Annotated in this window: 739 protein-coding genes, 20 tRNA genes, 1 other RNA gene, 25 pseudogenes and 2 riboswitches (2 of these 787 running past the window's edge); of the genes and pseudogenes, 428 read left to right on the top strand and 357 right to left on the bottom strand. The window is 69.5% G+C overall.

The window, feature by feature from the left end:
* Positions 1–1,087: the 3' portion of an MFS transporter gene (locus ABCR94_RS05310; protein WP_347118466.1), read on the top strand. It extends 209 nt beyond the left edge of the window; the window shows 1,087 of its 1,296 coding nt (coding positions 210–1,296); its start codon lies off the left edge, out of view; the stop codon is at positions 1,085–1,087.
* Positions 1,088–1,097: 10 nt separating this feature from the next.
* Here the strand turns inward: ABCR94_RS05310 and ABCR94_RS05305 are convergent, their stop codons facing one another.
* Complete coding sequence (locus ABCR94_RS05305) at positions 1,098–2,762, bottom strand: ATP-binding SpoIIE family protein phosphatase (protein WP_347117839.1); 1,665 nt, start codon at positions 2,760–2,762, stop codon at positions 1,098–1,100.
* A 165-nt stretch (positions 2,763–2,927) separates the two neighbouring features.
* Complete coding sequence (locus ABCR94_RS05300) at positions 2,928–4,325, bottom strand: NAD(P)/FAD-dependent oxidoreductase (RefSeq protein WP_347118464.1); 1,398 nt, start codon at positions 4,323–4,325, stop codon at positions 2,928–2,930.
* A 306-nt stretch (positions 4,326–4,631) separates the two neighbouring features.
* Here ABCR94_RS05300 and ABCR94_RS05295 point away from each other — a divergent pair, with 306 nt between their 5' ends.
* The gene (locus tag ABCR94_RS05295) at positions 4,632–5,414 is read left to right on the top strand and encodes a TetR/AcrR family transcriptional regulator (protein ID WP_347117838.1); all 783 of its coding nucleotides are present in this window, start codon (positions 4,632–4,634) and stop codon (positions 5,412–5,414) included.
* 363 nt (positions 5,415–5,777) lie between these two features.
* Positions 5,778–7,802 (top strand): sigma-70 family RNA polymerase sigma factor, encoded by a 2,025-nt coding sequence (locus ABCR94_RS05290; protein ID WP_347117837.1) that lies wholly within the window; start codon positions 5,778–5,780, stop codon positions 7,800–7,802.
* 182 nt (positions 7,803–7,984) lie between these two features.
* Here the strand turns inward: ABCR94_RS05290 and ABCR94_RS05285 are convergent, their stop codons facing one another.
* Entirely contained in the window at positions 7,985–8,284 is a 300-nt protein-coding gene (locus tag ABCR94_RS05285; protein ID WP_347117836.1) for a hypothetical protein, read from the bottom strand.
* Positions 8,285–8,497: 213 nt separating this feature from the next.
* Here ABCR94_RS05285 and ABCR94_RS05280 point away from each other — a divergent pair, with 213 nt between their 5' ends.
* The 4 genes and pseudogenes from ABCR94_RS05280 to ABCR94_RS05265 form a co-directional block, all read left to right on the top strand.
* Positions 8,498–9,349 (top strand): helix-turn-helix domain-containing protein, encoded by an 852-nt coding sequence (locus ABCR94_RS05280; protein ID WP_347117835.1) that lies wholly within the window; start codon positions 8,498–8,500, stop codon positions 9,347–9,349.
* Positions 9,350–9,360: 11 nt separating this feature from the next.
* A complete protein-coding gene (locus ABCR94_RS05275) occupies positions 9,361–9,549 on the top strand; it encodes a DUF397 domain-containing protein (RefSeq protein ID WP_347117834.1) in 189 nt (62 codons plus the stop codon).
* Entirely contained in the window at positions 9,542–9,781 is a 240-nt protein-coding gene (locus ABCR94_RS05270) for a DUF397 domain-containing protein (protein ID WP_347117833.1), read from the top strand. Before ABCR94_RS05275 ends, ABCR94_RS05270 begins: the two co-directional genes overlap by 8 nt.
* A 183-nt stretch (positions 9,782–9,964) precedes the next feature.
* Positions 9,965–10,105: pseudogene (locus tag ABCR94_RS05265) on the top strand (IS701 family transposase); the annotation flags it as partial.
* Between the two features lie 248 nt (positions 10,106–10,353).
* On the opposite strand, the gene ABCR94_RS05260 reads toward ABCR94_RS05265, so the two are convergent.
* The 5 genes and pseudogenes from ABCR94_RS05260 to ABCR94_RS05235 form a co-directional block, all read right to left on the bottom strand.
* Entirely contained in the window at positions 10,354–10,821 is a 468-nt protein-coding gene (locus ABCR94_RS05260; protein WP_347117832.1) for a hypothetical protein, read from the bottom strand.
* Positions 10,822–11,176: 355 nt separating this feature from the next.
* Positions 11,177–15,461, bottom strand: a pseudogene (locus ABCR94_RS05250) (putative T7SS-secreted protein); the annotation flags it as partial.
* Positions 15,462–15,481: 20 nt separating this feature from the next.
* Positions 15,482–16,105: a hypothetical protein gene (locus tag ABCR94_RS05245; protein ID WP_347117830.1), complete on the bottom strand. Its 624-nt coding sequence runs from the start codon at positions 16,103–16,105 to the stop codon at positions 15,482–15,484.
* Positions 16,102–16,608 (bottom strand): SseB family protein, encoded by a 507-nt coding sequence (locus tag ABCR94_RS05240; RefSeq protein ID WP_347118462.1) that lies wholly within the window; start codon positions 16,606–16,608, stop codon positions 16,102–16,104. The genes ABCR94_RS05245 and ABCR94_RS05240 overlap by 4 nt, the downstream gene beginning before the upstream one ends.
* A 42-nt stretch (positions 16,609–16,650) precedes the next feature.
* A complete protein-coding gene (locus ABCR94_RS05235; protein WP_347117829.1) occupies positions 16,651–18,810 on the bottom strand; it encodes an asparagine synthase-related protein in 2,160 nt (719 codons plus the stop codon).
* 710 nt (positions 18,811–19,520) lie between these two features.
* Between ABCR94_RS05235 and ABCR94_RS05230 the strand changes: the two genes are divergently transcribed.
* From ABCR94_RS05230 to ABCR94_RS05215, 4 genes are all read left to right on the top strand, one after another.
* Positions 19,521–20,951, top strand: a complete 1,431-nt coding sequence (locus ABCR94_RS05230) for an NsdA family TPR-like regulatory protein (protein ID WP_347117828.1) — start codon at positions 19,521–19,523, stop codon at positions 20,949–20,951.
* Positions 20,952–21,143: 192 nt separating this feature from the next.
* Positions 21,144–22,376 carry an L-2-hydroxyglutarate dehydrogenase gene (gene lhgD / locus ABCR94_RS05225; protein WP_347117827.1) on the top strand — a complete coding sequence of 411 codons (1,233 nt, stop codon included), beginning with the start codon at positions 21,144–21,146 and terminating at the stop codon, positions 22,374–22,376.
* An 83-nt stretch (positions 22,377–22,459) separates the two neighbouring features.
* Positions 22,460–23,248, top strand: coding sequence for a tRNA (guanosine(46)-N7)-methyltransferase TrmB (gene trmB / locus ABCR94_RS05220; RefSeq protein ID WP_347117825.1), 789 nt, complete (start codon positions 22,460–22,462; stop codon positions 23,246–23,248).
* A 79-nt stretch (positions 23,249–23,327) separates the two neighbouring features.
* Positions 23,328–24,770 carry a PrsW family intramembrane metalloprotease gene (locus ABCR94_RS05215; protein ID WP_521976459.1) on the top strand — a complete coding sequence of 481 codons (1,443 nt, stop codon included), beginning with the start codon at positions 23,328–23,330 and terminating at the stop codon, positions 24,768–24,770.
* 66 nt (positions 24,771–24,836) lie between these two features.
* Here the strand turns inward: ABCR94_RS05215 and ABCR94_RS05210 are convergent, their stop codons facing one another.
* The 3 genes from ABCR94_RS05210 to ABCR94_RS05200 all read right to left on the bottom strand — a co-directional run bounded on the left by ABCR94_RS05210 (position 24,837) and on the right by ABCR94_RS05200 (position 27,803).
* Positions 24,837–25,907 carry a M23 family metallopeptidase gene (locus ABCR94_RS05210; protein ID WP_521976201.1) on the bottom strand — a complete coding sequence of 357 codons (1,071 nt, stop codon included), beginning with the start codon at positions 25,905–25,907 and terminating at the stop codon, positions 24,837–24,839.
* 11 nt (positions 25,908–25,918) lie between these two features.
* Positions 25,919–26,054, bottom strand: a riboswitch (cyclic di-AMP (ydaO/yuaA leader).
* A 250-nt stretch (positions 26,055–26,304) separates the two neighbouring features.
* Positions 26,305–27,483, bottom strand: coding sequence for a PP2C family protein-serine/threonine phosphatase (locus ABCR94_RS05205; protein WP_347118460.1), 1,179 nt, complete (start codon positions 27,481–27,483; stop codon positions 26,305–26,307).
* A gap of 246 nt (positions 27,484–27,729) precedes the next feature.
* Positions 27,730–27,803: transfer RNA gene (locus tag ABCR94_RS05200), tRNA-Met, on the bottom strand.
* 174 nt (positions 27,804–27,977) lie between these two features.
* Here ABCR94_RS05200 and ABCR94_RS05195 point away from each other — a divergent pair.
* The 4 genes from ABCR94_RS05195 (at position 27,978) to ABCR94_RS05180 (ending at position 29,964) form a co-directional block, all read left to right on the top strand.
* On the top strand, positions 27,978–28,541 hold the full coding sequence (locus tag ABCR94_RS05195; protein ID WP_347117823.1) for a DM13 domain-containing protein: 564 nt from the start codon (positions 27,978–27,980) through the stop codon (positions 28,539–28,541).
* 549 nt (positions 28,542–29,090) lie between these two features.
* On the top strand, positions 29,091–29,447 hold the full coding sequence (locus ABCR94_RS05190; RefSeq protein ID WP_347117822.1) for a PRC-barrel domain-containing protein: 357 nt from the start codon (positions 29,091–29,093) through the stop codon (positions 29,445–29,447).
* Between the two features lie 29 nt (positions 29,448–29,476).
* Complete coding sequence (locus tag ABCR94_RS05185; protein WP_347117821.1) at positions 29,477–29,644, top strand: hypothetical protein; 168 nt, start codon at positions 29,477–29,479, stop codon at positions 29,642–29,644.
* A 131-nt stretch (positions 29,645–29,775) separates the two neighbouring features.
* A complete protein-coding gene (locus ABCR94_RS05180) occupies positions 29,776–29,964 on the top strand; it encodes a DUF6381 family protein (RefSeq protein WP_347117819.1) in 189 nt (62 codons plus the stop codon).
* 122 nt (positions 29,965–30,086) lie between these two features.
* Here ABCR94_RS05180 and ABCR94_RS05175 read toward each other — a convergent pair whose 3' ends face one another.
* From ABCR94_RS05175 to ABCR94_RS05160, 4 genes are all read right to left on the bottom strand, one after another.
* Complete coding sequence (locus ABCR94_RS05175; protein WP_347117818.1) at positions 30,087–30,596, bottom strand: hypothetical protein; 510 nt, start codon at positions 30,594–30,596, stop codon at positions 30,087–30,089.
* Between the two features lie 51 nt (positions 30,597–30,647).
* On the bottom strand, positions 30,648–31,199 hold the full coding sequence (locus ABCR94_RS05170) for a hypothetical protein (protein WP_347117816.1): 552 nt from the start codon (positions 31,197–31,199) through the stop codon (positions 30,648–30,650).
* Between the two features lie 208 nt (positions 31,200–31,407).
* Positions 31,408–31,575, bottom strand: a complete 168-nt coding sequence (locus ABCR94_RS05165) for a hypothetical protein (protein ID WP_347117815.1) — start codon at positions 31,573–31,575, stop codon at positions 31,408–31,410.
* A gap of 117 nt (positions 31,576–31,692) precedes the next feature.
* Entirely contained in the window at positions 31,693–31,848 is a 156-nt protein-coding gene (locus ABCR94_RS05160) for a DUF6131 family protein (RefSeq protein ID WP_347118459.1), read from the bottom strand.
* 128 nt (positions 31,849–31,976) lie between these two features.
* Between ABCR94_RS05160 and ABCR94_RS05155 the strand changes: the two genes are divergently transcribed.
* The 4 genes from ABCR94_RS05155 (at position 31,977) to ABCR94_RS05140 (ending at position 33,866) form a co-directional block, all read left to right on the top strand.
* Positions 31,977–32,402, top strand: a complete 426-nt coding sequence (locus ABCR94_RS05155; protein WP_347117814.1) for a hypothetical protein — start codon at positions 31,977–31,979, stop codon at positions 32,400–32,402.
* A 42-nt stretch (positions 32,403–32,444) separates the two neighbouring features.
* Positions 32,445–32,618, top strand: a complete 174-nt coding sequence (locus tag ABCR94_RS05150) for a CsbD family protein (RefSeq protein ID WP_347117812.1) — start codon at positions 32,445–32,447, stop codon at positions 32,616–32,618.
* A 51-nt stretch (positions 32,619–32,669) separates the two neighbouring features.
* Entirely contained in the window at positions 32,670–33,026 is a 357-nt protein-coding gene (locus tag ABCR94_RS05145; protein ID WP_347117811.1) for a DUF1206 domain-containing protein, read from the top strand.
* A 351-nt stretch (positions 33,027–33,377) separates the two neighbouring features.
* Entirely contained in the window at positions 33,378–33,866 is a 489-nt protein-coding gene (locus ABCR94_RS05140) for an ImmA/IrrE family metallo-endopeptidase (RefSeq protein ID WP_347117809.1), read from the top strand.
* 231 nt (positions 33,867–34,097) lie between these two features.
* Here the strand turns inward: ABCR94_RS05140 and ABCR94_RS05135 are convergent, their stop codons facing one another.
* The gene (locus tag ABCR94_RS05135) at positions 34,098–35,063 is read right to left on the bottom strand and encodes a hypothetical protein (RefSeq protein ID WP_347117807.1); all 966 of its coding nucleotides are present in this window, start codon (positions 35,061–35,063) and stop codon (positions 34,098–34,100) included.
* 1,025 nt (positions 35,064–36,088) lie between these two features.
* Here ABCR94_RS05135 and ABCR94_RS05130 point away from each other — a divergent pair.
* Positions 36,089–36,652 (top strand): HD domain-containing protein, encoded by a 564-nt coding sequence (locus ABCR94_RS05130; protein WP_347117805.1) that lies wholly within the window; start codon positions 36,089–36,091, stop codon positions 36,650–36,652.
* On the opposite strand, the gene ABCR94_RS05125 is transcribed toward ABCR94_RS05130, so the two are convergent.
* Together ABCR94_RS05125 and ABCR94_RS05120 are read right to left on the bottom strand one after the other, a co-directional pair.
* Positions 36,640–37,107, bottom strand: coding sequence for an NUDIX hydrolase (locus ABCR94_RS05125; protein WP_347117804.1), 468 nt, complete (start codon positions 37,105–37,107; stop codon positions 36,640–36,642). The genes ABCR94_RS05130 and ABCR94_RS05125 overlap by 13 nt on opposite strands.
* Positions 37,094–37,867, bottom strand: coding sequence for a helix-turn-helix domain-containing protein (locus ABCR94_RS05120; protein ID WP_347117803.1), 774 nt, complete (start codon positions 37,865–37,867; stop codon positions 37,094–37,096). The genes ABCR94_RS05125 and ABCR94_RS05120 overlap by 14 nt, the downstream gene beginning before the upstream one ends.
* Before the next feature lie 96 nt (positions 37,868–37,963).
* On the opposite strand from ABCR94_RS05120, the gene ABCR94_RS05115 reads away from it, so the two are divergent.
* From ABCR94_RS05115 to ABCR94_RS05100, 4 genes are all read left to right on the top strand, one after another.
* A complete protein-coding gene (locus ABCR94_RS05115; RefSeq protein WP_347117802.1) occupies positions 37,964–38,656 on the top strand; it encodes an HAD family hydrolase in 693 nt (230 codons plus the stop codon).
* A 107-nt stretch (positions 38,657–38,763) separates the two neighbouring features.
* Positions 38,764–39,666, top strand: a complete 903-nt coding sequence (locus ABCR94_RS05110; RefSeq protein WP_347117801.1) for a radical SAM protein — start codon at positions 38,764–38,766, stop codon at positions 39,664–39,666.
* A 61-nt stretch (positions 39,667–39,727) separates the two neighbouring features.
* Entirely contained in the window at positions 39,728–40,300 is a 573-nt protein-coding gene (locus ABCR94_RS05105; protein WP_347117800.1) for a hypothetical protein, read from the top strand.
* Entirely contained in the window at positions 40,218–40,826 is a 609-nt protein-coding gene (locus tag ABCR94_RS05100) for a class I SAM-dependent methyltransferase (protein ID WP_347117798.1), read from the top strand. The genes ABCR94_RS05105 and ABCR94_RS05100 overlap by 83 nt, the downstream gene beginning before the upstream one ends.
* A 33-nt stretch (positions 40,827–40,859) precedes the next feature.
* On the opposite strand, the gene ltrA (ABCR94_RS05095) is transcribed toward ABCR94_RS05100, so the two are convergent.
* Positions 40,860–42,125: a group II intron reverse transcriptase/maturase gene (ltrA, locus tag ABCR94_RS05095; protein WP_347117696.1), complete on the bottom strand. Its 1,266-nt coding sequence runs from the start codon at positions 42,123–42,125 to the stop codon at positions 40,860–40,862.
* A gap of 704 nt (positions 42,126–42,829) precedes the next feature.
* On the opposite strand from ltrA (ABCR94_RS05095), the gene ABCR94_RS05090 reads away from it, so the two are divergent.
* Complete coding sequence (locus tag ABCR94_RS05090) at positions 42,830–43,417, top strand: class IV adenylate cyclase (protein ID WP_347117797.1); 588 nt, start codon at positions 42,830–42,832, stop codon at positions 43,415–43,417.
* 537 nt (positions 43,418–43,954) lie between these two features.
* Here ABCR94_RS05090 and ABCR94_RS05085 read toward each other — a convergent pair.
* Positions 43,955–45,202, bottom strand: a pseudogene (locus ABCR94_RS05085) (mobilization protein); the annotation flags it as partial.
* A 351-nt stretch (positions 45,203–45,553) separates the two neighbouring features.
* Between ABCR94_RS05085 and ABCR94_RS05080 the strand changes: the two are divergent.
* Positions 45,554–47,167 carry a site-specific integrase gene (locus tag ABCR94_RS05080; protein ID WP_347117796.1) on the top strand — a complete coding sequence of 538 codons (1,614 nt, stop codon included), beginning with the start codon at positions 45,554–45,556 and terminating at the stop codon, positions 47,165–47,167.
* 34 nt (positions 47,168–47,201) lie between these two features.
* Here the strand turns inward: ABCR94_RS05080 and ABCR94_RS05075 are convergent.
* The 6 genes from ABCR94_RS05075 to ABCR94_RS05050 all read right to left on the bottom strand — a co-directional run bounded on the left by ABCR94_RS05075 (position 47,202) and on the right by ABCR94_RS05050 (position 52,183).
* A tRNA-Lys gene (locus ABCR94_RS05075) sits at positions 47,202–47,274 on the bottom strand.
* A 257-nt stretch (positions 47,275–47,531) separates the two neighbouring features.
* Positions 47,532–49,883, bottom strand: a complete 2,352-nt coding sequence (locus ABCR94_RS05070) for a DEAD/DEAH box helicase (protein ID WP_347117795.1) — start codon at positions 49,881–49,883, stop codon at positions 47,532–47,534.
* A gap of 213 nt (positions 49,884–50,096) precedes the next feature.
* Positions 50,097–50,681: a hypothetical protein gene (locus ABCR94_RS05065; protein ID WP_347117794.1), complete on the bottom strand. Its 585-nt coding sequence runs from the start codon at positions 50,679–50,681 to the stop codon at positions 50,097–50,099.
* A 237-nt stretch (positions 50,682–50,918) separates the two neighbouring features.
* Positions 50,919–51,281 carry a fluoride efflux transporter FluC gene (locus tag ABCR94_RS05060; RefSeq protein WP_347117793.1) on the bottom strand — a complete coding sequence of 121 codons (363 nt, stop codon included), beginning with the start codon at positions 51,279–51,281 and terminating at the stop codon, positions 50,919–50,921.
* A 31-nt stretch (positions 51,282–51,312) separates the two neighbouring features.
* A complete protein-coding gene (locus tag ABCR94_RS05055) occupies positions 51,313–51,768 on the bottom strand; it encodes a fluoride efflux transporter FluC (RefSeq protein WP_347117792.1) in 456 nt (151 codons plus the stop codon).
* A 64-nt stretch (positions 51,769–51,832) separates the two neighbouring features.
* Positions 51,833–52,183, bottom strand: a complete 351-nt coding sequence (locus ABCR94_RS05050) for a metallopeptidase family protein (RefSeq protein WP_347117791.1) — start codon at positions 52,181–52,183, stop codon at positions 51,833–51,835.
* A gap of 75 nt (positions 52,184–52,258) precedes the next feature.
* On the opposite strand from ABCR94_RS05050, the gene ABCR94_RS05045 reads away from it, so the two are divergent.
* The 4 genes from ABCR94_RS05045 to ABCR94_RS05030 all read left to right on the top strand — a co-directional run bounded on the left by ABCR94_RS05045 (position 52,259) and on the right by ABCR94_RS05030 (position 54,241).
* The gene (locus tag ABCR94_RS05045) at positions 52,259–53,755 is read left to right on the top strand and encodes a metallophosphoesterase family protein (protein WP_347117790.1); all 1,497 of its coding nucleotides are present in this window, start codon (positions 52,259–52,261) and stop codon (positions 53,753–53,755) included.
* A 206-nt stretch (positions 53,756–53,961) separates the two neighbouring features.
* Positions 53,962–54,034, top strand: a tRNA-Glu gene (locus ABCR94_RS05040).
* 38 nt (positions 54,035–54,072) lie between these two features.
* Positions 54,073–54,147 (top strand) — tRNA-Asp (locus ABCR94_RS05035).
* A 20-nt stretch (positions 54,148–54,167) separates the two neighbouring features.
* A tRNA-Phe gene (locus ABCR94_RS05030) sits at positions 54,168–54,241 on the top strand.
* 43 nt (positions 54,242–54,284) lie between these two features.
* On the opposite strand, the gene ABCR94_RS05025 is transcribed toward ABCR94_RS05030, so the two are convergent.
* From ABCR94_RS05025 to ABCR94_RS05015, 3 genes are all read right to left on the bottom strand, one after another.
* Positions 54,285–55,118 carry a cytochrome c biogenesis CcdA family protein gene (locus ABCR94_RS05025; protein WP_347117788.1) on the bottom strand — a complete coding sequence of 278 codons (834 nt, stop codon included), beginning with the start codon at positions 55,116–55,118 and terminating at the stop codon, positions 54,285–54,287.
* The gene (locus ABCR94_RS05020; RefSeq protein WP_347117787.1) at positions 55,115–55,918 is read right to left on the bottom strand and encodes a DsbA family protein; all 804 of its coding nucleotides are present in this window, start codon (positions 55,916–55,918) and stop codon (positions 55,115–55,117) included. Before ABCR94_RS05020 ends, ABCR94_RS05025 begins: the two co-directional genes overlap by 4 nt.
* 266 nt (positions 55,919–56,184) lie before the next feature.
* Complete coding sequence (locus ABCR94_RS05015; protein ID WP_347117785.1) at positions 56,185–56,679, bottom strand: hypothetical protein; 495 nt, start codon at positions 56,677–56,679, stop codon at positions 56,185–56,187.
* Positions 56,680–56,850: 171 nt separating this feature from the next.
* Here ABCR94_RS05015 and hrpA point away from each other — a divergent pair, with 171 nt between their 5' ends.
* The 3 genes from hrpA to ABCR94_RS05000 all read left to right on the top strand — a co-directional run bounded on the left by hrpA (position 56,851) and on the right by ABCR94_RS05000 (position 61,237).
* Positions 56,851–60,771, top strand: coding sequence for an ATP-dependent RNA helicase HrpA (hrpA, locus tag ABCR94_RS05010; protein WP_347117783.1), 3,921 nt, complete (start codon positions 56,851–56,853; stop codon positions 60,769–60,771).
* A gap of 93 nt (positions 60,772–60,864) precedes the next feature.
* Positions 60,865–60,939 (top strand) — tRNA-Asp (locus ABCR94_RS05005).
* A gap of 124 nt (positions 60,940–61,063) precedes the next feature.
* Complete coding sequence (locus ABCR94_RS05000) at positions 61,064–61,237, top strand: DUF6274 family protein (RefSeq protein ID WP_347117782.1); 174 nt, start codon at positions 61,064–61,066, stop codon at positions 61,235–61,237.
* A 491-nt stretch (positions 61,238–61,728) separates the two neighbouring features.
* Here ABCR94_RS05000 and bldC read toward each other — a convergent pair whose 3' ends face one another.
* On the bottom strand, positions 61,729–61,935 hold the full coding sequence (gene bldC / locus ABCR94_RS04995) for a developmental transcriptional regulator BldC (RefSeq protein ID WP_003949541.1): 207 nt from the start codon (positions 61,933–61,935) through the stop codon (positions 61,729–61,731).
* Between the two features lie 479 nt (positions 61,936–62,414).
* Entirely contained in the window at positions 62,415–63,326 is a 912-nt protein-coding gene (locus tag ABCR94_RS04990) for a DUF8083 family protein (protein ID WP_347117780.1), read from the bottom strand.
* A 234-nt stretch (positions 63,327–63,560) separates the two neighbouring features.
* Between ABCR94_RS04990 and ABCR94_RS04985 the strand changes: the two genes are divergently transcribed.
* Both ABCR94_RS04985 and ABCR94_RS04980 read left to right on the top strand, forming a co-directional pair.
* Positions 63,561–64,643, top strand: coding sequence for a Leu/Phe/Val dehydrogenase (locus ABCR94_RS04985; RefSeq protein WP_347117778.1), 1,083 nt, complete (start codon positions 63,561–63,563; stop codon positions 64,641–64,643).
* Positions 64,644–64,922: 279 nt separating this feature from the next.
* Positions 64,923–65,174 carry a DUF3073 family protein gene (locus tag ABCR94_RS04980; RefSeq protein WP_283519331.1) on the top strand — a complete coding sequence of 84 codons (252 nt, stop codon included), beginning with the start codon at positions 64,923–64,925 and terminating at the stop codon, positions 65,172–65,174.
* A gap of 182 nt (positions 65,175–65,356) precedes the next feature.
* On the opposite strand, the gene purM is transcribed toward ABCR94_RS04980, so the two are convergent.
* From purM to purS, 7 genes are all read right to left on the bottom strand, one after another.
* Positions 65,357–66,457 (bottom strand): phosphoribosylformylglycinamidine cyclo-ligase, encoded by a 1,101-nt coding sequence (gene purM / locus ABCR94_RS04975; RefSeq protein ID WP_347117777.1) that lies wholly within the window; start codon positions 66,455–66,457, stop codon positions 65,357–65,359.
* A 34-nt stretch (positions 66,458–66,491) separates the two neighbouring features.
* A complete protein-coding gene (gene purF / locus ABCR94_RS04970; RefSeq protein ID WP_347117775.1) occupies positions 66,492–68,018 on the bottom strand; it encodes an amidophosphoribosyltransferase in 1,527 nt (508 codons plus the stop codon).
* A 276-nt stretch (positions 68,019–68,294) separates the two neighbouring features.
* Complete coding sequence (locus tag ABCR94_RS04965) at positions 68,295–69,113, bottom strand: META domain-containing protein (RefSeq protein WP_347117774.1); 819 nt, start codon at positions 69,111–69,113, stop codon at positions 68,295–68,297.
* Between the two features lie 93 nt (positions 69,114–69,206).
* A complete protein-coding gene (locus ABCR94_RS04960; RefSeq protein WP_347117772.1) occupies positions 69,207–70,010 on the bottom strand; it encodes a maleylpyruvate isomerase family mycothiol-dependent enzyme in 804 nt (267 codons plus the stop codon).
* Between the two features lie 185 nt (positions 70,011–70,195).
* On the bottom strand, positions 70,196–72,445 hold the full coding sequence (gene purL, locus ABCR94_RS04955) for a phosphoribosylformylglycinamidine synthase subunit PurL (RefSeq protein ID WP_347117770.1): 2,250 nt from the start codon (positions 72,443–72,445) through the stop codon (positions 70,196–70,198).
* Positions 72,442–73,122, bottom strand: a complete 681-nt coding sequence (gene purQ / locus ABCR94_RS04950; RefSeq protein ID WP_347117769.1) for a phosphoribosylformylglycinamidine synthase subunit PurQ — start codon at positions 73,120–73,122, stop codon at positions 72,442–72,444. Before purQ ends, purL begins: the two co-directional genes overlap by 4 nt.
* Positions 73,119–73,370 carry a phosphoribosylformylglycinamidine synthase subunit PurS gene (gene purS, locus ABCR94_RS04945; RefSeq protein ID WP_347117768.1) on the bottom strand — a complete coding sequence of 84 codons (252 nt, stop codon included), beginning with the start codon at positions 73,368–73,370 and terminating at the stop codon, positions 73,119–73,121. The genes purQ and purS overlap by 4 nt, the downstream gene beginning before the upstream one ends.
* A 314-nt stretch (positions 73,371–73,684) precedes the next feature.
* Between purS and ABCR94_RS04940 the strand changes: the two genes are divergently transcribed.
* The 8 genes from ABCR94_RS04940 (at position 73,685) to ABCR94_RS04905 (ending at position 78,527) form a co-directional block, all read left to right on the top strand.
* Positions 73,685–74,005 (top strand): histone-like nucleoid-structuring protein Lsr2, encoded by a 321-nt coding sequence (locus ABCR94_RS04940; protein ID WP_347117766.1) that lies wholly within the window; start codon positions 73,685–73,687, stop codon positions 74,003–74,005.
* Positions 74,006–74,227: 222 nt separating this feature from the next.
* A tRNA-Gly gene (locus tag ABCR94_RS04935) sits at positions 74,228–74,299 on the top strand.
* A gap of 79 nt (positions 74,300–74,378) precedes the next feature.
* A tRNA-Gly gene (locus ABCR94_RS04930) sits at positions 74,379–74,451 on the top strand.
* 167 nt (positions 74,452–74,618) lie between these two features.
* Positions 74,619–75,587 (top strand): ABC transporter ATP-binding protein, encoded by a 969-nt coding sequence (locus ABCR94_RS04925; RefSeq protein WP_347117765.1) that lies wholly within the window; start codon positions 74,619–74,621, stop codon positions 75,585–75,587.
* Positions 75,584–76,405: an ABC transporter permease gene (locus tag ABCR94_RS04920; protein WP_347117764.1), complete on the top strand. Its 822-nt coding sequence runs from the start codon at positions 75,584–75,586 to the stop codon at positions 76,403–76,405. The genes ABCR94_RS04925 and ABCR94_RS04920 overlap by 4 nt, the downstream gene beginning before the upstream one ends.
* A 34-nt stretch (positions 76,406–76,439) precedes the next feature.
* Entirely contained in the window at positions 76,440–77,780 is a 1,341-nt protein-coding gene (locus tag ABCR94_RS04915) for a sensor histidine kinase (protein ID WP_347117763.1), read from the top strand.
* A complete protein-coding gene (locus tag ABCR94_RS04910; RefSeq protein ID WP_347117762.1) occupies positions 77,777–78,430 on the top strand; it encodes a response regulator in 654 nt (217 codons plus the stop codon). Before ABCR94_RS04915 ends, ABCR94_RS04910 begins: the two co-directional genes overlap by 4 nt.
* A 24-nt stretch (positions 78,431–78,454) precedes the next feature.
* Positions 78,455–78,527, top strand: a tRNA-Gly gene (locus ABCR94_RS04905).
* 74 nt (positions 78,528–78,601) lie between these two features.
* On the opposite strand, the gene ABCR94_RS04900 is transcribed toward ABCR94_RS04905, so the two are convergent.
* The 6 genes from ABCR94_RS04900 to ffs all read right to left on the bottom strand — a co-directional run bounded on the left by ABCR94_RS04900 (position 78,602) and on the right by ffs (position 87,250).
* Positions 78,602–79,501, bottom strand: a complete 900-nt coding sequence (locus ABCR94_RS04900; protein WP_347117760.1) for a phosphoribosylaminoimidazolesuccinocarboxamide synthase — start codon at positions 79,499–79,501, stop codon at positions 78,602–78,604.
* Between the two features lie 168 nt (positions 79,502–79,669).
* Positions 79,670–81,187 carry a N,N-dimethylformamidase beta subunit family domain-containing protein gene (locus ABCR94_RS04895; RefSeq protein WP_347117759.1) on the bottom strand — a complete coding sequence of 506 codons (1,518 nt, stop codon included), beginning with the start codon at positions 81,185–81,187 and terminating at the stop codon, positions 79,670–79,672.
* Positions 81,188–81,459: 272 nt separating this feature from the next.
* Complete coding sequence (locus ABCR94_RS04890; protein WP_521976186.1) at positions 81,460–83,232, bottom strand: M48 family metalloprotease; 1,773 nt, start codon at positions 83,230–83,232, stop codon at positions 81,460–81,462.
* Between the two features lie 387 nt (positions 83,233–83,619).
* Positions 83,620–84,873: a phosphoribosylamine--glycine ligase gene (gene purD, locus ABCR94_RS04885; RefSeq protein ID WP_347117757.1), complete on the bottom strand. Its 1,254-nt coding sequence runs from the start codon at positions 84,871–84,873 to the stop codon at positions 83,620–83,622.
* 63 nt (positions 84,874–84,936) lie between these two features.
* Positions 84,937–87,108 carry a DNA polymerase III subunit gamma and tau gene (locus tag ABCR94_RS04880; protein WP_347117756.1) on the bottom strand — a complete coding sequence of 724 codons (2,172 nt, stop codon included), beginning with the start codon at positions 87,106–87,108 and terminating at the stop codon, positions 84,937–84,939.
* A 43-nt stretch (positions 87,109–87,151) separates the two neighbouring features.
* An RNA gene (ffs, locus tag ABCR94_RS04875) (signal recognition particle sRNA small type) lies at positions 87,152–87,250 on the bottom strand.
* 98 nt (positions 87,251–87,348) lie between these two features.
* Here ffs and ABCR94_RS04870 point away from each other — a divergent pair.
* The 3 genes and pseudogenes from ABCR94_RS04870 to ABCR94_RS04860 all read left to right on the top strand — a co-directional run.
* Positions 87,349–87,433 (top strand) — tRNA-Ser (locus tag ABCR94_RS04870).
* Between the two features lie 219 nt (positions 87,434–87,652).
* Entirely contained in the window at positions 87,653–89,089 is a 1,437-nt protein-coding gene (locus tag ABCR94_RS04865) for an ATP-binding protein (protein ID WP_347117755.1), read from the top strand.
* 208 nt (positions 89,090–89,297) lie between these two features.
* Positions 89,298–90,071: pseudogene (locus ABCR94_RS04860) on the top strand (CPBP family intramembrane glutamic endopeptidase); the annotation flags it as partial.
* Between the two features lie 226 nt (positions 90,072–90,297).
* Here ABCR94_RS04860 and ABCR94_RS04855 read toward each other — a convergent pair.
* The 6 genes and pseudogenes from ABCR94_RS04855 to ABCR94_RS04830 form a co-directional block, all read right to left on the bottom strand.
* Positions 90,298–90,396: pseudogene (locus tag ABCR94_RS04855) on the bottom strand (small ribosomal subunit Rsm22 family protein); the annotation flags it as partial.
* Positions 90,389–90,964, bottom strand: a complete 576-nt coding sequence (locus ABCR94_RS04850; protein ID WP_347117754.1) for a hypothetical protein — start codon at positions 90,962–90,964, stop codon at positions 90,389–90,391. The gene ABCR94_RS04850 and the pseudogene ABCR94_RS04855, both read right to left, overlap by 8 nt.
* A complete protein-coding gene (locus tag ABCR94_RS04845; RefSeq protein ID WP_347117752.1) occupies positions 90,961–92,349 on the bottom strand; it encodes a hypothetical protein in 1,389 nt (462 codons plus the stop codon). The genes ABCR94_RS04850 and ABCR94_RS04845 overlap by 4 nt, the downstream gene beginning before the upstream one ends.
* Positions 92,346–93,152: an ABC transporter ATP-binding protein gene (locus ABCR94_RS04840; protein ID WP_521976182.1), complete on the bottom strand. Its 807-nt coding sequence runs from the start codon at positions 93,150–93,152 to the stop codon at positions 92,346–92,348. Before ABCR94_RS04840 ends, ABCR94_RS04845 begins: the two co-directional genes overlap by 4 nt.
* A 69-nt stretch (positions 93,153–93,221) precedes the next feature.
* Complete coding sequence (locus tag ABCR94_RS04835; RefSeq protein WP_347117748.1) at positions 93,222–94,046, bottom strand: zf-HC2 domain-containing protein; 825 nt, start codon at positions 94,044–94,046, stop codon at positions 93,222–93,224.
* Entirely contained in the window at positions 94,043–94,606 is a 564-nt protein-coding gene (locus tag ABCR94_RS04830) for an RNA polymerase sigma factor (RefSeq protein ID WP_521976179.1), read from the bottom strand. The genes ABCR94_RS04835 and ABCR94_RS04830 overlap by 4 nt, the downstream gene beginning before the upstream one ends.
* Positions 94,607–94,784: 178 nt before the next feature.
* On the opposite strand from ABCR94_RS04830, the gene ABCR94_RS04825 reads away from it, so the two are divergent.
* A complete protein-coding gene (locus ABCR94_RS04825; RefSeq protein WP_347117747.1) occupies positions 94,785–96,206 on the top strand; it encodes an ATP-binding protein in 1,422 nt (473 codons plus the stop codon).
* Between the two features lie 305 nt (positions 96,207–96,511).
* Positions 96,512–96,775 (top strand): annotated as a pseudogene (locus ABCR94_RS04820) (class I SAM-dependent methyltransferase); the annotation flags it as partial.
* A 163-nt stretch (positions 96,776–96,938) separates the two neighbouring features.
* Here ABCR94_RS04820 and ABCR94_RS04815 read toward each other — a convergent pair.
* Positions 96,939–97,364 carry a MarR family winged helix-turn-helix transcriptional regulator gene (locus tag ABCR94_RS04815; RefSeq protein WP_347118457.1) on the bottom strand — a complete coding sequence of 142 codons (426 nt, stop codon included), beginning with the start codon at positions 97,362–97,364 and terminating at the stop codon, positions 96,939–96,941.
* A gap of 125 nt (positions 97,365–97,489) precedes the next feature.
* Between ABCR94_RS04815 and ABCR94_RS04810 the strand changes: the two genes are divergently transcribed.
* Together ABCR94_RS04810 and ABCR94_RS04805 are read left to right on the top strand one after the other, a co-directional pair.
* Complete coding sequence (locus ABCR94_RS04810) at positions 97,490–98,377, top strand: MBL fold metallo-hydrolase (protein ID WP_347117745.1); 888 nt, start codon at positions 97,490–97,492, stop codon at positions 98,375–98,377.
* Positions 98,374–99,726, top strand: a complete 1,353-nt coding sequence (locus ABCR94_RS04805; protein ID WP_347117744.1) for an MFS transporter — start codon at positions 98,374–98,376, stop codon at positions 99,724–99,726. The genes ABCR94_RS04810 and ABCR94_RS04805 overlap by 4 nt, the downstream gene beginning before the upstream one ends.
* On the opposite strand, the gene ABCR94_RS04800 is transcribed toward ABCR94_RS04805, so the two are convergent.
* The gene (locus tag ABCR94_RS04800) at positions 99,720–101,087 is read right to left on the bottom strand and encodes an MFS transporter (protein WP_521976456.1); all 1,368 of its coding nucleotides are present in this window, start codon (positions 101,085–101,087) and stop codon (positions 99,720–99,722) included. The genes ABCR94_RS04805 and ABCR94_RS04800 overlap by 7 nt on opposite strands.
* Before the next feature lie 290 nt (positions 101,088–101,377).
* On the opposite strand from ABCR94_RS04800, the gene ABCR94_RS04795 reads away from it, so the two are divergent.
* Positions 101,378–102,376 (top strand): LysR family transcriptional regulator, encoded by a 999-nt coding sequence (locus ABCR94_RS04795; protein ID WP_347117742.1) that lies wholly within the window; start codon positions 101,378–101,380, stop codon positions 102,374–102,376.
* Positions 102,373–103,191, top strand: coding sequence for an isocitrate lyase/PEP mutase family protein (locus ABCR94_RS04790; protein ID WP_347117741.1), 819 nt, complete (start codon positions 102,373–102,375; stop codon positions 103,189–103,191). The genes ABCR94_RS04795 and ABCR94_RS04790 overlap by 4 nt, the downstream gene beginning before the upstream one ends.
* Positions 103,192–103,610: 419 nt before the next feature.
* Here the strand turns inward: ABCR94_RS04790 and ABCR94_RS04785 are convergent, their stop codons facing one another.
* A complete protein-coding gene (locus ABCR94_RS04785; RefSeq protein ID WP_347117739.1) occupies positions 103,611–103,949 on the bottom strand; it encodes a hypothetical protein in 339 nt (112 codons plus the stop codon).
* Between the two features lie 23 nt (positions 103,950–103,972).
* Positions 103,973–104,365, bottom strand: coding sequence for an STAS domain-containing protein (locus ABCR94_RS04780; protein ID WP_347117738.1), 393 nt, complete (start codon positions 104,363–104,365; stop codon positions 103,973–103,975).
* 473 nt (positions 104,366–104,838) lie between these two features.
* Between ABCR94_RS04780 and ABCR94_RS04775 the strand changes: the two genes are divergently transcribed.
* On the top strand, positions 104,839–107,124 hold the full coding sequence (locus tag ABCR94_RS04775) for an ATP-binding cassette domain-containing protein (RefSeq protein WP_347117737.1): 2,286 nt from the start codon (positions 104,839–104,841) through the stop codon (positions 107,122–107,124).
* A gap of 22 nt (positions 107,125–107,146) precedes the next feature.
* On the opposite strand, the gene ABCR94_RS04770 is transcribed toward ABCR94_RS04775, so the two are convergent.
* Positions 107,147–107,689 carry an MmpS family transport accessory protein gene (locus tag ABCR94_RS04770; protein ID WP_347117736.1) on the bottom strand — a complete coding sequence of 181 codons (543 nt, stop codon included), beginning with the start codon at positions 107,687–107,689 and terminating at the stop codon, positions 107,147–107,149.
* 209 nt (positions 107,690–107,898) lie between these two features.
* Here ABCR94_RS04770 and ABCR94_RS04765 point away from each other — a divergent pair, with 209 nt between their 5' ends.
* The gene (locus ABCR94_RS04765; protein WP_347117735.1) at positions 107,899–108,486 is read left to right on the top strand and encodes an HhH-GPD-type base excision DNA repair protein; all 588 of its coding nucleotides are present in this window, start codon (positions 107,899–107,901) and stop codon (positions 108,484–108,486) included.
* A 108-nt stretch (positions 108,487–108,594) separates the two neighbouring features.
* Here the strand turns inward: ABCR94_RS04765 and ABCR94_RS04760 are convergent, their stop codons facing one another.
* Positions 108,595–110,214 carry a helicase HerA-like domain-containing protein gene (locus ABCR94_RS04760; protein WP_347117734.1) on the bottom strand — a complete coding sequence of 540 codons (1,620 nt, stop codon included), beginning with the start codon at positions 110,212–110,214 and terminating at the stop codon, positions 108,595–108,597.
* Positions 110,215–110,302: 88 nt separating this feature from the next.
* Between ABCR94_RS04760 and ABCR94_RS04755 the strand changes: the two genes are divergently transcribed.
* Together ABCR94_RS04755 and ABCR94_RS04750 are read left to right on the top strand one after the other, a co-directional pair.
* On the top strand, positions 110,303–110,605 hold the full coding sequence (locus ABCR94_RS04755; RefSeq protein ID WP_214921385.1) for a type II toxin-antitoxin system VapB family antitoxin: 303 nt from the start codon (positions 110,303–110,305) through the stop codon (positions 110,603–110,605).
* 203 nt (positions 110,606–110,808) lie between these two features.
* Positions 110,809–111,450, top strand: coding sequence for a LytR C-terminal domain-containing protein (locus ABCR94_RS04750; protein WP_347117732.1), 642 nt, complete (start codon positions 110,809–110,811; stop codon positions 111,448–111,450).
* Positions 111,451–111,518: 68 nt separating this feature from the next.
* On the opposite strand, the gene upp (ABCR94_RS04745) is transcribed toward ABCR94_RS04750, so the two are convergent.
* Complete coding sequence (gene upp, locus ABCR94_RS04745; protein WP_347117731.1) at positions 111,519–112,154, bottom strand: uracil phosphoribosyltransferase; 636 nt, start codon at positions 112,152–112,154, stop codon at positions 111,519–111,521.
* Between the two features lie 105 nt (positions 112,155–112,259).
* Here upp (ABCR94_RS04745) and ABCR94_RS04740 point away from each other — a divergent pair, with 105 nt between their 5' ends.
* From ABCR94_RS04740 to ABCR94_RS04700, 9 genes are all read left to right on the top strand, one after another.
* A complete protein-coding gene (locus tag ABCR94_RS04740) occupies positions 112,260–112,457 on the top strand; it encodes a hypothetical protein (RefSeq protein ID WP_347117730.1) in 198 nt (65 codons plus the stop codon).
* A gap of 381 nt (positions 112,458–112,838) precedes the next feature.
* Entirely contained in the window at positions 112,839–113,387 is a 549-nt protein-coding gene (locus tag ABCR94_RS04735) for a tRNA adenosine deaminase-associated protein (RefSeq protein ID WP_347117729.1), read from the top strand.
* A gap of 80 nt (positions 113,388–113,467) precedes the next feature.
* Positions 113,468–113,896: a tRNA adenosine(34) deaminase TadA gene (gene tadA / locus ABCR94_RS04730; protein ID WP_347117728.1), complete on the top strand. Its 429-nt coding sequence runs from the start codon at positions 113,468–113,470 to the stop codon at positions 113,894–113,896.
* 102 nt (positions 113,897–113,998) lie between these two features.
* Positions 113,999–114,085: transfer RNA gene (locus ABCR94_RS04725), tRNA-Ser, on the top strand.
* A 412-nt stretch (positions 114,086–114,497) separates the two neighbouring features.
* Positions 114,498–114,746: a hypothetical protein gene (locus tag ABCR94_RS04720; protein WP_347118508.1), complete on the top strand. Its 249-nt coding sequence runs from the start codon at positions 114,498–114,500 to the stop codon at positions 114,744–114,746.
* 98 nt (positions 114,747–114,844) lie between these two features.
* Complete coding sequence (locus ABCR94_RS04715; RefSeq protein ID WP_347117726.1) at positions 114,845–115,138, top strand: Dabb family protein; 294 nt, start codon at positions 114,845–114,847, stop codon at positions 115,136–115,138.
* A gap of 181 nt (positions 115,139–115,319) precedes the next feature.
* The gene (locus ABCR94_RS04710) at positions 115,320–116,237 is read left to right on the top strand and encodes an RNA polymerase sigma factor SigF (protein ID WP_347117725.1); all 918 of its coding nucleotides are present in this window, start codon (positions 115,320–115,322) and stop codon (positions 116,235–116,237) included.
* 211 nt (positions 116,238–116,448) lie between these two features.
* Positions 116,449–117,306, top strand: a complete 858-nt coding sequence (locus ABCR94_RS04705; protein ID WP_347117724.1) for an RNA polymerase sigma factor SigF — start codon at positions 116,449–116,451, stop codon at positions 117,304–117,306.
* Between the two features lie 90 nt (positions 117,307–117,396).
* On the top strand, positions 117,397–118,281 hold the full coding sequence (locus tag ABCR94_RS04700) for a hypothetical protein (RefSeq protein ID WP_347117723.1): 885 nt from the start codon (positions 117,397–117,399) through the stop codon (positions 118,279–118,281).
* 159 nt (positions 118,282–118,440) lie between these two features.
* Here the strand turns inward: ABCR94_RS04700 and ABCR94_RS04695 are convergent, their stop codons facing one another.
* On the bottom strand, positions 118,441–118,656 hold the full coding sequence (locus ABCR94_RS04695; RefSeq protein WP_347117721.1) for a hypothetical protein: 216 nt from the start codon (positions 118,654–118,656) through the stop codon (positions 118,441–118,443).
* 210 nt (positions 118,657–118,866) lie between these two features.
* Between ABCR94_RS04695 and ABCR94_RS04690 the strand changes: the two genes are divergently transcribed.
* From ABCR94_RS04690 to ABCR94_RS04675, 4 genes are all read left to right on the top strand, one after another.
* Positions 118,867–119,409, top strand: a complete 543-nt coding sequence (locus ABCR94_RS04690) for a MarR family winged helix-turn-helix transcriptional regulator (RefSeq protein WP_347117720.1) — start codon at positions 118,867–118,869, stop codon at positions 119,407–119,409.
* A 92-nt stretch (positions 119,410–119,501) separates the two neighbouring features.
* A complete protein-coding gene (locus ABCR94_RS04685) occupies positions 119,502–121,949 on the top strand; it encodes an MFS transporter (RefSeq protein ID WP_521976454.1) in 2,448 nt (815 codons plus the stop codon).
* 162 nt (positions 121,950–122,111) lie between these two features.
* A complete protein-coding gene (locus ABCR94_RS04680) occupies positions 122,112–122,930 on the top strand; it encodes a YceI family protein (protein WP_347117718.1) in 819 nt (272 codons plus the stop codon).
* Positions 122,931–122,967: 37 nt separating this feature from the next.
* Positions 122,968–123,435, top strand: a complete 468-nt coding sequence (locus ABCR94_RS04675; protein WP_347117717.1) for a PPOX class F420-dependent oxidoreductase — start codon at positions 122,968–122,970, stop codon at positions 123,433–123,435.
* A gap of 128 nt (positions 123,436–123,563) precedes the next feature.
* Here ABCR94_RS04675 and ABCR94_RS39020 read toward each other — a convergent pair.
* From ABCR94_RS39020 to ABCR94_RS04635, 8 genes and pseudogenes are all read right to left on the bottom strand, one after another.
* Positions 123,564–123,752 (bottom strand): annotated as a pseudogene (locus ABCR94_RS39020) (hypothetical protein); the annotation flags it as partial.
* Entirely contained in the window at positions 123,680–125,752 is a 2,073-nt protein-coding gene (locus ABCR94_RS04665; RefSeq protein WP_521976167.1) for an ArnT family glycosyltransferase, read from the bottom strand. The pseudogene ABCR94_RS39020 and the gene ABCR94_RS04665, both read right to left, overlap by 73 nt.
* Positions 125,749–127,056 carry a bifunctional glycosyltransferase family 2/GtrA family protein gene (locus ABCR94_RS04660; protein WP_347117715.1) on the bottom strand — a complete coding sequence of 436 codons (1,308 nt, stop codon included), beginning with the start codon at positions 127,054–127,056 and terminating at the stop codon, positions 125,749–125,751. Before ABCR94_RS04660 ends, ABCR94_RS04665 begins: the two co-directional genes overlap by 4 nt.
* 387 nt (positions 127,057–127,443) lie before the next feature.
* Positions 127,444–128,958 carry a sensor histidine kinase gene (locus ABCR94_RS04655; RefSeq protein WP_347117714.1) on the bottom strand — a complete coding sequence of 505 codons (1,515 nt, stop codon included), beginning with the start codon at positions 128,956–128,958 and terminating at the stop codon, positions 127,444–127,446.
* Positions 128,959–128,990: 32 nt separating this feature from the next.
* Complete coding sequence (locus tag ABCR94_RS04650; protein ID WP_347117713.1) at positions 128,991–129,713, bottom strand: response regulator transcription factor; 723 nt, start codon at positions 129,711–129,713, stop codon at positions 128,991–128,993.
* A 159-nt stretch (positions 129,714–129,872) separates the two neighbouring features.
* The gene (locus ABCR94_RS04645) at positions 129,873–130,787 is read right to left on the bottom strand and encodes an amidohydrolase family protein (RefSeq protein WP_521976164.1); all 915 of its coding nucleotides are present in this window, start codon (positions 130,785–130,787) and stop codon (positions 129,873–129,875) included.
* Between the two features lie 97 nt (positions 130,788–130,884).
* Positions 130,885–131,769, bottom strand: a complete 885-nt coding sequence (locus ABCR94_RS04640) for a DUF2797 domain-containing protein (protein ID WP_347117712.1) — start codon at positions 131,767–131,769, stop codon at positions 130,885–130,887.
* Between the two features lie 38 nt (positions 131,770–131,807).
* Positions 131,808–132,809 carry a helix-turn-helix transcriptional regulator gene (locus tag ABCR94_RS04635; protein WP_347117711.1) on the bottom strand — a complete coding sequence of 334 codons (1,002 nt, stop codon included), beginning with the start codon at positions 132,807–132,809 and terminating at the stop codon, positions 131,808–131,810.
* Between the two features lie 56 nt (positions 132,810–132,865).
* Between ABCR94_RS04635 and ABCR94_RS04630 the strand changes: the two genes are divergently transcribed.
* Complete coding sequence (locus ABCR94_RS04630) at positions 132,866–133,333, top strand: hypothetical protein (RefSeq protein WP_347117710.1); 468 nt, start codon at positions 132,866–132,868, stop codon at positions 133,331–133,333.
* A 2-nt stretch (positions 133,334–133,335) separates the two neighbouring features.
* On the top strand, positions 133,336–133,935 hold the full coding sequence (locus ABCR94_RS04625) for an NIPSNAP family protein (protein WP_521976452.1): 600 nt from the start codon (positions 133,336–133,338) through the stop codon (positions 133,933–133,935).
* Here the strand turns inward: ABCR94_RS04625 and ABCR94_RS04620 are convergent.
* The gene (locus ABCR94_RS04620) at positions 133,932–134,348 is read right to left on the bottom strand and encodes a DUF3291 domain-containing protein (protein ID WP_347117708.1); all 417 of its coding nucleotides are present in this window, start codon (positions 134,346–134,348) and stop codon (positions 133,932–133,934) included. The two genes, ABCR94_RS04625 and ABCR94_RS04620, sit on opposite strands and share 4 nt — an antisense overlap.
* Positions 134,349–134,436: 88 nt before the next feature.
* On the opposite strand from ABCR94_RS04620, the gene ABCR94_RS04615 reads away from it, so the two are divergent.
* The 3 genes from ABCR94_RS04615 (at position 134,437) to ABCR94_RS04605 (ending at position 137,109) form a co-directional block, all read left to right on the top strand.
* Positions 134,437–135,069: a MerR family transcriptional regulator gene (locus ABCR94_RS04615; RefSeq protein ID WP_347118455.1), complete on the top strand. Its 633-nt coding sequence runs from the start codon at positions 134,437–134,439 to the stop codon at positions 135,067–135,069.
* 138 nt (positions 135,070–135,207) lie between these two features.
* The gene (locus ABCR94_RS04610; RefSeq protein WP_347117707.1) at positions 135,208–135,855 is read left to right on the top strand and encodes a hypothetical protein; all 648 of its coding nucleotides are present in this window, start codon (positions 135,208–135,210) and stop codon (positions 135,853–135,855) included.
* A gap of 396 nt (positions 135,856–136,251) precedes the next feature.
* Positions 136,252–137,109, top strand: coding sequence for a hypothetical protein (locus ABCR94_RS04605; protein ID WP_347117706.1), 858 nt, complete (start codon positions 136,252–136,254; stop codon positions 137,107–137,109).
* Between the two features lie 166 nt (positions 137,110–137,275).
* On the opposite strand, the gene ABCR94_RS04600 is transcribed toward ABCR94_RS04605, so the two are convergent.
* From ABCR94_RS04600 to ABCR94_RS04590, 3 genes are all read right to left on the bottom strand, one after another.
* The gene (locus ABCR94_RS04600; protein WP_347117705.1) at positions 137,276–137,932 is read right to left on the bottom strand and encodes a class I SAM-dependent DNA methyltransferase; all 657 of its coding nucleotides are present in this window, start codon (positions 137,930–137,932) and stop codon (positions 137,276–137,278) included.
* Between the two features lie 72 nt (positions 137,933–138,004).
* Positions 138,005–138,505, bottom strand: a complete 501-nt coding sequence (locus tag ABCR94_RS04595; protein ID WP_347117704.1) for a hypothetical protein — start codon at positions 138,503–138,505, stop codon at positions 138,005–138,007.
* 407 nt (positions 138,506–138,912) lie between these two features.
* Positions 138,913–139,119, bottom strand: coding sequence for a hypothetical protein (locus ABCR94_RS04590; protein ID WP_347117703.1), 207 nt, complete (start codon positions 139,117–139,119; stop codon positions 138,913–138,915).
* 173 nt (positions 139,120–139,292) lie between these two features.
* Between ABCR94_RS04590 and ABCR94_RS04585 the strand changes: the two genes are divergently transcribed.
* From ABCR94_RS04585 to ABCR94_RS04575, 3 genes are all read left to right on the top strand, one after another.
* Positions 139,293–140,051 carry a DUF6879 family protein gene (locus ABCR94_RS04585; protein ID WP_347117701.1) on the top strand — a complete coding sequence of 253 codons (759 nt, stop codon included), beginning with the start codon at positions 139,293–139,295 and terminating at the stop codon, positions 140,049–140,051.
* 15 nt (positions 140,052–140,066) lie between these two features.
* Positions 140,067–140,918 (top strand): helix-turn-helix domain-containing protein, encoded by an 852-nt coding sequence (locus ABCR94_RS04580; protein ID WP_347117700.1) that lies wholly within the window; start codon positions 140,067–140,069, stop codon positions 140,916–140,918.
* Positions 140,919–141,204: 286 nt separating this feature from the next.
* Complete coding sequence (locus ABCR94_RS04575; protein WP_347117698.1) at positions 141,205–141,543, top strand: hypothetical protein; 339 nt, start codon at positions 141,205–141,207, stop codon at positions 141,541–141,543.
* Here the strand turns inward: ABCR94_RS04575 and ABCR94_RS04570 are convergent.
* A pseudogene (locus ABCR94_RS04570) lies at positions 141,523–142,239 on the bottom strand (ISAs1 family transposase); the annotation flags it as partial. The gene ABCR94_RS04575 and the pseudogene ABCR94_RS04570 sit on opposite strands and share 21 nt — an antisense overlap.
* 519 nt (positions 142,240–142,758) lie before the next feature.
* Here ABCR94_RS04570 and ltrA (ABCR94_RS04565) point away from each other — a divergent pair.
* Positions 142,759–144,024 (top strand): group II intron reverse transcriptase/maturase, encoded by a 1,266-nt coding sequence (gene ltrA / locus ABCR94_RS04565; protein WP_347117696.1) that lies wholly within the window; start codon positions 142,759–142,761, stop codon positions 144,022–144,024.
* A 33-nt stretch (positions 144,025–144,057) separates the two neighbouring features.
* On the opposite strand, the gene ABCR94_RS04560 is transcribed toward ltrA (ABCR94_RS04565), so the two are convergent.
* Together ABCR94_RS04560 and ABCR94_RS04555 are read right to left on the bottom strand one after the other, a co-directional pair.
* Positions 144,058–144,639, bottom strand: a complete 582-nt coding sequence (locus ABCR94_RS04560; protein WP_347117695.1) for a transposase family protein — start codon at positions 144,637–144,639, stop codon at positions 144,058–144,060.
* Positions 144,640–145,356: 717 nt separating this feature from the next.
* Complete coding sequence (locus ABCR94_RS04555) at positions 145,357–146,622, bottom strand: bifunctional DNA primase/polymerase (protein ID WP_347118454.1); 1,266 nt, start codon at positions 146,620–146,622, stop codon at positions 145,357–145,359.
* A gap of 113 nt (positions 146,623–146,735) precedes the next feature.
* Here ABCR94_RS04555 and ABCR94_RS04550 point away from each other — a divergent pair, with 113 nt between their 5' ends.
* Together ABCR94_RS04550 and ABCR94_RS04545 are read left to right on the top strand one after the other, a co-directional pair.
* On the top strand, positions 146,736–147,278 hold the full coding sequence (locus tag ABCR94_RS04550; RefSeq protein WP_347117694.1) for a helix-turn-helix domain-containing protein: 543 nt from the start codon (positions 146,736–146,738) through the stop codon (positions 147,276–147,278).
* Positions 147,278–148,447, top strand: coding sequence for a tyrosine-type recombinase/integrase (locus ABCR94_RS04545; protein WP_347117692.1), 1,170 nt, complete (start codon positions 147,278–147,280; stop codon positions 148,445–148,447). The genes ABCR94_RS04550 and ABCR94_RS04545 overlap by 1 nt, the downstream gene beginning before the upstream one ends.
* Positions 148,448–148,557: 110 nt before the next feature.
* Here ABCR94_RS04545 and ABCR94_RS04540 read toward each other — a convergent pair.
* Positions 148,558–148,630: transfer RNA gene (locus ABCR94_RS04540), tRNA-Arg, on the bottom strand.
* 240 nt (positions 148,631–148,870) lie between these two features.
* Positions 148,871–148,961, bottom strand: a tRNA-Ser gene (locus ABCR94_RS04535).
* A gap of 210 nt (positions 148,962–149,171) precedes the next feature.
* On the opposite strand from ABCR94_RS04535, the gene ABCR94_RS04530 reads away from it, so the two are divergent.
* Together ABCR94_RS04530 and ABCR94_RS04525 are read left to right on the top strand one after the other, a co-directional pair.
* Entirely contained in the window at positions 149,172–149,642 is a 471-nt protein-coding gene (locus tag ABCR94_RS04530) for an SSI family serine proteinase inhibitor (RefSeq protein WP_347117690.1), read from the top strand.
* 261 nt (positions 149,643–149,903) lie between these two features.
* Positions 149,904–154,055 (top strand): PAS domain-containing protein, encoded by a 4,152-nt coding sequence (locus tag ABCR94_RS04525; RefSeq protein WP_347117688.1) that lies wholly within the window; start codon positions 149,904–149,906, stop codon positions 154,053–154,055.
* Positions 154,056–154,148: 93 nt separating this feature from the next.
* On the opposite strand, the gene ABCR94_RS04520 is transcribed toward ABCR94_RS04525, so the two are convergent.
* The 9 genes from ABCR94_RS04520 to ABCR94_RS04480 form a co-directional block, all read right to left on the bottom strand.
* Positions 154,149–155,801 carry a long-chain fatty acid--CoA ligase gene (locus ABCR94_RS04520; RefSeq protein WP_347117686.1) on the bottom strand — a complete coding sequence of 551 codons (1,653 nt, stop codon included), beginning with the start codon at positions 155,799–155,801 and terminating at the stop codon, positions 154,149–154,151.
* Between the two features lie 224 nt (positions 155,802–156,025).
* The gene (locus ABCR94_RS04515) at positions 156,026–156,568 is read right to left on the bottom strand and encodes a SigE family RNA polymerase sigma factor (protein WP_347117684.1); all 543 of its coding nucleotides are present in this window, start codon (positions 156,566–156,568) and stop codon (positions 156,026–156,028) included.
* 175 nt (positions 156,569–156,743) lie between these two features.
* A complete protein-coding gene (locus tag ABCR94_RS04510; RefSeq protein WP_347117682.1) occupies positions 156,744–157,673 on the bottom strand; it encodes a DUF1906 domain-containing protein in 930 nt (309 codons plus the stop codon).
* 52 nt (positions 157,674–157,725) lie between these two features.
* Positions 157,726–158,892, bottom strand: a complete 1,167-nt coding sequence (locus ABCR94_RS04505; protein WP_347117680.1) for a lipid-transfer protein — start codon at positions 158,890–158,892, stop codon at positions 157,726–157,728.
* Positions 158,889–159,368, bottom strand: coding sequence for a MaoC family dehydratase (locus tag ABCR94_RS04500; protein WP_347117678.1), 480 nt, complete (start codon positions 159,366–159,368; stop codon positions 158,889–158,891). Before ABCR94_RS04500 ends, ABCR94_RS04505 begins: the two co-directional genes overlap by 4 nt.
* Positions 159,365–160,564 (bottom strand): acyl-CoA dehydrogenase family protein, encoded by a 1,200-nt coding sequence (locus ABCR94_RS04495; protein WP_347117676.1) that lies wholly within the window; start codon positions 160,562–160,564, stop codon positions 159,365–159,367. The genes ABCR94_RS04500 and ABCR94_RS04495 overlap by 4 nt, the downstream gene beginning before the upstream one ends.
* Position 160,565: 1 nt before the next feature.
* The gene (locus tag ABCR94_RS04490; RefSeq protein ID WP_347118453.1) at positions 160,566–161,483 is read right to left on the bottom strand and encodes a bifunctional MaoC family dehydratase N-terminal/OB-fold nucleic acid binding domain-containing protein; all 918 of its coding nucleotides are present in this window, start codon (positions 161,481–161,483) and stop codon (positions 160,566–160,568) included.
* A 37-nt stretch (positions 161,484–161,520) separates the two neighbouring features.
* On the bottom strand, positions 161,521–162,756 hold the full coding sequence (locus ABCR94_RS04485) for an acyl-CoA dehydrogenase family protein (RefSeq protein ID WP_347117674.1): 1,236 nt from the start codon (positions 162,754–162,756) through the stop codon (positions 161,521–161,523).
* A gap of 234 nt (positions 162,757–162,990) precedes the next feature.
* Positions 162,991–163,302 carry a hypothetical protein gene (locus tag ABCR94_RS04480; protein WP_347117672.1) on the bottom strand — a complete coding sequence of 104 codons (312 nt, stop codon included), beginning with the start codon at positions 163,300–163,302 and terminating at the stop codon, positions 162,991–162,993.
* A 340-nt stretch (positions 163,303–163,642) separates the two neighbouring features.
* Here ABCR94_RS04480 and ABCR94_RS04475 point away from each other — a divergent pair, with 340 nt between their 5' ends.
* On the top strand, positions 163,643–164,635 hold the full coding sequence (locus ABCR94_RS04475; protein ID WP_347117670.1) for a bifunctional DNA primase/polymerase: 993 nt from the start codon (positions 163,643–163,645) through the stop codon (positions 164,633–164,635).
* A 69-nt stretch (positions 164,636–164,704) separates the two neighbouring features.
* Here the strand turns inward: ABCR94_RS04475 and ABCR94_RS04470 are convergent.
* Together ABCR94_RS04470 and ABCR94_RS04465 are read right to left on the bottom strand one after the other, a co-directional pair.
* Positions 164,705–164,791, bottom strand: a tRNA-Ser gene (locus tag ABCR94_RS04470).
* A 43-nt stretch (positions 164,792–164,834) separates the two neighbouring features.
* Entirely contained in the window at positions 164,835–166,304 is a 1,470-nt protein-coding gene (locus ABCR94_RS04465) for a S1C family serine protease (RefSeq protein WP_347117668.1), read from the bottom strand.
* A gap of 306 nt (positions 166,305–166,610) precedes the next feature.
* Here ABCR94_RS04465 and ABCR94_RS04460 point away from each other — a divergent pair, with 306 nt between their 5' ends.
* The 3 genes from ABCR94_RS04460 (at position 166,611) to ABCR94_RS04450 (ending at position 169,268) form a co-directional block, all read left to right on the top strand.
* Positions 166,611–167,417, top strand: coding sequence for a glycerophosphodiester phosphodiesterase (locus ABCR94_RS04460; RefSeq protein WP_347117667.1), 807 nt, complete (start codon positions 166,611–166,613; stop codon positions 167,415–167,417).
* A 52-nt stretch (positions 167,418–167,469) separates the two neighbouring features.
* Positions 167,470–168,069: an ATP-binding protein gene (locus ABCR94_RS04455; protein ID WP_347117665.1), complete on the top strand. Its 600-nt coding sequence runs from the start codon at positions 167,470–167,472 to the stop codon at positions 168,067–168,069.
* Positions 168,070–168,305: 236 nt separating this feature from the next.
* On the top strand, positions 168,306–169,268 hold the full coding sequence (locus ABCR94_RS04450; protein WP_347117664.1) for a DUF5926 family protein: 963 nt from the start codon (positions 168,306–168,308) through the stop codon (positions 169,266–169,268).
* Between the two features lie 320 nt (positions 169,269–169,588).
* Here the strand turns inward: ABCR94_RS04450 and ABCR94_RS04445 are convergent, their stop codons facing one another.
* Together ABCR94_RS04445 and ABCR94_RS04440 are read right to left on the bottom strand one after the other, a co-directional pair.
* Positions 169,589–170,218, bottom strand: coding sequence for a hypothetical protein (locus ABCR94_RS04445; protein ID WP_347117662.1), 630 nt, complete (start codon positions 170,216–170,218; stop codon positions 169,589–169,591).
* Positions 170,219–170,472: 254 nt separating this feature from the next.
* Positions 170,473–171,165 (bottom strand): bifunctional DNA primase/polymerase, encoded by a 693-nt coding sequence (locus ABCR94_RS04440; RefSeq protein WP_347117661.1) that lies wholly within the window; start codon positions 171,163–171,165, stop codon positions 170,473–170,475.
* Between the two features lie 538 nt (positions 171,166–171,703).
* On the opposite strand from ABCR94_RS04440, the gene ABCR94_RS04435 reads away from it, so the two are divergent.
* Complete coding sequence (locus ABCR94_RS04435) at positions 171,704–173,107, top strand: PP2C family protein-serine/threonine phosphatase (RefSeq protein ID WP_521976150.1); 1,404 nt, start codon at positions 171,704–171,706, stop codon at positions 173,105–173,107.
* A 111-nt stretch (positions 173,108–173,218) separates the two neighbouring features.
* Complete coding sequence (locus tag ABCR94_RS04430; RefSeq protein WP_347117658.1) at positions 173,219–174,679, top strand: aminopeptidase P family protein; 1,461 nt, start codon at positions 173,219–173,221, stop codon at positions 174,677–174,679.
* A 69-nt stretch (positions 174,680–174,748) separates the two neighbouring features.
* Here ABCR94_RS04430 and ABCR94_RS04425 read toward each other — a convergent pair whose 3' ends face one another.
* Positions 174,749–175,207 (bottom strand): ATP-binding protein, encoded by a 459-nt coding sequence (locus ABCR94_RS04425; protein WP_347117657.1) that lies wholly within the window; start codon positions 175,205–175,207, stop codon positions 174,749–174,751.
* A 180-nt stretch (positions 175,208–175,387) separates the two neighbouring features.
* Here ABCR94_RS04425 and ABCR94_RS04420 point away from each other — a divergent pair, with 180 nt between their 5' ends.
* The 11 genes from ABCR94_RS04420 to ABCR94_RS04370 all read left to right on the top strand — a co-directional run bounded on the left by ABCR94_RS04420 (position 175,388) and on the right by ABCR94_RS04370 (position 187,618).
* Positions 175,388–176,185, top strand: coding sequence for a hypothetical protein (locus ABCR94_RS04420; protein WP_347117655.1), 798 nt, complete (start codon positions 175,388–175,390; stop codon positions 176,183–176,185).
* Between the two features lie 95 nt (positions 176,186–176,280).
* Positions 176,281–177,066: a YcnI family copper-binding membrane protein gene (locus ABCR94_RS04415; RefSeq protein WP_347117653.1), complete on the top strand. Its 786-nt coding sequence runs from the start codon at positions 176,281–176,283 to the stop codon at positions 177,064–177,066.
* 29 nt (positions 177,067–177,095) lie between these two features.
* Positions 177,096–177,752, top strand: coding sequence for an SCO family protein (locus ABCR94_RS04410; protein ID WP_347117651.1), 657 nt, complete (start codon positions 177,096–177,098; stop codon positions 177,750–177,752).
* Positions 177,749–178,216: a copper chaperone PCu(A)C gene (locus ABCR94_RS04405; RefSeq protein WP_347117649.1), complete on the top strand. Its 468-nt coding sequence runs from the start codon at positions 177,749–177,751 to the stop codon at positions 178,214–178,216. Before ABCR94_RS04410 ends, ABCR94_RS04405 begins: the two co-directional genes overlap by 4 nt.
* Before the next feature lie 12 nt (positions 178,217–178,228).
* Complete coding sequence (locus tag ABCR94_RS04400) at positions 178,229–180,139, top strand: copper resistance CopC/CopD family protein (RefSeq protein ID WP_347117648.1); 1,911 nt, start codon at positions 178,229–178,231, stop codon at positions 180,137–180,139.
* Positions 180,140–180,177: 38 nt separating this feature from the next.
* The gene (efeB, locus tag ABCR94_RS04395; protein ID WP_347117646.1) at positions 180,178–181,473 is read left to right on the top strand and encodes an iron uptake transporter deferrochelatase/peroxidase subunit; all 1,296 of its coding nucleotides are present in this window, start codon (positions 180,178–180,180) and stop codon (positions 181,471–181,473) included.
* A gap of 93 nt (positions 181,474–181,566) precedes the next feature.
* On the top strand, positions 181,567–182,502 hold the full coding sequence (gene pheA, locus ABCR94_RS04390; RefSeq protein ID WP_347117645.1) for a prephenate dehydratase: 936 nt from the start codon (positions 181,567–181,569) through the stop codon (positions 182,500–182,502).
* 639 nt (positions 182,503–183,141) lie between these two features.
* Positions 183,142–184,431, top strand: a complete 1,290-nt coding sequence (gene serS, locus ABCR94_RS04385) for a serine--tRNA ligase (protein ID WP_347117644.1) — start codon at positions 183,142–183,144, stop codon at positions 184,429–184,431.
* Complete coding sequence (locus tag ABCR94_RS04380) at positions 184,428–185,276, top strand: HAD family hydrolase (RefSeq protein ID WP_347117643.1); 849 nt, start codon at positions 184,428–184,430, stop codon at positions 185,274–185,276. The genes serS and ABCR94_RS04380 overlap by 4 nt, the downstream gene beginning before the upstream one ends.
* 361 nt (positions 185,277–185,637) lie before the next feature.
* Complete coding sequence (locus tag ABCR94_RS04375) at positions 185,638–186,312, top strand: FadR/GntR family transcriptional regulator (protein WP_347117642.1); 675 nt, start codon at positions 185,638–185,640, stop codon at positions 186,310–186,312.
* A gap of 43 nt (positions 186,313–186,355) precedes the next feature.
* Positions 186,356–187,618 (top strand): CynX/NimT family MFS transporter, encoded by a 1,263-nt coding sequence (locus ABCR94_RS04370; protein WP_347117641.1) that lies wholly within the window; start codon positions 186,356–186,358, stop codon positions 187,616–187,618.
* 24 nt (positions 187,619–187,642) lie between these two features.
* Here the strand turns inward: ABCR94_RS04370 and ABCR94_RS04365 are convergent.
* From ABCR94_RS04365 to ABCR94_RS04345, 5 genes and pseudogenes are all read right to left on the bottom strand, one after another.
* Positions 187,643–188,358, bottom strand: a pseudogene (locus tag ABCR94_RS04365) (hypothetical protein).
* 271 nt (positions 188,359–188,629) lie between these two features.
* The gene (locus ABCR94_RS04360; RefSeq protein WP_347117640.1) at positions 188,630–189,349 is read right to left on the bottom strand and encodes an ABC transporter permease; all 720 of its coding nucleotides are present in this window, start codon (positions 189,347–189,349) and stop codon (positions 188,630–188,632) included.
* A gap of 15 nt (positions 189,350–189,364) precedes the next feature.
* A complete protein-coding gene (locus tag ABCR94_RS04355; protein WP_347117639.1) occupies positions 189,365–190,276 on the bottom strand; it encodes an ABC transporter ATP-binding protein in 912 nt (303 codons plus the stop codon).
* Positions 190,273–191,193, bottom strand: coding sequence for an ABC transporter permease (locus tag ABCR94_RS04350; RefSeq protein ID WP_347117638.1), 921 nt, complete (start codon positions 191,191–191,193; stop codon positions 190,273–190,275). The genes ABCR94_RS04355 and ABCR94_RS04350 overlap by 4 nt, the downstream gene beginning before the upstream one ends.
* Positions 191,183–192,274 carry an ABC transporter ATP-binding protein gene (locus tag ABCR94_RS04345; protein WP_521976448.1) on the bottom strand — a complete coding sequence of 364 codons (1,092 nt, stop codon included), beginning with the start codon at positions 192,272–192,274 and terminating at the stop codon, positions 191,183–191,185. Before ABCR94_RS04345 ends, ABCR94_RS04350 begins: the two co-directional genes overlap by 11 nt.
* 276 nt (positions 192,275–192,550) lie before the next feature.
* On the opposite strand from ABCR94_RS04345, the gene ABCR94_RS04340 reads away from it, so the two are divergent.
* The 5 genes from ABCR94_RS04340 (at position 192,551) to ABCR94_RS04320 (ending at position 197,789) form a co-directional block, all read left to right on the top strand.
* Positions 192,551–193,408, top strand: coding sequence for a M24 family metallopeptidase (locus ABCR94_RS04340; protein ID WP_347117636.1), 858 nt, complete (start codon positions 192,551–192,553; stop codon positions 193,406–193,408).
* Between the two features lie 5 nt (positions 193,409–193,413).
* Complete coding sequence (locus ABCR94_RS04335; protein WP_347118452.1) at positions 193,414–195,201, top strand: SDR family oxidoreductase; 1,788 nt, start codon at positions 193,414–193,416, stop codon at positions 195,199–195,201.
* Entirely contained in the window at positions 195,198–196,139 is a 942-nt protein-coding gene (locus ABCR94_RS04330) for a metal-dependent hydrolase (RefSeq protein WP_521976142.1), read from the top strand. The genes ABCR94_RS04335 and ABCR94_RS04330 overlap by 4 nt, the downstream gene beginning before the upstream one ends.
* A gap of 42 nt (positions 196,140–196,181) precedes the next feature.
* On the top strand, positions 196,182–197,123 hold the full coding sequence (locus tag ABCR94_RS04325; protein WP_347117635.1) for a MerR family transcriptional regulator: 942 nt from the start codon (positions 196,182–196,184) through the stop codon (positions 197,121–197,123).
* Between the two features lie 123 nt (positions 197,124–197,246).
* Positions 197,247–197,789 carry an RNA 2'-phosphotransferase gene (locus tag ABCR94_RS04320; RefSeq protein WP_347117634.1) on the top strand — a complete coding sequence of 181 codons (543 nt, stop codon included), beginning with the start codon at positions 197,247–197,249 and terminating at the stop codon, positions 197,787–197,789.
* A 106-nt stretch (positions 197,790–197,895) separates the two neighbouring features.
* On the opposite strand, the gene ABCR94_RS04315 is transcribed toward ABCR94_RS04320, so the two are convergent.
* Complete coding sequence (locus ABCR94_RS04315; protein WP_347117633.1) at positions 197,896–198,642, bottom strand: maleylpyruvate isomerase N-terminal domain-containing protein; 747 nt, start codon at positions 198,640–198,642, stop codon at positions 197,896–197,898.
* A gap of 34 nt (positions 198,643–198,676) precedes the next feature.
* Between ABCR94_RS04315 and ABCR94_RS04310 the strand changes: the two genes are divergently transcribed.
* Positions 198,677–199,135 carry a hypothetical protein gene (locus tag ABCR94_RS04310; RefSeq protein ID WP_521976446.1) on the top strand — a complete coding sequence of 153 codons (459 nt, stop codon included), beginning with the start codon at positions 198,677–198,679 and terminating at the stop codon, positions 199,133–199,135.
* A gap of 21 nt (positions 199,136–199,156) precedes the next feature.
* Here ABCR94_RS04310 and ABCR94_RS04305 read toward each other — a convergent pair whose 3' ends face one another.
* Positions 199,157–200,056, bottom strand: a complete 900-nt coding sequence (locus ABCR94_RS04305) for an LLM class flavin-dependent oxidoreductase (protein WP_347117631.1) — start codon at positions 200,054–200,056, stop codon at positions 199,157–199,159.
* A gap of 448 nt (positions 200,057–200,504) precedes the next feature.
* On the opposite strand from ABCR94_RS04305, the gene ABCR94_RS04300 reads away from it, so the two are divergent.
* Entirely contained in the window at positions 200,505–201,374 is an 870-nt protein-coding gene (locus tag ABCR94_RS04300; protein WP_347117630.1) for a Cof-type HAD-IIB family hydrolase, read from the top strand.
* Between the two features lie 131 nt (positions 201,375–201,505).
* Here the strand turns inward: ABCR94_RS04300 and ABCR94_RS04295 are convergent, their stop codons facing one another.
* The 6 genes from ABCR94_RS04295 to hisC all read right to left on the bottom strand — a co-directional run bounded on the left by ABCR94_RS04295 (position 201,506) and on the right by hisC (position 212,036).
* A complete protein-coding gene (locus ABCR94_RS04295) occupies positions 201,506–202,561 on the bottom strand; it encodes a M23 family metallopeptidase (protein WP_347117629.1) in 1,056 nt (351 codons plus the stop codon).
* A 143-nt stretch (positions 202,562–202,704) separates the two neighbouring features.
* Positions 202,705–204,531: a GAF domain-containing sensor histidine kinase gene (locus tag ABCR94_RS04290; RefSeq protein WP_347117628.1), complete on the bottom strand. Its 1,827-nt coding sequence runs from the start codon at positions 204,529–204,531 to the stop codon at positions 202,705–202,707.
* Between the two features lie 53 nt (positions 204,532–204,584).
* Complete coding sequence (gene cydD, locus ABCR94_RS04285) at positions 204,585–208,151, bottom strand: thiol reductant ABC exporter subunit CydD (RefSeq protein WP_347117627.1); 3,567 nt, start codon at positions 208,149–208,151, stop codon at positions 204,585–204,587.
* A gap of 15 nt (positions 208,152–208,166) precedes the next feature.
* Positions 208,167–209,171 carry a cytochrome d ubiquinol oxidase subunit II gene (gene cydB, locus ABCR94_RS04280; protein ID WP_347117626.1) on the bottom strand — a complete coding sequence of 335 codons (1,005 nt, stop codon included), beginning with the start codon at positions 209,169–209,171 and terminating at the stop codon, positions 208,167–208,169.
* Between the two features lie 11 nt (positions 209,172–209,182).
* A complete protein-coding gene (locus ABCR94_RS04275) occupies positions 209,183–210,691 on the bottom strand; it encodes a cytochrome ubiquinol oxidase subunit I (protein ID WP_347117625.1) in 1,509 nt (502 codons plus the stop codon).
* Positions 210,692–210,953: 262 nt separating this feature from the next.
* A complete protein-coding gene (gene hisC, locus ABCR94_RS04270; RefSeq protein ID WP_347117623.1) occupies positions 210,954–212,036 on the bottom strand; it encodes a histidinol-phosphate transaminase in 1,083 nt (360 codons plus the stop codon).
* A gap of 368 nt (positions 212,037–212,404) precedes the next feature.
* On the opposite strand from hisC, the gene ABCR94_RS04265 reads away from it, so the two are divergent.
* The 3 genes from ABCR94_RS04265 to ABCR94_RS04255 all read left to right on the top strand — a co-directional run bounded on the left by ABCR94_RS04265 (position 212,405) and on the right by ABCR94_RS04255 (position 215,863).
* Positions 212,405–213,517 carry a LacI family DNA-binding transcriptional regulator gene (locus tag ABCR94_RS04265; protein WP_347117622.1) on the top strand — a complete coding sequence of 371 codons (1,113 nt, stop codon included), beginning with the start codon at positions 212,405–212,407 and terminating at the stop codon, positions 213,515–213,517.
* A gap of 272 nt (positions 213,518–213,789) precedes the next feature.
* A complete protein-coding gene (locus ABCR94_RS04260) occupies positions 213,790–214,860 on the top strand; it encodes a metallophosphoesterase (protein WP_347117621.1) in 1,071 nt (356 codons plus the stop codon).
* A gap of 193 nt (positions 214,861–215,053) precedes the next feature.
* Positions 215,054–215,863, top strand: a complete 810-nt coding sequence (locus tag ABCR94_RS04255) for a hypothetical protein (RefSeq protein ID WP_347117620.1) — start codon at positions 215,054–215,056, stop codon at positions 215,861–215,863.
* Between the two features lie 57 nt (positions 215,864–215,920).
* Here ABCR94_RS04255 and thiC read toward each other — a convergent pair whose 3' ends face one another.
* The gene (gene thiC / locus ABCR94_RS04250; protein WP_347117619.1) at positions 215,921–217,687 is read right to left on the bottom strand and encodes a phosphomethylpyrimidine synthase ThiC; all 1,767 of its coding nucleotides are present in this window, start codon (positions 217,685–217,687) and stop codon (positions 215,921–215,923) included.
* 222 nt (positions 217,688–217,909) lie between these two features.
* Here thiC and ABCR94_RS04245 point away from each other — a divergent pair, with 222 nt between their 5' ends.
* The gene (locus tag ABCR94_RS04245) at positions 217,910–219,286 is read left to right on the top strand and encodes a YibE/F family protein (RefSeq protein ID WP_347117617.1); all 1,377 of its coding nucleotides are present in this window, start codon (positions 217,910–217,912) and stop codon (positions 219,284–219,286) included.
* Between the two features lie 70 nt (positions 219,287–219,356).
* On the opposite strand, the gene ABCR94_RS04240 is transcribed toward ABCR94_RS04245, so the two are convergent.
* The 4 genes from ABCR94_RS04240 to ABCR94_RS04225 form a co-directional block, all read right to left on the bottom strand.
* Positions 219,357–219,791, bottom strand: coding sequence for an SsgA family sporulation/cell division regulator (locus tag ABCR94_RS04240; RefSeq protein ID WP_347117615.1), 435 nt, complete (start codon positions 219,789–219,791; stop codon positions 219,357–219,359).
* Between the two features lie 100 nt (positions 219,792–219,891).
* Positions 219,892–220,662: an IclR family transcriptional regulator gene (locus ABCR94_RS04235; protein ID WP_347117613.1), complete on the bottom strand. Its 771-nt coding sequence runs from the start codon at positions 220,660–220,662 to the stop codon at positions 219,892–219,894.
* A 258-nt stretch (positions 220,663–220,920) separates the two neighbouring features.
* Complete coding sequence (locus ABCR94_RS04230; protein ID WP_347118448.1) at positions 220,921–221,160, bottom strand: DUF5326 family protein; 240 nt, start codon at positions 221,158–221,160, stop codon at positions 220,921–220,923.
* Positions 221,161–221,314: 154 nt separating this feature from the next.
* A complete protein-coding gene (locus tag ABCR94_RS04225) occupies positions 221,315–221,632 on the bottom strand; it encodes a cupin domain-containing protein (RefSeq protein ID WP_347117611.1) in 318 nt (105 codons plus the stop codon).
* Between the two features lie 68 nt (positions 221,633–221,700).
* On the opposite strand from ABCR94_RS04225, the gene ABCR94_RS04220 reads away from it, so the two are divergent.
* The 4 genes from ABCR94_RS04220 to ABCR94_RS04205 all read left to right on the top strand — a co-directional run bounded on the left by ABCR94_RS04220 (position 221,701) and on the right by ABCR94_RS04205 (position 224,941).
* The gene (locus tag ABCR94_RS04220) at positions 221,701–222,078 is read left to right on the top strand and encodes a phage holin family protein (protein WP_347117609.1); all 378 of its coding nucleotides are present in this window, start codon (positions 221,701–221,703) and stop codon (positions 222,076–222,078) included.
* A 5-nt stretch (positions 222,079–222,083) separates the two neighbouring features.
* A complete protein-coding gene (locus ABCR94_RS04215; protein ID WP_347117607.1) occupies positions 222,084–223,232 on the top strand; it encodes a cystathionine gamma-lyase in 1,149 nt (382 codons plus the stop codon).
* A gap of 252 nt (positions 223,233–223,484) precedes the next feature.
* On the top strand, positions 223,485–224,381 hold the full coding sequence (locus ABCR94_RS04210; protein ID WP_347118447.1) for a LysR family transcriptional regulator: 897 nt from the start codon (positions 223,485–223,487) through the stop codon (positions 224,379–224,381).
* Between the two features lie 80 nt (positions 224,382–224,461).
* Positions 224,462–224,941, top strand: a complete 480-nt coding sequence (locus ABCR94_RS04205; protein WP_347117605.1) for an NUDIX domain-containing protein — start codon at positions 224,462–224,464, stop codon at positions 224,939–224,941.
* 28 nt (positions 224,942–224,969) lie between these two features.
* Here ABCR94_RS04205 and ABCR94_RS04200 read toward each other — a convergent pair whose 3' ends face one another.
* Positions 224,970–226,742: a globin domain-containing protein gene (locus ABCR94_RS04200; RefSeq protein WP_347117603.1), complete on the bottom strand. Its 1,773-nt coding sequence runs from the start codon at positions 226,740–226,742 to the stop codon at positions 224,970–224,972.
* Positions 226,743–227,444: 702 nt separating this feature from the next.
* Between ABCR94_RS04200 and ABCR94_RS04195 the strand changes: the two genes are divergently transcribed.
* On the top strand, positions 227,445–228,002 hold the full coding sequence (locus ABCR94_RS04195; protein ID WP_347117601.1) for a DUF2269 domain-containing protein: 558 nt from the start codon (positions 227,445–227,447) through the stop codon (positions 228,000–228,002).
* Between the two features lie 99 nt (positions 228,003–228,101).
* Here the strand turns inward: ABCR94_RS04195 and ABCR94_RS04190 are convergent, their stop codons facing one another.
* The gene (locus tag ABCR94_RS04190; RefSeq protein WP_347118446.1) at positions 228,102–228,500 is read right to left on the bottom strand and encodes a GlcG/HbpS family heme-binding protein; all 399 of its coding nucleotides are present in this window, start codon (positions 228,498–228,500) and stop codon (positions 228,102–228,104) included.
* A gap of 78 nt (positions 228,501–228,578) precedes the next feature.
* Entirely contained in the window at positions 228,579–229,796 is a 1,218-nt protein-coding gene (locus ABCR94_RS04185; RefSeq protein WP_347117600.1) for an MFS transporter, read from the bottom strand.
* Between the two features lie 136 nt (positions 229,797–229,932).
* Between ABCR94_RS04185 and ABCR94_RS04180 the strand changes: the two genes are divergently transcribed.
* Together ABCR94_RS04180 and ABCR94_RS04175 are read left to right on the top strand one after the other, a co-directional pair.
* Positions 229,933–230,391 carry a MarR family winged helix-turn-helix transcriptional regulator gene (locus ABCR94_RS04180; protein ID WP_347117599.1) on the top strand — a complete coding sequence of 153 codons (459 nt, stop codon included), beginning with the start codon at positions 229,933–229,935 and terminating at the stop codon, positions 230,389–230,391.
* A gap of 13 nt (positions 230,392–230,404) precedes the next feature.
* Positions 230,405–230,887, top strand: a complete 483-nt coding sequence (locus ABCR94_RS04175; protein WP_347117598.1) for a GNAT family N-acetyltransferase — start codon at positions 230,405–230,407, stop codon at positions 230,885–230,887.
* Positions 230,888–230,937: 50 nt separating this feature from the next.
* On the opposite strand, the gene dnaB is transcribed toward ABCR94_RS04175, so the two are convergent.
* Positions 230,938–232,395, bottom strand: a complete 1,458-nt coding sequence (dnaB, locus tag ABCR94_RS04170) for a replicative DNA helicase (protein ID WP_347118445.1) — start codon at positions 232,393–232,395, stop codon at positions 230,938–230,940.
* 476 nt (positions 232,396–232,871) lie between these two features.
* Between dnaB and ABCR94_RS04165 the strand changes: the two genes are divergently transcribed.
* Positions 232,872–234,209: an MATE family efflux transporter gene (locus ABCR94_RS04165; RefSeq protein WP_347117597.1), complete on the top strand. Its 1,338-nt coding sequence runs from the start codon at positions 232,872–232,874 to the stop codon at positions 234,207–234,209.
* Between the two features lie 166 nt (positions 234,210–234,375).
* On the opposite strand, the gene rplI is transcribed toward ABCR94_RS04165, so the two are convergent.
* The 4 genes from rplI to rpsF form a co-directional block, all read right to left on the bottom strand.
* A complete protein-coding gene (rplI, locus tag ABCR94_RS04160; protein WP_283521972.1) occupies positions 234,376–234,822 on the bottom strand; it encodes a 50S ribosomal protein L9 in 447 nt (148 codons plus the stop codon).
* A gap of 18 nt (positions 234,823–234,840) precedes the next feature.
* Positions 234,841–235,077, bottom strand: a complete 237-nt coding sequence (gene rpsR, locus ABCR94_RS04155) for a 30S ribosomal protein S18 (RefSeq protein WP_003956534.1) — start codon at positions 235,075–235,077, stop codon at positions 234,841–234,843.
* A gap of 43 nt (positions 235,078–235,120) precedes the next feature.
* On the bottom strand, positions 235,121–235,753 hold the full coding sequence (locus tag ABCR94_RS04150) for a single-stranded DNA-binding protein (RefSeq protein ID WP_347117596.1): 633 nt from the start codon (positions 235,751–235,753) through the stop codon (positions 235,121–235,123).
* A gap of 75 nt (positions 235,754–235,828) precedes the next feature.
* Positions 235,829–236,119, bottom strand: a complete 291-nt coding sequence (gene rpsF / locus ABCR94_RS04145) for a 30S ribosomal protein S6 (RefSeq protein WP_347117594.1) — start codon at positions 236,117–236,119, stop codon at positions 235,829–235,831.
* Between the two features lie 267 nt (positions 236,120–236,386).
* On the opposite strand from rpsF, the gene ABCR94_RS04140 reads away from it, so the two are divergent.
* The 3 genes from ABCR94_RS04140 to ABCR94_RS04130 all read left to right on the top strand — a co-directional run bounded on the left by ABCR94_RS04140 (position 236,387) and on the right by ABCR94_RS04130 (position 239,055).
* Positions 236,387–236,701 (top strand): hypothetical protein, encoded by a 315-nt coding sequence (locus ABCR94_RS04140; RefSeq protein ID WP_347117592.1) that lies wholly within the window; start codon positions 236,387–236,389, stop codon positions 236,699–236,701.
* Between the two features lie 107 nt (positions 236,702–236,808).
* Complete coding sequence (locus ABCR94_RS04135; protein ID WP_347117590.1) at positions 236,809–237,927, top strand: lipid II:glycine glycyltransferase FemX; 1,119 nt, start codon at positions 236,809–236,811, stop codon at positions 237,925–237,927.
* 96 nt (positions 237,928–238,023) lie between these two features.
* Positions 238,024–239,055, top strand: coding sequence for an alanine racemase (locus tag ABCR94_RS04130; RefSeq protein WP_283521967.1), 1,032 nt, complete (start codon positions 238,024–238,026; stop codon positions 239,053–239,055).
* A gap of 58 nt (positions 239,056–239,113) precedes the next feature.
* Here the strand turns inward: ABCR94_RS04130 and ABCR94_RS04125 are convergent, their stop codons facing one another.
* Positions 239,114–240,622, bottom strand: coding sequence for a glycosyltransferase family 87 protein (locus ABCR94_RS04125; RefSeq protein WP_347117589.1), 1,509 nt, complete (start codon positions 240,620–240,622; stop codon positions 239,114–239,116).
* A 104-nt stretch (positions 240,623–240,726) separates the two neighbouring features.
* Positions 240,727–243,420 (bottom strand): transglycosylase domain-containing protein, encoded by a 2,694-nt coding sequence (locus tag ABCR94_RS04120; RefSeq protein WP_347117588.1) that lies wholly within the window; start codon positions 243,418–243,420, stop codon positions 240,727–240,729.
* Between the two features lie 363 nt (positions 243,421–243,783).
* Between ABCR94_RS04120 and ABCR94_RS04115 the strand changes: the two genes are divergently transcribed.
* The 3 genes from ABCR94_RS04115 to ABCR94_RS04105 all read left to right on the top strand — a co-directional run bounded on the left by ABCR94_RS04115 (position 243,784) and on the right by ABCR94_RS04105 (position 246,968).
* Complete coding sequence (locus ABCR94_RS04115; RefSeq protein WP_347117587.1) at positions 243,784–244,464, top strand: PadR family transcriptional regulator; 681 nt, start codon at positions 243,784–243,786, stop codon at positions 244,462–244,464.
* 50 nt (positions 244,465–244,514) lie between these two features.
* A complete protein-coding gene (locus tag ABCR94_RS04110; protein ID WP_347117585.1) occupies positions 244,515–245,597 on the top strand; it encodes an inositol-3-phosphate synthase in 1,083 nt (360 codons plus the stop codon).
* Positions 245,598–245,690: 93 nt separating this feature from the next.
* Positions 245,691–246,968, top strand: a complete 1,278-nt coding sequence (locus ABCR94_RS04105; RefSeq protein WP_347117584.1) for an MFS transporter — start codon at positions 245,691–245,693, stop codon at positions 246,966–246,968.
* A gap of 104 nt (positions 246,969–247,072) precedes the next feature.
* Here the strand turns inward: ABCR94_RS04105 and ABCR94_RS04100 are convergent, their stop codons facing one another.
* Entirely contained in the window at positions 247,073–248,515 is a 1,443-nt protein-coding gene (locus ABCR94_RS04100) for a CCA tRNA nucleotidyltransferase (protein WP_347117583.1), read from the bottom strand.
* A gap of 182 nt (positions 248,516–248,697) precedes the next feature.
* Between ABCR94_RS04100 and ABCR94_RS04095 the strand changes: the two genes are divergently transcribed.
* The 7 genes from ABCR94_RS04095 to trxA all read left to right on the top strand — a co-directional run bounded on the left by ABCR94_RS04095 (position 248,698) and on the right by trxA (position 258,342).
* Positions 248,698–250,989 (top strand): DUF6049 family protein, encoded by a 2,292-nt coding sequence (locus ABCR94_RS04095; protein WP_347117582.1) that lies wholly within the window; start codon positions 248,698–248,700, stop codon positions 250,987–250,989.
* Positions 250,990–251,128: 139 nt separating this feature from the next.
* Complete coding sequence (gene murJ / locus ABCR94_RS04090; protein ID WP_347117581.1) at positions 251,129–253,306, top strand: murein biosynthesis integral membrane protein MurJ; 2,178 nt, start codon at positions 251,129–251,131, stop codon at positions 253,304–253,306.
* A 119-nt stretch (positions 253,307–253,425) separates the two neighbouring features.
* Positions 253,426–255,132 carry a protein kinase family protein gene (locus tag ABCR94_RS04085; RefSeq protein ID WP_347117580.1) on the top strand — a complete coding sequence of 569 codons (1,707 nt, stop codon included), beginning with the start codon at positions 253,426–253,428 and terminating at the stop codon, positions 255,130–255,132.
* Positions 255,133–255,161: 29 nt separating this feature from the next.
* Positions 255,162–255,866 carry an RNA polymerase sigma factor SigM gene (sigM, locus tag ABCR94_RS04080; RefSeq protein WP_347117579.1) on the top strand — a complete coding sequence of 235 codons (705 nt, stop codon included), beginning with the start codon at positions 255,162–255,164 and terminating at the stop codon, positions 255,864–255,866.
* Positions 255,863–256,828, top strand: coding sequence for an RsmA family anti-sigma factor (locus ABCR94_RS04075; RefSeq protein WP_347117578.1), 966 nt, complete (start codon positions 255,863–255,865; stop codon positions 256,826–256,828). Before sigM ends, ABCR94_RS04075 begins: the two co-directional genes overlap by 4 nt.
* 128 nt (positions 256,829–256,956) lie before the next feature.
* On the top strand, positions 256,957–257,931 hold the full coding sequence (trxB, locus tag ABCR94_RS04070; RefSeq protein ID WP_347117577.1) for a thioredoxin-disulfide reductase: 975 nt from the start codon (positions 256,957–256,959) through the stop codon (positions 257,929–257,931).
* A 63-nt stretch (positions 257,932–257,994) separates the two neighbouring features.
* Entirely contained in the window at positions 257,995–258,342 is a 348-nt protein-coding gene (gene trxA / locus ABCR94_RS04065) for a thioredoxin (RefSeq protein ID WP_347117575.1), read from the top strand.
* Positions 258,343–258,413: 71 nt separating this feature from the next.
* On the opposite strand, the pseudogene ABCR94_RS04060 reads toward trxA, so the two are convergent.
* The 12 genes and pseudogenes from ABCR94_RS04060 to rpmH all read right to left on the bottom strand — a co-directional run.
* Positions 258,414–258,752: pseudogene (locus ABCR94_RS04060) on the bottom strand (GNAT family N-acetyltransferase); the annotation flags it as partial.
* A 30-nt stretch (positions 258,753–258,782) separates the two neighbouring features.
* On the bottom strand, positions 258,783–259,649 hold the full coding sequence (locus ABCR94_RS04055) for an IS3 family transposase (RefSeq protein ID WP_347118397.1): 867 nt from the start codon (positions 259,647–259,649) through the stop codon (positions 258,783–258,785).
* A gap of 50 nt (positions 259,650–259,699) precedes the next feature.
* The gene (locus ABCR94_RS04050) at positions 259,700–260,029 is read right to left on the bottom strand and encodes a transposase (RefSeq protein WP_347116874.1); all 330 of its coding nucleotides are present in this window, start codon (positions 260,027–260,029) and stop codon (positions 259,700–259,702) included.
* Between the two features lie 52 nt (positions 260,030–260,081).
* A pseudogene (locus ABCR94_RS04045) lies at positions 260,082–260,363 on the bottom strand (GNAT family N-acetyltransferase); the annotation flags it as partial.
* 303 nt (positions 260,364–260,666) lie between these two features.
* Positions 260,667–261,767, bottom strand: a complete 1,101-nt coding sequence (locus tag ABCR94_RS04040) for a ParB/RepB/Spo0J family partition protein (protein WP_347117574.1) — start codon at positions 261,765–261,767, stop codon at positions 260,667–260,669.
* Positions 261,764–262,840 (bottom strand): ParA family protein, encoded by a 1,077-nt coding sequence (locus tag ABCR94_RS04035; protein ID WP_347117573.1) that lies wholly within the window; start codon positions 262,838–262,840, stop codon positions 261,764–261,766. The genes ABCR94_RS04040 and ABCR94_RS04035 overlap by 4 nt, the downstream gene beginning before the upstream one ends.
* A gap of 254 nt (positions 262,841–263,094) precedes the next feature.
* Positions 263,095–263,811, bottom strand: a complete 717-nt coding sequence (gene rsmG / locus ABCR94_RS04030; protein ID WP_347117571.1) for a 16S rRNA (guanine(527)-N(7))-methyltransferase RsmG — start codon at positions 263,809–263,811, stop codon at positions 263,095–263,097.
* 121 nt (positions 263,812–263,932) lie between these two features.
* Positions 263,933–264,445, bottom strand: coding sequence for a Jag family protein (locus ABCR94_RS04025; RefSeq protein ID WP_347117570.1), 513 nt, complete (start codon positions 264,443–264,445; stop codon positions 263,933–263,935).
* A 15-nt stretch (positions 264,446–264,460) separates the two neighbouring features.
* Complete coding sequence (gene yidC / locus ABCR94_RS04020; RefSeq protein ID WP_347117569.1) at positions 264,461–265,720, bottom strand: membrane protein insertase YidC; 1,260 nt, start codon at positions 265,718–265,720, stop codon at positions 264,461–264,463.
* 3 nt (positions 265,721–265,723) lie between these two features.
* On the bottom strand, positions 265,724–266,095 hold the full coding sequence (gene yidD / locus ABCR94_RS04015; RefSeq protein WP_347117567.1) for a membrane protein insertion efficiency factor YidD: 372 nt from the start codon (positions 266,093–266,095) through the stop codon (positions 265,724–265,726).
* Complete coding sequence (gene rnpA / locus ABCR94_RS04010; protein WP_347117566.1) at positions 266,092–266,466, bottom strand: ribonuclease P protein component; 375 nt, start codon at positions 266,464–266,466, stop codon at positions 266,092–266,094. The genes yidD and rnpA overlap by 4 nt, the downstream gene beginning before the upstream one ends.
* Before the next feature lie 21 nt (positions 266,467–266,487).
* Positions 266,488–266,625, bottom strand: a complete 138-nt coding sequence (gene rpmH / locus ABCR94_RS04005) for a 50S ribosomal protein L34 (protein ID WP_078606731.1) — start codon at positions 266,623–266,625, stop codon at positions 266,488–266,490.
* A gap of 359 nt (positions 266,626–266,984) precedes the next feature.
* On the opposite strand from rpmH, the gene dnaA reads away from it, so the two are divergent.
* From dnaA to ABCR94_RS03960, 9 genes are all read left to right on the top strand, one after another.
* Complete coding sequence (dnaA, locus tag ABCR94_RS04000; protein ID WP_347117565.1) at positions 266,985–268,748, top strand: chromosomal replication initiator protein DnaA; 1,764 nt, start codon at positions 266,985–266,987, stop codon at positions 268,746–268,748.
* 935 nt (positions 268,749–269,683) lie between these two features.
* Entirely contained in the window at positions 269,684–270,814 is a 1,131-nt protein-coding gene (dnaN, locus tag ABCR94_RS03995) for a DNA polymerase III subunit beta (RefSeq protein WP_347117564.1), read from the top strand.
* Positions 270,815–270,937: 123 nt separating this feature from the next.
* Positions 270,938–271,813, top strand: coding sequence for a phosphogluconate dehydrogenase (NAD(+)-dependent, decarboxylating) (gene gnd, locus ABCR94_RS03990; protein WP_347117563.1), 876 nt, complete (start codon positions 270,938–270,940; stop codon positions 271,811–271,813).
* A 30-nt stretch (positions 271,814–271,843) separates the two neighbouring features.
* Entirely contained in the window at positions 271,844–272,974 is a 1,131-nt protein-coding gene (recF, locus tag ABCR94_RS03985; protein WP_347117562.1) for a DNA replication/repair protein RecF, read from the top strand.
* A gap of 167 nt (positions 272,975–273,141) precedes the next feature.
* A complete protein-coding gene (locus ABCR94_RS03980; protein WP_347117561.1) occupies positions 273,142–273,678 on the top strand; it encodes a DciA family protein in 537 nt (178 codons plus the stop codon).
* Between the two features lie 269 nt (positions 273,679–273,947).
* On the top strand, positions 273,948–276,017 hold the full coding sequence (gene gyrB / locus ABCR94_RS03975) for a DNA topoisomerase (ATP-hydrolyzing) subunit B (RefSeq protein ID WP_347117560.1): 2,070 nt from the start codon (positions 273,948–273,950) through the stop codon (positions 276,015–276,017).
* Positions 276,018–276,066: 49 nt separating this feature from the next.
* Complete coding sequence (gene gyrA / locus ABCR94_RS03970; RefSeq protein ID WP_347117559.1) at positions 276,067–278,694, top strand: DNA gyrase subunit A; 2,628 nt, start codon at positions 276,067–276,069, stop codon at positions 278,692–278,694.
* A gap of 93 nt (positions 278,695–278,787) precedes the next feature.
* Complete coding sequence (locus ABCR94_RS03965) at positions 278,788–279,414, top strand: DUF3566 domain-containing protein (protein WP_347117558.1); 627 nt, start codon at positions 278,788–278,790, stop codon at positions 279,412–279,414.
* Between the two features lie 62 nt (positions 279,415–279,476).
* Positions 279,477–279,550: transfer RNA gene (locus ABCR94_RS03960), tRNA-Ile, on the top strand.
* 198 nt (positions 279,551–279,748) lie between these two features.
* Here ABCR94_RS03960 and ABCR94_RS03955 read toward each other — a convergent pair.
* From ABCR94_RS03955 to ABCR94_RS03940, 4 genes are all read right to left on the bottom strand, one after another.
* The gene (locus tag ABCR94_RS03955) at positions 279,749–280,552 is read right to left on the bottom strand and encodes a protein-L-isoaspartate O-methyltransferase family protein (RefSeq protein ID WP_347117557.1); all 804 of its coding nucleotides are present in this window, start codon (positions 280,550–280,552) and stop codon (positions 279,749–279,751) included.
* Between the two features lie 344 nt (positions 280,553–280,896).
* Positions 280,897–281,625 (bottom strand): helix-turn-helix domain-containing protein, encoded by a 729-nt coding sequence (locus tag ABCR94_RS03950; RefSeq protein ID WP_347117555.1) that lies wholly within the window; start codon positions 281,623–281,625, stop codon positions 280,897–280,899.
* Between the two features lie 969 nt (positions 281,626–282,594).
* Entirely contained in the window at positions 282,595–282,921 is a 327-nt protein-coding gene (locus tag ABCR94_RS03945; protein WP_347117554.1) for a DUF6344 domain-containing protein, read from the bottom strand.
* Between the two features lie 133 nt (positions 282,922–283,054).
* Complete coding sequence (locus ABCR94_RS03940; protein ID WP_347117553.1) at positions 283,055–283,393, bottom strand: DUF6344 domain-containing protein; 339 nt, start codon at positions 283,391–283,393, stop codon at positions 283,055–283,057.
* Positions 283,394–283,707: 314 nt separating this feature from the next.
* Here ABCR94_RS03940 and ABCR94_RS03935 point away from each other — a divergent pair, with 314 nt between their 5' ends.
* The 3 genes from ABCR94_RS03935 (at position 283,708) to ABCR94_RS03925 (ending at position 285,641) form a co-directional block, all read left to right on the top strand.
* Positions 283,708–283,842 (top strand): DLW-39 family protein, encoded by a 135-nt coding sequence (locus ABCR94_RS03935; RefSeq protein WP_003958712.1) that lies wholly within the window; start codon positions 283,708–283,710, stop codon positions 283,840–283,842.
* A gap of 189 nt (positions 283,843–284,031) precedes the next feature.
* A complete protein-coding gene (locus tag ABCR94_RS03930) occupies positions 284,032–284,244 on the top strand; it encodes a hypothetical protein (RefSeq protein ID WP_347117552.1) in 213 nt (70 codons plus the stop codon).
* Positions 284,241–285,641: a hypothetical protein gene (locus ABCR94_RS03925; RefSeq protein WP_347117551.1), complete on the top strand. Its 1,401-nt coding sequence runs from the start codon at positions 284,241–284,243 to the stop codon at positions 285,639–285,641. Before ABCR94_RS03930 ends, ABCR94_RS03925 begins: the two co-directional genes overlap by 4 nt.
* Before the next feature lie 88 nt (positions 285,642–285,729).
* Here the strand turns inward: ABCR94_RS03925 and ABCR94_RS03920 are convergent, their stop codons facing one another.
* Both ABCR94_RS03920 and ABCR94_RS03915 read right to left on the bottom strand, forming a co-directional pair.
* Positions 285,730–287,094: a protein kinase domain-containing protein gene (locus tag ABCR94_RS03920; protein WP_347117549.1), complete on the bottom strand. Its 1,365-nt coding sequence runs from the start codon at positions 287,092–287,094 to the stop codon at positions 285,730–285,732.
* 85 nt (positions 287,095–287,179) lie between these two features.
* Positions 287,180–287,728, bottom strand: a complete 549-nt coding sequence (locus ABCR94_RS03915) for a helix-turn-helix domain-containing protein (RefSeq protein ID WP_347117548.1) — start codon at positions 287,726–287,728, stop codon at positions 287,180–287,182.
* Positions 287,729–287,890: 162 nt separating this feature from the next.
* Between ABCR94_RS03915 and ABCR94_RS03910 the strand changes: the two genes are divergently transcribed.
* The 12 genes and pseudogenes from ABCR94_RS03910 (at position 287,891) to ABCR94_RS03855 (ending at position 298,836) form a co-directional block, all read left to right on the top strand.
* A tRNA-Ala gene (locus tag ABCR94_RS03910) sits at positions 287,891–287,963 on the top strand.
* Positions 287,964–288,122: 159 nt separating this feature from the next.
* Positions 288,123–288,504: pseudogene (locus ABCR94_RS03905) on the top strand (antitermination regulator); the annotation flags it as partial.
* On the top strand, positions 288,493–288,648 hold the full coding sequence (locus ABCR94_RS03900) for a hypothetical protein (RefSeq protein WP_347118506.1): 156 nt from the start codon (positions 288,493–288,495) through the stop codon (positions 288,646–288,648). The pseudogene ABCR94_RS03905 and the gene ABCR94_RS03900, both read left to right, overlap by 12 nt.
* A 224-nt stretch (positions 288,649–288,872) precedes the next feature.
* Positions 288,873–289,082: an MbtH family protein gene (locus ABCR94_RS03895; protein WP_347117547.1), complete on the top strand. Its 210-nt coding sequence runs from the start codon at positions 288,873–288,875 to the stop codon at positions 289,080–289,082.
* 453 nt (positions 289,083–289,535) lie between these two features.
* Positions 289,536–292,370 carry a helix-turn-helix transcriptional regulator gene (locus ABCR94_RS03890; protein WP_347117546.1) on the top strand — a complete coding sequence of 945 codons (2,835 nt, stop codon included), beginning with the start codon at positions 289,536–289,538 and terminating at the stop codon, positions 292,368–292,370.
* A gap of 287 nt (positions 292,371–292,657) precedes the next feature.
* A complete protein-coding gene (locus tag ABCR94_RS03885) occupies positions 292,658–293,401 on the top strand; it encodes a 2OG-Fe dioxygenase family protein (RefSeq protein ID WP_347117545.1) in 744 nt (247 codons plus the stop codon).
* Positions 293,398–294,573 (top strand): M20/M25/M40 family metallo-hydrolase, encoded by a 1,176-nt coding sequence (locus ABCR94_RS03880; RefSeq protein WP_347117544.1) that lies wholly within the window; start codon positions 293,398–293,400, stop codon positions 294,571–294,573. Before ABCR94_RS03885 ends, ABCR94_RS03880 begins: the two co-directional genes overlap by 4 nt.
* A complete protein-coding gene (lysX, locus tag ABCR94_RS03875; protein WP_347117543.1) occupies positions 294,500–295,381 on the top strand; it encodes a lysine biosynthesis protein LysX in 882 nt (293 codons plus the stop codon). The genes ABCR94_RS03880 and lysX overlap by 74 nt, the downstream gene beginning before the upstream one ends.
* A complete protein-coding gene (locus ABCR94_RS03870; RefSeq protein WP_347117542.1) occupies positions 295,378–295,710 on the top strand; it encodes a hypothetical protein in 333 nt (110 codons plus the stop codon). The genes lysX and ABCR94_RS03870 overlap by 4 nt, the downstream gene beginning before the upstream one ends.
* Positions 295,707–297,014, top strand: coding sequence for a DegT/DnrJ/EryC1/StrS family aminotransferase (locus tag ABCR94_RS03865; RefSeq protein ID WP_347117541.1), 1,308 nt, complete (start codon positions 295,707–295,709; stop codon positions 297,012–297,014). The genes ABCR94_RS03870 and ABCR94_RS03865 overlap by 4 nt, the downstream gene beginning before the upstream one ends.
* The gene (locus ABCR94_RS03860; protein WP_347117540.1) at positions 297,011–297,850 is read left to right on the top strand and encodes a transketolase; all 840 of its coding nucleotides are present in this window, start codon (positions 297,011–297,013) and stop codon (positions 297,848–297,850) included. The genes ABCR94_RS03865 and ABCR94_RS03860 overlap by 4 nt, the downstream gene beginning before the upstream one ends.
* On the top strand, positions 297,847–298,836 hold the full coding sequence (locus ABCR94_RS03855) for a transketolase family protein (protein ID WP_347117539.1): 990 nt from the start codon (positions 297,847–297,849) through the stop codon (positions 298,834–298,836). The genes ABCR94_RS03860 and ABCR94_RS03855 overlap by 4 nt, the downstream gene beginning before the upstream one ends.
* 5 nt (positions 298,837–298,841) lie before the next feature.
* Here the strand turns inward: ABCR94_RS03855 and ABCR94_RS03850 are convergent, their stop codons facing one another.
* Positions 298,842–299,654, bottom strand: a complete 813-nt coding sequence (locus ABCR94_RS03850) for a GNAT family N-acetyltransferase (protein ID WP_347117538.1) — start codon at positions 299,652–299,654, stop codon at positions 298,842–298,844.
* Positions 299,655–299,684: 30 nt separating this feature from the next.
* Here ABCR94_RS03850 and ABCR94_RS03845 point away from each other — a divergent pair, with 30 nt between their 5' ends.
* From ABCR94_RS03845 to ABCR94_RS03800, 10 genes are read left to right on the top strand one after another with little or no spacing between them, the layout of a single operon-like run.
* A complete protein-coding gene (locus tag ABCR94_RS03845; RefSeq protein WP_347117537.1) occupies positions 299,685–300,272 on the top strand; it encodes a beta-sandwich domain-containing protein in 588 nt (195 codons plus the stop codon).
* Complete coding sequence (locus tag ABCR94_RS03840) at positions 300,262–301,317, top strand: BtrH N-terminal domain-containing protein (RefSeq protein WP_347117536.1); 1,056 nt, start codon at positions 300,262–300,264, stop codon at positions 301,315–301,317. Before ABCR94_RS03845 ends, ABCR94_RS03840 begins: the two co-directional genes overlap by 11 nt.
* A gap of 15 nt (positions 301,318–301,332) precedes the next feature.
* Positions 301,333–301,515 (top strand): lysine biosynthesis protein LysW, encoded by a 183-nt coding sequence (gene lysW, locus ABCR94_RS03835; protein ID WP_347117535.1) that lies wholly within the window; start codon positions 301,333–301,335, stop codon positions 301,513–301,515.
* Positions 301,512–302,534 (top strand): N-acetyl-gamma-glutamyl-phosphate reductase, encoded by a 1,023-nt coding sequence (gene argC, locus ABCR94_RS03830; protein WP_347117534.1) that lies wholly within the window; start codon positions 301,512–301,514, stop codon positions 302,532–302,534. Before lysW ends, argC begins: the two co-directional genes overlap by 4 nt.
* A gap of 8 nt (positions 302,535–302,542) precedes the next feature.
* Positions 302,543–303,385 (top strand): [LysW]-aminoadipate kinase, encoded by an 843-nt coding sequence (locus ABCR94_RS03825; RefSeq protein WP_347117533.1) that lies wholly within the window; start codon positions 302,543–302,545, stop codon positions 303,383–303,385.
* Entirely contained in the window at positions 303,385–306,684 is a 3,300-nt protein-coding gene (locus tag ABCR94_RS03820) for a non-ribosomal peptide synthetase (protein ID WP_347117532.1), read from the top strand. Before ABCR94_RS03825 ends, ABCR94_RS03820 begins: the two co-directional genes overlap by 1 nt.
* Positions 306,681–307,841, top strand: a complete 1,161-nt coding sequence (locus ABCR94_RS03815) for an acyl-CoA dehydrogenase family protein (RefSeq protein WP_347117531.1) — start codon at positions 306,681–306,683, stop codon at positions 307,839–307,841. The genes ABCR94_RS03820 and ABCR94_RS03815 overlap by 4 nt, the downstream gene beginning before the upstream one ends.
* Positions 307,838–308,932 carry an acyl-CoA dehydrogenase family protein gene (locus tag ABCR94_RS03810; RefSeq protein WP_347117530.1) on the top strand — a complete coding sequence of 365 codons (1,095 nt, stop codon included), beginning with the start codon at positions 307,838–307,840 and terminating at the stop codon, positions 308,930–308,932. The genes ABCR94_RS03815 and ABCR94_RS03810 overlap by 4 nt, the downstream gene beginning before the upstream one ends.
* The gene (locus ABCR94_RS03805) at positions 308,929–310,281 is read left to right on the top strand and encodes a M20/M25/M40 family metallo-hydrolase (RefSeq protein WP_347117529.1); all 1,353 of its coding nucleotides are present in this window, start codon (positions 308,929–308,931) and stop codon (positions 310,279–310,281) included. The genes ABCR94_RS03810 and ABCR94_RS03805 overlap by 4 nt, the downstream gene beginning before the upstream one ends.
* A 34-nt stretch (positions 310,282–310,315) precedes the next feature.
* Positions 310,316–311,935: a condensation domain-containing protein gene (locus ABCR94_RS03800; protein ID WP_347117528.1), complete on the top strand. Its 1,620-nt coding sequence runs from the start codon at positions 310,316–310,318 to the stop codon at positions 311,933–311,935.
* A gap of 51 nt (positions 311,936–311,986) precedes the next feature.
* Here ABCR94_RS03800 and ABCR94_RS03795 read toward each other — a convergent pair whose 3' ends face one another.
* From ABCR94_RS03795 to gntD, 3 genes are read right to left on the bottom strand one after another with little or no spacing between them, the layout of a single operon-like run.
* Positions 311,987–313,237 carry an MFS transporter gene (locus tag ABCR94_RS03795; RefSeq protein WP_347117527.1) on the bottom strand — a complete coding sequence of 417 codons (1,251 nt, stop codon included), beginning with the start codon at positions 313,235–313,237 and terminating at the stop codon, positions 311,987–311,989.
* On the bottom strand, positions 313,234–313,686 hold the full coding sequence (locus tag ABCR94_RS03790; RefSeq protein ID WP_347117526.1) for a VOC family protein: 453 nt from the start codon (positions 313,684–313,686) through the stop codon (positions 313,234–313,236). Before ABCR94_RS03790 ends, ABCR94_RS03795 begins: the two co-directional genes overlap by 4 nt.
* Before the next feature lie 29 nt (positions 313,687–313,715).
* Entirely contained in the window at positions 313,716–314,807 is a 1,092-nt protein-coding gene (gntD, locus tag ABCR94_RS03785) for a guanitoxin biosynthesis L-enduracididine beta-hydroxylase GntD (RefSeq protein WP_347117525.1), read from the bottom strand.
* A 172-nt stretch (positions 314,808–314,979) separates the two neighbouring features.
* Here gntD and ABCR94_RS03780 point away from each other — a divergent pair, with 172 nt between their 5' ends.
* Entirely contained in the window at positions 314,980–316,551 is a 1,572-nt protein-coding gene (locus ABCR94_RS03780; RefSeq protein WP_347117524.1) for a non-ribosomal peptide synthetase, read from the top strand.
* Between the two features lie 21 nt (positions 316,552–316,572).
* On the opposite strand, the gene ABCR94_RS03775 is transcribed toward ABCR94_RS03780, so the two are convergent.
* Both ABCR94_RS03775 and ABCR94_RS03770 read right to left on the bottom strand, forming a co-directional pair.
* A complete protein-coding gene (locus ABCR94_RS03775) occupies positions 316,573–317,304 on the bottom strand; it encodes a sulfotransferase-like domain-containing protein (protein ID WP_347117523.1) in 732 nt (243 codons plus the stop codon).
* 9 nt (positions 317,305–317,313) lie between these two features.
* Positions 317,314–319,617, bottom strand: coding sequence for a M20/M25/M40 family metallo-hydrolase (locus ABCR94_RS03770; RefSeq protein ID WP_347117522.1), 2,304 nt, complete (start codon positions 319,615–319,617; stop codon positions 317,314–317,316).
* 138 nt (positions 319,618–319,755) lie between these two features.
* On the opposite strand from ABCR94_RS03770, the gene ABCR94_RS03765 reads away from it, so the two are divergent.
* The 4 genes from ABCR94_RS03765 (at position 319,756) to ABCR94_RS03750 (ending at position 334,965) form a co-directional block, all read left to right on the top strand.
* Positions 319,756–326,955 (top strand): non-ribosomal peptide synthetase, encoded by a 7,200-nt coding sequence (locus ABCR94_RS03765; protein WP_347117521.1) that lies wholly within the window; start codon positions 319,756–319,758, stop codon positions 326,953–326,955.
* Positions 326,956–326,994: 39 nt separating this feature from the next.
* Positions 326,995–332,328 (top strand): non-ribosomal peptide synthetase, encoded by a 5,334-nt coding sequence (locus ABCR94_RS03760; protein WP_347117520.1) that lies wholly within the window; start codon positions 326,995–326,997, stop codon positions 332,326–332,328.
* A 277-nt stretch (positions 332,329–332,605) separates the two neighbouring features.
* Positions 332,606–333,718, top strand: coding sequence for a SagB family peptide dehydrogenase (locus tag ABCR94_RS03755; protein ID WP_347117519.1), 1,113 nt, complete (start codon positions 332,606–332,608; stop codon positions 333,716–333,718).
* Between the two features lie 11 nt (positions 333,719–333,729).
* Entirely contained in the window at positions 333,730–334,965 is a 1,236-nt protein-coding gene (locus tag ABCR94_RS03750; protein ID WP_347117518.1) for an MFS transporter, read from the top strand.
* Between the two features lie 7 nt (positions 334,966–334,972).
* On the opposite strand, the gene ABCR94_RS03745 is transcribed toward ABCR94_RS03750, so the two are convergent.
* Positions 334,973–335,359, bottom strand: coding sequence for an ACT domain-containing protein (locus tag ABCR94_RS03745; protein WP_347117517.1), 387 nt, complete (start codon positions 335,357–335,359; stop codon positions 334,973–334,975).
* Between the two features lie 101 nt (positions 335,360–335,460).
* On the opposite strand from ABCR94_RS03745, the gene ABCR94_RS03740 reads away from it, so the two are divergent.
* From ABCR94_RS03740 to ABCR94_RS03730, 3 genes are all read left to right on the top strand, one after another.
* On the top strand, positions 335,461–336,522 hold the full coding sequence (locus ABCR94_RS03740; protein ID WP_347117516.1) for an alanine racemase: 1,062 nt from the start codon (positions 335,461–335,463) through the stop codon (positions 336,520–336,522).
* A gap of 61 nt (positions 336,523–336,583) precedes the next feature.
* Complete coding sequence (locus ABCR94_RS03735; protein WP_347117515.1) at positions 336,584–337,867, top strand: trans-sulfuration enzyme family protein; 1,284 nt, start codon at positions 336,584–336,586, stop codon at positions 337,865–337,867.
* 24 nt (positions 337,868–337,891) lie between these two features.
* Complete coding sequence (locus ABCR94_RS03730; protein ID WP_347117514.1) at positions 337,892–339,010, top strand: OsmC family peroxiredoxin; 1,119 nt, start codon at positions 337,892–337,894, stop codon at positions 339,008–339,010.
* Positions 339,011–339,041: 31 nt separating this feature from the next.
* Here ABCR94_RS03730 and ABCR94_RS03725 read toward each other — a convergent pair whose 3' ends face one another.
* The 3 genes from ABCR94_RS03725 to ABCR94_RS03715 form a co-directional block, all read right to left on the bottom strand.
* Positions 339,042–339,713 carry a response regulator transcription factor gene (locus tag ABCR94_RS03725; protein WP_347117512.1) on the bottom strand — a complete coding sequence of 224 codons (672 nt, stop codon included), beginning with the start codon at positions 339,711–339,713 and terminating at the stop codon, positions 339,042–339,044.
* A gap of 59 nt (positions 339,714–339,772) precedes the next feature.
* The gene (locus ABCR94_RS03720; RefSeq protein ID WP_347117511.1) at positions 339,773–341,524 is read right to left on the bottom strand and encodes a sensor histidine kinase; all 1,752 of its coding nucleotides are present in this window, start codon (positions 341,522–341,524) and stop codon (positions 339,773–339,775) included.
* A 155-nt stretch (positions 341,525–341,679) separates the two neighbouring features.
* The gene (locus tag ABCR94_RS03715; RefSeq protein WP_347117510.1) at positions 341,680–342,384 is read right to left on the bottom strand and encodes a DUF5324 family protein; all 705 of its coding nucleotides are present in this window, start codon (positions 342,382–342,384) and stop codon (positions 341,680–341,682) included.
* 272 nt (positions 342,385–342,656) lie between these two features.
* On the opposite strand from ABCR94_RS03715, the gene ABCR94_RS03710 reads away from it, so the two are divergent.
* Positions 342,657–343,184 carry a peptidylprolyl isomerase gene (locus ABCR94_RS03710; RefSeq protein WP_347118443.1) on the top strand — a complete coding sequence of 176 codons (528 nt, stop codon included), beginning with the start codon at positions 342,657–342,659 and terminating at the stop codon, positions 343,182–343,184.
* Positions 343,185–343,333: 149 nt separating this feature from the next.
* Positions 343,334–344,230 carry a rhomboid family intramembrane serine protease gene (locus ABCR94_RS03705; RefSeq protein WP_347117509.1) on the top strand — a complete coding sequence of 299 codons (897 nt, stop codon included), beginning with the start codon at positions 343,334–343,336 and terminating at the stop codon, positions 344,228–344,230.
* Positions 344,231–344,506: 276 nt separating this feature from the next.
* Here the strand turns inward: ABCR94_RS03705 and crgA are convergent, their stop codons facing one another.
* Positions 344,507–344,764, bottom strand: a complete 258-nt coding sequence (gene crgA / locus ABCR94_RS03700; RefSeq protein ID WP_347117508.1) for a cell division protein CrgA — start codon at positions 344,762–344,764, stop codon at positions 344,507–344,509.
* A gap of 140 nt (positions 344,765–344,904) precedes the next feature.
* On the opposite strand from crgA, the gene ABCR94_RS03695 reads away from it, so the two are divergent.
* From ABCR94_RS03695 to ABCR94_RS03670, 6 genes are read left to right on the top strand one after another with little or no spacing between them, the layout of a single operon-like run.
* A complete protein-coding gene (locus tag ABCR94_RS03695) occupies positions 344,905–345,684 on the top strand; it encodes a DUF881 domain-containing protein (protein ID WP_347117507.1) in 780 nt (259 codons plus the stop codon).
* Between the two features lie 41 nt (positions 345,685–345,725).
* Complete coding sequence (locus tag ABCR94_RS03690; protein ID WP_347117506.1) at positions 345,726–346,430, top strand: class E sortase; 705 nt, start codon at positions 345,726–345,728, stop codon at positions 346,428–346,430.
* 59 nt (positions 346,431–346,489) lie between these two features.
* Positions 346,490–346,660: a hypothetical protein gene (locus ABCR94_RS03685; protein WP_347117505.1), complete on the top strand. Its 171-nt coding sequence runs from the start codon at positions 346,490–346,492 to the stop codon at positions 346,658–346,660.
* Positions 346,657–347,334, top strand: coding sequence for an aminodeoxychorismate/anthranilate synthase component II (locus tag ABCR94_RS03680; protein ID WP_347117504.1), 678 nt, complete (start codon positions 346,657–346,659; stop codon positions 347,332–347,334). The genes ABCR94_RS03685 and ABCR94_RS03680 overlap by 4 nt, the downstream gene beginning before the upstream one ends.
* On the top strand, positions 347,331–348,677 hold the full coding sequence (locus ABCR94_RS03675) for a class E sortase (RefSeq protein ID WP_347117503.1): 1,347 nt from the start codon (positions 347,331–347,333) through the stop codon (positions 348,675–348,677). Before ABCR94_RS03680 ends, ABCR94_RS03675 begins: the two co-directional genes overlap by 4 nt.
* A 46-nt stretch (positions 348,678–348,723) precedes the next feature.
* Entirely contained in the window at positions 348,724–349,464 is a 741-nt protein-coding gene (locus tag ABCR94_RS03670) for a class E sortase (protein ID WP_347117502.1), read from the top strand.
* A 114-nt stretch (positions 349,465–349,578) separates the two neighbouring features.
* Here the strand turns inward: ABCR94_RS03670 and pknB are convergent, their stop codons facing one another.
* The 6 genes from pknB to ABCR94_RS03640 all read right to left on the bottom strand — a co-directional run bounded on the left by pknB (position 349,579) and on the right by ABCR94_RS03640 (position 357,708).
* Entirely contained in the window at positions 349,579–351,597 is a 2,019-nt protein-coding gene (gene pknB / locus ABCR94_RS03665; RefSeq protein WP_347117501.1) for a Stk1 family PASTA domain-containing Ser/Thr kinase, read from the bottom strand.
* A 168-nt stretch (positions 351,598–351,765) separates the two neighbouring features.
* On the bottom strand, positions 351,766–353,229 hold the full coding sequence (locus ABCR94_RS03660) for a peptidoglycan D,D-transpeptidase FtsI family protein (protein WP_347117500.1): 1,464 nt from the start codon (positions 353,227–353,229) through the stop codon (positions 351,766–351,768).
* Positions 353,226–354,638: an FtsW/RodA/SpoVE family cell cycle protein gene (locus tag ABCR94_RS03655; RefSeq protein WP_347117499.1), complete on the bottom strand. Its 1,413-nt coding sequence runs from the start codon at positions 354,636–354,638 to the stop codon at positions 353,226–353,228. The genes ABCR94_RS03660 and ABCR94_RS03655 overlap by 4 nt, the downstream gene beginning before the upstream one ends.
* Positions 354,639–354,660: 22 nt before the next feature.
* Entirely contained in the window at positions 354,661–356,175 is a 1,515-nt protein-coding gene (locus ABCR94_RS03650; RefSeq protein ID WP_347118442.1) for a PP2C family protein-serine/threonine phosphatase, read from the bottom strand.
* A 128-nt stretch (positions 356,176–356,303) separates the two neighbouring features.
* On the bottom strand, positions 356,304–356,813 hold the full coding sequence (locus ABCR94_RS03645) for an FHA domain-containing protein FhaB/FipA (RefSeq protein WP_347117498.1): 510 nt from the start codon (positions 356,811–356,813) through the stop codon (positions 356,304–356,306).
* 10 nt (positions 356,814–356,823) lie between these two features.
* Positions 356,824–357,708 carry an FHA domain-containing protein gene (locus tag ABCR94_RS03640; protein ID WP_347117497.1) on the bottom strand — a complete coding sequence of 295 codons (885 nt, stop codon included), beginning with the start codon at positions 357,706–357,708 and terminating at the stop codon, positions 356,824–356,826.
* Between the two features lie 303 nt (positions 357,709–358,011).
* On the opposite strand from ABCR94_RS03640, the gene ABCR94_RS03635 reads away from it, so the two are divergent.
* Positions 358,012–358,094, top strand: a tRNA-Leu gene (locus ABCR94_RS03635).
* Between the two features lie 184 nt (positions 358,095–358,278).
* Here ABCR94_RS03635 and ABCR94_RS03630 read toward each other — a convergent pair.
* Together ABCR94_RS03630 and ABCR94_RS03625 are read right to left on the bottom strand one after the other, a co-directional pair.
* Positions 358,279–360,048, bottom strand: a complete 1,770-nt coding sequence (locus ABCR94_RS03630) for a hypothetical protein (protein WP_347117457.1) — start codon at positions 360,046–360,048, stop codon at positions 358,279–358,281.
* Positions 360,048–360,962, bottom strand: a complete 915-nt coding sequence (locus ABCR94_RS03625) for a hypothetical protein (RefSeq protein WP_347117455.1) — start codon at positions 360,960–360,962, stop codon at positions 360,048–360,050. Before ABCR94_RS03625 ends, ABCR94_RS03630 begins: the two co-directional genes overlap by 1 nt.
* Positions 360,963–361,073: 111 nt before the next feature.
* On the opposite strand from ABCR94_RS03625, the gene ABCR94_RS03620 reads away from it, so the two are divergent.
* Complete coding sequence (locus ABCR94_RS03620) at positions 361,074–361,385, top strand: helix-turn-helix domain-containing protein (protein WP_347117496.1); 312 nt, start codon at positions 361,074–361,076, stop codon at positions 361,383–361,385.
* A gap of 189 nt (positions 361,386–361,574) precedes the next feature.
* Here the strand turns inward: ABCR94_RS03620 and ABCR94_RS03615 are convergent, their stop codons facing one another.
* Together ABCR94_RS03615 and ABCR94_RS03610 are read right to left on the bottom strand one after the other, a co-directional pair.
* Positions 361,575–362,120, bottom strand: coding sequence for a hypothetical protein (locus ABCR94_RS03615; protein WP_347117495.1), 546 nt, complete (start codon positions 362,118–362,120; stop codon positions 361,575–361,577).
* 301 nt (positions 362,121–362,421) lie between these two features.
* Positions 362,422–363,918: an AAA family ATPase gene (locus tag ABCR94_RS03610; protein ID WP_347117494.1), complete on the bottom strand. Its 1,497-nt coding sequence runs from the start codon at positions 363,916–363,918 to the stop codon at positions 362,422–362,424.
* Positions 363,919–366,069: 2,151 nt separating this feature from the next.
* On the opposite strand from ABCR94_RS03610, the pseudogene ABCR94_RS03605 reads away from it, so the two are divergent.
* Both ABCR94_RS03605 and ABCR94_RS03600 read left to right on the top strand, forming a co-directional pair.
* Positions 366,070–366,179 (top strand): annotated as a pseudogene (locus ABCR94_RS03605) (CorA family divalent cation transporter); the annotation flags it as partial.
* 276 nt (positions 366,180–366,455) lie between these two features.
* Positions 366,456–368,300 (top strand): hypothetical protein, encoded by a 1,845-nt coding sequence (locus ABCR94_RS03600; protein ID WP_347117493.1) that lies wholly within the window; start codon positions 366,456–366,458, stop codon positions 368,298–368,300.
* A 107-nt stretch (positions 368,301–368,407) separates the two neighbouring features.
* On the opposite strand, the gene ABCR94_RS03595 is transcribed toward ABCR94_RS03600, so the two are convergent.
* Genes ABCR94_RS03595 through ABCR94_RS03565 form a run of 7 tightly spaced genes read right to left on the bottom strand, consistent with a single transcriptional unit; the run spans position 368,408 to position 375,966 of the window.
* Positions 368,408–368,830 carry a DUF4913 domain-containing protein gene (locus ABCR94_RS03595; RefSeq protein ID WP_347117492.1) on the bottom strand — a complete coding sequence of 141 codons (423 nt, stop codon included), beginning with the start codon at positions 368,828–368,830 and terminating at the stop codon, positions 368,408–368,410.
* Positions 368,827–370,572, bottom strand: a complete 1,746-nt coding sequence (locus tag ABCR94_RS03590) for a type IV secretory system conjugative DNA transfer family protein (protein ID WP_347117491.1) — start codon at positions 370,570–370,572, stop codon at positions 368,827–368,829. Before ABCR94_RS03590 ends, ABCR94_RS03595 begins: the two co-directional genes overlap by 4 nt.
* Complete coding sequence (locus ABCR94_RS03585) at positions 370,569–372,032, bottom strand: putative type IV secretion/conjugal transfer ATPase (protein ID WP_347117489.1); 1,464 nt, start codon at positions 372,030–372,032, stop codon at positions 370,569–370,571. The genes ABCR94_RS03590 and ABCR94_RS03585 overlap by 4 nt, the downstream gene beginning before the upstream one ends.
* A gap of 38 nt (positions 372,033–372,070) precedes the next feature.
* On the bottom strand, positions 372,071–373,570 hold the full coding sequence (locus tag ABCR94_RS03580; RefSeq protein WP_347117487.1) for an SCO6880 family protein: 1,500 nt from the start codon (positions 373,568–373,570) through the stop codon (positions 372,071–372,073).
* Positions 373,557–374,870: a TrbL/VirB6 family protein gene (locus tag ABCR94_RS03575; RefSeq protein WP_347117485.1), complete on the bottom strand. Its 1,314-nt coding sequence runs from the start codon at positions 374,868–374,870 to the stop codon at positions 373,557–373,559. The genes ABCR94_RS03580 and ABCR94_RS03575 overlap by 14 nt, the downstream gene beginning before the upstream one ends.
* Positions 374,871–374,876: 6 nt before the next feature.
* Entirely contained in the window at positions 374,877–375,674 is a 798-nt protein-coding gene (locus ABCR94_RS03570; RefSeq protein WP_347117484.1) for a DUF8175 domain-containg protein, read from the bottom strand.
* A 49-nt stretch (positions 375,675–375,723) separates the two neighbouring features.
* The gene (locus ABCR94_RS03565; RefSeq protein WP_347117483.1) at positions 375,724–375,966 is read right to left on the bottom strand and encodes a hypothetical protein; all 243 of its coding nucleotides are present in this window, start codon (positions 375,964–375,966) and stop codon (positions 375,724–375,726) included.
* Between the two features lie 320 nt (positions 375,967–376,286).
* Between ABCR94_RS03565 and ABCR94_RS03560 the strand changes: the two genes are divergently transcribed.
* The 16 genes from ABCR94_RS03560 (at position 376,287) to ABCR94_RS03485 (ending at position 391,473) form a co-directional block, all read left to right on the top strand.
* Positions 376,287–377,312, top strand: coding sequence for a peptidoglycan DD-metalloendopeptidase family protein (locus ABCR94_RS03560; RefSeq protein WP_347117482.1), 1,026 nt, complete (start codon positions 376,287–376,289; stop codon positions 377,310–377,312).
* A 1-nt stretch (position 377,313) separates the two neighbouring features.
* A complete protein-coding gene (locus tag ABCR94_RS03555; protein WP_347117481.1) occupies positions 377,314–377,946 on the top strand; it encodes a hypothetical protein in 633 nt (210 codons plus the stop codon).
* Positions 377,947–377,981: 35 nt separating this feature from the next.
* Positions 377,982–378,743 carry a hypothetical protein gene (locus tag ABCR94_RS03550; RefSeq protein WP_347117480.1) on the top strand — a complete coding sequence of 254 codons (762 nt, stop codon included), beginning with the start codon at positions 377,982–377,984 and terminating at the stop codon, positions 378,741–378,743.
* Between the two features lie 258 nt (positions 378,744–379,001).
* Complete coding sequence (locus ABCR94_RS03545; RefSeq protein ID WP_347117479.1) at positions 379,002–379,550, top strand: hypothetical protein; 549 nt, start codon at positions 379,002–379,004, stop codon at positions 379,548–379,550.
* Positions 379,544–380,464 (top strand): ATP/GTP-binding protein, encoded by a 921-nt coding sequence (locus ABCR94_RS03540; protein ID WP_347117478.1) that lies wholly within the window; start codon positions 379,544–379,546, stop codon positions 380,462–380,464. The genes ABCR94_RS03545 and ABCR94_RS03540 overlap by 7 nt, the downstream gene beginning before the upstream one ends.
* Before the next feature lie 39 nt (positions 380,465–380,503).
* Positions 380,504–381,211, top strand: coding sequence for an SAF domain-containing protein (locus ABCR94_RS03535; protein WP_347117477.1), 708 nt, complete (start codon positions 380,504–380,506; stop codon positions 381,209–381,211).
* A complete protein-coding gene (locus tag ABCR94_RS03530; protein ID WP_347117476.1) occupies positions 381,211–382,023 on the top strand; it encodes a hypothetical protein in 813 nt (270 codons plus the stop codon). The genes ABCR94_RS03535 and ABCR94_RS03530 overlap by 1 nt, the downstream gene beginning before the upstream one ends.
* On the top strand, positions 382,013–383,518 hold the full coding sequence (locus tag ABCR94_RS03525) for a TadA family conjugal transfer-associated ATPase (protein WP_347117475.1): 1,506 nt from the start codon (positions 382,013–382,015) through the stop codon (positions 383,516–383,518). The genes ABCR94_RS03530 and ABCR94_RS03525 overlap by 11 nt, the downstream gene beginning before the upstream one ends.
* Positions 383,515–384,417, top strand: a complete 903-nt coding sequence (locus tag ABCR94_RS03520; protein ID WP_347117474.1) for a type II secretion system F family protein — start codon at positions 383,515–383,517, stop codon at positions 384,415–384,417. Before ABCR94_RS03525 ends, ABCR94_RS03520 begins: the two co-directional genes overlap by 4 nt.
* Positions 384,414–385,304 carry a type II secretion system F family protein gene (locus ABCR94_RS03515; protein ID WP_347117473.1) on the top strand — a complete coding sequence of 297 codons (891 nt, stop codon included), beginning with the start codon at positions 384,414–384,416 and terminating at the stop codon, positions 385,302–385,304. Before ABCR94_RS03520 ends, ABCR94_RS03515 begins: the two co-directional genes overlap by 4 nt.
* A gap of 45 nt (positions 385,305–385,349) precedes the next feature.
* The gene (locus ABCR94_RS03510) at positions 385,350–385,565 is read left to right on the top strand and encodes a hypothetical protein (RefSeq protein ID WP_347117472.1); all 216 of its coding nucleotides are present in this window, start codon (positions 385,350–385,352) and stop codon (positions 385,563–385,565) included.
* Positions 385,562–386,032 (top strand): TadE family protein, encoded by a 471-nt coding sequence (locus tag ABCR94_RS03505; RefSeq protein WP_347117471.1) that lies wholly within the window; start codon positions 385,562–385,564, stop codon positions 386,030–386,032. Before ABCR94_RS03510 ends, ABCR94_RS03505 begins: the two co-directional genes overlap by 4 nt.
* The gene (locus tag ABCR94_RS03500; protein ID WP_347117470.1) at positions 386,029–386,487 is read left to right on the top strand and encodes a TadE/TadG family type IV pilus assembly protein; all 459 of its coding nucleotides are present in this window, start codon (positions 386,029–386,031) and stop codon (positions 386,485–386,487) included. The genes ABCR94_RS03505 and ABCR94_RS03500 overlap by 4 nt, the downstream gene beginning before the upstream one ends.
* Complete coding sequence (locus tag ABCR94_RS03495) at positions 386,487–386,942, top strand: TadE/TadG family type IV pilus assembly protein (protein WP_347117469.1); 456 nt, start codon at positions 386,487–386,489, stop codon at positions 386,940–386,942. The genes ABCR94_RS03500 and ABCR94_RS03495 overlap by 1 nt, the downstream gene beginning before the upstream one ends.
* Positions 386,942–390,139, top strand: coding sequence for an AfsR/SARP family transcriptional regulator (locus ABCR94_RS03490; RefSeq protein WP_347117467.1), 3,198 nt, complete (start codon positions 386,942–386,944; stop codon positions 390,137–390,139). Before ABCR94_RS03495 ends, ABCR94_RS03490 begins: the two co-directional genes overlap by 1 nt.
* A 35-nt stretch (positions 390,140–390,174) precedes the next feature.
* Positions 390,175–391,473, top strand: coding sequence for a BamB-related PQQ repeat family beta-propellar protein (locus ABCR94_RS03485; protein ID WP_347117465.1), 1,299 nt, complete (start codon positions 390,175–390,177; stop codon positions 391,471–391,473).
* A gap of 17 nt (positions 391,474–391,490) precedes the next feature.
* On the opposite strand, the gene ABCR94_RS03480 is transcribed toward ABCR94_RS03485, so the two are convergent.
* Positions 391,491–393,875, bottom strand: coding sequence for a hypothetical protein (locus tag ABCR94_RS03480; protein WP_347117464.1), 2,385 nt, complete (start codon positions 393,873–393,875; stop codon positions 391,491–391,493).
* A 296-nt stretch (positions 393,876–394,171) separates the two neighbouring features.
* On the opposite strand from ABCR94_RS03480, the gene ABCR94_RS03475 reads away from it, so the two are divergent.
* Positions 394,172–394,654: an NUDIX hydrolase gene (locus tag ABCR94_RS03475; RefSeq protein ID WP_347117462.1), complete on the top strand. Its 483-nt coding sequence runs from the start codon at positions 394,172–394,174 to the stop codon at positions 394,652–394,654.
* Between the two features lie 121 nt (positions 394,655–394,775).
* Entirely contained in the window at positions 394,776–396,932 is a 2,157-nt protein-coding gene (locus ABCR94_RS03470; RefSeq protein ID WP_347117460.1) for a WD40 repeat domain-containing protein, read from the top strand.
* Positions 396,933–397,646: 714 nt separating this feature from the next.
* Here the strand turns inward: ABCR94_RS03470 and ABCR94_RS03465 are convergent.
* The 7 genes from ABCR94_RS03465 to ABCR94_RS03435 form a co-directional block, all read right to left on the bottom strand.
* A complete protein-coding gene (locus tag ABCR94_RS03465) occupies positions 397,647–398,549 on the bottom strand; it encodes a hypothetical protein (protein WP_347117459.1) in 903 nt (300 codons plus the stop codon).
* Between the two features lie 746 nt (positions 398,550–399,295).
* Positions 399,296–400,123: a TIGR04255 family protein gene (locus tag ABCR94_RS03460; protein WP_347117458.1), complete on the bottom strand. Its 828-nt coding sequence runs from the start codon at positions 400,121–400,123 to the stop codon at positions 399,296–399,298.
* Positions 400,124–400,481: 358 nt separating this feature from the next.
* Positions 400,482–402,251, bottom strand: coding sequence for a hypothetical protein (locus ABCR94_RS03455; RefSeq protein ID WP_347117457.1), 1,770 nt, complete (start codon positions 402,249–402,251; stop codon positions 400,482–400,484).
* Positions 402,251–403,165, bottom strand: a complete 915-nt coding sequence (locus ABCR94_RS03450) for a hypothetical protein (protein ID WP_347117455.1) — start codon at positions 403,163–403,165, stop codon at positions 402,251–402,253. The genes ABCR94_RS03455 and ABCR94_RS03450 overlap by 1 nt, the downstream gene beginning before the upstream one ends.
* Positions 403,166–403,406: 241 nt before the next feature.
* Positions 403,407–404,644 (bottom strand): IS3 family transposase gene (locus ABCR94_RS03445; protein ID WP_347117015.1). Its coding sequence is split into 2 segments (ribosomal slippage): positions 403,407–404,371 and positions 404,371–404,644, totalling 1,239 coding nucleotides; the frame shifts between segments, so codons are not numbered across the junction.
* Positions 404,645–405,099: 455 nt separating this feature from the next.
* A complete protein-coding gene (locus ABCR94_RS03440; RefSeq protein WP_347117454.1) occupies positions 405,100–405,645 on the bottom strand; it encodes a hypothetical protein in 546 nt (181 codons plus the stop codon).
* 301 nt (positions 405,646–405,946) lie between these two features.
* Positions 405,947–407,443: an AAA family ATPase gene (locus ABCR94_RS03435; RefSeq protein WP_347117453.1), complete on the bottom strand. Its 1,497-nt coding sequence runs from the start codon at positions 407,441–407,443 to the stop codon at positions 405,947–405,949.
* Between the two features lie 1,920 nt (positions 407,444–409,363).
* On the opposite strand from ABCR94_RS03435, the gene ABCR94_RS03430 reads away from it, so the two are divergent.
* The gene (locus tag ABCR94_RS03430; protein ID WP_347117452.1) at positions 409,364–410,152 is read left to right on the top strand and encodes an IS5 family transposase; all 789 of its coding nucleotides are present in this window, start codon (positions 409,364–409,366) and stop codon (positions 410,150–410,152) included.
* Positions 410,153–410,248: 96 nt separating this feature from the next.
* Here the strand turns inward: ABCR94_RS03430 and ABCR94_RS03425 are convergent, their stop codons facing one another.
* Both ABCR94_RS03425 and ABCR94_RS03420 read right to left on the bottom strand, forming a co-directional pair.
* On the bottom strand, positions 410,249–410,806 hold the full coding sequence (locus ABCR94_RS03425) for a hypothetical protein (RefSeq protein ID WP_347117451.1): 558 nt from the start codon (positions 410,804–410,806) through the stop codon (positions 410,249–410,251).
* Positions 410,807–410,828: 22 nt separating this feature from the next.
* Positions 410,829–411,881 (bottom strand): peptidoglycan DD-metalloendopeptidase family protein, encoded by a 1,053-nt coding sequence (locus ABCR94_RS03420; protein ID WP_347117450.1) that lies wholly within the window; start codon positions 411,879–411,881, stop codon positions 410,829–410,831.
* 366 nt (positions 411,882–412,247) lie between these two features.
* Here ABCR94_RS03420 and ABCR94_RS03415 point away from each other — a divergent pair, with 366 nt between their 5' ends.
* From ABCR94_RS03415 to ABCR94_RS03380, 8 genes are read left to right on the top strand one after another with little or no spacing between them, the layout of a single operon-like run.
* Positions 412,248–413,030, top strand: a complete 783-nt coding sequence (locus tag ABCR94_RS03415; protein ID WP_347117449.1) for a hypothetical protein — start codon at positions 412,248–412,250, stop codon at positions 413,028–413,030.
* 15 nt (positions 413,031–413,045) lie between these two features.
* The gene (locus tag ABCR94_RS03410; protein ID WP_347117448.1) at positions 413,046–413,405 is read left to right on the top strand and encodes a hypothetical protein; all 360 of its coding nucleotides are present in this window, start codon (positions 413,046–413,048) and stop codon (positions 413,403–413,405) included.
* The gene (locus ABCR94_RS03405) at positions 413,402–414,184 is read left to right on the top strand and encodes a hypothetical protein (protein WP_347117447.1); all 783 of its coding nucleotides are present in this window, start codon (positions 413,402–413,404) and stop codon (positions 414,182–414,184) included. Before ABCR94_RS03410 ends, ABCR94_RS03405 begins: the two co-directional genes overlap by 4 nt.
* Positions 414,174–416,063: a hypothetical protein gene (locus ABCR94_RS03400; protein WP_347117446.1), complete on the top strand. Its 1,890-nt coding sequence runs from the start codon at positions 414,174–414,176 to the stop codon at positions 416,061–416,063. The genes ABCR94_RS03405 and ABCR94_RS03400 overlap by 11 nt, the downstream gene beginning before the upstream one ends.
* 3 nt (positions 416,064–416,066) lie before the next feature.
* Positions 416,067–417,590: an SCO6880 family protein gene (locus ABCR94_RS03395; RefSeq protein ID WP_347117445.1), complete on the top strand. Its 1,524-nt coding sequence runs from the start codon at positions 416,067–416,069 to the stop codon at positions 417,588–417,590.
* A complete protein-coding gene (locus ABCR94_RS03390) occupies positions 417,590–419,143 on the top strand; it encodes a putative type IV secretion/conjugal transfer ATPase (protein ID WP_347117444.1) in 1,554 nt (517 codons plus the stop codon). The genes ABCR94_RS03395 and ABCR94_RS03390 overlap by 1 nt, the downstream gene beginning before the upstream one ends.
* The gene (locus ABCR94_RS03385; protein WP_347117443.1) at positions 419,143–420,861 is read left to right on the top strand and encodes a type IV secretory system conjugative DNA transfer family protein; all 1,719 of its coding nucleotides are present in this window, start codon (positions 419,143–419,145) and stop codon (positions 420,859–420,861) included. Before ABCR94_RS03390 ends, ABCR94_RS03385 begins: the two co-directional genes overlap by 1 nt.
* Positions 420,854–421,363: a hypothetical protein gene (locus tag ABCR94_RS03380; protein ID WP_347117441.1), complete on the top strand. Its 510-nt coding sequence runs from the start codon at positions 420,854–420,856 to the stop codon at positions 421,361–421,363. The genes ABCR94_RS03385 and ABCR94_RS03380 overlap by 8 nt, the downstream gene beginning before the upstream one ends.
* 206 nt (positions 421,364–421,569) lie before the next feature.
* On the opposite strand, the gene ABCR94_RS03375 is transcribed toward ABCR94_RS03380, so the two are convergent.
* The 6 genes from ABCR94_RS03375 to ABCR94_RS03350 all read right to left on the bottom strand — a co-directional run bounded on the left by ABCR94_RS03375 (position 421,570) and on the right by ABCR94_RS03350 (position 429,421).
* Positions 421,570–424,071 carry a hypothetical protein gene (locus tag ABCR94_RS03375; protein WP_347117440.1) on the bottom strand — a complete coding sequence of 834 codons (2,502 nt, stop codon included), beginning with the start codon at positions 424,069–424,071 and terminating at the stop codon, positions 421,570–421,572.
* A 77-nt stretch (positions 424,072–424,148) separates the two neighbouring features.
* Positions 424,149–424,715 (bottom strand): hypothetical protein, encoded by a 567-nt coding sequence (locus ABCR94_RS03370; protein WP_347117439.1) that lies wholly within the window; start codon positions 424,713–424,715, stop codon positions 424,149–424,151.
* 49 nt (positions 424,716–424,764) lie between these two features.
* The gene (locus ABCR94_RS03365; protein WP_347117438.1) at positions 424,765–425,697 is read right to left on the bottom strand and encodes a CehA/McbA family metallohydrolase; all 933 of its coding nucleotides are present in this window, start codon (positions 425,695–425,697) and stop codon (positions 424,765–424,767) included.
* 301 nt (positions 425,698–425,998) lie between these two features.
* Entirely contained in the window at positions 425,999–427,234 is a 1,236-nt protein-coding gene (locus ABCR94_RS03360; RefSeq protein ID WP_347117436.1) for a hypothetical protein, read from the bottom strand.
* Complete coding sequence (locus ABCR94_RS03355) at positions 427,227–427,718, bottom strand: DUF4365 domain-containing protein (RefSeq protein ID WP_347117435.1); 492 nt, start codon at positions 427,716–427,718, stop codon at positions 427,227–427,229. The genes ABCR94_RS03360 and ABCR94_RS03355 overlap by 8 nt, the downstream gene beginning before the upstream one ends.
* 323 nt (positions 427,719–428,041) lie before the next feature.
* Positions 428,042–429,421: an IS1380 family transposase gene (locus ABCR94_RS03350; RefSeq protein WP_347117434.1), complete on the bottom strand. Its 1,380-nt coding sequence runs from the start codon at positions 429,419–429,421 to the stop codon at positions 428,042–428,044.
* A gap of 773 nt (positions 429,422–430,194) precedes the next feature.
* Between ABCR94_RS03350 and ABCR94_RS03345 the strand changes: the two genes are divergently transcribed.
* From ABCR94_RS03345 to ABCR94_RS03335, 3 genes are all read left to right on the top strand, one after another.
* The gene (locus ABCR94_RS03345) at positions 430,195–431,634 is read left to right on the top strand and encodes a DUF2252 domain-containing protein (RefSeq protein ID WP_347117433.1); all 1,440 of its coding nucleotides are present in this window, start codon (positions 430,195–430,197) and stop codon (positions 431,632–431,634) included.
* Between the two features lie 48 nt (positions 431,635–431,682).
* Positions 431,683–432,678: a J domain-containing protein gene (locus ABCR94_RS03340; protein ID WP_347117432.1), complete on the top strand. Its 996-nt coding sequence runs from the start codon at positions 431,683–431,685 to the stop codon at positions 432,676–432,678.
* A gap of 86 nt (positions 432,679–432,764) precedes the next feature.
* A complete protein-coding gene (locus ABCR94_RS03335) occupies positions 432,765–433,109 on the top strand; it encodes a rhodanese-like domain-containing protein (protein WP_347117431.1) in 345 nt (114 codons plus the stop codon).
* Positions 433,110–433,202: 93 nt separating this feature from the next.
* Here the strand turns inward: ABCR94_RS03335 and ABCR94_RS03330 are convergent, their stop codons facing one another.
* Complete coding sequence (locus tag ABCR94_RS03330) at positions 433,203–434,336, bottom strand: acyl-CoA dehydrogenase family protein (RefSeq protein ID WP_347118441.1); 1,134 nt, start codon at positions 434,334–434,336, stop codon at positions 433,203–433,205.
* A gap of 207 nt (positions 434,337–434,543) precedes the next feature.
* On the opposite strand from ABCR94_RS03330, the gene ABCR94_RS03325 reads away from it, so the two are divergent.
* A complete protein-coding gene (locus ABCR94_RS03325) occupies positions 434,544–435,770 on the top strand; it encodes an SGNH/GDSL hydrolase family protein (RefSeq protein ID WP_347117430.1) in 1,227 nt (408 codons plus the stop codon).
* Between the two features lie 29 nt (positions 435,771–435,799).
* Here the strand turns inward: ABCR94_RS03325 and ABCR94_RS03320 are convergent, their stop codons facing one another.
* Genes ABCR94_RS03320 through paaA form a run of 5 tightly spaced genes read right to left on the bottom strand, consistent with a single transcriptional unit; the run spans position 435,800 to position 439,531 of the window.
* Positions 435,800–436,918, bottom strand: coding sequence for a 2Fe-2S iron-sulfur cluster-binding protein (locus ABCR94_RS03320; protein ID WP_347117429.1), 1,119 nt, complete (start codon positions 436,916–436,918; stop codon positions 435,800–435,802).
* Positions 436,919–437,416, bottom strand: a complete 498-nt coding sequence (gene paaD, locus ABCR94_RS03315) for a 1,2-phenylacetyl-CoA epoxidase subunit PaaD (protein ID WP_347117428.1) — start codon at positions 437,414–437,416, stop codon at positions 436,919–436,921.
* Entirely contained in the window at positions 437,410–438,129 is a 720-nt protein-coding gene (gene paaC, locus ABCR94_RS03310; protein WP_347117427.1) for a 1,2-phenylacetyl-CoA epoxidase subunit PaaC, read from the bottom strand. Before paaC ends, paaD begins: the two co-directional genes overlap by 7 nt.
* The gene (paaB, locus tag ABCR94_RS03305; protein WP_347117426.1) at positions 438,126–438,413 is read right to left on the bottom strand and encodes a 1,2-phenylacetyl-CoA epoxidase subunit PaaB; all 288 of its coding nucleotides are present in this window, start codon (positions 438,411–438,413) and stop codon (positions 438,126–438,128) included. Before paaB ends, paaC begins: the two co-directional genes overlap by 4 nt.
* Positions 438,410–439,531 (bottom strand): 1,2-phenylacetyl-CoA epoxidase subunit PaaA, encoded by a 1,122-nt coding sequence (paaA, locus tag ABCR94_RS03300; RefSeq protein WP_347117425.1) that lies wholly within the window; start codon positions 439,529–439,531, stop codon positions 438,410–438,412. The genes paaB and paaA overlap by 4 nt, the downstream gene beginning before the upstream one ends.
* Positions 439,532–439,653: 122 nt before the next feature.
* Between paaA and ABCR94_RS03295 the strand changes: the two genes are divergently transcribed.
* The 3 genes from ABCR94_RS03295 to ABCR94_RS03285 are packed head-to-tail and all read left to right on the top strand — an operon-like array spanning position 439,654 to position 442,291.
* Positions 439,654–440,388 (top strand): DUF5819 family protein, encoded by a 735-nt coding sequence (locus tag ABCR94_RS03295; protein WP_347117424.1) that lies wholly within the window; start codon positions 439,654–439,656, stop codon positions 440,386–440,388.
* Positions 440,385–441,566 (top strand): HTTM domain-containing protein, encoded by a 1,182-nt coding sequence (locus ABCR94_RS03290; protein WP_347117423.1) that lies wholly within the window; start codon positions 440,385–440,387, stop codon positions 441,564–441,566. Before ABCR94_RS03295 ends, ABCR94_RS03290 begins: the two co-directional genes overlap by 4 nt.
* A gap of 8 nt (positions 441,567–441,574) precedes the next feature.
* Complete coding sequence (locus ABCR94_RS03285) at positions 441,575–442,291, top strand: TrmH family RNA methyltransferase (protein WP_347118440.1); 717 nt, start codon at positions 441,575–441,577, stop codon at positions 442,289–442,291.
* 240 nt (positions 442,292–442,531) lie between these two features.
* On the opposite strand, the gene paaN is transcribed toward ABCR94_RS03285, so the two are convergent.
* Positions 442,532–444,223 (bottom strand): phenylacetic acid degradation protein PaaN, encoded by a 1,692-nt coding sequence (paaN, locus tag ABCR94_RS03280; protein ID WP_347117422.1) that lies wholly within the window; start codon positions 444,221–444,223, stop codon positions 442,532–442,534.
* A gap of 124 nt (positions 444,224–444,347) precedes the next feature.
* Between paaN and ABCR94_RS03275 the strand changes: the two genes are divergently transcribed.
* Positions 444,348–445,880, top strand: a complete 1,533-nt coding sequence (locus tag ABCR94_RS03275; RefSeq protein WP_347117421.1) for a 3-hydroxyacyl-CoA dehydrogenase — start codon at positions 444,348–444,350, stop codon at positions 445,878–445,880.
* Complete coding sequence (locus ABCR94_RS03270; RefSeq protein WP_347117420.1) at positions 445,877–446,512, top strand: TetR/AcrR family transcriptional regulator; 636 nt, start codon at positions 445,877–445,879, stop codon at positions 446,510–446,512. Before ABCR94_RS03275 ends, ABCR94_RS03270 begins: the two co-directional genes overlap by 4 nt.
* A 27-nt stretch (positions 446,513–446,539) precedes the next feature.
* Here the strand turns inward: ABCR94_RS03270 and ABCR94_RS03265 are convergent, their stop codons facing one another.
* Positions 446,540–447,040 (bottom strand): Lrp/AsnC family transcriptional regulator, encoded by a 501-nt coding sequence (locus tag ABCR94_RS03265; RefSeq protein WP_347117419.1) that lies wholly within the window; start codon positions 447,038–447,040, stop codon positions 446,540–446,542.
* 189 nt (positions 447,041–447,229) lie between these two features.
* Here ABCR94_RS03265 and pdhA (ABCR94_RS03260) point away from each other — a divergent pair, with 189 nt between their 5' ends.
* The 7 genes from pdhA (ABCR94_RS03260) to ABCR94_RS03230 all read left to right on the top strand — a co-directional run bounded on the left by pdhA (ABCR94_RS03260) (position 447,230) and on the right by ABCR94_RS03230 (position 455,534).
* Complete coding sequence (gene pdhA, locus ABCR94_RS03260) at positions 447,230–448,363, top strand: pyruvate dehydrogenase (acetyl-transferring) E1 component subunit alpha (protein WP_347118439.1); 1,134 nt, start codon at positions 447,230–447,232, stop codon at positions 448,361–448,363.
* On the top strand, positions 448,360–449,379 hold the full coding sequence (locus ABCR94_RS03255; protein WP_347117418.1) for an alpha-ketoacid dehydrogenase subunit beta: 1,020 nt from the start codon (positions 448,360–448,362) through the stop codon (positions 449,377–449,379). The genes pdhA (ABCR94_RS03260) and ABCR94_RS03255 overlap by 4 nt, the downstream gene beginning before the upstream one ends.
* Positions 449,379–450,806, top strand: coding sequence for a dihydrolipoamide acetyltransferase family protein (locus ABCR94_RS03250; RefSeq protein ID WP_347117417.1), 1,428 nt, complete (start codon positions 449,379–449,381; stop codon positions 450,804–450,806). The genes ABCR94_RS03255 and ABCR94_RS03250 overlap by 1 nt, the downstream gene beginning before the upstream one ends.
* A gap of 173 nt (positions 450,807–450,979) precedes the next feature.
* Entirely contained in the window at positions 450,980–451,921 is a 942-nt protein-coding gene (locus tag ABCR94_RS03245) for an NTP transferase domain-containing protein (protein WP_347117416.1), read from the top strand.
* A complete protein-coding gene (locus tag ABCR94_RS03240) occupies positions 451,918–453,363 on the top strand; it encodes a molybdopterin molybdotransferase MoeA (protein WP_347117415.1) in 1,446 nt (481 codons plus the stop codon). Before ABCR94_RS03245 ends, ABCR94_RS03240 begins: the two co-directional genes overlap by 4 nt.
* Before the next feature lie 20 nt (positions 453,364–453,383).
* Positions 453,384–454,451, top strand: a complete 1,068-nt coding sequence (locus tag ABCR94_RS03235) for a potassium channel family protein (protein ID WP_347118438.1) — start codon at positions 453,384–453,386, stop codon at positions 454,449–454,451.
* Between the two features lie 99 nt (positions 454,452–454,550).
* Entirely contained in the window at positions 454,551–455,534 is a 984-nt protein-coding gene (locus ABCR94_RS03230) for an NAD(P)H-quinone oxidoreductase (protein ID WP_347117414.1), read from the top strand.
* Between the two features lie 111 nt (positions 455,535–455,645).
* Here ABCR94_RS03230 and ABCR94_RS03225 read toward each other — a convergent pair whose 3' ends face one another.
* The 5 genes from ABCR94_RS03225 to ABCR94_RS03205 all read right to left on the bottom strand — a co-directional run bounded on the left by ABCR94_RS03225 (position 455,646) and on the right by ABCR94_RS03205 (position 461,145).
* Positions 455,646–456,185 (bottom strand): bacterial proteasome activator family protein, encoded by a 540-nt coding sequence (locus tag ABCR94_RS03225; protein ID WP_347117413.1) that lies wholly within the window; start codon positions 456,183–456,185, stop codon positions 455,646–455,648.
* Positions 456,186–456,290: 105 nt separating this feature from the next.
* Entirely contained in the window at positions 456,291–459,119 is a 2,829-nt protein-coding gene (locus ABCR94_RS03220) for an FtsX-like permease family protein (RefSeq protein WP_347117412.1), read from the bottom strand.
* Positions 459,116–459,883, bottom strand: a complete 768-nt coding sequence (locus ABCR94_RS03215; RefSeq protein ID WP_347117411.1) for an ABC transporter ATP-binding protein — start codon at positions 459,881–459,883, stop codon at positions 459,116–459,118. The genes ABCR94_RS03220 and ABCR94_RS03215 overlap by 4 nt, the downstream gene beginning before the upstream one ends.
* A gap of 119 nt (positions 459,884–460,002) precedes the next feature.
* Positions 460,003–460,659 carry a PadR family transcriptional regulator gene (locus tag ABCR94_RS03210; RefSeq protein WP_347117410.1) on the bottom strand — a complete coding sequence of 219 codons (657 nt, stop codon included), beginning with the start codon at positions 460,657–460,659 and terminating at the stop codon, positions 460,003–460,005.
* A gap of 84 nt (positions 460,660–460,743) precedes the next feature.
* Positions 460,744–461,145, bottom strand: coding sequence for a hypothetical protein (locus tag ABCR94_RS03205; RefSeq protein WP_347117409.1), 402 nt, complete (start codon positions 461,143–461,145; stop codon positions 460,744–460,746).
* Between the two features lies 1 nt (position 461,146).
* Between ABCR94_RS03205 and ABCR94_RS03200 the strand changes: the two genes are divergently transcribed.
* Complete coding sequence (locus tag ABCR94_RS03200; RefSeq protein WP_347117408.1) at positions 461,147–461,509, top strand: hypothetical protein; 363 nt, start codon at positions 461,147–461,149, stop codon at positions 461,507–461,509.
* Positions 461,510–461,671: 162 nt separating this feature from the next.
* Here the strand turns inward: ABCR94_RS03200 and ABCR94_RS03195 are convergent, their stop codons facing one another.
* On the bottom strand, positions 461,672–463,429 hold the full coding sequence (locus tag ABCR94_RS03195) for a protein kinase domain-containing protein (RefSeq protein ID WP_347117407.1): 1,758 nt from the start codon (positions 463,427–463,429) through the stop codon (positions 461,672–461,674).
* Positions 463,430–463,766: 337 nt separating this feature from the next.
* Between ABCR94_RS03195 and ABCR94_RS03190 the strand changes: the two genes are divergently transcribed.
* Positions 463,767–465,398 (top strand): protein kinase domain-containing protein, encoded by a 1,632-nt coding sequence (locus ABCR94_RS03190; RefSeq protein ID WP_347117406.1) that lies wholly within the window; start codon positions 463,767–463,769, stop codon positions 465,396–465,398.
* Positions 465,399–465,412: 14 nt separating this feature from the next.
* On the opposite strand, the gene ABCR94_RS03185 is transcribed toward ABCR94_RS03190, so the two are convergent.
* From ABCR94_RS03185 to ABCR94_RS03175, 3 genes are all read right to left on the bottom strand, one after another.
* Complete coding sequence (locus ABCR94_RS03185; protein ID WP_521976441.1) at positions 465,413–466,588, bottom strand: phosphotransferase; 1,176 nt, start codon at positions 466,586–466,588, stop codon at positions 465,413–465,415.
* 45 nt (positions 466,589–466,633) lie between these two features.
* The gene (locus ABCR94_RS03180) at positions 466,634–467,065 is read right to left on the bottom strand and encodes a pyridoxamine 5'-phosphate oxidase family protein (RefSeq protein WP_347117405.1); all 432 of its coding nucleotides are present in this window, start codon (positions 467,063–467,065) and stop codon (positions 466,634–466,636) included.
* A 140-nt stretch (positions 467,066–467,205) separates the two neighbouring features.
* Positions 467,206–467,877, bottom strand: a complete 672-nt coding sequence (locus ABCR94_RS03175) for a response regulator (RefSeq protein ID WP_347117404.1) — start codon at positions 467,875–467,877, stop codon at positions 467,206–467,208.
* A 324-nt stretch (positions 467,878–468,201) separates the two neighbouring features.
* On the opposite strand from ABCR94_RS03175, the gene pdhA (ABCR94_RS03170) reads away from it, so the two are divergent.
* The 4 genes from pdhA (ABCR94_RS03170) to ABCR94_RS03155 all read left to right on the top strand — a co-directional run bounded on the left by pdhA (ABCR94_RS03170) (position 468,202) and on the right by ABCR94_RS03155 (position 472,999).
* On the top strand, positions 468,202–469,395 hold the full coding sequence (gene pdhA / locus ABCR94_RS03170; RefSeq protein ID WP_347117403.1) for a pyruvate dehydrogenase (acetyl-transferring) E1 component subunit alpha: 1,194 nt from the start codon (positions 468,202–468,204) through the stop codon (positions 469,393–469,395).
* Between the two features lie 2 nt (positions 469,396–469,397).
* On the top strand, positions 469,398–470,378 hold the full coding sequence (locus tag ABCR94_RS03165; RefSeq protein ID WP_347117402.1) for an alpha-ketoacid dehydrogenase subunit beta: 981 nt from the start codon (positions 469,398–469,400) through the stop codon (positions 470,376–470,378).
* A 14-nt stretch (positions 470,379–470,392) separates the two neighbouring features.
* On the top strand, positions 470,393–471,814 hold the full coding sequence (locus ABCR94_RS03160) for a dihydrolipoamide acetyltransferase family protein (RefSeq protein ID WP_347117401.1): 1,422 nt from the start codon (positions 470,393–470,395) through the stop codon (positions 471,812–471,814).
* A 399-nt stretch (positions 471,815–472,213) separates the two neighbouring features.
* Entirely contained in the window at positions 472,214–472,999 is a 786-nt protein-coding gene (locus ABCR94_RS03155) for an IS5 family transposase (protein ID WP_347117076.1), read from the top strand.
* Here ABCR94_RS03155 and ABCR94_RS03150 read toward each other — a convergent pair.
* A complete protein-coding gene (locus tag ABCR94_RS03150; protein ID WP_347117077.1) occupies positions 472,962–473,480 on the bottom strand; it encodes a zinc ribbon domain-containing protein in 519 nt (172 codons plus the stop codon). The genes ABCR94_RS03155 and ABCR94_RS03150 overlap by 38 nt on opposite strands.
* A gap of 178 nt (positions 473,481–473,658) precedes the next feature.
* Between ABCR94_RS03150 and ABCR94_RS03145 the strand changes: the two genes are divergently transcribed.
* Complete coding sequence (locus tag ABCR94_RS03145; protein ID WP_347117400.1) at positions 473,659–474,420, top strand: metallophosphoesterase family protein; 762 nt, start codon at positions 473,659–473,661, stop codon at positions 474,418–474,420.
* A 99-nt stretch (positions 474,421–474,519) separates the two neighbouring features.
* Here the strand turns inward: ABCR94_RS03145 and ABCR94_RS03140 are convergent, their stop codons facing one another.
* Positions 474,520–474,963, bottom strand: a complete 444-nt coding sequence (locus ABCR94_RS03140) for an ATP-binding protein (protein WP_347117399.1) — start codon at positions 474,961–474,963, stop codon at positions 474,520–474,522.
* A 248-nt stretch (positions 474,964–475,211) separates the two neighbouring features.
* Here ABCR94_RS03140 and ABCR94_RS03135 point away from each other — a divergent pair, with 248 nt between their 5' ends.
* From ABCR94_RS03135 to ABCR94_RS03120, 4 genes are read left to right on the top strand one after another with little or no spacing between them, the layout of a single operon-like run.
* Complete coding sequence (locus tag ABCR94_RS03135) at positions 475,212–476,093, top strand: helix-turn-helix domain-containing protein (RefSeq protein ID WP_347117398.1); 882 nt, start codon at positions 475,212–475,214, stop codon at positions 476,091–476,093.
* Between the two features lie 3 nt (positions 476,094–476,096).
* Complete coding sequence (locus ABCR94_RS03130) at positions 476,097–476,294, top strand: DUF397 domain-containing protein (RefSeq protein WP_347117397.1); 198 nt, start codon at positions 476,097–476,099, stop codon at positions 476,292–476,294.
* 4 nt (positions 476,295–476,298) lie between these two features.
* Entirely contained in the window at positions 476,299–476,502 is a 204-nt protein-coding gene (locus ABCR94_RS03125) for a DUF397 domain-containing protein (RefSeq protein WP_347117396.1), read from the top strand.
* 4 nt (positions 476,503–476,506) lie between these two features.
* Positions 476,507–476,692: a DUF397 domain-containing protein gene (locus ABCR94_RS03120; RefSeq protein ID WP_347117395.1), complete on the top strand. Its 186-nt coding sequence runs from the start codon at positions 476,507–476,509 to the stop codon at positions 476,690–476,692.
* Between the two features lie 46 nt (positions 476,693–476,738).
* Here ABCR94_RS03120 and ABCR94_RS03115 read toward each other — a convergent pair whose 3' ends face one another.
* A complete protein-coding gene (locus ABCR94_RS03115) occupies positions 476,739–477,530 on the bottom strand; it encodes a VOC family protein (protein ID WP_347117394.1) in 792 nt (263 codons plus the stop codon).
* A 209-nt stretch (positions 477,531–477,739) separates the two neighbouring features.
* Between ABCR94_RS03115 and ABCR94_RS03110 the strand changes: the two genes are divergently transcribed.
* Positions 477,740–478,441 (top strand): GntR family transcriptional regulator, encoded by a 702-nt coding sequence (locus tag ABCR94_RS03110; RefSeq protein ID WP_347117393.1) that lies wholly within the window; start codon positions 477,740–477,742, stop codon positions 478,439–478,441.
* Positions 478,438–479,736, top strand: a complete 1,299-nt coding sequence (locus ABCR94_RS03105) for an MFS transporter (protein WP_347117392.1) — start codon at positions 478,438–478,440, stop codon at positions 479,734–479,736. The genes ABCR94_RS03110 and ABCR94_RS03105 overlap by 4 nt, the downstream gene beginning before the upstream one ends.
* Positions 479,737–479,759: 23 nt before the next feature.
* Here the strand turns inward: ABCR94_RS03105 and ABCR94_RS03100 are convergent, their stop codons facing one another.
* Positions 479,760–480,584 (bottom strand): maleylpyruvate isomerase family mycothiol-dependent enzyme, encoded by an 825-nt coding sequence (locus tag ABCR94_RS03100; RefSeq protein WP_347117391.1) that lies wholly within the window; start codon positions 480,582–480,584, stop codon positions 479,760–479,762.
* 199 nt (positions 480,585–480,783) lie between these two features.
* On the opposite strand from ABCR94_RS03100, the gene ABCR94_RS03095 reads away from it, so the two are divergent.
* Positions 480,784–481,560 carry a carbon-nitrogen family hydrolase gene (locus ABCR94_RS03095; protein WP_347117390.1) on the top strand — a complete coding sequence of 259 codons (777 nt, stop codon included), beginning with the start codon at positions 480,784–480,786 and terminating at the stop codon, positions 481,558–481,560.
* Positions 481,561–481,566: 6 nt separating this feature from the next.
* Here the strand turns inward: ABCR94_RS03095 and ABCR94_RS03090 are convergent, their stop codons facing one another.
* The 5 genes from ABCR94_RS03090 to ABCR94_RS03070 all read right to left on the bottom strand — a co-directional run bounded on the left by ABCR94_RS03090 (position 481,567) and on the right by ABCR94_RS03070 (position 487,977).
* Positions 481,567–482,052: an LURP-one-related/scramblase family protein gene (locus ABCR94_RS03090; protein ID WP_347117389.1), complete on the bottom strand. Its 486-nt coding sequence runs from the start codon at positions 482,050–482,052 to the stop codon at positions 481,567–481,569.
* Positions 482,053–482,216: 164 nt separating this feature from the next.
* Complete coding sequence (locus ABCR94_RS03085; protein WP_347117388.1) at positions 482,217–483,581, bottom strand: AfsR/SARP family transcriptional regulator; 1,365 nt, start codon at positions 483,579–483,581, stop codon at positions 482,217–482,219.
* A 280-nt stretch (positions 483,582–483,861) separates the two neighbouring features.
* The gene (locus tag ABCR94_RS03080; protein WP_347117387.1) at positions 483,862–485,154 is read right to left on the bottom strand and encodes a M18 family aminopeptidase; all 1,293 of its coding nucleotides are present in this window, start codon (positions 485,152–485,154) and stop codon (positions 483,862–483,864) included.
* A gap of 133 nt (positions 485,155–485,287) precedes the next feature.
* Complete coding sequence (locus ABCR94_RS03075) at positions 485,288–486,004, bottom strand: hypothetical protein (RefSeq protein ID WP_347117386.1); 717 nt, start codon at positions 486,002–486,004, stop codon at positions 485,288–485,290.
* Positions 486,005–486,150: 146 nt separating this feature from the next.
* The gene (locus ABCR94_RS03070) at positions 486,151–487,977 is read right to left on the bottom strand and encodes an acyl-CoA dehydrogenase (protein WP_347117385.1); all 1,827 of its coding nucleotides are present in this window, start codon (positions 487,975–487,977) and stop codon (positions 486,151–486,153) included.
* A 132-nt stretch (positions 487,978–488,109) separates the two neighbouring features.
* Here ABCR94_RS03070 and ABCR94_RS03065 point away from each other — a divergent pair, with 132 nt between their 5' ends.
* The 3 genes from ABCR94_RS03065 (at position 488,110) to ABCR94_RS03055 (ending at position 490,883) form a co-directional block, all read left to right on the top strand.
* Positions 488,110–488,571 (top strand): SseB family protein, encoded by a 462-nt coding sequence (locus ABCR94_RS03065; protein WP_347117384.1) that lies wholly within the window; start codon positions 488,110–488,112, stop codon positions 488,569–488,571.
* A gap of 139 nt (positions 488,572–488,710) precedes the next feature.
* Entirely contained in the window at positions 488,711–489,670 is a 960-nt protein-coding gene (locus ABCR94_RS03060) for a pirin family protein (protein ID WP_347117383.1), read from the top strand.
* 115 nt (positions 489,671–489,785) lie between these two features.
* Positions 489,786–490,883 carry an AI-2E family transporter gene (locus ABCR94_RS03055; RefSeq protein ID WP_347117382.1) on the top strand — a complete coding sequence of 366 codons (1,098 nt, stop codon included), beginning with the start codon at positions 489,786–489,788 and terminating at the stop codon, positions 490,881–490,883.
* On the opposite strand, the pseudogene ABCR94_RS03050 reads toward ABCR94_RS03055, so the two are convergent.
* Positions 490,817–492,963 (bottom strand): annotated as a pseudogene (locus tag ABCR94_RS03050) (ATP-binding SpoIIE family protein phosphatase). The gene ABCR94_RS03055 and the pseudogene ABCR94_RS03050 overlap by 67 nt on opposite strands.
* Before the next feature lie 164 nt (positions 492,964–493,127).
* Between ABCR94_RS03050 and aspS the strand changes: the two are divergent.
* Positions 493,128–494,894, top strand: a complete 1,767-nt coding sequence (aspS, locus tag ABCR94_RS03045) for an aspartate--tRNA ligase (protein WP_347117381.1) — start codon at positions 493,128–493,130, stop codon at positions 494,892–494,894.
* A 264-nt stretch (positions 494,895–495,158) separates the two neighbouring features.
* Complete coding sequence (locus ABCR94_RS03040; protein ID WP_347117380.1) at positions 495,159–495,614, top strand: Uma2 family endonuclease; 456 nt, start codon at positions 495,159–495,161, stop codon at positions 495,612–495,614.
* Between the two features lie 78 nt (positions 495,615–495,692).
* On the opposite strand, the gene metG is transcribed toward ABCR94_RS03040, so the two are convergent.
* The 3 genes from metG to ABCR94_RS03025 form a co-directional block, all read right to left on the bottom strand.
* Positions 495,693–497,321: a methionine--tRNA ligase gene (gene metG / locus ABCR94_RS03035; RefSeq protein ID WP_347117379.1), complete on the bottom strand. Its 1,629-nt coding sequence runs from the start codon at positions 497,319–497,321 to the stop codon at positions 495,693–495,695.
* Positions 497,322–497,438: 117 nt separating this feature from the next.
* Positions 497,439–499,334: a VWA domain-containing protein gene (locus ABCR94_RS03030; RefSeq protein WP_347117378.1), complete on the bottom strand. Its 1,896-nt coding sequence runs from the start codon at positions 499,332–499,334 to the stop codon at positions 497,439–497,441.
* Between the two features lie 113 nt (positions 499,335–499,447).
* Complete coding sequence (locus tag ABCR94_RS03025) at positions 499,448–499,747, bottom strand: hypothetical protein (protein ID WP_347117377.1); 300 nt, start codon at positions 499,745–499,747, stop codon at positions 499,448–499,450.
* A gap of 188 nt (positions 499,748–499,935) precedes the next feature.
* Between ABCR94_RS03025 and ABCR94_RS03020 the strand changes: the two genes are divergently transcribed.
* Positions 499,936–501,999 (top strand): PhoX family protein, encoded by a 2,064-nt coding sequence (locus tag ABCR94_RS03020; protein WP_347117376.1) that lies wholly within the window; start codon positions 499,936–499,938, stop codon positions 501,997–501,999.
* 65 nt (positions 502,000–502,064) lie between these two features.
* Positions 502,065–502,442 carry an Hsp15 family ribosome-associated heat shock protein gene (gene hslR, locus ABCR94_RS03015; protein WP_347117375.1) on the top strand — a complete coding sequence of 126 codons (378 nt, stop codon included), beginning with the start codon at positions 502,065–502,067 and terminating at the stop codon, positions 502,440–502,442.
* 53 nt (positions 502,443–502,495) lie between these two features.
* Here the strand turns inward: hslR and ABCR94_RS03010 are convergent, their stop codons facing one another.
* From ABCR94_RS03010 to ABCR94_RS02995, 4 genes are all read right to left on the bottom strand, one after another.
* Positions 502,496–504,469 carry an FUSC family protein gene (locus ABCR94_RS03010; protein WP_347117374.1) on the bottom strand — a complete coding sequence of 658 codons (1,974 nt, stop codon included), beginning with the start codon at positions 504,467–504,469 and terminating at the stop codon, positions 502,496–502,498.
* Between the two features lie 128 nt (positions 504,470–504,597).
* Complete coding sequence (locus tag ABCR94_RS03005; RefSeq protein ID WP_521976053.1) at positions 504,598–505,620, bottom strand: endonuclease/exonuclease/phosphatase family protein; 1,023 nt, start codon at positions 505,618–505,620, stop codon at positions 504,598–504,600.
* A gap of 177 nt (positions 505,621–505,797) precedes the next feature.
* Positions 505,798–505,932, bottom strand: coding sequence for a hypothetical protein (locus tag ABCR94_RS03000; RefSeq protein WP_347117373.1), 135 nt, complete (start codon positions 505,930–505,932; stop codon positions 505,798–505,800).
* A 9-nt stretch (positions 505,933–505,941) separates the two neighbouring features.
* Positions 505,942–506,814, bottom strand: coding sequence for a hypothetical protein (locus ABCR94_RS02995; protein ID WP_347117372.1), 873 nt, complete (start codon positions 506,812–506,814; stop codon positions 505,942–505,944).
* Positions 506,815–506,986: 172 nt separating this feature from the next.
* Between ABCR94_RS02995 and ABCR94_RS02990 the strand changes: the two genes are divergently transcribed.
* Positions 506,987–507,382: a hypothetical protein gene (locus ABCR94_RS02990; protein WP_347117371.1), complete on the top strand. Its 396-nt coding sequence runs from the start codon at positions 506,987–506,989 to the stop codon at positions 507,380–507,382.
* A 117-nt stretch (positions 507,383–507,499) separates the two neighbouring features.
* Here ABCR94_RS02990 and ABCR94_RS02985 read toward each other — a convergent pair whose 3' ends face one another.
* The 4 genes from ABCR94_RS02985 to ABCR94_RS02970 form a co-directional block, all read right to left on the bottom strand.
* Positions 507,500–507,940 carry a hypothetical protein gene (locus ABCR94_RS02985; RefSeq protein WP_347117370.1) on the bottom strand — a complete coding sequence of 147 codons (441 nt, stop codon included), beginning with the start codon at positions 507,938–507,940 and terminating at the stop codon, positions 507,500–507,502.
* On the bottom strand, positions 507,925–508,173 hold the full coding sequence (locus tag ABCR94_RS02980) for a hypothetical protein (RefSeq protein ID WP_347117369.1): 249 nt from the start codon (positions 508,171–508,173) through the stop codon (positions 507,925–507,927). The genes ABCR94_RS02985 and ABCR94_RS02980 overlap by 16 nt, the downstream gene beginning before the upstream one ends.
* A 65-nt stretch (positions 508,174–508,238) precedes the next feature.
* Positions 508,239–509,156, bottom strand: coding sequence for an SDR family oxidoreductase (locus ABCR94_RS02975; protein ID WP_347117368.1), 918 nt, complete (start codon positions 509,154–509,156; stop codon positions 508,239–508,241).
* Positions 509,157–509,255: 99 nt separating this feature from the next.
* The gene (locus ABCR94_RS02970; protein ID WP_347117367.1) at positions 509,256–509,771 is read right to left on the bottom strand and encodes a hypothetical protein; all 516 of its coding nucleotides are present in this window, start codon (positions 509,769–509,771) and stop codon (positions 509,256–509,258) included.
* Between the two features lie 90 nt (positions 509,772–509,861).
* Between ABCR94_RS02970 and ABCR94_RS02965 the strand changes: the two genes are divergently transcribed.
* A complete protein-coding gene (locus tag ABCR94_RS02965; RefSeq protein WP_347117366.1) occupies positions 509,862–510,455 on the top strand; it encodes a MepB family protein in 594 nt (197 codons plus the stop codon).
* A 48-nt stretch (positions 510,456–510,503) separates the two neighbouring features.
* The gene (locus ABCR94_RS02960; protein ID WP_347117365.1) at positions 510,504–510,899 is read left to right on the top strand and encodes a nitroreductase/quinone reductase family protein; all 396 of its coding nucleotides are present in this window, start codon (positions 510,504–510,506) and stop codon (positions 510,897–510,899) included.
* 14 nt (positions 510,900–510,913) lie between these two features.
* Here the strand turns inward: ABCR94_RS02960 and ABCR94_RS02955 are convergent, their stop codons facing one another.
* Positions 510,914–511,378 (bottom strand): hypothetical protein, encoded by a 465-nt coding sequence (locus ABCR94_RS02955; protein WP_347117364.1) that lies wholly within the window; start codon positions 511,376–511,378, stop codon positions 510,914–510,916.
* 111 nt (positions 511,379–511,489) lie between these two features.
* Complete coding sequence (locus ABCR94_RS02950) at positions 511,490–512,743, bottom strand: helix-turn-helix domain-containing protein (RefSeq protein ID WP_347117363.1); 1,254 nt, start codon at positions 512,741–512,743, stop codon at positions 511,490–511,492.
* A gap of 234 nt (positions 512,744–512,977) precedes the next feature.
* Here ABCR94_RS02950 and ABCR94_RS02945 point away from each other — a divergent pair, with 234 nt between their 5' ends.
* On the top strand, positions 512,978–513,991 hold the full coding sequence (locus tag ABCR94_RS02945) for a hypothetical protein (protein ID WP_347117362.1): 1,014 nt from the start codon (positions 512,978–512,980) through the stop codon (positions 513,989–513,991).
* A gap of 93 nt (positions 513,992–514,084) precedes the next feature.
* On the opposite strand, the gene ABCR94_RS02940 is transcribed toward ABCR94_RS02945, so the two are convergent.
* Positions 514,085–514,840 carry a 3'-5' exonuclease gene (locus tag ABCR94_RS02940; protein WP_347117361.1) on the bottom strand — a complete coding sequence of 252 codons (756 nt, stop codon included), beginning with the start codon at positions 514,838–514,840 and terminating at the stop codon, positions 514,085–514,087.
* Between the two features lie 681 nt (positions 514,841–515,521).
* Between ABCR94_RS02940 and ABCR94_RS02935 the strand changes: the two genes are divergently transcribed.
* Complete coding sequence (locus tag ABCR94_RS02935; RefSeq protein ID WP_521976047.1) at positions 515,522–518,866, top strand: galactose oxidase-like domain-containing protein; 3,345 nt, start codon at positions 515,522–515,524, stop codon at positions 518,864–518,866.
* Positions 518,867–518,917: 51 nt separating this feature from the next.
* Here ABCR94_RS02935 and ABCR94_RS02930 read toward each other — a convergent pair.
* The 5 genes and pseudogenes from ABCR94_RS02930 to ABCR94_RS02910 all read right to left on the bottom strand — a co-directional run.
* A pseudogene (locus tag ABCR94_RS02930) lies at positions 518,918–519,628 on the bottom strand (transposase); the annotation flags it as partial.
* A gap of 31 nt (positions 519,629–519,659) precedes the next feature.
* Positions 519,660–520,679 carry a thymidylate synthase gene (locus tag ABCR94_RS02925; protein ID WP_347117359.1) on the bottom strand — a complete coding sequence of 340 codons (1,020 nt, stop codon included), beginning with the start codon at positions 520,677–520,679 and terminating at the stop codon, positions 519,660–519,662.
* A gap of 298 nt (positions 520,680–520,977) precedes the next feature.
* Entirely contained in the window at positions 520,978–521,844 is an 867-nt protein-coding gene (locus ABCR94_RS02920; RefSeq protein ID WP_347118397.1) for an IS3 family transposase, read from the bottom strand.
* A gap of 50 nt (positions 521,845–521,894) precedes the next feature.
* Entirely contained in the window at positions 521,895–522,224 is a 330-nt protein-coding gene (locus ABCR94_RS02915; RefSeq protein ID WP_347116874.1) for a transposase, read from the bottom strand.
* A 276-nt stretch (positions 522,225–522,500) separates the two neighbouring features.
* Positions 522,501–522,965 carry an ATP-binding protein gene (locus ABCR94_RS02910; RefSeq protein WP_347117358.1) on the bottom strand — a complete coding sequence of 155 codons (465 nt, stop codon included), beginning with the start codon at positions 522,963–522,965 and terminating at the stop codon, positions 522,501–522,503.
* Positions 522,966–523,303: 338 nt separating this feature from the next.
* Here ABCR94_RS02910 and ABCR94_RS02905 point away from each other — a divergent pair, with 338 nt between their 5' ends.
* Positions 523,304–524,626, top strand: coding sequence for an NsdA family TPR-like regulatory protein (locus ABCR94_RS02905; protein ID WP_347117357.1), 1,323 nt, complete (start codon positions 523,304–523,306; stop codon positions 524,624–524,626).
* A gap of 7 nt (positions 524,627–524,633) precedes the next feature.
* On the opposite strand, the gene ABCR94_RS02900 is transcribed toward ABCR94_RS02905, so the two are convergent.
* A complete protein-coding gene (locus tag ABCR94_RS02900; protein ID WP_347117356.1) occupies positions 524,634–525,650 on the bottom strand; it encodes an NAD-dependent epimerase/dehydratase family protein in 1,017 nt (338 codons plus the stop codon).
* 377 nt (positions 525,651–526,027) lie between these two features.
* Between ABCR94_RS02900 and ABCR94_RS02895 the strand changes: the two genes are divergently transcribed.
* The gene (locus ABCR94_RS02895; protein ID WP_347117355.1) at positions 526,028–527,017 is read left to right on the top strand and encodes a GNAT family N-acetyltransferase; all 990 of its coding nucleotides are present in this window, start codon (positions 526,028–526,030) and stop codon (positions 527,015–527,017) included.
* Here ABCR94_RS02895 and ABCR94_RS02890 read toward each other — a convergent pair.
* On the bottom strand, positions 526,953–527,963 hold the full coding sequence (locus ABCR94_RS02890; RefSeq protein WP_347117354.1) for a TauD/TfdA family dioxygenase: 1,011 nt from the start codon (positions 527,961–527,963) through the stop codon (positions 526,953–526,955). The two genes, ABCR94_RS02895 and ABCR94_RS02890, sit on opposite strands and share 65 nt — an antisense overlap.
* Before the next feature lie 39 nt (positions 527,964–528,002).
* The gene (locus ABCR94_RS02885) at positions 528,003–529,046 is read right to left on the bottom strand and encodes a 3-methyl-L-tyrosine peroxygenase-related protein (protein ID WP_347117353.1); all 1,044 of its coding nucleotides are present in this window, start codon (positions 529,044–529,046) and stop codon (positions 528,003–528,005) included.
* Positions 529,047–529,410: 364 nt separating this feature from the next.
* Between ABCR94_RS02885 and ABCR94_RS02880 the strand changes: the two genes are divergently transcribed.
* Positions 529,411–530,532: a DNA alkylation repair protein gene (locus ABCR94_RS02880; RefSeq protein WP_347117352.1), complete on the top strand. Its 1,122-nt coding sequence runs from the start codon at positions 529,411–529,413 to the stop codon at positions 530,530–530,532.
* 13 nt (positions 530,533–530,545) lie between these two features.
* On the opposite strand, the gene ABCR94_RS02875 is transcribed toward ABCR94_RS02880, so the two are convergent.
* From ABCR94_RS02875 to ABCR94_RS02840, 8 genes are all read right to left on the bottom strand, one after another.
* Positions 530,546–531,754, bottom strand: coding sequence for a putative hexosyltransferase (locus ABCR94_RS02875; protein ID WP_347117351.1), 1,209 nt, complete (start codon positions 531,752–531,754; stop codon positions 530,546–530,548).
* A 239-nt stretch (positions 531,755–531,993) separates the two neighbouring features.
* On the bottom strand, positions 531,994–533,238 hold the full coding sequence (locus ABCR94_RS02870) for a cation:proton antiporter (protein WP_347117350.1): 1,245 nt from the start codon (positions 533,236–533,238) through the stop codon (positions 531,994–531,996).
* A gap of 2 nt (positions 533,239–533,240) precedes the next feature.
* Positions 533,241–533,711: a cation:proton antiporter regulatory subunit gene (locus ABCR94_RS02865; protein WP_347117349.1), complete on the bottom strand. Its 471-nt coding sequence runs from the start codon at positions 533,709–533,711 to the stop codon at positions 533,241–533,243.
* Positions 533,712–533,921: 210 nt separating this feature from the next.
* Entirely contained in the window at positions 533,922–534,377 is a 456-nt protein-coding gene (locus ABCR94_RS02860) for a tellurite resistance TerB family protein (RefSeq protein WP_347117348.1), read from the bottom strand.
* A gap of 125 nt (positions 534,378–534,502) precedes the next feature.
* Positions 534,503–534,673, bottom strand: a complete 171-nt coding sequence (locus ABCR94_RS02855) for a hypothetical protein (RefSeq protein WP_347117347.1) — start codon at positions 534,671–534,673, stop codon at positions 534,503–534,505.
* Positions 534,674–534,807: 134 nt separating this feature from the next.
* Complete coding sequence (locus ABCR94_RS02850) at positions 534,808–535,206, bottom strand: hypothetical protein (protein ID WP_347117346.1); 399 nt, start codon at positions 535,204–535,206, stop codon at positions 534,808–534,810.
* Positions 535,207–535,378: 172 nt separating this feature from the next.
* Complete coding sequence (locus ABCR94_RS02845) at positions 535,379–536,110, bottom strand: class I SAM-dependent methyltransferase (RefSeq protein WP_347117345.1); 732 nt, start codon at positions 536,108–536,110, stop codon at positions 535,379–535,381.
* Between the two features lie 228 nt (positions 536,111–536,338).
* Entirely contained in the window at positions 536,339–537,199 is an 861-nt protein-coding gene (locus tag ABCR94_RS02840; RefSeq protein ID WP_347117344.1) for a TauD/TfdA dioxygenase family protein, read from the bottom strand.
* A gap of 216 nt (positions 537,200–537,415) precedes the next feature.
* Here ABCR94_RS02840 and ABCR94_RS02835 point away from each other — a divergent pair, with 216 nt between their 5' ends.
* Positions 537,416–537,640: a GMC oxidoreductase gene (locus ABCR94_RS02835; RefSeq protein ID WP_347117343.1), complete on the top strand. Its 225-nt coding sequence runs from the start codon at positions 537,416–537,418 to the stop codon at positions 537,638–537,640.
* 202 nt (positions 537,641–537,842) lie between these two features.
* Here ABCR94_RS02835 and ABCR94_RS02830 read toward each other — a convergent pair whose 3' ends face one another.
* On the bottom strand, positions 537,843–538,691 hold the full coding sequence (locus tag ABCR94_RS02830; protein WP_347117342.1) for a GNAT family N-acetyltransferase: 849 nt from the start codon (positions 538,689–538,691) through the stop codon (positions 537,843–537,845).
* Positions 538,692–538,854: 163 nt separating this feature from the next.
* On the opposite strand from ABCR94_RS02830, the gene ABCR94_RS02825 reads away from it, so the two are divergent.
* Positions 538,855–539,403: a hypothetical protein gene (locus tag ABCR94_RS02825; RefSeq protein WP_347117341.1), complete on the top strand. Its 549-nt coding sequence runs from the start codon at positions 538,855–538,857 to the stop codon at positions 539,401–539,403.
* Between the two features lie 67 nt (positions 539,404–539,470).
* Here ABCR94_RS02825 and ABCR94_RS02820 read toward each other — a convergent pair whose 3' ends face one another.
* Positions 539,471–539,737, bottom strand: a complete 267-nt coding sequence (locus ABCR94_RS02820) for a chloride channel protein (protein ID WP_347118434.1) — start codon at positions 539,735–539,737, stop codon at positions 539,471–539,473.
* A gap of 439 nt (positions 539,738–540,176) precedes the next feature.
* Here ABCR94_RS02820 and ABCR94_RS02815 point away from each other — a divergent pair, with 439 nt between their 5' ends.
* The 9 genes and pseudogenes from ABCR94_RS02815 to ABCR94_RS02770 all read left to right on the top strand — a co-directional run bounded on the left by ABCR94_RS02815 (position 540,177) and on the right by ABCR94_RS02770 (position 550,148).
* A complete protein-coding gene (locus tag ABCR94_RS02815) occupies positions 540,177–543,323 on the top strand; it encodes a PAS domain S-box protein (protein ID WP_347117340.1) in 3,147 nt (1,048 codons plus the stop codon).
* Between the two features lie 78 nt (positions 543,324–543,401).
* A pseudogene (locus ABCR94_RS02810) lies at positions 543,402–543,737 on the top strand (site-specific integrase); the annotation flags it as partial.
* An 815-nt stretch (positions 543,738–544,552) separates the two neighbouring features.
* Positions 544,553–545,152 carry a hypothetical protein gene (locus tag ABCR94_RS02805; protein ID WP_347117339.1) on the top strand — a complete coding sequence of 200 codons (600 nt, stop codon included), beginning with the start codon at positions 544,553–544,555 and terminating at the stop codon, positions 545,150–545,152.
* Positions 545,153–545,775: 623 nt separating this feature from the next.
* Entirely contained in the window at positions 545,776–546,030 is a 255-nt protein-coding gene (locus ABCR94_RS02800; RefSeq protein ID WP_347117338.1) for a hypothetical protein, read from the top strand.
* Complete coding sequence (locus ABCR94_RS02795; RefSeq protein WP_347117337.1) at positions 546,027–547,148, top strand: MFS transporter; 1,122 nt, start codon at positions 546,027–546,029, stop codon at positions 547,146–547,148. The genes ABCR94_RS02800 and ABCR94_RS02795 overlap by 4 nt, the downstream gene beginning before the upstream one ends.
* 37 nt (positions 547,149–547,185) lie before the next feature.
* Positions 547,186–547,608: a LysR family transcriptional regulator gene (locus ABCR94_RS02785; protein ID WP_521976037.1), complete on the top strand. Its 423-nt coding sequence runs from the start codon at positions 547,186–547,188 to the stop codon at positions 547,606–547,608.
* 756 nt (positions 547,609–548,364) lie between these two features.
* Positions 548,365–548,952 carry a TetR/AcrR family transcriptional regulator gene (locus tag ABCR94_RS02780; protein WP_347117336.1) on the top strand — a complete coding sequence of 196 codons (588 nt, stop codon included), beginning with the start codon at positions 548,365–548,367 and terminating at the stop codon, positions 548,950–548,952.
* On the top strand, positions 548,949–549,329 hold the full coding sequence (locus ABCR94_RS02775) for a hypothetical protein (protein WP_347117335.1): 381 nt from the start codon (positions 548,949–548,951) through the stop codon (positions 549,327–549,329). The genes ABCR94_RS02780 and ABCR94_RS02775 overlap by 4 nt, the downstream gene beginning before the upstream one ends.
* Before the next feature lie 111 nt (positions 549,330–549,440).
* Positions 549,441–550,148 carry a helix-turn-helix domain-containing protein gene (locus ABCR94_RS02770; protein WP_347117334.1) on the top strand — a complete coding sequence of 236 codons (708 nt, stop codon included), beginning with the start codon at positions 549,441–549,443 and terminating at the stop codon, positions 550,146–550,148.
* 125 nt (positions 550,149–550,273) lie between these two features.
* On the opposite strand, the gene ABCR94_RS02765 is transcribed toward ABCR94_RS02770, so the two are convergent.
* Complete coding sequence (locus tag ABCR94_RS02765) at positions 550,274–550,957, bottom strand: TetR family transcriptional regulator (RefSeq protein WP_347117333.1); 684 nt, start codon at positions 550,955–550,957, stop codon at positions 550,274–550,276.
* A gap of 119 nt (positions 550,958–551,076) precedes the next feature.
* Here ABCR94_RS02765 and ABCR94_RS02760 point away from each other — a divergent pair, with 119 nt between their 5' ends.
* Entirely contained in the window at positions 551,077–551,781 is a 705-nt protein-coding gene (locus tag ABCR94_RS02760) for a DUF4386 domain-containing protein (protein WP_347117332.1), read from the top strand.
* On the opposite strand, the gene ABCR94_RS02755 is transcribed toward ABCR94_RS02760, so the two are convergent.
* Positions 551,722–551,943 (bottom strand): DUF6083 domain-containing protein, encoded by a 222-nt coding sequence (locus ABCR94_RS02755; RefSeq protein ID WP_347117331.1) that lies wholly within the window; start codon positions 551,941–551,943, stop codon positions 551,722–551,724. The genes ABCR94_RS02760 and ABCR94_RS02755 overlap by 60 nt on opposite strands.
* A 101-nt stretch (positions 551,944–552,044) precedes the next feature.
* Between ABCR94_RS02755 and ABCR94_RS02750 the strand changes: the two genes are divergently transcribed.
* The 4 genes from ABCR94_RS02750 (at position 552,045) to ABCR94_RS02735 (ending at position 555,102) form a co-directional block, all read left to right on the top strand.
* Positions 552,045–552,320, top strand: coding sequence for a hypothetical protein (locus tag ABCR94_RS02750; protein ID WP_347117330.1), 276 nt, complete (start codon positions 552,045–552,047; stop codon positions 552,318–552,320).
* Between the two features lie 77 nt (positions 552,321–552,397).
* Positions 552,398–552,949 (top strand): hypothetical protein, encoded by a 552-nt coding sequence (locus tag ABCR94_RS02745; protein WP_347117329.1) that lies wholly within the window; start codon positions 552,398–552,400, stop codon positions 552,947–552,949.
* 1,176 nt (positions 552,950–554,125) lie between these two features.
* Positions 554,126–554,575, top strand: a complete 450-nt coding sequence (locus ABCR94_RS02740; protein ID WP_347117328.1) for a helix-turn-helix domain-containing protein — start codon at positions 554,126–554,128, stop codon at positions 554,573–554,575.
* A gap of 41 nt (positions 554,576–554,616) precedes the next feature.
* Positions 554,617–555,102, top strand: coding sequence for a PIN domain-containing protein (locus tag ABCR94_RS02735; RefSeq protein WP_347117327.1), 486 nt, complete (start codon positions 554,617–554,619; stop codon positions 555,100–555,102).
* 28 nt (positions 555,103–555,130) lie between these two features.
* Here ABCR94_RS02735 and ABCR94_RS02730 read toward each other — a convergent pair whose 3' ends face one another.
* Positions 555,131–555,997: an IS3 family transposase gene (locus ABCR94_RS02730; RefSeq protein WP_347118397.1), complete on the bottom strand. Its 867-nt coding sequence runs from the start codon at positions 555,995–555,997 to the stop codon at positions 555,131–555,133.
* A 50-nt stretch (positions 555,998–556,047) separates the two neighbouring features.
* Positions 556,048–556,377, bottom strand: coding sequence for a transposase (locus ABCR94_RS02725; RefSeq protein ID WP_347116874.1), 330 nt, complete (start codon positions 556,375–556,377; stop codon positions 556,048–556,050).
* Positions 556,378–557,091: 714 nt separating this feature from the next.
* On the opposite strand from ABCR94_RS02725, the gene istA (ABCR94_RS02720) reads away from it, so the two are divergent.
* From istA (ABCR94_RS02720) to ABCR94_RS02705, 4 genes and pseudogenes are all read left to right on the top strand, one after another.
* Complete coding sequence (gene istA, locus ABCR94_RS02720) at positions 557,092–558,567, top strand: IS21 family transposase (RefSeq protein ID WP_521976416.1); 1,476 nt, start codon at positions 557,092–557,094, stop codon at positions 558,565–558,567.
* Between the two features lie 502 nt (positions 558,568–559,069).
* Positions 559,070–559,525, top strand: a complete 456-nt coding sequence (locus ABCR94_RS02715; RefSeq protein WP_347117326.1) for a hypothetical protein — start codon at positions 559,070–559,072, stop codon at positions 559,523–559,525.
* A 76-nt stretch (positions 559,526–559,601) separates the two neighbouring features.
* Positions 559,602–560,435, top strand: a complete 834-nt coding sequence (locus tag ABCR94_RS02710; protein WP_347117325.1) for a transposase family protein — start codon at positions 559,602–559,604, stop codon at positions 560,433–560,435.
* Positions 560,436–560,536: 101 nt separating this feature from the next.
* Positions 560,537–561,034 (top strand): annotated as a pseudogene (locus tag ABCR94_RS02705) (ATP-binding protein); the annotation flags it as partial.
* Positions 561,035–561,416: 382 nt separating this feature from the next.
* On the opposite strand, the gene ABCR94_RS02700 reads toward ABCR94_RS02705, so the two are convergent.
* Entirely contained in the window at positions 561,417–561,749 is a 333-nt protein-coding gene (locus tag ABCR94_RS02700) for a hypothetical protein (protein ID WP_347117323.1), read from the bottom strand.
* Between the two features lie 35 nt (positions 561,750–561,784).
* Between ABCR94_RS02700 and ABCR94_RS02695 the strand changes: the two genes are divergently transcribed.
* Positions 561,785–561,970, top strand: coding sequence for a hypothetical protein (locus ABCR94_RS02695; protein WP_347117322.1), 186 nt, complete (start codon positions 561,785–561,787; stop codon positions 561,968–561,970).
* A gap of 93 nt (positions 561,971–562,063) precedes the next feature.
* On the opposite strand, the gene ABCR94_RS02690 is transcribed toward ABCR94_RS02695, so the two are convergent.
* Positions 562,064–562,201 (bottom strand): hypothetical protein, encoded by a 138-nt coding sequence (locus ABCR94_RS02690; RefSeq protein WP_347117321.1) that lies wholly within the window; start codon positions 562,199–562,201, stop codon positions 562,064–562,066.
* A 242-nt stretch (positions 562,202–562,443) separates the two neighbouring features.
* Here ABCR94_RS02690 and ABCR94_RS02685 point away from each other — a divergent pair, with 242 nt between their 5' ends.
* From ABCR94_RS02685 to ABCR94_RS02660, 7 genes and pseudogenes are all read left to right on the top strand, one after another.
* On the top strand, positions 562,444–562,749 hold the full coding sequence (locus ABCR94_RS02685; protein ID WP_347117320.1) for a hypothetical protein: 306 nt from the start codon (positions 562,444–562,446) through the stop codon (positions 562,747–562,749).
* A gap of 163 nt (positions 562,750–562,912) precedes the next feature.
* Complete coding sequence (locus tag ABCR94_RS02680; protein ID WP_347117319.1) at positions 562,913–563,548, top strand: DUF5819 family protein; 636 nt, start codon at positions 562,913–562,915, stop codon at positions 563,546–563,548.
* Entirely contained in the window at positions 563,545–564,624 is a 1,080-nt protein-coding gene (locus ABCR94_RS02675; protein WP_347117318.1) for an HTTM domain-containing protein, read from the top strand. The genes ABCR94_RS02680 and ABCR94_RS02675 overlap by 4 nt, the downstream gene beginning before the upstream one ends.
* Before the next feature lie 41 nt (positions 564,625–564,665).
* Positions 564,666–566,168 carry a serine hydrolase domain-containing protein gene (locus ABCR94_RS02670; RefSeq protein WP_347117317.1) on the top strand — a complete coding sequence of 501 codons (1,503 nt, stop codon included), beginning with the start codon at positions 564,666–564,668 and terminating at the stop codon, positions 566,166–566,168.
* 76 nt (positions 566,169–566,244) lie between these two features.
* Positions 566,245–566,646, top strand: a complete 402-nt coding sequence (locus ABCR94_RS02665) for a thiol-disulfide oxidoreductase DCC family protein (RefSeq protein ID WP_347117316.1) — start codon at positions 566,245–566,247, stop codon at positions 566,644–566,646.
* Positions 566,647–567,193: 547 nt separating this feature from the next.
* The gene (locus ABCR94_RS39015) at positions 567,194–567,559 is read left to right on the top strand and encodes a transposase family protein (protein WP_521976439.1); all 366 of its coding nucleotides are present in this window, start codon (positions 567,194–567,196) and stop codon (positions 567,557–567,559) included.
* Between the two features lie 7 nt (positions 567,560–567,566).
* Positions 567,567–567,773, top strand: a pseudogene (locus ABCR94_RS02660) (helix-turn-helix domain-containing protein); the annotation flags it as partial.
* 63 nt (positions 567,774–567,836) lie between these two features.
* Here ABCR94_RS02660 and ABCR94_RS02655 read toward each other — a convergent pair.
* A tRNA-Gly gene (locus ABCR94_RS02655) sits at positions 567,837–567,910 on the bottom strand.
* Positions 567,911–568,365: 455 nt separating this feature from the next.
* On the opposite strand from ABCR94_RS02655, the gene dcd reads away from it, so the two are divergent.
* Complete coding sequence (gene dcd / locus ABCR94_RS02650) at positions 568,366–568,941, top strand: dCTP deaminase (RefSeq protein ID WP_347117315.1); 576 nt, start codon at positions 568,366–568,368, stop codon at positions 568,939–568,941.
* An 8-nt stretch (positions 568,942–568,949) separates the two neighbouring features.
* Positions 568,950–569,453 (top strand): phosphoribosyltransferase, encoded by a 504-nt coding sequence (locus tag ABCR94_RS02645; protein ID WP_347117314.1) that lies wholly within the window; start codon positions 568,950–568,952, stop codon positions 569,451–569,453.
* Positions 569,454–569,535: 82 nt separating this feature from the next.
* Here ABCR94_RS02645 and ABCR94_RS02640 read toward each other — a convergent pair whose 3' ends face one another.
* The 4 genes from ABCR94_RS02640 to ABCR94_RS02625 all read right to left on the bottom strand — a co-directional run bounded on the left by ABCR94_RS02640 (position 569,536) and on the right by ABCR94_RS02625 (position 574,893).
* Complete coding sequence (locus tag ABCR94_RS02640) at positions 569,536–570,447, bottom strand: Yip1 family protein (protein WP_347117313.1); 912 nt, start codon at positions 570,445–570,447, stop codon at positions 569,536–569,538.
* A 146-nt stretch (positions 570,448–570,593) separates the two neighbouring features.
* On the bottom strand, positions 570,594–571,682 hold the full coding sequence (locus ABCR94_RS02635) for an FG-GAP repeat domain-containing protein (RefSeq protein WP_521976437.1): 1,089 nt from the start codon (positions 571,680–571,682) through the stop codon (positions 570,594–570,596).
* 220 nt (positions 571,683–571,902) lie between these two features.
* Entirely contained in the window at positions 571,903–574,194 is a 2,292-nt protein-coding gene (locus ABCR94_RS02630) for a heterodisulfide reductase-related iron-sulfur binding cluster (protein WP_347117311.1), read from the bottom strand.
* A 141-nt stretch (positions 574,195–574,335) separates the two neighbouring features.
* Positions 574,336–574,893 carry a sugar transferase gene (locus tag ABCR94_RS02625; RefSeq protein WP_347117310.1) on the bottom strand — a complete coding sequence of 186 codons (558 nt, stop codon included), beginning with the start codon at positions 574,891–574,893 and terminating at the stop codon, positions 574,336–574,338.
* A gap of 203 nt (positions 574,894–575,096) precedes the next feature.
* On the opposite strand from ABCR94_RS02625, the gene dnaK reads away from it, so the two are divergent.
* The 4 genes from dnaK (at position 575,097) to ABCR94_RS02605 (ending at position 579,350) form a co-directional block, all read left to right on the top strand.
* Positions 575,097–576,974 carry a molecular chaperone DnaK gene (gene dnaK / locus ABCR94_RS02620; protein WP_347117309.1) on the top strand — a complete coding sequence of 626 codons (1,878 nt, stop codon included), beginning with the start codon at positions 575,097–575,099 and terminating at the stop codon, positions 576,972–576,974.
* Complete coding sequence (gene grpE / locus ABCR94_RS02615) at positions 576,971–577,642, top strand: nucleotide exchange factor GrpE (RefSeq protein ID WP_347117308.1); 672 nt, start codon at positions 576,971–576,973, stop codon at positions 577,640–577,642. Before dnaK ends, grpE begins: the two co-directional genes overlap by 4 nt.
* Before the next feature lie 75 nt (positions 577,643–577,717).
* Positions 577,718–578,899 (top strand): molecular chaperone DnaJ, encoded by a 1,182-nt coding sequence (gene dnaJ, locus ABCR94_RS02610; RefSeq protein ID WP_347117307.1) that lies wholly within the window; start codon positions 577,718–577,720, stop codon positions 578,897–578,899.
* 1 nt (position 578,900) lies between these two features.
* Positions 578,901–579,350: a heat shock protein transcriptional repressor HspR gene (locus ABCR94_RS02605; RefSeq protein ID WP_347117306.1), complete on the top strand. Its 450-nt coding sequence runs from the start codon at positions 578,901–578,903 to the stop codon at positions 579,348–579,350.
* A gap of 207 nt (positions 579,351–579,557) precedes the next feature.
* Here the strand turns inward: ABCR94_RS02605 and ABCR94_RS02600 are convergent, their stop codons facing one another.
* Positions 579,558–580,601 (bottom strand): helix-turn-helix transcriptional regulator, encoded by a 1,044-nt coding sequence (locus tag ABCR94_RS02600; RefSeq protein ID WP_347117305.1) that lies wholly within the window; start codon positions 580,599–580,601, stop codon positions 579,558–579,560.
* A gap of 363 nt (positions 580,602–580,964) precedes the next feature.
* Here ABCR94_RS02600 and ABCR94_RS02595 point away from each other — a divergent pair, with 363 nt between their 5' ends.
* Positions 580,965–581,330 (top strand): (2Fe-2S)-binding protein, encoded by a 366-nt coding sequence (locus ABCR94_RS02595; RefSeq protein WP_347117304.1) that lies wholly within the window; start codon positions 580,965–580,967, stop codon positions 581,328–581,330.
* A 118-nt stretch (positions 581,331–581,448) separates the two neighbouring features.
* On the opposite strand, the gene ABCR94_RS02590 is transcribed toward ABCR94_RS02595, so the two are convergent.
* A complete protein-coding gene (locus tag ABCR94_RS02590) occupies positions 581,449–581,865 on the bottom strand; it encodes a pyridoxamine 5'-phosphate oxidase family protein (protein WP_347117303.1) in 417 nt (138 codons plus the stop codon).
* Between the two features lie 172 nt (positions 581,866–582,037).
* On the opposite strand from ABCR94_RS02590, the gene clpB reads away from it, so the two are divergent.
* Together clpB and ABCR94_RS02580 are read left to right on the top strand one after the other, a co-directional pair.
* Positions 582,038–584,623, top strand: coding sequence for an ATP-dependent chaperone ClpB (gene clpB / locus ABCR94_RS02585; protein ID WP_347117302.1), 2,586 nt, complete (start codon positions 582,038–582,040; stop codon positions 584,621–584,623).
* A gap of 123 nt (positions 584,624–584,746) precedes the next feature.
* Complete coding sequence (locus ABCR94_RS02580; protein ID WP_347117301.1) at positions 584,747–585,286, top strand: type III secretion system chaperone family protein; 540 nt, start codon at positions 584,747–584,749, stop codon at positions 585,284–585,286.
* Between the two features lie 30 nt (positions 585,287–585,316).
* Here ABCR94_RS02580 and ABCR94_RS02575 read toward each other — a convergent pair whose 3' ends face one another.
* Positions 585,317–586,498: a putative hexosyltransferase gene (locus tag ABCR94_RS02575; RefSeq protein ID WP_347117300.1), complete on the bottom strand. Its 1,182-nt coding sequence runs from the start codon at positions 586,496–586,498 to the stop codon at positions 585,317–585,319.
* Between the two features lie 326 nt (positions 586,499–586,824).
* Positions 586,825–588,024, bottom strand: coding sequence for a pyridoxal phosphate-dependent aminotransferase (locus tag ABCR94_RS02570; protein WP_521976024.1), 1,200 nt, complete (start codon positions 588,022–588,024; stop codon positions 586,825–586,827).
* A gap of 127 nt (positions 588,025–588,151) precedes the next feature.
* Between ABCR94_RS02570 and ABCR94_RS02565 the strand changes: the two genes are divergently transcribed.
* The 16 genes from ABCR94_RS02565 to ABCR94_RS02490 all read left to right on the top strand — a co-directional run bounded on the left by ABCR94_RS02565 (position 588,152) and on the right by ABCR94_RS02490 (position 604,567).
* On the top strand, positions 588,152–588,409 hold the full coding sequence (locus tag ABCR94_RS02565) for a hypothetical protein (RefSeq protein ID WP_347117298.1): 258 nt from the start codon (positions 588,152–588,154) through the stop codon (positions 588,407–588,409).
* A gap of 288 nt (positions 588,410–588,697) precedes the next feature.
* On the top strand, positions 588,698–589,216 hold the full coding sequence (locus ABCR94_RS02560) for a DUF2617 family protein (protein WP_347117297.1): 519 nt from the start codon (positions 588,698–588,700) through the stop codon (positions 589,214–589,216).
* Positions 589,217–589,312: 96 nt separating this feature from the next.
* Positions 589,313–590,950 carry a polyamine aminopropyltransferase gene (locus ABCR94_RS02555; RefSeq protein ID WP_521976435.1) on the top strand — a complete coding sequence of 546 codons (1,638 nt, stop codon included), beginning with the start codon at positions 589,313–589,315 and terminating at the stop codon, positions 590,948–590,950.
* Between the two features lie 130 nt (positions 590,951–591,080).
* Positions 591,081–591,989 carry an SRPBCC family protein gene (locus ABCR94_RS02550; protein ID WP_347117296.1) on the top strand — a complete coding sequence of 303 codons (909 nt, stop codon included), beginning with the start codon at positions 591,081–591,083 and terminating at the stop codon, positions 591,987–591,989.
* A 130-nt stretch (positions 591,990–592,119) separates the two neighbouring features.
* A complete protein-coding gene (locus tag ABCR94_RS02545; RefSeq protein WP_347117295.1) occupies positions 592,120–592,944 on the top strand; it encodes an aldose epimerase family protein in 825 nt (274 codons plus the stop codon).
* An 83-nt stretch (positions 592,945–593,027) separates the two neighbouring features.
* Complete coding sequence (gene pyrE / locus ABCR94_RS02540) at positions 593,028–593,567, top strand: orotate phosphoribosyltransferase (RefSeq protein ID WP_347117294.1); 540 nt, start codon at positions 593,028–593,030, stop codon at positions 593,565–593,567.
* A 176-nt stretch (positions 593,568–593,743) separates the two neighbouring features.
* Positions 593,744–594,775: a class II fructose-bisphosphate aldolase gene (gene fbaA, locus ABCR94_RS02535; RefSeq protein WP_347117293.1), complete on the top strand. Its 1,032-nt coding sequence runs from the start codon at positions 593,744–593,746 to the stop codon at positions 594,773–594,775.
* A gap of 106 nt (positions 594,776–594,881) precedes the next feature.
* Positions 594,882–596,387 carry an MFS transporter gene (locus ABCR94_RS02530; protein WP_347117292.1) on the top strand — a complete coding sequence of 502 codons (1,506 nt, stop codon included), beginning with the start codon at positions 594,882–594,884 and terminating at the stop codon, positions 596,385–596,387.
* An 11-nt stretch (positions 596,388–596,398) separates the two neighbouring features.
* Positions 596,399–596,812 carry a DUF3151 domain-containing protein gene (locus ABCR94_RS02525; RefSeq protein ID WP_347117291.1) on the top strand — a complete coding sequence of 138 codons (414 nt, stop codon included), beginning with the start codon at positions 596,399–596,401 and terminating at the stop codon, positions 596,810–596,812.
* A 196-nt stretch (positions 596,813–597,008) separates the two neighbouring features.
* The gene (locus tag ABCR94_RS02520) at positions 597,009–597,851 is read left to right on the top strand and encodes a tryptophan 2,3-dioxygenase family protein (protein WP_347117290.1); all 843 of its coding nucleotides are present in this window, start codon (positions 597,009–597,011) and stop codon (positions 597,849–597,851) included.
* Positions 597,844–599,091: a kynureninase gene (gene kynU, locus ABCR94_RS02515; RefSeq protein ID WP_347117289.1), complete on the top strand. Its 1,248-nt coding sequence runs from the start codon at positions 597,844–597,846 to the stop codon at positions 599,089–599,091. Before ABCR94_RS02520 ends, kynU begins: the two co-directional genes overlap by 8 nt.
* Positions 599,092–599,181: 90 nt before the next feature.
* Positions 599,182–600,054 carry an alpha/beta hydrolase gene (locus ABCR94_RS02510; RefSeq protein WP_347117288.1) on the top strand — a complete coding sequence of 291 codons (873 nt, stop codon included), beginning with the start codon at positions 599,182–599,184 and terminating at the stop codon, positions 600,052–600,054.
* Between the two features lie 96 nt (positions 600,055–600,150).
* On the top strand, positions 600,151–600,972 hold the full coding sequence (locus ABCR94_RS02505) for an NAD(P)H-binding protein (RefSeq protein WP_347117287.1): 822 nt from the start codon (positions 600,151–600,153) through the stop codon (positions 600,970–600,972).
* Between the two features lie 175 nt (positions 600,973–601,147).
* Complete coding sequence (locus ABCR94_RS02500; RefSeq protein ID WP_347118431.1) at positions 601,148–602,473, top strand: sensor histidine kinase; 1,326 nt, start codon at positions 601,148–601,150, stop codon at positions 602,471–602,473.
* The gene (locus ABCR94_RS02495) at positions 602,470–603,129 is read left to right on the top strand and encodes a response regulator (RefSeq protein ID WP_347117286.1); all 660 of its coding nucleotides are present in this window, start codon (positions 602,470–602,472) and stop codon (positions 603,127–603,129) included. Before ABCR94_RS02500 ends, ABCR94_RS02495 begins: the two co-directional genes overlap by 4 nt.
* A 229-nt stretch (positions 603,130–603,358) precedes the next feature.
* Positions 603,359–604,567 (top strand): cytochrome P450, encoded by a 1,209-nt coding sequence (locus tag ABCR94_RS02490; RefSeq protein ID WP_347117285.1) that lies wholly within the window; start codon positions 603,359–603,361, stop codon positions 604,565–604,567.
* Between the two features lie 108 nt (positions 604,568–604,675).
* On the opposite strand, the pseudogene ABCR94_RS02485 reads toward ABCR94_RS02490, so the two are convergent.
* From ABCR94_RS02485 to ABCR94_RS02475, 3 genes and pseudogenes are all read right to left on the bottom strand, one after another.
* Positions 604,676–606,005 (bottom strand): annotated as a pseudogene (locus ABCR94_RS02485) (efflux permease Rv1217c-related protein).
* Positions 606,002–606,899 (bottom strand): annotated as a pseudogene (locus ABCR94_RS02480) (ABC transporter ATP-binding protein). Before ABCR94_RS02480 ends, ABCR94_RS02485 begins: the two co-directional pseudogenes overlap by 4 nt.
* Positions 606,900–607,080: 181 nt before the next feature.
* Positions 607,081–607,911 carry a diacylglycerol kinase family protein gene (locus ABCR94_RS02475; RefSeq protein WP_347117284.1) on the bottom strand — a complete coding sequence of 277 codons (831 nt, stop codon included), beginning with the start codon at positions 607,909–607,911 and terminating at the stop codon, positions 607,081–607,083.
* Between the two features lie 165 nt (positions 607,912–608,076).
* Here ABCR94_RS02475 and ABCR94_RS02470 point away from each other — a divergent pair, with 165 nt between their 5' ends.
* The 3 genes from ABCR94_RS02470 to ABCR94_RS02460 all read left to right on the top strand — a co-directional run bounded on the left by ABCR94_RS02470 (position 608,077) and on the right by ABCR94_RS02460 (position 611,469).
* The gene (locus ABCR94_RS02470) at positions 608,077–609,360 is read left to right on the top strand and encodes an adenylosuccinate synthase (RefSeq protein ID WP_347117283.1); all 1,284 of its coding nucleotides are present in this window, start codon (positions 608,077–608,079) and stop codon (positions 609,358–609,360) included.
* 106 nt (positions 609,361–609,466) lie between these two features.
* Positions 609,467–610,735 carry an AAA family ATPase gene (locus ABCR94_RS02465; protein ID WP_347117282.1) on the top strand — a complete coding sequence of 423 codons (1,269 nt, stop codon included), beginning with the start codon at positions 609,467–609,469 and terminating at the stop codon, positions 610,733–610,735.
* Complete coding sequence (locus tag ABCR94_RS02460; RefSeq protein ID WP_347117281.1) at positions 610,735–611,469, top strand: RloB family protein; 735 nt, start codon at positions 610,735–610,737, stop codon at positions 611,467–611,469. The genes ABCR94_RS02465 and ABCR94_RS02460 overlap by 1 nt, the downstream gene beginning before the upstream one ends.
* A 94-nt stretch (positions 611,470–611,563) precedes the next feature.
* Here the strand turns inward: ABCR94_RS02460 and ABCR94_RS02455 are convergent, their stop codons facing one another.
* Positions 611,564–611,749: a hypothetical protein gene (locus tag ABCR94_RS02455; protein WP_347117280.1), complete on the bottom strand. Its 186-nt coding sequence runs from the start codon at positions 611,747–611,749 to the stop codon at positions 611,564–611,566.
* Between ABCR94_RS02455 and ABCR94_RS02450 the strand changes: the two genes are divergently transcribed.
* Positions 611,672–612,259 carry a M48 family metallopeptidase gene (locus ABCR94_RS02450; RefSeq protein ID WP_347118430.1) on the top strand — a complete coding sequence of 196 codons (588 nt, stop codon included), beginning with the start codon at positions 611,672–611,674 and terminating at the stop codon, positions 612,257–612,259. The two genes, ABCR94_RS02455 and ABCR94_RS02450, sit on opposite strands and share 78 nt — an antisense overlap.
* 117 nt (positions 612,260–612,376) lie before the next feature.
* On the opposite strand, the gene ABCR94_RS02445 is transcribed toward ABCR94_RS02450, so the two are convergent.
* The 3 genes from ABCR94_RS02445 to ABCR94_RS02435 all read right to left on the bottom strand — a co-directional run bounded on the left by ABCR94_RS02445 (position 612,377) and on the right by ABCR94_RS02435 (position 615,360).
* Positions 612,377–614,134, bottom strand: coding sequence for a serine/threonine-protein kinase (locus ABCR94_RS02445; RefSeq protein ID WP_347117279.1), 1,758 nt, complete (start codon positions 614,132–614,134; stop codon positions 612,377–612,379).
* A gap of 66 nt (positions 614,135–614,200) precedes the next feature.
* Positions 614,201–614,701, bottom strand: a complete 501-nt coding sequence (locus ABCR94_RS02440; RefSeq protein WP_347118429.1) for a MarR family winged helix-turn-helix transcriptional regulator — start codon at positions 614,699–614,701, stop codon at positions 614,201–614,203.
* 59 nt (positions 614,702–614,760) lie between these two features.
* Complete coding sequence (locus tag ABCR94_RS02435) at positions 614,761–615,360, bottom strand: DJ-1/PfpI family protein (protein WP_347117278.1); 600 nt, start codon at positions 615,358–615,360, stop codon at positions 614,761–614,763.
* Positions 615,361–615,526: 166 nt separating this feature from the next.
* On the opposite strand from ABCR94_RS02435, the gene ABCR94_RS02430 reads away from it, so the two are divergent.
* The 5 genes from ABCR94_RS02430 (at position 615,527) to ABCR94_RS02410 (ending at position 618,776) form a co-directional block, all read left to right on the top strand.
* The gene (locus ABCR94_RS02430; RefSeq protein ID WP_347117277.1) at positions 615,527–616,882 is read left to right on the top strand and encodes an aspartate aminotransferase family protein; all 1,356 of its coding nucleotides are present in this window, start codon (positions 615,527–615,529) and stop codon (positions 616,880–616,882) included.
* Positions 616,883–617,406: 524 nt separating this feature from the next.
* Positions 617,407–617,769, top strand: a complete 363-nt coding sequence (locus ABCR94_RS02425) for a hypothetical protein (protein WP_347117276.1) — start codon at positions 617,407–617,409, stop codon at positions 617,767–617,769.
* Positions 617,766–617,990: a hypothetical protein gene (locus ABCR94_RS02420; protein ID WP_347117275.1), complete on the top strand. Its 225-nt coding sequence runs from the start codon at positions 617,766–617,768 to the stop codon at positions 617,988–617,990. Before ABCR94_RS02425 ends, ABCR94_RS02420 begins: the two co-directional genes overlap by 4 nt.
* A gap of 118 nt (positions 617,991–618,108) precedes the next feature.
* Positions 618,109–618,372 (top strand): hypothetical protein, encoded by a 264-nt coding sequence (locus ABCR94_RS02415; protein ID WP_347117274.1) that lies wholly within the window; start codon positions 618,109–618,111, stop codon positions 618,370–618,372.
* Positions 618,369–618,776 carry a PIN domain-containing protein gene (locus ABCR94_RS02410; protein ID WP_347117273.1) on the top strand — a complete coding sequence of 136 codons (408 nt, stop codon included), beginning with the start codon at positions 618,369–618,371 and terminating at the stop codon, positions 618,774–618,776. Before ABCR94_RS02415 ends, ABCR94_RS02410 begins: the two co-directional genes overlap by 4 nt.
* A gap of 3 nt (positions 618,777–618,779) precedes the next feature.
* Here ABCR94_RS02410 and ABCR94_RS02405 read toward each other — a convergent pair whose 3' ends face one another.
* Positions 618,780–622,526, bottom strand: coding sequence for an nSTAND1 domain-containing NTPase (locus tag ABCR94_RS02405; protein WP_347117272.1), 3,747 nt, complete (start codon positions 622,524–622,526; stop codon positions 618,780–618,782).
* A gap of 182 nt (positions 622,527–622,708) precedes the next feature.
* Here ABCR94_RS02405 and ABCR94_RS02400 point away from each other — a divergent pair, with 182 nt between their 5' ends.
* The 4 genes from ABCR94_RS02400 to ABCR94_RS02385 all read left to right on the top strand — a co-directional run bounded on the left by ABCR94_RS02400 (position 622,709) and on the right by ABCR94_RS02385 (position 628,375).
* A complete protein-coding gene (locus ABCR94_RS02400) occupies positions 622,709–624,139 on the top strand; it encodes a glycosyltransferase family 39 protein (RefSeq protein WP_347117271.1) in 1,431 nt (476 codons plus the stop codon).
* Positions 624,140–624,382: 243 nt separating this feature from the next.
* Positions 624,383–625,123 carry a GntR family transcriptional regulator gene (locus ABCR94_RS02395; RefSeq protein WP_347117270.1) on the top strand — a complete coding sequence of 247 codons (741 nt, stop codon included), beginning with the start codon at positions 624,383–624,385 and terminating at the stop codon, positions 625,121–625,123.
* Complete coding sequence (locus ABCR94_RS02390; protein ID WP_347117269.1) at positions 625,120–627,645, top strand: glycosyltransferase; 2,526 nt, start codon at positions 625,120–625,122, stop codon at positions 627,643–627,645. Before ABCR94_RS02395 ends, ABCR94_RS02390 begins: the two co-directional genes overlap by 4 nt.
* Before the next feature lie 79 nt (positions 627,646–627,724).
* Complete coding sequence (locus ABCR94_RS02385) at positions 627,725–628,375, top strand: putative DNA-mimic protein (RefSeq protein ID WP_347118427.1); 651 nt, start codon at positions 627,725–627,727, stop codon at positions 628,373–628,375.
* Positions 628,376–628,476: 101 nt separating this feature from the next.
* On the opposite strand, the gene ABCR94_RS02380 is transcribed toward ABCR94_RS02385, so the two are convergent.
* Positions 628,477–629,241 (bottom strand): SLATT domain-containing protein, encoded by a 765-nt coding sequence (locus tag ABCR94_RS02380; protein WP_347117268.1) that lies wholly within the window; start codon positions 629,239–629,241, stop codon positions 628,477–628,479.
* Positions 629,242–629,625: 384 nt separating this feature from the next.
* Here ABCR94_RS02380 and ABCR94_RS02375 point away from each other — a divergent pair, with 384 nt between their 5' ends.
* The 3 genes from ABCR94_RS02375 to ABCR94_RS02365 all read left to right on the top strand — a co-directional run bounded on the left by ABCR94_RS02375 (position 629,626) and on the right by ABCR94_RS02365 (position 631,301).
* A complete protein-coding gene (locus ABCR94_RS02375) occupies positions 629,626–629,961 on the top strand; it encodes a YbaB/EbfC family nucleoid-associated protein (RefSeq protein WP_347118426.1) in 336 nt (111 codons plus the stop codon).
* A 79-nt stretch (positions 629,962–630,040) separates the two neighbouring features.
* Positions 630,041–630,640: a recombination mediator RecR gene (gene recR / locus ABCR94_RS02370; protein ID WP_347117267.1), complete on the top strand. Its 600-nt coding sequence runs from the start codon at positions 630,041–630,043 to the stop codon at positions 630,638–630,640.
* Positions 630,633–631,301, top strand: coding sequence for a DUF5063 domain-containing protein (locus ABCR94_RS02365; RefSeq protein ID WP_347117266.1), 669 nt, complete (start codon positions 630,633–630,635; stop codon positions 631,299–631,301). Before recR ends, ABCR94_RS02365 begins: the two co-directional genes overlap by 8 nt.
* A gap of 9 nt (positions 631,302–631,310) precedes the next feature.
* Here the strand turns inward: ABCR94_RS02365 and ABCR94_RS02360 are convergent, their stop codons facing one another.
* A complete protein-coding gene (locus ABCR94_RS02360) occupies positions 631,311–631,742 on the bottom strand; it encodes an ATP-binding protein (RefSeq protein WP_347117265.1) in 432 nt (143 codons plus the stop codon).
* Between the two features lie 84 nt (positions 631,743–631,826).
* On the opposite strand from ABCR94_RS02360, the gene ABCR94_RS02355 reads away from it, so the two are divergent.
* The 7 genes from ABCR94_RS02355 to ABCR94_RS02325 all read left to right on the top strand — a co-directional run bounded on the left by ABCR94_RS02355 (position 631,827) and on the right by ABCR94_RS02325 (position 638,986).
* Positions 631,827–632,630, top strand: coding sequence for a helix-turn-helix domain-containing protein (locus ABCR94_RS02355; protein WP_347117264.1), 804 nt, complete (start codon positions 631,827–631,829; stop codon positions 632,628–632,630).
* Positions 632,627–632,875 carry a DUF397 domain-containing protein gene (locus ABCR94_RS02350; protein WP_347117263.1) on the top strand — a complete coding sequence of 83 codons (249 nt, stop codon included), beginning with the start codon at positions 632,627–632,629 and terminating at the stop codon, positions 632,873–632,875. Before ABCR94_RS02355 ends, ABCR94_RS02350 begins: the two co-directional genes overlap by 4 nt.
* A 259-nt stretch (positions 632,876–633,134) precedes the next feature.
* Positions 633,135–634,208, top strand: coding sequence for a hypothetical protein (locus ABCR94_RS02345; RefSeq protein ID WP_347117262.1), 1,074 nt, complete (start codon positions 633,135–633,137; stop codon positions 634,206–634,208).
* Between the two features lie 177 nt (positions 634,209–634,385).
* Positions 634,386–635,657 carry an aspartate kinase gene (locus ABCR94_RS02340; protein ID WP_347117261.1) on the top strand — a complete coding sequence of 424 codons (1,272 nt, stop codon included), beginning with the start codon at positions 634,386–634,388 and terminating at the stop codon, positions 635,655–635,657.
* Positions 635,654–636,712, top strand: coding sequence for an aspartate-semialdehyde dehydrogenase (locus ABCR94_RS02335; RefSeq protein ID WP_347117260.1), 1,059 nt, complete (start codon positions 635,654–635,656; stop codon positions 636,710–636,712). Before ABCR94_RS02340 ends, ABCR94_RS02335 begins: the two co-directional genes overlap by 4 nt.
* 268 nt (positions 636,713–636,980) lie before the next feature.
* Positions 636,981–637,640: a SigE family RNA polymerase sigma factor gene (locus ABCR94_RS02330; RefSeq protein ID WP_521976010.1), complete on the top strand. Its 660-nt coding sequence runs from the start codon at positions 636,981–636,983 to the stop codon at positions 637,638–637,640.
* Positions 637,637–638,986 (top strand): hypothetical protein, encoded by a 1,350-nt coding sequence (locus ABCR94_RS02325; protein ID WP_347117258.1) that lies wholly within the window; start codon positions 637,637–637,639, stop codon positions 638,984–638,986. The genes ABCR94_RS02330 and ABCR94_RS02325 overlap by 4 nt, the downstream gene beginning before the upstream one ends.
* A gap of 96 nt (positions 638,987–639,082) precedes the next feature.
* Here the strand turns inward: ABCR94_RS02325 and ABCR94_RS02320 are convergent, their stop codons facing one another.
* Both ABCR94_RS02320 and ABCR94_RS02315 read right to left on the bottom strand, forming a co-directional pair.
* Positions 639,083–639,928 carry an SURF1 family protein gene (locus tag ABCR94_RS02320; RefSeq protein ID WP_347117257.1) on the bottom strand — a complete coding sequence of 282 codons (846 nt, stop codon included), beginning with the start codon at positions 639,926–639,928 and terminating at the stop codon, positions 639,083–639,085.
* A 124-nt stretch (positions 639,929–640,052) separates the two neighbouring features.
* Complete coding sequence (locus tag ABCR94_RS02315) at positions 640,053–641,879, bottom strand: S9 family peptidase (RefSeq protein ID WP_347117256.1); 1,827 nt, start codon at positions 641,877–641,879, stop codon at positions 640,053–640,055.
* Between the two features lie 426 nt (positions 641,880–642,305).
* Between ABCR94_RS02315 and ABCR94_RS02310 the strand changes: the two genes are divergently transcribed.
* The 3 genes from ABCR94_RS02310 to ABCR94_RS02300 are packed head-to-tail and all read left to right on the top strand — an operon-like array spanning position 642,306 to position 643,260.
* Positions 642,306–642,584 (top strand): type II toxin-antitoxin system Phd/YefM family antitoxin, encoded by a 279-nt coding sequence (locus ABCR94_RS02310; protein WP_347117255.1) that lies wholly within the window; start codon positions 642,306–642,308, stop codon positions 642,582–642,584.
* Entirely contained in the window at positions 642,581–642,985 is a 405-nt protein-coding gene (locus ABCR94_RS02305) for a type II toxin-antitoxin system VapC family toxin (RefSeq protein ID WP_347117254.1), read from the top strand. Before ABCR94_RS02310 ends, ABCR94_RS02305 begins: the two co-directional genes overlap by 4 nt.
* Positions 642,982–643,260 (top strand): hypothetical protein, encoded by a 279-nt coding sequence (locus ABCR94_RS02300; RefSeq protein ID WP_347117253.1) that lies wholly within the window; start codon positions 642,982–642,984, stop codon positions 643,258–643,260. The genes ABCR94_RS02305 and ABCR94_RS02300 overlap by 4 nt, the downstream gene beginning before the upstream one ends.
* Positions 643,261–643,287: 27 nt before the next feature.
* Here ABCR94_RS02300 and ABCR94_RS02295 read toward each other — a convergent pair whose 3' ends face one another.
* Positions 643,288–643,461 carry a hypothetical protein gene (locus ABCR94_RS02295; protein ID WP_347117252.1) on the bottom strand — a complete coding sequence of 58 codons (174 nt, stop codon included), beginning with the start codon at positions 643,459–643,461 and terminating at the stop codon, positions 643,288–643,290.
* 110 nt (positions 643,462–643,571) lie between these two features.
* On the opposite strand from ABCR94_RS02295, the pseudogene ABCR94_RS02290 reads away from it, so the two are divergent.
* Positions 643,572–643,874 (top strand): annotated as a pseudogene (locus ABCR94_RS02290) (tyrosine-type recombinase/integrase); the annotation flags it as partial.
* A gap of 403 nt (positions 643,875–644,277) precedes the next feature.
* A complete protein-coding gene (locus ABCR94_RS02285) occupies positions 644,278–644,742 on the top strand; it encodes a hypothetical protein (protein WP_347117251.1) in 465 nt (154 codons plus the stop codon).
* A 106-nt stretch (positions 644,743–644,848) separates the two neighbouring features.
* On the opposite strand, the gene ABCR94_RS02280 is transcribed toward ABCR94_RS02285, so the two are convergent.
* From ABCR94_RS02280 to ABCR94_RS02265, 4 genes are all read right to left on the bottom strand, one after another.
* Complete coding sequence (locus tag ABCR94_RS02280) at positions 644,849–645,700, bottom strand: SCO2400 family protein (RefSeq protein WP_521976005.1); 852 nt, start codon at positions 645,698–645,700, stop codon at positions 644,849–644,851.
* 290 nt (positions 645,701–645,990) lie between these two features.
* Positions 645,991–646,344, bottom strand: coding sequence for a hypothetical protein (locus ABCR94_RS02275; RefSeq protein ID WP_347117249.1), 354 nt, complete (start codon positions 646,342–646,344; stop codon positions 645,991–645,993).
* A gap of 609 nt (positions 646,345–646,953) precedes the next feature.
* A tRNA-Pro gene (locus ABCR94_RS02270) sits at positions 646,954–647,027 on the bottom strand.
* A gap of 108 nt (positions 647,028–647,135) precedes the next feature.
* Positions 647,136–648,083, bottom strand: coding sequence for a metallophosphoesterase (locus ABCR94_RS02265; RefSeq protein WP_347117248.1), 948 nt, complete (start codon positions 648,081–648,083; stop codon positions 647,136–647,138).
* Between the two features lie 78 nt (positions 648,084–648,161).
* Between ABCR94_RS02265 and ABCR94_RS02260 the strand changes: the two genes are divergently transcribed.
* Entirely contained in the window at positions 648,162–648,623 is a 462-nt protein-coding gene (locus ABCR94_RS02260; protein ID WP_347117247.1) for a GatB/YqeY domain-containing protein, read from the top strand.
* 112 nt (positions 648,624–648,735) lie between these two features.
* Here the strand turns inward: ABCR94_RS02260 and ABCR94_RS02255 are convergent, their stop codons facing one another.
* Positions 648,736–651,012 (bottom strand): transglycosylase domain-containing protein, encoded by a 2,277-nt coding sequence (locus tag ABCR94_RS02255; protein ID WP_347117246.1) that lies wholly within the window; start codon positions 651,010–651,012, stop codon positions 648,736–648,738.
* A gap of 395 nt (positions 651,013–651,407) precedes the next feature.
* On the opposite strand from ABCR94_RS02255, the gene ABCR94_RS02250 reads away from it, so the two are divergent.
* Entirely contained in the window at positions 651,408–651,749 is a 342-nt protein-coding gene (locus ABCR94_RS02250) for a WhiB family transcriptional regulator (RefSeq protein WP_283516416.1), read from the top strand.
* Positions 651,750–651,831: 82 nt separating this feature from the next.
* Here ABCR94_RS02250 and bagB read toward each other — a convergent pair whose 3' ends face one another.
* Both bagB and bagA read right to left on the bottom strand, forming a co-directional pair.
* On the bottom strand, positions 651,832–653,289 hold the full coding sequence (bagB, locus tag ABCR94_RS02245) for an ATPase BagB (protein WP_347117245.1): 1,458 nt from the start codon (positions 653,287–653,289) through the stop codon (positions 651,832–651,834).
* Positions 653,286–654,362, bottom strand: a complete 1,077-nt coding sequence (gene bagA, locus ABCR94_RS02240; protein WP_347117244.1) for an ATPase BagA — start codon at positions 654,360–654,362, stop codon at positions 653,286–653,288. The genes bagB and bagA overlap by 4 nt, the downstream gene beginning before the upstream one ends.
* Before the next feature lie 71 nt (positions 654,363–654,433).
* On the opposite strand from bagA, the gene sp36 reads away from it, so the two are divergent.
* The 4 genes from sp36 to ABCR94_RS02220 all read left to right on the top strand — a co-directional run bounded on the left by sp36 (position 654,434) and on the right by ABCR94_RS02220 (position 656,878).
* Positions 654,434–654,595 (top strand): Sp36 family protein, encoded by a 162-nt coding sequence (sp36, locus tag ABCR94_RS02235; RefSeq protein WP_283516419.1) that lies wholly within the window; start codon positions 654,434–654,436, stop codon positions 654,593–654,595.
* Positions 654,592–655,074: a RidA family protein gene (locus ABCR94_RS02230; RefSeq protein ID WP_347117243.1), complete on the top strand. Its 483-nt coding sequence runs from the start codon at positions 654,592–654,594 to the stop codon at positions 655,072–655,074. Before sp36 ends, ABCR94_RS02230 begins: the two co-directional genes overlap by 4 nt.
* A gap of 110 nt (positions 655,075–655,184) precedes the next feature.
* The gene (locus ABCR94_RS02225) at positions 655,185–656,051 is read left to right on the top strand and encodes an NUDIX hydrolase (protein WP_347117242.1); all 867 of its coding nucleotides are present in this window, start codon (positions 655,185–655,187) and stop codon (positions 656,049–656,051) included.
* Positions 656,048–656,878, top strand: a complete 831-nt coding sequence (locus ABCR94_RS02220; RefSeq protein WP_347117241.1) for an MBL fold metallo-hydrolase — start codon at positions 656,048–656,050, stop codon at positions 656,876–656,878. The genes ABCR94_RS02225 and ABCR94_RS02220 overlap by 4 nt, the downstream gene beginning before the upstream one ends.
* A gap of 107 nt (positions 656,879–656,985) precedes the next feature.
* Here ABCR94_RS02220 and ABCR94_RS02215 read toward each other — a convergent pair whose 3' ends face one another.
* Positions 656,986–657,660 (bottom strand): Crp/Fnr family transcriptional regulator, encoded by a 675-nt coding sequence (locus ABCR94_RS02215; protein WP_031090867.1) that lies wholly within the window; start codon positions 657,658–657,660, stop codon positions 656,986–656,988.
* 182 nt (positions 657,661–657,842) lie between these two features.
* On the opposite strand from ABCR94_RS02215, the gene nth reads away from it, so the two are divergent.
* From nth to ABCR94_RS02195, 4 genes are all read left to right on the top strand, one after another.
* Positions 657,843–658,757, top strand: a complete 915-nt coding sequence (gene nth, locus ABCR94_RS02210) for an endonuclease III (RefSeq protein WP_347117240.1) — start codon at positions 657,843–657,845, stop codon at positions 658,755–658,757.
* 211 nt (positions 658,758–658,968) lie between these two features.
* Complete coding sequence (locus ABCR94_RS02205) at positions 658,969–659,691, top strand: NUDIX hydrolase (RefSeq protein ID WP_521976433.1); 723 nt, start codon at positions 658,969–658,971, stop codon at positions 659,689–659,691.
* Positions 659,692–659,704: 13 nt separating this feature from the next.
* Positions 659,705–660,910 carry a MarP family serine protease gene (locus ABCR94_RS02200; RefSeq protein WP_347117238.1) on the top strand — a complete coding sequence of 402 codons (1,206 nt, stop codon included), beginning with the start codon at positions 659,705–659,707 and terminating at the stop codon, positions 660,908–660,910.
* A 96-nt stretch (positions 660,911–661,006) separates the two neighbouring features.
* On the top strand, positions 661,007–662,356 hold the full coding sequence (locus tag ABCR94_RS02195; RefSeq protein ID WP_347117237.1) for a 6-phospho-beta-glucosidase: 1,350 nt from the start codon (positions 661,007–661,009) through the stop codon (positions 662,354–662,356).
* Between the two features lie 50 nt (positions 662,357–662,406).
* Here ABCR94_RS02195 and ABCR94_RS02190 read toward each other — a convergent pair whose 3' ends face one another.
* From ABCR94_RS02190 to ABCR94_RS02165, 6 genes are all read right to left on the bottom strand, one after another.
* Complete coding sequence (locus ABCR94_RS02190) at positions 662,407–662,592, bottom strand: hypothetical protein (RefSeq protein WP_347117236.1); 186 nt, start codon at positions 662,590–662,592, stop codon at positions 662,407–662,409.
* A 161-nt stretch (positions 662,593–662,753) separates the two neighbouring features.
* Positions 662,754–663,692: an alpha/beta fold hydrolase gene (locus ABCR94_RS02185; RefSeq protein WP_347117235.1), complete on the bottom strand. Its 939-nt coding sequence runs from the start codon at positions 663,690–663,692 to the stop codon at positions 662,754–662,756.
* Positions 663,689–664,147: a phage holin family protein gene (locus tag ABCR94_RS02180; protein WP_347117234.1), complete on the bottom strand. Its 459-nt coding sequence runs from the start codon at positions 664,145–664,147 to the stop codon at positions 663,689–663,691. Before ABCR94_RS02180 ends, ABCR94_RS02185 begins: the two co-directional genes overlap by 4 nt.
* A gap of 119 nt (positions 664,148–664,266) precedes the next feature.
* On the bottom strand, positions 664,267–665,664 hold the full coding sequence (gene nhaA, locus ABCR94_RS02175; protein ID WP_347117233.1) for a Na+/H+ antiporter NhaA: 1,398 nt from the start codon (positions 665,662–665,664) through the stop codon (positions 664,267–664,269).
* A gap of 215 nt (positions 665,665–665,879) precedes the next feature.
* Positions 665,880–667,835: an acetate--CoA ligase gene (acs, locus tag ABCR94_RS02170; protein WP_347117232.1), complete on the bottom strand. Its 1,956-nt coding sequence runs from the start codon at positions 667,833–667,835 to the stop codon at positions 665,880–665,882.
* 219 nt (positions 667,836–668,054) lie between these two features.
* Positions 668,055–670,628 carry a bifunctional SulP family inorganic anion transporter/carbonic anhydrase gene (locus ABCR94_RS02165; protein ID WP_347117231.1) on the bottom strand — a complete coding sequence of 858 codons (2,574 nt, stop codon included), beginning with the start codon at positions 670,626–670,628 and terminating at the stop codon, positions 668,055–668,057.
* A gap of 299 nt (positions 670,629–670,927) precedes the next feature.
* Between ABCR94_RS02165 and ABCR94_RS02160 the strand changes: the two genes are divergently transcribed.
* A complete protein-coding gene (locus tag ABCR94_RS02160; protein ID WP_347117230.1) occupies positions 670,928–672,250 on the top strand; it encodes a polysaccharide deacetylase family protein in 1,323 nt (440 codons plus the stop codon).
* Between the two features lie 100 nt (positions 672,251–672,350).
* On the opposite strand, the gene ABCR94_RS02155 is transcribed toward ABCR94_RS02160, so the two are convergent.
* Positions 672,351–673,346, bottom strand: a complete 996-nt coding sequence (locus ABCR94_RS02155; RefSeq protein WP_347117229.1) for an ATP-binding protein — start codon at positions 673,344–673,346, stop codon at positions 672,351–672,353.
* A gap of 102 nt (positions 673,347–673,448) precedes the next feature.
* Between ABCR94_RS02155 and ABCR94_RS02150 the strand changes: the two genes are divergently transcribed.
* Positions 673,449–674,273, top strand: coding sequence for a Fic family protein (locus ABCR94_RS02150; RefSeq protein WP_347117228.1), 825 nt, complete (start codon positions 673,449–673,451; stop codon positions 674,271–674,273).
* 409 nt (positions 674,274–674,682) lie between these two features.
* Here ABCR94_RS02150 and ABCR94_RS02145 read toward each other — a convergent pair whose 3' ends face one another.
* Positions 674,683–675,558 carry an HAD family hydrolase gene (locus ABCR94_RS02145; RefSeq protein ID WP_347117227.1) on the bottom strand — a complete coding sequence of 292 codons (876 nt, stop codon included), beginning with the start codon at positions 675,556–675,558 and terminating at the stop codon, positions 674,683–674,685.
* A gap of 430 nt (positions 675,559–675,988) precedes the next feature.
* Between ABCR94_RS02145 and ssd the strand changes: the two are divergent.
* The 5 genes and pseudogenes from ssd to ABCR94_RS02120 all read left to right on the top strand — a co-directional run.
* Positions 675,989–676,663 (top strand): annotated as a pseudogene (gene ssd, locus ABCR94_RS02140) (septum site-determining protein Ssd); the annotation flags it as partial.
* A 103-nt stretch (positions 676,664–676,766) separates the two neighbouring features.
* Positions 676,767–678,227, top strand: a complete 1,461-nt coding sequence (locus ABCR94_RS02135) for a site-specific integrase (protein WP_347117226.1) — start codon at positions 676,767–676,769, stop codon at positions 678,225–678,227.
* Positions 678,227–679,981: a hypothetical protein gene (locus ABCR94_RS02130; protein ID WP_347117225.1), complete on the top strand. Its 1,755-nt coding sequence runs from the start codon at positions 678,227–678,229 to the stop codon at positions 679,979–679,981. Before ABCR94_RS02135 ends, ABCR94_RS02130 begins: the two co-directional genes overlap by 1 nt.
* Positions 679,978–682,218, top strand: a complete 2,241-nt coding sequence (locus ABCR94_RS02125; protein ID WP_347117224.1) for a site-specific integrase — start codon at positions 679,978–679,980, stop codon at positions 682,216–682,218. The genes ABCR94_RS02130 and ABCR94_RS02125 overlap by 4 nt, the downstream gene beginning before the upstream one ends.
* Positions 682,199–682,696, top strand: a complete 498-nt coding sequence (locus ABCR94_RS02120) for a hypothetical protein (RefSeq protein WP_347117223.1) — start codon at positions 682,199–682,201, stop codon at positions 682,694–682,696. The genes ABCR94_RS02125 and ABCR94_RS02120 overlap by 20 nt, the downstream gene beginning before the upstream one ends.
* A gap of 117 nt (positions 682,697–682,813) precedes the next feature.
* Here ABCR94_RS02120 and ABCR94_RS02115 read toward each other — a convergent pair whose 3' ends face one another.
* From ABCR94_RS02115 to ABCR94_RS02105, 3 genes are all read right to left on the bottom strand, one after another.
* Positions 682,814–683,032 (bottom strand): hypothetical protein, encoded by a 219-nt coding sequence (locus tag ABCR94_RS02115; protein ID WP_347117222.1) that lies wholly within the window; start codon positions 683,030–683,032, stop codon positions 682,814–682,816.
* A gap of 73 nt (positions 683,033–683,105) precedes the next feature.
* Positions 683,106–683,321 (bottom strand): hypothetical protein, encoded by a 216-nt coding sequence (locus ABCR94_RS02110; RefSeq protein ID WP_347117221.1) that lies wholly within the window; start codon positions 683,319–683,321, stop codon positions 683,106–683,108.
* Entirely contained in the window at positions 683,318–683,545 is a 228-nt protein-coding gene (locus ABCR94_RS02105) for a hypothetical protein (RefSeq protein ID WP_347117220.1), read from the bottom strand. The genes ABCR94_RS02110 and ABCR94_RS02105 overlap by 4 nt, the downstream gene beginning before the upstream one ends.
* Before the next feature lie 345 nt (positions 683,546–683,890).
* On the opposite strand from ABCR94_RS02105, the gene ABCR94_RS02100 reads away from it, so the two are divergent.
* The 4 genes from ABCR94_RS02100 to ABCR94_RS02085 all read left to right on the top strand — a co-directional run bounded on the left by ABCR94_RS02100 (position 683,891) and on the right by ABCR94_RS02085 (position 686,587).
* On the top strand, positions 683,891–684,610 hold the full coding sequence (locus tag ABCR94_RS02100) for a hypothetical protein (RefSeq protein ID WP_347117219.1): 720 nt from the start codon (positions 683,891–683,893) through the stop codon (positions 684,608–684,610).
* A gap of 76 nt (positions 684,611–684,686) precedes the next feature.
* Positions 684,687–685,082 (top strand): hypothetical protein, encoded by a 396-nt coding sequence (locus ABCR94_RS02095; protein ID WP_347117218.1) that lies wholly within the window; start codon positions 684,687–684,689, stop codon positions 685,080–685,082.
* A 115-nt stretch (positions 685,083–685,197) separates the two neighbouring features.
* On the top strand, positions 685,198–686,313 hold the full coding sequence (locus tag ABCR94_RS02090) for an urease accessory protein UreH domain-containing protein (protein WP_283520434.1): 1,116 nt from the start codon (positions 685,198–685,200) through the stop codon (positions 686,311–686,313).
* A 10-nt stretch (positions 686,314–686,323) separates the two neighbouring features.
* Positions 686,324–686,587, top strand: coding sequence for a heavy-metal-associated domain-containing protein (locus ABCR94_RS02085; protein WP_347117217.1), 264 nt, complete (start codon positions 686,324–686,326; stop codon positions 686,585–686,587).
* Positions 686,588–686,659: 72 nt separating this feature from the next.
* Here the strand turns inward: ABCR94_RS02085 and ABCR94_RS02080 are convergent, their stop codons facing one another.
* Both ABCR94_RS02080 and ABCR94_RS02075 read right to left on the bottom strand, forming a co-directional pair.
* Positions 686,660–688,960: a heavy metal translocating P-type ATPase gene (locus ABCR94_RS02080; RefSeq protein WP_347117216.1), complete on the bottom strand. Its 2,301-nt coding sequence runs from the start codon at positions 688,958–688,960 to the stop codon at positions 686,660–686,662.
* A gap of 29 nt (positions 688,961–688,989) precedes the next feature.
* The gene (locus tag ABCR94_RS02075) at positions 688,990–689,709 is read right to left on the bottom strand and encodes a tRNA-dependent cyclodipeptide synthase (RefSeq protein WP_347117215.1); all 720 of its coding nucleotides are present in this window, start codon (positions 689,707–689,709) and stop codon (positions 688,990–688,992) included.
* Between the two features lie 80 nt (positions 689,710–689,789).
* On the opposite strand from ABCR94_RS02075, the gene ABCR94_RS02070 reads away from it, so the two are divergent.
* Positions 689,790–690,209, top strand: a complete 420-nt coding sequence (locus tag ABCR94_RS02070) for a heavy metal-responsive transcriptional regulator (protein ID WP_283520430.1) — start codon at positions 689,790–689,792, stop codon at positions 690,207–690,209.
* A 326-nt stretch (positions 690,210–690,535) separates the two neighbouring features.
* On the opposite strand, the gene ABCR94_RS02065 is transcribed toward ABCR94_RS02070, so the two are convergent.
* From ABCR94_RS02065 to ABCR94_RS02035, 7 genes are all read right to left on the bottom strand, one after another.
* Positions 690,536–690,733 (bottom strand): hypothetical protein, encoded by a 198-nt coding sequence (locus ABCR94_RS02065; RefSeq protein WP_283520429.1) that lies wholly within the window; start codon positions 690,731–690,733, stop codon positions 690,536–690,538.
* A gap of 232 nt (positions 690,734–690,965) precedes the next feature.
* Positions 690,966–693,035, bottom strand: a complete 2,070-nt coding sequence (gene fxlM, locus ABCR94_RS02060; RefSeq protein WP_347117214.1) for a methyltransferase, FxLD system — start codon at positions 693,033–693,035, stop codon at positions 690,966–690,968.
* Between the two features lie 30 nt (positions 693,036–693,065).
* On the bottom strand, positions 693,066–694,328 hold the full coding sequence (locus tag ABCR94_RS02055; protein WP_347117213.1) for a lanthionine synthetase C family protein: 1,263 nt from the start codon (positions 694,326–694,328) through the stop codon (positions 693,066–693,068).
* Positions 694,325–697,405 (bottom strand): lantibiotic dehydratase, encoded by a 3,081-nt coding sequence (locus ABCR94_RS02050; protein ID WP_347117212.1) that lies wholly within the window; start codon positions 697,403–697,405, stop codon positions 694,325–694,327. The genes ABCR94_RS02055 and ABCR94_RS02050 overlap by 4 nt, the downstream gene beginning before the upstream one ends.
* A 99-nt stretch (positions 697,406–697,504) precedes the next feature.
* Entirely contained in the window at positions 697,505–697,654 is a 150-nt protein-coding gene (fxlA, locus tag ABCR94_RS02045) for an FxLD family lanthipeptide (RefSeq protein WP_347117211.1), read from the bottom strand.
* Between the two features lie 206 nt (positions 697,655–697,860).
* Positions 697,861–698,202 carry a hypothetical protein gene (locus ABCR94_RS02040; RefSeq protein WP_347117210.1) on the bottom strand — a complete coding sequence of 114 codons (342 nt, stop codon included), beginning with the start codon at positions 698,200–698,202 and terminating at the stop codon, positions 697,861–697,863.
* On the bottom strand, positions 698,195–698,695 hold the full coding sequence (locus tag ABCR94_RS02035) for an ATP-binding protein (protein WP_347117209.1): 501 nt from the start codon (positions 698,693–698,695) through the stop codon (positions 698,195–698,197). Before ABCR94_RS02035 ends, ABCR94_RS02040 begins: the two co-directional genes overlap by 8 nt.
* A 265-nt stretch (positions 698,696–698,960) precedes the next feature.
* On the opposite strand from ABCR94_RS02035, the gene ABCR94_RS02030 reads away from it, so the two are divergent.
* From ABCR94_RS02030 to ABCR94_RS02005, 6 genes and pseudogenes are all read left to right on the top strand, one after another.
* Positions 698,961–699,833, top strand: a complete 873-nt coding sequence (locus ABCR94_RS02030) for a helix-turn-helix domain-containing protein (protein WP_347117208.1) — start codon at positions 698,961–698,963, stop codon at positions 699,831–699,833.
* Positions 699,834–700,064 (top strand): DUF397 domain-containing protein, encoded by a 231-nt coding sequence (locus tag ABCR94_RS02025; protein ID WP_347117207.1) that lies wholly within the window; start codon positions 699,834–699,836, stop codon positions 700,062–700,064.
* 162 nt (positions 700,065–700,226) lie between these two features.
* Positions 700,227–700,655, top strand: coding sequence for a hypothetical protein (locus ABCR94_RS02020; RefSeq protein ID WP_347117206.1), 429 nt, complete (start codon positions 700,227–700,229; stop codon positions 700,653–700,655).
* A gap of 188 nt (positions 700,656–700,843) precedes the next feature.
* Positions 700,844–701,290 (top strand): annotated as a pseudogene (locus ABCR94_RS02015) (CpaE-like family protein); the annotation flags it as partial.
* Positions 701,287–702,141, top strand: a pseudogene (locus tag ABCR94_RS02010) (TadA family conjugal transfer-associated ATPase); the annotation flags it as partial. The pseudogenes ABCR94_RS02015 and ABCR94_RS02010, both read left to right, overlap by 4 nt.
* Positions 702,142–702,293: 152 nt before the next feature.
* Complete coding sequence (locus tag ABCR94_RS02005; RefSeq protein WP_347117205.1) at positions 702,294–703,430, top strand: TniQ family protein; 1,137 nt, start codon at positions 702,294–702,296, stop codon at positions 703,428–703,430.
* Between the two features lie 814 nt (positions 703,431–704,244).
* On the opposite strand, the gene ABCR94_RS02000 is transcribed toward ABCR94_RS02005, so the two are convergent.
* Entirely contained in the window at positions 704,245–704,619 is a 375-nt protein-coding gene (locus ABCR94_RS02000) for a hypothetical protein (RefSeq protein ID WP_347117204.1), read from the bottom strand.
* Positions 704,620–704,797: 178 nt separating this feature from the next.
* On the opposite strand from ABCR94_RS02000, the gene ABCR94_RS01995 reads away from it, so the two are divergent.
* The 3 genes from ABCR94_RS01995 (at position 704,798) to ABCR94_RS01985 (ending at position 706,773) form a co-directional block, all read left to right on the top strand.
* Entirely contained in the window at positions 704,798–705,994 is a 1,197-nt protein-coding gene (locus ABCR94_RS01995; RefSeq protein WP_347117203.1) for a hypothetical protein, read from the top strand.
* A 72-nt stretch (positions 705,995–706,066) separates the two neighbouring features.
* Entirely contained in the window at positions 706,067–706,237 is a 171-nt protein-coding gene (locus ABCR94_RS01990; RefSeq protein ID WP_347117202.1) for a hypothetical protein, read from the top strand.
* Between the two features lie 38 nt (positions 706,238–706,275).
* Positions 706,276–706,773 carry a hypothetical protein gene (locus ABCR94_RS01985; RefSeq protein ID WP_347117201.1) on the top strand — a complete coding sequence of 166 codons (498 nt, stop codon included), beginning with the start codon at positions 706,276–706,278 and terminating at the stop codon, positions 706,771–706,773.
* Positions 706,774–706,779: 6 nt separating this feature from the next.
* Here the strand turns inward: ABCR94_RS01985 and istB are convergent, their stop codons facing one another.
* Genes istB through istA (ABCR94_RS01970) form a run of 3 tightly spaced genes read right to left on the bottom strand, consistent with a single transcriptional unit; the run spans position 706,780 to position 709,422 of the window.
* The gene (gene istB, locus ABCR94_RS01980) at positions 706,780–707,544 is read right to left on the bottom strand and encodes an IS21-like element helper ATPase IstB (protein ID WP_347117200.1); all 765 of its coding nucleotides are present in this window, start codon (positions 707,542–707,544) and stop codon (positions 706,780–706,782) included.
* A 7-nt stretch (positions 707,545–707,551) separates the two neighbouring features.
* Positions 707,552–707,803, bottom strand: coding sequence for a hypothetical protein (locus ABCR94_RS01975; protein WP_347117199.1), 252 nt, complete (start codon positions 707,801–707,803; stop codon positions 707,552–707,554).
* Positions 707,804–707,805: 2 nt separating this feature from the next.
* Positions 707,806–709,422, bottom strand: coding sequence for an IS21 family transposase (gene istA, locus ABCR94_RS01970; RefSeq protein ID WP_347117198.1), 1,617 nt, complete (start codon positions 709,420–709,422; stop codon positions 707,806–707,808).
* Between the two features lie 202 nt (positions 709,423–709,624).
* On the opposite strand from istA (ABCR94_RS01970), the gene ABCR94_RS01965 reads away from it, so the two are divergent.
* Both ABCR94_RS01965 and ABCR94_RS01960 read left to right on the top strand, forming a co-directional pair.
* Positions 709,625–710,770 (top strand): TnsB C-terminal domain-containing protein, encoded by a 1,146-nt coding sequence (locus tag ABCR94_RS01965; RefSeq protein WP_347117197.1) that lies wholly within the window; start codon positions 709,625–709,627, stop codon positions 710,768–710,770.
* 2 nt (positions 710,771–710,772) lie between these two features.
* Entirely contained in the window at positions 710,773–711,972 is a 1,200-nt protein-coding gene (locus ABCR94_RS01960; protein WP_347117196.1) for a TniB family NTP-binding protein, read from the top strand.
* Positions 711,973–712,124: 152 nt separating this feature from the next.
* On the opposite strand, the gene ABCR94_RS01955 is transcribed toward ABCR94_RS01960, so the two are convergent.
* The 3 genes from ABCR94_RS01955 to ABCR94_RS01945 form a co-directional block, all read right to left on the bottom strand.
* Positions 712,125–713,549: an IS1182 family transposase gene (locus ABCR94_RS01955; protein WP_521976431.1), complete on the bottom strand. Its 1,425-nt coding sequence runs from the start codon at positions 713,547–713,549 to the stop codon at positions 712,125–712,127.
* Positions 713,550–713,694: 145 nt separating this feature from the next.
* The gene (locus ABCR94_RS01950) at positions 713,695–714,273 is read right to left on the bottom strand and encodes a GNAT family N-acetyltransferase (RefSeq protein ID WP_347117195.1); all 579 of its coding nucleotides are present in this window, start codon (positions 714,271–714,273) and stop codon (positions 713,695–713,697) included.
* A gap of 1,081 nt (positions 714,274–715,354) precedes the next feature.
* Positions 715,355–715,843, bottom strand: a complete 489-nt coding sequence (locus ABCR94_RS01945; RefSeq protein WP_347117194.1) for a MarR family winged helix-turn-helix transcriptional regulator — start codon at positions 715,841–715,843, stop codon at positions 715,355–715,357.
* A 105-nt stretch (positions 715,844–715,948) separates the two neighbouring features.
* Here ABCR94_RS01945 and ABCR94_RS01940 point away from each other — a divergent pair, with 105 nt between their 5' ends.
* The 5 genes from ABCR94_RS01940 (at position 715,949) to ABCR94_RS01920 (ending at position 721,192) form a co-directional block, all read left to right on the top strand.
* Complete coding sequence (locus tag ABCR94_RS01940) at positions 715,949–716,605, top strand: nitroreductase family protein (RefSeq protein WP_347117193.1); 657 nt, start codon at positions 715,949–715,951, stop codon at positions 716,603–716,605.
* A gap of 190 nt (positions 716,606–716,795) precedes the next feature.
* Complete coding sequence (locus tag ABCR94_RS01935) at positions 716,796–717,479, top strand: phosphoribosylanthranilate isomerase (RefSeq protein ID WP_347117192.1); 684 nt, start codon at positions 716,796–716,798, stop codon at positions 717,477–717,479.
* Between the two features lie 89 nt (positions 717,480–717,568).
* Positions 717,569–718,234 (top strand): uracil phosphoribosyltransferase, encoded by a 666-nt coding sequence (gene upp / locus ABCR94_RS01930; protein WP_347117191.1) that lies wholly within the window; start codon positions 717,569–717,571, stop codon positions 718,232–718,234.
* Positions 718,231–719,142: an EamA family transporter gene (locus ABCR94_RS01925; protein ID WP_347117190.1), complete on the top strand. Its 912-nt coding sequence runs from the start codon at positions 718,231–718,233 to the stop codon at positions 719,140–719,142. The genes upp (ABCR94_RS01930) and ABCR94_RS01925 overlap by 4 nt, the downstream gene beginning before the upstream one ends.
* A 37-nt stretch (positions 719,143–719,179) precedes the next feature.
* Positions 719,180–721,192, top strand: coding sequence for an amino acid adenylation domain-containing protein (locus tag ABCR94_RS01920; protein WP_347117189.1), 2,013 nt, complete (start codon positions 719,180–719,182; stop codon positions 721,190–721,192).
* A 28-nt stretch (positions 721,193–721,220) separates the two neighbouring features.
* On the opposite strand, the gene ABCR94_RS01915 is transcribed toward ABCR94_RS01920, so the two are convergent.
* The 8 genes from ABCR94_RS01915 to ABCR94_RS01880 form a co-directional block, all read right to left on the bottom strand.
* Complete coding sequence (locus ABCR94_RS01915) at positions 721,221–722,087, bottom strand: IS3 family transposase (RefSeq protein WP_347118397.1); 867 nt, start codon at positions 722,085–722,087, stop codon at positions 721,221–721,223.
* Positions 722,088–722,137: 50 nt separating this feature from the next.
* Positions 722,138–722,467: a transposase gene (locus ABCR94_RS01910; protein WP_347116874.1), complete on the bottom strand. Its 330-nt coding sequence runs from the start codon at positions 722,465–722,467 to the stop codon at positions 722,138–722,140.
* A 218-nt stretch (positions 722,468–722,685) separates the two neighbouring features.
* On the bottom strand, positions 722,686–723,765 hold the full coding sequence (locus tag ABCR94_RS01905) for a protein phosphatase 2C domain-containing protein (protein WP_347117188.1): 1,080 nt from the start codon (positions 723,763–723,765) through the stop codon (positions 722,686–722,688).
* 97 nt (positions 723,766–723,862) lie between these two features.
* Positions 723,863–724,737 (bottom strand): IS5 family transposase gene (locus ABCR94_RS01900; protein ID WP_347117187.1). Its coding sequence is split into 2 segments (ribosomal slippage): positions 723,863–724,399 and positions 724,402–724,737, totalling 873 coding nucleotides; the frame shifts between segments, so codons are not numbered across the junction.
* 43 nt (positions 724,738–724,780) lie between these two features.
* Positions 724,781–725,689, bottom strand: coding sequence for a hypothetical protein (locus tag ABCR94_RS01895; protein ID WP_347117186.1), 909 nt, complete (start codon positions 725,687–725,689; stop codon positions 724,781–724,783).
* A complete protein-coding gene (locus ABCR94_RS01890) occupies positions 725,686–726,735 on the bottom strand; it encodes a TniB family NTP-binding protein (RefSeq protein ID WP_347117185.1) in 1,050 nt (349 codons plus the stop codon). The genes ABCR94_RS01895 and ABCR94_RS01890 overlap by 4 nt, the downstream gene beginning before the upstream one ends.
* Positions 726,729–728,819 carry a TnsB C-terminal domain-containing protein gene (locus ABCR94_RS01885; RefSeq protein ID WP_347117184.1) on the bottom strand — a complete coding sequence of 697 codons (2,091 nt, stop codon included), beginning with the start codon at positions 728,817–728,819 and terminating at the stop codon, positions 726,729–726,731. Before ABCR94_RS01885 ends, ABCR94_RS01890 begins: the two co-directional genes overlap by 7 nt.
* Positions 728,785–729,576, bottom strand: a complete 792-nt coding sequence (locus ABCR94_RS01880; RefSeq protein WP_347117183.1) for a TnsA-like heteromeric transposase endonuclease subunit — start codon at positions 729,574–729,576, stop codon at positions 728,785–728,787. The genes ABCR94_RS01885 and ABCR94_RS01880 overlap by 35 nt, the downstream gene beginning before the upstream one ends.
* A gap of 258 nt (positions 729,577–729,834) precedes the next feature.
* Between ABCR94_RS01880 and ABCR94_RS01875 the strand changes: the two genes are divergently transcribed.
* The 3 genes from ABCR94_RS01875 (at position 729,835) to ABCR94_RS01865 (ending at position 731,397) form a co-directional block, all read left to right on the top strand.
* Positions 729,835–730,245 (top strand): helix-turn-helix domain-containing protein, encoded by a 411-nt coding sequence (locus ABCR94_RS01875; protein WP_347117182.1) that lies wholly within the window; start codon positions 729,835–729,837, stop codon positions 730,243–730,245.
* 33 nt (positions 730,246–730,278) lie between these two features.
* Entirely contained in the window at positions 730,279–730,872 is a 594-nt protein-coding gene (locus tag ABCR94_RS01870; RefSeq protein WP_347117181.1) for a prolipoprotein diacylglyceryl transferase, read from the top strand.
* A 177-nt stretch (positions 730,873–731,049) separates the two neighbouring features.
* Positions 731,050–731,397 (top strand): DUF2516 family protein, encoded by a 348-nt coding sequence (locus ABCR94_RS01865; protein ID WP_347117180.1) that lies wholly within the window; start codon positions 731,050–731,052, stop codon positions 731,395–731,397.
* 98 nt (positions 731,398–731,495) lie between these two features.
* Here ABCR94_RS01865 and ABCR94_RS01860 read toward each other — a convergent pair whose 3' ends face one another.
* The 3 genes from ABCR94_RS01860 to ABCR94_RS01850 all read right to left on the bottom strand — a co-directional run bounded on the left by ABCR94_RS01860 (position 731,496) and on the right by ABCR94_RS01850 (position 735,367).
* Positions 731,496–732,851 (bottom strand): PP2C family protein-serine/threonine phosphatase, encoded by a 1,356-nt coding sequence (locus ABCR94_RS01860; RefSeq protein WP_347117179.1) that lies wholly within the window; start codon positions 732,849–732,851, stop codon positions 731,496–731,498.
* 440 nt (positions 732,852–733,291) lie between these two features.
* On the bottom strand, positions 733,292–734,341 hold the full coding sequence (locus ABCR94_RS01855) for a C40 family peptidase (RefSeq protein WP_347117178.1): 1,050 nt from the start codon (positions 734,339–734,341) through the stop codon (positions 733,292–733,294).
* Positions 734,342–734,560: 219 nt separating this feature from the next.
* Positions 734,561–735,367: a class I SAM-dependent methyltransferase gene (locus ABCR94_RS01850; protein WP_347117177.1), complete on the bottom strand. Its 807-nt coding sequence runs from the start codon at positions 735,365–735,367 to the stop codon at positions 734,561–734,563.
* Between the two features lie 172 nt (positions 735,368–735,539).
* On the opposite strand from ABCR94_RS01850, the gene mshA reads away from it, so the two are divergent.
* The 3 genes from mshA (at position 735,540) to ABCR94_RS01835 (ending at position 739,589) form a co-directional block, all read left to right on the top strand.
* Positions 735,540–736,883, top strand: a complete 1,344-nt coding sequence (gene mshA / locus ABCR94_RS01845; protein WP_347117176.1) for a D-inositol-3-phosphate glycosyltransferase — start codon at positions 735,540–735,542, stop codon at positions 736,881–736,883.
* Positions 736,884–736,926: 43 nt separating this feature from the next.
* Positions 736,927–737,427, top strand: a complete 501-nt coding sequence (locus ABCR94_RS01840; RefSeq protein WP_347117175.1) for a type III secretion system chaperone family protein — start codon at positions 736,927–736,929, stop codon at positions 737,425–737,427.
* Between the two features lie 452 nt (positions 737,428–737,879).
* Positions 737,880–739,589, top strand: a complete 1,710-nt coding sequence (locus tag ABCR94_RS01835) for a glycosyl hydrolase family 28-related protein (RefSeq protein ID WP_347117174.1) — start codon at positions 737,880–737,882, stop codon at positions 739,587–739,589.
* On the opposite strand, the gene ABCR94_RS01830 is transcribed toward ABCR94_RS01835, so the two are convergent.
* On the bottom strand, positions 739,579–740,862 hold the full coding sequence (locus ABCR94_RS01830; protein ID WP_347117173.1) for an MDR family MFS transporter: 1,284 nt from the start codon (positions 740,860–740,862) through the stop codon (positions 739,579–739,581). The genes ABCR94_RS01835 and ABCR94_RS01830 overlap by 11 nt on opposite strands.
* Before the next feature lie 122 nt (positions 740,863–740,984).
* Here ABCR94_RS01830 and ABCR94_RS01825 point away from each other — a divergent pair, with 122 nt between their 5' ends.
* On the top strand, positions 740,985–741,746 hold the full coding sequence (locus ABCR94_RS01825; protein WP_347117172.1) for a phosphoglyceromutase: 762 nt from the start codon (positions 740,985–740,987) through the stop codon (positions 741,744–741,746).
* Between the two features lie 865 nt (positions 741,747–742,611).
* On the opposite strand, the gene ABCR94_RS01820 is transcribed toward ABCR94_RS01825, so the two are convergent.
* Entirely contained in the window at positions 742,612–742,767 is a 156-nt protein-coding gene (locus tag ABCR94_RS01820) for a hypothetical protein (protein WP_347117171.1), read from the bottom strand.
* Positions 742,768–742,888: 121 nt separating this feature from the next.
* Positions 742,889–743,590, bottom strand: a complete 702-nt coding sequence (gene phoU / locus ABCR94_RS01815; protein ID WP_347117170.1) for a phosphate signaling complex protein PhoU — start codon at positions 743,588–743,590, stop codon at positions 742,889–742,891.
* A 260-nt stretch (positions 743,591–743,850) separates the two neighbouring features.
* On the opposite strand from phoU, the gene phoR reads away from it, so the two are divergent.
* On the top strand, positions 743,851–745,113 hold the full coding sequence (phoR, locus tag ABCR94_RS01810; protein WP_347117169.1) for a two-component system sensor histidine kinase PhoR: 1,263 nt from the start codon (positions 743,851–743,853) through the stop codon (positions 745,111–745,113).
* A gap of 5 nt (positions 745,114–745,118) precedes the next feature.
* Entirely contained in the window at positions 745,119–745,790 is a 672-nt protein-coding gene (phoP, locus tag ABCR94_RS01805) for a two-component system response regulator PhoP (protein ID WP_521976429.1), read from the top strand.
* Positions 745,791–745,917: 127 nt separating this feature from the next.
* Here the strand turns inward: phoP and ABCR94_RS01800 are convergent, their stop codons facing one another.
* Positions 745,918–746,616: a copper chaperone PCu(A)C domain-containing protein gene (locus ABCR94_RS01800; RefSeq protein ID WP_347117167.1), complete on the bottom strand. Its 699-nt coding sequence runs from the start codon at positions 746,614–746,616 to the stop codon at positions 745,918–745,920.
* A gap of 756 nt (positions 746,617–747,372) precedes the next feature.
* Here ABCR94_RS01800 and ABCR94_RS01795 point away from each other — a divergent pair.
* The 7 genes from ABCR94_RS01795 (at position 747,373) to ABCR94_RS01765 (ending at position 754,594) form a co-directional block, all read left to right on the top strand.
* Positions 747,373–747,855 carry a CarD family transcriptional regulator gene (locus ABCR94_RS01795; RefSeq protein WP_283522107.1) on the top strand — a complete coding sequence of 161 codons (483 nt, stop codon included), beginning with the start codon at positions 747,373–747,375 and terminating at the stop codon, positions 747,853–747,855.
* A gap of 316 nt (positions 747,856–748,171) precedes the next feature.
* Positions 748,172–748,969 (top strand): 2-C-methyl-D-erythritol 4-phosphate cytidylyltransferase, encoded by a 798-nt coding sequence (gene ispD, locus ABCR94_RS01790; protein ID WP_347117166.1) that lies wholly within the window; start codon positions 748,172–748,174, stop codon positions 748,967–748,969.
* Positions 748,959–749,504 (top strand): 2-C-methyl-D-erythritol 2,4-cyclodiphosphate synthase, encoded by a 546-nt coding sequence (gene ispF, locus ABCR94_RS01785; protein ID WP_347117165.1) that lies wholly within the window; start codon positions 748,959–748,961, stop codon positions 749,502–749,504. The genes ispD and ispF overlap by 11 nt, the downstream gene beginning before the upstream one ends.
* A gap of 163 nt (positions 749,505–749,667) precedes the next feature.
* Positions 749,668–750,072, top strand: coding sequence for a PPOX class F420-dependent oxidoreductase (locus tag ABCR94_RS01780; protein WP_347117164.1), 405 nt, complete (start codon positions 749,668–749,670; stop codon positions 750,070–750,072).
* 92 nt (positions 750,073–750,164) lie between these two features.
* Entirely contained in the window at positions 750,165–751,568 is a 1,404-nt protein-coding gene (cysS, locus tag ABCR94_RS01775) for a cysteine--tRNA ligase (RefSeq protein WP_347117163.1), read from the top strand.
* A gap of 117 nt (positions 751,569–751,685) precedes the next feature.
* Positions 751,686–752,645 (top strand): 23S rRNA (guanosine(2251)-2'-O)-methyltransferase RlmB, encoded by a 960-nt coding sequence (rlmB, locus tag ABCR94_RS01770; protein ID WP_347117162.1) that lies wholly within the window; start codon positions 751,686–751,688, stop codon positions 752,643–752,645.
* A 296-nt stretch (positions 752,646–752,941) separates the two neighbouring features.
* On the top strand, positions 752,942–754,594 hold the full coding sequence (locus tag ABCR94_RS01765) for a DoxX family membrane protein (RefSeq protein WP_347117161.1): 1,653 nt from the start codon (positions 752,942–752,944) through the stop codon (positions 754,592–754,594).
* A 121-nt stretch (positions 754,595–754,715) separates the two neighbouring features.
* On the opposite strand, the gene ABCR94_RS01760 is transcribed toward ABCR94_RS01765, so the two are convergent.
* The 4 genes from ABCR94_RS01760 to ABCR94_RS01745 all read right to left on the bottom strand — a co-directional run bounded on the left by ABCR94_RS01760 (position 754,716) and on the right by ABCR94_RS01745 (position 759,039).
* Positions 754,716–755,432 (bottom strand): nucleotidyltransferase family protein, encoded by a 717-nt coding sequence (locus ABCR94_RS01760; RefSeq protein WP_347117160.1) that lies wholly within the window; start codon positions 755,430–755,432, stop codon positions 754,716–754,718.
* 81 nt (positions 755,433–755,513) lie between these two features.
* Entirely contained in the window at positions 755,514–755,930 is a 417-nt protein-coding gene (locus ABCR94_RS01755) for a hypothetical protein (protein ID WP_347117159.1), read from the bottom strand.
* Positions 755,931–756,167: 237 nt separating this feature from the next.
* Positions 756,168–757,304: an ABC transporter ATP-binding protein gene (locus tag ABCR94_RS01750; protein ID WP_347117158.1), complete on the bottom strand. Its 1,137-nt coding sequence runs from the start codon at positions 757,302–757,304 to the stop codon at positions 756,168–756,170.
* A gap of 334 nt (positions 757,305–757,638) precedes the next feature.
* On the bottom strand, positions 757,639–759,039 hold the full coding sequence (locus tag ABCR94_RS01745; RefSeq protein ID WP_347117157.1) for an RNA-guided endonuclease InsQ/TnpB family protein: 1,401 nt from the start codon (positions 759,037–759,039) through the stop codon (positions 757,639–757,641).
* 168 nt (positions 759,040–759,207) lie between these two features.
* Here ABCR94_RS01745 and ABCR94_RS01740 point away from each other — a divergent pair.
* Together ABCR94_RS01740 and ABCR94_RS01735 are read left to right on the top strand one after the other, a co-directional pair.
* Positions 759,208–759,285: transfer RNA gene (locus ABCR94_RS01740), tRNA-Thr, on the top strand.
* Between the two features lie 100 nt (positions 759,286–759,385).
* Positions 759,386–760,363 (top strand): zinc-binding dehydrogenase, encoded by a 978-nt coding sequence (locus ABCR94_RS01735; protein WP_347117156.1) that lies wholly within the window; start codon positions 759,386–759,388, stop codon positions 760,361–760,363.
* Positions 760,364–760,412: 49 nt separating this feature from the next.
* Here the strand turns inward: ABCR94_RS01735 and ABCR94_RS01730 are convergent, their stop codons facing one another.
* Positions 760,413–761,804 carry an NAD(P)/FAD-dependent oxidoreductase gene (locus tag ABCR94_RS01730; RefSeq protein WP_347117155.1) on the bottom strand — a complete coding sequence of 464 codons (1,392 nt, stop codon included), beginning with the start codon at positions 761,802–761,804 and terminating at the stop codon, positions 760,413–760,415.
* Between the two features lie 505 nt (positions 761,805–762,309).
* Between ABCR94_RS01730 and ABCR94_RS01725 the strand changes: the two genes are divergently transcribed.
* Complete coding sequence (locus ABCR94_RS01725; protein ID WP_521976427.1) at positions 762,310–763,035, top strand: pentapeptide repeat-containing protein; 726 nt, start codon at positions 762,310–762,312, stop codon at positions 763,033–763,035.
* 11 nt (positions 763,036–763,046) lie between these two features.
* On the opposite strand, the gene ABCR94_RS01720 is transcribed toward ABCR94_RS01725, so the two are convergent.
* The gene (locus tag ABCR94_RS01720; RefSeq protein ID WP_347117153.1) at positions 763,047–763,550 is read right to left on the bottom strand and encodes a hypothetical protein; all 504 of its coding nucleotides are present in this window, start codon (positions 763,548–763,550) and stop codon (positions 763,047–763,049) included.
* Positions 763,551–763,730: 180 nt separating this feature from the next.
* On the opposite strand from ABCR94_RS01720, the gene ABCR94_RS01715 reads away from it, so the two are divergent.
* Positions 763,731–763,916, top strand: a complete 186-nt coding sequence (locus tag ABCR94_RS01715) for a PDDEXK family nuclease (RefSeq protein WP_347117152.1) — start codon at positions 763,731–763,733, stop codon at positions 763,914–763,916.
* Between the two features lie 47 nt (positions 763,917–763,963).
* On the opposite strand, the gene ABCR94_RS01710 is transcribed toward ABCR94_RS01715, so the two are convergent.
* On the bottom strand, positions 763,964–764,605 hold the full coding sequence (locus ABCR94_RS01710) for a response regulator (RefSeq protein WP_347117151.1): 642 nt from the start codon (positions 764,603–764,605) through the stop codon (positions 763,964–763,966).
* Positions 764,602–765,741 carry a sensor histidine kinase gene (locus ABCR94_RS01705; RefSeq protein WP_347118424.1) on the bottom strand — a complete coding sequence of 380 codons (1,140 nt, stop codon included), beginning with the start codon at positions 765,739–765,741 and terminating at the stop codon, positions 764,602–764,604. Before ABCR94_RS01705 ends, ABCR94_RS01710 begins: the two co-directional genes overlap by 4 nt.
* A 284-nt stretch (positions 765,742–766,025) precedes the next feature.
* Between ABCR94_RS01705 and ABCR94_RS01700 the strand changes: the two genes are divergently transcribed.
* Complete coding sequence (locus ABCR94_RS01700) at positions 766,026–766,583, top strand: GlcG/HbpS family heme-binding protein (RefSeq protein WP_347117150.1); 558 nt, start codon at positions 766,026–766,028, stop codon at positions 766,581–766,583.
* Positions 766,584–766,643: 60 nt separating this feature from the next.
* Entirely contained in the window at positions 766,644–768,032 is a 1,389-nt protein-coding gene (locus ABCR94_RS01695) for a M1 family metallopeptidase (protein ID WP_347117149.1), read from the top strand.
* Positions 768,033–768,056: 24 nt separating this feature from the next.
* Here the strand turns inward: ABCR94_RS01695 and ABCR94_RS01690 are convergent, their stop codons facing one another.
* Positions 768,057–769,634: a M4 family metallopeptidase gene (locus ABCR94_RS01690; RefSeq protein WP_347117148.1), complete on the bottom strand. Its 1,578-nt coding sequence runs from the start codon at positions 769,632–769,634 to the stop codon at positions 768,057–768,059.
* Positions 769,635–769,887: 253 nt separating this feature from the next.
* On the bottom strand, positions 769,888–770,463 hold the full coding sequence (locus ABCR94_RS01685; RefSeq protein WP_347117147.1) for a TerD family protein: 576 nt from the start codon (positions 770,461–770,463) through the stop codon (positions 769,888–769,890).
* A gap of 271 nt (positions 770,464–770,734) precedes the next feature.
* Here ABCR94_RS01685 and arfB point away from each other — a divergent pair, with 271 nt between their 5' ends.
* The gene (gene arfB / locus ABCR94_RS01680; RefSeq protein ID WP_347117146.1) at positions 770,735–771,163 is read left to right on the top strand and encodes an alternative ribosome rescue aminoacyl-tRNA hydrolase ArfB; all 429 of its coding nucleotides are present in this window, start codon (positions 770,735–770,737) and stop codon (positions 771,161–771,163) included.
* A 24-nt stretch (positions 771,164–771,187) separates the two neighbouring features.
* Here the strand turns inward: arfB and ABCR94_RS01675 are convergent, their stop codons facing one another.
* Positions 771,188–771,763 (bottom strand): flavin reductase family protein, encoded by a 576-nt coding sequence (locus ABCR94_RS01675; protein ID WP_347117145.1) that lies wholly within the window; start codon positions 771,761–771,763, stop codon positions 771,188–771,190.
* 311 nt (positions 771,764–772,074) lie between these two features.
* Between ABCR94_RS01675 and cdgB the strand changes: the two genes are divergently transcribed.
* Positions 772,075–773,733 carry a diguanylate cyclase CdgB gene (cdgB, locus tag ABCR94_RS01670; protein WP_347117144.1) on the top strand — a complete coding sequence of 553 codons (1,659 nt, stop codon included), beginning with the start codon at positions 772,075–772,077 and terminating at the stop codon, positions 773,731–773,733.
* Between the two features lie 122 nt (positions 773,734–773,855).
* Positions 773,856–774,818 (top strand): carbohydrate-binding protein, encoded by a 963-nt coding sequence (locus tag ABCR94_RS01665; protein ID WP_347117143.1) that lies wholly within the window; start codon positions 773,856–773,858, stop codon positions 774,816–774,818.
* Between the two features lie 24 nt (positions 774,819–774,842).
* Here ABCR94_RS01665 and ABCR94_RS01660 read toward each other — a convergent pair whose 3' ends face one another.
* The 5 genes from ABCR94_RS01660 to ABCR94_RS01640 all read right to left on the bottom strand — a co-directional run bounded on the left by ABCR94_RS01660 (position 774,843) and on the right by ABCR94_RS01640 (position 780,058).
* Positions 774,843–775,694 carry a class II fructose-bisphosphate aldolase gene (locus tag ABCR94_RS01660; protein WP_347117142.1) on the bottom strand — a complete coding sequence of 284 codons (852 nt, stop codon included), beginning with the start codon at positions 775,692–775,694 and terminating at the stop codon, positions 774,843–774,845.
* Positions 775,695–775,728: 34 nt separating this feature from the next.
* Positions 775,729–776,655: a 1-phosphofructokinase family hexose kinase gene (locus tag ABCR94_RS01655; RefSeq protein ID WP_347117141.1), complete on the bottom strand. Its 927-nt coding sequence runs from the start codon at positions 776,653–776,655 to the stop codon at positions 775,729–775,731.
* 232 nt (positions 776,656–776,887) lie between these two features.
* Positions 776,888–778,042 (bottom strand): N-acetylglucosamine-6-phosphate deacetylase, encoded by a 1,155-nt coding sequence (gene nagA / locus ABCR94_RS01650; protein WP_347117140.1) that lies wholly within the window; start codon positions 778,040–778,042, stop codon positions 776,888–776,890.
* The gene (locus tag ABCR94_RS01645; RefSeq protein ID WP_347117139.1) at positions 778,042–778,992 is read right to left on the bottom strand and encodes an ROK family protein; all 951 of its coding nucleotides are present in this window, start codon (positions 778,990–778,992) and stop codon (positions 778,042–778,044) included. The genes nagA and ABCR94_RS01645 overlap by 1 nt, the downstream gene beginning before the upstream one ends.
* Before the next feature lie 154 nt (positions 778,993–779,146).
* Positions 779,147–780,058, bottom strand: a complete 912-nt coding sequence (locus tag ABCR94_RS01640) for an SIS domain-containing protein (RefSeq protein WP_347117138.1) — start codon at positions 780,056–780,058, stop codon at positions 779,147–779,149.
* A gap of 319 nt (positions 780,059–780,377) precedes the next feature.
* Between ABCR94_RS01640 and ABCR94_RS01635 the strand changes: the two genes are divergently transcribed.
* The 3 genes from ABCR94_RS01635 (at position 780,378) to otsB (ending at position 782,845) form a co-directional block, all read left to right on the top strand.
* The gene (locus tag ABCR94_RS01635; protein ID WP_347117137.1) at positions 780,378–781,595 is read left to right on the top strand and encodes an extracellular solute-binding protein; all 1,218 of its coding nucleotides are present in this window, start codon (positions 780,378–780,380) and stop codon (positions 781,593–781,595) included.
* A 73-nt stretch (positions 781,596–781,668) separates the two neighbouring features.
* Positions 781,669–781,929, top strand: coding sequence for a DUF3263 domain-containing protein (locus ABCR94_RS01630; protein WP_347117136.1), 261 nt, complete (start codon positions 781,669–781,671; stop codon positions 781,927–781,929).
* Between the two features lie 61 nt (positions 781,930–781,990).
* Complete coding sequence (gene otsB / locus ABCR94_RS01625) at positions 781,991–782,845, top strand: trehalose-phosphatase (RefSeq protein ID WP_347117135.1); 855 nt, start codon at positions 781,991–781,993, stop codon at positions 782,843–782,845.
* Positions 782,846–783,146: 301 nt separating this feature from the next.
* On the opposite strand, the gene ABCR94_RS01620 is transcribed toward otsB, so the two are convergent.
* Positions 783,147–784,568, bottom strand: a complete 1,422-nt coding sequence (locus ABCR94_RS01620; protein WP_347117134.1) for an alpha,alpha-trehalose-phosphate synthase (UDP-forming) — start codon at positions 784,566–784,568, stop codon at positions 783,147–783,149.
* Positions 784,569–784,632: 64 nt separating this feature from the next.
* The gene (locus tag ABCR94_RS01615; RefSeq protein WP_347117133.1) at positions 784,633–785,577 is read right to left on the bottom strand and encodes a glucosyl-3-phosphoglycerate synthase; all 945 of its coding nucleotides are present in this window, start codon (positions 785,575–785,577) and stop codon (positions 784,633–784,635) included.
* Between the two features lie 220 nt (positions 785,578–785,797).
* Positions 785,798–785,925, top strand: a riboswitch (SAM riboswitch).
* A gap of 17 nt (positions 785,926–785,942) precedes the next feature.
* Here ABCR94_RS01615 and thrC point away from each other — a divergent pair.
* From thrC to groL, 4 genes are all read left to right on the top strand, one after another.
* A complete protein-coding gene (thrC, locus tag ABCR94_RS01610) occupies positions 785,943–787,238 on the top strand; it encodes a threonine synthase (protein ID WP_347117132.1) in 1,296 nt (431 codons plus the stop codon).
* Positions 787,235–787,510 carry a MoaD/ThiS family protein gene (locus ABCR94_RS01605; protein ID WP_347117131.1) on the top strand — a complete coding sequence of 92 codons (276 nt, stop codon included), beginning with the start codon at positions 787,235–787,237 and terminating at the stop codon, positions 787,508–787,510. Before thrC ends, ABCR94_RS01605 begins: the two co-directional genes overlap by 4 nt.
* 440 nt (positions 787,511–787,950) lie before the next feature.
* On the top strand, positions 787,951–788,154 hold the full coding sequence (locus tag ABCR94_RS01600) for a cold-shock protein (RefSeq protein WP_005315736.1): 204 nt from the start codon (positions 787,951–787,953) through the stop codon (positions 788,152–788,154).
* 283 nt (positions 788,155–788,437) lie between these two features.
* Complete coding sequence (gene groL, locus ABCR94_RS01595) at positions 788,438–790,060, top strand: chaperonin GroEL (RefSeq protein WP_347117130.1); 1,623 nt, start codon at positions 788,438–788,440, stop codon at positions 790,058–790,060.
* A 126-nt stretch (positions 790,061–790,186) separates the two neighbouring features.
* Here the strand turns inward: groL and ABCR94_RS01590 are convergent, their stop codons facing one another.
* Entirely contained in the window at positions 790,187–790,360 is a 174-nt protein-coding gene (locus ABCR94_RS01590; protein WP_521975963.1) for a hypothetical protein, read from the bottom strand.
* Positions 790,361–790,717: 357 nt separating this feature from the next.
* On the opposite strand from ABCR94_RS01590, the gene ABCR94_RS01585 reads away from it, so the two are divergent.
* Positions 790,718–792,265: an alpha/beta hydrolase gene (locus ABCR94_RS01585; protein WP_347117129.1), complete on the top strand. Its 1,548-nt coding sequence runs from the start codon at positions 790,718–790,720 to the stop codon at positions 792,263–792,265.
* Positions 792,266–792,273: 8 nt separating this feature from the next.
* Here ABCR94_RS01585 and ABCR94_RS01580 read toward each other — a convergent pair whose 3' ends face one another.
* From ABCR94_RS01580 to ABCR94_RS01565, 4 genes are all read right to left on the bottom strand, one after another.
* Positions 792,274–792,948, bottom strand: a complete 675-nt coding sequence (locus ABCR94_RS01580) for a Uma2 family endonuclease (RefSeq protein ID WP_347117128.1) — start codon at positions 792,946–792,948, stop codon at positions 792,274–792,276.
* A 56-nt stretch (positions 792,949–793,004) separates the two neighbouring features.
* Positions 793,005–793,853: a hypothetical protein gene (locus tag ABCR94_RS01575; protein ID WP_347117127.1), complete on the bottom strand. Its 849-nt coding sequence runs from the start codon at positions 793,851–793,853 to the stop codon at positions 793,005–793,007.
* Positions 793,854–794,072: 219 nt separating this feature from the next.
* Positions 794,073–794,336 carry a DUF397 domain-containing protein gene (locus tag ABCR94_RS01570; protein WP_347117126.1) on the bottom strand — a complete coding sequence of 88 codons (264 nt, stop codon included), beginning with the start codon at positions 794,334–794,336 and terminating at the stop codon, positions 794,073–794,075.
* Positions 794,320–795,159, bottom strand: coding sequence for a helix-turn-helix domain-containing protein (locus tag ABCR94_RS01565; protein ID WP_347117125.1), 840 nt, complete (start codon positions 795,157–795,159; stop codon positions 794,320–794,322). Before ABCR94_RS01565 ends, ABCR94_RS01570 begins: the two co-directional genes overlap by 17 nt.
* Before the next feature lie 89 nt (positions 795,160–795,248).
* Between ABCR94_RS01565 and ABCR94_RS01560 the strand changes: the two genes are divergently transcribed.
* The 4 genes from ABCR94_RS01560 (at position 795,249) to ABCR94_RS01545 (ending at position 796,470) form a co-directional block, all read left to right on the top strand.
* Positions 795,249–795,464, top strand: coding sequence for a hypothetical protein (locus ABCR94_RS01560; RefSeq protein WP_347117124.1), 216 nt, complete (start codon positions 795,249–795,251; stop codon positions 795,462–795,464).
* A complete protein-coding gene (locus ABCR94_RS01555) occupies positions 795,461–795,682 on the top strand; it encodes a hypothetical protein (protein ID WP_347118505.1) in 222 nt (73 codons plus the stop codon). Before ABCR94_RS01560 ends, ABCR94_RS01555 begins: the two co-directional genes overlap by 4 nt.
* Positions 795,683–795,841: 159 nt before the next feature.
* Positions 795,842–796,294 (top strand): amidase, encoded by a 453-nt coding sequence (locus ABCR94_RS01550; protein WP_347117123.1) that lies wholly within the window; start codon positions 795,842–795,844, stop codon positions 796,292–796,294.
* Positions 796,285–796,470, top strand: coding sequence for a type II toxin-antitoxin system VapB family antitoxin (locus tag ABCR94_RS01545; RefSeq protein ID WP_347117122.1), 186 nt, complete (start codon positions 796,285–796,287; stop codon positions 796,468–796,470). Before ABCR94_RS01550 ends, ABCR94_RS01545 begins: the two co-directional genes overlap by 10 nt.
* Positions 796,471–796,573: 103 nt before the next feature.
* Here ABCR94_RS01545 and murQ read toward each other — a convergent pair whose 3' ends face one another.
* Complete coding sequence (gene murQ / locus ABCR94_RS01540) at positions 796,574–797,557, bottom strand: N-acetylmuramic acid 6-phosphate etherase (RefSeq protein WP_347117121.1); 984 nt, start codon at positions 797,555–797,557, stop codon at positions 796,574–796,576.
* Positions 797,558–797,597: 40 nt separating this feature from the next.
* Positions 797,598–798,548, bottom strand: coding sequence for a MurR/RpiR family transcriptional regulator (locus ABCR94_RS01535; protein ID WP_521975958.1), 951 nt, complete (start codon positions 798,546–798,548; stop codon positions 797,598–797,600).
* Between the two features lie 143 nt (positions 798,549–798,691).
* Between ABCR94_RS01535 and ABCR94_RS01530 the strand changes: the two genes are divergently transcribed.
* Entirely contained in the window at positions 798,692–799,051 is a 360-nt protein-coding gene (locus ABCR94_RS01530; protein ID WP_347117120.1) for a DUF8819 family protein, read from the top strand.
* A complete protein-coding gene (locus tag ABCR94_RS01525) occupies positions 799,048–799,314 on the top strand; it encodes a DUF4031 domain-containing protein (protein ID WP_347117119.1) in 267 nt (88 codons plus the stop codon). Before ABCR94_RS01530 ends, ABCR94_RS01525 begins: the two co-directional genes overlap by 4 nt.
* Before the next feature lie 78 nt (positions 799,315–799,392).
* On the opposite strand, the gene ABCR94_RS01520 is transcribed toward ABCR94_RS01525, so the two are convergent.
* The 4 genes from ABCR94_RS01520 to ABCR94_RS01505 form a co-directional block, all read right to left on the bottom strand.
* Positions 799,393–800,643: a Cmx/CmrA family chloramphenicol efflux MFS transporter gene (locus tag ABCR94_RS01520; protein WP_347118422.1), complete on the bottom strand. Its 1,251-nt coding sequence runs from the start codon at positions 800,641–800,643 to the stop codon at positions 799,393–799,395.
* A gap of 142 nt (positions 800,644–800,785) precedes the next feature.
* Complete coding sequence (locus ABCR94_RS01515; protein WP_521975955.1) at positions 800,786–801,442, bottom strand: HD domain-containing protein; 657 nt, start codon at positions 801,440–801,442, stop codon at positions 800,786–800,788.
* Between the two features lie 48 nt (positions 801,443–801,490).
* Positions 801,491–802,303 (bottom strand): amidohydrolase family protein, encoded by an 813-nt coding sequence (locus ABCR94_RS01510; protein WP_347117118.1) that lies wholly within the window; start codon positions 802,301–802,303, stop codon positions 801,491–801,493.
* Between the two features lie 239 nt (positions 802,304–802,542).
* On the bottom strand, positions 802,543–804,801 hold the full coding sequence (locus tag ABCR94_RS01505) for a heavy metal translocating P-type ATPase (RefSeq protein WP_347117117.1): 2,259 nt from the start codon (positions 804,799–804,801) through the stop codon (positions 802,543–802,545).
* A gap of 251 nt (positions 804,802–805,052) precedes the next feature.
* On the opposite strand from ABCR94_RS01505, the gene ABCR94_RS01500 reads away from it, so the two are divergent.
* Entirely contained in the window at positions 805,053–805,229 is a 177-nt protein-coding gene (locus tag ABCR94_RS01500; protein ID WP_347117116.1) for a hypothetical protein, read from the top strand.
* A gap of 126 nt (positions 805,230–805,355) precedes the next feature.
* On the top strand, positions 805,356–806,051 hold the full coding sequence (locus ABCR94_RS01495; protein ID WP_347117115.1) for a copper homeostasis protein CutC: 696 nt from the start codon (positions 805,356–805,358) through the stop codon (positions 806,049–806,051).
* A 255-nt stretch (positions 806,052–806,306) separates the two neighbouring features.
* On the opposite strand, the gene ABCR94_RS01490 is transcribed toward ABCR94_RS01495, so the two are convergent.
* On the bottom strand, positions 806,307–808,391 hold the full coding sequence (locus ABCR94_RS01490) for a HelD family protein (RefSeq protein WP_347117114.1): 2,085 nt from the start codon (positions 808,389–808,391) through the stop codon (positions 806,307–806,309).
* 310 nt (positions 808,392–808,701) lie between these two features.
* On the opposite strand from ABCR94_RS01490, the gene ABCR94_RS01485 reads away from it, so the two are divergent.
* Both ABCR94_RS01485 and ABCR94_RS01480 read left to right on the top strand, forming a co-directional pair.
* Entirely contained in the window at positions 808,702–808,911 is a 210-nt protein-coding gene (locus ABCR94_RS01485; protein WP_347117113.1) for a hypothetical protein, read from the top strand.
* Between the two features lie 123 nt (positions 808,912–809,034).
* Positions 809,035–810,243 (top strand): glycosyltransferase 87 family protein, encoded by a 1,209-nt coding sequence (locus tag ABCR94_RS01480; RefSeq protein ID WP_347118420.1) that lies wholly within the window; start codon positions 809,035–809,037, stop codon positions 810,241–810,243.
* A gap of 39 nt (positions 810,244–810,282) precedes the next feature.
* Here the strand turns inward: ABCR94_RS01480 and ABCR94_RS01475 are convergent, their stop codons facing one another.
* Entirely contained in the window at positions 810,283–811,935 is a 1,653-nt protein-coding gene (locus ABCR94_RS01475; RefSeq protein ID WP_347117112.1) for a DNA repair helicase XPB, read from the bottom strand.
* 148 nt (positions 811,936–812,083) lie between these two features.
* On the opposite strand from ABCR94_RS01475, the gene ABCR94_RS01470 reads away from it, so the two are divergent.
* Positions 812,084–812,725 (top strand): VanZ family protein, encoded by a 642-nt coding sequence (locus ABCR94_RS01470; RefSeq protein WP_347117111.1) that lies wholly within the window; start codon positions 812,084–812,086, stop codon positions 812,723–812,725.
* A 245-nt stretch (positions 812,726–812,970) separates the two neighbouring features.
* Here ABCR94_RS01470 and ABCR94_RS01465 read toward each other — a convergent pair whose 3' ends face one another.
* Positions 812,971–815,649: a helicase-associated domain-containing protein gene (locus tag ABCR94_RS01465; RefSeq protein WP_347117110.1), complete on the bottom strand. Its 2,679-nt coding sequence runs from the start codon at positions 815,647–815,649 to the stop codon at positions 812,971–812,973.
* Between the two features lie 203 nt (positions 815,650–815,852).
* On the opposite strand from ABCR94_RS01465, the gene ABCR94_RS01460 reads away from it, so the two are divergent.
* Complete coding sequence (locus ABCR94_RS01460) at positions 815,853–816,875, top strand: hypothetical protein (RefSeq protein ID WP_347117109.1); 1,023 nt, start codon at positions 815,853–815,855, stop codon at positions 816,873–816,875.
* A 185-nt stretch (positions 816,876–817,060) separates the two neighbouring features.
* Here the strand turns inward: ABCR94_RS01460 and ABCR94_RS01455 are convergent, their stop codons facing one another.
* Positions 817,061–817,309 (bottom strand): hypothetical protein, encoded by a 249-nt coding sequence (locus ABCR94_RS01455; RefSeq protein WP_347117108.1) that lies wholly within the window; start codon positions 817,307–817,309, stop codon positions 817,061–817,063.
* A gap of 174 nt (positions 817,310–817,483) precedes the next feature.
* Between ABCR94_RS01455 and ABCR94_RS01450 the strand changes: the two genes are divergently transcribed.
* The 3 genes and pseudogenes from ABCR94_RS01450 to ABCR94_RS01440 all read left to right on the top strand — a co-directional run.
* A complete protein-coding gene (locus ABCR94_RS01450; RefSeq protein ID WP_347117107.1) occupies positions 817,484–817,867 on the top strand; it encodes a cold-shock protein in 384 nt (127 codons plus the stop codon).
* A 422-nt stretch (positions 817,868–818,289) separates the two neighbouring features.
* On the top strand, positions 818,290–818,496 hold the full coding sequence (locus tag ABCR94_RS01445) for a hypothetical protein (RefSeq protein WP_347117106.1): 207 nt from the start codon (positions 818,290–818,292) through the stop codon (positions 818,494–818,496).
* A gap of 52 nt (positions 818,497–818,548) precedes the next feature.
* Positions 818,549–818,701, top strand: a pseudogene (locus ABCR94_RS01440) (transposase); the annotation flags it as partial.
* Between the two features lie 50 nt (positions 818,702–818,751).
* On the opposite strand, the gene ABCR94_RS01435 reads toward ABCR94_RS01440, so the two are convergent.
* Positions 818,752–820,290, bottom strand: a complete 1,539-nt coding sequence (locus ABCR94_RS01435; protein WP_521975949.1) for an ISL3 family transposase — start codon at positions 820,288–820,290, stop codon at positions 818,752–818,754.
* A gap of 181 nt (positions 820,291–820,471) precedes the next feature.
* Between ABCR94_RS01435 and ABCR94_RS01430 the strand changes: the two genes are divergently transcribed.
* The gene (locus ABCR94_RS01430) at positions 820,472–820,864 is read left to right on the top strand and encodes a hypothetical protein (protein WP_347117105.1); all 393 of its coding nucleotides are present in this window, start codon (positions 820,472–820,474) and stop codon (positions 820,862–820,864) included.
* Between the two features lie 137 nt (positions 820,865–821,001).
* On the opposite strand, the gene ABCR94_RS01425 is transcribed toward ABCR94_RS01430, so the two are convergent.
* Both ABCR94_RS01425 and ABCR94_RS01420 read right to left on the bottom strand, forming a co-directional pair.
* On the bottom strand, positions 821,002–821,448 hold the full coding sequence (locus ABCR94_RS01425) for an ATP-binding protein (protein WP_347117104.1): 447 nt from the start codon (positions 821,446–821,448) through the stop codon (positions 821,002–821,004).
* Positions 821,449–821,589: 141 nt separating this feature from the next.
* Positions 821,590–822,321: a GntR family transcriptional regulator gene (locus tag ABCR94_RS01420; protein WP_347117103.1), complete on the bottom strand. Its 732-nt coding sequence runs from the start codon at positions 822,319–822,321 to the stop codon at positions 821,590–821,592.
* 139 nt (positions 822,322–822,460) lie between these two features.
* On the opposite strand from ABCR94_RS01420, the gene ABCR94_RS01415 reads away from it, so the two are divergent.
* Positions 822,461–823,000 (top strand): GNAT family N-acetyltransferase, encoded by a 540-nt coding sequence (locus ABCR94_RS01415; RefSeq protein WP_347117102.1) that lies wholly within the window; start codon positions 822,461–822,463, stop codon positions 822,998–823,000.
* 16 nt (positions 823,001–823,016) lie between these two features.
* Here the strand turns inward: ABCR94_RS01415 and ABCR94_RS01410 are convergent, their stop codons facing one another.
* The 4 genes from ABCR94_RS01410 to ABCR94_RS01395 form a co-directional block, all read right to left on the bottom strand.
* Positions 823,017–823,862, bottom strand: a complete 846-nt coding sequence (locus tag ABCR94_RS01410) for a 1,4-dihydroxy-6-naphtoate synthase (RefSeq protein WP_347117101.1) — start codon at positions 823,860–823,862, stop codon at positions 823,017–823,019.
* Positions 823,855–824,523, bottom strand: coding sequence for a futalosine hydrolase (locus tag ABCR94_RS01405; protein ID WP_347117100.1), 669 nt, complete (start codon positions 824,521–824,523; stop codon positions 823,855–823,857). Before ABCR94_RS01405 ends, ABCR94_RS01410 begins: the two co-directional genes overlap by 8 nt.
* Before the next feature lie 16 nt (positions 824,524–824,539).
* Positions 824,540–825,043 (bottom strand): DUF2771 domain-containing protein, encoded by a 504-nt coding sequence (locus ABCR94_RS01400; RefSeq protein ID WP_347117099.1) that lies wholly within the window; start codon positions 825,041–825,043, stop codon positions 824,540–824,542.
* Between the two features lie 102 nt (positions 825,044–825,145).
* Positions 825,146–826,528 (bottom strand): MFS transporter, encoded by a 1,383-nt coding sequence (locus ABCR94_RS01395; RefSeq protein WP_347117098.1) that lies wholly within the window; start codon positions 826,526–826,528, stop codon positions 825,146–825,148.
* A gap of 516 nt (positions 826,529–827,044) precedes the next feature.
* Between ABCR94_RS01395 and ABCR94_RS01390 the strand changes: the two genes are divergently transcribed.
* Both ABCR94_RS01390 and ABCR94_RS01385 read left to right on the top strand, forming a co-directional pair.
* A complete protein-coding gene (locus ABCR94_RS01390) occupies positions 827,045–827,968 on the top strand; it encodes a DUF3027 domain-containing protein (protein ID WP_347117097.1) in 924 nt (307 codons plus the stop codon).
* Positions 827,969–828,224: 256 nt separating this feature from the next.
* On the top strand, positions 828,225–830,542 hold the 5' portion of the coding sequence (locus ABCR94_RS01385; RefSeq protein WP_347117096.1) for a sacsin N-terminal ATP-binding-like domain-containing protein. It continues 862 nt past the right edge of the window; only the first 2,318 of its 3,180 coding nucleotides appear in the window; its start codon is at positions 828,225–828,227; its stop codon lies off the right edge, out of view.

The raw sequence follows: 830,542 nt of genomic DNA, 5'->3' as shown, positions 1-830,542 counted from the left end.
CGTCCTGCTGACCGGCGCGGTCACCGCCTCGGTCGGCGCCCTGTCGATGGGGCTGGCCGGCAATGTGCAGATGACCGTGTTCTCGGCGGCCCTGCTCGGTGCGGGTACGGCGGTCATGCAGCCGGCCCTCGCGACCATGATCGTGTGGTCGTCCACCGCCGCCACCCGTACGCGTGCCTTCGCCACCCAGTTCTTTCTGCAGAACCTCGGCCTCGGGGTCGGCGGGCTCATCGGCGGTCAGCTCGTCGACAAGAGCCGGCCCGACAGCTTCCTGCTGCTCTTCGGCATCGAAGCGGTGATGTTCCTGGTCTTGGCGGGCATTGTGGCGGGCGTCAGGCTGCCGCGTGTGGCCGGCGTCCCCGGCGCCGTGCCGACGAACGACGCGGCCGGCCAGGGCGGCTTCCGGGTGCTGATGCGGCACAAGGCCATGGTGCGGGTGTGCGTGCTCGGGTTCGTACTGTTCTTCGCCTGCTACGGGCAGTTCGAGTCGGGGCTCGCGGCGTACGGGACCGAGGCGGCCGGGATCGATCCCTCGACCCTCGGGCTCGCGCTCGCCGCCAACACCGCGGTCATCGTGGTCGCGCAGTTCGTGGTGCTGCGGCTCGTCGAGCACCGTCGGCGTTCGCGGGTCATCGCGCTGGTCGGGCTGATCTGGGCCTTCGCCTGGATCGTCGCGGGATACGCGGGGCTCGGGCACGGCAGCCAGACGATGGCGACGGCCGCGTTCATCTCGACGTACGCGCTCTTCGGACTCGGTGAGGCCATGCTGTCGCCGACCGTCGCGCCGCTGGTCGTGGACCTGGCACCGGAGTCGATGGTCGGGCAGTACAACTCGGCCTTCGCACTGGTCAAGCAGCTCGCGCTGGCCCTCGGTCCGGCGGTGGGCGGGCCCATGGGTGCCTCGCTGCACGCGCCGTACATCGTGACCTTCATCGTCTTCTCGCTCGGCATCAGCGTGCTGGCGCTCCGGCTCGGCAAGCGGCTCACCCCGGCGCAGGACCGGCCGGTGTCGGTCAAGTCGCTCGTGGTGGCCTCCTCCGTACCGGAGCTACAGCAGACGGAACGGCAGGCCGAGCCGGTCCGCTGAGCCGGGCGGCTCAGGCCGCCGGGGCCGGCAGGGCGAATTCGCACCAGACCGCCTTGCCGCCTCCCGGCGTACGGCGGCTGCCCCAGGACGATGCGATCGTCGCGACGATCGAGATGCCGCGGCCCGCTTCGTCCGCCGGGTCGGCCCGGCGGCGGCGCGGCAGGTGGTCGTCGCCGTCCGTCACCTCGATGATCAGGCGGCGGTCCGTGCGACGCAGCCTCAGGCGCATGGGCGGGGTGCCGTGCTGGAGGGAGTTCGCCACGAGCTCGCTGGCCGCCAGGACGCCCAGGTCGCACAGCTCGACCGGGAAGCGCCAGGACGCCAGGACCCCCGAGGCGAAGGCCCTGGCGCGCGGCGCCGCTTCGATGCCGCCGAGCAGCTCAAGCGCCGCGTTGTGGAAGAGCTCCGCGTTGTGGCCGGTGCGGGCGGGGTGCTGGACGACGAGCACCGCCACGTCGTCGTCGTGCTCGGCGGTGACGCCCAGGGCGCGGATCAGCCGGTCGCAGACGACCTGCGGGGTGCCGGTCGCGCCGGCCACTGCCGTCTCCAGGCGGTCCACGCCCTCGTCGATGTCCTCGCCTCGGCGCTCCACCAGCCCGTCCGTGTAGAGGACGGCCGTGGAGCCCGGCGGCAGGCCGATCGTGCCCGAGGTGTGCATCCAGCCGCCGGTGCCGAGCGGGGGGCCCGTGTGGTCCTCGGCGCGGCGGACCGTGCCGTCCTCGTCGCGGACGAGGATCGGGAGGTGGCCCGCCGACGCGTAGACGAGACGGCCCTCGTTGGGGTCGTGGACGGCGTACGCGCAGGTGGCGATCTGGCTGGCGTCGATCTCGGCGGCGAGGCCGTCGAGCAGCTGGAGCACCTCGTGCGGCGGGAGATCAAGACGGGCGTACGCCCTGACCGCCGTGCGGAGCTGGCCCATGACGGCGGCGGCGCGCACGCCGCGGCCCATCACGTCACCGATGACCAGGGCCGTACGGCCGGCGCCGAGGGTGATCACGTCGTACCAATCGCCGCCGACCGCCGCTTCCGTGCCGCCCGGCTGGTACGTGGCGGCGATGCGCAGGTCGTCAGGCTGCTCCAGCTCCTGCGGGAGCAGCGAACGCTGGAGGGTGACGGCCGTCTCGCGCAGCAGGCGCTCGCTGGCGCGCAGCCGCTCGGCGGCCTCCGCGTGGTCGGTGACGTCGGTGGCGAAGACAAGCACGCCGCCCTCGCCCCCGCCACGCCCCGGGGTCTCAACGGGCGTGCAGGTGACGGTGTACGAACCGCCCTTGGCGATCTTGCGGGACTTGACTGTGCGCGGTGTGCCGCCGCGCAGAACCTGGTCCATGAGAGGGAGCAGTCCGAGCTCCTCCAGCTCGGGCAGGGCGACGGCCGCCGGGGCGCCGGGCTCGCGCGGGCCGAAGGCGGTGGCGTAGGCGTCGTTGACGTACGCGACGCGGTGCTCGGGCCCGTACACGAGGGCGACGAGCGCGGGGAGTCTGCCGAGGATCTCGCGGACGGAGAGCTCGTCCAGGGCAGGCACGGCGTCCAGGGAGTCGCCTCCCGGCGGGTCGGAATCGTGCCCTGCCCGCTGGGCGTACTCACCGCGGGCTGCCGGCACGGAGCCGCGGTCGGTCCGCGCTGCTGCGCGGCGCTGCGTTCCGGGGAGACGGGCGCTCCAGCGCGTGAAGTTCACTGACGTTCAGGCCTCATGGTGTTGTCCGGCCGGCATGGTCGGGGTTTGCTGCCCTGCCGGGTGTCACTTCGGGGGCGCCGCCGGGCGGCTACAGCGGGTCACTCTGTGCAGATGTGAGCCCACCTATGGTCACACGTCCATTGTGACCGACCGCACTGACAGTCGTCAGGGCGTCTTGGGAGGATGCCCACCGGCCGCCAGTTCGAACTCGGCGCGCGGGTGTTCCAGCGACCCGAGTGAGACGATCTCGCGTTTGAAGAGCCCGGAGAGCGTCCATTCGGCGAGTACGCGTGCCTTGCGGTTGAAGGTCGGCACCCGGCTGAGGTGGTAGGCGCGGTGCATCAGCCAGGCCGGATAGCCCTTGAGTTTCCGGCCGTAGACGTGCGCGACGCCCTTGTGGAGGCCGAGCGAGGCGACGGATCCGACGTAGGAGTGCTCGTAGTTCTTGAGCGGTTGGCCGCGCAGCGAGGCCACGATGTTCTCGGCGAGGACCTTGGCCTGGCGCACGGCGTGCTGGGCGTTGGGCGCGCACTCCTTGCCGTGCTCGTCCGCGGTGAGATCGGGTACGGCGGCGGCGTCACCGGCCGCCCAGGCGTGCTCGGCGCCGTCGACCTTGAGCGCGGCGGTGCAGGCGAGGCGGCCGCGTTCGTTCAGCGGGAGATCGCTGGCGGCGAGGATCGGGTGCGGTTTGACGCCGGCGGTCCATACGAGCGTCCGGTTGGGGAAGCGGGAGCCGTCGTCGAGGACGGCGACGCGGTCCGCGCAGGAGTCGAGGCGGGTCTCCAGGCGTACGTCGATATTGCGTCGGCGCAGCTCACGGATCGCGTACTGGCCCATCTCCGCACCCACTTCGGGGAGGATCCGGCCGGACGCCTCGACGAGGATCCACTTCATGTCCTCGGCCTTGATGTTGTGGTAGTAGCGGGCGGCATACCTGGCCATGTCCTCCAGCTCGCCGAGCGCTTCGACGCCCGCGTAGCCGCCGCCGACGAAGACGAAGGTGAGCGCCGCGTCGCGCAGTGCCGGGTCGCGAGTGGCGGACGCGATGTCCATCTGCTCGATGACGTGGTTGCGCAGGCCGATGGCCTCCTCGACGGACTTGAAGCCGATGCCGAATTCGGCGAGGCCGGGGACCGGGAGGGTGCGGGAGACCGAGCCGGGGGCGAGGACCAGCTCGTCGTACGGCATCTCGATCGGCCCCGTGCCCTCCTCCTCGGTGGCGAGGGTGGCGACGGTCGCGACGCGCTTGGCGTGGTCGATCGACCTGGCCTCACCGATGACGATCTTGCAGCGGTCGAGCACGCGGCGCAGCGGTACGACGACGTGACGCGGCGAGATGGAGCCGGCCGCGGCCTCGGGGAGGAAAGGTTGATACGTCATATAGGGGTCGGGCGTCACCACGACGATCTCGGCCTCGTCGCTCTTCAGCTTCCGCTGGAGACGCAGTGCGGTGTACATCCCGACATAGCCGCCGCCGACCACGAGAATCCGGGTACGGGGCGTGGATCCGGGGGGCGACCCCGGTGAGTTATGAGCTTTCACCACCCCATGACGCAACGCCATCAGGACTTTGTCCACAGGCCCAGCAAATTGTGTGACCGGAGGTCATGGCGGGTGCGGGGTGCGGAATTTCTCGACTGTTTCGGAAGGTTCGCAGGTCAGGGCATGGGGATGGCGGGTGGGCAGAGGCCGAATCAGGAAGGTTTCGGTCCATACTCCGATCGGGCGGGCGCTCCGTGCGGAACTACCCCCTTCTGAATCCACTCCCGCTCAACTATGTTCGTATCTCGTCGGAGCGACCAGATTTGCGCTCCTGACAGTCAGGGCGGGGAGTCTCCGGGGGGAGACATCATTACCGGGGGAACGCTGATGCGCATTCAGGACTCTCATTGGCAGACTGCTGTCGCCACAGACAGCAACGGGCGGGTGGCAACGGGTGGATCCCGTGCCGCGCCGCTGCGCGTTGACGCACAGCGCAATCTTGAACATGTTTTGAGGGCGGCTCGCGAGGTCTTCGGCGAGCTGGGTTACGGGGCGCCGATGGAGGACGTCGCGCGACGGGCCAGGGTCGGGGTCGGGACCGTCTACCGGCGGTTCCCGAGCAAGGACGTGCTGGTGCGCCGCATAGCCGACGAGGAGACCTCCCGGCTGACCGACCAGGCGCGTACGGCCCTGGGCCAGGAGGAAGAGCCCTGGTCGGCCCTTTCGCGCTTCCTGCGTACATCGGTGGCTTCCGGCGCGGGGCGACTGCTTCCGCCGCAGGTGCTGCGGGTAGGCGTGGACGTCGACGAGTCGACGGTGGTCCAGGGCGGAGCGCGGGTGCCGCAACAGCGGCAGGCCGGGCTCCCGGCGGGGCCGGAGCTGCGGCTGGTCGAGCAGCGGACGGAGCATCGGGCGTCCGGTTTCGGTCTTGGGGGCCTGGCCGACGGCGACGGTGACGACTCGGGCGCGGCGACGCTGCTCGCGGTCGTGGGGCAGTTGGTGGACCGGGCGCGTGCGGCCGGTGAGCTGCGTGGCGATGTGACGGTGGCCGATGTGCTGCTGGTGATAGCCACGGCTGCGCCTTCCCTGCCGGACGCGGCGCAGCAGGCGGCGGCCTCCGCACGGCTGCTCGATATCCTGCTGGAGGGGCTGCGGTCCAGGCCCGTGTGACGCGGGCGTCGGGTTCTTTTGCCTGCTTCTTGCACGTGTAAGGGGGGTGATGTGGCTGGTTCGGCGAGGCTTGTATGTGGCTGGCTCGGCGGGGCCTGGCGGATGTCGTCACGCGGATGTCATCACATGGCCGTCATCACGCGGATGTCATCACATGGCCGTCATCACGCGGCTGTCATCACATGGCGAAATAGGGGGCTCGTGAGGGTGGTTGAGCCTTCCCCGATGGGGTGAAGGCTAGTGCTCGCATCCGGTAAAACACCCCGGACGAGTGGTTGCCGGGCATGAGTGGCGGTCCGTGGTGCACCCTGTGGGACTCTTGGCCGGTGTTGCGGTCTGAGGGTGCTTACGGGGGCTTCCGCTATGGGTGTTGAGGGGCGGGACGAATCGCTCGAAAGTCCTGGCGGTGCCGGGCAGGCCGGCGGCGCCGGTCCGGCGGCCGGTGGTCTGCCCGCGCGGCAGGTGCCGAACCAGGCCGGGCCGGGCCGCACGGGCGGTGACGCCGAGGGCGGGACCGTGCTCCCCGGGCCGTGGCCGCCTGCGGACGCCGAGGACGCGGGTGTCCCGTTGCAGCGCGAGGGCGGCAGCGGCAGCGGGCCGCTGACGGAATCGCTCCAGTCACCGCAGTCTCCTTCGGCCGAAGCTGTGACGGCCCCCGACGCGGCGCTGATCCAGCGGATGCGGGCCGGTGACGACAGCGCGTACGAAGCGCTCTACCGGCGGCACTCGGAAGCCGTGCGCCGGTATGCGCGTACGTGCTGCCGGGACGGGCACACCGCGGACGACCTGACGGCCGAGGTCTTCGCGCGCACCCTGCAGGCGGTGCGCGGAGGTGCGGGTCCCGAGCAGGCCGTGCGGGCCTATCTGCTGACGACCGTGCGACGCGTTGCCGCGGCCTGGACGAAGACGGCCAAGCGCGAGCAACTGGTCGAGGACTTCGCCCTGTTCGCCGCGGAGTCCGCCCGGTCCTCGGACGTGTCGAACGAGGACACGCTGGATCTGGGCGCCGACGTACGGGCCATGCACGAGGCCGAGCAGACGCTGGCCATGCAGGCTTTTCGCAGTCTGCCCGAGCGCTGGCAGGCCGTCCTGTGGCACACCACGGTCGAGGAGGAGTCGCCGAGCGAGGTCGCGCCGCTGTTCGGGCTGACGCCCAACGCCACGGCGGTGCTGGCCAGCCGGGCCCGCGAGGGTCTCAAGCAGGCGTATTTGCAGGCCCATGTGAGCTCCGCCCTGACAGCGGGTGGTGACTGCGCGCACTACGCAGACCGCCTCGGCGCGTACGCCCGCGGCGGTCTGCGGATGCGGGCCGAGCGGGGGCTGCGCAAGCATCTGGAGGATTGCGCGAAGTGCCGGGTGGCCGCCGGTGAGTTGAGTGACGTCAATGCCGGGATTCCCGCCCTGCTTCCGGTCGCCGTCATCGGCTGGATCGCCGGTGGGTTCACGCTCAAGGCCGCCGGCCTTGTGGCGGGTGGCGCGGCAGGTGCGGCGAGCGCGGCGGGCGCGGGTGCGGCTGCCGCCGCGAGTGGCGGGAGTACGTCCGGCGGGGCAGCGGGGGCCGCCGCCGGTGAGGCGATGGGTGCGCCCGCGAAGGCGGCGATCGCTGCGGCGGTGGCTGTCGCGGTGGCCGCGGGGGTGGTGTTCGCCCTCGCCGGGGACAAGCCGAAGCCCGCGCCGAAGCCGCCGGTTGCCAAGCCGCCGGTCGCGCAGCCCGTCGTACCGCAGGAACCGAGCCCCGAGCCGAAGCCGCCGGCGCGTCCGGCGCCGCGGGTGGTGCCGCCGCCGGAGCCGTCCCCCACGCCGAAGCCGGCGCCTGCGAAGGCGAAGCCGAAGCCCACGCCCAGGCCGGCCGCGCCGAAGCCGCCGGAGCCAGAGCCGGAGCCGCCGGTCAAGACCACTCCTCCGCCGAAGCCGAAACCGACCCCCCCACCGCCTCCTCCGCCGCCCGCGCCCATCGTCTATCAGGTGAACAGGCTGGACTACGGGGTGTTCGGCGACCACACCAAGCCCGAGGTGCGGATCGGCGAGAGCAGCTGGCTGTGGCAGCGCTACGGCATGTCGATCGGCGGCAAGCAGTACGGGCACGGGGTGACGGTGCACGGATCGTCCTCGGTGACCATCGACCTCAATCGCAGCTGCACGACGTACGACGCGTTGGCGGGCGTCGACGACATGACGATGGGGTTCGGGGCGGTGCGGTTCTCCGTATACGGGGACGGGGCGCTGCTGTGGAAGTCGCAGGTTGTGCGGGGGAACGACTCGGCGGTACCTGTCCATGCGGATGTGTCGGGCCGGACGACGATTCGGCTCGTGGTCGAGCCGCATGATCCGTTCAGCTCGGTGGTGCTTTCTGACTGGGCGCAGTCGCGGATCAGCTGCGGCGACTAGTGGGGCGAGGGGTGGGCCCTGCGGGGCTGTCCCCACCCCGCCCCTTCCCGAAGTCCTCAAGCGCCGGACGGGCTGATGTGCAGATGCAGCGGGCACGCGGGTCGCCCTCTCGTCGCAGCGCGCGAACGGCTGCCCGGTACGTCCTGCTGCGGTACGGCCGGGGCGGAGGACCGCCCCTCGCCTCATGTCTGCTCGCATTCGACCCAGAGCAGCTTCCCACCGCTGCCAGGCAGCCCATCACCCAGCAGACACGCGCCCCAACTGTCGGCGCAGAGCCGCACGATCTGCAGCCCCCGCCCGGACTCGGCCAGGCAGCCGGGCATGGTCAGCGTGGGAAGGCTGCCGTTGAACGGCGAGGGGATGCCGGCCCCCACACCGTGCGTGCGGAGCACGGCGCGGAGGGTGGAACGGGCGATGCCGGGGGCGCGGGGATCGTGCGGGAGTCGCAGGGTGTACGTCCAGGGCGGCGATACGGTGGCCATGGAAGTCTCCGATCACGGGGCAGAGTTGGGCGAGATGGTACGTGTCGGTACGTGCGATGCCCGGTGACCAGATCGCTCCGTCGAGCGGGGTGCTTCCAGGCGGTGGCCAGGACGCCAAATTGCCGCAGTGGGATATAACATTCACCCAATTCGGAAGCATCTATATGCCATCCACTCGTGTGGGTGACCCATCCGCACCGAGGAGCGAAACCCATGCCCGTGAGGAGCAACCCGACGGGCCGTCAGCAGCGGCTCGGCAGTGAGTTGCGGAAGATGCGCGAGCGCACCGGCCTTACCGCCACCGAGGCCGGCAAGCTGCTCGGCATCAAGCAGGCCCAGGTCAGCAACATGGAGACCGGCCGTCTCGGCGTAAGTTCGGATCGAATCCGCACCCTCGCCTGCCACTACGACTGCGCCGACCGCGATCTCGTCAATGCGCTCATGGCCATGACCGGCAACCGCAGGCGCGGCTGGTGGGAGGAGTCCCGCGGCATCCTGCCCAGTTCACTGCTGGACCTGGCCGAACTTGAGTACCACTCCACGCAGTTGCGCGGTGCCATCACGGCGCACATCCCCGGCCTGCTCCAAACCAGCACCCACGCGCGGGAGATCTTCCAGCAGGCCGTCCCGCCGATGCCTCCGCCGGAAGTCGAGCACCGTGTCTCGTTCCGCATCAAGCGTCAGGCGATCCTCTACGGAGACGCACCGCGCCCGTACCAGGCACTCATCCACGAGGCCGCACTACGTATCGAAGTCGGCGGCCCCACCGCACTCCGCGATCAATTGCAGCACCTGCTCGACATGAGCGAGCAGGACCACATCGCCATCCAGATCGTGCCCTTCACCGCAGGCGCGATCCCCGGGTCGGGTCAGTCCATCTACTACGCGCATGGCCCGGTTCCACAGATGGACACAGTGCACCTGGACCAGTCCCACGGCTTGGCGTTCCTCGACGCCGAAGCGCAACTTGCCAAGTACCGGCTCCTCTTCGACAGAATCGAATCCGTCGCGCACTCTCCGGCGGACAGCCGGGACATCATCCACAGCATCAGCCGGCACCTGTGAAGGGAACCCACATGCGTACGCATGACTGGCAGAAGTCCTCGTACTGCGCCCAAGGCGACTCCTGCGTACACGTGGCCGCATCAGGTGGCACGGTCAAACTGACCGAAAGCAGCGACGCCACCGGCGCGATACTCCACACCACCCCCGACACCTGGACCGCATTCCTCGGCAGGGTCAAGAAGCGCGCGCCCCATGCCTGACATCCCCACCGACCTCGACTGGATCCGGGCCGCCCCTGAGGGCGAGGACGGCCCCGGCCCCTGGATCGAGGTCGCCTTCGGCCCGGAGGACCTGGTCTACCTCCGCGAGACCAGCGACCTCGGCAACGTCGTCACGACAACCCAACAGAAGTGGGACGCGTTCGTACTCGGCGTCCAGGCAGGCGAGTTCGACCACTTCGCCGAACTCGACACCCATAACCCCGCCACCTGACGGCCGGGATCCTTGGGGCCTCCGTGGTCCGAGACTTCGGAGAGATGGAAGTTTCGGTCCGCAGCCCGAGGTAACTGCCGCTGCCCCGCCTGGCCACCACCACACCTACCCGCTGGGAGTCTTGCGCGCAGGGACGGACACTTCATGTCCGAGATAGGAATCCTTTGGCGTCTGTTCCCGTACAACGAGGCCGGTCTCGACAACTACCAAGTCCGCCAATACCCGGCCGGGTACCGGCACATCGCCCTCGCTATGGCGGCTGCCGCCCACCTGGCCGCCGTCCGGGCAGCCGCTCATGAAAAGGGGGACACAGCCGCGACCTGATCCCACTGAGCGTGACCGAGATCCGCCGCCTGCTGAACAGATTCGCCCACACCGTCCGGCACGAGGCCGAGCACGTCCTGCACTGGCCACGCCGGCGACGCCGCCATCAACACCGCGCCCGCCTCAGCCACTACCGCCGCCGAGGCCACCGACCCCCATAACTGCGGCTGCAGTACTAACTACTCTTCGTCATCTGAGATGCCGCCACCCGCGACAGCGCAGTAATGAAGAATCTCTACTGACCAGTCCTACCAGGCCGCAAAAGGCGTGATTCCTGACAAATTTGGATGCGCCAACTCGAGGGCAACCTTAAAGTCGTGCGCCAGCCCAGACAGGAGAAGAGTGACTTCTTCCATTGTGGCCGTCTCGCTATCGGGGGTCGGGGTCCAGGCGGTTCCAGAAGAACAGTGAATCGCGATCAGATCACCCAAGGGGAGAAAGGAGACTCGCCGTTCAACTCCCTGCCCGTAGAAATCTATTTCAGCATCTCCACCTCCGCGCAGGGAATCTATAACGTCGGGCAGTTGCTCAATTACCGTGGATAGATCGTAGGAGACGTCAACCGGCCAGCAGTCCTGCCCGAACCCGCCAACTGCGAATTGGCAATCAGAAGTTGATAGCAACTCGCAAAGGTCCATAACCAGTGAATCGTAATCACTGGAAGGGTCAATATCTGGCGTCGACTTGATTCGCTCCAGAGGGGGTGTGATATTCATGTGAAATTGCACTTTTTGCTCACTTTGCTACAGGGAACACGCTTTTGTAGCTACCGTCCGGTTTTGGGATCATCCTCACATGGGTGGGTTCAATGATCCCTCCATCTGGTTTGATTACCTGCCCCAGACCCTCGGGTATGGGGATGTCTCGAACCCCACCTTCCGGATCATAGTGCACTCTTAGGAATTCCAAAGCCTTGGAGTTATCCAACCACTGCCCCTGGTCATTCCCAGTGCTGCGTGCACGATCAGTCAGTTGCTGTGTCTTCTTGACGCCTTCTCCGTGTTCACTGAAGGTGTGCCCGAATGTTGGGCGGCTCTTCTCGTTCCAATTGAGTTCCTCAGCCGACTTCTTACAGGGGGCGAGGCCGAGGGGGTCCGTCCAGGAGTGAGGGTTTGATACATAGGTGACGGGATTGAGGGCGGGCGCCAAACCAAGAGGGTCGAGAGTTACGTAGCGGGCGGTTTCGGGGTCGTAGTGGCGATGAAAGTTATAGTGGAGGCCCGTCTCCAGATCGAAATACTGGCCGGGGAAACGTAGCGGAGTGTACGTCGTGCTCGTCGCCGACCAACTGGTGGCGCCCCAGAGCGTGCTGTGGCTTCTCCAGGCGAGGTTGCCGGCCTCGTCGATGAGTTCGGTCGGGGTACCCACCAAGTCGGTGATGATCGAAAAGAAGCGTTCGTCGACCGTCTCTTGCTGTGTGCCCAGCGCGAGAAGGCGTTCGGTCTGTGCCAGGGGGTACAGACCGTCGTGGTCCCAGGTGAGGGCAACCGGGTTGGGCAGGGCTCCGGATCGGGTCGTTTGTTCGCAGAGTGTCGTGCCGTCCCAGGTGAAGTCGGTCTGCTCCAGGACAGTTTCGCCATCGTCGGCGAAGCGTTGCTTGGCGATGCGGCGGCCGAGTGGGTCGTACCGGTAGCGCCAGGTCGTGCCGTCGGGCGTGACGACTGAGGTGAGGCGGTCTTCGGCGTTCCATGTGTAGCGCCAAGTGTCGGGTTTGCGGGAGAGGCGGGTTTTCTGGCGGAGGATCGTGCGGCCTTGGGCGTCGTGCTCATAGCGGACGTTGCCCGCCCGGATGATGTTCGTGCCTGTGTAGGCGCGCGTGCCCGTGGCTTCCTGGCCGGGGTGTGTGGTCGGCCAGGAGGCCTCGGTCTGGTTGCCCGCTTCGTCGTAGGCGTACCGCTCGGTCCAGTTCGTGGCGTGGACGGCTGTGACCCGTCCGGCTGCATCCAGATCGAAGCTGCGGGAGCCGCTGCGCTGGTCGTCGATGGCGGTGAGGTTGCCGTCGGCACGGTAGGTGTAGGTGCGGCGTTGCAGGGAGGCACCGTTGCCGGTTATCTGCTGGTTGGTGAGGCGGCCTACGGAGTCAAATGTGTGGGCGAAGGTGACCGGTTCACCCACTCTGCGGGTGAGTTCCTGGCCGACTGCGTCCCGCTCAAAGGTGAGCGTGCGGCCCGATGTGGTCAGTTCCGTACGGTTGCCTGCCGCGTCGTACGACCAGGCGCTGACCGCCCCCGTCGGGGTGGTCCTGCCGACGCGGCGGTCGAGGGCGTCGTAGGCGAAGGAGATCGTGCGCCCGTTTACAGTCTCGGATCTGAGGCGGCCGGTGCGGTCGCGCAGTCTCGTCAGCGTCGCGTCCGGGCCGGTTGCCTGGGCGAGCTGATCGAATATGTCGTACTCAAGTGTGGTGATCGCACTCTCGGCGTCCTTGCGGACGATCTGGCCGAGCACGTTGCGTTCGAACCGGATGATCTGCCCGAGCCCGTTCCTCCGGGCGGTCAACCGGCCTGCGGCGTCATACTCATAGGTGAGTGTGCGGTCGTCGAAGTCCGTTTCAGAGGCCGGGCGACCAGTCGCGTCGTAGCTGTAGTTCCAGGTCAGGCCCTGTGGGTTGGTGACCTGTGTCAGTTGCAGATTGGTGTTGTGGGTGAACTCGTACCGCACGCCGTCCGGTCCAATGCGCGCGACGAGCAGGTCGAAGTCGGTGTATTCGAAGCGGGTGGCCGCGCCCATGACATCGGTGTGCGACACAGTTGCCCTCGCCGTCGTAGGTCCAGGTCTCCTGACTGCCGTCCGGCTCCGTGCGGCGGGCGAGCTTGCCTTCTACCGTCCATTCCAGGCAAGTCGTGGCCCTCAGTGGATTGGTGATCGTGGTCACGCGGCCGAAGGCGTCCCGCACGTAGCAGGTACGGGCCCCCAGCGGATCGGTGACTTCGAGAGGCAGGCCCGCCTTGTCGCAGCGGACGCCGGTGCTGTGGCCCAGCGCGTCCGTGACGGAGGTGACGTGACCCGCCTCGTCGTACGCGAACCTGGTCGTCGCGCTCGACGGGTCGGTGACCGAAACGCGGTTGCCTCGATCGTCGTAGACCTGGCGCACGACCGTGCCGTTTGGGCTGGTCACTCGGACCGGGAGCCCCTGATCGTCGTATACGGAGGCCGCCTGCCTCCCATCCGGCCGGGTCACGGACATGGGGAGGCCCGAGGCGTTGTACGTCGTCCTGCCGGTTTGGCCGAGCGGGTCCGTCACCGACAGCAGCCGGTTGTAGGAGTCCCGCTCAAAGCGGGTGACGGCACCGGCCGGGTCGATCTCCGCGACCACCTGGACTGCTTCGTTGACCAGGAAGCGGGTCGTGTGGCCGAGTGAGTCGGTGATGGCAGTTGCCCGCAGGCTGCTCTCCGGGTCGGTGTCATAGGTGAGCCGGGAGTTGAGGTGGCCGTTGCTCCCGGACTGGGAGGTGCAGCGGTGGTGCTCGTCGTAGACGTAGTCGAAGTGGCTGCCGTTGGTGTCGGTCCATGAGGTGATGCGGCCCAGCTCGTCGTAGCCGAAGCGCAGGGGGATGCCGGAGGAGTTGGTGACCTCCGTCAGGTGCCCCTCGGTGTAGCCGTAGCGGAGGATCTCCTGGTCGGTGCCGTCCGCCGCTGCTCCCGCCAGGTGCAGGGCGGTTATTCGGTCCTGGTCGGTGGTGAGCTTCAGGTGGTAGCCGCTGTGGTGCACGATGCCGGTCGGGGCGCCGGCCGCGTCGTGCTCGTAGGCGATCCAGCGGCCGTTGCGGTCGTCGATCTGCTTCAGCAGCGCCTGATCGTCTCCGTGGTCCGCAAAGTGCCACACCTGCCCCGACGCGGGATTCGTGACCGTATAGCCACTCAACTCCCGGTCGAGTGGCCAGCGTTGGCCGTGTGTGGGCATGGCCGGAACGCCTGGTGCGGGGTGGGGGTAGGCCAGCAGGCTGCCGTCCTCACGCGCGAAGATCACGCCTTGGGAGTCGATCTCCAGCCGCTGATCCGCCGTGCTTGCCCAGGCCGGACCGAACCAGCGGCCCGCACGGTACGAGGACTCGAAGATGCGCTCAAAGGACAGCGGCAGCGAGCCCGGCAGGACGACGTCCGTCTGAGGCAGCAGCATCCGCCCTGTGGCGACGTCGATCGGGTCGACTTCGCATCTCTTTGCGCTGCACTCGATGGCCGGCTCATTGGGGTGGGTTCCCGGACCGTGTCGCCCCGGGGCGGGCGGCTTGTCGGGCAGCTTGGACACAAGCCCGCGCCCGAACCCGAGCCCCTTCGGCCCGGCGATCTCCGGAATGAGCCGGCCGCCAAATTCGCTGGGGTCTGCCTTGAGCGTCTCCCATGTGTTCTTCAGCGTCCGGTCCGGGTGCGCCGCGCTGGATGCCAGGCCGTTCAGCGTCAGGTTCAGGTTCTTCTGGTACTCCGCCGGGTGCGTGAGGTTGTACACCTCCATCGGGCTGACCGCACGGACGAAGTTCAGGAGGCCCGCCGTGCCCTTGATCACGCCGGCCCCCGCGTGGGCGCTCTCGATGTTCAGGGCCATGCCCGCGTCGGCCGCATTGGCCAGGGCACGGGACGTGGCCGGGGGCTCCGCCGGGGCGTGCGCCAGGGCTGCGGCCACTGCCTTCTTCGCGGCCTCGCCGGCGTCGTCGCGCTGGCGGCGGGCTGCCTTCAGGAACTCCTGAGCGTTCTCTTGCTCGGCCACGCCAGGGTCCTTGAACGGCTCCGGCTTCGGGCCTGGCTCCGTGGCAGCCTTGATCGCCGCGTTGTACGTGTCGACCCGCTTGTTGTACGCCGCCACAGCACTCGCCGAAGCTTCCTTGCCGCTGTTGTAGCGGATCATCGCCTCGCGCGCCTGCCCCTGCGCCCACAGGACAGCGTCCGCGTACCTCTCCAGCGCTGCGGCCGCCTCGCCGCACGCGTCCGCAGCGTGCAGCCAGTCCTTGGGGTGCATCGCGAACTTCGCGCGAAATGCCTCGGCCGCCTCGCCCCTCCAACGGGACGAATCCAGCTGCTTCATCCCGTCGCCGACCCGGTCGAACGCCCCCTTGAAGTCCGTCAGATGCTTCGTACTCCCACGGATCTTGGCCGCGTCGCCGTGGATCAGCTCTTTGGGGTCCTCGCTCTGGCCGAGCTGCTTCTCGGGGATGTCCACACCGAGGGAGGAGGCCTGCTTGTCACCCCAGGCCTCGAACGCATCCCCAACTCGGCTGGCCCCGACACGATCCAGCCCTGCCCCGACCTTCTCGGTGCCCCAGTCGACACCCTCGCCGACCTTGTGCTTGCCCCACTCGACACCTTCTTCGAGCTTGCCGAGCCCCTTGTCGGCCAGGTCCCCGAGGTCTCCCAGGCCCACCACTAGTTCTGCCCCCAGTACGGCTACTTGGCTTGGTCGACGGCTGCCTGCGAAGGATTGAGCTCCTCGCGCAACTCCTTGTCCGCGGCTGCGTGTTCATCGGCGGTTATCTGCCCCAAGCTCTCCTTGAGATCGAGTCCCGCGTCCTGCACATCGTATTTGGTGTCCTGCCGACTCTGCTGAACCTCCGCATCGGCCTTCACCATTGCCTCCACGCTGAAGTCCGCGCCGTCCCACCGCGACTGCCCGCGGATTTCGTCCCAGCTCTTGCCGGCGACCTCATCCTCACTCAGGTGTGGATTGCCATTGATCGTATTCGCCGCGATCTTGAACGTGCCGGAGATGTACTGCTCGTGCTCGTGATAGATGCCGGCCGCCAGCCCGACCTTCAGGGCGAATACGTTGCCCTGATTGACGATCGCGCGTACGCCCCACTCCCAGCGCTCGCAGAACGTCTTGAACTCCGCCGTCAGCCCGTCATGCCCCAACTCCATGCCCGTCAGCGCCAGATCCGAGAAGCCCCGGCCGGTGCTCGCCTCGCCGACCATGCCGATTTCCTTCAGCTCGGCCAGCGACTTTGTGATGCCCTCCGAAATCAGCGCCAGGGCGCTCTTCGACGCTTCCAGTACTGGTTCTGCCCCGCTCATGCCCCGCCCCCGTCATGCCTGTGCACGTCCGCTTCCAACTCCACTGCCACGGCATCGGGCACGACCCCGGTCACCGGCGGAAAGAGCATCCCGTCGACACTGCCCGCGTCCAGCGCCACCCCGGCCGGCACGCCCAGCATCGGCACCATCGCGTCCAACAGTCGTGCGCCGAGCACCCGTTGGTACTCCCACTCCCGACCGGCCCCGCCCTGTGCCCGCGCAAACTCCGCCAGCGTCTCCTCGTTCGAGAACGCGAGAATCCAGCGCACGCCACTCTGATCCGCCGACCAGAGGCTCCCGCGCTCGTCGAGCGGCACCAGCACCGCCGTACGCCGGAACTCCCCCAGAATCACGGCGAACCGCCGCCGAGCAGCAACGATCTCATCCTCCGGAGAGGTGACTGGTACGGCCTCGGCAGCGGCCGGAACCATCGTTGAATCCGCCAGATCAGCCAGCCTCGACCGGCGTTGTGGCTGCAGCGCGTCGACCCCGTTTATGGTCATGTACGAAATCCTCACACGCCCACATTTTCAGCAGCAGGCGCCCTACAGGCTCCGCCGCGGCGGGACTCCGCCCGCCACCGCCCGTTGGCGGGGGGCCGCCGTGCCCGTCCAGCACGTGCCGCGTCGTGATACCAGGCGGCGCAGCCACAGTTCCGTGGAGACCAGGTCGGCCAGGCCGTCGAGGGGGACCTGCTCACCCTCCGCCGCCGCCCGCAGTGCCTTGCGTACGACGCGTGCTTCGACGATTCCCGCGTCGGCCAGCAGCGGCGCGTCGAACAGCGCAATCAAGTCACCCAGCGCCGCCCGCAGTCCGGCCCGGTCGGCCGCGGCCGACGAGGCGTGCGAGGTGGCGCCCCAGCCCGCGGGCAGGTCCTGGATGCCCACGCCGGACAGGACGGTGCGCAGGATCGCGGCGCGCGCGCCCGGCTGGACGCGGAGGGCTTCGGGGAGGGTGCGGGCGGCCCGTACGACCTGATTGTCGAGGAAGGGCGCGTGCAGCCGCTGGCTGCGGACCTCCGCGGCCTGTTCGAAGACCCGGTGGTCGGCGGCGGCGCGGGTCAGGGCGCCACGCGCGCGTGCCTCTCCGGGGCGCTGTACGGACGAGGGGCGCGCGGCGGAACCCTGGAGGCGAACCGATACTTCAGCAAGCGCCTCGCCCGTCAGCCAGCGCGCGGCCGGGCCGGGACGGCTCCAGGCGAGCGCGGCGAGCGACGCGTCGAGAGCCCCCGCGCCGTTGCCCGCGCCCCATGCGCCCGGCTCGTCGAAGCGGCGTTCCATCAGGCGGGTGGCCGCCTCCTCGATGCCCGTGCGGTACGGCGTACGGGCGAGGCGGCGGGCGGCGCGGTAGACGGTCAGCGGGAGGAACAGCGAGTGCGCGGAGGGCCCTTCGACCTTCGCGAGCGCCGCGACCGGGCGCAGCAGGTCGCGGCGGCGGCGGTCCATGAGGAGGTCGGCGAGCCGGGCCGGGTGTGCGTCGAGGACCTGACGGGCGCCGTGCCCGGTGAAGTGGTCGGCGCTGCCCGCGGCGAGGCGGCGGCGGTGCCGCTCGGCGGTGACCAGGGACGGGCCGGGCTCGTCGGTGAGGGGCCCACTGTCCAGGTCGGCGTACGGGAGGGCCTCTTCGCCCCCGGCGACGACGACGTGGTGCAGCCGGGGGTTGGCGGCGATGGCTCCGGCCCGTTCCAGTTCGGCCTCGCTGCCGTGCGCGTCGGAGACCAGGTCGTTGAACGTGACGGCGAGCAGGCGCTCCCCCGCGCCCGTGCCGTGCCCCAGGACTGTGCCGGGCATGCCGGGCAGGCCCGCGGCGAGGAGGGCGAGGGTGGCCGACGCGCTGCCGCCGGAGAGGTCGGCGCCGATGCCGGGGACGGGCGCGCCCCGGGCCGCCCGCCGTTCCGCGGGTCCCATGCCGGGCACCGGGCCCGGGTCGGGCGACATGGTCTCCGGGGCGTGCCGGGGTGCGGTGAGCCTGGCCCGTACCGCTTCGACCAGCGCGTCGCGCACGAGGTCCACCGCACGCTCCGGGTCGAGTTGGGGCGCGGCCACGGCCAGCGACGCCACCTGCTCGTATCCGGTGATCTCGCGGGAGCCCTCGCGCAGGACGAGGGCGTGGCCGGGCGGGATGCGCCGCACCCCCGCGTACGGCGTGCCGTCGCGCAGGGCCTCGGGCACGTCCGGGCAGGCGAGCAGCGCCGCCAGGTGGCCGATGTCGAGCTGAGCCTCAATGAGGTCGGCGAGCGGAAGCGCGGCGGTGGCGTACGCGGTGCCATTGGCCCAGGGCGTATGGAAGACGGGGCGGGCGCCTGCCAGGTCACCGACGACCGTGATCCGTCTGCCGACCTGGACGACGACCGTATAACTGCCGGACCACGCGGTGAGGTGCCGCAGTGCGCCGCCGCGCGCCGCGAAGAGGCCGACGCGCAGCTCTTCGTCGGATGCTCCACAACAGCCAAGGACGGCAAGGCGGGTGAAAGTGTCGACGGTGACGGTGCGGACCTCGTCGGGGCGCCAGTCGCCGACCGCCCACAGGGGGTCGGGATCGCCCCACAGGAGCTGGGAGCCGACGGGGTGCACGGTGCGTGCCTCGTCGTCAGGGCCGCCGGCCGGCCCCACCACGCCTGCTGTCCCGACGGCGCCGACCGATCCGACCGCCCCGACCGTTCCGAAGCTCGCGGCGATACTGCTCCACCCCACCAACCACCGCATCGCCGCCTCCACAGGCTGTGGACAAACCAAATCGCACGCATCGAAGTCGCTTTGGGACCATGCTGCCACGACAACGGCGTACTGGAGGGGCTACGGGATGCGCGCGGGCAAGTCAAGGGGGCCTCTGCGCGCGGCGTTTGAGCGAAACGCCACAAACGTCCGTGTGTCGACCGGGGTTGGGTTCAGATGACGGGTCGACAGCAGGACGGACCGTGCGGGCCGCGAAACGGCCCCGGATTCGGCCTGGAACCGGCCTGGAACGGCAATTGACGACAGTCGTGATTCAGCCATTCTCAGGGCGTGTGAGGGCCATGAGTGAACGTACAGTCCGGGAGGCGCTGTTCGCCTCCCGGACCGGTCCGCCGCCCGCGGGGATGTAGGCGGCGGAGTCCCCCAGCCCACTGGATCCAGTGCAGCGGGCCGACCCACGCGACTTCCATGGAAGCGCTCCCGTACCGGCAGGACGAGAGCGCAGGCTGGGCGCACTGCCACACACACGGAGCACGGGGCGCGCCGTGGGAGCTTCCGCCCGAACAACAATCTCGCCATCCGGAACGCCGCCCCTTAACGGTCGGGATGCGGAGAACTACGCTGGGTGCAACTGATGTCCTGCGCAGGACGCATATTCCGGCTGGGCTGGCCGCGTGGTTGTGCGGGCGGGAAAGCCGGGAATGTCCCGCCGGACGGCCGTCTGTGTCGAGGGGTGGCGCATGTCCAGGGAGCAACGCGGGCCGAACGAAAAGCTCGGCACGGTTCTCGCCCTCGCGGGAATCAGCAACGCAGGCCTGGCGAGGCGGGTCAACGATCTCGGGTCTCAGCGTGGCCTGACACTTCGGTACGACAAGACTTCGGTGGCCCGGTGGGTCTCCAAGGGCATGGTGCCGCAGGGCGCCGCGCCCCATCTGATCGCCGCCGCGATCGGCGCCAAGCTCGGGCGTCCCGTACCGCTGCACGAAATCGGTCTCGCGGACGCGGATCCGGCGCCCGAGGTCGGGCTCGCCTTCCCCCGTGACGTGTCGGCGGCGGTGCGTTCGGCGACCGAGCTGTACCGGCTGGATCTGGCGGGCAGGCGGGCGGGCAGCGGCGGAATCTGGCAGTCTCTGGCCGGCTCCTTCGCGGTCAGTGCGTACGCCACACCCGCGTCCCGCTGGCTGATAACCCCGGCCGACTCGTCGGTCGCGCGGGACTCCACCGCCGCCGAGAGCGCGTCGGACGCGACGCCGCTGCGGGTCGGGCACAGCGATGTGGTGAAGCTGCGAGAGGCAGCCGAGGACGCGCGGCGCTGGGACTCCAAGTACGGCGGTGGGGACTGGCGTTCCTCGATGGTGCCGGAGTGTTTAAGGGTTGACGCGGCGCCGCTGCTGCTCGGTTCGTACAGCGACGAGGTGGGCCGCTCGCTCTTCGGGGCGACGTCCGAACTGACCAGGCTGGCCGGGTGGATGGCCTTCGACACTGGTCAACAGGAGGCCGCCCAGCGCTACTACATCCAGGCGCTGCGGCTCGCGCGGGCGGCGGCGGATGTGCCGCTGGGCGGGTACATCCTGGCGTCGATGTCGCTCCAGGCGACGTACCGGGGCTTCGCCGACGAGGGCGTGGACCTGGCGCAGGCGGCCGTCGAGCGCAACCGGGGGCTCGCCACCGCCCGCACCATGAGTTTCTTCCGGCTGGTGGAGGCGCGCGCACACGCGAAGGCGAGCGACGCGCAGGCGGCCGGCGCCGCGCTGAAGTCGGCGGAGGGCTGGCTGGAGCGCTCGCGGGACGGCGATCCCGATCCGACGTGGCTCGGCTTCTACTCGTACGACCGGTTCGCGGCCGATGCCGCCGAGTGCTACCGCGATCTGAAGGCGCCGCGCCAGGTCCGCCGCTTCACGGAGCAGGCACTGTCACGGCCGACGGAGGAGTTCGTGCGCTCGCACGGGCTGCGTCTTGTGGTGTCGGCCGTCGCCGAGCTGGAGTCGGGAAACCTGGACGCGGCCTGCGCGGCGGGGACCCGGGCGGTGGAGGTCGCGGGGCGGATCTCGTCGGCGCGGACCACGGAGTACGTACGGGATCTGCTGCACCGGCTGGAGCCGTACGGCGACGAGCCGCGGGTCGTGGAGCTGCGCGAGCGGGCACGGCCGCTGCTGGTGGCGCCGGCGTAGGACGTCGGGTCTTGGTCCTTGGGCCTTGGGCTGTGGTCCTCGGGCCGTCGCGCTTCGCCGCAGGAAGTGGGCGGGGCGGGGCGGCCCGGCCCTGGTCCGAGGGCATTGTCAGTGGGCCGGTGCATCATCGGTAGTCCGGGGCGCGCTCCCTGCGCTCCTCGGGGTACACGGCCGGGGTGGGAGGTGAGACCAATGACGTATGAGGGACACGACAGATACGGCCGCTACGACTGCGATGTGCTGGTCGTCGGCGGCGGCATCGTCGGGCTCTCTTCCGCGTACGCGATCACGCGCGCCGCGCCGGGCACGCGCGTGGTGCTGCTGGAGAAGGAGCGAGGCCCTGCTCTGCACCAGACCGGGCGCAACAGTGGGGTCATCCACAGTGGCATCTATTACCGGCCGGGCTCGCTCAAGGCGAGATACGCGGTGCGGGGCGCGGCGGAGATGGTCAAGTTCTGCGCGGAGCACGGCATCGCGCACGAGATCACCGGCAAGCTGATCGTCGCCACCGGTCGCGCGGAGCTGCCGAGGCTGCACGCGCTGGCGCAGCGCGGCCGGGAGAACGGGATCCCGGTGCGCGAGCTCGGCCCCGCCCAGATCGCGGAGTACGAGCCCGAGGTGCGGGGCCTGGCCGCGATCCGGGTGGGCTCGACCGGGGTGTGCGACTTCGGGGCGGTCGCGGCGCAGCTCGCGGAGAGTGTGGGCGCCTCGGGCGCGGAGATCCGTTACGGCGCGGAGGTCACCGCCGTCGACCGGCGCCCCTGGGGCGTCGCGGTGCGCACGACGGACGGCGCGGTGCTGCGGGCGCGGGTCCTGGTGAACTGCGCGGGGCTGCACTGCGACCGGGTGGCGCGGCTCGCGGGCGACGATCCGGGGATGCGGATCGTGCCGTTCCGGGGGGAGTACTACGAGCTGGCCCGGCCCGAGCTGGTCCGTGGCCTGGTGTATCCGGTGCCGGATCCGGCGTTCCCGTTCCTCGGGGTGCATCTGACGCGGGGCATCGGAGGAGGCGTCCACGTCGGGCCGAACGCGGTGCCCGCGCTGGCCCGCGAGGGGTACGCCTGGTCGACGATCCGGCCCCGGGAGCTGGCGGGCACGCTCGGCTGGCCCGGATCCTGGCGGATAGCCCGGCGGCACTGGCGATACGGCGCGGGCGAGCTGCACCGCTCCTTGTCGAAGCGGGCCTTCACCGACGCGGTGCGCAGGCTGCTGCCGGCCGCGACCGAGGCGGACCTCCGGGTGGCCCCGGCGGGGGTGCGGGCGCAGGCGGTGCTGCGGGACGGGACGCTGGTCGACGATTTCCTGATCCGGCAGGCGCCGAGGACGATCCATGTCCTGAACGCGCCTTCACCGGCGGCGACGGCAGCGCTGCCGATCGGGCGGCAGGTGGCGCGGAGGGCGCTGGAGGTTTTGGGGGTGGGGTAGGGGGCCAGCCCGCCGCAGGCGCCCCCGCACCGCCACCCGCACCCCGCATCCCCCGCTCCCACCCCCCGTAGAATCAACGCATTGTGTCTGAGTCTCCCGATACGCGCCCCGCCGCGCCCGCCGCCCCCCTCCACCGCCCCAAGGGCGAGCCCCGCTTCCCCGGTGGCCCCGCGCCCGATCCCGCCGGGTCGCATCACGAGCGGCGGATTCGTAGTTTCCAGCCGCGGCGCAGCCGGGTCACCGCCGGGCAGGTCGATGCGCTGGAGCGGCTGTGGGCCCAGTGGGGGCTGGACATCGACGGGCTGCGCGTCCTGGACCTGGACAAGCTCTTCGGGGGCGGCGGGCTGCCTGTCGTCCTGGAGATCGGGTTCGGGATGGGCGAGGCCACCGCGCAGATGGCCACCGACGACCCCGCCACCGGCATCCTCGCCGTCGACGTGCACACCCCGGGCCAGGGCAACCTGCTCGCACTCGCCGAGCGCGCCGGACTGACCAACCTCCGGGTGGCGAACGGCGACGCGATCATCCTGCTCCGCGAGATGCTCCCGCCCGCCTCCCTCGCCGGGCTGCGCGTCTACTTCCCCGACCCCTGGCCGAAGAAGCGCCACCACAAACGGCGCCTCATCCAGCCGGAGTTCCTGGACCTGGCGGCCACCCGCCTCATGCCCGGCGCGGTGCTCCACTGTGCGACCGACTGGGAGCCGTACGCCGAGCAGATACTCGAAGTGCTCACCGCGCACCCCGAGTTCGAGAACACCCGGCCGGACGGCAATTACGCGCCACGGCCCGCCTTTCGGCCACTTACCCGGTTCGAGGGCCAAGGTCTCGACAAGGGCCACGCCGTGCACGACCTGCTGTTCCGCCGCCGGTAGGCCCCGCCGGTAGGCCCCGCCGGGGCGCAGGGCGGCATCGCCAGTTGTCAGTGCCCCTCGTTAGGGTCGTCGGGTGTACGTGTCGCCTCCGCACCTCCGGCAGGATCCGGCGGTCCCGGACTGTGAGCAGCAGCCGCAGTTCGCCGCCGTACCGGCGCGTGCGCACTGGCGCTACCGGCCCCGCCGCTCCTTCTGGCACAAGAAGGCGGTGAGCGCGGGCGCGGTGATCACGCTGCTCGCCCTCTGCGCACTGGTGATCCTGGCGATCGTCCGCGACCAGACGGGCACCCAGGGCTTCCTGGTCGGCCTCGGTCTGGCCGTGCTGCCGGTGCCGTTGCTGATCACGGCGTTCCGCTGGCTGGACCGAGTGGAGCCGGGCCCCTGGCGGAACCTGTTCTTCGCCTTCGCCTGGGGCGCGTTCGCCGCAGCTCTCGTCGCGATCATCGCGAACAGTTTCGCGACCCGCTGGATAGCCACCGCCACCGCGGATCCGGCCGGCGCCGACACCCTCGGCGCCACCGTGATCGCCCCGGTCGTGGAGGAGAGCGCGAAGGCGGCAGCAGTCCTGCTGATCTTCCTCTTCCGCAGCCGCGACTTCAACGGGATCGTCGACGGGGTGGTCGTCGCGGGCTTCACCGCGACCGGCTTCGCCTTCACCGAGAACATCCTCTACCTGGGCAACGCCTTCGGTGAGGACCAGGAGATGGGCGCCTCCGGCTTCGCGTCGGTGACGGCGGCGACCTTCTTCGTACGCATCGTCATGTCGCCGTTCGCGCACCCGTTGTTCACCGTGCTCACGGGCATAGGCTTCGGCCTCGCCGCGCTCGCGCCGCCGCACCGGGGGCGGGTCCGGCGTATCGCGCTGCCCCTGCTCGGCCTGGCTTTCGCGATGGGCATGCACGCCCTGTGGAACGGTTCGGGGGCCTTCGGCGAGTACGGCTTCTACGCGGTGTACGCCGTTTTCATGGTCCCCGCCTTCGGTCTGCTGACCTGGCTGGCGGTCTGGACGCGCCAGCGCGAGTTGCGCACCGTCTCCGCCGCGCTGCCCGCCTACGCGGACGCGGGCTGGCTGGGCGCCCACGAACCGCTCGCGCTGTCCTCCATGCGCGCCCGCTCGCTGGCGCGCGATGCCGCGGCCCGGGTGCACGGCGGCCGGGCGGCGGCTCGTACGGTCGCGGAGTACGAGGCCTTCGCGACCTCCCTGGCCTTTCTGCGCCACCGGGCCCGCCGCGGCACTGTGGGCCCGGACTTCGTGGCGCGCGAGCAGGAGCTGCTGCACCATCTGTGGCAGCGCAAGGGAGTGGCCGGGCCCGCGCTGGAGTACGCGGCGCGGGCGACGGGCCGGGTGTGGACGCCGCCGCCCCGGGCACCGTTCCACCCCGCGCCACCACATACCGCCGCGCCGCCGTACCGGCCCACACCGCCGTACCACCACCCCATACCGCCGCAGCGTCCCGCGCCGAAGCCGGGCTACGCCCCCCACCAGGACTACCCGACGTACAACCCGTACCGGCAGCTGTAGGCGCCATCAGGCCAGGTCAAGGGGTGGCCGGGTCAGGCCGACGCGGCCGTGAGCCGGCCCGGGGTCTCAGACGCTGAGGCCCTTGCCGCGCAGCCAGGACGCCGGGTCGACGCCGTCGCCGCCGGGTGTGTGCACTTCGAGGTGCAGGTGCGGGCCCGTCACATTGCCGGTGGCACCGACGTTGCCGATGGTCTCGCCCGTGCCGACATTGCCTGAGGTGACGCTCATCGAGGAGAGGTGGCAGTACCAGATCTCCGTACCGTCATCGAGTTCGAGGACGATGCGGTAGCCGTACGAACCCGACCAGCCCGCCGACTTGATGGTCCCGCCGTGCACGGCCTTCACCGGCGTGCCCGTCGGGGCGGCGAAGTCGAGACCGGTGTGCTGACCGGAGGACCACATCGCGCCGGACTGGCCGTAGGTGGAGGTGAGCGTGTACGAGGAGGTGGGCAGGGAGTAGCTGGCGGCCAGGTTGGCGAGCCGCTTCGCCTCGGCCTTGGCCTCGGCCGCTTCCTCCGCCTTGCGCTTCTTCTCGGCGGCGTCGGCCTTCGCCTCGTCCTGCTGGCCCTTCGCCTCGGCCGCGGCCTGCTCGGCGGCGGCCGACTCTGCGGTCTGCTTGGCCTCGGCGTCCGCGGCGGCCTGCTGCTGGTCGGCCTGCTGGAGGATGCGGGCGCGGAGCACCTCGCTGGCGTCGGTGGTGCCCTGCTGCGCGTCGGCGGTGCTGACACCGGCCGTGGTGAGCGGGGTGGCTGCGACGATCGCTTCGCCCGTGGTGACGCCGGAGTCGTCGTCCGAGTCGTCGCCGAGCAGGGCGCCCATGCCGGGAAGGGACTTGGCGTCGGGGAGCGAGTCGGTTATCGCGTCGGGAAGGGAGATCGAGACGGCCGGCTTGTCCTGCGCGGTGGCGATGCCGCCCGCGCCGACCGCGGCGATGACACCGACACCCAGAACCGTCGAGCTTCGGGCGATGCCGCCGCGCTGCTTGGCCACGCGGTGCTTGCCACGTACGGGACGAATGGAGTCCTCAGTGGGATTCCACTCTTCCCAGTTCCCCTCCCCGCGGATGAGGTCAGCGGGGTCGTTCTGCACCCCGTAGGGGGGCAGGGGGGCTACTGGGGCAGGGGTGTTGGACGCCACGGAGGCGTGCTCCTTTCCTTCCTTCTCGCCTACCGGGTTAGCTGACGGGTTCGGAGCAGGAAGGTCTCCTACGGGCCAGGTTCGGCCCGATTCACCCCAAGGAACATGGTTCCCCGGTTCCCTTGCGGAATTCGGCGCGTGCGCACGGTGCCGCCTCTTGCGACGACTGGGACAACCGCGCTGCGTTATCGAACGTTAATAGAGACACGGTCCGGTTCCAAGCCGTTCCAGATGATCGTTAACGACTTCGCCACAGACTTAGCGGGACACAATCGGTCACAGTGGGTCGAGTTGATCGCCACTCAGGAAACATCGTTTTCTTGACGGTTCATCAACTGTTATGCGCAGTGGTGCATTATGACTACAGAGCGTGGCAACACGTCCGAACGTGACTGTTTCAGCGCCCGCCGGGATCGGAACGCGACCCGGACCCACCCGCCGCACCACCGGACCCACTCGCCGCACCGCCCGCCGCCTCGGGCCTCTGCTGCCCGGCCCGCCTGACGATCTCCACGGTCCTGCGCCGGTCCTGCTGCCCCTCGGAGGGCCGCCCGACCGCCAGCAGCGCCATGTCGTCCGTGGACCGGCCGCCGGTGTGCAGCCGTACGTCGTCGATGATCGCGCCCAGCAGTTCCTCGGGCCCCGGAAAGATCCTGCCCCGCAGCCGCGTCTGCGGGTCATAGAAGACGCCCGCCGCGTTGCGGGCCTCGGACAGCCCGTCGGTGTAGAGGAGGAGCGTCGCCCCCGCCGGGTAGGCGAACTCCCGCGCCCGGTCCGGCCACACCCCCAGCTCGGCCATCCCCAGCGGCAGCGCGGCCTCGGCCGGCTCGATGACGTCCAGCGCCCCGTCGGCGTACAGCAGCAGCGGCTCGGGATGGCCGCGGTTGACCAGCCGTACGACGCCACCGTCCCGCGAGATCTCGGCGAGCACGGCGGTGGTGAAGCCCTCGAAGGCGTCGAGGCCGTCCCGCCGCGTCCCTTCCCGCGCCAGCGCCCGCTCCAGCCGCTGCGCGACGCCTTCCAGCGAGGTCTCCTGCTCGGCGGCCTCCCGAAAGGCCCCGATGACCACGGCGACGGCCTCCACGGCGTCCAGCCCCTTGCCCCTGACGTCCCCCACCACCAGGCGCACGCCGTACGGAGTGTCCTGCACGGCGAAGAGGTCGCCGCCGATGAACGCGTCCGCCTGCGCCGCCTCGTAGCGCGCCGCGACGTGCAGTCCGGCGATCCGGTCGGCGGGCGTCGGCAGTACGGCGCGCTGGGCCGCCTCGGCGATCTCCCGCGCGGAGGCGAGCCTGCGGTCGCCGCGCCGTACGACGCGGTTGATGACCACCGCGAGGGCGGCCACGGTGACCACGGTGACCAGCTCGGTGATGGCCTCGACCTCGGTCGCGGTTCCGGTGCGCTGGTGCAGCCCGGCGACGGCGAGTGTCGAGGCGACGCCGGTCACCACCGTGTTGCTGAGGGAGAAGAGCGGCGCGGCGATCAGCGGGGCTGCGGCGAAGAGGGGCGACGCGGTGAAGTTCGACGGGGTCAGGACATCGAAGAAGAATCCGCCGACGATCAGCAGCGCGGGCATCGCCCGGACGAACCGCCGGGTCGTACGGGCAGCACCGCCACCCGCTCCACCTTGCTTCCCCACCTGTGGTCTCCTGCCAGTCCGCACCCGGTTGCGGACGGTACCGCGCCCCACCCAGGCTGGCCGGAGCCGCGCCGGACGGCTATCCGGGGTCGGCCAACTGGGGGACAAACGGGCAGTGCGGGCACCGGAAGGCACGACAAAGGCCCGGACTCGATGAGTCCGGGCCTTCATCCACTACTTCAGTAGCGGGGGCAGGATTTGAACCTACGACCTCTGGGTTATGAGCCCAGCGAGCTACCGAGCTGCTCCACCCCGCGTCGGTAGACCTGACTCTACGCCATCGGTGGAGCACCGCTCCACCACTTTCCCGGGGGCCACCGGGCCGCGGGACCCGCCGTAAGGAATCCGTCATCAGGCAGCCGAGGTCAAACAGCGCCCGGCTCCCGTTGACTGGGAATCAACGACGCTACGGACACTCACGGGAGAACGACATGGGACGCGTACGGCAATGGCTGAGCAGACCTTTGGTCCTGGGCGCCCTGGTGGTGGCCGCACTGGTGGCCGGGGCGGGGCTGTACTGGTTCGAGCCCTGGAAGCTGGTGCAGGACGAGACCGTACGAGAAGGGATCCCCACCGCCGCGGCCGTGGACGAGTCGGCCGAGGACTCGTCCGGCACCCCGGCACCCGAGGCACCGAAGGCGCCGGTCACGCTGGCCACCGGTGAATTCATCAGCCACGAGCACCGGACCTCGGGCACGGTACGGATCCTGCGACTGCCCGACGGCTCGCGCACCCTGCGCCTGACGGGGCTGGACACCAGCAACGGCCCGGATCTGCGGGTCTGGATCACCGATGCGCCGGTGAAGGAGGGCACGGCGGGCTGGGGCGTGTTCGACGACGGGAAGTACGAGAACCTCGGCAGGCTCAAGGGCAACAAGGGCGACCAGAACTACGCCCTGCCCGCCGGTCTCGACCTGAGCCGGTACAGCAGCGTGAGCATCTGGTGCGACCGCTTCAACGTCTCCTTCGGAGCGGCGGCGCTCACTCGCGGCTGAACGAAGGCTCCCTGGAACGACGGAACCCCCGTCGACACAGGTCAACGAGGGTTCCGACCCCGAAGGATTCGGTAGGCCGTGTGGGACTCGAACCCACAACCAACGGATTAAAAGTCCCGGCAGGATCCTGCCGGGACTTCCGTCAGCTTCCGCGCTGGTCCAGAAATGCCTGGTCAGAGAAGTGTCGCTTGCTGTCCGGTCCAGGACTGTGCGCGTCGTGTCAGCACGTCCGCTCACGCATCGCTCACGCATCCAGGTCCCCGTTGAAGACGGCCAGGTCAACACGCTTTCCAAATGTTCGTCAGGGGGTTCAGGTACGGACGTGGGCGTCCTGACCTGCGGGGGAGTGGCTGGGGCGACGACCTTTGCACGGCCTCGGACGCGGGTGAACGCAACCAGAACTGCAACCAGTGTGGTGCGGTTACGGACTCACAGAACCGGTGTGACTGGCGAGGCTTTGTCGGGTGTGCCGAGCTGGTGTCCTCGGTCAGGCGGGGGCAGGCTGAGGAGTACACGGGCCGGACTGTGATCGTGCGAAGGGGCATGAGGATGATTCAGGCAGCGGATGTCCGGGAGTGGCGTAGTTACGACGTGGTCGACTTGGGCGGGCACAGGGTCGGTGCGCTGGAAGCCATCTACGTGGACACCAGCACGGACGAGCCGGCCATGGCCACCGTGCTGGTGGGGCTGCCCACCCGTCGCAGGCTGGTCTTCGTCCCGCTGGACGGCGCGATCGTGGGGCCGGGCTACGTCAAGGTCGACTACGCCAAGGAGTTGGTGAAGGAGTCGCCTTCGATCGGTACGGACGACGTTCTGCCCGCCGAGGATGAAGAAGCCGTCTTCCAGCACTATGGCCTCACCTACCGGCCAGGCGCGGGCGGCGAGCGGCAGCTCGCCCGCCGCTGAGCGCCCGCACCCCAGGAGGTATCCGCGTCGTGATGGTCTTCCTGATCCTGGTCATCGTGGCGATGGTGCTGGGCATCATCGGCGCCGCCGTCGAAGGGCTGCTCTACCTGCTGGTCATCGGCATTCTGGTCTTCGTGGTGGCCCTGGTGTACCTGGGCATGCACGGGCGGCGTTCCGGACGCCGCCACATCCGCTGAGAAGGCCGGGTGACCTTCTGCACCTGGCCTGTGCTGCGGGGATAGCGGTGGGTGACCGTTCGGGATGCGCGGGAGTGGGGGTGCTGTTTCGCTGGTGGCATCCGCTCTCCCCTCAGTCCGCAGGAGTGATCATGAGCGTTGCAGGCGAGTCCGGCAGCCGTGCCCAGCAGATGCGTGACCAGGCGGCGAAGCTTGAGCAGGCCGCGGAGCGTGCCACCGACCCGGCGGAGCGACAGCGGCTGAAGGAGAAGGCCCGCCGGATCGAGGAGCAGAGCAAGAAGGAGAGCGAGCGGGGCCTCGGGGACGTCGCCCCCATGTGACGGCCCTGCGACATCTACCGGCCGGTGGCTGCCCGCACGATCTTCTCTGCGTGAGGGAGACACCGGTCGGTGTCTTGCGTCCAGCGCCCGCAGCGGACGGTACTCGTCGCGGTCCGGGCGCGTCAGGTGCTGAGCAGGCGGTCGAAGAAGGACCGGTATTGGCGTAGGGCGAGGCGCAGGTCCTCGGTGGCGACCTCCTCGCCGCGGTGCCATTGGCTTTCGAGTCCCTGCTTGTGGTCGGCGAATGTGGTGGCGAGAAGCTGCATCACCTCGGTGACGAGCCCGTCTGCCGCCAGCACCGACTGCTTCGGGTCGTCAACGAATCCCTGCTGGATCTGCTGCCACCGGGTACGGAGACCTTCTGCCGCCTGGGCCCCGAGGAGCGGGGCGGTATCGGGCTCCTGCGCCGACTCATCCTGTTCGCCGGGCACAGCGTCCGGCTCTCCTCCGGCGTCGTCCGTGATCCTGGTCCTGGGTGCAGCCCCCTCGTCTTCGGGATCTGCTGTCAGGTCGTCGTCCGGGGGCTGCTCAGATGCTTCTGTCTGGGGCCGCGCGATGTCCTCGGTGGACAGCGTCTCTCCGGCGGGCTCGGCGTACTCGTCGTCGCGCCCGTATGGTCCTTCTCTCTGCATGTCCCTTCACCTCCATGCGGTGGCGAACGGCCGCTTGCGGCTGCTGGGCACTCAGCGGCGTTCTTCATCCGGCGAAGCAGTGTCGTCTTTCAGCAGTTCCTCGAAAAGCGCCCGGTAGTGGACCATCGCGCTCCGTAGTTCTTCCGTCGTGGTGTCCCTGCCGCCGGCACGCCCGTTGATCTCATGGGCGATTCGGTAGTGGTCCAGCGTCAGGGAGTGTTCGACCGAGAGGTCCCGCTTCTGCTGCTCGTAGTTCTCCGTCGGGTAGCCGCGCTCGCTCATGAGCGTGGTCACGAGCCGGTCCGCCTCACCCACAGCCTGGTCGGGACTGTCGACGAAGTGCTCCTGCACGCTGGCCCAGTCCCGGGCATAACGGTCCCGGACGGTGGAGGGCAGCGGCCTGATCTCCAGCGCCTCATGCCGCTCCTCCCTCTCCTTGAGGTCGCGCTCGGCCGCTCCACGGCTCTGACCCGCGTCGACCGTGCGGTCGTATTCGGGCCCGAACTGGTCCCGAAGGTGCCGGCGCCGGGTCATGGTCCGCATGGTCAGCGCGACGGCGGCCAGGACCACCACGGCGGCCACGATGATGACGATGGTCCACATCGCATCCTCCACTCGTTGACAGCTCACACAGGCAGCCAGAACCGGGGCGCGCGAGCGTCACCGCCGCGGGTGCCGTCCCTTGGTGTGTCACATTCCAGAATTTCACACATCGTACGAAATGCCCCATTGGGAAGGTATCGGTGATCCACCGCGTGCCGGACAACGACCGGGGCCGGGGACGGCGGCGGAGACGGTGGTGGCGGGCGGGTCAGTGGGCCGGGCGTCGGCGGCGTAGTACCGACCTCACGGCGAGGTAGAGGACGTCGGCGATGAGGAGCAGTACGCCGACGGAGACCAGGTACAGCATGCCTTCGACGGTCGCGCCGAGGATGATCAGTGCGATCGCGGCGATCAGCAGGGGGTAGAAGAGGGCCATGGTGTGATGCCTTGGTTCGCGGGTGTGCGTGCCGGAGGCGCGGCAGGCTGGTCGTACGCGTCCTCGGCGTCGGGGATCGTGCGGCAACGGGGTGATTCCCGCGGGGGTCAGGGGCGGCTACCAGTAGTGCCGTCGTCCGCCGACCTTGTGTCCGACGGATCCCAGGATCCACAGGATGATGCCGATGACGACCAGGATGATCCCGATGGTCCAGAGGATGGCGATGCTGGCCACGTAGCCCACGACCAGCAGGATGATTCCGAGGACGATCATGATGTCCGCCGATCTCACGGAGGGATGCAAGGCCCCTGCTCCCAGGATAGATCCGCCCTCTGACTGTGGCTTCCCGGGCAGGACGGTCCTACCGTGGAGAGACAGCGAGCAGACCTTTGGAGCGCGCCATGTTCGTCATCCTCGGACTCCTCCTCCTGATCACTGCGCTGGTCGTCGGGGTGGCCGGCGTTGTTACCAACGACGGCGGGGCCCACGAGCTGACCGGCGGATTCTCCGTTTTCGGCTACGAGGTCACCGGCTCCACCGGCACCCTCTTCCTCTACGGAATCGTCGTCGGGGCCGTGGCCCTGCTCGGGCTGAGCCTTCTCCTGGCTGGTGCCCGTCGTACCTCTCGTCGTGGCCACGACACCGGCCCCGTCCCCGAAGTCAACAATTCGCGCCGAGGGACAGCCGCCGTCGGCAACGACCGCGCCGACGTCGTAGACCAGCGTGGCATCGCCCGCCCACAGTCGACGGGTGGGCGAGAGTCCAACCCGGACGAAGAGCACCGACGGGGGCTGAACCCGTTCAAGCGCCGATCGGAGCCCCGGTAGGCCGCCACATACCGGCGCACGACTTACGAAGGGTGGCCAGCGATGAGTATGGCCAAGAAAATCGCGCACAAGGCCGAAGCGGTCAAGGGCGGTGCCAAGAAGACCGTCGGCCGCGTGACCGGTAGCTGGCACCTGCGGACCGAAGGCCGTGGTGACCAGGTCAAGGGCAACGCCAAGCAGGCCGGGGCGAAGATCAAGGACGCCTTCAAGCACTGACCACTGCGCCCGCCCTGCCGGCCTCACGGCAGGGCCCCGGAGGTGCGAGGTATGGCCATCAAGAAGGGTGCCGCCCAGGCCAAGTCCCAGGGGCGGCGTGTGTCCAACAGTCGCGCCATGGAGGTCCTGTCCAGGGTCGGACTCTCTGCGCGGGGTGTGATCTACGTACTGGTGGGGCTGCTGGCCGTGCAGATGGGTTTCGGCGGCGACAGTGGCAAGGAGGCCGACCGGTCCGGTGCGGTGAGGACCATCGGCGAGCAGCCGTTCGGCCGGGTGCTGCTGTGGGCGCTGGTAGTGGGGCTGGCGGCGATGGCGCTGTGGCGGCTGTCCGAGGCCGCATTCGGACAGGCGGTGACAAAAGGACCCGCCGCCTGGGCTCTCTGGGGTTGGCCGTCTTCTACACCGTGATCTGTATCGGCGTGGTGCAGACCGCGCTGGTCGGCGGCTCCGCCGGGACGCCCGCGCCGGCGACGAGACGTCGAAGGAGTACACCGCGAGGGTGCTGAACTGGCCCCTCGGGCGGGTCCTCGTCGGCCTGTTCGGGGCCGTCCTGGTCATCGTGGGCGTGGTGATCGTGGTGCGCAGCCTGATGCGGAAGTTCGAGGAGAATCTCCGGACGGGCGAGATGAGCCCGACGACGCGGCGGGTCGTCGCGGGGCTGGGCATCGTCGGCGGCGTGGCGTGCGGCGTGGTCGCGGCGGTGGCCGGGCGCGGCCGCGCGGCGGTTCCGCGCAGAACGTGGCGGTCGGAGCAGCTGAGATGCTCTGGACGCAGGCGCTCATGCGGGAGGTCGCACTGGAGGAGCGAGCTGGCCTCGGCTTGGGTGCAACTGACCCCTTCGCCCCGTACGCACTTGCCGAGGAACACGGCATCGCTGTCTACACCCTCAGCGATCTGCTCGGCTTCGGGATCGGCACCGAAGCCTTCAGTCACTTCACGTCGAGCAGCTCGTCGGCTTGGTCGGCCGCACTGGTGCCCCTGGGCACAGCACGGGTCATAGTCGAGAACGAGTCGCATGCCATGGTCCGCCGCCGGTCGAACACGGCTCATGAACTTGGCCATCACCTGCTTGAGCACCCCTTCGACGACGTGATCTTCGGCGAGGATCACAAGAGGCAGTTCAACGAGCAGCAGGAAAAGCAGGCGGCCTTCGGGAGGCGAGCTGCTGATCCCGCTTGCCGCAGCGGAGCGCATGGCGTTCGACGGCTGGGACAACACGCGTGTCGCGGCGGCGTACGAGGTGAGTGAGCAGTTTGCACAGATGCAAATGAAGGGGCAGCGAGTGCGAGCGCAGCGAGCCGCGCATAAGCACGGATTCCAGGCGCCAGCCGGGCGCTCACGGCCCTGACATCTGCTCGGTTCGATCCTGAGATCACCGGGCGGCGATGTTGCGCGTCTCAGAGCAACCTCACTCCGACCTGCTGCACGGCTTCCACGCCAGAGATAAACCTCAGACGACGAGTGCGCCGACTCTTCCCGTCAGGACATCTCAGCGTCGAGGTCCAGCGCCTCCTGTTCCACGGCGAGATAGGTATCTGCTGTTGCGGCCTCAAGGAATCCATCCTCGGCCGGCACTGTGAGCTGTGGCGTGATCTGGATAAATTCCTCCCAAGGGCTCGCCTCGCCCTCATCGAATCCACGTCTCGCGGCTTGGCGGAAGTCGTCTTGCCTGCGCTCTCGGAACGCGCGCACACGTTCGTCTCGCCTTGCTACGTGTCTGTCGTACTGCCGCTCGCTCACGTCGCTGGGCGCCATCATGATGATGGAGTCCGTGTGCACGTCAGGCAGCCGTCGCGCCGATTGCTCAGGATGGCTCACGGGCGAGGGCCCCTGGATCTCGGCGACCATGGTCCTGTCCATAGCTGTCAGTGCTCGGCAGGCGCCGAAGAGGCGTCGGGACATGCCGATCAGCAGATCCGTGCCCGGCAGTCGCCCAGTCAGCATGTCGACACCACCCCGCTGGTTGATGTCGGAGCCAGTTGCTTCGCGGTCGAGTCGGCGTCTCAGGTCGGATGTCGCATCGTCGCTCTCCAGGAGGTGAACGAGTCCACCAGCTCGTTGCTGTGGGAGTTCGTGGTTCCGCCCACCCACAGCGGTGAGCTTCAAACTGCCCGGGGCGAGAGATACCAGAGCGAGGTACATCAGCATGCGTGCCCGCGCGAGCTCCACGAGCGCGTCGTCGTCGTGCTCCGGCGGGCTGGCGGTCTCCGAGGCGGAGGGGCTGCTCTCGATGTCGATCATCATGAAGAGTCGCCGCTGCAGGCTCGTGCCACAGAGCACCTTCTGGTGGGCCTCGGGCACGAGACAGCCCACGTCCAACTGCCTTGCCCCTTTCCGGCGGCTGCTCGTGCCAAGGATGCGGCCTCCCTTCGCTTCCACCAGCCAGAGGTCGGACGTCGAGGTGTGGGTGCCGAAAAGGTCGGGCAGGCTTTGCGCTGCTTCCAACCTGGCAGCGCGCCTGGAGGTATCGCGCTTTCCGCGTGGGTGGTAGGGCCGAGGCCCATGAGCCCCCTGCAGGCCCACTCCGCCATCGTCATTCCGACGTGATAGCCGAAGGCCGAGCGGGTTGAGCTCTCAGTTCGGTGCGTGTAAACGACGCTCGGTACCACCCCGTGGCCCACGGGGTGCTGGTGGTGTGTCGTCGCCACATTGCGAACTAGGTATGCCGAAAGTGGGGATTGCCGAGCACTAATCTCGCGACGGGCCAGCCGGGGCACGGCAGCGATCCACGGCGCGATGTCACGGCCCACTGTGGTGGCGGCATCCAGGACGTCGCGCCACGTGGTCGGCACAAGATAGTCGCCGTTGGGCGGCATCTTCACCGGAGTTGGCCATACTTGGCCTGCCTGGGACAGGGCTGCGGCCTTGGGGCGCGGCGCTGGCTCCAGGGGTGAGCTCCGTCGTACGAACACTGGTACGTCGAAGGCGTCCGGCGCCGACAGAGTGATGTCGGCGACCTCTTGTGGCGGCAGCATCCCGCTACTCTGCCAGAAGAGGCAGGAATCGAGTTGGCGGAAGAGCACGTTCTTCAAGGCCCATTGCGCGAGGAACTCACCGGTGAACTCGTCCAGGGCTCGAATGGACCGCGACACCCTTCTCTGCGCCCAGTCCTGCCACGGCCCAAGCCGGTCTCGTGCCTGACCTATCCGGTTGACTTGCTCATGTTCAGCGCCGGACAGGCCCCTGGTCACCGAGTTGGTCGCTGGGACTGGACCCCGCTGCCGGAGAAGATCGCGATGTTCAACGCTGAAGAGCGCTGACCGTCGTACATCAGTCGTAGAGACGGTCGTCGATGCCCCGGACGCACTGCTCGTTCTACCTGGGAGCGAGCGGGTGTCGGGCACTGGAGCCCCTGACCGAGGCTGCCCGCCTGTTGCTCCGCACCGTCGAGCGTGTCGTGATGGCGTGAGATGTGGGCCTGCTGTGTGTGCTTCGGAATGCGCTGCCCTATATCCGGGAAGGTCCAAGCCATGAACGAAGCACTGACAATTTGGGCGCGTCAGGTGGCAGCTGCGGAGTTGCGTGTACCGCTTCCTCGCCGATGGGCGCACTCGCAAGGGGTCGCGCGGCGCGCGGCCGAATTGGCGACGGTCCTGGGCGGTGACGCGGACCTGCTGGCGTCTGCCGCTGTGCTGCACGATGTGAGCTACGCCCCGCGGCTGGCTGTGACCGGCTTCCATCCGCTGGATGGCGCCCGGTTTCTCCGTGACGTCCATGCTGCGGATGAGCGGTTGGTGCGGTTGGTGGCGAACCACTCGTTGGCGTTGCTGGAGGCTGAGGAGCGCGGGCTGCGGGGCGTGCTGGAGGCTGAGTTTCCGTTGCTCGACGACCGTCGGCTCGTGGATGCATTGGTGTACTGCGACATGACGACGACGCCCGATGGGGAACGCACTTCTGCAGGGGCCCGGCTGGCGGAGATCATGGATCGCTATGGATTGGGCAGTGTGGTGGGGCAGTTCATCCGGAGGGCATCGCCGGAGATTCTTGCTGCTGTCGGGCGGGTGGAAGCGGCGCTGGCGGCTCAGCCCAGGTAGGGGTACGTACCCGCGAGGTAGTCGCCGATCTGCTGGCGCATGCTGCGGTGGATGTCGTACTGGTCGAGGTCGGCGGGCAGGACGAAGCGAACGCCGTCTGCCTCGTCGTTGATGGTGGGCTCGCCTCCGACGGGGCGGCCGATGTACGTGTTCTCGTACTGCTGGCGGATCTCGCCGTCGGTGTAGGCGACGATGTGGTTCGGGTTGGTGTAGACGCCCAGGAAATCGGTGATCTCGGCGATGATGCCGGTCTCTTCCAGGCATTCGCGTACCGCGCACTGTGCGGCGGTCTCGCCGATGTCCTGAGCGCCACCCGGTAGGGCCCACTGGCCCGTGTCGCGCCGGCGCTGGAGCAGGATGGCGCCCTTGTCGTCGACTACGAGCAGGTTGTTGGCCGGGACGAGGGTATTCGCCTTGGGCGCCTTGGGATCGTTGTAGTACTCAGTCCTGCCCACGTGAAGAGGTCCCCTCCTGGTCCGGCGTCCAGGACCGTGCGGTGGCCCAGACTGCTTCGAAGCTCTGAGCGTAGTTGTCGAACCACCCCGTGGCGTCGACTCTTTTGAGATGCAGCAGAGGATTGGCGCTGGCCGGCTGACCCCAGACATGCGGGTTGACCAGCAGCTGGTCGTCGTAGCGGAACAGGGAGGTGTAGAGCGTGGTGTCATGCAGTCGGATCTGGCAGCCCGGCTCGGACAGCAGGGGGCGGTAGTAGGTCAGGGAGGCGCGGATCTTGGCGGCGAGAGTGTCGCCGATGCCTTCCTCGCGGCCACGGATGGCTGCGGCCTGACCGTTCGATTTGCCGAAGCACAAGCGGACTTGGATGCCCTCGGCCGCGCGCTCGGCGAGCATCTTGGCGACGTGCGGGTTGGACTGGGCGAAGAACGTGCCAGAGAAAACAAGCACGCTGATCTGCTCCTGGGCTCCTTTCAACAGAGAGAGCCACGTGTCCCGAGGAACGCTGGCGCGGTTTTGATGGGTGCCGACGAGCTCGACGTCCAAACCGGCGGTGGTTTGGCCCGCGTTCAGCAGCAGAGCGGGCCAGAGGAACGTCTCCTCCACCCTTAAGTGTTGGGCGGCACGGAATCGGTGGCGTGGGTGTGGGACGCGTCCGCCGAGCCAGCGACCGACGGTCTTCGGGTCTACCTCGCAGGCTTCGGCGAGCGACTCTGGGGATACGCCTCGTTGTGCGAGTACGGAGTGCAGTCGCTCGTTCACAGCGCCATACAAGCCGAGACGGCCAGGGGCGGGCAAGGACGCTGCGGGACGTTCCCGGACAGCTGACACCTCGGCTGGGTTATTTACGCTGTCGGTATGGAGCTCATCGTCCTGTGGGACATCGACCACACGCTCATCGACAACTCAGGCGTGAGCAAGGAGATCTACGCTGCTGCGTTCGTGGCGCTGGCTGGGGCCGACCCGACGGAGTCGGCGCGGACGGAGGGCCGCACGGATCGTCTGATCATGCGCGACATGTTCCAGCGGAATGGGCTGCCCGAACCGGACTGGGCAGCAGTCGAGGCTGCCCTTGCCCACGCTGGAGCGCAACGTGCCCACGATCTCAGCAGGCGCGGAACGGCCCTGCCGGGTGCACGTGATGCCCTCAAGGCCGTCTCGGTGCAGGAGAGTTGGGTCTCATCGGTTCTGACCGGCAATATCGCGGCTAATGCGCACGTGAAGGTGTCGGCCTTCGACCTTGCCCCCTTGCTTGATCTGGCTGTCGGCGCTTACGGGGCCGATGCCCTCCAGCGTCCCAGCCTCGTAGCCGTTGCCCGGGAGCGCGCCCAGCGGCTTCGGGGCGTACGGGAAGACGTCCCTGTCGTGCTCGTAGGAGACACGCCGAGAGATGTTGAGGCTGCCCTCGTCACAGGCTCCGGGATCATCGCAGTCGCGTCTGGCGTCCACAGTCCCGAGGAACTGGCGGCTGCCGGCGCAGCTGTGGTGCTACCGGATCTGACGGACACCGCCCGTGTTCTCCGGGCCCTGGAGAGCTTCGCGGCACACTGAAAACGTCCCAGGACGTCCTCGGATCGTCCGGATACGCGGTGATGCGGTCCGGTGTCATTCCGTCAGCATCAGGTCTCCCACCAGGCAACTGCCCCAAGGAGACGCACATGATCGGGGAAGTCACCGGGATTCGCAGGATCCGGATGCTGTACCTACAGCTGCTCTACCGCTGCAACTTCGAGTGCCTGCACTGCTTTCACGGCAAGAGGCTCCAGCACGCCGACGCCTTCACCGCGGACGAGGCAATCAACCTCCTCACGCTCATGCGCGATCAGTACGACACCGAGGCTGTCACCTTGCTGGGCGGCGAGCCGTTCGTCTACAGAGACCTCACCCAGGTCGTCCGGTATGCCAAGCAGGAACTGGGCATGCAGGTGGAGATCTGCACCAACGGCTATCGGATCGTGCGCCGGCTGACCGAGATCGCCCCTCACCTGGACCTGCTGCGGGTCTCGCTGGAGGGCGTCGGCTCGACCAACGACCACATCCGCAAGCACGGGAGCTACCAGAGTGCGCTGAGCGCGCTCGATACCGCCCGCGGGCTCGGTGTCCGCACCGGTGCGACCATGACGGTCACCTCGCGCAACATCGACGAGGTGCTGCCGCTTGCCCGAACCCTGCAGTACTACGGGGCAGAGCAGTTGAAACTCCACCACCTCCGGCCGGTTGGCAACGCAGCCGCTCATCCCGAGTTGCTGGTCACCGACCCCACGGCCTACATCCGCCTTCGAAGCGAGCTCGCAGCAGCCGAGCTGGCCATCGAGGTGATCGTCGACGAGGACTTGTCCGAGCACGGTGCCCCAGAGGTCTGCGCTCCTGAGGGAGGCCCCAAGGCCATCGAACGGATCGAAGCCGACCCGCGTGGCGCACTGACCATGTCCTGCAAGGCCGTCGGCAAGGACTCACACGCCTTCTGGTACGACAAGCTCGCCGACCACATCGACCACCGGCCGTCCGCCACCGACGAACTCACCCTCGCGGTTCCGGACGTGGTGTACGGACGTGTCTGACCAAGCGCCGTTCGAGTGCCTCGAAGGGCTCCGAGGAACTGGCAAATCGACCCTCGCACCCATGCTTGCGGTCGCCCGTGGCGCCGTACTGGTCCCGACCGTGCCCCTCACCCACCAAGCACTGCGGCGGGAGGTAGACCAGCTGGGAAATGTAGAAGCCCGCATGTGCTTCTACCTCTCTGCCCTGTTCACCGCAGCTGTTCAGATCCAGCGGTATCTGTCCGCCGGCACTCCGGTCGTCGTCGAAAGCTACTTCGCCCGTTGCCTGGCCAACCACCTTGCCTTCGGGGCCGATCTCTCCGTGGCGCTGCCGACTGACCTGCCGCAGCCCGTCACCTACTACCTCGTCTGCGCGGAGGGTGAGCGTCAGCGCCGCCTCGCCAGGCGCGAGAAGCCCGTTTCCCGTTGGGATGCCCTCGCAGAGATCACAGCAGATCAGATCACCGACGCCTACACCTCGTTCCCGATGCACCACGTGGACACCACCGGACTCACCCCCGGCGAGGTGCTCCAGGCCGTCCTGACCGCCAACCTGCAAGGAGAGCAAGCCAGTGCAGACACCGAGCATGTGGCGGCACACCCTTACCTTCTTCCCGCAGTTCCTCGCCATGCTGGAGGAGCGTGCCGGGCCTGACTCCACTGTGGCGGTCATCGGTGCGAGCGACGGAAGACTCGTCTTGCCACTGGCTGCGGCCGGCTACCGCGTCATCGCCATCGAACGCGACCCGCTCGCCCTTCACGGCGGCGAGATCCAACTTCCGGGTGACAAGACCGGTCACGCGATGGGGCTAATCGACCGGCTGAGGCACGAAGGGCTCTACGACCGTGTGCAGGTCGTAGAGGAGGACTTCCTCGCAGCGGAGCCTGCGACCGACCGCTGCGACGCAGTCTGGACAAGTTGCTCGTGGCATTACAGTGCCAACCATCACCGGCCGTTGGGCGAGTTCGTCGACCGCATGCAGCGTCTGGTCCGGCCTGGCGGTCTGTTCGGCGCGGAGTTCATGATGCCCATCGAGCAGCGCCACCAGATGCTTGAGCACTACACGTCCCCGGAGAAGCTCCGGCGCTTCTTCATCGGTGACTGGGACGTTCTGGTCACTCTGCGGAGTCGAGTAGCCGGGGGGAGTTTCACCCCCCGGCTCTCGCAGAACCGTGCGTAAAGATCTCTCTTTACACGGCTCTTGCCGTTCTGATCACCAGGCTGAGGACGCTGCGGTGGTCACCTTCCAGTGCGCGAACATACGGGGGTATCGCTGGGCGATGTCCCGCATCTTCGAAAGGGCCTTGCGCAGCGCCGCGAGCCGCTTGTACTTCTTGCGGATCCATCGCACCAGGTAGGCGTTGATGCGCTGTAGGAGGGGGGTCAGGGCCGATTGGTAGAAGCGGCCGTAGTAGTTGACCCAACCCGCCACGATCGGGTTGATCCGTCGGGCGAGTTCCACGAAGGAGAGATCGGACCGTCGGTGAAGACGCCAGCTGCGCACTTCCCCGCTGATCCGTTTCAAGGCGTCCTTGCTGATTGCAGGCTCGAAGGACAGGAAACGCCTGCCCCACTTGTCCTGCGACTTGCGCGCGCGGAACGTGTACCCGAGGAAGGTGAACTCCATGTGCTCATAGGAGCCCTGGCGTTGCCCGTCCCGGCAGTAGACGATCCTGGTCTTGTCGGGGTGCAGTTGCAGCCCGACCTTCTCCATCCTGTCCGTGAGCGCGGCCAGCACTTCGCGGGCCTGACGCTCAGTGACGCAGTGCACGACGGCGTCGTCTGCATACCGTTCGAACGTGACGGTGGGATGCTCCCGGGCCAGCCACATGTCGAACGCGTAGTGCATGAACAGGTTCGCGAGCACGGGCGAGACCGCTGATCCCTGTGGGGTTCCACGGTCCCGCTGTTGCAAGGTCCCGTCGGGCAGTTGAAGCGGCGCTTGGAGCCATCGCTTCACATATAAAATCACCCAGACGGCATCGGTGTGCGCTTCCACTGCCTTGACGATGAGGTCCCATCGGACGCTGTCGAAGAACTTCTGGATGTCAAGCTCGATCACCCAGTCCTTCTTCCAGCAGCGTCGTCGGCAGGACTCCACCGCATCCAGCGCCGAGCGCCCCGGCCGGTAGCCGTAGGAATCCTCATGAAAGACGGGCTCGGCCCGGTCCATGAGGTGCCTGGCGGCTACGGTCTGGGCAACTCTGTCGGCCACCGTGGGCACGCCCAAGATCCTTGAGCCGCCGCGGGGCGACGACTTGGGGATCTCCACCGCACGTACCGGCGGCGGGAAATACGTCCCGGACGACATACGATTCCAGATCTTGTACAGATTGTTCTTCAGATCCTTGTCGAAGTCCTCAAGGGACTGCCCATCCACACCGGGCGCACCCTTGTTCGCCTTAACTCCCTTGTATGCCTCCCAGACTTCCCGCTTCGAGATCTCAAACGGCTTGCCTGTTGACTTCAACGTGTCCATATAGTTCCTCCCGGAGAGCGTCCGGTTGTCTAGATACACAACGTCACGAATAGCCCGACCCCTTCGCTCCACCTCTATTACAGAGGCTTCATCACTACTACGAGCCGGTCCGCCGGCGCGCCTCGTATCGGTACTCGATCCCTCGCGGTTTCAGCCGCTTGGGACACTCCCTCTCGCCACCCCTACCAGGGCAGACAGTGCCGAGGAGCGCCTTCTCCTGTTCCGTACGGAAGCGGCAGATCAGGCTCACGTCGTCTTCATGCCGGACACCGCCTGGCCAATAAGCGGGCACCCGCCAGGCTCATCCCGGAACCCGTTGTACGTCCCGGTTCTGATGTCGTCTAAGAATCTTTCGACACTTCAGCAACGATTCACTTGCGTTCGTCTTCCTGATCCCCACCTGACGCCTCTTACGACGCCTTTTCCTCAATCGCTCACCACGACAGTCATTAGCTAGCGCAGCATGAGGCGGTTTGAAGCCTCCCCCGCAGGGCGGCTCCGAAGGGCCAAACACCTTCATCTCCCGTACAGCACTACTTCAAGGCAGCTTTCCTACAACCAGCTCCTCTACGTATTCAGGACACACCCAACGAATTCACCGAGCAGGCGCACGTCGGACAGTTGCAGGACCACACCCACCGCATGGGTCTCCTCCTCGCTGCCCGTGCATTCACCCCCTCCTAGAGCCACGGGAAGAAGGACACATGAAGCACGAGTACGAGGCAAAGTTCCTCGCCATCGACGTCGTCGGCCTCCAGGCCAAGCTGACTGCTCTCGGAGCCGTCCAGGCGTTCCCACGCACCCTCCTCACGCGGAAGATCTTCGAGAACGACGCCCTTGAAGGTGGTGCCTGGATTCGCCTGAGGGATGAGGCCACTCGCTCCACGCTCACGCTGAAGCAGGTCACCGACCCCACGACGATCGACGGCACCACCGAAATCGAGACGGAGGTATCGGACCTGCACGCCATGGCTGAGATTCTCCGCAGCGTCGGCTTGCGCGAAGTCCGCTACCAGGAGAACTACCGCGAGGAATGGCGCCTGGGTGAGGTCGCCTTCGACTTCGACACCTGGCCGGACCTCCCCACGTTCGTCGAGATCGAAGGTCCCGACGAGGCATCGGTCCGACAGGCGGCAGACCTGCTCGACCTCGACTACTCGAAGGCCCGGTTCGGCAGCGTCGACGAGATCTACAAGAGCGAATCCGGCCGCGACATCCTGGCCGAACCCACTCTCCTCTTCTCCGATGCCGGCAAGCCGGCGTCAGCCAGGGCAGCCGCCCCGAGCGAGTGATCGCGAGGGTTGAGTTGTGTTTATGGACGTGGCCACGACGCCTCAGGTCATACCTGGCATCGCTGAATTCGCCCGCGGTGGATTGCCCGCAGCAGCGGATACCGACGACGGCAACACGTGGATTGACGGCTACTGCTGGCTCTACTGTGGCCGTAGGTGGACCCGCGTTCTGTGGATCGGCCCCGTGAGCATGGCCGGGGCCCAGGCAGCGATGTACGCGTGTGGCCCGTGCATCCGGGCCCTACAAGATCAGGTCTGGCAGTCCATACTCCTTCGCGATGAACCGACTCGTCTGGCCCCGCCGAGCACGCTGACGACGGCCGAGCAGCCTGGCGGACGCCGCGTTGGGAAGCATCGTGCGCGGGGTGGCCTGTTGCGTCGTAGGTGAGGCCGATGACCGAACACAGTGAGCCTGTGACGCCTCTTCACAGTGAAAGCTCCGCGCGCATAGGAGCACTCCGGCTGGGCCGGTCACCACGCCTGGTGACCGGCCCAGCAGCCGTTGTTGCTCAGGCGCCTTCGCCTCGACGGTGGCTTCTAACGACGATGACGGCGTTGTCGGTCTGCTGGTGCGGCAGGGGCCTTCGAAGCGGGCTCTGGCTTTGTGGCTTGCAGCTCGGCGGCCTGTGTTGTGGTGCGGCGGCGGGCTGCTTCGGCTCGGCGGTTGGGGGCGGGGTCGCGGCTGGTGTGCTGGATGCGGGTGATCAGGACGCGGGCGGGCCTGTGGGCGGTGCCGAGCTCGCGGCGGGCGGCGGCTTCCTTGAGGAGTTGGTGGGGTTGGTGGCCGCCGGCTTCGGCGTCGGCGAGGACGGTGGCGAGGGCGGGCCATCCGGGGTCGGCGAGGATCCGCTCGGCATGTTCGGGAACGGCGGCGCGTACGTCGTTGGCCAGGGTGTGACGGGTTTCGTCCTTGGGGCGGCGGGCTTCGAGTTCGGTGAGTGTCTGGGTGAGCGCGTCGTCGGCTGCGGACTGGAGATACTCGACGGCTTGGCGGGCGGCGTCGGTCTGGTGAGCATGGCCCTTGGCCTCATGCCAGCGCCCGGCGAGGATGGCGGCCCAGACGAGTGCGGCGGTCAGGGCGGCGAGGGCGCTGCCGTCGGGGCCGGTGGCGGTGTTGGCGATGTCGCGGGCTGCGGTCCGCAAGGCGTGGGCGGCACGGTCGTCGGCCCGGATTTGAGAGCGCTGGGCGCGGGCGAATTCCCTGCTGGCCGCTTGCAGTTGGGCGCGGAGGCCGGCGGGGGCTTTCTGGGCGGTGGCTTCGATCAGTTCGCCCGGGGCGGTGATGTGAGCCTGTGTCCGTGCGTCCCGGCTGCTGTCGCTGCCTGTGCTTGTGATCTCTGTGTGGAGGGCGTCGAGGACTTCGGTGGCCTGATGCCAGGGGGTGGTGGGTCGGCTGCGACGGGCGGTCGGGTGTTCCTCGGGCCCACTGGTCTCCAGGCGGGCTGTCAGCTTGGGCAGGGACAGATGGGGGGCGATCTTCCCGCCGGGGTGGAAGATCTGCTCGTCGTCCTTGTTGAGGTCGCCGGGGCGGCCGACGGCGTAGCCGAGGAGGTCTCCGGACGGCCCGCGCTTGGGCTTGACGAGGATGCCGTCTGCTTCGAGGTAGGCGAGGAGTTCTTCCGCGCTGCTCGCGTGAGGGACGGCGGCGCGGATTCGGTCCTGGAGCCACCCGCGGCTGGTCTGCTCCCAGCCGAGGCGCTCGGCCTTGTGCATCTCGGCCTGGGTGGGCCGGCGGGCGGCGGTGCGGTCGCCCTTCTTCAGTTGCCGCAGGCCGTAGTCCTTCTGAGTACACGTGGGACGCCATGCGCTGGTTCAACGGCCAGGTGGTGGACTTCGGGACTGAAGACACGATGCTGCGCAACTTCCAGGCCCATGCCAGCCACCAGCGCGCCGTCCTCGCCGCCATCGAGGGCGAGAAACGCGAACGTTGGAAGGCCGAGACAGCCACTAATCCCGCCGAACGCGAAGAAGCCCAGCGCGCCCAGGGCCACTACGCGAGCTGGCCGCAGAGGCCAAGTACCGGCTCCGCAGCGCCCGCGCCTTCATCCGCGAAGACGGCGGCACACCACCCCACCTCCCGCTCGAACTCGTCGACGTCGACCCACCCGACACCAATCCCCAGGAGGAGAAGGACTTTTGAAGGGCTCCACCCACCGCCGCTGCTATTGCCGCGATCCCACTACGGGCAAGCCGCTCGGCAAGAAGTGCCCCAAGCTCACCAGCCGCAAGCACGGCTCCTACTCCATACGCCAGGAACTCCCGCCACGCGAAGACGGAACACGCCGCTCCTTCAACCGGGCAGGCTACGAGACGCTGAAGGCCGCACAGACCGACCTGGACCACGTGCGAGTCCTTGTCTCCATCGCCGACGCCGACGATGATCACGACCTGGCCCGCATCGCGGGATTGCTCGAACAGGTCGCGGACGAGAAGGCTCCTCTGCCCGACATCGAGGACACCCGCAGGCGCTTCAGGGCTGGCTTGGACCTGATCGGCCGGCGGACTGTGAGCGAATGGCTTGATCAGTGGCTTTCCTCGAAGAAGTCACGGAAGACGACGCTCAACGGGTACGCCTCGCACATCCGCGTCCATCTGAAGCCGCGCATCGGCCACGTCCGCCTCGACCGTCTCAATGTCGGCCACCTGGTGGAGATGTACGACGGCATAGCCGATGCCAACGAGGTAATCCAGGCGGAGAACCTCGAACGGCGCAAGCAGATCGCCAGGTGCAAGCCCAGCAAGCCCGGCCGCCCCGTCGCAGCCGAACGGGCACTGCTCGGCGTCGAGCGGGCAAAGCTCGCCGAGATGAAGCCGTTCCGGAAGATCACCGGCCCCGCCACGCAGCAGAGCATCCGGCGCACCCTGCGCGCGGCTCTGAGCTCGGCAATCGCCCAGCAGTACATCACCTTCAACCCGGCCTCCCACGTCGAGCTGGAGTCCGGCAAGCGCCCGAAGCCGCTCCTCTGGACCGCACAGCGCGTGGAGCGCTGGCGTGCCACGGATGAGCTGCCCTCAGCCGTGATGGTCTGGACGCCCGCGCAGTTCGGGACGTTTCTGGACGCAGCCGAATCCGATCGGCTCTACGTGCTCTTTCACCTCGTGGGCACCCGCGGCCTCCGACGGGGCGAGGCCGTTGGCCAGAACTGGACCGACGTCGACCTGGACGGCGGCCTCATCACACCGGCCAAAGAGATCGTGGTCGACGGCTGGGATCCGTACGGATCCGCCCCCAAGACGGACGGCAGCGCCAGCACGATCGCCCTGGACAGCGTCAACGTCGCGCTTCTGCGAGAGCACCACGAGACCATGCTGAAAGCCCGGGAAAAATGGGGCGACGCTTGGAACGAGACCGGCAAGGTCTTCACCCGCGAAGACGGCTCCTGGCTGCACCCCGAGATGGTCTCCGAGACGTTCCGACGCATCCTCGCCACCACTGATCTGCCGCCGATCACCCTGCGCGATCTGCGCCACGTCACGGCCACTCTCACCCACGGCGCGGGCGGCGACCTGCACACGATCAAGGAGACGCTGCGCCACTCCACGATCACGCTGACCTCGGACACGTACACGAGCCTGCTGCCTGAAGTCGACAAAGCTGCCGCAGAAGCCGCCGCTGCTCTGGTGCCACGTGCTCGCAAAACCCCGTCTATAGCGCCTCCTGTCGGGCCGTCCGCTCACGCATCGCTCACGCACGAGGGCGAGAAAGACAAAGCGCCTCGACCGGCCGAAGCCGATCGAGGCGCTAAGTAGCAGGTCAGAGGCCGAAACCCCTCCCTGTGACACGTAGGCCGTGTGGGACTCGAACCCACAACCAACGGATTAAAAGTCCGCTGCTCTGCCAATTGAGCTAACGGCCCTCGGCAAGGCACCCCTGAGCATAGTCGCACCGAGCCCGGCAGCCGATCGGGTATCGGTTGTCGGGCCCGTCGTGGCTCGCGCCGGGCCCGGAACCGAGCCGTGGGCTTCCGGTGGGTTCGCGGTAAGTAGCTGGTCCGGAGCGGGAGTTGGCCGGTGCTCGGGCAAAGAAAAGCGGGCCCGTTCGTGAAGAACGGGCCCGCTTTCAGTGGTTCAGCAACCTAGTGGACCGGCGGCCTGCGCCGCCGGGTCCGCTTGATCAGCTGCGCTTCCAGCGCGGCTTCTCGTCGCGGCGGCCGAAGGAGCCGGTGCCGGTGCCGGTGCTGCCGCGGTGGTCGTCGCGGCGGCTGGCCGGGCGGTCCGAGCTGCCGGCGCGGAAACCGCCGCCGGTGGCCGGACGGGCCGCGCGGTCGTCGCGGTTGAACGGGCGGTCGGAGCCGCCGCCGGAGCGGAAGCCGCCACCGGTGGCCGGACGGGCGCTGCGGTCGCCGCCGCGGTCGTCACGGTTGAACGCCGGACGGCTGCTGCTGCTGCCGCTGCCGCTGCCGCCACGGTCGTCACGACGCTCGCCACCGCGGTCGTCACGGTTGAACGCGGGGCGGCTGCTGCTGCCACCGCGGTCATCGCGGTTGAACGCCGGACGGCTGCTGCCGCTGCCGCTGCCACCGCGGTCGTCGCGGTTGAACGCGGGGCGGCTGCTGCTGCCGCCACGGTCGTCACGGCCCTTGTAGCCGCCACGGTCGCCACCGCGATCGTTGCTGCCCTTGTAGCCGCCACGGTCGTTGCTGCCCTTGTACCCACCGCGGTCGCTGCTGCCACCACGACGCTCGAAGTTGCCGCGGTCGTCGCGACGCTCCGCAGCCTGCCTCTCCGCCACAGCGGCGGCTGCCGCTGCCACGGCGGCGTTCTCGGCCTCGGCGGCCGCCGCCATCTCCGCGATGGCCTCGTCCGGGTCCTCGCCACGCTCACGCGCGGCGCGGGCGACCAGGCGGTCGGCCTCCTCGCGGAGCTCGGTCGCGCGGCGCGTGGTGCGCTCCAGCTCGCGGCCCATTTCCTTGACCTCGCGCTCCGCCTGGTTGGCGGCGTTGTTCGCGGAGTCGGCCTGGACCTCGGTGAGCGAGCGGGCGCCGGTGATCTCGGCGACCTCCGGCTCGAAGACACCGGCGCCGGCGACGATGTGGCGCGAGGCCTCGACGCCCGCGTCCTCCATCATGCGGAAGATCTGGCGGCGCTGGTGCGGCAGGGACAGCGATACGACGACGCCGGACTTGCCGGCGCGGGCGGTACGGCCCGAGCGGTGCAGGTAGTCCTTGTGGTCGCCGGCCGGGTCCACGTTCAGGACCAGGTCGATGCCGTCGACGTGGATGCCGCGAGCGGCGACGTCGGTGGCGACGAGGGCGTTGACGTAACCCTTCTTGAAGTCCTCAAGAACCCGGGTACGGGCGCCCTGCGTCATGCCGCCGTGCAGTGCGTCGGACTTGACACCCGACTCGCGCAGCTGCTCGGCGATGCGGTCCGCGCCCAGCTGGGTGCGGACGAAGATGATCGTGCGGCCCTTGCGGGCGGCGATCGCGGCCGTGACCGGCGCCTTGTCCTTCGGCTTCACGACGAGGACGTGGTGCGTCATGGTCGTGACGTTGCCCTGCGCGCTGTCGACCTCGTGCGTGACGGGGTTCGTCAGGTAGCGCTTGACGAGCGTGCTGATCTCGTTCTCCATGGTGGCGGAGAAGAGCATCCGCTGGCCGCCGCCGGGGATCTGGTCGAGCAGCTCGGTGACCTCGGGCAGGAAGCCCAGGTCGGACATCTGGTCGGCCTCGTCGAGAACGGCGATCCGCACGTCCGCGAGCGAGCAGGCGCCGCGGTTGATGAGGTCGCGCAGACGGCCCGGGGTGGCGACGAGGACGTCGACGCCACGCTCCAGGGCGTACATCTGGTTGCTCATGGACGTACCGCCGCAGACGACCTTCATCTTGAGGCCGAGCACGTCGCCGTACGGCTGGAGCGCGTCCGCGACCTGCATCGCGAGCTCACGCGTCGGGGTGAGGATGATGCCGCGCGGCTTCTTCTTGTCGGTGTGACCACCGGACAGCGTGGCCAGCAGCGGCAGACCGAAGGAGAGGGTCTTGCCGGAGCCCGTACGGCCACGGCCCAGGATGTCCTTGCCGGCCAGGGCGTCCGGGATGGTCGCGGCCTGGATCGGGAAGGGCGCGGTGACGCCGTTCTGAGCGAGCTTGCGGACGATTCCGTCAGGCAGACCCAGGCTGCCGAACGTGACGGTCGGCTCGGCGTCCGCGTCGTCGGCAGTTGCGTCGTCGGCGACTGCGTCGTCCGTGGCCTCGACCTCGACGGCCTCGGTCTTGGCGGCGGCGTCGGTGGCGTCGGGGATGTCGGTGGCCTCGGCGGCCTCAACGACGACCTCGGCGGCCTCCGCGATCTCGACAACCTCGATGATCTCGGCGGCTGCGTCCACGTCCACGACGGCGGTGTCCACCGTCGTGGTGTCTGCGGTGGTGATGTCTGCGGTGGTGTCTACAGCCTCGATGATCGCGGCGGTCTGGTCGACCGACTCGTTCTCGGGCATGGCGGTGCGGTCAGTGCTGGAAATGGACATACGAAATGCGAAACCTTCCGGAGTCTCGGCACGCGCCCAAACTCCGTGAATCGCAATTCGACCGCCTCAATGCGGTCAAGCACGGCAAGGGAGAGTACGCGCCACGGGGCGCTCTTGCTCTCGTCTTTTGCGAGAACTCAGTGGCGCCGGGCAATGGGATCAAACGATCTATAACCATACGCACCCTCCCCCGCTTATGGCAAACCGGCACTCCTACATCGGCCCCACCTGCGGTGATGCCGTCGGCTCACGTGAACTCACGCGCTGTTCACCCATCCCCGCGGCCCGCATGTCGGCCGTCGGTGAAGTGGAAGGTCCGGGCGAGGTCGTAGGCGGCTCGGGGGTCGGCTCGGGCGGCGGCTCCGACACCGGAGGCTCCGGCGTCACGGGCGGCTTGGGCGGCGTGGGCCCGCCGCCCGTGGGCGTCGGTGTGCCGGGGCGCGACGGCTTGGGCCGGGTGGCGCCGATCCCGGTGCCCGGGTCGGGCGGGTCCGCGGTGGGCCCGGCCGATGCGCCGGGCTCGGCGTCCGCGCCCTCGTCACGCGGGTCGTCCTTGCCACCCTTGCCGTCCTTGGCGCCCTTGCCGGCCTTGCCGGCGGTCCCGTGCTCGCCCGTGTGCCCCTGCCCCGTCCCGGGGCGCCCCGAGTCGGCGCCCACCTCGGCGACCGTCCCCTGCCGCGCCGCGGGACGCGTCGGCGAGGGCTTGCCCTCCTCGTCGCCCACACTCATACAGCCTGCGGACGCCGCCACCGCGAGCGCGGCGGCGGCCAATCGGACAGGGATGTTCAACTGGCGCACTGGGCGGCACCTCCGGGGCACGGCGAACGGGGTTCACCTGTCCAACTCCGATTCACCCGCAAGGGACACGCGCGGGGCACATCGGTTACGACGCGGATCGCCCCTCGCGGCGCCCGGCGACCACGGCCGGGCGAAGGCGGCCCGGCTACCGACGGCCCGGCGACCACGACGGCCGGTTACGGCCAGGCGACGAGGACGCCCGGCACCACGGCCCCCCGCAGACCACGGCAGCTCCGGCTACCGCAGCAGCCCCCGCGCCAGCTCCAGGCCCAGAAAGACCGCACCGAGCCCTACCAGCAGGGACCCCGCCACGTTCGCCGCCGCGAGGAACGTCCGGCCCCGCTCGGCCAGCCGCAGCGTCTCGTACGAGAAGGTCGAGTACGTCGACAGCGCCCCGCACAGACCGGTCCCGAGCAGCGCGTACGTCGCCGAGGACACCAGCGCCCCGGTCAGCAGCCCGAGCACCAGGCTCGCCGTCGCGTTGACCACGAACGTCCCCCACGGGAACACCGAGCCGTGCCGCGCCTGCACCGCACGGTCCGTCAGATACCGCAGCGGCGCCCCGACCGCCGCCCCGACCGCCACCAGCACCCAGGTCATCCGGCCACCTCCGCCACCACGGCCCCCGCGCTCACCGCGCCGCCACCCGCGCCACACCCGCCCGCGTCACCGCGGCCGCCGCCCACACCGCGCCCAGCGCGGCCACGAACGTCCCGGCGGCGTACGCCATCGCCGTGACCGCCTCGCCCTCTTCCAGCAGCTGCGCCAAGTCCACGGCGTACGTCGAGAAGGTCGTGAAGCCGCCCAGCACTCCGACCCCGAGGAACGGCCGGACCAGCGCGTGTCCCCGGCCCTGCTCGCTCACCAGCACCATCAGCACGCCGATCAGCGCGCTGCCCAGCACATTGACGCCGAACGTCGTCCACACGCTCCCGGGCCACAGCAGCGCCGCGCCGTACCTGGCCAGCGCCCCGAGCGCGCCGCCCACCGAGATCGCCGCGAGGACGAGCCACTTGCCACGCCCGGTGGTCTCGGCGCGGTCGGCGGGCACGCGGAGATCGACGTCCGGGTCGATCGCGTCACTCATCGCGACTCATCGCGGGCACCCGCCACCGCGCCCGCCCACCGCACCCGCCGCCGCGCTCACCGGCTCATCCGTAACCCAGCGCGTGCAGCCGCGCGTCGTCGATCCCGAAGTGGTGCGCCACCTCGTGCACCACTGTGATTTCCGTCTCGGCGACAATCTCCTCGCGCGACGTGCACATCCGCAGCGTCGGCCCCCGGTAGATGCTGATCCGGTCGGGCAGCACCCCGGCGTACCACTCGCCGCGATCGGTCAGTGGCGTGCCCTCGTACAGCCCGAGCAGCTCGGGCTCGTCCGCCGGCGGCTCGTCCTCCACGAAGATCGCGACGTTGTCCATCAGCCGCATCAGCTCGGGCGGGATCCGGTCGAGGGCCTCGGCGACCAGTTCTTCGAACTCCTCACGCGTCATCTCCAGCACCCGGCCATTGTCACCGAATTCCGCGCGAGTGTCCGGGCGGGCATAGGGACCCTTCCGCAGGGGAATACGGGAGCAATGGCCCGAGACCCGTTCCGTGCCACGTATCTCCGCGTACGACGCCACTACCGCTCCCACCGCGTCTCCCCGACCAGCGCCCTCGTGCACGCCCCGCACCCCTACGCGCGGGCGCTCGGTCTGACGGCGGTGGTGCTGCTCGGCGCCTGGCTCGGGCTGCTGATCGTCGGGAGCGTCCGTACGCCGGTCGGCCCGATGGACACGAACATGACGCTGCGCCCGTCCCTCTCCGGCGGCACCAAAATCAACGTCTCCCCGCTCGGGGCCCTGGAGCTCAACACCCACATCGCCCCGATCCGCCTCGACGTGGACGTCGACCAGCTCGACCCCGTCCGCTCACAGGCCCTCGTCGAGCATCCCGAACGCCTCTCGGGCCTCCAGGGCGAGGTCACCGGCGACGTCTCCGCGGGCGCCACCGAGCTGGCCGTGCGCTCCTGCGTCGCCGTCGTCTCGGGGGCCACCGCGCTGGGTCTTGCCGTCTACCGCCGCCCGCGCAAGGCCCTCGCCGCGGGCGGTCTCGCGCTGGCCCTGCTCACGGCATCGGGCGTCAGCGCGTACGTGACCTGGAATCCCAAGTCGGTCCTGGAGCCGAAGTTCTCCGGACTGCTCTCCTCCGCGCCCTCCGTCGTCGGCAACGCGCGCAGCATCGTCGCCGAATTCGACGTCTACCAGAAGGAACTGGCGCGGCTCGTCACCAATGTGACCAAGCTCTACGACGCGACCTCGACCCTCCCGACGTACCAGCCGGACCCCGCCACGATGCGCGTGCTGCACGTCTCCGACATCCATCTCAACCCCGCGTCGTGGCACATCATCGGCTCGCTGGTGGAGCAGTACGACATCGACGTGATCATCGATTCCGGCGACACCATGGACCACGGCACCGGCGCCGAGAACAGCTTCCTGGACCCGATCTCCGACCTCGGCGCCCCGTACATCTGGGTCCGCGGCAACCACGACTCGGCGGTCACCCAGAAGTACCTGCGCGGCCTCAAGGGCGTACGCGTCCTCGACGAGGGCAGCGCGGTCACGGTCGACGGGCTGCGGGTGGCGGGCATGGGCGATCCGCAGTTCACCCCGGACCGCTCGGTGGAGGCCGAGGGCGACCCGGCGGAACGCATGGCGGGCATGCGGCTCGCCTCCGCCCTGCGCGACCAGGAGCGAGCCGGCACCCCCGTCGACATCGCGGTCGCGCACAACCCGGTGGCGGCCCGCGAGACCGACGGCGAGGTCCCTCTCGTACTGGCGGGGCACACGCACAACCGGAAGACCGAGGTCATGAAGTACGGCACCCGGCTCAGGATCGAGGGCTCGTCGGGCGGTGGCGGGCTGCGCGCCCTGCAGAACGACAAGCCGGAGAAGGTCCGTACATCGGTGCTCTATCTGGACCGTACGACCAAGCGTCTGCAGGCCTGGGACGAGATCACCCTGGGCGGCCTGGGCCTGACGACGGCGGAGGTCAGCCGCCACCTCCCGAAGGAGAACCGGCCGGGTTGACCCCTTCGCCTATTCGGTTTGGCTGACACCGAAACGCCGTAGTAGAGTCTCCGACGTGCCCAAGGGCGCGGGTCAGGGCTTGACCATTCTGAGACCCCAGCGGTCGACGGAGAAGCGGAACCTCTTGAGGGGAAGCGGAGTCACATGCTTCTGAAGTCCCTTTTCCTGGGGGTGAAAGACACAGAAGCAGCAACACTAGCTGTCTTGCCCTCATCGTCTAGTGGCCCAGGACGCCGCCCTTTCAAGGCGGTAGCACGGGTTCGAATCCCGTTGGGGGCACGCACCACCCTGTGCGACACTGAGTCGCACAACAGCTTGGTCCTGTGGAGCAGCTTGGAGTGCTCGCCACCCTGTCAAGGTGGAGGCCGCGGGTTCAAATCCCGTCAGGACCGCTGCAACCGTAAGGCTGCGTGGCTGGGTAGCTCAGTTGGTACGAGCGATCGCCTGAAAAGCGATAGGTCGCCGGTTCGATCCCGGCCCCAGCCACTACACATCGAAAGGCCCCGTCCGGTGGACGGGGCCTTTCGCGTTACCCCTCTGCCGCCGCCCTGCGCCGCCAGGCGCGCAGGGCGAGCACCAGGCCGACCAGGGCCACCACACCGGCCAGCAGCGCCGCGTCCGGCACCGCCTCGCCGAGGCCGTTCGCCCACTCCTCGACCGCGAACGAGTCGTCCACGTCGAGCAGTCCCGGCAGGGCCGTCGTCCCGTCGAAGGCGAGGAAGAGCGTGCCGAGGACGATGAAGAAGAGCCCGGAGAGCAGCGAGGTGGTGTGCAGCTCGAAGCGGCCCAGGGTGAGCGTGCGCCCGCGCAGCCACTGCCGCTTGCCCAGGTCGAAGCGCTCCCAGAGGAGTGCGAGCAGGAACAGCGGTACGGCCATGCCCAGCGCGTAGACGGCCAGCAGCAGTCCGCCGTAGACCGGGCTGCCGCTGACCGCCGCCACGGTGAGGACGCTGCCGAGGATGGGGCCCGCACAGAAACCGGCCAGACCGTAGACGGCCCCCAGCGCGTACACGGACACCGCGGTGGTCGGGCGGATCCGGCCGGACAGCGCGGCGATACGGCGTGACGCGAAGCCCATGCCGAGGATCTGCGCGACACCGAGCACGATGATCAACCAGCCGCCGAACAGGACGAGTTGGTCACGGTGGCCGTAGAAGAGCCGGCCGGCGTACGAACCGGCCGCGCCCAGCGGCACCAGGGTGGTGGCGAGGCCGGCGTAGAAGATGCCCGTCCTGGCCATCAGGCGTGACGTGGAGTCGATCGAGTACGCGAAGAAGGCGGGCAGGAGCAGGGCGCTGCACGGGCTGAGCAGGGCGAGCAGACCGCCGAGGAAGGCGGCCAAATACCCGATGTCCGGGCTCACTTGTCGCCCTTCGCGTTCTTCCCCGAGGCGGCGCTCTTGGCCGTCTTGGCCGCCGCATCGATGGCCTGGGTGAAGACCTCGGCGGGCTGGGCGCCCGCGATCGGCCTGCCGTTGACGAGGAAGGACGGCGTGGAGGTGGCGCCCAGCCGGTACGCCTCGTCCTGGTCCGCCTTCACGGCCGACTTGGCGGCCTCGCTCCCGACGTCCTCGGTGAATCGGCCGAGATCCTTCACCCCGGCCTCCTCGGCGAGTGCCTTGACGCGGTCCTCGCCGAAGCCCTTCTCCTTCGCGCCGTCCGCGTACGCGGCGGCGTGGAACTGCCAGAAGCGGTCCTGCTGCCCGGCGGCCCAGGCACCGCGGGCCGCCGCGTCCGACTCCTTGCCGAAGATGGGGAAGTTGCGCCACTCGATGCGCAGGGTGCCGTCGTCGACGTACTTCTTGACCAGGTCGGGCTCGGTGTCGCGGGCGAACTTCCCGCAGTAGCCGCACTTGAAGTCGGCGTACTCGATGAGCACAACGGGTGCATCGGCCCGGCCCTGCGCGAGCGTGTCCTTGGCATCGCGCCGGGCGAGCTTGGCCAGCTCGGGATAGACACCGGCCTGCGGGTCGGCGGACACCTCGGCGGCCGGGGAGTCGTCGGCGGCGGCGGCCGAGGAGGCGGCATCGGGCTTGGTGGCGGTGTACGAGGCCACGCCGAGCAGGATCGCGGCGGCGGCGACGGCAGCACCGATGGCGAGGCCGCGGCGGGAGGCCTTCCGGGGGGTGGACTTGGGGGTGCGCGTGGGCTTGGGGGTGCTCATGGGTGTTTCGGTGCTCCTGAACGGGATACGGCGCCCTGGGCGCCGGAGGCATGGGAAGTGGCGGGGCACGCGCGCTGCGGCCGGGCAGACGGGCAGACGGCAGGGGTGCGCGGACGGTCTGCGCGCAGGGCCTGTGCGGGACCTGCCGGGCGCCGGGCAGCACCGGCTGTACGTCGACCAGTGCGTCGGAGTCGGCGTCGGCCTGTGCATCGGCGTCGGCTCGGTGACCCGGCTCGGTGATGCGGCAGCCCGGAGGCGGGCGGGGCCTAGACCCGCAGGACGGAGAGGTCTATCGGGGAGGGCGGGTCGAGCGGCGGCGGCCCGGGGTCGGGGGTGAAGGCCGGCAGCACGTCGTTGATGCCCCAGGAGCCCGAGGCGGCGCGGGCGTCGTGCAGGGCGTGCAGCAGCTCGTACGAGGAGGAGCCGCGCGCCGGGGTGCCGGAGCCGGTCCCGCTGTCCTCCCCGGGACTCTTGCCGCAGCCGGGCACCTCCCGGTCGCCGACGGCGGCCAGGGCGGCGGACACGGCAGCGGGCGCGGCGGCGGACACGGCGGCGGCCGGGAGGTGCCCGGGCACGAAGGCGGCCCCCGCGTCAGCCACCGCCGCTTCGGCCGTCGCAACCCCCGCGGCTGCCCGCCCAACGGGCCCCGGCGCGGACCCCGCCGCCATCGCCCCCGAGCACATCAGCAGCGCGAACAGCGCCCCCAGCAGGACACTCACCGTTGCCGCGCCGCGTCGCCGCGGAGTGCCGGCACGGGACATGGGCTCGGCCTCTCCTCGGTGGGCGCGCGGGGTGCGCGGGGTACGTACGCGTCCCGAAAGACTAGATGCTGCGCGGGCAGCCCTACCGCCCGGGTCGAAACCGCCGCGAAACGGCCACCCCGAAAAATGGGTTCGCCACTCGCGAGCGGCGGGTGAGATCCTGGGTCAGGTATGTCTACTTCCTTTGCCGACCTTCAGCCCGTGCTCGGGGGGCTGCCGCTCCGCGACGCCCACCGGCTCGGCCGCCGTCTCGACGGCGCCCGTCGCATCCGTAACCCCGAGGCCCAGCAGGCCGCACTGGACGAAATCGCGGCCGAGGCCGGGAAGTCCGCGGCCCGGCTGGCGCAGCGTGCTGCCCGCATGCCCAAGATCACGTATCCCGAAGAGCTGCCGGTCAGCCAGCGCAAGGAGGACATCGCGGCGGCGATCAGGGACCACCAGGTCGTGATCGTCGCGGGCGAGACCGGCTCCGGCAAGACCACCCAGATCCCCAAGATCTGTATGGAGCTGGGGCGTGGGGTGAGGGGCATGATCGGCCACACCCAGCCCCGCCGGATCGCCGCCCGTACCGTCGCCGAGCGCATCGCGGACGAGCTCGATACGCCGCTGGGCGAGGCGGTCGGCTGGAAGGTGCGGTTCACCGACCAGGTCAACCGGGACGCGACCTTCGTCAAGCTGATGACGGACGGCATCCTGCTCGCCGAGATCCAGACGGACCGCGAGCTGCTCGCGTACGACACGATCATCATCGACGAGGCCCACGAGCGGTCCCTGAACATCGACTTCCTGCTCGGCTATCTGGCCAGGCTGCTGCCCAAGCGCCCGGACCTCAAGGTCGTCATCACCTCGGCGACGATCGACCCGCACCGCTTCTCCCGGCATTTCAGCGACGCCCCGATCGTCGAGGTCAGCGGTCGTACGTACCCGGTCGAGGTCCGCTACCGGCCGCTCCTCGAAGACGACAGCGACGATGTCGACCGCGACCAGATCAGCGCCATCGCGGACGCCGTCGACGAGCTCCAGCACGAGGGCCCCGGCGACGTCCTGGTCTTCCTGTCCGGCGAGCGCGAGATCCGCGACACCGCGGACGCGCTCAACAAGCGGAACCTGCGCCACACCGAGGTCCTCCCGCTGTACGCGCGTCTCTCGCACGCCGAGCAGCACCGCGTCTTCCAGCGCCACACGGGCCGCCGGATCGTCCTCGCCACCAATGTGGCCGAGACCTCGCTGACCGTTCCCGGCATCAAGTACGTGATCGACCCCGGCACCGCCCGTATCTCGCGCTACAGCCATCGCACGAAGGTGCAGCGGCTGCCGATCGAGCGCGTCAGCCAGGCCAGCGCCAACCAGCGCAAGGGCCGCTGCGGCCGTACGTCCGACGGCATCTGCATCCGGCTCTACTCGGAGGACGACTTCGTCACCCGTCCGGAGTTCACGGACCCCGAGATCCTGCGTACAAACCTGGCCTCCGTCATCCTCCAGATGACCGCGGCCGGCCTGGGTGAGATCGAGAAGTTCCCCTTCATCGACCCGCCGGACCACCGCAACATCCGCGACGGCATCCAGCTCCTCCAGGAGCTCGGCGCGCTGGACCCCGCGCAGAAGGACCCCAAGAAGCGGCTGACCGGGCTCGGGCGCAAGCTCGCCCAGCTGCCGGTCGACCCGCGGCTGGCCCGGATGGTCATCGAGGCCGACAAGAATGGTTGCGTACGCGAAGTCATGGTGATCGCGGCTGCGCTCTCCATTCAGGACCCGCGTGAGCGCCCGGCCGAGAAGCAGACCCAGGCCGACCAGCAGCACGCCCGCTTCAAGGACGAGACGAGCGACTTCCTCGCCTTCCTCAACATGTGGCGGTACGTCCGCGAGCAGCAAAAGGAGCGCGGCTCGTCGAGCTTCCGCCGGATGTGCAAGCAGGAGTACCTCAACTTCCTGCGCATTCGTGAATGGCAGGACATCTACGCGCAACTGCGCACGGTCGCCAAGCAGATGGACATCCACGTCAACGAAGAGGACGCGCCCGAACAGGCCGTCCACACCTCGCTGCTGGCCGGTCTGCTGTCGCACATCGGGCTGAAGGACACCGAGAAGAACGAGTACGTGGGCGCCCGCAACGCCAAGTTCGCGATCTTCCCGGGCTCGTCGCTGTTCAAGAAGCAGCCGCGCTTCATCATGTCCGCCGAGCTGGTCGAGACCTCGCGCCTGTGGGCGCGGGTCAACGCGAGGATCGAGCCAGAGTGGATCGAGCCGATCGCCGGGCATCTGCTCAAGCACACGTACAGCGAGCCGCACTGGGAGAAGGACCAGGCGGCCGTCATGGCGTTCGAGAAGGTCACGCTGTACGGCGTGCCGATCGTTGCCCAGCGCAAGGTCAACTACGGGCGGATCGACGCGGAGACGAGCCGTGATCTATTCATCCGCAACGCGCTCGTCGAGGGCGACTGGCGCACCACGCACCAGTTCTTCCACGACAACCGCAAGCTCCTGACCGAGGTCGAGGAGCTTGAGCACCGCGCGCGGCGCCGCGACATCCTGGTGGACGACGAGACCCTCTTCGACTTCTACGACCAGCGCATCCCCGAACACATCGTGTCCGGTGCGCACTTCGACTCGTGGTGGAAGGACAAGCGCCGTGAGGAGCCGGAGGCGCTCGACTTCGAGCGCTCGATGCTCATCAACGAGAAGGCCGGGGACGTCTCCAAGGACGACTACCCGGACTCCTGGCGCCAGGGGAAGCTCAAGTTCCGGGTGACCTATCAGTTCGAGCCCGGCGCGGACGCGGACGGCGTCACCGTCCACATCCCGCTCCAGGTCCTCAACCAGGTCACGTCCGACGGCTTCGACTGGCAGATCCCGGGCCTGCGCGAGGAAGTGGTCACCGAGCTGATCCGCTCCCTGCCCAAGCCGATCCGCCGCCACTACGTGCCCGCGCCGAACTACGCCGGGGCCTTCCTGGACCGGGCTGTACCCCTCCAGGAGCCGTTGCCGCTGACGCTGGCGCGCGAGCTCAAGCGAATGGTCGGAGTGCCGGTCGCCGCCGAGGACTTCGATCTGGACCGGGTTCCGGACCACTTGAAGATCACGTTCCGGATCATCGACGAGCGGCGCAAGAAGCTCGCCGAGGACAAGGACCTCGAAGCGCTCAGGCTCGCGCTCAGGCCCAAGGCCCGCAAGGCGCTCTCCCAGGCCGCCGCGGCGACACCGGGACCGACGGGCGAGTCCATCGAACGTACGGGCCTCACCGACTGGACCATCGGCTCGCTGAGCCGGGTCTTCGAGACCAAGCGGGCCGGGCAGCCCGTCAAGGCGTATCCGGCCCTCGTCGACCAGGGCGAGAGTGTCGCCGTACGCCTCTTCGACACCGAGGCCGAGCAGCAGCAGGCGATGTGGCGGGGCACCCGCAGGCTGATCCTGCTCAACATCCCGGTGAACCCGGCCAAGTTCGCCTCGGACAAGCTCTCCAACCAGCACAAGCTGGCGCTGTCCCGCAATCCGCACGGCTCGATCCAGGCGCTCTTCGAGGACTGTGCGACGGCCGCAGCCGACAAGCTGATCGCGGACCACGGCGGGCCTGCCTGGGACGAGGAGTCCTTCCGGAAGCTGTACGACAAGGTGCGCGCCGACCTCGTCGACGCGACCGTGCGGACGGTGAACCAGGTGCAGCAGATCCTGGCCGCCTGGCAGGCCTGTGAGCGCCGTCTGAAGACCTCGACGAGTCTGGTCCTGGTCAACAACCTCACGGACGTACGCGATCAGTTGGCGACCCTCGTGCCGCCCGGCTTCGTCACGAGGACCGGGCTGCGCAGGCTGCCCGACCTGATGCGCTATCTGGTCGCGGTGGACCGCCGGCTCCAGCAGATACCGACGGCCGTGCAGCGCGACACGACGCGCATGGAGAAGGTCCACGAGATGCAGGACGAGTACGCCTGGCTGCTGGAACAGATGCCGCAGGGCAGGCCCGTTCCGCGGGAGGTGCTGGACGTCCGCTGGATGATCGAGGAACTGCGCGTGAGCTACTTCGCGCACGCCCTGGGCACCGCCCAGACCATCTCCGACAAGCGGATCATGAAGGCGATCGACGCGCTGGCGCCGTAACGGGGCCTTCACCGGGAGCGAGTTCGACCGCACCCTCTGACCTGCTGTACAGTCTGTCTTCGCAGCGCCACGCAGTACGGCAACGCGAATCAAGGTCCTGTGGAGCAGCTTGGAGTGCTCGCCACCCTGTCAAGGTGGAGGCCGCGGGTTCAAATCCCGTCAGGACCGCAGTAAGCAGTGAGGGAAGGCCCGGATCCGCAAGGATTCGGGCCTTCTTGCGTCTTGACTGCGCCGGCCGCGACCCGGTACGTAGAACAACAGGGCCTCAGGGGGCTCGCGCCGGAGGTGACGCATGGCCGCATCCGAAGTCAGGGTCAGACACGAGACGCGCGCGCTGTTGCGTGCCCACCTGGCGGCCGCGTTGGGCTTCCGGCACCTCACCAGACACTGCCCGGTCTACCACCGGCTCCTGCGGCTCGCCATGGAGCCCGAACCGGCCCGGGACGAAAGTCCCTCGTCCCGGTGACCAATGACGCTGCACGGCGTCACTCGGCAGTGGCAGGCTCGGAGTTGGCAAGACTTTTGCCGTGTGACGGGAGTCACCGAAAGAGTTTCGGGAAGAGGTCAACTTACTCCCCTCCTACAACAGGTCAATTTAATATGTGCAATTGCACCGCCCTGCGAAGACCGTCCCGGGGTCGCGTGCGGGAGGGTGCCGGGCCGCTGCGAGCGGGCCGCAGAGCACCCGCGGAACGTCCGCGAGCCGGCCGACGACCTGGCCCGGGCCAGGTCACAGCGGTCGTCGGCGGCGCGCTCAAGGCATAAAACTCAGGGCATAAAAAGATCGCGCTGGACCCGGCGGAGTCCAGCGCGATCAACGGCACACCCGTACTGAACTTGCGTGGATGTGGAGTCCGTTGGGGCGGACTCCAGCCGTGTGGTGCTCACATGGGCTTTCCGGGTTGGGGGGCCCGGAAGATGCCCGTTAATGCGGGGTTGTGCGGGTCATGCGGTTGTTCAGGCCTCGCTGCGCTGCTGCGGAATACCCGCAAGCAGTGCGCGGACCTCTGCCTCGCGGTAACGCCGGTGTCCACCAAGCGTGCGGATGGACGTGAGCTTGCCGGCCTTTGCCCAGCGCGTGACCGTCTTAGGGTCCACGCGGAACATCGTGGCGACCTCAGCCGGGGTCAGCAGCGGCTCGGCGTCAGGGGTGCGAGCGGTCATGAGCGGCCTCCTCGGGAGAACCGAACCATCACGGTTCTTTCCTCTAAATTCTGCACCTTGACCCGCGTTGCCCGAAATGGCGGACGCGGGCCGAGTCGGTTATAGGACGAACGGCTTGTCCTCGGCACTACAACTACACCATCCGTCCAGCCACGTCGGCCAAACCGATGGAATTGCCCTCCCAGGTGTTCATCAGCGACGAAGCCGATGGACCATGCCATAGCGGACAGTTACGTCACGGTGACGATCAGTCACAGAGCGATCAGGAGCCATCAGACCCCCCATAGCGCGCAATGCCGAGATTTCCGCCCTTACTCGGACGGAAGGAGCCCCTACCGGACTCCTTGTCCTATTTTGGCATGAGGATGGGGGATGGGCGCAAGAGCCCGCTAAGTGCCGTCCGTCACGCTTGAGTCAAAGGCCCGGATCAGGACCTACGTCCCGGCCCTTCGGCACCCCGGCACATTCCCAGGAGCCCCTCAGCTCGCGAACTGACGCTCCCGCACCGTCCGCCACCGCTCCATCAGCCGCGCGTACGCCTCGCTGGCCCCGGCTCCGTCACCCGCCCGCAGCGCCGCGATCCCCTCGGCCACGTCGGCCGCCGACACGTCCTCGGCGAAGTGCTCGTCCGGAAGCGTGTGGACCAGGCCGCCGTAGTCGAGCTCGACCAGCGACCGGGGGTGGAACTCCTCCAGCCAGCGCCCTACATCCACCAGGCGGTCCACCAGGCCCCCGATGAGCAGCATCTCGACGCCCTCGTCACCCTCGTCGTCGCCATCGCCCGCACCGCCGTCGCCCCGGCCGTCGCCGAGCAGCTCCCGCAGCGCCTTCAGGGCCCGCGCCACCCGCCGCCGCGCCTGCACCATCGGCGTCCGGTAGCTCAGCGCGGGCGCCACCCCGTCGCCCGCCTTCGTGTACGTACGCTCCTCGCCCGCGAACAGCGCGAACCAGCTCACCGGCACGTGCCACACCGCGCTCCTGATCCACGGCCGCGCGTCCGGATTGCGCTCGAGCCACCGCCCGAAGTCAGCGGCCGCCTGGCGGCGTACGACGGGCGGCAGCGCCGCGTCCAGCAGGGGCTCGGGAAACAGCTCGGGAAGCTCCTGGACGGCCAGCCAGCCCCGCAGACGGGTCCGCCACGGGCAGACGCACACCACCCCGTCCAGCTCGGCCACGAACGCGTCGCCGCTCTCGTGCACCGGCACCGCGACCGGCGGTGTCGGCAGCAGGTCGGCCAGGGAGCGCCTCAGCTCGTCCTGGGCGGTGGGAAGGTGCTCCCGCCGCGCGTAGCCCGCCCAGTGGCCCCGCTCGGGCTCCGGGAAGGCCGCCAGCGGTTCGTACACCCGCAGATACGAGACGTACGGGACGATCACCGATGACGCCTGGGCCACGCCTGCTCCTCACTCGGACGGGTCGGACGGAACGTACGGAACGGGTCGACGGAACGGGTCGGACGGTTCGAACGGAATGGATCGGACCGAGTGGAATCGTCCCACGTGCGCCCTGCCGGAGGGTGATCCTGAGCACTGCGGTCACCCGGCGGCCCGCCAGGTTCTACGCTCTTGCCCATCAGCCCTCCCCACCCGCAGGAGGGCACCGCCGCTTCGTACTTGGGAGTCACCACCGTGACCGACGCATCCGACGGCGTCCTGCACACCCTGTTCCGATCGGAACAGGGCGGCCACGAGCAGGTCGTGCTGTGCCAGGACCGCGCCAGCGGCCTCAAGGCCGTCATCGCCATCCACTCCACCGCCCTGGGCCCGGCCCTCGGCGGCACCCGCTTCTACCCGTACGCGAGCGAGGAGGAGGCCGTCGCCGACGCCCTGAACCTGTCGCGCGGGATGTCGTACAAGAACGCCATGGCCGGCCTCGACCACGGCGGCGGCAAGGCCGTGATCATCGGCGACCCGGACACGATCAAGAGCGAAGAGCTGCTGCTGGCCTACGGCCGCTGCGTGGCCTCGCTCGGTGGCCGGTATGTGACGGCCTGCGATGTCGGCACGTACGTCGCGGACATGGACGTCGTGGCGCGCGAGTGCCAGTGGACGACCGGCCGGTCCCCCGAGAACGGCGGCGCGGGCGACTCGTCGGTGCTGACCGCCTTCGGCGTCTTCCAGGGCATGCGGGCGAGCGCCCAGCACCTGTGGGGCGACCCGACGCTGCGCGGCCGCAAGGTCGGCGTCGCCGGCGTCGGCAAGGTCGGCCACCACCTCGTCGAGCACCTCCTGGAGGACGGCGCGGAGGTCGTGATCACCGATGTGCGGGAAGCGTCCGTGCGCCGCGTCACCGACCGGCACCCGCAGGTGACGGCGGTCGCCGACACCGCGGCGCTGATCAGGGTCAAGGGCCTCGACATCTACGCGCCGTGCGCCCTCGGCGGCGCGCTCAACGACGAGAGCGTGCCCGTGCTCACCGCCACGGTCGTGTGCGGCGCGGCCAACAACCAGCTGGAACATCCCGGCGTCGAGAAGGACCTCGCGGACCGCGGGATCCTCTACGCACCGGATTACGTGGTGAACGCAGGCGGCGTGATCCAGGTCGCCGACGAGCTGCACGGGTTCGACTTCGACCGGTGCAGGGCGAAGGCCGCGAAGATCTACGACACCACACTGGCGATATTCGCACGTGCGAAGAGTGACGGCATCCCTCCGGCCGCGGCGGCCGACAGGATCGCCGAACAGCGGATGTCCGAGGCACGCGGACGCTGACCCTCGGTGGGCGCCGGCCCGGCACCGGCGAGAGATGGCTCACGCCACTCGGCGGGTCGGCCCTCCAGAAGAGGTTAAAATCGCGGTTGACCAGCGAGTACAGGGCATCTCGCGGGTTCTGCACCGGGGCATGTCATGCGGACGGCGTACCGTATGGCCGCGGAAGCAGGTACCGTTGAAGTCCTGCGGACCGGCCTCTCCGAGGAGAGACCGTTCCCAACCATGAACGGGTGTCAAGACTCTGGGGCCATCGAGCCCCGTCACCGAGGGGGTCGAGCCATGGGGCGCGGCCGGGCAAAGGCCAAGCAGACCAAGGTCGCCCGCCAGCTGAAGTACAGCAGCGGCGGGACAGATCTGTCGCGTCTGGCCAATGAGCTGGGCGCTTCGACTTCGCAACAGCCGCCGAATGGCGAGCCGTTCGAGGACGACGACGAAGAAGACGACCCGTACGCACAGTACGCGTCGCAGTACAACGACGACGGGGACGAGGACGACCAGTCCGGCCCCTCGGCGCAACGTCGCGGCGCTTGACGTCGTACGGCCATCACCTGACCCGGTCCGGGGCGCGAGCCCGGGACCGGGTTCTGTGCTCCCCGCGGGGACTGTGCTCCCGGCGAGGACTGTGCTGCCCACGAGGACTGTGGTTCACGGTGCCTTCAGCAGCTTGTCGGGTGCTTCCCGACAAGCTGCTTTCAGGTGTCCTCGGCTGGTCCTCAGCGTGAATAGGTGCCGGTCAGCGTGGCGCCCTCGCGGTGCTCGCCCCGCTCGGTGATCTCTCCTGCGATCCAGGCGGCCACACCGCGGTCGGCGAGGACCGACAGAGTCACGTCCACCGACTCCTCCGGGACGACGGCCATCATGCCGACGCCCATGTTGAGGGTCTTCTCCAGCTCCAGCTGCTCGACGTTGCCCGCCTTGCCGACCAGGTCGAAGACCGCGCCGGGGGTCCAGGTCGAGCGGTCCACCGTGGCGTGCAGGTGGTCGGGGACCACCCGGGCCAGGTTGTTCGCCAGGCCGCCGCCCGTGATGTGGCTGAAAGCGTGCACTTGGGTGGTGCGCGTGACGGCCAGGCAGTCCAGCGAGTAGATCTTGGTGGGCTCCAGCAGCTCCTCGCCGAGCGTCCGGCCGAACTCCTCGACCTCGCGGTCCAGCGACCAGCCGGCGCGGTCGAAGACCACATGCCGCACCAGTGAGTACCCGTTCGAGTGAAGACCGGAGGACGCCATGGCGATCACCGCGTCCCCCTTACGGATACGGTCCGCGCCAAGCAGCTGGTCGTACTCCACCACGCCCGTGCCGGCTCCCGCGACATCGAAGTCGTCCTCGCCGAGCAGACCCGGGTGCTCGGCTGTCTCCCCGCCGACCAGGGCGCAGCCCGCGAGGACACAGCCCGCGGCGATGCCCTTGACAATGGCCGCGACACGCTCGGGATGCACCTTGCCGACACAGATGTAGTCGGTCATGAAGAGCGGCTCGGCGCCACAGACGACGAGGTCGTCCACGACCATGCCCACGAGGTCGTGGCCGATCGTGTCGTACACGCCCATCTTGCGGGCGAGATCGACCTTCGTGCCGACGCCGTCGGTGGCGGAGGCGAGCAGCGGACGCTCGTAGCGCTTGAGCGCCGAGGCGTCGAAGAGACCGGCGAAACCGCCGAGGCCACCGAGGACCTCGGGCCGCTTCGTCTTCTTCACCCACTCCTTCATCAGCTCTACGGCGCGGTCGCCGGCTTCGATGTCGACGCCCGCGGAGGCATAGCTGGCACTGGCACCGGTGCCCGCGTGCGGAGCATGCTCAGAAGATTCAGGAGGCATGGCGCTGGGAACTTTCGTGTCGTGAAACGGGGCGTTACGGGCGGCGGAGCGCGTCGGCTGCGGCCGTGTTGGCCGGGCCGGCTGCCAGCTCGCTCTCCAGGAGCTGCTTACCGAGCAGCTCCGGGTCGGGAAGGTCCATCGGGTACTCACCGTCGAAGCAGGCACAGCAGAGGTTCGACTTCGGGATGGTGGTCGACTCGATCATGCCTTCGAGGGAGATGTACGACAGCGAGTCCGCCCCCATGGATCTGGCGATCTCGTCCACGGACATGCCGTTGGCGATCAGCTCCGCACGCGTGGCGAAGTCGATGCCGAAGAAGCAGGGCCACTTCACCGGCGGCGACGAGATCCGAATGTGGATCTCGGCGGCGCCCGCCTCGCGGAGCATCTTGACCAGAGCGCGCTGGGTGTTGCCGCGGACGATCGAGTCGTCGACGACCACCAGGCGCTTGCCCCGGATGACTTCCTTGAGCGGGTTGAGCTTGAGGCGGATACCCAGCTGTCGGATCGTCTGGGACGGCTGGATGAAGGTCCGGCCGACATAGGCGTTCTTGACCAGTCCGGCGCCGAACGGGATTCCGCTGGCCTCGGCGTAGCCAATGGCGGCCGGCGTGCCGGATTCCGGTGTCGCTATCACCAGGTCGGCTTCCGCCGGGGCTTCCTTGGCGAGCTTGCGGCCCATCTCCACCCGGGAGAGATAGACGTTCCGGCCGGCGATGTCGGTGTCGGGACGAGCCAGATAGACGTACTCGAAGACACACCCCTTGGGCTTCGCTTCCGCGAATCGGGAGGTGCGCAGTCCGTTCTCGTCGATGGCCAGCATCTCGCCGGGCTCGACCTCACGGACGTAGGCGGCGCCGCAGATGTCCAGGGCGGCGGACTCGGAGGCCACCACCCAGCCGCGCTCCAGACGGCCCAGGACGAGCGGGCGGATGCCCTGCGGGTCCCTGGCCGCGTACAGCGTGCCCTCGTCCATGAAGACGAGGGAGAAGGCGCCCATCACCTGAGGGAGAACCTTTGCGGCGGCTTCCTCGATGGTGAGCGGCTTGCCGTCGTCGTCCGTCTGACCGGCCAGCAGAGCGGTGATCAGATCGGTGTCGTTGGTCGCGGCGACCTGAGTCGCGCGGCCGTTCACCTTGGGCAGGGCGGCGACCATCTCGGCGAGCTCCGCCGTGTTGACCAGGTTGCCGTTGTGACCCAGCGCGATCGATCCGTGCGCGGTGGCACGGAAGGTCGGCTGAGCGTTCTCCCACACCGAGGCTCCGGTGGTGGAGTAGCGGGCATGGCCCACCGCGATATGACCCAGGAGGGAGCTGAGAGATGTTTCGTCGAAGACTTGCGAGACCAGTCCCATGTCCTTGAAGACGAGGATCTGAGACCCGTTGCTCACTGCGATGCCCGCGGACTCCTGTCCACGGTGCTGCAGGGCATACAGTCCGAAATAGGCGAGCTTGGCGACCTCTTCGCCCGGAGCCCAGACACCGAAGACGCCGCAAGCGTCCTGGGGGCCTTTCTCTCCGGGGAGCAGGTCGTGGTTGAGTCGTCCATCACCACGAGGCACGGCACCGAGTGTAGGCGAGATCGACCACTGGTCCGAATTGGGGACGCGGACGGGCGCCCACCTGGGGTGGAGCGGACGGTCCCGACCAATGTCCGGATCAGGGGTACGAGGGGGTATGTGACGGATACACCCGTTTTGGGAAGGCGCCTCGGAATCGGGGCGGAGTGGTGGTGCGGGTGGGGGCTCCGCGCGGGGCGGCGACGGGCCGCGGCACTCAGTGCCACCGGGTGATTCCGGAGGGTCCGCGAGGCGGGCCTCGGCCGGCCCCCGGCGGGTCTACTTCTGCTTGGCGGCCCTGGCCTCCAAGCCGTCGCCGCCCGCGGCGGTGAGGGACAGCTTGGATCCCTTGATCTCGTAGTCCGCCTTGCCGTCAAGGATCTTGAGCAGGTCCCGCTCGGTCCGCATGGCCTCCGGTGTGCACATCTTCTTGGTCGTCGCCACCTTGGAGAAGGTGATGGTGGACCCGGCGACGGCCGCCTTGCCGCTGAGGTGGTTGCAGCTGGTGCTGCCGCCCACCGAACCGTCCTTGGCGAAGATCAGCTCCGCCTTGCCCGCCGTGTCGGAGGGCAGCGAGGTGACGCTCTCGCCCTGGACGAGTGATTCCACGTCCCACTTGGTTCCGGTGAGCTTGGCGTTGGGCTCCGGGGGCTCGGCCGACATCGCGATGCTGTCGCCCTTCGCCGTCGTCAGCGTCAGGCGGTCGTCGGTGACCTTGCCCTTGAGCTTCCCGGCGAAGGCGGCCTGCAGGCTTCCCTCGAACTTCTGGATGTCCTTCTCGCAGGCCATCTCCGTGGACTGGACCGTCCCCACCGTGACCGTGTCGCCCTTGACGGTGGCTTCGGCTCCGAAGGAGTTGCAGCCGCTGTTGCCGTAGGCGCGGCCCTTGTCGTCGATCGTGACCCGGGTGCCCTTGGGCGCGGGGATCTTCTTGCCGTCCACGGTCACGCTCTCGACGGCCCAGTCGATCCCGGTGACGGCCAGGTCGGGCTTTACGGTGCCTTCGCCTCCGGCGTTCGATCCGGTGTCGGTGCCGCAGGCGGCCGCGGTCAGGGCGAGGAGGGCGAGGGCGGTGACGGGGAGGCGCGTGCGTGTCATATCCATGGCGATGGGACGGGGGGAGTGGTGCATCCGGTTCCACTTGGGGGTCGGGGGTCCGCTTCGCGGGGGCGCCTGCGGCGGGCTTGTCCCCTACCCAAGAATCGGCAGCAGCTGCGAAAGGTCCGCCCGCTCTCCGCTCGCGCTGACCTTCGCCTCGGCCCGTGCCTCCGCCCAGCCCAGCCGGCCCGTCGCCAGCCGGATCCACGTCAGCGGATCCGTCTCGACCACGTTCGGCGGGGTGCCCCGCGTGTGCCGGGGGCCCTGCACGCACTGCACCACCGCGTACGGCGGGATACGGACCTCCACCGAGCCGCCCGGTGCCTTCACCGCGAGCGCGTCGGCGAGCAGCCGGGTGCAGGCCGCCAGGGCCTGGCGGTCGAACGGGACGGTCAGGCCCGTGGCCCGGTTCAGGTCGTCGGTGTGGACGGTCAGCTCCACGGTGCGGCTGACCAGGAAGTCGTCGAGGCGCATCGCGCCGGGGCGGGCCGCGACGAGCCGGTCGTCCGGCGTCGCCACCAGCAGCTCGGCCACGCGCACCGCCGTACGGTCGAACAGCGTGAACAGCGCATCGGGGTCCGGGGCCGAAGCGGCGATTCCCCTGGTGTCCTCGGAGATGTCCCCGGCGTGCCTGACCGTCGCGAACGGCCATTCGAGGAGGGTGAGTTCCTGCTTGAGGGGTGCGGGCCCCTCCAGGTTGCTGCTGATCGCCCCCACGACCATCGTGAGATGCGCCACCAGCTCGTGGACCGTCCAGTCCCCGAGGCGCGTCGGCAGCGCGAGCTGCTCGGGCGTCAGCGTGCGCAGCGCCTCCCGCACATGGTCGATCTGCGCGAGGACGGCGGCGCGGGTCTTCGCGGGGTCGTAGCGGCGGGTGCGCTTCTGGGCCGGAGGCATGGAACCGACATTAACTGCTGGGTCCGACACCGACGCCGGTCCAGGAGAACGGGATGCCGTAGGGAATCCCCCGCAAGGTCCCGCACAAGGTCCCGCGCAAGGGAGAGACAGCTGTGCCCCCGCCCGAACGGTCCGGGCGGGGGCACCAACCATGCTCGTACTGTCAGGCTGTCGGCTGTCGACTGTCAGGCGAACAGGCCCGGGATCGTCTCTTCGTGCGCCGTACGGAGCTCGCTCAGCGGGATGCTGAACTGGCCCTGCACCTCGACCTCGTCGCCGTCCACCACACCGATGCGGGTGACCGGCAGGCCACGCGCCCCGCACATGTCGTTGAACCGGAGCTCCTCGCTGCGCGGCACGGACACGATCGCCCGGCCCGCCGACTCCGAGAACAGGAAGACGAACGGGTCCAGCCCGTCCGGCACGACCAGCCGCGCGCCCTTCCCGCCCCGCAGGCAGGACTCGGTGACGGCCTGGATCAGGCCGCCGTCGCTCAGGTCGTGCGCCGCGTCGACCATGCCGTCGCGCGAGCCCGAGATCAGGATCTCGCCGAGCAGCTTCTCGCGGTCCAGGTCGACCTTGGGCGGCATGCCGCCGAGGTGGTTGTGCACGACCTGGGACCAAGCGGAGCCGCCCAGTTCCTCGTGGGTGTCGCCGAGCAGGTAGAGGAGCTGGCCCTCTTCCGCGAAGGCGACCGGGGTACGCCGCGTCACGTCGTCGATCACGCCGAGCACCGCGACAACGGGCGTCGGGTGGATGGCCGTGTCGCCGGTCTGGTTGTAGAGCGAGACATTGCCGCCGGTCACCGGGGTGCCCAACTGCAGGCAGCCGTCGGCCAGTCCGCGACACGCCTCCGCGAACTGCCACATGACGTCCGGGTCCTCGGGGGAGCCGAAGTTCAGGCAGTCGGAGATCGCGAGCGGCTTGGCGCCGGACGCGGCGACATTGCGGTACGACTCGGCCAGCGCCAACTGCGCGCCGGTGTACGGGTCGAGCTTCGCGAACCGGCCGTTGCCGTCAGTTGCGATGGCGACACCGAGGTTGGTGTCCTCGTCGACCCGGACCATGCCGGCGTCCTCGGGCTGGGCCAGCACCGTGTTGCCCTGCACGAAGCGGTCGTACTGGTCGGTGATCCAGGACTTCGAGGCCTGGTTCGGCGAGCCGACCAGCCTGAGGACCTGCTCGCGCAGTTCGGCCGAACTCGCCGGCCGCGCCAGCTTGTTGGCGTCATCCGCCTGCAGTGCGTCCTGCCAGGACGGGCGGGCGTACGGCCGGTTGTACGTCGGGCCCTCGTGCGCCACGGACCTCGGCGGTACGTCGACGATCTGCTCGCCGTGCCAGAAGATCTCCAGCTGGGTGCCCTCGGTCACCTCACCGATGACGGTGGCGATGACGTCCCACTTCTCGCAGATCTCCATGAAGCGCTCGACCTTGCCGGGCTCCACGATCGCGCACATGCGCTCCTGCGACTCGCTCATGAGGATTTCCTCGGGCGAGAGCGAGGAGTCGCGCAGCGGAACGGTGTCCAGCTCCACGCGCATACCGCCGGACCCCGCCGAAGCCAGCTCCGACGTCGCGCAGGACAGACCCGCGCCGCCCAGGTCCTGGATGCCGTCCACCAGGTCCTCGCGGAAGATCTCCAGGGTGCACTCGATGAGGAGCTTCTCCTGGAAGGGGTCGCCGACCTGCACGGCGGGACGCTTGGTGGGCTTCGCATCGTCGAAGGTCTCGGACGCGAGGACCGAGACACCGCCGATGCCGTCGCCGCCGGTCCTGGCGCCGTAAAGGATCACCTTGTTGCCGGGGCCGCTGGCCTTGGCGAGGTGGATGTCCTCGTGCCTCATGACGCCGATGCAGCCGGCGTTGACCAGCGGGTTGCCCTGGTAGCACTCGTCGAAGACAACCTCGCCGCCGATGTTCGGCAGGCCCAGGCAGTTGCCGTAGCCGCCGATGCCGGAGACGACACCGGGCAGCACCCGCCGGGTGTCGGGGTGGTCGGCCGCGCCGAAGCGCAGCGGGTCGACGACGGCGACCGGGCGGGCGCCCATCGCCAGGATGTCGCGGACGATGCCGCCGACGCCCGTGGCCGCGCCCTGGTAGGGCTCGATGTACGAGGGGTGGTTGTGCGACTCGACCTTGAAGGTGACGGCGTAACCCTGGCCGATGTCCACCACGCCGGCGTTCTCGCCGATGCCGACGAGCATCGCGTCGTTCGGCGGGATCTTCTCGCTGAACTGCTTGAGGTGGACCTTGCTGCTCTTGTACGAGCAGTGCTCGGACCACATCACGGAGTACATGGCGAGCTCGGCGCCGGTGGGGCGGCGCTCAAGGATCTCGTGAATGCGCGCGTATTCGTCCTGTTTCAGGCCGAGTTCGGCCCAGGGCTGTTCGGCATCCGGGGTGTCGGTCGCGTGCTTGACCGTGTCGAGGCTCATGCGTTGACCAGCTTCTTGAGGATCGAGGTGAAGAATCCGAGGCCGTCGGTGCGCCCGGTCCCGACCAGCGGGTCCACGGCGTGCTCCGGGTGCGGCATCAGGCCGACGACATTGCCCGCGGCATTGGAGATGCCGGCGATGTCGCGCAGCGAACCGTTCGGGTTTCCGTCGAGGTAGCGGAAGGCGACCCGGCCCTCGGCCTCCAGCTCGTCGAGCGTGTGCTCGTCGGCGACGTACTGGCCGTCGATGTTCTTGAGGGGTACGGAGATTTCCTGACCGGCGGCGTAATCGGCGGTCCAGGCGGTCTTCGCGTTCTCCACCCGCAGCTTCTGGTCGCGGCAGATGAAGTGCAGGTGATTGTTGCGGAGCATCGCGCCGGGCAGCAGGTGCGACTCGGTCAGCACCTGGAAACCGTTGCAGATTCCGAGGACCGGCATACCGGCCTTCGCCTGCTCGATGACGGTCTCCATCACCGGCGAGAAGCGCGAAATCGCCCCGGCCCGCAGGTAGTCGCCATAGGAGAAGCCTCCCGCGAGCACCACCGCGTCGACCTGCTTGAGGTCCTTGTCGCGGTGCCACAGTGAGACCGGCTCGGCGCCCGCGATCCGGACGGCGCGCAGGCTGTCCCGGTCGTCGAGCGTCCCTGGAAAGGTGACGACTCCGATGCGAGCGGTCACTTCGGCTCCTCCACCTTCACGGTGAAGTCCTCGATGACGGTGTTGGCGAGGAAAGTTTCGGCCATCTCATTGATGCGGGCGAGGGCGGCGGCATCGACCGGCCCCTCGACCTCCAGCTCGAAGCGCTTTCCCTGACGTACGTCCGCGATTCCCTCGAAGCCAAGCCGGGGCAGTGCACGCTGCACCGCCTGGCCCTGCGGGTCGAGAATCTCGGGCTTGAGCATGACGTCGACTACGACGCGTGCCACGGGCACTCCCGGTGGTGGTGTGGTGCGTAAGGCGGTTCAGTCAGCGTACCCGCCCGGAGATTCTACGCGGGTAGATATAGGTTGACTCCGATCACGTTCCGGTATCGGCGGCGACAACCCGAGGGAAAATCGAGGAAAAAATGGGCGCCTCCGATTGCGCACGGACACGCGGATGAAATTAACTGGGCTTCACAATGCAATGCTTGTCGATGTACAAAGGAATAGCGACAAAATCAGCATTGCCCCAAATCCGCCGGATGACCGGTGTCGCCGCACGTCAGACGCGGTGTTGCCGCAGGAAAGGACCGATATCCGTGGCTCAGCGCGTCGTGGTCACGCTCTCCGACGACATCGACGGAGGGGAAGCAGCGGAAACGGTCACGTTCGGCCTGGACGGGAAGTCGTACGAGATCGACCTGAATCCCACCAATGCAAAGAAACTGCGCACCTCCCTGGAGCCGTTCCTGGAGGCGGGCCGAAAGCAGTCGAGGTCCGGCAAGGTCTACCGGCACACCGATGTCGCCCCCGACCCGGCGGCCGTCCGTGCCTGGGCCCGCTCGCACCAGATGGACGTGCCGGCCCGCGGCCGCATCCCGAAGAAGGTCTACGAGGCCTTCACCGCGGCATCGGTCTGAGGCTTGCGGTCGGCCGCGGTCCCCGGACCGGGGACCGCGGCCGACGTGCGACGGGGGCGCCATCGGGACCTCGGCCGACGCCCGGCGGAGGTACCGCCGGGGGGTGACCGTGGCCCGTCCGAGATCTGACCGAACTACCGACTTGCATTGCACCCCTGCTCGTCGGCTAGAGTTCGGAGCACGCCGAAGGGCAAGGCCGAAAAGCCGGGCCCCAAGCAGCATGCGGGTGTAGTTCAGTAGTAGAACATCCCCCTTCCAGGGGGAAGGCGCAGTGTGCAATTCCTGTCACCCGCTCTGCATCGCTCACCGACCACTCCGGTGGATCCGGTAGGATGATGCTTGCACCGCCCGCACGTCCGGGGCTGGTTGCATTGCGGACGTAGCTCAGTTGGTAGAGCGCAACCTTGCCAAGGTTGAGGTCGCCAGTTCGAACCTGGTCGTCCGCTCAGCGAAGTAGAGCAGTACGAAGAAGGCCCCGGTCCACGCGACCGGGGCCTTCTTCGTGTGCGCGCTCCGACTGCGCGCCCCGACTGTGCCCCCCGATGACATTTGTCATGAGCTCCGGTGACAGCGCGCACTGCCGCCGGCCGTCTCCCGGCGGAAGTCTGGAGACATGACCACCCATGAATATGTGATCGAGGCCGAGGAGCTCGGGCGGACCTACGCCGGCGGATTCGAGGCCGTCCGTTCCCTCTCCTTCTCCGTGGCGCGCGGCGAGCTCTTCGCGCTGCTCGGCACCAACGGCGCGGGCAAGACCTCCACCCTGGAACTGATCGAGGGCCTGTCCCGGCCCAGCTCGGGCCGGGTGCGGGTGCTCGGCCACGACCCGTACACCGAGCGCGCCGAGGTCCGGCCCCGGATCGGCGTGATGCTCCAGGAGGGCGGCTTCCCGTCCGAGCTGACCGTGCGTGAAACGGGGCGTATGTGGGCGGGGTGCACCAGCGGGGCGCGGCCGGTGGACGAGGCGCTGGAGCTGGTGGGGCTCGAAGGGCGTGCGGGCGTACGGGTGAAGCAGCTGTCCGGGGGTGAACGGCGGCGGCTCGACCTGGCGATGGCCCTGATCGGCCGACCCGAGGTGCTCTTCCTGGACGAGCCGACGACCGGCCTGGACGCCGAAGGGCGGCGCGACACCTGGGGGTTGGTGCGCGAGCTGCGGGACGCGGGCACGACCGTACTGCTGACCACGCACTATCTGGAGGAGGCCGAGCAGCTCGCCGACCGGCTGGCGATCATGCACCAGGGGCGGATCGCCGCCGAGGGGCGGGTCGAGGAGGTGGTGGCCGCGTATCCCGCGCAGATCTCCTTCGAGCTGCCGGACGCCTACCACCTGGGGGATCTGCCGCCGCTGCGGGCGCTGGGCGTCTCGGGACACGAAGTGAAGGGCCGCACGGTGCGGCTGCACACGGCGACGCTCCAGCAGACCGCCACCGGGCTGCTGACCTGGGCGTCGGACGCCGGGGTTGAACTGCGCGGGCTCGATGTGCGGTCCGCTTCGCTGGAGGAGGCCTTCCTGCACATCGCACGGGAGGCGAAGGCTGGTACGCCGCAGACGGCGCAGCGGGCAGAGGTGGGGGCACGATGAGCACGGTGACCACAGTGGATCCGGCGGGCGCGAAGGCCGGATCGGGCCAGGTACGTACGACCGCGGTGGGGCGGGTGGCCGCGCTGACCCGGGCCGAACTGACCCTGCTCGTACGGCACAAGGCGGTTCTCTTCACCGCGCTGGTGCTGCCCATCGGACTGACCGTTGCGATGCGCCCGGCCTTCGACGACATGGACCTGGACAAGGCCGGACTGACGATCGGCTCGGCGGTGATGCCGATGGCCGTGGCGTTCGTGCTGCTCTTCGGGGTGTACTCGGCGCTGGTCTCGGTCTTTGTGGTGCGGCGCGAGGAGCTGGTGCTCAAGCGGCTGCGCACCGGGGAGCCGGGGGATGCGGAGATTCTGACCGGGACGGCGGTCGCCACGATCGCGGCCGGGATCGTGCAGTGCGTGGTGCTGGTCGTCGCGGGGGCGACCGTCCTCGGCATGGAGATGCCGGAGAACCCCCTCCTCGTGGTGACCGGGATCCTGCTCGGCATGGTGCTCTCGGGCACGCTGGCGGCGGCGACCACGATCGTCACGAGGTCCGCGGAGGGTTCGCAGCTCACGATCATGCCGATGATGCTGGTGTCGATGGCCGGCTCCGGGGTGGTCGTACCGCTGGAGATGCTGCCCGACAAGCTGGCCTCGGTCTGTGAGCTGCTGCCGCTGTCGCCGGTGGTAGAGCTGGTGCGCGGCGGCTGGACCGGACAGCTGGGGGCGTACGAGGCGCTGGGCGCCGTCGTTACGGCGGTGGCCTGGACCGTACTGTCAGGATTCGCCGTACAGAGGTGGTTCCGGTGGGAGCCGCGGCGATAGCGGCGGGGGAATCCGAAGGAGTGTGGGAGCGGGCATGAGGCGCATCTGGCGCAAGCGGAGCCAGGCCGAGCAGCTGGACCTGTACATGCGCTCGACGCTGTACGTGCTGCCGTGGTCGTTCATGGCCGGCTTCCTCGTCCCCGTTGTGGTGTCCCCGGACCATGAACCCGGCGCCGCCGCCCTCGGGCAGAGCCTGTTGGTGCTCGGGGTGGCCCAGTGCGCGGTGGCGATGGACACGATGCGCCGCGCGCTCGCGCACTATCTGGACGCGGCGCCCGTTCCTCGCCTTTCGGCGGGCGTCGCCCTGGCATTGGGTGCCTGCGTGCTGGGGCTGTCGGTGGCCCTCCAGGCGTCCGGCGGCATCGGTGACGGGGCGGCCCTGGCCCAGCTGCTGCCGTTCGCCCTGGTGCCCACCGCGATGTCCGTGTACATGCTGTCGACGATGCGGCGGCTCCTGTTGTGGACCGTGCTGGTCGCGGCGGCCCTGGCCGGGGCGATTCTCGCGATCGGGGAGGACGCCGGACTGGCCGTGGGCTGCGCGGTGGCCGTCCTGATCACGGCGCTCTTCTCGATGTTCGCCGCGCGGTCCACGGCCTGGTTCCTGTCACTGGTCTGGGAGCTCGACCGGGCCCGCGGCGCCCAGGCGCGGCTGGCGGTCGCGGAGGAACGGCTGCGGTTCGGGCGGGACATGCACGACGTCATGGGGCGGAATCTGGCCGTGATCGCGCTCAAGAGCGAGCTCGCCGTGCAGCTGGCGCGGCGCGGCAAGCCGGCGGCGGTGGACCAGATGGCCGAGGTGCAGCGGATCGCCCAGGAGGCGCAGCGTGAGATCAGGGATGTGGTGCGCGGCTACCGCGAGGCCGACCTGCGGGCCGAACTGGAAGGTGCGCGCGGGGTGTTGAGTGCGGCGGGCATCGACTGCCGGGTGAGCGGCGACGAAGGTACGCAGCACCTGCCGGCTCCCGTGCAGTCGGCGCTCGGGTGGGTCGTGCGGGAGGCGACGACGAATGTGCTGCGGCACGGGGACGCCAATATCTGTGTGATCTCGCTGGCGGCGACGGGCGAAGTGGCCACGTTGGTCGTGGAGAACGACGGGGTGACGCAGGGGACAGAGGGCCCGGGAGGTGGCGGCGCCTCCGGGCGCTCCAGCAGTGCGGGTGGTTCCGGTGGCGCGGGTCTCGCGGGGCTCGGTGAACGGCTGGCGGCGCTGGACGGCACGCTGGAGGTGGGCATACGGGACGACGGCCGCTTCCGGCTGACCGCGGAGGTGCCGCTGGGCGGGGAGGTGCGGGATGGCGGGTCCGGGGATGTACGGGCTGCCGGGGAGACGCCGCCGGAATCGCGGGTGCCGCTGAGCCGAGAGGTGCCGAGATGACCGCTCCCCCTGAAACACCGGTTCCGCCCGTACCGGCTGTTCCGCCCGTCCGGGTCCTGCTCGCCGACGACGAGCATCTGATCCGGGGTGCGCTCGCCGCGCTGCTCGCGCTGGAGGACGATCTGGTCGTCGTCGCGCAGGCGGCCACCGGGCCCGAGGCGCTGGCCATGGCGCGGGCGTACCGGCCCGATGTCGCCGTGCTCGATCTGCAGATGCCGGGCGCCGACGGTGTGAGTGTCGCCACAGCGCTCCGGGCCGAGCTGCCCGACTGCCGCTGCATGATCGTGACCAGCCACGGCCGGCCGGGGCATCTGAAGCGGGCGCTCGCGGCGGGGGTGCGGGCGTTCGTACCCAAGACGGTCAGCGCGCAGCGGCTGGCCGAGCTGATTCGTACCGTCCAGGAGGGAAACCGCTATGTGGACCCGGAGTTGGCGGCCGACGCGATCTCCGCGGGGGATTCGCCGCTGACCGCGCGCGAGGCGGAGGTCCTGGAACTGGCGGCGAATGGCGCGCCCGTCGCGGAGATCGCGGAGCGGGCGGCGCTCTCGCCGGGGACCGTACGCAACTATCTGTCGTCGGCCGCGTCGAAGATCGGGGCCGAGAACCGGCACGCGGCGGTGCGCATCGCGCGTGAGCGAGGTTGGGTATAGTGAACTCCGCACCTTCGGGTGCACGCGGACGTAGCTCAGTTGGTAGAGCGCAACCTTGCCAAGGTTGAGGTCGCCAGTTCGAACCTGGTCGTCCGCTCGGTGAAGCAGAGCAGTACGAAGAAGGCCCCGGTCCACGCGACCGGGGCCTTCTTCGTGCGCTCGGGCCCCCGATCAGCTCCAGGAGATGCCGGTGAGCAGCTCGTACGCCTCCAGGTACTTCGACCGGGTCGCGTCGACGATCTCCTGCGGGAGCGCGGGCGGCGGCAGCTCGGCCTTGCGGTCCCAGCCGGAGGCGTCCGAGGTCAGCCAGTCGCGGACGTACTGCTTGTCGTACGACGGCTGGGCGTGGCCGGGCTCCCAGGTGGCGGCGGGCCAGAACCGGGAGGAGTCCGGCGTCAGCACCTCGTCGGCAATGATCAACTGCTCGCCGTCGAACCCGAACTCGAACTTCGTGTCGGCGAGGATGATGCCGCGGTCGCGGGCGACGTCACGGGCCCTGCCGTAGACGGCGAGGGTCGTCTGGCGCAGCTGGGCGGCGGTCTCGGCGCCGGTCTGGCGGGCGACTTCCTCGTAGCTCACGTTCTCGTCGTGGTCGCCGACGGCCGCCTTGGTGGCGGGCGTGAAGATCGGGGCGGGCAGCTCCGAGCCGTCGACCAGGCCCTCGGGCAGCGCGAGCCCGCAGACCGTGCGGGTCTGCCGGTACTCGACGAGGCCGGAGCCCGAGAGGTAGCCGCGGGCCACGCACTCGACCGGCACCATCTTCAGCGACTTGCAGATGAGGGTGCGCCCCGCCCAGTCCGCCGGGGCGCCGGGCGGCAGCTCCGCGGAGACGACGTGGTTGGGGACGATGTCGGCGAGCTGGTCGAACCACCAGAGCGAGAGCTTGGTCAGCACCCGCCCCTTGTCGGGGATCTCCGTGGGCAGCACCCAGTCGTACGCGGAGATGCGGTCGCTGGCGACCATCACGAGGTCGCCCGCCTCGTTCTGGTAGAGGTCACGCACCTTGCCCGTGTGGAGGTGGGTCAGGCCCGGGAGCTGGAGCGGCTCGGGCTTTTCTACGAATCCGGACACGGTTCCTCCGCGTAGGTTGATCCAGGAGCGTTGCTGATTCTCCCGCATGCGGGCCGGGGGCGTCCGGGCGGGTCTCGGCCACGTCGCTCCGGCCTTGTCGCTTCAGTCGCTTCCCCATCGCTTCCGGGTCGCTTCCGGGTCGCTTACCGGTCGCTTCCCGGTCGCTTCTCAGTCCCGCTTGCAGATGTGGTCGAGCAGGTTGGCCGTTGCCCGCTGCACGCGGGAATCGACGTGTCCCGGGCGGTCCAGGGCCGGGGACCAGGCGAAGGTGCCCGAGGCGAAGACCAGGGCGCCGCTGGGGGCCCGGTAGAGGGACGTCTCCTGGTGGCGGCGGGTGCCCGCGCCGTCGCGGTACGGCGAGTGGGAGAGCAGGATGCGGCCCTGGTGCTCGGGGAGGGCGGTGCGCGGGAAGTACCGGTCGGCCTCGCCCGCGACCAGTCCTTCGATCTCGTCGTTCTCCACGGCGCCGGTCGCCTCCCACAGCCAGTGGCCCGCGTTCCGCACGACCAGGGGGCGCGGCTCGGGGACCCTCCCCGCGTACTGGATGCCCAGCAGCTGCTGCTCGGGGCGGTCCGCCTCGCGCCACAGGGCGGACTTACCGGGACCGTGCCGCTTGTGGCAGGTGAGCAGGCGGTCGGCGGTGCCGGACGGCGACGGGCTCAGCTCCACCTGCCAGTACATGGTGTTGGCCGAGAGGAAGACGAGGGAGGTGCCGCCGGCGCGGGCCAGCTCGGCGGTGCGGCGCATCGGGACCGACCAGTACTCGTCGTGCCCCGGGAAGACCAGGCCCCGGTAGCGCGTCGGGTCGATGCGGCCGGCGTGCAGGTCGCTGGCGTCGGCGTAGGCGAGGTCGTAGCCGTAACGCTCGGCCCAGCGGATGAAGTCGTACGCGTGGCCGACGTGCAGGGGCAGGCCCGCACCCGCGTAGGGGCGGTCGAAGGAGACCGTGACCGCCGCGTCCTCCTCGCCGAGGAGCCGGCCCATGCTGTCCCACGCGTGGTAGAGGCTGGCGCCCGTACGGCCGTCCTCCGGGTAGAGGTTGTACGCCTGCCAGGTGATGTCGGGCAGGAGCAGGAGCAGATCGGCGGGGTGGTCGTCGCGGACGGTGAAGGGGACGTGGGAGCGGTAGCCGTCGGCGGTGGTGAGCACGGCGACGTACGCGCCGACGTTCCAGTACGACGGGATCTGGAGCCGCCAGGAGAGCCACCAGTGGTGGCAGGACACCGTGCGGTCGGCGGTGAGCGGGGGCGGCTGGACGATGCCGGACAGGCGGGGGCTGGTGGTGATCTTGGCCGCGCCGTCGCCGCTGTAGTGGCCGATGCGGTAGATGTCGACGGAGAACTGCTGGGGCGGGTCCACCGTGATGTGGAAGTCGATCGCCTCCCCGGGCGCGGCCGCGCCGGGGGACACGAAGCCCTTGATCTGCTGGCGTACGTCGTCGGCGGTGCGGGGGGAGCCGGTGGTGGCGCCGCGGGGGCGCGGGACCCTGGCCCCGGTGGCCGAGTCGATGTGGTCGACGTGGTCGCCGTACTCCGGCTGCTCGGCGTACCAGGGGATCACCTGCCCGCTGTCGCCGAAGTAGTGCTCACCGCCGCGCAGCCAGGGCAGCGGGCCCTGTCCGAACGGGTCCGAAACGGCATGCGCGAGGGCGCCCGATTCCCAGCGCCGGCTGTACTCCGCCCCCATGCCGCTCCCCTCCCTCGATCCCCCTGGACAACAGTGGTGCGCCACCTGTCAGCTACTTGCCCCAGCACATCACATAACGCACGCACTCCGTCACCCTTCGTCGCGAATTGACGTGAACGGAACGATGGAGTCCGGGGGTTGGGGGTCCGTGCTAGGCAGGGGCGGTCGGCCGGGCAACCGGGGGGCGGACCCGCCCGCCCCGACCCGGGGACGGACCGTCGCCCCTCGGACCGCTGCCCCTCGGACCGCCCGCCCCTCGGACCAGCCGCCCCTCAGACCAGCCGGACCGGCTTCTCCGGCCGGACGCCGACCGACGCCAGCCACTCGCGCAGCGGCTCCGCGTCACCGTCCTCGACCAGGCTCAGCACCCGGCCCGCCAGGTCCGCCCGACGCTCACCGTCGACGAGAAGCGTCGGCCCGTCGAGCCAGTCCAGGCCGGGTGCCGCACCGGCCGTATCGACGGCGGCGCAGCAGACCATCGCCGTGACGTGGTCGGCGAGCAGCTCCCGCCCTGTACGCGGCGGCTGGAGCGGGAAGAGCGGGAGGGGGCCCATGTCCCAGAGGTCTTCGTCGGTGAAGCCGCTCGGCGCGACGGGCGGCGCCGCCGCCTCCTCACGGGCCACTTCGGCGCTGATACACGCGGCGAGCGCCTCACCGGCCTCCGAGCCACCGCCGCCGCCCTCAACGGCCTTCGCGTCGCTGCCCTCGTCACCCTCGTCGCCCTCGGCGGCTGCGGCGGCTTCCGCGGCGCCGTACTCACCGCTGTCATGGCCGCCGTCCGCGCCGCGGTCCAGCGTCAGGTGTGCGATGACCCGCGCCAGCGTCGGGCCCACCGGATCCGCCGGGTCCGCCGGGCGCCGTACGCCCATGTCGTCCAGGACCCGGTGCAGCCGTGCCGCGTCCGCACGCCACTTCCGGTCGACGACCTCCTCCGGATACTGCTGCCAGTCCACCGGCGACCAGTCGGGGCCAGGCTCCGCGGGCCCGCCGTGGAAGAGCCGGGCGGCGAGGAGCGAGGTGGCCTCGTCCACCGCGCCGGGCTCCTCCAGCAGGTCGCACGCGGGGCGCTCGCCGAGCCGGGAGGCGAAGCCCTCGGCGAGGCGGTCGCGCCGGGAGAGCTCGGTGAGGGCGGAGACCACGCCCGCGTCGAGGCGGGACGGCCAGCGGCCCATGCGCCAGGCGGGCAGCGCGACCCGGGTCAGCAGCCGGTCCCAGCCCGCGTAGGCGAGGCCGACCTGCTCCTGCGCGACGATCCGCAGCCCGTAGTCCACGGTCAGCGCCCGCTCGGACGCGGCGGCCGCGACGCCCCGCTCCATCTCCGCGGCGTGCACCCGGCAGGCGCGCAGCAGCAGCCGGGACACCCAGCCGACGAAAGCGAGCGGGATCTTGCGTATCGCGCTCTGTCCGGGCCTGGCGGAGACCGCGACCGCGGCGTCGAGCCCGCGCACGAAGCGACGGGCGGCGGCTATGTCGGGGTGGGCGGAGGGGCCCGTACCCGCGACGACCGGCGCGAGCACCGCCCGCAGCTCGGCCACCCGCATCCACCACAGGAAGGGCGAGCCGATGACCAGCACCGGGGCGGCCGTCGTCCTGCGCCGGCCGCGGGTCGGCAGGGACGGGGACGCCGAAGCCGGATGCGTACGGTCCTCCAGCCAGCTGTCGCAGTCGGGCGTGAGCGCCACGGCCGACGGCGCCGGTACGTCGAGGCGGTCCGCCAGGTCCCGCACCAGGCGGTAGAGATCGGGGGCGGACGACTCGGCGATCTCCACGGTCGGGCTGACAGCTGGTCGTGCCCGCACGATCACGGCCGCGACGGCGGCCGCGACCAGCAGCACCAGCACCGCACCGACAGTCACCGCCCAGCGCGCCGCGTCCCAACTACCGCCGCCGATACGGTCCGTGGCGCCTCCCACGAGCAGCACGACGGCGACGGCCGCGGGCAGCAGGGCGACCGCCAGCGCCGTGCTGCGGATACGCAGCACGGACAGCGCTCTGGAACGCGCGGACCGCACGCCCTTCTCCACATTCAAACCGGTACCGGACACAGCCGGACGTCACCCCCTTCGCCCTGCGACGGCTTGCTCACTCCCCCACTGTGGCACCGACCACTGACATCGCAATGCCGGTGGGCCATGTGCCGGAACGCTTTCGCCGCACCCTAGTTGGGGGTTCGACATGCGTCAGCCGGATGGCCCAGCGGTCACTCGATGGAATGGCTTTGGCTAAGGGTGCTGACGTGAGGGGGCCGGGAGCGGGGTTGCGAAAAGGGCCCGGCCGTGTCAGGGCCCGGCCGATCGGAGGTCCGGGCCCCTGGCACTGCCGGGGGCCCCCGGCAGTGCCAGGGGCCGGCAAGTGCGGGGCCCCCGTCGCTGCGGGCCCCCCGGCAGTGCCAGGGGGCCCGCAGCGACGCTCAGGCCTCACCCAGGCCTCACTCAGGCCTCGGAGGCCGCCTTCTGCGCGATGTCCGTACGGTGCTGCGACCCGTCGAGCCGGATCCTGGCCACCGCCGCGTACGCGCGCTCGCGGGCCTGCGTCAGGTCCGCTCCCGTCGCCGTCACGGAAAGCACCCGGCCGCCCGCGCTCAGGACGGCGTCGCCGTCCTGCCTGGTCCCGGCGTGCAGGACGTACGCATCGGGCGCGTCCTCGGCCGCCACCGCGTCGAGGCCCTCGATCGGGTCCCCGGTGCGGGGCGTGCCGGGGTAGTTGTGCGAGGCGATGACAACGGTCACGGCCGCGTCGTCGCGCCAGTTCAGCGGGGGTTCGGTGTCGAGCGTGCCATTGGCGGAGCCCAGCAGGATCCGGGCGAGCGGGGTCTTCAGGCGGGCCAGGACCACCTGGGTCTCCGGGTCGCCGAACCGGGCGTTGAACTCGATGACCCGCACCCCGCGCGAGGTGATCGCGAGGCCCGCGTACAGCAGCCCCGAGAAGGGCGTGCCGCGGCGGCGCAGCTCGTCGACGGTGGGCTGCAGGACGCTCTGCATGACTTCGTCGACCAGCTTGGGGTCGGCCCACGGGAGCGGGGAGTACGCGCCCATGCCGCCGGTGTTCGGGCCCTCGTCGCCGTCCCGGGCGCGTTTGAAGTCCTGGGCGGGCGTCAGCGGGAGGACGGTCACGCCGTCGGTGATCGCGAACAGCGACACCTCGGGGCCGTCGAGGAACTCCTCGATGATCACGTTTGCGCAGGCCAGCGCGTGTGCGCGAGCTTCTTCGAGGTCGTCGGTGACGACCACGCCCTTGCCTGCGGCGAGGCCGTCGTCCTTGACGACGTAGGGAGCGCCGAAGGCATCGAGCGCGGCGTCGACCTCTTCGGGGGTGGTGCAGACGTAACTGCGGGCGGTGGGGACGTTCGCCGCGGCCATCACATCCTTGGCGAAGGCCTTGGAACCTTCCAGGCGGGCGGCCTCCCCGGACGGGCCGAAGCAGGGGATCCCGGCCGCGCGCACGGCATCGGCGACCCCGGCGACCAGCGGTGCCTCCGGGCCGACGACGACGAGGCCGGCGCCCACTTCGGTGGCGAGCCGGGCCACGGCAGCACCGTCGAGGGCGTCGACCGGGCGCAGCTCGGCCACCTCGGCGATTCCTGCGTTGCCGGGGGCGCAGTACAGCGCGGTGACGTCGGGATCGAGGGACAAAGAGCGGCACAGGGCGTGTTCGCGGGCGCCGCCGCCGATGACGAGGACCTTCACGGGGTGCAGCCTAGCCCGCGCGCCGGGGTCCCCCCGCCGGGCAGCTCGCCCGGCGGTCCGGCCCTACTCGTTGTTGTTGAACTCCTCGACGACCGTCGCGCCCAGCTCCCGCACGATCAGGTCATGACCGGACAGCGCCGAGTCGACGAGGTCCGCGTCGTCCTCCTGCGGTACGTCGTCCTCGATCGCGACCCGCGGCGGCGGGGGTGCGTCCGAGCCGTAGGAGGAATCGGACGCGGGCCCCTGCGGTGCCTGCTGCCCCTGCGACTGGGGCGGCTGCTGCTGCCTGCCCTGCGACGGAGGTGCGGCGGACTGGCCCTGGGGGGCGGACGGGGCGGGGCCGGCGGCCTGGACGGGCGGCTGGGCGGGGGCCGGGGGCCGTCCGGCGAAGCCGCCTCCGGCGCCACCGGGTGACGGCTGGGCGCCGCCGCCGGTCGGGTCGACGAGCGCCTCGACCTTCCACTTCACGTTGAAGGACTCGGCGAGCGCCTCCTTCAGGACGTCCTCGCTGCCGCTGCTCGCGAAGTTGTCCCTGGCCCCGGCGTTGATGAAGCCGATCTGCAGGGTCGTCCCGTCGAAGCCGGTGACCTGGGCGTTCTGACTGAGCAGGATCCAGGTGAAGCGGCGCTTGTTCTTCACGGCCTCCAGGACGCCCGGCCACATGCTCTGTACGTTCAAAATGCCCTGGCCGCCCGCTGTGGGTGCGGCGGCGGGGACGGGCGCGCCCGCCGGGGCCGTCGCTGCGGGGGCGGCCTGCGCGGGCGCGGCGGGAGCGGGCGTTGTCGGCCCCTGCCCCGGCGCCGAGGCCTTCGGCCAGCCACCGGGCCGACGCGCGGGCTCCGCGGCGGGGGCGTGAGCAGGGGCGGCCGGAGGGGCGGCGGCGGGGGCGGACATCGCCGGAGCGACGGCCGCGGTCATCACGGGGGCGGGGGCTGCGGCGACGGGCGCCGGGGCCATCGGAGCGGGCATCGCAGCAACAGCCGGGGGTGCGTCCGCCCGTACCGCCGCATGTGCCTGCGCCTCCGGCCCCGGGACGTACCCCACGGCGGGGCCGGGGGCCGCGGCCATGAACGCGCCGCCGTTGCGCTCCAGCCTGTCCAGCCGTGCCTGCAACGAACGCTCGTCGTCGAAGGCGGCGGGCAGCAGCACCCGGGCGCAGATCAGCTCCAGCTGGAGCCGCGGCGACGTCGCGCCGCGCATCTCGGTGAGCCCCGTGTTGACCAGGTCCGCCGCGCGGCTCAGCTCGGCCGCGCCGAACACCGAGGCCTGCGCCTGCATGCGCTCCACGACATCCGAAGGCGCGTCGATCAGGCCCTTCTCCCGCGCGTCCGGCACGGCGGCCAGGATCACCAGGTCCCGCAGCCGCTCCAGCAGGTCGGCGACGAACCGGCGCGGATCGTTGCCGCCCTCGATGACCTGGTCCACGATCTCGAACGCGGCGGCTCCGTCGCCCGCCGCGAAGGCGTCCACGACGGAGTCGAGCAGTGAGCTTTCCGTATACCCGAGGAGAGAGGTCGCCATGGCGTATGTCACACCGTCCTCGGCCGCTCCGGCGAGCAACTGGTCCATGACGGACATCGAGTCACGCACGGACCCGGCCCCGGACCGCACGACCAGCGGAAGCACCCCGTCCTCGACGGGAATGGCCTCCTTGCCGCACACCTCGCCGAGATAGTCGCGCAGCGTCCCCGGCGGCACCAGCCGGAACGGGTAGTGGTGGGTCCTCGACCTGATGGTCCCGATGACCTTCTCGGGCTCGGTCGTCGCGAAGATGAACTTCAAATGCTCCGGCGGCTCCTCGACCACCTTCAGCAGGGCGTTGAAGCCCGCCGGGGTGACCATGTGCGCCTCATCGATGATGTAGATCTTGTACCGACTGCCGGCGGGCCCGAAGAACGCCTTTTCCCGCAGGTCACGGGCGTCGTCCACACCACCGTGCGAGGCGGCGTCGATCTCGATGACATCGATGGATCCGGGCCCGGTACGGGCGAGATCCAGGCAGGACTGGCACGTGCCGCAGGGCGTGGGCGTGGGCCCCTGCACACAGTTCAGACAGCGGGCCAGGATGCGCGCACTGGTCGTCTTTCCACAGCCGCGCGGCCCGCTGAACAGGTACGCGTGATTGACCCGGTTGTTACGCAGGGCCTGCTGGAGCGGGGCAGTGACATGCTCCTGCCCAATGACCTCGGCGAACGACTCGGGACGGTAGCGGCGGTACAGCGCAAGGGACGACACGTATACGAGGTTATCGGGACCCACTGACACTTGTTCCCGCGCAAACGAAAACGCCCCCCACGCACCCGCCAGAGCCCACTTACCCTTGCTGCCTTCCGGCCCTGGGGGAGTTCGGTGAGATAGCGCCACGTGAGGGGCTGGTCCCCACCCTAGCGGATGGCCCCCCCCGGAAAACGAGCCGGGCCCCGGCCCCGGGAACGTGTTCGCGAGCACCCCTCAGCGTCTTGTATTGTTTGCGGCGGAGGATTCGCATAGTGGCCTAGTGCGCACGCTTGGAAAGCGTGTTGGGGGCAACCCCTCACGAGTTCGAATCTCGTATCCTCCGCACCCGCCCGCCAGGGCAGATGTAGGGCCCGACCGCACTGCGGTCGGGCCCTACGTTGTTCCTCGGCTCACTTTTCGTCGCGTACAACAGCGGCATCACATCTGACGCACCGAGCCCGGCAGCTTCGCAGCCCTCAATCCCGAGACATCGGCCATCCCTTCAGGTGAAATGTAACCAGAAGCGGGCGAAATGTAACTGCCCGCCGGTTACATTTGCTTCATGGCCACAGAACTGGACGCCCTGATCGCAGAGTTGCGAGCAGCGGGCGGTGACTGCACCAATGTCGAGGTGAAGTCTGCGGCAGGCGGGTTGCCGCAGTCGCTGACCTCGACCCTCAGCGCGCTGGCGAACCTCCCCGGTGGCGGCACCATCATCCTGGGTCTGGATGAGCGCTCCGGATTCCGTCCTGTCCCGCTGTCGAATCCGCAGGACCTGAAACAGGGACTGGCACTCAAGGCTCGCGCCTTCACCCCACCCGTCCAACTCGACATCAGTGATGGAACCGTCGACGGCCATCCCGTCGTGGTCGCCATCGTCCACGAATGCGCCCCCTCCGCAAAGCCCTGCAAGGTCACCGCCTCCGGAGCCGCCTACCTACGCGGGTACGACGGAGACTTCGAACTCTCCGCGCTGGAGGAACAGGCGTTCCTCGCCACTCGACAACCACCGCGCTTCGACCGGGAACCAGTCGACGAGGCGACCTTCACAGACCTCGACGAGGAACTGCTCTCCGAGTTCCTCCGCTCGGTCCGCGAACGAGACCCCCGCGGCCTGGGCCGCTTCACCGACGACGCCGAACTGCTACGGCGCGTCGGTGTCACAACAGCCGAGGGCGTCCCAACAGTCGCGGGAGTCCTCGCTCTCGGCGTGCATCCACAACAATGGTTCCCACGATTCGTCATCCAGGTGTCCGCCGAACCACTTCCCGGCGACGCCCCCGGCACCCGTGCCCGTAATCAGGCCACGGTCACCGGCCCGATTCCCCGCATGCTCGACGAAGCACTCGCCTGGGCCCGTCGTACCTTCGACACCACCATCGTGTCCGCCCCCGACGGAACAGTGCACGACCGCCTCGATTACCCATTCCTCGCGTTCAGGGAACTGATCGCCAACGCCCTCGTACACCGGGACCTCGACAACTGGTCCGCCGGCCTGGCGATCGAGGTACGGCTGCGCCGCGACCGGCTCGTGATTTCCAACCCCGGCGGCCTGTACGGAATCACCGTCGAACGCCTCGGCCATGACGCGGTGACCTCAGCGCGCAACGCCCGACTCGTCGCACTGTGTCAGCACGTACGCACCCCGGAAACCGGAGCACGCGTCATCGAAGCACTGGCATCCGGCATCCCCACCGTCCGGACAGCGCTGGCGGAATCCGGCCTGCCGCCGGCGCACTACGTGGACGCGGGCATCCGCTTCACGGTCGTCCTGCACCGAACCACATCGACGCCTCCGAGCATCGGCCTGAACGAGTCCGAGCAACGCGTCTACGACGCATTGGTCCAAGGCCCCCAACAGGTGACCGACCTCCAGAAGCTTCTTGGTCTGTCCCCTGCCAACATCCGCAAGATCCTCCGCGCACTGCGCGGACACGGACTGATCGAGCAACTTGGGGGAAGAGGCCGCTCAACCAGCTACCGACGTCCCCCTGAATAGACCACCACGAAGACGGAGGCCCTCGCTCCAAGCCGCACCGCAGTTGCAGTTCCCGTTGCATTCGCCTCCGCCCGACAGCGTTCAGAGCGCGCCCAGCCATCTCCGACAACCCTGGAAGTGGATCCCCTGGCTCGTCGTCACCGACAGCGCGGCCCGGCGCCTGGTCTGAGTACAGCCTGCTGTACCCCGTCTCGGGGTGCCCACGGCAATGATCCGTGGCCCCGGGGCTGGTGTGCTGGACGCATCACACCAGCCCCATCCGAGAGGACATGCGGTGACCGTCCAGACCACCTCAGGCATCCGAGGCGCCTTCCAACGCGCCCCGCTGACCTGGTTCTTCTTCCTCGCGTACGCACTGAGCTGGCTGGCCTGGACGCCGTACATCCTGTCGGAGAACGGGCTGGGCGTCTGGCACCACGACTTCGGCTCCGGCGGCTCGGGCCAGATCCTGGGCGTCCTGCCGGGCGCGTACCTCGGCCCGATCTGCTCGGCCCTGCTGATCACCTCCCTGACCGAGGGCCGTCAGGGACTGCGGAACTGGCGGGCCCGCATGACCAAGTTCCGGGTCGGCTGGCAGTGGTATCTGCTGGTGATGGTCTCGGTCCCCGCCGCGCTGACCCTCGCCTCCGTCGCGCTGACGGACACCGAACCCGTACTCCCCGGCGCCATGGTGCTCGCCATGTACCTGCCCGGCCTGCTGATCCAGATGATCACGACCGGCCTTGCGGAGGAGCCCGGCTGGCGCGAGTTTGCCATGCCCCGGATACAGAACCGCTACGGCCCGCTGGTCGCGACCCTCGTCGTCGGCCTCCTGTGGGGCGCGTGGCACCTGCCGCTGTTCCTGACCGACTGGGGCGGCGGGCGGGGCCTTGACCCGATGGGCGTGGTGGAGTTCATGGTCACCGCACTCGCCTTCAGCGCCGTCATGACGTGGGTGTTCAACCGCTCGGGCGAGAGCATGCCGCTGGTCATGCTGCTGCACACCAGCGTCAACAACTTCTTCTCCATGGCCTGGGCCGACATGTTCCCGAAGCTGACGGACAAGCAGGGCTCCCAGGCGTTCCTGGTGGCCGCCGTCACGGCGGCGCTCATCGTGCTGGCCGCCACCCGGGGCCGTCTGGGCTTCGCGGCCGAGCCGTCCGTACAGGCCACGGAGCCAGCCGCGGACCCGGTACCGGTACCGGTACCGGTACCGGTCTCGGGCGGTGTCACTCCCCCTCCGGCGGCCAGCTCTCCCCCCACCCCGTATCCCTCGCGGCCCGGTACAGGTGACCGTGGCGCTTCGTGACCGTCTCGCAGCTAACGCCTCGGGCCCCCGACGGCGTAGACCGCGGTGCCGGTGACGGCCAGGACGAGGGCCGTCCAGGTGCCGGCCGCCGTGCCGGGCGGCAGCAGCATCCAGGTCAGCACCTGCGTCGCCACGTCCGTCGAAGGCGGGACGACGAAGGAGGACGACAGCCACGCGAACGGCAGGATCCACGCGTACTGCCTTCCGCACCAGGCCGCCCCGATGGCGACGAGTCCCATCAGCCCCGCGGTGTTGCGCACGACGAAGGCAGGGGAGGCCGGCTGCCCGCTCATCGTGTGCACCGCCAGCAGCACCGCGCCGATGAGCACGCCGCAGAGCAGCACGTGCGCCGCCCGGCGGGGCATCCAGCGGATCGCGGCCGTCCGGTCCAACGCGAGGTCCTGCCCGCCGAGTCCGACCGAGACCGCCGTCGCCCCCGCGGCGAGGACGAGCGTGGACAGCCGCGGATCTCCCGGCCCCCCACCGCCGATCCGGGCGAGTGCCCACACCGCCACCGCGGTGATCACCACCGCGGCGAGCGAGGCGGGCGCCTGCCGCGAGCGCGCGTACAGCGTCAGCCATCTCACCGGGACGCACCGCCGGTCAGCGCGGCGAGCGGGTCACCCGAGCAGGAGACCGCGGCGGCGTGCATGGCCCTGATCCGCTGCCGCTGCTCCGACTGCGGCAGCGCGACGAGCTTCTTCCACACCGGGCGGGCCACGTCGGCCTGGTAACTCGCGCCGTACATGGTCCCGTCGATCGGTCGGAGGTCCTCCCCGAGGGCCCAGGCGGCCCCGATGCTCTGCGTGGCGGTGTCCTCCAGCGTGCCGCTCTCGATGCTGCTGCGGGGGTAGCACCCCGGGGCCAGGCCCTGGGCGACCAGGGCCCGGGCCAGCTGCTTGCCCTTGGCGGCGTCGATCATCGGGTCGTCGAAGTCGATGAGCACCGAGTCGCGCGACCGTTCCGGCCTGGCGCCGATCGCCCTCAGGACGGTGGTCTCGTGGATGGTGACGGGCGCCCGGTCGCCCAGGGCGCCGCGCAGCAGGCGCAGCGCCTCCCTGCCGGGACCCGCCAGGTCGTCGAGCCGCGCCCGCCGGGCCGTCGTCACGCACACCGGGCCGTCGCACACCTGCGCCGCCGCGGCCCGGTCGACGACGTACGTGTCGCGGGGGTTGGCCGGGAGCACGAGCAGGGCGATGGCCCCGCCCGCCAGAAGGGGGGTGAGGGCGAGCAGCCGGGCGCGCGGGCCGGCGGCGGCCAGCAGCGCGAGGCCCGTCGCGGCCATGCCGAGCAGCCAGATCGTCTGCCCGAGGTGTACGGGCACGGAGAGCGTGAGGAGCGTTTCGCGTACATCCGCCACCGCCGGCGACAGCAGCGCGAGACGGTTCGGCGCGGCCGAGGCCGGCACCGCGTCGTCCGTGGTCTGCCGCAGCAGGAAGCTGGTGAGCACGAGGGCGCCCACGGCCAGCGCGGGCGGGGTGAGGGCGGAGGGCAGGGCCCGCGCGACCCCCATGCCCAGTACGGCCACCGCGGCCAGCGCGAGCGCCGCCACCAGCGAGATGGGCAGCCAGCCGAGGTGGGTGTACGAGGCGTCGCCGGCGAGCACCCGCACCGCGCCCAGGAGGACGAGGAGCGCGAAGGCCGAGACCAGCGTGAATGCCATGACGCCCGCCAGGGCGGCGGCGCGGTGCCGTGCGGGTCGCGGGGTGCTGGTCAGCAGTTCGGACATCTTCGAGCGGGGGTCGCGCAGCCCCTGGAGCGCCCCGAGCCCCACAGCGAGCGGCCACAGGAAGGTCAGCAGGTAGCGGGTCCACAGGGCCATGGAGGTCCACTGGGCCGTCCACAGCGCGGTGCCCTTCCACCACGGTCCGGAAACGAGAAACAGGAACGCGAGCGCGGTCGCCAGGACGACGACGCCGGCCCACGGGGCGACGGACCGCCTCAGTTCGATGCGCAGGATACGGAGGTTCACCAGGCGCCCTTCGTCGGTACGGGGTCCAGGAGCAGCGCCGAGTAGCCGCGCTCCAGCGGGCTGTCGCCCACGTGTTCCGGGCCGCCCGCCGCGGCCAGTTCGCCCGGGGCGCCCTGGAAGATCAGCCGCCCCTCGGCGAGGAGCACCACGTCGGTGCAGGCGGCGGCCACGTCCTCCACCAGATGGGTCGAGACGACCACGCAGGCGTCCGTCCCCAGCTCCTGGAGCAGTTTGCGAAAGCGCAGTCGCTGCGCCGGATCCAGGCCGACCGTCGGCTCGTCCAGCAGCAGGATCGACGGGTCGTTGACGATGGCCTGGGCGATGCCGGCCCGCCGCACCATCCCGCCCGACAGGGCCTTCATCCGCTCGTCGGCGCGGTCGGCCAGGCCGACCCGCTCCACGGCGCGCTGCACCGCCGCGGGGATGTCCGCCCTGGGCACCTCCTTCAGCCATGCCATGTACTCAACGAACTCGCGCACGGTGAAGCGCTTGTAGTAGCCGAACTCCTGCGGCAGGTAGCCGATCCGGCGGCGCAGCGCACGGTGCTCGCCCAGCCCGCCCATGGACTCCCCGCGCAGCTCCAGCTCGCCTCCGGTGGGGCGCAGCACGGTGGCCAGCGCCCGGATGAGGGTGGTCTTGCCGGCCCCGTTGGGACCGAGAAGACCGTGAACGCCGGGGCCCAACGACAGGTCGAGCCCGTCGACGGCCATCCGGTTCCTGCCGACCCTGACCTTCAGCCCGGCCGCCCGGATCTCCCAGGCGTAGGCCGTGGGGGCGATGTCGGCCCTGCTCACTGCGGGCATCATGCGCTTCCTCTTCGCTCGGGGTTCGCTCGGGGGTTCTCTCGGTGGTTCTCTCGGTGAGGGGAGAGGTCAACGGTGGGCTCCCAGCACGGTGTACGCGCCCCTGCGGGCGATCACGACGCCGATGCCGAGCGCGAGGATCAGCCCCCACACCGGCAGGCTGTCCGTCTGCAGAGCGAAGGCCGTACGGCTGGTGGCCAGGGTCGGCGCCGCCACCACCGCGGCCCACGCGGCCACCAGTGCGACGGCGGCGCGGGTCACGCCGATCACTCCGCCGAGCGCCAGGGTCATCGAGGTGAAAGCCAGGCAGGGCAGCAGCCACTGCGCCGCTGCTACTCCTGTCACCCCCGTCGCCCATCCCCCCGCCAGCAGCGTGGGGATCACCACGGCGAGCACTGAGACGGTGCGCCGCAGCACCAGTTGCAGCCCCGCCCTCGGCGTGGAAGCCGTCAGCTCGTACGCCGGGTCCAGGCCGCGCGACCACGAGGCCGCCACGCCGCACACGGGCAGGACGGGGGCGAGCAGCAGCACCAGCGACACCTGACCGGGGCCGGGTTCCACCAGGTCAAGCAGCAGTGCGAGCAGCGTCACGGCCAGGACCATGGCCAGCCACGGCGTCATGGCGGGCGTCGTCCACGCCGACAGCCGTGCCCGGAGCCGGCGCCGCGGCGCCTGGACGGCCGCGGCCAGTTGGTGTTCGAGCTCGGACCAGACGGCGTCGGTCAACGCCGCCACGGCGGGCGCCTCTGCCATGACGGCAGCCGACAGCCGGTCACGGCAGACCCGGCACCCCTCCAGATGGGACTCCAGGGCCCATACCTCGTCCGCGACGAGGTCCGTGTCGCCGCGCGCGTACCCGTCGATGAGCCGTGCCGACGCGTGTTCCATGTTCATGCCAGCGCCTCCCGCATCGTGATCCGGGCCCGGCGGGCGCGGGTCTTGATCGTTCCCTCGGGCAGTCCGAGCAGAACGGCGGTCTCCCGGACGGACAGTCCGTCGAGCACCATGGCCTGCAGTACCTCTCTGAGCTCCGGCGCGAGGTGCCGCAGTGCGTCCCCGACGTCACCGCCGACGGTCGCCGCCAGCGCCTCCTCCTCGGCGGCGGGCGCCATGGGGTGCGGAGCGGCGGCGGGCGGCGGCTCCGCGTAGTGGGCCCTGCGCCGGAACGCGTCGACGAGGCGGCGGGCCGCGATCGTCCACAGCCAGCCGACGGCCGTTCCTCCGGTCCGGCTCCCGACGAAGGAGCCCGCCGCCCGCCACACCGCCAGGTACGTCTCCTGCATGACCTCGGCGACGATCTGCTGGTCGGCGCAGCGGCGGCGCAGCCGCACCGCCAGCCACGGCGACGTGCGCCGGTACAACTCCTCGAAGGCGGCCCGGTCGCCCCGGGCCACCCGTCGTAGGAGACGCTCCTCGTCCAGCTCCTGCGGCGCTGCCGCCCCGACTCGTTTCACACCTGCTAGACGTCCGGCCGGGGCGACGGGTTTTCCCCAGGGAGTGATCCGGGTCACGTTCGGAGCGGAGTTGCGGCCGGGCGCCCTTCAGCGCCATGTGCGGGAGCAGCCGGTCCTCGCCGATAGTATCGCTAGGGATAGTATCTCCATCGATACTATCCTTAGCTGGAGGCTTGCCATGCGCCGTTTCATCGGGCGGGACCGCGAACTGAGCGTGCTCGGCAAAGCCTTCCAAGCAGTTCACGATGCCGTCGGGGCAGCGAAACCCGGTCAGTGCATCCTCATGCGCGGACGGAGGCGGGTCGGCAAGTCCAGCCTCGTCGAGGAGTTCCTGCGGCGCGCCGAGACGCCGTATCTCTTCTTCACCGCGGCAGGCGGCACGGCGGAGGACGAGCTGACGGAGCTGCTCGACGCCGTCGCCAGATCCACCCTCCCGGAGCGGGAGCTGTTCTCGGAGGAGACCCCGGAGCAGTGGAATGCCGCGTTCAGGCTGCTTGCGGAGATCCTGCCCGACGACAGCCCGAGCGTGGTCGTCATCGACGAGGTTCCCTATCTCATGGACCGCATCGACGCATTCGAGGGCATGCTCCAGCGGGCATGGGACCGCCTGCTCAGCCGCAAACCCGTACTCCTCCTCTTGGTCGGATCCGATCTGTCGATGATGGAGGCGCTGAACAGCTACGACCGCCCCTTCCATCAGCGAGGCCGGGAAATGGTCGTGGGACCGCTGAACCCGGCCGACATCGGCGAGTTGCTCGACCTGTCGCCGGCGGCCTCCTTCGACGCGGCCCTGATCACGGGCGGTCTCCCGCTGATCTGTGCGGAGTGGCGGCCCGGAGCGGATGTCTGGGAGTTCCTCCACGACTCACTGGACAACCCGATCTCGGCGCTGCTGGTCTCCGCCGAGCGCTCACTGGCCGCGGAGTTTCCGCCGCAGGCGATGAGCAGGGAAGTCCTGCGGGCCATCGGAAGCGGGGAGCGAACCTTCACCAACATTGCGCGCGCCGCCGGCGGCATCGCCCACACCACTCTCACCCGAGCCACAGATGTCCTGACCGAGAAACGGGTGGTGGCAGCCGAACTTCCCCTCTCCCTGCGGCCGTCGAAGGAACGCCGCTACCGAGTGGCCGACCCCTACCTGCGGTTCTGGCTCGCGTTTCTGGATCCGCACATGGCGGAGATCGAGCGGATGCGGGGAGACCTCACGCTGAGCCGGATCAAGGAACAGTGGACGAGCTGGCGGGGCCGCGCGATCGAGCCCCTGGTCCGAGAATCCCTCGCCCGTCTCCTGCCGGACGGGCTCCTGCCCGCCGCCCCGGCGATCGGCGGTTACTGGACCCGCAGCAACGGCGTCGAAATCGACCTGGTGGGCGCCGACCGGCAACCGGTGGCCAAGCAGTTGCTCTTCCTCGGCTCGGTCAAATGGCTGGAGAACTCCACATTCAACAACCACGACCTGGCCGCGCTGCAGAAGCACCGGGCAGCGATCACCGACGAGCCGCTACCTCTCGTGGCGGTCTCCCGCAACGGGACCAGTTGTTCTGGGCTCGAGGCGGCGTACGACCCCGAGGAACTGCTCAGCGCCTGGCGCAGGGCATGAGGAGAGGCCGGGCTCCGTGGTTACGGCCTGGCCGCCGATCTGGCCGAGCCCCAGCGTCAGTTGAAGCAGGCTCTGGAAGAGAACCCCGGCGGCAGCGCCCAGGGCAGCGCGCGCCTCCCGCTGGAATCGCCGGGGTTCGGAGTACACCCCGTCCCTGCTCAAGCCTCTCAACCCGAACGCGGAGATGGCCCGGGGCATCGCGGACCGGATCGCCCGGGCCGTGCGGTCCGCCGCCGAGATCGACGGCAGGTACGCGCGGACACTGGAAAAGCTCAAGGCAGCCAAGGGACTTGATGTCACTGCGGCATCTGGACCCCGGCCACTATTACGGGATCGACATCTCGCCGGACATCCTGGTGTCCGCCAAGGAGACTGTGACCAGGTACGCGCTCCAGGACAGGCTCCCGCATCTGACGATCACCCAGAATCTCACCCTCGACTTCCTGCCCGACGGGTACTTCGACGTGGTGCACGCGCACAGCGTGTTCTCGCACTCGCCCATCGAGATGATCGACGAGTGCCTGGCCCATGTGGGGCGAGCGCTGGCTCCCGGCGGCCACTTCGACTTCAACCCTGGGGACGGCCGCCGGGCAGCCCGCCGGGCTGCTGAAGGCCGGCCGGGCCCTGGTGCTGAATACGGTCGGACACCTCCGCCGAGCGGGAGGGGAGCGAGTTCGGCGACCCGCTCCAGCGGATCCGGGCTGCGTGCATGCCCCCGGGCGCCGGTGCTGATCAGCGGGGGACCACGGCCCGCTTCAGCAGGTCGTGCAGGGTGGACTGCTCCTGGTGGGTCAGGCCGGCCAGGGGGGAGTCCTGCACCAGGAGGCCGATGAGGCGCTTCCGCAGCGCGACGCCCTCCGGGGTGAGAACCAGTTGCTTGGCGCGGCGGTCCGTGGGGTGCGGGCGGCGCTCGATCAAGCTGAGCTTTTCGAGCTTGTCGACGACGAAGGTGGCGTTGGAGGGCTCGCAGCTCATGCGCTCGGCGAGGTCCCGCATCGTCATCGGACCCGTCATCTCGCGCAGTGCGGTCGCCTGGGGGGCCGTGAGTTCCAGCTTCGTGGCGCGCTCGCGCACATGGTCCCCGATCTGCCGGGCCAGCCCGTTCACCAGCCCGCAGAGCTCCCGCTCAGCGATGGCCGCGGGCATGGCCTCGGTCATCGCCTCGGGGGTGGCCTGCGGGGTGGCCTGCGGCACGGGCTTGGTCATGGGCCCAGCCTAGCAAATCCATCAAGCACGGATATTACGAGCTTGAATCATTCAAGCTTGATGCATATGCTCCGGCCATGAGCCACGACGAACGACTCCGACGGCCCGCCGGCCTCCGCTCGCTGCACCTGGGCGAGACCAAAGTGACGTACATACCCGACGGGGCGGTGCAGCTCGTGCCGCGCCGCTGGCTTCCCGGCACCACCGACGAGGTGTGGGCCGCGCACCCCGAGTACCTCGACGCCACCGGCCACCTGGTGGCGAGCATCGGCGGGCTGCTGGTGGAGCGGGACGGCCGGGCGCTGCTGATCGACGCCGGATTCGGCCCCCAGTCCCTCCCCGCCGAGCCCGGCAACCCGCACGGCGCCATCCACGGCGGCGCCCTGTTGGACAACCTGGCGGCGGCAGGCCGCAGGCCCGAGGAGATCGAGGCCGTGGCCATCACCCATCTGCACCTCGACCACCTCGGATGGGCCTGGCACCCCGCGCCGGGCAGCGACCGGCCCGTCTTCACCGGCGCCGAGTACCTGGTGGCCGAGGCCGAGTGGTCGCAGCGCCACCTCACCGAGGCGCACGGCACCAGCAAGGAGATGCTCACCGCGCTCGCCCCGCAGGTACGCACCTTCGCCGACGGCGACGAGATCTTCCCCGGCGTACGGGCGCTGCCCACTCCGGGTCATACGGCAGGCCACACCGCGTACGTCATCAGCTCCGGCGGCCGGCGCCTGATCGCCTTCGGCGACGCCTTGCACTCGCCGATCCAGGTCGCCCACCCCGAGTGGTCCGCGGCCTCCGACCATGACGCGGAGCAGTCGGCCGGCTTCCGCCGCGACCTCGTCGCCGAGCTGGCCAGGCCCGACACCCTGGGATACGGCGTCCACTTCGCCGACGTGGTGTTCGGGGAAGTGGCGGTGCACCGCGCCGGGGAAGGGCACGGGCACTTCTGGCGACCCGTCTCCGCGTGAGCGGGGCGAAGGGCGGCGTGAACCGGGCGAAGGGCAACGCGGCTCGGGCGAAGGGCGGCGTGAACCGGGGCAACGGCGCGGTGAACCGTGGCAACGGCGCGGTGAACCGTGGCAACGGCGCGGGAGTGGCCGCCACCGGGCACTGGCCCGGCATCGTCGCCGTCGCCCTCACGGCGACCGTCGCCGTGATGCCCGGCTTCACCGTGGGCGCCCTCGCACCCTCGATCCAGGCCGAGCTCGGCATCTCGCGCAGCAGCATCGGGCTCGCGATGAGCGCGTTCTACGCCGCCACCGCACTCGGCTCGCCCTTCACCAAGCGCCTTGCCGCCAGGCTGCCCGTCCCCGTGGCGCTCGCCTTCGCCTCGCTCGTGGCGTCGGCCGTGCTGCTGACGGCATCCCGGGTGACCGGATTCGCGGCGCTGACCGCGGTGTTGGTGCTGGGCGGGCTGAGCAACGGCCTGGTCCAGCCCGCCGCCGGCCGGCTGATCGCGGCGCGCGCCCCCGCGCACCGGCGTTCCCTGGCCGCCGGCCTGGTCGGCGCGGCGCTGGGGGCGGCCACTCTCGTCCCGGGCCTGCTCGTCGCCCTCGTCGTCGAGCCCTACGGGTGGCGTACGGCGATGCTGATCGCCGGGGTCGTCGCCCTGGTCCCCGCCGCCCTCGCCCCACTGGCCCGCATCCCCGGCGGGCCGCCGCCGAAGCGGGCGTCGGACGAGAGCCACGACCCGCGCACCGTCCGGCGGGTGCTGGCGCTCTGGGCGTTCGCGGCGGCGCTGTCCGCGGCCGGGAACAACGCGGTGGCGTCGTACTTCGTACAGCTCGGCGCCGACTCCGGTCTGGCCGTCACCGTCGCCGGCAACATGCTGACGATGAGCGCGCTCGTCGCCATCGCGGTACGGATCGGCGCGGGGGCCCTGACGGACCGGGCACCCCACCGCAACCCCGCGGTGATCGCGACGATGATGCTCACCGGGGGCGTCGGGCTCGCCCTGATCTCCGTCGGCTCCCCGGTGACCTTCGTCATCGGCGCGGTACTGGCCTTCTCCGCCGGATGGGGCTGGACGGGACTCCTCCTCGCCGCCACGCTGCGGCTGGTCCCCGGCCGGGCCGAGAACGCGGGGCACACCGTCCAGGTCGGCATCTACGCGGGCGCCACCGTCGCCCCCTTCGCCTTCGGCGCGCTCTCCAGCACCTTCGGCTTCGCGAGCGCCGCGATCGTCGCCGCGGTGGCGGCGGTCGGCGGGGCCGCGGCGACCGTCGCCGGGGCGGTGGTGCTGCGGCGGGGCGGCGGCGGCGATCGCGGCGTACGGTCCGGGGCCGCTGCGGACCTCTCCCCCGCACCGGCTCAGTGAGTCGCGGGGGCCTTGACGGGTTCCATCGCGACGGCACCGGCAGCCACGGCCAGCGTCCCGCCCCTCCCCGCCTTCCTCCCCGCCCGCAGCCCGAACGCGCCGACGAAGGCCGCGAGCAGCGCCGCGACGAACGGCACGAGGAGGGCGGCATGGTAGCCGTCGAGCATCGCGGCGGGTGAACTCGACGCGGTGGCCGCGACGTTGACCGCGGTGACGGCCGAGAGGCCGAGCGCGGCGCCGAACTGGAAGGACGTATAGAGGAGCCCGCCCGCCAGGCCCTGCTCCTTCTCCGCGATGCCCTCGGTGGCGACGATGGTGAGCGGGCCGTACGCCAGCGCGAAGGCGAGGCCGAGGATGATCAGGCTCGGGAACATCGCCAGGTACGTCCAGTCCGCGCCGACCGGCAGGAACAGCCCGTACGAGAGCACGGCCAGCAGCAGCCCGCCGAAGATCACCCGGGCGTTGCCGAACCGGGCGACCAGCCTGGGGGTGAGGGTCGGTGAGAGGACCGCGTCGATGCCGATGACGAGCATCGCGAAGCTGGTCTGGATCGTCGACCAGCCGCGTAGTTCCTGGAGGTAGAGGACGACCAGGAACTGGAAGCCGAAGAAACCGGCGGCGAAGAGCAGCCCGGCGATGTTCGCGCGGACCAGCGGACCGTTGCGGAGGATTCCGAGGCGTACGAGTGGGGAGCTCGCCCGGCGTTCGATCGCCACGAAGGCGGCGAGTGACACCAGTCCCGCGGCGAGCGTGCCCGCGGTCCAGCCGATGCCGGTGTGGCTGGCGCGCTCCACGCCGAGCACAAGCAGCACGATGGCGGCGGTGATGGTGACGCCGCCGGCCACGTCGAAGCTCTCGCCCGTCCGGTCCGGACGCGGCGACCTGGGCACAAAGGCGAGCGCGGCCAACAGGATGACGAAGGACAGCACGACCGGGGCGAAGAACACCCAGCGCCAGCCGACGGAGGCGAGCAGACCGCCGATGACCAGCCCGATCGAGAAGCCGCCCGCGGCGGTGCCGGAGTAGATCAGCAGGGCCCTGTTGCGCGCCTCGCCCTCCGCGAAGCTCGTGGTGATGATGGACAGGCCCGCGGGGGTCATGAAGGCGGCGGCGACCCCGGTGACGAACCGCGCGACGATCAGCATCCAGCCCTCGGACGCGAAGCCGCCGAGGCCGGAGAAGAGCAGGAAGACGGTCAGCCACAGGACGAACATCTGGCGGCGCCCGAAGAGGTCGGCGGCCCGGCCGCCCAGCAGCATGAATCCGCCGTACCCCAGGACGTACGCGCTCATGACCCACTGGAGCTCGCCGGTGGACATGCCGAGATCGGCCCGGATGGACGGCAGGGCGACGTTGAGCATCGCGATGTCGATGCCTTCGAGGAAGATCGCGCCGCACAGGACGAACAGCACACCCCAGTGATCCTTGCGCGGGGTTCCGCGCACACTCGGACCACTCGGACCACTCGGACCACTTGGCGCACTCGGCGCACTCGGCGCACTCGGCACACTCGTACTCATGGGACTTCCTCGGCGGTGAGAGGATGTTGTCGGCTCAACCACCCTCGATCGGCGCCGGTGGGGGAACAACTGCGAAGACCGCAACGTTCGTTCAGTCAGGCTTACCGATCCGCGTTGACCTGGGAGTTTTTATGGAGCACGACGAGCTGGAGTGCTTCCTGATCCTGGCCGATGAGCTGCACTTCGGCCGCACCGCCGACCGGATGCGGCTGTCCCGGGCCCGGGTGAGCCAGCTCGTCCAGCGCACCGAGCGCCGCATCGGCGCCCCGCTGTTCGTCCGTACGAGCCGCCGCGTCGCGCTCACCGACCTCGGCCGGCAGCTTCGCAACGACCTCGAACCGCACCACCGTGCCATCACGGCGGCAATCGTGCGGGCCACCGCGACCGCCCGGAGCATCGGCGGGGTGCTGTTCGTCGGCTTCGCAGGACCGCCGGCCGGGGAGGTCGTGATGAGGGCGGCGGAGGCAATGCGCGTGGACCACCCCGGGCTGAGCGTGGAGATCTGCGAGGTGCCGCTCTCCGATCCGTACGGGAAGCTGCGCGACGGCGGTTACGACGTACAGCTCACGGAGCTCCCGGTGCGCGAGGCGGACCTGGGCAAGGGGCCCACCCTGCTCGCCGAGGAGCGCGTGCTGGTGATCGCCTCCGGGCATCCGCTGGCCGCGCGGGACTCGGTGTCGCTGGAGGACCTGGCCGACGTACCGCTGCTGACCATCGACGGTGACGTCCCGGAGTACTGGCGGGAACACCACGCGCCGGCGCGCACGCCCAGCGGCAGGCCGATCGCCCGGGGCCCCGGCATCACCAATATGCAGGAGGCGCTCATGCTCGTCGCGGGCGGCAAGGGCGCAATGTTGTCGGCCGCGCACACCGCGACGTACTTCGCCAGGCCCGGTGTCACCTACGTCCCGTTCGAGGACGCCGGTCCTGTCGGGTACGGCCTGGTGTGGCGCGCGAAGGACAACACCGACGCGGTCAGGGCCTTCGCCCGCAGCGCGCTCGTGGTGTCGAGGGGCGTGGCGTCGAAGGATGCGACGCCCGCAGCCCCCCGCAGGACAACTGGCCCAGTCGAGCGGCATGGAATTGGACCAGAACGGTCGGCCAAAGCTCTTCTACCGTCAAAGGCATGACGAATCGGACAACGACCGAAAGCGCCCACCGATCAGCCAGGGCGGCCACGCTTCGAGCACTGCACGTCCCCGGCACACCCGCCGTGCTGCCCAACGCCTGGGACGCTGCCTCGGCCCGTACCGTGGCCGCCGCCGGATTCCCAGCCGTCGCCACCGGCAGCGCGGCCATGGCCCCGGCGCTTGGCTACGAGGACCACGAGGCGACGCCGCCCGGCGAGATGTTCGCCGCGCTGACCCGCATCGTGCGGGCCGTGGACGTGCCGGTCACCGCCGACCTGGAGCGCGGCTACGGCCTGCCACCCGCCGAACTGGCCGCGCGGCTGGCGGAGAGCGGGGCGGTGGGCTGCAATCTGGAGGACTCCGACCCGCGTACGGGCAAGCTGATCGACGTGCGTGAACAGGCCGATTTCCTCGCCGCGTTCCGGCAGGCCGCGCCCGAAGTGGTGATCAACGCGCGCGTGGACACCTTCCTGTACGGATCCGGCGAGGGAGCGGCGGCCGACGAGTCGCGGCTGGCGGAGGCCGTGGCGCGGGGCCGGGCCTATGTCGCGGCGGGCGCCGACTGCGTGTACCCCATCTCCATCTCCGGCCTGTCCGACCGGACGGTGCGCTCACTGGTGGAGGGCATCGGCGCGCCCGTCAATGTGGCGTACGGGCCCGGGAGTCCGCTGACCTTCGAGGAGCTGGCGGCGGCGGGCGTGGCCCGGGTGACCTTCGGCCCCGGCCTCTTCATCGCGGTGCAGCAGCATCTGGCCGGGCTCGTCGAGGCGATCCGGGACGGACGGGATCCGTACGCGGGCATCGCGCTGGGGTGAACAAGGAGGTGCGTACCGGGGCGCGTTCCGGAATGAGCGCCGGAATGAGCGCCGGAGTGTGTGCCGGGTGAGCGCCGAGGGGGTGCGCGAATCTTCCCCAACACATGGCCGAAGCTTGACTATTCGTATCCGAAAGGTCGCTCTAGGGTGATATTGCCCGAGACCCCGGCAGCGCATCGGCTCCGCCGTGCGCCCACGTGACCAACGAACCGGGGTGGGGACATGCACGAGCGACTGCGCAGGACGGTGCCTGTGGTCGGCTCGGACTGCGGGCCCCGGACGGAGATCGGCACAGGGACGAAACCGTTGCCCATGGCAGGTACACCGCATGGCGCAGGGGGCGCCTCCGCCTGTCACGAGCCTCTTTCGTCCTTCACCGAGGGGCGGCCCCCTGCCGACGGGGCCGCCCCGCACACCACTCACACTGACCGTTCCAGGGCCGGGCCGAGCGCACCGGTCTGATCGATGCCCCCTGCTCCGCGGACCCGCGCGGCAGGGCAGCGGTCTTCCCCGGAGCGGGAGCACCTCCCCCGTGGTTCCCATGCGGCCCCGGGGAAGGCCGCGACCAACGGGTGGTGGGCGTCGACGACGTACGAGACCACCGGGGGCAGCAGCCGGGCGACGGTGCCGGACCCGGGGACCAGGGCCACCGCTTCGCCGTCCAGGCAGAGCAGGCCGACCAGTTCGACGTACGGCACACCTCGGCGGGCCACCGCGAGCCGCCCCGCGATGGCCCGCGCCAGAACGTCCCGGCACACCCGATCAGTCAGTCGGAGCGCGATCAGGCCGACAGACCGTGATCGTCGCGACGGCCGACCTCGATCGGCGTGATCGGCTGGCCCTCCATGATGTCGATGACGGTGAACGCCTGGTCCAGGCCCGTCATGCGCAGTACGCGCCACACCCTGGGGACGGGACGCACAATCCGAATACTGCCTCTCCTTCTGACCACTTGGGCCCGGATCCGCAGGAGCAGCCGCAGGCCACCTGCGTCCAGGAAGGTCGCGGGACGCAGATCGACCACTACGTCGGGGCGGGGGCGGTCACAGATCGCCTCCGCCCATTCGCACAGCACGACGGTTGCCCAGATGTCCAGCTCACCATGGAGCTCGATTACCAGGACCCCTCCTATGGTGCGGTCCCGCAGAAAAAAGGTGATCTCGTCGACACTCACGGCCAACCCCCGGCATTCTGCTCAGGCTTGAGGCGTCACCGGCCGCTACGCGGAACCGCTGACGGAGCTTGCGCGAAGCGCCGCCGGGGTCTGGGGCGGCACACAGCGATATGTCGTCATCGTGCCCCACTAAGGCCACCTTGTATCCCTCCCCGGCAGTGCGATCGCAGGGCCAAGGATGCGCCTGAATGCGCGAGCGCACTCACCCCTTGCATGTGCCGCGTCACATCACGGGGACGAAGGGGGGGACCGAATCGGTAGGAACAGTGAAATATGGCCGAAAACCCCGAGCCCGGCCGGGGGCACGGCCGTGGGGAGAGCCTGAGCGAATAGACGGGAGAGGGGGCGCACGTACGCCCGCACCCACACCCATACCTTCACTCTCGGTGACTGTCAGACCCGGGCGGCAGAATGAAGGACCGGGCGCCACCGGCACGGCGCCGAGTTGTTCGAGGTATTCAAGGAGATCCGGAATGTCCACCGATCCGTCCAACCCCGAGCCGACCGCAGCGGACCTTCACAGCGTGATCCAGGTTCGCGGCGCCCGGGTGAACAACCTGACGAACGTATCGGTGGATCTCCCCAAGCGCCGGCTCACGGTCTTCACCGGCGTCTCGGGTTCCGGCAAGTCCTCGCTCGTCTTCGGGACCATCGCCGCGGAGTCGCAGCGCCTGATCAATGAGACGTACACGGCGTTCATCCAGTCGTTCATGCCGAGCATGGGCCGCCCGGACGTCGACTCGCTGCACAATCTGAGCGCGGCCATCGTCGTCGACCAGGAGCGGATGGGCGCCAACTCCCGTTCCACGGTGGGCACGGCGACCGACGCGTACACGATGCTGCGGATCATTTTCAGCCGCCTCGGCATACCGCACATCGGCACATCGACCGCCTTCAGCTTCAACAGCGCGGAGGGCATGTGCCCGGAGTGCGAGGGCATCGGCCAGGTCTCGAAGATCGACATCGATCAGCTGGTGGACCGTGAACTGTCCCTGAAGGAAGGGGCGATCACCGTCCCCGGGTTCGCGGTGGACTCCTGGTACTGGCAGGTCATGGCGGCATCCGGGCTCTACGATCCGGACACCCGGCTCGCGGGCTTCACCGCCGCCGAGTGGGAGGACTTCCTGTACAAGCCCGCCACCAAAATCAAGGTGGGCAGCAACAACCTCACGTACGAGGGCCTGGTCACCAAGGTCCAGCGGGTCTACCTCTCCAAGGACCGGGACTCGATGCAGGGCCACATCAAGGCCTTCGTCGACCGCGCCGTCGTCTTCACCGACTGCTCCGTCTGCGGCGGCACGCGACTGAGCGCCGCCGCCCTGTCCTCGGTGATCGACGGGGTGAACATCGCGCAGTGCTCGGCCATGCAGATCAGCGACCTGGCCGCTTTTGTCCGGTCCATGGAAGACCCGTCCGTCGCGCCGCTGCTCGCCACCCTGCGCGACACCCTCGACTCGCTGGTCGAGATCGGCCTCGGCTATCTGAGCCTGGACCGCACCTCGTCGACACTCTCCGGCGGTGAGGCCCAGCGGGTGAAGATGGTCAGGCACCTCGGCTCCAGCCTGACCGACGTGACGTACGTCTTCGACGAGCCCACCATCGGGCTGCACCCGCACGACATCCAGCGGATGAACGACCTGCTGCTGCGCCTGCGCGACAAGGGCAACACGGTCCTTGTGGTCGAGCACAAGCCCGAGGTGATCTCCATCGCGGACCATGTGGTGGACCTGGGTCCGGGCGCGGGCTCCGGCGGCGGGCAGATCTGTTACAGCGGAGATGTCCCCGGACTGCGCACCTCCGGGACGCTGACCGGGCGACACCTGGAGCACCGCGCACGGCTGCGCGAGACGGTGCGCGAGCCGCGCGGCAAGCTGTCCATCACGGGCGCCGGCCTGCACAACCTCAAGGATGTCTCGGTCGACATCCCCACGGGCGTACTGACCGTGGTCACCGGGGTCGCCGGATCCGGAAAGAGCTCACTGATCCACGGCTATCTGACCGGCCGGGACGGGGTGGTGGTCGCCGACCAGTCCCCGATCCGGGGCTCGCGCCGGTCCAATCCGGCGACGTACACCGGGCTGCTCGGCCCGATCCGTACCGCCTTCGCCAAGGAGAACGGGGTCAAGGCGGCGCTGTTCAGCGCGAATTCGGAGGGCGCCTGCCCGAACTGCAACGGTCTTGGCCTCGTCTACACCGACCTGGCGATGATGGCCGGGGTGGCGTCGGTCTGCGAGCAGTGCGAGGGCAAGCGGTTCACCCCCGAGGTGCTCACGTACACGCTGCGCGGCAAGAACATCAGCGAGGTTCTCGGCATGGCGGTGGCGGAGGCCCGCGACTTCTTCCCGTCCGGCCAGGCGCGCGCGATCCTCGACCGGCTCGCCGACGTCGGCCTGGGCTATCTGCGCCTCGGCCAGCCGCTGAACACGCTGTCGGGCGGCGAGCGCCAGCGGGTCAAGCTCGCCATCCACATGGCGGAGAAGTCGGCGACGTACGTCCTGGACGAGCCCACGACCGGCCTGCACATGGCAGACGTGGACCAACTCCTCGCGCTGCTCGACCGGTTGGTCGACGACGGCAATACGGTCATCGTCATCGAGCACCACCAGGCGGTCATGGCCCACGCCGACTGGCTCATCGACCTGGGCCCCGGCGCGGGCCACGACGGCGGCAAGGTCGTCTTCACCGGCACCCCGGCCGAGCTGGTCGCGACCGGCCGGACACTGACGGCGGAGCACCTGCGGGCGTACGTGGGCGGGTAGCGGGGGGGGCGGGGGCGGGGGCTCAGAAGTCGTCGCAGCCTGCGATCGCAAGGGGACCACTGGCGGTAGCGGTCGTGGGCTCCTTGTCATCCACAGTGACGGTGCAGGTGACTGTGCCGCCGTCGGCCCCGGTAACGACGGTGAGATGACCACCCTTCAGAAAGCCGGTGGTGTCCACTTCCTTGCGCCAGGGCAGCCGGGCATTGGACACGGAACTGCTCGACAGATTGCCGTCACGCCAGGTGGAGTACGTGATGCTGACGTCCTTGGCGTTGCCGGTCACCGCGTATTTCACCTTCACGACGCGCTCGGACTCGTCGTCGACCGCGTTGATGAACACGGCCATGACCGCGGCGCAGCCTCCGATGAGGAGGATCGCGATGCCGAGGACGATCCAGGGCCAGACGCGGCGCTTCTTCGGGGGCGGCGGGTAGCCGTAGCCGGGCGGCGGGTAACCGGGAGGTGGATAGCCTCCGGCGCCTCCGGCCGGGGGCCGGGGGCCCCACTGCGGCCCGCCGGGTGTGCCACCGGGCGGCTCGGGTGGTGGCGGGGCCGTGTCCGACATGGGCCGGTGTCCTTCCAGAGGCACCCGCCCGCCCTGCGGGGCGAGCGGTTCGCGCCCCTCGATCATTGGGCCACCCACCCCCGAACGCCCTGAGGAGATACGCCGCCCGGGTGAGGGCGGCCCCGCCCGCCCGGGAGTTACCGGCCGACGAACCCGCGTCGCCGGTTCTGCGCTGGCCGGTCACGGCGGTCGTGCGCGATCATGGAGGCATGAGCACCGTCATGCGAATCTCCCAGCAGCCGGAGGCCGACGAACTGCTCGGCCGCAGCCCGCTCGCCGACCTGGTCGGCATGCTCCTGGACCAGCAGGTCCCGATGGAATGGGCGTTCGCGGGCCCGTACACGATCACCCAGCGGGTGGGCGGCGACGACCTGGACGCGCACCAGATCGCCGCGTACGACCCCGAGGCCTTCGCGTCGCTCCTGTCGGCCAAGCCCGCCGTGCACCGTTACCCGGCTGCCATGGCCAAGCGCGTTCAGCAGCTGTGCCAGTACCTGGTCGAGCACTACGACGGCGACGCGAGCGCGGTGTGGCGCGATGTCGCCACCGGCAAGGAGCTGCTGGCGCGGCTGAACGCGCTGCCCGGCTTCGGCAAGCAGAAGTCCCAGATCTTCCTGGCGCTCCTCGGCAAGCAGCTCGGGGTGAAGCCGAAGGGCTGGCGCGAGGCGGCAGGGGCGTACGGCGACGCGGGCGCATACCGCTCGGCGGCGGACATCACGGGTCCGGAGTCACTGGCCAAGGTCCGCGCGTTCAAGCAGGCCGCGAAGCAGGCTGCCAAGCAGAAGGCCGCGGAATAGCCCGGAGGCGTCGCAGCCCCATGGCGGTGCGACGGAAGGGGTGGGGGCCGCCATAAAGCCCCGCCCCATTCACCCCATCCACCCCATCCACCCAACCCCGGCTCCCCCTCACCGCCTCCGCCGTGCCGTGCCGAAGATCGACCGGGAGATCTCGCGTCCCAGCTGCGTCCCGATCGACCGCGCCAGCGACTTGAAGACGCCGCTGCCCACCACCTGCTCGGCGAGCGACGCGTCCCCGTCCCCGTCCCCCTTCGACGCCCGCGCGGGACGCAAGGCCTCGCTCGAAGCGGCGGCCTGGTCCTTCGCCTGCTCCGCCTCCAGCGCCACCCGCACCGCCTCCGCGTCCGCGGTCTGCTGCTGCGCCGTGAGCTTCTCGTACGCCGATTCGCGGTCCACCGGCTCCGCGTAACGCCCGTAGAGCAGCGACGCCTTCACGGCCAGTTCCAGCGCCGCCGCGTCGACCGGGCCCATCAGCGATTCGGGCGCGCGCAGCCGGGTCGCGGCGACCGGGGTCGGGGCGCCCTTCTCGCTGAGGACGGTGATCACCGCTTCGCCGGTGCCGAGCGCTGTCAGCAGCTCCTCCAGGTCGTACTCCGAATGGGGGAAAGTTCGTACGGTCGCCTTGAGCGCCTTCGCGTCGTCGGGCGTGAAGGCCCGCAGCGCGTGCTGCACCCGGTTGCCGAGCTGCGCGAGCACGTCCCCCGGCACGTCCTTCGGCGTCTGCGTGACGAAGAAGATTCCGATGCCCTTCGAGCGGATCAGCCTCACCGTCTGCGTGATCGACTCCAGGAACGCCTTAGAGGCGTCGTTGAAGAGCAGATGTGCCTCGTCGAAGAAGAAGACCAGCTTGGGCCGGTCGAGGTCGCCGACCTCCGGCAGATCGTTGAAGAGGTCCGCGAGCAGCCACATCAGGAACGTCGAGAAGAGCTGCGGCTTGCCCTGCACGGCGGGCAGCTCCAGTACGGAGACCAGCCCCCGCCCGTCCGGCGCCGACCGCAGGAACTCGCTCGTGTCGAACTCCGGCTCCCCGAAGAAGTCGCTCGCGCCCTGCTGCTCGAACGCGGTCAGCGCCCGCAGGATCACCCCGGCCGTCACCGACGACAGCCCGCCGATGCCCTTGAGCTCGGCCTTTCCGGTGTCCGACACCAGAAAGGCGACCACGGCCCGCAGGTCCTTGAGGTCCACCAGCTCCAGGCCTTTGGAGTCGGCGTAATGGAAGATCAGCCCGAGCGACTGCTCCTGCGTCTGGTTGAGCCGGAGCACCTTCGAAAGCAGCACCGGGCCGAAGCTGGTGACCGTGGCCCGCAGCGGAATGCCGGGGCCGATGCCGCCCAGCGCGTAGAACTCGCAGGGGAAGCCCGTCGCCTCCCAGGTCTGCCCGACCTGGCCGGCCCGCTCGCGTACCTTCTCGCCGTCCTCGCCGGGCGCGGAAATGCCCGACACATCGCCCTTTACATCGGCCAGGAAAACCGGCACACCCTGCGCCGACAGCTGCTCGGCGATCAGCTGGAGCGTCTTGGTCTTGCCGGTGCCGGTGGCGCCCGCGACGAGCCCGTGCCGGTTGAGCATGGACAGCGGGATCCGGATCTGTGTATCCGGCAGGCACTCGCCGTCCCAGAGGAGGGCGCCCAGTTCGAGGGCCGGTCCGGTGAAGGCATAACCCGCGGCAATGGCCGCCACATCGTCAGCCGAACCGCCGGAGTCACCGGAGGGGGTACTTCCGCTCATGATTTGCTCCCGTTCTGGCGCTGAATACGACCTTTGCACCCCTGCCTCATGGCTGCGCCCGGAGGTGCTTGCCCGGTAGGCTTTCCGTGTGATCTTCAAGCGCATCGGAAACGGCCGTCCTTACCCCGACCACGGCCGGGAAAGCACCCGCCAGTGGGCGGACGTCGCGCCGCGCCCGGTCCGCCTCGACCAGCTCGTCACCACCAAGGGCCAGCTGGATCTCGAAACGCTGCTCGCGGAGGACTCGACCTTCTACGGCGACCTTTTCGCGCACGTCGTGAAGTGGCAGGGCGACCTCTACCTGGAGGACGGACTGCACCGCGCGGTCCGCGCCGCGCTCCAGCAGCGCCAGGTGCTGCACGCGCGCGTCCTCGAACTCGACGGCATCTGACCGCGCCGCCCGGCGCACACCGAGCGGCCGGGGCCACCCGCCCCGCACCCCGTTCGGTGCTCCGTCAGCGCTCCCTCAGCGCTCTGTTCCGTGCTCCATTCGGTGCGTCCGGTCAACACCCAATTGAGCCTTTTGGGTTGGAGTGCCGGTCAGTCGTTGATCATTTAGTAGGAATCACCTCATGAGCGCACTACGCTGCGCCCATGAGCATGCTGACTCCCCCCGGCATGGGCGGAAAGTACCGCATTACGGGCGACAAGTTCCCGCGTATGCGCCGCCCTCGTCACCGCAGCAGGATCGTTCTCGTAGTGGTGGCCGCGGTCCTGGCCCTCGGCCTCATCGGCTGGGGGACGCTGCAGCTCATCGACGTCTTCACGGGCGGTGAGAAGAAACCCACGGCGTCCGGCCGCAAGAAGGACGACTGCAAACCCTCCGCGCCACGGGCCTCCCCGTCGGCAGCCTCGGTCAAGGCCCTGCCCACGCCGGGCAAGATCAAGGTCAACGTCTACAACGCGACACCGCGCGGCGGCCTCGCCAAGGAGACGGCCGACGAGCTGAAGAAGCGCGGCTTCGCCATCGGCAAGGTCGGGAACGCCCCGTCGGAGTACGACAAGAAGGTCAAGGGCACCGGAATACTGCTGGGCGCCCCCAAGGACGTGGCCGGCGTGCTGCCCGTACTCGGGACGCAGCTGAAGAAGGCTGAGCAGAAGGCCGACGCCCGTACGGGTACCGAGGTCGACATGATCCTCGGCTCGGCCTTCAAGAAGCTGGACACGAAGAAGGACGCGGACGCGGCCTTGGCCGCACTGGCCAAGCCCGCCCCCGCGCCCTCCGCGAAGTGCTGAAGTACTGCTCAAGTACTGCTCAAGTACTGCTGAACCACCGCTGACGTACTGCTGAAGTACGGGACCGGTTATTCGGCCGAGCCGTACATCCGGTCGCCCGCGTCACCGAGGCCCGGGACGATGTAGCCGTGCTCGTTGAGCCGCTCGTCGACCGAGGCTGTGACCACGGTGACCGGCGCACCGGCCAGCTCGCGCTCCATGACCTCCACGCCCTCGGGCGCGGCCAGCAGCACGACCGCCGTCACATCGTCGGCGCCGCGCTTGATCAGCTCGCGAATCGCCGCGACGAGGGTGCCGCCGGTGGCCAGCATCGGGTCCAGTACGTACACCTGGCGCCCGGAGAGGTCTTCCGGCATCCGCGTGGCGTAGGTGGACGCCTCCAGCGTCTCCTCGTTGCGGACCATGCCGAGGAAGCCCACCTCGGCGGTCGGCAGCAGCCGGACCATCCCGTCCAGCATGCCGAGACCGGCCCGCAGGATCGGTACGACCAGGGGGCGCGGGTAGGACAGCTTCACCCCCGTCGTCCTCGACACCGGGGTCTGGATGTCGACCTGCTCGGTGCGCACGTCCCGGGTGGCCTCGTACGCGAGCAGGGTGACCAGCTCGTCGGCGAGGCGCCGGAAGGTCGCAGAGTCGGTGCGCTGGTCGCGCAACGTGGTGAGTTTGTGCGCCACCAGCGGGTGGTCGACGACATTGATCCGCATGCCCACAACAGTAGCCGGGTGCGGGAGCCCGTTGCGCTGGCATCAACCCCCTGTCCAGAGGGAAGGTGGGGTGCAGGAGAAACCCAGCGTGGGGTGGTGTGGCCGATGCGGGACGGGGAAGAGCCCGAGCAGACTCGGGACGAGCAGCCGGAGCCGGAGAGCGAGGCCGCCCGACGGCGCCGACGCGCCCACTTCCTGCGCGAACTGCACGAGGCCAAGGAGCTGCGCGACCGGGTGAAGCCGCGCACGGCCCGCGCCGCGCGGATGCGGCAGCAGATGCGGATGCGCACCTTCCGCTGGTAGCGGCCGGCAGCGGCGCGCCCGGAGGCCCCAGCAGGCTCGGCGGGCCTCCGGGGCGGGTCCCTACACGGCTCTGCCAGGGCTCCTGCCAGGACACTCGTACTCGGAGTACAAGGGGATTCGGAGCGCTCCGTAGGGGGCTCCTGCTCGGACTCCGAGCAGAATCGGAGCTGACTCCGAGCAGAATCGGAGCGGAATCGGAGCTGACTCCTTCAGGACTGGTACACGACGCAAGAGCGGAAGACCTCTCGCTCAGCCTTCGTTTCTGCCACGATTCCGAGTGGGCGGGACCCAGAGCTGCAAAACGGTTTCTCCCGCCCAGCGACACCCTCCGGCCGGGAGGACTTCCAACCGGCACTTCTCGAGACCAGTGGGAGAGTCACGGTGTACTTCGCCGCACTGCTCGCGCGCACCGAAGACGGGTGGAAAGCGAGCGACACGGAGCTCGACGATGTGGAAACCCTGTCAGACCTGACCGATCTGGCCCGCGAGGCCACGGTCGACGACGACACGGTGATCGTCTTCATCGAGCAGGAAGACGCATGGTTCGGCCTCGTCCGCGTGGACGGCGAGGAGGACCCGCGTATCTATGTCTCAGACGCGGCCGCGGCCGCCCGTTCCTCGTACGGGGAGATCCTGCTCACCGACGAGTTGCTCGGCCGCGATCCCGAGGATCCGGACGTCCTGGAAGAGCTCGTCGACCTCGACGGGACCGAGGACGGCGAGCCGGACCAGGAAACGGAAGTGGAGGACGACGGGGAGGAGAGCACGCCGGGCGACAGTGCTGTCGTGCCTGCGGGCCCGCTCGGCGACGCGGGGGTCCTGGCGGACCTCGGCCTGTCCGAGAAGGATCTGATGGCGCTCGACACGGACGCGCTCGCCGAGATCGCTGACGTCCTGGGCGCCGCCGACGTACTGGAGACCGTCCAGTAGTGGCCGCGGCTCATCCAGTACCTGATCATCCACTGCCCGATCCAGTACCCGACCCGGTACGTGATCCCTGGCAGGCGCCGATGCGTCTTGCCCTGGACGAGGCAGCACGGGCAGCGGAGGCCGGCGATGTGCCGGTCGGCGCCGTCCTGCTGGCTCCCGACGGCTCGCTGCTCGCGGCGGGCCACAACGAGCGCGAGGCGACGGGCGATCCGACGGCGCACGCCGAGGTCCTGGCCATCCGCAGGGCGGCCGGGAAGCTCGGCGGGTGGCGTCTGACCGGCTGCACACTGGTCGTCACGCTGGAGCCGTGCACGATGTGCGCGGGGGCGCTCGTCCAGTCCCGGGTGGACCGGGTGGTCTACGGCGCGCTCGACGAGAAGGCGGGCGCGGCCGGGTCGCTCTGGGACGTCGTACGGGACCGGCGGCTCAATCACCGGCCCGAGGTCGTCGGCGGCGTACTCGAAGCGGAGTGCTCGGCCCAGCTGACCGCGTTCTTCCGGGACCGCTGAAGGGCGGGCCGGAAGCGGGCGCGGGACGGGCCTGACACGGCCGCGCGGTCACCTGCCGGAACGGATTTTTAGCACGGCCCACCGTGGGCTAAGCTCAGTCTCGGTAGCGTGTCCGAGCGGCCTAAGGAGCACGCCTCGAAAGCGTGTGAGGGGGCAACTTCTCCGTGGGTTCAAATCCCACCGCTACCGCTCTGACCAGACAGAACGAAGGGCCCGACTCTCGCGAGTCGGGCCCTTCGTTCTGTCTGGTCTCAGTTCTGGTCTCACTTGCCCTGATCGGGTGCTTCTCCGGGGAGATCAAAGGAACAGCACGGCGACGAACAGCCGAAGGCCCCGGCCGGGGGGTGGTCGGGGCCTTCGCGTGGGACGGGGGAAGCGGTATCGGGGGGACAAGCCGCTTCCCCCGGTGAGAACAAGACCTGCAAGTCCGGCCGCATCCGGGGGAAGCCCGCGGCCGGACCCCGCAGTGAGGTCCTGGTCCTCGCCCTGCGGATTCCTGCCAGTTCCGCCGGGCTCGGGTCCATCCTGCGCCTTCCGCATGGGGCGACAGGCGGGCAAAGGGCCCGGATCGGCGGGCCATAGGTCCTTAAAGGCTGAGTGAGTGATCGCCGCGACCTCTGGGCAGGCTGATTCTGCCGATACACTCTCCCGACTGCACAGGGGACCGGCAGGGGAGGCCGCACGCATGGTGCAAACCAAGAAGATCGCGCTGTACGTGATAGTGGTCTTCGTGCTGTACACGATCATCACGTCGCCCGGCAGGGCTGCTGATCTTGTCCAGGTAGGGTTCGAAGGCATTGCCAGTGCCGCTCAGGGCGTCGGCGAGTTCATGTCCGAACTGGTCCAGTGACCAAACTGATCCGGTGACCGACCTGTTCCACCGACCGGTCCGATCCACTGATCGACCGGTGACCGATCCGGGCGCCCTCCATCTCCAAGGAGTGCTTCTTGATCCGCCATCTGGTCCTCTTCAAGCTCAATGACGGTGTGCGGCGGGAAGAGCCGCGTGTCGCCGCCGGCGTGAAGGCCTTCCAGGAGCTCGACGGGGTCGTTCCCGAGCTGGAGTTCTGGGAGTGCGCCTGGAACATCACCGACCGGCCCATCGCGTACGACTTCGCCATCAACTCGGCGGTACAGGACCGCGATGCGCTGAAGCGCTATGTCGAGCACCCGGCCCATCAGGCGGCCGCCGGACAGTGGCGCGAATTCGCCACGTGGGTGATCGCCGACTACGAGTTCTGAGACCCCTCCGCACCCCACCCCACACCGTGCCGGTGTGGGGTTTATGCGTTGATAAGCCCCAACTTGCCCTCAACACGGCGATATACGGTGCTTGCACACAGTGCACATGTCTTGTGATGCTATGACCGCTTTTGACGGATGAGTTGACCGTGGTTGACCCGAGGAAAGGGGTGGCGCGACCGTGCCTGCCAGTACAGCGCCTCAGGCTCCGCCCCAGCAGATCCAGCACAGCCAGCACGCCCAGCACGGCCAGCAGAGCCGTCCGGGCCCCCAGCTCCCGCCCCTCCCCCCGGAGACCGCCCCCGACCCCGCCCCTGATGCCGCACCGGCCAGGAGTCGTGGTGCCGACACCCGGGCGCTGACCCAGGTGCTGTTCGGCGAGCTCAAGGTGTTGGATCCCGGGACGCCCGAGCACAGCCGGGTGCGCGGGGCGCTCATCGAGGCGAACCTGCCGCTCGTGCGGTACGCCGCCGCCCGCTTCCGCAGCCGCAACGAGCCGATGGAGGACGTCGTACAGGTCGGCACGATCGGTCTGATCAACGCCATCGACCGGTTCGACCCCGACCGCGGGGTGCAGTTCCCGACCTTCGCGATGCCGACCGTCGTCGGCGAGATCAAGCGGTACTTCCGCGACAACGTCAGGACCGTCCACGTACCCCGCCGGCTGCACGAGCTGTGGGTCCAGGTCAGCGGGGCCACCGAGGACCTCACCACGGCCCACGGGCGGTCCCCCACGACCTCCGAGATCGCCGAGCGGCTGCGCATCTCCGAGGACGAAGTGCTGGCCTGTATCGAGGCGGGCCGGTCGTACCACGCGACCTCGCTGGAGGCGGCCCAGGAGGGCGACGGGCTGCCGGGCCTGCTCGACCGGCTCGGATACGAGGACCCGGCATTGGCCGGCGTCGAGCACCGGGACCTCGTGCGGCATCTGCTCGTACAACTGCCCGAACGCGAGCAGCGGATTCTACTGCTGCGCTACTACAGCAATCTGACGCAATCTCAAATCAGTGCGGAATTGGGCGTGTCCCAGATGCACGTGTCAAGACTGCTGGCCAGAAGCTTCGCGCGACTCCGATCCGCAAATCGAATCGAAGCGTAGCCGGAACGGGTACTCCCGCAGGATGGCCGAAAAGCCGCACACCCCCTCTTTCCTGCGCAGATTTGTCGACTTGGCGCTACAGCGTGTTGCCGACATGTGACATTCTGCTGGAACCGCGTTTGCCGCAGCTCCGCCACCGGTATTCAGGTGGAGGCTGCTTCCTCCGAACGGGAGCGCCCGCCGCTACCGTCCGCGACCTCAAGGGGGTGGCATGTCCGCAGAACAGGGCAGCTCAAAGGTGCTCATCAAGGCAGTGCCCGCCGTGCTCGACCACGTGGCCAAGCCGGCAATCGTGTCGACGCCGGAAGTCATCGACACACGCACTCTGTCCCGCTCTCTCTTCCTGCGGCTTGCCGCTCTCGACAAGGACAGCCCGGAGCATACGTACGTTCGAGACACTCTTATTGAGCTCAATCTCCCCCTGGTTCGTTACGCATCGGCCCGTTTCCGCAGCCGGAACGAGCCGATGGAGGACATCGTCCAGGTCGGAACGATCGGGTTGATCAAGGCGATCGACCGGTTCGACTGCGAACGCGGGGTGGAATTCCCCACGTTCGCGATGCCGACGGTGGTCGGTGAGATCAAGCGCTTCTTCCGCGACACCAGTTGGTCGGTGCGGGTTCCGCGCAGACTGCAGGAGTTGCGGCTCGCGCTGACCCGGGCCAGTGACGAGCTCGCGCAGAAGCTCGACCGCTCGCCGACCGTGCCCGAACTCGCCGTGGTGCTGGGGGTGTCGGAGGAGGACGTCGTGGACGGCCTCGCCGTCGGCAACGCCTACACCGCCAGTTCGCTGGACACGCCCTCCATCGAGGAGGACGGCGGCGAGGGGTCGCTGGCCGACCGGCTGGGGTACGAGGACAGGGCGCTCGAAGGCGTCGAGTACCGCGAGTCCCTCAAGCCGCTACTGGCCAAGCTGCAGCCGCGCGAGCGCCAGATCATCATGCTCCGGTTCTTCGCGAACATGACCCAGTCGCAGATCGGCGAAGAGGTCGGCATCTCCCAGATGCACGTCTCGCGCCTGCTGACCCGCACGCTCGCGCAGCTCAGGGAAGGGCTCATCGCGGACTGAGCCAACGACTCACCCCTGGGACCCGAGTGACTCATGGTCAGTCCTGCTGACGGGGTTTCCAATTGACGGAGCGTCAGACAAACTGGCGCGATGCGACGTCATGGTCTGATAGACGGCCGCCGAGGTGCCGCGCTGGGCGCCTCGGTGGCTGTGCTGTGTCTGGGCGGGGTTCTGGCCGCGTGCGGTGGCGAGAGCGGCGACGACGGCTATGCGGCGGTCGGCGCCGCGGGCTCCTCGCCGGATCGGGCACCGGGCCGGGCCGTACCGCCCGACGGCGAGGTCGAGCTGGTGCCTCTGGTGCCTCTCGACGACCGGGCTCGGGACGACGGCGGAGGCGAGCACCCCGCGAAGGGCGGCGGGTCACCGGCCGACGGTACGGGCGAGAGTACGGGCGAGGGCGCGTCCGGCGCCGCGATTGGCGACGGCAGCGGCTCGGGCGGGAAAGCGCCGGACCGGGGCGCGGCCGGCGGCGCGGGGACACCCGCCGCACCGGGCGGCAGTGGATCGACCCCCGGTCGTACGGGCGGCGGCACCGGCGGTGGTAGTGGCGGTGGCACACCCGGCGGCCCGACTGCCCCTGGATCACCGGGGGCGGGATCGCCCGGCACGGACCCCGGATCGCCGCCCACCACCACGCCCCCACCCCCGCCTCCGCCGCCCGCGCCCGCGCCCGCCGCGCTCAAGGTGGGCGAGCCCGTGCGCGCGGCGGCCGGGAAGCGGTGGTGCGAGAAGGTGACCGTACGGTTCCGCAATACCGGCGGCTCACCGGTCAGGTCGGGCAGCGTCACCTTCGCGACGCACATCATCGGCGCGCTGGGGGTCGACTGGGGCACCCGGTATTCGACGCAGCCGCTGCCAGGGCCGATCGCCGGGGGCGCGGCCGTGAACAAGACGTACACCGTGTGCGTGGACGCCTGGCGGGTGCCGTTGGGCATGCACGTGGAGACCCAGGACGTCACCGCCGACTGGAAGTGACACCCGGGCCGGGGGCACCGGGCCGAGGGTGGCGGCGGAGGTCACCCCGCCGGGAGTGACGGCGGGAATGGCGCCGGAAGCGCCCCGGCCCGGCAACCCCGCAGGGCCGCCGGGCCGGAGGGACTCCCGCAGCAGCAGCCGGGGCGACCGGAGAAACGATCAGCCGAGCGCGAGCCAGGCGACCGCGGCAAGGATGACGATGACGGCGACGACGCCGACGATCAGTCCGGTCTTCGGGCCGCCCGAAGAGACCGCCGCGGCCGGCTGCTGCCGCTGCGGTTCGCCCTCGTCGACGAAGGCGCGGAACATCTGAGTGCTGCCCGCCGGGTCGCTGTGACCCTCGGGACCCTGGGGGGCTTGGGGGTTGTGTGCCATGGGGCAGGACCCTAGCGAAGAAGGGGCTCCCGGCACACCCCGGCCCCCCAACCCTCGCGATCTGCGGCTTTACCGGCAGTACGGACGCCCTTGACCCGCCCCGCATGGAGGCTTTTGGGTTCCTTTACTCCTTGCGGCCCGAATTAGTTTGCCTGTAGCAACCAACCTCTTCTATGGTTGCCCTAAGCAACAAGATGATCGGAGGTGCCCATGGCCGCGCAGAGTCAGTACGCGGAACTGGCCCGGCAGCTCAGCGCCATCGGCGCCGTAAAGCGCGATCTCGCCAAGATCCTCCCCGCTCACTGCCCGGCAGGATCGGCCGCGGTGCTCACCCTCCTCGACCGTCACGGCGAGATGCGGATGAGCAGGCTGGCCGAACTGCTCGCGGTCGACATGTCGGTAACCAGCCGGCACGTAGCCCATGTGGCGGAGCGCGGCTGGATCGACCGGGCCCCCGACCCCGGCGACAGGCGTTCGCGCATCCTGCGGCTGAACCCGGCGGGCCGGGCGCTCCTGGAGGAGCTCTCCGAGCGCTACGCCGCGACGCTCGCCGGGGCCCTGGACGACTGGTCCGACGACGAGGTCGGACAGCTCAACACCATGCTGGCCCGCCTGCGCGACAGCTTCGGCGACTGCCGGGCAAGGGCCCCGCACCACTTCGAGCAGGACGGTGGCTCCGAGGCCCGGACGCCCGCGGTACCCGTAAGACCCGTAAGACCTGCATCACCCGTAACACCCGCAACACCCGCGTAAAGCAAAGGAATTCAATGGCTACGACCACACCAGTCGGTGTGCGGGGCGGCCACGCCAAGCAGGGGTCACACCACTCCTCCGACGGCGCGCCGATGACACACCGGCAGATCATGGAAGCCCTCACCGGCCTGCTGCTCGGCATGTTCGTCGCGATGCTCTCGTCGACCATCGTGTCGAACGCCCTTCCCGAGATCATCAAGGATCTCGACGGCACCCAGAGCGCGTACACCTGGGTCGTCACCGCCGCACTTCTCTCCATGACCGTGACCACCCCGCTGTGGGGCAAACTGGCCGATCTCTTCAGCAAGAAGCTGCTGGTCCAGATAGCACTGGTCATCTTCGTGATCGGATCGGCGCTCGCCGGTCTGTCGCAGAACACCGGCACCCTGATCGCCTTCCGGGTGCTCCAGGGCATCGGCACCGGCGGTCTCGTCGCGCTCACCCAGATCGTGATCGCCGCGATGGTCTCGCCCCGCGAGCGCGGCAGGTACGCCGGTTACATCGGCGCCACCTTCGCCGTCGCCACCGTCGGCGGTCCGCTGCTCGGCGGTGTCATCACCGACACCGAGTGGCTCGGCTGGCGCTGGTGCTTCTACGTCGGTGTGCCGTTCGCGGCCATCGCCCTGGTCCTCCTCCAGAAGACCCTCAAGCTTCCGGTCGTCCGCCGCAAGGTGAAGATCGACTGGCTCGGCGCATTCTTCCTGGCCGCCTCCGTCTCCCTGCTGATGATCTGGGTGACCCTCGCGGGCGACAAGTACGAGTGGAACTCCTGGCAGACGTACGCGATGCTCGGCGGCACGCTCGTGCTCGGCCTGCTCTTCCTCCTGGTCGAGACGAAGGTCAAGGAGCCGCTGATCCCGCTGCGCTTCTTCCGTAACCGCACGATCGCGCTCACGTCCTTCGCGAGCCTCTTCGTCGGTGTCGCGATGTTCGGCTCGACCGTCTTCCTGAGCCAGTACTTCCAGCTGGCCAGGGACAAGTCGCCGACGATGTCAGGCGTCATGACGATCCCGATGATCGCCGGCCTCTTCATCTCCTCGACGGTCTCTGGCCAGATCATCACCAAGACGGGCCGCTGGAAGGGCTTCCTCGTCGGCGGCGGTGTGGGTCTTGTCGCGGGCCTCGGCCTGCTCAGCACCATCAGGTACGACACGGAGTACTGGCAGGTCGCCATCTACATGGCGGTGCTCGGCCTCGGTCTCGGCATGATGATGCAGAACCTGGTGCTCGCATCGCAGAACCAGGTGGAGCCGCACGAGCTCGGCGCGGCCAGCTCGCTGGTCACCTTCACCCGCTCCCTCGGTGGCGCGGTCGGCGTCTCCGCGCTCGGCGCGGTGCTGTCCAACCGCATCGCCCACTACGTCGAGGACGGTCTCACCGCCCTGCACATCAAGCCCAGCGCCGGTGGCGGCAACACCATCCCGGACATGGACGCCCTGCCGGCACCGGTCAGGACCGTCGTGGAGAGCGCGTACGGGCACGGGGTCGCCGACCTCTTCCTGTACGCGACGCCGATCGCGCTGATCGGTCTGATCCTGGTCATGTTCGTCAAGGAGGTCGCCCTGAAGTCGTCCGACGGACCGGCCGCACCCGCCGAGCCGGGCAACGGCCCGGCCGGTGCCGGTGAGACACCCGGTGAGATGCTCGGCGAGGAGGCCGCAGGCGTGGCCGGGTTCCAACTCCGCGACCCGGAGCAGGATTCCGCCGCACGGCTCGTGACCACACCGCTCGTGACCGCACAGCTCGCGGTCACACAGCTCGCGGTCACGCCGCCGACCGGCAAGACGCTGCACGGCACGGTCCGTACCGCCGAGGGAACAGCCGTGTCGCACGCCGCGGTCACGCTGATCTCGCTGGCCGGACGGCAGTTGGGCCGCACCGTGGCCCAGGACGGCAGGTACGCGCTGGACGCCCCGGCGGCCGGTTCGTACGTACTGATCGCCTCCGCCGACGGCTTCCAGCCGCAGGCATCCACGGTGGTCGTCGGCGACGAGCCCGTCGCGTACGACATCCTGCTGTCCGGTACGAGCGGACTGCTCGGCACCGTGCGCGCCACGGACGGCGGGCTGCCCGTCGAGGGCGCCATGGTCGTGGTGACCGATGTCCGCGGCGATGTGCTGGCCACCGGGAAGTCGGGCGGCCAGGGCGAGTTCACCTTCGGTGAGCTGATCCCCGGTTCGGTGACCGTCGCGGTGAACGCGGCCGGTTTCCGGCCGATGGCACTGCCGGTGGACATCGGCGGCCAGGGCGTCACCCGGATCGAGGTCGCGCTGAAGTCCGGCGCGCTGGTCCAGGGCACGGTACGCGGCGGCGCCGGCCGGCGTCCGCTGGCCGACGCCCGCGTGACGCTGATGGACGCGGCCGGGAACGTGGTCGCCACCTCGACCACCGGGGACGACGGGGCGTACGCCTTCGCCGACCTCGACTCGGGCGAGTACACGGTCGTCGCGACCGGCTACCCGCCGGTGGCGGGCGCGCTGACGGTCGCGGGCCGCGGAGTCGACGGCCACGACATCGAGCTCGCCCACCCCGGCGAGTAGCCCTCACAGGCACCCACAGGCCCCCCTCGGCGGGCCGCGCTCCGAGCGGAGGCGCGGCCCCGGCCGAGCGGGTGGAAATGGGCCCCGGAAGCGGCGGCGGGCAGGGGACGGCCCGCCGCCCCGTCCGGGGCCCGCATCATTTCGGCAAGGAGAGAAAACGGGATGGGACTTCGCGCACAGGTACGGACCCGCGACGGCTGGGCCCTACAGCACGCGGTGGTGACCGTGACCGACATGACGGGCACCCAGGTGCTGAGGGCGGACGCGGACGAGGAGGGGGCGGTAAGGACCGATGTCCCCCTGCCCTCCGGTCCTTACACGGTGGTCGTGACGGCCGCCGGCTACGCCCCCACCGCATCGACTGCGCTCGTCACGGCGAGCGGCCGGGCGGACGCGGGCACCTTCGTACTGGCCCGCCAGGGCGGCGTCGAGCTGCCGCCACCAGGCCCCTGGACCATCGACCCGGCGCACTCCTCGGTGGCCGCGGTCGCCCAGCACCTGGGCATCTCCAGCGTGCACGGCCGGTTCACCGGATTCGGCGGGCGCATCGAGATCGCCGAGGACCTGGGCAGGTCGCGGGTCGACGCGGTCATCGGCGCGGCAAGCATCGACACGGGCAACGGCATGCGGGACGGGCACCTGAAGTCGCCCGACTTCCTGGACGTTGAGCAGTTCCCGGAGATCACCTACAGCGGTACGGGCATCGCCCCCGCCGGACCCGACCGGTGGACCGTGCACGGCGAGCTGACCCTGCACGGGATCGCGCGCCCTGTCGATCTTGACCTCAGCTACCTGGGGACGGGCCCGGACCCGTGGGGCGGCGTACGGGCGGCCTTCCGCGCGACGGCCGAACTGCGCCGCGAGGACTTCGCCATCAACTACAACCAGGTGGTCCAGGCGGGCATCTCGGCGATCGGCGCGACGCTGCGGGTCGAACTGGATATCCAGGCGGTGCAGGGGAAGCAGCTGCCCGAGTCTTAGACCGGTCGGTTAGACCGGTCGGTCTTAAGGTCGCCCCATGACACCGAACATCGCGACCAATACAGCAGTGGAACTCGACCGGTTGCTGGAGTTCGTACGACCCAGGCACCGGGCGATCCTGCTCACCACCCGCGCGGACGGCACCCCGCAGGGCTCGCCGCTGACGTGCGGGGTGGACGACGCGGGGCGGGTGGTCGCCTCGACCTACCCCGAGCGCGCCAAGACCCGTAACGCCAAAAGGAACCCGCGGGCGAGCGTGATCGTCCTGTCGGACGACTGGAACGGGCCCTGGGTGCAGATCGACGGGTCAGCGGAGGTCATCGACGCACCGGACTCGGTGGAGCCTCTCGTCGAGTACTTCAGGAACATCTCGGGGGAGCACCCGGACTGGGACGAGTACCGGGCCGCCATGCTGAAGCAGGGCAAGTCGATCATCCGGATCACCCCGGAGCGCTGGGGGCCGATCGCCACGGGCGGCTTCCCGGCCCGTCTCGCGGCGGAGTAGGGGGCGGTGCGACGCGGGGGCGGTGGGTGCGGGGTGCGGGGTGCGGGGGCGGGCACCGTTCCCACACCCCGCACCCCGCACCCACGATCAGCGTTCGCGCTTCGCCTCGACTCCGGCGATCAGCGGGTCGAGCGCGAAGGCGAAGTCAGCTCGGCGGCGAGCCTGCGCATGGAGAACTTCGCGAGCCCCTCCGCATCCAGCAGCCGTACCGGACACAACGCGGGACTGGTATCGCGTGGCCGCGTCAGGTCGCGGACGTCAGGTCGTAGAGGGTCGTGCCGTCGACGGTGACCTTGGTGAAGTTGGCCTCGATCCAGGTCGTGATGGCACTGGAGGAGCCGCCACCGGGACCGCCCCCCTGCTCGCCACCGCGACCGCCTCCGCCGCCCTCGCCGCCCGCGAGGAAGTAGTGGATCTTGCCCTGCTGTACGTACGCCTTGAACTGCTCCAGGGTCGGGGACGGGTCGCTGCCGTTGAAGCCGCCGATCGCCATGACGGGCTGCTGGGTGGCGAGTTGGTAGCTCGCGGCGTTCTGCGCACCGATGGCCGCGGCGGTCCAGGTGTAGTCACCGGCGTTCTCCGTGAGCCTGGCCTCGACCTCGGCGCTGACGCTCTGGCCGTTGAGGAGGCCACCCATACCGCCGCCGCCACCGCCACGGGCCGCGCCTTCGGCTGCGGCGCCGGGGGCGTTGGGCATGACACCGGCGGGGGGCTGACCCCCGCCCTGCTGGCCGCCGCCCTGCTGACCGGCGGCTGCCGGGGGCATCCGCATGCCGCCGCGCGTGCCACCGCCCTCGCCGGCGCCTCCCCCGGGCCCGCCGCCGCCGAATCCGCCCCGCGCCGAGGCCGGGCCCGCCGTGACGATGGAGCCGGTGTGCGCGGTGCCGACGGTGGAGAGGGCGAAGGCCGTCGGTCCGGCCAGCGCCGCCGCGAGCCCGAGGCCTGCCGCCGCGAGGGCGACCCTGCGGTTCGCACGCCCCGCGAACAGCAGGCCAAGTGCCGCCGCAAGACCGGCGATCAGAATCACCCAGCGCAGCCACGGCAGCCAGTCGGCGGTGCGCGCCAACAGGACGTACGCCCAGACCGCCGTCGCGGCGACCGTCCCGGCCAGCGCTCCGGCGGCGACCAGTGAACGCCGCTCCTCCCAAAGGACGGTGGCGCCCATGCCGACCAGGGCGGCGATGTACGGAGCCAGCGCGACCGTGTAGTACTCGTGGAAGATCCCGGCCATGAAACTGAAGACGGCCATCGTCATCAGCAGCGCGCCGCCCCAGGCGACGAACGCCGCGCGGGCGGTGTCCGTGCGCTTGGCCCGCCAGGTGATGACGAGCCCGGCGACGAGCAGGATCAGTGCGGCGGGCAGCAGCCAGGAGATCTGGCTACCGATGTTCGTACTGAACATCCGGTCGATCCCGCTCTCGCCACCCATGCCACCGCCGCCACCACGACCGCCGCCGCCACCGATGCTTCCTGCCTCCTCGCCGTTGATCCGGCCGAGGCCGTTGTAGCCGAAGGTCAGCTCCAGGAAGCTGTTGGTCTGCGAGCCGCCGACGTAGGGGCGCGAGGCCGCGGGCATCAGCTCGACGATCGCGACCCACCAGCCGCCCGACACGACCAACGCGACTGTGGAGAGGGCCAGTTGGCCGATGCGTCGACGTACGGTCGTGGGCGCGCACACCGCGTACAGCACCGCGAGCGGCGGCAGGATCAGGAAGGCCTGGAGCGTCTTCGTCAGGAACGCGAAACCGATCGCCACCCCGGCCCACACCAGCCACTTCGTCCGGGCGTCCTCCAGCGCGCGCAGCACGCAGTAGACCGCCACGGTCATCAGCAGGGCGAGCAGCGCGTCCGGGTTGTTGAACCGGAACATCAGCGCCGCAACGGGCGTGAGCGCCAGGACCGCGCCCGCGATGAGCCCGGCCGCGGGGGAGAAGCGGCGGCGTACGGCGGCGTACAGCACACCGACCGTCGCGACGCCCATCAGGACCTCGGGGACGAGGATCTGCCACGAGCCGAGCCCGAAGAGCCGTACGGACAGGGCCATCGGCCACAGTGCGGCGGGCGGCTTGTCGACGGTGATGGAACTCGCGGCGTCGGAGGAGCCGAAGAAGAACGCCTTCCAGCTCTCGCTGCCCGCTTGAACGGCGGCGGAGTAGAAGGAGTTGGCGTAACCGGAGGAGCCGAGGTTCCAGAGGTAGAACACGGCGGTGGCGAGCAGCAGCCCGAGCAGCGCGGGACGGACCCAGCGCGGGTCGTCCGGCCGGGGCCGGAGCATGGGCATTTGTCGGAGTCGGGAACTGAGGGCGGTCGCGGTCATCGTGCGTTCCTTGAGTAGTCGATGTCTCGGGCGTCTTGGGTGTCTTGGGTGTCTTGGGCAGCGCGCCGGTCGGGGAAGACCCAGGCGCGGAAGAGCAGAAAACGCAGCACTGTCGCGGCGAGATTGGCGGCGATCAGCACGGCCAGTTCGGTGCCGTGGGAGGGCGCGCCGGCTGCCGCGCCGAGGGCGGCGAGCGAACCGCTGGTGAGGGCGAGGCCGATACCGAAGACGACAAGGCCCTGCGCCTGGTGGCGAACGGCGCGGTCTCGTCCGCGTACGCCGAAGGTGAGCCTCCGGTTGGCCGCCGTATTGGCGACCGCCGACACCAGCAGGGCAAGAGCGTTGGCGACCTGGGAGCCGACGCCCATCCGGAAGAGCGAGTACAGCGCCAGATAGGCCAGGGTGCTGAGCGCGCCCACGACGCAGAAGCCGACGAGCTGGCGCGCCAGTCCGCCGGGGACGCCGCCGATCGTACGGTCGCGCGGGTCGTCACCGAAGGGGCGTGCGAGCCGGTCGAGGGGGAGCGCACCGAGGGCCAGCGCGCGCCCCACACGCCAGACGCCCTTGAGGTCGTCGACGGCCGTCCGCACGAGGTGCACCGTGCTGTTCGGGTCGTCGATCCAGTCGACGGGAACCTCATGGATGCGCAGGCCGGCGCGTTCGGCGAGCACCAGCATCTCGGTGTCGAAGAACCACCCGCTGTCCTCGACCATCGGCAGCAGCCGCTCGGCGACGTCCGCCCGTATCGCCTTGAATCCGCACTGTGCGTCGCTGAAGCGGGCGGACAGCGAGGACCGCAGGATGAGGTTGTACGTACGCGAGATGAACTCCCGCTTCGGCCCGCGCACCACCCGCGACCCTCCGGCGAGCCGGGAGCCGATCGCCAGGTCGGAGTGGCCCGAGATGAGCGGGGCGACGAGTGGCAGCAGCGCCTTGAGGTCGGTGGACAGGTCGACGTCCATGTACGCGAGCACGGGCGCGTCGGACCACTCCCAGACGGCGCGCAGCGCACGCCCGCGCCCCTTCTGCTCCAGCCGTACGGCGGTCACTTCGGGCATCAGCGCGTCGAGATAGGCGGCGACTTCGGGCGTGCGGTCAGTGCTCGCGTTGTCGGCGACGGTGATCCGGAAGGCGTAGGGAAAGGTGCGGGCGAGGTGGTCGTGCAGCCGGAGCACGCACGCTTCGAGGTCCTTCTCCTCGTTGTGGACGGGGATCACGACATCAAGCACGGGGGCGCCGCCGGCCGTACCGACGGGAAGATGTTCCCTGGCCGGAAGGGCGCCCGCGGAAGTATCGGTTCGCATGACACCGACCCTGGTCAACGGGCCTGTCAGGAGGGTGTGGTGAGGCTGTGGGGTGGCTGTGAGTAGGGGGTTACATCCCGGGAGCGGGTGGCCCCGAGAGCGGGCGGTGCGCGCGGGTGCGGGCCGGAGCGGGCGGGGTGCGGGTGCGTGGGCCGCTGCGCGGGGCTTGTCCCGTACCCGCCCCTTCCCGAACTGGGGGCGAGCCCCCAGCCCCCGGACGCCCTACGGGCGTGTCCTCAAACGCCGGGCGGGCTGAAAGAAATCTTTCAGCCCGCCCGGCGTTTGAGGACCGGGGTCTGGGGCGGAGCCCCAGTTATGGGAAGGGGCGGGTAGGGGAAAGCGCCGCAGGCAGCCCACACCCGCACCCCGCCGCACGCTCCCGCACCCTCAGCCCCGCACCCCCACCACACCCCCCGCCACCGGCATCCGCACCCCGAACACCGTCCGCCCCGCAACACTCTCCACACTCACCGCACCCCCGTGCGCCCCCACCACCGCCTGCACAATCGCCAGCCCCAGCCCCGTGGACCCGGCGGACCCGGCAGCCCCCCCGGACCGGGACCGCGACACATCCCCCCGCGCGAACCGCTCAAAAACACGCGGCAGCAACTCCGCAGAGATGCCGGGCCCGTCGTCCCGCACTTCCACTACAACGCACGCCCCACTACCCGCCACCCCCGCGCCGCCAGGCACCACCCGCACGCAAGCCGTAACAGTCGTCCCCTCCGGCGTATGCGTCCGCGCATTGCCCAGCAGATTGACCAGCACCTGCCGCAGCCGGGCCTCGTCCCCCCGTACCACCGCCGGATCGTCCGGCAGCTCCAGCCGCCAGACATGCCCCGGCCCGGCCGCCCGCGCATCGCTCACCGCGTCCACGACCAGCGGCGACAGATCAGTGCTCTCGTCCGAGAGCGGGCGTCCGGCGTCCAGCCGCGCCAGCAGCAACAGGTCCTCCACGAGCCCCGTCATCCGCGCCGCCTCCGACTCGATCCGCCCCAGCGCGTGCCGCGTATCGGGGCCGGTCTCCTCATGCCCCCGCCGCGTCAGCTCGGCGTATCCCCGGATCGAGGCCAGCGGCGTACGCAGCTCATGGCTCGCGTCCGCGACGAACTGCCGCACCCGCGTCTCGCTCTCCTGCCGCGCCGCCAGCGCCGAACCGACGTGCCCGAGCATCCGGTTGAGCGCGGCCCCGACCTGCCCGACCTCGGTCCGCGGATCCGCCTGCCCGACCGGCACCCGCTCGTGCAGCGCCACCTCGCCGCTGTGCAACGGCAGTTCCAGCACCCGCGTCGCCGTCGCGGCCACCCGCCGCAACGGCCGCAGCGCGACACCGACGATCGCCGTCCCCGCCAGCCCCGCCGCGACGAGCCCGGCGGCCGTGACACACACCTCGACGAGAATCAGCGTGCTGACCGTGTCCTGGACACCGTCGAGCGGGAAGCCGAGCACGACCGTCCCATCGGCCGTCGACTCGACCCGGTAGTCACCGAGCCCGGGAATGCCGACCGTATGAGGCTCACCGTCGCGCGTGACCGCGCCCAGCGCCCGCAGCTGCGCCGCACCCAAGCCCCCCAGATGCGCCTCCGGCCGCGACCCTTCCGCCTCGACACTCTTGGCCCCCGTACCGATCCGCCCGTCCGCACCCACCAGACCACCGATCGTGCCGAGCGGCTGCCCCGGCATCGCGACGAACTTCAGCGTGGGGTCCGCGATCCCCCCGGGCCCCCGCTGCGTGCGCTGCACCGCCGACGTCAGCTGATCGTCCAACTGCCGCTCCAGATAGGAGTGCAGCGCGATCGTCGTGACCGTCCCGATGACTGCCGCGACCACCGCGATCAGCGCGACAGCAGACAGCACGAGCCGGGTGCGCAGGGACACGGCGCGCAAGGGCAAAGGACGCATGGACCCCGCACGCAAGGATCTGGCCACCCCGCTCACACACCCGGTTTGATCAGATACCCCGCGCCGCGCCGGGTATGGATCATCGGCTCGCGGCCCACGTCGATCTTCCTGCGCAGATAGGAGATGTACAGCTCGACGACGTTGGCCTGGCCCCCGAAGTCGTAGTTCCACACCCGGTCGAGGATCTGCGCCTTGCTCAGCACCCGGCGCGGATTGCGCATCAGGAAGCGCAGCAACTCGAACTCGGTCGCGGTGAGATGGATTCCGTCACCACCCCGCGTGACCTCGTGGCTGTCCTCGTCGAGGGCCAAGTCACCCACTGTCAGGACGGATTCACTCCGTACCGCCGCAGCCGCGGCACCCGACCGCCGGATCAGCCCGCGCAGCCGCGCCACGACCTCCTCCAGGCTGAACGGCTTGGTGACGTAGTCGTCGCCGCCCGCCGTGAGCCCGGCGATCCGGTCCTCCACGGAGTCTCTGGCGGTCAGGAACAGCACCGGCACATCAGGCAGTTCGCAGCGCAGCCGGCCGAGGACGGCAAGCCCGTCCATGTCAGGGAGCATCACATCGAGTACGACCGCGTCGGGCCGGAAGTCACGCGCCGAGCGCACCGCCCCCGCCCCGTCGCCGGCGCTGCGGACCTCCCACCCCTCGTAACGCAGGGCCATCGACAGCAGCTCGGCGAGGGACGCCTCGTCGTCCACGACGAGCACCCGCACGGGGCTGCCGCCGGGCATGAGCATTTCGGTACGCATGGGGCCAGCCTGGGCCGGGCCTGTGAGAGCGCCCTTTCCCCTACCTGTGAATCCCCTGAGAAACACACCGACCGCGCCACACACCACAGCCCGCCACACACCACAGGCCACCACCTACGTCACACCACAGCGCACCCCAGCCCACCCCACCACGTCCCATCACAGCCCGAACAGCCGCTCCGCATTCCGGTAACAGACCGCCCGAAGCCAGTCGTCCCCCAGCCCAAGCCGCTCAAGCGCATCAAGCTGATGCCCATATCCATACGGAATGTTGGGAAAGTCGGTCCCGAGCAGAATCCGGTCCCCCAGCGAGGCCAGCCGCCCCCGCTCGCCCACAGGGAAGGGCGTGAAGCGTTCGGAGAAGTCTGTGAAGGCCATGGTCGTGTCGAGTGAGACCTCGCCGTACCGCTCGGCGAGATCAAGGAAATCGGTGTACTCGGGCATCCCCATGTGAGCCACCACGAGCCGCAGCCGCGGATGCCGTGCCAGCAGCCGGCCGATCGGCTCGGGCCCGGTGTGCTTGCCGGGCGCGGGCCCGGACCCGCAGTGCATCACCACCGGAATCCCGGCCTCCGCCAGCAGCCCCCAGACGGGATCGAGAAGCGCGTCGTTCGCGTCGTACGCCCCGACCTGAAGGTGCGACTTGAAGACCCGCGCCCCACCCTCGACGGCCTCCCGTACGTACGCCTCCGCTCCCTCCTCCGGAAAGAGCGTCGCCGTATGCAGGCATTCGGGGGTCCTGGCCGCGAAATCGGCGGCCCACTCATTGAGCCAGGCCGCCATCCCGGCCTTGTGCGGATAGAGCATGGAGGTGAAGTGCCGCACCCCGAACTCCCTGAGAAGTGCGACGCGTTCGTCCTCGTCATGGCGATAGGTGATGGGCCACGCCATGCCCGTCAGCGGACCGGCGGCGTCAAAATAGGCCCACACCTTCTTGAGGACCCGGTCGGGCATGAAGTGCGTGTGTACGTCGATGATCCCCGGCAGCCCGAGCCGCTCCCAGAACCGCACGACGGCGGGCCCGGCCAGCTCTGAGGAGGTCGGTTCTTCCGCTGCGACAGGGTGCATGCTCATAACACTCACCCTCGTTCCCGCACACCGCTCTGTCCACCCTCACGCCCCACAGACCACACCACCCGACACATGTGTCGAGCCACGCCCCTTCCCCCCATCAAAAGAGCCCCTCCTGCACACCACCATCACCACTCGCGGCCTCAACCTCCCGCACCGGCACGGTCGTGCCCCCGTCTCCCTTCGTCAGCGCCCACCCGGACATGAGCCGCGTATCCAGCACAAGCACTCCGCTCTCCGCACCCGCACCCGTCGCCGCCTCCACCAGATGCAGATCGGGCCCGGCCGCCGCCACCAGCCGCCCCGCTACGACCCCGCCCGCGGCCAGCTCGCTCACCACCCGCGTCAGCGGCGCCAGCCCTGCCAGCCCGAACGCACCGGCGTGGTCCACCGCCTCGAACGCCACCCGCTCCAGCGACTCCGGCCACCCCTCCAGCGCCACGGCCCGCCGATGCAACTCCCGGATCTCCGCGACCCGTTCCGGCCACCCGGGCAAGTCGTGCCGCACGGCCCGCTTCTTCGCGTACGGAATCCGGTCGGGCACCCCGAGCGCCGCCCGCAACAGCTCCTCGGTCCGCCGCGCCGCCATCAGTGGCCCCCGCCCCAGCCAGCTGAACGCCACGGCCCCCTGCTCCAGCAGCCGTACGGACCCACGCTCCTCGGCGGTGATCCCTACCTTGGCCATCCCGGCCCCGAACCACGCCAGGTACACCCGATACGTCCGCGGATCGTCGGGCACCCCGTCGGCCGCCACCGAGAACGCCCGGTCCAGCCGCGCACACTCCGCACACCGGGCCTGCGACGCCCGCCCCGCCACCACGGCCCCGAGCGGACACGCGTTCCCCCGGGCCCCCACGCAGTACCGCTCACCCACGACCCGAAAGCCGATCTCTTTCCCGTACGCCAACGGACTCACCCGCCCGCGGTCCCACCGCAGCACAGGATTCCCGTCGGGCCACCCGAGCCCAGCACTCCGCCACTCCACAGCCACGCTCCCTCTCAGCACCCCGAGACGGTCGGACGCTACCGTGCGAGGTCTCCGGGCAGGTCCTGAGCCCCGTACCGGTCGGCGAGTTCGCGGACGGTCGCCGCGAGGCGGGCCCGCAGCTCGGGTGGTTCGAGGACCTCCAGGTCGGCGCCCAGTTTCAGGAACTCGCCGTGGGCGTGGTCGAGCGACTCGATGGGCACGGCCGCCCGGGTCCAGCCGTCCGCCTCCACCACCCCACCGTCCGCGACCGCCCGGCCGACCGCGTGGCCCAGCTGCTCGCGGACCCGGGCGACACCGCGCGGCGACAGCCGCACGACCGCCTCTGCGGTGTGCAGCCGAGCGTGGAAGTCGGTGAGCCGGTCGCGCCAGTGGGCGGCCAGGTCGAAGCTCTCCGGTGGCTCGAACTGCTCGTCCAGGGGCTGTAGCTCGAGGATCTGGTCGATCCGGTACGTACGCGCGGTGCCGCCGTCCTCGGCGGCGACCAAGTACCAGCGGCCGGCCTTGAGCACCAGTCCGTACGGCTCCAGCCGCCGCTCGACCTCGCTGGGCGCCTTCCACCGCCGGTAGCGGACCCACACCGCGTGCCGGCCCCAGACCGCGGCGGCGACGGCCGCCAAGTGCGGCGTCTCGTCCGCGTTCCCGTACCAGTCGGGTGCGTCGAGGTGGAAGCGCTCCTGGATCCGCCCGGCCTGCTCCCGCAGCTCCGCCGGGAGGGCGGCCCGCAGCTTGAGCTGGGCGGCGGCCAGCACCTCGCCGAGGCCCAACTCGGCCGCCGGGCCGGGCAGCCCGGCCAGGAAGGCGGCCTGCGCCTCATCGGCCGTGAGCCCCGTCAGCCGAGTGCGGTACCCGCCGAGCAGCCGGTAGCCGCCGCCGTGCCCGGCGTCCCCGTACAGCGGGATACCGGCAGCGGCGAGCGCCTCGACGTCCCGGTAGACCGTCCGGACCGAGACCTCCAGCTCATCAGCGAGCTGACAGGCCGTCATCCGCCCCCGGTTCTGAAGGAGCAGGAGCAGCGAGATCAGTCGGCCGGCGCGCATGGCTGCCAGTATCCACTGACAGGAGATGACAGTGGATCGGCTCTACCCTCCGGGGCATGAACGACTTCGACTTCCTCCATGGCTCCTGGGACGTGGCCAACCGCAGGCTGACCGAGCTTCTGGTCGGCGGTGACAGCTGGGAGGAGTTCCCCGGCCACGCCGTCGTCCGCCCATTGTTCGGCGGGAGCGGCAACATCGACGAGATCACCTTCCCGACCCTGGGGCACCAGGGCGTGACCCTCCGGCTTTTCGACCAGGTGCGCAGGGACTGGTCCATCCACTGGGCCGACAGCCGCACCGGCCGGCTCGACCCGCCCGTCGTGGGCACTTTCGCCGGCGGCCGGGGCGACTTCTACGGCGAGGACACCTATCGGGGTCGCCCGGTCCGGGTCCACTTCGTCTGGCGGCGGCTGACGGCCGACTCGGCCCGCTGGGAGCAGGAGTTCTCGGTGGACGGCGGGCAGAGCTGGGAGCTCAACTGGGTCATGGAGTTCAGCCGGGCCCAGTCGGAGGACGCCTCGTGACCATCGTCGAGCTCCGGCAGTACACCCTCCACCCGGGCGCCCGCGGCACCCTGACCGAGCTCTTCGAGCGGGAGTTCGTGACCGGTCAGGAGGCCGTGGGCATCACCGTCGGCGGCCGGTTCCAGGACCTGGACGACCCGGACCGCTTCGTCTGGCTTCGCAGCTTCCCGGACATGGCGGAGCGGGCGCGAGCGCTGCACGCCTTCTACTACGGCCCCGTCTGGCAGGCGCACCGCGCGGCGGCCAACGCAACCATGCTGGACTCGGACGACGTTCTCCTGCTGCGCGGTCCGGGCTTCACCACCCCGGACGGCGCCGGGCCGGTCGTCGCGACCATCTGCCATCCCCTGGACGCCGCCGCCTTCGCCGACCACTTCGAGCAGCATCTGCGCCCGGAGCTGACCGCCGCCGGGACACCGCCGCTGGCGGTTCACCGCACCGAGCACGCGGAGAACACCTTCCCCGCTCTACCCGTGCGGGCCGGCGAGGACGTCCTGGTGTGGTTCACGGTAGGGGAGACAGCACCTCTGCCGGACCTCTCGGCATACCTGAAGTCCGCCCCGGAGCAGCTGCGTCTCGCGTCGGTGCCGCGACGCTCCTAGTTCCCGGCCCCGGCGGCGTCGGTCCGCGCCTGGTCCGCCAGTCGGCGCTTGGCCTCGTCCCAGCCGATCGGCAGCTCCTCGACCGGGACTTCCCAGAAGGTGAAGGTCGAGCGGCGCATGGTCGGGCGCAGCCCGTTCATGATGCTGCGGTGCGGCTCGGCCTTCGCGTAGCCGTAGAGCGCGTCCCGGCTCTCCCACGCCGACAGCGTGTAGAAGGAGCGCTTGACCGGCCGGGCGATGAGAGAAGCCCCGAACGCTCCCGGCGCGGAGCGCACCTGCCGCCACGCGGCGAGCGACTTCAAGAAGAAGCGCGGTACGTCCTTGAGGGAGCGCACCTCGAAGTGGGAGGCCATGACGACCGCACGGGTGTGTGGCGGCGCGGGGTTCGGCTTGACCCAGGGCAGTGTCGGCATCGCACTTCTCACCTTCGTAGGTTGGGCAGTGGCAGTACCTATACTAGAGAGTGCCACTCTCTAATTGCTAGACGAGAGCGAGACCCAGGTGCGGATATCCGAGTTGAGCCGCCGCAGCGGAGTGCCGATCACGACCATCAAGCACTACCTGCGCGAGGGCCTGCTGCCCCCCGGCCGGCCGACATCCGCGACCCAGGCCGAGTACGGGGAGCCACACCTGCGCCGCCTCCGGCTGGTCCGCGCCCTCATCGGCGTTCGGGGCCTGTCGGTCGGCACCACCAAGGAACTGCTGAACGCGGTGTCGGAGAACGAGACCGACACCCACCAACTGCTCGGCCTGGTCCTGGGCGCGAGGCCGGCCACCGAGCCCGGGACCGAGTCGGCCACCGAGCCCGTTGCCGCCCGCCCCGGCGACACCGACGCACTCCTGACGGAGATGGGCTGGTCGGTCTCGGAGCACGCCCCCGCCAGGGACGTCATCACCAAGACCCTGGAGACCCTGCGCTCACTCGGCCTGGACTACGACTGGCGGTCCCTGATCCCCTACGCCGCTCTCGCCGAGCAAACCGCGACCCTCGACCTGGACCAGCTCACCGACACCGCAGACCCCCTCGAACGCGCCGAACGGGCCGTACTGCTCACCGTATTGCTGGAGCCCGCACTGCTGGCCCTGCGCCGCCTGGCCCAGGAGGACAAGTCGGCCAAGCGGTACGGCGTCTGACACCCCCGGAGGCCACACCGATGGGACGACTGTCGTGGTCCCCCACCGGGGGGGCCTCGGCCAGACCTGAGCCCAGCCCCGAGCCCAGACCTGAGCACTGCTGTACTTCGCTGCGACCGGGCCTTGGTCTCCGAGTGCATGGCTAAGGTGACCGCACGGTTCGCCGACAGACCGCATGCGCCCCAGGTACGCGCCCTGGGGCGCTTGGGCGACCTCGATGTCTTCTGGAACACCCTCGGCGCCCCGCTCCGGAGCCATATCGAAGGCCTGATCAGCGGGATGGCCCAAGTACCACGACTCACGCTAACTGCGGAAGAGACCCGACTGCTCTCACTCGTCGGAGTCGATGAAGTACGCCAGAGCCTGCCGGTCCTGGAGAGTGCCTTCGCGCAACTCACTCCCCTGTTGCGGGCCACCGTGATCAGCCAAAGGCCCAGCCGGTACTTCGCCCAATTCCTGCCAGCGCTGCTGCAGCGCGAGTCCGCCTTCAACTACCGCATGGCCGAGTCGCTAACCCGTCTCGCCATTCTTCCCAGTGCCACCCACCTCGACGAGCAACACCTATCGGCCCTACTGATTGCGTGGGCTGAAAACCACGAGTGCCGGTACGCAGCGGAGATGCCGACGAACGCTGTAACGCTCTTTCAGAACACACAGCACCTGCGACCGGGCGACCTGCGCATCTGGCGTGACTTTGTCACGCAGGTGCGAACTTTCGTACCGAAAGAGGAGTCGTTCGATGGCTACTACCACCTCAACGAACTGGCCACCGCTATCGGTATGTGAGCACTGCTACCGTCGACTTGGGTCCGACTTTGGGTCCCGGCCGCAGACATGCAGCAGCCACAACAGCGTTTCACCCGGGCTGCTGCATGCCCGCGCTTTCAGCGCACCGCGGCATGCAACCTCATGAGACGACACATCTAGTCCGCACGGCGGCGACAGGGCCAACCGCCGTTGCAGCGCGGGATGACCAGACACCGGTCGGCGGGCTCCGTCGGCCCGGCGGAGGAGTCGGAACTCGCGGCACGTCCGCCGTCGTATCGGCGACAACGGCCAGGCCCTTGGCGACATTACGTCGCTGGCGGCGTTCCGATCCCCTCGGCGCCGATTTGGCTCCGAGCATAAGCCTGACCGGCGGGACTGGCGTTTCATGACCGGGTGGTACGAGAATACGCGACTATGTCCGATACTTTCTGGGTTGCGCTCGGTTCCATAAGCACCGCCGCCGGGTTCGGAGTGGTCGCCTGGCAGTCGGCCCTCACGCGCAAGGCCGTCAAGGTCTCGCAGGACGCGCTGGAAGTGGCGCGGAACGCCATCATCGTTAACGAGGCCGTGGCGATCGACGCCGCCCGCGCGCGCTTGGACGCGCAAGCTCCAGCGGTGAGCGTGCGTCTCACAGACGTCCAATGGCCCCCGTACGCCTGGTCACACGTCGGGATGCCTGTAAATCCGTGGCCTGCGGGCTACGAGTGGCACTTCCCGGAGAAGCAGGATGAGCGAATCGTTCTGCAAGCCCGTGTCATGGTTCAGAACCACGGAGACCGCCACGTCAACGTCGAGTACGGGGGCGACCTGGTCCGTGAGGTGGAGCACCGCCCTCGTCCTGCCTCAGGACACGCCCTGTGGCCCCACCAGGGCAACGGCGTGAGCCCCAACCTCTTCCTGTACAAGGATTTCACGATCAAGGAGCTCTCGGAGAACTACGAGGCGAGCCAGGAGGGCCGCCCGCTGCCGCACCGGGTGACAGGCACCATCACCGTGCACGACAGTCGGGACAGCGGCGTCACCGACACGTGGGAGCTTGAGCTGACTGGCTGCCCGGTCCGGCCGCGCCAGAGCCGCACGGGCGTCTGGCTCATTGACACCGACATCGACACCGGCTCCGAAGCTCTGGAGTTTGCCTCCCATCCGGCGTTCGAGCGCACCTACTGGATCTCGCGTCAGCGCGGGCAGCGCCTACCCGATCCCACGTACAGCACCAGAGGCACGAGCGGCAACCGTAGTCTGCCTCCCTCGTCGCCCCCTCAACTGCCGTAAGCAGGTTGGGCGCCTCGTCAGCTAAGCCGGCGAGGCGCCCGCATCGTCGCGGGCTGCGGTCCTCCAGCTACGGCGTACCCTGCGAGCCAGCAACGAGACGGGGCTTCCGGAGTCGCGCGAGCTACCCTGCAGGTAGTCGGGTCTCTTCAAACAGGTTGAGGCACGGTCACGGAGCGACTGCGCGAACGAGGAGCGTCCCGATGTGCCCAGGGTGAGGGGCATCGAGGACCTGCGCGTCGGCTGTCGTGAACCCGGCCCGGGTAAGTAGGCGCTCCCACACGGCCGGACGGTAGCTGTAGCGGTAGGCGAACATCGCCTTGCCCGCGAAGCCTCCCTTGTACATGCCCTGCGGCCCGTACGCGCCAGGGATGGCTGGAGGTTGCGAAAAGACGAAGACGCCACCGGGCTTGAGCCGCTGGCGCACGAGCGGGAAGAGACGGCTCGGGTCGGCGAACCAGGCGGCTCCGAAGATCGAGTAGATCGCGTCGTACGCGTCCTCGTGCTCACTCAGGTATTCCAGGATCTCGGAGCACACGAACTCCGCGCCGGTGCTGGCCCACTTCGTGGTGGTCTTCTTGACCATGATGGGAGACAGGTCAACGCCGCGAGCGGCGATGCCGCTCGGGGCGAGGTAGGCGAGGGCGCGGCCGGTGCCGCAGCCGATCTCCAGGACGGAGCGCGGGTTGCCGAGTAGTTCTGGGCCCGGTCCGTGACCGGCGTACTGAGTCCAGCAGAAGCTCGGCTCCGCGTCGTCCTTGAAGGCGGAAGCGGCGAAGGTGTCCCACAGCTCCGTCTCGGCGCCGATGTCGTGTTGTGCGGGCAAGGCAATTCCTCTTCGCAAGGGCTGGCCCCTGTCCTCCGGGGGGACTGAGGACAGGGGCCAGCGTAGGACCGTTCAGTGGCTGTCGGGGACCTTGTTGTCGCACGGCGAGCAGTCTGTGCCGTCGATCGCCCACAGCTCTTCGTCGATGTCAAAGCCGATGGACTCCAGGAAGTCTGCCGTGCGCAGGCACAGGCCATCGCGGCGGCGTTCGATGAACGGGGCGTGGTGCTTGTAGCGACCCTCGTTGTACACGTCGCAGAGGGCCCACCACACGGGCGTGTCGAGGATGAGCTGGTGAACTCCGATGTCGACGAGCTTGCCGACTCCGAGGTGGACCTGTGGGTGCTCCATGCAGCCGATGGTGTACATGACGGCGTTGCCGAGGATCCGCTCGGCCATGTCACGGACCATCGTGTGGTCCCGCAGCAGTAGGGCGACCTCGCGCTTCCACAGGGTCATGCCGCTATCCAGCACGTTGATCGTCAGGTGCTTGATGTGGGGCTGGACGGCGTTGAGGAGTTCTTTCGGGTCCCGCATGCGGGTGCTGGCGGGTCGGTCGAGCGTGACGGTCATGGACTACTCCTTCGGAGACAGGTCGTGCCGTACCGATTTGAGCCCGTCCCGCCTGTCAGCCTGAATCGGCTGAAAGCGCGGTGCGGGCGCCTTGCGGATCCCGTTCCAGCGAGGGCTACTTGGAGCTTGGCTGAAGCGGGTGTCTTGGGTGGAGTCCTGGCGGTTGTAGCCGTGGCAGAGACAGGTGCAGCGGTGCACGAGCAGGAGTCCGGCGCCCCAGGGCAGAGGAACGTCCTCCGCCTGGCCACACTCCGCGTGCAGGTACTCGTAATCGAGGCGGAGAGCGACAGCGCACTCCGGAGACAACGAGGCGGTCTCGGTGGTGGGATCGCTCATCGCACTGCCCTCAAGACCCGGTGGTGAGGGCACGCACAGGGAGGGAATTCCTGCCCGAGACTTGTCGCCGATCATTTCTCGCCGCCTTGTCGGAGCGCCTCTGCCAGCCGCTTGGCGACGTCGGCACGTACGCGCCCTAGCTCCACGAGCCCAAGAGTGGGCGAGCCGGCATCCACTGCGAGCGACGGCAGCACTATGCCTGCCTGAGAAAGGGCCGACCTCAGACACTCGGTGGCCACGAAAGGATCGACGTCCTGCGCCTGGTGTGCTCTAGCCATGAACGCGACGGTAAGGAGGGGGAGTTATGAGACGCCATGGAAGTTGCGCGAAGTTGCTCTCCCTCTCGACGAAGTTGCGTAAAGTTGCCAATTTAGGCCGTCAGAACCAGAAGCGCAGGGCGTTGGCCTCATGGAAGCTTGAGAGATCAGTCCCCTGACGGAAGGACGTGATCATGACCCGACGGCTGCGTTGCAACGGCACGGGCAGCGGCGTCAACGGATGCCCGTCCATTCATGAAGACCTCGACACCGGTGAGGTCATCGTGCACGGCCCTGCCCTCACAGACCCTGACGACATCGCCCAGCTCCGGCACCTGAACGAGGGCGAGGTACCCATCGTGGTGCCGCGCGAGCTGCTGGTCGACTTCGGCCCGAAGGAGGTCGTCCGAGTGCCGAACATCATCGGGCTGGACGAGTTCGACCGACTCTTCACGCAGTTCGAGCACACGGCGTGGCGCCTTGAGACCCGCCGTAGGTACGCGTCTGACGAGCTCACGGACACTTACGCCCAGTTCATCCAGGGCGAGCCGGTCAACTGGTGGGGAGTTGACGCGGAATGGTGTGCAGAGCGCCGTGAGCAGATTGCGCTCGGCAAACGGTTCGAGCGTGTCCGCATGGTCGACAACCCGCCGACAGCTGGCCAGCTCTATCTACTCGACAACGCGCGTCGCAACAGCGCCGTCGGCGAGAAGATCCTCAGTCTGTGGCGAAAGGAAGCCGACGGCCTTGGCCTGCGTACAGAAGATTTCTGGATCTTCGACTCGCGGCTGGTCGCTCTGCTCAACTTCGACGACGCCGACAACTTGGTCAGCGTCGAGCTGATCACGGAGCCTGCAGCAGTACTGCGGTACGCCATGGTGCGCGACGCGGTGCTGCATCATGCCATCCCGTACGAGGAGTTCGCGGCCCGGTTGACCGCGAAGGAGGACTGAGACAGGTGCGTACCGGTGAGCACGGACTACCAACAGGCGCGGCAAGCACTCGGGGTACGGCTGCGCGAACTCCGGCTCTCCGCCCCTGGGGGCCGGCTCACCGGTACGGAGCTCGCCGAGCAGTACGGGTGGAACAAGTCCAAGGTCAGTAGGCTGGAGAACGGCAGGCAGACTCCCACACCCGATGACCTGCGCAAGTGGGCGGAGGCAACCGGCCAGACCGAGGCCTACGACGAGCTAATGGCGCGCCTCCGCGGCTTCGAGTCCCACATTCGGTCATGGCGGCGACAGCTGGCCTCGGGACACAAAGCGGTCCAGGACACCCACTTGAGCGCTCATGCCGACGCCTCCGTGTTCCGTGGCTGGGAGTCCTCCATGATCTTCGGAATTCTCCAGACGCCGGACTACGCCCGATCGATCTTCACGAGATACGCAGAGCTCCAGCGCTCGCCGCGCGACACCGAGGAAGCAGTACAGTCCCGCATGAAGCGGCAAGAGGCGCTGTACGACTCCTCGAAGCGTTTCCATCTCATCATGTGGGAGGCCGCCCTTCATGCCTTGATCTGTCCGCCGTCGGTACTTGCGGCCCAGCTCGACCGCCTCGCAGGAGCCGTCGGCCTGGTCACCGTAGAGCTAGGGATCATCCCGATGTCCGCCTCGCTCAAGATCCCCCCGGCCACAGCCTTCTGGATCTACGACGACCGCCAGGTGATCGTCGAGAACTGGCACGCGGAGTTGTGGATCGACGACGAAGCCAGCGTGGACACCTATCTGCGGACCTGGAAGACGCTCCGGGAGTCCGCCGTGTATGGCGTCGACGCCCATAACCTCATCAATGCAGCGAGACGGACGTTGAACTCACGCTGAGTCCATCACGTCCGAGAGATAGCAAGTGCGTTCCAGAATCCAGGGACGCGCTCAGCTCACTTAGCAAGCGACCGGAAGAACGCCGTTGCTGACATCTGCCGTGCAGGCGGTGCAGGCGCCTGCTGCTGAATGTAGGCCGCCTCGGCCGCCGTTTGCGGTCTGGCCCACGAGGAGGCGGTGACCGGCTCCTGGGGCCCGCTCGGCGCTTCGGGTCCCTCCGGGCCACCAGGACCGCCTTTTTCATGGGGATCCACCAGCCGTCGGTGCACCGACGCACGTTACTCAGGTGTGTGAAGTCTTTGCCCTTGTACTCGACTTCGACTTCCAGCACCTCATTGACGTGCTCCGGACCAACGATGAATCCGTAAGTCCTGTGCGGCCAGTGGTGGACTGTCCACTCGTACTCTGCGTCCTCCGGCCTGAAGGTGAGCTTGCGAAAGGATCTCCCGTTGCGGGCACGCTTCTCCTCCACCTTTGTCAACCGTGCTTCGAAGGAGGGCGGTACAACTTCTCCACAAACCTTGTGGAAGACCTCGGGACTGATGCCCAGCTCCTCGTAGACGATCTCTTCGATGGTCGCCTCTCGGCCAGGGCTGATGCGTTCTCAGATTTCGAGATCGAGTAGTTGGAGTGCGTGGTCGGGTCGTGACCGGTAGTGGTCGGTCGCGGCGGCGATGTTCGCTCCTCCCTTCTGCCGGATGAGGCCGATGGCGAGGTTGCGGAAGGTGGCCATGGCGCGTGGTGCGGTGCCGGTACGGACGCGGGAGGCGTCCTCGGTAAACGTCACGTCCCTGACGTGGTGCAGGGCCTCGACCTGCCAGTGTCCGCGGACGAGCTCGGCGAGCCTGTCCGGGTCGGCCTGCTCGGGAGCGAGGCTGGTGACGGCGTAGACCGTTGTGATCGTGGTCTTGCCGGTGGTGCGGCTGGTGCGGCGGCGTTTGACCTCGATTCCCTGGACAGCGTGAGGGAAGAACAGTCCGGGCTTCACGGTGCAGACCTTCAGCCGGCGGATCTCGCGGCGTCCGTGCCCGTTCTCGCGGACGCGGTGCTGGAGCGGGATGTCGCGCCAGGGCAGCCGGCGCATCTGGCGCCGGAGGTTCTTCTGGTTGCCCTTCACGATCAGGATGTAGTGGCCGCCTCGCTCTCGGATCTGCTCCGCGTGGCCGGTCTGGGTGTGCATCGCATCGGCGGTGACGATGTAACGGCGCAGGTCGAGCCGTTCCAGCAGCGGGGCGAACGCGGGGATTTCGTTGCGTGTGTCCTGAATACGTAGAGGAGCTGGTTGTAGGAAAGCTGCCTTGAAGTAGTGCTGTACGGGAGATGAAGGTGTTTGGCCCTTCGGAGCCGCCCTGCGGGGGAGGCTTCAAACCGCCTCATGCTGCGCTAGCTAATGACTGTCGTGGTGAGCGATTGAGGAAAAGGCGTCGTAAGAGGCGTCAGGTGGGGATCAGGAAGACGAACGCAAGTGAATCGTTGCTGAAGTGTCGAAAGATTCTTAGACGACATCAGAACCGGGACGTACAACGGGTTCCGGGATGAGCCTGGCGGGTGCCCGCTTATTGGCCAGGCGGTGTCCGGCATGAAGACGACGTGAGCCTGATCTGCCGCTTCCGTACGGAACAGGAGAAGGCGCTCCTCGGCACTGTCTGCCCTGGTAGGGGTGGCGAGAGGGAGTGTCCCAAGCGGCTGAAACCGCGAGGGATCGAGTACCGATACGAGGCGCGCCGGCGGACCGGCTCGTAGTAGTGATGAAGCCTCTGTAATAGAGGTGGAGCGAAGGGGTCGGGCTATTCGTGACGTTGTGTATCTAGACAACCGGACGCTCTCCGGGAGGAACTATATGGACACGTTGAAGTCAACAGGCAAGCCGTTTGAGATCTCGAAGCGGGAAGTCTGGGAGGCATACAAGGGAGTTAAGGCGAACAAGGGTGCGCCCGGTGTGGATGGGCAGTCCCTTGAGGACTTCGACAAGGATCTGAAGAACAATCTGTACAAGATCTGGAATCGTATGTCGTCCGGGACGTATTTCCCGCCGCCGGTACGTGCGGTGGAGATCCCCAAGTCGTCGCCCCGCGGCGGCTCAAGGATCTTGGGCGTGCCCACGGTGGCCGACAGAGTTGCCCAGACCGTAGCCGCCAGGCACCTCATGGACCGGGCCGAGCCCGTCTTTCATGAGGATTCCTACGGCTACCGGCCGGGGCGCTCGGCGCTGGATGCGGTGGAGTCCTGCCGACGACGCTGCTGGAAGAAGGACTGGGTGATCGAGCTTGACATCCAGAAGTTCTTCGACAGCGTCCGATGGGACCTCATCGTCAAGGCAGTGGAAGCGCACACCGATGCCGTCTGGGTGATTTTATATGTGAAGCGATGGCTCCAAGCGCCGCTTCAACTGCCCGACGGGACCTTGCAACAGCGGGACCGTGGAACCCCACAGGGATCAGCGGTCTCGCCCGTGCTCGCGAACCTGTTCATGCACTACGCGTTCGACATGTGGCTGGCCCGGGAGCATCCCACCGTCACGTTCGAACGGTATGCAGACGACGCCGTCGTGCACTGCGTCACTGAGCGTCAGGCCCGCGAAGTGCTGGCCGCGCTCACGGACAGGATGGAGAAGGTCGGGCTGCAACTGCACCCCGACAAGACCAGGATCGTCTACTGCCGGGACGGGCAACGCCAGGGCTCCTATGAGCACATGGAGTTCACCTTCCTCGGGTACACGTTCCGCGCGCGCAAGTCGCAGGACAAGTGGGGCAGGCGTTTCCTGTCCTTCGAGCCTGCAATCAGCAAGGACGCCTTGAAACGGATCAGCGGGGAAGTGCGCAGCTGGCGTCTTCACCGACGGTCCGATCTCTCCTTCGTGGAACTCGCCCGACGGATCAACCCGATCGTGGCGGGTTGGGTCAACTACTACGGCCGCTTCTACCAATCGGCCCTGACCCCCCTCCTACAGCGCATCAACGCCTACCTGGTGCGATGGATCCGCAAGAAGTACAAGCGGCTCGCGGCGCTGCGCAAGGCCCTTTCGAAGATGCGGGACATCGCCCAGCGATACCCCCGTATGTTCGCGCACTGGAAGGTGACCACCGCAGCGTCCTCAGCCTGGTGATCAGAACGGCAAGAGCCGTGTAAAGAGAGATCTTTACGCACGGTTCTGCGAGAGCCGGGGGGTGAAACTCCCCCCGGCTACTCGACTCTTGGCGGCGATCTGTCGCTGGGCGATGGCCGCCTGGCCCTCGTGCAGGACGGCGGCGAGCAGATGAACGGCCGACTGGGTCCCGTCGCGACTGCCCCGCACTGCCTTGCCGTCGACCGCCAGCCCGGCCAGCTCCGGGCCGGCGTTCTCGACGGGGTCGCGTGAGAAGCGTTCCAGCCAGGCACCGACGGCATCATCGAGCGCGTCGCCGTCGATCCGGGCCAGCAGACGGCCAAGCGTCGTGGCGCGCGGGAGACGGGTCAGTCCGAGCCGTGCCCGGACCTCGCAAGGACTGTCGATGGCGAACCGTGCGGTGCCGGCCAGCGTGGTGGCGCCACCCAGGACCGCCAGCAGACACAACCCGAGCAGTGCGCCCAGCTGGTAGCGGCGGCCGCGAACACGCCGGGGATCGGGCAGCCGGTCCAAGACGTCGGCCAGCGAGGAGAGTTCAGGACCGTCAGGCAGTGGGCAGGGCAGGCCGGCGTCCTTGCGGTGGCGATGCAGGACACCGATCAGGGAGGATGGCACGCGAACGCGACCCCTGTTCATGATCAAAGGCTTCAAGGACCTTGATCATCGGGGGTCGCGTTTCTCGTTCCCCAACCGGGCCAACCACCCGAACCGCCACGTACACAGGCGATCAGCTCATCTCGCCAGCTGAGAACGCATCAGCCCTGGCCTCTCGGCCAGCAGAGTTCATGATTCCCAACCTCCAGTAGATGGCTCCGCCCTTGCGCGTCAGGACGCAGGAAGCAGCAGTCGCTGCAGGCCCTTGAGAGCGAGCATGGACGCCGACCGTCCCCAGGATCTCGGGGATGTCGGCAGGCAGACGCAAGCAACGCCCGCGAGACTGTGCACGGCAGCGCCAGCGAAGAGCGTGCTGAGCCGGCAACCCTCTCAGGCGAGCGAGGCCAGGGCGGGGAGCGGGAGCGTCTCGGGGTCGTGGGCCTGGTGCGGCTGATCCGGGCAGAGGTGGTGGATCCCGGGTGTAGGGGGTGGTGGGACGTCCCCTACAAGCCGTCCCTGGTGGTGCGTCAGACGCCCTCCGGCGCCCGGCTGTAGAGGTCGTCGAGTCAACATCCGCAGGGAGGCCACCTGGGCCCCTGCAGGCGGGTCCTGGAAGTCGCCGCGTCATCCAGGTGGGCGGGCCTGGGTCTCCTCGGCGCGGGGACGGGTTCTGCGGGGCGCTGGTGGGCTTGCGGCTCCTTGCTGATGAGCACGGAGTGCTCCTATGCGGTGGTCGGGCTAGGCGGCCACGACTGGGAGTTCGGGCTGGTTGCGCTTCATCGGGACGCCGTGGGTTTGGGCGTACTCGACCCGGGCCAGGCGCCGGGCTAGACGCTCGCGCTCAAGGCGGTCAAACTCCTGCTGTTTGCGTCCGGCGGTGCCGTGCTTCTCGGCGACGTTTTCCAGAAGCTCTCGCCAGTTGTCCGCTCGTCGGTACGTGTAGCCCTCCCGTACAACCAAGCCGAACTCGACCAGGCGAAGGAGGTTCCGGCGGGCGCTGCGCGAGGAGGTGTTCAGCTCGTGTTCGGGCCGACTCCTGGTCTTCGAGGTGGTGAGCTGCTCCAGGTAACGCCAGGACGAGCCCAGGGCCTGCCACCGGCTGGCGTCGTGAGAGGGGTCAACCCGGCCAGGCGTCAAGGTGGCCAACTTTTGACCCCCACCAAACACAGAGTCTGCTGTGGGGCTGGTGGGGGTCAGAAGGTGGCCACCTCTGGCCTTCCCGTCCAATCCTCTGATGACCTGTGGGGGGATCCGAAGGTGGAAGGAGTTGGCTAGGGTGCCGGAGGTCTTCTTGACTCCTACCAAGGAAAGGAGCGTGTCCCTCGCGATCAGCCTGCTCAGGGAGTTGGTGATCGTGCCACAGCTCACCGAGGCAAGGATGGCCAGTTCCCCACGGGAGACGGTGACCTGCTTGTTCCTTCGGACCACAGCCAGGTTCTGGACGCAGGTGATGACCTTCCTTGGAGAGGAGGGCAGGGTGGCCACGTACTCCTGGGTGATCTCGATGTGCTCCACCGGGGAGAACCCGAGCGGCTCAACATGCTGCATCCGGTACCGCTGGATGTCGTCCAGCAGCCACCCCAGCGGATCTGACTTGCTCCGGACCTTGCTGGCCAGCGGGTAGGCCAAGACCAGACTGGTGATTTCCATGTCCTCCATGCCGACCGACAGCGACCACCGGTACACCCGGAACAATGCCTCGTTCCTCTGCCCGTAAGGAGCGTGCAGCGCTGCCAGCACCCGCTTCGGGAGGCACAGGTCCGACGGTTCGCTCTCCGGCGCCTCACCGGCCATCTCCTGCAGCCATTCCGGAGCGGGGGCGATCACGTCCGGGACGCTCATGTACCGGCGCCCGGAGGGGTGCGCTGACGGAGCGGCGACTACGTACCCGCCCTCCGCACGAATGTCGAGTCCTCTGTCTTGAAGGAGCGCGACCGCAGGCGTCGGTCGGCCCGGTAGAACCAGTGCCGCCCGCCACCGTCGCGACCGGTGACTTGAGACCAGGTAGAGGGGAAGCCGTGAAACTCGCCAAACTCACCACGTGAGACATCCTCTTAATAAGGAGGGCGCCACCGCCACCGCCAGCGCCAGCGCCAGCGCCAAAGGGAGAACACCGCATGCCCTGGACCAAGGACCCTGACACCTGGGCGCACCTCGGAGCCGTGGTCCGTGCTGAACGCGAGCGCCACGGGCTGCTGCAGGAGGAACTCGCTGACAGGGCCGGTGTCTCTGTCGGCAGCGTGCGCGGTGCCGAGAAGGGCCGCGTACCCAGGGGGCTGCGCTGGCCGCAGAGCCTGACACAGATCGAGAAGGCTCTGGGATGGGGTGTGGGCAGCATGCAGGCGGTCCTCTCGGGCAAGGAACCGAGCCGGCTCGAACTCGGCACCAACGAGCCCGAGCCGGAGCCCGCGCAGGCCCCAGCCACCACTGGGCAGGTCAAGTTCCGCACCGTCGGCTGGTTCCGTGAGCACGGCCGCGAGCTGATGGAAGAAGCCCTGCCCCCGGTGAACCAGTTCGGCCACCTGTGCGCCCTCCTGGATGCACCGCAGCAAGCCGTGGACGCCTACGACAGGGCCGTCCGCGAGCTGGTTGACGCCGTCAGCGATGCCCAAGGGTGGCAAAGCTGGGCGCCGTTCGGAGAACAACAGGAAGAAGGCTGATGCCAGATCCCATCAAGGGAATAACGCTCGACGACGGAACGGTCCGCTACCGCTTCGTCATCGACGTCGGCAAGGACCCGCAGACGGGCAAGCGCAAGCAGCTCACCGTCACCAAGGACACCAAGAAGGAGGCAGAGGCCGAGTACACCCGGATCAGGCATCAGCGTTCCCAGGGAACGTATGTCGCGCCCTCGAAGATGGCCGTCGAGGCGCTCGTCGACGCCTGGCTGGTGGAGGCGACCAAGGACGTCGAGGCCGCCACGAAGCGTTCCTACGAAGACGCCATGCGCTACGTCCGCACCCGCCTGGGGAAGAAGCCCGTGCAGGAGCTGACCGAGGACGAAGTCGACGCCTTGATCACCTGGATGCTCACCAAGGCCCGTCGCATCGGCGGCAAACCCGGCACCGGCCTGAGCGTGCGCACCTGCGAGCTGACTCTGGGCCGCCTGCGTGCCGTTCTCGAACTCGGCATCCGGCGCCAGGTCCTCACGAGGAACGTCGCCCAGTACGTGAAGATCCCGCGCGCCGCCCGCAAAGAGGCTCGGAAGAAAAAGAAAGAGAGGAAGCCCTGGCACGAGGATGAGGTCAGGACCTTCCTCACGCACTGCGCCAACACCCCGCTGCACGCGGTGATGCTTCTGTCCCTGGTCGGCCTGCGCCCTGCCGAGGTCGTCGGCCTGCGCTGGATGGACATCGATCTGGAGCACGGCACTGTCGGTGTCGAGATCACGCGCACGCTGGTTGCAGGCAAGGTAATCGAAAAGGACACCAAATCGGTGGCGGGAGACCGCTGGCTCCCGCTGCCCCTGGTCGTCCTGCAGGCGTTGAAGGCCTTCCATACCCGCCAGCTGCGCGAGCGCCTCAAGGCGGGCGACGGGTACGAGGCGTCCGGCCGCGTCGTGGTCGACGATCCCGGCAAGGACTGGAGGACGGACAAGCTGCGGCGCGAGGCGTACAAGCTCATGGCCTCGGCCAGCGTCCGCAAGACCCGGCTCTACGACGCGCGCCACGCCTGCCTGTCGTGGATGGCGAACAACGGCGTGCCGGACACGGTCGTCTCGGCGTGGGCCGGTCACAGCGACCTGTCCTTCACCAAGCGGACGTACGTCCACCCGGACCTTCAGTCTCTGAAGGCGGGCTCGGAGAAGCTGATGGAACTGCTCGGCTGAGCTGTAATCAAACAGTCACGGACAGCGACGCGTGAGATTCTGTGAGACGTCAACAGAAAGGCCCCGACCTCCACTTGGGAGAATCAGGGCCCTGACCTGGCGTTTCTCTGTGCACTCGGCAGGATTCGAACCTGCAACCTTCTGATCCGTAGTCAGATGCTCTATCCGTTAAGCTACGAGTGCTTGGCGTCCGGGGCGTTTCCTGCCCCGTCGGCGTTGCGAGAACAACATTACATGACCTGCGCCGCCATACGAAATCCATTAGCCGGACCCCGTCTGAGCTGCGGAAACAGCCTTCTGCGCGGCCCCCGAGCGAGCCCCTGAAGAGCACCCGAACGGCCCTGTGCGGTGCCTGCGTGGTGAGGGACGGCCGTGGACGGCCGAAGCCCCGGTCCTGGGGACCGGGGCTTCGGTGATCACACGCGGAGGCGGAGGGATTTGAACCCTCGATGGGTTTTAAAACCCAAACCGCATTAGCAGTGCGGCGCCATAGACCGGACTAGGCGACGCCTCCAGCACACGCTCTCGCCTGCGCGAGTGGGTGCGTGCAGATGATGTCACAGCCTTGCGGGCTGTCACCAATCGCTTCCCACGGTACTAGGCGCCCCGGCCGCAGAGCAAAACCGTTCCTGTGGCGCAACGCCAAGGGCTGTGGAGCGTTAGTAGGGAGCAGGGAGTCCCGTCCCTTCGTGTCCCCACGCACCCCCACGCCCCAGGAGCCCGCATGCTGCGCCGCCTCGTTCTCACCGCCGCCGCGTCCCTCGCCGCGCTGTCCGTCACCGCGCCCGGCGCCATCGCCGCCGGCGGTCCCCTCCCCGTGCCGCTGCTGCACTCCGGGGAGGACCGGCTCACCGTGACCACCTCCGAGACCGGGGACCCCGCCGCGGACGCGACGTACACGCTGGAGTGCGGGCCCACCGGGGGCAGCCATCCGCGGGCGCAGGCCGCCTGTGACCGGCTCGGGGAGCTGGCCGGGCAGGGCGAGGACCCCTTCGCGCCCGTGCCCGAGGGGCAGATGTGCACGCAGCAGTACGGCGGGGCCGCCACCGCCCGGGTCACCGGGAGCTGGCAGGGGCGGCCCGTCGATGCCGTCTTCGGCCGCGGCGACGGCTGCGAGATCTCCCGCTGGAACACGATGACCCCGGTGCTGCCGACGCTTCCCGTCGCACCGGTGCTGCCGTACGCGCGTTCCTAAAACGGACACAAGAGCGGTCCGGGGAGCCCTTCCGGCAGCGGTTTCGGCCCCGGCTGCGGGGGACTCGTACCAGGTCACGGCGGGTGTGACAGGCCCAGTTGTGCGCCCGCGCGCACACAACCTCGGTGAGAGCTCCCCCTCATCCGCCGTCGCGCGGCCATCGCCTGCCTTTAGACTCCCTCCAGTGACAGCACGCGGCCCCAGGGGCAAGATGGGAACGGCTGTCGGCAAGGTGCGGTACGTCAGGGAGGAACAGTCGTCGTGAGCAGCAGGCCATCCCGAGGCGCTGCTCGCCTCGCGGCGATACTCGACGCGCTTCCGGACGGGCTGTTGCTCGTCAATTGCAACGGCACCGTCGTGAACGCCAACACCATCGCCCTAGAGACGTTCGAGTCGCCGGGCACCGGCCTTGTCGGGCGCGGGCTGCTCGATCTGCTGCCGGGGTTCGACTCGAAGCTGATCCCGGGGTCGATGCGGCGGGCGGACGGCGCCGACGAGCAAGGGCGTACGAAGCCGACCAGGATGATGGCGCGGCGCACCGACGGGACAGAGCTCCCGGTCGAGGTGACCAGCGCGAATCTGGCGGACGGCCGCGACGCCTTGCGGGACGCGCAGCACGACCGGCAGAGCTTCACCGGCGACGAGCTCCTGATGCTCGTCGTGCGGGACCTGTCGGGCGCCATGGACACCGAGGCGGAGCTGGCCCGTTCGCAGCGCCAGACCGAGATGATCCTGCGGGCCGCCTCCGAAGGTGTGGTCGGTACGGACACGGACGGCAGGGTCGTCCTGGTCAATCCGGCCGCCGCGCAGATCCTCGGGTACCGGGCGAGCGACCTGGGCGGCAAGGAGCTGCACCCGCTCGCCGTGCACTCGCGCGCGGACGGCACCCCCTTCACGTACGAGGAGTCACCGCTCGCCGACACCCTCAAGTCCGGTCGTAAGCACCGGGTGCGCGGGCAGGTGCTGTGGGCGAAGAACGGCAAGGCGGTTCCCGTCGACCTGACGACCGCCCCGGTGCGTGACGGCGACCAGCTCGTCGGCGCGGTGATGACCTTCACGGACCGCCGCCCGTACGACGAACTGGTCGAGGAGCACGCCGAAGCGCTTGCACGGGAAACCCGGCTCCACGACGAACTGGTCGAAAAGCACACCGAAGCGCTCACGCGGGAAACCCGGCTCCGTGACGAACTGGTCGAAAAGCACGCCGAGGTGCTCGACCGGGAGACCTCGCGGTACGAGGAGATGGCCGGCCGGCAGGCCCAGCTGACCGCCGTCCTGGGCGACTCGCTGCGCGGGCCCCTTGAGGAGCTGCGCGGCGAGCTGGGGACGCTCGCCGCCGACCCGGCGGGCCAGCTGTGGCCCGAGGCGAATCAGATCCTGCACCATCTGACCGCCGGATACGCGCGGATGACCACCCTCGTCGACAACGTGCTGGGCTTCCAGCGGCTCATGGCGGGCACGGTCCAGTTGGACAAGCAGAAGGTCCTGCTCGACGCGGTCGTGGCGGCCGGTGTGGACGGTGCGATCGAGCTGATCGGGCCGGGCCGCGCGCAGTTCGCGGTGCATGCGCCGCCGATAGAGGCCGAGGTGGACGCGGTACGGCTGGCGACAGCTCTCGCGCATCTGGTCGCCGACGTGGCCGGGATCGACTCGACGGGCAAGGCGCCCGCAGCGCCGGCCGGTGGCGGGTACCTGGACTCGACAATCGTGGTCGCGGCGGCGCAGCGCGGTGACGTCGTACGCATCGAGGTGCGCGGGCCGTACGCCGGGGGAGACCCGGTGCACGAGCCCATCGTGCGGGGCATCGTGCAGGCGCACGGTGGGGTGCTGCAGACGCATGAGGTGCCGGGGATGGGCGGGAGTGCGTACGTACTCGAAGTCCCCCTCGGCAACGGTGCGGGGACGGTCGCTGTCGCGGTGCCGCAGCCGACGCGCCGGGACGACACGCCCACCTCGGCGCAGCTGCCCGGTCAGCAGACGGGCACGGACGGGGCCGGGCGGCGCGCCCGGCGGGCCTCCACCAACGCGTTCCTGGGCAACGAGCAGCACGAGAAGAACGAGAGCGGGGAGAACGGGGAGAACAGTCAGAACGGGCGGCCGGGCGAGAACCTCGCTGTCGGTGCCGACGGGGAGCCGGTCCCGCCGACCGGTCGGCGCAGGGCGCGCCGTGGTACGCCGGACGAGTCCGGTGGCGGTCAGCAGGAGCGTATTCCGGCCCAGAACTCGGGCGAGACCTCCGGGCCCGGCTCCGGAGGCACGGGCCGCAGGCGTGGTCGGCCCAGCCATGTCGAGGAGCCGACGGGCGGCGGCAGTGGCGGCAGCGGTGGCGGAGTCGGCAGTGATGTGGAGCTGCGCGCCATCGCCCCCGCCGGCCGGATCCCGGCGCCCGCCGAGGGCTCGGTCGTGACGGCCGCCGAGGGGGCGCACGGCACCGGGCGCGCGGCGCTCGGCGAGACGGTGCCGCCCCAGGGCGTGCCCACCGATGTCCCGATCCCGACAGGGCGCCGCGCACGGCGTGGTGGGGAGGGGGCGTACGAGGGCCCCCGCGCGCTCCCCGCCCTGCCCGCCGCGCCCCCCGCCGGGAGCAACGCCCAGCAGCAACAGCAGGCGGCCGGACGGCGTGCCCGGCGGGCGCTCGCCCCGGCGCAGGAGCGGTCCGAAGGGCACCCCCAGGGCCAGACACAGAATCAGACACAGGGCCAGGCACTGGGCCAGGGCGGTGCGCGGACCGCGTTCGCGCTGCCGCCGGCCGAGGCCGACCGGGTGCCGCCGACGGCCGGTGCGGCGGACGCCTCGCTGCCGGGTCGCCATGACGCCGTACGGTCCGATCCCAGCGCCGACCACACCCCGCCGCAGCCGCATCCGGTGACCAACCCGACGGGGCGGCGCAGGGGGCGGCAGGACGGGCCGCAGCAGCCCGCACGATCCGCCCAACTCCCCGGCGAATCCGTGCCACAGGACGCACAGAACCCGCAGAGCGCACAGAACGCACAGGCCGCCTACGGCACACCCGCCGCACCCGCCGCCCACGACACCGGCGCCGCTGTAGCCGCGCCCCAGAGCTGGGCCGCAGCCGGCGGGACGGCTCCCGTCGGGGCCACCACCACGGCGATCGGGTCGACGCAGACCTGGCCCGCTTCGGTGAGCGGGGGCGGCCGCGAGGACAACGAGGACAGTGACGAGGAGCGCGGCAACGGCAGGAACCCCACCCCCTTCGCCCCCGGCCCCGCCCCCGGGCACCAGCAGCCGCGCGCCGCACAGCCGTTGCCCCCGGCCCAGCCGCTGCCCGCCGAGGCTCCCGCACCCGCGCCGATGCCGGCCGACTCGACGCAGGGGCGTGCGTTCAGCGTGCGCACCCTCGGGCAGGGCATGCCCTTCGCGCAGCAGATCGCCCAGCAGCAGAACCAGACGCTCGGCTCCGGCCGCCGCCGCAAGCTCTCCGAGCGGCAGCAGGCGGAGCCGTCCCCGGCGTCCCCGTCCGCCGAGACCCCCGCACCGGACGAGCCGACCGCCCCCCGCCCGCATCCCCAGGGCCCGCCCCAGCAGCGGATGTCGGCGCAGGCCGAGGGGCGGGCGTACGCGATAGGAGCACCCGACGAGGGCTCCGAGGGCCCCGAGCCCCTGGACGGGCCCAACGGCGCCGTGGAGGTGGCCAACCGGCCCCAGCCGCAGCCCGTCGACGACGAGCTGCCCCCGGAGCCGCTCGACAACCCGCGCCGCCTGCTGGTCTGGCCGGCCCCCGATGTCTCCACCCAGCAGGCGCTCAGCGACCGCGGCTACCGCCCGGTGATCGTGCACTCCCGCGAGGAGGTCGACGCGCAGATCGCCGCCTTCCCCGCGGCGCTCTTCGTCGACCCGCTGACCGGGCCGATCACCCGCACCGCGCTCCAGTCCCTGCGCCAGGCGGCCGTCGCCGCCGAGGTCCCTGTGCTGGTCACGGCCGGTCTTGGGCAGGCGACGCGCGAAGCGGCGTACGGCGCCGATCCCGCCGTACTCCTGAAGGCGCTCGCGCCGCGCGACAGCGAGCAGCACCCGTCACGCGTACTGCTCATCGAGGAGAACGAGGAGATCGCGCTCGCCCTGACGGCAACGCTGGAGCGGCGCGGTATGCAGGTCGCACGCGCGGCGACGGACACCGAGGCGGTCACGCTGGCGACGCAGATGCGGCCGAACCTGGTGGTGATGGACCTGATGCAGGTACGCCGCAGGCGCGCCGGGATCGTGGACTGGCTGCGTGCGAACGGGCAGTTGAACCGCACCCCGCTGGTCGTCTACACCTCGGCCGGCCTCAGCGAGAACGAGCTCCCCCGGCTCGCCTCCGGCGAGACGGTGCTCTTCCTCGCGGAGCGCTCCACCAGCAGCGACGTACAGGGCCGCATCGTGGACCTGTTGGCGAAGATCGGCACCAACTGATCCGTACGTACGCGAACATCGCGCAAGACGGTAGAAGGGCCCCGCACCAGGCGAATTCGCCTGGTGCGGGGCCCTTCTACCGTCCGGACACCCCTAGAGCTGCGTGACGTCCAGTTCGCCCGCCGCGTACTGCTTGCGGATCACCTTCTTGTCGAACTTGCCCACGCTGGTCTTCGGGACCGCCGGGATGATCGCCCAGCGCTCCGGCAGCTGCCACTTCGCGATCCGGCCGCCCAGGAACGACTTCAGCTCCTCGTAGCCGGCCGTCGCCCCGTCCTTCAGCACCACGGTCGCCAGGGGCCGCTCGCCCCACTTGTCGTCCGGCACGGCGACGACCGCCGCCTCCGCGACGTCGGGGTGGGCCATCAGCGCGTTCTCCAGCTCGACGCTGGAGATCCACTCGCCGCCGGACTTGATGACGTCCTTGGCGCGGTCGGTGAGGGTGAGGAAGCCGTCGGCGCTGATCACGCCGACGTCGCCGGTCTTGAGCCAGCCGTCCTCGCTGAACTTGTCGGCGGGCTTGAAGTCCTCGCCGCCCGCACCGCCGTAGTACGCGCCCGCGATCCAGGCACCGCGTACCTCCAGCTCACCGGCGGACTCGCCGTCCCAGGCAAGGGCCTCGCCGGCCGGGCCCTTCAGCCGCGCCTCGACGCCGGCCGGGAAGCGGCCCTGGGTGATGCGGTACGGCCATTCCTCGTCGGCGGTGAGACCGGCGGGCGGGTTGGCCATGGTGCCGAGTGGTGAGGTCTCCGTCATGCCCCAGGCCTGGCAGAGCCGCACACCGAGCTTGTCGTACGCCTCCATGAGCGCCGGCGGGCAGGCCGAGCCGCCGATGGTCACGGTCGCCATCGAGGTGAGGTCGCGCGGGTTGGCGGTGACTTCGGCGAGCAGACCCTGCCAGATCGTGGGGACGGCCGCCGCGTGCGTCGGCTTCTCGCGCTCGATCATCTCGGCCAGCGGGGCGGGCTGCAGGAAGCGGTCCGGCATGAGCATGTTGACGCCGGTCATGAAGGTGGCGTGCGGCAGGCCCCAGGCGTTGACGTGGAACTGGGGCACGACCACGAGGGTGGTGTCCTTGTCCGTCAGGCCCATCGACTCGGCCATGTTGACCTGCATCGAGTGCAGGTAGATGGACCGGTGCGAGTAGACGACGCCCTTGGGGTCGCCGGTGGTGCCCGAGGTGTAGCAGAGGGCGGCGGCGGTGCGCTCGTCCAGCTCCGGCCAGTCGTACGTGGTGGGGCGGTCCGCGATCAGCGCCTCGTACTCGTGCACCCGCACGCTCGGCCCGACACCGTCGAGCAGCGAACGGTCACCGGGGCCCGACACGATCACATGCTCGATGGTCGGCAGGTGCGGGAGGATCGGCGCGAGCAGCGGCAGCAGGGAGCCGTTGGCGATGACGACGCGGTCGGCCGCGTGGTTCACGATCCAGATCAACTGCTCGACGGGCAGCCGAAGATTGAGAGTGTGGAGCACGGCGCCCATGGAGGGGACCGCGAGATACGCCTCCACGTGCTCTGCGTTGTTCCACATGAGTGTCGCGACGCGCTGGTCGCCGACGACTCCGAGTTCGTCGCGCAGAGCGTTCGCGAGGCGGCCCGCCCGCTCGCCGACCTCGGCGAAGCTGCGGCGGTGCGGCTCGCTCTCACCGGTCCATGTGGTGACCTGTGAGCCACCATGGATCGTCATTCCATGATTCAGAATGCGGGTCACGGTCAGTGGTACGTCCTGCATGGTGCTCAGCACGGCGTCCTCCCGGTGGGCAGCGGGTCTGGGGGCCACCTCAGAAGGAGGGGCCGCGGCAGTAAGGTTGCGCTGATTCTGCGCACGTACCACGCGGTATGTCACTACTTCGAGAGTAATTCGGGAGTAATTCGCGAGCAGTTCCGGAGTCGGCGCGAGCAGTTCGGGAGCAGGTTCGAGAGCACGAGTCCGCTGCGGGTCCGGGGAATCCGGCGATTCCCGGGAAATCAGCGGACCGTCGCCAACTCCGGGTCCTCGCGGAGCTTGCCGAGGGCGCGGGACACCGCGCTCTTGACCGTGCCGACGGACACCCCGAGCACCTCGGCCGTCTGGACCTCGCTCAGATCCTCGTAGTAGCGCAGGACGACCATCGCGCGCTGTCGTTCCGGCAGCTTCAGGACCGCGCGCCACATCGCGTCGTGCAGCACCTGCTGCTCGGCGGGGTCGGTGGCCGGGACGGCCTCGGGCTCGGGCAGTTCCTCGCAGGCGAACTCGTCGACCTTGCGCTTGCGCCACTGCGAGGTGCGGGTGTTGAGCAGGGCGCGGCGGACATACCCGTCGAGGGCCCGGTGGTCCTCGATGCGGTCCCAGGCGACGTAGGTCTTGGTGAGCGCGGTCTGCAGCAAGTCCTCCGCGTCGCACGGGTTCGCGGTGAGCGAGCGCGCGGTACGCAGCAGTACGGGCCCCCGGGCTCGTACGTACGTGGAGAACGAGGGGTAGGGCGTCGGCGTCGCTGCCTTGGATGCGCTGGTGCAGACAAGCGTGGTCATAGGTCCAAGCTAGGAGCGGGCACTACCGTTGCGGATCGGCCCCAGGTCCCGAAGGTGGGTCCGCCTCAGGTTGTAGAACGGGTGCCTGCCCCACCTCCTGAAGGTGGAGGGAGTACGCCTTTCCGTAAGGGTCGGATCTCGGGGGTGCGTGGAACAGGCGGGGCTGCTTCGCAGGTCAGCGGCGGATGCGGGCGACAGGGGCGTCGACTTTGTTGCGGTCGATGCTGATGCGGCGGCCGCCGTGCTTCTCCGTCGCGTTGCCGGCGTACTGGTGGATCCGGCGGTGCGGGTGCCAGGCGCGCGGAGACAGTGACCGCTCGCCGTACAGGGACGGCGCGGTGTGCCAGCGGGCGAACCACATCACCGTGGGCAGGTCCTTGACCCCCGCCCTGCGGGCGCCCTCCACGTGGCGCACTCCGGAATCGGCGCTGCTGTAGAAGCCGGGGACGTACCCGTAGTGGCGCACTGTGCGGTTCCAGCCGCGCACGAAGTCGAGGGTGGTGCGGGCGCAGCGGCTGTTGCGCAGGTCGTACGCCTCCATGTCGAGGTAGAGGGCGCTGCCCCGGTCCATGCCGTACGCCTTGGCGCGACGGACGGCGTGCGCGCCCTCCCGCTTGCCCTGGCGCCAGGGGGCGCGGCCCATCCTGACGGCCTTCTTGTTCCTGGCCAGCACGCAGGGCGACTGCGATCCGACGAAGACGGGCAGCACCCGCCAGCCCATCTCGTCCACGGCCGACACCCAGCGCCTGCTGAGGTTCGGCTGCTTGCGGCAGGCGCGACCGCGGCCCGCGTAGTAGACACCGACGGCCTGGTAGCGGGAGGAACGCCAGGCCCGCATGGTCGCGAGGGAGGGAGCGGTGCAGGTGTCGAAGGCCCAGCCACGGAAGTACAGGGGGCGGGGCACGGGGGCGGGAGCGAGGGGCGCGGGGGCGGGCATGGGGGGCGCGGGGGCCGGAGCGGGCGCCTGTGCGGGCGCGGGTACGGGTACATGCGCCCGTGCCGGTGTCTGCGTCGGTGTCTGCGCCGCTGCGGTCGGCACGCCGATCGTGACGGCCAGCACGAGCGCGTATCCGAGGAGGCGCGATGCCCACAGTCGTAGGTTCATAGGGAGAGTCAAGGTGCCTCCCCCGGTGCCGAGGGCCTCTCACACCCCGCCCTCAGCCATCCGCACCCAAGATCAACCCGGACGTGGGAACCCCGGTGCCCGCCGTGACCAGAGTCGTGGCCGCATCGGGCACCTGGTTCACCGAGGTGCCGCGCAGTTGACGGACCGCCTCCGCGATGCCGTTCATGCCGTGCAGATACGCCTCGCCGAGCTGACCGCCGTGCGTGTTCAGCGGCAGACCGTCCGCGGCGACGAAGTCCGCGGCCTCGCCCGGGCCGCAGAATCCGAACTCCTCCAGCTGCATCAGCACGAACGGCGTGAAGTGGTCGTAGAGGATGCCCACATCGATGTCGGAGGGGCCGAGGCCCGACGTCCGCCAGAGCTGACGGGCGACCACATCCATCTCCGGCAGCCCGGTGAGGCCATCGCGGTAGAAGCTGGTCATCGCCTCCTGGCGGCGGCCCGCGCCCTGCGCCGCCGCCGTGATCACGGCCGGCCGCTGCGCGAGGTCCCTGGCGCGCTCAACGCTCGTCACCACGACCGCCTGCCCGCCGTCGGTCTCCTGACAGCAGTCGAGCAGCCGCAGCGGCTCGACGATCCAGCGTGACGCGGCATGATCGGCGAGCGTGATGGGCTTCCCGTAGAAGTACGCCGCCGGGTTCCGGGCGGCGTGCCTGCGGTCGGTGACGGCGACATGGCCGAACGCCTCGGGCGTCAGGTTGTACGTATGGAGATAGCGCTGGGCGGCCATGGCGACCCAGGAGGCGGGGGTGAGCAGCCCGAACGGCAGCGACCAGCCGAGCGCGGCGCCCTCGGCCGATGGCTCGCGGTGCTGCACCCCGGAGCCGAACCGACGCCCGGAGCGCTCGTTGAACGCCCGGTAGCAGACGACGACTTCGGCGACTCCGCTCGCCACCGCGAGGGCCGCCTGCTGAACGGTGGCACAGGCCGCGCCGCCGCCGTAGTGGACGCGGGAGAAGAAGGACAGCTCGCCGATGCCGGCCGCCTGGGCGACGGTGATCTCGGGGTTGGTGTCCATGGTGAACGTCACCATGCCGTCGACATCGGCCGGGGTGAGCCCGGCGTCGTCGAGGGCCGCCTGCACGGCTTCGACGGCCAGCTTCAGCTCGCTGCGCCCGGAGTCCTTGGAGAACTCGGTCGCCCCGATGCCGACGATCGCCGCCTTCCCGCCCAGGGTGTCGGCTCCGCGTACGCTCATCGGTCCCCTCCCGGGACGGCCGACCGGACAGCCGACCGGACAGCCGACATCGTGGCCTGCACGGTGGCCGACACGGTGGCGAGCAGGGATTCGGCGGGCAGGGCGACGCGCACGGTTCCGGTGACATGGTCGCCGACCCCGTTGGCGCCGACGACCCGCACCTCGGCGGTGCCGTCCTCGTCGATCGACACCACGGTGCCCGTGAGCACCATGGTGTCGCCGGGGTAGTTGGGGGCACCGAGGCGGATCTTCACGGCGCGCAGCCGGGCCTCGGGGCCGAAGTGGCCGGTGATGTAACGGCCGACCAGGCCATTGGTCGTCAGGATGTTCATGAAAATGTCGGGGGAGCCCTTCTCCCGCGCGGCCTCGGCGTCGTGGTGCACGTCCTGGTAGTCCCGGGAGGCGACGGCGCCCGCGACGATCAGCGTGCGGGTGATCGGGATCTCCAGCGGTGGCAGCTCATGCCCGACTCTCATACCGGCTTCTCCTCCTGGCCCAGTTGGTCCGGCTCAGCTTCCGTAGCCGTGTCCCGCTCGGCTTCCGTTGCCGTGTCCCGCTCGGATCTCATTGCCGTATCCGCCAGCAACCGCCCCAGCTCCGCGAGGACTTCACTTCCGCAGCCCAGGTACGCGTCAAGCTGCCGGCCCCACAGGAAGTGCCGATGGACGGGATGCTCAAGGTCCGCACCGGTCCCGCCGTGCAGATGCTGCCCGGCGTGCACCACCCGCTGCCCCGCCTCCGACGCCCACCAGCCGGCGGTCAGCGCCTGTGCGGCGAACGGCAGGCCCGCGTCGTGGCGCCAGGCGGCCTCGTACGCCGTGACGCGTATCGCCTCGGTGTCCATATACGCGTCGGCGGCCCGCAGCAGCACGCCCTGGTTGGTGGCGAGCGGGCGGCCGAACTGCTCGCGCGTGGAGGTGTGCGCGACAGCCCGCGCGAGGGACCCCGCGCACACTCCGGCCTGCAGCCCCGCGAAGGCGGTCCGACTCGCCGCCAGCACCTGCTCGTACGCCTCGGGCCCCGGCCCGCCCAGCCGTTCGCCCGGCGTCCCGGTGAGCGTGAGCCGGCCCGCGGACCAGGGTGCGGTGGTCTCCACCGGTTCGACGCCCACGGTCGCGTCGGCCGTCGGTACGAGCCAGAGCCCCCGGTCCGCATCGGGGACCAGCACCCACGTGGCGTCACGCAGCCACGGCACGACGGGCACCGTACCGGTCAGCCTCGCGCCGGGCGCCGAGCCAGTCGGCCCCGAGCCGTTCGGCTTCGCGCCGGGCGTCGCCGTACCGTTCGGCGTCCCGGATACGTCGGCCCGTATCGCCCCCCGCGCGGGGAACGCCCCGGCCACCACCACCGTGCCCGCACCGATCGCGGGCAGCAGCCGGGCCCGCTGTTCCGGCGTGCCGTGCGCAGCCACCGCGAGCAGCCCGTACACGCAGGTCGCCGCGAACGGGACCTGCGCAGTGGTCCGCCCCTGCTCCTCAAGCAGCAGCACCAGGCCGAGCAGCCCCGTCTCCTCGACCGCCGCGGGCAGCCCGGCCGCGCAGAGTTCCTTCCACAGCCCGGCGTCCGTGCCGGTCCCGGCCGCGGTCAGCCTCTCGTGCGTCGACAGATCCCCGAATATGCGCGCCGCGAGCTCGCGCGCCGCCGCCTGCTCCTCGGTGGGTGTGAAGTCCATGTCAGCCCGCGCCCCCTCTGAAGACCGGCAGCTCCAATTCCGCGTCTACGCGCATGAATTCGAGCTGTACGGGCATGCCGATGCGCACCTTGTCGTAGGGCACGCCGACCACATTGCTGACCATGCGCACGCCCTCGGCGAGTTCGATCAGCCCGACCGCGTAGGGCGGGTCGAAGGCCGGGAACGCCGGGCGGTGCATGACGACGTACGAGAAGACCGTGCCGGTGCCGCTCGCCTCGACGGTGTCCCATTCGGCCGCGCCGCACGCGTTGCACCCCGGGAGCCAGGGGAATCGCAGTGTCCCGCAGCTCTCGCAGCGTTGGATCAGCAGTCGGTGCTCGGCGACCCCGGCCCAGAACCCGGCGTTGTCGCGGTTGACGACGGGCCGGGGCCGAGCCGCCTTCGTGGACTCCGCGGACTGCCGTTTCCGGTCCGCCTGCGCGTACTTGAGGATGCGGAAGCGGTGCGTACCGGCGAGCGCCCCGTCGGCCCTGACGTCCATCCGGGTCGTGACGAAGTGCCCGGTGCCCAGCTTGGTCGTCTTGCGCCCGGACACCGACTCGATCACCGCGTCGAACGTGACGCGGTCCCCGGGCCGCAGGTCCCGCAGGTACTCCTGCTCGCAGTCGGTCGCGACGACCGAGGTGCACCCCGCGCCGTCAAGCAGCTCGAACAGTTCGTCGTACGCGCCGGACCTGCCCGTGTGCCCCGAGAGGCCGCCCATCGTCCAGGCCTGCAGCATCGTCGGCGGCGCCACCGCACCCGGCCCCCTGTACGCCGGGCTGTTGTCGCCCATCGCCTCGCACCAGTGCCTGATCATGGGCTCGTTGACGGCGTCCTTGCCGACTCCGGAGGTCGCGGCGGGCTGCCCCTCGTACGCCTTCAGCCGCGCGTGGAACCTCTGGAGCTCATCAAGCATCTGGAGCTCATCCGGCATCCGGAGCTCATCGGGATCGTCACTCATGGCCCGCCCCCTCCACGGCCTTCGCCCGTTCCCGCTTCGGTCTGCGCATGCCGAGCCGCATGGTCGCCACGATCTCCCGCTGCACCTCGCTGACCCCGCCCCCGAAGGTGTTGATCTGCGCCGCCCGGTTCATCCGCTCCAACTCCCCGTCCCCGAAGGCTCCCTGCGAACCGGACCGCACCAACCCGGCCTCACCCGTGACCTCTTGGCACATGCGGTACACCGCGACCGCCGATTCGGTACTCATGAATTTCACGCCGCTCGCATCACCCGGCGCGAGCGCGTCCGCCCCCACGTCGCCGACCAGCCGCCAGTTGAGCAGCCGCACCGCCGCGAGCCGGGCGTACGCCTCCGCCAGCCGCGCCTGCACCCAGGGCCGGTCCGCGGGCCGCTCGCCGGTGTCCGGGTCGGGGGTGGCGGCGTACGCCAGCGCCTGGTCGTAACAGTCCTCGGCCTGCATCCCGATCGCCGCGAGCGCCACCCGCTCGTGGTTGAGCTGGTTGGTGATCAGGCCCCAGCCGGCGTTCTCCTCGCCGACCAGATTCGTGACGGGCACCCGGATCCCGTCGTAGTACGTGGCGGTCGTGGTCAGCCCGCCCACCGTCTCGATCGGCGTCCATGAGAAGCCCGGCGCGTCCGTCGGCACCAGGATGATCGAGATGCCCTTGTGCTTGGGGGCGGCCGGGTCCGTACGGCAGGCGAGCCAGATCCAGTCGGCGTTCTGGGCGTTGCTGGTGAAGATCTTCTGCCCATCGATCAGCCACTCACCGCCCTCGGCACCCTCACTGTCCTCACCGTCTGGGTCTCCGCCCTCGCGGCACGCGCGCGTGCGGAGTGAGGCGAGGTCCGTACCGGCGGACGGTTCGGTGTACCCGATCGCGAAGACGATCTCGCCCCGCAGGATGCGCGGCAGGAAGAAGTCCTTCTGCGCGGCCGTCCCGTACTTCATCAAGGTGGGTCCGACGGTGTTGAGCGTGACCATCGAGACGGGTGCGCCCGCCCGGTACGCCTCGTCGAAGAAGACGAACTGCTCATCGGCCCCGCGCCCCTGCCCGCCGTATTCGACGGGCCAGCCGAGCCCAAGCATCCCGTCGGCGCCGATCCGCCGGACCAGGGCGCGTTGCTCGGCCGGATCCTCGACGCGTCGCCCTTCCGGCATGACCTCACGGAAGTACGAACGGAGTTCTGCGCGCAGCTGCCGCTGGCGCGCGGTGGGAGCTAGATGCACGGCGGCGGCCTCCGACGGCGTTACGGATCAGGGTTTCTGACTGTCCGTCAGTTCCGCGTGCGCTGTCAAGGTCGAGGACCTTGCCCATCGCGCTGCCGCGCCCGCCCGCCGCTTCCTCCCCCTGCTCGCCCGCCACACCTCTCCCACAACGGGAACTGCCTGCGTGACGGCGCCCAAGCACCGTCACGCAGGCAGTCATTCACCCCGCGATACAAGCCCCGACAGGGCCGCGATTCACCAGAGGTTGGCGAAGTTCACCGCGACGTTCTCGTTCGACTGGTCGATCGCAGTGAAACCGGAGCCGTTCACAGCCGCGGTGTTGTTCTGATTGGAGGCGCCGGAACCGGTCGCCACCTGCTGCGTGGTGGTCGAATTTCCGTTGTTGTCGCGACCGACACCGCTTCCGCTGACCGTGGCCACGCTCGCGTTGGATCCGTTGTTCGCGAAAGCGCCGTTGTCGGCAACCGCGACACCCGAGAAGAGGGCGGCCGCGAGGGGCAGCGCGGCGAGAACGGCGAAGGTGCGAGCGGTACGGGTGGTTGCCATGTCAATTCCTCCAGGAACTGGGTAAGTACGGCTTCTTTCCGAGGCGGCTGGCCGACCGCCACGGCGTTGGTCACGACGTCGCGAGATCAGACTTGCCTATCGAATCCCCGGCGAACCAGCCCGGACGGCCCAATTCCCCCGCAAGCGTGAGGACATGTCGATAAACCCCCGTCACGCCCCCAAACCCCCAGCTCACGCCGGTCAGCACCGCCGGAACCCGGTCCCCGCAAGGGAAGAAGCGTTCCGTCACATTTTCGACCAATCCACCCCCTCCCTCCCTCCTCCCTCCCCCCTCCCTCTCCCCCTTCCCTTCTTCGAACGCTTGTACGACCATGAACGCATGGCCACTACCGACCGGCGCGCCGCCACCCTGGCCCTCGCCCACGCTCTTTCCGCCGCCGAGCGCGGGCTCCCCGTCATCCCCCTGTCCCGGACCAAGCTCCCCGCCCTGCGCTCCCCCCACCGCGACTCCGCCGAGCCGATCATGTGCCGCGGCGAGTGCGGGCAGCCCGGACACGGCGTCCACGACGCCAGCACCGACCCCGCCACCGTCCGCGCCCTGTTCGCCGCCGCGCCCTGGTCCACCGGCTACGGCATCGCCTGCGGCCGGGCCCCGCACCACCTCGTGGGCATCGACCTGGACACCAAGCCGGACCCGGAGACCACCGCCACGGGCACCCCCGCCCCAGGCGCACGGGCACTCCCCGGCACCACCTCGGCCACCACCACCTCGGCCACCACCCTCACCACCACCCCCCTCACCACCACTTCCGACAGCACCGCAGCGCTCCGCCACCTCGCCCTACAGCACCTCTTCACGATTCCGGAGACCGTCGTGGTCCTCACCCCCAGCGGCGGCCGCCACCTCTGGCTGACCGCGCCGCCCGACGTCGTCGTCCCCAACTCCGCGAGCCGCCTGGCCCCGGGCATCGACATCCGCGGCGCCGGCGGCTACCTGGTGGGCCCCGGCTCCCTCACCACACGCGGCATCTACCGCACGGCACCGGGCACGGCGCACCTCGCCCCGGCCCCCTGCCCCGGCGCACTCCTGCGCCTGATCGCGCCCCCCGCACGCCCTCACCACCCCACGGACCGACCCGGCCCCCACGCCGACCCGCCCGGACGCGGCCACGGCCTGGTCCAGTTCGTCCTCGCGGCACACGAGGGCCAGCGCAACACCCGCCTCTTCTGGGCCGCGTGCCGCGCGTACGAGAACGGTCTCGGCCCCGCCCTCACGGACGCCCTCACCGAAGCGGCCGTCCACACAGGCCTGACCGAACGCGAGGCCCGAGCCACCATCGCCTCCGCGGCGCGCCTCTCCACGACGTACTGAAGCACCAACAGAAGGGGCGCCCCCGTCACCGGAGGCGCCCCTTCTGCACTGCACGTTCGTCGAACTACGCGGTGGGTGTGGGATTTGAACCCACGGTGACATCGCTGCCACGACGGTTTTCAAGACCGTTCCCTTAGGCCGCTCGGGCAACCCACCCCGCGCCACCGGCTGTGCCGTGACGCGGGGACAGCCTAGCCGGTCAGCTGTCGTCGCCCTTGCGCTGGCCCAGGGTGACATCGACCGTGGAGGACTTGCCGTCGCGCTCGTAAGTGAGCGTGACCTTGTCGCCCGGCTTGTGCGTCCAGATCTCGCTGATCAGGGTCGGACCGCTGTCGATGACGCGGTCGTCGAGCTTGACGATGACGTCGCCCGGCTTGAGGCCCGCCTTGCCGGCCGGGCTGTTCGGCGGGATCGCCGCGGTGTTGCCCGCGCCGCTGTCCGCGACCTTGGCGCCGCCCGTGCTCTTCTCGTCCATGGCGACCGTGGCGCCGATCACCGGGTAGACCGGCTCACGGGTCTTGATCAGCTGCTCGGCGACGGTCCGCGCCTGGTTGACGGGGATCGCGAAGCCCAGGCCGATGGAGCCCGCCTGGGACTGGCCGAAGCCGCCGCTGCCGCCGCCGGACTGGATGGCCGAGTTGATGCCGATGACCGCGCCGCGTGAATCCAGCAGCGGGCCGCCGGAGTTGCCCGGGTTGATCGAGGCGTCGGTCTGCAGGGCGCTCATGTACGAGGCTTTGCTGCCCTGACCGTCGCCCGAGGCGACAGGGCGGTCCTTCGCGCTGACGATGCCGGTGGTGACCGTGTTCGACAGGCCGAAGGGGGCGCCGATCGCGATCGTCGAGTCGCCGACCGCGACCTTGTCCGAGTCGCCCAGCGGCAGCGGGGCCAGGCCGGACGGGGCGTTCTTCAGCTTCAGTACGGCTACGTCGTAACCCTGCGCCCGGCCGACCACCTCGGCCTGGTACTTCTTGCCGTTGGAGAAGGTGACGGACAGTGCGCCGCTGTCGGCCGCGGAAGCCACCACATGGTTGTTGGTGACGATGTGGCCTTCCTTGTCGTAGACGAATCCGGTGCCCGTGCCGCCCTCGCCGTCGCCGCCCTGCGCCTGGATGGTGACGACGCTCGGCAGCGCCTTGCCCGCCACCGCCGCGACCGTGCCCGGCTCGCGCTTGAAGTCCTTGAGGTCACCGGCCGCGGAGACGGTGGTCGAGTCGTTGGGGTTGTCGTTGCGCTCCGCGGCCCAGTAGCCGATGCCGCCGCCGACGCCGCCCGCGATCAGCGCGGCGGCCAGCACACCCGCCACCAGACCGCCGGTGCGCTTCTTCGGGGCCGGGGGCACCGCTGCCATGGGCGCGCCCCACGCGGGGCCGCCGCCGTGGTCGCCGCCGCCTCCTCCGTACGAGGGGTACGCGGGCGGCGGCGGGGGCCAGCCGGCGCCCCCGGCCTGGGTCTGCGGCGCCCCGGCGGGCACCGGGCCGGGCTGTGGGGCGTGCGCGGGCTGCTCCGGCGCGGCGGCCGGCGGCGGCCACTGCTCGGCGGCCGGGACGGGCCCGGCCCCAGGTCCGGGCTGCTGTGCCGCAGTCGCGGAGTCGGGCTCGGGAGCGGCCGGTGCGGGAGGTGCAGACGGGGCGGCCGGAACCGCAGTGCCCTCGTTCTCGGTGCTCACAGCTCTCTTCTCCTCGGTCCCACATCAGGCTCGGTCTGAATGTCCCTGTGTCCTGTGTGAAGTCTTTGTCTGAGTCTCGTCGGCGTTCAACTGTGCAAGTGTCCGCTGTCAGCTTTTCCCACCGGGCGTCAGCGCGCCGTAAGCACTACCTGTGCATCCACCGATCATCCTTTATATCGGTCAAAACCGGCGCGCTCCCAAGCGTTCGGCAAGGCATCCGGACGGCGTCCCGCAAGGGACCCGGCCGACCTTCCTGCCGGGTCCCTCGGGTGCGCTCCTACCCCGCCTCGGTGACACCATGACGCGGTGACCCAAGCACGGCAGCACACCACTCAAGTCGTCGCTCACCGGGGTGCCTCCGAGGACGCCCCCGAGCACACCCTGGCCGCGTACATGAAGGCGATCGAGGACGGTGCGGACGCCCTCGAATGCGATGTACGGCTCACCGCGGACGGACACCTCGTCTGCGTGCACGACCGCCGGGTGAACCGCACATCGAACGGCCGCGGCGCCGTCTCCGCCCTCGAACTGGCCGATCTCGCCACCCTCGACTTCGGCTCCTGGAAGGACCGCGAGGAGTCCCCGGACTGGGATCCCGGCCGGGGTGAGCTGACTTCCGTACTCACCCTGGAGCGCCTGCTCGAACTGGTCTCGGACGCCGATCGCCCCATCGAGCTGGCCATCGAGACCAAGCACCCCACCCGCTGGGCCGGTCAGGTCGAGGAGCGACTGCTCCTCCTGCTGAAGCAGTTCGGCCTCGACGCACCCGACGCGGACGAGCCCTCACCCGTACGCATCATGAGCTTCTCGGCCCGCTCACTGCATCGCGTGGCCGCCGGCGCGCCCACCATCCCCACCGTCTATCTGATGCAGTTCGTCTCACCGCGGCTGCGCGACGGACGGCTTCCGGCCGGTGCGCGCATCGCGGGTCCCGGTATGCGCATTGTCCGCAATCACCCCGGTTACATCGCGCGGCTGCACCGCGCGGGACACCGGGTGCACGTCTGGACGGTGAACGAGCCGGAGGACGTCGAGCTCTGTGTCCGCCTCGGTGTGGACGCAATCATCACGAACCGCCCGAAGCAGGTCTTGTCGCAACTCGGTCGACTCTAATGACGACTACAGGGAGTACACCGGCGCATTCGTTCCGTATTCGATCGCACGAGTGCGTCACTGCTCCACGCTTGGCCGGTTTCCGGTCCAGGCCATTGGGGCATTCACTCCGTGGCGTGGGGCGAAGGAGGTCTCGGGGGTGGCGTTTGTGGTGGCACAGGAAGTGCCCACGTCGTCAAGCATGGCCGTACCCCACGGCCCTGCGGGCGTGGGTGATGCGAGACGTCGTATGCGTGACGAATTGCACGGAAATGGAATGACCGATTCGGTCATCGACGATGCGGTACTGATCCTTTCCGAACTGCTCAGCAATGCCTGCCGTCATGGCAGACCGCTGGGACAGGCGGAGGTGGGGGACGGCGACATCCGCGCCGCGTGGCGCGTCGACCCGACAGGCGGGCTGACCGTCGAAGTGACGGACGGCGGTGGTCCGACCCGACCAGTTCCGGCCACTCCGTCTGTCACCGCGCGCGGCGGTCGCGGGCTCAACATCATCAGTGCGCTGGCCCGGGACTGGGGGGTACAGGACAACGCGGTCGGAGAGGTCACCGTGTGGGCCGTGGTCCGAGAGGGCAATCGGCGCGAGGATTTCGCTACGCGCGTCGCCGTCCCCGATCTGACCTTCACCGATGTGCTCGACGACGTCGACTGAGTCGACCCGGTCAAGTGGGGCGACCGGGTCGACCGACCGGCATAGCCGGACGCCCGGTCCGGACGAGCGAAGGCACGGACGAGCGAAGGCCCGTACGAGCGACGAGTACGCGAGCCTCTGGCGACCGGCCCCGGGCCCCGCGCGGGGTGCCGTGCCCCGCGACGGGCCGTTCCCGCCCGGTGCAGCGGCTAGGCTCGCGCCCGACACAGCACTGCCGTGAACGGGAGAAGCCACGCATGGCCAAGAAGCGCCTCCAGACCAAGGCCAAGCCTCAGGTGACCAGCGGGGAGGTGCCGGTGGTCGGGGCCCGCGAGCCCTGCCCGTGCGGTTCCGGCCGTCGCTACAAGGCCTGCCACGGCCGCACCGCCTCGCACGCCGTCACCGAGCTGGTGCAGCGCCCCTTCGAGGGCCTGGCCGGCGAGGGGGACTGGGTCGCGCTGCGCGAGCTGGTGCCCGCCGCCACTGTTCCGCTGACGCTCAAGGACGGGCTGCCCGACGGCGTCCCCTCCGTGACGCTGGCCACCGTGCTGCCGATGGCGTGGCCCGCGCTGCGCCGCGACGACGGCTCCGTGCTGCTCGGGCTCCAGAACGACACCCCGTCCGGCGACCTCAGCCGCGATCTCGCGGACACGCTCCGGCGTGCGCTGACCGCCGAGCCCGGCAACCCGGTGGTGGCCGAGCGCGCCCCGGCGGACGGGCCGCGCCTGCAGGACCTGCTCGACCCCGACGCGGCCTTCGAGCCGGTCGTGCACTCCGGCTTCGAGTTCTGGGTGCCGGACGCGGAGAACGCGGCGCCCGAGGTCGGTGCCTCGCTGGAGCGCGCCAACGCCGCGGCGATCCCGACGGTCCGGCTGACCGGCGTCGACGCCGCCTACTGGTGCGAGGCCCCGGGCAAGAACCACCTGCGCTGGGTCATGCCGTACGCCGAGGATCAGCTCCTCGACGCGCTCTCGCGGTTGCACGCCGCCGGTACGTCCTCGCTCGGCGAAGGCACCCGGCTCGTCGGATCCTTCCGCGCGCACGGGATGGTCGTCCCGGTCTGGGACCTGCCGAGCGAAATGACGGCGCAGGACATCGAGAAGCCCGCCGCCGAGCTCGCGGAGCGGCTCACCGCGGCGCTCGCCTCGGACGCCCCGCTGACCGCCGAGGAGCGCCGGGCGCGCGGCGGGCTCACCAACCGCCAGGTCACACTCAGCTGAACCGGCCGGCCGACCCGCGGCCCGTCGACCCACCCCCGCGGCCCGTCGACCCGCAGTCCGGCCACCCGCGGGCCTGCCGTGACGGCCGGTCCGCGGGGACGTTTCCTGGCGGTTGATTGGTGATACCCGTCACAACTCCCTGCGGCGGCAGGTGAATCCCTGTCCGAATTACAGGGATCGAATTTGCTAACCGCAGATCTCTTGTTACGGTTCTAGGAGCCCGGTCGCTGGTGCATCCCCCGTCGCCAGCGGCCGGGCGTTCGACGTTCCGGAGCCGGCGCCGGTGTTTTCCCCGCCCGGCCCCCCATGACCTCCGGGTTTCAACTGCTTTCCGCCCTCGCCGAGTTGCTCCCCGAACGCAGCAGCAGTGGCCTGCCTCCCCCAGCGGCGAACTCCGAGACCGCCGTGTATTGCGCGGCCTTTCCGCCGATCGGTTCACTCGGCGTTTCACACACACCGGGTTCGTCCTCAGCGCCCACCGCGCAATACATCTGCACGGTCCGGCCGGCAGGCCCCATCAGAGTGAGTACGGCGCGCAGTTCCTCACCCGTCGCATTGCGGTAGTACGCGCGCGCCCAGACGTTCGCGCCCTCGGTCAGCACGCACGTCTGCGCCTCGATCCCCTCGGGCGAGCTCAGTTCTGGGCCGCACTGCGCGGCGGTACGGGGCGCGAGACCGGGCACGGTGCCGGGTGCGCCGGGCGCGTCACCGGCCGCCCCTGCCCCGGCCAACAACCCCCCGGCGTCGCGTGCGCCCTCCGGCACGGCCTCGGCCTCGGGCGACGGCTTCGGGTTCGGCTTCGGCTTCGGCTTCGGCGAGGAGGCGGTGCGGGGAGCGCCCTTGGCGTCGTCGGGTGCGGGTCCGGGCTCGGGCTCCGCGGATGCGCCGGCCAGCGGGAGCAGGACGGTGAGCACCACCACGGCCGCGAGCCCGATCGTGCGGAGGTGCATGGGGGTCCCACCTGTCAACTGCCCGGGAATTCCTGACGGTGGCCCGAAGATATCGACGTATGGCAGGCACTCGGGCAGCCGCGCGCCCAATTCCCCGGAACTCGGCCCCCGCTCACACCCGTACGAGTGAGTCGCCCGGCGCGTCGCCGCCAATCCCGCTGGGCCGTACGGCCCTGACGGCCCGTACGGGCGAGCGATCCCGACGGACGGACAGCCCATCCGTCCGGCAGTCCGTGAGTCAGCCCATCCGTCCGTCAGTACGCGAGCCTGCTGCCGCCGTCCGGCGCGCCGTTGCTCGCCACCACCAGCGCGTCCACGACCGCCTCGACGTCCGGCAGCCAGGGCGCGGCGGAACCGGTCAGTGGTGCCCGCTCCCAGCGCACCTGCCCCGTGCCCGTCTCCGACGGCGGCAGTACCAGGTACCCGCCCTCGCCGTGGAAGCGCAGCGAGCTGGGCACCCAGTCCTTGGCGTACAGCAGCTCGCCGAGCCGCTCCAGGGAGTACGGCGCCACCAGCAACGACCAGCGCGTCGGGGTCGCCACGACCGGGCCCAGGCGCATGCCCATTGCGTCCAGGGCCGTCAGCGCGCGGGCGCCGGCGATCGCGGAGAGGCTGAGCGCGCAGGGGGCGCTGCCGCCGGTGGCCAGCATGATCGGGGCCGTCGGGCGGTTGGTCCACCACCAGCGGATCATGCGTTCGTCGGTGGAGGCCGCCAGGATGCCGGGGTCGAAGGGGTGTGCGCCGGGTACGACGCACTCGGGGTCGGGGCAGGCACAGCCCTGGTCCTGGCCGCTGCGGCTGTCGCGACCCGTGGCCGCCTTCAGCCCCACACCGGGAAGTACGGGCCACTGCCACTTGGTGGCGCAGGTCAGGGCCGCGCCGAGCAGGGCGGGCTCCTCGCTTCGCCGGAACCAGAGCCTGCGTCGCCTTCCGGGGATCTCGCGCATGAGCGCTCGTCCTTTCCGTTGAACGCCGAGGTCCACATCACATCGTGTGTGCGTTACTTCACTGCGCGTACTCTTCGGTTACGAATTGGCGCATCGTCGCAGTTACAGCCTGCGGCACGGGTCACTCGTCGGAGCCGAGCGTGAAACGTAGCGGAGGGTGGCGCACGCATGGCGCTTACTGGTCCGGTGGAACGTCCCCCGCTACTCGGGGACGGCGCGCGGCCCACGGCGGTTAGGACGCCTGTGCCCGCCGCCAGGTTCCGGGACAGAGCCAACTGCCCCCGGCCATCAACGAGTAGTTACCCAACGCGGTCGATATGACGCGCTCCTGAACGCCCTCAGTCGACCGCAAATTGTTGCTGAGGGTGGCATTTTTAAGCCAAGTTGTCGATCCCACAGACACCAAGAGTCCCAGGAGCGCGATGCTGGACATCCCCTTACTTGTACGTGTACATGTGGATGCATTGATAGCGGCGCAGAACGACTGGGGGTTTGCGATGCTATTGAGCGAAAAGCACCACACGGAAAGCTCGCGGTCATGAGCGCCCCGCACGTGCCGAAAGTGGCTGGAATCGATCCCGTGGTTCCCGCCCCCGCGCACACTGTCGCGCCTCAGTCGTCCAACGCTGCCCCCTCAGCCCCACCCGCGGCCGCCGTGGCAGTGATCCAGGACCGGCTCGCGACCTGGGTTTCGGACCTGACCACCCTGCATGAACTCACCGAACGTCTGGTCCGCACCCACACCCTCGACGCCGCCCTGCACGAGCTGCTGGACGCCGGCGCAGCCCTGGTGGGGGCCCGTCGCGGTCTGGTCGTGCTCGAACCGGCCGACGGTCTCGGCCCCGTGGCCACCGTCGGCCTGGGCCTGGCCCACGCCGACCTCGGCCACATCGAGACCGTGCCGCGCAGTTCCACGTCGTACGGCCGGATCCTCGACGGCCTGGAGACGCTCGCCGAGAACGGCCGCCCGAGCGAGATCGCGCACCCCGACCTCCTCGGCGAGGAGGGCCTGGACCCGCGCCACCGCGAGGTCGCGGCCCGCCTGGGCTACGCCGCCAGCTACGCGCTGCCGCTGGCCGCCGAGGCGACGGGCCGCGTCGGCGCGGCCGTCTGGTTCTACGACGAGCCGGCCGAGCCCGGCGAGCGTGCCCGCCATCTCGCCGGTCTCTACGCCCGGTACGCCGCCGAGCACCTGGCCAGGCTGCTTGAGCTGGAGCGCTCCCGCACCCGTGTCGCGACCATCACCGAGGGCCTGCTGCCCAGCAGGCTGCCGCGGGTCGCCGGGGTGCGGCTAGCCGTCCGGCACCACACCGGGCCGCGCGGCGGCAGCGACTGGTACGACGCGCTGCCGCTGCCCGAGGGCGCCCTCGGGCTCGCCGTCGGGTCGGTCTCCGGGTCGGGCCCGAGCGCGCTGGCAGCGATGGGCAGGCTGCGGGCCTCCCTGCGGGCGTACGCCGTGATGGAGGGCGAGGACCCCGTCGCCGTACTGTCCGATCTGGAGCTGCTGCTGCGGCTGACCGAACCGGCCAGGTCGGCAACCGCCCTCTTCGCGTACTGCGAACCGGCCCTGCGCAAGATCGTGCTGGCCGGGGCCGGGCACAGCCCGCCGCTGCTCGTCGGCGAGCGGCGCACCGAGTACGTGGAGACCTCGCTCTCCGCGCCGCTGGGGATGCTGGCCTGCTGGGAGGCGCCGAGCGTGGAGTTCACGCCGGACCCCGGCGAAACGGTGCTGCTCTACACGGACGGGCTGCTGCGGCGCACCGGCGACCCCATGGACCGGGCCTTCGCCCGGCTGCACGCGGCCGCGGCGAGCGTGCCCAAGACGGTGCGGGACGACCCGGGGGCGATCGCGGACCACGTCCTTGCCGCACTGCTTCCGGAAGGGTGGGACACCAGCGATCCGGCGGAGGACATCGTGCTGCTCGCGGCGCACTTCGACTGATTCCTCACAGTTGTCCACAGGGCCATTGGGCCGTCTTCTCATCGCACATACGATGGAAGGCGGCCCAATGGCGTCCCAAGGTGTCGTATCAAGTCGCATATAGGAGAAATTGTGTCTGAGGAGCTCAATGCGGAGACCCCGGAAGAAGCAGCAGAGCCGATCAAGCAGCGGAAGAACGGCCTGTACCCAGGCGTTTCCGACGAGCTCGCGGACAGCATGAAGTCCGGCTGGGCCGACACCGAGCTGCACGGCCTGGAGCCGATCGCCCAGGCCGGGCACACCGCCCGCCGCCGCGAAGCGCTCTCCGACCGCTTCCCGGGCCGGCGTCTGGTGATCCCCGCGGGCAATCTGAAGACCCGCTCCAACGACACCGAGTACGCCTTCCGCGCCTCCACCGAATACGCGTACCTGACCGGTGACCAGACGCAGGACGGCGTCCTCGTCCTGGAGCCGGCCGACGACGGTCACCTCGCGACGATCTATCTGCTGCCGCGCTCCGACCGGGGGAACGGCGAGTTCTGGCTGGACGGCCAGGGCGAGCTGTGGGTCGGCCGCCGCCACTCCCTCACCGAGGCCGAGCAGCTGCTCGGGATCCCGGCGAAGGACGTCCGTGAGCTGCCCGCCGCCCTGACCCGGGCCACCGGCCCGGTGCTCAACGTGCGCGGTCACGACGCGGGCATCGAGGCCGCGCTGAGCGACAAGACCACCGCCGAGGGCGACGAGGAGCTGCGCACGTACCTCTCCGAGGCGCGCGCGGTGAAGGACGATTTCGAGATCGGCGAGCTCCAGAAGGCCGTAGACGCGACCGTGCACGGCTTCGAGGACGTCGTGAAGGTCCTCGACAAGGCCGAGGCGACCAGCGAGCGTTACATCGAGGGGACGTTCTTCCTGCGCGCCCGCGTCGAGGGCAACGACATCGGTTACGGCTCGATCTGCGCCGCGGGCCCGCACGCCACCACCCTGCACTGGGTGCGCAACGACGGCGATGTGCGCTCCGGCGACCTGCTGCTGCTCGACGCCGGCGTGGAGACCCACACCCTCTACACCGCCGACGTCACGCGCACCCTGCCGATCAACGGCCGCTTCACCGACCTCCAGCGCAAGATCTACGACGCGGTGTACGAGTCCCAGGAAGCCGGCATCGCGGCCGTGCGGCCCGGCGCCAAGTACCGCGACTTCCACGACGCCTCGCAGCACGTCCTCGCCGAGAAGCTCGTCGAGTGGGGCCTCGTGGAGGGCCCGGTCGAGCGCGTCCTGGAGCTCGGTCTGCAGCGCCGCTGGACCCTGCACGGCACCGGTCACATGCTCGGCATGGACGTCCACGACTGCGCCGCCGCCCGCCGTGAGGCGTACGCCGACGGGACGCTGGAGCCCGGCATGTGCCTGACCGTCGAGCCCGGTCTGTACTTCCAGGCCGACGACCTGACCGTGCCCGAGGAGTACCGCGGCATCGGTGTGCGGATCGAGGACGACATCGTCGTCACCGAGGACGGCAACCGGAACCTGTCGGCCGGCCTGCCGCGCCGCTCCGAGGACATCGAGGCATGGATGGCCGCGACCAAGCAGGCCTGACGCACTCGCGCGTACACCCGCGGCCGTCAAGCCGCGTCGCCACGAGGGCGTGCTGCTCGGGGTTCTCTTTCAGGAGACCTTGAGCAGTGCGCCCTCGCGCCATTTCAGGATCTTGTCGAAACTGACCACGGCGCCACGGCCCGGCCTGTTCCGGTAGTGGACATGGTCGGCGAGCTGCTCGATCAGACCGAGCCCCCGGCCGTCCTCCGCCGTGCTGTGGACCGATCTCAGGGCGCCTCGACGCCCTCGCACGACGGGAAAACCCGGCCCGGAGTCGGTGACCTCGATACGGCAGGTCTCGCCGTCCAGATAAGCGGTCACGCGGTACTCCGCGGAGGAGGACACCCCGGCTCGTTCGTCCCCGCCGTGCTCGACCGCGTTCGCGCAGGCCTCGCTCAGCGCGACCGACAGGTCGAAGGAGATGTCCGGATCCACCCCCGCGGTCTCCATGGTGCCGAGCAGAAGGCGGCGTGCCAGCGGAACGCTCGCAGCTTCACGCCGCAAGTGGAGAGACCACCAGATGCTCATGCTCCAGCCTCCTGGCTGCGGCTCGACATACGAATACCTATTGCCGTTAGCACCGCCGAATAAGCACGGAGTTGATGTGATTGCACTCATTCGGCCGAAGCGCGCGCCGCTCACGCCGGTGTATGAGCTCGCGGACCTGCCGTAGGAACGGTGTGGGCGCAGTGCGATGATGACCGGGCCATGTCTACGTCCGTCGCACGCGCCGGAGCCGGTCTGCGGCTATTGCGGGCCGCGGTGTTCACCGCGGTCTGCGTCGCGCTGTCCGCGACAGGACACGTCGTGGCCTCCTGCGCGACCGTCCCCTGGTGGACGATGGCGCTCGGCTGCGCCGCCGTCTTCGCCACGGTCGCACCGTTCGCCGGGCGCGCACGTTCGATGCCCGTCATCGCCACCGCGCTGACCTGCGGACAGCTGGCCCTGCATGTCCTGTTCGGGATCGGCCAGCACCACCCGGCCGTCCAGTCCGCGGCCACCGACACCTCGCTGACCACCCTGGCCGCGAAGCTGGCGTGCGGCGCCGGAGCCCTGCCGCTCAGCACCATCGAGGCCAGGCGCATCGTCACCGAGGCGGGCATCGGCCCCTCCACGGTGTACGACGCCCAGCACCACGCGGCACACACGGTGCAGACCTCGGGGGCCGAATCGGCCGCCGGACTGCTTCCCACCCTCCCCATGCTGCTCGGCCACCTCCTGGCCGCGGTCGCGACCGGCTGGCTGATGCGGCGCGGCGAAGTGGCCCTGTCCCGGCTGGTCCGGCTGTCGGCGCACGGAGTCGCGGAGGGCGCGCTCGTGCGGTCCCTGCGCGCCGCTCTCGCGCTCGTACGGTCAATGCGCGCCGGTCTTCCGCGGGCGCACACGCAGAGCCCGCGCGCGCTGCGCACACCACTGCGCACGCCCCCGCGCCCGACCGCGGACGCACTCCAGCACACGGTGATCAGGCGCGGGCCGCCCCGCGAGGCGCTCTCTCTCGCAGCCTGACGCGGCCCGCTCCCCAGGGAGCGGTGTCGCGGTGCCGTCGCGCATCCGCGCGCCGGAGCAGCATTCACCCCTGCATCCCCGGAGTGTTCCCAGCCATGAACGTCACGCGTATCTCCGCCGTCGGCGCCGTCGCCGCTTCCACCGTCCTGCTCCTCGCCGGACCGGCCTTCGCGCACGTCGGTGTGCAGCCCGTCGGGCCCGCCGAGAAGGGCGGCTACGCCACCGTCAACGTCAAGGTGCCCAACGAGCGGGACGACGCATCGACCACCAAGCTCGAAGTCTCCTTCCCCACCGACCATCCGCTGTCCTCCGTGATGCCGCAGCCCGTACCCGGCTGGACGGTCAAGGTCGAGAAGAGCAAGCTCGACAAGCCGCTCAAGGTGCACGGCAAGGAGATCACCGAGGCCGTCTCGAAGGTCACCTGGACCGGCGGGAAGATCGGCCCCGGCGAGTTCCAGCAGTTCCCGCTGTCGCTGGGCCAACTGCCCGAGGACACCGACCAGTTGGTCCTCAAGGCCATCCAGACGTACGACAACAAGGAAGTCGTCCGCTGGATCGAGGAGCCCAAGGAGGGCGAGGAGGAGCCGCAGTCCCCGGCGCCCGTCCTCAAGCTGACCGAGCCCTCCGGTGAGGACCACCACGGCGCCGGTGCCAAGGGCGCCGACGACGAGAAGGACGGCGAGAAGGACGCCAAGACGGACGCCAAGACCGACGCCGCGTCGCACAACGAGAAGAGCGACAAGGACCACAAGGGCGACAAGACCGAGAACGCGGCCGACAGCAGCGACACGACGGCCCGCACCCTCGGCGTCATCGGCATCATCGTGGGTGTGGCGGGTGTGGCCTTCGGTGTTCTCGCCGGCCGCCGCCGCGCCTCCTGAACCCCTCCGAAGCACCGGGACTTTTCTCCATGCTCAAGAAAAACGCGCTGGCCGTGGCGCTCGTCGCCACGGCCGCGCTCACCCTGTCCGCGTGCGGCAGCGACAAGGCCGACAGCTCCAAGCCCGTCACCGATGTCTCCGCCGACATGAACACCAAGGCCGCGACGGTTCTCGACAAGCCGTTCAAGAAGCCGAACCTCGTCCTCACGGACACCCACGGCAAGAAGTACGACCTGCGTGAGCAGACCAAGGGCAAGCCGACGCTCATCTACTTCGGCTACACCAAGTGCCCCGACGTGTGCCCGCTGACGATGAGCAACATCGCCATCGCGTACAAGAAGCTGCCCCAGGCCGACCGCGACAAGCTCCAGGTCGTCTTTGTCACCACCGACCCCGAACGGGACACCCCCGAGGCGCTCGGCAAGTGGCTCAAGGGCGCGGGCGACCCCACGTTCACCGGGCTCAGCGGCGACTTCCCGACCATCCAGGCCGGAGCCCGCCAGCTCGGCATCGGCATCGACGCGCCCAAGAAGGACAAGGACGGCACGGTCGTGTCCATGCACGGCGCGCAGGTCATCGCGTTCTCGCCGAAGACCGACGCCGGTTATGTGCTGTACGGCGAGGACACCACGGCCGACGACTACACCAAGGATCTTCCCAAGCTGCTCAAGGGGGAGAGCCCGTGAACCGCCGCACCACCCTCGCGACCGCCGTGGCCCTGACCGTCGGGCTGGCCTTGGCGGGCTGCTCCGGCGACAGTGAAGGCGCCGGTGACGGCAAACCGGAACTGAAGGTCAGCGGGGCGTTCATGCCCGAGCCCGTCATGGACGACATGGCCGCGGGCTTCCTCACCATCAAGAACAACAGCTCAACCGCGGACAAGCTCACCTCTCTCACCAGCGACATCGCGGGCGAGGTGCAGATCCACGAGACCAAGGACCAGAAGATGCAGGAGGTGAAATCCTTCGGCATCCCCGCGAACGGCGAACTGAATCTTGAGCGCGGCGGGAACCACATCATGTTCCTCAAGCTCAAGAAGAAGCCCGCGCGGGGCGAGAAGGTCGCCGTGGAGCTGCACTTCGAGAAGGCCGCCACCCTGACGGTCGACTTCCCCGTGGAGGAGACCACCCACAACCCGAAGAAGCAGTGAGGGACTGACACCATGCCGGCCACCGCCCCCCGCTTCGCAGCCTCTGTCATACGGCTGCTGCTCGTCACGACGGCGCTCCTCGCCACCCTGCTCGCAGGAGCCGCCCCCGCGTCGGCGCACGCCGCGCTCACCGGGAGCGACCCGAAGGACGGGGCGGTGGTCGCCACCGCGCCCAAGGACGTCAGCCTCACCTTCTCCGAACAGATCGCCCTGGGCGACGACTCCATCCGCGTCCTGGAACCCAGCGGCAAACGCGCCGACACCGGCGATGTCCGCAACCTGACCGCCGGAGGCGTCGTCAGATACGGCGTCGACCTGCACGCCGGGCTGCCTGACGGCACGTACACCGTCGCCTGGCAGGCCGTCTCCGCCGACAGCCACCCCATCTCCGGCGCCTTCACCTTCTCCATCGGCGCCCCCTCCAAGACCACCGTCGAGGTGCCCGAACAAGCCGCGGGCGGCGGTCTGGTGGGCGCGCTCTACGGCATCGCGCGCTACACGGCGTACGCCGGCTTCATCCTGCTCGTCGGTGGCGCCGCCTTCGTGCTCGCCTGCTGGCAGCGCGGTGCGGCCGAGCGTCCACTGCAACGCCTCGTCGTCACGGGGTGGCTCACGCTCACCGCATCCACCCTGGTGATGCTGCTGCTGCGCACCCCGTACACCGGCTCGGGCAAGCTCGCCGACGCCTTCGACCTCAGCGGCCTCAAGGCCGTACTGGAAACCAAGACCGGCGCGTCACTCGTCTCGCGGCTGCTGCTGCTCGGCGCGGCGGCGCTGTTCGTCGCCGTCCTCTTCGGGGCGTACGCGAAGTGCGAGGACCCCAAGGAGAAGAAGGACCTCACCTTCGGGCTCGCCCTCGGCGGCGGCGTCATGGCCGCCGGGATCGCGGCGACCTGGGCGCTGGCCGAACACGCGTCGACGGGCCTTCAGCCGGGTATCGCGATGCCCGTCGACGTACTGCATCTGCTGGCCGTGGCGACCTGGCTGGGCGGCCTCGCCGCGCTGCTCGTCGCCCTCTACCGGACGTCGGGCATCGAGCGCACAGCCGTCAGCAACTTCTCCCGGGTCGCCTTCGTGAGTGTCGTCGTGCTCGCCGCGACCGGCATCTACCAGTCCTGGCGGCAGGTCGGCTCCTGGTCGGCGCTGACCGGTACGTCGTACGGGCAACTGCTTCTCGTCAAGGTCGGCCTGGTCGTCGTCCTGGTCGGTATCGCGTGGATCTCGCGGCGCTGGACGGCGCGGCTGGCCGAGGACGCGGTGGCGGACGCGAAGGCCGAGAACGCGGACCAGACCGAGGTGGGTGAGGAGGAGGACGCCGAGGAGGAGGAACGGGTGACCGTCCCCGAGAATCCCGCGCGCTCCGCGCAGCTCTCCCGGCAGAAGACCGCGGTGGCCACCGCCCGGGTGAAGCGGGTGCGTGACGCCGATCCCGTGCGGACGAGGCTGCGGCGGTCCGTACTGGCTGAGGCCGGGGTCGCCGTGGTGCTGCTGGCCGTCACGACCATACTGACGAGCACCGAGCCCGGCCGTACGCAGGAGAAGGAGGTCGGCAACGCCGAGACCTCCCCCACCGCCCCCGCCGAGCCGATCAAGGTCCGTATCCCCTTCGACACCGGCGGCGAGGACGGCAAGGGCACCGCGCGCGTCGAGCTCGACCCGGCCAGGTCGGGCGCCAACACCCTGCACGTATGGCTGGAGCGGCCCAACGGGCGGCCCCTGGATGCCCCCGAGGTGACGGTCGCGTTCACCGAGAAGAAGAAGGCGATCGGACCGCTGCCTGCCGCCCCCGACCGCGTCGCCACCGGACACTGGAGTGCGACCGGCGTGCAGATCCCGATGCCCGGGACGTGGCAGCTCGAAGTGATGGTCCGCACCTCGGACATCGATCAGGTGACCGTGAAGAAGAACGTGAAGATCGGCTGACAGGCGTGGGAATCACAGACGTGGAAAGCACCAGCGACGTGGGTAACACTGACGTGGAAAGCACCGGCGCGGGAAGCAAGAGCGCGGGAAGCAACGGCCTTTCCCGGCGGCGGCTGCTCGCCGCCACCGGCGCGGCGGGCGCCGCCGGGCTCGCGCTGGGCGGGACCGGCGGTTACGCCGTCGCATCCGACTCCGGGGCGGACACCGCCACGGCCCTGACTGCGGTCGGCTCCACGGCGTTGGCCTTCCACGGCGCCCACCAGGCCGGAATCACCACCCCCCTCCAGGCCCGCGGCCATCTCGTCGCCTTCGACCTGGCGCCGGGCGCCGGGCGCAAGGAGGCCGCGGCGCTGCTGCGGCGCTGGTCGGCGGCGGCGCGCGCACTGATGGCGGGCGAGCCTTCCGGGGACGGCGACCCTTCCGGAGATGGTGACACGGGCGTCGCGCTGGACGCCGGGCCGTCCTCGCTGACCGTCACCTTCGGCTTCGGCCACAGCTTCTTCGGCCGTACGGGCCTGGGCGGCCGGCGGCCGGCCGCGCTCGACCCGCTGCCCGACTTCTCCTCCGACCACCTGGACGCCCGGCGCAGCAACGGTGATCTGTGGGTGCAGATCGGCGCCGACGACTCGCTGGTCGCCTTCCACGCGCTGCGCGCGATCCAGCGGGAGGCGGGCGACGCGGCGAAGGTGCGGTGGCAGATGAACGGCTTCAACCGTTCGCCGGGTGCGACCGCGCGGCCGATGACCGCCCGCAATCTGATGGGCCAGATCGACGGCACGCGCAACCCCAAGCCGTCCGAGGACGACTTCGACCGGCGCATCTTCGTGCCGGCCGACGGCGATCCGCAGTGGATGGCGGGCGGCTCGTACGCCGTCGTACGCCGTATCCGCATGCTCCTCGACGACTGGGAGAAGCTGGCGCGCGCCGAGCAGGAGAAGGTCATCGGGCGCAGGAAGGCCGACGGGGCGCCGCTCACGGGCGGCGACGAGCGGACGGAACTGGCGCTGGACAAGACCGGGGCCGACGGCAAGCTCGTCGTCCCTCCGGACGCGCACGCCCGGATCGCCGCCCCCGAACAGAACGGCGGCGCGGCGATGCTGCGCAGGCCGTTCTCGTACCACGACGGGATCTCCGGCGACGGGACCCCGGACGCCGGGCTGCTCTTCGTCTGCTGGCAGGCGGACCCGCTGCGGGGCTTCGTCCCGGTGCAGCGCAAGCTCGACCGCGGGGACGCGCTGTCGCCGTTCGTCAGGCACGAGACGAGCGGGCTGTTCGCTGTGCCGGGGGGTGCGCCGGACGGGGAGTACGTGGGGCAGCGACTGCTGGAGGGCTGAGGGGCCGCCGCTGGGGCGGGTGGGGCGGCTAAGGTTGGTGGGGCGGGTGAGGATCCCGTACGTCGTTCCCGTACGGCCCATTAAGGTGACCGTATGTCGGCAACGCGCTATGCCTATCTCGGCCCCGAGGGCACCTTCACCGAGGTCGCCCTCCGCACCCTCCCGGAAGCCGCCACCCGGGAGCTCGTCCCGATGGTGTCCGTGCCGGCCGCGCTGGACGCGGTGCGCAGCGGGGCCGCCGCCGCCGCGCTCGTACCGATCGAGAACTCCGTCGAGGGCGGCATCACCGCGACCCTCGACGAGCTGACCTCCGGCGAACCGCTGATGATCTACCGCGAGGTGCTGCTCTCCATCAGCTTCGCGCTGCTGGTACGACCCGGCACGAAGATCACCGACATCAAGACGGTCACCGCACACCCGGCGGCTCAGCCGCAGGTCCGCAACTGGATGGCGGCGAACCTGCCCGACGTGACGTGGGAGTCCTCCGCGTCCAATGCGGACGGCGCGCGGCTGGTGCAGGAGGGGCGCTACGACGCGGCCTTCGCGGGTGAGTTCGCTGCGGCGACGTACGGCCTGGTGCCGCTGGTCACCGAGATCCACGACGCGGTGAACGCGCAGACGCGCTTCGTCCTGGTGGGGCGGCCCGCGCGGCCCGCGGCGCCGACGGGGGCCGACAAGACCTCGGTGGTGATCTGGCTGGGCGACGACCACCCGGGCGCACTGCTCGAACTGCTCCAGGAGTTCGCGGTGCGCGGGGTCAACCTGATGCTGATCCAGTCGCGGCCGACGGGTGCGGGGATCGGCAACTACTGCTTCGCCGTGGACGCCGAGGGCCACATCTCGGACCGGCGGGTGGGCGAGGCCCTGATGGGGCTCAAGCGGATCAGCCCGAACGTGCGGTTCATCGGGTCCTACCCGCGAGCCGAGGTACGGCCCGAGGACGTGTCGCCGCTGCGGGCGGGGACGTCGGACACGGAGTTCGTGGCGGCGTCGGACTGGCTGGCGCGCTGCCAGGACGGCCGGGCCTGACCGCACGGGGCGCGGCCCTCCGGTCGCTTCCGCTGTGGATACCCGGGCTGCTTATCCGGTCACAGAAAGTTATCCACAGGGCTGGGTCTCGACCTGGGGACAAGTCGACAACGCAACCCGACATCATCGACAAATCTGCCTAGAGCGCCCTCTTCCGTCCACAGGGCGGTAGGTCGTGCTCTGTCACCTCAATTCCAGTGATCAACTCTTTAGGGATAGGCATTCCCACCCGAATGAGTGTGTGAGGTGGGTTTGCGCGGGGAACCCTTCGCCCCTCATGAGGCTTTCGGAACGATCACTTCCGGCATCCACAGAACTTCCACACAGCCTGTGGATAACTTTTCGGACCTGCACATTCCTGTGGACAACCCGGTGGCCAACTCCCGCTCCCCACAAGGGAGAAGCGTCAACCCACTGACGCCGATTGCCCTGTTTCGGGGAATAGCGCCTGTTTTATTGACGCGCGACCGACGTGCGACCGACCCGCGGCCGACGCGCACTCCCGCGGCGATTCCCCGCGACCCCGCCGCTCTCCCCGCATTGCCCGTCTGAATTCTCAATCTTGGGCAATTTGGACATAATGCCACGCAATGCAATATCAAGTCGATCGTGGGAAGCGGGCGCGGGTAGCCTGGTGGAGTGATTGACCTTCGCCTGCTCCGTGAGGACCCCGACCGTGTTCGCGCCTCCCAGCGCGCCCGTGGAGAGGACGTCGCACTCGTCGACGCCCTCCTCTCCGCCGATGAGCGGCGCAGGTCGTCCGGCAGCCGCTTCGACGAACTCCGCTCCGAGCAGAAGCAGCTCGGCAAGCTGATCCCCAAGGCCTCCGGCGACGAGAAGGCGGAGCTGCTGAAGAAGACCGGCCTGCTCTCCGCCGCCGTCAAGGCAGCCGACGCCGATCAGGACGAGGCCGCGGCCGAGGCCAAGAAGCTGCTGCTCCAGCTCGGCAACATCGTGCACCCCGACGTCCCGGTGGGCGGCGAAGAGGACTTCGTCGTACGCGAGACCATCGGCACCCCGCGCGACTTCGCCGCCGAGGGCTTCGAGCCCAAAGACCATCTGGAGCTCGGCGAATCGCTCGGCGCCATCGATGTCGAGCGCGGCGCCAAGGTGTCGGGCTCGCGCTTCTACTACCTGACGGGCATCGGCGCGCTCCTGGAGCTCGCCCTCGTCAACGCCGCGATCGCGCAGGCGACCGAGGCCGGCTTCATCCCCATGCTCACCCCCGCGCTGGTCCGCCCGCGCGCCATGGAGGGCACCGGCTTCCTCGGCCAGGCCGCCGAGAACGTGTACCACCTGGAGAAGGACGACTACTACCTGGTCGGCACCTCCGAGGTCCCCCTCGCGGCGTACCACATGGACGAGATCATCGACGCGGACAAGCTGCCGCTGCGCTACGCGGGCTTCTCACCCTGCTTCCGCCGCGAGGCAGGTACGTACGGGAAGGACACCCGGGGGATTTTCCGGGTGCACCAGTTCGACAAGGTCGAGATGTTCACCTATATCGACCCGGCGGACGCCGAGGCGGAGCTGGAGCGCCTGCTCGGCTGGGAGAAGCAGTGGCTGTCGTCGCTGGAGCTGCCGTTCCAGGTGATCGACGTGGCCTCCGGCGACCTGGGCTCCTCGGCCTCGCGCAAGTACGACTGCGAGGCGTGGATCCCGGCGCAGGGCAAGTACCGCGAACTGACATCCGCGTCGAACTGCCTGGAGTTCCAGTCCCGTCGGCTGTCCATCCGGATGCGCGACAACCGCGACGGCAAGAAGGTGCTCCAGCCGCTCGCCACGCTCAACGGCACGCTGTGCGCCGTACCGCGCACGATCGTCGCGATCCTGGAGAACCACCAGCTCGCCGACGGTTCGGTGCGGGTGCCTGAAATGCTGCGTCCGTACCTCGGGGGACGAGAGATTTTGGAGCCCATCTCCAAGTGAGCACCGCCCCGCCCCCTTTGCCGTACAAGTTGCCGTACCAGTTGCCGTACAAGCTCGTCGCGACCGACCTCGACGGGACGCTGCTGCGCTCCGACGACACGGTCTCGGCGCGCACGCGCGATGCGCTCGCCGCCGTCACGGCGGCGGGCGCGGCCCACATCATCGTCACAGGACGCGCGGTCCCGTGGACCCGGCATATCCTCGACGACCTCGGTTACGACGGCCTCGCGGTCTGCGGCCAGGGTGCGCAGGTCTACCACGCCGGTGAGCACCGGCTGCTGACCTCGGTGACGCTGGACCGGCAGCTGGCCGGCCTCGCGCTCGCCAAGATCGAGGCGGAGATCGGCCCGCTCGCGCTGGCCGCGAGCCGCGACGGTCTGGACGGCGCGGTCCTGATCGGCCCCGGCTACCAGGTGCAGGAAGGGCCGCTTCCGTATCTGCCGTACACGGACCCGGCGGACCTGTGGTCGGCGCCGCTGAACAAGGTCTACATCCAGCACCCCGGCCTGTCCGACGACGCGTTGGCGAAGGTCGCGCGCGAGACGGTCGGCAGCCTGGTGGACGTCGTGATGGCGGGCGCGGGCGTGGTGGAGATCCTGCCGCTGGGCCTGACCAAGGCGACGGGGCTTTCGCTGGCGGCGCGGCGGCTCGGCCTCAAGGCCGCGGACACGATCGCGTTCGGCGACATGCCCAACGACATCCCGATGTTCGGCTGGGCGGCGCACGGCGTGGCCATGGCCAACGCGCACGAGGAGCTGAAGGCCGTGGCGCACGAGGTCACGGCGTCGAACGAGGACGACGGCATCGCGGTCGTCCTGGAGCAGCTGCTCGCCGCGCGGCACTGAGCCGAGGAACCCAGCCTCGCTCCCCGGGATTCCCTGGGGAGGGGGCGGCCCGCGCGATGCGCTCGAAGCGGCCGCCCCCTGGGCGGCAGGTGACGGCCGCCCGGCTGGAGCGCGGCGGACCCGGACCTGAAATCCCGGTCGACGCCGTGCTCCGCCCCGGTCTGGGGCAGATCTCTCCATCTGTCGACTGTCGACTGTCCATCCGTCGATCCGTCGATCCGTCGATCCGTCGATCTGTCGATCTGTCGGTTACGTCACCTACTGTGCCCCTTCACCGCACCTGTGCGCCACTGGATTTCCACAGTTGTAGGATGACCGGGCAATCGGTCAATCGGGCGAACAGTTGGCGGGGAACTTACACATGGCGCTGCGTGCGGCAGGACGGCAGTCCCTGGTGGACACCGTGGTGGATCAGCTGCGTGCCCAGCTGATGGAGGGCGCGTGGGCCGTCGGCGACCGGCTGCCCACCGAGCACGAGCTCGCCGCCCAGCTCGGCGTCGGCCGCAATACGGTGCGCGAGGCCGTACGCGTGCTGGTGCACGCGGGGCTGCTTGAGTCGCAGCAGGGCAACGGCACGTTCGTACGCTCCACCGCCGACCCGGCCGCGGCACTGCGCTCCATGCGGCACGCCGGAGCCCTGGACGTACTCGAACTGCGGGTCGCCCTGGAGGCCGAGGCGGCCAGGCTGGCCGCCGCCCGCCGCGACGACGCCGACCTGGAGCGGCTGCGGGCCGCGCTGGACGGGCTGCGGGCGCAGGGGGACCGGGCCGCGGACGCCGACATGGTCCTGCATCTCGCGATCATCGAAGCCACCCATAACGCCGCGTTCACCGAGGTCTACCGCTTCTTCTCCGCCCAGGTGCACGAGTCGCTGGCCGCCTCGCTGGGTGACCACGAGATGCCGCCGATCGACCTGGACGCGCACGCGGCGCTGGTCGACGCCATCGAGAGCGGCGACCCGGCGGCGGCGGAAGGCGCGGCGCGGGCCGTCCTTCAGGTGCCGATCGATGTGGTCCGGGCCCTGCTCGACCGCTGACCCCGTCGCCCTCATTTCCCTTCTCCTCTGTTAGGTGCTCGCTGTGTCACGCTCGGATTCCGATCAACTCCTCCTCGACGCGGAGGCCGACGTACGGCCCTCGCCTCAAGGGGTCGCCGCCCGGCGGGCGTTGCTGGCCCATCCCGCGGTGCTGCTGATCGGGATCGTGCTGGCCTCGCTCAATATGCGGGCGGCGCTCGCGAGTGTGTCGCCGCTGGTGAGCGAGATCGGCGAGGCGTTCGGGCTGTCGTCCACGGGAAGCAGCCTGGTGACCTCGGTGCCGGTGCTCTTCCTCGGGGTGGGTGCGATGGTCGCGCCCTGGCTGGGCCGACGCTTCGGCACCGAACGGGTGCTGTTCGCCGCGCTGTTGCTGCTGGCCGTGGGAATCGTGGTGCGGGTGCTGCCCTCGCTGCCCGGCCTGTACGGCGGGAGCCTGCTGATCGGCACCGCGATAGCCCTGCTCAACGTCCTGATGCCGGGCCTGATCAAGCGCGACTTCCCCGACAGGGCCGCCGCCATGACCTCCATCTACACCGGCGCGATGATCGCGGGCGCGACGGTGGCGGCTGCCGCGTCGGTGCCGCTGGAGCGGGCGTTCGGCGACAGCTGGGAGGCGTCGATGGCGTTCTGGTCGCTGCTCGCCGTGGTGGCCGCGGTGGCGTGGCTGCCGCAAGTGCTGATCGCCCGGGGACGTACCGGCCATGAGGTACGGGCCGCCCCGGCCCCCGGCCGCGCCAAGAGCGTCTGGCGCTCGCCGCTGGCCTGGCAGGTCACGTTCTTCATGGGGCTGCAGTCGCTCTGGTCGTACGTCCTCATCGCCTGGATGCCGACGATCTTCACCGACCACGGCATGAGCCGCTCAAGCGCCGGTGTGGTCTTCGCCTTCAACAACCTCATCCAGATCGCGGGCGCCTTCGGTGTGCCGCTGCTGGCCGGCCGGATGCGCAGCCAGCGCCCGCTGATCGTCCTGGTGACCTCGCTCGTAGCGACCGGCTATGTCGGCCTGATGCTCGCCCCGGTGTCCGGCGCCTGGCTCTGGTCGGCGGTGCTCGGCATTGGCCAAGGGGGCGCCGTGGGCCTCGCGCTGACACTGATCGTGCTGCGCTCCGGCGACGCGGTGACGGCGGCGAGGCTGTCCGGGATGGCGCAGACCGTGGGCTATCTGCTTGCCGCGGTGGGCCCGTTGGCCGCGGGTGCGGTGTACGAGGCGACCGGCAGCTGGACGCTGCCGATCGCCCTGATGCTGGGTGTGTGCGCGGCGGCCCTGGTGGTGGGCCTGTTCGCGGCCCGCGACCGCAAGGTGTGATGCCGGGCGCGGGCCGCGAGTGGATCAGCGGCGCTTACGACGCTGACTGCGCTCCAGCGCGTTCAGCCGGCGGTCGACGACGTCGAACCTGCGGTCCATGCGGTGCTCCAGGCGCCGCATGTCCTCGGAGAGGTCGCAGAGCCGGTTGCTGATGGCGCCGACGATCCGGTTGGTCGCGTCGAGCCGTCGGTCCAGCCGGTCGAGCCGGAGGGAGATCCCCTTGATGACGGGCCCCAGCTCCTGAAGCGCGCGGCCCACCGTGTCGAGGTGCGACTCGACCTTGGTGACCCGGCGGTCCAGCGAGGCGTAACCCGCGCGCCAGCCGTTCTCCTCGGCGTCGAGGAGGTACGTACGGACGCGGCGGGCGATGTCGCTGTCGCGAAGAAGCATCGCGGTATTGAGGACTGCCCGGCGGGTGAAGAGGGTGAGGTTCGTGGCCGCCTGTGGATAACTTGTCCCCAGGCCCTCGCTCCAGAGGGACAAGATGTCCCTCTGGAAGACACGCAGGTCATCGCCTCGCAGGACTTGCAACCCGTTCTCGTTGAGTTCGGCCCGATGGCGTTGTCCACCTTCCGGACGACCTCTGTGGAGACCTCGAAGTACCGGGCGACGTCCTCTGTGCAGACGTAAATTCCGTCCGGGAGCATGACAAGCGCCTTGACCTTGTCGAGCGCTTCGACCCGCCCCATCGCTTCGTCGCGCATCGTGCGCGATCCGAGCAGGGTGACTTCCGATGGCATGGGCATGCCTTCCGTTCGCGAAACCGATCATGGTCGGCCCTGTCCCCGGGCTTCAGGAGCGGAGGTCGGCTCACGGTGCTACTCACCCAATGACCGGCCCGGCTTTCGATCCGGTACCGGCAATCCCCAATTTCACGAACGCTACGACGTCACAGATTCCAGTTGCCTCCACGCACCCTGAACAACGAACCGATAAACGTACAGTTACGCGTGAACCCCCATCCACCGGACGGGGGTTCACGACTGTACGGACGTACGGGCCAAGCCGGGTCTACTCCTCGCCCGCCAGCTTGAGCGTGCGCAGCTTCTGCCCCGCGTACCAGGTCGCGACGACCGTGACCACGGCCAGCAGGGTGACGGCGGTCGGCAGGCCGACGTCCGAGGTGATCATGCCGTCCGCGCCGATCCGCTCCGCCAGGGACAGCGACCACTGCTGGACGCTGAGGGTGCGCGCGCCGGGCACCAGGCTGCCGAAGAGCGTCTCCCACACCAGCGCGTAGACGAGTCCGATCACCACCGCGTGCCGGGTGACCGTGCCAAGGAGCAGGAAGAGCGCGCTGTACGCGATCGAGGCGACCAGGGCCGCGACCGTGTAGGCGATCGCGATCTGCCCGCCGTTGCCGTTCAGGATCAGGCCGGCGATGAAAGTGGGGATCGCGGAAAACGCCATCGTCACGGCGATCGCGACGATCAGCTTGGTGAAGATGATCGTGGACCGCTTCACCGGCTTGGCGAGCAGATAGACGATCGAGCCGTCGTCGATCTCCGGGCCGATCGCGCCGGTGCCCGCGATCACGCCGATCAGCGGGATCATCGTGGCGATCGCGAAACCGCCCAGCACATCGGCGGCGACCTGGTCGTCCGCACCGGTGAGCAGCCGTACCGCCACCGCGATGAGGATGAGCAGGGCCGGGAGTACGAAGAGGATGGCCGCTCGGCGGCGGCCGAGGAGGGCCCGGTAGGTGAGCCGGGCGACTGTGGGTTCGTACATCGCTGCAAGCTCCTTTCAGGCCGCTACGAGGTAGGAGAAGACCGATTCGAGGGACTCGTCCGAGGGCGAGACCGTCAGCAACCGGATGCCGTGCGCACGCGCGACCTGCGGCAGTTGCTCCGTGAACCGGATGAAGTCGACGGCCTCGATGCGCAGTGCGCGCTCCGTGAAGTCCAATTCGATGCCCGTGGTCGACGGGTCGGCGATCAGTGCGGCGGCGAGTGCGCGGTCGTCGCTGGAACGTACGAGATAGCGGTGCGGGCGGTCCGTCATCAGTCGGCGGATCTTGCGGAAGTCGCCAGACGCGGCATGCCGTCCGGCCACGATCACCTCGATGTGCGAGGCGAGTTGCTCGACCTCCTCCAGGATGTGCGAGGAGAAGAGGACCGTGCGGCCCTCCGCGCCCATCCGCCGCAGCAGCTCCATCAGTTGCATGCGCTGACGCGGGTCCATGCCGTTGAACGGCTCGTCGAGGAGGAATACGGACGGGTCGTGGACCAGGGCGGACGCCATCTTCACGCGCTGGCGCATGCCCTTGCTGTACGTCGAGATCTTGCGGTCCTGCGCGTACTCCATCTCGACCGTCGCGAGCGCCTTGTACGCCGCTCCCGCTTCGAGACCGTGCAACTCGGCGTTGGCGACGACGAATTCCTTGCCCGTGAGGAAGTCGTACATCGCTTCCCTCTCGGGCACGATGCCAATCTCCTTGTACACCGACTCATTGCGCCAGATCGGCTTCCCGTCGAGGGTGACAGTGCCGGTGGAGGGCGCGAGGAAGCCGGCCATCATATTGATCAGCGTGGACTTGCCGGCGCCGTTGGGGCCGAGCAGCCCGGTCACGCCGGGGCCCACCTTCATCGTGATGTCGTTGACCGCCACCACATTGCCGAACCAGCGCGAGGTGTTGGTGATGTCGATGGTGCTCACAGCCCGACCTTCCGGTAGCGGCGCATCAGGACGGCGTACGAGCCGAGGATGAGCCCGATGACGACGAGGACGTAGACCGCTCCGACGCCAGCCGACGGGCCGTCCCCGCCCGGGAAGGACGTGGCCGCGCCGAGGAACGCCGTCTGTACGCCGTCGATGAGGGTGATGGGCGAGAACAGGCCGAGCCATTCGACCGCACTGGCGCCCGCGGTCGAGCCCTGGTTCCAGGCGATGGCCTGGACGGTGGACACCGCTCCGTAGGAGATCGTCAGTACGGCGATGACGGCGGCGACGCCGAAACCGCGGCGCGGGGTCAGCGCGGCCATCACCAGGCCGAGGCCGCCGAAGAGCAGCGAGAGCAGCGCCACGGAGACGAGCCCCTGCGCGAAGCCCTTCGTCTGGTCCGCGAAGTCGAACTTGGCGAGGAGGGCGCCCGCGTAGAGGATCACCAGCGGCAGCGCGGTCAGGATGAACAGGGCCGAGGCCATCGCCGCGTACTTGGCGAGGACGTAGTCGACACGCTCGATGGGCCGCGAGAAGTACAGCGGGACCGTCTTGAAGCGCAGGTCCCTGGAGACCGACTGCGGGGCCTGGGACGCGAGATAGAGACCGATGACGGCCTGCATGACGATCGCGTACCGGGTGTACGTCAGCAGCAGGTCCGTGCTCGGCGTGGCGACGGCGACCGCGACGATGATCGCCGCGACCAGGCACATCACGCCGAGCAGGATCATCGGCAGGACCTTGGACTTGGCGCTGCGGCCCAGTCCGTATGCGCCGCGCAGGGACTGCGAGAAGAGCGAGCGGCGCGCGTAGGCACGGCCCAGGCGCGGTCCGTCGTACGACCGGTAGCCGATGTTGTGGATACGGGTCGGGTCGGCGCTCGGAGTGAGCGGTGTGGCGGCCTCAGATGCCATCGCGGCCGTCTCCCTTCGGGTCGGCGGCGGCTGTGGCACCGGCGGAGGCGGCAGTGGCTGTCGTGGCAGTGCCAGTGCCAGTGGCAGTGGCAGTGGGTGCCGCTTCAGTGGCTGTCGTGGCGGCCAGTGGTGCGGCCGTCTGCTGCTGGTGGTCCGCGCGGAAGACCTCGGCGATGTGGTGGCGGCGCTGTTCCATCCGTACGAGCCCGAGGCCGAGGTCGGCCACGGCGTCCCGCACCAGGTCGTACGTCTCCTCGCCGATGGCCTCGACGAGCAGGATGTGGCCCGCACCGGGCAGACCGTCCTCCACGCCCGCGTGGAGGGTCGCTCCGGCGGCGGTGAGCTTCTCGCGCAGGGCGCGGGTGCCGTCGGGGTGCGCCTCGGTGTCCGTCACCTCGACGGCGAGGGTGGCCATGGTCTGGGTGAAGTCGCTGGTGGAGCTGGAGCGCAACAGCTTGCCGCCGTCGATGACGACGACATGGTCGCAGGTGCGCTCCAGCTCACCGAGGAGGTGCGAGGTGACCAGCACCGAGATGCCGAAGTCGGTGTAAATGCGGCGGATGAGGCCAAGCATCTCGTCGCGGCCCACCGGGTCGAGACCGTTGGTCGGCTCGTCGAGGAGGACCAGTTTCGGGTCGTGGACGAGTGCCTGGGCCAGCTTCACCCGCTGTTTCATGCCGGTCGAATAGCCGCCGATGGGCCGGTAGCGCTCCTCGTACAGACCGACGTGGCGCAGGGTGTCGGCGGTGCGCTCGCGGGCCGCGGTGGGCGGCAGGCCCGACATGCGCGCCATGTGTACGACGAACTCGGTCGCCGAGACGTCCGGCGGCAGGGCGTCGTGCTCGGGCATGTAGCCGACGCGCTCACGGATGGCGCCACCGCCGGTGGCGACGTCGATGCCGAGCACCGCGGCCCGGCCTTCGGTGGCGGGGGACAGTCCCAGCAGGATTTTGATCAGGGTGGACTTGCCGGCCCCGTTGGCGCCCACCAGCCCGGTTACACCGGGTCCGATGTCCAAGGAGAGCTCTTCAAGTGCGGTCACCCTGGGGAACCGCTTGCTCAGGCTTTCGGTCGCGATCACAGTCACGTTTTCGAAGGTAGTGGCGCGCACCACATCACGCGTCAGACCTGGCGGCTGGTTCCGTGTCCGACTCCAGGCGTACGGACCCGTAGGGGGGCGGTACCCAAGGTGGGCGGCGGGGGTGGGGGCTGGCGGGCGGGACAGGGCTGGCGGAGTTTTCCACAAGCCCGCGGTTCTCCACAGGTTTCACGCAGCCCTTGACGCAGCCGCCGAGCATTGTCACATTCATCAGTGTCAAGTTACGGACGCGTACCGCAACAGGGACGGACAGGTGGCATGACCTCAGCAGTGCGGAGCGAGCAGCGGGAGCGGACCGCGGAGCTGCACGGGTTCAGGGAGGTGCAGCGCCTCGCCTACGAATGCGCCGAAGCCGTCGCGGCCCAGCTCAAGCCGGGGATCACCGAGCGCGAGGCCGCCCGGATGCAGCGGGACTGGCTGCACGGGCGGGGTGTGCGCGACTGGTTCCATCTGCCGTTCGCCTGGTTCGGCGACCGCACGGCCTTCACGAACTTCAAGGTGCCGCTGCAGTTCTTCCCGACGAACCGGCGGCTTGAGCCGGGGATGCCCTTCATCCTCGACATGGCCCCGGTCTACAAGGGCTGCACGGCGGACATCGGGTACTCGGGGTGCCTGGGCCTCAACCCCGTGCACGACAAGCTCCTCTCCGATCTTGAGGCGCACCGCGAGCTGCTGCTGCGCGAGGTGCGCGAGCGGCGGCCACTGCGCGAGATCTACGAGGACGTCGAGCGGCTCATGGTCCGCCAGGGGTACGCCAACCGGCATCGCGCGTATCCCTTCGGCGTCATCGCCCACAAGATCGACCGGGTCAAGGAGCGCCGCTGGTCCCCGCATGTCTTCGGGTTCGGTACGCAGGCGTTGAAGGGCCTCGCCGGTGACGCGCTGCACGGCCACCGCGAGGGCTGGTCGCCGCTGTGGAGCCCGTACAAATTCTCCGACCACCCGCCGCAGCCGGGCCTGTGGGCGGTCGAACCGCATCTCGGATTCAGGGGTACGGGCGCGAAGTTCGAGGAGATCCTGGTGGTCACCGACTCCCGGGATCCGGAGCAGAGCGCTTTCTGGCTGGACGACGATCTGCCGCATGTGCGGCGCTGGGCGGAGGAGAAGACCTCGTGAACGGCATGGACAGGCCTGCGAACAGGGGCCTCGATGGGGCGCGCGAGCGCTGGGTGCGCACCGGTGGGGTCGAGCTGTGCGTCGCCGAGCTGGGCGACGCCACGCAGCCGACGGTGGTGCTGGTGCACGGCTACCCGGACAGCAAGGAGGTGTGGACGGAGGTCGCGTCCCGCCTCGCCGAGCGGTGGCACGTCGTGCTGTACGACGTACGCGGGCACGGCAGGTCGACGGCGCCGACGCCGCTGCGCGGGGGCTTCACCCTGGAGAAGCTGACGGACGACTTCCTGGCGGTCGCGGACGCGGTGAGTCCCGACCGGCCGGTGCATCTGGTCGGGCACGACTGGGGGTCCGTGCAGTCCTGGGAGTTCACCACCGTCAAGCGCACCGAGGGGCGGATAGCCTCCTTCACCTCGATGTCCGGCCCTTCCCTGGACCACTTCGGGCACTGGATCAAGAAGCGCATGGCACGGCCGACGCCGCGCAGGGCCGCCCAGTTGCTCTCGCAGGGCGCCAAGTCCTGGTACGTGTACCTGCTGCACACGCCCGTGCTGCCGGAGTTGGCCTGGCGCGGGCCGCTCGGCAAGCAGTGGCCGAAGATCCTCCAGCGGCTGGAGAAGGTGCCCGCGGGCGACTACCCCACCGCGTCGCTGCCGCAGGACGCGGCGCACGGCGCCTGGCTGTACCGGGACAACATCCGGGCCAGGCTGCGCAGGCCGCGCCCCGACGCGTACGCCCATGCACCCGTCCAGCTGATCACGCCGACCGGTGACATCTTCCTGTCGGAGCGGCTCTACGACGACCTGGAGCTGTGGGCACCCGACCTGGTGCGACGCAGCCTGCCCGGCAAGCACTGGGTACCGCGTACCCGCCCGGATCAACTGGCCTCCTGGATAAGCGAGTTCGTCTCCGCCAACGTGGACAGTGCGGCCGGAGTGCCCGCTACCGGCGTGGTGGCGCGCGGCCGGTACGCCGACCGGTTCGGCGGGCAGCTCGTGCTGGTGACGGGCGCGGCCAGCGGCATAGGGCGGGCCACCGCCTTCGCGTTCGCCGAGGCGGGCGCGCGAATAGTCGCGGTCGACCGGGATGCCGAGGGGGCCGCCAGGACGGCGGAGATGTCGCGGCTGATCGGTGCGCCGCAGGCCTGGGGCGAGACGGTGGACGTCAGTGACGAGCAGGCCATGGAGAAGCTCGCCGAGAAGGTCGCCACGGAGTACGGCGTCGTCGACGTCCTGGTGAACAACGCCGGGATAGGCCTGTCCGGCTCGTTCCTGGAGACCAGCGCCGAGGACTGGAAGAAGGTCCTCGATGTGAATCTGTGGGGCGTCATCCACGGCTGTCGGCTCTTCGGGAAGCAGATGGCCGAGCGCGGCCAGGGCGGGCACATCGTCAACACCGCTTCCGCGGCGGCGTACCAGCCATCGAAGGCGCTGCCCGCGTACAGCACGTCGAAGGCGGCGGTGCTGATGCTGAGCGAGTGTCTGCGGGCGGAGCTGGCGGGTCAGGACATCGGGGTCAGCGCGATATGCCCCGGCTTCGTGAACACCAACATCACCTCGACCTCCCGGTTCGCCGGCGTCTCGGCGGACGAGGAGAAGCGCAAGCAGAAGCGGGCGTCACGGCTGTACGGGCTGCGCAACTACCCGCCGGAGAAGGTCGTGGACGCGGTGCTCAAGGCCGTCGTGCGCAATCAGGCGGTCGTCCCTGTGACGCCGGAGGCGCGCGGCGCGCACCTCATGTCGCGCTTCGCGCCGAGGGCCCTGCGCGCGATCGCCCGGATGGAGCCGCCGCTGTGAGCACCGAAGAGCACGAGCACAAGGCGGACGGGGCGGACGGGGGGCGTTACGCGATCGCACCGCGCCGGGTCTCGTTCGACTGGCGCGAGACCCCGCTGCACTGGATTCCGGACGAGCCGACCGCCACCCACGTCATCAATGTGCTGCACCTGTTGCTGCCGGCGGGCGAGCGATGGTTCGTCAAGGTGTTCAAGGAGGCTCTGCCGCTGGTGAGCGACCCCGAACTGCTGCGGGACGTCAAGGGGTTCATGGGGCAGGAGGCGACACACAGCGTGCAGCACTCATATGTGCTGAACCACCTGGCCGAGCAGAATCTGGACACCGAGCCGTACACCAGGCACGTGGACTTCATCTTCGAGAAACTCCTCGGTGAGGCGCCGCCGTTCGGCGCGCCGATCCCCACCCAGGAATGGCTGCGCTTCCGGCTGTCGCTGGTCGCCGCCATCGAGCAGTTCACGGCGGTGCTCGGGGACTGGGTGCTGCGGGCGGAGGGCCTCGACCTCGCCGACCCGGATGCGGTGATGCTCGACCTGCTGCGCTGGCACGGCGCGGAGGAGGTCGAGCACCGCGCGGTGGCCTTCGACATGTACCAGCACTGCTCAGGGTCCGGGTTGCCCCGGTACGTCCGCCGCGTCGAAGGCATGGTGGTCGTCGCACCGGTGCTGCTGTGGCTGTGGGCCTGGGGCGCCTCGTACCTGATGCGCCACGACCCGCAGCTCGCGGGACGGCAGCGTTACTCGCTGCGCGAGCACAACAGGGCGGTCACCAAGGGGCTGCTGCCCACTTGGCGTGAGCTGGGCGCCGCGATACCGCGGTACTTCCGGCGGTCGTACCATCCCTCGCAGGAAGGTTCGCTGCGCAAGGCCGTCGAGTACCTCGCGACCTCGCCCGCGGCGCGCACCGCGGCGGGCGCGGTGGGCCGAGCGGCAACGTCGTAGACGCCGAGCGGCTTGTCGTAGACCCGGACGGTAGGAGTACGCGTGTCAGGGCAGTCAGCAGCCGAGTACCGCATCGAGGACCTGGCGCACCACAGCGGTGCCACGGTCCGAACGATCCGCGCCTATCAGGACCGCGGACTGCTGCCCAAACCGGAGCGGCGGGGCCGGTCCAATGTCTACGGGGACACGCATCTGGCCCGGCTCCAACGCATCGCCGACCTCCTCGAACGCGGCTACACCCTGGCCAGCATCAAGGAGCTGCTGGAAGCCTGGGACGCGGGCCGGGGGCTGGGCGGGGTGCTTGGGCTCGTCGCCGAGGTCAACGGTCCGTGGACGGACGAGAAGGCGGACCGGATCTCGCGCGTCGAGCTGGACGAGCGGTTCGGCGGCCAGCCCGACGACAAGGCGGTGGGCGAAGCGGTCGAGCTGGGGGTGCTGGAGCGTATCCCCGGACGCGAGGACGAATTCCTTGTGCCGTCACCGCAGGAGCTGTCCGTGGCAGCCGAGTTGCATGCGGCGGGCGTTCCACTGCAGGCAATCTCCGGGCATCTGCGGGAACTTCGCGGCCAGGTGGAGCACATCGCCACGCGTTTCCTGGAGTTCACGACCGAGCACGTCTTCGCACGCTACCTCGGCCATACGCCGCCCACGGACGCGGACGCGGAGGAAGCGGCGGCGCTGGTGCGGCGGCTCCGGCCGCTCGCGCAGCAGACCGTCGACGCCGAACTGGCCCGCGCGATGCAGACATTCGCCACTCGGCATCTCCAGCAGCACCTCGGTGCGACCACCGCACCCGCCATCGAGTCCGAGCCCCCTTCCGTGACGTTGCCGCCGGACACAATGAGCGCCGTCCTCAAGCTGGTTGGCTCCGGCAACGCCGCCGCCTTCATAGCCGCGGCCACCGAACGAGAGGTACAGGCAAGGACATTGGATGCACTTGCCACAAGTACCTTGAATAGTGGGCAAGTTGCCCAAACACCCTGAAATACCATGGGAGTTGTCCACAGAATCGCCAAATCCCTTGTGGAAAACCCGACTTGGCTGTGGATCAAACCTCTGCGGCGAATTTCAGTGGCGTGATGCTCGCCTCCCCGGCACTCTGACGAGATGGATGACCGACGCACCATAAAGGTGTCGAAATATCTCTCGAAGCACCTGCGGCACCAACCCGACCGAATCGGGATCTCACCCGACGCAAACGGCTGGGTGGAAATCGACACCCTGATCCTGGCGGCGGCAGAACATGGCTTCCGGTTCACCCGCGATGAGCTGGATCATGTCGTCGCCTCCAACGACAAGCAGCGCTTCGCGATCGAGGGCGCCCTCATTCGCGCCAGCCAGGGCCACACCATCGAGGTCGACCTCGGGCTCCCGGAGGCCGAGCCGCCGGCGTACCTCTACCACGGCACTGTCACCGCCAGTCTCGAAGCGATCCGCGCCGAGGGGCTGCGCGCGATGGCCCGGCACGACGTCCACCTCTCGCCCGACCGGGAAACGGCGACCCGGGTGGGTGCCCGGCGCGGACGCCCCGTTGTCATCAGCGTGGACGCCGGTTCCATGCATCGCGCCGGGCACGCCTTCCGGGTCAGCGCCAACGGGGTGTGGCTCACCGGGTCCGTACCGCCGGAGTATCTGCGCTTCCCCCAATGATCCTGATCGGACCTGGTGTCCGGTCGGCTGTTTCACGTGAAACAGCCGCGGGCTCAGTGCTGGATGCGGCCGTCTCCGTCCCGCGTCAGCCAGTTCACAAGCCGGTTCAGCCCAGGGTCAGCCAGTGCAGCCCCTGCCCTTCTGCGACCATGCGCTCTGCCATGGTCATCGGGAGCCGCCCGGTCGCCTTGCGCAGGAACGTCGTACGGTCCCAGCCGACTCCGGCCGTGGGCCCCGTGTATCCCCCACCAACGCCACGGCCTGCCTCGTACGGACGTCCGCCCAGCAGCAGTCGCGCCACCACCTCCGCCGCCTCCTCGGTCGGCCACGGCTCATGACCGAGCCCCGCAGCGACATCGAAGCCGTGCACACACACCTCGACGACCCGGGTGACGAGGAATTCGCCCAGCAGCATCAGGTCGCCGTGCCGGGTCCGGATCCGCCGCTCCGGCGTCTCCTTGGCACAGGTAGCGGCGACAGATCGCCAGACCGAGTCGAAGTGTTCGGCGAGGGACCGGCCGTCGGCATACGAGACGGCCGCCTCCTGGGCCGAATCGACCCCCGTGCCGTTGGCCGCCGGCGAGAAGCGCTCGTCCGGTGCGTAGTACCCGGCGGCGGTCACCAGCAACTCCGGGGCACTCGCCTCCACCTCCGGTTCCAGCTTTGGTTCTGCTTCCACCAGCATGCTGTCGACCCGGCCCACAGCAGTCGTCAGATGCGCGAACACCTCGCGCACGGTCCAGGGCGCACACGGGCTCGGACGGTCCCACTCCCCTTCAGGAAGCCCATCGACTTTCTCGTACAAACGTTGTGATTCCGCCCTGAGGGCTACCAGTACTGCTTCCCCGTCCATGGAACAAGCCTATGGATCGGGCATGATCATCGACATCGAGCACCCGCATTTTTCCAGCACCGAAGCCGTGGTCACCGCACTCCGCGCGGTCGCCGGCGACCATGCACGCGAGATGACGGTCACGGACGACATCGGTGCCGACCAGGTCTCGCGTCGCACCGCGGCCGGTGTCTTCAGCGTGGTCGACCCCGATGGTTCGCTGCCGCACGAGGCGTTCGTCGAACTGGGCGGCTCGCCGACCGTCACCGTCCGCGTCTTCCCGGAGGACGACTCGACGATCACGGTCGACGGCGTGGAGTTCGCGGATGTCCCGCGCGACGCTGCGCCCGCCTTCCTGCGTTCCGTGTACGGCGGGCTCGCGCACCTGAAGGGGAAGTTCCTCCCTCCGGGCTGGTGGCTGATCGTGTCGCTGCCCGGCGACGAGACGTACAAGGAACTCGTCGTGGGCGGCACGCTCAGCCCCTGGCTCAGCCGGATGGCCAAGACGCCGTAAGCGGGCTGCGGGGGAGACGGGTCAGGAAGTGAGCTGGGCAATCGCCTCGGTGGCGATCTTCTCGAAGACCTTCTCGTCCGCCGCGAAGTCCGAATCGGGGATCGGGGCGTGGAGCACGATCTCGGTGAAGCCGAGCGCGAAATGCTTGCCCGCGAAGTCGACGAAGGCGTCGAGGGACTCCAGCGGACCGCGCCGCTCCGGAGTGAAGCCCGTGAGCAGGACCTTGTCGATCTCGTTCACATCGCGGTCGATCTCGGCGCAGGCGGCGCCAAGCTTGGCGATCTGACCGCTGAGGGCTTCCAGCGACTGCGCGGGCGTACCTGACTCGAAAAGCTTCGGGTCGCCGGTCGTCACCCAGGCCTGACCGTGGCGGGCGGCGAGCTTCAGCCCGCGCGGCCCGGTGGCGGCGACGGCGAAGGGGAGCCGGGGCCGCTGCACACAGCCGGGGATGTTGCGGGCCTCGACGGCGGAGTAGTGGGTGCCCTCGTGGGTGACCGCGGGCTCACTGAGCAGCCGGTCAAGAAGCGGCACGAACTCACCGAAGCGATCGGCCCGCTCACGCGGGGTCCAGGGCTCCTGGCCGAGCGCGGTCGCGTCGAAGCCGTTGCCACCGGCGCCGATGCCGAGCGTGACCCGCCCGCCGGACACGTCGTCCAGCGTGATCAGGTCCTTGGCGAGAGTCACCGGGTGCCGGAAGTTCGGCGAGGTGACGAGGGTGCCGAGGCGCATCCGCGAGGTGGCGGCGGCCGCTGCGGTGAGGGTCGGCACGGCGCCGAACCACGGGCCCTCACGGAAGGTCCGCCAGGACAGGTGGTCGTAGGTGTACGCGGTGTGGAAACCGAGCTGCTCGGCTCGCTGCCATGCGTCACGGCCGCCGTCCGACCAGCGGTAAATGGGAAGGATCACGGTGCTCAAGCGCATGCTCCGACCCTACGTGGCCCGAGCACCGCACGGCGGCCCAGGGGGGCGACCCCGACCGGGAAGCCGACAGGAGCCGGGAAGCCGACCCTGCACGGCATACGAGGCGGGCGTGAGCCGAAGTCGGCCTGCCACCGACGGCGGCTTGAGCCCAGGAATGCCGGCGCGGCGCCCAAGGCCGACGCGGCTCACCGGAGGCAACACGAGCGACGGACAGCACGGACAGCACGGACAGCCGAACGGACGAGACGAACGGGGACGGACCGCCGGGACAGACGGGACGCACAGCCGGCACGGACAGCCGGACGACCGGGCGGCCCTTGGGACCTCCGCCGTCGGCTCGCAGGGGCGCCAGCTCCCGCACATCTCAGAGGTGTGGCCCCACTCTCAGATGTGCACCCCTTCGCACGTCCGTGCAGTTACCTGCGTGTTCATACGCGAAGATGCACCTGTGACCTCAGCTACCGACCCCCGCCCCGCCCGCCCGGCCCCCGCCACCGTCCGGCCGCGGCTGATCGCCACCGACCTCGACGGCACTCTGCTGCGCGACGACAAGTCCGTCTCGGACCGTACGATCGCCGCGCTCGCCGCCGCCGAGGAGGCCGGCATCGAGGTCTTCTTCGTCACCGGCCGCCCGGCCCGCTGGATGGATGTCGTCAGCGACCACGTCCACGGCCACGGCCTGGCGATCTGCGCCAATGGCGCCGCCGTAGTCGACCTGCGTGCCGACGGCAAGCTGATCGAGGTCCGGCCACTGCCCCGCGGCACCGCGCTCACTGTCGTGGAGGCCCTGCGCGCCGCCGCCCCCGACACCTCCTTCGCGGTCGAGCTGACCACCGGCATCCACTACGAGCCGACGTACCCGCCCTTCCATCTCGATCCGGGCGCGACCGTCGCCACCGCCGAGAAGCTGCTCCAAGAGCCGACTCCGGGCGCGGGGGATCCGGTCATCAAGCTGCTCGCCCACCACACCGAGCTGTTCCCCGACGCCTTCCTCACCCTGGCCCGCGCGACCGCCGGTGGAAGTGCGTCGATCACCCGGTCCAGCCCGACCGCCCTGCTGGAGATCAGCGGCCCCGGCGTCTCCAAGGCGAGCACCCTCGCGCAGTGCTGTGCGGAGCGTGGCATCTCGCCCGCGGAGGTTGTGGCCTTCGGCGACATGCCCAACGACGTGGAGATGCTGACCTGGGCGGGCACGTCGTACGCGATGGGCAACGCCCATCCGGACGTGGTGGCCGCGGCGTCCGGACGTACCGTCGCGAACAACGAGGACGGCGTCGCGGTCGTCATCGAGCGGATCCTGGCCGGCGGCGGCCTGTAGTCCCGGACGAGCCGCGCAATCACGGCCGACCGAGGCCGACCGTACGGTCCCGGACCCGTCCCTCCCAAACACGGACCCGGCAACGGCACGAGCAGCCTGGGGCCGGAGGCAAAGGGCAAGGGCGGGACGCGTCAGAGCTTCACCCCGTGCTCGCGCAGCCAGCGGGCCGGGTCGACGCCCGACCCCAGGTACGGGGTGAGCCGCACCTCGAAGTGCAGGTGCGGCCCGGACGAGTTGCCGGTGGTGCCGGCCTGCCCGAGCCACTGTCCCGTCCGCACCTTCTCCCCCTGGTCGACGCTGACCCCGGCGAGGTGCGCGTACTGCGAGTAGTAACCGCCCGGGTGCCCGACCACCACCTCGATGCCGAAGCCCCCGCCGCAGGAGACCGAGACGACACGTCCGGCGCCGACGGAGCGCACCGGTGTGCCGATGTCCACGGCGAAGTCCTGCCCGGTGTGCCGATTGCTCCAGCGCGCGCCCGAGCCGCCGAACCCGGCGGACAGCTCATACGTCTCGACCGGCGTCACCCACGCGCGCGTGGCGGACAGCGCCCGCTGCTCCAGCCGTACGGCGCCCGCGCAGCGCCCCGCGGCGACACTGCGGTCCGCGGCGCTCTGCAGCTTCCATCTGGCGTCTTCGAGTTTCGTCTGGATGCCCCGCTTGATTCCCGCCAGGCGTGCGGTGCGGCCGGCCAGCTCCCGCCACACGGCGGACGCCGCCTTCTCGTCCGTGGCGAGTTTGCGCTCCGCCCGCTCGGCGCGCTCCAGCATGCGCGTGACGGCCAGGTCGGCCTGCCAGGCGAGCCGCTGACCGTCCATCAATTCCTCGGGATCATCGGCAAGCAGCAACTGCGCGGTGTACTCGATGCCTCCACCGCCGACGCGGTACTGGGCGCGGGCGACCCGGCCGAGATTCGCGTGCAGCGCCTTGATGCCGCGGCGTTCCAAGGCGAGCAGCAGTTCCAGCCGGACAGCCCTGGCCCGTTGCGTCTGCGCCGCGCGCCTACCCTGCTCGTACGTCTGGGTGGCCCGCGCCGCCTCCTCGTACAGACGCGCCACCTCAGCCCCGATGGCGGGCCCGTCGGAAGGGGCGATCCGCTCGCCGGCTCGTGCCGGTGCGGATGCGACGAGGCACAGGAGCACACACAGCACCGGGACGAGGGGCCGATGACGGAGTCCGAGGCGCATCCACGGATCGTGGCCCTGTCACAGCACGAATGCGCGCATAGCGGTCGCGCCACCGGGTGTCGTCCCGCCATCCGGCCTACAGCGGGCGTCCGTGCCGGGCAGCCGCGCACCCCGGCACGGCCACGCACCCGGGCGCGCCCCTCCTACAGCGGTGCTTCCCAGACCACCGTGGTCCCCGCGCCGTCCTCGCCGATCCCCGACCCGCACCTGCTCGACCCACCCAGCGACTCCGCCCGTCGTTTGAGGTTGCGCAGTCCACTGCGCCGGCCGCCCTCCGGGATGCCCACCCCGTCGTCCGCGACCGAAAGACGCACCCCGGCCGTCCCGTCCGGCATCGTCACCGTCGCGTCGACGACGACTTCGATCCGGGCCGCCCCCGCGTGCCGGAAGGCATTGGACAGCGCCTCACGCAGGGCCGCGATCAGGTTCTTGCCGGTGAGTTCGCCGACCAGCGCGTCGATCGCGCCGACGAAGCGGTGCGCGGGTTTGAAGCCCAGCGGCACAGCGGCCATGTTGATCTCCCGCAGCACACGCGTACGCAGCCCCGAAGGGGCTTCGGCGGGGCCCTGTTGGAGCGCGAAGATGGCTGTACGGATCTCCTGGATCGTCACGTCCAGCTCATCCACGGCCCTGCCCACGCCAGTCTGCACCTCGGGCACCGGCGAGGTGCGCTGGGCGCTCTCCAGCATCATCCCGGTGGCGAACAGCCTTTGGATGACCAGGTCGTGCAGGTCGCGGGCGATCCGGTCGCGGTCCTCGTACACCGCGAGCCGCTCCCGGTCCCGCTGCGCCTCCGCCATCATCAGCGCGAGTGCCGCCTGCGAGGCGAACTGGGTGGCCAGCGTCCGCTCCGCCTCCGTGAACTGCTTACCGCCACGCGCGCGAGGCGTGACAAGCGCGCCGAGCACCCGCCCCCCGCTGTGCAGCGGCAGCATCATGCACGGGCCGTATCTGGTCGCCAACTTGCTGACCATGCGTGGATCGTTCGCCGCGTCGTTGACGAACACCGCCTCGCCGCCGAGGAGTTTGGCGGTGACCGGGCTCTCCGGCGGGATGATCAACCCCATCGACTGGGACGGATCGTCGGCGGAGACCGCGACGATCTCCAGGCCGCCCTCGGCTGCGGGCAGCAGCACTATTCCGGCTGCCGACGCGGCCAGCCGACGGGCCTGTTCCGCGACGACCGTCAGTGCGTCGTCAGCGTCGCCGCCCGACAACAGGGCGGTGGTTACGGCGACCGAGCCGTCGATCCAGCGCTCGCGCTGGCGCGCCGCCTCGTACAGCCGGGCATTGCCGATGGCGATCCCGGCCTCGGTGGCGAGCACCCGGACCATGTGCAGGTCGTAGTCGTTGAACTCGGCCCCGCCGGCCTTCTCGGCCAGGTAGAGATTGCCGAAGATCTCGCCCTGTACGCGAATGGGCACACCCAGGAAGGTCCGCATCGGGGGATGGTGGGCGGGAAATCCGGCGAAGCGCGGGTCGGCCGTCAGATCGGCGAGCCGCACCGGCTCGGGGTGCCGGATCAGTGCGCCGAGCAGCCCCTTGTGGCCGTGCGGCAGCCGGCCGATGCGGGCAGCCGACTCCCCGGTGACTCCGTAGGTGACGAAGTCGGAGAGGCCGTCACCCTCCTCGTCGACGACGCCGATCGCCGCGTATCGCGCGCCGGCGAGCTCCGCCGCCGTCTCGCAGATCCGGTCGAGGGTGGAGTGCAGCTCCAGGCCTGTGCCGACGGATCGCATGGCCTCAAGGAGCTGCGGCACACGGGCGGTGAGCTCGATGGAGAGGCCTTGCAGGCTGCGGGTCGCCCGCGTCGCGTCTTCGAGCGTGTCCTCGGTGTCCTTGGCGTCCCAGGTGTCCTCTGTGCCGTCGGTATCCCAGCCGTCCCTGACATCGCTCGGGTCCCTGAAATCGCTCGGATCGCTCGGATCGCTCTGGTCGCTCGGGGCGCGCGGCACGTACGGCACTGACATGCCCTTGAGACTAGTTAGTCCTATTTCAAGAGGAAAGTCGGGTGTCGAGTGATTCAGCCGCCCGTACGTACGGTTGCGCCTTCTGCGCGTACGGCTCGACCTCCTGCGCGCGGTCCGGCCTGCCAGGTGGCGGCCGGTCCGGCTTCCCGCTCGCGGGCCAGCATCCGCCGCAGCGGCCCCTCGGCCTCCGCCAGCGCCGCGTAGCCGCCCCGCTGCACGACCCGCCCCTCGTCCAGCACGATCACCTCGTCCACCGCGGCGAGGCCCTGCAACCGGTGGGTGATGAGCAGCGTCGTACGCCCCTCGGTCGCCCTCAGCAGGTCGGCCGTCAACGCGTCCGCCGTCGCCAGGTCCAGATGCTCGGCCGGCTCGTCGAGCACTAGGACGGGGAAGTCCGCGAGGAGGGCGCGGGCCAGTGCAAGGCGCTGGCGCTGGCCGCCGGACAGCCGGGCGCCGTGTTCCCCGACGAGCGTGTCAAGCCCGTCGGGCAGGGCGTCGACCCAGGTCAGCAGCCGAGCGGCGCTCAACGCCTGCCGCAGCTCATCCTCGGTGGCGTCCGTGCGGGCCAGCCTGAGGTTCTCCCGTACGGAGCTGTCGAAGAGGTGCGCGTCCTGCGCGCACAGTCCGACGAGCCGCCGTACGTCGTCCCCGGCCAGCTCCGCGGTGTCCGTACCGCCGAGCGTGTAGGTCCCCGCCCCCGCGTCCAGGAACCGCAGCAGCACCTGCGCCAGTGTCGTCTTCCCGGATCCGGAGAGGCCGACCACCGCGATCCGGCTGCCCGCCTCCAGCGTCAGGTCGAAGTCCGCCAGCGCGTCCCGCTGCTGCCCCGCGTACCGGGCGCTCAAGCCCCGCACCTCCAACGGGAACGGCGAAAGGGGCCGGCGAGCGGGGACTGCGGGCTCATGCACCGGCACCGGCGCGTCCAGCACCTCGTACACCCGCTCCGCGCTGCGCTTGACGCGCTGCCGGTACTGCACGGCGAGCGGCAGCCCGGTGACCGCCTCGAACGCGGCCAGCGGGATCAGTACCACCACCGCCAGAGACACCCCCGACAGCCGCCCGTCGTGCACGGCCTGCACCCCGACGAACGCGGCGCACACCACCGTGAGCCCGCACACCAGCGCCGAGAGCCCACCGCCGAGCGCGGTGGCGGCAGCGGCCCGCGAGGCGATCCGTGTGAGCACCGCATCGGCCTCTTTCACCTCACCGGTACGGCGCTTCATTGCCCCCGCGACGGTCAACTCGGCCGTGCCGCCGAGCAGATCGGCAATGCGGGTGGCCAGCGTCCCCCGCGCGGGAGCCAGTTGCCGCTCGGCCCGCCGGGCACACGCCCCGCTCACCAGCGGCACTCCGACCCCGGCGACGATCAGCCCGACAGCCAGCACGGCACCCGCCTCGGGCAGCAGCCACGCGGTGAACCCGACGGCTCCCGCGCCCACCGTCAGGGCCGCCCCGGCCGGCAGCAGCCAGCGCAGCCAGTAGTCCTGCAGCGCGTCCACATCGGCGACGAGCCGGGACAGCAGATCGCCGCGCCTGGTCCCGCGCAGCCCGGCCGGGGCGATCCGCTCCAGCCTGCCGTAGACCGCCGCCCTCAGCTCGGCGAGCATGCGCAGCACCGCGTCGTGGGACACGAGCCGCTCGGCGTAGCGGAACACGGCCCGCCCGATACCGAAGGCCCGGGTCGCCGTGACCGCCACCATCAGATAGAGCACGGGCGGCTGTTCGGACGCCCGCGAGATCAACCAGCCGGAGACGGCCATGAGCCCCACGGCCGACCCCAGCGCGAGGCTCCCCAGCAGGAGCGCCAGGGCCAGCCGGCCACGCAGGGCGCCTGCGGCCGCCCGGACCCGGGCCAGCACGCCTACGCCGGCTACGCCCTCCACAGGCTCGCTGACGGGCGCCACGGCCTCCTCGGCCGCCCCACGCGCCGTACCGTCCACCGGCTGCCACGGGCGCCCCTGAAGGGGCACAGCGGCGCCTCCGTCCGGGATCGGGCGGGACAGTTCGACCACCCGGTCCGCCACCGCGAGCAGCGCCGGACGGTGGACCACCAGCACCACCGTTCGCCCTGCCGCCAGTCGCCGGACGGCGTCGACGATGCCCGCCTCCGTCTCGCCGTCGAGGTTCGCCGTCGGCTCGTCGAGCAGCAGCAGGGGCCGGTCGGCCAGGAACGCCCTTGCCAGGGCCAGCCGTTGCCGCTGCCCCGCCGAGATCCCCGCGCCGTCCTCACCGAGGCGTGTTTCCACACCCTGGGGGAGGGCGGCCACGAAGTCGTATGCCCCCGCGTCCCGCAGAGCGGCGATCACGGCCGCCTCGTCCGCGCCCGGCCGCGCGAGCCGTACGTTCTCGGCGATCGTCCCTGCGAAGAGATGCGGGCGCTGCGGCACCCAGGCGATCCGCTCCCGCCATCGCTCCATCGATACGTCGGCCAGGTCCGTGTCCCCGACGAGGACCCGTCCCTCGTCCGCCGGCGCGAAGCCCAGCAGCACATTGAGCAGCGTGGTCTTGCCGACCCCGCTCGGCCCGACGACCGCGACCGTCTCGCCCTCCCCGACGACCAGCGAGGCCGAGTCGAGCGAGGCCTCGCTTCGTCCCGGGTGCCGGACCGTCACACCTTCCACCCGCAGCGCACCGGCGGGGGCGTCTCCCGTGCCGTCCGCCCGTGGCTCCGTCTCCAGCACTTCGAAGATCTCTTCCGCGGCGGACAGCCCCTCGGCCGCCGCGTGGTACTGCGCCCCGACCTGCCGCAACGGCAGATACGCCTCGGGTGCGAGCACCAGAATGACCAGGCCCGTGTACAGGTCCAGGTCCCCGTGAACGAGCCGCATACCGATACCGACCGCCACCAGCGCCACCGAGAGAGTGGCCAGCAGTTCCAGCGCGAACGACGACAGGAACGCGATCCGCAGCGTCCGCAGTGTGGCCTGCCGGTACTCGTCGGTGATCGAGCGGATCGACTCGGCCTGCGCCTTCGCCCGTCCGAAGACCTTGAGTGTCGGCAGCCCGGTGACCACGTCCAGGAAGTGCCCGGACAACCGGGACAGCAGCCGCCACTGACGGTCCATCCGCGCCTGGGTCGCCCACCCGATGAGGATCATGAAGATCGGGATCAGCGGCAGGGTCACCACGATGACCGCGGCCGAGACCCAGTCCTCGGTGACGATCCGCGCGAGCACCGCCATCGGCACGACCACCGCGAGCCCGAGCTGCGGCAGATACCGCGAAAAGTAGTCGTCCAGCGCATCGACGCCCCGCGTCGCGAGGGCGACCAGCGAACCGACCCGCTGCCCGGTCAGCCACCCCGGTCCCAGACCGACGGCCCGCTCCAGCAGCCGTCCTCGCAGCTCGGACTTGACCGCCGCGCTCGCCCGGTGCGCGGCAAGCTCGGTCAGCCAGGCCACCAGCCCCCGCCCCAGCGCGACCGCCGCCAGCAGAAGCAGTGGCGTACGCAACTCGGTACCGTCAAGACCCCGCTGGAAGGAGCCCACCACCACTTCGGCGATGAGCATCGCCTGGGCGACGACCAGGCCCGCCCCGGCCAGCCCGAGAACCACCACCGCTCCCAGGAAGAAGCGGGTGGCTCGGGCGTACCGGAGCAGACGCGGGTCGATCGGTTTCACGTGAAACATCCCCCACTAGTGGGGGGCATCGGCGATGTGCTGGGTGCCGATGCGCTTACGGAACACCCAGTACGTCCACCCCTGGTAGAGCAGCACCACCGGCGTGGCGATGCCTGCGCACCAGGTCATGATCGTCAGGGTGTAGGGCGTGGACGAGGCGTTGGTGACGGTGAGGTTCCACGCGTCGTTCAGCGAGGACGGCATGACGTTCGGGAAGAGCGTCAGGAAGAGCATCGTCACCGCGGCGACGATGGTCACGCCGGACAGGCCGAACGCCCATCCCTCGCGTCCGGCGGCGGTGAACCCGATGGCCGCGACCAGTGAAAGCACCGCCACGATCATCGCGACGAGGCTCGCGCCGTCGCCGTTGTCCTTCTGCGTCCAGATCAGGAAGACGAGGGCCAGTACCGCGGTGACAACCCCGAGCTTGAGCGCCAGCCCGCGCGCCCGCTGCCGGATGTCGCCGAGCGTCTTGAGCCCGGCGAACACGGCGCCGTGGAAGGTGAAGAGGCTCAGTGTGACGAGCCCGCCCAGGAGGGAGTACGGGTTGAGCAGATCCCAGAGGTTGCCGACGTACTCCATGTCCGCGTCGATCTTCACGCCGCGCACGATGTTGCCGAAGGCGACACCCCACAGGAAGGCCGGCAGCAGCGAGGTCCAGAAGATCGCGTGCTCCCAGTTGGTCTGCCAGCGGTCCTCGGTGCGCTTCGCCCGGTACTCGAAGGCGACGCCGCGGACGATGAGGCAGAACAGGATCAGCAGCAGGGGCAGATAGAAGCCCGAGAAGAGCGTGGCGTACCACTCGGGGAAGGCGGCGAAGGTCGCACCGCCCGCGCTCAGCAGCCACACCTCGTTGCCGTCCCAGACGGGCCCGATGGTGTTGATGAGGACCCGTCGCTCCTTGCGGTCGCGGGCGAGCAGCTTCGTCAGGACACCGATGCCGAAGTCGAATCCTTCCAGGAAGAAGTAGCCGATCCATAGAACGGCGATGAGTACGAACCAGACGTCGTGGAGTTCCATACCTCAGCTCCTCAGTACGAGAAGGCCATAGGCCGGTCGGCGTTTTTGTCATCGCCGCCGATCTTGGTGGGCGGGTTGAGGTCGTCCTCCGTGAGTTCCGGCGGTCCGGCCTTGATGTACTTCAGGAGCAGCCTGACCTCAATCACGGCGAGCACCGCGTAGAGCAAGGTGAAGACGATCATCGAGGTGAGGACCTCGCCCTGCGAGACGCCGGGGGAAACCGCGTCACGGGTGCGCAGGACGCCGTAGACGACCCAGGGCTGCCGCCCCATCTCGGTGAAGATCCAGCCCCAGGAGTTGGCGATCAGCGGGAAGCCCATGGTCCACAGCGCCACGAGCCAGTACCACTTGGTGAACTTCGCGCCGAGTGCCTTGTTCCGGAAGAGCACCAGATTCGGTGGCTCGTCCTCACCGGTCCGCAGTGCCGGTGGCAGCAGGAACTTCTTGCGTGTCAGCCACAGCCCGAGCAGTCCCAGGCCGAAGGACGCCATCCCGAAGCCGATCATCCAGCGGAAGCCCCAGTAGGCGACGGGGATGTTGGGCCGGTAGTCGCCGGGGCCGAACTTCTCCTGCTCGGACTTGTTGACGTCGTTGATGCCCGGCACGTACGAGCTGAAGTCGTCGTGGGCGAGGAAGGACAGTATTCCGGGGATCTGGATGGCAACGGTGTTGTGGCCGGCCTCGACGTCCCCGTACGCGAAGATCGAGAAGGGCGCCGGTGCCGCGCCGTCCCACAGTGCCTCGGCCGCAGCCATCTTCATCGGCTGCTGCTTGAACATGACCTTGCCGAGGAGGTCGCCGCTGACGGCGGTGAGCAGGCCGGCGATCACGACGGTGATCAGGCCGAGCCGCAGCGAGGTCCGCATCACCGGGATGTGCCTCTTGCGGGCCAGGTGGAAGGCGGAGATGCCGACCATGAACGCGCCGCCGACCAGGAAGGCCGCCGTCATGGTGTGGAAGAACTGAGTGAGCGCGGTGTTCTGGGTGAGCACCGCCCAGAAGTCGGTGAGTTCGGCCCGGCCCCGTTCCTCGTTGATCCGGTAGCCGATCGGGTGCTGCATCCAGGAGTTGGCCGCCAGGATGAAGTAGGCGGACAGGACCGTGCCGATCGAGACCATCCAGATGCAGGCGAGGTGGATCCTCTTCGGCAGCTTGTCCCAGCCGAAGATCCACAGCCCGATGAAAGTGGACTCGAAGAAGAACGCGATCAGGGCCTCGAAGGCGAGCGGGGCGCCGAAGACGTCCCCCACGAAGCGCGAGTAGTCGGACCAGTTCATGCCGAACTGGAACTCCTGCACGATGCCGGTGACGACACCCATCGCGATATTGATCAGGAAGAGCTTGCCCCAGAACTTGGTGGCCCTGAGGTACTTCTCGTTCTCCGTGCGGACCCAGGCGGTCTGCAGGCCGGCGGTGAGCGCGGCGAGCGAGATCGTCAGGGGCACGAAAAGGAAGTGGTAGACGGTGGTAATGCCGAACTGCCATCGCGCCAAGGTCTCCGGCGCCAGAGCTAGGTCCACGTCGTCTTCTCCTTCACATCGCCGTGGGTCGCATCGCCGTGGGTTACATCGGCAGTTTGATCCTTCAATCCCATCGATCATGGGAGGAACAAGACACGCTTGTGAACGTGTTCACATTCACTAGCTATTATTGCGCACGACTGTTCGGAACGTCCTCCCGGGGGTGCGATCGGGAGGTACGACTCTGCCCCCGAGCGCCGGTGCGGCGGGCGGGGGCACAGAAAAGCGCAGGCAGGGGCGGTCAGAGGGCCACTCCACGGTCCTACAGCTCCTTGCGGAACGCCTTCGCGGCATGCAGGAAGATGTCATTGGCCTCGGGCTCACCGATGGTGACCCGCAGGCCCTCGCCCGCGAAGGGCCGCACCACGACGCCGGCCTTCTCGCAGGCCGCCGCGAAGTCGGTCGTACGCTCCCCCAGCCGCAGCCAGACGAAGTTCGCCTGCGTCTCGGGCACGGTCCAGCCCTGCTCGACCAGGCCGTCGTACACCCGCGCCCGCTCCCCAACCAGCGAGCCGACCCGGCCGAGGAGCTCGTCCTCCGCCCGCAGCGAGGCGACCGCCGCGTCCTGCGCCAGCTGGCTGACGCCGAAGGGCACCGCGGTCTTGCGCAGCGCGGCGGCCACCGGCTCGTGCGCCACGGCGAACCCGACCCGCAGACCGGCCAGGCCGTACGCCTTGGAGAAGGTACGCAGCACCGCCACGTTCGGCCGGTCGCGGTAGAGCTCGATGCCGTCCGGCACATCGGCGTCCCGGACGAACTCCCGGTACGCCTCGTCCAGCACCACCAGCACATCGGAGGGCACCCGGTCCAAGAAGCGCTCAAGCTCGGCTCTGCGCACCGCCGTGCCGGTCGGATTGTTCGGGTTGCAGACGAAGATCAGCCGGGTCCTGTCGGTGATCGCGTCGGCCATCGCGTCCAGATCGTGCACATCACCGGCCGTGAGCGGCACCTGCACCGCAGTGGCACCGCTGATCCGCGTGATGATCGGATAGGCCTCGAAGGAGCGCCAGGCGTAGATCACCTCGTCGCCGGGCCCCGAAGTCGCCTGGAGCAGCGACTGCGCGACACCGACCGACCCGGTACCGGTGGCCAGATGCGTCAGCGGCACATCGAACCGGTCGGCGAGCTCGTTCATCAGACCGGTGCAGGCCATGTCCGGGTATCGGTTGAAATGACCGGCAGCCGCGACCGTGCTCGCCAGCACGCTCGGCAGCGGCGGATACGGGTTCTCGTTGGAGGACAGCTTGTACGCCACCGGCTCCCCGGCCGCCGCCGCACTCCGCCCCGGCTTGTAGGTGGGAATGCCGTCCAGCGCCGTGCGCAGCTTGGGGCTCTTCTCGCTCACTCTGGGTCCTCCTCGACCGTACTACCGCCAATGCTGCTCACCTTATGAGGATTGGCGGCCGCTGCGAATGGGCTGCGGGGAGAAGAACGAGGAAGGGCCGAAGGGGCGGGGGGCGCTCGCCACCATGGCGCACGCCGGTGGCCCACGCCGTGGCGCGCATCCCTCGTGAAGGTGAGTTGAGACCTCTTCGAGACCTGGGACACTTGGCGGGCCCACGCCGGTCCACGGGCGTCACCGACCCTTCAGACCTCATAAGTCCCATGGTTTCCAAGGTCATTGACAGATCATCACCATGCAGAAACGTGCCTGCCAAAGAGCGCATATGCGTCCGCCCTAACCACCCGCCCGAGCCCTACTATCGGCTCGCCATGACAGCAGCAGGGAAGCATCAGGTGAGCCGGACGGAACCACCCCGGCGGAGCACCCGGCCAGGACGCGCGGGCATCAGAGACGTCGCCGCAGCCGCAGGCGTCTCGATCACGACCGTCTCCGACGCGCTCAATGGCAAGGGCCGGCTCCCGGACGCCACCCGCAGCCATGTCCGCGAGGTCGCCGAACGGCTGGGCTATCGCCCATCCGCGGCGGCCCGAACCCTCCGTACCGGCAAGTCGGGCCTCATCGGCCTGACAGTGACCACGTACGGGGATGAACCTTTCACCTTCACGGAGTTCGCGTACTTCGCCGAAATGGTCAGAGCCGCGACCTCGGCCGCGCTCGCCCGCGGCTACGCACTTGTCATCCTGCCCGCCACCTCCCGTCACGACGTCTGGTCGAACGTCGCACTCGACGGGACCGTCGTCATCGACCCGTCCGACCAGGACGCGGTCGTCACCGAGCTCGTACGCCAAGGCGTTCCCGTCGTCTCCGACGGCCGCCCCGCCGGCAGCCTGCCCGTGACCGCCTGGGTCGACAACGACCATGAAGCCGCCGTACTCGGACTGCTCGACCACCTCGCCGACGCCGGTGCCCGCCGTATCGGGCTGCTCACCGGGAACACCACGGACACCTACACCCGCCTCTCCACCGCCGCTTACCTGTGCTGGTGCGAGCGGGTCGGCCAGGACCCGGTCTACGAGTCCTACCCGGCCCACGACCCCTGTGCGGGCGCTGTCGCCGCCGACCGGCTGCTGGCCCGCCCGGACAGGCCGGATGCCGTCTACGGGCTCTTCGACCCCAACGGCACCGATCTGCTCGCCGCCGCCCGCCGCTACGGACTGCGCGTCCCCGAGGACCTGCTGCTGGTCTGCTGCAGCGAGTCCACCGTGTACGCCGCCACCGAACCGCCCATCACCACGCTCTCGCTGAAACCACGCAGGATCGGCACCGCGGTCGTCCAGCTCCTCATCGACGCGATCGAAGGCCTCAATACCGACCGTCCCGTCGAGCAGGTCATACCCACGGAACTCATCGTCCGTACGTCCTCACAGCGAAGGCCGCATCGCACAACAGTGAGCGCGCCTCGCTCGCCGGCCGGGGACTGAGACCGGGGGACGGGTACGGACCCGTTCCGAGGAACGGGTCCGAGGGCCGAGTCGTCCGGGAGCCGCGTCCGAAGACTGACGGGGACTGACGGGGACTGACCTCCCCAATTCGGACGAAACCACCGGTGAACCGCAGGTGCAGCCGGATTCACCACCCCTGGTGCGTCACACAGCACGAGCGTCATTCCTATGATGGGCGCACGACACTGCGGACCACCCGAAACCAGGTGGGGTCGAGAGGTGTAGGCGGCGCGACGGTGGTGGAGGGGTCGATGACTCAGGGGGCCGGTCAGGGACCCGCGGTGCGGACGGCTACATTGCGGGACTTCCGCGTACCGCCGTACGCACAGGCCCCCATTCCCGGGCAGGCAAGCGCCTACGGGATCGACGACGAGCCGGAGGGGTACACACCCACCCAGCGCGACCTCCCGGTGATCAGCCGCGGTGGTCCCGGAGACACGGTTCAGGTGCCGGTGCAGGCCGCGCCCGAGCCCCGTCCCGCGGACGGCGAAGGCCTCGGCCCGCTCTTCGTCGTGGGCGACGTGCACGGTTATCTGGACCAGCTGATCGGCGCGCTGGCCGAGCAGGGCCTCATCGACACGGAGGGCCAGTGGGCGGCAGGCAACGCCCGCCTCTGGTTCCTCGGCGACTTCACCGACCGCGGCCCCGACGGCATCGGCGTCATCGACCTGGTGATGCGGCTCTCCGCGCAGGCCGCGGCGGCCGGCGGCTACTGCAAGGCCCTCATGGGCAACCACGAGCTGCTGCTCATCGGCGCCAGGCGGTTCGGCGACACCCCCGTCAGCTCGGGGGCGGGCACCGCCACCTTCCAGGCCGCCTGGCTCCTCAACGGCGGCCAGAAGTCCGACATGGACCGCCTCCAGGACGTACATCTGCAGTGGATGTCCCGCCTCGACGCGGTCGCGTTGGAGGACGCGCATCTTCTGACGCACTCCGACACCACGGCTTACCTCGATTACGGCGGCACCATCGAGGACGTGAACGACACGATTCACGCCATCCTCACCCGCAACGACGCCGACGAGTGCTGGGATGTCTTCCGCAAGCTGACGAAGCGCTTCGCGTTCCGCGACGAGGGCGGTTCACAGGCGGTGCGCGATCTGCTGGACGCATACGGCGGAGAGCGCATCGTCCATGGTCACAGCCCCATCCCGTATCTGCTGGGCCAGGTCGGCAATGAAAGCTCAGAGGACGGCGACGGCGGTTCGGGCCCCATGGTGGACGGCCCCCATGTGTACGCCGACGGGCTCGCCATCGCCATGGACGGGGGCGTCACCATGGCCGGAAAGCTGCTCGTGGTTCAACTTCCCTTGCAGGATTGACGCATGACGGACGCCTACCGGGGAAGGCGAAGCACGATACAGACTGGGTTCACCACCGGGCCAATTTCTGGAAACCCCCTGTCACCCCGTGCCGTAGGCGCTCTACCATCGGCTTATCCGTAGCAGGCTCTCCTCCGTTTCCGCCCAATCGCCCGTTCGAAGCGGGCAAACCGGCCCTACGGAGCATCGGGGGATGCACATGAACAGCGCTCCGCACCTGCTGGCCGAGGACCGCCCGGAGTATGAGCGTGTCCTGGATGAAGCACTGCGCAACGCGCACAACCACCCGGACCTCGCCGCCGTCGGACAGCGACTCAACACCGAACAGCTGCGCACCATGGCTCTCAACGCCAGCGCGATCATCAGCGCCGCCGCGGCTGCCGAGTACGACCACTACGTGAAAGCCCGTGAGGAATTCCGCACGCCCCGCAGTGCGGACCACGGCAGCAGCTCTGTCCTCGCCATGCGCGAGCCCGAGGCAACCGGCGCGGGCGCCGTCGCCGTCGTCGCCGTCCTGACACCGGTACTGGCCGGCACGGCCGCCGCGATCTTCCTGCTCGTCGGGTATCTGCTCAAGATGCTCACCCCCGAGCCCGCCTTCGCCGAGACGCTGTTGACGGCGGGCTGGCTCTTCGGGGCGATCACCGCGGCGGGCATTCTCGTCGCCGCCGTCGGGCTGCTGCTGACAGCCCTGCGCAACGGCTCGTCCGCGTTCACCGACGGCCCGGGAGGTGAGCTGACCGAAGAGGTCGGCCAGGCGAAGGAGGCCTGGCGGCACGCCCTGCGGGAACGCGGTGTCGTGCCGTTCCTCCGGGACGCCCTGGTCGACCCGGAGGCCGGGCAGAGCACCCCGACGCCGCAGCGGGCCGCAGGCCGAATCCCCAACCTCGGTTACTCACGGCCGGACTTCAGCAGTCCGGGCCCGGACGGCGGCACCGCGCCAGGACCGCGCCCGAGCTTCTCCAGCCCCGACTACGGCGGCCCGGACCACAAACCGGAGTAAGTGGTCCAGGCCGAAACCGTCTTGAGAACCGAGCCGACGATCGTCAACCGGCGATCGTCAGTCGGCAATCGGGAGATACACCCGGTTGCCGGCCGCCGCGAACTCCGCCGACTTCGCCGCCATGCCCGCCTCGACCTCCTCCTGCGTACCCCCGTGGTCGCGCCGGATGTCGTGGCTGATCTTCATCGAACAGAACTTCGGACCGCACATCGAGCAGAAGTGCGCCGTCTTCGCGCCCTCCGCGGGGAGCGTCTCGTCGTGAAACTCCCGTGCCGTGTCCGGGTCCAGGGCCAGGTTGAACTGGTCCTCCCAGCGGAACTCGAACCGCGCGTCCGACAGTGCGTCGTCCCAGTCCTGCGCGCCCGGGTGCCCCTTGGCGAGGTCCGCGGCATGGGCGGCGATCTTGTACGTGATGACGCCGGTCTTCACGTCGTCCCGGTTGGGCAGGCCCAGGTGCTCCTTGGGCGTGACGTAGCAGAGCATCGCCGTCCCCCACCAGGCGATCATCGCCGCGCCGATGCCGGAGGTGATGTGGTCGTACGCCGGGGCCACATCCGTGGTGAGCGGGCCGAGCGTGTAGAAGGGCGCCTCCTCGCAGATCTCCTGCTGGAGGTCGATGTTCTCCTTGATCTTGTGCATCGGGACGTGGCCGGGTCCCTCGATCATGGTCTGTACGTTGTGCCGCTTGGCGATCGTGTTGAGCTCACCGAGGGTCGTCAGCTCGGCGAACTGCGCCTCGTCGTTGGCGTCCGCGATCGAGCCGGGCCGCAGACCGTCGCCGAGCGAGTACGTCACGTCGTACGCCGCGAGGATGTCGCAGAGCTCCTCGAAGTTCTCGTAGAGGAACGACTCCTTGTGGTGCGCGAGACACCAGGCAGCCATGATCGAGCCGCCGCGCGAGACGATGCCGGTCTTGCGGCGGGCGGTCATCGGCACGTACCGCAGGCGCACGCCTGCATGGACCGTCATGTAGTCGACGCCCTGCTCGGCCTGCTCGATGATGGTGTCCTTGTAGACCTCCCAGGTCAGCTCCTCGGCCTTGCCGTCCACCTTTTCCAACGCCTGGTAGAGCGGGACAGTGCCGATCGGGACGGGGGAGTTGCGCAGCACCCATTCGCGGGTGGCGTGGATGTTGCGGCCGGTCGAGAGGTCCATGACCGTATCCGCGCCCCACTTGGTGGCCCAGGTCATCTTGTCGACCTCCTCCTCGATGGAGGAGGTGACCGCGGAGTTCCCAATGTTGGCGTTGACCTTCACCAGGAACCGCTTGCCGATGATCATCGGCTCGATCTCGGGGTGATTCACGTTCATCGGCATGACGGCCCGGCCCGCGGCGATCTCCTCCCGCACGACCTCGGGTGAAACGTTCTCCCGGATGCCGATGTACTCCATCTCCGGGGTGACGTCGCCACGACGGGCGTACGCGAGCTGCGTCACCGCCTGCCCGTCACGGCCCCTGCGGGGCAGCCGCGGCCTGCCGGGGAACACCGCGTCGAGGTTGCGCAGTCCACCGCGCGGCGAGGTGTGCTTGATCCCGTCGTCCTCCGGACGGAGCGGGCGGCCCGTGTACTCCTCGGTGTCACCACGACCGATGATCCAGTTCTCCCGCAGCGGTGCGAGCCCGCGGCGGACGTCCGTCTCGACGGTGGGGTCGGTGTACGGGCCGGACGTGTCGTACAGCGTCACGTCCTTCCCGTTGGTGAGGTGCACCTGGCGGACCGGCACCCGGAGGTCGGGGCGCGAGCCCTCGACGTATCCCTTGTGCCAGCCCGGCTTGCGCTCCGCCTGATCGGCGGCAGGCGTGCGTGCATCCTGAACGGTCATGAGACCTACTCCCTACGCCGGCATTACCCGGTAACAGGTTCGGCGGTCGACGCAGCGGCTTCCGTATCCGGCGTACTGGCATGAGCCAGACATTCCGCACGAAGGTCAGCGCCCTCTCAGCCCGGTGCTCCGAGCTCCCGCGTGTGCAAAGGTGCCCCCACGCTAGCGTCCTCTCTGGCGCGCTGAACAGAGGGCCCCCGCCGTTCTTGCGATGATCGGTCGGTGACGCACCCACAGCCGACTCCAGAACAGCACGGCCACACCCACAGCCATGGGCCCGCCGCACCGGTCTCCAAACACCTGCGCAAGGTGATCGCGGCGGTGCTGATCCCCTTCGCGGCGGCGGTCGTCGTCGGCCTCGTCATGCTCTGGCCCGGCGGTGCGCCGGCCCATGAGCGCACGGGCGTCGGCTTCGACCGGCAGACGGTGCAGGGCAAGGTGACCGCCGTACAGCGCGTCGACTGCAAGGACGTGAACGCCGCCCAGGTCCCGCCGACCGGCGACACCTCCACGCCCGAGGGCCGCGAGGCGCAGCAGGCCGAGACGGGCAGCTGCAAGAAGGCGACCGTCGAGGTCGGCTCCGGCAAGGACAAGGGCAGGACCTTCACGGAGATCGTCCAGCCGGACGCGCCGCGGCAGTTGAAGGACGGCCAGGGTGTGGTGGTGGCGTACGCGCCCGACGCGCCCCGCGACCTCCAGTACTCGGTGACCGATGTGAACCGCAAGTTCCCGATGGCCCTGCTGGCCGGGATCTTCGCGCTCGCGGTGATCGTGGTCGGCCGGATGAAGGGCCTGATGGCGCTGATCGCGCTCGCGGTGTCCTTCGCGATCCTGACCCTGTTCATCCTGCCGGCGATCCTGCAGGGCTCGAATCCGCTGGTCGTCGCGGTCGTCGGGGCGAGCGCCATCATGCTGATCGCGCTCTACGCCTGCCATGGGCTGACGGCCCGTACGTCCGTCGCCGTGATCGGCACGCTCATCTCGCTGTTGCTGATCGGGCTGCTCGGCTCGCTCTTCATCGGCTGGGCGTTCCTGAGCGGCAACACGGACGACAACACCGGTCTGATCCACGGCCTCTACCCGGACATCGACATGAGCGGTCTGCTGCTCGCCGGCGTCATCATCGGCTCGCTCGGTGTGCTCGACGATGTGACGGTCACCCAGACGTCGGCCGTCTGGGAACTCCACCAGGCGGACCCGAAGATGGGCCCCCGCGCCCTCTACCGGGCGGGTATCCGCATCGGCCGCGACCACATCGCGTCCGTCGTCAATACGCTGGTGCTGGCCTACGCGGGCGCGGCGCTGCCCCTGTTGCTGCTCTTCTCGATCGCCCAGAGCAGTGTCGGCACGGTCGCGAACAGCGAGCTGGTGGCGGCGGAGATCGTACGGACCCTGGTCGGCTCGATCGGTCTGGTCGCGTCGGTGCCGGTGACCACCGCGCTCGCGGCGCTGGTCGTGTCCGCCGACAGGACGGGCACCACCGGCGCCTCCGGACCCGCCGCCCCTTCCGGACCGGCCGGCTCCCCGCAGACCCCCGCCGAGTCCCCCGCGCGCGGCTCCAGCAGCAGGGGCGGCAGGGGAAGGCGCCGCAAGCCCTGACCGCACGGCGCACGACCTCAGGGCGCCGCCCGGCCGACTCGTCCGGCCGGCCGGGCGCCCGGTCCGGCACTCAGCCCGCGGTCTCCTCGGCGAGGATCCGGCCGAGCGCCGCCTCCAGGTTCCCCTCGAAGTCCCCGAGGGTGCGCTCCTGCCCCAGCGGTACGAGCTTGTCCGTACGGTCGAGGAAGGCCACCAGCGGCGCCGCGCTCGCCCGGAACAGCGCGCGGTCGTCGCCGACCCGGAGCCGGAGGTGGACGTCCAGGAGGTCCCCGAGGTCGGTCGGCTCGATGTGCACGTCACCTTCGCCGCAGCCCTGGCTGAGACCGTCCAGGAGCAATTCGCGGCCGAAGGTCCAGCTGACGGGGGCGTCGCCGGGGAGGTGGAATGTCATTCGGATCGCGTAGGGATCCCTGGCCGCGTACTGGAGCTCCACCGGGATCCGGAAGGAGAGCTCTTCGGAGACAAGGAAGCTCATCATGACCTCTGCCTGAACCGACTCGCGCATCACTCACCCCGCACTTTGTGTAACTGGCCAGGAATGGTCTCTCCTGGCCCTATTGACGCAATCGTGCTGGAAGCGCAAGCAGATCACAAGGAGTGATTTTTCAGATACTGATAGAGAATGCGAGGGAGTTGAGCAACACCCCTACCGCACTGCGTAGTTGCTCGATCGCGGGGAGCAACTGATCTTCTTGACTTGAGGGTACGGAAATGGCCAAAGCGGCAGCAGTGTCACCCACTGTGATCGGAATAGCCGCGCAGAGCGTGCCGAGCACGTACTCCTGACGCTCCACCACGGGCCGCATCCGCTCCATCGCCGCCAGCCGCTCCAGCAGGGTGTCCCGGCCGTTCACGGTGTACGGGGTGAGCGGTTGGACGGGGTGGCGGTCCAAGTGGTCCCGGCGGGAGGGCTCGTCGAGCTGGCTGAGCAGGCACTGGCCCAGTGCGTGGGCATGTCCGGTCTCGCGGAAGTCGGCCCACTCCTCGACGGCGGGGACCGCGGCGCTCTGGGCAACCGCGACCAGGTCGATCTCACCGCCGCGATAGACCGTGAAGTAGACGGGGACGCCGATCGTGTCCCGCCAGTGCTCCAGCGACTGCGTGATCATGCTGCGGCGGCGGTGCTGCATGCTGCCGCGCGCCAGTCGCCCGGCTGCCTCACCGAGTACGAACACACCGCTCTCGCGCCGCAGATACCCCTCGTGGACCAGCGTGCGCAGCAGGTGGTAGGCGGTGGGGAGGGGGAGGCCGGCCTCCCGGGCGAGCTGTTTGGCGGGGGCCCCGTCCCGATGCGCGCCCACGGCTTCGAGGAGCCGAAGGGCTCGTTGCACCGAGCCGATCAGGGTTGGAACGGCGGCGGTTTGAGCCGTGGCCACAGGCACCCCCAGGCGTGCTGACGGGCAACGCGCCCGCCCTGCGGGGGCCGCCCCCGCGAGCCCGCCGCGAACCTGGTGCCGACTGGAGTGGTACGTACCGCTGATCAGCGGGGTTGCCGGGCCATGAGTCCCAGGAGGCAGCAGAGATTCGCCACTGTAACGGCCGGATCCGGGCGCACACGCGGTTTCCTGGGCCCGGGTCCCTCAAGTGGACTAACGGTCGCGCGGAGCACTGACGGGCCGCCCATCGCCGTCCGGCTACCAGCCACTGTCCGAGGACGACGATGACGATGACGATGACGAAGACGAAGACCCCTTGAACTTCCGTACGACGTAGATCAGACCGCCGACCAGGGCGACGAAGACCAGAAGCTTGAAGAGCAGCGTGACCAGCACACCGACCGCGCTCAGAATCGCACCGCCGAACACGAACAGTGCGAGGACCGGCAGCGCGACCCACTTCACCCACCACGGCATTCCCACGAAAATCTCCCGCACAGCCATCGTCCTGCCTCTTCCCACTCAGCGTTCGGAGCCAATTGCTCCGAGCGGAACTTCCTGATCCCGATGCTAGGCGCGCACCGGGGGCGAACGGGGGGCTCCGAGCCCTTGAAGACCCCTGACCGTCCCCCTAGGGAACCGGGGCTCCGGGTCAGCTCTCGGGCGGAGAGAAGACCACCATGACCCGCAGGTCCTCGGTGATGTGATGGAACTTGTGCGGCACGGAAGCCGGTACGTACACGACGCTCCCCCGCCCCACCAGCGTCGTCTCCATCCCGACCGTGATGGACGCCCGGCCGCTCACGACGAAGTACACCTCGTCCTGTCCGTGGGGCTGCTGCGGGTCGCTGTCGCCCGCGTCCAGTGCGTACAGGCCGACCGACATGTTCCTCTCCCGCAGGAACTGCAGATACGCGCCGTCATTGGCCGCGCGCTCCGCTTCAAGCTCATCAAGTCGGAATGCCTTCATCGTCCGTCCGTCCCTCGGCCGCCGTGCGCCGGTGTCCAGCGCCGATCATGTCTGCCACGATCAGACACATGATGAATTTCCTAGTCAAGACGATCGCCAACGCGGGTGCCCTGGCCGTGGCCATCTGGCTGCTCGCGGACATCACGCTGACCGGCGACAGCACGGGCAAGAAGGCCCTCACCCTGATCATCGTGGCGCTGCTCTTCGGCCTGGTGAACTTCCTCGTCAAGCCGGTCGTGAAGCTGCTGACGCTCCCCCTGTTCATCCTCACCCTCGGCCTGATCACGCTGGTGATCAACGCCTTGATGCTGCTGCTGACCTCCTGGCTGGCCGACAAGTTCGACCTCGCCTTCCACGTGGAGGGCTTCTGGACCGCCGTGCTCGGCGGCCTGATCATCAGCGTCGTCTCCTGGGCACTGAACGTCGTCATGCCCGACAAGGACTGACGCACATGGGCATAGGAGACGGCACCCGGGCGGTACGGGCCGGGCTGCCCACACCGGTCGCGTACGAACCGACTCTCCCGGGACCGGTCTTCGCCGCGCACTTCCACCTGCCCGGCGAACCGACAGGCCCGTACACCTACGGCCGCGACTCCAACCCCACCTGGACGCATCTGGAGCGCGCCATCGGCGAGCTGGAGGCGCCGGGCGAGGAGGGCGTGGAGACCGTTGTCTTCGCCTCCGGCATGGCCGCGGTCTCGGCCGTCCTCCTGTCGCACGCGCGCTCCGGCGACACGGTGGTGCTGCCCGACGACGGCTACCAGGCGCTGGCGCTGGTGCGCGAGCAGCTGGCGGCGTACGACGTAAAAGTGCGCACCGCGCCGACGGCGGGCGATGCCCAGCTCGGCGAGCTCGAAGGGGCGCGGCTGCTGTGGATCGAGACGCCGTCGAACCCCGGGCTCGACGTGTGCGACATCCGCAGGCTCGCGGACGCTGCGCACGCCGCGGGCGCACTGGTCGCCGTCGACAACACCCTCGCCACCCCCCTCGGCCAGCGGCCCCTGGAGCTCGGCGCGGACTTCTCCGTGGCCAGCGGCACCAAGGGGCTCACCGGCCACGGCGATGTGCTGCTCGGCTATGTGACCTGCCGCGATCCGGAGCTGGCGGCTCGGGTACGGCGCTGGCGCAAGGTCGTCGGGGCGATCCCCGGGCCGATGGAGGCCTGGCTGGCGCACCGTTCGCTGGCCACCCTCCAGCTGCGCGCCGACCGGCAGGGCGCGACCGCGCTGACGCTGGCCGAGGCGCTGCGCGGGCACCGCGCGGTGAGTGACCTGCGCCATCCCGGGCTGCCCGGGGACCCGTCGCACGCCGTCGCCTCGCGCCAGATGCGGCGCTTCGGCTGCGTGGTCTCCTTCACGCTGCCGGACCGGGGGTACGCGGAGCGTTTCCTGGACGCGCTGCGGCTGGCCGACGACGCCACGAGCTTCGGGAGTGTGCGCTCCACCGCGGAGCGGCGCGGACGGTGGGGCGGCGACGCGGTGCCGGAGGGCTTCATCCGCTTCTCCGTCGGTGCCGAGGACCCCGAGGACCTGGTGGCCGACGTACTGCGCTCGCTCGACGAGGCGGCGCCCGGGGGGCACGACGCAGGGGCGCGCTGATCGCGTCCCGCGCCCCCCTTGCGCATCGCACCCCTTGCGCATCGCACCCCTTGCGCACCGCGCCCGCTACGGACAACGGACGGTCCGAGCCTCCCCCTCTTGGCTCGGACCGTCCCGGTTCTATGCGCGAAGAACCGCGCGCACAAGGCTAGTTGACTCTGCGTCAGTGTCCAATCACGGTAGCGACAGAGACCTATCGACATATTTATAGTTGTGGTCGGGCGGGGAGCCTGTTGGATGGAAGGGCACACCATGGATCTGGCCCTGCTGCGCACATTCGTCACAGTGCACCGGGCGGGTTCCTTCACCCGTGCCGCCGCGCTCCTCGGACTGTCCCAGCCCGCCGTGACGAGCCAGATACGCACCCTGGAGCGGCAGCTGGGCCGCCCGCTGTTCCTGCGCCAGGCCCGCGGTGTCACCCCCACGACCATCGGCGACGAGCTGGCGCACCGCGCGGCGCCGCATCTGGACGCCCTCGTCGAGATCGCCGAGGCCGGACAGCACGAGGAGTCGGGGGTACGGACCCTGCACCTCGCCGGGCCGCCGGAATTCACCTCCCTGCGCGTGCTTCCCACGCTCTCGCCGCTGATCGCGCGGGGCCTGGTGCTGCGTATCGCCTTCGGGAACGCCCAGGAGACCCTGGAGGGGCTGGCCGCCGGGCACCACGATCTGGCGATCTCCACGGACCGGCCGCGCGGTGGACTGCTCACCGCGACCCCGCTGTGCGACGAGGAGCATGTCCTGGTCGCCGCTCCACGCTGGGCCGGCCGGCTCGCACCGGGGCTGGTGCGTCACAAGGGGCCCAAGGTGCTGGAGCAGATACCGGTGGTGGAGGTGCACGAGTCGATGCCGTTCGTCACCCGCTACTGGAGCACCGTCTTCGACGCCCTGCCGACCGCCGCCGCCACCGTCGTCGCACCCGACCTGCGGGCCGTGCTGCACGCCACGGCCGCCGGCGCGGGACTGTCCGTGCTGCCGCGCTATCTGTGCGAGGAGGCGCTGGAACGCGGCGAGGTGGTGGCTCTCCTCGACCCCCCGATGCCGCCGCTGCGTACCTATTTCCTGGCCGCGCGCACCGGCACGCTCACGCTGCCCCACATCGCGCGGGCGCACGAATGGCTGTTGCGGGCCGCCACCGACTGGTGCTGAGACACCGGAGCCACCCGGCAGGAAGCGGACAGGAAGGGGACGGGAGTTTCAGAACGGACCGCACGGGCCAATTAACTGCCATGACCGAACGGCCAGTGGTCAAGCGCACCGCACGCGCCATCCTGCTCGACGCCGACGACCTCATCCTCATCAAACGAACCAAGCCCGGTGTCGACCCGTACTGGCTCACGCCGGGCGGCGGAGTCGAACCGGAGGACGCCACCGTCGTCGACGCCCTGCACCGGGAGGTCGACGAGGAACTCGGCGCGAAGATCACCGACGTGGTCCCCTGCTTCGTCGACACCGTCGAGCACATCGCGGACGGCGGCGTGACCGGCGTGAAGGTGCAGCACTTCTTCGTCTGCCGACTGGAGTCGATGGACCCCTCGCGGCGGCACGGGCCGGAGATCGACGACCCGTGCGGGGAGTACGAGACGGTACGGGTGCCCTTCAGCCGGGTCGGCATCGCCGCGGTGCACCTCGTACCGCTGTCTCTGCGGCACTACCTGGACGGCAATATCGAAGGCGTACGGGCGATGCACGCCCCCGACCTGGGGTAAGCCTGGCGTTCGGTGTTTCCTGCCCGGCTCAGTCGCCCGCCGCGACCAGCTCTTCCACCGAGTCGTGGCGAATACGGTCGAAGGGGATGCCCAGGCCGCGCAGCGCGTCGACACCGCTGCGGATCATGCCGGGCGGACCCGAGAGGTATGCGTCGTAGGACGTCCACGGGCCGTACTCGCGCACCGCGTCGGGGAACTGCGCCCGGTCGTCGACCACGGGGCGGACCGAGAGCCAGGAGTGCGACTGCTGGAGACGCAGCATCGTGTCGATGTCGTACAGATCGTGACCGGTGCGCGCGCCGTAGAACACATCGACGGGGCGCCGCTCGCCGTGCTCGGCGACATCCTCGACGAGCGCCTTGATCGGCGCGATGCCGGTGCCTCCACCCAGGCAGAGCATGCCGTTGTCGGTGGAGTGGTCGACCACCATCGAGCCGGCCGGGGCGCTGAGGCGCAGGACGTCACCCGGACGGGCGTGGTGGACCAGGGCGTTGGAGACCCAGCCGGCCGGAACCGCCTTGATGTGGAAGGAGAGCAGTCCGTCGGAGCGAGGCGCTGCGGCGAAGGAGTAGTGCCGCCAGATCCGCGGCCACCAGGGCGTTTCCAGGCTCGTGTACTGACCGGCGAGGAAGGGGTACGGCTGGTCGGGGCGGAGGGTGATCACGGCTATGTCGGGGGTACGCAGATCGTGCGAGACGACCTCGGCCTGCCACCAGGGCGGCGCCTGGAGCTCGTTCTCCGCAGCGGCGTCGATCATGATCTGGGAGATCGCGGTGTACGTCCGGATCCAGGCGGCTTCGGTCTCGATGTCCCAGGTCTCCTTCGCGTAGCGGCTCAACGCACCGAGAAGGGCCTCGCCGACGGCCGGGTAATGGGCGGCCTGCGTGCCGTACTTGCGGTGGCCGCGGCCGAGGTTGCGGAGGTACTCCGTGAGCACCGCGCTGTTGTCGATGTGCTCGGCGGCGGTGAGCAACGCCTTGAGCAGGCGGTCGCGCTGGGTGTCCATGGCGGCGGGGAAGAGCTCGCGCAGGTCGGGGTGGCGGACGAAGAGCAGAGCGTAGAAGTACGACGTGACCTTGTCCGCGACCGGCCCGATCTCCGCCATGGTCCGGCGGATGCGGGCCGCGTCGGGGGACTCGGGGGTGCTGGGCGCCGCGGGGGTGGGGTCCTGGGGAGTGGCCGCCGCCGTGGCCGGCTCGGGGGCCGGCTCGATGGGGTCCGGAGTGGTGGGGGCCGGGGGCTGCTCCTGGACGGGCTGCGGGGCCGCTGCCGGCTGCTCCTGGGCGGGCTCCGGGGCCAGGGGGAGGACTGCGGCCAAGGGCGGGAAAGGCCTCGGGTGTGGTTCCGGGACCGGGGCTGCTGCCGGGGCGGGGACCGCGGGCGGGAGGGGGACACCGGACGACTCCGACTCCGAGGCCGGGGCCGGGCCGGAAGCCTGGACCTGGGCCGGGTAGCCCTCCCGGGGATGCGCCGCCGGGGCCTCCGTGTCGGCGCTCGGCGCCTGCTGGGGCCGCGCCGCTTCGGCCGGCAGCGGGGCGGGGTCCGGGGCGGGGTCCGGGACGGGCCGCGCTCGCGAAGCTCCGGAGCCCACGGGACGTATCGGCGTCACAGGGCGGCTGGGACCGGGTATCCGGTCCCGGTTCTGCCCCCGGGCCTGCCCCCGGTCCCCGTGGTCGCCGGCGTCGGAGTCCGGGCCGGGCTGCGGGGTATCCGCGGTCGGCTGCCTGCGCGGCGCGAACCAGCCGCCCCCGCTCTCACCGGAAGTGCCGTTGTCGGCCGACGTGGTGGTCGGAGCGTCCATAACTGTGCCTCGCCTCGAACATTTTTCGGTCGGTCTCTGCACTTCCGGGACCGGAACGTGCTCGAAATTCCCCGTTCAGTTCTGCTCTGCGTCAGGCCTGGTGACTGCCCACACTAACCACGCCACTGCCCCCAATTAGGGTGCAGCAGACAAAAGTGTGACATTGTCCGCAGTTCCCGTCGTCGCAGCCTGACAGGTACTCCTTCCACATCGGACAAAGACCGGAAAGTCCGGGCACTCGCACCTGTTTTCTGGTTAGGCTGCATTGCTCTGTGTCCCGCACCGGAGCCGCACCGAGGGGCGAACCGGAGTTGACCATACCGGCGGTAGCCCCGGACACAAGCCCCGCCTTCGCCGCCCTTCGGCGAATTCCGCGCCCGTTGTGCGCCCGTTCTGCTCCTATTCCAGAATTGCCGTCGGCACTGCACCGCTTCGCACGTCTTCCGGATATCGACATCCACATAGGCAGGAGTGGCAAGGCCCAAGGGGCGGTGATCTGCAATGACTGCCGCCGAAATCGGCACCGCGGCGAAGATCTCCGTGTCCGACATCGAATCCCCGCAATCGGCCCGGCCACTCCTCAGCAGCCCGAATCTTTCACAAAGCCGGTCTGTGATCTTCACGTGTACGCCGAGGCTAGTACGTGGGGTTACTCCCCCCGTCAGACGCCGTACCGACCTCTCGCCGGGCACCGTGTTTCACGTGAAACAACTCCCACGCCCGGCACGCCGGGCCATCCTCGTAGCCCACGTCACCGCCTCCGTCGGCTGGCTGGGACTCACTGCCGGACTGCTCGCGCTCGGGATCACCGCCTACACGACCGAGTCCGCAGCGACCACACGGGCCGCCTACAGCGCCATGAAGGTCTTCGGTGACTGGCTGCTGGCGCCCGTGGCGCTGCTGTCTCTGGTCACCGGACTGGTGCTGTCGCTCGGCACCGCATGGGGCCTGGCCAAGCACCGCTGGGTCTGGACGAAGTTCTGGCTCACCCTTGTCACCGCAGCCGCGACGATCTTCGCGTTGCGCCCGGGCATCGACGCGGCCGCACTGCAGGGCATCCCGGACAGCAGCCTGGTGGCCGCGCCGACGGTCGCATCCACCGCCTACTTCTTCATGACCGCGATCTCCGTGCTCAAGCCATGGGGTCTCACGCGCCGCGGCCGCCGCCAACGGGCCGCCACCACCGCCTCGCGCACCGCTCTCACGACAACCGCCACCCGCCGAGCGCCGGCTGAACGGCCGGTACGTCAGTCGACTTGACCTCCGAGCGAACGCGCACGCACGTACGCCCCCAAGTGCCCTGATGCTGTGGGCGCTTGGGGGCGTACGTGAACGCGTACTGCTGCTGTGCTGAAGGTGCTACCGGTTGAGGGACTCGGCGGCGGCGGACGCGAAGCCGTGGTCCTGGTCCGGCGCCCCGCCACCGACACCGATGGCGCCGATGAGGCGGCCGTCGCGGTGCAGCGGGACCCCACCGGCGATGAACAGGAGCGGACGGTCAAGCGCGGTCGGCAGGGTGTGGAAGAGCCCGCCGGGCTGAACGGCGTCGACCAGGTCGGCGGTCGGAGCGTTGAGCTGGAGCGCGGTGTACGCCTTGCGGGTGCTGGTCTCGCCGGCGATCAGGACGGCCCGGTCGTCGCGCCGGAAGGCCAGCAGGTGGCCAGCGGCGTCGAGGACGGTGACGGCGGCGGTGACCCCGGCCGCTTCGGCGGCGCTACGAGCGGCCTCGATGAGGGCTTCGGCGTCCTGGGTGGTCAGCGGGGCGACAGCGGTGGCACGGTGGTGCTCATGGGGCTACTCCTTGGTTCTGTGGGGCTTTCGGGGAGGGGAGGGGTTTCAGCGCTGGGCAGCGGTGGCTGTGGCTGTGGCCGACTCGGGCACGGAGCCCGCCACCACCAGGCCGCGAGCGGCCGTACGGCGCTCCAGGCCGCTGGACAGGAAGGCCAGCGCCAGGGCGGAGGCGGCAAGTGCGGCGCCGACCCAGTTCGGGGCGGTGTAGCCGAGGCCGGCCGCGATGACGAGGCCGCCGAGCCAGGCGGAGAGCGCGTTGCCGAGGTTGAAGGCGCCGATGTTGACGGCGGAGGCCAGGGTGGGGGCACCCGCGGCCTGGTCCAGGACCCGCTTTTGGAGCGGCGGTACGGTCGCGAAGCCCAGCCCGCCGATCAGCACGATGGTGACGGCCGCGGTGATCTGATTGTGCGCGGTGAGCGTGAACAGGGCCAGGACCACCGCGAGGGAGCCCAGCGACACGTACAGCAGGGGCATCAGATGGCGGTCGGCGAACTTGCCGCCGATCAGGTTGCCGCCGACCATGCCGAGGCCGAAGAGGACCAGCAGCCAGGTGACCGAGCTTGCGGAGTAGCCGGCGACCTCGGTCATCATCGGGGTGATGTAGGTGATGGCCGCGAAGACTCCGCCGAAGCCGAGGACGGTCATCGCCATGGCGAGCAGTACCTGGACATTCTTGAAGGCGGCGAGCTCGTGGCGCAGCCGTACGCCCTCGGGCTTGGCCATCTCCGGTACGAGCTTGGCGACACCCACCAGGCCGAGGACGCCGAGCGCGGCGACGGCGTAGAAGGTGACGCGCCAGCCGAAGTTCTGGCCGATGAACGTGCCGAGCGGTACGCCGACGACGTTGGCGACGGTCAAACCGGTGAACATCATGGCGATCGCACCGGCCTTCTTCTCCGGGGCGACCAGCTCGGCCGCGACGATCGAGCCGATGCCGAAGAACGCGCCGTGCGCGAGGGAAGTGACCACGCGGCCTGTGAGCATCATGCCGAAGGAGGGGGCGAGAGCGGAGATCAGATTGCCCGCGATGAAGAGGCCCATCAGGATCATCAGCATCCGTTTGCGGGAGATCCGCGTCCCGAGGATGGACATCAACGGGGCGCCCAGCACAACACCGAGGGCGTATCCGCTGACCAGGTAGCCGGCCGTGGGGATCGAGACGCCGTAGTCGGCGGAGACCTCCGGAAGCAGCCCCATGATCACGAATTCAGTGGTGCCGATGCCGAACGCCCCAATGGCGAGGGCGAGGAGCGCGAGTGGCATGGGTAAACCTTCCCAAGAGATTGTGTGAGCGCCTTACAAGCGTCGACAATAATTGCATGCGCGGGTTAATGCAAGCGCGGGCTATTGCGGGCGTCGTCTATCCTGAGGACAAGCCGCTCCCGACGAGGAGAGATCCATGACCGCGACAGACCCCGCACTGACAGCCCTCTCGCAGAGCTGGTGCGCCCTCTCCCTGCTCCACGGAAAGATCGAGGCCCACATCGAAAGGGCCCTCGAAACCCAGCACGGCCTGAGCATGCGCGAGTACTCACTTCTCGACGTCCTCAGCCGTCAGCACAGCGGCCTCGGCGGCCACCTCCAGATGAAGCAGGTCGCCGACGCCGTGGTACTGAGCCAGAGCGCCACCACCCGCCTGGTGACCCGCCTGGAGGACCGCGGTCTGCTGACCCGCTACCTGTGCGACACCGATCGGCGCGGCATCTACACGGATGTCACCGACGCCGGCCTCGCGCTGCTCGCCGAGGCCCGTCCCACCAACGACGCCGCGCTGCGCGAGGCCCTCGACGAAGCAGCCAGAAACCCCGAGCTGGCTCCCCTGGTCAGGACCGTCGAGGAGCTGCGGGTCCCCGCGTAATAATCTTCCGCCCATGAGTGATCTTGAGATACATGCCGCGGCGCCCGAGGACATTCCGGCGATTGTCGCCATGCTCGCCGACGACGCGCTGGGCGCCCGGCGCGAGTCCCCGGACGACCTGACCCCGTACACCGCCGCCTTCGAGCGCCTCGCCGCGGACCCGAACCAGCACGTCGTGGTGGCCGTCCGCGTGGGCACCGCGGGCAAGGGCACCACGGGCACCGAGAAGGTCGTCGGCACACTTCAGCTGACGATCGTCCCCGGTCTTTCGCGGCGGGGCTCCACGCGCTCGATCATCGAGGGCGTACGGATCCACGCCGACGAGCGCGGCAGCGGCCTCGGTACCCGGCTCATCGAGTGGGCGATCGACGAATCACGCCGCCAGAACTGCCAGTTGGTCCAACTGACCACGGACGCCACCCGCACCGACGCGCACCGCTTCTATGAGCGGCTCGGCTTCGAGCCCTCCCACATCGGCTTCAAGATGAGCATCTGACACCGCCCCGCGGCCGATTCGAAGGGTCGAGTCGGCCGCCACGGGATGGATCAGGCCTGGGCCATGTCCACGAAGCGTGAGTAGTGGCCCTGGAAGGCCACGGTGATCGTCGCCGTCGGACCATTTCGGTGCTTGGCCACGATCAGGTCCGCCTCGCCCGCGCGCGGTGACTCCTTCTCGTACGCATCCTCGCGGTGCAGCAGGATCACCATGTCCGCGTCCTGCTCGATCGATCCCGATTCACGGAGGTCGGACACCATCGGCTTCTTGTCCGTGCGTTGCTCCGGGCCACGGTTCAGCTGCGAGAGCGCGACCACCGGGACTTCCAGCTCCTTCGCCAGCAGCTTGAGGTTTCGGGACATGTCCGAGACCTCCTGCTGGCGGTTCTCCGCACGCTTCGAACCACCGGACTGCATCAGCTGCAGATAGTCGATGACCACCAGCTTCAGATCCTGACGCTGCTTCAACCGTCGGCACTTCGCCCGGATCTCCATCATCGATAGGTTGGGCGAGTCGTCGATGAACAGCGGCGCCGCCGACACGTCCGGCATACGTCGCGCCAGCCGCGTCCAGTCCTCGTCCGTCATCGTCCCTGAGCGCATGTGGTGCAGCGCCACCCGTGCCTCCGCCGACAGCAGACGCATCGCGATCTCATTGCGTCCCATTTCGAGGGAGAAGATCACGCTGGGCAGACCGGCCTTGATCGAGCAGGCCCGCGCGAAGTCCAGCGCCAGCGTCGACTTACCCATGGCGGGACGGGCAGCGATGACGATCATCTGGCCGGGGTGCAGGCCGTTGGTCAGCGAGTCGAAGTCCGTGAAACCGGTGGGCACACCGGTCATCTCGCCGGTGCGCGAACCGATTGCCTCGATCTCGTCGAGCGCGCCCTCCATGATGTCGCCGAGCGGCAGATAGTCCTCGCTGGTGCGCTGCTCGGTGACCGCGTAGATCTCGGCCTGTGCGGCGTTGACGATCTCGTCGACGTCGCCGTCGGCCGCGTATCCCATCTGCGTGATCTTTGTGCCCGCCTCGACCAGCCGGCGCAGCACCGCCCGCTCATGGACGATCTCGGCGTAGTACTCCGCGTTGGCCGCGGTCGGCACGGTCTGCACCAGGGTGTGCAGATACGATGCGCCGCCGACCTTCGTGATCTCACCGCGCCTGGTCAGCTCGGCGGCCACCGTGATGGGGTCGGCCGGCTCACCCTTGGCGTAGAGATCGAGAATCGCCGTATAGACGGTCTCGTGGGCCGGCCGGTAGAAGTCGTTGCCCTTGATGACCTCCACCACGTCGGCGATGGCGTCCTTGGACAGCAGCATGCCGCCGAGAACCGACTGCTCCGCGTCGAGGTCCTGCGGGGGAACCCGCTCGAATCCCGGAGAGCCGCCCTCCCAGCCGCCGCCCTCCCGTCCCCCGTCGTTCTGCTCGTCGCGGCCCTTGCCCTCGCCGCGGCGTCGGCGGGAGGGCAGACGGTCACCAGGACCGCTGTCGGCCCAGGGGTCGTCCAATGGCTCGGGAGTGCTCACCGGGCCACCTCCTCCCGTCCGCTCCGCGGACCTCGCTGTGCCACTCTTTCTTACGGCACGGCTCTGACAAATGAGACGCCCGACTCCGGTTCCGGCGCGTCAAGTTCAACGAGGTTCCAGGGCCGGAACGGAAGGCGGGCGCCGGACCACGGTAGGCCCGCAGGCACCGTCAGCCAATCTGGTTATCCACAGGCCATGTGGACGAAGGACCAGTTGCTGTGGAGAACCCTCCAGAACCTGTGCACGGACCGGGGGACAGCACTGTGGACAAACTCATAGCGCCCTCATGAGCACCACCCTGACCTGCACTTTCTTCGTCCACCGGCTGTGGGGAAGAAAAACTTTGCCCCTTGGCCCAAGATCGGAACAAACGGCGTACAGCCGAACCCCCACAGGGGCCTCAAGTAAGGGTCCCTAGGTCATTGCATCACTTACCTGTGGAAGATTAGATTGAGCCCATGACCCAGGCACCCTCGGCACCCAAGACCGGCCGCCGCCAACATGACCGCGAAATCCTCGCGCTCGCCCTGCCCGCCTTCGGTGCGCTGGTCGCGGAGCCGCTCTTCCTGATGGTCGACAGCGCGGTTGTCGGGCACCTCGGCACACCGCAGCTCGCCGGTCTCGCCATCGCGGCCGCCCTGTTGACCACCGCCGTGAGCGTCTTCGTCTTCCTCGCCTACGCCACCACCGCGGCGGTCGCGCGCCGGGTGGGTGCGGGTGACCTCGCATCCGCGATCCGTCAGGGGATGGACGGCATCTGGCTCGCCCTGATTCTCGGCGCGGGCGTCATCGCGATCGTCCTGCCCGGCGCCCCCTGGCTCGTCGGCATCTTCGGCGCCTCCGACACGGCTGCTCCGTACGCGATCACGTATTTGCGCATCTCCAGCCTCGGCATCCCGGCGATGCTCGTGGTCCTCGCCGCCACCGGGGTGCTGCGCGGCCTCCAGGACACCCGGACACCCCTCTACGTCGCCATCGGCGGCTTCACCGCCAACGCGGGCCTCAATGTGGGACTGGTGTACGGCGCTGGGCTGGGCATCGCAGGCTCCGCCTGGGGCACCGTGATCGCCCAGATCGGGATGGCCGCCGTCTATCTCGTAGTGGTGGTCCGCGGTGCGCGACGGCACGGAGCGTCCCTGCGCCCCGACCTGGCCGGTATCAGGGCCTCTGCCCAGGCCGGCGCTCCCCTGCTGGTCCGTACGCTCTCGCTGCGCGCAGTCCTGATGATCGCCACCGCTGTGGCCGCCCGCCTCGGGGACGCCGAGGTCGCGGCCAACCAGATCATCCTGTCCTTGTGGAGCCTGCTGGCCTTCGCTCTTGATGCCATCGCCATCGCCGGCCAAGCGATCATCGGGCGCTATCTCGGCGCCAATGACGCCAAGGGCGCGCGGGAAGCGTGCCGGCGGATGGTCGAGTGGGGGGTGGCCGCCGGGGTGCTGTTCGGCGTGCTCGTCATGGTTTCGCGGCCGCTCTTCATCCAGATGTTCACGACCGATCAAGTCGTACAGGACGCGCTGCTGCCCGCACTGTTGGTGGTCGCCGTCATTCAGCCCGTCTCTGGGATCGTCTTTGTGCTGGACGGTGTACTGATGGGCGCGGGGGACGGCCCCTATCTGGCCTGGGCCATGCTGGCGACACTGGCGGTATTCACGCCGGTCGCACTGCTCGTGCCCAAGTTCGGCGGCGGGCTGACGGCGCTGTGGTGGGCGATGGCGCTGATGATGGTCGTCCGGCTGGTGACCCTCTGGCTGCGCGCCCGCTCGGGCCGCTGGATCGTCACGGGCGCCACGCGCTGAGCGATGTTTCACGTGAAACATCGCGAAACTAGGCGGAACCAGGCGGAACAACCCACAACGACGTACACAGGCACAACGGCGGACGACAGACGAAGAAGGGCCGTACCCATGGGGTACGGCCCTTCTCAGCGCTCAATGCTCTGCGAAATGCGGTGCAGTGCAGTGCTTAGGCAGCAACGACCTCGACACCGAGCTTCGCGGCGACCTCAGCGTGCAGACGCACGGAGACCTGGTGCGAACCAAGGGTCTTGATCGGGGCGCCAAGCTCAACGCGGCGCTTGTCGACCTCGGGGCCACCGGCAGCCTTGATCGCCGTAGCGACGTCGGCCGGAGTGACGGAACCGAAGAGGCGGCCGGCGTCGCCGGAGCGAACAGCCAGGCTGACCTTCACGCCTTCGAGCTTGGCCTTGATCTCGTTGGCCTGCTCGATGGTCGCGATCTCGTGGATCTTGCGGGCGCGGCGGATCTGCGCCACGTCCTTCTCGCCACCCTTGGTCCAGCGGATTGCGAAACCGCGCGGGACCAGGTAGTTGCGAGCGTAACCGTCCTTGACGTCAACGACGTCGCCAGCGGTACCGAGGCCAGTGACCTCGTGGGTGAGGATGATCTTCATTTTTCGGTCACCCTTCCCTTATCGCGCGGTGGACGTGTAGGGCAGCAGCGCCATCTCACGGCTGTTCTTGACAGCCGTGGCGACGTCACGCTGGTGCTGAGTGCAGTTGCCGGTCACGCGGCGGGCACGGATCTTGCCACGGTCGGAAATGAACTTCCGCAGCATGTTCGTGTCCTTGTAGTCCACGTACACGGTCTTGTCCTTGCAGAATGCGCAGACCTTCTTCTTAGGCTTGCGCACAGGCGGCTTCGCCATTGTGTCTCTCCTGTGTGATCAAGAAGTGGGGTACGGACCCGCCTTAGAAGGGGGGCTCGTCCGAGTAGCCGCCGCTGCCGCCGCTGCCGGCTGAACCGCCGGAGCTTCCGCCCCAGCTGCCGCCGCCCTGCTGCTGACCGCCGCCGGCCGGTGCGTTGGTGGCCCAGGGGTCCTCGGCGGCAGATGCGCCGCCGCCCTGCTGCTGCTGCGGGCTGCCGCCGCCGGAGTTTCCACCCCAGCTGCCGCCGCCCTGCTGCTGACCGCCGCCACCACCGGCACCACCGGCGCCGTATCCACCCTGGCCACCTCGGCCCGTGGTCTTGGTGACCTTGGCCGTGGCGGTCTTGAGGCTGGGGCCGACTTCCTCGACGTCCAGTTCATAGACCGTGCGCTTGACGCCCTCACGGTCCTCGTAGGACCGCTGCTTCAGCCGGCCCTGCACGACTACGCGCATGCCTCGCTGAAGCGACTCCGCGACGTTCTCCGCCGCCTGACGCCAGACCGAGCAGGTGAGGAACAGGCCATCGCCGTCCTTCCACTCATTGGTCTGCTTGTCGAAGATGCGGGGTGTGGACGCGACACGGAACTTCGCGACCGCCGCACCGGACGGGGTGAAGCGCAGCTCGGGGTCGTCGACGAGATTGCCGACGACCGTGATGACGGTCTCGCCTGCCATGGGGGAACCTCTCGGCGGGGATTGCTGCTGGCTGCTTGTTGCTACTCGGACCCGATTACCGCTGAGCTACTGAGCTCAGTGGGTTTCGGGGCGGAGGACCTTGGTCCGGAGGACCGACTCGCTCAGGTTCATCTGTCGGTCGAGCTCCTTGACGACCGCAGGCTCGGCCTGCAGGTCGATGACCGAGTAGATGCCCTCGGGCTTCTTGTTGATCTCGTAGGAGAGGCGACGACGGCCCCAGGTGTCGACCTTCTCGACCTTTCCGTTGCCCTCACGGACAACGGAGAGGAAGTTCTCGATCAACGGGGAGACAGCGCGCTCCTCGAGATCGGGGTCGAGGATGACCATCATTTCGTAATGACGCATGTGGAACCCACCTCCTTTGGACTCAGCGGCCACGGTCGATCCGTGGCAGGAGGGTCGTGATGCGTACGCAACGGTATCGGCCGCCACTGACAGTCGACCTCTACGAGAGAGGCGCCTGTTTCCTGGCATGGACAGACAACCGGTGCAGACCGTACAGAGTACCTGCTCACCACCCTCAGGTTGAAATCCGGCCGAGAGGGGCCACAATTTGTACACATCGGGTGTGTGCGGCGTTACCGTTCGCCGCCTTCCGACAGGAGGTGCTCCATGGCACAGACAATGCGACGAAACTCCTCCATCTCTCTCTTCGCCACGGACGGCAAGCCCCATCCGCTCCAGGACACCCTGGTCGTGGTGACGGTGGTGCTGGGCCTGATCGCTTTCGTCTCCGCGATGTTCCACGACCTGCATCTGCTCAGCTCCTGGGCAGGACTTTTGGGGATCCTCACGGGTGCGTACGGCCAGTTCATCTCGGCGACGACACGTGAGCGCTTCTTGTTGATCCTTGGTCTGGGGGCGTCCGCGATCGGGTTCTTCCTGGGTATGGCGCACGGCGGTCTGTTCGGCGGAGTGCTGGGCTAGGGGGTGTCGACGGCACCCCCCGGGCCCGCTGCGCCCCGGGCCAGACGGGGCGCTCCTTCGGCGCAGTAGGCTTCGGCGCGAGACACGCCTGCCGAGGAGCGCCCCGCATGAGCCTGACCCTGAGGACCATCAGCCGAGAGCAGCATCTGGCGTACATCCAGAGCCTGCCTGCGGCGAGTCACTGCCAGGTTCCGGCATGGGCCGACGTGAAGACCGAATGGCGTTCCGAAAGCCTCGGCTGGTTCGACAAGGACGACCAGCAGGTCGGCGCCGGACTGGTGCTGTACCGGCAGCTGCCCAAGATCAAGCGGTACCTCGCTTATCTGCCCGAGGGCCCGGTGATCAACTGGTACGCCCCGAACCTGAACGACTGGCTGCGGCCGATGCTGGCGCACCTCAAGCAGCAGGGTGCGTTCTCGGTGAAGATGGGTCCGCCCGTCGTCATCCGCCGCTGGAACGCGATCGCGATCAAGTCGGGAATCCAGGACCCGGACGTCAAGCGGCTCCGTGACGTGGAGGCCTCGCACATCGAGCCGCGCGCCTTCGAAGTCTCGGACCGGCTGCGGAAGATGGGCTGGCAGCAGGCGGAGGACGGTGGCGCCGGCTTCGGCGACGTACAGCCGCGCTATGTCTTCCAGGTGCCGCTCGCCAACCGCTCGCTGGACGATGTCCTCAAGGGCTTCAACCAGCTGTGGCGGCGCAATATCAAGAAGGCCGAGAAGGCCGGTGTCGAGGTCGTCCAGGCCGGCTACGACGACCTCGCCGAGTGGCAGCGGCTGTACGAGATCACCGCTGAGCGCGATCATTTCCGGCCGCGCCCGCTCTCGTACTTCCAGCGCATGTGGACGGTCCTGAACACCGAGGACCCCAACCGGATGCGGCTGTACTTCGCCCGTCACGAGGGCGAGAACGTGGCGGCCGCGACGATGCTGATCGTCGGCGGCCATGTCTGGTACTCCTACGGCGCGTCCGCGAACCACAAGCGTGAAGTCCGCCCCTCGAACGCGATGCAGTGGCGGATGCTGCGCGACGCGTACGCGATGGGCGCGACGGTCTATGACCTGCGGGGCATTTCCGACTCCCTCGACGAGACCGACCACCTCTTCGGCCTGATCCAGTTCAAGGTGGGCACCGGCGGCGAGGCCGTCGAGTACGTCGGCGAGTGGGACTTCCCGCTCAACAAGGTGCTGCACAAGGCACTCGACATGTATATGTCCCGTCGCTGACCTCTGAATTCCTCACCCACATCTGAACCCACATCTGAACCCATATCTGATTCACATCTGATTCACCGCACACCCGAGAAAGGTTCCGGACCGGCCATGGCGCTCACTCTGTACGTCGACACCGCGCGCTGGCGGGCGCACCAGAAGTCTGTGCTCGATCAGTTCCCGGGGATCGTGCCGGTCTGCAAGGGCAATGGCTACGGCTTCGGCCACGAGCGGCTCGCGGACGAGGCGACGCGCTTCGGCTCGGACATCCTCGCCGTCGGCACCACGTACGAAGCGGCCCGCGTCAAAGACTGGTTCGGTGGTGATCTGCTCGTCCTGACGCCGTTCCGGCGTGGCGAGGAGCCGGTCCCACTGCCCGACCGGGTCATCCGCTCCGTGTCCTCGGTCGACGGAGTGCACGCGCTGGTCGGCGCCCGGGTCGTCATCGAGTGCATGAGCTCGATGAAGCGTCACGGCGTCCGCGAGGAGGAGCTCGGACAGCTCCACGCGGCCATCGAGGACGTACGCCTTGAAGGCTTCGCACTGCACCTCCCCCTGGACCGGCTCGACGGCTCGGACGCCGTCGAGGAGGTCATCACCTGGATGGACCGGCTGCGGGCGGCCCGGCTGCCGCTACACACGATGTTCGTCAGCCATCTGAAGGCGAACGAACTGTCGCGGCTGCAGCAGCAGTTCCCGCAGACCCGCTTCCGCGCGCGCATCGGTACGCGGCTGTGGCTGGGCGACCACGAGGCGACGGAGTACCGGGGTTCGGTACTCGATGTGACCCGGGTGTCCAAGGGCGACCGTTTCGGCTACCGCCAGCAGAAGGCGGCGTCGGACGGCTGGTTGGTCGTGGTGGCCGGCGGTACGTCGCACGGTGTGGGCCTGGAGGCGCCCAAGGCGCTGCACGGGGTGATGCCGCGTGCGAAGGGTGTGGCGCGGGCCGGTCTGGCCACGGTCAACCGCAATCTCGCACCGTTCGTGTGGGCGGGCAAGCAGCGCTGGTTCGCCGAGCCGCCGCACATGCAGGTGTCGATCCTGTTCGTGCCCGCGGATGCCCAGGAGCCGACGGTCGGCGAGGAACTGGTGGCCCATCTGCGCCATACGACCACGCAGTTCGACCGGATCGTCGACCGCTAGACGCCGGCACTCGAACCGCAAGCAGAAGCCCCCCGGGTCGGCGACCCGGGGGGCTTTCTCATGTCCGGGCCGTCCCGCCGGCCCGGGGCGCGCCCGGCGCAGTGGTGCCCCACTCGACCTGCGCCCCCTCGTAGCGCTGCACGCCGTGCCGCGGCGGATGAGCCGCGGGCCCCAGGGCAAAGACGTCCTCCGCACGGTCGAGGACCCCGCCCGACGGGTCGTCCGAGCCGTCACGCCGTACGGGGTCGCGCTCCGGCATGAGGATGTCGCGTACGACGACGGCGCACAGGTAGAGCGTCCCCAGCAGATGCATGGCGATGGCGAGTTGGTATCCCTCGGGCGGGAGCCCCTGGTGCTTGTCGTCGCTCGACGTGTACGCGAGGTACAGCCAGATCCCGAAGAAGTACATGACCTCGCAGGCCTGCCAGATCAGGAAGTCCCGCCAGCGCGGCCTGGCCAGGGCGGCGAGCGGGATCAGCCACAGCACGTACTGCGGTGAGTAGACCTTGTTGGTCAGGATGAAGGCGGCGACGACCAGGAAGGCGAGCTGGGCGAAGCGCGGCCGGCGGGGAGCGGTCAGGGTCAGCAGCCCGATGCCCGCGCACAGCAGGATCATCAGGAGCGTGGCGTACGTGTTGACGGCTTCGACGTCGAGGGACCTGCCGGTGCGCTGGGTGATGATCAGCCAGAAGGAACCGAAGTCGACGGACCGTTCCTGGCTGAAGGTGTAGAACTTTTTCCACCCGTCGGGCGCGAACGCCATGATGGGCAGATTCACCAGGAGCCAGGCCCCCGCGGCGCCGAGGAGGGCCTCTCCGTACTCCCGGCGTCTGCCCGACCGCCAGCACAGCACGAGCAGCGGCCCCAGCAGCAGCACGGGATAGAGCTTGGCGGCCGTCGCGAGCCCGATGAGGACGCCGAACGCCACGGTGCGCCCCCGGGACCACATGAGCATCGCCGCGGCTGTGAGAGCGACGGCCAACAGGTCCCAGTTGATGGTGGCGGTGAGGGCGAGTGCGGGCGCCAGGGCGACGAGCAGGGCGTCCCAGGGGCGGCGGCGGTGGGTACGGGCGACGCAGACGGCGACGACGACGGCGCAGATCATCAGCATGCCCGCGTTGATCATCCAGTAGGCCTGCTCACGGTCCTGCACGGAGCCGTCGAAGGGGAGCGTCAGCCAGGCCGCGACCTGCATGAACAGGCCGGTCAGCACGGGGTATTCGAGAAACTCCATGTCGCCGGTCGGCAGCCGGTCGAAGTACGGCACAAGACCGTCGGCGAAGCCCCGTCCGTTGTACAGGTGCGGGATGTCGGAGTAACACGCGTGCGTGTACTGGGAACTGATGCCGCGGAACCAGGCCCACTCGTAGCACGGCATCTTCTGCACCATGCCGAGTGCGAACATCCCGATCGCGACCAGGGCGACGACCCGGACGGGCGTGAGCCGGTCGGTGCCCAGTCTGGCCCACCGGCCGGCGGGCCCCCCGATGACCTCACTGCCGGCTGCGGCAACTTCGTCCTGCTGCGTGGGCCGTACTACGGGCCTGTCCTCGTGCACGCTCGTCATGGGGTCATCCTGCCGTACGGGGCGGTACACGCGGCGAGGGCCGCCGCACTGGGTGCGACGGCCCTCGGGAGGGGGTTGGCGACATGAGCCGCCTGCTGGTGGCGTCAGCCGCCGCCGCCGAAGAGGCCACCGTTGCCGCCATCGCCGTTGGTGGTGCCGGTGTTTCCGTTGGTGGTGCCGCCGTCGGGATCCCCTGGGCCGGGAGTCCCGGTGGCCCCGCCGTCCGCGCCGCCGTTGTCGGTGCCTCCGGCGTCCTCGCCTCCGCCGTCGGCGCCGCCGTTGTCGCACTCGACGTCGAGCGGCTCACAGGACGGGGTCTCCGAGGGCGACTCGGACGGAGTCTCGGAAGGCGTCTCGGAAGGCGTCTCCGAGGGCGTCTCCGAGGGCGTGTCGCTGGGCGTGGGAGTCGGTGTCGGACTCGGTGCGCCGTTCGCGTCGGCCTTCACACCGATCAGCCCGCCCTCGGGGAACGGGGTCTTGGGCTGCCCCTTGAGCGCCTCACGCATGTAGTTCGTCCAGACCTCGGTCGGGATGTCACCGCCGTGGATGGACGTGACGCCGCCGGTGCCGTTCATGGAGAGCAGCTTGCGGGACTCGGGGTCCGTACGGAACAGGGTGACCGAGGTCGACAACTGCGGGGTGTAGCCGACGAACCAGGCCGACTTGTTCTTGTCGGTGGTACCGGTCTTGCCCGCGGCCGGGCGGCCCAGCGCCAGGGCCTTCTTGGCCGTGCCGTTCTTGACCACGTTCTCCAGGACGTTGGTGACGTTGTCGGCGACGTCCTTCTCCAACGCGTCCTGCCCCTTGGGCGCGTCAAAGCCTTCCAACGGCTTGCCCTTCTTCAGGACCTTGAGGACCGAGTAGGGCTCACGATGCTCACCGGAGGCGGCGAAGGTCGCGTACGAGCTGGCCATGCGAATCGCGCTCGGGGTGGAAGTACCCAGCGAGAAGGACGCGTTGCGCTGGTCCATGCTCTCCTCAAGGATTCCGGTGTCCTCCGCCACGTCCTGCACCTTCTTCAGGCCGACATCGACGCCGAGCTGCACGAAGGGCGAGTTGATGGAGTCCTGCATGGCTTCCTTGAGCGTGACGAAGCCGTAGGCCCTGTTGCTCTCGTTCTTCTGCCGGAACGGGCCGTTCTTGCCCGGCATCGGATTGCCGTTGCGGTCCTTGATAACGATCATGTCGTTGCCGTTGTACTTGCTCATCGGCGAGAGACCCACGCCGTCAGCGGTGTTCTGAGTGCCGTATGTCATCGCCGCGGCGAGGACGTACGGCTTCCAGGTCGAGCCGACGGGCACACCGGAAGTGTCGGCGTTGTTGGTGAAGTGCTTCTTGTCCCAGCCCTCACCGCCGTAGAGCGCGACGATCTTGCCGGTCTTCACATCGATCGAGGACGAGCCGAACTGGACAAATTTGTCCGTCTCGGGGCGCTTCCCGGGATTGAGGAACTCCTGGCGGGTCTTGCTGACCGCCTGTTCCATCGCCTTGACCTTCGCCTTATTGAAAGTCGTATACACGCGGTAGCCACCGCGCTCAAAGTCCTCGGGCTTGATGTCGGTCTGCTTGAGCACGTACTTCTTGGCGGTCTCGACGAGATAGCCCTTTTGACCACTGAGGCCGGACGCCGCCTGCGAGGCCCGGAGCTTGGGGAACGTCTGGTACTGATCCCGGTCCTGCTGGGTCATGCGACCCACCTCGACCTCCCGGTCGAGGATCCACTTCCAGCGCACCTGGGCGCGCTTGGTGTTCAGCTCGGACGTGGCGTTGTCGCCGATGCCGCCGTCCGGGTTGTAGAGGTTCGGGCCCTTGAGCAGCGATGCGAGGAAGGCACCCTCGTCCGGCTTGAGCTTTTCGCTGTCCTTGCCGAAGTACGCCTGCGCCGCTGCCTGGATCCCATAGGCGTCGCGACCAAAGTACGCAGTGTTCAGGTAGCCGGCGAGAATGACCGGCTTCTTCTTCGTGGCGCCGACCTTTATCGAGATGAAGAGCTCGGTGAACTTCCGCTTCAGCGTCTGGTCCTGGTCCAGGTATGTGTTCTTCACGTACTGCTGGGTGATGGTCGAGCCGCCCTGGGTGTCGCCGCCCTTGGCCATGTTGACGACGGCTCGGGCGATACCCATCGGGTCGACACCCTTGTCGGTGTCGAAGGAGGCATTCTCAGCCGCGATCACCGCGTCCTGAGTGGACGTCGGGATCCTGCCGATGTCGACGATCTGACGGTTGCGCTCACCGCCGGTCGCGGCGAGCTGCGTGTCGTCGTCCCAGTAGAAGACGTTGTTCTCCACCACGGCCATATTCTGCGCTTTGGGCGTGTCCACCCAGGCGAAAGCGGCTCCGGCCCCGATCATCAGGATCCCCATGAAGCCGAAGCAGACGCCGGTGACCTGCTTCCAGGACGGCACGAAGCGCCGCCACCCGTACTTCTCCGAGCGCGGATAGTCGATCAGCCTCTTCTTGGGGCGCGCACCTCCACGGCCCCGGCCGGAGCCCTCGGCCCCGCCTCCACCGCGCCGGCCAGCACCACCGTGACCGCCGGAGCCCGAACCTGTGGGTCCTCCCGGCTCGGGGCCACGACGGCGCGCGCCACCGGCCGAACCGCGCTGCGCGGCCCGGCGGGCATCGGCCCTGCCGCTGTACGACGGCTCCTCTTCGTACGAACCGGAGGGTGACTCGGTACTTGTGGTGTCCCGCGGGGAAGCCGCACGGCGCCCTGAGGGCTGCTGGGCGGCTCGCCTGGCCGCGGCACGACCGCCACCACCTTGCGGCTGCGACGGTTTGCGACGGTGCTCGCTCATCGAACGACTACTCCTCGGGCAGGCGAGAGCGCCTGGAAGCGGCAGTTGAGTTCCGGTCCCCCCGAAGTACGGACCAGCCCATCCCCCGGCTCATCCGTACGGCTATTGCCTCCAGGATGATGACGCCCCCTCGCGTCACACGGTTCCCGGTGGTTTGCATGCCGCACAGACTACGCACCGCCAAAACCCTCCCAGTGCCGATGTTCACCCCAAAACAGGCAAGTTGGGTCCTACAAATTGCCGATGTGACGCCGTTCACCATGGCTCCCCTTGCCGCGGACGGACTCCCGTTCTATCGTCTGGATGTATCGAGTCGATACATCAGCTCGGCATAAGGGCCGTCGGAGACCGGGGAGGCGAAGGATGAGCAGACGCTCAGGCATCCTCGAATTCGCCGTGCTCGGGCTGCTGCGGGAGTCCCCGATGCACGGCTACGAGCTGCGTAAACGCCTCAACACGTCGCTGGGGGTCTTCCGGGCCTTCAGTTACGGCACCCTCTATCCCTGCCTCAAGACGCTCGTCACCAGCGGATGGTTGATCGAGGAGCCGGGCAGCGCCCCGGAGGACGCGCTCGCCGCGACACTGGCGGGACGCCGCGCGAAGATCGTCTACCGGCTGACGGCGGAAGGTAAGGAGCGCTTCGAGGAGCTGCTCTCACATACCGGCCCCGACTCCTGGGAGGACGAGCATTTCGCGGCTCGTTTCGCCTTCTTCGGACAGACGGAGCGCGAGGTGCGGATGCGGGTGCTTGAGGGCCGAAGGAGCCGGCTGGAGGAGCGTCTCGACAAGATGAGCGCCTCCCTGGCCCGCACCCGCGAGCGCCTGGACGACTACACGCTTGAGCTGCAGCGACACGGTATGGAGTCCGTGGAGCGCGAAGTGCGCTGGCTGAACGAGCTCATCGAGAGCGAGCGGGCGGGGCGGGATCAGCGATCCACCCCCGACGGCTCGACTCAGCAGGACACCACATCGGAAGAGACGGGCGGCCTGCCCCGGCACCGGGACTCCTCCCGGCCGGATCCGTCCGACGACACCACCAAGTGAGTCCCGGCATTTCCGCAGGGACTCGTCATACACACAGGGAGCAACCGCCAATGGGTTCGGTTCGCGTAGCCATCGTCGGCGTGGGCAACTGCGCCGCCTCGCTGGTGCAGGGCGTCGAGTACTACAAGGATGCCGACCCGGCGGGCAAGGTCCCGGGTCTCATGCACGTCAATTTCGGCGAGTACCACGTCAGTGACGTCGAGTTCGTCGCTGCTTTTGATGTCGACGCGAAGAAGGTCGGCCTCGACCTCGCGGACGCCATCGGCGCCAGCGAGAACAACACCATCAAGATCTGCGACGTGCCGAACACGGGCGTCACCGTTCAGCGCGGTCACACCCTCGACGGCCTGGGCAAGTACTACCGCGAGACCATTGAGGAAGCTGCCGACGCCCCCGTCGACATCGTCAAGATCCTCAAGGACAAGCAGGTCGACGTCCTCGTCTGCTACTTGCCCGTCGGTTCCGAGGCCGCCGCGAAGTTCTACGCGCAGTGCGCCATCGACGCCAAGGTCGCCTTCGTCAACGCCCTTCCGGTCTTCATCGCCGGCACCAAGGAGTGGGCGGACAAGTTCACCGCGGCGGGCGTCCCGATCATCGGCGACGACATCAAGTCGCAGGTCGGCGCGACCATCACGCACCGCGTGATGGCGAAGCTCTTCGAGGACCGGGGCGTTGTCCTGGACCGCACGATGCAGCTGAACGTCGGCGGCAACATGGACTTCAAGAACATGCTTGAGCGTGAGCGCCTGGAGTCCAAGAAGATCTCGAAGACGCAGGCCGTCACCTCGCAGATCCCCGACCGCGACCTGGGTGCGGACAACGTCCACATCGGTCCTTCGGACTATGTGGCCTGGCTGGACGACCGCAAGTGGGCGTACGTCCGCCTTGAGGGCCGCGCCTTCGGCGATGTCCCGCTGAACCTTGAGTACAAGCTTGAGGTCTGGGACTCCCCGAACTCCGCAGGTGTCATCATCGACGCCGTGCGCGCCGCGAAGATCGCCAAGGACCGCGGCATCGGCGGCCCGATCCTCTCCGCGTCCTCGTACTTCATGAAGTCCCCGCCGGTTCAGTACTTCGACGACGAGGCCCACCGCAACGTCGAGAAGTTCATCGCGGGCGAGGTCGAGCGCTAAGGCTCCGCCACTGTCACACGAGGAGGGTCCCCGGGCATTCGCGCCCGGGGACCCTCCTCGTATGCCGGGCCCTGGTGTGTGACCCTTGCTCGCATGCCCGCCGTAGGTGACCTGCGCGTACTTCTGCGCCTGACCAACTTCCGCCGTCTGTTGACGGTGCGCCTCCTCTCCCAGTCGGCGGACGGCGTCTACCAGGTCGCGCTCGCCACGTACGTCGTCTTCTCCCCGGAGAAGCAGACCTCGCCCGCGGCGATCGCCTCGGCAATGGCCGTCCTGCTGCTGCCCTACTCGCTGGTCGGCCCCTTCGCAGGCGTCCTGCTCGACCGCTGGCGGCGCCGGCAGGTCTTCCTTTACGGCAACCTCCTGCGGGCCGCCCTCGCCTGCGCCACGGCGCTGCTGATCCTCATGTCCGTGCCCGACTGGCTCTTCTATGTCTCGGCGCTGTCCGTCACGGCCGTGAACCGCTTTGTGCTGTCCGGGCTCTCGGCAGCCCTGCCGCGCGTCGTGGACTCCGACCGGCTCGTCGTGGCCAACGCCCTCTCGCCGACCGCGGGCACACTGGCCGCGACCGCGGGCGGCGGGCTCGCCCTCGCGCTGCGCCTGGTGGGACCGGACTCCGACGCGGCGGCGGTACTCCTGGGGGCGGCACTGTACCTCTGCGCGGCGCTCGCCTCGCTGCGCATGAGCCCTGAACTGCTCGGCCCGGATCCCGAGTCGGTGCAGCCCCGGCTCGGCGCCGCACTGTCGTCCACGGCGCGTGGTCTGACCGACGGACTGCGCCATCTGGCGGAGCGACGGGCTGCGGCCCGCTCGCTGGCCGCCATGACGGTGATGCGCTTCTGCTACGGGGCGCTGACCGTGATGGTGCTGATGCTGTGCCGGTACGCCTGGTCGGACCGAACGGCCGGCGGATCGGACGGCCTGGCGCTGCTCGGGCTGGCCCTCGGGGTGTCGGGGGCGGGATTCTTCGCGGCGGCCGTCCTGACGCCGTGGGCGGTGGGGCGTCTCGGACCATACGGATGGATGGCGGCCTGCGCGGGCGCGGCCGCCGTACTCGAACCGGCTCTCGGTCTGTCCTTCGCCCCCGTGCCGGTGCTGATCGCCGCCTTCGTGCTCGGGTTCACCACGCAGGGCGCGAAGATCGCCACGGACACGGTGGTGCAGTCCTCGGTCGACGACGCCTACCGCGGGCGGATCTTCTCGCTCTACGACGTGCTGTTCAACGTGGCGTTCGTGGGCGCTGCCGCGGTCGCCGCACTGATACTGCCCGCCGACGGCCGCTCGGTCGCCCTGGTGCTCATGGTCGCCGCCCTCTACGCGGCCGTCGCGATCGCCATGGGCCGCTGGAACCGCGGGTCGGCTGACAAGTGACGCGGCTGGGGGCGGTGTTTCACGTGAAACACCGCCCCCAGCCGAACGGGCCGAATGCGTCGAACGCACCCCGCCCGCCGTCATGTTTCACGTGAAACATGACCTCAGCTCTGCGTCGCCCACCACTCCTTGAGCGCCACAACCGCAGCCTCGCGCTCCATCGGGCCATTCTCAAGTCGCAGCTCCAGCAAGGCCTTGTACGCCTTGCCGATCTCCGGGCCGGGACCGATACCTAGCACCTCCATGATCTGGTTGCCGTCCAGATCCGGGCGGATGGAGTCCAGCTCCTCCTGCCCCTGAAGCTGCGCGATGCGCTCCTCCAGCCCGTCATAAGCCCGCGAGAGGGCGCTCGCCTTGCGCTTGTTGCGCGTGGTGCAGTCCGAGCGGGTCAGCTTGTGCAGTCGCTCCAGCAGCGGGCCTGCGTCGCGCACATATCGGCGCACTGCCGAGTCGGTCCACTCCCCAGTCCCGTAACCGTGGAAGCGCAGGTGCAGTTCCACCAGCGTCGAGACGTCCCTGACGAGGTCGTTGGAGTACTTGAGCTCGGTCATGCGCTTCTTGGTCATCTTCGCGCCCACCACCTCGTGGTGGTGGAAGGAGACTCCGCCGTCCTGCTCGAAGCGCCGCGTCCTCGGCTTTCCGATGTCGTGCAGCAGCGCCGCAAGCCGCAGCACCAGATCAGGCCCGTTCTCTTCCAGATCGATGGCCTGTTCCAGCACGGTCAGCGAGTGCTCATAGACGTCCTTGTGCCGGTGATGCTCGTCACTCTCCAAACGCAGAGCGGGCAGCTCCGGCAGCACGCGCTCGGCGAGCCCGGTGTCGACCAGCAGCCTCAGGCCCTTGCGCGGGTTGGCGGAGAGAACGAGTTTGTTGAATTCTTCGCGCACCCGCTCGGCCGAGACGATATCGATGCGCGCAGCCATCGAGGTCATCGCGGCGATCACCTCGGGAGCGACCTCGAAGTCCAGCTGCGCCGCGAAGCGCGCCGCGCGCATCATGCGCAGCGGGTCGTCGGAGAACGACTCCTCGGGCGTGCCAGGGGTGCGCAGGAGGTGTGCCGCGAGGTCGTCGAGACCGCCGTGCGGGTCGATGAACTCTTTCTCCGGAAGCGCGACGGCCATCGCGTTCACCGTGAAATCGCGGCGGACGAGGTCCTCCTCGATGGAGTCGCCGTAGGACACCTCGGGCTTGCGTGAGGTCCTGTCGTACGCCTCCGACCGGTATGTCGTGACTTCGATCTGGTAGCCCGCCTTCTGGCACCCCACCGTGCCGAAGGCAATCCCGACCTCCCACAACGAGTCCGCCCACGGCCGGACGATCTTCAGTACCTCCTCGGGGCAGGCATCGGTCGTAAAGTCGAGGTCGTTGCCGAGCCGGCCAAGGAGCGCGTCCCTGACCGAGCCACCCACCAGGGCAAGGCTGAAGCCCGCCTCTTGGAAACGGCGGGCAAGGTCGTCGGCGACAGGGGAGACCCGCAGCAGTTCACTGACCGCACGGTGCTGCACCTGACTCAGGGCACTGGGGCTGTCTTCGTTGGCATTCGGCACAACAGAAAAGGGTACGTGCCCCGACCGCCCGAAGCGCCACCGTTTCTTTCCGCCCGAAACTCTCTTCCGATCATGTGGAGCAGTCCGCAGCACTTCGCCACAGCACACCTCGTTACCATGCGTGGACGCAGGAACCTACAACCACCAACGGCAGCACACAATGACGAGGAACGGGCGGGCGCGTGGCCGAGGCGGCAGACTTTCAGGGGATGACTCCCTCACCTGCCCACCGGTGGTTGCGGCGCACAGCAGCGCTGCTCGCCGGCGCCCCTCTGGTGGCCGGTCTGCTGTATCTACCGGCCACAACACCCGCGCATGCCGCCGAAACCGCCGGCGGATCCCGCACGGTGGATGTGTCTCTCGACACACTGACTCCCAGCGCGCCGGCGAAGGGTGACACCGTCACCGTCTCCGGCACGATCACCAACAGGGGCAGAGAGACCGTCACCGGCGCCCATGTCGGACTGCGCATGGGTTCGCAGCTGGCCGGCAGGACCGCGATCGACTCCGCCGCCACGCGCACGGGATACACCGACGGCATCGACCCCGATGAGATCGGCGGAAAGTTCACAAAGAAGTTCGCGAGGCTTCCTGCGGGAATCAGCGAGGATTTCAGCATCTCGGTCCCGGTGGGCAAGCTCGGCCTCGACGACGCGGGCGTCTACCAGCTGGGCGTGTCCCTGTCGGGAAGAACCGCGAGTGCGCCGTTCGAGCAGGTGCTGGGCATCGAGCGGACCTTCTTGCCCTGGCAGCCGACGGCGACGGCGAAGAAGACCCAGCTCACCTATCTGTGGCCACTGATCTCCTCCACGCATCTCACCGCCGAGACGGGTTCGGACGAGCAGCAGACTCCGGTCTTCGAGAACGACGATCTCGGTGCCGAGCTAGCACCGGGCGGACGCCTTCAGCAGCTCGTCTCGCTCGGCAATGAGCTCCCGGTGACCTGGGTCATCGACCCTGACCTGCTCGCCACCGTCAACGCTATGACCGAGAGCTACGAGGTGAAGTCCGAGGACGGCGAAACGACCGTCGCGGGGAAGAACCAGGCAGTCGCCAACCGGTGGTTGAGCGATCTCCAGAAGGCGGTGCAGGGCCGGAAGGTCGTCGCACTGCCGTTCGCCGACCCCGATCTGGCGTCCCTGGCACACCGCGGCAAGGACGTCCCGGGCTCTCTCAGCCATCTGCAGCCCGCGACCGAGGTCGCGGCGAAGACCGTGAAATCGATCCTGCACACGGAGCCCTCCACGGACTTCTCCTGGCCTGTCGACGGCGCCCTGGACCCCTCGATCGTCGACGTGGCCACCTCGGCCGGTGCGCACAACGTGATCGCCCGCAGCGACAGCCTTCGGGAAACGGGCGGACTGCCGTACACGCCCACCGCTGCCCGGCCGATCGGCGGCGGAACGACGGCGGTGGTCGCCGATGCCCGGCTCTCCACCGCGTTCCAGGGCGACATGTCGAAGGCGGGGAACTCCACCCTCGCCATCCAGAAGTTCCTCGCCCAGAGCCTCGCCGTGACCCTCCAGGACGAGGACAAGCAACGCAGCATCGTCGTCGCCCCGCAGCGGACGCCGTCCGCGAGCCAGGCCCAGTCGATGGCGGGGGCCCTGCGCGCTCTCGACGAGCAGCGCTGGGCACAGCCGCTGGACCTGGTGGCGGCGGCGAAGGCCAGGCCCGACACCAATGCCACGACCGGTGTCCCCGGCTCGTCCTCGTACCCTCAGTCACTGCGCAAGCAGGAACTGCCGGTCAAGGCGTTCCAGGACATCAAGGACACACAGGGCAAGCTCGACAACTTCCAGGTGATCCTCACCGCACCGGACCGCGTGATCACCCCCTTCGGCAACGCGATCAACCGTGCGATGTCGGTGTCCTGGCGCGGCAAGGAGCAGCAGGCCCAGGAGTACCGGGACGGGGTGCAGAGCTATCTGGTGAGCCTCACCGACGAGGTGCGGCTCATCCAGAAGTCCGACGCGACCCTCTCGGGCCGCAGCGCCACCATCCCGGTGACGGTCCAGAACAAGCTGTTGCAGGGCACCGAGAACCTGACCCTTCGTCTGACGACCACCAAGCCGACCCGTCTCAAGCTGGACGGCGAGATGACCGTCGCCAAAAGGCCGGTGAAGATCGCGGGCGGCCACAGTCAGTCGGTGAAGTTCACGGCCACCGTGTACGCCAACGGTCCGGTCCCGGTGGTCGCACAGCTCTACACGGAGGACGGCACGCCGTACGGTCCTGGCATGGAGTTCACGGTCGACGTGAACGAGTTCACCCCGCCCGTGATGCTCGTGCTCGCCGGTGGCGTACTGCTCCTGGTCCTCGCCGGGGCCAGGATGTACACCCAGCGCAAGCGCGCGGCGGCCCGCCAGGCCGCTGCCGGGGCCGAAGAACCCGGGCAGGCGAGTGACCCGACACCGGACACCGGACCGGAAAGCAGCGACCCGTCGGACACGGGTGAGAAAGTGGACCGTTGAGCGACGCCGTGGCCGGTAGGCCAGGGACGATGAGCCGGGGTCGGAATGCTGCGTCATTCCGGGGGACAGCCACCCGATTCCCGGACGAACACCCAGCAGGACCCAGCTCGCCGGAAAAGGAAGCTCGAGGGGAGCACCAGTGAACGCGCCGTACGACGGTGACCGTGGACAGGGCACGGGCGGCACTGCGCCTTCCTGGGGGGTGCCGCCGGAGCCCTCGGAAGCAGGCCCTGTGCCGCCGCCGCAGGAGCCCGAGCCCGCCCCGGACCCGTATGTCCAGGATGCCCTCAACAATGATCCCTACCGGCATCAGGACCTCTCGGCCCAGGACCCGGTGACGGAGGCGCTCTACGACCGCGCCTCGCACCCCCCGCCGCCTCCTGGCACCTACCAGGAGCCACAGCCGCTCTACCAGCAGCCTTCCTCGCCGCAGTACGCGCCGGACCCCCGGGTGTGGGCGCAGACGCCCGCGCCGGAGCCGGACGGCCCGTCCCGTCATCTCCCGTACGGGGACGACGCTTCCACCACTCAGTTCGTGGGCGTGGACGACCTGGTCACGCAGGCGAGCGACCGGGTGCCTGAGCAGGACGCGTTCGCCCATCTGTACCGCGACCAGCAGGCACCGGGGCAGCCCACGGAGCCCGCCGCCCCCGAACCCGCTCCGGCGCCGCCGCCCAAGAAGCCCGCGGGCCGGGCGTCGAGCGTGCTGAAATCGAGCGCCCTGATGGCCGCGGGCACGCTCGTGTCCCGCCTCACGGGCTTCGTTCGCAGCCTGGTGATCACCGCGGCGCTGGGTGCGGCCCTGCTCGGTGACACCTTCACCGTGGCGTACACCCTGCCGACGATGATCTACATCCTGACCGTCGGCGGTGGCCTCAACTCGGTCTTCGTTCCGCAGCTGGTGCGCGCGATGAAGAACGACGACGACGACGGCGAGGCCTTCGCGAACCGCCTGCTGACGCTCGTCATGGTCGCCCTCGGCATCATCGTGGCGGCCGCGATCTTCGCGGCTCCGCTGCTGATCCGGCTGATGTCCGTGCCGATCGCCGACGACGAAGCGGCCAATACCGTCGCGGTCACCTTCGCCCGCTACTGCCTGCCCACCATCTTCTTCATGGGTGTGCATGTAGTCATGGGGCAGATCCTCAACGCCCGTGGCAAGTTCGGCGCGATGATGTGGACTCCGGTCCTCAACAACATCGTCATGATCGCCACATTCGGCCTGTTCATCTGGGTCTACGGCACTTCCGCAGAATCCCGCATGGGCGTCGAGACCATCCCGGTCGAGGGCGTAAAGCTGCTGGGCATCGGCACCCTGCTGGGCCTCACCGTCCAGGCCCTGGCGATGATCCCGTACCTGCGCGAGACCGGTTTCCGGTTCCGTCCGCGCTTCGACTGGAAGGGCCACGGTCTCGGCAAGACCGTCAAGCTCGCCAAGTGGACGGTCCTGTTCGTTCTCGCCAACCAGGCCGGCGTCCTCGTCGTCACCCAGCTCGCCACCGCGGCGGGCAAGGCATCGGACAGGGACGGCGCGGGCATCCTCGCCTACTCCAACGCCCAGCTGATCTGGGGCATGCCGCAGGCCATCATCACGGTCTCCGTCATGGCCGCCCTGCTGCCCCGCATCTCCCGCGCCGCGGCCGACAACGATCCGGGCGCCGTCCGTGACGACATCTCGCAGGGCCTGCGCAATTCAGCCGTCGCGATCGTCCCGGTCGCGTTCACGTTCCTCGCGCTCGGCGTCCCCCTGTGCACCCTGCTGTTCGCCTCCACCGGCCACGAGGGCGCCCAGGCGATGGGCTTCATCCTGATGGCCTTCGCCCTCGGCCTCATCCCGTACTCCGTGCAGTACGTCGTCCTGCGCGGTTTCTACGCGTACGAGGACACCCGGACGCCCTTCTACAACACGGTCATCGTCGCCGCCGTCAACGCCGCCGCCTCCGCTCTGTGCTACCTCCTGCTGCCGGCCCAGTGGGCCGTGGTCGGCATGGCGGCCTCGTACGGGCTGGCCTACGCCATCGGCGTCGGCGTGGCCTGGCGGCGCCTGCGCAACCGGCTGGGCGGCGACCTCGACGGCACTCACATCCTGCGTACGTACGCCCGGCTCGCCGGGGCATCCGTACCGGCCGCGGTCATCGGTGGCGCGGCGGCCTTCGGCATCATGCACGTCATGGGCAGCGACGCACTCGGATCGCTGGTCGCCCTGCTCGTCGGTGGGATCCTGCTCCTCGGCATCTTCTTCGTCGCCGCGAAGCGGATGCGGATCGAGGAGCTCAACGCCATGGTCGGCATGGTGCGCGGCCGCCTCGGGCGATAATGCGGCCACGGCCCGCACAACCATCGTCCGCCGCCGCGTGTCGTGCATAGCGCCGGACTGTGGGCACAATTGGCATGGCTGTTCAACAGCGCGCAACGGATGGGGAGGCAGGAACGACGGTGGCGGAACGTAGCACGGCTGCCGTCGACGTGGCCGACAACAGCGGTGATGGGCCGCTGACCGCCAAGGCGGACAAGGCCACGGCCGACGGGGTGGCGCAAGCCCAGGACACAGCGGACGAGACCATGCGCGACGCGGACGACGAGCGAAAGAGTGCCGAGCCCTCTGTCGCCACACCCGAGCTGCACAGTGGCCACAAGCTCGCCAGACGCTACCGGCTCGAAGAGTGCGTCACCCGTCTGGACGGTTTCAGCAGCTGGCGCGCGGTCGACGAAAAACTCCGCCGTGCCGTCGGTGTCCACCTGCTGCCCGCGGACCATCCTCGGTCGAGGTCGGTGCTTGCCGCGGCCCGTTCTTCGGCGCTGCTCGGCGATCCTCGCTTCGTCCAGGTCCTGGACGCGGTGGAGGAGAACGACCTCGTATACGTGGTCCACGAGTGGCTTCCCGACGCCACCGAACTGACCGCGCTGCTCGCCGCCGGTCCGCTGGAGGCGCACGAGTCCTATCAGTTCGTCAGCCAGATCTCCCAGGCCATGGCGGCCGCCCACCGCGAAGGCCTCGCCCATCTGAGACTCACCCCGGGCGCCGTCCTGCGGACCTCCTCGGGCCAGTACCGGATCCGTGGGCTCGCCGTGAACGCCGCTCTGCGCGGCATCACGTCCGAGCGCCCGCAGCGCACCGACACCGAGGCGATCGGCGCACTCCTGTACGCCGCCCTCACACAGCGCTGGCCGTACGAAAGCGACGCATACGGCCTCTCCGGCCTGCCCAAGGGCGTCGGCCTCATCGCCCCCGACCAGGTTCGGGCAGGCATCCACCGGGGCCTGTCGGAGCTCGCCATGCGGGCTCTGGCCAACGACGGCGCGACGGCTTCGCGTCAGGAGCCGCCCTGCACCACCCCCGACGAGCTGGCCAAGGCAGTCGCGGCGATGCCCCGCATCCGCCCGCCTGAGCCGACCTTCACGGCGCCGCCCGAGTACCAGCGCACGACGTACCAGCAGGGCACCTACGGCAGGCCCGGGGCACACCCCGGCGCGCCCACCGCCCAGCCCGCCGCACCCGCCCCACCGTTGCAGAGCCGTACCGGCAAGGTGCTCAAATGGGGCGTGGCCGCACTGCTCATCGCCGCGCTCGGGCTCGGCAGCTGGCAGCTCGCCGACAAGTTCCTGGACCGCAGCAACGACTCCGGGGACACCGGCAACACTCAGACGGACAGCGGCGAAGGCCCCCAGAAGCCGGATGCTGAGCCGCTCAAAATCTCTGACGCCGTGGTGTTCGCGCCGAACGGCTCCGGCATAGAGGCAGATGTGCCGAGTGCCATCGACGGCAAGGCCGACACCGCCTGGATCACCCCGCAGTACAGGGGCTATGCCAACTTCGGCAACCTTCCGACCCGCAAGGACGGCAGCGGGATAATCGTTGACCTCGGCAGCGTGCAGGACGTGGCCGGTCTCGACATCGACATGTACCGCAGCGGCCAGACCGTCGAGGTGCTCGCGGCCGACGAGGACGCGTCGGGCCCGAGTGACCTTTCCGACTTCTCGCAGCGGCTCACCGAGCTGGAGCCGGCCCAGAGCAAGCTGGAGACCACGCTCGACAAGCCGGTACGGACCCGATACGTCCTGATCCACGTCACAGCACTGCCGACCGATGGCTCGCCCGGCACCTTCCGTGGTGGAATCTCGGAGATCAGGGTCACTGGCTGACCGGAACACCAAGGGGAGGGGGCTCACTGTTGGACGCTGCCACGCTCAGAGACACGAACGACCAGGATCTCCTGGCCCACCACGTCAAGGGCGACCCGGATGCCTTTGGTGAGCTTGTACGGCGCCACCGTGACCGGCTCTGGGCGGTGGCCCTGCGCACCCTGGGTGACCGCGAGGAGGCCGCTGACGCGGTCCAGGACGCCCTGGTGTCCGCCTATCGGGCCGCCCACACCTTCCGGGGCCAGTCGGCCGTCACCACCTGGCTGCACCGCATCACCGTCAACGCCTGTCTCGACCGGGCCCGCAAAGCAGCATCCCGCAGGACATCACCCGTCGACGACCCCGAGCGCCTGGACCAGCTCCTTGAGCCCCACGAGTCGGCCGAGGCGCCCGCCGAGCGCCAGGACCTGCACAGAGAGCTGATCGCGGCGCTGCGCACACTGCCCGCCGAACAACGGGCAGCTCTGGTATTGGTGGACATGCAGGGCTACCCCGTGGCGGAAGCCGCCCGGGTCCTCGACATACCCACCGGGACTGTGAAGAGCCGCTGCGCACGCGGCCGGGCCCGACTGCTTCCACTCCTCACCCATCTGCGTGCGGACAACGGGGATAGCAGTGGCCTCGGCGTGGGAAGGAACCGGACGCCGGGGACATCCGTCCCACCGGCGACGGGACCGAGAGACGCTGGACCAAATGATTCTGCTGCCGTGAAGGGCGGAGGTGGGCGCGCATGACATCGACGGCCGGCACGACTCAGCACCCGGATGTCTCAGAGATCTCCGACCTGTCCGAAGGTCTTCTCTCCCCGGACCGCACGACGGACGTGAACCGGCACCTGCACGAGTGCGGGCTCTGTGCCGACGTGCGTGACTCCCTGGAGGAGATCCGCGGGCTGCTGGGCACGCTGCCCGGCCCGCAGCGGATGCCTGCCGACGTCGCCAGCCGTATCGACGCCGCACTGGCTGCTGAGGCGCTCCTCGACTCCACAGCTCCCGCCTCCATGGCTGTCGAGGCCACGGCGCCGGAGGGGACCGCGTTTGTTTCACGTGAAACAGGCGTCGAACCAGACGGAGCAGTGCCCTACCCCGCGGACACGTCTTCCGCCGACTTGTCGTCCCCCTTGGGGCGTCCTGCCGGGCACCCGCGTGCGACCACCGGTCCGGGGCGAACCCGGCAGGCAAAGCGCCGGCGTCGCAACACCGTCATCGGCGCCGTCTTCGGGACCGCCGCACTCGGCGTGGGAGTGCTCTTCCTCCAGTCGATCCAGTCGCCCAGCGACAAGGGATCCTCCGCTACGGACAACGGGGTGAGCGCAGGCAAGAAGTCGGGCTCGGAGTTCTCCGAGTCCACGCTCAGGGACCAGGTGCGGACCCTGGTGGCGAAGCAGCCCAGGGCCCACGGCAAGACGGCCGAGAACGACCAGCCGTCCATGAATACCGAGTCCAGCCCCAACACCCCGATGCTGGGGACCGATGTGGCTGTGCCACGGTGTGTCCAGGACGCCACCGGCCGGACCAACCCGCCCCTCGCCGCCGAGGAGGGCACGTACAAGGGCACAAAATCCTTCCTCGTCGTGCTGCCGCATGCCGCCGACGGCACCAAGGTCCAGGCTTATGTCGTCGATGCCTCGTGCGCCGGGAAGACACCCACGGCCAAGGGCAAGGTTCTGCTGACAGACTCCTACCCCCGCTACTGACACCCCGCCCGGACGGGCACGGACACTGAGGGAATGCATGCCCCGTAGGATCCGTTGGGTGGAAAGAGAGTCCGGGAACGGACCTCCACGTAGGCAGTAGGCAGTCCGCAGAGACGAGGAAGTAATCCGTGAGCGACGTCCGTAACGTGATCATCATCGGCTCCGGGCCCGCCGGCTACACCGCCGCGCTCTATACCGCGCGTGCCGCGTTGAAGCCGCTGGTCTTCGAAGGCGCCGTGACCGCAGGCGGTGCTCTGATGAACACCACCGACGTGGAGAACTTCCCCGGTTTCCGCGACGGCATCATGGGCCCCGACCTGATGGACAACATGCGCGCCCAGGCCGAACGATTCGGCGCCGAGCTCATCCCGGACGACATCGTCTCCGTGGACCTCTCGGGTGACATCAAGACCGCCACGGACACGGCCGGCGTCGTCCACCGCGCCAAGTCGATCATCGTCACGACAGGCTCGCAGCACCGCAAGCTCGGCCTCCCGAAGGAAGACGCCCTCTCCGGACGTGGCGTCTCTTGGTGTGCCACCTGTGACGGGTTCTTCTTCAAGGACCAGGACATCGCCGTGGTCGGCGGCGGTGATACCGCGATGGAAGAGGCAACGTTCCTCTCCCGCTTCGCCAAGTCCGTCACCATCGTCCACCGCCGGGACACCCTGCGTGCCTCCAAGGCCATGCAGGACCGCGCCTTCGCCGACCCGAAGATCAAGTTCGCCTGGGACAGTGAGGTCGCCGAGCTCCAGGGCGACCAGAAGCTCGCGAGCCTGACCCTGCGAAACACCAAGACCGGCGAGCTCTACCCGCTCCCCGTGACCGGACTGTTCATCGCCGTGGGCCACGACCCGCGTACCGAGCTCTTCAAGGGCCAGCTGGAGCTGGACGACGAGGGTTACGTGAACGTCGACGCACCGTCGACGCGTACGAACCTCACCGGCGTCTTCGCCGCCGGCGACGTCGTCGACCACACCTACCGGCAGGCCATCACGGCCGCGGGCACCGGTTGCTCGGCCGCCCTCGACGCCGAGCGCTTCCTTGCGGCCCTCGCCGACACCGAGCACGTGGCCGAGCCCGAGAAGACCGCCGCCGCCTGACTTCCCCCTCCCGCCCCACCCCACACCCCACCCCACCCCCATTGAGAAGTTAAGGAGGCCGCCGTGGCCGGCGCCTTGAAGAACGTGACCGACGCCTCCTTCGAAGAGGACGTCCTGAAGAGCGACAAGCCCGTACTGGTGGACTTCTGGGCTGCCTGGTGCGGTCCGTGCCGCCAGATCGCCCCGTCGCTCGTGGCGATCGCGGAGGAGCACGGCGACCAGATCGAGGTCGTCAAGCTGAACATCGACGAAAACCCGGCGACCGCCGCCAAGTACGGTGTGATGTCCATCCCGACGCTGAACGTCTACCAGAACGGCGAGGTCGCCAAGACCATCGTCGGTGCCAAGCCGAAGGCCGCGATCGTCCGTGACCTCGCGGACTTCATTGGCGAAGAAGTCACCAAGGCCTGACCGCCGACTTCTGTTTCACGTGAAACATGTGTGGCCCATCCCCGGCGGGGATGGGCCACACATGTTTCGCCTCACAGCGGCCTCAGCACCGGCTCCTTCTGAACCGCTCCCAGGAGCCTGTCCAGAGCTAGCTCGACGTCTTCCTTCCAGGAGAGCGTCGTCCGCAACTCCAGTCTCAGCCGGGGGTACACGGGATGCGGACGCACCGTCTTGAAGCCGACCGCCAGCAGATGGTCCGCAGGAAGCACACAGGCAGGCTCTGTCCAACGGGCATTGCCGAATGCCTCAATGGCTTTGAACCCCCGTTGCAACAGGTCCTTGGCCATCGTCTGCACAATCACACGGCCCAACCCCTGCCCCTGATAGCTGGGCAGGATCCAGGCCGTCATCAGCTGCACCGCATCCGGGGTGAGGTTCCCCCGGTGTGCGGGAGGTGCTGATCAGCTGGTCAGGATGGGTTGACGTGGTTTCAGGTTCGCTTGTTCGGTCGTCGCCTGGTTGGCGTAGTGCTTCTCCTCGAACTCGATGGGACTGAGGTAGCCGAGGCGTTTCTGGATGCGTCGGCTGTTGTAGAAGCCGTCGATGTACTCGAACAGCGCGAGGTTGGCCTCGGCCCGGGTGACGAAGACGCGTCCGCGCACGCACTCGGTCTTGATCAGCATCCACAGATTCTCCGCGAGGGCGTTGTCGTAGCTGTCGCCCACGGACCCCATCGACCCCTCAATACCCGCACGTACCAGCCGTGTTGTGAGCTTGATGGACGTGTATTGACAGCCGTGGTCGGCGTGATGGATCAAGGTGCCGGGCACGGGCTCGCGGCTGGCCAGGGCGTACTCGAGGCAGGACAGGACCAGGTCGGCGTCCGCGCGGGCGGAGGTCTCCCAGGCCACCACCCGGCGGGAGAAGGCGTCGCGGATCGCGGAGAGCCACAGCGGTCCCTCACCCGTGGGGATCATGGTGAGGTCGGTGACCCACAGCCGGTTCGGCACGGGAGCGGTGAAGTCCCGCTGCACCAGGTCCGGGGCGAGCGTGGCCGTCGGGTCGCGGCGGGTGAAGCCCTTGCCCGTGCGGCGTGGGCTGAGGCCCGCCAGATCGGCCTCGCGCATCAATCGCTCGACCCGCTTGCGGCCGATGGCCACGCCCTCGCGCTTGAGCACGGCATGCACGCGGGGCGAGCCGTAGATCCCGCCGGAGTCGGCATGGATCTCCTCGATCTTGGTCGTCAACTCCGCGTCACGGCGGCGGCGTTCACACGGCTCCTTCTCCTGCCGGCGCCAGCGGTAGTAGGTGGACGAGGGGACGTGCAGTTCCCGGAGTACGGGCTCGACACCGAGGTCACTGCGTTCGCTGAGGAACGTCAGTACCTGCGCCGGGTCGTGTCGAGTTCCTGGGCGAAAAAAGCCGAGGCCGTGCGCAGGATCTCGTTCGCCCGGCGCAGTTCCTTCACCTCCCGCCGCAGCTGGCCCAGCTCGTCCTTCTCCTCGGTGGTCAGCCGGTCGTCGCGCTCGCCGCGGTCGGCCTCGGCCTGGCGGATCCAGCCGCGCAGTGCCTCCGGGTGGACCCCCAGCTCAATGGCCAGGCGCTTGATCTGGGGCTTCGGCTCGGCGGTGCGATACATCCGCACCGCACGCTCACGCAACTCCAGCGGATATTTCCTCGGAGCGGCCATGGTCAGAGTTCCTCTCATGAGAACCATCTGACCCGCTGTCATCGCCCTCCGCATCTCGGGGGAACCTCAGGGAGACGGGGCTGGTGGGGAATGCCGTGGAACGCGGCACATACGCCGGAGGCGCGTACAGCACAAAGCCCACTGCGACATCGTCGACGTAAACGACCCGACCGCAGGAACCCCACTCCAGCAGGACAGCCGAGATCCAGGCTTCCTTCTCCAGCTCGGGCGTGCCGGCCTTTACCGCTGCTTCTCCACCGACTGGATCAAGTTCCCAGAAGACACAGGAACGACAGCGCTGGGGGAGATCCGGAAGATTGTCCAGCGTGAGCGGTACGAGCCGACGCCCCATGAAGGGTGTTCCTCACTTCCCTCGCCCGCCGTATCACGGGCGGCCGTCAACACACCTCGTTCCCTCAGCAGGCTGCCAACGAACCCGCCGACCGCCCCGAGACTCAGCCCTGCTGCAACCAGTTGGCTGCGGCTCACCGATCGCATGGCCCCGCCCTCCCTCTGAAGTCAATCAAGGTGGATGCGCCATACCAGAACGCATCGTATCCACCCAGCGATCGCACGCATACCGTGAGAGAGCAAAGGGCGGGCTGTGTCCTGGAATACCGGACACAGCCCGCCCCTGTGAGAGTTCGCCAGGGGCTCAGCCCTCACTGTCCTCCGGGTCTTCCTCAGAAAGCCGCTTCTCCAGGACACGCCCCTCGCCAGGAGCAAGCGTCCCCAGAATCCGCTCCAGATCCTCCATCGAGGCGAACTCGACGACGATCTTGCCCTTCTTCTGGCCCAAATCCACCTTCACCCGCGTCTCGAAGCGATCCGAGAGCCGCGATGCGAGACCGGAGAGAGCCGGGGACAACCGGGCACCCGCACGCGGGCCCTTCGCCCTGGGAGAGCTCTCGGGACGAGAGCTCATGAGGGTCACAATCTCCTCGATGGCACGCACCGAAAGACCTTCCGCGACAATGCGGTGCGCCAGGCGGTCCTGCTCCTCGGAGTCCTCCACCGCCAGCAGCGCCCGCGCGTGTCCGGCGGACAGCACCCCGGCGGCAACCCGGCGCTGCACCGACGGCGAGAGCCTGAGCAGCCGCAGCGTGTTCGAGACCTGCGGGCGCGAGCGCCCGATCCGGTCCGCCAGCTGGTCGTGCGTGCAGTTGAAGTCCTTGAGCAACTGGTCGTAGGCCGCGGCCTCTTCCAGCGGATTCAGCTGCGCCCGGTGCAGGTTCTCCAGGAGCGCGTCGAGAAGGAGCTTCTCGTCGTCAGTGGCCCGGACGATCGCCGGAATCCTCTCCAGACCCGCTTCACGGCACGCCCGCCACCGACGCTCGCCCATGATGAGCTCATAGCGCTCGGGACCGACCTGCCGTACAACCACCGGCTGGAGCAGGCCCACCTCCTTGATGGAGGTCACCAGCTCCGCGAGAGCATCGTCGTCGAACACCTCACGCGGCTGGCGGGAGTTGGGCTTGATGGAGTCCAGCAGCAGCTCGGCGAAATAGACACCCGCGACCTGCTCGGGCTCCACCGGCTCCGGCTCGGACGCCCGCGCATGTTCCGTTTCACGTGAAACGGTGCTCGCGGGAAGCGAGGTGACCTTCGCGGCCGCCACCCCTCGTTCCGCGGTCAGCACCGGCACAGCCCCCGGAGAAACCGAGGCCGACCCGACGGGCGGACCCGGCTTCTCCTGCGAAGCGGCAGGGATCAGCGCACCAAGCCCACGCCCCAATCCTCTACGTCGCTCACTCACTGGATCCCCTCCGACATGCTCTGCTGACTGTTCTGGCTGCCCAATTGGGCGTGCTGCGGGTCGTAGTGCACTCCGACACCGCGCAGTGCGATCTCACGGGCCGCTTCGAGATACGACAGCGATCCGCTGGAGCCCGGGTCGTAGGTGAGCACAGTCTGCCCGTAGCTCGGGGCCTCCGAGATCCGCACGGAGCGCGGGATGCTCGTCCTGAGTACCTCTTTGGCGAAGTGGGTACGGACTTCGTCGGCCACCTGGGAGGCGAGCCGGGTCCTGCCGTCGTACATGGTCAGCAGAATCGTCGACACATGGAGATCGGGGTTGAGATGCCCCCGTACCAGGTCGACGTTGCGCAAAAGCTGCCCCAGGCCCTCAAGCGCGTAGTACTCGCACTGGATCGGGATGAGCACCTCGGCGCCGGCGACCATGGCATTGACCGTCAGCAGGCCAAGCGAGGGCGGGCAGTCGATGAGGATGTAGTCCAACGGCTGCTCGTATGCCTGGATCGCCCGCTGAAGCCGGCTCTCCCGTGCCACCAGCGAAACCAGCTCGATCTCCGCACCGGCGAGATCGATGGTGGCTGGTGCACAGAAGAGACCCTCGACGTCCGCTACCGGCAGGACCACTTCGGAAAGCGGCCTGCCCTCCACCAGGACGTCATAGATCGAGGGGACTTCGGCGTGGTGGTCGATCCCCAGCGCCGTGGAAGCGTTGCCCTGCGGATCAAGGTCGATGACCAGGACCCGTGCGCCGTGCAGCGCGAGCGAAGCAGCGAGGTTGACCGTGGTCGTGGTCTTACCGACGCCGCCCTTCTGGTTGGCGACCACCATGATGCGGGTCTGCTCCGGGCGGGGCAGGCCCTCACCGGCACGGCCGAGAGCTTCCACCGCCAATTGGGCAGCGTGACCAATGGGGGTGTTGTCCATCAGGGGCGGCGTTTCACGTGAAACATCCTCCCCTGTCGACTCGGTACGGGGACCGGGGACCGGATCGGTCATCGGTCCCGCGATGTTGGCGTCGGACCGCAACGATTCACTCTCCTCGACTTCAAGCTCGCAATGAACAGAGCCTGCCATGCTTTCGGGGTCGTGAACCAGCGAGGCCCGTTCTTCTGTGGAGGGACCCACGTTTGTGGACAACCCCACAACCCTCCCGGGCTTACGTTCGCGCGGCGCGGCAGCCGCGCGACCGCGGCTGATGATTCCATGCAGCAGAGAGCGACGTTTCACGTGAAACACGATGCACCGGTGAAGCCGCTACGCCCCTACCGACACTCCGAAATGCATACGTATGGCAGCTTGTATGGAGCATTGTTGATAGATAGGACAGATCAACGACGCCGACGGGTCCGGCTGGTCCGCGCGGCCTTGGCGCGCTTCGTGGCGAACCGAACCCCACCGGGGCTCTCACCAACCTCCACCCTCACTACTGTGGCCAGCGGATCCACCACACCCTCACCGACGTGCAGCACCTCAGTCTTCACCACACCGAGCTTGCTCAGGGCAGCGCGGGTGTTCTTGAGCTCTTCCTCAGCGGTGTCGCCCTTGAGCGCCAGCATTTCGCCGTAGGGCCGCAGCAGCGGAACTCCCCAGCCAGCCAGCCGGTCCAGCGGCGCCACCGCGCGTGCCGTCACCACGTGGACGGGTGGCAGCGTCCCGAGAACCTCCTCGGCCCGCCCCCGCACCACCGTCACATGGTCCAGCCCCAGCAACTCGACGACTTCCTGGAGGAAGTTCGTACGCCGCAGCAGGGGCTCAAGCAAGGTGATCTTCAAGTCCGGGCGCACCAGCGCCAGCGGAATGCCGGGCAGTCCGGCACCCGAGCCCACATCGCAGACCGTGACCCCCTCAGGGACGACCTCGGAGAGCACCGCACAGTTCAGCAGGTGCCGCTCCCAAAGGCGCGGCACCTCACGCGGGCCGATGAGCCCTCGTGTGACCCCCACATCCGCGAGAAGCTCCGCGTACCGGACGGCAGCCGGATAGAACTCGCCGAATACCGCCCGTGCCTCTTCAGGCGCCTGGGGAAGCTCTGCTTCCTCCGTCACGGGGACCGTCCTTCCGTACCGCGCTACCGAACTGATGGCCGACCGGCTGATGGGCCGGCTACCAGGCTGACAAAGATCGGCCCCGCCTGCGAACAGACGGGGCCGAAGGGTGATGGACCGGTCAGGCCGGGAGAACGACGACGAAGCGCTCCGGCTCCTCGCCCTCGGACTCGCTGCGCAGACCCGCGGCCGCGATCGCGTCGTGCACGACCTTGCGCTCGAAGGGCGTCATCGGGTCCAGCTTCACCGGCTCACCGGTGGCCTTGACCTCGTCCGCGGTCTTGGCACCCAGCGCCGCGAGCTCCTCGCGCTTCTTGGCCCGGAACCCACCGATGTCCAGCATCAGCCGACTACGGTCCCCGGTCTCGCGATGTACGGCGAGGCGGGTCAGCTCCTGAAGCGCCTCCAGCACCTCACCGTCGCGGCCCACGAGCTTCTGGAGATCACGGCTGTGCGCGTCGCTGACGATCGACACTGCGGCCCGATCGGCCTCGACGTCCATGTCGATGTCACCGTCAAGGTCAGCGATGTCGAGCAGGCCCTCAAGATAGTCGGCGGCGATCTCGCCTTCCTGCTCTAGGCGGGTCAGGGTGGCGTCACCCTTGGTGGCCGCGGAGATGGTGCCTTCCGTCACGGGATGGACTCCTTATTACTTCTTGGACGGGTGCTTGGGGCGCTGCTGGCCCTTGCGCTGCCCGGACTTGGCTTGGCGTGCGGAGGCGGGAGGGGTCTTGCCGGCCTGCTGGGGCTTGGCGTCCTCCGGCTCGTCCTTCTTGAGCGGGGTCTTCGCCAGCGAGGGCTTGGCCAACGAGGGCTTCGCCGCGGCTTCAGCGGTGGCTGCCTGGCGCTGTGCCTTGGTCAGACGCTTGGGCTGCTGCCGCTTCGGAGCATCTTCCGCTTCCTCCGCCTCAAGCACCGGGTCGCCCTTGACCACATTGCCGTCAGGCTGAAGGGTCAGCCGTGACTGGCCCAGTTCCTTGACGAACTTGCGCTCGGCCTCGTTGCGCTCGCGGCCCTTGGCCTCGATCACCTTGATGACGTTGCGCTGACGGCGGGTGGTTACCTTGCCGTGCTTGGCGATCGACTTCTGCATGCGGTCCAGCAGGAGGCCCTGCGCCTTGCTGCCCGGGGTCGGGTTCCCGTGGATCACGAACATCTGCTGGCCCATGGTCCACACGTTGGTGGTCAGCCAGTAGACGAGGACACCGACGGGGAAGTTGATGCCCATGACGGCGAACATCAGCGGGAAGACGTACATCAGCATCTTCTGCTGCTGCATGAACGGCGTCTTCACCGTGAGGTCGACGTTCTTCGTCATCAGCTGGCGCTGCGTGTAGAACTGCGACGCCGACATCATGACGATCATGATCGCGGTGACGATGCGGACATCGAGCAGGGTGGCGTTGAACTCCGCCACCTTCGCAGTGCTGTCCATGAACTTCGAGGCCAGCGGGGCGCCGAAGATGTGCGCCTCACGCGCACTCGCCAGCAACGAGTCGTTGATGACGCCGATGTTCTTGCCCGAGGCGATGCTTGAGAGCACGTGATAAAGGGCGAAGAAGAACGGCGACTGCGCCAGGATGGGAAGGCACGACGAGAGCGGGTTGGTGCCCGTCTCCTTGTACAGCTTCATCATCTCTTCGGACTGACGCTGCTTGTCGTTCTTGTAGCGCTCCTGGATCTTCTTCATCTCGGGCTGCAGCGCCTGCATGCCGCGCGTCGACTTGATCTGCTTGACGAACAGCGGGATCAGACAGATCCGGATGAGGACCACGAGGGACACGATGGACAGACCCCAGGCCCAGCCCGTGTCAGGTCCGAAGATCGCCCCGTACATCGTGTGGAACTGGACGATGACCCACGAAACAGGTGTGGTGATAAAGCTGAACAGACTGGCGATCGTGTCCACTAATCAGGCTCCTTGAGCATTGGGCGAGGTCTCTGCGGCCGGGCTCGGGGTTTCGGGGGCCGGCCCCCGAGAAGGCACTCCAGCGGCGGAGTACTGCCCGCCCTTGCTGTCACGGTTGCCGCTCCACGCATTGCGCAGCGCTTCATGCCAACGCGGACGTTTGCGCGGCGGGACATGGTCCACACCGCCGGGCGACCACGGATTGCACCGCAGGATGCGCCAGGCGGTCAGGGCCGTGCCCTTCACCGCGCCATGTCGGTCGATGGCCGCGAATCCGTAGTGGGAACACGACGGGTAATAGCGGCACACAGGCCCGAGCAACGGACTGATCGTCCACTGGTACAGCTTGATCAAAGCCAGCAGTGGGTACTTCATCGCGCGCCCCCTCCCAGCAACCGCTGAAGGGCGGCATCCAGGTCTCGGGCCAGCTGTGCATGGTCGGCATCACCTGCTCCGGGCAATGCCCGTACAACCACCAGGCTACCGGGGGGCAGCTCGGACAGTCGTTCGCGGACGAGGTGGCGAAGCCTCCGCTTCACCACGTTGCGCACGACGGCGTTGCCCACAGCTTTGCTCACGACGAAACCCGCACGCGTCTGGGGAACGCTCTCCCCAGGCGCGTGCGGGTCCGTTGAACCGCTATTGCGAAGATGGACGACGAGGAGCGGGCGACCGGCCCGGCGACCTCGGCGTATCGCGGTTGCGAAGTCCTCGCGCCGCCTCAGCCGATTCTCGGTAGGCAGCACGTCATGACCTGTTTACGAGAATCAGGCGGACAGGCGGGTGCGGCCCTTGCCACGGCGCGTCGCCAGAATGGCGCGGCCGGCGCGGGTACGCATGCGCAGACGGAAGCCGTGGGTCTTGGCACGACGACGGTTGTTCGGCTGGAAGGTGCGCTTGCTCACTCGGGGGCTCCAGAAATGATCGTGTTTACGGCGGGACATCGCCTGGCTGTCACCGTGCGCCCACGAGGAACTCGCAACGCCCGTATGCACCGCTTCACGACCACAGATCGTGATCTTTGCCCATCGGAGGCAGGCGGCAGCAGCCATCGACAACTCGACCTGGTCACGGTACGCGCGGCTACGCCATCCGGTCAAACCGGCCCCTCGCCAGGGTCCACTATGCACAGCCTGTGGACAACAACTTGAACCGCGCGACGCGCCCCGACTACCGTGGCTGAACTTGGATTCCTTTACTGGCAGTCCTTCCCATCCCGTCCCAAGAACCACACCTTCGTGGGACCTGTGAGAGAGCGTGCCCTGTGGCTGATGTACCTGCCGATCTTGCCGCAGTGTGGCCACGAGTGCTGGAGCATCTCCTCGGGGAGGGGCAGCAGGGCATCGAACCCAAGGACAAGCAGTGGATCGAGCGTTGCCAGCCGCTCGCCCTGGTGGCCGATACCGCCCTGCTCGCCGTCCCCAACGAATGGGGCAAGCGTGTCCTCGAAGGACGGCTCGCTCCCCTGATCAGCGAGACGCTGAGCCGCGAGTGCGGCCGTCCGATCCGGATCGCGATCACCGTCGACGACTCGGCGGGGGACCCTTCCCCCTCCCTGGCCCCGCCCATGCAGCAGCAGTCCCGCTACCAGGGCCCGCCGCACGACGAGCAGCAGTCCCAGCACGAGCAGTACGACAACTACGGGCACCGGCCGCCCGACGACGACCTGCCGACCGCCAGGCCCGCGTACCCCGACTACCGCCAGCCCCGGCACGAGCAGCCGGGCGCCTGGCCCCGCCCGCAGGAGGACCACGGCTGGCAGCAGCCCAGGCTCGGCGGCTTCCAGGAACGCGACCCGTACGCCTCGCGCCCCCCGCAGCACGACTACCGGCCGCAGCCGCCCGAGCGCCAGCAGTACGAGCAGCCGCACTACGACCAGGCGCCGCGTCACGAGCGCCGGGACCATCAGGACCAGTCGATCCAGCACCGCGGAGTCGGCGGTATCCCCGGGCCCCTGGCCGCGCAGCCGTCGTCGGCGCCGGGCCCCGGCGAGCCGCAAGCCCGCCTCAACCCGAAGTACCTCTTCGACACCTTCGTCATCGGCTCGTCCAACCGCTTCGCGCACGCCGCCGCGGTGGCCGTCGCCGAGGCGCCGGCCAAGGCGTACAACCCTCTCTTCATCTACGGAGAGTCGGGACTGGGCAAGACGCACCTGCTGCACGCCATCGGGCACTACGCCCGCAGCCTCTATCCGGGCACCCGGGTGCGTTATGTGAGCTCCGAGGAGTTCACCAACGAGTTCATCAACTCGATCCGCGACGGCAAGGGCGACGCGTTCCGCAAGCGCTATCGCGACGTGGACATCCTGCTCGTCGACGACATCCAGTTCCTCGCGAGCAAGGAGTCGACGCAGGAGGAGTTCTTCCACACCTTCAATACGCTGCACAACGCCAACAAGCAGATCGTGCTGTCCTCGGACCGGCCGCCCAAGCAGCTGGTCACGCTGGAGGACCGGCTGCGCAACCGCTTCGAGTGGGGCCTGACCACCGACGTACAGCCGCCCGAGCTGGAGACGCGCATCGCGATCCTCCGCAAGAAGGCGGTGCAGGAGCAGCTCAACGCTCCTCCGGAGGTCCTGGAGTTCATCGCGTCCCGCATCTCGCGCAACATCCGTGAGCTGGAGGGCGCGCTGATCCGGGTGACGGCCTTCGCGTCGCTCAACCGGCAGCCCGTGGACCTCGGGCTCACCGAGATCGTGCTGAAGGATCTGATCCCGGGCGGCGAGGACGCCTCGCCCGAGATCACCGCGAGCGCCATCATGGCGGCGACCGCGGACTACTTCGGGCTGACGGTGGAGGACCTCTGCGGCTCCTCGCGCAGCCGCGTGCTGGTGACGGCCCGGCAGATCGCGATGTATCTGTGCCGTGAGCTGACGGACCTCTCACTGCCCAAGATCGGCGCGCAGTTCGGCGGTCGTGACCATACGACCGTGATGCACGCCGACCGCAAGATCCGCGCTCTGATGGCCGAGCGGCGCTCCATCTACAACCAGGTCACCGAGCTCACGAACCGCATCAAGAACGCCTGACACGCCGAAGCGGATACCTGAAATAGCGTCGGATGGGCGCCCCGGGACGAACTCCCGGGGCGCCCATCGGCGTTGTACGGACCGTCTGGGGCCCTTCTGAAGGCGTTCTGGGGCCCTTGTGAGCGCGTTCCGGGGTGCTCGGGCGGCATCCCGCGGCCTCGCGAAGGGGGCCCGTCGACGTCCCGGACGGCCTCGCTGTTCGAATACGGTCCCCAGGGACCCACTTCTCCACAGATCAGGGCAGGATGTTCCGTCCACACCCTGGGGACTGCGAAGTTGTCCAGAATGAGTCCACAGGCCCGATAGCTGAGACTTCATCACCCCAGGTCAACTGCCTGTGGATTTGTGGTCAACCTTCCTCCACAGCCTGTGGATAGTTTTTCTGTCCACAGGCGAAGATCATCGTTGTCCACCGGCGGCCCACAGGCGGAGCCGCGTTTTGCACAGCTTCTCCACAGCCCTGTCCACTGTTCGGCAACGAAACGCCCACCGTCACCGGGTCGAGTGAAAGCCGTCACACCAAGGGGGTCGGTTGGGCTGTGGGGAACCGGGGTAAAGCTGGGGACGACGCTGGGGAGAACTACCCCCAGCCTGTGCATGGACTGTGCAGAACTTTCGGGCGTCCACAGAAAGCCCAAGTTGTCCACCGTCGCCGCCCACAGGGCCGGTGGACAAAAAAGTGGGTCTGACCTGCGAAAACGGGGTTATCCACGGTTTCCACAGGCCCTACTACTACTCCCACCTAGAGTTAGCTGAGAAATAGCTTGGAAGAAGGGCCTGTGCACAACTCGGGCCCTGAGCCTCCAGCGGCTCTCGTCGCGACTTGACCCCATGCCGCACCGACTGTCGGTGCGGTAGGTCAGACTGGTCCCCGGCAACACAGCCAGACAACGACGGCCAGCAGGGCGAGCCAGCAACAGCAGGAGGCGGTTCCGGTGAAGATCCGGGTGGAGCGCGATGTACTTGCGGAGGCAGTGGCCTGGACGGCTCGCAGCCTCCCGGCCCGTCCGCCGGTGCCCGTCCTCGCGGGCCTTCTGCTGAAGGCCGAGGAGGGCGTTCTGAGCCTCTCTGGCTTCGACTACGAGGTCTCGGCACGGGTCTCGGTGGACGCGGACGTGGAGGAGGACGGCATCGTTCTCGTCTCCGGCCGACTGCTCGCCGACATCTGCCGTGCCCTTCCCAACCGGCCGGTGGAGATTTCCACAGACGGTGTACGGGCGACGGTGGTCTGTGGATCCTCGCGATTCACGCTGCACACCCTCCCCGTCGAGGAGTACCCGGCACTGCCCCAGATGCCGACCGCCACCGGCACTGTGCCCGGTGAGGTCTTCGCATCCGCCGCGGCCCAGGTGGCCATCGCGGCCGGCCGTGACGACACGCTGCCGGTGCTCACCGGTGTGCGCATCGAGATCGAGGGCGACAGGGTCACCCTGGCCTCCACCGACCGCTACCGCTTCGCGGTCCGCGAGTTCATGTGGAAGCCGGAGGACCCGGAGGCCTCCGCCGTCGCGCTGGTGCCCGCCAAGACGCTGCTCGACACCGCCAAGTCGCTGACCAGCGGTGACACGGTCACCATCGCGCTCTCCGGCTCGGGTGCCGGTGAGGGCCTGATCGGCTTCGAGGGCGCGGGACGGCGTACGACCACGCGACTGCTCGAAGGCGACCTGCCGAAGTACCGGACGCTCTTCCCGACCGAGTTCAACTCGATCGCGATCATCGAGACGCCCGCGTTCGTCGAGGCCGTCAAGCGTGTGGCCCTGGTCGCCGAGCGGAACACTCCGGTGCGGCTCAGCTTCGAGCAGGGTGTGCTGATCCTGGAAGCGGGATCGAGCGACGACGCACAGGCTGTGGAGCGCGTCGACGCCAATCTCGACGGCGACGACATCTCGATCGCCTTCAACCCGACATTCCTGCTGGACGGCCTGAGCGCGATCGACTCGCCGGTCGCCCAGCTCTCCTTCACGACGTCCACCAAGCCCGCGCTGCTCAGCGGCAAGCCGGCCATGGATGCCGAGGCGGACGAGGCGTACAAGTACCTGATCATGCCGGTGCGGCTCTCGGGCTGATCGCACGGTTCGGGCTCGGCGCCGCGACGGCTCCGGGTCCGCCTACGCCCGGCGGTCCCTGTCAGGGGCCGGGCGTAGGCTCGGACCCGGGTACGAATCGGCACAACGCTTAAGGAAAATCTGATGGAGCTCGGTCTCGTCGGTCTCGGCAAGATGGGCGGCAACATGCGTGAGCGCATCCGCCGCGCAGGCCACACGGTCATCGGCTACGACCGGAACCCGGACGTTGCCGATGTCCACAGCCTCGAAGAGCTTGTGGGCAGGCTCAAGGGCCCGCGGGTGGTGTGGGTGATGGTTCCGGCCGGCGCCGCGACCCAGTCCACGATCGACGAGCTGTCCGAGCTGCTCTCCCCGGGCGATGTCGTCGTCGACGGCGGCAACTCGCGCTGGACGGACGACGAGAAGCACGGTGTGGAGCTCGGCCTCAAGGACATCGGGTTCGTCGACTGCGGCGTCTCCGGCGGTGTCTGGGGCCTGGAGAATGGCTACGCGCTGATGTACGGCGGCGCTGCCGAGGATGTCGCGAAGGTGCAGCCCGTCCTCGACGCGCTCAAGCCCGAGGGCAAGTTCGGTTCGGTGCACGCCGGCAAGGTCGGCGCCGGGCACTTCGCCAAGATGGTTCACAACGGCATCGAGTACGCCATGATGCAGGCCTACGCCGAGGGCTGGGAGCTGCTGGAAGCGGTCGACTCGGTCACCGACGTGCGCGAGGTCTTCCGTTCCTGGCAGGAGGGCACGGTCATCCGTTCCTGGCTGCTGGACCTGGCGGTCAACGCGCTGGACGGCGACGAGCACCTGGACAAGCTCCGTGGCTTCGCCGCCGACTCCGGTGAGGGCCGCTGGACGGTCGAGGCCGCGATCGACAACGCGGTGCCGCTGCCCGCGATCACCGCTTCGCTCTTCGCGCGCTTCGCGTCGCGCCAGGGCGACTCCCCGCAGATGAAGATGATCGCCGCCCTGCGCAACCAGTTCGGCGGGCACGCGGTCGAGTCCAAGTAGTTCAGAGCTGGGGAAGGTCGGCGTACACCCATGCATGTCACGCATCTGTCGCTGGCCGACTTTCGCTCGTACGCCCGGGTCGAGGTGCCTCTCGATCCGGGCGTCACCGCTTTTGTGGGTGCGAACGGCCAGGGCAAGACAAATCTCGTCGAGGCGGTCGGCTATCTGGCGACGCTCGGCAGCCATCGGGTCGCATCCGATACCCCGCTGGTGCGGATGGGCGCGGAGCGCGCCGTCATCCGGGCCGCAGTCACGCAGGGCGAGCGGCAGCAGCTGGTGGAGCTTGAGCTGAACCCGGGCCGGGCGAACCGGGCCAGGATCAACAGGTCCTCGCAGGTCAAGCCCCGTGATGTGTTGGGGATCGTACGTACGGTGCTGTTCGCGCCGGAAGATTTGGCGCTGGTCAAGGGGGATCCCGGCGAGCGTCGGCGCTTCCTCGACGAGCTGATCACGGCACGCTCGCCGCGCATGGCGGGGGTTCGGTCGGACTACGAGCGGGTGCTGAAGCAACGCAACACGCTCCTGAAGTCGGCCGCGATGGCCCGCAGGCACGGCGGCCGTTCGATGGATCTGTCGACGCTCGATGTGTGGGACCAGCATCTGGGTCAGGTCGGCGCGGAGCTGCTGGCGCAGCGGCTTGACCTGATCGCGACGCTGCAGCCGATGGCGGACAAGGCGTACGAGCAGGTGGCGCCCGGGGGCGGTCCGGTGGGGCTTGATTACCGGAGTTCGCTGGGCGAGGGCGTGGTGGCGGGGCAGTCGCGCGAGGAGCTGTTCGAGCAGGTGCTCGCGGCGCTCGTGGGCGCCAGGAAGCAGGAGATTGAGCGTGGTGTGACGCTGGTCGGCCCGCACCGGGACGACCTGGTGCTCAAGCTGGGGCAGCTGCCGGCCAAGGGTTACGCGAGCCATGGTGAGTCCTGGTCGATCGCGCTGGCGTTGCGGCTGGCTTCGTACGACCTTCTGCGGGCCGAGGGGAATGAGCCGGTGCTGGTGCTCGACGATGTCTTCGCGGAGCTGGACGTACGGCGGCGGGAGCGGCTGGCCGAGTTGGTGGCGCCGGGTGAGCAGGTGCTGGTGACGGCGGCGGTGGACGACGATGTGCCGGGCGTGCTGGCGGGCAAGCGGTATGTGGTGTCCGACGGCGAGGTGGCGCCCGCATGAGCCCCATGAGCCCCTTGAGCGGGTCCGGTGGGCCGGACGAGCTGCCCCAGGCCCCTCAGAGGTCTCAAGGGCCTCAGCGATCTCAAGGATCCCGGCGACCTCAGGGATCGCAAGGGACGCCGGGGTCACCGGTGACCTCGGGGGAGAAATCGCCGAAGACATCCCAAATGCCTGATTCCTCCGCATTGCCGAAGGGCCCCGAACCCTCGGGCGTCGACCTCGCGCGGGTCGCGTTGCGCGCAGCCAAGGAGCAGGCACGCGCGCGTGGCGCGGCCGTGCAGCAGAAGAAGCAGGCGAAGCGCGGCGGTCTGCGCTCGGGCGCGCGGGCCGACGGGCGTGATCCGCTGGCGCTGGGCGCGGCGATCAACCGGCTCATCACGGAGCGCGGCTGGGAGGCGCCCGCCGCCGTCGGCGGGGTGATGGGGCGGTGGCCGCAGATCGTCGGGGACGACGTGGCGAAGCACTGTGTGCCGACGCGGTACGACGACGGGGACGCCGAGCGGGTGCTGACGGTGCAGTGCGATTCGACGGCCTGGGCGACCCAGTTGCGGTTGCTGGCACCGCAGTTGGTGGCGCGGCTCAATGCGGACCTCGGGCAGGGCGCGGTGAAGTTGATCAAGGTGATGGGGCCGGCCGGTCCGCCGCGCCGTTTCGGTCCGCTGCGCGCGCCCGGCAGCAAGGGGCCCGGGGACACGTACGGCTGAGAAGTGGGTGTACGTGTGAGGTGTCCCTCACGGTAGTGGGAGGTTGACAGCCCGAAGCGCTGGATGCCCGCGTGAGCCGCTTGGAGCCCCTTCCCGAATATGGGGAGTCGGACGGAGGCGGTTCAGGACGGCACATGGGGACTCAGGCACCGGCAAACCCCCATGAGTGTCTGCGGTACCGGTAGACTGGTAGACAATCCCGCCCGCGTGCGGGACACGTCGACTACACAGAACGATGCAGCCGGTCCCGCGCGTGGCGGAGTCGGCTTGTGCTGTGCCAGAAAGGGCGCTTCGTGGCCGATTCCGGCAACCCCAACGAGACCATTCCGTCCACTGCCGGCGGGGGCGGCGAGGCAGCCGTCTCGGCCGCCTATGACGCCAGCGCGATCACCGTCCTTGAGGGCCTGGACGCGGTCCGCAAGCGGCCCGGTATGTACATCGGCACGACCGGTGAGCGCGGGCTCCATCACCTCGTCCAGGAGGTCGTCGACAACTCGGTCGACGAGGCCCTGGCCGGGCACGCCGACCTGATCGACGTCACGGTCCTGCCTGACGGCGGCGTGCGCGTCATCGACAACGGCCGCGGCATCCCCGTGGACATCGTGCCCTCCGAGGGCAAGCCGGCCATCGAAGTCGTGATGACCGTCCTGCACGCGGGCGGCAAGTTCGGCGGTGGCGGCTACGCCGTCTCCGGCGGGCTGCACGGCGTCGGCGTGTCCGTCGTCAACGCACTGTCGACCAAGGTCGCGGTCGAGGTCAGCCGCGACGGCTACCGCTGGACGCAGGACTACAAGCTGGGCGTGCCGACGGCGCCCCTGGTGCGCAACGAGGCCACGGACCGGTCGGGTACGACCGTCACCTTCTGGGCCGACGCGGACATCTTTGAGACGACCGAGTACTCCTTCGAGACGCTGTCACGGCGCTTCCAGGAGATGGCCTTCCTCAACAAGGGCCTGACGATCAAGCTCACGGACGAGCGTGAGTCGGCCAAGGCCGTTGTCGGCGCCGACACGGCCGAGGCGGTCCCGGCCGAGGAGCAGGTGCTCACCGTCTCGTACCACTACCCCGGCGGCATCGTCGACTTCGTGAAGTACCTCAACTCCCGCAAGGGTGATGTCATTCACCCGACGGTGATCGACATCGAGGCCGAGGACAAGGAGCGCACGCTCTCGGCCGAGATCGCGATGCAGTGGAACTCGCAGTACAGCGAGGGTGTGTACTCCTTCGCGAACACCATCCACACGCATGAGGGTGGTGCGCACGAGGAGGGCTTCAGGGCCGCGCTGACGGGGCTGGTGAACCGCTACGCGCGCGAGAAGAAGCACCTGCGCGAGAAGGACGACAACCTCGCGGGTGAGGACATTCGCGAGGGTCTGACGGCCATCATCTCGGTGAAGCTGGGCGAGCCGCAGTTCGAGGGCCAGACGAAGACCAAGCTGGGCAACACGGAGGCGAAGACCTTCGTGCAGAAGGTCGTGCACGAGCAGCTCACGGACTGGTTCGACCGCCACCCGAACGAGGCCGCGGACATCATCCGCAAGTCGATCCAGGCCGCCACGGCGCGCGTCGCGGCCCGCAAGGCGCGGGACCTGACGCGTCGTAAGGGGCTGCTGGAGTCGGCTTCCCTGCCGGGCAAGCTGAGCGACTGCCAGTCGAACGACCCGACGATGTGCGAGATCTTCATCGTCGAGGGCGACTCGGCCGGTGGCAGCGCGAAGTCCGGTCGTAACCCGATGTACCAGGCGATCCTGCCGATTCGCGGCAAGATCCTCAACGTCGAGAAGGCGCGGCTCGACAAGATCCTGCAGAACACCGAGGTGCAGGCGCTGATCTCGGCGTTCGGCACGGGTGTGCACGAGGACTTCGACATCGAGAAGCTCCGCTATCACAAGATCATCCTGATGGCGGACGCCGATGTCGACGGCCAGCACATCAACACGCTGCTGCTGACGTTCCTCTTCCGCTTCATGCGACCGCTGGTCGAGGCGGGGCACGTGTACCTCTCGCGCCCTCCGCTGTTCAAGATCAAGTGGGGTCGGGACGACTTCGAGTACGCGTACTCGGACCGTGAGCGCGACGCGCTGGTCGAGCTGGGCAAGCAGAACGGCAAGCGGATCAAGGACGACTCCATCCAGCGCTTCAAGGGCCTGGGTGAGATGAACGCCGAGGAGCTGCGCATCACCACGATGGACGTCGACTACCGGGTGCTCGGCCAGGTCACGCTGGACGACGCGGCGCAGGCCGACGATCTGTTCTCGGTGCTGATGGGTGAGGACGTCGAGGCGCGGCGCTCGTTCATCCAGCGCAACGCCAAGGACGTCCGCTTTCTCGACATCTGAGTCGGCCGTGCAAGCCACCAGCCGCAGCTCGAAAGGACTTTGACCAGCAATGGCCGACGAGAACACCCCTGTGACCCCTGTGACGCCCGAAGAGCCGCCCGTTGCCGTTGGCATGCGGGTGGAGCCCGTGGGGCTTGAGACGGAGATGCAGCGCTCGTACCTCGACTACGCGATGTCCGTCATCGTGTCGCGTGCGCTGCCGGATGTACGGGACGGTCTCAAGCCCGTACACCGCCGTGTGCTGTACGCGATGTACGACGGCGGGTACCGCCCCGAGAAGGGCTTCTACAAGTGCGCCCGTGTCGTCGGTGACGTCATGGGTACGTACCACCCGCACGGCGACTCCTCGATCTACGACGCCCTGGTGCGCCTCGCGCAGCACTGGTCGATGCGCATGCCGCTGGTGGACTCCAACGGCAACTTCGGTTCCCCGGGCAATGACCCGGCCGCCGCCATGCGGTACACCGAGTGCAAGATGATGCCGCTGTCCATGGAGATGGTCCGCGACATCGACGAGGACACCGTCGATCTCCAGGACAACTACGACGGCCGTAACCAGGAGCCGACGGTCCTGCCGGCGCGCTTCCCGAACCTGCTGGTCAACGGCTCGGCGGGCATCGCGGTCGGCATGGCCACCAACATCCCGCCGCACAACCTGCGGGAGGTGGCGGCCGGCGCGCAGTGGTACCTGGAGCACCCGGAGGCCTCGCACGAGGAGCTGCTTGACGCGCTTCTTGAGCGCATCAAGGGCCCCGACTTCCCGACCGGTGCGCTGGTCGTGGGCCGCAAGGGCATCGAGGAGGCGTACCGGACGGGCCGCGGGTCGATCACGATGCGCGCCGTTGTCGCGGTCGAGGAGATCCAGAACCGCCAGTGCCTGGTGGTCACGGAGCTGCCGTACCAGACGAATCCGGACAATCTCGCGCAGAAGATCGCCGACCTGGTGAAGGATGCCAAGGTCGGCGGCATCGCTGACGTCCGTGACGAGACGTCATCGCGCACGGGCCAGCGCCTGGTCGTCGTGCTCAAGCGCGACGCCGTCGCCAAGGTCGTGCTGAACAACCTCTACAAGCACACCGACCTTCAGACGAACTTCGGCGCGAACATGCTGGCGCTCGTCGACGGTGTGCCGCGCACGCTGTCGATCGACGCGTTCATCCGGCACTGGGTGACGCACCAGATCGAGGTCATCGTCCGGCGGACGAAGTTCCGGCTGCGCAAGGCGGAGGAGCGGGCGCACATTCTGCGCGGTCTGCTCAAGGCGCTGGACGCGATCGACGACGTCATCGCGCTGATCCGGCGCAGCCAGACGGTCGATGTGGCGCGCGAGGGCCTGATGGGCCTGCTGTCGATCGACGAGATCCAGGCGAACGCGATCCTGGAGATGCAGCTGCGCCGACTGGCCGCCCTGGAGCGCCAGAAGATCGTCGCGGAGCACGACGAGCTGCAGTCGAAGATCAACGAGTACAACGCGATCCTCGCGTCGCCGGAGCGGCAGCGGCAGATCATCAGCGAGGAGCTCGCGGCGATCGTCGACAAGTTCGGCGACGACCGGCGCTCGAAGCTGGTGCCCTTCGACGGTGACATGTCCATCGAGGACCTGATCGCCGAGGAGGACATCGTCGTCACCATTTCGCGTGGCGGCTATGTGAAGCGTACGAAGACGGACGACTACCGCTCGCAGAAGCGCGGCGGCAAGGGCGTGCGCGGTACGAAGCTCAAGGAAGACGACATCGTCGACCACTTCTTCGTATCGACGACGCACCACTGGCTGCTGTTCTTCACGAACAAGGGCCGGGTCTACCGGGCGAAGGCCTACGAGCTGCCGGACGCGGGCCGCGACGCGCGCGGTCAGCACGTGGCGAACCTGCTGGCCTTCCAGCCGGACGAGCAGATCGCGCAGATCCTGGCGATCAGGGACTACTCCGCGACGCCGTATCTGATCCTGGCCACCAAGGGTGGTCTGGTGAAGAAGACGCCGCTGCGGGACTACGACTCGCCTCGTGCGGGCGGTGTCATCGCGATCAATCTGCGGGAGACCGCGGACGGCAGCGACGACGAGTTGATCGGTGCGGAACTGGTCTCCTCCGAGGACGATCTGCTGCTGGTCAGCAGGAAGGCGCAGTCGATCCGCTTCACCGCGACCGACGACGCGCTGCGGCCGATGGGGCGTGCGACTTCGGGCGTCAAGGGCATGAGTTTCCGTGAGGGCGACGAACTGCTCTCGATGAATGTCGTGCGAGCAGGTACTTTCGTCTTCACTGCCACCGACGGTGGGTACGCGAAGCGGACTCCCGTCGATGAGTACCGGGTCCAGGGTCGCGGTGGTCTGGGTATCAAGGCCGCCAAGATCGTGGAGGACCGGGGCTCGCTGGTCGGCGCGCTGGTGGTCGAGGAGACGGATGAAATCCTCGCCATCACCCTGGGCGGTGGCGTGATTCGTACGCGAGTCAACGAAGTCAGGGAGACGGGCCGTGACACCATGGGCGTCCAACTGATCAACCTGGGCAAGCGTGATGCCGTCGTCGGTATCGCGCGCAACGCCGAAGCCGGTCGCGAGGCCGAGGAGGTCGACGGTCCCGATGGGGCGGTCGACGATGCGGTCGAGGGCGATGCGGTCGAGTCTGCCGATGCCGTCGAGGGCGCCCAGCCCTCGGCCGGGGAGCACGAGGAGTAAGACGTGAGTGGACCCACGGGCGCCGGAGCGGCCGCTTCCGGAGCTGGAGCACCTGGTGCCCGTGGCTCTGCCGCGGACTCCCAAGGGGGGACTGTGACGGACACCAGAGGGCCTCAGCCCCAGCAGTACGACGCGTACGCGAACGGGCCGTTGCCCAGTGAGCGTGAGCAGTCGGGGCAGGGGCAGTCGCAGCCCTACCACCCGCCCCAGGCGTACGCCACGCCACAGGGCGCCGAGAAGCCCGGCGGTACGCAGGCCGGGCAGCAGCGCGCAGGGCAGGCCGGCCCGTCCGGTCAGCAGGCGGCCGCAGCGGTACGTCTGCCGCGCACGGGCGCGCGTACGACGCCGCGCACCCGCAAGGCACGGCTGCGGGTGGCCAAGGCCGACCCGTGGTCGGTGATGAAGGTCAGCTTCCTGCTGTCCATTGCGCTGGGCATCTGCACGGTGGTCGCGGCGGCGGTGCTGTGGATGGTGATGGACGCGATGGGCGTCTTTTCCACGGTGGGCGGGACGATCAGCGAGGCCACGGGCTCGAACGAGAGCAATGGCTTCGACCTGCAGTCCTTCCTGTCGCTTCCGCGCGTTCTGATCTTCACATCGGTCATCGCGATGATCGACGTAGTGCTGGCGACCGCGCTCGCGACGCTCGGTGCCTTCATCTACAACCTGTCGGCCGGCTTCGTCGGCGGCGTCGAGCTGACGCTTGCGGAAGACGAGTAGGAACCGGTCGGAATCCGATTTTGGACCTGCCCCTGAGGTGCGCTAATCTTCAGGGGCAGCGCGGGGCTATAGCTCAGTTGGTTAGAGCGCATCCCTGATAAGGATGAGGCCACAGGTTCAAATCCTGTTAGCCCCACCGCGAAGACCGTAAGGTCAGAGGCCCGGTAGATCCAAGGATCTGCCGGGCCTTCTACATGTCTTGATCTTGAGAGTCCGGTACTAGTCCGTAACTTGCTCGGAACTCCCCCTGTGGCCAGGTTCACTCAGGGTCGCTCGGGCGGACGCACGCGCGGCCGTCGGCCTGGACGTCGAGCGGCCCCCGACTGGCATCGCCCTAGGCGGAGACGATGACCCGTCCCGGGTGCGCCAGCCGCACCTCCTGACCGCGGGGTGTCACCGTCAGGCCGAACACATCGGACTCCGGGCTGCCCAAGGCGGCGTACTCCTGGTACGCCTTCTCGACGTCGGACCATAGATCGCGCTCGCCGTACTGCCGCGCCTGCTCATCTGGCTCGCAGTACGCGCCCGATCCGGCGCCGTCCATGAGCCACACCTCGGCTTTGGCGCCCAGCTCGCGGTGCACCATCGAGACGCCCGGCATTCGGGCGCCGGCGTAGATGGCGAACCCGAGGGTAAGCAGCCGGCGGGGGTCGAGTGTGGTGTCGATCGCCCTCGCCTTGCCCTTCACCGGTGGTCCGTCCGGGGTGCGGTGGGATCGCATCGGCATGTACGACGCACCGCCCCGGATCGGCCCGGAAGCGCTGCCGTCGTCCTGGACCGTGAGTTGGACCAGGGCGCCGCTCCAGAAGTCGCGGGCCAGCGGGGCGACGATGATGCCGCCCCGGCGGACCTGCTTGACGAGGTTGTGCGGGATGTTCCGCAGGGCGCACGTTGCGATGAGGTGGTCGAATGGTGCCGCTTCCGGCCAGCCTCTCTCACCGTCTCCGTGCCGCAGCTGCGGCATGTAGCCGGTCGCATGCAGGTTCGCGGCCGCCAACTCGGCGAGCGCCTGGTCGAGCTCGATGCTGTAGACGTTCTCCTCGCCGAGCCGCTCGGACAGCAATGCTGCGACGTACCCGGAGGCGGTGCCGATCTCCAGGACCCGGGCGCCTCGCTCGACCTCCAGGAGACCGAGCATCTTGGGTGGGCGGTACCCCGAGCCACCCGCCGCGGCCCCGGCATCCCGCGACGGGTGACCGCCATGTCTCGGTCGTCTGGGGCGGCACGAGGGCGTAGATCCGGGTGAAGGGGTCGGCGATGACAGGGCCGTCGAGTTCCGCAGCAAGATACGCGGCGACAGCCGACCAGTCGTCACTGCCGGCAGCGGCGTTCACGACCTCGGTGGGCATCCGGACGACATCGAACCGGCGACCGAGCGGCAGTATCGCGATGCAGCCCATGTCGCGGTTCGCCCACTGCGCATGCGCGGTTGGTGCCGCACGGCCGCAGTTGCTGCCCGAAGCAACAGCACCCCCCACAACGTCAGGTCTTCCGGACTGCAGCGGAACCCTGGCTCGATCTGGTGAGCGCGCGCGAGTGCGACACGCTCGGCGTCCGCCAGCCGGCCTTGCTTGGTGAGCACCCACGACAAGGTCGATGCGGCCAGGGTTTCGAGATCCGGATCGTCGCACCGTCGGATCGCGAGTCCATAGCGGTAAACGCGGCATCCTCTTTGCCCAGCGCCGCGAGGGTGGTGGCCGCAACCTGATAGGCGACGGCGAGCACGGAGTTCGCTGCTGCCGCTTCGCTGCCGGTGTAGGCGTGAGCTGCCGTCCGCGCGTCGCGGATGAGTTGTGGAAGCAGGACTCCGATCTCGCCCATGCGGCCGTCGCGGCGAATGCTCTCGGTTGAAAGCAGCGAGGCCCGAAGCTCGACGATGCTTGGCGGGTCGTCAAGGTCCGTGTCGCCGCCCAAGGGATCAGCCACCGGCGACACGGCCTGCCGCAGCGCGAGCACGGAGGGCCGGCCGTCCTCCGATGCGTTGACCTCGAAGGTGGTTGGCTGTCCGACGATGTAGCTCGGCTCGGTGTCGAGAGCCCGAGCTATCGCGTTGATGCTGGCCAGGCGTGCTGTCTTTCGTCTGCCCTGTTCAAGCTTGCGGATCACGTCGACCGACAGGCCTGCGGCCGACGCCAGGCTCTCCTGAGTCATGTTCCGTCGCAGCCGCAGTTCTGCGATGCGGTCGCCAAGGCTCGCTTCGGATGCGTTCACCGCTACCCCCGCCAGAGAGTTGTACGTCCACGGTACTGCGGCGGGAATAGAGCGGGCCCTGAACGCACGAAAGGCCCCCCGCCCTCCCCGAAGGGAGAACAGGGGCATACGACTTGCTGGGCCAGGGGGCAGGCTCGTAAGTGACGGTCGTGCCCGTGAGCGTGGTCTTCTCCGGGACGTCCAAGGTGAGTCCCCACCGCATCCTGGCACCGGTCCACTCAGAGGCGTACTGGCAACGGACCCCAGGGCTCGGGAGGTAGGCCGTAGGGTCCTTGTCGGACTTGCTGCGATTGGAGTTGGCGGTCACTGCCACAAGCGAGTTGGGGCTTCCAGGTCGTTGGCGTACGCCTCGCGTCGGCGGGATCGTGGGCCGCGCAGAGTGCGCGGCGGCGCCGGCCTGACGCGCCACGCACCTCCCCTCATGTCTACGCAACCGGGGGCGCGCGTCGTCGCCCGTCCGCGCCCGCAAGGGGGCGAGAGCAGAGCATGGGGCAAGGGTGGGATGCCGCACAGGCTTGCGGAAAAGCCCTCCGTGACTGCTGGTGCGCTGATTGAAGCGGCGAAGGGGGAGCTCCTTGAGGGCAGCTTGAGTACCGTCCGCAGTCGCATGACGTTCGACTACCGATGGGCAGACGCATCCGCTGAGTACGCCGAGATGGATGTTGAGTGGGACGACGCCGATGATGACGGCCACGTATGACATCAGTGGCTGACACCAAATAGCGGCGAACTTCGGCGGTTCCACCTGTACCCGTGACTCGCTCAGCCAGCGTGATCCGCTGGTCAATCTGAAGTAGCGAGCCAGCGTGATCGTCCTGATAAGGGTGAGGACACAGGTTCAAATCCTGTTAGCCCCACCGCGAAGACCGCAAGGCGTTGGTGCGGCCCGTTGGTGCGGCCCGTTTGTCGGGCAGGTCTGTGCGGGATGGCTGTACGGCCTGTCTGTGCGGCTCGTTGATGTGGTCCGTCTCACCTTGTGGGAGTTGTTGCCGATGCGGTCTGTCCGAGGTCCGGCTGCGTTACGTCGCCCAGCCCACGCGGCAGGTGCCGGGAGCTCGGGGAGGCGCCGTGGGCCTCGGCGCGGATGCGCTGTTTCATGGTGGGCGGGACCGACTGTGCGTGCGCCGGGGACCAGGGGACGGCCGCTGAGGCGGCCTCGGCCGCGGGGTGGCTGCTGGTCGGGGCGCTCGCTGTGGCGGGCTGCTGGGCGGCGGTGGCCGCCGTACTCAGCCCCAGGGCGGCGAGGAGGGCGAAGAGGGCGGTGATGAGTGCGGTCCACATCGTCCTGGCCTTCATTGCGGTGCTCCTTGCGTTGCTGCGTGGGCCGTCTGTCGGTCCGTATTTATGTGTGTCTGCTGGGTGTGCTGGGTGTGCTGGCTGTGCCGTGCGTCGTGCCGGTGCGGCTCGTCGCGTACGCGTGCTGCTCCCGCTACGCGGCGAGGAGTGCGTCGGTCTCGGTGAGGTCCGGCTGGGGCGTTCCGTCGAGGTCCAGCGAGCGGTTGCGGGAGGACGGGGAGGCGCCGTGGGCCTCGGCGCGGATGCGCTGCTTCATGGTGGGCGGCATCGAGCGCTCCATGGGGTGGGCCCGGCGGGCCGCCGGCACCGTTGCGGGTGCGGTGCGCCCTGCGGTGTGCGAGGCGGGCTCCTGTGCCGTCTGTGTGGTGGCTCCGGCGGCGGTGGCGGCGGTGCTCAGTCCGAGGGTGGCGAGGAGGGCGAAGAGTCCGGCGATGAAGGCGGTCCACATCCTGCTGACCTTGATGACGGCCATGGTTTTCTCACTTTCAGGTGGTGCGGTTTGCTTACCTTTCAGATGATGTGCGCGCAACGTGGGGATCAGGGCGAGCGACGCACGCGTTGTGCAGTTCTTCTGATGAACACCACTCGGTTGGGGGAATGGGGCCGGCGGCGAGGTCCTCGCGCATAGGAGGGGATAGGGGGGGACAGAGGGGGGACACGGGGGTGGGCCTGATTGCTCTGTGTCGGGCGCGAGTTGGGTCGGAGCTAGGTCACCGGTCGATATCGGTCGGTGTGTATAGTCGGGCGCCAGAAGTCCCCTACGCCAAGGAAAGACGAGGTCGCGCGGTGAAGAAGCTTCTCCTGGTCGCACTGGCCGCCATCGGCGGGCTCCTCGTGTACCGCCAGATCCAGGCGGATCGCGCCGAGCAGGATCTGTGGACGGAGGCGACTGACTCCGTGCCCGCAGGTTCGGGTGTGTGAGAGCCAGCAGCCAACATTCTGAACACTTGCCCCGGTCGCAGAGCGGCCGGGGTTTTGTGCTGTCCGGGGGGTCCTGGTGGGTGATGTGAGTCGTTGCGGGACCGTGACGCCCCAGTCTTGAATTCGCCTACGCAAATCACTAGCTTGCGAGAGCAAAGTAGGGGGAGTTGGTCGAGGGGGCGGGCGCTGGTGCGACCCGTACGGCCGTTTGGCAGGGACGCCGGGGGCGAAGCGGACAAGAAGGGTGATGCGGCGGCCCCCGGAGACAGCGGTGAGGCCGCCGGGGCAGGATGGACCGGTATCGCGACCGCCGCGGCAGTGGGCGGCGCGGTTGTCCTGGTCGCGGGGCTCGTGCTGGTGCGGCGCAGGGCGGCCAAGGCGACAACGAGGGGTGGCGCGTGAAGAGGCAGCGCAGCAGGCGGAGAACGGCGCCGGCCGTGGTGGTGGCGCTGTGCGCGGTGGCGGCGCTGCCGGCCCAGGCGTGGGCGGCTGGCGCGCCCAGTCCGTACGCCTTCGAGCCGTCCGCGAAGCCGGTCAAGGGCTCGGAGGTCAATACCGACGCCGAGCAGCTGACGGCCGGGGAGACGTACAAGGACTCCATCAAGCCCGGCGGCAAGCTCTTCTACCGGGTGGTCCTCGACGCGAAGTCCAACGCGTATGTGTCGGCGACCGCGGTGCCCAAACTCGGTACGAAGGTCGCGTACGCCGACGAGCTCAAGGTGACGCTCCAGGACCGCGACAGCAGCTCGTGCAGTTACGACAGCGCGCAGTTCAACGCGGAGTTCGCGCGGCCCATCGGCACGTACGCGTCCCGGACCATGGAGAAGGGCAGCACGTCCTGCCAGAGCGCGGACACGTACTACGTGCTCATCGAGCGGACCAGCGCGGCCACTTCCTCCAGCGAGCCGTGGGACCTGGAGATCCGGCATGTGACCGAGCCCGCGCTGCGGGGCGGCGGGCCGACGGCGGCGCCCGAGAACTGGCCCAGCGCGTCCCCGGTGCCGCCGGCCGGTGGCCCGCGCGACCGCGAGGGCGGCACGAGCTTCTTCAACGCCCCCGGTCTTGAGGAGGGCGAGTGGCGCGACAAGATCAAGCCGGGTGAGACCCGTTTCTACAAGGTGCCCGTCGACTGGGGTCAGCAGCTCTTCGCCAGCGCCGATCTGAGCAGCTCCACGGGCGAGGGCTACGTTCCCAGTGCGCTCGCGGTGTCGCTCTACAACCCGGCGCGGGGGCTCGTCGACAGCGACAACAACCTGGCGTACGACGGAAAGCCGAAGTCGGCCGAGCTGGATCCGCTGCCGCCCGTGGCGTACGAGAACCGGTACGACTCGAAGGAAACCGTGAACGCGATGCGGTTCGCGGGCTGGTACTACCTGCGGGTCAGCCTCAACCCCGCCGTGGAGAAGCCGTTCGGGGCGAAGGCGCTGGGGCTGACGCTGCGGCTGAACGTCAAGGGCGAGGCCAAGCAGGCGCCCGCCTACGCCGGTTCGGCCGGGGAGTTCCAGGTCACCGGTGACGACCGGGACCAGGCGGCGAGCGGGCAGTCCACGCCGGGGGCGCGGAAGAGCGACACGATGCGGCTCGTCGGGGTGGCCGGGATCGGCGCGGGCACTGTGTTGGTGCTCGGGCTCGGCGGGTGGGTGCTGGTGGCCCGGCGCCGCGCGGCGGCCGGTCCGGCGAGCCCTGGTCCGGGCCCCGGTCCCGGTCCCGGTAGTGGGGGCAGTGGTCCCGGCAGTGGTCCGGGCACCGGTCCCGGCGATGGGACGCCGCCGCAGTACGGGCCGTCGGCTGGCTGGTAGGCGGTTGCCGGCAGCCCTTGGGGCCGTGTGGCCGCTTGTGTGGCCCAAGGGCTGCCTTGTGCGTGGCCTTTGGGCGGGCCGTGACGGCTCAGCTCCGGGTCAGCGCCCAGATGCCCACCGCGAAGCAGATCACCGCGAGCAGCAGCACCGGGACCGCCACCTTCGGGGGCGGTCCCGGCCGCTTGTGCGGGGCCGCCCAGGTGGGCGCTTGCGCGGGGGCGTACGCCGCCTGGTTGTACGCGGGGGCGTACGCGCCTGCCTGCGGGGCGAGCGGCCCCGGAGCCGTGTAGGGGTGAGTGAGTGGCTGCCCGTACTGCACCCCGGACGTGGGGGCCTGCGCCTGATGCTGCGCGGCGTCGAAGCGGGGAGCGGACGCGGGCGCGGGGGCCGGCACGGAGGTGGGCGTGGGCGTCGGGGTGGGGGGAGTGGACGGCTGCTGCGGCGGCGGGGCGAGGTGGAAGCTGCCTGTCTGTGACATCGGCGGCGCCTGCGGAGCGGGGGCCTGCGTGCCGTTCTGTACGTGGCTCTGGGGGCTCTGGGTCTGTACGTGGCCCGGGGGGCCCGGGGCCGGTGTCTCGGGGCCCGAGGTGCCGAAGCCTTCCGGCAGCGGCCCGATCTGGTCGAAGACCTCCACCGGCTCGTCACCGGGACCTGGCTCGGGCAGCATCTCGACGGCCGCGGTCAACGCCTTGCGCGCGCCCGTCGCCGTACGGAACCTGGCCTGCGGATCGGGCTGCAGCATCCCGGCGATGACCTGCCACAGTGGCTCCTCGATGCCCTGCGGGGCGCCCGGGGTGCCGTGCGTGGCGAAGTACTCCACCAGGGCCTGGGAGTCGGGCTTCTGCCCCTGGAGCAGATAGAGCGCGACCAGACCGACCGCGAAGAGGTCGGCCGGGAAGTCAGGCTCGGCGCCCATCATCTGCTCGGGCGCGAAGTAACCGGGCGTCCCCACCACGTAGTTGGTCTCGGTGAGGCGCGGCTCGCCCTTGCGCATGGAGATGCCGAAGTCGGAAAGACGCAGATGCGGCCGGCCGGTGCCGGTGGCCTCAAGGAGGATGTTGGCCGGCTTGATGTCGCGGTGCACCACACCTTCCGCGTGGACCGCGGCAAGACCGGAGAGGAGCTGGTCCAGCAGGGTGCAGACGAAGCGGGCGGGGAGCGGGCCGTAGTCGCCGATCACATGGGCCAGTGAGCCGCCGCTCACCAGTTCCATGGTGAACAGCACCTTGTCGTCGTCCGCGGCCCAGCTGGCCGGGGCGAGGACATGCGGATGGTCGATCCTCAGCGCCTGCTCGCGCACGAAACGCAGCAACGTATGTGCGTCGCTCTGCTGCAGGACCTTGGCCGCCACATAGCGGCGTCGCCTGTGGTCCCAGGACCGCCAGACGGCGCCCACTCCACCGCGTCCGATCGGGTCGATCAACTCGTACCGACCAGCGAAGATCTCACCCATTGTGCTGCGCCCGCTCCCCGGTCCGCTGCCTACGTCTTCGGTCGGTTTCCGGCAGACCCTCTCGGACCCTGCCGGACCGCCCCTGTCAGCTCTGATGCGCCTCGTAGTGGGCCACCGCGTCGGCGGTTCGCCCGGCGCCGTACACCCGGAGGCACTCTGCCAGCTCCGGGTGGGTCGGTGCGAGAGTGTCCGCCGCGTCGATGATGTCGCCCGCGGCGGCCACCGAGCGCAGCAGCGACTGAATCTCGCGCACCACCCGGCGTACGGTCGGCGCGCCCGAACTGGCGCTGGTCGAGCCGGTGTTGCTGAGCACCGAACCACCCTGGGACTTCTTGATCTCTTCCATCCGGTCGGTGGCCTCCCCCGCGCTCACACTGCCGTCGGCGACCTGCCCCGCCAGATCCTGGAGGGCCTGGACACGCTGTACGACGGCCGGATTGCCGATCTTGGCGCGCTGGCCGCTCATCAGCTGGGACAGCATGGGTGCGGACAGGCCGAGCACCGCGGCGAGCCTGGCCTGGTTCAGCCCCAGATCGTCGATCAGCCGACGGAAGAGCGCCCCCAGCGGCTCCCCGTACCAATTGCGCTGAAGCTCTCTGGCTCTTGCCGTCGCCTCTTGTTGCGCTGCGTCCATTGCGTCTCCCCTTCGCTGCTGCGAACCTCGCCGAGTATCCTACGGAGGGTGGTCGCGGACCGGGAGTCCCAATCCTTTTTGCAGGATCAGGGGGGACAACCGGTACTCTGTTCTGCGGCGGTGGTCACGGTGCGCCTTTGACCGGTCATGTCCACCTTTCGAGGGGCCTTAGCTCAGTTGGTAGAGCGCTGCCTTTGCAAGGCAGATGTCAGGAGTTCGAATCTCCTAGGCTCCACAAGGAAAGATGCCCCCGGCCTGCGGAAGCAGGGTGCGGAACGCCTGCTCGCAGGAGAGTCCGGGGCGGCGGGTGAGGCTGGGCGTGCGGGTGGCCGGGCCGACGCGGTCCGGCGTCGGCCTCACCTGCTTGTTGATTGCCGCTGTCTGCGACAGAACCGCTTGTTTCCGGATCCGTCATGTGAACAGTGACGTTGGACCGGCGGGGCGCCCCCGCAGCACCGTCAACGGCGCCCTGCTGCTGGAGGCCTGTCCCACGGCCCGGCTCGCCAGCCTGCTCCAGCATGCCCAACGCCTGCGCCGCACAGGTGGTTTCGAGGAGAACCTGGTGACGGGCGAGATCATCTGGAACGGTCAGCTCTTCGCCCTGTGCGGACGGTCGGCCACCGAGGAGCCCCTGTCCGTACCGGATCTCGGCGAGCACGCGCACCCGGACGACGCCGTGGTCATCGGCCGTTTCCTGCAGGCCGTTTCTCCACCATCGCCGCGCGACCTCCACGGCTTTCAGGCTGAATGTGCGTCCCGACGGAGTGACCCGTCACTCCCTCATGCAGCTGCTCGCCACGGCGAAGGCCCCCGCCCCCGATCTGGAACGCCGACTGGACCGGCTGCTCACCCACAGCAGTTCGGACACCGGCGACGACCCCTGCTTGATAGGCATTCAGGTCACATGCCGAATCTGGTGACGACTCCCGCGACGAGCCGGTGAGTGTCACCCTAATCAGATCTTGACAATACCTCGCGGTCGACTGACGATTGAAACCGCCGTCACCTCTGTCACTGGACTGCGGCTGCCCCACCTCTTGGTGCTACGCAGAGTGACAATTCTGGTCGGCGTCGCTGCGGTGTATTGGGGGCGTCGGCATCATGTCGTACGGAATGCGCCGGATCGCAATAACGGGGAGCAGTCATGGAAGAAGCCAACGATGAGATCAGCTACGTCGTGGTGGTCAATCATGAAGAGCAGTATTCGATCTCCACAGTCGGCCGTGAACTTCCGGACGGCTGGCGCGAGGTCGGTGTGACGGGCACCAAGAAGGAGTGCCTCGCCCACATAGAAGAAGTGTGGACGGACATGCGCCCCTTGAGTCTCCGCCGGTCGATGGCCCCTTCGCGGTAGCCGTCCCGGCGCTGCAGCCCACTCCGCCGGTCCGGTGCGCCGTAGCGACGTGAGCACGTCTGCTCCGTATTGATTCGCAGGTCAAGTCTGGTCCCCGGTGTTCGGCTCCGCCGACGCCGGGGCCGGTCGCGGTCGCGTACGGAGTCGTCGGTTCCATCGGACCCGGTCCGGCACCAGTCGCTGTCGCGGGCGCCCAGGTGGGTGCGGATCGCGGGCGCCCGGTGCGGTCCCTGGGTGACTTCCGTGGGACCGGTCCGGGTTCACCCTGTGCCCCGCTGTGTCCTCGCCGCGCCTTCCGGTGCGGCTGATATGCGGTCACGTCGGGGGATTTCAGGTGGATTGAACAATCTGTCCGCAGCGGTGGACGGGCGCATCTCCGCTGTTGCGCAGGCCGGTCGAATTGACCGACTCGCAGTACTTCGTGGCACCTCTTGAGTGCTTCTGAACCATTACATGCGGGCAGTAAAAGAGAGCGGCCAAAAAATATCGGGGGGACCGGTTTTGTCCGGCATAGTGATTGATCAGTGGTTCACCGGGCGGCAGCGAGAATTGACTGCACTCGCAAATGCGAGTCGCACTCCTCGTACTCGTCCACGACTTATCAAGGTGCCGGGCGAGGCAGGCATTGGAAAGACCAGGCTGCTGACCGAATTTCTGACCCTTGCGGCCGAGAATTCCGACGCGACCGTCCTCGGCAGCACCGCCGCGGAGGATCAGCACGGTCCTTTCGACATGCTGACGTCGATGCTCGGGACCGCACTCCCCGGGCACGCGCAGTGGTCCCTCGCCCCGCTGGTGGAAGCCGCCGGGCCGGGCGGGCCGGTGCTGGTGGTCGACGACCTGCACCTGGCGACGCACGGGATCAACGTCGCCCTTGAGCAGCTGCTCAGACATCCGACGCGGACCGACCTTCTGGTGGTCGTGGCATACCGGTCCCGGGGCATCGCGAACCGGCTGCTCGCCGCGCTGGGCACGGCACAGTCCCAGTGGGACATCGAGGACCTTCCGCTGGGACCGCTCGACGGCGCGGCGGCCGAGGGGCTCTACCCGGAGCACCTGTGCGGCCGTCACCGTATGACGGTGTACGAGCAGAGCGGCGGCAATCCGCGCTATCTCGATCTGCTCATGGCGCTGTGCCAGGGCGCGAACTGCAGCGGCGAATCCCTGCTGCGGGCCGGTGCGGAACTTCCGCACGAGGTGACCGCGCCGATCCTCATGGACCTGGACAAGCTGTCCGCCACCGCGCAGGTCGTCTGTCAGGCGGCAGCGGTGATCGGTGACTCTTTCGACCTGGAACTCACCACCCTGGTCGCGGGATTCGACCGGGCGACCGTGCTGGTGGCCATCGACGAGCTGCTGACCTTCGACCTGGTGCAGGCGGAGAGCGTGCCGGGGTGCTTCCGCTTCCGCCACCCGGTTCTCCGCGGCGTCGCCTACCGTTCGGCGCCCGACGGGTGGCGGCTGGGCGCCCATGCGCGGGCCGTCGAGGCGCTGCGCAGGGGCAATCAGCCGGCCGTCCGCATCGCCGAGCACGTCGAGCGGGTGGGCGGCGACGGGCCGGACAGCGTCGCGGTGCTGATCGCCGCGGGCCGGGCGACCGCTCTGTGCTCCCCCGACACCGCGGCCTCGTGGTACCGCACCGCGCTGCGCCTGCTCGGTGACGGCCCCGAGCACCGCGAGCAGCGACTGCAACTGCTGACCGCGCTGGCCCGGGGCGCCGTCCTGACGGGGCGGCTCGACGACGGCCGGGACGCGCTGGATGCCCGGGATGCGCTGATCGGGGGAGGCACGGACGACGCCGCCGACGCCGCCGACGCCGCCGACGCACTGGAGTGCCGGGCCCAACTCGCGGTGTACGCAGGCCGGTACACCGAGGCGCGCGCCATGCTGAACCGGGCCGTCGTGCGCCGGGGCCCCGGCAGGGACTCCACTCAATTGCGGCTGGCGCTGGCGGCCACCAGCGTGTGGGACACCGGCTGGGAGTGGTCTGAGGACGCGCTGCTGAGCGCTGCCGGCAGTGGGGACAACATGCTCCAGGTCCTCGCGCTCGGTATCCACGCCACCGTGGCGCTGTCCAAGGGCGCGTCCGACGTGGCCCTGCGCAGTGTCTGCGAGGCCGCGCAGCTCGTCGACCGGCAGCCGGACGATCAACTGGCCCGCCGCATAGACGCGCTGTGCTACCTCGGCTGGGCGCAGATCCATGCCGAGCAGTTCACGCAGGCGGACCGGCACTTCACCCGTGGCCTCGCCCTCAGCAGGGCGAACGGGCAGTGGCAGCCGATAGTGCCGCTGCTGGTCGGCCTGGGCACGGCGCAGCTGCGCCGGGGCCACATCGAGAGCGCTCAGGTGCATGCGGACCAGGCGGTCCGGCTCGCGCGGACCCCCGGCTGCGAAGACCTGCTGGCGATGGCACTCACTCTCCGTGCGCAGGTCGGGCTCGCCGCCGGAGCCACCCTGAGCGCGCTCGCGGACAGCCGGGCCGCGAGTGACGCGGTGACCCCCGACAGCCCGAGGTGGAGGCAGGCCCGGCTGGCGCTGGCCGCGGCGCTGCTGGCGAGCGGTGAGCCCGACGAGTGCCTGGTCACGGTCCTCGACATCGGCGGCTGCGACTCGCTCCTCGACCTGCCCATCTGGGACCACCCGAGGGCCTACGACCTGCTGAGCCGGGCCGAACTGGCCGGGGGACGCATGGACGAGGCGCGCGCCCGCGCCGAGCAGGTACGGGCCTCCGCCGAGGCGCTGGGCCTCCCCGGACGCCTCGGCCTGGCCGCCGCGGCGCGCGCCAGAGTGGCCGCGGATCCGGCGGACGCCCTGGTCGGCGCGCTGGAGGCGGTGGCCGCCGGGGTGGCGACGGATCAGCCGCTGGAGGCGGGCGCCGGGCATCTCCTGGCGGCCCGCGCCCTGTTGGACCTCGGCGAGCCCGCCCGCGCGGGGAAGCACCTGGACGCGGGGGAGGCGGCGGCGGTCGGCAGCGGGGCGGGTGACCTGCTGCCCGCGGTGCGAGCTCTGCGGGCCGAGGTGAACGCCTGTCAGCAGTCGGCGGAGCCGGCGCCGCCGGGTGAGCAGCACATGCTGAGCCAGCGCGAGTTCGAGATCGCCAATCTGGTCAGTCAGGGCCGGACGAACCGCCAGATCGCCCGTCAGCTGGAGGTCAGCCACAAAACGGTGGAGACCCACCTGGGCCGCATCTTCAGCAAGCTCAATGTGTCCTCGCGGGCCGAGATCGCCAACATGGTGGGTCGCGCCTCCGTGATCGCCAGGCCCCGCCGGACGGCCGCCGTCCGCTGAGCCGTTCCGCCGCCCGGACGCCGACGCACCTCGTCGGCGCCCGGGTGCGTCATGTCTGGACACAGGGCCGCCCCGGCGTCCGTCCGCCGGTGCGCCGGGCCGTGTGCGAACGCCGCCGCCGCGCTCGCCGTCGCGTGACAGTCAGGGTAATGACCGACAGGTTCGGGGGCTGCCGCGGTGACAGTGTGGTTGGCAAGGCTGGTGACCGTCACGACCCAGATCTGGTGACCGTCACGACCCAGATGGGGCCCGACATCACAACGGATTTCGAACCAACGGAGGGATGTATGGGGGCCTTCGGTGTGGCCGCGAGCGACTTCACGGGAAACCCGGTGGAAGAGCTTGCCACGGCGACCGCGCGGCGCGGTTTCACAGTGCTGGAGGGAGCCGGCCTTCGCTCGCTGATGTCGGAAGACGAACTCGACGCGTTCGGCCGGTTCTGGAACGACCTTCCGCTCGATGAGGCACTCATCGGTGGCGGGACGTACCGGTACCGCAGGTACGGGCGGCTCCGGGTCGAAATCGGCGGTGACGCACCCGCATTCGAGGTACTCCCGCACACGACCTTCAGGCAGGACGGGATCCCGCTGTGGAAGGGCGCGGACCGTAAGTTCGCGCCGATCGAGGAGGCGGCACTGCTGCACCCCGCGATGGCGGCGCTGGTCGGCTTCGACGCCGAACTGGCCACCAGCATCTCGGGGTTGCGCAGCTGGGAGATCGGGATCCATCAGATCCGCATGGTCGCCCGGCGCGACGAGGACGGCCTGGCCACACCGGAGGGCAGGCACCGGGACGGCCACTGCTACATCGGCATGCATCTGATCCGCCGCAGGGACTGCGTGGGCGGCGAGTCCGCCGTCTATCCCGACAAGGGCGAGACGGTGCGTCTGACGCTGACCGACCCGCTGGATTCGGTGTTCGTGGACGACCGGATGGTCACCCACGAGGTGTCGCCGACGCAGCCGGTGGGCGAGACTGGTATACGGGACATGCTCCTGGTCGACATCAATCCCCTCGGCAGCGGCGCATGACCTGGCCGGCCGCGGGCGACGAGACCGAGCTGCTGCGGTCGATGGTGGAGATCCCGTCCTTCTCGGGCGAGGAGGGCGAGCTGGCCGCGCTGCTGGCCGAGCGCATGGCTGCCGCCGGCTTCGACACCCATGTGGACGCCGTCGGGAACGTACACGGCGCGGTCGGTGATCCGGACGGGCCCGAAGTGGTCATGCTGGGGCACATGGACACCGTGCCCGGCACGCTCCCCGTGGAGCTGACCGGCGATGTGCTGACCGGGCGCGGCACGGTGGACGCCAAGGGGCCGCTGGCCACCATGATGTGCGCCGCCGCCAGGCTCGCGGACACCATCGCGGGGCGCCTGGTGGTGATCGGCGCGGTGGGCGAGGAAGCCGCCTCCCACGGTGCCAGGCACCTCTTGCACCTGCCGGCCCCCGATGCGTTGGTCATCGGTGAGCCGAGCGGGGTGCATGCCATCGGTATCGGCTACAAGGGGGTGTTCCGCTTCCGGGTGGAGTTCACCCAGCCGCCGGCCCACACCAGTTCGGCCCAGGCGACCGCGGCCGAGGTCGCGTTCGTGTTCTGGAACGAGCTGGTCGCCCAACTGGCCGCGGAGTCCGCCGAGGGCTCGCCGCTGTTCGACCGGGCGCTGCCGACAATCATCGGCATGAACGCCGACCTCGAACGCGCCACGGTCGAAGTCTCCTGCCGTGTCCCCCTCCGGTTCGACACCAGGGCGTTCCTGGACCGGATCAGCGAGGGCGCGGGACGCCGGGTCACGGTGATCGAGGAGGTGCCGGCCGTCCGGTCCACCCGCACCGACCCTGTCGTACGGGCCCTCAGTGGGGCCGTCGCGGCCCGCGGGGCTCGCGCTGTACCCAAACTCAAGCTCGGCACCTCCGACTGGAACGTGGTCGGGCGGCACTGGCAGGTGCCCACCGCGGCCTACGGGCCGGGCAACTCCCGGCTCTGTCACAGTGCCGACGAACACATCGAGATACCCGAATACCTGGCCGCCATCGATGTGCTGAGCGATGCGTTGCCACGGCTCGTCGATTCGCTGCGCTCGATTCCGGCACCCGGAGGCGCCGCGCAAACGGAAAATGGAGCGTCTGACCGTGACCGCAGAACACAACAAGCTGGCCGTACTCACCTCGAGGGTGCGTCTGGAGGAGCGACTGCTCCTCGCTGAGCTGCGCAGGCGCGACATCGAGTTCGACCAGGTCGACGTCCGGAAGTTCACTGTTCAGCTGAACAACCAGGAGCGTCTGCGCCTGCCGTACGCGGGAGCGCTCAGCCGGGAGATCTCCCACACCAGGAACTACTACGCGTGCCGGCTGCTGGAGCACGCGGGCGTGCCGGTCGTGAACAGCTCCGGTGTCATCGGGGTGTGCGGCGACAAGCTGCTCACCACGCTGGCCCTGCGGGACGGCGGCCTGCCCACGATCCGGGCGCTCGTCGGACTGACTCCGGAGCCCGTACTGGACGAGCTGGACGACTTCGGCTACCCCGCGGTGGTCAAGCCGCTCACGGGGTCCTGGGGCCGGCTGGCCGCGCGGATGCACGACCATGAGCAGGCGGAGGCGCTGCTGGAGCACCGGGCCGCGCTGTCCGGACCGCAGCACCAGATCACCTTCGTTCAGGAGTACGTGGACAAGCCGGACCGTGACATCAAGGCCTATGTGTTCGGCGGCGAGGTGATCGGTGCGATCTACAAGGTGCAGCACGAGCACTGGCGCACCAACACGGCCATGGGCGGCCGGGCCGAGCGCTGCCCCCTCAACGACGACCTGGTCAAGCTGCTCCAGGACACGGCGCAGGCGATCGGCGAAGGCGTCCTTGGCATCGACGTCATCGAGGACCGGGACGGGCGGATGTTCGTCAACGAGGTCAATCACACGCCCGAATTCCACGGCGCCATCGAGGTCCTCGGAGTGGACCTGGTCGGCGCGTACGTCGACTACGTGCTGGGCCAGTTGAAGCTCTGGGGAGACCGGTGACCGGGAGCGTCGCGCTGGAGCTGGCGGAACCACTGCCCTGCCGCGGGCAGCTCCTCGATCTGCCTCCCGGCTCGTACGACTGGCTGCGCCTCGACCTGAGCGCGGCGCCGCCCACGGAGGTCGTGGACACGGCGTGGCTGTACTACGAGCACGGCGTCGACGCCGAGCGCTTCGTCGTGCCGGCCGCCGAGCACCGGGCGTGGCTGCCCGTGCCACGCCGGGACGTGCTGGTGGGCGTACGGCTGCCCGACCGTCCAGAGATCGTCCTGAGCGCGATGACCATGGTCGTCCCGCCGCCGGCGGCTGAAGAAGCAGGGGTGGGAACGTGAACGACGCCGTCAAGCTGGCGATGTTCGGCGGCAGCCGTACCGTCGGCAAGGAGGACGTGACCAAGGCGCGGGTCGGCTGGCCGGTGGTGACCGAGCAGGAGCACGACGCGCTGCGCGGCGTACTCGAACGCGGTCTTTTCACCTCCAACGACGCGGGCCGGGGCGAGGTCAGCGCGCTGCAGCAGGAGTGGGCCCAGTACGTGGGCACCCGGCACTGCGCCGCGGTGTCCAACGGCACCGCCGCGCTGGAGCTCTCGCTGGCGGCGCTGGACATCGAGCCGGGATCGGAGGTCCTGGTGCCCGCACTGACCTTCATCGGCAGCGCGGTGCCGGTCGTCCAGCGCCGGCTGGTGCCGGTGTTCGTCGACATCGATCCGGTCACCTTCACCATGGATCCGGTCGCGGCCGAGAAGGCCGTCACCGGGCGGACCAGGGCGATCCTCGCCGTGCACCTGCACGGACTGCCCTGCGACATGCGGGCGTTGCGGGCGCTGGCGGACAAGCACGACCTGTACGTGATCGAGGACGCGGCCCAGTCCCAGGGCGCCGAATACCTGGGACGCCGTACCGGATCGCTCGGTGACATCAACGCGGTCAGCCTCAACGCGGTGAAGAACCTGCCGACCTGCGGCGAGGGCGGTCTTGTGACCACCGACAACGAGGACCTGTACGAACGCGTGGTGCTGCGCCGCCAGTTCGGTGAGGACCTGCGGGCCGGCCGCGAGCGCGACTACATCTCCCGGGTCCTCGCGGGCAACGAGAAGATGAGCGCGGTCCAGGCCGCCTTCACCCGCTGCCAACTGAGCCGTCTGGACAGCTACTCGGCCACCCGCGACCAGCTGGTACGCCGCTTCCTCGGCCGCCTCGGCAGCCTGCCGGGGGTGATCGTGCCGACCTGCCCCGACGACCGTACGCATGCCTGGCACATCCTGCGGCTGCGCTTCGATCCGGCCGCCGCCGGGTTCCCCGAGCTGCCTGCCGGTCAGTTCCGGTCGATACTGCACCGGGCGCTGCGCGCCGAGGGCGTGCCGCTCCAGCCCTACCAGATCGTGCCGCTGCCCGGTCAGCAGGCGCTCCAGCACCTGGAAGTGCCGATTGCCGACTTCGGGGTCAGCCTGGCGGTGATCGAGGATTCGCTCACTCTCCAGCGCTGGCATCTCAACCCGAACAGCGGGCCGGTGCTGGATCTCTGCGCGACGGCCTTCGAGAAGGTGTGGAGCCGGCTCGACGAGCTGGCGCCGGTGGGCGCGTCGATGAACTACCGCGCCCCGTGGCACCAGGTGATGAGCGGAGCGGCACGATGACCGCCCAGCCGGAAGCAGCCGGCGTCACCTTCGCCGACCGGGCCCACCGGGTCAGGGAACGCATCCTCCAGATGGGTGCGACCGAGCACGGTGCGCACATCGGCGGGAGCCTGTCCTGCACGGACGTACTGCTGCACCTCTACACGGAGGTGATGCGGCTGCGGCCGGCCGAGCCCGAGTGGGACGGCCGCGACCGGTTCGTACTCAGCAAGGGACACGCCGCACCCGCCCTCTACGCCGTCCTGGCGGAAGTCGGCGTCATCGAGCCGGCGGAGCTGGAGACCTACACCCAGGAGGGCAGCAGGCTCGCGGGACACCCGCTGCGCCGGCTGCCGGGGGTGGAGTTCCCCACCGGTTCGCTGGGGCACGGGCTCTCCCTGGGCGCCGGTGTCGCGTTGGCGATGCGCCGCCTCGGGCGCGACAGCCGGGCGTTCGTCCTGATGGGCGACGGCGAACTCCAGGAGGGCTCGGTCTGGGAGGCGGCGATGCTGGCCTCCCACCAGCGCCTCGACAACCTGGTCGCGGTGGTGGACCGCAACGGCCTCCAGATCACCGGCGACACCGAGGACTGTGTCTCGCTGGAGCCGCTGGCCGACCGCTGGCGCAGCTTCGGCTGGAACGCCGTGGAGGTGGACGGGCACGACCACGCCGCGCTGCGAGCGGTCTTCGACGCACTGCCCGACGCCTCGGGCCGTCCGACGGTGGTGATCGCCAGAACCGTCAAGGGGCGTGGTGTCGCCCTGTTCGAAGGCAAGAAGAAGAGCCACTCCGTCCAGCTCACGCCGAGGCTCTACCAGCGTGCCAAGGCGGGCCTGAGAGCAGGTAGGAAGTCATGAGCGAACTGATCACCGATCTCCCGGCGGCGAAGCAGGACTGGGCGGAGCGCTATGCGCTGCCCACCCGCGACGTCTACCGCAGCACGCTGGTCGACCTGGCGCGGCTGGATCCCCGGATCTTCTGCGTCGACTCGGACATGGGCGGCCTGGAGGACCGGTTCCAGGCAGTCCTCCCGGAGCAGTACGTCAACGTCGGTATCGCCGAGGCGAACCTGATGGGTGTCTCCGCCGGTCTGGCCCACTCGGGCCTGCTGCCGTACGCCAACACCATTTCGAGCTTCGCCGCGAGCAGGGCCTGCGAGCAGGTGAAGATCGACGTGGCCGGCAACAATCTGCCGGTCCGCATCGTGGTGACGCACGCGGGTGTCTCGGCGGGGCACTACGGGCCGACGCACCATGCCCTTGAGGACATTGCGATCATCAGGACGCTGCCCCACATGACGATCGTGGTGCCGTGCGACGCCGCGGAGACCGAGGCCGCCGTCCGCGCGACCGCCGACCTGCCCGGTCCGCTGTTCCTGCGACTGGGCCGGGCCAGGACGCCGCTGGTCAATACCGAGCCGTACGAGTTCCGGCTGGGCGAGGCCCGCCTGTTGCGCGAGGGCCATGACGTGACCGTCGTGGCCACCGGGCCCTACCCGGTGGTGATGGCCCTCGAGGCCGCGGAACTCCTGGAACGGCAGGGGATTTCCGCGCGGGTGCTGAACATGCACACGGTCAAGCCGCTCGATGTGGCGGCGCTCGGCCGGGCGGCCCGCGAGACCTGCGGGCTGGTCACCGTCGAGGACCATGTACGGGTGGGAGGCCTCGGGGCCGCCGTCTGCGAGGCGGTCGCGGAGGACCATCCCTGCCCGGTCCGCCGTATCGGGGTGCCGGACGGGTATCTCGACTTCGTCGCCGACGAGCGTGCCCTGCTGGAGCACGCGGGAGTCAGCCCGCAGCGGATCGCCGCGGCGGCTCTCGATGTGGTCGGGTCGCCGGTGTGATCCGGTCAGACCCGCTGTGCGGGCTGCTTGCGTACCGCGGGGCTCCGCCACCACGCCAGCAGCTCCGGGTGGGACAGCCTGGGCGCGCGGAAGGCCGCGATGTCGCCCGCCGGCCGGTCGAAGAGCAGCTCCTCTTGGCCCGCTTGGTCCGCTTCCCGGGCCAAGGTGGCCCGTACCCGGGCGAGTTCGGCCGGGCCGGCGCCCGCCCAGAAGTCGGCGCCCAGTGGTGTCCCCGGGGCCGCGCCCGCTTCGTCCTGCGGGCCGGGCCGCGGCCCGGTGAGGCGGGGGCGGCAGACGGTCCCTGCGGGCACCGCCAGCCAGTCCAGCAGCAGGCCGGGTCCCGCGGGAGGGACGTCGTGCGCCCGGGGCGCGGGATCGTCGTGGAGGTCCCGCTGCATCCGCACCTCCGAGAGCGGTTTGTCGCCGGCGGGGAAGTGCCGCACGAGGCGGTACCCGACCTGGGCGTAGAACGCGGGGTTGCCCCGCTCCACCACCGCGTCGAGCACCACCCGGGCCGCTCCGGCGGCCGACGCGTCGTGCTCCAGCCGGCGCAGCAGGGCGCGGGCCGCCCCCGAGCGCCGGGCGGCCGGCGAGACGGCCAGCCGCCGGACCTCCCAGCTGTCCGGCGAGCTGCGGACGGCCCGGACGGTGCCCACGGTCCGGCCCGCCAGCGTGGCCACCCAGAGCAGTTGCCCGGCGGCGAGGTCGTGCAGCAGCTCGGCGGAATCCGCCAGCGCGCCGTCCGCGGTCGGCAGGCCGGGCAGCAGATCGCCCGATGAATAAGCGGCCCGGATGATTTCGGAGATCTCATCGGCCACTTGCCGGGAAACAGAACTTATGAGGCTCACTTGCATCCACAGATAATAAGCACTGTCATTGATATTTCTGAAGCCTGCAACAATCTCGGCATCGCGAAATCAGGGGCCGGCGAGGAATACGGATTCAATGTCTGGCGCAATACCTTTCCGGCCGAGGACCTGCCCGCTCCGGGATCTTCGGTGACCGTGTCCGGCGTCGATTTCGAGTTCCCGCCCCGCGAAACGGGCAACGGTGACAACATCCGCTGCCGTGGTCAGCTGATCGCGCTCCCCGGGGGCCGCTACGAGTGGCTCTATGTGCTCGGCGCGGCCGAGCGGCGCACCGAGGACGAGGTGGAGCTGCGCTACGCCGACGGCACGGTGCGCGCCGAGTGGCTGCGGATGTCGGACTTCTGGCCGGAGACCGACGCGTGGTTCGGTGAGCCGGAGGCGTTCCGGGCGACCGGGCTGCGCTACCCCCGGCACACCCAGAGCGGGCACCGGCCGGTCATCTGGCAGCAGCGTGTCCCGGTGACCGTGCCGGGGGAGGTGACCGGACTGCGGCTGCCCGACAACCCGGCCATGCATGTGTTCGCGGTCACCGCGGTCACGAACCCGGGGGTGCGCGATGCGCGTTGAGCTGGGAGACGTCGGGTACTGGCGGCACGAGCTCGTGCACTGTCTGCACACCACCGCCGGGGTGATGCTGGCCCAGCGGGGCCTGGAGCCGATATCGGTTCTCGGCGCGGGCTGGGGCTTCCACTACCCGGGCGACCTGCGGCGGGAGGAGTACTACCTGCCGGGGTACGCCGACTCGCTGTTCAGCGGGCTCGCGCCCCATCACGACATCCACTCGCGGTGGCACCGGCCGGCCGACGCGGAGGAGGGCTGGCGGCAGGTGCGGGCCGAGCTGGTGGCGGGGAACACCGTCGCCGTGGCCGCGGACAACTTCCATCTGCCCTTCAGGCCCGCGTACCGCGACGTGCACACCAATCACCTCATGGTGGTCCACGGGTTCGACGACGAGGCGGCGGAGGTGCTGGTGGCGGACCCGGTGCCACCGGCCTTCCAGGGCGCCATCGCGCTGGAGGCGTTCACCGCCGCGCGGGACTCGGGCAACCCGGTCAAGCACGACCGGGACCTGTTCTTCACCGCGAACCCCATCGGCAACCGGTGGCTGGAACTGGACACGAGTGCGCCGCAGCCCGCGTTCGACCCGGCTTTCGTCCGGCACGTGCTCGCCGCGAACGTGGGCGGTCTCACCGACCCCGCCGATCCGGCCACCTCTGGCCTGGCCGGGCTGAGCGCCTTCCTGACCGGTGCCTGGGACCGTATCGGGGCCGAGCCCGAGGTGGTGGACGAGGTCTTCATCGTCGTCGGGCCCGTACTGGCGTCGACCGGCCTGCACGCCGCGTTCCTGGACCTGGCCGGCCGGCGCTTCGGCGATGTCCGGCTGCGGGAACTGGGCCGGCGGGTGGACGCGGTCGCGCACCACTGGTCGGCGCTGCGGATCGCGGTGGCCACCGCGCGCGCCGGGCGCTCGGCCGCCGTACCCGCGCTGCGGGGACGCACGGCCCGGCTGATCGCGGAGTACGAAGGGGTGCTGGAGGCCATGGCCGCCCATCTGTCGGGGGTTTCCCCTACTGTCCGCGTGCCCGCGTTTTCGCGAACCTCTAGGTGCTGAACGAATGACCTTCTCGTGAGAGGCAGAAAAATGAACGTGGCCTGTCCGGAATGCGTCGGAAACGTAGAGTTCGCAGAAAAGCCCGAGCTCAACGAAATCATCGAATGTGGTGAATGCGCCGGCGAGCTCGAAGTGATTTCTCTCGACCCTCTGGTCATCGCCGTGGCGCCGGAGGTCGAGGAGGACTGGGGCGAGTGACCAGTGTGGGGATTGTGGGCGGCGCCGGTTATATCGGCGGTGAGCTGCTCAGGATCATCTCCGGACATCCGGAGCTTGAAATCAGTGCGGTCACCTCCTCCCGGCTGGCGGGCCGACGGGTGGACGGAAACCACCCGAACCTGCGGGGCCGGGTGGATCTCGCCTACCTCTCCCCCGACCGGCTGCCCGAATGCGATGTGCTGTTCCTGACCAGTTCGACGGTCGGTGACCTGCAACAGCGCAGTGCCCTGGTGAGCCGAGCCAAGATCGTCTACGACCTTTCTCCGGACCTGCGCCTCGCGGACCCCGCCCGGTATCGCGAGCACTACGGCGAGCATCCCGCGCCGGAGCTGCTCGGCGAAGCGGCCGTCGGGCTGCCGGAATTGCACCGCGAGGCGTTGCGTACCGCCGACAGCGTCAGCGTGCCCGGATGCATGGCCACGGCCTCCATCCTGGCGCTGCGGCCCTTGGCGGACGCGGGGATGCTGGAGTCGACGGTCACGGTGGACGGGCGGGTCGGTTCCAGCGGCTCGGGCGCGTCCGCGGGAGAGCTGAACCTGCATGCCGAACGCAGCGGCGTACTGCGGGTGTTCGCCCCGCTGAACCACCGCCATCAGGCGGAGATCTCCCAGGCGACCGGGCTGGACGTGCGGATGACGGCCACCGGCGTCGACGCCGTGCGCGGTGTGCAGGTGCTCTGCCGGGCCACGGCCGCCCGTGGCATCACCGAGGCGGAGGTACGTGGTGTCTACCGCGCGAGCTATGCGAAGGAACCGTTCGTCCGGGTCGTCACCCAGAAGCGGGGCAACTACCGGCTGCCGGAGCCAAAGATCCTTCTTGGCTCCAACTACTGCGACGTGGGGTTCGCCCTGGATCCGGCCAGTGGACAGCTGCTGCTCATCGGCGCGCTCGACAACTTGGTCAAGGGCGGTTCCGGGAACGCCGTGCAGAGCTTGAACATCCGGATGGGCTGGGACGAGTCGCTGGGGCTGGAGTTCGCGGGCCTGCATCCGGCGTGAGGATTGGGATGACTGACGAGATCACGGTGGTCAAGTGCGGCGGGGGACTCTCGCTGGATCACGAGGCCATCTGCCGCGACCTCGCGGCGCTGCCGGCCGGGCAGGCGGTCCTGGTGCACGGAGGTGCGGCGGACCTCGATCTGCTGGCCGGCCGGCTCGGCGTACCTCAGCGAAGGCTGACCACGCCGAGCGGCTCGTCGAGCAGGTACACCGACCCGGCCACCCTTGAGGTGCTGCTGATGGCGCTGGTCGGGAAGGTCAAACCGTCGCTGGTTGCCGCGCTGTCCCGGCACGGCGCCCGCCCGGTGGGACTGACCGGCATGGACGCCCAGCTGATCACGGCCAGGCGCACCGCCGCGCACAAGGCGGTGCTGGGCGGCCGCAAGGTCGTGATCCGTGACGACCACAGTGGGCGTATCCGCCGGGTCGACCCCGCCCTCCTGTTCACCCTGCTGGAAACGGGCTGCTTGCCCGTCGTGTCGCCGCCCGCCGTCGGCGAGGACGGCGAGGCGGTCAACGTCGACGCCGACCGGGCCGCCGCGGCGATAGCGGGCGCACTGGCGCAGAGCGGGCCGGTGCGCCTTGTCCTGCTGACCGCCGCGCCCGGCGTGCTGCGTGATCCGGCCGACGAGACGTCACTGATGCGGGAGATCGTGGTGTCCGACGGGCCGGTCGACAACGCGGAGATCGCCGGCGGGATGACCGCGAAGCTGCAAGCCGCCTGTGAAGCCCTGGACGCCGGGGTGGGCCGTGTGGTGATCGCCGACGGACGTGTCGCCCACCCGGTGCGCGACGCGCTCGCCGGCGCCGGGACCACGGTCAAGAGAGCCGCAATCGTCGGGAGCCTGTGATGTCCGAACCATCGAAGACCGGCGGGAAGAGTCTGGCCGACACCAGGAAGAGCCTGCTGGCGCTGCGGCAACGCCAACGTGCGGGCGTACGCGGCACGGGCGAGCGGGTGGTCCCGGTGGGCCGCGACCGGGCGCTGCCGCTCTCCTACACCCAGCAACGACTCTGGTTCCTCGACCAGTTGGCGCCGGGGGCGTCGGTCTACAACGCGCCGATCATCCTCTCGCTGCGCGCCGACCTCGACGGGCAGGCCCTGGGCAGGGCCCTGAGCGCGCTGATGGACCGGCACGAGATCCTGCGCACCCGCTACCCGCTGCGCGACGGTGTCCCCTACCAGGACGTGGCGCCGCCCGGCCAGGCGGCGCCGTTCCCTGTGACGGACCTGACCGGGGCGGGCGAGCAGAAGGTCCGCGACTTCGTCTTCGGGCTGGCGCAGGAACCGTTCGACCTGGAGAACGGCCCGGTCCTGCGCGGGCACCTGGTCACCGTCGCGGACCGTGAGCACATACTCGTCCTGGCCCTCCACCACATCGCCAGCGACGGATGGTCGATGCCCGTCGTCGTCGGTGAGCTCTTCGAGTACTACCGGGCAGAGGTCGCCGGGGAACCGGCCGCGCTGGCGGAACTCTCCGTGCAGTACGCGGACTACGCGGTCTGGCAGCGCGGCCGGATGACCGGCGCCGTGCTCGACGAGCACCTCGCGTACTGGCAGCGGCAGCTCGCGGACCTGCCCACCCTCGACCTGCCGGCGGACCGGGCACGCCCGGCCGTCTCCTCGCAGTCCGGCGCCGCCACCGACTGCCTGCTGCCGCTGGACCTGCGCACGGACCTCAACCGGCTCGCCAGGGCCGAGCGGGTCACCCTGCTCACGGTGGTCCTGTCCGCGTTCGTGGCCATGCTCGACCGCTACACGGGCCAGGACGACATCGTCGTCGGGTCGGTGTTCTCCGGCCGCGAGCGGCCCGAGATCGAGTCGCTGATCGGGTTCTTCGCCAACACGGTGGTACTGCGCTGCTCCACGGCGGGCGACCCGACGTTCCGGGAGCTGCTGGCGCGGACCAACGAGACGGTGCTCGGCGCCCACTTCCATCAGGAACTGCCCTTCGGCAGGCTGGTCGACGAGCTGAGCCCGCAGCGCGACCCGAGCCGCAACCCGCTGTTCCAGACGTCCTTCACCCTCCAGCACGCGGGTGTCGAGTCGGCGCACATCGCGGGCGTCGACGTCGAGGCGTACCCGGTGGAGGGGGACACCGCCCGGTTCGACCTCGCTGTCCAGCTCACCGAGATCCCGGAGGGACTGCGGCTGTGGGCCGAGTACTCCACCGATCTGTTCGACGCCGACCGCATCGAGCGGATGTTCGGGCACTACGCGCGGATCCTTGAGGCCGTGGTGGCCGATCCCGGTCTGCGTCTGAGCCGACTGCCGATGCTCACCGAGTCCGAGTCCGAGTCCCAGCGCGAGTCCCAGCGCGAGCTGCCGGCCGAGGCGGACGGGGCGGGCGGCCCGTCGCCGGACGGGTGTCTGCACGAATTGTTCGAGGCGGTGGTGGACGGGTCGCCGGACGCGGTGGCGACCTCATTCCTCGGCGAACGGCTCACCTACCGGCAACTGGACGACCGGGCCAACAGGCTGGCGTGGGCGCTGCGGGACGCCGGTGTCGGTCCGGAGAGCGTCGTCGCCGTACTGCTCGAACGCGGCCCCGAGCTGCCCACCGCCTTCCTCGGCATCCAGAAGGCGGGCGGGGCCTATCTGCCGCTCGACCCGGACACCCCGGCGGAGCGCTGGGAGACGGCGCTGACCGAGGCACGCTGCGGAGTCGTGGTGACCACCTGCGAGCGGGCCGGTGCGCTGCCCGCGTCGGTCACCGCGGTGTGCGTGGACGACCCCGCGCTCGGCGCGCGGTCCACGGAGCGGCCCCGGTCCGGCGTCGGACCGGCCAACCTCGCCTACGTGATCTTCACTTCGGGGTCGACCGGCAGGCCCAAGGGCGTGCAGGTGGAACATCGCAGCATCGTCAACTTCACCCGGGCGAGCGTGGAGATGTTCCGGCTCGGCGCGGGCGACAGGGTGCTGCAGTTCGCGAACCCCGCGTACGACGTCAGCCTCTTCGACTTCTTCAGCGCCCTGTGCTCCGGCGCGCAGCTGGTGCACGCGCCCACCCGGACCCTGCTGGACCCCGAGAGCCTCGGGGAGCTGATGCGTGACGAGCAGGTCACCGTCACCGACCTGCCGCCGGCGGTGCTCGGACTGCTGGACGCCGGTACGTTCCCCTCGCTGCGCGCCCTGTTCGTGGGCCTTGAGGCGTTCCCCGGCGAGCTGGTCAACGCCTGGAACATCCCGGGGCGCGACTTCCACAACGGGTACGGGCCGACCGAGGCGACCGTCGCCTGCGTCGACTACCTGTGCCCCGACGGGACGTACGCGGCCATGCCGCCGATCGGCACCCCGATGGCCAACTACCAGGCCCACGTGCTGGACCGGTACGGCAACCCGGTACCGGTCGGGGTGCCCGGCGAGCTGTTCATCGGCGGGGTCGGAGTGGCACGCGGATACGCGTACCAGCCCGCGCTGACCGCCGAGCGCTTTGTGCCGGACCCCTTCGGCGCGCCCGGGGCGCGCCTGTACCGCACCGGGGACCTGGTGCGCCGGCAGGCCGACGGAAACCTGTACTTCCTCGGCAGGGTCGACAACCAGATCAAGATCCGCGGCCTGCGCGTGGAGCCGGGCGAGATCGAGCACGCGGTGGAGGCGCACCCCGCCGTCGCCGAGGCCGTGGTCGTCGCGCGCGGCTCCGGGGCCGCGGCGAGCCTGGTGTGCTACCTGGCCGCCGCCCCAGGACACGACGTGGACCACGAGGACCTGCGGCGCTCCCTGATCGACCGGCTGCCGGCCCATCTGGTGCCCGGCGTGTTCGTGGTGCTGCCCGAACTGCCGCGGGCGAGCAGCGGGAAGCTGGACCGCAAGCGGCTTCCGGAGCCGGGCGGGGCCGCGGTGCGGGTGGCCGTCGCGCCCTCGACCGAGGCGGAACTGCTGCTCGCCGGGATCTGGCGCGAGCTGCTCGGCGAGAGCCTGGAGATCGACATCCACGACAGCTTCTTCGCCGTCGGCGGCAATTCGCTCAAGGTGACCCAGCTGGCGTCCCGCATCCGCGGTGCGTTCGGGGTGGAGGTGGAGCTGCGGGATCTGTTCGTGCACTCCACCATCGCGGAGCTGGCCCGGCTGATCGAGGCGAGCGAGCTGGACGACGCGTCCGAGGACGAGCTGGCGACCCTGCTGGCGGAGCTGGAGGAGACCTCGTGACGAGCAGCGCGTCGGCCGCCCCGGCACCGGACACCTTCCGTCAGGACATCCGTCGCTTCTTCACGAGCGACGAGGTGCGCCGGACGCTCAAGACCGTCGCCGCCCACCGGCCCGACGAGGAGCCCGCCCGGCTGGACCTCTACCGTCTGCTCGGCGAGCGCGGCTGGCTGGCCCCGAACTGGCCCGTCGAGTACGGCGGCCTCGGTCTCGGGGCGGCGGAAGCCGCGCTGGTCACCGAGGAGATGACCCTGGCCGGGGTGCCCGACGACGTACACGTCCTGAGTATCGACATCGTCGGCATGTTCCTCTTGCAGGCGGGCACCGAGGAGCAGAAGCGCAAGCATCTGCCGGCGCTGGCCCGTGGCGAACGGACGGCCAGTGTGCTCTTCACCGAGCCGGAGGCCGGATCGGACCTGTCGGCGCTGCGCACCAGGGCGGAGCCCGACCAGGGCGGCTGGCGGCTGTACGGCACCAAGGTCTTCAACATGAAGTCCCAGTTCGCCGATGTCGCGCTGTGCGCCGCCCGCACCACCGACGGAGCCGTCGGGATGCACGGCATCACGCTGTTCCTGCTGCCGCTGCGCTCACCCGGGGTGCACATCGAACCGGTGCCGAGCATGCAGAACGACCGGTTCAACGTGGTGGTGATCGACGGTGTCCGGCTGACCGAGGAGGACGTCGTCGGCACGGTGGACGACGGCTGGTGGATGCTGAACGACCTGCTCCAACTGGAGCGCACCGGCATCGACTTCCACGGCAAGGCCCGTCGGCTGCTCGATCTGATCATCCAACGGGCCGCGGCCACCGGCAGGCTGGACGATCCGGTGTACGCCGTCGAACTGGTCGAGCTCGACGCGAGGCTGCGGGCCGGCCACGCGATGGCCTGGCAGATGGTGCGCAACCTCGCCGACGGCAGGCCCGACGCGGTGGCCTCGGCGATGTCCAAGTGGTACGTGAGCGAGCAGTTCCGGCCCATCCTGCGGGCCGGCATGGAGGTCGAGGGAATGGACGGCGTGCTGTCCGGCTGGGACCCCGAGGCGCCGGCCGACGGCCTGCTGGAGGCGAACCACCGGCTGAGCCCGGCGCACCGGCTGGCGTCCGGAACCTCCGAGATCATGCTGTACCTCATCGCGACCAGTGGGTTGGGCCTGTTGTGAACCTTGCCGAACTGTTCCACGAGGAACTGAACCCCGTACTGCGCCGTCTCGGGGCCCGGGGCAAGGGCGCGGGTCAGGACGCGCCGGAGGAGGAGGACGTCGAGGTACGGCACAGCGTGTGGGCCACGCTCGCCGAACTGGGCGGCCTGGAGGCCGCGTTGCCGCCCCGCCTCGGTGGGCCGGCCGACGCGATGGCGCGCCTGGTGGAGGCGGCGGAGCTGATGGGCCCCGCGCTCTACCAGAGCCCGTTCGTGGACACCATGATCGCGGCCGACGTGCTGGCGTCCGACGGCCGGCACGACGGGCTGCTGGCCGAGATCGCGGCGGGTGGGCGTACCGTCGCCCTCGCCGCGCGGGAGCAGGGCACGGGCGAGCCTTCCACTCCCCCACCGCTGGCAGTCGACGCGGACCGGGGCGTCGTCAGTGGCACCCGCCGCTTCGTGGCCTTCGCGGCGGGCGTGGACTACCTGCTCGTGACCGGTGAGGCCGGCCATGCGCTGGTGCCGGTTCACCAGCCCGGCGTGGCGCTCCACCGGCACGACGACATCGGCCGCGGCGATCTCTACCGGGTCACGCTCGACGCGGCACGCACCGCCGTGGACGGGGTGCTGGCGCCGGGTCCTGACTACCTGTCCGCACTCGCCCGCGGGCGCCTCCAGCAGGCGGCGTACCTGGCAGGGCTCTCCCGCGGGGCCCTGGAGCTCACGGTCGAGCGGCTGAAGAAGCGCACGGCGTTCGGCCGGCCGCTGGCCACCCAGCAGGCACCGGCGTACCGGCTGGCGGCGCTGGCCGCCGAGGGCACGGCCGTACTGAGCCTGGTGCGCGCCGTGGCCAAGGACGCGGACGCGGGGGCGGACATCCGTCTCGCCGCGGCACAGGCGCTGTTCCTCGCCGCGGACCTGGCCCGTGAGGTCAGTGCCGAGGCGGTGCATCTGCACGGCGCCGCCGGACTCACCGAGGAGTACGACGTGTCCGTGTTCTACCGGCGTGCCGCGGTGGACGCGATGCGCCTGGGCAGCCCCACCCAGCTGCGCCTGGAAGCTGCCCGGCTCCTCGCCGCCGCATACCACTCGACCACGGAGCCGTCATGAGCACCTCGTCCGCCGCCGATCCGGTGGCCCTGCTGCAGGACCTGATCCGGATCAACACCGTCAACCCGCCCGGCAACGAGATCGCCTGCGTCCAGTACGTGGTCGACCGGCTGTCGCACCGGGACGATCTGGACATCAAGATTCTTGGGCCGACCCCGGACCGGGCCAGCCTGATCGTCCGGTTCCCCGGCCGGGGGATCGCCCCGCCGCTGCTGCTGCACGGCCACTCCGACGTCGTGCCGGTGACCGGCCAGGAGTGGCTGCACCCGCCCTTCGACGGCAAGTTGGTCGACGGCGAGATCTGGGGCCGGGGCTCGACCGACATGAAGGGCGGCCTCGCGATGATGCTGACGTCGCTGGCCCGCCTGCACGAAGCCGGTGAGCGCCCGCCCGGCGATGTTGTGCTGGCCATGGTCGCCGACGAGGAGCACGGCAGTCTGGCCGGCGCCCGGTGGCTGGTCAGGGAGCACCCCGAGCTGTTCGCGGGGATCCGCTACGCGATCGGCGAGGAGGGCGGCGCCGGCATCGAGCTGGGCGGCCGCCGGTTCCACCCGATCGTCGTCGCGGAGAAGCGGGCCTGCTGGTACCGGGTGACGCTGCGCGGTCCCGGCGGGCATGCCTCCCGGCTTGCACCGCCCGGCACCCCCATGGAGCAGCTCGGCCGTCTCCTGACCGCGCTGAGCGGCGTACGCCTGCCGAGGCACCAGGGGCCCGCCGCGTACCGCATGCTGACCGAGCTGTCGGCCGAACTGCCCCCGCCGCTGCGGGACGCGGTGCTCGCGGTACGGGACGACACCGACGACCGGCATCCGGCAGGACTTCCGATGGCGCAGGCGCTCCAGATCGACTCGCTGCTGCGCAACACCGTGAACCCGACGGTCGTGCGGACCAGCGACAAGATCAATGTGGTGCCCGCCGAGATCACCGTGGACCTGGACGGCCGGATCCTGCCGGGCGACCACACCAGGGAGGAGTTTCTCTCCGAACTGCACGCGCTGATCGGTCCCGAGCTGTCCGCCGAGTTGTCGATGGAACTGCTCGTGGAGGGGCTCCAGGTCGCCCAGGAGCGCATCGAGGAGCCGGAGTTCGGTGGCTTCTACGAAACGTTGGCCGGGATCACCCGCAAGGCGGACCCGGGCGCCGTACCGCTGCCCATGATGTCGCCCGCATCGACCGACGCAGGCTTCTTCGCCCAACTGGGCATCCGCTGCTACGGCTGGCTGCCGATGAAAGTGCCCGCGGGCAGCGAGTACCGCACGCTGCTGCACTCGGCGAACGAGCGCATCCCGGTGGAGGCACTGGAGTTCGGCACGGACTGCCTGACAGCGCTGCTGCGCGAGTACCGGTAGCCACGAGGCATTCATTCACCACGCAGGAGCCATGATGACCGAAGACCTTTTTGTGCTGCCCGCGTCGTTCGGACAGCAACGACTGTGGCTGCTGGAACAGATCCAGCCCGACCTCCCGCTGTACAACGAAGCGGTCGGCCTGCGCCTGCACGGCCCCCTCGAACCGGCCGCGCTCGCGGCCGCGATGACCGGGGTACTGAGTCGGCACGAGGTGCTGCGCACGGTGCTGGAGCTGGAGGGCGCCGAGGTCGTACAGGTGGTGCGGGCGGCCGGGCCGACGGAGCTGCCGGTCTTCGACGTGGCGGGCGGCCACGACGCGGCGATGGCCGAGGCGCGCGCGCTCGCCGGGATCCCGTTCGATCTGGGGCGCGGACCGCTGATCCGCTGCCGGCTGATGCGGGTGGCGCCCGAGGAGCACCTGTTCGCCATCGTGGTGCACCACGCGGTCGCCGACGGCTGGTCCCTGGGCGTCATGCTGCGCGAGCTGACCGCTCTCTACTCCGCCGCCGTACGGGGCGAGTCGCTGGATGTGCTGCCCGAACTGGAAGTGCAGTACGCCGACTTCGCGGCCTGGCAGAGGCAGCGCTGGGAGGAGGGCGAACTCGCCGGGCAACTGGAGCACTGGCGCGAAGAGCTGGCGGGCGCCGTCCCGCTGAGGTTCCCCGTCGACCACACGCCGGCCGGGGCGAGCGGCACGGGCACGGTGCACGCACCGCTGAAACTGCCGGCCGCGATGATCCGGCAGCTGCGCGCCGTCGCTCCGGACAGGGACGTCACGCCCTTCATGGTCGTACTCGCCGCGTATGCGGCGGTCCTCTCCCGCTGGACACGCCAGCAGGATGTGGTGGTGGGCCTGCCCTTCGCCGGCCGCTCGCAGGCGGAGCTGGAGCCGCTCATCGGCTTCTTCGTCAACACCCTGCCGGTACGGCTCGACCTGTCCGGTGACCCCGGGTTCCTCGACCTGCTCAGCCAGGTCCGCAGACGCTGCGTGGGCGCCTATGGGCACGCCGAGGTCCCGTTCGAACTGCTGGTGGAGACCCTCAAGCCGGCCCGCCGCGCGGGCCGGACGCCCCTCGCGCAGACGATGCTGGCCGTCAACAACACCTGGCTGCCGGGCTCCGTCGAGGCCGCCGGACTGCGCATCGAGCCGGTGCCGCTGCTCCAGGAGCGTGCACACTTCGAGGTCACGGTGGACCTGGACGGAGCGGACGACGCGCTGAGCGGGTCCGTGGTCCTGCAGTCGGACCTCTTCGGCCAGGAGACCGCGGACCTGCTGGCCAGGTCGATCGTCTCGGTGCTGCGGACCGCGTCCGCGAACCCAGGTGCGCCGGTCTCGGCCCTGTCCTGCCCACTGGCCGACCAGCGCGCGGCCGCGACGGACATCGAGGAGCCTGCGGGCGCCGCCGCCCCGGTCGTGGACCGGGAGCCCTCGGACGGCAGGCCGAGCACGCCGACCGAGGTGATGCTGAGCAGGCTGTGGTCCGAGGTCCTCGAACTGGACACGGTCGGCGTCGACGACGAGTTCTACGCCGCCGGCGGGAACTCGCTGCGGGCGGTGCGGGTGGTCATGCGGGCCAGGGAACTCGGCGTGGAACTGCCGGTGGAGCGGGTGCTCGGGGAGCACACCATCCGGGAACTCGCCACCTCCGTCTGAGGTGGCGAGTCCGCCCCGTCCCGGGTGGCGGGGCGGGGGCGGGGGCGGGCGTCAGAGCTTGCGCAGATTCCAGATGGTCCGGTTGGCGACCGGGAGCACCGAGGCCAGGAGGACGAAGGGGGCGATCCAGAGCGTGGTGCGTCCGCCGAGGGCGTCGACCATGACGCCCGCGACCACGGCGCCGATCGGGATCGTTCCGAAGTTCATCAGCCGGTAGGTGGCGTTCATCCGCGCGTGCAACTCTGGCGGTGTGACCTTCTGCCGTACGGTCACGGCGATCACGCTGCCGGCGGCGGAACCGCCGAACCCGAAGAAGAAGCCGGCGGCCGCGGACCAGAAGACGGCCGTGTCCGAACCGGTGAACACGGGAAGCAGGAAGTACGCGTTGGTGGAGAAGGCCAGCGCGATCAGCAGGCTGGGGCCGTACCCGATCCGGTTGAACAGGGCGGGCGCCCCGACGGCGCCGATGATGGCGCCGACCCCGCCGATCACCGTCACGATCCCGAAGGCGAACGTGCCCATGCCGAGGTCGCGGATGAAGTGGATCAGGAAGGCCACATTGATCAGTGAGCCGCCGGCGTTGTAGATCGCGGCGTGCAGGGCGATCGCCCGGACCGGCGGATTGCCGAACACCGATCGCAGCCCGTCGACCAGCTCACGGCGCAGGTCGCGCTTGACCGTCGGAGGTTCCACGACCTCCTCGCGATGGCGCACCCGGATCAGCGTCACGGCGGAGATCAGGTACGTCAGCGAGTCGAGGAACAGTGCGCTGGCCGCTCCGAAGGCGCCGGCCAGCCAGCCACCGGCCGCCGGACCCATCGTCGCGCTCACCGCCTGGTCGGTGGTGAGCTTGCTGTTGGCCGAGCCGAGCTGGTCGGGTGCGACGAGACGTGGCAGGTACGACTTGGCCGCGATGTCGTACACCACGCTCAGCGCCCCGATCAGGACGGCGACGAGGTAGACGTGGGCGAGTGACAGCCGGTCGAGCACGGCGGCCAGCGGAACCGTGACCACCAGCACGCACCGGGCGAGGTCCGTGGTGATCATCACGGGCCGCCGGGGGCGGCGTTCCTGCCAGACCCCGACGAACAGCGGCAGCGCGAAGAACGGCAGGGTGTACAGCGCTTCCAACAGCCCGATCTGGGTGCCCGACGCGTGGAGGGTGCCGACCATCACCAGCGGCAGGGCGAAGAGGGTCATCTCCGAGCCCAGCTGGGAGGCGAGATCCCCGCTCCAGAACAGCCGGAAGTCCCGGTGCCGGAACAGGCTGCGGCTGCTCTTCTCGGCCGAGGTGGTCGTCATGACCGCCCGTCTGCCTCGGCCGCTCTCTTCTCGGCTTCCTTCTCCGCGTTGTAGTGGCGTTCGGCCTCCGCCTGCTCCTCGGCGTTGCCCTCGACGCAGAACTCGTTGCCCGCCGGGTCGGCCAGCACGGCCCAGCCGCGGAAGTTCGGCTTGCGGCGGTCGTCGACGAGGGTCGCGCCGACGGCCAGCAGCCGCTCGACCTCCTCGTCCCGGGGGCGTTGCGGGTCCAGGTCGAAATGGACCCGGTTCTTGAGCGACTTCTTCTCCGGTACCCGCACGAAGAGCAGGGCCGGCTGCCCATCGGGCGCCACCAGGCACACCTCGTCGTCACCCGGCCCGTCCTCCGGATCCACCGGCTGTCCGAGCACCTTGCTCCAGAACTCGGCCAGCTCGTAGGGCTCGTGCGGCTCCGCGCAGTCGAGGGTGATGTGTCGGATACGGGCGCTCATAGGGCTCTCCATGGTCGAGCGGGCGGTGTTCAGATCAGCGCGCGGCCGTGTCCACCGAATCGGCGGCCCGCGGAACTGCGCAGATCCGCGGTCACGTTGATACGTCGCAGCCAGCGGTCGGTGCCGTCATAGCGTGGCTTGAAGGGCCGACGCCCGTGCACCGCCCGCTTATTGTCGATGATCAGAAGTTCGCCACTGCTCAGTGCCACGTCCTTCATCCGCGTCTCGAAGGCGCTGATGACCGCGTCCAGGGCCTCCTCGGCCGGTGCGTCGTCCAGCTCACGCAGCATGAACGCCGGGTCGATGCGGACGTACGGCATCTCCGGGGCGCCACTGAAGATCGAGATCCGCTCCGGCTCCTGGTTCATCCGCCGGATCCGCTGGAAGGCAGCCGCCTGGCTGCTGTTCGCGTCGATCCCCGTGGTCTCGGAGTTGAACTGGGCGGTGTGCGACTCGTCGGGCAGGATGACGAACCGTTCCTCGAAGAGGACCTTCTCGTGCTCGTCGTCGATCTCCAGGCCCTCGGCCGGCGCGAACATGGTCGGCACCGCGTCAGGGTTGCGCAGACAGAGCAGCATGATCCAGTCGGCCCGGTTGGGATGGAACGCGTCCTCGTTGTGCCATTCCAGCAGCGTGGTGGAGCTGGAGCCCAGCTGCTCCTCCTCGTGCCCCTCGATGGGGAACACGTCCAGGACCAGCTTGCCCCGCTGCTGGGAGAGGTACGAGAACGGGTCGCCCAGCAGTGAGCCGACGAGCAGGAGGATCGCGGTCGCCGTCGTCACCTCCGGGCCGCCGGGCTCCTGCGTGTAGTTGCCCGGCGTGGTGCCGATGCCGTCCTCGTCCACGGGCAGACCGGACAGCACCAGGCCGCCCTGGGGGCGCCCGGTCAGGCGGAACTCGTTGAGCACCACCCGTACCCGCTCCGGCATGCGGTGCGCGTACACGGAAATCTCGGCCAACAGCTGTTCCAGCTCTGCCGGTTGTGCCACTGCGTACTCGGCGACGAAGACCTCGGCGAGCGCCCGGATCTCCGCGCTCTCGGGCTCGGTGAGCCGCAGATAGGGGATGCCGTCGTGCCGGATCAACGCGGCCTCGGAACTGTGTGTCTGGGTCCCGCCCACGATTTCCTCCTGGCCGCGGAGCATGCTGTTTATCGGGAAAATGCGTCGGTTCAGAGAATGTGCGATGCGACGGGACGGACACAGTCAGGAGGAATCCCTACGGCTTGTTGCCGCGTCGCCCTGGCAGGATCGACCGCGTCCAGCGCCGTTAGATCGCACGGGAGACCACCAAGTGGACGACGACATCCAGGCCGGCATCCAGCAGGAGTGGAACGCGACCGCTGAGGAGTATCCGGATGTCGCGGGGCTGTGCGTGCACCAGTGCTTCGAGCGCTGGGTGGACCTGCGGCCGTCGCCGGCGGCGGCCCGCTTCGAGGGCGGGGAACTCAGCTATTCCCAGCTGAACCGGCGCGCCAACCAACTGGCCCGCCATCTGCGCCGGCTCGGCGTCGGACCGGAATCGGTGGTCGGCGTCCTGCTGGACCGGGGTCTGGACCTTCCGGTGGCCCTCCTGGGCATCCTCAAGGCCGGAGCGGCCTACTTGCCGCTCGACGTCCAGCACCCGGCGAGCCGGGTGGCGTACCTGGCCGGGGACGCGGGCTGCGAGGTGGTCGTGACGACCGGTGCGTCGGCCGCCGGCCTGCCGGACGACGTCCTGCCGGTCTGCCTGGACGACTCCGCCGTCGCCGCGGCCCTGGCCGCCCTGCCCGACGACAACCCCGAGTATCCGGTGTCCCCGGAGAACCTGGCCTATCTGCTGTACACGTCCGGTTCCACCGGGCCGCCCAAGGGCACCCTGATCCAGCACGGCTCCGTCGTCAACATGGCGGAGTACTGCAGGCAGGCGTACCGGCTCGAACCGCCGGACCGGATCCTGCAGTTCGCCAACCCGAGCTTCGACGTGAGCGTCTTCGACTTCTTCGCCGCGCTGTGCAACGGCATCACCCTGGTCCAGGGTTCCAGGCTGACGCTGCTCGACCCCCGGGCGCTCGCCGGGCTGATCCGTGAGGAACGGGTCACCGTGATGGACATACCGCCCGCCGTGGCGCGTCTGCTGGACCCGTCGGATCTGCCGGACCTGCGGATGGCGAACATCGGCGGCGAGGCGCTGCCGGGTGAGCTCGCCGACCGTTTCCAGGCGCCGCACCGGCAGGTGCACAACACGTACGGGCCGACCGAGGTGACCGTCACCTCGACGGACTACCGCTGCCCGCCCGGTCTGCGCGACAGCAGGCCGCCGATCGGCAAGCCCATCGGCAACCTGCGGGCCTACGTCGTGGACCCGGCCGGTGACCCGGTGCCCGTGGGTGTCACGGGCGAACTGCTGATGGGTGGGGTCGGGGTCGGCCGGGGCTATCACCGTCGCGCGGCGCTCACCGCGGAGAAGTTCGTACCGGACCCGTTCGGTCCGCCCGGCGCCCGGCTGTACCGGACCGGCGACCTGGTCCGCCGGCGCCCGGACGGCAACCTTGAGTTCCTCGACCGCATCGACACCCAGCTGAAGGTCAACGGCCACCGCGTCGAGCCCGGCGAGGTTGAGGCCGCGCTGTGCGAGCATCCCGGCATCGGCGCCGCGCTGGTCGACCTGACCGGCGTGGACGAGGACCGTACGCTGGTCGCCTTCCTGGTCCCGACGGACAGTGCGAAGGCGCCGTCGGTCCAGGAAGTGCGGACGCATCTGCGCGGAACGCTGCCGTCGTACATGATCCCCGCGCGGATCGTCCCGCTGGACGCCATGCCGCTGACCCCCAACGGCAAGGTCGACCGGGCCCGGCTGCGGTCCCTGGCCTCCGACGGAGGCTGAGGGTCCGCGCCACGGCCTTGCTCAGGCCACGACCAGGCACTCCTTCAGCAGTGCCTGGTAGAAGGGCTCGTGCCGGGCGCTGAACTCGGCCAGCATCGTGTTGTTGTGGACGGTGGCGGCGTACTCGGTGGTCTTCGTGGTGAAGCCCGAGCTGTCGCTCACCTCGGTGTGCCAGCGGTCGGTGCGCTGCCACTCGGTGCGCTTGCCCGGCTGCCAGTTCAGCGCCTCCGGCCGTGGCGGCAGGCCCACTTCGGCGCAGTAGGCGGCCAGTGTCTCCGCCGGACGCCGCACGACGTCGTCCGAGTTCAGGACCACCGGTCGCTCGCCGTTCTCGCACACCGCCCGGTAGAGCTCGTGCAGCTGCTCCAGGCCGATGTCCTTCGCGGTCATGTTCTCCTGGAGGGCGTAGAACGAAGCCGCGATCTCGTCCGGGCGCCGGATCAGGAAGGTGTGCCGGGCCTCGCGCAGGAAACGCCGGTCCTCCAGCACCCAGGGGTAGCGGTGGTCGGTGGTGTCCTTGAAGAAGACCTGCTGCCGCGCGGACAGTTCACGCATGGCCTCGATGAGCTCCTGGTCGGAGCGCACGGCCCCGCCATCGACGGTGGTCTCACCGAAGTCGGCGAGATTGCCGAAGGGCTCGTGGAGCGTGGTCAGGTCGCCGCGTTCCACCATCGACCGGAAGAAGGCCGTCGACCGGGCCCTGGGCGCGCTCCACAGCGCGATGACACGGGGGTTGGTCTGATCGTCGTTCATAGCGGCTCCTTAGACATTTACCGTTCGAATGCCGATGCCCTGGCCGAACCCGGAGGCGGCCCAGGCGATCGTGTCCGGGCGTGGCGACTGCAGTGCCGCGGCCGGGACTTGGGCCGTATAGGCCAGCAGGCGCAGGGGCAGGGGGGCGTCCCCGCGCAGCCGCAGGACGACCTCGAAGCCGTCCGCGGGAGCGACGAGGTGGCATCCCCACTTCCATGGTGTCGACGTCGGCCTGTTGTGGCCGCCCGGCAGCTTCTTGCCATCCACCGTGACGTCGACCAGCTTGGTCCGTCGGTCGTCCGCGTAGAACGACAGCGCGGTGGCCGCGGTCGTGGCGCTCAGCCTCAGCCGCACCTCGCGGATGTCACCGGAGCGCCGTTCCCCCACCACCTTCGCCTGTGGCGTCGGCACGGCGGCGGCGGGCGCCGGGCCCTGCCGGTAGCCACCGGGCTGGATGAGCGCGGGTACCCGCTTCTCCACGGCCGCCCGCGCCCGCGGCACATGGGCCGTGACCCAGCGCTCGCCCGAATCGACGTCGCTATACCAGGTGTTGGTACCGGTGTCCGCGTCATGGACGTAGAACAGGCTCGCGTGCGCGGGGTGCTTCGCGTCGACGCCGTCCGTCGCCGCGCCCCCGCCGAGCAGGGCGCCTCCCAGCAGCGCGCCGACGGCCAGGAACGCCGGCACCAGCCGGCGGCGGGGCAGCGGCAGCAGGCCGGGCAGCGCGGGCAGGAGCAGCAGCGCGACCAACACGAGAGTCGCACCGCTGAGCGCGAGACCGACCGTCGGGAACAGCACCGCCGTCAGGGGCAGGAGCAGTACGACGGACGGGACCGCGGCGGCGCCGACGCTCACCGGCAGAAAAGGCGAATCGGCAGTGAGCCGGGTGGCGACGGCCAGCCCCAGCACGCCGAAGAGAGTGGGCCAGGCGAACAGGTAGGACGCCCCGGGCAGCAGGAACGCGGTCAGCACGGTCAGAGCGGTGAACCAGCACAGGACCCCGGCCCCGATGGTGAACGCGTCCCGGCCGCGCCGCATCCACAGCAGCCAGCACAGGCACACCACAGCGGTGAGTACGACCAGACCGGCGGTCGCCGGGCCGGGCCGGTAGGGATCGCCGAACAGGAACGCGTCGTAGTGCGGCCGCAGCAGCACCAGCACCTGCCAGCCGATGAACCCCAGCGCGCCGGAACCGAGCAGCGCCAGCGGGAGTGTCCCGGCGACCAGCGCGGCGCCGCGCAGCCGGACGAGGCCGCGCCTGCGGGCGAACCACAGCAGCGCCGCTGTACCCGCGGCGCCGATGACGGCAAGCACCGCGTCGAGCCACTGCGGGTAGCTCACCAGCAGGCCGAACACCGTGAAGTAGGTGCTTTCGCCCGCTCCCGCCAGGGTGATGTCCTGGCCGCCCAGGTCCCTGGTCGCCGCGAGCACGGTGGAGCCCATGTCCTGCAGGGTGTCGAGGCGCTGGTTGGCCAGGTTGTCCAGCTCCATGTCGTAGCGGGCGGACCCGCCGACCACCGCGAAGTTCATGCCGGTGAAGCCGGCCTTCCGGAAGACCGTGAAGTCGGTGTCGTTCGGCAGGAGCCGGTAGATCTCGTCGGAGGTCGAGGTGGCGAACGGAGCACGGTCGGACAGCGAGCGCAGGAAGGCCGAGTTGGCGGCGCCGGACTCGAACATCACCAGCCGCCCTTTGGTGCCCCTGGCCTCCAGATTGAGGATCACCGTGTTCTTCGGGTCGCCGGCCAGGGCGGAGTCGGTGAAGCCCTTGGCGCCCAGCGACCCCGGTTCCTCGCCGTCGGTGATCAGCAGTTCCACGGTGTTGCGCAGAGCGGGGCCCGAGGTGAGCGCCCTGGCGACCTCCAGGATGGTCGCCACGCCCATCCCGTCGTCGGTCGCGCCGGGCCCGGTGAAGACCGAGTCGTAGTGGGCGACGATCAGGACCCGGTCCGGGCCACCGGTGCCGGGGACGGACGCGTGGATGTTGCTGACCGGCCCGGCCACCGCGGCGTGATCCGGGTAGCTGTCGGCCGCGGTCACGTTCTGGACCGTGGGCCGCAGCCCCAGCGCGCGCAGTTGCCCGACCAGGTAGGCACGGACCTCGGCGTTGGCCTTGGAGCCCGTCGGGCGCGGGCGCCCGGCGATCCGGTCGATGTGCGGATCGGCGCGCCCTGCGGAGAACTGGCCGGCCGGAGCGTCGGGGCCGGCCGGCTCGGGGCTGCGCAACGGCAGCAGAGCCAGCGCCCCGAGTACGACGAGCGCCAGCATCAGCAACACGGTGGCGAGCCTGGCGTGCGGCATGCGCTTGGTCGGCAAAGTCCCTCCCAGGTGTCGCGATCATCCTCGTTGGCGCGGGGGGGCTGGGGTCTGTCGGTCATTTGCCCGACTGCCATGCGTTGCCGGGCCGTCCGCACTCTGTAGCAGCGGACTGTCTGCATGGCTGGAGGGAGCTGTATGCGCCAGGATCTTCGGCAGAGGCTTGCCCGGCTGACCCCCGAGCAGCGGGAACGCCTGCTGCGGGACATGCGCACGGAGCGGGTGAAGCGCCGGGCCGAGGACGTGATCCCCCCGGTGGACCGGGACCGTCCGCTGCCCCTGTCGTTCGCCCAGGCGCGGATGTGGTTCCTCGACCAGCTGGCCCCCGGGCTGCCCCTGTACAACACGCCGCTCGCGATGCGCCTGCGCGGCCCGCTCGACCGCCGGGCCCTCGTCGAGGCGCTGAGCACGGTGGCGGCACGCCACGAGGTGCTGCGCACCCGGTATGTGGGGACCGAGGACGGCCCGTGTCAGGTGATCGATCCCCCGGGGCCTGTGGCCCTCCGGACCCTGGACCTCGGTGAATGCGACGAGGCCGAGCGCGGACCGCGGGCCCTCCAGGTGGCCGCCACGGCGGGAGCCGAGCCGTTCGACCTCGCCCGTGGGCCGCTGGTGCGCGGGACGCTGGCCAGGTTCACCGACGACGATCACGTGTTCGTGCTGTCGATGCACCACATCGTGCTCGACTCGTGGTCGGTTCCGCTGCTGATGAGCGAGCTCTCGGAGTACTACCTGGCCATCAGGGCCGGTCGTGCGCCGACGCCGGCCCCTCTCGCGGTGCAGTGCGCCGACTACGCGATCTGGCAGCGTGAGCGGCTCTCCGCGGGCCGGGCGGACTCCGACATCGCCTACTGGCGGGACCGGCTGGCGGACCTCAGGGTCCTGGACTTCCCCACCGACAGGACGCGGCCGATGGACCGCACCTGGCTCGGCGAGAACATCACCGCCGAGTACCCGGCCGAGCTGCAGCGCGGTCTCACCGAGCTGGCCGCCCGCGCGGGGGTGCGGCTGCTGCCCGTCATGCTGGCGGGCTTCTCCGCGTTGCTGTCGCGCTACACGGGCCGCCACGACATCGCGCTGGGCTCGGTGTTCACGGGGCGCAGCCGGCCCGAGATCGAGCCGTTGATCGGGTACTTCGCCAACACGGTGGTCCTGCGCACCGATACCTCCGGCGACCCGACCTTCCTCGAACTGCTCGCCAGGGCCGACGAGACGGTACTCGGCGCCCATTCCCACCAGGACCTTCCCTTCGACCAGCTCGTCGAGAACCTCGACATCGAGCGGGACCCGGCCAGCAACCCGCTGTTCCAGTTCGCCCTGTACCAGGCCGACGCGGACCGCAGCGGATCGTCGCTCGGTGACGTACGGGTCGACGAACTCCCTGTCGATCTGGGGGCGTCCCGCTTCGACGTGGGGCTGGGCTTCTCGGAGCTGCCCACCGGCGGACTCCACCTGAACATGGAGTTCTCCAGCGAGCTGTTCGACCGGCCTCGGATGGCCCGGCTGCTTGACCACTACGAGCGGGTCCTCACCTCGGCGGTGGCCCGCCCGGACAGCCCGCTCAGCACCCTCGATGTCATGGCGCCCGCGGAGCGGGAGCAGGTGATGCTGGGATGGAACGACACCGCGCGGGAGCACCCGGCGCGTACCGTCTGCGACGCCTTCCAGGAGACCGTCGCCGAGGCGGGTGACGCGCCCGCGCTCGGGTTCGGCGACCTCGAACTGTCCTTCAGGGAACTCAACGCCCGGGTGAACCGCCTGGCCCACCTGCTGATCTCCCGTGGCGCCGGGCCCGAGCGCCGGGTGGCGCTCGCCCTCGGGCGCACCGACCACCTGGTGGTGAGCATCCTGGCGGTGCTCAAATCGGGCGCCGCGTACATGCCGGTGGATCTGGACTACCCGGCCGAGCGCATCGCGTACATGCTCGGCGACACGGACCCGGTGCTGCTGATCACCACGGCCGCCGACGAGCCGCGCATTCCGGACGCGGGCCGCGGCGGGCTGATCGTGCTCGACTCGCCGGAGACGACGGCCGATCTGCGGAGCCGTCCGACGTCCGATCCCACCGACGCCGACCGGATCACCGCTCTGGATCCGGCCCATCCCGCGTACGTCCTCTACACGTCCGGTTCCAGCGGGCGGCCCAAGGGCGTGATCGTCGAGCACCGTTCCCTGGTCAACCTGCTGGACGACCGGCGGCGCGAGGTGTGCGACCCGGCGAGGGAGAAGCTCGGGCGGCGGCTGCGTACCGCCCATGTGCTCGCGCTGTCCTTCGACGGTTCGTGGGACGGCATGTTCTGGCTGCTCACCGGCCACTCGGTGTACCTGGTGGACGACGAGACCAGGCGCGACCCGGCGGCGACGGCCCGGCTGATGAACGAGCGCCGGCTGGACGCGATGACGTGCACCCCCTCCTTCGCCGAACAGCTGATAGGCGGCGGGGTGCTGGACGACGAACGGCACCGCCCTTCGGTGCTCACTTTCGGCGGCGAGCAGATCAGCGACTGGATGTGGCAGCGCCTGCGGACGACCCCCGGGCTGCGCGCCTTCAATGTCTACGGGCCGACCGAGGCCACCGTGCTGGCCACGGCCGCCGACTTCGCCGACTCGCGCCACCCGGTCATCGGCGGGCCGGTGGACAACGTACGGACCTATGTACTCGACGCCGGGCTGCGGCCCGTGCCCGTCGGGGTGCCCGGTGAGCTGTTCCTGGCCGGCGCGGGGGTCGCCCGCGGGTATCTGAACCAGCCGGGGCTGACGGCCGACCGCTTCCTGCCGGACCCGGCGGGGGAGCCCGGGGCGCGGATGTACCGCACCGGCGACCGTGCGCGGTGGAACGCCGACGGGCACCTGGAGTTCCTCGGCCGCGAGGACCACCAGGTCAAGATCCGCGGTTTCCGTATCGAGCTCGGGGAGATCGAGACCGCCCTGACCGCGTGCGAGGGAGTGGCCCAGGCGGTCCTGACGACGTACACCGCGAGTGGATCCGGGGACGAACGCCTGGTCGCCTACGTCGTCGCGGAGCCGGGCGCCACCCTGCAACAGGCCGCTCTGCGCGCCGACTTGGCCGACAGGGTGCCCGAGCACATGATGCCGGCGGCGCTCGTCGAGCTGCCCGCACTGCCGCTCACGGTCAACGACAAGCTGGACCACAAGGCCCTGCCCGCACCGGACTTCGCCCGTGTCGCCGGCTCCCGGCGCCCCCGCAACGAGCGGGAGCGCATGCTCGGCGAGCTGTTCGCGGACCTTCTCGGGCTGGACGAGGTCGGCCTGGACGACAACTTCTTCCACCGCGGCGGACACTCCCTGCTGGCCACCCGGCTGATCAGCAAGGTCCGTTCGGTATTCGGCGTGGAGCTGCCCGTGCGCAGCCTGTTCGAGGCGCCGACGGTGGCCACCCTGCTCGCGCGGATCGACGGCGCGTCCGGCGCCAGGGCGTCCGTGCGGCCGATGCTGCGCCCCGACCGGATCCCGCTCTCCTACGGGCAGCGCCGGCTCTGGGTGCTCAATCAGCTCGACCCGGCCGGGGCGGCGTACAACATGCCGATGGCGCTGCGGCTGTCCGGAGACCTGGACCGCGCCGCGCTGCAAGCGGCCCTGGCGGACGTCGTCACCAGGCACGAGGCGCTGCGCACCGTACTCCCCGAGGCCGACGGCGACCCGTACCAGCGGATCCTGGACCTGCCCGCGGCCACGCCGGTCCTGTCGACCCGGGCGGTGGACGAGGCCGAACTCCCCGCGCTGCTCGCCGAGGTGGCCGGGCAGGGATTCGACCTGACAGTGGACCTGCCGCTGCGGCCGTACCTCTACCGGCTCGGGGCGGACGAGCACGTCCTGGTCCTGGTGATCCATCACATCGCGGGCGACGCCTGGTCGGCCGTGCCGCTGGCGCGGGACATCTCCGCGGCCTATGTGGCGCGGAGCGACGGCAGGGCTCCGGACTGGGCGCCGTTGGGTGTTCAGTACGCGGACTACGCGCTGTGGCAGCGTGAACTCGTCGGCGCCGAGGCCGACCCGGACAGTGTGGCCTCCGAGCAGCTCGACCACTGGTCCCGGACGCTCGCCGGGCTGCCGGCGGAACTGAACCTTCCCACCGACCGCCCCCGGCCGGCCGCCGCGGGCTACGAGGGGGAGCTGGCCGATCTGCGGATCGACGCCGGCCTGCACGCCAGGCTCCTGGAGCTGGCCCGCTCTCACGACGCGACCCTCTTCATGGTGCTGCAGGCCGCGTTGGCCGCGGTATTGAGCCGGCTCGGCGCGGGCGACGACATCCCCATCGGCACACCGGTCGCGGGCCGGACCGACGAGACGCTGGACGACCTGGTCGGCTTCTTCCTCAACACCCTGGTGCTGCGGACCGACACGTCGGGCAACCCGGCGTTCGGCGATCTGCTGGCCCGGGTGCGGGAGACGGACCTCGCGGCGTACGCCCACCAGGACGTGCCGTTCGAGCAGCTCGTCGACCGCCTCAAGCCGGCGCGCTCACTGGCCCGTCACCCGCTGTTCCAGGTCAGCCTGATGCTGCACAACAACGAGGAGGCCCGGTTCGAGCTGCCGGGGCTGCGGGTCGACCCCGAACCGGTCGCCGCGCGCACGACCAAGTTCGATCTGACCCTGTCGGTGTCGGAGGACCGGGACGCCTCGGGCAGGCCCGGCGGCATCAGCGGTGTACTGGACTACGCGACCGAGCTGTTCGACCGGGAGACCGTCGAAGCGATGGCCGGCCGGCTGATCAGGTTCCTGGACGCGGTGGCCACCGACCCCGGTCTGCCGATCGGCTCGGTCGAGCTGCTCGACACCGAGGAGCGCCGTACTCAACTGGTCGCCTGGAATGCCACGGAGGCACCGGTCCCGCAGGACCGCTGGCTGACCGACCTGTTCGAGGAGCAGGCGGCGCGTACACCGCATGCGACAGCGGTGACGTCCGGCGCGACCACCCTGACGTACGCCGAGCTGAACACCAGGGCCGACCGGCTCGCCCGGCGGCTCTCGGCGTCGGACCTGGGCCCGGAGCCGATGGTCGCCCTGCTCCTGCCGCGCGGCGTCGACCTGCTGGTCGGCCTGCTGGCGGTGCTGAAATCGGGGGCCGCCTACATTCCGCTCGACGCCGGATATCCCCAGGACCGTATCGAGTACATGCTGGCCGACGCCGCCCCGGCGCTGGTCCTCACCACGACCGCGTACGCGGATCTCCTGCCGCAGGGCACCCCGGCCCTGCGTCTCGACGCGGCGGACGACATCGACGGGCCGGGCGGCGACCCTACGGACGGTGGAGTGCCCGTCGGCCGGAGTCCGGACCGGGCCGCCTACGTCATCTACACATCCGGGTCGACGGGCCGCCCCAAGGGGGTCGTGATCTCCCACGGCGCCCTGCTCAACCTGCTGCTCGCCATGCGGGACGCCACCGGGATCGGTCCTTCGGACGTCCTGGTGGCGGTGACGACCATCGCGTTCGACATCGCCGCCGTGGAGATGTACCTGCCGCTGCTCGTCGGCGGAAGCATCGTCATCGCCGACCGTGAGGTCGCGCGGGATCCCGCGGAGCTGCCGAAGCTCCTCGCCGACAGCGGCGCCACGGTCATGCAGGCCACGCCGTCGCTCTACCGGGCCGTCGTGTCGGCGGACCCCGGAGCGCTGCGGGACCTGTCGCTGCTGGTCGGCGGGGAGGCGCTGCCGGCGGATCTCGCCCACCGCCTCACGGATCTGGCCACGCGGGTGGTCAACTGCTACGGCCCGACCGAGACGACGGTGTGGTCGTCGCTCAAGACCCTGACCGGCGACGCGGGGACGCCGTCGATCGGCACCCCGCTCGCCAACACCCGGGTGTACGTCCTCGACGACGCGCTGCGACCAGTGCCGGTCGGGGTCCCCGGCCGGCTCCACATCGCCGGTGACGGTGTGGCCCGCGGGTATCTGCACCAGCCGGCTCTCACCGCCGAGCGTTTCGTCGCGGACCCGTTCGGTCCCGCCGGCGCGCGGATGTACGACACGGGCGACCGGGCCCGGTGGACCGCGGAGGGAGAGCTTCACTTCCTCGGCCGCGCCGATCAGCAGGTGAAACTCCGTGGCTTCCGTATCGAACCCGGCGAGATCGAGGCGGTGTTGACGCGGCACGCGGCGGTGGCCGAGGCCGTGGTGGTCCTCCGGGAGGACCGGCCGGGAGACGAACGGCTGGTGGGGTACGTGGTCGCCGCGCCCGGCGCCGAGGTCGACGTGGACCGGCTGCGTGCCCACGCACATCTGGCGCTGCCGGACTACATGGTTCCTTCGGGTCTCGTCGTCCTGCCGGAGCTTCCCCTGACGCCCAACCGCAAACTCGACCGCAAGGCGCTGCCCGCACCGGAGTTCACCTCGGTCGGCCGCGCGCCGCGCACCGCCGCGGAACGGGCCCTGTGCGTGCTGTTCGCCGAGGTGCTCGGGCTCGCCGAGGTGGGGATCGACGACGACTTCTTCGCCCTGGGCGGTCACTCCCTGCTGGCGGCGCGGCTCGCCGGCCGGGCACGCCGCGAGCTTGGCGTGGACCTCACGATGCGCGCCCTGTTCGAGGCGCCGACGGTCGCCGGTCTGACGGACCGTGCGCGCGACGGCGACCGGCCTGCGGAGTTCCCCGTCCTGCTCCGGCTGCGGGCGGGCGGCGGCGGAACACCGCTCTTCTGTGTGCACCCGGCGGCCGGCATCAGCTGGGGATACGTGGGCCTGCTGCGTCACCTGGACCCGGACCGCGCCGTCTACGGACTCCAGTCCAGGGGCCTCTCCGAGCACGACCGTACGCCGACGAGCGTGGCGGCCACGGCGGCCGAGTACGTCGAGGAGATCCGCAAGGTGCAGCCGGAGGGCCCGTACCACCTTCTCGGCTGGTCGTTCGGCGGGGTCGTCGCGCACACCATGGCGACCCTGCTCCAGGCGGACGGGCACAAGGTCGCCACCCTGACCATGCTCGACAGCTATCCCTTCACCGGCGAGGACGGGCCGCTGGAGTACGACGATCCGGAGCTGCCGGCGGCGGTGGCGATTTCCCTCGGATACGAGCTCGGGGACGAGTCGCCCGACGGCCTGCTCGCGGACTTCGGCGACGAAGGCGTCCGGGCCGTGACGAAGGTCTTCGCCGACAACGTGAACCTTCAACGCGGCTTCGCACCCGGCGTGTTCGACGGCGATGTGCTGTTCTTCGCGGCCACGGGCGGGCGGTTCCCCGGAGCGCCGGAGGCCACGGCGTGGCAGCCGTTCGTCACCGGACGCGTCGAGACCCACGAGATCGCCGAGACCCATGGGGCGCTGACCCGGCCGGCCGCGATGGCGGAGATCGGCCCGGTGCTGGCCGAGCGGCTGAAGCCATGACGATCACCATCTTCACCCATAGACGGAGCGGGGCTGCACGTGTTCATTGATCTTCCTTCGGTAGTGCGCGGGCACGCCGCGCGACGGGGCTCGGAGCAGGCGCTCACCTTCGCCGCCACCACGCTGGGGACACCGCGGACCGACCTGACGTTCGGGCAGGTCGACACACGGTCGAATGCCGTCGCGAGCGTGCTCCGGCAGCGGTTGCGGGCCGGCGACCGGGTGCTGATCGTCACTCCGACCGCGCCCGAGTTCGCGTCGGCCTTCCTGGGCTGCCTCGCCGCGGGGGTCATCGCGGTGCCGCTGCCCGTGCCGGTCGACGAGTCGTCCGTGCAGCGGGTGTTGAACGTGGCCAAGGACTGCGGGGCCGCCGCCGTCCTGTCGATGTCCGTGGTCCGTCAGTTTCTCCAGGACACCCCGTTCATGCGTCAGCTCGACGAGTCGATGCCCTCGCTCCCCTGGATCGACGTGGATCTCGTCGACGACGCGGAGGCCTCGGGGTGGTCGCCGCACAGTGTGGCGCCCGAGGACGTGGCCTTCCTCCAGTACACGTCGGGTTCCACGAAGGCCCCGCGCGGCGTGATCGTGTCCCACGGCAGCCTCATGCACAACGAAGCCGCCATCCAGAAGTGCTTCGGCGTCGCCCCGGGGTCGACCAGTGTCAGCTGGCTGCCCCTGCACCACGACATGGGCCTGATCGGAGGCCTCCTGCAGCCGCTGTACACGGGCTCGCGCGCGGTCATCCTCGACCCGTTGTCGTTCATGCGGCGGCCCGCGTCGTGGCTGGAGGCGATCTCCGAGGAGAAGGCCGACATCAGCGGCGGGCCGAACTTCGCCTACGACCTGTGCGTGCGAAAGGTGACCGAGGAGGAGAAGGCGGGGCTCGACCTGAGTTCATGGCGGCTGGCCTTCAACGGCGCGGCCCCCGTCGCGCCGCGCAGCCTGCGCTCGTTCACCGCGACGTTCGGCGCCGTGGGATTCCGCTCGTCGACCCACACGCCCTGCTACGGCCTGGCCGAGGTCACGCTGCTGGTGGCGAGCGCGGAGGCGGCCGAGGACTGCGAGAGCCGCACGTTCTCCGTCGAATCGCTGGAGCAGGGCAGGGCCGTCGCGACCGACACCCCGGAGGAGGGCCGTGAGCTGGTCTCCTACGAGCTGCTCGACCACGCCTCCGTCCGTGTGGTCGACCCCGCGGACCTGCGGCTCGTCCCGGACGGGCACATCGGCGAGATCTGGGTGGACAGCGCCAGCAACGGATCGGGCTACTGGGGCGACCCGGCCGACAGCCGCTCCGCGTTCGGCGCGACGGTGGCCGGTGAGGAGCCGACCGAAGAGCAGCCGGGCGGATACGTACGGACCGGGGACCTCGGGTTCGTCCACCGGGGCCGCCTGCATGTCACCGGGCGGATGAAGGACCTGGTCATCCACCGCGGCCGGAACCTCCACCCGGAGGACCTGGAGGCCGACGTGGCCGCGAGCAACGCTTCGCTCAGGCCCGGCTGCGGGGCGATCTTCAGCGTGGACGACGGCGACCAGGAGGCGATGGTCGTCTGTCAGGAGGTACGCCAGGACACCCCGCAGGAGCGGTACCCGGAGCTGGTCCGGGGGATCAGGGAGGTGCTGTCCCGCCAGTACGGAGTCGCCGCCCGGACAATCGCCCTGCTGCCGCCGGGCGCGATCGCCAAGACGTCGAGCGGCAAGGTCCAGCGCTTCACGGCCAGGACGAGGTTCCGGGCGGGCACGCTGCCCGTGCTGTGGTCCGAGACCTCCGGGGCCTCGGACAGCGGGCAGGACACGGCCGTGCGGCTGGCCGACGTGATGAGCTTGCGCACCTTCGACGAGGCGGACGCCGCGAGCCGCGGCGAGCTCCTCGCCCGGGGGATCGGCGCGTACCTCCAGCGGCTGCTCGGCAGCGACGCACCGCTGGACGCCGCCGCCGCGCCGACGTCGCTGGGTGTGGACTCGCTCATGGCCGTGCAGCTCCAGCACGAGGTCGAGAACCTCCTGGGCGTGCGGCTCAGGCAGAGTCTGGTCCTGCGGGCCGGATCGATCGCGGAGCTGGCCGATGCGGCGCTGGAGCAGACCGGGCGTCCGGCCGGCCCGCTGCTCGACCCCGGCGTGGCGGGCAACGGGCTGACCCATACGCAGCGCGCGCTGTGGTTCCTCCAGCGCACTTCGCCCGAGAGCTACGCCTACAACGTCACCCGCGCCTTCAGCCTCACCGGTGACGTCGACGTGGACCGGCTGACCGCCGCGCTCAACACGGTCGTCGCCCGCCACCCGAACCTGCGGCTCGCCCTGCGGACCGTCGACGGCCTGCCCGAGGCGTACACCGAACCGGACTGGGAGCTGCGGCCACAGAGCGTCGACGCCCGGTCGTGGACGGACGGCCAGGTGCAGGACTGGATCGCGGACCTGGCCACCCGGCCCTTCGTCCTCGACGAGGACAGGCTGGTCCGCGCGGCGGTCGTCCGCCGGGGGGACTGCCACGTCCTCGTCCTGTCCCTGCACCACATCGTGTGCGACCTGATCTCGCTGGCCCTCGTACTCGCGCAGCTCAAGGCGGCGTACGAGCCGGGCCAGGACCCGCAGGAGCGCGCGGAGAGCGGTCCCTCGCCGGCCGACCTGGAGCGCGCGGTCCTCGCAGACCGGGGTGAGGAGCTGACCGCCTTCTGGAAGGAGCAGCTCGCGGGTGAACTTCCCGTCCTGGCGCTGCCGTCGAGCACCAGGCGCAGGGGTCACGAGGGCGCCACCGTCACCTTCGAGGGTTCCGAGGAACTGCTGTCCGCGCTCACCGAGTTCGCCCGGGGGCGGGGGCTGACCCTGCACAATGTGCTGCTGGCCGCCTTCCAGGTGCTGCTGCACCGGGTGAGCGGGCAGTCCGACCTGGTGGTCGGTGTCCCGGTGGCGGGCCGTACGCGGCAGGAACTCGCCTCCCACGTGGGGTACCTGGTCAATGTGCTGCCGATTCGCTCGGCGTTCGGTTCCGGTGTCGGCTTCGGCGAGTTCGCGTCCACCGCGCACCGGCGGATGCTGGACGCCCTGGACCACCAGGAACTCCCGTTCCCCCTCATGACGCAGCGGATCAACCCCGACCGGACCGCCGGGGCGCCGCCGATCTTCCAGGCCATGTTCAGCCACTACTCCAGCGTGCTGCCCGGCGGCCGGTCGGTGGCCGGAGCGGTACTCGGCGATCCGTCCGCGGCGCTGGACCTGGACGGTGTCACCCTGCGCGGCTACGCCGTCGCGGACCCCACCACGCAGTCCGACATCGCCCTGAACGTGGCGGAGTTCCACGACTCCCTGCACTTCGGCCTGCAGTACGACACCGCCCTGGTGCCGGGCGCGCAGGCACAGCAGTTCATGGTGGCCTACGAGGCGCTGCTGAACGCCGTGGCGACGGACCCGTCCACCGAGGTCAGCAAGCTTTCCCTGGTGGACGCGGCCGGCCTGAAGGACCTGATCGAGCTCGGTACCGGGCCGCGGGTGACCCGCGAAGAGCACTACCTGGTGACCTTCGAGAGGCAGGCCGCGCGCACCCCGGACGCGCCCGCCGTCGATGACGGCACCGAGCGGCTGACCTACGCCGAGCTGAACGGGCGGGCGAATCACGTCGCGGAGCGCCTGCGCGAGGCCGGCATCGGTTCCGAGACGAACGTCGTGGTGTGCGCCAACCGCACGGCGGGCTTCCTGGCGGCGCTGCTCGGTATCCACAAGGCCGGCGCCTGCTATGTGCCGGTCAATCCGACGGAGGCGCCCCGGCGCGTCGCCGACATGATGGCCACGCTCGGCGCCCGGGGAGTCGTCGCGGACCGTCAGGGCCTCGACCTCATGGACCGGGCGCTCGCCGAACGCGACGACATCGCCCGCCCCGCCGTGTTCGACGTCGACGAGCTGTGCGACGGCCATGTCGAGGAGAACGTGCCGTGCCCCGTCCCGATGATCGGCAGCGCGTACATCATTCACACCTCGGGTTCCACGGGGGTTCCGAAAGCTGCGATCGTGACGATGGGGGGAATGACGAACCATCTCTGGCAGATGATCGAGCATTTCCGTATCGAAGCGGACGACTGCATCGGCCAGACGGCGCCCGCGACCTTCGACATCTCCGTGTGGCAATTCCTTTCGCCGCTCATGGTCGGGGCCCGGCTGAAGATCGTGGATGACGCGCGTGTCGTATCACCGGCGAAGCTCAAGCATTCCGTGGTGGAAAGCCGAATGAGCCTCATGGAGGTGGTGCCGGTAGTGGTTGAGGCGCTGCTGGAGGCAGGTATCGGGAATGAGCCGCACGCGCTTCGCGCCATGATTTCCGGTGGCGAGGCATTGAGCTGGGAAACCGCGGAACAGTGGCTCACCGAATGCCCTGATGTCGAGCTCTACAATGCCTACGGCCCGACCGAGTGCGCCGACGACGTGAGCATTTACCGGGTGACCCGTGACTCGGACCGCTCCCGGCCGGTGTCGATCGGCAAGCCGCTGGCCAACATGACCGTTTACGTCCTCGACGAAGAGCTGCAACTCGTGCCCAGGGGCATGGTCGGTTCGCTTTGGGTCGGCGGCATGGGTGTCGGGCGGGGCTACCTCGGAAACCCCGGGCGTACGGCCGAGGCCTTCATCCCCGATCCGTTCGGCGCACCGGGGGCGCGGCTGTATCGCACCGGGGATCTCGCGCGCTTCACCGCCGAGGGCGACCTCGAATACATGGGGCGGGTCGACCGGCAGATCAAGATGCGCGGTCTGCGCATCGAACCGGGCGAGGTGGAAGCCGTGTTGCGCCAGGTCACAGACGTGAGCGACGCGGTGGCCAAGGTGCACAGGACCCGGCAGGGCACCTCCTTGGTGGCCTATCTGGTGCTGGAGAAGCAGGGCGAACCGGGCCAGCTCGTGACGGGCGAGTACGAACACATCCGGCTGGCGCTCACCGACCGGCTGCCCAGGCATATGATCCCGACGGTCTTCGTCCGGGTCGCGGATCTGCCGCGGCTCAGCAACGGCAAGATCAACTACGCGGCTCTCGACCATCGGCCCGTGGAGTCCTCTCACGAGATGAGCGCCGAGCTCCTGGGGGATCCGGTGGTCGTCGCGGTCAGATCGATCTGGGGCGAGCTCCTCGAACACGAGGGGCCGGCGTGGCAGGACAATTTCTTCCTGCTCGGCGGTCATTCGCTCCTGGCGCTGAGAATGATCGACAGGGTCGGCCAGAAATTGCACGTCGAGCTGGACGTGGAAGCTCTTTTCGCGAATCCGACCCTCAATGAGTTTGTGGCAGCAGTACGCCACGCGAAGCCGCGCGTACATGCGGTGACCCCGATCTCGAAGATATCCAGAACCCCGATTGCGGGCCGGCGTGTGCGTAGTCCGGAACCAAAATAAGCAATCGAATCGACGGTCTCTTTCTATTCGAGAACCGATTGATTCCCATGTTCCGCTGTGCTTGGATGAATGAGCAAGTTCGGTTCGTGCCCAAAAAGCATCTTCATGGGAGCGCATATGCAGAACGCCGAAACGCAGAGCACCGCTTTCGAGGTCCTCGTCGAGGACGAGTACGAGACGCCGCAGCACTGTCTGATTCCCAACTGCGTCTGAGCACAGCACCTCCCGCCGCCCGATGCCCCGCATCGGGCGGCGGTCCATACGCCAAGGGGGACAGATGCGGCTACGCATCTCGCGATCGGTCGTCTTCACCTGCAGGAACGGGCAGCTCGTCTGCGACGACCCGGTCAATCACCGTCAGTTCGCCCTGCGCCCGCTGGTGTGGGACCTGCTGCCGCGCTACTCCGCCTGGTCGGAGCCCCGCGAGGAGGACACCGACCTGGTCAAGCAGCTCCTGGAGGCGGGCCTCCTGATCGAGGAGGGCTCGCCGGAGCATCACCGTGAGGACGCGCCCGGCCCGTGGCGGACCTGGGGCACTGCGGCGAGGTACTTCCACCTGGCGTCCCGCACGCACGACGGCGAGCGCTTCGTCTCCGCGGCCGAGGACACCGTGCGGCTGCGGCAGAAGGGGGAGTCGGAGCCGCAACCCGAGCCGTTCAAGCGCTACGGCACGCGACCGGTCCCGCTGCCCGAACCCGCTCCGCTGCCGATGGACCTGGCGCAGGCACTGCGGCGCCGCCGTACGACCAGGCGGTTCGCCCCGGGGCAGCCGGTGAGCCTCAGCCGGCTCAGCACCATGCTGCACTGGGCCGCGGGCGTTCAGTACCGGGTCGACCTGCCGCAGTTCGGTGTCTCGCTCCTCAAGGCCAGTCCGTCCGGCGGCTCACGGCACCCCGTCGAGATCTATCCGGTCGTCCGCGATGTGACGGGAGTGCCGTCGGGGGTCTACCACTACGACCCGGACGCGCACGCCCTAGAACCGCTCCCGGTGGACGCCCCCACCGACGAGGAAGTCCTCCACTGGTGCGGCGACCAGAGCTTCGTGGCCCGCGCCCCCGTCCTGTTCGTGTACTCGGCCGTGCTGGAGCGCTCGGCCTGGAAGTACCCGATGAGCAGGACGTACCGCATGCTGTTCGCCGATCTCGGACATGTGAGTCAGACGGCCTATCTGACGGGCACGGCCCTGGGGCTCGGGGTGTTCTTCACCGCCGCGATCCGCGACGAGACCGTGGAGAAGGTCCTCAGCCTGGACTGGAACGCGGAGATACCCCTGGGCGTGACCGGCTTCGGCACCCCGGCCCCCGACGAGGCCGAGCGGCAGGCAGGGATGCTCGACGGATCGAAGCCGGCGTTCTCCTATCCGCGCGACGAGTGGGACGGGCTGGGATGAGCCCGCGGCGGGTGACCGGCAAGCTGGACGTCCTGCGGGAGCGCGACTTCCGCTGGTTCTTTCTGGGCAGCCTGGCCTCGCTCGTCGGCGACTACATGGCCCCGGTCGCGCTCGCGTTCGCGGTGCTCGCCATCGGCGGCCCCGAGGACCTCGGCCTGGTGCTCGCGGCCCGGGTCGTTCCGCTGCTGGCCCTCATGCTGATCGGCGGTGTGATCGCCGACCGGCTGCCGCGCAGGACGGTGATGCTCTGGGCCGACGCCGTACGCGCGGCGGGCCAGGGCGTGCTGGCCGCTCTGCTGCTGACCGGCTCGGCGCACATCTGGCAGCTGGTCGCGCTGCAAGTGGTGCACGGGACCGCTTCGGCGCTCTTCATGCCCGCCATCACCGGCCTGGTCCCGCAGACGGTGCCCGCGGAGCGGTTGCAGGAGGCCAACTCGCTGTTCAGCCTGGCCCGCGCCGCCGGGAATGTGGCCGGCCCCGTGCTCGCGGGACTACTGGTGGCGTTCGCGGGTGCGGGCTGGGCCATCGCGGCCGACGCGGCGACCTTCGCCATCAGCGGCGTGTGCCTGTGCTTCCTGCCCAAGGCCATCGTCTCCGCCCGGCTGTCGGCGCGCACGATGCTGAGTGATCTGCGCGAGGGCTGGCGGGAGTTCACCGCTCGTCGTTGGGTGTGGACGACAGTGGCCCTGGCGTCCCTGGCCAATATGTTCCAGGCCGCGTACCTGGTGCTGGGCCCCGCCCTGGTGAACGACCGCCTCGGCGGCCCGGTCGCCTGGGGGCTGATCGTGGGGAGCTTCGGCGCCGGGGCCTGCTCCGGCGGCCTGGCGACCCTCTGGCTGAAGATCCGGCTGCCCCTCAGATCGGGGGCCCTGGCGGTCTCGCTGTTCTCCGCCCCGATCCTGGCGCTGGCCCTCGAACTCCCGGCCCCCGCCGTGGCGTTCGCGGCCTTCATCGGCGGCTTCGGCCTGACCTTTTTCAACACCCTGTGGGAGACCACCCTGCAGAGCCGCATCCCCAACGACCGGCTCTCCCGCGTCAGCGCCTACGAGTGGCTGGGGTCCATGGCCTGCCAGCCCCTCGGCATGCTGCTCATCCCCCTGGTCGCGGCGAGCACCGGCCCGCGACCGGTTCTCTGGGTGTGCGGAGTCGCCCTGCTCGTCATGTTTCCCTGCCTCCTGCTCATCCGCGACGTACGGGAGATGCCCTCCGCCGCGGCGCCCAAGATGCAGGCCGCACATGGAAATTGAGGGAGCGTCAGACGGACTCGGCCACCTCGTGTCCGGCCGCACGCAACGCGGCATGGGCATCGGCCACCCGTGCGCGGGGGACCAGCACCAGGTCGCTGTGGAAGGTCGACGAGACGAAGACCGGGACCCCCGCGGTCGCGAGGGGGCCGACGACGGCCGCCAGCATGCCGGGCAGGTCCAGGCCGTGGGCCACGTCCCCGTACAGCCCGGCCCACAGCTCCGTGCCGGACTCCACCCGCGAGGAGTCGGGCACCTCACGGATCACGGTCAGTCCCTCCGGGGCGCGGACCAGCGCCAGCCAGGAGTCGTCCGTCGGGAACAGCCCGTCGGGCAGATGCTCGACGGTGTAATCGGCGGCAAGTACCCGCAGGCGCTGGGTCGGAGGCGTCGTCATCCCGCCACTTTAGGCGCAGCCGCGCGGACGACGACCTCCCCCTCGACCTGCCCCCTCTCTCTTCCCCGTCCACCGGCCACGCATCGGAGGGAACCCGCCGAATGACACAGCAGAAGGCGCCCGGCGCGCCTGTCCAGGTGCTGATCGACCTGGCCCGCGCCGACCGCAACATAGAACGGCTGCACGTCCGGGCCGCCGCGCACGGCGTCCGGGTGCGCGCCCATGTGAAGGGGCACCGCACCACCGAGATCGCCCTGCGGCAGGTGCGGGCCGGCGCCGTCGGCATCGCGGTCACCCAGCTCGCACAGGCCCGCGGCTATGTCGCGGCCGGCATCGACGACGTGGTGATCGCGCACCCCTGGACCGAGCCCTGGCGGTGGCAGGAGTGCGCGGAACTGGCCCGGCACTGCCGCCTGTCGGTGCACGTCGACAGCGTGGCCACCGTGGAGGGCCTGGCCGGGGCGGCAGCGCGGGCCGGGACCAGCGTCGGCGTCAGGCTCCAACTCGGCACCGGTCTGGACGCCACCGCGACGCCCGACGCGCAACTCCTCGCGACGGCACGGGCCGTCGCCTCCCGGCCGGGCCTGCGGTTCGACGGCGTCACCGCCTACCAGGCGCTGCTCACCGCCGGGGCGGCGCGAGACCCGGCCACCACCGGCCGGCTCACCGCCGAGTACGTGCTGCGGATCGCCACCCTGCTGCGGGACGCGGGCCTGCCCTGCCCGGCGGTCGCGGTCGGCGGCACCCCCACCGCCGACGGGGCGCTCGCGGTGCCCGGCGTCACCGAGATCTGCGCGGGCGCCTACGCCCTGCAGGACGCGGGAATGGCGTCGATCGGCTTCTGCGACCCGAGTGATGTGGCGGTCACCGTCACCGCCGGGGACCCGGCGGAGGGCGACCGGGTGCTGGACGCCCACCCCTATCCCTGGCAGTCCCCCTCCGATCACCGGCGGCTGGCCACCACGGCGGGCCCCGGGGCCCGGCTGGCGCCGCCGCACATCTGCGCGCTCACCCCCCAGATCGACACGGTGACGGTGTACGAACACGACGAGGAACGGCTCATCGGCTCGTGGCAGGTGCTCAATGCCCAGGACACGCCCGCCGCGCCACCCGCGACACCGGACCGGGCGGGGCCGCACGACCGCCCGCCGGCCGGCTCCTGAGCGGCGCACGCCCACGGGGAACAGGCCCCTTCCCACGCACACCCGAGAGGCAGGACCACACATGACGAGATCAAATGGAGAAGCGCCGGGAGCGGGCCACGACCGCCCCTGGATGAACTCCCTCCGCCGGGGCCGGGTCCCCGGCCCGCGCCTGCCCCAGCAACGCGTCATGGACGAGGCGGGTCCTGGTACCCGGAGTGTGCACGCCGGGACCTACGAGGACCCGGTCACCGGGGCCGTCGGCACCCCGATCTTCCAGACCACTACGTTTGCCTTCACCGAGGACACCTACGAGGCGTTCGACCAGGGCCACATCAGGGACGTACCGATCTACGGCCGGTACGGCAGCCCGAACCAGTGGGCCGTACAGGAGAAGCTCGCATCCCTGGAGAGCGCCGAGAGCGCCCTGCTGTTCTCCTCGGGCATGGCCGCGATCACCACGACGTTGCTCGCCCTCACCAACCACGGCGGCCACATCGTCTCCTCGCGCGACGTCTACGGCGGTACGTTCAATCTGCTGCGCGAGGACATGCACCAGCTGGGCCGGGAAGTCACCTTCACCGACCCCGTCGACATCGACGCCATCCGCGCGGCTGTCCAGGAGAACACCCAGGTCCTCTTCTTCGAAACCCTGACCAACCCGCTGCTCAAGGCAGCCCCGTTGGTGGAGCTTGGCCGGCTCGCACGGGAGAAGGACCTGCTGCTGGTCGTGGACGGCACGTTCCTGCCACCGGTCTGTCTGCGCGCCCTGGAGCAGGGAGCGCACATCGTCATCCACAGCGCCACCAAGTACCTCAACGGACACAGCGATGTGACGGCGGGCATCGCGGCGGGCCAGCGCAAGTACATCGACCGGATCTGGGCCCAGATGCTCAAGTTCGGCGGCTCACTGGACGCCATGATGTGCTTCCTGCTGGAGCGCGGCCTGAAGACGCTGGCGCTCCGGATGCGTCAGCACAGCGAGAGCTCCGTCACCGTCGCCGAGTTCCTCGCCGGGCACCCCTCGGTGCGCAAGGTCCACCACCCCTCCCGCCCGGACTACCCGTACACCTGGCTGCACGACATGAACCCCGACGGCTTCGGCGGGATGGTGTCCTTCGAACTGGCCGGCGGCGACGAGGCGGCGCTCAAACTCCTGGACCGGCTGCGCATCCCGCTGGTCGCCACCAGCCTCGGCGGCGTGGAGTCCCTGATCAGCCTGCCGTTCAACACCTCCCACAGCTTCCTGACCGAGCGTCAGCGCGGCGAGGTGGGGATCGCGCCCGGCCTCGTGCGGTTCTCCGTGGGCATCGAGGACACGGACGACCTCATCGCCGACCTCGACCAGGCTCTCAGCGGACTCTGAGTCCTACCGAAAGGAACAAACCCCATGCGCAACGGGCTGAACATCACCGGGGTCTCGGAGATGGTGCACGAGATCCGCGAGAACCCCGCGGAGGCCATGGCCCGGTTCGGTGTGGAGACACCCGCGGGTGCGTCCTCCCCGGGGACCGTCGCCTCCCGCACCCTCACGGCCCGCAACGGCACCGTCCGGATGGCCCGCGACTTCCGGCTGTCCCACCGGCTCGCCCTCACCCCCCGGGACCCGGCCGCGCCGCATCCCACGGTGTACGAGGCGGCGCTCGCCTCGCTCGGCGCCTGCGTCCTGGTGACCACGGTCAACGGCTACACTGCCCGCGGCGTCACGCTGGGCGGTATCAGCGTCACCGCCAGGGCCGAGCTGGCGGTCGACGACACGGGGGAGCCGGTCGCCGGGCGCCCCCTGGAGAACATCAGGTGGCGCTGTGACGTCGACGCGGACGCGGACGCCGACATGGCCCGTTCGATCAACCGCCTGGTCACCGCCTTCAGCCCCAATCACCGGGTGGTCCTGGACGAGTCGGTGTGGGACGAGGCCGCCGTCACGCACTCCGACGGGAGTACGGCGCCGGTGGCCGTTCCGCCGCCCGCATCCTCCTCCGGATCCCACGCCGCGTGCCCCGTCGAAGCGACCGTCACCTGGGAGTACGGTTCCGAGGCCGGATTTCGTACCACCGTCCGCGCACACGGCGCGGACCACACGTCGGGCCCGTGGCGGGTCGACCAGGCCAAGCAGATGCTGGGCATCGACCGGGCCCCGAACTCCCAGGAGCTCCTGCTCGCGGCCGTCGGCGCGGAACTGACCGCCCTGCTGGGCGACGAACACGGCCCGGTGCCGCTGCGCGTCATGGGGTGCCTCGACACCCGCGGGATGCTCAATGTCACCCGGGAGGCCCCGAGCCGGTTCCATGGCCTGTCCCTCGAAGCCGCCGCTCCGGGCCCGATGCCGGACGCCGCCGCGCTGTCCTCGGCGCTGTCCACGGCGCTGTCCCGCTCGGTACTGGTGGCCACCCTCGCCACTCCACGCGCGGTGGACGTCGAGCTGTGGCTCCGCGGCACGCGCGTGCTCTCCGTGAACAGCACCACAGCCGAAGCCGAAGCGGTCCGCGACGAGCTCACCGCGCGCTGACGCACCCTCCTGCCCCGCCCGCCCCCTCACGCTATTCGCGCAGGAACTCCTCGGCGTCGCGGGCCAACAGCGCCGCCTGCACCCTGTTCTCGCACTCCAGCTTCGCCAGGATGCGGCTGACGTACGTCTTCACCGTGGCCTCGCTCATCCGCAGCCGCCTGCCCGCGTCCGCGTTGGACAGGCCCTCGCCGAGCAGTGCGAGAACCTCCCGCTCCCGTCCGCTCAGCGCCGCGACCCGCTGCCGCGCCCGGTCGGCGCGGGCCGGAGCCCGCCCCGATGCCAGCTGCTCCACCACATGCCGGGTCGCGGCGGGCGAGAGGTACGCGTCCCCGGCCGCGGCGGCCCGTACCGCCCGGATCAGCTCGGCGGGCGCCGAGTCCTTGAGCAGGAAACCGGCGCCCCCGTGCTCCAGCGCCCGCAGTACGTTCTGCCGCTCGCCGAATGTCGTCAGTACGATCACCCGCGTCGCGGGCACGACCCTGCGCAGCTCGGCCAGGGCCGTGAGGCCGTCCATCACCGGCATCTGGATGTCGAGCAGGACCACGTCCACGGCGTGCGAGCGCGCCAGTTCGACGGCCTCGCGGCCGTTCGCGGCCTCCGCGACGACCTCGATGGACCGGTCCGACGTGAGGATCATCCGGATGCCTGCCCGGATGAGGGGTTCATCGTCGGCGATCACGACCCTGATGTGCGGATCCGTCACCCGTACTCCCGACTTGCCGCTCGTTTTGCCGCTCGCCTTGTTCGTCTTCTTGTCGCTTCTTATCGCTCGACGTCGTAGGACTTTTTCTCGATCAGCTTGCCGTCCTTGAAGCAGAACCGGAAAACCGGCTCGGCGGCGGGATGGTCCGCCGTCGCCGAGGACATCAGGACCAGACAGTCGGCGCCCTCCGGCTCGGGGGGTCCCTTTCCCCCGAATCCGGTCGCCAGAACGGAATCGCCCTTGGGCAGGCTGTCACGGACCGACTTCTCGGACGCGCCGATCTTCACCGCCCGGTACTCGCCGGGGTCGATCATGACCTTGTCCAGCGAGCCCACGAGGAAGAACACCGCGAAGCCGCCCGCCACCGCGAGCAGCACCAGGCTCGCCACGGCGATCCCGCAGCCCATCGCGATTCCGGTGGCCTTGTTGCCGTGCCCGCCCACCATGTCCAGCTCACGCTGCGAAACGGTCCAGTCGACCCCCGGACCGATCGCTCGCGGATCCGACCCCGACCCCGGCGCCTGCTGCCGGAAGTCGTCCTCGGCGTCCACGAAGAGCAACGCGTCCACGCCCCCGGAAGTGCCCTCGGCGGCCTGGGGGAGGCCGTCCGGCCCGTACGGGAGGACGCCGGCCACCCGGAAACCCCCGCCGTCCGTGCGCCCGGCATGGACCATTCCGCCGACCAGCCGCGCGCGCTCACGCAGCCCGGTCAGCCCCTGCCCACCGCTCACGGCCCCGCCCCGGGCGGTCGCCGGAGCGGGGCCGTTCGCGATCTCGACCACCAGGGAGTCCGGTTCGTACCGCAGTTCCACGGTGATCGGGGCGCCTGGCGCGTGCTTGTACGCGTTCGTCAGAGCCTCCTGGACGATGCGGTACGCCGCATGGTCCGCGGCGGCGGCCAGGGGACGCTGCTCGCCGGTGCGCCGCAGCTCTACGCCGTTGCCGGCGGCCCGCGCCGCCGTCACCAGGCCCTCGACACCGGCCGCGCCGCGCGCCGCCGGGTGCCGGTCGTCGGCGGGGTGCGAGGCGGTGTCCGGGGCCTCGACGCCGTCCTTGAGGATGCCGACGACCTGGCGCAGCTCGTGCATCGCGGCCACCGAGGCGTTGCGCAGCACGCCGACGCCCTCACGCTGGCGGTCCGTCAGCGCGGGGTCCACCTCCAGCGCGCCGGTGTGCACGGAGATCAGCGCCAGTTGGTGGCCCAGGCTGTCGTGCATGTCCTGGGCGATGCGCTGGCGCTCGCGCAGCCGCGCCTGACCGGCCACCATGGTCCGCTCGCGCAGCAGTTGGGCGTTGCGCTGCTGGAGGGCGTGCAGCAGGGTGCGGCGCTGCGTCAGATAGCGGCTGGCGAGGCCGGGCACGACCGTGGTCGCCAGGAAGTAGAGCGTGTTGAACAGGCCGAGCGTCAGCGGCGAGAAGGCCGGCCACTCCGAGGCGGCGCTGATGGCGATGAACAGGACGTACGCAGCGGTGAACGCGGCCAGGGCGCGGCCCGCCCCCGCGATCCTGCGCCCCGCGGACCAGCCGGCGACGATCAGCAGCGCCGCGAACCCGGCCACCACGCCGCTCATCGCGCCCGCCACCACGAGCACGCTGACGGGCAGCCTGCGCCGGAGCAGCGACAGGGCGGCGACGGCGAGCGCGGTACCGAGCTGCGCCTGCCCGGTGCTGCCGATCAGCTCCTGGATGCCGGCCGCCAGCAGGGCCAGGACAAGCGCGAGTACGGCCTCACCGGCGATCCGGCGCACGGGCCACGGTTCGGGGCCCACCAGCCACTGCCGTCCCGTACGAAACTTCGATGACACGTTCACGGCCCGAACTCTAAGCAGCCCGCTGCGGCGCCCGCGCCCCTCTTTCGTCGCACGGCTTCGCTACGAAAGAGGACAGCGCACGACGAGGCGGGTGCCGCCGGACCCGAATGGTGTCCGGCGGCACCCGCCTCGCCGTGCTGCCTACTGACCTGTTATCAGGTGTTCTTGTCGCGCTTCGCCGAATCGGCCTCGGCTTCGGCCTGCTTGGCCTGGACCTCGGGATCGAGTGCCTGACTGCTGCCGTCGACCGAGGTCAGCGGCGCACGGTCGGGAACCTCGGTGGCAGCGGGGGGCTCGACCAGCCAGTCGGGGTTGGCCTGCTTGTCCCACCACTTCCAGGCGGCGAAAGCACCGCCCGCCAGCACGCCGATCACGGCGAGGCCCTTGGCCAGACGGCCGGCCCTTGCCCGCCGCTCGTGCTTCTTGACGAGCTTCCTGATCTCGTTCTGCGAGACCTGTCCGCGCAGGGCGGCCAGAGCTGCCGCGCTGCGTGCGGCGGCCTCCTCGCGAAGGGGCTGGGCGCTGGCCACCGCGTGTTCCACACGCGGGACCGTGTAGTCCACGGCCTGCCGGGCGGCGTGCCGGGTGCGAGCGGCGGCCCGGTGCGCGGCCTTGTCGACCTTCGGGGGCACATGGGTGCGGGCCTGCTCCACCCGCGGTGCCACATGTGCTCCGTATTGGACCTTGGCCTGCTGGGCTGCTTGCGACACCTTGGGCGCGAGTCGTACTCGGGTCTCGTGCGCAAAATGCGTGGCCTGGTCCTTGGCCGTACCGGCGTAGGGCGCCACCACTTCCGCGGCGTGCAGCACGCTCTCCTTCGCCGATTCGGATGCGGCGCGCACGCTGTCGATGCGGGTCACTGGATCCTCCTCCTTGGTGGCGGTTCGGTTGTTCGCCTTTCCACCCATTTCGAGATCATGCCTGTCAGCGGCCTCCGAGGCACGTGAGAACAGGCATCCGGGTCATGAAAGGGGTCATGCGAGGTGACTTCGGGCATTGCGGTGCAAGGGGAGCTTGCGAACGACAATGCCACGGTTCGTCGCCGAGCGCCCCGGTTCCGCCGCTACTCGTCGCAAACCGGTCCGTGCGAGGATCGGACATATCAATGCAGATGTTTGAGGAAGGCAGCACCGTGGCCGAGCAGCTTTACGCCACCCTGAAGACCAACCAGGGCGACATCCAGGTACGGCTCCTGCCGAACCACGCACCCAAGACGGTCAAGAATTTCGTGGAGCTCGCCAAGGGTGAGCGCGAGTGGACGAACCCGACCTCGGGCAAGAAGGTCATGGACCGGCTGTACGACGGCACCGTCTTCCACCGGGTGATCAGCGGCTTCATGATCCAGGGCGGCGACCCGCTGGGCAACGGCACGGGTGGCCCCGGCTACGAGTTCCAGGACGAGTTCCACCCCGACCTCGCCTTCGACAAGCCGTACCTGCTGGCGATGGCCAACGCGGGTCCAGGCACCAACGGCTCGCAGTTCTTCATCACGGTGTCGCCGACCGTCTGGCTGACCCGCAAGCACACCATTTTCGGTGAGATCACTGACCCGGCCAGCCAGAAGGTCGTGGACGGCATCATCGCCACGCCGACCAACCCGCGCACCGACCGTCCGGTCTCCGACATCGTCATCGAGACGGTCGTCGTCGAGACCCGCTGAGGCCGCACGGCTTTACGGGAACCATCCCGCCCCGCCCGTCCGTACTGGATAGGCGGGGCGTGGTGCATTGAGCTGCACCGCGGGCTGTACCGCCACTGGCACCGAGCCGATCGGCACCGAGCCGACAGGCACCAGTTTCAAGGGGACCGATGGACCAGCCGCCAGGAAACCCGGACCAGAGCGCCGCCACCGGCGGCCCGCCGACCTGCTACCGGCACCCGGGGCGTGAGACGGGCATCCGGTGCACCCGCTGTGAGCGCCCGATCTGCCCGGAGTGCATGGTCGACGCCTCGGTCGGTTTCCAGTGCCCGGAATGTGTCCGCGATGGCTCCGGCACGGGACACTCCCCGACCGCGAACCAGCCGCGCACGCTGGCGGGCGGCACGACCGCGGCTGACCCGCGCCTGGTCACCAAGGTGCTGCTGGCCATCAACGTGGCCCTCTTTGTCGCGGTGATGGCGACCGAGAGCCGGCTTGTCGGCGATCTCGACCTCATCGGTCTGGCCTTCAATCCACAGGTCAACGAGGTGGTGGGAGTCGCGGACGGCCAGTGGTACCGGCTGGTCACCGCGATGTTCCTGCACCAGGAGATCTGGCACATCGGGTTCAACATGCTGGGCCTGTGGTGGCTTGGCCCCCCGTTGGAGGCGGCGCTGGGCCGCACCCGCTTTCTGGCGCTGTATCTGCTCTCGGGCCTGGCCGGCAGCGCGCTCACCTATCTTGTCGCCGCGCCGAATCAGCCCTCTCTCGGCGCGTCCGGTGCGATTTTCGGGCTGCTGGGCGCCACGGCCGTGCTGATGCGGCGAATGAACTACGACATGAAGCCGGTCCTGGTGCTCCTCGCGCTGAACCTGCTCTTCACCTTCACCTGGAGCGGGATCGCCTGGGAGGCGCACATCGGCGGCCTGGTCGCCGGGGTCGCCCTCGCGATCGGCCTGGTGCACGCGCCGCGCAAGCATCGGACCCTGGTGCAGTGGGGCACCTGCGCCCTGGTGCTGGTCGTCGTTCTCGGCGTGGTGCTGGCCCGCACCGCCGCGCTCTCCTGAACGATTTCCACACCGGTTGTCGCCCAGTTGTCCACAGCGAATGGCGGATCTTGTGCATCCTGTGGGGAACAGCTGTGCCCCTTGTCGCTGAGCTGGGTTTTCCCAGTAAGGACAAGGGGCGGGCCATGTCACCCAGGGGGCCTAGCCAGTCATACCGGCGTCAACACCCTGGAAGTTATCCACAGATCTTCCGACCTTTTCCACCTGTGTGGACAACGCTGTGGATAACCTCTGGTCAAGGCTTGCGGAACCGGCCCGGGACGGACCTGGAACGCGCTACTTCCACTGCGTGGAGACACCGAAGCCGGCGGCGATGAAGCCGAAGCCGACCACGATGTTCCAGTTGCCGAAGGGCTTGATCGGGAGATCGCCCTCGGTCACGTAGAAGACCACGATCCAGGCGAGCCCGATCAGGAAGAACGCCAACATGATCGGCGCGACCCAGCTGCGGTTCGTCAGCTTGATGCTCGTTGCCTGCTTCGAGGCGGAAGGCGTCGTGAATTCTGCCTTCTTGCGGATACGTGACTTCGGCACGAGGGACTCTCCTGTCGATGCGCTGCGTTACCGCGCAGGGAACTGTGGCTGGTGCCTGGGGCGGGAGCTGCGGGAACACTGCCTCCCCCGGGCGTCCGTTAGCGTAGTGCTTCCGCGGCGTAGAAGGAGATAAGGGTACGTTGAGCAATTCTGCCGACTCCCCCACCGAGCCGGCCAGGCGTCCCGTCGGACGCCCCGCCCTGCGGCCGGTCAGGGTTCTGACCGCTGCCGTTTTCGCTCTCGCCGGTCTCATCTTCGTCACCAGTTTCAACACGGCCAAGGGCACCAACATCCGCACGGACGACTCGCTGCTGAAGCTGTCCGACCTCATCCAGCAGCGCAGTCACAACAACGCGGCGCTTGAGGAGTCCACCGCGGCCGTCCGCGGGGACGTCGACGCCCTCGCGCAGCGCGACGACGGCAGTACGAAGGCCGAGGACGCCAAGCTCAAGGCGCTGGAGCAGTCGGCGGGCACCAAGAAGCTCTCGGGCGAGGCCCTCACCGTCACACTCGACGACGCCCCGCCGAACGCCACCGCCAACCCGGGCTACCCCGAGCCGCAACCCAATGACCTGGTCATTCACCAGCAGGACCTGCAGGCCGTCGTCAACGCGCTCTGGCAGGGCGGCGCCGAGGGGATCAAGGTCATGGACCAGCGGCTGATCTCCACCAGCGCCGTGCGCTGCGTCGGAAACACCCTGATCCTCCAGGGCCGCGTCTACTCGCCGCCGTACAAGGTCACGGCCGTCGGCGACCCGGACCGGCTCCAGCGCGCGCTCACGGCCTCCACGGCGATCCAGAATTACCAGCTGTACGTGAAGGCGTACGGCCTGGGGTGGAAAGTTGACGAACACGAGGCGATGACTCTGCCCGGCTACTCGGGCACAGTGGATCTCCACTATGCGAGTCCCGTCGGGTGACCGACGGGTAGTGCTTCGACGGGTAGCGCTTGGGGGAGCCGGTGTCGGTGCGACTGGTCGTCAGGACCTTCAGTGAACTGTCCATCACCATCGGCACGGTGATCGTGCTCTTTGTGGTGTATCTGGTGTTCTGGACCGGTGTGCAGGCCACCGACGCGAGCGACGGGCAGATAGACCAGCTCCAGGACCAGTGGGCGCAGGGCGCCGTCCCGGACCGCTCGTCGCCCGTGCAGGGCTCGCCGCCCGTTCCCGCGGCGTACCGGCCGGGCAAACCCTTCGCGGTGATGTATGTGCCGCGGCTCGGCAAGAGCTGGGACTGGCCGGTCCTTGAGGGCACGAAGGTGAAGACCCTGAAGAAGGGGCTCGGGCACTACGCGGGGACCGCGCAGCTCGGGCAGAAGGGGAACTTCTCCGTCGCCGGTCACCGCCGCACGTACGGCGACCCCTTCAAGGACTTCCCGAAACTGCGGCCCGGCGACGCGGTGGTGCTGACCGACGGGGCGACCTGGTTCACGTACCGCATCGACAACAAGCCCTACCTGACCGTGCCGAGCGACACCGGCGTGATCGACCCGGTGCCGCGCCCGCTGGCACGGAACGCGATCGATTTCGACGGTCCTGGGCGCTATCTGACGCTGACGACGTGCGACCCGGAATGGGGCAGCAGCCACCGGCTGATCGCCTGGGCGCACCTGGACGCCACCCGGCCCGTCGCGGAGGGCAAGCCGCCCGCTTTGCGCCGCTGACCCACGAGCCCCGGCCGCCGCCCTTTATCCTGGGTCCCGGACCGAACGGAAGGGACAGCATGTACGGCTGGATCTGGCGGCGTCTGCCGGGCAACGTATGGGTGCGGGCGTTCATCGCCTTCGTACTGATCCTCGCGGTCGTCTATGCGCTGTTCCAGTACGTCTTCCCGTGGGCGGAGCCGCTGCTCCCGTTCAACGATGTGACGGTCGACGGAGGGGCGGGCCCGTGAGCGCGCGCATCCTCGTCGTCGACAACTACGACAGCTTCGTCTTCAACCTGGTCCAGTACCTCTACCAGCTCGGCGCCGAGTGCGAGGTGCTGCGCAACGACCAGGTGGAGCTGAGCCACGCCCAGGACGGCTTCGACGGCGTACTGCTCTCGCCGGGACCCGGGGCGCCCGAACAGGCCGGTGTGTGCGTCGACATGGTGCGCCACTGCGCCGCGACGGGCGTGCCGGTCTTCGGCGTCTGTCTGGGCATGCAGTCGATGGCGGTGGCGTACGGCGGTGTGGTGGGCCGGGCGCCCGAGCTGCTGCACGGCAAGACGTCAGCGGTGACGCACGAGGGCGTGGGCGTGTTCGCCGGGCTGCCCTCGCCGTTCACCGCGACGCGCTATCACTCGCTGGCGGCGGAGCCCGGGTCGCTGCCCGCCGAGTTGGAGGTCACCGCGCGGACGGCCGACGGGATCATCATGGGCGTCCGGCACAGAGATCTGCCGGTGGAGGGTGTGCAGTTCCACCCCGAGTCGGTGCTGACCGAACACGGGCATCTGATGCTGGCCAACTGGCTTGCGCAGTGCGGTGATCCGGGCGCGGTGGAGCGATCGGCCGGGCTCGCGCCGGGATGGGGCCTCCGCTGCTCGAACGAAGCTGAGAGCTCGGGGAAGGGCAAGGCCGTGGCGTGACGGAGCTCCGCCCCGGACACGACGCAGGCCAGGAGGGCCCGTACGAGCAGGTCGCGTACGGGGACGGGGCGGCGGCCGAGTTCGAGGCGGCGGTGGACCGGCTCGCGGATCCGCTGAACGACCCGCTGCCGGGCGGTGAGGGCTCGCCGTGGTTCCAGGCCCCGACCGGGCCGACGGCGCCGCAGCAGGGCCCTCAGGCCCCCTCCTGGCACCCCCAGCCCGAACCGCAGCAGCCACTGCAGTACCAGCAGCCTCAGCAGCCCTATCAACCGCAGCAGCCGTACCAGCAGCCGCAGGAGTGGTACGACCCCGAGGGCTACCGGCGCGACTGGTACGGGCAGGAGCAGCCGGCGCCGATGCCCGAGCGGATACCCGCGTCCGCACCGATGCCGCCTCTCGCCCACGAGGCCGTTCGCGATGCCCGCACGGCCCGCGCGACCCACGCGGGCCACGACGACGCGACGGTCGGGATGCCGGCCGTCGACACCCGGCGGACGGCCGAACAGGACCCGCCGCCGCCCACCGGTGGCCGCGCGGAGCGCCGCAGGGCGGCCAAGGGGCGGGGACGCAAGCCCGCCGAGGCCGGTCCGGGCGGCGCCCGGGGACGTACGGACGGCAACGGTTCGGCGCCGCTCTCCCGGCTGGAGGCCAGGCGCGCGGTCCGGGCAGGCAAGGACGGCCCCGCCGTGGTCGCCAGCCGCTTCTTCGGCGAACTGTTCATCACCGTCGGCGTCCTGATGCTGCTGTTCGTCACCTACCAGCTGTGGTGGACGAACGTCCTGGCCCAGCAGCAGGCCAACGGCACGGCCAGCAGCCTGGAGAACGACTGGGCGAATGGCCGCAAGCCGGGCGCCTTCGAGCCCGGCAAGGGCTTCGCCATCATGCACATCCCCAAGCTGGACGTGAAGGTCCCGGTCGCCGAGGGCATCAGCAAGCCCGACGTGCTCGACCGCGGCATGGTCGGCCACTACGCGGAGGGCAAGCTCAAGACGGCGATGCCGTCCGACAAGCAGGGCAACTTCGCGGTGGCGGGCCACCGCAACACCCACGGTGAGCCGTTCCGGTACATCAACAGGCTGGAGCCGGGCGACGCGATCGTCGTCGAGACGCAGGACACGTACTACACGTACGAAATGGCGAGCATCCTGCCGCAGACCGCACCGCGGAACGTCGCGGTGCTCAGTCCGGTGCCGCCGGGTTCGGGGTTCACCGGGCCCGGCCGGTACGTCACTTTGACGACCTGTACCCCGGAATTCACGAGTACGTACCGAATGATCGTGTGGGGCAAGATGGTCGACGAACGACCGCGCAGCAAGGGCCGGCCCGACGCACTCGTCGGCTGAGACCGCGCCGGTCGCAGGGGAAGTATCCAGGACGGGGTCGAGCGCGGTGGCAGCCAAGACGGAGCAGGACGAGCGGACCGGCGCACCCGCGCCCGCGTCGGCGCCCGCGGTGGGGTGGGGGGCGCGCGGACGTATCGCGGGCGCCGTCAGCGTCTTCGGGGAATTGCTGATCACCGCGGGCGTGGTGCTCGGCCTGTTCGTCGTGTACTCGCTGTGGTGGACGAACGTGCTCGCCGACGCCGAGGCGGGCCGGCAGGGCAACGAGGTGCGTGACCGCTGGGCCGGTGGCCCCGGCGCCCTCGACACCAAGGACGGCATCGGCTTCCTGCACGTACCCGCCATGAAGGGCGGCGAGATCCTGGTCAGGAAGGGCACCGACTCCAAGGGCCTCAACCGGGGTGTCGCCGGGTACTACACCGACCCGGTCAAGTCCGCGCTGCCGGCCGACAAGCAGGGCAACTTCTCGCTGGCGGCGCACCGCGACGGACACGGAGCGAAGTTCCACAACATCGACAAGCTCAAGGACGGCGACGCGGTCGTCTTCGAGACGAAGAACACCTGGTACGTCTACAAGGTCTACAAGAAGCTGCCGCAGACCTCGAAGTACAACGTGGACGTGCTCGACCCGGTCCCCGAGGAGTCGGGGAAGAAGAAGCCGGGGCGCTACATCACCCTGACGACGTGCACGCCGGTCTACACCTCGCAGTACCGGTACATCGTGTGGGGCGAGCTGGAGCGTACGGAGAAGGTCGACGCCGACCGCACTCCGCCCCCGGAACTGGCCTGATCCGCCCGGCGGGACGCGGGCCGGCCGGGCAGCGCAAAGGGGCCGTGGACTTCGGAAGAAGTCCACGGCCCCTTTTGCTACAGCTTTTGCTCGTGTACAGCGGTGCGGTACGGGCTAGTCGTCGTCCCCGTTGCGGCCGAAGCCGCCACCGATGAAGCCGCCGCCGTTCTGCCCGCCGTTCTGGCCGCCGTTGTCCTGGCCGCCGCTTCCGGCGGTGGTGAGGGCGATGGCCGTGCCCTTGGCCACCTGGGTGCCGGCCGGGGGCTGGGTGAGGGCGACGAGCGCGTTGTCCTCCTGCGGGCCCGTGATCGCCCCGACGGTCAGGCCGGCGTCCTCGATCGCCTTGCGGGCGTCCTTGAGCTGCTGGCCGGCCACGGCGGGCACCGCGACCTGCTCCGGCGCGGCGGGAGCCTTGGCGACGATCAGGGTGATCGTGCCGCCCTTGTCCGTCTGGCTGTCGCCCACGGGGTCCTGCTTGATGACCGAGTCCGCCGTGGCGTCCGACTCCTCGTCCACCCGGGCCACGACGAAGCCGAGGTCCGTGAGCTGCTTCTTGGCCGCTTCGAAGCCCTGGCCGGTGACGTCGGGGACGTCGGCCTTGGAGGTCTTCGCGATGGAGATGGTGACCGCGGAGCCGTTCTCGGCCTTGGAGCCGCCCTTCGGGTCCTGGTCGACGACCGTGCCGACCTCTTCCTCGGACTCGACCGCCTTGGTGTCCACCGTGAAGCCCTTGTTCTCCAGGATCTCCGTCGCGCTGTCCTCGGACTTCTCCTCGACGTCCGGGACCTCGATCTTCGGAGCGCCCGTGGAGACGACGACCGAGACGGCGGTGTTCGGCGCGACCACCTTATTGGCTTCCGGGCTCTGGCTGCAGATCCTGCCCTTGGGCTGGTCCTCGCACTCTTCGCGCTTGGAGACCTCGACCGTGACATCGGCGTTGGCCGCGATTCCCTTGGCGTCGTCGAGTGTCTCGCCGATAAGCGTCGGTACGGTGGAGTCCTGGGTGCTGCCCGAGTTTTCGCCGAAGAACGCCTTGCCGATCAGGATCGCGCCGACGAGCACCAGGATGCCCGCCACGATCAGCAGGATCGTCGAGGTATTGCTCTTCTTCGGCTGCTGCCTGCGGCGGTCCGGGCGCTCGTCGTAGCCGTAGCCGCCGTCGTCCGGGTTGATCGGCGGCAGCATCGACGTGGCGCCCGCACCGGAGTCGGTGGGACGCATCGCCGAGGTCGGCTGGTCGTTCGGGTAGCCGCCGTATCCGGCCGCGCCGACCGAGGCAGTGGCCGCGACCGGCTGGCCGTCGAGACACGCCTCGATGTCGGCACGCATCTCGTCGGCCGACTGATAGCGGTAGTCGGGGTCCTTGACCAGCGCCTTCAACACGATCGCGTCCATTTCGGGCGTGATCTCGGGGTCGAAGTTGCTCGGGGTCTGCGGCTCCTCCCGTACGTGCTGGTAGGCGACCGCGACCGGTGAGTCTCCGATGAAGGGCGGGCGGACCGTCAGCAGCTCGTAGAGCAGGCAGCCGGTCGAGTACAGGTCGGAGCGTGCGTCGACCTGCTCGCCCTTGGCCTGCTCGGGCGAGAGGTACTGGGCGGTGCCGATGACGGCGGACGTCTGGGTCATGGTCATACCGGAGTCGCCCATGGCGCGGGCGATGCCGAAGTCCATGACCTTGACCTGGCCGGTGCGCGTCAGCATGACGTTGGCCGGTTTGATGTCTCGGTGCACGATCTGGGCGCGGTGCGAGTACTCAAGTGCCTGGAGGATGCCCACGGTCATTTCCAGGGTGCGCTCGGGCAGCAGTTTGCGCCCGGAGTGCAGCAGCTCGCGCAGGGTCGACCCGTCGACGTACTCCATCACGATGTACGGGATGGAGACGTTGTCGACGTAGTCCTCGCCGGTGTCGTAGACCGCGACGATCGCCGGGTGGTTGAGCGAGGCGGCCGACTGGGCTTCACGGCGGAACCGGGCCTGGAAGGACGGGTCGCGGGCGAGGTCCACCCGCAGCGTCTTCACGGCAACGGTGCGGCCGAGCCTGGTGTCGTGTGCGAGGTGAACCTCGGCCATGCCACCACGGCCGAGCACCGAGCCCAGCTCGTACCGGCCGCCGAGGCGACGCGGCTCTTCCATAGCTAATCCAGCCCTCTCCGTCTGTCCCGACCACACCGGTGTGTGATCCGGCGGTGTGCTGCTCGCGGATACGGTACCGGCCACGCCGCACCTGATCGGCCCGCGACGGTCAGCTGATACCCGACCGGTACTCCCACATGGGCATACGGGGCGTCAGCGTGACCGGCGTCACTTCTTGTCGTCGATGACGGCCTGCATCACGCGCTTGGCGATGGGGGCGGCGAGACCGCCACCTGAGATGTCCTCACGGTTGGCGTCGTCGTCCTCGACGACCACGGCCACGGCCACGGGCGATTCGCCGTTGCCGGTCTTCGCGTACGAGATGAACCAGGCGTACGGCTTCTCGCTGTTGTCGACGCCGTGCTGGGCGGTACCGGTCTTGCCGCCGACTGTGGCCCCGTCGATCTGGGCACTGGAGCCGGTGCCGTCCTTGACGACGGTCTCCATCATCTCCTGGAGCTTCTGCGCGTTGTCCCCGGAGAGCGGCTGGCTCATCTCCGTGGGGTTGGTCTTCTCCAGGACGTTCAGGCTCGGGTCCTTGAGCTGGTCGATCATGTACGGCTTCATCAGCTTGCCGTCATTGGCGATCGCGGAGGTCACCATGGCCATCTGGAGCGGCGTGGTCGCGGTGTTGAACTGGCCGATGGAGGACAGGGCGGTCTGTGCGCCGTCCATCTTCTTGGAGAAGACGCTGGCGCTGGTGCGCACCGGGACGAACTGCTCCTTGTTGAAGCCGAACTTCTCGACGGTCTCCAGCATCTTCTCGTTGCCGAGGTCGGCGCCGACCTTGCCGAAGACGGTGTTGCAGGACACCCGCAGCGCGTTGCGCAGGGTCGCGTCCTTGCAGGGGATGTTGCCCTCGTTGGGGAGGTTCTTGGTGGACAGCGGCAGCCGCCAGGGCAGCGGTGAGTCGGTCTTGGCGTCGATGTCGTCGACGAGGCCGTGCTCCAGGGCCGCGGCGGCGGTGACCACCTTGAAGGTGGAGCCGGGCGGGTAGGTCTCGCGCAGCGCCCGGTTCGCCATGGGCTTGTCCGGGTCCTTCTCGTACTTCTGCCAGTTCGCGGTGTCCTGGTCGGTGCTTCCGGCGACGAGCGAGGGGTCGTACGAGGGGGTGCTGGCCAGGGCGAGGATCGCGCCGCTGCGCGGATCGATGGCCGCGACAGCGCCCTTGCGGTTGCCCAGGCCCTCGAAGGCGGCCTTCTGGGCGGCGCCCTTGAGCGTCGTGACGACGTTGCCGCCCTGCTTCTTGTCCCCGGTGAACATCGACAGCGTGCGGTCGATGAAGAGGCGGTCGTCGGTGCCGGTGAGGATGCTGTCCTCGATCGACTCGATCTGGTTGGAGCCCATGGCCTGCGAGGTGAAGCCGGTGACGGGGGCCCACATGGGGCCGTCCTTGTAGGTCCGCTGGAACTTGAAGTCCCCGCGCGGGGACTCCTTGGACCCGGTGATCGCCTTGCCGTCGACGATGATGTCGCCGCGCTTGTGGGCGTAACGGTCGATCAGGACCCGGCGGTTGTCCGAGGCCTTGGAGAGCTCGTCGGCCTTGACGTACTGGACCCAGTTGACGCGGACGAGCAGAGCGAGGACGAGCAGGCCGCAGAAGATCGCGACCCGGCGCAGGGGCTTGTTCACGGGCGGACCACCTGGGTCATCTCGGCGTCGGAGGACGGGGCGGGAGCGGGGGCGGGCCTGCGCGCGGTGTCGCTGATGCGCAGCAGGATGGCGACGAGTGCCCAGTTGGCGATGACGGAGGAGCCGCCCTGTGCGAGGAACGGCATGGTCATACCGGTCAGCGGGATGAGGCCGGTGACGCCGCCGGCGACGACGAAGATCTGCAGGGCGAAGGCGCCGGAGAGCCCGATGGCGAGAAGCTTGCCGAAGGGGTCACGGGCGGCGAGCGCGGTGCGTACACCGCGCTCGATGAGCAGCCCGTACAGCAGGATGATCGCCATCAGCCCGGCCAGGCCCAGCTCCTCGCCGACGGTGGCGAGGATGTAGTCGCTCTTGGGGGCGATGCCGCCGATGAGGCGGGAGTAGCCCTGGCCGAGACCGGCGCCGAAGAGGCCGCCGGAGCCGAAGGAGTACATGGCCTGGGCGGTCTCGGTGACCAGGCCGCATTCCCCGTTGACGCAGACGGTCTGCAGCGGGTTGAGCCAGTTGTCGACACGGGTCTGTACGTGGCTCGCGAACGAGGCGACGCCGACCGCGCCGGCGGCGCTGAGCGTGAGGCCGAAGACGACCCAGCTGGTGCGCTCGGTGGCGACGTACAGCATGATCACGAAGAGGCCGAAGAAGAGCAGCGAGGTGCCCAGGTCGGTCTCGAAGATCAGGATCATCAGGCTGATGGCCCAGATGGCGAGGATCGGACCGAGGTCACGGCCGCGGGGCAGGTACATGCCCATGAAGCGGCGGCTGGCCAGGGCGAGCGCGTCGCGTTTCACCATCAGATAGCCGGCGAAGAAGATCGCGATAATGATCTTCGCGAACTCGCCGGGCTGCAGCGAGCCGACGCCGGGGATGGTGATCCAGATCTTCGCGCCGTTCACGCCGGGGAAGAACATCGGCAGGATCAGCAGCACCAGGGCCACGACCATCGAGATGTACGTGTACCGCTGAAGGACGCGGTGGTCCTTCAGGAACAGCAGCACGCCCAGGAACAGGGCGACACCGACCGTCGACCAGATCATCTGCTTGGGTGCCATCGCACCGCCGAGCGCCGCTGTGGTGATCCCCGGCTCCTGGTCGAGACGCCAGATCAGCACCAGGCCCAGGCCGTTGAGCAAAGTGGCCAGGGGCAGCATCAACGGGTCGGCGTACGGGGCGAATTTACGCACCGTCAGGTGCGCGACGCCCGCGAGCAGGCCGAGGCCAAGCCCGTAGCCGAGCATGCCGGTCGGCAGTGTGCCGTCCTTGGCGAGGCCGACATTGGCGTACGCGAAGACCGGGATGATGACGGCGAAGACGAGCATGGCGAGCTCGGTGTTGCGTCGGCTCGGCGCTTCGATCGCGCCGATGGTGGTCGTGTTGGTGACAACGCTCATGGTGGTAAGGCCCCCTACGGCTTTACGGCTTACCGCACTGCGAGACCAGCTTCTGCTCGTCCTCGGAGAGGCTGGGGCCCGGAGTGGGCGTTGCTGTCGCCGTCGGAATCTTCGTGGACTTGTTGGCCTGTGTGGTGGGAGTGGAGCCGGTGGCGCCACCCGCTTCGCCCTCACCGACGGGCGGCTTGCTCGCCCGCTCGGCTTCGCGGCGCTCCTCGTCCTTCTTGCACGCGGACGCCTGGGCGCCCAGTTCCGTCACCTTTTCGCGTGCGTCGGGGAGGCTGCCCTCGGTGATGGTCGCCTCGACCTGCTTGCGCTGGTAGGGCGGGAGGTACTTGAGTTCGATCTCGGGGTGGTCCTTCTCGACCTTCGAGAGCGAGACCCAGGCCAGGTCCTGGCTGATGCCCCGGTAGAGAGCGACGTGCTCCTTGTTGGCGCCGACGTAGTACTGGGTCTGGGTCCAGCGGTAGCCGCCGTACAGACCGCCGCCGACCACGGCGAGCGCGAGCACGATGTAGAACGATCTCTTGAACCACTTGCGGCCGGTGCGCGGCTTGACGAAGTCCTCGTCGCTGTACGCGCCGAAGCTGCCGTCGGGGGCCGCGCCGTAGCTGTCCCCATCGCCGCTGCCGGGCGGGCCGAAGCCGCCCGGTGCGGGCTGGTGCGGCACGGGCCGCCCGAGGCCCGCCGCGCGGCCCGCGGGGGTCTGCATGGCGGCCGCGTCGTCGGCGGCGTTCAGCGCGAGCTGGTTCTCGGCGACCGCGCCGACGATGACCGGGGTGTCGTTGAGCTGACCGGCCAGGGTGTCGTTGCCGTCGACGTCGAGGACGTCCGCGACGATGCAGGTGATGTTGTCGGGGCCGCCGCCGCGCAGGGCGAACTGGATGAGCGCCTGAATGGTCTCCTGCGGGCCCTGGTAGTCGGAGAGGGTCTCCTCCATCGTCTGGTGGGAGACGACGCCCGACAGCCCGTCGGAGCAGATCAGATAGCGGTCGCCGGCCCGGACCTCACGGATGGAGAGATCGGGCTCGACATGGTCACCGCTGCCCAGCGCCCGCATCAGCAAGGAGCGCTGCGGGTGGGTGGTGGCCTCTTCCTCGGTGATGCGGCCCTCGTCGACAAGACGCTGCACCCAGGTGTGGTCCTGGGTGATCTGCGTCAGTACGCCGTCCCGCAACAGGTAGGCGCGCGAGTCGCCGACGTGTACGAGGCCGAGGCGCTGACCCGTCCACAGCAGGGCGGTGAGCGTGGTGCCCATGCCCTCCAGCTGGGGGTCCTCCTCGACCATGACGCGCAACTGGTCGTTGGCGCGCTGCACGGCGGTGCCGAGCGAGGTCAGGATGTCCGACCCGGGTACGTCGTCGTCGAGCTGCACCAGGGTGGAAATCACCTCGGAGCTCGCGACCTCGCCGGCGGCCTGGCCGCCCATCCCGTCGGCAATCGCGAGAAGGCGCGGACCGGCGTAGCCGGAATCCTCGTTGCCCTCCCGGATCATGCCCTTGTGCGATCCGGCGGCGAAGCGCAGCGACAGACTCATGCGCACCTCGCCCGTCGGCTCCGGGTACATCCGCACGGTGCCCACCCTCCGGTCGGAAGCCTGCGGGGGTCCGTTGACGGGACCGCCGCGACTCGCTCGCTCCGCTCGCGCTCAATCATGACGTAGCACTACTTCCGCAGCTCGATGACGGTCTTGCCGATGCGGATCGGCGAGCCCAGCGGAATCGGTGTCGGGGTGGTGAGTCGGGTCCGGTCCAGATACGTGCCGTTGGTGGACCCGAGATCCTCGACGATCCACTGGCCGTCACGGTCCGGGTAGATCCTGGCATGCCGACTCGACGCGTAGTCGTCGTCCAGCACGATCGTCGAATCGTGTGCCCGCCCCAGGGTGATGGTCTGCCCCTGGAGCGCCACCGTTGTTCCGGTGAGGGTGCCTTCGGAGACCACCAGTTTGGTGGGTGCGCCACGACGTTGGCGCTGCTGCGGCGGTGTGGCCGCAGCCTGTTGGCGTCCGGTCTGCGGCGGCCGTTGGTCGGCGTTCGCGGAGCGGCGTGAGCCGCGCTGCGTAACGCGCGTACCGAACAGGTCGCTGCGGATGACCTGGACGGCCACAATCACAAACAGCCACAGAACAGCCAGGAAACCTAGCCGCATGACCGTCAGGGTCAGCTCTGACATTGCCCCCGCTTCACCCTTCGGCTTGCCGATAAACGATGGTCGTACTGCCCACGACGATCCGCGAGCCGTCGCGGAGCGTAGCGCGGGTGGTGTGCTGTCCGTCTACCACGATGCCGTTGGTGGAACCGAGATCCTGGATCGTGGAGGGCGTTCCGGTCCGGATCTCACAGTGCCGGCGCGATACGCCGGGGTCGTCGATCCGCACGTCGGCGTCGGTGCTGCGGCCCATCACCAGGGTCGGACGGGAGATCTGGTGGCGTGTGCCATTGATCTCGATCCAGCGGCGCGTCTGGGCACCCGGCATCGGGCCGGGTCCCGGTGCGCCGGGGCCCTGTCCTGCCGGGCGTGCGGCCGCCGGTCCTGGCCTGGCGGCGTGGGAAGGCGGTGGGGCCGCGGGCATCGGGGGCGCGCCCGGCGCCGCCGACGGCGGGTAGCCGTAGCCGCCGCCCCTGGGCGCGGCGGGTGCCGCGCCGACCGGTGGGCCGACGGCCGGGCTCTGCTGGCCGGGGGCCTGCGACGTACTGGCTGCGAGGGTGCGGCTGCGTACACGGTAGAGACCCGTGTCGAGGTCTTCTGCCTTCTCCAGATGGACCTTGATGGGGCCCATGAAGGTGTAGCGCTGCTGCTTCGCGTAGTCGCGGACCAGGCCGGACAGCTCGTCGCCCAGCTGTCCGGAGTACGGGCTGAGGCGCTCGTAGTCCGGGGTGGACAGCTCGACGATGAAGTCGTTGGGGACGACAGTCCGCTCGCGGTTCCAGATCGTGGCGTTGTTGTCGCACTCGCGCTGGAGGGCACCGGCGATCTCCACGGGCTGGACCTCGGACTTGAACACCTTGGCGAAGGTGCCGTTGACCAGGCCTTCGAGCCGCTGCTCAAAACGCTTCAGGACTCCCATGGGGCACCTCCTCCGTCGTTGTCGTCCTGGTACTGCTTACTGATCGTATCCACGCGTAGGGAAATCGGCTGGTTCCCCTTGTCTGGCCAGTGGATGAGTGTCACCTATCACAGGGATCGTAGAGGTGGCCTCCTGACAGTGTCCCGCACCCGGCACCGTGAAGGAGGTGCAGACCGGTAGCGGCGTTCCCAGGTCGGGTCCCCCAAAACAACGGGCGTGAATCACCCCGCGCCAGCGTGGTAATCTTCTGCTTGTCGTCAGGGGCTCGCACAAACCAGTGAGAGACTCGAACGGCGTCACTTTGCGCGAGTGGCGGAACGGCAGACGCGCTGGCTTCAGGTGCCAGTGTCCTTCGGGACGTGGGGGTTCAAATCCCCCCTCGCGCACACAGGGGCACCGACGGAAGGTGCTTCACAGCAACGACGAAACAGCCCGCATCAGGTGATGATGCGGGCTGTTTTGGTATGTCGGGTTGGGTTGGGCCGGTTTCGGGGCTGGGGGCGCACGACTGCCAGCGGCCGGAGCCACTGGCAGTGGGGCTTCTCGCTTTTTTTGGGGTTTGGGGCTGTGTCAGGCCCCGGTGAGGTGGCCCTTGGGGGCCCACGTGCCTAGGGGCTGGGTTTTGCGGCGGCGGGTGGGGCGTCGGCGGGGACGTTCGCCGTTGAGGGCGACGGCGTCTGCCCAGCCGGCGAGTTTGCGCCGGTTGACGTGGGCGAGCTGGAAGGCGAGCAGGATGGTCTGGGCGGCGATGCCGCGGATGCGGCGGGTGCCGGCTGACTCGATGTGCTCGTGGAGGGGGTCTTTCCCGAAGCCGTTGATGCCCTCGACGCTGTTGCGGAGCCGGAAGTAGACGCGCTGCCAGTCCTTAGTGCCGTACTGCAGGGGCTGCCACTGGGAGGCGCCGGACTGGGGCGGGATGGTCATGCTGCGCTGTTCGCAGACGGGCGGCGGTTTTGTGGGGCTGGGGGCGGGGTCGACGAGAGGGAGGTGGATTCCGGCGCCCATGGTGCGGGGCTTGAGGGGGCACTGGACGCGGCGGGCTTCGGCGGGGCACATCATCCGGCGGTGGCCTTCGGGGTCGGCGGCTTCCTTGGGCATGAGGAGGTGGGCGGTGCGGGCGTGGATGCGTTCGATCCAGGTGGTCTTGTCGATGCGTTTGGCGAGAAGGTCGATGGTGGCGTTGACCAGAGGTGCGGGCATGGAGGGGCAGTACCAGGATCCCTCGACGAGTTGGGCTCCGCCGATGCCGTCTTGCACGCCGAGCTGGTCTTTGGCGTAGTCGTAGACGGGCAGGTAGCCCATGGCGCGGATGGGCAGCTGGAAGACTTCGGAGCGTTGGTCGTTGTAGAGGCGGTCGCCGGCGAGGTAGCCGCGTGGGTAACGGGGGTCGACGCGCTGGAGGGCTTCGACGGCGACTTGGCCGGGGCGGCGGCTGGGTTTTTCGACGGAGAAGGCGCAGATCAGGGCTGGGATGGCGGCGGGGTCGGCGGAGCCGTCTGGGAGTGGGGCTCCGTCGTGTTGGGGGTCACGGGCGACGATCAATGTGGCGTCGAAGCCGTACAGCTTTTTCTTGACCCTCTTGCTCTTGGTCTTGCCCACGGGCTTGCCGCCGTTTTTGGCCTTGGGCGGAGGCGGGGCGAGCTCTCGGAGGGCCAGGGGATCCTCGTGCCCGGCGGTGCGGACGTACCAGCCGCCGTCGGGGTCGGTGGAGGTGACGTCGCTGTCGGGGGCGAGGCCTTTCGCGTAGGTGCCGATGACGGTGGCGTCGACCACGCAGGAGCCGTCCCACGTTCCTTCGAGCAAGGGGTGGGCATGGCGCAGCGACATGCTGAGGATCTTGTTGGAGACCCGCAGCAGCAGGGTCCGTTTGCGGTCGAGGAGGTCCTTGTCGGCCCGGGCTTGCAGTTCGGCTGCGTAGGCGATGTCGATGCGGTGATTCTTGGGCAGCGGAGAGGGATCGATGGCGTCGATGACATTGTGGAAGAGACGCCGCACGACTGCGTAGAAGGCCTCGTAGCCCCGGTCGTTGTCGGGGTAGTGGGGGATGCCGAAGCGGTGGCGCATGGTGTCGCTGATGCCGAAGGCCAGCAGGTCGGCGGCGGTGCACAGGGTGACGGTCCCGGAGTGCATGGCGGAGCACAGGCACATGCCCAGCAGCAGGCCCTCGACGTTGAGGTGGCGGCGTCGCCCGGTGTGCTGTTTGACCAGGGGTGCGATCTCGCTGACCAGGTTCTCGGCGTCGAGGTCAGCCAGTACCTCCAGCACGTCGTTGTCGTCGACGACAATGCGGCGGGCGCGGAGCTTGGAGATGCTCGCGTGGCGTTCGAGCCGGCTGGTCATCACAGCCCCCTCAGGGAGGCTGCGGCCTGCTCGGCGGGCAGGTTGCGGACGTAGGGCATGACACGGTCGATGGAGCGCAGGGTGGTCAGCCCGGCCGCCGCCATCAAGGTCGGCAGGTGCATGTGGGCCTCGACCGCGTCTACGAGCCAGGTGGCACGGGCGCGGCCCATCACCAGCGGTGGGGCGCTGGGCGAGGTCTTGGTGCGTGCGATGAAATTCGTGATGGTGTTCGAGTTGCGGGAGAAGCTGCTGGGCCGGAACAGATAGCGGACCTTGTCCCCGGACGTGGACGCCCAGGAGACAGCCTCGGCAAGTACAGGGGCCCAGGTAGTGCGGCACAGCACCACTCGCGGGCGTCGGCCGCGTACCGCGACGGCTACCGCGCCGTTGGGTGCTTCGCGTACGTCGTGGGCGCGCAGCGGGATGATCTCGGGTGAGTCCAGGGCGCAGCCGAGTCCGAGGGCGAGCAACGTCAGACATCCGTAACGGAGTTCGGCGGTTGGCTGGGCGCGGGCACCGGAGTACAGATGGGCCTGTTCGGCGGGGGTGTAGGGGCGGGAGGGGTCGGATCCGGAGTAGGCGGCAGGTGCTCCGGTGACGACGTCGGGCCCGAGAAGGGCGCGGCGCAGGTGGTGGAGTCGGCCGCGGCAGTTGCCGCGCGAGGCTTCGGACAGGTGCTGGCAGCCGGTGGCGAGGTAGAGCTCGATCGCGTCGGCAGCGAGCACGTGCTCGGCGCGGGACGGCCGTCCGCACGCGTCGGCATAGGCGGCGGCGTGGGCCAGCGCTGCGATCCAGTCCCGCGCGGTCTTCGGTGTTGAGGGTTTGGCCTTGGCCACCGCGCGGCGGCAGTCCGGGCCGATCCGATCCCACACGGGACCTGGGAGTTTGGGCCGGTACTGCTCGATTGCATCCATTGCGAGTCTCCACCACGAAAGGACCCCGGGAGGGGTGCCATTCCAATTACAGTGGGTGGAGATGGTGGGCGCTGTCATGTCAGGAGGTCCGGATGGGCGACACTCGTCGCTGTGTCACAAGGAGACAAGCGGCATCGCAGACCCATTGGGTACCGGCTCAAGGGCACATGGCCGCGCGCTGTGCTCGATGACCACCACGGGGCGCAGGTCGCCCAGGAAGTTGCCGCGCGGCTGCGCAAGGCGATCGACGCGCGTGGCTGGTCGATCGCGGAGGTCTCCCGCCGGAGCGATGTCGCGCGGCTGACCATCATGAAGGTGCTGGCTGGCGAGGTGTGGTGCGACCTGTTGACGATCGCGAACCTGGAGAAGGCGCTCGATGTGGACCTCTGGCCCGGACGTGGGCCGGGGAATCCGGCGCAGTGAATTCGCATGGGCATTCGGCTTCCTGGGAACAGGCAGGCAGGATTGGCCGAATGCCCGACACGGCTGGGTGGACCCCGGTATTGTCGAGAACGGCCTGAGGGCCAGACCGTCGCCGCAGATCCAGGGGCTAACTGGATCGTTTTGTGCGGCGGCGGTCATGAATGCGCAAAGGGCTTTACGGAGTCGGTGTCAGATGAAACTCCAGTTCATGAGCGGCCGGTAGTAGGTGTGGCTGTCGCCTTCGACCGTGATGCGTTCCAGCACCCCGCGGGCAGTCAGGCTTCGCAGGTTCGCGCGTAGGGCCTTGCGGCTGGCCTTCGCGTTGTCCGCGATCCCCAGGAGGGCGGCGATGTCCCTGGTGCCCCAGGCCCGGTCAGGGTCGGCCCCCAGGACGCTGAGGATCTCCTTCATGCGGGGCCCCCTGACGATGACAGCCTTGGCGGGCGTCGGCGGAACCGGCGGCTCGGGCGTCGGGGTCTGGGTGTGATCATCTTCGTCGGGTGCGAGCCACTGGGGGGCGGAACTGTCCGGGGTTTCCAGCAGCTGGAGTGACTCGGCGCGTTCGCGTACAGATCGCAGACTCGCCAGAACCGATTGGGCCTCGTCGCGCGTGATCGCGACCGACTCCCGTTTTTCCTGCATCTGTCGCAGGGAGGCTTCGAGGCCGCTGATGGTCTCGTCGTATTCCTTCAGCAGGGCGTCGCACCGTTCGGATACGAGTTCCATCTCGTCCACGGGGCCACTCGAGAGGCTGCGAGTCGATGACTGATAAGTCATGCGGATGACGTTAGAGGGCTGGGGAGTTATCTGTCAGCCTCTTGGGAGCCCCTTCCCAAGGGGGCATTTTCGTGCCCGCTTTAATCCCATTCGATGCGATGCCAATTTTCGAGCAGCGGATATGTGTATGAATTTCGACAACTGCCAGCCCAGGCAGTGGCGTGGGCTGGGCGTCTCCCTTGAGTTGGCCTGACGGCGTCTGCGGCGGACATTGTCCCGTTGTAGCTGGTCTGACTGGCCCAAGGCAGACAGGCCAGGGTCAAGACCTCCCCGTGTGCCAGGGGGCGGCCAGATAGTCGAGTCGCTCACGCGTAATCGCTTCTGTGCCGTCGTGGATGGCCCGGATGGCGCCGCTGCGCATCAGATAAGCCAGCCGGTGGCCGCCACCGTCGGTGAGTTCATGCAGGTGCTCGGACAGGTGCGCCAGCGTGCCCGGGGCGTGCTGGCGCAGTCGAAGCATCTTTTCCACGCCGGAAACGAGGGTTCGCCACGCTTCGTCGTACGCCATGAAGCCGAGCGGGATGGGCATCAGCCGCCGGTACGGATTGCGGGTGATCTCAGAGGCAGCTCCCGCGATGACGTCGATGCCAGCGAACACGAACGTGGCGGGCGAGTGGTCGCACAGGTAGTCCAGCGCGTCGGACGCCGTCACCGCAGAGCCGGCCGGGGTGTGCAGATGATGTACCTCATCCACTAGGACCAGGCCCACGGTGGCCCCGAGTAGGGCCCCGCCCACCTGCCTGATGAGCTCGGCGGTATTCGCCCGTGCCGGTACCGGCGTGTCGAGAGCACGGGCCAGGTCCCCCAGAAGCATGCGAGGCGTCGTCGCGGGTGGCAGCCGGACCGTGATCACCCCGCCCCCCGTCGAAGGAGTTGGCCTCCGGCTCATATAGCGGTGCGCGAGCTCGGTCAAGACCGTGGTCTTTCCCGATCCTGGGGCGCCATGGAGGATCAAGCCGTAGCGGGCGTCGACTGCATGCTCGTTGAGCACGATCAGTTCCTCGGCCCGCTGGACCGCCGCCTGAACGCCCGTTGTGTAAATCGGCAGTTGCGCGTGATAGGCCACACGCACAGGATCTGGATCATCTATGGACGGCACACGCACCCGCTGGCGCCCAGACAGATTCGGCGCGGCGGCCGACAGCCGTAGGGCTGCCCTCTTCAGCTCCCCTGCCTGCAGAACAGAGCCGGTCGTCCTGGCCATGACCTTGTTCGTCGCACCATCAGAGTCGAGGAACGGCGTCGCGGTACCAACTTCCTTGCCCCCAACTGATCTTGTTGAACTCGCCCGGGTGGCCGTGGTGGCCAACGGGACAGGGATCCACCCCAGCTCGGGCGACCGCACCCAGACTTGACGCGAGTCGTACGGTTCCCAGCGCACCTCGAACGGTCCCTGGTTGCCCGATGGCGTTGCGGAACGTCTCAGCGCATTCAGCATCGTGCTGTCGTACCACCGGTTCATCAATCGCAGTCCATGGCGGCCAACGACCCGCTTCGTCGCCGGCAGCAAGGCAATGAACTCCTCGGGGGGCAGAGGGACGGCGATCCATCCAGCCTGGGCGGTCAGCTTCGTGAACCGGGCTGCTGGTGTTCGGCCGTGAGGTGTGTACGGCTGTCTCCAAGGGAAGAGATCAACTTCGGGCCATACGCGTACGGCCCAGTCGTCCACAGCCTGCTGCACTCGTTCTAACGGCCAGTCCGTACATGATGAGAAAACGCCGACAGCATCGAGGTGCTGAGTCAGGAACGAGGCCATCTGCCTCACCATGTGTTCGACATCGCTGCGTTCAGGCTTGTGCGGGTCGCCCCGATTCCCTAGCTGGACGCGGATACCGAGTCGCAGGGATGCGTCACGAAGGCCCCTCAGTCCGGGTACCGCAGCACGGTCGATCACGATCGTCGCCGGTCTGATGACGGGCCCATGGGGCTCTGATGGGGGGCTGGCGGAAACCGAGAGGGCCGAGGTGGCCCAGAACGGGCGCAGGTCCGGCGGTACACACATACGGGCCAGCAATGCCGCCCCGTCCAGGGGTACCGAACCGTCACGCAAAACAGCGGTGAGCAGGGACCTGGCGTCCACATCCACCGCGAGAACCGCGACCAGCTCGCGCCGACTGGCGCCCGATCTCGCGGATGCCGCTAGGCGGACCATGTCCACCACAACCCGCCGGCCGGGCCAGATGTCCACACTGGGTGGGGATCCCGAGCCTGATACTCCCGGGAGAAGCCCGGAATCACGTGCCTCGGAATACATGCGGTAGAAAGCCGACCGGGAAGGCATCACCAACTCGCCGCGAGAATCGGCCATACGAAGGCGCGAGGTCACCTCGCGCCGAACCCGCTCGACACTGACCTGCCTGTCACCCGTACCAGACTCCACGACAGTCTGCAACGCCTGCAGAACGCTTGGATCCCACCGTCCTCCCACTCTCCCGCGGCGGCCCGAGCGACCGTCCGCCAGCCCCGCCAGGCCCTCAGCCTGGTACCGCTGACGCTTACGCCGCACGGTACGAACAGAAGTGACCCGCACCCCCGCGCGGGAAAGCTCCTCTGCCTTCGCAGCCTCCCGTTCGCTCAAGCTGCGCTGCGCCGGGTCGTAAGCGGGTTTGGGCCGTGCTCCAGGAGATGCGTCCGGAGGCAGCCCATGCAGCACCTCCATGACATGCCGATACCACCAGCGAGCCTGCTCATCGACAGGACCCGCCTGCCGAAAACATGCTTCCCCGGCCGCGGTCCTTTCCCGATCCAGCACCGCGAAGCCGGAACTCCGGACCAGATGGGCGACATCTATCGGTTGTGCGGCGCCGAAGGCGTCAACCAGAGTCAGACAGCGCCCATCCAGCACAGTGATCGTGTAAACATGCCCGCCGAACCGCACCCGGTCACCGATCCCGAGCCGATCAGGCCACACCGCTCCCACTCGCGTCCACCAACCTCCAGAGCAACGGACCTCGCAACAAGCCCGAGACGCGGAGACCAACTGCTGGCCCGGGCGGACCCACTTTGCAAAGTAGGAACCATAAGTAGAGCCATCGTAAAAGAACTTGAGCAACCGATCGACTGCAATGGGAAGGCACAGAAGGATCGGAGGAGGCAGCTCTACCGCTGATGCGGCTGCGCGCTACGGCGTGGAGGGCGCCCTGCTGAGAGGAGATCTCTGGTAATCAACCCGCAGCGGCATATCGGTTCGGGTGCGGTTGGACCTTTCGTTACTGGTCGCCCAGCGTGATCTCGATGGACCGAGCCTGCACCATGATCCTCTGTAGAAAGGGTTGAAGTCCGCAGTCAGCCGGGAAGCACGGCATGGCCCCGTCTCAGTCCCAGTTGAGGGTGATAGGACCGTCCGGTAGCCAACCGCCCCAGTATCCCTCCACGACCGCAGCGAGCTCCGAGGGAGCCGTACGGACCTCGAGCAGGTCTGATGGAGCCCACCACCGCGTATCCCGGAACCGATCTTTGGCAGCAGTCGGAATCTGTGGGCTGATGGGGTGGCGGGCGATCACCAAGACCAACCGCCGCTCAATGCGGCAGGCTGTACTGGACGGAGCCGAGGCCCAGACATGGCCCATAAGCGGCGCAACGCACCCAGGTCCGACGTCATGACACCAACTGCGCACGGCTTGCGAGGCCGCTGCCTCGTAGGTGTCCCGGAGTCGCACGTCTCGCTCGATGGGCATCCATAGGCCGTACTCCGATTTTCGCAGGAGCGCGGCTCGACTGCAGCGGTCGAGTAGAAGGACCAGCACGGTCCGGCGCAGCCGTGGCGGGGGAAGAAACATTGCTTCAGCATGCCGGGATGTTATTGGAATGGCATCCTGGGTGGTGCATTCGGATGCCCGCGTGGCGCCGCAGCCCATTCAGCGGGCCGAAGCTGCGACGTTGGTGGCATGAGAACGCGGCGCCCGTCCAGCACGACCAGATCAAGAAGATCTCGACGTGGGCGGCGATTCTCTTCGCTCCGACACTCGTAGGAACTATCTACGGCATGAAATTTGAGCACACATGCCCGAGTTGGGTTGACGCCTCGGATGCCCCTTCGCGATCGGCTTGATGCGGATGATCTCCTAACCCTGCCTCCGACGAGCCCCTGACCTGGTCTTTTGGGCGCCTCCGAATGCTGGGGAGAATCCGGGGAGAAACGAACGGCAGCCCACGCCTTGCGCCTAGCACAACGAGCCTGTCTGGCTTCCTGTTCGGCGCTGCCCGCGCGACGTCGCCGCCCCCGCTGTTGCGCCTTACCGTGGGACGATCTCTACGTCGGATGCACTGTTCGGCGGATGATCGGGGGATGTCGTGTTCGGTCCGGGTGAGTTGGACGGGCAGGAGTACGAGCGCACCACAAACGAGATCACCGGTGCGGCAGGCGACCTGTGGGTCGAGGCAGTCCGCGTCGCCCTGACGGTGGCCGAGATCGTCGCGGTGGAGGTCTCCCGGCACCGGCAGCAGAAGTGGCAGCGCGAGCAGCAGGAGGCGGCCCGCACGATCTGGGATGACCGACAGCGGGCCAAGCCCGTACTGCGGGCCGCCTGGGACGAAGACTTCTGGAAGGACCCGGCGCCCGAGGACATCGGTCGGGCCTGGCAGGCCGCCACCGAGTGGGCGCCCTCCGACCCCGCCGCGGCCGCGACCCTCGACCACCTGCGTCAGCAACTCGCGGATCGTTACGGATTGAGCCCGGCCGAAGTGCAGCTAGACGTTCCCGAACTCTCCAAAGCGCTCGTCCTCGGCTCCCCCGAACTGCGTGCGGAAGCCGCCGAGGCCCGCGCGGAGGCCGAACGCTGGGGCGAGAGCTCGACCCTGTACGTCATCCGGGACCCAGCCGACCCTGAGCAGATCCTGCACCAGGGCGAGCTGCGTACGGCGCCCGGCGAGGGCATCGAGGCAGCCGCCGCGCGAGAACTGCGGCAGTGGTGCGCCGACGACGGGCGGAAGCTCGACGGCGGCATCGCGATCGAAACCGCCGCCAACGACGGGAGCCCCGCCGGGGGCGATTCGACGGCGCAGGTCACCGGGGCACGAGCAGAGACGGTGATCGAAGCGGAGACGCAGCGACAGCGGCATCTCGTCTCGGGTGCGGAAGCGGGCAGCCTCGACGAAGTCCATCACGCGGTGCTCGCCGAGATGGGACGTACGGAGGAAGCCGGCTCGCTGCTCGCGGAAGGGAGCGGGGAGCGTTCGAGCCTGCGCGAGACGTGGAAGCGGCTGAACGTCCAGGCTCAGGCCGTCGAGGCTGAGATGCGCGGTGAGGATCCCCGGCACGTTTACCAGGGCGCTGACCTGCGCTCCAAGCTGGACACCGAGTCGTGGTGGCGTACGGCCAATGCCTCCGAAGTCGCGGGCGTGTGGGGGCAGGTCGACCGTTGGCCGGAGAGCCCGGCCAAGGAGAAGACAGCCACGGTCCTGAAGGACGAGCTGTTCGCCCGACACGGCCTCGACCTGGAGAGCGACACACCTGCGGACACAGTGGCCGAACTGCTCGGTGGTACCGATGCCACCGCTCCGGCGGCGACGTACTCCGAGCAGGCGGCCAAAGCACGTCAGGAGGCCAGGAACCGGTACGGGCAGGCCTTCGACGCCGCGACCGGCGCCGCCCGACTCACCCGGCAGGCCGACGAAATGGTCGGTCGACCTGACATGGACCTCACGCAGGTCGAACGGTGGCGCAACGAGGCCCTCGTCCTGGAAGGCCGGGCCGATTTGCACCAGACTCTCGCTGCCGCAGCCGACCGTGACGCGGAGCGGCTGACGGACAAGGCCGATGAGCAGGCCGAGGAACTGGACATCCGGCCCGTGCCTGAGGGCCTGCGGGAGGCCTACGCCGAACGCTGGGGTCACGACCCCGCCCCGCCCACCGCCGCGCGCCTCACCGAACTCGCGACTGGCTCGTCAGCCGGCACGGGCGCCGAGATTTCATCAGCCGCATCGCCCCCGGCCATGACCAGCTCTACGCCTCGGAAGGCAGGTCCGGCACCCGCCACCGTGGATGCCGAGGGCGCCGCAGCGGTCGCAGTGGCCGGGCGGTCGGTTCACCTGCCGAAGGCTGTGGCGCGCAGACGGAGCCGAGTGAAGACGGGCGAGATCCCCCGCCCCGTGCCTGCAGCGGCTCATGGTCGGACCGCGGGCCCCGGCATCGGTTGATCCGTACGCCGAAGAGGTGTGTGCGTGGGACAGCGCCCAGGCTGCCGCTTCCCGGCCAGGGTGCGCTCGGTCGGAAGACGTTGGTCCACTCCATTCGGAGTTTCCGGCTACCGGGCCCCGTCGTCCTCGCGCGCGGCGAAAGCGGTACCGGTCCACAACGCCGGGTCCGAAGGCTCCAACGACAGTGGGGGATGGGGGTAGGCGGTGTGACCGTCGGTGGGGGAGCAGGCGGAGAAGGGGCCGGTGTCGGCGTCGAGGAGGGCGTTGAGGTGCGGGTCGCAGTGGTAGAGCCACCAGGTCGACATGCCGAGGTTCTCGTCGAGGCGTAGGTGTTCCCAGGCTCGCCATACCGCGTCCAGACGGGAGATCGCCTCGGCGTGCTTCCACCAAGCGGGGCACCAGGTCAGCGTCGTGCCGTTGATGCGGCGGCGGATCAGCTGGGCGAGGTGGGCGGTGACGAACTCGTCGAGGGAGGCGAAGACCGGCTCCTCGCCGTCAGCCTCGCCGGTGTCGTCCCAGAGTTCGGTCACGGGCGGGCTCCGGGGTCGTGGTCCTTGAGCGAGGCGCGTACGGCCTCCGCGTGCGGGCCCTCCCACCAGGGGATGGTCGCGACCAGGACCGGCGGGGTGCCGGAGGCCAGGACCAGGGCGCGGCCGGGCGGCATCGCGCCGAGGTCGGCGACGTCCAAGACGCGTTCGCGGCGCGGGGAGTGGTTGGTGGAGCGGTTGGAGAACAGTCCCATGCCGGACTGCGCCGGCTGGTAGGAGACCGCGACGGTCTCGGCCTCGAATTCCCCGGCGAGCTGAGAGAGGTCGCCGAGGAAGCGGGTGTCGGACACGCCGCCGCCGTACATCCGGATGTTCGCCGCCGACCAGAGCTTTTCCATGCCCTTCTCGCCCCAGACTTCGATGCCTTGGGCCCAGGACTGCAGGATCGTCATGAGGATGATGCCGCGCGAACCGTAGTGGGAGTACAGGTCGGGCAGGTCGGCCCAGCGGCAGACATTCGCCGCCTCGTCCAGGACGCCGAGCAGCGGCACGGTCAGCCGGCCGCCGGGCTGTACGGTCGCGGCCTCCTCGGCGGCCTCGACGACGGCGACGGTCAGCGCGGTCACCAGCGGGCCCGCGGAGTCCTTGCCCTCGCGGGAGAGGGAGTACAGGGTGCCGTTGTTGTCGGCAACGAAGTCCGTGGGGACGAACTCGCGGCGCTTGACCGTGGATCTGCCCGGGGTGATCCACGGGTGTACGGCCGGGTTTACCAGGCAGGACGCCATCTGCATCGCGGTGCCGTAGATACCGCCGCGCTGCTTCTCCGGTGCCGTGACGACCCCTTCGACGGAGTCGGCGGGCAGTGCGTGGCCGTGTGTACGGAGGATGCGGACCGGAGTGTCGTCCTTCGGCTTGGTCAGCCACAGGTAGACCTGGGTGATGGGGGCCTTGGACTCGGCGGCTGCCAGGAGCAGGTTCGCAAGGAGGTCCTGTCCCGCCGGTTCGAAGAACGCATCGGTACTGGCGCCGTGCTCGCGTGAGCCCATCGCGAAGTGAGCAGCCATCTTCCTGGCGCGCGAGACGTCGGTGACGTAACTCAAGGGGTTCCACCACCACGACGGCGGCTCCCCGGCCCGCCCTTGCGGGTCGAAGACCCACACCTCGCCCTTGGCGGCGCGCGGGGCACGCGTGGCATCCACGATGTCGCGCTTGTTGGAGGTGACGAGCACCGAGCCGGGGGCGTCGAGGATCGCGGGGATCGCTCGCCGGGTGGTCTTGCCGGTGCGTGGTCCCCAGATGTCGATGTGCATGTCCTCGAAGGAGCCGTAGAGGGGGCGTCCGCCGTTCACGGTCCGTCCGATGAAAACGCCGGGCATCTGGGCCTTCGCTCCCAGCCGGGCGGCGGTGGCGGCCGCGCCCTTGGCGCTGAGCTTGTCGAGGTCCTTGCCCCGGCCCAGATGACGGGCGCTGCGGTCGACCTTGGGGCGGTCGCCGCGCCGCAGGAGAGCGCGTACGACGAGCACGGCGGTCAGAAGGATCACCAGCCCCTCCCCCGCCGCGATGAGAGTCGCCGCCGTGCCCGGCCACCGCGATGTACCACCGGGCAAGCCGATGACGTACGTGAACGGGTTGGCGGGCGGAGCGGGCCTACCGCCGATCGCGGCTCCCGCCAAGGCGGCGATCCAGCAGCCCACGACGGCGGTGATGACGGTGAGCACCAGACCGAGGAAGAGGAAGGGGCCAGCCTCCGAGCCGGGCCCCCGTTTGCCTTCGGTGGCGGTCATCTGGCGGCCCACTTGCGGTTGGTGTCGTTGACGGCCAGCTCGGCCTGGGTCAGTTCCACCTGCAGCGGTATGCCGGGCCGCCCACCGACCTTGATGAGGAACTTCCCCCGGCCCGGCGGCGGCGCCTCGCGGCCGGCGCCCGCGTCCCAGGCGGGCGGCGTCGACCATCCGCTGATCATTTCCTGTTCGACGCTCGACATGGCGACGACCTGGTTCAGCTGCGGCATCTCCGCACCGGGCAGCCCGCCGCAGATCACCATGCCCGCGCGTTCGACGAAGCCCTTGGCCTTCATCCGGTCCTCCTCGGCGGACAGCGCGAGCAGGTCGGACATCGTATGTGTGATCATCGCCATGCCGACGCCGCGCTGCCGGTTGAGGCGGGTGAGCGCGTCGACCCGGTCGACCAGGCCGCGCCCGGCCCGCAGCACCCGCCACAGTTCGTCGAGGATGACGAAGTAGTGGCGCTGAGGTTCGAGACCGGCGTCGGCGAGGGCCTGCGAGGCGGCCACGGCGCTGAATCCGTACGTCCAGCAGGACAGCAGGGCTGCGGCCTGCAGCAGGACTTCGGAGTCGTCGATGGAGGAGACGTCGAAGCACACGGGCCGGTCAGTGTGCATGGGCACCGAGGTGGGGTGGGCGAACATGTCGCCCAGGCGTCCTTGTCCGAGCAGTCCGGTGAGGGAGGACTCCAGCGACTCGGTGATGTCGCGGTAGCGCCCGAGACTCCCACGGTCCAGGGCGACGGACCGTACGAGTTCCGGTGCCTCGTGCACGACCCGCAGGAGGTCGGCCATGACCGGGGTGCCGTCGTGCCGGTCGTCGAGGACCGTCAGCGCGGCGGCGATGATCGTCTCCTCACGGTCGGTGGGCGGTTCGCCGCGCGAGATCGTCAGCAGCGCGGACACGGCGTTCAGCCGGCGCCCGTGCGCGTCGGCGATGAGCGCGCGCCGGGCCTCTCCAGTCAGCCGGGCTGCCGCGTCCGCGGCAATCGAAGTGTCGAGAGGGTTGAGATAGCCACGGCCCCGGCCCAGTGTGATGACCTGCCCACCGAGGGCTTCGACCAGGTCGGCGTAGTCGGGCTTCAGGTCCCCGAAGACCATGGGGTAGGTGCCGTATCCGGCCAGGCCCAGCGCCATCCGCCGGACCACCGTCGACTTCCCCAAGCCCGGCTTCCCGAGCACGAACGCGGACGGATTCAGCAGCAGGTTGGCGCGCTGGAACCAGGAGATGGGATCACAGCACACAGCCGCGCCGGAGATCAGGTCGCGGCCCAGCGGCACTCCAATCATGGGCGTGCCGGAGCCGGCCGCGAACGGCCACATCCCGCAGACCTGCACGGTGGTGCCCCGCCACTCCGGGGCGGCCTCGACGTACGCCGCGCTCCCCCCACCCCGGCCCGGCCAGCCCCGCCAGCCCGGGCGCGGCGGCCGGGGCTCGGCGGGGGTCATCTGCTTGGCCAACGTCTTCTCCCTTTGCGACTTACAACGTGCGACTTCGGCTACATGGCGTCGCGTACGGCCTGAGGTACGCGCAAGTGGTGCGGCAGCACGATGCCGATGGGCAAGGCGGCAGCGAACGCGGAGGCCTGCGAGCCGTGCACCCGGCGCAGCGCGACCCGGGCGGGCGCGGACAGGTTGTCGACGGCGGCCGCCGCGCGCTCCAGGTCGTCGCGGTCCAGGACGGTCGCGGTGACGAGCATCCCGAAGCGCACGACGCCGGCTCCGGTCGCCTCCTCCCGGGCCGCCTGCTCGGCGGCGCGGACGCCGACGGAATCGCGGGCGTTCTCGACCTTCGCCTGCTGGGCCTTGAACAGGGCGTCCTTGTGGTCGCGCTCGACGACCCGGGCCGCAGTGGCCGGGTCGTGCGGGCGGTAGAGGAGGGTGACGCGCTTGCGGCTGATGTCGGGGTGCGGCAGCAGCAGCGAGGACAGCACGGAGGAGAAGACCTCGCCGCGCGGGGCCTCGCTCATCGACCAGGTGACGGAGAACGCGCCGTCGTGCCGGTAGTGGTCCCAGGCCTCCTCGGCGCCGATGGGGCCCACGTCGCTCCAGGTGATGCCAGTGCCTCCGTTGCCCCGGGCCTCCTCGACCAGGACGGCGACCGAGGGGTCGTACGCCACCCGGACCGCGTCGGCGAGGTCGGCGGCGCTCATCGGACGGGCGGGCCCCGCTCCGGTCATCGACAGGTTGGAGGCGAGACCGGGCAGGCGCAGGCCGATGAGCTCAGCCATCGCGGCCACGTCGCGTCGCTTCTGCCCGGGGCGCGCCGCGCCGGAGTAGGTGAGCGCGATGCGGGTGGACAGCGTCGCGGAGCCGGCCGGATAGGTGCGCATGACCTCGCGCAAGACCGCCTGCGCGAGGGCGGGGGCGGCCGGGTCGATGTTGCCCGAGATCTCGCGCTCCAGTCGGGTACCGAGGTCGGGGGCGGCCTCGATGGTCACCGAGCAGGCCACCAGGCCGGGTTCGTACGCGAGGGAGGCCAGCCACTGCCCCCAGTGCGCCACCCAGGTGTCGACCTGGTCCTCGTCGACGAGGGAGGCCCCATCGGCGTCGCACTGCAGCACAGCGGTGTGGTGATTGACCGAGGGGATGCTCAGCAGGGCGAAGGGGTTGCCGTGGGCGTCAGCGGCCTCGGTGAGCGTGGAAGCCGCCGCCAGTCCGGGCAGCTGGCAGGTGCCGTACGCGGTACGGCCCAGGGGGCCCGAGCGGTAGACGTTCTTCCCGGACGCCTTCCCGCGCGAGAACGCGAACCGTGCGGTGGAGCGCTGGAGGCCGTTGCGGCCGTGCCGGTCGCGCAGCAACAGGGGTGCCAGGGCCATGACGATGGCCAGTCCGACGCCCACTGCGAGCCAGATCGAGATGAGCATGGACAGGACTACCAGGACCATCCCGCCGAGCAGCACCATGGTGCCTGCCATGCCGAGGCCGTGGATGCCGGGGGAGGTGGGCTTGCGCCAGTTCCCGTACGTACGCGGCCCGCTGATCTCACTTGCTGCCACTGGGGCCCCCGTTCGATGTGTCGTTCACGGCGTTCTGCGCCACGCTCTTCGCGCCTTTGACCGCGGCGGCGGTGGCCACCACGGCAACGCCCACAGGACCGGTGGCAGCTGCCGCTCCGGTGGCCGCGCCACCTGCTGCGGCGGCTCCGCCGGTCGTACCGGCACCGGAAACGGCTGCCCCCTTGGCGGCGGCTCCTCCGCTTGTGGACACCGCCGATGACGTGTGCGCGGTTGCCGTTGTGGAAGTGGAGTTCGCCGTCGACGGGCCCCCACTGCCGGAAGGAGTGGGCCGTGCCCCCGAAGGGGGCTTTCCGCCGCCCGAAGGTGCGGGCGCAGCAGACGAATTGCGCATCTGTGCGACCTGCTTGGCCCCGGACGCGGCGGCCCGCCCCATCCCGGCGGCAGCTGCGCCCCCGGAGCCCCCGGAACCGACGGCCTGTACCAGGGGTGTGGTGAAGCGCATCAGTGCGGGGAGCGCGACGAGGGCCAGCATCATCAGCATGATCCCGCAGATCGACACGAGCATGGTGCTGCCGTCGGCCTCGCCCTCGCCGACTATGGCGGTCATCCGGATCGCGGTCGCGTACACGATCGCCGCGGCAGGCTTGTAGACGATGAAAGCGATCAGCCAGCCCAGCGACTTCCGGAACCACGCCTGTCCGGCGGCGGTCGAGGACGCGGCGGCGCTCAGCGGCAGCGTTCCGACCAGAAGAATCAGCATGGCGGTCCGCACCATCATGAGTCCGACCTGGGCGATACAGGCGAAGGTGGCGATCAAGGCCAGGATCAAAGCGATCACGGGACCGTTGAAACCGACCATCGAGGCCAGTCCCAGCCAACCGATGACCGCGTCACCGAACTCCTGCCCGCTGTACGCCTCCTCGATGATCCATTTGGAGAAGGAGTCCGATGCCTGGATGAGGAGATTGAATCCGCTCACGCTGGCTGCCGTGACCACGGTCAGGGTCACCAGCCCCTTGGCCGCTTCGACGGCGGCATCGCCACGCCGGGTGAAAGCCATCTTGCCTGCCGCGACGAGCAGGCACAGGACAGCGATCCACGTAGTGATCCACCCGGTGTGCAGCCAGATCCATGCGACCGGATCTCCCTTGACACCGGTCCCGTTGCCTTCGAGGTTGGGCGAGGGAACCTCCACCCACCACGTCATCACGGTCCCGACGAGCTTCCCGAGCCCTTCGGTCAACCAGTTGACAATTCCGATGAACGCACTCGCGCCCGCATCGGAGGCTTTGTCGGCGATGCAGTCGTCGAGGTTCATGGGGTTCCAGCAGCTACCCATGTGCGATCACCCGCTCGGGAACAGCACGTAGCCGTCAGTGCTGTCCTTGGACGAAGCCACTTCGGTCTGCCCGCCGTTCATAGCCATCTTCTGCTTCCAGTCCCCTTCGTGCCAGCGCGCTGTCAGCAGCATCGACATCACCTTGCCGCCGGGGGTCTGGAACACGAAGTCGACCACCGCGCTGTCCGTCGAGTAGGAGACCAGCTTGTAGCCGGCCAACTGAGGCAGGCCGAACTCCGGGGGAAAGTCGGCACTCGATCCACTGCGATTCGCGGCGACCGTCTGCTCGTACACCGCCTGCGCGTCGTCCGGGTACACCTGTTGGGTGATGACGTCACGCCAGTCGGGACCATTGGCCGAGCGGATGGAGACGTTGGCGAGGGCCAGCACGGCTCCGCGCGGTGTGTGTGCGAAACAACGGGCCACCTGGCCCTTCGTGACCGCTGGGCCGGACCTCTGCGAGGAGGGAAGGTTGAGCGGACCGAATTCCTTCCAGCTCAGACCGGTCGCCCGCAGGTCGAGGACGCTCGCCTCCTCCGTGTCGGAGTCCTTGAGCGTCGGGCACGAGGAGGCCTTGGACGGAGGCGGATCCGAGGAGGGGGCGGAACGGGATGCGTTCGGTGCGGAGGACGCCGAGGAAGAGGTCTTCTTGCCCTCCTCGCCCGACCCGCCGGTCAGGACGACGGCACCGCCGAGTACCGCGATCAGGCCGATGCCTACGGCAGAGGCGATGAAACCCGGCTTGGTGAACGGGCTCTGCTCCTTGTCCGACGGCGCAGTGCTTCCCTGTTCCGGGCCGGTCATCGTTCTCCCTCTGGTCCCTGACGTCACTTCTCGGTAAGGCCCTGCAGCCTCAGACCACCAAGGCGGTGACCAAGGCCGAGGCGGTGCCGACGAGAATGCACGCGCCGAGGACGTACGCGAGGCCCGTTGCGTGCTCGCCGCCCTGCCCGCGCTGGTGGGAGATGGCCATCTTGCCGGCCACAACGAAGATCCCCATGACGCAGAGGCCCAGAACGATCCAGGCCACCCACTGGAGGATCTTCGTGAGCTTTCCGAAGCCGGGGGGCTTGACTCCCTGTCCGGGATCCACCACCTCTGCCAGGTACACAGGAGCGGTACCCGCTGCGTCTCCCGCCGCGATCAAGACGTCATGCAACATCCGAGTCCCCGAGGTCCGGCCTCGGCGAACGATGCTGCAGAGGCACATGTGACAGAGCACGCCGCTCCGGCTTGGGCGATCATAAAGGCGGATCGCTCGGGTGTCCGCCGAATAACTGTTCTTAGATCAAGTGAACTGCATACTAGTCACGTTGACCCCGCGGATCTTGCGCGGAAACCCTGCGGCCGATCGGCGAGCCTCGCCACCGTGCTGCTCATGATCATATCGGTGGACGTACGGGGGCTGCGGTACGCATGGGGGCGTCGGCCAAGGTGGGCATCGGGTGCGCGACGGCATTGATCGTGGGCCTGATCGGATCGTTCTTCCTGCTGCCCGTCATCATCTTCGGCGGAGCCGGCAAGGATGAAGCCCCGGTGCTGGTGGGAGAACTCAACAGCGACCAGGTGCCGGCCATCTATCTGCCCTGGGTGCTCAAAGCGGGGGCGATGTGCGACGAGATACCTCCGGCCCTGATCGCCGCCCAGATCGAGCAGGAGTCGGGCTGGGGCCCCGACCGAGTGAGCCCGGTGGGTGCGCAGGGCCTCTCGCAATTCATGCCCGGAACTTGGCCGTCCTGGGGACGTGACGACGACGGCAACGGCAGGGTCAACCCCTTCGACCCCGGGGACGCGATCATGGCGCAGGGCCGTTACGACTGCTTCTACGCCAAGCAGATGGCCGGTCACCTCAAGGCGGGACGGGTCGAAGGTCCTCTGATCGACCTCGTCCTGGCCTCGTACAACGCGGGCGGGGGAGCTGTGCTCGACGCCGGCGGTGTTCCGAACTTCACCGAGACCCTCAATTACATCACCTCCATCAACGCGCTGACCGCCAAGTACACCAAGGCCCTGGCAGGGGGTGGGGCCGTCCCCGCCGGCAAGCGCCTGGCCTCGCCCCTGCGGGTGACAGCCCTGATCACCTCGCCCTACGGTGGCAAACGGCCGAGCAGTGCCTACGGTTATCACACCGGGATCGACTTCGGCACCGCGGTCGGCACGCCCGTGTACTCCGCGGACGCCGGTACGGTGACCTTCGCCGGCTGGAATTCCGCGTACGGCAACAGGATCGTCGTCCGCCACCGGCAACGGGACGGCAAAAGCGTCGAAACGACGTACAACCATCTCTTCTCCCTTGGCGTGGCCAAGGGCACCACGGTGGGCGTGGGGCAGGGGATCGGAGCCACCGGCAACACCGGAAACTCCACCGGCCCGCACCTGCACTTCGAGGTGAAGCACGGCGGCGAGTTCACGGACCCCGGCCCCTGGATCGGACTGAACTGACATGCCCCGAACCCGCGTTACCGCCCTCGCCCTAGCCCTAGCCCTAGCCCTGACGCTCGCAGGGTGCACCCGGGCCGAGGACGGTGCGGCTCCCACGCCGTCGGCGACCCGTTCGACGCCCCCGGTGAAGGCGCCCGCCGCCTCCTCGCGGCCGCTCGACGGGGACGCCCACGTCCCGTCGCCGCGAGGCATCGACGAACGGAACGCGACCGCCGTCGCCCTGGCCTGGGCCGAGCTGTCCTATGGGTACGACACGGTGTACGACGCCCATCCGCACGCCGCGACCCTGCGCGCCGCCCGGTACCTGACGCGGGAGAAGGCAGCCCTGGAGAAGTCCTACTCGCCCGCCGCCGGGCCCGGCGCCCAGTGGAACACCTGGGCGGGCCACCGCGCTTGGACCGAGGCGAATGCCACACTCATCGACGCCGACGAGGAAGCGCGGACCGATGAGTCCACGCGCGCGCTCCGCGTCGTCTCGGTCGACGGTAAGGCGCACGGCCGAGACGGCTGGAAGGGGCCGGGGCCACGCCTGCACGCCTACCTCACTCTCACGAATCCGGGGAAGAGCGCCCCTTGGCGCGTCCATGAGATCAGCATCATCGAAGCGGCCTCCACGCCGACGAGGCGACCCTGACACCCCGTCCTCCGACCGACCACGAAGGAGATCTCATGCCCAAGGTGGACCCGCAGCAGATCCCCGGCTGGCCCCTGGTCGACGTCCTGCTCGCCCCTGACGGATCCGTCACCGTCGACGGATCCCCGGTACACGTGCCCGCTGGGGAGAGCGCCCGCACCGCGGCTCTCGCTCGCGCCGCCGGGACCGCAGCCCGTATCGGCCGTCCCGTCCGCACGCGTCTGACGGACACCGACGGCGCCCAGTGGCTTCTCGCCCTCCGCCCCGACGGCACCGAGACCGTCCTCACCGCACCGGAACAAGCTCCCAAGTCCGGTAAGGACAAGCGGAAGCGGCCGGCGGCCAAAGCAGCGGTTCCTGCGGAGGAACCGGCCGTCGCTGAACCCGCGGCTTCCGGGCCGACCCGGACGAAGAGCCAGCTCACGCAGGCCGTCGCCGCCCAGGACTGGCCCGCCGCCCTCGCGCTGTGCGCCGAACTCGTCCGTGAGGCACCGCCGGCGGAGGGCGACCAGAGCCGTGAGATCCAGGCCCGGGTCACCGGACTCACCGGCGACCACGAGTCGGCGTACGCGCACTTCCGCGCCTTGACCGACTTGCGCTTCGCCGCCCACGGCCCGTCGCACCCGGACACCGTGACAGCGGCCGAAGCCGCCCAGGCGCAATGGGCTCGACTTCGCCCGGACGACGCCGTACGCCTCAGCTCCGAGGTCTTGGCATTGCGGGAGCGCGTACCGGGGCCGGACGGCCGAGGGCTGATCGGCGCCCGGCGTCACTTGTTGAGGCTCCAGGTCAGCTGATAGACGTCTTGGCTGACGGACTGTCGGCGTGCCGTGCGAACGGATCGCTTCGCCAATGCACATGAACTGGTGCGAAAGACGGGTCCCTGTCGAGCGTTGTTCGGAAACTTCAACCACACAGGTAAATTATCGATCTACGCTGATGCCGTCCGATCAACTGGCATTCAGATCCGGGGGGTTTCTGTGCACCAGCAGCATGCCGCGAGCGTAGCGAACGGCCGCTGTGGGCGATCGAGCCCGGCTCGGCGGGCCGTCATCGTGGCGACGGCCGGGCTGTTCCTGTGCGTGGCGACCGCGTGTTCCTCCTCCAGCGACGCCGCCGACGTCGAGCCCTCCGCGAAGACTTCCGCCAAGACGTCCGCTTCGCCCTCCGTCTCCGCGGAAGACCAGGAGAAGAAGGCGGTGATCACCGCCTACTTGGGCTACGTCGAAACGGACGCCGAAGCGCAGCGCAGCGGCAAGGTCGACCAGCCCCGGGTACAGAAGTACGCGCGCGACAAGGCTGCTACCGAAGTCACCACGATGGTCTACTTCAACGAGAAGAACGGCGTTCTCATGAAGGGCAAGCCCAGGAGCGACAAGCTTCAGGTCACCGCCCTGGGCATGAAAGCCGATCCGCGGACCGCGACCTTGTCCGTGTGCGACGACGCGAGCGACTTCCTTCCGGTCTTCAAGAAGAACGGCAAGTCCGCCCTGCCTAAGGGGTCGGACGAGCCCGCCCGCCGGCCCCGATCGGTGAAAGCCGTCGAGGTGGACGGCACTTGGCTCATCTCGGAGTTCATGACGGACCGGAGCCGTACATGCTGAGATGGCGGATCATCCTGGTCGGTGCGCTCGCTGCTACGAGCCTCGGAAGCGGCGCACACATCGCCGTGGCGGACGGAGATTGCCCGGAAGGGCAGAGGTACTGCCAGATCGAGGACGAGATACCCGGCGTTCCTGACAAGGACACGGGAACAGGCACGGGCTCCGGGGGATCGGGCGATTCCGGAGGGGCAGGCGGAGAGCCGTCGAAGTGCTTCGACGACAAGACCGAAGTTCCTTGCCGTAGCGAATCCTTCGGCTGGTACATGGGCGACGGCTGCTACGCCAAGGCGTTGGACCCGCAGCCTCCGGCTGATGACCCGGCGTTCGACGGGCGCCCCAAGGGCGGAGCCATCTACACACGGATCTGCCTCAACGGCGAGAACGTCACTTCGCAGGGCTGGATCTGGCTGCAGCAGCCGCCGAACGAAGAGCAAATCTCTCCGGCCCAGCTCGCCCAGCAGGTGCTGGCGAAGGTCGTGCTCGACGGACCGGCCATCGGGATCGCACCCAAGCCCGGAAACACCGGGGTCGTCGGAATGCCCGTGTGGATGTGGACCACCGTGACTCCGGAGACCTGGGGCCCGAACAGCGCCTCCGCGTCAGCGGGAGGGCTCACCGTGACGGGGACAGCCCAGGCCAAGAAGATCGACTGGAACATGGGCGACGGGACCACGGTCACGTGCACGACTGCCGGGACGCCGTACACGGCCTTGTACGGCAAGAAGAAGTCGCCGGACTGCGGGCACACCTACACGACGTCGAGTGCAGATCAAGCGAACGAGAATTTCAAGATCACCGCTACCACTACGTGGAACTTCCACTGGGAGGGCGGGGGCGAACAAGGTGACATCGAGGTCACCCGTACATCGGACACCACCGCCCGTATCGGTGAGGTCCAAGTCGTGGGCGACTGACGGCTCGAGCCGTCGCACCTTGGGGAAGGGAACATCGAAGTGAGCACCACCAGGACCGCACCGGCCGTTGCCCAGGCATCGCCGTCGGGCCTTACTCCGGCCACGCCGCCACGCTCGTTGGCGACCCGGCGTCGCAGGCCTGCTCTGATCGGACTGTCCGTCGCGCTGATCGCGGCAGGCGGTCTCGCGGGCGCCTTCACCGTCCTGAGCAGCGGCGAGCGTACGTCCGTGCTCGTGCTGTCCAAAACCGTGCCTTACGGCACGGAGATCACCGAGCAGGACCTGACTGTCGCCTCGGTCGGTCTCGACCCGCTGCTCAAGCCGGTCGCGGCCGCGGACAAGGGAAAGGTCGTCGGCAAGCGGGCTGCCACCGATCTGTTGGCGGGCTCCCTGGTGACCGGCGACTCCGTCACCGACAAGCCGCTGATCGGCGAGAACCAGCAACTGGTCGGCCTGCGCCTCAAGCCCGGCCAACTCCCTGACACTCCGCTCTCCCCCGGCCGCAGTGTCCTCGTCGTCTCCACTCCCGATGCTGCCGCGGCCACGGATGCGACCGCGAAGGGGAAGACACGGGAAGAGATGCCGAAGACTCTGCCCGCCGTGGTCGTACAGGTCGGGAAGCCGGACACCAGCGGCAACCTGACTCTGGACGTCTCCGTGGCCTCGACGGACGGCCCGGTCCTGGCCGCGCGCGCGTCCACGGGCGACATCGCGATAGTCATCGAGCCGAAGAAGGCCTCCAACTGATGGCAGTCGTCGCAATCGCCGGGTGCCCCGGGGCGCCCGGCGTCACCACTACAGCACTCGCCCTGCTGCTGACCTGGCCGTTGGAACAGGGACGGCGGGTGATCCTCGCCGAGTGCGATCCCGACGGCGGATCCGTGCTGGCCGGAGCGCTGGCCGGACGTACTCCAGGGCCGTACGGGCTGCGCAATATCGCGGTCGCCGACCGCCAGGGGCAGCTCGGGGAGGCGTTCTGGCGGCAGTTGATCGACCTGTCCGACGAGGGAACCGACCGGCTGCTGCTGCCCGGGCTCACCGACCCGGCCCAGGCGTCCAGCCTCGCCTACACCTGGGACAAGCTCGCGGCGATGTTTGCCGGCATCGAGCGGAGCAGTATCTCGCACGATGTCCTGGTCGACCTCGGCCGCAGTGGTGCGTTCGGCCCCTCGGCTGTCATCGCCCGGAAGGCCGACTCGGTCCTGATGGTGGTACGCCCCACCCTGCGCGGCATGCACGCCGCGCTGCCCCGAGTGCAGGCGCTGCGCGCAGATCTGCAGGAGTCGGGCACCGGGGCCGACGCGCTCGCTGTCGTCATGATCGACTCCGGTCCCTACACCGCGCACGAGGTGTCCAAGCAGCTCGGCGTCCCGGTGGTGATGACCCTGCCGCACGCGCCGCGGGCCGCCGCCGTGCTGTCCGACGGACGCGACGGCGGACGCCGGTTCGCACGGTCGGACCTGCTGCGGGCCGCTCGCGGCGGGGCCGCCGAGATACGGCAGTTGGTCGCCGGGCGGCGTGCCCGGCTGATGCCCGGGGAGTCCAGCTATGCACGGTAGACCTCTCCACCCGGACCCCTCGGCCCGGGCGACGCAGCACGCGAGCGCGCCGGTCGAGACTCTGCCCTGGCGGGCGGAGCCGGTACGGCCGCTGCCTCGGCAGCAGGACATACCCATGCCGCCGCCCCGCGAGGACATCGACTACGCGGTCGCCACCCGCCTGAAGAAGTCGGTCGCCGACAAGCTGACCGAGGAGATCAAGCGCTCTCCCGGCATGAATGTCGCCGCCCAGCAGCAGCGCGGGCGGGCACTCATCAACGAGACGGTCGCGATCTGGTCGGACGCCTCGGCGGTCGAGCTGGGGATCTCCACCAGCCCGGCCGAAGACCGCAGGCTCGCCGAGGCGGTGTACGACCTGCTGTTCCGCGCGGGCCGACTGCAGAAGTACCTCGACGACCCGAGGATCGAGAACATCCTGGTCAACGGGCACGACGAGGTGTGGATCGACTACGGCGACGCCCGGCGTGTGTCCGTGCCTCCGGTGGCCGAGTCGGACGAGGACCTGCGCGAGCTGCTGCGCGACCTCGCCCGCCGCAACGGGCAGAGCGAGCGGACGCTGTCCACATCGAGCCCGTTCCTGGCGCTGCGCCTGGAGGACGGCTCACGATTGCAGGCCATCACCGAGGTCACCCCGCGCACGTACGTCACCGTACGACGCCACCGTGTCCGTGACATCGACCTGACGGGGCTGGTCGAGCTCGGCTCCATCGACACCGCTCTCTCCGCGTTCCTCGGCGCGCTCATCCGAGCCAAGAAAAACGTGATGATCGTCGGCACTCAGGGCGTGGGCAAGACCAGCCTGCTCCGGGCCATGGCCCGCGAGATCCCGCCGGACGAGCGTATCGGCACCATGGAGACCGAGTTCGAGCTCTTCCTGCACGAGAACGGGCACCACCGGCAGATCGTCCCCATGGAGTCCCGGGAAGGAAACGGCGAACGGGTCGACGGACACAGTGTCGGCGAGATCACCGTCGGCGACCTGATCTATCCCGCCCTGCGCATGACCCTGTCCCGGATGGTCGTCGGCGAGGTCCGCGGCCCCGAAGTCGTCCCCATGCTGCGTGTGATGACCAACGGCGAGGGTGGCTCCCTGTGCACCCTGCACGCCCGCGAGCCACACATGGTCTTCGACCGGATCGCGGAGCTGTACATGGAGTACGGCGGCAATATGACCGAGTCGCTCGCCTACAAGCAGGCCGCCAACGGCATCAACTTCATCGTCTTCGTGAAGATGATCGACGAGACCGCGATCGGCGGTCTCCGCCACCGCTTCGTCTCCCACGTCCAGGAAGTCACCGGCACCGGTGAGAACGGGCGGCCCGCCACGAACACGGTTTTCGGCCCCCGGCCGGAGAACGGCGAGCCGCGGGCGGTGCCGCTGATGCACCCCTCCTGCCTGCCCGACCTGATGCGCGTCGGCTTCCCCGGCCACCTCCTCGACCTGCCGCTCGGATCGTGGCAGACGCCGCTGGACCTGAAGGTGGCGGCGGTATGACACAGCTCCTCATCGGTCTGTTCGCGGGGCTCGCCCTGACCGGCGGTCTGGTGGCCCTGGCCGCCGGCGTCATCGGCACCGACGCCCCCAGGACACCCGGCCCGCTCTCCCGCTGGCGCAACGCGATGGGCAGCACCCAGGTGGAGGTGAAGCTGCGCGCCCGCGCCCGGGCCAGGGCTGCGGTGGCCGCCGCGCTCGGCCTGGTGCTGTGGATCGTCACCGGATGGTTCGTCCTGTGCCTGCTCCTGGTGGCCGTCGTGGTAGGCCTGCCCTGGCTGCTCTCCGACGCCAAGGCGACCAGTGCACGCATCGAGCAACTGGATGCGCTCGCGGAGTGGACCCGTCGGCTCTCCGACGTCCTGCTGCTCGGCACCGGCCTGGAGCAGGCCATCATCACCAGTCGCAAGACCGCCCCCGCCGTACTGAAGGACGAGATCGGCGAACTCTCCGCCCGGATGTTGTCGGGCTGGCGTCCCGAGGACGCCCTGCGCGCCTTCGCCGACACGCTCGGCGACGCGACCGCCGACAAGGTCGCCGCCGCCCTCATCCTGCGCAGCGCCGACCGTGGCCCCGGCCTGGCCTCCGCGCTCACCGACCTCGCCGACTCCGTACGCGAAGAGGTCCGCCAGCGCAGGCAGATCGAGGCCGACCGGGCCAAACCCCGTACGACAGTGCGGTGGATGACGTTCATGACGCTCGGTGTGGTGGGCGTGGGCGCCTTCAGCAGCGATTACGTCGCACCGTACGGCAGCTTCCTCGGCCAACTGGTCCTGTCACTTCTGCTGCTTGGCTTCGGCGGAACGCTGGCCTGGATGCGCTCCCTTGCCTCCTACCAGCCCACCCCGCGCTTCCTCGAAGCCGACCGCCGCAGCCGGGTCCCCCTGCCGGAGGCACGATGAACATCTCCCCCCTCGCCGTCGCCAGTGGGGCCGCCGTCGGCGCCGGACTGGCCCTGTTCGTACGGGCCATGGTCCGCCCGCAGCCCGACCTCGCCGGGACCCTGCAACGGCTGCACCAGGCCGGTCCGCTGCCCGAGGACCGCGAGACACTGACGCAGGACGAACGGTGGGGCGCCTGGTTGCAGCAGAACCTGCTGCGGGTGCCGGGTGTACGCGTCCCGCACACCGATCTCGCTCTGGTCGGCCAGAGCCCGTCGAAGTTCCTGCTCACCAAGACCACCCTGGCGCTGACCGGGCTGCTGCTGCCCGCGTTCTTCTTCACGATCTGGGCGTTCCTGGGCCTCGCCCCACCGGTCTACGTTCCCGGAATCGTGTGTCTGGGACTGGCCGCGCTGCTGTGGTTCACCCCGGACCTGGCCCTGCGCGACACCGCCCGGCGAGCCCGGGACGAGTTCCGGCACGCGATCGCTGCCTACCTTGACCTGGTCGCCCTGGAACGGGCCGGCGACGCAGGGCCCAGCGAGGCGCTGGAGAGGGCGGCTGCGATCGGCCGGGGCTGGGCGTTCCGACGCCTGCAGGACGCCCTGCTGCAGGCCCGCGTCGACAAGGTGGCCCCCTGGGACACCCTCAAGACGCTCGCCGGGGAACTCCAGTTGCCCGTCCTCGACGACGTCGCCGACATCATGCGCCTGTCCGCTCACGACGGAGCCGCCGTCTACACCACCCTTCGGGCCCGCGCGAAGTCCCTTCGCACCGAGCTGATGAGCAAGGACGCCGAAGAGGCCAACGTCGCCAGCGAGCAGATGACCGCGCCCGGCGCACTGCTCGCCGTCCTGATGATGCTGCTCATCGGGTTCCCCGCCGTCATCCGCATCCTGACCGGCTGAGCGCCGGCCATCGCTTCGACACATCGAGAAACGGAAGAAGACCGCATGAAGAACAGACTCCGCGAGATCACCCCGCTCATGGTGGTGCTCGACGTCCTGGCTGCACGGCTGAAGGAGGCGCGCAAGCAGCCCGACCGGGGCGACGTCAGCATCTCCACCGTCATCATCTGGGTCGCCGTCATCGGGGTCGCGGTCGGTATCGCCACCATCATCGGCGTCACCCTGTACAACAAGTACTCCGCCAAGCTCACCGGGCTGTGAACCCGGAGCCCACCGACTCCGGGAGTGCCGTCCCGCAGCCGGGGCGGCACTCGCGGGCGTGGCCCGGCCGGGGGCTCTTCAAGGGGCGGTCGGACGACCGGGGCGACGCCTCCATCGAGATGGCCATCATCCTGCCGGTCGTCATCCTGCTCACCATGATGATCGTGCAGGCGTGTGTGGCGTACTACGCCAAGCAGATCGCGCTCACCGCGGCCCGCGAGGGCGTCCAGGCCGCCACCGCCTACCAGTCCACCGACGCGGCAGGGGCCGCCCGCGCCCGCGCCGTGCTGACCCGGGTCGCCGGTGACTCCCTGCTCGGTCCTGGTGTCTCGACAGCTGGCAGCACCGGGGAGCGCGCCACGGTCACTGTCACCGGCCGGGCGCCGTCCGTGCTGCCCGGACTCGACGGGATCACGGTCACCCAGAGCGCGTCGGCGCCTCGCGAGCGCTGGACGGTGAAGCAATGACCAGACTCGGCCCCGGGTTGCGCTGCGTACGGCGCATGCGTCGCGACGACAGGGGAAGTACCGCGATCGAGGCAGCCATCATCACCCCGCCGCTGATCCTCTTCCTGCTCCTGGCCCTCGCCGCCGGGCGCATCGTCATGGCCGGTCACGTCGTCGACGCCGCCACCGAGGATGCCGCACGCCAGGCATCGATCTCCCGCGTGCCCGGCGACGCCCGGGAGAGCGCTCTCTCCGCCGCCCGGACCACCCTCACCGGCCAAGGTCTCCACTGCGCGTCCACGAGCATCGCCCTGGACACCGCCGGCCTGGGCGCCGAGGTCGGAGAAGCAGGCACGGTGACAGCGACCGTGACCTGCCAGGTGAACCTCGCCGACCTCGCGCTGCCCGGGGTCCCCGGCACGCACACCATGACCTCGACCTTCACCAGTGCCGTGAACCGTTACGTGGAGCGCTGATGACGCCGATGAATCGCTGCCACCACATCCGTACGCGACTGGGCCGGGACACCGGCAGCGTCTCCATCTACGTCGCCATCGTCATCGTCGGCATGCTCGTCATGATCGGCATCACGGTCGACGGGGGCGGCAAGATGCGCGCCACCGAACGCGCCGACGCCCTCGCCCAGGAAGCCGCCCGCACCGGTGGCCAGGAGATCGACGCCGGGCAGGCCATCCCCGGCGAAAACATCGTCGCCGACCCCCGTGCCGCACGGGCCGCGGCCCTCGATTACCTCGCCGCCGCAGGTGCCCGCGGCACGGTCGCCGTCTCCGACGACGGCAAGAAGCTCAGCGTCACCATCACCGACGCCTACCGCACCCGTTTCCTGACCGTGCTGGGCGTCACCGAGATGCCCGTGACCGGGCACGCCTCCGCCGCCCTCGTACACGGCGTCGCCGCCCCGGAGGACTGATGACCGCTCGCCGCACCTCTCTCCTGACCGACCTGCTGCGTTCCCTGCTCAGCCTTGCCGGTCTGCTCGTCCTGTTGGCCGGGCTCCCCTTTGTCCTGTACGTCGTCGGCGGTGAGCTCCTCCCCGTCGGCCTCGACGGCCTCTCCTCTCCCGGCGACCTGCTCACCCGTCAGGACACCGGTGGCCTCGCGCTGCTGGTCCTGACCGGAATCGGCTGGGCGGGGTGGGCGAGCTTCGCCCTCGCCGTCCTGCTCGAAGTCCCCGCGCAGTTGCGCGGGCGCGCCGCGCCCCGCCTGCGAGGGCTACGCGTCAGCCAGCAGATGGCGGGAGCCCTGGTCGGCGGCCTGCTCGTCCTGCTGCCCACCGCCGGCGCAGCAGTGGCCGCACCGCCGGCCCAGGACGCTCCAACCCCGACGACGGCGAGCGCGTCGGCCACCCCGGGCAGTTCCGACGGACAGCGGAGCGCGGACGGCGCCACGGCGAAGGAGGAGGCGGAACGGAAGGCGTCCCACCCCACGTACACCGTGCGTGACACCCGCCCGGCCGACAGCCTGTGGAACATCGCGCAGGAACGGCTCGGCGACGGCGAGCGCTGGACGGAGATCGCCACTCTCAACGAGGGCCGCACCATGGCCGACGGCCGTACGTTCCACGCCGCCGATCCCATCCAGCCGGGATGGACCCTCCACCTCCCGGGTCCGGCGGGCTCTTCCGGGCAGAAATCCGGCGGGAGCGTCACAGTGCACAGCGGGGACACGTTGTCGCAGATCGCCGAGGAGGAACTGGGCGACGCCGAGCGCTACTCCGACCTCATCGAGGCGAACGCCGACCGTGCCATGGACAGGGCGGGACATAAGCTCACCGACCCTGACCTGATCTTCCCCGGCTGGAAGGTCAACCTGCCGGCCCAGCGCTCCACGCCGCCGGCCGACACCGGGACCGACGTACCGGCCGAATCAGCGCCGACCCAACCGACTTCGCCCGAGGGCGAGGCAGCGGGCGAGCAGGGCGGCGGGGCGGCAGCCCGTCCCAAGCCCTCGAAGCCGAGCAGCACGCCGAGCCCTTCGGTCTCCACACCTCCCTCCGTGACGCCGGCTGAGCCATCAGCAGCCGCACCCGCCGCGACACCGCCGTCGCGGGAAGCGAAGCCCAGTGCGACCCCGTCCGCTCCGCGCCGCGAATCCGCGGCTCCCTCTTCTCCCCCGGTCTCCGCGAGCCCCGCCCCGAAGCAGAGCACCCAGCCTTCGGTGCCGGCCTCCCAGACTCCCGCTGTCGCGGAATCTTCCTCCGTGGACATGGTCGCCCTCGCGACCTGGGGCGGCCTGCTCGCCGCCGGGCTGCTCTCCGCACTCACCGTCAAGCGCCTGCTCCAGCAGCGCAACCGCCGCGGCGGCGAGCGCATCGCCCTGCCCCGGCCGATGCCCGTACCCTCCGGTTCGCCGGCAGACGAGCAGCAGGACCCCCTGCTCCTGCACCTCGCCGAGGTCGAACGCCGGATACGCGCCACTGAAGCCCCCGAGGGCGTCGATCTCGTCGACCGTGCCCTGCGCACCCTCGCCCACCACGCGGCGGGCGCGGGCCGGAGCCTGCCGGACCTGACCGCCGTACGCCTGACGCCGACCACTCTCGAACTGTGGCTGAACACCCCTTCGCCGCCCCTTCCGCCCTTCACCGCCGCCGACCCGGACCGCTGGACCCTGACGGCAGACGGCACCGGCCTACTCACCGCTGAAGCCTGCCGTGAGGTCTGCGCCCCCTACCCGTCACTTGTGACCCTCGGCCGCGACGAGGACGGCGCTCTGGTCCTCGCCGACCTGGAAGCCCTCGGCGTCCTGCTCCTCCCGGCCGACCCGGCAACCTCCCGGCCCGTTCTGCGCGCCCTCGCGATCGAACTGGCCACCGCCTCCTGGAGCGACGACCTCGGCGTGCTGGTGAGCGGACTCGGCTCCGGGCTCGTCGCCATCGAGGAGGGGTTTGGCCGGATCACCGAGACCGACGATCCGGCGGCCACCGTCAGCGAAGTGAGCGCCTGGGCCCGAACGGTGCGCACCGCGCTGGCCGACACCGGCGCCGACTCGGTCCGTACGGCCCGTACCTGCCCCACCGGCGTGGAGGCATGGACCCCCCGCATCGCCCTGTGCGCGGGGCCCCTGCCGACCGACCTGGTCGAGGCCGCCCGGGATCTTCTCGACGCGCCGGCCTGCGCCGCGCTGATCACGGGCGCCGACGAGGGCACGCTGCCCGGAGCGACCGCCCTGCCCGGCCCCGCCGGGGGCACGGTGCGACTTGCGGGTCGTGAAGTGCACCTGCTGCCTCAGCACATAACCGACGCCGACTACGAGGCGCTGCTCAAGCTCTTCGGCATCACCGCGACCCCTGCGTCCGCGCCGCTCCCGGTACCGGAACAGGCCCGGGAACCCGCGGTACTGTCGCCGGCCTCGGCCCCACTCCCGGACCGGTTGGCCAGCGTGGAGGTCCCCGAGCCGTACAGCGTCAGCATCGGCCTCCTGGGAGCCCCCACGATCACCGGAGTACGGCAGGAGATCGCCCCCGCCGCTGCCGGCCGGCTGACTGAGATCGCCGCCTGGATCGCGCTCCACCCCGGGGCCGACACCACAGCGCTCGCCGAAGAGGTCTGGCCCGGCGGGGTATCGGCGGCCTTCCGGACCGCCCAACTGTCCGCCCTCCGCCGCTGGCTGGGCACCGACTTGCAGCGCGGTGACATCTACCAGTTCGACGAGAGCACCGGCACGGACTGGCACCGCTTCCAGTCGCTCGCCCGGCGAGGACGGCTCAAGGGCGCCGACGGCGCCGAGGACCTGGCCGCCGCCCTGCACCTCGTACGGGGCCGCCCCTTCGACGCGATTCCGCCGCGCCGTTACACCTGGGCCGAGTACTTGCGCCAGGACATGATCACTACCGTCGTGGACACCGCCGCCCTGCTCGCCGAACTCCTCCTCGCGGCCGGGGAATACGTGTCCGCGCGGGAGGCTGCCGACAAGGGCCTGCTCGCCGAGCCGGCCGCCGAGCGCCTCCACCGCCTCGCGATCCGGGCGGCGAACCTCGCAGGCGACGACAAAGCCGTGGAGTGGTACACCACCCTCATCGACGAACTGACCGACCGGCTGGGCACCGAGATGCAGCCGGAGACGGCCGAACTCCTGGGCGAGGTCGCCCTGCGCCCCGCCCGGCGGTAGTCCGTCGGCGCCACCCGATCCACGGAAGGGACCTCATGCGCCACAAGCACAGCGCCGTCTTCGCCGCCGCATGCCTGCTGCTGACCGCCGGGTGCAGTACACCGGAGGACGACAAGGCACTGGCCCCCCAGTCGTCGGCGACGTCCTCACCGACACCTAAGCGGGTCAGCTACGACCCACCGCACACCTTCAGCCGCACGAACGCCATCAGCCTGCCGAAGGATGCCAACACCGCCACCTCCACGCTGAGCGGCGGCGACACGAGTACGGTCGCCCTGCACAAGACGCTCGCCTACGTCGCCGGCCCGGTGAGCCTGACCGCCATCGACACCTCCACCGGCGAGACGCTGAGGACAATCCGCCCCGCCCATCCCGTACTCGGTGCGGACCGCGAGTTTCAGTTCGAGAACAACGTCCCGGCCCAGCCCGTCATCAGTGGCGGCGACGCGCCCCTCGTCGCGCAGGCCTTCCTCACACAGGTCCCCGCCTCCGGCACGACCCCGGCCCGCCGCCTGGTGGAAGTCGTCACGATGAACGCGGACACCGCCAAGCCCTCGGACGCCATCGAGCTCGAACTCCCGAAGTGGGCCCAGGAAGAAGTCATGGAACCCGAGGCGGCCGTCGTCGACAGCGAGGGCGCCCTGGTCGTCGTGACCGTCCGGACTGTCAAGTACGAGGACCATGCCGTCAGCTTCGCGATCGACCTGGCCCGCTCCACCGTCGTCTGGAAGAAGGGGGTCCTGGCGACGGGCCTGTCCGGCCGGAGCGTGGTGGCCATCGACCGACCCGCGAACTCCGAGGAGCAAAAGGTGCTGGCCCTGGATCTCGCCGACGGCGCCACTCGGTGGACCGCCGATCGGGCCAGTTACGAGACGCATGCGACGGCTGCGGGCCCGCACCTCATCTACGCTTCCGGGCGCGACTACAAGGACGGCGAACGCTTCGCCCACCTCCTCGACGCCCGCACCGGCAAGAAGAGGACGACATTCAAGGGTGCGTACGCCGGGGCGAGTTGCGCCTACGACGCCAAGTCGGTCGTCGTCTGCTCCAGCGCCCTCTTGGAGAAGAGCGCGACCGGCTTCGACGCCGAGACCGGCAAGCTCCTCTGGCGGCTCCCCGACGAGGACGCCAACCGCGTTGCCCCGGAGGTAACCGCTCTCTGGCACGGCCTGCTGTATGGCACCACCGACGCCGGCCCGGTCCTCCTGGACGCCCGTACCGGCCAGGACGTCGAGGGATCCCCCGCCATCGCACCTCTCGTGGTCAACGGCTACACCGGAATCGCGGAGGACGCCGAACTGGGCGGCCTGGCCGCCTACCGCGCTGCGAGCTGATCCCTGCACCGGTGCGGCTACTCACGTCCTTCCGAACCGCTCTGCCGCTGTGCCCCGGCGCCCGGCCCGGCCCCCGGCCGCCCCACGGAAGGGTGCTGCGGCGTCGCGTCCGGCGTCTGGGCGGCCTTCGGCCCTGCCGTCCCGGCGCCCGCAGAGCCACGCGGCCCGGCGGCAGGAGCCCCCGGCCGTCGCCCCTGACCGAGCACGGCGAGGCGGACCGCGTCCGTGCCCTCGGCGTCAATCCGCGTCGGCCCATTCCCCTGCGAACGGTTCTGCTGACGCGGAAGCAGCACGGACAAGGCTTCGGCCACGTGCTTGCTCGTCGTGGGTGAACCATCCGGAGCGATGATTCCGATGGAGCGCAGAACCTGGTTGGCCGCCGTCACTTCCTTGATGGACGAGGCCAGCTTCTCCTGCTCTTCAGCCGACAGGCTGGCAAGCCGTAGATCGTGAACGCCGTGTGCCTTGAAGCCTTCGCCGCCCAGCAGGTTGTTGAGAGCCGCGGTAACGGCAGTGCCGCGATCCGGGGGGGCGACACCGTAAGCAGCGGAGATTTCGCCCGAAGCCACAGCGCCGCCGAATTCCTGGCCGCGCTGACCCGCGAGGCCGTATCCCGCACTCTCATACGTGCGACGCACTTGGTCGTCCGCGGGGTGGACCAGGCCGTTGAGGGCGTGTGTGATCGCCTCGTACCTTCTTGCCGCGACCTCCCAGTCGGTCGTCTCCACAAGCGTCCAGCGGTGGATCTGGTCTGCGTAGTACTCGCTTGTACGCCAGGACTCCTCACTCCACCCCTGATCGAACGAATGGGCAACGTCGGTCAGCTCGCCGCTTTCCACGAGATTACTGATCCGATCGACTCCCACCGTGATGTTCCCGGGGTAGTAGACAGCAATCGGTTCTGCCTCTGTGTCCCCGGGTTCGGGCAGGTCCGGGCCGAATTCCACGCGACGAACGGTCATGAGTGGGGGAGGGGAAACTTCTCCCGACCTGTCGAAAAGCTTTACGGGGCGGCCGGAAGCGAAGAACTTCTTACTGCCGTCCGCTTCCTCGGCGACTCGACTCTCACCGAACGACCATTTCGCCCAGTAAAGCTGCCAGCGCGTCCCCTTGTCGCCGACGTGTTCCTGCCCCTGAAAGTAGACCGTCGGGACTCCCAGGCAGATGGCGCTCTCGAGCGCCCCGCTCTCCATCCCCACCTGGACGACATCAGAATCAGTGTTGATATAGTGCAGAAAGAGCGCCTGTTCGCCGTGAGTGAGCGCCGTCCCGCCATTTTTTTCAGCAGCCCAGAAACGAATCAGAGTCTCGGTGTCGACGTCATCGAGAACCCCTTCCTGCTGAAAGGCGGAGAGAAGCTCCGGTCGGCCTTTGAAGAGGTCGTCCCCGACAAGGAAAATCTTACGGTCCGGCTCCGTGGCGCGCAGCAACTCGATCGTCTGCTTGAGGATCTCAGGCTTCGTGTCCATGAAGGCGGCCTGGTCGCGATTGTCTCGTACCCACAGCAACGCGACCTTCGGCAGGGACGAGGAAGCGACTTCAGGACCGTCGCCCGACAGAACCTGGCTCACCACAGCGCGTGCGCGCGCTTCACGGAGCATGCCGAACTCGCCCGTTCCGCGCGTGCTGGCGACTATGGACTCCCTGGCGTCGAGGGGAGCCTCACGGATGACGGGGAGCGCATGGATGTGCGCCCGCCTGAATTTTGATTGCGTGTAGTTTACATCGTATGGCTGGTCATCATAGGAGAGTCGGATCCTGTGCGGCTCGACACTGTATTCGTCGATAAAGCGGCGACGTGTAGCCAGAGCTTCTCGAAGTGAATCGACATAAATATCCGAAAGGTCAAGGAGAAAATCGCTTTCGCTTTCCGCGATGGCGCTTCTCCCGCGCTGGGCGCGCCACGCCGCGACAGCATTCCCTTGTTCTTGGGAGACTCCATCAGGAAGTGACCCTCGGTACATTATCCTCCGGTGATTCACCTCCAACATGAGGCGCTTGAGTCGACCTTCCGGTTCATAGGCCACTTCGAGAGTGGTTTCCGGGTCGAGAATCAGAGCAGCGGAATGGATGTACAACTCTCCGCGCTGCCACTCGTACATGCGGAGATTCTTGCGATCCAGTTGTCCGCCAACATACGATGGTTCGTAGGCAACCTCACGGAACACCCCCTCCTGGAGCTGCCGGATAGCCCCTTGGGGATCTGAGAGAACCTGCTCCCTGACGCGACGGGAGAGCTCTCCGAAGTTCCGCTCCAAGCTGTCCCATTCGGCAACTTTCTCCGGAGGAGCGAAAAGTGTCGAAGGGATACCGTGCCCAGTGGCTCCGATCTCGGAGACCGGCAGGTCCTCATAGCGGACTTCGGCGGCGCGGAAAACGCCGGAGGGCGGCTCGTTCGCCATGGCGTCACACTCCTTACTCGGCAGCGGAGTCGGATGCGTCGAGGGCGGGCCACCCTTCGCGAAGAGTGCAGGCAGCAGCGCCCGGAGCGGAGGACTCTTCGCCTCGCCCAGACGTCATGGTTGCTCGCGCCACGATAATCCACTCGTCATTTCGCTTAAGCCGACCGTAGTTCATCAGGCCGACCAGGTAACGCCCTTGATACCAAAAGTACTTGGCGAATCGTACACCTGTCCGATGTATCGTTGCGGCAGGTCAGGAGAAAGGAGTCCAGGTGTCGAGAACGTCAGGAACCATCGTGTCGGCGATAGTTGAACAGGACGGCTGTCTGCTGATGGTTCGCGAACGTCTGCCGGGAGAGCAAGAACAGTGGGTGCTCCCCGGTGGCGTGGCCGAGCCCGGCGAGCTCGCGCACCAGGCCCTCGTCCGGGAGGTCCAAGAGGAGACCGGACTGACCCTGGCCGGGCCGACGAGTCTGGCCTGCGTCTCCCAGCACGTTGTCACCGGCGACCCCGACTGGGACGGCACTTGGACCGTCTTCACCTTCCACGCGGAGGAGCCGACAGGGACGCTGGGCCCCCTGGATCCCGACGAGCTGGTCCTGGAAGCCGCCTGGGTCCCGGTCGGCGAAGCATTGGCCCGCTTGGCCGCGCACCCGTCCCGTCGGCGCGGGGAGCCGCTTATATCCTGCCTGAACGGCACGTCACCGCCTGGCACTCTCTGGCTCTGGCCTGGCGGACCGGAAGATCCTCCGGTCGTGGTCCCCGTAGTCCCCCGCTGACGGAAGGAAGACCGAGAGCATGTCGCCTTTCCCGCCTGTCTCGTCTCACGCATCAGCCCACAGCATTCGGTACGAGATCGTCGGGCAGCAGCCGACGGAGGGGTACCCGGAGCGCTTTGCCATGGACCTGTCGGCTGATGGGCGCGCCCAACTTAGCTATGAACACGGCCCGATACGGCAGTCCTGGTCCGCGCGGACCGAAGGCATCGTGTGGACCCGCCTGTTGAAAGCCCTTGAGAGCATGCCGTCCAGCGGCGCCTCCGAAGACCTGTCTCCCCGTGGGCCCGCGCGCCGCCGCCTCCGGATCCTCGGCGCCGCTCCGCTGCCGAGGACGGTGACCTGGGACGAGGGACCCGATTCCGCCAGGGCCGGCGCGATCCTGGACTCCCTGATCGCGCAGATCAGCGGTCTGTCGTCGAATCTCGTCGCCGACACTCTTCCCCCGCTGACTCACCGGAGCATCGCGGAAGTGGCCGACGGTCTGCCTGGTCAGGAGGCAGCCGCTGTCTTCGGGACGGTCGGCGGCCAGCGGGCGTTCGCACTCGCCCAAATCGGCGGCGGCTTCGGTGTGTTCTCGGTCGATCCCCTGAAGTTGCTCGGGGAGACGGCCGAGACGGGGCAACCGATCCGGGCACTGGCCCTGGGGTCGGAAGGCGGGCGCGACCTCCTGGTGACCGGCGGCGACGACAGCGCTGTCTGGGTCTGGGATCTGACCGGCGACGACGGGCTGCTCCACGCGAGAGGAGGCCATGGCGGCGCGGTCAGGGCCGTCACCGCGCGGGTCGACCTGGACGACGACGGGCTGCTCTACTCGGGCGGCGTGGACGGCAACATCTGGGGCTGGGGCAGCCGAGACGGAAGAGAGGTCGGCGCGCTGACCGGCCACGACCGGACAGTCAACGCGCTGGCCACTGCCCGCGTCAGCGGCCTCGGCCTGCTCGTCTCCGGCGGAGACGACGGGACGGTGCGCGTCTGGAACACCGACACGGGCGAGTCGCTGCGCACGCTCACTCCGGGGACCGAATGGGTCAACGCCGTGGCGGTCACCGGCACGAAGGGTCTGATCGCGGCAGCCGGCTCCGACCATGTCGTCAGAGTGTGGGACATCGCGACCGGCGCCCCGACACAGGCGCTGCGCGGCCACAGCGCGGCAGTGACGGGACTGGCCTTTCTCGACCTGGAGGGCCGGACGGTGCTGGCCTCTTGCTCCTACGACGGCACGATCAGGACCTGGGACGTCGAAGCCGGGCGCGCCCTGGACAAGTGGCCCGCCCAGGACGCCTGGCCGGCCGCGCTGGCAGCCGCCGCCTCAGAGGGCCGAGCGGTCCTCGTGTCCGGCGGCGCGACCGGGACCGTGCGCGTCTGGGATGCGCGGGGAACGGCGCTGCGCGCTCTGGCCACAGACGGCGGCCCCGTCCAGGCGCTCGCGCTGGCCGAGCTCGACGGGAGCACGGCAGCGGCCGTGGGATGCCTCGACGGCTCCCTCAGGCTCTGGGACGTCGCGACCGATTCCGTACGCTACGCGCTCGACCCGGATGACGGCCCCATCACCTCGGTCGCCTTCGGCCCGGCCGCCGGCACGGTCGTCTGCGGGACCGCTCGGGGCTCAGTCCGCGTCCACTCCAGCGTGGACGGGGCGCTCCAGCTGGTGCCGACACCCCACACCGACAGGATCCTCTCCCTCGCGCTCCTCCCCGCGGCCGGTGGCGTCGTGGCGTCTGCCGGAGCCGACCGGACGGTACGCACCTGGGAGGCGGCCACCGGCAGTCCGCTCCTGCGGCTGCGCGGCCATGAGGCGGCGGTGACGCGACTGGCGACGGGACAGGTCGGTACCGTCACGGCTCTTGCCTCGGCAGACGAGGACGCGAAGATCCTGGTGTGGGACGCGGTCTCCGGCCAACGCCTCCTGGACCTCCGCGCCGCCCGTCCGGTAAGCGCTCTCGTCTTCGGCATGGTCGACGGTGTCGGTGTCCTGGCCGCCGCGGAGTCGCACGGTCCCATCCGGGTGTGGGACGTGGTCTCCGGAGACGAACTGGCAACGCTCGATACCGTCGACACCGTTGTTGTGACGCTCACCGTCTGCGCGCTCGACGGCACCACCGCATTGCTGGTCGGCACTTGGGACGGGACGGTTCGCGCCTGGCAGCTCCCGGACGGTGCCGAGATGGGCGAGGTCTCCGTAGCGCAGACGCCGCTCGCGCTCTCCTTCTCCCCGCCCGGAACCCTGCATGTCGCGGGAAGCAATGGCCTGACGACCATTGAGCACTTTCCGTCCTGAAGTTGCGGGTCACGGGGCTGGTGTGAGTCGGTAGCGGGGTGCTCGTGCGGATCGGGACCGCGATCGCCCAATGCCGAGAAGTGAGGGCTCGGCGGCCGCCGGGGCAGGGAAGCTCGCGGTGAACCGCGGCGTAATGGACTCCGAATTCGAGGACGCGGTCCGGGAAGAGGACACCGACGTGTGCGTCAAAGTGCGCCGTCCTGGCATATCAGTGAGGTTGCCGCGGACGCCGCGGTGGCCGAGCTGTGCAGGGAGTACAAGAACACTAGAGTGTGGAAGGCGCACAAGAGTTCGAGGAAGGTCCTTCAGGAGATCAACATCCCCATAGACATCGACCGCAACAAACTGCCCGCCATCGCAAGATTTGCCGACAACATTCGACAGCGAACCGGGGACCGATTGGATAGGCCGGGTCAGGTCAGGGGGCACTCGGACGAAGAGTTCAAGGCCGTAAGGGAAGCTACACGCTTCACCACAAGGCTCTCTCTGTCAGGCGGGGAGAGCCTCACTCGCGTTCAGACCCGCTGATCAGGCACCTCGCGTCATCGGTATAGATCCTTCCCGCCCTGGCCTTGCGGTTTCCCACAGTCACGGTCAGACGACTGGGCATGACGCGCGAAGTAGTGCCAATGCATCGCCTCCCGCCCTCAGCGACGGCCGGTAGCAGGCGCTCCGCCACCTGGAGCGTGCGGAGGGACCGGCTGTCCGCTGCGGTCATCGCGGCAGCGGTGGTGACAGGTGCTCGACGTCGATCTCTTCGCTGCGCAGCACCCGCTCGTAGGTGACTTCCCTGATAGTGGCGACTTCCGAGTCGAAAGCGTGACCCGCCACTGCAGTTTGCACACCAGGAGGCTCGGTCGACTTCGGTTTGCACACCGCTGCCAGAGCCCCGGCAAAGCCGTCCCATAGCCACAGTCGCTCAAGACGTTCCCCAGATGCGCCCAGCGAGATGATCCGGTCGGCGAGCTCCGTAGGTGACCGATGGAGACCGTCGTCGCCGTAGAGCCACTGATAGACAGCAGCGGGCGGCGTCAGGTCCTCCGTGTCATCGAAGACGGGCAGAAGGCCCGGCTTAACCAGGACAAGCAGTTTGAGATGGTACGGAGCACCGTCGTCCCAACTGGGGGCGCACTCGAGCCTGAGTGACTCCACCATTTCGTCAAGGACACGCCCGAGGGAGCTGCTGCCCTTGCCTGCTTTCTTCAGCACGGCGTCCTTGAGCGGAGCAAGCCAGGGCGCGACGTCGTCAGGGAAGGCAAAGCGCGAGAAGCGTCGGCCTACTCGCATCCCGAAGGTTCTGACTTCGCTCGCAGTGGCGGCGCCGCGCTGCGGTACCAGCAGAGCTACGTGGCTTTTTGCGACTGTCGCGACATGTTCCAAGTCGGCGAACGCGTCTGATCCCACTTCGGGCACGGCCACGTACCGAGGCATCGCTCCCTTGGTTGCAAGGCCTGCCAGGGAAGACGAAAGCCGTACGAGCGGGGCGACCTGCACCGTGGTCATTTTCGGCTGCACCACGTCGCAGGTCTGACTGACAACGACCACACCGTCTGGCGTCTCAAGCCATTGAACGTCGCCAGCAGGGCCCAGCAGAGGAATACGCCCGGTCTTGAGCACGTCTGCTTGCTGACATCCGGAGAGGTCGGTGGGAGCGAGCTCGGGCGCCGAAGGCGACAGGTTCGGGCGAGGGCTCGTCCCATCCGCAGCCACGGATGGTTCGGTCATCTTCAGCAGCCCCCGTTACTCGTTGCTGATTCCCAGCAGGCCTGCAGGCGTATAGCCGGAACCAGAAAGCGGAGAGCCCGGCCGACGGTACTCGTCCAAGAATCGCTCAACTGGCGTCACACCGTCACCCTCTGGAGCGAACAGCCACAATCGGCGTCGCTCGGGACTCGCGGTGGGTGCGGAGTCCACCAGGCGCAGGAGCTCGCTCAGCAATTCCGTGTTTTTGGCATTCATTCGTTTGCCCGCGGCCCACATGTGGACAGCACGACGGCTGACTCCGAGGAGTCGCCCGAGCTGATCCCATGTCAACCCGGACTCGACATGGAGTCGGCTGACGGCGGCCGCAGTCGAAATGTCCCGTGATGGGGAAGGGGCAGCGACGAGGTCAGCCCTGCCTGGGGTGGTACGTAGAGCCTGGCGAAGCTGGGGTGTGGCTGTTCGCCCTTCCAGCGGGGAGGCTGCTACGCCGGAAGTTGCGGCGGTCCCAGAAGTCACGCTTCCGACCAGGCCGGCAGCAGCCACACGGCCGGCGACCCACACCCGAACTCGCGACTGCCCGCCACAGGCCAGCCCCTGATCGTGCTGTACCGCTGGCGGGCTAGTGGCTTCATAGGCCCCGGGCAGAGTGAGAAGCGTTGTCATACTTCACCGCCGAAGTGGGACAAGAACTCCTTGGTAACGGCCCAGCGGAAGAACGTATGGGCACGTTCTGCGCAGACGTTAGCGGCCGCCGACACGCTGTCCTCCCGGGCGGGGAGCGCTGCACGCGGGTCGGGGTACTCCTCGTATGAATCAAGATCCAGAACCCAGCTGGGCTCAGGGACGGCTGGCAGGCTGGCGTCGAAGGTGGAGCTCTCAGGAAGGCGGCCGAACTGCGCCAGCAATTTGGCACCGTCGCCTACTTCCAGGAGCGCCTGAGACAACGTGTATGCCAGGCGCACACCATTGGCGAGAGGTGCGCCAACAAGACCGAGAAGTTCGGAATGGACGAGTTTCGGCAACTGCTCGAGAGTTTCCTCGCCTACCAACCGGTTGGAATAGCGCACCGCGACTCGGTTGTACGACGGGACACGAGTGATCGTCTGGAGAAGACCGGCCAAACGGGCCAGCTCCCCGCAGAACGCTCGGCGACCCGGGTAGCTGGCAGTCTCGAGGGTCAGCGCCCCATTGGTCAGAGCGACAACGCTCTGTTGGTTGGCGGAGCGCAGCCGCCACACCTTGCCCACGTCGGTCGGCTTGACAGGTTGGCCCGGGGCGAAAAACAGAGCCTGCTCCAGGCCCTGCTCGACATAGGGGTATTCCTCGGCGAGCGCCTTGATGAACGACTGGGCAGCGCCATCGTCTGATGCCAGCACTGACAGCGTTCCGAAACGCAGCTGACCGATCACCCTCGCCAGGGGGGCCTCGGTCAGAGGCACGTCGACCAGCTCGTGCTCGAATAGTGCTCCTCGCTCAGCCGTATCCACGCTTCACACTCTACTTCTCATTAGCTCTGGCGTCATGAGGCTGGAGCCCAGCGGCGAGTGGCGGTCGTTTTGCGGCCCGGACCTGGCGACTGGGAAATGATCTTCAGGTTCGCGGGAAACGCACTACTGCTGGCGTGTCATCGCCCCTGGCCAGCGCATTTCGTCGGTTGCCCACACAGGGGCACCGACGGAAGGTGCTCCGCAGCAACGACGAAACAGCCCGCATCAGGTGATGATGCGGGCTGTTTTGGTATGTCGGGTTGGGTTGGGCCGGTTTCGGGGCTGGGGGCGCACGACTGCCAGCGGCCGGAGCCGCTGGCGGTGTGACTTCTCGCTTTTTTTGGGGTTTGGGGCTGTGTCAGGCCCCGGTGAGGTGGCCCTTGGGGGCCCACGTGCCTAGGGGCTGGGTTTTGCGGCGGCGGGTGGGGCGTCGGCGGGGACGTTCGCCGTTGAGGGCGACGGCGTCTGCCCAGCCGGCGAGTTTGCGCCGGTTGACGTGGGCGAGCTGGAAGGCGAGCAGGATGGTCTGGGCGGCGATGCCGCGGATGCGGCGGGTGCCGGCTGACTCGATGTGCTCGTGGAGGGGGTCTTTCCCGAAGCCGTTGATGCCCTCGACGCTGTTGCGGAGCCGGAAGTAGACGCGCTGCCAGTCCTTAGTGCCGTACTGCAGGGGCTGCCACTGGGAGGCGCCGGACTGGGGCGGGATGGTCATGCTGCGCTGTTCGCAGACGGGCGGCGGTTTTGTGGGGCTGGGGGCGGGGTCGACGAGAGGGAGGTGGATTCCGGCGCCCATGGTGCGGGGCTTGAGGGGGCACTGGACGCGGCGGGCTTCGGCGGGGCACATCATCCGGCGGTGGCCTTCGGGGTCGGCGGCTTCCTTGGGCATGAGGAGGTGGGCGGTGCGGGCGTGGATGCGTTCGATCCAGGTGGTCTTGTCGATGCGTTTGGCGAGAAGGTCGATGGTGGCGTTGACCAGAGGTGCGGGCATGGAGGGGCAGTACCAGGATCCCTCGACGAGTTGGGCTCCGCCGATGCCGTCTTGCACGCCGAGCTGGTCTTTGGCGTAGTCGTAGACGGGCAGGTAGCCCATGGCGCGGATGGGCAGCTGGAAGACTTCGGAGCGTTGGTCGTTGTAGAGGCGGTCGCCGGCGAGGTAGCCGCGTGGGTAACGGGGGTCGACGCGCTGGAGGGCTTCGACGGCGACTTGGCCGGGGCGGCGGCTGGGTTTTTCGACGGAGAAGGCGCAGATCAGGGCTGGGATGGCGGCGGGGTCGGCGGAGCCGTCTGGGAGTGGGGCTCCGTCGTGTTGGGGGTCACGGGCGACGATCAATGTGGCGTCGAAGCCGTACAGCTTTTTCTTGACCCTCTTGCTCTTGGTCTTGCCCACGGGCTTGCCGCCGTTTTTGGCCTTGGGCGGAGGCGGGGCGAGCTCTCGGAGGGCCAGGGGATCCTCGTGCCCGGCGGTGCGGACGTACCAGCCGCCGTCGGGGTCGGTGGAGGTGACGTCGCTGTCGGGGGCGAGGCCTTTCGCGTAGGTGCCGATGACGGTGGCGTCGACCACGCAGGAGCCGTCCCACGTTCCTTCGAGCAAGGGGTGGGCATGGCGCAGCGACATGCTGAGGATCTTGTTGGAGACCCGCAGCAGCAGGGTCCGTTTGCGGTCGAGGAGGTCCTTGTCGGCCCGGGCTTGCAGTTCGGCTGCGTAGGCGATGTCGATGCGGTGATTCTTGGGCAGCGGAGAGGGATCGATGGCGTCGATGACATTGTGGAAGAGACGCCGCACGACTGCGTAGAAGGCCTCGTAGCCCCGGTCGTTGTCGGGGTAGTGGGGGATGCCGAAGCGGTGGCGCATGGTGTCGCTGATGCCGAAGGCCAGCAGGTCGGCGGCGGTGCACAGGGTGACGGTCCCGGAGTGCATGGCGGAGCACAGGCACATGCCCAGCAGCAGGCCCTCGACGTTGAGGTGGCGGCGTCGCCCGGTGTGCTGTTTGACCAGGGGTGCGATCTCGCTGACCAGGTTCTCGGCGTCGAGGTCAGCCAGTACCTCCAGCACGTCGTTGTCGTCGACGACAATGCGGCGGGCGCGGAGCTTGGAGATGCTCGCGTGGCGTTCGAGCCGGCTGGTCATCACAGCCCCCTCAGGGAGGCTGCGGCCTGCTCGGCGGGCAGGTTGCGGACGTAGGGCATGACACGGTCGATGGAGCGCAGGGTGGTCAGCCCGGCCGCCGCCATCAAGGTCGGCAGGTGCATGTGGGCCTCGACCGCGTCTACGAGCCAGGTGGCACGGGCGCGGCCCATCACCAGCGGTGGGGCGCTGGGCGAGGTCTTGGTGCGTGCGATGAAATTCGTGATGGTGTTCGAGTTGCGGGAGAAGCTGCTGGGCCGGAACAGATAGCGGACCTTGTCCCCGGACGTGGACGCCCAGGAGACAGCCTCGGCAAGTACAGGGGCCCAGGTAGTGCGGCACAGCACCACTCGCGGGCGTCGGCCGCGTACCGCGACGGCTACCGCGCCGTTGGGTGCTTCGCGTACGTCGTGGGCGCGCAGCGGGATGATCTCGGGTGAGTCCAGGGCGCAGCCGAGTCCGAGGGCGAGCAACGTCAGACATCCGTAACGGAGTTCGGCGGTTGGCTGGGCGCGGGCACCGGAGTACAGATGGGCCTGTTCGGCGGGGGTGTAGGGGCGGGAGGGGTCGGATCCGGAGTAGGCGGCAGGTGCTCCGGTGACGACGTCGGGCCCGAGAAGGGCGCGGCGCAGGTGGTGGAGTCGGCCGCGGCAGTTGCCGCGCGAGGCTTCGGACAGGTGCTGGCAGCCGGTGGCGAGGTAGAGCTCGATCGCGTCGGCAGCGAGCACGTGCTCGGCGCGGGACGGCCGTCCGCACGCGTCGGCATAGGCGGCGGCGTGGGCCAGCGCTGCGATCCAGTCCCGCGCGGTCTTCGGTGTTGAGGGTTTGGCCTTGGCCACCGCGCGGCGGCAGTCCGGGCCGATCCGATCCCACACGGGACCTGGGAGTTTGGGCCGGTACTGCTCGATTGCATCCATTGCGAGTCTCCACCACGAAAGGACCCCGGGAGGGGTGCCATTCCAATTACAGTGGGTGGAGATGGTGGGCGCTGTCATGTCAGGAGGTCCGGATGGGCGACACTCGTCGCTGTGTCACAAGGAGACAAGCGGCATCGCAGACCCATTGGGTACCGGCTCAAGGGCACATGGCCGCGCGCTGTGCTCGATGACCACCACGGGGCGCAGGTCGCCCTGAACCGTTCCGGATTCGGTAGAGACTCTAGATTGTGGCTGTGACCTGCAGATTTGTCTGATGTTGGTAGTGGACGGCTTCGTATTCGGCTGGCGGGACGTGGCCTATCTCACCGTGGAGTCGGCGGTGGTTGTACCAGTCGACCCATTCGGCGGTGGCCAACTCGACGTCGCTGAGGGCCTTCCAGGGCCGCTGGGGCTTGATGAGTTCGGTTTTGTACAGCCCGATGGTCGATTCCATCAGCGCGTTGTCGAGGGCGTCGCCGACGGTGCCGATGGAGGCCGCGATCTGTTCGGACGCCAGGTGAGCGGCGAGACGGAAGCTGGTGTACTGCGAACCGGCGTCAGAGTGATGGATCAACTCCCGTGCAATGACTGGGGTGTTCGCGCGGTCGCGCTGCCACAGGCCCATTTCGAGTGCGGACAGCACGAGCGGTGTCTGCTTGTTCGTCGCGGCGGACCAGCCGATGATCCGGCGGGAGAAGGTGTCGACGACGAAGGCGACGTAGACGGTGCCGGACCAGGTGGCCACGTAGGTGAAGTCTGCGACCCAGACCCGGTTCGGGGCGCTGGCCACAAACTGCCGGCCCAGCCGGTCCGGGGCCCGCTCTGCTTCCTTGTCCGCCTTGGTGGTGACGATCTTCTTCCCGCGCACCGCTCCCGTGATGCCTTCGGCCTTCATCAGGCGCTCGACGGTGCACCGGGCCACCTGATGACCTTGCCGTTTCAGTTCGGCCCAGATCTTGCGGGCTCCGTAGACGCTGTAGTTGTCCCGGAAGATCTCCACGATCAGGAGTGCCAGTTCCGCGTCCCGCATGGCACGGGCCGACGGTGGGCGCTTCTTGTGGGCGTAGTAGGTGGACGGGTGGATGCTGCAGTCGTGCTCGGTGAGCGTCCTGCAGATCGGCTCGACTCCGCCGAAGCGGTCCCGGTGCTCGTCGATGAACGCTACGAGCGTGTGTGTGGCCGGTCGAGCTCGGCCGCGAAGAAACTTGCCGCAGCCTTGAGGATCTCGTTCGCCCGCTTCAGCTCGGCGACCTCCCTCTTCAGGGCCTTGAGCTGGGCGGATTCCTCGGTTGTGGTCCCGGTCCGGGCACCGGCGTCGACTTCTGCCTGCCGCACCCAGTTCCGCAAGGACTCCGGCCCGATGTCGAGCTTCGCTCCGATCGAGCGGATCGCCGCGGACTCGGTCTTGTACTGATCACGAGTCTCCAGGACCAGACGCACGGCCCGCTCCTTGAGCTCCTTCGGATATTGCTTCGCCATAACGCACTCGATCCTTCCAAAAGATCGAGCCTCGATCAAACCCGGAACGGTTCACCCAGGAAGTTGCCGCGCGGCTGCGCAAGGCGATCGACGCGCGTGGCTGGTCGATCGCGGAGGTCTCCCGCCGGAGCGATGTCGCGCGGCTGACCATCATGAAGGTGCTGGCTGGCGAGGTGTGGTGCGACCTGTTGACGATCGCGAACCTGGAGAAGGCGCTCGATGTGGACCTCTGGCCCGGACGTGGGCCGGGGAATCCGGCGCAGTGAATTCGCATGGGCATTCGGCTTCCTGGGAACAGGCAGGCAGGATTGGCCGAATGCCCGACACGGCTGGGTGGACCCCGGTATTGTCGAGAACGGCCTGAGGGCCAGACCGTCGCCGCAGATCCAGGGGCTAACTGGATCGTTTTGTGCGGCGGCGGTCATGAATGCGCAAAGAGCTTTACGGAGTCGGTGTCAGATGAAACTCCAGTTCATGAGCGGCCGGTAGTAGGTGTGGCTGTCGCCTTCGACCGTGATGCGTTCCAGCACCCCGCGGGCAGTCAGGCTTCGCAGGTTCGCGCGTAGGGCCTTGCGGCTGGCCTTCGCGTTGTCCGCGATCCCCAGGAGGGCGGCGACGTCCCTGGTGCCCCAGGCCCGGTCAGGGTCGGCCCCCAGGACGCTGAGGATCTCCTTCATGCGGGGCCCCCTGACGATGACAGCCTTGGCGGACGTCGGCGGAACCGGCGGCTCGGGCGTCGGGGTCTGGGTGTGATCATCTTCGTCGGGTGCGAGCCACTGGGGGGCGGAACTGTCCGGGGTTTCCAGCAGCTGGAGTGACTCGGCGCGTTCGCGTACAGATCGCAGACTCGCCAGAACCGATTGGGCCTCGTCGCGCGTGATCGCGACCGACTCCCGTTTTTCCTGCATCTGTCGCAGGGAGGCTTCGAGGCCGCTGATGGTCTCGTCGTATTCCTTCAGCAGGGCGTCGCACCGTTCGGATACGAGTTCCATCTCGTCCACGGGGCCACTCGAGAGGCTGCGAGTCGATGACTGATAAGTCATGCGGATGACGTTAGAGGGCTGGGGAGTTATCTGTCAGCCTCTTGGGAGCCCCTTCCCAAGGGGGCATTTTCGTGCCCGCTTTAATCCCATTCGATGCGATGCCAATTTTCGAGCAGCGGATATGTGTATGAATTTCGACAACTGCCAGCCCAGGCAGTGGCGTGGGCTGGGCGTCTCCCTTGAGTTGGCCTGACGGCGTCTGCGGCGGACATTGTCCCGTTGTAGCTGGTCTGACTGGCCCAAGGCAGACAGGCCAGGGTCAAGACCTCCCCGTGTGCCAGGGGGCGGCCAGATAGTCGAGTCGCTCACGCGTAATCGCTTCTGTGCCGTCGTGGATGGCCCGGATGGCGCCGCTGCGCATCAGATAAGCCAGCCGGTGGCCGCCACCGTCGGTGAGTTCATGCAGGTGCTCGGACAGGTGCGCCAGCGTGCCCGGGGCGTGCTGGCGCAGTCGAAGCATCTTTTCCACGCCGGAAACGAGGGTTCGCCACGCTTCGTCGTACGCCATGAAGCCGAGCGGGATGGGCATCAGCCGCCGGTACGGATTGCGGGTGATCTCAGAGGCAGCTCCCGCGATGACGTCGATGCCAGCGAACACGAACGTGGCGGGCGAGTGGTCGCACAGGTAGTCCAGCGCGTCGGACGCCGTCACCGCAGAGCCGGCCGGGGTGTGCAGATGATGTACCTCATCCACTAGGACCAGGCCCACGGTGGCCCCGAGTAGGGCCCCGCCCACCTGCCTGATGAGCTCGGCGGTATTCGCCCGTGCCGGTACCGGCGTGTCGAGAGCACGGGCCAGGTCCCCCAGAAGCATGCGAGGCGTCGTCGCGGGTGGCAGCCGGACCGTGATCACCCCGCCCCCCGTCGAAGGAGTTGGCCTCCGGCTCATATAGCGGTGCGCGAGCTCGGTCAAGACCGTGGTCTTTCCCGATCCTGGGGCGCCATGGAGGATCAAGCCGTAGCGGGCGTCGACTGCATGCTCGTTGAGCACGATCAGTTCCTCGGCCCGCTGGACCGCCGCCTGAACGCCCGTTGTGTAAATCGGCAGTTGCGCGTGATAGGCCACACGCACAGGATCTGGATCATCTATGGACGGCACACGCACCCGCTGGCGCCCAGACAGATTCGGCGCGGCGGCCGACAGCCGTAGGGCTGCCCTCTTCAGCTCCCCTGCCTGCAGAACAGAGCCGGTCGTCCTGGCCATGACCTTGTTCGTCGCACCATCAGAGTCGAGGAACGGCGTCGCGGTACCAACTTCCTTGCCCCCAACTGATCTTGTTGAACTCGCCCGGGTGGCCGTGGTGGCCAACGGGACAGGGATCCACCCCAGCTCGGGCGACCGCACCCAGACTTGACGCGAGTCGTACGGTTCCCAGCGCACCTCGAACGGTCCCTGGTTGCCCGATGGCGTTGCGGAACGTCTCAGCGCATTCAGCATCGTGCTGTCGTACCACCGGTTCATCAATCGCAGTCCATGGCGGCCAACGACCCGCTTCGTCGCCGGCAGCAAGGCAATGAACTCCTCGGGGGGCAGAGGGACGGCGATCCATCCAGCCTGGGCGGTCAGCTTCGTGAACCGGGCTGCTGGTGTTCGGCCGTGAGGTGTGTACGGCTGTCTCCAAGGGAAGAGATCAACTTCGGGCCATACGCGTACGGCCCAGTTGTCCACAGCTTGCTGGACTCGTTCCAACGGCCAGTCCGCACGTGATGAGAAAACGCCGACAGCATCGAGGTGCTGAGTGAGCAACGAGGCCATCCGCCTCACCATGTGTTCGGCATGGCTGCGCTCAGGTTTGTGCGGGTCGACCCGATTTCTTTGCTGGACTCGGATACCGAGTCGCAGGGATGCGTCACGAAGGCCTCCCAGCCCGGGTGACGCCGCACGGTCGACCATGATGGTCGCCGGTCTGATGATGGGCCCAGGGGGCTCTGATGAGGGGCTGGCGGGAAGCGAGCGGGCCGAGGTGGCCCAGAAGGGGCGCAGGTCCGGCGGTACACACATACGGGCCAGCAATGCCGCCCCGTCCAGGGGTACCGAACCGTCACGCAAAACAGCGGTGAGCAGGGACCCCGTGTCCACATCCACCGCGAAAACTGCGACCAGCTCGCGCCGACTGGCGCCCGATCTCGCGGATGCCTCCAGGCAGACCACGTCCACCACAACCCGTCGGCCTGGCCAGGTGTCCACACTGGGTGGGGATCCTGAGCCCGATACTCCGGGGAGGAGTCCGGAATCACGCGCCTCGGCGTACATGCGGTGGAAGGCTGATCGGGAAGGCATCACCAACTCGCTGTGAGAATCGGCCATATGAAGGCGCGATGCCACCTCGCGGCGAATCCTCTCGACACTGGCCTGCCTGTCGCCCGCACCAGACTCCACTACAGTCTGCAACGCCTGCAGAACGCGTGGATCCCACCGCCCTCCCACTCTCCCGCGGCGGCCCGAGCGACCGTCCGTCAGCCCCTCCAGGCCCTCAGCCTGGTATCGCTGACGCTTACGCCGCACAGTACGAGCAGAAGCGCCCCGCAACCCCGCGCGGGAAAGCTCCTCAGCCTTCGCCGTCTCCCGTTCGCTCAGGGTGTGGTGCGCCGGGTCGTAAGCGGGTTTGGGCTTCGCTCCAGGAGATGCGTCCGGAGGCAGCCCATGCAGCACCTCCATGACATGCCGATACCACCAGCGAGCCTGCTCATCGGCAGGACCCAGGTGCCGAAAACGTGCTTCCCCGGCCGCGGTCCTTCCCCGGTCCAGCACCACGAAGCCAGAACTCCGCACCAGATCGGCGACATCCATCTGTTGGGCAGCGCCGAAGGCGTCAACCAGAGCCAGAGAGCGTCCGTCCAGCACAGTGATCGTGCATACAAGCCCGCCGAACCGCACCCGGTCGCCGATCCCCAGCCGATCAGGCCACACTGCTCCCATCTGCCTCCACCCACCTCCAGAGAATCGGACCTCGCAGCAAGCCCTGGGTGCGGAGAGAGCAGCTACGCACCCAGGCAGACCCACTTTGCAAAGTAGGAACCATAAGTGGAGCCATCGTAAGAGAACTTGAGCAACCGAGCGGATGCAGCGGGAAGGATCGCTGGCGGCAGTCCTACCGCCGACGCGGCTGCGCTACGGCGAAGAGGGCGCCCTGCTGGAAAGAGTTCTCCAACAACCGCCCCCAGTGGCGCACAGATTCGGGCGCGGTCGGACCCTTTGTTGCTGGCTGGTGATCCTGATCTCGATGGAGTGAGCCTGCACTGGGATCCTCTGTAGGCAGACGGTTGAAGTCGGTAGTGCAGCAGGGAAGCACGGCATGGCGTCTTCTCATTCCCAGTCGAGGGTGATAGGGCCGTCCGGCAGCCAACCGTCCCAGTATCCCTCCACAATCGCGGCGAGCTCCGAGGGAGCCGTACGGACCTTGAACAGGTCTGAGTGCCTGTGAACAAACTGATCCACAAGTGAGCGTGGCGCGGACGTCTTCACCCATAACTGCCCCTATAGACAGGGCCTCTTGATAGCCCGTGAGGTGACGAAACACTCCGAGCGCAAGAGGCCCTGCCATGTCATTGAACTCCGCGTGCGAGCCCGCTGTCACGTCGTCCCCGTCATCAGCCTGCACGTGCATTGCCTGCCGATGGGGGCACGGGAGTGATCATCCGGCGCGTCCTCGCCGGTACACCTGCGACACGACGGATGAGGAATGGCAGGTCATCGCGTCGGCGATGCCCTGGCCGGCCTGGCTGGACGGCAACGGCGGGCGGCCGGAGGAGTACTGCCGTCGCCCAGGTCGTCGACGCGATCTTCTACGTCGCCGACAACGGCTGCAAGTGGCGCAACCTTCCCGGGGACTTCCCTCCCTGGCGGACCGTGCACGCGATCTTCACCCGCTGGTTCCAGGACGGTGACGTCGACGCTGTCCACAACGACCTGCGTGACCTGGTGCGACAGGCGGAAGGGCGGGAGGCGGACCCGACGGCGGCGATCATCGATTCCCAGTCCGTGCGGGCCGCGGAAACCGTTGGCGCCGACAGTCGCGGATACGACGCGGGGAAGAAGGTGGCAGGCCGGAAGCGCCACGTGATCACAGACTGTCTCGGGCTGCTCCTGGTCGTCATGGTCACCACCGCGAGTGTGCAGGACCGCGACGGCGCCAAGCCCGCCCTGTCCCACCTGCGGGAACTCTTCGAGTCGATCACCCTGGTCTGGGCCGACGGCGGGTACGCGGGCAAACTCGTCACCTGGGCCAAGGAGAAGCTCTGGCTCACTCTGGAGATCGTCAAGCGCAGTGACCTGCCCGGCTTCGTGATTCTGCCCCGCAGGTGGGTCGTGGAGCGAACTCTGTCGTGGATCTCCCAACGGCGGCGCTGCGTACGCGACTACGAACGTCTGCCCCAGCACCACGAAGCCATGGTCAAGTGGTCGATGATCATGCTGATGGCCCGCCGGGCCGCCCGAATGGATCACGCCCGGCAGGCAAAATGATCAGTTTGTTCACAGGCACTCAGGGCAGTTCACCAGAAGGTGTCCGAGCTCGTGAGGAGTCTGGCCCGTAAGCGGCCTCGACGAACTGGTGTGACGTCAGGACCTTGCGGGTGCGGCGAGTGAGTCGAGTCGGGCCCGTGTGCGTCGCGCAACCAGCGCCTGCGGGCCGTGGATATCGGTGACTGTGGCCAGGAGTTCGGCGCCGAGTCGGCGGGAGTCTGGCGTGGGGACCGCGCGCCACAGGCTGTAGACCCGCCGGGTGGCCTGGCCGGTGTCAGGGTGATCAGACCCCTGGACGGCGGCGCGCAGCCGTGCGGTGTGCAGGTACCAGCCCAGGGCAGTGCTCTCGTCGCCGGCGAGATGGGCCAGGTGGGCACGGACCTCGCGGATGTGGACGGTGTGCAGGTGGGCCTCGCCGTACTCGGCGGTGATCTCTTCGTCGAGCTGGTGGGCCAGCGCGCCAGCTTTGCCCGCGTCTCCCGCGGCGGACGCGTCGGCGATGGCGGCCAAGCGCTCGCGTACGGCCTCGGGCACCGGCGCGGGGGAGTCGGCCGCCGGGGCGGGGGAGGAGCCGGCCCAGAACAGGGGGGTGACGGTGCCCCAGGGGCGGTAGGTCGGGTCGTCGTCCACGGTTACCTCGATCGGTGTGCGCATGCGGTGGGGCCGCAGGGCGGGGTCAGATCCTCACGCCCTGCCGGCGCAGGTAGGGGATGGGGCTGATGTCGGAACCGTAGGCGGGGCTGTTGCGGATTTCGAAGTGCAGGTGCGGACCGGTGGAGTTGCCGGTGTTGCCCGACAGTCCGATGCGGGTGGGTCCTTGGAGGTTCTGTCCGGCTCTGACGGCCACCGAGGACAGGTGGGCGTACTGGCTGTACTTGCCGTCCTTGTGGCGGATGACGACCTGGTTGCCGTACGCGCCGCCCGGCCCGGCGGTGACGACGGTGCCCGGGCCCACGGCGCGTACGGAGGTGCCGACGGGCACGACGAAGTCGATGCCCGTGTGATAGCCGCTGGACCAAGAGCTGCCCGGCTGGCGGTAGGGGGTGCTGGCCGGCCCGCCGACCGGGGCGGCCCAGTCGCCGGAGGCGGCATCGTCGGCCGGGGCGGCCAGGCTGGCGGAGGTCGCCATGATGATCTTTACGTAGTTGTACGTCTGCCCTTGGGCGAATCTGGCCGGCGGCACGCCGCGGTACTCGTCCACGCGTCCCCAGCCCGCGTTGTATCCGGCCAGGGCCAGTTCGACCGGGCTGCCCCGGTAGCCGGGGTGCTTCTTCGCGGTCTTGAGCAGCTTGCACATCATGCTGCCCTGCGAGGGGATGGCGTCTTCGGGATCCCAGACGTCTTTGTTGCCGTCCTTGTTGCCGTCGATCCCCTCGGTGGCCCAGGTGCCGGGGATGAACTGGCTGATGCCGCTGGCGATCGGGTTGCCGTTGGCGTCCTTGGACTGCGCGGTGGGGTTGAAGCCGGATTCCTGCTTGATCTGTGCGGCCAGGATCGAGGGCGGCAGACCCTGGTCGCAGGCGGCCGCCGCATCCATGATCAACTGGGCGTACTGGGCGGGTACTCCGCCCTTGCCGATCCGCAGCGAGCCCGCGACGGGCACAGGTATGTTTCCCGGCTCGTCCTCATCCTCGACCGCGGCGACCAGCATCACGATGCCGAAGCCGAACGCGACAGGTGTCATCACCAACCCGGCCGCGACCAGCGCCATTCCGCGCTTGACGCTCACGCCGCCCCCCTCCTGACGCGCACTTTCTTTGCTCCCCCGAAGCAGACCCCCCGGTCCGTTACGTCAGGACAGGAGGGGCGAAAAGTGTGTGATCGTACGTGACACTATGCCATCACGGCTTACCAGTGGGACGGTTGGATAACTACTTCCCTTACGTCCCCTTGGGGAGTGTAGTGTTCGACCGCACCTCACACGTGACCATCGAGGTGCCACTAATTTGCGCTCGCGAATTTTCGGGGCGTTGTTGTGGGGGGAATGGTGGGGAAAAAGAGGGATTCTTCGCCGCCGGTTTTGCCGCAGGGGGCCCGTCTGGTGCTGCCGGTCATGGCAGCAACCGGGGGCAGCGGTCGCTCCACGGTGGCAAGCATGCTGGCCACCGGTCTGGCGGCCGCCGGGCGCACCGTCGTGGTGGACACCGGCCCGCGGCTGTCATCGCCGTGGCCGTCGTGGACCGCGGGCCAAGAAGCGGGCGGACTGGCCGCGTTGCCCGCCGACCAGGCACTGACCCGTACCCAGGTGCAGCAGGCCGCTGCGCTGCAAAGACCTGCGGCCGGCCCCGGCTGGCAGGTGCTTACCGACGGGCGCGACTGGCACAGCCCGCCGCTGCCTCTGGTGAGTGATCCGGCCGCCTGGTACCAGTTGGCGGCCATCGGCGGCTGGCAGGTCGTCATCGCCGACACCACCCACCCTGTCGCCCATGACGTGCTCGATTCCCGCTGCGCGGGCCGTACCAGCCAGACTCGCGGCTGGTGCGATCTGCCGTACGCGATCCCGGTGCTGTGCGCGGCCGCGACCTCCAGCGGCATCCAGGCGCTGCAGCAGGCCGTGATGGCCCTCAACGCCGAGGGCCTGCCGCTGCACCGCGCAGTGGCGGTCCTCGTCGCCACGACCGACGGCCGGCTGCCCGCGGTGGTGCGGGCCGGGGCGACGATGCTCACCCCCCGTACCGCCGCGGTGGTGCACCTCCCGCACGACCCGCACATTCGGGCCCACGGGCTGCGCGAACCGGCCCGGCTGCGCCCGCGTACCCGCCAGGCCGCTGCCCAGCTCGCGTCCGCCGTCCTGGCTGCGGCCTTCGCCGCCTGGGGACAGACGCTGCCCGACGCGCCTTGCCCTGCTCCCCTTTCCGCTGCCGTTCCTGCCCTTTGACGAGGTAAGTCACCCATGAGTCAGTTCCTGGACACCCTGAACACCCTGGTCGGCGATCCGCACTGGCAGGTGCTGGCCGCCGATGACGACCCGAAGAAGGGCGGCGAGATCGTCCCGGGCTTCACCCCGGCGCTGCCCGCCGATGTGAAGACCCCCGTCCAGCAGATTCTGGCGTGGGCGGCCGGCCTGGGATTGGCGGGCGCGGTCCTCGGCGGCCTGGTCGGCTGGGCCCTGGTGGCCGTCGGCCACAACACCGAGCGCGCTCAGCTTGCCGCCCGCGGCAAGCAGGGCGTGCTGTGGAGCCTGATCGGGGCGGGCGGCATCGGCGTGACGGCGTCCCTCGTGCTGACCTTCTACAACCTGACGAACGCGTGAGGCGCGGGGCACAGGGCCACGACCGCAAGGCTCTACGGGCCAAGCTGTACCTCGCCGGAATCGGCGTATTGGTCGTAGGGGCTCTGGCCGCAGGGGGTATTACCGCCATGGCCCTCCTGGACGAAGAGAATGCTCCGAGCAGCGCGAAGCCCTCGGCATCTGCCAAGCCGTCCGCGTCCAGTTCCCCCGGTAAGCCCAGCGGGAGCAAGGTCACGCCCGAGCAGGGCAAGAAGGTGACGCTCAAGTCACCCACCGGGCAAAAGGGCGGGGCGCCGACCGGATTCCCGCACGACGCCATCGGGGCGATGTCTGCGGCCGTGCACTACCAGGAGGAATACGCCTGGCTCGATGACGAGAAGGCCCGCCAGCAGCTGGAAGTCATCACCTCCCCGGACGCCACGGGCTACATCGATGAGCGGATCTCCCAGGTACGCAGTCTGCGCGAGGCCGCCAACCTGCCGCCGTCCGGGCCCATGCCCGCCGAACTGACCATCACCACCACGGTCGAAGCCATCCGCGGCCGCTCCCTGACCCCCGACGGCGACGTCGTCCAGGTCTGGATGTCCTTCGACCGTTACGCGGCTGGCCCCGACGGCACCCCGAACGACGACCCCATCAAGGGGGACACAACCGACCTGGTCCTCAAGTGGCAGGCCGGCGGCTGGAAAATCACCAACGAGCCGATGTACTGGAAGAAGCGCACCTTCCCTGTCGCCTACGACCGTGACTCGCCGTACGCCTGGCAGGACGGCTGGTGGCAGGTGCGCCATGCGGACTGACCGCGCCGCACGGCCCGCGCGCGCCCTGTGTCTGCTGCTGGTCCTGCTGTTCTGCGCTGGGTTCAGCGGCGCCGCGGCGCCGGTCGCCTATGCGGTCGACGGTCCGATCGCCGATGTCGGCCCTCCCGACCCCGAACCCAAGGAGTGGGAGCACGACACCGTCGGCCTCACCCCGGGCGGCAAGTACTGCCTGGTCGAGAAGGGCAACGGATGCAAAATGAGGCTCGGGGAGCAGCCCGGCACCACCGGCAAGTGTCAGGGGGCGGATGGGAACGTCGATCCGGAGTGCTCGGCCGCCGACCGCAAGAAGTTCGAGAAGCGCCGCTTGGAGAAGTGGCAGCGGATCACCGATACGAAGGCGGAGAACTTCGAGAAGGTCAACAAGTACATCACCGCCTGTATCGAGCGCGGTGAGCCCTTCGAGGACTGCCTGCGCGCGGGGAAGGACAAACACCCGCTTCCCGACAAGGGCCCGGCGGGCTGGGTCGCCAAGCAGTTCTCCGAACTGGCCGCGGACGCGCTGAAGGAGGCCGCCAGCTATATCGGCGAGTCCGTGGTGTGGCTGCTGGAGCGGTTCGCGGAGGTCTTCAACAAGAGCTCCACCATCGATCTGCAGAAGACCGGCATCGGGTCGATCACCGGCATCATGACCACGCTCTCGCTCGTGCTCGCCACGTTCCTGCTGCTGGTGCAGTTCGCGAAGGTCGGGATCAGTCAGAAGGGCGAGCCCGCCGCCACCGCCGTGATCGGCCTGGCCAAATGGGCCGTCATCTCCTCGGTGTACGTGGTGGCGACCCAGACTGCCCTGGGGTGGTCCGACGCCGTCTCCACCTGGATCATCAACTACACCTTCAAGGGCGGCGGCTCGGGCGAGGCCGATGCCACCGCGGCGATGCAGGAGCAGCTCGGCACCCTGTTCGGCGGTCTGATCACCGGGGGAGGGGGCGGCGCGGTCATCGGCGGCGCGCTCATCACCGGCGAGAGCGTGGCGGCCGCCGCGGTCGGCGTCATCATCGTCATCGGCATCGTGTGCATCCTGGCGATCGGCTGCCTGTGGATCGAGGTGCTGCTGCGCCAGGCCGGAATCATGATCCTGGTGGCGACGATGCCGGTCGTGCTGGCCGGACAGATGTCGGACGCCACTCAGGAATGGTGGCCCAAGGCTCGCAACGCGCTGATCGCCTTGATCTTGATGAAGCCGATGATCGTGGTCGCGTTCGCGATCGGGTTCGGGGCGATGTCTCAGGGCAAGGGCGCCCAGAACATGTTCGTCGGCCTGGTCATCTTCATCCTGGCCTGCTTCGCCTGGCCTGTCCTGGCGAAGTTCATGACGTTCTCCACCGTCGGCGGTGGCAGCTCGATCGCCTCCGGCGTGATGAGCTCGATCGGCTCCTCCGCCGGGTCGATGAGCGGCGGTTACCGCCCGGAGATGGGCGGGGCCGGTGCGGTCGGCGGCGGCAGCGGCTACACCCGTGCGCTCGAGCAGGACGCCGCCCAGACCGCGGGCAGCGGCTCGAACGCCCCGGGCGGCTCGACGTTCAACGCCTCCGGCGCCTCCTCCAAGGCGGCCAAGGCCGGCGGCAAGAGCTTCGGCTCCAAGGGCGGGTCCATCGCGTTGCCGCTGCAGGTGCTGGCGGCCGGCAAGGACACTCTGGAATCCGGGATGGCCAACACTGCCGCGCATGCCGGGCTCGACCACGGCGCGGGCGGCGGGCGCCATGTCGTCATCCCCCCGCGCGGCAGCGGCTCCTCGCAGGCGCCCCCCGAAAACGACACCGCGCCTGCCCCCGCGCCCGCATCGGCCACGGCCCCGGCGCCGTCCGGGGCCCCGGTGGAAACCCCGCCGTCCCCGCTGCCCAGCCCCCCGAAGGAGGGATAGCCCATGTCCCAACCCGTCACCTACAGCGGCTGGCAGTCGGAGAAGTCCGGCTTCATCGGCCGGCTGTCCGGCCCCGGTTTCGCGCTGGTCGCCGCCGCGTCCGTGACCGCGCTCGTCCCCATCAACATGGCCAGCTGGACCGCCGCCCTGGTGTGTGCGCCGGTCGCAGCGGTGCTGCTCCTGCTCGCCTTCGGCCGGGTGCTGGGGCTGAGCGCCGATGAATGGATCGCTCTCGCAGTTAGGCATCAGATCGCCGTGGCCCTCAAGCGCAACACTTTCCTCTCCGGGGCATTCGCCCCGCGCTCGTCCAAGACCGGCCAACAGCCCATGGACCTGCCTGGGGTGCTGGCCCGGCTGCGGATCCTTGAGGCACCCGACGGCCTGGGCGGCCGGCTCGGTGTGGTCCACGACCCGGTCGCCGGCACCTACACGGCCGTGGCCCGCATCGCCTTCCCGGGCCTGGCCCTGGTGGACACCGACAAGCAGACCGCACGGGTCGCCGCCTGGTCGGCTCTGCTGCGGTCGTACTGCACCGAGGACTCCCCGGTCGTGCGCATCGGCGTACACCAGCGGTGCCTGCCCGACGACGGCGCCGCCCTGCGGTCCTGGACCGCGCAGCACATCACCGCCGACGCCCCGGCGGCCGCGGTGACCGCCCTGTCCGAAGTGATGGAGAGCGCCGGGCCCGCCGCCACCTCCCGCGAGACCTACCTGGCCGTGACGCTCTCGGCTGGCCGCGCACGGCTCGCCATCAAGGGCGCCGGCGGCGGGCAGGTCGGTGCGGCCGCCGTGTTGGTGCGCGAACTGCACGCCATGCACGGGGCCCTGAGCACGGCGAGCCTGCAGGTCGTCGAGTGGCTCTCGCCGCGCAAGGTCGCCCAGACCGTGCGCACCGCCTACGACCCTGAATCCCAGATGACCCTCGCCACCCGCAACGCGTCCGCCGAGGCCCCGGGCTGGCAGGGCCTTGAGGCTGGGGTCAGCCCGGAGATGGCTGGCCCCGCGGCGGCCGAGGCGGGTTGGGGCACCTACCAGCACGACGGTGCCTGGACGGTCTCCTACCAGGTGCGGACCTGGCCGCAGTCGCAGGCCTACGCGACGTTCCTGCAGCCCCTGCTGAGGCCGCGTCAAAACGCCCGGCGGTCCATGAGCCTGGTCTACGAGCCCATCGGGCCCCGCCGGGCCCGCCAGGAGCTCGCCCGCGAGAAGGCCAAGCGGTCCTCCGCCCGGCACCTGCGGGCCAAGTCCGGCCAGGACGAGAGCGAGGACGAGCGCCGCGAGGCCACGCTCGCTCGCTCCCAGGACGCCGCCCGGGCCGCCGGCCAGGGTGTGGTGCGCATGACCGCGCTGCTGGCCGTCACCGTCACGGAGTTCGACGAGCTGGAGACCGCCTGCGCCGAACTGCAGGCGGATGCGGCCGCAGCCGGGCTGGAGCTGCGCCGCATGTGGGGCGCGCAGGACGTCGGCTTCGCCGCCAGCGCCCTGCCGCTGGGCCAGGGCCTGCCGGACCGAAGGATGGGGTTCTGATGGGGCTGCTCACCGGCCGGCGCAACAGCGGCGACACCCTGCTGGAGGCCGCTGGCATCGGCGAGGCCGCCGGCATCGGCCCCCGTTCCGTGGCCGGACCTGCGGGGCTCAGCGCACGCGAGCAGCGCCGGGCGCGGCTGCTGGAAGACCCCGAGACCGTGATGCGCATCGCCCCGCGCAGGGGGTGGGCGCATCCGTTCGCCGGACGCGCTGCCTCCCTGCCGAGGGTCGACGTGGTGCGCTCCGACACCGCGAACGCAGCCGGCGCCTACCCGTTCCTGCACGCCGCGTCCTTGCCGCCGATCGGCGCGTACATCGGTCAGAACACGCTGACCACCGAGGCGTTCAGCGCGCACCCGGCGGTCTGGGTGAGCGAGGGGCTGTGCACCAATCCGAACGTGATGATCACCGGGATTCCCGGGTCGGGGAAGAGCGCGCACATCAAGGCGCTCGCGTTTCGGATGATGGCCTTCGGCCACCGCACGCTGATCGCCGGGGACGTGAAGGGCGAGTACGCGCAGCTGTGCCGGCACCTGGGAGTCGAGCCGGTGCGGCTGGGCCCGGGTCTGCCCGGCCGCCTCAACCCGTTGGACTCCGGGCCGCTGGGGGTGGGGCTGGAGCTCTTGAAGGACTCCGCCGAGCTCAAGTCGCGGCTGCAGGAGATCCACCGCCGCCGCATGACGCTGCTGCGGGCGCTGCTGGAGCTGCAGTTGCGGCGCCCGTTGGAGCCGCAGGAGGGTGAGGCCCTCGATGTGGCGGTGCGTGAGGTCACCGGCGAGCTGTACGGACAGAGCCGCCTCGCGGTGCCCACGCTGCCGCTGGTCTACGACAAGCTGCGCGACCCCACCGAGACGATGGCCCGCGAGCTGCGGGTGCGCGGCGGGGAAGTGCAGCTGGCACGCGAGCAGATGGTCTCCATCCGCTCCGCGCTCGGCGCGATGGTCAACGGCCACCTGGGTGGTCTGTTCGACCAGGAGACGAGCATCGGTCTCGACTGGGACGCCCCCATCCAGTCCGTCGACATCAGCGCCCTGGAGCAGTACGGGGACGAGACCGTCGCGATGACCCTGTCGTGCGTCAGCAGCTGGGCGCAGGCCGCCATCGACCGGCCCGGTACCCGGCCATGGCTGGTGGTGCGCGACGAGTTGTGGCGCCAGATGCGCTCCGGCGGCGCGGCTATGGTCAAGAAAATCGACGCCGACCTGCGGCTGAGCCGCGCCACGGGCACCATCCAGGTCCTGGCCACCCACCGGCTGTCGGACTTCGAGTCGGTCGGCGCGGCCGGCTCCGAGGCGGTGGCCATCGCCAAGGACCTCATCTCCTCGTGCGAGACGCGCATCCAGCTCGCCCAGGACACCCGCCCGCTGCAGATCACCCGTGAGGCGATCGGCCTGACCGATGCCGAGTGCGACCTGATCGGCTCCTGGGGCGCCGGGCAACGCGGCCGCGGCCTGTGGAAAGTGGGCAGCAACGGCGGCTCGCACGCCGTGCAGCTCGTCTTGAGCCACACCGAGGAAGAGCTCTTCGAGACCGACGAGAAGATGGCGATGTGATGGCCGAGCGCAGCGGACCGGGGGCCGCCGGGCTGGACGACAACACCATGCTGGCCGCCTACGGAGCGGGCCTGGCCGCCGCGGTCGGCGCAGCAGCCCTGCTGGCCGGGCCGCTCGCCGCGCTGCTGTCCGGCCGCGGCTGGGCGCACAGCAGCGAGAGCGTCCCGCAGACCGTGCTCCTGGCGATCGTGCGCGGCCCGGATGCGGTGTTCACCCCGGCCCCGCCCGACTGGCTGTTCTACCTGCTACTCGTCCTGCTGGTGCTGGCCTTCCTGGCCCTGGTCGTCAAGGTCGTCAGCGCCCTGAACCTCGGCGGCGGCAGCACCGGCGGGGCGCAGTGGGGCGGGGCGAAAGTCGAGCGCAAACTCGCCGCCCCGCAGGACCCGGCCCAGCGGCCCAACCGGCTCACCGCCGGACGCGGCCTGCGCACCAAGAAAATCGTCGCCGCCCAGCCCAACATCAGCGCGACCGTCTTCGGGGTGCCCGGCAGCAGCAAAACCACCGGCCTGGTCCTGCCCAACGCCGCCGAATGGCAGGGCCCGCTGGTCATCACCACCACCAAGGCCGCCGACCTGGACATCATCTACGCCCGCCGCCGTCTCCTGGGCCCGGTCTGGGTCCTTGCCCCGGCCGGCATCCCGGGCCGGAGCACCAACAAGTGGTCCCCGGTGGACTACTGCACCGACGCCAAGGCCGCCGACCGCATGGCCGCCTGGATGGCCGAGGCATCCTCCTCCGGCGACGACAAGCGCGCCGCCCCCTGGGTCGACCAGGCCAAAAGCGTCCTCAAAGGCGTCCTGCTGGCCGCCAACCTCTCCGACGGCGGCGTCCCCGCCATGCGCCGCTGGCTGGGCCTGGGCAAAGACGCCGTCGACCACGTACGCGCCGTGCTGCTGCAGCACGGGTACACGGAAGTCGCCGACGACTACGCCTCCCCGTGGCTGCGGCTGCACGAAGACGGCATCGGATCGATCCAGTTCAGCCTAAATGTGCTGGCCCGCGTCTACGCGGACGAAGAGGTCCGCGAGACCTGCTCGGGCACCGACTTCACGGTCGAAGAGCTGCTGGAGAAGAACGGCACCGTCTGCCTGATCGCCTCCGAGGCGGACGCCGAGCGCTTCGCCCCGCTGCTGACTTCCATCATCGCGTCGATCATTCACGGCGCCGAAGTCCGCTACAACACCACCGGCAAACCGCTCAATCCCTCGCTGGGCGTGCTCGTCGACGAGGCCGGCAACATGCTGCGCTACCCGCGGCTGCCCAACATCTTGACCACCGGCCGCGGCATGGGCATCGACGTGCTGACCGTCTGGCACGACCTCTCCCAGCTCCGCGACCGGCTCGGTACCCAGAAGGCCAACACCGTGCTGTCCGCGAGCGGACTGCGGATGCTGCTGCCCGGCTGCGGCGACCTGGAGACCCTGCGCTACTTTTCCGGCCTGTACGGGCGCACCGAGACCCAGCGCACCTCGCACGGCCGCTCGCGCGGCGAGGCCTCCACCAACACCTCGCTCACCGAGACCGACCTCGCCCCGGTCCACTCCCTGCAGCAGCTCCCCGACTTCACCGCGATCGCCCAGTACTCCAACCTCCCGCCCATCAAGGTGAAGATGCGGCTGACCTTCCGCGACAAAGACCTCAAGAAGCTGCTCGCCGCCCCGCTGGTCAGCCTGGACAAGCCTGCCGAGCCCGCTGTGGAAAGAGCCGGCCGTGGATGATCTGGACGACCCTGCGGCCCTGTGGACCGCCCCCGCTGCTGCCAAGTCCGAGCCCCGCCGCTGGGTGTGGGCGGCCATGGAACCACCCGAACGCCGGGAGCGAATGCGCGAGCTGGCCTTGTGGGTCGACTGGCTGCGCCGCACTTTCGAACTGCACAACCAGATCCCGGCGTGCTGGTACCTCCACCCGCCCGTCGTCGAGCACCTGACTGCGCTATACGTCGGCTGGGTCCGCACGTACGCCGACGAACAGGTCCCCGGACGGGGCCTTGCCGAAGCGGACTGGATCAATACGCTGCACGTACTGGTGCCACACTTGAAGCTGCCTGCCTGCGCCACCGGACTGCACCAGGCGCCGCCAACGCATGCCCCGCCGCCTCCCGGTGCTGAGCACGACTTTGAGTTCCACCTGCTCACCTCAGAGGCGACCACCACTGCGGCACGCCACCCAGCTGAGGCAGAGCTCCGCCGCCCGACCGAAGAAGTCGACCCGCTGCTGTGACCCCCTGACCTTCGGTACTCCCACACGTCCCTTCTGGGGTTGGAACGCAACAGCACGTACAGACGGTTTCACGGGGCGGCGCACCTCGGCCGCGCCCAAGGGCGGGAGCACTCGACCATTCCCCGCGCCCGTCGGTCCACAAGCACAGCGGCATGCTGGTTGTCCCCATCGAACACAAGAGGGTCAACCAGTATGTGGGCGGAGGCCTACAACGACTGCCTACGGCTCGGGGGCTGTTGCTGGGGCCGCTGGACTCGCGGGGTGTCGGGGACTTGTTCTGGTTGCTGCTGGGCACGCCTCACCGCTTGCAGCCTCTGGCGGCCTGCCTGCTCGGCCAGCCGGTCCTGCGGCGTGAGACCGCTTCGTCTCTCGATCTCCCGAGCTGTGGCCTGTTGCTGGGCCGCCAGCGTCCGCGCCCGGGTTGTTGCCCTGCCGACGTCAAGACTGGCCAGTTGCTGATCCTCCTGCACCGAGCGCGCGGCCCGTTCGACGAGCTCGGGCGGTGCGCCCTTCTCACGCAGCACTTGGACGAGATCCTGGCCTGCGGATCCAGAGGGGGGAGCGGTCTGCTGTGCGGCATCCAGGGCCCTGCCCACCTGATGGAGTCGGGCGCCGAGTTCGCTGTCGGACAGCAACGACAGAGGAAACAACCTTGCCGAAGCCTGGTCCAGCTTCCGTGCTTGCTCCGCGGACATCCCGCTACGCAGCACCCCTTGCGTCCGTAGGAAGTCGGCGCTTTCCGTCTCTGTCCACGCTCGACCGCCCTCGTCTTGACTCGCCGTCGATCGAGGCGAGGCTGCCTCCACCTGTGCAGAGCGGGGCGGGGAAGTGTCAGGCCGGTGGACGATCCAGTCGGTGGGCTGAAAATGGGAGGAGAGGCCACGCCCGAGCACGGTCGCGTCGAACGGCCCGCTGGACTCGAAGACGCCCAGAGACAACGGCCTACCCAGCTTCTCTTCCCACCTGCTCGCCCACTCGGCCAGCGCCGGTAAAGTGCTCAGCACCGTCTGCTTGTCCAGGTACCCGTGGCCGCCCATGAAATCGCCCGGGTACCGGTCGGACTGGTTGGCCCGCCAGTACGTGCGGGCCTCCCGCACTATGGCGGTGCTGTTGATGTCGAGGTCAAAGTCACTGGGGCCCGCTTCAAGACCCAGGCGCCACATGGCGTCGTAGGGGCGGCGCAGCGGACGGCCCTGGCTATCACCAAACCACTCCCCCAAACGTTGCACTGCCAGCGGCTGGCCGACCAACTCCTCCTCACGCGGCAGGGTTTTGTGGTTCCCGGAGAAAAAGCTGGCACTGGTCCCCTTGAGGCGGATGTCCACCTGGGAAGGGTCAATGCCCTCACGCTCCAGCGCTGAGAGCATCTCCGCGCCGAACTGCTGGTAGAGCGCTGGCGTCATGCCCATGGGCGCCTCGCCTGTGAGCATCCACTTGATCTGTACCGGGTCGATCCCGAGGAATTCGAGGTCGCGTCGGGTGACGGCGTAACCGGAGTCGTCCCGGGGCCACCAGTCCGGGGCATCCTCGTCGCCGTCGAGGATCCGCATGATCTGGAGATCGAACGGGTCGGACGGATCGATTCTGTCCACGATCGGAAAGGGCTGCCACCGGTCGTCGGCATCCTGGAGGGCTGCCTCAGGCGCTCCGGCCAGCTCATCCACGACATTGCCCAGAGCGGGGGCACCGAGGGAAACACTGCTGGCTGCGGTCTGCTCCGCAGATGCTTGGACTGGGCTGGAGAAGACGCCGTCCACCAAAGCCCGGCCGACTCCAGGCAGCGTGACCCATTCCTTTTGCGCGAGATAACCCATACCAGTCGTGGGGATGGAAAATATGTCCTGTGCGGGCTTGCGATCGGCCAAGATCATGCCGCTTCCGCCACGCTGCTCCAACCAGTCTGAGACGATCTGGCGGTCCGCCGACCAGCTCGCCAGTGGCCGCTGGGGTCCCTCGACGGTGTCGCCCACGCTCAGGTCCGCCCAGTCAGGCTGCCCGGATCCCTCCTGCCAGCTCAGCGCCCGATAGGAGATCACTTCGGTGATGCCGCGTGCGGCGAGCACCTCCTGGGTCATCTGATACTGGGTGCGCAGAAACTCGCGCAACGCGTCGCGGTTGTAGTCGAGTTCAAGATCGACGGCGAAGCGCGTCTTCGGGTCCATCCGCCACTCGAGCACCTCACTGAGGCCGAACTCCTCCCGGGTGGCCTCCTGCAACGCCAGAACCCGCACATTGTTATTGGATCCGTAGGACCACGACCCCATCAGCTCGCTCACCGCAATCAGGCGCACCAGGGTGTCCGCTTGCGGGTCGTCCATGCGCACCACCCTGTCCTGGGCATGTTTGGGATTCGCCGGGTCGAGCTCGTCGTTGTGGAGGACGTCGGCCCCCATCGAGGGGTACAGCTCGTGGTGCACAGCCAGCACATAGCGGCTGTCGCCCAGACGGTCCGCCATCTCCGTGCCGACGACCACACCCATCGACGCGAGGACCAGTTCGGGCGTAGAAGACCGCAACCGCTGGGCGATGGCTTGGATCGCGATGGTCTTGGCCTGAGGTGTCTCGGTGATACGGCCGTCGTCGGTCAGCAGCGCCTCGCCGATCCGCAGGTGATCGAGCCGCTCCTGCGAACCCAGGGGCAGGAGCGCTGGCGCAGCGGTGGTCCGATCCTTTGCGCCGTCTGCTTCGTTGGTCGGATGCTCGCTCATTGCAGTCCCCCTCTGCTTGTTCACTGCTCTGTATGTGGTCGGTCGCTGCCCCGCTGGAACCGATTTCAGTGGCTGGGTCAGTCGCTGAGGAAGTCCTCGGCCTGGCGACGGAGGGCTGCAGGAGCAAAGGGCCAGGCCGGGGTGCGCATCAGTTCACGCAGCTTGACCTCCTTCACCTCCCGGGGGGCGTCCTTGCGCAGGCCGACGTGGGGCCACACTTGGTCCAGGTCCTCGTACTCCTGATCCCAGTGCGCACCGATGGCGGATTGGGGGGTTCCCGGCGGTGCTGAGGGGAGGATGAGGACCTCGTCGGCGGTGGCGGCGGGGGTGATCTCCACCAGCGTGAGGCTGAGCCGGTCGATGGCGTCACGGAAGAGGGCTCGGTGGTCTTCGACGGTATCGGCCGGGGGCCGTTGCCCCGGGTAGAAAAGAGTGAAGACCCAGCCGGCTTCGCCGGTGCGGGCGAGGTCCAAAATGAGGCGGGTGCCCGACTGGTCTGTGAAGGACCGGTGCGCGATGCTCTTCGCTGCCCCGGGCCCCTGAGTGCGGGGGGTCTCTTGGAGTTGGAACATGCCGAGCAGCCAATGCAACTGATCGGGTGTCAGCCCTCCATGGGAGATCGCGCGGAGTGCGGGCCAGAGCATGGCAAAGTCTCCTTCGTCGAGTTCGACTGCGTATGATTCATGATCACAGTTATGCCTCGGTAGAGACAGCGGAATGCGGTCCCAGGTGGATCGGGTTGCTCCAGGCACGTCCTCCGTTGGCGTCCTCGACAGTCACCCGGCAATACCCCTGAGCGAACATCGCCACCGGCAGGGAACACTGCGTCAGCGCCTCCCCCTGGATCACCTGCGCACCCGGGGCCCCTCCGGTGATCAGCACCTTGCGTACGGGTGAAGACCGCACCATGATCAAGCCTTCGTCGATCTGGATGTCAAGCAGTTCGGGACCGGTGCTTGAGTAGTAGTGGCCCGCCTTGAGAGAAGACAGGAGCTCCTCCGGATCGAGGGATTCGGCGCGTACCTGGACCCAGGCCACGCAGCCCGGCGGGTCCTGGGGCTGGAAGTGCGCGTCATCGGCTGCGTAGGCATTCAGTCGGTGTCCTCGGTTGAGTAGGACGTCGGCCAGATGCCAGCTGTCACCCCGGTCCTCGCGTGCCGACAGCGCGTTGTAGACCTCAACTGCGTGGGCCGCATCCAGGCTTTCGGCATCGGCAGCAGTGAGCAGCGACGCCGCCGGGTGGGCCATGCCAATGAACGCGCCCGCGGCTCGCGCTCGGCGTGCCAACTGCGGTCCGCTTTCGTCAGGCCCTGGGGGCGGGAAGCCAAGGGGCAGTCCCACGGCGACGATGTGCCACTTCGGCCCGGCCTCGGTTCGCGGGGCATGCAGCTCGGCCCCCAGCAGCGTGGTGAATACGGGGGTGCGCTGCGACCGGGTATCCGTCAGAGGGAATCCGTACTCTGCCCGAAAGTGATCGGTGACGGCCAGGAAGTCGTATCCGGCCTCCCGGTAATGGCGCGCTGTCTCTTCGTGGGACAGCGCTCCGTCGGACTGGTCGGAATGGGTGTGCAGGTTGCCCCGCCAGAAACGACCGGGCTGATTAAAGGGTAGATCGATCACGTGCATCTTCCGTTGGTCATGTTGCTCGGATTCGTGCAGAGTGGATCACGGCTGGTGACGTCAGAGGAAGTCGGCAGACGCGCTAACGTCACCGCTGTCGTCACTCCAGCGTGGTCACGTACGCCCACCCGGCGCGGGCTGAGGGCGCCGTGGTCCAGCTGTGTTGGCAGGCATGCTGTGGCGTCGGGCGGTTGGTTCGGCACCAATCGGTGAAGGCGCCGACGGAGTCGTCGCCTTCGGTCGGGATGTAGGGGTGGATGGCTCGCTGTGCCCGGCCTGACCGCTCTGCCGCACAGTTTGAAATGGATCAGTCCAGATCGTCCAGGCTGATCTGCCCGCGTAGCTCCCCCGATGCAGGTCGGCCTGCAGCCGCGAAACTATCGAGGTGCCCGACGGTGCGCACGAGATGGGCGTTGTACAGCCAGTGAAGGTTTCCCTCTCTCTCTAGATTCCCACTCACTTGTACAGCCAGATTCTCGTCGTATGCGCGAATGGCTTCGTGATACTCCTCTTCGTCCGCCAGTCTCACGCGAACTTTCTTCGGTTGGTTTCCCTTCAGGTTCTCTACGCCAAATACGCCGGGGCTTCCGACTTCTTTGCGTGCCAACAGGTGGACTCGACCGACCACAGAAATGGAACTGGATTCTGCTGCGGCTGCCAGTCGGTGTGCAGCTTTTTCCAAGATTGGAGTGTCCCCGCCCGAAAATTCGTAACGGGAATAAGATTCTTCCGCGTTCCCGGGGCCGGACAGGTCCCACTCGACCGTGATGTCGGATCCATCTGAGTTCTCGGTGATACCTAGGATTGCCCTGGCCATTTCATATGACACGCCGTAGCGCACGCCTTCGTCGAATCCGGCGAATGATCCACTGGTTCTGTAGTGCTGAATTGCCTCTACCGTGGCTCCCAGGGCCCTCACAACGGACTGGCTCACGTCGCGGGAGGAGGCGCCGGCCGCGCTACCGACATCCAGAACTGGATCGCTGGTCCTGCGAAGGGGGACGGTCGAAGCCGAAGGTGCAAACGCCTTTACAATGTAGCCACCTGGCTCAGTCTGGCCCATCATGACCGCATCCAAATACCGGTTTGCGAACTGTCCGTGCTTGTTGCCGAAATGACGGTCAGGTGCCATGTGGGACTTTGCGCCCGCTACCAGCGTCTTTCGCGCGGAGGAAATGAGACGTTCTCCGTCACGCCAGGAAATCAAGCCACTCGGAGCTGCGGACTCCTTGCGAAACCTGAACTCATCGGTGGGTTCTGTGAAGAGCCGCGGCGCGATGGCCCTGGCCCACAGGCTCTTATAGGTGGGTGAACTCGCCTGGCGCATGACGTTCTGCATGAGTTCGATAAACTCTGGAGCTTCGCGATCCAATGGGACGACAAAGGAGCCCAGTCGTCCGTCGACCTCACCTGGGGGCGCCAGCCTGTTGTAAATGCCGGAGCGCCGCCCAACGATGTGCCATCCCGCCTCGATGAGAAGGGAAGTGAGCCGCTCGGGGTCTACGCGCCACAAGTCCAGTTCGGTCGATGCGAGGTCAGTCATGGAGTGGCTCACCCCTCTCGATCTTCCCCATGATGGCAGTCAGTGCTTCGGCGTCAAAAAGGTTGGCGGTCGGGATCTTCGCCGAGGGCTTCTCTACCTCAGGGACCGGATACCCCTCCAGGCAGATCCAGTAGCACGCTTGCCTAACAGTGAGGTGGGAGTGCTCGACACGCGTCCAGTCGGCTTGCCCCGGTGGGACAGCCATAACGATCAGGACCGCCTTGATCGACCGGCGCGGGGCCGCAAGGCGGTCCATGTAAATCCGCTTGTTGAAGCGGTAGCCGAAGTCCTGTGCTGCCCTCTCGGGCGCGATCATCGTCGTGCTCTTGAGCTGAACGTAGAAGCTGCTTTCCTCCGCCACGGGGGTGGTAGAGGGGCGGACCAGCATGGCGTCCATGCCGAACATGTCGCGTTCCTGCTTGATGAAGAGACAACCAGCGGTCGCGGCGACGCTTTGCACGTAGCCCTCCTGGAGTTGCTCCATGCAGGACGTGAAGGTGGGGGCAGCCACCGGTTGTGTTCTTCCCCGCCTCACGGCCTCCGCCACGGACGACCTCCCCCATCATGCGTCGAGGGTGCGCACGATACGACCCCAGCCGCCGACTGAACATGGAGATCACCGTTTTGTACGCTAACCTCGATCGTTCATGAGTCCTCGTCGGTCTGCTGACGGGGGCTCTGCTTTTGTGGAGTGACGGTTTTCCGGTGGTGTGGCAGGTTGAGGGCCCGGCTCTCGCGTCGGGTGGGCGCCGGGTTCCACTTTCCCGGGGTGGTGGTGAGGGTTGTTGGGGTGGTTGAAGTGGCTGGTCAGCCGGGGTTCGGCAGGGCCTGGAGCCGGTCGATCGCCTGAGTGAGGACGCTGGTCCAGGGCCATCGGGCGGGCAGGCGGAGCCAGCGGCGGCGGCCGGTGGTGACGAGTCGTGCGGCGGTTGAGAACAGCCGCAGGCGAAGGCGTTTGGGTTCCCAGCGGCGGGTGTCGCCGGTCAGGGCGAGCATGGGCATCCAGGCGAGGAGGTCAAGTGCGAGGGAGACGATCTCCAGCCAGATCCGGTTCTGCGCGCTGTCGTGGAGGGGCAGGTTGCGCAGGCCGGTGTCGCGGGCGTTTCGTATGCGGTCCTCGCAGCGGGCCCGTCTGCGGTGACGCAGTTCCAGGTCGGCGAGCTGGCCTCCCTTGGTGTTGGTCGCGAAGCACGTCAGCCGCAGTCCGTCGAGGTCGGTGAAGCGCAACTGGGCACCGGGGTGTGGCCGTTCCTTGCGGACGACCAGCCGCATTCCCTTCGGCCACGTGCTCAGGTCGGGCATGTCGGTGATCTCCGCGACCCAGGCACCGGGCCGCTCGGTGCCGCCCGCGTCGTAGGCCGGCGTCCACGCCTTCTTCGGGATCTTCAGCACCGCCTGATGGATGGCGTCGGTGATGGTCATTCCGACGGAATACGACAGCCACCGGCCCGGCTTGGAGAGCCAGTCGAGGAAGGCATGGGTGCCACCGGCGGAGTCGGTACGGATCAGCGTCCGGCGCCCGCGCCGCAGGGCTTTGGGCAGTTGGGCGAGAGCCATACCCGTGGTGGTGATGTGATCGCTCGCGGTGTTGGAACCCGCGTTGCCGGGCCGAAGCAGCGCGGCCACCGGCTCGCCGGAACCGGCCTGGCCGTGGTCGACGAACGCGACGAGCGGGTGATGACCGAAGGTCTTCTTCCAGGTCGCGGTGGCGTCCTGCTTCTCGGAGTGCGCAAGGACCAGCACGCCGTCGATGTCCACGATCACCTGGCCGTCGGCGGCCGGACCTTGTGCCCCGGCCAGTTCCCAGACGTGCGAGCGTACTTGGGCCCGCGCCGACCGGATCGCGGTGAGGGACTTCGGGCCGGCCGCGGCGAGGGTGTCGATGAGCCGGGAGACTGTGGGGTCGGATGCCACCGGGCCGAACACGTCGGGCTCCGCCCGCAGCATGGCGACATCGGCGAGGCAGTCCCCGCCCAGAGCGACTCCGAGCGCGACATCCAGCAAGACCTTGCCCGGATCGTGCACGGCCCGAGGCTTGCGCCACGGTGCCATGGCCGTCGATATCGCCTGATCAAGCCCGGACTTGCGGACCGTCTCGACCAGCAGCACCGATCCGGCCTGCGAGACCACCGAGCGGCCACCGCCCTGGATACGGACAGGCGGATAGGACCCGATACTCTTCTTCACCTGGGAAGTGCTTCTTTCCTTGCCACGTACAGGACCCTCAGTAAGTCCTATCGTTGCAGGTCAGGAGCACTTTCTGCTGTCCCGGTCACCAACTGGACATCACCCGTCACGAAAGCCCGAGGCTAAGGCTATGCACTGACAGCGGGATCGGGAAGGTCAACCGCCCGCGTCATCGCTCGGCGGCCGGGTAGCTAGGTCGGCCGAGATGAGGGGCTGATCTGCAGTGTGGGAAATGATCTTAATGTTCGTGGGAATCGGTCAGCGGAAGTGATGGCTATGCTGCTGGTCAGCGCATTTCGTCGGTGCCCCACACATCAGGGAAACCGACGAAACGGGTTTCGGCGGGTGACGAAAGTCGCCCACCGGGGCCCGTTTTGCGTTGCCCGGATCAGCTGAGGTTTCGTCAGACCTGGTGGGTGCACGAGCAGTGCCTGATGTCGGATGACCCAGGCCCGCGAAGCAGACACACCTTCGGCCTGGCGGAGACCTTGATCGGGCAAATTGGCATTTCCCCATCGCGTCATTTGGGGAGAAAACGGGCCATCGAGGATCCAGTCATAGATATGTCTGCCGGTCGGTGGCGCGGTCTATTCCGGACAGAGCTCCGCATAGGCCCCACGGAGTTGTCCACAGGGTTGGCCGCAGGCTTGGCCGCAGGGTTGTCCACAGGGGGCGACGGGTGTCGGCGGGCGGCGGTACGGTCGTGAGCAGTTGATGTTGCCGGCCCTGTGGCCGGTGGCCCGTGTGGGATGAGAGCGGGGAGGCGGCGCGCCATGGCTGAGTTTGATACGGCGGTGCCCGAGCAGCGCGTGGATGTTGCGGGCGGGCGGATTCCCGTGGTGCCCGGCTTCGCCCGGCGTCTCGCGGAGGGTGCGACGTCGCCCAAGGCGGAGGGCCGGGCGCTGCGGGCGCGGGTGCCACGGGCCTCGCACGATTCGCTGGTCCTCGCGGTCGAGCGCCCGGACGCGGTGCGGGCGGTGGAGGAGTCGAGCCGGGGCCGCGTTCCCGAGCTGGCTCCGATCCGAATCGGGCGGATGACCGCCTCCCCGTTCGCTTTCCTCCGGGGTGCGGCCGGGCTGATGGCGCACGACCTGGTGGGTACGCCGGTCACCGGGGTGGGGGCGCAGATCTGCGGTGACGCCCACGCGGCGAACTTCGGGCTGTACGGCGATGTGCGCGGCGATCTGGTCATCGACCTGAACGACTTCGACGAGACGGTGGTCGGTCCGTGGGAGTGGGACGTGAAGCGGCTCGCGACCTCGCTGGTGCTGGCGGGGCGTCAGGCAGGGGCCGACGAGGATGTCTGCCGGCAGGCGGCGTTCGACATGGTCGGCGCGTACCGGCGCACGATGCGGCTGCTGGCCGGGCTGCCGGTGCTGGACGCGTGGAACGCCATCGCCGACGAGAAGCTCGTGTCGCACACGGACGCGCGTGACCTGGTCGGCACCCTGGAGCAGGTCTCGAAGAAGGCCCGCAGCAACACCAGTGCGCGTTTCGCCGCCAAGGCGACCGAGCACGGCCCGGACGGCGGTCGGCGCTTCGTGGCCGCGCCGCCGGTGCTGCGGCGGGTGCCGGACGCGGAGGCGGCTGCGGTGGCCGCGTCGCTCGGTGACTATCTGAGGACGCTTCCGGAGGACCGGCTGCCGCTGCTCGCGCGGTACTCGATCCAGGACGTGGCGTTCCGGGTGGTCGGCACCGGCAGCGTCGGGACCCGGTCGTATGTGGTGCTGCTGCTCGACCACCTGGGCGAGGCGCTGATCCTCCAGGTCAAGGAGGCGCGCGCCTCGGCGTTGACGCCGTATCTGCCGAAGGCCGGGTTCGCGGTGCCCAAGGCTGGCCACGAAGGGCGCCGGGTGGTGCTCGGGCAGAAGCGGATGCAGGTGGTCAGTGACAACCTGCTGGGCTGGACGGCGGTGGACGGCCTGCCTTTCCAGGTACGGCAGTTCAGGAACCGCAAGGGCAGCGTGGACCCGGCGGCGCTGGCGGCCGACCAGATCGACGACTACGGGCGGATGACCGGCGCGCTCCTCGCTCGGGCCCACGCGCACAGCGTGGACCCCCGCCTGCTCGCCGGGTACTGCGGGAAGAACGAGGAGCTCGACGAGGCGGTTGCGGCCTTCGCGGTGACATACGCGGACCGGACCGAGGCGGATCACGACGATCTGGTGGCCGCGGTCAAGGACGGACGGATAGCCGCCGAGCCGGGAGTGTGAAGGCGGGTGCGTGAAGGCGGCGGCCCCGGGCGCCCGTACGCTGGACGAGTGACGCAGGAAGCTCCCGGGGAGCCGACGACCCGAAACGACGAAGCACAGGACCGGCAGGCGGCCGAGCAGGGGGCCGCCGGACAGCAGGCCGCTGGGCGGGAAACCGCTGGGCAGGCCATCGGCGAGGAGGCCGACGGGGAACCCGGTGCGCGGGCGGCCGGTGAGCAGGTGGCCGGTGAGCGCGCCGGTCAGCAGGTGGCTGGGCAGGCCGGTGGCGCGGAGCGGCCGGAGGCGCGGCTGGAGAAGGCCGTGCGCGCCGCCGAGCAGGCGCTGATCGAGTTCGAGATCGCGGTGGAGACCTTCCGGGTCGAGGTGGAGAACTTCTCCCGGCTGCACCACGAGAAGCTCGGCCCCATGTACGCGCGCCTCGACGAACTGGACGCGCAGCTCGCGGAGGCCAGGGCCGGCCTGTCCGGCGATCCGGAGGACCTGCGCAAGGCGGACGAGCTGCGGGCGCTGGTTATGCCGATGCCCGGCGTCGAGGAGCTGTTCCACGACTGGATGGACTCGGACGGCCTTTCGCCCGAGGCCTCGGCGATGCTCACCGGCCAGGCCGTGCAGCCGCCGAAGCGGGTCAGGCCCAGCGAGGAGGCGCGCAAGCTCTACCGCGAGCTGGCCCGCAAGGCGCACCCGGACCTGGCGCAGGACGAGCCGGAGCGCGAACGCCGGGACGAGTTCATCACCCGGGTCAACGCCGCCTACGGGCGCGGGGACGTGGCTCAGCTGAAGCAGCTCGCCGCGGAGTGGGCCGCGGGACCGGTGCCCGCGGAGCAGCCGCCCAGCGAGAGCGAAGAGCTCTACGCCCGGCTTGAGTGGCTTTCGCGGCGCAAGGAGCTGCTGTCCCTGATGGCACAGGAGCTGGAGGAGAGTGCCATCGGCGCGATGCTGCGGATGGCGCCCGACGACCCGGACCGGCTGCTTGAGGAGATCGCCGAGCAGTTGCTCGCGCAGGTCTCCGAGCGTGAGCAGGACCTGGCGAAACTGGTGCAGTAGGTTGCGGTGCCGGGACGGGCGACTGTGCCGGACGAATCGCCGTGTACGCCGTGTACTCCGTGTCCGTACGAGAGAAGGCATGACCCATGAATTTCGCTCCGCTCCCCGCCGTCGACGCCGCGAAGGTGCCGTCCGACGGCTTCGTGCTGGACGTGCGGGAGAACGACGAGTGGGCGGCCGGCCACGTCGAGGGCGCTCTGCACATCCCGATGGGCGACTTCGTCGGCCGCTTCGGTGAACTGACCGAAGCCGTGGAGGACGGTCGGCGGGTGCATGTGATGTGCCGGGTCGGCGGCCGCTCCGCGCAGGTCACGCAGTACCTGGTGCAGCAGGGCATCGACGCGGTGAACATCGAGGGCGGAATGCTCGCCTGGGACGGCGCCGGGCGCCCGATGGTCACCGACAACGGCGGCCCGGCCTTCGTCCTCTGAGGTGCGGAGGCCCTGGGACTCTGCGGCCCCGCGGCTTTGAGGTCCTGTGGCTTTTGAGGTCCTGTGGCTTTGAGGCGCTGGGACAGGGCTGAATCAGCCGAGGGGGTGGGCGGCCAGCAGGTCGCCCAACGCCTCCTCGTGCGCCGCCGCGGGGCCGAGCGACAGCTCGATCTGTTTGGCCCACGCGTGGAATCGGTGCAGCGGGTAGTCGGTGTCCGCGCCGAAGCCGCCGTGCAGGTGCTGCGCGGTCTGTACGACGCGGCGTACGCCGTCGGAGGCCCAGATCTTCGCCACGGCGATGTCGCCCGACACGGGCAGGGCGCCGCTCGCCCCCGAGGTCAGCCGCCATGCCGCCTGCCAGAGGGTGACCTCCATGGCGCGCAGGTCGATGTAGCGGTCGGCCGCCTGGACGGCGACGGCCTGGAAGGTCGCGATCGGGTAGCCGAACTGCTCGCGCTTTCCGGTGTATTCGCTCGTCATGGACAGCACACGCTCGCCCAGGCCCAGCGCGAGCGCACAGGTGCCGGTGGTGAGCAGGTCGCGCAGCCACTCCCAGGCGCCCTCGGCGTCGATCACCTCCCGACCGGTGATCCGTACGTTGTCGAGGTGGACCTCCGCGAAGCTCTCGCCGCTGGTGGATACCTGGTCGGCGAAGGTGAGGCCGTCCTGGCCGCGGGGGACCAGGGCGAGCACGGCGCGGCCCTCACCGGTGTGCGCGGGCACGGCGATACGGTCCGCGGTACGGGCCCAGGGCACCCCGGTCTGGAGGCCGTCGAGCACCCAGTCGGTGCCCTCGCGCCGTGCGGTGACGGCCAGTTCGGCGGGGTCGTGGCCGGTGCGGCCGTTGGCGCCGACCGTCAGCACCAGCTCGCCGCGCCCGACGGGGGGAAGGAGCTCGGCGCTCAACTCAGCCTCGGCGTACCGCTCCACGGCCATCGCGACCGCGCTGGTCTCCAGCAGTGGTACGCGGGCAAGCACCTTCGCGGACTCGCGCAGGACCAGGCAGAGCGCGACGGGGTCGAGGCCCGCTCCGCCGTGTTCCGTGCCCAGCACCAGGCTCAGCAGGTCGGAATCGGCGAGCTTGGCCCACAGCGGGCGGTCGAGATCCTCGGCCACCGCGCCCGCGGTGAGCGCGGGGCTCGGTACGCCGTCGGGCGCGACGCCCGAGAAGACCGCCTTCGCCGCCTCAACGGCCGCCTGCTGCTCCTCGGTGAAGGTGAAATCCACGTTCATGCCCTCCCGCGCCCCGGTACCGCGTACATCTGACGGAGCGTCAAGATAGAACACGTTCTAGCAGAAGGGAATGGGGCAGGGCGCAGCCGGGCCCTCAGGGGTCCTGCAACGGGCCTCCGGCGGTCCCTCCGGCCTCGCCTCCCGTGACCGTGGGCGGGAAATCATTGCGCGAACCACGTATTCGACCGGCAGACTGCAACGATGAACGATCGGCCTGACGACGTCCCCGGCGCCCCCACGGCGGCCCCGGCGACGGACTGGATCACCACGCCCATCAGCATGGACCTCCTGCGCGGCGCCCTGGACCTGGAGCGCACCGAGCACGGGGTGCTTCCGCACCGACTGCCCGCCCGAGCCCGTGCGCAGTGCGCCGACGGGCAGCTGGCCATGGCGGAGGCCCAGCCGTCGGGCGTACGGCTGGTGTTCCGCACGCGGGCCACCGCCGTCGAGCTGGATGCTCTGCGCACCAAGAACGCGTACCAGGGCGCCCCACCCCGCCCCGATGGCGTGTACGACCTGTTTGTCGACGGACGGCCGGCCGGGCAGGCCGGTGTGAGCGGCGGCAACGTCCTGATGGTGGACATGACCACCGGGTCCGCCGAAATGCGGCCGGGCCCGGTCGGCACCGCCCGGTTCTCCGGCCTTCCGGACCGCGTCAAGGACGTCGAGATCTGGCTGCCGTACAACGAGATCACCCAGCTGGTCGAGCTGCGCACCGATGCCCCCGTCGAGCCGCTGCCGGAGGGGAACCGCAGGAAGTGGCTGCACCACGGCAGTTCGATCAGCCACGGTTCCGACGCCGCGAGCCCCAGCACGACCTGGCCCGCGCTGGCCGGCTCCCTCGGCGATGTGGAGCTGACCAATCTGGGCCTGGCCGGCAGCGCCCTGCTCGACCCATTCACCGCGCGAGCCCTGCGCGACACCCCCGCGGACCTGATCAGCGTCAAGATCGGCATCAACCTGGTCAACACCGACCTGATGCGCCTGCGCGCCTTCGGCCCGGCGGTGCACGGCTTCCTCGACACCATTCGCGAGGGCCATCCCACCACCCCGCTCCTGGTCGTCTCGCCCGTCCTGTGCCCCATCCACGAGGACACCCCCGGCCCCAGCGCTCCGGACTTCAGCAACCTCAGCGCCGGGAGGATGCAGTTCAGGGCGGCGGGCGACCCCGCGGAACGGGCCGTCGGGAAGCTGACGCTCAACGTCATCCGGGACGAGCTGGCCCGTCTCGTGAAGCAGCGGACAGCCGACGACCCGCACCTGCACTACCTCGACGGCCGAGACCTCTACGGCGAGGCGGACTTCGCCGAGCTGCCGCTGCCCGACCAGCTCCACCCGGACGCCGCCACACACCGCCGCATCGGCGAACGCTTCGCCGCGCTGGCCTTCGGCTCCGGCGGCCCGTTCGCCGACGCCGACCGCGCGTGAGGCCGGACGCAGAGCGCAGTGGCGGTGCCTCAGCGGTCGAAGTCCAACTCCACTTCCGCGGTGGCCGGATGGGACTGGCAGGCCAGGACGTAGCCCGCCTCGGTCTCTTCGAGTTCCAGCGCGTAGTTGCGGTCCATCCGCACCTCGCCGGAGACCAGGAAGGCCCGGCAGGTCCCGCACACGCCGCCCTTGCAGGCGTACGGCGCGTCCGCGCGGCTGCGCAGCACCGTCTCCAGGAGCGATTCCCCGTCCCGCACCGGCCAGTTGCCGGACCGGCCGTCGAGCGTGGCGGTGAGGGTCGCGGCGGTGGGGGGAGCGGCGGTGTGCATGCTGCCGGTGGCGGCCGAGGCCCCGGTGACGCTCGCCGTGCCCGTGCCCGTGCCTGTGCCCGTGCCCGCGCCGTCGTCGTCGTCGACGTGGAAGATCTCCTCGTGGATACGGGTCCTGGCGACCCCGAGGCCGCGCAGCGCCCGCTCGGCGCCCTGGACGAGGCCGAAGGGCCCGCACAGGAACCAGCCGTCGATGTCCGCCACCGGCAGCAGCGCGGGCAGCAGCCCGGCCAGCCGTTCCTCATCGAGCCGCCCGGACGGCAGCCCCGCCTGCTGCTCCTCCCGGGACAGTGCGGTGACCAGCTGGAACCGGTCGGGGTACCGGTCCTTGAGGTCGGCGACCTCCTCCAGGAACATCGTCGAGGCAGCCGTGCGGTCGCTGCGGATCAGACAGAATCTGGCGGATGGCTGCCGCGCCAGCAGCGTCGCCGCGATCGACAGCACCGGTGTGATGCCGCTGCCACCGACGACCGCCGCGAAGTGCCCGGCGCGCGGCTCCAGTACGAAGCGGCCCGTCGGCGCCATCGCCTCGACGGTGTCGCCGACGGACAACTCCTTGAGGGCGTACGTCGAGAACTCGCCGCCGTCGACCAGCCGGATGCCGACCCGCAGCACCGGCTCGGCCGGCTCCTCGGTGGCCGGTGCGCAGATCGAGTACGTACGCCGGATTTCCTCGCCGGCCACGATGCGGCGCAGCGCGATGTGCTGGCCCGGGGTGTGCCGGAAGGCCTCGCGGAACTCGGGCGGCACGGTCAGGGTGACGGCCACCGAGTCGTCCGTGAGCCGCTCGACCTCGCGGACCCTCAGCGGGTGGAACATCTACAGCTCCTTGAAGTGGTCGAACGGCTCGCGGCAGGCCACGCAGCGGCGCAGCGCCTTGCACGCCGTGGAGGAGAACCGGCTGAGCAGCTCCGTGTCCGTCGACCCGCAGTGCGGGCAGCGCACCGACAGGGCGAGGGGCACCGGGCCGCCGCCGACAGGCTGCGGGCGCGGTGGGGCTATGCCAAACTCGGCGAGCTTGCGGCGGCCCTCGGCACTGATGTCGTCCGTCGACCAGGCCGGGGACAGGACCGTGACGACCGACACCTCCGCTATGCCGTTCTCGTGGAGCACGCGCTCGATGTCCGAGGACATCGCCTCGATCGCGGGGCAGCCGGTGTACGTCGGTGTGAGCTCGACCTCCACCCGGCCGGGCCCCGACACATGCAGGGTGCGCAGGACGCCCAGCTCCTCCAGCGTGATCACCGGCAGCTCCGGGTCGGGCACGGCGCCGACGAGCCGGCGCAGCCGCGTCTCCAGGGCGGTGGCGGTCACCATGACGCCCCCGGGTGGCTGCGGTGCAGGTGCTGCATCTCGGCGATCATCCGCCCGAACGACTCGGTGTGCAGCCCCTTCCGACCCGCTCCGGCCGCCCAGGCGCCGCTCTGCGGGCCTTCGGGCACGGTCAGGGTCGCCGCCCGCCCCAGGACGGCTGTGACGGACGTGTGCCAGTCGGCTTGCAGCTCCTGGAAGTCCGCTTCGACGCCTTCGACGGGCTGGAGCATCTCCCCGGTGAACCGCCACAGCGCGTCACAGGCCTGCTGCATCCGCCGGTGGCTCTCGGCGGTGCCGTCGCCGAGGCGCATCGTCCACTGCTCGGCGTGGTCCCGGTGGTAGGCGACTTCCTTGACCGCCTTGGCCGCCAGCGGGGCGAAAACTCCGTCGCCGGAGGCCAACTGCCCGTAGAGCAGATGCTGGTAGGTGGAGAAGTAGAGCTGACGGGCGATGGTGTGCGCGAAGTCGCCGTTGGGCTGCTCGACCAGTTGCAGATTGCGGAAGGCGCGCTCCTCGCGGAGGTAGGCCAGCTCGTCCTCGTCACCGACGAGGGTGAGCAGCACCCGGGCCTGCCCCAGCAGGTCGAGCGCGATATTGGCGAGGGCGACGTCCTCTTCCAGGGCCGGGGCGTGGCCCGCCCACTCCCCCAGCCGGTGCGACAGCACCAGGGCGTCGTCGCCCAGGGCGAGAGCCGCGGGTGCGAGTACGGCGGTCACAGGTGCTGCACCCCTTCCGGGATCTCGTAGAACGTCGGGTGCCGGTAGACCTTGTCGGCGGCCGGCTCGAAGAACGGGTCCTTCTCGTCGGGGGAGGACGCGATGATCGCCGAGGACGGCACCACCCACAGCGAGACGCCTTCGGATCGGCGTGTGTACAGATCGCGGGCATTGCGCAGGGCCATCTCCGCGTCCGGGGCGTGCAGGCTTCCCGCGTGGGTGTGGGACAGCCCGCGACGCGAGCGCACGAATACCTCCCACAGCGGCCAGTCGGTGCTGCTCATGCCCGTGCCTCCCCGTGCTGCTCAGTGGTCCTGTGCTCGGTGGTCCCGTGCTCAGCTATCCCGTCTGCTGTGGTCCGGTGCTCGGTGGTCCGGTGCTGTGTGGCCCGGTGTGCGGTGGTCCGGTGTGCGGTGCTCGGGTCGTGCTTCGTGGCGTACGCGGACGCCGCTTCCCGGACCCAGGCACCCTCTTCGTGCGCCCGGCGGCGCTGGGTGATCCGCTGCTCGTTGCACGGGCCGTTGCCCTTGAGGACGTCTCGGAACTCGGCCCAGTCGATCGCGCCGAAGTCCTGGTGCCCGCGCTCCTCGTTCCACTTCAGGTCCGGGTCGGGGAGGGTCAGCCCCAGCGCCTCGGCCTGCGGGACCGCGATGTCCACGAAGCGCTGGCGCAGATCGTCGTTGCTATGCCGCTTGATCTTCCAGGCCATGGACTGCGCCGAATGCGCCGACTCGTCGTCCGGCGGGCCGAACATCATCAGCGACGGCCACCACCAGCGGTCCACCGCGTCCTGCGCCATCTCGTGCTGCGCCGGCGTGCCGTGGCTGAGGGTGAGCAGCAGCTCGAAGCCCTGGCGCTGGTGGAAGGACTCCTCCTTGCAGATGCGGACCATCGCGCGGGCGTAGGGCCCGTACGAGCATCGGCAGATCGGCACCTGGTTCGTGATCGCTGCGCCGTCCACGAGCCAGCCGATCGCGCCGACATCGGCCCAGGTCAGCGTGGGGTAATTGAAAATCGACGAGTACTTCTGGCGGCCGGAGTGGAGCTTGTCGAGCAGCTCCTCGCGGCTGGTGCCCAGCGTCTCGGCGGCGCTGTACAGATACAGCCCGTGCCCCGCCTCGTCCTGCACCTTGGCCATCAGGATCGCCTTGCGCCGCAGTGAGGGCGCGCGCGTGATCCAGTTGGCCTCTGGCTGCATGCCGATGATCTCGGAGTGGGCGTGCTGTGCCATTTGCCTGACCAGGGAGGCCCGGTAGGAGTCCGGCATCCAGTCGCGCGGCTCGATGCGCTCGTCCGCGGCCACGGCGGCGTCGAACGCCGCCTCGTACGCCGCGGTGCTGTCGGCCGCCCGATTCCCTGCCGCTTTCTCGGCCGCCGTCCAGTGCGCAGGTGCTGTGGCCATCCGAGCCCCCTTCCGTCCCTACCGACCGATCGTTCGGTTCGCTGACTTCAATGGTCAGCCGGAGGCCCGTAGGGTGTCAACCCTGTGGATAACTTGCTGTGGATCTCGGGGATCGGGGCGGGATGGATTCGTACGACGACAGGGGCGTGATCGCCGGGCAGGATCCGGGGCCCGCACCGGACACCGCGCGAGGCTCCGACGTACCGAACGGCATCGCCGCGCTGTCCCTCCCGTACCAGGTCGCGGCCGCTGTGGCGCTGGCTCTCGTCGGAGTGCTCGCCTGTGTGCACCTCGGGATGGTCTTCCTGCATGTCGCCCCCTCCAACACCGTCAGCAAGCAGAACGGTGAGCTGATCGACGACTGGATCTACCCCGAGTTCGAACAGAACTGGAAACTTTTCGCGCCCAATCCGCTTCAACAGAACATCGCCGTGCAGGCACGCGCCCAGATCCGTACCGCCGAGGGTGAGTGGCGGACCACCGAGTGGGTCGATCTCTCCGCCCAGGACGGCGCCGCGATCCGCGGCAATCCGCTGCCGAGCCACACCGTGCAGAACGAACTCCGCCGCGGCTGGGACTTCTATACCGGCTCGCACGACAGCGCGAACAAGGCGAACGGCATGCGCGGCGCGCTCTCCGAGCGCTACATCCGCCGCATTGTGATGCTGCGCCTCGCGCACCTGGACGTGGGCGGCAAAATCTCGCGGATTCAGGTCAGGTCCGAGACGACCGGAGTGCAGGCCCCGCCGTGGAGCAACGAGAGGACCAACACCAAGCCGGTCCACCGGGTCCTCCCGTGGTGGCCGATCGCCGAGGCGGACCTGCCCGCGGGGGCGCGCACGGAGGTGACCGAGTGAGCGCGTTCAACCGCACGCTCGGCGACGCCGTCCAGCGTGTCACCTCCACCGCCCTCGGCCCGTACCAGAGCGCTGTCGTGCGGATCGGCTTCTCCGCGACCTGGCTGCTCTTCCTGCTCCGCGAATTCCCGCACCGCCGCGAGCTCTACGGACCCGACGGGCCGTGGGGCTGGGACATGGCCCAGCAGCTGATAGCGGGTAACCACGCCTTCACGGCGCTGATGTGGTCGGACAGCGCGCTCTGGTTCGAGCTCGTCTACGTGTTCGCGCTCCTGTCCGCACTGCTGCTGATGCTCGGCTGGCGCACCCGCACCATGTCGGTGCTCTTCATGATCGGTGTGCTCTCGCTGCAGAATCGCAGCATCTTCATGGGCGACGGCGGCGACAATATCGTCCACCTGATGGCCATCTACCTGGTGTTCACGCGCTGTGGTCAGGTGTGGTCGCTGGACGCGCGGCGCGCGGCCGACGCCGGTCGCCAAGGTGTCGACCGGGTGGGCCCCGCCCTGTGGGCCGTCCTCGGCCTCGCCCTCGCCGTGGTCACGTTCATGGGCGAGCTCAGCTGGGGCTGGACGGTCGTCCTCTGGGGGCTGTGGGCCGTCCACGGGCTGTGGTGGGCGGTCAACCGCCACGCGCCGGGCGAGCCGCGCACCCTGCTGGACGTGTTCGCCAACCTCGCGCACAACGCGGGTCTCTTCGTGATCATGGCGGAGGTCTGCCTGGTCTACGCGACGGCGGGCTGGTACAAGATCCAGGGCTCGCGCTGGCAGGACGGCACCGCGCTCTACTACCCGCTGCACCTCGACTACTTCTCCCCCTGGCCCGCGCTCTCCGGGCTGCTCGCCTCCAGCGGGGTGATGGTGCTGCTGCTGACGTACGGGACGGTGGCGGTCCAGGTCGCCTTCCCCTTCACCCTCTTCAACCGCCGGGTCAAGAACGTCCTGCTCGCGGTCATGATCACCGAGCACGCGGGCATCGCCCTGCTGCTCGGTCTGCCCTTCTTCTCGCTGGCGATGATCGCGGCCGACGCGGTCTTCCTGCCCACGGTCTTCCTGCTGTGGGTCGGTGGCCGGGCGGCGCGGGGGCGCGACCGGATCCGGGCGGCGACCCGGCGGGACGGTGCGGAGCCCGAGCAGCGGTCCGAGGGCGCGGAGGCGGACCGTACGCTCGTCGGGTGAGCAGCGACATCCCAGGCCCCGGGCCTGACACGGAACCCGTCCAGTCGGGCCCCGGGCCCGATGCGGAACCCATCCAGTACGACGAGGGCTTCACGGCGCCCGAGATCGGCGTGGGCCCGCATCCGCGGCCGTGGCCCGAGGGGGAGCGGTACGACCCCGAGCTGCTGGCCGCCGGCGACCGGCGCAATGTGGTCGACCCGTACCGCTACTGGCGGCGTGAGGCGATCGTCGACGACCTGGACACCCGGCGCCACGAGTTCCATGTGGCCGTGGAGAACTGGGGCCACGACTTCAACATCGGCTCTGTCGTGCGGACCGCCAACGCCTTCCTCGCGAAGGAGATCCACATCGTGGGGCGGCGGCGGTGGAACCGGCGGGGTGCGATGGTCACCGACCGGTATCAGCATGTGCGCCATCACCCCGGCACGGAGGATCTGACGGCGTGGGCGGCGGCCGAGGGGCTGCCGATCATCGGGATCGACAACCTCCCTGGGTCCGTACCGCTGGAGCGGACCGAACTGCCGCGGCGGTGTGTGCTGCTCTTCGGGCAGGAGGGGCCTGGGCTTACCGCGGAGGCGCGGGAGCATGCGGCGATGGTGTGCTCCATCGCGCAGTTCGGGTCCACGCGGTCGATCAACGCGGGGGCGGCTGCGGCGATCGCCATGCATGCGTGGGTGCAGCGGCATGCGGCTATCTCTGGGGGCGCGGGGGCCCTGTCGGGCTGAGTGCGGGTGCGGGTGCGGGTGCGGGGCGCGGGTGGGGTCGTGGGGCGGGTTGCGGGTGCCGGTGCGGGTGCCTGCGGCGCTGTCCCCTACCCGCCCCTTCCCGAAACCGGGGGCGAGCCCCGGGCCCCCTTTGTCCTCAAACGCCGGACGGGCTGGATGTGCCGGGCGGGCTGGATGTGCCGGGCGGGCGCGCCCAGCCGGGCACGCTGGAGGTGCGGCGTGCCCGGCTGGGCGCGGTGGTTACGCCTGCCTGCGGACCTCCACCACCCGGAAGCGGTTTGCCACGAACGCCGCGTCGCACAGTGCCGCGTTCGCCGCCGGGTTGCCGCCCGATCCGTGGAAGTCGGAGAAGGCCGCTGTCTGGTTGACGTACACCCCGCCCGTCAGGTTCAAGGACAGCTGCGCGGACTCCTCCAGGCAGACCTCCTCGATCGCGCTCTCCGTCTCCGGCGAGGTCGTGTACGCCCCGACCGTCATCGCGCCCTTCTCCCGCACCGTGCGGCGCAGCAGCTCCAGGGCGTCCGCCGTGGAGTCCACGGCGACGGCGAAGGAGACCGGGCCGAAGCACTCGGAGAGGTAGGGCGCGTCGGCGTCCGCCTTGCCGCCGTCGAACTTGACGATGAGGGGCGTACGGACCACCGCGTCCGGGAACTCCGGATTGGCCAGCTCCCGCGAGGGCAGGGCGACTTCGCCCAGGCTTGCGGCTGCTTCGATGCGGGCCTTCACATCTGGGTTGACCAGGGCGCCGAGCAGGGCGTTTGCGCGGGCGTCGTCGCCGAGCAGGCCGTCGACCGAGGCTGCCAGGTCCGTGACCACCTCGTCGTACGACTTGGTCCCGGCGTCCGTTGTGATGCCGTCGCGGGGGATGAGCAGGTTCTGCGGGGTGGTGCACATCTGGCCGCTGTAGAGGGACAGCGAGAAGGCGAGGTTGGACAGCATGCCCTTGTAGTCGGCGGTGGAGTCGATGATGACCGTGTTGACGCCGGCCTTCTCCGTGTAGACCTGCGCCTGGCGGGCGTTGGCCTCCAGCCAGTCGCCGAAGGCGGTGGAACCGGTGTAATCGATGATCTTGATCTCGGGGCGGACCGCCAGCGTCTTGGCGATGCCCTCGCCCGGCCGCTCGGCGGCCAGCGCCACCAGGTTCGGGTCGAAGCCCGTCTCGGCCAGCACCTCGCGGGCGACCCGCACCGTGAGGGCCAGCGGGAGCACCGCGCGCGGGTGCGGCTTGACCAGGACCGGGTTTCCGGTGGCCAGGGAGGCGAAGAGGCCCGGGTAGCCGTTCCACGTGGGGAAGGTGTTGCAGCCGATCAGCAGCGCGATGCCACGCGGGACCGCGGTGAAGGACTTCTTCAGGTCGAGGGGGGCGCGCTTGCCCTGCGGCTTGGACCAGTCCGCGTCGGCCGGGGTGCGGACCTGCTCGGCGTACGCGTACGTCACGGCCTCAAGGCCGCGGTCCTGGGCGTGCGGACCGCCCGCCTGGAACGCCATCATGAAGGCCTGGCCGCTGGTGTGCATGACCGCGTGCGCGAATTCGTGCGTACGGGCGCTGATCCGGGCCAGGATCTCCATACAGACCAGGGCGCGGGTCTCGGGCCCTGCCTGCCGCCACGCGCCCATACCGGCGCGCATCGCGGGCAGCAGGACGTCGAGGTCCGCGTGCGGGTATTCGATGCCGAGCGCCGGACCGTAGGGCGATACTTCGGCCCCCGTCCAGGCGTCCGTGCCGGGCTGGTCGAGCTCGAAGCGGCTGCTCTGGAGTGCCTGGAAGGCGGCGAGGCCGTCGGCGGCGCTCAGGGTGCCGTTCTCGCCGTAGGCCTTGGGGTGCTCGGGGTGCGGTGACCAGTAGGCGCGCGTGCGGATCACTTCGAGCGCCTGGTCGAGGGTGGACCGGTGCTTCTCGGACAGCTGGGATGTGGTGAGTTCGGCGGCCATGGCGGACCAACTCCTCGTCGAGCTGGGCAGGGACAGGCGGACACGAGATACAGTAACCGAACGATCGGTCGGGGCAAGAGGGCCCGGTAACCCTGTGGATAACTCGTACGGGAGGATCGGGGTCATGACAGCAATCGATCGAGCCCGCACCGTCGCCGTCGTAGGCACAGGGACCATGGGTCAGGGCATCGCCCAGGTGGCCCTTCTCGCAGGTCACCCGGTGCGTCTCTACGATGCTGCACCCGGGCGGGCGCGCGGGGCCGCAGAGGCCGTCGCCCGGCGCCTTGACCGGCTTGTCGAGAAGGGCAGGCTCGACGTGGCGGAGGCCGAGAAGGCCCGCGCCCGGCTGCATCCCGCCGAGGACCTCTCCGAGCTTGCCGACGCCGCGCTCGTCGTCGAGGCGATCGTCGAGCAGCTCGCGGTCAAGCAGGAGCTGTTCACGGCGCTCGAAGCGATCGTCTCCGACGACTGTCTGCTCGCCACCAACACCTCGTCCCTCTCCGTCACGGCCGTCGCGGGCCCGCTGCGCAACCCCGGTCGGTTCGTCGGACTGCACTTCTTCAACCCGGCGCCCCTGCTGCCGCTCGTCGAGGTCGTCAGCGGCTTCGCGACCGACGAATCGAGCGCCACGCGTGCGTGGGCGACGGCAGCCGCCTGGGGCAAGACCCCGGTCCGCTGCGCAGACACCCCCGGTTTCATCGTCAACCGCATCGCCCGCCCCTTCTACGCCGAGGCCTTCGCGGTGTACGAGGAGGGCGGCGCGGACCCGGCCACCATCGACGCCGTCCTGCGCGAGTGCGGCGGCTTCAAGATGGGCCCCTTCGAGCTGACCGACCTCATCGGGCAGGACGTCAACGAGGCTGTCACCCGCTCCGTGTGGGACTCGTTCTTCCAGAGCCCCAAGTTCGTCCCGTCCCTCGCCCAGCGCCGCCTCGTCGAGTCGGGCCGGCTCGGCCGCAAGTCCGGCCACGGCTGGTTCCCGTACGCGGAAGGGGCCACGAAGCCCGCCCCGCACACCGCCCCGCCGCAGGGCGCCCCGGAATCGGTCACCGTCGTCGGGGACCTCGGTCCCGCCGAGGCGGTCGTCGCGATGATGGAGGAGGCGGGCATCGCCGTGAAGCGCGTCGAGACGGGCGGCCCGTACATCGAACTGCCGGGTGAGGGGCAGCTCGTACCGGCGGACGGCCGGACCTCCGTGGAGTACACGGACGTCGTCTACTTCGATCTCGCCCTCGACTACCGTGGCGCCACCCGGATCGCGCTCGCCGCCTGCGACGACACCTCCCCGCAGACCCTCGACGCGGCCACCGGCCTCTTCCAGAAGCTCGGCAAGGACGTCAGCGTCATCGGCGACGTCCCCGGCATGATCGTCGCCCGTACCGTCGCCATGCTGATCGACCTCGCCGCCGACGCCGTCGCCAGGGGCGTCGCCTCGCCCGACGACATCGACACCGCGATGCGGCTGGGCGTCAACTACCCGCGCGGGCCGGTCGAATGGAACCGCGAGCTCGGCCAGGACTGGGCGTACGACCTGCTCGGGAATCTGCACGAGTGCTGCCCGACCGGGCGCTACGCGGCCTCCCTCGCGCTGTACCGCCAGTCGTTCGCCCAGTCGGTCGCCCAGCCGCTCGCCGCCAAGGAGGAGACCTCCGCGTGACTACCGCCAAGCGCGACACGTACACCCCCGAGACGCTCCTGACCGTCGCCGTGCGGGTGTTCAACGAGCGCGGTTACGACGGCACGTCCATGGAGCACCTCTCCCGGGCCGCCGGCATCTCCAAGTCCTCGATCTACCACCATGTCGCGGGCAAGGAGGAGCTGCTGCGCCGCGCGGTCAGCCGCGCCCTCGACGGCCTCTTCGGCATCCTGGACGAGCCGGGCGCGTTGCGCGGACAGGCGATCGAGCAGGTGGAGTACGTCACCCGTCGTACGGTCGAGGTGCTGATGGCCGAGCTGCCCTACGTCACGCTGCTGCTGCGCGTCCGCGGCAACACCAAGGCGGAGCGCTGGGCGCTGGAGCGGCGCCGCGAATTCGACCAGCGGGTCGCCGATCTGCTGAAGGCGGCGGCCGCGGACGGCGACCTGCGCGCCGATGTCGACATGCGGCTGGCGACGCGGCTGCTCTTCGGGATGGTGAACTCCCTGGTGGAGTGGTATCGACCGCTGCCGGCCGACGGCACCGACGACCCCTCCGACGGGTCCGGCCACCCGGACGGCTCCGACGGCGGTGACCAGCTCGCGGAGACGGTCGTACGGCTGGCCTTCGACGGGCTGCGGACCAGCCGCTGACCACTCGCTGACCGGCCCCCCGGCCTCCTAGGAGTCGCGGGGGAGCTGGGACTCCAGACCCGTTTCCTCGAAGACCAGCAGGGTGCGCGTGCTGAGCACCTCAGGTATGGCCTGGATCTTCGTCAGTACGAGCTCGCGCAGGGCCCTGTTGTCCGCGGTGTGCACCAGCAGCAGTACGTCGAAATCCCCGCTGACCAGGGCGATGTGCGCGGAGCCCGGCAGCGCCTGGAGCTGCTCGCGGACGGTGCGCCAGGAGTTCTGCACGATCTTGAGCGTGATGTACGCCGAGGCGCCCTGCCCTGCCCTCTCGTGGTTCACCCGGGCGCTGAAGCCTCGGATCACACCGTCGTCGATGAGCCGGTTGATGCGCGCGTAGGCGTTGGCGCGCGACACATGGACGTGCTCGGCCACGGAACGTATCGAAGCGCGCCCGTCGGTCTGCAGCATCCGCAGGATGTCGCGGTCGATGGCGTCCAGCGGCCGGGCGGGCGGGTCCTGGCCCGCGTCGGCCATTTGTTCAGCTGTCATGTGCCCCCGCCTCTCTGTCATGGACGACCTGTCCCCATCCCAGGCTGTGGAGAACCGTTTGTCCACAGGCTGGAGGTGCCTGTAGCCAAAATGCGCCATCGACCGAACAATCGGTAGGTGAGGCGCACCACAATCCTGCGCCCCTCTGACCACTCCCATGAGGAGGTGCACGCGATGAAGAAGAGCACGATGACGGTTCAGGAGCTGCCCGGTGCCCCGGCCTACCTGCCAACCCCTCCCCCGTCATGGAAGCCCCGCACCGACCCCGCACCGCTGCTTCCCGACACCGCGCCCTATCGCGTGCTCGGTACCGACGCGGCGGACCGGCTCGACGCGGCCCTGATGCGCCGGCTGTACACGGAGCTGGTCCGGGGCCGCAGGTACAACGCGCAGGCCACCGCCCTCACCAAGCAGGGCCGCCTCGCTGTATACCCGTCCAGCACCGGGCAGGAGGCCTGCCAGGTGGCGGCCGCGCTGGTGCTCCAGGAGCGCGACTGGCTCTTCCCGAGCTACCGCGACACCCTCGCCGCCGTGGCGCGCGGCCTCGACCCCGTGCAGGCGCTCACGCTGCTGCGCGGCGACTGGCACACCGGGTACGACCCGCGTGAGTACCGCATCGCCCCCCTCTGCACCCCGCTGGCGACCCAGCTGCCGCACGCGGTGGGCCTGGCGCACGCCGCGCGGCTCAAGGGCGACGATGTGGTGGCGCTCGCCCTGGTCGGCGACGGCGGCACCAGCGAGGGCGACTTCCACGAGGCGCTGAACTTCGCGGCGGTGTGGAAGGCGCCGGTCGTCTTTCTCGTGCAGAACAACGGCTTCGCGATCTCCGTCCCGCTCGCCAAGCAGACCGCGGCCCCTTCCCTGGCCCACAAGGCCGTCGGGTACGGGATGCCGGGCCGGCTCGTCGACGGCAATGACGCGGCGGCCGTGCACGAGGTACTCGCCGACGCGATGGAGCGGGCCCGGCGGGGCGGCGGCCCGACCCTGGTCGAGGCCGTGACGTACCGCATCGAGGCCCACACGAACGCCGACGACGCGACCCGCTACCGGGGTGACGCGGAGGTCGAGGCATGGCGGGCGCACGACCCGGTCCAACTCCTGGAGCGGGAGCTGACCAGGCGCGGCATCCTGGACGAGGACGGCATACGCGAGGCGCGCGAGGGTGCCGAGACGATGGCCGCGGACCTGCGCGAGCGGATGAACGCGGAGCCGGTGCTCGACCCGACCGACCTCTTCGCGCATGTCTACGCGCACCGGACGCCGCAGCTCAAGGAGCAGGAGGCCCAGTTGCGGGCCGAGCTCGACGCGGAGGGGGAGAGATGACCACGGCAGCGAGGACGCCGGTCGCCCGGAAGCCCGCCTCGATGGCGCAGGCCCTCGGGCGCGCGCTGCGCGACGCGATGGCCGAGGACCCGACCGTCCATGTGATGGGCGAGGACGTCGGCGCGCTGGGCGGGGTCTTCCGGGTCACGGACGGGCTGGTCAAGGAGTTCGGCGAGGACCGGTGTACGGACACGCCGCTCGCCGAGGCGGGGATCCTGGGAGCGGCCGTCGGCATGGCGATGTACGGGCTGCGGCCGGTCGTCGAGATGCAGTTCGACGCGTTCGCCTATCCGGCGTTCGAGCAGCTCATCAGCCATGTCTCGCGGATGCGCAACCGCACCCGCGGGGCGCTGCCGATGCCCCTGGTGATCCGGGTGCCGTACGGCGGCGGAATCGGCGGGGTCGAGCACCACAGCGACTCCTCCGAGGCGTACTACATGGCGACCCCGGGGCTCCATGTCGTGATGCCCGCGACCGTCGAGGACGCGTATGGGCTGCTGAGGGCCGCGATCGCCTCCGACGATCCTGTGGTCTTCCTGGAGCCCAAGCGGCTCTACTGGTCGAAGTCCAGCTGGTCGCCGGACGCGCCGACCGCGGTCGAGCCGATCGGCCGGGCGGTCGTGCGGCGCTCCGGGCGCAGCGCGACGCTCATCACGTACGGGCCCTCCCTGCCGGTGTGCATGGAGGCGGCGGAAGCGGCGCAGGCCGAGGGCTGGGACCTCGAAGTCGTGGATCTGCGCTCGCTCGTGCCCTTCGACGACGAGACGGTGGCCGCGTCGGTGCGTCGTACCGGTCGTGCGGTCGTCGTCCATGAGTCGACCGGCTTCGGCGGGCCCGGCGGGGAGATAGCGGCTCGGGTCACCGAGCGGTGCTTCCACCATCTGGAGGCGCCGGTGCTGCGGGTCGCCGGGTTCGACATCCCGTATCCGCCGCCGATGCTGGAGCGCCACCATCTGCCGGGTGTGGACCGGGTACTCGACGCGGTCGCGCGGCTGCAGTGGGAGGCGGGGAGCTGATGCCTCAGGTATTGGAGTTCAAGCTGCCGGACCTCGGTGAAGGGCTCACCGAGGCGGAGATCGTGCGCTGGCTGGTGGCGGTGGGCGATGTTGTCGCCGTCGACCAGCCGGTGGTCGAGGTCGAGACGGCCAAGGCGTTGGTGGAGGTGCCGTGTCCCTACGGGGGCGTGGTCACGGCTCGCTTCGGCGAGGAGGGCACGGAGCTGCCCGTCGGGTCGCCGCTGCTGACGGTCGCGGTCGGGGGGGCCTCTGCTCACGAGGTGCCCGTCGATGCGGGAGCGGGCGGCGGGGGAGCGGCTGCCTCGGGTTCTGGTTCGGCTTCCGGCTCGGCCGAGGAGTCCTCGGGGAACGTGCTGGTGGGGTACGGCACGGCGGCCGCGGTGGCGCGGCGACGGCGGATCCGGCCGGGTGCGTTGGGCGCGGGTCCTTCGGGCCCGGCGGAGGCTGCGTCGTTGGCGGCTGCGGGGAAGGCAGCCAGTGCCTCGGCGGCGGCTGCGGAGTCGGCCGTGAGGGTCGGCCCGGTGGCGGCTTCGCCGGTGAATGGCGCAGGGCCGGTGCCGGTGATTTCGCCGCTGGTGCGACGGCTGGCCCGGGAGAACGGTCTTGATCTGCGGGCGCTCGCGGGGTCCGGTCCCGACGGGCTGATCCTGCGGTTCGACGTCGAGCAGGCGGTACGGGACGCGGCGTCGGTGCCCGTGCGGGCACCGGAGCCGGTGGCTGCCGCCTCCTCGGCCGTCGTCGGGGAGCGCGTCCCGCTGCGGGGGGTGCGCGGCGCCGTCGCGGACAAGCTTTCGCGCAGCCGGCGCGAGATCCCGGACGCCACCTGCTGGGTGGACGCGGACGCCACCGAGCTGATGGCCGCGCGTGCGGCCATGAACCGGTCGGCGGGGCCCCCGGTCCCGGTCCTTGCGCTCCTCGCCCGGATCTGCACGGCGGCGCTGGTCCGTTTCCCGGAGCTCAACTCCACGGTGGACATGGCCTCCCGCGAGATCGTGCGCCTTCCCGGAGTGCACCTGGGATTCGCCGCGCAGACGGAGCGGGGCCTGGTGGTCCCCGTCGTACGGGACGCGCACAACCGTTCCGTGGACGCGCTGAGCACCGAGCTGGCCCGGCTGACCGGGGCCGCGCGGGAAGGGAAGCTCACCCCGGCGGATCTGACCGGCGGCACGTTCACGCTGAACAACTACGGGGTGTTCGGCGTCGACGGTTCCACGCCGATCATCAATCACCCGGAGGCGGCGATGCTCGGAGTGGGCCGTATCGTCCCCAAGCCGTGGGTCCATGAGGGCGAGCTCGCGGTCCGCAAGGTGGTCCAGCTGTCGCTGACGTTCGACCACAGGGTCTGCGACGGCGGCACGGCGGGCGGTTTCCTGCGTTACGTGGCCGACTGCGTCGAGCAGCCGGCGACACTGCTGCGCGCGCTGTAGCTGTTACGGGGTGGGTCTGCCTGCGGTGGGCCCGCCCCGGCCGCTTTTCCACTCCGGCCGCTTTCCCGCCCCGGCCTCTTTCGCGGACCGTACGCACAGTGGTCGCACATTGGTGCTGATTGGGACGGGGGACGCGAGGGAGCAGATCACTGGGGTGGCCTCATACTCGTGGGATGACCGCGTATGACGCCATCGTGCTGGCCGGAGGTGCCGCGAAGCGGCTGGGTGGGGCGGACAAGCCGGGCGTGCGTGTCGGCGGGCGGACGCTGATCGACCGGGTGCTTGCAGTCTGCGGCGACGCCGGGGTGACCGTGGTCGTCGGTGGACGCCGAGGCACTGTGCGGCCCGTCGAGTGGGCGCAGGAGAAGCCCCCCGGGGGCGGGCCGCTGGCCGCCCTCGACGCCGGTGTGCGGCGAACCACTGCGGAGAGCGTGCTCGTACTCTCCGCCGATCTGCCGTTCATCGGCGACGGAACGGTACGACGGCTGCTGGACGCCCTCGACACGAGCGGCGCGGAAGTGGCCCTCCTTGTCGATGCGGACGGCCGTGACCAGCCGCTCGTGGCCGCATATCGCGGCGAGCCGCTGCGCCGCGAGCTCGCGCTCCTCGCCACCGAGCACGGGAGTCTGTCCGGACTGCCGCTGCGGCTGCTCACTCATGAACTCGCCGTGGTCCGTGTCGCCGCTGGGCCCTTCGACTCTTTCGACTGCGACACCTGGGACGACATCGCGGCGGCTCGGGCCAGGATCAGGGAGCATGGACACGTGCTGGACGAATGGATCACCGCAGTCAAGGACGAACTCGGCATCGAGCTCGACGTCGATACCTCCGCCCTACTCGACCTCGCACGCGACGCCGCGCACGGCGTGGCCAGGCCGGCGGCGCCGCTCACCACCTTCCTGGTCGGTTACGCGGCGGCCAAGGCGGGCGACGGCGGACCCGAGGCCATCGCGGAGGCGACCCGCAAGGCCACTGAACTCGCGCTGCGTTGGGCGCGGGAGGCCGAGGAGGACAACGTCAGGGAAGCCGCGGCCAAGGCGAACGCCAAGGAGGCCAAGGCCAAGGAGGCCAAGGCCAAGGAGGCCAAGGCCAAGGAAGAAGACGGGGAAGGGTGACCGGGCAGCCAGGCCGGACCGATCAGGACCGGGAGACCGACCGCGAACGGGAGGTCGACGAGGCGCTCGCGCTCGTCAGCCGGGCCCCGGCCTCCGCCCCCGTCGCCGCTTCGGAGCAGGCCAACGTGCCCGCGCCCAAGTCCGGCACCGGGGCCACACCCTGGGCCGAGGCCCGCGCCGTCGCCGCCCGCGCCGGCCGTGCCGCGGCTCCCCGCACCCACCGGGTACCGCTGGGGCAGGCGCTCGGCCAGGTCCTCGCCGAGCCCCTCGACGCCCTCACTGACCTGCCGTCCTTCGACACGTCCGCCATGGACGGGTGGGCGGTCGCGGGACCGGGTCCGTGGTCCGTCAAACAGGGCGGCGGGGTTCTCGCGGGCCACGCCGCGCCCGAGCCGCTCGCCGACGGCGAGGCCGTACGGATCGCCACCGGCGCCCGCATCCCACCCGACGCCACCGCCGTGATCCGCAGCGAACACGCCCGCGCGGAGGAGGGGAAGGGCAGCGGGAACGGGCTGCTGTACGCACTGCGCGAGGTGCTCCAGGGGCAGGACATCCGGCCCCGCGGCCAGGAGTGCCGTACCGGCGACCGGCTGCTGCCCGCCGGGAGCCTGGTGACCCCCGCCGTGCTCGGCCTCGCCGCCGCCGCCGGCTACGACGAGCTGCTCACCGTCCCCCGCCCCCGCGTCGAAGTGCTCATCCTCGGCGACGAGTTGCTGACCTCGGGGCTCCCCCACGACGGCATGGTCCGCGATGCCCTCGGCCCACTGCTCGACCCGTGGCTGCGCGCACTGGGCGCCGATGTGACCGCCACCCGCCGCCTGGGCGACGACGCCGACACGCTCCACCATGCCGTCACCACGTCCGACGCCGACCTCGTGATCACCACGGGCGGTACGGCCGCGGGCCCCGTCGACCACGTCCATCCGATCCTGCGCAAGGCGGGCGCGGAGCTGCTGGTGGACGGTGTCGCGGTGCGGCCGGGCCACCCGATGCTGCTGGCCCGCCTCGCCCAGGACCGGTACCTGGTGGGGCTGCCCGGCAACCCGCTCGCCGCCGTGTCCGGGCTGCTGACCCTGGCCGAGCCCCTGCTGCGGGCCCGCGCCCAACTGCCGTCGCTGGAGCCGTACTGCTCGCCCGTGCGGGATGCCGTGAGCGGCCATCCGTACGACACCCGCCTCGTGCCGGTCGTACACCGCACGGAGAGCCGCACCGACAGTCGCACCGACAGCCGCACCGGTGTCGGCGGCGGACGCGAGGGTGGTCGGGGAGGGGGCCAGGAGCAAGGGCGTGAGCAGGCCGTACCGTTGCACTACAGCGGCCCGGCCATGCTTCGCGGCATCGCCGCCGCAGACGGTCTCGCCGTTGTCCCGCCCGGTGGTGCTCAGGCCGACCAGGAGCTGGAAATCCTCGACTTGCCTTGGACAGAAGGACGTTTCACGTGAAACTTCCCGGCCACGATGCGATGGCCAGGCACGCCGACGAGCATCTGGTCACCAGCCGAATCCGGCTTCCGCGCCGTATCGTCGACCGGCCTCTTCGTCAGGTCGGCAAGCGGCTGGTGATGGCGATGCTCGTCCTGGCGTCGACGGTGTTCATCGTCTATGTCGACAACAGCGGCTATCACGACAACTCCGATACCCACGTCGACTTCCTCGACGCCGTCTACTACGCCACCGTGACCCTCTCCACGACGGGTTACGGCGACATCGTCCCGTACAGCGACTCCGCCAGGCTCATGAACGTGCTGTTGGTGACGCCGTTGCGGGTGCTCTTCCTGATCATCCTGGTCGGCACCACCCTTGAGGTCCTCACCGAACGGACCCGGGAGGAGTGGCGGCTGAAACGCTGGAGGGCTCAGTTGCGTGAACACACCGTCATCGTCGGTTTCGGCACAAAGGGCCGTTCTGCGATGCAGACCCTCGCCGCAACGGGGCTGAAGAAGGAACAGATCGTCATCGTCGACCCGAGCGCGAAGGTCATCGAGGCGGCCAATGCCGAAGGCTTCGTGGGCGTTCTGGGCGACGCGACCCGCAGTGACGTACTGCTGCGCGCCGAGTTGCAGAAGGCCCGCCAGATCGTCATCGCCACCCAGCGCGATGACACGGCGGTGCTCGTCACGCTCACCGCGCGCCAGCTCAACCGGGGCGCGAAGATCGTCGCCGCGGTCCGCGAGGAGGAGAACGCGCCGCTGCTGCGCCAGTCCGGCGCCGACGCGGTGATCACCAGCGCGAGTGCGGCCGGCCGGCTGCTGGGCCTGTCCGTCCTCAGCCCCACCGCCGGCACCGTGATGGAGGACCTGATCCACCAGGGATCCGGCCTCGACCTCATCGAGCGACCGGTGATAAAGGCCGAGGTGGGGCGCAGCGTGCGGGAGACCGACGACCTGGTGGTCAGCGTGTTGCGCGGGCACCGGTTGCTCGGTTACGACGACCCGGCGGCCAGCCCGCTTCAACTCACGGACCGGCTGATCGCCATCGTGCGCGCCGCGCCCACGGACGAGGGCGCGCCTGCCCGGATGACGTCCGGATGACGGCCCCCCTGGCGGCCTGAGCCGCCGGGGGATGGATCGAGGGGTGTTCGGGGGACGTTCGCGAGGTGGTCCGCAAGAGCGCGGAGTAGCCTCGCGGCCATGTATGCGATCACGATTCCTGAACCCGGTGGCCCCGAGGCACTCGTGTGGGCCGAGGTCCCCGACCCCGTTCCCGGCGAGGGAGAGGTCCTCGTCGAGGTCGCGGCGAGCGCCGTCAACCGAGCCGACCTGCTGCAGCGCCAGGGCTTCTACGACCCGCCGCCCGGCTCCTCGCCGTACCCCGGACTCGAATGCTCGGGCCGGATCGCGGCGCTGGGTCCCGGCGTCTCGGGCTGGTCCGTCGGTGATGAGGTGTGCGCCCTGCTGAGCGGCGGTGGATACGCCGAGAAGGTCGCGGTCCCGGCGGGGCAGCTGCTGCCCGTACCGGAGGGTGTGGACCTCGTCACGGCGGCGGCCCTGCCCGAGGTCACTTCGACGGTCTGGTCGAACGTCTTCATGATCGCCCACCTGCGGCCCGGCGAGACGCTGCTGGTGCACGGCGGCGCGAGTGGCATCGGCACGATGGCGATCCAGCTCGCCAAGGCGGTCGGGGCGCGGGTCGCGGTCACGGCGGGCGGTCCGGACAAGCTGGCCCGCTGCGCCGAGCTGGGCGCCGACATCCTCATCGACTACCGCGAGCAGGACTTCGTCCAGGAGCTCCGCAAGGCCACGGACGGGGCCGGCGCGGACGTCATCCTCGACATCATCGGCGCGAAGTACCTGGACCGGAACGTGAAGGCGCTCGCCGTCAACGGCCGTCTCGCGATCATCGGCCTGCAGGGCGGTCTGAAGGGTGAGCTCAACCTCAGTGCGCTGCTGAAGAAGCGGGCAGCCATCACGGCGACATCGCTGCGGGGCCGGCCGCTGGGTGAGAAGGCTGCGATCGTCGCGGCGGTACGCGAGCATGTGTGGCCGCTGATCGGTGCGGGCCGGGTCCGCCCCGTCGTGGACCAGGTGCTGCCCCTGTCCGATGCCGCGCAGGCCCATCGCGCGCTGGACACGGGCGACCACATCGGCAAGATCCTGCTGACCGCGGGCGCGTAGGCACGAAGTCGCGTAGGCACGAAGTCGCTCAGCCGCGAACACGCGACGGCGTGAGGCCCGGCCCGTAGTCTGCGGGCCGGGCCTCACGCCGTCGCTGCTACACGGTTGGGGCTACAGATACGGGCCTGAGCGGACCGGGCCGTGGCTGCCGTCATGGTCGTCGTCCTCGTGGCTCGACCCCGGCGGCAGTGCGCGCCGCATCTGCTCCAGCTGGGCCCGCGCCGCCATTTGCTGGGCGAACAGCGCGGTCTGGATGCCGTGGAAGAGGCCTTCGAGCCAGCCCACCAACTGGGCCTGCGCGATGCGCAGTTCCGCCTCGGAAGGGATGGCCTCGTCGGTGAAGGGCAGCGACAGCCGCTCCAGTTCCTCGACGAGCTCCGGCGCCAGACCGTCCTCCAGCTCCTTCACCGAGCTGGCATGAATGTTCTTGAGTCGTACTCGGCTCGCCTCGTCAAGGGGAGCTGCTCGGACTTCCTCCAGAAGCTGCTTGATCATGCTGCCGATGCGCATGACTTTCGCGGGCTGTTCGACCATCTCTGTCACTGGGACCTCGCGCGACTCGTCACCGCCGCCGCCGAAAGCCATTCCGTCCTGTCCCATGACAAGAACCTGGGGGCTCTCCTGCGACCGTTCACTCCTCGGCATCTCCATGCTGCCCATTCTCTCGCACACCTGGTTGTGAACACGGTGTGCCCCCGTACAGAGGTGATCCACCCTGTACGGGGGCACGGAACAACCGTCCGGCTCAGCCCGCGCTCACGCCTCCGCGCGCCGCGACACGGCGGTGCGGGACCTGGTGACGAGCGCCGCGAGGAGCGCCGCACCCACCGGGACGAGGACGAGCAGCGCCGCGAGGGTCTCCCACGGGATGACGATCGGGACGTACGGCACGTCGCTCATGTAGCTGAAGCCCTGGTCCAGGGCTTCCTTGTACAACTTCAGCGCGTGGCGTTCCTCGGTCAGCCGCAACCCGATCGCGGGCAGTACGCCCGCCGCCGAGCCGAGGATCACGCCCATCGCGGCAACCACCCCGCACTGGAAACCGCTCAACGTCCTGCGTACCCGCGGGGGTGCGCCGACCGCTGCGAGCGTCTTCAGGTCGGGTTCGGCGTCGGTCTGGGCGAGGCCCGTGGCGATGCCGGCCGCACCGATGGTGACCAGTCCGGCGAAGATGGTCAGGGACAGCAGGATGATGCTGCTGTCGCCGGTGTAGCCCTTTTCGACGTACACCTCGGTGTCGGCGCCGAGCTGGTCCACTGCCGCGTTGAGCTTCTGCACCTGGGTGCTGTTCGGCAGCTTGTCCGTCGAGAAGTACGCACCGGAGGGGACGGTGGCGAGCCCGGCGGCCTTCACGGCCGATGGCGGCAGCACGACCTTGATGCCGTACGCCCCCTCGGACTTGGCGCCCTGGTGCACGGGGAACGACTTGACCTTGCCCGGTGCCTCCTTGCCCTTCTCGGCGAGCAGATCGGCCTTCGTGGGGTCGGTGATCAGCTTGATGCCGATCTTCCCCTTCTCGACATTGCGGTGGTCGAAGGCGACGGCCTTGCCGCTCTTGAGCGCGCTGACGGACGCCGGGTCGTTGATCGCGAGCGCGGAAAGAAGCTTCTCGTTGGCGACGACCACTTCCTGCGCGGAGTAGTACTTGCTCTCCTTGCAGCGCCAGTCCTCGCTCAGCTTGCGGCGCTCGGCCGGTGGGATCTTGTCCGAGTCGATGCCCCAGAGGGCGCAGACGTTGGCCTTGGGTATGACCAACTCGGAGCGCCCGCAGCCCTTCGCGGTGCTGAACTCCTCGCAGCTGGGCCTGCCCACGACGATCCGGTCCACATCGGCGCGTACGCCAACGGGGTAGTTCTTCTGCACGGCGGTACGGATGGCCGGGACATCGCGGCCACCGGCCTCCGTGTTCTGGAAGGAGACCGCACCGGGAGGCAGTTGAGCCTCGTACGCGGCGCGCTGCTGTGCGTCGTCACTGGCGGCGTACGTCGCGACGGCGACCGTGCCCGCGACGGCGGCGAGCACCGCGGCCACGGCGGGGGCCGTACGGCCCCGGTTGCGCACGGCGTCGCGCAGGGCGAGCCGCGGTGACAGCGGCAGCCGGCCGCCGATTTTGCCGAAGAGACCGACCAGGGCCGGGGTGAGCGCGACGATGCCGAGTTCGGCGAGTGCGCTGCCGCCCGCGACGACGACAACGCTGTCGGTGGACGTGGCGCCGAAGAGGGTGATGGCGACGCCCAGACCCGTCGCGCTCAGGCCGATGACCGGCAGGACGCGGCTGGATCGGCGTACGCCCCGACGGCCGGTGAGGGCGGCCAGTACGGTCTGCCGGGACGAGGTGATGGCCGGGACGATCGCGGCGAGCAGGCCGGTGACGACGGCGAGCAGGCCGATGCCGAAGAGTTCCAGCGGGCGGACGTCGAAGCTGCCGAACCGCCTGCCCATGTAGTCCTCGAGCAGCGGTCGCAGCGCGAAGGTGAGGAGCAGGCCGAGCGCGGTGCCGACCACGGCAGCGGCGGCGCCGATGACCAGGCCGCCGGCGAGCACGATGGCGCGGATGTGGCGGCGGTCGCCGCCGTTGGCGCCGACCAGGCCGAGCTGGCGGCTGGAGCGCCGGGCGCCGACCGCGAACGCGGGTCCTGCCAGCAGGCAGATCTCCAGCATGGCGAGGCCGACGACGGTGCTGACCCCGGCGATCGTCGTGGCCTGGTCGCCGCTCCCCTCGAAGTCGACCCAATCCTTCCGCTGGTACAGCGGGACCTCGGAGTCGGCGGGCGGGTTGAGGGATGTGGCCCGCGAAATGACCGTGATCCCTTGGGCGTTGGTCTTCTTGACCATGTTCCACGTGAAACCGTCGCCGCCGACCCCGACCAGGTAGGTGCTGGTTGCCCCCGTGCTGGGCTGGTCGTCGGCCTTCAGGGCCTTGTCGAGCGGTGCCAGGAACGTGCCGGGAAGGGCGTTGACCTCGTCGGCCTCCAAGTCGTTGGGGAGCTCGTACTCACCCACGATCCGGAACGTGGTGTCGAGCCCGCGAGCGGTGAGCGTGGAGCCGATCTTGAGTCCGCTGGACTCCAGGAAGTGGCTGGTCGCGGCGATCTCCCCGGCCTTTTCGGGGAACCGGCCACTATTGAGGGGCATCAAGCCCTTGGCCAGCGGGTCGGCTGCGGCCAGCTCACGGATGTCGGTGCTCAGCAGGCCGTGCTCGGTGCGCAGCTTGCCGCTGCCGGAGGTGTCCTTGAGCGTCTTGGCGCCGGCCGGGATAGCCCCCTTGATGTCACCAGGACCTTCGGGCCAGGGCTTGTCGTCGAAGTTGCCCACCGGGATGGTGTTTTGGCTGTCCGGGGACTGGTGCATGGGCACTCCGCCCATGCCCGGGTCCTTCAGCTGGGCGTCTGCGGCGCCGATGAGGCGCTCCATCTTCTGCTCGGTGGACAGTTCGGCGCTGCGCAGCGTCAGATCGGCGGCGCTCACCCCGAGGATCGGCAGGGCGATCATGGCGAGGACGAGGGTGCTGCGGCCCTTGAAGCGCCAGGCGTCGCGGCGGGCGATACGGACCGCGGCGCGCCAGGCGTGGTACGAGCGGTTCACTTTGCGGCCGCCTGCCCGGAGAGCAGCGAGTCGGCCTGGCTGCGCAGGGTCTCGTCGACGACGGACCCGTCGCGCAGGAAGACGACGCGGTCCGCCCAGGCCGCGAAGCGCGGCTCGTGGGTGACGAGTACACCGGCCGCGCCGGCGTCGCAGCGGGCCCGCAGCAGGGCGAGCACGGACTCGCCCGTCTCGGAGTCCAGGGCGCCGGTCGGCTCGTCGGCGAGGACGAGGCGACGGTCGCCCACCAGGGCGCGGGCGATGGCGACGCGCTGCTGCTGGCCGCCGGACATCTCGTCGGGGAATCGGTCGGCGAGTTCGCTCAGACCCATCTCCTCCAGTGCGGCGACGGCGGACACCCGGGCCTTGCGGGCCGATATGCCGTCCAACTCGCGGGGCAGGGCGACGTTCTCGGCGGCGGTGAGGGCCGGGATGAGGTTGTAGTCCTGGAAGACGTAGCCGATGCTGCGGCGGCGCATGGCGGCGATTTCCTTGCGGCTGATGGTCGTGATGTCCGTGCCTTCGACCAGGACCTTCCCCGAGGTGGGGTGGTCCAGCCCGCCCGCGATGGTGAGCAGCGTGGACTTGCCGGAGCCCGACGGGCCCATGACGGCGACGAGTTCACCGGGGAAGACGGAGAGGTCGACGCCGCGCAGGGCGTGCACCTCGGTGGCGCCGCTGCCGTGGACGCGGGTCAGCTGCTGTAGTTGCAGCACAGGCTGCTGGGCCTGCCGGGTCTGCTGTGACTGCTGAGGTTGGTCGAGCATGGAGACGTTCCCCCTGGGGACGGATAGGTAGGAAGGACTGCAAGACGGATGGGAAGGACTGCAAGGACGACTGGCTTGGCGTGATGGGTGATGCGCGACGCGCGACGCGTTACGTCGCTCTATCGGCGGGTGCTACGGGCCGTGGCCGGGGCCGGGTCCACATGGCCCGTCGGCTCCGGCGGGCCTGCCGTCGGCGCGGCCCGGGCGTTCCTGGCCCTCAGCGCGGACGTCGCGGAGAGCCTGGCGAGTCGGGACTCGGAGTGGTCGAGCCAGCGCGCCTCGGCCTCGGACTGGAAGATCAGCTGTTCCAGGACGAGCAGCCAGGCGAGGTCGTCGCGCTCCCGGTCGACGTCACCGCTCTCGACCGCGAGCAGCGCCTGTGCCTTGAGGCGGGTGTAGTCCTGCATCGCCTGGAGCGTCGCGTGGCGCTGCGCCTGGATGACGGCCCGGATGTCGACCCCGGGCGCGCCGACGGCCATGGCGAGCTTGATGGCGAGCTCGTTGCGCGGTGGGCTGGCGCGGTCCACGGGCCGCTCGAACCAGCTCTTCAGCTCGCTCCGGCCCACGTCCGTGATCGTGTACAGCGGGTGGCCCGCATCGTCCTCGCCGCCCTGGGCGACCATGCCGTCGCGCTCCAGGCGGTTGAGGGTCGTATAGACCTGCCCGACGTTGAGCGGCCAGGTCGAGCCGGTGCGGGACTCGAACTCGGTACGGAGCTGAGACCCGTAACGGGAGCCTTGCTCAAGGAGGGCGAGTAGCCCGTGGCGAATCGACATACTCAGTATGTATACCGAGTATGCGTCCGGAGCAACCTTCTTCAGGCGGACCTCGCGGGTAGGTCCTGAGGGGGAGGAGGGGGGTCAGGTGCGCCTCAGCCGCAACCCGAGGAACCCCACACCGAGCCCGACCAGCGCGACACCCGCGCCCAGCGGCAGCACATGGATGCCCAGTGCGGCGGGCTGGTCGACGGCCTGATCCGAGGCCTTGCGCGCGCCTGCCGCCGCCGTGTGGGTGGGGCTGGCCGGCGGCTCGCGCTCCGCCTCCTTCTCGACCCCGCGCGGGGCCTCGGGAACGTACGACTCAGGGAGGACGGGGGCGGCGCTGGGCGAGCCGGTCGCGGACGAGGAAACGGATGAAGAAACCGACGGAGACGCGGACGGAGACGCGGACGGAGACGCGGACGGAGAGGCCGAAGTGGAGGCGGATCCGGAATCGGGATCGGAATCGGAAGCAGATTCGGAAGCAGATTCGGAGGGTCCCACCGTGGATTCCCTCCTCGTGCTCGCGCTGCCGCTCGGGATCGCCGCCGCACTCGCGCTCGGTGTCACGGTCGGCGTCCGCCCCGGCCGTGGGCGCCCCTCCCCGGCCGTCCGGCCCGCCAGCCCGTCGGGGGACGGCGAAGCCGTGGCGGCCGACCGGTCCCGCGCGTCGGTACTGGCGCTCGGCCGGGACCGGGGTTCTGCGGAGGCGCCGGGCGCGCGCTCATCGGCGTATGCGCCGCTCATCGGCAGCAGGAGCGCCCCCAGCAGGGCCCCGAGCACCGCCGGCCGGACCGCCATGCGCCGTGGGCGGAGCCTCGGAGCCATGGGACGTCGCCTCCCGTACCGGAATGCACCGGACCGCTGAGCCAGCTGATAGCCGCACTGGACGAAATATCAGACTCAGCGTCACATGCCCGCACATTTCCGGCACCCCAGGCCACACGAAAGGGGTATGAAAGGGGTCGAGAGGTCGAGAGGTGAAAGAGATTTAGAGAGACGTAGGCAGGGAAGGGCCAATCGGCTCCGGCTACCCCTGGGGCGGATTCCCCGTGGAGATCTCCAGCTCGACCGTGAGGTTCTTCGGATCCACGCTCGTGTCTTCCTTGGGGTACTGGCTGACCACGATGTCCTCACCCCAGGTGGGGTCGTCGACCTTCAGTTCCTTGATCTTCCAGCCCGCCGCCTGGAGGCACAGCTTCACCGAGCGGAGGTCCTTGTAGACAAAGCTCGGCAGCTCCACCTGGGCCGCGTCGGTGGCGGACTCCGTGCCGGGGGAGCACTCCGTGGTCTTCATGGTCCTGTCGCGGTCCGGAGGCCGGTGGCCCGGCTCGACGTCCCTGCCCGCGTCCACGGTTGCGCTCCGGCTCGGGTCGGCGCTGATGTCGGGGTCCTTCTCGTTGTTCCCGTTGAGCGCGAGCGCCGTGATCAGGCCGCCGACGGCCAGCAGCGCCACCACGACCGACCCGACGATCACCGGCATGTTCCGACCGCCGCCGCTGCCCCCGCCGTGACTGCCACCACCCTGGCCGCCCTGACCGCCGCGACCGCCCGAATTCTGCTGCATCGTGGGCGACATGGTGTACGGAGACGGCGCCTGCCCGCCCTGCTGAAGCCCGCCCTGCTGCTGCAAGCCGTGCGTCGCGTACGGCGAAGGCGCGGGGGTGTGCTGGGGTGCCTGGCTCGGGTAGCCGTATCCCGGAGTGGGCGCGGGGGTGGGCGGACCGTACGGGCTCGGCGTCGCCGGCTGGTACGGCGTCTGGACGTTGCCCTGCTGCGGGAAGCCGCCGCTCTGGTCGACCGGCGGGAAGACCGCTGCCCCGACGCCCGCGCCGCTGGTCGCCGGACCGCTGCCGCCGATGATGACGGGCGCGCCGCCGGTCTGGCCCGCGCCGGACACTCGCGCGCACTCCTCGCGCATCGCTGCGGCGCTCGGGAAACGCTCGTTCGGGTTCTTCTTCAGCGCCCGTGCGACGAGGGCGTCGATCGCGGGCGTGATGGACCTGTTGATCGTCGAAGGGGCCACCGGCTCCTCCTGGACATGCGCGTACGCGATGGCCAGCGGGGAGTCCGCGTCGAACGGCAGCCGTCCGGTGATCAGCTGGAAGAGCATGATGCCGACCGAGTAGAGGTCGCTGCGCGCGTCGACCCCGCGGCCCAGGGCCTGCTCGGGCGACAGGTACTGCGGGGTGCCGACGACCATGCCGGTCTGCGTCATCGACGTGACCCCGGACTGCATGGCACGCGCGATGCCGAAGTCCATGACCTTCACGACGTTGCGCTTGTTCATCATGACGTTGCCCGGCTTGATGTCCCGGTGGACCAGGCCCATCTCGTGGCTGGTCTCCAGCGCGGCCAGCACATCCGACGTGATCTTGAGCGCCTTGTCGGCGGGCATCGCGCCGTACTGCGTGATGTCCGACTGGAGCACGGAGCCGAGCGGCTGCCCCTCGACGTACTCCATGACGATGTACGGCATGACCTCGCCGGAGCCCTCGGTGGCGCCGGCCTCGGTCAGCGTGTCCTCGCCGGTGTCGAACACCGAGACGATGTTGGGGTGGGAGAGCTTGGCCACAGCCTGCGCCTCGCGCCGGAAGCGCTCACGGAACGACTGCTCGCGCCCCAGCTCGGTGTGCAGGGTCTTGATGGCGACCTGCCGGTCCAGCGCGGAGTCGTACGCGAGGTACACCGACGCCATGCCGCCTTCTCCGAGCAGGTCGCGCAGTTGGTACCGCCCGCCCGCGACCGAGCCGCCCGCGTAGCGGCCCTGTCCGCCGTCCTGGCTCATGACTGTGCTTCCCCCTCGGCGCGCGGCAACCCCGCGGTGATCTGTGATTTACGGGCCAAGTCTGCCCGAGGGCACTGACACGTCAAGCGAGGTGCCCGTTCCGTGACCGTACGCGCAAGAAGCGTCTCGGAAGCGTTACAGGACGGGCATGGAATTTGCTTGGGTACAGCGACAACAGGTTTGATGGCTCGCCATCTCGAAACTGAGCGTCACGCGGAGCCTGTAGCGTGACGTCGCGGTGCACCCTGAGACCAGTGCAGACCCTGAGGACCGTGCGGACCGTGCGGAGCATCAAGACGATCACCGCGGACGCGGACAGAAACGACGGCGAGGACTGATGGCCCCGGAGACCGAGGGAAGCGGCGGCGGAGTGTCGGATGCGCCGGAAGCGTGGGGCAACCACGGACTGGTCGGAGACGGCCGCTACCGGATGACGCACCGCCTCGGCCGTGGCGGCATGGCCGAGGTCTTCGCAGCCGAGGACGTACGGCTCGGCCGTACCGTCGCCGTGAAGCTGCTGCGCTCCGACCTGGCCGAGGACCCGGTGTCCAAGGCCCGGTTCACCCGTGAGGCACAGTCGGTCGCCGGCCTCAATCACCATGCCGTTGTCGCCGTGTACGACTCCGGCGAGGACCAGGTCGGTTCGGCCGTTGTCCCCTACATCGTGATGGAGCTCGTCGAGGGCCGCACCATCCGCGAGCTGCTGATGCACGCGGAGCCGCCGGGCCCCGAGCAGGCGCTGATCATCGTTTCCGGCGTGCTCGAAGCGCTCGCGTACAGCCACCAGCACGGCATCGTGCACCGTGACATCAAGCCCGCGAACGTGATCATCACGGACAGCGGCGCGGTCAAGGTCATGGACTTCGGCATCGCCCGCGCCCTGCACGGCGCGCAGGCCACGATGACGCAGACCGGCATGGTCATGGGCACGCCCCAGTACCTTTCCCCCGAGCAGGCGCTCGGCAAGGCCGTCGACCACCGCAGCGACCTGTACGCGACGGGCTGCCTGCTGTACGAACTCCTCGCCCAGCGGCCCCCGTTCACCGGTGAGACGCCGCTCTCGGTGGTCTACCAGCACGTTCAGGACATCCCCGTCCCGCCGTCCGAGATGTCGGACGTGGCGCCGCCCGAGCTCGACGGGCTCGTCATGCGCTCCCTCGCCAAGGACCCGGACGACCGGTTCCAGAGCGCGGAGGAGATGCGCGGGCTCATCCAGTACGGCCTGACGATGCTCCAGGAGCAGGGCAGCCACACCGGTACGTGGAACACCGGCCCCGTCGCGATGCACGAGGGCGGCAACACCCCCGCCGCCGGCAACTACGCGACGACCGCGCTCGGCCACCCGAACCACGGCGACACCTCGCAGCTGCGGGCCGGCGGCGGTTCGATGCTGCCGCCGATGAACCCGGACGACGGGGCGTACGACGGCAATCGCGGCGGCCGTGGCCGCAAGAGCGGCAAGGGCAAGGTGTGGATCTTCGCGGTGCTCGCGATCATCGCCATAGCCGCGGGCGTCGCGTACGCGCTGAACCAGGTGAGCAATACCGGGACCAATAGCCCGGACACGGACAAGTCGCCCTCAATCTCCAGCACCCCGTCCAAGCCGGACGAGAAGACCTCGCCGCCCCCGGACGACGAGACCTCGGCGGACACCGGCAACTCCACGTCCACCGGCGGAAACCAGCAGGACCCGACCTACAAGCCGTCGTACACGCCGTCGGACGAGCCCAGCAACACCCCGTCGCAGACGCCCAGCGGCACCCCGTCGACCCCGCCGCCGAGCACCACCGAGGGCACGACCGAGGGCACCACCGAAGGCACCACCGAGGGCACCACCGAGGGCACCACCGAGGGCAACACCAACGAAGGTGCGAACGGTGACCCCGGCACGGCCGAGGGCACCACGGAGGGCACCACGGAGGGCGCGGCCGGCGACCCCGGCACGGTCGAGGGTGGCGCCGGCGGCTGACCCGGCCGGCCGCCTCACCCCGCGAACGCCTCGCACACCGCCTCGTACTCCTTCGTCCACCACACCGCCAGGGCCGACGCCGCAGGAAACTGCGGGTCGGCCCTGCGGTCGTGCAGCTGGTAGCGCCAGCGCAGTATCCAGAAGTCGTTGAGCCGCTCCCACCACACCCGGTGTACGGCGGCGGCCAGTTCGGCCGCGTCCGCCCCCGCGGCGGACCGGTACGCGCGTGCGTAGGCGCGTACCTTCGCCAACTCCAGCTCCCCGGTGGGCCGTACGAAGAAGATCGCCGCGGCCCGCACCGCCTCCTCCGCGCGCGGCTGCACCGCGAGCCGGTCCCAGTCGACGATCGCGGCGGGCTCGGCGCCGCGATAGAGCAGATTGAGCGGATGGAAGTCGCCGTGCACCCACCCGGTGGCGGGCTCGGCGACCGGCGGGGGCCGCCGGTGGGCGTGCCGCTCCAGCAGGTCGCGGCGCTCCAGGAGACGGTGCTCGGCGAGTACGTCGAAGGCGCGGCGGGGCAGCCGGCCGCGGGCCAGCGCCAGCAGTTCGCCGATCAGCTCGTACGTGTCGGCCGGATCGGCCGGATCGGCGGGGTCGGCCGGATCGGCGGGGTCGGCCGGATCGGCGGGCACGCCCAGCCGGGCGGGCGCTCCAGGCCGGGCGGAACCCCCGGGCCGGGCGGGGCCCACCGGGCAGGCGGAACCCGCCGCCGTATCGGCGCCTGCGGGGATCCGGCACGCTTCCGCCCTCATCACCAGGTCGAGGCAGGTGTGGACGAGGCCGAGCAGCGCGCCCAGCCGCCGCGATTCCACCGTCGTGAGCTGGGCGCCGACGCGGTGCCGGCCGTCGACCCACGGGTGCAGCGCGTAGTAGCGACCCCCGATCACCGCCACGGTGCCGCCCTCGGCGTCCTCGACGGGCGGGGCGACGGGGATGCCGAGGGCCTGGAGGTGGTGGGTGGCGCGGTGCTGGCGGCTGATGGTGGCGTGGTCGCCGTCGAGGTGGTGCTTGAGGAAGAAGTCGCCCCGGGTGGTGGCGAGGCGGTAGCCGTGGTTGAGCAGGCCCTGTGCCACGGGCTCGCAGGACAGCGGCTCGCCGGTGTTCGTATAGCGGCCCAGCAGGGTGCGTACGGGCGGCAGCGGGGCCCTGGCGGACGCGGTGGAGGCTGCGGGGCATGCGGCTGCGGGCAGCGGCGCGGCGGGTGCATATGAGCGTGGCACTCGCCAGATGTTAGATCACAGCGCGTGCTCGAACTGTCGCTCCTGGGTGCTGTGCAGCGAGTGCACCGTGACGAACTGCGGTTCTATACGCATATAGACCGGATCGAAGAGCTGGCCGTCGACGTACAGCGGCCCGGAGCCGAAGAGTTCGAGCTCGGCGTTGGTCGGCTCGAAGACCTCGGCGGTGCCGGTGAATTGGACGGACCACAGCTCGTCGGCGCCGGAGTTGAAATTGTCCGCGCCGTACGCCACCACGCTGCCGTTGCAGGCCTGGTGGTGGCCGAATCCGGTGTGCATGCGCAGCAGCACCCGGCCCTCCACCACGACGTGCCTGGCGACGGCCAGGCACGGCAGGGCTCGCATGCTCGTCGCGACTCGGCCGTACGGGACGCGGCGGAGGAGTTCGATGGCGTGGAGTTCCTCGGACGGGGAAGACGCGGAAGGCATGGACTTCACTCTCCGGCACCTTCCGGGCGCCCGGAAGGGACGTAAGTCCCGAATAAAGTCCCGCAGTGATAACGATCAGGAACTCTGTGTCATCGTCTGTGTCATCGCCTACGTCATCACCTGCGTCATGATCGACTGCCTCAGCGGTGCGAGTGACTCTCCTCCGCCTGCTTGCGCGCCACATATGCGGCGGCCTGCGAGCGGCGTTCCATGCCGAGCTTGGAGAGCAGGCTGGAGACATAATTCTTGATCGTCTTCTCGGCGAGATGCAGCCGCTCGCCGATCACCCGGTTGGTCAGGCCCTCGCCGATCAGGTCCAGGATCTTGCGCTCCTGCTCGGTGAGGTTCGCGAGCCTGCTGTCGCTCTTGGGGCTGTTGCCCGAGCGCAGCCGCTCCAGGACGCGGGCGGTGGCCACCGGGTCGAGCAGCGACTTGCCGGCCGCGACGTCCCGGACGGCGTTTAGCAGCTCATTGCCGCGGATCGCCTTGAGTACGTAACCGGATGCGCCCGCCATAATTGCGTCGAAAAGGGCTTCGTCGTCGGCGTACGAGGTCAGCATCAGGCATTTGATGTCCTCGTTCTGCGAACGGACCTCGCGGCAGACCTCCACACCGCTGCCGTCGGGCAGGCGTACATCGAGAACGGCCACGTCCGGACGGGTCGCAAGGATCCTGACCAGGGCTTCTGCCGCTGTTCCCGCCTCGCCGACGACCTCGATGTCGTCCTCGACTGAGAGCAGCTCATGGACGCCCCGGCGGACGACCTCGTGGTCGTCAACCAGAAATACCTGGATTTTTCCATCTTCGCGCACGCCGTCATCCTCACACACGAACCCTTCCCGTGCCGCTGGTGCGCGGGATAACGTGCCGTTGTTCCGGCGGCCTGCAAGGCTGTGACCAGTGGTTGTTCCCGAATTCCTCGATTTACTTGGAAATCCAAGCAAAATCGCAGGTCAAAAGGGGTTTCGCAGTTATGCGAAGCACTGGGTAACGTGCCTGTGGCAGGGCGCTCGCCGGGGCACCTGTCACGCCTGTTCCCGGCCGAGTCGCACCCACCCCGTGCACAAGGACGGATACAGGCGAGCCGCACTGGTCACCGGCTACCCCGGGGGCCGGACAGACGGAGGAGCACGCACGTGACCGTGGAGAGCACTGCCGCGCGTAAGCCACGACGCAGCAGCACCAAGCGCGTCAGCGCCAAGAAAACCCAGCCCGCCGAGACCGGGACGGACCCCGAGCTCGTACAGCTGCTCACGCCCGAGGGCGTCCGGGTCGAGCACCCGGACTACGCGATCGACCTGAGCGCGGACGAGCTGCGCGCGCTGTACCGGGACATGGTCCTCACGCGTCGTTTCGACGCCGAGGCCACCTCGCTCCAGCGTCAGGGCGAGCTGGGCCTGTGGGCCTCGCTGCTCGGCCAGGAGGCCGCCCAGATCGGCTCCGCCCGCGCCCTGCGCGACGACGACTACGTCTTCCCGACGTACCGCGAGCACGGAGTCGCCTGGTGCCGTGGGGTCGACCCGACCAATCTGCTCGGCATGTTCCGTGGTGTGAACCACGGCGGCTGGGACCCGACCACCAACAATTTCCATCTGTACACGATCGTCATCGGCTCGCAGACGCTGCACGCGACCGGTTACGCGATGGGTGTCGCCAAGGACGGCGCGGACTCCGCGGTCATCGCGTACTTCGGTGACGGCGCGTCCAGCCAGGGCGATGTGGCGGAAGCTTTCACCTTCGGCGCGGTCTACAACGCCCCGGTCGTCTTCTTCTGCCAGAACAACCAGTGGGCGATCTCCGAGCCCACCGAGAAGCAGATGCGCGTCCCGCTCTACCAGCGCGCACAGGGCTACGGATTCCCCGGCGTCCGCGTCGACGGCAACGACGTCCTGGCCTGCCTGGCCGTGACCCGCTGGGCGCTGGAGCGCGCCCGCCGCGGTGAGGGGCCGACGCTGGTCGAGGCCTTCACGTACCGGATGGGCGCCCACACCACCTCCGACGACCCGACCAAGTACCGGGCGGACGAGGAGCGCGAGGCCTGGGTGGCGAAGGACCCGATCCTGCGGGTGCGTGCGTACCTGGAGAAGGAGGGCTTGGCCGACGAGGCGTACTTCGCCGGCCTTGAGGACGAGAGCGAGACGCTCGGCAAGCGGGTCCGCGAGGCGGTGCGGGCGATGCCCCAGCCCGACCAGCTGGCGATCTTCGAGAACGTCTACGCGGACGGGCACGCGCTCGTCGACGAGGAGCGCGCGCAGTTCCTCGCCTACCAGGCGTCCTTCACCGAGGGCTCTGCGTCAGATGCGTCCGATGCGTCCGAGGAGGGCAACTAACCATGGCCGCAACGAAGTTGCCTCTCGCCAAAGCGATCAACGAGTCGCTGCGCAAGGCCCTCGAAACCGACCCCAAGGTCCTGATCATGGGTGAGGACGTCGGCAAGCTCGGCGGCGTCTTCCGCGTCACCGACGGCCTCCAGAAGGACTTCGGCGAGGACCGGGTCATCGACACCCCACTCGCCGAGTCCGGCATCGTCGGCACGGCGATCGGACTGGCGCTGCGCGGCTACCGGCCGGTCGTGGAGATCCAGTTCGACGGGTTTGTCTTCCCCGCGTACGACCAGATCGTCACGCAGCTCGCGAAGATGCACGCCCGCTCGCTCGGCAAGATCAAGATGCCGGTCGTCATCCGCATTCCGTACGGCGGCGGCATCGGCGCGGTCGAGCACCACAGCGAGTCCCCCGAGGCGCTCTTCGCGCACGTCGCGGGCCTGAAGGTGGTCTCGCCGTCCAACTCGTCCGACGCGTACTGGATGATGCAGCAGGCCATCCAGAGCAACGACCCGGTGATCTTCTTCGAGCCGAAGCGGCGCTACTGGGACAAGAGCGAGGTCGACACCGAGGCCATCCCGGGCCCGCTCCACAAGGCCCGTGTCACCCGGGCGGGTTCGGATCTGACGCTCGCGGCGTACGGTCCGATGGTGAAGGTCTGCGTCGAGGCGGCGGCGGCCGCGGCCGAGGAGGGCAAGTCCCTCGAAGTCCTCGACCTGCGCACGATGTCCCCCATCGACTTCGACACGATCCAGACGTCGGTGGAGAAGACACGCCGCCTGGTGGTGGTGCACGAGGCTCCGGTCTTCTACGGTTCGGGCGCGGAGATCGCGGCCCGCATCACGGAGCGGTGCTTCTACCACCTGGAGGCGCCGGTGCTGCGGGTCGGCGGCTACCACGCCCCGTACCCGCCCGCCCGCCTGGAGGACGAGTACCTGCCGGGCCTGGACCGGGTACTCGACGCCGTCGACCGCTCGCTTGCGTACTGAGGAGAGCCGTGACGATGACTGAGACTTCCCCAACTTCCCAGACCTCCCAGCGCTTCCGTGAGTTCAAGATGCCCGACGTGGGCGAGGGACTCACCGAGGCCGAGATCCTCAAGTGGTACGTCAAGCCGGGCGACACCGTCACCGACGGCCAGGTCGTGTGCGAGGTCGAGACCGCGAAGGCGGCCGTCGAGCTCCCCATCCCGTACGACGGTGTGGTGCACGAGCTGCGCTTCGGCGAGGGCGTGACGGTCGACGTCGGCCAGGTGATCATCACCGTCGACGTGGCACCGGGCACGGCGCTGCCGGCGGCTGCTCCTGAACCGGTGGTGGCCGAGGCCGCCCCCGAGGCTGAAGCCCCCAAGGGCCGTACGCCGGTCCTGGTCGGCTACGGCGTGTCCGAGGCATCCACCAAGCGCCGCCCGCGCAAGGGCAACGGCACGGCTGTTCCGGAACAGGCGCAGCCGGCCCAGCAGGTGGCTGCCGCGATCCAGGCGGAGATGAACGGCCACGGTGCCTCCGCAGGGACTCCCGCCGGGTCCCGTCCGCTGGCCAAGCCCCCGGTCCGCAAGCTCGCCAAGGACCTGGGCATCGACCTCGCGACGATCACACCGACGGGCCCGGACGGCATCGTCACCCGCGACGACGTCCACGCGGCGGTTGTGGTGGCGCCGCAGGTGCGGCCGGCCGCCGAGCCGGTGGCAGCAACGCCGGTGGTGGTCGACGCGAATTCGATCGCACGGGAGACCCGTACCCCCATCAAGGGCGTACGCAAGGCCATCGCGACGGCCATGGTGAACAGCGCGTTCACCGCGCCGCACGTCACCGAGTTCGTCACCTTCGACGTGACGCGCACGATGAAGCTCGTCGAGGAGCTGAAGGCCGACAAGGACATGACCGGGCTGCGGGTCAACCCGCTGCTCCTCATCTCCAAGGCCCTGCTGGTCGCCATCAGGCGCAACCCGGATGTCAACGCGGCTTGGGACGAGGCGAATCAGGAGATCGTGCACAAGAGTTACGTGAACCTGGGCATCGCCGCCGCCACCCCGCGCGGCCTGATCGTCCCGAACATCAAGGACGCGCACGCCAAGACGCTGCCCGAACTGGCAGCTTCGCTGGGCGAGTTGGTGACGACGGCCCGCGACGGCAAGACGTCACCGGCGGCGATGCAGGGCGGCACGGTGACCATCACCAACGTCGGCGTCTTCGGCATCGACACCGGCACGCCGATCCTCAACCTGGGCGAGTCCGCGATCCTCGCGGTCGGTGCGATCAAGCTCCAGCCGTGGGTCCACAAGGGCAAGGTCAAGCCCCGCCAGGTGACGACCCTCGCGCTCTCCTTCGACCACCGCCTGGTGGACGGCGAGTTGGGCTCCCGGGTCCTCGCGGACGTCGCAGCGATACTGGAACAGCCGAAGCGCCTGATCACCTGGGCGTGACTGCGTGACTGCGTGACTGCGTGACTGCGTGACTGTGTGATTGCCTGGGCCTGACGGCCACACAGATGCGGCGCCGACTTTGTTCGGCGCCGCATCTGTGTTCCGGGACCGCCCTGGCCTTAGAAGCCGTAGTTCAATCGATCATGTGGCCTGGCGGTCGATCTGATGTTCCTCGCGTCGATCCCGGATAGGTGATCTTCATGGGGCGGGGCATGAAAGCAGGGCCTCTTGGAAGCGAGTGGTTGTCGAGATCACCGTTTCCAGGAGGCCCTGTTGTTCCAGTTCACCGCATCGATGGGGCCGGTGGCCAGTGGTTCGGCGCGGTCGTGTGACTGTCTCGCGCACGTGTACGGAAACGCGGCCGATCAGCCCGGCCGTGAGCGTCGGTACCCGACGGACATGACGGACGCGGAGTGGGCGCGGGTGCGCCCGTTGCTGCCGGTCCCGGCGTGGCTGGGCAAGCAGGCGGGCCGGCCGGAGTCTTATTGCCACCGGCAGATGGTCGACGCGGTGCGCTACGTCGTCGACAACGGTGTCAAGTGGCGGGCGATGCCCGCAGACTTCCCCTGCTGGGAGCGGGTGTACGCGTTCTTCCGCCGGTGGCGGGAGCAGGGGTTGATCGCGGAGTTCCACGACCGGCTGCGCGAGCAGGTGAGGGCGCGGGCGGGCAGGAACGTGGAGCCGAGCGCGGGAATCGTGGACTCACAGTCGGTGAAGGCCGCCGCCAACGTTCCGGCCGCCTCACGGGGTTACGACGGAAACAAGAAGATCAACGGGAGGCGTCGGCACATTGTGACCGACGTCCTGGGTCTGCTGCTGAGCGTCCACGTCGCCCCTGCTGACATCGGTGACCGTGACGCGTTCCAGGCCCTCCTGCCCTTCCTGAGCAAGAGATTTCACCGGCTCCGTCTCATCTGGGCCGACGGCGGCTATACCGGCCCTGTCCTCGCCGGTGCGGCGAAGGCGCTGAACATCGTGCTGGAGGTCGTCAAGCGCAGTGACGACACCAAGGGCTTCAAGATCCTTCCCCGCCGCTGGGTGGTGGAACGGTCTTTCGGCTGGCTGATGCGCTCGCGCCGTCTGGCCCGCGACTTCGAGACCACGACCGTCAGCGCCGAAGCGATGATCCTGTGGTCGATGACCATGGTCATGAGCCGTCGCCTCGCTGGCCGTCCGCGAGCGTGAACCGTCCCGCCCGCACCTCGGTCAGCCATCCACGGGCCACCATCTTCTTCGCCTTCGACCGCACCCCCTCCACCTTCGCCGGCACCAACTCCAGGCCCAGCCCACCGGCGATCTCCCTGCAGATCATCGACCGGTCACCATCCGCCCCGCCGGCCTCCCGGCCGACCAGAACACCGATGATGCGCTGATAGTCCGGCGGGAGCGCGGAGGCCGACAGGTCCGCCCGCCATTGCGGCACCATCGAACCCGACACCGTCACCGACGGGTCGGGCCGCGACTCCCCTCCCACCTCGACCGCCACGGACCCGTGGTCCACGCTCAAGGCGTCATCGAGCTCTTCCAACGCGACGACCTTCCGTTCCCAGAACGTCTCGGCCTCCCGCAGCGCGGCCAGGACCCGCTCGGCCTCCTCGCGCAGCAGTTCCACCCGCTGCCTCGCCGCACGTTCCCGCTCCTCGAACAGCCCTTTCACCGACGGCATCCCCGCACCTCCACGCTCGGACAATCATGACGCCCGAACCCTTCCGCGCTCAGCCCACTTCATACCTGACCAGCGGAAACGCAACCCTCAAGACCCTTTTAGCAACAGCTTCTTAGCGTGAGCTTCGCGCCAGGCGAAAGACTTCACCTCTCGGTTGCTTCACCCAACAGTGGTGACCATGCTGAATCGAGTAGCCGTCCTGTCCGATATTCATGGAGTCCTGCCGGCCCTGGAGGCCGTGCTTGCCGAACCAGACGTCAACAGTGCCGATCACATCGTGCTGACCGGCGACATCACCGCTGGCCCGCAGCCGACCCAGGTTCTTGACCTGCTGATCGGTCTCGGCGAGCGTGTCGTCTGGATCAGCGGCAATGCCGACCGCGAACTCCTCGAATACCGCCGGGGGCAACGCTCCACGATCCCCGACCCGATCGCACCCTGGGCAGCCGAACAGCTCCGTGACGACCACCTCGACCACCTCGGCTCGCTGCCACGATCACGGTGCCTGTCCGTGCGTGGCTTGGGGAAGGTGCTGTTCTGCCACGCCACACCCCGCGACGATGAAGAGGTCGTCGTGGTCGACTCTTCCCTCGACCGCTGGAAGGAAGTCTTCAGCGGGCTCGACACCGACATCCGCACCGTGGTCTGCGGCCACACCCACATGCCGTTCGTCCGCCTCGCCCACGGCCGCCTTGTCGTCAACCCCGGCAGCGTAGGCATGCCCTATGGAAGGACCGGAGCCCACTGGGCCGTCGTGGGCCCCGGCGTCGAACTGCGCACCACGCACTTCGACGTCGAGGCTGCCGCGATACAGGTCACCGAGGACTCGTCCTACCCCGAAAGTGCCGAGTGGGCCGACTATTTCCTGCATGCTCGCGCGACCGACGCAGACGCCCTCGAAGCCTTCGCCCCGAGGGACGGACGCGACCGCACACGGTGACGCCTGTCCGTTCACGTGTGTGCTCGATCGGACAGGTGCGGGGCGCGAGCGGGTCCGCCGAGTGCCCGTACGGTGGCACACGCTCGATGAGTACGACGGTCAGTCGATGCCGAGCAGCCGGTCGAACTCGGTGTAGTCACGGCCTCCGGGCACGAGGTCCAGCTCCGCCCAAACCGTCTTGCCCACGGTGAGAGGCTCCACGCCCCACCGGGCCGCGAGCGCCGCGACGATGGTGAGGCCGCGCCCAAACTGCTCGTCGTCCAGCGCGTGGCGCGGCTGCGGGTGGCGTTCGCCGCGCGGGTCGGTGACGGCGATACGTAACGCCTTCTCCAGCACGCCGACCTCGACCCGGAACAGTCGGTCCCGCAGGCACCCGTGCAGCAGCGCGTTCGCCGCGAGTTCTCCGGCGATGAGCGCGGCGTCCCCGGCGAGCGCGGGATGCCCCCACGTTGCTACGACGTGCGCTACGCGGCGGCGGGCGACGGAGACGTTCTGGGTGTACGGGACGTAGCTGACGACGTCGGACGGGCTCGCGCTGGTCATGGACGCGTACCTCCTTGTGCGGGCCTTGCGCCGCAACGGTGTTGGCGGTGTCCCTGCCGCGTTCCGCGCAGCGCGGAGCGGTGCACTTCCGCCGTACGGCTCCGCTCGGTGAGCGGGTGCGTACCGAAGGTAGCGATGTGGTTCTCTGTTGCGCAAGCTCTACTTGCATAGAATTCTCTCAGCACTGAAGTTGTGACGGCTGTCTGTGAAGAAGCAAACTGTGGCAACTCATCAGGAGGCAGGGGCGGATGACTGGCGCGAATCCAGATCGTGGAGTTTCGGTGTCGACGGTTCTAGGCCGTCGCCTCGGCGGTGAACTGCTGCGGATGCGTGAAGGGCGCGGGTTGCGGCAAGCCGCGGCAGCGGAAGCGCTGACCGCTTCGGTGGCCAAGGTCGCGAAGATGGAGCGCGGGCTCGTGCCGATGCGGGACCCGGATATTCGGGCGCTGTGCCACCTCTACGAGGAGCGGGACGAGCGGGTCATAGGCCGACTGCTGGAGCTGGCCAAGACGGACCGGGACCGCCGCAAGGCGAACGGCTGGTGGAAGCAGTACCCGGAGCTGCGCTCGATGATGGAGTACGTGGCGCTTGAGGACATCGCCACGAGCATCCGCACATGGCAACTGGCCATCATGCCAGGGCTGTTGCAGACGTCGGACTACGCCACGGCGCTTGCTGTGGGAGACGGTGGCTGGAGCGACCTTGCGGACATCGATCCGTTTGTCGAGTCACGGATGGCGCGGCAGGCGCGGCTGAGTGGAGAGAAACCACTCCAACTCTGGAGCGTTCTGCACGAGGGGGCGTTGCGCCAACTCGTCGGCGGCCGGACCGTTATGAAGGACCAGATCGGCCACTTGCTGGACGTGGCACGCAAGCCCACCATCCGTCTTCAGATCGTGCCGTCCTTGGCGGGTGCGCACCCGGGGATGACCAGCGCGTTCACCATCGTCTCGTTCGCCGAGCCCAGCGCCATGGATGTAGTGCACATGGATACCACCTCGACTACGCTCTGGCTGGAGTCAGAAGAGGACGCGCGTCGTCACAACGCCATCTTCGACCGCATCACGCGGCAGGGGCTTTCGCAGGGCAAGTCCCTCGCGCTGATGGAACAGATCCGTAAGGAGCTTTGAGGCATGGAGACGTTCGACTTCGTGAAGTCCAGCCACAGCGGTGGCGGACCGGAGCAGGAGTGCGTCGAAGTCGCCCTGAATATCCCCCGGACTGTCGCCGTGCGCGACTCCAAGGATCGGTCCGGTCCGTTGATCCATTTTGCTCCCGCCGTCTGGTCCGTGTTCCAGCGGCATATCGCCCTAACGCCAGTAAGAGGATGATCTGGTGCCGGCGCAGGAATTTCGCTTCCGCAAGTCCAGTCACAGTGGGGGCAATTCCGGTCAGGAGTGCGTCGAAGTCGCTCTCAACGTGCCTGGCACCGTCGCCGTACGCGACTCCAGGAACCTGACCCGTTCGTTGATCCGGCTCAAGCCCGCCACCTGGTCCGTGTTCCAACGGCACATCGCCCAAGCGCCGACGAGGGGATGATCCAGTGCGTGAATTCCGCTTCATCAAGTCCAGCTACAGCGCAACCGCCAGCGAGTGCGTCGAGGTAGCCCGCAACATCCCCGGCACCGTAGCCGTACGCGACTCAAAGCGTCCCGCCGGCCCCCTGGTCCTCCTCACGCCCGCCGCATGGGCCGCTTTCGGGGCCCATATTGCGGCGGGGATGCGCTGAGGCACGGTCGGTCCAGGGGGCTGCGGTTGCAAAGCTCACCCGCCGTTCACGACAGCTTCGGCATCTCGCCCTTCGTCGTCGTGAGGTCGATCACCGAGAACGCCGCGCCCGTCGGGTCGGTGACCGCCGCGAATCGGCCGAACGGGCTGTCCATCGGCCCGAACCGCAGCGTCCCGCCGCGCTTCGTCGCCTTCTCGACCGCCGCGTCGCAGTCATCGACCGCGAAGTACACCATGACGAAGGACGGGACCTCCGGCGGGAAGTCGTCCGTCATCGCCATCCGGCCCAGGACGGTCGCGTCGCCTACGTCGAAGAGCTTGAAGTCGATGGCGTCGTCCACCATCCGCCGCGCCGTGTAGGGGAAGACGGCGGGGAAGAACGTGTCCGTCTTCGCCGGGTCGCGGGTGAAGACCTCGGACCAGGCGTACGCGCCCGTCTCGCCGGTCGCGTCGAAGCCCTCGTGGGTGTCCGCCTGCCAGACGCCGAAGACCGCGCCGCCGGGATCGCGGGCGAGCAGCATCGTGCCGAAGTCACCGACCTGCATCGGGTCCAGCAGCACTTCGCCGCCGTTGTCGCGGACCTTCTGGGCGGTGGCGGCGGCGTCCGGCGATGCGAGGTACAGGCACCAGCCCGACGGGCTGTCGTCCTGTCCGGGCATGGGGGGTGCGACGGCGGCCACGGCCTTGCCGTTCGAGTACGCCTGCGTGTAGTTGCCGAACTCCGGCGAACTCTCGCCGAAGGTCCAGCCCAGTACGTCGCCGTAGAAGCTCTTCGCGGCTTCCATGTCGGCGAAGGTGGCGTCGGCCCAACAGGGCGTTCCTTCTGTCTGTACGGCCATGACTCTGACTCTTCCCGGTTGAAGTTTTGTCCTGCTTTCACGGTAGTCAGGTAAGGGCCGACCTGCACGGGGAAAGTGGGTAAAACGGTCATGGCGGCAGGTGCCCCGGCCCGTTCCCCGGCTCGCTCCCCGACCCACTCTCCGCCCACCCCGTTCCGCGATGCGGACAGGGCTTTCTGTTGCACCTGTGTTGTATCTATGCTGTGCGCATGCCTGCCGCACCCCCCGCCGTCCCCCGTTCCCCCGCCTCTCACCCTGCCAAGCGGCGCCCCGCCAAGCAGCCGCCCGCCGCCGAGCGCGTCTACGCGTACATCAAGCGCGCGGTGCTCGACCGCCGCTACGAGGGCGGCACCCTGCTCACCGAGGGGGATCTCGCTGACGCCGTCGGGGTGTCCAGGACGCCCGTGCGCGAGGCACTGCTGCGGCTTGAGGTGGAGGGGCTGATCAAGCTTTATCCCAAGAAGGGCGCCCTCGTGCTCGCCGTGTCGGCGCAGGAGATCGCCGATGTCGTCGAGACCCGGCTGCTGGTCGAGGAATTCGCCGTGCGGCGCGTCATGCCCGCGTCCCCCGCGCTGATCGCACGGCTGGAAGAGCTGCTGGAAGTGCAGCGACAACGTGCGCGGGAAGGGGACCTGGCCGAGGTCGCCGTGTCCGACCGGTGCTTCCACGCCGAGATCGTGCGGCACGCCGGGAATCAGATCCTGATGCGGCTGTACGACCAGCTACGTGACCGGCAGCTGCGTATGGGCGTCACCATCATGGAGGCGCACCCCGACCGCATCGCCAAGAACATCACCGAGCACGCCGAGCTCCTCGACGCCATCCGCGCCGGTGACGAGGAAGGCGCCGCCCAGTGCGTGCGTCGGCACGTCAGCCGGGTCCGGGTGCTGGTCAGGGGCGACGACCGATGAGTGCGCCGGTCTCGCTGCCGGGTGATCCGCCCGGCGGCCGGCGCGCCGCCGCGATGTGGGGCATCGGCGTCGCCGTGTACTTCGTCGCGGTCAGCTTCCGTACGAGCCTGGGCGTGGCGGGCCTCGACGCCGCCGACCGGTTCGACGTCAACGCGTCCGCGCTGTCGACGTTCTCGATCGTGCAGCTCCTCGTGTACGCGGGCATGCAGATACCGGTCGGGCTCATGGTCGACCGGTGGGGGACCAAGAAGATCCTGACCCTGGGCGTGGTGCTGTTCACCGTCGGCCAGCTCGGCTTCGCCCTGTCCCCCTCCTACGGCACCGCGCTGGCCGCCCGCGCGCTGCTCGGCTGCGGCGACGCGATGACGTTCATCGCCGTGCTGCGGCTCGGCACCCGCTGGTTCCCCGCCCGGCGCGGCCCGCTGATCGCGCAGGTCGCGGCCCTGTGCGGGATGGCGGGCAACCTCGTCTCCACGCTGGTCTTCGCCCGGATGCTGCACGGCGTGGGCTGGACGGCGACCTTCGCCGGCAGCTCGCTGGCCGGGGTGCTCGTGCTCGTACTCCTGACGCTGTTCCTCAAGGACCACCCCGAGGGGCACGCGCCCGCGCCCGCCGAGCACGCGGGTGGCGCGTACGTCCGCAAGCAGATCGCGGCCTCCTGGCGCGAGCCGGGGACGCGGCTCGGGATGTGGGTGCACTTCACCACGCAGTTCCCGGCGATGGTGTTCCTGCTGCTGTGGGGGATGCCGTTCCTGGTGGAGGCGCAGGGTCTTTCGCGGGTCACGGCCGGTGAGCTGCTGACGCTCGTGGTGCTGTCCAGCATGGCTCTCGGGCTGGTCTTCGGGCAGGTCATCGCCCGCCGCCACGAGGCCCGCGGCCCGCTCGCCCTGGGCACTGTCGGGGCGACCGCCCTGCTGTGGGCGGTCACCCTCGCGTACCCCGGTGACCATGCGCCGATGTGGCTGCTGATCACACTGTGCGCGGTGCTCGGCGCGTGCGGTCCCGCGTCGATGATCGGCTTCGACTTCGCCCGCCCGGCCAACCCGCCGCACCGCCAGGGCACCGCGTCCGGGATCGTCAACATGGGCGGTTTCACCGCCTCGATGACGACGCTGCTCGCGGTGGGGCTGCTGCTCGACGCCACCGGCGACAACTACCGGATCGCGTTCGCGTCCGTCTTCGTGCTTGAGGCGCTGGGGATCGTGCAGATCCTGCGCCTGCGCAAGCGGACGGCCCGCCGCGAGCGGGACCATCTGGTCGCCAGCCGCGTCGAGGCGGTGCACGTCCCTGTGTAGTGGGGCGTTACAGCGTTACAGCGTTACGGCGTCACTGCGAACGCCCGCAGGATCGTGTCTGCCAGGTCGTGGTCGCCCTCGACCTTGATCCGGTCGGCGACCGTTTCGTAACGCACCCGGCCGCAGGCCAGCCGTACGTACGTCTCCCAGTCCAGCGCGATCGTGGCCAGCGGGCCCAGCGACGGCGCGCCGTCCACCGTGCCGCGGCCCTGGGCGTCCACGCGGACCGTGCGCATGAATTCGAGCGGGCCGTGCACATCGACGACGATCGCCGAGTTCGCCGGGGCGCCGGCGTCCTTCGCGACGACCCGCGCCAGGCCCTGCAACAACACGTCGCGGGTGATGAACGCGCCGGGGGAGTCCAGGTTGCCCGGCATGCCGAGCGTCGCCCGCAGGTCCTGCTCGTGCACCCAGATGTCGAACGCCCGCATCCGCATGGCCAGTTCGAGGGTCTGCTCGGTACCGAGCGGGGCGCGGACCTTGGTGTCCGGGGAGCGGGTCTCGTTACGGAGCTGGCGTGCGCGCCGGATGATCGTGTACTCCAGCTCGGAGGTCATCTCGGGCGCCGTGTGGTGGCGCCGCACATCGACCTGCATCTCCGTGTACCTGGCGAACTCCGAGGTCACATGGAAGAGATCGCGCGGCAGCGTGTGGATCGGGCGCGGATCGCCGAGCATCTCGGACTCCATGCCGATGACATGGGAGACGATGTCGCGCACCGACCAGCCGGGGCACGGTGTGCGGCGGTTCCACTCGCCTTCGACGAGCGGAGTCACCAGCTCGGATATGGCTTCGACGGAGTGGGTCCAGGCGTCTGCGTAGGTCTGGAGGCTGGGATGGACGGTCACGGGACCCCTCGTGCGGTTCAGTGGCGGTGGAGCGGGCTGGGCTGCGGCGGTTGGCGGGACAGGACGGCTTGGGACCGACCGGCTGGGCTGCGTGGGAGGCTCGTACGCTAAGTTACGCTGCCCCGTGGCACCCCGGCAGTGCTTTGGTGTGACGATCGTAGGCCCGTGGTGACGGCTCGAATGCCAGGACGGTGGTACTGTGCGCGCCTCTCTCATCCAGATCGCTGTAGACCCGGACGAATCGGTCAATTCCCGTCGGCAGCGCGTCGCTTCACTCGTGAGCGAACAGCGCGGAGCCGACCTGGTGGTCCTGCCGGAGCTCTGGCCCGTCGGTGCTTTCGCGTACGAATCCTTCGTCGCGGAGGCCGAGCCCGTCGAGGGCGCGACGTACGACGTGATGTCCAAGGCGGCCCGGGACGCCGGGGTTTGGCTGCACGCAGGCTCGATCGTCGAGCGGGACCCGGAAGGGCCGCTCTACAACACCTCGCTGGTCTTCTCCCCCGACGGCGAACTCGCCCGCACCTACCGGAAAATCCACCGTTTCGGCTTCGACAAGGGCGAGGCCGTGATGATGGCCGCGGGCGAAGAGCTGGTCACCGTACGGACCGAAGCCCTCACCTTCGGCCTCGCCACCTGCTACGACCTGCGCTTCCCCGAGCTCTTCCGCGGCCTGGTCGACGCGGGCGCGGAGGCCTTCGTGGTCCCGGCCGGCTGGCCCGCCCGGCGCCGCGAACACTGGACCCTGCTGGCTCGCGCCCGCGCCGTCGAGAACCAGGCATACGTCCTGGCCTGCGGCACCGCGGGCACGCACGCCGGGGTCGAGCAGGCGGGGCACAGCATCGTGGTCGACCCGTGGGGCGAGGTGCTCGCCGAGGCGGGGACGGCCGAGGAGGTCCTCTCCGTCGAGCTCGACCCGGCGAAGGTCGCCACGACGCGGGAGCAGTTCCCGGCGCTGAAGGACCGCCGCCTGCCCTGACGGTGGTCAGTCGTCCTTCTCCGCCATCCGGATCACGCACACCGCGACCGCGAGCAGCAGGGCCGTGTCGGCGTCCTCGCGGACCACGTTCACCGCGTACGTCTCGCGCACCCGGAACCACTTCCGCGAGATGTGGGCCAGCAGTTCACCGTCGTACTCGATGGTGAACTCGCGGTCCAGGATGCGCCCGCTGACATCCAGCTCGGTGCCCTCGACGAGCTCCACGCGATAGTGATTGCGCAGCAGCGAAAGCCGCTTCCTGCGCACGGTCGCCAGCGGCTCGTCGCCCCGCTCGATGGTCATGGTGTCGCGCAGGCTGAACATCTTCGCGCGCAGGGTGATCAGGACCCGGCCGGTGGGGTCCTTGATCTCCAGGGTGTCGCGCAGCCGCAGCGCCTTGCCGTCGACGAGGAAGGCGTGCTGCCCGTTCTCGTCCTCGATCCAGTAGTCGTCGCCGATGGCGAAGATCTTGTCGCGCACTAGATATTTCATGGCGGGATACCTACCCCGGAATGACCGCTATGGACGTGATGTTGGATGGAGGTATGGCAGGCGGGTGGTGGGCGGCGGCCGGGTGCGGGCGGGGGGACGGCCGCCGGGCACCTGCCGGTGGCGGCGGCCCGCTGATCCGGGCCCGCACCTGCTCCCCGGCTCGCTCAGCGGGCCGCAGCCAGCCGGGCCAGCGCCTGCTCGTAGCGCTGCTGGTACTCCTCCTCGGCCGTCATCCGCAGCAGTACGGACAGGGCGCCGCAGGCGCCTTCGTCGTACCCCTCGCGCTCCGCGAGGCCCGCGGCGCCCATCAGCTGCATCAGGGCCTCCTCGCACTTGCCGAGCGCGGCCAGGGCTTCGCCCCGCGCGGTGAAGAGCAGGACGCGGCGGGTCATGGAGCCGTCACCCAGGCGCAGGGCGAGACCGCTCTCCGCGTGGCGCAGCGCCTCCTCGTGGGCGCCCGCGGTCAGACAGTGCCGGGCGAGATGCTGGTAGGCCAGGATCTCCGTCTGGCGGTCGTCGGCCTGCTGGGCGAGGGCCACGGCGCGTGCGCAGCTGTCGCGGGCCTCGGCCAGATCGTCGCCCGCCGCCTGCGCGACGGCCAGATTGACGAGGCCGACGGCCTCGTCGGCCTGCTCGCCGGGGGCGTCGGTCTCCGCCGGGGGCGGGGCCAGTCCCAGGTGCGGCACCGACGGCCTGCGGCCCTGCGCCGGGAGGTGTTCCCGGGGTGGAGGGGCCGGAGGGGCCGGGGCGGTCCGCGGCCGGTGGTCCGTCCGGTCGGGCTCCTCGCGCCGGAGGATCAGGCCGTACGCCTCCTGGAGCACCCGGCCGGGCGCCGGTCTCAGCTCGTTCGCGAGCAGCCGCCGAGTGCGGTGGTACCAGTCGATGGCGTCGTCCCGGCGCCCCGCCCGGTACAGCGCCACCATCAGCGCGCCGGCCAGGGATTCCCGCATCGGGTGCGCGACGGCCTCGGCGCGCAGCACGGTGACGGCCCTGTTGTACTCGCCCAACTGCCCGTAGCGGTGGGCGAGATCCTCGATCGTGCGCAGCCGGGTCTCCGTCAGCGTGTGGGCCGCGCCGCGCAATGGCTCGCTGTCGACGGTGCCGGCCAGCGCGGGCCCCCGCCACAGGGCGAGGGCCTCACGCAGCATCAGGATGCTGTCGGACGGGCGCTGCTGATGGGCGGCGAGCCGCACCAGTTCGTCGAAGCGGTGCGCGTCGAGCTGCGGGCCCGTCAGGTGCAGGACGTACGCATCCGGTCCTTGCGCGGTGAGTTCGACACCCCGCCCGGCCGCGCCGCCGTCCCGCAGGAGTGTCCGCAGGTGCGAGACATGGCTCTGGACGACGGTGCGGGCGTGGGCGGGCGGTTCGTTCGCCCAACTGGCCGCGATCAATTGGTCGACGGTCACTGGGGTGTTGGCCCGCAGCAGCAGCGCGGCCAGCATGCTGCGGCGCTTGGCGGGCCCCAGGGAAAGCTCTTCGGATTCGGTGGCGACGGATACGACTCCGAGCAACCGGAACTCCACAGGCATTCCCCCTTGTTGAGGAGGCAAGAATACCGTTGTGCTGCTCGGTTTTGCCCTTTCGCTACGCCGGTGCGTGGATCACTCGTGTCACTCGTGGCGCTCGTATTGGCGGTGACGGTCCACCGCGATCGGGGCGTCCGGAGCAGACAGATGCGGCGTGCGCCGCCGCTTCAGCACGCTGGTGGTTCCTGGTTGGGTACGTCTCGGTCGGTCCTCGCGTACCCGGCCGTGCAACAGCCATGCCCGTACGGTGCGTTCGACTTCTCGGGACTTCTCAGGCTTCCGGTCACGCTTCGAGGAACGCGGTCATCGCGTTGGCCAGGAGGTACGGGTCGTCGGCCCCGCACAGCTCGCGGGCGCTGTGCATGGACAGGATCGCGACGCCGATGTCGACGGTCTGGATGCCATGTCTGGCGGCGGTGATCGGGCCGATCGTGGTGCCGCACGGCACTGAGTTGTTCGACACGAAGTTCTGCCAGGGTACTTCGGCCTTCTCGCAGGCCGCCGCGAACACGGCCCGTCCGCTGCCGTCCGTGGCGTACCGCATATTGACGTTGACCTTCAGGATGGGTCCGCCGTTGACCTGCGGGTGGTGCGTCGGGTCGTGGCGCTCCGGGTAGTTGGGGTGGACGGCGTGCCCGGTGTCGGACGACAGACAGATCGTCGAGGCGAAGGCGCGTGCCTTGTCCTCGTAGCTGCCGCCGCGTGCGAACACGGAGCGCTCCAGGACGGTGCCGAGCAGCGGACCGTCCGCGCCGGTGTCCGACTGCGAGCCGTTCTCCTCATGGTCGAACGCGGCGAGCACCGGGATGCAGGTGACGGCGTCCGCACCGGCGGCGGCCGTGAGCGCCGCGACCCCGGCGTGCACCGAGATCAGGTTGTCCATGCGCGGGCCGGCCACCAGCTCGCGGTCACGGCCCAGGTACGACGGGGCTTCGAGGCTGTGCGCCAGCAGGTCCCAGCCGAGGACGTCGCCCTCGGTGATGCCCTCTTCCTGCTCCAGGAACTGGATCAGGTCGCCCTCGGTGGCCCGGCCGAGTCCCCAGATCGGCTGCATGTGCCGCTGCTTGTCGAGCTTGAGGCCCTCGGTGTTGACCGAACGGTCCATGTGCACGGCCAGTTGCGGTACGCGCAGCAGCGGCCGGTCGATGTTCACCAGGCGGTGGGTGCCGTCGCGCAGCGTCAGCCGGCCCGCGATGCCCAGGTCCCGGTCGAGCCAGGTGTTGAGCAGCGGCCCGCCGTAGATCTCGACGGCGACCTGCCGCCAGCCCTGCGTGCCCATGTCGGGCTGCGGCTTCACATGCAGGTGCGGCGAGTCCGTGTGCGCGCCGATGATCCGGAACGGCGTGTGCGCGTCGGCGCCCTCAGGTACGTACCAGGCGATGATCGCGCCGCCCCGCAGTACGTACTTTCCGCCCTTGGCCGCGTCCCAGACTTCGCTTTCGGCGACTTGCCGGAAACCGGCCTTCTCCAGTCGCTCCGCGGCGTCGGCCACGGCGTGGTACGGCGACGGGTTGGCCGCCAGGAAGGTCATCAGGTCGTCGGTGTGGCCGCGATCGAAGCGGACGGATGCGCTCATGGGGATCACCATAACTAGGGGCCCGAGGAGCCTGCCTCAGGGACTGGTGGAGGGACTTCACGAGGGTGATGTGGGGGTGAAGTGGGCGGTGATGTGGGGGTGAAGTGGGCGGGAAACAGCGGGCTTTACGGGCCTACAGGCCGGGCGGGCGGTCGAACCGGCGCTGCATCGTGCGGCGCTCGCCGCGGCGCAGCGGCGGGAGCATCCGCGGTGCTCCGGGCGGGCGTTGCTGCTGCTGGCGGCGGCCCACGCAGAACAGGCAGCCCTCGCCGGGAGGCGCCGTCGGGTCGATGGGCGAGCCGGGGTGCTCGGAGCAGCCCGATGCGTTCCGCGGCCGGGAGAGCTCGCGGGCCACGATGAACGCGCGGTGCAGGGTGTCCGCCAGCTCGACGTACTGCTCGGCGGGGGAGGAGACGGAGACGGCGAAGGCCCGGTCGTTGACCAGCTGGAGGTGGTGCTTGAGGATGTCCGGCGTGTACGGCGGGTCCGGCACGGGGTAGCCGAGGCGGCGCTGCTCGGCCGGCGGCGGGATGCTGCGCTCGCCACGGCGACGGCGGCCGTTGCACAGCAGGCAGCGTCCCCAGCCCGCCGGGGCCTCGGGGTCGAGGGCGCCGTTGGGGTGCTGGGCGCAGCCGGTGTGGCTCTTGATCGGGGCCAGGTCGGCGGCCGTCTTGAACGCCATGTAGAGGGTGTCGGCCACCGGCTCGTACTCAAGGGGGTGTGAGCCGTCGTACAGCTCGCGGACCAGGTCGCCCACCGAGCCGAGCTTTCCGCGCAGCTCGTTGAGCGCGTACGGTCGGCCGGCCGGGACGGAGTAGCCTCCGCCTCTGCGGGATTCCTTGGGACTCATGCTGTCCAGCGTCGCACGTGCCACCGACAACGGGCCGCGACCTTCGGAAAGAAGGCCCCGGCCCGTTATAAGCGCGTGTTTCTGGCGTTGGCGGCGTTTCGCCCAGGAGGTCGGCCCGGAGGTTGCCCAGCAGGTTGGCCAGGAGGCTAGAAGGCCGCCTCGTCCAGCTCCATCAGGGACAGGTCGACGGACTCGGCCAGCGCGCGCTGCACAGAGACGCCCGGCAGGACGTTCTCGGCGAAGAACTTCGCGGCGGCGATCTTGCCGGTGTAGAAGGGGACGTCCTTCGGGGATGCTGTCGGCAGCTTCTCGGCGGCCACGGCGGCGCCCTTGAGCAGCAGGTAGCCGACGACGACGTCACCGGAGGCCATCAGCAGCCGGGTGGTGTTGAGGCCGACCTTGTAGATGGACTTGACGTCCTGCTCGGTGGCCGCGAGGTCGGTCAGCATGGCGCCGACGATGGCCTCCAGGTCCACGGCTGCCTGGGCGAGCGTGTTGCGGGCGGTGGCGAGGTCGTCGCCGCCGGTGCCGACCGCGAGGAACTTCTTGATGTTCTCGGCGAGCGTGTTCAGCGCGGCGCCCTGGTTGCGGACGATCTTCCGGAAGAAGTAGTCCTGGCCCTGGATCGCGGTGGTGCCCTCGTAGAGGGTGTCGATCTTGGCGTCCCTGATGTACTGCTCGATCGGGTATTCCTGCAGGTAGCCGGAGCCGCCGAAGGTCTGCAGGGACTGCGCGAGCTGCTCGTAGGACTTCTCGGAGCCGTAGCCCTTGACGATCGGCAGCAGCAGGTCGTTCAGGGCGCTGAGCGCCGAGACGTCCTCGCCCGCGGACTCCGTGGCGGCGATCTCGTCCTGGACGGACGCCGTGTAGAGGACCAGGGCGCGCATGCCCTCGGCGTACGCCTTCTGCGTCATGAGCGAGCGGCGGACGTCGGGGTGGTGCGTGATGGTGACCTTGGGGGCGGCCTTGTCCATGAAGTTCGCCAGGTCGGGGCCCTGGACGCGCTCCTTGGCGTACTCCAGCGCGTTCAGGTAGCCCGTGGAGAGCGTCGCGATGGCCTTGGTGCCGACCATCATGCGGGCGAACTCGATGATGCGGAACATCTGGCGGATGCCGTCGTGCTTGTCACCGATCAGCCAGCCCTTGGCGGGGTGCTGGTCGCCGAAGGTCATCTCGCAGGTGTTGGAGGCCTTGAGGCCCATCTTGTGCTCGACGTTGGTGGCGTAGGCGCCGTTACGGGCACCCAGCTCGCCGGTCTCGAAGTCGAACTCGTACTTCGGCACGAGGAAGAGGGACAGGCCCTTGGTGCCGGGTCCCGCGCCCTCGGGGCGCGCCAGGACGTAGTGAAGGATGTTCTCCGACATGTCGTGCTCGCCGGACGTGATGAAGCGCTTCACGCCCTCGATGTGCCAGGAGCCGTCGTCCTGCTTCACGGCCTTCGCGCGGCCGGCGCCGACGTCCGAGCCGGCGTCCGGCTCGGTGAGGACCATGGTGGAGCCCCACTGCTTCTCGACCGCGATCTTCGCGGCCTTCTTCTGCTCGTCGGTGCCCTCGGTGAAGAGGATGCCGGCGAAGGCCGGGCCCGATGAGTACATCCACACGGCCGGGTTCGCGCCGAGGATCAGCTCCGCGTACGCCCAGATCAGGGTCGCGGGGGCGGTGGTGCCGCCGATCTCCTCGGGGATGCCCAGACGCCAGTACTCGGAGTCCATGTAGGCCTGGTAGCTCTTCTTGAACGCGGCCGGGACCGGCGCGCTGTTCGTCGCCGGGTCGAACACCGGCGGGTTGCGGTCGGCGTCGGTGAAGGACGCGGCCAGGTCGTTCTCGGCGAGACGAGTGACTTCGTCGAGGATGCTCTTGGCGGTCTCGACGTCCATCTCCGCGAACGGGCCGGTGCCGTACAGCTTGTCGCGGCCGAGTACCTCGAAGAGGTTGAACTCGATGTCGCGGAGATTCGACTTGTAGTGCCCCATGGCGACGGCTCCGTAAGGGTTCGGGAGGCAGGATGCTCGTACGCATACCAATCAGTAACTATCATCATGCTACCCGTCGGTAATAAGAAGCAACCTCTTATCGCGCATCTGTGACTGAGTACGCTTGCGCGTATGTACGGCTACGACCAGAACCAGGCCGGGCAGCAGCAGCAGTACGCGCCGCAGCCCCAGCCCCAGGGCGGCTACCCGGAGCAGCCGCTCTATCCGGAGCCGTCTCCGCCCTCGCTCGCCGACGCGGTGCGCGCCTTCACCACCGGATCGCTGTCCGCCGAGGACTTCCAGCAGATCTTCGCCACGTCGAAGGTCTACTGCCCACGCGGCGACAACCCGGGATTTCTCGCGCTGCACAACACGCAGCAGCCGGTCATCCCGATGTTCACCTCGCTCAAGGAGCTGCGCAGGTACGCGGGCAAGGAGTCCAAGTACTTCGTGATCACCGGCGCGGAGGTGATCGACCTTCTGCCCACCGGGTACGGCTTCGTCCTCGACATGGAGGGCGAGCACCGGATGGTGTTCGACGCGAAGGCGGTGGAGCAGATGGTCGATTTCGCGATGCGCCGCATGTATGGCTGACCGCCATTGCCGCGCAGGCGGCTAGCGCCTGGGTTGCGCGGGCGGCCGGGCCCGCTGGGGGCTCCGGGGAATAGGACGCCCTTGCGGGAAGTTCACCCTTCAACTAAGTTGAATGATGAACAACCTGGAGGAGGCTGTCGTGCCCGCAGTGACCGTAGAGAACCCGTTGACCCTGCCGAAGGTCGGAGTACCGACCGAAGGGGTGGCGCGTCCGCGTCCCGTGCTGGCCGTCACGACCGCCCCCGGAGGCTTCGAGGGAGAGGGCTTCCCGGTGCGCCGGGCCTTCTCCGGCATCAACTACCAGCACCTCGACCCGTTCATCATGATGGACCAGATGGGTGAGGTGGAGTACGCCGCCGGCGAGCCCAAGGGCACGCCCTGGCACCCCCACCGCGGCTTCGAGACCGTCACGTACCTGATTGACGGAACGTTTATTCACCAGGACAGCAACGGTGGCGGCGGCACGATCCAGAACGGCGACACCCAGTGGATGACCGCCGGGTCCGGCCTGCTGCACATCGAGGCGCCGCCGGAGTCGCTGGTCATGTCCGGCGGTCTCTTCCACGGCCTCCAGCTGTGGGTGAACCTCCCGGCGAGCGACAAGATGATGGCCCCCCGCTACCAGGACATCCGCGGCGGCCAGGTCCAGCTGCTCGCCTCACCCGACGGCGGTGCGCTGCTGCGCGTCATCGCGGGTGAGCTGGACGGGCACCAGGGTCCGGGTGTCACCCACACCCCGATCACGATGATCCACGCGACGATCCGGCCTGGCGCGGAGGTCGTGCTCCCGTGGCGCGAGGACTTCAACGGGCTTGCGTACGTGCTGGCCGGGCGCGGCTCGGTCGGTACGGACCGGCGCCCCATCCACCTCGGGCAGACCGCGGTCTTCGGCGACGGCGGGTCGCTGGTCGTCCGGGCGGACGAGCAGCAGGACTCGAACACCCCGGACATGGAGGTCGTGCTGCTCGGCGGGCGGCCGATCCGGGAGCCGATGGCGCACTACGGGCCGTTCGTCATGAACAGCCAGGCCGAGCTGAAGCAGGCGTTCGACGACTTCCAGTCGGGGCGTCTGGGGACGGTTCCGGTGGCTCACGCCTGAGCCTGGGCGGTGCTCGGCCGGGTGGGCCACGACCCACCCGGCCGCTTTTTCGGCCCGTCACCCTCTTGGTCCCCGTTGCCGCGCCCCCGCCCCTTCCCCGTGTTCGGGTGGGTAGGTGACGGTTAATCAGAATCCCCTGCTCCCCGAGCCCGCCCGACGTATCGCCGCCTGGTGCGTCGTTGCGCTGCTCGTCACCGGCGTGGCTGCCGTCGGGATCTGGCTGTGCGTCACACTCAAGGCCGCCGTCACACCCGTGCTGCTCGCCATTCTCGGCACCGCGCTGCTCGGGCCGCTGCACCGGCGGCTCATCAAGATGAAGGTGCAGCGCTCGCTGGCCGCCGGGCTGACCTGCGCCGCGGTGGTCGCCGTGGTGGGCGGCGCCGGATACATCGTGGTCGGCGCGCTGATCGACAGCGGTGACCAGATCATCGCCTCGGTCAAGCAGGCCACCACCGACCTCGCCGAGAAGCTCGGCGCCAAGGGCACCTCGCTGGACGACATGTCGTCCAGCCTCAAGGACCTGGTCTCCAAGTTCGGCGGGTCCGCCGCCTCCGGGGTGCTCACCGGGATCGGGATCGTCGGCGGGGTGGTCGCCACGGCGGTCCTCGCGCTGCTGCTGATCTTCTTCTTCCTGCGGGACTCCGACCGCGCGGTCGGCGCGCTGCGCTCGCTCGCGCCGAGCAGCACGGCCGACACCGTGGAGGCGGTCGCCCGCCGGGCCTTCGAGGCCGTGGAGGGGTTCATGCGCGGGACGACCTTTATCGCGCTCATCGACGCCCTCTGCATCACCGTCGGGCTGCTGATCCTGCGGGTGCCGGGCGCGGTCGGGCTCGGCGCGCTGGTGTTCGTGGGCGCGTACATCCCGTACCTCGGTGCGTTCATCTCCGGGACCGTGGCCGTCCTGGTCGCGCTCGCCGACCGCGGGTTCGTGATCGCGCTGTGGGCGCTGGGGATCGTCATGGCCGTACAGCTCCTGGAGGGGCACGTCCTCCAGCCGATGATCCAGAGCCGTACGGTCCAGATGCACCCGGCGGTCGTCATGCTGGCCATCGCCGCGGGCGCCACCGTGGCCGGGATCCTCGGCATGCTGCTCGCGGTGCCGCTGACCGCGGCGGCCGTCGGGGTGATCGCCGAGATCCGGCTGCGTTACGCGGCAGGCCCGGCCCCGGGTCCGGGGTCCGCGCCGGTGTCCGGGCCGACGGCGACCTCGTAGAGCTCGAACCAGATCGACTTGCCCTCGCCCCTGGGGTCAACGCCCCACGAGTCGGCGAGCATCTCCATCAGCATCAGACCGCGCCCGCTGGAGGCCATCTCGCCGGGGCGCCGCCGGTGCGGCAGCTCGTCGCTGGTGTCCGCGACCTCCACCCGCAGCCGCCGCCCGCCCGCCGAGCCGGTCGCCTGGGCGACCAGCAGCGCGTCGCCGTCCGTGTGGACCAGGACATTGGTGACCATCTCGGAGACCATCAGCACGGCCGAGTCGACCTGATCGGCGTCCGTCCAGTCGTGCAGCAGGTCGCGAACCTGCTGGCGGACCCCGGCGATGCGTTCCGGCTCGGCCTGGGCGACGGTCAGCGCGGTGCGCCTGCCCCGGTCGCCGCCCGACGGCAGGGTGCCGGGCTCCAGGCCGTCGTCGAGTGCCTCGCGGCAGAGCAGCAGCAGCGCGATGTCGTCCTCGCGGCGGTCCACGAGCGGGCCCGTGGTGTGGTGCGACGAGGGGCCGTGCACGGCTGCGACGAGGGTGTCGGCGAGCTTCTCCAGGTTGTCCCCGGCGTGCCCCTCCATGATGGTGCGGAGCCTCGCCCAGCCCGTGTCGAGGTCGTGGCCGCCGGTCTCGATGAGCCCGTCCGTACAGATCATGAGCGTCTCGCCGGGTTCCAGGACGAGCCGCGTCGTGGGGTAGTCCGTGTCCGCGTCGATGCCCAGCGGCAGCCCGCCCGCGGTGGGCCGTACGAGCACCGTCCCGTCCGCCATGCGTACCGTCGGCTCGGGGTGGCCGGCGCGGGCGATGTCGAGGATGCCCGTGGTGGGGTCGGCCTCGATGTACAGGCAGGTCGCGAAGCGCGGACTGATGTGGTCGTCGGGGGCGTACGTACCGGTGATGCCGTGCAGGAAGCGGGAGGCCCGGGAGAGCACGGCGTCCGGGCGGTGCCCCTCCGACGCGTACGCACGCAGCGCGATCCGCAGCTGGCCCATCAGCCCGGCCGCGTGCACGTCATGCCCTGTACGTCGCCGATGACCAGCGCTATGCGCCCGCTGGGCAGCGGAATCATGTCGTACCAGTCGCCGCCGACCTGGAGCCCGCCGCCCGTCGGCACATAGCGTGCGGCCACCGTCATGCCGGGGATCTCCGGGCCCAGCGTCGGCATCATCGCCCGCTGGAGGCCCTGCGAAAGCTCGCGCTCGGACTCCGCGATGCCGGCCCGCGCCAGCGCCTGCGCCAGCATCCGCGCGACGGTCGTCAGGACGGAGCGCTCGTCGGGCGTGAAGCCCACCGGGTGGGCGAAGCCCGCCATCCAGGCGCCCATGGTGCGGCCCGCGACGATCAGCGGCAGAAACGCCCAGGAGCGGCGCTCCAAGCGCTGGGTGAGCGACCAGCCGGCCGGGTAGCGGCGCCGGTACTCCTCGGGCGACGGCAGATAGATGGCCCGTCCCGTACGGACCACCTCGGCCGCCGGATAGTCCATGTCCCGCGGCATGTCGGAGAACGGGCCCAGGTCGCCCGCGTTGTGCCCGTGCTGCCCGATGATCCTGATCCGGCCGCCCGCGGCGCCGAACACCGCGAGGCCGTCCGGCGAGAACCCCGGCATCGACAGCGAGGCCGCGACCCGCAGCACCTCCGCGGTCGAGCGGGCCTCGGCGAGCGCGCGGCCCGCGTCGAGCAGGAAGGCCTCCCGGGAGCGCCGCCAGTCGCCGGTGACGGGGGTGCGGGCGGCGGAGCCCGGCTGCTGCTCGGCGACCTCCTGGATGGTGCCGAACAGCGTGTAGTTGTCGCCCTCGACGACGGGCTTGGAGCGGCTGCGTACCGTACGCAGCAGCCGTCCTTCCTCGTCCATGATCCGCAGCCGGGCCTCGGCGAGGGTGCCCTCGGCGATCGCGAGATTCACCACCCCGTTGATCTCGTTCCAGTCGACGGGGTGGAAACGCGAGCGTACGGCCGACTCCGCGAGCGTCGCGGGCTCGGCGGGCAGGCCGAGCAGCCGGGCCGCCTCCGCGTCGAGGGTGACCTTCCCCGAAGCGTTGTCCCAGCGCCACAGGCCTGTCGCGATGGCGGCCAGGAGGTCCTCGGTGCGCATTGCATCATCTTTACAGGTCGTGGCCGGACCGGCCGTCCGAGGTCCGCCCTCCGGGAAATCACCTCCGGACGGGGCCCCCGGGAAACCCCAGAAAAAGGGGCTGCGCGCAACGGTAACCTTGGGGGCCCAGACGATCCCGAATCCCGAAGGCTGGATGAACGACGATGCATCGGTACAGGTCCCACACGTGCGGCGAGCTCCGCGCCTCTGACGTCGGCACCGACGTCCGGCTGAGCGGCTGGCTGCACAATCGTCGAGACCTGGGCGGCATCCTCTTCATCGATCTGCGCGACCACTACGGTCTGGTGCAGCTCGTCGCCCGCCCCGGCACCCCGGCCAACGACGCCCTGAGCTCCATCACCAAGGAGACCGTCGTCCGTATCGACGGCAAGGTCTCCGCGCGCGGCGCCGACAACGTCAACGCGGAGCTCGGCACCGGCGACATCGAGGTCGAGGTCACCGAGGTCGAGGTGCTCGGCGCCGCGGGCCCGCTGCCCTTCACCATCAACGCCGATGACGGCGTCAACGAGGAGCGGCGCCTGGAGTACCGCTTCCTCGACCTGCGCCGCGAGCGCATGCACCGCAACATCATGCTGCGCTCGTCGGTCATCGCCTCGATCCGCTCCAAGATGGTGGCGCTCGGCTTCAACGAACTGGCGACCCCGATCCTCACGGCGACGTCCCCCGAGGGCGCCCGCGACTTCGTGGTGCCCTCCCGGCTGAACCCGGGCAAGTTCTACGCGCTGCCGCAGGCCCCGCAGCAGTTCAAGCAGCTGCTGATGATCTCCGGTTTCGACCGGTACTTCCAGATCGCGCCGTGTTTCCGCGACGAGGACGCCCGCGCGGACCGCTCGCCGGGCGAGTTCTACCAGCTCGACGTCGAGATGAGCTTCGTCGAGCAGGAGGACGTCTTCCAGCCGATCGAGAAGCTGATGACCGAGCTCTTCACGGAGTTCGGCAAGGGCGCCCCGGTCACCTCGCCGTTCCCGCGCATCCCGTTCCTTGAGTCGATGGTCAAGTACGGCAACGACAAGCCGGACCTGCGCGCCAAGCTGGAGCTCGTCGACGTGTCGGACGTCTTCGCGGACAGCGGCTTCAAGGCCTTCGCGGGCAAGCACGTGCGCGCGCTGGCCGTGCCGGACACCGCGGGCCAGTCCCGCAAGTTCTTCGACGGTCTCGGTGAGTACGCCGTCGAGCACGGCGCCAAGGGCCTCGCCTGGGTGCGCGTCGGCGACGAGGGCGCGCTCGCGGGCCCCATCGCGAAGTTCCTCACCGAGGACGACGTCAAGGCGCTCACCGCCAAGCTCGGCCTGGAGCCCGGCCACGCGGTGTTCTTCGGCGCCGGCGAGTTCGACGAGGTCTCGAAGGTCATGTCGGCGGTCCGCGTCGAGGCCGCCAAGCGCGCAGGTCACTTCGAGGAGGGCGTGTTCCGGTTCTGCTGGATCGTCGACTTCCCGATGTACGAGAAGGACGAGGACACGGGCCGCATCGACTTCTCGCACAACCCCTTCTCGATGCCCCAGGGTGGCCTCGCCGACCTGGAGGAGAAGGACCCGCTCGACATCCTGGCGTTCCAGTACGACATCGTCTGCAACGGCACCGAGCTGTCGTCGGGTGCCATCCGTAACCACGAGCCCGAGCTGATGCTCAAGGCGTTCGAGATCGCCGGTTACGAGCGCGAGACCGTCGAGAAGGAGTTCGCGGGCATGCTGCGCGCGTTCCGCCTCGGCGCCCCGCCGCACGGCGGCATCGCCCCGGGCGTGGACCGCATCGTGATGCTGCTGGCCGACGAGCCGAACATCCGCGAGACGATCGCCTTCCCGCTCAACCAGAACGCACAGGACCTCATGATGGGCGCGCCGACGACGCTGGAGGAGACCCGCCTGCGGGAGCTCAACATCCAGCTCCGCAAGCCGGTGGCCGACAAGTAGGCCCCAACTGGCGTGATAGGTCTGGCGTGACAAGTAAGGACAAAGGGCTCGGAACCGATCAGGTTCCGGGCCCTTCTTCCATGCCGGGGGTGTTGTACCCCGGTGATTGGTGTCCGCACGGCAACCTGATCCGCGCCCCATCGCGTTCCAGGGGTGTGGGACCCAGCCATGACGAGAAAGGCCCGCCCGATGACGGCTGTACGCCGCCGCACGGCTCCGTGCCCGTAGTCTGGAGACCGTCACCGATTTCGCGAGGAGGCCGTCATGAGCGTTGTCGAGGGGCGGTCCAGCGTCTTGACCCAGGACGAATTCGAAGATCTTGCCCGCCACGCCATACGGGCGAATGAGGCGCTGCGGCTGGAGTTCGTCAACGGGAAGATGGGGATCAAGGCTGCGCCGGACGGCGACCACGGGCGGATCATCGCGTGGCTGATGCAGATCTGCATTCAGTCGCAGCCGGGCATGTGGCTCTTCCCCGAACAGGGCCTGCGGGTCGAGACGTACCACAAGGGCAATGCCCGCCCGCGCGCGTACGCCGAGTCCGGCCTCCCCGTGTATCTGCTGATCGACCGCGACGCCTGCGAGGTCAAGGTCCACTCCCAGCCCGACGGGGTGCGGTACGAGCAGGTGACGACGGTGTCGTTCGGGAAGTCCGTCGTGCTGCCCGACCCGGTCGGCATCGAGCTGGACACCGAGCCGCTCAAGGACTGGGTGCACTGAGGCTGTTTGGCTGTACGGCTGTACGTACGACGAAGGGGGCCAGGGACCCGTACAGGTCCCTGGCCCCCTTCTCACGCGTTACGCCTTCTTCGGCTCTTCCAACCGCGGGAAAAGCACCGCGCCCTTGGTGATCGTCGCGCCGGCCGGGAGCACGCCCCAGTCGGCCGCGTTCTGCACCCGCTGGTCGGTCAGCGCGCCCAGCGCCGCGTCCGCGCCGAGGGAGTCCCACAGCTTCTGCGAGGTCTCCGGCATGACCGGGTTCAGCAGGACGGCCATGGCGCGCAGCGACTCGGCGGCCGTGTAGAGGATCGTCGCGAGGCGGGCCCGGCCCTCCTCCGAAGTGTCTTTCGCCACCTTCCACGGCTCCTGCTCCGTGATGTAGCCGTTGACCTGCTTCACGAACTCGAACACCGCGAGGATGCCGCCCTGGAAGTCCAGCTCCTCGCCGATCTTCCGGTCGGCCTCGGCGACGGCCTTCGTCAGGCCGTCCTTGACCGCCTGCTCGGCGTCACCGTCGGCGGCCGACGCGGGCAGCGTGCCGTCGAAGTACTTGCCGACCATGGCGGCGACCCGGGAGGCCAGGTTGCCGTAGTCGTTGGCCAGCTCCGAGGTGTACCTGGCGGTGAAGTCCTCCCAGGAGAATGAGCCGTCCTGGCCGAAGGAGATGGCGCGCAGGAAGTACCAGCGGTACGCGTCGATGCCGAAGTGCGAGGTCAGGTCCTGCGGCTTGATGCCGGTCAGGTTCGACTTGGACATCTTCTCGCCGCCGACCATCAGCCAGCCGTTGGCGGCGACCTTGCCGGGCAGCGGCAGGCCGTTCGCCATCAGCATCGCGGGCCAGATGATCGCGTGGAAGCGCAGGATGTCCTTGCCGACAAGGTGGACGCTGGCCGGGAACGTCTCGTCGAACTTCGCCTGGTCCGCGCCGTAGCCGACCGCCGTGGCGTAGTTCAGCAGGGCGTCGATCCACACATAGATGACGTGCTTGGAGTCCCACGGGACCGGGACGCCCCAGTCGAACGTGGAGCGGGAGATCGACAGGTCCTGGAGGCCCTGCTTCACGAAGTTCAGGACCTCGTTGCGGGCCGACTCCGGCTGGATGAAGCCCGGGTTCGCCTCGTAGAACTCAAGGAGCTTGGGGCCGTACTCGCTCAGCTTGAAGAAGTAGTTCTCCTCCTTGAGGAGCTCCACCGGCTTCTTGTGGATCGGGCACAGCGACTGCCCGGCGAACTCGCCCGTGCCGTCGATCAGGTCACCGGGGAGCTTGTACTCCTCGCAGCCCACGCAGTACGGGCCCTCGTAGCCGCCTTTGTAGATCTCGCCCTTGTCGAAGAGGTCCTGCACGAACTCCTGCACACGGTCGGTGTGCCGCTTCTCCGTCGTACGGATGAAGTCGTCGTTCGCGATGTTCAGGTGCTTCCAGAGGGGCTTCCAGGCCTCGTCGACGAGCTTGTCGCACCACTCCTGCGGGGTGACCCCGTTGGCCTCGGCCGTGCGCATGATCTTCTGACCGTGCTCGTCCGTGCCGGTGAGGTACCACACCTTCTCGCCGCGCTGGCGGTGCCAGCGCGTGAGCACATCACCTGCGACGGTCGTGTAGGCGTGCCCCAGGTGAGGAGCGTCGTTGACGTAGTAAATGGGGGTCGATACGTAAAAGGCCTTCGCGCCTTCGCTCGTCGCCTGCTTCTCGGATCCAGTGGCCGCCATGGTCGAAATCCTAACGGCCATCTGGGGATGGCTTCACCCGGATAAGGGTGGCTCCGGCAACCTGGTGGGTTGCCGGAGCCGGTCGTGCGCTTGCGCCCGCCGGGGCGCGGGGGTGGGTCAGGCCTGGTCGGTCTCGGTGGTGGCCAGCCAGGCGGGGAATCCGGCCAGGATCTCCCCGTACAGCTCGGCGTCCGCGATGTCCTGCGGCGCCGGACCCGCGTGGAAGAACGCGGCGTTGTCCACGTCCAGCTTGCGCAGGTAGTCGAAGCCCTTGGCCTCGCGGTCGCCGAAGGCGACGAACTGCCAGAACAGCGGCAGCCTCGCGGCCTCGGCGAGCGCGGTGCCTGCGGCGGCCTTCGACTCGGGGGCGCCGTCCGTCTGGAAGATCACCAGCGCGGGGCCTGTCGACTCGGACTTCTCGTAGTGCGCGACGACTTCTTCGACGGCGCGGTGGTAGTTCGTACGCCCCATCCGGCCGAGTCCTGCGTGCAGTTCGTCGATCCGGCCCTCGTGCGCGTCGAGCGTGATCTTGCCGGTTCCGTCGATGTCGGTCGAGAAGAACACCACAGGAACGGTCGCGTCCGCGTCACCGTCGAGGTGCGCGGCCAGGCCGAGCGCCTGATCGGCGAGGTGCTGGGCGCTGCCGTCCTTGTAGAACGACCGCATGGACCCGGAGCGGTCGAGTACGAGGTACACGGTGGCGCGGGCCCCCACGATCCCCTGCTCGGCGAGCACGGCACCGGCGGCCGCGTAGTGCTCGGCGAGGCCGGGGGCGCGGGACTTGACGCGTGCGAGGGAGTGCGCGGGTACGCCGTCGGTGGCGGCGACGGCGGCGGTGGGTGCGACGGCGGCGGTGGGTGCGACCGGGACCGGGTCGGCCTCGGTTGCGGCTTCGGGCTCGGTGGCCTTCGGCTCGGCGGCAGGCTTGTCGGCCTCCTGGGTGGCGGCGACCTTCTGCGGCTTGATCCGGGCCTTGGGACGGGTGGCCGGAGCGGCCTCGGGCACGGCGGCCGTCTCGGGCTCACCCTCACCTTCGGCGACGCCCACGGGCTCCGCGGCCTTCGGCTCGACGGCCTCGGTACGGGATTCCGGGGCGGTTACGTCGGCCACGGGCGCTGTGGCCTTCGGCTCGGCGGCCGGGACCGCGGCGGCCGGCTGGGGCTTGATCCGGGCCTTGGGACGGGTCGCCGGGACAGCTTCGGCCTCGGCGTCAGCCTTGGGCTCCGCTTCGACGACCGCTTCGACCGCTTCGACGACCGCCGAGGTCTCGGTGGCTGCCACGGTGGCGGGGGTTTCGTCCGCCTCCGTCGTGAGCGCCTCCACCTTCGGCGCCTTCTTCGTCCGCGGCTTCCGCGGAGCCTTGGCGGCGGCCGGGGTGGCCTCCGCCGGGGTCTCCGGCGCCTCTACGGCAACAGCCTCAGCCACGGCAACAACCTCGACCGGCGCCTCGACCGCAGGCGCGGCCGGGGTCTCGGCCACGACGGGCTCTACGGCCGCGACGGGCTCCGCCGCAGTCGTCGTCTCCGCGGCCTTCGTGTCCTCGGCCGCGACGGCCGGCTTCTCGTCCGCCGTCACCTCCGACCGTGCCTGGGACGGGACCGGGACCGGGACCGGCGCCGGGGCCGTGCCCGGGTCGGTGTCCGTCGACGTGGCCTGGGCCGGGATGCTCTCCGTCTTCCCGGCCTTGTCCGCGGCCGGCTTCTTGCGCGCCGACGGCTTGTCGAACGCCGCGGCCACCAGATCCGCCGCGATGCCGGCCTCCGACGACTCCGACGACTCCGACGAGCCGGCCGACTTCGAGGTCTTCGTCGACGCCGCTGACTGGTCCGTACTGTGCTTGACCGCTGCCGCTTCGGCCCTGGCCGGTGCGGGCACCGAGACGGCCGACTCCGCGGCTGCTGTCTCCGCGGGCTGCGTGCGTTCGGTCTGGGGCGGCACTGTGGCCGCCGTCGGCTCGTCGGGCTCCGCTCGGCCGTTTCCAAACACCTTGCGCAGCAAGCTCCGAATGCCCATGGGCGAGGCCTTTCGCATGAGTTGGGCGGTGGATATCCGTACTGGCGGAAAATAATCCTTGGCCAGGGCGGACACGTAAGGTTAGCGGCCGCGGGCGGCGATCTCCGGGAGGGTCATCCGGGCGGGCGAACACGCTCCGGCCGGGCCCGGCTCGCGTCGGCGAACATCCCGGCCTGCCGGTCGCCGTCAACGGCCCCCGGGGCGAACAATCCGGCCTCGGCGACCCGTACGGCCAACCGGCTGTGCGCGTCCAGGACTTCCGGGATTCGGCCGCTCCCGATCGTGTCCCACCACGCGTCCGTATGCCGCCCGAACCGGTCCGGCGGGGCGCACGGCCCCGCCGTCGCATCCCGGAAGTCGTCGAGCGGGGCGAGCGGCACGGCCCGTGGATTCACGATTAGTTCGTCGCGCATGGTCACCGATGGTAGCGCCGCGAACAACTTCCGCCCGGCCGTGCCGCATTCACCCGGAGTTCACCCGGAGGCCGCCGGATCACGGGCATATACGCCTAACGTCACCGCCGAAGCATCCCGACACGATGTCGGTGATGTCGGCGCAGGCTGCGCCGAGACACAGCCCATACAGCCCTTTTGGAGGGTTCGTGCGCAATCTGCTGCCGCTGCTCGGTTCACCGCACTCGGGTGCGCGCTCCGCGCTCACCTGCCGTTACCGCTGCGGAGACGCCTGTTTCCAGGAGGTCCCCAACACCAGCGACAACGAGTACGCGGGCGATGTCATAGCCGGCGCCCTGTCGAGACGATCAATGATGCGCGCCGCCGCCGTCGTGACCGTCGCCACCGCCGCCGGTTCGGCCCTCGTCGCGGGGCCGGGCGCCCCGCAGGCCACGGCGGCCACCCCTGAAACGGCTGCCGGAAAGCTCGGCAAGGGCAAGACCGACGGCGCCCGTGGGCTGCGCTTCGCACCCGTCGCACCCAACACCGCCGACGCTGTTACGGTCCCCTCCGGCTACGCGCAGAACGTCGTCATCCGCTGGGGCGAGCCGATCCTGCGCGGCGCACCGGCCTTCGACGCGGACAAGCAGTCCGCAAAGGCGCAGGCCGGTCAGTTCGGTTACAACAACGACTTCCTCTCCCTGCTGCCGCTGAAGGGTGAGCACGGCCGTCAGGTGCTCGTGGCCAACCACGAGTACACGGACGAGATCCTGATGTTCAAGGGGTACGACCCGGCCAAGCCGACCCGCGAGCAGGTCGAGACCGCCTGGGCCGCGCACGGCCTGTCGGTCGTCGTCGTCCAGGAGGAGCGCAAGTCCGGCAAGCTCACGCCGGTCACCCGCCACCACCTCAACCGCCGTCTGCACACCACATCCGCCTTCAGGCTGACGGGCCCCGCCGCGGGCAGCGCCCTCCTGAAGACGTCGGTGGACCCGACCGGCACCAAGGTCCTCGGCACGCTCAACAACTGCGCCGGCGGCACCACCCCGTGGGGCACGACCCTGCACGGCGAGGAGAACTTCAACCAGTACTTCGCCAACGGCTCCAGCGTCACCGACAAGCGCTACGGCATCGGCACCGGCGCCACCGAGCGCAAGTGGGAGCTCTTCGACAAGCGCTTCGACGTGAAGCAGGAGCCGAACGAGCCGCACCGCCAGGGCTGGGTCGTCGAGCTCGACCCGTACGACCCGGACTCCACCCCCCGCAAGCGGACCGCGCTCGGCCGCTTCAAGCACGAGGCCGCTCAGCCGCGCCTGACCGACGACGGCCGGCCCGTCGTCTACATGGGCGACGACGAGCGCTTCGACTACTTCTACAAGTTCGTCTCCTCGAAGCGGATGAAGAAGGGCAGCTCGCGGGCCGCCCGCGAGCACAACCTGACGCTCCTCGACGAGGGCACGCTGTACGTCGCCAAGCTCAGCGGCGACTCACCGGCCGCCGAGATCGACGGCACCGGCAAGCTCCCCACGGACGGCGAGTTCGACGGCGGCGGCCAGTGGATCCCGCTCGCCACCGGCGATGTGTCGCACGTACCCGGTATGACGGCCGAAGAGGTGTACGTCTTCACACGCCTCGCGGGCGACAAGGTCGGCGCCACCAAGATGGACCGCCCCGAGGACGTCGAGCCGTCCCCGCGCACCGGCCGCGTGTACATCGCGCTGACGAACAACACCGACCGCGGCAAGCCGGGCAAGGCCGGAGCCGACGAGGCCAACCCGCGCAACCTCAACAAGCACGGCCAGATCCTGGAGCTCGCCGAGCACTGGGACGACCCGTCCGCCGACGGCTTCGCCTGGCGGCTGTTCCTGGTCGCGGGCGACCCGAACGACCCGTCGACGTACTTCGCGGGCTTCCCCAAGGACAAGGTCAGCCCGATCTCCTGCCCCGACAACGTCGCCTTCGACCCGCACGGCAACCTGTGGATCTCGACGGACGGCAACCAGCTCGGCACGCACGACGGCCTCTTCGGTGTCGCGACGCGCGGTGAGCGGCGCGGCGAGCTGAAGCAGTTCCTGACCGTGCCCAAGGGCGCGGAGACCTGCGGCCCGATCATCCAGGACCGGCGGGTGCTCGTCTCCGTGCAGCACCCGGGCGAGATCGACGGTGCGAGTGTCGAGAAGCCCGCGTCGGTGTGGCCGGACGGGCCCGGCCGGATCGTGCGCCCTTCGGTCGTCTCGGTCTGGCGCAAGGACGGGCGCGACATCGGCGTGTAGCGGCCGGAGGGGGCCTGCCCGGGTATCGGGGTGTGGTCGCGGGCCGCGCCCTCTACTCTCGACCCATGGCTGCTGACGACGAGGGAACCGTACGGATGGACGTCTGGATCTGGTCCGTACGGCTCACCAAGACCCGCTCCCAGGCCGCGTCCGCCTGCCGGGCGGGCCATGTCCGGGTCGACGACGAGCGCGTCAAACCGGCGTACGCGGTGAGTGTCGGGGACCGGGTCAGGGTGTTCCACGCCGGGCGCGAGCGGATCGTGGTCGTGTCCCGGATCGTGCGCAAGCGCGTCGGTCCCGTGGTCGCGGCGGAGTGCTACGTCGACCACAGCCCGCCGCCCCCGCCCCGCGAGTTCGTGGCGCCGGTGGCGGTACGTGAGCGGGGCGCGGGCCGCCCGACCAAGCGCGACCGGCGCGAGATGGAGCGCCTGCAGGGTCCGTGAGCGGGCGGGGCCGGTGGGGGCCCTCACCCCCCGGTCGCACCCCCGGGGGTGCCTCACCCCCGGGGTCGCACCGGTGACGCCACCGCGCGCGCCGCCGCGACCTCCTGGCGCAGCGGCGCGAGGACGCTGTCCTCGTCACCGGACAGGTCGATACGTACCTCCACCAGCGTGTCACTGGCCCGCAGCCCTTCCGCCAGCCCCCTCAACTCCCTTGCCAGTGCGGCCACTTCGCTCATCGCCGGCGGCTCCGCGCCGTGACTGACGCGGACCCGCGCCGCGGTTGTCGCGTCCACGATCCGTTCGGTGGCGACGACCAGCGGCCACCACGCGGCTGCGCGCGTCCCGGCGGGCGGCGGCTCGGTCAGGGCGCGCTGGAATTCGGTGCGTACGAGCGACAGGTCCCGGTAGAGCCGACGGCGCAGCCGCCGCCATTCACCCTGGTTCCAGTCGTCGCCGAAGGCGCATTCCAGGTAACGCGCCGTGTCGGCGACGGTGTCCGCGAGCCGGGCGCCGACCCGGGTGCGCCAGCTCTCCGGCCACAGCAGATAGCCCGCGACGAGCGCGATGGCGCAGCCGATGAGGCTGTCGTACAGGCGCGGCAGGACCAGCCCGAAGCCCTGGTGGTTGAGGAGGTCCGACAGCAGCAGGATGACGGGGGTGATGGCGGCCGTCTGGAACGCGTACCCCTTCGCGGTGAAGGCCGGGATGAGCGCGGCGAGCACCAGCATCACCGGTACGTCCGACCAGCCGCGGTCCAGCTGCGACAGCACGGCCGCCGCCACGACCAGGCCGAGCGCGGTGCCGAAGGCCCGCTGGACGGCGCGCGAGAACACCGAACCGAAGTCGGGCTTGAGGACAAAGAGCACGGTCAGCGCGACCCAGTAGGAGCGCGGCACGTCGATGAGCGAGACGAGGGCCTGGGCCAGCCCGATGCACAGCGCGAGCCGCAGCCCGTAGCGCCAGGACCCTTCCGAAAGCAGGACGTTGCGGGTGGCGCGCCGGGCGCGCACGCCGAGCGCGGCGGGGCGGCCGAGCCGGTCGTCGATGTTGGTCGCGTCGGGGTCGGGATCGAGGACGACGGTGGCGGCGTGCCGCAGCGCGTGGTCGACGGCGCGGGTGGCCTGGGTGGCGGGCTCGGGCAGATCGAGGTTCGGGGTGCCGGTGCGGCCGTGCGCGATGGCTTCCGCCAACTCCCTTACAGCGGCGGGTACTTCGGGGGCCAGAACCCTTCGGTGCAGGTGTGCGGCGGGGGCGGACTCGACGAGCGGGATCAGGACGTTGAGCTGCGTCAGCAGCCGTACGAGCGGACTGGTGCGGCCGTGGTCGAGGGCGCGCCGGGCGAGGATCAGGTCGTACGCCGTGTTGAGGGACAGGGTGACGGCCTGCCGTTTGTCGTCGTACGCGTCGGTGCCGGCCGCCTCCAGCAGGTCGGCGGCGGCCCGGTAGGTGTCGGCGACGGCGTCCCGTTCGGGCACACCACCCCGCAGCGGCCAGGCGATCAGCGTCAGCAGGAGGACGAGCAGCCCGCCCACGCTGAGCAGCAGGGGCGCCGTCCACCATGGATCGGGCATCGGCAGCCCGGCGCCGACGACGGCCTGGAGCAGGAGCAGCAGCCCGGACACGGAGGCGACCGCGCCGATCGTCGAGATCATCCCGGAGACGAGTGCGACGAGGGTCAACACCCCGACGGCGACCCACCCGTGCCCGTACACCAGCGTGCCCAGGGTCACGCCGAGCGCGCCGAAGAGCTGCGGGATCGCGATGTTGAAGATGCGCATGCGGTACGCGTCGGCGGTGTCGCCGATGACGCCGGCCAGGGCGCCCATGGACACGAGCGCGCCGTACGTCGGCCGGTCGACGGCGAACCCGACGGCGAGCGGCGCGGCCATCGCGACCCCGGCCCGCACGACGGCGGCCCAGGGCACGGCGGCCCGCTGCGGTCGCAGCCCCTGGGTGAGCCACTCGGGCGGCGCCAGCCGGACTGCCGCCTTGCCGCCACTGCCTTTGCTGTCCCGCTGCTCCGCCATGCCCCTAAAAGATCGAAACGGGGCCGCTAACGCAAGTCTCCGGCGGCCGGAGTCGGCAGTGGTCCGGTGGCGGCTGCATCTCAAATGTTATCCACAGGGTGTGGATAACATTTGAGATGCAGAAGGTGTCAGTGTTCGCCCCTGTGCAGATCCAGTTCGACGAGCAGGGCCCGGTGGTCGGTGTTGCTGAGTGTGAGGAAACGGGCCGACCGTATGGAGAAGTCGTCGGTGGCCAGGACATGGTCGATCTGGGTGCCGATGCGCGGGGCGTCTGCGGGCCAGGACGGCGTGCGGAACGCTCCCCCCGCCGTCGCACCGTCCCGCAGAGCGCCCGCGTCCAGGATCGCGCGGAACGCGGCGTGGTCCTGGGAGGCGTTGAAGTCGCCTGCCACGATGGCCGGTTGGCCCTTGATGCCGGTCACGTACGTGCGCAGCGCGGCCAGTTCGGTGCGCCAGCCGGCGACGCCGCCCGGGACCGGCGGCAGCGGGTGCGCGAGCTGGAGCTGTACGTCGCGGCCGCCGATGCGGGCCACCGCGCCCGGCATCGCGAGGGCCGACGAGACGCCGGGGGCCGGGCGCAGCGGGAGGTTGCTGAGGATCGCGGAGCCCTCGGCGCCGCTCGAATCGACGATCCTGCGGTACGGGTAGAGCGCCTTCGGGACCTCGTTCGCGAGCGCGGCCGAGCAGGTGTACTCGCACTCCTGGACGTAGACAAGATCCGGCTTCTCCCGCCGGATCGCCTTGACCAAGTCCGGTGTGGCGCCGCCGAATTCGAGGTTCGCGGTCAGGACGCGCAGCTCGGCGACAACGGGCCCCCGGTCGGGCGAAGGCTGCGTACCGTACGGCCGCACGAACCAGCCCGTCGCGGCGAGCGCGACCAGGGCCCAGAGCAGCCCGACGCGCCAGCGTGCGAAGGCGGCCAGGACCAGCGCGAGCCCGGCGGGGACCAGCAGCCAGGGCAGGAAGGCGAGGAGCTGCGGTACGGGTGTGACGCCGTCGGCGTCGGCCGCGCGACAGCCGACCACGACGCTGACCCCGGCGAGCAGCAGCCCCGCGCACCACGCCACGACCCGCCGCCATGGGGGTGCGGTGGCGGCGGGCCGTTGGGCGTTGGGCGGCGGGTGCGGGGTCGGGCTGGGCTGGAGGTCCAAGGGGCCGGGCTCCGTTCGGTTCTCGGCGGTCCTCTTCTCGGTGGGCTCCGAGTGGTGGGCTCCGAGTGGTGGTCGAATCCTGCCGCACCGCGCACCGGAATGTCTGATTCGGTCGATTATTCGGCCGAACCGGCACAATCCACGGACTCGGAACCCACGGATTCAGAACCCACGGACTCAGTGGCGCAGCGCGGCGCCGATTTCCGCCTTGGTATCGCCCTTGATATCGACCTTGAGGGTGCGGTTGCTGCGTGCGGTGGCGTCCATGGACTTGCCGGCCGCCACGTCCGCACACGAGAGGGGTTCGGCCATTCGGAGGGGCTACTGCGGCTTCGTGGGCGCAGGGCGTGAGCCGGCCCGACGGTTGCGCAGCCGATCAGTGAGCCAGGCTGCCGCCGCCAGGACCAGGCCCACTGCCAGCAGCACCCACGCCGTCGTGCGGAGCGAGGCCGTCAGCGCGTCGTAGACCGCGCCCGCCGACGGGCGGTCCACGTCCCGGGGGAGGTCGTCCAGTGCGATGCCCCTGGCCATCGCGACCGTGATGCCGAGCAGGATCGCGCCCACCGCCAGGGCCAGGCCCACGGCCATGAGGGCGCGGAGGCGGCGTACCGCCAGGAGGAAGGCTGTCGCCGTCAGGAGCAGCGTGGCGATCGGAAGCCAGATCCCGGCGATCCCCAGGGCGTGGAATACATCACGCCAGGTGCCGAGGCGGTCGGACTCCAGGACGGTGATCTCCGTGTGGTTCACCGGGATCTGTTCCGCGAACGGGAAGCCCTCGTCGGTGAGTTGCTGCTTGACCTGCGCGGTGACGGGAGCGAGGTCGATCGTCACGGTGTTGCCGCCGCTGTCGCCGCCGCTGTCGTTCAGCGCGTCGACGAGTGCCTGGTGGGTGCTCCTGATGACCGTGTTCCACACCTGCTGGAAACCGGCGGTGCCGGTGTACGAGCTGACGGCGTCGGTGAGCAGTTGCGCCGCGCCGCCCTGGAGCGGCCCGAGGTCGAGCTGCTTCATGATCTCGTCCGCGACCCGGTCGGCCACCGCGCTCTGTACGTCGGTGTTGCCGGCCAGCGGCGCCATCGTCGATACGAAGCGGTCGGTGTTCCCGATCTCGCGGTCCGCCCACACGGCGAGCGCACTCAGCGGGACGAGGACGGCCACGAGGGCGATCAGGGCCGCCGAGAGGAAGGTGCGCATTCCACCAGGGAAGGCAGGGCGGGGGCGTGCGCGAGCGGGGCTGCTGCACCTGGGTCAGCGCCGGACCCGCGTTCGGCCCTCCGGCTGCGGCACCCCTAGATCCACTTGCCGGGTGGGCCGCGCGGGTGTGACCTGGTGGGGTGGGGGCGCGTGCGGCGGAAGGAGTTCTGTGATGGCTGCACATGCGGCGATTCCGGGCCGATCGGGCCGGGCGGTACGGCCTCGCCACCTCCCGGCGGCCCTGGGCGTTCCCCTCGTCCTGGGCGTGCTCTACGGGATCTACGTGGCCTTCATGGCCCGCGACGGCTCCACCCTGACCGGCTGGAACGTCCTTCTCGGGGTGCTGTGCGGGCTGATCGCGACCGCACTCGGCGCACTGCTGGTGCGCAACGGCGGCGCCCTGCCGCGCGAGCTGCGCGCCGGTGCCTACGGGGCGCTGTTCGGCGTCGCGATGGGCTTCATGCACAGCCTCGGCGACCCCAGCATCCTGCGGTCCGTCACGATGGGCACCGCGCTCGGCGCCGCGCTGGCCGTCGCCGCGTTCTACGTGTTCTACACGCGGGAGTAGAGGCGGGATCAGGGCCCGGCCGACTGCCTCATGTACCCCCGTGGGCGGCTTCCGCGACCCGCGCCGCATGGGTGGGCCCGCCCGGCACCCCGGCCGGCCGTCCTTCGGCCCGCGTTCCTAGATCCGGATCCACTCCACAGGGCTGCTCCGGCCCATCGAGGCCGCACGGCAGAGCTTCGGGATGTGGGATGCGTCGGTGGAGGCGACCTTGACCGGGCCGCCCGAGCATGCCGCCGTGGCGACGACCAGCGCGTCCACCACGTTCTCGTGACCGTCGGGGCTGGCGTCCTCCAGCAGCTGCGCGGCGCGATCGGCGATGAGCACGGTCGCGGGGATGACGGTGAGCCGGGAGCGGAGCCAGTGCAGATGCTGCGCGGCCTGCCCGGTACGGCGTACTTCCGCGATGCTGACGGCGGAGATCGCGGCCGCGTACCCGTCCGCTTCGGCGACTTTGAGTATCAGCGCCATCTTCCGGTCCTGGTCGGCCAGGAGGGACAGCGGTTGTGCGTCGAGAACGAGGAGGGCGCTGGGGAACGCCGGGGTCATTCGCCGTGCCATGTGCGGCGTGCCTCCGCGATCTCCGCAGGGGTGAAGGCGCCGTGTTCGTCCTCGTAGGCCTCGACGATCTCCCTGGTTTTGGTCAGGGCGAGAGCGTGCTCCACGGCGTCCGAGACGAAGCGCGAGAAGCCCCGCGCGCCGGTGCGCGCCTCGACCTCGCGGGCCAGTGAGCGGGGGATGGTGACGGACTTCTTGATCTTTGTCTCGTCCGGAGGTGCGTGTTCGATAGCCATACGAGCAGTATCCCACTAAGAGTAGGATTACTGCCCGGTCGTCGTCCCTCGTCCCTCGTCCGTCCTCAGCGATACCCGGTGACATCGGCAGGCTTCCCCCGGTCCTGCACCTCGGTGAGGTACCGCCACGCGTCCGGCCGGCTGCCGTCCAGGTCCGTGAAGCCGTACTCCTGCGCCAGCTGCCCGCTGGACAGCGACTTCCCGTTCCAGCGCGTCACGTCCGAGTCCTGCGCGAGCGCGGCCACGGCCCGCCCGACGTACGCCGGGGTCTCGGAAATGGCGAAGTGCGGCTGGACAGCCGTCGCGTCACGCCAGTTCGCCTCGGTGACGCCGTACGCCTCCAGCATCGCCTCGGACCGTAGCCACCCCGGCGTGAGCGACACGGCCGTGCCGCCGTACGGCTCCAGCTCGTGCGCGAGCGCGAACGCCATGCGGTTGACCGATGCCTTGGCCAGGTCGAAGAAGAAGGAGACGCGGTAGGTGTCCGCGTTGTACTCGTCGGTCCCGTCCGACACCTCGATCACCAGGCCGCCCGGCCGCTCGATGAGCAGCGGGATCGCGAAGTGGCTGGTGATGGCGTGGGTGTCCACGGCCAGGCGCAGGGTGTGCAGGCCGGTGTCCAGGGAGGACTCCCAGCAGGACTTGTTCCACTCGATCTCGGCGCCCCAGATGTCGTTCACGAGGATGTCGAGTCGGCCTTGTTCGTCCCGGATACGGGCCACCAGGGCGGCCACCTCGTCGGCCACGAGATGGTCCACCCGGACCGGGATCCCGTGGCCGCCCGCCTCGTCGACCAGGGCTGCGGTCTCCTCGATGGTCTCGGGCCGGTCCATCTCCGAGCGCTGGTCCCCGCTGGTCCGCCCGGTGACGTACACGGTCGCCCCGGCCACCCCCAGCTGCACGGCGATCCCACGCCCTGCCCCACGGGTACCTCCGGCGACGAGAGCGACCTTGCCTGCCAGGCCTGCCGGCGACGTGTCCATACCTTCGAAGCTAACGCGGGCCGACCTCGCGCGCGACCCTGCGGGACCGCGTACGTCGGCGCTCCGGTCACCGGTCGACCGGGAGCCGACGCCGCGCCCTCAGCTCTTGGTGGCCTTGGTGATCTCGCAGCGCGCGACAACTTCCTTGTGCTCGGGGTCGTAGTGCGACGCGATGGCCTCGGTGGACGTGGTGGCACCCGCTGCGAGCGTCACCCCGGCGGGTGCGGTCGAGATCGTGGTCCCGGCCGCGTCCTTGAATGCGGCCTCGATGACGTAGCGGTACGTCTTGCTCGTGGTGTTCGAGTTCTTGATGCGCAGTTTGGCGACGAGCTTGAGCTCGGACTCCTTGAACACACAGTCGTCGATCGTGATGTCGCCCGCTGCGGCCGCCGGACGGCTCACATTGCCCGCCTCGCCGGTCGAGCCCCCGGACGTGGTGGAGCTGTCGCTGTCCGAGCTCCCGTTGTTGTTGCTGCTGTGGCCGCCCGAGCTGGAGCTGGACCCCGAACTGCCCGAGTCGCTGTCGCAACTTCCGCCGCGCGAGCCCCTGGCACCGGTCAGTGCGAGGACTGCGATTCCGAACACCGCTATGGCGCGAATGTGACGTTTAGCCATGGTGAAACCCCCGTTTGATGGCTGCTGTACGAAGCGCACGACACGATAGCGCAGGCTTTTGGGCCCCTCAGGGGCGCGCATCATGAGGGGATGACGAAGCAGCACGGGGATTCTCCGGCGTCCCGCGCCACCCAACCCGCCCCCTGGTCGCGCGCGGAACCGTACGTGGGCCCGGTCCACAGCGACCTCCTCGCGGCGAAGGCCCTGCTGTACGACCCGAGCGGATTCACCTGCTCACGGCCGGAACCCGAGGCGGAGAGTGCGGAGTACGGGGCGTACGCCTTCACCTTGGACGGCCTGTCCGTGCGATTCCGGGCGGCGAAAACGACACCGACGAAAGTCGGCCAGTTCGTCACGGTGTGGAAGCGGTCCCCGGGCGGCCCGATCCAGCCCTTCGACGTAGAAGATCCTGTCGACCTCTTCGTCATCAGCACCCGCGGCAACGACCAAGGCGTAGACCGCTTCGGGCAGTTCGTCTTCCCCCGCGACGTGCTCTGCGAGCGCGGCATCCTGGCCAGGAACGGCTCAGGCGGAAAGCGGGCGTTCCGCGTCTACCCACCATGGACCACGACGACCAACCGCCAGGCCGCCCGCACACAGGCCTGGCAGGTGGACCACTTCCTGCACATGACCGACGGCGAGCCGGTCGACTCCGCCTTGGCCCACGCGCTCTACCACCCCTGATACACCCACGGACCACGGACACACCCGCACCGAACGGGAGAGACGCGCATGTCGCGCTTGCACGAGATCAAGTTCCGGGCCGTCACCGCGCTCCAGCGGCGAGTCATCAACCCGCTCGCCAGACGGTCGCCGAGCCAGACCCTCCTGGAGACGACCGGCCGCACCTCGGGCCTGCCCAGACGCACACCGCTCGGCGGACGCCGGATCGGAAACGAGTTCTGGTTCGTCTCCGAGTACGGCGACAAGTCGCACTACGTACGCAACCTCCAGGCCGATCCGCAGGTCCGCGTCCGCATCAACGGCCGCTGGCACGCAGGCACCGCGCACCCGCTCCCGCAGGACGACGCCCGCGCGCGGCTGAAGACGCTGCCCCGGTTCAACAGCGGTGCGGTCAGGGCGTTCGGCACGAACCTGCTGACCGTGCGGGTCGATCTCACGGACTGACGGGGTCGGCGCGGCTACGGATGTCGGCTGGTGAGTTGATCGTGTCCCTTGGAGATCAAGTCGCTCAACGCGGTCGGTGAGCAGAGGGCGCCCGCCGTCTCCATCGGCGCGACCCAGTGCAGTCCGGGCGGCTGCGTACGCTCCACATGCGGTACGCCGAGCCACGCACCCCGGCCGAGACAGCGGGCCAGGGGTGAGCGCCAGGAGTGGGTCGTGCCGGGTGGCACGAGGGCGTAGAAGTGCGAGGCGTACGGGTCGAGGACGACCGGGCCGAGGATGTCGGGAAGCGGGTCGGGACGCGCGGCGCGCATCACCTCGGCGGGGATGCGTACGGCGTCGTAGCGCTCCCCCAGCGGAAGCAGCGCGACGCCGCGCTCCGCCCACTCGGCGTGCGCGACCGAGGGGATCCGCAACGCCCGCGCGAGCCAGTCGGCGGTGGCGTTCGGGGTGGCCGAGGTGGTGGTGGTCCTGGTGTGCATGTGCGTCCCCCGGATTCGGCTTTGACCAGCAGCTATGACGACCGTAGGGGTGGGGAGGGGAGAGCGGGGGCACGGATTGTGCCCCCATGGGTGTCCCCCGTGGGTGTGGGATCAGGCGGCCATCAGGCCGAGCTTTTGCGCTAGTTGGGATGCACGCTGTCGGCGCGCGGGGGACTTCGACTCGGCCTCTTCGAGGACGATCCGCTTCGCGTAGCCGTTGTACTTGATCGTCTCGGGCGCGGCCTCGTGTGCCTTGTCGAGCGTGGTCAGGGCCACGTCCGGCTGCCCGTCGAGGTGGTAGCCGCGCGCCTCCTCGATCCGGTGGCGGGCGCGGCGCGGGCGGGAGGGGATCGTCAGGGTGTCGGCGGCCACCGCCTGCCGTACGGCCTCGCCGCCGGCGTGCAGTTCGACGGCGACCGTCACCGCGTGGGCGCCCATGATGGCCCGGGAGAAGCTGGTCACAGGGTGGTAGTAGTCGGCAGCCAGGCGGTCGGCCATGGCACGGGCCTGGTCCCAGTACCGCCAGGCGGTGCCGGTCTCGCCACGCCGGGCCGCCGTGTATCCGGCCTCGAAGGTGAGCGCCCCGGCAATGGCGCGTACGTCGTCGGAGGCGTCTGCCAGCAGCGGTTCCAGATACCGCAGCGTCGCCAGATTCACGGCGTCCGCTGCGTCGAACTGTGCGGGTCCGGAGTCCCGGTGTGCCTGCGCCGCCAGCCAGGCGGCGACCCCGATGGCGTGCGGGTCCTCGCTCTCCTGGGCCGCGACCATGCCGCGCTCGGCGACGCGCCACAGCAGGGCTGCGTCGGGCTGGTAGGCGATGAAGAACTGGGACAGCGAGTACACCTCGGCGAGTGCGGATTGCGCCGTACGCCGTTCAGGGGCCCGATCGGCCTGCCGTACGGCGAGTTGGGCGTCCCGGATCAGATCCGGCAGGAGCGCGCCGACGACCTCACGGTGGTTGGGCGCGGAATGCCGCGCCTGCCAGGCGCGGGCGAGCCGGGCCCGGAGGTGCTCGATGGGCGGAGCCTCGTGGTGCGTGGTGGCGACGGGGAAGGCGTTGGCCGCGTCCTGTACGGCTGCGAGCCGCCGGTGTCCCGGGCCGCTGAACAGGCTGATGTGCAGGGACTGGTCACCCGTGAGCTCGGAGAGGTCCCGTACCCGCAGCAACTCCGCGATGCGCAGAATGACATCGAGCTTCGGTGTCTTGAGCCGGCCGGTCTCCACAGCCTTGACCCAGGAGGCCGACCGTCCGAGCAGCCCGCCGACCTGCTGACGGGTCATGCCTTTTCGGGTCCTGAGGAGTTGGAACCTCTGCCCGAAGACCAGCGGATCGGCGTAAGGGTCCGGCGTACCGTCGTGCGTCACAGCCCTGCTCCTCTCGGCCAAGCAGCTCTCCTCGCCAGGTTAGGCGGATGGCGTGCGTGCCAGGGGCGCTGATCGGCGGATTCCCAAAGCCGGGCGCAAGTGGCTCAGTTGGTGCGGTACCGTATCCGCGTCATCACTCTCCGCGTGCGTTACGTCACACGGAGCGGCCCCCGGCGGTGCTACCAACACCACTCCGAGGGCCTTCACCACAAAGGCTTGCTAAGGAGCCCCGGGATGCTTCGTCATGTTAACGCGCCCACTCGCCGCTTCACGAAGGTTTCCAACGACCTCGTGCGGCACCGTCACCTGAACTCCGACGCGAAAATCCTGCTCATTCACGTGCAGGGACTCCCGGAGAGCGAGACGCGCAAATCCCTCAGCGAGCACGCGGCCAAGCTGAACATCACTGGTCGCGCGTACCAGCGGGCCAAGGAACTCCTCACCTCCTGCGGCTACTTGCACCACTGGCGCGAGCAGCGCGAGGGCGGGCGCTGGTTCACCGAGCAGGTCGTCGCCAACGTCACCCTCACGCGTGAGGAGGCGTCCCGCTGCCGGGACGGACTGCTGCCGCCGAGTGCGCAGTCTCCGACGGTCGGTGGACCGACAGGTCCGTTGGTCGGTGGCTCTCCTTCGGAGGTTAAGACGGGAGAGAAGACCACTCCCCACCTCCCACCCCAAGACGACATCCCGGCGGATCGGTCCGATCCCGGTCTGTCCGTGCCGGACCCGTCCGGTGCCGACCAGTCCGATCCCGATGAGCCCGAGCCGGATTCGACCGAACCCGACCAGCCCGCTGAACTGGCCGAAGCCGAACGGGTCCTGCTCAGCCTCCGCCACCACAGCCGGGACCTCTACCTCGGCGCCCGCGAAGCCCGCAGCCTCGCCACCGCCGCCGCGCAGTGGCTGAGCTGCGGAATCACGCCCGGCGAGCTGCGCCAAGCGCTCACCGCCGGGCCACCTCAGGAGGGCATTCGCTCCGCCGTGGGCTTCCTCCGCCACCGCCTCCGCGAGAAGGCCCCGGCGCCCGCCACGACTCCGGCGACGCCGCCCCCGCTGTACGCCGCGCTGCCCCCGGCCCGTATCCCTCAGCCGCTGGTCATCTGCGCCGGACCGGGCCCGGACCACGCGTTCCGCCCACACGGCGACGAAACCCGGTGCGGCCCCTGCCGTACGGACGATCCCGCACCGACACCGGGGCCACATACCGCGTGGCGGGACGTCCTCGCCGTCGAGGCGGCCACTTCGTAGGCCGGGTCTACGCAGGGGCCGCAGGGCCTTTCAGGTTGCGCCTTCTATTGTCGAACGGCAATAGAAGACGCAAGTCGATGGGCGCAGTCGTGGTCACCACAGGGTGGGGTCCTCCTCTGGTTGCGGGGCGCCAGGCAGGCCGGGCGGCACAGCCGCGGCGACGAGCTGGTCCCAGGTGTCGTAGTGGGCGGCCATGGCGAGGAGGAGCCGCGCCGTGGCGTAGGCGTCGAACGTGGCCCGGTGGCGCTGGGCGGGTGCAGCCGTGAGGTCCGGCTGCACGTGGTCGATCAGGGCATCGAGGCTGTACTTCGGCAGGCCGGGGTAGGTGGCCTTGGCGAGGCGGAGCGTGTCGAGCACTCCGGCCGGTTCCCACGTGGGCAGGTGCGCCTTCAGGACCCGGTAGTCGACATGCGCGTGGTGGGCACAGACCCACGACGTGCCGAGGATGCCGAGCACCTGGTCGGAGATCTCCTCCCAGCCGGGCTTGTCCGCGAGCAGGTCGTTGGTCAGGCCGTGGACCCGGGCGGCGAAGGCCGTGACGGGGTGGTGCGGGCGGGTCAGCCATGCGCCGGCCGTGCGGGTGTCGAGGCGGCCCTGCCGTACGGGGAGGGCCGCGACCTCGACCAGGTCGGGCGGGTTGGTGCCGTTGCCCTCGACATCGACGACGAGCAGCGAGGGCCAGGTGGTGAAGTTATGCGCTTGTGGGTCCGTTCCCCGCCTCCCAGCCGATGGGGGCCCGGCCGTGCTGGCGGTAGCGATGCGGCTTGTCGCGGTCGTGGCACTGGTAACCGAAGCCGTGCTGAAGGAAGTAGCGCGGCGGCTCGTCCAGTCCTTCCACGACGATGGCACGGTCGTTGACCTCAACCTCCCCCGTCGCGCCGAGGGCTCGGGCCTCTTGGGTGACTGCGGCCAGATCCGGCGTCACCCACGCCCCCTTACAGCGCGCGATCTGCTCCTGGGGGCAGATGTCGCACAGCTCTTGGACCCCGTAGTGGCCGTTGTAGTCGGCTTCCCCGTGCGCGTAGGCCACTCCGCAGCTCGTCTTGCGGAACAGGCCCCCCATGGCTTGGCCGATCTCCCGTGCCACTCGCGGCTTTACCGTGCACAGCCTGACCTCCGCAGGCAGGACGCGTACGGTTACCGACGAGTCGCTGAGAGCGGCGAACGCGGATAGGCAGAAAGCCCTGCCGTTGCCTGGTGCCGCTTCAGGAGGGCGCCTCACCGCGGATGGAGGAACTGAGCTCGTCGTGTCCGGGGCGAGATCCGGCAGGAGGTGGGCTGGCAGCGCCGCTACCGTGAGGACTCGTAGATTGCCGGTGCCACGCCGGTGTTGCTCCCCCGAGCGGTCCCAAGGCGCCTGCCCGCAAGGGTGATCTCTCCGCTGCCCCGATGGCTTGCGGGTTGCCGCCGAAGTGAGGCTGGGCGACGATCAAGACAAGACCATTCGCCTACGCACCTATAGCTGTGGTTAGCCCGCCGCTCCAGCCGCGCGTAACCCTTCGCGGTTGCACTTGGGAAGGGGAAGTGTCGATGCCCTGGGGACCAGTGATCGATTCGGAGATTCTCGCCATTCACGCGGCGCTCGTCGCCACTGAGGACGGCGGGGAAGTCTTGTACTTCGGAGGCGACCAGCACTTTCGCGACAACAACGTCGGCCACCTCCAGGATCCGAGCAAGGTCGATGCGACCAGACGCTTCGCTTGCAGGCCCGATGCTGCCGGGCAGCACCGGCGCACGAAGGTCAAGTCCCCGACAGACGACGTGTTCTGTTCAGGGCACGCTTTCCTTCCTGGCGGGCGGCTCATGGTCTGCGGCGGGACGCAGCTGTTTGACACTGACGCTGTGGGAGGAGGTCATGGTCACGGTGAGGCGAGCCACTTTGCCGGACACCGGCGCTGCTGGACGTACCATCCGGCCAGTGGGCAGTTCACCGAGGTCGCGCAGCTTAACCCGTCCACGCCGGGCGACGAGGGAGGCGGGCGTTGGTATCCGACCCTGGTTACTCTGCCGTCCGGCGAGCTCTTTGTTTACGGGGGCCACCCGCGAAACGACGCCCCCCAGCACAATCCGGGCTTCGCCGAGCGGTACAGCCCTGCCGACGACGGCTGGCGGGCTCTGCCGCCGACGGCGGGGGCTGGGGGCCCCGCCCCGGACCTGTATCCGCGTCTCTTCCTACTTCCGAATGGCAAAGTCTTCTGCTCATCACGACTGGTTGGGTACGACCGTTGTGTCGAGATGGACCCTTGTACGGGTGCGGTGACGGAGAGTGTCGCGCTTCCCGGCGACTTTCACACGGGGTACAAAGCGAGCGCCGTCCTACTGCCGCTGCTGCCGTCCGACGGCTACCGGGCGCGGATCCTCGTCTGTGGTGGCGCTGTCGCGGAACGGGTGAACCTGGATGCCACCGGCGAGGCCGCAGGTTGGAAGCCGATTCCGCGGCGCAACGGCTCAGCCGCTGGCAAGGAACGTCTGAACACCTGTGCGGTCGTCCTCCCGACCGGGCAGGTGCTCATGACGGGAGGCGTCGTGCCGCCTGAAGGAGAGGAGATCGGTGTCAACGAGCCGGAGATCTACACACCCGCCATTGACTGGGTGTCCGGCACCTACCGTGACGTTGTCAATCCGCTTGACGAGTCCGACCGGTGGGACACGGTTGAGGAGCCCTCCCCAGTAGTGCGCAATTACCACTCGACCGCACTACTGATGCCCGACGGCCGGGTATGGACAGCCGGGTCGAGTATCAAGGCCGCGCCCGGCAATCCGGTTACCGCAGGCCAGCTAAAGATCCACATCTTCTCCCCGCCCTACCCGGCAGGACAGCGGCCCCGGATCACCGACGCCCCACGGTTCGTCGGCTACGGCGATCGGTTCACTCTGGAGACGCCGGACGCCGCGACGGTCAGCAGGGTCGCGCTGCTGCGATGCGGCGCGGTTACCCACGCCTTCGACTCCGACCAACGCTATGTGGGCGTGGCTCACCGGGCGGCCACCGCCTCATCTCTAGAAGTCACCGCGCCGGCATCCGCCGCCGTCGCCCCACCAGGCATGTACATGCTCTTCCTTGTGGACTCCGGCGGTAGGCCCTGCGAGTACGCGCGGTTCGTCCGGTTGGGCGCCCCCAGCCAACAGGTGTTTACCGACGGTATCGGTGAGATGGTCGCCAAGCTGATCGTCCCCGAGACCAGCAGCCACAGCCCCGCGGTCGCCTCTGACGGGGCGCGCGTCTTCCTTGCCTGGACGGGGGAGGGCGACGGCAACCTGAACGTGATGGTCTCGACCGACCACGCTGCCACGTTCGGCGGTAAGCACACCTCGGGGAACACCTCCCCGGACGCGCCGGTCCTGGCAGTCTGCCGGGGTGACCTTTTCGTTGCCTGGACTGGGGAGGGCGACGGCAACCTCAATGTCGCGTTGGTTGAACACACCGACACGCCGGCGCCCCGGGTTACCGGTCTGACCCGTCATGTCGTCTTGCCGGAGACCAGTCCGTTCCGGCCGGCCCTCACCGCCGACGAGGACGGGAACCTGTACCTGGCCTGGACGGGTGAGGGTGACGGCAACCTCAACGTGATCATCTCTTCGGACACCGGCGCCACCTGGCGTGCAAAGGCGACCTTCGGAGAGAGCAGTGACGAGGGTCCGGCAGTCGCCGCCGGCGAGTGCGGCAGTCTGTACCTGGCGTGGAGGGGCTCAAGCAATGAACAGCTGAACATCGCACAGGTCGCTCTGACCGGCCCGCCCACTGCGCCGAGCATCACCGGGCTGATGCACAAGCGGATCCTGCCCGACCGCAGCGCCCACACCCCTGCCCTGGCATCCCGCGACTTCCTGTCGGCCGGGACCGGCCCGCTCGTCCTCGGTTGGACCGGCGAGGGTGCGCAGGCTTTGAACCTGGCCGCCCCGGCCTACACCGCCCACTACCGAAAGGCAGTGTTCGAGCAAGAGTCCTCCGATGACGGCCCTTCGCTGGCTCGGCACCAGGGGCAGCTCCTCCTTGCCTGGCGCGGTTCAGGCAGCGAGCACCTCAACGTTGCGAAGATCGCCCGACTCGGCAAGAGGCTCCAGGCGGTTCTCGACCTGCACGCCCGCACGCGGCAGTTGATCGTCGATGGACACCTGGACCAGGCAGGCGCTGTCGCTCGCGAGACGATTCAGGCCTACCGGCAACTTGCCACTACTGCCGACGCCGATGTGGACGCAATCAGCAACAATCTGATCGTCTTCTCCTCCGAGCTGGCCACCGCCGGACTGGAGGCCGAATCGACCGCCGCCGCCCAAGCCGCCGTCGACGTACTCCGCGGGTCCAACCCGATGGCAACCGAGTTCGTCGACTGGACGTTTTGCAACGACGAGAAGACCGAGGCCATCGGAAGCCTGGGCGGCCATCAGGTGACGCTCACCGGGCGGCGCACCGTGGCCACGGATGAGGCCCCCCTCGGCACCGCCCTACTCGACGGGACGTCCTCACACTTTCATACGGCGTCCTTCACCCCGCCGCTGCCCGCCACGGACCTCATGGAAATCGTCGGGCTAAGGGGCGGAAGTTCGTTCAGAGTGGAATTCGATGCCGAGGTGAAGGATCCCGTCTTTCATCTGGGATCGCTCGCCTCGACCCTCGAGTTTCTGGATCTTCCGGTAGGTACGGAGGTCACCCGGCTCAGCGGCGACACCGGCAAGTTCAAGGTCGACGGCAACAAGGTCATGGGCGAGGCGCTTCAACCACCCCCAGGTGAGCCCACTGATTCCAACGGCAGCGTCCGCCTCAGCGGGCTTTTCCGGTCGATTGGGTTCACCCTGAAGCCGAGGTTCACGGACGGCTCGGGGAAGGACGGCGTACACTTCCAGATCGGCGGGATGGTAAGCGCTGTCCCGTAAATGATCTCCGAGCTGCCTCGGGCGTGGCTGGTCGTGGTGCGGGCCGCTCGCCTATCCGGCGAGGGCGAGGTTGTGCATCCGGGCGATGCCGAGCATGGCATGGTGGACGCCGTCCCCTTTGAGCCGGCAGTCGCGGAGGATCTTCCACGTTTTCATCCGGGCGAAGACGTGCTCGACGCGGGCGCGGACCTGCTTGTGGGACTTGTTGTGCGCTTCCTTCCAGTCGGGCAGGTCTTCGCCCTTGCGTCGACGATGGGGCATGACGAGTCCCGTGCCGGGATAGCCGCCGTCGGCGATCGTGAGTGTCCTGCCGACGGCGGCTCTGGCGCCGGATTCCTCGCAGGCCTTGCAGTCGTTGCGGTTCCCGGCGAGCGGCCGGCCGACCACGACGACCAGGCGGGAGTCGGCGTCGATGACGACCTGGTGGTTGGTGGAGTACCGGTAGTTCTTGGACCGCTCGGCGATGGTGTGGTCGCGAGTGGGCACCATGGTGCCGTCCACGATGAGCACGGTGTCCTTGGCGAACCGCTTGCGGGGCTGGAGCGCGAGCATCGGCCCGAGGTGGTCGATGATGCGGTCCGCCGCGGACTTCGACACCCCGAAAAGCGGGGCGAGCTGGCGCATCGTCAGGTTTGTGCGCCAGTACGCCGCGATCAGCAGCGCCCGGTCCTCCAAGGACAGGCCCCACGGTCGGCCCTTACGGACCGCGTCCACACCCTCGCGCCGCAGTACGGTCACCAGCTTGCCGAACTGCCGCTGCCCTCCACCACGGCGCCGCTCGGTGGCTTCCGGTTCACTGCTCGCTCCCTGCGGTTGCGCAGGCCGGCCAGCGGTGTGCGAGGAGCCAGCGCAGACCCGGGTGCAGCGCGTCGAGGACGTCGCGGCTCACGGTGTCGGTGTGGTCGTGCTCGATCTGCCGGTACACCTCGAACAGCAGCAGAGCTTGTTGCCAGTACGCGTCCACGTCGAGGCCCGCGATGTCGTCCGCGCTGTACTGGGCCTTGTTCGTGCGCAGCAGTGCCTCGTGTTCAAGGACTCGCGCAACTGTGGCGGGGTTGGTCTCCTCGGACATCGCAGGGAAAGGGAAGTGTGGCGGATGGTGCCGCCTATCCGCCTCGTTCAGCACCTTCTTGACCCGCTCGGTGTTGCGGTCGTTGACGTGCGCCGAGCCGATGAAGTGGGTGTAGGTCCCCAGCTCCAGGCCGAGCTGCACGGCCGCGTACTCCTGGATCATCGTGAAGCTGAAAACGTCGCTGAGTAGGCCACAGTCCAGGTCGTTGGCCCGCATGGTGCACACCATGTGCAGGTGTCCTTCACGCACGAACAGGTGCAGTCCGGCCAGGCACGCCATGTCGGGGTTGTCGCTGACGGCCAGCTCGGCGGGAGAGAAGACCGGGAGGTACCCGCGCTTGCTGTCGGTCTCTGTGCGCAACAGCTCCAGGACCCGGTCGAACGGTGAGACGGTGTCGCCCTGGGCGGGGTTGAAGAGGGTGTAGCCGTAGGCGGACCCGCCCAGGTTGACGCCGTCGGGGGAGCTGGAGCGCATGGACGGCGCGTAGTAGCCGATCATCTCCAGGTCGCGGCGGCCGGACAGGTACCAGAGCGCTTCGGCGAACTGGAAGACCGGGTTCGCTCTGCGCGCCGCCAGGTAGGGCAGCCGCTGGCGGGGGTCAGGCAGACGGAACCCGACGCCGATCACCTCGCGGGCGTCGTTGCCGCGCGCGACGATGCGGTACTCGGTTTTCTCGGATGCCTGCCTCAGCAGGGCCAGATATGCGCCTTCGACGCTGTGGAAGGTGGGTGTTGTGATCATGTGCCTCTCCAGGTCAGGGCCCGCAACGCAGATGCGGCGGGGCAGTCCGGTCGCGCGTTTCTTGAGCCCGGTGTGGGGTCCGCAGGGGAGGAAGGCGAAGCCCCACACCGGGATCCCGCTCGATGGTCCGGGCCTGGGGCATCCAGACGGCCGGGCGGCAGCCCTAGGGGGCGCGCGGCAGGTCATTCAGATCGATGACCGTGAAAGCGTGCAGGGTGCGTACGAGTTGCGAGGCAAGGAACCAGGGCAGAGCGGGATCGCCGTAGGTGAGGTTCCCCCGGTGTGCGGGAGGTGCTGATCAGCTGGTCAGGATGGGTTGACGTGGTTTCAGGTTCGCTTGTTCGGTCGTCGCCTGGTTGGCGTAGTGCTTCTCCTCGAACTCGATGGGACTGAGGTAGCCGAGGCGTTTCTGGATGCGTCGGCTGTTGTAGAAGCCGTCGATGTACTCGAACAGCGCGAGGTTGGCCTCGGCCCGGGTGACGAAGACGCGTCCGCGCACGCACTCGGTCTTGATCAGCATCCACAGATTCTCCGCGAGGGCGTTGTCGTAGCTGTCGCCCACGGACCCCATCGACCCCTCAATACCCGCACGTACCAGCCGTGTTGTGAGCTTGATGGACGTGTATTGACAGCCGTGGTCGGCGTGATGGATCAAGGTGCCGGGCACGGGCTCGCGGCTGGCCAGGGCGTACTCGAGGCAGGACAGGACCAGGTCGGCGTCCGCGCGGGCGGAGGTCTCCCAGGCCACCACCCGGCGGGAGAAGGCGTCGCGGATCGCGGAGAGCCACAGCGGTCCCTCACCCGTGGGGATCATGGTGAGGTCGGTGACCCACAGCCGGTTCGGCACGGGAGCGGTGAAGTCCCGCTGCACCAGGTCCGGGGCGAGCGTGGCCGTCGGGTCGCGGCGGGTGAAGCCCTTGCCCGTGCGGCGTGGGCTGAGGCCCGCCAGATCGGCCTCGCGCATCAATCGCTCGACCCGCTTGCGGCCGATGGCCACGCCCTCGCGCTTGAGCACGGCATGCACGCGGGGCGAGCCGTAGATCCCGCCGGAGTCGGCATGGATCTCCTCGATCTTGGTCGTCAACTCCGCGTCACGGCGGCGGCGTTCACACGGCTCCTTCTCCTGCCGGCGCCAGCGGTAGTAGGTGGACGAGGGGACGTGCAGTTCCCGGAGTACGGGCTCGACACCGAGGTCACTGCGTTCGCTGAGGAACGTCAGTACCTGCGCCGGGTCGTGTCGAGTTCCTGGGCGAAAAAAGCCGAGGCCGTGCGCAGGATCTCGTTCGCCCGGCGCAGTTCCTTCACCTCCCGCCGCAGCTGGCCCAGCTCGTCCTTCTCCTCGGTGGTCAGCCGGTCGTCGCGCTCGCCGCGGTCGGCCTCGGCCTGGCGGATCCAGCCGCGCAGTGCCTCCGGGTGGACCCCCAGCTCAATGGCCAGGCGCTTGATCTGGGGCTTCGGCTCGGCGGTGCGATACATCCGCACCGCACGCTCACGCAACTCCAGCGGATATTTCCTCGGAGCGGCCATGGTCAGAGTTCCTCTCATGAGAACCATCTGACCCGCTGTCATCGCCCTCCGCATCTCGGGGGAACCTCAAGGGGATCGGGGTGTCGGTGCCGGCCAGTGCGTGGATTCCGTTCCTGTCGTACTGGTACGGAGTTCCGAGCACGTCGCCGATATCGTCCAGAATCGTTTCCAGCGGCTGCTCTTCGCGTAGCACTCCGGCGATGCGGGCGAGAGCTTCGGCGGAGTGCTTCGGCTTCCACTTCTCGACCGGGTGTGGCCAGTGCTCACTAGCGGGGGCAAGGGCGGAGGCGTACATCAGCAGCTCCCGACGGGGATCTTGCACCATGTGGTGGTGCCGTCGTCGCTGACGCCCCACGATCCGTTGTGCTCGTCGGTGATGCCCTGCACGAGGATCAGGCCGCGTCCGTCTTCGGCGTAGGGGGTCGGTTCGCGGATCTTGGGGAACCGGGCCGTTTCGTCTGTCACGGCGATTCGCAGGTCACTGTCGTCACGATGTAGCTCGACGGTGATGTGCGTGCCGTGGCTGTGCTGAATGGCATTCGTGACCAGCTCAGAGATCAGGAGAGTGACGTCGTCGGCTGCGGCAGCGAACCCGTAGTCAGCCATGCGTTCCTTGGCCAGGTGTCTCATCTCGCACACACGCTTGGCGTCCTCATCGGGCATGGCCTGGTCGTCGTGGCGAGGGCTGATGGTGAATCGGGTTAAGAGCGTGTCCTGCGTGGGCGGCACAGGAGGGGCCGCGCCGGGTGCCGTTGTCATTGCTGTCACCGCACATCCCTTCTCGAAAAGAACGCGGGCTCGCACACCGGCCGATTCGCAACGAGTTGAATAGCTCGTGCGGTCGGGCGCTCGGCGGTAGTGACCACGGTTCGCCTTCAGCGATCGCTGTGGCGCTCAGTGTGACGGCGAGGGGGGTAGCGCGCCCACGGCGTGGTGGGTGTCATTTGACGCTCGTTCGCGTGATGAAAGTGGCGCGTAAATAGCTTCCAAGTGGCTTCTGCTCTGGGGGAGTTGCCTGAACAGCCGGGGGCAGTATTCCCTGCAATGGAGGGAGTCGCCCGGCACGGTCGGCCGTTCACCATTTGCTGGGAGTCGCAATGGATCACTCGCCGAAGACTCTGCTCAAGGTGCTGGTCACTCAGCGCCGGTGGACGGCTGAGAAGTTCATCGAGCAGTTCGACGCGACAGCTCAGCGGATCATCAAGAAGGGCACGAAGAATCCGACCCTCTCGGTGTCGCAGTTCCGGCGATGGACTGCCGGAAACCTGCAAGGGCTGCCGGCAGCGGCGGCCTGCGAGGTGCTGCGTGAGATGTTCGGCGTGGACGCTGAAGCTCTGTTCGGCCCGCCCCCCTCGTCTACTACACAACCCGCGTACAACCTGGAAGACGAGATTGCCATGACCGCACAGGACGCTCAGGACGAGGCGGGCGCCGCCGCAGCTCAGTCCATTTCCGACACGACTCTCGATCAGCTGCGTGACGATGTCCTCGCGCTGGCCCGTGGCTACAACAACCTGTCCGCCTTCGACGTGTTCCGTACGGGACGCGCGCTGCGTGAGAAGGTCGAGCGCCAGCGTGACCGGACCCAGGTGCCTTCCCAGCAGCAAGAGCTTCTGGTCCTGGCCGGACAGACATGCGCGATGTTGTCGACGGCGGCGTTCGATCTCGGGTCGCTCAACGGAGCTACCCGGCTCGCCCGTGCCGCCGCCCTGTACGGCGAGACGGCGCGCTTCGGGCCATTGCAAGCATTCGCCGGCGGGACACTCGCGTACATCGCGTACTTCACGGGGCAGCCGTCGCAGGCGGTCAACCTCGCCCAGCGGGCTCAGATGTTCGCGGGGCTAGGGGATCAAGGTCGCCAGCGGTTGCTGGCGATCCAAGCTCGCGCGTTCGGGCATGTTGGAAACACTGCCAATGCCCTCCGTGCCATGCAGGCCACCGAGCATGATGGTGCAGGCGAGCGGGATGTCCTGCACGATGAGGTGGGGGGCGAGTTCGGTTTCTCGCCAGAGCGCCTGGCCATGTCGAATGGCTCAACAGCACTACTGATCGGCGATGGCGACCTGGCCGAAGTGTCCTCGAAGCAGGCCCTCCATCTGGTGCAGCAGCGGCCCGCCGCGCAGCGCTCTGCACCGGTGATTGGTGGCGCCTCCGCCGACGTGGCCCTGGCCCGCCTGCTGCGCGAGGATCTGGACGGCGCGGCGGCTGCACTCTGGGCACTCTGGGAGGTGCCCGCCGACCAACGCGTCACCGGGCTACTCCTCCGTACTGAGCGTGTCCGGCAATCTCTGGTCGGCGGACGCTTCCGCGGTTCGCCTCTTGCCACTGAGCTTGCCGAGCGCTGCGAAGACTTCGCCTTCCAGGCACCGCAGCACCAGCTCAACACGGGCGCGGCTGGTCCGCTGGCTCTGGAAGCCTGACCGGCACTCAGCTCAGTGCAGCGAGGATCTTCTCCTCCTTCTCCCGAGAGATCCCGTGCTCGCCCCACCGCGGGTGATCAACGGGGCGCTCATCGCCGATCAGCCACCCCCAGGTATCCGCGATCGTCCGCGGCAGTGGTCGGCAACGCAGACCGGCTTCGACGGCCCGAGAAGCATCAACGGCCCAGACCCCGTTGCGCGTTCGCCACAGGGGGAGCTCCGTCCACTGCTTCACTCCATGACGGGTCAGGATCTCCGGGTCTGCCCAGCGGATCACGCCCACCCCGCCGCTCACCGTCAGGCACTCCTGCAAGAACGCCTCGAACGTGATCCCGGCCGGGTGGGCGATGTTGTACGCGCCGCTCCCGCCAGTCATCGCCTGCAAGAGCGCAAAGTCGGCGACATCGCGAACGTCCACAGGCTGAATCACCTGCTCGTGCGGCGCCGGCGCCAGGATGCGCCCGCCCCGCTCCGCGCGGCGTAGCCACCAGGGAAGCCGGCCGACATACTCGCCGGGGCCCAGGATCACGCCGGGCCGCAGGAGCACCGCCGCATCCCCGAACGCGTTGACCACAGCTCGCTCACCACCTGCCTTCTGGAAGCCGTAGGTGGTCGGCGAGCCGTCCTCTCCGGTGTACCCGAAACTGCTGTCGGCGTCGGCCGGGCAGTCCAGGATCGCCGAATCCTCCGTCAGGGCCTCATGGGGCCAGCCTTCGTACACCGACACCGTCGAGATGTGCACCCAGCGTCCGGTTACCGAACCGAGTTTCTGCACGCCAAGCTGTACGTCACGCGGCGGCAGCTCCGAACTGGAGGTGTCGATTACTGCGTCCCACGGACCGTGGCCGGCCAGCCGCCCCAGGTCCTCCGCTACCGTTCGATCTCCGTGGACGGGCTGCACACCGTCCGCGTCCCGTCCAGAACGCCCGCGATTGAACGTGGTTACCTCCCAGCCTTGGGCCAACGCCCGCTCCACAACGGCCTTGCCGAGGAACCACGTACCGCCCAGAACCAAAATCTTCATGGGCTGATCCTGCTCGTCACCGGGGCGCCTACGCCACCCTCGGCAGCGTGCGGATCGCAGGGGCGGACGGCATCGCCGAAGGACAGGGCGCCTGCGGCGCAAACGCGGGGCGCCCTGGTCAGCCTGTCTCGGACGGCGTCGTACGGCCAAGCGCAGTACCGGATCGACTGTCCTCGCGGGCGATCCGGTACTGCGCCCGTGGTCATGGAAGGGAGTCCATTGACCAGGGGTGTTCGCTAGGTCTCTTTGGTGAATCCACCCACGGGTACCTTCGACAGCGAGTCGTAGTGGGCGTCCCTTTTGGGCGGTCGTACACCGTGTCGGCGTGAGACTTCGGTGACCACCGGCCGCGTGGGGCGTCCGGGTAGCGTGCCGCCATGCGCTTCGAATGGGACTGGCTACAGCCCGTGATGCCCGTGCCATACGTGCCGACGCTCGGCCCCGTCCACCCCGACGCCCTCGCCGCGGGACTGTTCTCCGATGTGCTCGACGTGGCCGGCACCGGCCGCTTCCTCCCGTACGACAAGGATCAGCGGTGGGCGGACCGCAAGGACGAGACGGTCCTGCCCAACGGCATCGTCCACACCCGCCACCAGACGCTGATCCCCACCTGGTCCCAGCGCGGCGCGGGCAGTTTCACCGTGTACGTGTACGGCCCCGACCCCGACGGCCAGGCCGCCGAGACGGTGGCCAAGCTGGCCGCTGACCACGGTGCCGGGCGAGCTCGCGTAGTCACCTTCCATGGCCCGGACACCACCCCGCCCCCGGGCACGGCTCACACGCGCGTCCAGCTCCGTGTCTTCGGCCGGCCCAGCCCTGCGGACCAACCAGGCCCTGTGCGACCGGTAGACGGTCTTCCCGGGCCCGCGCGGGCGACGTTCGCTGGGTTCGCCGACCGGCTCACCGATGACGGCTTCGCGTTCCTGCACCGCCAGATGCAGGCCGGCGCGGTCGGCCCGGTCCTGGCGGTGACCGACGGCGGCCGGGTGGTCGGCGCGATCGGCCCCATGGAAACCATGACCGACTCCACCGGGGCATCGCGGCTCCTGCCGCAGTACTTCGGGGTTCTGCCCGAGCACCGAGGTCACGGCTACGGCCGAACCCTGTGGCGGGCCGCCATGCACTGGGGTACTACCCACGGCGCCGCCTACCAGCTGTTGCAGACCGAAACCGGCGGGGCCTCCGACCGGCTGTGCCAGGCCGAAGGGCTGCGCTCGCTCGGCTTCGTCCAGACCGTGCCTCGGTCGGCCTGGTCCCGGGCACCGCTGTGTAGCGCGGCTCCTGTCCCGCTCTTCAGGCTGGTCAGCGGGCGAGTATGTGGCCGTCGTGGGGGCGGTGGTCGCGGGAGCCGCGCAGGTCGGTGGTGACGTAGGTGCGTTGCAGCCAGCGGTCTGCTCCGTCGTAACGGGGGTGGAAGGCCGTGCGGCCGTGGACGGTGACGCGGTTGTCGATGATGACCAGGTCGCCGGGTGTCAGGCGCAGGGTGCGGGCGGTCGCGTCGCAGGCGCGGCCGAATTCGGTCAGCGCCGCGGTGGCCCGAGGGGTGAGCGGGGTGGTGACGAGTTGGGCCATGCGTATGTCGGGATCCTCGACCGCTCCCGACAGCACCGGTCGGGGCTTGACATCGGGCTCGCTCGCGGCAGTGGCGGGGCCGAAGGAGGGTGGTGGTGTGGTGATGAACTCCGGTGCGAACAGGGCCTGGCGGCCGGCTGGGGTGAGAAGCGGCAGTGCTTGGCGGATGCCGGCGACGCGCATGCCGGCGATCTGGTCGTGGTCGGCGCGCAGGCACAGGAAGATCACGTAGTCGGGTGGGTGGGGGTGGAAGCCGTTCTCGGTGTGGAAGGACAGCGGCACCGATCCGGCGTTGCCGTGGAAGGTCTCCTGCCCGGGCACGGGCACGACGTCCTGCACGAGGGCACCGGATTTCTCCGCCAGGTAAGCGAGAGGCTCGCCGAGCCCGCAGGCCACCATGGTGAGCACCGCGGCCGAGATGGTGGCCTGGCGCTGGACCGAGCCGGGTACGGTCGGTGTCGCGGGCAGGGCCGCCTGATCGACGGGCAGGCCGCCGATCACCAATGTGCCGTGCGGGCCGGAGTGCCTTCGAAACCGGCGCACCCCACGGCGCAGCGGGAACGGAAGGTCCTCCCAGGCGTCCCGGGCTCCTGCCACCCACTCGGGGTTGTCGACCTGGTCGTGCCCGCCGGTGCACAGGGTGCGGGCCAGCCGCTCGCACGCGCCGGCATCGGCCGGGTCAAGTGCCCAGTCGGCGGCGACGGCAGAGCTTTGGGTGGTGCCGGGCATCGTCTCGGGCATCAGGGTCTCCTGCCGGGGGTGGGCGGCGGACGCACGGACTCACGAGTGGCGCAGGCCGGCCACGGCGTCGGCGATGTAGTGGTCCCCGAACCGGATCAGGGAGGCGTACTGGGCCGCGCGGCGATGGCGCATGAGCCGTAGTTCGGCGACGGCGTTGTCGGGGCCTTCAGATTTCTGAGCGATGGAACGACGCAGATGCACCATCGAGTACGCCAGGGTGACGTGCCGTTCACCGTCCACGATGTCGGCTTCCAGGAGAGCGGCCCGTGCCTCGGCCAGCTCCGGGGCGCGGGCCGCCAGGTGCTCGTAGGAGTCGGGAAGCACCGACAGCAGGTCCTTCATTGCCGCCCGGAACAGCTTGTATCCGCGATGCTGGCGCCCGCTCAACGGGACGTCCACCGACGGAGGCGCCATGGTGTGGCGTATCGCCGCCATGTAGTAGTCGGCCGGGACCGTACTGGCGTGGATCATGGCCGCCGGGAAGCCCCGCACGTACACCGTCGCATCTGCCAGCCGCAGCAGAGCGGCATCGCCGTCACCGTGCCGCAGATGGCGGGTGGCGTCGGCCACGGCGACCGCGGCGCAGACGTTGAACAGGACATGGACCTGGTGCCCGATGAGCCACCGAGCACTCCACACACTCTCCAACGACGACCCCGCAGCAGGCTCGGGGACGGCCACCGGCGGTACGGAGTCAGGGGCGGCGCCCGGCGCTGCGCCGGTGAGGTCGAGCACCGACTGCCGCATCCCGGCCGCCTCCAGCGCCAGGTCGGCACCCGACAGTGGAGCCTCACACAGATCTTCCAGACCGCGGTGGACGACCAGGACACCGTGCAGGGCGGCCTGCTGATCCGACAGCTCCACCTCACGGACCCGGAAGAAGGACTGACTGGTCGACTCCGCCGGCAGTCCCTCACCGGCCACGGCCGGAGCCAGAGCCGACAGCGCGGCCACCAACTCACCAGCAACCGCGGCGGCCTGCCGCAGCGCGACGGTCCGCTCGACAGGTCTGGCATGGGTCGCCAACCCGGCCAGCACGCGCGCGGTGCGCTTCGCCTCAGCATCGACCCGCGGGCCCAGCACCGGGACGGACCGCCCGCCTCGGGGCTCACGGAAAACAGCGACAGCAGGATGACCGGCAACCGGTGATAAGCCCATGGTCGAAGTACTTCGCCAAGAAGACTCCACACGAAACCTGATCTGCAAGACCATTCCTGTGCGGTGCACCGGAGTTGGCCGGGGGAGGTCAGCGGCGGCGGGCCCGGCATCCCCCGCGACCCCCGCGATCGTGGTTACCTCCACCTCCTGGACGGCTCAGCCGTTGACCTCCCTGGGTGTGACACCTCCAGGAACCCACGGCCTTCGCCCCCGGCCGTCACCTGGTGCAAGCTCGGCAGTACGCCCGCCCCGCATGCGCCCGCAGTCGTCAACGAATTCCGGAGCCCCCATGCCCTTCGCCGACCAACTCATCGGCCCCGCCACCGCGGACACCCTGCTCCACGCGCTGCGGTCCGTCGCGCCCAAGGCCAAGTTCCCGGCGCTGCGGTCCGCCGCCCGTAGCCTCGGGCCGCTGCCCTTGCGGGAGCGGTCGGACCTGCTCCGGGACGCGCTTCTGGAGGACCTGCCCGGGTCGTACGCCGACTTCGCCGCCACCGTCCGGGCCGCCGCGCTCGGCGAGCCCTCGTTCACCGGGTGGCTGATCTGGCCGGTGACCAGCGCCGTCGCGCACAAGGGCATCGGCGAGGGGACCGACGCGGCCTTCGATGACGCGCTCGACCTGCTCGCCGAGCTGACCGGGCGGCTCACCTCCGAGTTCGCCCTGCGGCCCCTGCTGCGCCACGATCACCGGCGTGCCCTGAAGCGGGTCGGCGGGTGGACCCGGCATGCGGACCACGACGTACGTCGGCTCGCGAGTGAGGGGACGCGGCCGTTCCTGCCCTGGGCCACACGGGTGCCCGCGCTGCTGGCCGAGCCGCGTGCCACCCTGCCGATCCTCGACGACCTCTACCGCGACACCAGCGAATACGTACGCCGTTCCGTGGCCAACCACCTCAACGACCTCAGCAGGAACCACCCCGACCTCGTCGTCGAGACCGCCGGGGCCTGGCTCGCCGCCCCGGACGAGAACACCTCGCGTCTCGTCCGGCACGCGTTGCGCTCGCTGATCAAGCAGGGGAACCCCGGTGCGCTCGCGTTGATGGGGTTCGCGCCGGACCCGGCTCTCGACATCAGCGGGCCCACCCTGGCCGAGGATGTCGTTCCGTACGGGGGCACTCTTCACTTCACCGCGAATGTCACCAACACCGCTGCGCAGCCTGTGCAGTTGGCCATTGATTACGTCGTCCACCATCTGCGCGCGAACGGGCAGCAGAGCACCAAGACCTTCAAGCTCGCCACCAAATCGCTGGGTGCGGACGAGACCCTCGACATCTCCCGCGCCCACTCGTTCCGCGAGGTCACCACTCGCCGCTACTACCCCGGCGAGCACGCGGTCGAGCTCCAGATCAACGGCACCCGACACGGCCATGTCACCTTCGACCTCCAGGCACCCGGCGCCGTACGCGCGTAACCACGGCGCGCTCCTACGGCGGGCCCGACCCCAGCAGCGTGATCGTCCCGTACGCGCCCGACGCCACCGCGAGCGCGGCCAGGGTCCAGCGGGCCCGTACCGGGCGCCAACGGGCGAGGGCCACCGCCGCCGGGAGCAGTAGGGGGAACGCGGGCATCATCAGGCGGGGGCGGGAGCCGAAGTAGGCGGCGCCGATGAGGGAGAGCATGACCAGGGCGATCGTGTAGGCGAGGACCGGCAGGGGCTGGCGCTGGCGTACGCACAGCCACACCACCCAGGCCAGCAGCGCCATCGCCGCGCAGAGGCCGAGGCCGGCCAGGGGCACAGGGCCGGTGAGGTTCTTCCAGAGGAAGCCCGCCAGCGCCGCCCCGCCGTCGATGTGGTTGCCCCAGTCGCCCTGGATGGTGAAGTACGCGAAGGGGTCCTGTCGGCGGATGCCGACGAACGCTACGTATCCGAGCCAGCCCAACGGGGCCAGCAGCGTGCCCGCGATCATGCGCCACCGCAGGCGCAGGACCTGGCCGAGGGGCGCCGGTGCGCGGAGGTCCCGTACCAGCGTCACCACCGCCGTGATGCCGAGCGCGGCGATCAGGGCCGCCGCCGAGGGGCGGGTGAGACCGGCCACCGTCGCGAGGGTTCCGGCGATGATCCACCGGTCGGTGAGGGCGCAGTAGAGCAGCCAGGCCGCGGCGGCGGTGAACAGGGTTTCCGTGTACGCCATGGACTGGACGAAGGCGGTCGGGTACACCCCCCACAGCACCGCCAGGATCACCCCGGTGCGGTGGTCGCGCAGCCGGGCGCCGACCGCGTAGATGCCCCAGGCCGCGACCAGGGACGCCGTCCAGGCGACGGTCAGCCCGGCGGTCGCGAGGCCGATGTGCAGGGCTTCGGACAGGCCCCGCTCCAGGGCCGGCAGGAGCGGGAAGAACGCCAGGTCGGCATGGACGCTGCCGTCGGGCAGGCGGACCTCGTAGCCGTACCAGTCGGCCGCGACCCGCTGGTACCAGACCGAATCCCACCGGTTGCTCAGGAGGTGGAGCGCGTCCTTGCCGGTCAGATGTGTCGCTACGGCGAGGATCAGCATCCCGGTCAGCCGGGCCGCCGCGTACCAGAGGAGGGCGGGGGCGGCGGCCCTCAGGGCCTTGCGTGCTCGGTCCCGCCCGGACGTCGTCGAAGGCGCCGGGAGGCCGGCCGTTCGGTCGGGGGCCAAGTGTTCGGACATGCCGGAACCCTAAGGGCTGAGGGCGCCGAACCAGCCCCCGACCTCGGGTTTCGTACGCCAGTGACGTGGACCGTGAGGTGGTCCGTGCGGTGGCTCGCGAGGTCGCCCGGGTGCGCGCTCCGCACACGAATGCAGACCCCCGGTGCCCGATATGTGCGTACCGAACCGGAGGCCTGCAACGTCAACCATACGCACAACCACCGGACTTGGATAACCCCGTAAACCGGCCCCGTGGCTGACTAGGCGCCCTGCTGCGGCCCGCTCGTCGAGGTCGTCGGAGTGATCTCCTCATGACCGGCGGGCGGCGGTGTTCCGGCGGGTGCCGGCTTCGCCCTGCCGCCGCGCATCCGCGTCACCAGCGGCTCCGTCCAGCGCGCTGCGAGCGGCCCCAGGATGACCAGGATGAGCACGTACGCCGTGGCCAGGGGGCCGATGCGGGGTTCGACGGCCACCGCGAGGCCCGCGATGACGATCGAGAATTCGCCGCGCGCCACGAGCGCCCCGCCCGCGCGCAGCCGGCCGCGCGAGCCGATGCCGGCCCGGCGGGCCGCGTACCAGCCGGTCAGGATCTTGGTGAAGGTGGTGACGACCGCCAGGAGCAGGGCGGGCAGCAGGACCGGCGGGATGTCGGCCGGGTCGGTGGACAGGCCGAAGAAGACGAAGAAGACGGCTGCGAACAGGTCCCGCAGCGGCGTCAGCAGCTTGCGCGCGCCCTCCGCGACCTCGCCGGACAGGGCGATGCCCACCAGGAACGCGCCCACCGCCGCCGACACCTGGAGCTGCTGGGCGACACCGGCCACCAGCACGGTCAGACCGAGTACGACGAGGAGCAGCATCTCGGGGTTGTCGGAGGAGACCGCCCGGCTGATCAGGCGGCCGTGCCGCAGGGCGACGTACAGGACCAGGCCGACCGCGCCGAGGGAGATGAGCAGTGCCACGCTGCCGCCCGCCAGGCCGACGCCCGCGAGGAGCGCGGTGAGCAGGGGGAGGTACACCGCCATGGAGAGGTCTTCCATGACGAGGACGCCCAGGACCACCGGGGTCTCACGGTTGCCGAGGCGGCCGAGGTCGGTGAGGACCTTCGCGATGACGCCGGACGAGGAGATCCAGGTGACGCCGGCCAGTGCGACGGCGCCGACCGGGCCCCAGCCGAGGATCAGGGCGGCGACGGCGCCGGGGGTGGCGTTGAGCACGAAGTCGACCGCGCCCGACGGGTATTGCGTCCTGAGGCTGGTGACCAGCTCGGACGCGCTGTACTCCAGGCCGAGCAGAAGCAGCAGCAGGATGACGCCGATCTCCGCGCCGACGGCGACGAAGTCCTCGCTCGCGGCGAGCGGCAGCAGCCCGCCGTGCCCGAAGGCGAGTCCGGCCAGCAGGTAGAGCGGGATGGGGGAGAGGCCCACCCGGCCGGCCAGCCTGCCTATCAGCCCCAGGGCGAGGATGACCGAGCCGAGCTCGATCAGCAGCGTCGTGCTGTCGTGCACCGTCAGCCTCCCGCGATGATCTCGGCGAGGGCGTCGACGCCCTCGCGGGTGCCCACGACGACCAGGGTGTCCCCGATGGCCAGCCGGAAGTCGGGGCCCGGCGACGGCTGCGCGACGGTCCGCCGCAGCACGGCGACGATCGAGGCGCCGGTACGGGTGCGCGCCTTGGTGTCCCCGAGGACCCCTCCGGCGTACGGCGACTTGCTGCCGAGCTGGATGTGCTCGGTCACCAGGTCGATGCCGTCCGTGCGTACGGCGTCGATGGGCGCGGTGTCGATGAGGTGCGCCAGCGCGGTGGCCTCTTCGGGCGACAGCGGTACGGAGAGCTTGCACGCGTCCGGGTCGTCGCGGTCGTAGAAGCCGATGAAGCGCCGGCCGTCGTGGTGCACGACGACGGAGATGTGCTGCCCGCCGTCGGTAATGAAGTCGTACTGCGTGCCGACGCCCGGCAACGTGGTGCGGCGCGTACCCATGGACTGCCTCCCGGCTCACCCGGCCTTGGGACATGCGGCTTTCCGGGCGCGGCGGCCGAAAACGCACAAACCGACCGGCTTCTTTGCGTATCCGTTACCGTACTCCGCGCCTGTGGGGGCGGCTCCAGGGTGCTTTCGGCCGGTGAGGGGCCGGCCGGAACCGGGCGGTGGCGCGGCGGGAGGGCCGGGCGCCACCGCCCCCGGCCTTGCCTAGAGGTCGAACTCGTGCGGCGGCAGGTCCAGCGTGAAACAGGCCTCCCGTACGAGCGCCTGCTCGGTCTTGTCGAAGTCGCCGTCGGCGCCGCCGATGATGATGCCGATCTGGATGACCGCGCGGGCCTCGGCGGGCTTCTTCTTCGCCTTGGCGACGTCCTGGAGGACGCTGACCTTTCCGAACGCGAAGTCGGCGGTGAGCTTGTCCAGGTAAGCGTTGAAGCGACGCTGCAGGTCGTCGGCCGGGAAGTTCTTCAACACGTCGTTGGTGGCGATGAGTTGAGCGACGCGCTGGCGCTCGGCTGCGTCGATGGTGCCGTCGGCGGCGGCGACCAGGGCGCACATGGCCATGCTCGCGTCACGGAACGAGCCGCTCTTGAGGTCGTTCTTCTTCGCTTCGAGCTGGGTCTGCATCGTCGCGGCGGATTCCTTGAAGCGGTCCCACAGGGCCATGAAGCTCAACTCCGTATGTGTGCAGGCGTTTGTGTGCAGGCGTATGTGTGGTGGCTGTCCGCGCCGCACGTGGCCCGGCGCGGACAGCGCTTACTTCTACTACTTCTACAGCTATGTAGAAACTATCAGTCGCGGTTTCCGGTCGCGGTCGCGTCGCAGGCCGGCGGTCCCTCCGGGGTCGCGTCGCCGTCGTCGCGGGGGCGCCGCTCGCCGGGCTTGTCCGGGACGGGCTCGTGGGAGCGGGCCACTTCGGCGCGCACCATGGCGTTCAGGGCGGCGTACGGGTCGATGGGCATACGGAACTTCCTTCGCTGCGTACGGTCGGGGGGCGTTGCCGTGACGGCCGACCGCGGCACGCGGGGGCGTGTCCGTGCGGGGCCGTGGTGGCTTTCGGCACGCGCGGGGGCGTGCGAGGGCGTGCCGGGCCCGCTCAGCAGCGAAGGACCACGCAGTGCAGGACCGTGCGGTGAAGGACCGCACACCGGGCGGTGCGCGGCGGTACGGGAGCCGGGCCGGTGGTGGCGCGGACGGACGACCCCGATGGCGTACGTGGACAGGGGCGCGCGGCGTTGCGTACCCGTGCCCGCACCTTCCGGCTCCTGGCGCTCCCGCCCGGCGCCCGCAGTTCACTGTCGGCGGTGTCCAACGGCTGGCTCTCCCCCGCCCCGCCGCCGCCCACACCCTCGGCGGCGGACAGCGTCCTCGCCTCCACCGCTCCGGCGCCGGACCCGCCCGCGGACAGCGCCATGGCGAAGACCGCGGTGAGCACCAGCAGCGCCATCAGCACGCCCCGGCGCACCGCGCGCGGGACGGGGCGCGTGGCAGGCATGAGCCACTCGTCCCCCGGGTGCGCGGGTTCGTAGCCGTACTCCGGGCAAGTCCCCTCCACCGGGTTACCCGGAACGTCGCACGTGCCGCACGTGCCGCAGGCGCCGCACCGGTCGGGGGCGGGCTTGGGCGGGCTTGGGCGGGTCAACGCGTGGCGGGTCGACCGAGTTGACTCAGCGGGTCAGGACCAGCAGGTCGATGTGGTCCAGGACCGGAGTCTCCGGGGCGGCGCCGCGCAGGCGGCACAGGCCGCGGGCGTACTCCTCGTCGCTCAGCCCGCGCAGCAGGGCGTTGCTGCCGCGTCGTAACCCGCCGGTGAAGTGCGCGAGGTCGGCGGCGGCCCACTCGGCGACCGGGTGCAGCGCGCGGTCCCGGAATCCGGCCGCGGCGAAGGCGGCGCGGGTGCGCTCCAGGGTCGGGTAGGCGTTGATGACCCGCCTGCACTCGGGGAAGAACCGCACCAGCGGGCGCCGTGCGCAGCGTTCGGGGAAGACTTCGCGGATCAGCAGGGGTGCGCCGGGGCGCATGGTGCGGTGCAGCTCCCGGGCCAGCGTGCCGAGGTCGCGGGTCCGGTGGGTGATGCGGGAGAGCCAGGCGAGGTCGGCGCAGGCGGCCGGGAGAGGGAGGGCTTCGGGGTGGCCGTCGATGACGCGGATACGCGGGTGGAGGGGGACTTCGGCGCGGCCCGCGGCGGAGGGTTCCACGGCGAGGATGCCGACGGGGGAATCGCCGGGGGAGCCGCCGGGGGTACCGGCGGGGGGATCGAACCAGTCGGCGAACGCGGTGGCGAATACGCCGGTGCCCGCGCCGACGTCGAGCAGCGTGACGGGGCCTTCGGGCAGGTGGCGGCTGACGGGCTCGCGCCAGGCGAGGACATGGTTCGCGGCTGCTCTGGTGCGGTGCATCGGGTTCAGGTTCCTCTCGGTCGGAGGCAGGGAGGGCGCGGGGGCGGTCCCGTGCGCCGCCGGTGGGGGCATCGGCGGGCGCCGGTCCCGGCGGCGCGGTGGGATCGGCACCCGGCGCCACGGCCGGCTCGCGGCGGAGCGATCGGCTCGCGGCAGCACGGCAGCACGGCAGCACGGCAGCACGTCGGCTCGCGGTGGTGCGGCGGTGCGGTGGTCGGCCGATCCGGCTCATCTGCCCGCGGTGGCGCCGAGGTGCCGGGCGAACCGGGGGCGGCAGCCGGACGTGGTGGTGCGGTGCAGGACGCGGGCCAGGCCGGGGGGCAAGTCGTCGGCACGGTGCATGACCCGGGCGTTGTCCCAGATGAGCAGGTCACCGGCCTGCCATCGGTGACGGTGAACAAAACGCTCTTCCGTGGCATACGCGTTGAGCTTTTCCAACGGAATTCCGATGACGGCGCCATCGGGCGCTTCAATGTCCGTGACGCACAACTCATTGAGATAAAAGGCCGGATCTCCGCTTTCCGGATGAACTCGCACCAGCGGATGACGTACAGCCGGAAATTTATCGGCGTACCCCGATTGGACGGGTCGCCGATGGATCACGGAACGCAGGAGGGCGATCCTGTCGTACGTGTGCACTCCCGCGGCGGTGCACAGCGATTCCCGCCAGGCCGGCGGAGCCTGCGCGTAGGCCCCGGTCATGTCGGCGAACAGCGTGTCGCCACCGCGGTCCGGCACCACGGTGGCGCGCAGAAGCGTGTAGCGCGTCGGGCGGGTCAGGAACGAACGGTCCGAATGCCAGCACTGGTTGCCCACCACCGGCGTTTCCCGGGAGTTGTCCACGACGAGGATGTTGTCGCTGTCCGCGTGCTGGTTGAGCAGGTCGGTGACGGACTCGGGCTGACCCAGGAAGCGGGTCAGCGCGAGGTGTTCCGCCGGATCGAGCTCCAGACCACGGATCACCAGAACCGCGTGGGCCGCAAGGGCTTTCTGCAAGTAATGGCCACCGCGCTCGCTGAGAAGATCACGCGGAGTGCCGGATATTTCGGCCACGAACTTCTTCCGTAATGCTGAAACATTCAACGACATATTTCCCCCCTTGCGCGTCGGGAGAAAGGTAGCGTCGTTTTCAGTACCCGTCAGGAGCGCCTTTCGGACTCTCAGAAATGCGCTCGCAACGGCCGTTCGGCCGTTCGGCACGGGCTTGTCGGCGTTTACGTTCGTCAGCGTTTACGGGCGAGAGTGACTCCGTCGGCCATGGGAAGCATGGACAGGTCGACCCGCCGGTCGCCGAGCAGCCGCTCGTTGACCTCGCGCACGCTCCGCCTGGCCGGCACCGACCCCGACCTCCCGCCACGACTGGAACTTGGCCTGCTTGAACACCCGTTGGACCGGCGGAAGATGGCGGAGGCGGTGGCGCTGGGCCGGGAACTGGCCGCCACCGCGCCGCTGAGGGCCCTCGGCCTGCGGGAGATCGCCCCGGGACCCGACCTCAGGACCCCCGCGGAACTGGCCACGTACCTGAACTGATCGCGGCCCGCTTCGACCGACGCCGCTGAGCAGCGCGCCCGGTCGCTTCGACGGGGACGGCTGGGCGGCGCGCCCGCGCTTACGCCAATGCCAACGCCCGCGCACGCAGGGGGAAGTGCCGCTCACCCACGGGGAAGTGGGGCGAACATGCCGCGCCCCGAGTGGCCGGGCGGGAGCACCAGGTCCTGAAGTCGCCCCGCAGCTATCCCAGTTCGAGACTGGTGACGCCGAACAGGCCAGCCCGGTCGATCTCCGGAGCCGGCCCCGTGTACATGCGAGCGGTCTCGAACGACGGCGCCAGGCCGAGCCTTTCCACCAGTCGCACCGCCGCCGTATTGACGTCGGGCACGTCGATCGCCACCGGCTCGCCGGGCGTGGTCGCCGCGAGCGCGCCCACCAGAGCGGCGGCCACCTCGGGGGAGGCCGCGTAGAGCGGCCCGATGCGCGAGGCCGCGGCGCAGTCACGCCGCACGGCGAAGCCCCGCAGCTCTCCGTCGTGCAGCGCGGCCAGGGCGGTGCGTCGCGGTGCGGTGATCCAGGACGCCAGGAAACCGTCCCGCGCGGTCGGGAAGAAGCGGCGGTCGTACGCGGCGAGCCGGTCGAAGGGCAGCGTGCGGGCGTCGACCAGGGTGACCCCGTCCGGCAGTGCGACGTCGCCGGTCGGCGTGCCTTCGTATCGGATGTTGTTCCAGGCCGAATTAAATCCGGATTTACGGTAGTTGGGCTGCTGGTCGATCACACCGTCGAGCCCGACATTGCGCCCCGCGAGCCGCTCCGTGCCCGCCCGCCAGAGCTGGATGCCATAGCCCCGGCCGCGCAGGGGCGGGCGGATGATGTAGAAACCCAGGAAGCCGAAGGCGGCGCCGTAACGTACGACCGAGATGCACCCGGCGGGCTCGCCGTCGAGGCGTCCGATCAGGAAGCCCTGCGGGTCGGTGGCGAAGAACGCGGGGCCGTCGGCATGCCCCGGATTCCAGCCCTCGGCGTCGGCCCAGTCTCGCAGCAGGCCCATGTCGTCGGCGCTTGCGACGGTGATGTCGAACGTTGGCACTTCCCACTCCAGGGTGTCGGGGCTCTCGGCCCCTGGTCACTACCCACTTCCGCGACGCGCCCACCGGCTCGCGCGCCAGGTTGCTCCTGATCGCCACTGATCGCTCCTGATTGCGCCACGCCGGGCGTCGACTCCCTGCGACTGCCTGCGACTGCCAGCCGAGGTGATCACCGCGTGGAAGGCCCGTCTGGTCACGAAGATCGTCCGAAAGCGCCTGCCGAACGGCTCCTTCCGCGAGGCCACAGAGCCACGCAGGAACGCGATCGCCATCAAAGGCCAGGTGTGGGCTCTCTACTTGGACCTGGCGGAGTGGGCGGTGGAGGATCCCGGCCAGTGGGTCGCTTGGGTCGCGCCCTGCCCGATCAGCGAAGCTGAGTGCTCGAACAAGAAGGCCTGGCGGCAGCTCCCGGACGGACGAGAGCCCCGTGCCGGTCGCGCTGGTGGCGTACGGACGGACCGGCTTGGTGGCGCCGGGCCGGAAGATCGCCACCTGGGCGCCGGTGGCCTGCGCGATCAGTCCGTTCGGCGCGATGTCGGCGTGCTGCCCCGAGGGGTACGCGCCCGCGGCGGCGAACTTCCCGTCCGCGTAAGCGTTCCGCTGCGCGCCGTTGACCAGCACCTGCGGGGCGCCGGGCGCGAGGTCGATGTCCCCGATGGGGCCGGTCAGCGTGTAGTTCCCGACCCGCTTCCCGCGGCGGCCAACAAGGGGTGACCGGCTCCGCTCGAATGGGCTACGAGGACCCCGGCCGACTCCCGGGCGGGGTCCTCGCCGACGTTCGCTACGCCATGGCCGACCCGGCAGGCAGCCGCTCGCTGACGATGAAGGCGATCACCGCCGCCAGGATCACGATGGGCATCATGGCGGAGCTGCCGAGCAGCAGGATCACGAGCACCACGCTGCTCACCGGCAGCCGCAGCGTGGTGGCCGCGGCCGCCGCCATGCCCGCCGCCATGGTTGTTCCCGGACGAGGAAGGCGACATGACGTTCCCGGGTACGTTTCCCGCCGGCCGGCAGGGCGGAGCGGGGAGTTGAGCCGGTGACGGATCAGCCAGAGTTATTAGGGCTGCGGGACCGGTTCCGTCACGACGGCCTGCGCGGGCGGATTCCGACCCACTCTTACACCCGTTTTCGCCTGATGTCATGGGTTGTCGGATGTCCGTCCGGCCGCTCCCGGTGCCAACTACCGTGAGCAGCCGAATCTCGCCATCAGGGAGCTCCTGCGTATGCACGGTGAGTTCGGATGGGGTGAGGGTGGGAGACCTGCGGCGCCCAACCGATCGGGACGCTGGCGCATGTACGGGCCGAAGCCGTCCGGAGTTGCCGAAACCAACGAATCCGTGGTGAGACTGATGTTGGGTTGGACAGGCCGCCGGACCACAGGACCCACGCAGGAGCCCGGCCCCGCCACCGGGCCGGCGCGACCCCCGTACCCATCGGGGGCAGACGGCGGGCCGCTGGGGGAACTGCCGTCCAGCGCGCGGGCGGTGGCCGTGGCCCGCGGCGGCGCACAAGGGGCTGCCGCGCTGAGTGCCGCCCTGGCCTGCACGGGGCTGCTGGGCTGGCTGCTGGACAGCAGCGTCCTCAAGAGTGTGCTGCCGGGACAGTCCGCCTCGATGAAGCCGAATGCCGCGCTGGCCCTGCTGCTGCTCGCCATCGCCCTCCACCTGGGCGCCGCGAAGCATATGACACCGTGGTCGCGGCGGGCCGCACGAGGCGCCGCCGCTGCGGCGGCGGGGATCGGGGCTCTGACGCTCCTGCAGTACGCCACCGGCGCCGACCTGTTCATCGACGAGGCGTTGTTCCGCGACGACACCGCCGCGGTGGCCACCGCCGCGCCCGGCCGGATGGCGCCCAACACCGCGCTGGGGCTGCTCCTGGCGGGCCTGGCCCAGCTCGCGGCCGGCGGACGCCGCCCGCGCACCGTGGGCATCGGGCAGGGCCTGGCCCTGGCCGTACTGCTGATCGGTCTGCTGCGCCTGTACGGGTTCGTCTACCGGGTACCGGAGCTGGCGCAGATCGGTCAGTACACCGGGATGGCCCTGCACACCGCCCTGGCGCTGGCCCTGCTGGGTGCCGGAACGTTTCTGGCCCGCCCGGGGGCGGCCCTGGCCGGTCTGCTGACCAATGCCGGGACGACCGGGACGCTGGGCCGCTGGATACTGGGCGCGACCTTCGTGGTGCCCCCGGGGCTGGGCTGGGCGCACCTGGCCGGCCAGGACGCGGGGCTGTACGACAACCGGCTGGGGGTGGCCATGCTGGTCACCGGCAACGTGTGTGCGTTCAGCGTGGTCGGTTTCTGGGCGCTGGCCGTCGGCGGCCGGGTCGAGACCGCGCGGGCCCACGCCGAGCAGAAAGCCGGACAGTACGCCCAGTTGCAGGCGTTCATGGACCACAGCCCGGCGGTCATCTTCATGAAGGACCTCAACGGGCGCTATCTGGCCGTCAATACCCGTTTCGAGCAGGTCTTCCAGGCCGACCGGGACCGGGTGCTCGGGGCCCGCGACGAGGATCTGCTGCCGCGCCCTGCAGCAGAGGAGACCCACGCGGCCGAGCAGGCCGCCCAGGCGGCCGGCTGCGCCCTGCAGCGCGAGCACCTCATCGCGCATCAGGACGGCCCGCACCACTACCTCACGGCCCTGTTCCCGCTCACCGACTCCTCCGGCGTCCCGTACGCGGTCGGCGGCATCGCCACCGACGTCACCGCCCGCATCACCGCCCAGCGCGAGAACGACCGGCTGCACCGACGCTTCCGCGGACTGCTGGAAGCGGCCCCCGACGCGATGGTCATCACCGACGGCGACAGCACCATCGTGCTGGTCAACCGGCAGGCCGAGCAAATGTTCGGCTATCCCCGCGGCGAACTGGTCGGCCAGCCGGTCACCCTGCTCGTACCCGAGCGGCTGCGCGCAGGCCACGCGGCCCACCAGCGCGCCTACCTGCAGTTCCCCCAGGTCCGGCCGATGGGGGCCGGACTGGACCTCAAAGGGCGGCGCAAGGACGGCGGCGAGTTTCCCGTCGAGATCAGCCTCAGCCCGGTGGGGACCGAGGACGGACTGCTGATCTCCGCCGCCATCCGCGACGTCACCGACCGCCAGCAGGCCGAACAGCGCCTGCGCGAGCTGGCCGCGATGGTGGAAACCTGCCAGGACGCCATATTCACCCAGACCCCCCAGGGCCTGATCACCTACTGGAACACCGCAGCCGAGCGCCTGTACGGCTACACCGCGACCGAGGCCATCGGCCGGCACGTGGCCCTGCTCACCCCGCCCGAGCGCGAGCAGGAGGTCACCGCACTCCTGGAACGACTACGGCAGGCGGAGCGCATCGAACACTTCGAGACCGTCCGCCTCACCAAAGACGGCCGCCTGATCGACGTCGAACTCACCCTGTCGCCGATCCGCGGCCCCGACGGCACCGTCCTGGCCTCCACCACCAGCGCCCGCGACATCACCGACCGCAAACAGGCCGAAGCCGAGCGCCGGACCCTATACGAACAGCAGCGACACATCGCCCTCACCCTCCAGCGCAGCCTCATGGGCGTCCCGCCCCCCCTCCCCCAACTGGCCACCGCCCACCGCTACCTGGCCTCCGCCCAGGGCTCCGGCGTCGGCGGCGACTGGTTCGACCTCATCCCCCTCGACGCGAACCGCACCGGGATCGTCGTCGGCGACGTGATGGGCCGCGGCCTGGAGGCCGCCGCCGTCATGGGCCAACTCCGCGCCGCCGCCCACGCACTGGCCAAGACCGGCATGACCCCCGAGCACCTCATGCACGCCCTGGACGCCTTCGTCGGTGACCTGCCCGACCAGCTCGTCACCTGCTGCTACCTGATCCTGGACCCGGACCAGGGCGAAGTGACCGCCTGCTCGGCCGGGCACCTGCCCGTCCTGCTCGGCGCCCCCGGCACCCCACTCCGTCCACTGCCCACCCTGGTCAGCGTGCCCCTGGGCGTCGGCGGCTTCCCCCACCGGCAGACCACCCACCTCCTGACCGCCGGTACCACCCTCGCCCTGTACACCGACGGCCTGGTGGAGCAGCCCGACACCGATATCGACACCCGGATCGAAGCCCTGACCGACGCCCTGCAGAGCGCCCTCACCACCACCCCCTCGCTGGAGTCGGCTGCCGACCACGTCCTGGACACGCTGCTGCCCGACGCCGACACCCACGACGACGACGTGACCCTGCTCCTCGTCCACCTGCCCGCCACCACTCCCCTGGCCAGCGCCAGCACCGAACTGGACGCCCACCCCCGGGCAGTCGCCACCGGCCGCCGCTTCCTCACCACCACCCTGCACCAATGGCACTGCTCCGAAGAGACCGTCGAGGCCGCCCGCCTGCTCACCTCCGAACTCCTCACCAACGCCGTCCGCCACGCCCGCGGCCCCATCGGCCTGCACCTGTACCACGCCGAAGCCGAACTCACCGTCGAAGTCACCGACCGCAGCCCCCGCCTACCCCATCCACGGCACGCCGGCCCCGACGCCGAGGACGGACGCGGCCTGGCCCTGGTGGCCGCCCTCGCCGACACCTGGGGCACCCACCCCCACCCCGGCGGCAAGACCCTCTGGTTCACCCTCGCCCTCAAACCCTCATCAGGCGACTGCGCGACATCACGCGGGTTCGCCTGAGCGTCGATTCCCCGGATTGACCGGATTGACCGTGCTGCCCGAGGCCGCCGTGGCAAGCAGGGCCGGGTGCCGGGGCGCGATGAACTGATCCGCCGGAACCCGTGCCGGATCAGAGGCGCTGGAAAGGAGTCCGGTCCGATGCGCCCGGAGAAGCAAGCCGGTTCGAGGCGCAAGGACGTGAACAATGACGTGAAACTTGGACTCCATGACGATTCGGGTCAGGAAGGCAGCGCCGGAGCTGAGTACGGAAAGCGTGCCGAGGGCGACACGAAGTCGGAGGCGGGTAAGCGTTACGTCGTCCTGCCGGACTTCCTTCACATGGAGCTGCGGCACCATCTCGACTGGTACGCGGAGAACGGCCCGAACGGTCTGCTCTTCGTGGGCGAGAAGGGCGCACCGAATCGAACCCGCACTCTGAGCTTGGGAATCAACGGCGCTTGCGCGCTCCTCCGCCTTTGACCTGCATAGATGTCTGCCCGTGGCCCTCGTCGGTTGGACGTCATCGAACCTCTATTGACCGCTGTTCGCTGTCCTGAAGGGCCCGGCCGGGGCACGAATGCGGCGGCAGAGGTGGCGCCAGTGCTTCCGTGCATCGGGAAGCTGTGTGCTCTTCTGTTCAGGGCAGGACAGGTGGCTGGCATTGCTTACGCAAGGGGTCGTCCGACGGCTGCTGGCACTTGTGGGCGCGCCTCTCAAGACACCGTGGCTGGGACTGTCATGCAGGATGAAGGGAGCAGGCGGGCCAGACCGTCTGCTGCGCTTCAGCCCAGGACCAGTTATTCATCGCCGAAGTCAGCCACCAACTTGAGCTGCCCACCCGGTGATCACAAAGCTCAACCATGCGAAGAATAAATGCAAGAGGCATCGGGCATGAAGCCCGGCTTTTGCGCTCGTGCCATCCCGGCACTTCCGCACCTGTTGGTATGCGTCGAAATTCCTGATCAACAATATGGCTCCGGCGCCAAGCGCCCACAACACGGAGCTTCCCGAGCCGTACAACCGCGGTACCTACCTGAACCAAGAGATAGACCAAACCCGCACAAGGCATTGCCCAGTCCAGCAATCCGCCGTCTCTCAGCGGATTCGCCTGCTGTTCTGCCGGAAGAAATTTCCCGGAGAGTTGACTGTAGTATCGTGAGCGCGAAGGCGTGCGTAAAGGGAACTGGCTGTTCGTATCCGTGATATAGTCCTAATCAATTAATAGGACGCCACGAAAAAAGGGGAATGGCGTGAATACCGAGAAGGTTACGGCTCGACGTCTTGCGACCGGAGAGATTTCGGAGTTGGGCCTCCAGGATGGAATCTTCGTCTCGGCAGAGATGGATGGGCTTCCTCTCGACTGCTACGCCCCGGCTTTCCTTGTGGAGCCGGGTAAGAGTTTCGAGGGAGGGTCCTTCACCGCGAGGACGATCTTCGGTCAGGAAATCCACGTTCTCCCGGACAATGCCGAAGAGCGCGGGATCTGGGTTGCCGACAAGGCAGGGGAAGAAATTGAGGTTCTCCAGAGTGCCGGCATCCTCCTGAATCTCGCCCTCTTCGTGCCCAACGGGAACAAGGAATCTCTGGAGTCGCTCTACTCCGCGGCCCGGGACGCCTTCGGCGCGGGGATCGTTCAGCGCTGGAGCGAGGAAGTCGTCGCGGTGCCGGATGTCAAGGTCGACCTGTTCGAGGAGCCGGCCCGGGGGCGGAAGAACACGAGCAGCCAGAACCGTGACCGCCGCGCCTTGGACATCTACCCGACCCGAGTGCGATTCCTGGAGCCCAGCGATGGCTGGAAGTTCATTGTCGAACCACACAAGGCGGTCGTCGATGACACACCGACGATCTGACCTGATGGCAGGTTAGCTTCGATCTCTCGCGGGAGCCCGTCAGCTTGCTGACGGGCTCTTCTTCGTTTGTTGTGGCGGGTGTTGGGGCGTGTGGGCAGGCCGGTGGCCCGATCGTCGCATTGGGTGGGCGCTGGGTTCCACGTTTCCGGTGGGGTGGTTCAGGCTCGTCGCGATCTTGATGCAAGACACCCTCCCGCGACCAGCACGGGCCTCCCCTCCCTACCCACACCAGACCACCTGACGTGCAGTTTTCACGATGCACAGCGCCCACTGCCTAACGCGCGCTGCCTACCGACGCGAGCACGCCGTAACCTACGAATTCATCCTCGGCAGTGTGACTGGCCTCTCATGCATCGCCGCTCACCGCGATGGCCTGCGGGCATACAGCGGATGCATAAGAGATGCAGGCGACGGGCTTGCGGGAAGGGTGTCCGCCGTATGTAATTCACTCGTTTACAGGTTGCATGCAATCAAAGACGCATGTTAGTTGCAAGGCGGGGGAATATGCGAAAGTTTTCTGGCGAAAAAGCTTGACGAGCTGAGACGCGGCGGCCAGTACCGGTCGTTCGTAGAAATCAATCGTCACGCGAATGCGTACCCGAAGGCGACAGACGCTCTGCGAGGTGGACACACGCCACGATCCCGTTCCCGAAGGCCTCGACACCATCGTCGGGCTGCGTCGCATCGTCGCGGACTCCGTACGTTTCGCGCACAACCGACAGCGGCTTGTCGTGCCGTTCGCCGGTATCGAGGAGTCCGTACGGCTACAGCGCCTGCTCAACGAGATTGAACAGACGGGCCAGTTGACCGGACCGGCCAGCTACTTCCCCAACGGTCGGCAGGTCACCGCCGAAACGGACTTGGAGCGCCTCGGATGAGCGCCACACAGACAACAGCCACTCCGAAGACGCGCGACGGTCGCGGCAAGTTCATCCCACTGTTGGCGCTGGGCACGTTCGCGCTGGGAGTGGACGCCTACGTGCTGGGTGGGCCGGTCTTCGCCACCCTCCTGGCCAAACGGTCGGCGAAGGTGGTCCTCGGCGTGGCGCTGGTGGTCTTCACGATCGGCAACGCGCTGACCGCCCTCGCCCCCACGCTTGCGGTCCTCCTGATCGCCCGCGCGGTGGCAGGCATCGGTGCGGGCGTGTACTCTCCCGTAGCCGCCGCCACGGCAGCGGGCCTCACCACTCCGGAACGGCGAGGTCGCGCTCTCGCCACCGTCATGGGCGGATTGAGCATCGGCACCGTCATCGGCGTCCCGGTCGGCATGCTCCTCGCCTCGCACATCGGGTGGCGCGGCACGCTGTGGCTGATCACCGCGCTGGGCGTGGTCGCTCTGATCGGCATCGTGTGGCTGCCGAAGATCGAGGTGAGTCCTCCGCCTCCGCTGGGCCAGCGGGTGCGCGCCCTTGCCAGCGGCCGGGTCGCCGGCATCGTCACCGTCTCGCTGCTCGGCGGCATCGCCAGCCTTGGCCTGTACACCTACCTCGCTGAGTTCCTCGTCGACGCCGCCCACACCCACCAGACGGTCTGGGCCATGTGGGCCTGGGGCGCGGGAGGCATCATCGGCAGCCTCCTCATCGGCCCCATCGTGGACCGGACCCGTCGCCCCTTCGCCGCGGTCACCTGCATCCTGGTCCTCATCGTGGCCAGCCAGTTCGTCCTGCCCGCCGCCGCTCATGCCGCCGCGGCTTGGGCAGTCGTCCCGCTCGTAGCCTGGGGCGCGGCCGGATGGGCCGTACAGGTGCCTCAGCAGCACCAGCTCATCGCAGCCCAGCCCGAACAGCCTGCGGTCGCCGTCTCGCTCAACAGTTCCGCCGTCTATCTCGGCAGCGGCATCGGGTCCGCGCTCGGCGGCCTTGTGCTGGGCCTCGGCGCCTCCCCGGCCGCGCTGCCGTACTACACGGGTGCACTCACCGTGGTCGCCCTCGCCTTGCACCTGACCGTGGTGCGTGGTGCTGTCCGGCGCGGGGTAAATGCCGACACAACACCCTGACCTGGGAAGACAGCCACAGCTGGCTAGCATTACCCGCATGGATATCGGGCTGCGTCACTTGCGATATTTTCTCACCCTTGCTGAGGAACAGCACTTCACCTGGGCCGCCGACCGTCTCGGTATCACCGTCAGCGGCACGCTCGCCCCGCAGGACTGGCCGGCCGACGCCACCCCCGAGATCGGCGCGGAAACCTCCAACGCCGAGGAGTACCTTCACGCCGTCGCCGCCCGGCGCGGTGTCGGCGTGCTCCCGGTGTCGGTGGCCGCGCAGCATCCGGATCCGGACATCCTGTACCTGCCGCTCACGGGTGTCCCGCCCGCAGTCCTCACCTATGCCTACCCCCGCACCAACCCTCACCCCTACGCTGCAACCTTCGGTCGTGCCCTACGGCAAGGCCAGACCAGCGAGCGATCTACCTTCATGCAGGACCCGAACCCGAAGATCACGGCGGGGACGTAAGGAGTCGTCGGGGTGAACCCGGCTGTGACCGTGCATGAAGGCAGACACCTCACGATGCCGACGTGCCAAGCTGCAGTGGCGAGTTCGGTGGGGAACACGATGCCCTCGTCAAACGGCCTGCGGCGCTGCAGGCAGTGGTGGAATGTTCGATCATGCGGTTGAAGAGGCTCCCGGCCATTGCGGAGGCGCTTGGGTTTCCTGAGAAGAGGTCGCCGACCTGCCTGTGGATGTGGTGAGCTTCCGGGCCCTGCGCAAGATGACAGCCTCGCAGCGGGACATTGCGCTCAGCCGGCGGCCGGCTGTCCAGGGTCCTGCAGGAACGGATCGGGGCTCAGTTTCGGCTGCCGGCTCCGGACCTGCCGTCCCTGCGAGGCGACCGCTCGCCGGTGGACGCGAACGGCGCGCCAAGACCCCTTCGAGCAGGTCAAATGGGTTTAGACAACAAAGAAGCCCCGGGCTGCTGGCCTGAGGCTTTCTCGCGAAACTGATGGAGCGGGTGACGGGAATCGAACCCGCACTCTGAGCTTGGGAATCACTCGGTACTTGGTCCCGTGTATAGCCTCTGACCTGCGGAAGCGCGTGCCGATGACCTCGTCCTGGCTGCTTCGTCAGCCCCTTTGGTGTCCGCTGTTTACCGCCCCTACTGGCGCGTTGTGGCACAGCCCCTCGTGCGAAGTCCGGGGATGCAGCAGTGATGTCCTCGTGACGCCGACCGGGGTTGCTTATCAAACGGGTCGACCCGTATCGTAAATCGGTATGAGCTCCTTTCCGTCCTCCAGGGGACGCCCCAGGGATCCCCGCTCGCACGAGGCGATCGTCAGCGCGGCCACAGAGCTGGTGATCGAGGTCGGCTACGCCGCGACATCGATCGGGGCGGTGGCTGCCCGTGCCGGCGTCGGCAAGGACACGGTCTACCGGCGGTGGCGGGGCAAGCCGGAGTTGGTCTTCGAGGCCGTGTTCACGACCACCGACCATGCTCCGACCCCAGACACCGGAACGCTGGCCGGGGACCTGACCGCACTGCTGCGGGGCCTGGTCGACGAGTTCCACGCACCTGCTGCTGCAGCGGCGCTCCCGGGGCTGCTCGCTGACTTCGCCGCCGATCCGGTGCTGAAAGCTCGCATCCGCAGCGACTTCCTGGCCCCCTCGAAGGAGCGGCTGCTGATCGTCTTCGAGCGTGCCGTGGCGCGCGGGGAGATCGCGGCCGACACACCCGTGGATCTAGTCCTGGACACGCTGGCAGGAGCCGTGTTCTTCCACGTCGGTCTGGTCGGGGAACACCCCGACCGTCAGCTGGCCGACCGGCTGGCTGCTGTCATAGCCAAAGGAATCGAGATCCGATGAACGGCTGGCTTCTCGCAGCGGGCATCACCGCGTTCGGTGTGGCCGCAGCGCACATCGTCGGCGGGCACCGGGATGTGGTGCGCCCGCTGCTGTCCTGCGGACTCGCAGACGAACCCAAGCGCGTCCTTCATGCCGTGTGGCACATGGTGAGCGCCGACTTGGTGCTCTCCGCAGCCGCCTTGGTCTACCTCGCGCTGGCGGACGATACGTCAGCGACCGGCCTGATGGCGTGGTTCGTGGCTGCGCACTTCGTAGCGTACGCAGTCGCTTTCCTGGTCGTCACGCTGTCGGTCGGCTGGCCGAATCCACTGCTCCGGCTGCCGCAGTGGATTCTTCTCCTGCCGGTCGCGGTCCTGACAGTGGCGGGTGCCGCGTAGCGACAGCCCCGGAGAGATACAGTCGCGGCGCCCGCGGGGCTGATCCGAGCCGCCAGCAGCCTCCCCGCGCACAAGCTGAGCGGTCTCGGTGATGCGGGCTGTGGTTCGGGTATGAGGTACAGACTGCGTCTGGACTACGTCTGGACTGCGTACGGACTGCGTCTGGACTGCGTACGGCTGATGGGGCGGGGCCTGACCGTGCCCGAGGTGGCTGACCTGCTCGAATGCAACGCCGTCACCGTGCGGGGTTCGGTCCACCGCTTCGCGGCCGGCGGGTTCGACGCGCTGGAGGGTGCCCCGCGCCCGGGCCGCCCGGCCTCAGTCACCCGCGAGGACCGCGAGGCGCTGGCCGCCCTGCTGGACGAGTCCGCCCGGCAGGGCCGGACCTGGACAGCCGCCGCGTTGTGCGACTGGCTGGCCGCCGAGCGGGGGGCGCGGGTCTCGGCGGCCTGGCTGACTGAGTTGCTCCACCGGGACGGGTTCCGGTGGAAACGGACCCGGGACACTTGGGCGCCACCCGGCAGGCGGACACCGCGTCCCGACGGTCGCGCCGCCCGCGGTCAGGCCGGACACGCACTCGTCGTGGCCGCCGCTCAGTCCGACGTAACACGCCGTCCGGATGGAGTCCGGGGCCTCCCCGCCCTGCAGCTCCCGCTCGACCTGGTTGATGCAGGCCGTGACGTCCGCGTGGGCGGCGGGGGCCGTGAAGGCCAGGCCACCGAGCGCGAGGGTCAGGCCGGTGAGGACACTTGCGATACGGATGGACGTGCGCATGGGACGTACCTGCTCTCCGGGATCGTCGCGCGGCCCGGGAGCTGAGTGTTGCCGGATCCGCGTGGGAACGGCGCCGAGCGCACGCGGGCCCGCGCGCAACCGCTGGCCCCGGCTCGGCTGGTTTCCCCTCCCCCCTTCGACGCTGGATCAGCCCCCGCCCCCCGCACCCACTACGCCTTCCGCGCGGACGTCCAGCCCTGGCGGCGGAGGCTTTCGAAGCTGTCCAGGAGGAGGTCCAGGGCGAATTCGAACTCGAACTGGTCGTCGCAGCCGCCACCGACCGTGGAGCCCCCGTCGTGTGCGGCCGTCGCGGCCAGTTCCGCGATGTGCGGGTAGCGCGCCGCGAGCCCGGGGTCCGGCGGGCCGGAGGGGCCCGAGGTGTCGAACAGTTCCTGGCTGAAGCCGAGCAGGCGGCTGCCCATCGCGTGCATGACGTGGTGCGTGAGGTCGGCGGAGAGGCCGCCGTCCCGGAAGCTCCCGGCCATCGAGTCCAGGTACGCCAGCACGGCCGGGGTGGGGCCGGTCCGCGACTCGATGACCCGGGCCGCCCAGAGGTGGCGCAGCAGGACCCGCCGGGCCGAGAGGATCCGCCCGCGGACCACGCGCTGCCAGTCGGGGCCCGCGGCCGGCGGGTCGATCTCGCCGACGACGGCGTCGGCCATGCCGTCGAGCAGCTCCTCCTTGTTGGCCACGTGCTTGTAGAGGGCCATCGGTACGACGTCCAGCTCCTGCGCGAGCCTGCGCATGCTGAGCGCGTCGATGCCGGTGGCGTCGGCGAGCGCGACGGCGGCGCGCAGGACGCGGTCCCTGTTCAGGGGGATCCGTTGCGTGTGCATGGCTTCCTGCCGGGTCATTCCGGTTCGGCCCCTTCCCTCCTCGACAGCGCCCTCTCCTTGACGAGTGTACGTCGTACACCTATGATCGCTGCCAGGTGTACGGCGTACACCATCAGCGAGCGAGGGGTACCGAGAAGATGAGTCCGGACCGGAGAACCGCGGTGGCCGCCGGGTCACTGTTCCTGCTGACCGAGGCCGCCGCGATAGCCGGGGCGGTTCTTTACCGCCCCCTGCTGGGCGCGGCGGACGGCCGGCTCGCGCAGGGCGCCGACACGCGGGCGCTGCTCGGGGTGCTCTGCGAGGTGGTGCTGGTGGTGGCGGTGGCTGGTACCGGGGCGGCGCTGTTCCCCGTCCTGCGGCGCCACGGCGAGGGGCTCGCGCTCGGGTACGCCTTCGGGCGGCTGCTGGAGGCGGCCGTCATCGCCCTCGGGATCGTCGCCGTCCTGGCGCTCGTCACTCTGCGGCGGGACGCGGGGGCGGCGGCCGGCGCCGATGTCGCGCTGGCGGCCGTGCGCGACTGGACGTTCCTGCTCGGGCCCAACATCGCCCTCGGCCTGAACACCGTCCTGCTTGCGTACCTGGCGTACCGCGCACGGCTCGTGCCGCGCTTCATCGCCGTGCTCGGGCTGGTCGGCGGCCCGCTGATCTGTGCCTCGGCCGTCGCCGTGATGTTCGGGGCCTACGCGCAGCTCTCCGTGGCGGGGGCGGCCGCCGCGCTCCCGGTGTTCGCCTGGGAGCTGGGGCTGGCCGGGTGGCTGATCGTCAGAGGGTTCGGGCCCGGCTCAGGCGCCGCATCCCGGGCAGACGGAGAAGTGGCTGATCCGGCAGGTGTCCGTCGGTGAGGCCGACCCGAGCTTGACGGCGGCGCCGTCCGGGGCCACGCGCCAGCGCTGCCCGGCCGGGACCGCGTGGGTGGGGTGTGGCGCTCTGACCTGCGCGTACGTCGATCTGGACGCCTCGCGGCCTGACCGGAAGTGACCGCCTTGCCCCTTGGATACCGTCACGGAGGGCTGGTCCGGGGCTGGTGGCGGGCGGTCTCGCCAGCATCCCCGTCAGACAACCACCTTGAGGTACTGAGGTACCGTGAAGCTGGAGGTGAGGCGTGATGACCACGGCTTCGAATCCGCCGCGGCAGGCACCGCTCAAGGTGGACCCGGCGACGGACAAACTGATCAGTCAGGGAGCGCATTTCCTCGGCCTGACCAAGAAGGGCCTGGTGGCCGAGGCGGTACGGGTCTACCTCGACCAGCGGCGCGAAGATCTCCGTACCGGCATGGTCGAGGCGCTCAGCGTCCTTGACGGCTCCCTCAAGTCGGACGTCATGCTCCTGACCGGCCTGACCGCCGAGGAGATCGATGCGGTCGGCGGTATCGACGAGTGACCGGACCCGCCGCCATGCGGCCCGCGCGCCCTACCTTGCGTTGCCTGCTCGACGATCTTGGACTTCCGCTCCCGGTAGTGACTGACCCTCTGGACGAGATCGACCACCCGATCCTGGCTAAGGCGGCCGAGCAATTCACCGCGACCGGTGACACCAAACACGAACGCATCCGCGCCATCGACGACCAGGTGCTGTTCAAGGTCAAGGTGCAGCGCTGGCGCGGTGCGGTCTGGGTGAACGCCGACCTCCCGTGGCTGGTGGCGGCCGGCCGTCGCGAAGACGGCTCCACCGACGACTTCTACGCAGCCCTCGAATCCGAGGGCAAGACGGCCCGCGCCCGCTACAACGCAGAGAATGCCGACGCCCTCAAGTCCACAACGCACACTGCCCGCTTACTCCCCGCCCGCGAGGACCACGTCCGCTACCGCGCCGAAGCCGGAGTCCGCTTCGTGCGTCGTCTCCGCACTACGATCCTGGCACTCAGCCGCTCCACCCTCCACGACGGCCAGGAACACACGGTGGACTTCGACACCTTCACTCTCGGCCTCCAAGTCTGCGCCGACGAGGGCCACGAAACCTATCTTGCCGTCCGCATCACCGGCTCTGTCCCGCCGACCTCACCACCCTGATCCTGCGCAACGTCCCCGGCTGCGAGACCGATGGCTGGTACCCCGAGTACGCCCTCCCGGAACGCGACCTGCTCCCCGCCGAACAAGCCTGGTCCAACCTGATGGACCCGCATCAAGCAGCACGGCTGCTTGATGCGGAGTCGTAGCAGCCGGACCGCAGACCAAACCTCGGGGCTAACGCCTCTTCCTTATCGCGCGCTTCTTCGCCTTGGCTTCCTTCTCTTTGCGCTGGGCCACGCCGTATGCCGACCAAGCCCCTTGGTGCACTGGGCAGCGGGAGGTGCCTGACACCACCTTCCGCTGACAACGACCACCCGTCTTGGTACGCGCACCACACTTCGCCATGCCGATCCCCTCAGGCGGAGGCTCACACCTCGCTGCTGTGTCAGCTTCGGGAAGCGTCCTGCCCACGCCATCACCTGTGAAGTCGCGAACCGGTCGAATCCGGCGCACCTGGTGCACCTGGCGCACCTGTGATGCCGACCTGAGGACTGGCTCTGCCAGGAGATGCAACCAGAATCCTGGATGTGCCCGACCGTGTCCTGGAAGTCGTGTGTGCACGTTGGGGACATGTCCACCCGACAGGAAGCTCCTACCTGCTACTGGGCAGTGCTGCGAAAGGCATCGGGCACGGAGCCGGCACGCGGTACCTGATCCGGACCAGACAACAACAAAGCCCCGGGCCGATGGCCTGGGGCTTTCTCGGGAAACTGATGGAGCGGGTGACGGGAATCGAACCCGCACTCTGAGCTTGGGAATCAACCGGTACTTGGTCACGTGTATAGCCTCTGACCTGCGGAAGCGCGTGCCGATGACCTCGTCCTGACTGCTTCGTCAGCCCCTTTGGTGACCGCTGTTTACCGCCCCTACTGGCACGTTGTGGCACGCCTTCCGTGCGGCGTCAGGGGAGACGTCGGTCGGGAGGGGAATCGCACCCGGCGCGGTGGTGGGGCTCGGCGGGATGCCCGGCCGTGCGGGCGTCAGCTTGGCGTGCCGCCTGCCACGCATCCGCTCTGAGGGCCTCGCCAGGCTGGTGGGCAGCAGAGCCGGGAAGGGGGGGGCAAGTCGCTCCTGTACGCGCATGGGGCTCGCCTTCTCCACGGTTGCCCACGCCGGACCATCCGGTTACAGTTATTGCAGATGTATTCTTCGTCGGGTCAGTGATTGGAGGCGGTCATGGCTCGTTCCAGCGTTCTTGCCCGTGCTGAGAGGGTCGAACCGAATCCCTCGCACCAGGGCGCGCTTGCCGCGACTGCCCGGATGGCGCCGGAGTCGGTCGAGGTGTTGGTGCGCACCCCGGATGGCGGCGAACTGGCACTGCCGGGGGAGTTGGTCCGCATTCTTCTGGCGTCGGCCGGTGAGCTGGCCCGCGGGCACGCGGTTACGGTCCTGGCGTCCGAGGTGCATTTGTCGCCCTCTGAGACCGCTGAACTTCTGGGTCTGTCCCGGCCGTTCGTCGCCCGCTTGCTTGATGCTGGCGACATCCCCTCGATGAACCTGCCTGGCAGTAGTCACCGCGTGGTCCGCCTGGCGGACGTGCTGGCATTCCAGCAGCGGCGTGAGGGCCGCAGGGAGGGGCGGCGTCAGATCGCCGATGCCTTGGAGGGCGCCGACCTGCCCTATTGATGTGGGTGTCACCGGCAGCCGTGAAAGGGAAGAGGGGGAGCGTGGCAGCGCGGGTCTTTGTGGACACCAATGTTCTGTTTCCGTTCTCGGTGATGGACGTGATGCTGGCCCTCACTGAGGACTCCATCCACGAGATTGTTTGGTCCGAACGGCTGCTCGCGGAGTGGGAGCGGATCATCGTCCGGGAGGGAAGATGTTCGGCGGAGTCGGCTGCCGCGGTTGCCCAAGCCGTCCGACGTTTCTTCGCCGACGGTGAGATCGCGGCGGAGTTCTATGGACCCCTTGTGGATGAAATGCCGGGCGATGACCCCGACGACCGGCACCATGCGGCGGCAGCGGTGGCCGCCGGGGCCGACGCGCTGATCACATGGAACCTTGCCGATTTCCCTGCCGGTGACTTGGCTGAGCGTGGAGTGCGGGTGATCGACCCGGATTCGTACCTGTGCGGGCTGTATCGCGAGTTGCCGCATGAGGTGGTGGAGACAGTCGTCAGGCTTGTCGGAGAGAAGCGCAACCCGCCAGTCTGAGGTTCCCCCGGTGTGCGGGAGGTGCTGATCAGCTGGTCAGGATGGGTTGACGTGGTTTCAGGTTCGCTTGTTCGGTCGTCGCCTGGTTGGCGTAGTGCTTCTCCTCGAACTCGATGGGACTGAGGTAGCCGAGGCGTTTCTGGATGCGTCGGCTGTTGTAGAAGCCGTCGATGTACTCGAACAGCGCGAGGTTGGCCTCGGCCCGGGTGACGAAGACGCGTCCGCGCACGCACTCGGTCTTGATCAGCATCCACAGATTCTCCGCGAGGGCGTTGTCGTAGCTGTCGCCCACGGACCCCATCGACCCCTCAATACCCGCACGTACCAGCCGTGTTGTGAGCTTGATGGACGTGTATTGACAGCCGTGGTCGGCGTGATGGATCAAGGTGCCGGGCACGGGCTCGCGGCTGGCCAGGGCGTACTCGAGGCAGGACAGGACCAGGTCGGCGTCCGCGCGGGCGGAGGTCTCCCAGGCCACCACCCGGCGGGAGAAGGCGTCGCGGATCGCGGAGAGCCACAGCGGTCCCTCACCCGTGGGGATCATGGTGAGGTCGGTGACCCACAGCCGGTTCGGCACGGGAGCGGTGAAGTCCCGCTGCACCAGGTCCGGGGCGAGCGTGGCCGTCGGGTCGCGGCGGGTGAAGCCCTTGCCCGTGCGGCGTGGGCTGAGGCCCGCCAGATCGGCCTCGCGCATCAATCGCTCGACCCGCTTGCGGCCGATGGCCACGCCCTCGCGCTTGAGCACGGCATGCACGCGGGGCGAGCCGTAGATCCCGCCGGAGTCGGCATGGATCTCCTCGATCTTGGTCGTCAACTCCGCGTCACGGCGGCGGCGTTCACACGGCTCCTTCTCCTGCCGGCGCCAGCGGTAGTAGGTGGACGAGGGGACGTGCAGTTCCCGGAGTACGGGCTCGACACCGAGGTCACTGCGTTCGCTGAGGAACGTCAGTACCTGCGCCGGGTCGTGTCGAGTTCCTGGGCGAAAAAAGCCGAGGCCGTGCGCAGGATCTCGTTCGCCCGGCGCAGTTCCTTCACCTCCCGCCGCAGCTGGCCCAGCTCGTCCTTCTCCTCGGTGGTCAGCCGGTCGTCGCGCTCGCCGCGGTCGGCCTCGGCCTGGCGGATCCAGCCGCGCAGTGCCTCCGGGTGGACCCCCAGCTCAATGGCCAGGCGCTTGATCTGGGGCTTCGGCTCGGCGGTGCGATACATCCGCACCGCACGCTCACGCAACTCCAGCGGATATTTCCTCGGAGCGGCCATGGTCAGAGTTCCTCTCATGAGAACCATCTGACCCGCTGTCATCGCCCTCCGCATCTCGGGGGAACCTCAGTCATGATCGCCGATGCCATCGCCCGACTCGCGAAGGCCGGCCTACCTGGCTTCGCCGACCTCCTGACGCGGCACCTCGGGAGCCGAATGACGTGATGTGGTGGCGGGTGGTGCGAAGGTGGCGCGCGGCGCCTGACCTGATCCGGACACCAAAGAAGCCCCGGCCGCTGGCCTGGGCCTTTCTCTTTGGAGCGGGTGACGGGAATCGAACCCGCACTCTGAGCTTGGGAATCACCCTGAACTGCGACTGACAAATGGCCTCTGAGCTGGGGCGATAGTCACTTGCAGCCCTTCGCTTAGGACTCTGGGGAAGCCCCTGGTGACCGCTGTTTACTGCCCCTGCTGGCACGTTGTGGCACAGCCCCACGTGCGAAGTCCGGGGAGACGGACTCTCCTGCTCAGCTTTGCGGTTGGCTCCAGCTCGGCATGGGGCTCGTAGCCGCGGCCAACCACGGGGCGTGACGGCGGCCGTGGCAAAGTCCAGATGTGCGGCCAGCCGAGTCCAGGCTGATGGCCACCGGAAGTCCAGGTGGATGGCCGTCTGACCAGTGGTGTTCCTGATCACTTCCTTAACTGGAGGAGACCCCTCCGCCCGTTTGCTGGTGTTTGCACGCATCAGCTACCGGCCGGAGAGGTCCTGTGACGAAGTCTGACACGGAGATTATGGAAATCCTTGAGGCGTACGACCTGACCGGGACGGTCTGGTCGGCGGCGACCTTGACGGGGCACGACCCGAAGACGGTCAAGAGGTATGTCGAGGCCCGCAACGGCGGGCGCAATCCCTATGAGCGAGAGCCGCGGCCGAAGATGATCGACGCGTTCGGGGAGAAGGTCGAGGAGTGGGTCGAGCAGTCGAAGGCGACGATCCGAGCCGATGTGGTGCACGAGAAGCTCGTGAAGATGGGCTACCGGGGCAGCGAACGCTCGACGCGGCGGGCGGTGAACGCGGCGAAGAGCGCGTGGAAGGCGGGCAAGCGCCGCACGTACCGGCCGTGGATTCCCGAGCCGGGCCGGTGGCTCCAGTTCGACTGGGGCGAGGGTCCGCGCATCGACGGCCGTCGGACCTGGTTGTTCTGCGCGTGGCTGTCCTGGTCGCGGTTTCGGGTCGTGATCCCGGTCTGGGACTGCACGTTGGGCACGCTGGTGGCCTGCCTGGACACCACGCTCAGGCGGATCGGCGGGGCGCCGACCTACGTGCTGACCGACAACGCGAAGACGGTGACCGTCGAGCACATCGCCGGGATCCCGGTACGTCATCCGCAGATGGTCGCCGCGGGCCGGCATTACGGCTGCCAAGTGGTCAGTTGCGTGCCCTACGACCCCGAATCGAAGGGCGGCGCGGAAGCGACGGTTCGTATCGCGAAAGCCGACCTGGTGCCCACAGATGCGAACCTGCTGGCCGCTTACGACACCTTCTCCGAGCTCGCCGATGCCTGCCTGACCTGGTGCGATGCGGTGAACTCGCGCCGCCACCGGGCGACTGGGCAGATACCTGCGGACCGTCTGGACGTCGAACGCACCACGCTGCACGTCCTGCCCATCGAGCCGCTCGCGCTCGCGCTGGGCGAGGAACGGCTGGTCGGCTCGGACCGCACTATCAGCTTCAACTCGGTGCGCTACTCGACCCCGCCGGGATATACCGGCGCGAGGGTGTGGTGCCGGGTGGTCGGCGAGGAACTGTCCATCACCGCCCGCACCAACTCCGGTGATCTCTCGGAGATTTGGCGCCACGAGCTCTCCACCCCGGGTGTTCCGCAGATCATCGACGAGCACTACCCCGACCATCCCGACGGACGCAGCATCCACCAGCCGAGGCTGCGGCCCCGCTCGGAAGCGGAGATCGCGTTCGTGGGCATCGGCCCCGGAGCCGGGCGCTGGCTCAAGGAAGCCGGACCCGCCGGCGCCACCCGCATCCGCGCCAAGATGGCCCGCGCGGTCGAGCTGGCCGCCGTCCTGGGCAACGACAGAGTCGACCAGGCCCTGGGGCTGGCGGCCACAGCCGGGCGCTTCGCCGACGACGACTTGCTCTCGATCCTGGGACACATCGCCGACAGCAAGCCCGCCGGAGAGGTCGTCCGCGCGGACGAAGCCCACTCCGTCCAGAACGGAACCAGTGGCTGGCAGGCCCTGGGCCGCTGACCCAACACATCACCCACCAGCGAATCCTGACCGAACGTCTCATAAGAGAACGGCACCCCCATGAGCTTTCCCAACCCGCCCGCGATCCCCGAGGAACTCGACAAGCTCATGCGCCGCATGCGTCTGCCCTATATGCGCAAGGCGGCCCCGGACGTTCTGGCCACCGCCCGAGCTCAACGCTGGGACCCTGCCGAGGTGCTGCGGCTGCTGATAGCCGAGGAGGTCACCGGCCGCGACGCGGCCACCCGGCGCCTGCGGCGCCACTCGGCGAACTTCCCCACCGGCAAGACCCTGGGCTCCTGGCGGGCCGAGGACTCCACCATCCCCGAACCCACCCAGAGAAGATCCGCCAACTTGAAGTCGCTGGTCGGAGGGCTTCCGTGCTGTCCGTTCGGGGTGCTCGCGCTGGTCGCGGGCGGCAGTCTGAGCTGTAGATCGTCTGGCAGGGCGGTTTCGCCGGTTCCTGCCCGCCGCTACCGGTGCGCCTTCTACGATCCGGGCCATGGTGGATCCCGAAACGCTGGAACGGATCGCCGCGCGCCGCGCGGAGCTGGACGTGCTCGAAGAACAGCTGGTCAAGCAGCTTCAGGAGGTACGAGCCGAGCGGGACGAACTCGCCGTCGCGCTACGGGTCCTGGAACGGCTGAGCGAGCGGATCACCCAGGAGCATGCTGCGGCCGCACCCGTATCCGCCCAGGTGGGCGGCCGGACAGTGTGGATGATCCCCGGCCGTGAGCCGGGCCTTCAGGAGGCGGCGCTGCCGCCGGAGTACCAGCGCATCCTGACCGTCGTACGCACAGCCGCAGGCCCGGTCACGGTCCGCCACGTCGGCGAGGAGCTGGGAGTGGAGGTCACGGTGAAGGGCAAGCTGGAGCCGCTGCGCGGGAAGCTGAGGAAACTGTCCGACCGCGGCTGGCTGCACAAACGCCCCGACGGGAAGTTCAGCGTCCGCCCGTGACCCGCCGTGATGCCGGCCGACCCTGGCCCCGCAGCCAGGCCGTAACTGCGATGCCCCCGGCGGCCGTTGAGATTGTGTGAGCAAAAACAAAGAGCACGCCGAGAGCACCGTTTCCCTTGTCTACCAGTGCCGCCTGTCGCTGTCCACACGGACCGTCAACCACCTCGCCGACCTGCTCAGGCGCCATCTGAAGGCGATACGTTCCCGTTGGCGGGCCCGAACGCCCGGCAAGATCGCGGTGATCGTCCTTGCCGTGCTCCGGCACGATCAGCGTCTCGCGGACATGGCCGGAGGCAACGACCTCTCCGCCACCACCATCCGGCGCTGGCGCGACGAGCTGATCGGCCTGCTCGCCGGGCAGGCCCCGCGCCTGGACCGCGCCCTGAAGAAGATCGCGAAGCGGGGCGGCGAGGTCGTCCTGGTCGACGGCACCCTCATCCCCACCCAGCGACGCACCGGGAGGGCGAACCGCCCGAACTACTCTGGCAAACACCACCGCCACGGCCTACACTTCCTCGCCCTCACCGACGAGAAGGGCCGCCTGATCTGGATCTCGGCCGCCCGGCCCGGCCGCACCCACGACATCACCGCCGCCCGCCGCGACCACCTCCTGGCCCACCTCCGCACCGCCGGCCTCGGCGCCCTGGCCGACCTCGGCTTCCTCGGACTGGACGACGATCCGGACGACCCCGTGGTCGTCACCGGCTTCAAAGCCACCCGCGCCCGCAAGCTCAACAGCGGCCAGAAGGAGGCCAACCGGGTCCTGGCCGCCGGACGCGCCCCCGTCGAACACGGCTTCGCCCACCTCAAGAACTGGCGCACGCTCACCAAGCTCCGCACCGACCCCGCCCGCGCCACCCACCTCCTACGCGCCCTGCTCGTCCTCACGAACATCGAGGTCCACCGGTGACAAACGATCTACAGCTCAGCCTGCCGCCCGCGACCAGCGCGAGCACCCCGAACGGACAGCACGGAAGCCCTCCGACCAGCGACTTCAAGTTGGCGGATCTTCAGAATTCCCTCACCACCCTGGAATGGATCGGCCGCGCCGAGAACTTGGTGATCGCCGGCCCGTCGGGGACGGGCAAGAGCCACTTCACCGAGGGCCTGGCCCAGGCCGCGATCGAGAAGGACATGCGGGTGTCCTGGTTCACCCTGGAGACGCTGAGCACCGCGATCGGCAAGTCGAAGGTCGACGGGTCCACCGCACGGACCGTCGCCCGGATCTGCCGGGCCGATTTGATTGTCATTGATGACATTGGCCTGCTTCCAGTCGGCGAGGACGCCGCCGAGGCGTTCTACCGGATCATCGATGCCGCCTATGAGCGCCGTTCTATCGCGGTGACCAGCAACATTCATCCCTCGGGCTTCGACACGATCATGCCGAAGACTCTCGCGGGCGCGAGCACCGATCGCCTCATGCATCACGCTCACCTCGTGACCACCTCCGGCGACTCACATCGCCTCGCTGAGGCCCTCGCCGGGAAGGGAGTGGTCCCCTTGAACTGACCCCCCACCCCAGGAACACCACTGGCCACACGCCTGGGTTTCTGATGGCCACCAGCCTGGGCCTCCAACGGCCACCTACCTGGGCATCTCAATGACCGTTGACAGGGCGGTCTCTCGGCGGGGCCCTGCTCTCCTGGCCTGGAGGTCCAGCAGGTGCACACGACACCACCGGCTTCAGGTCGGTGGCGCCAGCGTGAGGTAGGGCTGTCAACTGCTCGCCGGCGTGTCGGCGCCAACGAGTAGAAGGCCCTCGGCCTGCCGTCTCCCCGCGCCTGTCTTGGGAGGCGGAGGCCGCCCCTTTCCCGTGCCACTGACTGCGATGATGCAGCTGGGGGCACACGGTTCGCCTGGCGTCGGACAGGGGTCAGAAGGCCGGGGTTTGTTACCAGTCGGTGAGGTCCACCACGTAGCGGCAGTGCGGGTCGTCCACTCCTTCGAGTGCCCGCCATTCCTCGTCGAGAATGGAGGTCAGTACCGCCAAGAGGGCGGTCAACGCTCCGCCTGGCTGAACCTCGGCACCGATCACTCCAGGGACCTCGTCGCTGTCCATGTACAGGCGCAACGGCCCCCCTTCCTGAAACAGGAACCCGCGAAGACGGGTGCCATGCCGTTCCTCGGCCGGGCGGCCCAGCACTCGCAGCAGGGTGGCCACCCAGTCATCCGTGGTGAACGGGGCTTCCTTCAATCGCGTGGGATCGACCCGGTAGAGGTCCATCCCATTACGGAAGTGACCGCGTCCGAGGGGTAGATGTGTGTGCCAGTGTGAACGGCGCGGAGCAAGGCGACGACGTCGTGCGAGGTACGCAGTTCTTCGCCCGCGCGGAGGGGAATCTCGTACGCGGTCAGCCGGGCCGGTGTGCATTCGCCCCTGTCGCCGAGGGCGACCCGCACGGCTGGTGCCCCCGACGGGGCGGGCAGGACCCCCGTACGTACTGATCCTCGAGAAGCGGTGCGTATACGCGGTCCAACAGGAGGCTCGCTACTTCCACCTGAAGATCTGCGATCTCGTCGCCTTCGTTGCTCGCCAAGTCACTCATTCACCCAGTTTGGACACTTCCGCATGCCTTTGCAGTACGCGGTGATCACTCCGACCACTTGTCCCTGGCTCACGTCGTACTTGCCGTCGTCCGCCTTTCGCGCGAACCGGGCCTTGACGATGATCGTCACTACCCCGTACCTCGGGTTGCGCGACGCCTCATCACCCCAACCGAAACAGCGAGGCTAAAGAAGTAATGGATGGTTGACTTCACAATCACATCCCTATCGTGTGCCGTGGATCACTAGATGATCATGAAGTGCCACATCCTGTGTATGCTCATGATCGCTCGCACCTGAGGTGTTGGGCATCACATATTCTCATGGGGGTTTACGTGCGGAAGTTTCACGCACTCACAGCAGGCGTTGCCGGGTTGACCGTCGGCATCGTTTTCGCTTCGTCCGCATCGGCTGATTCGGATCCTGTTCCGACGGAGACGACGGCTGTCGCTTTTGCGGAAGCCGGTACCGGGCCGGAAAAGGTGGTAAATGCCGGCGTGCAGCCCCTCGCCTGGGCTTCCATTGCAAAGAAAGCGGCCGGCTCCTTCGCCGGCAGCGCCGCATACGACTACATCAAGGCTTCCAACGCCATTCCGCAAAGGAAGGGCCGAGCATTCAAGCGGGGCGACGTGGGTGTCGACTTGCAGAGCGACGTAAACCTGTCACGCTCCTTCGACTAATCTAGGGATTCTAGCATCAGTGGCGGGCATGGTTTCTCCGTGCCCGCCACACGGGGAAGATGAGCAAGAAGTGACAGAAGACTTCACGAGCCGAACTCTTATGAACTGGAGCAGAGGCCGACGGTCTGCTCTGTCTTTGATAGGTGTGCTAGTTGCAGGTGCGGTGCTGTTTCATTTCAGCATGACAGCGCTGCACCATACACCTTTCAATCCGATCCGTGAGCAGCATGACGATAAAATTCAGGCATACATGTCGCCGTACTTCCAGCAGGACTGGCATCTCTTCGCTCCGGAGCCGGTAACAGAGGATTCTGGGTTTCTGATCCGCGCGCAGCGGTCGCTTCCGGATGGGGCGGTGGTGACCACCAAGTGGGTGGATGTCACTACGCCGCATATAGACAAACTGCATCGGCAGCGCTTCTGGCCGTCCCGTGTTGAACGTCTGGCACCTGCTGTGCGCCAGCGCCTCGATGGCTGGCGCGACCCGCAGCTCGAGGAGTTGCGTCGCGAGGACAACCCGCCCGGATCCAAGGGCCCCGCCAGGGCGGATGCTACGGCGGAGCCCGTGCCTCCTCTGGCGCCGAGTGAGCTTGCCGGACGTGACAGCGCACTTCTGTACGCGCGTGCACTCGCGAGCGCAGAGGCAGCCAAACTGTGGGGCGGGAGCCTCCGCTCCGTGCAGGTACGCATCGTGATAAACAAGTACCCTCGTTTTTCTGAGCGCGCAATCCGGGCCAATAGAGGCAAGGTTTCCTACTATGACCTTGCCTGGATGAAGCCGCTGAAGGTCTCACGATGAATTTTAATGACATACTCGTAGGGATACGTTCGGCTGCGTATCGTGCGCAGTTCTTTTTCTATGCTCAGCTCGATGACCTCAGCTTGAATCGCCGCGCTCTCATCGGGAGCGCACTTGCACGCATTCTGCTGGGTGCGCTCGGATTTTACCTCTATGCCCGAGACTATATGGAACGGGTATATCTGTGGGGCCCTGACGGATCGTGGCCCTGGCAGAGTTTTGCTGGTGCAGAGGAAGGTATCTCCCTCTACGCGGTGAGCAAGTCGGATGTGTGGTTCGAGCTTATTTTCCATCTGGGCATGCTGGCAGCTCTGCTGTTCATGCTGGGCTGGAAGACGCGTGCCATGAATATCCTGCACTATGTTTTCCTGTGGTCGCTCCATCAAAGGAACCCTGTTCTGCTCGATGGCGGGGACAACATCATGGTCATCGTTTTGGTGTTCTTCATCTTCGTCGACTCGGGCTCCCGTTTTTCGCTGGACGCTCGCAACGGGAAGCAGAAGGCCGTTGAAGACCGGCAGTCGTTGCGCTATAGGTCTGCTTCGCTCCTTCATAACGCCGGTATCCTGGCCGTGATCCTGCAGGTCTGCATCGTCTACCTGGTATCAGGAATGTATAAAGTGCAGGGCGAACGGTGGCAGAACGGGACTGCTCTCTACTACATTCTCCGGGTGAATGAATTCGGATGGCCCGGTGTGAACCGGTTCATTTACGAGAGCGCAACCCTGGTAGTGGCTATCACTTACGCAACCGTCTTCTTCCAGCTCGCGTTCGCCTTCCTCCTGCTGAACCGGCGCTGGCGACTTTTTGCGGTGGCCGGCGGTATTCTCATGCACCTGGGAATCGCCTTCCATATGGCTGGGCTCATCAACTTCTCCCTCACCGTGGTGGCAGTCGAACTGGTCATCATGGGAGATGCTCACTACCGCCGTCTGTTCCGAGCGGCCCAACGCCTTCGTGGGCAGCCAGAAATGGCGGCCGCGAAGACGGACCATCTTCCGGCGCCGCCGCCTGCGGACGTCACGGACGAAGCCGTCCCGTTGGCCTCGTCGCCCCCTGTCCTCACTGCCAAGTGAGAAGTCGCAGCATGCCGCTGGGCGGCGCAGGAACGAGTTCCGTGCGGCCGTTCACCACGCTGGTGCGGATCAGGGTGTTGGCCGTGACGGTACTGCTCACCATCTGCGTGGGTACGGGGGTTCACATGGCCCCCGCACCCGCGCGGCTGGGAGGCGCGACAACGGGAGACAGGAACCTGGCTGCCCAAGTGCGCGACGCTGCTGGCGACGGCCGCGGCTTCCGGGGCCTCTCGGTGGCCGTCGTGGATCATGGCACCTTGCGGTTCGCCGGGCTGGGCGACTCGGGCAACCGCGCGCACAGCGAGATCGACGCATCAACCGTTTTCGAGGCGGGCAGCATCGGGAAGCCCATGACCGGCATGCTCCTGGCCGCACTCGAGGACAAGAAGATCCTGGACCTCAGTACACCCCTGAAACAGATGCTTCCCGACAGCGGTTTCTCCGATCCAGCAGTCGCCGACGCCACCCTGGAAGACCTCGCCACCCATCGCGCCGGTCTGGAGAAGATGCCTCCAGGCTTGCGGATGACGGGCCGCAACATGCGGCTGCTGCTCCTCGGCCAGGACCCCTATCGTGGTCTGAACGACCGCGATGTCCTCAACGCGGCCGAGGCATCCTCGGCGGGAAGCCCCGGCACGTACCGCTACTCCAACCTCGGCATGGCCCTGGCCGGTTACACGGCGGCGCACCGAACGGGGCTCCCGTACACCGAGCTACTCGCCACGAACATCTTCGAACCGCTCACGATGCGGGACACGCGCATCATGCACAGCGGCGATCCGTTTCCATCCAACGTCGCCCACGGTCAGCAGGCTACTGGTCCCTCCACTGAGCACTGGTACGCCTCGGGATATACCCCGGCGGGTGACATCTGGACGACAGGGCAAGACCTCGGCCGCTTCCTGCGTGCTGTCATCCAGAAGACCGCGCCCGGGGCTCGCGCCGCCGTGCCCGCCCATGCTGCCGGGCCGGGAGGCCGAACCGGCCTGGGCTGGCTCACCAGCACGGTCGGCAAGCGCGACATCACCTGGCAGAACGGGGCAACCGGGGGTTTCACCTCCTACCTCGGTTTCGATCGCACCACCGGGCAGGGAGTCGTGGTGCTGTCGAACACCGACCGCTCCGTAGACGCCATCGGCCAGCGGCTACTCGGACTGCCAACAGCCCCGTCCCCCACCGACATCACCCCTGCCGTGGGAACCATGATGGGTTCCCTCGGCGCTCCTGCCCCTTTGCTGGCGGTCCGGCTGAGGCGTAGCACCCCCGCGCCCCGCCGGCGCGCACTTCTGTGCCTCCACGCCTTCTTCGGAGCAATCACACTCTGGCTGACCTGGCGCCTGGGAGACTGGCTGACTCTTCCCCCTGCGCTGTGGGCCCTCGGCGCCGGAGTGCTGATGTATGGGCTCCTCTCCGGCGTCACCCGGACCGACATCCGCTCTACAACTGAGCAGAGCGTGCAGACCAGCGCGGTCATCCGAGTGGCATCGCGAGCCACCGCAGTGTGGGCAGCAAGCCTGGCCGCACTGCTTACCACACAGCTGTAGAACGCCGCGCGAAAAGACAGCTCACCCCAGCAAGTCATCGAAGGCGCCGCGCCGTGCGCCACGAAAGCGAGCCACCATGACAAGCCAGCCGACTCTGCTCTTCGACGGAGACTGCGGTTTCTGCAGCAGAACAATTGACCTCGCCAAGCGCTGGATCCAACCACGGGCGCAGTGCACCCCCTGGCAGTCCGCAGACCTCCCCGCTATGGGCGTCACGGAAGAGAGGGCCGACCGCGAGATTCTCTGGATCAGCCCGGACAGCGGCACGATCTGGGGCGGGCCGCGCGCGCTGGCCGCCATGCTGAAGAGCGGGCGAAGGCGCTGGGCTTGGCTCGGGATCATCCTCGTCTTACCGCCCGTCAGTTGGGCCGCACACGCTGCATACCGGGCCATCGCGAGAAACCGGCACCGTCTGCCCGGCGGCACAACCGCCTGCTCGCTCCCCGCCCACCTGCGGAACACCCACAGATCACCTTGAACACAACAAGGCCCCGACGAAGCTCCACCGTTGGGCATGACCGGCCCAAAGCGTTCGTAGAGGGTGCTCTATGGACCTTTGCCCGCATTTGACGTGCTGCGCCCGGCGCAACCACTGGAGATTGGTCCGGTTTGCGCGGCCCCCGAACTCCATGGCCCGGTGCTCCGTGAACCGTGAAACCTATGGGGCTCACGATTGACATCGCAGACGCATTCCAGTCGGGGCGAAGCGTCCTTGCAGCTCGTAGAACACCCTCTCAGCTGCTTCTGCTGCCTTCGCTCACGTTGCCAGCTCGCATGCGAGCAATGACAGCTGCGGCGATGGCTGCCGCGAACAGGAGCGCTACAACGCCATATGCCGCCCGCAGCCAAGTGGGGCGCTCGTCACCAGAAAAGGTAAGGAATGCGAACCAGAGCGTTCCCGCCAAGTACCCAAGCACCTGGACAGCTGGCGAAACCTGCCTCGCACCTGAACGCTTCTCCACTGACACAGTGTCTCCCCCGATGATCTGACTCTTACGTGTTGATCTTCGCAGACCGCCCATGCACTGCCGAAGTCGGCCCCCGGGCGGAGGCTGCGCTCGCGCCGCGGGCGCTACCCGCCGGCCGCAATCGTGGCCCTCGCGGTGTGCGCCCTGGCCGCTGCCGGTCACGACGGCATGACCGCGATCGGCCGATGGGCCTCCCGCACCTCTCAGCAAGACTTCACCGATCGGGGCATTCCCGCTGATCCGCTGACCGGGATCCGTCCCATTCCCAGCGAGTCGTGCATCCACCGGCTGCTTGCCCGGCTGGATCGCGAGGCGCTCGCTGCCGCCTGCGCCGTCCCGGCATCAGCCGCGGGCACCACCCCTTGCGCCAACCCGCAATACCCCATGCCTTCACACGGACCGCACATGCCGCGATGGAGGTGATCCACGCATGGCTGACCGTCTGCTCACCGCGGACGAGGCCGCCGAGCGCCTGGGGACCGACGTGCGGTTCGTCCGACGCCTTATCCAGGAGCGTCGCATTCGGTACGTGAAGCTCGGCAAGCCCGTCCGCATCCCGGAAAGCGCCGTGGCCGCGTATATCGAAGAGCGGTTGGTTCCGACTCTCCGCGAGGCGCAGGCCCGCACGCGGAGGGCACGGCCGGCGATGAGAGGTCCAGACAACAAAGAAGCCCCGGGCCGATGGCCTGAGGCTTTCTGATGGAGCGGGTGACGGGAATCGAACCCGCACTCTGAGCTTGGGAAGCTCATGTTCTACCACTAAACTACACCCGCGCGGCAGGCCGTTGACCGGCGCTGCATCGTCGCACACTCTACCCCATCCCGGCCTTCCGGTGCATTCACCGCGGGGCGGCTCCAGTGTGCCCGGGGTGTGCGGGAGAGTGGAGTGCGGGCGTAGCGTGAGGGTCGGAGTGCCGCCTGGAGTGGCGTCCTGTTCATCCCCTAATGTGGCTTTCTCGTCCACGCTTTTTTGGGGAAGGGACTTGAGGACTTGATGGAGTCGACCGTCGTCCGCTGTGCCGAAGGGCACGTGTTCAGCACCACATCGTTTCCGCTGCAGCAGCTCGGCGCGGGCCGGATCGGGCCCGGACGGCTCGTCCGATGTCCGCGTTGCGCCCGGCTGAGGCACGCCGTTCCCGTGGGGTCCGAGCAGCGATAGCGCTGTGCGTGGGAGGCGCGCGGGGCTGTCCGATTGGGGCGGGCCCGTGCGCTCTGCGTATCCTCGGTGCGTGCTTCTCTCAGACAAGGACATCCGGGCCGAGATCGACGCCGGACGCGTACGGATTGATCCTTACGACGCATCAATGGTGCAGCCCTCCAGCATCGACGTGCGGCTCGACCGCTACTTCCGGGTGTTCGAGAACCACCGCTACCCCCACATCGACCCCGCCGTGGAGCAGACGGACCTGACCCGGCAGGTCGAACCTGAGGGGGACGAGGCGTTCATCCTGCACCCCGGTGAGTTCGTCCTCGCTTCGACGTACGAGACGATCACGCTGCCCGACAACCTTGCCTCGCGCTTGGAAGGCAAGAGTTCGCTGGGGCGGCTGGGTCTGGTGACGCACTCGACCGCGGGGTTCATCGACCCCGGGTTCTCCGGTCACGTCACGCTGGAGCTGTCGAATGTGGCGACTCTGCCGATCAAGCTGTGGCCCGGGATGAAGATCGGGCAGCTGTGCATCTTCCAGCTGAGTACGTCCGCCGAGTTCCCGTACGGCTCCGAGCGGTACGGGTCGCGTTACCAGGGGCAGCGCGGGCCGACGGCCTCGCGGTCCTTCCTCAATTTTCATCGGACACAGGTGTGATACCGGGTATGAGCGACGCAGACGTACGAGAGAACCTTACGTACGACCGGTTCGGGCACGCGGTCCGCGAGCTCGCGCAGACCATCGCCGACGACGGGTACGAGCCCGACATCGTGCTCAGCATCGCCCGCGGCGGGGTGTTCGTGGCCGGTGGGCTCGCGTACGCGCTGGATGTGAAGAACATCCATCTCGTCAATGTGGAGTTCTACACCGGCGTAGGGACCACGCTGGAGATGCCCGTCATGCTGGCGCCCATGCCGAACGTGATCGACTTCAGCAACAAGAAGGTGCTGATCGCGGACGACGTCGCCGACACCGGCAAGACGCTGAAGCTTGTGCACGACTTCTGCCTCGACCATGTCGCGGAGGTCCGCAGCGCGGTCGTCTACGAGAAGGCGCACTCGCTGGTGAAGTGCGAGTACGTGTGGAAGCGCACCGACGAGTGGATCAACTTCCCCTGGAGTGTGCGGAAGCCCGTCGTGCGACGCAGCGGGCAGGTTCTGGACGCCTGAGTAGCGACGAATGACATGAAGAATGACAGGAAGAATGGCAGAGGGCCCCGGCGCGGACTACGCGCCGGGGCCCTCCTGTTCGTCAGATCGTGCCCAGCTTGATCAGCGAAAGCAGCGCGATCAGCTGGATCGCCGACGCGCCCAGCGCCTTCGGCCACGGCAGGTCGTGCGACTTGCTCACCATCAGGGTGAACAGGGCGCCTGCCGCGACCCAGGTGGCCCAACCGAGCACCTGCACCAGGGCGTTCTCGCCGCCGAGGAACATCGCGAAGAGCAGCCTCGGCGCGTCCGTGATCGACATGATCAGCATCGAGAGGCCGATGGTCGGCTGCCAGGAGCCGGTGCCGCCGAGCTGGCGGGCGAGGGTATGGGTGACCGCGCCCAGGACAAGACCGCAGATGATGAAGGCGACGCCGGTCGACAGCACGATCGGGATGGCGTTGGACAGCGTCGCGTTGATGACGTCTTCGCGCGCCTTGTCGAAGCCGAAGACCGCGAGCATGCCGTAGATGAACGTCACGACCAGCGCGGGGCCCCACACCGGGTAGTCGCGCATCTGCATGAACGTCGGCCCCGGGCGCATCACGATGCCGCTCAGCAGCTGCTTCCAATGCAGACGCGGGCCCGAGGGCGGCGCGTTGGTGTGGGTGTCGCCGCCTCGGTAGGTGTTGCCGTCGCCGTAGGGGTCCTCGTTGACGCTGAACGCCTGGGTATGGCCCGGGTTGTTGTTGGCGTACGGGTCACCCCCCGGGCCGCCGTGCGGGGGCGGCGCCTGCCGGCCCGGCCGGCCGCCCTGGTACGGGTCGCCGAAGTATTCGGGCTCGTCCTGCTGCCCGCCGTACTGCGGTGCCTGCGGCCACTGCTGCTGGCCGTACGGCTGCTGCTGAGGCGGCGGTGCCGCCTGCTGCTGCCCGTACGGCTGTTGCTGCTGCCGCTGCGGTTGTTGTCGCGGGGTGCGGTTGTCCCGGCCGCGTCCGATCCTGAATCCAGCCACGTAATCGAACGTACCTGGTCCTGAGGGTCCGGGTGACTGGCCAGTCGGATCAGGGCCCCCTTTGCTGCCGAGCTGTGACATCCCCTAGGGGCACCCCGGGGGGATTACCCCCGGCTTCGGGAGCGCGGAGGTCCCGGTGGCGGGCGTCAGCCGAAGGCAGCCGTGGTGAAGGTGAGGAGCGGGGCTCCCCTGCCCTTGGCGGAGTGGAGGGCGACCCGGTCCGACGCTTCGTCCCGGTGCGTCCGCACCACCGTGTCGGGCCGCTTGTCGCCGTCGAAGTCGGCGTACCGCAGGAGATCCGTCGCGATCTGGCCGCTGCCCGCCGGGAGGTCGGCCGCCGGCAGCTCTCGTACAGCCTTGTAGGTGTACGTGCCGCCCGCGCGGCCGGGGCCCGCCGGGCCGCCCAGCAGCAGCTTGCCCCGGCCGGCCGTGCCGGGCGCGTGGGGGCGGGCGGCGGAGACGAGGTCGTCGTAACCGTCGCCGTTGACGTCGGCCTTCGGCTCGGGGGCGGCCAGGACGGGTCCCACGCCCGGACGGGCGGCGCCGGCGGCGCGCGGGGCGCCGGCCCGGGTGAAGGGGCCGCGCAGGTGGCTGAGCCGGCCGCCACTGGCGGTCACCGCCAGGTCCTGGCTGCCGTCGCCGTCGAAGTCGCCGCAGACGGGGTGGTCGGGCCATTCGTTGCCGTAGCGGGCGGCTTCGGGGATGCGGAGCTTGACCGCCTTGCCTGTGAGGCCGGCCGGGCCGCCGAAGAGGATCTGGAGCGGCACCGGCGGCCTGCCGGTGCCGTTGAACGGCGGGTCGGTGGTGACCACCAGGTCCGCGAAGCCGTCCTTGTCGAGGTCGCAGGCGGTCTCGGCGTCGAAGGCGCCGGGCAGGGTGCCGTCGGTGGGGGCTGCGTTGCGGGCGGGGCTGAGGAGCTGGCGTACGGCGGGGTCGAGGGCGCCGGGGGACGTGGAGCCGTACACGACGCCGATGCCCGCGTCGTCGCCCAGGCGGTCCTGGGCGGCCTTGACCAGGTCGTTCAGGACGAGGTCACGGTGGCCGTCGCCGTTGAAGTCCTCGGGGACGCGGCTGCCCCTGCCCCTGGGGACGGGGTGGGCGGCGGCCTTGTTCGCGAGGGCCGCTGTGGAGGGATCGGTGTCGCCGTTCTTGCTGCCGGAGGGGGATCCTGCGGGGGCGGCGGGCCCGCAGCCCGCCAGGAGCAGTACCGCACAGCTCACTGCTGTCGCTGCGATCCCTATTCGCACGATCCACCCCGTCTGTAGCTGCCCGCCGCGTGAGCGTTCTGTTGTCACATGATGCTCGCGTTTAACCGTTGCGTTAAGGCAACGGACCGATCGCGATCGGTTGCCGATGATGGGCAGGCGTTTCGTCGGGACGTGCGGATACGCACGAAAAAGCGGCCGGACCTGCCCCCGAGGCAGATCCGGCCGCTCACTGCAGCGTGCGTGCCGGCTACTTCACCGGCTCCGGCTCCGGTGCGTCCGCCGTCTCGGCCTCGCCCGCGGGCTCGGCCGGCACCTTCACCGAGTCGAGGAGCAGCTGCGCCACGTCCACGACCTGGAGCGATTCCTTCGCCTTGCCGCCCGCGGCGGAGCCGCTGTCCGATTCAGCCTTCTTGCCGTTGACCGAGTCGGTCAGCATGACCAGGCAGAACGGGCAGGCGGTGGAGATGATGTCCGGGTTCAGCGAAAGCGCCTCGTCCACCCGCTCGTTGTTGATGCGCTTGCCGATCCGCTCCTCCATCCACATCCGCGCGCCACCGGCGCCGCAGCAGAAGCCGCGCTCCTTGTGCCGGTGCATTTCCTGCTGGCGCAGGCCGGGTACGGCGGACATGATCTCGCGCGGCGGGGTGTAGACCTTGTTGTGACGGCCCAGGTAGCAGGGGTCGTGGTACGTGATCAGGCCCTCGACCGGGGTCACCGGGACCAGCTTGCCCTCGTCGATGAGGTGCTGGAGCAACTGGGTGTGGTGGATGACCTCGAACTCGCCGCCCAGCTGCGGGTACTCGTTCGCGATCGTGTTGAAACAGTGCGGGCAGGTCGCGACGATCTTCTTCGACGACTTGGGCTTACGAGTCGACTCGTCCTCGTCGTCCTCGCCGTACGCCATGTTCAGCATGGCCACGTTCTCCTGGCCCAACTGCTGGAACAGCGGCTCGTTGCCGAGCCGGCGGGCCGAGTCACCGGTGCACTTCTCGTCGCCGCCCATGATCGCGAACTTGACGCCCGCGATGTGCAGCAGCTCGGCGAAGGCCTTGGTGGTCTTTTTCGCCCGGTCCTCAAGTGCGCCCGCGCAGCCGACCCAGTAGAGGTACTCGACCTCGCCGAGGTCCTCCAGGTCCTTGCCGACGATCGGGACCTCGAAGTCGACCTCCTTGGTCCACTCCACCCGCGCCTTCTTGGCGAGACCCCAGGGGTTGCCCTTCTTCTCCAGGTTCTTGAGCATCGTCCCGGCCTCGGACGGGAACGAGCTCTCGATCATCACCTGGTAGCGGCGCATGTCGACGATGTGGTCGATGTGCTCGATGTCGACCGGGCACTGCTCCACGCACGCGCCGCAGCTCGTGCAGGACCACAGGACGTCCGGGTCGATGACGCCGTTCTCTTCGAGCGTGCCGATCAGCGGGCGCTCGGCCTCGGCGAGGGCCGCTGCGGGTACGTTCGCCAGCTGCTCATCGGTCGCCTTCTCGTTGCCCTCGGCGTCCTTGCCGCCACCGGCGAGCAGGTACGGGGCCTTGGCGTGCGCGTGGTCGCGCAGCGACATGATCAGGAGCTTCGGGGAGAGCGGCTTGCCGGTGTTCCAGGCGGGGCACTGCGACTGGCAGCGACCGCACTCGGTGCACGTGGAGAAGTCGAGGATGCCCTTCCAGGAGAACTGCTCGACCTGCGAGACGCCGAAGACGTCGTCGTCGCCCGGGTCCTCGAAGTCGATCTCCTTGCCGCCGGACGTCATCGGCAGGAGCGCGCCGAGGGCGACATCGCCGCTCGCCTCGCGCTTGAACCAGATGTTCGGGAAGGCGAGGAAGCGGTGCCAGGCGACACCCATGTTGGTGTTGAGCGCGACCGTGATCATCCAGATCAGCGAGGTGCCGATCTTGATCATCGCGGTGAAGTAGATCAGCGTCTGGAGCGTGGAGACGCTCAGCCCCTTGAAGGCGAGCACCAGCGGGTACGACACGAAGTACGCGGCGTCGTAACTCTCGACGTGGTGGATCGCGCCTTCCAGGCCGCGCAGGGCCAGGATCGCCAGGCCGATCGTCAGGATGATGTACTCGACGAAGTACGCCTGCCAGGCCTTGGAGCCCGCGAAACGCGACTTGCGGCCGGCCCGCGAGGGCAGGTTGAGCAGTCGGATCGCCATGAGGATGACGATGCCCACCACCGTCATCAGGCCGATGAACTCGATGTACATCTCGAACGGCAGGAAGCCGCCGATGATCGGCAGCACCCAGTCGGCCTCGAAGAGCTGGCCGTACGCCTGGAGCAGGGTCGGCGGCAGCGTCAGGAAGCCGATCGCGACGAACCAGTGCGCGAAGCCGACGATCCCCCACTTGTTCATGCGGGAGTGGCCGAGGAACTCCTTGGCCAGGGTGATCGTGCGCTGCTTCGGGTCGTCGGTGCGGCTGCCCGCCGGCACCGGCTGGCCCAGCTTGACGAACCGGTAGATCTGCGCGACGGCTCGGCTGATGAGCGCAACGCCGACCACGGTCAGGACCAACGACACGATGATCGCGGCGAGTTGCATTTTGGGGGCTCCTCGGGCCTGCGAGGGTGGGGATTCGGTGGGCGTACTAAGCGGTAACTTATTCAGTTTGTGCTGAGCGTACCCACTTATTCCGCCGCACTGTAGCCGCGCATGCGGTGATCTGTGTCGCTCAGGGAACCCTCAGCGACGCATGGCCAGCGCGGCCGGAACCGTACGGGCGAGGATCATCAGATCGAGGCCGAGCCAGTGGTGGTCGAGGTAGTGCGCGTCGAGCACGCCCATCTCGTCCCACGGCAGGTCGGAGCGCCCGCCGATCTGCCACAGCCCGGTGAGGCCCGGCCGCAGCAACTGCCGCCCGACGAGGGCGCCTTCGGGGTGGCCGGGCGGCAGTGCGCACGGGCCGACCAGGGACATCTCGCCGCGCATCACCTGGAGCAGCCGCGGCAGTACGTCGATCCGTGTGCGCCGCAGCAGCCGGCCGACCGGGGTGCCCGGGGCCGTACGCAGCGAGAGCATCTCGAAGGGGTGGCCCGCGAGGCCCGTGCGGGTCCGGCGGACCAGGACCGGGCCGGGGGAGGTTACGGCGGAGGCCGCGGCAGCAAGGAGCAGCACCGGGGCCGCGGCGAGCAGCAGGAGCGGGCCGACGGCCAGGTCGAAGATCCGCTTGGCGGGCGTCGCGGGCATGGCGGGTAGGTGGGGCATCCGGGGCACGTGGAGCATGCGAGGCATGTTTGCCATGAGATGCACCTTTTCATGGCTTTTGGCGTGGATCCCGGCTGCCCCGCCGGGGGCGCGTAAAGCCGCTGCGGGGCCGCTGCGGGGCCTGCTTGCCCGTAAGGGCGGCATAAGACTTGAGTCGACTCGACTCATGTCTGTTGACGCACGCGCTTCGGTGATGCATCCTTGAGCCTGTTCCACTCAAGTCAGCTGGAGGAAATGAAATGGCACGTGCGGTCGGCATCGACCTGGGCACTACGAACTCCGTCGTCAGCGTTCTGGAGGGCGGCGAGCCCACCGTCATCACCAACGCCGAAGGCGCCAGGACCACGCCGTCCGTCGTCGCTTTCGCGAAGAACGGTGAAGTGCTGGTAGGCGAGGTTGCGAAGCGTCAGGCAGTAACCAACGTTGACAGGACGATCCGGTCGGTCAAGCGCCACATGGGCACCGACTGGAGCATCGAGCTGGACGGGAAGAACTTCAACCCGCAGCAGATGAGCGCCTTCATCCTGCAGAAGCTCAAGCGCGACGCCGAGTCCTACCTGGGCGAGAAGGTGGCCGACGCGGTCATCACCGTCCCGGCGTACTTCAACGACTCCGAGCGTCAGGCGACGAAGGAGGCCGGCGAGATCGCGGGTCTGAACGTCCTTCGTATCGTCAACGAGCCGACGGCCGCCGCGCTGGCCTACGGTCTCGACAAGGACGACCAGACCATCCTCGTCTTCGACCTCGGTGGCGGCACCTTCGACGTCTCGCTGCTGGAAATCGGTGACGGCGTCGTCGAGGTGAAGGCCACCAACGGTGACAACCACCTCGGTGGTGACGACTGGGACCAGCGCGTCATGGACTACCTGGTGAAGCAGTTCCACTCCGGTCACGGTGTGGACCTCTCCAAGGACAAGATGGCGCTCCAGCGCCTGCGCGAAGCGGCCGAGAAGGCCAAGATCGAGCTGTCCTCCTCCACGGAGACCTCGATCAACCTGCCGTACATCACGGCGTCCGCCGAGGGCCCGCTGCACCTGGACGAGAAGCTCACGCGCTCGCAGTTCCAGCAGCTCACGTCCGACCTCCTGGAGCGCTGCAAGAGCCCGTTCCAGAACGTCATCAAGGACGCGGGCATCCAGCTCTCCGAGATCGACCACGTCGTTCTCGTCGGTGGCTCGACCCGTATGCCCGCCGTGGCCGAGCTCGTCAAGGAGCTCACCGGCGGCCAGGACGCCAACAAGGGTGTGAACCCGGACGAGGTCGTCGCCATCGGCGCCTCGCTGCAGGCCGGTGTCCTGAAGGGCGAGGTCAAGGACGTTCTGCTCCTCGACGTCACGCCGCTGTCGCTTGGTATTGAGACCAAGGGCGGCATCATGACGAAGCTCATCGAGCGCAACACGACGATCCCGACCAAGCGCTCCGAGATCTTCACGACGGCCGAGGACAACCAGCCGTCCGTGCAGATCCAGGTCTACCAGGGCGAGCGCGAGATCGCGGCGTACAACAAGAAGCTCGGGATGTTCGAGCTCACGGGTCTGCCGCCGGCCCCGCGTGGTGTCCCACAGATCGAGGTCGCCTTCGACATCGACGCCAACGGCATCATGCACGTCGGAGCCAAGGACCTCGGCACCGGCAAGGAGCAGAAGATGACCGTCACCGGTGGCTCCTCGCTGCCGAAGGACGAGGTCAACCGGATGCGCGAAGAGGCCGAGCAGTACGCGGACGAGGACCACAAGCGCCGCGAGGCCGCCGAGACGCGCAACCAGGCCGAGCAGCTCGTCTACCAGACGGAGAAGTTCCTCAAGGACAACGAGGACAAGGTTCCGGGTGACGTGAAGACCGAGGTCGAGACCTCGATCGCCGAGCTGAAGGAAAAGCTCAAGGAGTCCGGCGAGGGCGACCACACGGCCGAGATCCGCACGTTGACGGAGAAGGTCGCGGCCGTCTCCCAGAAGCTGGGCCAGGCCATGTACGCCAACGCCGAGGGCGCTCAGGCCGCGGGCGGCGACGCCGGTGGCGAGCAGCCGAAGGCCGATGACGACGTGGTCGACGCCGAGATCGTCGACGACGAGAAGGACAGCAAGTTCACCAAGGGCACGGAGGGCGGCGCCGCATGACGGAGGAGACTCCGGGCTTCGACGAGAAGCCCGACGTCCCCTCCGGCGCCACCCCCGCGGACGCCACGCCGCAGGCTGCCGAGCCGGACTCCGACACGGAGTCCGGCCCGGCGGCCCCGGCCGGGGACGTACAGCAGAACGTAGCTCTGACCGCGCAGCTCGATCAGGTACGCATGGCGCTCAGCGAGCGCACCGCGGACCTTCAGCGGCTGCAGGCGGAGTACCAGAACTACCGTCGCCGCGTGGAGCGGGACCGGGTCGCGGTCAAGGAGATCGCCGTCGCGAGCCTCCTGACCGAGCTCCTCCCGAGCCTCGACGACATCGGCCGGGCCAGGGAGCACGGCGAGCTGCTCGGCGGCTTCAAGTCGGTGGCCGAATCGCTGGAGACGGCCGTCGCCAAGATGGGCCTTCAGCAGTTCGGCAAGGAGGGCGAGCCCTTCGACCCGACCATCCACGAAGCACTGATGCACTCGTACGCGCCGGATGTCACCGAGACGACATGCGTCGCGATCCTGCAGCCTGGGTACCGGATCGGCGAGCGGACCATCCGTCCCGCGCGGGTCGCGGTGGCCGAGCCCCAGCCCGGCGCAGGCAAGGCGGACGAGGCCGATTCGTCGGCATCGGCACAGGCAACGGACGAGGAGAGCGGTGGCCCGGACGAGGGCTGACGTCATCAGCGCCAACAGCACGAGCACTACAAGCAACACGAGCAGTAGGAACAGCGGGAAGGAGGGACGTCGGGGATGAGCACGAAGGACTTCGTCGAGAAGGACTACTACAAGGTTCTCGGCGTCCCCAAGGACGCCACCGAGGCCGAGATCAAGAAGGCGTACCGGAAGCTCGCCCGCGAGTTCCACCCGGACGCCAACAAGGGCGACGCCAAGGCCGAGGACCGCTTCAAGGAGATCTCCGAGGCGAACGACATCCTCGGTGACCCCAAGCGGCGCAAGGAGTACGACGAGGCGCGCGCCCTCTTCGGCAACGGTGGTCTGCGCACCGGACCCGGAGCGGGCGGCGGTTCGTTCAACTTCGACCTGGGTGACCTCTTCGGAGGCGGTGCCCAGGGCGGCACACAGGCCGGCGCCGGTGGCTTCGGCGGTGGACTCGGGGACGTGTTCGGCGGGCTGTTCAACCGGGGCGGACCCGGCACACGTGTCCAGCCGCGCCGGGGCCAGGACATCGAGTCCGAGGTGACGCTCACCTTCACCGAGGCGGTGGACGGGGCCACGGTCCCGCTGCGGATGTCCAGCCAGGCGCCCTGCAAGGCGTGTTCCGGCACCGGCGACAAGAACGGCACGCCCCGCGTGTGCCCGACCTGCGTCGGTACGGGACAGGTGTCGCGCGGCGGCGGTGGCGGTTTCTCGCTCACCGACCCGTGCGTGGACTGCCGGGGCCGTGGGCTCATCGCCCAGGACCCCTGCGAGGTCTGCAAGGGCAGCGGTCGCGCCAAGTCGTCGCGGACCATGCAGGTCCGTATCCCGGCGGGCGTCTCCGACGGCCAGCGGATCCGGCTGCGCGGCAAGGGCACGGCCGGCGAGCGGGGCGGCCACGCGGGCGACCTGTACGTCGTCGTGCACGTGGGCAGCCACCCTGTGTTCGGCCGCAAGGACGACAACCTCACCATCACCGTGCCCGTCACCTTCGTGGAGGCGGCGCTCGGCGGCGAGGTGAAGGTGCCGACGCTCGGCGGGCCCCCGGTCACGCTCAAGCTGCCCGCGGGCACGCCCAACGGGCGCACCATGCGCGCCCGTGGCAAGGGCGCGGTGCGCAAGGACGGCACCCGTGGCGACCTGATGGTCACCGTGGAGGTCGCGGTGCCCAAGGACCTTGACGACAAGGCCCGGGAGGCACTGGAGTCCTACCGTGAGGCGACCGCGGGGGAGGACCCGCGGGCGGAGCTGTTCCAGGCCGCGAAGGGAGCATGAGATGGATCCGCGCCGACGACGTAATCCGTACCAGCTGACCGACCAGACACCGGTGTACGTCATCTCGGTCGCGGCCCAGCTCTCCGGCCTGCACCCGCAGACTCTCAGGCAGTACGACCGCCTCGGCTTGGTCTCGCCCGACCGCACGCCGGGGCGGGGCCGGCGCTACTCGGCCCACGACATCGAACTGCTCAGAACCGTGCAGCAGTTGTCGCAGGACGAGGGCATCAACCTGGCCGGCATCAAGCGCATCATCGAGCTGGAGAACCAGGTGTCCGCGCTCCAGCAGCGCGTCGCCGAGCTCTCGGCGGCGGTGGAGGGCGCGGCGTCCGCGATGCAGCAGCGCGAGGCGCAGGTGCACGCGTCGTACCGGCGCGACCTGGTCCCGTACCAGGACGTGCAGCAGGCGAGCGCGCTGGTGGTGTGGCGGCCCAAGCGGTCGCCCGAGTAGCCCCGGACGCGCAGCGGCATGGGAAGGCCCCCTCCTCGGCTTGAATTCGCCCGGAGGGGGCCTTTCCCGTGCACCCGGGCGGGGTTCGCGAGGGGGCGGAGCGACGGATTGTTCAAGCCAAGTTGAAGCGTCAAGGAACCGCTCGACGTCGCGCACCCGTGTGGTCATGACCGCTTCGGCCCTCGGAGGCCGGTTGGGATGGTGCGGTCAAGGCAGGTCGGGCAGGTCGGGCAGGTCCGGCAGGTCGGCGCCCGAGCTTCCTTGGGTATTGGCCGCTTTGTCCAGAATTCCGGATCGTGCTATCAGGTAGCCGAGTTGAGCTCGGCTCACGCTGCCCAGGGTGGCGGCGAGCTTCGCTATGTGGGTGCGACAGGTCCGGACGTTCATGCCCAGGCGGCGGGCGATGGCCTCATCGACGTACCCCTCGATGAGGAGCTTGGCGATGGACCGCTGGACGCCGGATATCCCGTCGGGATGCTGGCTGTACGGGATTTCTTCCATGAGGGGGACGCCGCTGTGCCAGAAGCGTTCGAAGACGGTGGCGAGGTACTGGACCAGGCCGGGGTGGCGCAGTTCCAGGGCGACCTGGCTGTCGTCGCGCGCGGGGATGAACGCGACCGTGCGATCGAAGATGATCAGCCGCCCGATGAGTTCTTCGAGGGTGCGTATCTCCAGCTTGCCGCCGGCCAGCCGTTCCGCGTAGGCGAGAGTGCCTTGGCTGTGCCGGACGGTGTGCTGATAGAGCGTGCGGATATGCACACCGCGGTCGGTGAGCGGCCTGTCGCGCTCCAGGGCCTGGGCGAGGACGTGCGCCCGGCGGCTGCCGCCCGGCTGCACCGTGAGCATCTCCTGTCGGCACTCGGCGGCCGCAAGATTGAGCGCCCCGTTGATCCGGTCGAAGCCCTCCAGCACGGTGATGGCGTGCGTGGGCGCCGGGCTCTGGGCGCTGAGTGTCATGAACGGCTCGAAAGCATCGCTCAGTTCGATCGACAATCGTCTACGGTCCTGGATCTCACGCTCCAGGGGGTGGAGTCGCTGCGCCAGCACCGCTGATGGCGGAACTGGGCGAAGCCAGTTCGCGTCGTCCGGATCGGGGTGCAGGAGGGCGAATTCCAGCAGGCAGGGTGCCGGTTCCACCTCGCTCCGGAGGATGCGTCCGGTACTCAGCGCGCTGGCGTAAAGTCGCGCCCCCTCACCGCACAGCTCGGTGACGGGATGGTCATGTGTCAGGTTTGCGTTGATTGCTGGCAAATCTCCACCCCCCAGGGTCCTGTACGTGCAGGAACATGATGCATCGTTCCTGTGGCACTGACGTGCCTGAATGAGCCATCGTCTTGGTGAGCGGGGGAGAGGAAACCATCAAGTGAGGACGAAGCCGACTATGTACAAGAGATTGCTTCGCTCGGTGCTTCCCACCGCTTGCGCCATGGTCTTGGCTTTCGCGGCGATGAGTGGCGGAGGCGCTGGTCCTGACAACGTGCGAGCGGAAGTTCCGCCGGACTCGGGCTGGGGCGTCGTGCAGGCCGAGGGGCCGCCGGACTCGGGCTGGGGCTTTGTGCAGGCCGAAGGGGCGCCGGACTCGGGCTGGGGCAGCGCGCCGGCAAACGTGGGCGCATGACCGTGCCCCCGGACGACCGCACCTTCAGACGCGAAATGGCCACGGCCTACCGCTCCGGATGGCACTTCATCGATCTGGCCACGGCGATTCCCTACCGTGGCGACTCGTTGATGGTCACCCTGTTCGGCGAACCGATCGTGGTCGTACGCGAAGAGGACGATGAGGACGTCCGTGCCTACCGGTGCCTTCGTCGGCCCCGAGGAGCACCGCAACCTGTTCGCTGTGCCGTGCGCTACGGCATGGTTTTCGTCAATCTCGACCAGCGTGATCACCAGCTGATCGAGTCAGAAGCCGGCTCCGCCAGCCAGCAGACCAGCAGCGCCACCCCCCAGACCAGCACTGCCACCCCCCGCAGTGCCTGACGCGATTCCCCCTTCTTTACCCAATCGCCCAGGCACTTCCCCCACACAGCGGCGTCATCGTGAACCTGAACACGATGACGCCGCTGTGCTGTGTCCGGACAACGGCACCCCTCAGGGGTCAGGCCCCGCCGGGCGCGCGGCCCATCGCCCGGTCCAGCGTGATCTCGATCAGGACGCGGTCCGGATTGGGCGCCGGGGTGCGCTCGTAGCGCTCGGCGTAGCGGCGTACCGCGTCGGCGATGAGCTCCGGCTCCGTACGGACCACCGCGCGCCCTTCCAGCGTCGCCCAGTGGCCGCCCTTCACCTGGCAGACGGCGACCCGGGCGCCCGCCTCGCCGGCTGCCTGCACGTTTGCCACCTTCGTGCTGTTCTTGTTGGTGATGATGCGGGCGAGCCCTGCCTCCGGGTCGTACGTCACCCCGACCGGCACGACGTGCGGCGAACCGTCCGGGCGCGGGGTGGTCAGCGTGCAGAGGTGGTGCTCGCGCCAGAAGGCGAGGTATTCCGGACTCGGGTTGCGTACGTCTTGGGCCATGCCGGAAGCGTAGTGCGGGATATGCGCGCCCTCCCAGGCTTGAGTGGACTAGACTCAACTTTATGCACGTTCGGCGTGTCATGCGGAGGGCAGTACAGAGGGCAATGCAGGGGACACCGCGGGGACACCGCAGGGGACATGAAGGCCACCCCGCAAGGAGGAGAGAGCGCACGTGGATGCGGAGCTGACGAACAAGAGCCGGGACGCGATCAACGCGGCGAGCAATCGCGCCGTGCAGGGCGGACACGCGGATCTGACCCCCGCGCACCTGCTGCTGGCGCTGCTTGAGGGCGAGGACAACGCCAACATCATCGACCTGCTGGCCGCCGTCGAGGCGGACCGGGCGGCCGTACGGTCCGGGGCGGAGCGGATCATCGCCGCGCTGCCCAGCGTGACGGGATCCACCGTCGCGCCGCCCCAGCCCAACCGCGAACTGCTGGCCGTCATCGCCGACGCCTCGCAGCGCGCGAAGGAGCTGGGCGACGACTACCTCTCCACCGAGCACCTGCTCATCGGCATCGCCGCCAAGGGCGGCCGGGCCGGGGACGTACTGTCCCAGGAGGGGGCCGGGGCGAAGCGGCTCCTGGAGACGTTCGAGAAGATCAGGGGAGGGCGCCGAGTGACCACACCCGACCCGGAGGGTCAGTACAAGGCCCTGGAGAAGTTCGGCACCGACTTCACGGCCGCCGCGCGCGAAGGCAAGCTCGACCCGGTCATCGGCCGGGACCAGGAGATCCGGCGCGTCGTGCAGGTGCTGTCGCGCCGCACCAAGAACAACCCGGTGCTCATCGGCGAGCCCGGCGTCGGCAAGACGGCCGTCGTCGAGGGCCTCGCCCAGCGCATCGTCAAGGGCGACGTACCGGAGTCGCTGAAAAACAAGCGGCTGGTGTCGCTGGACCTCAGCGCGATGGTCGCGGGTGCCAAGTACCGCGGCGAGTTCGAGGAGCGGCTCAAGACCGTCCTGTCCGAGATCAAGGAGAGCGACGGGCAGGTCATCACGTTCATCGACGAGCTGCACACCGTCGTGGGCGCGGGCGCCGGCGGCGACTCCGCCATGGACGCGGGCAACATGCTCAAGCCGATGCTGGCCCGCGGCGAGCTGCGCATGGTCGGTGCGACGACCCTCGACGAGTACCGCGAGCGGATCGAGAAGGACCCCGCCCTGGAGCGCCGCTTCCAGCAGGTGCTGGTCGCCGAGCCCAGCGTCGAGGACACCATCGCGATCCTGCGCGGCCTCAAGGGCCGTTACGAGGCGCACCACAAGGTGCAGATCGCGGACGCCGCGCTGGTCGCCGCCGCCACGCTCTCCGACCGGTACATCACCTCGCGCTTCCTGCCCGACAAGGCCATCGACCTCGTCGACGAGGCCGCGTCCCGGCTGCGCATGGAGATCGACTCCTCGCCCGTCGAGATCGACGAACTCCAGCGCTCCGTCGACCGGTTGCGCATGGAGGAGCTCGCCCTCAAGAACGAGTCCGACGCGGCGAGCAAGCAGCGCCTGGAGAAGTTGCGGCGCGATCTCGCCGACCGCGAGGAAGAGCTGCGCGGCCTCAACGCCCGCTGGGAGAAGGAGAAGCAGGGCCTCAACCGGGTCGGTGAGCTGAAGGAGCGGCTCGACGAGCTGCGCGGCCAGGCCGAACGCGCCCAGCGCGACGGCGACTTCGACACCGCGTCCAAGCTGCTGTACGGGGAAATCCCGGGCCTGGAGCGCGAGTTGGAGGAGGCCGCCGCCGCCGAGGCGGAGGTCCGTACCGACACCATGGTCAAGGAGGAGGTCGGCGCCGACGACATCGCCGATGTGGTCGGATCCTGGACCGGTATCCCCGCCGGGCGCCTCCTGGAGGGCGAGACGCAGAAGCTGCTGCGGATGGAGGACGAGCTGGGCAGGCGGCTCATCGGCCAGACCGAAGCGGTCCGCGCGGTGTCCGACGCGGTACGCCGCACCCGCGCCGGGATCGCCGACCCCGACCGTCCCACCGGCTCGTTCCTCTTCCTCGGCCCGACCGGCGTCGGCAAGACCGAACTGGCCAAGGCTCTCGCCGACTTCCTCTTCGACGACGAGCGGGCCATGGTCCGTATCGACATGAGCGAGTACGGCGAGAAGCACAGCGTGGCGCGGCTGGTGGGCGCACCTCCCGGCTACATCGGCTACGAGGAGGGCGGCCAGCTCACCGAGGCGATCCGCCGCCGCCCGTACAGCGTGGTGCTCCTCGACGAGGTCGAGAAGGCCCACCCCGAGGTCTTCGACATCCTGCTCCAGGTCCTCGACGACGGCCGCCTCACCGACGGCCAGGGACGGACGGTGGACTTCCGCAACGCCATCCTGGTCCTGACGTCGAACCTCGGCAGCCAGTATCTGGTCGACCCGCTGAGCAGCGACGAGCTCAAGAAGCAGCAGGTCATGGACCTGGTACGGGCCTCGTTCAAGCCGGAGTTCCTCAACCGGCTCGACGATCTGGTGGTCTTCTCGGCGCTGTCGAAGGACGAGCTTGCGCACATCGCGGAGCTTCAGATCGGCCGCCTCGCCAAGCGCCTCGCCGAGCGGCGCCTCACCCTCGACGTGACGCCCGAGGCGCTGGCCTGGCTGGCGGAGGAGGGCATGGACCCGGCATACGGCGCCAGGCCGCTGCGCCGCCTCATCCAGACGGCGATCGGTGACCAGCTGGCCCGGGAGATCCTGGCGGGCGAGGTCAAGGACGGCGACACGGTCCGCGTGGAACGGGTCGGCGACGGCCTGGTCGTCGGCCCGGCGCAGTAAGCAACTGGGTCCGGCCCCCGCCCGGATCGTGTCCGCCCGCAGCGGATCGCACCGGGCGGGGGTTGTGAGCCCCCGCCCGGCATGGGAGAGGATGGTCGCAACCGTACGAAGGGAAAATTCACGGTGAGCATCGACCCCTCCTCGATTCCTAATTTCGGGGGCCAGCCCGACCCGCAGGCCGAAGGAACGACAGGGGGCCCCGTCGTTCCGGACCAGGAGCTGGTCAAGCAGCTTCTCGAACAGATGGAACTGAAGTACGTCCTGGACGACGAGGGTGACCTCGCCGCTCCGTGGGAGGAATTCCGCACGTACTTCATGTTCCGTGGCGAGGACGACCAGCAGGTCTTCTCGGTACGGACCTTCTACGACCGGCCGCACCAGATCGAAGAGAAGATCCAGCTCCTTGAGCTGATCGACGACTGGAACCGCCGCACCCTGTGGCCGAAGGTCTACAGCCACACCCACGACGACGGCACGGTCCGCCTCATCGGCGAGGCGCAGATGCTGATCGGCACCGGCGTCAGCTTGGAGCACTTCGTGTCCTCGACGGTCAGCTGGGTGCGGGCCTCGATCGAGTTCGACAAGTGGCTCGTCGAGCAGCTCGGCCTGGAGAAGGACGTCGACTCGGCCGAGGGCGAAGATTCGGGCGAAGAGCAGGCCTGATTCGCGCACGCCGTTTACACGGGCACCTGTTTACACAGGCACCGGGGCCATCGTCACCAGATAGGTCCCGTAGCACAGCGAGAGCCCGGCGAGGGCGGCGATCACCACGATCGCGGCCCTCGGCCGGGCTTTTGTCAGTGCGTGGGCCAGGGGCAGCAGCAGCGGGAAGGCGGGCAGCAGGAAGCGCGCCTTGGACTCGAAGTAGCCGGAGCCGCCGACCGCGATCAGCATCAGCACCCCGGTGTAGACGAGCAGCGGCAGCGGCGGGCGCTCCAGCGCGAGCAGCGCGAAGAGCACCAGCGACGCGGCGACGATCATGAGCACCATCGGGAACGGCAGGTTCTCCGGCCCCCGCAGCAGTTCGTGTACGAAGCGCAGGGAGCCGACGCCGAAGTCGAAGCGCGAGGTCCAGTCGGCCTGCACCGCGAAGTAGCCGCCCAGCAGGTCGCCCTCGCGCGCGCCCACCCACAGCACGAACCCGGCCCAGCCGAGCGGCGCGAGCGCGGCGCCCGCCCAGATCCGCCACGGCATCCGGCCGCGGTGCTGCCACAGTTCGTACGCCGCCGCCGCGCACACCGCCGCCGCGACCGCGATCCCGTTGGGCCTGGCCAGTCCCGCGAGCGCGGCCAGGGTGCCCGCCCAGAGCCACCGGCCGCTGAGTACGGCGTACAGCGACCAGGCGGCGAAGGCGGTGAGTACCGGCTCGGTGTACGCCATGGTCAGGACGACCGAGTGCGGCAGCAGACCCCACAGGAGCACCAGGATTACGGCGGTGGGGCGGCCGTACAGCCGCTCGCCGATGAGGTAGAGCGCCCAGGCCGCGGCGGCGGCCCCGGCCCAGGACACCAGCAGCCCGGCCGCGCCCCCGGAGACGGGCAGCACGGTGGTGACGGCCCGTACGAGGCCGGGGTAGAGCGGGAAGAACGCCAGGTCGCTCTGGACCGTGCCGTCGCCGAAGGTGAGCGTGGTGTGCCCGTAGCCGTGGGCGGCGATGCCCGTGTACCACCGGGAGTCCCAGGAGTGGCCGAGGAGCGTGAGCGGGCTCTTGCCCAGATGCCAGGCCCACAGCGCGACCGCCAGCATGCCGCTGAGCCGGGCGGCGGCGAACAGCCCGAGCGCGGGCGCGGCCCGGCGCAGGGCGCCGCGTACGGCCGGCGCGGAGGTACGGGGGGCGGGTCGTACGGTGGGTCTCGGTGCGGTGTCGACGGACACGGTGTGCGGAACCTCCGGGCGCGCGCGGGCGGACACCCTGACGATGGGCGGCCCGCGGCGTGCGCGCGACCGGGGCGCGCCGAGTGGGTGCAAGTTTCGCGGCGCGGGCGGGTGGGCCGCTGCGCGGGGTTTGTCCCCTACCCGCCCCTTCCCGAAGTCCTCAAGCGCCGGACGGGCTGAAAGATCCTTTCAGCCCGTCCGGCGCTTGGGACACGCCCGTAGGGCGTCTGGGGGTCTGGGGGCTTGCCTCCAGTTTCGGGAAGGGGCGGGGTGGGGAACAGCGCCGCAGGCAACCCCCACCCCCACCGGCCCGCACCCCCACCCACTCACCCAGAAAGCGTCTTCAGCCGCGCCACCGCGTCCTGAAGAACATCCACCCGCTTGCAGAACGCGAAGCGCACGAAGGGCGCGCCCTGGTCCCGGTGGTCGTAGAAGACCGCGTTCGGAATCGCCACCACCCCGCACCGCTCCGGCAGCGCCCGGCAGAACGCGAAACCGTCGTCCTCACCGAGCGGCCGGATGTCGGTGGTCACGAAGTACGTACCGGCGGGCCGGTAGACCTCGAAGCCCGCCTCCGCGAGCCCGTCACTGAGCAGATCGCGCTTCGTACGCAGATCGTCCCGCAGCCCGGCGAAGTACGCGTCGGGCAGCCGCAGCGCCTCCGCGACGGCGTACTGGAAGGGCCCGGCGGACACGTACGTCAGGAACTGCTTCGCCGAGCGCACCGTCGCGACCAGCTCGGGCGAAGCGGTGATCCAGCCGACCTTCCAGCCGGTGAACGAGAACGTCTTGCCAGCCGACCCGATGGTGACCGTGCGCTCGCGCATCCCGGGGAAGGACGCGAGCGGGATGTGCTCGCCGTCAAAGACCAGGTGCTCGTACACCTCGTCGCACACGACGAGCAGATCGCGCTCGACCGCGAGCTCGGCGACGGCGGCGAGCTCCGCGCGGGTCAGGACGGTGCCGGTCGGGTTGTGCGGGGTGTTGAGGAGGATCAGCCGGGTGCGCGGGGTGACGGCGGCGCGGAGTTCGTCCAGGTCGAGGTGGTACGTACCGTCGTGCGGGCGCAGGGTGACGGGGACGCGGGCGCCGCCCGCCATGGCGATGCAGGCCGCGTACGAGTCGTAGTACGGCTCCAGGGCGATGACCTCGTCGCCGGGCTCCAGGAGGGCCAGCAGCGAGGCCGCGATGGCCTCCGTGGCGCCCGCGGTGACGAGGACCTCGGTGTCGGGGTCGTACGTCAGTCCGTAGCGGCGCTGCTGGTGGTCCGCGACGGCGGCGCGCAGCTCGGGGATGCCGGGGCCCGGCGGGTACTGGTTGCCGCGGCCGTCGCGCAGGGCGCGCACCGCCGCCTCCCTGATCTCTTCGGGGCCGTCGGTGTCGGGGAAGCCCTGGCCGAGGTTGATGGACCCGGTGCTCACGGCCAGCGCCGACATCTCGGCGAAGATCGTCGTCCCGAACTCCGCCAGTCGGCGGTTGAGCAGTGGGCGCTGTTGATGTGCTGTCGGCCTCGTCATGGCGGCCATCCTGTGCCGAACCTCTGAAGTTGCTCAAGTCTGCTTTGGGTTCGCATGGCCGGGGGAATCCCCCTGTCACGTTGGAAGCGAGCGCCTGATCGCCTCGCTCACGGGGGACAAAAGAACGGGGTGGACCATGGGAGTGATCTTTTTTGTCGGTCTCGCGCTCGCGGTCGTGATCGCGATGGTTGTGGGCCTGGTACGGGCGAGCAGCGGCAACACGCACGGCCGCCGTCGCGGCGGTCGCGGTGGATCGGACGGCGGCTGGTGGAGCGGCGACAGCGGCGGCGGCTCGTCCTGCGGCGGCGGCGGCGGTAGCAGCAGTTGCGGCGGGAGCAGTTCGTCCTGCGGTGGCGGCGGCGGAGGCTGTGGTGGGGGCGGCGGAGGCAGCTGACGCGGGGCAGCGGGTCCGCATTACCTGGTCGCGCCCGGTGGGAGAAATCCTGCCGGGCGCGTCCTTGTTGAACAGTTGAACTGTGTAGCCCCCGGGGGGATGGAAACCCCGTCAAGTTGGGTAAAAACGCGGAGAGCGTCGCGCACTTCATGATTCTCTCGCTGTTGAGCACCACAGCCCTCGGACCTCATGTGGACCCGAGCAGGCGGTCCCCGAACACTCCCCCCCCACCTCTCCTCCCGGGTGCCCCCGGTCCACCCTTCCGAACGCCTGTCTGCGGAGCCACACATGCTCACCACACTCAAGACGGCCTACACCGACACGCGTGCCGCCGATCTGGCCTGGGCGCTGGGGCGCGAGCCGCTGCCCGCTCTGGCCGTGCTCGATCTCGAACTGGGCGGTTCCTCGCTTCAGTTGAGACTCCTGGGCGCGTCCCATCAAGTGATCCTCGAAGAGGAGGGCGGTACTTGTTCGGAAACGGTCGCCTGCATGCCCGGCAGCAGTACGCCGCTGCCGCTGGGCGTGGCCAAGCGGCTCGGCGAGTGGGAGTACGAGTTCGCGGCGCGCGTCGAGACGCTCTCGCAGGGCCAGTTCGCGGGCCGCGCGCAGGAGTTGCTCGCGCTCGTCGCCGACCATCCCAACGGCCTGGCCGGCACGTTCCCCGGCAGCCCGCACGCGTTCACCGCGATGCTGGCGCAGTCGCACGAGGGGCAGGTGCGGTGGCGCACCTGGCATGCCTATCCGCAGGAGGGGCGCCTGGTCGTGACCCGGTCGAGAGTTGGCGTACGTATGCCTGCGGTGGTGTAGTTGCACCCTTGTGGGTGACGGGCGGTGCGTTCATTGTGACGTAGCGTTCCCATCGTGATCGATCCGCCTGTGCACGCTGTCCTCGGTGGCGCCCCGCTGCCGGAGCCGGGGGGCGCGGCGGGACACGTCGTGCCGCCTGCGGCTCCGGCCGCGCCCGCCGCCCTGCCTGTACGTCCTCGGACGGGGCGGTTCCTGGTGCTGGGCGTGGTCTTCGTCTGCGCCGCGTGCGGACTGGTGTACGAGCTGGAACTGGTCGCCCTCGCTTCGTACTTGATCGGCGACTCGGTCACCCAGGCGTCCGTCGTGCTCTCGGTGATGGTCTTCGCGATGGGCATCGGCTCGCTCCTCGCCAAGCGGCTGCGGTGCCGGGCGGCGGTCGGCTTCGGCCTGGTGGAGGCGGCGCTGGCGCTGGTCGGCGGCACCTCGGCGCTGGTGCTGTACGCGACGTTCGCCTGGGTGGGCGGGGCGCGTTATGTGCTGGTCGCCTTCTCGCTGGCGATCGGGGTGCTCATCGGCGCCGAGATCCCCCTGCTGATGACCCTCATCCAGCGCGTGGCGCGACGCGGCGAGAGCCGGGACACGAGCGGTGACGTCGCCGACCTCTTCGCCGCGGACTACGTCGGCGCGCTGGTCGGCGGCCTCGCCTTCCCGTTCCTGCTGCTGCCGCTGTTCGGGCAGCTGACCGGCGCGCTGCTCACGGGTGCGGTGAATACGGTGGCCGGCGGGGCGCTTGTCCTGTGGCTCTTCCGCGACGACCTGACGCCCCGCAACCGCTGGCTGCTGGTCGCCGTGAACCTGGGGGTGCTCGTGCTGCTGGCCACCGCCACCGCGCTGGTCGGCGACTTCGAGCGCGCGGCGCGCCGCGCGGTGTACGGGGAAGGGGTGCGGGTCGCCGTGCAGACGGGCGTGCAGGAGGTCGTCCTGACGGGCGGTGAGCAGGGGCCGCTCGATCTCTTCCTCGACGGGCGGCTGCGGGTCAGCGCCCGTGACGAGTACCGGTACCACGAGGCGCTCGTCCACCCCGCGATGCGCGGCCCGCACGCGCGGGTGCTGATCCTGGGCGGCGGTGACGGGCTCGCGGCCCGCGAGGTGCTGCGCTACCGGGACGTCGAGTCGCTGACCGTGGTCGAGTTCGACCCTGGCGTCGTCCGGCTGGCCCGCACCGACCCGGCCCTGACCGCGCTGAACGGGGGTGTCCACCGCGACCCGCGGCTGCGGGTCGCGACCGCGGACGCGTTCCAGTGGCTGCGCGAGGAGGGTCCGGCCGGGCGGCGCCCGTACGACGTGGTGATCTCGGACCTGCCCGATCCGGGCATCACGCCGAGCACGAAGCTCTACTCCCAGGAGTTCTACGGGCTCACCTCCCGGGTCCTGGCGGACGACGGGCGGCTGGTGGTGCACGCGGGGCCGCTCGTTACGCGCCCCCGGGTGTTCTGGACGGTCGACGCGACGATGCGGTCCGCGGGGCTGCGGACCAGCCCGTACCGGGCGGCCGGCCGCCTCTCGGGGTTCACCGCGGGCCCCGACCGTGTCTCCGGTGCGGTGGCGGCCCCGCATGACTGGGGCTTCGTCCTGGCCGGGCACCGCACACCCCCCGGGCTCGGCCTCGCCGGGGACGCGCCCCGGCTGCGGTCGCTGTCGCCGCGGGTGCTGGGGGAGGCGGCACGGTCGGCGCAGGGGGAGCGGGTGCGGGGGGCGGTGCCGCCCTCGACGCTGATGCACCCGCGGTACTGAACGCCTGAAGAATGCCTGCAGAACGCCTGCGGACAAATGTGTCCGACTCGGTCCGACTCGGTGTGACTGATGCGCCTGTTCCGTGCGGAGTCGGGTACATGACGGGCGGGCGTGAGTAGGCTCGCTTCCCATGGAGCATGAGGTGTTCGTTCCGGTTCCGGCAGAGACCCTCCGAGAGACGCTGGGGGACCCCTCCCGCGTCGCGCGCTGCGTTCCCGGCCTCCAGCAGGACGCCGACGACGCATCGGGCCCGCTTTCGGGGCGGCTGAAGGTCCGCATCGGCGGCAGCACGATCACATACCGGGGAACGCTGCGCGTCACCGAGCAGCCTGACGGCAGCTTCGCCGTCGAGGGCGAGGGTGCGGAGGCGCGCGGCACGGGCTCGGTCAAGCTGGCCCTGACGCTGCGGCTGACCCCCGACGCGGTCGGCGACGTGGGCGCGGACAGTGTTGCCGGCAGGGGTACGGGGCTGACGTTCACCGGCACGGCAAGCGGCGAGGGACGCATCGCTGAGCTTGACGCGGCCGTGACGCTGGCGTTCGCGCACCGGCTGCTCGACCGCTTCGCGGCGCGACTGGCGGCCGACCCCGGGGAGGCCGGTCCCGAGCCGGTGAATCCCGCCGGGACGGCCGGGGCTGCCGGGCCCGCCGACTCGATCCGTGCCGCGGATGGCGCCGATCCGGCCGATTCCGTCGGTGACGACGATGTGCCCGCCGCCGCCGACGACCACACGTCCGTCTTCGAGACGGAGGTGCCGCCGCCGTCGCTCGACCCGGTGTCCGACCTGCCCGGCGTGCCCCTGCCCGGTGTGCCGGCCCCGGACGGGCCTCCCGCGGCCGAGGCCGCGCACGCCCGGCGGACGATGATCGGCCGCAGCGCGGAGGAGGTCGACCACGCGCCGCCGCGCGGGCGGTACGCCCCGGTGCCAGCCCCGCAGTCGTTGTCGGCCACGGCCACCCTGCGCTGGGTCGCCCCCGCGGCGGCCCTCGCGCTGGCCTCGGCGGTCGTCGTCGGACGCGCGCTGCGCCGCAGGCAGTAGGAGGCGTCCGGCACACTCCCCGAGGCCGTCCGGCACTCCCAAAGGCGCCCGGCACTCTCAAAGGCGTCCGGCAGCCATTTTCGCCGCAAGCACCCGACCGGCTCCGGGGCCCGGCGGTTAGGGTCGGATCGTGAGTACCCAAGAGACGCGACTGACCGCGGGCGACACCGAACTGACCATCGCTCAGGGCAACGGCTGCCGCATCGTCGGCCTGCGCATCGGCGGCACCGAGCTGCTGCGCCAGGGCGAGCGGTACGGCTGCTTCCCGATGGTGCCGTGGTGCGGCCGGACGGCGTACGGGAAGTTCCGCAACGGGCCGACCCTGCACCAGCTGCCGATCGACTCGCCGCCCCACGCCATCCACGGCACGGGCCGGAACACCGTCTGGCGCACCGCCCGCGCCGACAAGAGCGAGGCCGCGTTCACGTACGACCTGGCCGAGCCGTGGCCGTATCCCGGCCGGGTCACCCAGACTTTCGAGCTGACCGAGGACTCGCTCACCCTGGCCATGGGGATCGAGACGTACGGCGACTCCTTCCCGGCGCAGGCCGGCTGGCACCCCTGGTTCCGGCGCAACCTCGGCGGCGAAGGCAGCGAAGCCAGTGAGGGTGGCGGGCGCAGCGAGGACGTGCGGCTCGACTTCGCCGCCGGGTGGCAGGAGGAGCGTGGCGACGACCACCTTCCGACGGGCCGCCGCATCGAGCCGGGGCCCGGTCCCTGGGACGACTGCTTCGGGATGCCGGACGGCGTGGACGTCACGCTGACCTGGCCAGGGCAGCTGGAGCTGAAGATCGCGAGCCGCGCCGAGTGGGTCGTGATCTACGACGAGCAGGCCGAGGCGGTCTGTGTCGAGCCGCAGTCGGGCCCGCCCAACGGCCTCAACACCGCACCGCGGCTCGTCACCCCCATCGAGCCGCTGGAGATCGCGACCACCTGGAGCTGGCGGCGGCTGTGAGCGGCGCACTCAAGAGGGCTGTGAGCGGGCGGCCGTCCGATCGGGGGAGGGCGTGGACCCGGGGCGGCTTTAAGGTGACGTCCATGACTGACGTACGTGGTGAGCTGCTCCAGCAGATCAAGGACAAGGCCGTGGTGCACGGCAAGGTGACCCTCTCCTCGGGGATCGAGGCCGACTACTACATCGACCTGCGCCGGATCACGCTGGACGGCGTGGCCGCGCCGCTGGTCGGCCGGGTGATGCTGGATCTGGCGGCCGACCTCGACTTCGACTGCGTCGGCGGTCTGACGCTGGGCGCCGACCCGGTCGCGACCTCGATGCTGCACGCCAGTGCCGCACGCGGTACGCGCCTCGACGCCTTCGTCGTACGCAAGGCGCAGAAGGCGCACGGCATGCAGCGCCGCATCGAGGGCGCGGACGTCAAGGGCCGTCGTTGCCTGGTCGTCGAGGACACTTCGACCACCGGCGGCTCGCCGCTGACCGCCGTCGAGGCGGTCCGTGAGGCGGGCGGCGAGGTCGTCGCCGTGGCCACGATCGTCGACCGCGGGGCATCTGTGGCCATCGCGGACGCGGGTCTGCCGTACCTCACGGCGTACCAGCTGACGGACCTCGACCTGGCCTGACCTGCGGTTTTCGGATGGGGTCGGTTGTTTCACGTGAAACAACCGACCCCATCCGCATGCCTGCGCGGTACGAGGGGTGGAGGACGGGCGAGAGTCTGGAAAGATGGGGGCGACGATGACGTCGCCCCCAGGTCAGGGACCAGTACGCACACCCGCACATCATTAGGAGCGGACAGATGCCCATCGCAACCCCCGAGGTCTACAACGAGATGCTCGACCGGGCGAAGGCAGGCAAGTTCGCCTACCCGGCCATCAACGTGACCTCGACCCAGACCTTGCACGCGGCGCTGCGCGGATTCGCGGACGCCGAGAGCGACGGCATCATCCAGATCTCCACCGGCGGCGCTGAGTTCCTGGGCGGCCAGTACTCAAAGGACATGGTGACCGGCGCCGTCGCGCTGGCCGAGTTCGCACACATCGTCGCCGCGAAGTACCCGGTCACGATCGCGCTGCACACGGACCACTGCCCCAAGGACAAGCTGGACACCTACGTCCGCCCGCTGATCGAGGTCTCCGCCGAGCGCGTGGCCAAGGGCCTCAACCCGCTCTTCCAGTCCCACATGTGGGACGGCTCCGCCGAGACCCTCGCGGACAACCTGGCCATCGGCCGGGAGCTGCTCGCGAAGGCTGTCGCCGCGAAGATCATCCTTGAGGTCGAGATCACCCCGACCGGCGGTGAGGAGGACGGCGTCTCGCACGAGATCAACGACGAGCTCTACACCACCGTCGACGACGCGCTGCGCACCGCCGAGGCGCTCGGTCTGGGTGAAAAGGGCCGCTACCTGCTGGCCGCGTCCTTCGGCAACGTGCACGGCGTCTACAAGCCGGGCAACGTCGTGCTCCGTCCCGAGCTGCTGAAGGACCTCCAGGCGGGCGTCAGCGCGAAGCACGGCCAGAGCGCCGGCAGCCAGCCCTTCGACTTCGTCTTCCACGGCGGCTCGGGCTCCTCCGCCGAGGAGATCGCCACCGCGCTGGAGAACGGCGTCGTGAAGATGAACCTCGACACCGACACCCAGTACGCTTTCACCCGCCCGGTCGCGGACCACATGTTCCGCAACTACGACGGTGTCCTGAAGGTCGACGGCGAGGTCGGCTCGAAGAAGACGTACGACCCGCGTACGTGGGGCAAGCTCGGCGAGGCGTCGATGGCCAAGCGTGTCACCGAGGCCTGCGCGAACCTGCGCTCCACGGGCACCAAGCTCAAGTAGCCGTAGCCGTACCTGTTCGCATGCGGGCCCGCCCCCTTTTCGCAGGGGGCGGGCCCGCATGCGTTTCGTCCTGCGCGGGGTGCCCCCGTCGAGGATGATCCTGGGCATGGACATCAGGCTGGGGACCCGCACCGGGCGCTGGGTGGTGCTGACGACCGTCCTGGGCTCCGGCATGGCGTTGCTGGACTCCACGGTCGTCAATGTCGCCCTGCCTCGCATCGGCCGGGATCTGGACGCCGACATGGCGGTCCTCCAGTGGACCGTCAACGCGTACATGCTGACCCTGGCCGGGCTGATCCTGCTCGGCGGGGCGCTGGGGGACCGGTTCGGGCGCCGGAAGATCTTCGTGATCGGGGTGGTGTGGTTCGCGGTGGCCTCGCTGTTGTGCGGGCTCGCGCCGAACGCCGAGATCCTGATCGCCGCCCGCGCCCTCCAGGGCGTCGGCGGCGCGCTGCTCACACCCGGCTCCCTCGCCCTCATCCAGGCCTCCTTCCACCCCGATGACCGGGCCCGCGCGGTCGGCGTGTGGTCCGGCCTCGGGGGCGTCGGGGCGGCCGTCGGGCCCTTCCTCGGCGGGTGGCTGGTCGACGGCCCCGGCTGGCGCTGGGTGTTCCTGATCAATGTGCCGCTGGCCGCGCTCTGCGTCCCGGTCGCGCTCAAGCACGTACCCGAGTCGCGTGATCCGAAGGCGCACGGCCGTTTCGACGTGCTGGGCGCCGCGCTCGCGGCCGTCGCGCTCGGATTCGTGACGTACACGCTGATCGGGGCCTCGGCGGGCGGGGCCTCCTTCGTCGTGATCGGCTCGGCGGTCCTCGGGGTCGTGCTGGGCGCGGTGTTCCTGTACGTCGAGAAGATGCGGACCGACCCGATGATGCCGCTCACGCTCTTCGCGTCCCGGCAGTTCACCGCCATCAATGTGGTCACGCTGTGCGTGTACGCCGCGTTCAGCGGCTTCTTCTTCCTCACCGCCCTGCAACTCCAGGTCGTCGTCGGCTACTCCGCGCTCCAGGCCGGCACGGCGCTGCTCCCCACCACCGTGCTGATGCTGTTCCTGTCCGCGCGCTCGGGCGAACTGGCCCAGCGCATCGGCCCGCGCCTCCCGCTGACCGTCGGCCCGCTGCTGTGCGCCACCGGGATGCTGCTGATGCTGCGGGTGGGGGAGGGGGCTTCGTACGTCACGGACGTGCTGCCCGCGATCGTGGTGATGGGCGCCGGCATGGTCACCCTGGTCGCCCCGCTGACCGCCACCGTGCTGGCCTCCGTCGAAACCGGCAGGGCGGGCCTGGCCAGCGGCATCAACAACGCGGCGGCCCGCGCGGCGGGCCTGATCGCGGTGGCGGCGCTGCCGCTGCTGGCCGGGATGGGCCCGGACGCGTACCGCTCGGCGGCGGAGTTCGGCGCGACGTTCCGGCGGGCGATGCCGATGTGTGCCGGGGTGCTGGTGCTGGGCGCGCTGATCGCGTGGCTGACGGTGCGCAATCCGCGGCCGGGGGCGTGTGTGCCGCGCAGCCGGGTGAACTGCGCGGTGGCCGCGCCGCCCCTGGAGGAGCCTGACAGGGCCCCGCACGCGGAACGCGGGCCCGGGGATCACACATCGCGCGGAGACCTGTGACACTGGAACTCATGGCCATCCACAAAGACCTTCTCGGGGGACCGCCCCCGGCCCACCTGCCCGACGACCCCGAGCCGCGCGGGCTGCTCGCGAACGGCGCCGCGCCGTCCGATGTCGCCGCGAAGTACCCCTACTCCTCGCTCGCCTGGGCCCAGCTCGCCGACGAGGCGTACGAGAACGGGCGGGTCGTCGAGTCCTACGCGTACGCCCGCACCGGCTACCACCGCGGTCTAGACGCCCTGCGCCGCGCCGGCTGGAAGGGCCACGGGCCCGTGCCGTGGGCGCACGAGCCGAACCGCGGTTTCCTGCGCGCGCTGCACGCGCTGGCCCGCGCCGCGCAGTCGATCGGTGAGCAGGAGGAGTACGAGCGCTGCTCGTCCTTCCTGCGGGACTCCTCGCAGGAGGCGGCCGACACCCTCGGCTGAGCAGGTGTCTTTGGGGAGGAGGCCCGTATCCGCGCGACCCGCGCCCGGATACGGGCCTCCTCCCGTTCCGCGGGTGGGTCACCGGTCCGACAGCCGGATAATCCTCGGTTTATGCTTCCGGCAGGGGACCGGGGCCCTCCGGAGCAATACGGACGGGGCGGACCGCTACCTGCAAGTTCGTGTCGAGGAGACAGGAATGTCGCACACCCCCGATGCCCCCGAAGCTGGTTCGGACACTCCGAACCTGGATTTCGCGGGCACGACTCCGTACGAGGACTACGTTCAGGCGGACGTCCTCACCCACCTCCAGCACACCCTCTCCGACGATCCCGGAGAGATGGTCTTCCTGGTCACCACCCAGGTGATGGAGCTGTGGTTCACCGTCATCGTCCATGAGTGGGAGACCGCGGCCGGAGCGCTGCGCGAGGACGATCTGCCGGTCGCGATGGCGGCGCTGAAGCGATCGATGCGCGAACTGGAGGCGCTGAACGCCTCCTGGCGCCCGCTCGCCCACCTCACCCCCACGCAGTTCAACTCGTACCGCAGTGCGCTCGGTGAGGGCTCGGGATTCCAGTCCGCGATGTACCGGCGGATGGAGTTCCTGCTCGGCGACAAGTCCGCGTCGATGCTCGTCCCGCACCGGGGCGCACCGCGGGTGTACGCCGAGCTGGAGAAGGCCCTGCAGGAGCCCGGCCTGTACGACGAGGCTCTGCGGTTCCTCGCCCGGCGCGGTCTGCCGGTGCCGGCCGCCGTGCTGGAGCGCGACCTCTCGCTGAAGTACGAGCCCTCGCCCGAGATCGAGGCGATCTGGTCCCAGGTGTACGGCGGCGACCAGAACGGTGAACTGGTCCGCCTCGGCGAGGCGTTGACCGATGTCGGTGAGCTGGTGTGGCGCTGGCGCAACGACCACCTGGTGGCGACCCGGCGGGCCATGGGCTCCAAGGTCGGCACGGGCGGCTCCGCCGGGGTGGCCTGGCTGGAGAAGCGGGCCCGTAAGAACGTCTTCCCCGAGCTGTGGACGGCGCGCAGCCATGTCTGAGCCGACGATCGACTCCCACCCCGTCGACCACCGCGTTGACCAGCCCGTCGACCACCGTGCGAGGGCCGCGTCGCTCGACGCCGCCGACGGGCTGGCCAAGCGCCGCGAGCTGTTCGCCATCGACGACGCCACCGTCTACCTGGACGGCAATTCGCTGGGCGCGCTGCCCCGGCACGTGCCAGGACGAATAGCCGACGTCATCACCCGCGAGTGGGGCGAGCTGCGCATCCGCTCCTGGGACGAGAGCGGCTGGTGGACCGCGCCCGAACGGATCGGTGACCGCATCGCGCCGCTCATCGGCGCCGGGCCCGGCCAGGTCGTGGTGGGCGACTCCACCAGCGTCAACGTCTTCAAGGCGGTGGTGGGCGCGACGCGGATCGCGGACCCGGCCAGGGACGAGGTCCTCGTCGACGCGGCGACCTTCCCCACCGACGGCTATATCGCCGAGTCGGCGGCCCGGATGACCGGCAAGCGGCTGCGCCCGGTCGACCCGGCGGACCTGCCGGGCGCCCTCGGCCCGCGCACCGCCGCCGTCCTCGTCAACCACACCGACTACCGCACGGGCCGGCTGCACGACCTGCCGGGCCTCACCGCCGCCGTGCACGCGGCCGGGGCGCTCGTCGTCTGGGACCTGTGCCACAGCGCGGGCGCGCTGCCGGTCGGACTCGACGCGCACGGCGTCGACCTCGCGGTCGGCTGCACTTATAAATATCTGAACGGCGGGCCGGGTTCGCCCGCTTATATTTACGTCGCCGAGCGCCACCAGGCCGTATTCGACTCCCCGTTGCCCGGCTGGAACTCACACGCCGACCCCTTCGGCATGACCCCCGGCTACGCCCCGGCGGACGGCGCGGCACGCGGCCGGGTCGGTACTCCCGACATCATTTCGATGCTGGCGCTGGAGGCCGCGCTCGACGTCTGGGACGGCGTGTCCATCGAGGCGGTACGCGAGAAGTCACTCGCGCTGACGGATTTTTTCCTGGAATGCGTGGACACGTACGTGCCCGCGAACCGGGTCTCGTCGGTGACCCCGGCCGCGCATGCCGAGCGCGGCAGCCAGGTCTCGCTGCGCTGCGCGGCGGGCACGGACGCGGCAGAGGTGATGCGGGAGCTGATCGCACGCGGCGTGATCGGCGACTTCCGCCGCCCCGACGTGCTGCGTTTCGGATTCACGCCGCTGTACGTGGGCTTCGCGGACGCGGAGCGTGCGGCGCGGGTGCTGGCGGAAGTCCTGGCGTAGGTGCTGGCTCGGGGACGGGTGTGACGGCTGATAACGTCCGGTCCGCTACCTAGATCAATTGGCCGTACGCACCGAAGGGTTGGTCCCCGCATGCCGGACCCCGCAGCCGAACGGGACGCTGCTGAGGCCGAGTCGGCCTTCTCCCATCCGGTCGTCGCACCGGATACGACGGTCGCGTACGGCGCTCACCCCGATCAAGTGGTCGATTTTTACTCGCCACGCAGCGGCCGGGCCGGCGCGCCGCTGGTCGTCGTGTTGCACGGCGGGGCCTGGCGGGCCGAGTACGACCGGCAGCACACCACGCCGTTCGTGGACTTCCTGGCCCGCCGGGGCTTCGCCGTCGCCAACGTCGAGTACCGGCGCGGCAGCGGACTGCCGCAGCAGGACGGGGCGGGTCCGGTCGCGGGGCGCTGGCCGGAGACGTTCGACGATGTGGCCGCCGCGATGGACCTGATGCCCGCTCTCGTACGGGAGGCGATCCCCGGGGCCGATGCGCGGCGCATCGTCGTCACCGGCCACTCGGCCGGCGGCCACCTCGCGCTGTGGGCCGCGGCCCGCCACGAGCTGCCCGCCGACTCGCCCTGGCACCTGCCGGCCGCGCCCGCGCTGCGCGGGGTCGTGGCGCTCGCGCCGATCGCGGACTTCGCGGTCGCGCGGGAGCTGGCGGTGTGCTCGGGAGCGGTCGACCAACTGCTCGGCGGCAGCGAGAGGTTCGCCGAGCGCAGGCCGTACGCCGACCCGGCCGCGCTCCTTCCGACGGGCATCGCCACCGTCATCGTGCAGGGCCGCACCGACATCGTCGTACCGCAGGCCGTCGCGGAGGCGTACACCGATGCGGCGGCGAAGGCGGGGGAGACGGTCGGGCTGACGCTCCTTGAGGATGTCGGGCACTTTCCGCTGATCGATCCGTCGGCGGACGCGTGCGCGGTCGTCGCGGAGGAGATCGAGCAGCTCGCGTACTGACGCGGCCTGTTCCGTGACCCGTCCAATGTTGCGGACAGAGGCTGTCCGCAAGGGTTTCTACGGTGGACTTGTCCAGCCGAGCAGAAGGAGCCCGAAATGACATTTCTCGTAACCGGAGCGACAGGGAACGTCGGCCGTCAGGTGGTCGCCGAGCTGCTCCGCAGGGGCGAGTCGGTGCGTGCGCTGACCCGCGATCCGGCGAAGGCGGACTTCCCGGCGGGTGTGGAGACGGTACGCGGGGACCTGACGGACCCCGCGTCACTGGCTCCCGCGCTGGAGGGGGTCACGGGCGTACACCTGATCACCTTCGGGGGTGCGGTCTTCGGCGACCTGACCACCGGACCGCAGCTTGTCGAGCTGGCGGCGAAGGCGGGCGTTCGGCGCATCACCGTGCTGAACGGCGGCGGCCCCACACCGCTGGAGACGGCGGTGCGCGAGGGTGATGTGGACTGGACGGTCCTGATGCCGGTGGAGTTCATGGCGAACTCGCTGGAGTGGGCCGAGCAGATCCGCACCGAGGACCTGGTGCGCGAGCCGTACGCGGACCGGCCGAGCGCGGTGGTCCACGAGGGCGACATCGGTGCGGTGGCGGCGGTCGCGCTCACCGAGGAGGGGCATGCGGGGCAGACGTACCTGATCACCGGGCCCGAGGTGCTCACGGTGCACGACAAGCTGCGGGCGATCGGGGCGGCGCGCGGCCGGGACGTCGGGCTGATCGAGCTGAGCGAGGAGCAGGCACTCGCGAAGTGGCGGGAGGAGGGGCTCCCGGCCGAGACGATCGACTTCCTCCTTGGCATGTACCGGGACACCCCGGTGGAGGGCCGGACCGTCCTTGACACGGTGGCGAAGGTCACCGGGCGCCCGGCCCGTACGTACGCCGAGTGGGCGGCGGAGCACGCGGACGCTTTCAAGCGCTGACGTACACCGGCAAGCGCGGACGTACACCGGCAAGCAGTGACGTACGCCTCAAGCACTGAGGTACGCCGTACGGGAGCCCTCGTGGGGGGCCTGGTGGGGGCCTGTAGTACCTGGGACGGACGCGGGAAGTTCCCCACCGGGGCGGACGCCCCCGTCCGTCCTTGCGCCTACCGTTCTGTATGTGACCGAGACAAAGCACCGCAGCCCCGAGCTCCGTCTGGCGATAGGGGCGCTGGGTGGCCTGCGCCAGGACCTGTTTCACAAGCCCTTCGACTACCGCCCGCTGCCACGGCTGTCCCTGGACAATGCCGTCGTCCGGAAGTTTCCCCAGCGGGTGCGCGAGTACGGGACCTGGGCGCCGCACGCGGTGGTGGCGGGCTTCGCGCTGCTCACCATGATGGTGGCGGCCACCACCGGGTATTCCGACTTCGCCGGGGATTCCACCCTGCTGATGGTGGGCCTCGTGTCGGCCGCGCCGATCGTGATGACGCTGTTCCGCCCGGTCCTGGCCTGGTGGTTCTCGGTCGCCGCGACCCTGATGGCGGGCGGTCTGGTCGGGGGTTCGGATCCATGGTCCGAGAGCGCCTTCCTCAGCCACCTTGTGGTGATGGTCGTGGTGGCGGCGAGGACCCGGCCGCGTACGGCGGGCTGGATGTGGATCCTCACGGCCGCCCTCGGGTTCATGCTGCCGTCCGACGGCTACGGGAGCTGGAACGAAACCGGCGTGATGCTCTTCGTCTCCGCGTTCGCGCTGCTCGCGGTGACCGCGATCCAGATCCGCCACCAGGCGAAGGAAGAGGTCACCGCGCAGCAGTCGGTCACCGCCGTGGAACGCGACAAGCGCACGCTCCTCGAAGAGCGCACGACCATCGCGCGTGAGCTGCACGACGTCGTCGCCCACCACATGTCGGTGGTGGCGATCCAGGCGGAGGCGGCCCCGTACCGGGTGGAGAATCCGCCGCCGGAGCTGGAGAAGGCCTTCATCACGATCCGCGAGAACGCGGTGGCCGCGCTGACCGAGCTGCGCCGGGTGCTCGGCGTCGTACGGGCCGAGGACTACCAGGCCCCGGACGCCCCGCAGCCCACACTCGCCGAGCTCGACGGGCTCGTCGACAACGTGCGGGAGGCCGGCCTGACCGTCGAGAAGACCATCACGGGCGCGGTGCGCGAGCTTCCGCAGGGCGTCGAGCTGTCGGCGTACCGGATCATCCAGGAGGCGCTCAGCAATGCCCTGCGGCACGCGCCGGGAGCGTCCGCGAAGGTCGAGGTGTCGTACGTACTCGGGGGCCTGGGCCTGCGGATCGTCAATACACCGGCCCGAGGCCTGGTCAAGCCGTCGCCCGGGGCCGGGCACGGCCTCACGGGGATGCGGGAGCGTGTGACGATGCTGAACGGCGAGATGACCGCCGAGTCGACGCAGGAGGGCGGCTACGAGGTCGCCGCCTTCATCCCCGTCGCCCCCGCGGCGCCCGCCACCGCCGAGCAGGAGCCCGTCGTATGACCATCCGCGTGCTGATCGTCGACGACCAGATCATGGTCCGTGAGGGCTTCACGGTCCTGCTGAACGCGATGCCGGAGATCGAGGTCGTCGGCGAGGCGGTGAACGGCCGCGAGGCGGTCGCCCAGGTCGCCGCCCTGCACCCGGACGTCGTCCTGATGGACATCCGCATGCCGGAGCTGAACGGCATCGACGCGACGCGGGAGATCGTGGCGGCCGACGCGGACGCGAAGGTGCTGGTCCTGACCACCTTCGACCTCGATGAGTACGTCTACCAGGCGCTGCGGGCCGGCGCCTCGGGCTTCCTGCTGAAGGACGCGTCGGCGCGGCAGCTGGCCGAGGGGGTGCGGGTGGTCGCGGCAGGTGAGGCGCTGCTCGCCCCGACGGTCACCAAGCGGCTGATCTCGGAGTTCTCCAAGCTCGCCGAGACCCCGCGCCCGCCCGCGCTGTCCCAGATCGGCGAGCTCACGGAGCGCGAGACGGAGGTCCTGGTGCTGATCGCGCAGGGCCTGTCGAACGCGGAGATCGCCTCGCACCTGGTGGTGGCGGAGTCCACGATCAAGACCCACGTGAGCCGGGTCCTGGTGAAACTGGGCCTGCGCGACCGGACACAGGCGGCGGTGTTCGCGTACGAGGCGCGACTGGTTACGCCTTCCTGACGAAGCCCCCATTTCAGCCCGTCCGGCGTTTGAGGACCGCGTTCTGGGGCGGAACCCCGGTTACGGGAAGGGGAGGGGCGGGGAGGGGAACAGCGACGCAGGCACCCCGCACCTGCCCCCGGAACGCAGCGGCACCCCGCACCCCGGCCTCGGGACGCCCTCGGTACCCCGCACCCGCCCCCGGCACCACGGCCTTCCCGCGTTCCCGCACAGCGCGTAGCGTCCCCGCATGGCCGCTCTCTTCGACCCGTCGTCGCCCGCGTTCGTCGCCGACCCGTACCCCGCCTTCGCCCAGCTCCGCGCCGAGGGTCGCGCGCTCTACAACGCCCCGACCCGGCAGTGGCTGATCCCCCGGCACGCCGACGTGTCCGCGTTGCTGCGCGACCGTCGCCTCGGGCGTACGTATCTGCACCGCTTCACGCACGAGGAGTTCGGGCGTACCCCGCCGCCCGCCGCGCACGAACCCTTCCACACCCTCAACGACCACGGCATGCTCGACCTGGAGCCCCCGGACCACCCCCGCATCCGGCGCCTGGTCTCGAAGGCCTTCACTCCGCGTACGGTCGAGCAACTCGCGCCCACCGTGTGCCGGTTGGCCGCCGAGCTGGTCGACGGTCTTTGTGCGGCCGGCGGTGGGGATCTGCTCACCATGGTCGCCGAGCCGCTGCCCGTCGCCGTCATCGCCGAGATGCTCGGCATCCCGCCGGTCGACCGCCCGCTGCTGCGGCCCTGGTCGGCGGACATCTGCGGGATGTACGAGCTGAACCCCTCCGCGGCGGTGGCCGAGCGCGCGGTCCGGGCCTCGCTCGAATTCACCGTGTACTTGCGGGAGTTGATCGCCGAGCGGCGCAAGGACCCGGGGTCCGACCTGATCTCGGCCCTGATCGCCGCGCACGATCAGGGCGAGCGGCTCAGCGAGCAGGAGCTGATCTCCACCTGCGTGCTGCTGCTGAACGCGGGCCATGAGGCGACGGTCAATACGACGGCGGGCGGCTGGTGGACGCTGCTGCGCAACCCCGGTCAGCTGGCCGCGCTCCGGGCCGAACCGGAGCGGCTGTTGCCCACGGCCGTGGAGGAACTGATGCGCTACGACACGCCGTTGCAGCTCTTCGAGCGCTGGGTGCTCGACGACATCGAGGTCGGCGGCGTCCCGATTCCGCGTGGTTCCGAGGTCGCGCTCCTCTTCGGCTCGGCCAATCGTGACCCGGCGGTGTTCGACCGCCCGGACCGGCTGGAGCTGGACCGGAAGGACAACCCGCACGTGACCCTGGGGGCGGGCATCCACTACTGCCTGGGCGCCCCCTTGGCCCGCCTCGAACTTGCCGCGTCCTTCGGTGAGTTGCTGCGCAGGGCGCCCCATCTACGGCTGGCCGCGGAGCCGGAGCGCAGGGCGAACTTCGTGATCCGCGGCCTGAAGGAACTGCTGGTGGAGGTCTGATCCGAGGCCCGAAGCGGGAGGTCTGACCTGGCGCCAGACCCGGGCCCCGGCGCCAGACCCAGGAGGTCAGACCCGGGCCCCGGCGCCGGCGCAGGCAGAGCCAAGCCGTCAGCTGATCATGTCCCGCCGCCGCAGCCCCGCCAGCCCCGCCAGCCCCGCCCCCACCAGCGCCACCGCGATCAGCGTCAGCGTCACCACCGGCGTCCACGCCATCTCCGTGCCCGGCAGCTTCGGCAGGTGTCCGAAGGGGGACAGGTTCATCACCGACTGGGGGATCTCCAGCGCCGGGCCGATCCAGCCCAGCGCCAGCGCCAGGCCCGCCGCCGCCCAGGCCGCCACCGCTGCCCTCGGGACGACTCCGTACAGCAGCACCGCCAGGCCGCCGAGCATCCAGATCGCGGGGAGTTGGGCCAGCGAGGCACCCAGGATCGGGCCGAGCTCCTTGCCGTATCCGAGGAACAGGCCGAGGCCCGCCATCAGCATGATCAGCGCGGCGCCGCCGAAGGTGATCACCAGGTGGTCGGCCGCCCAGCGAAGGCGGCCGACCGCGTTGGCCAGGATCGGTTCGGCGCGCTGCGAGGTCTCCTCGCCGTGCAGCCGCAGCACGGACGCCACGGCGTACAACGCGGCGACCATGCCGAACATGCCGGTCATCGCGGCGAGGAAGGCCTGCGACAGGCCCGCCTGGCCGCCCATGCGCTCGAAGATCTGCCGGGCCTGGTCGTTGTCGCCGACCAGGTCGGCCGCGCCCTCGGCCATGCCGCCGAAGACGAGTCTGGCCAGGCCGAAGCAGGACGAACGCGGCGCCGAGCACCCCGGCGGTCATGCCCTTGGCGAGGCGGGCGCTCTCGGTGAGCTGGGCGACGATCGCCGCCATGGCCGCGAAGAGCATGCCGACCGCGCCGATGGTCGCGCCGACCGCGAGGGCGCCGGACGCGGAGCCGGTGGGCCCGGCGAGCCCGCCGGTGACGATCAGCGCGAGGGCCGTGTTGGCGACGAGCGCAGCGAGCAGCGCGGCCGTGAGCGGGGCGCGGCGGCCGACCATCGCGGAGGAGATCAGCTCCTGGCGCCCGGTCTCCTCCTCTTCCCTGGTGTGCCGGACGACGATGATCAGGCTCATGACGGCGGCCAGTACGGCGGCGAAACCGGCGAAGCGCCATGCGACGATCCCCCCGACGGAGTCGCTGAAGATCGGCCCGTACATCGCGCGCAGGGAGCCGTTGGTGCCCATGGACGCGGTCAGGTCGGCTCGTTTTCCGGCGGTGTCGTAGAACTTCTCGATGGTTCCGACGCCGCTGGTGACGAGGCCGCCGATCACCACCACCCAGATGGCCGTCACGATTCGGTCGCGGCGCAGTGCGAGCCTCAACAGGGCTCCGGTGCCTGCCAGTTGACGGGAGCCGCCGGTGCGAGGAAGAGAAACCGTCACGGCGGTCATCGCGACACCGCCTCCCCGGCCACTTCTTCGCGTGCGTAGTGGCGGAGGAAAAGCTCTTCCAGGGTGGGCGGGTTGCTGGTGAGCGAGCGCACCCGGGAGTCGGTGAGCGACCTGAGTACGGCGTCGAGCTTGTCGGTGTCGACCTGGAACGCGACCCGTGTGCCCGCGACCCGCCTGTCCGCGCCCCGGCCGCCCTCGATCGGCTGGATGACGAGGCCGTGCACGCCGGGCAGCAGGGCGAGCCCGTCGGGCGCACCGGCCAGCTCCGCCGTGACGGACGTACGTGTGAGATGGCGCAGGTCGGTGAGCGACCCCGTCTCGACGGTCTGTCCCTGGCGGATGATGCTGACCCGGTCGCACAGCGCCTCGACCTCGCTCAGCACATGGCTGGAGAGGAGGACAGTGCGCCCGCGGTCGCGCTCCTCCCGTACACACTGCTGGAAGATCTCCTCCATCAGCGGGTCGAGTCCGGAGGTCGGCTCGTCGAGGATCAGCAGATCCACGTCGGAGGCGAAGGCGGCGACCAGGGCGACTTTTTTGCCGGTTGCCCTTGGAGTACGTACGCCCCTTCTTGGTGGGGTCGAGTTCGAACCGCTCGACGAGCTGGGCCCGCCGCGCCCTGTCGAGGCCGCCGTCGCGCAGTCGCCCGTACAGATCGATGACCTCGCCGCCGCTCAGATTGCGCCAGAGCGTCACATCGCCCGGGACGTAGGCGATGTGCCGGTGCAGCTCGACGGCGTCCTTCCAGGGGTCCTTGCCGAGCAGCTGTACGGCGCCGGAATCGGCGCGCAGCAGGCCGAGGAGGACCCGGATGGCGGTCGACTTCCCGGAGCCGTTGGGGCCGAGGAAGCCGTGGACCTCACCGGTCTCGACGGTCAGGTCGAGGCCGTCCAGTGCGTGTGTCCTCGGTGATTGCCTTCGTCATGGTTTTGAACGTACGCGCTACTCATATATGTCCTGCACAACGAGCTCTGGTACAAGACCTTCACCCGCCGCGACCACCGGGCAACGCTGGACCCGGGGGCCTGAAAGGGCCGGCGCGGCCCCGGGCCGGGGCCGCGCCGAACACCCCCGCTCAGGTCGCCGTCACAGCCACCGGCAGCGTCAGCGACCACGCCCCCGGCCGCACCGTCCAGGTCCGGGTCCGCACCGGGCCCGTCACCAGCGCGTCCGCCCGGTACCGGAAATCCGGGCCGGACACGGTCACCGTCAGCGCGTCCATCCGTACCGGCTCATCGCCCTGCGGCCGGATCACCACCTGCGCCCGCCCCGCGCGGGAGAACACCGAGATGCCTTCGACCGGCCGGTCCAGATCGTTCACCAGCACCCCGTCCGCCTCCACCCGCAGCCGGTAAGTCCGCATGGCGGACGGCGGGGCGGGCGGCCCGGGCCCGACCAGGGTCCGTACCAGCGAGCGGCAGGCGTGCCACACCGAGGGCACGGGCGGCGTCACGGCCATCGGCGCCGGGATGCGCAGATCGCCGAGGACGACCCCGTCGCTCTCGTCGACGAGCAGATCGAACCGGTGCGCGACGCCCTCCAGGACCGCGCGGGCCGCCGCCACCGCACTGGTCGGCACGCCGAGCGACCGGGCGAGATCAAGCCCCGCCCCCACCGGTACCAGCGAAAGCTCCCCGGCGCCGAGCTCTCTCTCCCGGTGCAGCAGGGCCACCGTGCGCAGCAGCGCCCGGTCGTCGCCGATCACCACGGGCCGCCTATGGCCCCGGCGGGCAAGGGCCCGCGCGAACTCCTCGGGCCCCTCGGGGCGGCAGATTTTGACGGATGCTCCGGCGCACAGCACGTCCTTGGCGATACGCACGGACTCGCCGTCCGTACGCCGGGCGACCGGGTCGATGAGCACCAGCAGCGGATGCGCGGTGTTCGCGGTGGGCTCTGGAGCCGACACCTCGGTCCTTCCTCGGGTAGCATCTTTGTGCAAGAGCCCCTTGCGCTATTGCGCCAGGGGCTTGGTCTATTCCGGGGCACCCGGTCCAACTGCTCAGTATCAGGCGTACGGCCTCCGTATGCCCCCTGACCTTGGACATGCCCCGCCCGGAAGGGGTGTACGCCTGTGCCCGCACTTGTGCTGCTCGGTGCTCAGTGGGGTGACGAAGGCAAGGGAAAGGCCACCGACCTGCTCGGTGGATCCGTGGACTATGTAGTGCGCTATCAGGGCGGCAACAACGCCGGCCACACGGTCGTCGTCGGCGACCAGAAGTATGCGCTGCATCTCCTCCCTTCCGGAATCCTCACGCCTGAATGCACGCCGGTCATTGGTAACGGTGTCGTCATCGACCCGGCGGTCCTGCTCTCCGAGCTGAGCGGCTTGAACGCGCGTGGTGTCGACACGTCCAAGCTGCTGATCAGCGGAAACGCGCATTTGATCACGTCGTACCACACGACCGTGGACAAGGTGACGGAACGCTTCCTCGGCAAGCGGAAGATCGGCACGACCGGCCGCGGAATCGGCCCGGCCTACGCCGACAAGATCAACCGCGTCGGGATCCGCGTCCAGGACCTCTACGACGAGTCGATCCTCCAGCAGAAGGTGGAGGCCGCGCTCGACGGCAAAAACCAGATCCTGGCGAAGCTGTACAACCGCCGTGCGATCGACGCCGCCCAGATCGTCGAGGAGCTTCTCGGCTATGGCGAGCAGATCAAGGGTTACGTCGCCGACACCACGCTGATCCTCAACAACGCGCTCGACGACGACAAGGTTGTCCTCTTCGAGGGGGGCCAGGGCACGCTGCTCGACGTCGATCACGGCACGTACCCCTTCGTGACGTCGTCGAACCCGACTGCGGGCGGCGCCTGCACGGGTACGGGTGTGGGCCCGACGAAGATCAGCCGCGTCATCGGCATCCTCAAGGCCTATACGACGCGGGTGGGCGCCGGTCCGTTCCCGACCGAGCTCTTCGACGCGGACGGCGAGTCGCTGCGCCGCATCGGCGCCGAGCGGGGCGTGACCACCGGCCGTGACCGTCGCTGCGGCTGGTTCGACGCACCGATCGCGCGTTACGCGACGCGGGTCAACGGCCTCACGGACTTCTTCCTCACGAAGCTGGACGTGCTGACCGGCTGGGACGAGATCCCGGTGTGTGTGGCGTACGAGATCGACGGCAAGCGCGTCGAGGAACTCCCGTACAACCAGACCGACTTCCACCACGCGAAGCCGATCTACGAGAACCTCCCCGGCTGGTCCGAGGACATCACCAAGGCGAAGACCTTCGACGACCTGCCGAAGAACGCGCAGGACTACGTGAAGGCGCTGGAGGAGATGTCCGGCGCGCCGATCTCGGCGATCGGCGTCGGCCCCGGCCGCACCGAGACGATCCAGATCAACTCGTTCATCTAAGGGACACCGCGTGGCGGCCGACACCGTGCCAGGTGTCGGCCGCCACGCGCATCCGACGGCGCGGGCCCGATGGCGTGACTAATCTGTGCGCCATGAAGGAGACAGGATGTTGCTGAGATTCCGGGTGGCGAATGTCAGGTCCCTGCGTGACCAGCAGGAACTGTCGTTCGTCGCGCCCGGCGAGGGTGGCGGCGAGCATGCCGCTGCCCGTGAAATGACGCTGTCCGATGGCCGGATGCTTCCCGTGTACACGGTGCTGGGCATTTTTGGCGCCAACGCGTCCGGCAAGTCCAACGTCATCGCCGCGCTGAAGAACATGCGCGAGGCGGTTCTGCGCTCCTACGCCGACTGGACGTCGTACGACGGCATCCCTCGTGACGAGTTCGCCCTGGACCCCAAGGCCGCTTCAGAGACGTCGTTCTACGAGGCGGATCTTGTCCTTGACGACGGTGTCCGCTGGACGTACGGCTTTGAACTGGGGGCGCGGCGGGTCGAAGCGGAATGGCTTTACGCCTACCCCAAGGGACGCCGCCAGGTGTGGTTCGAGCGGGATGCCTCCCGCGAGAAGGACTTCGAGTTTCCCGGCGATCGTCTTCACGATCGCACTCGCCTGGCCCGTACGACGCGCTCTGACGCCCTGCTGCTGACGCGCGCCGCCAACGACGGACATGAGCAGCTCACCCCGGTCTTCGACTGGTTCAAGAACAACCTCTGGGATGTCACCCCCGAGACCGAGCGCACCCAGCGCGAGGATTACACCGCCTTGCAGCTGCTGCGCAATGACGACTTCCGCTGGCGGGCCGAGGAACTGCTGCGGGTGGCGGATCTCGGTATCGCCCGGGTGGAGGTCGAGCAGACGTCGTCCGGGCGGCCGTTGGTCCGCCTTGTCCACTCGGGCAGTGGCGAACAGACGGCGATGGACTGGGCCTCGGAGTCCTGGGGGACCCGCTCCTGGTTCGCGTTGATCGGTCCCCTGCTGCTCGCTCTCGACACCGGCGCTGTGCTCCTCGTCGACGAGCTCGACGCCAGCCTGCACTCGCGGTTCGCGGCGGAGGTCGTACGCCTCTTCCAGGCCCCCCGGGTGAACCCGAAGGGTGCGCAGCTGATTTTCACCGGGCATGATCCCTCACTCATGCGGACACCGGGCGGCGGACGACTCCTGGAACCGGGGCAGCTCTGGCTCACCGCGAAGGACGAGCGGGGCGCGACGGAACTGTCGTCGGTTGCCGACTGGGATCCGACGGACGAAGAGGACCTGATGGCGTCGTACCTCGCGGGGTCCTTCGGCGCGGTGCCGAAGGTGTCGGAGGGGCAGATCGGGCGGCGGCTGCTGCGAACGGACGACCTGGCGCGGATGGAGGCGGAAGAGGTCTGATGGCGAGGCCAAGGGGAGGGGACAGCGTTTCCCGCAAGAAGGGCGGCGCGAAGGGGCGTGAGAACCGCCCTCGTCAGGTGTACATCTTCACCGAGGGTGAGGTCACCGAGCCCGAATACGTCGACATCATCGTCAAGAACGGAACCTTCAAGCCGGGTCGCAAGGTCGAGCATCACATCGAGAACCCGAACGCCGTGGGTAAGCACCGCAAGCCCCACGCGATGGTCAAGGATGCCGTTCGCACCCTGCGCAAGGTCGAGCGGGAGGCCAAGGACGCCGGTCTGAAGCAGGGCAAGGACTGGAACTGGCCCGAGGTGTGGGTCCTCTTCGACCGTGATGACCACCTGAACATCCCGGAGGCCCGACGGCTCGCGGACAAGGAGGGGGTCAAGATCGCCTACTCGCACCCCTGCTTCGAGCTCTGGCGTCTCCTCCACTACGTCAACTACACCAGCTCCTTCGGCGGTGTCTGCGGCGACGCCAACAGCCGTCTGCGCTCACGCCCCGACTTCGCGAAGACGTACGGCCGTCAGGTGCGTGCGGTCTCCGAGCAGCAGTCGAAGCACATGCGTGAGGAGCAGGTGCTGAGTACCGACGGGCAGCGTTACACGTCGGCCAAAAGATACGCAGAGAAGATCAACGCCGGTCAGTCCGCGGTCAATCCCGAGGAATGGGACCCGTACACCGACATCTCGTGCTTCGTTGAGCACGGACTGCTGCTCAGCGGCTACTAGGCTGCGTCAGGAACTCAACGGCCGGGGCGGCGCACCGCCTGCGGCCTCGTCAGCATAGGCGTCACATCATCTGGGAGCCCGTACGTGGCCAAGCTCACGTCAACTGGCGTCGCATGGGCAGTTTCGCGAGGGTGGCCGAGAAGACCAGGGTGGATGCGGCGTCCGGCGGGCGGAGGACTTCGTACGCGGCAGCGGGCGCTGGATCGACGACAAGTCGCGTCTCAGCGATGAGCGCCGCCAGCTGCATCCGGTTCGTACCCTCAGGGACGGCGAGATCCATCGTTATCAGGGACGGGACTACCGGCTCCTCGTCGTGGACAACGAACCGGCGCCGGCCGACGGGAGCGCGGCGCCCACCGTTCGGCTGGTCGCGGGCCGCCTGCGGCTGGACAGCACTGTCGTGGCTGACCCGACTCGTGCGCGGAAGGCGCTCGCCGACTGGTACAGCCGGGCCGGGCAGCGCTGGATGCGGGGGCGGCTTCAACCATGGGCCGCCCGGATGGATGTCTCTGAGCCCGAGGTACAGGTTCGGGACCTGGGGCACCGATGGGGAAGCTATCGGTCCGGGGCGTCCGGTGCCGGAGTGATCTCACTGCACTGGGCGACCTTTCAACTGCCGATCCACCTGGTTGATTACGTGGTCGTGCATGAACTGGCCCACGTGCGTGTGTCCGGCCATGGACCCGACTACTGGCGACTGTTGGGCAGAGCGCTTCCGGAGTGCCGTGAGCTCAAAGCCGAGCTCGACGAACTCGGTCGACGGGTATGGATGGGAGACCTCATCGGCTGATGAGGTTCGACGTGCGGAGACTGCCGGCAGGCAAGTGAGCAAGGGGAGGGGCCACGGCGCGAGTTCGCGCCGTGGCCCTCCCCTTGCTTCGGCCGCGCACGCTTGTGCCGCGCCGGGTCAGCCCGACTTCGTGTACGTGACCGACTCCCCGGTGGCGGTGGTCGTCCGGCGGAGCGTTCCGTCCGGCTCCAGGGTCAGTTCGGTGGGTTTGCCGGCCGTGCAGGACGTCATGGGCTCGCCGACCGTGACCCGGGACGGGCCGATCTTCAGCGGTGAGCCGCCGCTCGGGGGCGAGTCCAACTCCGCCTGGAACACACAGTGGTACGTGCCGCCCGCCGACGGGCCGTCGGCGGTGAGCGAGAGAACCGTGTCGCCGATCTTGCCCTGCTGGAGGACCAATAGGCGGGTGTCGCGGCCCGTTTCGCCGATGCTGCTGCTCCAGGTGCCGAGGTACTCCTCGGGTATGGCGCCCCCCTTGGTGGCCTGGGTGGGCGTGCCGTTGGGCGACGAGGGCACCGCGTTCTTGCCGTCGTCCGTGGGGCCGTTCGCGGACGCGGTCGGCTGCGTGTTGACCGGTCCTGAGCGCGGCTTGTCCTCGCCGCTGTTCATGAAGGCGTACACGGACCCGCCCGCGCCGAGCGCGACCAGCAGCGCCACCGTGATCAGCGCGGCGGTGGAGCGGCCGGTGCGGGGCGTGGGCTCGGGCGCGGTCGGCTGGTAGGCGTACAGCGGCGCGTGGGGGCCGTACCCACCGGGCGGGGTGTGGTACGGGTGGGGCTGATGGGGTTGCGGGTAGCCGTACGAGGCGTACGGCGGGGTCGGGGCCAGGGCCGGGGGCGCCGGTGGGCCTCCCGGGGGCGGTGTCGGCGCCGCGATGATCGTCGGCAGGGCGTGCACACCGCCACCGGGCGGGGCGCCGCCGTTCTCACTGCCGCCCTGCGCCGGGCTCTCCGACTCCAGCTCAAGGAGCTGGATCGCGTGGCTGCCGAGCTGAGCCACCAGCGCGCCCGGCAGCCAGGGCTCGCCGTCCGTCCCGCGGGTGCGCTCCAGGATCTGCTCCGGCGTGGGGCGGGCCGTCGGGTCCTGGAGCAGGCAGTCCCTGATCAGGTCCCGCAGCCCATCCGGTATGTCGCCGAGCTCCGGCGGCTGGGTCGCGATCCGGAACATCAGCGCGTGCACACCGCTGTCGGCCGTGCCGAACGGCAGCTTGCCCGTCGCCGCGTACGCCAGCACCGACCCCAGGCAGAAGATGTCGCACGCGGGCGTGATCGGCTCGCCGCGCACCTGCTCGGGGGCCATGAAGCCGGGGGAGCCGACCAGGGCGCCGGCTCTGGTGAGCCCGGCGTCCGTGACCGTTTCCAGCGCCCGCGCGATGCCGAAGTCGATGACGCGCGGCCCGTCGATGGTGATCAGGACGTTGGACGGCTTGAGGTCGCGGTGGATGAGGCCCGCGCCGTGGATGGCCTTGAGCGCGTGCGCGAGACCGGCCCCCAGGATGTGGACGGAGCGCTCGGGCAGCGGCCCGTGCCCCGCGGCGGCCCCGGCCCCGGCACCCGTACCGGCCGAGACGACCGACTGGAGGCTGGGCCCGGCGACGTAACCCGTGGCGACCCACGGGATCGTGGCCTCGGTGTCGGCGTCGAGGACCGGCGCGGTCCACCGGCCGCCGACGCGCCTGGCCGCGGCCACCTCATGCCGGAAGCGGCTGCGGAACTCCTCCTGCTCGGCGAGCTCCTGGCGCACCAGCTTGACGGCGACGGTACGGCCCCGGCCGGAGCGGGCCAGGAAGACCTGCCCCATACCGCCCGCACCGAGCCGCGCCAACAGTCGGTATGCACCGATCTGTTGTGGATCTTCCGGCCCCAACTTTTCCATGACAGCGCTGTCCCTCCCCCGATGTGTCCCCCAACGGACCGAAGGATAGTGCGCTGGTAGGACATTTCACGGCCCGGACGCAAACTCCGGACGGTGATCGCGGTCCTGTTGTTCCGTAGTCTCCGACGCCTGTGTGGGCTCCGGCAGTTCCGCGACCGCGTCCAGCGCCTTGGACAGCCGCTCCAGCACCCGCACCGTCTCCGCGAAGCCCTCCGCGCCCAGCTCCCCGCCGAGCCGCGCCGCCAGGTCCGCATGACCGGGGCCGATCTTCCGCACCGCGGCCAGGCCGGCCTCGGTGGGGCGCAGCAGTTTGGCGCGGCGGTGGGCGGGGTTGGGCGCGTACTCGGCGAGCCCGGTGGCGACCAGCAGATCGGCGATCCGCTGCACGCTCTGGCGGGTGATGCCCATGACGCGGGCGATCCCGGCGACGGGCAGCGGCTCGCGCAGTACGGCGCCGAGGACCTGCCAGCGGGCGGCGGTGAGCCCGCCGGGCTTGGCCAACTGCTCGGACACGCCGAGGAATTGGCCATTGAGCCGAAAGACACCGAGCGCGGTACGGCTGAGCATGTCCCGCTCCACCCGCACCTCCTCCTGCACCTCCACCCGCACCTCCTCCTGCACTTCTTTCACGACTCCAGCACCTCGTAGGCGGAGGCGTCCGAGTCGTGGAACAGCCGGTACCACGCGTCGAGCTTCTCGCCCTCGTACACCCCGAGCCGCGCGAAGACCTCGCGGGCGAACGCGACGGGCTCGGTCGGCCCCGCCGTGATCAGGTCGTGGTCGGTGACGGCGTCGGACTCGCGGTAGTGCTCGCCGCCCTTGTAGCCGGTGGCGTCGAGGTAGAAGGAGACGGCGCTGGTGTGCGTCCGGTTGTCCAGCAGCCCCTCACGCGCGAGACCGGCCGTCGCCCCGCAGATCGCGGCGACCGGCACCCCCGCGTCGAGGAAGGTGCGCGCGGCGCGGGCGAAGGGCGCGAGCTCGTCACCGGTGTCCCAGAGCTGGGCACCGGTGAGGATCAGCAGCGCGGCATCCGGGTCCTCGGCCCGTACGTCGTCGAGCGCGAGGTCGGGCTGGATGCGCAGGCCGCCCATGGTGGTGACGGGCTCGGTGGTCGCGCCGACGGTCTTGACGGTGTAGCCGTGCTGGGTGAGATGGGCGGTGGTGTAGCCCGGCTCCCAGTCGGCGAAGGTGTTGTACACGGCGAGGTATACGGTTTTGCCGGCCATGGTGAGCTCCTCATGTCGAATCCGTTGACAACATACTGTCGAATAGACAGCAAGCTGTCAACAGTTGCGCACGCGCACGGTCCCTCGACACCCTGCCGACGAAAGTGGCGCAGTCCATACAAGGTGGCCATGTCGCCTCCCACCAGGCCGTACCTACCCTTGCCCCATGACCCCTCATGTCGACTCCCAGGCCGGCGCGGCCGTGAAGGCCGCAGACCGCGCGCACGTGTTCCACTCCTGGTCCGCCCAGGGCCTGATCGATCCGCTCGCCGTCGCCGGCGCCGAGGGTTCGTACTTCTGGGACTACGAGGGCAACCGGTACCTCGACTTCACCAGTGGCCTCGTCTTCACCAACATCGGCTACCAGCACCCGAAGGTCGTCGCCGCGATCCAGGAGCAGGCGGGGAAGCTCACCACCTTCGCGCCCGCCTTCGCCGTCGAGTCCCGCTCCGAGGCCGCACGCCTCATCGCCGAGCGGACCCCCGGCGACCTCGACAAGATCTTCTTCACCAACGGCGGCGCCGAGGCCATCGAGAACGCCGTCCGCATGGCCCGTCTGCACACGGGCCGCAACAAGGTGCTGGCCGCGTACCGCTCGTACCATGGCGGCACTTCCACCGCGATCAACCTCACCGGCGACCCGCGCCGCTGGCCGTCCGACAACGGCACGTCGGGCACGGTGCACTTCTGGGCGCCGTACCTCTACCGCTCGGCGTTCTACGCGCAGAACGAGGCCGAGGAGTGCGCCCGCGCGCTCCAGCACCTCGAAGACACCATCGCCTTCGAGGGCCCGCAGTCCGTCGCGGCGATCGTGCTGGAAACGATCCCGGGCACGGCCGGCATCATGACGCCGCCGCCGGGCTATCTCGCGGGTGTCCGCGAGATCTGCGACCGGTTCGGCATCGTGTTCGTACTGGACGAGGTCATGGCGGGCTTCGGCCGCACGGGCAAGTGGTTCGCCGCCGAGCACTACGACGTCGTACCCGACCTGATGACCTTCGCGAAGGGCGTCAACTCCGGTTACGTGCCGCTGGGCGGCGTGGCCATCTCCGCCGAGATCGCCGAGACCTTCTCGACCCGCGCCTACCCCGGCGGCCTCACCTACTCTGGCCACCCGCTGGCCTGCGCGGCGGCCGTCGCGACGATCCTGGCGATGGACGAGGAGCGCATCGTCGAGAACGCCGCGCACATCGGCGACACGGTGATCGCCCCCGGCCTGCGCGACCTCGCGGAGCGCCACCCGAGCATCGGCGAGATCCGCGGCACGGGCATGTTCTGGGCGCTGGAGCTCGTACGCGACAGGGAGACCCGCGAGCCGCTGGTCCCGTACAACGCGACGGGCGCGGCGAACGCCCCGATGGCCGCCTTCGGCGCGGCCTGCAAGAAGAACGGCCTGTGGCCCTTCATCAACATGAACCGCACCCACGTGGTCCCGCCCTGCAACGTCACGGAGGCGGAGGCGAAGGAGGGCCTGACGGCCCTGGACGCGGCGCTTTCGGTGGCGGACGAGCACACGGTGTAGGGCACCCCGGGCGGCGTCGGGGGCATCAGGGCATGAAAATGCCCCCGCGGTGTGCGACGACCCGGGGGCGTGACACCGGAGAGAGAACCTCCGGTGCGTAGCCACCGTACCCCGCTTACGGCCGGGCCCTTTACCACCGCCGACGCGGAGGCCCTGGGCACGGCGTCGGCGGACACCCTGGCCGACGCCGGGGCGCCCCCTGTCACGCACTGCCGCGTGGAGGGGGCGCCCCGGCGTCTCCGTTGTCCCCGTTGTCTGTCCCCGTCGTCACCCTGGAGAGGGAACCGGTGGGGGCGGCCTTGTCGGCACGTTCCCGCGCCCCGGGCTGGTGCGGATGAAGAAACGCCTGATGGCAGGGGTTTCGCCGACGTTGACCGGGGGCCTGAAAAGCGGGCTCCGGGGCGGGAGTTGGGGGTTGCGGTGCGCACAGAGCGTGGCGGTATGGTCACCGGCATCACGGCATAAAAATGCCCCCGCGGTGTGCGACCACCCGGGGGCTCGACACCAGGAGAAAAGACCCTCCGATGCGTATCCACCGTACCGCGCAGACGCGCGCCTTCTCCACCTTCGCCAACGCCCTCATCCGCGATCTCACCATTTCCTGGTGCGCGGCAGGCGTACTGATGTACCTCCTGAGCCTCCCCAACGGCGCGCACGCCTCGATCCGGACACTCGCGCTGCTCCGCAAGGAGGGGCGTACGCGCATTGCCGACGCCCTGCGTGAGCTGGAGGAATCGCGCTATCTGCGCCGCCTGACGGTGAAGGACCCGAAGGACGGCAGGATCACTACGGAGTACGAGGTGTTCGACACTCCGTACAACCAACTCGCGAGCGGCCGGACCTGCCGGACCCGCCGTCCTCGCTGGGCTCGGCGGCGCGACTGTTGAGCTCGCTGCGCGAGATCAAACCCCAGCTGCTGCTCGGCGCGGCGGACGTGGTGCGGCTGGCGCCGCTGGTCGAGGAGTGCCGGGCGTCGATTCCGGAGCCGGGCCGCTGTCGTGCCTGCAAGGCGGCGGGTGTGCCGGTACGAATCCCCGAGGTCGAAGGCTTCGTCGACACGGCGCGCAGAGGCGCGTCGGCGGTACGTGCGGTGCTCTGCGCCGCTTAGCGCTCCCGACCTGATCCAGGTCGGGAGTCCCGGATCCCGGATCCCAGAGAAGAAAGAGGTCGTCATGACTGTGCAACTCGAACGGTCAGAGGTGGTATACCGGCGGTATGCTGTCCTCATGGCCGACACCACCATCAAGGTTGATCCCACCGTCCGCGACCGCCTAATGGTGCTCGCCCGAGAGCGTGGCATCACCATGCGCGACCTGCTCGCCGAGCTGGCGGGGGCCACCCCCACTCAGGAGGAGCTGCGGGCACGCTACGAGGAGACCAAGGCGTACTGCGAGAAGCACTTCGGGGTCACGCTCACACAGGACGACCACGACCGGGTCGAGAAGGTCTGGGAAGACCTGGAGGCCGGCCGGCCCGTGGACAGCCTGTGACCCGCGCCGTCACCAGGGCCGTCGTCTACGACGAGTCGGCCCTGCTCGCGCTCGGCTCGGGCAACCGGCTCGCCTCGCAGTTCATCGCCAACACCGAGCACAGCGCTACCCGGCACGTCTATGTGCCGACCCTGTGTCTCGCGGCGGCGGACGCAAACCGTGAAGGGATCGCCGAGCATGTCGGCGCACTCCCGTCCGCCGACATCGTCGAGCTGGACTTCGCGGGAGCATCGGCGGTCGGCGCCCTGGTCCGTGGGGGCCTCAGCTGGCGCATCGCGCATGCGGTGCATCTGGCCCGTCCGTCGCTGGCGTGGCCGGACGGCTGTCCCGTGGTGACCCGGTCACCGGATCTGTACGAGAAGACGTCTCTCGTCCGCACGATCCGATTGCCCGACCACCCCTGACCGTCAGCAGGTCCGGCGGTACGGCACGGTCGGGAGGTAGGTCTCCCAGGCCCCCCTGGACAGGGCGCCTCCCGACCGCGCGCAGACGGTTTCGGCCGTACGGTCCGGGGCGAGCGGGTACGTACGGAGCACGGTGTGGGGTGTCGTCACGCGCAGTTCGGAGCCGCCCTCGCCGAAGGCGAGCGCCAGCACCGGGCCGTCGGCGGGCGGCAGCGGTGCACCCTTGGAGCGGGGGGACGCGGTGTCCCAGAGCCGCAGGTCGCCATCGGCGTCTCCCACCGCGAGGGTGCGGCTGTCGGGCGAGAATGCGAGCGCGGGCACCGCCCAGTCACCCCGCACGCCCACGACCACGCCGGGCATGAGCAGGGCGAGGCGGTTCTTGCCTTCGCCGTCCCACAGGGTGACGCGACCGTCCATGTCGGCGGCCGCGAGGTAGCGGCCGTCCGGGCTGAAGGCCACGGTCATGCTGCTGGCTTCGCCGCGCATGACACGCGTGGCTCTGCCCGTCTTCGGGTCGATCTGGCGGCCTTCGTCGGTGATGAGCCGGCCGTCGGGGGCCCGGGCGAGCAGGGTGCCGTACCGCTTACGAGGCAGGGCGGACCAGGAGCGCTCGCCGAGGCGCAGGGACTCGATGCCGAACGAGCGGCCGTTGGACACGGTGACCGATCCGTCGCCGAGCACGATGCCGCCGATTTCGGCGCGTGGTGGCAGTGGGGATTCGATGGTTCGACGGAGCCCGAGAGGCCGGACAGTGACTGTGTCCGGGGCACTCAAGTGAGCGAAGGTGCGGCTGTCCGGGCTGAAGGCCGTCATGGGCACGGGTTTCGAGCGTGTGATGTCGGTCGCGCTCGGAAAGATGGCCTGTTGGCGACCGGTACGGCCGTCGCGCAGCTGCACATCCATCGTCGTACCGCGCCGTAGGGAGGTGGCGAGGACGCTGCCGTCGGGGCTGAACCGGGCCTGGGCGAAAGGCTGTTTCTGCCACGAGCGCGGAGCCGCGCCGTCGAGCGCGACAGTGTGTGTGGCACTGGCCAGATTGTCGCCCTCGACGTATCGGATCACCCCGCCCTTCAGATCGAGCGTCAAGCCACCGAGGCTGGATCCGGTCAGGGGGTGACGGAACACGGGGATGGACGGATCTGCGGTCCGCCAGAGCCGGATCTCCTCCGACGCGAGGGTGGCGACATGGGTGCCGTCCTCGCTGAAGACTGCCTCGTCCAGGCCGGACGCGGTGATACGGAAACGCTCGCGGCCCGACCGCACATCCCAGGTGCGCAGCGCGTTTCCGGTACTGACGGCCAGGGCCCGGCCGTCGGGGGTGAACTGGAACCGCTGACCGCAGACATCGGCCTTCGTGGCCCAGGGAGTGGGCACTCTGCGGCGTTCGCGTGCGTCCCAGACCTGGAGCGGGCCGGTGTCCGGGCAGAAGGCCAGCAGTCCGTCGTCGGCGCTGACGACGAGGTGATTCGGCTCGCTTCCGGTGTACGGAACCTCTGAAAGCAGCCGGCCATCACGGAGGTCCCACAACTGAACGGTGTGATCGCGGCTCTGGGTGGCGAAGGTCCGGCCGTTCGACGTGAAGCCGCCCTGGAAGTCGCCCTCGACGGGGTAGTCGGACGGGCCGAAGGCGGGGCCGGTCAGGCGGCCTGTGGCGAGGTCCCAGATGCGGATGCCCCGAGGAGTGAGGACGGCCACGCTGCGGGTGTCCGGGCTGAGGGCCACGCTTTTCGTGGCGTACCGGCCCAGGCCCTTGAGGGTGGGAAGCGGGCGGCCCGTCGACACGTCCCAGCGCTCCGTACGGTCTGGCCCGACCACCGTCAGGGTGCGGCCGTCCTGGCTGAGCCCGCGCCTGGTGTCGTTGTTGTCCGGGGCGAACTCCGGTGATCCGGCGGAGAATATGTCCAGGTCGCGCTGCGCGGCAGCCTCGAACAATCCGTCCCGCGTCTCCGGCAGATCCGCGATCCGCCAGGCCGCCACGCTCAGCCGCATCGCCGTACGGGGGTCGGACCGCCGCAGCGTGCCCGCCACGGCGGCGACCCGCCGCGCCTCCGCCTCGGCCGCTTGGCGTGCGCTGGTACGGCTCTGCTGCCACGCGATCAGGCCCGCGACGACGGCCAGGCACAGCAGCACGGCCAGCGTCGCGAGCAGGGTGCGCAGGCGGTGGGCTGTCCGCGTGGCGGCGTTCTGTGCGCGGTCGTTGGCGGCGAGGGAGGCGGCGAGGAAGTTCGCCTCCAGTGAAGTCAGTTCACCCGAGCCCGAGCCTGCATCCCCATCCCCATCCCCATCCCCATATCCATATCCACCCTCATTCTTATCCGCGAACGCCTCGCGCACCGAACCCAGTTGGGTCCCCCGGAACAGCGCTCCCTCGTCCCGGTCCAGCTCCTCCCACATACGTGCCGCTCCGGTCAGTCGGCGGTGCAGCCGTAGCCGTTCGCGGTCCGTCGCGATCCAGCCGCGCAGCCTCGGCCATGCGGTGATCAGCGCCTCGTGCGCGAGGTTCACCGTCCCGTCGTCGGTGGTCAGCAGCCTTGCTCGTACGAGCCGTTCCAGCACGCGGTCGGCCGTTGGCGTCGTCCCCAGCTCGTCCCGCGCAGCCGGGCGCCGGGTGTCCTGGGTGCCGTCGCCGGGGGAGATCAGGCGCAGCAGCAGGGCGCGCGCGGTGCGGGCCTGGTCCGGGCTGAAGCCCGTGTAGACCTCCTCGGCGGTGTGGGCGATGGCGCCGCGTACGCCGCCGATCGCGTCGTACGACGCCTCGGTGAGCGTCCGGCCGCGCCGCCTGCGCCAGGTCTCCAGGAGCGCGTGCGACATCAGGGGCAGCCCGCCGGGTTCGTCGGCGACGTCGGCGACGATCCGGGCGGTCAGGGCCCGTTCCACGATCAGCTTCGCCGCCGTCGCGGGGCCGACGATTGCCTCCCGCAGCTGGGCCGGGGACATCGGCCCGACCAGCAGGCACGCGTCGCGCAACGCGGAAGCCAGCGCCGGGTGTTCGGCGCACTGCCCGTAGAAGTCCGCGCGTACGGCGACGATCACCCGAAGCCGTGAGTCGGGTGTCCGTGCCGTAGCCAGCAGGTTGATGAACGCGGTCCGTTCCGACGGGTCGTGGCAGAGCGTGAAGGTCTCCTCGAACTGGTCGACCACAACGACCGTGTCGCCGTCGCCCGCGCCCTCCCCCTCGGCAGGCACGAACCGCTGCCCGTGCGTACCGGCCGGCTGCTCGCCCGGAGTCAGGAGCCGGATCGCGGCCGGCCGCGGGCCCGGTGTCGTTTTCTCCTGCATTGCGGGGATGAGCCCGGCCCTCAGCAGCGAGGATTTGCCGCTGCCGGAGGCGCCCACGACGACGCAGAGCCGGCTCCGCCGGGTCAGTTCCACCAGCTCGGCGACCAGCTCGTCCCGCCCGAAGAAGTGCTCGCGGTCGCCAGGACCGAAGCGGCCGAGGCCGGGATACGGCGCCACAGGGGCCGGGTCGCCCACATGCGCCGTGACGGCCTCCGCCGCAGCCTCGCGCCACCGTCGCTCCCACCGCGTCGTATCCCCGCCGCAGGCCACCGCGTAGGCGAGCGCCACGGGCAGCGAGGGCAGTCGGACACCCGCTGCGGCGGCCGAGAGGGTGGGCGCGGAGTAGGACGACCGTTGCGCCAACGCCCGGTAGGTGGGGCCGCCCGCTTCGGCGCGGAGCTTGCGGAGTTCGTACGCGAACAGCTGGACCGGGCCGGCCGCAGGATCCACCGCCTTCTCATGACGCCCCACGTACCGCCCCCTTTCCCCGGCTCCGGAGCGTAGTTGATCGGTGCGAGACGGATCGGTACGGCATTGATTGGTGCAGCGGGAGGGGGCTGCCCATCAATCTGGCGGTCGCTGGACTCGGGTGCGCAGGTCAGCACACGCGCCCTCGAACGGAGTCCGCCATCAACACCGTGCACCACGCCGTCGTGCGCCCAGAATCGCCCTTGCCCGAGCGGCAGTTGTCCCGCCGCACAGCCGCCCTCGTGCCCGCCGTGACCGCGCTGGCCATCGGGCTGTGGGGAATCCGCCGCGGAGGGACGCTGTGGGGCGACGAGGCGGTCACGTACGAGATCGCGCACCGGAGCGTCCCGGAGATCTGGCACACGCTGGCCAACGCGGACGTCGTGCACGGCCTCTACTACTTCCTCATGCATGCGGTGTTCGCCCTCTGGGACGGCGACCTCGTCGCACTCCGGCTGCCCTCCATCCTCGCGACGGCCGCTGCGGCCGGCGCGGTCGCGTTGCTCGGCCACCGCCTCGCGGGCCCGCGCGCCGGGCTACTGGCCGGACTCGTTCTACCTCTGCTGCCGAATGTCCAGCGGTTCGCGCAGGAGGGCCGTTCGTACGCGCTGGTGTGTGCCCTGGTCGCCTGGGGGACCTGTCTGCTGCTGGACGCGTGCGACGACGGGCTGTCCGGTAAGCGCGCATGGGCCGGGTACGCCGCCGCCATGCTGGGCGCCTGCCTGCTGCACGAGTTCGCGGTCCTCGCACTGCTCGCCCACGGCGTCACCGTCTGGCGCTCCGGACTGTCACGCCCGGTCGTACGGGCCTGGGGCACGGCCGCCGGATCGGTGGCCGTCGGCCTGGCGCCGCTCGCGCTCTTCAGCGCCACACAGTCGGCGCAAGTCGACTGGATCGGCGATCCGGGTGCGTACGAGCTGCTGGTCTTCGCGGCGACCGCCCTGCTCGGCCTCGCCTGCGCCCGTGTCCCTACGCGCCCGCACGGCCCCATCCGCCTGCACTCCCTCGCGCTGCCCCTTCTGGTCCTCCCCACCGCCCTGCTGATGCTCCTGTCACCGCTGCGCCAGCTGTACGTCGACCGGTACGTCCTGTTCACCGCGATCGGCCTCGCCCTGCTCGCGGGCGCGGTCCTCGACCGCTTCTGGCGCCCGACGGTCGCCGCGGCCACGGCCGTGGGGGCCCTGGTGGCGCTGCTGCCGGTCGGACTGGAGCTGCGTGTGCCGGAGAGCCGTAAGAACGACGTCTTCGCCGTGGCCCGCGCGGTGCGGGAGGCGGGCGAGCCGGGCGACGGGCTGCTCTTCACGCCCGCCCGGCGTCGGGTGTGGACGCTGGCCGCGCCGGACGATTTCCGTGGACTGGAGGACCTTTCCCTCGAACGCTCCCCGGTCGCGTCGAACACGCTCTTCGGCGCCGAGCTCCCGCCCGACCTGATCCGCGCCCGCATGCTGGCCGCCCAGCGGATCGTCGTGGTCCATGACGTTTCGGGGCAGCCGCTCGACGCGATCGAGCAGGAAGCGGTGAAGCGGGCGGTGCTGCGCGCGCATTTCGAGGCGTGTGGCACCAGTCGCGTCACCCAGGCGCAGATCACGGTGTACGCCCGCCCCGGCGCCTGCTGACCTCATTCCGCGCCCCATCCGCGCCCCATCCGCGCCCCCGCTCACGCCCCCGCGTGTGCCGTGTAGTCCTCGTCACCCCGGGAAGCGGACCGGCGGGCCTCCGCAGCCCTCCCGCTGTGGGGCGCCCGCCGGTCTCCCGCGCCCCCCGTGCGCCCCTCCCGCGCTCCCCGCCCCCCGTTGGCTCTCCGGGTCGCTTCGGACAGCGCCTAAGGTGTCCGAAGCCAGACGAAGGGGAAATACGCCATGCCCGCGAGCGGACCTGTGACCCGCAACACCCTGCGGCAGCAGATAGCCGACGCGCTGCGTGACGAGGTGCTTGCGGGGCGCTTGCGGCCGGGGCAGGAGTTCACCGTCAAGCAGATCGCCGAGCAGTACGGGGTCTCCGCGACGCCGGTCAGGGAAGCGCTGGTCGATCTCGCCGCGCAGAGCCTGCTCGATGCCGATCAGCACCGCGGTTTTCGCGTCTGTGTGATCTCTGTCGACGACTTCCGCGGCATGGTCGAGGCGCGCTCCCTGATCAGCGACGGCATCTTCCGCAAGCTCGCCACGAGCGCCCTCAGCCGGGCGCGCGTCGACGTGCTGGTGTCGGTCCGGCGGCGGGCCGACGAGGCCGCGCGGGCGGCGCGGGCCGGGGACCTGGACATCCTCATCGGGTACGACCTGAGGTTCTGGCGGGAGCTGGGGACGCTCATCGTGAACCCCTTCATCTCGGAGTTCCTGCACCAACTGCGCGTCCGCTGCTGGGTCTTCTCCGTGCCGTATCTGCGCGTCGACCCGAAGATCCGGGAGCGGCTGTGGAGCGGCTATCCGGACGTCGTCGAAGCGGTCACGCGAGGGGACAGCGAAAAAGTGCGCGAGGCGATCGGCGCGTACCACGCGAGCGCCCTGGCCTGGGCGGAACACCTGGAGTGCCTGGGGGAGCAGGAGCAGGAACGATCCGCGAGCTCCGGGCGCCCCGCGCAGCTGGAGCGGCCGTCGCGGTGAGTGTTGATCTGACCGTCGTCGTCCCCGCGTACAACGAGGAACAGCGGCTGGGCCCCACACTGGACGCGATCTGCGCGCATCTGCGCGCCGATCCGGGCCGCTGGGGTGTCTGGGAACTGATCGTCGTCGACGACGGTTCGACCGACGGGACCGCCGACGCCGTCCTCGCCGCAGCGGCCGACGAGCCGCGCATCCACCTCGTCGCGAGTGACGCCAACCGCGGCAAGGGGCACGCCCTGCGCCTCGGTGTGCTCGCCTCGTACGGCGACCGGGTGCTTGTTACGGATGCAGACCTGGCTACCCCCATCGAGGAGCTCGACCGGCTCGACAAGCAGCTGGCGGACGAGTCGCTGACCGCCGCGATCGGTTCGCGCGCGCACCCCGACTCGGCCATAGAGGTGCATCAGCGGCGCGTACGGGAATGGCTCGGGCGGCTCGGCAACCGGCTGATACGGGCCGTCGCCGTGCCCGGCATCAAGGACACCCAGTGCGGCTTCAAGCTGTTCGACGGGGACAAGGCGCGCACCGCGTTCGCCGACGCCCGCCTCGACGGCTGGGGCATCGACGTGGAGATCCTGCGGTTCTTCCGGCGGGAGGGGTGGCCGGTGGCCGAGGTTCCGGTGCGGTGGTCGCACCAGGAGGGGTCCAAGGTCCGGCCCGTCGACTACGGCAAGGTGCTGTTCGAGCTCGTACGGCTCAAGGCGCGCGCCGCACGGCAGGTACGGGTCAGGCGCGTCGACCTCGCTGTCGTCGGCCTCTTCCTGCTCGGGTCCGTAATCCTCTACAGGGACCTGTGGGCCGATCTGGACCACCGCTATCTCGCCGATTCGGGGCAGGACCAGAACCAGTGGGAGTGGTTCTTCGCGGTCACCGCCGACAACGTCGCGCAGCTGCGCAACCCGCTCTTCACGACCGTGCAGAACTTCCCCAACGGCGTGAACCTGATGGCCAACACCGTCATGCTCGGCCTGTCCGTCCCGCTCACCCCCGTGACCCTGCTCTTCGGACCGACCGTGACCTGGGCGCTCGTACTGACCCTGGGGCTCGCCGGGACCGCGGTCGCCTGGTACTGGCTGATCGCGAAGCGCCTCGTCCACCACCGGTGGGCGGCGGCGGTCGGCGCCGGGCTGTGCGCCTTCGCGCCGCCGATGATCTCGCACGCCAACGCCCACCCCAACTTCGCCGTGCTGTTCATGATCCCGGTGATCATCGACCGCGCGTTGCGGCTCTGCGAGGGTGAGGGTGAGGGCGAGGGCAAGGGCAAGAGGGTCGTACGCGACGGGGTGCTCCTCGGCCTCTTCGCGACGTACCAGATCTTCCTCGGCGAGGAACCGCTGCTGCTCGCCGCGATGGGGATGCTGCTCTTCGCGCTCTCGTACGCGCTCGCACGCCCCGACGTCGCGCGGGCGGCCCGGCGGCCCCTGCTCAAGGGGCTCGGGATCGCCGTCGCGGTGTGCCTGCCGCTCGTCGCGGTGCCGCTGTACTGGCAGTTCTTCGGCCCGCAGAGCTATCACAGCGTGCTGCACGGCGACAACGCCGGCAACAGCCCGCTCGCCTTCCTGGAGTTCTCCGGGCGCGCGCTGGCCGGCGACGAGGCGCGGGCCGATCCGCTCGCCATGAACCGCACCGAGCAGAACGCGTTCTACGGCTGGCCGCTCGCCGGCCTGGTCCTCGCCATCGTGCTGAGCCTGTGGCGCCTGGCCCTGGTCAAGGCGCTCACCTTCACTGTGCTCGCGGCGGCGCTGCTCTCCCTCGGCCCCAAGTTCCGTATCCCGTACACCGATGTGGTGCTGCCGGGGCCGTGGCGGGCGCTGGCCCATCAGCCGCTCTTCGAGTCGGTGATCGAGTCGCGGGTCGCGATGATCTGCGCCCCGGCGCTGGGCATCCTGATCGCGCTCGCGGTGGATCAGCTGTGGGCGACGCGAACCGTGGACGTAGACGGGGATGCGCCGGACCGTACGCGGAATGCGGGAGTTGGGGAGGGCCGGGCGCCCGACCTGAGCCGCACCCTCGGCCTGGTCGCGGTGGCGCTCGCGCTGCTGCCCATCGTGCCGACGACGATGCCGACGCGGGACCGCCCCGAGATACCCCCGTTCATCGCCGACGGCATGTGGAAATCGTACCTGGGCGAGGGCGAATCCCTGGTCCCCGTGCCGCTCCCCGACCCCGGCAACGCAGAGGCCCTGCGCTGGCAGTCCGCGACGACCGGCCGCGACTTCCCGGTGCCCGGCGGCTACTTCAATGGGCCGTTCGGCAAGGAGCGCACCGGCATCTACGGCGCGCCCTCGCGGCACACCTCCACCCTGCTGCGCGACATCCGTTACGGCGCCAAGATCCCGCCCATCGGCCCCAACTGGCAGGCGCAGGCGCGGGCCGACCTGGAGTACTGGCGGGCGGGCATCGTGGTGCTCGCCCCGCAGGACAACGCGGAGGCGCTGTACACCGCCGTGACGAAGTTGCTCGGGCGTGACGGGGAGCCCGTGGGCGGCGTGTGGGTATGGGATGTGCGCGGGCGTAGTTGACCCGCGAACTGTGCGCAGCGTGCGCGGAGCACTACGCTGCCCTGACCGTCGCACGTATCCAGTGGAGAGCGAGCCGTACGTGGCCTGTGACCTGTGGCTGGTCCCCCTCGTCGATGTGCTGTGCCACAGCCCCGACAATCCTTTCGCCGAAGAGATCGCTACGTACGACAAGGCCCTCACCGAAGCGGGCCTGCCGACCGTTCCCGTCTTCGCCTACATGCCGGGCCTCTCGGGCGATGTCGCCCCGGTGGCGGGCTTCGACTACGACGCCCTGCACTTCCTGCGCCGCGCGTACCTGCTCCAGCTCTGCGGCCTGGAGGTGAGCCCGGTCGACGCGCTGGGCGGTGACTACGAGCAGCTCCTGGAGATGTTCGAGTCCACGGCCCAGCAGTCGCACCTGGTCTGGCACTACGACCACGCGGGCGCGTATGTCCCGGTGGACTACGCGGCGCCGCTGTCCAACGAGGAGCTGCTGGCGGGCGGCGGCCCCCTGGGCTCCACGCAGGGTCTGCTGCGGGAGCTGGAGGTGGTGGCCAGGTCGATCGGCATAGACCCGGCGAACCCGCCGTCGCCACCGCGCCCGCCCGAGCGCCCCACGACGCTGGAGGAGCCGGCGGGCCCGCAGCCGCCCGACGACAACCCGTTCGCCCGGGAGCGCCATGTCTGGCTGGGTCTGCACGCGGCGGCCACGAGAAGTCTCGGCCAGGGGTCAATGATCATCTTCAGCTGATCCGAGATCCGCAGACCTCACCCGCCACCCGCCCTCGGCGCACAAACCGACGCAGGGGGCGCGTGGCGGGGCCCGTACGCCCCCAGGGGCACTCGAACCGCTCAGCGCGGTGACTCCGGTGGCCGCTGGCGCGGCATGTTCGGCCGGGTCCCGGGCGGCAGCGCGTAGCGGCCCGGCGGCACCGGCCCGTCCGGGCGCCCGCTGCCTCCCGTTCCGCCGCCGCTCGCGCCCAGCGACTGCACCGCCAGCGGCGAAGGGCCGGACCGGAACTCCACCATCCAGTCCGCCGTCTCCGAGCGCACCAGCTCCGTCACATCGTCGGAGAACCGCCGCAGCACCACGAGGCACCGCTCCGCAGCCTCGCTCGCCGTCCCGTCCGTGGGCCCCAGCACCTCGCGGACACTCTCCGACGCCCAGTCGAACTGGAGCGCCTGCAAGCGCCGCTGCACGGCCTGCGCCGTGGCCACGTCCCGCATCCACCCAGACGTCAGCCCGAAGTACCGGTCGCAGGCCGTGCACGCCGCGCCGAGCAGCAGCGACACATAGCCCCACCCGGCCACGTCGTTCAGCGCCCCGGTCACGTCGAGCAGCGGCAGCGCCGCCCCGGTGATCACGCCGACGGCCGTCCCCGCCCGCAGCACCCGCGCCCCGCGCCGCTTCCACGCGCGGTCGGCCAGGTACCAGTCGGCGGTGCGCAGCGCGCCCTGCTCGACCCACCGGTAGAGCTCGTCGAGGCGCTCCGCGGGCTCGCCCCAGTCGCCGAGGGGGAAGGGCCTCCCGGTCAGATCGTCCTCGTCGTACGGCTTCTCGGCTTCCCCCGCCTCCTTCCGGGCCGGCCCCTCGGGCTGCATCTCCGGCTGGCTCACCGGGTACTCCTCTGCGCTCTGGCTGTTCCCGACCCTGCGTGACATGCGGTGACGTGATGCGACATGCAGTGACGAAAGGTGACTTGGTGTGACGTGCAATGCCCGTGTGCGTACGGAGACGCACTGGGCGCACCGGCCGCCCCACGCGGCGCACTAGGCGCACTGATGCGCATGATCCTCCACTTCCTACCGCCGAATGGTGGGCCGTGGGACCGGGATCCAGAGATGTCACCCGGGAAACAGGGTGTGGTCAGGTATAGAAGTTCGATCCCCGCTTTCGGGTCTCACCCGAAAGAGTCTGTTCGGACGGCATGGGGCACGCTGCCCGGTGAACACGTAGGCTCGCCCTACCGAAATATCGTCGTCGAAATGCCAGGAGTGACCGTGATTCCCGGTGGTGGCCAGCCCAACATGCAGCAGCTCCTCCAGCAGGCCCAGAAGATGCAGCAGGACCTCGCGGTGGCGCAGGAGGAGCTTGCGCGCACCGAGGTCGAAGGACAGGCGGGCGGCGGTCTCGTCAAGGCCACCGTCAACGGCTCCGGCGAGCTGCGCGCCCTGCTGATCGACCCGAAGGCGGTCGACCCCGAGGACACCGAAACCCTCGCGGATCTGATCGTCGCCGCGGTCCAGGCCGCGAACGAGAACGCGCAGGACCTCCAGCAGCAGAAGCTCGGCCCGCTGGCCCAGGGGCTGGGCGGCATGCAGGGCCTGCCCTTCTAAGGCGGCCCCGCAGCAACTACCGTACGAACCGAAGCCGGACGCACGACCAGCAGGCCAGCAGGACTAGAAAGGCAATCCGTTGTACGAAGGCGTGGTTCAGGACCTCATCGACGAGTTGGGCAGGCTGCCCGGCGTCGGTCCCAAGAGCGCGCAGCGGATCGCTTTCCACATCCTCCAGGCCGAGCCGACCGACGTCCGCCGCCTTGCCCACACCCTCCTTGAGGTCAAGGACAAGGTCCGCTTCTGCGCGGTGTGCGGCAACGTCGCACAGGAGGAGCGGTGCGGCATCTGCCGCGACCCGCGCCGTGACCTGTCGGTCATTTGTGTCGTCGAGGAGCCCAAGGACGTGGTCGCGGTCGAGCGGACACGGGAATTCCGCGGGAAGTACCACGTGCTCGGCGGCGCCATCAGCCCCATCGAGGGCGTGGGCCCCGACGACCTGCGGATCCGCGAGCTGCTCACGCGCCTCGCGGACGGCGTGGTGACCGAACTGATCCTGGCCACCGATCCGAACCTGGAGGGGGAGGCCACAGCCACCTACCTGGCACGGATGATCAAGCCGATGGGTCTGCGAGTGACCCGGCTCGCCAGTGGACTCCCCGTCGGGGGAGATCTTGAGTACGCCGACGAGGTCACGCTGGGCCGTGCCTTCGAGGGGAGACGATTGCTCGATGTCTGACGCCACGCTGCACGCGATCATTCAGGATCCGGACGATTTCGCCGTCCAGATCGCCGACCAGATCGAGAGCTTCATCGTCGTTGTCACGGAAGTGGCAAAGGGCGACGAGCCGAACAGCGCTGTCCCGTTCCTCCTGCTGGAGGTCTCCCAACTCCTCCTCGCGGGTGGCCGGTTGGGCGCGCACGAGGACATCGTTCCCGACGAGCGGTACGAGCCGGACCTCGGCCCGGAGCCGGACGTCGACGACCTGCGTCAACGCTTCGCGATCATGCTCGACCCGATCGACGTCTACAACGAGGTCTTCGACCCGTACGAGCCGCGCAAGCCCCCCGTGGCCTGCCGCATCTCCGACGACCTCGCGGACATCGTCACCGACCTCCGCCACGGCCTCGCGCACTACCGGGCGGGCCGCACAAGCGAAGCCCTGTGGTGGTGGCAGTTCTCGTACTTCTCCAACTGGGGCTCCACGGCCTCGGCGACCCTGCGCGCCCTCCAGTCCCTGCTGGCGCACGTCCGCCTGGACCAGCCCCTCCAGGAGCTGGACGGCCTGGACACGGACGAGGCCATCGCGGAGAGCGACCTCGCGGAGGAAGCGGGCAAGGTCATGCTGGAGGAGATCGCGGGCCCGCTGGGCCTGCGCACGAGCAGCACGGCGACCTGAGCAGCACAGTTACGTGAGCCGGGCGGCCACCCGAGCGGGAGGGCCGCCCGGCTCCGCTGTGTCCAGCTCGAACCACACGAACTTGCCGAACGGCCGCTCCCCGACGCCCCACCGCGACGCGACCGCGTCGACCAGCAGCAGCCCGCGCCCGCCCTGCTCGTCGTGGTCGGGATGCCGGACGCGGGGGAGGCGCCGGCCCGCGTCATGGCACTCGACGCGCACGCACCGCGCGTCCGCACCCACCTTGAGCAGGAACGCCCCGCCCACGGGCACTCCATGCCGGACGGCGTTGGTCGCCAGCTCCGAGACGCACAGGAGTACGTCGTCGAGGCCCCGGCCGCCCGCCTCCCCGAGAACCCCACGCGCGAAGGCGCGGGCCGCAGGCACGGAGGAGGCGGCGCGGGCAAACCGCTTCGAGGTGATGCGCATTGCGTCGTTCATGGTTACAGCCTGGTGGTCAAGTGGTTACGCTCGGGAGTGACCGAGTGGATACACAGTGCGGTGTATCCGGAGGAGGTACGGGCTGTGTCTCTCCAGGACCCCCAGCCGCCGGGCACGTGGCGCTACTGCGGAAACCAAGTGCTCCGCTGGCGTACGCAGTCGGGCGTGACCCGCGAGGAGCTGGGCGCGGCGGCGAATTACTCGTCGGCGACCGTCAAGTCCATGGAACAGGGCGTACGCATGCCGACGCCCCGGCTGCTCGACACGGCGGACGCGCTGTTCAGGGCGGACGGGAAGTTGAGCGCGGCGACGGAGTACCTGAAGCGGGAGAAGTTCCCGGCGCGGGCGCAGGACTTCATGCTGCATGAGCGTGAGGCGATCAGCCTATGGTGGTACGAAGTCGCCCTGATTCCGGGGCTGTTGCAAGCAAAGACGTACATGTGCGGGCTGATCGGGAATCACTGTCCGCCGCTGGACGAAGAGACGGTTGAGGAGCGAGTCGCGGCACGCTTGGAGCGTCAGTCGCTCCTGACCCGCAAGCCGCTCGCCGCGCTTAGTTTCGTTGTGTACGAAGCGGCTTTGCGCGGCCCGCAGGTGGACACCGGGCAGTTGCTCCACCTCATGCGGGCAGGCGAGCGGAGCAACGTCTCCATCCAGGTGCTGCCGTACGATCGCGCAGTCCCCGCCGCGCTCCTTGGCCCGATGGTCCTTTTGGAGACCCCGGATCATGAGCGCCTCGCCTTCACCGAAGGTCCGATGGTGAGCCAACTGACATCTGACCCGGAAGTAGTAAGTTCGCACAGCGAGCGGCTTAGCATGATCCGCGCGGTGGCCCTCAGTCCCGCTGAGTCGGCCCGTTTCATCGAGCGGATGGTGGATGAGCTGTGAGCGATCAGCTGATGTGGTTCAAGTCCAGCTACAGCGACTCGGAAGGCGGCGCCTGCATCGAAGTCGCCCTGGAATGGCGCAAGTCCACTTATAGCGACTCCGAGGGTGGCAACTGCGTAGAGGTATCCGCCTCCTGCCCCACCGCCATCCACGTCCGCGACTCCAAGCAGCTGACCGCCGGCCCTGAACTGACCCTCCCCGCCGCCTCCTGGGCCGCGTTCGTCACGTACGCCGCGCGCGGCTGAAGGCGCAGGTCGGCCCGGAGCTCAAGCTTCGGGTTCCGGGCCTCGGGGTCCGAGCTCTTCCCAGAGGATTGGGCGGTTTAGTGGAAACCACCCACCCTCCCCCCACCCCTCAAGTCTCGCGCTGACAAGCCGAGATGACTTTCCGTGATCGGGTTGCGCCGTAGCGTGGCGGCAGTCTAGGTTCGCAACAAAGAACGGCCCCGGCCGGTGCACCAACACCAAACCGGGGCCTGACCTACGGATCGAATGAGAGTCGATCGTGGCTGACGCCAACTTTAGTGCTGCCCTGCCAGCACATGCCCATCCCTCGGCCAAGACCGGGTACGGAAAACGGAGCGCCCCCGACCAGAAACCGCGCGGCGAGGCGGACTTCGTACATCTGCGCCCGCGTGAGGCGGCGGTCGCGGCGTACATCGACCGGCTGCCCGATGGCGCCGCGATCGGGTACAAGCCCCTCGCCGCGAACATCGCCGACTACGGCCAGCAGGCCTGCGGCAAGGCGCTGAACTTCCTCTCCGACGCCGGGCATCTGCGCCGGGTCAAGGAACACCTGGAGCTGGAGGACAACAGCTTCCGCTGGGTGACGCGGACGTACTTCTCCCGGACGTCCAGGGACGACGACTGGTGGAAGGGCTTCGTGGGCGGCCTGCGCGGGATCGACCTGACGGAGCTGGAGCGGCGGCTCGTCGGTCAGCCCACCCCGGCCGCCCCGCAACCCGGCACCCCGCAACCCGGCACCGCCGAGCGCTCCCTCGCGTACCGCACGCTGGCCCGCCTCAACCGTACGGACTCACGGATGACCCTGTCCGCCGCCGAGTGCGCCCAGCTGGAGGGCCTCGCAGCGGACTGGCTGGCGATGGGCGTGACGGCGGACCAGCTCACGCACACCCTGACCGACGGACTGCCGAACCCGATGCACAGCCCGGGCGCAATTGCCCGTACCCGATTGGAGACGAAAATGCCGTCCAAGGAGTCCACCGGGGCGAGCGCGCCGGCCCACATCACCCGCGCCGTGATCGTCTGCATGGGCTGCGACGAGCCCGAGACGGTGGTGACGCTGATCGGGGGCGTGTGCCTGGAGTGCCGCGAGGAGATGGTGGCGTACGACGCGGAGGAGGCGGCGAAGGCCATGGAGGCCGTCCCCGACACCTTCCGGGCCGCCCCCGCACAGGTCGACGTGGCCCGGCGCGCAGCCGAAGCACGCGCGGCGGGCGGCCTGAAGCCCCGCCTCCTCCCACGCCCCACCCACGGCGAGCTGGCCCACTGGCTGGCTGCGGATGTCGGCGAGGCGAAGCTGCTCCAGGAGGCGGAGCAGAAGCCGGCCACCCTGTGACCCACCACACGTTCCGCGTACCACGCGTCCCTGCGGGCAGGCATCCACAACGAGCGGGCACGGGTCGTCCCCTGGTCGCATTGTGGGCGGTATGTCTCAGGATGCGATATGGCAGGGGCGGTACCGGTCCGCTCGGTAAACTGAGCCGACCGCAGTAATGACTAACGAGGAGCGCACGTGGGCCTTGTCGTGCAGAAGTACGGAGGCTCCTCCGTTGCCGATGCCGAAGGCATCAAGCGCGTCGCCAAGCGAGTCGTCGATGCCAAGAAGAACGGCCACCAGGTCGTTGTCGTGGTTTCGGCGATGGGCGACACGACGGACGAGTTGATCGATCTCGCAGAGCAGGTATCCCCGATCCCTGCCGGGCGCGAGTTCGACATGTTGCTGACCGCGGGTGAGCGGATCTCGATGGCGCTGCTGGCCATGGCGATCCGGAGCCTGGGCCACGAAGCCCAGTCGTTCACCGGCAGCCAGGCAGGTGTCATCACCGACTCGGTCCACAACAAAGCGCGCATCATCGATGTCACGCCGGGCCGGATCCGTACCGCCCTCGACGAGGGCAATATCGCCATCGTCGCCGGGTTCCAGGGTGTGTCCCAGGACAAGAAGGACATCACGACCCTCGGCCGGGGCGGCTCGGACACCACCGCCGTGGCACTGGCCGCGGCGCTCAATGCCGAGGTCTGCGAGATCTACACCGATGTCGACGGCGTCTTCACCGCCGACCCCCGGGTCGTGAAGAAGGCCCGGAAGATCGAGTGGATCTCCTCCGAGGACATGCTGGAGCTTGCCGCCTCCGGCTCCAAGGTGCTCCTGCACCGGTGCGTCGAGTACGCACGCCGATACGACATCCCGATTCACGTGCGGTCGTCCTTCTCGGGGCTGCGCGGGACCTGGGTAAGCAACGAGCCGCAAGGGGACCAGCAGGTGGAGCACGCCATCATCTCCGGAGTCGCCCACGACGTCTCCGAGGCCAAGGTCACGGTCGTCGGGGTCCCGGACAAGCCGGGCGAGGCCGCGGCGATCTTCCGCGCCATCGCGAACGCCGAGATCAACATCGACATGGTCGTGCAGAACGTATCGGCCGCGACGACCGGGCTGACCGACATCTCCTTCACCCTCCCCAAGACCGAGGGCCGCAAGGCCATCGAGGCCCTGGAGAAGGCGAAGGCGACCATCGGGTTCGAGTCGCTGCGCTACGACGACCAGATCGGCAAGATCTCGCTGGTCGGCGCGGGTATGAAGACCAACCCGGGCGTCACGGCGAGTTTCTTCGAGGCGCTCTCCGATGCCGGGGTGAACATCGAGCTGATCTCAACCTCCGAGATCCGTATCTCAGTGGTCACCCGCGGTGAGGACGTCAACGAGGCCGTACGTGCCGTGCACACCGCCTTCGGCCTGGACAGCGAGTCCGACGAAGCAGTCGTCTACGGGGGCACCGGCAGGTGACCGGCAAGCCGACACTCGCGGTCGTCGGAGCGACCGGGGCCGTCGGCGCCGTCATGCTCGAAATCCTGTCCCAGCACGCGGATGTCTGGGGCGAGATCAGACTTTTCGCCTCCCCCCGCTCGGCCGGCCGCAAGCTGGTCGTGCGCGGGGTGGAGGCCGAGGTCATGGCGCTCTCCGAGGAAGCCTTCGAGGGCGTCGACGTCGCGATGTTCGACGTACCCGACGAAGTGGCCCTGCGGTGGGCACCGATCGCCGCCGCCAAGGGCGCCGTCGTGGTGGACAACTCCGCCGCCTTCCGGATGGACCCGGAAGTGCCGCTGGTCGTCCCCGAGGTCAATCCGCATGCCGTACGGGCCCGCCCGCGCGGCATCATCGCGAGCCCCAACTGCACGACGCTGTCGATGATCGTGGCGATGGGCGCGCTGCACGCCGAGTTCGGGCTGACCGAGCTGGTCGTGGCGTCGTACCAGGCGGTGAGCGGGACCGGCCGCGCCGGTGTCGACGCGTTGCGTACGCAGCTGTCGCTCGTCGCGGGCACGGAGCTGGGCACCAGGCCCGGCGACGTACGCCGGGCGGTGGGCGACGACACCGGGCCCTTCCCGGCGCCGATGGCCCTCAACGTGGTGCCGTGGGCCGGGGTGTTGGCGGAGGACGGCTGGTCGTCGGAGGAGCTCAAGGTCCGCGCCGAGTCGCGCAAGATCCTCGGTCGGCCCGATCTGCGGGTGTCCGTCACCTGTGTCCGGGTGCCGGTGATCACGACGCACTCGCTGGCGGTGCACGCGCGTTTCGAGCGCGAGGTGACGGTCGAGCGGGCGCACGAGATCCTGGCGGCCGCGCCGGGCGTGGTTCTGTTCGACAATCCGGCGGCGGGGGAGTTCCCCACGCCGGCCGATGTGGTGGGTACGGACCCGACCTGGGTGGGGCGCGTGCGGCGGTCGCTGGACGACCCCCTGGCGCTCGAACTTTTCGTGTGCGGGGACAACCTCCGCAAGGGTGCCGCGCTGAACACGGCCCAGATCGCCGAGCTGGTCGCCGCCGAACTGCGGGCCGCGTAAGCGGAGGAATTTGTGTGACCTGTGAATGGTTTGTGATCAAGTCGCAGGTCTGTACCACTTGAACTGGGATGTTGTTCTGTTCGATTATTCGCTCTCCGCCTTACTGCAACCGGCAGTTGGGGGGAGAGCGTCTTCGTGATCGCCCCGCGGAACGGCGCGATAAATGGGGCATTCGGGAAGGGTTGGTATGCATGCGGGCATTTGTCTCACCATCAAATGCGGTGTCTCTTGCGTACAACCCTGTCGGGGGGAAGCGTGTCCAACAGGCGTGGCAGAGGTACTCAACATCACAGCGGTCCCGGGACGTGGCGCAACAGTGCTACCGCTCCGGAGGCCCCGTGCGCCCGGCGGAATGCCGGTGATCGCACCCATGCCGGCCGCTCGGCCGTCGACCATCGCGTCCACGCGCGAGGGCGCTGAAGACGCCATGGCCGTGGGCACAACAGTCGATCACCTCACCGAGACCTACCGCGCGCACTACCGGTCCCTGCTGGGCCTCGCGGCCCTGCTCCTCGACGACATCGCGTCCTGCGAGGACGTCGTCCAGGAGGCGTTCATCCGCGTGCACTCGGCACGCAAGCGGGTGCGTGACCCCGAAAAGACCCTGGCCTACCTGCGCCAGACCGTCGTAAACTTGTCCCGCTCCGCACTGCGCCGCCGCATCCTCAGCCTGAAGCTGCTCTCCAAGCCGATGCCGGACATGGCGAGCGCGGAGGAGGGGGCGTACGACCAGCTGGAGCGCGACGCCCTGATCAAGGCGATGCGCGGTCTCCAGCGCCGGCAGCGCGAAGTGCTGTCGCTGCGGTACTTCGCGGACATGACCGAGGCCCAGGTCGCCGAGGCGCTGGGCATATCGCTGGGGTCGGTGAAGGCGTACGGTTCGCGAGGCATCGCGGCGCTGCGCGTCGTCATGGAGGCCATGGCATGAGCGAGCAGGAACGATCCGGCCGGCAGGGACCGGACGGACCGGACGGACCGCCGGACGAGCCCACCCGCGTGGAGTCGGCGGACGCGGAACCGGCTTGTTCGGAGCCGACGGACGCGGAGCCTGTGTGCTCGGAGCCGATGTCCGCCGAGCCGACCGGCCCCGATGCGACGGAACGGGAAGCGACCGTTCCGGAGTCCGCGGGCCCGGATGAGGCTGACTGGCCGGACAGGCTGCTGAGAGACCTGAACAACCTGAACAACCTGAATGACCCGACTGGGAACGCGATGCTGAACAACGGGCCGGACACTCCCGGCGCGGACGAGCTCGCCCTGCGCCGGATGATGCGCAGCGCCGTACAGGAGTTGCAGGAGCTGGAGCCCTCCGATCGCGCCCTGGAACACCTGCGCAAGGCCGTCCCGGCCCGACGCGTACGGCGGCGCCAGGCCATCGTCGGAATGGCTGCTGCGGCCCTCTTCGTCGGCACGGCGATCCCGGCCTTCGTCCACGTGGCGAAGTCCGACGGAACGGCCGACGAGCGCCCGGCCGTGGCGGGCCACGGGCAGGACACCCGGGGCGGCACGGGCGGGCAGACGCGCACGCCGGACGGCAAGGAGGGGGAGAGCAGGCCCTCGGGCAAGCCGACCTCCAAGGACAAGTCGGAGAAGCCCGACCAGGGCAAGGACCCGCACAAGAACTCACCCGGCGCGGGAACGAGCGCCGGTGGCATGGGTGACATCGGCTCCTCGGGGACGGTCCCTGTCTCGTCGCCGACCTGCGAGCCGAGCCAGTTGGGCGTCTCGGCGGGCACGGGCGCCCCGGACGCCGACGGCAAGGTCTACGGGACCTTCCGGATCGCCAATGTGTCGGGCCAGGACTGCGCGGTCGCGGGCACGGGATCGGTGAACTTCCAGGCGCTGGGCGCGGCCGACTCCGGCCGGATCGACGTGGTCGAGCACACCTCGAACGACGCGGCGGTAGGGCTGCCGGACCCGTCGCAGGAGGCGACGGGCCTGGTGCTCGCGCCGGACATGGCGTACGAGGTGAAGTTCGCCTGGGTGCCGACGGGCAGCTGCCCGACAACCACCCCCTCGCCCACCCCCTCGCCCACGGACGGCAGTGGCGGAACGGCGTCGGAGGGCACGGGCAACGGCAACGGCGGCGCCGGCAGTGGCGACTCGGGCCAGACCGGCGCGGAGACGCAGCTCGGCGAGGGCGACGGGCCCACGGAGGACGGCAGTATCGCGGTGACCCACACACCGGAGTCGGGTGAGCCGGGAGCCGCGGCGAACATCCCGAACGCGTGCGCGGGCACGATCTACCGCACGGGCGTGCTGGAGGCGTCGTAGCGGGACAGGACCCGGAGGGGGAGGAGGCGGGGCGGACTCAGCCGAAGCGGGCGCCCGCCCCACGCAGGGTTTCGGGGGGCGGGGTGTCTGGATGCCTCAGACGGTCTTGCTGCCGCTCTCGACGCTTTCCTTGCTGGTGTCGGCTCCGGTCTCAGCCGTCGCCTCAGCCGTGGTCTCGGCCGTGGTCTCCTCCGGCAGGATGCCGAGTGCGAGATCCCGTACGGCTTCCGCCTCGCGCCGGACCAGCCGGAACCACATGAAGACCACGAAGCCCGCGAAGACGAACCACTCGCCGGTGTAACCCAGATTCTGGAAGGCCTTGAGGTCCAGGCCGCTGCCCTGCGGGGCCACCGCGGGGACGGGCCGCAGACCGGCTTCGCCGTCGTCGAGGGTGATCCAGGCGTCGTACATCTCGACCTCGGCCGGGACGAGGTTCAGCAGCGTCGCCGCACTGATCACCCCGACCTGCCCCGCGGGCAGCCCGCCCTCCGCGTTCACACCGTCGGTGCCCGCGTTCTCGGAGGCCTGGAGTGCGCCGCTCACGGTGACTTCGCCCGTGGGCGGGGCGGGGGCCTTGGCGCCGGGGGGCATCCAGCCGCGTACGACGGGCAGCGACTTGCCGCCGTCGGTGCGCAGCAGAGTCAGTACGTACGAGCCGCTCTTCTTGTCCAGCTTCCGGCCGGGTACGACGAACTGCTCCGCGTACCGCCCGGTCGCCGTCGTGTGGCGCCCCGACGTCTCGGTGTCGACGGGCAGCAGCTCGCCGAGCGGTACGGCGGCCTGCTTGCCCGGATCGGGCTTCGCGTCCTGGGCCTGGTGGGACGCGACGCGGTCCTCGAACCGGCCGAGCTGCCAGGACCCCATCAGCACACAGAAGGGGATGGCCAGCACGACGAAGAGGTGGAGCCCCCACCAGCGGGGCGTCAGCAGGAACCGGTACACCCCTCCAAGGTACGGTCCCCGCCCCGGCGTAGGACGCGCCGGGGTCACCCCACCGGCGCGGCAGCCGGGAGGACTTTCCGGGCCACCACGTCCGTACTACATGGTCGTCATCGTCATCGTCACGTCACCCCAGGTGCCGCTTAGCGAAGTCCAACTCCAGCCGGACCTGCTTGATCCGCTCCTCCACGACGAGCGACCCGTGCCCGGCGTCGTACCGGTACACCTCGTGCGCTGCACCGCGCTCCGCCAGCCGGTCCACGTAATTTTCCACCTGCTGGATCGGGCAGCGCGGATCGTTGACGCCCGCCGAGATATAGACCGGCGCCCGCACGGCATCGACGTACGTCAGCGGGGACGACGCCTCGAACCGCTCAGGGACCTCCTCCGGCGTCCCGCCCAGCAGCGTGCGGTCCATCGCCTTCAGGGCCTCCATCTCGTCGTGGTACGCCGTGACGTAGTCGGCGACCGGCACCGCGGCCAGCCCCACCGTCCACGCGTCCGGCTGCGTGCCGAGCCCGAGCAGGGTCAGATACCCGCCCCACGAACCCCCGGCCAGCACCAGCCTCGCCGGATCCGCCAGCCCGGACAACACGGCCCATTCGCGCACGGCGGCGATGTCTTCGAGCTCGATCAGCCCGACCCGGTGCTTGAGCGCGTCGGTCCACTCACGCCCGTACCCGGTCGAACCCCGGTAGTTGACCCGTACGACCGCGTACCCGTGGTCGACCCAGGCCGCGGGCCCGCTCGCGAACGCGTCACTGTCGTGCCAGGTGGGCCCACCATGGATCTCGAAGACCGTCGGGAACGGCCCCGCGCCACCCGCCGGCTTCTGCACGAGCGCATGGATCCGCCCGCCGGGCCCCTCCACCCAGGCGTCCTCGACCGGCACGGACGCCGGCGCCTTGGCGCCCGGCGGATCGAGCACGACATCCCCCGAGGTCGACCGCACAACGGGCGGCAGCGCCGCAGAGGACCACAGGTACTCGACTGACCCGTCGGGCCGGGCGGTGGCACCCGACACGGTCCCGGCAGGGGTGTCCACCTCCACCAACTGACGCGTGGCGAGGTCGTAGCGCCGCAGCTCACTGCGGGCCTCGAAGCTGTGCGCGACGAGCAGCGCGGACCCGTCCGGATACCACTCGGCCGATACGTCGCCGGGCAGCTCGATCCCCAACTCGCTCTGCTCGCCCGTGGCGACGTCCCACACCATGGGCTCCCAGCGACCGCGCCGCTGGTGCCCGACGAGGAGCCGGGTGTCGCCGTCGACGGGCGCGAAGCCGAGCACCTCAAGGCCGAGCTCGACCTCGCCGCCCTTGGTGTCGTCCAGCTCGGTCACGGTGATCCCGTCCGTCCGCACGACCCGCAGCGCGGAGTGCATGGCGTCCCCGTGCTCGGTGTGCTCGATGGCGATCAGCGACCCGTCGTGCGACAGATCCCCGACGCCGGCGGACTCCCGATGCCGATAGATCTCAACGGGCGCGGCCCCGCCTCCGGCCCCCGCTCCGGCCGGCACGACGTAGATGGTCGACCCGTCCTCATCGGTGGACCGCCCCACAACAGCGCCCCCGTCCCGCCCGAGCGCGAGCCCGCCGGAATACGACGCTTCGAGCCCCGGCGTAGCGGGCTCGTCGGCGCCACCCCCGAAGGGCTGGCGCATCCACACCCCGAACTCGTCCCCATCGGTGTCGCTGAACCACCAGATCGTTTCCCCGTCGGGCGTCAGCACCCCGTCGGTGGTCCCGTTCGGCCGGTCGGTGACCTGGCGCTGCGCGCCGGTGGCGCGGTCCCACGCGTACAGCTCGTACGTCCCGGTCGCGTTGGAGACGAACAGCGCACGGTCGGGCGCGTCCTCGGCCCAGTCGGGCAGCGAAACGCGCGGCGCCCGAAACCGCTGCTCCCAGTCGGGCACGGACGCGGCGGCGGCCTGAGCAGGCCCAGTGTTCTCAGTCATGCACCCATTCTGCGCCGTCCCACTGACAAGCCCGGGCGCTTGTCAGTGCCCAGTGGCAGACTCGGAACCCCCCACCCGAGGAAGCCGCCCGCCCGCGGTCCCGCCCCCAGGTCGACGACGGTCCGATTCAGCGGCGCACCGTCCTCCGTGTCGTCCTTCACGTTCGTCCTTCATGAGTAACGAGCTCTGCCGTTCCTTGGCCGCGACTCCCGCCGTGCAATGCCTGCGAGGCGGGCTATTACAGGACGAGTTCACGCTCCCCGTTCTCCCACCGCGTGTCGTGAATCGTGAGCCCGGGGCGGCCGGCCAGCCGGCTCCGAAGCTCCACGGCCGGGGCCGGCGCGGTGCCGAGTGGGCGATCTCGGTTGGCGTGGGGGCCACAGCAGGCGTGTAGTGCAATGCATTACGCTGCGATACGATAGGGCCATGAAGGTCATCACACAACGGGAGCTCGCCGCGCGCTCCAAGGCTGTGCTCGACGATGTCGAAGCGGGCGAGATCTACCACATCACCCGCAATGGCACCGAGATCGCCGAGGTGCGCCCGCTCGGTGCCCGACGCCGTTTTGTCCCGGTGGAGGAACTCCAGCGGAAATGGCGCAATGCGCCGCGCATCGACGCGACCCGGATGCGCGCCGAGGCCGACGAGTTCTTCGCCGCCGAGGACCGTGTCGGGGACGACGGCAATCCTTGGGAGCGCACGTGACCGGCAGGCTGCCGCGCGGACTGCTGGACACCTGTGTCGTCATCGATCTGCAGGTGATCGATCCGGGTTGCCTGCCGGTGGAGGCGGCTGTTTCCTCGATCGTCCTGGCGGAGCTGGCCCAGGAGGTAGGCATGACAAGGGATCCGGTGGAGATGATGACGCGAGCGCAGCGCCTGGCGGATGTCGAGGCGGAGTTCGCGGCTGTTCCCTTCGACCGAGAGGCCGCCCGCCGGTTCGGCACGCTGGTCGCGCTCACTGTCAAGGCGAACCGCGATCCCCGCCCTCGTCGGATGGACCTGATGATCGCCGCCACCGCCGCTGCGCAGGGCCTCCCGCTCTTCACACGGAACGCTGACGACTTCAAGGGGCTGGAACAGGGCGTCAAGGTCATTGCCGTGTGAGCGCAGAGTTCCGGGTGTCAGCTCCTGGACGGCTGCGAGGTGACGGCGACTTCTATGACTTCGGGGCGTTGCACGCCCGTACCGTCTACCTTGATGCCTTGCTGCTCGGTTCCCTCCAGCGTGACCACACCGACGAACTCACCGACGAGCTTTCCGAAGTGTTTGACGGAGCGCGGCTGGCCCGCAGGGTGGCTGTTCTGGAGCGGAACATCGCGCACTTCCGCAGTACTTACTGGCGTCAGCACCTGACCGCTCATGGTCCGGCCAACGATTAGCTCCTCGCCTTTCAGGCACAGCACCGACTACCTGTCCGCTTCGCCGAGATCCTGGCAGAAGCCGCAGACAACAGCCGGCTCGTCCAGACACAGGAGAGCCAGCAGATCAGCGGCGCCCTCGGCGTCCTCACCATCCTCGGACTTCCCCTCGGCTCCGCGCTCGGTATCCTCCAGGTTCTGGGTGACGAATCGGTGGCCCATCTCCTCATCGCTCTGGGCCTCTCCGTGGCCGCAACCGCCGCTGCTCTCACCACGCCGTACGGCCGCTTGGTGCTCTCGTCTTTGCGCGGCGGCGCCAGACACGACCCACCGGTCTCGTTTTCGCCTCTGCCGTCGGTAAGGAGCTGGACTCCACGAACGTGCGGCGGGCGTTCCGCGTGGCCATCGAGAAGGCGGCGGGAGTGAACCCGGGGGAGTGGACGCCGCGCGAGCTGAGGCACAGCTTCGTGTCGCTGCTGTCCGACAGAGGTATACCGCTGGAAGAAATCTCGCGGCTGGTCGGGCACTCCGGTACGGCCGTCACGGAGGAGGTCTACCGCAAGCAGATCCGCCCGGTGATCCAGACCGGAGCGGTCGCCATGGACGACATTTTCAAGGCCGATCCAGGACGGTAGACACTCAGTTAGGCACTCAACACAAATCAGGCCCGGTACTGATTTCTCAGTACCGGGCCTGACCTGGTGTTTAGCTGTCGGGGTGGCGGGATTTGAACCCACGACCTCTTCGTCCCGAATGAGGGTCGGTTGGTGATCTCGCCAGCGCGGATTGCGTTTGTGCTGGTCAGGGGCGTGGTCCCGGTTGGTCTCGGTGGGTATGGAGGGGAGCCGGGGAGCAGGTCGGCTCCCAGATGGCTCCCAGAGCCCACGTCCGCCGGTCCGCGATCACTCGCTGTCCGCCGAGAACCGACAGGGGCTCGGACACAGCGGTTGGCGACCGCCCTTCGTTCGGGCGAAGCGCTCGCTGTTTCCAGCGCTGTCCGTCTCAGAGCTCCTAGCGTCAGCCACGTTGCGTTGCTGGGTGAGAGGACCTGAGTATGACCGACCTCGCCGAGGCTGCCAGGAGGGCCGGGCGGGGGAGATCGCCTGCCGCGGCTGCCCGGCGGGGCCGGGACGCGAGCGGGGAGCGGGGGCGGCGCCCTGCGCCGGACTCGGCGCGGGCACCCGGACCGAGCTGCTGGTCTGGGCCGGCGGTCGCCCGATCCTCGGCGGCCACCGCGGCCGCCCCGCGCCGCCGCGCCGCCGCCACCGGGCCGAGCACGGGTCCGAGTTCGGGCACCACCATGTCCAGGACGATTACGTCCGGACGGGCACCGGCGGCTTCGGCGACCAGGCCGCGGGCCAGGTTCTCCGCACGCTCGAGGCGGGGGACGTCGACGGCCCACCACCGGCCGATGCGGTGCAGCAGGACTTGGACTTCGTAGCGGGACTCACGGGCTCTGCCTCCTCTCCCTTCCAACCGCCGGGGCTGTTGCCCACGGGCTGACACACGGCTCGCGAGCTCCGTTGCGCGTCGGCCACACACGCCATACGACGGCGGGATCCGGGCGCGCGACGCTCGTCGAGCCGGGAAGGGCCGGGTGTCGGCATGGTCAGCCGAGGCACACCCCGAGCACGCACACCTCCGTCGGCGACGTCGATATCAATGCGGGGCCGGCCTGGGACGCGCCCGAGTGCGTGCTGTCGGCGGTCGCCGGCGCCGACGGTTGCTCCGTCCTCGCATCGGAGCGCTCGGCCGTGTCGCCGGCGGACGGGGCGGTGCTCTGCGGCTGCGGGGTCGAAGACGCAGCCGGACGGGGAGGCGCGGCGGCATCCGGCCGAGCGATCGGTGGCGGCGTACGGGGCGGGGCCGCGAGGGACTGCTGTCGCGGGGCGCTGGTCGTCGGCGGCTGCGGCTGAGACGGGGTGTGTGACGACCGGTGAGTGCGCTGAGTGGTGGCTGGTGTGGACGCCGGAGGTTTCTGCTCAGGCGTCTGCTCTTCCACGGCGCCCATACTCCGCTGGTCCGGCGCCGTGGCCGCCTGTGCCCGGTCCGGGGCGTGCCGGTCCATCGCGGCGATGGTCAGGCCGCCTCCGACGAGTGCGACGGTGCTCGCAACCGCCGCCCGGCGCTTGTTCTTCTTCCAACGGGCCAGCTGGTGACGGCGTGCCGCCCGACCCTGCTGCGCCGGCGGCGGGCCCTCGACGTCGGCGACGAGGGCGTACGGGGCCGCGTCCGTATCAGCATTGAACTCCCCCTCGTTGTCCAGGGGTCTGTCGTGCCACGTGCCGGAGGTTGTGGATCCCCGGTGGGCCGTTGTGGCCGGTGGGGCGCCCGTCATCGCCGGGGCGGAACCGATGCGGCCGTCGGTGGCGGGCGGGGCGATGTCCGGGGCGTAGGCGCCACACCCGGGACACATCAGGGCGCCGTTGAGATGCCGACGGCACGAGGAGCAGTAATCCATCTGCGTTCTGGTCTTCCTGGGCGAACTGCGCCGTCGGCCCGCCTGGGCCACGGCCTGGTCATGTTTCGCATAGGGGATCGAGCGGCCAGCCGCGCTGACCGCTGCCTGATACTGCGCGTGATCAGCCGCCAGCTGAGCTTCGGCGACGACATCACCACATTCGCGTACCAGGTCCTCATAGAGTCGGCCCTTCGGCTGCCGTCACTTCCCTGTGTGGTCGTTGTGTGGTCGTTGGCGAGGAAGGCGCCGGTGGAAGCGGTTCGTGGCGATCGATAAAGGCCGGTCCGCTGTCAGGCTCGGTTGAGCCGGGCAGCGATCCCATGGCCGATCAGCAAATACATGGCAGCCGGAAGACCATAATTAAGGGCAACACGTAGACCCTCTGTGTCCATGGTGAAAATGTCCTGCGCCCACCAGGCCAACCAGTCCGCCGTTCCCCGCACGAACTCGACGAACACATTCGCCTGGTTCGCGTCGAGCAGGAACAACAGGATCCACAGGCCGAGCAGACCTGCCGCGATGTCGACGATCGTGCAGACGGTGAGGGCGGTGCGCCGTGTGGCGGTCTGTTGGCGCACGGAGCGGTCCGGCCGCGAGGGCTGGTTGTGCGTCTGGTATCCGGGAACCGGGTCGATGTTGCTCACAGGAAATCCGATCGACGTAGTGCCGTGTCGGCGCGCTCGCTCCAGGTGTCGAAATTCAGCCTGGGTTGTCGCCCCGCTTTCTTCCTGCTTCTGCGTTCCGCGTGCGCTTCCTGTTACACCGCCGCCCGCGATGACTCACATATGGCTGCCTATTCAGGTACTTATGCAAATGTTCGCGTACTAGGGCTCTTTTCGGGATGGAATGGAGGAGTTCGTTCGGTTCGGTCTCGCGACCATCTCCGTCCGCCCGTGACACTTCTGACGTGCGGCACGCTGTGAGGACTGACCCCGGGCGGGGGCATGGCGCCCACCCTCCGAGGGGGAGGTACGCGGGCGCCGATATGCAGGGGCAGGCTCGGTTCCCCCGTGACCGGGTCTGCCCGTGCTTGCGCAGGGTGTGCCAGGGAGTCGCAGCCCGGGCGGCCGAGCTTGCTCGGATTGTGGGGAGGGATTCCGACCTGGAGGCAGCCGCCATGCGTCATGACGTGGGGTACGCGCCCCGGCTGGCGTCGCCCGGCTTCCCCAAACGGCTCCCAAGGAGGTCCCGGAAACCACTCAGGGGCCCGACCCGCTCTCGCGGATCAGGCCCCTGATCTGGTGTTTCAGCTGTCGGGGTGGCGGGATTTGAACCCACGACCTCTTCGTCCCGAACGAAGCGCGCTGCCAAGCTGCGCTACACCCCGATTGTCGCGCGCGTCGCGGCGACATCGATTACTTTAGCGGACGCGACGCCGGAGGCGAAATCCGGTTTCCGGGGTGCTGGGCAGACGCCCTCCTCCGCTCAAGCCCCCTCAAGCCCGCTCGTCCCGCCCCGTCAACGTAAGCAGCGTCGCCTCAGGCGGACAAGCGAAGCGCACCGGCGTATAGCGGTTGGTGCCGCACCCCGCCGACACGTGGAGGTACGACCGCTTGCCGGCCGCCTCGTGTGCGGACAGGCCCTTGACCCGGTCCGTGTCCAGGTCGCAGTTGGTGACCAGCGCCCCGTAGATGGGGATGCACAGCTGGCCGCCGTGTGTGTGGCCTGCCAGGATCAGGGGGTAGCCGTCTGCCGTGAACGCGTCGAGGCTGCGTAGATACGGGGCGTGCACGACGCCGATCGATACGTCCGCCCCGGCCTCCGGGCCGCCCGCCACCGTCGCGTAGCGGTCCCGCTTGATGTGCGGGTCGTCGACGCCGGTGAAGGCGATCTCCATGCCGTCGAGCTTGAGCCGGCCCCGGGCGTTCGTGAGGTTCAGCCAGCCCGCCGAGTCGAAGCCGTCGCGCAGCTCCTCCCACGGGTTGCGCTCGACGCCGACCACGGGCGGGTTGCCGTTCAGGCCGTGCTGGCCGCGCATCTTCTCGCCGAGGTAGCGCGCGGGGTTGCGGGGCGTGGGCCCGTAGTAGTCGTTCGAGCCGAAGACGTAGGCGCCCGGGTACTCCATCAGCGGACCCAGCGCGTCCATGACCTCGGGCACGCCCTGCGGGTCCGACAGGTTGTCGCCGGTGTTCACGACGAAGTCGGGGCGCAGCCCGGCCAGCGACTGGAGCCAGCGCTGCTTCTTGCGCTGCCCGCCCACCATGTGGATGTCGGAGACCTGGAGCACGCGCAGCGGCCGGGCCCCCGGTGGCAGTACGGGAATGCTGACCCGGCGGAGCCGGAACGAACGGGCCTCGAAGCCGGCGGCGTAGGCGAGACCCACCGCGCCAACGGCCGTAATTCCTGCGGTGACTTTCAGGGGAACTCCGTAACGAGCGCGCATGCGCCCATCGTCGCAAGACCGGCCGGTATCAGGAAATCGGCGGGCGTGCACGCGTACGTACCTGCCACACTGGCCCCCATGACGCTCAAGTCCAAGCTGCATGAAGATCTCATCACCGCCATGAAGGCGCGTGACGAGCTGGCCTCGTCGACGCTCCGGTTGACCCTCACCGCGATCACCAAGGAAGAGGTCAGCGGCAAGACGTCGCGCGAGCTCTCCGACGACGAGGTGCAGAAGGTCATCGCCAAGGAGGCGAAGAAGCGCCGCGAGGCGGCCGAGGCCTTCGCCCAGGGCGGCCGGACCGAGTCGGCCGAGCGGGAGAAGGCAGAGGGCGCGTTCCTCGATGCCTACCTGCCGCAGCAGCTGAGCGACGACGAACTGACCACGATCGTCGGGCAGGCCGTCGAAGAGGCGAAGGCGGCCGGCGCCGAGGGGCCGCGCGCGATGGACGCGGTCATGAAGATCGTGAACCCGAAGGTGGTGGGCCGCGCCGAAGGTGGCCGCGTGGCCGTCGTGGTGAAGAAGCTCCTCGCGGGCTGAGCAGGCTGAGCAGGCTGAGCAGGCTGAGCAAGCGGAACCAAAAAATGGGGACGCACCCACCGGATCGGTGGGTGCGTCCCCATTTTCGTAGGTCTACGTCGGCCTCCGGCCCCTACGGCCAGTTCCCGCCGCCGTTCCCGTTTTTGCCGTTCCCACCATTGCCGCCGCCCCCGCGACCCCCGTCGCCTCCGCCGCCGATCAGGCCCGGCGGGAGGGAGATGTCCGGCCAGGGGTTTTTGCCGCCCGCGTCGCCGCCGCCGTTTTCGCCGGGCTTGCCGTCGTCCTGACCACCGTCGTCGCCGTCGTCCTTGTCCCTCTTGTCGCCCTCGGGCTTGGGGATGTCGACCGAGTTGAAGCCGGGCGCCGGCTTGCCGTCCAGGGCGCCGCTCATGGCGTCCTTCCAGATCGGCCCCGGGACCTGACCGCCGTACACCTTGTCGTGGTAGACGCCGCCGATGGTGATGTTCTCCATCGGGACCTGACTGGCGCCGGCCGCGCCGACCCACACCGCACCGGCCAGGTTCGGCGTGTAGCCGACGAACCAGGCGTTGTGCCTGCCGTCGGTCGTACCCGTCTTGCCCGCGTTGTCACGGCTGGTGAGTCCGGCCTGCTGACCCGTACCGGAGTCGATCACGCCCTTGAGCAGGGTGTTGATGGTGTCCGCGGTCTTCTCGGACATCGCCCGGCTGCACTTCGTCTTCGGCACCGGCAGCTTCTTGCCGTCCGCCGTGTTGATCTCCTCGATGAAGATCGGCGTGCAGTACGTTCCCCGGTTGGCGAAGGTCGCGTACGCGCCGGCCATGGTCAGCGGCGACATGCCCTCGGTACCCAGCGAGATCGCGGGCACCTCCTTGAGGTTTTTGCCGTTGGCCTGGACCACGCCGAGCTTGGCGGCCATCTTCGTGACCGGGCAGATGCCGATGTCCTCGATCATCTGGATGAAGTAGGTGTTGACCGAGAGGGCCATTGCCTCCTTCAGCGGGTACGGGCCCACCTCGGACTCGGACTCGTTGGGCACCCGCTCGCCGCCGAGGTTCACCCAGGGCTTGTTTGAGCAGGTCTGCACGGTCGGATAGTCCATCTCGAACGGCGCCGAGTACGACTTGTTCGCCGGGATGCCCTGCTCTATGGCCGCCGCCGCCACGAACGGCTTGAACGTCGAACCGGTCGGGAAGCCGTAGGCCGACCCGCCCATGCTCTTGTTCGCGGAGAAGTTGATCGTGGTCTCGGTGCTCCCGAAGCCGTACGGCCTGGACTGCCCCATTCCGAGGACCTTGCCGCTGCCGGGCTCGACCAGCGTGACCGCGGTAGCGACCTTGTCCGACTGGTAGACGTGGTCCTTGATCGACGCCTGCACCGACTCCTGCGCCTGCGGGTCGAGCGTCGTGCGGATCTTCAGGCCGCCCTTGTTCCAGATCTTGGCCCGCTCCTCCTTGGTCTTCCCGAAGGCCGGGTCGGAGTGGAAGACCTCGCGTACGTAGTCACAGAAGAAGCCCGCGCCGCTGACGGCGGTGATGCAGCCGTTCTTGGGCTTGCTGACCTTCAGCTTCAGCGGGGCCGCCTTCGCGCGGTCGGCCTCGGCCTGCGAGACGTCGCGGATGTCGGCCATGCGCTGGAGCACGGTGTTACGTCGCTTTGTCGCTTCCTCGGTGTCATTGACCGGGTCGTAGCGGCTCGGCGACTGGACGATGCCGGCCAGCAGCGCGGCCTCCTCCAGCTTGAGGTCCTTGGCGGACTTGCTGAAGTAGCGCTTGGCCGCGGACTCGACGCCGTACGCCTGCTGCCCGAAGAAGGTGATGTTGAGGTAGTTCTCAAGGATCTTCTTCTTGCCCAGCTCTTCCTCGACCTGGATCGCGTACTTGAGCTCGCGGACCTTGCGGCCGAGCGTCTGCTGGGTGGCCTCGGCGACCTTGTTGGGGTCGTCACCGGCCTCCTCGACGAAGACGTTCTTGACGTACTGCTGTGTGAGGGTCGACGCGCCCTGCGAGACACCGCCGGACTGCGCGTTGCGGTTGGCCGCGCGCAGCACACCCTTGAGGTCGATCGCCCCGTGCTCGTAGAACCGTGCGTCCTCGATCGCGACGACGGCCTTCTGCATGTACGGGGAGATGTCCTTGAGGTCGACCACGGTGCGGTCGCGCGAGTAGACCGTTGCGATCGGGTCGCCCCGCACATCGAGGATGCTGGTGCGCTGACTCAGCGGCGGTGTCTTGAGATTGGCGGGGATCTCGTCGAATCCCTCGACCGTGCCCTTGGCCGCGAGGCCCAGCGCTCCGGCCGCCGGCAGGGCGATGCCGGCCAGCACGGCTCCGGAGAGCACGGCCACACCGAGGAATTTGGCGGCCTGCTGGGTCCCCGTGAGACCTCCGCCCGAGCGCTTCTTTGGCATGGGGGCAGCCTACGTTCTCATTCGCCGGACACACCTCAAGGCTCTGCCCTAAGCTGCTCTCAACTGTCACAGCAGTGCGGTTTCGCATCAAGCCCCAGACAGTAAATCCGTCAGCCCCGAATCTGCCGGATCTCTGTCCGAATCCGCCTCATGCGTCACCGGGCGCCCGTTGCGCTCCAACCTATCTGCCCCGGTTTGCCAGAGTGGTCGCGTATGTCCTTCGCTCACTCCGTCGGGTGATCTGCCGCTTACGCATAGTCCGTTCGGGCCATTCAAGATTGGGCCCGAAGGGGGTGTTGCGCTGTGCCCACCTTCCGTAACGTCCTCAACTGGCAGCGGTGAATATGCCGCTGTCGCCGTGGGGGAGCCTCGATTCGGGAGAGGACGGCGCCGGGATGGGCTGGGTAACCGACTGGAGTGCGCAGGCAGCCTGCCGCACTACCGATCCGGATGAACTGTTCGTACAAGGTGCAGCGCAGAACAGGGCCAAGGCGGTGTGCACCGGATGTCCGGTGCGGACCGAGTGCCTGGCCGACGCGCTGGACAACCGCGTCGAGTTCGGCGTGTGGGGGGGAATGACCGAGCGGGAGCGCCGCGCATTGCTGCGCAGGCGTCCCACCGTGACCTCCTGGCGCCGATTGCTGGAGACGGCGCGTACCGAGTACGAGCGAAGCACGGGCATTTTGCCCGAGGACGATGTGGACGGGGCGTACATGGCGTACGCAGCGGTGGGATAGGCGGACTGGACGGATTGCACCGAGTGGACTCGGCCTGGACGGCTCAGGCCGCATCGCACCAAGTGGTCTCGGCCTGGACGGGCTAGGCCGCAGGGGCAGGATGATCGGGGCCGGCGGCAAGCCGGTCGCCGATGTCCCGCAATCCTGCGAGGTCGTGCACATCGCCCGGCAGAGCGGGCACTTCGGCCACCGCCACCTCGGGGTGGAGCGCGGTGAAGCGGTCGCGCGTTCGCTGTTCACGTGCGAGCACATGCATCCGCTCGGCATGCAGATGCAGCAGTCCCGCGGTCAACTGCTCAACGGTGTGGACCCGTTGAGCCCGGTCGATCCGTTGAGCCTCGTCGATCCGTTGAGCTTCGACGGCCGGCTGCTCAACGGTCGGCTGCTCAACGGCCGGCTGAGTGTCGACCTGCGTGTCGACGTCGTGATCCTGCGGGGTGGCGTCCTGCGGGGTACGGCTGCCTTGCTGGGGGCTCTCCGGTGAGGGATCCGGAGTCGGTGTGCCCGATGTGGCCCCGGCAGTGGGAGAGGCGGCCGAGGAGTCACGAACTCCAGCATTCCCGGGCCTCTGATCCACAATGCGGCCCTCGTCAAGATTTTCTGCGGCGGCAAGTGCCCGCTCGGCCGAGAGCTGAGGGGCGCCGCTGCCGTGGACCCGGTTCAGTACGAGCCCGGCGAACGGCATCTTGTCCGCCGACAGCCGCTCGACGAAGTACGCCGCCTCACGCAGCGCGTCCCGTTCCGGGGCGGCGACCACGAGGAAGGCCGTGCCGGGCGCCTGGAGCAGCTTGTACGTCGCGTCCGCACGGGTGCGGAAGCCGCCGAACATGGTGTCCATGGCGGCCACGAAGGTCTGTACGTCGCGCAGCAGTTGACCGCCCATCACCTTGCTGAGGGTCCCGGTCATCAACGACATGCCGACATTGAGGAACTTCATCCCGGCCCGGCCGCCCACCTTCGCCGGCGCCATCAGGATCCGGATGAACTTGCCGTCCAGGAACGACCCGAGCCGCTTGGGCGCGTCCAGGAAGTCCAGCGCGGAGCGGCTCGGCGGGGTGTCGACGATGATCAGGTCCCACTCGTCGCGGGCGCGCAGCTGACCCAGCTTCTCCATCGCCATGTACTCCTGCGTGCCCGCGAATCCGGCCGACAGGGACTGGTAGAAGGGGTTCTCCAGGATCGCGCGGGCCCGGTCGCCTTCCGCGTGCGCCTCGACGATCTCGTCGAAGGTCCGCTTCATGTCGAGCATCATGGCGCAGAGTTCACCCCCGGCCGACTCGTCCACGCCTTTCACCCGGCGCGGGGTGTTGTCGAGCGCGTCGATGCCCATGGACTGGGCGAGGCGGCGGGCCGGGTCGATGGTGAGGACGACGACCTTCCGGCCGCGTTCGGCCGCCCGTACGCCCAGGGCCGCCGCCGTCGTGGTCTTGCCCACGCCGCCCGAGCCGCAGCACACGATGATGCGGGTCGCCGGGTTGTCGAGCAGTGCGTCGACGCCCAGTACGGGCGTCGGGTCCATGGTGGTGCCCACGGTCGTCATGAAGTCCCCCCAGACTGATGGATCCCGGCCGAATCTCTACCCGAAGGATCGGTCCCGGACGGATGGGTCGCGGTCGCAGCCGTGCCGGCCGGATGCGTCCCCGCCAGGTGGGCCCGCAGTTCCCTCGACAGCCGGTAGAGCCCCGCGAGATCCAGGCCCGCCCCGATGAGCGGCAGCTCGTACGTCGTCAGATCCAGCGCCTCCAGGACCGCGCGCTGCTCGCGCTCCAGCTCGACGCGCTGCGCGTGCTCCGCGGCCTGTTCGAGGAGCGGGTCGACCAGGCGCTCGGCGAGGCCGCCGCGGCGCGCGCTGCCCAGACCCGCCTCCGAGAGCGCCTTGGCGACCGCCGTGCGCTGCTCGCCCGCCGCCGAACGCAGGGCCTCCTCGTCGAGGAGGTGCGGGCGGACCATGTTCACGATGACGTTGCCCAGGGGCAGCTCGGCGGCGCGCAGCTCCCTGATGCCGTCCACGGTCTCCTGGACCGGCATCTCCTCCAGGAGCGTCACCAGGTGGACCTGGGTCTCCGGTGATTTCAGGACGCGCATCACCGCCTGCGCCTGATTGTGTATCGGGCCGAACTTGGCCAGGCCCGCCACCTCGTCGTTCACGTTCAGGAAGCGCGTGATGCGGCCGGTGGGCGGCGCGTCCATCACGACGTGGTCGTACGCGTACTGGTTCTTCTTGTCCCGGCGCCGGACCGCCTCGCACGCCTTGCCGGTCAGCAGGACGTCCCTGACACCCGGGGCGATGGTGGTCGCGAAGTCGATCGCGCCGAGCTTCTTGAGTGCCCGGCCCGCTCCGCCCAGCTTGTAGAACATCTGGAGGTAGTCGAGTAGCGCGCGTTCGGCGTCTATCGCGAGGGCGTACACCTCCCCGCCGCCCGGAGCGACCGCGATCTTCCGTTCCTCGTAGGGGAGCGCTTCTGTCTCGAAGAGCTGCGCGATGCCCTGTCTGCCTTCGACCTCCACCAGAAGAGTGCGTTTGCCCTCCGTCGCGAGGGCGAGCGCGAGTGCGGCGGCCACCGTGGTCTTTCCGGTACCGCCCTTGCCGCTGACGACCTGGAGCCTGCTCACGTCTTTGAGCCTAACCAGTCGGGGCGCGGGCTACGCAGGGGACTGCCTGTGGCAGGTACTACAGTCGGCATATGACCAAGTGGGAATACGCGACTGTGCCTCTTCTCGTGCATGCGACGAAGCAGATTCTGGACACCTGGGGCGAGGACGGCTGGGAGCTCGTCCAGGTCGTTCCCGGACCCAACAACCCCGAGCAGCTGGTGGCCTACCTGAAGCGGGAGAAGCACGCATGAGCGGTGCCGCCGCCGGAACGGTCGAGGCGAGGCTCGCCGAACTCGGCCTGACGCTTCCCGAGGTCGTACCGCCGCTGGCCACGTACCAGCCGGCGGTGCGCTCCGGCGTGTACGTCTACACCTCGGGCCAGCTCCCGATGGTGGGGGGCAAGCTTCCGTGCACCGGCAAGGTCGGCGCGGAAGTGACCCCCGAGGAGGCCAAGGACCTGGCGCGGATCTGCGCGCTGAACGCCCTGGCGGCCGTCAAGTCCGTCGTCGGTGACCTGGACCGCATCGCGCGCGTCGTGAAGGTCGTGGGCTTCATCGCCTCGGCCGCGGACTTCACCGGCCAGCCCGCCGTCCTCAACGGCGCGAGCGAGCTGCTGGGCGAGGTGCTCGGCGACAAGGGCGTCCACGCGCGCAGCGCGGTCGGCGTGGCCGTGCTTCCGCTGGACGCTCCGGTCGAGGTCGAGATCCAGGTCGAGCTCGTCCAGGACTGAGTCCAGGATTGAGTCCAGGACTGAGTCCAGGACCGGGCCCCCGCTGCCGGGTTCGGCCGAGGGCTCGGGTGGCTCTCGAACATCGTCGTGGTTGGTCGTAGCATCCGGCCATGTCCAATGGTCAGTGGTATCCACCCGAATGGCCCGATCGTATCCGCGCCCTGGCGAACGGTGAGCTCACGGCTGCGACCCCCAGGCGGGCCGCGACCGTGATGCTGCTGCGGGACGGTGCGTCGGGACCCGCCGTACACATGCTGCGCAGACGCGCCTCCATGGCTTTCGCCGGAGGCGCGTACGCGTATCCGGGGGGCGGTGTGGACCCGCGCGACGACGATCACCAGGTGGGCTGGGCCGGTCCTTCGCTGGCGGACTGGGCGCTGCGCCTCGGGGTGGATCCCGCGTCCGCGCAGGCCATCGTGTGCGCGGCGGTGCGTGAGACGTACGAGGAGGCGGGCGTGCTGCTCGCGGGCCCGACGGCGGACACGGTGGTCGACGACACCACGGGCGAGGAGTGGGACGCGGACCGCCGGGCACTGGTGGCCCGCGAACTGTCCTTCGCCGACTTCCTTCAGCGCCGCTCGCTGGTGCTGCGCTCGGATCTGCTGGGGGCGTGGGCGCGCTGGATCACCCCGGAGTTCGAGCCGAAGCGGTACGACACCTGGTTCTTCGTGGCCGCGTTGCCGGCCGGGCAGCGGACCCGCAACGCATCGACGGAGGCCGACCGCACGGTGTGGATCCCGCCGGCCGAGGCCGCCGCGGGCTACGACCGGGGTGATTTGCTGATGATGCCGCCGACGGTCTCGACGCTACGGCGGCTCCAGCCGTACCGTACGGCCGCCGAGGCGCTCGCGGGCGCCTCGGACCAGGACATGGCGCCGGTGCTCGCGCGGGCGCGTCTGGAGGGCGACCAGGTGATTCTCAGCTGGCCGGGACACGACGAGTTCACCAAGTACATCCCGGCGGGTGGTGGCTCGTGACGGAGGCAGCGGCCCTGCCCGGCCAGCCGCGCGGCGTGGTGCTCTCGGGGCCCGCCACCGACCGGGCGGTCAACGTCCTGGCCCCCAACGCCTCCGCGATGACGCTGGACGGCACCAACACCTGGATCGTCTCGGAGCCCGGCTCCGACCTGGCGGTCGTCGTCGACCCGGGCCCGCTGGACGAGGCACACCTGCGGGCCGTGATCACCATGGCCGAGCAGGCGGGCAAGCGGGTCGCGCTGACCCTCCTCACGCACGGACACCCCGACCACGCGGAGGGCGCGGCCCGCTTCGCCGAGCTGACGCGCTCGCCCGTACGGGCCCTGGATCCCGCGCTGCGGCTCGGCGAGGAGGGGCTCGGGGCGGGCGACGTCATCACCACTGGCGGCCTGGAGCTGCGCGTCGTACCGACGCCGGGGCATACCGCCGACTCGCTCTGTTTCCACCTGCCGGCCGACCGGGCCGTGCTGACGGGGGACACGATCCTCGGGCGCGGTACGACGTTGGTGGCGCACCCGGACGGGCGCCTCGGCGACTACCTCGACTCGCTGCGGCGGCTGCGCTCGCTGACGGTCGACGACGGGGTGCACACCGTGCTGCCGGGGCACGGGCCTGTGCTCGAAGACGCGCAGGGGGCGGTCGAGTTCTACCTGGTGCACCGCGCGAGCCGCCTCGCGCAGGTCGAGACGGCCGTCGAGAACGGGTACGCCAGCGCGCGCGACGTGGTGGCGCACGTGTACGCGGACGTGGACCGCTCGCTGTGGCCCGCGGCCGAGCTCTCGACGCGGGCGCAGCTGGAGTACCTGCGGGAGCACGGCCTGATCTGAGGCGGGGAGGGATACGGCCTGATCTGCGGCCCTGACGTACGTGTGAAGGGGGCCCCCGCTCGGCGAGGGCCCCCTTCACACAGCTGTGTACGTACGTACGGACGGCGTCAGCGCGAGCGCTTGGCCAGTCGCTCGACGTCCAGCAGGATCACGGCGCGCGCCTCCAGGCGCAGCCAGCCGCGGCCCGCGAAGTCCGCGAGCGCCTTATTGACCGTTTCGCGGGAGGCGCCGACCAGCTGGGCGAGCTCCTCCTGCGTCAGGTCGTGCACCACGTGGATGCCCTCCTCCGACTGGACGCCGAAGCGGCGCGACAGGTCGAGGAGCGCACGGGCCACACGGCCGGGCACGTCGGAGAAGACCAGGTCGGACATCTGGTCGTTGGTCTTGCGCAGCCGGCGGGCGACCGCGCGGAGCAGCGCCGTGGCCACCTCCGGCCGGGCGTTCAGCCAGGGCTGGAGGTCGCCGTGGCCGAGGCCGAGCAGCTTGACCTCGGTCAGGGCGCTGGCGGTGGCGGTGCGCGGGCCCGGGTCGAAGAGCGACAGCTCGCCGATCAGCTCGCCGGGTCCGAGGACGGCCAGCATGTTCTCGCGGCCGTCCGGGGAGGTGCGGTGGAGCTTCACCTTTCCTTCGGTCACCACGTACAGGCGGTCGCCCGGGTCGCCCTCGTGAAAGAGGGCGTCGCCGCGAGCGAGCGTCACCTCACTCATTGAGGCGCGGAGCTCCGCGGCCTGCTCGTCATCGAGCGCCGCGAAGAGCGGGGCGCGCCGCAGAACGTCGTCCACGAGTTCTCTCCTTGTCGACCTGCTCAGGGGACCGGTGGTCTCCATGATGCCGGACGGTAAAACAGTGCGATCAGTCACAAGCTTGACGCACATGCGTCGGGGACCGTGCGGCAGGGGGCCGATTGGGTTGGCAATTGGCGGCGACCGGGTCGGATGTCAGTGTGGGGCTTTAGGCTGGCCGGGTGTCCAAAACGCCGGTGAGAGCGCAGGCCAAGGGGGCTGGACAGGTGACCACAGGTAAAAATTCTGCTGTGGGCGAACAGCCACCGGCCTCGCCCGAAAAACCTTCTAAAACGACCAAATCGCCCAAGGGTGTCAAGGCTACCAAGCCCGAGTCACATCTCGCCATGGTCCGCCGGGCCCGCCGGATCAATCGCGAGCTGGCCGAGATCTATCCGTACGCGCACCCCGAGCTCGACTTCGAGAATTCCTTCGAGCTGCTCGTCGCCACGGTCCTCTCCGCCCAGACCACCGACCTGAGGGTCAACCAGACCACCCCCGCGCTCTTCGCCAGGTATCCGACGCCGGAGGACCTGGCCGCCGCGGTCCCGGAGGAGTTGGAGGCGATCATTCGGCCGACGGGCTTCTTCCGTGCCAAAGCCCGCTCCCTGCTCGGCCTGTCCGCCGCCCTGCGGGACAACTTCGGCGGCGAGGTGCCCGGCCGCCTCGCGGACCTGGTCACGCTCCCCGGCGTCGGCCGCAAGACGGCCAATGTGGTGCTGGGCAATGCCTTCGGCGTCCCCGGGATCACCGTCGACACCCACTTCGGCCGGCTCGTGCGCCGCTGGAAGTGGACCGAGCAGGAGGACCCGGAGAAGGTCGAGGCCGATGTCGCCGCGATCTTCCCGAAGAGTGAGTGGACGATGCTCTCGCACCGTGTCGTCTTCCACGGCCGCCGGATCTGCCACTCCCGCAAGCCGGCCTGCGGCGCCTGCCCGATCGCGCCGCTGTGCCCTTCGTACGGCGAGGGCGAGACGGACCCCGAGAAGGCGCGGAAGCTCCTCAAGTACGAGATGGGGGGCGACCCGGGCCAGCGCCTGAAGCCCCCGTCGGACTATCCCGGCAAGCCGGCGCCCCCGCTGGGCGCCGCCGGGTGACGGCGTTGGGCGGTACGCCGGGCGGTGCGGCGGGCCGTACGCCAGGCGGTGCGCCGGGCGGTGCGGCGGGCCGTACGCCGGGTGACGGGGGCACCGGCCTCAACGGCATCCCCGGACGGGCCCCGGTGAACCACGTGACCTGGCAGAACCACGCGGCCGGGCGGAACCATCGGGCCCCGGGTGGGCGTTGTGACAGACGGGGGTGCCCATGATGCGTGCGAGTGAGACCTGTGACGGCAGGCCGGCCGAGGGTGCCGGGCTGCCCGATATCACCGTGACGAGCGGAGGGCTGCCCGAGTGGCTGGAGCCCGTGGCGCGGGTCGCCAGGGACGTGCGGCCCGAGCAGCTCAGCCGGTTCCTGCCGCCGGAGAGCGGCAGTGGCCGCCAGTCGGCCGTGCTGGTCCTCTTCGGCCAGGGCGCGGACGACGAGCCCGAGCTGCTGCTCATGGAGCGTGCGGGCACCCTGCGTTCGCACGCGGGGCAGCCGTCCTTCCCGGGCGGCGCGCTCGACCCGGCCGACGGCGACCCGGAGACGACGGGACCGCTGCGGGCCGCGCTGCGCGAGGCCGAGGAGGAGACCGGGCTCGATCCGTCCGGCGTCCAGATCTTCGGCGTGCTGCCCCGGCTCTACATCCCGGTCAGCAGCTTCGTCGTGACGCCCGTCCTCGGCTGGTGGCGCGAGCCCAGCCCGGTCGGCGCCGTCGACCTCGCGGAGACCGCCAGCGTCTTCACCGTCCCCGTGGCGCATCTCACTGATCCGCGGAACCGCGTGACGAGCGTGCACCCGCGCGGACACACTGGTCCCGCGTTCGCGGTCGGATCCGCGCTGGTCTGGGGATTCACCGCCGGGGTCATCGACAAGATCCTTCACTTCGCAGGCTGGGAGCGTCCCTGGGACCGCTCCAGGCAAGTCCCGCTCGACTGGCACGCATGACAGGGTGGCCCACGTGAATGTCATGGACATCTTGCTGCTGGTCGCCGCAGTGTGGTTCGCGATCGTCGGCTACCGCCAGGGATTCGTCGTCGGCATTCTGTCGGTGATCGGCTTCCTCGGCGGCGGAGTCGTCGCGGTCTATCTACTGCCCTTCCTGTGGGACCAGTTGACCGAAGGGTCGGAGGTCAGCTCCACGGCCGCCATCGTCGCGGTCGTGATCGTGATCGTGTTCGCCTCGGTGGGCCAGGCGTTCACCACCCACCTGGGCAACAAGCTCCGCAGACACATCACCTGGTCACCGGCGCGCGCCCTGGACGCCACCGGCGGCGCGCTGGTCAACGTCGTCGCGATGCTGCTGGTTGCCTGGCTGATTGGCTCCGCGCTGGCGGGCACCTCGCTGCCCACCGTCAGCAAGGAAGTACGCGGCTCCAAGGTGCTCCTGGGGGTCTCGCGGGTGATGCCCGACCAGGCGAGCACCTGGTTCACGGACTTCAGCTCCGTCCTCGCGCAGAACGGCTTCCCGCAGGTCTTCAGCCCCTTCTCCAACGAGCCGATCACCGAGGTCAAGGCCCCGGACCCGGCGCTCGCGGGCAGCCCCGTCGCGGCCCGCGCCAAGCGGTCCATCGTCAAGGTCGTCGGCACCGCGCAGAGCTGCGGCAAGGTCCTCGAAGGCACCGGATTCGTCTTCTCCAACCGCCGCGTGATGACCAACGCCCATGTGGTCGGCGGGGTGGACGAGCCCACCGTCCAGATAGGCGGCGAGGGCCGGCTGTACGACGCGAAGGTGGTGCTCTACGACTGGGAGCGCGACATCGCCGTCCTGGACGTACCGAACCTCAGGGCCCCCGCGCTCGAATTCGCCGACACCGAGGCGGACGCCCGCAGCGGCGACGGCGCGATCGTCGCGGGCTTCCCGGAGAACGGCGGATACGACGTGCGATCCGCCCGCGTCCGCGGCCGGATCAACGCCAACGGGCCGGACATCTACCACCGCGGCACGGTCCGCCGTGACGTCTACTCGCTCTTCGCGACGGTCCGCCAGGGGAACTCGGGCGGCCCGCTGCTCACCCCTGAGGGCAAGGTGTACGGCGTGATCTTCGCCAAGTCGCTCGACGACGCGGACACCGGTTACGCCCTGACGGCCGACGAGGTCCGCGAGGACATCCGCGCCGGCCTCCGCGCCAACCAGCAGGTCGACAGCCAGGGATGCGCGCTCTGAGGGGCCGGGCAACCACCTGAGGGCCGGGCAACCGCCACGAGGGGCCCGGACACCACCTGAGGGCCCGGACAACCACCTGAGAGGCCGGACAAGCACATGCGTCTGACGATTCTGGGCGGCGGGGGATTCCGCGTTCCCCTGGTGTACGGCGCGCTCCTGCGCGACCGCGCCGAGGGCCGGGTCACCCATGTCACCCTCCACGACTTGGACGCCGCCAGGCTGACCGCCATCGCCCGGGTCCTGCACGACCAGGCCGACGGCGTCGCCGACGCGCCGGCCGTGACCGTCACCACCGACCTCGACGAGGCCCTGCGCGGCGCCGACTTCGTCTTCTCCGCGATCCGGGTTGGCGGCCTGGAGGGCCGCGCGGCCGACGAGCGCATCGCCCTGGCCGAGGGTGTCCTGGGCCAGGAGACGGTCGGCGCGGGCGGCATCGCGTACGGACTGCGCACCGTCCCCGTGGCTGTCGACATCGCGCGGCGGGTCGCCCGGCTCGCCCCGGACGCCTGGGTCATCAACTTCACCAACCCGGCGGGCCTGGTCACCGAGGCCATGTCCGCCCACCTCGGCGAGCGCGTCATCGGGATCTGTGACTCACCCGTGGGCCTGGGCCGCCGGGTCGCCCGGGTGCTCGGAGCCGACCCGGCGCGGGCCCGCTTCGACTACGTGGGGCTCAACCACCTGGGCTGGCTGCGCGGCGTGTACGCCGATGACGCCCCCGAGGTGAACCTGCTGCCGCGGCTCTTCGCCGACGACAGCGCCCTGACCTCCTTCGAGGAGGGCAGGCTCTTCGGCGCCGACTGGCTCCGCTCACTCGGGTCCGTACCCAACGAATATCTGCACTACTACTACTACAACCGCGAGGCGGTCACCGCCTACCGCGAGGCGAAGCAGACCCGCGGCGCGTTTCTCCGCGACCAGCAGGCGCGCTTCTACGACGAGATGGCGGGCGGCGCCACGGCGGCCTGGTCCGCCTGGGACCGTACGCGCGCCGAGCGCGAAGCCACGTACATGGCGGAGAACAGGGAGGCGGCGGGCGCGGGCGAACGGGCCGCCGACGACCTGGAGTCCGGCGGATACGAGTACGTCGCGCTCGCCCTGATGCGGGCCATCGCCCGCGACGAACCCGCCACGCTCATCCTGAACGTCCGCAACGGCTCCACGCTCGCCGTGCTCGACGAGGCAGCCGTCATCGAGGTCCCGTGCCTGGTCGGCGCGGACGGCGCCCGTCCCGTCCCCGTCGCGCCGCTGACCGGCCACGAGGCGGGCCTGGTGGCCGCCGTCAAGGCGGTGGAGCGGTGCGTGCTCGACGCGGGCGAGAGCGGGTCGGCGCGGGCGGCGGTGAAGGCGTTCGCCCTGCATCCGCTGGTCGACTCGGTCGGAGTGGCGCGCCGGCTCCTCGACGGCTACCGGAGCGCGCACCCCGGACTCGATTACCTCAAGTGACGCCTGTAGGCCCGTCGCGTGTCCGCTGCGGGCGACTCCCGCCTCGGACGTCAGTTGCGGGGGTGAGGATGGCGCAGGCGCGCCGAGACCCAACGGGCCCGGCGGCGGAGGATACGCGGAATTCCGAGACGGAGATCATGGCTCTGACCTGGAGAACCGCCCCTTCCGTGGGCGCTCAGCGTCATTGCCGAGCGGCGGGTACGTGCTGCGTCACCGTAGTCGTGCGTCCAGCCCATACCCTGACGTCTGCCCGTGCCCCAAGGTCGATAATCGCCTCAGGGGCACCAATCTGGCCTATGCGCGGGGCAATTGGCTGTTCGTAGGACAAGCGTTCACATGTGTGCTGCGGCGAGGGCGCGCGGGGGGTGGTCGACCCTGCGGTCGACCCTGCGGTCGGTCAGCGGTCGGGCTCGGGGTCCTTGAGCCAGTTCACCAGCTCCGTCGAGAAGGCCGTCGGGTCCTCCTCGTGCGGGAAGTGCCCCAGACCGTCGAACATCCGCCAGCGGTACGGAGCTTCGACGTACTGCCCGGAGCCCGCCGCACTGCGCGTGCGCAGCACCGGGTCCAGTGAGCCGTGCAGATGCAGCGTCGGCACCTGCACAGGTCGCTTCATCCTGCGGTTGAACAGCATGCCGTCGGGCCGCGCCATCGACCGCACCATCCACCGGTACGGCTCGATCGCGCAGTGCGCCGTCGACGGGATGGACATGGCCCGCCGGTAGACGTCGATGTCCTCGTCGTCCGGCAGCCGGGGCCCCGACCAGTCGCGGATCAGCCGGCCCACCAGCGCCGAGTCGTCCGCGAGGAGCTGCCGCTCGGGCACCCACGGCCGCTGGGATCCCCATACGTACGAACTGGCCCGTGACTGCGAGACGTCGGAGAGCATCGCCGAGCGCCAGCGGCGCGGGTGCGGCATCGAGGAGACCACGAGCCGGCGCACCAGCTTGGGCCGCATCACGGCCGCGGTCCACGCCAGATAGCCGCCCAGGTCGTGCCCGACCAGCGCCGCGTCCGGCTCACCCAGCGACCGCACCACACCGGTGATGTCGAGCGCGAGGTTCGCCGGGTCGTACCCGCGCGGCGTACGGTCGCTGCCGCCCACGCCCCGCAGGTCCATGGCCACGGCCCGGAAGCCCGCGTCGGCGAGTGCGGTCAGCTGGTGCCGCCACGTCCACCAGAACTGCGGGAAGCCGTGCACCAGCAGCACCAGCGGCCCGTCGCCAAGCTCAGCGATGTGGAAGCGCGCACCATTGGCCGCCACATCGCGGTGGGTCCATGGACCATCGATGCGTACGGCGGAGGGGGATGGTCCGGATCCGGATTCAGGGGCCGTCATGTGGTCGAGCGTGCCACAACCGCGGCCTTGTCACCGACCGGGCGGGGGTGAGGCTTGACGCTCTGCAGTACGGCTGCCGTCTGCTTGGCCGAGGCGATGGACTTCTCCGGCGGCTTGACCTTCTTGAACTTGCGGACGGCCAGCAGCGCCAGCAGCCCCGCGAGCAGCAGAAACGCTCCGCCCACGATCAGGAAGGACCAGGCGAGCCCCAGCCCCAGGTTGTGGATGCCGTACGCCGCCGCGAAGCTGAGCACCGGCAGAGAAAAGAGTGCGAACACCCCCGCGATACCGATGGCGCTGCCGCCGATGCCGACGCGCTTGGCGTCCTGCCGCAGCTCGGCCTTGGCCAGCGCGATCTCGTCGTGCATCAGAGCGGACATCTCGGCGGTCGCGGTGGCGACCAGTTGACCGATGCTCCGGTCGGCGCTGTCAGCGGTGCGGACGGGGTCGCTCATCGCTCACTCCCTCTTCCTTCTGCTTCGTATTCGTATTCGTCTTCTTCGCATCAACGTCTACTTCAGATACTTCAGATACTTCAGTTCAACGTCTACGCATCTGATGTCAGACCCTCAGATCATGCCGGACTGCCGCTGTCGTTGCTTGCTGCCCCGTGGTCTTCGGCGAGCTTGCGGTGGGCCGCGGCCTTCTGTTCGTAGATGGCGGCCATCCGGAGGTGGTACTCCGGATGGTCCTGCTCGTAGATGTCCGGAATGCCGTCCTGGTCGTCGTCGCGCTCCTCCTCGTCGAACAGCGCACGGTACCTGCGTACCCGGAGCTTGAGCAGAATCGCGGAAAATACGGCGGCGATCAGCGAGCCGATGAGGACGGCTGCCTTGACCTCCCCGGCCAGCGTGGCATCCCCGCTGAACGCGAGCTCACCGATGAGCAGCGAGACGGTGAAGCCGATGCCGGCGAGCGAGGCGACGGCGAAGACATCGGGCCAGGCCAGGTCGTCGTTGAGCTCGGCCCTGGTGAAGCGGGCCGCCAGCCAGGTGCCGCCGAAGATGCCCACGGCCTTGCCCACCACCAGGCCCAGGATCACACCGAGGGTCTCGGGCCGCGTGAATACGTCGCCGAGCGCGCCGCCCGAAAGAGCGACCCCGGCGGAGAAGAGCGCGAACAGCGGCACGGCGAGACCGGCCGAGAGGGGACGTACGAGGTGCTCGATGTGCTCGCCGGGGGAGTGCTCCTCACCCTCGCGGCGCGAGCAGCGGAGCATCAGGCCCATCGCGACTCCGGCGATCGTGGCGTGCACGCCGCTGTTGTACATCAGGCCCCAGATCACCAGGGCGAGCGGGACGTAGATGTACCAGCCGTGCACGTTCTTGCGCAGCAGCACCCAGAAGACGGCCAGGCCGACGACCGCGCCGCCGAGCGCCGCGAAGTTGATGTCGCTGGTGAAGAAGACCGCGATGATCAGGATGGCGAAGAGGTCGTCGACGACGGCCAGGGTGAGCAGGAAGGCGCGCAGCGCGGACGGCAGCGAGGTGCCGATGACCGCGAGGACGGCGAGCGCGAAGGCGATGTCGGTGGCGGTCGGGACGGCCCAGCCGTTCATCGAGCCGTCGCCGATGGTGTTGACCGTGACGTAGACCAGGGCGGGCACTGCCATGCCGCAGAGCGCGGCGATCACGGGGAGCGCGGCGGCCTTGGGGTCGCGCAGTTCACCCGCGACCAGCTCGCGCTTGAGCTCGATGCCGGCGACGAAGAAGAAGATCGCGAGCAGTCCGTCGGCGGCCCAGTGCTGGACGGACAGGTCAAGACCCAGTGAGGAGGGGCCGATGTGGAAGGCGCGTATGGACTCGTAACTGCTGCTCAGTGGCGTATTGGCCCAGATCAGCGCGGTGATGGCGGCGATCAGCAGGAGTACGCCGCCGACGGTCTCGGCCCGCAGCGCGTTCGTGACGTAGGTGCGCTCGGGGAGCGAGAGACGTCCGAGGAACTTGCGGGGGGCGGGGCTGGGCGCGGCCACGGGTGGAGACCTCCGGTCGGTGGGCAGCATGAAGCACATTGCCGACCAGACTTCCCGGCGCACCTATGAGGTTTTGACGCGTCATTGACGCGGTCATCACCCTACCGGTGGCGCGCGAGGGCGGATCCGGTGATCTTCACCTTACGAGCAGGAAGGGCACCCGGCGCGCGGAGCCGGGTGCCCTTCCTGCTTCAGGCCCTGAGGTGACCGTGGGGTCAGTCCTCGCTGGAGGCGCTCGGCAGCTGGGTCTGGATCAGGTCCATGACCGAGGAGTCGGTGAGCGTCGTGACATCGCCCAGCTGGCGGTTTTCCGCGACATCACGGAGCAGCCTGCGCATGATCTTGCCGGAGCGGGTCTTGGGCAGCTCGGCCACCGGCAGGACGCGCTTGGGCTTGGCGATCGGGCCGAGGACAGTGGCGACGTGATTGCGCAGCTCCGCGACCAGGCCGTCGTCCACGCTGGCCGTGCCGCGCAGGATCACGAACGCGACGATGGACTGGCCGGTGGTCGGGTCCGCCGCTCCCACGACCGCCGCCTCGGCGACCTTGGGGTGGGCGACCAGCGCCGACTCGACCTCGGTGGTCGAGATGTTGTGGCCGGACACCAGCATCACGTCGTCGACCCGGCCGAGCAGCCAGATGTCGCCGTCGTCGTCCCTCTTGGCGCCGTCGCCCGCGAAGTACTTGCCCGGGAAGCGCGACCAGTAGGTGTCGATGAACCGCTGGTCGTCGCCCCAGATCGTACGGAGCATGGCGGGCCACGGCTCGGTCAGGACCAGATATCCGCCGCCGCCGTTCGGGACCTCGTTGCCGTCGTCGTCGACGACGGTGGCCGAGATGCCGGGCAGGCCGCGCTGCGCCGATCCGGGCTTGGTCGAGGTGACACCGGGCAGCGGCGAGATCATCATCGCGCCGGTCTCCGTCTGCCACCAGGTGTCGACGACCGGGCAGGTGCCCGCGCCGATGTGCTCCCGGTACCAGATCCACGCCTCGGGGTTGATCGGCTCGCCCACCGAGCCGAGCACCCGCAGCGAGGACAGGTCGAACTTGGCGGGGATGTCGTCCCCCCACTTCATGAACGTGCGGATCGCGGTCGGCGCGGTGTAGAGGATCGTGACGCCGTACTTCTGGATGATTTCCCAGAAGCGCCCCTGGTGGGGGGTGTCGGGCGTGCCCTCGTACATGACCTGCGTCGCGCCGTTGGCCAGCGGTCCGTACACGATGTACGAGTGGCCGGTCACCCAGCCGATGTCGGCCGTGCACCAGTAGACGTCGCTCGAAGGCTTGAGGTCGAAGACGGCGTTGTGGGTGTACGCGGCCTGGGTGAGGTAGCCGCCCGAGGTGTGCAGGATGCCCTTGGGCTTACCCGTCGTACCGGACGTGTAGAGGATGAAGAGCGGGTGCTCCGCGTCGAACGCCTCGGGGGTGTGCTCGGCGGACTGGCGGGGGACGATCTCGTCCCACCACACGTCCCGGCCGGCGTCCCACGCGGTGTCCTGGCCCGTACGCCGCACGACGAGCACATGCTCGACCTGCGGACACTTGGCGACGGCTTCGTCGATGGCGGGCTTGAGGGCGGTGGGCTTGCCGCGTCGGTAGCCGCCGTCCGAGGTGATGACCAGCTTGGCGTCGGCGTCCTGGATGCGGGACGCGACGGCTTCGGCGGAGAAGCCGCCGAAGACGACCGAGTGGGCAGCGCCGATGCGGGCGCAGGCCAGCATGGCCACGGCTGCCTCGGGGATCATCGGCAGATAGACGGCGACACGGTCGCCCTTGCTCACACCCAGCTCGGTGAGGGCGTTCGCGGCGCGCGAGACCTCGTCCTTGAGCTCGGCGTAGGTGATCGCGCGGCTGTCGCCGGGCTCACCCTCGAAGTGGATGGCGACGCGGTCGCCGTTGCCCGCTTCGACATGGCGGTCCACGCAGTTGTACGCGACGTTGAGCTTGCCGTCCGCGAACCACTTCGCGAAGGGCGGGTTCGACCAGTCGAGGGTCTCGGTCGGCTCGGTGGCCCAAGTGAGCCGCCGGGCCTGCTCGGCCCAGAAGCCCAGCCTGTCCGCCTCTGCCTGTTCGTACGCCTCCGCCGTGACATTGGCGTTCGCGGCCAGCTCAGCAGGCGGAGCGAAGCGGCGCTCCTCCTTCAGAAGGTTGGCCAGGCTTTCGTTGCTCACGACATCTCCCTTTCCCAGGGCGTCCGATGTGTCCCGTGCCCTAGCTCATCAGTCCCGTGCCCGGGTGACAAGGCCCTCCCGGCAATTGGTTTAGACCTGTGAGCTGCGGTGGGCTGCGGTGGGCTGATTCGCGGAGTGCGTACGGCGTGCGTACAACCCCTCCCGACGGGTGGCGCGAGGAGGGGCCATACGGTGTCACGGACGGGAGAGCGGTCCGGTTCAGACGCGTGACTCTTCGAATGAACCCTCGGGCGGCCCTTCGGACGCCCCCGGGTGCCGACTTTCCTCTTCGTCGTACGCCGAGGGGCTGATCCGGTCGAAGACGTCCGCGCTCTCGCCGACCAGCGCGCCGTCCTCCAGGAGATACGCCTGGGCCTCGCCGACATGGAAGTACATGCCGTGCAGTTCGAGTGCGCCTTCGTCGAGCCGCCGCCGCACCGCCTCGTGGCTGCGCAGATGCTCCAACTGCTGGACCACATTGGTCAGGCAGAGCTGCTCGATCGCGTCGGTCGGCAGCCTTCCGGAGATCCGCGCCCAGGAGTGATGGCGGCTCTTCATCCGCTCCAGGCTGGGCAGCCCGTGCCGCAGCCAGCGGCGCAGGGGTGTCTGCGCGCCGTCCGGCGGCGTATTGAGCAGGGCCTGCATCGCTCCGCAGCCGGAGTGCCCACAGATGGTGATGGACCCCACCTTCAGCACGTCCACGGCGTACTCGATGGCCGCGGCGACCGAGTCGTCCGCACCCACCGCGCCCGGCGGGGGCACCAGATTTCCCACATTGCGTACGGTGAAGAGGTCGCCGGGGCCGCTGGACGTGATCATGCTGGTGACCAGGCGGGAGTCGGCGCAGGTGATGAAGAGCTGCGAGGGCCGCTGGCCCTCGCGCGCCAGCCGGGCCAGCTCCTCGCGCACCAGCGGCGCCGTATTGCGCTGGAAGGCGCTGAGCCCACTGGCCAGTTGACCGCCGCTCGCCCGTCTTGGTGCGACGGAGCGGGTGGGGTGGTCGGACTGGGTGGCCCGCGTGGCCTGAGTGGACCGGGTGGGGCTGTCGTGCCGGTCCGGATCGGGCGCCGAGTCGGGGGCCGAGGGGATCACGGGCCGGCCGGAGTCGTCGGCCGACGCGGTGCCGTGGTCGTCGCAGTGGTGGTTGCGCCAGGGCGTCCAGGGCCGGCAGCACGTGTGCGCGGCGGAGACCGGGCCCGCGAAGCGATTGCCCGAACGCCCGGTGACCTCGACCCGGCCGCCTTGGGCGACATGCGCGTCCTGCCAGTCCTGGAGGGCTTCGAACGCCGCGTGGTCCATGAACGATCCGTCCAACTCGACGATCGCACGGGCTCCCTGGGGCACCTGGTTCAGCGTGCGGCTCAGCCGGGGCACCGCGAGGAATGTCAACTGCCCGCGTGCCCGCACATGGTGGGTCCCGTCCACCGAGATCTCGGTGGTGATGCGGGTCTTGGCCAGCCGGTGCAGTGAGACGGCGACCGCCACCGCGACGCCGATCACCACACCTTCGAGCACCCCGGCGAGCACCACGGCGACCGTCGTGACCGCGTAGACGAGCATTTCCCGGTGGCGCGTCACGCTGCGCAGGTGGGTGATGTTCACCATCTGGATGCCGACGACCATTACCAGTGCGGCGAGCGCGGCCAGCGGGATCAGGTCGAGGACGGGCACCAGGAGCAGGGCCGCGACCACGATCCACAGGCCGTGCAGCATCGTCGAGTTGCGGGTGATCCCGCCCGCCGACACATTCGCGGCGCTGCGGACGGCGACCCCGGTGACGGGCAGGCCGCCGAGCGCGCCGGAGACGATGTTCGCGGCGCCCTGCCCGACCAGCTCCCGGTCGAGACGGGTCCGCGGAATCCTGATGCGCGGCTCCTTGCGGGCGGCGACCAGCTTGTCGACGGCAACGGCGGACAACAGCGACTCGACGCTTCCCACCAGGGTGACGGTGAGGACGGCGGCGAGGAGGCCGAGGACCGGGCCCTCGGGCAGCTCGGGCAGGGCGTGACTGCGCCAGGAGGGCAGATCGACGCGCGGCAGGCTCAGCCCGGCGAACGCCGCGACAGCGGTGGCCGCGGCCACCGCGGCGAGGGCGGCCGGGATCTTCCGCACGATCCGGCCCGTACGCCCCGGAATGCGCGGCCAGAGCAGCAGCACCGCGACGGTCAGGGCGCTCACGGACAGGGCGACCGGATGCAGGTCGGCCAACTGAGCCGGCAGACCAAGCACATTGGCTACCGCGGAGCTCTGCGGGGTGCCGCCCAGGACGATGTGCAGCTGGGCGAGGGCGATGGTGGCGCCGATGCCGGCCAGCATGCCGTGCACGATCGCCGGACTGACGGCGAGCGCGGAGCGGGCCACGCGGGCGGCGGCCAGGGCGAGTTGAGCGACACCGGCCAGCACGGTGATGGCGCAGGTGGTGCGCCAGCCGTACCGCTGGATCAACTCGGCGGTGACCACGGTGAGTCCGGCCGCGGGCCCGCTGACCTGGAGCGGTGAGCCGCCGAGCCGGCCGGCGACGATGCCGCCGACGGCGGCTGCGACCAGGCCCGCCTGGAGCGGTGCGCCGGTGGCCAGGGCGATGCCCAGGGAGAGCGGCAGCGCGATCAGGAAGACGGCGACCGAAGCGGACAGGTCCGCCCCGGCGATACGGAAGCGGCGTCCACCGGGCGGGGGGCCACCGGAAGGCGGGCCACCGGACGGCGGGCCGTTCGGACGCTGGAATCGGGACCTGAGGGATGCGCGAGTGGCGCGAGAAGTGTGGTCGATGCGAATGGGGACGCAGGCAGACATAGGTTCCCGTCTCCTCCGGGGCGGCGCGGTCGCGGGGCATGGGGTCGCGGCCGTGGGTCACGGCGTGCAGCGGCGGGATTTTCAACTCTCGGTAAACGAATGGTAATGCAGAGTAAAGAAGCAAGGGTGATTTACGGGTCAAATGGGCCAATCATTCACCCGTTCCAGTGAATAGGCATTTTGTGCGGCTTGTCCCACCTTTCGCCCTGCTGTGGCATGCGAGGTTTGCCGCGCCGTATCGGCAACTCCGCGCCGTATCGGCAAATCAACGCAGGAGACCTGAGGAAGAGGGTGGGCGGATGATGGCCGCCACGAAGAGGATCGCTGTCGGCGTCGTCGCCATGACCATGGCCGCGGCGCTGGCCGGCTGCTCGGGATCCGTTTTCGGTTCCGGGTCCGGATCCGGTGCTCCCGCTGCCAAGGAGGGGGCCCACGGAGCGAAGAAGAACGTTCCGGCGGCGGCGCCCAAGAGCGCGGTGCGTCTGATCGGCGACGGCTCGACCGCGTTCACCGGAGCGCAGCCCCACCTGCTCAAGCCGCAGCGGCTGAAGGCGGGCCAGAAGCCCCCGCAGTTCGTCGTGTTCTCGTGGGACGGCGCGGGCGAGGACAGCCAGCGGCTCTTCTCCCACTTCCGCAAAGTCGCCAAGCAGTACGACGCGACCATGACGTACTTCCTCAGTGGCGTCTATCTCCTCCCGGAGGAGAAGAGGCACCTCTATGACCCGCCGAAGCACTCCTCGGGCCGGTCCGACATCGGCTTCAACGACGCCGAGGGCATCGCGGACACCGTGGAGCAGATCCGCGGCGCCTGGCAGGAAGGCAACGAGATCGGCACGCACTTCAACGGCCACTTCTGCGGCAAGGACGGTGGCGTCGGCACCTGGTCCACCGAGGAGTGGAAGAGCGAGATCTCGCAGGCCAAGGCCTTCGTGAAGCGCTGGAAGACCAACTCGGGCCTGACGAAGGCCAAGCCGCTGCCTTTCGACTACGACAAGGAGCTCGTCGGCGCCCGGACGCCCTGCCTGGAAGGGCAGAAGAACATGATGAAGGCCGGAAAGGCGCTGGGCTTCCGCTACGACTCCAGTGGCGTCGGCAAGCAGGTGTGGCCGAAGAAGACCGATGGCCTGTGGGACATGCCGCTCCAGCTGGTACCGGTGCCGGGACGGGCCTTCGAAACGCTCTCGATGGACTACAACTTCATGGTCAACCAGTCGGGAACGGTCAAGGGCGATCCCTCCCAGCACGCGTACTGGGGTGACCAGATGCGCGACGGCCTGCTCACGGCCTTCGGCCGCTCGTACACCGGAAACCGCGCCCCGCTGATCATCGGCAACCACTTCGAATCCTGGAACGGCGGCACGTACATGCGCGCCATCGAGGAGACGATCAAGACGGTCTGTGTGCAGCGCGACGTGCGCTGCGTGTCGTTCAAGCAGGTGGCCGACTGGCTGGACGTACAGGACCCGAAGGTGCTGCAGAAGATGGGCACCCTCGATGTGGGCCAGGCGCCGAAGGAGGGCTGGCCCGCCTTCCTCACCCCCCGGCCCGCGGCCGCCCCGCCCACCGGCGCGGCCGCACCGGCGAAGGCGGCAGCTTCGGTCAAGCCAGCGGAGGGCCGCTGACCTCTCGGCCGGCCGACTGAGTGGTGCTGAACCTTTCGGCCGGCCGACCGAGTGGTACTGAACCTCTCGGTCAGGCCGGCTGAGGAACCCTGCACCCCGGTCAAGCCGGCTGCGGGGCACTGACCTCCGAGAAACTCTCGTCGAGTACGAAGGCGGGGTCGACCTGGGCAGCCAGGTCGGCGCCCGTCTTCGCGTTCCCCCAGCTCTCCGCGTTCTTCAGATGGAACTGCACCATCTGCCGTGTGTAGCGCTCCCAGTCGCGCTGCGCGTACGAGTCCTCCGCGGCGTTCTGCAGGGCCTGGAGGGCGAGGCGGTTGTCCGCCTCCAGGAGCTCGAAGGCGGCCGGGCGGCCCTTCTCCATCCTGCGCACCCAGTCGGAGGCGCCGACGGTGACCAGGAGGTCGTCGCCGACCTCCTGGCGCAGGAAGTCGATGTCGTCCTGGCTCTGCACCTTGTTGCCCACGACGCTGAGGGCCACGCCGTAGTCCCTCGCGTACTCCTTGTACTGGCGGTAGACGGAGACGCCCTTGCGGGTCGGCTCGGCCACCAGGAAGGTCATGTCGAAGCGGGTGAACATGCCGGACGCGAAGGAGTCGGAGCCGGCCGTCATGTCCACGACGACGTACTCCTCCGGCCCGTCGACGAGGTGGTTGAGGCACAGCTCGACCGCGCCGACCTTGGAGTGGTAGCAGGCGACGCCGAGGTCGGACTCGGTGAAGGGCCCCGTTGCCATCAGCCGGATCTCGCCGTCGTCCAGCTGGACAGGGCGGGCGCAGGCGTCGTACACCGGATTGTCCTCGGCCACCCGCAGCAGCCTCGAACCCTCCCCGGGCGGTGTCGTCTTGATCATTGTCTCGGCGGACGCGATACGGGGGTTGGTGCCGCGCAGATAGTCCTTGATGAGCGGCAGGTGCGCGCCCATGGCGGGCAGCGCGGCGGCCTGGGCCTCGTCGAGCCCCAGCGCGGCGCCCAGGTGCTGGTTGATGTCGGCGTCCACGGCGACGACCGTGGCCTCGTTGGCGGTGAGGTGACGGATGAACAGCGAAGACAGCGTGGTCTTGCCGCTGCCGCCCTTCCCTACGAAAGCGATCTTCATGTTCACCAAGGGTAATCGCATGATTGCGCCTGGTGTGCACTGTGAGTGAAGAAGACCACTCCAAGGTGGGGTGGGTGCCGGGTGTGCGTAGGCTCCTTACTTATGAGTACGAAAGCTGATCCGTTGGAGGCGCTGGGGTCGCTGCCCGGTGTGCCCGAGGCCGTGGACTCCGTGCGCAAGGCCGTGGACCAGGTCTACGGGCACCGGGTCATGAGGCGCCGCAGCAACGAGATCACCGGGGAGGCGGCGCTGCGCGGGGCGCGTGGCTCGGCGGCGCTTTCGGGTGCGGACTGGGCGCTGGAGGAGGTGCGCAGGCGTACCGACTTCAGCCAGGACGCCGAGTCGCGCACGGTCGGCGCGGCGCTGAGGCTGACGGCCGAGGCCGGTCAACTGCTGTCCGTCTGGCGGCAGTCGCCGCTGCGGGTGCTGGCCCGGCTGCATCTGGTCGCGGCCGGCGGTGCGGACGTGTCCGACGAACTGGTGGGCCGTCCGCGGCTCGCGGGTGAGCCGGTCGACGAGCCGCTGGTCGAGCTCGCGGTACCCGGTGCGGACGAGGTGGCGGGGCGGCTTGAGGGCTTGTCCGAGCTGGTCGTCGCGGGCGGCTCCGCGCCCGCCCTGGTGACGGCGGCCGTGGTGCACGGCGAGCTGCTGGCGCTGCGCCCGTTCGGCTCGCACAACGGGCTGGTGGCCCGCACCGCCGGCCGCGTTGTGCTGATCGGCAGCGGCCTCGACCCGAAGTCGGTCTGCCCGCTGGAGGTGGGTCACGCGGAGCTGGGGCGTGCGGCGTATGTCGCGGCACTGGACGGCTATGTGTCGGGGACGTCCGCGGGCATGGCGGCGTGGATCGCCCACTGCGGGCGCGCCGTGGAGCTGGGGGCCAGGGAGTCGACGGCTGTCTGCGAGGCGCTTCAGCGCGGAGCGGCGTAGGCGCGCTCTTCGAGGCGCAGTGGCGTCACCCTGACATCAGGGCTGACGCCAGGGCCGAGTGACGTGCGCGCGCTGTTGAAGGTGCGGGGTGGCGTGCGCGCCGCGAAGGCTTGTTGCATGGTTGCGGCGGTACCAGTCCTGGTACCGCCGCTGGCACGTCCGTCGAGTTACCAAGCGTCCTCGTATTTTTGCCCATCAGGTCGGGAACTTGGCCCGTTACCTGGTGCGGCTGGCCCGTAATCGACGGGTCGACGTCGCGTGGGTGCTCAACTTCCGTGCGCGGTCCGTGGGGCCGAACTGCGTTTAAGGTGATCCTCTCGGATGTCCTTGGTCTCGCGGGCCGTTGAGTCCTTTCTACTCCTGTCGCGGGGCAAGTGGAACCCCTGGCTGCACTTCTTTACTTTTAGGTTCAAATGCGGGCATAGGCTTTGACCGTTGATCCGGGCTGCCGACGGGCGCGTCGACCGGCGTACCAGACCAGGCCCGCCGTGGCCGCGGCCGCACCCACGGCGGCTGCCGCGAGGAGCGCAGGGCGGGGCGGCAGGGAGAAGGCGGGAAGTCGCTTCTTGAGGGGGACCGGCCGGTTGAAGACGAGAATCGGCCATTCCCGGGCGATCGCCTCACGGCGCAGCCATCGGTCCGGATTGACCGCGTAGGGGTGGCCGACCGACTCCAGCATCGGGATGTCGGTGCCCGAATCGCTGTAGGCGAAACAGCGTGTCAGGTCGTACCCCTCGGACTTGGCCAGCTCCTTGATCGCCTCGGCCTTGGTGGGGCCGTACGCGTAGTACTCCACCTCGCCCGTGAAGCAGCCGTCGCTGCCGACGATCATCCGGGTCGCCACCACGCGGTCGGCGCCGAGGAGCTCGCCGATGGGCTCGACAACCTCCGTGCCCGAGGTGGAGACGATCACCACGTCGCGTCCCGCGGTGTGGTGCTCCTCGATGAGGGAGGCGGCCTCGTCGTAGATGATCGGGTCGATCAGGTCGTGCAGGGTCTCGGCGACCAGCTCCCGCACCTGCTGGACGTTCCAGCCCTTGCAGAGGGCGGAGAGATATTCGCGCATCCGCTCCATCTGGTCGTGATCGGCACCGCCGGCCAGGAAGACGAACTGCACGTAGGCGGTGCGCAGAACGTCGCGGCGGTTGATCAGTCCGCCTTGATAGAAGGACTTGCTGAAGGTCAGCGTGCTCGACTTCGCAATCACGGTCTTGTCGAGGTCGAAGAAGGCGGCTGTTCGAGGCGAGGAGTGGTTTTCCACGAGCCGAGCATAGGCGCCCGCCATTCGGCGTACGCTGTGGCGCGTGGGTTTGCCTGAGAAGGCTCTCGGGTACACCATGGAAGTCACGGATCGTTCGCGACCGTGCTACCCCGGTCCGACTCCTCCCCCCCGAGTCGGCCGAGGAGACGACCCCCGTTCTCCCCCCCGACGGGGGTCGTCGCATGTCCGGATGCATTTTCGTCCTCCGGTTCTGATCGTTCCCTCTCCTTCGCGGGCCTCGACGGCGCCGCCCTCCACTCTTGAGACGCGTCACGCTCCGTAGTTGTTCCGCTGCTCTCCGGAAGTCACCGGAATAGGTGATTGGGATATTCACAAGGCGTCGGTTGTCCACAGTTTTTTAGCAAGATCCACACGATTTTCCAGATCCCTCCACGGTGATTCCGTCCACGAAGTTCATGGACGCAAGGAATCGCTGTGAGAGGGGGCGGAGATCATGGCTGTATCCATCACATCCGACCGGTTGCCGGCTGCCGAAGGGCGGCAGGGCAGGCCGTTGATCGTCACCGAGGACGTGGATCTGCTCGACGACTTGCTGCGGCTGTGCGCCGCGGCGGGCGCCGAGCCGGAAGTCCACCACGCGGTGCCCGCGCGCACCGGCAGCTGGGAGAGCGCGCCGCTGATCCTGGTCGGTGACGACGCGGCCGAGCGGGTGCGTGCCGCGGTGCTCGGGAGCGGGGCCGCGCGCAGACGCGGCGTGATGCTCGTGGGGAAGGATCAGGACGATCCGAGCGTCTGGCGGCGGGCCGTGGAGATCGGCGCCGACCATGTGCTGCGGCTGCCCGACGCGGAGTCGTGGCTCGTCGAGCGGATCGCCGATGTGGCCGAGGGCGTGGGGCGCCAGGCACTGACCGTGGGGGTCGTCGGAGGGCGGGGCGGGGCTGGTGCTTCGACGCTGGCGTGCGCGCTGGCGGTGGCCGCGGCCCGCTCGGGACAGCGCACGATGCTCATCGACGGGGACCCGCTCGGCGGCGGCCTTGATGTGCTGCTCGGCGGGGAGGCCGCGGAGGGCATGAGATGGCCGGATTTTGCCGAGTCCCGGGGACGGGTCGGCAGTGGCGCGCTGGAGGAGTCGCTGCCCGAACTGCATGCGCTGCGGGTGCTGAGCTGGGTTGTTCTCGCTTTGATTTCGTGTCGCCCACGGGGTACGGCAGGGGTCGGGCCTTCGGGTTTGCATGTTGCACTCTGTCGTGTCGGCTGACAGGGTCGGCGAAATGGAAAGTGTGTTCTATTCCTCTCGTGGGTGGGAGGACTGGCAGGTGTCGGCCAAGCCCGCAGTCCCGGACGGGATGCCGGTGCTGGTCGACGATGACCTTCTCTTCGAGGACTCGTCGGGGCCACGGCCGACTGTGGCGGTGAACCGGTGGCTGCGTGAGCTGCCGACGAATGGGTGCCCGGCGCCGAAGTCGTGGATGTACTACGCCCGGACGGCGAAGGAATGGATGGAGTTCCTGGCCGAGCACGGGGTGGGCCTGTTCGACACCCGGGCACGGCTGAAGTCGGCGCTGGGCGCGTACGCGGTGTACCGCGCGACTGGGCCGATCAAGCACCGTTTCGAGGCGTCGACGTGGAACCAGAACGTGGGGATCCTGGCGACCTTGTACCGGTGGGCGGTGAACGAGGGGTACGCGGACGCGGAGCCGTTCACGTACAAGCAGGGCACCGCCTACTTCGGTGAACAGGCGACCCAGGTCCAGGTCAACCAGGCCCGGCGTCGTCAGGCCAAGGATCACGTCACGATCAAGTACCTGGAGAACGACTTCATCGAGCTGTTCCTCAACGCGCTGTCGGGCCTGACGCCGGACGGTCTGGATGATCCCCGTTACCGGGGGCGGGAGTTGGCCCGCAACGCGGCGGTGACCCGGTTCGCGTTGTCGTCGGGGCTGCGGGCTCAGGAGTTCAGCTATCTGTTGGCCTGTGAGGTGCCGCCGCTGCCGAGGCGGCCGGTGAAGATGCCGGTGCCGCTGCCGGTCCCGGCCGCGGTGACCAAGGGCAGCTCGTTCCGCGTCAGCTGGGTGGACTATCCGGTCCTGGCCGAGCTGCACAGCTATATCGAGCTGGAGCGGTCCCTGGCTGCCGACGGCTCGGTATGGCGTCCGCCGGCTTCCTGGGGCGAGCCGCTGATGGTGAGCGAGGCTGACGAACGCGGCGGACGCATCGACGGAGTCCGGGTGCCGTGGGAGAGTCTGCGGCCGATGGACCGGCGCCGTCTGGTGGCCCCGGGCGGCGGTTCGATGCTGCTGGCCGTGAAGAGTGACGGCGGTCCGTTCACCGCCTGGGGCACGGTTTTCGCTCGGGCTTCGGAGCGGATCCGTGAACGCTTCGAGCCCCGGTTTCCGCACGTCTGGCCCCACCGGCTCCGTCATTCGATGGCGATCAGGACGCTGGAGCGACTGGTTCGGGGCTACTACGCGCAGGTCGCGAACCTGGTGCAGGACGCCGACGACGACGCGGCAATGGCGCTGTATCTGACCAAGACCGAGCCGCTGCTGGTCCTGCGCGACCTGCTCGGTCACTCCAGCGCTCTGACCACGGAAAAGTACCTGCGGCGCCTGGATATGACGCGGATCTTCCGCGAGGCGTACGAGAAGGCCGGTGTGGACGCCGGTCTCAGTGATGCGACAGCCGATCGGGAAGCGGCGGCCGAGTTCGACGACGAGGAGGACGACTTCTGATGCCCGCCATGGTGAACGACAGCCCGCTGGGCATCACCTGTATCTACAGCGACGGCTCCACGTCGATCAGTTCGTTGTCGCCGAAGCCGGTTGCGAACCCGGCTCTCGCTCGCCAGTTGCTGGTCGCGCTGGCCGACTTGGTGCATCCGCACGGGCGGCTCGACTCGGCCCGGACCATCGAGGTGTATCTGACGGCGATCCGTGACCTGCTCACGCGCCTGGAGGCGGCCGGGTTCCGCGGGGACGCCTCGAAACTGACCCGGGGGCGGATGGCCGAGGTGTGGATGGCCACCACCAACAGAAAGGAGGCCCTGACCCGGATCCTCCTGACCCGCCTGGACGACCTGGAGGGGCTCCTGCGGCCGGACGTGCGAGCGCTGGCCGACGGTCGCCTCTACAACCCCAACACCCGCCAGCTGCGCAGGACCCTGCCGCCCTACAGCGAGGCGGAGTGGGAACGCCTGGCCGGGGTGTGCCGGTCGATCGTCAAGGAGTCGTTCGCCGCCTACGAGCACGCGCGCGATCAGGCCGGGCGGGGCGCCGATCCGCAGACGGCCGGCTGGTGCGAGGAGAATGTCCAGTGGATGCTGCTGGATCAGGGCCCGGAGCAGGCCGCGGAGGTGCTGAGCCTGCGGTTCCGCAGGACCAACGGGACTCGGTACGGGATTCCTCTTGAGCTGTATCCGGGCTGTGCTCCGGATGCCACGGGGCCGCTGTATCCGCCGTGGGAGGTGGTGCGGGCGTACCAGCTGCTGTTCGGAGTCCACACCGGCCTGGTGCCCGACGGCCTCGGTGATCTGGGCCTGGACGGCATCGACTGGGCCGGGGACGCCACGGTGCTGCTGGACTACGTGAAGGGCCGCAGCGGCCCGGAGAGCCTGGTCCTGTCGGCGAAGGCGAGCCGGCTGCTGCGGCAGTGGGTGGAGCACTCGTCCCCGGCCAGAGCCCACGCGCCGGAACACATGCGCAACGACCTGTGGCTCCGCTACAGCCTGCGCGGTCGCGACAAGTGGCAGAGCGGTCCAATCAGCACGCCGACGAACCGGTGGGTCAGGAAGCACGGGCTGGTGGACGACTCGGGCGCCCCGCTGAACGTGCACTCCCACCGCATCCGCACGACGTTCGAGTCACTGCGGGACCGCAGCGGCTGGCGCGGCAGCTCGCGCGCCACGATCGACCCGAACCACTCCCCGCAGGTCGAGGGGGACCACTACCTTCAGGTCTCCACCCCGGCCCAGAAGGCCGCGGTGGACTCGATCATCGAGGAAGCCCAGCACGACATGCTCCGGCGGGCCCAGACGCCGGTGATCCTGGGCACCGACGACGCCGCCGAACTCGTTGCCCGCTACCCGCAGACCGTCGCGAAGCTGGACCTGAACGATCAGGTGGTCGCCGAACTCCTGTCGGGTGAGCGGGATGTGTTCACTGCCGCGTGCGCGGATCAGCTGTCCGGGCTGCACGGCCCGAAGGGCAAGCCGTGCCCGGCCCGCCCGTGGGTGTGCCTGCTGTGCCCGCTGGTGATGTTCGCACCCCGTCATCTGCCGAACCTGATGCGGCTCAAGGCGTTCTTCGCACGGCAGTGGAAGCAGATGCCCGCACAGCAGTTCATGGCCGTCTTCGGCCCGTACGCCAGCCGCCTGGACCACCTGCTGACCGAGGACTATTTCAACGCCGACGACCTGGCCAAGGCAGCGGCCGACGTCAGCGACACCGATCACGATCTGCCGCTTCGCGCCGAGGAGATGACCGCATGATGCCCCGCCCCCAGATCGCTGTCGGCCTGCCGCCGCGATCAGTGTTCGCCGGTGAGGACGTCTGCCTCGCCGCCGGGCTGCCCGTCGATCCGGCGAAGGCCGGCCGCAGGCCGTTCTTCGATGACGACACATGGGATTTCACCTGCGTGACGGGGCTTCCCCGCCACCAGCCCGTACGTGTCCAGATGATCAATTTCGGGCGGATAGCCAACCCCGTACAGCGGCAGCTGACCAAGGAATACCTGTTCGGGCTGCTGGCCCCCGAACACCGCCTGGTCCGTGTCCTGCCCGGCGCCTACCGGATGCCCCGGGTGATCTCGACGGCCCACCAGCGGATGTTCCACATCCAGCGCTGGTTCGACTGGCTCGCCGAGCGCGGCATCCACGACCTGGGCGAGGTCACCCAGGAGACATGCGACGCCTATCTCCAGTGGTGCCACCACACCTGGAACCGGAAGAACGGCCATGCGGTCAAGGAGACCAAGCCGGACTACCGCCGCCAGTCGGTCTCCACCCTCCAGGATCTGGCCGACTACGGCGAGCTGTTCGGCGCGGGAGGCTACTCGCACGGCTTCCGGCCCTGGGGAAACAAGAGTTCCCAACTGGTCTCCGGCTACCGCAACACCAAGGGAAACAGCACCCAGCCGGTGAGGCCGGAGGTGCTGCAACCACTGCTGGCGTCCTGCTTCTACATCATCGAGCACCTGGCCGAACCGGTCCTTGCCCTCCGTGAGTCCGAGCGCCGGCGGGCGGCCGCGTGGGAAGAAGCGTTCGGCGACCGGGACGAGCCGCGTGCCTGGGCGCCGTTGATGTCGGCGGTCGTCCGGGACTACCTTCGTCGCGGCGAGCCGCTGCCGGCCACCTCCGACGAACAGGTCCAGGCCCGCCTCAAGCGGGGCTGGGAGAAGGACGACGCACTGCTGCGGGTCAGCGTGAAGCGCCTCGGTTACGAGGCCGGTATCCGCTTCCCGCACGTCACCCGGCTCATGGACGAGCATCGGGACGAACTCCGGGACGCCGCCGAGCTGCTGGGAGTGGAGCACCCGACCGCCCGCAACGCTTCCCAGGTGCCCCGCGCCGACGGGAGGGGCGAGGCGCCGTGGACGCTGCCGATTCCCGGTCACACTCAGACGGACTGGCTTATCGAACGCGTCCGCTCGGCTTGCCTGACGGTCGTGGTGGCGCTGACCGGGATGCGGATGAGTGAGCTGGTGGAGATCCCCACCGGCTTCCGTCTGCCCTCGCAGACGGTGGCCGGCGGCCTGACTCGGCACCGCATCAGGAGCAAGCGCATCAAGGGCGTGAAGCACGGTGGCGAGTGGGACGAGTGGGTGGTCGTCGAGGAGGTTCACAAGGCTCTTGAACTGCTGCGGCGTCTCCTGGACGATCCGGAGGAGGAATCCCACCTGGTCGGGGGAGACAACCTCCACTTCGGCTGGCGGATGATCTATCTGCGGCAGTGGGTCAACGGCGAGGACGGGCAGCGCCTGGGTCTGACCCCGATCCCTGACGGCCAGGTCAACCTGAAGATGCTGCGTCGCACGCTCGCGCTGGAGCTGGCTCACCGTCCCGGTGGGCTGCTGGCCGCGAAGGTTGCGCTGAAGCATGTATCTGTAGCCACGACGGAGGGGTACGCCGCCCGTCCCGGCGGGCAGCAGAGCATCTTCATGGCCGAGGTCGGCAAGGAAGAACAGAGCCGCAACCTGGAAGTGACCTTGCAGGCGTTCCGCGACTTCCAGCAGGGCATCCTCCCGGCCGGGCCCGGCGCGAGGGATCTGGCGGAGTTCTTCGAGTCGGTGGACGGCCAGCTTGCCGAGCTCGCGGAGAAGGCGCCGACAGTCAAGCGCGGGGACCGTGAGGTCGCGGCCCTGCTCGCGAAGCGGGCCGGCACCCTGCACCTGGGGGTGGCGAACTACTGCTGGTTCATTGACCCCGCCAAGGCCCTGTGCCTGAAGCTCGCCGGGGCGCCGGTCACCAAGGACTCCAAGCCCATGGCCGGGATGTGTGACTCGGCCCGCTGCCCGCAGGCCACCCACCACCCCTGCCACCGGCCGGTGTGGGCCGAATCGGCTGACAGCGGCAAGGTCTTCATCGCCACCATCCCTCGGGGCAACAAGGCCGAGAGGCAGCGGCTGGAGGCCGAACTCGCCCGCTCCGAGCGGGTCGTTGCAGAGATCGACGCGGCCTACCCCGCCACCCACCAGGAGGAGGACGGCGATGGCCCGGCTGACCAGTGACGCGCGGGAACACAACGAGCAGGCGGTCCGGGCGGCGATGGACCGGCTGCTGGCCGGGGATCTGCCGTCCGGCGGCAAGTGCGACCTCAAGACCCTCGCCGCCCAGGCCGGGGTGAGCCGCACCGCGTTCTACCCGAAGAAGAACCGCGACGGCACCACCCGCCCCGGTCCCTACCAGCACCTCGCCGAAGAGTTCGAACGCCGCCTCACCACCTTGCAGGACGCCGGACAGATCACGGACCCCCGGGCCGCCCAGATCGAACGGCTCAAGACCCAGGTCGCCGAACTGAAGGAACGGCTCGCCAGACGGGACGAAGCCCTCACCGAACTGACCGAGTTCAAGACGCTCGCGGTCTCCCGGCTCGCCGCCCAGCATCAGGAGATCGAGCGGCTGCGGGAACAGGCCGCCGGGGCCGGCAACGTCCGCCGCCTGCCCGCCGCTCGCAGCAGTACGGCCCCGTTCGGGTCGTGCAGCTGAGCCAGTGTAGGCGAGCATTCGGAATGTCCCGTTCCGACGGGACGACCTGGGTTTTCCCGGCCGTCTCATTTGAGGGACACGGCCCTTCTGTCTCACGACCTTGGCCCGAGAGCCGAATTAGGGTCCAGGGGCAGCGGCCGGGGTCCGAGAGCGGGTGCGGGCTCGTTGGGCGGCCGGAGTGGCCTTGCCCACCGTGCTGACGACCCTCTCGCGATCGCCGGTGCAGTCCGCGGCGCTTTCGTCGGCCGAGCGTCCGGCGGTGTAAGCCACGGTGGTGGCGAGGGGGCGCAGCAGCAGGTGGGCTGCGGCTGCCAGTTGGGTGGCGGCGATGAACAAGTAGTGTGTCAGGTCACCTCCGCCCGCCGGGCCTGTTGTGCCGGCCGTGCTGGCAGCGCCTGCGTGTGGGGCCTTACCTTTCCCGTCTTCTTGCCTGCATCGCGGCCCGCTCGCGCAGGAGGCGTAGCTCCTCGCGCTTGAGGCGGATCTCCTCATCGACGCTGTGCGAGGTGCGCTGGGGTGGGGCCGGGCAGTAGCCGCCTTGTTTCCGCATCGGGCGGATGCAGCAGACGTAGGTGAGCGCCACGGCCAGCGCGGTGACGGTCAGGGGGAGCCATAGGGTGGTCATGCGGACGGGTCCTTGTGGTGGCTCGGCTTCGTGGCGAGGTCGCCGCGCAGCGCATCGACCTCCTTGCGCAGGCGGATCAGTTCCTGCTCCTGCTCGGCAGTGGGGGCGGATTGTGCCTGCTGGTCGGTGGCCGAGGTGCGCTTGGAGCGCATCATGAACCACATCATCAGCCCCATGCCGACGGGGCAGGCGAGCAGGGGGAGTGCGTACAACAGCTGGCTCATCGCCGCTCCTTCAGGGTTCTTGCGCATCGCGTGCGAGGGCGGCTGACGCGGCGTCGGCTCAGCCTGCCTTCTCCATCCGGTGGCCGCAGCAGCATGTGGGGGCTTGGTCCCCGCCGTGGCCGGGTGCCGCGCCCTTGGTCACGGTGATCTCGCAGCCGCAGTCAGGGTCTGGGCACCGGTACACCTCGCCTTGGACGAAGGCCATGAGGTGACCTCCTTCCCGCTTTGTGCTGATGCGGCAACGCTAAAACCTTCCCCCTGGGGCAAGGTCAAGGCCCGGTTAGTCTGAAATAGGGCGTTTCTTTCAGAGTATTCCGTTTGTGTTCTGAAGAGAGGGGTCCGCGCATGTCCAGCAAGCCTGAGAGGAAGGCACCGGCGGACCGCCGGGCCCGGGCCGCGGCACTGCGTGAGCAGGCGGAACACGCCCAGCGTCGGCGCCGCCGGCTGATCGTTCTCGCGGTGAGCGTCCTGGTGCTCGCAGTCGTCGCCGGGCTCACCGTCCTTGTCCGGTCCTCGGGCGGGCCGTCCAGTTCCCGAGCCGAGCCCGGTATCCCCACCAGCCCCATGAAGGCCGCTTCGGGTCGTACGACCGCCCCGCCCTGGGCCGCGCCTGGTGATCCTGGCGCACGGGTCAAGGCGGCCGGGCTGCCGATGCTCGGCGAGGAGGGCAACGTCGAGCACATTCACGCCCACCTCGACGTGCTCGTGGATGGCAAGCCGGTCGCCGTCCCCGGGGCCATCGGAATCGACCAGCGGGCGCAGCAGATCAGCCCGCTGCACACGCACGACACGGACGGCGTGATCCACATCGAGTCCCCGGTCAAGGCCGCTTTCTCCCTCGGTCAGTTCATGACCGAGTGGAACGTCGCGCTCACCCAGGACTCCATCGGCGGGCTCAAGACCGGTGGCGGCAACGACTTCCACGCGTACGTCAACGGCAAGGAGTACGCGGGCAACCCGGCCGCGATCGAGTTCCGGGCGCATGACGAGATCGCGCTCGTGTACGGGCCGGCAGGCCAGAAGGCCGACGTGCCCAGTGGCTACGACTGGCCGGAGGGCGAATAGCTTCACACGTCCGCGGTCGGCACGGAATGCTCGACAGGCTGGGGTGGCTGCCGAGCGATGGCCTAGCATGGCGCGCATGTCGCGACGCCTGCTGCTGCCGCTCCGGACCTGGTCCGGGGTGCTGCTGGTGTGCGCGCTCTTTGCATGTCTGTCGGGGCTGGCGCGTCCCGCGATGGCGATGCCGGGGCCGATGGAGATGACCCCGCGGGTCGCGGTCGCCGCTCATAGCGGGCATGCCGTGACTCCGGCCGTGGCCGGAACGAAGGACCACGGTCCGCGCTGCCCGATGGCCGCGGAGCAGTGCGTGGCACCCAAGGCCACCCTCGCTCAGGACGGTCCGGCTGGTCCGGTGCTCGCTCCCGTACCGCACGCGATGGCCTGCGGTCACGCGCTCCTGATGGCGCAGCCCAATGCCCCGCCTCGGATAGTTGACCCTCCGGATCTGCACCGGTTGTGCGTGTCACGGACGTGATGGTTCGCCGCTCGTGAGGCAGTCGCCTCGCGGGACGCCGTGTTCCTCATGTCCACTCGGCACGCCCGGATTTCCGTGTGTGCGTGCCGTCTTCGCAGAACTGGAGTAACGACGCATGCCGTCGTCCGTCGCTTTGTTGATCACCGGTGCGAGCACCGGACTGCTCGCTGGTGGTGCCTCGTGCGCCGCCGTACAGGGGGGCCTGCTGGCCGGGGCCGTCACCCGCCGCCGCACCCCCGCCCCTGCCCCGAAGCCGGCCCGCAAGACTTCCCGGAGCGCGCCCCCTGCTTCGGAGGCCGCCACGCCACTGGCGCCGGTCGGGGCGTTCCTGGCCGGGAAGCTGGTCTCCCACACCCTGCTCGGCGTCCTGCTGGGTGTGTTCGGGAGCGCCTTGCAGCCGAGCCCCCGTACCCAGGCGGTGCTGCTGCTGGTCGCCGGCCTGATCATGGTGCTGTTCGCGCTGGATCTCTTCGGGGTGAAGGCGGTGGGGCGGCTGGTGCCCCGGCCGCCGGCGTCCTTCGGGCGTCTGATGCGGCGCAGCTCGAAGAGCGACTCCGCCGTGGCGCCCGCGCTGATCGGCTTCGCCACGGTGCTGGTGCCGTGCGGGGTCACCCTCTCGATGGAGCTGTTGGCGATCACGTCCGGCTCGGCGGTGGCCGGTGCCGCGGTGATGGCCGGGTTCGTACTCGGCACCTCGCCCCTGTTCGCCCTGCTCGGGTATCTGTTCCGGCGCAGCAGCCAGGCGCTGTCCGGCCGGCTGGCCGTGGCCACCGGCGTGGTGGTGCTGGCCGTGGCTGTGTGGACGATGGGTTCCGCGCTCCAGGCCGGGGGCTGGGTCTCCTTCAACACCCCGGCGAGGAACACGGCCGCGAACGGGCCGTTCATCGTCGAGGGCGGCGAAGGCAGCGGGACCGGGGAAGGCGGCAAGGAGGCCGGTGTGCCGCCCGTACACGTCGACGCGTCCGGGAAGCAGATCGTCACGCTGACCGTGACGGACTTCTACAGTCCCACCGCCTTCACCGCGAAGGCGGGCGTGCCGACCAAGCTGGTGCTGCACGGCAAGGATTCGGGCGGGTGCGCCCGTGCCTTCACCATCCCGGAGCTCGGGGTCCAGGAGATCGTCAAGCGCGACGGTGACACCGAGATCGACCTGGGTACCCGCAAGGCGGGCACCTTGCGCTTCTCCTGCGCCATGGGCATGCAGACCGGCGAGATCGAATTCAAGGCGTGAGGGACCTGACATGAAGCTGTTCGGCCGTAAGAACAAGACCGAAGCCGAGACCGGCGCTGAGGTTGTGCTCCTGATCGAGGGCATGCACTGCGGCAGCTGCGGTCTGCTCATCGACGACGAGCTGGAGGAGATCGACGGAGTCCACTCGGCCGCTACGGATGCGCGCGCCGGACGCAGCGTCGTCCGACTCGAGGAGGGCGCCGAGGTGGACATCGCGGCTCTCGTCGCGGCGGTGGAAGCGGCCGGGGAGTACACGGCACGCGTCGCCGGCTGACGCATACGCGGTCATGCCGAAGCCCGGCCGGGAGATGCTCCCGGCCGGGCTTCGGGCTTGTCGACGCGGTACTCAGGTGCGGTTGGCGGGCTGGAAGCGGCGCAGGCGCAGGCTGTTGGTGACGACGAAAACCGAGGAGCTGGCCATCGCGGCCCCGGCGATCAGCGGGTTGAGCAGGCCGAGCGCGGCCAACGGCAGGGCTGCGACGTTGTAGGCGAAGGCCCAGAAGAGGTTGCCCTTGATGGTGGTCAGGGTCTTGCGGGCGAGGCGGATCGCGTCGGCGGCGCCGCGCAGGTCGCCCTTGACCAAGGTGAGGTCGGCGGCGGCGATGGCCGCGTCGGTGCCGGTGCCCATGGCGAGTCCAAGGTCGGCCTGGGCGAGGGCGGCGGCGTCGTTGATGCCGTCGCCGACCATCGCGACCACCTTGCCCTGGCCTTGCAGCCGCTTGATCTCGGCGACCTTGTCCTCGGGGTTGACCTCGGCGATGACGGTGTCGATGCCGACCTCGGCGGCGACGTGGCAAGCAGCCGCCTCGTTGTCGCCGGTGAGCAGTACCGGGGTGAGGCCGAGTGCCTTGAACTGGGCGACGGCTTCGGCGCTGGTTGCCTTAACGGTGTCGGCGACCACCAAGGCGGCTCGTACCTTCTCCTCCCAGGCGGCGAAGACGACCGTACGCCCGGACTCCTCGGCCTGCTGCTGGGCCCGGACCAGCGTGGGCGGGATCTCCAGGCCCCACTGATCGGTGAGCCAGCTCGCCCGGCCGGCCATCACCTGGCGGCCGTCCACGGTGCCGGTGACACCACGCCCGGCGTGGTTGGCGAAGCCGGTGACGGACGCGAGGCCACCCTGCTCCTCGTCGGCGGCGTCCGCGATGGCCTTGGCGATCGGGTGCTCACTGGCGTGCTCCACCGCGCCAGCGAGACGCAGGATCTCCTCCCGGGTCTCGCCCTCGGAGGCCACCATCTCGGCAAGGCGCATCCGGCCCTCGGTGACGGTGCCGGTCTTGTCCAGCACGATGGTGTCGATGCGGCGGGTGAACTCCAGGACCTCGGGGCCGCGGATCAGCAGGCCGAGCTGGGCGCCCCGCCCGGTGCCGACCATCAGCGCGGTCGGCGTGGCGAGTCCGAGCGCGCACGGGCAGGCAATGATCAGCACCGCGACCGCCGCGGTCAGTGCCACCGGCGCAGGATGGCCCAGCAGCAGCCAGGTGGCCAGCGTCCCGACGGCCAGCAGGATCACGATCGGGACGAAGACCGCCGATATCCGGTCCGCGAGCCGCTGCACGGCCGCCTTGCCGGTCTGAGCCGCCTCCACCAGGCGGGCGATCTGCGCCAGCTTGGTGTCCGCCCCAACCCGCGAGGCGCGTACGACGAGGCGGCCCCCGGCGTTGACGGTCGCGCCGGTGACCGCGTCACCCGGGCCGACCTCCACCGGCAGAGACTCCCCGGTCAGCAGCGATTCGTCCACCGCCGAGGAACCCTCGACGACCACCCCGTCGGTGGCGACCTTCTCCCCGGGCCGTACGACGAACTCCGCGCCAACCGCCAACTGATCGATCGGCACCCGTACTTCCCGTCCCTCTCTCAGGACGGTGACGTCCTTGGCGCCCAGGTCCATCAGCGCCCGGATCGCGTCCCCGGCCCTGCGCCGTGCGCGGGCCTCGAAGTAGCGGCCAGCCAGAATGAACGCCGTCAGCGCCGCGGCCACCTCCAGATACAGCTCGGCCGAACCCGCGTGCTCGCCCGAGCGGGGCAGCAGCGAGACCTCCATCCGCATGCCGGGCTCGCCCGCACCGCCGAGGAAGAGCGCGTACATGCTCCACACCCAGGCAGCCAACACGCCCAGGGAGACCAGGGTGTCCATGGTCACCGCCCGGTGCCGCAGGTTCAGTGCGGCCGCACGGTGGAACGGCCATGCCCCCCACAGCGCCACCGGCGAGGCCAGCGCGAAGGCCAGCCACTGCCAGAACCGGAACTGCGTGGCCGGCACCATCGACAGCACCACCACCGGCACCGTCAGAACCGCCGAGGCCAGCAGCCGATCCCGCAGCGCCCGCACATGGCGCTCCTCCTCATCGGCCACCCCGCCCTCCTCAGCGGAGGTGGAGAGGGCGGGCGGGGCGGGGAGTGAGGCGCCATAGCCGGTTGCCTTGACCGCGTTGATCAGTTCCTGCGCAGTCACGTCATCCGCGTGGGAGACGCGTGCACTGGCGGTCGCGAAGTTCACCGACGCCGTCACGCCCGGCAGCTTGTTCAGCTTCCGTTCGATCCGGGCCGCGCACGAGGCACAGGTCATCCCCGTGATCGACAGGTCGACGGCGTTCGTCGGCTCGCTCAGGCCGGGTACCTCACCGGCTATATCCGTGGTGGTCATGGGGCGGCTCATCTCTCTGTTCACGGAGTTCAGTTCCAGCGGGCGGTGTCGAGGGGTGCCACGACGGCGAAGCCCTGGCCGGGAGCGGGGTGCAGGACCAGCTCGCGCCCGTACAGGCGGCGCAGTACGTCGGGCGGCTGGTGATAGCAGAAGACCGACGCCCCGGCGCCGACGATGGCCGGAGTGTCGACGAACAGGGGAAGCTCGGCCAGGAAGTAGCGCACTGCGCATTCGACCTGCTGCTCGCTCGGCGTCGAACCGTCAGGCAACTTGCCGGAGAGCGCCCAGTCGGCGGCCTCCTGGCAGGCCCCCCGAAAGCCCTTGTCGCCGTCGTACAGCTCGCGACATCGGTCGTGCAGCCGCGTGAAGGCAGCGTTGCCGTCCAGCTCGGCCCAGCCCAGGATGCGATCGTCGGGTTCCACCACACCCAGGCCGGTCAGGGCGGTACGGATCTTGTTCCGGGTGTACTGGCCCTGCCGACGTGCCTTCCACGCCGCCCGCTCGGGCGAATACCCCAGCGCCTCGAAGGTGAAGGCACTCGGCGCGTCAGGGACGAAGAAGTCCACCCGGGCGAACCGCTCCAGCCCCCACACGGCCAGCTCGCGAATCCGCTCGGTGGAGAAGTAGCTGTTGAACGGGCTGATCCCGATGCACGCGTGCTCGGCACGCGCCACCACATCACCGCACTGGGGGCTCATCGGTGTGAGTTCCAAGGCCGGCGGGGCCCCGTCTCCTCGCTGGGTCGTCATGTCTGGACGCTAAAACCTTGCCCTTAGGGCAAGGTCAAGCGCACAATGGCGGCATTCCCCCGTATGAGGAGATCACCGCCATGCTGACCGTCGGTCGCGTCGCCAAGCAGACCGGGCTGAGCCCCAAAGCCGTACGCCTCTACGAAGCCAACGGCCTGATCGCCGAGGCGGAGCGCACTTCCGCCGGATACCGCACGTACACCGAGCAGGCGCTCCCGGAACTCCACTTCATCCGGCAGGCACAGGCCCTGGGCTTGAGCCTGAAAGAGATCAAGCGAATCCTCGACCTGCAACGCCAGGGGGAACAGCCCTGCGCCCTGGTCACCGGCCTCCTCGACGAACACCTCACCGAGATCGACCAGCGCATCGCCGACCTGACCGCCCTGCGCGCAACCCTCCAGGACGCCCGCGACCGCGCCGGCCAGGCCGCCGGACGCGGCGAGCCCGGCGTCATCTGCCACATCATCGAAGACACCTCGACCACACCGACAGACGCATGACGCGGGTGGCGGTTACCGGGGCAGGGTCTGAGTGACGCGCCAAAGACCGGTGCGGCAGCTCGCCCTCCTCGAAGGCGTGGACCTCATCCACGGTCCAGCCGTCGGCCAGGGCACGGAGCAGGTTGCGGGGGAAGAAGTGGCCGCGAAGCCGCCGTGCTCGTAGATGTCGTCGCCGTGGGCGGTACCTGTCCCGTAGTGCGCGTCGCCGGCGCGGTGTAGACGAAGGCGCCCCCGGACGCAGGACCCTTCACAGGCGAGGGCGAAGACCGCCGTCACGTCCTGGTCGAGTCGGCGTAGAGCAGGCGCGTCAGCTCAAGCCGCGACTCTTAGCCGACATGGTCGCGCATCGTGGAGGACCAGTACGTGCCCGAGTAGTGCTTCCGTCCATGCCGCCAGCGGAACGTACGCCACGGCACCGAAGGCTCGAAGACATCGGCGCCGGTAGTCGGCCAGGGCCGGTCTTCGTCGATCTTCCCGTCCACATAGCGAAGACTCATCGAGACCTCGCCGAGCACGTACGACATACCCCACCCCCGAGCAGCAAGAACGGGGAGCGATGCCCCCGACCTCGACCAGCTGAGTCATCTCCACGATCAGGGCGGAGAACGCCGCTGCATAGATCGAGACCGGGATCAGCACTACTACGGGCGAACCAATCAGGCAGGAGTTCGTCTCACTGCCCTGTCCCTTGGGCCAGAAGAAGGCCACCTTTTCCGTGCGATCTCTTCGCCTGCACGGCGTCTCAGGGCCGCACCGTCACCAGCCGATGGTCAGGCGGGTCTCGGGCCGGTTGACGCGGACACCCGGGGCGAGACGGTCGTCGGGTGTGGTGGCGGGGTAGGCGGTGACGATGGGCTGGGCGGGCCTCCCCTGGCTCCAGCGGCGCAGGAGGTCACCTGCCTGGCCGAGGAGTTTGCTGCTGCCTGGGCCGTGCGCGATGAGGCCGAGTTCGTTGGCGTCCTCACCTGCCGGGCGGGCGGTGAGGTAGACGAGGGTGCCGCCGTCGTACAGACCTGCTCCGGCCCACCGGATGGCGGGATCGGCCAGATTGAGAGTACGGGCGGAGGTGCCGATGGACAGTCGGCCGAAGCTGAGGCCGCTGTTCATCGTGGCGAGCCAGAGGTCGAGGTGGGCGGCGGGTTCGTCGTGACGGACCTCGATGCCGGTCCACTGCTCGTGGGCGGGGTGGCTGAGGGCTTGGGCGAGGGCTGGCTCGTCGGGAAGGTCGTCGGCGTCGAGTTTGAGGATGACGTCGTCGGCGAGACGGACGTGGCGTTCACCCATCTCCGAGGCACCGCGCATGGGCACGAAACCGCACACGGCGGCGTTGGTGCTGAGCATCAGTGCGTCGTCGGTGTGGTCGAAGGCGAGTGAGCGGGTCAGTCCGCTGCCGTGCAGCCGCAGGGGGACGACGATGCGGCCGCCGACGGCGAGCTGCTGCCACCAGGCGGCGGAGATGTCCCAGGCCCCCGCGGTGACGATGATCCTGTCGAAGGTCGCGCCGTTGGGGTCGCCGAGGGCGCCGTCGCCGCAAACCACCTCGACCTGGTCGTATCCGGCGGTGGCCAGGCCGGTGCGGGCGCCGTCCGCGAGGTCTTTGTCGAGTTCGATGGTGACCACGGAGCCCGTCGGGCCGACCAGTTCCGCGAGGAGGGCGGCGTTGATGCCGGTGGCCGCGCCGATCTCCAGAACGCGGTGGCCCGGGTGCACGTCGAGCTGCTCAAGCATCTTGGCCACGATGTTGGGGCTGGAGGCGGAGGAGACAGCGGTGCCGTCCTCGGCCCGCTTGGTCACCACGGGCTTGGGCGCGTACGCCGTCGCCAGGTCCACGCCGGGCAGGAAGACGTGCCGGGGCACGGCTCTGAAGGCATCCCGGACCTGGGAGGTGTGGAAGGTGCCAAGGCTGTCGATCTTGGCGATGAGGGCCTCGCGCAGTTCGTGCGGATCGAGGGCCGGGGCGTCGGTGGAGTGCATGGTCACTGGCCTGACTGTAGTGGGGTGAGCGGGGTCATTTCGGCTGCTTCGCGGGGCCTGGCCGGGTATCGGTTCCCGGTGGAAGATCACGCGGCTGGCGGCGGTCGCCAGGACACTCTGGTGGGCCGCGGAGATGCCGAGTCGGTTGAAGGCGAACAGCAGATGATCGGTGAGGACGGCCCGCAGCCCCCGGGCGAGCTGCCCGTGGCGGGCCAGGTCGGCGAGAGTGCGTCCGGTGTCCTCGAAGGCGGCCGGCCAGCCCGGCGTCAGGGTGAGAGGGCTGTCGTCGGTGTCGCCCTGGGCGGTGATGAGCATCTGCACCGCGGCGAGGGTGGCCGGGGACGGCTCGCTTGTGCCGTCGCCTCGGTGCTCGGTGACCTGGGCCCAGACGTCACCCTGCTCGTAGAGGTCCTGGCCGGCGGCGAGCATCATGCGGGTGGCGAGGCGCACGCCGAGCTCGCGCCGGTGATCGTCGCCCTCGTCGGCGAGGTGGGCGAGGATGTGGCGGCTGTCCACGTGGAACAGGTCATGGGCGGCCTGCATCGCCTCCGGTCCGCCGAAGCGACGGGTCTCAGCCTCGTAGATGACGCCCTCGGCGTGACGGATCGCGGCGCGTTCGGTGAGAGTGTTCGTTAGCCGTCCGAGGAAGACGGTCGCGGCGCGGTCTTTTGCGGGCAGGACGCGCAACCGCCAGCATTCACGCTTTCGGATGAACCACCAGGCGGCGATGTCCCCCGCTTCTTCGGCCTCGCTCAGCAGCGGCCCCAGGTGGTGGACGGCCATCTCTTCGGCGGCCTGCCAGGAGCCGCACCACAGGTTCACCTGCCACCAGCGGATGTCCAGCTCACTCATCGTTGCCATCCAATCGACTTGTTGTGAAGCTCAATTGAGGAGAAGACAGGCGGGCCAGCCGCCGCTCGTGCCGGTCGCCAGGGTGTGCAGGGTCAGGGCGATGCCGGCGCTTCCCTCGATGAGGCCAGGCAGGGCCCCGGACGGGGTGTCGCGGGTGTGGGCGAGGAGCCTGTCGAGCAGGTGCGGCAGGTGGTCGGTAAGGGCGGGGGTGGCCGCGTCGGCGGCGACGTGCCAGGTGGTCGCGAGCAGTCCGGCGAGACCGTGGCACAGGGCCGGGTCGCTGATGCGCGCGAGCTGGAAGGGATCGGACAGGCAGCGGGCGAGGGCGTCCTCGGCCGCCTTCTGTCGAACCCGGTCTCTGAGGGCGAGCGCGGCCAGCTGCTGGGCACGGGCCAGGCCGGGGATGCCGTAGCACCAGGACGGTCGCAGCGGGCCGTCCTGGCGGGATCGGCCGGTGTGGAGTTCGTTCACGGTGATCCGCTCGGGCCACCACGGTCCCGCCGGGGCCTGCTGTTTCCAGTCCTCCAGCCACTGGCAGATCCGGTCGATAGCGGCCTCCTGACCGTCGACCGCCACTTCCTGCCGCAGTGCCAGGGCCAGGAGAGACAGGGGGCCCGAGACGCCGTGGGCCATGCCGAAGTTGGCTTCTCCGGCGGCGAAGGCCGGGTCACGGTTGTGGGCGGAGCTGTCGCTGGTCCACCAGCCCGGCGCCCCCGCCCCAGCCTCGTCGTCGGCCTCCACTGGTTTGGTCAGCCGTACCAGGTAGTCCAGGACCCGGCGGACGAGGTCGCCGCCGGGGTCGCGTTGGAGGAGGTAGGCGCCGAGGCCGGTGAGTCCGCGGGTGAGGTCGAACTCGTACTGCGAGGGGCGCTGTCCAGCGTCAATACGGGCGTGGGCGGCCGTGAGCCGGGTGTGAACGAGCCTGGTGACTCCGTCGTCGAGGCCCGCCATGGCGCCCGGGTAGGTGCCGGGGGCGGCGTTGTGGAGGGCGAAGGCGAGGGCGGGGGCGCCGAACCACAGCCCGGCGCCGGGCCCGGCGGTGAGGTCGTCGCGGGTGGCACGGGCCAGCCACGCGTGCACCGGCGTCGCGTCGGCCAGGCCGGCTTGAGCGCGCAGGCCGTGCAGGACGGCGACACCCGCCGCCCCCTTGGACAGCGACTGGTCGCGCCAGCGGGGACTGTTCGGGCTGAAGTCGTCGTCGTGCTCAAACGGCCGAGGTGCGATCAGGGTGGTGGAGAGGTCGTTGGCCATGGCCGCAGCGGCGGCCCGCTGCCCGGTGTCCAGCCCGGTCATTCGTCGCCCCCTTCCTCAGCACTCCGGCGCACGGCCTGGGCCAGGGCGACGGACCGGGCGAGCTTGTGCGTCATCCCTTCGGCCTCCGCATTGATGCCGAGCGCACGGATGTGGTGCATGTGCAGCAGCGAGGTGAGGACCGAGCCCGGAGCCACACGGATGGTCTCGGGAGTGAGGCTGGCGGCATACCGGGCGGCGGCCCCAGATCGCGCCGCCCACGCGGCGGCGATCTCCTCGCCGCCGGGGAGGTCGCGCAGAACTTGTCCGTCGGCAAGCCGCAGGGTCTGGCGGCGCATCTCGCGGTCCCGCACGGGCGCGTTGGTTGCGAGTTCCGGGTGGTCGGTGAGCCAGCGCATCCCCGCTGCCTCGCTCCCCGTCATCGCGACGACCAGATCGACGAGGCTCGCGGCGGTCAGGGCCTGCGGGTGCGGTCCGCCGGAGGCGGTCAGGGCCGTGAGCTGAGTGAGGACGGCCGCGGAGTCGGCAGCGAACAGCGCCTCGGCCGCAGTCATGGCCACCCCGGTCCCGTACCTCCCGATCTCCGGGTAGTAGGTGTCGAAGCTGATCTCGCCGAGGAGGCCGCACTCTCGCAGGCCCTCCGACCAGGCCGCCACCCGGCCGGCGGCCCGTGCCGTATCCCCGTCGTGCACGCGCAGTCGCAGGTGCGGGGCGGGGTGGCGGTAGCGGACGAACCACCACTGCGGCGGTGTGGTCCAGCGGGCCAGCAGCAGCGGCACACGCTCGGTCAGCAGCGTGTCGAAGACGTCCGGGTGGCCGTACAGCTTGGCGTACACCACCCCCTTCCTCGGCTGACTGGCGGCCAGTGACAGAGGTGCCGGGCCTCTCAGGAAAGCGGGGGCCTTGGCTGGCGGGGCGGTCGCGGCGAGCGGGATGACGATCTCGTGGGCCCGGCCGCCGAACCAGCCGCGGTCGGCGGTGGTGGGCGCCTGCGCCACGGTGAGCGGGCCGTCGGCCGAGTCCAGGTGCGTACGCAGCAGGTCCCGGTCCATGGGATCGTCCAGGTTGAGCCGCAGTTGCCGGTCACCGGAGCCCACCGCGATGCTGGCAGGCAGACGCCGATACGCGCGGACCCTCTCCAGGGCCGCTTTCCAGTCGCGTGACGACGCCGCCGGCCCGGGCAGGTCGGCCGGGCGGAGGCGCCACTGGGCGGGCGCGAGGATGCTGCGGCCGTAGCGCAGGCGGGGCAGGAAGGGCAGGCGGGCGGCGGCGCCCCAGTCGAAGGACGTCACCTGGGGATGTGCGGAGCGGGGAATCTCGAACAGCAGCCTGGCCAGGGGCGGCATCGTGTGCCGGGCCCCGGTATGGGGAAGCAGGGGCTCCACCACTCGGTGCCTCGACCGCGACACCACGTACAGCCGCTTCTGGTCGGCGGTGATCGCGAGGTCCCCCACCTGGATCCGGTGGGCGTCCGGCTCGCGATGCTCGGCCAGGGTGATCACATCCGGCAGTACGGGCGGGACACGCTGGACGTTCTCTTGGCGCACCTGCTGGGGCGGGAACGACAACTGGGCCGCGAGCGCCCCGTGCACGGCGGCGGGCAGCTCCGCGTACAGGTCCGTGACCAGCTTCCGGTCGGGCTCGTCCAGCAGGTCGAGGAACCTGCCGGTGTTCGCGGCCAGCCGGCCGAACCCGCAGACGGCCAGGGTGAAGTCGCCGGCGTCGAGCGCGGCCGTCGTGGCGGCGCGGACATCGACCCAAAGGTCCACGGGTGATAAGGGTCGCTGACCTGCGTCTCCGGCCAGCTCTGTCAGGCGCTTCTCGTCGAGAGCGACCTCGACGACACCGTCCAGCGCGGCCTGCTGGGCCAAGGCGAGCAGGACCTCGTCCCTGGGCGACAACTCCCGGGAGCCGGGGTGCGGCTGGGTGAAGTGTCGGGGGAAGCCGAGTCCGCTGGTGGGGTCGACGAGCTGTTCGACCGGGACCAGTGCGCCGGGTCCGTACTGGCCCAGGAACTGGCGGTGGTACTCGTGCCACGACACGTTGCCCGTGGGGGCCGGGCTCAGCCGGACGAGCGCCTCGGCTGCGGCGGCGGCTTCACCCGCCACCGCCTGCGGCAGCACCAGAGTGCAGCCGAGCCGCAGATCCACCGTCAAGGGCTGTTCGACAGCGCTGGACAGCCAGCGCATCCGTGCGACGGCCTTGCGCCTGCCCTGCCCGTCGGTCCAGGGCGCCGTTCGGGCGGCTTCCTGTAACTGTTCATGGATCGTCTGTAATTCGCTGACCAGCGTGTGCGTCTCCGGCAGATCTGTCGTGTCTGCCTCGTGGAGCTGGTCCAGGAGGTGAGCGAGAGCGTCGGTCGCGGTCGAGGGGGGCCGCAGGCTGCTGATCAGGACGCCCCGGGCCGTCAGTTCACCTACCAGCGTTTCCAGCCCGTCACAGGGGGCTCCGGGGTGTTCGGCCGCGACCTTGTCGATCAAGTCGCTGCCCCGCAGAGGGGATTGCGCCAGACTCATGACCGTGCGGACGACGGGGATCAGCCGCACCGATACCTCGGCCCGTGACCCGCTGACGCCGGCATGCGGTGCCCAGGTCACGACCAGGCGGTCACCGCGTACCAGGGCCAGGTCGTTCATCACGACCGGCAACCGTCGCCGCAGCTCGGGGCATGCTTCGAGACGTGCGATCACCTGGGTGAGCCAGGCCGCGTCGGCCTGGGTGCGGGCCTGATGGTCCTCGGTCCATCGCGCCGAGAAGTGCGGGCCGAAGCGTGCGCCAGTCACCCCGGCGAAGGCCCCGAAGGGGGTGGCACGGCCGCGCATCCGCACCAGATACCGGGCCAGTGCCAGCGCCATGCGCCGTACTTGTCCCGGGTCGGTCGGCCGTCCGGCGAGCGTGGCGTCGATCTGCCCGGCGAGTACGGGGCTGGCGATCGCGACGGCCTCGGCCACCGCTTGGTCCGTCCATGTCTGAGCGAGCCACCCTCTCCACCGCTCGCCGTCGGCGTCCCGGTCGGCTTCGGGCCATGGCGCTGGGCCTGGGTCGGCCGCGTGCACGCTTGCCCGCAGCATCGCCGTCCCGGTTGGCCGGTAGTACGGCATACGCTTCTCCGCCTTCACCCTCGCGCCTCCCAACAGGCCGGTCCCTTGCGATGCGACGCACTGCTGAGGGGGTGCCTGGGGCGTGAGCTCCCGCCCCAGGCACCCCCGGCGATCAGGTCAGCAGTCGCCGTTCTTCTGGGTGTCGCAGCCGTCGTCGGTGCTGCTCAGCAGCGCCGCTGCCACGGGTCCGGCGGTGACGATCCGCACGCTCAGGTCGAGGTCGACCGAGTCGCTCGCGGGGCGCGTCTCCTGGGTGCTGGTGTTCATGGCAAGTCCTCCTGTGTGTAGGGATGTTGCTCATTGCGGTACTGATGACCTGGCGCCGCCGCACGGAGCGTAGTGACGTACCTACGCCCCGGCGGCGGTTCCTGGCCATCCCCGCACGCGGGCGTGGTGCACCGTGTGCGGAGGCTTGGTGCTGGCCTGCCCGGCTCGGCCGCGGGGGCACCCGGGCCGGGCAGGCCAGGTCGCAGTCAGCCCGGAGTCTGCGGCGGTGGTGTGCCGCGCAGGATCTGGCTGACGGGGACGGTGCTGGTCGGGTCGGACAGCGACCGCACGGCGGCCTCCAGTCGTCCCGGGTCGGCACCGAGGTAGGTCACGGCTGCCTGGGCGATCTGGTCGGCAAGCCCGCGCTGGAGGAAGGCTTCGTGGCGGTGTTCGGCGACCGTGACGGCGAGGGCTTCCAGGGAACCGATGATTTTGCGGCGGGTGGTCTTCTTCGGACCGGCACCGAAGGTCATCCAGACGATGATCTCGCGGCTGTCCATGTCGAAGCCGACCCGGAACGGCAGCTGTACGGCGGCCGGTTCAGGCACAGTTCCTCCCTTGGTAGGGCAGACGGCAGCGGATCTGCTTGCCGACCGGAGTGGGCTGGACCGTCCAGCCGGGCGCCAGGACGTCCAGGATCCACAGGCCCCGGCCGGACTCCGACTGGTCGTTGCCCGGCGGCCGGGGCCGCCGCTGGGGCACCGCCGCCGGCTCGGGGTCGTGGACCTGAACCTGGACCTCGTCCGGTGAGCTGGTCACCTGGACCACCACCGGCGCCCACGGTCCGCACAGCCGTACCGCGTTGCCGACGAGCTCGCTGGCCACCAGCCGGGCCGCGTCCGCGACCGTCTCGTCCACTCCGGCCCCGCACACCTCTTTGAACACCCGTGCGCGCATCTCGCGCAGGTGCTCGGGGCTGGCGCTCATGTGCAGGTCGAATCCGTCGGGCCGCATCGCCAGGTAGAACCCGCATTCGGCCTGCTCCGGCGCATGCCGGGGCGGTGGGTCGGACGGTCCGGGCAGGACCCGTGCATCGTGCATGGCGTGTGCTCCCCAGTGACATGAGCGGGCCGAGGCCCGGAATCGTCCGGTGGGCCCGCAGAAGCGGGTCGGCACGTCGGCCCTCGGGAAGAAACCCCCGGCAGTCGGCGCACGGCAGCGGCATATGCCACGAAGTGCAACGTGTCCGTCACACTTCGCTACCGCCCCGTCAGCATGCCCCGAGGCATCTCGGTTAGGCAACATGCCTCGTTGAGATTCCTCGGATTGGTTGTCGGTGACGGTGGCAGGGGGTCACACTGTCGCCATGGCCTGGAAGAAGAATCCCGCCCCCAAGTCCGTCTACCGGCGGCAACTGGCTGCCCAGCTCAAAGAGTTGCGCGACGCCTCGGGCAAGACGATGGCCGAGGTGGCGAAGGTCGTCGAGATCAACCAAGGCTCGCTCAGCCGCATCGAGAGCGGCGACCGGGGCACCTCCCCGGTCCTGGTGAAGGCGATGCTCGACTGCTACGGCGTGAGCGACCCTGCCGTCCGCGAGGACATCCTGGACCTGGTCCGCGCAGATCAGGCCCAGAAGCAGAAGTGGTGGCGCAAGTACTCCGCGGTCATCAACACCACCCAGTACGGCGGCTACCTGGAGCTGGAGGCCAGCGCCACGGCCCTGCGCTCCTACGAGCCGCTGCTGATCCCGGGACTGCTCCAGACCGCCGACTACGCCCGCCAGGTCATCACCGCGATGCGCGTGGACCTGGACGCCAAGCAGGTCGAGGCCCTGGTGACGGTCCGGATGAACCGCCAGGCCCTGCTGGCCCGCGACGACGCCCCGAAACTGTGGGCGGTCATCGACGAGGCCGCCCTCCGCCGCGTCAGCGGGGTTCCGGCCCTCCTCAAGAGCCAGCTGGAACACCTGCTGGACCTCGAACCCCGCACGAACATCACCCTGCAACTGCTGCCGTTCGACGCCGGATTCCATCCCGGGCTGTACGGCTCGTTCATGCTGATGGGTTTCCCCGAGCCCAACCCGGACGTGGTGTGGGTGGAGAATCTGACCAACTCGGTGTACTTCGAGGGATCCGACGATGTGGGGCGCTACACCGAGGTCTTCGACCACCTGCGGGCCGCTGCCCTCGGCCCACCCGAGACCCGCAGCCATATCAAGCGCATGATCAAGGAGCTGTAAGTGAGCAACACCAAGCCCAACCCCGCCGAGCTGGACTTCTCCGGCGTCACCTGGGAGAAGAGCCCGTTCAGCGGGGGCAACGACAACTGCGTGGAATTCGGCGTGATCGGCGCTCTGGTCGCCATGCGGGACTCCAAGCGGCCCGACCAGACGCCGCTGATCTTCGACCGCAGCGAAATCGCGGCGATGATCGCCGGGGCGAAGGCCGGGACCTTCGACCACCTGGCATAGAACCGTACCCGGCCGCACCGGCCGGGTACGGAGAGCACGTAGCGGCCGGCCCCAAGCGTAGTGGGGCCGGCCGCCGCCGTAATCTTCCCAGACCACCACCCCGGAAAGCTGGCCGATCGCATCCGGGGCCGGATTGTCAGTGCCCCGCGCGACGATGGCGCCATGACCACGGATCCGACCAGCCCCACCGAACGGCAGATCCCCGCGTGGATCTCCACCGTCGGAACCGGCTGGGCCCCCTTGCTCAATCAGCTCCACCGCGACCTCCTGGCGCTGGCTGCTGACTACCAGCTCGACGCCTTCGGTACGAAGTTCGGCGGCCTGCGCATCCATGTCGGGGACCGCTTCGATGACGATGGTGAATTTGACGGCGACTTCACGGACGCCGCTGCCGCCCTCGTCGACGAGGCCGAGATCGCCTCCGAGCACACCTGTGAACTCTGCGGGCAGCCGGGCCGCCCCCGATTCCGCGGCGATCAGCACCAGACCTGGATCACCACGGCCTGCGACACCTGCCGTACCCGTCACGTACAGCAGGCCGCGCCAGTTGGCAGTGCTGCAACCGCTCGGCCCGACGCACCCCACCCGTAGAATCCTCTCGGGTACGCCGAGCTCAGTCTCACCGCGCGTCAGGCTCTCCTGAGGCGTGATCTCCGCCACAAGCGGTCGCTGGGAAAGGGACACGATGGCTCGTCGCGACGCCGCACAGGCCGGAGGCTCAGTCCCCGGGTAAAGCGACACGACCTGCGTGGGACACGGTCTCTGTTGCAACAAGAATGGACCGGGGCGACCGGGTGGTGATCCCTCCGGAGGCGATGCGGGCGGTGCTGGCCGCGGCTCGTCGGCGTGGCGGGGTGGTGGTCGTGGATCTGCCGCGCCGGGTCGACGAGGCCGTCGCCGAGGCGCTGGCGCAGCTGGACCTCGGGCTGCTGGTGGTGCCGGCGGAGCTGCGGGCAGTGGCGGCGGCGAGCCGGGTGGCGTCGACCGTGGGCATGGTGCTGCGGGACCTCCGGGCGGTGGTGCGCGGCCCGTATGCCTCGGGACTCGACGAGGAGTCGGTGGCGCGGCTGCTGGGGCTTCCGCTCGCCGGTGAACTGCCGGTGGAGGCGGGGCTGCTGGAGGCGCAGACGGGCGGGACGCCGCCGGGCGGCAGCGCGCGTGGGCCGCTGGCCCGGTTCTGTACGGCGTTCTGGGGCCGTGCCCTCGCCGGGGGCGGTGTCTCGTGAGCGCCGCGCTGCTGGACGCCGTGCGGCAGCGGCTGGCGGAGAGCGGGGCCGAGCCGACGCCCGCCAGGGTGGCCGCCGCGCTGCGGGCGCAGGGGCGGCTTCTCGGCGACGCGGAAGTGCTGGGCGCGGCCGAGGAGTTGCGCTGCGAGCTGGTGGGCACGGGGGTGCTGGAGCCGCTGCTGGCCGATCCGTCGGTGACGGATGTGCTGGTGTCCGCTCCGGACCGGGTGTGGGTGGACCGGGGCGGTGGTCTTGAGCTCACCGGGGTCCGCTTCACCGACGCGGCGGCGGTGCGCAGGCTGGCGCAGCGGCTCGCGGCGGTGGCGGGGCGGCGGCTGGACGACGCGCGGCCCTGGGTGGACGCGCGACTGCCGGACGGGACACGGATGCATGCGGTGCTGCCGCCGGTGGCGGTCGGCTCGACGTGCCTGTCGCTCCGGGTGGTGCGGCTCAAGGCGTTCTCGCTGGAGGAGCTGGTCGCGGCGGGGACGGTGCCGCCAGGCGGTGATCGGGTGCTACGGGCGCTGATCGAGGCCCGCCTCTCGTATCTGATCAGCGGGGGCACGGGCTCGGGGAAGACGACGCTGCTCTCGACCCTGCTGGGGCTTGTGGGGGAGCGCGAGCGGATCGTCCTGGCCGAGGATTCGGCGGAGTTGAAGCCCGACCATCCGCATGTGGTGCGCCTGGAGTCCCGGCCTGCGAACCAAGAGGGCGCAGGGCAGGTCACCTTGCAGGACCTGGTGCGCCAGGCGCTGCGGATGCGGCCCGACCGGCTGGTGGTCGGTGAGGTGCGTGGGCCCGAGGTGACCGAGCTCCTGGCGGCGCTCAACACCGGGCACGAGGGCGGATGTTGTCGGGTGGCTCTAAAGATTTCAGTACCGCAAGATTGATTTCAGTAGAGATTTCAGTAGCGCACGGAAGATTTCAGCGGCGTCACCTAGGGTGATCATGGCTCGGGAGCTGAGGGACAGCGCCTACTGGCCATGGGTATGTACGGTGCGGTGTGGTCGATTCTCACGTCGCCGACCAGATTCGGCGTTTGCCCGTTGTGCCGTTGCCGCTACGGCAGGAGTCCTTGCTGAGCTGGCTGGACCACTTGGCGGTGGGGTACGAAGTCTCTCGTACGCACATGGCAGAAGCCTGCGGACTGTTGCGCCCCGGCGATGGGCCATCGAGGATCGCGGCTTCTGGGCCGACTTCGGCCGTGTACGGCTTGGGCGACGCGGATGCTGTCCGGGTCGAACAGGCAACGGGCCTCTCGGCTGACGAGGTTCAGGCCATGACCTGGTCGCGCTTCGTCGGCACCGCCGTGAGGTCTGAGCTGATCGATGCGGGCCCGCGGGAGCGTTTCCGTGTGATGAAGGCAAGTTGGATCGACCCTCGAGAGCTGAAGTTCTGCCCATCTTGCATAGATGAGACGGACGGCCGTTGGCCCCTGGAGTGGTGCACACCATGGGCGTTCGCGTGCTTGCGGCACGGTTGCTACCTGCTGGCCGAATGTCCGGCGTGCCGTACACCGATACGTGCTGGCGTCAGACTCGGGCAGGGCGGTTGCCGCGGTTCCGAGAAACATTGTCTGACCGACGTCGTCACCTGGCGGTGTGGCATGGAGTATCGGAAGATGCAAGCTCCTGACCTGCAGGACAGGCTGCTGGCTGACCTGCAACGGTTGCTCGACAGCCATCTCAGCAGCACCCGGCAGGAGCCCGTTTATGCCGGGGGTGTCTTTGCTGATCTTGCGGCGATGGCGGAATTTGCGTTGTTCCTGGCTGCTCCAGAACATCTGGATGGTGCTGACCCCGTTGTTGTAGAGCGCTTCGCCGAGTTCTCCCGCAGATCTGCACTCACGCACGGTGGGCCGATGCTTGAAGAGGCCGAACCGATGGTGCGAACAGCGGGTTTGCGGATCGCCTCGCAGATTGTGTTCAGCGACGATCCGTGGGCCACCGCACGGGCGATGGCCGACTTCGCCTCCCGGCCGCTGGTTGCTCGGGCGAGGCCGTTGCATGAGGCGTGGCTCAAAAGGCCACCGCGGGACACCACCGAGCGACTGGTGGGAATCGTGCGGTCGGTGCGTATCGCGGCGCCCTCAACACGCGGGCCTGGCGGGCGGATTCTGGAGCGCGCTCTGTATGAATGAGTGCGCCCCAGTCCCTGTCAGGTGCTGCTGATGACCGGGCGGACAATCGGTCATCAGCCGCACGGTTTCGATGACGATGGCGGCCCAGTCAAGGTAGGCCGGTTTCTGAACAACCGGGTCGACAGTGCTATGCAGGTGAATCGGGCCGGAGGCCTTGCGTGCGAGTGGTGGCGCCCGTGGGGAATTTCAGAACTTTCGCGAGGGCGGTGCCCTCGCTATGCGGGCGTCGCGGGTGTGGTGTTACGTCACCGCCGGGGTGGGTAGCAGCTTTGCGGCGGAGCCGGTGGAAGCCCGTTTCGCTGCCGTTGGGGTAGCGGCACTTCGAGCCAGGTTCAGAACCACAGTGAGGGCAGACGACCTCGATCGGCTTCTTGTCCGGGACACGTTTGGCGGCGCGAGGGCCCGGCGGTGCCTTCTTGGCCGCGGACGGACGTGGTCGAGATCCGGACACGGGGTTCGTGTGGTTGGGACACGGGCCGCCGGTCGTGGTGTTCCACCGGCAAGGGAGCTGGTTCTTGCCGACAACCCCGCAGCGGTGCCTGTCGCTGTCCTCGCCATGGTGGGGACACTCCGCGCGCGGGAACTGGCAGGGGCGCTTGGTGGTGGCCCCGATCGCGAGGCAGCGTGACGCATCCAGGTCGGCCTCGCCCGTTGCGGCAGCCTGTTCGAGGATCTCTCGGTAGTTCGGGGCATCGGCCAGAGCACGCCACCAATCCGGTGATGCCTTGATGGTTGTCCAGCCGGTGCCGTCGGTTGAGACGAAGGCTTTCCACCGTGAGGTGTCCTGTTTGGAAGTCATACGGCTGGCTCCGGCTCAGTGTCGGTCCTGTTGCTGCCGCGCTGTTTCGTTCCGGGTAGCGAGGTCAGAGTGGAGGGCCTGGATCTTTCCCCAGAGCGCGATGCCCCGGACCTCATCGGTGTATTCGATGCCGCATTCGCGGGCAGCTTCCCGGGCCCGTGCTTCCTTCTCCTCATCGATGAGGGTGCCGGGGATCACGAACGGCTCACCGCTTCGATCCCGCTGCTGGGCAGCTTGCGCCAGAAGCTGCTGCTTGAGCTGCCAGTCTTTCGCCCGCCGTGCGGTGGACTGCCGGACATAGGCGTCAAGTGGGATCTCCAGGGCGTCGGCGTGCTCGGCGACGGCCGCATGCTCGTCCGCCGTGAAGCACACCACCACGTCCAGCGCCATGGGGTCGTGTCGGTCATGGCGCCCATGATGCCGCGCGGCTCTGACAGTTCCGCGCGATTTGGTCCCGGCGGACCCGTTGTCGGCTCCTGCTACGCTACTTGGACGAATTTGGCGGCGCGGTGTCACTCCAGACGGAGCACCAAGGTGACTTGGGCCTTCGGGAAGCGTTGGGCCGGTCGTGCCGAAGACTGCAGTCAACTCCAGCAAGGTCAGCGCCGACCCGGTCGCCGCGCCGCAGACGCTGCCGTTCCTTTTGACGACGTCCCAAGGAGAGGCAGCACGCACGTTGTTGAGCTACGTGGGGTCGCTGGACCTGCCCGGTCCCGAAGCCCAGGTCATTGCCGTGGTGGTGGCCATTCGGGCGGCACGTGGGGGTGTCGGCAACCTCACCGGGCAGGATCTGGCCTCCCTGCGGCTGGAGGATGCCCGTGGTGCCGTTGAGGCTCTGCGCGGCCTGGGGTGGCAAATGGACGATGCGCTGTTCGACGGTGATCCCTCAACGCCTGTCCCCGTCACCGTTGCCGCCCTGGCCCGAGAGGACGATCATCCGCTGCCCTTCAGCCAGCAGACGCGCTCAAGGGTGTCCGGATGGACGACGCGGGCTCTGGCGGCCAAGCCGGTCAAGAAGCTCTCTCCCGCTGCTCGGCTGGCCGGCTTGTTCCTCACCGCGCACAGCACATCCAAGCTCCACGTACAGATTCCGCCGGACCTTCCCGAAGCCTGCCGGACCACCCTGCCCGATCTCCTGCGGAAGGGATTCCTCGAGGAACTCTCCGAGGACCGTTGCCGGCTCGACCCCGCAGTACGCCACTTGTCGGGCCTGCTCCGTCCCACCGAAGAGGAGCAGGTGGCGAAGGCCGCGAAGTCCCAAGGTAAGACCGTGGCCCCGCGAAAGCCGAAGTTTCAGTTCGACATTGCCGTCTGGTCGGCCTGGAAGACGGCAGCAACCCCCGCGCTGCGACGGCACGTCGAGGCGGTCGAGTTCTGTGCCCTGTGCGCTCTCGAACCGAGTCAGGTCGCGGAGCCATTCATGGGGCGCGTCCGCCCCCAGGTCTTCCACAAGTGGATGAAGGTTGCCTATGGCGACTGGAAGGATTCCCACCCGGACCGCGGCCCGCAGGCTGCCGAATTCACCGTGGCCTACCGGGCCGAGCACGGCCATGGCCCGTCGCACAACCAGATGTGCTCGGGCCTGGGCTGGGACGTGAACCGATCAGTACGAGGCTTCATCGTGCGGCGGCTGCTGGCGAACGAGTGGCTGGCGGACACGAACCCCGTGCCGTGGACACTGCGCCCGGGTAAGGCGGCGCAGGCCCAGGGCATCGCACTGCCCAAGGCGCGAAGCGCGACTGTCACCGCGCACGCCGGTTCGTAGCCCGACCAATTCGGTGGTGGCAGGAAGTGGCCCTCTGGCGCGGAGCCGGGACGATCTATACGTTCACGGACCATGAACTGGACTACTGCTCTTGCCGTGTTCGGTGCGAGTACGGGGGCCTTCGGAGTCACCTGGCAGGTCTGGAGCCACTGGCTCACGGGCGGTCGCGTTCAGGTGCTCGCCTTACGCGGGCGTCGCAGCGACGACCGCTGGGAGATATCGACATCGGCCGCCAAGACGTGACCGTACGCGGGTACACCGTCTGGTTGGACCCCGACGGGATGCGGTGGAAGCGCCTGCGGTGGAAGTCCCGGATGCTGTTCAAAATCGGCCTCGCCCGAGTACGCAGCACTCTGGTCACTCTGCAGCCTTCGTTCAATGTCAGCGGTAACGGGTGGCTGCGGGACGTGCACGGCGGCATCCAGTTCGCCGTGGTGGTGCGGGCCGGGACCACCCTTCGCCTGCCGAGCATCCTCCTGGGGTGGGAGTCGGACACGCGGTGCCGGCCGCGGGTCGCGATCCACTTGGGCTCGGGGAAGCTCGTGCAGGCCTCGGCGCTTCCGGCCGACGTGTTCGAGCCGCTGGACATCAACTCGCAGTTCCGGATCGAGGCGTACATGGAGGTTGACACCCGGTCGGATGAGCTCGCGGGCCGCCCGGAGGGAAGCAACGGAGGACCGACCCGAGTGACCACGAGCGTGAGGAGCCGTGGGAATGTCGGCGCTCACGGAATGTTCCCGGGGTCGGCTCATGCAATGAGACCGACCCTGGTGTGTTGAGTGGGTCTACTTCGTGACGGTGGTCGTTGCCTTCGGTCGCTTGTTCGGTCTGAAGGAGGGGCCGTTCATGAACACTTGGTGGCTCGTGTTGATCAGTCTGTCCAGGAGCGACTCGGCGACGACGGGGTTGGGAAACAGCGGATACCAGTCCTGGGGTGCGCGGTTGGCGGTGATCACGACTGAGCGGCCTTCGGCGACGCGTTGGGAGATCAGCTCGTAGAGGTCGTCGGCCTGGGTGGGGGTGAACTCGCGCATGGCGAAGTCGTCGAGGATGAGCAGGTCGGCCTTGATGTGTCCGGCCAGGCGTTTGTCGAAGGTGCGGTCGGCGTGTCCGCCGGCGAGGTCCGCCAGGATCCGGCTGGTCTTGTGGAAGCGGACCTCGGCTCCGGCCCGGATCGCCTGGTGGCCCATGCCCTGGGCGACGTGGGTCTTCCCGACGCCGACGGCTCCGTAGAGGATGATCGACTCCCCGGCGTGCAGCCAGCGCAGGGCGGCAAGGTCACGGATCTGGGCGGCCGGCAGCTTGGGCGAGGCGCCGAAGTCGAAGCCTTCCAAGGTGGCCTCGGTGTCGAAGCGAGCGCGGCGCAGGCGGCGGGCCATGCTCTGCTGTTCTCGGCGGGTGATCTCGTCGTCGCACAGGATCTGGAGGAATTCCAGGTAGCCCAGGTCGCCGCCTTGGGCCTGGTTGAGGCGGGCGTCCAGGGTCTCGAGCATCCCGGACAGTCGCAGGGCTCGCAGGCTGTCGGCCAGCGCGGGGCGGAGGATCGTCATGGCGGGTTCACGCTTCCTGTGGTGGCGGTGTCGTGGTGGTGAGCGCGGCCTGCAGGGTGTCGGCGTCGAGGCTGAGCACGGCGCTGATGGTCTCGGCGGCGGGCGCGAAGCCGAAGTAGCCGTCCAGGGCGTCCGCGGTGGCCTGATCGCAGTCGTCGAGGAATGCCTCGAGATGTCGCAGCCAGGAGGCCATGCGTTCGGCGACCGGTCGGGGCAGGTGGACGACGTCGTCGTGGTGGTGGTGGGGGTGTCCGGTCATGGTCAGCTGGCCGTGCCGGTCGGCTCGCCGTGCCCGGGCTCGGTCTGGCGGCCGGCCGTCGTGCCGGCGGTGGGGGCGGGGAACGCGATGACGTCGGCGAACAGCGTGTCGGGCCCGTGCAGGAACGCCGGGGCTCCGGCGTCGCCGGTGGGCCGCTCGGGCTCGATGGCCTCAAGCCCTGCGAGAAGGATGTTGCGGATGGTGCGATAGGACGGGTCGCCGGCCGCGGCGGCCTTGCGGCAGGCCGCCTCCAGGCGGGCGTCGGTGTGCTTGCCGGCCAGGCCCAGGATCGCCTGCGCGGACCGCAGCCGGTGCAGGGCGGGGCCCTCCAGCAGTTCGGCGATCACCGCGGCGGTGGCCGGACCGGACTGCTCGGCGCGTTCCCGGCACCAGGTCGGCGTCTTCGTCTGGAACGCGACCTTCTCCGGCGGGTAGTCCGCGATGTCGGTCCGGCGGCCCTTGTCCGCGCGGACGTGGGTCTTCACCAGTTCGCCGTGGTGGAAGATCCGTACCATCGTCGACGTGGCCCGGATGTCGACGTGCTGCCCGATCAGCTTCCACGGAACGCTGTAGAGCGCCTTCCCGCATTTCACGTGGACGTCCGGGGCGATCTTGGCCCGCGACCACTGCGCCAGGGTGAACGCCGAGTCCGGCAGCGGGATCAGCGTGCCGGCCTCGACGGTGTCGAACACCTCCGCCGGAGCCCGCCCGTCCAGCCCGCGGTGCTTGCGGACGCCGGCGACCTGGCGGCACCAGTGCAGCGCGGACGCCTGCATCTCCGCCAAAGACGTGAACTCTCGGCCCTTCCACCACGAGTCCCGTATATAGGGCATTTGTCTTTCAACTCTAGGTTTGTCCTTGGGTTTCCGTGCGCGAGCGGGGTCTACCAGGACGCCGTAGTGCGCCGCGAGCTCGGCATACGCCCGGTTCAGCTTCGGGTCGTAGAGGTCGGGCTTGTCCACCCCGGTCTTCAGGTTGTCCGGCACCAGACGGGCCGGGGCACCGCCGAAGAACGCGAACGCCTCCACATGGCTGGCCGTCCACGACGCCTGGTCCATCGAGATCACCGGATGGACGAACATGTGCCGGGAGTGCGACAGGACCATGACGAACGCCCAGATCCGGTGCGAGCCCCCGGTACGCGGATCGGTCCAGGAGCCCAGCATCCCGTAGTCGATCTGTGCCTCGAACCCCGGCTCCGGGTCCGCTCGCAGCACCGTCACCTTGTCCCGCATCGCGTCCTCGGCCAGGTTCGCCACGACGTACCGCTTGAACGAGGCGACCGATCCTGTCACCCCGTGCTCGTCCCGCAGCCGCTGGTGGATCGTCGCCTTGGTCACCCCGGCCCGCAGCATCTCGACGATGTACTCCCGGTGCCTGTCGAAGTCCGGCCAGGTCACCTGCCGCAGCCGGGTGTCCGTCAGGTGCGGGAACCACTCTTTGACCAGCGCCGCCCACTCCGCCTCGGCCACCGGCGGCCCACCGGGCACGAAACCCGCGGCGATCGCCGGCTCCACGTAGCGGCGGATCGTCCTGCGCGCCACCCCGAGCGAGCCCGCGACATCGTGCTGAGACCGTCCGGCATACCAGTGCACCAGGATCTCGGTTATGTCGATCACGTAGAAAGTCCTCCTCGCCATCCGCTCCCCAGTTACCAGGGCCGACAGCGGACGATCATGTACGGGAAGAGGACTGGATCTTGACAACTACAGCAGAACGTTCGCCATCCCCACGACGAACATCGCGAGCGCGCTACTGGGAACCAACGAGCGGCCCCCGGGAACATTCCGTGAGCGGATCACACCTCGACGGAAACATTCCGTGAGCGCCGACATGCGCTACCAGATGCTCCGCGTCCCCTACCAGCGCCACCTCAGCGTCGACGAACGCCTCGCCGAGGCCGCTGCGCGGCCCGTCATCTACCCCGAGACCCTGCTCTACGACCACGGCAAGCCCTACAAGTCCGACGTCGTCAAGCGCGCCTGCCGTAAATGGAAGATCGACCTCCAGGACGCCCGCAAGCTGAAGCCCACCGACAAACCCCAAGTGGAACGCCTGTTCGGGACAATCCGGGAACAGCTGTCCATGCACATCGCCGGTTACAAGGGCTTCAATGTCGCCCACCGCGGCAAGCACGTCGAAGAACAGGCCCGCTGGACCCTGGACGAGATCACTGAGTTCTTCGCCGAGTACGTCATCGCGGTCTACCAGAACCAGCACCACAGGGGTCTGCACCTGCATGGTTTCCCCGACCTGAACGTCTCGCCCAACGAGGCGTACGCCATGGCGCTCGGCTCGGCCGGCTATGTCGACTGCCCTCGCGACCCGAACCTGTACTACGAGCTGCTGCCCATCGCGGACGACGGCCGCGCGATCAATTCCTACGGCGTCGAGCTCAACTACCTGATCTACAACGAGGACGTCCTCTACCAGTTCCGCCGGGCCAAGTCTCCTTACGGCAACGGGCGATGGCCCATCCGCTACGACCCGCGCAATCTGCTGCACGCCTACTTCCACAACTCCCGCGACGACACCTGGTACACGCTGCGCTGGACCAAAGCCCTCAGCGACCTGCAGCCCTTCACCGACATCACCCTGCGCGAGGCCAGGCGCCTGGTCGAACTCCGCGACGGCGACCCGAAGGACAAGGACTTCCAGGAGCAGATCGCCAAGGCCCTGTGGGACCTGCAGAACCGCACTGACGCCCCCGAGATGTGGACCAAGACCGACCGCAAGCGCCACACCCGCGACCGGCACCGCGGCGAGGCGCAAGCCCAGGACGAAGCACGCTCCACCCCCGCAGTCCCCGCCACCGTCCCGCCACCGCGTCCGGTGCCGGAGGTCGTCGAGCCGACCGTCCCCTCACTGCACGCCGTCCCCGACCTGCCCGGCGAGGACGACGACTTCGACCCCTTTGCCGTCCAGCCCGCCGAGGTCTGGAACCCCCACACCAGCCAGGAAGGCTGATCATGCCGACCCCCTTCTCCTCCGACGACGAGCCCAGCGACGATGCCTACGGTCCCGGCGACTTCAAGCACCCCGGACTGTCCGAGCCACGCACCAAAGAGGAATGGCGCGAATACCTCGACTACCAGCTCCCGCCCCGGCCGGCCCTGCTGCCCCTCGAGGTCTACGAGCAGCTCAGTGCCAAGGAACGCCATCTCCACAACCAGGCCCGCGCCGCCCACCACAGCGCCCTGATCATCGTCCGCACCAGTCAGATGAAAACCATCCACCACCAGATCCGCCGCCGGATGATGACCAACGCCCACCAGTTCGCCGGTGCCCGCCGCAGCATCGTCCTCGACGGGCCCGCCACCCTCGGCAAGTCCACGCTGGTCAAGACGTTCGCCTACGACTTCGAACACGAACTGCGGGGCACCTACTCCGAACGCTTCGCCAAGCAGTACATAGTTGACGATCACATGATCGACTACACCCCCGTCGTGTACATCAACATCCCCTCGCAGGCCACGCCCAAGGACCTGTCCATCGCGCTCGCCCAGTACCTCGGCCAGAAGTACCGTTCCGGCGCGACCAAAAGTGACATCACCCGGCTTGTCCTGGAGAAGATGCGCATGGTCGGCGTCGAACTCGTGATCATCGACGACGCGCACTTCATGGACCTCTCCTTCAAAGAGGGAAAGGTCGTCAACGACCACCTGAAGTACATCGCGAACCACACCGCGGCCACCTTCATCTACACCGGAGTCGACCTCGAGCACTCCGGCCTCTTCCTCGAAGGCATCGGTGGCGCCCGTGTCACCCAGACCGCCGGCCGCAACACCCTGCTGCACATGACCGAGTACGCCATCCGCACCAGAGCAGAAAAGGCCGACTGGGTCTCCGTCATCACCGCGATGGAGGAGGCACTCGTCCTGTACAAACACCGGCCGGGCACCCTCACGGGCGAGTGGGAGTACCTGTACCGGCGCACTGGAGGAAACATCAGCTCTCTGGCGGAGCTCATCCGTGAAGCGGCGGCCGACGCGGTGCTCACCGAAGCCGAGCGGATCGACCGGAATCTCCTCGCTGGCATTGCGATCAACGAGCACGCCCAGAGCACCTACGAGACCAACTGGGGTCATATAGACCCCACTCCGCCGCCCCCCGGCAACACCCAGAACCCCGCCGCTACGGACGAGGAGGGTGAAGCCGAAGCCAGCTAGGAGCGTGTCTCAGTAACGGGCAAGCGGTCGGTTCCCCGTGATCGGTGGGGCCGGCCGTGGCCTCCCGGCCGCAACCCTGAGCCTGTGGGTTGAGGTCCTGCCCGTTGAATACGGCCTGGCAGGCCCTGTGACAGGGCTGAGCGCCGGGGTGGTCAGCCCATCGCGGTGATCAGTCCGGCGGTGCCGGCGTGTCGGAAGATCTTGCGGAGGTTGTGGCAGGCGGCCAGCAGGTGGCACTCTCCGCGGGCGCCGTCCTCGCCGCGAAGCATGAGCTGGCGGCCGTTCTGGCAGGTCATGATCTGTCCGAAGACGGGCTCGACGATGGCTTTTCGGCGGCTGTAGGCGGCCTTGCCGGGTTTGGTCCGCAGCTTGCGGGCCATGCGCTCCTTCGGCGTGGCGTCCGCCGGGATGCGTCCGCGTGGCGCCGGCGGGACCTGCTCGTCGTGTGCGAGGCGGCCGGTGGCCATGAACGTGTCGGTACCGCAGACGAGTTGGCGCTCCTTGGCGGCCTGGAGGTTCGCCTCGGAGCAGTAGCCGGCGTCGACCAGTGCCTGCCCGGGGTGGATGCCTGTGTTCTGGGCGGACTGGTCGAGCATCGTGGTGTAGCTCAGCGCGTCTGAGGCGTTGGTCGTCACGTCGGCAGCGGTGATGACCTGGTGCTCTGCGTCCACGACGGCCTGGGCGTTGTATGCCTGGATGTAGGCGCCGTCGCTGTTCTTCATGATCCGCGAGTCGGGGTCGGTGAAGTTGGCCTGGGCCTTCGGCTTGGGACGCGCCACCTTGGCCGCCTTGTCGCCCGCGTCAGTGACGGCCTGCTCGTCGCCGCTGTTGGTGCGCTCCTGGCGACGGCGCTCCTTCTGCTTGGCGTGGCGGCGTGCCTTGTCCACGGCGTCGGCCTCGATCTGGGCGCGAGCGGCCTGCAGTTTGGCCAGACGCGCCTCGCGTCGGTCCAGTTCGGCGGGCAGGTCGACATCCTTGCCGTCAACGCCGAACACCTGGTCCTCGGCGGCATCGCTCACTTCGGCGTCGTCCAGCAACGCGGCGGCCATCGCTTCCAGTTCCGCGATCTCGGCCTCGATCCGCTCCTCCTTGTCAACCAGTCGCCCGTAGCTCATCGCCTTGTGCTTGGAGGCGCTGGCCCGAAGTTTCGTGCCGTCCAGGGCGACGCGCCCCATCTTGACCATGCCGAGCCTCTGCGCCAGGTGCAGGGACTGAGTGAACAGGTCGGCCAGGGCGTCCAGGTGGCGGCGGAACCGGGAGATCGAGCGGAAGTCCGGGGCCTGGCCGGCGGCCAGGAACCGGAACGCGACGTCGTCGGCGCACTTGCCCTCGATCGCTCGTGAGGAGCGCACCCCGGTGGTGTAGCCGTAGATCAGCAGCCGCACCATCAGCCTGGGGTCATACGGCGGGTAGCCGCGTTTGTCGGTGTAGTCGGCCAGCACCGGCCCCAGGTCTAGCACGTCGTCGACCAGGTCAGCGACGAACCGGGCCAAGTGCCTCTCAGGCAGCCAGTCGTCCAGCGACGGCGGCAGCAGCAGGACCTGATGCGGGTCAAACGGCCGGAACCGCTTGTCCACCGCCGCCGCACGGCCCCGCAGCCGCTGCTTCGTGACCGGCTCGACCTCGAACAGACCATCCCTACCACGCATACCGACATAATTCCGTACGAATGATCACTAACCAACGGCGGGTATCCGTAGAGCTTTTTGCGGGTGGTGGCCGTCAGTCCTCTCGGCGGAAGTCCATCATGTAGAACACCTTGTCGTAGCGATATTGCCCGACGGCGACGAAGTCGCGGAGACGGCCGTACTCCGCAAAGCCCAGCGAGCGGTAGAGCCGCAGGGCATTCTCATTGTCACCACGGGCATCCAAGGTGAGAACTTCGACACCAACTGCCCGGGCATCCCCGATCAAGGCGGCAGTCAACGCCCGGCCGACGCCGCGACCGTGGACGCCACGGTCCACCGCGACCTTCTCCAGATCGGCGTGCGGCTTATGGGTCGGCCGGGCGTACCGCAGCCAGTAACCCAGTCCGACAAGGCGGCGGTCCAGGTAGGCGACACGCAAGGCCGCATCGCCCGACCGCACCGCGCAGACAACGTCATCAAGCAGTCCCGCGACCTCGTCCGACGAGGGCGGCTCGACCCATCCCAGCGCGGCGCCCCGACCGACCAGGTCCGCCAGAATCCGGTGCGCCGACTCCGTGAACCCGGCTTCCAACTTCGGATCGCGAGTCAGCTCCGAAGCGTCAAGGATGGCGAGCTCGGCGGCGGTCACACCGTTGATCGATTCCGAATTCATGAACGGCAGCCTAGCCAGGCCGGGGCCCCGACCCTGGGGCCGACGTCGCCGACCTCAGGCGACGTTGTTACTGACCCACGCTCCTAGGGACGGAGTCCGAGGACCAGTGCGAAGAGGACCGCCTCAACCCACCCATCAGGCGTGCGGCGGTCCTCGTCGCTCGAACCGCTGCGGCTCCACACGCGATTCAGCGCGGGAAAGCTACAGCCGCTCCTGTCGCACCCAGCGCAGGAGATAACTGATCAGCACACCGCGGCCCCGGCGTATCAGCCACAGTGGCGTGATGGACGCAGGACTTGCCGCCGTGCTCGGCGCAACGGTCGGAGCTCTCGGTACCGGAACGACAGGTATCGCCGCGGCCCTCCTCAGCCGCAGCGCGGCCCGCCACCAGGTCAGGACCGAATCTCTCCGAGCTCTGCGGGAGTCACGCAGGACCACATTCGGAGTCAACGAACACCTACGAAGCCACTGGTGCCCGTGTAGGTTCCGCAGCTCGGTGTCCAATTCCTCGCCGCCGTGTCCAACGGCTGGCCGATTGGACGCGGTTCTGCGTAATCGCAGGTCCACCCGCTTGCCTCCGCCGGGCTCGATCGTCGCTGCGCCGTCAGAGCCGAGGATTGGACACGTTCTGCGGAACGCGTTCGGTGGACACGAACGTGGAACGCCGATGCCCTGCTGGTTGCAGCGGTGCCGTTGGACACCGAAGCGCGGAACCTACAGCCCGTACGGGCTCACAGTCGACGATGTTGGCAGCCGGTCAGTCCTCTGAGCTCTATGTCTGCCGAGCGAGCAACAGACGTATAGCAGTTGGCTTTGGTCATCGGCAGTGTGCTGCTGCAGTCCCTGGCGGCGGGCCGCCCGTCGCCAAGCAGGCAGAAGGCGGCCCGCGGACGTTGGCCTTCGCGCACAGTGCGCGTGATGAAGGGTCCCCATGCGCCGTAGGCGGCAGGCCGTAGCTGAGGTACGGCGCAGGGGGACAGGCGTCCTTCGGGTTGCGTGAGGCCTCCCGCCCGGGGCCGCGCCACCAGGGGCCGGGGCCCCACCGCCCCGGCTCGATCGCTTTCGTGAAGTGCGTCAGGAATCAGCGTGTGTCTCCGAGGGAGATGAGCAGGGTCCGTAGGACTCGGTTGAGTTCGTCACAGTCGTTGCCGTTGAGGCTGGAGATGATCTTCCGTTGGTTGCGGACGTGTCCTTCGACGGTCTTGTCGATGAGTTCACGCCCTTTGTCGGTGAGTGCGATGTGGAGGCTGCGTCGGTCGTGGGGTACGGCTTGGCGGGTGACGTATCCGCTGTCGTCCAGGCGGTCCACCCGGTTGGTGAGGGCGGCGGAGCTGATCATGACGCTGGCGGCGAGTTCCTTGGGGGTGAGGGGCCGGCCGCTGCGGCGGAGTGTGGCGAGGACGTCGAACTCCCAGGTCTCCATGGAGTGTTCGGCGAAGTACTGGCCCACCTGGGCGTTGACGAGCCGGGAGAGCCGCAGGAGTCGTGCTACCGCACCCATGGCCTCGAGGTCCAGGTCGGAGCGCTGAGCGGCCCACTGGTCCAGGAAGTGGTCGACCGAGTCGCGCATGATGCCACCTTCTTCTTTCGTTACTTGCAGTAATTGTTTGACGTCAGCATAGTCCCAGGCGTAGCTTCTTGACGTCAGATAGTTCCATCACGAAAGGTTTACCTCGTGGGTATCGCAGTGGCAGCTCCTTCCGCCGTGGCGGACGTCATCCGTGCACGCCGAAGCGTGCGGCACTACCGGCCGGACCCGGTTCCTGCCTCTCTCCTCCACGAGGTGACCGATCTGGCGCTGGAGGCGCCGTCGAGCTTCAATCTTCAGGGCCGGTCGATCGTCACGGTTGCCGACGAGCGGGGATTGAAGGCGCTCACGGACGCCACCGGGGGACAACCGCATCCTCAAGAGGCGCCGGTGATGCTGGTGTTCGTGGCGGAGTCCGCAGCTGCTGGGGAAGAGCGTGGGGACGTCTGGGAAGAGGCTCGTCGCAGCGGGGCCTGGTCGGAGCAGTTCGCAGCCGCTTCACCCGTGAACGCGCGGCTCTTCCAGGAGGACCTCCAGGCCCGGGGCCTGGCGCGTGAGTATGCGGTTAAGGACGCAATGATCGTCGCGTCGTTTCTCATGATCGCAGCTGCCGCCGCCGGCTTGGCCACCAGCCCGATGAACGGCTGGGACGAGGGTGCAGTTAAAGCGGCGATCGGCATTGCCGGCCGCGATGATCTGCACATCGCGCTACTCATGCCATTGGGCTACCCGGCCGAGGAGCGTGTGCACCCGGGCCGCCGAGACCGCGTCTTGACCTGCTTCAGCGAGGTCTACGGCCGCTGATCACCGGTAACTGCGCTCATCGCGCCCGTTGCTGCGCCGTGAGAGCACCACCGGCTGCAGCCCGTGCATACGGCCGCAGATCCCGTACGAACCACCTGACCTAAAACCCATCAGAGACCTTACGGACCGACATGGACCGTTCTGTCTGTCCGTAGGCATGCGCACCAACCAATAACAGGGGAACGTTTTCATGACCACCGTGAACAAGCTCGTCCAGGTCGCCGGCATCATCGACGCCACCGAGGCCGACATGGTCATCGGAGAGGGAGCGGACTGGATCGGCTTCGCGCTGCGCCTGCCCTCCGGCAAGGACGACATCGCCGAACAGGACGCCACATCCATCATCAAGGGGCTCCAGGCACCGCATGCCGGCGTCCTCATCAGCTACCTGACCGAGGCTGAAGAAGTCAGCCAGTTCTGCGACGAGCTGGGCGTCGTCGCCGTTCAGCTCCATGGAGACGTGGCAACCGAGCAGCTCAAGAAGCTGAAGGCCCTGCGCCCGGACCTCTTCGTCCTGAAGTCTCTCGTGGTCAAGGAAGGCAACATCGATGAGCTGCTGAAGCTCGTCGATGACACCCACCCGTACGTCGACATGTACATCACGGACACGTTCGACCCGAAGACCGGAGCCAAGGGAGCGACCGGCCTCACCCACGACTGGAGCGTCTCGGCCGAACTGGTCCGCCGTTCCCCGAAGCCGCTCATGATGGCCGGCGGCCTGAACCCGGAGAACGTCGGCGCAGCGATCCGCGCGGTAAAGCCCGCGGCCGTCGACGCTCACACGGGTCTCGAGGGCTCGGATGGACGTAAGGACCGCGAGAAGGTCGCTGTCTTCATCGCGGAGGCGCGTCGCGCCTTCGACGAAATCGGCTGACCTCGCACCTGAGTGGGGCGCCCGGGAACCGGGCGCCCCACTCAGGCCCCCTATTCTTTCGCGCCTTCCCGTCTTCAGGAGAGTTCCCCGTGACCACAGGCCACAACGTTCACCTACTGCCACAGACCGATCAGTTGCGCGCCATGCACACGGTGATCCGGGACAAGGACTGTTCACGCGAGGACTTCGTGTTCTACGCCCGCCGCGTCATCCGCCTCCTGCTGGAAGCCGGGATGGACCTTCTTCCCTTCACTAAGAAGGAAGTCACTACGCCCCTCGGCACGACCTTCTACGGGCTGGAGTTTGCCTCAAAGCTCTGCGCGGTGCCCGTCATCCGCGCCGGTGAGGCCATGGAGGGGGAGCTGCGCGATGTGCACCCCGGCATCCGGGTCGGCAAGATCCTCATCCAGCGTGACAAGGAGACCAAGCTGCCGCGGCTCTACTACAAGCACCTGCCGGACGACATAGCCGAACGGCATGTGCTGCTGCTGGAGCCGATGCTGGCCACCGCCGGGTCCGCGCTTGCGGCCATCGACGTCCTGCGGGAGTCAGGCGTTGCCGAGGACCGCATCATCATGGTCAATTTCCTGTCGTCCCCGGAAGGGCTGCGCCGCGTTGCGGCTGAACGGCCCCGCGTGCGGATCGTCACCAGCGCAATCGAGGACCGGCTGAACGAGCACGCGTTCATGGTCCCGGGGATCGGTGACTTCGGCGACCGGTTCTTCGGTACCACGGATTCCGGAGCCAAGAAGTGACGAGCCACCGCCTGGCGACGACGTCCGCCCTTACCGCTCTTGCTCCTGCGGTGTGGGGTTCGACCTATCTGATCACCACTGAGTTCCTGCCGCCCGACCGCCCGTTGCTCGCCTCTATGGTGCGTGCGCTTCCTGCCGGGCTGATCCTGCTCCTGGCGACTCGTGTGCTGCCCCGGGGGATCTGGTGGGGCCGGGCGGTGGTCCTCGGCATCCTGAACATCGGTGCCTTCTTCTACTTCCTCTTCCTGGCCGCCTACCACCTGCCGGGCGGGGTCGCCGCTCTGGTCATGTCGATCCAACCCATGATCGTTCTCCTGCTGGGTTCTCTCCTGCTCAAGGACAAGATCAAGCCGATCCATGTCGGTTCGTGCGTGCTCGCCGCTGTGGGGGTGGCACTGCTGGTTCTTCAGCCGCACGCCGGGCTGGACGGCATTGGCGTGCTGGCAGGAATCCTCGGGGCCATGTCCATGGGCTGCGGCATCGTCCTGACCAAACGATGGGGCCGGCCCGAAGGCGTGTCCCTGCTGACCTTCACCGGCTGGCAACTCACGGTGGGCGGACTCGCGCTGCTGCCGGTCATGCTCGCCACCGAGCCGCTCCCGACTCACCTGTCCTGGGCCAACCTCGGGGGCTTCGCGTACCTGAGCATCATCGGTGCGTTGATCGCCTACGTCGTGTGGTTCAACGGCCTTGCGCGTCTGCCGGCGCTGGCCGCCTCATTCCTGTCGTTCGCCTCACCGCTGTGCGCGACAGTTCTCGGCTACTTCTTCCTCGACCAGACCCTGCGTCCACTGCAATTCGTGGGTGCGATCGCAGTCATCGGAGCAGTAGTGATCGCGCAGCCACGCTCGAAGACACAGGACAAGACACCAGCTCCGGCACCCGTCGCCGAGCGTGTCACGACCTGAGCACCGTTCAATTCTTTGCCAGGGGGGCAACACCTTTATGAGCACGCATGCACCAATCACTGGATTTCCTCAGCGGGCTTCGGCACGCGCTTCGCTGCACACCCTTCTCGGCCAGCAGGCCCTTCTGAGGCCAGAGGCTATCGCCGTGACTCACACCGGCGGTGACCTCACCTTCAAGGAGCTGACCGACGCAGCGGGCTTGCTCGGTTCGCACCTGGCCCGTCTGGGAGTCACCGCCGATGCGTGCGTCGGCCTGTACGCGGAGCCGTCCGTGGAGTTGATGACGGGCGCGTGGGGCATCCTCACAGCTGGCGCCGCCTACCTCCCGCTGTCGCCCGAGTATCCCGAAGACCGCCTGAGGTACATGGTCGAGGACTCGGGAATCCAGGTGATCGTCACCCAAGAGCACTTGCGGGCACGCGTCCTGCGCCTGGCCCCCGCAGGGACCACCGTCCTGACCGAGAACGATGCCCGCGGTGGGCCGTCCGTGTCCTTGCCCGGCTCGGCCGGCCATCACCTTGCCTACGTCATCTACACCTCGGGCAGCACCGGTAAGCCCAAGGGCGTGATGATCGAACAGCACAGCATCGTTTCTCAGATGCAGTGGCTGATGAACTGCGGGCACCTCGGCCCGGACGTGTCGATCCTCCAGAAGACACCCATGAGCTTCGACGCCGCACAGTGGGAGATCCTCGCCCCCGCCGCCGGTGCCCGCGTCGTCATGGGAAACCCCGGGATCTTCCGGGACCCCGAGGCCATCGTCGCGACGATTCGCGAGCACCAGGTGACCGCCCTCCAAGGGGTGCCTACCCTGCTGCGAGCCCTCGTCGACACCGACCTCTTCGATTCATGCTCCTCGCTGACCCGGGTCTTCTCCGGTGGAGAGGCTCTCACTCAGGGCCTCGCAAGGAACCTGTTCGCGGCGCTGCCCCACCTGTCGGTGGTCAACCTGTACGGGCCGACGGAAACAGCGATCAACGCCACTTCACACTGGATCGACCCGGACACCCTAGACGACAGTGACACCGGAATCGTCCCTGTCGGTGTGCCCGCCGACAATGTGACGTGCTACATCCTCGACGACAACAGACAGCCGGTCGATATCGGAGAGACCGGCGAGCTGTTCATCGGAGGGATCCAGGTCGCCCGCGGATACATCGGACTGCTCGAACAGACAGCACAGCGCTTCATCACCTCACCGTTCAACCCGACGGAGCGGCTGTACCGCACAGGCGACCTGTGCCAGTGGAACCCCGACGGCACCATTCAGTTCAGCGGCCGCGTGGACAATCAGGTCAAGCTCCGCGGATACCGGATCGAGCTGGAAGAGGTGGCCTCTCGCATCGAGATGCACACCTGGGTGAGGCGGGCCGCGTCGTTCGTCACTGACGACCCCCGGACCGGCGGCAAGGCTCTGGTAGCCGCCATAGAGCTGAACGGACGCACCGCTGCGGTGATGGACCAGGGGCGCGCCGATGCCGCTCACCACCAGTCCAAAGCATCGAAGGTGCAGGTCAAAGCCCAGCTTTCCAACCCTGGCCTGCGCAACGCACAGCAGCTCGCCGCGCGTCCTGCCGTAGCGCTCCCCGGAAAGGCGGCGACGCACACGCAGCGACGGGCCGCGTTCGCCCGTAAGACCTACCGGACCTACGACGGCGAACCTCTGACATTGGAGGGCCTGCTCGAGCTGCTGGCTCCGGTGCGGACGTTCACGCACTCCCAGCCCCTCACGGAACTTCCGCTGGGAAAGCTGGGCGAGATCCTGCGGTGGTTCGGCCCCTTCCGCAGCCACGAGCGCCTGCTGCCCAAGTACAACTACGCATCCCCCGGCGCCCTGTACGCAACGCAGCTCTACCTCGAAATGAACGGCTTGTTCGGCCTGTCGGGCGTGTACTACCACCACCCCATCGACCACACCCTGGTACGCGTGGGAGACGCAGCGGCCCACCTTCCAGAGAGAACCCTCCACGTTCATTTTCTGGGCAAGCGACGAGCCATCGAGCCCGTGTACAAGAACAACATCCTTGAAGTGCTGGAGTTCGAGGCCTGAGGTTCCCCCGGTGTGCGGGAGGTGCTGATCAGCTGGTCAGGATGGGTTGACGTGGTTTCAGGTTCGCTTGTTCGGTCGTCGCCTGGTTGGCGTAGTGCTTCTCCTCGAACTCGATGGGACTGAGGTAGCCGAGGCGTTTCTGGATGCGTCGGCTGTTGTAGAAGCCGTCGATGTACTCGAACAGCGCGAGGTTGGCCTCGGCCCGGGTGACGAAGACGCGTCCGCGCACGCACTCGGTCTTGATCAGCATCCACAGATTCTCCGCGAGGGCGTTGTCGTAGCTGTCGCCCACGGACCCCATCGACCCCTCAATACCCGCACGTACCAGCCGTGTTGTGAGCTTGATGGACGTGTATTGACAGCCGTGGTCGGCGTGATGGATCAAGGTGCCGGGCACGGGCTCGCGGCTGGCCAGGGCGTACTCGAGGCAGGACAGGACCAGGTCGGCGTCCGCGCGGGCGGAGGTCTCCCAGGCCACCACCCGGCGGGAGAAGGCGTCGCGGATCGCGGAGAGCCACAGCGGTCCCTCACCCGTGGGGATCATGGTGAGGTCGGTGACCCACAGCCGGTTCGGCACGGGAGCGGTGAAGTCCCGCTGCACCAGGTCCGGGGCGAGCGTGGCCGTCGGGTCGCGGCGGGTGAAGCCCTTGCCCGTGCGGCGTGGGCTGAGGCCCGCCAGATCGGCCTCGCGCATCAATCGCTCGACCCGCTTGCGGCCGATGGCCACGCCCTCGCGCTTGAGCACGGCATGCACGCGGGGCGAGCCGTAGATCCCGCCGGAGTCGGCATGGATCTCCTCGATCTTGGTCGTCAACTCCGCGTCACGGCGGCGGCGTTCACACGGCTCCTTCTCCTGCCGGCGCCAGCGGTAGTAGGTGGACGAGGGGACGTGCAGTTCCCGGAGTACGGGCTCGACACCGAGGTCACTGCGTTCGCTGAGGAACGTCAGTACCTGCGCCGGGTCGTGTCGAGTTCCTGGGCGAAAAAAGCCGAGGCCGTGCGCAGGATCTCGTTCGCCCGGCGCAGTTCCTTCACCTCCCGCCGCAGCTGGCCCAGCTCGTCCTTCTCCTCGGTGGTCAGCCGGTCGTCGCGCTCGCCGCGGTCGGCCTCGGCCTGGCGGATCCAGCCGCGCAGTGCCTCCGGGTGGACCCCCAGCTCAATGGCCAGGCGCTTGATCTGGGGCTTCGGCTCGGCGGTGCGATACATCCGCACCGCACGCTCACGCAACTCCAGCGGATATTTCCTCGGAGCGGCCATGGTCAGAGTTCCTCTCATGAGAACCATCTGACCCGCTGTCATCGCCCTCCGCATCTCGGGGGAACCTCAGAGCCAGGCCAGCGGGCGCCGTGGAGTCGCTTGCGAGGCGCTGGTTGCCGTGGCTCGGGGAGCCGGCTTGGGTCTCCTGGCTTGTTGGGCGAGTCGGTACTCGTCGGCGTCGCGGATGAGTTCCTGAGAGCGGATCTGGTGCAAGTCGAAGTGCATGCCGCTCGCTCCTACTGCTGGAGCTCCGTGACGTCGGCGACCACGCAGCTGATGTTGTCGGGGCCGCCGGAGCCGTTGGCGAGGGCGATGAGTTCGCGGACGGCCTGCTCGGGCTCCGTGATCTCGGAGAGCACCCGTCGGACTTCTTCGGTCTGCACGACGCTCGACAGGCCGTCGGAGCAGAGCAGGTATCGGTCTCCGTGCTGAGTGTCGTGAAGGCGCATGTCGTGGGTGGCATCGGCTCCTTGGCCCAGGGCTCGTATCAGCAGCGCCCGCTGGGGGTGGGAGACGGCTTCCTCCGGGGTGAGACGCCCTTCGTCGACCATCGACTGCACCATGGTGTGATCGTGGGTGATCTGGAACAGCTCTCCGTCGCGCAGTAGGTAGACGCGGGAGTCGCCGATGTGGACGAGGGCCAACTGTGAGCCGGTCCAGAGCATCGCGGTGAGTGTGGTGCCGGCCTCTTCGGGTGATGAGCCGGGTCCGGCGACGCCGTTGACGGCCTGTTTGGCCTGCTCGATGGCGTCTTCGAGGACGTTGAGGAGATCGCATGCCGGGATGCTGTCGGTTTCGAGGCGCTTGAGCGCGTCGACGGCGGCCGCGCTGGCTGGGGCTCCTGCGCTGCCGTAGCCGTCGGCGACGGCGAGCAGGCGGGACCCGGCGTAGGCGGTGTCCTGGTTGCTCTCGCGGACAAGGCCCGTGTCGGAAAGGGCGGCGTAACGGATTCCCAGGGGCTTGGTGGTCGGAGACATGGCGGGGTCCTTCCAGGACAGATGGTCGATGAGGAAGGAAGCGAGGTCCCGCCGCGCGGCGGTGTCGGCCTCGACCTGGGCCCAGAACGCGCGGATCTCCTGTGCCGCCGCGGCTGACTCCAGCGTGCAGATGTGCTGGATGCGGGCCAGGGGCATCCCCAGGCGCCGGAGCCAGGCGACGAGCCGGGCCTGGTCCAGTTGTTCCGGTGCGTAGAGGCGATAGCCGCTCACCGGGTCGACGCGAGCGGGGGGCAGCAGTCCGAGCTCGTCGTAAAGACGCAGCGCCTTCGGCGACAGGCGGGACGCCTTCGCGAACGTCCCGATGGTCAGCAACCCCATGCTCGCTCCTCCTCATGCCGAGCACGTCGCCCGGCCCATTGATGGTCTGGCCTCCCCCAAGGTGAAGGTCAACTAGGGCCTGTTGCGAAAGTGCTGGTCACAGCCACTCATTGATGGCTGCGACGAGGATGGTGGCTTCGTAGCGGACGGCGAGTTTGTCGTATCTCGTGGCGACGGCCCGGTGACGTTTGAGGCGGTTGATCCCGCACTCGACTGCGTGGCGTTCGCGGTAGTCGGCCTTGTCGAACTTCGGCGGTCGGCCGCCACGGGAACCAAGCTTCCTGCGGTTGCGGATCTGGTCCTTCTTCTCCGGGATCGTGCAGCGGATCCCGCGTCTGCGCAGGTAGGCGCGATTCTTCCGGGAGCCGTACGCCTTGTCGGCGCGGACTTTGGCGGGCCGTTTGCGGGGACGCCCCAGCCCCTTGCGGGGTACCCGGATGCGCTCAAGTACCGGTTCGAACTGCGGGGAATCGCCGCGCTGCCCGGCCGTGATCACGATGGACATGGGTTTTTGCCCCTGCTCGACCGCGAGGTGAATCTTGGTGGTCAGCCCACCGCGTGAGCGCCCGAGCCCGTGGTCGTCCGGCTCGGTCTCGACACCTCCGGGCGGCTCCTTCTGGAGATCCCCCTTTTCACCGCACCGGCGGCGTGCTGATGGGCTCGGCACACCGTTGAGTCGACACTCACATCCCAGGTGATCAGGTCCTTCGCGTCGGCCTGGGCCTGCAGTTCGGTGAAGATCCGCTTCCAGGTGCCGTCCCGCTGCCAGCGCCGGAACAGATCGTAGACCCGGTCCCACGGCCCGTACCGCTCGGGCACATCCCGCCACGGCGTGCCGGCCCGGGTCCGCCACCGTATGCCGTTGATCAGCTGCCGCCTGGGCCATATCGGCGGTCGGCCGGACTTACTGCCCTTCGGCAAGAGCGGTTCCAGCCGTACCCACTGTTCGTCTGTCAGATCTCCACGCGCCACACCGTGATCGTTTCACAGTCAAGATCCACTTTCGCAACAGGCCCTAGCGGCTCTCCGACCGAACAACAAACCCCAGATCCGGCTCCGGGTGAGCGTGCTGCACGGCTGCTTCGATGCGCATAGCGGTCCGCTTGAGTTCAGCGAGGAACCACGCCCGAGCCGTGGTCCGGAGCGCTCGTTCCTGGGGCAGCCGTCGGTTGAACTCCGCTCTGAACTCTTTGAACTTCGTTTCATTGTCCGTAAGAGCGAGACTCCGCCAGTATGGGGATGCAAAGAGCGAGATGGCCTCGACGATTTCCGGGTAGACGGCGACATAGCGGCGTGGGTCGAAGGGGCGAACCTCCCGGGTGACCGGCGATAACTGGCGGAGCCGTTCCGCTCGGTCACTGAGGCGGTATCCGCGCTGGAACAGGCTGTGCCAGAAGTCCGAGCCGTACTGGTAGCACGAATCCATCACAAGGTGTCCGTGCCGGCGCAACAGCCGGTAGTGACGACGTTGTGCTTCAACGATGTCGGGAAACTCGGTGAGATCAAGCTGGCGGGTGGGGTCGTCGACAGCACGTCCGATCCAGAGGCGGTGTGGGATGCAGACTTGGTCGTGGCAGGACATCCAGGTCCAGACACTGTGGTGTGTGCTGCCGGTCCGCCGCGCGACGCAATGGCGGCAGGCGTAGCTACCGCGCTGCCGCGGGCGCCCGGGGTCACCCTTTTTCATGCCGAGGTGAGGAATCGCTTTTAGGAGGCTGGCGCGGGGCTGACCGCTAACGATGCTCAGTCGGCTCACGTAGTCCCGCTGAGACAGCAGCCAGTGACTTGGCGATGTCAATCGCTGGAGGGGAATCTTGTTCGTCTGACTCAGACGCCACAGATATGAATCTTCGGTCTCACGGGGGAAGGGCTTGACCGGCAGAGGAAGCGGACGAACGAGCCAGAAGCCGGTAGGTCCACTCATTGCACCGCCCCTCGCGGCGAGGCAAGTTGGGAGGCGGACTCACTGTTGTGGTCGATACGTGTGCTCTTGAGTATGGCGCGGGTGATGCGCTCGCTGGTGTCGAGGATCGCGGAGATGGATGCCGCGCGGATCAGGTGGGAGAGGCTGCCGATGACGCCGCCGGTCCGCTGATGCAGGTAGTCCGAGAGCTTTACCAGCGTGCCTGGCTCGTGCCGATGCAGACGGAGGGTTGTCTCCAAGGAGGCGACCAGCGAACGCCATTCAGGGCCCAACGGGAATGGCCCGGTGCGGACAAGCACGCACCGGCCACCAAGCTGCTTGCCGCGGACACCGGTGAAGACACCGGACTGCTCGACGTCGATCCCGGCATAGACAAACGTGGCAGGCAGGTGCTCGGTGAAGTACTTGAGATGGTCGGAGAGATCTTCTCCTGCGAGCGTGGCGTGGTTCATGAGATGGATCTCGTCGACCAGCACAAGGTCCGTTCGGGCTTCGATCATCACCTGGCAGACGGCGCTGGTGATGTCGATCGTGTTGTGCCGGGGCCCGATGGCCGGCAGGCCCAGGAACCGCGCGAACTCCATAGCGAGCTTGCGCGGGGACCCTTTGGGCGGTGCGGTCAGGTAGACGACCGGGATCCGACTACTCCCCGGATAGCGCTGCCGGACCCGCAGCTCGTGGAGGCGGCCAAGCTGCTTGAGCGCGGTCGTCTTCCCCGTCGTCTGCTTCCCGGAGACGATCATCCCGCGTCGAGCCCCGTGTTCGCGCTGGTTGAGCAGCGTCAACAGCCGCCCCTGGTGGGCGATCTCCTTCACCGCCGAGGTTCGCACGACCTGTAGTTCGGAGTGATAGCGGATCCGGGCCTCGTCGTAGATTTCACGCCCCATCGGGCTCAAGGAGTGCCACTGCGGCTCGGGCAGCAGATCGAAAGCGGCCAGGTCCTCCTCGACGAACCGGCGCCAGCCCTCCAGACGCGTCGTCGGGTCAGGCCGGTCCTCTCCGAGGTCCGCAATGTCATCCTCACCCGGTTCCGTCGTGGTCACCACCGCCTCTCGGCCTCCTTGCGTGCGTCGAAAATCTCCAGCGGGACGACCTTGGCGAGATCCTCTTCGCCGTCCTCCGTGGGAGCGGGCAGAGCAGGCGACTCGGGCTCGTCAGCGGGGCGGGGCCAGGCCGGTGGGGAAGTCGTGCGGGTGCGGGCAGCGACCTTGCGGTCCCGGCGGCCTCGGCGGGAGGAGGCGGCAGATGGTTTCACGGGTGCCTGCTCCGGCCCGTCGGCGGCGCGGTCCAGCAACGCGACGGCGGTCTGGGCGATCTCCTCTTCTGTCACGGCATCCGTGCCCCGCTGGGCCAGGATGCGGCGAGCATGGTCCCAGGCCAGCTCGCCCATGGGCATCGGGGCGGTGCGAAGGTGGCGCCAGATCGCGGTGATCCAACCTCCCTGACGGTGGTTGCGTACCCAGACGCGGGAGATGTCGTAGGGGTCGTAGTGCACGTCCCAGCCCCGGCCATCGTCTCCCGCACCGGAGTGCTGACGGCGGAAGGGGTTCAACTCCGCACTGTCGTAGGTGCGGTGGTTGATGCGGACGCCGTAGGAGTTGGTCGTCCGACGGTGCCGGGGCAGCAGCTCGATGTACTCCTCCGAGTTCAGCGCGACCGGGACGTGCCCGGCGGCCGCGACCAGGGCGGCGTACTTCTCGTTGGGGCTCAGTGCTTTGCCTGGCATCAGCGGGTCCCGCAGGCCGTCGTGCGGCCGGTTCTGCCAGATGACGATCCATTGCTGGAGTAGTTCCTGAAGCTGATGGATCGACCAGACAGCCTCCGCCGCCGGATCGACGCCACGGTGTTCAGTGCTGCGTCCCTTGTGACCGGGGAGGTACTGGCTGAACATCGTGGCCACCGAACCCAGAGTTTTCTCGATATGCGGTTTGTCGGTCGGGGTGTCCGGGTGGGCCGGCTGGAAGGAGATGCCGAGCGCCTGGCAGGCCGAGCGGAACGTGTCGGAGATATATGCCTTTCCCCGGTCGCAGACGATCGTCTCCGGCGTGATCACCGGGACAGCCGCGGCGTTGGCCAGCCGTTCGTCGAGCGCGATGAGCGAGGTGTGCGGGAGGACCGAGCGGGACATCCTCAGCGCGTCCGCCCAGCCCGGCCGCATCGGCTCCGGTGTCATCGCCCGCGCCAGCAGCAGCGCGGCATCCACCGCCTTCGTCGAGGGCCGTAGCACCGCCGCGGCCAGCGTGCGGGTCGCGATGTCCACGATGCCGGTCAACTCGACGGTGTCCACCGTGCCGTCGTCATGGACGACCAGCACGTCCAGGGGAGTTGAGTCGATCTCCATCACCTCACCCGGCCGGACCGCGGTGAGCTGACCGAACATGCCGTCCGGCTGCTTGGCCAGCGACCGGCGGGTGCGGGCCGAGCCCAGGGTGTGCCGCCCGGAGGAGAGCGCGGACAGTAGCCGGTAGAACGTCGTCCGGGACGGCAGCGGCACCACTTCCGGACCGTGTTCGGCCTCCAGCGCACGTTCCATCCGGCGCCGCAGGACCTGAGCGGACACCGTGGAGCGACTGGTCTGGTCCTCCACGACCTTACGCAGGGTCGCGACGACCCTCCGGTCGACGCGGCCCGTGCCGTCCGAGACGGCCCGCAGTCGCGGGTCGACCAGGCCCAGCACGCCCTCGCGCTCGAAGCGTCCCCGCATCCGCTGGATCAGCTTCAAGGACGCGGGGTGCCCACCCGCCTCAAGCTCTTCGGCCTTGGTCAGCTCGCGCTGCCGCAGCGACCGGACTGCCGGATCGTATGCGGCCCGCACCGGCCCGTGCGGGTCCTCCAGCGGACGGCCGGTGAGCATCTCCACCAGGTGCTGCTGCCACCATTCCGCCCGCTCAACGGCCTTGCGGGGAAACCCCTCCAGCACTCCGGCCGCCGGAACCGCTGCCCGCACCGAGGACGGCGTGACCACTTCGAAGCCGGCGGACGACAGCAGGTGGGCCAGGAACACCACGCTCGGCGACTGACCCTCGTCGACGAGACGGACCGCGGTCCCCTCCAAAGCCACCACAGTGTGCAGTCGGCCGTCGAAACGGACCAGGTCACCCGCTCGCAGCAACCGCGGACACGATGGCATCGCCGCCTCCTTCCCGTACCTCTCCGAGCCCGACCCGCGTACTCGCCGACAGCGGTCCCGCGCGGAGATCCACGGCAAGGACGCGCTGCCAGAGCAGGTGGAAGAGCACCGGAAGCACCGCGATCTGATCGCCCACCCGCCTGGCCCCGGACAGCAGCGAAGCCCCCTCGCCGAACACCTCCATCAACCGTTCGGCGACCTGCGGGCGGTGCACGCGCGGATGCCGGTAGCCGGCCAGCCACCGCACGTTCTCCAGCAGCACCGCATCCGGCGCCCCCACCCGTACGAAGTCCCACCCCACGAGCCCACAGGCTGCGGCGGTCGTCGCGAACTTCATCGCGTCCCTCGGCTCGATGCGCTCATCCGGGCGCACGTCCACCACCAGCGCCTTGCCATCCGTGCGGCGTACGAAGAAATCCGGCGTGTGCCGCACCCGCTTCCCGTCCGGCCCCGACCACGACAGCTGAAAGGGCTGCGAGGCGACCAGCGCCACTCGCGGGTCGAAGTCGAGCAGCATCAGATGATCGCGCTCCAGCCACGACTCATAACCCACATGCCCGCCGCAGGTCGCCGACCAGTACCAGCCGCACCAGTTGCCCTGACCCCGAAAAGATGGGAACCGGCGCTCAGGCCGTACGCCCTCGAACCGCACCGACCACAACCCGCTCAACGACCCTCGATGACGAACGCCCGCCGGGTCCACGTACTCGATCTCGAAGTCCTCGGTCGACTCCAGGCCATCCTTATTTGCAGTCATCCAGACCCCGTACGTACGCCGCCGACCACCTGCACCGACCGTAGGAAACGGCGCGACTGCCCTGCCCACAGAAGACTGGAACACCTCGGAACTTGCCTACAGATGACCGGGACGGTGGTCCTCTTGCCCACAGAAGAGCGGGACTGCCCACACATCGCTGGGACCGGACACTCAGGCTCAGCAGGGGATCGGGTGGCGTGGAACACTTTTGCAAGCATCTGCTTGCAATAGTTAGCACTCGTGGCGCACCATTGAGGCATGGCATCACTCAACGTCGGAAATCTCGGCGAGTATCTGCGCGAGCAGCGGCGCAACGCGCAGCTGTCGTTGCGGCAGCTCGCCGAAGCCGCCGGGGTGTCCAATCCGTACCTCAGTCAGATCGAACGCGGCCTGCGCAAGCCGAGCGCGGACATCCTGCAGCAGCTTGCGAAGGCACTGCGGATCTCCGCCGAGACGCTGTACGTGCAGGCCGGGATCCTCGACGAGCGGGAGCGGGACGAGCTGGAGACGCGAGCCGTCATCCTGGCCGATCCCTCGATCAACGAGCGGCAGAAGCAGGTGCTGCTGCAGATCTACGAGTCTTTCCGCAAGGAAAACGGCATGGACGGCAGCGACGGCTCGGACACGACCGGCCCCGACAGCAGTGACGCCGACCCACCCTCACATTGAACTGAATCGAACTGATCCGGGAGGACCACAGTCATGGCCATCACCGATGACCTGCGTAAGACCCTCACCGACCCGACCCCCCTCTACTTCGTGGCCGGCACCGCCGACAACGCCGTGCAGCAGGCGAAGAAGGTTCCCGCACTGATCGACCAGCTGCGCACCGAGGTCCCGTCCCGTATCGAGTCCGTGCGCAACACCGACCCCAAGGTCGTGCAGGACAAGGTGGTCAGCCAGGCCAAAGAGGCCCAGGCGAAGGTGACCGAGGTGCTCGGCAGTATCGACACCGACCTGAAGAAGCTGGGCGAGTCGGCCCAGGACATCGCGCTGCGGGGCGTCGGCATCGCCGCCGAGGCCGCTGTCAAGGTGCGCGAGACGTACGAGCGGGTCGCCGAGCACGGCGAGCAGGCCGTGAGGACGTGGCGCGGCGAGGTGGCCGAGGAGATCAACGAGATCGCGGTCGCCGTCGAGCCCGACCCGGAGACCGAGACCGCGGCCGCCGCCGAGTCCGACAAGGAGTCGGGCACGGCTACGGGGACCAAGAGCGCCGACTCCGAGGCCGCTCCGGCGAAGAAGGCCACGCCGCGCAAGTCGACGGCCAAGAAGGCCACGCCGGCCGCGGAGAAGTAGACGCAGCGCGAGCACGCACAGCACGAGCACGTACGTGCGCCAGTACATGCGCACCAGCACATACGCGCATGCGCGCGCAGTACGTGGCAGGCGGGCCGGGCACCTTATGGGTGTCCGGCCCGTTGTCCAGGTACCTTGGCCGCGAGGCGCTCACCCACTCTCTAGGCGGTGCACAGCATGTTGCTTTCGGGATTCGGCACTCTGATGTCGTTGCTCAACCTCGCCATGCTCGTCCTCGCCGTGGTGGCGCTGTTCTTCGCCGCGACGGCCCGCGAGGATGCCTACCGCGCCGCCGACAAGAAGACCAAGGTGTTCTGGCTGGTCCTCCTTGGCGTCACGGTGGCCGTGAACCTCTTCGTTCCGATGCTGTTCCTGCAGATCGCCGGGCTCGTCGCGACGATCGTCTTCATGGTGGACGTACGCCCCGCGATCAAGGAGATCTCGGGCGGCGGCCGTGGTGGCGGCGGTCGCAAGGGCGGCAGCAGCAGCGACGGTCCCTACGGGCCGTACAACGGCGGTCGCTGAGCTCCGACCTCGTGAGCCCCGGGCCCATGCGGGCCCGGTAGTCGCCGTGCCATCCGGGCGCAGCCCGTGCTCCTCGGGCGCGGGCCCGCTTCCAGGGCTCAGGGTCGGTTGCGGTCCAGGAGCAGTACGGCCACGTCGTCGGTCAGCTCCCCGCCGTTCAGGTCCCGCACCTCGGTGACCGCGGCCTCCAGCAGCTCCTCGCCGCTCAGGCCGGCCGCCAGCTGGCGGTTGATCATCTCGACCATCCCGTCCTGGCCGAGCCGCTGCTTCGTGCCGGGCGGGCCGACGTGACCCTCGATGAGTCCGTCCGTGTACATCATCAGGCTCCAGGAGCCGCCCAGCTCCACCTGCCTACGCGGCCAGCGTGCGCGCGGCAGCAGGCCGAGGGCGGGGCCCCCGTTCTCGTACGGAAGAAGCTTCGCGGCCTCGCCGCTGCGGGCGATCAGCGGCGCCGGGTGCCCGGCCAGGCACAGGCCGGCCCGTCGGCCGTCCGGCGCGATGTCGACCGTGCAGAGCGTCGCGAAGATTTCCTCGCTCGCGCGCTCGTGCTCCAGCACCTGCTGGAGGGTGGAGAGCAGCTCGTCGCCGCACAGGCCGGCGAAGGTCAACGCGCGCCAGGCTATGCGCAGTTCCACGCCGAGCGCGGCCTCGTCGGGGCCGTGGCCGCAGACGTCGCCGATCATCGCGTGGACCGTGCCGTCGGCGGTGCGGACCACGTCGTAGAAGTCCCCGCCGAGCAGCGCGCGCGAGCGCCCCGGCCGGTAGCGCGAGGCGAAGCGCAGGTTCGAGCCTTCGAGAAGCGGCTTCGGCAGCAGGCCGCGCTCCAGGCGGGCGTTCTCCTGGGCGCGCAGCCGTGACTCGGCGAGCTTGTGCTGCGCGGTGTCGGCGCGCTTGCGCTCCACCGCGTACCGGATGGCGCGGCTGAGCTGGCGCCCGTCCAGCTCGTCGCGGAAAAGGTAGTCCTGGGCGCCGACCCGTACCGCCTCGGAGGCCCGCTCGGTGTCCGTCTCGGCGGTCAGCGCCAGCACGGCGTGACGCGGCGCGAGCCGCAGTACGCGCCGCAGCGTGGCCAGCTCGTCGTCGGAGCCGTCGGGAGTGGGCAGGTCGAGGTCGAGCAGGATGCAGTGGACGTCGTCCGTGAGTAGCCGCTCGGCCTCGGTGAGGTTGCGTGCGGTGCGGATACGGACCCGGGTGCCGGCCGCGTCGAGCAGCGAGGGGACGGTGAATGTCCCCGCCGGGTCGTCCTCGATCACCAGCAGTGTCAGGTCGGTGCCGTAGGTGGACGGCGCGGACGGCGCGGACTGTGGGGCGGTGGAGACGGGCGTGGGTGCGCCGGGCGGCGCGGGCGTCCCGGACGCCGCGGTCCCGGTCGGGTGCTGCTGCTGCGGCGGCGGACCGGCCTGACCGATTTCCACGGCCGGGCTCGCTCGCTGCCGCGGTATGGGTACGGGCATCGGTTGGGTTCCTTCCCTCCCCCCGAGGGCACGGCGGCACGACGATCGACGTTCCGCCAAACGGGGACCTTAGCGTTACCCGGCGCCGCAACGGAATGGCCCGGAGGGAACCGTCATCGTCATATGCCCCTTCCCACAACGCATCCGACGGGGTGGGAGGGGGAGGGGCCCATGACGAACATCACCCCGAGCGTGCCGCCCGGGGACCGTCTCACGGGCCCGACGAAGACCACCTCGGGAACACCTGCCCGAGGCCCGGCTGAGGCCGCACCCGGGGCTCTGACGCGGGCAGTCCCCCGGCGGTTCCGATCAAGGCTGTCCGGGCACCGAGGGAGCCCGCCCCGGCGTCCCGAACGGAGGCCTCTCCGGGGCGTCGGACCGAGCCCGCCGCACCTGGGGCCTCGGGGCAGCGGACCGACCCCGCCCGCCCCCACTGCCCGCTAGTTCCCCGGCCGTACGACCCCGAGTATCGGCATCGAGCCCGCGCCCGCGATCGTCACGTCCCGGCCGGGGCGCGGCGCGTGCACGATGGCGCCGTCGCCGATGTACATCCCGACATGGGTCGCGTCGCCGAAGTAAATGATGAGGTCGCCCGGCAGCATGTCCTTCGTGGCGACCCGCGGCAGTCGCTTCCACTGCTCCTGCGAGGTGCGCGGAATGCCGCGTCCGGCTGCGAGCCACGCCTGTGACGTCAGCCCCGAGCAGTCGAAGGACCCCGGGCCCTCCGCGCCCCACACGTACGGCTTGCCGATCTGTGCGGTCGCGTACGCGACGGCTGTCTTGCCCGCGCCCGTCGCCTTGCCGCCGATTTCCTTGAGCGCGCCGGAGTCGAGCCAGGCGGTCTGCGCCTTCTGCTCCGCCTCCTGCTCCATCGCGAGGAGCCGGGCCCGCTCCTCCTTCTCCAGCGTCGATTCGAGCTTCTTGGCGGCGGCGAGCTGCTTCTTGACTTCCTTCTTTGCCGCTTCCTTCTTCTTGCGGTTGGACTCCAGCTTCTTCCACTGGTCCGTCGCGTCCTGCGTGTAGATCTTCAAGTCGGCCTGGGTTCGTGTCAGTTCACCCATGAGGCCCTTGGTCGCCTGCTGGCCCTCGCGGAACCGGCCCGCGCCGTCCAGGAAGAGCTGCGGGTCGCCGCTGAGCATCAGTCGCGCCTCGGCCGGCAGGCCGCCGCCGCGGTACTGGGCGCGAGCCTCGGCGCCTACCCGTTTCTTCAGCCGGTCGATCTTGTTCTGCCCCTTGACGATCTCCTGGGCCAGTTTCACGAGCTCCGACGACTGCTTGTCGGCCTTCTCCTCGGCGAGGTTGAAGGAGTCGGTGGCGAGCGCGGCCTTGCGGTAGAGACCGTCGATCTCGCTGCGGACCTCCTGGAGCTTCTGCTCGCTCCTGGGCGGCTTGGGGTCGGCGTACGCCGTGCCCGGCAGCGCGAGCACCGCCAGCACGGCCAAGGCGCAGGTCAGCGTGGCTGCTGTCGCGGCGCTGCGGCGTCCGTTCACGAGTCCCCCCGGATCCCAAATCTGATTTACCGTCAGTAACTTAGGCGCGCTGCCGTGATGCTGCCATGCCGTCCGTAAAAGCGACAGAGGCCCCGCCCGCCCGTTTCGAACGCCCCTCACCCAACAGGTTCGGACGCCCCACTCACACCTTTCAGACGATCAGCCCGAGCCCCACGTTCCCTGTTTCCGCCGGGCGTTGAAGATGATCCCGATGAGGTTTCAGGAGGTGCGCGGCCGGAGAGCGGCCCAGTTCACCGTCACTTCACCCTGCCGCCACCGCCGTTGTCCGTCCGTCAGCGGCCAGTCGGCGGACAGTGCGCGCACCGCGTTGATCCAGCGCTGCCGGGCGCCCAGCGAGGCGTACGGCGCCGCCGCGGCCCACGCCCGGTCGAAGTCCCGCAGGAACGCGTGCACCGGCTCGCCCGGCACATTGCGGTGGATGAGCGCCTTCGGCAGCCGCTCCGCCAGGTCCGACGGGCGGTCCAGCGATCCGAGCCGGGTCGCGAAGGTGACCGTGCGCGGACCCTCGGGCCCGAGCGCGACCCACACGTGCCGCCGCCCGATCTCGTCGCACGTCCCCTCGACCAGCAGTCCGCCCGGCGCCAGCCGCCCGCACAGCCGCGCCCAGACGGCGGCGACCTCCCCCTCGTCGTACTGCCGCAACACATTCGCCGCCCGGATCAGGGCGGGGCGCCGCCCGTCCGGCAGTGGCACCTCGAAACCGCCGTGCCGGAAGGTGAGGCCCGCGCGCTCGTACGGCTTCGCGCCCGCGACCCGGGCCGGTTCGATCTCGATGCCCACCACTTCGACGGCGGGGGCGACGGTACGCAGTCGGCCGAGCAGCTCCACGGCGGTCCACGGCGCGGCCCCGTACCCCAGGTCGACCGCCACCGGATCCGCGCAACGCCGCAGCTCGGGGCCGTGGACGGCGGCGATCCAGCGGTCCATGCGGCGCAGCCGGTTGGGGTTGGTGGTCCCGCGGGTCACGGCGCCCACCGGGCGCGAGGGGGACGTGCGGGAAGCCATGGAGTGAGCGTAAGCGCCGGTGAACAGTGCGGGCGATCGTCCGTAAAGGTTGAGGAACCCCGGGTAATGATTTGGCAAAACGGAAATGGTAGGGCGTGTTCCGCTGTTTGAGCCTCTGGAAGGGGTTCTCGTGCCCCCTCCCTGCCATGCCCCCAGCGAAGAGGACCGTCGCGTGAGCCAGTACGTCTCCCGACTCGCCGGCACACTGGCGGCGCCACCCCGCCTGCGGCTGCCCGGCGGCCATCGCAAGCCGCGCCGTATCGCCATGCTCAGCGTCCACACCTCCCCGCTGCACCAGCCGGGGACCGGGGACGCGGGCGGCATGAACGTCTACATCGTCGAGCTCGCCAAGCGCCTGGCCGCGATCAACATAGAGGTCGAGATCTTCACCCGGTCCACCACCGGCGGCCTGCCGGCGTCCGTGGAGCTGGCTCCCGGGGTGCTCGTGCGCCACATAGACGCCGGGCCGTACGAGGGCCTCGCCAAGGAGGAGCTGCCCGCGCAGCTCTGCGCCTTCACACACGGTGTGATGCAGGCCTGGGCCGGACAGCGGCCCGGCTACTACGACCTCGTCCACTCCCACTACTGGCTCTCCGGACACGTCGGCTGGCTCGCCGCCGAACGCTGGGGCGTCCCGCTGGTCCACGCCATGCACACCATGGCCAAGGTCAAGAACGCCTCGCTCGCCGAGGGCGACACCCCCGAGCCCGCCGCCCGCGTCATAGGCGAGACCCAGATCGTGCGCGCCGCCGACCGCCTCATCGCCAATACGGCGGAGGAGGCGGACGAGCTGGTCCGCTTCTACGACTCCGACCCCGGGAAGGTCGCCGTCGTACACCCCGGCGTGAATCTCGACCGCTTCCGCCCGGCGGACGGGCGGGCCGCCGCGCGCGCCCGGCTCGGTGTGCCGCAGGACGCGTTCGTCCCGCTGTTCGCCGGGCGCATCCAGCCCCTCAAGGCGCCGGACATCCTGCTGCGCGCGGTCGCCGTGCTGCTCGACTCGGACCCCTCGCTCCGCTCGAAGATCGTCGTCCCGGTGGTCGGCGGGCCGAGCGGCAGCGGCCTCGCCAAGCCCGAGGGACTGCAGAAGCTCGCCGCGCGGCTCGGTGTGGCCGACGTGGTCCGGTTCTGTCCGCCGGTCGGACAGGACCAGCTCGCGGACTGGTTCCGGGCGGCTTCGGTGCTGGTCATGCCGTCGTACAGCGAGTCGTTCGGGCTCGTCGCCCTGGAGGCGGAGGCGGTCGGCACCCCCGTCGTCGCGGCGGCGGTCGGCGGCCTTCCGGTGGCGGTACGCGACGGGGTCACCGGCGTCCTGGTCCAGGGCCACGACCCGGCGGGTTACGCCCACGCGCTACGCCGTTTCATCGACGACCCGGGCCTGGTGGACCGCATGGGCGGGGCCGCCGCCCGGCACGCGCAGTCCTTCGGCTGGGGCACGGCGGCCTCGGCGACGGCCGACGTCTACACGGCCGCGATGCACGAGTACCGCCGCGTCGAACACACCCACCACGGCTGACCTGCGCCGGGCTACTCCTGCCTCCTTCGCGTACGCTCGCTGCATGGCTGACGCTGACGCGCGACAGGTGGTCGAAGCGACCCTCAAGGACGCCGAACTGGAGTGGGAGAGCCCCAATCCGGGCTCCTACGTCGTCAAGCTCCCCGGCACCCGCAAGCTGTCCACGACGGTGTCGCTGATCGTCGGACGGCACGCGCTGTCCATCAACGCGTTCGTGATCCGCCACCCCGACGAGAACGAGACGGGGGTGCACCGCTGGCTCCTGGAGCGCAACCTCCGCCTCTACGGCGTGAGTTACGCGGTCGACCGCCTCGGCGACATCTACCTCGCAGGCAAACTGCCGCTCGCGGCGGTCACGCCGGAGGAGCTGGACCGCCTGCTCGGCACGGTCCTGGAAGCGGCGGACGGCAGCTTCAACACGCTGCTTGAGCTGGGTTTCGCGAGCGCGATCCGCAAGGAGTACGCGTGGCGGGTGTCGCGCGGCGAGTCCACGCGAAACTTGGACGCGTTCACCAACCTGACCCGGGACGAGCGGGCACTCTGACATTGCGCTGCTACCGCCGCGTGTCCTCAAACGCCGGACGGGCAGTCTTTCTCTGCGGGTGTGGCTGCGGGTGCGGGTGCGCGTGTGGCTGTGGGTGAGGGTGCGGCTGCGCGTGCAGCGTGCGGCAGCTCTTCAGCTGTGCGGCAACCGTTCAGCCTGTCCGGCGTTTGAGGACCGGGGCGTGGGGCCGCCCCACGTGCTCCCACCCCGCCCATTTCAGCCCGTCCGGCGTTTGAGGACCGGGGGCTGGGGCGGAGCCCCACCACGCGGCGGCAGCCGCAAAATGACACAGCGGGAAAGGGCGGGTAGGGGACAGCGCCGCAGGCAACCCGCACCAGCCACGCACCCGCACCTCGGGCCCCGCCCCCGCACCCCTTCCCCACGCCCCCACCCCATGGCATGCTCGCGCCCAACACTCACCTGAACGTCATTCACATACATGGAGACGGCTCATGGGTAACCCGCAGCATGCCCGCACCCGCACCCGCACACTCACCAGACGCACCCTCCTCACCACAGCGACAGCCGTCGCGGCAGCAAGCGCAACCCCCGCATTCGCCGCACCCGCACCCGCACCCAACACCACTCCCCGCACCACTCCCCGCACAGCCCCCCTCTGGGCGGAGTTCTCCAAGACCCCCTACACGCACCCCCAAATCCCCTACGTAGGCCGAGCGGGCGCCCTCGGAGGCGCAACTCGCGCCCCCCGCCGCCCCGTAGTCACCAACGTCCTCCATCACGGCGCCAAGCCGGACGGCTCCACCGACTCCGCCCCCGCGATCAACCGCGCCATCGCCGCCGCAGGCGAACGCGGCGGCGGCACCGTCCTCGTCCCGCCCGGCACGTACCGCATCGACGACGTCATCCGCATCGGCCACAGCAACGTCGTCCTGCGCGGCGCCGGCAGCGCCCGTACCAAGCTCATCGCCACCCGCAGCCTCACCGAGCTGATCGGCCCGTACGGCAGCCGCTACGGCGGCGACAAGTCCAGCTGGTCCTGGGCCGGCGGCCTCATCTGGCTCTGCCCGCAAGGGCGTTACGAGTCCCTCACCGCGGCCATCAAAGCCAAGGCCTGGCCCTTCGAGGGCTGGACCGGCAACGCCCGCGACGAGTGGCGCACCCTCAGCACCGTCGCGCCCGCCCACCGCGGCGACCACACCGTCACCGTCCACGACCCCTCCCGCCTCAAGCGCGGCCAACTCGTACTCCTACGCCTCGCCGACGACGTCGGCCACACTCTCCTGGAGCACATGGCGGGCGGCGGCGCGGGCCCCGAGGCGTACCAGTGGGACGACAAGACGAAGCTGACTTCCTACGTGCCGTACGAGTGGCCGGTGCGCATCAGCGCGATCAAGGGGCGCAGGGTCACCTTCGAGCGCCCCCTGCCCCTCGACGTACGCCCCGAATGGGACCCCCGCATCACCACCCACGTGGAGGCTCTCACCGGCTCCGGCGTGGAGGGCCTCACCCTCGAAGCGGTCGAGACCATGCAGGCGCCGCACCTCCTCGACAAGGGCTACAACGGCGTCACCTTCCAGTGCGCGTACGACTGCTGGGCCGAGGACATCACCGTCCGGCACGCCGACAACGGCTTCGGCCTGGTCGCCGCCTCCGCCTGCACCCTGCGCCGCACCCGCGTCGAGGGCCGCGGCTCGCACCACCCGTACTTCTGCCGCGAGGGCTCGCACGACAACCTCATCGAGGACTTCGCCATCGCCGAACGCACCGCCCCGGCCCCACCCAACACCCAGCTGCACGGCATCAACGTCGAGGGCCTGTCCAGCTACAACGTCTGGTCGCGCGGCGACATGGGGATGGGCACCTTCGACACCCACCGCGGCATGCCCTTCGCGAACGTCCGCACCGAGATCACGGTCAACAACAACGGCCGCCACGGCGGCGACGCGAGCGCGGGCCCGCTCTACGGCGCCCGCTTCACCCACTGGAACGTCACGGTCCCCAACGCCCGCGCCGGCCTGGTGAAAATCGACACCATCGCGCCGTACAGCGCCACGGTCGGCATCTCCGCGGTCCGCGAGTTCGACCAGATCGACACCCCGGACTTCACCGGCGAACTGGGCTCACGCCTGGAGTCGTACGGCGCCCCCGACGCCGTAAGCCCCCGAAACCTGTACGAGGCCCAACGCGCCCTCAGGCGCTGACCCCGGCCTCGTCCTTGTTCTTGACCGCCGTGACGGAGGTGGCGGGGGAGTCCGCCACCGCCCCCTCCGCAGGAAGCCCCCGCATCAGCAGCCAGAACCCGCCCGCCGCCACCGTGCCGAGCACCGCGCAGGCGCCCCACAGCCACTCCGCGCCGTAGCCGTCGATCATGAAGCCGGCCATCAGCGGGGCGACCAGTGCCGCCGCGGACCAGGACATCGTGTACATCCCCTGGTAGCGCCCGCGCCCGTGCACCGGTGAGAGCCGCACCACCAGGCCCGTCTGGGTCGGCGCGTTGACGATCTCCGCCAGCGACCACACGCACACCGTCATCGCGTACGCCGCGATCGACCCGGCGAACGCGGTGAGCCCGAAGCCGTAACCGGCGAGCAACGAAGAAATGATCAGCAGCCGCCTGGGATCCCGGTGCTCGATGTAACGCGTCACGGGGATTTGCAGCGCCACGATCAGCACCCCGTTGATGGCGATGGCCAGACCGAAGTCGGCGCTGGTGAAGCCGTCCGTACCCATCGCCACCGGCAACCCGACGAACCCCTGCTGAAAGATCAGCGCGACGACGAACGACAGCCCGACCAGGCTCATGAAGCGCCTGTCGCGCAGTACGGTCCCCATCCCGACCTGCGGTTCCATCAACTTCCCCGTCGCGTCCCTGGCCTGCGTGGGCCGGGACTCCGGGAGCTTCAGGAAGACCACCACCGCGCACGCCAGCGTCATCACGGCCTCTCCGAGGAAGCCCGCCAGATAGCTGTATTCGGCGATGAAGCCGGCGGCCATCGAGGAGATCGCGAAGCCGAGGTTGATCGCCCAGAAATTCAGCGAGAACGCCCGCACCCGGTCCTCGGGCTTCACGATGTCCGCGATCATCGCCTGCACGGCGGGCCGCGACGCGTTGCTCGCCATCCCCACCAGGAAGGCCACCCCCGCGATGGCCACCGGGTGGTGCATGAAGCCAAGGAGCGCGACCGAGGCCGCGGTGGCGCTCTGCGCGACTAGCAGAGTGGGGCGCCGCCCGAACCGGTCCGCCATGATGCCCGCCCCCAGCGAGGAGACGACCCCGCCGAGCCCATGCAGCGAGGCCACCAGACCGGCGTACGAGGCGGAGTAGCCGCGGTCCAACGTCAGATACAGCGCCATGAAGGTCGCGACGAAGGCCCCGAGCCGGTTGACCAGCGTGCTCGTCCAGAGCCACCAGAACTCCCGAGGGAGCCCCGAGACGCTCTCGCGCGTGGCCCTTCGCATACTCGCGACCCACATGTACGTCCCCCGGTGATGTAAGCGCCCCTGCCTCTTGCCCGCAACTTACAAGTGGCCTGCTCAGGGGGGCGAGTCAATTGACGGCGGGCGTCAATCCGGGAGCGTGGATTAGGCTCGTACGCATGGCCGACGCACCGTACAAGCTGATCCTCCTCCGCCACGGCGAGAGCGACTGGAACGCGAAGAATCTGTTCACCGGATGGGTGGACGTCAACCTCACCGAGAAGGGCGAGAAGGAGGCGGTACGCAGCGGTGAGCTGCTCAAGGACGCCGGCCTGCTGCCCGACGTCCTGCACACCTCCCTCCAGAAGCGCGCCATCCACACCGCGAACCTCGCGCTGGACTCCGCGGACCGCCACTGGATCCCCGTCCACCGCTCCTGGCGCCTGAACGAGCGGCACTACGGCGCGCTCCAGGGCAAGGACAAGGCACAGACCCTCGCGGAGTTCGGCGAGGAGCAGTTCATGCTGTGGCGCCGCTCGTACGACACACCGCCGCCGGTGCTGGAAGACGGCACCGAGTTCTCGCAGAGCGACGACCCGCGCTACGCGACGATCCCCAGCGAGCTCCGCCCGCGCACGGAGTGCCTCAAGGACGTCGTCGAGCGCATGCTCCCGTACTGGTACGACGCCATCGTCCCGGACCTACTGACCGGCCGCACGGTCCTGGTAGCCGCCCACGGCAACTCCCTGCGCGGCCTGGTCAAGCACCTCGACGGCGTCTCCGACGAGGACATCACTGGCCTGAACATCCCGACGGGCATCCCCCTCGCGTACGAACTGGACGCAGACTTCCGCCCCCTCAAGAAGGGCGGCACGTACCTGGACCCGGAGGCGGCGAAGGCGGCCATCGAGGCTGTGAAGAACCAGGGCAAGAAGAAGTAGGAATAGTGGTCATGCCCCTGAGCTGCGCATTCGGTGCAGCTCAGGGGCTTTCCTCTGCCCTGGGCTCACGCTGGGCCCTCAGCGCGGGGGCTCGTCCGGCCGCAGAGTCTTCCCGAGAGCCTTCGGCGCACGGTCGCGACCGCTTGGCATCAAGCGGGTGCGCCCTCTCGTTTAACACCGACTCCTGAGGGCGAGTGTCCAGTTCCGGACGTGAGACAGGGCACCGCGATCGGAGTGGGCCTGGTCATCGCACTGTGGGCAGCCGTAGATCCCATTCTCGGGCTCACCTGCATCGTTTACCGGTTTGCCCGGAGGCAGCCGCGCACGTGACCCAGGTTGCCGCGATGTCTTCCGCTCACCACCGAGAGCGAACTTCTGTGCGCCTTTGAATCCGACGTACGCACCCGCGTGCGCCTGGTCGGTCCGATGCCGCCGGTTGTGCGCTCTGTCCTGTCCCTGTGAGGTGGCACACGCTGTTGCTCTGTACGAGCACGGGCTACCGGGGGTGGACGGTGGGTGAGTGGAAGCAAGGGAAATGCGGTTGGCCTACGGCGGCTGGAGGCCGCTGTGCCAACAAAACGATGAAGGGCACATCGCGGTGCTACCTCCATCAAGGTGGGTGGACGAAACTCGGTCAGAGGCAGCTGAGGAAGAGGGCGGGCAAGCGTCGTAACAAGTGAGCTGTTGACGTCTGTTGAGGGCGTGCGGGCGTTAGGGGGTGCGGGGCGCTCAGGGGGCGGCCGGCAGTCGGCACGCGCAGTCCGGAGAGGTAGACGCAGCAATAGCATGTCGAGCAACGCCAAATGGGCCCCGTCCGGCGAGGACGAGGCCCATTTCTTGTGTCGCCGCGGGCGGAGGTCGGCCGCTAGCCGCAGCCGCCGCACTGGCACGGGCCGCCGGACTGGCAGCCGCAGGAGCAGCCCGAGCCGCAGCCGCAGGCGCCGAGGACGGGTGTGGTGGGCACGTGCGCGCGGTCGGACCGCGGTTCCTGCTGCGAGTTGAGCGTGGGGGAATCGGCCATGAGGATCCTCCTCGAAGGGGTACGTGGCGTACTCCTGCTGCCCATCTCATGCCCACCGGGGCGGGCGCATCAACCGCGCACGCGCGCAGTCACCCCGTGCGCTCACTCCGAGACGCGCGCCCTACACGCCCTCGACCGGCGCGGCGGTAGGCGTCGCCGCCGCGTTCGCCGCCTGGAGTTCGTCCGCGTGCTCGCCCGTCACCAGGTAGACGACCCGCTTGGCCACCGACACCGCGTGGTCCGCGAAGCGCTCGTAGTAGCGGCCGAGCAGCGTCACGTCGACCGCCGTCTCGATGCCGTGCTTCCAGCGGTCGTCCATCAGGTGCTGGAACAGCGTGCGGTGCAGCAGGTCCATCTCGTCGTCGTCCTGCTCCAGCTGGAGTGCCAGGTCGACGTCCTTGGTGATGATGACCTCCGCCGCCTTCGCCATCAGGCGCTGCGCGAGCTGGCCCATCTCCAGGATGGTCGCGTGCAGGTCGTGCGGCACCGCGGCGGCCGGGAAGCGCAGCCGGGCGAGCTTGGCCACGTGCTGGGCCAGGTCTCCCGAGCGCTCCAGGTCGGCGCTCATCCGCAGGGAGGTGACGACGATCCGCAGGTCGGTGGCGACGGGCTGCTGGCGGGCCAGCAGGGCTATGGCCCGTGCCTCCAGGTCGTGCTGGAGGTCGTCGACCTTCTGGTCGGCGGCGATCACGCTCTCGGCGAGCTTGAGGTCCGCGTCGAGCATGGACGTGGTCGCCCGACCGATCGCCGAGCCGACCAGCCGAGCCATCTCGACCAGGTCTTCGCCGATCGAGTCAAGTTCCTCGTGGTACGCGTCGCGCATGAAAGTCCCTCTCTAGTACTCCGGGAGGCCTCTGAACCCCACGTTCCCACGTTCCGTCCGTCACGCATCCGTTTCCGGCACCCCGAGTGAACCGACACCGTCTCCCCGGTGAACTCTGGGATTCGGAGATCCAACCCCGGCCGGATCCGGACGGCTGAAGTGAACCAGCACGGTCCCCCCGGTGAACTCTGGGCGACGACTGTTCGAGTAGCCACCCATTTGGCTGGGGAAGTCTTCTTACACCCGCTTAACCTGGGTGCATGGACGTGGACGCGGCAGTCGCCGCAGCAGCAGCGATCGCCGGACTGTGCACCGGTGTGATCGCCATGCTGGCGTTCCGCTGGAGCGAGCGCGACCAGGCCAGGCCCACCCGGTCCTCGATGCGCCCCGACATCAACGCCGTACTGCCGCCGGGCGTGGACACCGTGCTCTCCGTGCTGCGCTCCTCCGCCGTCGTGCTCGACGAGAGCGACAACGTGGTCAAGGCCAGCTCGGCGGCGTACTCCCTCGGGCTCGTCCGGGGCGGGAAGCTGTCCGTCGATCCCATGCTGCACATGGCCAGGGACACCCGCCGCGACGGGGAGATACGCCAGGTCGAGCTGGACCTGCCCCGCCGCGGCACCGGCCGCGGCGAGGCCCTCGCGGTCTCCGCCCGTGTCGCCCCGCTCGGCTCCCGCCTGGTCCTCCTGCTGGTCGAGGACCTCACCGAGGCCCGCCGCATCGAAGCGGTACGCCGCGACTTCGTCGCGAACGTCAGCCACGAGCTCAAGACCCCGACCGGCGCTCTCTCGCTGCTCTCCGAGGCCGTCATGGACGCCTCGGACGACCCCGAGGCGGTGACCCGTTTCGCCGGCCGGATGCAGATCGAGGCGACTCGCCTCACCAATTTGGTCCAAGAGCTCATTGATCTTTCCCGGGTGCAGAACGACGACCCGCTGGAGGACGCCGAGCCGGTCCGGGTCGACGAACTCGTCGCCGAGGCCATCGACCGCAGCCGGCACGCCGCCTCCACCAAGCAGATCACCATGGCGGCGGGCGGCGCCGCAGGTCTGCGCATCTGGGGAAACCGCGGCCAGCTCGCCGCCGCCCTCGGCAACCTCGTCGAGAACGCGGTCAACTACAGCGCGGCCCGCACCCGCGTCGGCATAGCGGGCCGCCGAGTGTCCGCCCCCGGCGGCGACCTGATCGAGATCGCCGTCACCGACCAGGGGATCGGCATCTCGGAGAAGGACCGCGAGCGTGTCTTCGAGCGCTTCTACCGCGTCGACCCGGCCCGCTCCCGTGCCACCGGCGGTACGGGCCTGGGCCTGGCCATTGTCAAGCACGTGGCCGCGTCGCACGGTGGGGAAGTCACCGTGTGGAGCTCGGAAGGACAGGGCTCCACCTTCACCCTGCGGCTGCCCGAGGCAGCCGCACAGCGGGTCCGGACACCGACGACGGGCCCCTACGAGACCACTCAGACCGTTGAGACCACCGAGACCACTGCTCGCGAACCCATTCCTGCCCCGGAGGTCCTTCCGTGACCCGAGTGCTCGTCGTAGAGGATGAGGAATCCTTCAGCGACGTCCTGTCGTACATGCTCCGCAAGGAAGGCTTCGAGGTCGCCATCGCGGCCACCGGCCCCGAGGGACTCGACGAGTTCGAGCGCAACGGCGCCGACCTCGTACTTCTCGACCTGATGCTCCCCGGCCTGCCCGGCACCGAGGTCTGCCGCCAGCTGCGCAGCCGTTCCAATGTCCCGGTCATCATGGTGACGGCCAAGGACAGCGAGATCGACAAGGTCGTCGGTCTGGAAATAGGAGCCGACGACTACGTCACCAAGCCCTTCTCCTCCCGGGAGCTGGTCGCCCGCATCCGCGCGGTCCTGCGCCGCCGCGGCGAGCCGGAGGAGGCCTCCCCGGCGGCCCTGGAGGCCGGTCCCGTCCGGATGGACGTCGACCGCCACGTGGTCACCGTCTCGGGCGGCAAGGTCGACCTGCCCCTGAAGGAGTTCGACCTGCTGGAGATGCTGCTGAGGAACGCGGGCCGTGTGCTGACCCGTATGCAGCTGATCGACCGGGTCTGGGGCGCGGACTATGTGGGTGACACCAAGACCCTCGACGTCCACGTGAAGCGCCTGCGCGCCAAGATCGAGCCGGACCCGGGTGCGCCCAGGTATCTGGTGACGGTGCGTGGCCTGGGGTACAAGTTCGAGCCGTAAAGAGCGTGCGTACGCGACCCGTACGCGACCAGTACCGCATAGGGGCGCCCCACCGGAATCATCCGGCGGGGCGCCCCTATGCGTACTGCGTACCGCTGTCGGTAGTGACGCGGTCAGTGAGATGCGGTCAGTGACCCGCGCCCGCGCCCGCGGCGTGCGACGCGGAAGCCCCGCCCGACGGGCCGGTGGTCGTCGAGGCGCCCGCGGCGCCGGACGCGGCCTCCGAGGGCGATCCGGAAGGCGAGCCCGTGGGGCTGCCCGACGGGCTCGTCGTCGCCGATCCTGACGGCTTCGTGGCGGGCAGCTCGGGGAGCGCCGACGGGCCGACGTCCTTGAAGTCGTGCTTCGCCGGCACCACGAACGCCCGCATCTTCACCGCCCCGGTGTCGCTGAGCTGGAAGACGATGGGCTGGGCGTCGCCGTTCTTCGCGGCCTCGGCGCCCTTGTCGATGACGGCGGAGGCGTTGCCCTTGCCGCCGAGCACGATTGAGCCGCCGGCCGGAATGGACACCGGGCCCTTGCCCTTGGCCGGCGAGAGCTTCACCTTGGCGTCGGTGCCCGGCAGGCCGATCGACTCCAGGGTCTCGGCCTTGGCGCCGTTGTTGAAGATCGTCACGGTGACGGCCGCGGGGCCCTCGGCGCCGGGCTCCGGCTGCGTGACGATCGTGGCGTTCTGGATCTTGATGTCGTCGACGGCGGCCGCTGCGTTGTCCGGCCTGACCCCCAGCGTCTGCGCGTCGTTGCCCGCACCGCAGGCGGCGAGTGAGGCGATCGAGAACACGACGGCGGTCGCGGCGATGGCACCGCGTCGATGGCTGCGGCTCACGGCGGCGGCATCTCCTCTTAGACATTCGGACGTACGGAGGGCGTGGGACCGGTCAGGGGCGCGGTGCGTGGCCGCCCCAAGGGTGTGTCAGCGAGCTTAGGTTCGCGCTTAGGTTACCGAGCCGTCCGCCCGTGCCTGCACCCGACCCGCCCCACCCCGCCCACCCGCACCGGGGAGGTCGACCCGGCTCGCTGCTTTGTACGCCGTTCACATATCCGGGGCGTAGCAAGAGTGCGACCCGAGTGCGGATTATCCGTAAGGAATGTATGGCGGTACGGAACCCCGGACTCCGGGCCCGGCCGGAAGGCGGCGGGAAGGCGGTGGGAAGGCGGCGGGAAGGCGGCCGGAAGGCGCTGTGAAGGCGGCGTGAAGGCGGACGAGAAGCCGCCGGGGAGCCGGTCCGGGGAATTGATCACCGCACCGATCGCCGCACCGATCACCGCATCGGTGATCGATTATGGATTCGGGCCGTACGGGTGACCGATCGCCGAACGGAGTAGCCGAAGTTCACCGTTCCGAACCAGGCAAACCGGGACGTTAGTCCTCCGTTGGGGGGTCTGCGGTGCGTGTACCTTACGCGTTTCTCTCGCCCCGCACAGCCGCTCCGACCTGCGAATACCCCCTTCCGGAAGCCTTCCGCAGCACGTTCCTGTTGCTGTTGTCAAGCCCCGAGATATGCCCTGACCTGCGAAAACGTCATTCAGAAGAAGCCTCATCCGTGTTACTCTGGATAGCCACGGAAGGGGTACCTGTCACATGACGTTCAAGGTTGGCGACACCGTGGTCTATCCCCATCACGGGGCCGCGCTGATCGAGGCTATCGAAACTCGCCAGATCAAAGGCGTGGACAAGACCTACTTGGTGCTCAAGGTCGCTCAGGGCGACTTGACCGTTCGTGTGCCTGCGGACAATGCGGAGTTCGTGGGCGTGCGCGATGTGGTCGGCCAGGAAGGGTTGGAGCGGGTCTTCGAGGTGCTTCGCGCACCGTTTGCCGAAGAGCCGACCAACTGGTCCCGGCGCTACAAAGCAAATCTCGAAAAGCTTGCCTCCGGTGATGTCATCAAGGTCGCCGAAGTCGTGCGCGACCTGTGGCGTCGTGAGCGTGAGCGTGGTCTTTCCGCAGGTGAGAAGCGCATGCTCGCCAAGGCGCGGCAGATCCTCGTGAGTGAGCTCGCACTCGCGGAAAACACCAATGAAGACAAGGCCGAGGCCCTGCTCGACGAGGTCCTCGCGTCCTGACCCGAGCACAGGAGGTTGCTCCTTCTGTGCTCAGCAATGCCGTGGTGCCCGCTGACAAGGCCGACCAGCCCTTGTTGCCGGGCGCTGCGGCATATTCATGCCTATACGTACCTACGTACCCCCACATCCCCTGGATTTCTGGTGTGCCGGGCCCGTGGCAGCTGCCTCGACCGGTCGTCACGGAAGGGGCCGGTCAAGGCGTCGCGCCCGGCACGCTTGTGGCCATACCCACGTCGGCCGCGAGCACAAACCTGGCTGACCCAAACCTGTCCGTGCCAGTCCGGGGGACGAGACGCCACCGGCCCGGGAGCTATCGATGACAGACGAATCGCTGGACGAATCGCGCCCCACCACAGGCCGTGACCCCAGCCGCCGCACCGCCGCCGTGATCCCCGCCGCCGGCCGCGGCATACGGCTCGGCCCCGGCGCGCCCAAGGCGCTGCGCGCGCTGAGCGGCACCCCCATGCTGATCCACGCGGTACGGGCGATGGCTGCTTCCAGAGCCGTCTCGCTCGTCGTCGTGGTGGCCCCGGCGGACGACGCCGCCACCGTCAAGAACCTCCTCGACGAGCACGCGCTGCCCGACCGCACCGACTTCGTCGTCGTGCCGGGCGGCGAGACCCGCCAGGAGTCCGTACGACTGGGGCTCGACGCGCTGCCCGCCGACATCACCACCGTCCTGGTGCACGACGCGGCCCGCCCGCTGGTGCCCGTCGACACCGTCGACGCGGTCATCGAAGCGGTACGGGACGGCGCGCCCGCCGTGGTGCCCGCGCTGCCGCTGGCCGACACCGTCAAGCAGGTCGAGCCCCGCGAGAAGGGCCAGCCGGAGCCCGTTGTGGCCACCCCCGACCGGGCCCTGCTGCGCGCCGTACAGACCCCGCAGGGCTTCGACCGGGCCACGCTCGTCCGCGCCCACGAGACGTTCGCGGCCGGCCGCGAGGGCGTGGCGCACGGCGAGGGCGCCACGGACTGTGCCGGGATGGTCGAACAGCTCGGCGTGCGGGTCGTGGTCGTTCCCGGCCACGAAGAGGCGTTCAAGGTGACCCGGCCGCTTGACCTGGTCCTGGCCGAGGCCGTACTCGCCCGCAGGAGGGCCAACGATGGCTTCTGATCCCCACCCCACCGATGCTCCCCACCCCACCGTCCACCCAGGCCCCACCGTCCTCCCCGCGCTGCCGCAGGTGGGGATCGGCACCGACATCCACGCCTTCGAAGAGGGCCGTGAACTCTGGTGCGCGGGCCTGCTGTGGGAGGGCGAGGGACCCGGCCTGGCCGGGCACTCGGACGCCGACGTCGTCGCACACGCCGCCTGCAACGCGCTGTTCTCCGCAGCCGGCCTCGGCGACCTCGGGCAGCACTTCGGCACCGGCCGCCCCGAGTGGTCGGGCGCGTCCGGAATCACCCTGCTCACCGAGGCCGCGCGGATCGTGCGCGCCGGGGGCTTCGGCATCGGCAATGTCGCGGTGCAGGTCGTCGGCGTGCGGCCGAAGATCGGCAAGCGGCGCGAAGAGGCGCAGAAGGTGCTCTCGGCCGCGGTCGGCGCGCCCGTCTCGCTGTCCGCCGCCACCACCGACGGGCTCGGATTCACCGGCCGGGGCGAGGGCCTCGCGGCAATCGCCACGGCCCTGGTGGTCCGTACGGGCTGAAACGCGGCCCGGGTGGAAGCCCAACGGCCCCCGGATCGAAGTTCGGCCCGGGTGGTCCGTACAGGCTGAAAGAACGAGCCGGTGCGATGCGTCGGCGCACCAGCGGGTACGCCTATCGCTGTCAGTCACAGCTCGCTCTCCCTCCCCTTATGGAAGGCCCCCCATGGCAGCCGAACTTTCCGACAAGCTCAAGGCACTGCTCGACACCCCCGTCTTCATCACCGTCGCCACCATCCAGCCCGACGGCAGCCCGCAGGTCTCGCCGGTGTGGGTCAAGCGCGACGGGGACGAAGTGCTGTTCTCGACGACCCTCGGCCGCCGCAAGGAGAAGAACCTGCGCCGCGACCCCCGGGTGACGGTCCTGTTTCAGCCCTTCGACTCCCCGTACACCTACGCCGAGATCCGCGGCACGGTCGAGATGACGACCGACGGCGGCCAGGAGCTCATCGACGAGCTGGCCATGAAGTACGCCGGCAAGAAGTATGTGGAATTCAACCCGTCGTCGGTCAACGACAGCGCCCGTGTGGTCGTCCGGGTGAGCGCGCGCAAGATCGTCGGCAGCATCTGAGCCGGATCCGAACGGATCCGACCGGGAAATCCCGTTCCCCGCGGCTCGCAAAGAGTCGCGGGGCACTGTGGTGGGCGCACTACCCTGGTGTGGTGACTCTTCGCCTGTACGACACCAGCGCCCGGCAGACTCGCGACTTCGTCCCGCTCACCCCGGGCTGTGTCTCGATCTACCTCTGTGGCGCCACGGTGCAGGCTGCCCCGCACATCGGGCACATCAGGTCCGGGCTGAACTTCGACATCATGCGCCGCTGGTTGGAGTACCGCGGTTACGACGTGACGTTCATCCGCAATGTCACGGACATCGACGACAAGATCATCGTGAAGTCGGCCGAGCTCGACCGCCCCTGGTGGGCCATCGGGTACGAGAACGAGCGCGCCTTCAACGACGGCTACGACGCGCTGGGCTGCCTCCCGCCCACCTACGAGCCGCGCGCCACCGGCCACATCCCCGAGATGATCGAGATGATGCGCGGCCTCATCGAGCGCGGTCATGCGTACGCGGCCGACGGGAACGTCTACTTCGACGTGCGGTCCTACGACGACTACCTGGCGCTCTCCAACCAGGACCTGGACGACCTGCGCCAGCCCTCCGGCGAGGGTGAGACCGGCAAGCGCGACCAGCGCGACTTTGCCATGTGGAAGAGCGCCAAGCCGGGCGAGCCGAGCTGGGAGACGCCGTGGGGCCGCGGCCGTCCCGGCTGGCACTTGGAGTGCTCCGCCATGGCCCACAAGTACCTGGGCAAGGCCTTCGACATCCACGGTGGCGGGATCGACCTGATCTTCCCGCACCACGAGAACGAGATCGCCCAGGCCAAGGCCTTCGGTGACGACTTCGCGAAGTACTGGGTGCACAACCACTGGGTCACGATGGCCGGCGAGAAGATGTCGAAGTCGCTGGGCAACTCGGTCCTCGTGTCCGAGATGGTCAAGAACTGGCGCCCCATCGTCCTGCGCTACTACCTCGGTACGCCGCACTACCGCTCGACCATCGAGTACAGCGAGGAGGCCCTGCGCGAGGCGGAGTCCGCCTTCGCGCGCATCGAGGGCTTCATCCAGCGCGTGGCCGAGAAGGCCGGGGGCGTCGTGGAGCCCGCCGAGCAGGTCCCGCCGGCCTTCGCCGACGCGATGGACGACGACCTGGGCGTGCCGCAGGCGCTCGCGATGATCCACACAGCGGTGCGGCAGGGCAATTCCGCGCTGGCCGCCGACGACAAGGAAGCCGCGATCGCCCGGCTGGCGGAGGTACGGGCCATGCTCGGCGTCCTCGGCCTCGACCCGCTCGACGACCGTTGGGCGGGCACGTCCGGCGACCAGAGCGAGGACCTGCACGGGGTCGTGGACACGCTCGTACGGCTCGTACTCGACCAGCGCCAGTCGGCCCGCGACCGCAAGGACTGGGAGGCGGCCGACGCGATCCGCGATCAGCTGCAGCAGTCCGGCCTGGTCATCGAGGACAGCCCGACGGGACCGCGCTGGACGCTGGGACCGCGCTGAGCAGCCGCTCACGGAGCACAGCATGTGCCGCCCGGCCTGCCGGGCGGCACACTTTCACTTACGCATAAATACATACATTCGCACGCACGCATCGAAGCTTCAGGAAACAGGTAGGTCATGGCCGGGAACAGCCAACGCAAGAACCGCCGCACGTCCAACAAGAAGGGCCCGCAGATCGGCAGCGGTGGCCAGCGGCGCCGGGGGCTCGAAGGCAAGGGCCCGACCCCGCCTGCCGGCGACCGCAAGGGCCACAAGAAGAACCGCGTAGCCAAGGCGGTGGCCAAGACGAACACCAAGGCCACCCGGCGTCCCACCCCCAGGCGCGGCGGCAAGGGCACGTCCGAGATGGTCGTCGGCCGCAACCCGGTCTTCGAGGCGCTGCGCGACGGCGTCCCGGCGACCACGCTGTACGTACAGCAGTACATCGACAACGACGAGCGCGTCCGTGAGGCACTCCAGCTCGCGGGCGAGCGCGGCGGCATCCACCTGATGGAGGCACCGCGGCCCGAGCTGGACCGGATGACCAACGGCCTGAACCACCAGGGCCTCGTCCTGCAGGTCCCGCCGTACGAGTACGCGCACGCCGAGGACCTCGCGGTCAGTGCCCACGACGCCGGCGAGGACCCGCTGATCGTCGCCCTCGACGGCATCACCGACCCGCGGAACCTGGGCGCGATCGTCCGCTCCGTCACCGCCTTCGGCGGTCACGGCGTGGTCGTCCCCGAGCGGCGCGCCGCCGGTATGACGGCGGGCGCCTGGAAGTCCTCGGCCGGTACGGCCGCCCGTACGCCGGTGGCCCAGGTGACCAACTTGACGCGCGCCCTGGAGGCGTACAAGAAGGCGGGCATCGCGGTCGTCGGCCTCGCGGCGGACGGCGAGAGCGAGGTCCAGGAGCTTGAGGCGCTGGGCGGCCCGGTCGTCATCGTCATCGGCAGCGAGGGCAAGGGCCTGTCCCGCCTCGTCGGCGAGACGTGCGACTTCCTGGTGCGGATCCCGATGGCGGGCAGCGCGGAGTCCCTGAACGCGGGTGTCGCGGCGGGCGTCGTGCTGTACGAGGCGGCGAAGCGCAGGGCGTAGGGCAGGCGCGGGCGGGTCTTACCTGGCGTGGGGCCGTGTGCGGCGTACCTGTACGCGGCGTTCGGTCGTACGCGATGTGAGACGCGCCACGCAGGAGTGATGCGCGTGCGGCGCCTGGCGCAACGCGGGACGGGCACCTGGCGTAAGACCGTCCGGGTGCCCGGCCCGGCGGCGGCGCGGCGTCCGGGTGACGCGTCGGCCGGGGCCGGGTGTTTTGCCCGGTAAGGGGGTCTTGACGGGTCTCGGACAGATCGGCTGCGTCAAGGCAGTGTCCTAAACACACATCACTCGGTTAGATGAGTGTGGACACCAGAACACCCGGGTTCGACGATCAGCCCGCCCTGAGCATGGTCAAGGTGCCTTGCGACCCAGCGCAGGTCATCGTCAACCACGCCAGTTTCCGCGTGCAGCTCGCCCCGAGCCGGCGCCCCGCCCCGCTTTATGCGGGTGCGGGCGGCGCGGGCAGTGGGATGGCGAACACGGCGTTGCTCGCGACCGCCGGTGGCGCGGCCGGAGTGCGCCGCCGAGCGCCCGTCGTATGGAGCGGCAGATCCGAACCGGGGGATCTCGGCGCGACCGGACTGCTCCAGGCCGTACGCAACACCGCCGAGGCGCGCGGTGGTGGCGCCGGTCGTCACGACGCGGGCGCCACGCAGGTCATCCCCCGGATCTCCGTGGGCGAGGACACCGAGGCGATCCCGTCCGTCGTGGGCCCGCGCGGCTCCGAGCCGCCCAGGACGGCGATGCTGCCCCGGACGCGGCAGGCCGTCGGCGCGTACGACGACTCCGACACGGACGGCGAAGAGCCCTACGACGACGAGGAGTTCGACGAGCGCGACCGGGCGGGCGGTCAGCGGCACGGTGCCGACGTGGTCCGGCACGCCTATTACCCCGGGCGGCGGATAAATCTTGGAGTGGTGCTGCTGCCGCTCCGGGTGTTCCTCGGCTTCATCTCCATCTACGCCGGCATGGGCAAGCTCTGCGACCCCGTGTACTTCGACGGCGGCAAGCGTGGCTCGATGGTCAAGTGGCTGACGTCGCTCGACCCGTGGACCATCGCCGGGCCGCTGCGGGACTTCGCGGTGAGCCACCCGGTGGGCTCCGGCCTGACCGTCGCGTTCCTCCAGGTCGTCGTCGGTGTGCTGACGGTGCTCGGCCTGTGGCAGCGGGTCGCCGCGTGTGTCGGGACGCTGCTCTCGGTCGCGCTGGTCGTGACCGTGAGCTGGAAGACCGTCCCGGCGTACGACGCCCCCGACATCATCTACCTCGCCGCGTGGAGCCCGCTGATCATCGCGGGCGCACCGGTCTACTCGGTCGACGGGCGGCTCGCGGGCGAGGCCTGGCGCAAGCTCGGTCCGCGCTCCGAGCTGTGGGAACTGCGGCGGCGCGTCCTGCGTCGCGGCACGATCGTCGCCGCTCTGGTCGTCGGTGTGACACTGCTGGTCGGCTCGATGCTCGGCGGCGCCGTCCGCTCCTCGGAAATGGTGACCGTGCCTGGACCGAACGACGACCCGACCAACTACCTGCCGGGCGCCCCGCTCCCGCAGGAATCCGGCTCCACGGGCTCCTCGCGTACCCCCGGCAGCAGCAGGCCGGCGCCGACCGCCAGCGGCTCCGCGGCCCCCGCAGCCAAGGGCACGACGCCCGGAGCGCCGCGTCAGACCGCGCCGGGAGCCGCCACCGACCCCCAGCGGCAGCCGAGCCAGACCCAGGGCGCCACGGCCGGCCAGGCGCCGCCCCCGCCGCGGCAACAGCCCGCACCGCCGCAGCAGGCGCCCACCACCAGCGCGGGCCCGACGTCGACCGGCGGCACCGGCAGCGGCGGGACGAGCGGCGGAACCACCGGCGGCGGCAGCACCGGCGGAGGCGGCTCCGGCGGGAGCAGCACCGGAGGCAGCGGCAGCGGTGGCAGCGGCGGCGGAAGGGTGATCGGCGGCCTGCTCGGCTGACCGGCAACGCCACGCAGGACCGCAGGACAGGGAGAGGGCCCGGCGCGCACTACGCGCGCCGGGCCCGCTGCCTTTGCCGCTCACACTCCGGGTGTCCCGGGGTCGTACATACGTAAATCCCTCAACCGCGGGCCGCCGCCAGCTCCTTGGCCGCCTCGGTGAGGTCCTTCGCGGTGTCGATGGCCCGCCAGTACGCGCCGTGCGGCAGCGGGAAGCCCGCCAGGCGGCGCTCTCGGGCCAGCCGGGGGAACGTGGTGCGTTCGTGGTCCCCCAGGTCCGGGAGAAGCGCTGTGAAGGCCGCTGAGAAGACGTACACGCCCGCGTTGATGAGGTAGGGCGAGGGGGGCGACTCGATGAAGTCGGTGATGTGGCCGAAGGCGTCCGTCTCCACGGCGCCCCACGGGATGCGGGGGCGGGCGAGGGCCAGAGTGGCGGTGGCGTCGCGCTCGGCGTGGAAGGCGGCCATCTCGCGCAGGGAGAAGCGCGTCCAGATGTCGCCGTTGGTCGCGTACCAGGGGAGCTCGGGGTGGGGGAGGTGCGCGGCGGCGTATTTGAGGCCGCCGCCGCGGCCGAGGGGTTTGTTCTCCACCACGGTGGTCACATGCAGCGGCAGGTCGGCGCCGTCCAGCCATTCCTGGAGTACGTCGGCGAGGTGGCCGCAGGAGACGACCGCGTCGGTCACGCCCTCGGCGGCCAGCCAGGCGAGTTGATGGCCGATGATCGGGGTCCCGGTTCCGGGGATCTCGACCATCGGCTTGGGGCGATCGTCGGTGTACGGCCGCAGCCGCGAGCCCTGGCCACCTGCCAGGATCACGGCCTGCGTCGGATACGTAGTCATACGGGGCACGATATGCGGCGGGCCGCGGAGGGTGCCCCGGTGCCCGGATCGGCTGCTCGCTCGGTCGGTGGCCGTCCCCGGTCAGCCGGCCTGGTGGGCCACGCCCGAGGCGAACGAGGTGTCGCAGACGGGGCGGGAGAAGGACTGGGCGCGGGTGGGACCGTAGTGGCCGACGGCGGCACGGCCGAGGGCGCGGGCGATCGACATGCAGTGCTCGGTGAGCGAGGGTCGGCGCTCGATCTCGCGCTGCAGGTGCGTGAGGGCGACCGCGGGGTCCTTCTCCTGGAGTTCCAGGAGGAGCTTGTCGCGCAGGACGTCCTGCGGGGCGCGGGACTTGGCGCGTACGTTGACTTCCTCGGAGGAGGCGGTCAGGATCTGCGTCTCGGACCCGCTCGTGGACCACGGGACGCGGGTGACCGCCAGGGTCCCGGAGAGGACCAGGACGACGGGCAGGACGAGAGCGAGAGTTCGGCCGATTCGGCGGGCTGTGTGGGTCACGCGAGTGAGCGTAGCGGCCCGTAATGATTTGGCGACATTTAGTCACTCTCGTGGGCGATGGTTCGATGTCTCTTTTCGAATCCCGTGTTGACGCACGCTGCTCGAAATGCCCGGTATGCCGGGGTATTTGGCTACACGCGCGTAGGGCCCCGCACGAGGTACGGGGCCCTACGGAGTGGATGTGCCACCGGAGCGGCGTCGGGCGGCGCGTACCGACTGCCGCCCGGCCCTCGGCCGTCAGTCGCTGAGGCGCTCGCCCGTCGAGGTCGAGAAGACGTGGGTCTCGCCCGGACGCGGGACGACGTGCAGCACGGCGCCCTTGGCCGGGACGGCGCGGCCGTCGACGCGGACAACCAGGTCCTGGTGCTCGCCGTTGACCTCGGCGCTGCCGTAGACGTAACCGTCTGCGCCGAGCTCCTCGACGACGTTGACGGTGACGGCCAGACCGGCCGGGGCGTCCGAGGTCTCCTTGGAGAGCGTCGTGGCCGCGCCGCCGCCCTGCTCCACGATGTCGAAGTGCTCGGGGCGGACGCCGACCGTGACGGTGGTGTCGCCCTTGTCGGCCGCGGCGGACAGCGCGTCACGGGAGACCGGCACCACGCTGTTGCCGAACTTCACGCCGCCGTCGGTGATCGGGACCTCGACCAGGTTCATGGCGGGGGAGCCGATGAAGCCGGCGACGAAGAGGTTGTTGGGGCGGTCGTACATGTTGCGCGGGGAGTCGACCTGCTGGAGCAGACCGTCCTTGAGTACCGCGACCCGGTCGCCCATGGTCATGGCCTCGACCTGGTCGTGGGTGACGTACACCGTGGTGATGCCGAGGCGGCGCTGGAGCGACGCGATCTGCGTACGGGTCGAGACGCGGAGCTTGGCGTCGAGGTTCGACAGCGGCTCGTCCATGAGGAAGACCTGCGGCTCACGCACGATGGCGCGGCCCATCGCGACACGCTGGCGCTGACCGCCGGAGAGCGCCTTCGGCTTGCGGTCCAGGTAGTCCGAGAGGTCGAGGATCTTCGCGGCCTCTTCGACCTTCTTGCGGATCTCGGCCTTGTTGATGCCGGCGATCTTGAGCGCGAAGCCCATGTTGTCGGCGACCGACATGTGCGGGTACAGCGCGTAGTTCTGGAACACCATGGCGATGTCCCGGTCCTTCGGCGGCAGGTGCGTGACGTCACGCTCACCGATGCGGATGGAGCCGCCGTTGACGTCCTCAAGACCCGCGAGCATGCGCAGGGAGGTCGACTTGCCGCAGCCGGAGGGGCCGACGAGGACGAGGAACTCGCCGTCCTCCACGTGCAGCTCCAGCGCGTCGACCGCGGGCTTGGTGGAGCCCGGGTAGACCCGGGTTGCCTTGTCGAAAGCGACAGTGGCCATGGTGATTGATCCCTTCTACCGGCAGGAACGTGCCGGACGATCCGAGTGGAAGGAGAATGGGTCTAGTCCACCAGAGTGAACTGTCCGTGACGCTACCTGGCCTTTTGGCTTCTGTCAGTAGTCCTGAGTCGGTGAAGTTCCCCGGCCGACCTCACAGAGCCAGAGCACCGCACTTTTGACCTCGCCCGCAACGCGGGTCCGCCGCCCTCGCCGGTGGCACTTCCTGCTTCGACACCCACCGCCGGCCGGGCGCGGTCCTCAAGAACCACGTCCAGCCGGTCTTACGCCGGCTCCACAGGCATTGCGGCCGACGGCCCGTCGGTCCGTACTGCTGCTAGGCAGTCGGCAGGCATTCCGCCGACCTTGACCCCTCGATCACCGGCGGCGGCTTCTTGCCCGGCGGCAGAGCCGCCGACACCAGCCAGTACAAACGCAGCCCCTCGTCCCGGAGATTCACCGCGGCATTCACATCCCGGTCATGCGCCACACCGCACTCGGCACAGGTCCACACCCGCACCGACATCGCCAGCCGCGCCCCCTTCGCATGACAGGCCGAGCAGCGCCGTGTGGAGGGGAAGAACCGGTCGACGATGACCAGCGTCCTGCCGTACCACGCGCTCTTGTAGCGCAGTTGGCGCAGCAGCTCGCCCCACGAAGCGTCGATGATCGACCGGCTCAGTCCGGCTTTCCGCCGCCGCCCATCGCCGACCGCGGGGCGCAACAGATTGGCAACGGCCAGATCCTCCACCACGAGCACTTGGTTCTCGCGCACGAGGCGGGTCGTGAACTGATCCAGCATGTCCCTGCGGACATCGCCGATGAGTGCGTACAGCCGGGCTGTCCTGAGCCTTGCCTTCTCCCGGTTCCGTGACCCCTTCCGCTTGCGGTGCAGCTGACGTTGCAACCGGGCCAGCTCGTCCTCGTACTTCTTCAGTAGCCGGGGATGGTCGAGCTTCGTCCCGTCGTCCAGCGTGACCAGCGACACCAGACCAAGGTCCAGCCCCACCGCCTTCGGCTCATTCCCGGACGGCAGGAACACCGGAGGCAGCTGCCCGATCAGCTCCTCCACCAGAACAGACAGAAAGAACCGCCCCGCACGGTCTCGCGACACTGTCAGTTTCACCGGCGCTGTATCGGGCGGCAGCGCACGCGACCAGCGCACATTCAGTGGCTCGGTCTGCTTGGCCAGAGAAACCAGGCCGGTCCCCGGCTGTTCCGGATCCTCCAGCCACCGGAAACCGGCTCTTGTGTACGTCGCCGCATCTCGTGATCGGCGCTTCTTCTTCCGTGTCGGATACTTCGCCGCCCCCTGGAAGAAGCGCGTATACGCCCCGTCCAGCTGCCGCAGCGACTGCTGCAATACGGTCGCTGACACCTCTTGCAGCCACGAGGTCGCCTCCGCCTGTCGCCAGCCCGTCAGGGATCGGCATGTCTCGGCGAAACCGACTGACACGCGGTACGTCTCCCAGGCGTTCGTCCGCAGTTCGAGCGCTTCGTTGTAGACCCAACGACAGGCGCCGAAGGTCTTGTCCAGCTGCTCGGCCTGTTGCTGGGAGGGGTAGAAGCGGAAGCGGTACGCGCGCTGCTGCACTCCGGGCGTTCTGGCCCGGCGCTTCAAAGGGATGGCAGCGCGATCATGGTGCTTGCGCCGGTCGGCGATGCCCAGCAACTCACGTTTGACCCGCTCGGCCTCGGAGCCGGTGACGCGGACGGGTCTCTCCGTCGAGTCCGCCATCACACCCCACCCATCTGATCTTCACCCGTCCGATCTTCGGAACAGCACACCAGTCCGTTCAACGAACTGGAGATTGTGAGGACACGGGCGCACGCAAGTTCCTGGCTGGTGGAATCGGGCGCTGTGTAGAGTGAGGAGGCTTTCGCATACGGTTCGAACGTGCGCGATGCCCCCTTAGCTCAGTTGGTTGAGAGCGCTGGTCTTGTAAACCGGAGGTCGTCGGTTCGAATCCGACAGGGGGCTCCATCGGTCAAACGACGTTCCCTTCCTTGATCTCAAGTGCGGTTGAGGAGGGAGAGTCGCTGCTCCACCCCGCCGCACGGGCGGGTGAGCAAGGAGCGCCCCCATGCACGCGATACGGCTGTACGCCACCGGGCCCGCCGAGAATCTGACCTACGAAGAGGTCCCGGACCCGGTCCCCGCCGACGGCCAGGTGCGGATCGATGTGCGGGCGAGCGGTGTGCATCTGCTGGAGATCATGCTGCGGCGCGGCATCACGGTGGGGCCGCACGCCCCGCCCGCGTTGCCGGCCACCCCCGGCGCGGAAGTCGCCGGTGTGGTGGGGGCCCTGGGGCCGGGGGTCGACGCGTGGTGGCTGGGGCGCCGGGTCGTGGCGCAGCTGGACGCCGATGAGGGTGGGTACGCCGAGCGGGCTGTCACCGGCGTCGCATCGCTCCACCCGCTGCCCGACGGGCTGGACGACGACCTCGCGGTGGCGGCCGTCACCACCGGCGCCACTGCCCAGGGGATCCTGCGGGTCGCCGGGCTCGGCGCCGGTGACACCGTCCTGGTGATGGCGGCGGCCGGTGGGCTCGGCAGCCTGTTCGTGCAGGCCGCGCGCGGCGCCGGTGCCTTGGTGGTGGCGGTGGCCGGGGGCCCGGTGAAGGTGGCGCGGGTCCTGGCACTCGGCGCCGATGTCGCGGTGGACAACCGGGACGCCGACTGGCCCGCACAGGTGCGTGCGGCGCTGGGGGAGCGGGCGGTGAGTGTGGTTCTCGACGGCGTCGGGGGCGGGCCCGGGCGGCAGGGGCTGGAACTGCTGGGTCCCGGTGGGCGCTTCCTGCTGTTCGGCTGGGCCACCGGGGAGCCGACGCAGATCAGCACCAAGGACCTCGTCGAGCGGCAGCTGACCGCGACCTGGGCGATCGGGCCGAACATGGTGCCCGCAGGTGGCCCGCGCGAGCTGGTGGAGCGGGCGCTGGCGGCGGCGGCCGACGGCACACTCGTTCCGCTGGTCACGCGGTTCCCGCTGAAGCGGGCCGCCGACGCGCACGCCGCACTGGAGGCGCGCGCGACCGTGGGCAAAGTGGTGCTGACGGTGTAGCCGCGAGCCCCGGCCGTCGCCTGTGCGTACGGCCGGGGCCCGCCCGTGCTCAGTGGCGGCCCGCCACCCGGTCCGCGATGCGGGCGACGCGGTCCGTGCGGGTGTCGTGTCCGGCCGCCTCGCGGCGGTCGGCGCCTCGGTAGGCGGCGTACATGCCCTGGACGCCCAGCCAGCGGAAGGGCTCCGGCTCCCACTTGCGCACCTTGTGGTCGACCCAGGGCAGTGTGGTGAGGTCCGTCGGGCCGCTCTGGCCGGAGTCCTGCTGGATCAGGTCGCGGAGCGTACGGGCCGCGAGGTTGGTCGTCGCGACGCCACTGCCGACGTAACCGCCCGCCCAGCCGAGGCCGGTGGAGCGGTCGAGGGTGACCGTGGAGCACCAGTCGCGGGGGACACCGAGCACGCCCGACCAGGCGTGGTCGATGTGGATCCCGGCCGTGGTGGGGAAGAAGCGGACCAGGATCTCGCGCAGTGCCTCGATAGTCGCGGGCTGGGTGCGGCCGTCGTTGTCGGTGCGCGATCCGAAGCGGTACGGGACGCCACGTCCGCCCAGTGCGATGCGGTCGTCGGCGGTGCGCTGCGCGTACACGTACGCGTGGGCCATGTCGCCGAGGTTCTCGCGGCCCTCCCAGCCGATGGTGTCCCAGACGGACTGCGGGAGCGGCTCGGTGACGATCATGGAGGAGTTCATCGGGAGCCAGGAGCGCTTCTGGCCCTTGATGTTCGCGGTGAAGCCCTCGGTGCAGCGCAGGATGTACGGGGCGCGGACCGTGCCGTACGCGGTGATGGCGTGCTTGGGCTTGATCTCGGTGACCGGCGTCGACTCGTGGATGGTGACGCCGAGTGCCTCGACGGCCGCCGAGAGGCCCTTGAGCAGCTTCACGGGGTGCAGACGTGCGCCGTGCGGGGTCCAGGCCGAGCCGACCGCGCCGGTGACCCTGATCCGCTTGGCGGTGTCACGGGCGCCGAGCAGCAGGCGGTCCTTCTCGCCGAAGGCGGTCTCCACGGAGTGGAAGGCCTTGAGGCGGGTCAACTGGGCTGGCGTGTAAGCGACTTCGAGTACGCCGCCCTGGTGGATGTCGGCGTCGATGCCCTCTTCGGCGGCGACCCGTACGACCTCGTCGACGGTGTCGTTCATGGCCTGCTGGAGGCGCACGGCAGCGTCGTGGCCGTGCAGCTTCGCGTACCGGTCGCGGCCCGCGATGCCGTTGTACAGCCAGCCGCCGTTGCGCCCGGAGGCGCCGTAGCCGCAGAACTTGGCTTCCAGGACGGTGATGTTGAGGAAGGGGACGGCCTTCTTGAGGTAGTACGCCGTCCACAGCCCTGTGTATCCGCCGCCGACGATGCAGACGTCGGCCGTCGCGTCTCCGGGCAGCGGCTCGCGTGGGGCGGGGATGCCCTCGTTCGCGTACCAGAAGGAGATGCCGCCATTGACGGTGCTCATGATGTCCCTGCGTTCCGTTTCTGCTCAGCTGCTGATCAGCGGTGGTGCGGGGACGCTAGCGGGCGGAGGTGGGGTGCGGCAATGCCGGGGTGCGGCAATGGCGTGGTGGTGGTCAGGCGGGGTGGCGGCGAGGTGTGGCGGTGGCGAGGTGTGGCGGTGGCCAGGTGTGGCGGTGGCCAGGTGTGCTGGCGCGGGCGCTCAGCCGTGGTGTGTGCGGGCGCGCAGCCAGGTGGCCGGGTTCCAGGTGCTCTCCCGGTCGCCGCCGCGGGTGAGCGGGTAGCAGGCGAGGCCGAATCCCGGGCTCGCGGGCCTACGGGATCAGGGCCACCTTGCCCACCGTGCCGCGGGTCTCCAGCGCCCGCATGCGGGTGTCCCCTTGAACGTCGGTGATCCGAACGTCGGTGGTCGCTCTCACCGGTGTGACGGTCATCCGGTTCAGGACCCGGTTCAGGACCCGGCTCGGGACCGGCTTGTCAGTGCCATGGTCCACAGTGGGTGGATGGCGATGGCACGGAAGACGAGCAGCGACAGCGCGCGAACGAAGAGCGGCACGGCGGCGAAAAAGGCCCCGGTGGTGCGGCCCGTGCGGCGCGCCGATGTGCGGCTGCCGTCGCTCGCGCCGTTCGAGGACGGCGCGCTGGAATCGGAGGGGGACTACGACGGAATCGAGTTCCGGGATCTTGACCTGGCGGGCCAGGAGGGCCGGGGCGCCCGCTTCATGGACTGTGGGATGTACGGCGTCGCGCTGGACGAGACCAGGCTGAGCAGGGCCCGCATCATGGACTCGGTGCTCGACGGGGTGTGCGGGGTCGGCACCGACCTGGCGGAGGCGACACTGCGGGACGTGGAGCTGATCGACGCCAGGCTGGGCGGGGTCCAGCTGCATGCGTCGGTGCTGGAGCGGGTGCTGGTGCGCGGCGGGAAGATCGACTACCTGAACCTGCGTACGGCGCGGCTGAAGGACGTCGTATTCGAGAGCTGCGTCCTGGTCGAGCCGGACTTCGGCGGCGCGCGCCTGGAGCGGGTCGAGTTCCGCGACTGTGTGATCCGGCGCGCGGACTTCTCCGCCGCCACGATGGTGGACGTCGACCTGCGTACGGTCGCGGAGCTGGACATCGCCCGGGGCCTCGACCGGCTGACGGGCTCGGTGATCAGCCCGTCCCAACTGCTCGACCTGGCACCGGCGTTCGCGGCGCAGATGGGTGTGAAGGTGGCGGGTCCGGGGGCGTAGGCGGCCGGTGCTCAGGAGGGGATGCGGGGGAAGCGGGCCTGGAGAGTCCAGATCGCCGGGTTGTCGGCGAGGCCGTCGTGCAGGTCGGTCAGGTCGGCGATCAGGTCGTGCAGGAAGTCGCGGGCCTCGCGGCGCAGCAGCCGGTGGCCGAAGGTGATGGGGGGCTCGTCGGTCGTCATCCAGTCGGCCGCGATGTCGACCCACCCGAAGCGCCGCTCGAAGAACATGTGGTCCGAGGACTCCGTGAAGTCCAGCTCGGCGAACTGCGGCTTGGCGGAGCGGCTGCCACGCGGGTCCTGGTCGAGCTGCTCGACGATGTCGCACAGCGCCCACGCGAAGTCGAGTACGGGCACCCATCCCCAGGCTGTGGACACTTCGCGGTCCGCCCTGGTGTCCGCGAGGTACACGTCACCGCAGAACAGGTCGTGCCGCAGGTCACGGACGTCCGCACGCCGGTAATCGGTCTGCGGGGGGTCCGGGAAGCGGCGGGAGAGGGAGTAGCCGATATCGAGCACGGTTCGATGGTGTCACGGTGGCCGGGTGGGTCTGCACGGCCCGGTTCTGACCTGCGGAAACGTTCCTCTTCACGCGTTCGGGCGAACGATTTCGAGTTCCGACGCAGCGCTTCGGCCTACGCTGGGAGCATCGCTCTGCGCGAAGGAGGTCCGCCATGGCACTGCCCGTATTCGAATTGAATGATCCGGGGCTACGCCCGCGCCGGGATCCCGGTCTACCTGCTCATCGACCGGGAGGCCGAGCGGGCAGTCCTGTGCACGGAGCCCGCCGGTGACGACTACGGGAGCAAAGTCCCGTACAAGCTGTCCGAGAAGATCCCGCTCCCCGACCCGCTCGGCTTCGACCTGGACACCAGCGGGTTCTGACGCCGATCCAGCGAGTTCTGACGCCGATCAGGACCGCCTGGCGTCGCTCACGACAGCAGTCGCTGCTCCTTCGCCACCGACACCGCGCCCGCCCGCGTGTCGACGCCCAGCTTGTCGTAGATCCGGCCCAGGTGGGTCTTGACCGTGGCCTCGCTGATGAACAGCGCGCGGGCGATCTCGCGGTTGCCCAGGCCGTGCGCGAGCTGCCCCAGGATGTCCAGTTCCCGTTCCGTCAGGGTCGGCGGCCGGGTGCCGCGCATCCGGGCCATCACCCGGCTGGCGACCGGCGGTGAGAGCGTGGTGCGGCCCTGCGCGGCGGAGCGGATCGCCGCGAACAGTTCCTCGGGGCGCTCCGCCTTCAGCAAGTAGCCGGTCGCGCCCGCCCCGATGGCGCGGGTGATGTCGGCGTCCGTGTCGTACGTGGTCAGGACCAGGACGTGCGGCCCGCCTGCGGGCATCGCCGCGATGCGGCGGGTCGCCTCCACGCCGTCGATGCCCTCGCCCAGTTGCAGGTCCATCAGGACGACGTCGGGCTTCAGCTTGGCGGCCATGGCGACGGCCTCCTCGCCGTTGCCCGCCTCGCCGACGACCTCGATGTCCGGTTCGCTGCCGAGGAGGGCGAGCAGCCCGGCGCGTACGACCGCATGGTCGTCGCAGAGCAGGATGCGGACGGGGGGCGAGGAGGTCACGGGGTCTGCTCCAGGGGGATCGCGGCGGACAGTACGGCGCCCTCGCCGGGGGCGGATTCGATGGTCAGGGTGCCGCCGAGCTGCTGCACCCGGGCGCGCATCGCGGGCAGGCCGTGCCCCCGGACGCCTTCGGCGGGGGCGCCGCGGTCCGGTGCGAAGCCGCGGCCGTCGTCGGCGATGTCGAGGACGACCTGGTCGCCGAGGTAGGTGAGGGTCAGCGCGGCGGCCTGGGCGCCCGCGTGTTCCCGTACGTTCGCCAGCGCGCCCTGCGCGATCCGCAGGAGCGCCGACTGCACCCGGTCCGGCAGCGCGACCGCCGTCCCGTCGACCCGGAAGGCCGCCGACTCGCGGCCGGCGAGCCTGCGCAGCGCCTCCTCCAGGCCGCCGCCCTCCGCCAGGTCGGCGGGGGCCAGGTCGTGGACGAAGCGGCGGGCCTCGGCGAGGTTGCGCTCCGCGATGCTCCCGGCCGTACGGACATGGCGGCGGGCGGTGTCCGGGTCGGTGCTCCAGGTGCGGTCCGCCGCCTGGAGCAGCATCTGCTGGCTGGACAGGCCCTGCGCGAGGGTGTCGTGGATCTCCATGGAGAGCCGCTGCCGCTCGGCGAGGGTGCCCTCGCGCCGCTCGGTGGCGGCCAGTTCGCGCCGGGTGCGGATCAGGTCGTCGATGAGGGTGCGCTGGCGGGCGTCCTGGCGCTGCATATAGAGGAAGACGGCGGTCGCGACGGCGGCCACTGCGGGCGGTGCGAGCAGCAGGTTCGGGTCGAAGTCGCCGCCCGCCAGCTGGAGTTGCGCCGTGACCACGAAGACGGTGAGCAGCGTGACGAGTGCCAGGGCGGCGCGCGGCGGGAGCGTGCGCAGCCCGGTGTAGAACAGCGGCACCGCGCACCAGGCGAAGCTCGGCGCGAGCACCACCAGCACCATCCACACCGCCACCACCGCGGACAGCCAAACGAGCCGCCGCGCCGCGGGACGGGCGGCGCCGGGCCCCGTAGTCGGGCCGAGCACGGGCCCGAGGACGTACAGCAGAGCCAGCACGATGCTCAGCGCGATGATCCACGGAGTGCGGGCCTCGCCGGGGTGGCGCAGCAGGAACCTGGCGAGCGAGGAGCCGAGCAGCAGGAAGAACGCCATGTGCATCACGGGGGCGAGCCAGCGCGCGTCGGGGTCCCGGTGCTCCTGCCATGTGTGCTGCACCCTTGCCCGCCTCTTCGCTGACCTGCGCGTACGTCCTGTTGACGACGTGCCTACGTCCCCATGGTGACCCGGGGGGACCAGCCCCGCATCAACCGATCGGCCGACGGGGCGGTCGGCCGTCCCGCCCCCCGGGTGCAGCCGGTACGCCGACGGGGTGGGCCCGGAACCGGCCGGAGGATCGATGGCAGAGCAACACACACCCCGCTCGACCGATCCGAGGAGCCACCATGAAGAAGCTTTCGCTGCGTACCCGAGTCCTGACCGGCGCCGTCGCCGCTGCCGCCCTCGGCGCGGGCACCTTCGGCGCGGTGTCCGCGAGTGCCACCGCCCCGGCCGCGGCCCCCGCCGCCGCGGTCAAGGCCGATACCGCCAACCGGAACCTCACCCAGTCCACCCACCTGACGGTGGCCGCCGCGACCAAGGCCGCGCAGGCCTCCCTGGACGCGGCGAAGAAGGAGAACCAGCGCGTCACCGTCGCCGTCGTCGACCGCAACGGCAACACCGTGGTGACGCTGCGCGGCGACGGCGCCGGCCCGCAGTCCTACGAGTCCGCCGAGAAGAAGGCGTACACCGCCGTCTCCTGGAACGCCCCGACGTCCGAGCTGGCCAAGCGCCTCGCCCAGGCGCCGAACCTGAAGGACATCCCCGGCACGCTGTTCCTCGCGGGCGGCGCCCCGGTGCAGGCCAAGGGCGCCCCGATCGCGGGCGTCGGGGTCGCGGGCGCGCCCAGCGGTGACCTGGACGAGAAGTTCGCGCAGGCGGGCGTCGCCGCGCTGGGCAATTAGGGCAGCCCGGCCCCCTGGGTGGGCCTCCGAAGGGCCATTCCACCCAATAGGATCATCTGTGTGGATCAATGGACGCTTGTACGCCGCACCGCACCCTCCGCCGCTGTCGCCCTGCTCCTGCTCACGTCCTGCACGAGCGGCGGCGTCAGCGGTGAGCCGGGTGCCTCGGGCGTACGCGATCCGTACTTCTCCAAGCTCGGCAACGGCGGTTACGACGTCGAGCACTACGGCCTGACCCTCGACTACGACCCGAAGTCCGGCCGCCTCAAGGGCACCGCCGAGATCACCGCCCGCGCCACTCAGGACCTCAGCGCCTTCAACCTCGACTTCCACGGGATGAAGGTCGACGCGGCGACGGTCGAGGGCCGCGAGGCGGCCGTCAGCCGGGCCGGCGACGAGCTGACGCTGCGCCCGGAGGCCGAACTCACCGACGGCGAGACCTTCCGCACGGTCGTCCGCTACTCCGGGGACCCGGCCACCATCACCGACGACGACGAGTCCGAGGAGGGGTGGCTGCCCACCGAGGACGGCGCGCTCGCGCTCGGCGAACCGACCGGCTCGATGGCGTGGTTCCCCGGCAACAACCACCCGCTGGACAAGGCGGCGTACGACATCACCATCACCGTACCCAAGGGCCTGAAGGCCATCTCCAACGGCGAGCTGAAGAGTGAGCAGACCCGGGGCGACCGCATCTCGTTCCACTGGAACTCGGCCGAGCCGATGGCCAGTTACCTCGCGACGGTCGCCATCGGGAAGTACGAGACGAAGACCTCGCGCACCGAGTCGGGGCTGCCGGTCTTCACAGCCGTCGACCCGACCGTGGCCAAGGACAGTGCGGAAGTCCTGGCGAAGATTCCCGAGATCATGGAGTGGGGCACCGAGAATTTCGGGCCCTACCCCTTCTCCTCCGTGGGGGCGATCGTCGACCGCGATGACGACGCCGGATACGCCCTGGAGACCCAGACCAAGCCGGTCTTCCCCGGCGCGCCCGACGAGTCGACCCTCGTCCACGAGCTGGCCCACCAGTGGTTCGGAAACTCCGTGACGCCCAAGTCCTGGCAGGACATGTGGCTCAACGAGGGCTTCGCTTCGTACGCGGAGTGGCTCTGGGAGGAGGACATGTACGAGGACAGCTCCGCCGACGAGAGCTTCAAGAAGGCCTTCGACGAAAAGGACAGCTGGGCTTTCCCGCCCGCCGATCCGCCCACCGCGGCGGACATCTCGTCGGAGCCCGTCTATGGGCGGGGCGCCATGGTGATCCACAAGATCCGTGAAGCGGTGGGCGACGACGCCTTCTACGACATCGTGCAGGGCTGGGTCGCCACCCACCGTCACGGCAACGCGTCCACGGACGACTTCACGGCGTACGTCGAGAAGAAGTCCGGCAAGGATCTGACGGGCCTGTGGAAGACCTGGCTCTACGGCCAGGACAAGCCCGCCTCCCCCTGAACTACTCTCTGAACTACTTCTGAGCTACTTCACGTTGACGCCGGTCCAGGCGGCGGCGACGGCCTTGGCCTCCGCGCCGTCCGCGCCGTACAGCTCGCCCGCGGCCTTCAGGGTCGCGGCCCGCGCGGCCTTGTAGTCGGTGGTCGACGTCATGTGGACCGAGAGCGCCTTGTACCAGATCTGGTACGCCTTCTCCCGCCCGATGCCGGCGAGCGTGGAGCCGTCGGAGGTCGGGGAGTCGTAGGCGACGCCGTTGATCGTCTTCTTGCCGCTGCCCTCGGACAGCAGGTAGAAGAAGTGGTTGGCGACGCCGGACGAGTGGTGGACGTCCAGGGTGCCGGTCTTGCTGTCCCAACTGTCCACGGAACTACCGTCCTTGCTGGGCTTGTCCATGTAACGCAGCGGCGTGCCATCGCCGTTGATGTCGATCTTCTCGCCGACGAGGTAGTCGCCGACGTCCTCCTTGTTGTTCGCGGAGAACTCCACGGAGGTGCCGATGATGTCGCTGGTCGCCTCGTTGAGCCCGCCGGACTCCCCGCTGTAGACGAGGCCCGCGGTGGCCGAGGTCAGACCGTGGGTCATCTCGTGACCGGCGACGTCGATCGAGGTCAGGGGCTTCTTGTCGCCCTCGCCGTCGCCGTACGTCATGCAGAAGCAGGAGTCGTCCCAGAAGGCGTTGACGTACGCGTTGCCGTAGTGGACCCGTGAGTACGCGGCCTTGCCGTCGCCCGCGATGCCGTTGCGCTTGAAGGCGTCCTTGTAGAAGTCCCAGGTCAGGGAGGCGCCGTAGGCGGCGTCGACGGCGGCGGTCTGCTGGTCCGCCGCGGTGCCGTCACCCCACTTGTCGTCGGCGTCGTTGAAGAGGGTGCCGGTGCCGCTCTGGCCGTGCTTCAGGTCGTACGTCTTGTGGCCGCCGCGCGCAGCGTCGGTCAGATCGAACGTGGCGTCCTTCTTCGTCGACCCGACGGTGACACCGCCGCTGTACTGGCTGCTGCCGGTGCCGGTCTCGATCGCCTCGTACGCGTACAGCTGCTTGCCGGACTTCGCGTCGGTGATGAGGTGGCGCTTGCTGGGTGTGCCGTCGTGCTGGGTGCCTGTTTTGACGGTCTCGAAGGCGAGGGCGGGTGTGCCGCTCGCCGCCCAGATCACCTTGCGCGCACCGGCCTTGGCGGCCATCGGCGCCTTGGTGGAGGCCACGGCTATTCGGGCCTTGGTGGCCTTCTCGACGCCCTTGAGCGCGCCGTTCTTCGCGGTGTGCGTGACGAGGTCGCCGCCGAGGACGGGCAGGCCGTCGTAGGTGCGCTCGTAGCGGGTATGCACGGTGCCGTCGGCGTCCTTGACGACATCGCGGACCACCAGCTTCTCCTTTGCGCCGAGCCCGATGTCCGAGGCCGCGGCGGCGGCGCCGGAGCGGGCCTCGGTGAGGGCGGCGGTGCGCTGGGAGACGTTCATGGGTGATGCGGTCGCGCCGGGCGTACGGTCCGCCGTGGTGTCGGCATTCGCCGACCCTGTCTGGACTGCGACGACGACCATGGCGGCCGTGGCGGCGAGGGCGGCGGCACGCATGCCGGTCTTGCGCTGAGCAGGGGACTGCGAAGTCATTCGGTCTCCAACACTCGTTCCGTGGGGGGTTGGCGGAGACAGTGCCATCGAATGATCAGTGCTGTCAGTACACGGCCAAGTTTTTGACCATCTATTGTCCGACTGAGGCGTGTTGATGTCCGCTATTCGACCGACTGTGCCCCTGATGGGCTGTTCCGGACATGCGGAAGGGCCCCGGCCGAAGCCGGGGCCCTTCTCAACACATGCGTCTACAAGTGCGTCTACAAGTGCGCCTGCAAGTGCGTTTCCTGCGTTAGAGGTTGACGCCGAAGTCCGAGGCGATGCCCGTCAGGCCCGATGCGTAACCCTGGCCTACCGCGCGGAACTTCCACTCCGCGCCGCTGCGGTACAGCTCGCCGAAGACCATGGCGGTCTCGGTGGCGGCGTCCTCGCTCAGGTCGTAGCGGGCGATCTCGGTGCCGCCGGCCTGGTTCAGCACGCGGATGTACGCGTTGCGCACCTGGCCGAAGTTCTGCGAGCGGGCCTCCGCGTCGTAGACCGAGACCGGGAAGACGATCTTGTCGACGTCGGCCGGCAGACCCGCCAGGTTGACGTTGATCGCCTCGTCGTCGCCCGCGCCCTCGCCACTGCGGTTGTCACCGGTGTGGACGATGGTCTGGTCCGGCGTGGACTTGTTGTTGAAGAAGACGAAGTGACCGTCGGAGACGACCTTGCCCGTCGCGTTGACCGCGATTGCGGACGCGTCGAGGTCGAAGTCGGAACCCGTGGTCGTACGGACGTCCCAGCCGAGGCCCACGGTGACGGCGGTCAGGCCCGGAGCTTCCTTGGTGAGCGAGACATTGCCGCCCTTGCTGAGGCTGACTGCCATGAGGAGGTCCCTTTCCTAGTGCTGGAGGTCGTGCGGGCTTCGGATCCGATGCCGGGTGCGAAGCTACCGTCACCCGTCCTAACGCCAACAGACCACCGCTGGGTTCCAGGTCTCTTTGCTTTCTTTACCGACGTCTCGCCCGACGACCGCCCGACGACCGCCCGACGCCCACCCGACGACCGACGGACACCGGCGAGCCACCGGCCCGGCACCCGTGCGCCGCTGGTAAAGCGGGTGACGAGAAGCCCCGGAACACGGGATCATAGGACTCATGTCCGGTCCCCATGTCATCAGCGGCTCCGTCCTCCTGCCGGAGGCCGAGCTCATGTGGCGTTTCTCCCGGTCGTCCGGACCCGGCGGCCAGCACGTCAACACCACCGACTCCCAGGTGGAGCTCCGCTTCGACCTGGCGAAGACCGAGGCGCTGCCCCCGGTCTGGAAGGAGCGGGCGCTGGAGCGGCTCGCGACCCGGCTGGTGGCGGGCGTCGTATCCGTACGCTCGTCCGAGCACCGCTCGCAGTGGCGCAACCGCGAGACCGCGCTGGTGCGGATGGCGGCCCTGCTCGCCGAGGCGACGGCCCCGCCGCCCAAGGCGCGGAAGGCGAAGAAGATCCCCCGCGGTATCAACGAGCGGCGCCTGCGCAATAAGAAGGCCCGCAGCGAGACGAAGCGCGGCCGTACGGGACAGGGCTGGGGCTAGGCCCCGTCCGTCCCAACGACACCCCTAGCCCAGCTTGCGATAGTTGCCCTTGAAGTACGTCAGGGGGGAGTCGTCCTCGCCGGGCAGGCCGACCTCAAGCACCCGGCCGATCACCAGCGTGTGGTCCCCGGCCTCCACCCGCTGCTCGGTCCGGCACTCCAGCGTCGCGAGCGCTCCGCCCACCAGCGGGGACCCCGAGACGGCGCCGCGGGTCCAGGCGATGTCGGCGAACAGCAGCCGGTCGCTGAGCCGGGCCTTCATCGAGAACCGGCCCGCGATCTGGCGCTGACTCTCCGACAACAGCGAGACGGCCCACATCGGCTGCTCGGCCAGCAGATCGTCCATCCGTGAGCCGTTGCGCACGCTCACCATCACCAACGGCGGGTCCAGCGACACCGACATGAAGGCCGTCGCCGTCATCCCGACGTCCTCGCCGCGCGGGCCGCCGTCGGCGTCGTGCGCGGTCACCAGCGTCACACCCGCGGTGAGACGGGACATGGCCGCGCGGAATTCGTCATTGCTCACCCCCTCAGGATGGGGGATCGGCTCGCCGCGCGGGGTGGTGGCCGGGGCCTGGGTGGTGGAGGTTGTCTGTGGCACAGGTCGAACGCTAGTCCCGTGCGCTCCGTGCCACATCGGGCATCGGGACCAACCGGGTCCTAGGACCCGGGACGGACTCCCGGGGGAAGCGTGTCTGTATTTGCGTATTTGCGATCAAAAAATACCTGGAGCGCTCCCACGCCCCTCTTCTCTCCCTTTCACATCTGATGTGACTTGACTCACAGAGCGCAATATTTGTTGACCCTGTGTACCGAGTGGACAGCTCGCTGTGATTCAGTGGCCGTGATAGTGCAACACGTGCGGCGATGAGAATCCTGGAGTTGCTGTCGAGGTCTCGGGGAGAGCGAACAATGGAGGCCGAGTCGGAGCCGTACGTCCGTCTGGCGACACTGCGGCAGTTGCATCAGGTGGTGGCGGACCTCAATACCGCCCGTAGCCTGGCCGACACCCTGCAGGCCGTGGCCGACGGAATCGTCACGGGCCTCGGCTACGAGCTGGGCTGTGTGAACCTCGTGCGCCCCGACGGCGATCTGGTGATAGCCGGCTTCGCGGGCAACCCGTCGGCAGAAGCCCTGATCACCGGCCGGGTCGGCTCCCGGTCCTCCTGGGAGCGCAGGCTCTCGATGGGCGAGGCGTGGGGCGCGCTGCGCTTCATACCGCACACCGAGGGCTGGGTCCTCCTCGACGACGACGTACCCCAGTGGCACACCGAGGGCCCCGAGCCCCGCTTCGCCGACGAATGGCATCCGCAGGACCGCCTCTACGCCCCGATGTACGCCTCGGGCGGCGGGCAGGAGCTCCTCGGCGTCATATCCGTCGACCGCCCGCGCAACGGCAGGCACCCCGGCGCATGGGGCCAGGAAGCGCTCCAGATGTACGCGTCCCAGGCAGCGATTGCCATCAGCAACGCCCGGCTGCGCGCAAATATGCAGCGCGCCCTGGTACGCCTCGAACGGGAGCAGCAGGCCCTTCGGGCCAGTGAGGAAAGCTTTCGTCAGGCCTTCGAGTACGCCCCGAGCGGCATGGCCATCGCCGAGATGGGCGGCGACCAGCACGGCCGCCTGCTGCGCACCAACGACGCGCTCTGTCGCCTCCTGGGCCGACCCGCCTCCGCGATGCGCCGCTACTCCTTCTCCGACCTGGTGCACCCCGAGGACATCGGCACTCTGCTGCGCACCTCCGCCGAGGGCGGCCGCGCGGAGCTGAGGCTGGTCCGCCGCGACGGTACGTACGTCTGGGTCTCCCTGCGCAACTCGGTGGTGGCCGACACCGCCGACGGGCCGCGTTTCCTGCTCACCCACGTCGAGGACGTGGAGGAGCGCAAGCGCCACGAGCTCCAGCTCGCGCACCGCGCCTCGCACGACGCGCTCACCGGCCTGCCCAACAGTGCGGAGCTGCGTGCGCGGCTCAGCGCCCGGCTCTGTCGCCGCCCGCACGCGGTGCGCGCCACGGCGGTGGAGACGCTGGACGCGGCCTTCGAGCCGGCCGCGCCGGGGACGGTCATCCCGGAGCACGGCTTCGACTTCGACCCGCACGTAGACGCGGGCGCCCACGACCACCATGTGCACATGATCGCGCCGCCGGCCGACAGCGGCGCCGCCGACGACGGCACGAAGGGCCTCGCCGTCCTCTTCTGCGACCTGGACGGCTTCAAGTCGATCAACGACCGGTTTGGCCACAACACCGGTGACGCCGTCCTCGTCGAGGTCGCCCGCCGCCTCACCACCTGTGTCCGCGACGGCGATACGGTCGCCCGCCTCGGCGGCGACGAATTCGTGGTCCTGGCCGACGGCCTCGGCAGCGCGGACGCCGCCGACCTCGCCGTGCGGCTGCGGAACGCGATCATTCCGCCGATCCGGGTCGACGGCCGGGCAGTCAGGGTCGGGGCCAGTTTCGGCATCGGCTGGGCGAGCTGCGGGATGTCGGTCGACGAGGTGCTGAGCTCCGCCGACCAGCGGATGTACATCGAGAAGCGCTCCCGGGCGAAGGTCCACCGCCGGGCGGGCTGAGACCCCCTGTCGAGCCGCGTGTCCTACCTCACTGTGGTCTGCGCCAAATCTTCGCCTTGCCCGTTCAAGGTAGGCTCGCCCGGTCGGCGACGGCTGGCGAACATGGTGAGGAGTGACCAGGGATGACGGCCGGGAACAACGGCACGAACAAGCCTGAGGACGACGATCCGTTCGGCTACCTCTACGAGGACGGCAAGGCGGCAGGCGCCACCCCGCCCGGCTCGGGCGGCGGCTACGGCTACCCGGGTCCCGCCTCGCAGCCCGGGGTGCCCAGAACTTCGTACAACCAGGTGCGGACGGTCGGCGAGCGCCAGTATGGGCAGCAGGTGCCCCCGCAGCAACAACAGCAGCAGCAGTACGGCCAGCAGAACTACAGCCAGCCGAACGCGCACTACGCGGCCCCCGAGCAGCAGCCCGGCGGCGCCCCCACCGGCCGCATCCCGGCTCAGCGCGGCGGCGGCGGTCGTGGGCCCAACACCAAGGGCCTGCTGATCGGCGCGATGGCGGTGGTCGCGGTCGTGGTGATCGGCATCGGCGCGGCGCTGGCGTTCGGCGGCAACGACGACGACAAGGGTTCCGAGGCGGGAGCGACGGGCGGCGGCTCGTCCGACAGCGAGTCCGTCGAGCCGAGCAAGGACCCGACGAAGGACCCCGCGAAGCCGGAAGAGCTGCCGAAGCAGGACGCGGCGACGCTGAAGCTCAGCGGTGTCTCGACCGACAAGACGATCCCCGGCGCGCGGTCCGCCAGCGGTGCCTACGTTCCGCTGAACACGCCGGGCTCTTCGGTGACCTGGTCGGTGAAGGCGCCTGCGGCAGGTGCGTACACGCTGTCCATCAATTACGGCGTGCCGGGCACGGACGCCAAGATGTCGTTGGCCGTGAACGGCAAGGACTCCGGCCGGAAGCTCAACCTGAGCAACTTCGCCAAGGCGGAGGAAGGCGCCGCGGACAAGGGCTGGACCAACACCTATGCCTGGGTGACTCTCCCCAAGGGCGAGAACACCTTCGTCATCTCCTGCGGCGACGGCGACACCTGCGACGCCAACCTCGACCAGCTCGAACTCAAAAAGGGCCACGTCAAGTGAGCCCCGCCCGTAACAACTAGACGACTAGCCCCGCACCAGCCCCAGGAAGTGCGCAACCGTCCCGGCCATCGCCTCGCGAGCCGGGACGAGGTACTTCCGGGGGTCGACCGCCGTCGGGTTCGCCGCGAGGTGGGCGCGGACCGCGCCGGTGAAGGCCGTGTTGAGTGCCGTGCCCACGTTGATCTTGACCATGCCGGCCGCGACCGCCCGGCGGATCTCATCGTCCGGTACGCCCGACGAGCCGTGCAGGACCAGCGGCACCGGGACCGCGTCGCGCAGGGCGGCGATCAGCGCGTGGTCCAGGGCCGCCGTGCGGTCCGTCATCGCGTGCGAGGAGCCGACCGCCACGGCCAGCGCGTCCACGCCGGTGTCGGCGACGTAGCCCGCCGCCTCCGCCGGGTCCGTACGGACACCCGGCGCGTGCGCGTCCAGCGGCGGCTCGCCGTCCTTGCCGCCGACCTTGCCGAGCTCCGCCTCGATCCAGATGCCGTGCTCGTGACCCCAGCGGACGGCTTCGGCGGTGGCCCGTACGTTCTCCTCGTACGTGAGCTTCGACGCGTCGAACATCGCCGAGCTGAAGCCCGCCGGGTGCGCCGCGTGCAGCAGCTCGACCGACTCGACGTGGTCGAGGTGGAGCGAGAGGGGGGCCGAGGAGGCACGGGCGACCGCCGCTGCGGCGGCGGCGATGGGGGCGAGGTCACCGCCGTGGAACTTCACCGCGTTCTCCGATATCTGGAGGATGGCGGGCGCCCCGGCCCGCTCCGCGCCGGCGGCGATCGCCTCCGCGTGCTCCAGGGTGATGACGTTGAACGCGGCGACGCCGTGGCCGGCCGTGCGGGCGGCTGTGACGAGTTCGCCGGTGCTGACGAGTGGCATGGGATCCCCTGGGGTCGGAGCTGGTGCGGTGCGGTTACGCGAGAGTGGTGTGCGGGGTCACTTCGACCCGTGGCAGCAGGTCTTCGTACGCCTTCGGGTCGAATTCGCCCGCCGCCGGCGCCAGTACGGTCGCCGCCGACAGGGCCACCGCGCGGGCCAGCCGCTGCGGCCACGGGAGCCGTTCGACGAGCCCGGAGAGCAGCCCGGCCACCGCCGAGTCGCCCGCGCCCGTCGGGTTGCCCTTGACCCTCGCGGGCGGGGCCGCGCGCCACCATCCTTCGGGGGTGGCGGCGAGCAGGCCGTCCGGGCCCAGCGAGGCGACCACGGCGTGGGCGCCGCGTCGGCGGGCGTCGGCGGTGGCGCGCAGCGGGTCGTGGTCACCCGTGAGCTGCGCGAGTTCATCGGCGTTGGGCTTGATCAGGTCGGGGCGGGCGGCGATGCCTCGGCGCAGGGGTTCGCCGCTGGTGTCCAGGAGCGTGGGGACGCCGGCGGCGCGGGCCCGGCGGATCAGTTCGGCGTACGCGCCGACCTGGACGCCGGGCGGCAGGCTGCCGCACAGGGCCACCGCTTCGGCGTCGCGCAGGAGTGCGTCGTACGAGGTCAGGAACGCGGCCCACTCGCTGGGCGCGATGACCGGGCCGGGCTCGTTGAGCTGGGTGGTGTCGCCGGTGGCGGCGTCGACGACGGCGATCGTGCGGCGGGTGTTCCCGGCGACGGGCACCAGTGCGTCGACGGGCGGGAAGCCGGCCAGCAGCCTGCGTACGTCCGCGCCGGCCGACCCGCCGACGAAGCCCGTCACGACGCTTTCGTGGCCCAGCGCCGCCAGCACCCGGGCCACATTGAGGCCCTTGCCGCCGGGGCGCTCCGCAACGTCGGTCACCCGGTGCGAGGCGTGCGGGGTGAGGGTGGGGACGCGGTAGGTGAGGTCGAGGGCGGTGTTCAGCGTGACGGTCAGGATCACCCGAATCGCCTCCGGAGGGCCGATGGGAAGCGCGCACTCTCGGGCCGGCGCCTGTCGGGGCGATCATGCCAAAGAGATGGCGGTCGGCCCATAGCCTGCGGCCGACCACGGTGTCTCACGTTGGTCTCGTTCGGTGGTGCGAGCGGTACGAGCGGTACGACAGGCGCGACACGTGCGACACGTGCGACCCGTGCGACCCGTGCAACACGTACGACCCGCGCCACCCGCGCGATCAGCCCGTCTTGGGCTCGATCACCCAAGCGCCCTTGTGCATGACGCCCTTGAGCGCGAAGTCCGCGTCCAACACCACCAGGTCCGCGTCCTTGCCGGGCTCCAGTGAGCCGACCCGGTCGGCCACGCCGAGCAGCCTGGCCGGGTTGGCGGAGATCGACCGTACGACGTCGTCGACCGGCAGCCGGTCGACGGTCACCGCGCGCCGGAACGCCGTGTCGAGCGTGAGCGTGGAGCCCGCGATCGACCCGCCGTCGACCAGGCGCGCGACCCCGTCCTTGACCTCGACGGCGAGCGGCCCGAGGTCGTACATGCCGTCGCCGAAACCCGCCGCGTCCATCGCGTCCGTGATGAATGCCACCCGGGACGCGCCCGCGTGGTGGTACGCCAGCTGGAGCGACGCGGGGTGCAGATGTGTGCCGTCGTTGATCAGCTCGACGGTGATCCGCTCGTCCTCAAGGAGCGCGGCGATGGGTCCTGGCGTGCGGTGGCCCAGCGGCGGCATCGCGTTGAAGAGGTGCGTGGCCACGGTTGCGCCCGCGTCGATGGCCTCCACTGTCTGCTCGTACGTCGCGTCCGTGTGGCCGATCGCGGCGATCACCCCGTGCTCGGCGAGCAGCCGCACGGAGTCGATGCCGCCGGGCAGCTCGGTGGCCAGCGTGAACATCTTCGCCGTGCCGTGCGCCGCGTCGATCAGCTTGCGGACCTCCGCCGGGTCGGGATCGCGCAGCAGCCCCTCGCTGTGCGCGCCCTTGCGGCACGGCGAGATGAACGGGCCCTCGAAGTGGATGCCCGCCAGGTCACCCTGCTCGACCAGCTGGGAGAGCAGCGCGGCCTGCTTGGCGAGGACGTTCATCTCGCCGGTCACCATCGACGCGACGATGGTGGTCGTGCCGTGCTCGCGGTGCGTCCGTACGCCCTTGAGTACGTCGTCGGCGGTGCCCGAGGTGAACGACGCGCCGCCGCCCCCGTGCACGTGCATGTCGACGAAGCCCGGGACGATCCAGTGCCCCGACAGGTCGAGGGAGGGGGTGTCGTCCGGGGCGGCGCCGACGATGCGGTCGCCCTCGACGATGACCCGGCCGTTCTCGACGGTCCCGGTCGGAAGCACCACCCTGGCGCCGGAGAGAACCTTGCTTGCAGCGCGTCCGGCCATCAGGCGGATACCTCCGTGGATTCCATGGATTCCGTGTCGAGCAGGTCCCAGGCGAGCAGCCCCGCGCCCAGGCATCCGGCGGTGTCCCCGAGGGCAGCCGGCACGATGTGGGGGAGCTTCTGGAACGTGACGCGTTTCGCGACGGCCGCCCGCAGGGGTGTGAACAAGGTTTCCCCCGCCTCGGCCAGTCCGCCACCGATGATCAGCGTTCCGGGGTCAAGCAGGGTGAGTGCGGTGATCAGCCCGTCGGCCAGCGCGTCGACCGCGGTCTGCCAGACCAGGCAGGCCGCCGGATGGCCCGACTCGACGGCCTTCGCGCAGTCCGCGGCGTCGGCGTCGGGGTCGCCGGACGCGGCGGCCCAGGCGGCGGACACGGCGGACGCGGAGGCCAGCCGTTCCAGGCAGCCGCGCTGCCCGCAGCCGCACGGGGGGCCGTCGGGGCGTACGACGATGTGCCCGATCTCGCCCGCGTTCCCGTTGGCGCCGGCCTCGATCCGGCCGTCGATGCCGATGGCTCCGGCGATCCCGGTGCCGAGCGGCACGAACAGGAACCGGTCGGTGCCCCGCCCCGCGCCGATCCGGCCCTCGGCGAGGCCGCCGGTGCGGACGTCGTGGCCGAGGGCGACGGGGGTGCCGTCCAGCCTGCGGCTGAGGAGCTCGCGCAGCGGTACGTCTCGCCAGCCGAGGTTGGCCGCGTAGACGGCGATGCCGTTCTCCGCGTCGACGATGCCGGGGACGGCCACACCCGCCGCGGCGGCGCTCTGGCCGAAGTGTTCTTCGCCGTACGCGCGCAGATCGGCGGCGAAACCGACGATCGACTCGACGACGGCATCGGGCCCCCGCTCTCTGGCGGTGGCCCGGCGCGCCTCGTGGAGCAGCGCGCCGTCGGCTCCGACCAGCGCGGCTTTCATTCCGGTGCCGCCCACATCGAGGGCGATGACGTGTCTCACAAGGGACAGTGTCGCGCGTTGACCCAAGAAAGGTCTAGTCCACTTACGTGTGATGGTTGCGCGGGGCGACGATTTTTACTGCTGGCTGGGGCCGGGCACGGCATGGCGGGGCCGGCGGGGTCGAAGTTCGGCCCCACCGGCCCCTCCGATCGGCCTAAGCCTCCGTCAGGATCACGCTGCGCGAGAGGTTCCGGGGGCGGTCCGGGTCGTAGCCCTTCGCCTCCGCCAGGACCACCGCGAGGCGCTGCGCGCGGATCAGGTCCGCCATCGGGTCCGCGGACGCGCGGTTGACCACCGTGCCGCCGACCCGCGCCACGTCACCCGCGAGCCCCTCCGGCAGCGTGCCGAAGACCCACGCCACCCGGCCGGGGCCGGTGATCGCGATCGGACCGTGCCGATACTCCATCGAGGGGTACGACTCCGTCCACGCGCCCGCCGCCTCACGCATCTTCAGCCCGGCCTCCTGGGCGAGCCCGTACGTCCAGCCGCGCCCCAGGAACGTCCACTGCTCCGCCGAGACGGCCGCCTCGGGCAGCGGCTCGGTGACCGCGAGCTCCGCGTCCACCGCGGCTTCGGCCACCGTCTTCACCCCGGCGGGCAGCGGGCCCGACGCTTCCAGGCCCGCCCGCAGGAACGCCAGCGCCGTGGTGGCGAAGCGGGTCTGCACGACCGACTCCTCGTCCGCCCAGCCGAGCACCGCTACGGTGTCGGCCGCGTCCATCACCGGCGTTTTGGGGTCGGCGGTCAGCGCGAGCGTGGCGATCTTGCCGCGCAGGGCGCCGAGCAGTTCCAGCACCTCGGTCGTGGTGCCCGAGCGGGTGATGGCCACGACCCGGTCGTAGGGCCGGCCCGCGGGGAACTCCGAGGAGGCGAAGGCGTCCGTCTCGCCCTGCCCCGACGCCTCCCGCAGCGCCGCGTACGCCATGGCCATGAACCACGACGTCCCGCAGCCCGTGACGGCGACCCGCTCGCCCGGCTGCGGCAGTCCGTCGAACGAGGCGGCGGCCTCGGCCGCGCGTCGCCAGCAGGAGGGCTGGGTGGCTATCTCTGTCGCGGTACGGGACATCTGGTGCGGCTCCTCGTGGTGTGACTCTGGATGTGACTCGTGCTGTGACTCATGGCGTGACTCATGGTGTGACTCGTGCTGTGGCTCTGGGGCAAACAGCCGACCGGACGTGCATAGCAGTCCGGGTGCCTGTTGCGAAAGGTGTTGCCGAAGCGATACCGGGGTGGTGTAGACCTCATTACCCGCAGTAGGTGAACATTGCAGCTCATACACTTGTCCGACATGCGTGGGGATCGCCTCGGGCAAACGAATCGAGGGTGGGGAAAGAGCTGTGCATCGGCGCTTCTTGGGTCTGACCGCGACAGCGGCAGCACTGGGCATGACAGTGGCGCTGGCCGGGTGCGGAAGCAGCGGCTCCGGCGGCGACGTCACCCTCAAACTGGTAGCCGCGGACTACGACCTCGACGGCGGTGACACCACCAAGCAGTACTGGGACGGTGTCACCACCGACTTCGAGGCCGCGCACGAGAACATCAAGGTCGACGTCGAGGTCATCAGCTGGACGGACGTCGACCGCAAGGTCGCCGAGATGGTCGCTGCGGGCAAGGCCCCCGACATCGCGCAGATCGGCGCGTACGCCGACTATGCCGCCCAGGACAAGCTCTACGCGGTGGACGACCTGCTCTCCATCCCCACCCAGGCCAACTTCCTGGCGCCGCTCGCCGACGCGGGCGAGGTCAGCAGGGTCGCGTACGGCATGCCGTTCGTCGCCAGCACCCGGCTGCTCTTCTACAACAAGACGCTCTTCTCCCAGGCCGGCCTGAAGGCCCCCAAGAGCTGGGAGGACCTGGAGAGCGCGGCCACGAAGCTCAAGGGTCGCGGCGTGAAGTACCCGTTCGCGCTGCCGCTCGGCAGCGAAGAGGCGCAGGCCGAGACCATGAACTGGATGCTCAGTGGTGGCGGCGGCTACACCGACTCGGTCGGCTCGTACACCGTCGACTCCGACCAGAACATCGCGGCGTTCCGCTGGCTGAAGGACAACCTCGTCGGCAAGGGCCTGACCGGCCCCGGATCACCGGGCAAGCTCAACCGCAAGGACGCCTTCGCGGCGTTTTCCGGCGGCCAGGTCGGCATGCTCAACGGCCACCCCTCGCTCATGCAGCAGGCCAAGGGCAAGGGCGTGAAGTTCGGCATGGTGCCGCTGCCCGGCCCCGGCGGCAAGGCCAAGTCGAGCATGGGCGTTGCCGACTGGGTGATGGGCTTCAAGCAGAACGGTCACCGCAAGGAGATCGGCACGTTCCTCAACTTCGCGTACAGCGACGAGAACGTCCTCGAATTCGCCGACCAGAACGACATCCTGCCGGTCACCGTCTCCGCCTCCGAGTCGATGGGCAAGGACCCCGCGCACAAGGACCTGTGGCAGTTCCTGGACGCCCTGCCGGACTCGACCCTTCCGCCGGTCGGCAAGACGTCCTGGGCGAAGGTCAGCGAGAGCGTCAAGAAGCAGATCGGCTCCACGGTCGAGCCGGACGGCGACCCGGCCAGTGTGCTGGGGGCGATCGGGCGCGAGGCTGCGGCGACGGAGAACGCGGAGTAGCAGGGGGAGTAGGAGTGGAGTAGGAGCGGAGGAGCAGTGGAGTGGGTGGCGGGCTCCGGCCTAAACTGGCCGGATGCCTGACCCTGACCCTGACCCGGATGCGTACGGTCCCGAGCTCTCCGAGCGCGGTCGTGCGCTGCTCGCCGTCGAGCGGCAGTCCTGGGCCGGGCCCGGTGCCAAGGAACGGGCCATAAGGGAGCAGCTCGGCATTTCGCCGACCCGCTACTACCAGCGCCTCAACGCCCTGCTCGACGACGCACGCGCCCTCGCGCACGACCCCGTCACCGTCAACCGGCTGCGGCGGGTCCGCGACGCCCGTCGTGAGCGGCGCTGAGAGCGCCGGTACTCCTGCCCGGCCCCCTGTCGGGTGGGCCCCGCGCCGGTAGGGTCGAGGCATGGGCAGCCAATCGCATTCCCTGTCGACCGACTTCATACCGGCCACCACCGGCGGCCGTGACGGCCTCGCCGCGCTGCTGGCCGAGCCCCGACGGGCCGTCGTCGGGCTCGACTTCGACGGCACGCTCGCCGAGATCGTCGCCGACCCCGAGCAGGCCCGCGCGCACCCCGGCGCGGTGCCGGCGCTCGCGGCGCTCGCTCCGCGGGTCGCGTCCGTCGCCGTGATCACCGGGCGCCCGGCGGGCGTCGCGGTCCGCTACGGGGGCTTCGCCGGTGTCCCCGGCCTGGAGCACCTCGTGGTGCTCGGCCACTACGGCGCGGAGCGCTGGGACGCGGTCAGCGGTACGGTGCACGCCCCCGCCCCGCACCCCGGCGTGCGGGCCGCACGGGCGGAGCTGCCGGGGTTCCTCGACGGCATCGGCGCGTGGCGGGGCTCCTGGATAGAGGAGAAGGGCCAGGCCGTCGCCGTGCACACCCGGCGTGCGGCCGACCCCCAGGCGGCGTTCGAAGCGCTGCGTGGGCCTCTCGCGGAGCTGGCCGCGCGGCATGGCCTGATCGTTGAACCGGGCCGCCTGGTCCTTGAGTTGCGCCCGCCCGGCGTGGACAAGGGGGTGGCGCTCGGCGAGTACGTGCATGAGGTGGACGCGTCCTGCGTGCTGTACGCCGGGGACGACCTGGGAGACCTGGCGGCGTTCGCAGCGGTGGAGAAGCTGCGGGCGGAGGGGACCCCGGGGCTGCTGGTGTGCAGCGGTACGGAGGTTCCGGAGCTGGCGGAACGGGCGGATCTGGTGCTGCCGGGGCCGGCGGCGGTGGTGGCGCTGCTTGGTGCGGTGGCGGAGGCGGTTCGGGAGTAGGGCGCGGGTGGGTGTGCGGGTGGGTGGGTGCGGCGGGGCCCGGGTGCGGGCGGGCCCCGGGCCCCTGGGACGCCCTTCGGGCGTGTCCTCAATCTCCCCCATTGCCTTAAGGGCATGGGAGGGACCCCCTCGACGGGCTGAAGTTGCCCGGCATTTTCAGCCTGTCCGGCGATTGAGGTCCGGGGTCTGGGGCGGAGCCCCCACGCGGCGGTAGCCGCAATTGTCACAGCCGGGAAGGGGCGGGTAGGGGAACAAGCCCCGCGCAGCGGCCCACCCGCGTCAGCGCCCGCACCCGCCCTCCTCAGCCACCGCCCCGCAGCGCCTCCAGCTGGTCCAGGAACCACTGCTGCGGCGGCAGCGCCGTCGCCGCCGCGGCCAGGCGCTTCGTTCGCTGCGCCCGCTCGTCCGCCCCCATGGACAGGCCCGCGTGCAACGCGTCCGCCGTCGCGAGGACGTCGTACGGGTTGACCACGAGCGCGTCCTCGCCCAGCTCCTCGAACGCCCCCGCCTCCCGCGAAAGCACCAGCGCGCAGCCCTCGTCCGAGACGACCGGGACCTCCTTCGCGACCAGGTTCATGCCGTCGCGGATCGGGTTGACCAGGGCGACGTCCGCCAGCCGGTACGCCGCGAGCGAGCGGGCGAAGTCGTCCTTGACGTGGAGGATCACCGGCGTCCAACTCTCCGTACCGAACTCGGAGTTGACCGCATCAGCTGTCCGCTGGACCTCCGCGGTGTACTCGCGGTAGATCGCCAGGTCCTGCCGCGACGGGTAGGCGAAGGCGACATGCACCACCTTCTCGCGCCACTCGGGCCGGTCCCGCAGCAGCTGCCGGTACGCCAGCAGCCCGCGCACGATGTTCTTCGACAGCTCCGTGCGGTCCACCCGCACCACCGCCTTGCGCCCCGCACCGATCTGCTCGCGCAGCGCCACCATCCGCTCCGCCACATCGGGCCGGTGCGAGCGCTCCCGCAGGAAGTCGGCGTCGGCGCCCAGGCCGTGCACCCCCAGCTCGGTCGAGGCGAGCGCGTCGGCGCCCAGCAGCTCCGTACAGCAGGCCGCGAACGCGTCCGCCCAGCGCCGGGTCAGGAACGCCGCGCGGTCCGCGCCGAGGATGCCGCGCAGCAGCTGCGCGGCGATGTCGTCGGGCAGCATCCGGAAGTAGTCGACCGGCGCCCACGGGGTGTGCGAGAAGTGGCCGATCCGCAGATCGGGCCGCAGCTCCCGCAGCAGCCCGGGGACCAGCGCCAGGTGGTAGTCCTGGACCAGCACGGCCGCGCCGTCGGCCGCCGACTCGGCCAGCGCCTCGGCGAACGCCGCGTTGTACTTCTCGTACGACGCCCACTGCGCCCGGAACTCCGTGCCGAACACCGGCTCCAGCGGGGTCTGGTACAGCAGATGGTGGACGAACCACAGCGTCGAATTGGCGATCTCGTTGTACGCGTCGGCGTACACCTCCGGGTCGATCCCGAGCATCCGCACCCGCTGCCCGCCGGTCTCCGCCGGGTCGAGCAGGCCGCCGGTGCGCCGCACCGCCTCGCGGTCACCGTCGCCGAGCGCCGCGCACACCCACAGGGCGTCCGTGTCGGGGCCGATGGCCGACAATCCGGATACGAGCCCGCCCCCGCCCCGGCTGGCCGTGAGCGAGCCGTCCTCGCCGAGCGCGTACGAAACGGGGCCGCGGTTGGACGCGACGAGAACCTGAGCACGGGGTTGGGAAACCATGTCGCGAACCTAGCCCGTCCTGGAAACACTCAAACGTACGGCCGGTCCTCGTCGCACTGTGCGATCACGCCGCGCGCCGCTCCTGGTACTCCTCGATCTCCCGCATCGGCGGCCGTTCCTCGGTGTCCACGGCCGTCGTACGCGGTACGAATCCCTCCGCACCGCGCTCGAACTGGGTGAGCGCCGGCCGCACCAGGTGCCCCCGGGAAAGCCGCAGCTGGGCCGTCCGGTAGATCGCCGCGGCCATCCGCCCCAGCGCCTGCCCGTCCTGGTGGCGGTGCTTGCGTATGCCCACATCGACCTGTCCCAGCGCGTCCAGACCCACCGTGTGCAGCGAGTCGACGAGCAGGCCCAGCTCCACTCCGTAACCGACGGGGAAGGGCAGCCGCTCCAGGAGAGAGCGCCGCGCCGCGTACTCGCCGCCCAGCGGCTGGACGAACCCGGCCAGCTGCGGCCAGTGCAGATTGAGCAGCGGCCTGGCCACCAGCTCCGTGACCCGGCCGCCCTGGCCTGCGGCCTCGCCGAGCGGGCGGTCGTACATCGCCTTCACGAACTGCACATCGGGATCGGTGAGCAGCGGCCCGACGATGCCCGAGACGAATGACGCCGAGAAGTCCCTGAGGTCCGCGTCGACGAAGCAGACGATGTCACCGCCGGTCACGAGCAGTGACCGCCACAGCACCTCGCCCTTGCCCGGCATTGTGGGCACGCGCGGCAGTATCTCGTCGCGGTGCACCACCCGCGCGCCCGCCGCCGCGGCCACCTTCGTCGTGGCGTCCGAGGAGCCGGAGTCGATCACTACCAGCTCGTCGACGAGCGGCAGGGCCTCCATCAGCTCACGGCGGATCGTGGCGACGATCGCGCCGACCGTGGCCTCCTCGTCGAGGGCCGGCAGGACGACGCTGATGGTGGCGCCGCGCCGCTTCTTGGCCGCGATCAGCTGGTCGAGCGGGCGGTCCGCCGCAGACCAGGACCGCCTGGGCAGCCAGCGCTCCACCTCTTCCAGCACGTGCGTTCTCCCTGCTGTGTGACCGTTGTGGGACTGTCGTGGGACTGTCGTGGGACGGCTGTGGGGGCTGCTGTGTGACTGCTGTGTGATCCATCTCGCGGTGCGGACGACTACCTCAACCCTCCGGGGGTTCGGTTACAGTCTTGAACAACGCGGATGACCGTCGCATATCGGGGGCCATCACGCGGACAAATGCCCGGACCTCGGTCCGGTGCCATAGCGCTCATCCAGAGGGACTGAGGGAACGGCCCGTTGAAGTCCCGGCAACCACCCAGCCGACCGAGAGGTCATGGCGGGGAAGGTGCCAATTCCGTCTCGTGGCGAAATTCGTCGCGGGGAAGATGAGGAGAAAGGGCCTCGCCATTATGGCTTCGCAGACCGTCGCCGCTGAAGCGCACACCGTAAAAGCCGCAGTAGACCTCGGACCCGCCACGGCGCTTTCGTGCCGTGAGTGCGGAGAGCGTTTTGAACTCGGCCCGATCTTCGCCTGTTCTTCCTGTTTCGGTCCCCTTGAGATCGCATACGACCTCCCGTTCGGTGACGCGGAATCCCTGCGCAAGCAGATCGAGGCCGGCCCGGAGAACATCTGGCGCTACGCCCCCCTGCTGCCCGTCCCCGTCGACGTGGCGTCGAAGCCCAGCCTGAACCCCGGCTTCACCAAGCTCGTCAAGGCCGACAACCTCGCCCGCGAGCTGGGCGTCACAGGCGCCCTGTACGTCAAGGACGACTCGGGCAACCCGACGCACTCCTTCAAGGACCGCGTCGTCGCCATCGCCGTCGAGGCCGCCCGCGCCTTCGGTTTCACCACGCTCTCCTGCTCCTCCACCGGCAACCTGGCGGGCGCGGTCGGCGCCGCGGCCGCCAAGGCCGGGTTCCGGTCCTGCGTGTTCATCCCGCACGACCTGGAGCAGGGCAAGGTCATCATGGCCTCGGTGTACGGCGGCAACGTGGTCGGCATCGAGGGCAACTACGACGAAGTGAACCGGTTCTGCTCCGAGCTCATCGGCGACCCGCTGGGCGAGGGCTGGGGCTTCGTCAACGTCAACCTGCGCCCGTACTACGGCGAGGGCTCCAAGACCCTGGCGTACGAGATCTGTGAGCAGCTCGGCTGGCAGCTGCCCGACCAGATCGTCATCCCGATCGCCTCGGGATCGCAGCTCACGAAGATCGACAAGGGGCTCAAGGAGCTCATCGCGCTCGGTCTGGTCGAGGACAAGCCGTACAAGATCTTCGGCGCCCAGGCCGAGGGCTGCTCGCCGGTGTCGACGGCCTTCAAGGCCGGGCTCGACGTCGTACGGCCGCAGAAGCCGAACACCATCGCCAAGTCGCTGGCCATCGGCAACCCGGCGGACGGGCCGTACGTCCTGGACATCGCCCGGCGTACCGGCGGCGCGGTCGAGGACGTCAATGACGAGCAGGTGGTGGACGCCATCAAGCTGCTCGCCCGTACCGAGGGCATCTTCGCGGAGACCGCGGGCGGGGTGACCGTCGGCGTGACGAAGAAGCTGATCGACGCCGGTCTCCTCGACCCGGCCCTCACCACGGTCGTGCTCAACACGGGCGACGGCCTGAAGACCCTCGAAGCGGTGGCCCCAACCACGGGCCAGTCCGCCGTCATCCGTCCGACCCTGGACTCGTTCCGAGAGGCTGGCCTCGTATGAGCGTCAAAGTTCGCATCCCGACCATTCTTCGCCCGTACACCGGTGGCCAGGCCGAGGTGGCGGCCGAGGGCGCGATCCTCTCCGAGGTCATCGCGGATCTGGAGAAGAACCACACCGGCATCGCGGCCCGTGTCCTGGACGACCAGGGCAAGCTGCGCCGCTTCGTGAACGTCTACGTGAACGACGACGACGTGCGCTTCGAGAGCGGTCTGGAGACCGTCACCCCGGACGGCGCCGGCGTCTCGATCATCCCGGCCGTCGCGGGCGGCTGATCCACGGCCGACGTACTCACCCAGAGCTAACGCAATTGCCCTCTCCGCGACAGAAGCGGAGGGGGCAATTCTCTATGGTTGAGCGCGGTACAGTTGGGGAAGCCCCCTCCGCTGCTTGTGCCCGGCGCATATGTGAATGCGATCCCGCGCGACAAGAAACAGCCAAAGTGTTCGAGCGAATTGCCGCTGAAGCGCGCTTTGTCCGGCCCGACTTGCCCTGGAATACGGTGAATCCCCCCTATTCGGGTGTTCGGCTGTGCCCGGATTTCTCGTCCGATTGACCTGTTGCAGAGGGCAGTTGGGCAGATACATTCAGCCGCGGTCGACGCGTTCCGGCGCACATCCTCTCCTGTTCTTTCGAGGGCTGGCTGAGGGTGAGGTCTGACCCGGGTTCCGCGAAGTGCGGGCCTGTGCAAGGGCCAGTAATAGGGGAGTTAGGCATGGCTCAGGGCACCGTCAAGTGGTTCAACGCGGAGAAGGGGTACGGCTTCATCGCGGTCGACGGTGGTGCGGATGTTTTCGTCCACTACAGCGCGATCCAGATGGACGGTTACCGCACCCTTGAAGAAGGTCAGCGAGTTGAGTTCGAGATCTCGCAGGGCCAGAAGGGTCCGCAGGCGGACATGGTCAAGCTCGCCGTCTGATCTCGGCGCGATCGACCACCGACGCAACTCACGCACGGAGGGCCTGTACCCCACACGGGGTACAGGCCCTCCGTGCGTGTCCCCTCCCCGGGACGGCCTTGCACTCAAGGGGGTCGAGTGCTAATCATTGGCGTTAGCACTCTCCTAGTGAGAGTGACAGAAGGACTGGGTCGGCGAGGCCCGCAGGCCTTGTGGGGCAAGGAACCACGAGGCAGGCAGGCCGTCCGTCGCGGGCGCCATTCAGTCCATCGCACTCCACCCCAGTCCGGGAGGACCACTTCACATGGCTAAAATCATCGCGTTCAACGAGGAGGCACGGCGCGGTCTCGAGCGCGGGATGAACCAGCTCGCCGACGCCGTCAAGGTAACCCTCGGCCCCAAGGGCCGTAACGTCGTCCTCGAGAAGAAGTGGGGAGCCCCCACGATCACCAACGATGGTGTTTCCATCGCCAAGGAGATCGAGCTCGAGGACCCGTACGAGAAGATCGGCGCCGAGCTGGTCAAGGAAGTCGCGAAGAAGACCGACGACGTTGCCGGTGACGGCACGACGACCGCGACTGTCCTCGCCCAGGCTCTCGTCCGCGAGGGCCTGCGCAATGTTGCCGCAGGCGCCAACCCCATGGCCCTCAAGCGTGGCATCGAGAAGGCCGTCGAGGCCGTCTCCGCCGCGATCCTTGAGCAGGCCAAGGATGTGGAGACCAAGGAGCAGATCGCTTCTACGGCCTCCATCTCCGCCGCCGACACCCAGATCGGCGAGCTCATCGCCGAGGCGATGGACAAGGTCGGCAAGGAAGGCGTCATCACTGTCGAGGAGTCGCAGACCTTCGGGCTTGAGCTTGAGCTCACTGAGGGCATGCGTTTCGACAAGGGCTACATCTCGGCGTACTTCGCCACCGACATGGAGCGTATGGAGTCGTCGCTCGACGAGCCGTACATCCTGATCGTCAACTCCAAGATCAGCAACGTGAAGGACCTCCTTCCGCTGCTTGAGAAGGTCATGCAGTCGGGCAAGCCCCTGCTGATCATCGCGGAGGACGTCGAGGGCGAGGCACTGTCCACGCTCGTCGTCAACAAGATCCGTGGCACCTTCAAGTCCGTTGCCGTCAAGGCTCCGGGCTTCGGTGACCGCCGTAAGGCCATGCTCGGCGACATCGCCATCCTCACCGGTGGCACCGTCATCTCCGAGGAGGTCGGCCTCAAGCTTGAGAACGCCGGTCTCGACCTGCTCGGCCGTGCCCGCAAGGTCGTCATCACCAAGGACGAGACCACGATCGTCGACGGCTCCGGTGAGAGCGACCAGGTCCAGGGTCGCGTCAACCAGATCCGCGCCGAGATCGAGAACTCCGACTCGGACTACGACCGCGAGAAGCTCCAGGAGCGCCTGGCGAAGCTCGCGGGCGGCGTGGCCGTCATCAAGGCCGGCGCCGCGACCGAGGTGGAGCTCAAGGAGCGCAAGCACCGCATCGAGGACGCCGTTCGCAACGCGAAGGCGGCCGTCGAAGAGGGCATCGTCGCCGGTGGCGGCGTGGCGCTTCTCCAGGCCACCGCGGTCTTCGACAAGCTTGAGCTCACGGGTGACGAGGCGACCGGCGCGAACGCCGTGAAGCTCGCCCTGGAGGCCCCGCTCAAGCAGATCGCCGTCAACGGTGGTCTTGAGGGTGGCGTCATCGTCGAGAAGGTGCGCAACCTGCCCATCGGTCACGGCCTGAACGCCGCGACGGGTGAGTACGTCGACATGATCGCCGAGGGCATCATCGACCCGGCGAAGGTCACGCGCTCCGCCCTGCAGAACGCCGCGTCCATCGCTGCGCTCTTCCTCACCACCGAAGCGGTCATCGCCGACAAGCCGGAGAAGTCTTCCGCGCCTGCCGGTGGCGGCATGCCCGGCGGTGACATGGACTTCTGAGCCACGGCTCAGCGGTACATGGCTGCACGGAAACCGAGGGCGGCACCTTCCACGCGGAGGTGCCGCCCTCGGGCGTTTCCCGGGGGGCGGACGGTGGCTCGGGCGTGTGCGGCTCTACGCCATGCGTCAGGCCGCCGGGTGGGCGACGAACACGACTTCCTCGCGGTCGTCGTCCAAGGCGATGTTCAGGGACGCGTCCAATGCCCCGGTCAGGCGCCGCAGCAGAAGCAGGGTCGGTACGGCGTCGGCGCCCTCGATACGGGAGATCTTCGCCTGGGTGAGCCCGGCGCGTGTCGCCACTTCGGTCTGTGAGAGACCGAGCTCTTTGCGGCGGCGTCCGGGAGCTCGACGTACCCCTCGGCGAGCTTCTTCTCGGGGGCCAGTGTCCAGCGCGTGTGATTCATCGTGTGTCCCCTTCCTCGCCGCGGCTGTACGTCGTGTGGGCCGGGCCGTGCTTGCTGCCGCACACCCTACGGGCCGTCACCGCGCGGGCCACTTGTGCGGACTGCCCGTGCCGTGCGCCCGACGCGTGGCCCGGGTGCCCAAATGGTCCGGCCCGCGCCGGAGTTGGGGTTTGTTCTTCCGGGGGTAAGCCCCACCCCCGGGACGCCCGGTGTCCGGATGGGCCGGGCGGGCCCGGTCCGCGAGGCTCTCGGTATGAGAATCACGCGCACCACACGCAGCCCCCGTGCCGGACGCACCGCCGCGCTCGTGCTGCCCGTCCTGGCCGCCGCGCTCGTCGCCCCGGCCGTTGTGTCCGCCGCTCCCGCCAACGCTGCTGCCGCGCCCGTCGCCGCGTCCGTGTCCGGCGGGGCCGTTCGCTGGGAGCCGTGCACCAGTCCCGGGCTCGATCCCCGGCAGGAGTGCGCCACCGTCGCCGTGCCGCTGGATCACCGCAAGCCGCACGGCAAGCAGATCTCCCTCGCCATATCGCGCATCCGCAGCGAGAACCCGGACGCCCGGCGCGGTGCGCTCCTGCTGATCCCCGGCGGGCCCGGCGGGTCCAGCGTCGACGGGCCGTCCAAGAACGGGAAGAAGCTGCCCCAGTCGGTGCGGGACGCCTACGACATCATCGGCTTCGACCCGCGCGGCGTCGGCCGCTCCACGCCCGTCAGCTGCGGGCTCGCCCACGCGGACCTGTCCATGCTCAACCTGCGCCCCTGGCCCGCCGCCGACGGCAGCATCGACCAGAACGTGGCTGGTGCCCGCCGCACCGCCGACGCCTGTGCCCGCAACGGCGACGACGTCCTGCGCAGCATCAGCACCCGCACCGCAGCCCGGGACATCGACCTGATCCGCCGCGCCCTCGGCGAGCGCAAGCTCTCGGCGTGGGGAGTGTCGTACGGGACGTACGTCGGGGCCGTGTACGCGCAGCTCTTCCCGCACCGCACCGACCGCTGGGTCCTGGACAGCAACGACGACCCGGACCCTGAGCGCGTCGCCAGGGGCTGGCTCGCCAACTACGCGGTCGGCGTCGAGGACTCCTTCCCCGACTTCGCCGCTTACGCGGCCGCCCCCGGCACCCCGGACCGGCTCGCCGAGCGCCCCGAGGACGTACGCCCGCTGTTCCTCGCGCTCGCCGCGAAGCTCGACCGCGAGCCCCTGCCGTGGCCCGGCGCGAACCCCGAGCAGCTCAACGGCAACATGCTGCGCCAGACCCTGGTCGACAGCCTCTACTCCAAGACCCGCTTCCCCGCCCTGGCCCGCCTGATCGCCGCCGCCCGCGCCAACACCGAGCTGCCCGCCGCCCCGGCGATCCCCGACGCGGCCATGCAGAACATCGCAGCCGTCGCGGGCGCCACCCTCTGCAACGACGTCGACGCCTGGCGGGGCACCTCCCCGCGGGAGTTCCAGCAGGACGTCACCAAGAGCCGCAGGACCCACCCGCTCACCGCCGGCATGCCGGTGAACACCACGCTGTGCGCGTATTGGAAGGACCGCCCGCAGGAGTCCCCGGTACGCATCACCCCGCGCGGCCCGTCGAACATCCTGCTCGTCCAGAACGAGCGCGACCCCGCCACCCCCCTCGCCGGCGCCCGCAAGCTGCGCACGGCGCTGGGCGACCGGGCCCGTATGGTCACCGTCGACGCGCTCGGCCACGGCTCGTACGTCACCAACGGCAACGCGTGCGGGGATCGGGTGGTGACGGACTTCCTGGTCACGGGCGCCCGCCCGGCACGCGACCGGTTCTGCGCGGGGTCTTAGGGGGGGGCTCAGCGGGCGTAGTCCTTGAGCTTCTCGGTTTGCAGGGTGATGCCGACGGGATCGGGGAGCACGACCGTGGTCCCGTACGGATAGGTGGGGTGCTGCCGGTACGCGCCGTTCTCCGGCTCGCTGTGCACCGTCAGGGTGTCGTTGTCCCGGTCGATGAGCAGATACACGGGGATGCCGGCAGTGGCGTAGCCGTCGCGCTTCTCGTGGCGGTCCCGCCGGTCGGTGTCGGCGTCGTGGGAGGTGACCTCGACGGCCATGAGGACGCCCTCGGGGGTGGCCCACTCGGACTGTCCGGCGAAGTGCCCAATCGGAGCGAGGGCGCCGTCCGTGCGGGCGCGGCCACTGCGGTACGTATCGATCACCAATCCCTGTTCCGGGTACAACCCCAGGTCGGGGCGGCTATGCATGCACTCCCGCATGAGCCACATGTAAATCTCTCCGTGGTCGCCGTCCGGCACGGGCTTGACCCTTAGGTTTCCGTTGAGGAGTTCGAGTGTCACGGTCTCGGGTGCCCTGCGGGCGAGTTCCTCGAAGTCCTCGACGTGGATCGGGCCGTGCTTGACCAGCAACCGCCCCCCGAGGAATTCGAGCCTCACGTTCCTGGGCGCCCTGCGGGAAAGCTCCTCGAAGTCCTCGATGGACATCTCCGGGCGCTTGGCGGTGCTGGGGGTCATGGCGTCGCCTCCTCCCCTACATCGTGCCCCGCTTCTGGCGCGAGTGGGCTGAACGGTCATGCGCGGGTCCTTTCTGTCGGTCGGGTCGCCGCCGCCCTGACCTCGGCCGCGCGGGTGCGGACCTCGGCCGGGGAGAGGCCTCCGGTGTCGCGTACGGGGGCGGGCTCGCCCCGGCATTCGGCGCAGGTTCCGCCGGGCAGGGCCTCCGGGGGCCCCGGTACGCCGCACAGCGCGCATTCGAGGGCACGCAGGACCGGGCGGGGCGGGGCCTGCGGCGTACGGTCCGGTGGGAGCTTGGACAGGCGCCGACGGGCGAGCGACACCGGCTTGTGGACGGGCGTCGGTAGCCCGCCGGTGAGTGCGTGGAGCACCTCCTGCGCGGTGGCGCCCAGGCTGAACCAGTCGTCGACCAGCGGTTCCAGTTCCACACAGTCGGCGGCGGACAGCGACATGGCGGGGGTCGTACGGCCGAGCGCCGCGAGCAGGATGTACGCCCGTGAGCGGGTGGGGCGCGGAGATGGTTCCTTCGGTACGTCGCCCCTGCTGAAGGCCGCCCACCACGTGTCGTCACGTGCCGTACGCGTGAACCACGTACGGGTCACCCAGCGGGCGCTGCCCGAGCCGATGACGTGCTCGCTGCCTCGGCGCAAGTGCCCTGCGCGCTGGAGGTGGTTGAGGGCCGTGCGGAGTGCGCACTGGCCGTACGGGAGCACCTTGGCCAGGGTCTTCACGGAGATGTCCGTGCCGTCCGGGACCCGGTCGAGGTATGCGGCGATGGCGGCCTCCCGTGGCGGGAGGTGCGCGAAATCGTTCGCTGTGCGGGTGAGTTGGTCGGGTGTGGACCGTTTGCCGTAACCCGGCTTGGCCATCTGATGCGGGGCAGGATTAAGCTGGCTGGAAGCCATGTGATCGCTCACTTCGATCTAGTGGTTAGACCCTCGTCGGTGGTTGCACACCGGCGGGGGTTGTTCGTTATTCGGGCACGTTAGAGCCTGATGACTCTGCGTGGCAAGCCGAACGCGGAAAGCCAACTGGTCAGGGAGGGTGGGTGGGTTGAGACCCACCATCCAATCCTTGTTAAGAGCGCTCGGAGCCCGAAGCTTGAGCTCCGGGCCGACCGGCAGCTAGTGCTGCTTGAGGTCCGCGACGAACGCGGACCAGGCGGCGGCCCGGAACACGAGCGCCGGGGCATCGGGGGTCTTGGAGTCCCGGACGGGGACGATGCCGGGGTGGTTGTCGGAGACTTCTAGGCAGTCGCCGCCGCTGCCGCCGCTGTACGTGGACTTGCGCCAAGTGGCGACCTCCAGGCAGTTGCCGCCGTCTCCACCGCTGTAGCTGGACTTGTTCCAAATCGCCGCGCTCAGGTCGTACTCAGGGCTGCTCTTCATGGGCGTAATCCTCCGCCACCGCTTCGATCAAGGCCAGGGACGCTTCCGGTGACAATGCGCTGGCCGCGATCAAATCGTAGGTCAGTTCGTATCGGGCGACCGTCGCGGGATCGTCCTGCAACTGACCTGTTCCCAGGCCCTGGATGTACGCGAGTGGAGGTGCGTCGGCGAAGGCCATCAGCTTCAGGGCTCCTTCGAGCGCCATGTGTGCTCCCGCAGCGAACGGCAGCACCTGCACGATGATCCGGTGGCTGCGCGCGAGCTTCGCCACATGCCTCAGCGCCGCCCCCATCGCCGCAGCTCCACCGACCCGTCGACGTAACACCGCCTCGTCCAGAACCGCCCACAACAACGGCGTTGTTGGATCGTCGAGGAGATGCGCGCGGTCGAGCCTGGCCGCCACCAGCTCGTCGATGACGGCTTCGGTCGCGGTCGGCTGATACGCGCGGAACACTGCCCGCGCATACGCCTCCGTCTGCAACAGCCCCGGAATCAGCAGCGGCGCGTACTCCCTGATGGCCGTCGCGATCGCTTCCACCTCCGCCGCCTCGGCGAAGTGGTCGGGATACCGCGACTTGTTGGACGCCTTGCAGTTGCGCGTGAAGAAGCCGTCCGTGGCCAGGATCTCGTCTATCCGGCGCGCGTACTCCGGCTGCATCCTTCGCGTCCCCGCCTCCATCTGGCCGACGAACGAGCCGCTCACGAACAGCGGCCGCCCCAGCTCCTCCTGGGACAGCCTCGTCTTCTCGCGCGCGTGGCGCAGCTCCGCGCCGAGCAGGGCTCGGGGAGACGATGACGGGTCCAGATCCTTCGGTCCGGGCACGGTAAACCCCTGTCGTACACGTGGCGTTGTTGGATCGCCACCTCTGTTCAGGTGAGGAAAGCGAACACTCAGTGTGGAGGGGCCTGGTCATGGTGGTGCGATCGGCGGAGCGGCTGCGGCTGGCGGAAGAGGTGGTGGCCCAGCTGCGGGACGGGCTGGGGGTGGTGGCGGTGAGGCTGCCTTCGCTGCGGGTGGACCTGGTGTCGATGGCGAGCGAGGACCCGGATCCGCTGGTGGATCTCGGGCGCTGCAATCTGGACACGGCGATGCGGCTGGCCATCGCCCTCCAGGGGCTCAAGCCGTGACGGGCGACGGGCCGCCGGAGGTGGGGGAGTACGCCGTCGATGTGCGGGACGGGCGGGTGGGGCGGGTCATGGGGTGCGTGGGCCCGTACGTACAGCTTCGGCCGGCGGGCGGGGGCGCGGAGTGGGACTGTCCGCCGGAGGACGCACGGCCGACGGTGCTCGCGGAGGCGCTGCGGGCGCGGGTGCGGGAGATCAACGCGGAGGGGCGGTTGCGGTGAGGCGCGGCCATTGTCAGAGGCGGGTGGAATCGTAGTCGTATGGGACCTTCTATTCGATGCGAGCGGGATCAAAAGACCGGACTGTGGACCGCTGTTGGTGACGACGGCACCAGAAAGGAATCGAGGACTGCGGAGACGTGCGACGAGGCGAGTGCTCTCGTGGAGGAGGCTTTCGGGCTGACTCCCTACCGGCCGGAGCCGCCGCCACCCCCCGGCCGGCAGCGATTCCGTCTGCTGCACTGTCCGGTCGCGGACTACCCGGCTTTCGGCGATCAGCGCTATGACGGGATCAAGGCCAGTCCGCCCGAGGGCTGCACAGTCGACAACTTTGGGGGGTATTTCGGGCTGCGGTGCGAGCGGCCGGGGGAGACCCTGCTCGACTCTGTTGCCGAGGTGTGTGCCGAGGTCAGGACCCGGTACGGGCTGTTCATGACGGACCTCGGTATCGAGAAGCTGGATGAGTGGTCGGAGGACGGGACCGATGGCTGGGGCGCGGAAATCGTGGGCCAGTTGCTGCTGATGGCTGCTGACCGTGGCCCGCGGCTCGGGTACAGCGCGGACGATCTGGTGCGGTTTCTGCGAACTGCGACCGGGAGGCCGGAATGTCCCTGACGCACATCGACATCGATGACGACACGCTGGCGATGGCCAAGCGTCTGGGTGGACATCGGACCGAAACCGCAGCTGTGGCGGCAGCGCTCGAGGAATACAACAAGCGGCTGTTGCGAGCCGCTGCCTACGACAAAATGCAGCTTCAGACCCGGGCCGGTCCAGCCGACGGACCGTAGCTTGATCACGTAGGGCGAAGTCTCATCTTGTGTACGCGAGGGGACGCAGTCTGTGCCTCATATTGGGCACAGGGTGTCCGTTCCCCTACACAAGACACACGGCTCAGGCCGTGCGGGTGGTCGGGGCTGCTTCGAGTGCTGCTCGTAGGTGGCCTGCTGCCTCGGTGAGGAGGGTGGCCGCCGTGGGGGCGTCCACCGTGCCGAGGATGATCAGGATGGCGCTCTTGACCTCGCCGTCGGTCGCGGCCAGCGCCGCTTCGATTTCCGCGTCCTGCGCGCCCGTCGCGAGCGCGACGATGCGGCGTGAGCGGGCCCGTAGCTTCTCGTTCGACGCGCGTACGTCCACCATCAGGTTTCCGTAGGTCTTGCCGAGCCGGATCATCGTGATCGTCGAGATCATGTTGAGGACGAGCTTCTGCGCCGTGCCGGCCTTCAAGCGGGTTGATCCGGTGAGCAGTTCGGGGCCGACGACCACTTCGAGGCCGTGTTCTGCGGCTGCCGCGAGCGCGCTGTCCGCGTTGCAGGACAGGCCGATGGTGAGCGCGCCGCGCGTACGGGCGTGCTCGACCGCGCCGATCGCGTACGGGGTGCGGCCGGAGGCCGAGATGCCGATGACCGTGTCGTCGGCGGTGAGGCCGAGCGCGTCCAGGTCCTCGGCGGCGAACTCCTTGGAGTCCTCCGCGCCCTCGACCGCCTTGACCATCGCGGACGGGCCGCCCGCGATCAGGCCGACGACCTCGGACGGGTCGGTGTTGAAGGTGGGCGGGCACTCGCTGGCGTCCAGCACGCCGAGGCGCCCCGCCGTGCCCGCGCCCGCGTAGATCAGCCGGCCGCCACGGGCCATCCGCTCGGCGGTGGCGTCGATCGCCGCGGCGATCTGCGGGAGCCGCGCGGCGACGGCGTCGGGGACGGTGCGGTCCTCGTCGTTCATGATGCGGGCGATCTCGGCCGTCGGGAGCCGGTCGATCTCGGCGAGCTCGGGGCGGAACGCCTCGGTGGTGAGCGTGGCGAGCTCGGCGCGCAGCTCGCCGTATGTGTGGGAGTGGGGGTGGGAGTGCATGGGGGAGTGGGTGCCGGTGCTGCTCATGGGGGTGCGGCTCTTTCTCGTATCGCCCCGAGGGGTGGGCCTAGCGGCTGCTGCGGGGGCTGTGGCGGTGGGCGAGGGCCTCGTAGGAGGCGGCGAGTGCGGGGGCTGCCGTCTCGTACGTGCGCTGCGCGACGCCTATGAACAGGCAGTCCACGACGAGGAGTTGGCTCGTACGGCTGGACATCGCGGCGGGGCGCAGCTCGCTCTCGCGGGCGGTGGACGTGGTCAGGACGTGGTCCGCGTACTGCGAGACGGGCCCGTCCGGGCGGCCCGTGATCGCGACCGTCGTCGCCCCGTGGTCGAAGGCGACGCGCAGCGGCTCGATGACGTCCCCGGTGGATCCTGAGTGCGTGATCGCGATGGCCACGTCGCCCGAACGCAACTGCACGGCGTTGGTGACGGCGAGGTGCGGGTCGCTGTGCGCGTGCGCTATCAGGCCGATGCGCAGCAGCTTCTGGGCGAGGTCCATGCCGACGAGGGAGGAGGCGCCCACGCCGTAGATGTCGACGCGCCGTGCCCCGGCGAGCGCGGCGACCGCGGCGCCGAGCTGGACGGTGTCCAGGCCCGCGGCGGTGTCGGCGAGGGTCTGCTGCTCGTCGTACGCCAGCTTGGTCACCACGTCGGCGATCGGGTCGTCGACCGCGATGTCGGCGGTCACCGCCGGGGCCCGGCCCGACTGCTGCTGGGCGGCGAGCCCGGCGAGTGCGAGCCGCAGGTCGCGGTAGCCGGGGTAGCCCAGGAGGCGCGCGGTGCGGACCACGGTGGCTTCGCTGGTGCCGGTGAGCTCGCCGAGGCCGGTGACCGTGAGGGCGGAGCAGCCCGCCGGGTCGGCGGCCACGGCCTCCGCGACGCGCTGCATGGAGCGGGTCATGGACGGCGCGAGGGTCCGTACCTTGGCGGCGAGGGCGGCCGGGGCGGGCGGCGCGGGCGGCGCAGCCGGGGCGGGCGGCGCCGAACCACTTCTGAAAATTTCTTTCACTTCATTGGTCACTCCTGAAAGATATTTTCGCGACGGTCGGTCGTCAACCCCCCATTGGTCCACTTTCTGACGCTGATCGCCGACGGATTGCCGACGGATTGCCGACGGATTGCCGACGGATTCCGGCTGTCCGAGCCGCGCGCGACAATAGGGGGATGGACCACACCCCCTCCCCTCTGGAACAGGCTCTGCACGCCGCCCGCGCCCTGGTCATGGCCGACCTCGCCGCGCGCGACGTGGCCGAGGCCGACGTCGTGTCGCTGGTCGAGGACGCGGTGGTGCACCGCCGCTGGTGGGTGGAGCAGTGGCCCGACGGGGTCGACTTCGTGGCCGGGCTGGTGGCGCAGGACGTACAGGACGCGCTCCTTGAGCAGCACGGCCGCTGGCCGCTGTGCCCGGTGTGCGGCGACGAGGACCCGCACGCCCTGGACGTCGAGCCGGAGCTGGGCACCGACCCGCACTGGGTCTGCCCGAAGGCCGCGGTGATCGTGGCGCCGGTCGGCGGCCTGCGATGACGGTGTACATCGACCCGCCGACCTGGCCCGGCCACGGCCGGATGTGGTCGCACCTGGTCAGCGACGCGTCGTACGAGGAGCTGCACACCTTCGCGGCCGGTATCGGCTGCCCGCCCAGGGCCTTCGAGCGGGACCACTACGACGTGCCCGAGGTGCGGTACGTCGACGCGGTGGGCGCGGGCGCGGTGGAGATCGGCTCGAAGGAACTCGTCCGCAGGCTCACGGCGGCGGGCCTGCGCCGGCCGAAGGGCCGCCCGGCGTAAGCGGAGTGTGACGGCCTTGGTGTGGTCTGGCCGAATACGCCGGATGTGGACTCCGGACTGGGTCCGCTGGTCCGCTGGTCAGGTGCGGCGGGCTCCAGCGGAACCCGAAGCCGCACTTGCTGCTTTCGCCGGGTCCGCCCGGTCCGCCGGGTCTGCCGTCGCCCCGACCACGACCCGCGACCCGCCCCGGCGCTGCATCCGCAGCGAGACGATGACGGTCACCAGCGCCAGAGCTGCCATCGCCGCGCCCGCCCACGCCGTCGAGGCGAAGCCGAAGTCCGCGTCGATGACCGTGCCGCCGAGCCAGGGGCCGCCCGTATTGCCCAGGTTGAAGGCGGCGGTGGTGGTCGCGCCCGCCAGGGTGGGGGCCGCGCCCGCGACGTTGAACACGCGGGCGTTGAGCGCGGGCCCGGTGTAAAAGGCCGAGACGCCGAGCAGGAAGGCCAGGGCGACGGCGACCCACGCGGTGGACGCGAAGAGCGCGAGGGCCGCCAGGAAGACGGTGGAGGCCGCGAGGCCGCTGATCAGGACACCGAAGAGGTGCGCGTCGGCGACCCGCCCGCCGATGGCCGTACCGATCAGGGCGCCGACACCGAAGAGTCCCAGAACGGTCGGCACCCACCCCGCGTCCAGCCCCGCCACGTCCGTGAGCAGCGGCGCGAGATAGCTGAACGCGCAGAAGACGCCGCCCGCCGCGAGCGCCGTCATGACGATGGCCAGCCATACCTGCCGGTCGCGGTAGATCCCCAATTCCCGCTTGAGCCGGGGCTTTTCGTCGGGCAGCGGAATGCGTGGAATGAGCGTGGCCACGCCCACCAGCGCCAGGGCCGAGGCCGCCGCCACCGCCCAGAACGCCGAGCGCCACCCGAAGCTGTCGCCGAGGAACGCGCCGAGCGGCACGCCCAGGACGTTCGCGATGCTCAGCCCGCCGAGCATCACGGCGATGGCACGGGCCCGCGAGTTCGCCGGCACCATGGCGATGGCGACCGCCGCCCCCACGGCCCAGAACCCCGCACAGGCGAGGGCACTCACGACGCGGGATGCGAAGAGCAGCGCGTACGTGGGAGCCAGCGCACCGGCGACCTGGCCGAAGCCGAAGACCGTGATCAGGGCGATCAGGGTCGTACGCCGGGGAAGCCGCAGGGTGGCCACGGCCAGCAGGGGCGCGCCGATCACCATGCCGATCGCGAAGGCGGAGATCAGCAGTCCGGCCTGCGGGATGGACACGCCCATGTCGTCCGCGATGGGCGGCAGCAGCCCGGACAGCATGAACTCGCTGGTCCCGAGGGCGAAGACGGCCAGGCCGAGAATGTATACGGCGAGCGGCATGCGCGTGCGGGAGTCGGCGGAGTTCGGCATGACAGGTGTCAACGTCCTGGACGGCACTGAGATTCCCTCGCGGGTACGTGATCCGGGCCGCGGGGGGTGAGCGCGGGGTGCGGCTGCGCGGGGCTGTCCCCTACCCGCACCCCTACCCCGCCAGCAACTCCAACTCCGTGGCCAGGTTGTGCCGCGCCCGCTCCTCCCACTCCGCCCGCCCGTGGGGCGTGTGGAACAGCCGGGGCAGGTCGAGGAGTTGGCGCAGCACCGCCGCCCGGCCGTCCCTGAACGCCTCGTCCGGCACGAAGCCGTACTCCTGCCGCACCGCCGCCGCGTACTCCGCGTACGAGGTCGGGCCCGTCGCCAGGATGGCCAGGTCCGCGTCGCACAGGGCCTCGCCGTTCGTGTCGCCGGGCTCCGGGGCGTGTGTGGTGGTGAGGCGGACCAGGCGGGCGACTTCCGCCGTGGAGGCCTCGTCGAAGCCCAGCTCCGCCAGCGCCCGCTCCGCGAGAACCGCGCTGCGCTCCTCGTTCTCCGACCGGTCCGGGCGGTAGACCGCGTCGTGGAACCACGCCGCCAGCCGTACGAGATCCGGCTCGTCCGCATGCCCGGCGAGTACGTCGACGCGGTCGAGGACCGCGATCAGATGGTCGGTGGTGTGGTACTTCCGCTGTGGCTCCGCCCAGCGCGCGAGGAGGTTCTCCCCGTACGGGCGCGGATCCGGCGCCCCGGCGGCCCCGGCGGGCATGGCGGCCAGCCAGCGGCGTAGCAGGTCGTCGTGCGCGGGGTGCTGTGTGGTGTCGGCCATGGCGCTCATTCTGCGCGGTGGCGAATTCGACGGGGCGTTCTACTGACTTCAGAGGCTGAAGATCCCTCGTGCGTTGCCGGACAGGAACAGCTCGGTGGCTTCCTCGTCCAGGCCCAGTTCGCCGAGGTGTTCCAGTGCCTGGCCGGGGGTGATCATGGGATAATTGGTGCCGAACAGCACCTTCCTGCGACCCCGGCCGCGCAGGTAGTCGACCAACTCGCGTGGGTAGCGGCGGGCGGTGTAGGCGCTGGTGTCGATGTACACGTTGGCGTGCTTGTCGGCCACCGCGATCATCTCCGTGGTCCACGGGTAGCCGATGTGTCCGCACACGATGGTCAGCTCAGGGAAGTCGAGAGCGACCTGGTCGATGTAGGGGATGGGGCGGCCGGTTTCGGACGGACGCAGCGGTCCGGTGTGCCCGACCTGGGTGCAGAAGGGGATGCCGAGGTCGACGCAGGCGGCGTAGAGCGGGTAGTACAGCCGGTCGGTGGGAGGGAGTTGCCAGAGCCAGGGCACGATCCGCAGGGCCACGAAGCCGAGTTCTTCCACGGCTCGGCGCAGTTCCCGCACCGCCTGGACCGGACGCGTGAGATCCGCGCCGGCCACCCCGCGCAAACGCCCGTCGGACTGGGCGACGAACTCGGCCACCTCATCGTTGCTGATCAGTGGCCCCTGCGGCCCATACCAGGCCGCCGAAAGGCCAATCTCGACATCCGCCGCGGCCATCGCGGCCACCGTCTCCTTGACGGGCAACGGCTCCTCCAACAGGCCCCGCCCCGTCCACCGGCGCAACGACTCGAACATCTCATGGTTGGAGTGACGGAGCGTGGGGTGCTGCATCCACGCATCGATGACCGGCATCAGGTTCCCTACCTCTCTCCTGGCACGGCTTGCCAGACCACGCAGAAAGCGACTAAGCGATCGCTTACCTCGACCCTATTCGGTACGTGTCGCGCACAGCCACCCCTCAAGCGGCCTCACTCCATGCATCAAAGAGACACGCCCTGGCTCGGTGGCGTGGTCGGGGCAGGCGTACAGGGTGGTTCCGGGGCCGCTGGTGCTCTGAATCCAACGGTCGACGCCACACCCGCACCCGCCACTCACCCCCGCGCCGCCTTGAAGCCTCGCAGCCGCAGGGAGTTGCCGACGACGAAGACCGAGGAGAACGCCATGGCCGCCCCGGCGATCATCGGGTTGAGCAGACCGGCCGCCGCGAGCGGCAGGGCGCCCACGTTGTAGGCGAAGGCCCAGAAGAGGTTCGACCTGATGGTGCCGAGGGTCTTGCGGGACAACCGGATCGCGTCCACGGCGGCGAGCAGATCACCCCGTACGAGCGTGAGGTCGCCCGCCTCGATCGCCGCGTCCGTGCCGGTGCCCATGGCCAGGCCCAGGTCGGCCTGGGCGAGCGCGGCGGCGTCGTTGACGCCGTCGCCGACCATCGCCACGCTGCGGCCCTCCGCCTGGAGCTTCTTGACCACGTCGACCTTGTCCTCCGGCATGACCTCGGCGAAGACCTGGTCGATGCCGACCTCCTTGGCGACCGACTCGGCGACGGCCTTGTTGTCGCCGGTCAGCAGGATCGGGGTGAGGCCCAGCGCGCGCAGCCTGCGGATCGCCTCGGCGCTGGTCTCCTTCACCGCGTCCGCGACCTCCAGGACGGCCCTGGCCTCGCCGTCCCAGGCCACCGCGATTGCCGTACGCCCCCGGGCCTCCGCCGCCGCCTTGGCCCGCTCCAGCTCCACGGGCAGGCTCATCGCCCACTCCGTGAGCAGCCGATCCCGGCCGACGAGGACGGCGTGGCCCTCCACGATGCCCTGGACACCCAGGCCCGGGATGTTCGCGAAGTCCTCGGGGGTGGGCAGCGTGCCGAGCTTCTCGGCGGCGCCCGCCGCGACGGCCTGCCCGATCGGGTGCTCGGACGCGTGCTCCAACGCCCCTGCCAGGCGCAGCACTTCGGACTCGTCGGTGGTGTCGGCCGTGTGCACGGCGAGCAGTGTCATCCGGCCGGTGGTGACGGTGCCGGTCTTGTCGAGGACGATCGTGTCGACCTTACGGGTGGTCTCCAGGACCTCGGGGCCCTTGATGAGGATGCCGAGCTGGGCGCCACGGCCCGTACCGACCATGAGTGCGGTCGGAGTGGCCAGGCCCAGCGCGCAGGGGCAGGCGATGATCAGGACGGCCACGGCCGCGGTGAATGCGGCGGTCAGGCCGGCCCCGTTGCCGAGCCAGAAGCCGAGCGTCGCGAGGGCGAGCGCGATGACCACGGGGACGAAGACGGCGGAGATCTTGTCGGCGAGGCGCTGGGCCGCCGCCTTGCCGTTCTGCGCGTCCTCGACGAGCTTGGCCATCCTGGCGAGTTGGGTGTCCGCGCCGACCCGGGTGGCCTCGACGACAAGACGGCCGCCGGCGTTCAGGGTGGCGCCGGTGACGGAGTCGCCAGGACCGACCTCGACCGGGACGGACTCGCCGGTGAGCATGGCCGCGTCGACGGCGGAAGTGCCCTCGACGACCGAGCCGTCCGTGGCGATCTTCTCCCCGGGGCGTACGACGAAGTGGTCGCCGACGGCCAGGTCCGCGGTGGGCACGGTCTCCTCACGGCCGTCGCGCAGCACGGTGACGCTCTTGGCGCCGAGTTCCAGCAGGGCCTTGAGCGCGGCGCCCGCCTTCCTCTTGGAGCGGGCCTCGAAGTAGCGCCCGGCGAGGATGAACGCGGTGACGCCCGCAGCCGCCTCCAGGTAGATGTTCCCCGCGCCGTCGCTGCGCGAGATCGTCAGCTCGAAGGGGTGGGTCATGCCGGGTGTGCCGGCCGTGCCGAAGAACAGCGCCCACACCGACCACAGGAACGCCGCCGATGTACCGACCGAGATCAGGGTGTCCATCGTCGCCGCGCCGTGCTTGGCGTTGGTCCAGGCGGCGCAGTGGAAGGGCCAGGCGGCGTACGTGACGACCGGGGCGGCCAGGGTCAGCGACAGCCACTGCCAGTAGTTGAACTGGAGGGCCGGGACCATCGCCATCGCGATGACGGGGACCGCGAGGACGGTGGCGGTGATCAGCCGCTGCCGTAGGGGGCGCAGCTCGTCAGTGTCGGCGGCCTCCTCGTCGCCCTCGCCCGCCGTACGGGCCGGGGCGGGCTCCTTCGCGCTGTACCCGGTGGCCTCGACGGTGGCGATCAGGTCCGCCACGGAGACGTCCTCGCCCCGGTAGGTGACCTTGGCCTTCTCGGTGGAGTAGTTGACGGTGGCCTCGACGCCGTCCATGCGGTTGAGCTTCTTCTCGATACGGGCGGCGCAGGAGGCGCAGGTCATGCCGCCGATGGCGAGCTCGACCTCGGCTCCTGCGCCGGTCGTCGTGGTGGTCACGTCTGCTCCTCGTAGTGGGCGGGGCGGGGCGGTCGCCGTAGCGTCGGCCCTGCTGCCGTTCTATACCCCCTGGGGGTACTGTGTTCGCTGAGTCCATGTATACCCCCCACCCCTATCTGGCACAAGTGCCGGAACGGACTTGACGAGATACCCCAGGGGGGTATTGTCGAAGGGGTTGCGACAGCCTGTCGCGCACGGCTTCAGCGCCAACGGCTGACTACTCACCGCCCGACTCACCCGAGGAGACCGTTATGAACACCGGAGTGAAGATCGCCGCCTTCGCCACCGCGCTCGCCGCCACGTTCGGCACCGCGTACGCAGTGGGCCAGGGGGTCGGTCCCGTGGTCGCGGAGGAGCGGCCCGCGGCGAAGCACGACGAGCACGGGGGCGCGAAGCCGGAGGAGGGGGCGGAGGGCCACGCTCGCTGACCGGCGCCACTGACCGGCGCGCCGCCTGTGCCCTGATGCGCAGGTGGGGCCCCGCCCCGTAGGCTGCCTATTGGACTAGACCTGTAGGGGTCTTCTGGGAGAGTCAAGGAATTGGGGTCGGGTCACATGAGCAACCGTGCAGTCCTGGAGGTCATCGCTCTCGACGCGGAGGACGCGGTCGCGGCCCAGTCCGGAGGGGCTGACCGCCTGGAGCTGATCACCGACATGGCGGCGGACGGCCTGACCCCGTCCCGCGAGACCTTCGGGCGGATCCGGGCGGCCGTGGACATCCGGCTGCGAGTGATGCTGCGGCTCGCCGACGGGTTCGCAGCGGGGGACGTGGACGCGCTGGTCGAGGCCGCGCGGGGGATGCGGGCCGAGGGGGCGGACGAGTTCGTCCTCGGGTTCCTGGACCCGGACGGCAGTCCCGATCTGGTCGCCGTGGAGCGGGTCGTCGCGGAGATCGAGGGATGCCCGTGGACGTTCCACCGGGCGCTCGACCGGGCTGCGGACCGTGACGCGGCCCGCAAGCAGCTCGCGGAGCTGCCCGGCCTCGACACGTACCTCACCGCGGGCGCGGCGGAGGGCGTCGACGCGGGACTGCCGAAGCTGCTGGCCGAGGCGGCTGCGTCGGAGCGGGGGGAGGCGGGTTATGAGCCGCAGATCCTGGTCGGCGGCGGGCTGCGGCTCGACCATGTGCCGGAGCTGCGGGCTGCGGGGATCACGGCGTTCCACATCGGCGGCGCGGCCCGGCCGGGCGGCTGGTCGGAGCCGGTGGGGGCGGCGGCGGTGCGGGAGTGGCGGGGGTTGCTGGACGCGTAACGCGGGGCGCCTCCGGCGGGGGTTGCGGGTGGGGTGCGGGTGGCGGGTGGCTGGCCTTGGGTGTGGGCGGGCTCGGGTGCGGGTCAGGTGCGTGCGGCGGGGTCCGGGTGCGGGTTGCCTGCGGCGCTGTCCCCTACCCGCCCCTTCCCGCTGTGACATTTTGCGGCTGCCGCCGCGTGGCGGGGCAGGCCCCCGGGCCCCCGGACGTCCTGCGGGCGTGTCCTCAAACGCCGGACGGGCTGAAGTGCCCCAGGGCTATGAGGCCAGCGCCCCCGGCAGTGGCTCCGTGTGGAGGATCGTCAGGCCCGATACCGCTCGGGTCAGGGACACGTACAGCCTGCGCAGGCCCGTGCGTTCGTCCGGCTCCGCCGACACCACCGCCGCCGGCTCGTCCAGGACCACGTAGTCGTACTCCAGGCCCTTGGCCAGCGACGCCGGGACCAGCGTCAGGCGGGCGTCCGCCGTTGTCTCCTCTCCCGGGGCGAGGTACGTGTGGCCCGCCGTCGTCAGGGCCGCCGCCAGGGCTGGGATGCGGGTGTCGGCCGCGATCAGGCCGATCGAGCCCTCGTGGCGCAGCGAGTCCTCGCAGGCCGCCACCACCGCCAGGGGGAGTTTCTCCGCGTCCTCGACGGGGACGACCGCCAGCGAGCCGGGGCTCTCGCGCACCGACGAGACCGGGGCCAGGCCGGGTGAGATCGACGGGAGGAGCAGCGACGCGTACGCGATCACATCGCGCGGCACGCGGAAACCGGCCGTCAGCTCCTCGATCACCGCATCCGTCTTGCCCAGGTGCCGCAGCGCCTCGGGCCAACTCGCCGTGGCCCACGGCGTCGTGCCCTGCGCCAGGTCGCCGAGGACCGTCGCCGAGCCCGTCGTGCAGCGCCGCCCCACCGCCCGGTACTGCATGGGCGAGAGGTCCTGCGCCTCGTCGAGGACGACATGGCCCAGCGAGTGCGTACGCGAGACCAGGTCCGACGCCTCGTCGATGAGCACCGTGTCCGCCGCCGACCACTTCGCCGACTTCACGCTCCGCACCGGCTTCGCCCAGCGGATCGTCTCCTGCTCCTGGGACGAGAGAATGCCCTCCGCCTGTTCCGCCAGGAAATCCGCGTCGGACAGCAGCCGCAGGACCAGCTTCGCCGGATCCACCGCCGGCCAGACCGCCTTGACGGCCGCCTTCACTGCCGGGTTACGGGCCACCGCGTCCTGCACCCGGTCGTCCGGCGCCTCGCCCGACTCCTCCATGCGCACCAGCACCGCGTGCGCGATGCGCTGCGGCAGCGCATCGTGCGCCGCGCCGTACCGGATGTCCCTGGCGAGCAACTCCCGTACGGTCTCTTCGAGTTCGTACGCCGGAATCCGCCAGCGCCGCGACCCGCGCACCACCATGACCGGCTCGGTGGGCATCGTGACGTGCGAACGGATCGCCCGCCGCAGCACCTCCGCCATCCGCGCGTCGCCCTTGATGATCGCCGCGTCGGCCTCGTCGGTGCCCCGCACCTCCACCTGCGCGACGCGCCCCACCAGGTCGTCCACGGTCGCCTGCTTGACCTCCAACTCGCCGAGCGCGGGCAGCACTTGCTCGATGTAGTGCAGGAAGGACTTGTTCGGCCCGATGACGAGCGTGCCGGTCCTGGCGAGCCGCTCGCGGTGCGCGTAGAGGAGGTACGCGACCCGGTGCAGACCCACCGCCGTCTTTCCGGTGCCGGGGCCGCCCTGCACACAGACCGTGCCGCCGAGCCCGGCCCGTACGATCTCGTCCTGCTCGGGCTGGATCGTCGCGACGATGTCCCGCATCGGGCCGACGCGCGGCCGTTCGATCTCCGTCTGGAGCAGCTTGCTGGTGCGCGCGGCCTCGGTGGGGTCGGACAGATGCTCGTCCTCGTACGCCGTGAGCTCACCGCCGGTGTAACCGAAGCGGCGGCGCAGCCCGACGTCGAGCGGGTCCTTCTTCGACGCCCGGTAGAAGGGCTGCGAGACGGGCGCGCGCCAGTCGATGACCATCGGATCGCCGTCGGCGTCGTGGACGTGCCGGCGGCCGATGTAGAAGCGCTCGCCCTCCGCGCCCTCGGCCTTGTCCGAGCCGACCCTGTGCAGATAGTCGAGGCGGCCGAAGAACAGCGGGGTGTGCGAGAGGTCGGCGAGGGCCTTGATGCGCTCCTCGATCTGCGCGCCGAGGACGGCGGCGTTCACCCAGTTCGCGGTGACGTCACGGATGTCGAGGGCCTTGACGTCCTCGCGCATGGCACGCAGCGCGGTGCGCGAGGACGACAGGTGGGCGCGCTCGCGGGCGAGGGGGTCGTCGAGGGCGGAGCTGGGGTCGGATTCGTGCGCGGGCACGGTGATGCCTCCGGTGGTACGCAGGCCTGCGGGCCGCGGCCCGGGTGTGCGGGGGCGCGGTGGTCCGGTCGGCGGTGGGTCACGGCATGGCTGCCGCCCGGTTTCCGTCCGGGCGGCGGCGCTCCACGAAGGGAGGCGGCAGACCGAGGATTGTAGTCGCGGGCTTCGGCGCGGGCGAATGATTAATCCCGTAGGTCCGCCCCTGAGACGGGTCTCAGGGGCGGCGTACGACCCGAGGGGGAGCAGGGGCGCGCGGGAGCTCAGCCTGCGGAGCGATGTGCCGCGGGGGCCCGAAAACCATGATGGAGACATGAGTACAGCGACGTTCACCCCAGGCACTGCAGGTCCCTCGGTCCGCCGCAGCCGGCCCCTCGCGGGCGCGACCGCACTCGGCGCCACCGGCCACCGTCCTCACCCGATCGGCGCCGCCGTGCACGCCGTCAAGGCTTTCACGAGCGCCGCGTTCAGCGTGGTCCTGCTCGGGGAGCACGCGGAGGAGGCAGGCGTGAAGCGCCGCTGAGTCCGCGTCCCGCACACACGCCCCCCGCGCGTCCCGTACCCGGGCCGGGCCGTCCGACCCGCCGGTTTGCCGGGACCCCCTCGCTGATCCACTAGGGTCGCGGCCGTGGAAGACCGCAGCGTGATGTCCCCCCGTTCGACGGCCGTCTCAGGCATGCTGCTCGCCGTGTCGCTGGTCGCGCTGACGGCGCTCTGCCTGTTCCAGCACATCCCCATGGCCGACACGCTCGTGTACCGGGCGGAAGGCGCAGCCGTCGCGAACGGCACCGATCTGTACGGCTTCACGGTCACCGAGTGGCAACTGCCCGCCACCTACCCGCCGTTCGCCGCGATCCTCTTCGTACCGACGACCTGGCTGCCGCTGGGCGCCCTCAAGGTCGTCTTCGCCGTGGGCAATGCCGCGCTCCTCGCGCTGCTGGTCCATCTCTCCTGCCGGTTCGCCCGGCTCCCGGCCGGGCCCGCGCTCGTTCTCGCGGGCACCGCGGTGGGTCTGTGGCTCGAACCGGTCTTCCAGACGATCCTTTTCGGGCAGATCAACCTCGTCCTCGTCTGCCTCGTCCTGTGGGACCTCTCCCGTACGGACGACGCCATCGGCAAGGGCTTCGGCCTCGGTATCGCGGCGGGCGTCAAGCTCACCCCCGCCATCTTCATCGTCTATCTGCTGCTCACCGGGCGGGTACGGGCCGGGCTCACCGCGCTGGCCTCGTTCATCGGCACGGTGCTGCTCGGGGCGCTCGTACTGCCGCAGGCCAGCATCGATTTCTGGACCCGGCGGATCTTTGAAACCGGGCGGGTCGGCAAGGCATGGATCGTCGACAACCAGTCGCTCCAGGGCCTGTTCGCGCGCGTGCTGCACACCGAGGAGCCCGGCGTGGTGTGGCTGGTGGCCGCGGCCCTCACCGGCGTCGCCGGGCTGTGGATCGCGCGCCGCGCGGCGGTCGGGGCCGGGTACGAGACCTGGGGCGTGCTGGCCACCGCCGCGACGGCGCTGCTCGTCTCGCCGATCAGCTGGTCGCACCACTGGGTGTGGTGCGTGCCGCTGATCGCCGTCCTGGTCGCGGAGGGCCGGGGCCGGATCGCCGTGGCGGTGGGAGCGGTGTTCCTGGGGCGCAGCCTGTGGCTGGTGCCGCACACGGGGGATCTTGATCTGCGGCTGGCGTGGTGGCAGCAGGCGTTGGCCTCGCCGTACGCGCTGGTGGCGGTGGGGTTCCTGGGGTGGGCGGGGTGGCGGTTGCGGACCGGTCACGTACCGGCCGCGGACCTTCCGTCCCCGCGCACCGCGCCGAAAGCGGCCCCGCTGAGCCGTACACAAAGAACGGGCGGAAACGACTGACCGGCCCGCCGGGCTCCGGCGGAGCCGAGCCGCAGGGGGTTATTTGCCGCCGTCCGCCATCAGTTCGTCCGCGTCCACGATGCGGTACGCGTAACCCTGTTCGGCCAGGAAGCGCTGGCGGTGGGCCGCGAAGTCCTGGTCGATCGTGTCGCGTGCGACCACCGAGTAGAAGCGCGCCTCGTGCCCGTCCGCCTTCGGCCGCAGCACCCGGCCGAGGCGCTGTGCCTCCTCCTGCCGGGAGCCGAATGTGCCCGACACCTGAATGGCGACCGTCGCCTCCGGCAGGTCGATCGAGAAGTTCGCGACCTTCGACACCACGAGCACACTGATCTCGCCCTGCCGGAACGACTCGAAGAGCTTCTCGCGCTGTGCGTTGGACGTCTCGCCCTTGATGACCGGGGCGTCCAGGTGCTCACCCAGCTCGTCGAGCTGGTCGATGTACTGGCCGATGACCAGCGTCTGCTCACCCGCGTGCTTCGCGACCAGCGCCTCCGTCACCTTCCGCTTGGTCGCGGTCGTCGCGCAGTAGCGGTACTTCTCCTCGGGCTCGGCCGTCGCGTACGCGAGCCGCTCGCTCTCCGTCAGATTGACGCGGACCTCGACGCAGTCGGCGGGCGCGATGTAGCCCTGCGCCTCGATCTCCTTCCACGGCGCGTCGAACCGCTTGGGCCCGATGAGCGAGAAGACGTCCGACTCGCGGCCGTCCTCACGCACGAGCGTCGCGGTCAGACCGAGCCGGCGGCGCGCCTGGAGGTCCGCGGTGAACTTGAAGACGGGCGCGGGCAGCAGGTGCACCTCGTCGTAGATGATCAGGCCCCAGTCGCGCGAGTCGAAGAGCTCCAGGTGCGCGTAGACGCCCTTCCGCTTCGTCGTGAGGACCTGGTACGTCGCGATGGTCACCGGGCGGATCTCCTTGCGCGTACCGCTGTACTCGCCGATCTCCTCCTCGGTCAGCGACGTCCGCTTGACCAGCTCGTGCTTCCACTGGCGGGCCGAGACGGTGTTGGTGACCAGGATCAGGGTGGTGGCCTTGGCGACGGCCATGGCACCCGCGCCCACCAGCGTCTTGCCCGCGCCGCAGGGCAGCACGACCACGCCGGAGCCGCCGTGCCAGAAGCCCTCGACGGCCTGCTGCTGGTACGGGCGCAGGGCCCAGCCGTTCTCCGCCAGGGCGATCTCGTGGGCCTCCCCGTCGACGTAACCCGCGAGGTCCTCGGCGGGCCAGCCCAGCTTGAGCAGCGTCTGCTTGATCTGGCCGCGCTCGGAGGGGTGGACGACGACCGTGTCCCCGTCGATCCGGTTGCCGACCAGCGGCTGGACCTTCTTCGAGCGGAGGATCTCCTCCAGTACGGGACGGTCGGTGGAGGTCAGGACCAGGCCGTGGGTGGGGTGCTTGGAGAGCGTGAGGCGGCCGTAGCGGGACATCGTCTCGGCGATGTCCACGAGGAGCGCGTGCGGGACGGGGTAGCGGGAGAACTCGACGAGCGCGTCGACGACCTGCTCCGCGTCGTGGCCCGCGGCGCGCGCGTTCCACAGGCCGAGCGGGGTCAGCCGGTAGGTGTGGATGTGCTCGGGCGCGCGCTCCAGCTCGGCGAAGGGCGCGATGGCCCGGCGGCAGGCGCCGGACTGCTCGTGCTCGACTTCCAGCAGGAGGGTCTTGTCGCTCTGGACGATGAGGGGTCCTGAATTCACGCGCGCCTCGGCCCTTTCTGCGGTGGTTCGGCCTGAGCGGCCAAACGTCCAGTGTGCCGTACTGCGTGCGATGTGGGTCGCGTGCGCGTTCCGCATACGTCCCGGGGTGCCCCGAGTGACCCGGCCGGGTCGGGGTACGTGGAAGGCCATGACATCCGAAGCCGGTACTCGTGCCACGTGGGGTCAGGCCATGCTCCGGGCGCTCGCCGTGGCGTTGGCGTTCCTTGGCCTGGTTCTTTTCTCGGCGGCTCTGGCGCGGCTGACCCTCGCCCCGTCGCACGCCTCCGAAAGCCTTGTCACCACCAACTTGCGTCCTGGTGCGTCGTTGCGGCAGTACGCCGAGGACTACACGTTCCTCGCGGCCTGCAAGCAGATAGGCGGCAACCTGGTCCTCGGCATGCCCTTCGGTATACTGCTGCCGGTCCTGGTACCGCGCTCGCTGCGGCTCCTGCGGGTGGTGGCGTTCACCGTGGTGGTGATGATCCTGGTGGAGCTGGCGCAGGGCGCGATCGTGGCGGGCCGGGCGTTCGATGTCGACGACGTGATCCTGAACACCACGGGCGCATTGATCGGGTACGTGGTGCTCGGGCGGCGGCTGGGGCGGATCGCTCGGGCGCGCCGGGGCGGGGCGCAGCCTGGGGCTGCGGCGAAGCCGGGGTCGAAGCCGGGGGCCGCGAAGGCGCCGAGGGCGAAGCCGAAGGCCGGGACGAAGCCGAGGTTCAAGAAGCCGGGGTTGCCGAGGTTGAAGAAGCCGGGCGCGAAGGTAAAGGTGCGGGCGGACAAGGCTTAGCCGCTGCGCGGGGCTTGTTCCCCTACCCGCCCCTTCCCGGAACCGGGGGATACCCCCGGACCCCCCGGACGCCCTGCGGGCGTGTCCTCAATCGCCGGACGGGCTGAACATTGCCGCATACAGCAACCTCTTCAGCCCGTCCGGCGATTGAGGACCGGGGTCTGGGGCGGAGCCCCAGTTCGGGAAGGGGCGGGTAGGGGACAGCGCCGCAGGCAACCCGCACCCCGCCCCCACCCCGGCCCGCCCTACGGCACGTCCGCCAGCTCCGCCACACCCGTGATCCGGTGCAGCGGATACGTGCGGACCTCGTCCGCCGTGTGGTCGTACGCCGTCACGAACCCGCCCTCGACCCGCACCGGAGCGATGACCCGCTGACTCGCCGCCCCGTCCGCGTTGACGTACCCGATCCACACCGCGGACCCGGTGAGCGCCGCCGCCTGGACGGTGGCCAGCGTCTCGGCCGAAGTGGTGCGGGGGAGCACACCGCCGCCGGTGGCCGTGCCGATGTCGGGGCTGCCCGTACCCGCCTCCGCGGCCACCGCCGGGCTGACCTTGCGTACCGCCGTGGACGCCATGTCCCCGGCCCGGATCGCCCGCAGCGCCGCACCCAGCAGGGTGTCGTCGGGGGTCGGCGGGCCCTCGGGGACGGGCACGGGCGCCGTGCGCGGCGGGGTGCGGTACGCGTCGGCGCGGGTGATCATCACGTCGCCCGACACGGACTCCGCGGCGGGCGCGAAGCCCATCGCGCGCAGCCCGTCGAGCAGGGTCGCCGGGTCGGTCTGCGCGGCCAGCACGGTCGGGGCGAGCCGGCGCAGCCCCAGCGGCTGCGACCGCTTGTCGGCGAGGATCTCGCCGAGCATCGCATCGTCGTCGCAGCGCACATACGCACAGGCCGAACCGACCCGCAGATGCCCGTGCTTTCTCGCCACGTCGTCGATGAGGTAGCTGAGCGGCTGCGGTACCGGCGTACGGCTGTGGTCGGTCAGGAAGGTGTGCAGGTCGGACGCGGTCAGCCCGGCGTCGAGCGCACGGCGTACGGACGCGGGCGTGAACCGGTAGACGGTCGCCCCGCCCTTCGACTCGACGTCCGCGAGCACCCCGAGCGTCTCCGCGAGCGGCCGCTGGAGGGGGCCGGGCGCGACCGCGGTGAGGTCGGCCTGGAGGAGTACGTGGTCCAGCGGCATGGGGATGAGCGGCGCGAGGAGGTCCGCGGCGCGTACGGCCGCGGTGGCGCGTTCGGCGGCCGAGACCTTCGCGGGCGTCCGCGCGGCGGCGGTCGCCCGGCCGAGTACCTGCCCGGCGGACTGGGCGGGGGGCTGATCGAGGAGGGGCCGGCCCGTGGCTTGGGCGGGGGCACGACCGGCGGGCCGCACCGCAGCACCTTGCGCGCCGTCACCCGACGTCGGGTGCCCCAGCAGCGCACGGCCGTGGCCGGACAGCGCGCCGCGGCCGGTGAAGCCGATGAGCTCGGCCTCGTTGAGGGTCCACAGCGCCATCCGGGAGCGCAGGTCGCCGCTGGTGTTCGCGGACACGCCGCCCTGGGCGGACTGCGCGTTCGCAGCCCGCAGCGGGCGCTCCCAGCGCAGCCGGGCCAGCACGGTCTCCGGGGCGGGCGCGGCTGCCTCCGGGAGCGAGGCGAGCAGGTCGAGCACGCGGCGGCGCACCTCGGGGGCGGCGGAACGGTCCAGTTCGGGGCCGAGCGCGGCGAGCGCGCGGCCCTTCGCGTCCTGGCCGCCGATCAGACCCGCGGTGCGGGTCGCGTACAGCCACGCGGAGGCGATGCGCGTCCAGCGGTCCTGCGGAGGGAGGCCGAGCCACTCGTCGTACGCGGGGGTCGCGGCGTACCGCTCGTCGGTCTTGCCGTCGGGGGCCAACAGGCCTGCCGCGTAGGCGAGTTCGACCCAGAAGGCCGCCATCGGCTCCGGCATGGACAGTGCGGCGGCGGTCCGCTTGAGGTCGCGGACGCTCAGGCCGCCGGATCGCATGACGGGCGGGCCGCCCTCGTTCCAGTCCTTGAGCAGGTCTTCGATGGTCGACAGCGCGGCGTACGCCTGACCGGCGGCCGTGCCGTCCACCACCTGTGGACCGTATGTGGCGGCGGCCACCACGGCGGGCGGCGCGGGCTCGGCCATGCGGTGCGCGCGCCCGCCCCGCATGTGCAGCGCGGCCTCGCGCGGCAGAACCACGGTGCGGGGGCTGGTGGGCAGCAGCAGACCCCGGTCGCGCAGCCACCGTACGGGCGGCGTCGGGTCGGAGGTGACCTCCCCGTACGGCGGGCCCCAGACCAGCCGCTCCAGCACCATCAGGGCCTCGGAGGGTGCCGTGTCGAGCAGCGCCGACATCCGGTTCCGGTCGGTGAACAGCGCGGTCAGGGCGCTGATGGCGGACACCGGGTCGTGCGTGGTGGGCAGCCCGGCGGCGGCCATGATCTCCTGCAGCCGGGTCGGCGACATGCCCGTGCCCGCGGTCGCCTCGGCCACGGTCGGGCCCAGACCGGTGGGGGACGGGTGCGTCGGGGACGGCGCGAGGAGCTCGCGGGCGGTACGTACAAGACGCAGCCGGTCGTTCGCCCCCCACAGCAGCGCCTGCTCACGCAGCGTGGCCACCGCGACCGGCACCGCGTCGGCGATCCGCGGGTCGCTCTCGTCGCCGGTCATCAGGTCACGGAGGGTCTCGTACGGGGCGGGGTCCGGGGACACGGCGAGCGCCTCGGCGGTCTGCAGCGTGAACCGGTCGAGCCGCTCAAGCGCACGCACGACGGAGGCGCGGGTGGCGGCCCGGGTGGCGAGCTGGCTCAGGTCGTTCGGTACGGGAGAGAGCAGGTCGGGGCGGGCGCGCAGCAGCGCGGCGAGGGACGCGTCGGAGCGCGGGCGCAGGGCTTCCGCGAGGGTGCGGGGTGCCTGGGCGGGTGCGGAAGAGGGCATGGGCGTACCAGTGCCTTGCGTAGTGCTGGTCGCGCCGGCGCCGGACTTCGGGGCCTCCGCGCGGCTGCGTGGTGGCGTAGTGCCTGATCCTTCGGACACGTGCGCCTCCCGGTTGCGCTCGCTGGTCCCCATCCGCCCCACGTTAGCCGGTGTGGCGCTACGGTCGGTGCAGGACAGATGGAGGGTGAGGGGACGGACCGCCGGTGGGGATCGAGAGCGATCAGCTCGTCTACGACTTTCTGAGCCGGGTCGGCGACCTGGCTCAGCAACATCAGCTGCCCTCGGGGACACGGATGCGGTTGGTGGCGACCCTGCGTGACCAGATCGACCACCAGCGGTCGAAGCATGGCACGGACAGCCCCGCCACGGTGCGGCGGATCATCGGCAGAATGGGATCACCCGGCGAGCTCGTGCAGGCCGCGGCGGCCGGGACCCTGCCCGGACCTGCGACGAAGCCGGTGACGCTGCCGGAGCAGCGGGACAAGCAGTCGGGCCGGGCGGGGCGTGTTGGACGGACCCGCCGGATCCCCGGGCCGCGTAGGACAGCGGACACGGAGGAGCCCGTCGAGTCGACGGCCTCCTCGACGGCCGCGTCGCCGCCGCACCTCGCAGGCACCGACGAGCTCGGCCCGCAGGGCAGCGAGCCCGACTGGTGGCGGGTGGAACCGGGCCCGTTCGGGGCGGGCATCTCGGTGCCCGGATTCGTGGGCGGCGTGGAGATCCCCGAAATACTCAAGCCCCCGCCCTCGCAGGACGACGCGGACGAGGATGAGGACAGTGACACCGAGGGCGACGAGGACGACGTAACGGACGAGGACGACGTCCCGCGCCGCAGGCGTCGGGTCTTCCGCCGTCGCCGGGTCGCGGTCGTCACCGAGGCCGAGGTGCTGCGCCCGCGCGCCAACGTCCTGCTCCTGACGGCCGCCGCCCTGCTCGTCGCTGGCGCCGCCATCGGCAATCTGATCGTGCTCGGCGGCGGCTGGCTGCTCGCCTACGCCTCGCGCAGGATCAGCCGCGCCGAGGCGAAGTGGATCGTGCTCGGCCTGCCGGGCCTGGTCGCTACGGGCGGTGCGGTCTGGCTGTGGGGCCGGTTCGACGGGCGGTGGGGCGAGCCGATCGCCAAGGACGCGATGGGGGAGGCGCTGTCGGGAACATGGCCGGTGGTCCTGCGGGCCGCCGCGGTCGCCTCCGCGCTGTACCTGGTGTGGCGGGCGCGGAGGCGGTAGCCGGGGGTCGGGCGTACGCGGGTAAGGCTTGGCTAAGTGAAGGGGCGGGGGCCGTTCAGCAGGGTCGGCACAATGGCCCCATGGCTTCCATGGCTTCCACGGCTTCCACGGCTTCCACGACAAAGCGTCCCCCGACGGTCGGATTCGACCTCGACATGACACTGATCGACTCCGTACTGGACGTCCTACTGCACCGCGCGGGCCTGGCGCCGCTGCACGGCGATCGACTGCAGCACTCCGGCCGCGGCAATGACAAAGCCGAGACCCATCAGCATGCACACGGCGTACGCGACGGGCGGGAACGGGTCCGTGCCCAGAAACAGCGGGGCCACTGTGACCAGTGTGGCCAGTGCGCCGATGAAGAAAACGATCGCGCCGACCCGGACCAGTCGGTCGCCTGAGTCGGCCTTGGCCGACGGGGTTTCATTACTCACCCGCCCAGGGTAGTTCCCTGCCCGGAGGAACAATCCGGCGACGTCTTGTCACCAGCCTCTGGACCATTAGCCTTGGTGAGAGCGGGTCTTGCGACCCGCTGCAGTGCTATCCAGAGCCGTTTTCCCGCTTCCCGGTGCGGCCGGGACCCGACGAGTACGAGGACGAGGACAGACGTGCCCAGCGGCAAGGTGAAGTGGTTCAACTCGGAGAAAGGCTTCGGCTTCCTCTCCCGCGACGACGGCGGCGACGTCTTCGTTCACTCGTCGGTGCTCCCTGCCGGAGTCGACGCCCTGAAGCCCGGCCAGCGCGTCGAATTCGGCGTCGTGGCGGGCCAGCGCGGTGACCAGGCGCTGTCCGTGACGATCCTCGACCCGACCCCGTCGGTCGCTGCGGCGCAGCGCCGCAAACCGGACGAGCTGGCGTCGATCGTGCAGGACCTGACGACGCTGCTGGAGAACATCACACCGATGCTGGAGCGCGGCCGCTACCCGGACAAGGCGGCGGGCAAGCAGATCGCGAGCCTCCTGAGAGCGGTGGCGGACCAACTGGATGTGTGACGCCGGTCCGCCTGGACGTGTGACGCCGGTCCGCGAACGCCCGACGGGCCCTACGAAGCCCCGACCGTCCGCTGAAGGACGACCGGGGCTTCCGTCATCTCGCGGGCTGCCGCCAGGGCGGGGTCGGGAGGCCGGCGAAGTGTCCTTCCTGTGGACCTGAAAGTCCGTCAGCAAGCCCAAGCCGGGGGGCCCGGTTCGTCAACTGCCGCTTCAGCGCTTGATCCACCCGGAGGGTCCCCGTGCCGCTGTCCCCTGAAGAAGTATTCGCCCCTCTCGCCCATGACCTGGAGGCCTGCGGGCTCACCAGCAGCCTCCTCCACGGAGCACCCGGGGTGCCTGACGCCTGGAGGGTGCTAGTCGTCAGCGGGGTGAAAGTGGGGACACTGGAATTCGATGAGGAACTGAGCACGGAATCCCCGAGCATGGCCCTTTGGTCGGTCGCCTTCTTCACACAGGCGGCCATCCTGGAGAACGCCCAGCTCCTGTCCGGCGCCGTATGGCCGACATGTCACACCGGCCACCGTCATCCCATGGAGCTGTCCCAGGAAGGGGAGCACGACTGGCCCGCCTGGAGCTGCCCGAAGAACCCCTTCTACCGGCGCCCGGTAGGGCAGCACCCAGGCCCGTGAACCACCTCAGCCATACAGGAGAATGACGGTCCGCCAGTCCATCTGGCGGACCGTTTCGGCTTGCGAGGAATTCACCCCGTTCCTGCGGTTCGACACCGAGATCCGCAGAATCGTCTGCACCACCAACGCCATCGAGTCCCTCAACGCCCGAATCCGCCGGGCAGTCAAAGCGCGCGGACACTTCCCACCTCAACAACCTCAGTTACACCGTTGATTGGGCTCTGTCCCGTAATCGGTGGTAACGCTGTGTGGTGATCATTGGAGGAGGATGCGGTGGCGGAGCAGGGGGAACCCGGCTCGGCCGTGCATCTGTCTCATGATCCGCTTGGTTCGCGTGTTGACGCCCTCGGTGCGGCCGTTGTGGTACGGGCGGGTGAGGCCGGCATCGACGGCGGCACGGTCGAGTTCGAGGCCGTTCGCGAAGGAGTGCAGGTGGGGCAGGCCGGCGGCGCGAAGCGTGGCGATCCAGTTGGTGAGCTTGGTGTCGTTGCCTTCCGCAGGTGCCAGTAGCTGAGCGAACTCGCCGGTGAGGCGGGCGAGTTCGCTCATCTCGGGGCAGGCCTTGGTCAGTTCCCGCAGTAGTGCGGTGTCCTTGTCGCGCAGGTTCTCGGGGCGGGTGAGCAGGAGGCGGGCGAAACGCTGCGGGGTGGTGACTGGCTTGTCGCCCTCGGCGCGGCCTTGAGTGATGTAACGGACCAGGAGGTTGGCGCTGCCGGTGTAGCCCCGCTCCTTGATCTCGCGCAGGAGGTGAGTGACGGGCACAGCCGGGTCGTCGCTTCGGCGTCGGCGCAGGTGGTCGCGGTAGGGGTCGACGAGTGTGGGCTTGTAGCGGGGTGCGCGGCGGTCGCCGGTGGGCTCCTTCATGCGGGCGTACCGCTTGACGGTGTTCAGGGCGACATCGAGGCGGCGGGCGCATTCGAGGAGGCCGACGCCCTGGTCGAGCAAATGGTGGACCCGCTGCCAGCGCTCGCGGGTGGTCTGCTCGCGCACGCCCCCGGGGCGGGTGGGGTTCACAGCGGTGGCCCAGCAGGCGGCGTGGGAGCGGACTTCGGCCAGGACCTTGCCGCACAGGTTGGACCAGAGGTGCCATCTGTCGCTGACCTGTACCGCTTCGGGGAGGGCTTGACGGATCGCTTCGGCGTAGGTGGCGGAGCCGTCGCGGCAGACGTACTCGGCCCCGGGATGCGCGCGCAGCCACGCGGTCAGGGTCTGGGCGGTACGGTCGGGCAGGACGTCGATCCGCTCGCCGGTCTCGGCGTCGATGATCACGGTGGCGTAGCGGTGCCGGCGTTTGAGTGCGAAGTCGTCGACGCCGAGCACGCGCGGGACACGCAGCGGCGTCACCACCTGGCACATGAGCATGCGCAGGGCGGTCGAGCGGGAGATCGCGCAGGCCAGAACGCGGCACAGGCGGGCGCCCGCCCGGCCCGCTAACTCCTTGACCACCGAGTTCAGTTGGTTGGTCAGGCGGTTGGTGCGGCGCTGGTAGCGCTCCACGACGCCGGGAACCTGCTCGCGGAACGTCTGCCGCGGGCAGCCGAGAACCGGGCACACCAGGCGGCGGACCCGCACCGAAACGACGATCCGCCGTCCGTCCACCGGAACGTCCGCGAGCACCCGCCCATGAAACCCGTGCACCCGTGCTGTTCGCGTCCCGCACGCGGGGCACGGCACCGGATCGTCCCGGGTCCGCGCCGACACCCGGATGAACTCAGCCTCGCCCGTCACCCCCTCGATGACCAGGGCCGACAACCCTGAAAACACCACCGCCACAAGCTCATTGACATCGCGCACACCATGCCAACGACAACCGTCACTCTTCGTTACCACCGATTACGGGACAGAGCCGTTGATTGGACAGTCCCACGCTTCCGGGCCCCTTGCGTTGTGGCGGGGCCGGGCGGGAGCCGGGGGAGCCGGGGCCGAGGGTACTGTGGGTTTCGTGATCGAGATACCTGTTCGGGGGTCTGCTGTGATGTCGGTCAGGCGTGTGGTGCTTCCGCTGGTCATCTGGGTGGCCGTGGTGCCGTGGCTGCTCGCTACGGTGACGACCATGCTGTGGGGGTTCTCGCAGGAGCCGGATGGGCTGTTCTTGACGTTCGGCACCCGGCTGGCACTGGTGCCGCTGCTGCTGGTCGGTGAGGTCGTCGGCGTGGTGGCGGCCTTCCGGCGCTATGACGGTCTGCGCTCCGACTTCTGGCCCGGAGCCGGACTGGCGTTTGCTCTTCTGGCGCTGTTCACCGTGATGGGGGTGGCCGCGACGTGGGGCGAGTGGGGCGGGATGCTGCTGATCTGGGCCCTGTACACCGGCTACGTGTTCTTCGTGTTCGTCTTCGGCGGGATGGCCTGGAAGAAGGCCTTCGCCTAAAACGGGCAATGCCGAAGCCGAGAGCGCCCAGGACATGCTGCGGAGCAACCGCGACCCACTCACTGATCGCGATGAGCGAGCGGGCCCCGGTCAGCACCGCCGCGACGTTATGGGTTACCCGTGGTGAGGGACGGGAGTCAGAGCGGGCCGTCGCACTTCAATTCGCCCCAGACCTGCTTGCCCCAGCGGTGCAGGTCCGTCCCCCACCGCTCGGTCAGCGCATCAACCATCAGGAGCCCACGGCCCCGGAGTTGGTCGCCATTGGAGTCCGTCCGCATGTGCGGGAGGGCGCGGGAACGGTCTACGACACCGATGCGGATGAACGTCTCGGACGGCCGCGAGACGATGACCCTGATCGAGCCGAAACCGGCGTGGTCGACCGCGTTGGACACCAGCTCGGTGATGATCAGCACGGCGTCCTCGACCAGCCCGTCCTGGCCCCAGGCAGCCAGTGCGGTACGCGCCAACTGGCGGGCCACTCCCGCACTTTCGGGCTCGCGAGGCAGCGTCTGGGAGTAACCGGGGTGCCCTGTGGGGCGTGGGGTAGCAGTAAGGGCATCGCGCTGACTGACCTCTTTGGGCATGGTGCCCCCTGGGGCTACTGTCGGCGTTCCCCACGGAACGCCCCGTGGTGGAATGGTCCACCGGTGGACCAGTCAGGTCAAGGGGCGCACACGAAAGAGCCCCCGCCAACGGTGGGGGCTCGTGCGAGAATTGACGGCCATTCAGCTGGTCATCGAATATTCTTCCGTCCGCGACCAGCGGCCTGACGGGGTGATGCCGACCTCGTACGTCAGCGCGCGCCCCTCGGTGTCGTAGGCCACGTGACGAGCCTCGGCGACGGCAGCCGGCCCGTCCAGGCGGAGCAACTCCAGTTCCTCGTCCGTGGCCAGCCGGGAAGTCCACCAGTCGCGGCCGGTGTGCGGACGCCGCCGGGTCTGCATTTCCACGTAACGTGTGGTGCCCTCGCGGACCCGCTCACGCTGGAGCAGTCGGGGAGCCGCTTCGGCCACGTCGGCGGTGAACCATGAATACGAGGTGGCGGTGGGCGTCTCGCCCTCGAAGGTGACGCGGTGGCGCCGGACGACGCTCTCGCCCACCTCGATGCCGAGCCCCGTGGCCACTTCCTGCGGAGCGGCGACCATCTCGGCGGACACGATCTCCGCGTACTCGCCGGCCGTGTAGATGTTGCCGGTGGCGACCGAGGTCGCGTACCGCTCGCCTGCCGTACGGGCCAAGGGAGTTCGCTCCTTGACGGTGGAGCCCGTGCCTTGCCGGGTCTCCACGAGTCCTTCCTGGCGGAGGACGTCCAGTGCCTTGACGACGGTGCTTCGCGAGACGTTCCAGCGCTCCGTCAGCTCCCGCTCAGAGGGCAAGCTCTGTCCCGGTGCGAGTTCGCCGCGCACCATCTTGCCGCGCAAGTCGCCTGCGATCTGGTCGTACTTGGGCAGTGCCATGGCTTCTTCCCCTGACTAGTGGACTGGTCCAGTAGTCATGCTGGGGGTGGTGGCGCCAGAGGTCAACCCGGAATCGCGAAAGAGTGCTCGCGCCGAACGCCGCCGTCGCGCGAGAGTGGGGAGACCGCTATCGATCCGAATGGAGCCGAGCTTGATCGCCGCCGACCTGAACCTCCGACACTTCACCCATGAAGACCTGCCGCAGATCCGGCAGGCGATCATCGATGTCCACGCCGACGCCTATGCGGACGCGACGGATGACGAGTTCAAGAAACGCTTCCCCTGGTTCGTCGACCACTGGGGTGGGAGCCCGGACTTCGCCTGTGTGATCGCCTACGACGGTGACGAAGCCGTCGGCTTCGCGTACGGAGCCCCGGCGACTCCCCGGCGCGAGTGGTGGCGCGAGCACCTCGATACCGCGCCGGAGAACAGCCGGACGTTCTCCTACTCCGAGCTGGCGGTCCGTACGAAGTGGCGGAAGGCCGGAGCGGCCGAGCGGCTCACCCGAGGGCTGCTCGACCGCCGGGACGAGGACCTCGCCGTCCTCCTGGTCGACACCGAGCACCCCAAGGTGCAGGCCCTGTACGAGTCGTGGGGGTTCCGCAAGGTGGGCGAGCGTCAGCCCTTCCCCGACTCCCCGGTGTGCGCCGTGATGCTGGCCGAACTGCCGCTGGGCTGAGCCGAGCCGGAGCGCACTACACGAAGCGCAGCGCGTCCGGGCCCAGGGCAGGGACCAGACCCTCCGCCGCCGCCCGCGTCAGCAGGCCCCGCACCGCCGCGTAGCCGTCCTCGCCGAGGTCCGCCGTGAACTCGTTCACGTACAGCCCGATGTGCTGGTCCGCCACCGCCGGGTCCATCTCCTGGGCGTGCCCCAGGACGTACGGGCGCGATGCCTCCGGGTCGTCCCAGGCCATCCGCACCGACGTACGCACGGATTCGGCCAGATTCCGCAGCCGCTCCGCGCCCAGCGAGCGCTTGGCGATGATCGCGCCCAGCGGGATCGGCAGGCCGGTCGTGGCCTCCCAGTGCTCGCCCATGTCGGCGAGGGAGTGCAGCCCGTAGTCCTGGTAGGTGAAGCGCGCCTCGTGGATGACCAGGCCCGCGTCGATCTTGCCGTCGCGGACCGCGGGCATGATCTCGTGGAAGGGCATCACAACGATCTCGCCGACCCCGCCGGGCACCGCCTCCGCTGCCCACAGCCGGAACAGCAGATACGCCGTCGAGCGCTCGCTCGGTACGGCGACCCGCTTGCCGGTCAGGTCCACGCCGGGTTCGCGCGTCAGGACCAGCGGTCCGCAGCCGCGCCCGAGCGCCCCGCCGCAGGGCAGCAGCGCGTACTCCTCAAGGACCCACGGCAGCACCGCGTACGACACCTTGAGCACGTCGAACTCCCCGCGCTCCGCCATGCCGTTGGTGATGTCGATGTCCGCGAAGGTCACATCGAGCGCGGGCGCGCCCGGCACCCGGCCGTGGGCCAGGGCGTCGAAGGTGAAGGTGTCGTTCGGGCAGGGGGAGTAGGCGATGTGCAGCGCGTCAGTCATGTTCTTGTTCCCAACCCTTGAGTACGGGCACGAGCTTTCCGAATGCCGTGGTGAGCGCGGCCAGTGCAGGACCGATGCGCCAGGCCGCCCGGTCGCGTGGCCCCACGGCGTTGGACACCGCGCGGATCTCCAGGACGGGCACCCCGTGCAGCGCGGCGGCCTCGGCGACCCCGAAGCCCTCCATCGCCTCGGCGGCGGCGTCCGGGTGCCTGGCGAGCAGTTCGGCGGTGCGGGCGGCGGAGCCGGTCACCGTGGAGACGGTCAGTACCGTGCCGGTGACCGCGCCGGTGGCGTCGGCCACGGCCCGTACCAGCGCGGCGGGCGGCAGATGCTGCACGGTGCCGAAGCCGAGCCCGGTCACCGGGACATAGCCGTCGGGGGTCTCGGCGCCCAGGTCGGCCGCCACGATCGCGTCGGCGACCACGAGGGACCCGAGCGGCGCCACGGGCTGGAACCCGCCGCCGATACCGGCGGAGATCACCAGGTCGTACGGGTGCTTCGTCAGCGCGGTCGCGGCGCCCGCGGCAGCCGCGGCGGGCCCGACACCTGCGGCGATCACATCGACGGTGACAGTGTCGGCAACCGTCGGCGCGTCGGGCTCCCACGCGCGCGTGACCGCGTCCCGTTCGGCGGGGACCGCGGTCACGACAAGTACTCGCATCAGGTGGTGCTCCCGGTCAGGAGGTCTTCTCCAGCTTGAAGTGCCAGATGCCGGTGAGCTTCTTGCCCGCCGTCTCGACGATGCTGACCTGGGCTTCCTTGGGCGCCGGCGGCGTCGGGGCGCCCGGCTGGGCCTGCTGCTGCGGGGTGAAGAAGGCGCTGCCCGGGATGGACCGGTAGCTGTTCTTGTACGGCTCCTGCTCGGCGGGCTGGCCGTTGATGAAGAGCGTCCAGCCGTGGTCGGCGATGTCCGGGTCGACGCCGAAGCGGACCTTGTCGTCCACGCCGACCTTGATGGTCTTCCCGGCCTTCTTGGTCAAGCAGCCCTGGAGCAGGGACTCCTTGATCGCGTCGCCGTCGTTGTAGCAGTTCGCCTCGGTATTCACCGAGTCGGAGCCGACCGTCACGGTCGCCATTGGCGTCGGCTTGTCACAAGCGGACAGGACAAGGAGTCCGGCGGAAACGGCACCGAGGACGGCGGCGGTGCGGCGGCCCTTACCGGAAAGAAGCGCAACGGTCATGGGCCGAAGGCTATCGGGCGGTCGTGCTCCCGCGACGCGGGGGTGCGGCGTGCCGCGCCGCACTGTGCGAATCCGGCCCACCCGCCGGAGCTCCGGAACGCCTCACGCCACGCGTGGCCGCGACTGACCGCGCCTGGCCGCGGTCAGCAGCCCCCGTACGGACAGCACCACCCCCGTCGCGAGCAGGCCCGCGGCGACCGACATGCCCAGGGCGCCGTTGAGGGGCAGCGCGATACCGATGGCACCGCCCACCACCCAGGCCATCTGGAGCAGCGTCTCCGACCTGGCGAAGGCAGAGGTACGTACCTCCTCCGGCACGTCGCGTTGGATCAGCGCGTCCAGCGAGAGCTTGGCCAGCGCCTGGCACAGGCCCGCCGTCGCGCCGAGTACCGCCACCATCAGCCCGCCGAAGAACAGCGCCGCGCAGATGGCCACGCCCAGTGTCACCGCCAGCACGGTCGCGATGATCAGCTCCGGGCCGCGCGACTTGAGCCCGGCGCCGATGGCCGTGCCGCAGGCGTTGCCCACGCCCGCCGAGATACCGACGACCGCCAGGGACACGGCGGCGCTCTGCCCGGACAGCGGATGCTCGCGCAGCAGGAACGCCAGGAAGAAGATCAGGAACCCGGAGAGGCTGCGCAGCGCCGCGTTCGCCTGCAGGCCGTGCAGTACGGAGGGCCCCACCGTGCGCAGGCCGGGCCGGCGCGGCGCGTGCCCGTGCTCCAGGAGCATGGCCTTGCGCTCGCCCTTCGACGAGTCGACCTTGTGCGGCAGGGTGAACGCCAGGAACGTACCCACTATGAACAGGGCGAACGCCCCGTACAGCGGCCACGCGGGCCCCAGCTGCTGGAGCCCGATGCCGATCGGCGCCGCCGCGCCCGTCGCGAGCAGCCCGGCCAGAGTGACCCGTGAATTCGCCTTGACCAGCGAGAACCGTGGTGGCAGCAGGCGCGGTACGACGGCGCTGCGCACCACTCCGTACGCCTTCGACGACACCAGGACGCCCAGCGCCGCCGGATAGAGCTCAAGGCCGCCCGTCGCCACCGCGCCCGACATCGCCAGCGCGAGCAGCGCGCGCGTCAGCATCGCGGCGGCCATCGCGGCCCTGCGGCCGTGCGGGATGCGGTCCAGGAGCGGGCCGATCACCGGGGCGAGCAGGGTGAAGGGCGCCATGGTGACCGCGAGGTAGAGCGCGACACGGCCGCGTGCCTCGTCCGTGGGTACGGAGAAGAAGACGGTGGACGCCAGGGCAATGGTGATCATGACGTCGCCCGCGCCGTTCACGGCGTGCAGTTCGATCAGTTTTCCGAGGCCCGACTCGCCCGCGCCGTGCGCGTGGGTGACCCGGCGCAGCCCCTTCGCCGTACCGGAGAAGGGCAGGTGCAGGGCACGACCCACCGACCGGCCCGCTCGGCGCAGTGGACCGGATCCGTCGGACCGGTTTGCGGCAACCACTCCGTCATAGTGCCCCAAGCCCCCCGCCATGAATGGCAATACGGCGCACCGGATGCGGCGAGCCGGACGTGCTGCCCCAAATGCGCGGCGGCCGGGACGGCCGGGGGAGTCGCCCAAGCGGCGCAATGGCGCAAAATCGCCTGTTCCGGGTTGGGCGGGCGGGTGGCTTTCGGTTTCTCGTCGTGTTGTCGTCGCTTGCCGGCGCTTGTCGGCGAGGCGTTCGGACGGCTGTTTCGTACGGGCATTCCGGGCACTCGCGGGCTTTCCTGGGCCCGAAGTCCGGCAAAGGCGGCGTGCGTGTGGGCCGGGGGCGGCGGAGGGGGTAGCGTGCGTAGCGCGCCACCGGCGGTTGTCCTCGGCCGCGCGCCTCTCCGTCATCCCGCAGAATGGGTGACAGAAAGTGCGCCCGAGACCGAGACAGGTCGGGCGCGGACGTCGACGCGGCCCTTTGGTCCGCTCCGCCCGCAGCCCGTACCTCGTATCTCGTACCTCGTACGGGCATCCGTTGGCGCACCCGTGAGACGGCGTAGGAGAGAAGCGAGACCTGTGAGTGCTGCGACGACGCGAAGCCGAACCCCTGACCGCCTGTGCGCCGAGGCGGTAGACCTCGCCCGTGAGGCCGCCGAAGAGGCTGCCTTCCCCGGTGTGGTGGGCGAGCACCTCGCCCACTTCACGGAGGGTGACCGGGTCGTCACCCACCTCTTCGAGGCGAAAGAACCGGGATACCGGGGCTGGCACTGGGCAGTGACCGTGGCCCGCGCGTCCCGCGCGAAGCTCGTCACCATCAACGAGTCCGTGCTGCTGCCCGGCACCGACTCGCTGCTCGCCCCCGAGTGGGTGCCGTGGAGCGAGCGGCTGCGGCCCGGCGACATGGGACCCGGCGACCTGCTGCCCACCGAGGCGGAGGATCTGCGCCTGGAGCCCGGTTACACGGGCGACGATGGCCCGCCGCCGGACTCGCCCCTCTCGGACGAGATGGCCGAGCTCGTCGAGGCGGAGGACGCCGAGGTCGAGGGCGGCTCGCCCGCCACACTGCCGCGGGTACCGACCCGTGGCTCCATCGCGGCGGTCGCCGAAGAACTGGGCATGCGGCGCGCACGGGTCCTTTCGCGCTACGGGCTGCACATCGCGGCCGACCGCTGGGAAGAGGCGTACGGAGCGAAGACGCCGATGGCGCAGGCCGCGCCCGCGACGTGTGTGTCGTGCGCGTTCCTGGTGCCGCTGGCCGGGTCGCTGCGGCAGGCGTTCGGGGTGTGCGCGAACGAGTTCTCGCCGGCTGACGGGCGAGTGGTGTCCCTCGCGTACGGCTGCGGCGGGCACTCGGAAGCGGCGGTCATGCCGACGCCGCTGCGGCCGGTGCATGTGCTGGACTCGATGGGGGCGGACGCGTTCACGCTGCGCCCGGACCCGGAGGGCGGTTCGGTGTCGGAGACCCCGGACGCGCCTTCTGAGGAGCTGGGGCACTCCTGAGGGGGGCGGGGCCTGGGTGCGGGTGCGTGGGCCGCTGCGCGGGGCTTGTTCCCCGACCCGCCCCTTCCCGAACTGGGGCTCCGCCCCAGACCCCGGTCCTCAAACGCCGGACGGGCTGAAAGACTCTTTCAGCCCGTCCGGCGTTTGAGGACACGCCCGTAAGGCGTCCGGGGCTTGCCCCCGCACAGCACCGCCGCCCACTCCCGCGCGATACGTTCGGCCCGCACATCGTGAACCAGCAGAAGCGGAGACAAGCGTGAGCGTCAGGGCGACCGACGAAGCCGACCCCTTCGGCACCGCACGGCTGCGGCGCGGCGTACTCGACGCGTGGCGCGCCAGCCCCGCCCGCTTCCGTGAGGACGCCAACGCCGAGGAGGACCTCGCCCTCGGCGGCTACCGCGACCGCCTCGTCGTCGAGTTGGCCCAGAACGCCGCCGACGCCGCGGCCCGCGCCCGCGTCACCGGCCGCCTCCGGCTCACCCTGCGCCCGGCCACCGCCGACGCCCCGGCGGTCCTCGCCGCCGCCAACACCGGCGCCCCCCTCGACGCGGTCGGCGTGGAGTCCCTCAGCACCCTGCGCGCGTCCGCGAAGCGCGAGGCCGAGGATGCCGCCGGGGCGACCGTCGGCCGCTTCGGCGTCGGGTTCGCCGCCGTTCTGGCCGTCAGTGACGAGCCCGCCGTCCTCGGGCGGCACGGCGGCGTCCGCTGGTCCCTCGCCGAGGCCCGCGAGCTGGCCCAGGAAGCGGCCGTCGCCGCGGGCAACGGCCTCGCCGACGAGCTGCGGCGCCGCGACGGCCACGTACCCCTGCTGCGGCTTCCGCTGCCCGCCGAGGGCACCGCCCCCGACGGGTACGACACCGTCGTGGTCCTGCCGCTGCGCGACGGCGCTGCTGTCGACCTCGTCGAGCGCCTCCTTGACGGCATCGACGACGCACTGCTGCTGACCCTGCCGGGACTCGCCGACGTGGTCGTCGAAACGCCCGAAGGCATCCGGACGTTGACCCGTTCCGTGCAGGACGACTACGTCCATATCGAGGACGCCGGCGGTCGCGAAACGGCCCGCATCACGCGCTGGCGCACCGTCACCCGCACCGGCCCCCTGGAGCCCGCCCTGCTGGCGGACCGCCCCGTCGAGGAGCGGCTGCGCCCCCACTGGTCGGTCACCTGGGCCGTCCCGGTGGACGGCGAAGGCTCACCGGAGCGCCCCCGTACCGCGCCCGTCGTGCACGCGCCGACCCCCACCGACGAACCCCTCGGCGTACCGGCCCTGTTGATCGCGTCCCTGCCGCTGGACACCGCCCGTCGCCACCCCGCGCCGGGCCCGCTGACCGACTTCCTCGTGCAGCGCGCGGCCGACGCGTACGCCGAACTGCTCGCCGCCTGGCAGCCGGTGTCCGTCGGCACCGTCGATCTCGTCCCTGGCCCGCTCGGCAAGGGCGAGCTGGACGGCGCGCTGCGGGCCGCCGTCATCGACCGGCTGCCGCGCGTCGCGTTCCTCGCCCCGGCCATCCCGGCCATCCCGGCCATCCCGGCCGCACCGTCCGACGAGCTCACCGCGCTGCGCCCGTTCGAGGCGGAGGTCCTGGTGGGCGCGGGCGCCGACACCGTGCGGGTGATGGCCGAGGTCCTGCCGACGCTGCTGCCCGCCGGTCTGGAGCGCCGCGCGGAGCTGCGCACCCTCGGCGTCGGCCGGCTGCCGCTGGGCGACGCCATCGAGCGCATCGCGGGCGCCGAACGCGAACCGTCCTGGTGGCGGCGGCTGTACGACTCCCTGGCCGGCGTCGACCCGGACCACCTGTCCGGGCTGCCGGTACCGCTCGCCAGTGGCCGTACGGTCATGGGCCCCCGCCAGGTCCTGCTCCCGCTGCCGGGCTCCGGCGCGGACGAGTCCAACACGACCGGCGCCGAGCAGCTCGGCCGCCTCGGCCTGAAGGTGGCCCACCCCGACGCCGCCCACCCGCTCCTGGAGAAGCTCGGCGCGCTGCCCGCGACCCCGCGCGCCGTCCTGACGACCCCGCAGGTGCGGGCCGCCGTGGCCGCCTCGCTGGACGACGACCACGCGCTGTGGGACGAGGACGCCCCGGACGCGGAGGAGCTGGCCGAGACCGTGCTCGCGCTCGTACGGGACGCCAACCTCGCCCCCGGCGACGAGCCGTGGCTGGGGGCGCTGGCCCTGCCCGACGAGGACGGCGAGCTGTCGCCCGCCGGTGAACTCGTGCTGCCGGGCAGCCCGTTCGCCGCCATCATGCGCCAGGGCGAGCTGGCCCTGTGCGACACCGAACTCGCCGACCGCTGGGGCGAGCAGCCGCTGACCGCCTGCGGAGTCCTGGCGAACTTCGCACTCGTACGCACCACGGATGTCGTCCTCGACCCCGACGAGTTCGAGCCGCGCGACGGCGACTTCGCCGAGCCCGACGACGCGGGTCTCCTTGACGCCGTCGACGTGTGGTGCGAGGACGTCGTCGACCAGCTGCCGGAGACGTCCGTGCCGCCGGTCGTCACCGAACTCGTCGCCGTACGGGACCTGGACATGGTCGACGACGACGCCTGGCCGCAGGCCCTGGCACTGCTCGC

Origin of the sequence: Streptomyces changchenzhani (genome assembly GCF_039766235.1) — a bacterium.
GTDB lineage: Bacteria > Actinomycetota > Actinomycetes > Streptomycetales > Streptomycetaceae > Streptomyces.
The sequence above is the reverse complement of the archived record's forward strand: the minus strand, read 5'-3'. Positions and strand labels throughout refer to the sequence as shown.

Excerpts from the sequence above, each read along its gene's own strand:
- ABCR94_RS01730 (WP_347117155.1), bottom strand. The coding sequence starts at position 761,804 with ATGAGCACCGTCAATGGCGGCATCTCCTTCTGGTACGCGAACGAGGGC.
- ABCR94_RS04400 (WP_347117648.1), top strand. The coding sequence starts at position 178,229 with ATGCCGGCCACCGCCCCCCGCTTCGCAGCCTCTGTCATACGGCTGCTG.
- ABCR94_RS05295 (WP_347117838.1), top strand. The coding sequence starts at position 4,632 with ATGCGCATTCAGGACTCTCATTGGCAGACTGCTGTCGCCACAGACAGC.
- ABCR94_RS02770 (WP_347117334.1), top strand. The coding sequence starts at position 549,441 with ATGAGGTACAGACTGCGTCTGGACTACGTCTGGACTGCGTACGGACTG.
- ABCR94_RS01875 (WP_347117182.1), top strand. The coding sequence starts at position 729,835 with ATGGCATCACTCAACGTCGGAAATCTCGGCGAGTATCTGCGCGAGCAG.
- ABCR94_RS02970 (WP_347117367.1), bottom strand. The coding sequence starts at position 509,771 with ATGGCTAAACGTCACATTCGCGCCATAGCGGTGTTCGGAATCGCAGTC.
- ABCR94_RS01570 (WP_347117126.1), bottom strand. The coding sequence starts at position 794,336 with ATGAAGAGCAGCCCTGAGTACGACCTGAGCGCGGCGATTTGGAACAAG.
- ABCR94_RS03880 (WP_347117544.1), top strand. The coding sequence starts at position 293,398 with ATGACCTGGCCGGCCGCGGGCGACGAGACCGAGCTGCTGCGGTCGATG.
- ABCR94_RS03650 (WP_347118442.1), bottom strand. The coding sequence starts at position 356,175 with ATGAGTCTGTCGCTGCGCTTCGCCGCCGGATCGCACAAGGGCATGATC.
- ABCR94_RS03345 (WP_347117433.1), top strand. The coding sequence starts at position 430,195 with ATGGCTGAGTTTGATACGGCGGTGCCCGAGCAGCGCGTGGATGTTGCG.
- ABCR94_RS03335 (WP_347117431.1), top strand. The coding sequence starts at position 432,765 with ATGAATTTCGCTCCGCTCCCCGCCGTCGACGCCGCGAAGGTGCCGTCC.
- ABCR94_RS02840 (WP_347117344.1), bottom strand. The coding sequence starts at position 537,199 with ATGTCGTTGAATGTTTCAGCATTACGGAAGAAGTTCGTGGCCGAAATA.
- ABCR94_RS03495 (WP_347117469.1), top strand. The coding sequence starts at position 386,487 with ATGACGCCGATGAATCGCTGCCACCACATCCGTACGCGACTGGGCCGG.
- ABCR94_RS03510 (WP_347117472.1), top strand. The coding sequence starts at position 385,350 with ATGAAGAACAGACTCCGCGAGATCACCCCGCTCATGGTGGTGCTCGAC.
- ABCR94_RS01585 (WP_347117129.1), top strand. The coding sequence starts at position 790,718 with ATGAGAATCACGCGCACCACACGCAGCCCCCGTGCCGGACGCACCGCC.
- ABCR94_RS03915 (WP_347117548.1), bottom strand. The coding sequence starts at position 287,728 with ATGGACGCAGCGCAACAAGAGGCGACGGCAAGAGCCAGAGAGCTTCAG.
- rplI (WP_283521972.1), bottom strand. The coding sequence starts at position 234,822 with ATGAAGATCATCCTCACCCACGAGGTCACTGGCCTCGGTACCGCTGGC.
- ABCR94_RS04165 (WP_347117597.1), top strand. The coding sequence starts at position 232,872 with ATGACCCAGGCACCCTCGGCACCCAAGACCGGCCGCCGCCAACATGAC.
- tadA (WP_347117728.1), top strand. The coding sequence starts at position 113,468 with ATGCGTCTTGCCCTGGACGAGGCAGCACGGGCAGCGGAGGCCGGCGAT.
- ABCR94_RS01950 (WP_347117195.1), bottom strand. The coding sequence starts at position 714,273 with ATGAATTCGGAATCGATCAACGGTGTGACCGCCGCCGAGCTCGCCATC.
- gyrA (WP_347117559.1), top strand. The coding sequence starts at position 276,067 with ATGGCCGACGAGAACACCCCTGTGACCCCTGTGACGCCCGAAGAGCCG.
- ABCR94_RS04545 (WP_347117692.1), top strand. The coding sequence starts at position 147,278 with ATGCCAGATCCCATCAAGGGAATAACGCTCGACGACGGAACGGTCCGC.
- ABCR94_RS02925 (WP_347117359.1), bottom strand. The coding sequence starts at position 520,679 with ATGATCACAACACCCACCTTCCACAGCGTCGAAGGCGCATATCTGGCC.
- ABCR94_RS04505 (WP_347117680.1), bottom strand. The coding sequence starts at position 158,892 with ATGAGCGTACGCGGAGCCGACACCCTGGGCGGGAAGGCGGCGATCGTC.
- ABCR94_RS05105 (WP_347117800.1), top strand. The coding sequence starts at position 39,728 with ATGCTTGCGGTCGCCCGTGGCGCCGTACTGGTCCCGACCGTGCCCCTC.
- ABCR94_RS03575 (WP_347117485.1), bottom strand. The coding sequence starts at position 374,870 with ATGGGTAGCTGCTGGAACCCCATGAACCTCGACGACTGCATCGCCGAC.
- cdgB (WP_347117144.1), top strand. The coding sequence starts at position 772,075 with ATGGAGGCCGAGTCGGAGCCGTACGTCCGTCTGGCGACACTGCGGCAG.
- ABCR94_RS01415 (WP_347117102.1), top strand. The coding sequence starts at position 822,461 with ATGGAGCCGAGCTTGATCGCCGCCGACCTGAACCTCCGACACTTCACC.
- ABCR94_RS02185 (WP_347117235.1), bottom strand. The coding sequence starts at position 663,692 with ATGACGGCCCCTGAATCCGGATCCGGACCATCCCCCTCCGCCGTACGC.
- ABCR94_RS03415 (WP_347117449.1), top strand. The coding sequence starts at position 412,248 with ATGCTGGCCACCGGTCTGGCGGCCGCCGGGCGCACCGTCGTGGTGGAC.
- ABCR94_RS02910 (WP_347117358.1), bottom strand. The coding sequence starts at position 522,965 with ATGACAACGGCACCCGGCGCGGCCCCTCCTGTGCCGCCCACGCAGGAC.
- ABCR94_RS02860 (WP_347117348.1), bottom strand. The coding sequence starts at position 534,377 with ATGGCCCTGTGGGACCGCTTCAAGGAATCCGCCGCGACGATGCAGACC.
- ABCR94_RS05020 (WP_347117787.1), bottom strand. The coding sequence starts at position 55,918 with ATGAGCACCCCCAAGCCCACGCGCACCCCCAAGTCCACCCCCCGGAAG.
- ABCR94_RS03625 (WP_347117455.1), bottom strand. The coding sequence starts at position 360,962 with ATGGATGCAATCGAGCAGTACCGGCCCAAACTCCCAGGTCCCGTGTGG.
- ABCR94_RS01485 (WP_347117113.1), top strand. The coding sequence starts at position 808,702 with ATGAGTACAGCGACGTTCACCCCAGGCACTGCAGGTCCCTCGGTCCGC.
- ABCR94_RS02065 (WP_283520429.1), bottom strand. The coding sequence starts at position 690,733 with ATGTCGTACGTGCTCGGCGAGGTCTCGATGAGTCTTCGCTATGTGGAC.
- ABCR94_RS01600 (WP_005315736.1), top strand. The coding sequence starts at position 787,951 with ATGGCTCAGGGCACCGTCAAGTGGTTCAACGCGGAGAAGGGGTACGGC.
- ABCR94_RS03430 (WP_347117452.1), top strand. The coding sequence starts at position 409,364 with ATGAGGAATGGCAGGTCATCGCGTCGGCGATGCCCTGGCCGGCCTGGC.
- ABCR94_RS05190 (WP_347117822.1), top strand. The coding sequence starts at position 29,091 with ATGATTCAGGCAGCGGATGTCCGGGAGTGGCGTAGTTACGACGTGGTC.
- ABCR94_RS05175 (WP_347117818.1), bottom strand. The coding sequence starts at position 30,596 with ATGCAGAGAGAAGGACCATACGGGCGCGACGACGAGTACGCCGAGCCC.
- ABCR94_RS01700 (WP_347117150.1), top strand. The coding sequence starts at position 766,026 with ATGAAGAAGCTTTCGCTGCGTACCCGAGTCCTGACCGGCGCCGTCGCC.
- ABCR94_RS04420 (WP_347117655.1), top strand. The coding sequence starts at position 175,388 with ATGTCTACGTCCGTCGCACGCGCCGGAGCCGGTCTGCGGCTATTGCGG.
- ABCR94_RS04750 (WP_347117732.1), top strand. The coding sequence starts at position 110,809 with ATGAGCATGCTGACTCCCCCCGGCATGGGCGGAAAGTACCGCATTACG.
- ABCR94_RS05045 (WP_347117790.1), top strand. The coding sequence starts at position 52,259 with ATGGCCCGAGACCCGTTCCGTGCCACGTATCTCCGCGTACGACGCCAC.
- ABCR94_RS01795 (WP_283522107.1), top strand. The coding sequence starts at position 747,373 with ATGACGTTCAAGGTTGGCGACACCGTGGTCTATCCCCATCACGGGGCC.
- arfB (WP_347117146.1), top strand. The coding sequence starts at position 770,735 with ATGTCCGGTCCCCATGTCATCAGCGGCTCCGTCCTCCTGCCGGAGGCC.
- metG (WP_347117379.1), bottom strand. The coding sequence starts at position 497,321 with ATGGCGGCCACTGGATCCGAGAAGCAGGCGACGAGCGAAGGCGCGAAG.
- ABCR94_RS01760 (WP_347117160.1), bottom strand. The coding sequence starts at position 755,432 with ATGACTACGTATCCGACGCAGGCCGTGATCCTGGCAGGTGGCCAGGGC.
- bldC (WP_003949541.1), bottom strand. The coding sequence starts at position 61,935 with ATGACCGCTCGCACCCCTGACGCCGAGCCGCTGCTGACCCCGGCTGAG.
- cydB (WP_347117626.1), bottom strand. The coding sequence starts at position 209,171 with ATGGAACTCCACGACGTCTGGTTCGTACTCATCGCCGTTCTATGGATC.
- ABCR94_RS01825 (WP_347117172.1), top strand. The coding sequence starts at position 740,985 with ATGGCCGACGCACCGTACAAGCTGATCCTCCTCCGCCACGGCGAGAGC.
- ABCR94_RS02905 (WP_347117357.1), top strand. The coding sequence starts at position 523,304 with ATGGATCACTCGCCGAAGACTCTGCTCAAGGTGCTGGTCACTCAGCGC.
- ABCR94_RS04450 (WP_347117664.1), top strand. The coding sequence starts at position 168,306 with ATGGCCAAGAAGCGCCTCCAGACCAAGGCCAAGCCTCAGGTGACCAGC.
- ABCR94_RS02605 (WP_347117306.1), top strand. The coding sequence starts at position 578,901 with ATGGATCCGCGCCGACGACGTAATCCGTACCAGCTGACCGACCAGACA.
- ABCR94_RS02255 (WP_347117246.1), bottom strand. The coding sequence starts at position 651,012 with ATGCCAAAGAAGCGCTCGGGCGGAGGTCTCACGGGGACCCAGCAGGCC.
- ABCR94_RS01905 (WP_347117188.1), bottom strand. The coding sequence starts at position 723,765 with ATGGGGTTGCTGACCATCGGGACGTTCGCGAAGGCGTCCCGCCTGTCG.
- ABCR94_RS03065 (WP_347117384.1), top strand. The coding sequence starts at position 488,110 with ATGTACGGCTACGACCAGAACCAGGCCGGGCAGCAGCAGCAGTACGCG.
- ABCR94_RS04105 (WP_347117584.1), top strand. The coding sequence starts at position 245,691 with ATGCCCGCCGTAGGTGACCTGCGCGTACTTCTGCGCCTGACCAACTTC.
- ABCR94_RS03530 (WP_347117476.1), top strand. The coding sequence starts at position 381,211 with ATGGCAGTCGTCGCAATCGCCGGGTGCCCCGGGGCGCCCGGCGTCACC.
- ABCR94_RS03765 (WP_347117521.1), top strand. The coding sequence starts at position 319,756 with ATGCGCCAGGATCTTCGGCAGAGGCTTGCCCGGCTGACCCCCGAGCAG.
- ABCR94_RS02795 (WP_347117337.1), top strand. The coding sequence starts at position 546,027 with ATGAGCGCCACACAGACAACAGCCACTCCGAAGACGCGCGACGGTCGC.
- ABCR94_RS03365 (WP_347117438.1), bottom strand. The coding sequence starts at position 425,697 with ATGCACGTGATCGATCTACCCTTTAATCAGCCCGGTCGTTTCTGGCGG.
- ABCR94_RS04200 (WP_347117603.1), bottom strand. The coding sequence starts at position 226,742 with ATGGACGCTCCGACCACCACGTCGGCCGACAACGGCACTTCCGGTGAG.
- ABCR94_RS05285 (WP_347117836.1), bottom strand. The coding sequence starts at position 8,284 with ATGGCCACCGTATCGCCGCCCTGGACGTACACCCTGCGACTCCCGCAC.
- lhgD (WP_347117827.1), top strand. The coding sequence starts at position 21,144 with ATGACGTATGAGGGACACGACAGATACGGCCGCTACGACTGCGATGTG.
- ABCR94_RS05235 (WP_347117829.1), bottom strand. The coding sequence starts at position 18,810 with ATGCGGTGGTTGGTGGGGTGGAGCAGTATCGCCGCGAGCTTCGGAACG.
- ABCR94_RS01820 (WP_347117171.1), bottom strand. The coding sequence starts at position 742,767 with ATGGCCGATTCCCCCACGCTCAACTCGCAGCAGGAACCGCGGTCCGAC.
- ABCR94_RS03195 (WP_347117407.1), bottom strand. The coding sequence starts at position 463,429 with ATGAGCCAGGACGGCGGACAGGGCCGCTACGCGGGCGGCTCGGTCGCG.
- ABCR94_RS01510 (WP_347117118.1), bottom strand. The coding sequence starts at position 802,303 with ATGCCGGTCATCGATGCGTGGATGCAGCACCCCACGCTCCGTCACTCC.
- ABCR94_RS04685 (WP_521976454.1), top strand. The coding sequence starts at position 119,502 with ATGACACACCGGCAGATCATGGAAGCCCTCACCGGCCTGCTGCTCGGC.
- ABCR94_RS01850 (WP_347117177.1), bottom strand. The coding sequence starts at position 735,367 with ATGGCTTCCCGCACGTCCCCCTCGCGCCCGGTGGGCGCCGTGACCCGC.
- ABCR94_RS02855 (WP_347117347.1), bottom strand. The coding sequence starts at position 534,673 with ATGCCCATCGACCCGTACGCCGCCCTGAACGCCATGGTGCGCGCCGAA.
- ABCR94_RS01495 (WP_347117115.1), top strand. The coding sequence starts at position 805,356 with ATGAGCAACCGTGCAGTCCTGGAGGTCATCGCTCTCGACGCGGAGGAC.
- ABCR94_RS03325 (WP_347117430.1), top strand. The coding sequence starts at position 434,544 with ATGAACGATCGGCCTGACGACGTCCCCGGCGCCCCCACGGCGGCCCCG.
- ABCR94_RS02260 (WP_347117247.1), top strand. The coding sequence starts at position 648,162 with ATGACGCTCAAGTCCAAGCTGCATGAAGATCTCATCACCGCCATGAAG.
- ABCR94_RS03180 (WP_347117405.1), bottom strand. The coding sequence starts at position 467,065 with ATGCCTTCCGCGTCTTCCCCGTCCGAGGAACTCCACGCCATCGAACTC.
- ABCR94_RS01420 (WP_347117103.1), bottom strand. The coding sequence starts at position 822,321 with ATGGCACTGCCCAAGTACGACCAGATCGCAGGCGACTTGCGCGGCAAG.
- ABCR94_RS02295 (WP_347117252.1), bottom strand. The coding sequence starts at position 643,461 with ATGGGCCACCGATTCGTCACCCAGAACCTGGAGGATACCGAGCGCGGA.
- ABCR94_RS02665 (WP_347117316.1), top strand. The coding sequence starts at position 566,245 with ATGACAAGCCAGCCGACTCTGCTCTTCGACGGAGACTGCGGTTTCTGC.
- ABCR94_RS03895 (WP_347117547.1), top strand. The coding sequence starts at position 288,873 with ATGGAAGAAGCCAACGATGAGATCAGCTACGTCGTGGTGGTCAATCAT.
- ABCR94_RS04630 (WP_347117710.1), top strand. The coding sequence starts at position 132,866 with ATGAACGACTTCGACTTCCTCCATGGCTCCTGGGACGTGGCCAACCGC.
- ABCR94_RS02445 (WP_347117279.1), bottom strand. The coding sequence starts at position 614,134 with ATGGAAAAGTTGGGGCCGGAAGATCCACAACAGATCGGTGCATACCGA.
- ABCR94_RS05140 (WP_347117809.1), top strand. The coding sequence starts at position 33,378 with ATGCTCTGGACGCAGGCGCTCATGCGGGAGGTCGCACTGGAGGAGCGA.
- ABCR94_RS01560 (WP_347117124.1), top strand. The coding sequence starts at position 795,249 with ATGGTGGTGCGATCGGCGGAGCGGCTGCGGCTGGCGGAAGAGGTGGTG.
- ABCR94_RS03085 (WP_347117388.1), bottom strand. The coding sequence starts at position 483,581 with ATGCCTGTGGAGTTCCGGTTGCTCGGAGTCGTATCCGTCGCCACCGAA.
- ABCR94_RS02880 (WP_347117352.1), top strand. The coding sequence starts at position 529,411 with ATGCCCTTCGCCGACCAACTCATCGGCCCCGCCACCGCGGACACCCTG.
- ABCR94_RS02180 (WP_347117234.1), bottom strand. The coding sequence starts at position 664,147 with ATGAGCGACCCCGTCCGCACCGCTGACAGCGCCGACCGGAGCATCGGT.
- ABCR94_RS02625 (WP_347117310.1), bottom strand. The coding sequence starts at position 574,893 with ATGGCAAACATGCCTCGCATGCTCCACGTGCCCCGGATGCCCCACCTA.
- ABCR94_RS03450 (WP_347117455.1), bottom strand. The coding sequence starts at position 403,165 with ATGGATGCAATCGAGCAGTACCGGCCCAAACTCCCAGGTCCCGTGTGG.
- ltrA (WP_347117696.1), bottom strand. The coding sequence starts at position 42,125 with ATGGACACGTTGAAGTCAACAGGCAAGCCGTTTGAGATCTCGAAGCGG.
- ABCR94_RS03885 (WP_347117545.1), top strand. The coding sequence starts at position 292,658 with ATGGGGGCCTTCGGTGTGGCCGCGAGCGACTTCACGGGAAACCCGGTG.
- ABCR94_RS02785 (WP_521976037.1), top strand. The coding sequence starts at position 547,186 with ATGGATATCGGGCTGCGTCACTTGCGATATTTTCTCACCCTTGCTGAG.
- ABCR94_RS03730 (WP_347117514.1), top strand. The coding sequence starts at position 337,892 with ATGCGCAACGGGCTGAACATCACCGGGGTCTCGGAGATGGTGCACGAG.
- ABCR94_RS04445 (WP_347117662.1), bottom strand. The coding sequence starts at position 170,218 with ATGCACCTCCGCACGATCGGGCTCGCGGCCGTGGTGGTGCTCACCGTC.
- istA (WP_521976416.1), top strand. The coding sequence starts at position 557,092 with ATGGAAATCCTTGAGGCGTACGACCTGACCGGGACGGTCTGGTCGGCG.
- ABCR94_RS05115 (WP_347117802.1), top strand. The coding sequence starts at position 37,964 with ATGGAGCTCATCGTCCTGTGGGACATCGACCACACGCTCATCGACAAC.
- ABCR94_RS02020 (WP_347117206.1), top strand. The coding sequence starts at position 700,227 with ATGACCACGGATCCGACCAGCCCCACCGAACGGCAGATCCCCGCGTGG.
- ABCR94_RS04815 (WP_347118457.1), bottom strand. The coding sequence starts at position 97,364 with ATGACCGAGGCCATGCCCGCGGCCATCGCTGAGCGGGAGCTCTGCGGG.
- ABCR94_RS01975 (WP_347117199.1), bottom strand. The coding sequence starts at position 707,803 with ATGACCGGACACCCCCACCACCACCACGACGACGTCGTCCACCTGCCC.
- ABCR94_RS03945 (WP_347117554.1), bottom strand. The coding sequence starts at position 282,921 with ATGAAGGCCAGGACGATGTGGACCGCACTCATCACCGCCCTCTTCGCC.
- ABCR94_RS02160 (WP_347117230.1), top strand. The coding sequence starts at position 670,928 with ATGATGGCCGCCACGAAGAGGATCGCTGTCGGCGTCGTCGCCATGACC.
- ABCR94_RS03640 (WP_347117497.1), bottom strand. The coding sequence starts at position 357,708 with ATGGGAGTCCTGAAGCGTTTTGAGCAGCGGCTCGAAGGCCTGGTCAAC.
- ABCR94_RS02780 (WP_347117336.1), top strand. The coding sequence starts at position 548,365 with ATGAGCTCCTTTCCGTCCTCCAGGGGACGCCCCAGGGATCCCCGCTCG.
- ABCR94_RS02225 (WP_347117242.1), top strand. The coding sequence starts at position 655,185 with ATGTCCAATGGTCAGTGGTATCCACCCGAATGGCCCGATCGTATCCGC.
- ABCR94_RS05245 (WP_347117830.1), bottom strand. The coding sequence starts at position 16,105 with ATGAGCGGGGCAGAACCAGTACTGGAAGCGTCGAAGAGCGCCCTGGCG.
- ABCR94_RS02845 (WP_347117345.1), bottom strand. The coding sequence starts at position 536,110 with ATGCACCGCACCAGAGCAGCCGCGAACCATGTCCTCGCCTGGCGCGAG.
- ABCR94_RS04210 (WP_347118447.1), top strand. The coding sequence starts at position 223,485 with ATGGATCTGGCCCTGCTGCGCACATTCGTCACAGTGCACCGGGCGGGT.
- ABCR94_RS01660 (WP_347117142.1), bottom strand. The coding sequence starts at position 775,694 with ATGCCACTCGTCAGCACCGGCGAACTCGTCACAGCCGCCCGCACGGCC.
- ABCR94_RS03955 (WP_347117557.1), bottom strand. The coding sequence starts at position 280,552 with ATGCTCGGTCTCCTGGAGGTCGAGCGAGGCGCCCGGGTCCTGGAGATC.
- ABCR94_RS03570 (WP_347117484.1), bottom strand. The coding sequence starts at position 375,674 with ATGACCGGCCCGGAACAGGGAAGCACTGCGCCGTCGGACAAGGAGCAG.
- ABCR94_RS01920 (WP_347117189.1), top strand. The coding sequence starts at position 719,180 with ATGAGCACGCATGCACCAATCACTGGATTTCCTCAGCGGGCTTCGGCA.
- pyrE (WP_347117294.1), top strand. The coding sequence starts at position 593,028 with ATGACTGACGTACGTGGTGAGCTGCTCCAGCAGATCAAGGACAAGGCC.
- ABCR94_RS04925 (WP_347117765.1), top strand. The coding sequence starts at position 74,619 with ATGACCACCCATGAATATGTGATCGAGGCCGAGGAGCTCGGGCGGACC.
- ABCR94_RS03080 (WP_347117387.1), bottom strand. The coding sequence starts at position 485,154 with ATGAGCGCATCCGTCCGCTTCGATCGCGGCCACACCGACGACCTGATG.
- ABCR94_RS05110 (WP_347117801.1), top strand. The coding sequence starts at position 38,764 with ATGATCGGGGAAGTCACCGGGATTCGCAGGATCCGGATGCTGTACCTA.
- ABCR94_RS02230 (WP_347117243.1), top strand. The coding sequence starts at position 654,592 with ATGAGCGGTGCCGCCGCCGGAACGGTCGAGGCGAGGCTCGCCGAACTC.
- ABCR94_RS03525 (WP_347117475.1), top strand. The coding sequence starts at position 382,013 with ATGCACGGTAGACCTCTCCACCCGGACCCCTCGGCCCGGGCGACGCAG.
- ABCR94_RS04140 (WP_347117592.1), top strand. The coding sequence starts at position 236,387 with ATGGCACAGACAATGCGACGAAACTCCTCCATCTCTCTCTTCGCCACG.
- ABCR94_RS01635 (WP_347117137.1), top strand. The coding sequence starts at position 780,378 with ATGACAGTGGCGCTGGCCGGGTGCGGAAGCAGCGGCTCCGGCGGCGAC.
- ABCR94_RS03980 (WP_347117561.1), top strand. The coding sequence starts at position 273,142 with ATGCCTGATTCCTCCGCATTGCCGAAGGGCCCCGAACCCTCGGGCGTC.
- ABCR94_RS05160 (WP_347118459.1), bottom strand. The coding sequence starts at position 31,848 with ATGATCGTCCTCGGAATCATCCTGCTGGTCGTGGGCTACGTGGCCAGC.
- ABCR94_RS02095 (WP_347117218.1), top strand. The coding sequence starts at position 684,687 with ATGTCGCGACGCCTGCTGCTGCCGCTCCGGACCTGGTCCGGGGTGCTG.
- ABCR94_RS05280 (WP_347117835.1), top strand. The coding sequence starts at position 8,498 with ATGCCCGTGAGGAGCAACCCGACGGGCCGTCAGCAGCGGCTCGGCAGT.
- ABCR94_RS04490 (WP_347118453.1), bottom strand. The coding sequence starts at position 161,483 with ATGCTTGATGAGCTCCAGAGGTTCCACGCGCGGCTGAAGGCGTACGAG.
- ABCR94_RS03645 (WP_347117498.1), bottom strand. The coding sequence starts at position 356,813 with ATGTCAGAGCTGACCCTGACGGTCATGCGGCTAGGTTTCCTGGCTGTT.
- ABCR94_RS04320 (WP_347117634.1), top strand. The coding sequence starts at position 197,247 with ATGGATGACCGACGCACCATAAAGGTGTCGAAATATCTCTCGAAGCAC.
- ABCR94_RS04530 (WP_347117690.1), top strand. The coding sequence starts at position 149,172 with ATGCTGCGCCGCCTCGTTCTCACCGCCGCCGCGTCCCTCGCCGCGCTG.
- ABCR94_RS03840 (WP_347117536.1), top strand. The coding sequence starts at position 300,262 with ATGCGCGTTGAGCTGGGAGACGTCGGGTACTGGCGGCACGAGCTCGTG.
- ABCR94_RS02145 (WP_347117227.1), bottom strand. The coding sequence starts at position 675,558 with ATGGCGGGCGCCTATGCTCGGCTCGTGGAAAACCACTCCTCGCCTCGA.
- ABCR94_RS04740 (WP_347117730.1), top strand. The coding sequence starts at position 112,260 with ATGCGGGACGGGGAAGAGCCCGAGCAGACTCGGGACGAGCAGCCGGAG.
- ABCR94_RS03410 (WP_347117448.1), top strand. The coding sequence starts at position 413,046 with ATGAGTCAGTTCCTGGACACCCTGAACACCCTGGTCGGCGATCCGCAC.
- rpsR (WP_003956534.1), bottom strand. The coding sequence starts at position 235,077 with ATGGCGAAGCCGCCTGTGCGCAAGCCTAAGAAGAAGGTCTGCGCATTC.
- ABCR94_RS04375 (WP_347117642.1), top strand. The coding sequence starts at position 185,638 with ATGGCGCTGCGTGCGGCAGGACGGCAGTCCCTGGTGGACACCGTGGTG.
- ABCR94_RS03855 (WP_347117539.1), top strand. The coding sequence starts at position 297,847 with ATGAGCGAACTGATCACCGATCTCCCGGCGGCGAAGCAGGACTGGGCG.
- ABCR94_RS04910 (WP_347117762.1), top strand. The coding sequence starts at position 77,777 with ATGACCGCTCCCCCTGAAACACCGGTTCCGCCCGTACCGGCTGTTCCG.
- ABCR94_RS04350 (WP_347117638.1), bottom strand. The coding sequence starts at position 191,193 with ATGGCATCTGAGGCCGCCACACCGCTCACTCCGAGCGCCGACCCGACC.
- ABCR94_RS02130 (WP_347117225.1), top strand. The coding sequence starts at position 678,227 with ATGCCCGCCATGGTGAACGACAGCCCGCTGGGCATCACCTGTATCTAC.
- ABCR94_RS02435 (WP_347117278.1), bottom strand. The coding sequence starts at position 615,360 with ATGGCCGGCAAAACCGTATACCTCGCCGTGTACAACACCTTCGCCGAC.
- ABCR94_RS02890 (WP_347117354.1), bottom strand. The coding sequence starts at position 527,963 with ATGCCCGAGACGATGCCCGGCACCACCCAAAGCTCTGCCGTCGCCGCC.
- ABCR94_RS02105 (WP_347117220.1), bottom strand. The coding sequence starts at position 683,545 with ATGAGCCAGCTGTTGTACGCACTCCCCCTGCTCGCCTGCCCCGTCGGC.
- ABCR94_RS03500 (WP_347117470.1), top strand. The coding sequence starts at position 386,029 with ATGACCAGACTCGGCCCCGGGTTGCGCTGCGTACGGCGCATGCGTCGC.
- aspS (WP_347117381.1), top strand. The coding sequence starts at position 493,128 with ATGCATCGGTACAGGTCCCACACGTGCGGCGAGCTCCGCGCCTCTGAC.
- ABCR94_RS03385 (WP_347117443.1), top strand. The coding sequence starts at position 419,143 with ATGGCCGAGCGCAGCGGACCGGGGGCCGCCGGGCTGGACGACAACACC.
- ABCR94_RS04765 (WP_347117735.1), top strand. The coding sequence starts at position 107,899 with ATGAGCACCGTCATGCGAATCTCCCAGCAGCCGGAGGCCGACGAACTG.
- ABCR94_RS02055 (WP_347117213.1), bottom strand. The coding sequence starts at position 694,328 with ATGACCGGGCTGGACACCGGGCAGCGGGCCGCCGCTGCGGCCATGGCC.
- ABCR94_RS05145 (WP_347117811.1), top strand. The coding sequence starts at position 32,670 with ATGGCCATCAAGAAGGGTGCCGCCCAGGCCAAGTCCCAGGGGCGGCGT.
- recF (WP_347117562.1), top strand. The coding sequence starts at position 271,844 with ATGCATGTCACGCATCTGTCGCTGGCCGACTTTCGCTCGTACGCCCGG.
- ABCR94_RS02590 (WP_347117303.1), bottom strand. The coding sequence starts at position 581,865 with ATGGCCCAAGACGTACGCAACCCGAGTCCGGAATACCTCGCCTTCTGG.
- ABCR94_RS01935 (WP_347117192.1), top strand. The coding sequence starts at position 716,796 with ATGACCACCGTGAACAAGCTCGTCCAGGTCGCCGGCATCATCGACGCC.
- ABCR94_RS04205 (WP_347117605.1), top strand. The coding sequence starts at position 224,462 with ATGACCGAACGGCCAGTGGTCAAGCGCACCGCACGCGCCATCCTGCTC.
- ABCR94_RS03805 (WP_347117529.1), top strand. The coding sequence starts at position 308,929 with ATGAGCACCTCGTCCGCCGCCGATCCGGTGGCCCTGCTGCAGGACCTG.
- ABCR94_RS04435 (WP_521976150.1), top strand. The coding sequence starts at position 171,704 with ATGAGCGCCCCGCACGTGCCGAAAGTGGCTGGAATCGATCCCGTGGTT.
- ABCR94_RS01910 (WP_347116874.1), bottom strand. The coding sequence starts at position 722,467 with ATGAGAGGAACTCTGACCATGGCCGCTCCGAGGAAATATCCGCTGGAG.
- bagB (WP_347117245.1), bottom strand. The coding sequence starts at position 653,289 with ATGACGACCGTGGGCACCACCATGGACCCGACGCCCGTACTGGGCGTC.
- paaA (WP_347117425.1), bottom strand. The coding sequence starts at position 439,531 with ATGGCCACAGCACCTGCGCACTGGACGGCGGCCGAGAAAGCGGCAGGG.
- ABCR94_RS03610 (WP_347117494.1), bottom strand. The coding sequence starts at position 363,918 with ATGGCCTCGTTCCTGACTCAGCACCTCGATGCTGTCGGCGTTTTCTCA.
- ABCR94_RS04150 (WP_347117596.1), bottom strand. The coding sequence starts at position 235,753 with ATGGCAGGCGAGACCGTCATCACGGTCGTCGGCAATCTCGTCGACGAC.
- ABCR94_RS02310 (WP_347117255.1), top strand. The coding sequence starts at position 642,306 with ATGAAGGTCATCACACAACGGGAGCTCGCCGCGCGCTCCAAGGCTGTG.
- ABCR94_RS03560 (WP_347117482.1), top strand. The coding sequence starts at position 376,287 with ATGGGGGCGTCGGCCAAGGTGGGCATCGGGTGCGCGACGGCATTGATC.
- ABCR94_RS02250 (WP_283516416.1), top strand. The coding sequence starts at position 651,408 with ATGGGCTGGGTAACCGACTGGAGTGCGCAGGCAGCCTGCCGCACTACC.
- ABCR94_RS03470 (WP_347117460.1), top strand. The coding sequence starts at position 394,776 with ATGGACCTGTCGGCTGATGGGCGCGCCCAACTTAGCTATGAACACGGC.
- ABCR94_RS05090 (WP_347117797.1), top strand. The coding sequence starts at position 42,830 with ATGAAGCACGAGTACGAGGCAAAGTTCCTCGCCATCGACGTCGTCGGC.
- ABCR94_RS02900 (WP_347117356.1), bottom strand. The coding sequence starts at position 525,650 with ATGAAGATTTTGGTTCTGGGCGGTACGTGGTTCCTCGGCAAGGCCGTT.
- nagA (WP_347117140.1), bottom strand. The coding sequence starts at position 778,042 with ATGGCCGGACGCGCTGCAAGCAAGGTTCTCTCCGGCGCCAGGGTGGTG.
- ABCR94_RS03140 (WP_347117399.1), bottom strand. The coding sequence starts at position 474,963 with ATGACCAGCGCGAGCCCGTCCGACGTCGTCAGCTACGTCCCGTACACC.
- ABCR94_RS02075 (WP_347117215.1), bottom strand. The coding sequence starts at position 689,709 with ATGACGACCCAGCGAGGAGACGGGGCCCCGCCGGCCTTGGAACTCACA.
- ABCR94_RS04335 (WP_347118452.1), top strand. The coding sequence starts at position 193,414 with ATGGACAGGCCTGCGAACAGGGGCCTCGATGGGGCGCGCGAGCGCTGG.
- ABCR94_RS01725 (WP_521976427.1), top strand. The coding sequence starts at position 762,310 with ATGGCACGGAAGACGAGCAGCGACAGCGCGCGAACGAAGAGCGGCACG.
- ABCR94_RS02440 (WP_347118429.1), bottom strand. The coding sequence starts at position 614,701 with ATGCTCAGCCGTACCGCGCTCGGTGTCTTTCGGCTCAATGGCCAATTC.
- ispF (WP_347117165.1), top strand. The coding sequence starts at position 748,959 with ATGGCTTCTGATCCCCACCCCACCGATGCTCCCCACCCCACCGTCCAC.
- ABCR94_RS02570 (WP_521976024.1), bottom strand. The coding sequence starts at position 588,024 with ATGGCCGCCATGACGAGGCCGACAGCACATCAACAGCGCCCACTGCTC.
- ABCR94_RS04635 (WP_347117711.1), bottom strand. The coding sequence starts at position 132,809 with ATGCGCGCCGGCCGACTGATCTCGCTGCTCCTGCTCCTTCAGAACCGG.
- ABCR94_RS02135 (WP_347117226.1), top strand. The coding sequence starts at position 676,767 with ATGGAAAGTGTGTTCTATTCCTCTCGTGGGTGGGAGGACTGGCAGGTG.
- ABCR94_RS05260 (WP_347117832.1), bottom strand. The coding sequence starts at position 10,821 with ATGAATATCACACCCCCTCTGGAGCGAATCAAGTCGACGCCAGATATT.
- ABCR94_RS02895 (WP_347117355.1), top strand. The coding sequence starts at position 526,028 with ATGCGCTTCGAATGGGACTGGCTACAGCCCGTGATGCCCGTGCCATAC.
- ABCR94_RS02865 (WP_347117349.1), bottom strand. The coding sequence starts at position 533,711 with ATGGGTACGCGCCGCACCACGTTGCCGGGCGTCGGCACGCAGTACGAC.
- fxlM (WP_347117214.1), bottom strand. The coding sequence starts at position 693,035 with ATGAGTGAGCTGGACATCCGCTGGTGGCAGGTGAACCTGTGGTGCGGC.
- ABCR94_RS02775 (WP_347117335.1), top strand. The coding sequence starts at position 548,949 with ATGAACGGCTGGCTTCTCGCAGCGGGCATCACCGCGTTCGGTGTGGCC.
- ABCR94_RS01840 (WP_347117175.1), top strand. The coding sequence starts at position 736,927 with ATGGCTGACGCTGACGCGCGACAGGTGGTCGAAGCGACCCTCAAGGAC.
- hslR (WP_347117375.1), top strand. The coding sequence starts at position 502,065 with ATGGCTGCTGACGACGAGGGAACCGTACGGATGGACGTCTGGATCTGG.
- ABCR94_RS03190 (WP_347117406.1), top strand. The coding sequence starts at position 463,767 with ATGGCCCCGGAGACCGAGGGAAGCGGCGGCGGAGTGTCGGATGCGCCG.
- ABCR94_RS04550 (WP_347117694.1), top strand. The coding sequence starts at position 146,736 with ATGCCCTGGACCAAGGACCCTGACACCTGGGCGCACCTCGGAGCCGTG.
- ABCR94_RS04810 (WP_347117745.1), top strand. The coding sequence starts at position 97,490 with ATGAGCCACGACGAACGACTCCGACGGCCCGCCGGCCTCCGCTCGCTG.
- ABCR94_RS03115 (WP_347117394.1), bottom strand. The coding sequence starts at position 477,530 with ATGGCCGTACAGACAGAAGGAACGCCCTGTTGGGCCGACGCCACCTTC.
- ABCR94_RS04590 (WP_347117703.1), bottom strand. The coding sequence starts at position 139,119 with ATGGCTAGAGCACACCAGGCGCAGGACGTCGATCCTTTCGTGGCCACC.
- ABCR94_RS01685 (WP_347117147.1), bottom strand. The coding sequence starts at position 770,463 with ATGGCAGTCAGCCTCAGCAAGGGCGGCAATGTCTCGCTCACCAAGGAA.
- ABCR94_RS01580 (WP_347117128.1), bottom strand. The coding sequence starts at position 792,948 with ATGACCCCCAGCACCGCCAAGCGCCCGGAGATGTCCATCGAGGACTTC.
- ABCR94_RS02430 (WP_347117277.1), top strand. The coding sequence starts at position 615,527 with ATGACCCCTCATGTCGACTCCCAGGCCGGCGCGGCCGTGAAGGCCGCA.
- ABCR94_RS05300 (WP_347118464.1), bottom strand. The coding sequence starts at position 4,325 with ATGGCGTTGCGTCATGGGGTGGTGAAAGCTCATAACTCACCGGGGTCG.
- ABCR94_RS04480 (WP_347117672.1), bottom strand. The coding sequence starts at position 163,302 with ATGGCAACCACCCGTACCGCTCGCACCTTCGCCGTTCTCGCCGCGCTG.
- ABCR94_RS02365 (WP_347117266.1), top strand. The coding sequence starts at position 630,633 with ATGTCTGACGCCACGCTGCACGCGATCATTCAGGATCCGGACGATTTC.
- ABCR94_RS04835 (WP_347117748.1), bottom strand. The coding sequence starts at position 94,046 with ATGAACATGGAACACGCGTCGGCACGGCTCATCGACGGGTACGCGCGC.
- purL (WP_347117770.1), bottom strand. The coding sequence starts at position 72,445 with ATGAGCCTCGACACGGTCAAGCACGCGACCGACACCCCGGATGCCGAA.
- ABCR94_RS04225 (WP_347117611.1), bottom strand. The coding sequence starts at position 221,632 with ATGAAGGCATTCCGACTTGATGAGCTTGAAGCGGAGCGCGCGGCCAAT.
- ABCR94_RS03555 (WP_347117481.1), top strand. The coding sequence starts at position 377,314 with ATGCCCCGAACCCGCGTTACCGCCCTCGCCCTAGCCCTAGCCCTAGCC.
- ABCR94_RS03265 (WP_347117419.1), bottom strand. The coding sequence starts at position 447,040 with ATGACAGCTGAACAAATGGCCGACGCGGGCCAGGACCCGCCCGCCCGG.
- ABCR94_RS03480 (WP_347117464.1), bottom strand. The coding sequence starts at position 393,875 with ATGGCGAACGAGCCGCCCTCCGGCGTTTTCCGCGCCGCCGAAGTCCGC.
- ABCR94_RS04495 (WP_347117676.1), bottom strand. The coding sequence starts at position 160,564 with ATGGACTTCACACCCACCGAGGAGCAGGCGGCGGCGCGCGAGCTCGCG.
- ABCR94_RS02090 (WP_283520434.1), top strand. The coding sequence starts at position 685,198 with ATGCCGTCGTCCGTCGCTTTGTTGATCACCGGTGCGAGCACCGGACTG.
- istB (WP_347117200.1), bottom strand. The coding sequence starts at position 707,544 with ATGACGATCCTCCGCCCCGCGCTGGCCGACAGCCTGCGAGCCCTGCGA.
- pheA (WP_347117645.1), top strand. The coding sequence starts at position 181,567 with ATGTCGGCAACGCGCTATGCCTATCTCGGCCCCGAGGGCACCTTCACC.
- murQ (WP_347117121.1), bottom strand. The coding sequence starts at position 797,557 with ATGAGCAGCACCGGCACCCACTCCCCCATGCACTCCCACCCCCACTCC.
- ABCR94_RS02000 (WP_347117204.1), bottom strand. The coding sequence starts at position 704,619 with ATGGCGCTGGACGTGGTGGTGTGCTTCACGGCGGACGAGCATGCGGCC.
- ABCR94_RS05130 (WP_347117805.1), top strand. The coding sequence starts at position 36,089 with ATGAACGAAGCACTGACAATTTGGGCGCGTCAGGTGGCAGCTGCGGAG.
- ABCR94_RS03255 (WP_347117418.1), top strand. The coding sequence starts at position 448,360 with ATGACCACGGCAGCGAGGACGCCGGTCGCCCGGAAGCCCGCCTCGATG.
- ABCR94_RS05000 (WP_347117782.1), top strand. The coding sequence starts at position 61,064 with ATGGCCGCATCCGAAGTCAGGGTCAGACACGAGACGCGCGCGCTGTTG.
- ABCR94_RS02265 (WP_347117248.1), bottom strand. The coding sequence starts at position 648,083 with ATGCGCGCTCGTTACGGAGTTCCCCTGAAAGTCACCGCAGGAATTACG.
- ABCR94_RS04120 (WP_347117588.1), bottom strand. The coding sequence starts at position 243,420 with ATGAGCGAGCACCGTCGCAAACCGTCGCAGCCGCAAGGTGGTGGCGGT.
- ABCR94_RS03070 (WP_347117385.1), bottom strand. The coding sequence starts at position 487,977 with ATGGGGCACTACAAGTCGAATCTCCGCGACATCGAGTTCAACCTCTTC.
- ABCR94_RS01405 (WP_347117100.1), bottom strand. The coding sequence starts at position 824,523 with ATGCGAGTACTTGTCGTGACCGCGGTCCCCGCCGAACGGGACGCGGTC.
- ABCR94_RS01870 (WP_347117181.1), top strand. The coding sequence starts at position 730,279 with ATGGCCATCACCGATGACCTGCGTAAGACCCTCACCGACCCGACCCCC.
- ABCR94_RS02325 (WP_347117258.1), top strand. The coding sequence starts at position 637,637 with ATGAGCGAGCAGGAACGATCCGGCCGGCAGGGACCGGACGGACCGGAC.
- dnaJ (WP_347117307.1), top strand. The coding sequence starts at position 577,718 with ATGAGCACGAAGGACTTCGTCGAGAAGGACTACTACAAGGTTCTCGGC.
- ABCR94_RS02195 (WP_347117237.1), top strand. The coding sequence starts at position 661,007 with ATGCGTCTGACGATTCTGGGCGGCGGGGGATTCCGCGTTCCCCTGGTG.
- ABCR94_RS02085 (WP_347117217.1), top strand. The coding sequence starts at position 686,324 with ATGAAGCTGTTCGGCCGTAAGAACAAGACCGAAGCCGAGACCGGCGCT.
- ABCR94_RS04665 (WP_521976167.1), bottom strand. The coding sequence starts at position 125,752 with ATGACCGCGACCGCCCTCAGTTCCCGACTCCGACAAATGCCCATGCTC.
- otsB (WP_347117135.1), top strand. The coding sequence starts at position 781,991 with ATGGGCAGCCAATCGCATTCCCTGTCGACCGACTTCATACCGGCCACC.
- ABCR94_RS03210 (WP_347117410.1), bottom strand. The coding sequence starts at position 460,659 with ATGTCGATTCGCCACGGGCTACTCGCCCTCCTTGAGCAAGGCTCCCGT.
- ABCR94_RS03165 (WP_347117402.1), top strand. The coding sequence starts at position 469,398 with ATGGCCGCAACGAAGTTGCCTCTCGCCAAAGCGATCAACGAGTCGCTG.
- kynU (WP_347117289.1), top strand. The coding sequence starts at position 597,844 with ATGTCTGAGCCGACGATCGACTCCCACCCCGTCGACCACCGCGTTGAC.
- ABCR94_RS03630 (WP_347117457.1), bottom strand. The coding sequence starts at position 360,048 with ATGACCAGCCGGCTCGAACGCCACGCGAGCATCTCCAAGCTCCGCGCC.
- ABCR94_RS04660 (WP_347117715.1), bottom strand. The coding sequence starts at position 127,056 with ATGCGAACCGATACTTCCGCGGGCGCCCTTCCGGCCAGGGAACATCTT.
- ABCR94_RS04265 (WP_347117622.1), top strand. The coding sequence starts at position 212,405 with ATGACAGCAGCAGGGAAGCATCAGGTGAGCCGGACGGAACCACCCCGG.
- ABCR94_RS03105 (WP_347117392.1), top strand. The coding sequence starts at position 478,438 with ATGAGTGCGCCGGTCTCGCTGCCGGGTGATCCGCCCGGCGGCCGGCGC.
- ABCR94_RS04585 (WP_347117701.1), top strand. The coding sequence starts at position 139,293 with ATGACCCGACGGCTGCGTTGCAACGGCACGGGCAGCGGCGTCAACGGA.
- ABCR94_RS03735 (WP_347117515.1), top strand. The coding sequence starts at position 336,584 with ATGACGAGATCAAATGGAGAAGCGCCGGGAGCGGGCCACGACCGCCCC.
- ABCR94_RS03390 (WP_347117444.1), top strand. The coding sequence starts at position 417,590 with ATGGGGCTGCTCACCGGCCGGCGCAACAGCGGCGACACCCTGCTGGAG.
- ABCR94_RS04595 (WP_347117704.1), bottom strand. The coding sequence starts at position 138,505 with ATGACCGTCACGCTCGACCGACCCGCCAGCACCCGCATGCGGGACCCG.
- ABCR94_RS04675 (WP_347117717.1), top strand. The coding sequence starts at position 122,968 with ATGACACCGAACATCGCGACCAATACAGCAGTGGAACTCGACCGGTTG.
- ABCR94_RS05165 (WP_347117815.1), bottom strand. The coding sequence starts at position 31,575 with ATGGCCCTCTTCTACCCCCTGCTGATCGCCGCGATCGCACTGATCATC.
- ABCR94_RS01835 (WP_347117174.1), top strand. The coding sequence starts at position 737,880 with ATGGGTAACCCGCAGCATGCCCGCACCCGCACCCGCACACTCACCAGA.
- ABCR94_RS01960 (WP_347117196.1), top strand. The coding sequence starts at position 710,773 with ATGCCGACCCCCTTCTCCTCCGACGACGAGCCCAGCGACGATGCCTAC.
- ABCR94_RS04645 (WP_521976164.1), bottom strand. The coding sequence starts at position 130,787 with ATGAGCATGCACCCTGTCGCAGCGGAAGAACCGACCTCCTCAGAGCTG.
- ABCR94_RS02070 (WP_283520430.1), top strand. The coding sequence starts at position 689,790 with ATGCTGACCGTCGGTCGCGTCGCCAAGCAGACCGGGCTGAGCCCCAAA.
- ABCR94_RS02595 (WP_347117304.1), top strand. The coding sequence starts at position 580,965 with ATGACCGTGCCCCCGGACGACCGCACCTTCAGACGCGAAATGGCCACG.
- ABCR94_RS01575 (WP_347117127.1), bottom strand. The coding sequence starts at position 793,853 with ATGGCTTCCAGCCAGCTTAATCCTGCCCCGCATCAGATGGCCAAGCCG.
- ABCR94_RS04825 (WP_347117747.1), top strand. The coding sequence starts at position 94,785 with ATGCGCCGTTTCATCGGGCGGGACCGCGAACTGAGCGTGCTCGGCAAA.
- fbaA (WP_347117293.1), top strand. The coding sequence starts at position 593,744 with ATGCCCATCGCAACCCCCGAGGTCTACAACGAGATGCTCGACCGGGCG.
- ABCR94_RS02945 (WP_347117362.1), top strand. The coding sequence starts at position 512,978 with ATGCTTCGTCATGTTAACGCGCCCACTCGCCGCTTCACGAAGGTTTCC.
- ABCR94_RS04240 (WP_347117615.1), bottom strand. The coding sequence starts at position 219,791 with ATGCGCGAGTCGGTTCAGGCAGAGGTCATGATGAGCTTCCTTGTCTCC.
- ABCR94_RS02205 (WP_521976433.1), top strand. The coding sequence starts at position 658,969 with ATGCGTGCGAGTGAGACCTGTGACGGCAGGCCGGCCGAGGGTGCCGGG.
- ABCR94_RS01690 (WP_347117148.1), bottom strand. The coding sequence starts at position 769,634 with ATGACTTCGCAGTCCCCTGCTCAGCGCAAGACCGGCATGCGTGCCGCC.
- ABCR94_RS01605 (WP_347117131.1), top strand. The coding sequence starts at position 787,235 with ATGAGCGTCAAAGTTCGCATCCCGACCATTCTTCGCCCGTACACCGGT.
- ABCR94_RS05275 (WP_347117834.1), top strand. The coding sequence starts at position 9,361 with ATGCGTACGCATGACTGGCAGAAGTCCTCGTACTGCGCCCAAGGCGAC.
- ABCR94_RS04255 (WP_347117620.1), top strand. The coding sequence starts at position 215,054 with ATGCACATGAACAGCGCTCCGCACCTGCTGGCCGAGGACCGCCCGGAG.
- ABCR94_RS03355 (WP_347117435.1), bottom strand. The coding sequence starts at position 427,718 with ATGGAGCAACTCCAGGAGGGCTACGTGCAAAGCGTCGCCGCGACCGCT.
- grpE (WP_347117308.1), top strand. The coding sequence starts at position 576,971 with ATGACGGAGGAGACTCCGGGCTTCGACGAGAAGCCCGACGTCCCCTCC.
- ABCR94_RS02490 (WP_347117285.1), top strand. The coding sequence starts at position 603,359 with ATGGCCGCTCTCTTCGACCCGTCGTCGCCCGCGTTCGTCGCCGACCCG.
- ABCR94_RS03160 (WP_347117401.1), top strand. The coding sequence starts at position 470,393 with ATGACTGAGACTTCCCCAACTTCCCAGACCTCCCAGCGCTTCCGTGAG.
- ABCR94_RS01865 (WP_347117180.1), top strand. The coding sequence starts at position 731,050 with ATGTTGCTTTCGGGATTCGGCACTCTGATGTCGTTGCTCAACCTCGCC.
- ABCR94_RS02985 (WP_347117370.1), bottom strand. The coding sequence starts at position 507,940 with ATGGCACGGCGAATGACCCCGGCGTTCCCCAGCGCCCTCCTCGTTCTC.
- ABCR94_RS04695 (WP_347117721.1), bottom strand. The coding sequence starts at position 118,656 with ATGGCACACAACCCCCAAGCCCCCCAGGGTCCCGAGGGTCACAGCGAC.
- ABCR94_RS02460 (WP_347117281.1), top strand. The coding sequence starts at position 610,735 with ATGGCGAGGCCAAGGGGAGGGGACAGCGTTTCCCGCAAGAAGGGCGGC.
- ABCR94_RS03590 (WP_347117491.1), bottom strand. The coding sequence starts at position 370,572 with ATGACCGCCACCGAAGGCAAACGGGGGCCCGGCTCGGAGGCTGGCCCC.
- hrpA (WP_347117783.1), top strand. The coding sequence starts at position 56,851 with ATGTCTACTTCCTTTGCCGACCTTCAGCCCGTGCTCGGGGGGCTGCCG.
- ABCR94_RS03755 (WP_347117519.1), top strand. The coding sequence starts at position 332,606 with ATGCGGCTACGCATCTCGCGATCGGTCGTCTTCACCTGCAGGAACGGG.
- ABCR94_RS02080 (WP_347117216.1), bottom strand. The coding sequence starts at position 688,960 with ATGACCACCACGGATATAGCCGGTGAGGTACCCGGCCTGAGCGAGCCG.
- ABCR94_RS02700 (WP_347117323.1), bottom strand. The coding sequence starts at position 561,749 with ATGGACCTCTACCGGGTCGATCCCACGCGATTGAAGGAAGCCCCGTTC.
- ABCR94_RS02155 (WP_347117229.1), bottom strand. The coding sequence starts at position 673,346 with ATGAAGATCGCTTTCGTAGGGAAGGGCGGCAGCGGCAAGACCACGCTG.
- ABCR94_RS01705 (WP_347118424.1), bottom strand. The coding sequence starts at position 765,741 with ATGCACATGGCGTTCTTCCTGCTGCTCGGCTCCTCGCTCGCCAGGTTC.
- ABCR94_RS04125 (WP_347117589.1), bottom strand. The coding sequence starts at position 240,622 with ATGACGAGCGTGCACGAGGACAGGCCCGTAGTACGGCCCACGCAGCAG.
- ABCR94_RS01885 (WP_347117184.1), bottom strand. The coding sequence starts at position 728,819 with ATGCCATCGTGTCCGCGGTTGCTGCGAGCGGGTGACCTGGTCCGTTTC.
- ABCR94_RS01945 (WP_347117194.1), bottom strand. The coding sequence starts at position 715,843 with ATGCGCGACTCGGTCGACCACTTCCTGGACCAGTGGGCCGCTCAGCGC.
- ABCR94_RS03090 (WP_347117389.1), bottom strand. The coding sequence starts at position 482,052 with ATGAAATATCTAGTGCGCGACAAGATCTTCGCCATCGGCGACGACTAC.
- ABCR94_RS02565 (WP_347117298.1), top strand. The coding sequence starts at position 588,152 with ATGGGAGTGATCTTTTTTGTCGGTCTCGCGCTCGCGGTCGTGATCGCG.
- ABCR94_RS01765 (WP_347117161.1), top strand. The coding sequence starts at position 752,942 with ATGAGTGTGGACACCAGAACACCCGGGTTCGACGATCAGCCCGCCCTG.
- ABCR94_RS05230 (WP_347117828.1), top strand. The coding sequence starts at position 19,521 with ATGTCCAGGGAGCAACGCGGGCCGAACGAAAAGCTCGGCACGGTTCTC.
- ABCR94_RS03395 (WP_347117445.1), top strand. The coding sequence starts at position 416,067 with ATGTCCCAACCCGTCACCTACAGCGGCTGGCAGTCGGAGAAGTCCGGC.
- ABCR94_RS02715 (WP_347117326.1), top strand. The coding sequence starts at position 559,070 with ATGGTGGATCCCGAAACGCTGGAACGGATCGCCGCGCGCCGCGCGGAG.
- ABCR94_RS02915 (WP_347116874.1), bottom strand. The coding sequence starts at position 522,224 with ATGAGAGGAACTCTGACCATGGCCGCTCCGAGGAAATATCCGCTGGAG.
- ABCR94_RS02960 (WP_347117365.1), top strand. The coding sequence starts at position 510,504 with ATGTCGCGCTTGCACGAGATCAAGTTCCGGGCCGTCACCGCGCTCCAG.
- ABCR94_RS04895 (WP_347117759.1), bottom strand. The coding sequence starts at position 81,187 with ATGGGGGCGGAGTACAGCCGGCGCTGGGAATCGGGCGCCCTCGCGCAT.
- yidD (WP_347117567.1), bottom strand. The coding sequence starts at position 266,095 with ATGAAGTACCCACTGCTGGCTTTGATCAAGCTGTACCAGTGGACGATC.
- ABCR94_RS01525 (WP_347117119.1), top strand. The coding sequence starts at position 799,048 with ATGACGGTGTACATCGACCCGCCGACCTGGCCCGGCCACGGCCGGATG.
- ABCR94_RS01465 (WP_347117110.1), bottom strand. The coding sequence starts at position 815,649 with ATGCCCTCTTCCGCACCCGCCCAGGCACCCCGCACCCTCGCGGAAGCC.
- phoU (WP_347117170.1), bottom strand. The coding sequence starts at position 743,590 with ATGCGCGACGCGTACCACGAGGAACTTGACTCGATCGGCGAAGACCTG.
- pknB (WP_347117501.1), bottom strand. The coding sequence starts at position 351,597 with ATGGAAGAGCCGCGTCGCCTCGGCGGCCGGTACGAGCTGGGCTCGGTG.
- ABCR94_RS03360 (WP_347117436.1), bottom strand. The coding sequence starts at position 427,234 with ATGACTGACCTCGCATCGACCGAACTGGACTTGTGGCGCGTAGACCCC.
- ABCR94_RS03295 (WP_347117424.1), top strand. The coding sequence starts at position 439,654 with ATGGATTCGTACGACGACAGGGGCGTGATCGCCGGGCAGGATCCGGGG.
- ABCR94_RS05170 (WP_347117816.1), bottom strand. The coding sequence starts at position 31,199 with ATGTGGACCATCGTCATCATCGTGGCCGCCGTGGTGGTCCTGGCCGCC.
- ABCR94_RS03215 (WP_347117411.1), bottom strand. The coding sequence starts at position 459,883 with ATGCTCGACCAACCTCAGCAGTCACAGCAGACCCGGCAGGCCCAGCAG.
- ABCR94_RS03110 (WP_347117393.1), top strand. The coding sequence starts at position 477,740 with ATGCCTGCCGCACCCCCCGCCGTCCCCCGTTCCCCCGCCTCTCACCCT.
- ABCR94_RS04680 (WP_347117718.1), top strand. The coding sequence starts at position 122,112 with ATGGGACTTCGCGCACAGGTACGGACCCGCGACGGCTGGGCCCTACAG.
- ABCR94_RS03705 (WP_347117509.1), top strand. The coding sequence starts at position 343,334 with ATGGACCAGCCGCCAGGAAACCCGGACCAGAGCGCCGCCACCGGCGGC.
- ABCR94_RS05180 (WP_347117819.1), top strand. The coding sequence starts at position 29,776 with ATGAGCGTTGCAGGCGAGTCCGGCAGCCGTGCCCAGCAGATGCGTGAC.
- ABCR94_RS02975 (WP_347117368.1), bottom strand. The coding sequence starts at position 509,156 with ATGGACACGTCGCCGGCAGGCCTGGCAGGCAAGGTCGCTCTCGTCGCC.
- ABCR94_RS03825 (WP_347117533.1), top strand. The coding sequence starts at position 302,543 with ATGACTGACGAGATCACGGTGGTCAAGTGCGGCGGGGGACTCTCGCTG.
- ABCR94_RS01500 (WP_347117116.1), top strand. The coding sequence starts at position 805,053 with ATGAACACCGGAGTGAAGATCGCCGCCTTCGCCACCGCGCTCGCCGCC.
- ltrA (WP_347117696.1), top strand. The coding sequence starts at position 142,759 with ATGGACACGTTGAAGTCAACAGGCAAGCCGTTTGAGATCTCGAAGCGG.
- ABCR94_RS04220 (WP_347117609.1), top strand. The coding sequence starts at position 221,701 with ATGATGAATTTCCTAGTCAAGACGATCGCCAACGCGGGTGCCCTGGCC.
- fxlA (WP_347117211.1), bottom strand. The coding sequence starts at position 697,654 with ATGAACACCAGCACCCAGGAGACGCGCCCCGCGAGCGACTCGGTCGAC.
- ABCR94_RS01750 (WP_347117158.1), bottom strand. The coding sequence starts at position 757,304 with ATGGCCACTGTCGCTTTCGACAAGGCAACCCGGGTCTACCCGGGCTCC.
- ABCR94_RS04035 (WP_347117573.1), bottom strand. The coding sequence starts at position 262,840 with ATGGCAGGCTCTGTTCATTGCGAGCTTGAAGTCGAGGAGAGTGAATCG.
- ABCR94_RS03235 (WP_347118438.1), top strand. The coding sequence starts at position 453,384 with ATGGCCAGGCACGCCGACGAGCATCTGGTCACCAGCCGAATCCGGCTT.
- ABCR94_RS04050 (WP_347116874.1), bottom strand. The coding sequence starts at position 260,029 with ATGAGAGGAACTCTGACCATGGCCGCTCCGAGGAAATATCCGCTGGAG.
- ABCR94_RS01895 (WP_347117186.1), bottom strand. The coding sequence starts at position 725,689 with ATGAGTGGACCTACCGGCTTCTGGCTCGTTCGTCCGCTTCCTCTGCCG.
- ABCR94_RS04315 (WP_347117633.1), bottom strand. The coding sequence starts at position 198,642 with ATGGACGGGGAAGCAGTACTGGTAGCCCTCAGGGCGGAATCACAACGT.
- ABCR94_RS01400 (WP_347117099.1), bottom strand. The coding sequence starts at position 825,043 with ATGACCGTTGCGCTTCTTTCCGGTAAGGGCCGCCGCACCGCCGCCGTC.
- ABCR94_RS01520 (WP_347118422.1), bottom strand. The coding sequence starts at position 800,643 with ATGCCGCTCGCCGTATACATTCTCGGCCTGGCCGTCTTCGCCCTCGGG.
- ABCR94_RS04865 (WP_347117755.1), top strand. The coding sequence starts at position 87,653 with ATGGCCACAGAACTGGACGCCCTGATCGCAGAGTTGCGAGCAGCGGGC.
- ABCR94_RS03250 (WP_347117417.1), top strand. The coding sequence starts at position 449,379 with ATGCCTCAGGTATTGGAGTTCAAGCTGCCGGACCTCGGTGAAGGGCTC.
- ABCR94_RS04290 (WP_347117628.1), bottom strand. The coding sequence starts at position 204,531 with ATGTCAGTGCCGTACGTGCCGCGCGCCCCGAGCGACCAGAGCGATCCG.
- ABCR94_RS04410 (WP_347117651.1), top strand. The coding sequence starts at position 177,096 with ATGCTCAAGAAAAACGCGCTGGCCGTGGCGCTCGTCGCCACGGCCGCG.
- ABCR94_RS02150 (WP_347117228.1), top strand. The coding sequence starts at position 673,449 with ATGAGTACGAAAGCTGATCCGTTGGAGGCGCTGGGGTCGCTGCCCGGT.
- ABCR94_RS05060 (WP_347117793.1), bottom strand. The coding sequence starts at position 51,281 with ATGACCTGGGTGCTGGTGGCGGTCGGGGCGGCGGTCGGGGCGCCGCTG.
- ispD (WP_347117166.1), top strand. The coding sequence starts at position 748,172 with ATGACAGACGAATCGCTGGACGAATCGCGCCCCACCACAGGCCGTGAC.
- ABCR94_RS02520 (WP_347117290.1), top strand. The coding sequence starts at position 597,009 with ATGTCGCACACCCCCGATGCCCCCGAAGCTGGTTCGGACACTCCGAAC.
- ABCR94_RS03820 (WP_347117532.1), top strand. The coding sequence starts at position 303,385 with ATGTCCGAACCATCGAAGACCGGCGGGAAGAGTCTGGCCGACACCAGG.
- ABCR94_RS03320 (WP_347117429.1), bottom strand. The coding sequence starts at position 436,918 with ATGTTCCACCCGCTGAGGGTCCGCGAGGTCGAGCGGCTCACGGACGAC.
- ABCR94_RS02030 (WP_347117208.1), top strand. The coding sequence starts at position 698,961 with ATGGCCTGGAAGAAGAATCCCGCCCCCAAGTCCGTCTACCGGCGGCAA.
- ABCR94_RS03485 (WP_347117465.1), top strand. The coding sequence starts at position 390,175 with ATGCGCCACAAGCACAGCGCCGTCTTCGCCGCCGCATGCCTGCTGCTG.
- ABCR94_RS02100 (WP_347117219.1), top strand. The coding sequence starts at position 683,891 with ATGTCCAGCAAGCCTGAGAGGAAGGCACCGGCGGACCGCCGGGCCCGG.
- ABCR94_RS03010 (WP_347117374.1), bottom strand. The coding sequence starts at position 504,469 with ATGGCGGAGCAGCGGGACAGCAAAGGCAGTGGCGGCAAGGCGGCAGTC.
- groL (WP_347117130.1), top strand. The coding sequence starts at position 788,438 with ATGGCTAAAATCATCGCGTTCAACGAGGAGGCACGGCGCGGTCTCGAG.
- paaN (WP_347117422.1), bottom strand. The coding sequence starts at position 444,223 with ATGGCCGCCGAACTCACCACATCCCAGCTGTCCGAGAAGCACCGGTCC.
- sp36 (WP_283516419.1), top strand. The coding sequence starts at position 654,434 with ATGACCAAGTGGGAATACGCGACTGTGCCTCTTCTCGTGCATGCGACG.
- ABCR94_RS02725 (WP_347116874.1), bottom strand. The coding sequence starts at position 556,377 with ATGAGAGGAACTCTGACCATGGCCGCTCCGAGGAAATATCCGCTGGAG.
- ABCR94_RS01780 (WP_347117164.1), top strand. The coding sequence starts at position 749,668 with ATGGCAGCCGAACTTTCCGACAAGCTCAAGGCACTGCTCGACACCCCC.
- ABCR94_RS01985 (WP_347117201.1), top strand. The coding sequence starts at position 706,276 with ATGCGGTGGAAGCGCCTGCGGTGGAAGTCCCGGATGCTGTTCAAAATC.
- ABCR94_RS04690 (WP_347117720.1), top strand. The coding sequence starts at position 118,867 with ATGGCCGCGCAGAGTCAGTACGCGGAACTGGCCCGGCAGCTCAGCGCC.
- ABCR94_RS03740 (WP_347117516.1), top strand. The coding sequence starts at position 335,461 with ATGACACAGCAGAAGGCGCCCGGCGCGCCTGTCCAGGTGCTGATCGAC.
- ABCR94_RS04620 (WP_347117708.1), bottom strand. The coding sequence starts at position 134,348 with ATGCCGACACTGCCCTGGGTCAAGCCGAACCCCGCGCCGCCACACACC.
- purM (WP_347117777.1), bottom strand. The coding sequence starts at position 66,457 with ATGCCTCCTGAATCTTCTGAGCATGCTCCGCACGCGGGCACCGGTGCC.
- ABCR94_RS03025 (WP_347117377.1), bottom strand. The coding sequence starts at position 499,747 with ATGCGCGACGAACTAATCGTGAATCCACGGGCCGTGCCGCTCGCCCCG.
- ABCR94_RS02110 (WP_347117221.1), bottom strand. The coding sequence starts at position 683,321 with ATGACCACCCTATGGCTCCCCCTGACCGTCACCGCGCTGGCCGTGGCG.
- ABCR94_RS03040 (WP_347117380.1), top strand. The coding sequence starts at position 495,159 with ATGAGCGTTGTCGAGGGGCGGTCCAGCGTCTTGACCCAGGACGAATTC.
- ABCR94_RS03920 (WP_347117549.1), bottom strand. The coding sequence starts at position 287,094 with ATGGGTGAGATCTTCGCTGGTCGGTACGAGTTGATCGACCCGATCGGA.
- ABCR94_RS03890 (WP_347117546.1), top strand. The coding sequence starts at position 289,536 with ATGCGGGCAGTAAAAGAGAGCGGCCAAAAAATATCGGGGGGACCGGTT.
- ABCR94_RS02190 (WP_347117236.1), bottom strand. The coding sequence starts at position 662,592 with ATGGGCTGGACGCACGACTACGGTGACGCAGCACGTACCCGCCGCTCG.
- ABCR94_RS05055 (WP_347117792.1), bottom strand. The coding sequence starts at position 51,768 with ATGAGTGACGCGATCGACCCGGACGTCGATCTCCGCGTGCCCGCCGAC.
- ABCR94_RS01990 (WP_347117202.1), top strand. The coding sequence starts at position 706,067 with ATGAACTGGACTACTGCTCTTGCCGTGTTCGGTGCGAGTACGGGGGCC.
- pdhA (WP_347118439.1), top strand. The coding sequence starts at position 447,230 with ATGACGGTTCAGGAGCTGCCCGGTGCCCCGGCCTACCTGCCAACCCCT.
- ABCR94_RS03685 (WP_347117505.1), top strand. The coding sequence starts at position 346,490 with ATGTACGGCTGGATCTGGCGGCGTCTGCCGGGCAACGTATGGGTGCGG.
- ABCR94_RS05155 (WP_347117814.1), top strand. The coding sequence starts at position 31,977 with ATGTTCGTCATCCTCGGACTCCTCCTCCTGATCACTGCGCTGGTCGTC.
- ABCR94_RS04605 (WP_347117706.1), top strand. The coding sequence starts at position 136,252 with ATGTCCGATACTTTCTGGGTTGCGCTCGGTTCCATAAGCACCGCCGCC.
- ABCR94_RS04185 (WP_347117600.1), bottom strand. The coding sequence starts at position 229,796 with ATGCCACTCGCGCTCCTCGCCCTCGCCATTGGGGCGTTCGGCATCGGC.
- ABCR94_RS03245 (WP_347117416.1), top strand. The coding sequence starts at position 450,980 with ATGACCGCGTATGACGCCATCGTGCTGGCCGGAGGTGCCGCGAAGCGG.
- ABCR94_RS05240 (WP_347118462.1), bottom strand. The coding sequence starts at position 16,608 with ATGACCATAAACGGGGTCGACGCGCTGCAGCCACAACGCCGGTCGAGG.
- ABCR94_RS03030 (WP_347117378.1), bottom strand. The coding sequence starts at position 499,334 with ATGGGCATTCGGAGCTTGCTGCGCAAGGTGTTTGGAAACGGCCGAGCG.
- ABCR94_RS04775 (WP_347117737.1), top strand. The coding sequence starts at position 104,839 with ATGTCCACCGATCCGTCCAACCCCGAGCCGACCGCAGCGGACCTTCAC.
- ABCR94_RS03455 (WP_347117457.1), bottom strand. The coding sequence starts at position 402,251 with ATGACCAGCCGGCTCGAACGCCACGCGAGCATCTCCAAGCTCCGCGCC.
- ABCR94_RS04180 (WP_347117599.1), top strand. The coding sequence starts at position 229,933 with ATGACCGCGACAGACCCCGCACTGACAGCCCTCTCGCAGAGCTGGTGC.
- ABCR94_RS01430 (WP_347117105.1), top strand. The coding sequence starts at position 820,472 with ATGTCGGTCAGGCGTGTGGTGCTTCCGCTGGTCATCTGGGTGGCCGTG.
- thiC (WP_347117619.1), bottom strand. The coding sequence starts at position 217,687 with ATGACCGTTCAGGATGCACGCACGCCTGCCGCCGATCAGGCGGAGCGC.
- ABCR94_RS03425 (WP_347117451.1), bottom strand. The coding sequence starts at position 410,806 with ATGCGCACACCGATCGAGGTAACCGTGGACGACGACCCGACCTACCGC.
- ABCR94_RS01715 (WP_347117152.1), top strand. The coding sequence starts at position 763,731 with ATGATCCGGGGCTACGCCCGCGCCGGGATCCCGGTCTACCTGCTCATC.
- ABCR94_RS02750 (WP_347117330.1), top strand. The coding sequence starts at position 552,045 with ATGACCACGGCTTCGAATCCGCCGCGGCAGGCACCGCTCAAGGTGGAC.
- ABCR94_RS02675 (WP_347117318.1), top strand. The coding sequence starts at position 563,545 with ATGAATTTTAATGACATACTCGTAGGGATACGTTCGGCTGCGTATCGT.
- ABCR94_RS01735 (WP_347117156.1), top strand. The coding sequence starts at position 759,386 with ATGCACGCGATACGGCTGTACGCCACCGGGCCCGCCGAGAATCTGACC.
- ABCR94_RS03275 (WP_347117421.1), top strand. The coding sequence starts at position 444,348 with ATGACAGCAATCGATCGAGCCCGCACCGTCGCCGTCGTAGGCACAGGG.
- phoR (WP_347117169.1), top strand. The coding sequence starts at position 743,851 with ATGGACGTGGACGCGGCAGTCGCCGCAGCAGCAGCGATCGCCGGACTG.
- ABCR94_RS02455 (WP_347117280.1), bottom strand. The coding sequence starts at position 611,749 with ATGGATCTCGCCGTCCCTGAGGGTACGAACCGGATGCAGCTGGCGGCG.
- ABCR94_RS03400 (WP_347117446.1), top strand. The coding sequence starts at position 414,174 with ATGCGGACTGACCGCGCCGCACGGCCCGCGCGCGCCCTGTGTCTGCTG.
- ABCR94_RS04295 (WP_347117629.1), bottom strand. The coding sequence starts at position 202,561 with ATGCGCCTCGGACTCCGTCATCGGCCCCTCGTCCCGGTGCTGTGTGTG.
- ABCR94_RS04510 (WP_347117682.1), bottom strand. The coding sequence starts at position 157,673 with ATGAACCTACGACTGTGGGCATCGCGCCTCCTCGGATACGCGCTCGTG.
- ABCR94_RS03155 (WP_347117076.1), top strand. The coding sequence starts at position 472,214 with ATGACGGACGCGGAGTGGGCGCGGGTGCGCCCGTTGCTGCCGGTCCCG.
- ABCR94_RS01745 (WP_347117157.1), bottom strand. The coding sequence starts at position 759,039 with ATGGCGGACTCGACGGAGAGACCCGTCCGCGTCACCGGCTCCGAGGCC.
- ABCR94_RS01620 (WP_347117134.1), bottom strand. The coding sequence starts at position 784,568 with ATGGTTTCCCAACCCCGTGCTCAGGTTCTCGTCGCGTCCAACCGCGGC.
- ABCR94_RS02765 (WP_347117333.1), bottom strand. The coding sequence starts at position 550,957 with ATGACCCGGCAGGAAGCCATGCACACGCAACGGATCCCCCTGAACAGG.
- ABCR94_RS02760 (WP_347117332.1), top strand. The coding sequence starts at position 551,077 with ATGAGTCCGGACCGGAGAACCGCGGTGGCCGCCGGGTCACTGTTCCTG.
- ABCR94_RS04075 (WP_347117578.1), top strand. The coding sequence starts at position 255,863 with ATGACATCGACGGCCGGCACGACTCAGCACCCGGATGTCTCAGAGATC.
- ABCR94_RS01545 (WP_347117122.1), top strand. The coding sequence starts at position 796,285 with ATGTCCCTGACGCACATCGACATCGATGACGACACGCTGGCGATGGCC.
- rpsF (WP_347117594.1), bottom strand. The coding sequence starts at position 236,119 with ATGCGTCATTACGAAATGATGGTCATCCTCGACCCCGATCTCGAGGAG.
- ABCR94_RS03540 (WP_347117478.1), top strand. The coding sequence starts at position 379,544 with ATGCTGAGATGGCGGATCATCCTGGTCGGTGCGCTCGCTGCTACGAGC.
- ABCR94_RS03000 (WP_347117373.1), bottom strand. The coding sequence starts at position 505,932 with ATGGCCGAACCCCTCTCGTGTGCGGACGTGGCGGCCGGCAAGTCCATG.
- ABCR94_RS01395 (WP_347117098.1), bottom strand. The coding sequence starts at position 826,528 with ATGGCGGGGGGCTTGGGGCACTATGACGGAGTGGTTGCCGCAAACCGG.
- ABCR94_RS02955 (WP_347117364.1), bottom strand. The coding sequence starts at position 511,378 with ATGCACACCAGGACCACCACCACCTCGGCCACCCCGAACGCCACCGCC.
- ABCR94_RS02550 (WP_347117296.1), top strand. The coding sequence starts at position 591,081 with ATGGAGCATGAGGTGTTCGTTCCGGTTCCGGCAGAGACCCTCCGAGAG.
- ABCR94_RS04215 (WP_347117607.1), top strand. The coding sequence starts at position 222,084 with ATGGGCATAGGAGACGGCACCCGGGCGGTACGGGCCGGGCTGCCCACA.
- ABCR94_RS02415 (WP_347117274.1), top strand. The coding sequence starts at position 618,109 with ATGGCCGACACCACCATCAAGGTTGATCCCACCGTCCGCGACCGCCTA.
- ABCR94_RS03860 (WP_347117540.1), top strand. The coding sequence starts at position 297,011 with ATGACCGCCCAGCCGGAAGCAGCCGGCGTCACCTTCGCCGACCGGGCC.
- ABCR94_RS04915 (WP_347117763.1), top strand. The coding sequence starts at position 76,440 with ATGAGGCGCATCTGGCGCAAGCGGAGCCAGGCCGAGCAGCTGGACCTG.
- ABCR94_RS05290 (WP_347117837.1), top strand. The coding sequence starts at position 5,778 with ATGGGTGTTGAGGGGCGGGACGAATCGCTCGAAAGTCCTGGCGGTGCC.
- ABCR94_RS02850 (WP_347117346.1), bottom strand. The coding sequence starts at position 535,206 with ATGCCTGCCACGCGCCCCGTCCCGCGCGCGGTGCGCCGGGGCGTGCTG.
- ABCR94_RS01665 (WP_347117143.1), top strand. The coding sequence starts at position 773,856 with ATGACGGCCGGGAACAACGGCACGAACAAGCCTGAGGACGACGATCCG.
- ABCR94_RS02425 (WP_347117276.1), top strand. The coding sequence starts at position 617,407 with ATGCGTATCCACCGTACCGCGCAGACGCGCGCCTTCTCCACCTTCGCC.
- ABCR94_RS03435 (WP_347117453.1), bottom strand. The coding sequence starts at position 407,443 with ATGGCCTCGTTGCTCACTCAGCACCTCGATGCTGTCGGCGTTTTCTCA.
- ABCR94_RS02875 (WP_347117351.1), bottom strand. The coding sequence starts at position 531,754 with ATGTCCGAACACTTGGCCCCCGACCGAACGGCCGGCCTCCCGGCGCCT.
- ABCR94_RS02530 (WP_347117292.1), top strand. The coding sequence starts at position 594,882 with ATGGACATCAGGCTGGGGACCCGCACCGGGCGCTGGGTGGTGCTGACG.
- ABCR94_RS02645 (WP_347117314.1), top strand. The coding sequence starts at position 568,950 with ATGAGCGACGCAGACGTACGAGAGAACCTTACGTACGACCGGTTCGGG.
- ABCR94_RS02120 (WP_347117223.1), top strand. The coding sequence starts at position 682,199 with ATGGCCCGGCTGACCAGTGACGCGCGGGAACACAACGAGCAGGCGGTC.
- ABCR94_RS03230 (WP_347117414.1), top strand. The coding sequence starts at position 454,551 with ATGTATGCGATCACGATTCCTGAACCCGGTGGCCCCGAGGCACTCGTG.
- ABCR94_RS04175 (WP_347117598.1), top strand. The coding sequence starts at position 230,405 with ATGAGTGATCTTGAGATACATGCCGCGGCGCCCGAGGACATTCCGGCG.
- ABCR94_RS04475 (WP_347117670.1), top strand. The coding sequence starts at position 163,643 with ATGGCCACTACCGACCGGCGCGCCGCCACCCTGGCCCTCGCCCACGCT.
- ABCR94_RS02510 (WP_347117288.1), top strand. The coding sequence starts at position 599,182 with ATGCCGGACCCCGCAGCCGAACGGGACGCTGCTGAGGCCGAGTCGGCC.
- ABCR94_RS04655 (WP_347117714.1), bottom strand. The coding sequence starts at position 128,958 with ATGCGTCCTTTGCCCTTGCGCGCCGTGTCCCTGCGCACCCGGCTCGTG.
- ABCR94_RS02990 (WP_347117371.1), top strand. The coding sequence starts at position 506,987 with ATGGCTGCACATGCGGCGATTCCGGGCCGATCGGGCCGGGCGGTACGG.
- ABCR94_RS03490 (WP_347117467.1), top strand. The coding sequence starts at position 386,942 with ATGACCGCTCGCCGCACCTCTCTCCTGACCGACCTGCTGCGTTCCCTG.
- ABCR94_RS01530 (WP_347117120.1), top strand. The coding sequence starts at position 798,692 with ATGGACCACACCCCCTCCCCTCTGGAACAGGCTCTGCACGCCGCCCGC.
- ABCR94_RS03375 (WP_347117440.1), bottom strand. The coding sequence starts at position 424,071 with ATGAGCGAGCATCCGACCAACGAAGCAGACGGCGCAAAGGATCGGACC.
- ABCR94_RS03520 (WP_347117474.1), top strand. The coding sequence starts at position 383,515 with ATGACACAGCTCCTCATCGGTCTGTTCGCGGGGCTCGCCCTGACCGGC.
- ABCR94_RS04770 (WP_347117736.1), bottom strand. The coding sequence starts at position 107,689 with ATGTCGGACACGGCCCCGCCACCACCCGAGCCGCCCGGTGGCACACCC.
- ABCR94_RS04790 (WP_347117741.1), top strand. The coding sequence starts at position 102,373 with ATGACGAATCGGACAACGACCGAAAGCGCCCACCGATCAGCCAGGGCG.
- ABCR94_RS02125 (WP_347117224.1), top strand. The coding sequence starts at position 679,978 with ATGATGCCCCGCCCCCAGATCGCTGTCGGCCTGCCGCCGCGATCAGTG.
- ABCR94_RS02995 (WP_347117372.1), bottom strand. The coding sequence starts at position 506,814 with ATGCGCACCTTCCTCTCGGCGGCCCTGATCGCCCTCGTGGCCGTCCTC.
- ABCR94_RS03745 (WP_347117517.1), bottom strand. The coding sequence starts at position 335,359 with ATGACGACGCCTCCGACCCAGCGCCTGCGGGTACTTGCCGCCGATTAC.
- ABCR94_RS03135 (WP_347117398.1), top strand. The coding sequence starts at position 475,212 with ATGACTGGCGCGAATCCAGATCGTGGAGTTTCGGTGTCGACGGTTCTA.
- ABCR94_RS02560 (WP_347117297.1), top strand. The coding sequence starts at position 588,698 with ATGCTCACCACACTCAAGACGGCCTACACCGACACGCGTGCCGCCGAT.
- ABCR94_RS03790 (WP_347117526.1), bottom strand. The coding sequence starts at position 313,686 with ATGAGCGCCCGTATCCGACACATCACCCTCGACTGCGCGGAGCCGCAC.
- ABCR94_RS04135 (WP_347117590.1), top strand. The coding sequence starts at position 236,809 with ATGAGCCTGACCCTGAGGACCATCAGCCGAGAGCAGCATCTGGCGTAC.
- paaB (WP_347117426.1), bottom strand. The coding sequence starts at position 438,413 with ATGAGCAGCACCGACTGGCCGCTGTGGGAGGTATTCGTGCGCTCGCGT.
- ABCR94_RS05070 (WP_347117795.1), bottom strand. The coding sequence starts at position 49,883 with ATGTCCATTTCCAGCACTGACCGCACCGCCATGCCCGAGAACGAGTCG.
- ABCR94_RS02360 (WP_347117265.1), bottom strand. The coding sequence starts at position 631,742 with ATGAACGACGCAATGCGCATCACCTCGAAGCGGTTTGCCCGCGCCGCC.
- ABCR94_RS04705 (WP_347117724.1), top strand. The coding sequence starts at position 116,449 with ATGTCCGCAGAACAGGGCAGCTCAAAGGTGCTCATCAAGGCAGTGCCC.
- ABCR94_RS03800 (WP_347117528.1), top strand. The coding sequence starts at position 310,316 with ATGACCGAAGACCTTTTTGTGCTGCCCGCGTCGTTCGGACAGCAACGA.
- rlmB (WP_347117162.1), top strand. The coding sequence starts at position 751,686 with ATGGCCGGGAACAGCCAACGCAAGAACCGCCGCACGTCCAACAAGAAG.
- ABCR94_RS03130 (WP_347117397.1), top strand. The coding sequence starts at position 476,097 with ATGGAGACGTTCGACTTCGTGAAGTCCAGCCACAGCGGTGGCGGACCG.
- ABCR94_RS03150 (WP_347117077.1), bottom strand. The coding sequence starts at position 473,480 with ATGCCGTCGGTGAAAGGGCTGTTCGAGGAGCGGGAACGTGCGGCGAGG.
- ABCR94_RS01515 (WP_521975955.1), bottom strand. The coding sequence starts at position 801,442 with ATGGCCGACACCACACAGCACCCCGCGCACGACGACCTGCTACGCCGC.
- ABCR94_RS01470 (WP_347117111.1), top strand. The coding sequence starts at position 812,084 with ATGACATCCGAAGCCGGTACTCGTGCCACGTGGGGTCAGGCCATGCTC.
- ABCR94_RS03795 (WP_347117527.1), bottom strand. The coding sequence starts at position 313,237 with ATGACGACCACCTCGGCCGAGAAGAGCAGCCGCAGCCTGTTCCGGCAC.
- ABCR94_RS01425 (WP_347117104.1), bottom strand. The coding sequence starts at position 821,448 with ATGCCCAAAGAGGTCAGTCAGCGCGATGCCCTTACTGCTACCCCACGC.
- ABCR94_RS05150 (WP_347117812.1), top strand. The coding sequence starts at position 32,445 with ATGAGTATGGCCAAGAAAATCGCGCACAAGGCCGAAGCGGTCAAGGGC.
- ABCR94_RS03145 (WP_347117400.1), top strand. The coding sequence starts at position 473,659 with ATGCTGAATCGAGTAGCCGTCCTGTCCGATATTCATGGAGTCCTGCCG.
- ABCR94_RS04795 (WP_347117742.1), top strand. The coding sequence starts at position 101,378 with ATGGAGCACGACGAGCTGGAGTGCTTCCTGATCCTGGCCGATGAGCTG.
- ABCR94_RS02980 (WP_347117369.1), bottom strand. The coding sequence starts at position 508,173 with ATGGCTATCGAACACGCACCTCCGGACGAGACAAAGATCAAGAAGTCC.
- ABCR94_RS05195 (WP_347117823.1), top strand. The coding sequence starts at position 27,978 with ATGGGACGCGTACGGCAATGGCTGAGCAGACCTTTGGTCCTGGGCGCC.
- ABCR94_RS04260 (WP_347117621.1), top strand. The coding sequence starts at position 213,790 with ATGACTCAGGGGGCCGGTCAGGGACCCGCGGTGCGGACGGCTACATTG.
- ABCR94_RS02630 (WP_347117311.1), bottom strand. The coding sequence starts at position 574,194 with ATGCAACTCGCCGCGATCATCGTGTCGTTGGTCCTGACCGTGGTCGGC.
- ABCR94_RS02495 (WP_347117286.1), top strand. The coding sequence starts at position 602,470 with ATGACCATCCGCGTGCTGATCGTCGACGACCAGATCATGGTCCGTGAG.
- ABCR94_RS04360 (WP_347117640.1), bottom strand. The coding sequence starts at position 189,349 with ATGTACGAACCCACAGTCGCCCGGCTCACCTACCGGGCCCTCCTCGGC.
- ABCR94_RS03225 (WP_347117413.1), bottom strand. The coding sequence starts at position 456,185 with ATGGAGATGCCGAGGAGTGAACGGTCGCAGGAGAGCCCCCAGGTTCTT.
- ABCR94_RS02935 (WP_521976047.1), top strand. The coding sequence starts at position 515,522 with ATGCCCTGGGGACCAGTGATCGATTCGGAGATTCTCGCCATTCACGCG.
- ABCR94_RS01630 (WP_347117136.1), top strand. The coding sequence starts at position 781,669 with ATGCCTGACCCTGACCCTGACCCGGATGCGTACGGTCCCGAGCTCTCC.
- ABCR94_RS02035 (WP_347117209.1), bottom strand. The coding sequence starts at position 698,695 with ATGCACGATGCACGGGTCCTGCCCGGACCGTCCGACCCACCGCCCCGG.
- ABCR94_RS04110 (WP_347117585.1), top strand. The coding sequence starts at position 244,515 with ATGGGTTCGGTTCGCGTAGCCATCGTCGGCGTGGGCAACTGCGCCGCC.
- thrC (WP_347117132.1), top strand. The coding sequence starts at position 785,943 with ATGGCTTCGCAGACCGTCGCCGCTGAAGCGCACACCGTAAAAGCCGCA.
- gnd (WP_347117563.1), top strand. The coding sequence starts at position 270,938 with ATGGAGCTCGGTCTCGTCGGTCTCGGCAAGATGGGCGGCAACATGCGT.
- ABCR94_RS03370 (WP_347117439.1), bottom strand. The coding sequence starts at position 424,715 with ATGCTCTGGCCCGCACTCCGCGCGATCTCCCATGGAGGGCTGACACCC.
- ABCR94_RS02740 (WP_347117328.1), top strand. The coding sequence starts at position 554,126 with ATGGCTCGTTCCAGCGTTCTTGCCCGTGCTGAGAGGGTCGAACCGAAT.
- ABCR94_RS01445 (WP_347117106.1), top strand. The coding sequence starts at position 818,290 with ATGGCCCTTTGGTCGGTCGCCTTCTTCACACAGGCGGCCATCCTGGAG.
- ABCR94_RS02465 (WP_347117282.1), top strand. The coding sequence starts at position 609,467 with ATGTTGCTGAGATTCCGGGTGGCGAATGTCAGGTCCCTGCGTGACCAG.
- ABCR94_RS04340 (WP_347117636.1), top strand. The coding sequence starts at position 192,551 with ATGACCTCAGCAGTGCGGAGCGAGCAGCGGGAGCGGACCGCGGAGCTG.
- ABCR94_RS04760 (WP_347117734.1), bottom strand. The coding sequence starts at position 110,214 with ATGAGCGGAAGTACCCCCTCCGGTGACTCCGGCGGTTCGGCTGACGAT.
- ABCR94_RS04650 (WP_347117713.1), bottom strand. The coding sequence starts at position 129,713 with ATGCGTACCGAAATGCTCATGCCCGGCGGCAGCCCCGTGCGGGTGCTC.
- ABCR94_RS02280 (WP_521976005.1), bottom strand. The coding sequence starts at position 645,700 with ATGGATTACTGCTCCTCGTGCCGTCGGCATCTCAACGGCGCCCTGATG.
- ABCR94_RS04920 (WP_347117764.1), top strand. The coding sequence starts at position 75,584 with ATGAGCACGGTGACCACAGTGGATCCGGCGGGCGCGAAGGCCGGATCG.
- ABCR94_RS03075 (WP_347117386.1), bottom strand. The coding sequence starts at position 486,004 with ATGAGTCCCAAGGAATCCCGCAGAGGCGGAGGCTACTCCGTCCCGGCC.
- upp (WP_347117731.1), bottom strand. The coding sequence starts at position 112,154 with ATGCGGATCAATGTCGTCGACCACCCGCTGGTGGCGCACAAACTCACC.
- ABCR94_RS04440 (WP_347117661.1), bottom strand. The coding sequence starts at position 171,165 with ATGCGCGAGATCCCCGGAAGGCGACGCAGGCTCTGGTTCCGGCGAAGC.
- ABCR94_RS05270 (WP_347117833.1), top strand. The coding sequence starts at position 9,542 with ATGCCTGACATCCCCACCGACCTCGACTGGATCCGGGCCGCCCCTGAG.
- ABCR94_RS04415 (WP_347117653.1), top strand. The coding sequence starts at position 176,281 with ATGAACGTCACGCGTATCTCCGCCGTCGGCGCCGTCGCCGCTTCCACC.
- ABCR94_RS04960 (WP_347117772.1), bottom strand. The coding sequence starts at position 70,010 with ATGCCTCCGGCCCAGAAGCGCACCCGCCGCTACGACCCCGCGAAGACC.
- ABCR94_RS04115 (WP_347117587.1), top strand. The coding sequence starts at position 243,784 with ATGAGCAGACGCTCAGGCATCCTCGAATTCGCCGTGCTCGGGCTGCTG.
- ABCR94_RS04130 (WP_283521967.1), top strand. The coding sequence starts at position 238,024 with ATGGCGCTCACTCTGTACGTCGACACCGCGCGCTGGCGGGCGCACCAG.
- ABCR94_RS02395 (WP_347117270.1), top strand. The coding sequence starts at position 624,383 with ATGCCCGCGAGCGGACCTGTGACCCGCAACACCCTGCGGCAGCAGATA.
- ABCR94_RS05015 (WP_347117785.1), bottom strand. The coding sequence starts at position 56,679 with ATGTCCCGTGCCGGCACTCCGCGGCGACGCGGCGCGGCAACGGTGAGT.
- ABCR94_RS02505 (WP_347117287.1), top strand. The coding sequence starts at position 600,151 with ATGACATTTCTCGTAACCGGAGCGACAGGGAACGTCGGCCGTCAGGTG.
- ABCR94_RS01830 (WP_347117173.1), bottom strand. The coding sequence starts at position 740,862 with ATGTGGGTCGCGAGTATGCGAAGGGCCACGCGCGAGAGCGTCTCGGGG.
- ABCR94_RS03655 (WP_347117499.1), bottom strand. The coding sequence starts at position 354,638 with ATGAGCGTTGTCACCAACACGACCACCATCGGCGCGATCGAAGCGCCG.
- ABCR94_RS01880 (WP_347117183.1), bottom strand. The coding sequence starts at position 729,576 with ATGACTGCAAATAAGGATGGCCTGGAGTCGACCGAGGACTTCGAGATC.
- dnaK (WP_347117309.1), top strand. The coding sequence starts at position 575,097 with ATGGCACGTGCGGTCGGCATCGACCTGGGCACTACGAACTCCGTCGTC.
- ABCR94_RS02315 (WP_347117256.1), bottom strand. The coding sequence starts at position 641,879 with ATGACTGAGAACACTGGGCCTGCTCAGGCCGCCGCCGCGTCCGTGCCC.
- ABCR94_RS04965 (WP_347117774.1), bottom strand. The coding sequence starts at position 69,113 with ATGACACGCACGCGCCTCCCCGTCACCGCCCTCGCCCTCCTCGCCCTG.
- ABCR94_RS01480 (WP_347118420.1), top strand. The coding sequence starts at position 809,035 with ATGTCCCCCCGTTCGACGGCCGTCTCAGGCATGCTGCTCGCCGTGTCG.
- ABCR94_RS02965 (WP_347117366.1), top strand. The coding sequence starts at position 509,862 with ATGACGAAGCAGCACGGGGATTCTCCGGCGTCCCGCGCCACCCAACCC.
- ABCR94_RS04980 (WP_283519331.1), top strand. The coding sequence starts at position 64,923 with ATGGGGCGCGGCCGGGCAAAGGCCAAGCAGACCAAGGTCGCCCGCCAG.
- ABCR94_RS04700 (WP_347117723.1), top strand. The coding sequence starts at position 117,397 with ATGCGACGTCATGGTCTGATAGACGGCCGCCGAGGTGCCGCGCTGGGC.
- ABCR94_RS04840 (WP_521976182.1), bottom strand. The coding sequence starts at position 93,152 with ATGCCCGCAGTGAGCAGGGCCGACATCGCCCCCACGGCCTACGCCTGG.
- ABCR94_RS04500 (WP_347117678.1), bottom strand. The coding sequence starts at position 159,368 with ATGAGAGTCGGGCATGAGCTGCCACCGCTGGAGATCCCGATCACCCGC.
- ABCR94_RS04515 (WP_347117684.1), bottom strand. The coding sequence starts at position 156,568 with ATGACCACGCTTGTCTGCACCAGCGCATCCAAGGCAGCGACGCCGACG.
- ABCR94_RS01860 (WP_347117179.1), bottom strand. The coding sequence starts at position 732,851 with ATGCCCGTACCCATACCGCGGCAGCGAGCGAGCCCGGCCGTGGAAATC.
- ABCR94_RS04305 (WP_347117631.1), bottom strand. The coding sequence starts at position 200,056 with ATGCGCTTGAGCACCGTGATCCTTCCCATTTACCGCTGGTCGGACGGC.
- ABCR94_RS03550 (WP_347117480.1), top strand. The coding sequence starts at position 377,982 with ATGCCCAAGGTGGACCCGCAGCAGATCCCCGGCTGGCCCCTGGTCGAC.
- paaD (WP_347117428.1), bottom strand. The coding sequence starts at position 437,416 with ATGGTGACCGCCACCGCCCTGGAGACGCGGCTGCGCCGGCTCGTCGGC.
- ABCR94_RS04800 (WP_521976456.1), bottom strand. The coding sequence starts at position 101,087 with ATGCTCAACGTCGCCCTGCCGTCCATCCGGGCCGATCTCGGCATGTCC.
- ABCR94_RS04425 (WP_347117657.1), bottom strand. The coding sequence starts at position 175,207 with ATGAGCATCTGGTGGTCTCTCCACTTGCGGCGTGAAGCTGCGAGCGTT.
- ABCR94_RS01640 (WP_347117138.1), bottom strand. The coding sequence starts at position 780,058 with ATGTCCCGTACCGCGACAGAGATAGCCACCCAGCCCTCCTGCTGGCGA.
- ABCR94_RS04610 (WP_347117707.1), top strand. The coding sequence starts at position 135,208 with ATGGCTAAGGTGACCGCACGGTTCGCCGACAGACCGCATGCGCCCCAG.
- ABCR94_RS03940 (WP_347117553.1), bottom strand. The coding sequence starts at position 283,393 with ATGGCCGTCATCAAGGTCAGCAGGATGTGGACCGCCTTCATCGCCGGA.
- ABCR94_RS02165 (WP_347117231.1), bottom strand. The coding sequence starts at position 670,628 with ATGTCTGCCTGCGTCCCCATTCGCATCGACCACACTTCTCGCGCCACT.
- ABCR94_RS05205 (WP_347118460.1), bottom strand. The coding sequence starts at position 27,483 with ATGCCCGCGCTGCTGATCGTCGGCGGATTCTTCTTCGATGTCCTGACC.
- ABCR94_RS02525 (WP_347117291.1), top strand. The coding sequence starts at position 596,399 with ATGGCCATCCACAAAGACCTTCTCGGGGGACCGCCCCCGGCCCACCTG.
- ABCR94_RS03515 (WP_347117473.1), top strand. The coding sequence starts at position 384,414 with ATGAACATCTCCCCCCTCGCCGTCGCCAGTGGGGCCGCCGTCGGCGCC.
- ABCR94_RS03775 (WP_347117523.1), bottom strand. The coding sequence starts at position 317,304 with ATGAACGACGATCAGACCAACCCCCGTGTCATCGCGCTGTGGAGCGCG.
- ABCR94_RS01410 (WP_347117101.1), bottom strand. The coding sequence starts at position 823,862 with ATGACTGACGCGCTGCACATCGCCTACTCCCCCTGCCCGAACGACACC.